The following is a 922,746-nucleotide window of genomic DNA, read 5'->3' as shown; positions in this document are numbered from 1 at the left end:
CCGAGCCGGTCTATAAATATGGCATCAGCCATGTTTATAAGGCGCTCAATGTGCCCTGCTATCCCGTCGCGCTCAACACCGGCCTCGCCTGGCCCCGCCATTCCTTTTTGCTCTATCCGGCCAAGATCATTGTCGAGATCCTACCTCCGATCGCTCCGGGTCTGGATCAGGATGTTTTCTTTGCACAAGTCTCCCAAACCATCGAGACCAACAGCGATCGCCTGATTGCCGAAGCAAGAGCGGAACAGGCCAAACCGGCCCCAGAGGAATAATTTTTTGACGAGCGATCACCATATCTTGTATTCTGCACATCAGGGTCTACATGATATAGGAAGAGATCAGCTTGCTTTTCAAGCAAATTTGTTCTATTTTTGTTCTCATTCTGACGGAATGTGACCTCAGGAGGACGTCATGTCATCAAGACCGAAGGGAGATCTGGCCAAGGACAGCCTGAACAGCCGTTTCTGCTATTGGCAGGGAAGCGGTGAGGCACGCTATGTCTTTTCCCAAATTGCCTTGGATGACATTGCCAGCTTCAGCGACTGCGTCCTGATACTGGCCAGCGAAGAAAGCTCTCACCCGCAAATCCAGTGGATCGGCGCGATCGAAGACCTGACGCCGAAGGTCTTGAGCAACATGAGCGATACCGCCCTCATGCATCTCTCCGCCTATGTCCATTTGTTGGCCGGTGGCGAGGAAGAGCGCGCGCGCGTCGTAAGCGATCTTGGTGAGGCACCAGACCGCAGTGAGTTCAAGATCCCCGCCTGAAGACCCCCGCCTGCTTGAAGACCCCTGTCCGCCCGAAGTCAGCCATTGGCCCGCAGCCGCTCCGCCAGCGCAAACAACTCTGCATCCTCGATATCGATGTCCCGCAAGTGATCCACCGTGTTGAGCACATAATCGATATTCGGACCCGATTGGCCATGGCCGCGCAACACGAAGGCCGCCTGTTCATCAAGCGATAGTTTGCCTGCATATTGCGGGTGGCTGTGATCGGCAATATAGATCACGGCATCGACCATGCGCCCCCCTTCCGCTGTCGGGCCATCAAGCAGACGCACCGCGCCTGTGCGCTCCAGATAGACCATCGTCACCTGTTCCCGCGCTCGCAGATAGGCCATCACCTCATCGCGTTTTTCCTCGGCGACGCGGAAGGCCATGCCCATGCTATGCCCCCCGGTATCAAGCCCCAGAACCAGCCCCGGCACCTCCGGCGTGCCCCGGTGGATATGAGAATAGATGCAAAGCGAGCGGTGATAGCCCTGCAGATCGGCAATATGGGCTTCCAAATAATCAAAGCCCGGCCGCCACATCAGGGACCCATATCCAAACACCCAGAGATCACTCATCTATCCATTCCATTCTCAATTGTCTGAGGCATGTCTTGCCATCGCCAGTATCCTCGATAAAGCGTTGGCAAGGCACACCCGGCCTTGATTGCGCCACAGGAACGGGCGACAAGGGCTCTGGATACCAATCAGTCCCATGATTTGCAAGAGACGAGCCCAGTGATGTCAGACAGTCTGCCAACCGAAACCAAACAGCCTTCTTCAAAGCGGAAATATGTCCTGCTCAGCGCCTTCGTGTTGCTGGTGGCAGTCGGCTGGAGCGCCTTTTGGTATATCAGCTACAGCCGCACGCAAGAGATCGTCAACCGGCTGATGGCCCGCACCGTCGATGGCCAGCAGCTGCTGCAATGCAACGAGCAGACCCTTGGCGGCTATCCTTTCCGGCTTTCCCTCACCTGCGCCTCCTACCGCATTCAGGATCCGCGCTCTGGTTGGCAGGCAGAAGGCGGTCCCTTGCGCGCCATCTGGCAGGTCTATGCCCCCAATCTGGCAGTGATCGAAACCGAAAACCGCGCCACCCTCACCCATCAGCCAACCGGCCAGAGCTTTGAAATGGTGGCCAACCTGATGCGCGGTTCGGTGCGTTTCAGCCCGTCCGCCTTCGTCACCCGCGCCTCCTTTGAGGCAACCGAGCCGACCTTTGCTTCGAACAATCCGCAGCTGGCGTCCCTGATCGGCGACATCAAGGCCAAAGCGATGGAATTCCACCTGCGCCCGACCCCGGATCAACCCGCCAATCTCGATGTCTCGTTGGCCGCCACCGACTTTGCCTCACGGGCATTGCCCGATCTGTCCGGCCAAGTCTCCTTCACCTTGGTTGGCGGGCTTGAGGCCGTGCTCCACAATCAGGGCAACCCGGCCCGCGCATGGCTGGAGCAATCGGGCAAGGTCAACCCGCTCGCCGGCAACATCGAAATCGGTCAGAAGACCATCAAGCTGTCCGGAGACCTGGCCTTCGATCGCCTCGGCATGGCCAATGGACTGATCAAGGCTCGCATCCTCAACCCGCCTGCTGATCAGGCCAATCCGGTGCAAACACTGACCGCCAAGAAAGACGGCCTCAATGGCCCCCTCACCGCGCTGCAATTGATGGGCAAGCCGATGAAGGATGGTGACCTGATTGGCTCCGAAGTCGAGATCAAACTGAGCAACGGCCAGATGAAGGCAGGCTTCATTCCCCTTGGCACCGTGCCACCCCTGCAATTCTAGACACAAGTCTCAGGCCCCCAGCCAACAAAAAAGCCGCAGACAAAATCTGCGGCTTTTTCTTTTTGGTGCCAACTCAGACACACCGACCCCAAGGTTAGCTGCCGGTGAAGGCATGGTCATCCTTGGTCAGTTGATCGGCATGGGTTTCCCCGTCCTTGATATGACGGCCAAAGTCGGAGGCGTCAATTTCCTGCCCCGCATCAATGATGCTACGGCGGATGGATCGGGTCCGTGTGAACAGATCGAAGAGGGCGTCCCCGTCTTCCCAGCGAATGGCCCGCTGAAGGGCAGTCAGATCTTCGGTGAAGCGACCGAGCATTTCCAGAGCCGCCTCCTTGTTATGCAGGAACACGTCCCGCCACATGGTCGGGTCCGAGGCCGCAAGGCGGGTAAAATCCCTGAAACCACCTGCGGAATATTTGATCACCTCGGAATCCTTCACCATTTCCAGATCTGACGCCGTGCCGACAATATTGTAAGCAATCAAGTGCGGCAGATGTGATGTGATGGCAAGCACCTGATCATGATGTTTGGCATCCATCACTTCGACATTCGAGCCAAGCAGGGTCCAGAACTGGTTTGTTTTGTCGATCGCTGCCTGATCCGCCCCTGCTGGAGGGGTCAGAATGCACCAGCGATTGATGAACAATTCGGGGAAGCCAGCATCCGGGCCGGACTCTTCCGTACCGGCAATTGGATGGCCGGGCACGAAATGCACATGGTCCGGCAAATGCGGCTGCATCTGTTTGATGATCGACCCCTTGACCGAGCCGACATCGGTGACGATCACCCCGTCGGCCAAGTCACCGGCAATGGCTTTTGCCACCGCTTCGCACGCGCCAACAGGCGTGCAGACAATCACCAAATCGGATCCGCGCACACTTTCGGCGACATCGGCATGATAGCTGTCCCCAAGATTGAGCTCTGCTGCCCGATCAAGGGTGGCCTTGGAACGCGTATGGATCGCGATATGCTCGACCACCCCACGCTGGCGCGCCGCCAATGCAATGGAAGAGCCAAGCAGACCGATCCCGATCAGCGTCATGCGTTTGAAAAGAGGATCAGTCATCACTGCTCCCTTTCATAAAATCTGCTAGCAAGGCAAGCACCCGCTCGCAGGCTTCTGCAGAGCCGACCGTCATGCGCAGGGCATTCGGGAACCCGTAATTGCCGACCTGACGCAGAATGCAGCCATGGGACAGCAAATAGGCATCGGCTTCCACCGCACTCTTGCCCGGCGCATCGGTGAAGTGGATCAGAATGAAGTTGCCAACGCTTGGCGTGACGGACAGACCGAGATCCTCCAGCCCCTTTGTCAGCCTTGGCAGCCATTCGTCATTATGGGCCACCGCCGCGCGAACAAAGTCCTGATCGCGGATCGCTGCGATGCCTGCGGCCTGCGCTGCGCCAGACACGTTGAAGGGTCCACGCACCCGCTCCATGGCATTGATCACCGCTTCTGGACCAAAGCACCAGCCCAGACGCAAATTGGCCAGCCCATAAATCTTGGAGAAAGTGCGGGTCATCAGCACATTTTCCGATGCACCCGCCAGCTCGACGCCGGACTGATAGTCGTGAGCCGAGACATATTCCGCATAGGCCGCATCGAGCACCAGCAGCACCGAGCCCGGCAAACCCGCATGCAGACGGCGGATTTCGCTGAAAGGCAGATAGGTGCCGGTTGGATTGTTGGGATTGGCGAGAAACACCACTTTGGTCCGCTCGGTGACCGCAGCAAGGATCGCATCCACATCGGCAACGCAATTCTTTTCCTTGACCATGACGGGCGTGGCGCCAGAGGCCTGAATGACAATCGGATAGACGAGGAAACCATGTTCGCAATAGATCGCCTCAACACCCTTCTCAAGGAAGGTGTTGGCAATCATCGACAGGATTTCGTCAGATCCGGCACCACACAGGATGCGACCGGGATGGATGCCATGAACGTCCCCGATCGCCTCCCGAAGGGCGGTACTGGCCCCGTCCGGATAATATTCCAGCTGTCCTGCTATCTGTCGATAGGCATCCACAGCCTTGGCGCTTGCCCCCAATGGGGTTTCGTTCGACGAGAGTTTGTGAACGGGACCGTCACTATTCACCTGAGACTTGCCAGGGACATAGACGGGAATGCTCATCACACTGTCACGAGGTTGCGGGCGCTGAAGCTGTCCGGACATGGACATGGGATTACTCCTGAACTGGTGCAATCGGCAGGGGGCCTGCTCATCAGGGCTGCTCGATCACAAGACTTGAAATTGGCCGCTGCGCCCTGCTTGCCTCAAGAGCGCAACCCGCCTGTCTTAACGCCAAAATCCCGCACCATTCAAGAAAAAAGGCAGGATCCGGCGCACATATACCGCGCATGAAACCACTCCATGCGTGGATTTCATCATTTCTGATCAAGATTGAGGACTAGAGAGCGCAATCGGCGTCCAGTAGCCCCCGACGGTGCCACGAATGACCATCGGATTGTCAGACAGACGCGTCAGGCTCTCGACGGTCACCTGAGAGACGGAGAACGGCACGGACGCGAGGATTTCGCAATGGCCCTCTTCCATCACCTGACTGACAATGTCACCACCGATCCGGGCAATGGCCGCTTCGGCTCCTTTGCTTGAAGGGGCAGACAGGGCGACAAGGCGAACATCAGGCACCGTGGTATCCATCAGCGGCATCGACAGAACGAAGGCGGGCGCCGCCGCCGGACGTCCCGGCTGGGCAATCACCGGCAAGCGTGAAATCACCTGCACCCCATCGGCCGCCAAAGACAGCCACCAGGCACGTTCCGCCTTGGCCTTGACGCCAACCACACCGAGCACAGAGCCTTCTCCCGCGCGCACCCGGTCCACCACCGCCTGACAATCCATCGCTTCGTCAAAACCGACCGTGAAGCCGAAATAGAACCGCGCCACATCGCGCAGATCCGATCCCGGCTCAACCACCACCTCGAAAGGCGCCTGCATGTGGGTGAAGGTCGCGATGATCTCGCGCCAGAGATGCTCAACGGCGGTGATCGGCAAAATGCCCCGATGCCGCCCCACAAGGCGGCGCATCATGTCCATTTCGCGCCCGGGCCGGAAAGCCGCGCCGGGTTTGTCGGTCCGCTTGACCGCGATCAACGCCTCAACAATCTCGCTACGCTCGATCAGATTGAGATGGATGGTTTCATCGATGCGGTCTATACGCTGCCGCAATTCATCAAGCGTGGGCTGAATGTCCCTGCTGCTGCCCGTCGGGGTCTTGCTCATCAGTTCGTCCTGTCGTCTCGCCTTTTGTCGCCAATGCGAAAATCCCGATCGCAATCACCAAAGTCGTCTCTTGGCGCAATGCATGGGCAGTTGCGGCAGATCCTATCGCAAATTTTTCTCAAAGCCATACATAAAAGAGGCTACGACAAAAGCAAAGAAAGTAATTGACACTTACCCTTGCTCTGCCTAGCTACAAGGCAATAATAACAAGGGGCAGGCCGCCCGGACTTGCTTGAAATAGGGCAGACAAATCTGCCAGTCACCCAACTCTATTCACCGAGGAAGCATTCATGATCGGTCCAACCGACGGCGACAATCAGGACACGTCTTCTCCTCCGCGCGACGATACCGCCCTAAGAGAAGCCCAACACCCATCCAGCAAACATGTCACCTTTGGGGAAGACATGCCGTTGATGCTGGATGCAGGTGTCGCCCTGTCGCCCTTCACGATTGCTTTTGAAACCTATGGCACGCTGAATGCGGATTGCTCCAATGCCATCCTGATCTGTCACGCCCTGACCGGCGATCAATATGCCGCCTCGATCTCACCGGTCACCGGCAAGCCGGGTTGGTGGGAAAACATGATCGGCCCGGGCAAGCCCATTGACACAGATCGCTTTTTCGTTGTCTGCGGCAATGTTCTGGGGGGCTGTTCCGGCTCGACGGGCCCTGCCTCGATCAACCCCGAAACTGGCAAGCCCTTTGGTCTCGACCTCCCCGTCATCACCGTGCCCGACATGGTGCGTGCCCAGAAGATGCTGCTCGACCATCTTGGCATTGAAGAGCTGTTCTGCGTGATTGGCGGCTCGATGGGCGGCATGTTGGCCATCCAGTGGGCTGCAGAACATGGCGACAAGGTCAAATCGGCCATTTTCATTGCCACCGCTGCCCACCATACCTCACAGAATATCGCTTTCTACGAGGTCGGCAGACAGGCCGTGATGGCCGACCCGGACTGGCATGGCGGACGCTATTACGATTATGACGTCACCCCACGCAAGGGTCTCTCGGTCGCGCGCATGGCCGCTCACGTCACCTACATGTCCGAGCAGTCACTGCAAAGCAAGTTTGGCCGCAATCTTCAGGATCGCAAGGTCAAAACCTTTTCCTTTGATGCCGATTTTCAGATTGAATCCTATCTGCGCCATCAGGGCATGACTTTTGTCGACCGCTTTGATGCCAATTCCTACCTCTATGTCACCCGGGCGATGGACTATTACGATCTCGCCGCAGACTATGGCGGTCAGATGGCCAAGGCCTTCATGGGCACCAAGACCCGCTTCTGTCTGGTATCCTTCACCTCGGACTGGCATTTCCCGACCAGCGAGAGCCGCAAGATCGTCCATGCGCTCAATGCCGCCGGAGCCTCGGTCAGTTTTGTCGAGATTGACAGCGACAAGGGCCATGACGCCTTCCTGCTCGATGAGCCGGAGTTTTTCGACGCCATGCGCGGCTTCATCGGCTCTGCTGCCCGAGACTTTGGCCTGAGCAGCAAAGATAGCGACGACGAGGAGGAGGCACAATGAGCCTGACCGAAGACAAGAAAGCACTGGTCGTTGGCCGTCGGGCCGACAATACCCGCATCGACTTTGAAATCGTCGTCGACATGATCGCACCCAACTCAAAGATCCTTGATGTCGGCAGTGATGATGGCAGCCTGCTTGAGCTGTTACAGGCAAAAGACGGCGTGGAAGGCCGCGGCATTGAACTGTCCCAGCGCGGGGTCAATCGCTGTGTCTCGCGCGGCCTGTCGGTCATTCAGGGGGATGCGGACGAAGACCTGATCTATTATCCAGATGACAGCTTCGATTATGTGGTCCTGAGCCAGACCATTCAGGCCACCCGCAATCCGCGCAAGGTGCTTGAGCATCTGTTGCGCATTGGCCGCAAAGCCATTGTCTCCTTCCCCAATTTCGGCCATTGGAAGGTGCGTACCGATCTGTTGTTCCGCGGCACCATGCCGGTCAACGACTATCTGCCCTACAGCTGGTATGACACGCCGAACATCCATTTCTGCACTGTGCGGGATTTTGTCAATCTGTGCGGCGAGGCCAATGCCACCATCGAGCGGGCCCATGGCCTGCAAGGGGATGGCAAGCCGATTTCTTTCTCTGCCCCGTGGTGGTTCTGGAATCTGTTTGCCGAACAGGCCATTTTCCTGCTCTCGCGCAAACAGGATTGAGGCACAAGGCTTTCAGGCAAAGGGAACAAGGCGGCGGCAACGCCGCCTTTTGTCTGAGCCGATCGTCGACCCTGTTCAGCCCTCAGACTTGGTCAATTGATGTATAGTCCGGCCGAACTTGGGTAGATTGGGCGCTGGCAGGAAAACTGGACGGAAGCGGCTTTCAAACATCGTCGTCTCGGCCACCGGCAGGCCTTGGCGCATCAACTTGGTCGCTTCGACCATCAGCACACCGGACAAGGCAGGCCAGAAGCGCTGCCCCAGTCGCTCCACCACCTTGGCAGACCGTATGAAGGCTTTGCCACTGAACGGTCCGAAATGCAGCGCTTCGCTCCATTGCAACGGCTGAAACATCGTCTGGCGCAATAGATGGCTCAACTGGCCCTTGGAAAAGGGACGCCCATAGGCAAAGGGCGTCTGGTCCAGCCGCGCCCACAAACCACTCCGGTTCGGCACGATAATCAGCAATTTGCCACCCGGCGTCAGTACCCGCCAGATTTCGCGCAAATGCTCCGCCGGATTGTCCGCCAGCTCGAGCATATGCACCAACAGGATGCGATCGACGCTGGCATCGGGCAAAGGCAGCGCCTCCGGGTCGACCAGCGTGGTTAGTGACGCCCCTGAAGACGGCCAGTAAACGGCCCCCTGCCAGGACGGCATGAAGGCGATGGTGCGCTCCGCATTGCCTCGCAAATCACGGATGTAAGGGGGCGTATAGCCCACCCCGAGCACGCTCAATCCCTTCAGGTTGCCCCAATGTTGACGGATGCACTGATTGATGTGAAAGGCCGTCGCCAGCCCCAGAGGCTGCGCATAAAAATCCCGCAAATCGAGGACATCAAGAAACATGCAACACCACTTTCACATCGTCGGTTGGGGCAGAATCTGCTGGCGTGAAAGGCAACCGCAACACCTCCCCTCGACCCGCAACAAGTCGAGCGCTCTGCGCTAACAACCCGGTTAGCGATAATGTGGCACTCTCCCGTCGGAAAACCAACCCTTGGGCTTGGAAAAAGCCATCGCCTGTTGCCTATCCCATAGCATGGCGTCCTCGTATCAGAGCCGTCCAGAACCAACCTCGCCTGCCTTTGGCGGAATCAAACACCCATCTACACCATTTTGCGACTATGGTTCGCCCAAGACATATGCCACACTGGACCCAATCACTGTTTCGCCCTTTTGGCTTGCAAATCAAAGACAAAGGACGAGACCGGGCCATTTTCACTCTCTGGCGCCCATCCTCAGCAAAGGGCGAGAGAGCAGGAGCAAGGTCTGACAAATCGATAGTCGAAGGAAGGAAGCCCAAACATGCCGAAGCACGCTTTGGAAACTGTTCTTATCCCGTGTCTCAATGACAATTATGCTGTTCTCGCGCATGATCCCGAAAGCCAGTCGACCCTTCTGGTCGATGCACCGATCGCAACCCCGATCCTGCACATTCTCGAAGACAACAACTGGAAACTGACCCACATCCTGCTCACCCATCATCACCATGACCATATTGGTGGTCTGGCAGCTCTGCAGGGGGTGACGGGCGCCACCATCTATGGTCCCGAGGAAAGCATGTCGAAAGTCCAGACCATCGAGACCGGTGTGAAGGACGGCGACACCATCAAGTTCGGCGATCTCGACATCAAGGTCATCGCGTCTCCGGGCCATACCCGTGATCATCTCAGCTTCTGGATCCCGGATGCCGAGCTGGCCTTCACCGGCGACACCCTGTTTGCCATGGGCTGTGGCCGGGTGTTTGAAGGCACCATGGAGGACATGTGGTTCTCCCTTGATCGGCTGGCCAAATTGCCACCGGAAACCACCATCTATTGCGGCCATGAATATACATTGTCCAACGGTGAATTCTGCCTGACCATCGAGCCGGACAATGAATTGCTGCTCCAGCGGATGGAAGATGTCCGTGCCAAGCGCGAGCGCGGTGAGCCAACCATTCCAACCACTATGCTTGACGAGTTGACCACCAACAGCTTCCTGCGCGCCAACAATGCCGAGGTCAAGGAAGCGCTCGGCATGGCCGATGCATCAGACCTTGAGGTTTTCACGGAAATCCGCTCAAGAAAAGACAATTTCTAGACCACTCTCCTCGCAAAGCAAAAAAGCGCGCCGTCAACCGACAGTGCGCTTTTTTATGCCTGATATTTGCAAGGTCAGATCTCAGCCAGTTCCCAGATCGGGCCTCAGAAAGGCTCCCCGCCAAACAGCTTCTTTGCGGTTTCGTTGATCAGCGTGTGACGGCGATCGAACTTCTTGGCCAGAATGATGTTGGTCATGGTCCGCGCCACCCCATTGATTTCACCAATTTCGTCAAGCAGAGCGTCCAGATCTTCGAGCTGCGGCATCTCGACAATTAACGCCAAATCAAACGACCCGTTGACCGTAAAGCAGGACGAGATTTCCGGGAAATCCTCAAGCTTCTGGACAATCGGTGTTTGCAGTTTTGGATCGATCTCGACAAATACGATGGCCCGGTTCAGCGTCTCCAAAGGGTCGCTATTGAGCAACACGGTGAAGCCATCAATCACCCCTTCGCGCTTCAGCCGTTCGATACGCTCATGTACGGTTGAGCGGGCCACCGACAATTTGCGGCCAATCTCGGAGGTCGATAAGCGGGCATCGGCTTGCAGAATCCGAATGAGCTTTCTGTCCAGATCATCAAGGGCACGCCGCATCATCACACTCCGTCATCAACCAATCGCCTATCCATCCAACACGGCCCGCTTTGGCAACGAATAAGCAACGCGATGGAATCATCGGGTCCACTTATTCATACTTTGCCAAGGGACGCCAACAACATTTTGTCACGCAATCCGACTTGTCCAGCATTTTGCCGAAGCTTCCCGGCAATCTATCAAGCTGGATAGGACAGCCACTATGACTTAATCTCAAGCCCGATTATAGTGGCCAGGCAAAGCTACATTTAGCTATAAAAATCAATAAATTAAAGACGAAGAAGCCTCCCCTTCGAAATCGTCCTTCCCTTCCTTTGGAGAACCACATGTCCGCAAATCTTGCGAATGAAACCAAATCCCTGCTCGAAAGTCTCGGCGTCGACAGTGCCACATTGTCAGGTTCGATCACGGTCACCAGTCCCATTGATGGCTCGGTCATCGGTCAGGTCGCTGAACAGGGTGCCGATGCCATGAATGCTGCGGTCACTGCCGCCCATGAGGCCTTTCTATCATGGCGCACGGTGCCTGCCCCTGTGCGGGGTGAACTGGTTCGCCAGTTGGGCGAAGCCCTGCGCACCCACAAACAGGCGCTTGGCAAACTGGTCAGCATCGAAGCTGGCAAGATCCTGTCCGAGGGCCTCGGCGAAGTGCAGGAAATGATCGACATTTGCGATTTTGCCGTTGGCCAGTCCCGCCAGCTCTATGGCAAGACCATTGCATCGGAACGCCCCGGCCACCGGATGATGGAAAGCTGGCATCCGATGGGTGTCTGTGGTGTCATTTCCGCCTTCAACTTTCCTGTAGCCGTCTGGTCATGGAACACCTGCCTGGCCCTGATCTGCGGTGACGCCGTGGTCTGGAAACCTTCCGAGAAAACCCCGCTGACGGCATTGGCCTGCGATGCCATCCTGCAGGGCGTGCTGGCCGATTTCGAAGCCGCCCCGGAAGGGTTGCATCAATTGGTCGTTGGTGGTCCGGAAGCCGGTAAGGCACTGGTCGACAATCCGCTGGTGCCGATCCTGTCCGCCACCGGGTCCACCCGCATGGGCCGGGCCGTTGGCCCGCGTGTCGCCGACCGCTTTGGTCGCTCGATCCTTGAGCTGGGCGGCAACAATGCAATGATCGTCGCCCCCAGCGCCGACCTCGACATGGCCATTCGCGCCATCTGCTTCTCTGCTGTAGGCACCGCCGGTCAGCGCTGCACATCCCTGCGCCGTCTGATCGTTCACGAGAGCATCGCCGACCAGCTTGTCGCCCAGATACAGAAGGCCTATGCCTCGCTGCCAATCGGCTCGCCGCTGGAGGCCTCCACTCTGGTCGGTCCATTGATCGATGAGACCTCCTTCAACACCATGCAGGCCGCGCTGAAGCAGGCCGAAGCCGAAGGTGGCAAAGTTGTTGGTGGCGAGAAAGTCGTGGTTGAGGGCGCTGATGGTGGCTTCTATGTCCGCCCGGCAGTTGTCGAAATGCCCGATCAGACCGACATGGTCAAGACCGAAACCTTCGCTCCGATCCTCTATGTCATGCGCTATAGCGATCTCGGTGACGCCATCGCCATGCATAATGATGTGCCGCAGGGCCTGTCTTCCTGCATCTTCACCCTCGACATGCGCGAGGCCGAAACCTTCATGAGCGCAGCTGGCTCTGATTGCGGCATTTGCAATGTCAATATCGGCCCATCCGGTGCAGAAATTGGCGGTGCCTTTGGTGGCGAAAAGGAAACCGGCGGCGGGCGTGAATCCGGCTCTGACGCGTGGAAAGGCTATATGCGCCGGGCGACCAACACGATCAACTATTCTGCCGAGTTGCCGCTGGCACAGGGCGTCTCGTTCGACGTCTAGCAGCCCCAACGATCCGCGGCCCCGTTCCCATCGACGGGCCGCCAAAGCAACAAAAGGGCCCCATCGGGCCCTTTTCTCTGTCACAAATGCGTGTTTGGAGGCCCATTCCAGCGGTCCAGCTGTGATTTGCACCCCTCGGCGCCATGGGAATGGTTGCACCATCGAAAAATCGTTATAATGTAACATTTTCATTCGACCCTGATCACCCCAGACCCGTGGCAAGCCCGTGCGCACCTCTCAAATGCTTCTTTCCGGCGACAACCTGACCATTGTCAGCGATGGCAAAACCCTGCTCGACAGGGTCTCCATTTCTGTTGATCGCGGCGAAATCATCACCATCATCGGCCCCAATGGCGGCGGCAAAACCACCCTCGTCAAGGCCCTGCTCGGTTTGCGGTCTGTCTCCTCAGGCAAGGTGCAACGCCAGTCCGGCCTCCAGGTCGGCTACGTGCCGCAGAAGCTGGTGATCGACCGCACCATGCCGCTGACGGTCGAACGGCTGATGCGTCTCACCGGCAATCACAGCCGCGATGCCATGTTGGCCGCGTTGGAGGAAACCGGCGTCGCCCACAAGATCCACGACAATGTTCACACCCTGTCAGGCGGGGAAATGCAACGGGTCTTGCTGGCCCGCGCTCTGGTCGGCCAGCCGGATCTGATGGTCCTTGATGAGCCGGTGCAAGGGGTGGATTATGTGGGCGAGTTGGCCCTCTACCGTCTGATCGAAGAGATCCGGGACCGCCACAATTGCGGCATCCTTCTGGTCTCCCATGATCTGCATATGGTGATGCGTGCCTCAACCCGGGTCATTTGCCTGAACACCCATGTCTGCTGCTACGGCCAGCCAGCAGACGTTGCCCAAAATCCCGATTATCAGCGTCTCTTCGGAGCCAAAGGCCTTGAGACCATGGCCCCATACAATCATCACCACAATCACAGCCATGACCCACAGGATGCGGAGATGATCGATGAAGGTTGCTCCTGTGGTCACGACCATGACAACGGGCACGAGCATGCTCATCCACATGAGGGGAGCAAGCGTCATGCTGGATGACTTCTTCACCCGTGCTCTGCTTGGTGGCATCGGCATCGCGCTGGTCTCCGGCCCGCTGGGCTGTTTCATCGTCTGGCGACGCATGGCCTATTTCGGCGAGACCATGGCTCATGCCGCCCTGCTCGGCATCGCCTTGAGCCTGCTGTTCGAGTTGATGCCGATTGCCGGGGTCTTTTTCGTCTCCCTTGTCATCGCGCTCCTTCTCTATGGACTGGAAAAACTCGACCGCCTGTCAACCGACACCCTGCTCGGCATTCTCTCCCATGCGTCGCTGGCCATTGGTCTGCTCGCTCTTGGCTTCATGACATGGCTGAGGATTGACATCATGTCCCTGTTGTTTGGCGACATCCTGTCGGTCAGCAAGCAGGATCTTGGAGTCATTTGGGGAGGGGGAACTTTGGTTCTTGCCCTTCTGTTCGCTCATTGGCGCAGCCTGTTGGCCAGTACCATCAGCCCCGACATTGCCGCCGCCGAAGGCCTGCCGACCCAGCGAGCCAATCTGGTCTTCGTGCTGTTGATCGCTCTGGTGATCGCAGTGGCGATGAAACTGATCGGCGTGTTGCTGATCACCTCTTTGCTGATCATTCCCGCTGCCACCGCGCGACAATTTGCCAGAGGTCCGGAATCGATGGCCCTGCTGGCAGCATTGATCGCCTGTCTGTCGATTCTGGGCGGCCTCAATGCATCCCTGATCTGGGATTCGACCCCCGGCCCCTCGATCGTGCTGGCCGCCTTTTTGCTGTTTTTGGGAGCGCTGGCAACCGCTCCGATCCTGCGCAAGATGCGCAAAACTTGAAAAGCGGGTACTTTTGTTACTCAGCTATTTCGAGCGCAGGATCATATCCTTTGACGCCAACACGGCACCAAAGGTGATCAACAGGGCCGCCGCCGCAATGGTCCAGCTGAAAACACCAAATCCGGCCAGCACCAATATAGCGGTCGACAGCAGCGGGGCAGCATAGGATGCCGCCCCCAGCACCTGAATGTCGCCATGCTTGACGCCATAATCCCAGACATAAAAGGCCGCCCCCACGGGCATCAAGCCAAGGCCGAGCACCGCCAGCCATTCGCTCCCACCCCGGGGCCAGACGGTGGTTTCGAACGCCAAATGCGCCAACGCACTCAACGCTGCGGTTACCAGACAGAAACCAACGACAATATCGGTCGGCACAGCGGAAAAACGCCGCGACAGGATCGAGTAGCTCGACCAGGTGAAGGCACAGACAATGGCTGCCAGATAGCCCGGCAAATAAGCCATATCCACGCTGATACCGCGCCCTTTTGAGACAATCAGCACCGTCCCAGCCAAGCCCAGCAAGGCACCAGTGAGATGGAACCAGCGCAACCGCTCCCCCGGCAAAAGGGCAGAAAGCACAACAATCAGCAACGGCCACAAATAGGCAATCAGTCCCGCCTCCACCGGAGGGGCCAGCCGCAAGGCGGTGTAATAGAGAAAATGATAGCCAAACAGGCCAATCACCCCTAGCGCCCAGACAGGCCAAGGCTGCTTTAGCACCCGCCACGCACCGGGGCGAAACAGCCAGCTCACCAGCCCGATGGAGCCACCGATCAAAAAGGTCATCGCCGTCAGCTGAAAGGGAGGCACCGTGCCACTTGCTGCCGTGAACAGGGCCAACAAAGCCCACATCAGAATGGCGACAAATCCGATCAGGGTGGCCAACAGGCGTCTGGACATGGGCGATCTCTTTTCAGGTTCAGGGAGGCAAAAGGCGAGAAGCCACATGAAGCCACAAAAAAACCGCGGGAAACAAGATCCCGCGGCACTTATCAAAGGCTTATTACCCCATCAGCAAAGAGAAACACGACCCTAGCCGTTGGCGATATATTGCCCACCATTGACCGTCATCACGGCCCCTGTGATGAAACCGGCTTTCTCGGATGCGAGGAAGGCCACCATGGCGGCGATTTCTTCGGCCTGCCCCAAACGGCCGACCGGAATGCTCGACACAATGCTTTCCAGCACCTTCTCTGGCACGGCGGCCACCATGTCGGTGTCGATATAGCCCGGACAGATGCAATTGACGGTCACCCCCTTGCGGGCGGTTTCCTGCGCCAGCGCCTTGGTGAAACCGATCACCCCAGCCTTGGCGGCGGAATAGTTGGTCTGACCCATCTGACCCTTCTGGCCATTGATCGAGGAGATATTGATGATCCGGCCATGGGCACGCGCCCGCATTTCGTCAATTACCGGCTTGGTCATGTAATACATCGAATTGAGGTTGGTATTGATGACTTCGTGCCATTCATCCACCCCAAGCTTGTGCAGCATGCCATCACGGGTGATGCCCGCATTGTTGACCACCACATCGATGATGCCGAGATCTTCCTCGATCTGCCGAAGGCCTGCCTTGCAGGCTTCGAAATCGCCCACATCCCATTTGTAGGCCTTGATCCCGGTCCGCTCTGAAAAGGCCCGGGCGCGTTCGTCATTGCCGCAATAATTGGCGGCAACCAGAAAACCGGCTTGCTTGAGTTCGATTGAAATGGCTTCCCCGATCCCGCGGGTCCCACCGGTAACAACTGCAACTTTAGACATATCTCTCCCCTATGTCAGTGTCCGCCACCGCTCACTCCTGCGGTTTAGCGAACCAGATTGGTCTGAAGTTGGCCCATGCCATCCAAACCGGTTGCGCAGAGCGGCGCCGCCGCCCTGCGATCCCATTCAAGTTCCACGACGAACAAACAGGCGTCCTTGTCTTTTCTTTTTCGGCGCCCGCCGCCCCATGGTCACAATCTCCGGGCCTGTATCCCCTCGGCCCGAAGACGCTCAGTTTGCCTTATCGTTCGACGCACAGGGCAACGCCCATGCCACCACCGATACAAAGGGTCGCCAGACCCTTCTTGGCATCGCGACGCTTCATTTCATGCAGCAACGTGACCAGAACACGGCAACCAGAAGCACCGATCGGGTGACCGATGGCAATCGCACCGCCATTGACATTCACCTTCTCGACATCCCAGCCCATATCCTTATTGACCGCACAGGCCTGTGCCGCAAAGGCTTCGTTGGCTTCAATCAGGTCAAGGTCCGTTGCGCTCCAGCCAGCCTTTTCCAACGCCTTGGTGGAAGCCGGAATCGGCCCCGTACCCATAATGGCAGGATCAATACCAACAGAGGCCCATGCCTTGATGGTGGCAAGCGGCGTCAGACCACGCTTCTGGGCTTCCTCGGCGCTCATCAGAACAACAACGGCCGCGCCATCATTGATGCCCGACGCATTGCCCGCAGTGACCGAGCCATCCTTGGTAAAAGCCGGACGCAGTTTCTGCATGCCTTCAAGATTGGCCCCGTGACGGACATATTCATCATCCTCAACCACCCGCTCCTTGCGGCGCTCGATGACGGAGACCGGCACGATCTCATCCTTGAATTTGCCGGCTTTCTGGGCGGCCTCGGCCTTGTTCTGCGAGGCAACGGCAAAGGCGTCCTGTACATCACGGCTGATGTCCCACTGGTCGGCAACATTCTCGGCGGTCTGTCCCATATGATAATCATTGAAGGCACACCACAGGCCATCCTTGATCATCGTATCGGTGAATTTGGCATCCCCCATCTTGGTGCCCGCGCGCATATTGGCTGCATGCACCGACAGGGACATATTTTCCTGACCACCGGCCACAACGATCTTCGCATCTCCCATTGCGATCTGTTGCATGCCTAGCGCCACGGTCCGCAGGCCCGAACCACACACCTGATTGATCAACCAGGCGGGAGCCCGCTCGCCAACACCGGCCTTCAACGCCGCCTGACGGGCCGGATTCTGGCCCTGACCTGCGGTCAGAACCTGACCCAGAATCACCTCGTCAACATCCGCCGGGTCAATATCGGCCTGGGCAAGCGCCCCTTTGATTGCAATGGCGCCCAGCTCGGATGCCGGCATGGCGGCAAAGGAGCCAAGGAAAGACCCGACAGGGGTGCGCGCTGCCGCGACGATGACAATGTCAGTGCCTTGAGTCATAATAGTTTCCCTATTTGTTTGACAGAAAATCTCTCTGAAGCCCGCCGTTTGTGCTGCACTGCCGCAAACCTCCCTGACGAGCATACACCTTCAAACACAACGCCAAAAATCGGCTAGAATCCGGCATAATGTCAATTAAGCCATGGGCCTAGTCTGAAAGACCAATGGCCAAAGGCGCTGATTTCAATTTGTCCTATCTGCGGTCCGACTGCAAGCCTTTGCGCGGTTGCACAAAAGGCAAGCAACAGGACTTGGCAATGCAGCACGAAACCACTAAGCTACAAGCTCTTTTTGGAACCGGCATGGCGAGGAGAGCAGGTCGGTCGATAGGAAAAAGGCACCCACATGACAAAAAAGTCAGATCAGACCATCATCAAGAAATATGCCAACAGACGGCTCTATAATACGGGCACAAGCACCTATGTGACGTTGGAAGATCTCTCTGAGATGGTGAAAGCGGAGGAGGATTTTGTCGTATTCGATGCCAAAAGTGGCGACGACATCACCCGCTCGGTCCTGACCCAGATCATCTTCGAGCATGAAAATAAAGGCCAGAACTTGCTGCCCATCGCCTTCCTGCGCCAGCTGATCCGCTTCTATGGCGACAGCATGCAGACATTGGTGCCAAGCTATCTGGAATTTTCCATGCAGAATCTCACCAACGATCAGGACAATCTGCGCAAGCAGCTTGCCGATTCCTTCGGAGGGTCCCCCTTCGAAGCCATGGAAGAGCAAGTCCGCCGCAATTCCGAAATGTTCGAAAATGCCATGAAGATGTTCATGCCTTTCGGACCGGCAGCCGCGGCCGCGCAACCCAAGGCCCAAGAGGAAAAGAAATCAAGCGAGCTTGATGTCCTGAAGGACCAGATCGCAGACATGCAGAAGAAGATTTCCGAACTCGCGGACAAGAAAGACGATTGATCGCGATCGCCTTGAGGCAAAAAGACAAAACCCTCACAGACAGAGCGTCTGGAGGGTTTTGTTATATCCAGGCTTGTGATCGGCCTACCCGATCACCCCAGCGCTTTGCTGCCAGGATTTGAAGTCCAGGGAATGTCCTGACTCGCCTTGCCAAAATGATAGCCCTGAAAATAGCCAACGCCCATTTCGGACAGGATATCGGCAATCTCCTGATTCTCGACCCACTCAGCCACGACATCGATATTCAGCTCACCGGCCAGTTCAGAAAACATGCGTACGAAGGCGCGGTTCTGGCGATTGGTGACGATATCCTGAACAAAGCTGCCATCGATCTTGACCAGATCAACATCAAGCGCCTGCAGATTGCGGAATGAGGTATAACCCGCCCCGAAATCGTCAATCGCAACCTTGGCCCCCAGATCGTGCAATTTGTGAACGAACTGCACCGCCACATCCATGTTGCGGATCGCTGCGGTTTCGGTGATTTCCACCACCAGCCGTCGGGCAACATCCGGGTTGGCTCCGATACGGGCCTGCAAATAGGTGGTCCAGTCCTTGTCCATGCCCACGTCCGGTGACACATTGATGCTGAGCCGCGCTTCCGGATAGGTGAACAAGACATCCAGTGTCATTTCCAGAATGCGGTGATCGAGCATCGCCGCCAGTCCGAGCCGCTCGGTATATTGCACAAAAGTCGCTGCCGGGATGGGCTCACCATCACTGTCATTCACCCGCATCAGCACTTCATGATAGATCGTCTCGCCGGTCTTTGATGAGACAATCGGCTGGAAGGCCAGTGCGATGCGGCGCTCATTGAGGGCGGAAATCACTTCATCCGCCATACGGATCATCTTTTCACGCTTGTCCAACGCAAAGGGCACCGAATGGAAGGAGCGGAACGAGCCGCGATTGTGCCGCTTGGCCCGGTCGAGCGCATCAAGGGCGCAGATTTCGGCGGTGCGCAAATCCGGCACCGTGTCATTCAGATGCACGCCCCCCATGGTCAGGGTCACATGCACGGGTCCGGCATCCGTCTGGATCAGATCGTCACGCGCCGCTTCAAGGAACCGCTCGGCGGTTGCCGCCATTTCCTGTTCGGAACAATTGTTGATCAGCAGGCCGAACTTGGTGCCCGAAATGCGCCCCACCATATCCCCGTCACGCAGGCGCAAGGACACCCGCTTGGCCACTTCGCGGATCACCTGATCGGCAATGTCAAAGCCATAGGCTTCATTGACCACCCGGAAATTGTCGATATGGGCAACCAGATAACAGGCCGTCGTCCCGGTCTTCTCCCGCCGCTTGAGGGTCTGGACCAACTGGTCACAAAAATAGGTGCGGTTGAACAAGCCCGTCAGTTCGTCAAATTGGGACAGGAAGCGTTGCCGATGTTCGCGATTCTGCCGTTCATCGACAATCCGCATCAATCCATGAATGCGTTCCGCCCGCCCGTCAGCCCCCGCAAACCAGCGTCCGCTCTCTTCCAGCCAGAGACGCTTTTGCGATTGCAGCCCCTCGGGCGCAAAACAATAGATGCATTCGAACGGCACTCCATTCCCGTCATCAGCCTGACCGGATCCGAAAATCGCACGATAGCGGGTCGCCAGCGTGTCAGGCGTCACACAATCGGCAAAGGACTGACCGGTCGTCAGGCGCGCAGCAAGGTCCATATCGAACACGTCGACCACGTTGCTGCTCCAGCGCAAATGATCCCCATTTGCCTGCCAGTCATAGACGACTTCTCCGATCGATGTGAGGATATCCCGCGCTTTCACTGCCATCTTCTTATTCTGGAATGGTTGTTTCGGTATGCCTGGTCGTGCTCTTTGCTGCCCTCGATCCGGCCCTTCATGATCATGACCGGGCCCCAACCCGCCATCAGACCATATCGGACCGCATGCGCCCCAACAGGCACTCAAAGCCACATTCATGTCTGATTAGACGGACTTAAGGTTAATTTTTCCCAAATTACCGACCTTTCCACACGGCCCGATTAACCAAACTCTTAACAAAGTCTTAACGACTGGCCCGCTTCTTGCTCCGCTCTGCCTGAAAAGACGAAACAACGTCTTGATTGTCCCAAATTGGAACAATCAACGGGAAGGCAGAGAAAATGACCGGCTTGATCATTGCACCAGCGTCTCATAATCCGACGAGTCACAATCCTTATGGAACGCCCTTGCTGACGGACGCCCGTCAGGAGCCTTTGCCACGCCCGCATCCGCAGGCCGATGACACCCGGCAGGCACACCCCACACCACCCCATGCGACACCCCCAATGGGCACCTATGCCCATATTCAGGCACAAATTCTTGGCAGCAATGGTCTGGGAACCAACGGCCAGCGCAGTTTTCGTCGCCCCACCGCCAGTTCCCCGCGTGAGGCTGCCAGAGCCTATGGGCAGGCGCGCCGCCGGCCACAAACCGTCTCGGATATGCCGCGCCTGCAAAATGTTGTTTAAGATCCCGAACTAGATCCCGATTGCCATCCCGTCCTTGCGACAGTCTGAACCGCCCCAGTAAAAGCCGGTTTCCGAATCGCGGGCAATGATCTGACCGCCACCATGAGGCTTGTCAGCCCAGACCATTTTGTGGCCCTTGGCCTCCAGAGCGCTGAAGACATCGCCAGCCAGCGGCGTTTCAGCGACAATCTCTCCGGTCTCGTTCCAGAATAGCCGCGGCGCATCCAGCGCCTCCTGCGGATCCATGCCGTAATCAACCATATTGGCGATGACCTGTGCATGGCCCTGCGCCTGATAGGCCCCACCCATCACCCCGAAGGACAGCCATGTCTTGCCATCTTTGCGGGCCATTGCCGGAATGATAGTATGCAGCGGCCGCTTGCCGCCATCGATGCAATTGGGATGCGCCGGATCGACCACGAAGCAGGCGCCCCGATTCTGCAGCATCACACCACTGTCCATGGTACAGACCCGCGCACCAAAGCCGCGATAGACGGAATTGATGAAAGACACCATGCGACCATCCCGGTCAGCAACCGTCAAATAGACTGTATCAGATTGAGACGGCACAAGACTGGGCAAGCTGTCGTTGCGCCGATCTGGCGAAATGGATGCTGCCAATTGCTGGGCATAGGCGTCCGAGATCAGCGTTTCAACCGCAACCCGCATATGGTCTGGATCCGTGATATGAGCATCGCGCATCGCATAGGCCAGACGCCCTGCCTCCAATTGCAGGTGATGCCGCTCCGCACCATGCGGCGCAAGAGACCCCAGATCAAACTGCTCAAGGATCTTCAACAGGGTCAGTGCCGTGATGCCCTGTCCATTGGGCGGCAATTCAACAACCTCCACCCCGCGATAGCTGGCAGACACCGGCACCAGAGGATCGCAACTGATCCCGGCCATGTCTTCCTCGGTCAGGAGACCGCCATACTGCTGAACCAGAGCCGCAATCTCGGCGGCAATCGCCCCGCAATAAAAGGCATCGCTGCCCCCTTCAGCCACCGCCCGCAAGGTCTTGGCAAGCGCAGGCACCGTGTGTCGCTCTCCGGCCTGCGGTGCACGGCCAGCCACCAAATAGTGCTTTGTTGCACCGGGATCGCGCTTCAACCCCTCGACCAGATCCTGCCAATCCCACGCCACGCGCGAAGTAACAGCAAAGCCCCCTTCGGCATAATCGATCGCAGGCTGAAGGGCCGCATCAAGCCCCAGTTTGCCATGATCCTGCACCAGCCGATCCCAGCATTTGAGCGATCCGGGCACGGTCACCGCGTGAATACTGCTCTCGGAAATCTCAGTGATGCCCTGCTCAACGAACCAATCGGTCTTGGCGGCAGCTGCAGCCCGGCCAGAGCCGTTGTAACCATGCACCGACCCGTCCGGCTCGCTGATGATGGCAAAGCAATCCCCGCCAATGCCGGTCATGTGTGGCTCCACCACACTGAGCACCGCACCTGCGGCAACCGCCGCATCCACCGCGTTGCCACCCTTGAGCAGCACCGACAAGGCAACCTGACTGGCAACCGGGTGCGACGTGGCGCACATTCCCGCTTCCCCATATACCGGCGAGCGTCCTGGCAGCTGGAAATCCCGCATGATCAAACCTCCTCCTCTGGCCAAGCTGTTTGATGCTCGGCTCATTCCCTGACCATTCTCTGGCCATTGTCTGGATAAACAAAGAGGGATCAGGACGATCCCTTAGCAAGACCATCGCCGAAATCACAACCGGACGCAATGTCTTTTGCAGCAACTGGGGAAGAGCCCCATCGGGCAGCGGGGCGCAGAACAGAGCTAGAGCATGCCGCCCGGCCCAATGGCCACATCGCGCGTCGCGCCGCGAATGGTGATCGAATAGCCAGCAATCACGTCGATCAGAGAAATGCACATCAGGATGAAAAAGACGCTCGTCGCCGTCTGCGGCACCAGCAGAAACTCGATCAAATAGGCAACAAACAGCAAGGTCGACAGAATGTGATCAACAATCGAGCTGACCCCGGTGCGCGTCGCCTTCAGGATCTCGACAAACAGCAGGATCAGGGCCGCGACGATCATCACGTCCCCCAGCGTCAATGTCCAGCGCGCGTCAGACACCATCTCGATGGTGAAGATTGGCGCACTCCAGGGATCCCCAATTGCATTCCCCATCAGGCCGAATGCAAAGGCGTTATAGACAAGCAAAGGGGCAATCAACAGCGGAATATTGAAGATCATTGAAAGACACTCCGTGCCGGAAAGAAGAATGAATATCGCAAGGCGGTCGCCGATGGCGCTTCGCAAGCGATAAGGATTCGCCTGCCATGGAACCAGCCTGTCAGCGCCACGCCATTCAGACATAAAGGAAAAATGGGCATAAAAAAAGGCCGGACAAGTCCGACCTTTTTAAACTTCAATCGTCAAGAAGCAAAGACTTAGTCTTTGGCTTCCATAATCTGACGACCACGATACATGCCGGTCTTCAGGTCGATATGATGAGGACGGCGCAGTTCGCCAGAATCCTTGTCTTCGACATAGACCGACTGCTTGAGTGCGTCCGCAGAGCGGCGGAAGCCACGCTTCATGCGGGTCACTTTTTTCTTTGGCACAGCCATGGTCAAAACTCCGTCGTCAATAGTCCACTATGCGGGGCGAGCCCCGTTGCGGAACCTACTCTGTTGTAAGAGATTGCGGGCCTTATACAGAACCCGAGCGCGCTTGACCAGAGCAATCTTGCAAAAATGATCGCTTTTTCTGGATTCTCTCGCCAAACATCACGTCTTTGCACCACTCTTTACCTTGCCCGGTTGAAAATTCAAGCCCTTTTATGGGATTCCCCCTTCAAACAAAGGCCGTGAGATGGTTTGCCAACAACCGGATATTGCTCTCCATCGCCGAGCGCGGCCGCCAGACCATGACGATCTCGCGCTCGGCGGTCGGCTCCTTGAAGTCTCGCACCACGATATCCAGCCCATCGACCAGCCCGGCCCGCAAGGCAAGCCCCGGCAACAAGGTCCCCCCCAGTCCGTTGGCCACCATCTGGACAATGGTCATCAGGCTGGTTGCCTCGATCTCCTCATCTGCAACCTGCCCCGGTGTCGGGTCGCCTCGTTTCAGGCTGGCCAGCACGTGATCGCGAATACAATGACCGTCTTCCAACAGAATGAGCGGCTCACGCCGCAAATCAAGCGCTTCGATCTTTTGGTGTTTGACCAGAGGATGGCGCAGGGGCAATGCCACATGAAAGCGATCCAGCCCCAGCGACTGGCTGGCAAAGCCCTCGATTCTGTAAGGCAAGGCAATCACGGCCGCATCCAGCCGACCCGCCTTCACGTCATCAAGCACATGGCGGGTCAGCTTTTCCCGCAAATAAAGTTTCAGATCAGGAAAGGACCGACGCAGTCCCGGCAAGGCCTTGGGCAGCAGAAACGGGCCGATGGAGGGAATGACACCCAGCCGTAGCCGCCCGCTGAGTGGTTTTTCCTGCCGCTGCGCCATCGCCACGAGTTCGTCCGTATCCCGCAGCAGGGTTTTCGCCCGCCCCAGAATCTCGTTGCCCAGCACGGTCAGGCGAAACTGGTCACTTTCCCGATCAACGAGCGTCACCTGTAAAATATCTTCAAGCTGGCGTATCCCCGAACTGAGCGTCGATTGAGACACATGACAGACTTCCGCCGCCCCCCGAAATGATTCCTTCTCGGCCAGTGTGCAAAGATACTGCAATTGTCGCAAAGTGGGGCGAATGGGCATCAGGGGTCTCCATCAAACCGGGATAACACAACAAGGATCGAAAAAATCGGACGCTTCTGGCGAGATTGGATTATATGATCGATTTTATCGATCAGCAAATTCGAAATTTGAGATTTGATCTATCGCGTCAAATATGGTTGAAAGGGTCAACAGAATTTGAACGATTCTAAAAAGACAATCCTCCCCTCCCACCCCTTGGAGACATGCAATGCTTGGTATTGGCGATAAACTTCCTGAATTTTCCATCACTGGCGTAAAGCCGGGCTTCAACGAAATCGTCGAGAATGGCGAAGAAGCATTTGAAGCCCTCACCGAGAAAAGCTTCGAAGGCAAATGGAAGGTTATCTTCTTCTATCCAAAAGACTTCACCTTCGTCTGCCCAACCGAAATCGCTGAATTTGCACGTCTGAACGAAGAATTCGAAGACCGCGATGCTGTGGTTCTTGGCGGTTCCACCGACAACGAATTCTGCAAACTGGCTTGGCGTCGGGATCATCCGGATCTCAACAAACTGCCAATCTGGATGTTTGCTGACACCAACGGCTCCCTCGTGGATGGCCTCGGCGTGCGCCACCCGGACGGCGTTGCCTACCGTTACACCTATGTGGTGGACGCGGAAAACACCATCCAGCATGTCTATGCAACCAACCTCAATGTTGGCCGCAATCCAAAAGACACCCTGCGCGTTCTCGATGCATTGCAGACCGATGAACTCTGCCCTTGCAACCGCGAAGTCGGTGGTGCGACCCTCGGCTAAGCCGACCCGATCAAGCCGGATGGGCCACGCGCCCATCCGCATTCTGGGCCGATAGGCTCTCCTCCTCCCAAGATAGTTTCACCATTGCCCAGCGACTGAAAAAGGCGCGGGAATGGCCCTCTACACCCTGATGATAGGAAATGCACCATGACCATCGACGCGTTGAAATCGCAGATGCCAGACTTTGCCAAGGATGTGAAGCTGAACCTGTCGAACATTGCCAGTGACGAAAGCCTCACCGATCAGCAGAAATATGGCCTGATGGTTGCCTGCGCCATTGCCACCCGCAGCCAAGTTGTCCGCGAAGCCTTCCTTGCCGAAGCCGCCGACAAACTGTCCGCTGAAGCCCTGACCGCCGCCAAGGGTGCTGCCACCCTGATGGGCATGAACAACATCTATTACCGCTTTGTCCATTTGGCATCCAACAAGGATTACGGCTCCATGCCTGCCAAACTACGGATGAATTTCATCGCCCGCCCCGGCGTTGACAAGGTTGATTTCGAGCTTTGGAGCCTTGCTGTGTCCGCCATAAATGGCTGTGGCATGTGCATCGATTCCCACGAAAGCATCCTGCGCGACAATGGCCTGACCACCGAGCAGATCCAGACCGCCATCCGCTTTGCGGCCATCATCCAGTCCGCTGCCATTGCCCTTGAGGCTCTTTGACAAAAGCTCAGGACACAAACGTGGCAGACCAATAGTCCACCGCCCCGTCTGGCAGCTGCCCCAGCAGCTGATCGAGAGCTGCTTCATCCATGTGGCGTCGCAATGTTGCGACGACCACCCTGATCGCATCATCTGGTGCAAAATTGTGATGCTGCCTTAACCCCTTGACCTCCCGCGTCCAGTCCTCCCGACATCCAAAGACTTCCTGTCCCTCGTGCTCATCCCAACCGGCAACAAAGATTGCACGCGCCACCGGTGGCAACAGTCCGGCAAAGCGCAAAATTTCTGCGGCAGACAATCGCCGCCTGAAAACCACAAGCACAGCCTCAAGCACAGTATAGGTCTGGTTACGAGTTGTGAGATCAAGATCGTCTTTCAGCGCGAGAAGTGTTGTTTCATAGACTTCACTTGCATGGGCGATCTCCAACGGCATCGGCATGGCGTGGCTCCTGTTATGCTTCGCAAAACATCGAAGGGTGATTGTTGGAAAGCGGTGTTCGGCCCCGTTTTAGCTTGACGGCCCGAGAAAAAAAAGGCATCGCCTCTCCAAACCCTCACGCAACAGCACAACCCGAACCAGCAGCAAAGATGATGACTGACAGCGTTTCAACATCCGCCCCTGCAAACGATGTCTTCAGGGCACGCCTAAAACAGAGCGCCGAAGCGATCGAGGAGGCTCTGTGCACCTACCTTCCCGAGCAACCCGCGCCAAATGACGCTTCAGCACCCGCCTCGCTCATCGCTGCCATGCGCCACGGCGCACTGAATGGCGGCAAACGCATCCGCCCCTTCCTGATGATCGAGACCGCCCGCATGCTGGGCTGTGATGCGCCCGGCACTCTGCATGCGGCCTGTGCTCTGGAGTGCGTCCATTGCTACAGCCTCATCCATGACGACCTGCCAGCGATGGATGATGACGATCTGAGGCGCGGCAAACCAACGGTGCATGTGGCCTATGGTGAGGCAATGGCAATCCTTGCCGGCGATGGTCTGCTGACACTGGCATTTGACATTCTGGCAAGAGACGACGTCCATCCAGACCCAGCGGTACGGGCCGAGCTGGTGCTCGGCCTTGCCAGAAATGCTGGGATCAGCGGCATGGTCGGGGGACAAGTGCTTGATATCGAGGCTGAACATCGCACGCGTACCGAAGAGGAAATCCTGAATCTGCAAGCCATGAAGACCGGTGCTCTGCTGCGCTATGCGTGCGAAGCCGGGGCCATGCTGGCCAAAGCAACCAAAGAAGATCGCGCTGTGGTCACGCGCTTTGGCACCATCATTGGTCTGGCCTTCCAGCTTGCGGACGATCTGCTCGATGTGACAGCCACCTCGGAACAGCTGGGCAAAACAGCTGGCAAGGATCTGACCTCCGAGAAAGCCACGCTCGTCAGTCTCTATGGCATCGATGCGACGCGGCAAAAGCTCTTCGCCCTGATTGAGGAAGCCGAGAAGCTGCTTGCCCCTTATGGAAAACGGGCCGAGACGCTGATCGCCACGGCCCGCTTCATTGCGGAACGGAAAAAATAGTCGGCCCCAATCAGGAAGCGTTCGCACCAAAGCGCTGTTCAATATAATCGCGGACCATCTGGTGGAATTCCGCAGCGATATTGTCGCCCCGCAGGGTGGCACGCTTTTCCCCGTCAATGAAGACCGGTGCGGCAGGTGCCTCTCCGGTGCCCGGCAGGGAAATGCCGATATCCGCATGCTTTGATTCGCCCGGTCCATTGACCACACAGCCCATCACCGCAACATTCAGCGCCTCGACACCGGGATATTGCTCACGCCAGACCGGCATGTTGGTGCGGATGTCGTTCTGGATATCCTGCGCCAGTTCCTGAAATACAGTCGAGGTGGTCCGGCCACAGCCCGGACAAGCGGCAACAATCGGAATGAAGGAGCGGAAGCCCATGCTCTGGAGCAGTTCCTGCGCCACCTGAACCTCACGGGTGCGATCGCCCCCCGGCTCTGGTGTCAGTGACACGCGGATCGTGTCGCCGATGCCCTGTTGCAGCACCATGCCCATTGAGGCAGCAGAGGCAACAATGCCCTTGGTGCCCATGCCCGCCTCGGTCAGGCCCAGATGCAAGGCATAATCGGAACGCAGCGCCAACGCTGTATTGACGGCAATCAGATCCTGCACCTGAGACACCTTGGCTGACAGGATGATCTGATGCGGCGACATGCCCAGCTCTTCAGCCCGCGCCGCCGACAGCAAGGCAGACTGGATGATGGTTTCATGCATCACGGCTTGCGCTGGCTGCGGATTGGCACTGGCGGAATTTTCATCCATCAGTCTGGTCAACAATTCCTGATCGAGCGAGCCCCAATTGACCCCGATCCGTACCGCTTTCTGATAGCGGTTGGCGGTCTCGATCATCATCGAAAATTGCTGATCGCGCCGTGCCTTGAAGCCCACATTGCCCGGATTGATCCGGTATTTGTCGAGCACTTCGGCGCAGGCAGGATGATCCGCCAGCAGCTTGTGGCCGATATAGTGGAAGTCCCCAACCAACGGCACATCGATACCGAGTCGCAACAGCCGTTCTTTGATCTTTGGGACGGCCGCCGCTGACTCGTCCCGGTCCACCGTGATGCGCACCAGTTCCGACCCGGCCTTGTGCAGGGCGGCGACCTGCGCCACCGTGCTGTCCACATCCGCGGTGTCCGTGTTGGTCATCGATTGGACGACAATCGGGGCGCCACCACCAACGGTCACGGAGCCCACCTTCACCGCCTTGGTGATGCGGCGTTCAAGGGGAGCGGTTAGAAAGGCCATAGATCCTCACTTTCCCGGGAGATCCGGATCGACCCGCCCAAGCGAGCCTCTATGTCCCGATCCGTTCAGCCAACGGTCGGTGAGCAGGGGAAAATTTTCAAGCAGGCCTTATATGGCAAATCACACAGGCCGGTGCAAGGAGCCCGCCCGCTTCTTTGCATGTCCTCCGCTCCCATTAAGGGCAGAGAACAAAAGAAGCAAAAGCAGAGTTCGAGTCTCAGTCTTCGGCCCCGACAAAACCACGGCAATCGGAACAGATGCCCCGGATTTCCAGCACCGGCGCATTGGGAGTAAAGTGGGCTGTTGCCGCAATTGTATCGATCAGACCGCTCAGGCTTTCCGACTGGAATTCCGCAGCCCGACCACAATCATCACACAAAAGGAAGATGATCACGTCCCGGTGCCCTTCAATGCAATGGGTACAGGCGACATAAGCATTGCGGCTTTCGATCCGATGAATGATGCCATGCTCCATCAGGAACTCGAGCGCCCGATAGATCGAGATCGGGGCAAGCATTGTCTCGCTCTTCTCCTTGCGCACCCGATTGAGGCGATCAAGAATGTCATAGGCGCTGGCAGGCACATGACTGGAACAGAGCACTTCCAGCACGGCCTTGCGCTGATCGGTCAGTCTCAGGCCCCGCTCTTTGCAGAGTTTTTCCGCAGCCCCCAGCATCTGGCTGACACAATGACTGTGGTCATGGTCTTCCAGTTCGATCATTGCCACACTCCTTCTTCCCGCCCGCTGATGATAATCCAGCCCCTCATGATGATGCACTGCACTTTCGAACTATGCACAACCATAGACCCTTGCCAAGCCTTGCGAGGCAATTAAGCTGCCCGGCAAAGGACCATGCCACCATAACTGGAGATCAAAGCCCGGCATATCAACTTTATGGCAGATCAGAAAAGATGGCATACGGTCACCCTGCCCAGACAGATGGACCGGAGCTGCAAGAGGAGAGAGAGATGACAACCAACACCAAGCCGCATCAAGGCGCGCATCAGGGACAGACCGCCTTCATCACCGGATCGACCAGTGGCATCGGACTTGGCGTTGCCCGGGCCTTTGCCAGCCAGGGAGCCAATGTGGTGATCAATGGCCTTGGCGATGCCAACGAGATCGAGCAGGCCCGCCTATCGATTGAACAGGACTTTGGCGTGCGCGCCATCTACAGCGCGGCAAACATGCTTGACCCGGAAGCCATCAAGCACAGCATTCAAGTGACCGAAGACGAGTTCGGCATGATTGACATTCTGGTCAATAATGCAGGCATCCAGCATGTCTCACCGATCGAAAAGTTCCCGATCAACCAGTGGGATGCCATCATCGCTATCAATCTCAGCTCCAACTTCCACACCATCCGTGCCGCCCTGCCGAAGATGAAACAGAAGGGCAAAGGCCGGATCATCAATATCTCGTCGGCCCATTCGCTCGTCGCCTCCCCCTACAAATCGGCCTATGTCGCTGCCAAGCACGGTGTTGCGGGACTTACCAAAACCGTCGCGCTGGAAGTGGCCGAACAAGGCATCACGGTCAATGCCATTGCACCGGGCTATGTCTGGACCCCGCTGGTAGAGCGCCAGATCCCCGACACGATGAAAGCCCGCAACATGACCGAAGAAGAAGTGAAGCGCGACGTGTTGCTATTGGCCCAGCCAACCAAGGAATTTGTCACCATCGAGCAGGTGGCCGATCTGGCGCTGTATCTTGCCAGTGATTCGGCGGCCTCCATCACCGGCACCACCATTTCGATGGATGGCGGCTGGACCGCAAAATAAGCCAGTCACCCACTGATAATCAAAAAGGCCGGTTGGTGACATCCCAACCGGCCTTTCCATACCTCAAATTGTCCCGTGCAACTCAGTTGGCCGCAGCTGTGGCCACAGGCTTTGGCTCGGCAATATCGAGCAGATTGCGCATGTCGCCTTCTTTCTGGGTCAGATCAGCCAAAGTGTATTTGTCGAGTGCTTTCAGGAAGGATTCCAGCGCATCATTGAGCGCATGGTTGAAGTCGCACATCGAAAGAAGCGGGCAATCATAGCTGCCTTCATCGAAACAGTCGGCGAGATGGAAATTCTCTTCCGCCGCCCGGATGATCTGGCCTAGGGTGATATCAGCCGGGTCTTTCGCCAGCTTCAGGCCACCATTGCGGCCCCGATGTGTGGTGATGAACCCGTTCGACACCAGAATTGGCAGGATCTTGAACAGATGATATTCCGAGATGTCATAGACCCGGGCAATTTCGCTCACCTTGGCAAACTCGCCTTTCTTGGCGGCGCAATACATCAGAATACGGACAGAGTAATTGGCCTGTTGGGTCAGTCTCATGATCGGGTCACCTAATGCTCTCGGTTTGGATCTCTTGATACGCGCCCTTCGGGTTTGCAGATCTGGTCATGCATGCCCACTGTCTTGGTCAATCCGTCAGACATGACGTCACTGACGCGACATGGAAGCGCTCCGCGCCCTGTGATTGTTGGCGCAGACCTAATATGGGGCAGTTTGCATCATTTTTCCATAGCTTAGAATAGAAACAGAGACGCAGCATTTGCCCACTGGGATAACTTCGCCTAATTTTCGTGGTCTGATATTCTCTTTTTCACCCCAGATGGCCAACCGCGAGTGTGACCATGTTCAATTACCTGCCGTCCCTCTCTGCCCTGCGTGCCTTTGAGGCCGCTGCGCGCCATCTCAGCTTCACCAAGGCGGCCAATGAACTGGGCGTCACCCAAAGCGCCATTTCGCGCCAAATGCGGGCGATGGAAGAGTTGCTCGGGCTTCGCCTGTTCGAGCGCACCGGTGCGGGGCTGGTCTTGACCGAAGCTGGCGCCGTTTATGCCGACAAGATCCGCTCCAAGCTACAGGACATCGAGACGGCGACCCTTGAACTGCTCGCCTATCGCGGTCAGGGGGGAGAGCTGACCATTGCCTGTCTGCCAACGCTGGGCGCGCGCTGGCTGGTGCCGCGCCTGAACAAATTCACCACCGCACACCCGGAAATTCTCATCCATATCGTCACCAAGATCGCGCCGTTCGAATTCAGTGATCAGCATATCGACGCCGCCTTTCACTTTGGCGACGCCACGTGGGCGGGCGCACTGACCGATGCTCTGATGCCGGAATTCATCATACCGCTTGGGCATCCGGATCTGCTCAAGGAAAAAGAAGCCTTGGGCCTCACCGCCCTTCTGCACAAATATCCCCTGCTGCAAGCCTCATCGCGCCCCACCATCTGGCCCCACTGGTTCAGCCAGTCTGGCCTCACCCATGCCAATCCCCATGTCGGCCCACGCTTCGAGCATTTTCATATGGTGATCCGCGCCGCAGCGGCCAAAATGGGCATTGCCATCCTGCCGCGCCTGTTGGTCGAGGAAGAGCTGGCATCGGGCGAACTGGTGGCACTGGATGAGACGGCGGTGCAATCGAACGGCAACTACTATTTTGCCTATCCCCAAACCAAACGGGCCAACCCGAATCTGCAAACCTTCCGCACGTGGGTCATGCGTGAGGCACTGACCACCAAGAAGCAGATGCTGAAGGCCTATGAAGGCAAGTGAAGGCAAGTGAAAGCGCGTCCTTCCGACGCAGGGGATAACCATCCTTCATGCAAAAGCCCGTTTTTGCCGCAAATTTTCCACGAAGTCATGAGCAAAGCTCATGTGCTTTTGAATATTCATCGCTTCTCGGATAGGCATGGCCCCACTAGGATAACCCCCAAAGAGAACCGGACAGACACCTGCACCCCGCCCTTGGATGTGAACAATCGCCACGAAGAAGCAAGATTGCCACCCAAGGCCCAAGCGATGGTCGCCAGATCCGTCTGTCCGCGATAAGCTCTGCACAAGGCGATGCCCTACGGACCACCCCCTGATGGGATGCTCCCACCAATGAGACATCGTGCGATATTTTAGGAAACACAGTCTTTCTCCTTGCCGGTTTTTGGCGGAGCAAAAAGGCTGCCAGTCAAGGAGCCGGCTCATATGTGTGCCAAACCGCAATTCACCTGGGATGATCCCTTCCATTTCCGCGACCAGCTGGACGAAGACGAGCGGATGATCACCGATGCCGCCCGCGCCTTCTGTGACGACAAGCTGATGCCGCGCATTCTGGAAGCCAACCGCAACGAGACCTTCGACATCGACATCATGCGCGAGTTGGGCGAAGTCGGGTTCCTCGGCCCAACCATTGCCGAAGAATATGGCGGGGCTGGCGTCAGCCATGTCGCCTATGGCCTGATTGCCCGCGAGATCGAACGGGTTGATTCGGGCTATCGCTCCGCCATGTCGGTGCAGTCTTCTCTCGTCATGCATCCGATTGACGCCTATGGCACCGAAGAGCAGAAGAAGAAGTATCTGCCCAAGCTCGCCACCGGCGAACTGATCGGCTGCTTTGGCCTGACCGAACCCAACCACGGCTCCGACCCGGCGTCGATGATCACCCGCGCCACCAAGGTCGATGGCGGCTATCGCCTGACCGGTGCCAAAATGTGGATCACCAACAGCCCGATCGCCGACATTGCCATCGTCTGGGCCAAGTCCGACGCCCATGACGGCAAGATCAAAGGCTTCATCGTCGAAGCCAGCACCGAAGGCTATTCCGCGCCAAAGATCGAAGGCAAAATGAGCTTGCGTGGCTCTATCACCGGCGAGATCGTCCTCGACAATGCCTTTGTGCCAGACGAGAATCTGCTGCCCAAGGTGCAAGGGCTTGCCGGTCCGTTCGGCTGCCTCAACAAGGCACGCTATGGCATCGCATGGGGCGTGATTGGCGCAGCAGAATTCTGCTGGCATGCCTCGCGCCAATATACCCTTGACCGCACCCAGTTTGGCCGCCCATTGGCCCAGACCCAGCTTGTCCAGCTGAAACTGGCCGACATGCAGACCGAAATCACCCTTGGCCTGCAAGCCGCTCTGCGCGTTGGTCGCCTGATGGATGAAGGCAATTGCCCGGTCGAGAATGTCTCGCTGATCAAGCGCAACAACTGCGGCAAGGCCTTGCATATTGCCCGGCTCGCCCGTGACATGCATGGCGGCAACGGCATTTCCGACGAATTCCACGTGATCCGCCACATGGTCAATCTGGAAACCGTCAACACCTATGAAGGCACCCACGATATCCATGCGCTGATTCTGGGCCGTGCCCAGACCGGCCTGCAGGCATTCTTCTGAGCCATAGAGCGAGTCAGGCACAAGACCTGACCTGAAGAAATAGTCTGCTTTGGACGGTGAGGAGGAGTTCGTCCATGACAGGAGCCCTGTCGCATATTCGTTTGCTCGATCTGTCCCGCATTCTGGCTGGCCCTTGGGCCAGTCAGATCCTCGGGGATCTCGGTGCCGATATCATCAAAATTGAACGCCCCGGCAAGGGCGACGACACCAGAGGCTGGGGCCCGCCCTTTCTGCCCGACGCCATGGGGGACGCGAGCCATGACGCCGCCTATTTCGCCTGTTGCAATCGCAACAAGCGCTCGCTGGCCCTCGACATTACCAGCCCCGAAGGCCAGCAAATCATCCGCGATCTGGTTAAGACCAGCGATGTGCTGATCGAGAATTACAAGGTCGGCGGCCTTGCCAAATATGGCCTTGATTATGAAAGTCTGAAAGCCATCAAGCCCGATCTGGTCTATTGCTCGGTCACCGGTTTTGGCCAGACCGGGCCGGACGCCCATCGCGCCGGGTATGATTTCATGATCCAGGCCATGGGCGGTCTGATGAGCGTCACCGGACAACCGCAGGGCACCCCCGGCGGCGGCCCGGTCAAGGTTGGCGTTGCACTGGCTGATGTGATGACCGGCCTTTATGCCACCATCTCGGTTCTGGCTGCGCTCAATCACCGTGCGGTCAGCGGCGAAGGCCAGCATATCGACCTCGCTCTGCTTGATGTGCAGGTGGCAACACTCGCCAATCAGGCCACCAATTATCTCATCACCGGCAAGGCCCCGACCCAGATGGGCAATGCCCATCCAAACCTGATGCCTTATCAGTCCTTCCCGGCGAGCGACGGCCATTTCATCCTCGCGGTTGGCAATGACAGCCAGTTTGCCCGCTTCTGCGAGCTGACCGGCCTTGCTGGCTTGGCCGAGGATGAGCGCTTTCTCACCAACCGCGCCCGGGTGGAAAATCGCGATATTCTGACCGCCAAAATCTCGGCCATCACGGTGGATCGCACCATCGACGATTGGCTCGCTCTGTTTGGCCGCGAAGGCATCCCCTGTGGCCCGATCAACACGCTCGACCGGGTCTTTGCCGAGCCGCAGGTCCAGCATCGCGGCATGCAGGTTGAGCTTCAACGCCCTGACGGCGCCCGCCTGCCCGGTGTCGGCAACCCGATCAAACTGAGCAAAACCCCGGTGCGCTATGACATCGCCCCGCCTTTTCTGGGCGAACATAGCCGCGATGTGCTGACCCGCGATCTGGGGCTTAATGAGAGAGAAATTGAAGATCTGATCGCCCGTCAGATCGTCGAAACTAACGAATAACCCAATCAGGATCGACCGATCCTTGAGGATGAAAGCCATGAGCAACCGCAAAATCACAGGCGCCACCCTTCTTGTCGACAGCCTTGTCGCCCAAGGTGCCTCCACCATCTATGGCGTGCCGGGCGAAAGTTATCTGGCGGTGCTGGACGCACTGCATGACGCGCCAACGCTGCATTTCGTCAATGCCCGCCAGGAAGGCGGCGCAGCGATGATGGCCGAAGCCCATGGCAAACTGACCGGCGAGGTCGGCCTCTGCATGGTCACCCGTGGCCCCGGTGCGACCAATGCCAGCGCTGGCGTCCACGTCGCCTTTCAAGATTCGACCCCGATGATCCTGTTCATCGGTCAGGTCGCCAGCGACCAGATCGAGCGCGAGGCCTTTCAGGAAATCGATTATCGCCGCATGTTCGGCCAGATGGCCAAATGGGTCGCCCAGATCGACGACCCCGCCCGCATGCCCGAATTCATCGCCCGTGCCTATCGCACCGCCCTTTCGGGTCGCCCCGGCCCGGTGGTGCTGGCCCTGCCCGAAGACATGCTGACCACAGAAGTGCCAGCCCCCAAAGCCCTGCCGCCAAAGGTCAAACCCGCCGACAGCGCTCCGTCGCCCGACGCTATGGCCGAGCTGAAAGCCCTGCTCAAAGCCTCCGAACGCCCCTTCATGATCATTGGCGGCGGTGGCTGGTCGGCTGAGGCCAAACAGGCGGTGGCCGACTTCGCCGAAGCCAACGCCATTCCCGTTGGGGTCTCATTCCGCTGTCAGGATTATTTCCCCAACACGCACCCCAATTATGCGGGCCATGTGGGCATCGGCATTGATCCGGCCCTGGCTGCACGCATCAAACAGAGCGATCTGTTGCTGGTGCTTGGGGCGCGTCTGGGAGAAATGACCACCTCTGGCTATACCCTGATCGACATCCCGGTGCCAAAGCAGACCCTCATTCACATCCATGCGGACCCGGAAGAACCCGGCCGCGTCTTCAGCCCCACCCTGTCGATTGCCGCCCGCCATGCCACCGCCGCCAAAATGCTCAGCCAGCTTGGCACCGTGCGCAACATCATGGATATCGATTGGGTAAGAGCGGCGCATCAGGGCTTTGAGGCCTTCCACGCCATTCCGGCCCGCAAGAGCCCCGGCGACATGCAAATGGCCGAGGTGATGAAGCATATCGACGCCAACACCCCAGAGGGAACCATCTTCACCAATGGTGCAGGCAATTATGCCATATGGGCCCATCGCTTCCTCACCTATCGCGGCTGGCGTACCCAGCTGGCCCCGACCTCCGGCTCAATGGGCTATGGTCTGCCCGCTGCCGTCGCCGCCGCCATTCACGACAAGAACCGACCGGTCATATGCTTTGCCGGCGACGGCTGTTTCCAGATGACCTGTCAGGAATTTGCCACCGCCGCGCAAGAAGGCGCGCCGATCAAGGTGATTGTCGTCAACAATGGTATCTATGGCACCATCCGCATGCATCAGGAGCGCGAATATCCCGCCCGCCTGTCCGGCACCAGCCTCACCAACCCGGACTTCGCTGCCATGGCCCGCGCCATGGGCGGACTGGCAGAAACCGTCACCAGAACCGAAGATTTTGCCAATGCCTTTGCCCGCATCATGGCTCATGACGGCCCGGCCCTGATCGAAATCATCACCGACCCGCAGGCCCTGACCCCGGTCAAGACACTCGATGAGTTCCGCAACGGACAATGACAATTCAACCACATTTCAGTTCAAAATAACTGAAATGTGGTTCTTTTTCGTCCTTGATATCCGCAGCTTCCCCTAAAGAGCAACCGCAAAATTTGCACGCCCTCTCGACAGATCACGTTTTTTTACGCATTCTGTTGCCTCAAGCCCAAAAGGGCCTTTCATAAGGGCCACATCTTTCGAAAGGGACAGGGGTGCAACAGCTGATCGACTGCATCGAGGCCAAGCGTGATGACCTTGTTGCATTGACCCAGGATCTCATTCGCTTCCCGACGATCAACCCGCCGGGCGAAGCCTATGAGCCATGCGCTCGTTTCATCGGCGACCGTTTGGCAGCCAAGGGCTTTGCTGTGGACTATGTCCGCGCCACCGGCTCCCCCGGTGACAGCGAACGCTATCCGCGCCTGAATGTCGTTGCCCGCTTCAACGGCCAAAAGCCCGGCCCCTGCATCCATTTCAATTCCCATATCGACGTGGTCGAGGTCGGCAAAGGCTGGACCAAGCCGCCCTTTGACGGCGTGGTTGAGGATGGCAAGGTCTATGGCCGGGGCGCTTGCGACATGAAAGGCGGTCTCGCCGCCTCGATCATCGCGGCGGAAAGCTATATCGAGACCTATCCCGACTTTGCTGGCTCGATCGAGATTTCCGGCACCTGCGACGAGGAATCCGGCGGCTTTGGCGGCGTCGCCTATTTGGCCGAACAGGGCTATTTCAACAAGGATCGGGTTGATCATGTCATCATCCCCGAACCATTGAACAAGAACCGCATTTGCCTTGGCCATCGCGGTGTCTGGTGGGCGGAAATCGAAACCCACGGCCACATTGCCCATGGCTCGATGCCCTTCCTTGGCGATTGCGCGGTCCGCCATATGGGTGCCGTGCTCGAAAGCTTTGAAGACAGCCTCTTCCCGGCACTCGCCACCAAACGCACCGACATGCCAGTCGTACCCGAAGGCGCCCGCCAATCAACCATGAATATCAACTCGATCCATGGCGGCCAAACCCGTCAGACAGAGGGCCTGCCTTCCCCTTGTGTGCCGGATTCCTGCCGCATCGTGATTGATCGTCGCTTCCTGATCGAGGAAGATATCGACGTGGTGAAAAGCGAAATCACCGATCTGCTCGAGCAATTGAAACAAAGCCGCAAGCTTTTTTCCTATCAATTGACCGACCTGTTCGAGGTCCAGCCAACCATGACCGACAAGGACCAGCCGGTGGTCCGCGCGGTGCATGAGGCAATGGAAGAGGTGCTCGGCACCGCCCCGGACTATGTCATTTCGCCGGGAACCTATGACCAGAAACACATCGACCGCATCGGCAAATTGAAGGATTGCATCGCCTATGGCCCTGGCATTCTCGACCTTGCCCATCAGCCCGACGAATGGGTCGGAATTGAGGATATGGTCGATTCGGCCAAGATCATGGCGCTTGCCATTGATACGCTTTTACGCAATACACAACCAAGTTAACCACCCCTTTGAACAAGGGATATGGGGCGTCAAACCCTGTCGTTTGGCGCGGCATTGACCACCAGGTTGGGAGAACCTTCATGATCAAATCAGCCCTGAAATGGACTGCAGCGATTTCCGTGGCGTCCGCTCTGCTCGCCTCCAGCGCCTTGGCCGCCCGCACGGATCTGACCGTCGGCGTCCGCTTGGAGCCACCGCATCTGGATCCCACCGCTGGCGCGGCAGCCGCCATTGACGAAGTGGTCTATGCCAACATTTTCGAAGGCCTGACCCGGATTGACGAAAGTGGCGCAGTAAAACCGGCGCTCGCCGAAAGCTGGACCATTTCCGAAGATGGCAAGAGCTATATCTTCAAGCTGCATGATGGCGTCAAATTCCATGACGGCACCGACTTCAATGCCGATGATGTGGTCTTCACGCTGGATCGCGCCCGCGGCGAAACCTCAGTCAATGCCCAGAAAGCCCTGTTCGAGCCAATCGAGAGCGTCACCGCCCTTGACCCGCTGACCGTCGAAGTCAAACTGAAGCGCCCGACCGGCAGCATGCTGTTCAATCTCGGCTGGGGTGACGCCATCATGGTGGCGCCCGAAAGCGCCGAGACCAACAAGACCAACCCGGTCGGCACCGGCCCGTTCAAGCTTGGCAAATGGGTCAAGGGGGATTCCATTGCCCTGACCAAAAACCCTGATTATTGGGGCGAAGCCGCCAAGCTCGACAAGGCGACCTTCAAGATCATCGCCGATTCTGCTGCCGCCCTCTCGGCCTTGATGGCTGGCGACGTTGATGCCTTCCCGATTTTTGCCGCCCCGGAAATGCTGCCGCAATTTGAAGCCGATCCGCGTTTCAAGGTGGTCATTGGCACCACCGAAGGCGAAACCGTCCTGTCGACCAACAATGCGCAAAAGCCATTTGACGATGTCCGGGTCCGCAAGGCGATGGCCCATGCCATCAACCGAAAGGCCCTGATCGAAGGCGCCATGTTCGGCTATGGCACGCTGATCGGCTCTCACTTCGCGCCGCACAATCCGGCCTATGTTGATTTGTCCGGCGTCTATGACTTTGATCTCGCCAAGGCCAAAGCTCTTTTGAAGGAAGCCGGGCTGGAAAATGGCTTCAAGGCCCGCCTGCATCTGCCACCGACCGATTATGCCCGCCGTTCCGGCCTGATCATTGCCTCTGACCTCAAAAAGGTCGGCATTGATCTTGAAATCATCAATGTCGAGTGGGGCCAGTGGCTGAAACAGGTCTTCAAGGGCAAGGATTATGACCTGACCATCGTCTCCCATACAGAGCCAATGGATATCGGCATCTATGCCCGCGATGACTATTATTTCCAATATAAGAATGCCGACTTCAACGCCACCATCGAAGAGCTGAATGCCACCTCGGATGAAGCCAAGCGCACCGAGCTTCTGCACAAGGCGCAGAAAAAGCTCAATGACGATGCCGTCAACGGCTTTCTGTTCCAGCTGGCCAAAACCGGTGTCTGGAATGCCAAGCTCAAGGGTCTGTGGGCCAACGCGCCGGTTCAGGCCAACGATCTGACCAAGGTCGAGTGGATGGACTAACGCAAAGAGACAAGCTACAAGAGAACGAGGCATGGCGGTCATCGCCGTGCCTTTTCTCATCTTTCGCCCCGTTTTTCACGCCTTTCGAAAGCCAACGTCGCCCCTCATGATCGCTTACAGTCTGCGCCGTCTTGTCTCGCTATGTCTGACCCTGATCGCGGCGTCGCTCTTCGTCTTCGCTGTCATGGAGATCCTCCCCGGTGACCCGGCGGAACTCATACTCGGCATCAATGCCCAAGAAGACACGCTGGCTGCCCTGCGCGAGCAATTGGGCCTCAATCTGCCGCTGACCGAACGCTATTGGATCTGGATCACCGGCATGCTGTCGGGCGATTTTGGCACCAGCTACACCTATTCGGTTCCGGTGACCGAGCTGATCGGCGAGCGCTTGACCGTTTCCCTGCCGCTCGCGCTGATCGCTTTGTTGCTCTCCACGCTGATTGCCCTGCCGCTTGGCATCTTGGCAGCCGGCAACCACAACAAATGGCCGGACATTTCCCTGATCGGCGCGACCCAATTCGGCATTGCGGTGCCCAATTTCTGGTTTGCCATGCTGTTGGTGCTGGTCTTTGCCGTCACCCTGCGCTGGTTTCCGTCCGGCGGCTTTCCCGGCTGGGAGGCGGGCATCCTGCCTTGCCTTCAGGCTTTGGTGCTGCCCTCCATTGCGCTTGCCCTGCCGCAAGCTTCCATCCTTGCCCGCATCATGCGCTCTTCCATGCTCGAAGTGATGCATGAAGATTATATGCGCACCGCCCGTGCCAAGGGCCTGACCTTCACCCAGACCCTCAAGCGCCATGGCTTGCGCAATGCGCTCATTCCGGTCGTCACCATTCTCGGCCTGCAATTTTCCTTTTTGCTGGCGGGCACCGTCATCATCGAAAATGTCTTTTCCCTGCCGGGCCTTGGGCGGCTGGTTTTTCAAGCCATCAACCAGCGCGACCTGATCACCGTCAAGGCGGTGATCATCCTGCTGGTCGCCACTGTCATTGTCGTCAATTTCCTCGTCGATCTGACCTATGCCCTGATCGATCCGCGCCTGCATCGCAGGAGACAATCATGACAGAGACCTCGATGCCAAGCCCAAGACAGCAGCGCTCTTTTCTCGCCCGCGCTCTACGCTCGCCCTCCTTTGTGATTGGCGGCCTGATCACCTTGATCTTCGTGCTGATGGCGCTGGTTTCCTTTGTCTGGACACCCCATGACGCCTTGGTCGTCGACATTGCCAACCGCCTCAAACCCATCAGCGCCAGCCACTGGCTTGGTACCGATCATTATGGCCATGATCTCTTTTCGATGATCATGCTGGGCGCGCGCAACTCCATCGCCGTGGCTTTGGTGGCTGTTGGTATCGGCATGGGCCTTGGCGTGCCGATCGGCACATGGGCGGCGGCCCGTGGTGGCTGGCTCGATGAAGGCCTGATGCGGGCGGGGGATTTCATCTTCGCCTTCCCTGCCATCATTTCCGCCATCATGATCACCGCCATTGCAGGCCCCGGAGCGATCAATGCCATCGTCGCCATTGGCATTTTCAACATTCCGGTCTTTGCCCGCCTGTCGCGCGGCGCAGCACTCAGCCTCTGGGAGCGGGAATTCATCTATGCCGCCCGCCTGTCCGGCAAGGGCGCGGCCCGCATCACCATCGAGCATATTCTGCCCAACATCGCCAATCTGCTGATCGTGCAGGGCACCATCCAGTTCTCCCTCGGCATTCTGGCCGAAGCGGGCCTGTCCTATGTCGGCCTTGGCACCCAGCCGCCGATGCCCAGCTGGGGCCAGATGCTGTCTGAAGCCCAGACATGGATGGTGATGGCCCCGCAATTGGCCATCATTCCGGGCCTTGCCATCATCCTCACCGTGCTGGGGCTCAATCTGCTGGGCGACGGCCTGCGCGACATGCTCGACCCGAAAACCCGCACCAGCCTTGATATCGGCGGGAGCAAAGCCTCATGACCCTGCTTTCGCTCGATCAGGTCAATCTGACCATTGGCCAGCACCAGATTCTGAAAAATGTCTCCCTGTCGCTAGAAGCGGGCCAATGCCTCGGGCTGGTGGGGGAATCCGGCTCTGGCAAAAGCCTGACGGCCCTGTCCATCATGCAATTGTTGCCGCCCAAGGCCCAACTGAGCGGCTCCCTTCGTCTTGGCAGCCACGATCTGATGGCCATGAGCGAAGCCGAGCTGTGCGGCCTTCGAGGCAATGGCATGGGCATGGTGTTCCAAGAACCGATGACCGCGCTCAATCCGCTGAAACCCATTGGCGCGCAGGTACTCGAATCCATCCTGCTGCACACCGCTTGCACCCGCCGCGAGGCCGAGGACAAAGCCCGTCATCTGCTCGAGAGGGTTGGCCTGCCGCCAGACCAGATTTCGCCCAACCGCTTCCCGCACCAATTGTCCGGCGGTCAGAAGCAGCGGGTCATCATCGCCATGGCCATCGCCATGCAACCCAAGCTGATCATTGCCGACGAGCCAACCACCGCGCTCGATGTCACCAGTCAGGCCGAGATCCTCAAATTGCTGAGGGCCCTGATGCAAGAAGACCAGTCGGCTCTGTTGCTGATTTCCCATGATCTGGCGGTGGTGGCCGATATGGCCGACCAAATTGCCATCATGAAAGAAGGGGAAATTGTCGAGACCGGCCCCCTGCCACAGCTCTTTGAGACCCTCAGCCATCCCTATAGCCAGAGCCTGTTTGACGCCTCGACCCATGTGCCGACCCGCGCCAAACCGCCGCTCTATAATGACGACCCGGCGCTGGTGAGCGAAACACCCATCCTCATTACCAACGACATCACCCGCGACTATCCCCTGCCGCGCCAGTTCCCCACCTTTCGCCGCGCCCATTTCCGCGCCGTTGATCATGTGGATCTGACCATTCATGCGGGGCAAAGCGTTGGGCTGGTCGGCGAATCCGGCTGTGGCAAATCCACCCTTGCCCGTGCCCTGCTCGGCCTTGAAGCACCACAAAAGGGCGACATCCGCATCAGCGACCGCAATCCCTATGCCAGCGATCAGGCGGCCTTGATGGAAATCCGCAAGGATATTCAGATCGTCTTCCAAGATCCCAATGGATCCTTCAATCCGCGCCACAAGGTTGGCCGCTCCATTGCCGAGCCATTGCATCTCTATCGTGACGGATTGAGCAAGGAGGAACGCAACCAGCGCATCGCCGAAAGCCTCACACAAGTGGGCCTCAGTCCCGATGTGGCCGAGCGCTTCCCCCATGAATTTTCCGGCGGCCAGCGCCAGCGCCTCGCCATCGCTCGCGCGCTCATCACTCGCCCCAAAATCATCATCGCAGACGAGCCGGTCTCGGCGTTGGATGTCTCGATCCGCGCCCAGATCCTCGATCTCCTGACCGACCTGCGTGACCGGCTTGATCTCGCCTATCTGTTCATCAGTCACGACCTGTCCGTCGTCCGGGCCATCACCGATGAAGTGCTGGTCATGTATCAGGGCAAAATCATCGAGCGGGGCCGCACCGAAGCGGTCTTCTCCAACCCGCAAGCGCTTTACACCCGTCGCCTGATTTCTGCTGCCCCAGACCTGCATGACACCATCGCCAAACGGCAAGCAAACCAGCCCCAATAAAAACGGGCGGAAAATCCGCCCGTCTCACATTCAAATTTTAAGGGGCCCTTAGCGGGCGCGATAGGCCTTCAGACGATCAAGGATCGCTGGTTCCCCTTCGCCACGCTCGGCTTTTTCCACCGCTGGCGCCAGCTTGTTGGCCAGTTCCTTGCCAAGCTCAACGCCCCACTGGTCATAGCTGTTAACGCCCCAGACCACGCCCTGCACAAACACCTTCTGCTCATAAAGCGCAATCAGACGGCCCAGCATCTTCGGCGTCAGCTTGTCATAGAACAGCAACGAGCTTGGGCGGTTGCCCGGAAACACTTTGTGGGTCGTCAGAGCGGCAACCTCTTGCGGCGATTTGCCAGACGCTTCCAGCTGCGCCTTGGCTTCCTCGGCGGTGCGGCCAAAGGCCAAAGCTTCCACCTGCGCAAAGCAGTTGGAGAGCAGCAGATCATGCTGATGCTGGTCAGCCTCGCTCGGCTTGGCGGCAACCAAAAATTCGCACGGGGTGATGTCGCTGCCCTGATGCAGTTCCTGATAGAAAGCATGCTGACCATTGGTGCCAGCCGCGCCCCAGATCACCGGACCGGTCTGCCGCAGCACCGGTGAGCCATCATTGCGCACCGTCTTGCCATTAGATTCCATATCAAGTTGCTGCAGGAAATCGGCAAAATAGAGCAGGCGCTGATCATAAGGCAGCACCGCCACCGACGCGCAAGCCCAGACATTGCGATACCACAGGCCCAAAGCGGCCATCAGCATCGGAATGTTTTCGCGGAACGGCGCGGTTTCAAAATGGCTGTCCATCGCGCGGGCGCCAGCAAGGAAGTCTTCAAAGCCCTCCGGTCCGATGGCAATCATCACCGGCAGGCCAATTGCCGACCAGACCGAATAGCGCCCACCAACCCAGTCCCAGAATTCAAACATCCGGTCGGTATTGATGCCAAAGGCTTCAACGCCTGCCTTGTTGGTCGACAGGGCCGCAAAATGATCGGCCACAGCATCCTCGCCAATCGCCGCTGTGAGCCACGCTTTGGCGGCCCGCGCATTGGTCATGGTTTCCTGTGTGGTGAAGGTTTTCGACGCCACAAGGAACAGGGTGCGGGCCGGATCCAATCCTTTCAGCGTGTCGCCCATATGCGCGCCATCAACGTTGGAGACAAAATGCACCCGTGGGCCATCATGATAGGCAGCAAGCGCCGCCGTCACCATATGTGGCCCCAAGTCCGAACCACCGATACCCACATTGACCACATCGGTGAAAGGCTGCCCGTCCTTGGCAGCGATCGAGCCGTCGCGCACACCCTTGGCAAAAGTATAAAGCCGCTCTTTGACCGCATTGATGTCCGCCATAACGGCTTGCCCATCAACGCTCAGATCGTCGGCCACCGAGCCGCGCAGCGCGATATGCAGAACCGCGCGCCCTTCGGTATTGTTGATCAGCGCTCCAGACTTCATCGCCTGATAGCGCTCGGCCACGTCTGCCTGAGCAATCAGGGCTTCGAGCAGCATCAGGGTCTTGTCATTGATCCGGTTGCGGGAATAGTCGAGCGTCAGGCAGTCGTCCATTTCGGCCGAATAGCGGGCAAACCGCTCTGGATCCTCGGCAAAGGCGTCCCTGAGATGAAAAGACGAAAAGTCCTCGCGATGGCGAACCAGATCCGACCAGATGACTTCCATTGAACTCATTATCTTCTCTCCTTTGCCCCCAATCGAGCTTTTTCAGACAGAACAGGACCGAACCAACCAATCGGCTCGGCCTACGCATTTGGCCTGTATCATACATAAGTCGAAGCAGGGCGCATTTTGATCTGCCGAGTTTTCCACTTTTGCAACCCCGTTGACCGACAAATCGCAGACAATCCGCTCATTTTCCAGCCACTGCACCATACCGCCACGTTGCTGCCCCATGCGACAGCGAAGTTGGTGCCATGGGTTGCGACGCAGTAAGATAGGTTGTGTTGATTCGTTTGGTGACGATACACCAAACGGACGGCCGCCCAATTGCCCTAGTTTGAGACTGCCCGATGCGTAACATCCTGATCTCTCTGCTCTCCACTGTCTTTCTGGTCATTCTCGCTTTGGCGATGGTTCCGGTCTTCGTCTCGACCGACTTTTTGAAAAGTCAGGTCCAGCAATTTGTCCAACAACAATCCGGCATGAAGCTCGACATTTCCGGCGATGTGTCCCTGTCTCTCCTGACCGGTTTGCGCCTGTCGGCAGACAAGGTCGCTCTGCGCGATCAAAATGATCAGCCGCTGGTGGCCATTGGACAGCTGGATTTTTCCCTCGCCCTGTCGCCGCTTCTCTCGGGCAAGGCCGACATCACCGGCATCACCCTGATTGATCCGGTGCTGACGCTGACACAAAAGACCTCAAGCCCCCCTTCCGAGACAGACCCGACATCCGATGCCACCTCGTCCTCTGGCGACGAGATTGACCTTTCGGCACTCAGCCTGCGTCAATTGGGACTGCGCAATGCCATGATCGTCCGCATGGATGGTGGCGGGCATCAAACCACTCTGCTGTCCGGACTGGATCTGACCCTGCGAGCGCCTGACTTCGACGGCGCGGCCAGTCTTGAAGGTTCACTGCCCTTCAAAGAACAAGACATTGCCTTTTCCGGCGAGATTGCCAATGTTCGCAATGCGGTCAACGGTCGCTCCTCGGGCCTCACTATTGCTGTCACCAACGATCTGCTGAAAGCCAAATTGATCGGCGAGCTGGCGCTGAAAGGCGACGCGCTGCTGGTTGCCAATTATGCGTTCAACGCAGGCAACGTCACCCAATTGTTTGAGTGGCTCGGGGCCGCCAACACGCCCCTCTCCATCGGCAAGATCGAAGCCGATGGCTCGCTCGTTGCGCTAGCCAATGAAATCCGCCTGCCCGCGCTCAACCTCGCCTTTGACGATCAGGCCATCCATGGGGCCGCCCGCATCTTTACCGACGAGTCCCTCACCCGCCCCTTGATTCGCGTTGCGCTGGACATGCCGACCTTCAATGTCGATGCCTTGCTCGCCGACAAGGACAACAGCGGTGCAGCATCGAATGCACAGGCGAGCCAAGACGAGACGGATCAAGCCGAACCGGACCTCTCGGCCTTGCGCGAATTTGATCTGACCGCCGATCTGCGTGCTGGCCGGATAACCTATCAGGGCAAGAGCCTGCGCCAATTGAAGTTGCTGGCCCAGATCATCGACGGGCAAATGCGTCTTGACCTCAAATCCGCCAACCTTGCCAAAGGCAATCTGCAAGCCAACCTGTCTGGAGATCTGGGACAGTTGCTGTGGAATGGCTCACTGAAGGTGCAACAGATCGACATACAGGAAGCTGCCCGTCTGGCCGGTCAGGCAAGCCCCCTGTCAGGCATGATTTCTTCCGATCTCAACTTTGCCGCCAAAGGCCTCACGCCAGACGCCATCGCCAACAATGGCAATCTCGCCGGGCAGATCACTCTGGCCAATGGCAAGCTCGCCAATCCGGCTTTACAGGCCGCCATTCCGGGCCGTGAATCCGGCACCATCGACAAGCTCACCTCCCGCGTCACAATCACCAGCCTTGATCAACCGATCGACATAGCCGGTGCCTTTGGCTGGAATGGCGAGACGATCCGCTATTCAAGCCGCATTGGACTGGCCGAAGCCCTGCGGCAACAGCCAATCCCGGCAAGCCTCTCCGTTGATGCCCGCCCCTTGTCGTTGGCCCTTTCCGGTCTGGTAAACCCGGCAAGTGTCAGCTTGTCCGGCTCGACCCTGTCAATCAAGAGCCCCTCAAGCCGGAACTTGCTCAGCTGGCTTGGGCAATCCGTCACCAGCGGCACACCAGACCTGCCGATCAGCCTGTCGACCAAACTTGCCCTGTCGAGTGACAGGACCAATCTGCAAAATCTGTCGCTGCACATGGGCCAATCCCGCGGCAGTGGCAATCTCGCCTATCAAGCGGGTGCCAAGCCTGTGGTCAATGGCGCCCTTGCCTTTGAAACGCTGGACCTCACCCCCTTCATGGGTGACGGCAAGAGTCAGGGCCGCACGGCACGCGCGTCCACACAGACGGCCCAGCAGGGCTGGGACACAAGCCCGATAGACTTTTCTGGCCTTAACAATGTCAATGCCGAGCTCACCCTGTCCGCCAAGTCCCTCGTGGCCCGCGATATCAAGACAGGCTCGGTGCAAATGGCCGTCCGCCTGAAAGACGGGCAATTGTCAGGTTCGCTGGATCGCCTCAATCTGTATGAAGGTCAGGGAACCGGTGGCTTTTTCGTCAATGCTGCCACCAAGCCAGCGCAATTGTCAGCCAACTTCGCCTTGGCGAACATGCAAATGTCTGGCTTCCTGCGCGACAGCATTGACATGAAGGCCCTAAGCGGGCGTGGCGGCGTCACCCTCGATCTGACAGCCAAGGGTGCCAGTCAGGCCGACATCATTCGCCAGCTCAATGGCTTTGCCAAACTGGAAATGCTTGACGGCCAGATCCGTGGCATCAACATCCCGCAAATGATGCGCCGCCTGAGCGGCAACATTCTTGAGGGATGGTCCACATCCCAGAGCCAAACCACCGATTTCTCATCCCTGACCGCCAGCTTCCAGTTCAACAATGGCATGGTCAGCAATCAGGATCTGTTGATGCTGAGCCCGCTCTTCCGCCTTGCAGGGACGGGCCAGATCGATCTACCCAACAGCCGCATCGACTATAAGGCAACGCCAAAGCTGTCCACCACCCTCAAGGGACAGGGCGGTCTGGTTGATGCGCAAGGGGTTCCGATCCCGATTATCATCAAGGGCAAGCTAACCAAACCACGCATCTATCCTGACATTCCCGGCATTCTGGAAAATCCGGACGCCATTTTCAAAGGCCTGCAACAGCTCGGCGCGCCGGGCAAAGCGGCCAGCGAGGGCCTTCAGCGGGTCGAGAAAAACATCACCAAGGAAATTCAGAAACAGTCGGACAAGTTGGGCATTGATCTCAACAAGATCCTCAAGCCGCAATCAGGCAACAACAATCAGCCCCAGCAAAATCAAAATCAAAACCAGCAGCAACAACAGCAGCCGGTCGAGCAGAGATTGCTGCGAGATCTGACCAAGGGCCTGTTCGGCAACTGACCAGTCCCATCCCTGACAAGAGGGGCGTCGCTTTGCGGCCCTCTTGTCAGGCTGTCAATTTGCACAATCCAGTGACGCAAATCGCCAGAAGTCCTATCAAATTTACCACACTTGTTGCCTTCAGATTGGCGCCCCGGTCGGAATAATTGACCCTATCCGCAACCATGCAGTGGACGCGCACCTCAACTCCGACCCATTCCGGATATAGGCAGCACTGGCACGCCACGCAGTTTCAGGGGTAAAGCGATACAATGTTCGAGCGTCAATCGATTGGCCTTCTAGGTGTTCCGGTGCAAGATGGCACCCATGAAAAGGGCTGCCTTATGGGCCCCGACGCCCTGCGCACCGCAGGCATCGTTGAAACCCTGACGGGTCTGGGCTTTGCCTGCATTGATCATGGCAATCTCACCCCGACCAGCCTAGAGGCGACACCCCCTACCAAGGGAAATGCCAATAATTTCAAACAGATTGCCAACTGGACCCGCTCCCTTGCCGATCAGGCCTATGCGATGGCGAAGGATAGTTTTCCGATTTTTCTGGGCGGGGATCATTCCCTGTCGATGGGCTCTGTTGCCGGCATGGTCCGTCACGCGGCGGAGTGTGACCGTGCGCTTTATGTGCTCTGGCTGGATGCTCATCCGGATTTCAACATTCCCCAAACTTCGGACTCCGGCAACATGCATGGCATGTCGGTCGCGGCCTTCTGCGGCCTTAAGGCCATTGAAGGCGTATATGCCGCACCGCTTGCCCATCCGGTGGACCCGACACAGGTTCATATGATGGGCATTCGCAGCGTCGATCGGCAGGAACGCGAGTTGCTCAAGTCCCACGGGGTCCATGTCCATGATATGCGTGTCCTTGACGAGGTTGGCGTCATGCAGCCTTTGCAGCAGATGCTCGATGAGATCAAGGCCCGCAAAGCCATGCTGCATGTCAGCCTCGATGTCGATTTTCTCGACCCGAGCATTGCCCCTGCCGTGGGCACCACGGTTCCCGGTGGCGCCACCTTCCGCGAGGCTCATCTGATCATGGAAATGCTCCATGAAAGCGAATGCGTCACCTCGCTCGATCTGGTTGAACTCAATCCCTTCCTTGACCATCGTGGCAAGACGGCGGAATTGTTGACCGACCTGACGGCCTCCTTGTTCGGTCGCAAGATCTTTGACCGTCCAACACGCCGCCCCCGCCCGATGCCCGGCCCATACTGACCGGCTTGTGATGTCTTGCAAGGATACCAGGTCCGCCCTGTCGATAGATCTGGCCATGCCATATATACCTGAAAGCCAAAGGCAATCGCGGCAATCCGTCTCTCATTTGACCCTGTGGTGAGTGGCCACCGGCTCTGGACAGGCGACGCCGAATGCCGCTAGACTGCGCCCGGTTTCCAAGACCGGCAGGACCGCTCTGGCATGCCTTATGCGGCGGTCATCATTCCTGTTGTCGGTCGCCAAACGGCTAAAGGACACAAGATCCATGCAAGAGACACAGAACCAGTCGGGCAAAGACATCTTGCGCATTGCCCTGGTTGCTCATGACGCCAAAAAAGATGACATGATCGACTGGGTCGGAGAACATCTCTCCCTGCTTGAAAAGGCGCAACTCTTTGCGACAGGCACCACTGGTGGCCGCATTCTCAAAGCCTATCCAAGCCTCAATCTGCAGCCGCTCTTCTCCGGTCCCCTTGGAGGCGACCAGCAGATCGGCGCAATGATTGCCGAGAAACGACTCGACGGCCTCATCTTCTTTGTCGATCCCCTGTCCCCGATGCCCCACGATGTGGATGTGAAGGCCCTGAACCGTCTCGCCATTGTCTATGACCTGCCGATGGCCTGCAGCGGAACGTCGGCCAACTATATCATGAAGGGGCTGGTCGAAACCCATTATGGCTCGATCGAAGCCGCCCAATAACCCCCTGTCATGGCGACTAACGCAAAAGGCCACCCCGGAGAATGGGGTGGCCTTTCTTTTTTGTCCTTAATCGGGCGCTCTATTTGTTGCGGACCACATAGACCGAACAATTGGAGTGACGCACGACGCGCGCCGCATTCGGTCCCAGTAGATATTCACGCAAGTCCGGCTTGTGCGCCCCGATGACGATCAGATCGATATCGGTTTGCTCGGCAAGCTCTAGAATTTCCTCATAGACCGACCCGGTGGCCACGATGTGGCGGATTTCCTCATTCCGCTCCTCACCGAGAATGGACCCGACCCGTTCGCGCAGCCGATCCTTGGCTTCCTTGACCGCCTGCTTCTGGAAATTGTCATCAAAATAGGAACTCACGAGGGTCATGCCGAAATTCGGCACAACCGTCACCACATCAAGGCTTGCATCGTCGAGCCGCGCCAGCTTGTCTGCCTTGCGCAGCACCTCGATGTCATTGTCCTGACTGATATCCAGAGCACATAGAACTGATTTAATCATGACGCAGTCTCCTCCTCACGGCGTACACGCGCCCGCTGCAACATATAGACCAGACCAAGCAGCAAAAGGCCCGGAATGAAGACCAACTCCTTGGGCAATTGATCTGCCTTGACCTTGGCGGATTTGATCACCACTGGATCGTCGCCATAGAAGTCAAACGAGTTCATTTTTTCAAATAGGGGCGTGCCCGGGAATGGTTCATCCATCTTGGTCACCCCATCCTCATCCATCAGGGTCAGACCGGCGGCCGACAAACGGGCATCGCCGCCCTGCTCATCGCCAGCTTCCAGCACAAGCGTGGTTTCCTTGATCTGGCTGGTATCGAAATCCGGTCCAGACACCACCAGACGCAACTCGCCACCTTTGTGCAAGGTCCCGAAGGTCTCGGAAATGGCAGCAGGTTCAACCTTCTCATAAGGTGGTTGCAGGTGATTGATGAAATAGTCCGGACGAAACAGCACGAAAGCAATCAGCACCAGTGCAACGCTTTCATAGATCCGGCTTTTGGTAACAAAATGCCCCATCGTTCCGGCTGTGAAGACCAGAATGGCTATCGTCGCGATGATGAAGACCAGAATGCCCTGATACCAGGTCACATCAATCAACAACAGATCGGTGTTGAAGATGAAGACGAAGGGCAGAGCCACCGTACGCAGGGAATAGAAGAAGGCTGTGAAGCCAGTCTTGATCGCATCCCCGCCGGACACCGCCGCCGCCGCGAAGGAGGCAAGCCCCACCGGCGGCGTCACATCCGCCATGATGCCGAAATAGAAGACGAACAAATGCACGGCAATCAACGGTACAACAAGCCCGCTTTGCTCCCCAAGCGACACCACAACCCCGGCCATCAGCGAGGAGACGACGATATAGTTGGCGGTGGTCGGCAGCCCCATGCCAAGCACCAGCGACAGCATGCCGACAAAAATCAGCATCAAGACAAGGTTGCCACCGGAGATCAGCTCGACGAGATCGGCCATCACCTGACCGATACCGGTCAGCGTCACGGTGCCAACAATCACCCCGGCAGTCGCGGTCGCCAGACCAATGCCGATCATGTTGCGCGCACCGTCAATCAGGCCGCTACCCAGATCCTTGACCCCTTCGGCGAAGACATTGGCGGTGGCACTTTCCCCGCGGAAAATCGCCTTCAGCGGCCGCTGGGTCAGAAGGATGACAAACAACAGGGCCGTTGCCCAGAAGGCCGACAGACCCGGTGATTTCTGCTCGATCATCAGGAAGTAAACCAGCACAACGATCGGCAGCAGATAGTAGAGACCGGACTTGTAGATCTCGGACATTTCCGGCAGCACAACTTCCTTGGCGTTCGGATCATCCGGATGCAGGTCTTCTACGGTCGCAGCAAATTTCAGCAGCACCACATAAGCCACAAAGACCAGAAGCGCCAGAACCCAGCTAGCCCCATCGGGCACAGCTGCCGAAATCCACGCAATCGGGAACTTGATTCCATAGCAAATGGCTGCAAAGCAGAAGAAGAAGGCAAACATGCCAAGCACCGTCCGCAGGGTCGAAACGCTCTTGTTGCCAAGGGTCGGCATATTGCGTTTCACCGCTTCGAGATGGACGATATAGACCAGAGCGATATAGGAAATGATCGCAGGCAGGAAGGCATGGGTGATCACCTCGACATAGGAAATGCCGACATATTCCACCATCAGGAAGGCAGCAGCCCCCATCACCGGCGGCATGATCTGACCATTGACCGATGAGGCCACCTCAACAGAACCGGCCTGCTCGGAGGTGAAGCCCACCCGTTTCATCAGCGGAATGGTGAAGGTACCGGTCGTCACCACGTTGGCGATCGACGAGCCGGAAATCAGGCCTGTTGCACCGGAGCCGACAACGGCGGCTTTCGCCGGACCACCCTTGAGGTGCCCCAACGCGGCAAAGGCCATCTTGATGAAATAGTTGCCCGCACCGGCCTTGTCGAGCAAGGCGCCGAACAGCACGAACAGGAAGACAAATTTGGTTGAAACCCCAAGCGCAATACCGAACACACCTTCAGAAGTGATCCACATATGGCTCATGGCTTTCTTGAGAGACGCGCCTTTCCAGCGGATCACCTCGGGCATCCATTCCGACGCTCCGAAAAAGACATAGAACAGGAAGATCGTTGCAATGATCGCCATGGCCGGCCCAAGCGCACGCCGGGCGGCTTCAAACAGCAGAAGCAGACCTGCCAGCGCGAACCATTTGTCCATATCGTCGGCCAGACCGCCATTGTCGACGATCTTTTGATACATGAAGAAGCCATAGAGCGCGATGAAGGCACCAGCCAGCGAGAAAAACCAGTCCTGGACCGGAATGTGATGGCGTGGGCTCGAGGACAGCGCAGGATAGGCCATATAAGCGAGAAAGATCGCGAAGGCCAGATGGAACTGTCGGGAGTTGTTGATCAGATCGCCGGGCAGAACATAATTGGAGATCGGAGAGGCCAGAACGACCTGAAAGAGAGACCAAATGAGAGCGACGGCTGCGAGGAAGGTCCCCACCGCGCCGACGGGATTACGCGAACCGGCATCGGTGGACGCGACCAGTTCCTGAAGTTCTTCTTCAGAAAGGGGACGCCCGCTTTCCTTTTTTTGTGACATTTCAAACAGCTCCCTGCCGTCACAACAGCGCGGCTGACCAGAGAATCGTCAGGAGATTCTCACCGCAGGGCATATGTCTCTGGCCATCATGCGAGCGCGCCACCGGAGATCAACCAGAACGGATCCCCCGGACAGACCCGAAAAGGGTCACAATGACAAGCATGAAAGGCATGCAGAGGCCGCGGAATGTCACACCTCAGTCTGCAACAGCATCGTATCGAGTGGGAGTCAGCACGCAATCAGGATGTGCTGTCCACTTCTGTTAAACGAAAAAAGGCTCCGGGACTGACTGTCCCGAAGCCCGGCATCAAAATGGATTATTTAATCCAGCCTTTTTCTTTGTAATATTTTGCAGCGCCTGCATGCAGAGGAGCAGACAGACCGTCTTTTGCCATTTCTTCAGGCTTCAGGTTGGCAAAAGCAGGATGCAGCTTCTTGAAGGCATCGAAGTTTTCAAAGACGGATTTTACCAAGGTGTAAACGGTGTCTTCAGAAACTTTGGCAGAGGTCACGAAGGTCGCGCCAACACCGAAGGTTTTGGTGTCTGCATCATTGCCACGATACATGCCGCCTGGAATGGTCGCGGTGCGGTAGTAGCTGTTGTCACCGATCAGTTTTTCGACAGCAGCACCATCAACGGTCACCAAAACGGAATCACAGGCGGTGGTTGCTTCCTGAATGGAACCGGATGGGTGACCAACGGTGTAAACCATGGCATCGATCTGGTTGTCACACAGGGCAGCAGACTGTTCAGCCGCTTTCAGCTCGGTTGCCAGAGCGAAGTCTTCGGTCGTCCAGCCCAAAGCTTCCATCAGGACTTCCATGGTCCCGCGCTGACCGGAGCCAGGGTTACCAATATTGACGCGCTTGCCTTTCAGGTCCTGGAAGGACTTGACGCCGGAATCGGCACGGGCAACCACGGTGAATGGCTCGGGATGCACGGAGAAGACAGCGCGCAGGTCTTCAAACTTGCCTTTATCCTCAAACTTGGAGGTGCCGTTGTAAGCATGATACTGCCAGTCGGACTGGGCAACGCCGAATTCCAGCTCGCCTTCGCGGATGGTGTTGATGTTGTATACGGAACCACCGGTGGATTCGACGGAACAACGAACACCATGTTCTTTGCGGCCCTTGTTGACCAGACGGCAGATCGCACCACCGGTCGGGTAGTAAACGCCGGTTACGCCACCGGTACCAATGGTGATGAACTCTTCAGCAAAAGCGGCTGGCGAGAAGGTGACACCGGCTGCGAGTGCAGCGGCCGTCAAGGTTACTTTTTTCAACATATTGTTCTCCCTGAGTTGAAAAGGTCCAGTGTGCTTATTTTAATCCCAAAACTCACCATTGAGATGGTTTCGGGTTTCGACTTCTTCTATTCGCGCACGCGCTTCTTTGCCGGCGCGATGAACCAACATTCCGACTATAGTTTCAATTAGCACAAGAGTGGCTGCATAAGAAGAGAAGAATTGCGGACTATCGGTCGGTACAATGAAATAGGAGGAGGAAAATTCGAGCGCCGGACAGGAATGTTTATCCGTTATTACAAAGACATACGCACCAGCCTCATGAGCCATCTGAGCCGCAAGGATCGATCGTCTGGCATAGGGCGACTTGGTGATGATGATCAGGGCGTCCTCTTCCGAAAGACCGACCAGAGACGAACTCAGAGACGCACCCATACGTCCTGCAACCCGCCAGTTTTTGGCAAAATACCGGGCCAGATAGGCAAAATACTCGATGAGCCCTGAGGAGCTGAAGGCACCAAACAGATGCACCTCGCGCGCGGCATCGAGAGTCTTGACCACATCGAACAGACGCTCCCTGTCAAGCTCACTGCCCATCATGCTGATATTGTTGAGGCAGGCAGACACTTGCCGATCAAAAAAAGTTGGAGCATCCGCTCCATGCTGTTCTTGCACAAGAAGATCTGCACGCTGTGCAAAACTCAGCGCTTGGCGCCCCACAGCAGCCCGACACAGATCCCGCATCTCTTCATAATTGGCAAAGCCAAGCGCCTGAGACAACCGCGTGAAGGTCGCTGGAGCCAATCCCGCCCGACCGGAAACCGCCCGCAGAGAATAGGTCGCAACCTCCATTTCATGGGCAGCCACATAGTCCGCGGCCTGTCGCAGCCGCTCGCTCAGCTCCCCATAATGGCCGGCAATCCGATCCTTTATCGACAATGCGTCCAGTGTTTCACTCCCCGTATGATCGAACCCTGCATTCAGGCAATGATCTATTCACTAAAATTTCAATTGTGCCCCACAAAGTCAACACTTGAAACATATGTTTCTTTGATCTACATTCTCAATTCAGAATCTCTCGCTTAATGTGCGATTGCATCCAGAAAACAACCAATTTCAGGCGTTTGAAAACATGTCTCATATGTTTCCCCGTCATACCAAAGCCGTTCTCCCCACGATTGCCAGAGGAGAGGGCGTCTATTTGTTCGACACCGAAGGAAAGCGCTATCTCGACGGTTCGGGTGGCGCTGCCGTGTCTTGTCTGGGCCATAGTGATCCGGATGTGATCTCCGCCATTGCCGAACAGATCCACACCATCCCGTTCGCCCATACCGGTTTCTTCACGTCTGCCCCCGCAGAAAAGTTGGCGGACAAGCTGATTGCCCACGCGCCCGGCGCCCTCAACCGTGTTTATCTGGTGTCGGGTGGTTCGGAAGCCGTGGAGGCCGCCATCAAGCTTGCCCGCCAATATTTCCTCGAAATCGGCCAACCTCAGCGCCACCGCATCATTGCCCGCCGTCAGAGCTATCATGGCAACACCCTTGGCGCCCTGTCTGCCGGTGGCAATCTGTGGCGCCGCGAGCCCTTTGCACCGCTGATGATCGAGACCAGCCACATCGCCCCTTGCTATGAATATCGTGACCGCAGGGTTGATGAGAGCGCCTTTGACTATGGCCAGCGTGTCGCAAACGAGCTGGAAGCCGAAATCCTGCGGGTCGGAGCAGACAAGGTGATGGCCTTCATCGCCGAGCCTGTGGTCGGTGCCACCGCCGGTGCCTTGCCTCCGGTCGAGGGATATTACAAGCGCATCCGCGAAATCTGCGACCAATATGGCATCTTGTTGATTCTCGACGAGGTCATGTGTGGCATGGGCCGCACCGGCACCCTGTTTGCTTGCGAGCAGGACGGCATCGCACCTGACATTCTGACCATCGCCAAAGGCTTGGGCGCTGGTTATCAGCCGATCGGCGCTGCCCTTTGCACCCAGACCATTTATGACGCAATTGAAAGCGGCACAGGCTTCTTCCAGCATGGTCATACCTATATGGGCCACCCAACCGCCGCAGCCGCCGCGTTGGCCGTGGTCACCAAACTCACCGATGGTGGCTTGGCCGAGCGCAGCCGGATGATGGGTGAAAAGCTCAAAGCCGCCCTGATCGAAGCCTTTGGCCAGCATGCCCATGTCGGCGACATTCGCGGTCGCGGCCTGTTCATCGGCATCGAGATTGTCGAGAACCGGGAAACAAAAAGCCCGTTTGCCCCGGCCAAAACAATTGCCAAGCGTCTGAAGGCGGAAACCTTCGAGGCTGGCCTCATCTGCTATCCGATGAGCGGCACCATTGATGGCGGCAATGGGGATCATATTCTCCTCGCCCCGCCTTTCATCATTGATGACAGCCATATCGAGGAATTGGTCGGGAAAATCCGCATCGCTTTCGACAAGGTTCTGCCATGACCCTCTCTTCCATTCAGGATCTGCCCACAATCATGGTCGCGCCCAATGGAGCCCGCCGCACCAAGGCCGACCATCCAGCGCTTCCCATCACCATCACCGAAGTGGTGGCCTCCGCCAAGGCCTGCCAAGAGGCCGGCGCAGACGGTTTGCACGCCCATGTCCGCGATGCAGAAGGCCGCCATGTGCTCGACAGTGGCCTCTACAAGGAACTGTTGGCGGAACTGGCCCATGAGACCCCGGATCTCTATGTCCAGATCACCACCGAGGCAGTCGGCATCTACAACCCGGAGCAACAACGGGCACTGGTCCGGTCGGTTCAACCCAAAGCGGTGTCCATTTCCATCCGCGAAATGTTGAGCGACGGCGACAATCGGGATATCCTTCGCTTCTATCACGACCAGTGGCACGCTGGCTCCGGCATCCAGCATATCCTCTATGGCACCGACGACATTGCCCTTCTGCAGGACCTCTGCCAGCGAGGCATCGTCCCCAAAGATGATCTGAAATTGTTGTTTGTGTTGGGGCGTTACACGGCAGGACAGGTGTCTAGCCCGGACGACTTGCTGCCCTTCCTCGAAGCACAAAAAGCGCTCGACCAGACATGCGGTGCGCCATCGGACTGGGCCTGCTGTGCCTTTGGACAGGCCGAAACCGATTGCCTCGCCCGAGCGGTGGCAAAGGGTGGCAAGGTGCGGATCGGGTTTGAAAACAATCTCCATCACAGCGACGGCAGCCTGGCACGCGACAATGCCGACCGGGTGGCCCATTTGCGCGCCGCTTTGGCGCATCCGGCCTAAAGGCGCCCCGCCAGACGAGGGCCCCGGTGGACCGATCCCACGGCCCACCATTAACCCCTTGTTTGCCATAGCGCACAATTGTGACCAACAATCCGCCAGCCAAAAGACTTGAGCAAGATTTACCACCTAGACTTGCCGAAAAGCTCAAGTCGACATTTGGCGCATCATGAAAAAAGTCACCTTCAGTCGTATCCTCATTCTGGTCGTCATCTTTGTAGGCTGCTCCTTCGCTGCCAATTCAGGCTTGCTGTACTATCCCAGTCAATTTCTCGCCGAAAAACGCATGATGCTCGACAAGCAGCCCACGAGCGGGGCCATCGTGCTATTGGAAATCGACAACAAGAGCCTGACCGCCATCGGCTTGTGGCCCTGGAAGCGCTCTATCTACGGCCAGATTGTCGAAAAAGCCTTTGCCTCAGGTGCGGAGGAAATCGCCTTCGATATCGACTTCAGCGCCTCCTCCTCGGAAAAAGAGGACCGGGAGTTCCAACAGGCTCTGGAAAACGCATCTGGCCCCGTCACACTGGCCATTTTCCAGCAGAACAGTATCTCCAACAATCGTGAAGCGACCCTACAAACCAACCGTCCCATTTCGCGCCTTGAAGACAATGCCTGGCTCGCCACCGTCAATGTGCTGGCGGACCCGGACGGCGTGATCCGCCATTTCCCCTTCGCGCAGGAAATTGACGGCGAGTATGTCCCCTCCTTGACCAGCGTGCTTGGCGGCGTTCAGCATGTCATCCCCTCAACCTTTCTGGTCGATTATGGCATAGACCCCGACACCATCCCGACCTATTCGGTGATTGATCTGCTGGAGGGCAAGCTGCCGCAGGATGCCTTGCGTGGCAAGAAACTGCTGATCGGCGCAGGCGCGGCCGAGTTGCGTGATACCTTGACGGTGCCGATCTATGGCATGATTTCCGGACCCAAAATGCAGGTTCTCGCAGCCGAAAACATCCTTCAGGGCCGCAGTCTGGGCTATGCACCGAAAAGCTGGACCGTTGGCCTGACGGTCCTGTTGCTCGGCATGAGCATACTTGTCAATATTCGACGCTCCTGGAACACCTACTCCAAGATTGGTGTCCTCACCGTGCTGTCCCTTGGCATCGAAGCGCTTGGCGCTTGGATCTATTTCAACCAACCTCTGATTCTGCGCACTGGGCTGCCTCAGACGCAATTGGCCCTGTCCGCAGCAGCTCTGGTATTGTTTGAAATCCGGTTCAAGGATCTCATGCTGACCCTGTCAAAGCGCCGTGCCGACAGCATTTCACGCCTGCTGCAGACCATCGTCACCGACAGTTTTTCGGGCATCCTGATTGTCGACCAGGCGGGCTATATCCGGGAGATCAGCCAGCAAGCCGACGCCAGCTTCAAGGCGCTGGGCCATGACATTGATCGCAACACCACCATTGAGAAACAACTGCCCACCATCTTCCAGACCCTGATCAAGGATTGCCTGCAAAATCCCGATCTTTATGACCACGACCAGACTTTGAAAACCCTGTTGGTCAATCAGGGCGATGAGACCCGCTATTATGAATATTCTCTCACTCCGTCGCGGATCACCGCCGAAACGGATGGAACCCATGAGCGTATTCAAGTGGCAACCATGCTGTTTCACGATGTCACTGCCACCAAACAGGAGCAAATGCGACTGGCCTATCTGGCGGATCATGACCAACTGACAGACTTGCTCAACAAGCCCGGTTTTTGCAACGAGCTTGACGAACGTATGATTTCCATCATCGAGCAGGATGCCTTGATCTTTGCTTGCCAATGCCCACAGATTGACAAGGTCACCCAGTCACTCGGTGCAGAATATTCCGACCTCCTGATGCGCCATATGGGCGAACGGTTTGCGCAACTCGACGCCTTCGATCTGGTCGGCTGTTCGGAACAGAAAGAGTTTCTGATCGCCAAGGTCGGTGCAACTGAACGGGATCTTGTTGCTCTGTCCGATGTCATTTTCGAGTGTCTGGACCAACCTTTCGATGTGCGCGGTCACCGCATCATTGCCAGCTGCCATGTCGGCGTTGCGGACTTCGAGCAGAGCGGCCTGCTGGCAGAAGAAGTCGCCAACGCCGCCATTGTTGCCCTCTATCGCTCCAAGGAAACCGGCGACCGGCAGCTATTCTACACCGCGGAGCTTGCCGCCGATGTTGTCCACCGCCGGCTTCTTGAACGCGAAATCATCGACGCAACGGATCGCAAGGAATTTGAACTGCATTATCAGCCTCAGGTTAAACTGAAGTCAGAAGACGTGGTTGGTTGTGAGGCTTTGATCCGCTGGCGGCACCGAGAACTGGGCGTGGTCCGTCCGGACCTGTTCATCCCGATTGTCGAAGAAACCGGCATGATCGTCGAGCTTGGCCGCTGGATTCTCGAACAGGCCTGCAAGGATGCGATGACATGGCCCAAACCGATCACGGTGGCGGTCAATATTTCACCGGTCCAGTTCATCCGCTCGGATATCCGCGCCGACATCCAGCACGCACTGACGATCTCGGGCCTGCCGAAGGAAAGGCTCCATATCGAAATCACCGAATCCCTCTTCATTGCCGACCCCGAACCAGTGATCGAAACCCTCAATGCCATCCGCGCCGACGGCATCAAAATCGCCCTTGATGACTTTGGAACCGGTTATTCCTCCCTGAGCTACATTCACCGGTTCCCCCTCGACAAGCTCAAGATCGACCGTGCTTTCGTCAAGGATCTTCCCCACTCCACCGATTCGATGGCCGTCATCAATGCAGTCACTGCCCTTGCTGATGGCCTTGGCATGGATGTCATCGCCGAAGGCATGGAAACGGCAGAACAGGCGGAAGTCCTGAAGATTGCGCGATGCAACATCGGTCAGGGATATTATTTCGGCAAGCCAATGTCACAGACCGATTTCACGGCCTATCTGAATGAAAGCAACCGGTCCGAAGGCATCCCCGGCCTCAAAAAATCCGCCTGAAAGGCAGATACCTCCTTTTTGCGACCTTTGAAGACTGGATTTGCGGCCATATTCTGCGCATAATATATCATAATATTGCAATATGTTTGATTATTGCTTGCAAGAGTGACTGAGGCACCGCCATGCAACAGGAGATTGGCGAGAACCCGAGCAAAATCACGCAGACAAAGCAACAGACCGAACAGCCCATCAACAGCGGGAGGAGAAACACTCCCACTTGATGGATAGCGGCACAGGGGGAGACATGACCACAAGACGCGATTTTCTGAAAGGCAGTGCAGCCATGATGGCTGCCATGGCCTTGACGCCACCCAGCATTGCTTGGGCAAAAAACAGCCTGACGCTGGGCAAAAAGCAGATTGATACGATCCATGACGGCACGCTTGTCCTGCCGGGCAGCTTCATTTTCGAGCCAATGCCTAAGGATGAGCTGGCCCCGATCCTCACACAATATCATCTCACAAGTGACAGGCTTGAACCCGAATGCAACATGACCCTCGTGCGTGATGGCGAGAAGGTAATCCTGTTTGACGTTGGCTCCGGGCCCAATTTCCAACCGACCGCCGGCAAGGCCCTTGAGGCTCTGGAAGCCCTTGATCTCAGCGTTGAGGACGTCACCCATATTGTCTTCACCCATGCCCATCCAGATCATCTCTGGGGCTTGCTCGACGATTTCGATGATCCCCTCTTCCCCAACGCCACCCATATGATTGGCAAAGCGGAATGGGATTACTGGATGGATCCCAACACCGTCAACACCATCGGCACGGCCAGAACCGCCTTTGCCGTCGGCGCTCAACGCCGCCTTGAAGTGATCGAAGATGCGATCACCTTCTTCAAGGATGGCGAGGAAATCCTGCCCGGCATTGCGGCCCGCGCCAGCATCGGCCACACACCCGGCCACATGTCGTTCGAGATCCGTGATGGCAGCGAAAGCCTGATGATCATCGGCGACGCCATCGGCAACCACCATGTCGCCTTCGAGAAACCAGATTGGGCCTCCGGCTCCGATCAGGACCAGCCAAAAGCCGCCAAAACCCGCCTTGGTCTGCTCGACCAGATTGCCAGCGAGAATATGCGGCTGATCGGCTTCCATTTGCCCGATGGTGGCATGGGCCATGCCGAGAAACATAATGGCGGCTTCCGCTTCATACCGGAGGTTTGAGCCATGAACAGACGCATCCCTTCCACCCTCGCCGCGGGCCTTCTGCTGCTTGGCCTCAGCACTTCGTTGATGGCCAGTGAAGACATTGCCGATCAATATCCCGGCTCAGTGCTATATTCAAAACCGGTTGAGTTCATCCCCAATGTCTATTCCGCCATCGGGGCCACAGCACCACCGACCTATGAGAATAGCGGCCACAACAACAATCTTTCCTTCATCATCACCGGCGATGGTGTGGTGGTGATCAACAGCGGCGGCGCCTATAGTCTCGCCAAGGCATTGCATGAGGAAATCAAGGCGCTTACTGACCAGCCGGTGAAACTGGTCATTTGCGAAAATGGCCAAGGCCACGCCATGCTTGGCAACACCTACTGGGCTGAGCAAGGGGTAAAAATCATCGCCCACGAGGCAGCGGCTGACGAATTTGCTGACCGCGGCCCTCAAAGCCTCAGCGCCATGCAAAAGCTCAACAAAGAAAAGGCCGAAGGCACAAAGTTGACCCCGCCGACCGAAACATTCACCGACGCCTATCTGGTCGAGATGGGCGATTACCGCATCGAAGCGCGCTATCTCGGCCCCGCTCATAGCCATGGCGACATCGTTGTTTGGCTGCCTGAGCAAAGCCTCGTTATTTCTGGTGACATGGCCTTCCATGAACGCATGCTGCCGCTGTTCGAAGACACCATGACCGCCGATTGGCTGGAAACATGGGACACCGCCTTTGAGGCCTTGAATGCCACCTATGTCATTCCCGGCCATGGCCACCCGACCAACATGGATCAGGTGCGGCGTTACACCAAGGGGTATCTGGAATATCTACGCGAGAAAATCCGCGAACATCTCGACAAGGATGGCACACTCGAAGACGCCTATTATGTTGATCAGTCGCCTTACAAGCATCTGGATACATTCGAAGAGTTGGCCAGAAAGAATGCCGGACGCGTCTATGAGCAGATGGAATTTGAATAGAGTTCAGACCGGAAACAACGTCTATCAGGCATCCCGGTCACGGGGTGCCTGATCACGCCCTGACGCGCGATTTGAACGGATGCTTCCCTTCAAGCAAGGCCATCGCAAGAAGCCCACCCATCCACATCGAGAAAACCGCCACCCAGGCTGTGATTGCAAAGATCGATCCGCCGGTCATCCCTGCTCCGACCGCACAGCCTCCGGCCAGCATCGCACCAAAGCCCATCAGAAAGGCCCCCAGCAGATAACGCTCCATTTTGACATCAGAGCCAAAGCGCTGAATTTCGAAGTCTCCGGTCACAAGGGACATCAGGGCCGCACCAATGAACACCCCCGGCACCAGACCAACCCCGAACCCCAAATCAAGCTCCGACTGATTGACGAAGGTCATCAAGGTGTCGGTCGACGGTCCGGTGAAGGTGACACTCTGCAAAGCGATCGGCTCGAATGACACTTGCGCAATTTGATAGGTGAAGCCCCAGCCAAGGGCAACCGCGAAGCCCACCAACAAGGCCCCGACAATATGACTCCAGCGCACCGACCGCTTGAGCGCCAGCCCCAGCGCAGCGATCATCACAACCAGAGTGATCAGGACAGCGCCTTTGGACGACAGACCGATGAGAGATAACAGGTTCCGCGCTTCCCCGCCATCAACCAGCCACCAGCCGCCGACCGCTTCCCGCACGGGCGACAACACCCCGCGCAACGAGGCCTGTGCCACCAACGTCAGCACCAGTCCCGTCACCAAGGCCCGCAAGTTGCCCGTGGCCGACAGAACCAGCAGCCGGCTTGCACAGCCACGCGACAGGATCATTCCCACCCCGAACAACACGCCGCCGACAATCGCTCCGGACATGCTGCCGACCGCTGACAATTGTCGTGATTGCGACGCATCAAGATACTCAAGCAGGATGGCAAGCTGAACAAACAGGACCGCTGCGGAAAACGCCAGCAACCAGATGGCCAGCTTCCCCCCCAGTTTGGCCTCTGCCGTCTCCACAATGGAGGCCCTCAGGCAAAAGCGCGAATGTTGCGCAGCGGCCCCGAACACCAACCCGACACAAAGCCCCGCCAGCATCATCACGCCGTCGTCGCCAAATTGTTCAATCAGGACTTCGATAAAGGCTTCCATATCAGCGTCCTTCCGATAGACGGCCTCCTCCAGCCGCCTCCTCACGCAAAGGCGGTTGAGACGGTCGAGCGCACAGGATATGCCGACCACACAACATCATATTGTTCAAGTGATTGGCTTACCGGTCGTTCCGGCGGCCAATCTCACTCTTCAAGCGCTGCCTTGACGATATCATCCAGCAAGGCCTGCACTTCCTGCATCGGGCCTTCGGGCATGTTGCGATAGCCGATCATCACCTTGCCGTCCCGGTCGGCAACAAAGATGCCATAGGGACAATGGGCAATATTCATCGGATCCGCTTCCATCACCTTGCGCGACAGCACCGCCGAGCAGAACAGAAACACATCAGCCCCATCGAACAGTTTCTTGTCACTGCCCACATCAGCCGCCGTGCGCGCCAGCATCTCGCCTGTATGGCTCACATAGTCAATCACCAGCCCCTTGTCGACAATCGCGCTTTCCACCGCAAAGGTCGCATCGTCAAATGAACCTTCGAACGGATAAACCGTTGCCACCTTGGCCATGTGATCATCCGCCGCGGCAGCTTGGCCAAACAAGCCAACTGCCAGCATTGCACCAACCGCAATCCACTTTTTCATTCCGTCAGTCCTCCCGACCATCTTATGGTCCGGTGCGTCCCGTAACGCACCGGTCTTTGAATATTGGAATAGAGCCTAGCCAAACATGTCCTTGGTAATGCCCGCATACCAGCCTTCGGATTCCTTGAAATTCTGCGCCCGGACTGCCGAGCTCTCGCCCGTCTTGGAAATGAAGCCATCGACCTTGGCGATCTTCTCATCCGTTGCCTTGTAGGTCGCTCCGACCTTGACACCATCATCCGTGTCAATCAGTGACCAACAGGTGTTGGAGAATTTCGCCGGAAAGACCTTGGAGCCGGTCAGCGCACCGCGAATGGCCATCGCCGCCACCTTGGCCTGACTGTTGGCCGCAAAACCGGATTTGGGCATGTCGCCCTGTGCGGCGGCATCACCCAATATATGGACATCGCCGTCAATCTTCGATGACATATCCTTGGCATTGACCGGCGCCCAGTTGCCCTCGGTCACCCCGGCAATCTCGGCAATGCGTCCCGCTTTCATGGCCGGGATCACGTTGCAGACATCGACCTTGTTTTCCTCGCCATCAATGGTCAGCGTCATGCTATCGGGATTGACCGAAACCTTGTCGCCGCCAAAGTCCGGCCCGACCCAGTCGACCATCCCCTCATAATGAGTGTTCCAGCCTTCCTGAAACAGGGCCATCTTGGAGAATTTCGGCTTCGGATCGGCCACCAGAATTTTCGCCGTCGGATTCACCTGTTTGAGCAGATGGGCGACCATCGAAATCCGTTCATAGGGTCCGGGAGGGCAGCGATAGGGATTGGGTGGGGCGACCATGGCAAAGGTCCCGCCTTCAGGCATCGCCAGAATTTGCGCCCGCAACAGTTCGGTCTGCGACCCGGCCTTATAGGCATGGGGCATTTTGTTCTGGGCTGCCACGCTCCAGCCCTCGACAGCCCCGTCCACAAAATCGATCCCCGGTGCAATCACCAGCTTGTCATAGGCAAGTTTTGAGCCCCCCGCCAGACTGACTGTCTTATTGGCGCGATCCACTTCAATGGCCCAGTCATGGATGACATTGACACCATAGGCGGCGGCCAGCGTGCCATAGGAGTGACGGATCGAGGCAAGCTCTTTCACGCCGCCGATCACCAGATTGGAGAAGAAACAGGTATAATAGTCCCGCGACGGTTCAACCAACGTGACATCCAGCGCCCCCTTGCTGTCCTTAGCCAGATAGCGCGCGGCCGTTGCCCCGCCAGCTCCGCCGCCAATCACCACCACACGGCCCTTCTTCTGGCCATTTGCCAGAACCGCAGGCGCCGCCAGCGTTCCTGCCGCAGCGGCCGCTGTGCCCAAAAAAGCACGTCTATTCAGTGTCATCGTATCTTCCTCCCACTTTTTCTCAGTTTATTCTGGTGTCAAATCTCCGAAATAGGCAGCCAAAGCTGCGATCTCATCATTGGACAAACGCCCTGCCACCATCTGCATCACCGGATGCACACGCAATTTTCGTTTGTAGGCATGCATGGCAATAACGAAATCCTCTTCAGGCCATGCCACGATGGACGGCACGCCCTCATCCGCCCCGCTTGTCTGATGGCAAGTGGTGCATTCGCTCGACAGATATTCCCCATAGTCCGGGTCCCCTTTGAGCACCAGAATGGCAGGGTCCAGATCATGGTTTCTATCAGATGCGGTGGGTGCAGCCTCGGGAATATCGGCAGGATTGTCAGAGAAGATTCGCAAATAGGCAAGCAGAGCCGTGCGCTTCTCCTTGTCCTTGATTCCGGCAAAATTCATCCTTGTGCCGGTCACCAAATTCTTCGGATTTTCAATATAGGCATCGAGATTGGCTGCCTTCCAGACCATCCCATCCTGCCCCTGCCGAATGATCGCCTTGGAATATTTAAAGCCTTCGATGCTGGCCGCCCGCCGCCCGAACAGCCCATTCAAGTGAGGGCCGACGCGATTTTTCGCACCAGCCCCGATTGCATGACAAGCCATGCATTTCTTAAAAACCGTCTTGCCAGTCATCTCCAGCGCGGAAAGGTCCTTGGCGAACCCAACTCCAGACATACCAACCACGCCCCAAGCGCAGGCAACGACCAGCAGAAAGCATCTCGAAATGCTCATGATCTCCTCACTCCTGGAATGATTTGAGATACTCAATCACCGCCTTGATATCCTTGTCCTTCTTCAATCCGGCAAAGGCCATCTTGTTTTTCGGAATGAACTTTTTCGGTTTGGTCAGGTAGCCGGTCAGATTGGCCTCATCCCAAACAAAACCACCTTCTTCCTGCTTGGCTTTGAAGGCCTTGGAATATTTGAAATCATCAAGCGCAGCGATCTCGCGGCCGACAACACCGTTGAGTACAGGGCCAACCTTGTTTTGCGCCCCTTCGCCAACCTGATGGCAGGCTTTGCATTTCTTGAAGACCTTCTCGCCGTCTTTCACCAGTTCAGGGTCCAGTGCGCTGGCCTCGGAAGCAGCAGGTTGTTCCTCCGCCTTCATCTCTTCCGTTGGTGCCTCGGCTGAGGCCACTTTCATCTCTTTGGCCGCCTCTTCGGCTTCTTCAGCCTTTTTGGCTTCCTCGGCAGCTTTGGCGGCAGCGGTTTCCTCCGGCGTCACGTCAAGGATCGCGGCCCGTTTGGTGATTTTCACCGATGCCTTGCAATTGCTCATGCACGGCGTGGCAGAAAATTCCTTCAGCTCGCCATTTGCCCGGTCATCCATGAAGAAATTCTCTTCATTCTCGAGCGTCACCTCGTTGAAATTCTCATTGCTGAGGACAAAGTCCTCATCCACCACGTCATTCATGTTCAACAGATAGGCGGTGATCGCATAAACCTGATCCGGTTCCAGCGTCTGAGCCGCGCCAAACGGCATCGCCCGGTTGATGTAATCAAACACGGTGGAGGCATAGGGCCAGTAAGAGCCGATGGTCTTGACCGGTCGGGCGTCTTTCAGGGACCCATGGCCGCCGGACAAGACCGGCCAGCGATCCACCCCTTCACCAAAATCACCGTGGCAAGCCGCACAATTCTCGATGAACAATTCTTCTCCATCGAGCACACTGCCACTGCCCACCGGCAATCCCTTGCCGTCGGGTCGCACATCAATGTCCCAGGCCTTGACCTCATCGGGGGTTGCCGGGCGGCCAAGACCGAGTTTTTCCGCCTGTGCCGGAGCCAACATCAGCGGCGAGACAAGCAAGGCGGTCGCCATCAATCCTTTAAGAAATTTCGACATTTTCCGCTTGCCCCTCTTCATTGACGGCCCAGGTCTGGATGCCATTATTGTGATAGATCGAATTAACCCCCCGGAATTTGCGCAACTGATCCTTGGTGGGTTGCACATAGCCGGTGCTGTCATGGGCCCGGCTCTGCAGCAGAAGCGGTTTTCCGTCCCAGTCAAATTCGTAATAGAAGCGATGCATCGACTTATCGAGGCTCGGTCCGGAAATCCGCGCCTTGTGCCAGGTGATGCCCCCATCGATGGTCACATCAACCTGCGGGATCGTGCCCCGTCCTGACCAGGCAAGACCGGTGATGATGGTTGGCCCCTTGCCATGCTTGATCGGGGCTTGCGGGCTGGGATTGGTGATGACTGACTTGGCATCCATCTCCCAAGTGAAGCGCCGCGCCCGGCCATCTTCCATAAGATCGGTATATTTCGAGGTTTCTTCGCGGTGATGCCAGGGCTTGTCGCCCACTTCGAGACGACGCAGCCACTTGACCCACATATTGCCTTCCCAGCCGGGCACCACCAAACGAACCGGATAGCCCTGTTCAGGCCGCAACGCCTCGCCATTCATCTTGAAGGCGACGAGGCAATCATCCATCGCCTTTTCCATCGGAATGGAGCGGGTCATGGCGGCGGAATCCGCCCCTTCTGCCAGCAGCCATTTGCCAGCCGTCTTGACCCCCGCCTCTTCCAGCAACAGCCGCAGTGGCACGCCGGTATACATCACATTATGGATCATGCCATGGGTGAACTGACAACCATTGAGCTGCGCCCCGCGCCATTCCATGCCGGAATTGGCCGCGCATTCAAGGAAATAGACGTGATTCTCACGCGGGAACCGCATCAGATCTTCCATTGTGAAAACCAGCTCGCTATCGACCAGACCATTGATCATCAAGCGATGGTTGGACGGCTCAATCTCGGCCGCTCCCCCATGATGGCGCTCGAAAGCCAACCCGTTTGGCGTAATGATGCCATCAAGCTCATGCAAAGGCGTGAAATTGATCGATGAAATCGGATCCGCCGTCAGCCATTCCACGGTGCGGCGTTTCACATGGCTTTCGAATGGGGACGGGCTGCCATAGGGCGCCGCATCCACCGGTGCTCCGGATTCCGACATCCATGGCTGGACTTCCGTGATCACTTTCTCGCCGGCAGCCAAGGCTGCTCCGCCACTCAACGCGGCTCCGCCCGTTGCCACTGCCCCTTTCAGAAAGGCACGGCGGGACGGTTTTTTCCCTTTGAACAATACAGGCATAGAATCTATCCCTCCCTCATATGCAAAGCGCTGAAATGTCGAGCCGATCAGGCCCCGGTCACTTTCACGCTGGTATTTTCCGACACACTGACGGTGCCCTGTTTGCGAATATGGCTCTCGACGACATCCCAGATCTGCGGACCTTCGGTGCCCTCATTGACGCTGGCCCAACCAGCCACGACATAGGTCTTGGCCGGGTCAATCTTTTCGCCGGTTTTCAGAAAGGTCAGATCAGTGATCCGCTCGCCCTGTTTCTTGGAAATATCAATGGCATAGCCAAGCCCGCCGGTGCGCACCATGTCACCCCCCTGCTGGTAATAGGGGTCCGGGTTGAACAGATTGTCGGCCACGTCTTCCAAAATCACATGGATGAATTCGCCGGTCATTTCCGTGCGATAGGCTTGCCCATAGGTCATCGAGGTGACATTCCAGATGTCTTCACGGGTAATATCTTGACCGGGCAGCAAGCTTGGCCCCCAGCGCACCCCGGGCGACATGGCAATATCTGCCTCGCGCTCGGACAACAGGGCCGCACAGATGAGGTCATCCCACGAGCCGTTGAAGTTGCCTCGGCGATAAAGCAAACTGTCCGTCTGCCCAATCACTTCGCCCATGGCCTCCTCATGCGGCGCTCGCACTTCGTCAATCAATTTGGTGATGGCCGGATCCGGCGCAATCACGTCAGAGAAGATCGGAATGAGCTTGTGGCGGATGCCCTTCATCGCCCCGTCGCGGACATCGAGATCAATCCGGCTGACAAATTTGCCGTTTGACCCGGACGCAATGATAAAGGTGTTGCCCACCTGCACTGGCTCTGGCAGCGCATCATGGGTATGGCCAGACAGGATCACATCGATACCGGTCACCTTGGACGCCATCTTCTTGTCGACGTCAAAGCCGTTATGCGACAGGCAGACCACCAGCTCCGCCCCTTCAGCCCGCACTTCATCCACCATTTCCTGCATCCGTTCGTCGCGAATGCCGAAGCTATATTCGGGGAACATCCAGCCGGGATTGGCAATCGGCATATAAGGAAAGGCCTGACCGATCACGACCACCTTCACCCCGCCACGCTCAAAGAATTTGTAGGGCTTGAACAGCTCCGCCGGCTCATCCCATTCCGCATCAAAGATATTCTGCGCCAGCGCGGCAAAAGGCAGTCCCTCGACAATTTCATTGACCCGGTCGGACCCGAGGGTGAATTCCCAATGGAAGGTCATGGCGTCAGGCTTGAGGGCATTCATCACATCGACCATGTCCTGCCCCTGCGTGTGATAGCAGGTATAGGAGCCATGCCAGGTATCCCCACCATCGAGCAGCAGGGCCTCGGGGCGATCGGCACGGATGGCATTGATCACGGTGGCCATCCGGTCAAGTCCACCCACCTTGCCATAGCCCTTGCCAAGAGAGACAAAATCCTCATAGGTCAGCGCATACTGGGCTGGCGTGCCGTCGGCAACGCCATAGACCTTGCGAAAATCCGCACCGGTCAAATGCGGCACCTGCCCGCGATTCGATCCGACGCCCAAATTGATCTCCGGCTCACGGAAATAGATCGGCTTGAGCTGTGCGTGAATGTCCGTGACATGGATCAGCGACACATTGCCAAAGGTGTCAAATTCCAGCAATTGATCCTGCGTCAGGGCCTGCTGGGCCGCGACCCGCGACCAGCCACCAAAAGAGCTCAGACCATAAAGGGAGGCAGCAGCCATTCCCACCTGAAGAAAATCGCGTCGGGAAATCATCGAACATTCATCCTGATAAGTATTTTTCTACACATTCGCATAAATGAATATGACAAATGAAAGGATGCCCGCACTCTGACAAGCGCGGGCAGTCGGCTCAGTTTCTGACAGCTGGTGTCTCGATTGTCAGGCCATTGCCGCGCGAGGAGACATAAAGCTCCAGTGCACGGAAGGCGTCAGACCCAACCTTGTAGGGCTCGGCACGCACATCACGAATGCAGCCAAACAGGCGATCATGGACCGAGTTGAGCTTGGCATTTTTCAACCGATAGGTCGGAAAGCCATTGAGCTGGCCCTGACTGAGATGGTCGGCACGGATGTTGTTGCCGTAATTGTCTTCATGGCAATTGGCGCATGCCATATCCAGTTGTCCATGGCGGGTATAGTAGATTTCCTTGCCCTTCTCCCAGAAAGGCTTGGCGTCGCCATCAATTTTCACATTCATCGGCATGCCGCGCGACTGCAGCCCGATCAATGCCACCATCGACTGCATGGTCGCGCCTCCCCATTTCCATGGTTCGGCCCCCATCTGCTCGGTGCGGCACTGGTTGATCTGGTCTTCCATTGTCTGCAGCTTGCCATCCTTGACCCGTGGCATCATCGCCCGCAAACCTTTGAAATCCTCGACGCCGGAATGGCAGTCTGCGCAGGCCTTGTTGGCAGAGCCCTCTTTCACATCAAACTGTTCGGTTGCCTGATCAATGAAAACGAAAGCGGGATTGTCGAAATCATCAAGCTGCAGGGCCTGGGTCTCGTCAGACCGGAACACCCAACCCGAATAGATCTCGTCGAGATTATCCTTCAGATGGTCCGGCGCTTCGGTCTTGGTTACAAATTCCTGCCCATCGATCACCAGCTTGGAATCTTCTCCGGCCATGGCGCTCATGCTGGTCATGGTGATCCCGACGCCCAGCGCCAACGATAGGATAATTGGTCCCTTTGCCATTGTTTGGTCCTCCCTCTGCGGGCGCGGATGTCGACAGACAGGACACTGTCAGACACCAGCCCGTAAATGTTGCTTCGAAGCGCATTCCCTCCGGCGCCCGGACTTCCTCGTTCCGGGCCAGCCAATGCGTCCGATGGTCAGTTCAGATGATCAGGCAACGTTGATTTTCTTTTTGGTCTCATAGACCGAGCCATCATCATCATACCAGGTGAAGTGAAACTCGCCGGCTTCCGGCACGGTTGCTTCAAACTGGAAATAGGGGTTGGTCGAAATTGCCGGTTCCAACGTCACATCAATCACATTCTGGCCGTTGAAATCGCAGGTGAAGCGATTGATGATCGAGCGCGGAATCAGATTGCCGTCGCCGTCCTTGCGCTGACCGGATTCCATCTTGTGGCTAATCAGCGATTTGATGGTGATGACGTCACCGGCGGATGCCTTGCGAGGCACTTTCACGCGAGGTTTTACACCCTTTGCCATGATTTATTCTCCCTTGATTTCTTAACCGCCGCAGCCGCCGATGGTCACTTTGACCGTCGCTTTGGCACTGCGGAAGGTGCCGTCCTTCATCTTGGCAATCGCCAACACGTCCTGCGTCTTGGCAAGACGAATGCGGGTGGATGCGGACTGGCTTGGATTGAGCGGACCGAACTTGAAAGTGGCCACTGCGGGCGTCGGGTTGCCAAGAGCAAGCAAGGTGATGGCTTCGGCCCCTTCAGCACTCACTTCCACCGGCACAGTGTTGCCATTTTCAGCAATTTCCGGCGCGGTCAGTGTCAACCCGCCCTCGGTCATGTCCATGCCACCGGTAAAGGCCTTGATCGCATCATCCGATGCACTGGCCATGGCTGGCAGGCTTGCAAAGCTGACTGCGACCACTGCCCCAGACCCGAGTGCAAGCACGTCCCTGCGTGTAAATTTCATTGTCATCCTCCAGTGATGCAGAGCGCACGAAGCCGGTCTTGCGGCTTCGCAATAGCCCCGAATTACTCTTCTTTCAGTGTCATCAAATAGGCGACCACATCCTCGATCTGTTGAGCGGTCAAAATGGTCTTGCCCTTGAATTTTTCGGCCGTACGCGGAAAGTCTGTTGCCACATAGAAGCCAGGCATGATGGTGCCTTCGTAGGTCAGCTTCGAGTTGACAACGATGCCGCGAATTTCGGCCTCATTCCAACGATCAGCCACACCGTCGAGGCTTGGTCCAACCTCGCCGTGGAACTGTTCCTTTGGCAAATCGCTATTTTCATGGCAGGCAAGGCAGTTGCCCAGCTTGCGATTGATGAATGCCTTGCGGCCCTCATCCACATTGCCCGCTTGGCCCGTCAGGGATGCCTCGACGGCGCCTTCGGAAAACATCACGTCAGCTGGCTTAACTGCATCAGCCAAAGCAATGCCCGAGCTCAGGATCAGGGCTCCTGCTGCCCAAAAAAGTTGTTTCATTCCGGTCCTCCCCTTGCCGGAACCGATCCCTGGTCCTTGTTTTGTGTGGATCGACTCCGCGCGTCACTCTAGGTGTTTGTTCCTATCTCCTCAGATAGAAGCGTACCCTCATTTCCTCCCGTTACACAAGAACAAATTCAAAAAATTGAATTTCATAATGTGTTTAAATTCACTTTTATGCAATGAGGCAATAGTCGCAGAAATGGCGCTTTACTGCTGCTGTTCGGCGAATTTCCGGGCGTGATACTTCTGGAAGCTCTCGTCCCCTTCATAGCCTTTCTCAACGACCCAGTTGAGAAGGTTGAAGGTTGTGTGCCGCCCGAAAGCGCCGGGCATTTGCACCACAGCGACCTGATTGGCAGGTTTGTCTCCACTCACCTCTTGTGGGAAAAACATCAGGGTCGGCGTGAATAAGGCACCCCATTTGCGCACCATGTCCTTCTCCGGCAAGGCTTCGCCGTCAAAATCCGTCACCTCGACATCACCAAACATGTTGAGCTGCACGACGAAGAAATTTTTCTCAATGAAGTCAGCAATTTCCGGCCGTGGAAACACTTCCTCATGCATCTTCTTGCAGTAAATGCAGCCCCGTTGCTCGATGATCACCATCAGGCGTTTACCCTCCGCAGTGGCCTCCTGCAGATCCTCGCCCAGATCCTTGAAGGTGTCCCGCATCCAGGACGCCTTATGCAGCCCATCATCCCCCATTTCGGCCTGTGCCGCAGTCAGGGGAATGAGGCTCATCAAACTGACCAGACAGGCCAGCAGCAGCTTGTTAAAAAAGGTCATGTCCAGAGGCCTCCCGTCCTCAGGATTTGATCCGCTCCTGTTTGTCCCGCCATTCAACCGATGGCGGAAAAGACCGGAAAGGTTTCAATCATCCATTGGGCAATCAGATTGATGCTATTGGTGGCGATCAACACGCCGAACAGGATCAAAAGCCCGCCCATCAGCTTTTCAACAAGTCCCAGATGCTTGCGAAATCCCACCATCCAACGCATGAAGGGACCGATAAACATTGCCGCTATGACAAACGGCAAGGTCATGCCGACCCCATAGGCAAACAGCAGCAACGAGCCTTGCGAAGCCCCCTCGGCCCCCGCCGCCATGAACAGGATCGATGCCAGCACCGGCCCGACACAGGGTGTCCAGCCAAAGGCAAAAGCCAGCCCGATCACGAAGGCCCCGAGATAGCCGACATTGCTTGTCGCCCCGGCATCGCTGCGAAACTGGCGATAGAGAAATCCGATCCGGATGACACCGAGAAAATGCAGCCCCATCAGGATGATCACTCCAGCGGCGATCCAGCGCAGAATGTCGAAATAATCGCGCACCAACTGCCCGAACAAAGTGGCGGCCAACCCAAGCAGCATGAAGATGGTGATCACACCAGCGGAGAAGCAGATCGCCGCCAGCACCGCCCGTTTGCGAACAGCCGCATCAATCTTCGCGTCTGCCGATATCTGGTTCATCCCGACGCCCGCCAAATAACTCAGATAGAAGGGCACGATGGGCAGAATACAGGGAGACAAAAATGACAGCAGACCCGCCACAAGCGCGCCCCAGAGCGTCACGTCCAACATGATTGATCCCCTGTCTCTTGTATAATTCACATATTCAAATTAGATTATATAAAACTGCATTCGTCAACCGGCTCGTTACAACCCATGATCAGAATCTGCATCCTGCTCTCCTTTCTTCTCACTGGCATCCTGCCTGCCAACGCCGCCGGGCCAACCGGAAAAGGCGTGGAATTATTGATGGTTGAGGCAGCAGGCTGCGTCTGGTGCGCGCGCTGGAACAAGGAAATTGGCCCCATCTATCCAAAGACAGACGAAGGCAAGCGGGCGCCCTTGCGGCGAATCGACAAGCAAGACCCCTTGCCCGAAGGGATTCGGCTGGCCCGCGGATTCTTCTATACGCCGACCTTCGTGCTGCTTGTGGACGGGCAGGAAAAAGGGCGTATCGAAGGCTATCCCGGAGAGGATTTCTTCTGGGGCCTACTTGATCAATTGGTTTCTTCTGTAGATAAAGCAGTGTCTGCCAATGCAGATTGATGACGACACAAACCCTCGGTGACCCCCAATGCCGCTTCCCGTCTTCCATGAAGAAATGGATGAGGATGCCCTTGAGAAAATGGCACAGAAGGCGCAAACCGCCTCGAACTTTCTCAAGGCAATCGGCCATGACGGACGCTTGATGATCCTGTGCCATCTGGCAACAGGAGAAAAGTCGGTTACCGAGCTGGAAGATTTGCTCTCCGCCCGACAGGCTGCTGTCTCCCAGCAGCTTTCCCGCCTGCGTCTGGAAGGGCTGATAGAACCCCGCCGCGAAGGCAAGTCGATTTATTACCGCTTGACCGATGACCGCCCGAAACAAATAATGGAAGTGGTCTACGACCTCTTTTGTCGGGACACGGTCGAAGGCGAAGAGACATAAAACCAAAAATCCATCGCCTGACACCATTGGCCGACCCAAAAAAACCAATCGGCCGGGGAGGAAACGGACGATGACAGACTGGATCACGGCACCTGTGATGGTAGCCGCCATCGGACTATTGGGCGGCATCACGCTTGGGCTGGCAGCGCGGCTTGGGCGTTTTTGCACGCTTGGCGCCATTGAAGACTATTTCTATTCAAGTTCGGATTTGCGCTTGCGCATGTGGGGCATCGCCATCGGCGTCGCGATGATCGGGGCCTTCCTGCTTGTCCATTTCAACGCCCTGACCCTCAATCAGACCCCTTATCTCAGCCAGCACTGGTATCCCATGCAAAGCATTCTGGGCGGTCTGATCTTTGGCTATGGCATGGCGATTTCGGGCAATTGCGGCTATGGCGCACTGGCCCGGCTGGGCGGCGGAGATCTGCGCGCCTTCGTCATTGTCGTGGTGATGGGCATCAGCGCCTATGCCACCATTTCCGGGCCTTTGGCCTATATCCGGGTCTGGTTGTTCCCGGACAAACCGGCCGTCAATGGCGGCCCTGGTCTTGCCCAGGATTTGGCAGACATCACGGGCCTGCCCCCTTCGCTGATCGGCATCCTTGTCGGCTGCATCATTCTGATCGCTGTCATCGCTCCGCGCCATGTGCGGGACAATCGCACAACCCTCTTCTGGGGCACCATGATCGGGCTGGCCATTGCATCGGGCTGGTGGGGCACCCAATGGGTGGCCACCGACAGCTTCGAAGCCGTGCCGGTCTCCTCGCACACCTTCTCCGGCCCGATCGGTGAGACCATCCTCTATATCATGACCGCTTCCGGCGGCCAGCTGAGCTTTGGAATCGGCTCGGTTGCCGGCATCTGGATCGGCGCTTTCACTGGCAGCCTGATCAAGGGTCATTTCCGCTGGGAGGCTTGCGAAGATCCCCGCGAGTTGCGGCGTCAGATCATTGGCGCAGGCCTGATGGGAATTGGCGCGGTCACCGCCGTCGGCTGCTCCATCGGTCAGGGTCTGTCGGCCATTTCGGTGCTTGCCTATAGCGGCCCGGTCACCCTTGCCGCCATCATTGCCGGAGCAGCTCTGGGGCTGAGGCAAATTCTGGTCGGCTTTGCCCGACCAATCTGAAGGATCACATGCAAGCCAACAAAAAAGGGTCGCTGCCGCGACCCTTTTTCTTTTTGATTTTGCCAAGGCTAACAGACCTTAACGGATCTTGACCGCTTTGCCGGTTTTAAAGGATTGCTGTGCCGCATGGGCCAGCTCAATAGCCTTCATGCCATCGACATGATCCGGATAAATCTCGTTCTGACCGGCCAACAGGCGACAGAAGGTCTGCAGCTCGGCCTTGTAGGCTTCAGCATAACGCTGAATGAAGAAATCAAGCAGTGGATCGCTGCGATAGCCCTGCTTGGTGGCCAACGTCACCGAAGTGCCCCGCAGGTTGTCAGCACGCACCATGCCTTTGGATCCGTGCACTTCCACCCGCTGATCATACCCATAGGAGGCGCGACGCGAGTTGGTGATCACCGCAATCCGGCCCTTGGCCGTTTTCAGCGTAGCGGTCGCCGTATCCAGATCGCCAATCTTGCCGATCTCGGGGTCGGTCAACACCGAGCCTGTGGCAAAGACTTCAACGATATCGTCATCGAGCATGTAACGAGCCATATCGAAATCATGGATCATCATGTCAAGAAACAGACCACCGGAATTCTTCAGATAGGCAGCCGAGGGGGCTTCCGGGTCACGCGAAGTGATCTGCACCAACTCGACTTCGCCGACTTCGCCATTGTCGATGTTACGCTTGACCGCATTGAAGTTGTAGTCGAAGCGACGGTTGAAACCGATCATAAGCTGAACGCCAGCCTTCTCGACTTCATCGACGCATTCGCGCACCTTCTTGAGATCAAGATCAATTGGTTTCTCGCAGAAAATATGCTTGCCAGCCTGCGCAGCTTCGATGATCTGATCCGCATGCTGATTGGTTGGCGAGGCGATGATGACAGCGTTGATCTCCGGATCGTCGACAATTTCCATCACCGAGGTCCGGCGAGCCGCGCCGGTCATGGCCTGCACATAGGCAGCCGCTTCATCAAATGGGTCGTAAACCGCAACAATTTCGACATTATCAAGAGCGCTGACCGCCCGTGCGTGAATTTGTCCAATGCGACCAGCGCCCAAAAGACCGATACGGATCATATTTTTCTCCAAACCTACGATGGCAGACCGACGGACATCCATAGTCATGGATCAGCCCGGACATACCATTCAACATATTGGACAATCAGGCCCATTCCCGATTGTCGGGGTGAAACAAACGGACCGCATCCGGGGGAGAATGCGGAGAAATCGGGGGAAGAAAAACCGAATGTTTCTTGAAAGCTGCCCTTCATTTGCACCAAACGGCGCCGACAGTCAAACACTGCGCGTGCATATCTCCCTCCCATGACAGGAAAATGAATGACCGCAATCTTCCCCCTATACCCACTGCGCAGCCCTTTTGAGCCTCAAAAATCGGTCGATCGAACCCACTCGCCCCCTCATCCGGAACCGGTCTGACCCAACCAACGGCCCTTAGCATAAGGGCATCCACCGCTCAAATACACCAGTCAGAAACCAGCCCGAGACAGCATTGCCACCGCCTTGTCATCGAACCAGCTGGTCAAACGATAGCCATTGACGAAACCGCAATGCCCACCATCGTCAACAATTTCATGGCTGAGCCCATCCCGTTTTGGCAGCAAGCCAAGCGCATCAATAGGGATCACCGGATCATCCTTCACCATTACGATATGGCAGGGCACATCCATAGCCGCGATATTGGCCTCGCTCAACGCATAGGCCCTGAAGTAGCTGGCAGCATTTTCATGCTCGCAAAAACGCGGGATGAAATCATCATGCATTTCCAGAATATCGGTATGTTTGAGGAGATCCGCATGCTGGCGATAATCGGCAAACAGTTCGATCTTGCGCTCGAAGGAGCGCTGCCACTTGGAGATGAAATAGCGATTGTAAATCTGATAGGAACGGATCGACACGGCGGCAGCCTCCGGGTCGATTGGCGGTGAGGCAGCAATCACCCGATCAAGGCGGATCGGACGTTCACTGATATTGGCCGCCACCCGCACAGCCATGTTGGCCCCCAGAGAAAAGCCAACAAGGGCCGTCCTGTCATGGGGAAACTGAGCGCAGATCTGCTCCAGCGCATCAAGGATCTCATCAAGCCGGATCGCCAGAAACGGGTCATGATTGAGATGATGGGTTGGCCCGTGATCGCGCATATGCAATCGAAAAACGCTATAGCCTTCCCCCATCAGACGCACCGCCAGCGACTGCAGATAGGTTGACCAGGCCGTGCCTTCCCAGCCATGCAGCAAAACCACCAGCCCGCGCCCGGCATCATGACCCTGCGTATAAAGGCCATGCAACTGCACACCATTGCGACAATCCAGTATGACCGGATGGCTTGCCGCATTCAGCGCTTCAGCCCGACGGCCAACAACCCACTTGCGCGGTCCATTGTTGCCAAAGATGGTATTGATGTGACGATTGCGAAACAGGAGAGGAGCTTGGGACTTCATGTCAATCTTTTGACTTCTTCAAAGGCAGGGCAAAAATAACAGATCGAATCCTACGCCAGAGCGGCACATGGTGCCAACAAAAAAGCGCCCGGCAGAACCGGACGCTTCTTAATATGCAGCCAAGACAGGCAGCGATTACTTGATGATCGCATTCAGCGTTTTGCTGGCACGCATCACACCGGCTTTCTTCGCACCATTTGGCTTATAATAGCCGCCAATATCGGCAGGTTTGCCCTGCACCGCCTTGAACTCTTCAAGAATGGCTTTCTCCCCATCAATCAATTTCTTGGCAATCGGACCAAATTTCTTGGCCAGCGCATTGTCGTCCTTCTGGGCGTGCAAAGCTTCGGCCCAGTAGCGCGCGAACCAATAATGACTGTCGCGGTTGTCCGGTTCACCCACTTTGCGCGATGGGGACTTGTTGTTGTCGAGAATGCCCTGTGTTGCCACATCGGCAGCAGCACCCAGCACGCCCGCTTTCTTGTTGCCCTTGCTTTCAGCGAGGAATTTGAAGCTTTCACCCAAGGCACAGAATTCGCCCATCGAATCCCAGCGCAGATGGTTTTCTTCCACCAGCTGCTGCACATGCTTTGGTGCAGAGCCACCAGCGCCCGTTTCAAACAGACCGCCACCATTCATCAGCTTGACGATCGACAGCATCTTGGCAGAGGTGCCAAGCTCAAGGATCGGGAACAAGTCGGTCAGATAGTCACGCAGCACGTTGCCGGTGATGGCAATGCTGTCCTTGCCTGCCGTGATGGTTTCAAGCGACGCGCGGGTTGCTTCGCGAGGGGCCATGATCTGGAACTTGTCGGCCACACCAGCTTCTTCCAGGGCAGGGACGACATATTTGATCAGCTCGGCATCATGCGCACGCTTTTCATCCAGCCAGAAGATCGCTTCCGTACCGGTCAGACGCTGACGTTCGATTGCCAGTTCAATCCAGTTCTCGATCGGAGCTTTATTGACGGTGCAGGCGCGCCAGATGTCACCAGCCTCAACCACATGGGCATGCAGCGTGTCGCCATTGGCCAGCACGATGCGGATGGTGCCCGCATCAGGCGCTTCAAAGGTGGTTGGATGGGAGCCATATTCTTCGGCTTTCTGGGCCATCAGACCAACGTTGGCGACCGCACCGGCGGTGGCCGGGTTCAGAGCGCCATTTTCCTTGAAGAATTTGATGGTTTCATCATAGACCGTTGCATAGCAATTGTCCGGGATGACGCAATTCACATCGCCCTTGTCGCCTGCTTCGTTCCAGCCTTTGCCACCAGCACGGATCAGCGCAGGCATGGAAGCGTCGATGATGACGTCCGACGGCACATGCAGGTTGGTGATGCCCTTGTCGCTGTCGACCATATACATGGAAGGCCGCTGTTTGGCCAAAGCATCGATTTCCTTCTGGATCTGTGCACCCTTTGGCATCTTGGCGATGCGGGCAAGCACGTCACCCATGCCGGAATTGACATTGACACCGGCAGCCGCCAAGGCGTCGCCATGTTTCTCAAAGATCGGAGCCAGCCAGGCACGGACGGCATGGCCAAAGATGATCGGATCAGACACCTTCATCATGGTCGCTTTCATATGAAGCGAGAACATGATGCCCTCTTCCTTGGTCTTTGCGATCTCGTCCTCAAGGAAACGGGACAGGGCGTCTGCGGACATAAAGGTCGCATCGGCAACGGTGCCAGCTTGCAGCATCCACTTGTCCTTCAGAACGGTGATATCGCCGCCCTTGGAAACAAACTCGATCCGGGCTTCCCCGGCTTGCTGGGAGGTGAGGGTTGCCGAGCGTTCATTGGCATAGAAGTCGTTGCCAGACATGGAGGCAACACGGGTCTTGCTGTCGGCACTCCAGCTACCCATCGAATGCGGATTGTTCTGCGCGTAGTTTTTCACGGCTTTGGCGGAACGGCGATCGGAATTGCCCTCACGCAGAACCGGGTTTACGGCAGAGCCCTTGATTGCATCATACCGGGCCTTGACCTTGCGCTCGGTCGCATTCTTTGGTTCTTCAGGATAGTTCGGCAGATCATAGCCCTGCGCCTGAAGCTCTGCGATAGCCGCGACCAGCTGTGGCACGGAGGCGGAGATGTTTGGCAGTTTGATGATGTTGGCATCAGCCATTTTCACCAGCTTGCCCAACTCGGCCAGATCATCGCTCTGCTGCTGGTCATCGTTGAGATATTCCGGAAACGCAGAAACAATGCGGCCCGCAAGGGAAATATCCTTGGTGCCAACCTCGATACCGGCAGCCGAAGCAAACGACCGGATGATTGGCAAAAGCGAGGCGCTCGCCAACTCAGGCGCTTCGTCGACAATGGTGTAAATGATATCTGGATTAGATTGAGAGGCCATGTTTTCTACCTTTCTGGTTCCCCAGTTTCCAGCACCGACATGTTCCGCTTTGCAAGCGATCGGTCAGAAGTGTTCGCACTATGCGTCAACCGACTTCCGACATTCAAGCGTGTTTCCACGGAAATTGTAGCAGTTGCAACTGCATTGCGGGCAAAGTTGCTCCTGTCTTTAGTCCCAAGCCTGTCCCTTGGATATTGAACATCTGTCGCATGCCAAGAACCGGCAACGCACCAAACGCCCCTTTCATTCCGCGCGATCGCAATCAGAATGACGCCATCCCATATGCCGCCATGGCGAAGAGGCCCAAAAGAACAAACATGATGAATATGTGTTATCCGGCAGATCAGCGAAAACACAAAGGATTAACGACTCTTCCTTATTATGTCTAGACAGCCAATACTTACGCAACAAAGCATAAGTATTTTACCCAATTCTCAGTTGCTTGCCAATTCACGCATCGAGCCGACATCCGGAGTAAGTCTGCCATGTTTTCGAGAATGATGATCACAACCAAGATGCTGGTCGCCAGCATTGCCACGCTGGCTTTCGTGCTGGCCATTGGCATCGCCTTTATTGGCATGCAGAGCGCATCGATCACCCATAAGATTTCCGTAGGCGAAGCCGAAGCCGTTGCCGGTCGCGAAGCCGCTCTGGTCAAGGCCGAACTGGAATATGGTCTGCAAACCGCCAACAAGCTTGGCGAGACTCTCTCGGCCCTGCGTCTCAATCAGGCCCCCACCCGCAACGACTGGACACACATTCTCAAACTGGTGGTCGAAGAGGACAAGAAGCTGGCAGGCACCTGGGGCGCGGTCGTCGAAAATGCACTCGATGGCAAGGACAAGGATTTTGTCGATGCCGAACATCATGATGCATCGGGTATCTGGCGTCCCTATTTCTACCGCAATGCCGACGGTTCCATCGGCTTTCGCACCATTGCCGACATGGACGACAAAACCAAGGAACAACTATCCTGGTTCTATGGCGCCTATGACAGCGGCAAGACCTACATGACCGATCCCTATAGTTGGGATATGGGTGGCACGACCGTGGTCGGCGTTTCCATTGGCGCCCCGATCAAGAATGGTGGCAAGACAATCGGCGTTGTTGGGACGGATCTCATTCTGACCCGTTTGTCCGACATGCTTGCCAAGGTCAAGCCACTGGGCACCGGTTCGGTGCATCTCCTCTCCCAGTCTGGCAAATGGATTGCCCATCCGGATGGCAAGCTGCTTGGCAAGGACTGGAGCGAAGGCCGCTCGGAAACCGATCTCGCCCATCAGGGGGATCTGCTCGCCGCCGTCAAAGCAGGCCGGTCCTTTGAATATCAGGGCTACTCCAACAGCCTTGCGCAGGACGTCATCCGCATCGTGGAGCCGATCGAATTGGGCGACACCGGCAAGAAACTGGCACTCATCGTCAATGTCCCGATGACAACCCTCGACGTGGCAAGCTCTGAGATCACCCTGTCTGTCCTGCTGACGGGCATGGTGTTGATCCTCGCGGTGGCAGCTGCCCTCTTCATGGTCGGTCAGTCGATCATCCGCAAACCCATGACGACAACCATCGAGAGCATCCGGGCTCTGGTCAATCGCGATTATGGTGTCAAGTTGCATCATCTGGACCGCAAGGACGAAATCGGCCAGATCAATCAGGCACTCGAAGTGTTCCGGGAGAGCGCCCAGCGGGCAGAACAGCTGAGCGCCGAGCAGGAACAGGAACAGAAAGAACAGATCAAGCGGGCAGAGCTGGTCAACCGACTGGCAATGGATTTCGACAAGCAGGTCACCACCTTGCTTGATACCGTCTCCGGCTCTGTTGACAGCCTCAACCAGACCTCCGAGGTCCTGACCCATGGAGCGGACAACACCTCGTCCCGGTCAAACGCCGTGGCAGCTGCCTCCGAGCAGGCCTCAGCCAACGTCGAGACCGTTGCCGCTGCCGCCGAAGAGCTTTTCGCCTCCGGCAGCGAGATTGATCGTCAGGTCGGTCAATCCAGCCAGATCGCGGCCAGCGCCGTATCGCAAGCCCGTCAGACCAACGAAAAGATCCAGGGTCTGTCTACGGCCGCCAGCCGCATTGGCGAAGTCGTCAGCCTGATCACCGACATTGCCGAACAGACCAATCTTCTGGCGCTGAATGCCACCATCGAAGCGGCCCGCGCCGGAGAAGCAGGCAAGGGCTTTGCCGTGGTGGCCGCAGAAGTGAAGGGACTGGCCAACCAGACGTCGAAGGCCACCGACGAAATCTCCCAGCAGATTCAGGCGGTTCAGGCGGAGACCGATGGAGCGGTGGATGCCATCAAGATCATCACCGACACCATCGAGCAAATGAACCAGATCTCTTCGGAGATTTCCGAAGCCGTGCAACAGCAGGGTTTCGCCAATCAGGAAATCGCCCGCAACATTCAGGAAGCCTCCGTTGGCACCAAGGAAGTGTCGACCAACATTTCCAGCGTGTCGGCAGCAGCCATCGAGACCGGTGATGCAGCACGGCTCGTCAGCCAGTCCGCTTCTGAGCTGCAACGCGAGGCCACCAATCTGCGCAACGGCGTTCAGGGCTTCCTCAGCCAAGTCCGACAAGCGGTTGGCTCGCATTGAGCCAGACAAAAGCATCATCCTTGAAAAGGCCGCCCAGTGCGGCCTTTTTGCTGTCAGCAAGCCTCATTTCTCCCCAAAACACGACCTTCCTCTGGCTTGCGACCCTGAAGCGGATCACATAGGCTCTCGCCGCAAACACAACAATCTGCCGTTCTACCAACCGATGCAAAGGAGAAGGCAGCCAAAGTTCGGGAAGAGCCATGCTGGAACTAAAAGACGCAAGCCTGTTGGAGACACGTGCCTACATCAATGGGGAATGGCGTGCCGTTGATCGACACTTCGATGTCACCAACCCGGCCACAGGCGATCTGGTGGCCAAGGTCGCCGACTGCGACATATCCCACATGCGCGAGGCCATCGATGGTGCCTACGCCGCCCAAAAACACTGGGCTGCTCTGACCGGCAAACAACGCGGCAAGCTCCTGCGCAAGTGGCAGGAGCTGTTGATCGCCAATGCCGATGATTTGGCGATCATCCTGTGCGCCGAAATGGGCAAACCCCTGCCTGAAGCCAAGGGCGAAATTCTCTATGGCGCAGCTTTCATTGAATGGTTCGCCGAGGAAGCCAAGCGAATCTATGGCGACACCATCCCCGGCCACCAGCCAGACAAACGCATTATCGTGCTGAAACAACCCGTCGGCGTGGTCGGTTCGATCACCCCATGGAATTTCCCCAATGCCATGATCGCCCGTAAAGTCGCCCCGGCCTTGGCCGTTGGCTGCGCCTTTGTTGCCCGTCCGGCAGAATTGACGCCCTTGTCGGCTTTGGCCATGGCCGTCTTGGCTGAACGGGCCGGTGTCCCAAAGGGCGTCTTCAGCGTTGTACCGAACCATAATGCAGCAGCGGCGGGTGAAGAGCTTTGTGCCAACCCCAAAGTCTCCAAAATCACCTTCACCGGCTCCACCCGGGTCGGCAAGATCCTGATGCGCCAATGCGCCGAAGGCATCAAGAAACTGAGCCTCGAGCTTGGTGGCAATGCGCCATTCATCGTCTTTGACGATGCTGACCTCGATGCAGCTGTCGACGGCGCAATGATGTCGAAATATCGCAACAATGGTCAGACCTGCATCTGTGCCAACCGCATCTATGTCCAGAGTGGGGTCTATGAAGCCTTTGCGGCTAAGTTGAAAGCCGCCGTCGCCGGGCTGAAAACCGGCAATGGCATGGAGGAAGGCGTCACCTCTGGGCCGTTGATCAGCGAGGCCGCCGTCGCCAAGGTCGAAAGCCACATGCAGGACGCCCTTTCCAAAGGCGCAAAAGTGCTGACCGGTGGCAAGCGGCTAGAAGGGACTTTCTTCGAGCCGACCATCTTGACCGATGTGCCTTCCACTGCTCTGGTCAACAGTGAAGAAACCTTCGGCCCCATTGCACCGCTCATCCGCTTTGAAACGGAAGAAGACGTGATCGCCATGGCCAATGACAGCGAATTCGGTCTGGCGGGTTATTTCTATTCCGACAGCATGAGCCGGGTCTGGCGCGTGGCGGAAAGCTTGGAAACCGGCATGGTCGGCGTCAATACCGGCCATATCTCGACCGAGGTCGCCCCCTTTGGCGGCGTCAAACAATCCGGTCTCGGTCGCGAAGGCTCGAAATATGGCGTCGATGATTTCCTCGAAATCAAATATGTCTGCATGGGTGGCATCTAAGCCCCGAAAGCCTGAAAAAGAAAACCCGCCAAATGGCGGGTTTTCTGTCTGTCAAAGATGGATGTCCTATCGGCCGATTTTGGCCAAAGCCTCAACCGCTTCGGGCACCGGATAGTGGTGATTGCCAACGAACAGACCGTTGGCGTCGATATAATCCGCATTGGCCAACTGGCCATGGATTTCATAATCGAAATAGCGCATCACTTCATTCTTGGCGAAGTTGCCTGCAACGATCGGCCGGCACTCAAAACCTGCCGCACCCAGTTGCTGCACCAGTTCAGCCCGCGTCAGGCCCGCATCCGGGCGAATGACCAGCGAAAAGCCGAACCAGCTCGCCTCGCCGATTTCCCGCTGGATCATGAAAGCGGGATGATCCGACAGAGCCGCCTGCACCAGCGTCCCGTTTGCCCGCCGCCCTTTGATCAGGGATGGTAGCTTCTTGAGCTGTTCACGGCCCAAGGCCCCGGACATTTCCAGCGGCCGCAAATTGTAGCCCGGCAGCACGAAGCGGAAGCTTTCCTCGAACGGATCGTCGCTCTTCTCGCCGGTGACATGGTTGAATTTCGGCAGATTGCGGGTCCAGCCATGGGCCCTGAGGCTCAGCATGACGTGATAGAGCTCCTCATCATCGGTCACCACCATGCCCCCTTCCATGGTGGAAATATGATGGGAGAAGAAGAAGGAATAGCTGCCCATAACCCCGAAGGTGCCAGCCTGCTTGCCCTGATAGGTCGCCCCCATGGACTCGCAATTGTCTTCAATCAGAGCGATTGAGCGGTCGCCGACGAGGGCCTTGATGGCGTCAAAATCATTCGGATTGCCGAGCAGATTGACCAGCATGATCGCCTTGGTCTTCTCGGAAATGGCCCCAGCCAATGCCTCAAGATCATAATTCAGGGTCTCAAGGTCGATATCGACGAACTTCATCTTCAGGCCATATTGTCCAAGCGGATAATAGGTCGTCGACCAGCTGACCGCCGGCACGATGATTTCATCGCCCCGTTCCAGCTTCAGATCGGCATTTTTGGTGAAGAATAGAGCAGCCGTCATCAGCAGGTTGGCAGAGGAGCCGGAATTGACCATCACCGCATAGCGGCTACCGAAAAAGTCGGCAAACTCCGCCTCGAACGCCTTCACTTCCGGCCCCATCGAATACATGTCCGACGCGATCACCTTCTGCAAGGCATCCAGCTCAGCCTGATCCCAAGAGGATGTGGCAAGGGGAAACTTGATAGTCATGAATGTCCGCTTTCCAGATAATATTGGTATGTCCGGGCAATCCCGTCCCGCAAGGCTGTGGGCGCTTCCCAGCCCCACGCCGTTTGCTTGGCAACCGAGCAGAGCTTTTGCTTCATGCCGACCGGTTTGCTCAGATCATGCACAAAGCGCCCGTCCCAGCCGATCACCTCGGCCACGATGGCATAATAGTCATTGATCGAATGGTCATGGCCAAGACCGATATTCATCGCGCCGGCCAGCCCCTCGACATCCTCTGCCGCCTTCAGGATCGCATCCGCCAAATCGGCCGCAAACAGAAATTCGCGCCGGGCGGTACCATCCCCCCAGATTTCAACCTCATTGATGCCAGTCTTGTTGGCCTGATGAACCTTGTGAATGATTGCAGGCACCAAATGCGAATGGCGCGGATCAAACTTGTCATGCGCCCCATAGAGGTTGCAGGGAATGAGGGTCTTGTAGGCAAAGCTTGCATCTTCGGTGCGGATATAGTCGCACAGACGCGCCGCCATGATCTTGGCCAGCGCATAGCCTTCGTTGGTCGGCTCCAACGGCATGGTCAGGATGCTGTCCTCGACCAGAGGATTGACCGCTTCACGCGGATACATGCAGGTCGAGCCCAGATTGATCAGCTGCTTCACACCGGCCTGACGAGCCGCCATGATCACATTGCGCCCCATCAGAAGGTTATCATCAAGAAAAGCCACCGGGTTGGCAATGTTGGCATGAATGCCACCGACCCGACCCGCCGCATGGATCACAAGATCGGGCTTGATCTCAGCCATATAGGCATCCACCGCCACCCGGTCCGTCAGATCCAGATCCGCGCTACGCGGCGCAACAATGTCCCAGCTGGCCGCTGCCGGATGATCCAAAACATTGCGGCCAACCATGCCGCCGCCACCGGTCAGCAGCAGGCGCTTCTGACTGTCCATGCTCATCCCTCGACCGATACCGGCAACTCATAGCCATGCTCTTGCAGAACTCGGGCCCGACGCGCAGCCTTGAGGTCTTCGCGCACCATCTCCGCACACATTTCCTGAACGGTAATGGCAGGCTCCCAACCCAGTTTGTCCTTGGCCTTGGTTGGATCACCAAGAAGGGTTTCCACCTCCGCCGGACGGAAGTAGCGTGGATCGATGCGCAACACAACATCTCCGGCTTTCACCGCCGGAGCCATGTCGGAAATCACGGCTTCCACCACAGCAACTTCCTCAAGCCCCGTGCCTTCAAAGCGCAGCTTGATGCCCAGCTCTTCTGCCGACCATTGCACAAACTGGCGCACCGAATATTGCACCCCGGTGGCAATGACAAAATCTTCCGGTTCGTCCTGTTGCAACATCATCCACTGCATCCGGACATAATCCTTGGCATGGCCCCAATCGCGCAAGGCGTCGATATTGCCCATATAGAGGCATTCTTCCAGCCCCTGCGCAATATTGGCCAAACCGCGCGTGATCTTGCGGGTCACGAAGGTTTCTCCACGACGCGGGCTTTCATGATTGAACAGAATGCCGTTGCAGGCATACATGCCATAGGCCTCGCGGTAATTGACCGTGATCCAGTAGGAATAGAGCTTGGCCACCGCATAAGGCGAGCGCGGATAAAAGGGCGTGGTTTCCTTCTGCGGTGTTTCCTGCACCAGACCATATAGCTCTGACGTCGACGCCTGATAGAAGCGGGTCTTTTTCTCAAGGCCCAGAAAACGAATGGCCTCCAGCAACCGCAAAGTGCCAATCGCATCCGTATCCGCGGTATATTCCGGCGCTTCAAAGCTGACGGCCACATGAGACTGCGCCCCCAGATTATACACTTCATCGGGCTGCACTTCGCTGATGATCCGCGTCAGGTTCGACGTGTCGGTCAGATCGCCATAATGCAGTTTCAGATTGGCATTCTCAACATGAGGATCCTGAAAAATATGATCGATCCGCTGGGTGTTGAATTGGGAAGCCCGGCGCTTGATGCCATGCACTTCATAGCCTTTTTCCAGCAACAGCTCCGCAAGATAGGAGCCATCTTGCCCGGTAATGCCTGTGATCAGTGCTTTTTTCGTCATAAATATCAAAGTCCACTCTTGGGAAAACGCTTCTATCGCGAAGCTCTAACCCTGCTTGCGATGCAAATGTCTCCAACACTTGCCCTGTCGATGGCCAACAGACGGCAGGCACAAGACACCATGCGCAAAAGGGGATGACCGGCAAAGACCGATCTGCTTTGCTCTACTGGTATCCTCTCCCTCATCAATAGGCAATATGATCAAGTGAAATCCAGTCCTTTTCGCCCGCTTTCCCATCCCTATTCATCTGTCTGAACAGGATGAGCCTGCTCCGCCTCGTCCCATTTCATCGGTTTTTGAGAGACGTCGAAAGACGAAGCAAGGATCCGGAAAGCGGATAAAAAGAAAGGGATTGCCTGTGATTGAAAATAGTATACAATATCCAACAAACGAAAACACCCTATCACGAGGCGAGAACAGACACGATGGCTTCCAACATTTTCAGCGGCACGATGCCTGCCTTAATGACCCCCTGCAAAGCGGATCGCACCCCGGATTTTGATGCGCTGGTGAAAAAGGGCAAAGAAATGATCGAGGCTGGCATGTCCGCGCTGGTCTATTGCGGCTCGATGGGCGACTGGCCGTTGCTCAGTGACGAACAGCGCATGGAAGGCGTTGAACGTCTGGTCAAAGCCGGCTTGCCTGTGGTGGTCGGTACCGGTGCCATCAACTCCAAATCCGCAGTCGCTCATGCCGCTCATGCGCAGAAAGTGGGCGCTGCCGGTCTGATGGTCATTCCCCGCGTCCTGTCACGCGGCCCGTCCCCAGCTGCCCAGAAGAACCATTTCAAGGCCATTCTGGAAGCTGCACCGGACATCCCTTCGATCATTTATAACAGCCCCTATTATGGCTTTGCCACCAAGGCCGATCTGTTCTTTGCCCTGCGGGCCGAGCATCCGAACCTGATTGGCTTCAAGGAGTTTGGTGGCCCGGCCGATCTGCGCTATGCAGCGGAAAACATCACCGCGCAGGATGATCAGGTCACCCTGATGGTCGGCGTCGACACCGCCGTTTATCATGGCATCGTCAATTGCGGCGCCACCGGCTCGATCACCGGCATTGGCACCGCTCTGCCTAAGGAAGTCCTGCTGCTGGCGAGCCTGTCGAAAAAGGCTGCCGAAGGGCACGCCGAAGCCCGCCAACGGGCGCTGGAGCTGACCGAAGCCATCGAGGTGCTGTCCAGCTTTGACGAAGGCCCGGATCTTGTCCTCTATTACAAGTATCTGCTGGTCCTGAATGGCGAAGAAGAATATCGTCTGCATTTCAACGAAACCGACGCTCTGACCGCTTCGCAAGCCACCTATTGCGAACGGCAATATGCCCTGTTCCGCAGCTGGTTTGCCGATTGGGTCACGCAAGGCGGGATCATCAAGGAATGCATGTAATTGACAGCCATACGGGTGGTGAGCCGACGCGGGTGATCCTTGATGGTGGCCCGGATCTTGGATCCGGGTCGCTTTCAGATCGCGCTCAGCGTCTGGCCACCGACCATCAGGCGCTTTATCGCGCGATCATGATGGAACCACGCGGACAACCGGCCATGGTCGGGGCCTTGTTGGTTGAGCCAACCGACGAAAGCTGCGTCACTGGTGTGATCTATTTTGACGCTGGTGCAGTGCTTGGCATGTGCGGTCACGGCACCATCGGTCTGGCCGTCACCTTGGCCCATTTGGGTCGGATCGACATCGGCACCCACCGGATCGAAACTCCGGCAGGCATCGTCGAAGTCACCCTGACAGACCGCAACACCGTCACCGTGCGCAACATTGAAAGCCGCCGCGTGGCCAAGGATGTCAGCATAACGCTTGATGATTTGGGCACCATCACAGGCGACATTGCCTATGGCGGCAACTGGTTCTACATCATCGATCCCAGCCCTGTTGCCGTGGAGCCATCCAACCTGCGCGCACTGACAGACACAGCGATTTCAATCCGCACAGCGATCAATGAACGCCAGCAAGCCGATCAAACCGGGATAGAGGTCGATCATGTGATCTTCCAGGGCCCATCGCCCAAACCGGACATACACAGCAGGAATTTTGTCCTATGCCCGGACGACACTTACGATCGCTCCCCTTGCGGCACGGGCAGCTCGGCCCGGCTTGCCTGCCTGGCAGCCGATGACCGATTGGCACCGGGGGAAGAGATCCAGCAGGAAAGCATCATCGGCTCTCATTATCAGCTCTCCTATCAGCCCGGCCAAGCGGGAGGGATCATCCCGCAGATCACCGGACAGGCCTATATCATGGCCGAGACGAAGCTGATCTTTGATCCGTCCGACCCCTTTCGGGATGGCATCATCCTCTAGGCCCACCTTGTCACCCTCCTTGTCTTGGGGCAGCAAACGGGCCTAGAGTGCGCTCATTCTGTTAAAGGAATGAGGAAACAGCCGATGCCAGCCGCCCCCAACACCCACTTTGATGTGATTCATGACAGCCTGTCCTTTCAGACCGGTGCCAAGAGCATCCAGATCATCACCCGTCCAGTGGCAGACTGGCTGCAATCCATAGGGGCCATCTCCGGCACGGTGACCCTATTCATCCAGCACACATCAGCGTCCCTCACCATTCAGGAAAATGCCGATCCGACCGTGCAGGACGATTTGCTAAGCTATCTCGAAGATCTGGCACCACAGGGGCGCCATTATGTCCATTCCTATGAAGGACCGGACGATATGCCTGCCCATCTGAAAACCGCGCTCACATCAGTCAGTGAAACCATCCCCGTTGATCACGGGCAGATGCTGCTTGGCCAATGGCAGGGCATCTATCTCATCGAGCATCGCGCTCACCGTCATCAGCGTCAGATCCGGCTTTGCTTCACTGGCCTGCGCCAAGCCGATAGCCTCTGATCAGCCGAGCAAGCGATCAAAGGAGAAATAGTCAACCAGATCCCCTTTTCGTGACAGGACACCGTCCGGCAAAGCCGCCAACCCGTCAGCCCAGAAGACACTGACCATCACCGCTGACCCCTGATGGGGAAAAGGCACCAGTTCCTGCGCGCCCTTTCCATTGTCCGCCACCCGCACGCGGACAAAGTCCCGCCGCATGCTGACCTTGCCCTGATCAAAGCCCAAAGCAATCTTGGAAGCAGCAGGCAAACTGTCCGACCGGCCCTGCATCTTGCGGATCAAGGGCGCACAGATCAGAAGAAATGTGACATAGGCCGAGACCGGATTGCCCGGCAGCCCGACAAAGGGCACCGCCCCCAGCCAGCCAAAGGCCAGCGGCTTGCCCGGCTTGATGTTCAACTTCCACAAATCGAGCGACCCCAGAGCAAGGACCGCATCCTTGACGTGATCTTCCTCGCCAACCGACACACCGCCCGACGTCACCACCAGATCGGCTGCCTTTGCCGCCTGCTCCAAAGCACGGCGCGTGCTATTCGGTTCATCAGCCACACAGCCCAGATCAACAATGTCGCATTGCATCCGGGTCAACAAGGCAATCAGGGCCGCATGGTTGGAATTGTAGATCTGCCCCGGCCCCAGCGGCTCACCAGGATCACGCAACTCATCCCCGGTCGACAGCACAGCCACTTTCAGCCGACGGACCACCGACAAAGAGCCGACCCCGACGGATGCCGCCAGCCCGATATGGGCCGGGCCAAGCTTCACACCCGCCTCAAGGATCCGCCCCCCCTTGGCGACGCTTTCCCCCGTCCGGCGGATATTGTTGCCCGCCTTTACTGGCCCGTCAAAGCACACAAAGCCATCTTCCAAAGTGCAGTTTTCCTGCATCACCACCGCATCGACACCATCAGGCACTGCTGCGCCGGTAAAAATGCGCGCCGCCGTTTCCGCCTCCATCGCCTCGCCGACATATCCCGCCGGAATACGCTGAAGAACCGGCAGACGGATTGGGCCAACTTGCGACAGCATCTCGCTGCGCACCGCATAACCATCCATGGCGCTATTGTCCCATGGCGGCATGTCAACAGCCGCCGACACCGCTTCGGCCAAAACCCGGTCCAGCCCATCGCCGAGCGCGACCGCTTCATGCTCCGACAAGGGCGAGACCGAGGCCAAAATCTTGCTCTGCGCCTCTTCCAGCGCCATCAAGCCCTTGCCCATCGGTGCGGTCTTTTCCTCAGCCATGCCAACGGCCCCTTTCTTCGCCCAGAGGGAATGATCAGCGCGCGCGATCAAGCCCCTTTGTGGATCAAATCAGTCTGGCAGGAACACTAGCATGACGCGCGATCAGTGCAAGCGTTGGAAAGGACTTGCACAATCCCAATCAAGCCGGCCAGCGATCAGGCAAGCTCCGCCATTTGACCGCTTGCAATTGCCCCTTCCCAACGCCTATAGACATAGGACAAGATCTGTCTGACTTGTTATCCGCATATCGCCAGAACCGATGGCGGTTCGTCAGCATCCCGTCAGAATGCTGTGCCATGCGTCTCCCATAGCTCAGTAGAACGCCCATCCAAAAAAGGCAGGACAATGCCAAAACATGGTATCATGATTTGCGGCCACGGCAGCCGCGCCAAATCAGCAGAAGAAGAATTCAGTCTCCTTGCCAAAGGCATCCGCACACGTTACCCGGATCTCCCCGTCGAATATGGCTTTCTGGAATATTCAGCCCCCAACATTCACATGGGGCTCGATGCACTGATCAAGGCAGGTGTGACCGAGATTACCGCCGTTCCCGGCATGTTGTTCGCCGCCACTCACGCGAAAAACGACATCCCGTCCGTCCTGACCACCTATCAGGACAAGCATCCCGGCGTTACGATCCAATATGGCCGCGAACTGGCCCTGCATCCGCAAATGATCGAAGCCTTCAAGGTCCGCATTCTTGAAGCACTCGGCAAGGATCACGTCCATGATGGCGATCTCTATGACACCATGCTGGTGGTGGTCGGTCGCGGCACCTCCGACACCATGGCCAATGCCGAAGCCGCCCGCCTGACCCGCATCGTCTCGGAAGATATGGGCTTTGGCTGGTCGGAAACTGTCTATTCCGGCGTCACCTACCCGTCCGTCGGCCGTGGTCTGGAAATGGCCCTCAAGCTTGGCTTCAAAAAGGTTGTTGTGGCCCCATATTTCCTGTTTACCGGCCGTCTGATTGACCGCATCTATAATTATGTCGACAAGGTCGCTGGCGACAATCCGGATGTGAGCTTCTACAAGGCCCATTATCTGAAGGATCAGGATCACGTTATCGACACCTTTGTCGAACGGATCGAAGAGGCCCGCAGCGGCAAGCTGACCGAGACTTTTGATTTGATGGGGTCCTTCAAGGAACGCTTGGCCCGCGGCGAAGTGGAAATCCATCACCATCATGCCGAATTCACCGATCCGGATGATGACGAAGCCAAGGGCAATCATGATCACGATCACTCACATGATCACTCTCATGACCACGGGCACCATGATCACGGCCACTCCCACGATCATCATGATCATCACGGGCACTCTCATGGTCACGGCCATGACCATTCCCACGGGCACAGCCATGGCATCTACAAGCATATTGCCCATCCCCACGGGCCACGCACCATGATCGATGAAGGCGTCTGCTGTTGCTTCATGAGCCAGTTCCCGCAGGAGGTCATCGACGACGAGCATGCAAAACGCCAAGAAGACTGAGCCGCTCCTCTTCGCGAGCGACACAAGCCCTGATCCAATCAAGGCCCGCCCTCACCCGAGAGGCGGGCCTTTTTGCATCTCCATCCCTTCGTGATCATGGTCCAGCAGAACCGCCCCGCGCACGGTGCTCCTGTGCCAGTGTCACGAAAGCGTCAAGCAAATCCAATATCGCTGCTCCGATATCAGTTCATGGAGATCCACATGTCTATCCGGTCAGCATTCCTTCTCTGCGCTGTCAGCCTGTTCCTCACCGTGCAAGCCCTGAATGTTGGGGTGTCTGCATCCTTTGCGCAAACAGCCAAAGCAGCAAAAGACGAAAAGGCCGTACCGATGCCGCCGGTGGATCCCAACAGCTATGACCCGCAGCTGAGCGCCAAGGAAGCGGCCCTGACCACATGGGCATTGGCGGTTTCCGGTATCCGTGCCGGTCACGTGGTCAGCGATCACATATTGCGGGCAGGCAAGAAGGACACGCCTTTTTCCCGTCTTGCCCCCCAGGCGCGCTTTGCGCTCAAGACCATGATCACCCGCTATAGTGCTGCCAACTGGCTGTTCGCCACCGACCACAGCGTAGCGCCGATCGATCCGTCGGTCGTTCTCGCGGTCGCCAAGGCCGCAACGCAGACATGCGAGAACAAGGGTGAAGCCTGCGAGACAAAGCGTGCAGCGCTCCTTGCCGCCTTCCTCAACGCCTCTCAAGCCTTTGATGCCACAGCCGATGCCGTGGAACGGGCAGCCATCAGCCAGCAAGCCAAGCCCGAACGGCAATTGATGGCTGAAATTTTCACCGCCATGGCCGATTATCTGGGCAGCGCTGCATGGCATAGCAACCTGACCCTGACAGAGCTGGGCAAGGACGGTGACGAAATTGCAGGCCGGATTGTCGGCACACTCGCCGTCTGGAACACACTCGCGCCCTATATCGGCATGATGGACAAGCCGCTTGATAACCGGATCGAAGCGACCATTGATCAGCTGCTGACTGGAGTGAAAAGCCACATTCGCGGCAAGGCTGTCCTCACCGCAGACAGCAAGGACCTGATTGCTGTGCAAATCTCGGCCAATAGATTGGCCAACGAGTTCAGCCAAGCCGCAGGCCTGTTCAAGGACTAGCGCATGCAGCGTCTCATTCTCGCAGCCTGTCTGCTCGCCACGCACGCTCTGGCAAATGCCGCTAGCAAAGATCAGACCATCAGGGCCTGTCTGTCCTGCCATATCGACGAAGCGGGAAAGCTCGACATTGTCGGGATCAAGGCCCTCGATGCCCTGCCACCAGACTGGCAAATGCGCTTTGAGGATGCGTTTGACATGGACAGCGACGGCATTGCCGGACGCCTGCAGTTTGTCAGCGGCCACGGCCAGCCCCTGATTGCCAAATGGGGCAGTAATCTTGCCGCCGCCCGCTTTGAAGACTTTGCCCTGATCGCCTCGGCCGCCCATGCAGTGCCACTGGAAAGTGATGCGATAATCAAGACCGTAAAAGAGGCCTTTGCCGCCCGGTCCCCCAGCCCGACGAGCCCCTTTGCCACCGAAGGAGAGCGCGGCCGTTTTGACGCTCAAGGCTGCCCACTATGTCATGTCACCGAGACGTTTGAATTTGAAGGTCAGGACGTGATGCCGCTCAGCGATTTTCTGCTGCACGACATGGGTGGTCCGAACGACAAGCCCAAACGCACCAAACCACTCTGGGGCTATTCCCAAAGCCTATGGCAAACCGCCCACGCCCAGCGCAACTGGAACAAGTGATTCCAGCCAATAGGGGCCAAACCCGACAGAAAGCGGATTTGGCCCATAACGATTGGCAAAACAGGCGACAGACCGCCTTTTAAAGCGCGGTCGATGCCTTCCACAGATCAGTATTGCCATCATGGGCATATTGATCGATCTCTGCCAGCTCTTCCGCTGTGAAGTCCAAACCATCAAGAGCGTCGAGCGAATTGGACAATTGCTCCACATTGCGGGCACCGATCAAGGACGAGGTTACCCGTGGGTCGCGCAAGGTCCAGGCAATCGCCATCTGCGCCAGCGTTTGCCCGCGCCTCTTAGCAATGGCATTGAGCGCACGGATGCGGCTCAACACATCTTCGGTCAAGCTATTGGGGTCGAACGAGCCGCCACGGGTTGCCCGGGTTTCCTCTGGGATGCCGCCAAGATATTTCGAGGTCAGCATCCCCTGCGCCAACGGCGAGAAGGCGATACAGCCGGTACCCAGATCCTCGAGCGTGTCGAGCAGACCATCCTCGATCCAACGATTGAACATCGAATAGTTCGGCTGATGAATGAAGAGCGGAACACGCTCCTCGGCCAGAATGGCGGCCGCCTTGCGGGTCAATTCTGGCGAATAGCTCGAAATGCCCACATAAAGCGCCTTGCCCTGCCGGTGCAAATGCGCCAGCGCGCCCATGGTTTCCTCAAGCGGCGTGGTTGGATCAACCCGGTGCGAATAGAAGATATCGACATAATCAAGTCCCATCCGCTTGAGCGACTGGTCGAGACTGGCAATCAGATATTTGCGGCTGCCGCCGATATCGCCATAAGGTCCGGGCCACATGTCCCAGCCCGCCTTGGTGGAAATGATCATCTCATCACGATAGGGCGCGAAGTCGCTGGCCATCATGCGCCCGAAATTCTCTTCTGCCGAGCCATAGGGAGGGCCATAATTGTTGGCCAGATCAAAATGCGTCACCCCCCGGTCAAAGGCATGGCGCAGGATGGCACGCCCGGTTTCATAAACATCCTCGCCTCCGAAATTCTGCCAAAGGCCAAGAGAAATGGCTGGCAGATCGATACCGCTTCGGCCACAGCGGCGATAGAGCATGTTGGTTTGATAGCGGTCAGCGGCTGCTTGGTAGGGCATGGTGGAAGCCTCCTCAATTTCGGATCCGGTACATCCCTCACAAGGGCGCGGATCGCCCCGTGATGTCCGTCAGCGCAATCATATGCACTGACGCTGTCGCGACAATGGAAAAGGCGACAAAGGTCAGTCAATGCATCGTTGAACAGAATTCAACAATGCATCCATATAAGCTGTGTTACAAAGGGACCAGAAAGCACTCGGTATCATTTGCAATCAGGGAGATGAAAACGAAAAAGCAGCTATTTGTTGGCCCGCGTTGCAAGCCGCGCCAGCCCCTGATCCTCCCGGATCAAGTCGATCAATTCATGCAAGCCGGGTGGCACCTGTCGTCGGCTCGGATAGTAGATGGTAAAAGGGGGGCCTTCAGAGCTCCATTCCGGCATGACGATTTCAAGGCTTCCGACGGCAACGTCCTGTCGAACCCGGTGTTCCAGACAATAGGCAAAGCCAAGCCCCTGCAGCGCCGCTTCGATGGCCTGATCCGTTGCATTGGCGCATAGCGGCCCGCGCACATCAACGCGCACCAGCGTCGGTCCATTGCCCAGCTCCCACTGATAGCGACTATTGTCGCCGACGCGCATTTCGATGCAGGGAAGATCGAGCAAATCCTGTGGCTGCTGCGGCCGACCTGCGCGAGCAATCAGTGCGGGAGAGCCGATAACCACCCAGTTGAGCGGGGGACTCAAGGCCACACCGATCATGTCCTGCGGCACCCGGTCGCCATAGCGGATGCCGGCATCGAACCCTTCTTCGACGATATCGACCAGATGGTCATCAACCGCCAGGTCGATATGCATGTCGGGAAAGCGCTCGAAATAGAGGGGCACAATCGGTCGCAAGATCAGCGACGCGGCATCGCGCAGGGCATTGAGACGCAATCGGCCTGCAGGATGGTCACGTTGGTGCAACAGGGTGCCAAGCGCATCATCGATGGCTTGCAGACCAACCTCGAGCTGGGATGCGAGCAGAGCACCAGCCTCGGTGGGCCTGAGCGAGCGGCTGGTCCGGTTGAGAAGCTTGACATCAAGCTCGGTTTCAAGCTTGCGCAAGCGATGACTGAGGGCAGACGTCGTCACGCCCAGCTCGATTGCCGCCTGTCGCATGCTCTGCCGCCGCACGATGGTAACAAAGACATTGAGATCGGCCAGTAAGGCCCGGTCAAATGTGCGCACGATGCTCTGCCTTTCGTTGAGTGACACTCAACAGATATCAGGTTGCAGCACAAGAATGAAGGGCGCAGGATGGTTCGTATAAAGATTGCATTCAGATAGGATCGCAATCGATCAGACAGTCGCAGGCGGAAGGCCCGGCCTTGCGGCAAACCAATCAGCTTGGCACGCCAGATCCAGAACGGCTTGCCGTCTGTGATACGCGTGAAGAAGGAACAAGAGCATGTCGCATGGAGCAATCGAAAAAGGCAAAGTGGCAATCGTGACAGGAGGCGCCAGCGGTATCGGGCTGGCAGCAGCCCACCGTTTCGGTGCCGCCGGGATGAAGGTGCTGGTCACCGACTTGCCGGGAGATGCACTCGAGAAAGCCGCCCAGACTCTCAAGGCTGCCGGCATCGATGCAACAGCGCTTGCGGTGGATGTCACGGATCGGGACCAGATTGCCCGCGCCAGGGAAAAAGCCGGGCAACTGGGTCCAGTATCCATCGTCATGTCGAATGCGGGACGCGAAGGAGGAGGCAGCCTTCTTGCAGGAGAGGATGTCTGGCGCCGCACACTGGAGACCAATCTTTGGGGGGCCATTCATATCTCTCAATTATTCCTCCCCGATCTGATCGCCGGGCAAGATCCTGCCGCCATCATTTTCACCGGCTCCAAACAGGGGATCACCCTGCCACCCGGAGACACCGCCTACAATGTCTCGAAAGCTGCCCTGCGGGCCTTGTCGGAATCCGTCTCCCATGACCTTGTGAAATCGACCGACGGGCGTGTCACAGCGCATCTGCTCATCCCCGGCTTCACCTTCACTGGCTTTACCCGGGCCAATGGCGTTACCGAAAAACCGGCCGGTGCATGGAGCGCCGAACAGGTGGCCGACTTCATGATGCAAGGGCTGGATCGGGGTGACTTCTACATCCTGTGTCCGGACAACGATGTCGACCGGGCAACCGATGAGAAGCGGATGCGTTGGGGGATTGGCGACATCATCGAGAACCGCCCGGCCCTGTCCCGCTGGCACCCCGATTATGCAGAGGTCTTTGATGCCTATATGAAATCCGATGACTGACAGCAGAAAAGCCGCAATCGGTGACGCTGGCTCAGTGCTGACCGCATTCGAGCCAGCTTTCCTGCGTCTGTTTCCTGAAGGCGCGTCTTTGCAAGCACTTTGGCAGCAGGGGAAATGGACCGAAGGCCCGTCCTATCTTCCCCTGACCCAATCGCTCATCTTCAGCGACATCCCCAATGACCGCCAGATGCTCTATTCCGAACCGTCCGGCGCCGTGCATGTCTGGCGCGGCGGACAGAGGCACTTTGTCAATGGCACGGTGCCCGATGCAGCTGGTGGAGTGTTGCTGTGCGAGCATGGCACACGGTCGCTGACCCGTCTTTCCCCGGACGGCAAACGACAGATATTGGCGGATCGCTTTGAAGGCCGACGCCTCAACAGCCCGAATGATGTCGTCGAGCATAGGGATGGCTCGATCTGGTTCACCGATCCCACCTATGGCATTGAATTTCCAGATCAGGGCAATCCCGGCGAGCAGGAACAGGAGGGCAGCTTCGTCTATCGCTATGATCCGAAAACCACCAGGCTTTCGGCCGTAATCCGAGACTGCGCCTACCCCAATGGCCTCGCCTTCTCACCGGATGGAACTCATCTTTATGTCGCGGATTCCGGTGGCAGCCGCAGTCCGGGAAACCAACGTCACATTCGCGTCTTCGATCTTGACAGCGACGGACAGCTTTCGGGGGGTAAGATTTTCGCACACTGCCCCAACGGTGTGTTCGATGGCTTCCGTGTGGATCGATCTGGCCGCCTATGGGCCAGCGCGCGCGATGGCGTCTATGTCCTGTCCGCGCTCGGCGATGTGATGGGTCGCATTGCAACACCTCAAACCGTGTCCAATCTTTGCTTTGGCGGCCCACGACGGGACAAGCTTTATATCACCGCAACGACCAGCTTGCTGGCAATCGATCTGGCACAACCCGCCTAGAAAGAGGATCTTGCGCTCCAAAAGCAAACCGCCCTCCTCGGATCCTGACCTGAGAGGGCGGCTTTCATGGTGCGTCAGAGCGATAGACTAGCTCAAGGCCTGCTCATTGAGGAATAGTCCCAACTCTTCTGCCAGCATGCAGGCGACTGTGCCGCCCGCATCCTGCAAGCCCACCGTTTTCTCCTGAAAGGCGGCGGCCTTGCCATGTTGCGCAACCATCTGCTTGGTTGCTTCAAGAGCCTCGGCGGCGGCACGGGCGGCAACCTGTCCGGCAATTGCCAGATCCGCACCATCTGTGTTTTGCGCCTCATAGGCCTGCGCTATGGGATCCAGAACGTCCAGAACGGTCTTGTCACCCAATTGCGCCTTGCCGCGCTGCGCCACACCATCAGCATAGGCCCGCCAGAAGGCAGCCAGACCGGAGATATCGAGAACCGACGCCTCCGACAGAGCCTTGCCACCGCGCATGAAGCCGGTCGCCATCAGCGTACCCATGGTAGACGGTGCTGCCTTCGAGATGGCAGCGCCAGCATGCTTCATCAAATCACCCAGGCTGGGCTGCTCCAGTTCATGCACCCTGTCGCGAGCGGCGACAAAGGCCTTGGACATCGTCAGCCCCAGATCACTGTCACCAACCTTGCCATCCAGAGCGATCAACGCATCCCGTTCGGCTTCAAAGCGGCTGGCAAACCGGTCAAACAGACCGATCACCAATGCAGGTTCGATGGATTTCATCACCGGCTCCTTAGCGTGCAAAATGCTGAAAGAAGGGGGTATCGGCTTCCGCAGCGATCAATGGCTCCAATTCGTCATCCAGATGCAGCACGGAGATCGAGAAACCGGCCATTTCCATGGAGGTAGCGAATTCACCAAGCCAGACGTGACGGATCTTGACGCCTTTCTCGTCCATCAGCTGCCCAAGGCGGCGATAGATGATATAGAGCTCTTCCTTGGGGGTACCACCAAGGCCATTGACAAGGATCGCCACTTCATCGCCCTTGGCATAATCGGTCTCGGCAAAGATGCGTTCCATCATTTCATCAACGACCGCATCAGCCGGAGCCAGAGCCTTGCGCGAAATACCCGGTTCGCCATGGATACCCATGCCGATTTCCATCTCATTTTCACCGATCTCAAAACCCGGTTTTCCAACTTCAGGCACGATGCAGGGCGAAAGGGCTACGCCCATGGTGCGGGTTCTGGTCTTTGCCTTCTCGGCAATCCGCGCCACTTCAGCCAGCGGCTTCATCTGGGCGGCGGCAGCTCCGGCAGCCTTGTACAGGAAGAAGATCCCTGCAACACCGCGACGCTTATGTTCCTCACCAACCACTGACGAGGCCACATCATCATTGCCCACCACCGTTGCGGTTTCGATGTCATCCAGTTCGACCAGCTCGCCGGCCATGTCGAAATTCATGATGTCACCGGTATAATTGCCATACAGGAACAGAACGCCCGCACCCTGATCAACATAACGGGTGACCTCTGCCAGCTGGTCTGCACTTGGCGACTGGAAGACACCGCCAACGCCGCAGCCATCAAGCATGTTCTTGCCGACAAAACCAAGGAAGGTTGGCAAATGCCCTGACCCGCCACCGGTCACGATGCCCACTTTGCCTTCAACCGGCTTTGCGGTCACATAGCACCGAAGATCATCGGCAGTATAGGTCACGTCCGGATGGGCGCGATAGATGCCTTCGAGCATTTCGTCGACAAAACTTTCAGGTTTATTGAGAAACTTCTTCATCTCGTTCCCTTTCTTTTCGGGATGTTCAAAAACTGGACTTTGTTATTTCTGGCGCCGAACGAAGAAGGCTGCGGCCAGAAGGATGAACGCACCAACCACCACGCGTTGCCAGGTCGACGGGATACCGACCAGCACCAGGGAATTGTTCACAACTGTGATCAGAAGAACGCCGGTCACGGTCCCAAAAACGGTACCGGTGCCGCCTGTGATCCGGGCACCGCCCAAAACCACAGCTGCAATCACTTCAATCTCCGAGCCGACCAGATCGAACGGGTTGGCCATCCGGTTCGAGCAGACGTGGATGATACCGGCCATGGCAGCAAGCGCCCCTGTGAAGGCAAAGACAAACACATGAACCACACGCTGGTCATAGCCAAGTCGCTCGGCAATGCTGGCATTGCCGCCGGTGGCAAAAATGGCGCGCCCCATCAGGGTTCGGTTGAACAGGAACCAGGTCAGGATCGCAGCACCCGGAAAGATCAGGAAATACATCGGCAAAGTGACCGTGGTGTCCGCAGCACTCTGGAATTCGAACAAAGGAGCCCTGCCAAAGGCGATCATCTGCGGCGGCAGTTCCATCAACCAGACCGTCCCGATGAAGGCCAACAGGATGCCGCGGAACAGATATTGCGTGCCGATCGTAACAATCAGGGATGGCACACTGAGCTTGTGAACCATCCAGCCATTCACCGCACCAAGCAAGGCGCCACCCAGAACCGCTGCGGTAATGACGAAGGACATTGGCGCATCAGGCCAAATATTAATCACGAACAGGGTCGCGGAATACATGGTCAGCGCAGCAATCGCCGTGAAGGACACGTCGATCCCGCCCACAGCGAGAATGGAGAAGACCCCAAGCGCGAACAGCCCTGTAACAACACTCGAGCGCCCCATGTCAATCAGCGACGAAGGTTGCAGGAAAGCAGGGTTGAGCACCGACACCAGACAACAGATCACGATGAGAATCGCAAGGCTGATCAGTTCGGGACGCTGCTTGAAGACTTTACCAACCTGCAGCAGCCTGCCCTGTTTCCCTGAAGAAACAGCTGTGTTTTCTATATTCTGAACGATTGTCATTCGGCGGCCTCCCGTGTGCTGGCAAGCATGGAACGATAGACACGCTCCTCATCGCTTGTTGCTGCGTCGAGTTCATCGACCATCTCGCCCCGGTTCATGACCAGGATGCGATCGCAATTCTGGAAAAGTTCAGGCAGGTCATCGGACACGATGATCAAGCTGATGCCACGTTCCGCCATTGCTTGGATCGCACGATAGATTGCATCCTTTGAGCCGACATCCACGCCGACCGTTGGGCCATGCAGCACCAGAATGCGCGGCTCAATACTGAGCCAGCGTCCGATAAGGACCTTTTGCTGGTTTCCGCCGGACAGAGCGCCGACTGGCAGGTCGATATCGGACGTGTTGACCGTCATCAGTTTTGAGATGCGGCTGGCTTCCACGCGGCCCTTGCGTTGGTTGATCAAACCAAGCTTGTTGATCAACTTGTCGAACAGCAAGGTCACTTCATTTTCAAAGATCGACTTTTCAATGAACAGCCCTTCCGACAAGCGGTCTTCCGGGACATAACCGATGCCCAGATCAATTGCCCGCTTGGGGGAAGAAATCTCGACTTTCTCGCCTTCAATCTCAAACGCACCCTTATCGAGATGCATATGCCCTGTCATCGCCAGGGCAAGCTCGTTTCTGCCGGAGTCGGACAGGCCTGTAATGCCCAGAATTTCGCCTCGATTGAGAGAAAAGCTAATATCGTGAAAGGCGTCTCCAGCGCTTGCGCGCTTCACCCGGAAAATCTCTTCCTCAAATGGCTTGCCTTCACGATAGCGCGAGATCTCGATTTCACGTCCCGTCATCAATCTGGCCAGATCCGCGCGCGAATAATCGGCGATCTTGCCCTGTTCGACACACAAACCATCGCGGAACACGATCACCTGTCCGCCAATACGGTAGCTTTCTTCCAGCTTGTGGGTGACAAACAGAACCGCAACATTCTGAGCCCGCAACTTGGACACCAGTTCGATCAGCACATCCACTTCCTTGCGAGTCAGGGACGTTGTGGGTTCGTCCATGATGACCAACCGGGCCTTGGATGCGATGGCACGGGCAATGGCAATCCGCTGCCGAATGGCCAGTGGCAAGGTGGCGGTGGGGGACTTTAACAATTGCCGTGTTGGCTCAAGACCAACATTGCGAATGGCTTCTTCTGCCGTCTTGGTGAGAGTCTTTTTGTCAAGGCCCCTCAACAACCGGCCGCGCCCTTGCACGAGCTGCTGCCCCAATGCGATATTTTCTTCAACCGTCAGATTTGGCAGCAGGGACAGGTCCTGATAGACCGTTTCAATGCCCGCTTCGAGCGACTGGATAGGGGTCAGACGCGTAAGACTTCGCCCATCAAGGATGATTTCTCCTTCGGTGGGAAGATACGCACCCGAGATCACTTTGATCACTGTGCTTTTGCCACATCCATTCTCACCAAGCAGGTGATAGGCTTCGCCTTCGCGAATTGTCATACTGACACCGCGCAGGGCATGCACACCTCCGAAGCGTTTGTGGATGCCTTGAAGTTCCAAAAATGGGGGAGCGTTTTCGGGAATTTGGGACATGGATGGCACTTCCGTCTCGAGAATTGTGAAAGACGTAGACTCAACTAGGCGCGCACGGGCGGGCTTGCGGGATCACGTCAAACCGCGCGTCATGGTCCGGCCCCACACAGCGTGCGGGACCGGAAAGCAAAGTTTCAATTCAATCAGAAGAGATAGTCTTTGTAGGTGTCCTTGTCGGCCAGGACCATGCCGTTGCCGAAGACGAGAAGACCATCGCCAGCGCCCGGCTTGACGGTGACTTTTTCATAGCCTTCCACACCGAGATCCATGCCATCGGTGATCTTGCCACCTTCCAGCAGGATCTTGGCAACAGCATTCATTGCCATGCCGGCTTTTTGTGGATCCCAGAAACCGATCGCGGTAATCGCACCGGAATCAAGATAGGCAGCAGCTGGATTTGGCAGACCGGTACCAACCAGGCAAACCTTGCCAGCCAGACCGGCTTCTTCGATGGCACGGCCAGCGCCCAGCACGTCATTGCCAGCGGAGGATTGGATGCCCTTCAGATCCGGATGCTTGCGCAGCAGTTCCTTGACCTTGTTGTAGACGAGGTTGGCATCGTCAAAGCTCTCATTGTTGGCATCGACTAGTTCCATGTCAGGATACTTTTTGGCATTTTCCTCACCCGCGGTCACCCACTGGATGTGCGTGCGAGAACCAAGGCCGCCAACAAAGGTGGTCCATTTGCCTTTACCGCCCATGCATTCGGCCAGCCGTTCGTTCATGGCTGCACCATAATCGGAATTGTCGAAAGCCTCGACATCGACCATGGTGTTTTTCTGGTTGTCGGCTTCGTGGGTGACAACAACGACACCGCGATCCATGGCGCGTTTCAGGATCCCTTCGATGATGGAAGGATCCATCGGCACAACGGCCAGGGCATCCGTGCCTTTGGCGATCAGATCGTTGATGATCTGAAGCTGTTGGGCGGAGTCGGCAGTGGACGGACCGAACTGCTCGATTTTCATGTCTGGATTGGCTTCAGCGAATTTCTTGACGCCCGTTTCCATGCGGTCAAACCAGGGAATACCGCTGATTTTTACGACTGTTGTGATTGACTTGGCATCCGCCGCATTTGCCTGTACCGAGGTCATTGCAACGGCAGACAGCAGTGCTGCGGCGAGAACGCATGATTTCTTAAGACCCTGTTTCATGATTTCCTCCCGAGAAATATCCAGGTATGTGAAGTGTCCCTCAACTTTGAGACTTCGAGGCACGAGGGGATTGCACCGAAGCGAACAGCACCGCGAAATGCTCGACGAGAGCCAAACGGTTGACGAACAGGAAGAAGATAAGCATTGCTCCCCACGCCAAATCGCGGACGAAATTGGAAAGACCGATAAAGTTCAGAAGGCTGGTCATCAGCTGTAGGACGATCGCACTCAAGACGACATTGACCACACGGCCATACCCGCCTTCAGGCTTCACCCCGGCCATGACGGCAATCAGGATGGCGACCAGCAGATAGGTCGTGCCATAGTCCCATTTCACATTGACATTGCGGGCCGCGATAATGGCGCCGGACAAACCGGCCAACAGGCCGGAAATGCCATATGTGGTGATGATGATCCGGCCATGGGCGAAGCCACTGAAAGCAGCCGCCTTCTGATTGGACCCTGTCATCATCAACTTGACGCCATAGCGGGTAAACCGCAGCACAACACCCAGCACGACGGCGACAAGAATGAACAGTACGAAGCTCCAAGGAACACCGAGCAAAAACCCGTTGCCCATTTCATAGAGTGGCCCCGGCGCCCCGATCCGCACCGCGCGTCCATCGGACAGGACAACGGTAATGCCGGTAAAGAACATCTGCGTGCCGAGCGTGCAGAGAATCGGCGTGATGCCCATCTTTGAGATAATGAACCCATTAAGAATGCCGCCTGCCGTTCCGACAACCAGGCATCCGACCACGAACGTGATCGTGAAAGCCGCCGGCATTTCGTTAACGGGGAACAGGCTCAGGGCAAACAGCCCAGAGGCGACACCAGCCAGATTGGCCATGGCGATACCGGACAAGTCGATACCACCCTCGCCTGCGCACATGGCAAGCATAACTCCGATGGCCAGCAAGCCGATTTCAGGCACCTGATTGGTCATGGACTGCAAGTTGAACAGGGAAAGATACCCCCCGCCAGACATGATCCCGCCAAAAGTCAGCAACACTGCAATCAGCACAATCAGCAGGGAGAAACTTCGATCCAGCTTCCGCATACCTTCCTCCTTCAGTAAGCCCACCACCGAATTTAGTAAAACCCTCTCACATTTCCAAACTTATTTCAATAAATTTTTGTCGTTTAGTGGAAATAATTTAGTGCATTTCACCAAATAATTTAGTAAAGTTCACAACACAAGCAAAAGCACACTTGATAAAACGGCGTGTATCGATGTAGGAGTTCTACTCTGCAGAGAGGGATCGAGGGACCAATGCAAACAAAAACAAAAAAGCCAGCCACCCTGAGACAAGTGGCCGAACTGGCCGATGTTTCCATGGCCACCGCATCCCTTGTCGTCAATCGCAAAGGCGAGATCTCCTTCGAGACGCGCAATCGGGTTCTTCAGGCAATGGAGACATTGAGGTATGTGCCCAAGCGTGACCGCCAACGCGGCGACGTTGCCGTGCAGGAAACACTGAACACGGTTCGGTTTCTCAAGATTGCCCGCCACGGCCAGACGGTGAACCGCGATCATAATGTGTTCATTTCCGACTATATTGACGGCATGTCCTTCGAGGCGACGCGCCGCGACTATTTCCTGCAGGTCGTCTCCTATGAGAATTCCAGCATCAATGACGTGCTTGAAGGGTTGGCCGGTGCGGAACTGAGCGGCTTCATTGCTCTGGGAACAGAATTGACTGACGAGGATATCGAATCGATTCTCTCCCACAATCTGCCCTGCGTGATCATTGACACCCACAAGCCATTCATGAATGGCAATTTCGTCAACATGGACAATGACCAGCTGGTCTATCGCGCGCTCGAATATTTCAAGAGTCAAAAGCTCGAGAAGATCGGCATGGTCAGCAGCCATTCCTCGGTCGCCAACTTTCAGCTGCGCCATGATGCATTCTTGCGCAGCATGAACCGGCTGGATCTGGAGGTTGACCCGACGCAGATTCTATCCGTTGCATCAACCCTTGAAGGGGCATTCAAGGAAGCCGCCAAGCAGCTGGACGAAATTGACGAATTGGCAGATGCCTATTTGTGCGCAAACGACATCATTGCATTTGGCTTCATCCGCGCCTTGCGGCAGCGGGGGCTTTCGGTCCCGAAGGATGTGTCCGTTATCGGCATCGACAACCTGCCGACAGCCGCAATGTTCGAACCACCCCTCACCTCCGTTGACGTGCCCAAGCAGAAAATCGGCGCGATGGCGTTGCGTATCCTCGATGACCTGATCACCAACGGCAAGGCTGAGCCTGCAATCAAACTGCTACTCTCCGGCGAACTCATCGTGCGCGACAGCGTGCAGACCAAGGCTTGAGCGTCAAGACCGCGTCCAGATTCCACAGCCCCCCAGTCCGCATTGTCTACGGGATGGAGATAGCGAGCTTGGATCGAAAAATGGCGGTGAGATACCGCCAGTCAAATCGCTGACCTTCTTGCCTTGTGACTTATCCTGATAAAGCAAGGGATCCTCAAACAAACTCGAAATCCGACGCTTCGATGAGGGTGTGGTCGGTGAAGTTCTGCAGCAGAACGGTGTTGGTTGCGAAAGAGAGGAGGGTATCAGCCCCCTGATCGGTGACGATGACATTGTCAAAGGAGCCGACGCCAATGGCAATCCGGATTGTGTCGATACCGTCTTCGAAGTCGGTGATGATGTCACTCTCATTCACACCGAAGAAGAAAAAAGTATCCGCTCCACCACCGCCAGTGAAGCGATCATTGCCGGCATTGTCGGCGAAGAAATCGTTCCCCAAGCCACCACTGAGCGTGTCGCTTCCCCCACCGCCATTCAGGTTGTTGTTGCCCGAATTGCCAACAATGGAGTTGGCCAGACCGTTGCCAACACCACTGCTATTGCCGGTGCCCAGCAAGTTGAGATTTTCCAGATGGGCAGAATGATCCCGCAAGGCAAAGGAGATGTAGCTGAATACGTGGTCGGTACCGTTGTTGCCGACTTCCTCGATGCTATCTCCTGCATCATCTACATAATAGACGTCATTGCCACCGCCCCCAACCATCCGCTCCGCGCCAATATTGTCGAGGAAGATGTCGTTGCCAAGGCCACCGATGAGTGTGTCATTGCCTCCGCCGCCATTGAGAACATTGTTGCCGGAGTTGCCGGTGATAGTGTTGGCCAGTGCGTTGCCTGTCCCATTGATATTTTCGCTGCCATAGAGCTTGAGATGCTCCAGATTGGCGGAATGATCCCGCAAGGCAAAGGAAACAAAGCTGAAAACGAGGTCATTGCCACTGTCGGCATCTTCGGCAATGGTGTCCCCTGCATCATCGACATAATAGACGTCATTCCCCACGCCGCCGACCATATGATCAGCACCGGCATCGCCAACCAGACGATCATTGCCGTCGCCCCCGATCAGAATGTCGTCTCCGTGACCACCAAAAAGCAGGTCCTGCCCTTCCATGCCATTGAGCACATCAGCACCATCCCCGCCGAACATGTCGTCGTTGCCACGATTGCCATAAAGGCTGTCGCCATCAACACCGCCGGAAATATTGCCATCTCGCGGGTCGACGATCTGCAGGCGCAGATTTGAGCCACCGGCGTCCGAATCGATGACTGTGTAGGTCACAGCAATACGGCCATCCTGCAGCATAGCGGCACTCACCTCATCAATGGAAATATCGTCGAGTGGACCGTTGCTGGAGACCTGAAACTCTTGACCAAGCTTGCTACCGAGACTGTCGAAAAGCTGGCCTTTGATCCCTGTGCCCAAAAGGGTGTTGGTGTTAAAAAATACGGCGAACCCACCGGATTTGAGAGGCACGGCTTTGGCAGAGAACTGGTTCTCGGACACATTGCTATTGACGAGAAAAGGCTCGGCGCTGAAGGCGCTACCGTCCGGGCCATAGATGCGGCCCCATACGTCAAAACCCGCACCCGGAAAGTCTGAAGAGTCCGACGCCCAAGTGATCAGAAATCCACCATTTTCAAGCGCCAGTATGTCAGGTTTGCCGTAGCTGCTCAAAGCGGCATCACGACCCGGTACAGTCACCACTGTATCACTGCCACTCACAGCCACGCCAGTATCATCGACAATAGTAAATTCGATGGTATCACTCTCCCGCCATGCAAGCACCACATTCCCATTATTGATCTGGGCACCTGCTGGATCGACCTGTGTGCCAGAGGTGTCTGTCTGGGCGGTGAAAATGGTATTGGAGGCGTGGGTATTGCCATCCAGGCTATTGATGAAAACGTCGATCTGGTTGTCAGCGGCAGCGTCGGATTCCATGATCCAGTAATTTGCGCCAACCAAAAATCCATCCAAATGGGTATTCACTGCCGTGCCAGCGAAATAGACCAAAATTGATTCTGCAACGGAGCCATCGCCATCAAAGAATAGGACACTCCCTTGCCCACCTTCCACGTCGGCGGCCGTAACAGCCCATCCGCCTGCAGGCAGCACCGTGACCACAGGATTGACGAGATCGACAGATGGATTTTCGATGGCGACAAATTCTGCCGTTGCTGGCGAACCGTCCGCATTGAAAACACGCTGAAGAATACGAGTGTCACTGGTGGAGCTGTCTACCCAGACGACGACAAAGCGACCATCGGCAAGCACGGCGATATCCGCACTATTTTGATATGCATCGGTGATGGAGCTAACATTTATTGGTCCGCCCCAGAGCTGAACTGACATGGGTGATCCTTCCAAAAAATCTATAAAAAATGCCACAATAAGGCGGCCAATAATTGGTTAACGAACGTAAAGGAATATAGGTAAATATACCATCCCCAAAATATAGGTCATGGTTGCTGCGCAAAGACTGTAATCGCAACAAAGAGCATCAGATCGAGCATAATAAGAGCATCAAATCACTGAAGCTCGCGACCATTCTTCTGCAATCAAAACCATCATTCGCTACATTTCTGAATTATGAGCATCCTGATTGTCTTGCACAGACGCTGCGACGCAGTTGCCTGAGAGGCTTCTGGGAAAACACATTGGGACATTTTACCGACGATGAATCCCAGCCGACAAAGAGCCCCAGCCGAAAAGGCCAGCCACTTCCCTGCAGGTCGAGCCGGTCCCAAGCCCTTTGCCATGGCGGTCTTGTCCCGATCAGCCGAGACCGAACGGCAGCATCCTGACAACACCAGCGATCACATAATATCCGAAGGAAATGAAACTGAATGGCGGAGAGAGAGGCCGCCATCATGATATCCAAGGCCATCCAAGAAAAATCCCTAAGCCATTGTTTTACAGCAATATAATTATCCAGTTACATCCAATAGTGTCCAGTGATATACTGCTGCAGACTCGTTTTTCTGGGGGAACAATTGGGGGAACTGAATGGCGCAAGGAAAATTGACAGCGGTCTTTGTTCGCAACACCAAGCAACCCGGCAAATACCACGATGGCGGCGGCATTGGCCTTTTTCTTTGGGTCAAAGTCGGTGGCGGCAAGTTTTGGGTCCAGCGTGTCACCATTGAGGGCAAGCGACGTGAAATTGGCCTTGGCTCATTCCCTCTTGTGTCATTGGGTGAAGCCCGCGAAATGGCAACCGATAACAAGCGCAAGGCCAGACAGGGCGAAAACCCATTGCGCGAAAAGCAGACAAAAAAATCTATCCTGACTTTTCGCAAAGCCACCGAGCGCTTTCTTAAAAACAAGACCAAAGAATTTTCGAACCCCAAACATATCAAGCAATGGCAAAGCACCCTCGAAACCTACGCCATGCCTGTTTTGGGCAACATGCCCGTCAATGCGATTGCCTTGCCCGATATCCTTCGAACGCTAGAACCAATCTGGCAGGCAAAGACCGAAACCGCGACCAGATTACGGGGGCGCATTGAAGCCGTTTTGTCATGGGCCACCGTTGCCGGATATCGAGAAGGCGACAATCCCGCTCGATGGAAAGGCAACTTGTCTGAAATCCTGCCAAAGCCAAACAAGCTAAAGAAGGGCGACAATCAACCCGCGCTTGCCTTGCCAGATTTACCCCAGTGGTGGAACGCATTGCAGGAACGCGAAGGCATAGCCGCAAAAGCGCTCATGTTCCTTACCTTGACCGCTTGTCGCTCCGGTGAAGTTAGAGGCATGGTTTGGGATGAAGTCGACCTGAAAGCCACCAAGGGGCCGATATGGACCATTCCCAAAGAGCGTATGAAGATGGGCAAAGAGCATCGCGTGCCGCTCCCTGTGGCCGCAAAGGAGCTATTGGAAGCCCTGCCCCGCATGGAAGATTCGCCCTATGTCTTTTTCGCTGTAAGAGGTGGCGCACTGTCAGACATGGCAATCAGTGCTGTTATGCGTCGGATGAATGAGGCCGAAATCAAAGCAGGCAATCAAGGATGGTTAGACCCGCGCAGCAAGCGGCCAGCCGTGCCCCATGGCTTACGGTCCAGTTTCAGGGATTGGGCAGCGGAAAGAGGGATTGAACGCGACCTTGCCGAAATCAGCCTTGCGCACAAAGTCGGCAGCGACGTTGAACGCGCCTATAGACGGTCAGACATGCTGCAAAGGCGGCGAGCTATTCTGGAAGAATGGGCGGGTTTTATTTGGGGCGAATCCAATTCAGAAAATATAGTGCCCTTTACTTCAAAGTCAGAGCACCGCCCTTGATCAGCAACCTAAACAATCACGCCAAACGCCTACGGACAACCCCTGTTATGCACAGGTTAATCACACGATACACACAATGTTATAAACATAAATCCACAAGCCAAATATCTGAAAAAATTGAATTAATTGCAAATATCCACCTGAACACAGGGCACAGGAATCGTATCTTGTGGAATCTGTCCGTTTCATTCTGGTTCTATGCACTGCTGGCAGCTAAAATTCTTACCGTCTAGTAACGCTTTATAGGAGCTAAAATGGCAGACCACGTTTTGAGACTTCCACAGGTGCAGGAACGCACCGGCCTTGCTCGCAGCACAATCTACTCAGCAGCAAAACAAGGCACATTCCCTAAACCATTCAAAATCGGATTAAGGGCGGTTGCTTGGTCAGAAAGCGAGATTGACGACTGGCAGAGCGAACAAATGTCAAAAAGGGGCTAAGACCTGATTGGTCCTAACCCCTCTAATAATAATCCGACAATGCAAGCAACTTGTTTGCCGACGGTCTGCTTGCATTTGAGGATTTCACCAATCCAAAAAATGGATTTCAAACATGCAAAACGTAACATCCAATACCACAAATGACAATAAGAACAAACAGCCAACATTGTTCGATTGGGCGCACTCAGTCCAGCAAATCACCGCCTCGCGCACTCGGTTCGGGCTTAGGATACAAGCAAAAACCGGTTTGCCTGCATCGGTGATTGAAGCCCATATCGCCCTAAACTGCCCAAATACACCGAGGGCGGCATAATGAGAAAGCAGACGATGACGATTTCAGTTTGCTTGCCTGTCGGTGGCACTGAACAAAACCTTTCATTCACTGGCCGTGACGCATGGGCACTTTCTGCACTTATTGAAGCTGGCAAAAAGGGATGTACCCCGATAGATAATCCCGCCCCAAGGTGGAGCGCTTATGTCAAAAACCTTCGGGATGCAGGCATAACGATTGAAACCATCTATGAACCACACAGCGGACCCTATAGCGGCACCCATGGGCGATACGTCCTGAAAAGCCAACTCGACGTCACAAGACCATTTGGCCCGAAAGGACAGGTGGCATAATGGACAGAAGAAAGGAAATAGGAAGCCGCTCCCACGGAGTAAGGGAGGCGCGGCGAAGGCACCTGCCAAGCCATTGGCAGTTTTTCCAAGATTGGGCTGATATGGTCATATGGGTGAGGCTTTCACCAGCGGCAGCCGCACTCATTACAGAGCTATTTCTCGATTGCAGAAATGGGGACTATGACCCAATCCCGATAAGCATTGCCGAAGCAATGGAGAAAACGCGAGCCAGCCGGGATGTTGCTATAGCCGCACTTAAAGAGCTTGTTCGCTATGGATGGCTCGATAAGCGGCAAGATGGCACCTTGAAAGGCCCGGTCGCCCATAGGGTAAGCATCTATCAGCTCATACCGCCACCACATGAACGCCAGAAGCATTTCCCTTTGCTCCGACAATGGCGCTCGATACCAGCATGGCAACACTTGTCAAATGAGGGCCGCAAGCTCTTTATCACCATGAAAGCCAAGCACCCATATCGGGCTATCAATCGGTTCCCTGTCGATTCTCGCATGGTTGAGGCACTACTTGGTTGCCGGAACAGAAAGGCAAAAAGCGTCGTTGCGGAACTAGTCGAAAAGGGCTTCTTGCGGCGGGCTGGTTCCCTGCACGGGCAGAAGGCTTTTAGCTTTACCGATATGCCCCAAGAAGGGGAAAAGGCGGCAGCAAATTCCTTCAAGGAATGGAAGCCAGAAATAGCGGCCTGAATTTAGTTTCCAACGGTCGATATTTCGACACTCAACGGTCGATTTTTCGACATCCAACGGTCGATATTTCGACATTTTGGAAATGCTAAAAAACAGGCTATCAAGACACGATTGGTCGCAGAAACCAGCCACTTTGCGGCCAATCCCTCAAAGACCTGAAAACATGCCTCGTCGGACCTATATATAGATATCCCTGCCACCGACCTTGCCAAGCACTCCAGTTTCAAGGGTGTTTCCAGCCCAAAACCACGTCCAAAAGGGTGCATTTTTTGAAAGAGGTCTTTTCGGCATATTTGGCCCTTTTGAGCGGCCCGATGAAAGCCAGCCAAACCACAATCAAAGAGACAACCAAGCGCCAGCGCCATCCCCCCTTTAAGGAGGCTAGGGGGTACTCCCCCTCAAGTATGCGGGGGTTGGGGAGTGTTGCTTTCAGGGTGCTTTCTTGGCCGCATATTTGGCCGCTTTAAAATCCGATTTCTAACGGGGTTTATCGGGCTTTCTGAAATAGGGCAAAGTAGACACCATAATGAAGCGGAAAAGCCACGTCCTGCCAGAGCGTAAAATAGGCCGAAATAGGAACGGTGGGGAACCTAACAAAACCTCACTTCGTTTACGGCCTTCCCTCTTTTTTAGGGCCTCTGAAAACCTGTTATTGCCAATCGCTTTGAAAAAATATCAAAGATAAATCAAGTTTCGGCACCATGCTCGCGCAGGGCTGACGTCAAGCAAGGGCTTTGTTCTCCTCCAAAGCAGCCCTAGGGGGTATTCCAATCTCTAGAGGGTTAAATGCATGGATCGGCAAGGGGACTTAAATTTTCACTCCCACAATTCAAAAGACGAGTTGAAGAAATCCGGGGCCGATGCAATCATGCGTCAAATTCCGAACAGTTTTCTACCGAGGGTTTAGGGTAGGGATACATGGCTTTGTTAAGCCGATGGTGAATGATGCAGTGGGGTAAAGGGGATGCTGAAACTAGGTCAAATTTCAATTTTCTTGACTTGGCTATTCTTGTCAATCTCTCCCTCAATGGCAGAAGAGATTTCGATTGATCGAATTATGCAAGCCGCAATTGATCAAAGGGAGCGTCAAGTCGCGAGGACTTATTCGGCGTGCGTTAATGAAAGGGACATTGAGTATTGCAAAGATGAATTGAAGAAAATTCACAAACGAGAATTGATCGTAATTTCAACAATTTACGCAAATTTTGGTAAGTACAATAGTTCACTTATTGCTAACGCTTTCAATGCGTGCAGCTCAATTCACCACGACTATAGCCGGTCAACAAGTTGCAAAGAGCGTCTTAGTAAGCTTTTGGAATCTTCAAAAAAGATAGAAAATTTCGCCGATGAAGAAAAAGAAAGGGTGCGGCCAAGGACCGAGAGCGAGATAATTGCCAAAGTCGAGGGCCACAGTTTAAGGTCACTGTTCATTTGTGTAGAGAATAAGTTGAACGAGGACCAAGCGAAGCTTGCGGTCAAAAATTTCGTCGGACCCGAACGAAACAGGATTTGGGTCGAAAAAATAAGCATACACAAAGCTATTGCTTTGTACAATTTAGCAAAGAGGCTTGAATGGGAAATCATGGAAGCGTCTTACCTCGGAGAGGTGTTGCTCCATCAGTTGCGCCACGCCGGGCATCTTAGCCGCGCTGAGTTTAAAACCTTACTACCATCGTTTAGAAAGGTTCGGCCTAATTCTTCTGGCGTCCTCTCTCCATCAGGAGGTTATCTTCCAGCTTGCGAGAAACTAGCCTCGAAATACAACGGGGTTTCCAGAATAAGAGCTTCTGAGGAAAAAGACACAGGCCTTTTTAAAGCCTTCCCATGAACTAAGCTAAGCGCACCCCCCGCCTCCCAAGAGTCGAGAAGCAAGCACGCTCAACTTATTCTTCAGGAGGGTTATTTCTCACGTTCACTTCTCGAACAATGTCAGCGTGTTGGTATAGCGAGTCATGCAAGTTAAAACAGCGCTCATAATTTGGTTTGATTACCACTGCTCTCATTCCTCGAATTCTGCCATGTTTGAGAGCTGGAGCCATATCAGTGTCGGCGGTTACCAGCATGAATTGATCGACCTTCTTGGTTTCCGCAATAGCGGCTACATCGAGGCCGAGCGCCATGTCAACGCCCTTCTGGCTGAAATTCGGTTGAAAATGGCTGTCGCGAAATTCCCCGCTAAAAGTTCCTTCTCCGATTTGGCGTATAACGTTAGGCTTCAATCTCCAGCCGCCAAATTTTAACCGACCTTTTCTAAGCGCAAAATTCTTGACCTTCGCAATGTCGGTTAACAGCGTTTCGTCATCGCGGAAAGTGCGGGGTTCTCCTGAGATAGGAGTATTCTTCTCTCCAACGTACTTGGGCGCATCATAATAGAAAATTCGATAAACTGTTTCATTTTCTACAAAACACCTTGATGCAAAGTCAGATATAGCATCAACAGTGTAAGGCTGTCGGGCCTTTTTGAAACATGCGCGCAAATGCCCGCCATCAATTAATAAAGCGGTATACATGAGAAACCTTAGATATGAGTGCGCCCCGGCTCTATGATATATGCCAGGGCGCTTTATAGCGGCCCCACGTCAGGGCCATGTGTATCTATAAGCTCAACGATAGGCGTCGAACGTTAATAAAAGATTTAGGACTGAAAACGGCGCCTGTCAAATAAAATTCAGGAAACCTGACAAAATACGGAGATTCGGACAGGTGCCGCAAGTAGCCCAACACATTCCATTTCAAGAATCTAGAAGCAAGAGAGCAGCCAAATACAAAAGGTAAATAAGGGCAAAATGAAAGCACCAAGCGCAGTTTCATTGGGGGAACAATTGGGGGAAGTTATTTTCATTACTCTGAAAAACGAAACAATTTCAATATGTTATTAAAACGAATGGCGGAGAGAGAGGGATTCGAACCCTCGGAACACTTGCGCGCTCAACGGTTTTCGAGACCGCCCCGTTCGACCACTCCGGCACCTCTCCGCAACCCGTTTGAGCAGCCAGTGGCAGGCTTCGTGCTCAAAATGGTGGGCGGACCATACACACACACTTCATCAAGCTCAAGATGGGCAACCAAGAAATCCCCCGCGAATGATGCAATTGGTGCACCATGCCTTCCCCATCCCCACACCGAAACCGATTGCCCCCTTGCCAATTCGCAAAAGCACGAGGCTTCTCGCCCGGATTAATGACGACCAGCCTCCCAAATCAATCCACTGGAAACGCCCGGCTTTTCGCCACCGACCTGCCCGAACCGAATGGCGAGGAAGGCAAGCTTTTCCTTGACTCACAACCACTTCTGACTATAGTGCGCGGGAAAGCCGGGCGTGGGAGAGAATCCTGCGCCTACTTGCTTGCGTTTCTTTTTCTGTCAACGCATTGATAGATAACTGCAATTCAGGCATTCCCGAAAACTGACTGAAAAAAGACAGACCCACGCCTCATTGGGGTGAAGTCTGGACTGAACGGAGAAAAAAATGTTCGCAGTCATCAAAACCGGCGGTAAGCAGTATACTGTTTCCCCCGAAGATATCATTCAGGTCGAAAAGCTCGAAGGCGAAGCTGGCGACACTGTAACCTTTGACAGCGTGCTGCTGGTTGGCAGCGAAGGCGAAACCACTGTTGGTGCGCCGGTTGTTGAAGGCGCAAGCGTTGCTGCTGAGATTGTTGATCAGGGCCGTGGCCGCAAGATCATCATCTTCAAAAAGCGTCGTCGTCAGAATTCCCGTCGCCGCAATGGCCATCGCCAGCACTTCACCTCCGTCAAGATCACCGAGATCCTGACCGGCGGCAAGGCGCCAGCGAAAGCTGCCAAGAAAGCGACCCCTGCCAAGAAAGAAGCAGAAAAAGCTGCTCCTGCCGCGGCAGCCGAAGGCGAAGCACTCTTCACCGCTCCTGCGGAAAAAGACGACCTGAAAAAAATCTCCGGCGTTGGCCCGGTTCTCGAAGGCAAGCTGAACGCACTGGGTATCACCTCGTTCGCACAGATCGCGGCCTTCACCGCAGAAGACATCGCCAAAGTTGATGACGCCCTGAACTTCAAGGGTCGCATCGATCGTGACAACTGGCTTGAGCAGGCTGCTGCTTTCGCCGCTGAGAAATAAGTTTAGAGACGAGGAGACACCAAAATGGCACATAAAAAGGCAGGTGGTTCATCCCGTAACGGTCGCGATACAGCTGGCCGTCGTCTGGGCGTGAAAAAGTTCGGTGGTGAAGTGGTCATCGCCGGCAACATCATTATTCGTCAGCGCGGAACCAAGTGGCATCCGGGCAGCAACGTAGGCATGGGCAAGGACCACACCCTATTTGCAACCACCGACGGCAACGTAGAGTTTCGCACCAAGTCCAATGGCCGAACTTACGTATCCGTGAACCCGGTGGCGGAAGCCGCAGAATAACACTGGCATGAGATATACGATTTGCCGGTGTCCCTGACCCCGACAAATCGACAAAGATCCTCCTGGCAGGATCAAAAGATTAGAAGGGGAGATGGGACACCGTCTCCCCTTTCGCTTTTGATCCCTAACCTATCGCCAACCAGGAGGACACCATGTTGGAAATAGACGAAAGCTTGTTACAGACCGAACCCGACAGTATCCGGGGTTTGGGAAACAGCTCCATCATCCTGCGCCAGCCTCGGCGCGCTGATATCGACATGCTTGTCGCACTGGCCACCAAACCAGTGTTGGCCAAGAACATTTGCTGCAACTGGCTGCCAACCTCTCGCGCAGACGCCGAACAATGGCTCGCCGAGATTGAGGCAAATGCCAAACAGGACACAGTGCCCTTTGTCATGACCGACAACAAAGGTGCATTTGTTGGCGCCATCGGCCTCCTGATCAACAAGGCAGGCTCCGAAGCAGAAATCAGCGTGATGATCCGTGAAGGCCACTGGGACAAGAATTATGCGACCCAGGCCATTCAGGCGATTGCGGACTTTGCTTTCTCAAACCCGGACAAAAACCAGCCCTCCCTGCGTACCGTGACAGCCCGTTGTCGCGTCACCTGCGGAGCGTCCCGTCGCGTCGTTGAAAAATGCGGATTTCAATATTGCGGCACCGGCATGGCCCATTCGAGACACTATGACGGCAAGATCCCGATCGACCGCTACCGGTTGGATCGCGGCATCTGGTACGCCTTGCGTCACTGGGCCGGAGCATCCGCCTTCACCCCCGCCGAGAAGCCCGTTGAAACTCTGGATATCAAAGGAGCAGCATAATGCGCAGACCAAGCTTGCACAGCGAGCGTCTGCTCTTGCGCCCCCTCGACAAGAGCGACGCCCCTTCCATCGAAGCCATATGCAGCCAGCGTGCGGTCAGTGAAAATCTGGCCAACGTCCCTTATCCCTACCCGGATGGAGGAGCAGAGGACTGGCTCGACCGGGAAGCCAAGGGGCTTGCCGGCATCAACATGGCCATCACCCATGAAGGCGATCTGATCGGCCTGATCGGCATCAAGGCGTCAAGCGAACGCACAATTGGCGACTTTGTGCCGTCGATTGGCTATTGGCTTGACCTGCCTTTTTGGGGTAAAGGCTATATGCAAGAAGCTGTCAGCCGTCTTCTCGACTGGTATATGCCGCATGAACCGACCGAACGCATTCGTGCGTCGGTGTTCGAAGACAATTCCCGCTCCCTCAATGTCTTGCAAAAGCTTGGCTTTTGCGAGATTGGCAGGGACGAAGGCTACAGCATTGCGCGCGGGACTCAATCGCCCCAGATCAATCTGGAGCTGACCGCCAATAGATACAAAGAGGCCATGCAATGAAGTTTCTCGACCAGGCCAAGGTCTATGTCCGCTCCGGTGACGGTGGAGCAGGCTGCATTTCCTTTCGCCGTGAAAAATATGTGGCCCTTGGTGGCCCCGACGGCGGCGATGGCGGCAAGGGCGGTGACGTCTTTGTCGAATGCGTCAATGGCCTGAACACGCTGATTGATTATCGTTTCAAGCAGCATTTCAAAGCCGAGATCGGCCTGCATGGCATGGGCCGCAACCGCAATGGTCATAAAGGCAAAAGCGTCGTTCTGCGTGTCCCGGTGGGCACGCAGATCCTTGACGAGGACAACGAAACCATTCTCGCCGACATGACCGAAGTGGGCCAGACCTATCGTCTGGCCAAGGGCGGCAATGGCGGCTTTGGCAATACCCATTTCAAATCCTCGACCAATCAGGCCCCGCGCCACGCCAACCCGGGTCAGGAAGGTGAGGAAAAATGGATCTGGCTGCGGCTCAAACTGATCGCCGATGCTGGTCTGGTCGGTCTGCCCAATGCGGGCAAATCCACCTTCCTGGCGTCGGTCTCCTCGGCCAAGCCAAAGATTGCGGACTATCCTTTCACCACCCTGCACCCCAATCTTGGTGTCGTCGGCATTGACGGCCGCGAATTTGTCATGGCCGACATTCCCGGCCTCATCGAAGGCGCCCATGAAGGCGTTGGCATTGGCGACCGTTTTCTCGGTCACGTGGAACGCTGCCGTGTGCTTCTGCATCTGATTGACGCGACGCAAGACGATTATCTTGATGCCTACCGGGTCATCCGCGGTGAGCTCGAAGCTTATGACGAGGGTCTGGGCGAGAAAGACGAAATCGTTGCCCTGACCAAGATCGACTCCCTGACAGACGACGACATCACGGAAAAAATGGCAGAATTCGAGGCCGCCTATGGCTTCCGGCCGCTTGCTATTTCCGCTGTTGCCCGCACCAACATGGACGAGATTCTCCGTGCCCTGATGAGCAAGATCGAGACGGAAAACAAGCGCGAGGCAGAAGCCGGGCAAGAGGAAACGGCGTGGCGACCGTGAGGATCGTCCCCCGCCTCCCTTAAGCTTATTTTATAAGACGCGTTTGGCAGAATTGGATGCACTCGTGAGACTTCAGGACCAGAAACGCATCGTCATCAAGATCGGCTCTGCCACCCTCGTTGACGAAAAAACGGGACGCCTGCGGGCCGCATGGCTGCAGACCCTGATCGACGACATCGCCATGCTCAAGGCACAGGGCAAGGAAGTGCTGATCGTCTCGTCCGGTGCCATTGCACTGGGTCGACGGCGCACCCATCTGCCAGCAGGCAAGCTGAAGCTTGAGGAAAGCCAGGCCGCCGCTGCCATCGGTCAGATCGCCTTGGGCGAAGCCTATGCTGACGCCCTGCACAAGGTCGACCTGACCGCAGGCCAGATCCTGCTGACCTTTGAAGACACAGAAGAACGCCGCCGCTATCTCAATGCCCGCGCCACCTTGACCAAACTGCTCGAACTGGACGCGGTGCCGATCATCAACGAAAATGACACGGTCGCGACCAGTGAAATCAAATTCGGCGACAATGACCGGCTGGCCGCCCGCGTCGCCACGATGATCAGCGCAGATTGCCTGATCCTGCTCTCCGACATTGACGGCCTATACACTGCGCCACCCGCCACCAACCCCGACGCGGAACATATTCCTATCATCGAGCATATCACCCCGGCCATTGAAGCCATGGCAGGCAGTGCAGGATCATCGCTGGCCAAAGGCGGCATGACCACCAAGATTGCTGCAGCCAAGATCGCGGTCAATGCAGGGGCCAACATGATCATCGCCAATGGCGGGGACTATAATCCGCTCAAAGCCTTGATGGAGGGCGGCAAATGCAGCTGGTTCACCGCGGTTGCCAACCCGATCACCCAACGCAAACGCTGGATCAATGGCCATCTGGAGCCGCAAGGCATTTTGACTCTTGATGACGGTGCGGTTCGGGCCCTGTTGTCCGGCAAGAGCCTGCTGCCCGCAGGCGTCAAGGCCCTCGACGGTAACTTTGCCAAAGGCGACGCGGTGATCATCCGGCGGCTTGACGGGCAGGAAATTGCCCGTGGCCTGATTGGTTACGACCGCACCGAAGCCGACCAGATCATTGGCCACAAATCGTCCGACATACCCGCTCTGCTGGGCTATGACGGGCGACCGGAGCTGATCCACAGGGACGACATGGTTCTGCGTGACCATGAACCGGTCACCCCGATTTGAACCACGCCGTGCACGTTCACGCAATCACGACTTGACCTGTCGAAAGCTTCAATCCTATATCGAACAGACAAAAGGGCTGACGCCCAACTGGGGGAATGCAGTATGAATGACATGACCAGCACCGTCGCCGACATGATGAGCGAGCTCGGTCGCCGCGCGCGCAGCGCCGCCCGGACCTTGGCCAATGCCCCGAGTGCCCAGAAAGACAAGGCCCTCACAGAAGCCGCCACAACCATTCGAGCCAGCATTCCCGCCATTCTCGAAGCCAATGCCAAGGATGTGGCCAAAGGTGAGGAAGACGGCATGACCAAGGCCTTTCTCGATCGCCTGACCCTTGATGAAAGCCGGATTGAAGCCATTGCCGCCGGTTTGGATGCGATTGTCACCCTGCCCGATCCCGTCGGCGATATCATGGCGGGCTGGGATCGCCCCAACGGTCTGAAAATCGAGCGCGTCCGCACGCCGCTTGGCGTCATCGGCGTGATTTATGAAAGCCGCCCCAATGTAACCGCAGATGCTGGGGCTTTGTGCCTGAAGGCCGGCAATGCGGCAATCCTGCGTGGCGGTTCGGACAGCCATCATTCTTCGCGTGCCATTCATGCCTGCCTGACCGCTGGCCTTGAGGCAGCTGGCTTGCCAGCCGACGCCATCCAGATTGTCCCAACCACCGATCGGGCCGCCGTTGGCGAAATGTTGCGGGGCCTTGGCGGCAATGTCGATGTCATCGTGCCGCGCGGCGGCAAGGGTCTGGTTGGCCGCGTGCAGGAAGAGGCCCGCGTGCCGGTCTTCTCCCATCTGGAAGGCATTTGCCACCTCTATATCGACAAGGCAGCCGATGCAGCCAAAGCCGTTGACATCACGGTCAATGCCAAGATGCGCCGTACCGGCATTTGCGGGTCGGCAGAAACCTTGCTGATTGACCGCGACGTGGCCGAGACAATCGGCAAGCCCGTGCTGGAAGCACTCGCTGCAGCGGGCTGCGAAATCCGTGGCACCGCTGACATTCGGGCCCTTTTTCCCGCCGCCAAGGAAGCTCGGGAAGAGGATTGGTCGACCGAATATCTCGACGCCATCATCTCCGCCAAGCTGGTGGATGGGGTTGGTGAGGCCATCGATCACATCGCCACCTACAGCTCCAGCCACACCGAAAGCATCCTCACCGAGGATGCTGCAGCGGCGGAACGTTTCCTCAATGAAGTTGACAGCGCCATTGTTATGCACAATGCATCGACCCAGTTTGCCGATGGCGGCGAGTTTGGCATGGGCGCCGAAATCGGCATTGCCACCGGTCGCATGCATGCCCGTGGCCCGGTGGGTCTGGAACAGCTGACCAGCTTCAAATATCGTGTGCATGGCACAGGCCAGACCCGACCATAAGGACCGGGATCTGATTCAATGGTTTTTGATGCACATGACCCGGAACCACAAGGAAGGGACCCCAGCATGACCGCTGACATGACCCGGTCCCGCACCCATGGCATTGGGCTTCCGCCCTTTCAACCGGGCATGCGCATCGGCCTTTATGGCGGCAGCTTCAACCCTGCGCATGAAGGTCACCGCCATGTCGCTCTGACGGCCCTGCGTCGCCTGCAACTTGATCGCATTTGGTGCCTCGTCACACCGGGCAACCCACTCAAGGATATCAGGGACTTACCCAAGCTTGAAACCCGCATCACACGCACCGCCGCGATGATGGATCACCCGCGCATTGACGTCACCGGCGTCGAGGCCAAAGCAGGCACCAGCTACACCGCCATGACCCTCAAATGGCTGCAACAGCGCACCCGCGGCGTTGATCTGGTCTGGATCATGGGAGCAGACAATTTAATCCAATTTCACCATTGGCAACAATGGCGGTCGATAATGGCCTCAATGCCGGTTGCAATTGTGGACAGACCCGGATACAGTCGCGCACCGCTGAAGGCGACAGCCGCAAAAGCGTTTGCTCACGCTCGTATTCAAGACAATCGGGCAAGAGCGCTCGTGGGCGCGCCCTGCCCCGTCTGGACATTTTTGTATGGGCCCCGCTCACATCTGTCTTCGACGGCGCTGAGGCGACATTCGCAGCAGCAATCGCTGTCGCAAAAGCAACAGCCTTGAAATTGTCATACGGCGTGACATATCCTATTTATGCGACGATTTGGTTTTCGGGTCAGATTTTCGCCTTTCCATTTCCGTTCACCATCATGAAAGACGGATCGATGAACGGCAGAAGCTGCCATGCAGTTTGATATAAGAGGTACATTCCTGTCTACCGCAACCCAAATGGAGATCATGCCAGAAGGCCTCTCTCCCGCAAGCCTCGTGACGGATCGCAAGGATCCTGAGCAGGCTCTCGAGTTGATCCTCGCAAGCTTGGATGATTCCAAGGCAGAGGACATCTTGTCCATTGACCTGCGCGGCAAATCAGCCCTTGCCGACTTCATGGTCATCACCTCCGGTCGTTCCCATCGTCATGTCGGTGCCGTCTCTGATCGTCTCTTGCGAGATCTCAAGGACAATGGCTTTGGCAATGCGCATGTGGAAGGTCTGCCCAATTGCGATTGGGTCCTGATCGATACCGGCGACCATATTGTTCACATCTTCCGCCCGGAAGTCCGCGAATTCTACAATATCGAGAAAATGTGGGCAGCCGAAGCTCAGGACGAAGACTGAGCGGCTGACAATGATCAAACGAGCGAGATCGGCACCAGCCGCAATGTCCCTCGCTTGGTCCACGGGTAAGGCAGATGAAGCTAGTCATAGCAGCTATCGGACGGCAAAAAGCCGGCCCGGAGACTGATCTTGTCGCGCGTTATCGAGACAGGGCGAAAAAGGCTGGGCGCTCTCTGGGACTGTCCGGCCCGGACATTATCGAGTTTGCCGAAAGCCGCGCGCGCTCAACCCCTGAACGCAAAAGTCAGGAAGCCGACCAGCTGCTAAAAAGCTTGCCGTCTGGTGCCTATATTGTCGCCCTTGACGAGCATGGCAAGAATATCTCCAGCGAAGCCTTTGCCAAGCTGATCGACAAGCAGCGCAATGCCGGCGCACCTGCGGTTGCTTTCGTTATTGGCGGGCCCGATGGTCACGGAGATGAACTGCTTGCGCGTGCCGACGCCAAACTGGCACTGGGGGCCATGACATGGCCGCACCAACTGGCGCGCATGCTGCTGAGCGAGCAGGTCTATCGCGCCATCACCATTCTCACTGGCCATCCTTATCATCGCGTTTGACCCCGATGATCGCATGGATTGATCACACGCACCCTGCGTCTTTGCCCGCAAAGGCGGGGACGCGGTCCTGAATTTTCTGTCAGACGATTCCACCACTGCATCGCTTGATTTACATTGCGCTCAAAGAGGCAGGACAGATGATTCGGTTGCACAACCAACAAGGCAGGAAGGCGGGCTCCGGAAACCGGACAAAACGCGGTGTGCAAACACTGGCGGCGATCGTCACCCTCCTGCTCAGCCTGTCGATCATGCCTTTGCAAGCCCAGAATAGCGACCAACCCGCCAGCAACGAAGCCAGTGCGCCGGACACCCCCCAGTCGGACCCGGAAAAAACCGAAGCGGAACAGCGCGCGGCCCGGGCGCTGGAAGCCCGCCTCACCGCTCGCAAGCAGCAGGAAGCCGCCCTGACAGAGATCGAAGCATCGATTGCCCTGTCCAACGAACGGCAACAGGAACTCAAAGATGAGATCGCGCAATTGCGCTCAGACCGGGAAATCATCCAGCAAGATCTGCTGGCGACGGCAGAGCGGATCAAGAATCTGGAGAGCTCCCTGTCGGATCGCGAAACCCGCCTGCGCACCCTGTTTGCCGACCAGACCAATCTGCGTGTGTCGCTGGCCGAGCAGCGTGATGCCCTCTCCGAAATCCTCGCAGCCCTTCAGCGCATTGGTCGCAACCCTCCCCCGGCCCTGTTCATCCGGCCCAACGAAGCCCTGAGCGCCGTTCGCTCCGCCATTCTGCTTAGTACTCTGGTGCCAGAAGTGCGCCTTGAGGCTCAGGCTCTGGCCGCCCAGCTCGAAGCCCTGATCAGCGTACAAGCCAAGATCGAGCAGGAGAAAACCGCCCTGCAAGGCGGCTTGGGAAAGTTACACGAAGAGCAGCAACGCCTTGACTTGCTGGTCGCCAAGAAAAAGCAACAGGAAGCCTCCAGCCTTGAAGCCGCCCGCTCCGAAGAGCAACGGATCAGCGAATTGGCCTCCCGCGCCCGCAGCTTGCAAGAGCTGATTGATGGCATGGAACAGGAAATCAAGGCGGCGCGTTTGGCAGTGGATGAAGCCAAAGAAGCAGAAAAACGCCTGCTTGAGAAGAAACTGGAAACAAAGAAACAGAAAATTGCCGCCTTAAAAGACGCTGCGCGCCTTTCTCCTGCCATACCTTTTGGTAAAATGAAGGGCCTGTTGCAGCTGCCTGCACGGGGCGCCATCCTCAAAGGTTATGGGACCAATGACGGTTTCGGCGGCCAAACACAGGGTTTGTCGATCGCCACGCGCATCGGCGCACAGGTCACCAGCCCGGCAGATGGCTGGATTGTTTACGCAGGACCGTTCAGATCCTTCGGTAAACTCTTGATCATAAATGCCGGAGACGGCTACCATATAGTCCTTGCCGGGATGGATGACCTCATCGCGGATGTTGGATCCTTTGTATTGGCCAACGAACCGGTTGGTACAATGCAAAAAACACGACTGGCGGCAACGGATGTACTTGACTCAGGTGCATCTCGCCCGGTGTTATATTTGGAATTGAGAAAAGATGGCACGGCGATTGATCCCGCGCCATGGTGGACAGTAGCTTTGAAAGAAAAGGCAGACGGATGATCCGTAAACTCTCACTCTTGCTTATCGGTGCTCTCATGGGTGCTGGCCTTGTTGTCACCCTTGCAGTGTCACCGTGGGATGCGACGGGCACAGCCAATGCAGCAGGCTCCGACACCTATCGTCACCTCAACCTATTCGGCGATGTGTTCGAGCGCGTGCGCCGCGAATATGTCGAGGAACCGGAAGACAAGAAGCTCATCGCTGCCGCTCTGAATGGCATGTTGACCTCGCTCGACCCTCATTCAAGCTATCTCTCCCCAGAGAGCTTTGAGGACATGACGGTTGAAACCTCCGGTGAATTTGGCGGTCTCGGAATTCAGGTCACCCTGGAAGACGGGCTGGTCAAGGTGATTTCTCCAATCGATGACACCCCGGCCCACCGTGCAGGCATTCTGGCGGACGACCTGATCACCCATCTCGATGATGAGCCGGTTCGCGGCCTGTCACTCAGCGAAGCGGTCGACAAGATGCGCGGCAGGGTCGGCACAGCAATCGAACTGACCATCGTGCGCAAGGATGTCGAAAAGCCAATCAAGGTATCGATCACCCGTGAAATCATCAAAATTTCTTCGGTGCGCTCCAAGGCCCATGGCGATATCGGCTATGTGCGCATCACCCAGTTTAACGGTCAGGCTTTCAATGGCCTGAAAGAAGCCATTGCCGAACTGGAAAAAGAAATTGGTAGCGACAAGGTCAAGGGCTTCATCCTCGATCTGCGATCCAACCCCGGTGGCCAGCTCGACCAGTCCATCGCCATTTCCGACACCTTCCTTGATCAGGGTGAAATTGTCTCCACCCGTGGCCGCAACAAGGATGAAGTCAAGCGCTTCTATGCCCGTGCAGGCGATCTGACCAAGGGGCGTCCACTGATCGTGCTGATCAATGGTGGCTCGGCTTCGGCGTCCGAGATTGTCGCCGGTGCCCTGCTGGATCACAAACGGGCAACCATTATCGGCTCAAAAAGCTTTGGCAAAGGGTCGGTTCAGACGATCATTCCACTGGGCAACAATGGCGCCATCCGCCTGACCACAGCACGCTATTACACCCCATCGGGTACGTCCATTCAGGCCAAGGGCATCGTTCCTGACATTTTCGTCAAGCAGGAACTGCCTGACGAACTGAAGGAACGCTTCCCAACCACGGCAACCACCGAGGCCAAACTCAAAGGCCATCTGGAAGCCGAAGGGGAAGCAGAAAAGACGGCTGACGAGAGCGCGGAGGACAAGGAAAAGGCCAAGGAAGCCTATTCCCCTTCTTACGTGCCAACAGAAGTCGACAAAGACACCCAGCTGCAATTCGCTCTCAAGCTGATGAATGGCGAAGAGCAGGATGTCGCTTTCCCGGCCAAGGTCGAATAGTGAAGCAATCGAAGGCAGTCCCGCCCGGGGCTGCCTTCTCCCCGTCCTCTTGTCGAAAGATGGACCATGGCGGCGAATGATCTGAAAAAACCCCTCGGCCAAAACAAACAACAATCCAACGGTCTGTCCCACATTTTCATGCTTGGTTCGCTCGGCGCACTGACATTGGTGTTGGCCGGTCTGATTGGCTGGATCGTTATGGTGGACGACCCCACTGGCGGTTACCCAACCGAAAGGGTCGATTTGGTAGCCACGTTGCGCCAAACCGCCAAGATTGGCGTCGAGGGCATGCGACCGGGAATTAAGCCCGGCATTCCGGAGACCAATCTCAACAGCCCAGATCCCCGGTCCATGCCGGAATTATTCCCCAATCAGGCCAATCCCAATCAGAGCAATCAACCCACCGCCAACAATGGCGATGGTATTCGGGTGCTCGATCCCTCTTCGCCACAATTGAATGACGCAGGCAATGCTGGCTCGAACCAGCGGCCATACAAGCTCTTTGCACGCCCCGTCAACAGCGACGCCATTGCCGGCTTGCCTAAGATTGCCATCGTTGTCGATGGCCTTGGCCTGTCACAAACCACGACACAGGAAGCGCTCAGTCTGCTGCCCCCCGATGTCACTTTGGCCTTCGCCCCTTATGGCAATTCGCTGGCGCGGTGGACACAAAAGGCCCGCAGTCAGGGTCACGAGTTGCTGGTACAGGTACCGATGGAGCCGTTTGACTATCCCAACAATGATCCCGGCCCCCACACCCTGTTGACCACGGCCAAAACGGAAGCCAACAAGGCCAACCTGAACTGGGTACTGGGTCGGTTTGATTCCTATGTTGGCGTGATGAACTACATGGGTGCGCGCTTTTCCGCCGATGAACTGGCGGGGTCGGACTTCATGCGCGAAATTCAAGCCAATGGCTTACTGTATCTGGAAAGCGGCGGATCGGGCCGCAGTCGCCTGAATGCCATCGCCAGCAATATGAATGTCCCCAATCTCAAGGCCGATCTGGTGGTCGACTTTCAGGGCCGTGCAGCGGACATCGAGACCCGGCTGATTCAGCTGGAAACCATCGCACAGGAAAATGGCTTCGCATTGGGCATTGCCTCCGCCTTCCCAACCAGTGTACGGACCATTTCCGAATGGACACAAAGTTTGCGCCAGCGCGGCTTTGCACTCGTCCCCCTGACCACTTTATTGCAGCAATAAGGCACGTGTGACATGAAATCCCGTGAAGACTATCCCTACCGTGACTGCGTCGGCGTTTGTGTATTCAACAAGGACAACAAGGTCTGGATCGGGGACCGCGTCAACTCACCTGAGTTGCTGAAAAGCGCCCATACATGGCAGATGCCCCAAGGTGGCATCGACAAGGGAGAAGATCCGCTTGTGGCTGCCGAGCGCGAATTGTTCGAGGAAACCTCGATCAGATCCATCTCTCTTTTGAAGGAAGCGGAAGACTGGCTCTATTATGATCTACCAGACAACTTGCTCGGCATTGGCTTGAAAGGCAAGTTCCGCGGCCAAAGGCAGCGCTGGTTCGCCTTTCGTTTTGAGGGCCATGACAGCGAAATTGATGTGCTCAAGCCAGGCGGCGGCAAACATGAGCAAGAATTTCAAGGCTGGCGATGGGAAGACCTTGAAAAGGTGCCAAGCCTGATCGTCCCCTTCAAGCGCGATGTGTATGATCAGCTGGTCAAGGCCTTTCTGCCACTGATTAAATAGAGCAGACAAACAAAGAAGCAAGATACAAAAAAGCCGCGGCACCCTTGGGTCCGCGGCTTTGTGATTTCCATCGCTCGTTGACGGTCTTACTTGGAAACCGCTGACTGCAGCTTTTGCAGACGAGCGAGCCGCAACTCGGCTTCGTTCCTGATGTCATCACTCTGCGCATCGGCAACATCTTCTTCCGCATCGGTGATCAGTTTGGCCACTTTGTCATGGTCCAGATCTTCGATGGGAAGCGCTTGTTCCACCAGCACTTTCAAACCGGAAGCGGCAACGTCGGCAAAGCCACCGCGGACATAAATGTCACGCTTGCTGCCATCTTCCATTTCAGCTTCCAGAACACCAGGGGCAATAGAAGCGATCACGGGCGAATGGTCTTTCAGGACGGTGAAGAAACCGTCCATGCCAGGCACCACGACGGACAGACAGGCTTCAGAAAGAACCAGTCGTTCCGGGGAAACCAATTCAAAGCTGAAAGGTTCGGCCATGATATATACCTACTTTCCCGAGGAGTGAGACGCCGCTTAAGCGGCGTCTGCTGCAAGTTTCTGGGCTTTCTCGATGGCTTCTTCCATAGAACCAACCATGTAGAAAGCAGCTTCCGGCAGGTGATCATACTCGCCTTCCACCAGGCCTTTGAAGCCTTTGATGGTGTCTTCGAGAGAGACCAGTTTACCAGGAGACCCGGTGAAGACCTCGGCCACATGGAATGGCTGGGACAAGAAGCGCTCGATCTTACGAGCACGAGCCACAGACATTTTATCTTCTTCGGACAGCTCATCCATACCAAGAATGGCGATGATGTCCTGAAGAGCCTTGTAGCGCTGCAGGGTTTCCTGAACGCGACGGGCCACTTCATAATGCTCATCACCGATGATGCGCGGATCAAGCATACGAGAGGTCGAGTCAAGCGGGTCAACAGCCGGGTAGATGCCTTTTTCAGCAATGGCACGGTTCAGAACCGTGGTTGCATCCAAGTGGGCAAACGAGGTTGCTGGTGCCGGGTCGGTCAAGTCATCGGCTGGCACGTAAATGGCCTGCACGGATGTGATCGAACCTTTGTTCGTGGTGGTAATACGTTCCTGAAGCGCACCCATGTCGGTTGCCAGAGTTGGCTGGTAACCCACAGCGGAAGGAATACGACCCAGAAGCGCAGACACCTCGGAACCGGCCTGTGTGAAGCGGAAGATGTTGTCCACGAAGAACAGAACGTCCTGACCTTCATCACGGAAATGCTCAGCAACCGTCAGACCGGTCAGAGCCACACGGGCACGGGCCCCTGGAGGCTCGTTCATCTGGCCGTAAACGAGGGCACATTTGGAGCCTTCGCCGCCGCCTTCCTTGTTCACGCCGGATTCGATCATTTCCCAGTACAGGTCGTTACCCTCACGAGTACGCTCGCCCACACCAGCAAACACCGAATAACCACCGTGTGCTTTCGCGATGTTGTTGATCAGCTCCATGATCAGAACGGTTTTGCCAACGCCGGCACCACCGAACAGACCAATTTTACCGCCCTTCGCATAAGGAGCGAGCAAATCAACGACCTTGATACCGGTTTCCAGGATTTCCGCATCGGTGGACTGTTCCACGAATGCAGGTGCCTGCTGGTGAATCTCGCGAGTTGCGGAGGTTTTCACTTCGCCCGCTTCGTCCACTGGTTCGCCAATCACGTTGACGATACGACCAAGCATTTCTGCACCAACAGGCACAGCGATTGCTTGACCGGTATTGGTGACAGGCTGTCCACGAACGAGACCTTCGGTGCTGTCCATCGCGATGGTGCGGACCGTGTTCTCACCCAAATGGAGTGCCACCTCGAGAACGAGGCGGTTGCCGTTATTGTCGGTTTCAAGTGCGTTCAGAATGGGTGGAAGTTCACCCTCAAACTGGACGTCCACAACAGCGCCGATAACCTGCGTGATACGTCCGGTAGCTTTGCTTGCTGCCATTCGTCTATCCTCATCAATCGCCGTCAGAGCGCCTCAGCACCTGAGATGATCTCAATCAATTCACCCGTGATCTGTGCCTGACGCTGGCGGTTATAAGACATTTCCAGTTTACTGATCATGTCACCAGCGTTGCGCGTTGCGTTGTCCATTGCAGACATACGCGCGCCCTGCTCAGAAGCACCATTTTCAAGAAGCGCCCGGAAAATCTGGACCGAAACGTTTCTTGGAAGAAGATCCGCAAGGATTTCCTCTTCACCTGGCTCATATTCGTATATGGCGCCAGATGCTTTAGACCCATCGTCCTCTTTCTCTTCGAAAACAGCCGGGATGATCTGCGTCGCGGTCGGGATCTGAGTGATCACAGACTGGAAGCGCGCATAGAACAGGGTGCAGACATCGAACTCGCCATTCTCATACTTGTAGAGAAGCGGGCGGCCCACACGAACTTCGGCATCGGAGAAGCTGATCGATTTCAGATCGCGCATATCCACGACATCAATGATGTCGTTACCAAATTCGCTTTTCAGGACATCATAGCCCTTCTTGCCGACACACAGCATCTTGACTGTTTTACCCGCTGCCTTCAGAGCGCGGGCGTGATCGCGCGCTTTACGCGCGATCGAAGAGTTGAAGCCGCCACAAAGACCACGCTCTGCGGTGCAAACCAACAGCAGATGGTTCTGATCAGAACCAGTGCCGGACAACAATTTCGGCGCGGCGGAATCACCGGCGAAATTGGCAGCCACGTTGGCGAGCACTTCGTCCATGCGTTCAGCGTAGGGACGGGCATCTTCTGCAGCGGTCTGAGCCCGACGCAGTTTTGCCGCCGCCACCATCTGCATGGCTTTGGTGATCTTTTGTGTCGCCTTAACCGAGGCGATACGATTCTTGAGGTCCTTAAGGCTTGGCATTCTTAGCCTCCGTTCCCCGTCAGTCTACAGACCTTACGCAAAATTCTTTGCGAAGCTGTCGACCGCCGCCTTCAGTTTGGATGAAAGTTCGTCGTCGAGGGCTTTTTTCTCGCGGATGCCATCGAGCAGATCTTTATGCTCGTTGCGCAGCACGGAAAGCAGGCCTTCTTCAAACGCATGAACCTGGTTGACTTCGATGCCGTCCAGATAACCATTCACACCGGCATAGATCACAGCAACCTGCTCTTCCACTTTCAGTGGGGAGAACTGAGGCTGTTTCAACAGCTCGGTCAAACGGGCACCACGGTTCAGCAGCTTCTGGGTCGTGGCATCAAGGTCGGAGCCGAACTGCGCAAACGCAGCCATTTCACGATACTGAGCCAGCTCACCCTTAATCGGGCCAGCAACCTGCTTCATGGCTTTCACCTGGGCCGAAGACCCCACGCGGGAAACCGACAGACCCACATTCACAGCAGGACGAATGCCCTGATAGAAGAGGTCGGTTTCCAGGAAGATCTGACCGTCGGTGATCGAAATCACGTTGGTCGGAATGAACGCGGACACGTCGTTTGCCTGGGTTTCAATAACCGGCAGAGCGGTCATGGAACCAAGACCATTGTCTTCGTTCAGCTTCGCAGCGCGCTCCAGAAGACGGGAGTGCAGATAGAAAACGTCACCTGGATAAGCTTCACGTCCAGGAGGACGACGCAGCAGCAGGGACATCTGACGATAGGCAACGGCCTGTTTGGTCAGATCATCATAGACCAACAGGGAGTGCATGCCATTGTCACGGAAATATTCGCCCATCGCGCAGCCGGCAAAGGGAGCCAGGAACTGCATTGGCGCAGGGTCGGAAGCGGTAGCGGCGACAACGATGGAATATTCCAGCGCGCCATTTTCTTCCAGAACCTTCACGAACTGGGCGACCGTAGAGCGTTTCTGACCAACGGCCACATAGACGCAGTACAGTTTCTCGGATTCCGAACCGGTGTCGTTGATCGACTTCTGGTTCAGAATGGCATCGAGAGCAATCGCGGTTTTACCGGTCTGTCGGTCACCAATGATCAGCTCGCGCTGACCACGACCAATCGGGATCAGAGCGTCCACGGCCTTCAGGCCGGTCTGCATTGGTTCGTGAACAGATTTACGCGGGATGATACCCGGCGCCTTCACGTCCACACGACGACGTTCGGTAGCCTCGATTGGGCCCTTACCGTCAATTGGGTTTCCAAGCGGATCAACGACACGGCCAAGAAGGCCCTTGCCGACAGGTACATCTACGATGGCGCCGGTACGCTTAACAATGTCGCCTTCCTTGACGTCGCGGTCGTCGCCGAAAAGCACGGCACCAACGTTGTCCATTTCAAGGTTAAGCGCCATACCGCGCATCCCACCAGGGAATTCCACCATCTCACCGGCCTGAACATTGTCCAAACCATAGATGCGGGCGATACCATCACCAACAGACAGAACCTGACCAACTTCGGAGACCTGAGCGTCTGAGCCGAAGTTTTTGATCTGCTCTTTGAGGATTGCGGAAATTTCCGCGGCCCGAATATCCATCAGCCGACCTCTTTCAGTGCAATCTTGAGCGAGTTGAGTTTTGTGCGCACAGAGGAATCAATCATCTGCGAACCTACTTTTACGACAAGGCCGCCCAGAAGCTCTGGATCAACCTTGGCATCGATCGCAATATCCTTGCCCAATGCATCCTTGATCGACGCTTTGAGCGCCTCCAATTCGTCATTGCTCAACGGTTGAGCGGACGTGACTTCTGCCACCTGCTCACCACGATGATTGGAAAGAATTTTGCGGAAAGCTTTGATAATCCCCGGCAGAGAGAAGAGCCGACGATTGGACGTGACGACACGAACAAAGTTGCCGACAATGCCTTCGATTTTGGCTTTGTCGAGCAACGCCGAAACTGCAGCCAGTTGTTCGTCAGAAGTAAAAACAGGGCTTTTGACAAGCCGCATGAAGTCTTCACTCTCATTCATAATGGCTTCGATACGACCAAGATCTGCCTCGGTTGCATCAATTGCCTTTTCTTCAAGGGACAGGTCGAACAATGCGCGCGCGTACCGCTCGGCCACTCCTGAAATTTCTGAATTGTTATCCGTCACCTGGTCGCTCTCTGACATTTGGAGATTAATTCTGCACCCATGACCAATTTCCCCTCGAAAATTGATCACGACAGAAGTTTTGTCTCATCTGTCCGGGGCCACATGACCCCTAAAACCGTTGCTCGTCTAGCACATGCCTTGTGCCTGCGCAACACTACCTTGCAAGCCATAAGTCGTAAATCGGTCTTATAATGCAAAAGACTAATTATGTTACTCATGCTTTTACACGAAAGACACAGGATCGACGTCGATTTGTACACGAACCGACCCCGACGGCTTGGGACAAAGGGACAACCAGTGCCTGAGCCATGGAGAAAGCGCAAAGGCGCGCGGGGTCGCGACCAGCAGGCGAAAGCGATAGCGCCCGCGCAACACCGCCAGAGGTGCTTCGGCTGGCCCCAGCACCCGCACTGATTCTTCCCGCGGGGCCATTTGTGCCATCACCCGTCCATAGGCCAAGGCAGCACCGCGATCCTCTGCCGAGACGATCACCGCCCCAAGCCGCCCGAAAGGTGGCATCCCGGCCCGGTTGCGCTGTTCGAGCTCATAGGTATAGAAGCCTTCGCGGTCGGCTTCTGCCAATGCCCTGATCACCGGATGGTCCGGCGCATAAGTCTGCAACAGCCCCCGCCCCTGTCCGCGATGACGCCCGGCACGGCCTGTTACTTGCGCCAGCGTCTGAAAAACCTTCTCACCGGCCCGCAAATCCCCATGCGCCAGCCCCAGATCCGCATCAATCACCCCGACCAGCGTCATGGCCGGGAAATTGTGCCCCTTGGCCACCAACTGCGTACCGATGACGATGTCCGCCTTGCCTGATGCAATCAGCTCCAACTCGGCCCGCAGCTGCTGCACTCCGGGGATGAGATCGCTCGACAGAATAACAATATGCCTGTCTGGCCAAAGGGCGGCCGCCTCTTCGGCGATGCGCTCCACCCCCGGCCCGCAGGCCACCAGACTGTCATCCGCCCCGCAGGATGGGCAGGATGGCGGCACCGGTTCGCAATGGCCGCAATGATGGCAAACAAGCTGCTGCCGGAAGCGATGCTCCACCAGCCATGTGGAGCAGGATGGGCATTGGAACCGATGCCCACAGGTCCGACAGAGCGTCAGCGGCGCATAGCCCCTGCGATTGAGAAACAACAGGCTCTGCTCTCCGGCCTCCAAGGTCTGATTGACCGCCTCGACCAGACGCGGTGACAGCCAGTTGCCCTTTTCCGGTGGATCGGCCCGCATGTCCACCAGCGCAATGTCTGGCATCGATTGACCGCCAAACCGATCCGGCAGGCGAATATGCTCATAGCGCCCAAGATCCGCATTGTTGCGGCTTTCCACCGAGGGGGTCGCGCTGGCCAGCACCACGGCAAAACCGGACTGATGCGCCCGCACCACCGCCATGTCCCGGGCATTGTAGATCACCCGGTCTTCCTGCTTGTAAGCGCCGTCATGCTCCTCATCGACCACGATCAGACCGAGATCGCGGAAGGGCAGCATCAGGGCGGACCGCGCGCCGACAATCACCTGCACCTCGCCGGTTGCCACCGCCCGCCAGATTTGATTGCGATAACGCTGTGATTGGCCGGAATGCCATTCACCCGGCAGAACCCCGAAGCGCGCGGCAAACCGGTCGAGAAAAGCCGACGTCAGCGCGATTTCCGGCACCAGAACAAGCACCTGCCGCCCCGCGCGAATCGCCTCTGCCACCCCTTCGAAATAGACCTCCGTCTTGCCAGACCCGGTTACCCCGTCCAGCAACTGGGCGGCAAACGCCCGCTTGCGCACCGCATCCCGGATCCCTTTGGCCGCCTCTTCCTGCAAGTCATTGAGCTTTGGTGGCGCGAAATCCGCGTCCGGCTGCTCCACCATCGGTGGTGGCGGCAGAAGACAGGGCGACAGAGTGCCACTTTTCAACAGACCATCGATCACCGACCCAGACACACCGACCCGCTCAATGAGATCGGCCTTGGTTTCCGCCAGACCGCCTTGCATCGCATCGAGCAACTGCTCCCTTGCCTTGGTCATGCGCGGAGGCGGCGCACCTGTCAGACGCAGCGCCTTGACCGGTTTGGCGGGCAACAAGGCCTCTTCACCGCGCAGCACCATCCTTAAAACCATACCCCGCTGGGCCAGCGTATAGCTGGCAATCCAGTCGACAAACCGTCGGAAACTGTTCGAGAAAGCCACATCCGGGAAGACATGCTCCACATCTTTCAGTCGGGCAGCATCGGAAAAGTTACAGTCGTCATCCCAAACCACCCCCAACACCGAACGCGGCCCCAGCGGCACCCGGACGATCTGACCGGGCTGCAAACGCCCATCGCCAGCATCCCTTCCGCCAACAAGGCTCGAAGGCACCCGATAGCTGTAGCTATTGTCCACATAGACTGGCACGAGGACTGATACGATTTGCTCAGACGGTGACAAGATGACCTCTTTTGGCTTTGGCGGCGGGAAAAGTTTCAGCATTTCGGTGGTTGAGGGCTGACTGTCACCGAACTTTGGTTTAAGGAACATAGGCAAATCTGTCTTGGAAATCCATCATCTGATTTGGCACAGATTGATGCCCGAGCCCTGACGGCCAGCCATGGCACAGGGGCTGCATTCTGCCAATATTGCTGATCAAGCTTTTCGCCTTGTGTCTATCGAGGAGCAAAGCAGGTGTGAACCGCTTGATCGAACCGATACGGAGCACTGAAGCAATGAAATTCTTCGTCGATACTGCAGACACCAACGAGATCCGCGAACTGGCTGCCACCGGCCTGATTGATGGCGTCACCACCAACCCTTCCCTGATCGTCAAATCCGGCCGCGACTTCAAAGAAGTCATCGCCGAAATCTGCGAATTGACCGATGGTCCTGTTTCCGCTGAAGTCACCGCGCTGGAAACCGACGCTATGCTGGCTGAAGCCAAAGAGCTTCTGAAAATCGCCAACAATGTGTGCATCAAGGTGCCTCTGACCATCGACGGCCTGAAAACCTGTAAGGCGCTGACCGATCAGGGCCACATGGTCAACGTGACCCTGTGCTTCTCGGCCAATCAGGCCCTGCTGGCTGCCAAGGCCGGTGCCACCTTCATTTCCCCGTTCATCGGCCGTCTGGACGACCTCAACATCGATGGCATGGAACTGATCGAAGACATCCGCGTCATCTATGACAATTACGACTTCCAGACCGAAATTCTGGCTGCCTCCATCCGCACACCAAACCATGTCAAACTGTCTGCCATGGCCGGTGCCGATGTTGCCACCATCCCACCATCCGTGATCAAGGGCCTTGCCAACCACGTCCTCACCGACAAGGGTCTGGAATCCTTCCTCGCTGATTGGGCGAAAACCGGCCAGTCCATCATCTAAGGGCATTCGGCATCCAGTGACCTGTCCGGGTCAGCTCTGGAAGCAGCCTTAAAATCTGCGTAAAGTTTGTCCCCGATGCTGTCACCAGTGTCGGGGATTTTGAATCGACCTGTTTAAAGACGACCAAAGGACAAGCGAACCAGCCGGGAGCCCCAGATGCCCAAGGGAAAGACAAAAACCGACACCAGCCCGCTGATCATCGCCACCCCTGCCCTGCGCAAGGAGCAGCAAGGCTGGTTGACGCGCCTTGGCAAGGAGCGCGGCCTGTCTGATGCCACCCTGAAGGCCTATGACAAGGATCTGGATATGTTCCTCTCCTTCCTCACCGAGCATATGGGGGAAGTGGCGTCGCTTGATCATTTCCCGGCCCTGCGCCCTGCCGACATTCGCGCCTTCATGGCCCGGCGCCGCGCCACGGGCCTGTCCTCGCGGTCTCTGGCCCGCTCAATGGCCGGGGTCCGGTCCTTCGCCCAGTTTCTCGAAGAGAAGGGCAAGGCCTCCACCGCCCCTTTCAATGCCATCCAGACACCGAAATATTCCCGCTCCCTGCCCAAGCCCCTGACCATCGACAAGGCCCGCGCTCTGGTCGACCCACAAAATTCCCTCGCTGAAGAGCCATGGGTCGTCGCCCGCGACAGCGCGGTATTGCTGCTGCTCTATGCGGTGGGCTTGCGTATTTCCGAAGCCCTCGCCCTGACGCTGAAAACCGCCCCTTTACCGGGGCAAGACGCCATGACCGTGCTTGGCAAGGGCGGCAAGCAACGCCGCCTGCCCGTGCTGCCAATCGTCCAGCAAGCCATTGACCAGTATCTTTCCCTATGCCCATTTGAGCTAAAGGAAAATGAGCCGATCTTCCGCGGCGTGCGCGGTGGCCCCCTGAGCCCGCGGATCATTCAGTTGGTCATCCAGCGCATGCGCGGATCGCTGGGCCTGCCCGACAGCGCCACACCGCACGGCCTGCGTCATTCCTTTGCCACCCACCTGCTGGCCAATGGGGGAGACCTCAGAACCATTCAGGAATTGCTCGGTCACGCGTCGCTCTCCACCACCCAAGCTTACACGGAAGTAGAAATGACCGAGCTAATGGATATCTACAAAAAAGCGCATCCAAGATCTTGAAAAGGGCAATATAAATACTGGGAATAATCTATTCATACGCCCGTCAAAATTGACGGTCTCGCAATTTCTACGAAATTGTGTTTTAAGAGACCTGTAACCATTTATTGATAGTATTGCGTTGTCGACTCAAGATTTAGCGGAGGAGACCGCATGGTATATCGGGCAATATTCCTCATCGTCGCCTTGCTGGCGATGGCTGGTCCGTCGCTCGCGGGCAATTGCATCAAGTCGCAAACGCTTGGTACCTGGACAAATCCCTTTGCCGGCAACCGCTCGGATTTGACCAAACTGGAAATCCGCGCCATCTGCACCGACGACACCGTCCCCCACATTCAGGTCAAAGCCTATACGGCCTGCGCACCGCGCGATTGTACATGGGGCCGTGCCATTGCCGAAAAGAAAGGCGATTTCGGGCTGTCCGTGATGTTCCGCACCTTTTTTGCCAAGCGCACGGTAAAAGTCTCGATCAATGGGCGTCGCATGGAAGCCACGATCTTTGATGACTACCACGATCCAAGAAAGGCAACCGAAAAGCGCGCCTTCGTACTCTGGAAGCAATAGGCTCTGACGCCCGGGCAGGCAAGGATCTCACCCACTCATAACAAAAAGGCCACCCGAAGGCGGCCTTTTCAAGCACGGCTATGCTCGATTCTTATATATGGATCGGCCGCTTGTCGACGGCAAGCGCGGCTTCCTTGACCGCTTCCGACAGGGTCGGATGGGCATGGATGGTGCGCGCCAGATCTTCAGCAGAGCCGGAGAATGCCATCAAGACAGATGTCTCGTGGATCAACTCACCAACACCTGCACCAATCATATGCACGCCAAGCACCTTGTCGGTGGTCTTGTCCGCAAGGATCTTGACGAAGCCGTCGCTATGGCGGTTTGCCTTGGCGCGGCCATTGGCCATGAAGGGGAACTTGCCGACATTATAGGCAACGCCCGCTTCTTTTAGCTGTTCCTCGGTTTTGCCCAGTACGGCAATTTCCGGCATGGTGTAAACAACGCCCGGCACCAGATTGTAATCGACGTGGCCCGCCTGCCCGGCCAGCATTTCGGCCAGAGCAACACCGTCATCTTCTGCCTTGTGCGCCAGCATCGGACCGGCAATCACGTCACCAATCGCATAGATGCCGTCCACATTGGTCTTGAAATGCGCGTCAGTCGCGACACGGCCACGCTCATCAAGCTGCACGCCAACCCCATCCAGACCCAGACCGTCAGTATAGGGACGACGGCCAATGGCCACCAGCACGACATCGGCTTCCAGCTCGCTGGCATCGCCACCTGCTGCAGGTTCGATGGAGACTTTCAAGCCCTTCTTGGCTTTTTCAATGCCGGTCACCTTGGAGCCAAGCTTGAAGTCGAAGCCCTGCTTCTTAAACATCCGCTGGGCATTCTTGACGATTTCACCATCCATACCCGGCAAAATGCGATCAAGAAATTCAACCACGGTGACGTCTGAGCCCAGACGACGCCAAACGGAACCAAGCTCCAGACCGATCACACCAGCGCCGACGACGATCAGCTTCTCTGGCACCTTGTCGAGATCGAGCGCACCGGTGGAGGACACCACCTGCTTCTCGTCAATCTCGATACCGGGCAGATTGGCAACATCGGAACCTGTGGCAATCACGATATTCTTGGCTTCAACAACCTGCGCATCGCCTTCGTCCGGGGTCACTTCGACCTTACCGGCAGCAACGATCTTGCCAAGCCCCTGGAAGACATCGATCTTGTTCTTCTTGAACAGGAAGTCGATGCCCTTGACGTTGCTCTCAACGACTTCGTCCTTGTGGCCCAACATGGCTTTGAGATCGAGCTGCAACTTGCCGACCTTGATGCCCATATTGGCAAAGTCATGCTCGGCTTCCTCATACAGCTCGGACGCATGCAGCAGGGCTTTTGACGGAATGCAGCCAACATTCAGACAGGTCCCGCCGTGGGTTTTGCGTTTTTCGACGACAGCAACCTTCATACCAAGCTGGGCTGCGCGGATGGCACAGACATAGCCGCCCGGACCCGTACCAATCACAACAAGATCATACGACATTTCATTCACTCCTGAGGAAGTCTGGATCGATAGAGCGAGGTCTGTTTCACCCAGGCAAACAGCACCACGCAAAGACCGCACATCTGCAAAATTACCAAACTGCGCACGGCCTCGAAACTATCGAATTGCGAGACAAGAAAACCGGCCGCATAGAGCCAGCCAATCAGCACCAGCTCGCTTGCAAACCAAATGGAAACCACCCGAAAGAAAGACGGGCGAGACAAGACCAGAATAACCGCACCCACCACACCAAGAGCGGATACGACAGCACGCACAGGCCAGAAACTTGACGGGATCAGGTCAAACCCGGCAGGCAGGGCCGCATTGTTGGATATCGCACTGGTCACCAGAAAGCCTCCCACCAGCCAGACAAGGGCTGAGAAAATGATAAAGACGGCACAAAGCCAGCTACCTATTTTCAATGCGAAGGCCAATTCAATGCCACTCCAACCAGACAAGCCCGCTTTGGCTTGGCAATCCGGATCCCTTTGTTGCCATCCTCGGTGAGATCCCGCACCGGGACTGTCCGAAACAAGGCGTCCGAAGTTGGGTGGCTTCGGACAAAATTGGATACAGAAACGGGGCATGGCTGCCCCGTTTCCCATAACAGAATCTTAGAGATCCAACACCAGACGCTGCGGATCTTCCAGAGCTTCCTTGATGCGCACCAAGAAGGTCACGGCTTCCTTGCCGTCCACGATGCGGTGATCGTAGGACAGAGCCAGATACATCATCGGACGGATGACGATTTCGCCGTTGCGCACAACCGGACGCTCTTCAATGCGGTGCATGCCCAAAATACCGGACTGCGGCGCATTGAGGATCGGGGTGGACATCATCGAACCGTAAACACCACCGTTGGAGATGGTGAAGGTGCCGCCCTGCATTTGCTCGATCGTCAGCTTGCCGTCACGGGCAGCACGACCATAATCGCCGATGGCCTTTTCCATTTCGGCAATCGACATCTGGTCCGCATCACGCACCACCGGCACAACGAGGCCACGCGGAGAGCCAACGGCGACACCAAGATGGACAAAATGCTTGTAGATGATGTCGGTACCATCAATCTCGGCATTGACTGCCGGAATTTCCTGCAGAGCCTGACAGACCGCTTTGGCAAAGAAGCCCATGAAGCCCAGCCGGACGCCATGTTTCTTCTCGAACAGATCCTTGTATTCCTTGCGCAGATTCATCACAGCGGACATGTCGATGTCGTTGAAGGTCGTCAACATGGCTGCGGTATTCTGAGCATCTTTCAGGCGACGTGCGATGGTCTGGCGCAGCTTGGTCATCCGGACGCGTTCTTCACGCACGGCATCTTCAGCTTTCGAAGACGGACGGGCTGCAGGCGCTGAAGCAGATGCACCGCTAGGTGCCGTGGCACCAGAGGCGATGGCGTTGATCACATCACCCTTCAGGACCTGACCGCGCACACCGGAGCCAGCAACCGAAGCCGGATCGATTTTCTGTTCGGCCATCATCTTGCCAGCCGATGGCGCCGGCGGCATCGAAGTGCCTGTCGCAGCTGGCGCAGGAGCCGGAGCTGCGGGCGCCGCAGCAGGTGCAGAGGCGGCAGGGGCCGGGGCAGCGGCCCCCGCACCAGAACCTTCAATGAGCATGGCGAGCAGCGCACCCACTTCAACCGTTTCGCCTTCAGGGGCAACAATATCACCAAGGGTGCCAGCAACAGGAGCAGGCACCTCAATGGTCACTTTGTCTGTTTCCAGTTCCACCAGCGGCTCGTCTGCCTGTACCGCATCACCGGTTGCCTTGAACCACTGACCGATGGTCGCTTCGGTCACAGATTCGCCCAGAGTCGGGACTTTGATTTCCGTAGCCATTTGTTATCTCACATTCCAATTTCGCTTTGAGCCAAAGGCCGAGTCCTAAACAAGGATCTGTAGTCCATTTGGCATCGATGTCTGCGTCTATTTCCGGAAGGATCGTCTCCCCTCGATCAGGCGGGGAAGACGATCACTTCCTGTTTGTCAGTCAGCATAGGCGTCGTCGAGGAAGGCCTGCAGCTGGGCCAGATGCTTGCTCATCAGACCAGTTGCCGTCGCAGCAGAAGCTGCACGACCCACATAACGAGGCCGTTTGCAATTTGCTTCAACCTGATTGAGGACCCACTCGATATAAGGCTCGACGAAGGACCAGGAGCCCTGATTCTTCGGCTCTTCCTGACACCAGACCATGTCGGCCTGCGTGAACCGCGCCAGCTCTTTCATCAGAGCCTTTGCCGGGAACGGATAGAGCTGTTCGACGCGCAGCAAATAGACATCATTGATGCCTCGTTTCTCACGCTCTTCATACAGATCGTAGTAGACCTTGCCCGTGCACATGATGACGCGACGGATCTTGTCGTCGGTTACCAGCTTGATTTCCTGATTCGGGCGGATTTCCGCGTCATCCCACAGCACGCGGTGGAAGGTGCTGTTGGCACCAAGCTCCGCAAGGTTGGAGACGCAACGCTTGTGACGCAGAAGGCTCTTTGGCGTCATCAGCACCAAAGGCTTGCGGAAGGTCCGTTTCACCTGACGACGCAGGATGTGGAAATAGTTGGCCGGGGTCGTGCAGTTGGCAACCTGAATATTATCCTCGGCGCAGGCCTGCAGATACCGTTCCAGACGCGCAGAGCTATGCTCCGGACCCTGCCCCTCATAGCCATGTGGCAACAAAAGCGTTAGACCGGATGCCCGCAGCCATTTGCGCTCACCCGAGCTCAGGAACTGGTCAAACACAACCTGCGCCCCGTTGGCAAAGTCACCAAACTGGCCTTCCCACATGGTCAGGCTCTGCGGTTCGGAAAGTGTATAGCCATACTCGAAGCCGAGAACGGCTTCTTCGGACAGCATCGAATTGATCACTTCATAGCGCTGCTGACCGTCCGCAATATGGTTGAGCGGAATGTAGCGGCTCTCATCCTGCTGGTCATAGAGCACGGTGTGACGCTGGGAGAAGGTTCCGCGTTCACAATCCTGACCGGACAGGCGCACGGCGTGGCCTTCTTTGACCAGCGAACCGAAAGCAAGGGCTTCAGCGGTTGCCCAATCGATGCCTTCCCCGGTTTCCATCATCTTCGCCCGATTGTCGAGGAAGCGCTTGATGGTCCGGTGGACATTGAAGTCGGACGGGATGCTGGTCAGTTTTTCACCAATGGCCCGCAATTCATCAACATCAACCCCGGTTTCCCCGGAACGACGATCATCTTCGGCACTGGCGGTCGTCAGACCGGCCCACTTGCCGTCGAACCAGTCAGCCTTGTTAGGGGAGAAGCTTTGACCCGCTTCGAATTCTTCATCCAGCATCTTGCGCACATCCGCACGCATTTCTTCGATGTCCGCCTCGGAAATCACGCCTTCGGCGATTAGCTTGTCGGCATAGAGCCGCAGGCTGGTCGGATGCTGGCGGATTTTCTTATACATGATCGGCTGGGTGAAGGCAGGCTCGTCGCCCTCATTGTGGCCGAAACGACGGTAGCAGAACATATCGATGACGACAGGCTTGCCGAATTTCTGGCGAAACTCTGTTGCGATCTTGGCCGCAAACACCACCGATTCCGGATCATCCGCGTTACAATGCAGGATCGGCGCTTCAATCATCTTGGCCAGATCAGACGGATAAGGCGAAGACCGCGAGAAACGCGGGTTGGTCGTAAAGCCGATCTGGTTGTTGATGATGAAATGGATCGAACCACCGGTCTTGTGGCCTCTAAGGCCGGACAGGCCGAGGCATTCCGCCACGACGCCCTGACCGGCAAAGGCCGCATCGCCATGCAGAAGCAATGGCAGAACGGTCGTGCGATCCACTTCCGTCGTCTCGATGAACGGACCATCACCGGCCGCGATCTGATCCTGTTTGGCGCGGGCCTTGCCCAGAACCACAGGATTGACGATCTCAAGGTGGGACGGGTTGGCCGTCAGAGACAAATGGACGTTGTTGTCATCGAACGAACGGTCGGATGACGCACCCAGATGATATTTCACATCGCCAGAGCCTTCCACATCGTCAGGCGCATAGGAACCGCCCTTGAATTCGTGGAAAATGGCGCGATGGGGTTTGCCCATCACCTGGCTAAGCACGTTCAAGCGACCGCGGTGAGCCATACCGAACACGATTTCCTGAACACCGAGCGCACCACCACGCTTGATGATCTGTTCCAGAGCCGGGATCAACGCCTCACCACCATCAAGGCCGAAGCGCTTGGTGCCGGTATATTTCAGATCGAGAAACTTCTCGAAGCCTTCTGCTTCGACCAGCTTGTAGAGAATGGCCTTCTTGCCTTCCTTGGTGAAGGCAATCTGCTTGTCCGGACCCTCGATGCGTTCCTGAATCCACGACTTTTCAGCCGGATCGGAAATATGCATGAACTCCACACCCAGCGTGGAGCAATAGGTCCGTCGCAGAATTTCAAGCATCTCCGGAATGGTCGCGAATTCCAGACCCAACACGAAGTCGATGAAGATCTTGCGATCATAATCCGCTTCGGTAAAGCCATAGGACGACGGATGCAATTCTTCGTGATCCTTCGCCTCGGCCAACTTCAATGGATCAAGATCCGCATGCAGGTGACCGCGCATGCGATAGGCACGGATCATCATCAACGCATGAACGGAATCGCGCGTTGCCTGCAACACCGCCTCATCGGTCAACTCGAAGCCCTGCTTCTGCGCCTTGGTCTTCAGCTTGTCGCCGATCGCCTTCTCGTCGATTCCATAATCGCCGAGGGCAGAAACCATGTCGCCCGATTCCGCAAGCGGCCAGTCCTTGCGTTGCCAGGATGCACCCTTGGCATTCGCAATCACATCGCTTCGGTTATCTTCCAAGTCCTTGAAGAATATCTGCCATTCCTGTTCCAGAGAAGCGGGGTTCTCCTGATAACGGGCATAGAGATCTTCAATATAATTCGCGTTGCCTCCATAAAGGAAGGAGGTTCCCGCGAACGCTTCATTTGCGTCCTGACGTGCCATCGCCACCATAACCGAACCTTCGCCCGGTACTCTTCATCTCAATGTCGGCACCATTGCCGACTGATAGGGGGAAATCATGAGACGGAAGGGGGATCCCGCCTCATGACGGTGTCATAGTGTCGCAGTGTCGCGCTTTTACTTGCCGTTGAGCAAGTCAACCAAAGTGGTACCCAAGCTCGCAGGAGACGGAGAAACGCGGATCCCTGCGTCTTCCATCGCTACGATTTTGCTCTCGGCACCACCCTTGCCACCAGAAATAACGGCGCCAGCGTGACCCATCGTGCGGCCCGGAGGAGCCGTACGACCTGCGATGAAACCGACCATCGGTTTCTTGCGACCCTTGGCCGCCTGTTCTTTCAACCATGCAGCGGCTTCTTCCTCGGCAGACCCGCCAATCTCGCCGATCATGATGATCGACTCGGTTTCGGGGTCATCAAGGAACATGTCCAGCACGTCGATAAATTCGGTGCCCTTGACCGGATCACCGCCTATACCCACAGCGGTGGACTGGCCAAGACCGGCATTGGTGGTCTGGAAGACCGCCTCATAGGTCAGCGTGCCGGAGCGCGACACGATGCCCACAGACCCACGCTTGAAGATAGCACCCGGCATGATGCCGATCTTGCACTCATCTGGGGTCAGAATGCCCGGGCAGTTTGGACCGAGCAGGCGGGAGTTGGATTTCTCAAGGCGGCTTTTGACCCGCACCATGTCGAGCACCGGAATGCCCTCGGTGATGCAGATGATAAACGGAATGTCCGCATCAATCGCTTCGATAATCGCATTCGCAGCCCCTGCAGGCGGCACATAGACCACCGATGCATTGGCACCGGTTGCGTCCTTGGCTTCCTTGACGCTGGCATAGATCGGCAGATCCGGCACACCCTCGACTTCGCTGATCCAGCTGTTGCCACCCTTTTTGGGATGCACGCCAGCCACCATCTGGGTGCCCGCATATTGCAGCGCCTGAATGGTGTGGAACCGACCGGTTTTGCCCGTCAGGCCCTGAACGATGATTTTGGTATTCTTGTCTACGAGAATGGACATCGAATTACGCCCCCTTCACAGCAGCAACGATCTTCTGCGCTGCGTCATTCAGATCATCGGCAGGGATCACGTTGAGATCGCTATCATTGATGAGCTTTTTGCCTTCATTCACACGGGTGCCTTCCAGACGCACCACAAGCGGCACCTGCAGGCCCACTTCGCGAACAGCAGACAGAACGCCCTCGGCAATGGTGTCACAGCGCATGATGCCGCCGAAAATATTCACCAGAATGCCCTGCACGTTCGGATCGGAGGTAATGATCTTGAAGGCAGCGGCCACTTTCTGGGCCGTTGCGCCACCACCAACATCAAGGAAGTTGGCAGGCTCGCCACCATACAGCTTGATGATGTCCATGGTCGCCATGGCAAGACCGGCACCATTCACCATGCAGCCGATATTGCCTTCAAGGGCAACATAGGCGAGCTCATGATTGAAGGCTTCGATTTCCTTGTCGTCCTCTTCGGTCATGTCGCGCAGCTCAAGCAACTGCGGATGACGGAACAGGGCGTTGCCATCAAACGAGACCTTGGCATCCAGAACCGTCAAATGGCCCTTGCCATTGATGATCAGCGGATTGATCTCCAGCATGGCCATGTCTTTTTCGACGAATTCCGCATACAACATCGGGAACAGCACAAGGCCATCCTCACGCGCGGTGCCCTCAAGGCCCAGCTTGTCACAAATCTGGAGCGCCATTTCGACGGTCACGCCATGATCCGGATTGACGGGCAGATTGAGGATTTTTTCCGGGGTTTCGTCCGCAACCTTCTCGATATCCATGCCACCTTCGGTGGATACGATGAAGGTGACCTGACCACAGCCACGATCGACCAGAAGCGACAGATACATCTCTTTTTCGATGTCGGATCCATCTTCAATATAAATGCGATGAACCTGTTTGCCTTCAGGACCGGTCTGCTCGGTAACAAGATGCGCCCCTAGCATCTTCTGGGCATTTTCGATCGCTTCTTCTTTCGAGAAGCAGACACGAACGCCGCCTTTTTCACCAGCCGACTCTTCGACAAACTTGCCCTTACCACGCCCACCGGCATGAATCTGGGACTTGACCACCCAGACGGGTCCAGGCAGCGTCTCTACGGCAGCAGCTGCTTCATCCGCGGAATAGATCACGACACCGTTAGAAACGGGCGCACCAAATCCCTTCAGAATGGCCTTCGCCTGATACTCATGAATATTCATGGGATCTCCCCTTCAATTGCGACCGACCCGGCACGTTTGAGTGAGCAGCTAGATGCCGAGAAGCCGTCTTCGATAGTGCAAAACGCGCCCCTCTGCCAGACGGCCAACAATGTCTGACAGAGGAACGGATTTGCTTGTTGTTAGTCGGCCAGATCCGGGGAGATGCGCTGGCAGGCCTCAATAAGGCCTTTCACCGAATCCACGGAATGATCGAACTGTGCTTTCTCGTCTTTATCGAGAGTGATTTCCACGATGCGCTCGATGCCGCCGGCACCGATCACGGTTGGAACGCCGACATACATGCCGTCAACACCATATTCCCCGGACAGGTAAGCGGCACATGGCAGCACGCGCTTCTTGTCTTTGAGGTAGGATTCAGCCATTGCAATGGCAGAGGCGGCAGGCGCATAGAAGGCGGAACCGGTTTTCAGCAGTTTGACGATCTCAGCACCACCATCGCGGGTGCGCTGTACGATTTCATCAAGACGGCTCTGTTCGATCCAGCCCATTTTGACAAGATCGGTCAGAGGAACACCGGCAACGGTGGAATAACGGGTCAACGGAACCATGGTATCGCCATGACCGCCGAGAACGAAGGCCGTGACGTCCTGTACAGAAACGTCAAACTCATCCGCCAGGAAATAACGGAAACGGGCAGAGTCAAGAACGCCAGCCATGCCAACGACCTTGTTGGTCGGCAGGCCGGAGAATTTCTGCAGAGCCCAGACCATCGCATCAAGCGGGTTGGTAATACAGATAACGAAAGCATCCGGAGCATATTTGCCAATGCCGGCACCAACCTGCTGCATGACCTTGAGGTTGATTTCAACCAGGTCATCGCGGCTCATGCCAGGCTTACGAGGAACACCGGCGGTAACGATGACAACATCGGCACCAGCGATTGCTTCGTAAGTCTGGGTGCCAGAGAATTTGGCATCAAAACCGTCAACCGGAGAAGATTCTGCGATATCCAGAGACTTGCCTTCCGGCATGCCTTCCGCGATATCGAACAGGACAATGTCGCCCATTTCATTCAGACCAGCCAGATGTGCCAAAGTACCACCAATCTGACCCGAACCAATCAGAGCAATTTTCTTCCTCGCCATAACAGTTATTTCCCTTAACGTTAGGTTCTCCCAAAAGCTGGGAATGGATGGCTGTGAGTACCGCGAATCCTAGGCTCTTTCAAGTCGCACAAAGTTTTAAATCCCTAAAAAAGCCCATGGATTTTCGTCACTTAACGTTTACGTAAGCGATACTACAGCGTGCCGCCGTGCGACAAATAGTCACGTGACTGCATTTCAACTAATCTCGATGTGGTACGAGCGAACTCGAAAGCCTCCGTCCCATGATCATCAAGATACAAATCAAATGGTGACGCAACGGCAGTTGCTATCAGCCGAATTTGATTGTCATACAAGGTATCGATGAGGGTTATGAACCGCTTTGCTTCATTTCTGTTTGTGCGACTTAAGTATGAGATATCCTCAAGAAATATCGTGTGATAGAGCGAACACAGCCGCAAGTAATCAGAAGCCCCTAAGGGATTTGCGCAAAGATCATTGAAAGTGAACCGGGCAATGCCGTGATAAGCCTGTGGCACATGGATGGTTCGCCCCTGATTGACGACCGCATCACTGGGCGCCTTCGCCCCACCGATCAGTTGCGCCCACATCCATTGAAAGCGTTTCGCGGTGTCGGCATTGAGAGGATGCAAATAGACCTCCTCACCGCCAAGCTTCTCCATGCGAAAATCGGTTCGGGATTGAAGCTGCTCGACATCGCATTGGCGCATCAGAAGATCGAGGAAAGGCAGAAAGAGCTGGCGATTGAGGCCATCCTTGTAAAGCTGGCTTGGCTCGACATTCGAGGTCGCCACCATCACCACCCCTTTCTCGAACAGACGCGAGAAAAGGCGCCCGAGCAGCATCGCATCCGCAATGTCGGTGACGGAAAATTCATCGAAGCACAAGAGCTGCACCTCTTCAGCCAGATCATCTGCCACCGGGCGGATCGGGTCATCGCCATCGATCTTGCCACTGGCAATGTCTGCCCGCGCCTGCTTGATCCGCTCATGCATGTCGCGCATGAACTCATGAAAATGGAACCGTCCCTTGCGCCGCATTGGCAGCACTTCATAGAACAGATCCATCACCATCGTCTTGCCGCGTCCGACATCGCCCCAGATATAGAGACCTTTAACGCTTTCCGGCGCCTGCCGCTTGGCAAACAGCCAGCCCAGAGAGGAGGTTTTGCGAGACAGGCGCTTCTGGGTCAGGCATTCCAGCAACTGATCGAACCGCTGGGCAAGGGCGCGCTGCGCGTCATCGAGATCGATCTCTCCATGCTCAACCTTGCTATCATACAGGTCCGAAACCGAATAGAGTCCCAGTTCGCTACTCAATGCGCTGTCCTTTTCTTGTCTGCAACTTGGGGCAGGTCACGAAGCCCGATCTCTGCCAGACCGCCCCGACATGCACGCACAGCATTGACTGTCAGCTTGATCAGCCAGCGTCCGGACCCCGTCGGAACGTGACCATAGGAGACGCCCCTGACAGCAAGCTGACCTCAGCAGATCCATTCAACCAACTGTCCCGACCGGACATGCCATGAAATTCCAAAAATCCACTTAATCCGATCTGCAACAAATATGAACGGTACGTAAGTGGTCGCGACATTAGTGCAAGCGGCAGCACAAGAAAATTCGATCAAAGCAGTAAATACAATTCCGGGCCTCACGTGATTGTGACGGCCCGGATACAAGATCATCGGAAAAGGGAAACTGCGCGGCCGTCCTGACTGGCCTGCCCGTCAAAGCGCCCCGGCGCCAACGAGAAGAGGGTCGCCATTGGCGTCACCCCATCTTCGGCAATCAGCAGCACTTGCTTGTCGTTCAGGCGCCAGGCATTGATCCGCTGTAGATCCGCCGAAGCACAGCCCCGCGTCGATGCGCGATAGCCGCCATTCCAGTTGGTCAGATTGACATTCAGCTTACACTGCTCCGCACCGGAAGCCAGCGTCCATGCGCCAAGCAGATCGGTCCGTTTCAAAGCGCGCGCAGACCCTGGCGTTGCCATGGCCGTTGTCACTTGCCCCGGAACCTGACCCGGAACCTGACCTGGAACCTGGCCAGCCTGAGGCTGCAATTCAGCCTCGGCCCCCATGGCATTGTTGATCGGCTGGTTGCCCTGTGGCAGCGCATTCGGATCGGCTTGGCCGTTGCCAAGTACCAGCGGGCTCAGCCCCTGACTTTCGACAGGAGTCGTCGGCGCTGGCGGCAAGGACGCAGCATTGTTTCTTCCAAACCGATCAAACCCGGCCGTCGAGCAGCCCGCAAGCAGCACCGCAAAACACCCGAGTGCGCAATAGCGAATCATACCATTCTCCTTCAGACACCTGCCTCTAGAGTCATATCTTAATATGGTATTATCAAGGAGATAAGGTTAGGAGTCAGTAAATAGGCGCACAAAGCCTAGCTTTTGCTGAGGACAAGTGTTTCGCCACGCTGATCGACACCGATCCATTTGTCGGTACCCCGCGACCGCAACTTGACGATGTCGTCCCCCATATGATCCCGCAGCACCAGTTGATCTCCTAGTGCCAGCCAGCTGTCCAGCATGAACAGACTTGTGGGGCATGATGAGTTGCCATAGGCCTTGTGCCCTGAACCGGACGTGCCCTCTTCGAGCACCAACTCACACTGCTCGGTCAAACCGAGATAGGCACCGATCTTCTGCACCTTTGCCTTGGCCTTGTGTGCACCGGGCACCAGCACCCAACGTCCAACAAACGGCTTGAGACTTGTCTGCTCGGTGGTGATCTGTGTCTGCTCACCGAGAGCCTCGGCATAAGCTTGCTCAATCTCACTTGACTTGTTCTCGAAGGCGGCATCAGCCGAGGCAATGGCAAGAATAGCATCATCACCCTTGTCGAACTTCTCGGACTTGACCAGCGCCGCACGATCAGATTTGGCCCCGACCGAATCCGTGTCGGCCTGCCCGCTCTGGGAAGGATCGACGATTGGCGGCAATTGTGAAGCATCCAGCGGAATGGTGGATCGAGCCTGCACACCCGACTTGTCGAGGTCAGCACCGCCAGAGACAGCACACCCACCAAGCGCAACCACGCACATCAACAATGCAAAAAGAGACGTAGACTTCGTCACAGATCGATCCTGATTTCATCCATTCTCAGCCAGAAGCGGAGGAATTGTTTCCTGTTATGCCACTTTCTGACCAAAAATCCAAATCGCAACGGTTGAATTGATAACAGGGCCGACCGGGGAGCGCAAAATCTTTTTTGGCCAAGCGGTTTTTTACGTAAACGACACTGCGGAGATCTCAGAGTTCCAACGGTGAGACAGGCATGAAAAACCTCCCGAATGAAATCATCCGGGAGGTCAAAATCTATCATCCAAACGCCTGCAACACCTGCTGCAGAAGCGGGTTATCAGGCATCGAGGGATGCGACCGAACGGCCAGCAGAGCCTAGATCCTGCATGGCTTCCTCGACACGGGCAACCATGCCAAGCTCACCGGCACGCAGCCATTTGCGAGGATCGTAATACTTCTTGTATGGGGTCGCGTCTTCCGGATCCACCTGATGCTTGAAGGCAATCGGCTTCTCGTCGACCTTGGCAGCCACGGCTTCTGCGTAAGCGAACTGAATGTCGGTATCCAGATTCATCTTGAACACGCCATAGGAGACGGCTTCGGCAATCTGTTCCTTGGAAGACCCGGAACCACCATGGAAGACGAGGCTCAATGGCTTCTCGCCACCGCCGCGCTCTTTGGACACCAGAGCCTGAGAATGTTTCAGGATTTCAGGGCGCAGCTTGACGTTGCCCGGCGCATAGACACCATGGACGTTGCCGAAGGAAGCAGCCACGGTGAAGTGACCGATCTTGGACAGTTCATCATAGGCATACAGCACGTCTTCCGGCTGGGTGTAGAGGTTCGGATTTTCTGCATCCCCCTCTTCGAGCTCTTTGCCGATACCATCTTCTTCGCCACCAGTGACGCCCAGCTCGATTTCAAGGCTCATACCCATCGGAGCCATGCGCTTGAGATAGTCTGCACAGGTGCCAACATTGTCCTCGAGGGACTCTTCAGACAGGTCAATCATGTGCGAGGTATAGAGCGGACGACCGGTCGCGGCAAAATGCTTCTCGCCATGATCCAACAGACCGTCGACCCAAGGCAGAAGCTTGCGGTTGCAGTGGTCGGTATGCAGAACAACGCAGATGCCATATTCTTCAGCCAGCAAGTGAACATGCTGAGCAATGGACACAGAGCCGAGCACCCGCGCGCGCATCGCGTCAGGCGCACCCTGACCAGCATAGAACTGCGCACCACCGTTGGACATCTGCACGATGATGTCCGACTTGGCTTTGGCGGCCGCTTCCAGAACGGCATTGAGGCTGTTTGTACCGGTCACGTTGACGGCAGGCAGCGCGTATCCACCTTCCTTGCAGGCTTCCAGAAGTTGCAAATATTCGTCGCCTGTGACGACGCCGGGGCGCAGTTTGATTCCGCTCACGCTGATATCTCCTGTAGTGTCTTTGAAATGAATGAAGACTTGCTAATCGAATAGAGCATTCCCCTGCCTTCGTCTAGCAACATCAGACAAAAGTAGAATATATTTTCGCTGGTTGGAACGGATTTTTACACCCCTGTGAAGATCCTTATATCCCCGCTCAGCAGAGCACAGGCACCGGACCGACGCCCCAGCCACAGTCCCCGCAACATGGGACGGACAATCAATCCTCCGAGCTCTAGGCGGCCCGAATTCCGGGCAATTGTCCATTGGCCAGTGCCCGGTCGAGCGCCAGTTGCAGATCAGCGAAGCAGGAGCGCAGTGCCCGCCGACTGCCCGCCGGAGCGTCTGCGTGACCGGCCTCACCGACATGCAGGGTCAACACCGTAGGCCGATTGGCAAACAGCGGCATCTTGTAGGCCTTGACCATCGGCGCGAAACGAATGATCAGATCAATGTGTGGTGAATAGGGTTGCAGAAAGATATCGATCGGCTTGGGGCAATAATCCTCAGGCGCAAACTTCTCTTCGCGCAGCACATCAAAGAGCTTTCTCGACAGAGCGGCATCAGGCTCAAAACCGGCACTGAAAGCCCTGACAGCTTCCTGATGATGATTGAAATAGGCTTCGGCCAGAATGCTGCGACCATTGTTATGTTCATCGACAAACAGGATATTCGTTTGCAGCATGTGAGCCTCCCTCACTGAGATTGCAAAAATGACTTGGTGCCTGATTGACTTTTAGTGCCGGAATAAAGACTGGCACCTGAGTGACGGCTGGTGCCCGATGGCGAAGTAACCCACTTTTCCTACAGCCCCATGACAGGGATCGCGGCTGACCGCTTGTTATACAAAAATAATTTAATTGTTACGCAATAAGAGAATTTGGAAATTTTGATATCACCTACTTACAAGATGCAAGGATTGCAACTCCAAATCTTGCAATCCAGAGATTGAATGGCAACAAAGCAAACAAAAAGGCCGCTCCGAGAAACGGAACGGCCTTTCTAAATGTGTTTTGAGTCTTGCACCACGCGGTGCGCAACCAGCCTTCGCTTAAATCGAACGCTCGACGAGCATACGTTTGATCTCGGCAATTGCCTTGGCCGGGTTCAAGCCTTTCGGGCACACCTTGGTGCAGTTCATGATGGTGTGGCAACGGAAGGCACCAAACACATCATCAACCTGATCAAGACGTTTGCCGGTATATTCGTCGCGGCTGTCGATGATCCAGCGATAGGCTTGCAGCAACGCAGCAGGGCCAAGATACCGTTCGCCATTCCACCAGTAGGATGGGCAGGAGGTCGAGCAGCTGGCGCACAGAACACACTCATAAAGACCATCGAGCTTGGCGCGGTCTTCGTGGCTCTGTAGCCATTCGGTTTCCGGCGCGGGCGTGTCGGTCTTCAGATAAGGTTCGACAGCGGCATGCTGGGCATAGAAATTGTTCAGATCCGGCACCAGATCCTTGACCACCATCATATGCGGCAGTGGATAGATCTTGATGACCTTGCTCTTCACCTGATCCATACCGAAGGTACAGGCCAGCGTGTTGGCCCCATCGATATTCATTGCACAGGAACCACAGATCCCTTCGCGGCAAGAGCGGCGCAGGGTCAGGGTTGGATCGATCTTGTCTTTGATATACAGCAGACCATCCAGCACCATCGGGCCGCAATCTTCGCGGTCGACAAAGTAGGTGTCCATCTGTGGGTTTTTGCCGTCGTCAGGATTCCAGCGGTAAATGCTGAACTCGGTCAAGTTGGTCGCGCCTTCAGGCTTTGGCCAAGTCTTGCCTTCCTTGATCACTGAATTTTTCGGCAGCGCAAGTTCAACCATCTTTTCGCTCCGTTATCGGGTCTCGTCCAGATCGTTCCCAACGATCATGGACATCAAATTCGAAAAGGCCGGGCAGCCAGAGCTGCCCGACAGCGGGCGCATCAATAGACGCGGGCTTTCGGCGCAATCTTGGCCGGATCGATGCCACCTTCATCAGGGGTGGTCAGCGGATCCAGAACGACCGGACGATAGTCGAGGCGCGTGGTGCCATCTTCTTCCAGCCATGCCAGCGTATGTTTGCGCCAGTTTTCGTCGTCACGACCACCCATCGGACCATCTTTATAGTCTTCACGAGCGTGCGCGCCGCGGCTTTCCTTACGGGCTTCAGCGCCGACAACCGTTGGCAGAGCGTTGGCCATCAGGTTCTGAAGTTCGAGGGATTCCATCAAATCCGAGTTCCAGACCAGCGAACGGTCGGACACATTCATGTCAGCCATTTCGCCCCAGAGATCTTTCATCTCCTTGCAACCCTGCTCGAGCGTTTCCTGTGTACGGAACACGGCAGCGTTGTTCTGCATGCTCTTCTGCATTTTCAGGCGCAGATCAGCAGTCGGAGTTGGACCGTTGGCATGACGGACATTATCGAAATTGTCCATGATCTTGTCGAAGCAAGCCAGATTCGGCGTTGGGATCGCAGCTTCCTTGTCAATGACTTCCGCTGCCTTGATCGCCGCCGCACGGCCAAAGACCACAAGGTCGATCAGGGAGTTGGAACCAAGACGGTTGGCGCCATGAACGGACGCACAGGCAGCTTCACCCACAGCCATCAGGCCCGGTGCAACGGCATTTGGATCATCTTTGGTCGGTGCCAGCACTTCACCCCAATAGTTGGTTGGAATACCACCCATATTGTAGTGAACGGTCGGCAGAACCGGAATCGGTTCCTTGGTCAGATCGACGCCGGCAAAGATTTCCGCACTTTCGGAAATGCCCGGCAGACGCTCAGCCAGAATGGCCGGATCGAGGTGATCCAGATGCAGGAAGATATGGTCTTTATCAGGACCAACACCGCGGCCTTCACGGATCTCCATGGTCATGCAGCGCGAGACAACGTCACGCGAGGCCAGATCCTTGGCAGATGGCGCATAACGCTCCATGAAGCGCTCGCCTTCGGAGTTGACCAGATAGCCACCCTCACCGCGGGCACCCTCGGTGATCAGACAGCCAGAGCCGTAGATGCCGGTTGGGTGGAACTGAACGAATTCCATATCCTGCAGTGGCAGACCAGCGCGGGCCACCATGGCGTTGCCGTCACCCGTGCAGGTGTGGGCCGAGGTTGCAGAGAAGTAGGCGCGGCCATAACCACCGGTGCCGATCACAACCATTTTCGCATTGAAGCGATGGATGGTGCCATCGTCGAGGTTCCAGGCAACCACGCCTTCACAAACGCCATCATCACTCATCATCAGATCAAGCGCGAAATACTCGATGTAGAATTCGGCATTGTTGCGGATCGACTGGCCATAGAGGGTATGCAGGATCGCGTGACCGGTACGGTCAGCGGCAGCGCAGGTACGCTGAACGGCGGGACCTTCACCGAAATTCTGCATGTGGCCACCGAACGGACGCTGATAGATGCGGCCTTCGTCGGTACGCGAGAAAGGCACACCATAATGCTCAAGCTCGTAAACCGCCTTTGGCGCTTCACGGGCGAGATATTCCATGGCGTCGGTATCACCGAGCCAATCCGAGCCCTTGACGGTGTCAAACATGTGCCACTGCCAATGGTCAGGACCCATATTTTGCAAGGAGGCAGCGATACCACCCTGTGCGGCAACCGTGTGTGAACGGGTTGGGAAAACCTTGGTCACACAAGCGGTACGCAGGCCCTGCTCGGCCATGCCGAGTGTCGCACGCAGACCGGCACCACCGGCGCCGACGACGACAACGTCATGATAGTGGTCGTGAACCGTGTAGGCCCGGCCATTGATGCTGTAAGAACTTGCCATCGGTCTATTAACCCCCAAATGACACTTTGAGCACCGCGAACAGACAGGCGGCACCGACAACGGTGGAAAGGAAGAAGCTGGCGATCTTAGCAGAGGTCCGGAAGAGCTGGTTCTGCAGATAGTCTTCGGTGATCGTCAACGACCCTTGATACATGTGATAGCAACCCACAATCACGTAAAGCAGCAGCAGGATGGCAGCCACCGGATGGCCCACCAGCGCTTTGGCGCTTGCATAATCGGAGTTCAGTGCTTTGATGACAAACCAGACGAAGCCGATGCTCAGAAAGATCAGGCAGACGGATGTCAGGCGCATCGCCCAGTGGTGCTCGGTGCCATGATGGCTAGAGCCAAGACCACGGATGGTTTTGATAGGTGTTTTCATGTGTCTCACTCCCCGGCTTTACAATGCGGCATAGCCGATAACCCAGATCAGGCCGGTCAGCACGACGCCGCCAATCAGAGTTGCGCGATACAGGAATTCGATCTGCGGCTTTTCAATCATCGCAGGCACATCCCAGATGAAGTGGCGAATGCCACCCAGCATGTGATGCATCAGCGCCCAGGTAAAGCCGAACAGAACCAGACGTCCAAGGATCGAGCCCCACAGCATCTGTGCGGTTTCGAAAGCCTCGGGGCCAGCTGCAAGAGAGATCAGCCAATAGGCAAGGAAAAAGGTACCAGCATAGAGTGCGACACCGGACATGCGGTGACTGATGGAGATGGCCATCGAAAAGGTGACCTTGTAGGCACCCTGCTGAACGTGGGGAGAAATCGGGCGTTTGCCCTTCAGGTCGACGTCTGTCATATTTTTCGGTCCTCGACAGGTGACGCTTACGTAAGAAGCAACCGTAAGATTGGTTGACTAGCTCAAAGTCATACCGACAAAAGAGCTTTTGGTCAAAGCCAGTGACGATCAAATCATACGACTTTGGCCTAAAAGTTACACAAACGGAAACCGTCTGCGCGCGCGGCTACGCGATCAGTACATGACACCTTCTAAAAGATAGGTTACCCGCTGGTCGTTGATCTGGATCGCATTTTGAACAAGTGGGATAACTTTTTTCTCCTCACTTGGTACAATTGACAATCAAAAGGCACCCTTGAGCGACACAAGACACAGCTATGGCGTCATCGTTCCAGCATGGGCCGGTTGTGACGATGCAACAAGGCACAATTCAGCAACCCACCTATCGACTAATAGCATAAGTATATCAGTATTTTACACTAGAAAACCAGAGATCACATGCAGCACCACTAGCGGGGCAGCAGCACCCAGAGATCGAGATCCAAAATCACCGCTTGTGCATAACCGGCCTCGTCCTTGCCGGGATAAGTCACGCAGGAACAGTCCTTCGTGGCAAAGAGTCGCAACCGCAGGGCACCGACATCATCGCGTCCGGGCAATTCCGCCTTGTCCAGCACCTCCGACCAGGCAAACACCGTGTCACCGGCAAAAAGCGGCGCCACATGACGGCCACCATTGATAGCAGCCACATGAAACGCGTTGCCGAGCCCATTGAAGGACAGGGCCCGCGCCAACGAAATGACATGCCCGCCATAAATCAGCCTGCGACCAAAGCGCCCCTGCCCTTCCGTGAACTGGTTGAAATGCACCTTGGCGGTGTTCTGATAGAGCCGGGTCGCCATTTGATGCTCGGCTTCTTCCACGGTCATGCCATCCACATGATCGATTCGCTCGCCAATCTCATAATCGCCCCACAGATGCGGCGAGCCGGACAAAGCCAGATCGAAGCCATCGACATCAAGCACAGGCACCGCGTCCCCCAGACTGTCCGCGCCAAGGGCCTTGGGCAGCAAGGGCACGTGATCATGCCCGGTCGGCGTTTCAGGCTCTTTCTTGCGCACCATCACCCAGCGCACATAATCCAGCACCACGTCCCCGTGCTGATTGACGCCGGTCGAGCGCACATAGACGACCCCGGTCTTGCCGTTGGAATTTTCCTTCAGGCCAATCACCTCGGACTGGGCCGACAGGCTGTCCCCCGGATAGACCGGCACAAGGAAGCGACAGCCCGCATAACCCAGATTGGCCACCGCATTGAGCGAAATGTCCGGCACCGTCTTGCCGAACACGATGTGAAAGACCAGCAGATCATCAATCGGCGCGCGCTCATAGCGAATGGCCCGGGCAAAAGCATCCGAACTCTGCACCGCAAAGCGCGACCCATAGAGCGCCGTATAGAGCGACGCGTCGCCGGTGGTCACCGTGCGCGGGGTCGCATGGCGAATGATCTGACCGATGGAAAAATCCTCGAAATAATTGCCCGGATTGGTCTTGCTCATCTTTATCCTCCCTCAGACGCATGGAATAGTGTCAATGCGCTTGAAGAAACTATATTGCAGCGCAGCAATGCTGTCATTCAAACGTTAGGATGACAGGGTAACTCTGTCGGCTCCCGCTCAAACCGACAAACGGATTGATTCGCTCGCCCCATCTGAGGATTCCATGCTTTCCCATATTGCCCGACCGTTTATTGTATCTCTGGCCTTCATCGCCGCCCCGCTTGGTCTCGCTGACGCCGCCACCATCGGCCCGCGCCCCCTCTTCCTTGTCGACCAGATGAAGGACGGCCCGCTGAAGGACAAACTTGCGGCCTGTGTCAGCGAGATCGAGGCTGGCAAGATCCTCACCCCGCGCCTCTTTTCCATTGGCCATCGCGGCGCACCGTTGCAATTCCCCGAACATACGCTGGAAAGCTATAAGGCCGCCGCCCGCATGGGGGCAGGCATCATCGAATGCGACGTCACCTTCACCAAAGACAAACAGCTGGTCTGCCGCCACGCGCAAGATGACCTCCACACCACCACCAACATTCTGGCCACTGATCTCGCGGCCACCTGCGCCAAGCCCTTCAGCCCGGCAACCAGCGACAAGAAAGCCGCCGCACGATGCCTGACCGCCGACCTGACGCTCGCTGAATTCCGGCAACTCAACGGCAAGATGGATGCAGCCAACCCGCGCGCCACCGATGTTGATAGCTACATGTCTGCCACCGCCGACTGGCGCACCGATCTTTATGCCAATGCGGCGGGCACGCTGATGACACACAAGGAATCAATCGCCCTGCTCAAATCGCTGGGTTCGAAATTCACCCCGGAACTCAAAGCCCCTGCCGTCCCGATGCCCTTTGATGGCATGAGCCAAGCCGCCTATGCCCAGAAACTAATCGATGACTATAAGGAAGCAGGGGTTCCGCCGTCCGACGTCTGGCCGCAAAGCTTCAATCTCGATGACGTGCTTTACTGGATCGAGCATGAACCCGCCTTTGGCAAACAGGCCGTCTGGCTCGATGGCCGCTATGGCAAGGATATGGACATCATGGATGCCTCAACCTTTCAACCCTCGATGCAGGAGCTGAAAGAAATGGGCGTCCATTATCTCGCCCCACCGCTCTGGATGCTGGTCACCGCCAAGGATGGCAAAATCGTCCCCTCCACCTACGCGCGCGAAGCCAAGGCAGCAGGCCTCAAACTCATCGCATGGTCGCTGGAGCGTTCGGGCAATCTGGCAAAAGGCGGCGGTTGGTATTATCGCTCGGTCAATGATGTCATCACACAGGAAGGCGATGTCTATGCGCTTCTCAACGTGCTGGCCAACGACATCGGCGTTGCGGGCACCTTCTCCGACTGGCCCGCCACCACCACCTTCTTCGCCAATTGCATGGATCTGGAATAGGGGATCGCAAATAGAAAAAAGGGCGCTCAAAGCGCCCCTAATTTCACCTCGCGGCTATAGTCGAACGGCTCGACCTCTTTGACCACCGCTTGCCCGCATTTCATGATGCCTTCCTTGGCATCATAGGCATAGCTGGGCGAGCCATAGAGCTCCCACCCTTGAGACAGGGCTTCCGTCACCTTGTGGCAAAAGCCTGCATCATCGATGGCTGTGAGAAACCGATAGACTTTTTGTCTTTCACTCATGACTTCTGCTCATCCCGCTTGGCAATGGCATCGGCAATTTCGACGACCCGGCGGGCCATTTCCGCATGCAGACGTTCGACCATTTTGCCATTGATGGTCATCACATTCTTCGACTGATTTTCCGGAGCATCAAACGCGTCGATAATGGTCCGGCAGGAGGCGATTTCCTCCGCGCTTGGCGAGAAGATTCGATTGCAATCCTCGATCTGTTTGGGATGGATAATCGTCTTGCCATCCATACCCATCTGGGCGCCCTGTTCACACTCGGCTACGAAACCTTCCGCATCATTGAACTGGTTGAACACCCCGTCAAGGATGGTCAGATCCGACATCCGGGCAGCAGCCAGACATTGCATCAGCCACGGCATCATCGGCGCCCGGCCCGGCACCATAGCGGTGCGGGTTTCTTTCGACAAGTCATTGGTTCCCAACACAAAACAGGAAAGACGGCGTCCATGATATTCCTGCACCGCCCCGGCGATTTCCGCCGCCCGGATCATCGCACCGGGGGTTTCCATCATCGCCCAGATGCGCACAGCCTGATCGACGCCAGCATCATTGAGCTTGCGGCCAACCACATAGACATCTTCGGCACAATCCACCTTCGGCACCGCAATCGCGTCCGGCTTGGCGCTTGCGGCGGCCAACAGATCCGCCTCCCCCCATGGGGTATTCATGCCATTGATCCGGATCACCACTTCACGATGCCCGAAGCCGCCGGCCTTGACGGCCTCGACCACCTGATCGCGCGCCATCTCTTTTTGGTCAAGAGCGACCGAATCTTCCAGATCGAGCAGCAGCACATCGACATTCAGGTTGCGGGCTTTTTCAAGCGCCCTGGCGTTCGAGCCGGGCATGTAAAGGGCGGTACGACGTGGTCTGAAAGACATTGAATTTTCTCCGATCATCACGGCATTATGCAAGCGCGACAACATAAGCACCAAAGATGCAGGTCGCCACCCCCTTCCTTAGGCGAATCGTGCCATCCGGGGAAGGTGGTGTCCAACCAGAGTGGACAATTCAGAACGGAAAACAATGAAACAAGCAGATCTCGTCATCATCGGCGGAGCGATCATGGGTGCTTGCCTTGCCTATTTCCTCAAAAAGGATCTCGGCTTTGAAGGCTCGGTCATTGTGGTTGAAAAAGACCCCACCTATGCCAACTCCTCAACCACCTTGTCGGCGGCCTCGATCCGCCAACAATTCTCGACACCGGAAAATATCCAGCTGTCCCTGTTCGGTCGCCGCTTCATCGGTGAGTTGCAGGACCGCTTTGGCCCACAGGCCGATATCGGCTTTTGCGAAGACGGCTATCTGATTCTGGCAACCGAAGCAGGCCTTCCCATCCTGCAATCCAATCACGCGATCCAGATGGCCAATGGTGCGGACAATATTCTGCTCGACCCAGCTGCCATGAAAGCCCGCTTCCCCTGGCTCAATACAGACGATCTGGCCGCAGGCTGCTACGGTCAGTCCGGTGAGGGCTGGTTCGATGCCCATATGCTGCTTGATCTGGTCCGCAAAGGAGCCATTGCAGCGGGTGTCCATTTCATCAAGGGCGAAGTGGTCGGCCTTGAGAAGACCGGCAACCGCGTCAGTACCGTCACGCTGGCCTCGGGCGAACGCATCGCCTGCGGGGCGGTTGCCAATTGCGCAGGCCCACAAGCAGGAAAAGTTGCCGCCATGCTCGGCATCCCCCTGCCGATCGAAGCCCGCAAGCGGACCATCTTTGTCATCGACAATCCCAAGCCCCATCCGGGCATGCCCTTGATGGTGGACCCGTCCGGTGTCTATGTCCGACCCGAAGGCAACGTCTATATTTCGGGCGTCGGCCCCGGCGCAGAAATCGACACTGCCGTTGAACATGATGATCTCGATCCCCATTATGATTTGTTCGAGGAGGTCATCTGGCCAACCCTTTATGAGCGCATGCCGGGCTTTGATGCCATCAAGATGGTCAATGCATGGGCCGGGCATTATGAATATTGTACCCTCGACCAGAATGCAGTGATCGGCGCCCATCCGGAGATCGAGAATTTCTACTTCAATGCTGGCTATTCAGGTCACGGCCTGCAGCATGCCCCCGGTGCGGGGTTTGCCGTTGGAGAACTGTTTCTGCATGGCGAATATCGCTCGCTTGACCTCTCCATTTTCGGCTATGAAAGGGTTCTGGCTAACAAGCCGGTCAGGGAAATGAACATCATCTGACCCCGGACCAAGGACGAGCGGCGACAGCATCGAGCGTCGGAACCGGAACGGAGCCAGCACAAGACTCCGAGAGGGAACCTTTTCATGACAGGCACCAGCACGCAACCAAGAGGCCCGATGGCAGGCCAGACCCAACCGGACGCAAAGCCGGTGCTCGTCATCTCCTCCCACGTCATGGCTGGTGCAGTTGGCAACCGTGCTGCCTCCTTCGCCCTTGAGCGGTTGGGCTTCCCGGTCTGGGAAGTTCCGACCGTCATTCTGCCATGGCATCCCGGTCATGGTCCCTCAACCCGCAACACCATCGACGCCAACCTCTTTGCCCACAGCCTCGAGGATCTCGAACGCCATCCCGATTTTGCCAATCTAGGGGCACTGTTGAGCGGTTATATGGGCTCGGTCGCTCAGGTCGAGGCAGTCGCCAGACTTGTCGATGGGCTGAAGGCAAACAACCCGGACAGTCTCTATGTCTGCGATCCGGTGATGGGGGAGGAAAATGGCCTCTATATTGCCGAAGAGATTGCCACCGCCATTCGCGACCTGTTGATCCCGCGAGCCGACATCATCACCCCCAACCGGTTCGAGTTTAACTGGCTGACTGGTAAGGAAGCCCGCAACAATGCCGATCTGATCAACAATGCCAATCAACTGGGCTGTCCGACCACCCTGATCACCAGTGCCTTCCCGATGATGCGCAACGCCATCGCCAATCTGCTGATCGAAGCCCCCAAGCCGCTTGAAGAAACCGCGCAGGACGCGACCACTCAGGCACCGGAACCGGCCCGCTCTGACATTGCCATAATGGCCGAACATCCGATCATTCCGAACCCGCCCAACGGCACCGGCGATATGGTCGCCGCATTGTTTCTCGCCTACCGCCTGTCGGGCCAATCCGGCGAGCAGGCATTGAAGCGGGCGGCCAGCGGCATCCTCGAGGTCGTCTCTCGTTCGGTGCGCTCCGGCTATGCCGATCTGGAAGTTGCCCGCTTTGGCGACCGTTTCACTCATCCGATGGCGATGGTCCATATGCGCATGGTCAATGCCGCCCCCCGCCGGACGGTCTTGCGGCCCAATTGATTTGTGCTGTCCTGTGCTGTCCTGCACAGAGCCACCCGCCCTTTTCCCACCCAACAAGAGGTCATTATGACGGCTTTTCCCTCGACCGATGACATTCGCCATGCCCACGACCTGATCGCTTCCCACATCCGCAAGACACCGGTCTTTGCCATCGATGGAACCGAGCTTGGTCTTGCCGGGTCGGTCAGCCTAAAGCTCGAATTGTTGCAACATTCCGGCACCTTCAAGCCGCGCGGTGCCTTCTACAATCTGCTGAGCCGCGATGTGCCCGAGGCGGGTGTCGCCGCAGCCTCAGGCGGCAATCACGGCGCCGCTGTTGCCTATGCAGCCCGTAAGCTCGGCATCAAGGCGCGGATCTTCGTCCCCGACATTGCCAGCCCTGCCAAGATTGCCCGCATCCGCTCCTATGGTGCGGAGATTGTCGTCAAAGGCGAGCGCTATGCCGATGCTCTGGAGCTGTGCAGCGCCTATCAGACCGAGACAGGCGCCATCGGACTGCATGCCTATGACGGCTTTCATACCATTTGCGGACAGGGCACGCTGGGCCTCGAACTGGAGCAACAAATGGGGCCGGATCTGCCCGACACCCTGCTGGTGGCCGTTGGCGGCGGCGGTCTGATTTCCGGCATTGCCAGTTGGTTTGACAAGCGCGTCAAGGTGATTGGCGTTGAGCCGAACGCGGCTTCTGCCCTTGCACAAGCGCTCAAGGCAGGTGGCCCGGTCGATGTACCGGTTTCCGGCGTGGCCGCCGACAGCCTTGGTGCCAAACGCACCGGCGACATGGTCTATCAGGTGACCAGAGACAAGATCGATCATGTTTTGTGCCTTGAAGATGAGGCCATTCTCGAGGCTCAGAAAACCCTCTGGACCCGCCACCATCTGGCCACCGAAGCCGGAGGCGCCACAGCCTTTGCCGCGCTTCTGTCCGGTGCCTACAAACCGGAAACAAACGAACGGGTCGGCGTGGTGCTGTGCGGCTCGAATGTCGATCTCGACAAGCTGGCCACTCTGACCAGCCAAGAGTGAGCAGACAGCAAAAGCCCCTGCAATTGATCGGAGCTTGGCAAAATCCCGCTGTCGCCTCTTGATTTGACGGGCCTTTGGCACAAGATGCGTTCAGAGGAATCGATCAAAACAGAAAAACAAAATCGAAGAGAGCAAAGATGGCCCAACTACCAGAAAGACTGCTCGAAGGCTATGCCGCCTTCAAGAGTGGAAAATTCAAAAGCGACAGCCAGCGTTACGAGGAACTGCATGACGAGGGGCAGAAGCCGGACATCATGCTGATCGGCTGTTGCGACAGCCGTGCCACCCCTTCGGACATCTTCAATGCCGGACCTGGTGAAATGTTCGTCGTGCGCAACGTTGCCAATATCGTTCCCGCCCAGAATGAACAGATGGAAGGCTTGCATGGCACCGCAGCCGCGCTGGAATTTGCCGTCAATGCCCTCAAAGTCAAGCATATTGTCATTATGGGCCATGGCCGTTGCGGTGGTGTCGCGGCCTATATTTCCGAAGATATGGAGCCTTTGTCCGAGGGCAATTATATCGGCCAGTGGGCGGCCCAATTGGCACCGGCCGACAAGCCCGAGCGCCTTGCCGGCCTCAACCGCCCCGACCTCGATCATCAGGGCCTGCTGGAGCGCAGCTCGATCATGAAGTCGATTGAAAATCTGATGAGCTATGGTTTCGTTCGCGAAGCCGTGGTCCTTGGAACACTCGATCTGCATGGCGCCTGGTTCGACATCCGCCAAGGCCGCCTCGAATATTATGACCGTGACGACCGCTCCTTCAAGACGGTGGAAGAAGCCTGAGCACCGGCCAACCCAACAACAGACACAGAGTCAGCACAAGGCCCGTCGATTACAGCAATCGACGGGCCTTGCATCATTCATAATACGGGCAAAAAGGTTATCCCGCTTTGCGCAATGGGCTCTCCATTTGCGCCATTTCGCTGCTGAAACCCGCCTGATTGCCCTTGACCCAAACGGTGCGATACCGGTCTTCCTGCCCATCCTCACTTCGAACCGTCACCAAGGCGCCTTCGGTTAAATGGCTTGGAATATCGACCAGACTACAGCCCTGATTGGTGCGGTTGACCATGATGCACGCATGGTTCTGGCCATCAAGCACCAGCGTTACCGAGTCATTGACGGCCATCCGCAGGGCTTTGCGCCGCTCCTCAACATCCCGCGACACGTCACTCAGAAAGCCCTCGACCGACTCGGACAGACTCTGGGCCGTCTGGGTCAGACTTTCCGACACAGTGCGCACTTGCTCGGCCTGCTTGCTGGTCTCTTCGATGGCCTCGCTAACTCCTTCCACATTAACAGCCACCTGCGCGCTGCCTTCAGAGGCAAGGGCAATACTCTTGGAAATTTCCTGGGTCGCCGCATCCTGCTCCTCGGAAGAGGCCGCGATCGAAGCGGACATTTCATTGATTTCGCCAACGGCGCCCGCCATCAGGCCAATCGCATTCACCGCATCCTTGGTTGAAACCTGAATGGTGTCGATTTGCTTGGCAATCTCTTCCGTCGCCTTCGCGGTCTGTGTAGAGAGCTCCTTGACCTCGGCGGCCACGACAGCAAATCCCTTGCCGGCCTCACCCGCACGGGCCGCTTCGATGGTGGCATTGAGCGCCAACAAATTGGTCTGCTCTGCAATGGCCCGGATCATCTCAACCACTGCGCCCACTTGCTCAACCGTTCTGGCCAGCCCGGTCACTTCGCTTTCTGCTTGATCCGCGGTGCTGCGCAACTTGCCGACCACTTCATAGGTGCGTCCCGACTGATGGGCGATTTCGCGGATAGAGCCAGACAATTCCTCTGCAGCACTGGCCACCGTCTGCACATTGCCCGTGGCATTGCGGGTCGCGCTCGAGGCGTCAGATGCTTTCTGATTGGCCGATTGGGCCGCGTGCCTGAGGCTATCTGCCGAACTGACCATGGTATTGTTGCCATTCCGCATCGTTGCGATCACATCGGATATGGTGGCGCGGAAGCCCTCGACAATGGTGCTGATATGGTTTTGCCGTCTTTCTTCTCTCTGGCGCTCGGTCGCCTGCGACACCTCCAGCTCCCGGCGTTTCAGGGTATTGTCCCTGAAGACCGACAAGGCGCGGGTCATGTCACCGATCTCGTCGCTGCGATCCATGGCTTCCAGTTTCACATCCGGGTTGTCCCGTGCAAGGATCTTCATATCCACCAGCAGGGCATTCATTGGCTTGGTGATGCCGCGTGCCAAATAGAATCCGAGCAGACCGAGCACGACCACCAGCCCCAGAACCGCCAGCAAAATCGCATCGCGCATGGCAACCACAGGCTTGGAAAATTCCTCGACGCTGACCAAGGCGGCCACGACCCAACTCACCCCATGGAATTTCAGCGGCACTGCAAACAGCTTCATATCCATGGCGCGATAGCCGTGAATGATTTCCATCGCTTCATCGCCCCCCACAGCCTTGCGGATTGCCTCGGCGTCAATTTTGGTCTTGAGGAAACTATCGCCGTCAACGAAGGGAGAGTTGTTGCGCATCAGCAGATCTTCGCCGACCACGATAAACTCTCCTATTTTTCCCAAGGCCTCATGATCCTTGAGAATCTCGTCGGCCACGTTGGGCAACTGGAAAGCCAGAACCCCGGCCACCGTGCCGTCCGTGCCGTATACCGGCGTTGACAGAAAACTGGCTGGCGCTCCGCCGCTGGGGGCGAAGGGGGCAAAATCGAAAAAGGAAATCTGCCCTTTGCCGGACGCAACTGCCTTGCGATAGGCCTTGGCCAAATCGGTATCCTTCCAGCGCCCTGTCAGCAGGTTGGTACCAAAATCCGACTCCTTGTAGACCGTGTAGAGCAGATTGCCCTTCCCATCGAACAGGAACACATCATGAAGCTCATGGTGTGTCAGCAGATCGCGATACCAGGGATGATAGGTGCCATGAACCGCGTCATAGGCTGTGCCCGTCTCCGCCTTGTCGAGCCGGAGCTTCTGCGCATGGGGATTGTTGGCAACATACGCTGACTGCAGCTGATCCTCAGATGCGTCGCCCAATTCTTGCCAAGCGGCAGAAAAGGCGGCAAGCGCCTGACGGGTCTGCGGACTATTGGCCGTCAGCAGCAAGGTCCGGTCGATCTCGTTCAAACGATCCTGCACATGATTGCGCCGCTCAGTCGCCATCGTCTTCAAATTCGTGGCGACAATCGAACCGACAATATCACTGGTGAAGGTAAAGGCGAGAAACCCCAGCAAAATGGTCGACAGCAGAACACTGCCCAGCACCATCGCCGGTATTTTTTTGCTCAAACGGAGCGTCCCAAAGCTTGCCAACATTGCCAAAAACCTGTCTGGAGGAATTCATTGATTAACAATGTATGAAAGCGAAGTATGGTTAATAATAAGTTGCAACTAACATATAACTACGCAACTTTTATTTGTAAGGATTTCTACGACACACCTTGCAGAGCCACAATCGCTCTGGTTGATCGCTCCCATTGTCACTACAACTTATTGAGGCATAACAAAAAACCGGCCTGTCATCAGACAGACCGGTTTGAATTTTCATGCATGTGGAAAAAAGCACGTCTTGCGTGTGGATCAACCGCGTGGCTTCACGAGCCCTTTGTTGACCAGCGTCTCGGCGATCTGCACCGTGTTCAGCGCAGCGCCCTTGCGCAGATTGTCCGAAACAACCCAGATATTCAGGCCATTCTCAACTGTGGAATCCTCACGGATACGGGAGATGTAGGTCGCATCTTCACCAGCCGCTTCGACCGGAGTGATGTAGCCGCCATCTTCGCGCTTGTCGATGACCAGACAGCCTGGAGCCTCACGCAGAATATCGCGGGCTTCATCAGCCGAAAGCGGCTGTTCGAATTCCAGATTGACGGCTTCGGCGTGGGACACGAAAACCGGCACGCGCACAGCGGTGCAGGTGACCTTGATATTCGGATCAAGCATCTTCTTGGTTTCGGCAACAACCTTCCACTCTTCCTTGGTGGAACCGTCATCCATGAAGACGTCAATATGCGGGATCACATTGAAGGCCATCCGCTTGGTGAATTTTTTTGGCTCGATCGGATCGGACACGAAGACCGCACGGGTCTGGGTGAACAGCTCGTCCATGGCTTCCTTGCCAGCGCCGGAAACGGACTGGTAGGTGGCAACAACCGCACGCTTGATGGTGGCCTTGTCATGCAGGGGCTTGAGGGCGACCAGCAACTGGGCGGTGGAACAGTTCGGGTTGGCGATGATATTGATGCGCTTCTCGTCGGCAATCCAGCTTTCCAGAACATGGGCGTTGACTTCCGGCACGATCAGCGGAATGCGCTCGTCATAGCGCCACTGGGAGCTGTTATCGATGACGATGCAGCCCTGTGCGGCGATCTTTGGCGACCATTCTTTGGACAGCGAACCGCCAGCCGACATCAAACAGAAATCGGTGTCGGAAAAATCATAATGATCGAGCACCTGACATTTCAGGATTTTATCACCGAAGGACACTTCCTTGCCCTTGGAACGGCTGGACGCCAGCGCGACCACTTCATCCGCCGGGAACCCGCGCTCGGAGAGAATGTCGAGCATCTCACGACCAACATTGCCCGTGGCGCCTACGACTGCAACTTTATAACCCATTTGTCTTGATCTCCTGATCCAGCGCTCCCCCAAGTTTGTCCGCCGTCATGCTCACTGTGGCTTTGACAGGCGGCCCTGCTCCCCTCACAGCCCTGGGGGAAGCAGTCAGGGAACGAGAGGGGCTTCAAATCTTGGTGGTAGTCTTGATTGTAGTCGGAATGAGCGCAGCAATGATGAAAGCGCCGGTCATGGACCCTGCGTTCTTTGTCTTCATCATCTTTGTTTCGGCAACAAATGGCATGCTCAAACCCAGTTTTGGCGCATAATGCGCAACCCTCTCGGATCGTTTATGGGTTTTGCTGCAACTGGGCAGTCAAGTCAAGACCAAATCCGCGTGAACCGGTTATTTGTTCCTTTTGGCCGCCTCGCGCGCATCGCCTTGCCGATTGACGGCCTTGTGCCCTGATCAGCTCCCAAAGAGGCCCTGCAGGCCTAGAGGGGGTGAAAATCATGTCAGATGCAATGGCCGGACAATCCCCGCCCAATCAAGCAACAAAAAGGGCGGGGTTCGAGCCCGCCCTTCTGCAATTGCATGACCTGTCGGCAGCTTATGCGCTGGCCACCTTATCAAGGAACCGGTCGACGGTCCTGGTCAGCCCTTCGGCACATTCATTGACGTCCGCAGAAACAGAGTTGACTTCATCGACCGCACTGCGTGTCTGGGTCGCGGCACCGGACACGACCTCAATGTCTTGGCTAACGGCGGAGGTGCCTTGCGAGGCCTCCTGAATTGACGCCGCGATTTCGTTGGTCGCCAGATTCTGCTGCTCCACGGCTTCCGAAATGGAAGCGGTAAAGACATTCACCTTCTCGATGGTGGTGCCGATGATTTCGATCGACTGAACCGCTTCATGGGTCTCGTTCTGAATGGTCGAGATCTGCTGGCTGATCTGCTCGGTCGCCTTGGAGGTCTGGTTGGCCAGTTCCTTCACTTCGGCGGCAACGACAGCAAAGCCCTTGCCCATTTCACCGGCCCGTGCCGCTTCAATCGTGGCGTTCAATGCCAGCAGGTTGGTCTGTTCAGCGATGTCCCGGATCAGGCTGACCACATCGCCGATCTGTTGTGCGGCGGCATCCAGACTGCCGACACGTTCATTGGCAGCGCCCGTGGTCACCATGGCATCATTGACGGCGCTGGTTGCCTGCTCGACCTGACGGCCGATTTCACCAATCGAGGCCACGAATTCCTCACTGGCAGCCGCCACGGTCTGAACATTGGAAGATGCCAGAGACGCCGCGCTCAGCGCCTGATCCGACCGTTCTGCGGTCGATTGCGACAGCTGGGTCAGACTGCTGGCCGTGCTGCGCAGACGATCCATCTGCTGGGTGACCACCTGCAGCTCGCGACGGGACTCGGTGCGAAAATTCTCAATCAGACTGTCGATCTGAGCCTGCCGTTCCGCCTGACCGGTTTGATCAAGCTGCTGCTGCTCCGCCAGCTGTTTGCGTTCAGCATTCATGTCACGGAAGGTCTTCACAGCCTGCGCCATTTCCCCAAGCTCATCCTGACGATCTTCGGCGGGAACTTCATTGATTGGTTCATTATTGGCCAGACGCAACATTGCGCGCTTCAACGACCCCATGGGCTTGAGGATCGAGCGCAGCGTGTACCAGGCGACCGCCAGACCAATCAGCATGATGATTGCACCGATCAAAAGAGCCGTCCGCGTATTGTTCCACAGGATGGCCTGCAGATCATCCGTATAGACGCCCGTGCCGATAACCCAGCCCCAGGGCGCAAAGCCCTTGACGTAGGAGAGCTTGTCGACAGGCTCTTCCTGCCCCGGTTTGGGCCAAAGATAGCCGACAAAGCCAGCGCCATTTGCCTTGACTGTTTTGACAAAGGCCGGGAAAATCCGAACACCATTGGCATCTTTCAGGTCGGTCAGATCCTTGCCATCGAGCGCGGGTTTGACCGAATGCATCACAACGACATTGTCCATATCGTTGATCCAGAAATATTCCTGCCCCCGATAGCGCATGGCCTTGACGGCGGACTTGGTGGCTTCCTTGGCCTCCAGCTCGCTTATCTCACCCGCCTTGAAGGCGTCATATTTGGACTGGGCGATATGGACAGCCACATCAACCAGACTTTTCAATTCCGCTGCTTTCTGATCCGACAGGTTCGTCGCTGCATTCTGATTGAGCGTGAAAACCATCCCGGAGATTCCAATCAGGAAAACCGCGACCAGGAGATACAGTCTCTTTGCAATAGTGAAGCGCATTGTGTCTTTTCCGACTTTTGCACGCCTGCTTCATTCAAGTCGCCAGATCTAAGTCCTCACATCGACGGAACGACCGTTTGAAGCAAGCGCAATTGTTCCCTTTTTCAGAAATATTTCTCTGAAACGCTCTACATCCTGCTTCTATTGTAACTAATCTTGATTTTTTACTGCTTAACGCCGCGACTATTACAAACTTCGCCCTAAAAAAATAATTCTATAAAAATCAACAAAATCGATTAAAAGTGATCAAAAATCTCATTAAAATTACCACTGACGGAATTTCATTCCGGCCGCCGTAAAGTTGCAAATATTCGACTGAAGTCAACCAGAAGGTCTTTCCTAATATTAGATGGTTTTGGTCAAAACTAAAATACAACGCACCAAGCTGTCACCTTCGGCTACATCAGAGCTGCCTAATACTTTTGATTAACAACACAATCGAAACCAGTTTCGACGTCGTTTTTATTCGAAACTCGCCGCGTGTCGGCAAAGAATAGGACTCGGGATCGCCAGTTTGTTTATGGTATCAGGCAATGGGCTTGCCCAAAAACGGGCCGCCAGAAGAACAGGTAATTGTAGAAACAAAGCAGGCAAAGTTTCCTTTTTGCCCCGCTCCTTTTGTCGCCTATCGCTTGATTGCTGCAGAAAAAACAGGTTAAACAGCAAACATGACAAAAAAGACGAAACAATCACGTGAGAGCCAGGACGAGGCGCGGCGGATGGAAGCCGAACGCACCTTGAAGCGCGTCGACATGGATTCAGAGGCCATCGGCACCTCGACACTGGCCCGCGCAGCAGGCCGTGCCAAGGGGCATCTGGGTGGCAGCGACGTCGACCCCAACGATCCAATCGAGTTGTGGGGCACCCGCATCGGACGCAGCGCTGGCGCAATATTTGCAATTATTCTTGTGCTGTGGCTAATCAGTCATTTCACACGATGACAAGCCAGCCCCTTTGATGTATGGAGGGGCAATCGATGGGCTGTCCCCTTTTCATCACCGGGGCTATCCCTTCATATGACAAGACAATTCAGAACCAAGTCGGACAAGGAACAAATGGTCGCAAAACTCTTTATCGATGGCGAAGTTGGCACAACGGGACTGCAAATCCGGACCCGCCTTGAAGGTCGCAACGACATCAAGTTTTTGCGCCTGCCGGACAATCTGCGCAAGGATGCAGAGGCCCGCGCCCAGATGCTGAATGAGGCCGACATTGCCATTCTCTGCCTGCCCGATGCGGCAGCGATCGAGGCCGTCAGCCTGATCGAGAACAAAGACACCCGCGTCATCGATGCCTCCTCAGCCCACCGGACCGCCGAAGGCTGGACCTATGGCTTTGCCGAACTGAGCAAAGGCCAGCGCGCCGCCATCGCCGAGGCCAAACGGGTTTCCAATCCCGGTTGCTACCCGCAAGGCTATCTCGCCATCATCCGGCCTCTGGTCGAGGCTGGTCTGATCCCGGCCAATTTCCCCGCCACGCTCAATGCCATTTCGGGCTATTCGGGCGGTGGCAAGGGCATGATTGCCGACTATGAAAGCGACGAAAACCCGATCAAGGTGCCTTACTGGCCCTATGGCCTGACGCTGGCGCACAAACATGTGCCGGAAATGCAAGCCTATTCCGGTCTTGAGCATCCTCCGGTCTTTCAGCCAGCGGTCGGCACCTATGCACAAGGCATGATCGGTGCCATCCCGCTCAATCTCTGGGCGCTCGACAGTCAGCCGAAATTGGCCGACCTGCATGCCTGCCTCGCAGATCGCTATGCGGACGAGATCTTCGTCAAGGTCGCCCCGCTCGAAGCCGCGGGCAAGCTGGACGCCATCACGCCGGAACATCTCAACGGCACCAACTCCCTACATCTCCATGTTCATGGCAATGACGAGATCGGACAGGCAGTCCTGCTCGCCGTTTATGACAATCTGGGCAAGGGCGCATCAGGGGCTGCCGTGCAGAATATGAACATCATGATGGGAATCGACGAGACCACCGGCCTCGACATCGCCCCCCTCTGACCCATACTGAAAACAGACGACGGACGTCCAAGGACCAAACCCGGACCGTTTTAAAGGATCGATTGAAAGATGGAAAAATTCACCACTTTGACCGCGGTTGCCGCACCGATGCCCCTGATCAATATCGACACCGACATGATCATTCCGAAACAGTTCCTCAAGACCATCAAGCGCTCCGGCCTCGGCGTCAATCTGTTCAGCGAAATGCGTTACAATGAGGACGGCTCCGAGAATACCGACTTCGTCCTCAATCAGGACGCCTATCGCAACGCCCAGATCCTTGTGGCTGGTGACAATTTTGGCTGTGGTTCGTCCCGTGAGCATGCCCCTTGGGCCCTGCTTGATTTCGGAATCAAATGCGTGATCTCCACCAGCTTTGCCGACATCTTCTACAACAACACCTTCAAGAACGGCATCCTGCCGATCATCGTCAATGAAGAAGACCATGCCAAGCTGCTGGACGACGCCTCGCGCGGTGCCAACGCCACTCTGACTATCGATCTGGAAAATCAGGTCATCAAGGGCCCGGACGGTGGTGAGATCGCTTTTGAGGTGGATCCATTCAAAAAGAAATGCCTGATCGAAGGCCTCGACGATATCGGCCTGTCGATGGAAAAAATCGGCAATGTCGACAAGTTCGAAAAAGGCATGGAAGCAGAGCGCCCTTGGGTCTAGAGAATTTGGCTGTGCCAAATTCTCTGCATAGTTGCAGCATTCTCCGCCCCATCAGCGGCAGGTGATTTCCTATAGGAAAACACCGAGAGCTTGACCCAGCGTTTCGCTCCGCGAAACGCATAGCAATGGTACCCCACCCACAGGACCATCAGCGTCAGGTGATTTCCGACAGGAAAACACCGAGAGCCCCAGCCCATCAGCGACAGGTGTTTCCCACCGGGAAACACCGAGAGCCTGAAGAACACCATGATAGCCGGGCCAACCGCCCGGCTTTTTCATACCCCAAGCGCCTCCAAAGGGTCGCAGCTTTGGTTTCTTGCCCCTTTGCCCTTGCATTCAGCGCTTTTGGGTATTAATCGACTGATCAACGAACTTTTCCTTTTCGATCCTTGCGCAAAGCTGCTTGCGATCGCTCCACCCATTACCCAACAAGGGACAAGACCTATGGCACATCAGCTGTTTCTTCTGCCGGGCGACGGCATCGGCCCTGAAATCATGAACGAAGTGAAGGCAATCATCGACTGGATGAATGCCAATCTTGATGTGTCCTTTGAGTGCGACGAAGGCCTTGTTGGTGGTTCTGCCTATGACGCCCACGGCGTTGCCATCTCCGAAGAAGACATGGCCAAAGCCATGGCAGCCGACGCTGTGATCTTTGGCGCCGTTGGTGGCCCCAAATGGGCTGACGTGCCTTATTTTGCACGTCCAGAAGCCGGTCTTCTGCGCCTGCGCAAGGATATGGGCCTGTTTGCCAACCTGCGCCCAGCCATCTGCTTCCCGGCACTGGCCGATGCCTCTTCACTGAAAAAGGATCTGGTCGAAGGCCTCGACATCCTCATCGTGCGTGAGCTGACCGGCGGCGTCTATTTTGGTGAGCCAAAAGAAATCGTCACGTTGGAAGATGGCCAGCAGCGCGCGGTTGACACCCAGCTCTATACCACAAGCGAAATCGAGCGCATCACCCGCGTTGCTTTCGATCTGGCCAAAACCCGCTCTAACCGTGTGGCCTCTGCCGAGAAGCACAATGTGATGCGCTCTGGCGTGCTTTGGAAACAGGTCGTCTCAAAAATCGGTGCGGAAGAATATCCAGACACCCCGCTTGAGCATGTGCTGGCCGATAACTGCGCCATGCAGTTGGTTCGCTATCCAAAACAATATGACGTCATCGTCTGCGACAACCTGTTTGGCGACATCCTGTCCGATGTGGCCGCCATGCTGACCGGCTCGCTTGGCATGTTGCCATCCGCCTCTCTTGGGGCGCCTGATGCCGAAACCGGCAAACGCAAGGCGATGTATGAGCCAGTGCATGGCTCCGCGCCGGACATTGCCGGCAAAGGCATTGCCAACCCGATCGCCATGATCGCTTCCTTCTCGATGGCCCTGCGTTACAGCTTCGAAATGATAAAAGAAGCCGAAATGCTCGACGCAGCCGTTGCCAAGGTTCTGGAAAAAGGCCTGCGCACCGGTGACATCGCCAAAGAAGGCGACACGGTCGTCACCACCAAAGAAATGGGCGCAGCCGTCATTGAAGAGCTGAAAGCTCTGGCATAAGCAAAGACTTTTAAAGCTAGAAAAGAGAAAAGGCCGGGTCGCATGATCCGGCCTTTTTCATGCGTCAAATCCTGTCCTCAGGGCGAACAGGGATCGCTCAAAGGCCAATAGTCTAGAATACCGGGCAACCTGACTTCATCCTTGAACCACTCGGGTTCATCGACTGCCATGATAACCATCGGCACCGGAGCCTTGTGCAACAAACGCCCGTCCGAACAGGTCAGCTCAATCCGCCCCGGCGCATCACTGCCGCCACCGCCCGGCAAGGCAAATGACATCACATAGCGATAGACGGTGACGACGTAGCGGCCGTCCGGGCTGGTGAAGGTTTTGAAGACACTGCCTTTCGGCTCGCTTGGATAGAAAAACCAAATCAACATGCCGACAAGAGGTGCCGCCAACAAGAGACGTAATTTTCGCATTCTATGCCTGTTTCGAGAAAAGGGAACCACGCACACAATCAGGTGGCAGGGCATCAAGGCAGAAGGATGGCAAAAGCAGGAACGGTAAAAGCCGGGCGGCGAACCGTCCGGCCTTTGTGTCGTCTCCTGCCATGGAGAAAAGAAACTCTGTTGTCGCGATGCCCTCAGGAAGGCCGTCCGACCCGACTGGATACCGTCAGCGCCATCAGCGCCAGACAGGCCGTGAGGCCCGCCAGGCCGCTCCAGCCTGACAAATGCCAGAACCAGCCACCCAGATAGCCAATGAAACTTGCCCCGACATAATAGAACAGCAGATAGAGCGAAGAGGCGTGCCCTTTGTTGCCTTCAGCCGCCAAGCCCACCGCGCCACTGACCACCGAATGACCAACAAAGAACCCCGTGGTGATCAGCCCGACGCCAACACAAATCAGCACCAACGGTTGGAACAAGGTCACGCCAAGCCCCATAAGGGTCAGACTGAAGGCTGCCATAAGAAGCTTGCGTTGCCCGAAGCGGGCAATCAGGGTGCCGGAGACCGACGACGACAGCGTACCGATCAAATAGAGCAGAAAGATCAAACTGACCGCAAAGGGCCCCATATGATAGGGCGCTTCAAACAGCCGGAAGCTGAGATAATTATAGACGGTCGAAAAGACCCCGGTCAGGCAAAAGCCAATCAGATAAAGCCGCATCAAGGACGGATTGCGCAAATGGGCGCGCCATGCGGACAGATGGAAAGTCAGGCTCGCATCATTTCTTTTTTCGAAATGCGTTGAAGGCGGCAGCAAAAAGGCAAAACCGAGCGCGGCAAGAGTGGTCAAAACCCCCATCACCTGCAGAGCCTCCTGCCAGCTGACAAATTCGGTCATCAACCCAAGGCCGACCCGGCCCAGCATCGCGCCAAACGCCGTACCGCCGACATAGATTCCCATCGCCTTGGGCAAATCATCCGGGTGGATTTCTTCTGCCAGATAGGCCATTGCCACGGCAGGCAAACCACCAAGCGCCAGCCCTTCAAAGGCCCGAGCAATCAGTAAGCCATGCCAGCCCGGCGCGATGGCCGCAGCCATATTAAGGGCCGACGCCAGCAACATCGACGTCAGCATCACCCCCTTGCGGCCCAATTGCTGCGACACGGCCCCAAGCACCATGATCGACAGCGCCAGACAGGCCAGACAGAGCGACAAAGCCAGCGAGCTGGTGGCCGGAGTAACATGAAAATGTTCGGCAAACATCGGCAGCAGGGGTTGAACGCAATAAAGCAGGGCAAAGGTGTTGAACCCGGCCAGAAATAGAGCGCAAGCCACTTTTGTGAAAGAGCGCGTTCCCTGCCGGATGAACGGCTGAGGCTCAGGAGATGAAACAAAAGACTTGGCAGCAGGGAGCGTTGCTGCGGCGGCATTGGGCATTACACTTATCCTGTATGTGTGGATTTCCACCTATATCGGATGAGTTCCAATTTATCTAATATATGATACTGCCTTTCTTGATATTTATTTTATATGGATATCCCGATTTCAAACGGAGAAAGGGCAACATCCGCCATCAGCCCAAGGGAGCCAATTGATGGAACTGCGCCATATTCGCTATTTTCTGGCGGTGGCCGAGGAGAAGAATTTCACCCGCGCCGCAGCACGTGTTGGCATTGCCCAACCCCCGTTGAGCCAACAGATCAAGGATCTTGAGCGCGAGGTCGGCAGTGCGCTTTTCTATCGCATGCCCCATGGGGCCGAGATGACCGCCGCAGGCAAAGCCTTCCTTGAACAGGTCCATAACCTTCCCTCTCAGGCAGAGCAGGCGCTCGAAGCCGCCCGCCGCGCCGCCCGTGGTGAGACAGGCACTCTCAATCTCGGCATCACCGGCGCATCAGCCCTCAACCCGATTGTCTCACGCCTGATCCGCACCTTCCGGCGCGACTTTCCCGATGTGATGTTCCGCGTCAAGGAAAGCCACTCAACCCAATTGCGCGAGGATTTGGAAAAGGGCGACCTTGATGTGGCGATCCTGCGCCCCAGCGATCAGGATCCGCCCAGTATCACCACCCATCAACTCGACAGCGAAGCGCTGATTGCCGCCATGTCCCGCAGCCGTGATCCGGCCCCCGACGCAGAGGCAATCGATTTGCTGCTGCTCAAGGATACGCCCCTCATTCTGACGCCACCGATTGTCGGCCTGATCCTGCATGATTCGGCGATTCTTGCCTGTCAGAAAGCCGGGTTCGAGCCGATCATCGGTCAGGCCGCCCCACAGATTGCCTCGATCATGAGCATGGTTGCCGCAGATCTCGGCTTCTCACTGGTGCCCGATTGCATGCGCCAACTCGCCCTTGAGGATATCGTCTACAAGCGTCTGCACCATCCGAATATTCAGGTCAACATTGCCTGCGCGATTCTGCGAGACAATCGCTCGCCCACAGCGCAGGCCTTTACCAAACTGGCCCGCCGACTGCGTGCCGGGCATCTGGCATGGGCGCAAGATCAAAATCCAGTTTCTTCGTGACAGATCGGCAGATACGCGCTCTAATGTCCCTATTGCTCATTGCCCATGCGAACAAGGCCAGCCTTGCCATTGGGACCCATTGCCTGAAGAGATCCGGTTCAGATGACATCTATATTGCCCACCCTATTGACTGCCACAACAGCCCTGCTCGCCCTCACTAGCACCGCGTCCACCCAATCCGGGGATGACCCGATGGCACTGCAACGCTGCATCTGGTCTTGCCTTGCCAATTCGCCCGGCGCCACCAGCCCGAAATATCACGCCTGCGTCGAACGCAACTGCAATGAAACGCAGGACCAACCGGCCGAACCCATCCAGCGCGGGCAAAGAGGTCACTGGAGTATTTACAAATTATCGATTGACGAGCCGCCCTATTATGACGGCTATGCGGCCAACACCGAGAGTCGCAACGGCAAACTGGCTCTAAGCTATGTCTGCGGTAAAGGTGGAGACCGATATATCTCCATGGCAGGTCGTCGGATCGACAGGCTGGCACTGGATTGGGCCGACCCCAAGCCGGTCACCTTCTCCTTTGATGGCCATCCCCCTTTGACTCTGGAAATGGGCGAATATGAAGGCGCGCTGATCACTGACATGCTTTCGCGCGATGCTCTATTGATCAGCCTGCTGCAAAGCGCCAACCGTCTCAATGTCCGCTTCGCTCGGCAATTCGAGACCTTCTCGCTCAAAGGGTCGTCATGGGCAATGAAGATCGCGCTCGATTATTGCCGTTAGACCGCGGCCCGGCCTGCCAACCGGCAGACCGGACAGAAAATTGCAATAAACCTTAGCGATCCTGACCGTGATAGCCATCATTGGGGGTCATGTCGCTGGCAATTGCCACCCGGTTCGACATGTTGAAGAAACCGGTGACATTGGCGATGTCCCAGATATCACGGTCCGAGAAACCGACCGCGGTGAGCGTGGCGCGGTCCTCGCCGGTCACCTTTTCTGGCGTCTCGGTCAACTTCGCGGCATAATCAAGCATCACCCGATGGCGGTTTGACAGGTCTGCAGCGCGATAATTCATCACCATCAGTTCTCCCAACAGCGGATCGCCAGACAGCTGCCGCACCGCTTGCCCATGGGCCACAAGGCAGTAGAAACAGCGGTTGATCGAGGAAACCACCACCGCGATCATTTCCCGCTCCAGCTTGCTCAGTCCGCTCTCATCCAGCATCAGATTGTTGTAAAGCTGCGAAAAGGCGCGAAATTTCGCTTCATCAAAGCTGTAGGCCTGAAGCACATTGGGCACCATGCCGAGCTTTTCTGCGCAAATGGCAAAATAGTTACCGATATCGTCCGGCATCGGATCCATTGGCGGCAAATCAAGCGCCGTGACAGCCTTTCCCGCCTGTTTGACCGGCTCCCGGCCCTCTTTCAATTCAGTCATCTTTCCTCCCATGGAAATGTCGGGCATGATCCTGAACGGATCTTGTTTGTTCGGCCCGCGCTCCCCACGTCATACTGAAGCCTTGGGTCACAGGCTTCAAGAGCAGGAACATTCCGACATTCGTCCAAACAGGGGGATAATTTCCCGTCCCTAGCCGGGACGGAAAGAACAGATGTCATCCACAAGTCTTTTCGGTGAACAATTGCAATTTCTCGCTCAAGAAATTTTTACGTCAGTGTTTGACCAACATTTACCCTGATAGGTTTATGGTTATCGTGAAAGACCGCTAATATTCGTCTCATAACGGTCAAAAAGAAAAGGGGTGCCGGCAAACCGGGTCCCCGGAGGAAACAAAATGGCACCCGAACTGGTACGCGAACACGCCGAACGTCTGGCAAACGCCAAGGCCATCGCAGCAAAACAAGGCGATCTGGAAGCCGACTTTCTCGAGCGGCTCCTCAAAGCAAGCGACAAGGAGGATCTCTCCCGTTATCGCGCCGAGGAAATCGCCCATTTTGCACAACAGGCCTTCGAACGTTTCACCCCCCCTTTTGATGGCGGTCACACCATCGACATTTTCGACCCCGTCTACGAGGGCGAGAATGGCGAGATGCTGAACCAGGTCTCCATCATCCAACTTCACAATGTGAACAAGCCATTTCTGGTTGATTCGATCATGGGCGAGTTGCAACAGCTCGGTTTCGACATTCATCTGGTGCTGCACCCGATCTTTGATACCGAACGCGATGACGAGAAAAAGCTTGTCGGCTTGCGTGATCGCCGCGAGGCAAAGAACGGCGTCAAACCCCAGCGTGAAAGCCTGATCCACGTCCACGTGTCCCGCATCTCCGGCAAGACGCAGAAAAACGAGTTGAAGAAGGAACTCAACATTGTTCTTGAGGACGTGTCTGCCTGCGTGACCGACTGGAAGTCGATGCTGCTGCGTCTGGAAGAAACCATCGCCATTTTCAAGATCACGCCACCGCCTCTGCCACAAGACGAAATCGAAGAGACCGTTGAATTCCTCCGCTGGCTGGTCGACAACAATTTCACCCTTTTGGGTATGCGCGAATATGCCTTTGAAGGCTCCCCGAGCGAGGGAGAGCTGAAACGGACCCAACGTCCCGGCCTTGGCATTCTGCGCAATCCGGATGTGCGGGTGCTGCGTCGTGGCTCCGAACTGGTGACCATGACCCCGGAAATCCGCGAATTCCTGATGCGGCCGGAACCGCTGATCATTACCAAGGCCAACGTCAAGACCAAGGTTCACCGCCGCACCTACATGGATTATATCGGCGTCAAGATCTATGGCGATCAGGGGCAACTGACCGGTGAGTTGCGCATTGTCGGCCTCTTCACTTCCACCGCCTACAACCGGTCCGCCACAAACATCCCGTTCCTGCGCCGCAAGGTCGCCCGCACCATCGACAAGGCCTCGGTGGATCCGTCCGGCCATTCGGGCAAGGCTCTGCTCAACGTTCTGGAAGGCTATCCCCGCGACGAACTGTTCCAGGTTGATGAACAGACCCTGCTCAACAACTCTGAGGAGATTCTCCGCCTCAGCCGCCGTCCGCGCGTTCGGGTTCTCTCTCGCGTCGACAAGTTCGACCGCTTTGTCTCCAGCCTCGTCTATGTCCCGCGCGACCGCTTCAACACATCGGTCCGGCTGAAAATCGGCGACTATCTGTGCAAGGTCTATGACGGCCATATCTCGGCCACCTATCTCGATTTCCCCGACAGCCCGCTGACCCGCGTCCATTTCATCATCGGCCGCCGCCATGGCAAGACACCGACCCCGTCGCGTCTCGAGCTGGAAAACGAAGTCAACAAAATCGTCACCACATGGGCTGATCGCCTCGATTTGGCCTTGCGCGATGCGATGAGCATCAAGAAAGCGTCACAAATGGTGCATCGCTATTGCGAGGCTTTCTCCGAGGCCTATCGTGACACCTTCTCGCCGGATATTGCGCTCAACGACATCTCCATCATGGAGCGAATGAATGGTTCGGTGGATACCGCCATTCAATTCTATCGTGATGAAAAAGAAGCAGATCACCGCATCACCCTGAAAATCTTCCATCAGGACAATCCAATTCCATTGTCCGAACGGGTGCCGATCCTTGAAAATATGGGCTTCCGGGTGATTGACGAACGCTCCTATGCCATCTCGCCGATGGGGTCCAACCGCACCTTCTGGATGCATGACATGGATCTGGAACGGGCCAGCTGCAAGTCGATCAACATCAAGGAAGTCGGCGACAAGCTCGAAGCCTGTTTCCTCGCCATTTGGGATGGTCAGGCCGAGAATGATGGCTACAACCGTCTGGCCATGGCAGCGAACCTGCATTGGCGCGACATCACCATCCTGCGCACGATTTCGCGTTATCTGCGCCAGGTCCGCATTCCGTATGATCAGGACTATATGTGGGATACGCTGGACAAATATCCCGATCTCGGCGCGCTGCTGGTCGATCTTTTCCACGCCCGCTTTGATCCCAAGCACAAGGCGCGCGAGGAGGAATGCAAACGCCTGTCCAGTGGCATCCTGACGGCACTTGAACAGGTCTCCAACCTTGATGACGACCGCATCCTGCGCAAGTTCCTCGGTGTCATTCAAGCCAGCCTGCGCACCAACTTCTACCAGCGCACCGAGGAAGGTGGCTACAAACCGACCCTGTCGATCAAGCTCAATCCGCGGGCCATGGAAGACATGCCGGAGCCCAAGCCATTCCGCGAAATCTTCGTCTATAGCCCCCGCGTCGAAGGCCTGCATCTGCGCTTCGGCAAGGTTGCCCGCGGTGGCCTGAGATGGTCGGATCGACCACAGGATTTCCGCACCGAGGTGCTCGGTCTGGTCAAGGCCCAGCAGGTCAAGAATGCGGTGATCGTGCCCGTCGGCTCGAAGGGCGGCTTCGTGCCCAAGCATCTGCCACCCTCCAGCGACCGCGAGGCCTTCATGGCCGAGGGCATCGCCTCCTATCGGCTGTTCATCTCCTCGCTGCTCGATGTGACCGACAATCTGGAGGGTCAGACCATTCTGCCACCAGAAAATGTCACCCGTCACGATGAGGACGATCCCTATCTGGTTGTCGCCGCCGACAAGGGCACGGCCACCTTCTCCGACATTGCCAACGGCATTTCAGAAGACCATTCCTTCTGGCTCGGTGACGCCTTCGCATCCGGCGGCTCCGCTGGCTATGACCACAAGAAAATGGGCATCACCGCGCGTGGCGCCTGGGAAGCAGTCAAACGCCACTTCCGGGAAATGGATCGCGACATTCAGACCGAGCCATTCACCGTGGTCGGCGTCGGCGACATGTCCGGCGACGTCTTCGGCAATGGCATGTTGCTGTCCAAGGCGACCAGACTGATTGCTGCCTTTGACCATCGCGACATCTTCATCGATCCCAATCCGGATCCGGAGACCAGTTGGAAGGAGCGCAAACGCATCTTCGATCTCGGCCGGTCATCCTGGAAGGACTATGACACCTCGCTGATTTCCAAGGGCGGTGGCGTTTTCTCACGTTCAGAGAAATCCATTACCCTGTCCAGTGAAGCACAGCAGGCGCTTGGCCTGAGCAAAAAGAAGGTCACCCCGCAGGAACTGATGAAGGCCATTCTGATGGCCGAAGCGGATCTTTTGTGGTTCGGCGGCATCGGCACCTATATCCGCGCTTCGAGCGAAAGCGATGCAGATGCGGATGACCGTGCCAACGACGCCATCCGCGTCACACCGAAAGAGCTGCGCGTCAAAGCCATCGGCGAAGGCGCCAATCTGGGTGTAACCCAGCGTGCCCGTATCGAATTCAACCGGTTGGGCGGACGCTGCAACACCGATGCCATCGACAATTCCGCAGGCGTCAACAGCTCGGATATGGAAGTCAACATCAAGATTGCCCTTGGCGCCGCCGTGCGTAAAGGCAAGATGGATGTTACGGCCCGCAACAAACTGCTGTCCGAAATGACCAACACAGTCGCCGGTCTGTGCCTGCGCAACAACTATCTGCAGACCCTGTCCGTCTCGCTCACCGAGCAACGCGGCATGGAAGATTTCGGCTATCAACGCCGTTTGATGGAACGGATGGAAGAAGCGGGGGATCTGGATCGCGATGTCGAATTCCTGCCCGACAACGAGATCCTCAACGAAATGCGCAAGAAAGGCCAGCCTCTGACACGGGCAGAAATCTCCGTTCTGCTGGCCTATGCCAAAAACACCCTTTATGAGGATTTGCTGGAAAGCAACCTGCCGGACGAGGACTATCTCGAACGGGAGCTGCGCTTCTATTTCCCTGAAAAAATGCAGGGTGATTTTGCGGACGAGATTGCCGATCACCGCCTGCGCCGGGAAATAATCACCACTCTGATCACCAACTCGATGATCAACCGTGGCGGGGCGACCCTCATCCCGCGCATTGCTGACAAGACCGGCACCTCCGTCGTCGAGATTGCCCGTGCCTATGTGGTCGTGCGCGATTCCTTCGGTCTCAGAGAGTTGCATGATGCCATCGATGCTCTGGACAGCAAGGTCTCCGGGGCCATGCAGCTTGAGCTCTATCACGAAGTGCAGAAACTGCTCTTGGCGGAGATTTTGTGGTTCATGCGCAGCATCCCGACCTCAACCTCCATCGCGGATGCGGTAGAGCATTATCGCAATGGCATCGATGACTTGTCGCCGAAAATCGACAAATATCTGCCGCCATATCTCTCGGATCGTCTGGCTTCGGAAACCGAGCGCTATGTCGAAAATGGCGTCCCCAAGCAGCTGGCCAGCCGCATCGCCCATCTGTCGCTTGTCTCCCATATCCCGGACATCATTCTGGTGGCCGACAAGGCGGACAAGTCACTGGATACCGCGGCAGAAGCCTATTTCGCCGTTGCCGGACACTTCAAGATCGGTCGCATCGATGCCCTCGCCCAGAGCCTCGATGTCTCTGACTATTATGAAGGCCTTGCCCTTGACCGGGTGCGCGACAGCCTCTCGAACGCCCACAATCTGATGACGGCGGGCATCCTGAGCTATGGTGGCGACAACAAGTCCGGCATGGAACAATGGATCGAGGAAGAAGGTCACGCCATCAAGCGGACGGTCAAGGCGGTCAATGCCATCATGGACAGCGACACCTTGACAGTCTCGAAATTCGCGGTCGCCGCAGGGCTTCTCTCCGACCTCGCCCGCGACATCTGATCGACACGAAGTCCAATCGACCATCAACAGGCCGGGGCATCCGTGATGCCCCGGCCTTTCTTGTGCCTTCACCCCATTCCCTAAAGTCATGACCATCGGACGATAAGTCAGGCGGCTTTGGCTTGCAGCTATTCCGCCTTTCCAGCATCCTTGCCGTCTCATCCCGACGGGATACCGGCCCGTCTTATCACCCATCCTTCAGGACTGTTCACCGGCAAAAGAGCACAATCCTGACCCTTCTGAATCCGGATCGATTTCCCCGATCACCAGCCAGTTCTGCACCAATGGCACAGGGCACTGCGACGGGAGCGACTGCCTGCGGCAAAAGTTAAAACTGTCTTAACCAACAGACCGCTAAACTGGACGTTAACTGTGGGGCGCGACTCGCCCGCAGGTCAATCAACACCTGCCCGAACCACCCGGACTGCCCGGACAACGCATTGCCCGCAATAACAGACGGATCGATCCCAATCAGACGCTTGGAAAGGCCCTTTGAGCGCATGCAAGACCAACGTTCCCCCTTCCAGAGACTGGCTGACATTCTGGACGGCATCACGCCGTCCAACGAAGCAACCCATGCTCCGATCAATCTGACCATCGGCGAGCCGCAGCACGCCTTTCCGGCCTTTATCCCTGAGGTGATTGCTGACCATGTCGATGCCTTCCGCCGTTACCCGGCCATTCAAGGCACCGACGATTTCCGCGCCAGTGTCTGCGATTGGCTGAAAGCTCGCTACGGACTGGATGAAGCCGGCTTCAGCGAAAAGAATGTGCTGCCACTCAACGGCAGCCGCGAAGGCCTGTTCCACGCCATTGTCGGCGCCCGCGACTGGGCGCGAGATCACTTCGGCAAGACGCTTGATAAACCGGCCATCCTGCTGCCCAATCCCTTCTTCCATACCTATATTGCGGCAGCCCGCGCCATTGATGCCGAGCCGGTCTTCCTCAATGGTTCACCGGACTCCAATTATCTGCCCGATCTCGATGCTCTCGCCCTCGATACCGAGCTGCTCGACCGGACGATTGCCTTCTTCTACGCCTCGCCCGCCAACCCGCAGGGCAGTGTTGCAGGCAAGGAAGTCTGGCAGAAGTTGATCGCCCTTAGCCGCAAGCATAATTTCCTTGTGCTGGCCGATGAATGCTATTCCGAGATCTATCGCGACACCCCGCCTGCGGGCGTGCTGGAGGCAGCGGAAGGCGACTATTCCAACATTGTCACCTTCAATTCCCTGTCCAAGCGCTCCAACCTTGCTGGCTTGCGCTGCGGTTTTGCCGCAGGCGACGGTGCCTTCCTGACCCAATGGACCAAATATCGCAACATGGCCGCCCCGCAGGTGCCTATGCCTTTGCAGGCTGCTGCTGCCGCCGCCTTCCGCGATGAGGCCCATGTCGAGGAAAACCGCCGTCTGTACAATGCCAAATTCGATGCGGTGCGCCGCATTCTCGGCAATGATCTGACCTATGAGATTCCGCCTGCCGGTTTCTTCCTGTGGCTTGATGTCTCCGCCTTTGGCGACGATGCCAGCATCACGGAGAAGCTTTGGCGCGAGGTAGGCCTGCGCGTGGTACCGGGTTCCTTTCTGGCCCGCAGCGATGCATCCGGGGTCAATCCCGGCGACGGTTTCCTGCGCATCGCCATCGTAGCCGATCTCGATCAGACCGAAGACGCCATGCACCGTCTCAGGCACTGCCTCCTTGGGTGAGAGGCAGGGCACAGACGCCAAAGGCAAAAAGACCAAAAGACTGGAAAGACCAACACGCGACTGGGACCGCGAAACATACCGGTAAAAAAGCAGCCGGCTGAACTGGAACAAGAGCGAGCATGACCACATTCGATGAGTATGGAGCCGCACCTCGTGAGGGCAGAGCCATGAAACGAAGAGCAAAAGACGGAGCCCTGCGCCACGCCCTGCGCCGCAACACCTATGCGGCAACGGGCTTGCTTGGCCTTATTCTGCTCGTCGCCATCGCAGCCAGCCTCGTCACCTGGCATGTCGGCGACCCTTCGCTCTCCAACGCCACCGAACACAGCCCGCGCAATGTGATGGGGCTAGGTGGCGCGATCCTGTCCGACCTGCTCATTCAGGCCTTCGGCTTGGCAACGGCCTTTTTGTTGATCCCGCCAGCACTGTGGTTCGTCCGTCTGGTTCGCTTGCAGCCGATGGGTTTGTCACGCAACAAGGTCATGGCATGGTTTGGCGGGCTGGGCATGTTGTCCATCGCCTTTTCCGCCATCCCTGCCCCCTCCGGCTGGCCCTTGCCCTTGAGCCTTGGCGGCATGATCGGCGACAGTTTCCTGACCATTCTGGGCAAGATCAATACCGGTCTGATGCAGGGGCCAACGGCCGTCGCCATTGGACTGGTTGCAGCCCTTCTAGGCATTGCCCTGTTGCTCAATGCTTCCAATCTGTCACTCAAGGCACTGATGTTCCGCCGCACCCAGCGTCCGGTCACAGCGGCACCAGACGACGCTGAAGTCTATGATGCGGACAGCTATGACGAAGAGGACGACTGGACCGAGGACGATGGTGACGACATCGAGGATGTCGATGCCCCCCACGCAGGAGACCTCGATCGCACCAAGAGTGCAGGCGCCAGACGCCCATCGATCCTGTCCGTGCCGCTGGGCGCTATCGGTCACTGGTATTTGTCCCGCAAAGCCAACAAACGCCGCGCCAAAGGCACAATGGACGCCCATCAGGCCAAGGCAACCAAAACCGCCAAGCCTTCGCTCTTTGCCCGTCTGTTTGGCGAAGAAGATGATGGCCTTGGGGATCTGGCCAACCGCCTTGAACCCCGTCTTGACGCGGCACCTGCCCCAGCCTATCAGACCGGTCACCCGATGCAGGGCCCAATCTCTGCAGATCTTGGCTATGGCGGCCCAACAGACTTTGCCCCCACCCATGGCCGTCCCATGCAGCAGGGAGACACCCCACCCCCATGGGACGATGAAGAGCTTTATGACCCCGACAATGCAGCGCACAGCGCACCGCATGGCATCGCCACACCTGAGCTGGACCGTGATCAGGGGCAGGCCACTCACCGCGCCGCCACCAATGAAGGCGTCGAAGCCAAGCCGGTTGCCGCCAAAGGCAAGACTGGCAGCGGCAAGCGCATGGTCAAGGCGGTGCAGGGCAATCTCTTCACGCGCAAGGATGATTATCAGCATCCAACCCTCGACTTCCTTGCCGAACCGGAAAGCCTCGGCCCCAATGCGGGACTGACCGCCGATCAGCTGGAGCATAATGCCCGCCTGCTCGAAGGCGTCCTATCCGACTTTGGCATTCGCGGCGAAATCATCAAGGTGCGCCCGGGCCCTGTTGTCACCCTCTATGAACTGGAACCCGCACCGGGCATCAAATCCTCCCGCGTGATTGGCCTTGCCGACGACATTGCCCGCTCGATGAGCGCCATTTCCGCCCGCGTTGCCGTCATTCCGGGCCGCAACGCCATCGGCATCGAGCTGCCCAATGCCCGCCGCGAAACCGTCTTTTTGCGCGAAATGCTGGCCGCCAAGGATTTCGAACGCTCGAAAGCCAAATTGCCAATCTGTCTGGGCAAGAATATTGCAGGCGACCCGGTGGTCGTTGATCTCGCCCGCATGCCCCATGTGCTGGTGGCGGGTACCACCGGTTCAGGTAAATCGGTCTCGATCAACACCACGATCATGTCGCTGCTGTTCAAGCATCGGCCGGAAGAATGTCGCCTGATCATGATCGACCCGAAAATGCTCGAACTGTCGATCTATGATGGCATTCCGCACCTTTTGACCCCGGTCGTCACCGATCCGGCAAAGGCAGTGGTGGCGCTGAAATGGGCCGTCCGCGAGATGGAACAGCGCTACAAGAACATGTCCAAGATGGGCGTGCGCAACATTGACGGCTTCAACAAGCGCGTCCGTGATTCCCTTTCCAAGGGACAGGAAGTCACCCGCACCATTCAGACCGGGTTCGACCCGGAAACCGGCGATCCGATCTATGAGCAGGAAGCGCTCAACCTAGAGCCGATGCCATATATCGTCATCGTCGTCGACGAGATGGCCGACCTGATGATGGTCGCGGGCAAGGATATCGAAGGCGCCATCCAGCGTCTGGCCCAGATGGCCCGTGCCGCTGGTATTCACCTGATCATGGCCACCCAGCGTCCCTCTGTCGATGTCATCACCGGCACCATCAAGGCCAACTTCCCGACCCGCATTTCCTTCCAGGTCACCTCCAAGATCGACAGCCGCACGATCCTTGGTGAAATGGGGGCCGAACAGCTGCTCGGCATGGGCGACATGCTCTATATGGCCGGCGGGGGACGCATCCAGCGTGTCCATGGTCCGTTCGTGTCCGACGAAGAGGTTGAGGATATTGTCCGGCACCTCAAGATGCAGGGCACACCGGATTATCTCGAAGCGGTCACCGAAGACACAGAAACCGACCAGTCGGACTCTGGCGGCAGCAGCGGCGGATCCGACGGGGGCAGCGATGCCGAAACCCTCTATGACAAGGCAGTCGACATTGTCATTCGCGACCGCAAGGCCTCGACCAGCTACATCCAGCGCCGCCTGTCAATCGGCTATAACAGGGCCGCCACCCTGATCGAGCAAATGGAACAGGAAGGCGTCATCGGACCGGCCAACCATGCAGGCAAACGGGAGATCTTGGTTCCCGAAGAAGGCGCCACTATGTAAAGGGGAGAAGGACGCCAACAGACCTTGATCCCAAGGGTGGCCTTGCCACAGAATGGTCAAACTGTCCGTCGTCCTTTTGCCGCATTGAATTTCTAGGCTATGCAGCGGGATTGATCCGTTGAGAATCCCGATTGCGACCAGAAAGACCCGTTCAAGACATTAGAGGAAGTGCCCGATGCAACCAGATAATCGCATGCCCCGGACAAGCCAGACCCGCGTTCAGAGTCAGGCCCGGACAAACCGGACCACTGTGATAGCGCTCGTCGGCAGCCTCTTTCTGATGCTCGGCCTGATGCTCGCCCTGCTGCTCGCCATGACCATTCACTCGCAGGCAGCCGCGGTGCTCAACGATGACGAAAAGGCAGCGCTCGGAGCCATCTCCAAGCAGTTCAACAAGACCAAAACGATGAATGGCGAATTCATCCAGACCGCACCGAACGGCGACACGCTGCAAGGATATTTCTTCATCGAGCGCCCGGGCAAAATCCGCTTTTATTATTCAAAGCCCTCTTACACCGACATCATTTCCGACGGTTCGGCCCTGTCAATCGAAGATCGCAAATTGAAAACGCAGGATATCTATCCCTTGAGCAAGACACCTTTGAAGGTGTTGCTGTCCGAGCGCCTCGATCTGGTCAATGATCAGCGCGTCCGTCAGGCCTCGATTGCTGATGATATTGTCAGCGTGGTGGTTGAGCAGGAGAGCCTGTTGGGCGACGGCGTCCTGACTTTGATCTTTGAGCGTGAAAGCGCTTTGTTGCGCCAATGGACCATCCGCGACCCGCAGGGCAATGACACCACCGTCACCGTTTTCAATGTCGAGACAGGCCGCCCGATCAAGCAGTCCCTGTTCGAGATCAAGCGCGACCTGAACTCCTATTGAGGCCAGCGCTCGCTCGGCCACAATGCTGTTGTTTAGCCCAAAAAGCACCGCCATCTGCAAGCGGTGCTTTTTTTGTTTTCAGACCCTGCTATAAATGGCCAACACATGCCATTGAGTCGCCTCGGATCCCGCCAGACCCGATCTGGCTCCCCTCCCCAACAGCGAGAAGAGACGCCCGTGCCCGTAACCATTGCTTCCTGGAACATCAATTCCATCCGCCCGCGCCTCCATCATGTCGAGCAGTTTGACGCAGACCGTGCGCCCGATGTGCTCTGCCTGCAGGAAACCAAGGTGATGAATGACCAGTTTCCCAGTGCGGCACTGAACAAGCTGGGCTATGAGCATCTCGCGATCAATGGCCAGAAAAGCTATCACGGCGTCGCCATCCTCTCGCGCCTGCCCTTTGCCAGCGTCTCCCAGCGGGACTTTTGCGGCAAAGGCGATGCCCGCCATATCGAAGTCACCATCGATACCGATGCCGGGCCAATCCGGATTCACAATTTTTATGTCCCGGCAGGGGGGGATGAACCGAACCCGGCAATCAATGACAAGTTCCAGCACAAGCTCGATTTTCTGGATGAAATGAAGGCATGGCTGACTGGCGAGGAAACCGCTGCCGCCTCCATTCTGGTTGGGGACCTCAACATCGCCCCACACGAAAATGACGTTTGGTCGCACAAACAGCTGATCAAGGTCGTCAGCCACACGCCCGTCGAGGTTGATGCACTGGCTGCCGTTCAGACCGCAGGTCCGTGGCAGGATGTGGTCCGCAACCATATTCCCGTTGAACACAAGCTGTTCAGCTGGTGGAGTTATCGCTCCCCGAACTGGCAGAAATCCAACAAGGGTCGCCGCCTCGATCACATCTGGGCAACGAATGCGATTGCCGACAAAGTCAACCATGTCGAGGTCTATCATCCGGCCCGCTCGTGGGAGAAACCATCGGACCATGCACCCGTCATCGCCCGGCTGGATGTGTCCCCCCTCTAGGCCTTTCCGGGGGCAAACCCGGACAAGTGTCCCCGACAGCGTTTCATGCAGTGCGCTTTGTCTTGCATGAAGGCACAGGATATGATCTAAGGCGCCGCCATGACAGACACACACAATCATGCTTCGAAGAAAAGCGGCATGGGCGCCCGCGAAGGCGCTCTGCGCCTGATCCATGCGGTGCTGAGTGACAAGGCTTTGCTTGATGATGCCTATCGGCAGGAATTGAGCGACGGCCCCTTGCGCCGCCTCACCGGTTCCGACCGCGCCTTTGCCAAACGCATCGCCACCACCGTGTTGCAGCATCTGGGTGAGATCGACACCTTGCTCAGCCGCTTCATGGACCGGGGCATGCCGAAGAAATCCGGCCCCTTGCGCAATATCCTGCGCATTGGCGTGGCAGAATTGCTGTTTCTCGAAACCCCGCCCCATGCAGTGGTGGATTGTGCGGTCAGTCACTATAAGACATGGCGCAAATATGCAGGCTTCAAGGGCCTGACCAATGCGGTTTTGCGCCGGGTCAGCAAGGAAGGCCCTGCGGAACTGGCGTCCATCGACCCGGCCCGCGCCAATCTGCCTGACTGGATCTATAAAAGCTGGGTCAATGCCTATGGTCTGGCATCGGTCAATGCGATGATGGCAGTCTTTCACCAACCGCACACCCCGCTTGATCTGTCCATGAAAGAGCCCGACAGCTTGGGCCATTGGGCTGAGGCCCTGGGGGGAGAGCCGACACCAACCGGCAGCCTGCGTCTGGCGACCCATGATCGGGTGGATGCGATGGCTGGCTTTGAAGACGGCGCTTGGTGGGTGCAGGATGCCGCCGCGACCTTGCCCGCCAAGTTGCTTGGTGACATCAAGGACCAGCCGGTGCTCGATCTCTGCGCCGCTCCCGGTGGCAAGACCATGCAGCTGGCAGCCTCGGGCGCTAAGGTCACGGCGGTTGATCTCTCCGCCCATCGTCTGGAACGCGTTAAGGACAATCTGGACCGCACCGGCCTTGAAGCTGAGCTGGTCAAGCGCAACGTCATGAAGCTCAAGACCGACGAGCAATGGCCCTTTGTCCTGCTCGATGCCCCTTGCTCGGCAACGGGCACCGTGCGCCGTCACCCGGAATTGCTCCATCAGCGAAGCCCGGAAGATATCACGCACTTCGCGTCTCTGCAGGCAAAGATGCTCGATCATGCTGCCGAGCTGACCAGCCCCGGCGGCTTGCTGGTCTTCTGCACCTGTTCGCTGCAGCCCGAAGAAGGGCCGGAACTGGTCGCTGATTTCCTGATGAACAATCCAGATTTCGGCATTGAACCAATCACGGTTGGGGAAGTCGAGGGTGCCGATCCGTTCCTTCTCGAAGACGGATCCCTGCGCACCCGACCAGATCAATGGGCAGAAACGGGAGGTCTGGACGGCTTCTTCGCCATCCGGTTCCGCAATCATATGACAAATTGACGCCACCTTCCCCGATGTTGATTTTACCCAACAGATAGAGCTTGTTAACTCTTTCTTGATAAAATCCTAACCAATTGCTTACCAAGACCGGGTTCCAGCGCGCAATCGGAACCGGGCTTGGCATTGCCCTTTAGCTTGGCTGCATCCAGCTCACACTCATGACGGAAAAGACCCGCGTGTCAAATACTTGGCAAAATTCGCGACTGCAAATCTCTGACTTGACCCGCCGCGTCAAGAAGATGGGCGTGCGCCGACCCAATTGTCATGCCCGCTATGTCCCCGGCTGTCCCGAGCGTTTGCTGATTGCACCACAGGATCTGCGCACCGCTGACCCGATTGTTGCCGAAGACATTTATGCAGGCCTCTATGTCTTTGCCGGACAAGTGGAAAATTGCGAAGGGCGGTCCCCGTTCCTGATCATGCCACCAAGCCGGGAGTGGGTGCGCGAACTGCATGCTTTTCGCTGGTTGCGCCATCTCAAGGTCTCCAATGCCAGTCTGACCCGGGCCAAGGCCCAGAGCCTTGTTGACGACTGGATCACCCATAGCGCCAGGCTTGATGCCGAGGCCTGGAGCCTGCCCGTTGTGGCCGAACGCGTTTTTGCCTGGCTCAACAATTCCCCATTGATCTTGCAAGAAGCCGACCACGATTTCTATCGCCGCTTCCTGCGGGCCCTCTACCTGCAGGTACGCTTCTTGCGGGCTTCCTCGGGGGCGATGCCTTACACGCCAGACCGTCTCACCGTGCTGATGGCCGAACTGGCTGGCTGGCTGTGCTTTTCCGGCAAAGAGCGCTATGTCCGCTCGACCTCGAAGCGTCTCGTCACCGAACTGGACTCGCAGATCCTGCCAGACGGCGGCCATGTCTCACGCAATCCGATGGTCATCGTGTCCACGCTGCTTGATCTGCTGCCCCTGCGCCAGACCTTCCTGTCGCGCGAGTTGGAACTGCCCGAAGGCCTCAACCGGGCCATCGAGCGGATGATGCCGATGCTGCGCTTCTTCCGCCATCCCAACGGCAGCTTTGCCCATTTCAATGGAGCAGGCGCAACCCCGGCGGACCAGATCGCCACCATCATGGCCTATGACGACACACGCGGCACACCCGTGTCGGATGCCTCCTTCTCCGGCTATCAACGAATCGAGGCAGGCAACAGTGTGTTGTTGATGGATACGGGCAGCTTCCCGCCAATCGAACAATCCATTCAAGCCCATGCTGGCACCCTGTCATTCGAACTGAGCTCCGGGGTCGCTCCGATGGTCATCAATTGTGGTGCCCCCTCTTGCCGTCAGGCCGGATGGCGTGAACTGGCCCGATCCACAGCGGCCCATTCCACTCTGACGGTGCAGGACAAATCCACCTGCCCAATCTCACCACGCCCGTTTGATCTGGATGGTCGCCCGCTGCTTTGTCGGGATATCAATGTCCAGTCCGAACGCACATTGGAGCAGGGCCTTGAAACCATCAAGGCCAGCCACGATGCCTATGGTCCCGACTACGGCATCCGGCACCGCCGTCAGATTTGGCTCTCGGTCAATGGCCGCAAGATCGACGGGCAGGATGATCTGGAAGCCATCGGCAAAGGCATCAACAAGGGCCGCGACGGTTATGCCATCCGCTTCCACCTGCATCCCACCGTCCAAATGGAACGGGACTCGGTCGAGAATATTGTCTATCTGGGATTGTTGAATGGTGAAATCTGGCAATTTTCTGCCAAGGATGTCGACATCACCATCGAGGATAGCGTGTTCCTGTCTGACATCCACGGCATCCGCCCCAGCAAACAGCTGGCGCTGTATGGCTTTGCCAGCCACGTTTCGACCATTCGCTGGCATTTTGCCCATGTCACCAATGCCTGACCGGGCAGCCTCAGAACGCACTATTTGATCTTGAAAAGGCAACAACATGTTGCCTTTATGTGCAAAATGAATGGTTTTCCTATTTGCGAAAACGTGATATCGCCTGAGCCACTCCCCTTTGATCAACATTTCAAGCAGGCAAACCGATGTCCGTAGCTCCTCTTTCTGTTACCGCGCCGGAAATCACTTCCGTCAAGCGCGCTTTGCTCTCCGTTTCCGACAAGACCGGAATCATCGACCTCGCCAAGGCTCTGGCCGACAAGGGCGTTGAGCTGATCTCCACCGGTGGCACCAGAGGCGCAATCGCAGAGGCTGGCATCCCGGTGAAGGACATTTCCGAAATCACCGATTTCCCGGAAATCATGGATGGCCGCGTCAAGACCCTGCATCCCCGCGTCCATGGCGGCCTGCTCGGTGCCCGCACCGTCGAAGCCCATGCGGCTGCAATGAAAGAGCACAATATCCCGGAAATCGACCTTGTGGTGGTCAATCTCTATCCGTTCGAAGAGACCATCAAAAAGGGCGCCGACTATGCGACCACCGTTGAAAATATCGATATCGGCGGCCCGGCCATGATCCGCGCCTCTGCCAAAAACCATGCTTTCGTCACCACCCTGGTTGACCCAAGCGACTATGCCGAACTGCTCGCTCTGATCAATGAGCATGGCGGCATGCCATACGAAGCCCGCAAGCGCTTTGCTGCCAAAGCCTTCTCGCGCACCGCTGCCTATGATGCCGCCATCTCTGGCTGGTTTGCGCAAGAATTGGCGATCGAAGCCCCAACCTACCGCGCCTTTGGTGGCGAGCTGGCCGAAGTGATGCGCTATGGCGAAAATCCACACCAAGAGGCAGGTTTCTACAAAACCGCCTCCACCCGTCCGGGTGTGGCCACCGCAACCCAGCTGCAGGGCAAACAGCTCTCCTACAACAACATCAACGACACCGACGCAGCCTTTGAGCTGGTCAGTGAGTTTGATCCGGCGGTTTCCTCCGCGGTTGCCATCATCAAGCATGCCAATCCATGCGGCGTGGCCACCGGCGCCAGCCTGAAAGACGCCTACGAAAAGGCACTGGCCTGTGATCCGGTTTCGGCCTTTGGCGGCATCGTCGCCCTCAACCAGACCCTTGATGAAGAATCCGCCGCCGAAATCATCAAGATCTTCACCGAAGTGATCATCGCACCAGACGCCACCGACGCGGCGAAAGCGCTGATCGCAACCAAGAAAAATCTCCGCCTGCTGCTGACCGGCGGCATCGCTGATCCACGCGAGGAAGGCACCACCGTCAAGTCCGTCTCCGGTGGCCTGCTGGTTCAGTCCCGCGACAATGGCAATGTTGATGATCTCGATCTGAAGATCGTCACCAAGCGTCAGCCATCCGAGCAGGAACTGGCCGACCTGAAATTCGCCTTCCGCGTCTGCAAGCATGTGAAGTCAAACGCCATCGTCTATGTCAAGGATGGGGCCACCGTTGGTGTTGGCGCAGGCCAGATGAGCCGGGTCGATTCCGCCCGCATCGCCGCCCGCAAGGCCGAAGATGCTGCCGAAGCCGCAGGCATGGCCGAGCCGCTGACCAAAGGCTGCGTCGTCGCCTCTGACGCCTTCTTCCCCTTTGCCGATGGTCTGTTGGCTGCCGCTGCTGCGGGTGCCACGGCGGTCATCCAGCCTGGCGGTTCCATGCGTGATCAGGACGTCATCGATGCGGCGGATGAAGCCGGCCTCGCCATGGTCATGACCGGCATGCGCCACTTCCGACACTAAGCGTTTGGCAAAGCCAAACGCATAGCCATGCCGCGTCAAGCACAGCACGCTCAGCGACAGGTGTTTGCATTGCAAACACCGAAAGCCTGAAGACAATAAGACAAATCAAAACCCGGCGTCCCAAGGAGGCCGGGTTTTTACATGCCAGATTTCCTACGCAAATATCTAGCGCGGCTCCAGCCGGATCGCGCCATCAAGGCGGATGCTTTCGCCATTCAGCATGTCATTGTCGATGATATGCAACGCCAACTTGGCATATTCCTCGCCCTTGCCCAGCCGCGCCGGGAATGGCGTCTTGGCCCCGAGCGACTCCACCACATCCGGCGGTAAACTATCAAACATCGGCGTATGGAACAGGCCCGGCATAATGGTGCAAACCCGGATGCCGAGCTGTGCCAGATCGCGGGCCACCGGCAAGGTGAACCCCATGATCCCGCCCTTCGAAGCCGAATAGGCCGCTTGCCCCATCTGCCCGTCGGTCGCCGCAATCGAAGCGGTGTTGACCACCACCCCTCGACCGCCATTGTCATCCATCGCCGCTTCGCCCGCCATGCCGGTGGCGCATTTGGTGATCATGTGAAAGCTGCCAACCAGATTGACCTGAATGACCTTGGAAAAGAGCGACAGGTCATGAGACTTGAAAAGACCGGTCTCGCGATCCTTGCCAACCGTTTTCTTGCCCGCCACGATGCCCGCGCAATTGACCAGCACCCGTTCTTGTCCATGGGCGGCGCGGGCGGCGGCAAGACCGGCATCCACGCTTGCTTCATTGGTCACATCCACCAGACAGAAAAGCCCGCCAATGGCTGCAGCCACCTTCTCTCCACGCTCGCTATTCATGTCGAACAAGGCCACTCTTGCCCCCTGAGCGGCCAGAGCCCGAGCGGTTGCTTCCCCCAGTCCCGACGCGCCGCCAGTGACGATTGCCGCCATCCCTTTTGTAATTTTCATTTTGCTGTCCTCTCCTCCTGCTTGGCTTTTTGAAAGGACATTACCAACTTTTACGTAGACGTCAAATGCATAAAATAAGATAAATAATTACAATATGATATGTAAATATCACTCAGAAGCACCAAGACAATAAAACCAAAAATCTGCAATAAATCGTGCGAGCCGTGTCACAAATCTGCCCCCGCGAACGTCATGTTGGTATCACGATCAAAAACGAGGATACGGACAATGAGTCAAACCAACCCCGTCAATTTCTACTCCGAAGCAGAAACACTTGTGCCCCATCTGGTCGCCATTGAGACCGAGCTGGGCAACCACGCCAACCGGAAGCTCAACCATCTGGTGGCCCTGCGTGCCTCCCAGATCAATCAATGCGCCTATTGCGTTCAGATGCATGTCAGGGAAGCCCTGGCTGACGGAGAAAGCCAGGAGCGTCTTGACCGCCTGATTGTCTGGCGTCATGTTTCAGACTTCAGCCCGGCGGAAAAGGCGGTCTTTGCCTATACGGAAGCTTTGACAAACCCACACCCCGATGTGGATCTCTCACCCCTGCGCGGTGCGCTGCGCGAGCATTTTGACGACCAAGCGATTGCCTATCTGACGGCCAAGATTGCCATGATCAATCTGTGGAACCGCATTCAGATCGCCAATCATTGATAGACCCACTGATTGACCCTGCGCCATGACCAACAGATCCAACGATCAGATTTTCACGAGAACCAGACCCATGTTAATGGGTCTGGCCTATCGCATTCTCGGCTCGCATCACGATGCCGAGGATGTGGTTCAGGATGTCTATGAAACCTGGTTGACCAAAGCCGCTGATGATACCATCCAAAAACCGGAAAACTGGTTGGCCCTTGCCTGCAGCCGCAAGGCGATCGATCGGTTAAGAGCGCGCAAAAGGCAGCGGGAAACCTATCCCGGCGAATGGCTGCCAGAACCGGTCCGGACCGATCAGGAAGAAAGTGCGGAACATCAGATCCTGCTGTCTGAAAGCCTGACAACGGCCTTTCTGCTGGTTCTGGAGAAACTCACTCCGAAGGAACGGGCCGCCTATTTGCTGCGCGATGTGTTCCAGACCGACTATCAGGACATTGCCGAACTGCTCGCCATCGAGGCCACCACCTGTCGCCAGCTTGTCAGCCGGGCGCGCAAACGTCTTACACAAGAGCGCGACCATAAAGCCCCCCCACCCCGACAACAAAAACAGCTGGTCTCGGCCTTCCATCAGGCCATAACGGACGGCAATATGGACGGTCTTCGCTCCCTGCTTGCTGCCGATGTGTCTCTTTATGCCGATGCGGGTGGCAAGGCCACATCCATCAGCAAACCGGTCTTCGGGGCCAAGGCAGTCGGCAAATTCTTTGACAAGGTGCTGCTGCCCATTTGGCAGGAAAGCAATGGCATCCTTGCGGATATCGAGTTGAACGGCCAACCGGGTCTGACCCTTCACATCGATGGAAAGCTCGATTCAGCCATCACTTTTGCCTTTGATTCCAACCGGCAGGTGGAAGGCATCTTCATCATTCGCAATCCCGACAAACTGACGCGTCTTGATCGCACGGTGCCTCTGACATGACTGGTGGCCTGACTGGTGACTGACTGGTGCCTGACTTGCGCAAGGAACCAATGCCCCCCATATCTGAAAGGAAACAAGTCAGAGGGGACCCTGCGTGAGCCATCGCCATTATACCGAGGATGAACTGGAACTCTTGCCACCCGAACAGGCGGCTGAGGATGAAAAGGGCCATCGCGACGCCAAAACGGCCCGCAAGGCATCCGAGGTCCGCAAGCAATTCTGGTCCGTCATCGCCAAGGCAGCAAAACAACTGCCGATCATCGAGGAAATTGTCGCGGGTTACTATTGCGCCTTTGACCGCAACACCCCCTTCAAGGTGCGCCTTACCCTGATTGGTGCGCTGGCCTATTTCGTCCTGCCCCTTGATGTGGTGCCCGATTTCATCGTCGGCATTGGCTTTGCCGATGATGTCGCCCTGCTGACTTATGTGCTCAAAACCGTGCACAACAACATCACCGACACCCACCGCCTGCGGGCCAAGCAGGCCCTGTCCGAGCATGACATTCATGTCGAGCGATAATTGGCACGTAGAGAGATAATTGGGCTCGTCGGATGTAGGACTGCTTTAAAGGGTAATCACCACTTTGCCCTTCACTTCCCTATTTTGAATGGCGGCAATGGCCTTGGCGGTGTCTTCTAATGGATAGCTCTGGTGCAAATGCGGCTTCAGCTTGCCCTCACTCACCCATTGCATGATCAAGGCCATATTCTGTGCATGCTCTTCGGGGTTGCGGACGATTGCCTCGCCCCAGAAGACGCCGAGCAGATCGACACTTTTCAGCATCACCAGATTGAGCGGCATTTTCGGGATCGTGCCGGAGGCAAAGCCGATCACCAGAAAACGCCCATACCAGCCAGTTGCCCTGAGCGCCGCTTCCGCCAGATCCCCGCCGACCGGATCATAAACAACATCGACCCCGTGCCCTTTGGTCAGGCCCTTCAGCGCCAGTTTCAAATCACCAAGCTTGTAATTGACCCGCAAATCAGCGCCATGGACCTCGCACAGATCAAGCTTTTCATCGGACGAGGCACAGGCGATCACCCGCGCGCCCATCAGCTTGCCGATCTCCACCGCCGCAAGCCCAACCCCGCCAGCCGCCCCTAGCACCGCAAGGGTCTCCCCCGGCTGCAGCTTCGCCCGGCTTTTCAGCGCATAGATGGTCGTGCCATAGGTGATCATCAGCCCGGCGGATTGCTCAAACTCCAAAGCCTCGGGCATCAGGATGGCTTCCTCCGCATTGACCACCACATACTCCCGCGCTCCGCCCCAGCGGATATAGGCAAGGACCCGCTCGCCGATGCGGGCCGGATCCACACCCGCACCGACCGCTTCGATCTCACCGGAAATCTCGCCTGCGGGCGAGAAGGGCAAATCAGGCGTATATTGATATTTGTTGCGAATGATCAGCGTGTCGAAAAAATTGAGCGCCGCCGCCCGGACCCGGATCAACACCTGCCCCTCTTCGGCCACGGGCTTGTCGATCTCTTTGAGAACCAGATTTTCGGCCGCCCCGAACGCCTCACACAGCACCGCGCGCATGCTTTCCTCCCTCAACAGGCAATGTCCTTCAAGGCCCGCCGATCACATAGGGTCCACGGCGGCCTTCCAGTGCTCTAGAGCTAGCATGCCGGGGCAGCGTCCAAAAGATCAAACCCGCCCCTTGCCCTGAAAGTCGAAGTGTGTGCCGCAAAGGAAAAGCATGGCCGCGCATGACACCGATCGGGCTTTTACACTGCCAGCCTTCCATTTTTGCATCTTTGAGGCTAGAAAAGCGCGACTTTCAAACATCAACTGCCCGCAAAAAAGGGCAGACAGGGCAAAAGGGACGAGAGAAACACATGCGGGGTTATTTCGCCATCGGCGTGGAAGGTTTGTCCAAGGAGGGCAATTTCGGCAATCTGGTGCGCACGGCCCATGCTTTTGGTGCCAGTTTCTTTTTCACGGTCGCAGCAGAACGCACTTTCAATCGGCCCGGCACCGACACCTCCCGCTCCTCTGATCATATCCCCTATTATCCATGGGACAATGCAGAAAGCATGCAGTTGCCCAAAGACTGCCGTTTGGTCGGTGTTGAGCTGACCGACGATGCGGTGGATTTGCCATCATTCCGCCATCCCACCAAGGCGGCCTATATCCTTGGACCAGAACGGGGCAACCTGACCGCCGCGATGCAGGAACGCTGCGAATTCATCATCAAGATCCCGACCCTTTTCTGTCTCAATGTCGCCACCGCTGGCGCGATCATCATGTATGACCGGGTCCAGTCGATGGGTGGTTTCACGGATCGTCCGGTGCGCGTTGGTGGCCCGGCGGAGCTCAGAACCCATCAGCATGGCAAACCCAAATTCCGCTCGGGCGTGCCAGACGCTCTTAAAGGCTAACACCCAAATTCGTCTCGAAAAGGACACTGTCTGCATGATCCCTGCCCGCTTTGCTCACATACTCTTTGGCCTGTTTCTCTCCGGCCTGATGTCCTTCATCGTCTCTGGCATCGCCACCTATCGCGCTTTGGGCCTGATGGATGGCTTCATGGGCGAATGGATCGGCTCATGGCTTTCTGCTTGGGCAGTGGCCTTTCCCTGCGTGCTTGTCGTGGCGCCAATTGCCCGCCGTCTGGTGGCCTTTTTGGTGGTCAAACCGGACCAACCCACAAGCTGATGGGCAAACTTCCCGCCGCAAGCCTGCCTTGCCCTTCTCCTGCCTTAATTGGCTTCAATTCTGCTTGGAAATTTTCAAAATCAGGGCCGTTTCGCGCGGAAAACCGTAAAATCCGAAGAAAGACAGCAATTTTTTCTTTGGCTTCACGGTTTGGTAACCCCGATCTTGGTAAATGTTGAATGAATGAACTGGAGCCACGTGCTCCTGATGGAATCCAGTCGAACGGCGACAGGTAGAGATGAAAAGCGTAAAAATCCTCGGTGCAGCCACCCTTTTCGCACTTTCCGCCACTGCAGCTTTTGCGCAGGGCGCAGCGACGCGTGTAGAGCAATTCAAGGACTGGGGCACATATGTCTTCAATGATCCGCAGCGCGGTAAGATGTGCTTTGCGGTCAGCCAGCCCAAGGACATGGAACCCAAGAATGTGAACCGCGATCCGGTTTACTTCTTCATCACCACACGTCCGAGAGAAGGTGTCCGCGAAGAAGTCAACGTGATCACCGGCTATCCTTACAAGGAAGGCTCCAAGACCACCATTGAAGTCGGCTCTGACCGCTTCACCCTTTACACCTCTGGTGATGGGGCATGGTTGGAAAATGCAGCCGAAGAAGCCCGTCTGGTTGGCGCCATGCGCCGCGGCTCTTCGATGATCGTGCGGGGCACATCCCGCCGCGGCACTCTGACCGTCGACACCTACTCCCTGTCTGGTGTCACGGCAGCCAGCCGCGCAGCGGTTGATCAGTGCAAATAGGCAAACAGCCGAGCTTCGGCCCGTATCTTGAAAAGACGAACGGAAAAAAGCGGCTGACAAGGCCGCTTTTTTGCATTATACACCCCACTTCATATTCACGAGCCACCCCCTGACAGGCCAGCCGCCATAATGGTGAAAGGCAAAAGGGCAAGGTTCTGGTCTGCTCCCAACTAAGACGCAATCGCGCGCGGGGCGGGTCGTTCCGGAATGGTGGCCTCCAAGGATCGCACAGAGGCGATCGGCCTTGAAAAGAGGAGCCTGCAGCCACGCTGCAGCCAATGACCATGGACACTGCATCCCTTGCGGCAGACGCCGCCACGCCCGCTGCTGCCGACAATCCAGCCGCGTCTGAAACTGTCGCTATTGAAACCAGCCACGGTTATAGCTGGCCAGCCCTTGATCCGGACAAGCTCAATCTTGTCGGCATGGATCGCGGTGATCTGGGCGAAGCCATGCGCCGGATCGGTGTTGCGGAAAAACAGATCCGCATGCGCGTTAACCAGCTCTGGCACTGGATCTATATTCGCGGCGCGACCTCGTTCGATCAGATGACCAACATCTCCAAGGATCTGCGCTCCAAGATGGCTCTGGTCTACACAGTAACCCATCCCGAACTGGTCGCCGAGCAGATTTCGGTTGATGGCACTCGCAAATGGCTGCTGCGTTTCCCGCCGCGCGGCGCTGGCAAGCCAGTGGAAGTGGAAACGGTCTATATTCCGGATGAAAATCGCGGCACCCTGTGTGTTTCCTCTCAGGTTGGCTGCACACTCAACTGCACCTTCTGCCACACCGGCACCCAGAAGCTGGTCCGCAACCTGACGTCGGAAGAAATCGTTGCCCAGCTGCGCGTCGCGCGCGAAATGCTCAATGACTTCCCCGAGCGTGAGCCGGAAACCGGAGCCATTGTGCCAAAGGCGGGGCGCTTCGTTTCCAACGTCGTGATGATGGGCATGGGTGAGCCGCTCTTCAACTATGACCATGTCAAAACGGCCATGCTGATCATGTCCGACGGTGATGGCCTGTCCATTTCCAAGCGCCGCGTCACCCTGTCGACCTCGGGCCATGTGCCAAATATCGAGCGAATCGGTGCGGAAGCGGGCTGCATGCTGGCCATTTCCCTGCACGCCACCAACGATGAGCTGCGCGACGAACTGGTTCCGATCAACAAAAAATGGCCTCTCAAAGAGCTGCTTGAAGCCTGCCGCACCTATCCCGGCGTCTCCAATGCCAAACGGATCACCTTTGAATATGTGATGCTCAAAGGGGTCAACGATTCCATTGACGACGCCCGCCAACTGGTCAAGATGCTGCGCGGCATCCCTGCCAAGATCAACCTCATTCCCTTCAACCCATGGCCGGGCACCCAATATGAATGCTCCGACTGGGAACAGATCGAGGAATTTGCCGATTTCATCAACCGCGCAGGCTATGCCTCGCCGGTTCGCACGCCGCGCGGCCGTGATATTTTCGCCGCCTGTGGCCAGCTGAAATCGGAAACCGAGCGTCTGCGCAAGGTGGAACGGGACAAGCTCGAAGCCGAATTGGCCGCTTTGGAAAGAATGCGGCTGGCCAATCTTGCAGGCGACGGCCATGATGACGATATGGAAGGGGACGACTAGAAGCCCTTGCGGCTTCATTCTCCCGCCTCTGCGCACACACGCAAAATAACAGGACCAAACCAGTGAGCCTTTCCCGCATCATCGCCCGCCTTTTCATGGTGCCCATCGGACTCATTCTGGCTTTGCTGGCGGCTGGGGTCTTTCTTGGATTTGCCCTGTTGGCAATGGACCCGAATTTCGCAGGCCCCGGCCCAGATCCGGTCTTTGAGAATGTTTTCTCGGTCTTTACCGGCGTCTTCATCGCTGGCATCTTCGGCTCGATCGGTTTCTACCCGATCCTGCTCGGCCTGATCGTTGCCGAGATTCTATCCTGGCGCAGTCTTTTTGTTTATCTCGCCTACGGCCTTATCCTGTCGCTGTTTGCCTTCCATGCACCGGGCGAACGGGTTGATGAATTGGCCATTGCCCTTGATATTCGTGCCATGGCCGCAGGGCTGGTCGGCGGCTTTGTTTATTGGCTGGTAGCAGGGCGCGGCGCAGGCATCGTCAAACGCACCCTCACCAACAAGCCCCGCAACCTTTAACGCCCAATCAACAATCCGGCGGGGCACTCTCCGGCAAACAAAGCCCGATTGTCTTCCAGCAAGCGCGACAGCCGCTCGATCATCGTGCGGATTTCTGGCCGATGGCGATCATCGTCATTGACCACCAAATGCAGACGAACCGTCAGCTCCTCAATCACATCACTGGCCCTTATGAGCTCCGGCGCAGCATCGCCAAGAAAGCAGGGCAAAACACTGCGCCCCTGCCCCGCTTTTATCATTTGGAACAGCACATGCGGGCTGTTGGTCCAGCCATAAATCTCCAGATCGTGCCGCTCATAGACCCACCGCTCTGAAGCAAAGCGCGCATCTTCCTTGCCCAGTGAGACCCAAGGGCGATCCGCATCCTCACCAAGATCCTGTGCTTGATAAACCGCATAGGCCACATGCACCGACGGACGCACAGCAAAATTGCCCGTCTGCGGCGGGTTGCTAATGATGGCAATATCGCTGTCCCGGTTGCTCATATTCAGGCCCTCATGGGCATCGAAACAGCAAAAACGAATATCCCCCGGACCGTGCGACAATGCCTTGTTCCTCTGAGCAAGAAACATCGCCAGCCACGAATCCCCCGCAATGCCGACAAAGGGATCGCCAAAGGCCCCGCTATGCCACTGCGTAATCGCGCCCGAGATTGTGGCCATTTCACGCACACGCTCAAGCAGGCAAATCCCATCAGCAGCCAGTTCATATCCGCGGCGCGAACGCTCAAACAAAATGCGATTCATTGTCCGCTCAAGAGCCAACATGCGCCGTCCGATGGTCGGCGCTGAAATGCCCGTGCGCGCCGACGCGGCCGACAGCCCCCCACCCTCGGCAACAATCAAAAACAGTTTCAGATCATCCCAACTTGCTTCCATCTCAGATCATTCCTGAATTGCACCACAGCCCGCACCTTTTAAGCCATGATTGGGCAGACAGTCACGGATCCTTACCCCCGCTTCAACATGCATCCATGAAAAGCATCTTTCATTTGGCGCTCTACAGTTCGTTGCGATCCGGTGCTATTGTCACCTTAACCCGTTAAGTCGCTGTATTGCATCACCAAAATGCAAGCCAGCGACGAAAGGGAGCATCCCAAGGCTCCGCATGCAGGGTTTACGTAATCGACACCAGCCCCCTTCCCCATTGGAATGGACGCCCATCTTATGGCCGCCAATCCACGCGGACGCTTGCCTGCAAAAAATTGGGCCAGCGCCGCGCCGCAAAAGGAGATGACCAGAATGGAAAGCCTGCTCATTTGGAAACGCACCAGCCAGACTGACATGTCGCGCAATGACCCCTTTGCCGATCCCCTCGATCGCCCTGAATGGCAAGGGCTGATGCCGCTTTTGCGGATCTATACCAGTCTCATCCGCTGAAAACACCCCAAAGCCCCACGACAGACGCGTCATCCGTGCGCCTGTCGCCCTTCGCGTCTTCCCTTCTTTGCAAAAATCAGCTAGGACCGCGCAAACCCCTAGCGGACGCCAGCGCAAAGCACGGATCGGACGACAAGCATGATGGACGCCCTGATCAAGCCCCTGATAAGGGAAAGCAAAGACAATCCTGTCTATATGGCGCTGGTCATCACCGGCGCCCTGTCGCTGTTGTTCCTGCTGCTGCCCACCCTCGATTTGTGGGTGTCCAATCTCTTCTTCAGTGAAACCGACGGATTCTGGGCCAAACAGAGCTGGTTCTTTCAGCGCCTGCGCCGAATGGGCATTCTTTGGCCCCGCCTGATCATTCTGGGATTGCTGCTGTTCCTCGTTGCCCGTCTCTTCGCGCCGCAACTGCGCAAGCTGATCTCCATTGCCCACGCCTTGATTCTCATCCTGACGGTTCTGCTTGGCACGGGACTGCTGGTCAATCTGGTCCTCAAGGACCATTGGGGCCGCGCCCGGCCAATCCAGACCGATGTCTTTGGCGGCCAATGGCCCTTCTCCGAAGTTTGGCTGATCGCTGGCAATTGCGAGAAAAACTGCTCCTTCGTGTCCGGCGAAGGCTCGATGTCCTTTTGGCTGTTCGGCCTGCTCTTTTTGGTGCCACTGGCTTGGCGCAAGGTGAGCTTCTGGATCATTCTGGTCTTTGCCAGCCTGTTCTCGCTCAATCGCATTGCCTTTGGGGGCCATTATCTCTCGGACATTCTGCTCTCATGGTCCCTGACCGCTCTGGTCATGGCCCTGCTCTATCATCTCTTCTCGGATAAAAGCCCCCTTGGCTGGACCCCGGAGCGGCTCGAAACCGCATGGGACAGGGCAGGTGCATGGCTTTGCAGCAAATGGGTCCCACCAAGCTGAGCAGAAGCGCGTAGCACGCCCGATCATTTGCATCGATACCATCACGAAGATCGTGCAAACTGATTGGATTCAGACGGAAATTCGCTTCTCCCCCCCTTGCGCAGAACTATATAGCGCCTATAGTGCCGCCAGATATGCTGGAGACTGCATTCTCCTTCCAAATGACACAGGCGCTCACCTTCCAAGCAGCGCCGACAGCGAATCAGGTGAAATCGCATGGCTAAAAAAGGCGATATCAAAAAGGTCGTGCTGGCCTATTCCGGTGGCCTCGACACATCCATCATCCTCAAATGGCTCCAGACCGAATATGGCTGCGAAGTCGTCACCTTCACCGCCGACCTTGGTCAGGGTGAAGAGCTGGAACCAGCCCGCAAGAAAGCCGAAATGCTCGGCATCAAGGACATTTATATCGAGGATGTGCGCGAAGAATTTGTCCGCGACTTCGTCTTCCCGATGTTCCGCGCCAATGCCCTTTATGAAGGCGTCTATCTGCTTGGCACCTCCATCGCCCGTCCGTTGATCTCCAAGCGTCTTGTCGAGATCGCCGAAGAAGTCGGTGCTGATGCGGTGGCCCATGGCGCCACCGGCAAAGGCAATGATCAGGTTCGCTTCGAGCTGGCCGCCCGTGCCCTCAACCCGGACATCCACGTCATTGCCCCTTGGCGGGAATGGGACCTGACCTCGCGCACCAAATTGCTGGAATTTGCCGAGCAGAACCAGATCCCCATCACCAAGGACAAGCGCGGCGAAGCGCCATTTTCGGTCGATGCCAACCTGCTGCACACTTCATCTGAAGGCCGCGTGCTGGAAGATCCGGCTGTGCCTGCCGAGGAATATGTCTATTCGCGCACCTTGAGCCCGGAAGAAGCCCCCGATCAGGCCACCATCATCGAAGTCGGCTTTGAGAAAGGCGACGCGGTGTCCATCGATGGCGTCAAAATGACCCCGGCGGAAATCCTCACCAAGCTCAACCAGCTGGGCCATGACAATGGCATTGGCCGGCTTGATCTGGTCGAGAACCGCTTCGTTGGCATGAAATCCCGTGGCATCTATGAAACCCCGGGCGGCACCATCCTGCTCAATGCCCATCGCGGCATCGAAAGCATCACGCTCGATGGCGGCGCAGCCCATCTCAAAGACAGCATCATGCCGCGCTATGCCGAGCTGATCTATAACGGCTTCTGGTACAGCCCAGAGCGTGAAATGCTCCAGGCGCTGATCGACAAATCTCAGGAATATGTCACCGGCACCGTCAAGCTCAAGCTTTATAAAGGCAATGCCGATGTCATCGCCCGCGACAGCGAGTTCAGCCTCTATAGTGAGGATCTGGTGACCTTTGAGGAAGGCGCGATCGATTATGATCACAATGACGCCGCTGGCTTCATTGAATTGAATGCCCTGCGCCTCAGAACCATCGGTTACCGCAACCGCAAGGCCAAATAGGTCTTTGCAATGATGAAGATATGAGATTGGCGGGGCTTTGCTCCGCCTTTTTTGTGGGAGGCAGGATGACGCCGATCCTCAGACAGCATGAAGAAGACGGCACGCTCTCTAGCGCGCTCTATTCCCCGTGCGAGACCTATCGCTATGCCCTGACGCGGCAATGGGACGAGAGCGGCAAAAAACTGCTCTTTATCATGCTCAATCCGTCCAAAGCCACGGAACTCAAGAACGATCCGACCATCGAGCGCTGTGAGCGACGGGCACGCGCTCTGGGCTTTGGGGGCTTTCGGGCCTGCAATCTGTTTGCCTTCCGCGCCACCGATCCGCGGGATTTGAAAAAGGCCAAGGACCCAATAGGCCCGGACAATCTTTCCCAATTGATGCAAGCCGCCAGATGGGCCGATGTGATTCTGTGTGCTTGGGGAACCCACGGGGCGCATATGGGTCTGGGTCCGGCGATCAAGTCCCTGCTTCTCTCGCAGGGCCACAGCTTGCAGCATCTGGGCCTCAGCAAAGAAGGCCATCCCCGCCACCCGCTCTATATAAGCTACGAAACCCAGCTCGAACGCTGGCACTAAGAGGCGAAAATTTCACGAATGCAAGTTATAGCTGCAACAGCTATAGGCTTAGACAAGTCCAATCAATAGCGAGCTTGACGTAACGAGAACTTCTAATCAAAGTTAGTAGGGAAACAGCCAAGCGATATTGCTGCCGGCCCGCCTTTCGGCAACCAAGCAAAACGCAAGTGCCCTCACCAAGCATTTGGGGGAAATGATGGTGAGGGTAAAAAACGGGCCCACATGTGGGGGGACGGACCCGCCTCATTGTTAGGTGTCCTCGAGGATGAACTCGAGGATAGAAGGTTTGCGTTATTCGTTCCGGAAATAAGGTTACCGGTGTGACAGTATCTATAGCAAACTACTTACTATGGGTCTGTCCTCCAAAGGAGAGGACATTGTGAATAATTACGAGGAAAATCACCATTTACAGAATTTACTGGAACAATGTCGAAACAACCTGGGGGAGAGAGGTTTTTTCCAGCCTTTCCTTGAGCTTGTTAAAGAGCTGAAATCAGTTCAGATTGGGATCTGGAGCCACAAGCATGACGTGCCCAAATGCCTTTTCATCAGAAATTTGGAAAATCCCATCTTTGGTGAAGTGGCTAAGTCCATTTATATGACCGGCTGGTACAAGCAGGATCCGCTGATAGACAAGCTGACCGCCCAGAAAAAGGGAACAATCGAGATTGTGACGCATAGTCAGGTGAAGGGCCTATTCTCCGATGAATTCCTTCTGGCCTTCGCCTCGATCCTGCAAAGCAACAACCCGCTTTCCGGCTTTGCCGACAGAATTTCTATTCTAGCCGCTCTGCCAGATATGCCGATGATCATTCATTTATATTTCCAAAAGTTCGAACAAGTGGATTTAAACCATCCGCTGCTGCCAAAACTCATCGAGCTGATCACCGAACATTTTCCCAGTGCCCCTCAATTGAATGCGGTCTATCAGGAAGCCCCCCATCCAGCGCTTTCCAACCTGTCTGATCGGGAACGAGAAGTCTGTATTGGCATTCTCTCAGGCAAAAAGGCTGAACGAATCGCCGCCGACATGGAGGTTGCTCCCTCCACCGTCGTCACCTACCGCAAGCGTGCCTACGAAAAACTCGGCATTTCCTCGCGCGCCTCACTGTTTGACCTGTGTGGGTCCTGATGCGGTCAATGCCGCGTCTTCACGCGACTGTCACAGCAAGCAGCTAAAGCCTTTGGAGAGAACCGTCAAACGGCTGTTTAACGGACGCTTGTAAAGCCACGTTGCGCGCAACTGGACCTCCAAAAGGGACGCAAAAGACGCCGGGAGGCCAAAAAAAGTGCCCCCCTTGCCCCGTAACGCCCCAGTTTTCGCGGATTCAGAGCTTTTCAAGCCGCAAAAATTCGTATAGAGCTTCTCGCCAATTCCCCAAAGAACGCGGGCTGCCTTTTCGCTCCGGTCGTCACCGGAGCTTTTGGCTGTGCCCTGACATAAGAGACAAACCCTATGAACCTGCGCAACATTGCGATCATTGCTCACGTCGACCACGGCAAAACCACGCTGATCGACGAATTGCTGAAAGCCTCCGGCATGTTCCGTGAGAACCAGCAGACCGAAGAGCGGATGATGGATTCCAACGACATCGAGCGCGAGCGCGGCATCACCATTCTGGCCAAGGTCACCTCGCTTGAGCATGCCGGCACCCGCATCAACATCGTCGACACTCCGGGCCACGCCGATTTTGGCGGCGAGGTGGAGCGTATTCTGCACATGGTTGACGGCGTGATCGTGCTGGTCGATGCAGCAGAAGGCCCGATGCCCCAGACCAAATTCGTGGTCTCCAAGGCCCTCAAACTGGGCCTCAAGCCCATCGTCGCGATCAACAAGATCGACAAACCGGAACAGCGGGCCGAAGAAGTCCTCGATGAAGTCTTCGATCTGTTCGCCAATCTCGATGCCAACGAAGAGCAGCTTGACTTCCCCGTGCTCTATGGCTCTGCCAAGAATGGCTGGATGGCACTGGAGCCGGACGGACCGAAAACCGACATGGAGCCGTTGTTTGATCTGGTGGTCAAGCATGTCCCGGCCCCACAGGTTGAAGAAGGCGAATTCCGCCTGCTGGCAACCACCATCGAAGCCGACAACTTCCTTGGCCGCATCCTGACCGGGCGCATACTTGCCGGTGAAGTCAAGCCGAACATGAGTGTCAAGGCTTTGGCCCGTGATGGCAAGCTGATTGAAAATGGCCGCATCTCCAAGGTCATGGCTTTCCGTGGCCTCGAGCGCCAGTCGATCGAAAAAGGCGAAGCGGGCGACATCGTTTCCATCGCCGGTCTGCAAAAGGCGACCGTGGCTGACACCATCTGCGCGCCATCCGTCACCCAGAGCATCGAAGCCCAGCCAATCGACCCACCAACCCTGTCCATGACCTTCCGCGTCAATGACAGCCCGCTGGCTGGCACCGAAGGCGACAAGGTCCAGAGCCGCGTCATCCGCGCTCGTCTTCTGTCCGAGGCTGAAGGCAACGTGGCGCTGAAGGTTGAGGAAGCTGTCGATTCCGACGCCTTCGTCGTGTCGGGCCGTGGCGAATTGCTGCTGTCCATTCTCATTGAGAATATGCGACGCGAAGGCTTTGAACTCGGCATTGGCCGTCCGCAGGTGGTGATGCAAAAAGATGAGACTGGCGCTGTCACCGAGCCAATCGAAGAAGTCATCATCGACGTGGATGATGAATTTTCCGGCGTGGTGGTCCAGAAGATGCAGGAACGCAAAGGCGAAATGATCGAAATGCGCCCATCGGGCGGCGGTCGCACCCGTCTGGTCTTCTATGCGCCAACCCGTGGCCTGATCGGTTACCAGTCCGAACTGTTGTCGGACACCCGCGGCACCGCAATCCTCAACCGTATCTTCCACGAATATGCGCCCCATAAAGGCCCAATCGCCAGCCGTAACACCGGCGTTTTGCTGTCCAACGGCAATGGCGAAGCGGTTGCTTATGCCCTCTGGCAGCTGGAAGATCGCGGTCCAATGATGATTGCACCGGGCACCAAGGTCTATGAAGGCATGATCGTGGGCGAACATACCCGCGGCAACGATCTGGACATCAACGTGCTCAAAGGCAAACAGCTGACCAACATCCGCTCCTCCGGTAAGGATGATGCGATCAAGCTGACCACGCCATTGAAACTGAGCCTTGAAGCGGCGCTGAGCTACATTGCCGACGACGAACTGGTGGAAGTAACGCCAAAATCGATCCGTCTGCGCAAAATCCTGCTCGACCCGAACGACCGCAAGAAAGCCGAACGCGCAGCCAAAAAGGCTAGTTAAGCGTTCAAAGCAACCAAACAAACAAAAGCCGCACGGAAAAGCATCCGGGCGGCTTTTTTGTTGACTGTTTGGCGCGGGCTGAAGACCTCAGCCCCAGCGAGATGACTCCAAGTTGCAAGCGGCTCACCCCTTTAATGGCTGATCATGGTCGACATCTGCCTTATATGCTGATGATCCGATTGCCGCACATCTTCCGGCTCGGACAATAAGTGAATGCCCAGCCGATTCCCCTGTCGCCAGATCATCCGGGCGTTGGCAAGCAGGCCATCTTTGCGGCTGAAAATAGCAAAAATATCAGGCAAGTGTTGTTCAGCCGGCAGAGACAGCATCATGCCCTCTGCCCCCTGATTGCGAATGACACAATCGACGCTGAAACAATAATTGCTGTAAAAAATTTTCCCGCCCTTCAGCACACGCATGCGCCGACTGGACCGGTTTTCAAGATGAAGGGCCACGCCACACTCCTTTGTACAACCCAAGATTCAATTGCTTCTCTAGGTTGCAAGTTAACAGAGTGTTAAATTTGTGCAGTGCGGATTGCAATTTGCGGTTAACAAAGAGTTAAAGCCTGTGCATTTCTCGCAATGCGTGCAATCACCCCCAAGCCATCAAGCAAAGGAAAGGCCCCTGAAAATCTTCAGGAGCCAAGTGACGTGACAGACATTCTAAAGATGCTGGAAGCTTAACCCCCAGAAGTTTAACCGCCAGATGCTTAACCCCCAGAAGCTTAGCCCCACGGCCCTTCCGGCTCGTCATCTCTGCTTGGCCGATTTGCCCGCGCCGTGCCGCCGCCCCATGGGCCATCATCATGGCCCTGTTGCATTTGGCTGCGGCGCTGGTTGGCGCCCATCGTGCCACCATTGGAAACGGTCAGAGGACCCTCACCGCCATACCATTCCGCCTGCAAGGCTTGCAGCGCGTCGATGCGGTTTTGGGTGTTCGGATGGGTGGAGAAAAGATTGTCCATCTTCTGCCCGGACAGCGGATTGATGATGAACATGTGGGCCGTCGAAGGATTTTCTTCGGCAGTATAATTCACCTCACGCCCTGCCGCATTGGCGATCTTGGCCAAGGCAGAAGCCAACCACAAAGGCTGCCCGCAAATCTGCGCGCCGATCTTGTCCGCCTCATATTCCCGCGTCCGGCTGATCGCCATCTGCACCACCGAGGCCGCAAGTGGCGCAAGGATCATCAGAGCGATCGTCGCGAAAATGTTGGAATTGCCATTCTCGTCGCGGCTGCCGCCAAAGAAGAAAGCAAAGTTGGCAAGCATCGAAATGGCACCGGCCAAGGTGGCGGTAACGGTCATCGTCAGGATGTCATAATTCTTGATGTGGGCCAGCTCATGCGCCATCACGCCAGCCACCTCTTCGTAGGTCAGGCGGTTGAGCAGACCGGTCGACGCGGCAACCGCAGCATTCTGCGGATTGCGCCCGGTGGCAAAGGCGTTGGGCTGCTCGCTGTCGATCACATAGACCTTCGGCATCGGCAGCTCGGCTTCGGCGGCCAGTTTTTCGACAATCTCGTAATATTCCGGTGCGGTGCGGGCATCGACCTCGACGGCATTATGCATCCGCAGGACCATCTTGTCCGAATTCCAATAGCTGAAGACATTCATGCCGAGTGCAATGATGAAGGCGATCATCATGCCCCCCGAGCCACCGAGCATATAGCCGATGGCCATGAACAGGCCCGTCATACCGGCCAGCAACAAAGCGGTACGGAAGAAATTCATCTGCTGTCACATCCTCTTTTCAGGGTTCATCGCCGCCAACAGGGCGCGAAAAGTGTCTTTTTGACCATTTGGATCACCGACACTTATCCTATATGGTAGAGGATAGAGTAGAATTTCAAGTCAATCAGGACCGCCAAGGACACAGCATGACCCGTGATCCGTCAAATACCCCGCCAGAACAAGATCAAGAAACCAAGGCTGAGCAGGATGACAATGTCGTCCAGTTTCGTCAGGCGGTAGAGATCAAACAGCCGTCTCAGGCTGCCGCTGAAGAAGCCGCCAAGCCTCGTCGCGCCTTCGAAGACCTGCCACCGGCCGCCCAGCGCGCCTTGCTTGAAGCCGAAGAACGCCGCAAGGAGCGCGATGCCCTGAAGGAAAGCGCCGAACGGCCGAAGGAATTTGGTGGCCGTGGCGGACTCGACCCGTCCCGCTATGAGGATTATGAAATTGGTGGCCGCACCATCGATTTCTGAGCCAGTCATCTGGCCAACAAAAAAGCGGGCCTTCCAGCCCGCTTTTTCATATTCGTATATCTTTCAGGTCTCAAAGCTCGGCTGACCGCGCCCAGAGATTGATATCTTCTTCGCGAGCATAAAGATCGATCTCGTCCAGTTCCTCGGCACTGAAATCGAGATTGCCAATCGCGCCGACACAATCCTCCACCTGCTCAGGGCGCGACGCCCCAATCAATGCCGTGGTGATGCCCCCATTGCGCAACACCCATGCAATTGCCATCTGCGCCAAAGTCTGACCACGACGCCTAGCAATCTCATTGAGTTTGTTCAGATTGGCAATCGCCGCATCCGTCAGACTGTTCGGATTGAGCGACTTGCCCTGCACCGCGCGGGAATCCTGCGGCACCCCATTGAGATATTTGTTGGTCAGCATACCTTGCGCCAGCGGCGTGAAGGCAATCGAACCAACCCCCAGCTCATTGAGCGTGTCTTTCAGGCCATCCGTCTCGACCCAGCGATTGAGCATATTGTAGCTTGGCTGATGAATGAGGCATGGAGTGCCCAACTCGTTCAGGATCGCCACGGCTTCCCGCGTGCGTTGGGAATTGTAGGACGAAATGCCAACATACAAAGCCTTGCCCTGCCGCACGATGCTGTCGAGCGCGCCCATGGTTTCTTCCAGCGGGGTTTCCGGGTCAAAGCGGTGGGAATAGAAAATATCGACATAATCAAGCCCCATCCGCTTCAGCGACTGGTCACAAGAGGCGATGAGATATTTCCGGCTGCCCCATTCCCCATAAGGCCCCGGCCACATGTCATATCCGGCTTTGGAAGAAATGATCAACTCGTCGCGATGATGCTGGAAATCAGTGCGCAGGATCTCGCCAAAGGCTTCCTCGGCGCTGCCATAGGGAGGGCCATAATTGTTGGCGAGGTCGAAATGGGTGATGCCCAGATCAAAGGCCTTCTGACAAATGGCCCGCTTGGTCTGGTGTGGCGTGTCATGGCCAAAATTGTGCCACAGCCCCAATGAGATGGCAGGCAGCTTTAGCCCCGACTTGCCACAGCGACGATACAGCATGCTGTCATAGCGATTGTCTGCAGGTACATACATCTTTCTCTCCCCTTATCGCCCGTGACTGCGATCATAGGCGTTGAGGGCCGGAGAGGTCCAACCCTCAAGCACCCCGTCACGGGGTTTGTAGATTTCCATCAAGAGCGGATGGCAAGCTGCCACATCGCTGGTATGTTCCGAACCGCAATCCCCGCCCGGACAGGCGCTTTGCACCGCCAACAGGTCAATCTCGGCAAACAATTCCAGATAGTCGCCGGGGCGCACCGGGCTTGCCTTCATGAAATATTGCCCCGTATCGCGGGTAAAGCCCGTGCACATGAAGACATTGAGCACATCATGCACATGCCGCTCCGCCTCCTCCAGAGACAGCCCCCGCGCATCGGCCAAGGCACGGGTCAGGTTCGAATGGCAGCAATGGTGATAGTCGGTGCCGCCAAGCAACTTGCCCGTATAGGGATCGCATCGCGTGCCGATCACATCATGCACCGAGCCGCCATAGGCATCGATACCATACCAGTTGAGTGTATCCTCAACCACCGTGGCAATCGGGCGCAGATAGGGCAGGTTCGACCAGAGTTGATCGCCAATCGTCACATGGGTGCCGTGCAGGGCGCGGGTCTTGCCGGTAAACAGCCGCTCGCTCAGATCGGCTTTGTTGAACAGATTGAGATCACCGACCTGTGGCCCTTCAATGGAAACGGTGCGCAGAAAATGCCCGGCAGGCACTTCGATCGCGGCCGCCTCACGCGGCGGAACAATCACCTCGGCCACTTTTTGAGCTCCTTCGCGCGCCTTGACATAAAGCGCCATATCGGGCTTGGGCAAAGTCTCGGTTGGATAACAGATCACGGGCTTCACGGCCCGGCGCATATCAGCGTCGGAAGGGGCAGCTCTGGTCATGGGAAAGGCCTCACGGCAAACTGGTGGGTTTCGCCCAGTCTGTCAGACAACAAGCCACCAAGGCAAGCAAATAAACCCGACGCTCTGACAAGGCCGGGTTTATCTGGTTCACATCATTCAGCCCACTGTGAGCCTTAGCAATTCAAAGCCGGAATGGGGATCGATATGGCGCTCATCCCCCGTAAAACCATAAGCTTTGTAAAATCCCCTGCCTATGGCATTGTCGACAAAGACATCGACCGTCAGTGGCCCCTTGAGCTTGGCAGCGTGATCAACCAGTGCCCGGCCCACGCCTTGCCCATGCCAATCCGGCCGGACAAACAGCCCGCCAATATGCCATATTTGCTCCATCTCGAGCAGGCCGATAAAGCCAACAACCTCACCGTCCACTTCATGGACCCAGGTCTCGGCCATTTTGAGATAGATGTCGCGGGTCAGGATTTCGGCCCGGTCTTGGAATTGCGTTGATAGAAACGGATGTGCCAGATCACTGGCCGCGCGCCACAAGGCGATAACGGCCTCGGTATCCTGATCTGTGTAAAGTCGGATCATGTTGAATGTCCCATATAGGTGCCGTTCGGTCGCCTATTTGCAGGCACCGTTGGCAAAACAGAAATGTTGAGAGCGTGACCGCCTTCTGCAGCAAAGATCTGCGCACAAGAGCGATCATCTGAAAGCCAAACTGGCTTCAACCTGTCACCGGGACATCAAAACTCCTGTTGCAATGAAACTTAAGGAAACAAATACAACACTCTGACAAACCCAGCAAGCCCAACACGGCAAGGCTTCCCCCTCTGACCGAAGTTCCCACGGTTCCGTTTTTTCCCTTTCCGGCTCGGTCTTTTTCGTCCATATGATGGATATCAAGGCGATGACATGCCCGATATTTAGGGATGAAAGAAAAGAGGCCTTGAGAGCGAGGCCGAAGATCGGGGGACCATCATGCGATTGATCGTGGACGGGCTGGGTTGCATCAGGGGCGGACGCCCGGTGCTCGAACATGTCAGCTTCACACTGGATGGCGGCAAAGCCTTGGTCGTCACCGGCCCAAATGGTATTGGCAAATCCTCGCTGCTACGCACGCTTGCCGGTCTGGTCCGCGCCCATATGGGCAGCATGCATCTCGAAGGGGGCGATGGAGAAATTGCCGTTGGTCAGCAAGCCCACTATTTCGGCCATGCGGACGCCATCAAACCCGCCTTCACGTTGAAGGAAAATCTCGATTTCTGGCAGGCCTATTATGGCCACCCTACCCGCAGTGCCTTTGAGGCGCTCGATCTGGTCGACCTTAGCGATCTGGTTGACATGCCTGCCGCTTACCTGTCCGCCGGTCAGCGCCGCCGTCTGTCGCTGGCCCGGCTTCTGGTCTGTCATCGGCCTTTGTGGCTGCTGGATGAGCCGACCTCGGCGCTGGATATCGCCTCGGAACGCAAGCTGGAACAGCTGATGGCCGATCATCTGACTGAAGGCGGGATGATCATAGCCGCCACCCATGCGCCACTGGGGCTGCTTCATCCCGACCGCCTGCATCTTGATCGCAATCAGGCCGACGACCTGAAAGACGAATTCGCCGAAGAGAGCGACACACACGAGGAGATCAAGGCATGAGCGCGATGGGTGCCCTCTTTATCCGTGAACTAAGACTGTCCGTCCGCATTGGCGGCGGCGCCTTGATGGGCGTGTTGTTCTTCCTCATCGTCGTCACCGTCTTCCCCTTTGCCGTGGGGCCAGATCTCAACCTGCTTGGGCGCCTTGGCCCGGCCATTTTGTGGATCGGCGCTTTGCTCGCCACCCTGTTGGGGTTGGACCGACTGTTTCAGGCTGATCAGGAAGATGGCTCGCTTGATCTGCTGCTGCTTGGCGATCATCCACTGGAATTGATGGTGCTGGTCAAATGCGCCGCCCAATGGATCGCCACAGGTCTGCCGCTGGTGCTCGCCACCCCGCTCCTGTCGCTGTTTCTCAATCTCGAACCGGTCGGCATTGCGGCGGTCACCGCCACCTTGCTGGTTGGCACCCCGGCCCTCACCCTGATCGGGGCAATCGGCGCGGCCCTGACGGTTATTCTGCGCCGCGGCGGCCTTTTGTTATCGATCCTAATCCTGCCGCTGACCATTCCGATCCTGATTTTCGGGGTCAGCGCCTCAGTTGGCGCGGTCACAGACCCGGCTCCGTTTGACACGCCCTTCTATATTCTCTGCGCTCTGTCGCTGATGTCGCTGGTTGTTGGCCCGATTGCTGCGGCCGCAGCTTTGCGAGGCGCACAGGAATAGACCGGATCTATAGCCCAAAGGTATCGCACCATGTGCGCCTTCCTTACGAAATCGTAATCCGCCAGCGACATGACACGTGATATTGGTCAAGGCGGAAAGCACGCTTCCGCCATAATCATCAATCAGTCTCAGCCAACCGACCATTGGCCGGGCTTAGGGAGAGAGCAAGCCACACTGCGCACGGGGTCGCACCCGAGCCACCCGGATACCGGGATAATGTGCAGATACGGGTCCTGTGATCCGAATATGGCTTGCAGCAGGTTTGAACGCAGGGACCACGCATGACAGATACGCAGAAGAAGTCCTTCAGCATTTGGGATCTGGCAAATCCGACACGTTTCTTGTCGATTCTCGACAAGATCATGACACCGCTCGTCATCCTGACGGTGGTGGCCTTTGCTGCCGGTCTTTATCTGACCTTTTTCTACGCACCGGACGATTATCAGCAAGGCGCGACGGTCAAGATCATGTTCATCCATGTGCCCGCCGCCTGGCTGGCCATGTTTGCCTATATGGTGATGACCATTGGCTCCCTCGGCACCTTGATCTGGAAGCATCCGCTGGCCGATGTTTCGGCCAAGGCCGCTGGCCCCTTGGGGGCTGCCTTCACGTTTGTTTCGCTGGTCACCGGCAGCCTGTGGGGCAAGCCCATGTGGGGCACCTGGTGGGTCTGGGATGCGCGCCTGACCTCGATGCTCGTTTTGCTGATCATCTATCTTGGCTTGATGGCCCTCTGGCGCACCATTGACGATCCGATCCGGGCGGGCAAAGCCGCCGCCATTCTGACACTCGTCGGCTTTATCAACATCCCGATCATCAAATTCTCGGTCGACTGGTGGAGCACCCTGCATCAGCCCGCCAGCGTGCTGACCCTTGACGGACCGAAAATCCACGCCTCGATCCTGATTCCGCTGTTGGTGATGGCCTTTGCTTTCACGTTACTGTTCACGGCCCTTCACTTCAAGGCCATGAAGAACGAGATCCTGCGCCGCCGCATTCGCACCATGCAAATGCAGGCCGCCCGCTCTGTCGCCTCCGGCAATGGTGCGGTCGCCGCCTCACGCGCCACCCCGTCGGGACAAAAGCCCGCCACAACCCACTGACAGGCAGGAGACAGACAGCATGTTTGGCAATTATGCAGGTTTCATCATCGCCTCTTACGGCGTCACCCTTGCCACCATAAGCCTGCTGATTCTTTGGGTCATCATCGATGGCCGCACGCAGGCGAAGGCTCTGGCGGAACTGGAAGCACGCGGCATCAAACGCCGGTCCGCTCGCCGAGCCTAGACCCTATCCTCCCATTATGCGATCAAGGCGACAGCCATGAGTGACAAACCAGACATTCCCAAACAGGCCCGACCCGAAAAGGCCAAAGTGCCAGACACAACAGAGCTGGACCCAGACAAGAAGGGCGGCATCAATTTGCTGATCCTGTTGCCACTGATCATTTTCGTCGGCATGGCGGGCCTGTTCGCCTATCAGATGAAATTCGGCAACAATCCCAATGAAGTCCCCTCGGTCCTGATCAACAAGCCAGCCCCGGATTTTGACTTGCCAGCATTGGATGCCAAGTTCGGGATCGTCCGTCCAGATCAGGGTGAGCTACCGGGCTTCAAGACCGCCGACCTTCTGGGCAAGGTCTCGGTTGTCAATGTCTGGGCCTCCTGGTGCCCAACCTGCCGCGACGAGCACCCGATTCTGCTCGATCTGACCCAAGACCCACGCTTTGAGCTGGTGGGGCTGGCCTATAAGGATGAACCGGCCAACTCCGCCCGGTTCCTGAGCAACCACGGCAATCCGTTCGACGCCGTCGGCATGGATCTTTCCGGCCGCACAGGCATCGATTGGGGCGTCTATGGCGCCCCAGAAACTTTCATTGTCGACACCAAGGGTGTCATCCGCCACAAACATATCGGGGCCCTGACACCGCGCTCTGTGGCTGAAAGCTTCATGCCAAAGCTCGAGGCCATTCTGGCCGAGCAATGAACAAGCAATGAGTTTGGCCTCACACGCCAATATCAGACAGACAAAAGGGCCCAAACGGGCCCTTTTTCATTGCGTCTTCATTGAATCTCGATCGAGCGCTCAGGAGGACTTGCTCTCATCAGGCGCATAGCGGGTCAGCAAAGGCATTTGGAAAGCCCCGAAAATCATGGTGATCGGCATCACCCCAAAGACCTTGAAGTTAATCCACATGTCGGTCGAGAAATTGCGCCAGACCACTTCATTGACAATCGCCAGAAAGAAGAAAAACACCCCCCAGCGACGGGTCAGGATCCGCCAGCCTTCGGCATTGAGCTGAAAGACCGAGTCAAACACATAGCCAAGCAGGCTCTTGCCAAACAGCAAGCCCACCAGCAGCACGGTGCCGAACAGGGTGTTGACGATGGTCGGCTTCATCTTGATGAAGGTATCGTCATGCAAATAGAGCGTCAGCCCACCAAAGACGAACACCACCACCCCGGACACCATCGGCATCACCGGCAATTTGCCGAACTTCAAGCGCGACACGACCAGAGACAGGATGGTCGCAACCATGAAGGCAGCCGTGGCAAGGAAAATTGGTTCCAGCCCGATCCCCAGCCAATCAGCGATAGCCTGACCGCGGGCATTGGCAAAGAAAAAGACGATCAGTGGCCCAAGTTCCAGCGCCAGCTTCAAAAGCTGGCCACTATCGGCCTGTTCGGTGGGCAGATTGTTTTCGGGTTTGTCTGACTGATCCATAACTCTTATTCGCTCACTTGGCTGGTTTGGTTCTGTTTTGTGACCCGTCAGGCCCGATCACCCTGCAAGACCGGCGATCGCGCGGGCAAAGTCGCCGCTCTCAAACGGTTCGAGGTCGTCGACCCCTTCCCCGACACCGATGAAATGCACCGGCACTTTATGCTTGGCGGAAATGGCCACCAGAATGCCGCCACGCGCGGTGCCATCCAGCTTGGTCATCACCAGGCCGGTCACACCGGCCATTTTCTTGAAGACTTCCACCTGATTGAGCGCATTCTGTCCCGTGGTCGCATCCAGCACCAGCAGGACCGAATGCGGCGCCTGCGCATCATGCTTCTTGATCACCCGGACGATCTTCTGCAACTCATCCATCAGCTCGGTTCGGTTTTGCAGCCGTCCGGCCGTGTCGATCATCAACACATCCATCCCGGCGGCCTTGGCCTCGTCCATCGCATCATAGGCAAGGCCTGCCGCATCAGCGCCAACCTCGCGGGCAATCACCGGACAGCCGGTGCGTTCACCCCAGATTTTTAGCTGGTCAATGGCCGCCGCACGGAAGGTATCGCCTGCCGCCAGCATGACCTTCTTGCCTTCATCGCCGAGCTTTTGCGCCAGCTTGCCGATGGTCGTGGTCTTGCCTGCCCCATTCACGCCGATCATCAGGATCACATGCGGGCCACTTTCAGGCTTGGTCACCACCATAGGCTGGGCGACCGGACGCAGGACCGCATCCACCTCCTCGGACAGAATGGCCTTCACCTCGTCGTCGCTCACTTCCTTATTGTAGCGACCATCCGACAGGCGGTCGGTGATCGCCATCGCGGTTTCCACCCCGAGGTCGGCCTGAATGAGAATGTCTTCAAGATCCTGCAGCGTATCATCATCCAGCTTGCGCTTGGTGAAAATGGCGCTGATCCCTTCTCCAAGCGCTCCGGATGAGCGTGAAAGCCCTTGCTTCAGGCGATCAAACCAGGACCGTTTCGGCTCAGTTTCAGATTTAGGCTCAGGTTCGGCAAGGGTCGCCTCAACGGCGATGGGAGCCTCTGCGATGGGCTCGGCAACAGGATCCGCCCCAGAACCTTCCCCAGAATCCTGTTCGGAAGGCTCAAGCGTCTCATCGCCCGGCATGTCCGGCTGAGGCGCGTCCGCAATCAACTCCGCTTCAACATTGACCGCTTCGGCAGCATCCTTGGCGGATGTATCACCTCCAGGCGCTTCAGATGCACCCGGCGCGTCGGAGGCAATCTCCTTCGCAGTGTCCTTTACAGCCTCTTCTTCGGGGGTCGCATCGGGTGCCGTCTCATCTGGGGCCTTGTCATAAGACCCGAACAGAAAACGGGAAAGACGTCCTTGTTTGGCCATGCTCCCACTCCTTTTGTCACTTCGGGCACCGGCCTTCGGACCGGGCCATCAAATCTTTAAATCCCGACGGCCAGCAAATGGCGATGGGTCGCATCGACGATCCGGGCAGGAACAATCTCCCCCGGCTCACCAAAATCAATCTCCGTCAGGGTGAATTGCTCGGTCCGCGCCAAACCGTTGCGCTCGACCAGCAACTGCACCTCCCGTCCAATCTGGCTCTGCAAATGCCGCTGCAACGCGGCCTCGCCCGCCTCTCGCAGACGCTGGGCCCGCTCACGGATGACAGGGCCTTTCACCGCAGGCATCCGCGCTGCAGGTGTACCGGGTCGCGCCGAAAAAGGGAAGACATGCAAATGGGTCAGATCGCATTCCTCGACAATATCAAGGCTGCGCTGGAACATATCCTCGGTCTCAGTTGGAAAGCCAACGATGATATCCGCGCCAAACACCATATCTGGCCGCAAGGCCCGCACCTCTTTGCAAAAGGCAATCGAATGATCCCTGTCATGGCGGCGTTTCATCCGCTTGAGGATCATATTGTCCCCCGATTGCAAAGACAGATGCAAGTGTGGCATCAAGCGCGCTTCATTGGCAATGCAATCCATCAAATCCGGATCGGCCTCGACCGAGTCGATCGACGAAATCCGCAAGCGCTCAAGAGAAGGCACATGCTTGAGGATCGATTTGACCAGCGCACCCAATTTTGGCTCACCGGGCAGATCGGCTCCATAGGAGGTGATATCCACCCCGGTCAGCACCACTTCCCGATAGCCATTATCGACCAATTTGGCGATCTGATCGACCACCGGTCCCATCGCTACCGAGCGGCTGTTGCCCCGACCAAAGGGAATGATGCAGAAGGTGCAGCGATGATCGCAGCCATTCTGAATCTGGACGAAGGCGCGGGCGCGCCCTTCCAGCCCGTCAATCAAATGAAGCGCGGTTTCCCGCACGCTCATAATGTCATTGACCCGGATCTTCTCGGCCATCGGCACGCCGAAATCAGGCACCGACTTGTAACTGTCCGACTTCAGCTTGTCGTCATTGCCGAGCACCAGATCCACTTCCTCCATCGAGGCAAAGCGTTCGCTCTCAGTCTGCGCAGCGCAGCCTGTGACGATGATCCGGGCGTTGGGATTGTCGCGCTTGGCACGGCGGATCTGCTGACGGGCCTGTCGCACGGCCTCATTGGTCACCGCACAGGTATTGACCAATATGGCATTGTCGAGTCCCGCTTCGGTTGCCTGCTGCTTCATCACTTCGGATTCATAGCTGTTGAGGCGGCACCCGAAGGTCAAAACCTTGATGCTCATCCGGCATTCTCCTGCGCATCCACGCCGAGCTTGCGCCAACTCAGATCATCAAGATCAATCTCACCGACATATTCCAGCTCGGTGCTGCCGGTCATCAGGATGTGATCGTCTGCCTCACGCCATTCGATGGTCAGATCGCCACCGGGCAAATGCACCAACACCTTGCGGTCGGTCAGCCGATTGCGAAAGGCAGCAACCCCGGCCGCACAGGCCGCTGTGCCGCAGGCATTGGTCAGCCCGACGCCGCGCTCCCAGACTTTGAGGGTCAATGCGCCGCGATCATGCACCTGGGCCAGCGAAATATTGGCCCGCTCGGGAAAGATCATGTGGTTTTCGAGCAGCGGCCCCACCCGTTCGAGACCATAGCTTTCGACATCCTTGTCGACCCAGAAGATCGCATGGGGATTGCCCACATTGACCACTGACGGGGAATGCAGAACCGGCGCATCAATCGGTCCGACCTGCAACTCGATCGCGCGCGTATCCTCAAACGGTTCGGCCAGAGGGATATCCTGCCAACCGAACTTCGGCACGCCCATATCGACACTCACCATGTCGGGTGCCCCTGCCCCACGAGCCAGCAAATGGCCAACAACGGTCTGAACCGAAACTTGGGTCTTGCCCGTTTCTTCCATCAGCAAACGGCCGATACAGCGCGTGGCATTGCCACAGGCTTCGACCTCACCGCCATCCGCATTGTGAATGCGCATGAAGACATCGGCTCCATCGGGCGAGGTTTCCAGCGTGATGAACTGATCGCATCCCGGGCCGGTTGCCGGATCGGCAAGCGCACGCACAGCTTCCGGCCCCAATTGGGGCTTGGTCTTTCGCGCATCAATCACGATGAATGCGTTGCCAAGACCGTTCATTTTCAGAAACTGCAGACGAGTGGCCATAGGGGAAGCCGTTCCTTGATAAGATACTGTTGAGGGGTGTGAAAGGATGTAAAATTGTCAAGCCGACAAGGCCTACGCACTTTCGGCGGCTGAATAGCCCCCTATATGGCGAAAAGCGCGGCAAATTACCACCCCAAACAATGCAAAGCTCCCTCCCGAAGGGGCTGAGATTGGCATAAATACAACAAAAACCGCACAAGGCAGATGCTCGCGCGGTTTTATGCGTTCATTTCAGGCCGACAATCGCCGCCCAACTGACTTTCTGCTCAGCCGTTGAGGCCCGCCAACATCACCTTCGACAGACGCTGGGCGAAGTCCGCCGGATTGGCCGGATGTTCCCCGTCAAGGATCAAGGCCTGATCAAGCAGCAAATGCGCCCCATCCGTCAGCGTCGCCTTGTCGGAGGCGGCTTCGAGCTGCTTTGCCAGAGAGAGGATCAGTCCGTGATCGGGATTGACCTCGAGGATCGGCTGCAAGCCCGGCTGCGCGCCCTGCTGGCCACGCATCAGCTTCTCGAACCGACGGTCCGGGCCAAAGTCCGGCGCAACGATACAGACCGGGCTGGTAGCCAGACGCGAGGAAACCCGCACATCGGACACGGCCTCCCCAAGGGTCTCCTTGACGAAGGCCACCAGAGCCGCAACGGCACCCTTGTCCTTGGCCTCTTCCTCTTCATCCTTCTTGTCGTCCTCGTTGCCTTCCTTGGCCGGTTTGGCGATGGCATCAAGATCCTCAGCCCCTTGCGAGATCGACTTGAAGCCCTTGCCTTCATAGCCCAAAGCAGTCTGCACCCAGAAGGCATCGACCGCGTCGCTCAGCAACAACACTTCCACGTCGCGCGCCTGATAGCCTTCGAGCTGCGGGCTGGCCAGAATGGCCTCCTTGCTATCGCCAAGCGCATAATAGATCGCGGTCTGGTTCTCTTTCAGCCCCTCGATATAGTCTGCCAAGGTCCGGCTCTCGCCCTTGGTGGTGTCAAAGCGCACCAGCTTGAACAATTGATCGCGGCGCTCGGGATCTTCATAAAGCCCTTCCTTGATCACCGCGCCAAAAGCCTGCCACAGGGAGGCAAATTTCTCCGCATCTTTCTTGGCCACCTTTTCCAGCTCGGACAGGATGCGGTTGGTCACACCCTTGGAAATGGCGCTGAGGATCGGATTGTCCTGTAACATCTCGCGTGAAATGTTGAGCGGGATATCCTCGCTGTCGACAATCCCGCGCACGAAACGCAAATAGGCTGGCAGGATCTCGGCATCGTCGGTGATGAAGACTCGGCGAACATAGAGCTTGATGCGGCCCTTGCGGTTCGGATCGAACAGATCGAACGGTTTATGCTCAGGCACGAAGGCCAACACATTATATTCGGTGCGGCCCTCGGCGCGATAATGGATCGTCAGGGCCGGATCATCAAACTGCCCGGAGCTATATTGATAGAATTCTTTATATTGCTCGTCGGTGATCTCCGACTTCGCCTTGGTCCAGAGCGCAGACCCATCGGTCAGCTCTTCCTCTTCCAGCGCACTGGTTTCCTCATCGATCCGCATCAGGCGGATTGGCACCGGTACGTGAGCGGAATAGTCCCGCACGATCCGTCGGATCGACACCGCATCGGCAAAGCTCTTCTCATCCTCTTTCAAATGCAGCACGATCTTGGTGCCGCGCGGCAGGCTGTCTTCCTCATTGGCCGGCGCAATCTCATAAGACCCTTCACCGTCGGAAATCCAGCGCCAGGCCTCCGCGTCCCCAGCCCGACGGGAGACAACCTCAACCTTGTCGGCCACCATGAAGGCGGAGTAAAAGCCGATACCAAACTGACCGATCAGCGCAGACCCGTCGTCGCCACTGGCCAATTGATCGAGAAAGGCGCGGGTGCCCGAGCGGGCGATGGTGCCCAGATTGTCAATCAGCTCGGCCTTGCTCATGCCAATGCCATTGTCAGCCACAGTCAACGTGCCCGCCTCGCCATCAGAAGACAAGGTGATCTTGAAATCCGGGTCATCCTTGACGAGATCGCCATTGGTCAGCGCCTCATGGCGCAGTTTCTCGCAGGCATCCGCTGCGTTCGAGATCAGCTCACGCAGAAAAATTTCCTTGTTGGAATAAACCGCATGAACCATCAAGTGAAGCAAACGGGAGACCTCGGCCTCGAAGGAATGGGTCTCTGTTTCGGCTGCTGTCTGGGTGTCTTGGTCAGACATGGTCAGATCCTTCCTGTTTTCCAATCATATTGAGCCAAAGTCGGCTCGGTCCTCATGCATCTCCCCACATCCCTCGACCGTGATCCCGAAGAGACCACCATAGGCAAGCATGACGTGGGGAGGTTTGACACAGCATCTAGCAACCCCGACCAACGCTTTCAAGATGGGGCAAGGCCGCAAATGGCACAAAAAAAACGGGATGCCGTGAGGCACCCCGATAAGGAGCTGTTGGGATGTTGAAACGCGGCCTGTGTGATCGGCCAATTTCCTGACAAGCCGATCGAACCCGATGCTGCTGATGCCTCCCGCGATTTTGGTCGAACCGAAGAGACTGAGACGGGTCTTTGCAAATGCTCATCAAAAGGGGGCAGAGGCTCACATTTGCAAATCGCCGCGTGACAACAGGTCTTATATTGGGGGGAGGTGATGGTTTTCCAAGGGCTGAAATAAGGCAATTTTGTGATTTTCGCATGAAAATCAATGCATTATGAAAATTCTGTAATCTTCCTATTTGTCCGATTGCATGGCTGTGCTTCGACTAGCCTGCCGCCGCGCCCCTAAGCCTTGCCCAAGGCCTGCACCTGCAGCCTCTTGCCAAGCTGCTTTTTTGCGGCAATCATGAAACATCACCCGACAGACCCTATATAGAAAGAATGCACACGACAGGGACGGACCCATGATTTGAGGCCGCAAACCGGCAAGGAGGATCGATTGCTCGATAACAGTGATGAAAGTGTGACGCGACCGGCGGAGCAGAGACCCGCCACGGTGATTGGCCATTCCCAAATGGCCCCGTCAGCCCCACCGCAGATCTGCTTCAACCGGGTTGAACTGATGGCAATCCTCAATGTCTATGGCCGTATGGTCGCCGCCGGAGAAATGCGCGATTATGCCATCGACACCCTGAAGGACCGAGCCATATTCTCCATTTTCCGCCGCACCAGTGAAATGCCGCTTTATCGCATCGAGAAACATCCCAAACTGGCCCGCAAACAAGGCGCCTTCTCCCTTGTCTCGCAACAGGGCCAAATTCTCAAGCGTGGCCACGATCTGCGCCCAATCCTTGCATTGCTCAATCAGAAACTGATGAAGTTGGTCGAAAAGTGACCGGTCGATTCTAGCGGATCGAAAAGCCCTTCCAAGCAATGCACCCAAAGAAAAAGCCGCCCCGAATGGGAGCGGCTTTTCTTGTGTTTCACTTTGGCCCGGCGACTATTCGCGATTGCCAAACAGCTGCAGCAGCATAATGAACAGGTTGATGAAGTCCAGATACAGACGCAGAGCGCCCATAATGGCTTTCTTACCCATGGTATCGGCGCTGTCGCCTTCAAAATACATTTCCTTGATTTGCTGGGTGTCATAAGCGGTGAGACCAGCAAAGACCAGCACGCCGATCACCGAGATGGCGAACTGCAGGGCGTTGGAGCCAAGGAAGATGTTAACGATCGACGCGATCACGATGCCGATCAGACCCATCATCAGGAAGCTACCCCAACCGGACAGGCTCTTGGTGGTGGTATAGCCATAGAGGCTGAGACCAGCAAAAGCAGCGGCGGTGATGAAGAAGACCTGAGTGATCGACTGAGCGGTGAAGACGGCGAAGATGGAAGCAAGAGACACGCCCATCAGCGCAGCATAGGCCCAAAAGACCATCTGTGCGGTGCCCGCGCTCATTTTTTGAATGCGGAAGCTCAGGAACATCACCATTGCGAAAGGCGCGAACATGATGACCCATTTCAGCGGGCTGGCAAACAGGGTGGCACCCAGCTGGGTATAGCCAATCACCTTGCCATCAACGACGCCGAACGCCATCGAATAGGTGACATAAGCCAGAAGACCAGTCACACCCAGTGCGATGGCCATATAATTGTAGACCTTGAGCATATAGCTGCGCAGGCCCTGATCGATCTGAGCCATCTCGGCGGCGCGGCCGCTTAGATGTGCGCTCTGACGGAAATCATTCGACATGGTTTCTCCTCAAAAAACTCGAAAGTTATCACGGTCTGGCGGCTCGTCGGGTCTACCGACAGGGAAGACGAGCTGAGCCATCGCTGTTCCTTCAAACGACGTATGGACATTATATGGTAGGCTTTGGCACCAAGCTCAAGCCCTTTTTCGGACCAGTTTGCGATTCACGTCAAAAGGTTACGAGAATTTAATCTCATCCTCGCACCCAGCCGGAAGTGTAAGCTTTTGTTAACCAGCCCTGAGGATCCGGGCGGGTTTTTTGTTGAGGCTCGACCATGTGCCGAGCAAACCCAGCACCACGGTTGCCACCATTGCCAGCAGCACAGCGACCACGGCCGCCATCGGCTGGAAGGTGAAAGGCATGTCCATCACCTGCGTTAGCACCAAATAGGCCGCACCATGGCCGATGCCAAGGGCGAACAGAGCCGTGATCAGGCCCAGAAGACCATATTCAAGGCTGTAGGCCGAGAGAACCTGCCGACGGCTGGCCCCCAGCGTTTTGAGGATCACCGCATCATAAATCCGCTCCCGCTGACCCGCCGCCAAAGCACCGGCCAGCACCAGAATGGAGGCAAGGATCGCCAGTGAGGATGCAGCCCGCATGCCCCAAGCCAATTGCCGCACCAGATCATTGACCCGATCTAGCGCCTCCCCGACCCGCACCGTGGTGACCGTCGGAAACTCCTTGATGACGGCTTTCATCACCTCCGCTTCCTGCGCACGAACCGCATCGGGTACCTGCTCCCCCTCACCGTTGAGGGACAGGGTCGCCAAATGGGCATGCGGCGCACCCGCAAAGGTGTTGGGCGAGAAGACCATGACGAAATTGATCGCCATCGATTGCCATTCCACCTGCCGCAAATTGCTGATTTCAGCGGTGAGCGTCCGGCCCAGCACATTGACCGACAGGCTGTCGCCAATCACCAGTCCCAGCTCATTGGCCAGTTCATAATCGAACGAGACCAAGGGTTTGCCCGCATAGTCTGCTGGCCACCAGTCCCCTTCCATCAGGGTGGAATTGTCCGGCAAGTCGGCCGAATAGGTGATGCCACGATCACCGCGCAACACCCACCTTGCCCCGTCAGGTGCATCATATTCACTGGACGGAATGCCCTTCAGCTCTGTCAGCCGGCCACGCAGCATCGGCACCCGCTCCCTCTCGCCATTGGGGGCAAGGGCGTCAAGCCGCGCCTCGAAGCGTTCAACCTCGTTGTTCTGGATATTGACAAAGAAGAAGTTCGGCGCTTTTTCCTGCAAGTTTCCGGTCAATTGGTTCTGCAAATTGAGATCGATCAGCACCAAGGTCACCAAAAGGCTAAGCCCAAGCCCCAAGGACAAAGCCACCGACGGGGTCAGTGCGCCGGGGCGATGCAGATTGGCAATCGCCAGACGCGGCACCACCCGCCGGATGCGCGGCAGCCGCTTGGCCCCTTGCATGATGGCATAGGCAATCAGTCGCAGCAGCGCAAAGACGATCACCATGCCGATCAGAAACCCGACCGCCACCATGGTCACCTTGGCGGTCGCCAAAACCAACCCCACCAGCAAAGCCCCAAGCCCCAGCGTAATCAGCCAGTCCACACGACTGGCATGATAGCGTACCGGGGCAATCTGATCGCGAAACAAAGCCGTCGCCGGAATGGCGCGGGCCCTGAGCAGGGGCCGAATGGAGAAAAGCAATGCTGCCAGCAGCCCGAACAGGGCCGCAAGCCCCAGTTCCTCAGGATGCCACAGGGCAGAGGACAGCGGCAGATTGTCCGGCACCACCAGCGTCATGATATAAGGCACCAAGGCAGCAAAGCTCAGCCCGATGGCAATGCCGATCAGCGCAATCATCAGGATCTGCGCCAGATAAATGGCAACAATCAGCCAACTCGGCGCCCCGAGGCATTTATAACTGGCAATGGTATTTTGCCGCGACTGGATGAAGGCATGCACCGCATTGGCAATGCCGACACCACCCGTAATCAGTGATGCCAACCCCACCAACACAAGGAAGGAGGCAAAGCGATCAATGTTGCGTTTCAGCCCCCGCGCAGCCTCTGCCCGCGAGCGAATCCGCCAGCCATTGTCCGGATAAGTCTCCTTGATCTCGGCCTCGACAGCCTGAATCTCGGAGATGGTCGGAGCCCCATCCATCGCCACGCGGCCCGTCCAGCGGACAATCGCACCGGGCTGCACCAGATCGGTCTCACTCAGATCCTCAAGCGACATCAACAGACGCGGCCCGAGCGCCAGCCCGGTGGCCAGCGCATCCGGCTCGCGCGTGATCACATCGCCAATGATGAAGCGCTTGACGCCAACCATCAGCGGATCGCCAACCTTCAGCCCGAGCCGATCAAGCAACAAGGGATCAGCCAGCAACTGGCCTGTCTCAAGCCCCTTGCCTTGAGCGGTTTCCAGCGTGCCAACCATCGGATAGGCATCGTCCACCGCCTTGATCTCGACCAGCATCTGCTCGGATTGATCTTCCTTGCTGGCCATAGCGCGTAAGGTGGCCACTTCACCAAAGCGGCCAAACTGGCTCAGAAACGCCCGTTGCTCGTCATTGACCCGCGTATGGATCGCCGAGAGCGACAGATCGCCCCCCAGAATCACCCGCCCCTGCTCTTCAAGACCGCCGGTTAAGGTGCGTGACGCCGAGCCAACCGCACCAATGGCAGCGACCCCGAGGGCAATACAGGCCAGAAAAATGTAAAATCCCGCAAGACCGCCGCGCATTTCGCGAAAGGCGAAGCGGAAGGCAAGTTTCATCCACGCCATCCAGCCACGCGCAGGCAGGCTTGGGCCTGCATGAGGCGGTCCGGTTTCAGCCCCGGAGGCTTTGGCAACCATTTGATCCATTCCGCAACCCCTAACCTGCTACCGCACCACTGGCCTGTTCATGGTCGTCTTCAACCAGTTGGCCGGATCTCAGCCGCACCACTCGCTCGCAGCGATCCGCCAGATTGGGGTCATGGGTCACAAGCATCAGGGTCATGCCGCGTTCTTTATGCAGCCGGAACATCAGATCGGAAATTTCCTTGCCAGTCTCGGCATCCAGATTGCCCGTTGGCTCATCGGCAATCAGGATCGCGGGCCGAGGCGCCAACGCCCGGGCAATCGCCACCCTTTGTTGCTCTCCACCGGACATTTCTGCCGGATAATGATGAATTCGCGGCCCAAGACCAACCGCTTCCAACTCGGCTTTCGCCACATCATAGGCGTCGCTGCGCCCGGCCAGTTCCAGCGGAATGGCAGTATTTTCAAGCGCTGTCATGGTCGGCACCAGATGGAAGGACTGGAAAATGATGCCAATCTCCGCCCCGCGAAACCGTGCCAGCGTATCTTCATCCATCGCCGACATGTCGCTGCCATCGACCAGCACCTTGCCCTTATCGGCCTGCTCCAACCCGGCCATCACCATCAAAAGGGTTGATTTGCCAGAGCCGGACGGCCCAACCAGCCCCACTGACTGACCGCGCGCAATATCAAGCTCGATGCCGCGCAGGATATCGACCCGCGAATGACCCGCGCCGAGACTGAGATAAACGTCATGCAGGGAGATGATGACAGGATCGAGGTCACTGTGTGGTCGGGAGGCGTCAGGCTGGTCGGAAAGGGCAACAGGGGAGGATGAAGTCACGTTGATCATATCCTATATTAAGGGCGAGCCTTGATCTGTCGCGCAGGACAGCTACGTAAACTGAATAGTTTCCCTTATATGGGAAGTCGAAAATCAGATTCAACAATCACGCCTTTGTCACCTTATGAGACCCTTTATGCCCAAAACCCCAAAAGACCAAAGACCCCAGTCGCAGGCAGCCACCCGTGATCTGACCCCGCTTCTACGGCTGGCGATGGCTGGCAGTTTTCTTTTGCTCCTGCTTTTCGTGACACTCACCCGCCTGCACGCTGCCGAACCTATGCGCATTCTGGCCTTTGGCGACAGTCTGTCCGCAGGCTACCAGCTGCCCGCTGGCAAGGGCTTCACCGATCAGTTGCAGAAAAGTCTCACCGAGCAGGGATTGAACGTCGAGGTGATCAATGCGGCGGTCTCTGGCGACACCAGCGCCAACGGTCTGTCGCGCCTTGACTGGTCAACCCCTGACGGGATCGATCTGGTGGTGCTGGAACTGGGTGCCAACGACGCTTTGCAGGGTCTGCCGGTTGACAAGACCAAGGCCAATCTCGCCGCCATGATCGAAAAATTCCGTGCCAAGGGTGCCAAGGTCGCGCTAATGGGCATGAAAGCCCCCCCCAATATGGGTCAGACATATGTCTCTGCCTTTGACGCAATCTATCCGGCACTCGCCGAGGAAATGAACGTGCCCTTGCTACCCTTTTTCCTTGAAGGCGTTGCCGGTGATCCCTCCCTCAATCTGGCAGATGGCATCCACCCCAATCCCCAAGGCATTGAAATCATCGTCAGCAATGTTGCACCTTTCCTCCTTGACATAGTAAAAGACCTTAACTGATCAGGGGCAATTTCGCTCCCTGCCACCCTTCTTTTTCGTTCATTGCATGTCCCGCACCAGCCCCCGCCTGTTTTTGCGGGACAGACACCAGCCCTCCCGACGGTCCGGCAATACGGACCCGTTCGCCAGAAATTGAATTGGATCTCACCATGGAAATGAGAAAACTCGGTCGCACCGACCTGGAAGTCAGTAGTCTGTGCCTTGGCACCATGACATGGGGTGAACAAAACACCCAGGCCGAAGCCTTCGAGCAAATGGATTATGCCACCGAAAACGGCATCAACTTCTTTGACACAGCAGAGCTCTATGCCATTCCGCCCAAGCCGGAAACCCAGGGCCGGACCGAAGAAATCATCGGCAACTGGCTGCACGAAAAGGGCAACCGCGACGAGTTGATCATTGCCTCCAAGGTCATAGGTCGCAGCGGCATGACATGGTTTCGCAAGGATGGATCCCCCGGTCAGCTGAACCGCGCCCAGATCAACGAAGCGGTCAATGCCAGTCTCAAACGCCTGAAAACCGACTATATCGACCTCTACCAGATCCATTGGCCTGATCGCAATGTCACCCAGTTTGGCGCCAACCCGATCATCTATGCCCACCCGCGGCAGGCAGAAGACGAAAATTCCATCGCCGAGATTCTCGATGTGATGAATGATCTGGTCAAGGCGGGCAAGATCCGTCATCTCGGCCTGTCCAACGAGAGCGGCTGGGGCACCATGCGCTTCGTCTCGGAAGCCGATGCCGGCAAGGGGCCACGCGTTGTATCCGTCCAGAATGCCTATAGCCTGCTGAACCGGACCTTCGAGGTCAATATGGCCGAGATCGCCATGCGCGAGAATGTCGGCCTGCTGCCTTATTCCGTGCTCGGACAGGGTTTCATCACCGGCAAATATCTTGACGGAAAACGCCCACATGGCGCGCGTGCCACCCTGTTTGACCGCCAGCACCGCTACACCACACCGGGAGCAGACCCGGCCATTCGCGGCTATCTCAAAGTGGCTGAGGACTTCAATGTCGACATCGCACAATTGTCCATCGCCTTTGCCACCTCGCGCCCCTTTGTTACCTCAACGATCCTTGGCGCAACCACCCTTGAGCAGCTCAAAATCGACATTGCCGCCCATGACATGGTGGTGACCGAAGAGATGGAAGCCGCCATCAATGCGGTCCATATGGTCCACGCCAACCCGTGCCCATAAGCAAGCAAAAAATCGCAGAAACCAACAAGGGGTCGCCCTGCCACAAGGCTGGCGACCCGTCACTTTTCTCCACTGCCTCATATGGTTCATGGATGATCAGGCAAGCTTTTAAGGCAACGTCACATATTTTGAGCTATTCTCATTGCGTGACAGATCTGAAGTGATTCGCACCGGCATTTGCATCAGACTATCAAACGCTCATGTGCCGATCATTTCGTCTGGAACACGGCTTTTTGGCCACGCCGACACAGACGTCGTGCCCCCAAATCCTGCACGGGAGCGAAATGATGCCACGCTTGTTTGCCGGTTTGGAAATCCCCCCTTCCATCAGCAATCTGCTGTCCTTGCAAAAGGGCGGTCTGTATGGTGCCCGCTGGGTGGACCAATCCAACTATCACATCACACTGCGTTTCATGGGCGATGTTGACTATGCGCTCGCCAATGAAATTGTCTTCGAGATGTCGCAAATCCAATATCCTGAATTTGATCTGTCCCTCAGAGGCTTTGGTGCCTTTGGATCAAAGAAACCTCACTCGGTCTTTGCAGCGGTGCAGAATAGTGAAGATCTCTATCTGCTCCATCGCGAACTGGAGCAGCGGATGAACAAGATCGGCCTGAAGCCGGACAAACACGATTATACGCCGCATGTCACCCTCGCCCGCCTGAACAAGAATGCCGAAGCGATCGACGTGGCCAATTATCTGGCCATGCGGGGCAATTTCCGCACCGAACAATTCAGTGTGCCGCGCTTTGTGCTCTATTCTGCCAAGGACAGCATTGGCGGCGGGCCTTATGTGGTCGAGGAAAGCTTCGATCTATTGTAGGGTCCTGCGGAAGAACGTTCAACGACAGCGAGCGATGAGAAAGTCGCTTGCCCGGTCGATCATCGCATAAACCGCACCAAAACCACGATCGCCCCCATAATAGGGATCGGGCACCTCATCAAAGCCCAGATCATCCGCGACCTCGCAATAATCTAGATAGAGCGCCAGCTCCGCGATGCCGTCCCGCGGTTGGATAGCCTGCAGATCGGCCAGATTGTCCCGGTCCATCGCCAAAATCAGCTCGAACTCATAAAAATCCTGTCGCCGCACTTTGCGCGCCCGCAAATCATCCATCGCGATACCATGCTGACGGGCAATGCCCACCGAGCGTCGGTCTGGCGGGTTGCCCACATGCCAAGGTCCGGTGCCACAACTGTCCAGCCGGACCTGCTCCCCCAATCCCGCCAACTGCAGCTTGTGACGCATCACCCCTTCAGCCAGAGGAGAGCGGCAGATATTGCCCAAGCAGACAAAGAGAATGGATTGGATGCCTCGCGCCATACTGGTCAGCCCCGCTTTTGGTGGTCTGTCCCGACCACCAATGGATCGCGACATCAGGATCGATGCAATTTAATCTAGACTTCAACAGGCATCACCGCAACAGCCCGCAAGGCTGGTATAGGTAACTCACCAATATTTAATTGAAAAACCGAATAAAAATCATGTGCTTCCAGCCAGAAGCCACGGCTTGTTTACCATTTGACTTTCTACTTCCTTAATTATTTTCCTATAACTTTACGTCGTACGCGACGGAGAAAACCATGCCATACTATATCGGTGACAGTGACCTCGAAAAGCACCTGCTCTCATTTCTGATGCAATCGGCCCATCAGGGGATGTCACTGGTGAGCAACGAGATGGAAGTCGTTTTCATCAACAAGGCGGCTTGCGACATGCTCGGCCTGCCCATTGAAGTGCTTGAGGAAAACCCATCCCTCGAATTCTTGCTGCGCTATCTGGCCGAACGGGGCGTCTATGGCCCTGGCGACCCTGAGAAGCTGGTGCAAGAAGTGCTGGAAACCGCACGCCAGTTCAACCCCATCGAGATCGAGCGCGAACAACCGGACGGGCGCATCATTCGCATGCAGCGCACTCCATTGGGGCATTCCGGTTTCGTCACCATTTACAGTGATATCACCGATCAGCGCACTTATGAAGCCAATCTCGAAGCGACCCAGTATGAACTGGAAATGAAGCTCGAACACAGCCTCGACGAAGTCAATTACCACCGTGATCTGCTGGTCAATGCCATGGATGCCGTTGATGATGGCCTGATCGTTTTTGACGAAAATGACCATCTGGTGCTAGCCAACAAGCGCATGCAGGATTTGTATCCCTCGCTGAAACGCCACCTTGTGCAGAATTCCCATATCGACTGTATCGAAGGCTTCAGTATTCCTGAAAGCCAGCGATCCGAGGACGACGCAACCAACCTGTTCAGCAGCAGTGAGCACAAACTGCATGACGACAACTGGTATCGCATAAACCAGTCCCCGACGGTCAATGGCGGCCGCATCGCGATCTTTTCTGATGTATCGGTCTACAAGGACCAAACCCACAAACTGCAGGATCACACCAACCAGCTGGTCAAATTGTTGCAAAAGGAAATCAACCTGTCAGAAACCCAGCGCGAATTCGTCTCGATGGCGTCTCACGAATTCAAGACACCGCTGGCCATCATCGACAGCAACGCCCAGCGTATCCAGCGCAAGATCGGCGAAATTCCCAATGAGCGCCTGCGCGAACGCATTGGCAATATCCGCGACTCCGTGCAACGCATGCAATATCTGATCAATCGCTTCATGGACTTCTCAACCGATGAAATCACCGGCCTGAAAGTCGAGGCCAAGCGGCAACCTTTCCGCGGGGCGCTGGAAAAATTGTGCATATCCCATCTGGAAATGGGCGAAGACTGCAACATTGTCTGGGATTTGGACGCATTGCCACAATTCGCCCATTTCGACCAGAATATGCTCGACCAATGCGTCAGCAATATCCTGTCGAACGCCATCAAATATTCCGAACCGATGGCTCCGATCACGGTAACGGGTGAACGCACTGACCGGTATCTGAAAATCCGGGTTGCAGATCAGGGCGTTGGCATTCCCAAGAGCGAAATGTCCAAGATCTTCAACAAATACTATCGTGCCTCAACCTCCAGCGGCATCGCCGGCACCGGCATCGGCCTCAACTTCGCGCAGATGGCCCTGAAAGAACATGATGGTCACATTGAAGTCGAGAGTGAAGTCGGCAAGGGGTCCTGCTTCACGATTTTCCTGCCAGCCAAACTGGCGATCGACGACCAAGATGAAAGCACTGCCCCGGTCCGGGCCGTATCCTGACGGAGAAAAGAAATGACGACGAGAATTTTGTGCGTCGAAGACGAAGAATTGTTGCTCGATGATATCGTCGAAGAATTGCAGGATGAAGGCTATGAAACGCTGAAAGCCCACAATGGCAAGGAAGCCATTGAAATCCTCAAACATGAAACCGTCGATCTCATTCTGTGCGATATCATGATGCCGCTGATCGATGGCCTGACCACCCTCAAACTGGTGCGCGAACGCCTGCCCCAGCATAACGAGGTGCCGTTCATTTTCCTCACCGCCAAGGCCACCCGCGAAGACATTCTGGCCGGCAAGCGCTTGGGCGTTGATGACTATCTTACCAAACCCATCGATTATGACCTGCTGCATGCCACCATCAGTACGCGCATCAATCAGGTGCACCGCTTCCGCGACACCAACGAGGAACGCCTGAAGCGCATCTACAATGCCCTGAAGGAAAAACAGAGCGACAATGCGCCTCTGTCCGTCTCACTGATAGCCAAGTCCCATTCCTACGTCGCCCCGATCGAACAGGGCTTGAAGGAAGTGGGCTGCATGGTCGAGTTCATTCAGGAAGAGCATCTGTCAAAGCGCAAGGATGCGGTGGAGGAAAATGATCTCTGTTTTCTGCTCTACAGCAAAGTGGTGCATTTCTATCTCTCTGGCCTGATCAATACCAAAAAGACCCATGGGCGTGGCAAGATGGTGCTGCTATGCAACGACAAGGTCGATGAAAATCTCAAAAAGGCTCTGGTCGATCTGGGTATCGGCCGAACAATCGATTACCCCTTCCCGCCGGTCAAGATTTTCAAAATCATCATGGCGGCGATGCAGAACAAATAGATCGCCAAAGCACGACCATCGCTCCATCCATCCGATCAATGCAAGGCCCGTTGCAGGGCTTGATCCATCGGTGCAGCGCGGCCTATGGTCCGTTCAGAACAACCATATGCGCCGACAAAATGCGTCCTTGTGGCTCTCAGCCATGACGCTTGGCTGCAAATGCCTTATCATCAAGACATTGCGACACGTTGAAGGGTGGGCAACATCATGAAAAACAAACTGCAACTCATCACCTATATAGACCGCCTCAGTGGTGGCGGTGTCGCAAATCTCGACGCGCTGCTCAATGGTCCTCTGGCTGGTTTGTTTGGCACGGTGCATTTGTTGCCCTTCTTCGATCCCTATGACGGGGCGGATGCGGGCTTTGACCCCAAGGATCACACCATCGTCGATCCAAGACTGGGCACCTGGGACGATGTCCGTCGCCTGTCGAAAAGCCATGACATCATGGCCGACCTGATTGTCAATCACGTCTCTGCCGAAGGCGCTGCCTTTCAGGACTTTGTTGAGAAGGGCGATGCCTCGGACCATGCGGAGATGTTTCTCAGCTATGCATCGGTTTTCCCCCAAGGGGCCACCGAACAGGAGCTGATGGCAATCTATCGCCCCCGTCCCGGCCTGCCCTTCACCTATATCACCCTGAAGGACGGCACCAAACGCCTGATCTGGACCACCTTCACCGCCAACCAGATCGACATTGACGTCCATAGCGCCAAAGGCGCGGCCTATCTCGAGCGGATTCTCGACACATTCGCCGCCTCCGGCGTCACCACCATCCGACTTGATGCTGCGGGCTATGCCATCAAGAAACCGGGCACCAGCTGCTTCATGATCCCCGAGACCTATGATTTTCTTGAGGCGCTCAGTAACAAGGCCAAGGCCCGCAACATGGAAGTGCTGGTCGAAATCCATAGCTATTATCAGGATCAGATCGCCATCGCCCAAAAGGTCGATCGGGTTTATGATTTTGCCTTGCCACCGCTGCTGCTTCATGCGCTCTTCACTGGCGATGCAAACCCGCTGGCAAACTGGCTGGAGGTCAGCCCACGCAATGCCCTGACCGTGCTCGATACCCATGACGGCATCGGCGTGATTGATGTCGGCGCGGCGTCCGATGGTCGCCCCGGCCTGCTTGAACCAGACGCCATCGATCAGCTGGTCAAAACCATGCATGAGCGCACGGGGGGCACTTCGCTCAAAGCCACCGGGGCTGCGGCCTCCAATCTCGATCTTTATCAGGTCAATTCCACCTATTTCGACGCCCTTGGTCGCCGCGATCAGGACTATCTGATCGCCCGCGCTGTCCAATTCTTCGCCCCCGGCATTCCGCAGATCTATTATGTTGGTCTACTCGGCGCGCAAAATGACATGGACCTGCTCGCGCGCACCAATGTCGGGCGTGACATCAATCGTCACTATTTTGCCGAAGGCGAAGTCGTCGATGCAATGAACAGCCCGATGGTGGCCGCGCTGATCGATTTGATCCGCTTCCGCAATGACCATCCGGCCTTTGACGGCAGCTTCTCACTCGCGCAGCCGGATGCCTCAAAATTGGTGCTGAGTTGGAAGAGTGAGACAGCAAGCGCCACCTTGAGTGTCGATTTTGCAGCGCTCCAAGCCAATATCCACCACACCGCCAACGGCGTGGAAGGAGCCTTCGTCATTGCCCCCAACAGCGCCTGATCGACGATCAGGCGCGGCTCACCCCGAATAAGAAAATATGCCTGCGGCAGAAAACGGGCAAACGACCAACGCGTTTGGCGGCAAACGCTCAGAAACGAACACACATCAATCACCCAAAGCCCGGTTTAGCCTCCCCTTCTGAGGGGCTTTCCGAGTGGGGATGGCTGGCCTTGTCCCTTTTTTACCACGCGATCACCAAAAAACGGCAAACCCATTCCAAGCCTCCGCTTGCATCACCCGTCTGTTGGCGACAGAGGGCCTCAGCTATCTTCATGAAATAGCAGTGTAATTGCGGGTTTTCACGACTTCCGCCCGCTCTGCTTGGCGATCATGATCGCTTCGAGCCCCGCCACGCATTCGATCCGGTCTTTCAGTCAATCGCCTCAATCAAAAAACAACAGTTTTTGAGCATAGTTGTCAATTCATGTTTGTTTTATGGAATTAATATGACATTTTTTGTGTGAAATGACCATTTATACGCATTTATACCGATAGTCTATGATCGTTTATCGACTTAGTGTTGGCTCTGACAAAATCTCTTGGCAGGTCTAAGCGCATTGGGAGGTGCCTGACCATCTGGCCTCTTGAAGACGGCCTGTCAGGATTGTGGAGGAAACCTATGTCAGCAAAAAGACCATGCATCGGTGTCGTCGCACTGGGTCGACCAACCTTCGACGTACCTTTTGCAGAAGAGATTCTGGCCAAAGCCTGGGGCGCTCTGGAAAGCCTCAATGCCGATTTGATTGGCAAGCCGGAGTTGCTCTTCGATGCCGACGCGGTGCTGGGTGCACTGCCTGCGCTCAAAGCGCAAAAACTTGACATGCTGCTCCTGCTGCAAGTGACATTCACCGACGCAACCATGACCGTCGAATTGGGCAAGGAAATCGACGCCCCCTTGGTCATGTGGTCTTTCCCCGAAGCCCGCACCGGTGGTCGCCTACGGCTCAATTCCTTCTGCGGCGTCAATCTCGCCAGCCACGCGCTCAGCCGCAATGATCTTTCCATCGACTATATCCATGCGGACGCCGACAGCCCGAAAGCCATTGAAGACATCGCGCTTCTGGCCAAGGCCGGTGCCATCGTCAATGAATTGCAAGGGGCCAAACTCAAGCTGGTCGGCGAGCATCCCGACGGCTTTGATGCCTGCAATTTCAATGAGCAGGAGCTTCAAACCCGCTTTGGCATCGATGTCGACCGCATTGGCATCAGCGATTTCATCAATCAGGTCAAAGCCTTGCCTGATGACGTCGCCGACGCCCCCTATGAGCGCAGCAAGGCCCAGTTCCCCAATCTCGGCGAGCTGGATCAGGAAGCCACCCGCAAGACCCTCAAAGTCTATTCCAAGCTGCGCACGGAAGCCGATGAAAAGGGCTATAAGGGCGTTGCTGTCCGCTGCTGGCCGGATTTCTTTGTCGAATATGGCTGCGCGGCCTGCGGGGCGCTTGCTCTGCTCAATGAAGATCACACCCCGGCAGGCTGCGAAGCCGACATGATGGGGGTTGTCACCTCCCTTACCCTGCAACAGGCCTCCGGCGGCTCGGTCTTCAATACCGATCTGGTCGATGTCAACATTGAGGACGACTCCATCGTCTTCTGGCATTGCGGTCAGGCCCCGATCGACATGGCCGACACCGACCAAACCATTCAGGGCACCATCCATTCCAACCGCAAAATGCCGCTCCTGTCCGAATTTGCCTTGAAGCCGGGCCGCATCACCATGGCCCGCTTCTCCCAAGGCCACGGCAAGTTGCGGCTCCTTCTGGCCGGAGCGGAGATGATCAAGGCTCCACTGGCCTTTTCCGGCACCGCTGGCACCGCCAGACCGGATATCCCCGTCAAAGACTTCCTTGACCGGATGATCAATGAGGGGCTCGAGCACCATACGGCGCTGACCTATGGCGAGCATCGCCCGATCATGCGCGCCATCGCCAAACGCCTTGGCATCGAAGTCGTCGAACTGACCTGACCAATTGGCGCCTGCCAATAGGGTTCAGCATTGGGTCGGGCGGCCAACTGCCCCGCCCGCCTCTGTCAAACGGCATGCTTGAAAAAGGATCGCACCATGCTTGCAGCGCTTGAAAAGGGTCTCAACAGGATCAACAGCCCCATCGGCAAACTGGGCAGCTGGATTGGTGGCTCGATGCTGGTCGTCATGACCGTCATTGTGCTGTTGCAAATCCTGTTTCGCTATGTCCTCAACATGCCATTGAGCTGGACCGATGAAGCCTCGCGCTTCCTGATGATCTATATGGTCTATCTCTGCCTGCCGATCATCTATCTGCAGGACAAGAACATCGCCATGACCTTCCTGCTTGATGCGTTAAATGGCTTACGAATCAAGCATCTTCTGATGATCCTCATCCACTGCCTCGCAATCCTCACCTTTCTGGTCTGGATCAAGTTTGGCTATGACTTCTTTGCCCGCGGTTCGAGCCGTGCCGACAGCCTGCCCATCACCATGAATGTGATCTACATCGCCCCGCCGTTGCTGATGGGTATCACGCTCCTGTCCGCGCTGCAAAAGATCGTCTCCGAGCTGCGCCAATTCATCCATTTCAAACCCGCCGAACAAGAGCCACAGGCTTGATTGATCCAGAAAGCTAAAGGACGAACATCATGGTCTCCCCAATCTTTGCCGTCTATTTTCTGGCCTTCCTGCTGATCGGTCTGCCGGTTCTGTTTGCGCTCGGACTGTCGCCAGCCATCGCCCTGTTTCAGGCCGACAAGGTGCTGTTCATGAACATGCTCTACCAGCGGCTTTATGCTGGTCTGGACGTGTTTCTGCTGCTCGCCCTGCCCTTCTTCATGCTGGCGGGCGAATTCATGGTCAATGGCGGCATCACCACCCGCATCATCACCTTCTCCCAGACCATGGTCCAGCATCTACGCGGCGGTCTTGGCCATGTGGTGATCATCGCAGCCACCCTGTTCGGCGCCCTGACCGGCTCATCTGTGGCCGCCACCTCGGCCATTGGCAACATGATGATCCCGGAAATGGAGCGCTACAAATATGACCGCACCTATGCGGCGGCGATCACGGCGGCGGCGACCGTTCTGGGCACCATCATCCCGCCAAGCGGCATCATGCTAATCTATGCCTTCGTGATGAACACGTCGGTCGCGGCGATGTTTATGTCCGGCATTGTGCCCGGCCTGATCCTCTGCGTCGCCCTGATGCTGGTCAATCGCTGGCAGATCAAGAAATATCCTGCCGTTGAGCAATTCGAACGGGCCTCTCGCCCGGAACGCTCGGCCGCCTTCAAGGCAGCCATCCTGCCGCTCTTGACCCCGGTCATCATTCTGGGTGGCATCTATGGGGGCATTTTCACCCCGACCGAAGCGGCTGCCATCGCCGTCTTTTATGCCTTCATCCTCTCCATCTTCATCATGCGTCTTCTGAAGATGAAGGATGTCTTCCCGATGTTCGTGCGCATTGCCATCAATGCCGCCGCCATCCTGATCATCGTCGCAGCAGCCAGTGGCTTTGCCTCTGCCATTTCCCTGTCGGGCATTGCCAAGGTCATCACCACCTTCTTCTATTCGATCACCAAGGATCCGCTGGTTCTGTTCTTCATTATGAACATCTTCCTGTTCATTGTCGGCATGTTCATAGATGCTGGGCCCGCCATTCTGATCTTCGCTCCGATCCTTGCCCCGATCATGACAGCCGTTGGCGTTGATCCGGTCCATTTCGGCGTCGTCATGGTGGTCAATCTTTCCATCGGACTGGCAACCCCGCCCATGGGCCTTGTCTTGTTCGTCGCTTCCGGCGTGTCCGGTGTGCCGCTTCAGAAAATCTCCAGAGCGATCATTCCTTTCTTGCTCGCGGAATTCCTGGTGATCTTTCTGATTTCGTTCTTCCCGTCCCTCGTTATCGGCCTGCCCAAGCTGCTGGGCATGATGTAGGGCGCGGAAATCCTGGAGGAGGCTGGCGTCTAACAACCACACAACGCCAGCGCGATTTTACCATTGGAGGTAAAGATGAAACTGAAAAAACTGGGTCTTGCGCTTCTCGCCGCCGGCTTCATGGCAGGAACCGCACAGGCTGCCGACTACAAGCTCACCGTGCCCCATGTGTCCAACACGGACAGCTACAATCACCAGTCCCTGCTGGTCTTCAAGAACTTTGTCGAAAACCATTCCAATGGTGCCATCGAAGTCGAAATCTTCCCCGGCGGCCAGCTGTGTGGCAATGCCCGTGAATGTCTCTCCGGTGTCCAGTCTGGCATCTTTGACTATTTCCAGACCACCATTGCCGAGCTGGCCAATTTCTGGGCCCCTGCCGGTGGTTTCGACCTGCCTTACATGCTGCGCGATGACCGGGTTGCCGAATGCGTCTATGACAATGAAGCCTTCCTTGCCGACGTCCGCAAAAATGTGCTCGACGCCACCCAGAATGTCCGCCTGATGATGGTCTCCAACTCCGGCGGCTGGCGCAACTTCGCCACCACCAAAAAGCAGATCAAATCCCCTGCTGACGTGGCTGGCCTCAAAATCCGCACCGTGCCTGCCCCAATCCAGCAGGAATTGGTCAAGGCCCTTGGCGGCGCCCCAACCCCGATCGCATGGCCAGAAGTCTACACTGCTCTGTCCACTGGCGTGGTTGATGGCACCAAAAATGGCATCGTTGACATCACCACCATGAAATTCGAGGAAAGCCTCAAATATCTGGTGCTCGACGGCCACGCCTATATGGGCGGCGTCTGGGTGATGAACAACGACCGCTTCGCCGGCTTCCCGGATGAGCTGAAACGCGTCGTCATTGATGGCGTAGCCGCCCAGAACCAGTTCCTGCGCGTCTATCCAAAATGGAAAGAATTCGACGCTTACGACACCTTCCGCAAGGCTGGCGGCACCATCTACACCCCAAGTGCAGCCGAGAAGAAAGCCTTCCAGGAAGCAACCGCGCCTGTGAAAGACTTCTATCTGGCCAGCGCTGGCGACGAAGGCAAAGCATGGCTCGACCGCTTTGAAAAAGAAATCAAGGCCTGCGAAGCCAAGCTCGACTCAGACTTCGACGCCGCTTCCAAATAAGCTTTTTGCGAGCAAAAAAGATCAGGGGGCGGCCATCCGCCCCCTTTTCACGAAAGCGCCAAAACGCCTCTTCCCCAATGCCCCTGCAGTGGATCCAGTGCCATGAAAATCGAACAATCAAAAACCGGCTTTCTCCTCTCCCACAAAGGCAAAGCCTTGTTGCGCCATTCTGAAAAAGCACCAGCGCTCTATTTGGGTGAAGGCGATCCAACCTTTGACATGTATCGCGGCAATTTCGATATTTCGGATTATCTGGTCGAGCGCATCGCCATGCGCCACTTCACCATAGAGAAGCAGGATGGAGCCATCCGGATCCAATTCATCTTGGCCCACGAACCGGTCATCACCTTGCTGGCCGAAGAAACCGCCGAAGGCCGCCTCAAAATCAGCTTCCTTGAGGCCAAAGCCAATTTCAACCGCTTCTGGCTCCGGCTTTGCGCCAGCGCCGATGAAAAGATCTATGGCTGCGGCGAACAGCTCACCTATCTCAATCTGCGCGGCCACAATTTCCCGCTCTGGACCTCTGAGCCCGGCGTCGGCCGCAACAAATCGACCTATGTCACATGGCAGGCCGATGTGAAGGACCGCGCCGGCGGCGACTATTACAACACCAACTATCCGCAGCCGACCTTTGTCTCGTCGGAGAAGTATTTCGTTCATCTGGAAACCACCGCCTATGCGGATTTCGACTTCTGCAACGCCGATTTCCATGAGCTGCAAAGCTGGAACATCCCCGACTATCTCCTGTTCGATGCCGCCGACAGCTTCCCCGCCCTCATTCGCAGCATCACCGGAATCTTTGGCACCCAGCCTGAGCTACCCGACTGGGTGCTCGACGGGGTCATTCTGGGCATTCAGGGCGGCACCGACATCACCATCGAAAAGCTCAAACGCGCCCGCGCCGCAGGCGTGAAAGTGTCTGGTGCCTGGTGTCAGGACTGGCAGGGCATCAAAATGACCAGCTTCGGCAAGCGCCTGCAATGGGACTGGCAGTGGAACGAAGACCTCTATCCCGGCCTCGACAGGGAAATTCATGCCCTCAAAAAAGACGGCATCCGCTTCCTTGGTTATATCAATCCCTATGTGCTGGAGGATTTCCCCCTTTACCGCGAGGCCGAAGCCAACGGCTATCTCGCCACCCGCGACGATGGCAGCAAATATGTCGTTGATTTTGGCGAATTTTATTGCGGCGTCGTCGACTTCACCAACCCGGCGGCCTGCGACTGGTATAAGGGCGTCATCAAGACCAACATGATCGACTTTGGCCTGTCGGGTTGGATGGCTGACTTTGGCGAGTATCTGCCCACCGATTGCGCTTTGTCGAACGGGGTGTCGGCCGAAATCGAGCATAATCACTGGCCGACCCGCTGGGCCAAAATCAACCATGACGCCATCGAGGAAGCGGGCAAGACCGACGATATCCTCTTCTTCATGCGTGCGGGCTATACGGGCATTCAGCGCTATTGCCACGCCCTGTGGGGCGGCGATCAATGCGTCAACTGGAACATTGATGACGGCATCCCGTCCGTGATCAATGGGGCGCTGTCCTCAGGCCTGCTCGGCAATGGCATCCATCATTCCGATATTGGCGGCTATACCACCTTGCACGGTATGAAACGCGACCGCGAGCTCTTTATGCGCTGGGCCGAAATGGCCGCCTTCACCCCGATCATGCGCAGCCATGAAGGCAACCGCCCCGCTGACAATCATCAATTTGACAGCGACAATGAGACCCTCGCCCATCTCGCCGCTATGACCCGGATCTTCACCCATTTGAAGCCCTATATCAAAGCGGCCTTGAAGGAAAACACCCTCACCGGCATGCCCGTCCAGCGGCCTCTCTTCATTCATTATGAAGAGGATACTGAGTCCTACGAGGTGATGCATCAATATCTGTTTGGCCGCGATTGCCTCGTTGCCCCGGTCTATGAGCAGGGTGCCAGCAAGCGCAAACTCTATCTGCCGCCCGACCAATGGATTCATCTCTGGACCAATGACCATTATGAGGGCGGCTGGGTCGAGGTCGACGCGCCGCTGGGCCAACCTGCAGTCTTCTACCGCGCCAGCAGCGCAGACGCGGTTCTGTTCAACAAGATCCCCGACATTGCCAAAGGCCTCGCCTGAAACACTGCCGAACCCCACTGAAAAGCCCCGCAGGCTGGTCATGCCTGCGGGGCTTTTGCTTGTCTGAGGACTGGATTGGCGTCACACCACCCAGTAGGCAAAGACCAGCGTCCACAGACACAACAAAGTCACCGCAATGAAGAAATAGGATCGGTTCCAGACCCGTCCGACATCCACGACCGGAATGTCACCAAACCGGCCAACCAATATATTGGTGGCCGTGAAGGGTGAGGTCAGCCCCGTCAGCGCCCAACCACAGAGCATAGCCACCCCAAAGGCCCGGGGATCGAGACCGAAAGCAGCCGCATCGGGCAGCATCGGAGCGACCAGCGACAGGGTGAGAATGGGATTGGATCCGACCTGCCCCATGACCGGCATGATCCAGACCAAAGCAATGAGCAAAAACCAGCCCGGAATAATGGTGAGGTCAATCCCGGCATCAGCCATCATCGGCACCAGAAGAGCCGCCCCCACCACACCGATATAGCCCGCAGTCATCAACAACAACAGGTCCGAGCGAAAGGCAGGCAGCTCTTTATGGACATAGCTGAGAAGGGTCTGGCCGACCGCAAACGCATCCTTTTGCTGGATCAGCATCCAGATTATCGACAGGATCGGCACCACCAGCAGCACCACGCCAACGATGCGAATGCCAAACATCACTTCAATGCTCAGCACTGGCACCATGATGATCACCAACAAGGCCACCAGCGGCAACAAAACGGTCCAGTGCAGGCCGGAACTCCGCCGCAGCCGTGGCCCGCCTTGAGGCCTTGGCTTGAAGATGGTATCCAGCGCCCACCCAGTGCCGAGCAATAGGACCGAGCTGACCAACCCCGGCATGGCAATCCCCATCCAGCTGATGCCGGGAATGGTCGCCACCGCCATCGCGGTGGAGAAAGCCATTGGCGACCATGTCAAAGCGGATATGAATCCCCGCTGGATGGCAAGCAGCATCCGGCGGGTCCGAATGGCGCGAACCCTTTCATCCGGTTCGCTCTTGGCGCTGGAAAGCGCCAGTGTCCCAAGCAATTGAATCGCCCCGAAATTCAGCAGCAAGGCAAATATCTGGGACCCGAAAGACAGCGAAATGTAACGCCGACCCGGTGGCTGGGCCGCCAGAAAGGCACCCGATTTGCTCATGGCCGGAGATGAAGAGGCCGCATTGCGCAGGATCGACAGGGCACTGAAGAAAGACGCCAAAAAACCGGCTTTGATCAAGGCACCCGACAAGATCTCTTGCCAATCCTCATTGTTGAAAGCAAGCGCGATCGTCAGCACCAGACAGACACCCAGAAAAATGAGACCACCTTTGCTGGCTCTAAGCGCCATGATGGCGACGATGACAAGCAGACTAACAAGCAGCGGAAGAGATACCCACTCCACTCCAGCCCACTCACGCATGGCCTGAAGCAAAATGACAAGGACGATGATCCAGCCAAACAGGCGATCACCGATGCGCGAAACATCCATAGATTATGTTTCCTGAAACAAAAAAAGCGGGCGGCAGTTGCGGCCCGGTGGGGGAGGAAGGGCCAGAATAGTCCCAAAAAGACTGTAACCGAAAGCCCAAAAAACGGGCAATCACTCGATTGTGCAGGACATATTCTGGTGTGGTGCCAAGCATGTCAGACACAAAAAACCCCGGCCACAAGGACCGGGGCTGACGACAAAACAATTTTGCAGAGAAGATACAATCAGAAATCGGAAGCCTTGCCGCTGGAACCAAACAAGCGGATCTTTTCTTTGACCTTTTCCTTCATGGCCACCTCGCCGGCCCCCAAAGAATCGGCCAGAACGAAGTCCGTCGGATTGTCTTTCCAATAGTCCTGCACCCCAAGCGTGAAGGATTGCCGCAACTCGGTGTCGACATTGATTTTTGCGATGCCCAGGGAAATGGCCCGCTGCACCTGATCATCCGGCACCCCGGAGCCCCCATGCATCACCAGAGGTTTCTGAACGATTTCCTTGATTTCACGGATCCGATCAAAAGCCAGCTTTGGCTCGGAGGTGTAGATACCATGCGCCGTTCCCATGGAGATGGCCAGATAGTCAAGGCCGGTGCGGTTGGTAAATTCCTGCGCTTCCTCGACTGAGGTGATCATGGCATCGGCTTCATCGACATCAATATCATCCTCGACACCACCGATCTTGCCGATTTCCCCTTCACAACCAATGCCCAGCGCATGGGCCACATCAGCCACCGCCTTGGTGATCCGGACATTATCCTCGAAATCATAGCCCGAGCCGTCGAACATCAGAGAGTGAAAGCCGACCCGCGCTGCCGCCATGGTTTGTTCGAACTGGCGACTGTGATCAATATGAATCGCCACCGGCACCGTATGGTTGGCCATGAAGGCATCAACCATCGCCTTCATTTCCGCAAGGCCCATCGTGTTGATCACCTTCTGACCGATCATCACCAGAATCGGGGCTTTCTCTTCCTCGGCGCCCTTGAGAATGGCGCGCGTCGTCTCCGCATTATGCACGCTGAAGGCGCCGATGGCATATCCCTCTTTCCACGCACGATCGAGAAGTGTCTTACCGGAAATATAAGCCATTGTTTATCCTCAACTTTAGGCCTCTGGATCAGGCAGCGCAAAAAGAGGTGCCACACGGTCAGAGCGATTGGAAGGCAGGGAGCGAAGGGACCGCAGATGGGTCATCATCAGCAAATCTGCCGGACAAAAGACCCGACGACTCCGTCCGGCCTGATTGTTTCTTTCTTGATCAGAGTATAGAGACACATGATCTTTTTCGAAAGTCTTTTGCCAAAAATATGAGCGTTTAACAACAATTCTGCACATATTTTCAATCAAAGCTACCAAATATGGACATTTTTAATCACCAATAGGAGACCAATGATCAGCAACAGGCTGTGAATGATGCCGTGATAATTGATCTTGAGTTTATGCAGCAGGTGATAGGCGAACATCCCAACGCTCATCCCGACCAGAAAGGCAGGCATGGCATAGAGCACCCGCTCTGCCACATAAGGGGTCAGCAGCCCCTTGCTCCAGAAGCCGGCAATCGCGCCGATCATTTGCAGCATAAAGAAAAACACCAAGGTCGATTTGGTCTGATCCGCCGTCCAGGGCTGCATCGAGGTGAAGGCAATCACCGGCGGTCCCGGCTCGCCAACGCTCGCCCCCAAGGCACCGGAGAAGAAACCCGTCCCGACCGTCAGCGGCGCCGACGCCTTGGTGAAAAGCGGGGCCTTAGCAAACAGCGAATAGAGGCTCGACAAGATCAGCACGCATCCCATCGTGATCAGGATTGCCTCGGCGGGCAGCCGTTTGAGCAGATCGGCCCCCAGAAACGAGCCTGGCAAGGAGCCTGCAAACAGAATCAAGCCGACACGCCACTGCACATGCTGGCGCATTTTCCAGACCAGCGGAAAGGTCACCAGCCATCCGAAGATGCCAGCGATGGGCACAGCAGCTTTCACATCCACCGCCAAGGAGAGAAGCGGCACGCTGACCAAGGCCAGCCCAAAACCCGTCAGGCCTTGGGTGAAGCTGCCCAGCGTGATGATCGCCGAGACGATGAGAATTTCCATCATGATGACATTGCCTGCGGTGACAGGGCCGGGATCGTCTCCCCCGACCCATTGAACGGTCCAAGTCTAGCGCGTGCCAAACTGATGAATGGTGCGATGCTGATAGACATCCCCCGGCCTCAACACGGCGCTTGGAAAATGGGGCTTGTTGGGCGCGTCCGGATAGCCTTGAGTTTCAAGGCAAAGCCCGCCAAAGGCTTCATATTTGCAGCCATTGCGCCCAAACCACGGTTTGTTCGATAATTTGAATCCGTTGTAGAACTGGATCGCTGGCTGGGTGGTCATCACCTTCATGAAGCGCCCGCTGGACGGATCATAAAGGTCGGCCGCCATCCGGTAGTCCCCATGCTTCTGTTTGCCATGCAGGATATAGTTGAAGTCGAAGCCGCCGCCCTCGATGCCTTCCATCCGGTCACCGATCCGCACTGGCTCCCGGAAATCAAGGCCCGTCCCGGCCACAGCCCGCACTTCCCCGGTCGGGATCATCGTCTCAGCCACGGGAGTGTAGAAATCGGCGAACAAGGTCAATTGATGATCCGCCACCGAGCCGCTGTCATGACCGGCTAGATTGTAGTAGCTGTGATTGACCAGATTGACGATGGTCGGCTTGTCACTCACCGCCCGGAAGTCATAATGCAGCGCGTTGGACTCCGTCAGACCGATCGTGTGAGTCACCAGCAGATTGCCCGGATAGCCGCTTTCCCCGTCCGGCGACACCCGATGCAAATGGATCATCACCGCGTCACTCGTCTCTTCCAGATCATAGCCCCAGACATATTTGTCGAACCCCTTCGAACCCCCATGCAAATGCTGCACGGTCGGCGGCTCGTTGGTTTCCAGCTGATACCGGCGACAATCAATCGAAAAACGACCATCCTCTATCCGGTTGGCGAACCGCCCGGCAATTGCGCCGAAGAAAGGATGTCCGGCAAGATATTTGTCCAGAGACTCATAGCCCAACACCACATCGGCCAAAGCCCCATCCCGGTCCGGTACTTCGATCGAAGTGACGATGCAGCCATAATTGGTGACCCGCACCACCATGCCATTGTCATTGCTCAAGGTGATGAGATCGACCGCTTTGCCATCGACTTCACCATAGGTTTCGACTTCTACTTTCATGATAAACCTCCCAACTGACACTTAATTCGCTTTGGTCGGCATGCCCGACAGATCGCGCAGTTGTTCAAGCAAGGCTGTCCAGTCCTGACGCCCGCGCCCGGCGATCCGGCTCATATTGTAAAGCTCCCGCGAGGCAGCCCCCATCGGCATCGGCACGCCAACCTGATTGGCCAGATCGAGCGCGATGCCCAGATCCTTGTGGGCCAGATCAATCATGAAGGCGGGCGACAGATCGCCCTTGAGCACCTTGTTTGGCCAACTGGTGGTGAAGTGCCCCTTGCCTGCAGGCGTACCGCTCATCACCGCCATTGCCGTGTCGAAATCGAGACCGATTTTCTCGGCCAGCGCAATGGCTTCTGCCGACAGGGCATTGAGCGCAATGCTCATGTAATTGTTGATGATCTTGACGCGGATTCCCTTGCCCGGCCCCCCCGCATCGACGGTTTCCGACCCCATCAGATCAAACAAGGGCTGCGCCCGTTCAATCTGCGCCTTGGTGCCGCCCGCAAGGATCAGCAAGGTGCCTGCAATGGCATGGTCCGATGTGCGACCCACCGGCGCTTCCATCATCTCGATGCCTTTTGCCGCAAGATCGGCAATCAGGCCATCGGTCTCAAGCGGGTGAATGGTCGACATGTCGATCACCAGCGCGTCTTTCTTCAGCGCAGCGACAACGCCCTCTTCCCCCAACAGGACAGAGCGCACCAGCGCCCCGTTTGGCAACATGGTAATGACAAAGTCGGCGCCTTCAGCAACCGCTGCGACCCTGTCGCAGGCTTTCCCACCTTTTGCGGCCAACGCCGCGACGGCATCATCATTGATGTCATATAGATTGAGGTCATGTCCCCCCTTGATCAGATTGGCTGCCATTGCAGCGCCCATTTGACCAAGACCGATGAATCCAACTGTTGCCATTGCGAAACCTCATATTGAGCATTTTTGATCGTTATCCAACATCTGCACGATATTTCGACCAAATACAACACAATTTGGTTGTTTTATGAGTGTTTATGGTGATAATTTCGATTGAAAGGCAACAAATCTAGGTATTTGTCGCTAGATGTGATCAGCAAAAGATCATCCCAGGCGGCCCACAAGTCGTTTGGCACGATCATGGACTTTGATCACAAACACACCCATCATCGCCCCATCCACGCTGTCACCAGATTGACGATCTGGCAGCGAGGATGAGCGATAATCGCCAACACCAGCCATAAAAGAGCCTCTCATGACCGTCGCATGCGTTGGAATCACCGTCCTTGATCGGGTTTTCCGGGTCGATCACTTGCCAAAAACCGGCGGCAAATATGTCGCCCGCGACTATTTTGAAGTTGGCGGCGGGCCAGCGGCCACCGCGGCCGTCGCCATTGCCAGACTGGGCATGAATGTCGACTATGTCGGCCGGGTCGGCAATGATGATGTCGCCGCCGCCATGATTCGCGAGCTCAATCGCTATGGCGTCGGCACCCGCCATATCCGCACCATATCCGAAGCAAAGTCGTCCTTTTCCGCCATTCTGGTTGATGACCAAGGCGAAAGGCTGATCGTCAATTATCAGGATTCAGATCTCTCAGGTGATGCCGAATGGCTAAAAGAGATCAATTTCGCGCCCTATCAGTCCATCCTTTGTGATGTGCGCTGGCCAGTCGGGGCCAAATATGCACTCGAACAAGCCAAACAGCTGCAAAAACAAAGCGTTCTGGATGCCGATATCACCCCGCAAGACATCACGGATCTGGTGACACTCGCCGACCATGTGGCATTTTCCGAACCAGGTTTGGCGAAATTCTCACAAGTTGATGACCCGATTGATGGATTGCGCGTTGCCCAAACGAAAACAAATGCTAAGGTCTATGTCACCGTTGGATCGCAAGGCTGCTATTGGCTGGAGGGCGAGACGCTCCACCATCAGCCCGGTTTCAAGGTCGATGTGAAGGATACGACCGGTGCGGGAGACGTCTTCCATGGCGCCTTTGCCTTTGCGCTCGCCAAGGGCATGCCCATTGCCGATATTGTCGCCTTTGCCAGCGCGGTCGCTGCCCTCAAATGCACCCGACTGGGCGGACGTGATGGCGTCCCCGACCTTGCAACTGTCGAGGCCTTTCTTGCGGCCAACAAATAATCCCCTGGCCCAACCTCTTATGAGACTGGGGCAGACCCGAACGCTGCGCGAATAGCAAGCATGCAGGAAGAAAGCTGAAGTCCCATGCCAAATGCCGTCATCGTAGGCAATCCCCGCCACGACACCCTGCTCAAGGAAGTCAACGACAAGGGTTATGTGAGCGTGGAGGAGTTGACCGAGCTGCTCGATGTTTCCGCCCAGACCATTCGACGCGACATCAAAAAACTGAGCGATCAGAAACTGCTGATTCGCCATCATGGCGGGGCTGCGCGCAATTCCTCGGTGGTCAATCTTGACTATGCGGTCCGGCAGGTATCCGAGACGGAAGAAAAGGAGGCCATCGCCAAGGCTTTGGTCGCCCAGATCCCGGACAACAGCTCGGTCTTTCTGGCCATCGGCACCACCACCGAAATCATCGCCCGCCATCTGCTGCAACATTCCGGCCTGCAGGTCATCACCAACAGCATGCGGGTCGCCAATGTGCTGTATCAGAAGAAAGACTTCAATGTGATGGTGCCCGGCGGCAAATTGCGCAGCACCAATGGCGGCATCATCGGCTCAACGGCTTTGGACTTCATCAATCATTTCCGGGTTGATTATCTGATCGCCAGTTGCGGCTCCATCGACGCCGATGGCACCTTGCTCGATTATGAATTCAATGAAGTCATCATGGTCCAGAGCATGATGAAAACCGCCCGCAACATTTTCATCGCTGCCGATTCCACCAAGTTCAACACCACCGCGACGGTGGAGCTTGGTCATGTCCGCAACATCTCTGCGCTTTTCACCGATGGCACACCGCCAACCGACATCAAGATGCAGCTCGACCAGCATGGGGCCAAGCTGTTTGTCGTCTAGGCCGCGGAGCGGGCAGGCACCCCTGCCCGCAGCCAGTTGCCCAGAACATGGCCATTCAGCGCCATGATGGCCCCAAGTGCCATCGGCGCGAACAAGGCCTCTTCCTGAAAGACCCCATTCACCAGAATGATCATCAGGCTGAAGCTCAGCACGGAATGCAGCATCACGCGTGATTGCAGTGACAGCTTGAAGGTCTGTGCTGCCACCCATGCATAGCATCCAAGCAGCATGAAGCCGGCAATGCCCATTTGCCGCATCAACACCCCGACCGCACTTTCAATCGCAAAGGGTGTCCGGCCAGCAGCCTGATAGGCAGGCCAGTCCAGCTTGCTGAAATCAGTGGTGAAGTTGCCCCCGTCTCCAAGACCCCGGCCAAACGGGTTGGACAGGAAATCATGCACCCCGCCCATGAAGCCCAGAACGTGAAAGTCGCCAATATCGAGGCCGATCTTCACCCCGAGCACAAAATAGATGACCAACACCACCAGCAGCCCGGCCAGAGCGATCATCGCCCCGAACAGCCAGCGTGCCAATGCAGCACAGCAGACAAGCAACAGCATGATCAGCGCACCCTTGGCACTGGACAGCAGCATCAGCGGAAACAGAAACACAAACCACCAGGCCCGGCCGGTAAACATCATCACCAAAGCCAGCATGGACAGCAGATAGGAATAGGAAATGGCGTGATTGTTCGGCCCGCTCATCCGCAGAATGGTGAAGCCATTATCCCCCAGCAACGGCGTGTTGAGAAAATGAACCCGCATGGAATCGAAAATATCGGTCATCACGGTTCCTTGCCGGGCGACAACCGCATCCCAGACCAGATTGAGTCGGTCCTGCGTCGTACCAAAGGTCCAAAGCGTCCAGCCATTGGTGATGTCCATCCAGAGCGAGCGATCAATCGCCTCGATCAACCCCAAACCGACAATGATCCCCGTCAAGGCAACGATCTGATCATTGAGGCGGGTGGGAAATTTCAGACTGACCAGAAAATAGATCTGAAACAGCGCAAAAGGGGCAATGATATTGCGCAGATAGATCACCGCTCCGGTCGGATTCTTGGCCATGCCAAGGATCAGATAGACACCGATCAAGCAGAAAGCGATGAATCCCACACCCATGATCCGGTTGGTCTCGCGATCATGGTCGCGCCAGTTGAGCGCATACCGGCCAAACAGCCACAGCCAGATGACAATCATCGTCAGGAAATTGTAGCCACGGACGAAATTGTAATCATCGGCGCTGACGAGAAAGTCAGAGAACAAAGAGACGAAGAAATTCTGAAAAATCAGCGTGAACAACACCACCAGCGGCGCTGCCGGTGTCAGATAGACGGCAACCATGCTGGCCAGACAAATCTGGGTCACAATGGCCAATGGCATGCTGACAAAGTGGGTCGCCACCGGCAAGGCACTGACCGTTATGGCCAGAACAAAGACGAGCACCGTATGCAGGACGCGCATCGACAGGCTTGATGCAGGATCAAGCTGTCGCCGGTTGCCCGCTGAAAGCGCGGCACCCTGCCAGAACTGGAATGCGGAAGTGTCTGTCATTGGCCAACTTCGTCAATATCTATGCTCCACATTTACCCCATTTCCCATTAGAGAAGGATTAATGGTGACTGTGGCACCCGAATAGCCGCAAATAAGAGACGCAAACAGAATGGCAGCTCCTCAAAGCCCCATCAAAGCGGAGCAACAACAATTTCTACCGCTACATGATCCACGCTAAAGCGTATCCTGCGCGCGCATGGCACTCTGCCCAACAATCCGGGACATTTGCTGCGTCCCCTGACCCGCAGGATGGAAGACACGATGATTGGACGATTTCTGTCACGCCTGAAAAGCTGGCTGTTGCATGGCCTGCTGGTCGCCGCCATCTTTCTGATGGTTTCCAATCCCTTCCTGACCGACGTGCAGAACAAGATTGGCGCGAGTGAATTGCTGCTCAACATGTACCGCACCAGCCTTGAAACTGAGGTTGCGCGTTACAAGTTCCTGCCCTTCATCCTGTCGCAGAATGATCGGATCCTTGAAATACTGAGCGACAGGTTTGATCCGGTAGAGAGCGGATATTTCCTGCAACGAACCAAATATGCCACCAACGTGTCGGCAATCTATGTGCTCGACAGGACAGGCAAGGTCACAGCCGCCAGCAACTGGCACCGCGAGGATAGCTATGTCGGCAGAAATCTCGGCTTCCGGCCCTATTTCAAGGATGCGATGGCGGGGCGGCTGGGACAGTTTTATGGCGTCGGTCTGTCGTCAACGACACCGGGCTTCTTCCTCTCTTATGGCCTGAGAAAAGACGAAGACATCATTGGGGTGATCGCGGTTGAGGTCAATCTCTCCGAGCTCGAAAAGGTCTGGCGCTCCGGCCCTGACGACATTCTGGTCTCCGACGTCGACGGCACTATTTTCCTCAGCTCGAATGAAAGCTGGAAACACAAGACCTTCGGGCAGGTCGGCTCGAGCACCGTCGGTCTGCTGGATCGATCCATTCCGCCAGCACGCACCACCCACAATCCGATTGCCCGCAAACGCTGCTACCGGTTGGGCAGCATCACCGTCTACAAGGATCCGAACTATGCCTGCCTGTTCCCGACCACCTTCTCCCTGCAGGAAGAGATCGTCGAATTTGGCTGGACCATTCATTCGATCCAGCCCGCCCGACCGATCTACCAGTCCCTGCTGCTGGTCGCCATCATCACGTTGCTGATTTACCTCAGCGTCGTGTTCCTCTATCGCAACATTCGCAACAAGTATAAACGCAGCATACAAAAACTGCGCACCCAACTGACCGAAAATTCCAAGCTGGCTGCCATCGGCCAGATGGCCACCGAAGTGGCGCACGACTTCAATCAGCCCCTGTCGGCCATCTATATGTTGCTCGACACATCCCGTCTGTTGCTCGAGCGCAAGATGTATAAGGATGTCGACGACAATCTGATGCTGGTCTCCTCCCATATCGAACGGCTGAAGCAGCAAATATCCCAGCTCAAGTCCTTTGCCAGTCGCCACCGTGTGCCGCGCGGCCATGCCAACATCGTCGAAGCCGCCCACAGCTCATTGCATCTGTTCCAATTGACCCTCAAGAAACAGGATGTGCAGCTGCAATTCCACACCACACAAGCCGACATCGAGGTGCCTTGCAACGAAATCGGTCTGGGTCAGATTTTCTCCAACCTGATCACCAACGCCATTGAGGCCATGGCCGATCAGAGCAAAAAACGCATCACCATTTCCATTGCCCGCAAGGATCAGAAGGTCATCGTCAAGCTGCGCGACAATGGTCCGGGCATTCCGGACCCCTCGAAAATCTATGAATCCTTCTACACGACCAAAAAGAGCGGCACCGGCCTCGGTCTGGCCATCGTCAAGGGCATTCTGGAAAATTCAGAAGGCTCGATCACGGTCGGCAATCACCCCGAGGGAGGGGCCGAATTCACCCTGACCTGGACCGAATGGAAGGATGAGACGCGCAAAGGCAACAGCGCTGAAGATGACCGCGCACTCGAAGAGCTGTTCCCAAAGCATATCTGACCGCTCGGTTCAGTCAGTCTCGCGAAAGGTCTCGGGCTGGATGCCATGACGGTTGAGCTTGTCATAAAGGGTTTTGCGCGGCAACAAAAGCTGCTTGGCGGCCGATCCTACATGGCCTCCATGTTGTTGCAAGGCCCCTTCAATCATCCTTTTCTCAAAGGCATCAAGGGAGGCGGATAGGCCCATCCGATGGTCATCACTGACCGCACCCCCCTCGATATCGGGCGCAAACAGCCCCAGCACATACCGGTCCGCAGTGTGTTTGAGTTCCCGCACATTGCCCGGCCAGTCCTGTGTCTGCAGCCAGATCAACAATTCCGGCTGGATATCGGGCACAGGGCGGTGATAATGCTGCGCCGCTTCGCTTGCAAAAAAGTAGAACAGCTCCGGGATATCCTCACGCCGGTTGCGCAACGGCGGCAGATCGATCGTCACCACATTGAGCCGATAAAACAGATCAAGGCGGAACTCTTTTCGCTGGCTGAGATCGAGCAGATTTTCCTTGGTCGCCGCGACCACCCGGCAATCGACGGGGATGATCTTGTTGTCACCCAACCGCTCAACGCTGCGTTCTTGCAACACCCGCAGAAACTTGGCCTGAATATCAAGCGGCATGCTCTCGATCTCGTCGAGGAACAAGGTTCCCTGATTGGCATGCTCGATCTTGCCGATACGCTTCTTTGACGCCCCGGTAAAGGCCCCGGCTTCATGGCCGAACATTTCGCTTTCAAACAGGGTGTCAGGAAAAGAAGCACAATTGAGCGGCACAAAATGGCGATCCCGCCGGCTGCTCCACATATGGATGCAATTGGCAACAACCTCCTTGCCCGTGCCGGTCTCGCCCTGAATCAAGACATCTGCATCGGTGTCGGAAATGTTCAGAAGAGTCTCGCGGATCTGTTGCATCACCTTGCTCTGGCCAATCATGGTCGGCCCCTTGCGGGTCTTTTGCGCCAGCCGCAGTTGCTGATTTTCCAGCACCAGCCGTCTTTTCTCGATGGCCCGTTTCAGCACCTCGGTCAGGCGTTCGCTGTTGCAGGGTTTTTCGATGAAATCATAGGCCCCAAGCTTGATGGCATTGACCGCCATCTCTACATCTCCGTGCCCAGTGACCAGCACAATCGGCATATCCTCATCGAGCTTGAGCACCTGATGCATCAATTCAATGCCCGACATGCCCGGCAACCGGATGTCGGAGACCACGATGGATTCGCGATTCTTTTTCACCAGCTCAAGGCCCGCTTCCGCAGTGTCGACCGCCTGCACGGCGAAGCCTGCCATTTTCATCGATTGCTGGTAGGCAAATTGAACGCTCTTGTCGTCTTCAACATAGATGATGGAAATGTCCATGTGTCACACTGTGCCGCAGCCGCTGGTCCGCTGCGTCCTTTCCCTTGCCTGCCAACCTGATCGCTGCAGTCCTGTGTCGCGGTCCCGGCTCATATGATGCTGTTTATACAGGCTCCCAAAGATCCTATCTGGATCTTTAGGACAAGTCATCTCTCTGGCGCTTTGATGCATATCGCCCAACACGAGAAAACTTGTTCCCAAACTTTCAGTCTTCAGACCGCTTGATCGCCCCTCTGCCCGGCAATTCTAGCGGCAATCTTGTGCGGCCATCCAGACAAAAGCCCCACCCTTGTCTGGAAATCCGCACAACATTTCAAGCCCGGGCGCAATGCGCGTGCCATCAACCAGCCAGAAGTCCCGCCCCAAGGGGCGCCAAAGCCTATAACTCCGCGTCAGCTTGTCTCATCCAAGAACGGCATTCGGCGGCAATTGAGTTGAAAAGACAAAAGATTTCAGCTCGTTAGCAGCCAGATTAGATTGCTTCCAGTCGCAACCCCTCCTAGCCAAAAGGCGAGGTCCACCAGCCTTGGCATAGGCCTTGCTACCCAAAAGGGCATCCATCACGGGACGCCCAGTATGCGGATGGTCACATTCGCCAGCCGCGTTCCCTTGGACCTTCTGCAAATCACCAACTGATTTGCAGCCATTTCGTTGGTATGGGTGGTTGTATCAATAGACCGTCTCGACCAATCCAGAAATTCGCAAGGTAGGGAGGTTATTATGAACCGTCTTGCAAGTATTCTCGGTGCCGGCCTCGTGGCAGCTGCAATGGCAGTGCCTGCATGGGCTGCTGATGTCACTCTCAAACTCGGCCACATTGCTGTTCCGTCCCACCCATATGGGCAGGGCGCTGACAAATTTGCTGAGCTGGTCAAAGAAAAAAGCGACGGCAAAATCGAAATCAAAGTCTTCCCGAGCTCCCAGCTTGGTGGTCAGAAAGACCTGATCGAAGGCATGGTCTTCGGTGCTGTTGACATGGCACTGGTCGGTACCGCCGTTCTGGGTCAGTTCCAGCCACAGATCTCCATTTTCGATTTGCCATTCCTGTTCGAAGACCGTCAGCACGCTTACAAGTCTCTCGATAGCGTCGGCATGGAACTGGGCAAAACCCTTGAAGGTCGTGGCATCAAGCTGTTGGGCTACATGGAAAACGGCATCCGCCACATGACCAACAACACCCGTCCGATCGAAACCCCTGCCGATCTGGCTGACCTGAAAATCCGTGTCATGACCAACAAGATCTTCGTTGAAATGATGAAGTCTCTTGGCGCCTCCCCAACCCCGATGGCTTTCAGCGAACTCTACTCTGCCATGCAGCAGGGCACCGTTGACGGTCAGGAAAACCCATCCGCTCACATCTTCACCAAGCGTTTCTTCGAAGTTCAGAAATACGCTTCCAAAACCGCGCACGCCTATTCGCCAGAGCCAATGGTCATCTCCATGATCTCTTGGGGCAAGCTGAATGATGAACAGAAGAAGATCATCGAAGAAGCTGCAAAAGAATCCATCGCTTGGCAGCGCGCGATTTCCGAAGATCAGGACAACAAATATTGGGACCAGATCAAGGCAACTGGCAAAATGGAAGTGATCGAAGTTGATCGTTCCAAATTTGCTGAAGCAACTGCCCCTGTGATCTCCATGTTCGCAAAAACCGTCGGTCAGGAAAATATCGACAAGATCAACGCTTTGCGCGCCAAATAAGACCTCCATCTTATTAATCCCAATAGCGCTTTACGCCCCGAACCCCACCCGATCCCTCACCGGGGCGTAAAGCAAATCTCCCATACGTCTCCCAGATGCGCCGGTGCATCGCCGCACCCCAAAACCCGCAACAGCGACCGGAGACGTTGACCGTCTGAAGGGGATCCCGCACGGATCCGGACCAGATGGCAGACAGACAGGCTCATGCCCCCACTCCATGCGGGGCGAGCAGAACCGGGCCACGGCACGTGGTCCCATCAACAATATGGCACATGGCACAGTTCGGGCATGACAATCCGGCCTGACGGTGCCTCAGAAGGTCTTAGGCGATGGATATCATTTTCAAGTTCCTGCGCAAAACGCTCTACGGAATTTCGGTGACCGCCATGATTGTCATGCTGGCGATCATCTTCCTGCAGGTCATCACCCGTTACATTTTCGGCTTTTCCTTTGAATGGTCCGAAGAGCTGGCACGCTTCCTCTTTGTCTGGGTGGTCTTCCTTGGATCCGCCCTGATCATGGGTGAAGACGGTCATCTGGCCGTGGAACTGCTGCCCCGCATCCTGAACGGCACAAAACCGGGCTTCCTGCTCAATCTCTTCATCAATGCATGTGGCTATGTCTTCATCCTGCTGTTGATCGTGCAGGGCTGGAAAATGACCGAAACCATGACCTTCCAGACCTCACCGGGTCTTGGCCTGTCCATGAGCTATGTCTATGCCATCATGCCGCTGTCCGGCATTCTGATGCTGATGTATCACGTCAAGGATACGGTGAAGATCTTCAAGTCGCTCGGCAATTCCGAGCAAGCAGAAGGATAAGCCCTTATGGAAACCGTCCTCATTCTCGCCTTTATCGGCATGGCACTGATTGGTGTTCCAGTGGCTTATGCGCTGGCCCTGTCGGTCTCTCTGGTGCTGTTCGTCTATATGGATCTGCCGCAGGTCCTGATCGTCAACAACCTCTTCTCAGGCATTGATTCCTTCTCCTTCATGGCGGTGCCTTTCTTCATGTTGGCTGGTGCCTTCATGTCGGCCGGTGGCGTGACCTCCCGTCTGGTCAATGTCGCTCAGGCCATGGTTGGCTCCTTCACCGGCGGTCTGGCACAGGCCGTTGCGGTCGCGGGCATGTTCTTCGCCGCCATTTCCGGCTCGTCTGCCGCCACCACCGCGGCCATCGGCTCGACCATGGTCAACGAAATGGAGCAGAAGGGCTACAAACGCGAAATGGCCACCGGCATTGTCGCAGCCGCAGGCACCGTCGGCATTGTTATCCCTCCTTCCATCACCTTCGTTGTCTATGGCGTCATCGCCAACGTCTCGATCGGTGACCTGTTCATGGCTGGCGTCCTGCCGGGCCTGATCATGGGTGGCGTCATGTGCGCCATGGGCTGGTATCTTGCCAAGAAAAACAAGATCCCACCGGAAGGCAACTTCTCCTGCGTGAAACTGGCCAAAGCCATCAAGGACGCCTTCTGGGCCCTGATGACCCCGGTTATCATCATCGGCGGTATCTATTCCGGTATCTTCACGCCAACCGAAGCCGCCGCTGTTGCAGCTGTCTATGGCATCGTCGTAGGGCTGTTCGTCTATCGCGAGCTAAGCATCAAGGATTTCCCGCAGATCATCTTCAAGGCCGTGATCGGCACCACGCTGATCATGTTCCTTGTGGGTGCCTCCAAAATCTTTGGCTGGCTGATGACCAACCTGCAGATCCCACACATGGTTGGCCAGGCGGTGACCGATTTCACCTCCTCACCCATTCTGTTCCTGCTGATCATGAACGTGCTGCTGCTGGTGCTTGGGACTCTGGTGAATGCCTCCGCAGCGGTGGTCATTCTGACCCCGATCTTCCTGCCGGTCGCCTTGACCATGGGCATCGACCCGATCCATTTCGGCGTTGTCATGGTCATGAACCTTGCCATTGGCTGCATCACCCCGCCGGTTGGCCTTGACCTCTTTGTTGCCAGTGCCATCACCAAGGTGCCGCTTGAAAAGGTCATGAAGGCAACCATGCCTTATCTGCTGGCCCTGCTGGCAGCTCTGGTCTGTATCACAATGACGCCGGCGGTATCGACCACCCTGCCTTACCTCTTCAAATAAGAAAAGTTGGACCACCAAGACAAACTTGCGGCCCCCTCATACGGGGCCGCTTTTTTTATGCCCGTTGCTTGTGGTCACAGAGCGCGACCAAGAATGCCCGTCAACAGATCGCTATCAAGCGCCACCGGATTGCCCTTCATAGAAGAGGAAATTCGCGATTGTTCGGCAACATCGCCGATCATCTCAGCTGTGAGACCAAGCGCCTTCAAGCCGGGCAACCCCTGCGCCTGAGACCAGCGGGCCAGACAGTCAAAAGCGTTCTGAGCGTCACAATCAACTGCCTCGGCAATCCATCCGCGAACGGCCTGCATCCGAGCAAGGATTGCTTCCTGATCCGACAACCGCATCAGGGCCGTTTCATTGGCCGCTAGTACATGGGGCAGCAAGGCCCCACAAATGGCCCCATGGGCCGCGCCTGTCACCCCGCCAAGAACGCCCGCAAAGCCATGCACGGCGCCCAATCCCGCATTGGCCAGCGCCAGACCGCCACACAGGCTCGTCCAGGCCAAATCGTCCCTTGCCTCCTTGCTTTCCCTCTCCATCAGCAGAACCAGCGCTTTGAGCCCCTGTGGGATTGCATCGCGACAAAGGGCATCCGTCAGGCGATTGGCCTTGCAGGACAGAAAGGGCTCGATTACCTGCGTCACCGCATCAAGACCACTGGCCAGCGTGATTGGCTTTGGCAAATGGTCGGTCAGGCTCGGATCGACGAGCGCCAGATCCGGCAGCATATGGCGATCACGAAGGCTCACCTTGCGCTTGGCCTCTGGCACCGCAATCACCGCATTCTTGGTCACTTCCGCCCCGGTACCGGCCGTGGTTGGCATGGCGGCAAACGGCAAGGGCCGTGCCTCGAGCGGCAAGCCGCGGCCCACCACTTCGAGATGATCCATAATCGGTCGCGTCGACGGGATGAGACCGGCCAGCGCCTTGCCTGCATCAATCACCGCACCGCCGCCAAGGGCAATAACCGCCTCCACGCGCGCGCCTCGGGCCACAGCAAGCCCCGCTTCGATCATTGGCAGGTCCGGTTCCCGCTCGACCGAAAAGCGGCACACCACGGCGCCGTGATCCGTCAGAGCGTCCACCAACCAATCGGCACGCGACCCGTCGTGCCCTTGCACCAGCAACAGACGCCCACCGAGCCCGGCAAGCGCATCAAGCGCCGCATGTGCCACCCCGCGCCCGAAGCGAAGATCGGCGGCGGTCAAAAATTGAAACTGGGAGAGAGCGTGAGGCATCGATAGGCTCCTTTTAGGCAGACAGGAAAGGTGTCAATACCACAAGGAATCTAAGAAAAGGACAAGGCGTCTTGTCAACGGCCTGAGGCAGATCGTCCTAGCGAAAAGCCGGGCATTGCCATGGACAAATGGGATGGAAAAATGCGCAATTACAACGCCCAAAACGAAAAAAGCCTCCGCTTTTCAGCGAAGGCTTTTAAAATGGAGCGGGCGATGGGATTCGAACCCACGACCCCAACCTTGGCAAGGTTGTGCTCTACCCCTGAGCTACACCCGCGAAACTTATTCGGTTTATCAAACCGTTAGCAACAAGTTGTCGCTGTCAGGCAACGCTCCGTGTCGCCGACGGATGCTTATATGTACGACCTGCAGACCAAATGCAACAGAGAAATTACAAAAAAACACTTTTTCCCACTGGCTGTGTATTTTTTTCACAAAGGGGGAAAAACGCCCCCTTATTTCTACAGAGCATCCGTTGCACTTTTCCTTGATGGCGCTGCCAAACACGCCTAAGAGCAGAGGGAAGAGACGATGCCAAGCAAAGAAAGAGACGTGCCGTGACCAACACCCAACCCGAAAATCAGCCAGCCAGCCGCCAGGATCTTCTCGATTTTTTTGCATCCCTGAGTATCAACACCAAGACCCATGATCACGAAGCGGTCTTCACCGTTGATGAAAGCCACAAGATCAAACAGGATCTACCGGGTGGCCACACCAAGAACCTGTTTTTGAAAGACAAAAAGGGCAATGTGATTCTGGTGGTCTGCATCAACGATACCGAAGTGGATCTCAAGAGCTTTCACAAAAAATACGCCTGCGGCCGCGTCAGCTTTGGCAATGCCGATCTTTTGTGGGAGCGGCTCGGTGTACGTCCCGGGTCTGTCACCCCTTTCGCTCTGTTCAATGACCGCAACGAGCACAAGGTTCAGTTGGTGCTTGATTCCCATCTGCTTGAATGGGAGTTGCTGAACTTCCACCCGCTTGAAAACACTGCCACCACAGCCATCGCCCGCGACGACCTTCTGGCCTTTTTCAAGGCAACGGGCCACGAACCAACCATTGTCAAACTGGAAAAAACAGAGGAAGCTGTTTAGAAGCTTCCCCTATCGTCCCAAGCAGCCGGCACATCACCATTGAAGCATTGAAGCCCGATGGCGGCTGTCCCATATTGAGGCGAACAATCTGTCGCAGTTTGATTGCGGCTCCGAATCAAGGGCGTGCGATGATCCATTGCCCCCACAAATGACAACAGTCCCACAAAAAGGACCGTATCCATGAACAACAAGTCCTTCGGTTATGGCAGCGGCATGTCCGCCAGCTTCAATGCGTCCCAAGGCTCCGGCTCCGTCAGTGCCTCCTTTGGCACGCCAGCTCCTCAGGCAGCGCCAAAGCCTGCGCCCAAACCCAAGGCTCCTGAAGGCCCCCTGATCAAGGACACCACAACGCAGAGCTTCATGCAGGATGTCATCGAAGCTTCGCGCACCACCACTGTCCTTGTCGATTTCTGGGCCCCATGGTGCGGCCCCTGCAAACAATTGATGCCATTGCTGGAAAAGGCCGTCACCGAAGCCAAGGGCCGGGTCAAGATGGTCAAGCTCAACATCGACGAAGAGCCGGCCATTCCCGGCCAGATGGGTATTCAGTCCGTCCCCGCCGTCGTAGCCTTCAAGGATGGTCGCCCGGTCGATGGCTTCATGGGCGCCCAGCCGGAAAGCCAAATCAAGGCCTTCATCGACAAGAATGGCACTGAACCACAAGCCGACCCGCTGGAGGAAGCCTGCAAACAGGCCGACGCTCTGTTTGAAGAAGGCCAGACTGCCGAAGCCCTGCAGATTTACGGCGCCATCCTGCAACAATCGAGCGACCACCTGCCCGCCGTGATCGGCATTGCCAAATGCTTCATTGCGCTCGATGAGCTGGAACGCGCCCGCGATGTGTTCGAATCACTGCCTGAAGACGCTGTAAAAGACAAAGCGGTCGTTGCGCTCAAGGCCCGTCTGGAACTGGCAGAGCAAAGCGCCGATCTGGGCGAAGTGGGTGAGTTGCAGAAAAAAGTCGACGCCGATCCGGACAATCATCAGGCCAGATTTGATCTGGCTGTCGCTTTGAACGGTAAAAACAAGCGACAGGAGGCCGTCGACCAACTGATCACGATCATCAAGAAGGATCGCGAATGGGGAGAGGACGGGGCGCGCAAGCAGCTTTTGCAATTCTTTGAAAGCTGGGGCGTGATGGACAAGGCCAGCGTTTACGGACGTCGTCAATTGTCCTCGATCCTGTTTTCTTGAGGCGAGGCCCGGACAGCCAGCCCATCCTGACAAATGCCGCATTCCCGCGTTAGACTGGCGGGAATGACACAGGATGCATGCTCGACGGCGGCCCGCCCATGGTTTGACACAGCAAAAAGGATATCTCATGGCTCAGGCAGGAAATGCCCTTTATGACAGCCCACGCGACATTCCGGGTATCATTCCCCTCTTCCCGCTTGAGGAGGCCTTGCTGCTGCCGCGGACGCAAATGCCGCTGAACATCTTCGAAGACCGCTATCTGGCGATGATCGACCATGCCATCCGCCATGACCGCATCATCGGCATCATCCAGCCCAAGCCCACACCAGACGCCTCACAGGCCAGCAAACAGGAAGATGAGGCAGACGCATCGCAGCTTCAGCGCATCGGGTGTCTGGGCCGGATCACCGCCTTTGGCGAGACCGGTGACGGACGTGTTCTGATCACCCTGTCCGGCCTGTGCCGATTCCAGCTGGTCTCGGAGATAGAATCGCACCTGCCCTTCCGCATGGCAGAGATTGATTGCGAAGACTATGCCGAGGATCTGATCGAGGGCTTTGGTGAAGATCAGGTCAACCGCGAGGGCGTACTTGACATCTTCCGCGCTTTTCTCGATGCCAATGACATGGAGGCAGACTGGGACAATGTCGGCAAATCCTCCAACGAGATTCTGGTCAATTCCCTGTCGATGATGAGCCCATATGGTATTGCCGAAAAGCAGGCCCTGCTGGAGGCCGAGAGCCTGGCCCTCAGAGCAGAAACCCTGATCGCCATCACCGAAATGCATCTGGCCAATGACGCAAGCGATGCCCCAGCCACGCTGCAATAAAGCCACCCAACGGAGAAGCTGTCATGGCGACCCTTGAAAGCACCAACAATGACAATCGCAGCGAACAGACTGGCATGGTCGACCGCAAGCTGTTGGAAATTCTCGTCTGTCCGGTGACCAAATGCACGCTTGAATATGATGCAGAAAAACAGGAACTGATCAGCCGCAAGGCCAAGCTCGCCTATCCAATCCGCTTTGGCGTGCCGATCATGCTGCCGAGCGAAGCGCGCATGTTGGAACAATAGGCTCAGGCCCCCACGATTCGGCTCCCAAAAAGACAACGGGCGGGTCACCTTCTTGCAAAGGTGCCCGCCTCTTTTTGTTGACCCTCTGGAAACGGGTCTGCTGCTTTGTTGATTATCGCGTGATGTCACTTTCCGGCGTTGCCGAGATTTTATGGATGGCAAGATCGGCGCCCAGTCGCTCGTCATCAGCCGACAGGCGCAGGCCAATGGCCTGTTTCAGAATGCCATAGACGACAAAGCCACTCGCGAAAGCATAGCCAGCCCCAAGCAGAGAACCGACCAACTGCGAGGCAAAGGTGACGCCCCCCATACCGCCAAGAGCGGTGCTGCCGAAGATGCCAGCAGCAATGCCACCCCACAGACCGCACAGGCCATGCAGCGGCCAGACACCGAGCACATCATCAACCTTGAACTTGTTCTGGCAAAGATTGAAGGCATAAACAAAGACCACGCCAGCCACGCCGCCGACAATCAGCGAGCCGAGCGGATGCATAATGTCAGAACCGGCACAGACTGCGACAAGACCAGCCAACGCACCGTTATGGATGAAGCCCGGATCATTGCGCCCGGCGACAAGCGCGGTAAGAATGCCACCGACCATCGCCATCAGGCTGTTCATCGCCACCAGACCGGAAATGCTTTCCAGCGACTGGGCGGTCATCACATTGAAGCCGAACCAGCCAACGCACAACAGCCACGAGCCCAAAGCCAGCCAAGGCACGGAGGACGGCGGAATGCCGAGCGGCCGTCCATCCTTGCCATAGCGCCCAATGCGGGCACCAAGCAACATCACCGCAGCCAGAGCAATCCAGCCACCCACCGCATGGACGACGATGGAACCGGCAAAATCATGAAACTGGGCACCAAGTGTGGCTTCAAACCAGCCCTGAATGCCGAAATTGCCACCCCACATAATGCCTTCAAACAGGGGATAGACAAAGCCAACCAGCGCCACGGTGGCAAAGCACTGCGGCGCAAACTTCATCCGCTCTGCAATGCCGCCCGAGATGATCGCCGGAATGGCAGCAGCAAAGGTGGTCAGAAAGAAGAATTTGACCAGCGTCAGACCCTGAGGCTCGAACACGCCGCCCACCGAACCGGATAGCTCGGTTGCGGACACCAGAAACGATGTGCCATAGGCAATGGCATAGCCAAAGAAGAAATAGACAATGGTGGAAATGGCGAAGTCCACCAGGATCTTGACCAGTGCATTGACCTGGTTTTTGTGACGAACGGTTCCCACTTCAAGAAAAGCGAAGCCGGAATGCATCGCAAAGACGAGAATAGCCCCGAGCAGGACGAAAAACACGTCCGCTCCAACTTGTGCCCCTTGCATAGATTTTGCCTCCAAAGACGGTATGCCCAAAAAGGGCGCAAATTTTTTCAATTTTTCCGTCTGGGTAAACAAAATGCATGCCAATTAGGCGACATGATTTATTATTAAATAAATTCAGCAAGTTAGACATAGTTTGCATTTGATTGAAAAATAAGCAACTGCTCTATGCCTATTTTCTGCCCGCAAAGCCTAGGCAATTGCACACATATTAATCACAATCTGAAAACTGATGCTTTTCTAAGCGCTTTCACTGACTATCCCTCCCAACCTCAAAACAACAAGAAACCAGTCAGATGCAATATCTGCGGCCCAACCCCAAAACATGAAGAAACCCGCCAAATCCTAGATTTGGCGGGTTATCCCCTCTGGTACCCTTATGGGCTTATAGTTGGGAGGAGAGGGAGACCGAAGCCTCCCATCTCGAAATCTTACATGCGCTGGCTGCCCTGACCGAATTCAGGATAGGCTTCCACGCCAATCTCGGTTTTGTCGAGGCCGAGATATTCTTCTTCTTCGCTGACGCGGATACCCATGGTGACTTTCAGGATCATCCAGACGACGAAGGAGAGAACCAGAGTGAAGGCACCATAAGCGGCGACACCGATCAGCTGGGTAACATAAGAAGTTTCAGAGTTGGTCAGAGGAACGATCAGCGTACCCCAGATACCAGCCAGAAGGTGAACCGGGATCGCACCGACAACGTCATCGATTTTCAGTTTGTCGAGCGCAGGAACCGCGAAGACAACAATCGCACCACCAACGGCACCGATGAAGATAGCCTGAGCGATGGTTGGGTTCAGAGGTTCAGCAGTGATGGCAACCAGACCAGCCAGTGCGCCGTTGAGAACCATGGTCACGTCGACCTTCTTATACAGGATCTGCATCAGGATCATCACGGACACAACGCCAGCGGCCGCAGCCATGTTGGTGTTGGCGAAGATGCGGGAGATATCGGAAACATCACCGATGGTACCCATGGCAAGCTGGGACGCACCGTTAAAGCCGAACCAACCGAGCCACAGGATGAAAGTACCAAGGGTCGCAAGCGGAATGTTCGAAGCAGGCATCGGGGTAACCTGACCACCTTCGCCATACTTGCCTTTACGAGCACCGAGCAGGATGGCACCGGCCAGAGCAGCCCAGCCGCCAACGGAGTGCACGAGGGTCGAACCGGCAAAGTCGGAGAAGCCCATTTCGGACAACCAGCCGCCGCCCCACTGCCACGAACCGGCAATTGGGTAGATGAAGCCGGTCAGCACGACCACGAAGATCATGAATGGCCACAGTTTGATACGCTCAGCCAGGGTACCGGACACGATGGATGCAGCGGTTGCCACAAACACCATCTGGAAGAACCAGTCCGACGCGGTCGAGTAACCGGTTTCGAGCAGAGCTGCGGAGTCTGCGCCCTCAAGACCAACCGGGTCCAGAGCGTAAATCAGCGAGAAGGAGCCAACATAGCCGCCATCAACGCCGGTATACATCAGGTTATAACCGATCAGCCAGTACATGATGCCGGCAATGGCATAGAGCGCAATGTTTTTCAGGCTCTGCATGGAGACGTTCTTGGTGCGGACAAGGCCAGCTTCAAGCATGGCAAAGCCTGCAGCCATCCACATCACGAGGAAGCCACCGATCAGGAAAAGCAGGGTGTTGAAGATATAAGCGGTATCAGCAGCGGTCGCGTAAGCTGGAGCTGCAGCGGCTGCCTCTGCGGCTGGAGCGGCGGCTTCCTGTGCAAGGGCCGGGCCCGCAACGAAGGTAGCTGCGCCAACAAGAAGGGCAAGGGTTACTTTCGACATTGTGTTGTCCTTGATTTTTTCGCTTCTACTGGAACGGGTTGGAGCTTAGAGCGCGTCGGTGTCGGTTTCGCCGGTGCGAATCCGCATGACATGCTCAAGAGAGGTGACGAAGATCTTGCCATCGCCGATCTGACCGGTCGCAGCAGCCTTGGAAATGGCTTCGACGGTTTTCTCGACCTTGTCTGCGGTGACAGCAACTTCGATTTTCAGCTTCGGCAGGAAGCTGACGGAATACTCGGTTCCGCGATAAATCTCGGTATGGCCGCGCTGACGACCAAATCCCTTGACTTCGGTAACGGTCAGACCTTCCACGCCTTCAGCAGACAATGCTTCACGCACGGCTTCCAGCTTGAATGGCTTGATAATGGCGATAATGAACTTCATGGCACTCTCTCATGTCCCTCTTTGGGTTTTTGGATGCCCACCCCAATCGTCAGGAGACCGGGGTGAAGCTTAGCGATTGCTGTCCCTCTCCTTTCAAGAGCCGTGCCAGTTTGCGAAAAAAATTTATAAATATTTGATTTACAACAATAATAACCAATATTGCCAAAATATTAACCCGTGCATGATAATTGTGCATCAGAAAAAAATGACAAAAAAATAGGCATAGAAAAAACTATGCCTATAAAATAGTCAGAATTTTGCTCTCAGAGATGCTCAATGCCGAAGCATGAGTCTTTTCAGAATCTTGCCCTGCCGCAGCATGAGGCAATAGACCTATCGCAATCTCCTACCGGCGATCGAGAATGCGGATCAGTCCTTCCTGACAGGCACTGGCCACCAGCGTGCCGTCCCGGCGATAGAGCGACCCGCGCGAGAAGCCTCGCGCACCGCCGGTCCATGGACTATCCTGACTGTAAAGCAGCCATTCATCCGCCCGGAAGTCCGCATGGAACCACATGGCGTGATCAAGGCTCGCCGGGCTGACATCATTGTTGAAGACCGATTTGCCATGAGGAAAGAGCGACGTGTCGAGCAACGTCATGTCCGAGGCATAGGCCAGCGCACATTTGTGGATCGACAGGTCATCGGGCAGGCGAGACGTTGTCCGCACCCAGACATATTGCAGCGGTTCCATTTTCTTGTCGGTGGTATAATGCTCCATATTGACCGGACGCAGCTCGATCGGCCGTTCGCGACGGAAATAGGCTTTAATATTTTGCGGCGCCTCTGCCATATAGGCCTCAATCATGTCCGCTTCATTCGGCAGCGCTTCAGGAGCCGGAATATCAGGCATGGCAATCTGATGTTCCAGACCCTTCTCATGGCGATGAAAGCTCGCCGACATGGAAAAGATCGGCTTGCCATGCTGAATGGCCAGCACCCGGCGGGTGACAAAGGACCGCCCGTCGCGCAAGGTGTCCACTTCATAGATGATCGGCACCGAAGGATCGCCCGGCCGCATGAAATAGCAATGCAGGGAATGAGCTGCCCGGTCGCTTTCCACGGTCCGAGAAGCGGCCACCAGCGCCTGACCGATCACCTGACCGCCAAACACCCGTTGCCAGCCATCCTGCGGGCTGCGCCCCCGAAACAGATTCTGCTCCAGCCGTTCAAGGTCAAGAATGGAGAGAAGATTGTCGATGGCAGTGGTCATGGTCAGATCCTGTTCTTTCTTGCTTTTCATTCATCGGGTCCGGCGCACCGGCCCGCTCTGGCATCCCTTCGGCCACCAAAGCGCACATAGCATTTTCTGGGCATCAACACTGCCCCAGTTTGATCGGGATGCAAACCGGCTTTCCAACAAAAATTGCACATCCCCTACACTTTATGCAGATCTTCTGCCCGCTTCTGGCTATATAAAAGGGGAAGACAAGAGAAACAGTCCGGCAGGCGGCGGAAAACCCAATCTAATGCCTTGATTTGGTTGACCTTGGGTTAGCCATCCCCATCGGACATGTGGCACCAGCTCCGGGATCAGATCATGACGGAAAAACAAGCAGCACCCATCGCCCCCTCAGACAAATATGATCTGGTCATTGCAGGCGGTGGCTATGTTGGCCTGTCCTTGGCACTCGCCGTGCGTCAGGCCTGTGATCTGTCGATCCTGGTGATCGAACCCCAGCCCATTGCCCGCATGCGGGCCGATGAGCGCGCCTCGGCCATTGCATCGGCGGCCACCCGCATGTTGGGCCAGCTCGGTGTCTGGGGCCAGATTGCGCCGGAGGCCGAACCGATCCGCGATATGGTGGTCACCGATTCCAAGTTGCAGGATCTGGTCCGCCCGGCTCTGCTGACCTTTGAAGGCGCAACTGGCGATGGAGAGCCCTTTGCCTATATGGTGCCCAATGGCGCCATGGTCGGGGCGCTCTATGATGCAGCAAAGGAAGCAGGCGTCATCTTGGTAGAGCAGGACAGCGTCTCCTCCTTCACCGAGGAAACCAGCCAGACCCATGTCCTGATGGCATCTGGCCAGAAAGTCACCACCCGTTTGCTCATCGCCGCTGATGGCGTTCGCTCCCGCCTGCGTGATCTGGCGGGCATTTCGACCGTCCGGTTTGACTATGATCAGATGGGCATCGTCACCACGGTGGAACATGAGCGCCCACACAATGGCCGCGCGGTTGAACATTTCCTCCCCGCAGGCCCCTTTGCCATCCTGCCGCTCAAAGGCAATCGCTCATCACTGGTCTGGAATGAACGCACCGACGACGCCAAGCGGATGTTGGCCATGGACGACTTCACTTTCTCGCTGGAACTTGAGCGCCGCTTTGGCAAACAACTCGGCACCGTGTCGGAGAAAGGCCCGCGCAAGGGCTTCCCCCTCGGCATGACCTTGGCCCGCTCCTATGTCGCCCCGCGCTTTGCGCTGATCGGCGACGCCGCCCACGGCATTCACCCGATTGCCGGGCAAGGGCTCAATCTCGGTTTCAAGGATGTGGCCGCTCTGGCAGAAGTGCTGGTCGAAGCCGTCCGCCTTGGGCAGGATATTGGCGCTTTGGATGTGCTGGAGCGCTACCAGACCTGGCGCCGCTTTGACGTGGTGCAAATGGGCATGACCTGCGACCTGCTCAATCGCCTTTTCTCCAACAAGAGCGACATTTTGCGCCATGTGCGCGATCTGGGGTTGGGGATGGTCGAGCGCCTGCCCGGCCTCAAGCGCTATTTCATCGAGGAAGCCGCAGGCAATCAGGGCAACCGGCCCCGCCTGTTGCAAGGCGAAGCCCTCTAGGCCCGTGTCATAGATGGAGCCTTAGCGGGTCATGGCAGAGGCCAACGGCCCGGTCTGGCCATGCCATTGAGGCTGATCCTGACCGCAAACAAAGCCCGGTACCACTTGATCGGCAACGTCGCGCGCCAAAAGATAGGCATTGCGCTCAGCCGTCGCCTCGACAAAGCCGGCAATGCAGAAATCATTCTCTTCGATCTTGGTGATCACCAAAGCCTGCTCTTCGCGCGGCTGTTCCACAGACACATACCAGCGCAGGATGGTCGCAAAAGGCACCTTCCTGCCCTCCTCATCCCGCAGCCGCCATTCCATAGTGTCGCCAACCCGGTTGAAATTGCCAAAGGTGAAAAAACGATCATCGGCAGCCTGATTGCGATAAGACAGGGACATCCGCAGATCCCCCTCGGACACAAAGACCGCAATGCCGTCATGGCCCTTGCAGACCTGCTGGCTCCAACCTTCTTCCTCATTGACCACCAGCGTCATGCAGGAGGCTTCATCAAGCTTGCTGTAGGCATGGGAGATTTCCGCAGACCCGGCCGGACCGGACAGCAAAAGCAGACTGGCAGCAAAAGATGTTCCCGCAACAAAACCCATAAATTTGACCGGATCAAAAGCAACCATTTGACTGTCTCCCCTGCTGCCTGTCCCAAAAATTGCCCTGCAATATGAAACGTGAATTCACCAAGCGGCGGGCGGATCGGGTCGCGCGCCTCATTGGATAGACGCTTTGGCATGGAAAAAGGTTCTCAGATTTTTTTGAAAAATGCGTTTCACGCCCAATCATCTTTGCGAAATACCGGCTATCCCCCTCAAAAAAGCGGATTGTCGGTAAACAATTTGGAAAAAACCGTCAACCACCGCCAGATGCGGGCTTGATCGAAGGTTTGTCTTGCCAACCCGTTCCAATGGCCCTAAACCGCTAGGCAACTGCGCATATCATGCATGCCCTCGTCAGGCTGTCATGGTCCCTGGCAACAAGCAATTGATGCCTTTGCGCCTGCACAGGCTTGAGGCTATCCGGCACGAGACCCTATTGGAGTTGACTGATGAATATTAGCGAAATCCCAGCTGGCAAAGACGCCCCGGAAGACATTTACGTTGTGATCGAAGTGCCGAAAGGCTCTTCCGTCAAATATGAAGTGGAAAAGGATTCCGGCGCCGTCTTCGTTGACCGCTTCCTCTTCACCCCAATGGCCTATCCTTGCGATTACGGCTTCATCCCCAACACGCTGGCCGATGATGGCGATCCGATTGACGTGCTCGTCGTTGGCGATGCCCAGTTGCAGCCCGGCGTTGTCATGCGCGCCCGTCCGGTTGGCGTGCTGATCATGGAAGATGACGGCGGCAAAGACGAAAAAGTGGTCGCCGTGCCCCATTCCAAACTGACCAGCCACTATGATCACATCAAGACCTATGAAGACCTGCCGAAAAACCTGATCGAGCAGATCAAGCATTTCTTCGAGCATTACAAAGATCTCGAGCCAGGCAAATGGGTCAAAATCGAAGACTGGGCTGGCCCGGAAAAAGCCAAGGAAATGATTCAGGTCTCGATCGACAACATGAAGAAATAATCTTCATCATCGATTTAAAAAAGACAAAGCGCGGCTCCCATCGGGGACCGCGCTTTTTTCATACCGAAAAAATCTGATAGCGCGGGCCATAGGACCGCGTCTGTTGCCAATCGCTTAGTAGATGCCCGTGCGCAGCAAATTACGGATAAAGAAGATACCGAGCAACAAAACAATCGGCGACAGATCCATCCCACCCATTGACGGCAAGAAATTGCGGATCCGCGACAAAAGCGGCTCCGTCAATCGCCAGCAGACTTCATAAATGCTGGCCACAATCTGATTGCGTGGATTGACGATGTTGAAGGCAAACAGCCAGGAAAAGACGGCTGAGGCAATCACGATATAGGTATAGAGGGAAAGGATCATGTCGATAAGCTGAATGATTGCGGTCATCTTGTTCCTCAAAGGATCGCCGGACCGATTGGCCATAGCCAAATCGCGGCTGCTGATTGGTGCAAATTGCAGGTCCCTAAAATGGCTGGAAAGGCTGGATTTTCCAGCGCCAAACTCATCAGTGATGTAGCGATCCACCGACAAGCCTGCAAGCCCAATCCCGCAGATTGCGTAAAAAGAATGCAAAAACAGCAAAAGCCCCGATGCAGACAAAAAACACGCATGCATCGGGGCTTTCGAATTGAGAGCTGGCTACGCAAAACTCAAGGCCAGCTTGTCTTCTTCATCGCAAGCATCGTGCCAAGCAAGGCGCGCGCGAGCCGTTTCCATATATGGTAGAGTTCGAAGAGGGCAAGCCACAATATCTTGAACAGGCAAACGCACCGGCAACCCTTCGATAACGATTGTCGATGCAGATTGCATGGCCACTATTGCAAATTGCAAGACTTGCGTGAGAAGCCAGCCCCACAATCTCTAGGCTTGATCGGCGCGACCAATCCAGTGATCAAGGAACGCAATCAACCAGCGCTCCACCGCCGGATCATGGAACAGGCGCCCTGCATAATGGTTGCGACGATTGCGCGCACCGGGCAGTTTCAGCCGATCCGATGCCTTGGTGGTCCAGCGCATCATCATCCGCATGGTCACTTCCGGATGGAACTGCAAGCCATAGGCATTGGCCCCGTAGCGATAGGCCTGATTGGCAAAGACCTGCCCCTCGGCCAGAAGCTCCGCCCCCTTGGGCAGCTCGAAGCCCTCCCGGTGCCACTGATAGACCCGGCTCGGCCAACGCATCATTGCCTCGCCCGCATCCGTCGCCTTGATTGGATAATAGCCGATCTCAACCTGATCCTTGGGATGGGCCTTGACCCGTGCGCCCAGCTGCTTGGCCAGCATCTGGCCTCCAAGGCAAATGCCCAGCAACGGCTTGTCCTCTTTCAAGGGCACAGCCATCCAGTCAATTTCGCGCTTGATGAAGGCATCCGGATCATTGGCGCTCATCGGCCCGCCAAACACGACAGCGCCCGCATGTTCTGCCATCGTATAGGGCAAGGGATCTCCAAAGCGCGGCCGCCTGATATCAAGATGAAAGCCGCGCTTTTCCAGCATTGTACCGACACGCCCCGGAATCGAAGTTTCCTGATGCAGCACAATGAGGATTCGGGCTGGTTCCGCCCCCGCCCCGTTGGTCATTCGCTTGCCTTGTCTGCATGGGACTCAACGGACTGGCGCATGCGAATGCGATCCCGCCGCGACACACCGAGCAGCTCCGCCACGCGCCAGACCAGATTGTCTTCGAACTCGTGGATTTCGCCATCGGCAAAGACCAGCTTCCACATCATCTCAATGATTTCAACCCGGCCTGCTTCGTCCAATTCGCGCTTCAACACGGAGGTAAAGCCGTAGAGATCCACCGCCTCCTTTTCCCGCTCATGGGCAATGGAGATCAACTCGGAGGTTTCCTTGTCGGAGAGGGAGAAGCGCTTCTTCAGCACATCTTTCAGGCGCGCCTGTTCCGCCCCATCGATCACGCCATCCACTGAAATCAACTGCACCATCAGCGCGGCCACTGCCACGCGACAATCCCCGTCCTGAAACAGGGCTTTTTCGCTGTCTCCGCCGGACATTTCGCGAAACAATTGCATCAAGCTGTCAAACATGGTTCAATCCGATCTCAAGATTTTCCTGGCACGCCGCAAAGCATGCTTTTCGATGTTCTCTTGGCAACTTGCATAAACAGGTTGTCTATATCATGTCTTTTGCAAGGCTTTGATTTGCTTATACGGCATGCATAACCGGAACAGCAGCATTCGTCCATGCTTTCACGAAAATAGGCACTCGCAGGATCATCGCAATACTGCGAAAGTCCATTTCGTAGTCATCCCATGGAACAATGACAGATTTTGACTGCGGTCGCCCCATCCGTCTAACGGGTCGACCACAAAAGCACGAAGGGCGCAGGACAATCTGCGCGGGAGGTAACGATGCGTGAGAGACAATTGGGCAAAGATGGGTTTGCTGTCAGCGAAGTGGGTCTTGGCTGCTGGCAGCTGGGCGCCGACTGGGGCGAGCAAGTGGCTGAAGAAACCGGTCTCGCCATCCTTGAGGCCGCCTATGAAAAGGGCGTCACCTTCTTTGACACCGCCAATGTCTATGGCGATGGCCGCTCGGAAAGCCTGATCGGCAAGTTTCTGGCCAGTAAAAATGACCCGGCAATTCGGGTGGCGACCAAATTCGGTCGTGGCGCGGTCTATCCAGACGGCTACAGCAAACAGGCGCTGATCGATTCTGTGGATGCATCCCGCGACCGCCTCGGTGTCGACTGCCTCGATCTCATTCAGCTGCATTGCGTGCCGACCGATGTGATGCGCAATGGCGAAATTTTTGACTGGCTGCGCGAGTTGAAGCAACGGGGCAGCATTCGCAATTTCGGGGCCAGCGTCGAAACCGTCGAGGAAGGGCTGATCTGCCTTGAGCAGGAAGGGCTGACCAGCCTGCAGGTCATCTACAACCTGTTCCGCCAGAAGCTGACCACCGAATTGCTGCCAAAAGCGCAGGAAAAAGGCGTCGGCATCATTGTCCGCCTGCCACTGGCATCCGGCATCCTGTCGGGCAAATTCTCGGCCAGCACCCAGTTTTCTGACAAGGATCATCGCAATTTCAACCGCGACGGGGCCCATTTCAATGTCGGCGAAACCTTTGCTGGTGTTCCTTATGAGGTCGGCTTGCAGCTGGTCAATGAGATGAAGGCCTTCATGCCAGAGGGCATGGATATGGCCAATTTCGCCCAACGCTGGATTTTGGATCACGAAGCGGTTTCCACCATCATCCCCGGCGCCAGTCGACCGGAACAGGCGGTGCGCAATGCGGCCATCTCGTCCCTGCCTCCGCTGTCAGAAGCCACCCATCGCGAGCTGATCGCCTTCTATAACGACAAAATCGCCGAGCATGTGCGTGGCGCTTACTAAGAGCTGAAAAAAAGAAAGGCCCGGCACACAAAATGCCGGGCCTTTCTACAAGCGAAGAGATTTTGCTGCCTAGCCTTTGGCTTCAGCCCGGCGCTTCAAAAAGCCCCTCAGCAGAAACTCCGCCAGCCGCGCGACCCCGTTCAACACCGGCGTCACAGCGATGCCTGAGCGAATTTCGAACACTTCATACTTGAAGCGACGAGAGGGCAAACCATTGGCAACCAGCCCTGCCTGCAGGTGCTTGCGCATTGAGTCTGGCCCGCAATAATAGACCGTCACATCAGACATCGGTGCTTCCACCCGCGCTTCGACCAGATCGACATTCAGGCGGCCAGTCTTGCAGCTTTCCACCAGATGCATCCGGAAGTTAGGACAGCGCTCTGCCACATTGGCAAAATCCTGCAAATGGGCCGCTTTCGAGGCATCGGACACACAATAGAAGAAATCAACCGGCGGATCGGTTTTCTTCAGGCTTTGAGCAAAGGCGACAAACGGGGTGACGCCGATCCCGCCGGCAATCCAGACTTCCGGCTTCTTGCCACCGCATTCAAACCGCCCATAAGCCGGCGATACCCGCACCGCATCACCCGGAACCACATCTTGCGCCAGCAGGCGCGTGTCATCACCCAGTGGCTTGAAGGTGAAGCGCAGGGTGCGGTCCCCTTCCGGAGCCTTGGAAATGGTAAAAGGATGCGCTTCATTCTTGCCCTTGCCGGTGAAATGCACAAAGGCAAACTGCCCGGCCCGGTGCTTCATGCCTTTCTTCTCGGGCTCCAGAGACACGGCCACCGCCTCTCCGGACTGCTCGACAGAGGCCACCCGATAGGCATGGCGACCGGCAAACAGCGAAAAAGGCAACAGCGTAATCAGATAGCAAAGGATCCCCAAAGCACAGAAGCCGCCAACATACAGTCCCAGTGGATCAAGCACATCGAAGGGCTTGAGAATAAACAGATAATGCGCGGCTGAGGCGGCAAAGAAGGCGCCCATCAAGCGGTGGGTCCAGCGCCAGAGATGATAGGGCACATAGGTGGCAATCGATAGAACCACGAGGATCAGGAAGCCATACAGGCTCAACTCCCCCAGCGTTTCCGCAACCTCGACCAGCAGCGTTTCCGCCCCCAACCCATCCATTTCGGCATCCACCGTATCATGCAGCAGGATCGCCGTGATGGCGATGACGCCAAGCCATTTATGCAGCTGATAAATCTGATCCAGAGGACCGAAAATCATCTGCTGCCAGCGCAAGCGCAGGGCAAGAAACTGCGAAACACCCATCGCAATCAAGGCAACACAGCCAATATACTGGCTCATCAGGGCAATCTGGTCATGGTGGCCCATCAGGGGCCAAAACCAGTAAAGCGGTGCAACCAATGCGGCGGCAATCAAAAAGAGGCCGATCATACGCATGACATTCTGGTCCTTTGTCTTGCTTCCTTTGGAATAAGAGGCATCGATGCCAAAGTGGCGTCAGTTCAACCTGTTTTAGATGACAGGTGCAAGACATCAAGGATAAAGGCAGGAAATCGTAAGCAAAAGACCGTCAGACTACGAAGGCTGTCCTCCCCAACAGGTCAACGCGCCAGAAGCTGCCGCTTGCGGGCCTTGATTTCCCGCTCCTGTTGCTCCTGCCCAACCCGGAAAGAGCGTTCGATGAAATCGAGATGCGCCCGGGCCGCCTCTTCGGCAGCCTTCACATCGCCATCAAGGATCGCCTGACCAAGAGCCAAATGCTGATCGAGCAACAGACGTCCAGAGCCATCAATGCTGAGCAGAAAGTCGCGATTGTAGAAAATTCGGCTGCGGGTCAGATCATAGATCGAAGCCATCATGTGGATGAGCAGACTATTCTGACTGGCATCGATGATCGCACTGTGAAAGCGAAAATCCGCCTTGATCGACGCCGCCTGATCCTGGTTCTCCCAGCTTTGCTCCAACTGATCCATGATGGACCGGATCCGTGCCTTGTCGGCGGACGTTGCCCGGTCGGCAGCCAGTCGCGCTGCAAAGGCCTCCTGTTCGCGCCGATATTCGAGATAATCAAACAGGGCTTCCCCATGCCGCCCCAACAAGTCCAGCATTGCGGGGGTCATCGCCGCCCCGCTCAACTTGGCAATGAAAGCCCCTTCCCCATGCCGAATGCTCACCAGCCCGCGCGCTTCGAGCTGCTGGAGGGCTTCGCGGATTTTGGGCCGGGAGACCTGCATCGCCTCTGCCAGCTCCCGCTCGGACGGCAACCGGCTGCCATCTTTCAGGATGCCGTCGACGATCATCGCCTCGATCTGATGCACAACCCCGGCGGAAACGCTTTCATGTCCAACAGGATCAAAGGGAGTAGCGGGATCAATTGCAGAAGGCATCATGGGTCTCGGTTCCATTCGAAATCATTTGCCATAATATTTACCACTGGCCATCAAACAAGAAAAGACCCATACTTCTCTTTTGTGGTGACAAGCGCAATGATCTAGGAAATAAGCCAATCAACGTGAAAATTCATTGACTCAAACCACAGGTAAAGTTTATTGACCTTCTGAAGGCCAAAAGACATCGCGCCACGCACATCTGCAAATGTTGGGAGGAAAGCATGACAGACAATGCCGCTCTGATTGAAAGCCTCAAGACAATCGTCGGTCCGCGCCACGTCCTGACCGGCGACAAGCAGACCGAGCGCTTCCGCAAGGGGTTTCGCTCCGGCGAGGGCGACGCCATCGCGGTGATCCAGCCCGGCACCTTGCTTGAATTCTGGCACTGCCTTGAGAAAATCGTCGCCGCCGACAAGATCGTCATCATGCAGGCCGCCAATACCGGCTTGACCGAAGGCTCCACCCCAAAGGGACGCTATGACCGCGATGTGGTGCTCATCAACACCCGCCGGATGGATGCCCTCAAGGCGCTCAAAGGGGGCAAACAGATCATTTCCTTCCCCGGCTCCACCCTCTTTGCCCTTGAAAAACTGCTCGAGCCCTTGGGCCGCCAACCTCATTCGGTGATCGGTTCTTCTTGCATTGGCGCGTCGGTGATAGGCGGCGTCTGCAACAATTCCGGCGGCGCGCTGATCGAGCGCGGCCCCTCCTATACCGAATTGTCACTCTTCGCCCAGATCGACGATCAGGGTCAATTGAAGCTGGTCAATCATCTCGGCATAAATCTTGGCAGCACGCCGGACGAGATCCTCACCCGCCTGGAGCAAGGCGACTATCAGGACAAAGACATCGAAGAGACCAATCGCAAGGCATCCGATACCGACTATGCCAGCCGGGTACGCGATGTCGATGCCGCCAGCCCGGCCCGCTTCAATGCCGACAAACGCCGCTTGCATGAAGCCTCCGGCTGCGCCGGCAAACTCGCAGTCTTTGCGGTGCGGCTGGATACCTATCCGAAAAATGCCCGTGAGAAGACCTTCTATGTCGGCACCAACGATCCCCTCCATCTAGGAGAATTACGCCGAACCATCCTGTCAGACTGCGCGCATCTGCCGGTCTCAGGCGAATATATGCATCGCGATATTTTCGACATCACCCGCTCTTACGGCAAGGACACCGTGGTGCTGATCGACAAACTTGGCACCGACCGCCTGCCCACCTTCTTCGCCCTCAAAGGCTGGGTCGATGCCCGGACCAGCAAAATTCCGGGCCTGAAGCATTTCACCGACCGCTTCATGCAGATGCTATCCCGCCTCTGGCCGGAAATTCTGCCCCAGCGGATGTGTGATTTCCGCGACCAGTATGAGCATCACATGATCCTCAAAATGCGTGACGAAGGCATTGAGGAAGCGTCAGAGCTGCTGGCTGGCCTGCAGGCGGCAGGCAAGCTCGCTTTCTTTGAATGCAGCCCGCGTGAAGGCAAAATTGCCGGTCTCCACCGCTTTGCCGCCGCAGGCGCTGCCATCCGCTATCAGGCGATCCATAGCGACGAGGTTGAAGATATTCTGGCCCTGGATATCGCATTGAGGCGCAATGACCATGACTGGCTGGAACAATTGCCCCCCCATATCACCGAAAAGCTGCATCACAAGCTCTATTACGGCCATTTTTTCTGTCATGTGCTGCATCAGGATTACATCGTCAAGAAGGGCGAAGACCCCAAAGCCATCAAGGCAGAGATGCTCAAGCTGTTGGATGAACGGGGGGCAGAATATCCCGCCGAGCATAATGTCGGCCATCTCTATCAGGCCAAGGATGATCTCGCCAACTTCTACAAGAATCTTGATCCAACCAACAGCTTCAATCCCGGCATCGGTAAAATGTCCCGCAACAAATGCTATCACGAGCATTGAAGCCCGGCCCCGGACGCAAAAAGGCGAGCCTTGCAAGCCAAGACCCGCCCCATCACTTACACATGGCTCAAGGGATTAAAGATCACCAATGGCGGTAGACCGAATGCCATCCCATTTGACATGAGCGCCCTTGATGACTTCGTCTTTCTGATCGAGATATTTCTTGAAGATTGCTTCATTGACGAACAGATAGAGCTTGCCATCGACGATGTCCGCATAGCGCACATCACCGTCAAGCTTGGCGCCAACAAACACGCCAAAGGCACAGAAGCCACCAAATTGTGGCAGATGGGATGCCGGATCCGCGTCAAACAGGTCCTTGGTCTTGGCGGATGCGAAATAGTAATCGACACCGTCATGATGGGAGGTGAATTCGGCATTGCCCAGCTCAGGCGCGTCTTTCTTGAACATGGCAACCGGATCATAGCCGTGCAGGCCAAGCGGTTTGCCGGACAGGGTCAGGCCGTTATTGACGTTATATTCGTCAGCCGCGAAAACAGCGGTGGAGATGAAAACCGTCATAACGGCGGCAAGGCAGGTGAAAATCAGTTTCGACAGCATGGGTTGGTCCTTTCAGGAAGATGTGTCTGGTCAGTTGGGTTGGGTTGGGTTGCTTTGGGTAATATTGGGGTGGGTGATGGCAATCAGGCCGATTTGGCATACAAGGTCATCGCTTCCTTGGTGGCTGCCATCGCGGTGGTGCCGGATGCAGCCATACCGACGGCACCAACAGCCGCAGCCCCTGCGGCGCGCGCCAACAGACGGCGGCGAGCCAGATCAACGGATTCTTGCGTGACATCGCATCCGCATTCGTGGTGATGATCGTGTTTGATGGTCATTGTCTGCTCCTTAATATGGTTGGTCCCCATGCCGTCTCGGCATTGATCAGGGTTAAACGTCCAGTTTGGTCATAAGGGTCGGGCAGTGGTGGCAAGGCCATGATCAAGGCACAGCTTTCCCGTTCGCGGGCTGCAAAGCCCACGGTCTGTCAAAAGTCATGTCACGTCCCGAAAGGTCCGGCGCTCAGCACAATTGCCGCGTGACGCCGAATTTGGTCAGCTTAGCCAGCCAAATGCCGCTGGCCCGCTTGGTGCCTTTGTGGACCGCAACCGGTCCGGTGCAAAGGCTCGCGTCTTTTGTCGCCAGCACCGGGGCGCTGAGCCGGGATCCACAGGGTCATCGAAGCCCCCTGGCCGGTTGGCCGGTTGCTGGCTTCCACCCGGCCGCCATGGCGTTCGGCGATCAGGCGGGTGATCCAGAGGCCAAGGCCACTGCTCTCTTCCCCGTTCCTTGTCCGCGCCGACAGCCGGGTGAAGGGGCGAAAGGCCCTGTGCAAGTCGCCCTCCTGAAAGCCCGGTCCTTCATCGTCGACCCGCAGGTAAGCCGTACCATCAGCCTCAAGGCCCACTTCACACCGGATCTTGCTGTTGGGGTGGCTATGGCGGACCGCATTGCCGACCAGATTGTCGACCACTTCGAACAGCAGCTCCTGATCGCCGGAAACAGTCACCTGATCAAGGGCACAGCTTTCAAAGGTGATCCCGCGCTGTCGGGCCCGGGGTTGATTGACCGACATGGCCAGTTCCAGCACGTCGATCAGGTTGACCCTGTCCTGACGGCAGGAGAGCGGGTCCCGCCCTTCGCGGGCCCGTTCCAGCACCGCACTGAGCATTTTGCTCAACTGGGTGATGATCACATCCGCCTTGGCGGCATTGCGCGCGGTGCGGCTGCCGGCTTCTGCGCTGTCCTCGATGGATTCGATGAGCAGCGACAGATTGGCCAAAGGTCCCTTCAGATCGTGGGTGACGATCGACAGGGCATTGGCATACGCGGACGGATCAGACGTCTCGCTCAGCGCGTCTGTCTTGGGAGAGTCTTTCTTGGACAAGGCCACAAAGTCGGCCGTGCCATTGCGATGTGCTTCGATCTGGTCGGTCTGCATATCAAGTCCTTTCCGAACGCGTATAACGGGTGTTCACCGGGTCGGCAGGGGTATCAAAGCCCTAGGTCCGACAGTCCGGGATGGTCAAGGGGGCGAGGGCCTAGCGGCCAGTGAAACAGGCGGTCCTCTTCCCGGATCGGCAGGTCATTGATCGAGGCGATACGCACCTGCATCAGACCGTCCGGACCGAACTCCCAATTCTCGTTGCCATAGGCGCGAAACCAGTTGTTGCTGTCATCGCGCCATTCATAGGCAAATCGCACGGCAATCCGATTGTCCGTGAAGGCCCATAGCTCCTTGATCAGGCGGTATTCCTGCTCTCGTTTCCATTTGCGGCTGAGCAAATCAACAATCTGCTCCCGTCCGGTGACAAAGTCCGCCCGGTTGCGCCATTGGCTGTCGGTGCTATAGGCAAGGGATACTTTTTCCGGCTGCTGGCTATTCCAGCCATCTTCAGCCATGCGCACTTTGGTGGCGGCGCTGTCTGCGTCAAACGGGGGAAGCGGTGGACGGGTCATGGTCTTATCCTTGTCTTTGGGCTGGTTTTAGGGCCCGAATCTTGGCTGCTGGTTTTCAGGTCTTTTAGAGGGGGACCGGGTGCCCCGCTTGTTCCATCTTGGCGCAACAAGTGAAGCACCCGGTGCGGGGGGTTTAGGCGGCAGAGCTCTGGACAGCCGGGAAATCAATCGGCGTATCAAAAGCTTCATTGAGATAGTTGGTCAGAGTGTTGAGAGCGACATGCGCCACAATCTCGATCACTTCCGCATCGCTGAAGCCTGCGGCTTTCACGGCGCTAACATCTTCAGCACTCACTTTTCCGCGCTGCAGAACCAGTTTGACGGCGAAGCGTACAGCCGCATGAGCCTGCGGATTGTTGGAACGGCCACCACGGTTGGCGCTAATTTCGGCATCGTCCAGTTTGGCGAGGTTTTTGCCAAGATAAGTGTGCGCGGCAAGGCAATAATCGCAGCCATTGATTTCGGCGACGGCAAGGGCAATTCGCTCGCGGGTCTGAGCATTAAGGCTGCCCGACGCCAGCGCCCCATTCAGACCCAGATAGCCTTCAAGAGCAGACGGGCTGGTGGCAGTCAGACGGAACAGGTTTGGCACGGAGCCGAGCATTTTTTCAACGCCCTGCAAAAGGGGCTGGGACGCGGCTGGTGCTTCTTGGATGGAAGCAGGGAGGTCAACTCTTGGCATTGGAATGTCCTTTCAAGGTTTAGGAATGGAATGCTTGCTTGACCTTACATATACAGACCTGTCTGTCTTTCGTCAATGAAAATGCCCTATCACAAAAAGGTGATCTTGAAACTATTTGAAATAATTGCTATTTTTCTAGAAAATAGACAGAACAGTCTGAACAATCAGAACAAGACACCGAACCAGAAAAACAAAAAAATGGAGACCAGCCTTTGAAATCCCGTCGTGATGAACTGATCGATACTGCCCTGCGGCTCTTCTATACCAACGGTTTCAACGCCACCGGCATCGACAAGATCCTAGCCGAAGCAGGCGTTGCCAAAATGACCCTCTATAAACACTTCCGCTCCAAGGATGAACTGATCCTCGCCGCCCTCGAGCGACGGGACGAGACCTTCCGTGACTGGCTGACCAGTGAAATGGAAAATTCTTCTCCCTTGCCACGTGCCCAGTTGCTCGCCATGTTTGACGCTCTGCTAAGCTGGTTTGAGGGCAAGGCCTTCAAGAAACTGGGCTTTTATGGCTGCGCCTTTATCAATGCCTCAAGCGAGTTCGGCGACCTATCTCACCCGGCTCACCATCTCTCGGCTGAACATAAAGAACGCATTGTCGCCTTCATCGAAACCCTGTGCGAACAGGCAGGAGCAACCGAGCCGCGCAAGCTGGCCGAGCAACTGGCTTTGCTGAAAGAAGGGGCGATTGTCACCGCGCAAGTGCGCGGCATGAAGGAAGCGGCCAACATCGCCAAGCAGATTGCCGAGACCTTGCTCGAGGGTGCGGGCGTGCCAGCTCCGAAACAATGACGACAGGGAACCGCACCTGCCCTGTGACAGGCAACGGAGTAACTTGATGCGAAGACTGGGAAGAAATGGTGCTGCTGATAGGACTTGAACCTACGACCCACGCATTACGAATGCGTTGCTCTACCAACTGAGCTACAGCAGCATGCCATATGAGCCGGAAAATCGGCTTTCGGGTGGCTTCTCTTAGCCAATTCCCTCGCAACTGGCAAGAGGCATCTGGGCCTCTTGTGGGTGAATCCGCCAGAAAGCGTCCCTCGACCACGACAAATCACAAGCCAATTGAAAGAGCAGGCAAATTGAGCCTCACCAATGGCCCTCATGGCGCGCAAAGCTTCGCTGGAAGTGCAGCCCAAACACCGACCCATCAAAAAGCAGAAAGCCCGGCTGAACCGGGCTTTCTGATCATCATCGCATTAGAACAGACGGAAGCGTTTTTTCCGCTCGCCCGGTTTGGCACCAGGCTTTGGTCCCGGATCATCCGGGCGCTGGCTTGTCGGGTCGAATTTCGGACCCGGATCATCGGGCGCCTGCTTCATCGGAAACTCGACGTCTTTGGGCTTGCTGGCAGCAACACCCTCCTCTGACGGTGTTTCCGCTTTCGCAGCGTCTGCCACCTCTTCCCCGGCATCCACCTCGCTGTCAACGTCAATGGCAGTTGCAGCAGCGTCATCATCCACTGGTTCGGCTACCGGAACATCGTCTTCCACCGGTTCAGCGACAGGGATGTCTGCCTCTTCCTTGGCATCAGCAACAGGCGCCTCAACGGCGGCTTCAGCAGGGGTTTCAAGATCCTTTGACATATCTTCGCTGTTCGGGATCAGCACCAGATCATCCTCATTTGGCCCCTCTTGCGAGGCCAGATCGGCACTTTCCAGAACCGGACGGTTCATATCGGCCAGTTCATTGACCGGAACCTTCCATTCAAAGGCGTCGAGTTTGCCGGTCACCGGTGAGGTTGGTTGCCAGCGATCGCTAACCTGACCATCAGCTGTCCAGACCGGATCCGGATGGGCACCGACCGCACGCGCCAACCACTGACGCAGCAGACCGAAGTCATTCTTGTCGCCTTCTTCCAGCTCGGCCATCATCATGCACAGGCGTGGCGTCAGATGGGAGTCGACCAGCGGCGCCAACAGGCTGCGCGCTTCAGCCCATTCCCGGGCATTGATACAGGCGCGCGCCATGGCAATCTTTGATTCGGTGTGGTCCGGCATCAAGGCATAGAGCGAGCGAACCCGCTTCAAACGCTCAAGTGCCGTGTCCCCGGTCTTGATCGTCGCATAGGCTTCAGCGAGATCAGGATGCGGTTCGACCCGCCACGCGGTCTCAATGACCTTGGAGGCCTTGCGATAGTCTTTGAGTTCATTGAGCACACCGGCTGCCTTGGCTGCGGCTGGGACAAGACCAGGAGCCAACTTGCAGGCTTCGAGCAGCAAACCACGCATGGCGTCTGCTGAATTGGGCTGCTCTTCCAGCTCCATAGCCTGCGCGGTCAGGATGACGGCACGGCGGCGACGGAACTGCTCCTTGGTGACATGTTTGTTGGCCTGATTCTGACTGAGGGTCAGCAAAGCGCCCTTCCAGTCTGCGGCAGCTGTCTGGATGTCGAACAGAGCCGTTCCGGCCCAACCCGGTGTTTTCTTGCCATCGCCCGTTGCGGCTTTGGCCATGGTGAAGGCTTCTTCCGCATCGCCGCGGCGCTGCGCTTCGATGTAAAGACCACGGCGACCAAGAGGACGGGTTTCATCCTGCTCAAGCATCGCTTCAAAGCTTTGACGCGCCTTGGTGGCATCCCCTGCCAGCTGCGCCGTCTGGGCTTCCAGCATCAGGGTCATCGGATCTGAACCGATCAGTTTGCGGGCTTTCAGGGCTTGCTTGCGCGCCAGAGCCAAATCCCCGACACCAACAGCAACCATACCGGTAGACAGGGCCTTGTAGCCCTTGTCACGCCGCCGCCCGGTGAAGAAACCGGAAATCGACTGTGGAATGCGGATCATGCCGATGAAAACCATCCAGACGATGATTGCCACGATCACCAAAGCCACCAGCATCAGGAAACCGGTCAGCAGTGAGACACCGATTTCGGTATCCAGCCACGGCCATTCAACAATGATCTGACCCGGCCGATCGGCCAACCATGCGCCACCGAATGCAATGCCCAGCAGGATCGCAAAAAAGATGAGTGCCTTAATCATAACTATTCAATCCCCACCTTAACTGTCATTCTTGTTGGCGAGATCGCCAAAGTCCGAGCGAATGGTTTCCATGGCGGCATCCACCGCGCTGCGGGCTTTCAGCCCCTCGATCCATGCAGCGCCCGCCTTGGCATCACGCGCAGCCTCTGGCAAAGCCTCCCATTCAGCGGCAGCCTTCTCAAGGTCACCCTTCTTGACATGGAACTCGATCACCCCGAGCAGGCTTGTCAGGCTCTCGCCTTTCTTCTCACCGCTGAGCGAACGGACCTTGACCAGATTTTGCGCATTGAGCAGGAACTTGTCGAGCAAGGTTCCCGCCCCGGCATCTTCGGCTTCTTTCAGAACATGGTCGTAAACCGCATCAAAATCAGCCGCCAGTTTCGCTTTGGTTGGCGCGCCGTTGTCTGCATGCCCAGCCAGAACTTCGATCGCCGGGGTGCTACCGACAATATCGGTGAAGGTTGCCAGAGCCAGCTGATAATCGGCCCCGGAAGCAACTGCATTCTCAAGGCCAGCCAGCGCAATGGTGCGTGCGGAGCTTTGCATCTGCTCTGAGACATTGTTGTCTTCAAGCGTCGTTACGCGCCCCACCAAATCCTGCGCCTGGGCGGAGACCTTGTCACCAAACTTGCTCAGATCGACCACCACGTCATTGATCCGGCGATCGGTGTTGGACAGGATCGCCTCCTTGGCGGCCCCGAGATCTTCTTCCAGCTTGGCGATGGTTTCAGCGGCCTTTTCCTCGATCCGTGCGGCCTGCGCCTTGGTCACGACTTCCAGTTCGGCAATCTGTTTCTTGGCCTCGACAAACTGGGCATGCAGGCCTTCCAGCCCGGCTATGCGCTGCGTCAGCCCGCCTTGACTGTCTGTCAGGGCGGCGGCCTGTGTCGTCACTTCTTCCAGTTTCGAGGTCAACTCTTCCAGCTTGGCAGTCAGACCGGCCAGAGCATAATTGATCGGTGCGAGATCAACCCTAGGAGCGGCCTCCCCGTCGGTCGCTTCACCTTCCGCCGGAAGCGGAGCGGTTGCCAGCGACAGGGTTTTGCTGACCTCGCCAATTTCGGCTTCCAAGGCAGCAATGCGCTGATCAAGCGGGCCCAGATCGACATTGGCCTGTTCGGCAACCGTATCTTTCAAGGCCTGAAGGTCGCCAGTCAGGCTTTGCAATTGTGCTTCGGCCTGTTTTGCCGCTTGCGAAGTCGGCATCGGAATCATGCCCTGCTGCAGTCCGAAATAGCACAAAGCCACAACAGCCACACCGCCAAGCAAGCCACCGATCAGCCCACCACCAAAACCGCCGCCCTGTTTGGGCTGGGCTGCAGGCGTTGCAGCGGGCGCGTCCGGGCTGGCTTTTGGCATTTTGGGAACCGAGGAGCTGGACTTTTCAGCCTTCTCATCCTTCACAGACGCATCCTTTGGCGTATCATCTGATGTTTCGCTTGGCTTGGCGTCTGCCTTGTCTTCAGCTTTGGCATCAGGCGCGGTCTCCGCCTTTTCATCCGTGGCTGCATCTGGCTTGGCCTTGTCGACCTCTTCGCTGCTGGACGCCTCTGGAGAGGCCTGTGCAGCGACTTTTTCATCGGCTTTCGCGTCGGTCTTTTCGGGAGAGGGGTTGTCTGCCGCTTTGGACGGCGCATCCGCTGCCGGCTTGTCCGTCACATCTTCGGCGGTCAGATCGATGGTTTTGGCTGCCTTACCAGCGGCCTGAGTCCTGTTTCTGGGTTTGCGAGCTGTCATACCATTCCTCAATTCCCGTCGCGCGGGGTCGGTCACATCTCAAGAGCGGTGCCATCATAGGCCGATGGCCGTCCACTTTGTATACGTAGTTCCAAGCAAGTCGCCTTCAAAGCCGAGCAGACGATCGGCAGCGACATGCACAGCGGGTCGTGGGGCAACCCATCCCTTCGTCAAATTCTCCATGCCGGAGAATAATCATGACAGGGCTGTATCACTATTAGATTAAATAGTTACGGCCCTTTTCCAGACTTGCAAGCAGAGACTTCTCATTCGGTGCGTCCGCCACGACCAAAGGATAGCCCGCCTCTTTAATTAACGTAGCGATAGCCGGTGAAAGGCAATAAAATGTTAACCCGCCAAGCTGCGCTTCCAGCCCTTGTTCACTGGCGATGGAAAGGAACAATTGGCTCGATCTTTGCGAGTATAACAACACCCCATCGATCCCACCCTTGCGGATCGCAGTCAAAGCATCTTCAGGCAAGGTGGGGCTCGCCACCATGTCATAGCTTTCCACCTGTTCAACTCTCAGCCCCGCAGTCTCAAGAGCGGCCTTCAGCGATCCGGTCCGGTGGCGACCGGTCAAATAGAGGACGGGACCACCCGCGGGGTTCAGACGGGACACAAGCGCCGGTGTCAGCACTGCCAGATCTGGCGCACACATCTCGATTGTCTCAAAGCCCAGATCATGCGCCAGACTTTCGGTCTTCGCGCCAACACAATAAAGGGGCCTGAGGCGCAATTGGGCAATCTGGGCAGGCTCAAGCATCCTCAAGCCATTGCGTGAGGTCACCACCACCGCCTGCCACGCTTGTTCGGACAGACAGAATTGCAGCCCCTGCGCCTCCATCACGGGGGCCGACACAGGCTCGATCCCCAGAGCCCGCAACGCCTTGCAAGTCTGATCCTGATCCAGAGCCGGTCGTGTGACCAAAATCCGCAAAGACAATGTCCCCCAAATCGCTCGAACGTGACGCGTTGCTTCAGTGGCTGGCAGCCAGCACCGCCTCGAAAAAGGCCGTCCCGGCAAGTGCACGCAGTTTTTCGGCAGCCCTTAGACCAACAGCTTCCGCTTCATCAACCGATCCGTCTTCGGCAATGTCATAATATTCGCTGCCATCGGGCAGCAAGACGAGGCCTTCAAAGCTCAGCGCATCGCCGGAAATCCGGGCCAAACCGGCAATCGGCGTGCGGCAGGAGCCATCCAGCGCGCCCAAAAATGCCCGCTCACAGGCAAGCGCCCGCTCGGTATCGACATCATGGATGGCCGCAAGCAGCCCCAGAATGCGTGCGTCGCCGATTCGCGTCTCAATGCCAATCGCCCCCTGCCCTACGGCAGGCAGGAAATCATCGGTCTCGATTGCCGAGGTAATGATTTCCGATTGTCCAAGCCGGTGAAGACCTGCACAGGCCAGCAAGGTGGCATCAGCAACGCCACGATCCAGCTTTTCAAGCCGGGTCTGCACATTGCCGCGATACATCACGACCTGCAGATCTGGTCGCACCTTCTTGACCATTGCCTGACGCCGCAGGGACGACGTGCCGACAACCGCCCCTTCGGGCATCTCGGCCAGCGTTTGATACTTACGGGAAATGAAGGCATCGCGCACATCTTCACGCGGCAGGTAAGTTGACAACTCAAGACCATCCGGCAGCACGGTCGGCATATCCTTGGAGGAATGCACCGCCAGATCAATGCTGCCATCCAGCAGCGCTTCTTCGATTTCCTTGGTGAACAGCCCCTTGCCACCAGCTTCCGACAGTGGGCGGTCCTGAATCATGTCGCCCGTCGTCTTGATGACCACGATCTCAAAATCTTCCTCGCTCAGCCCATGGGCATCCATCAAACGCCGCTTGGTTTCATGCGCCTGAGCCAGAGCGAGCAAGCTGCCGCGCGTGCCGATTTTGATAGTGCTGGATGCCATTGAATGTGCCTTTTTTTCCCTTGGTCCCGGATCGATCCCTTTGATCCGCCGGGACATCTCCCCGCGTCTTGCCAACCACAGAGGACTCTTTGGCCAATCCATAGAGACTCTGCGGCAGGTCCGCTTTGAAATTGATCAATTCAACATCCCGAAAAGAAAAGGGATGCCAAGCGTTCGGCTTTGCTCTACAAGTCAAGCCAACCGGCCAAAGACACTATCAGGCAGTTCAGGCAAATCACTTTGCCCAGACCTTGCTCAGAAAAGAATCTTTGAAAACAGGCTGAACCATAAAGGCAACCAAGCAACACGCGCAATGATCGTTTTAGGCATAGAAACAAGTTGTGACGAAACCGCGGCGGCGGTGGTTCGGCGCTTCGAGGACAAACCCGGCACAACTGCCAACCCCTCCCGACAAGAAAACAGGAGTGGTCAGGGCGAAATCCTGTCCAATGTTGTCCTCAGCCAGATCGAAGATCATGCCATTTATGGTGGCGTTGTTCCCGAAATCGCCGCCCGTGCCCATGTCGAAAGCCTCGACGGCATCATCCGCAAGGCTTTGGCCGATGCGGGCCTGACCTTTGCCGATCTTGACGGAGTGGCCGCCACCTCCGGCCCCGGCCTGATCGGCGGTGTGCTGATCGGCCTGATGAGTGCCAAGGCCATTGCCGCCGCCCACAATTTGCCACTGATCGCGGTCAATCACCTCGAAGGCCATGCCTTGACCGCCCGCCTGACCAACAATGCCCCCTTTCCTCATTTGCTTTTGCTGGTCTCCGGCGGTCACAGCCAGATCCTGCTGGTCAAGGGCGTTGGCGAGTATGAACGTTGGGGCACCACCATTGACGACGCGCTTGGCGAAGCCTTTGACAAGACCGCCAAGCTGCTCGGCCTACCTTATCCCGGTGGCCCGGAAGTGGAAAAGGCCGCCAAACTGGGCGATGCGAAACGCTTTGCCCTGCCCCGCTCGATGAAAGGTCGTGAGGGATATGATTTTTCCTTCTCGGGCCTTAAAAGCGCCGTCCGTCGGGAAGCCGAGAAAATCGCCCCCCTGTCAGATCAGGATGTCGCCGATCTCTGCGCCTCTTTTCAGGCTGCGATATGCGATATTCTCAAGGATCGGATTGGCAAGGCGCTCGCCACCTTCCGTGAGCGTTTCCCCGACAGTGCCAAGCCGCAATTGATCGTCGCCGGTGGGGTCGCAGCCAATCAGGCCATCCGCGCCACCCTTGATGCGGTCCTCAGCCAGCAACAGGCCGAACTGGTCGCCCCACCAATCAGCCTTTGCACCGACAATGGCGCGATGATCGCTTGGGCCGGGGCCGAACGGCTGGCGCTTGGCCTCACCGACCCGCTCGACAGCCCGGCCCGGCCTCGCTGGCCTCTCGACAACAAGGCGGCGGCAAAAATCGGCAAAGGCCGCAAGGGAGCCAAGGCATGAGCGTGCAATCCAGTTCCATCAAACCATTTGACCGCATCGCCGTGCTGGGTGCCGGCGCCTGGGGTACTGCTCTGGCGCTGAACGCAGCGCGGGCCGGGCGCGATGTGGTGCTCTGGGGCCGCAACGCAGACAATCTCGAAAGCATCGCCCACAAGCGGCAACTGCCCGCCTATTTGCCCGACATCACCTTCGATCATCCGCTGGAGACCACCACCGATTTGACCGAAGCCGCCGATGCGGACTGCATTCTGATGGTCACCCCGGCCCAGACCACCCATGCCATTGCCGACGCCATCGGCTTTTATGTCAAGAAGGGCACGCCCGTCATTCTCGCCGCCAAGGGCTTAGAGAAAGGCACCCAGCGGATGATGACCGAAGTGCTGGGAGACTATTTGCCTCAGGCCCAACCCGCAATCCTCTCCGGCCCGTCCTTTGCCGCCGATGTGGCCCGTGGCCTGCCAACGGCTGTGACCATCGCCGCCCCCACAAGCCTGTTGGCCGAACGCATTTGCGCCAGCCTTTCCAACAAAAGCTTCCGCCCTTATGCCAGCACCGACCTGATCGGGGTGCAGCTGGGTGGAGCCCTGAAAAATGTGCTGGCCATTGCCTGTGGCATCGTTGTCGGCAAGCAACTGGGGGCCAGCGCCCATGCTGCCTTGATGACCCGTGGCTTTGCCGAAATGCAGCGGCTCGCCATCAAGCTTGGGGCCCGCCCGGACACCCTGATGGGCCTCAGCGGCTTCGGCGATGTTGCCCTGTCCTGTTCCAGCCCTCAGAGCCGCAATTTCTCCTTTGGCCATGCCCTTGGCGAAGGCCGCGATCTGGCTGACCTGATGGGTCCGGGGGCGAAATTGTCCGAAGGCGCCTATACCGCGAGCGTCGCCTGCGAACTGGCCCGCCAGCATGGGGTGGAAATGCCCATTGCCGAAGCGGTCGCCGATGTGCTCGAACGCAAGAGCAGCATCGACGAAGCGGTCACCCAATTGATGACCCGCCCCTTGCGGCGGGAAAGCGATCAGCCCTGATTTTCGACACCCTTTTATTGGAGGAGATGACAATGCACTTTTATGTTACCTGCACCGACAAAGACGGCGCGCTGGAAACCCGTATGGCCAACCGTGAAGCCCATCTGGCCTTCGTGGCGGAAAATACCGACACCATCAAGATCGGTGGACCTTTCCTTTCCGAAGAGGGTGCCATGCTCGGCTCGATGCTGATTTGCGAAGCCGACGACAAAGAGAGCCTTGAAGCCTTTCTTGCCAACGACCCCTATGCCAAAGCCGGACTGTTTGCCTCCGTTGAGATTCGCCCATGGAAATGGGTCATCGGCGCACCGGCTTGATTGAACACGAACCAACGGAGAATCCCATGGCTTATTGGCTGTTCAAATCCGAACCCAACACCTGGAGCTGGGACCAGCAGGTCGCAAAAGGCGAAGAAGGCGAGCAATGGGACGGTGTGCGCAATTATCAGGCCCGCAACAATATGCGTGCCATGAAGCTCGGCGATCGCGGTTTCTTCTATCACTCGATCAATGAGAAACGCATTGTTGGCGTGGTTGAAGTCTGCGCTGAAAGCCACCCCGACAGCACCGATGACACCGGCAAATGGGAATGCGTTGACATCAAGGCTGTTGCCCCGGTCAAGACCCCGATCACCTTGGAAGATTGCAAGGCGCATCCAGAGCTGAGCAAGATGATACTGGTCAACAATTCCCGCCTGTCCGTCCAGCCCGTGTCTGATGAGGAATGGAACCTCATCTGCGAAATGGCTGGCGTCGACGCCTGATCCGAACGCAACCCAGTGCCTGACACCAAACAAACGGGAATCGCGGACAAAGCGGCCTTCATTCGGGGCCATACCGCGATCCTGCCAGTTCCCCTGACGCCCGACATCGTGCTACACCTTGCCGATGACGACACGCCTCTTTGGCGTATGAGCGAGGAAGAGCTCAACGCTCTCGGTCTACCCTCCCCATTCTGGGCTTTTGCATGGGCGGGTGGACAAGCTTTGGCACGCTTCTGTCTTGATCATTCAGACTTGCTTTCGAACAAAACCGTGCTTGATTTTGCCTCGGGCTCCGGCCTCATCGCAATCGCAGCCATCCAGGCAGGGGCAAAATCAGCTTTGGCCACCGACATTGACCCCTTTGCAATCGAAGCCATCAGACTCAATGCTGCGCTGAATGGTTTGACTAGCGATCAGATCACACCCAGCATCGAAGATTGCCTGTCGTCGGATGGCACAGCGAAACTGCTCGCCTCTCCGCCAGACATCATGCTTGCTGGCGATGTCTTTTATGATGCAGAGATGAGCAGATTGGTCGTCGATCTGATGAAAAAGCTCCATGCGTGTGGCACGGTCATATATGTCGGCGACCCTACCCGGTCCTATCTGCCCAAGAATTGCCTTGTTGAACGCAAGGCCTATTCCATCCCCCGCAGCCGGGCGCTGGAAGATGCCGAGATCCGATCCACCAAGGTCTGGCAATTCAGGCCATGAAAAAACCCTGTCACCAGAGCGACAGGGCTTGATTGCTTCAGGCCATCAATCGAGCTTATTGCACCTTGGTATGCTCTTCGTGGATGCCAATCGATACACGGACACTGGCAGAGCTCGACAAATGGGAAATCTGCGCGATCTTGCCTTGCTGGCTCGGGCTTGGATTGTTCCATTGCAATTCCAGCCAGTTGCGCTCGTCACCGATTTTGATCAGGTCCTCGATCATCGCCTTGGTGACGCCTTTGTCACGGGCCGTGTAATCGACATACAGAATGTCGATATGGCCGACACGCTTGCCCGAAATGGTTTCCGGCAGATCGAAAAAGGTTGCAAAAGCACTCAGTTCGCCATCAACATAGGCACCCAGAACTTCTGCTGTGCGATCATTCAACAGCGTTTCAGCATAGAAAATATCGGGCTGACGCGGTGCTCCACGTTTGCGCTCCTGCGCATGGGCTGCGATCAGCGGAGCCAGATTGGGGGCGGTGTCCTGGTCCAGAATCTTGATCTCAATCTTGCTCATGATGTCTCCCGTTCCGGTCTCAAAAACTAAATATCAGCATGGGTCCGAAACAGCCGCCCAAATTGGCGCCCGCTTGAAAGCGGTCCCACACAGACCCTCATGGTAGTTTGCAACGAGAAATTAACAATCCATTGCTGCCACCCGTCCCCACAAATCCCACAGAATCAAGTCGTCCGGAGCGCATCGCTTGCAGGAAACCCGGCCTCAGATTCGTGTTTCTCCATAAGGGATGACGAGCGCAACAAAAAAGGCAAGGCCCTGACGGCCTTGCCTGATCTCGTTATCAGTCAAGCTCGCGCACATCGATGAAGCGACCAGCCACTGCAGCAGCAGCAGCCATGGCTGGCGATACCAGATGCGTACGGCCCTTGAAACCCTGACGGCCTTCAAAGTTGCGGTTCGAGGTGGACGCGCAACGCTCCCCCGGTGCCAGCTTGTCCGCATTCATGGCAAGACACATGGAGCAACCCGGCTCGCGCCATTCAGCGCCCGCTTCAACAAAGATCTTGTCCAGACCTTCCTCTTCGGCCTGAGCCTTCACCAGACCGGACCCCGGCACAACCATCGCATGGATGCCATCCTTGATCTTGCGGCCCTTCAGCACGTCGGCTGCGGCGCGCAGATCTTCGATGCGGCCATTGGTACAAGAGCCAATAAAGATGCGATCAATCGCGATATCGGTCATCTTGGTGTTTGGCTCAAGACCCATATAATTGAGTGCACGCTGTACCGCCGCACGACGGCCTTCGTCTTCGATCTTGTCCGGATCAGGGGTGGCACCATCGATGGTCACCACATTTTCAGGGCTGGTACCCCAGGAGACAATTGGCGGCAGGGAAGCGGCATCAAGCGTAACAACCGTGTCGAAATGCGCCCCTTCGTCGGTATAAAGCGTTTTCCACCAGGCAACCGCCTTGTCCCAGTCTGCGCCTTTCGGTGCCTTCGGGCGGCCGTTGATATAGGCAAAGGTTTTCTCGTCCGGAGCAATCAAGCCAGCACGAGCCCCGCCTTCAATCGCCATGTTGCAGACAGTCATCCGGCCTTCCATCGACAGGTCGCGGATGGCTTCACCACAAAATTCGATCACATGGCCAGTGCCGCCAGCGGTACCGATCTTGCCGATGATGGCCAGAACGATGTCTTTGGCGGTCACACCCTCACCGAGCTTGCCATTGACTTCGACCTTCATGTTCTTGGCTTTTTTCTGCACCAGCGTCTGGGTCGCCAGCACATGCTCCACTTCGGAGGTGCCGATGCCGTGAGCCAGAGAGCCAAAGGCACCATGGGTCGAGGTGTGGGAGTCGCCACACACGATGGTCATGCCAGGCAGGGTGAAGCCCTGCTCGGGACCCACGATGTGCACCACGCCCTGACGGTTATCAAGCTCATCGTAATATTCGATGTCGAACTCAGCGGCATTGTTGGCCAGCGTTTCCACCTGCAACCTGGATTCAGGATCATCGATGCCCTTGGTGCGATCAGTGGTTGGCACATTGTGGTCAACAACAGCCAGCGTGCGCTGGGGAGCCCGTACCTTGCGATCCGCCATGCGCAGCCCTTCAAAGGCCTGCGGAGACGTCACTTCATGGACAAGGTGCCGATCAATATAAAGCAGGCAAGTGCCGTCTTCTTGCTGATCAGCGACATGGGCATCCCAGATTTTGTCATAAAGGGTCTTCGGTGCAGACATGCTTGTTACGAGTCCTTTTCTCGATCAACCCGCATCCGGTTTGCATAAGCGGCGGGAGGCAAGTTGATCCCTTGATTGGAGAGCCTTTCCTCGGCGAGGCGCGAGACAAAGGCCCGGTCAGTCATCACGGTTTGAACCGGCCATGCAAGTGCGGCACAAAACTGCCCCCTTGGCCGGTCGCCCGGCAGACTTGGCGCCATACAAGATAGCGCAAAATCCAGGGCAAAACAGGTTGGCTCTGTATTGCGACAATTTCAGGGTGATCGTCAAGCAATATTGCGAAAATAAAACAGATTGAGGCGACAGAAAATGCCACCAATCAACCCCGGCACAGCATTCAGGAAAGACACCCGTCGCTCAGATCCAACCCATCTGCCACAAAAACCAGCCACACCGCACATTCAACCAACAAAAAAAGCCCGACGGAGATCCATCGGGCCTTTGATCTTTTCGAAGGAAGCGAGGCTTACTCGGCTTCTTTCTCCGCAGCGCGAGCAGCTTTGACAGCAGCGCGCTCTTCAGCAGCCTTGGCTTTGGTCACATCGTTCAGGCGACGCGCACGCACGTTGGTTGCCTCGGCGATACGAGCAGACTTACCACGGCGCTCACGCAGATAGTAGAGTTTCGCACGGCGAACCTTACCACGACGAACGACTTCGAGGCTGTCAATCATTGGGCTGTAAACTGGGAATACACGCTCAACGCCTTCACCGTAAGAGATTTTGCGAACGGTGAAGTTTTCGTTCAGGCCACCGCCGGAACGAGCAATGCACAGGCCTTCATAAGCCTGAACACGGGTGCGGGTACCCTCGGTCACACGCACGTTCACGCGCACGGTGTCACCTGGAGAGAATTCTGGGATTTCGCGCTTTGCAGCGACTTCGGCCATTTGCTCTTGTTCGAGCTGCTCAATGATGTTCATGATCTTCACTCTTGTTGTATAACCACGACCAGAGCGTCCAATGCAGTCCCGTCAGGCTCATTGCTGCCCGACTGCCACAAGGGCCGGTTCGCCGTACTTGTTGGAAATCAGATTGGGGGTCTTTACCCCATGTCACGCCATTTGTCACCCCAAAAAGTGAGTCAAACCGCGGCTTTTTCTGCCTTTTCTCCCCTTCAAGACCGCGCCTTGGAAAGTCGCAGCCAACAAAAAGGAAAACACTGCATCAATCGCCCCGGCATGATGGAATATCCCAACCATGCCGGGTCTATTGCTATCAACGCGTCAGGCAGTGGCTGCTGGACGTGCAGAGCCGGATCGGCGACGGCGACCATTGCCGGATTTTGCCCCGCCATTGAAGTCGCGCCCTGCCCCTTGCTTGCCTGAAGCGCCCATCCGTGCGCCATTGGATCGGGACCCACTGGCTCCGGCAGGCTTGTCACCAAAGCGTTTGCGCTTCTGTCCATTTGTTGGACGCGCAGCCTTGCCTTCCTGGGCCGAAGCGCCAGAAGAAGCCGACGCTTCCATTGGGGACCATTGCCGGTCGGCGGATTTTGCCTGACCATTGGCCTTGCCGCGGCTATTGACTTTGGGCTTGCCATCCCGTCGGCCATCCCGCCGGCCATCAGCCTGACGCCGGGCCTGACTGTCGGCCTGATTGTCATTCTGGGCACTGGCGCCGCGCCGTTTGCGCGGATTGCTTTTGCGGCGATCGTCCTGCGGCGCGTCCGACAGGATTGCTTCCATCGGCGAGAAGCCTTCCAGATCCATTTCGCTGTCATCGGTCGGCAGGTTATTGCCGATCAGCCTTTCAATGCCGCGCAGCAATTTCACTTCCGACGGCTCACACAAAGACACCGCCGTCCCCGTCCGACCAGCACGCGCCGTCCGACCAATGCGGTGGACATAGGCTTCCGGCACTTCCGGCAACTCGAAATTCACCACATGCGAGACATCATCGATATCAATGCCGCGAGCGGCAATGTCGGTCGCCACCATGATCGAGGTTTCCCCCGACTTGAAGCTCTGCAACGCTTTCACCCGCTGGCTCTGGCTTTTGTTGCCATGAATGGCAGCGGCCATCAGCCCGGCTTTCTGCAAATGCTGACTGACCCGGTCGGCCCCGCGCTTGGTGCGGGTAAAGACAATCGCCCGATCCACTTCAGCGCCTTTCAGGATCGCCGTCAGGGCGTGTCGTTTGGCATCACGATGGACATGGCGCACACTTTGCTCGATCCGCTCAATCGGCCGAGACACTGTCGCAACGGCAATTTCAGTCGGATTGCGCTGGAAATCCTTGGCCAAGATCCGGATCGGCTTGGGCATGGTTGCCGACATCAAAGAGGTCTGCCGTTCTTTCGGCAAATGCTTCATGATGCGACGAATGTCGGGAATGAAGCCCAAATCAAGCATATGATCGGCCTCATCGAGCACCACCATCTTGGTGCGGCCAAGGGTCAGATGGCCATTATTGATGTGATCAAGCAACCGTCCCGGGGTGGCCACGACGATATGGCTACCACTTGCCAGCTTGCGAATTTGCGGTGATGGCTTGACGCCACCGACAACGATGGTCACCGACACCCGCATATTGCGGCTATATTTGCGAATATTCTCGGCAATCTGTGCCACCAGCTCGCGCGTTGGAGCAAGGATCAGGGCTTCGCAGGCTTTCGGCGTTGGTCTACGATCATTGCGCGCCAACTTGTCAAGGATCGGCAGAACGAAGGACGCGGTCTTGCCGGTTCCGGTCTGGGCAATGCCCAGAATGTCCGCACCGGTCATTGCCACTGGAATGGCTTCGATCTGGATCGGGGTTGGCTGCGCATAGCCCTCTGTTTCAAGGGCATGCAGGATTGGCTCGGCGAGGCCGAGATCAGAAAAATTGGTCAAGGAATACTTCCATTGGCCATTGCTTGATCGCGCAAAAGTGCGGCGAGCAATGGCATAAATTTGTTCATTTGGGGGAAGCTTGCGCAGAAAAGCTGCCTGTGGGGTCTGCCCCGCGATGGGGGTCGTCCCGGCGACAATCTCTTATGGATTGTCAGCAAGATATCCCGCTCCGCTGATGGAAAGTCCATCGTCTACGCCCGAGCAGGAACCCGCTATGTATAGCACAGACTGTGACAATGCAAGGGCAAGTATGAAATTACCCTCACGATCAGGCGTGATCAGGAAGCAATCAGAAGGGATGGTAAAGACCGCAAAAAGAAGAGTTGACCTACTCCTCCGCCTCCCAAGCCTCATACAGATCGGGCCGTCTTTCCTTGGTCAGGGCGACGGCTTGCTCATGACGCCACTGAGCGATTTTGCCATGATGGCCAGAGGCGAGAATCTCAGGGATTTCATGGCCTTCCCAGATCGTCGGGCGGGTATAATGCGGATATTCCAGCAAGCCGCTTTCAAAGCTTTCATCCTCGCCGCTCGCCACCTTGCCCATCACGCCGGGCAACAGCCGCACCACCGCATCCATCAGCACCATGGCGCCCAGCTCACCGCCCGACAGGATATAATCACCAATGGAAATTTCTTCCAAATTGCGGCCATCAATCACCCGCTGATCGACCCCTTCAAACCGACCGCAAAGCAAAATTGCCCCACCCGCCTCTTTCAGCGACCGGACTTTTTCCTGTGTCAGCGACTTACCGCGTGGCGAGAGAAGAATGCGTGGCCGCATGTCCCCTTCCCCGGTAGCGGCATCAATCGCCCGCCCCACCACATCGGGCCGCAGCACCATGCCAGCGCCACCGCCCGCAGGGGTGTCGTCAACATTGCGATGCTTGCCTTCGGCAAAATCACGAATATGCAGAATATCAAGAGACCAGAGACCATTTTCCAGCGCCCGGCCAGCCAGCGAGGTGCCAAGCGGTCCGGGGAACATGTCGGGATAAAGGGTGAGAATGGTCGCCCGCCATGGCGCTTCATTCAGCCCCTCATTGTTGGTCTCGTCCGACATCCGTCCGTCCCCGTTTCAATCGGTATCTTTCAGGCCATCAAGCAACTCTGGCGACTGGGAAAAATCAAACCCTTCACCCTCTTGCGCCTGCTCGCTTCGATCTGCGTCATCAAGCCAGCCTTCAGGCGGCACAACGGTGACAAAACCGCCTGCCACATCCACATGCGGCACCACGGCCATGGTGAAAGGCAGATAGAAGCCCTTGCCCTTTTTCGGCGCGATATCAAGCAGATCGCCCGCGCCAAAATCAGGAATCCCGACAATCGAGCCGAGCACTGTACCATCTTCAAGCCGCACGTCCAGACCGAGCAGATCGGAATGATAAAATTCTTCTTCATCGAGTTCGGGCAATTGATCCCGGTCGATATAAAGCTTCACGCCATTGAGCGCTTCGGCTTCGTTGCGGTCCCGCAGCCCTTTGATCCGGCAAACATAAACCGTCTTGGACAGGCGCGCGCTCTCGATCACGAACTGGCGCGACCCATTCGCGTTCGACAGCGCGCCATAGTGGGTCAGCGCTGCCGGGTCATCGGAGAACAGCTTGATCCGCACATCCCCACGCACCCCATGGGCTGCGCCGATCTGGGCGAGACAGACCTTGCCTTCCGGCTCGGCTGCCTGTTTGGGCATGGATTTGGACATGGGCAGGTTCCTCAAGGCAATAAAAAAGGGAGTCCGGCTGATATCCGGACTCCCTCATCAGGCGAAGATTACTCAGCGCTTGCTTCGGCTTCAGCGACAGCAGCAGCAGCTTCTTCTTCTTTCATGCGCTTCTCTTCCAGACGCTCTTTGGCTTTGGCACCTGGTTCAGCTTTGTTCGGATTGTTGCGTGCAGGACGCTTGGCAACACCGGCAGCATCGAGGAAACGCAGAACGCGATCGGTAGGCTGTGCGCCTTTAGAGATCCAGTACTGGATGCGCTCAATGTCAAGATTGACGCGCTCTTCGGAATCTTTCGGCAGCAGTGGGTTGTAAGAGCCTACTTTTTCGATGAAGCGACCGTCACGTGGGGAACGGACGTCAGCGATAACGACACGATAGTAAGGACGTTTCTTGGAGCCACCGCGGGCCAGACGAATTTTAAGAGCCATGGATTTTCCTTTCCAAATACGGCAATTTCTTTGTGTCTTCAGATCAGCTTCTTCTGGCCTGCATATTTCGATGCGCCGGCCCCTGATCTTTATTCAATGTCGAACCAACCCTCTTTGTTGGATCAGCGTTTCTTTTTCCGCTTGCCGGGCATGCCACCCAGACCGGGAAGTTTTGGCCCGCCCAGACCGGGCATACCACCCAATCCGCCGGGCAGACCACCCGGCAGGCCGCCGGACAATCCCTTGGTCAAATCCCCCATATCGGGCATTTGACCAGATTTCTGCATGGCCTCCAGTTCAGCCGGATCGATATTCGGCATACCGCCACCGAGCAGACCGCCAAGGCCACCTTTCTTCTTGCCAACCATCTTCATCATGTCCGCCATCTGGCGATGCATTTTCAGAAGTTTGTTGATTTCAGAGACTTGCACCCCGGCCCCGCCTGCCACGCGCTTCTTGCGGCTGGCATTGAGCAATTTCGGGTTGCGGCGCTCGGCGCGGGTCATCGAATTGATGATCGCCACCTGACGCTTGATAATGGAATCATCGAGATTGGCCGCAGCCATTTGTTTCTTGATCTTGCCGATACCCGGCATCATGCCCATGATGCCGCCAAGGCCGCCAAGCTTGGCCATCTGGCCCAGCTGGTCTTTCAGATCTTCCAGATCAAACTTGCCCTTGCGCAGTTTTTCCGCAGCAGCAGCAGCCTTCTCCGCATCAATCGTTTCCGCCGCTTTCTCAACCAGCGAAACGATGTCGCCCATGCCAAGAATACGGCCAGCGATACGCTCTGGATGGAATTCTTCCAGCGCATCGGCCTTCTCGCCCATGCCCATCAGCTTGATCGGCTTGCCGGTCACAGCCCGCATCGACAAAGCCGCACCACCGCGACCATCCCCGTCCACACGGGTCAGAACGATACCGGTGACATCCATCCGTTCGTCAAAGCTCTTGGCGACATTGACCGCATCCTGACCGGTCAGACTGTCGGCAACCAGCAGGATTTCGTGCGGGTTGGTGACCTTCTTGATGTCGGCCATTTCCAGCATCAAGGGCTCGTCCACATGGGTCCGGCCTGCAGTGTCGAGCATCACCACGTCAAAGCCACCCAGCCGGGCTGCATTCATGGCGCGCTCGGCAATCTGGGTCGGGCTTTGGCCAGCGACAATCGGCAGTGTCTCGATGCCATTCTGCTCACCCAGCACCCGCAGCTGCTCCTGCGCTGCAGGACGGCGGGTATCGAGTGAGGCCATCAAGACTTTCTTGCGCTCGCGATTTTGCAGGCGCAGGGAAATTTTCGCCGTCGAGGTGGTTTTACCCGAGCCCTGCAGACCAACCATCATGATCGCCACAGGCGCAGGGGCATTCAGATCGATGGTCTTGGTATCCGCGCCGAGCATCTCGACCATCTGGTCATGGACCAGCTTGATCACCATCTGCGCCGGGCTGACCGATTTGATCACCTCGACACCGACCGCCTTTTCCTTCACCTGCTCGGTGAAGCTACGCACCACATCCAGAGCAACGTCCGCCTCGATCAGAGCGCGTCGCACTTCACGCAGCGCAGAATTGACATCAGCTTCACTCAGCGCACCGCGTTTGGAGAGCTTGTCAAAAATGCCGCTTAGGCGATCTGATAGAGATTCAAACATTCATTGCTCCTTCGAGTTTTCTCAACCTGCCGATGGGTCAAATTTGGGCCTTTTCCTGCCTCGCGCCAAGTGCTTTCAAAGAAGAAAAACAACGGGCCATAGCAAAAAGCATCCGAGGGCGCATCGCGCTGTCGGATGTGGACTTCCCGGTTCTCTTTATACCATTGCGGGACCGGGTCAGTGGCTCAAATTGTCATATCGGCAATTGAGAATGGGGCGCTTCTACGCGCAAATGACTCAAAGGTCAACCGCTTTGAAGCCCATAGGCCACAAAAAACGCCCAATTTCAGCCAAAAAGGCCAGCCAAGTCTGCCACTGAAGCAACAAGTCGCCCAGCGCCCGCCTGTTCCAACTCCTCAACGCTGCCATAGCCCCAGGTCACGCCGATGGTCGCGATGTCGTTGGCCGACGCCCCGATCATATCAAATTTGCGATCTCCAATCATCACCGCATCTGCCGCCGCAACGCCCGTGACCGCCAGCCCATGGGCCAGCAACTCGGCTTTGTTGCTCAGGCTGCCGTCCAGCTCGGACCCGAAAGCATGTTGGAAATGCTGCGCCAGATTGAAATGTGTCAGGATCCGATCGGCAAAGACCTTCACCTTCGACGTTGCCAGACATAGTTGATAGCCCCGCCGATTCAAATCAGCCAACAAGTCCGGGATGCCCTCATAAACCACATGCTCATACAGACCAAGTTCGCCATAGCGTTGCCGGTAGGCGGCAAGCGCCTCATCCACCCGGTCCGGCCCGACAAGGGTTGCAAAGCTATCATGCAAGGGTGGCCCGATGCACCAGTGCAGATCCTCAGGCACATCCTTGATGCCGAGGGTGTCGAAGGCATGATGCAGGCAATTGATGATTCCCTCTGCCGGATCAATCAATGTACCGTCTAGATCAAAGAACAAGGTCGTCACGAGCGTCTCCCGGAAAGTGTCTTGCCTTTCATAGACAAGTCTGCGTTTGCTGGAAAGAGCCACATCACTGCCAAACAGGAATAGCATCTATGCCAATTGACGTCTGGATCGCCTTCATCCTCGCCAGTTCTGCCTTGTTGATCATTCCCGGCCCGACCGTCATTCTGGTGATCTCCTATGCCTTGGGTGGGGGGCGCAAGACCGCGTGGTCGACAATTCCCGGTGTCTTGATGGGTGATCTGTTCACCATGACCGCATCCTTGCTCGGTGCCGGAGCGATCCTTGCTACCTCCGCCCTGCTCTTCACCATTCTCAAATGGATCGGCGCGGCCTATCTGCTGTGGCTCGGCATCAAGATGTGGCGCAATGCAGGTGGCCGCATCGAACTGGGCGACGGCCAGTCCGAAACCAGCCGGAGCAAGATGTTTTGGAGTGCCTTCACTGTCACCGCGCTCAATCCCAAAGGTATCATCTTCTTCGTCGCCTTCGTGCCGCAATTTGTTGACCCGACAGCCCCGGCCCTGATGCAATTTGCTTTGTTGGAAGCCACTTTTCTTGGCTGTGTTGCCGTCATCGTCACCAGTTGGGCCCTGCTTGCAGGCAGTTTCAGCCAGACCCTGTCGAACCCCCGCTTCATCAAACGCACCCATCAGGCGGGCGCGTCCTTTCTGATTGGCGCAGGTCTGATGACCGCGACCCTCAGCCGGACCAGCTAGCCCTCGGGGCGACAAGCTGCGCTGGCATACTGGCAAAATGACGAAATCGCATCCCGATCCAACATTTCGGCACAGGCCTCCCTCTATCTTTTTGATTCAAAGCGGGTAATCTAGCCGCCAACGAAAAAAGACAGCGCCTGAAGCAAATCTGAAGCAAAATAGCGGGCGCGCCTGCCGACCAGATGGAGACCAACCATGTCCGAACCCAAAGCCCATATCTGGCTGCGCGACGAAGATCGCAGCACCGAGCGCCGCACGGCTCTGACCCCGAAAAATGCAAAAATCCTGCACGATGCTGGCTTCCAAGTCACCGTCGAGGCCAGTGACAAACGCGCCTTTGCCGATGCTGACTATGAAGCGGCAGGCTGCGCCATCGCGGCCCCGCGCTCCTGGGTCGATGCCCCCAAGGACACGGTCATTTTGGGCCTCAAAGAACTGGCCGAAACCCCTGCCGAGCTGCCACATCGGATGATCCATTTCGCCCATATTTATAAGGACCAGACCGGTTGGGAAGGTGAGATGGCCCGCTTCACCAAGGGCGACGGCCTGCTTTATGACATCGAGTTCCTCGTTGGCGACGATGGCCGCCGGGTTGCCGCCTTTGGTTATTGGGCCGGTTGGATGGGCGCCGCCCTCGGGGCGCACCGTCTGCTCGAACGCCGCGCCGGGCGCGACGAAATCCTCCATGGTGTCAGCCCTTATGAAAGTCAGGATGTGATCATCGAGAAATTGCGCGCTTTGGCCACCGAAGGGGACGGCGATATGCCGACCGCCATTGTTATCGGTGCCAAGGGACGCTCCGGCACGGGCGCTTGTGAATGCCTTGAAGCGGTCGGCTTCTCGGTGACCAAATGGGACATTGAGGAAACCCGTCTGCTCGATCGCCAGACGCTTCTGTCTCATGACCTGATGGTCAATTGCGTGCTGATGTTCGGCCCCGGCCTGTTGCTGGCCAACAAGAGCCACCTGTCAGACGCCAATTGCACTATGAAAGTCATCGCCGACGTCTCCTGCGATCCTTTCTCTGATTTCAACCCACTGCCCATTTATGACGCGCCGACCAGTTGGACCGAACCGGTGATCGAAGTGGCGAAAAATGGCGCCGGCGATGCGGTGGAAGTCACGTCCATTGACAATCTGCCTTCGCTCCTGCCAGCCCAGGCCGCCGAGGAATTCTCAGATCAGTTCATCACTTCGCTGCTGCGCTTTGATCAGGGCCCGGAATGGAAGAATGCGGCAAACAAGTTTGACGAAGTCCGCGAAAAAGCCGGTCTGTAACCCCTTCACTGAGTGATGGCACTCCAAAGGCTCGCCGAGAAATACAATCCGGCGGGCCTTTTTTGCAGAATCGATCCAAATCCGGATCTCCTGCGAACAAATCAGAAGAGGGCCTTGACCATTTGCTCGGCTGCCCGCGACAATTGGCATCAGAGTGCGACAAAGGCTTTCAACCCGTGGCAGGTTGGCTATATTCATAATAGTGCAAATTATCTGCCATAAGAGTCAGCTGCCCTTTCCGCAGTCAGTGGCCCTGATCACGGAAAGTTTATTGATGAGACCGTGCAATGCATCAAAAAGCCGAAATGATGCTGATACGATCGTCACACTTCAAATTTTTATAATTCGAACCATTGAATGACCAACGATCAAGAGGACCAAACTATGCGCACACTTGCTCTTGCAGCCGTCGCTGCTTCCCTCCTTGCTGTTCCTGCCCTCGCCAACGACAAAGCCATCGAAGCCCGTCAGGGGCATTTCAAACTGCTTGGGGCCAATATGGGCGCACTCGCAGCCATGGCCAAGGGCGAAGTCGAGTATGATGCCAAAAAGGCGCAAACCCACGCCGACAATCTGTTCCATCTGTCCAAGACCAACATCGGTTTCCTCTTTGTACCGGGTACGGATTCCTCCGCAATGTCCGGCAAAACCCGCTCCAAGAAGGAAATTTGGGACAATTTCCCAGAATTTGGCGAGAAAGCGGGCGCTCTGGCGGGAGCCGTTGCCATGTTGCAAACCGAAGCTGGCAAGGGCCGCGCCGAGCTTGGCAAGGCTCTGGGTCAAACCGGCGGCACCTGCAAAGCCTGCCACGACAGCTTCCGCGAGAAATAGAATTTTTCATTCAATCCAGAGACCGGGCATCCGTCCCGGTCTTTATCATTCTCGTCTCCTATCAGCCATATTCTGACATCAGAGAAACAGCATGAGCGACAAGCATTCAAACACGGAAGTCCCGAGCAACGTTGAGCATGTCAAAATCTGGGACCCGGCCCTGCGGCTCTTTCATTGGGCCCTTGTCATCGCGGTGGCAACTGCATGGGGACTGGGGGAATTTGGCCCGGATGTCATGACCCTGCATTTCTATGCCGGATATGCAGTCTGCGGCCTGTTGGCCTTCCGCCTGATTTGGGGATTTGTTGGCCCAAAAACGGCCCGGTTCAGTCATTTCATTTATGGCCCGAACGCGGTCATAAGGTATCTGTCCACCATAGCCCGGCGTGAACCGAGCTACTGGCCGGGGCACAATCCACTCGGCGCATTCGCCGCGTTCGCGCTTCTGGCCATTCTGATCGCCCAGGCAGTAACCGGTCTGGTTTCCGATCCTGATGACTATGTCAATGTCGGCCCGCTTGCCAGCTATGTCGGCTATGATATGTCGGTGCTAGCCAATCGACTGCATCATATTTTATCAAAGGCCGTGATGATCATCGTGGTCCTTCATGTTGCCGCGATCCTCTTTTACAAGATCTGGAAACGCGAAAATCTGGTCACCCCAATGATCACGGGCTGGAAGCTGGTCAAGAAGCGCCTGACGTCCTGACCCCGTCATTTGTCAGAATGACACCATGGCTGCACCATGTATGGGACCGGGCAATCCTTTCAGATCTGCCTGAAGCAACACCGCGCAGCCATCAAATCCATGCTCCTGCAATTCCGCCAGAGGCAACTCGACGGCAATCGAATCCCCATGCCACATACCAATCGGCCGCATCCCGGACACCACATTATGATAGGTTACGGTCCGACCCCGGTTTTCTCCCCGCTTGATCGCCACCGAAACCGACTTTTTGAATGGAACGAGATAAAGCGTGCTATTGCGCACCCGTTTGTCAACGCTGTTTGATCCTGCCACCGAAATCTTGAGGGCATCGCGCGAGGTTTCGGTTTTGATAATAACGGACAAAGCCTTTGCACCACGCGCCAGACCGCGCTCCACTTCCCCACGGCGGGATCCGACCACATGGGTGCGCCCATTGATCACCATTTGGGGGGTATAGATGCGGCGATCCCCGCGCACCCGGGCATAATTCTGCTGACGAACCGTATGAGCTTTGCGGGCATTTTCATCCTTCCAGCCAAGATAGTCCCAGTAATCGACAGCCTGCGTCAGGGCAATCACATTTGGATTGGCCGACAATTCACCCAACAGCTTGTCCGCTGGCGGACAGGACGAGCAGCCCTGCGAGGTAAATAACTCCACCACGACGGGGCTATCCCCCGTGGCAGCAACGCCCGGCACAGCCGAAGCGAGTCCGACACCCAGAGCAACAGCAGCAGGAACAAGGCGCATCAATGCGCGTCGAGAAAGCATCATCGTGACCACCCGGCTTTGAAGAAGTTCGGCACCATGCCATATTCAGAAAATGAGATCATGCTGAAAGGTAAGGCGAAGTGCCTTTCAAGTGCCAATCACATTCGGTTGAAGCTTTTTCACATGCAATAAACCAAACAAGATTTAATAGTCAATTTCCCTGATCTTCTGATACAACCCGAACGGAGCCGTCAGTTCAGGAATCAAGGCTGGGAGAAGACAATGCCGTTGGATGAAGTCAATTGGATCGCCGTGTTGCTGTCAGCACTGGCCGGGTATGCCATCGGTGCTATCTGGTACATGCTGCTGGCCAAACCATGGATGACGGCGGCAGGCCTGACTCCCGAAACCATTAAGGGTGCGGACGGCAAGCAAAGCCCACTGCCTTTCATCATCGCCGCCTTGGCCAATATCGTCATAGCGACCATGCTGTTTGGCATTCTGGTCCATGTCGGCGACCCGACCCCGCGGCGCGGAATGATGTCGGCAATTTTCATCTGGATCGGATTTGTCGCCACGACCCTCACCGTCAATTATGCCTATCAGAAAAAGCCCTTCCGCCTCACTCTGATAGATGGCGGCCACTGGCTGGTCAATCTCGCTGCTCAGGGCGCGATTCTCGGCTGGTTTGGCTGACAAAAGGGCAACCGGTTCAGATGGTGCTGAGCAGAATGCTCGTTTCGCTGTTCAGCACCCCTTCAATCAGCCGCACCTCACGCAGCACCCGATCAAAATCGGAGAGAGACGCGGCCTGAATTTCCGCCACCAGATCCCACGAGCCATTGGTGGTATGCAGGGTTTGAAGCTCCGGCATGCCGCGCAGACGCTTGATCACCTGCGAAGTGGATTTTCCCACCACCTCGATCATCATCACCGCCCGGATACCATCAAGCTCATAATCTTCGCGCACCCTCACCGTAAAGCCGATCACCGCACCGGATTCCTGCAATCGGTCGAGGCGATTCTGCACTGTTCCGCGCGACACTTTGAGAATATCGGCGAGCTTGGATAATGGCGCCCGCCCGTCATGGCGCAAAAGCGAAATCAACTCCTTGTCCAGTTGATCATAAACATGCTTCGCTGAGTGTGTTGTCATGTCCCTTCGCGCCCCAAATTTATCATTTTGCATAAAAACATCTGACGAAATTATCAAAAGTCTGTCGATTATTGAAGCCTTTTGCCATTTTGTCTGATTAACCGGCCCGCTATTCTCAACAACAAAGCGCAATCGGTTCCTGAAAGACCACATTTCAGTCGCACCCGATCCCTCCCACATTGTGCCAGAAAGCAGGATGCCTCGATGATCAAACCGCGAAAAGACAGCCTCAATCTCGTCCCCTTTGTCAGCGTCGACAATATGATGAAACTGATTCTCTCGATCGGCGTGGAAAAGATGATCGGCGGCATCGCAGCGCAGATCGAGAGTGATTTCAAACGCTGGGAGAGCTTTGACAAGACCCCGCGTGTCGCCTCACACTCCAAGGAAGGCGTGATCGAGCTGATGCCAACCTCGGATGGCGAGGTCTATGGCTTCAAATACGTCAATGGTCATCCGAAAAACACCAAAGAGGGCCTACAGACGGTCACCGCCTTTGGCCTGTTGGCCGATGTTGGCAACGGCTATCCGATCCTGTTGACTGAAATGACCATTCTGACCGCCCTGCGCACCGCGGCCATGTCAGCGGTGGCGGCCAAGTATCTGGCACCAAAGAATGCAAAGGTCATGGCAATGATCGGCAATGGTGCCCAGTGCGAGTTTCAGGCCCTGGCCTTCAAGTCCATCTGCGGCATCGACACTGTCCGTCTGTATGACATCGACCCCGTGGCCACCGACAAGGCGGTCTTCAACCTGCGCGATTCCGGCCTTACTGTCATTCGCACCGACAGCCATCAGGAATGTGTCAGTGGTGCCGACATCATCACCACCTGCACCGCCGACAAACAATGCGCCACCATTCTGACCGACAACATGGTCGGCTCCGGGCAGCATATCAACGCCATTGGCGGCGATTGCCCCGGCAAGACCGAGCTGCACAAGGACATTCTGCTGCGCTCTGACATTTTCGTTGAATATCCGCCACAAACCCGCATTGAGGGTGAAATCCAGCAGTTGGCAGAGGACCACCCGGTCAAGGAATTGTGGCAAGTAATTGCTGGCAAGGAAACGGGCCGCACCTCGGATAACCAGATCACCCTGTTTGATTCGGTCGGCTTCGCAATCGAGGATTTCTCTGCCCTGCGCTATCTCTATGGCGCCATTCAGGGCACCGAATTCTTTGACAATCTGGACATGCTGGCTGACCCGGACGAACCACGCGACCTCTATGGCATGGTCCGTCGAGCCGAAAAGAATGTCACAGCCGCCGAATAGGCCCATCGCCTGACCATTCAGGAGACCTCCCGATGATGTCCGCTCAGGCTCCGGCCGCCATTGTCATGATTCGCCCACACCACTTCCACATCAATGGCCAAACGGCCCTCGACAATGCCTTTCAGGCGTTGGATACGGATTTGCCGATTGATGGGCAAGCGGACATCGCGGCTCTGGCCCATGCAGAAATAACCCAGGCAGCAAAGCATCTGCAGGAAGCGGGCGTCACCGTCCATCTGTTTGAGGATCAGACAACCGAAACTCCTGATTCGGTCTTTCCCAACAATTGGTTCTCCACCCATGCGGGCGGTCATATCGCGATGTATCCAATGAAAGCAGAGAATCGCCGCCTTGAACGCCGCCCCGATATCATCGAAATGCTCAAGCATCGCTACCGTGTGCAGGATGTGATCGATTATTCAGGCCTTGAACCGGACGGCCTGTTTCTTGAAGGCACTGGAGCCATGGTGCTCGACCATATTGATCGGGTCGCCTATGCCACCAGATCGGACCGAACGGACCCCATTGCCCTTGAGCGTTTCTCGACCCACTTCAATTTCGAACCCATGGCCTTTGCCGCCAGCGACGCCCATGGCACGGCGATCTATCACACCAATGTGCTGATGTGCATCGCCACCGAATTTGCCCTGATTGGGCTCGACATGATCGAGGATGAAAGTCGCAAACGCGAAATGATCAGCCGCCTCAAAGCATCAGGCCGCACAGTGATTGGCCTGACAAATGACCAGATTGGCAATTTTGCCGGCAATGCCATTGAGTTGCAGGGCGCAGAGGGCCGCATTCTCGCTTTATCGACCCGGGCCCATGACGCACTGACCCCGGACCAGATCGAGACCATAGAGCAATCTGCTAGATTGCTGCCGCTGTCCATCCCGACAATCGAGATGGCAGGCGGGTCGGTTCGCTGTACCATTGCAGGGATCCATTTGACTCCCAGAGGGTGATTCGCAAAAGATCCTGCCATGCCAAACCCCAAGAGCGCCCCGATTCTCCTTTGCAAACTGGCCGATTTGCAGCCAACCGGCGCCTTTAACGCGATTCTTACCCATCGGGACAAAGATCTGGATCTGATCATTACAATGGATCCAGACGGGACCGTGCACGGCTATCACAATGTCTGCCCCCATATTCAAACGCCGCTTGAAACCTTTCCGCACGAATTTCTAGACCGGAACGATCCAAGCCTCATCGTCTGCTCCACCCATGGAGCGCGCTTTCGCTTGTCCGACGGCAAATGCCTCTCCGGCCCCTGTCTTGGCCAGTCTCTCAGCCCGGTCACGGTGACCAAACGGCAGGGTGAGATCTTCCTGTTGCCCGATTGATCCTCCAGGCAACACTAGCCCAAAGTCGTAAACCCCTGCGCTTTCAGCGCAATCTTTGACAAAAAACCCTCCAACAACCGACCAAAGGGCAATATCGAGCCAGTGGACGGGGTGCATTCCGCTGAGCATAATGGGCGCGAACGTCAGACCATCGCCGTGTTTTTGCGTAGCGGGATGGCAACCCAAATTTGGACCTGTTCTGGGAGGAACTCATGTCGGACAATGTTTATCCGGTGCCGGCGGATGTGGCATCCAATGCCCTTATTGATAATGACACCTATTTGTCGATGTATAATCAGTCGGTGTCAGATCCAGTAGCCTTCTGGGCGGAGCATGGCAAACGCCTCGACTGGATGAAGCCTTACACCAAGGTCAAGAATACCTCGTATGACTACCACAATGTCTCGATCAAGTGGTTCGAAGATGGCGAACTGAATGTCTCGGCCAACTGCATCGACCGCCATTTGGAGAGCCGTGGGGATCAGACCGCCATCATCTGGGAAGGCGACGACCCGGCAGATGACGAGCAAATCACCTACAAACAGCTGCATGAGCGCGTCTCCAAACTGGCCAATGCCTACAAAGAACTCGGCGTTGCCAAAGGCGACCGCGTGATTCTCTACATGCCGATGATCCCCGAAGCGGCTTATGCGATGCTGGCCTGTGCGCGCATTGGCGCGATTCACTCCATCGTCTTTGGCGGTTTTTCACCGGACGCGCTTGCCGATCGCGTGGAAGGCTCAACCGCCAAGCTGGTTGTCACCGCCGATCAGGGCCTGCGCGGCGGTCGCAAGGTGCCTCTGAAAACCAACGTCGACGCAGCCCTTGAAAAAGTCAAACATGACGTCAAGTGCCTCGTGGTCAAGCGCACCGGCGGCGACGTGCCGATGATTGATGGCCGGGATCACTGGTATGACGATGTGGTCGGTCCAGCCTCTGCTGACTGCCCACCAGAGCCGATGAATGCCGAAGATCCGCTTTTCATCCTCTACACGTCCGGCTCCACCGGGAAACCGAAAGGCGTGGTCCATACCACAGGCGGTTATCTCGTCTATGCCTCGATGACCCATCAATATGTCTTCGACTATCATGATGGCGATATCTATTGGTGTACCGCTGACGTGGGTTGGGTGACCGGTCACTCCTATATTGTCTATGGACCGCTGGCCAATGGTGCCACCACCCTAATGTTCGAAGGGATCCCGACCTATCCAAGCCCGTCCCGCTTTTGGGATGTCTGCGACAAGCACAAGGTCAACATCTTCTATACCGCACCAACCGCCATCCGCTCCCTGATGGGGGCTGGCAACGAGCATGTCGAGAAGGCCGATCTTTCCAGCCTGCGCGTGCTTGGCTCGGTTGGTGAACCGATCAACCCGGAAGCCTGGAAATGGTATTATGAGGTGGTTGGCAAGAATAAATGCCCGATCGTCGATACCTGGTGGCAGACCGAAACCGGTGGCATCATGATCACCCCACTGCCCGGTGCAACGGACCTCAAGCCCGGCTCCGCAACGCGGCCCTTCTTCGGTGTACAACCGGTGATGCTCGACAATGAAGGCAAGGAAATCACCGAGACCGAATGCGAAGGCATTCTCTGCATTGCCGACAGCTGGCCGGGCCAGATGCGCACGGTTTATGGCGATCATGACCGCTTTGTTTCCACCTATTTCGAGACCTTCAAGGGCTACTATTTCGCAGGCGACGGCGCCCGCCGTGATGCCGATGGCTATTACTGGATCACCGGCCGCGTTGATGACGTGATCAACGTTTCCGGCCACCGCATGGGCACCGCCGAGGTAGAAAGCGCCCTCGTCGCCCACGAAAAGGTCTCTGAAGCCGCCGTGGTTGGCTATCCGCATGACATCAAGGGTCAGGGCATCTATGTCTATGTCACCCTGATGGAAGGGGAAGAACCATCCGAAGAGCTGCGCAAGGAACTGCGCGACTGGGTGCGTCACGAAATCGGCCCGATTGCCTCTCCGGACCTCATCCAGTTCGCACCAGGGCTGCCGAAAACCCGTTCTGGCAAGATCATGCGCCGTATTCTGCGCAAGATCGCCGAGGATGATTTTGGCTCGCTGGGCGATACCTCGACGCTGGCAGATCCAACGGTCGTCGAAGATCTGATCGACAACCGCCAAAATCGCTAAGCAATCGCTAAACAACTGATCCAATAAACAAAAAACCCCCGTCGATCATCCATCGGCGGGGGTTTAGTTATGCTTGGAAGCCTCGGGTGCCAACCAGAAGCAGAAAGCCGCTAGTCGCGCTTGTCGGCAAAAGCCGCAACCTCTTCAAGGCTCATATCAGCGGCCTGATTGCGGTCCAGCATCGAGCGGACTTGCTCCAGATCCTGCACCATGTTGCTCAGACGGCCAGCCAGCTTATCGCGCAGTTGTACGGCAAGGTCGGGATATTCATCCATCACCCGACGGAACAGAATTCGCCGGATCTGAATCACCTTGACATCCTCAATCGCGGCGGCCATCGCCGAGCGACGAGTTTCGGCCAACAGAGCCATTTCACCGATCAGCGAGCCGGGGCCCAAAATCTGCGACTGCTGGTCGACACCATCCACCGTGATGGTCATCCGCACCTGCCCTTCACTGATAACAAACCCGGAGTCAGCAAGATCCCCCTGCCGAAACATCACCTGCTTGGCGCGATACATCCGCGATTCCGCGCCAAAGGCCAACAGGCGCAGCTGATCCTCGGAGAAATCGGCAAAGAAGGGCACATTGCGCAATAGATCGATATCACTGGTCAGGCTCATGGGATCTCATCAGTCCGGCTTTTCTCGGGGTTGGGAAATGTGGCTCGGTGCCAAAATAACAAAGCATGCCCGCGGATTGAAGCCACCGGGCATGCTTTATAAAGGCGCTTGCACGCCATTCTTGTCAAGGCGGGCGACCGGATCACCCACACGAACCGGTCAGATCGCCTTATGGCACCAGCTTGTAGCCACCCGCTTCGGTGACCAGCAGCTCCGCATTGGACGGATTGCGTTCAATTTTCTGGCGCAGACGATAGATATGGGTTTCCAGCGTATGGGTCGTCACGCCGGAATTGTAGCCCCAGACCTCATGCAGTAGCACATCACGGCTGACCGGCTTGTCTCCTGAGCGATACAGATATTTCAGGATCGAGGTTTCCTTCTCAGTGAGGCGCACCTTGCTGCCGGATTCATCCGACAGAAGCTTGGCGGCCGGCTTGAAGGTATAACGGCCCACGCTGAAGGTCGCATCTTCGCTATTTTCGTGCTGACGCAGCTGGGCACGGATCCGGGCCAGCAGAACCGCAAAACGGAACGGCTTGGTGACATAGTCATTGGCCCCGGCTTCCAGTCCCAGAATGGTATCAGAGTCCGTGTCATGGCCGGTCAACATGATGATCGGCGCCTTGAAATCGCCCTTACGCAGCAATTTCACCGCTTCGCGGCCATCCATATCCGGCAGACCAACATCCATCACCAACAAATCGAAATGATCCGACCGCGCGGTTTGGATGCCCTTTGCAGCGGATTCTTCCTGATAGAGGTCGAATTCCTCATACAGGGACAGCTGCTCCACAAGGGCTTCGCGCAGTTCGGTGTCGTCATCAACGAGCAATATCTTTCTTGCAGTCATTTTCGCATCCTCAGAATGGAACCAGGCGCGCCCAACAAACCCCTCTGCCGAACTCTGTTGCCATTCAATCCGATCAATCAAGCCCAATGCATTGATTATTCTCGCTTCAATAAAGAAACAGAAGGCTGCAATTGCAAATCACAGCCAATCACGTCACTGTCAGAACCATTTGATGGCGCTCACAAATCCGTGAGAAAACGGAACTGTAACACAGATTGACCGGATCAATATACCGAACAGAACGAGGAAATTATCCTTTTGCGCGGCTCACTTAACAGGATAAGCATCAGATCGACGGGCTTGACGCCGAACCGCGGGCACGTGCTGGCCGACAGATTCTGTTTTCCCTGTGCCTTGGGAAAAACTGGTCTGACCGTGAACAAACGCGAAGGCGATGGCGCCACATCGATCCTTGTCACCCGACCGCTTTATGGATTCTACCGCGCCGACCGCGAAGCAAAACCCCGCTCTCGGCTGGCCTTCCGGCCCCTTCATCGGGCCATGGGATGGTGCGATGCGCCCGATCATCCAAGCTATAACCAACAGGTTCGCTTACCTTTTTCCACCTCTCATGAAGAGATGTGGCGACAAGACGCACTCTATGACCTGATCGTGGTGCTCGATATCAACATCAGCGTGCGAAAAAAGGGAAGAGGCTCCGCCCTGTTCATGCATGTTGCCCGGCCCGGCTACTTGCCGACGGAAGGCTGCATTGCCTTAAGCAAACCTGATTTCAGGCAATTGCTAACCGGTCTGAGCCCGAACACGCGCATACAGATTGGTCGCTGATCGCATTTCAGAGCGGCTTCTAGTGCTTTTGTGGGCGCTCGCCAAAAATAGCGCTGCCGACGCGCACAAGGGTTGCCCCTTGCTTGATGGCTTCAGGATAATCGGCGCTCATACCCATCGACAAGTCCGCAATGTCATTGCGCTTGGCAATCTTGCGCAGCAATTTGAAATGCGCCTTGGGATCATCATCGGATGGCGGAATGCACATCAGGCCACGGATCTTCAAGCCCAACTCGACCTGACAAAAGCCGATGAAATCATCGGCTTCTTCAGGGAGAATTCCGGATTTCTGGTCTTCATAGCCGGTATTGATCTGGACAAACAGGTCAATTTCGCGGCTTTGCTTTTCCATCTCAACCCGTATGGCACGGGCGATTTTCTTCCGGTCAATGGTGTGGATGACATCAAACAGGGCGACTGCATCCTTGGCCTTGTTGGATTGCAGCGGGCCGATCAGATGAAGCTCGACATCGTCGAATTCTTCGCGCAAGTCCGGCCATTTGCCCTTGGCTTCCTGAACCTTGTTTTCACCAAAGACCCTTTGGCCAGCTTCCAGTGCCTCTCGGATGACATCGGCGTCGAATGTCTTTGAAACAGCGATGAGTGAAACACTTCCCGGTTTTCGTTCCGATTGTTTTTCGCACTCCGCGATGGCCTCACACACCCGGGCCAACTGGGATGATATACTCATCTTGCTTCTTGAATCCTCAATTTTGACGCCTGTCAGGCCTTCCATCTTCGGGCCTGTATCTCTGGCTTTGTGGCCGATAAAGTACTCGCTTCCATGCAACATCGCAAGATTGAACAGCTCCAAATCGGTTCTGACCTTTAAAGGACTTGACGCAAGGGGTGAATTCTGATGATGGTCAGGCCAGAAAGTGACCATAAATCGAGGCATTTCGGCATATACAATGGCTAATGAACGCTACAACGCACGCGAGGCGGAAACTCGCTGGCAACAGACCTGGGATTCCCAGAAAATTTTCCAAACGAAAAACGACGATCCCCGTCCGAAATATTATGTGCTAGAGATGTTCCCCTACCCGTCTGGCCGGATTCACATGGGTCACGTCCGCAACTACACGATGGGGGATGTGGTCGCCCGGTACAAACGGGCCAAGGGCTTCAACGTGCTCCATCCAATGGGATGGGACGCGTTCGGCATGCCAGCCGAAAACGCCGCCATGCAGAACAAGGTTCATCCCAAGGACTGGACCTATGAAAATATCGCCACCATGCGCGCCCAGCTGCAGCTGATGGGCCTGTCGCTGGATTGGGACCGCGAATTCGCCACCTGCGACGTGGATTATTATCACCGCCAGCAAATGCTGTTCCTCGATTTCGTCGAAAAAGGCCTCGCCTACCGTAAGAATGCCAAGGTCAACTGGGATCCGGTGGATCAGACCGTTCTGGCCAACGAACAGGTGATTGATGGCAAAGGCTGGCGTTCTGGCGCCGAGGTTGAGCAGCGCGAGCTGACCCAGTGGTTCTTCAAAATCACCGACTTTGCCGAAGACCTGCTTGATGAGATCGACAATCTCGACCGCTGGCCGGACAAAGTGCGCCTGATGCAGCGCAATTGGATCGGCAAGTCCGAAGGCCTGCAAGTGCGGTTCCAGCTGACCGAAGAAACCCACGGCTACAGCGAAATCGAGATTTTCACCACCCGGCCGGACACCCTGTTCGGGGCCTCCTTCATGGGCCTGTCTGCTGACCATCCGCTGACCAAGGCTTTGGCCGAGGACAATCCTGCCCTTCAGGCTTTTGTTGCTGAATGCCATAAGCAGGGCACCTCGGCGGCCGAGCTGGAAACGGCAGAGAAAATTGGTTTCGATACCGGACTGACCGTTACTCATCCTTTGGATGAGAGCATCAAGCTGCCGGTTTATGTCGCAAACTTCATCCTGATGGATTACGGCACCGGCGCCATCTTTGCTTGCCCGGCCCATGACCAGCGCGACCTTGATTTCGCCCGCAAATATGACCTCAAGGTCCTGCCAGTGGTGCTGCCAAAAGATGCAGACGCTGCCAGCTTTGACGTGGGCAACGAGGCCTATACCGGCGAAGGCACGATCTTCAATTCCGAGTTCCTCGATGGCCTGTCCATCGCGGATGCCAAGGATGCGGTTGCCAGCAAGCTCGAAGCCGTGAGCATCGGCGACAAACCACAGGCCGAACGCAAGGTGCAATATCGCCTGCGCGACTGGGGCATTTCCCGTCAGCGTTATTGGGGCTGCCCAATCCCGATGGTCCATTGCGACGATTGCGGTGTGGTGCCGGAGAAGAAAGAAAATCTGCCGATCCAGTTGCCCGAAGACATCAATTTCGACAAACCGGGCAATCCACTGGATCGTCATCCAACCTGGCGTCAATGCACCTGCCCGAACTGCGGCAAGCCAGCCCGTCGCGAAACCGACACCATGGACACCTTCGTGGACAGCTCGTGGTATTTCGCGCGCTTTACCGCGCCATGGGAAAGCAACCCAACCGACACCAAGGCGGTGGATGAATGGCTGCCGGTCGATCAATATATCGGTGGCATCGAGCATGCGATCCTGCATCTGCTCTATTCCCGTTTCTTCTCCCGCGCGATGCGCGAGACCGGCCACATGACCGTGAAAGAGCCATTCAAGGGCCTCTTCACACAGGGCATGGTGGTGCATGAGACCTATAAAGGTGAAGATGGCCGTTGGGTGTCTCCCGCTGAAATCACCATCTCGGAAGCTGACGGCAAACGCAGCGCCAAACACAATGAGACCGGGGAAAGCATCGCCATTGGCTCGATCGAGAAAATGTCGAAGTCGAAGAAAAACACCGTCGACCCAACTGACATCATCGAGAGTTTCGGTGCCGATACAGCCCGCTGGTTCATGCTGTCCGACAGCCCTCCGGAGCGTGATGTAATCTGGACCGAAGCCGGCGCAGAAGGTGCTCACCGCTTCGTACAGCGCATTTGGCGACTGGTGGCTGATGCCACTGACTTCCTTGGCGATACCAAGCATGAAGCACCGTCAAGCCTGTCTGACGAGGCGCTTGCCCTGCGCCGCATCACACACAAGACCTTGGCGTCTGTGGAAGCAGCCATCGAACAGCTCGGCTTCAACCGCTCGGTTGCCCAGATCTACCAGTTGGTCAATCACATCGCCTCGGTGATCAAAAAAGACAAGCTGGACAAAGACGCAAGCCTTGCTGCAACGCTCGATGAGAGCCTTGAGATGCTTCTGCTGATGGCCGCTCCGATGATGCCGCATCTGGCGGAAGAATGCTGGACTGCCCTTGGCAAAGATGGCCTGGTTGCCAACCAGAATTGGCCAAAAACCGACCCAAGCATGCTGGTGGAAGATGAAGTCACCCTGCCAATTCAGATCAATGGCAAGAAACGTGGCGAATTGACCATTGCCGCCGACGCGGATCAGGCTACAATCGAAGCCGCAGTGCTGGCGTCCGAACCTGTGGTTCGTGCGCTGGAGGGCAAAGCCCCGCGCAAGATCATTGTAGTGCCGAAAAGGATCGTCAATGTCGTCGTCTAAATCCCGTCTCAAATCCGGCACCATGACCGTGGCCCTTCTGGTGGGCCTCGGTCTTGCCTTGTCTGCCTGTCAGGTGCGTCCGCTCTATTCGACCGACACCACCACCGGACAGACACTGGCGGCTGAACTCTCGACCATTGAGATCGCACCGGCCAAAGACCGGGTGGAGCAGGAAATCCGCAATCACCTGATTTTCGCCTTCACTGGCGGTGGATCACCCTCCACTCCTGCCTATCGGTTGGTGATGGACGTGCAGAATATCACCAACGAGCTTGATATTGAGAGCGGTACCGGGCTGGCAAAAACCACGCGCGTGCGCCTCTCTGCCACTTATAAGCTGATCCGCTTGGCAGACAATGCAATCGCCACCACAGGCTCAAGCTTCTTTACCGCCTCCTTTGCCCGCAGTTCCCAGCGATTTGCTAATGATCGCGCAGAACTGGACGCCCAGAACCGGGCCGCAGAGCAGGTCGCCAACGACATCCAGCTGCGCCTGTCCGCCTATCTTGCTGCAGGCACCTGATCAAAAAAGCAGGCTGCCGCTTTATCCAAGCGGCAGTTTCCCTCTCCAGCGGCTTCCCAGCCACCGAACAACGGGATTGGACATGGCGCAGATCAAGGCCAATATGGTCGACTCTTTCATCACCAGACCCAATCCTCAGTATAAAGTCATCCTGATCTATGGTCAGGATACCGGCCTGATCACCGAACGGGCCGACCGGCTGGCGCAATATTTCCTCAAAGACAACAGCGATCCCTTTGCCTCTGTACGGCTTGATTCAAGCGAAATTGCCGCCGATCCCTTGCGCCTTGCCGATGAAGCCAACACCATTTCGATGTTTGGCGGCTGCCGTATCATCATCCTGCAAGTCAGCGGCAACAAGCCCATTCAGAAAGCGCTCGACCCGGTCCTCTCCACGCCGCCAAAAGACGCCTATATCATTATCAAGGCAGGCGATCTGAAAAAGTCGAGCCCCATTCGCAAGAGCATCGAGAAAGCCACCAGCGCTGTCGCCCTGCCTTGCTATGTGGATGCCCGCGAAGCGCTCAATGGCATCATTGACGAAGAGATCAATCTCGCCAACCTCACCATCAGCGACTCTGCCCGAGCCATGTTGCTGGACAATCTCGGTGCAGACCGCATGGCGTCGCGCGCAGAAATCCAAAAGCTTTGTCTCTATGCATTGGGCGAAACGCAAATCACTGACCAGCATATCACCGACATTGTCGGCGACGCGTCCACCCACCAGATCGATATGGTAATCGATAGCGCAGCGCTCGGTCAGATCGGTGAGCTGGATCGCCAGATGGAGCAAAGCCTTGGCTCGGGCCAACATCCTTCGGTTATCGGGTCCGCTGCGCTTCGTCATTTTCAGATGCTGGAAAAGTGCCTCTCTTTGATGGACAAGGGAACCGCACCGCAATCAGCCCTCGATCGTGCCGCCCCAATGCTGCATTTCAAGCGCAAGGGCAAAATACAGGCCCAAACGCGCATCTGGTCCAGTGCCAAAGCATCCCGGGCCTGTGAGCTTTTGGCCGAGAGCCTTGCCAACAGCCGCAAACATTATCATCTCTCTGCGACCATCATCTCGGAGACCTTACTGATGATCGCCGCGACGGCCCAGCGCAGCCGCAAGTGATTGCTTAAGGCACCCCTTTCCCGCCTTCTTTGAGCGAGAAAAACCGTTTCACGTGAATCAGTCTTTGAACAAAGACTCGCTTTCAGAATCAATAGCTTGATTAGAGATGGTATTTCCGGAGATGATCCTTCCATCGGGCTTTGATTTAGTAGCCTCGGTAACGCCCTATCTCGCCGGAAAAAATCATGACAAACCACGCCACTGCCACACCAGCTCACGGGCATTCCGCTCGCTTTGCCTTCATCACGGTCTTTCTGGATGCGATGGGTATTGGCATCATTTTGCCCGTCATGCCGGATCTCATACAGGAACTTTCCTCCTCCAGTATCAGCCAGGCAGCCATCTATGGCGGGTATCTCAGCTTCGTTTATGCCTTGATGCAATTTCTGACCGGACCGACATTGGGCAATTTTTCTGACCGCTTTGGCAGGCGCCCCATCTTGCTCATTTCCCTGGCCGCCCTCGGCGTTGATTATGTGATCATGGGCTTTGCCCCGTCCCTATGGCTTCTGGCCGTGGGGCGGCTGATTGCCGGCATCGCCGGAGCAACCCATGCCACGGCCTTTGCCGTAACAGCGGATATTTCGGACAATAGCAACCGAACCCGCAATTTCGGAATGGTCAGTGCAGGCTTTGGATTCGGTTTCATCGCCGGACCAATCATCGGTGGACTGGTGGCAGAATTTGGCACCCGAGCCCCCTTCTTTGCAGCCGCTTTTCTGGTCTTCTTGAACTTCCTTTATGGCGCCATCATCTTTCCCGAAACACTTTCTGAAGAGAATCGGCGTGCCTTTAGCTGGAGACGAGCCAATCCTCTCGGTGCGCTACAACAAGCCAGTTTGGTGCCGGGTCTGATCTTTTTCCTGGCCGCCTTTTTCCTGTTCCATCTGGCAACCCATATCTATCCTGCCATCTGGCCCTACTATACCCGCGAGGCGTTTCAATGGACGAGCCGCGAAATTGGCATTTCTCTGGGCATTTTTGGTTTGTTTTATGCCTTGGTACAGGCCTTCCTGATTCGTTGGCTACTCTCATTCATCAGTGAATCCCGCGTTGCCCTCCTCGGCATCCTGCTCGAAACCATAGCCTTGATTGGCTATCTGTTTATCTTTCAGGGCTGGATCCTCTATCTCTTCCTGCCCTTCAGTGCACTGGGCGGCATCACCGGCCCAGCAATGCAGGGACTGATGACCAAGCGCGTTTCCGACAACGCCCAAGGTGAACTGCAAGGCGCGATCGCGTCCATCAGCGCGATCACCACCATCCTCAGCCCCCTGATTATGACCTGGCTGTTTGCCTTTTTCACCGTCCAAGGTACCCCATATTATCATCCAGCAGGCGCCTTTGGCATCGCCGCCCTCCTGACGCTCCTTGTTTTGTGGCCTTTGCGGCGCGCCATTTCGATCACGACTCAAGCCACCTGAAGACAAATAGCCAACAAAAAAGGGGAGCCGAAGCTCCCCTTTTTCATGACCTTGGAAGGCCCTTATTGCTTTTCGAGAATCTCGATGATCGCATCCAGCTGCTCGAGAGACTTATACTGGATCTTCAACTCGCCGCCCTTTTTCTTTGGTGCGATGAAGACATTCCAGCCCAGCCGATCCGTCAGACGCTTTTCAAGCGCCACCGTATCGGCGTCTTTTTCTTTCTTCGGCTTTGGCTCTTTCTTGTCTTTGGCCTTTTCCTGACCGGCTTTTTCCGCGTCGCGCACGGTCATCCCGTCTTCAACAATGCGACGAGCCAGCTCTTCCGGATTTTCCGCCGTGATCAGTGCACGGGCGTGGCCAGCGGTCAGCTCGCCCTTTTTCAGATATTCCTTGATGCTTTCGGGCAGTTTCAGCAGACGCAAAGTGTTGGCAACATGGGAACGGCTCTTGCCAATCACATCCGCCAGTTCGGCTTGCGTATAATCGAACTGCTCGATCAGCTGATCATAGCCAAGCGCTTCTTCCAGCGAGTTCAGGTCGGCGCGCTGAACATTCTCGATGATCGCCAGCTCAAGGGCTTCCTTGTCATTGACCTCATGGATCAAGACAGGCACCTCATGCAGTCCAGCACCTTGGGCCGCGCGCCAGCGACGTTCGCCAGCGATGATCTCAAACGAATCCTGTCGACCGTCAACCGGGCGACACAGGATGGGCTGCATGATGCCCTTTTCCTTGACGGACTTCGTCAGATCTTCCAGATCGGTTTCAATGAAATCCTTGCGGGGATTGCGCGGATTGGGTCGCAGAAATTCGATTGGGATACGACGTTGCGAACGAGCCCGTTCCAACGCCTGCCCTTCATTGTCCATATCCCCGATCAGAGCAGCAAGACCGCGCCCCAACCGTTTTCCCTCTGTAGGTTTTTTTGCCATATTCCGCATTCCCGCCGGGCATCAACTGACTTCTGACGCGTCCGGACCCCTTCTTCCACCAAAATGGGCGACCAGCCTCAGGCCGCCTTGTTGCGCAGTTTCTTCTCGCGCTGAATAATCTCCGATGCCAGCTTGAGATAAGCCTGACTGCCGGAGCATTTCAGATCATAAAGCAATGCCGGTTTGCCATAGGACGGCGCCTCCGACACCCGGACGTTCCGCGGGATGATGGTGTCATACACCTTGTCACCCATATGCTCGCGCACATCCTCAACCACCTGATTCGACAGATTGTTGCGGCTATCATACATCGTCATGACAATGCCATGAATAGACAGTTCAGGATTGAGCGTTCCCTTCACCTGATTGACTGTCTGGATCAACTGGGTCAAACCTTCGAGCGCGAAAAACTCGCATTGCAGCGGCACCAAAATGGAATGGGCCGCAGCCATCGCATTGATGGTCAACAGGTTCAACGAAGGTGGGCAATCGATCAGAACATAGGTGAAGCGCTTGTCTTCCGGGATCTGATCCCCCAACTCTCCATGCTTTTGCAATACTTTACGCAGGCGAAAGGCGCGGTCGCTGGAACCGGAAATTTCCTGTTCCAGACCGAGCAGATCCATCGTTGAAGCAGCCACTGACAAACGCGGCACCGCGGTCGGAATGGCAGCTTCCAGCAAAGTGGCCTCATTCAACAGCAACTCGGCGGTCGAAACGCTACGCGCCTGACGATCGATGCCGAGACCGGTGCTGGCGTTTCCCTGCGGATCAACGTCAACGATGAGAACCGTCTCACCAATCGCCGCCAGAGCGGTTCCAAGATTGATGGCTGTTGTGGTTTTCCCAACACCGCCCTTCTGATTGGCAAGGGTCAGAACGCGAGGAGATTCCGGCAGTGAACTCATAAAGTGGCCTCACTTTGCATCTGCGTCACTATGCGTTTTGGATGACAGATTTTGCAGAATAACGATCCGCGCATCCGGATCTGTTCTGCTCGTTTTTTGTATCAGATCTACGTCCCAGCTGACACTGACCTCTTCCAATTCCCGATCGAAGTCTCGTCCTTTGTGGAAAACGCCAACACACCCTTCCGACAAATACGGACGGACAAAGTCGCACAAATTGGCGAATGACGTCAGCGCTCGGGCGCTGAAGGCATCAATCGGCTGATCCCAACCATCCAGAACGCTTTCGATTCGATCATTGTGAACCGTAACATTGAGCGACAATTCCCGAGCCACGGTCCGCAGAAAGGCAGCCTTGCGCCCATTGCTCTCGATCATATGAACGGAATAATCTTCCCCCAGATCGTCAAGCAAAATGGCTGTTACCAGCCCCGGAAATCCGGCTCCAGACCCCATATCCACCCAGTGGCGCGCCTGGGGATAATTTGCGAATATCTGTGCACTATCGGCAACATGTCGAACCCAGATCTCACCAAGTGTTTTTGGTGCAACAAGATTTTGCGCTGGCTGCCACTTTCGCACAAGGGAAACATATATCCCCAGCCTGTGGAAGGATTCACGTGAAACCGTCAGCATGTCAGAAATCAACGCCTGACCTTGCTGTTCGTCTCTCATGCTCATATCCGTCATTTATGCTCTCTCACGATACACGCTTACTATGGGCCAGCACCAAAGTCAGAGCCGCCGGTGTCATGCCATCAATGCGGGACGCCTGCCCCAGAGTCTGTGGCCGGATATGAGCAAGCTTCTGTTTCAACTCGTTCGACAAACCATTGATCTCGGCAAAGTTCAAGGCAGCCGGAATCTCCAATGCCTCATCCTTTTTGAAGGTCTCGATATCACTGGTCTGACGTTTCATATAGACCTGATAGAGCGCCTCGATTTCCAGCTGCTTTTGCGCCGCAGCTGAAAAAGACCCGAATTCCGGCCAAATCTGTTTCAAGCGCGCCAGATCAAGATCCGGATAAGCGAGAAATTCATAAACACTGCGCCGCTGCCCATCCTTGTTGATTCGCAAATCATACTGCTCGGCTTCGTTTGGCGTCAGGTTCTTTTCCATTGCCAGAGCGGTGATCGCCGCCATCTCGGCCTTCTTGTCGGCAAAGACAGCACGCCGCTCTTCTGAAATCAAACCCCACTCATCAGCCTTTTCCGTCAGCCGCTGGTCCGCATTGTCCGCCCGCAGCGACAGGCGATATTCGGCCCGCGAAGTGAACATCCGATAAGGCTCGGCCACACCCTTGGTGATCAGATCATCAATCATCACGCCGATATAGGCATCCGAACGAGAGAGTGTCACACCCTCTTGCCCACCACACTGACGTGCTGCATTCAATCCGGCCATCAAACCTTGCGCCCCGGCCTCTTCATAGCCCGTGGTGCCATTGATCTGACCGGCGAAATACAAGCCGCCAATCCGTTTGGTCTCCAGCGTCGATTTCAACTCGGTCGGGTCGATATAATCATATTCGATCGCGTAGCCATATTGCTCGATTTCCACCTGCTCCAAACCCGGAATGGATCGAATATAGGCGTCCTGAACATCTTCTGGCAGTGAGGTGGAAATGCCGTTCGGATAGACCGTATCCACATCAAGCCCTTCTGGCTCCAGGAAAATCTGATGGCCATCGCGATCGCCAAAGCGCGAAATCTTATCCTCGATCGACGGACAGTAGCGCGGTCCCGTCCCCTCGATCTTGCCCGAATACATCGCCGATTTATGGATATTGTCACGAATGATCTTGTGGGTCTTCTCCACCGTCCGCGTCACATAACAGGCAATCTGTGGTGTGGTGATTTCTTTGGTGAGATAGGAAAACGCAATTGGCTCATCATCCCCCGGCTGCACACCGAGCGACGCATAGTCAATCGTCCGCCCATTCAGTCGCGCCGGCGTTCCGGTTTTCAGGCGACCCAACCGAAAATTCTCCGACATCAGCCGCAAGGACAAATCATTGGCCGCCGGGTCCCCCATCCGCCCAGCCGAGAAACTGCGCTCACCAATATGAATAAGGCCACGCAAGAATGTGCCAGTCGTCAATACCACAGCGCCACAATTCAATTCGCGACCATCAGACAGATAGACACCAGCAACCGACCCATCAGCAATCGACAAATCAGACACTTCCTGCTCAACAATCGTTAGATTGGGAATAGCAAACAGCAAGTCCTGAACAGCCGCGCGATAGAGCTTACGATCTGCCTGAGCCCGAGGCCCCTGAACCGCTGGCCCTTTTCGGCGATTGAGCAACCGAAACTGAATACCACCCCGATCAGCCGCCTGCCCCATCAATCCACCCAGCGCATCAATTTCGCGCACCAGATGTCCTTTACCAAGACCACCAATGGCAGGATTACAAGACATGACACCAACCGTGTCGCGACTATGGGTCACCAGAGCAACGGCAGCACCGGTACGCGCTGCGGCCGCAGCTGCTTCCGTTCCGGCATGGCCACCACCAACGACCACCACATCAAAATGGGTCATCATTCTTTTCACATTTCCCTAGATCAAAATCGGTCAGCCAAAGTTCATCCTGCTCGGCAACCGATAGAGCGTGCATTCCATGAGGGTTAGGAATTTCTTTAACACTCCACCCTATATAGTTGAGCGCACCGGAAATCACAGACCCTTGATCTGGAAGCAACGCCAGAGAGGATCAAGTCCCGGTAGTCTTGGAACACCCAAAGTTGTTAGAGCCCTTATACAGGATTCACGTGAAACGCTTCCAGCGTTAATTACAAAAATTTTGTTTTCAGGGATTCACGTGAAACCGACTCAACTCGATAGATTTGACAAGAATCCGCGATTCACGTGAAACACTGTCAAACCAAAATTTAAATCACCCTGTTTCACGTGAAACGATCCACTATTTACCCACACAGAATTGTGAAAAAATCACGCCGAGCATATCTTCGACATCAATGCGTCCAGTGATTTTCCCCAACTCATCCCCAGCCATGCGCAAAAACTCAGAGCGAATTTCTAGAGGAGAGTCTGAGTAGATAAGGGATTTGTCCACATTATCCACACAAACTCGCAAATAGGCCTCGTGGCGTTTACGGGTAATTAGGATATTCTCCGCTCCATCGAACAAATCCGCGATTTGTTTCACAAACGAATCGTAAAAGAAATCCATCCCCATGCCGCTCTTCACCGACACAAAAAAGGCATGATCTTCGCCTTTTTCCGGCACTTGTGGATCGGAGCGGGCATCCCCTATCCGGTCCTGCTTGTTGAACAGAACCATCCGTTCAGCCCGCGTGTTGAGTGACACCCGTGCATCGGGGATGCTGGCATCCACAACTTCAATCAACAGATCAGCATGCTCGCTGCGTTCAAGCGCCCGCCGAATGCCTTCCTGCTCGACAATATTGTCGGATTCGCGCAAGCCTGCCGTATCAATCATTGTCACCGGATAGCCTTCGATATCCAGATGCAGCTCCAGCAGATCACGTGTTGTTCCGGCTTCTTCCGTCACAATCGCCACATCCCGCTTGGCAAACCAGTTGAGCAACGACGACTTGCCTGCATTGGGATGACCGGCCAGCACCACGGTCAGCCCATCTCGCAAACGTTCGCCGCGATGGGCATTGGCCAGATGATGCTCCATCTCGGACTTGAGCTTCTGCAATTTTGGCCAAATCACATCAGATACGGCACCTGGCACATCTTCCTCATCGGAAAAATCCAGTTCCGCCTCAATCATGCTACGGGCATAAAGCAGGGTTTCGCGCCAGCCTTCAATCACACTGCGATGAGCGCCACTCGCCTGCCGCATGGCCTGTTTGCGCTGATTCTCGGTTTCCGCATGGATAAGATCGGCCAGTCCTTCAATCTCGGTCAGGTCAAATTTGCCATTCTCAAACGCTCGCCGGGCAAACTCCCCTGCCTCTGCCATCCGGCAGTGATCGAAGGAACCCAGCAATTCCAGCATCGCCTTGACGATTGCCCGCCCCCCATGCAACTGGAACTCGACCACTTCCTCTCCGGTAAAGGATCGCTCGCCGGTAAAAAACAGCACCAATGCCTGATCTATCACATCCCCCGTATGCGGGTTGGTGATGTAGCGCAGCGCTGCAAAGCGAGATTTCGGTTCCGAATCGACAAGACAATTCATGACCTCTCGTGCCCTTGGTCCGGAAATACGGACAACCGCAACCCCTGCCGGGACTGCACCAGAGGAAAGAGCGAAGATGGTATCACGTGTCATGATGCTTTGGGTCCCAAGGTCCGGGTGATGAGGCCCTGCCTTTGTGGGTGAGAAGGGGCGACCATTTCTGATCCGATTCGATGTCTGGCGACCAAAACGATCCTGTCGATCTGCGGCCGCGTGGCAGCCATGAAAAAAGCCGCCTGACATGTGTCAGACGGCTTTCTAATCGTTCCTGCAATCAAGAGCAAGCCCAAACCTTTTCGGGCCTGCTGCAGATCAGGTATTCATATTGTCGAAGAACGCAGCATTGTCTTTGGTTGACCGAAGCTTGTCGAGCAGGAACTCGATCGCATCGACATTGCTCATCGCCCCAAGGATACGGCGCAGAACAAAGACTTTCTGCAGCTCCTTGCGGTCGACCATAAGCTCTTCCTTACGGGTGCCGGATTTAAGAATATCCATTGCCGGGAAGATACGCTTGTCGGAAACCTTGCGATCAAGAACGATCTCGGCGTTGCCGGTGCCCTTGAATTCTTCGAAGATCACTTCATCCATACGGCTGCCGGTATCGATCAGCGCTGTTGCAATGATCGTCAGTGACCCGCCCTCTTCGATATTACGCGCCGCACCGAAGAAGCGTTTCGGCCGCTGCAGAGCGTTCGCATCGACACCACCGGTCAACACTTTACCCGAAGACGGGATCACGGTGTTGTAGGCACGGCCCAGACGGGTGATCGAATCGAGCAGAATGACCACATCGCGACCATGCTCAACCAGACGCTTTGCCTTCTCGATCACCATTTCGGCGACCTGAACGTGACGGGACGCCGGTTCATCGAAGGTGGACGAGACCACTTCGCCATTCACTGTGCGCTTCATGTCCGTCACCTCTTCGGGACGTTCATCAATCAGCAGCACGATCAGACAGCTGTCGGGATGATTGGCGGTGATCGACTTGGCGATATTCTGCAGCAGCACCGTCTTACCAGTACGCGGCGGCGCGACGATCAGCGCACGCTGTCCCTTGCCAAGCGGAGCAACCAGATCGATGACACGGCTCGACATATCTTTGCCGTCCGGATCAGTGGCTTCCAGCTTGAAGCGTTCTTCAGGGTGAAGCGGTGTCAGATTATCGAAATGAACCTTGTGACGCGCCTTGTCCGGATCCTCGAAATTCACCGTGTTGACTTTCAAAAGCGCAAAATACCGCTCCCCTTCCTTGGGGCTGCGGATATGGCCTTCGACCGTGTCACCGGTGCGCAACGAGAACCGACGGATCTGCGATGGCGAGATATAAATGTCGTCGGGTCCAGGGAGATAGTTGGCATCTGGCGAGCGCAAGAAGCCGAAGCCGTCCTGCAAGACTTCCACGACACCTTCACCGATGATGTCGGTGTCTTTTTCTGCCAACTGTTTCAGGATCGCAAAAAGCAGCTCTTGCTTTCGCAAGGTACTGGCATTTTCGACCTCAAGCTCTTCTGCAAAGTTCAGAAGCTCTGTCGGGGATTTTTGTTTGAGTTCTTGTAGTTTCATTTCGCGCATAGCGAAACTCTCTTAAAATCTAAGCAACCAGGGGAAATTTGTAAGGAAAGGACAAAACACAGGATTGAGAATGTGTTTTGTTTGTCTCGAAACAAGAGGATGATAAGGGGTCTCAAGACTATCGTTGTGTCACGATTTCGGCGAACATACAGGCTTCGTTACTTTCGAGCAAGCCCAAAAAAGCCAGAAACCCACCTTCTGCTGCTAGAAAGCGGGTTTCACTGAACATTCGTCGTATATTTTCGAAAAAACAAAAAATCAGAAGGGTTTGACCACCGCCAAAATGACAATGCCGAGCATCAGCAAAGTCGGCACTTCATTGAAGTAGCGGTAATAGACATGGCCATGCTGATTCGCGTCCGCTGCAAACAAGCGCACATAGCGAGCACAGATCATATGATAGATGGTCAACAGGAACACCAGCACAAACTTGATGTTCAGCCAGATGGAATCAATCGACCAGATTTCATGCGGGAAGGCCAGCCAGAGACCAAAAATCCAGGCCGCGATCATTGAGGGATTCATGATCCCCTTCAACAAACGCCGCTCCATGATCTTGTAGGTCTCGGACTTGTCGGTGCCCGCCTCGGTCATGGCGTGATAAACGAACAACCGCGGCAAATAGAAAATCCCCGCCATCCAGGTAATGATCGAAATGATATGCAGTGCCTTGGTCCAGGAGTAATCCAGAAACGTCAGGAATTCCATGTGTCCCTCTGGGAGTGTCAATGAAAGGAAAAGAGAAATGCTGAAAAGAGCCGGACGAGCGCCGGCTCTCGCAAAGGGCAAGTGGCTCAGCTTCCGTAGGAGCGCACCCGATCAATCAGTTGATGCACCAGATCGATATCGCCTTGCGGGGTGATGCCATGGCCGAGATTGAAGATAAAGGGCCCATCACTCCAGGCTTCCATAATCCGATCAATCGACTGGTCCAGATCTTTACCGCCGGTAATCAGCAATGTCGGATCAAGATTGCCCTGCAGCGCCACCTTGTCCTGAAGGGTATCACGCGCCCAATCCAGAGGTACGGTCCAGTCTAGACCAACCGCATTGATACCGGTTGCCTCGACAAAGCCCGGCAAACGCAACCCGGCCCCTTTCGGAAAGCCAATGATCTTTGCATCCGGCACTTCCGCCCGTACGCCTGCCACAATTCGGGCAATCGGTTCCTGACTGGCGGACAGGAACAGGGCGTCATCGAGCACACCGGCCCAACTGTCAAAAATCTGCACCGCATCGGCACCCGCACGCAGCTGCCTGACCAGATACAGGATGGACGCTTCCACCAGCACATCGATCAGTTTGGCAAAGGCCTCTGGCTCGCGACGCGCAAACAACCGCGCCGGTGCCTGATCCGGTGTGCCATGACCTGCAATCATGTAAGTGGCAACCGTCCATGGAGCACCACAAAATCCCAGAAAGGTGGTCTCATCGGGCAGATTGGCCCGGATCCGCTCGACAGCCTCATAGACAGGATCGAGCTGGGTCAAAACCTTGGAAGGATCGAGATCATTGATCTCTTCAACACGGATCGGATCGAGCTGGGGTCCTTCCCCTTGCACAAAGCGCACAGATCGTCCCAATGCATCGGGAACCACCAGAATGTCTGAGAAAAGAATGGAAGCATCAAATCCGAACCGACGGATCGGCTGCAACGTCACTTCGGTAGCCAATTCGGGATTGTAACACAGATTGAGAAAGCTCCCGGCTTCTGCCCGGGTTGCCAGATATTCTGGTAGATAACGACCCGCCTGTCGCATGAGCCAGATTGGGGGCACCTTTTCGGTTTGGCCATTGAGTACATTGAGTAGGCGTCGGTTGGTCACTGTCTTGGTCTCTCTCTTCATCCGGGTCTTATCTGAGCACGATCAAACGGGTTTTCCTATAAAAAAGATTCTTAGATTCTAAGATCTGTTTCTTCTTATTGGCAGTGGATTGCGGGATATCTTTTTCACCCACAAATGAGTCACAGATCGCTTGGAAAACCCCCTCCTATTTCGGTATAGACTCCTCCACTTGCAAATTGAACAGCGGGGAAAAGTCGATTTTGATCAAGGAATCCAGAAAGCTGGATCAATGTCAAAACTGAATTATGCGAGGATTAAGTGGTAACGAATTTTGCGCTCTTTGTGTATTAATTGTTTGTTAACCTAGGTTAATACATGGTTAACAAATACGTCTCCGCGCAAAAGCAATTGGGGATGGCGCTTTGGGAAAAGTGAAGAAAATCTTAAAGCGCCAGATTCACCCAACATTGTCCCCTGAGGCCCATCTGGCTTGGGGAAGAATCATCCACTCATGCGCTTATTAGCAGCCAATCACGACAAGAAAATGACAGAAATCGGCCTTCAAGTCGGATTGTAGAAACCCCTATCCAGAAAATTTTGACCTTGGGCATAAGTGGTCCAGAGACGCAAAAAGGGGGATTTCGACAAAGGCTGGCAAGGAGATTCTTGAGAGAATCGCTCTTAACCAACCACTAATTTTCGTTGCGTTGATAACCAGCCAATCGTTCGATTTTGAAACAAATTGATCCTTTTGAATCTTTGAGAAAATCCCCGAGTCCAGCCCTGATCAACAGTTTCGTTTCTGGCTGAGTTGCTCTAAAAGGTCTCAAACCGCATTTCTTCAAAGGGACCCTGATGATGACACCCCTGATTCTAGCATCCAAGAGCCAGTCGCGCGCCGCCTTGCTTTCCAATGCCGGACTGTCTTTTGCGTGCCAAACCGCGGAAATTGATGAACGAGCCGCCGAACAGCCCCTTATCAAGGCTGGAGGCAGCCCCCAAGACATTGCCGAGTTGTTGGCAGAGGTGAAGGCGATGGATGTTTCAGATCGCAATCCCGGAGTCTTGATCATCGGTGCCGATCAGACACTCGGCTTTGGCGACAAGCGCTTTAACAAACCGGAAAATGAAGCCGCAGCCCGTGCCCAATTGCTTGAAATGGCAGGTAAAAATCACCAGCTCCATTCGGCGGTGGCTTGTGTAAAGGATGGGGAAACTTTGTGGCGCCATGTCTCCACTGCCACTCTCACCATGCGGCCACTTGGTCCCGAAGAGGTCGGCCGTTACATGGCCCGCGTTGGGGAACAGGTCCGTGCCAGTGTTGGCTGTTATCAACTGGAAGGTTTGGGTGTGCAATTGTTTGAGAAAATCGAAGGCGACTATTTCACCATTCTGGGCCTGCCGCTGCTGCCGCTTCTTTCCTACTTGCGCCGCGACCACGGTTTGGAGTTTTGATCAATGACCAAGTCTGAAGTCCCAAAAGCACCAAAGGCATTCGTCATTGGCTGGCCCATCGAACAGTCCAAATCGCCGCTGATCCATGGTCACTGGTTGAAGCAGCATGGATTGGCCGGTTCCTATGAGAAGATTGCAGTCGAGCCGCAAGATCTGGAAAAATTCGTCGGGTCGCTACGCGACCAGACGTTTGTCGGCGGCAATGTCACCATTCCCCACAAACAGGCGGTGCTGGCCCATGTCGATGTCATTCACGACACGGCAAAACGCCTTGGAGCAGCCAATACCCTGTGGTTTGAAGGCGACAAACTCCATGCAGACAATACCGACGGCTATGGATTTCTCGCCAATCTTGACCAACGCGCCCCTGGCTGGGATGCGAAACAGGGCGCTCATGCCCTGGTGATTGGGGCCGGTGGTGCAGCCCGCCCGATCATTGATGGTCTGATCAACCGCAATTTCAAAAAAGTCACGCTGGTCAATCGAACCCGCGCCCGCGCCGAAGAGTTGCAACAGCTATTTGCTGCGCTCGGTTTTGCAGACCGGGTGATGGTTGAAGATTGGGACAATCTTGATCCAGCCCTCGTTGGCAAGGATCTGCTGGTCAACACGTCCTCCCTTGGCATGGTTGGCCAACCTGCCCTTGAAATTGATCTCGATGCGCTGCCTACTTCCGCTCTGGTCACCGATATCATCTATAATCCGCTGGAAACCGACCTGCTGGCTGTAGCCAGTATCCGTGGCAATCGGGTCGTGGATGGACTTGGCATGCTGCTGCATCAGGCGGTGCCGGGCTTTGAACACTGGTTCGGAACGCGTCCTGCGGTAACGGATGGGTTGCGCACGCGCATTCTGGAGGCTTGAGCGATGATCAAGATCGGCCTGACCGGTTCCATCGGCATGGGGAAATCAACAACGGGGCAAATGTTTGTCGAGCGTGGCTGCCCCTTGCATGATGCGGACGCGACGGTCCATCGCCTCTATCAAGGCCGGGCCGCGCCTCTGATCGAGGCGACCTTTCCCGGCACCACTGGCCCGGACGGGGTGGATCGCGCAGCGCTTTCCAAACAGGTAATCGGCAATAGCGAGGCCATGGCCAGACTTGAAGCGATCATTCACCCGTTGGTTCATGAAGAGGAACGCGCCTTTTTCCAAGCCGCAAAGGCGAGCGGTGCCCAGATGGTGGTGCTCGATATTCCCCTGCTGTTTGAAACCGGTGGTGAGGCCCGCGCCGATGTGATTGTCGTGGTCTCGGCACCTGAAAAGGTGCAGCGCGCGCGTGTTTTGGCCCGACCGGGCATGAGCGAAGAGAAATTCGAAGCCATCAAGGCGCGGCAAATGCCTGATGCAGACAAGCGCCAGCGGGCCGATTATGTCATCGACACCGGCACCAGCCTTGAAGACGCCGCAGAACAGGTGGACAGGGTGCTCGACGTCATCCGTCAGCGCTTTTCTCTCACCGGTGAATGAAGCATACTAAGCGGACATCAGTCCCGATAATTGGACGCAAGAGGATTCCATGGCACTCAGAGAGATCGTGTTCGATACCGAAACCACAGGGCTTGATCCCTTCACCGGCGACCGGGTGGTGGAAATTGGCTGTGTCGAGCTGATCAATCACCTGCCGACGGAAAACAACTTTCACGTCTATATCAATCCCGAACGAGACATGCCCGAAGGGGCCTTCAAAGTGCATGGCCTGTCGGAGGAGTTTCTCTCTGACAAACCGAAATTTGCCGAAGTGGCGCAAGCCTTCCATGATTTCATCAAGGACACGGTGATCATCGCGCATAATGCCCAGTTCGACGTCAAATTTCTCAACTGGGAACTGGAAAAGGCTGGTTTTCCGCAGATTGATGACAATCTGGTTCGCGATACTCTGGCCATGGCGCGGACAAAATTTCCCGCAGGACCCAACAGCCTCGATGCCCTTTGCAACCGGTTCGGCATCGACAACACCAAACGATCTCTCCACGGCGCGTTGCTCGATAGTGAGATCCTTGCCGATGTCTATCTCGAACTGATCGGTGGCCGCCAGAAAAGCCTGCTGCTGGCCGGAGAGGAAGAGGATCAGGGCAGCGGTGATGAGGGGCAGTGGGGGCGTCGTCAGAGAGTTGCTGCCCGTCCCCGGCCGAATCCCCTGCCCGGCCGTTTGAGCGAAGCGGACCGTCAGGCACATTTGGCCTTTTTGCAAGAAATCAAAGGCGACAGCCTCTGGGCTGACTATCTGCCCGAGCTGGCCAAGGACAGTGAACAATCATCTTGACGCTTTTTCAGCCCCCGTCTAACCGGACGGATTCACGTGAAACGATTGGCGCTTTCAAGGCACAAAAAAGCCGACCTGCAAAGAGGTCGGCTTTTTATTACGTTCATTGAAGCAGGTCTTACTGCTCGGTCTGGCCTTCGCCTTCTTTGGCGGCCAGTTCCATCATCCGCTGACGATACAGCATCGCGAAATCGATCGGATCCACATTCAGTGGAGGGAAACCGCCGCGCTGGGTCGCATCGGAAATGATCTGACGGGCAAATGGGAACAGAAGACGTGGGCATTCGATCATGACGAACGGATGCAGCTGCTCCTGCGGCACGTTGACGATCGAGAAGATGCCACCATACAGCAGCTCAACATTGAACATCACCGTTTCGCCGTCTTTGGCTTCTGCATTGAGCGTCAGCTCGGCTTCGAACTCGGTTTCGGTGATCGGCGTCGCATTGACGTTGATCTGAACATTGATGTCCGGGCTATTCTCGCGAGGACGCAGGGAATCCGGAGCATTTGGATTCTCGAAAGACAGATCCTTGATATACTGCGCCAGAATGCGCATGCCAGGAAGCTTCTGTTCTTGGCCCTCGGCAGCGCCGTTTTCTTGTGCGTCGCTCATAAATTTATTCCCGTAAATTGGTGTCCATATACAGGATTCCGGCTTGGAATCCTTCGCTATCTAGCGCCTAGCATGATGCTTGACGGGAAACAAGGAAAAGGCCCCCACGGCAGCGGCTTTTAGGCCAATTTGCCCATCTTTCCCCCCGACATACGGCGGAACGCTATCCAAAAAGGGCAATCGCCAATCAGGATTTTTCCCAAGGAGATTGGCCGTCCTTCTGGTCAGGCTTCTGGCTCGATGGCTTGGCTTCGATGGCATCGTGGCTGGTGACTTCGCTAAAGTCATCATCGTCCAGATCAATCACCGAAGGGTCCGCCGAACGGTTGCGTGTGGAGTCTGTCTGTGTCGAGGAATAGCTGTAGCTGCGATAATAGGTGCCACCTGCATTGCTGCTGGAAAAACCGGATTGCGCTGCACCGGCATTGACCAAGGTGATCCGGCTTTTGAAAAAAGCGAAAATCCCGTCTCGAATGGGTGGTACCAGAAGCAGGAAACCGAATGTATCGGTCACAAAGCCCGGTGTCAGCAAAAGAAGGCCTGCCGCCAACAGCATCACCCCATGGGCCAGTTCCTTGCCCGGCACCTTGCCTGCATTCATCTGGCCCTGAGCCTGATTGATCAGGGCAAAACCCTGCCGTCTGAGCAAAATGGTGCCGATCAAGGCGGTCAGAACAATGCCAAGGAGGGTATTGATGACGCCGATCTGCCCGCCAAGCAGAATAAAGACCCCGATTTCCAGAACTGGGACGATCAGCAGCAGGAAGGGAACGAAGGGAAACAGCGATTTTTGCATCGTAATCAAAAATACTCCAATGAGGGTGCGCTTTTTTTGGGGCTGGCATGCATCCTTTCTGGATTTGCCGACGCCTCTCCCCTACATATAGAAAGAAATGTCAAACTTGCAGGCCTTTTCTGCAAAAAACGAATGGATTAAGGCTAACTCTATGTCCGATGTCTTCGGTTTCGATCTCACATCCATCATTTTCCTTGTGATCGCAGTGGTGCTGTTCATGCGTCTGCGGGACGTTCTTGGTACACGCACCGGCAATGAGCCGGATCCTTACGATCCTTATGCCGATCCAGACAAACAGAACGATGGCAAGGCGCCACGCGCAGACGATGTTGGCGATAATGTCATTTCCTTGCCGGGTCGCGCCCAGACTGAGGAAATGGAAGCTGAGGAAAAAGCCCAGCGTCTGGAAAAGATCGCGCCGGAAGGCTCGCCACTCAATGCGGCTCTCACCCATCTGATGTCGGTAGACAAGAGTTTCGAGCCTGATTCCTTCATGGCCGGTGCCCGCTCCGCCTATGAAATGATTGTCACGGCCTTTGCCGAAGGGGACCGCCGGACCTTGAAAAAATTGCTGGCAGGCGATGTGTTTGCTGGCTTCGTTCAGGCTCTGGATGAACGGGACGAACAGGGCTTGCGGGTTGAGTTCACCTTCATCGGCATCAACAAGTCTTCGATTGTCGAGGCGGAACTGGCCGGTGGTGAAGCCCAGATCACTGTGCGCTTTGTTTCTTCCATCACCTCCTGCACCAAGGATGACATCGGTCACGTGGTGGAAGGGGATCCGAATGCCATTGACGAAGTCACCGATATCTGGACCTTTGCCCGCGATGTGACCAGCCGCAACCCGAACTGGAAGCTGATCGGCACGGAATCGGCGCAATAACAAAAGCAGGCAATCACTTTGCCGCCATGCTGACAATCGGGCCCCTTTCCTGTTCAAGGATTTGCGGGCCCGTTTGGTGAAAAGAAGGAAGAAATCAGATGATGGCTGGCCTGACCCGGACAGACTTTGCGACCCTTTCCGGTTGGGCTGATCACGATCACGAGGTGGCCTTTGCCGCCTTTCGTCACTCTGCGCCCTTCCTGATCGCCCATCCGCCGACCAGCCGTCATCCGTCGGTGGCGATCAAGGCGTTGCTTGCCGTGGCGCAAGCGGCTCTTGATTTGCCCGCTGATCTGCCCGGCCCCCATGCCCGGCTTTTTTTCGAGCGTCATTTTGCGCCCTATTCGATTGATGGCGAGGGCTTGCTGACCGGCTATTATGAGCCGGAATTTGATGCACGGCTGGCCCCTGATACCGAATTTCGCTTTCCTCTCCATCGTCGCCCGCATGATTTGGTCAGCCTCAAGACCAAGGAAGCGCTTGCTGCAGGTTTTACACCAGAGACCAGTTTCGCCCGCCAGCGCAACGGAAAGATTGAACTGCATCTGAGCCGCGCCGCGATCATGGCTGGCGGCCTTGAAGGCCAGGGATTGGAGTTTGTTTGGCTCAAAGACCCCTTCGAAGCCTATATCATCCATATTCAGGGATCCGCCCGCCTGCGGCTCGAAGACGGCCAGACAATGCGTGTCGCCTTTGACGGAAAATCCGGCCATCCCTATCAATCCCTTGGGAAATTGCTGATTGAAGAGGGTCATTTCACCCCCGATTCGATCTCAATGGGCGCTCTGATCGCCCATCTGCGGGCCATGGGTGCGGAAGGCGTCGCCTATCTTGGCCGCAATCCCTCCTATATTTTCTTCAAGCCGGTTGAAGAGCCAGCGCTCAATCGCGCCGAAACCGGCCCGCTCTCTGCCGCTCATGTGCCGCTTTTGCCTCTGCGCAGCATCGCGGTCGATCGGCATCTCCACACATTTGGCCTGCCCTTCTGGATCGAGACCATGTTGCCCTCGCTGGAACAGGGAGACGAGACCCCGTTCCGCCAACTGGTTCTGGCTCATGACACTGGCTCAGCCATCAAAGGGATGGCCCGTGCCGACCTTTTCTGCGGCTCTGGCGAGACAGCAGGCCAATTGGCAGGCATCCTCAAACAACCGACCTGCTTTACCTGTTTGCTGCCCCTTGATGAGAAGGAGCAGGCCGATGGCTAGAAAGCCTCCGCTCAATCGCAAGGATCTCAAGCTTTGGCAAAAGGTGGCTGACACCGTTACCCCGATGGAAGGCAAATCCGCTGAATTGAAGGCTCTTATCGAGACCATCGATCAACCTTCCTCGATGGATCCGACCAATCAACCCGATCCGAACCATCCGGTTCAGCGTCGCCGCGCGACCAAGGATGACATGTTGAGTCTGAAAAAGGCCGGTATGGGGGGCAATGGCAAGCATCGCCCTCAACCGTTGCCGCCGCTCAGCCCGATTGACCGGAAGGAAAAAAAGCGCATCGTTCAGGGGCGTGCCTTCATCGACGCCCGGATTGATCTGCATGGCATGACCCAGCGCGAGGCCCATTCTGCCCTGTTCGGCTTCCTGCGCAGTGCGCACAGTCAGGGCCACAAGCATGTTCTGGTGATCACCGGCAAGGGAAGCCGGGGAGATGCTAAAACCTACTCTGTCGGGCCTGAGAAGGGCGTTCTGCGCCGTGTGGTGCCCAAATGGCTGTCCGAACCGGAAATCCGGTCGTTGATTGTCGGCTTCGAGGAAGCCCATCGTACCCTCGGAGGGGCAGGCGCTTTGCATGTGCGCTTGAGAAAACGGGGCAAATCAGGATAAAATGCCTAAAGCCTGACACGATTGAAGCTCGAAACCGGGCCTGAAAAGCCCTTTGAGGACGGTGAGACATGACCCCGTTTGGTGCAAAGCTGCGGCGCATGAGGCAGGAACGCAACATTTCCCTCAAGGAAATGGCGGAGCGACTGGAGGTATCCAGCGCCTATCTTTCAGCTCTGGAACATGGCAAACGCGGCAAGCCGACCTGGTTTCTCATCCAGCGGATCATTGGATATTTCAATGTGATTTGGGATGAAGCGGAAGAATTGCAGCGTCTGGCGGAGATTTCGGATCCGAATCCAACGGTTCGCACCGCGGGCCTCGATCCCAAGGCGACCGAGCTGGCCAATCTGCTGGCTGATCGAATCAATCAACTCTCTCCCGACAGTCTTGATGCGTTGATTCTGCAGCTGCGCGCTGCTTCGTCGCGAGACCGGGGCATGGGTAGCCCCGATCTCAGAGATCAGCTCTGAGCCAGATTACTTCTGTTACAGAATATAGCGGCTCAGATCGGTATTTTTGGCCAGAGCACCAATATGCTCGCGCACAAAATCACCGGTTATTTCGACCTCTTCTCCTGCTTTGTCCGGTGCTTCGAAGGAAATATCTTCCAGAATCTTCTCCATGACCGTTTGCAGGCGGCGAGCTCCGATATTTTCAACCGAGCTGTTCAGGTCCACCGCAATATCGGCGATCGTTTCGATTGCGTCGTCGGTGAAGCTCAGTGTCACCTCTTCGGTGGCCATCAACGCGCTATATTGTTTCGGCAGATTGGCTTCGGTTTCGGTCAGAATGGCGCGGAAATCGTCCTTGGTCAGCGCATTCAGTTCCACCCGGATCGGCAAGCGACCCTGAAGCTCGGGCAGCAGGTCGGACGGCTTGGCCACATGGAACGCACCCGAAGCGATGAACAGGATATGATCGGTTTTCACCGGGCCATATTTTGTCGTCACCGTGGTGCCTTCGATCAGTGGCAGCAGATCGCGCTGGACCCCTTCACGGGACACATCTGCCCCACCGCGGCCATCCTGTGCACAGATCTTGTCGATCTCGTCGAGGAAAACGATACCGTTATTTTCCACCAAGGAAATCGCTTCCGAAACAACTTGATCTTCATCAAGCAGCTTATCCGATTCCTCCATGATCAGAAGCTCGTAGGATTCCTTGACCGACACCCGACGGGATTTGGTGCGCTCACCAAAGGCCTTGCCGAACATGTCCGACAGATTCATCACGCCCATGGAACCTCCGGGCATGCCGGGAATTTCGAAATTCGACATCGGCGATGAGCTGTCGCGCACCTCGATTTCGATTTCCTTGTCGTCCAGCAGCCCATCGCGCAGCTTCTTGCGGAAACTGTCACGGGTCGCACTGCCCGCACCGGGACCGACCAGCGCATCCAGCACCCGATCCTCTGCGGCCCCATGGGCTTTGGCCTTCACATCCTTGCGGCGGCTTTCCCGGGTCAACATGATGCCACTTTCGATCAGATCGCGGACAATCTGGTCCACATCACGCCCGACATAGCCCACTTCAGTGAATTTCGTCGCCTCGATCTTGATGAAGGGGGCATTGGCGAGCTTGGCCAGACGGCGTGAAATCTCGGTCTTGCCGACCCCCGTCGGCCCGATCATCAGGATATTCTTGGGCAAAACCTCTTCCTTGAGGCTGTCGTCAAGCTGTTGCCGACGCCAGCGATTGCGCAGCGCGATGGCCACTGCTCGTTTGGCTTCTTTCTGGCCGATTATGAAGCGGTCCAGCTCGGACACGATTTCGCGCGGGGAAAAGTTGGTCATTCATCAGATCCTTTCGGAAGAAACAGGAGGCAGGTTGCGCATCAGCGGATGATGGGAATATCGGCTGAGCAGCAGATCCCGCAATTTGGTCCAGGCTGAGCCAAGCATCAGGACGAACAGGCCAAGAATCAGCAAGGTAAGCGCAACGGCGCCCCCCTCACCCAACTGGCTTTGTTCGATCAGGATGCCGATGGCAACGCCCAGATAGCCGATCCCCGAGGCAAGCAGGGCACGGCGGTCAATGATCAGGGCAAACAGCCCGATAAGAACAAACAAGGCGATGGTCGCCAGTGCCGCAAAGGCACTGGACTCAATCACCGACAAATGGGACAGAAGCGAATGGACCAGCAAGGGTGCGGCCACCAGATGCAGCCAGAAGGCCGTGTCGCTCTTCACCGTCTGGCGCATGCGATCCTGGCGGTCATACCATAAAGCCAGCGAAAGACAGCCGAGCCCGACCAGTATCATCCAGAGGGTGATGAAATCCGTCAGAAGTGTCTCCTCGATCAAAGCCAGCAGCATGAAAAACAGACCGATGGTCGCCAAGGTGATGAAGGTTGGGGTGATCGGCACGCGAAACCGGCCATAAAAGACCAAGCCCCCCGCAATGGCAGCAAAAAATGGCACCAAACCAAAGAAACCGGATCCGTCAAGCGCTGCCCAGTCCGGCACGGACCAGCCATTGCCCAGTGCAAACAGGACCGATAGCAAAGAGACCCCGGTCAGACCACTCAGCGCAACAAACAGGCCACTCAAAAGGATCGAGGGCAAGGACAGACGCAGGGCCTTGGAAAACCATTCGGCCAGGCCCCAGACCAGCACCATACTACCACCATAAGTCATCAGAACCGTTGTGGCCTCGTCATTGCCAAACAGCATGGCGGTCGCGAAATAGCCCGACATCAGGATGACAAGGCCGATCGAAATGAAAATATCGTGGAAGCCCCGGGCAAAGTGCATTTCTTCCGGGTCATGCATCACGGCGCGTCCTGCCTGATCCTCACCGGTGAGAAAAGCCAGCAGCGGATCAACCTGATCCAGCCCGATCAACCCCTGACGGCTGGCAGCAATGAGGGTGTCACGCGTCAGCATCAAGCACTTCCACCGTCAGATTGCCGTTGGTATAGACACAAATGTCAGCCGCGATGCCCATCGCCTTGCGGGCAATGGCTTCGGCGTCCAGATCGGTATCCATCAGGGCACGGGCGGCAGCCAGCGCATAATTGCCACCAGACCCAATCGCCGTGACCCCGTCTTCGGGCTCCAGAACGTCGCCAGTGCCCGTCAGGACCAGCGAGACATTCTTGTCCGCCACGATCATCATCGCTTCCAAACGGCGCAGATAGCGGTCCGTGCGCCAATCCTTGGCCATGTCGACACAGGCGCGGGTCAGCTGTTCGGGATATTGTTCCAGTTTGGCTTCCAGCCGCTCGAACAGGGTGAAGGCATCGGCGGTTGCCCCGGCAAATCCGGCAATCACATTGCCCTTGCCCAGTGGCCGCACCTTACGGGCATTGCCCTTGATGACCGTCTGGCCAAGGCTCACCTGTCCATCGCCGGCAATGACAACCTTGCCACCCTTGCGAACGGTTACAATGGTCGTGCCGTGCCAAACCGGCACATTTGAACTTTGATCGCTCATTCTCTCATCCCTGTTGCGGCCCCCTCGGGTCCCTCAGGCTGATGAGCCCTTGGGTTCGATTGGAAATCTGTGTCTTATGTAAGCGCCGCTGATCGACTTTCAATCAGCCCCTTTGGCTCAGCTTCTACACCTTCAAGACCAAGGCCAAAAGACCTCATTGTGCGACTTTGCGCATGGTGGTGCCATAATCGTGCGAAATTGCGCAACAAATACGTCAAAAACCAACCATGTTGATTCAATTAGCGCATTGAGGCCTATGGATTTGTAAAGAATGCCCTGATACATAAAGAATTGCCCGGCAGGTTGGAAGCAAAGCATGTGCGCAACGGCGCGAAAGGCTTGTTCTGGACCCCGGGTGTTTTGGCTTGAAGACCCACGCGAAGGAATGCATCTATGCGCAAGGCAACGATCAATCGCAAGACCAACGAGACCGATGTCGCCCTGTCCATCAATCTGGATGGCAACGGCAGCTACAAGATCGACACCGGGGTTGGCTTTCTCGACCATATGATTGATCAGCTATCCCGCCATTCGCTCATCGACATGGACATCAAGGTCAAGGGTGATCTTCATGTGGACGCCCATCACACCACCGAGGATGTCGGCATCGCGCTGGGTCAGGCGCTGAAGCAGGCGCTGGGCGACAAAAAGGGTATCACCCGCTATGCCGATGCCCATTTGCCGATGGATGAAACCATGACCCGTGCCGCTGTGGATGTGTCCGGTCGACCTTTTCTTGTTTGGGATGTGACCTTTACCAAGGACAAAATCGGTGATTTCGATACCGAACTGTTCGAGGAATTCTTTAATGCCTTTGCGCAGAATTCCGGCATCACGCTGCATATTGCCAATCTCTATGGTCGCAACAATCACCATATTGCCGAAAGCTGTTTCAAGGCAGTGGCACGTGCCTTGCGCCAGGCCATCGAGCTTGATCCGCGTCAGGCGGACCGGGTGCCCTCCACCAAGGGAACGCTGAATGGCTGACGGCTGCACCCGTCATGCCTTGATAACGATGTCGTTCACAGACACGAAATGAAAGGTGGCAGGATGCCCTCCTACACCATTTATGAAAAGCCCGGCCTGCCCCCTCATGAGGCGATCGATTCGGCGATCCTGATCAAGGATCACTATTCGATCTTCGCCTTCATGCTGCCCGCTGTCTGGATGCTGGTGAAGCGGCTGTGGTGGATCTTGCTGATCTATATTCTCATTCTGATCCCGGTCTCGGCGCTCGAAACCATGTTGCCGATCTGGGCTTCCATGCTGATCACCCTTCTGATGAGCTTGTGGATCAGCCTCGAGGCCCCCAATCTCATCGGTTGGTCCCTGCGCAACAAGGGCTATATCGAAGTGGCAAGTCTTTATGCCGAGGATCTGGAGCATTGTGAGCATCGCTATGTGACAGCAAGACTGGCAGAGGCCGAAAGGGGGGCGACGCAGACCCCATTTGCGCGGTCTGCAGACGCATCTGCCTCAAAGCCATTGCCAAACCAGAGCAAAAGCGGCTATGTCGCGCTCAAGGATAAAATGCGGGACACAGGGACCAGCGAGCCGATCATCGGCCTCTTCCCCGCACCAGACCGGTCCCGGGAGACGTAAAGACCATGCGCATTGCGATTATTGATTATGGCTCGGGCAATCTGTGTTCCGCCGCCAAGGCGTTTGAGCGCGCCGCCCGTGAAGCTGGCCTGACCGGCGACGTAGCTGTCACGTCCAATCCGGAGGATGTCCGCGCAGCTGATCGGATCGTCCTGCCCGGCGTTGGGGCCTATGCCGATTGCCGCGCCGGTTTGGATGCGGTGGATGGCATGACCGAAGCGCTGGAGGAAGCCGTTCACAAAAAGGGCAAACCTTTCTTTGGCATTTGCGTCGGCCAACAATTGCTTGCCGACCGGGGGTTGGAGCATGGCACCACCAACGGACTTGGCTGGATTGCCGGCGATGTGGTGGCGCTGGAGCCACAGGATCCAACCCTGAAAATCCCGCATATGGGCTGGAACACCGTGTCCGTTCTGAAGGATCATCCGCTTTGGGCTGGTATTCCGACCGGGCCTGACGGCCTGCATGCCTATTTCGTCCATTCCTATCATATGCAGCCGACCCATGCCGATGATCTGCTGGCCACCTGCGATTATGGCCAGACCGTCACCGCCATGGTTGGTCGGGACAATTTTGTCGGCACCCAGTTCCACCCTGAAAAGAGCCAGAAACTGGGGCTGGCGCTGATTTCGAATTTCCTGCGTTGGAGACCATAATGATCATCTTTCCTGCAATCGACCTCAAGGATGGTCAATGTGTGCGCCTCAAGCTCGGCGACATGGATCAGGCGACCATTTTCAACGACAATCCCGGTGCACAGGCAAAAAGCTTTCAGAATCAAGGCTTTGAATGGCTTCACGTGGTTGATCTGAATGGCGCTTTTGCTGGCAAGTCCGAGAATAGCGCCGCCGTTGAGAGCATTCTGGCCAGCACCACCAATCCGGTGCAGCTGGGCGGCGGCATCCGCGATCTTGATGGCATCGAGCATTGGCTCGACAAGGGCATCTCCCGGGTGATTCTGGGCACCGTCGCTGTACGCGATCCGGCTTTGGTCAAGGAAGCCTGCAAGCTGTTTCCGGGCCGTGTGGCCGTTGGCATTGATGCCAAGGGTGGCAAGGTGGCCGTCGAGGGTTGGGCCGAAACCTCGGAATTGACTGTGATCGATCTGGCGCGCCAGTTCGAAGATGCAGGCGTTTCCGCGATCATCTATACCGACATTGACCGCGATGGCATTCTGACCGGCCTCAACATCGACGCGACCCTTGAGTTGGCCCGTGCCGTCTCCATTCCGGTGATTGCCTCGGGCGGCCTTGCTTCGATTGACGATGTCAAACGGCTGGTCCAGCCCGATTGCGCCATTTTGGAAGGGGCGATCACCGGTCGCGCCCTCTATGATGGCCGCCTTGATCCGAGCGAAGCACTGGCTTTGATCAAGACAGCCAAGGAAGCGGAGAAGTGACATGCTCAAAGCCCGCGTAATTCCCTGCCTTGACGTTAAAGATGGCCGCGTGGTCAAGGGCGTCAACTTTGTCGATCTGAAGGATGCCGGTGACCCGGTGGAAAGCGCCAAGGCCTATGACGCCGCCGGTGCCGACGAATTGTGCTTCCTCGACATCACCGCCAGCCACGAAAACCGTGACACGATCTTTGATGTGGTCCGCCGCACGGCGGAAGAATGCTTCATGCCGGTCACCGTCGGTGGCGGCATCCGCACCACCGACAATATCCGCGACTTGCTGAAAGCCGGGGCCGACAAGGTGTCGATCAACACCGCCGCCGTTTTGCGCCGCGAGTTTGTCAAGGAAGCGGCGGAGAAATTCGGTGCCCAATGCATCGTCGCCTCGGTTGATGCCAAGCGCGTTTCCAAGGAGGGTGAACCATCCAGATGGGAAATCTTCACCCATGGTGGCCGCACACCGACCGGCATTGACGCGATTGAATATGCCCAGGAAGTGGTCGATTTGGGAGCAGGTGAAATCCTTCTAACCTCGATGGATCGCGACGGTACTAAAATTGGTTTCGATATCGAACTAACCCGCAAAATTGCGGATATGATCACCGTTCCTGTGATCGCCTCTGGCGGTGTTGGCACCCTTGATCATCTGGTCGAAGGGGTGCGTGATGGTCACGCAACTGCTGTTCTGGCTGCCTCCATCTTCCATTTTGGTGAATTTTCCATTCAGCAAGCCAAGGCCCACATGGCCGCTTCAGGCATCCCCATGCGCATGGATATGGACAAATAAAACGGGAAGGACAGCCAGATGGCCAAATTCACTCTCAGTGATCTCGAAGCGATCATTGCGAAGCGTGCTGCTTCCAAGGACACGAATTCCTACACCCGCAAACTGGTCTGCAAAGGTGTCGGCAAATGCGCCCAGAAGCTGGGGGAAGAAGCGGTGGAATCCGTGATCGCCGCTATGAAGGGCGATAAGGCAGAGTTGACGTCTGAAACTGCAGACTTGCTCTATCACTTGCTGGTTGTGCTGAACATTTCCGGTGTCAAACTGGACGATGTGATGGCCGAGCTGGCCCGCCGCACCGGCCAGACCGGGCTGGAAGAGAAAGCCGCCCGCAAGCCGGACTGACTGTCTGAGCCGCCGCGTGCCACTTCATCCTCTCATTTCACGTGAATCATCACTCGCTATTCACGGCCTCGCATAAGTTACGCACTAACACGCATACTTATTGCCAATTGCGCCATGCGAGTGAATTGACGCACTGCAAGAGCAGGCAAAAGACGGATCGCCGCGCTTTTTCATACTCTCTGTTGCAAGGGCCACAGGGGGAGACAAGGTCGCTCGAAAGGCGGCAAAAGGGATAGGTTTTGAGATCAATCAACATTGAGAGCAGCGCTTGCGTCTAGAGTGGCTGCGATTGATCGAACAAAGCCACTATAGGCGTCAAACTGCTTGCGAACCATCGGCTTGGATGATCAAGGCAGGATGCTTGGGGGAGTGACCTGATATGGAACTGGTCGACCGGGCACCGGGGAATAAGACAATGGAACAAATGGCACGGCGGAATCTGTCCCCCTATCGTGCATTTACCAACGAAGAATGGGCGACCCTGCGTGCAGACACGCCCATGACGTTGACCAATGTGGATCTGGAGCGCATCAAGAGCCTTCACGAACCCATTTCTCTGGAAGAGGTTGAGGAAATCTACCTGCCGCTCTCCAGATTGCTCAGCTATTATGTCGAGTTTGCCAAGGGCCTGAACAATGCCACTCAGCATTTTCTTGGCACCAATGAGCCCAAAACCCCCTTCATCATCGGGGTGGCGGGGTCGGTCTCCGTCGGCAAATCGACCACGGCCCGCCTGCTTCAGGCTTTGTTGTCTCGTTGGCCTGCCAGCCCCAAGGTAGATCTGGTGACCACCGATGGCTTCCTGCTGCCAAATGCGGTGCTGAATGCCGAGGACCTGATGCAGCGCAAGGGCTTCCCGGAAAGCTATGATCGCACGGCGATCCTGCAGTTCTTGACCGACATCAAGACCGGCAAGCGCAATGTCCGTGCCCCTGTCTATTCCCACTTCTATTATGACGTGATGCCCGATGAGGCCGTGATCATCGACCAGCCGGACATTCTGATCCTTGAAGGTCTGAACGTCCTGCAAACCGGCCTGCTGCCCAATGATGGCAAGGCGATTCCCTTTGTCTCTGACTTTTTCGACTTCTCAATCTATATCGATGCCGAAGAGGATATGCTGCATCGCTGGTATATCGAGCGCTTCAAGCGCCTGCGTGAAACCGCGTTCCGCGATCCCGGCTCCTATTTCCATCGCTATTCGACACTGACCGATGAGGAAGCCGAGGAGACAGCCAACCGGCTCTGGACGACCATCAACCTGGTCAATTTGCGGGACAATATCTTCCCCACGCGTCCGCGCGCCGATCTGGTCTTGGGCAAGGATGAAACCCACGCCATCAAGACGGTCCTGCTGCGCAAGCTCTAGAAAGAGCAAATTTCCAAGCTTTGATCCGGAAGCGAAACAAAAAAGGCGGCTTGTAAGCCGCCTTTTGCATGTCTGTCTGTTATGGGGGTTGGGTCTTAGAGCAAGCCTGCCTGCTCGGCTGCCTGCTTCATGTCATGCTCCGGCCGTGGGCCAATATGCTGGATGACCTCAGCGGCGCAGAAATTGCCAAGGGTGGCGCATTTCTCAAGGCTGAAGCCTTTCGACAGGCCAAACAGGAAGCCGGAGGCATAAAGATCCCCTGCCCCGGTGGTATCCACCAGCTCGCGGATTTTGCAGGCTTCGACATAAATGGTCTCATCGCCTGATACCACGACAGACCCTTCGCTGCCCAATGTGATGGCCGCAAGCTTGGCATCCTTGCGCAAGGCATTGAGCGCCGTCGCCCGATCAGCAGTCTGATAAAGCGCTTTTACTTCCGGCTCGTTGGCAAACAGGATATCCACCTGCTTGCTCTGGATCAGATCAAGAAACTCACTACGGAAGCGATCCACACAGAAGCTGTCCGACAGGGTAATGGACACCTCACGGCCTGCTTCATGGGCAATGCGGGCAGCCTTGCGGAAGGCATTTTTGGCATTTTCCTTGTCCCACAAATAGCCTTCCATATAGGTGATGCCGGAATTGGCGACCACATCCGGGTCGATATCCTCTTCGCCCAGTTCCACACAGGCACCGAGATAGGTATTCATCGTCCGCTCGCCATCCGGGGTGATCAGGATCATCGAGCGGGCAGTTGGCGCACCATCTTTAAGCGGAGCTGTGTCGAAATGCGCACCCAGCGACCGCATGTCGTGGGTGAAGATGCTGCCCAGCTGATCGTTGGCAACCTTGCCGAAATAGGCCGGATGACCGCCAAGGCTGGCAATCCCGAAAATGGTGTTGCCTGCGCTGCCACCGGATGCCTCAATCGCCGGACCCATGCGGGCATAGAGATATTCGGCACGCTCAGCATCAATCAGGTTCATCGATCCCTTATGCAGATCTTCTGCAACGAGGAAGTCATCATCGGTGCGCGAAAGCACGTCAACGATTGCATTCCCGATTCCCAAAATGTCATATTTTGCTGCTGTCATGCTGAACTCCGGCACGTGAATTGAGGAGATAGTCCTCCAAAAAACGAGCCTTTCTTTCGGTTTCAAGGGGGTTGAAGTCGGCGGCAGTATAATAACGGGGCCCTGTTTGGCAACCGCCAAAAGGGGTGAACGGCCCTTGCACTGGCGCTTTTACCCGCCTATGTGATGCAGGACGCACCTCAAAATTCGCGAAAGACTCGACATTCATGTTTGCCTCAGCCCTCCTGGCCTTCAATCAGCTTTTCACCAAGCCGTTCCGCTCTGTCCTTTGGAAAATGCTCGGCATCACCTTGCTGCTGCTGGCGCTTGTCTGGGTGGGCATGCGTGAAGGCATCGAATATATGCTGACGTTGGAAGATTTCTTGCCCGGATGGGCAGAGGCCGCGGCGGCCATCATCACGTCTCTGGGGCTGTTTTTCGGTCTCTGGTTTCTGATTATCCCGGTTTCCACCGTCGTTGCCAGTCTGTTTCTCGATGAAGTCAGCCGCACCGTCGAAGATCGGCACTATCCCCACGAAGCCAATGGCCGCGATTTACCGCTCGGCGAGGCAATCATCCAGACCTTGCGCTTTCTGGGGGTGGTCATCGGCGTCAACCTGATCGTGCTATTGCTGATCCCGTTCCTCGGACTTGGCGTGCCGCTCTTTTTCATCGCCAACGGCTATTTGCTGGGCCGTGAATATTTCGAGCAGGCCGCCTTGCGCTTTCGGTCCCGCGCCGAAGTCAAGGAGCTGCGCAGCCGTTATGGCGGCCGGATCTTCATTGCTGGCCTGCTGATTGCCGGCTTCATCGCTGTGCCTTTGTTGAACCTGCTGACCCCGCTTTTTGCCACCGCCTTCATGGTCCATGTCCACAAAAGGCTGACCGGATCCAAGCCGGTCAACACCGATTGATCGGCTCCTGACGCCATGAGCGCGCCCAGAGGGCAAGACTAGAGCACTTCTCCGGTCTTGTTCGGCTCGCTCAGCTTGTTTTCATAGGAATCCAGCACCACAATCGGTGCGGGCACCGAATAGGTCTTGTCCTTGAAACGGCAGAGATCAGCAACGATGCATTGCTTGCAGTCGGGCTTGCGGGCCTTGCAGACATAGCGCCCATGCAGGATCAGCCAATGGTGGGAATGCCGGACATAAGGGTCTGGGATGACCTTCTCGAGCGCCAATTCCACCTCATCGACATTTTTGCCCGGTGCCAGTTCCAACCGGTTGGCCAGCCGGAAAATATGCGTGTCGACCGCGATGGTCGGCTGACCGAAAAAGATATTCAGCACCACATTGGCGGTTTTCCGCCCCACGCCGGGCAAACTGACCAAGGCATCGCGGTCCGCAGGCACCTCACCACCAAATTCGTCGATCAATTTCTGACTGAGCAGAATGACATTCTTGGCCTTGTTGCGATAAAGCCCGATGGTCTTGATATAATCCCGGACCACATCTTCGCCGAGCGCCACCATCTTTTCCGGGCTGTCGGCCACAGCAAAGAGCGGTCCCGTCGCCTTATTGACCCCCACATCGGTGGCCTGTGCTGACAGAACCACCGCCACCAGCAAGGTGTAGGCGTTGGTATAATCGAGTTCGCCGCGCGGATTGGGCCGCTGGCGCGAGAAACGATCAAACAGCGCCTCGATATCCTCTTTGGGCATCTTGCTCCACTTGCGCCGCCGCACAGGCTTCTTAGCCGCTGGTTTTTTCTTCGCAGCAATCGGGGATTTTGCCGCTTTTGCTCCTTTTTGCTTTGCTGGCTTTGGGGCAGGCGTTGTGTCGTCCGCTTGGTCGGTCAAGGTCCTCATCCTTTCTCGATAATCTCATCAATCTTTAGGCTCCCGGCGCCAGCCGATGCAAGTCTCTTTCCCATCAACGATCCAAATCGGCAAGGGCTGCGAAAAACACTATGGGAAAATACGTAAGATTTGGGTAGACTATCGCTATGGCAGTTCTTGATGAAGCAACCACACAGCGCTTTGATGAGACCGAACCCTATTTTGATGCCATCCTCCATCCCTACCGATCCTTGGGACGCAATGGCTTCATCGGGTTGATGATCTTTGTCGGCTTGGCGTTGCTGATTGTCTCCATTCCGTTCTATCTGATGGGTGCTTGGCCGATCCTTGGCTTTGCCGGGCTGGATATCCTGCTTTTGTGGTGGGCTTTTCGCCGCAATTATCGCGATGCCAGAGCAACGGAACAGATCCGCATCACCCAGTGCGAAGTCAGCGTTATCCGCACATGCCCCAGGGGCCGCCAGAGCCATATGTCCTTCAATCCCTATTGGGTAAGGATGGAAACGCGCGAGGAAGAGGATCGCGGCATGACCGAGCTGCATCTCACCTCCCATGGCAAGCGAGTGGAAATCGGGGCCTTCCTCCATGCCTGTGAGCGGGAAAGCCTTGCCGGGGCGCTAAAATCGGCGCTGATGGCGGCAAAAACCGGGTGCGCGCAAGTTTCGGGTGGTTGAATGCTCTGCCATTCGATAGCATCTCTTCACAGACCGAGGAGTTTGCCAACAATGAGCCAGTGCATGACGAGCCAGAGCCTGCCCAAAATCCTGCCCCTGACAACGGATTTGCCGATCCTGACCGCGGCCCAGTCCTGCCGGACCGACGAGCAGGACGCTTTGCGCGACTATGACACCATTCGCCGCTCGATCGAATATCTCACCCATCATTGGCGCAACCAGCCGAGCCTTGAGAGGCTCGCTGATCATGTGGGCCTGTCGCCACACCATCTGCAACGGCTGTTCACCCGCTGGACCGGTGGTCTGTCGCCCAAAGGCTTTGTACAGGCGGTGACCCTTGATCATGCAAAGGAACTGCTCGATCAGTCCGCTTCTGTAATGGATGCAGCCTTCGAGGTCGGACTGTCTGCCCCCTCGCGTCTGCACGACCTGTTTGTCACCCATGAGGCCATTACCCCCGGTGCCTACAAGGCCAAAGGGGCCGGTCTGACCATCGATTATGGACTCCATCCAAGTCCCTTTGGCATGGCTCTGGTGATGGTCACGGCGCATGGCCTTGCCGGTCTGGCCTTTGCCGATCCCGGTGAGGAAGATAAGGCGCTCGAAGACATGATGGGCCGCTGGCCGAACGCGATCTATCAGGAAAATCCCGCCGCCACCCAGAGCTATGTCCACCGGATTTTTGATCCGCAGGCCTGGAATGACGAGCAGCCTTTGCGGATCACTCTGCTCGGAACAGATTTCGAGGTGCGGGTTTGGGAAATGCTGTTGAAGATTCCCTTTGGCAACATGACCACCTATTCCGATGTCGCCGAGCGGATCGGTAATCCCAAGGCCGTGCGCGCTGTTGGCACGGCGGTCGGCAAGAACCCCATTTCCTTTGTTGTCCCCTGCCATCGGGTTGTGGGTAAGAGCGGCTCGATCTGCGGCTATCACTGGGGTCTGACCCGCAAACGCGCCATCCTGGGCTGGGAATCCGGCCAGCAGGTCGGTGGCGTCTAATCCGTCTCCCTCTCCGCAATCCAGAAACAAAAAAAGGGCAGCCAAAGCTGCCCTTTCGGTTTCGAATCGACCAAGTAAATCCTTAGAGTTCGATGATTTCTTTCGATGCAACGCTGGTGTCGTCGTTGAATTTGTAGATCATCGGAATGCCGGTGCCCAGATTGACGTCGAGGATTTCCTCTTTGGTCAAACGGTCCAGAACCATCACGATGGAACGCAGGGAATTGCCGTGCGCTGCGCAAAGAACGGTCTTGCCAGACATGACCTGTGGCAGCAGATCGGTGATGAAATAAGGCAGGGTGCGGGCAGCGGTGTCTTTCAGGCTTTCACCGCCCGGAGGAGGCACGTCATAAGAGCGGCGCCAGATGTGAACCTGCTCCTCACCCCATTTGACGCGGGCATCATCCTTGTTCAGACCAGCCAGATCGCCATAGTCACGCTCATTCAGCGCCAGATCACGGATGGTTTCCAGATCGGACTGGCCGACGCCATCCAGAATATGCTGACAGGTTTTCTGGGCACGCTGCAGATCGGAAGTGAAGGCAATATCGAACTTCATACCCAGCTCGTTGAGCTTTTTACCAGCAGCAATGGCTTCTGCATGGCCCTGTTCGGTGAGGTCCGGATCCTTCCAGCCAGTAAAGAGATTTTTGAGGTTCCATTCACTCTGGCCATGACGCACCAGCACTAGTGTCCGTTCCATAGGATCAACTCCTTCACAGTCAACGACAACGCATCCCGGCTTACAGTGAGCTCACCTCAAAAGGATGCATAGGGAAACAGGGTCTTTAAGCAAGCTTGTCAGCAGGGGGCCCGCGCCAAAGGCTTGCAAATCGGGTCTATTGGTTCAAACCGAGGACATCCATCATTGTGTAATAGCCGATTGGCTTGCCATGGGCCCAGCATGCAGCCTTGACCGCGCCACGGGCAAAGATCGACCGATCCTGCGCCTTGTGGGTCAATTCAATCCGCTCGCCTTCGCCAGCAAAAATCACCGTATGCTCGCCAATCACCGATCCACCGCGCAAGGTGGCAAAGCCGATCGAGCCGCGCTCACGCGCCCCGGTAATGCCTTCACGCGCCATCACCGCATTGTCATGCAGGTCAATCTCGCGCCCTTCAGCCGCCGACTGACCGAGCAACAGGGCGGTGCCTGACGGGGCGTCAACCTTGTGTTTGTGATGCATTTCAACCACTTCGATGTCGAAATCTGCATCGAGAGAGCGTGCCGCCTGTTCCACCAGCTTGCCAAGCAGATTGACCCCGAGCGACATATTGCCAGACTTGACCATCACGGCCCCTTTGTCGGCAACAACCTTCAGCTCGGCTTCTTCTTCTGGGGTGAAGCCAGTGGTTCCGATGATGTGGAGTTTGTTTTTTTCAGCGGCGATGGCGGCAAAGGCAAGGGTTGCCTTCGGCGCGGTGAAATCAATCAGCCCATCCGCCTGATCCAGCGCGGCAGCAAGATCGGTGGTCACCGTCACGCCCAGATTGGGCAGACCGGCCAACAGGCCAGCATCCTGACCAACAGCGTCAGACCCATCCCGTTCAATCGCTCCAGCAACACAGACACCCTCTGCTTCATGAATGGCGGCAATCAGAGCACGTCCCATGCGCCCTTGAGCACCCATAACCACAAGCCGAATGTCTGTCATACTGGTTCCTCGCTCTTTTTGCCGGTTTGTGACGATACAAACATCACACCGGCCCTATCTGAGTTATGCTTGTTCTAAGCATGTCCTGTGTCTGGTGCAAGACCTGTTTGCCCGCTGCATGGCAGCAAGGCGTGCACTGGGTGGCTTCGGATTGAGACCAAATGGCTCAGTCCTGTTCCCCTCCGTCAGCCATCAATTGGGCTTCATACATCTTGGCGACCCGCAAATGGCGCGAGAAGGCATAATTATAGGCCAGCACAAAGCCCCAGTAGCCATAGAGGCAGTGTTTGCGCAGGACATAGCCTTTGAAAAAGGCAAAGGGAAATTCCGTCAACAACCGCCAGGCAGGGATTTTGCGCTTGCGATCCAGCATGTCATCGCGCTGCATCGAAGAAATGCGGTTCATTTTGTCAACGGCAAAGGCGATGGTCTTGAAGGAGCGGTGATTGACCTTGCCCTTCAGAACATGAATGCGCGCTTCTGCGCTCGGGCGCACCGTGTCATGTACGGTGGATGTGGAAAAACGCCCCTTGCTGCGATCATAAAGCCGATATTGCCAATAGCCATAGGCCCAGCTTTTGGCTTCGCTCAAGTGGGGATAGACATCAACAATCTCAAGCTTGCAAATGTCGGTGTCGGGAACAGGCTTGAACAGAGCGATGATTTCATCCCGCAAAGCCGGGGTGATTTCCTCATCCGCATCAATATTCAACAGCCAGCCATTGCGGCATAGATCCTCGCCATAGCGCTTCTGCTCGCCATAACCGGGCCAGTCATGATGCACCACCTTGGCACCCAGATCCTCGGCCCGCTCGATCGTGCGGTCCGTGGAACCGGAATCCACCACAATCACTTCATCCACCCAATCGATCACACTGAGCACCGACTGTGCAATGCGGTCTTCTTCATTCAGCGTTATGATGAAAACGGATAGGGGAAGTTTGGCAAGTCGTTTGGGTGCGGTCATCTGGTCTCATGGCTCGATAGGAACGGGACAGCAAGAATTGTCTATGCCTTACACCAGTGGTTCCGGTCTTCCAAGTCAATAAAAGTGCGATTTCCCTTCATCCGGGCGACAACGCTTTCAGGCACTTGAAGGATGGGCGGCTTTCTTGCTTTGACGGTGGCTTGTTAAGTTGATAAATCGGGTGCAACAAAGCACCTGATAGCACGCTTTAGCCGAATGGTTTTGGCGTTTTTGCCAACGACGTCTGTCATGGTCAGATTGGTACGGAACAGCTGATGACATGCATTCATTTTTCCTCGTCCCACGCGACCATAGCCTTGTTTCGGCAAACACCGGGATCGGACGGCTGCTGGAATGATTTGCAGGTCATTCTTGAGGATCCCGAACAGAAAGCAGACTGGCTCGTTGCCTATGATCGCCACAAGGCGCCGCTCAAAACGCGGGTGCCAAAAGCCCGCCGGGTGCTGGTGATCAGTGAACCGCCGGACTTTCAGGCCTATCCCGAGGCGTATCTGGACCAGTTCGGAATCGTGTTATCCCCCTATAATGTCAAGGGGTTCAAAGGCCTGACCCGGATCACGCAAACCGCCCTTCCCTGGTTCTACGGGATGGATATCGGTGCCGGTGGATCCTTGCATGTCAGCAAGGACTGGCAAGCCTTGTCGCAACCGGTCCGCACCCTTGAAGACCGAAGTTTGGAGCTCACTGCCATTTGCTCCACCAAAAGTCAGACCAAAAATCAGGTGCGCCGATTGCGCTTTCTGCGCCTGTTGAAGGTCGCGTTGGGGGAGCGATTAACAATCTTCGGGCGCGGCTTCCAACCCCTTGAAGACAAGGCGGAAGTCATCGAAAATTCTCGATATCATCTGGCTTTGGAAAACAATCTTCTGCCCCATGGCTGGACGGAGAAAACGGCTGATACCCTGCTCGGCGGCGCATTTCTCATTCATGGTGGCTCGCCGGCCATTGCGGATGATTTCGACAAGGATGGCCTGCTGTGGATTGATCTGACCCGTCCACGTGAATCCGTTGAGCGAATCCGTCAATGCCTTGATCAGGGCCGAGCTGGGAACGAGCGGGCGGCCATCGCCATGCAGGCCAACAAGGATCGGTTGATGCATGAGCATAATCTCTTTGCCGTGCTGGACAAATTGGTTATAGATCTGTCTCCAGAGCTGGCAGACATTCCTCTGTTGGAAAGACCCGAGCCGATTCGCTGGATCAAGGCCTCGCGTCTGTCACGCCTGCTGAAAGTGCCGCGCGCTGCAAAAAGGCTGCTGTGGCACATGGAAATCACCCTGTTCGAGCGGAAGTGAACGAGACCGCCCACAGGCGACGGCGCAAAAGGTAGCTGATGAAAGCCATTCAAGTAACACCGCACAATGTTGACCAGTTTCTCTGTGTCCGTATTTTCGGTGGCCTGGGCAATCAAATGTTCCAATATGCAGCGGCTTTTGCGCAAGCCCGGCGGCTTGACCGCAAGTTGCTGCTTCATGTGGTCGATTCCAACCGCCTTGATCACACCACGTTCGGTCTGGCCAACTTCGCCCTTGAAGCGGATCTCTGGGACTGTGATGCGGCTAAAGCGTCCGGCTTGAAACGTCTGTTCTCTCGATCAAAAAACAAACATGGAGACAATTGGCCCGGCACCCATTTTCGACATTTCAGCCTGACCACAAACGAGGCGATCCATGCAGTTAAGGCGGGGTGTTATCTCAACGGATATTTCCAGTCTGAAGATTATTTCGATAGCGAAATAGATGGCGTGCGACAACAGTTTTCCTTGTCCCATCTGATCGATGATTTGGCCAAAGACAGTGTGAAAACGGTGTCGCGTCGCGGTTCCGTGTCCGTTCATATCCGTCGGGGCGATTATCTCTATGATCCCAAGGTGCTGAAAATCCACGGCATCATGGAAGACAACTATTACAATGGTGCCCGTGCATTGATGGAAAAGATGGTGCCCGATTGTCATTTCTGCATTTTCAGCGATGATATCGAAGCCGCCGATGCCCTCACCAAGGACTGGTCTAACCGCACCTTGATGCCCGAAGCCGACCGGATGCATGATCTGGCCTTGATGAGTCAATGCAATCACCATATCATCGCCAATTCCTCTTTCAGCTGGTGGGGTGCCTGGCTGAATCCCAAATTGCATAAGCAGGTGATTGCGCCCCGCCGATGGTTCACGCGCGACCATATGCAATCAACCTATATCGATGACATCTGTCCCCAGGGCTGGATCTTGATCTAACAAGGACGGTTATGAGATTTCTAGTAATAAATTTGGACCGGGACGCTGATCGGTTGCGCTATATGTTTGAAGAATTGCATAAGCGCGGCTTCAAGCCCGAGCGGATTTCAGCCTTTCTTGGAACGTCCATCCCCGATGATCTCAAACCCCACTTTCTCACTGAAAATGGCGACATTGACAGCGCCATGAACAAAGGCGAGATTGGCTGTTATGCGAGCCATCTATATGCCATGCAGCAAATTTTGGCGCAGGAAGAGGATGAACCCGTCTGCATCATGGAAGATGATCTTCATTTTGACTCCAGCTTTGCACATCTGCCCCAAATCGTCACCGAGTTACCAGAGGATTGGGAAATTCTGCGCATTTCTAATCCTGCCAAAGCCTATTACGACACCGTCAAGACATGGCAGGGTATCGGGGCTCTCGTGCGCTATTGGCGCGTTCCAAACACTGCCGGTGCCTATGTCATGAACAAAGCCGGGGCGCGGAAATTCCTAACCTATCAAATCTTGCGTAAACGCCCAATCGATGAAGATATGCGCCGTCCGTGGGAACATGGAATGGAGAGTTACGGCATCCTGCCCTCTCCAATTACCAACAACATCTTTGACTCTTCCATTGACGCTATCGGCGGCGATCGCTCACTGCCAGCCCGCAAACGCTTCGCCGACGCGGGCAATCATTATGGGCAGGAATGGCGTTATCGGGTGCGGACATTCGGTTTGTTCGGCTGTCTCAAGGCGATGCTTGCGACCCTATTGTTCAAGACACGCTACAAAAAACGCTCTCGCCACTGACGAGCATTCGCGCGGAGGCCCGGCTATGATCGATCGGCTGCGAAAACTTCCCACCATTAAGTATTAACAAAGCGTAAATCGGCTTCGACTCTGGGCGCGATTCCGTTGACTCTGCCTCGACTCTGCACGCAAAGTTATCGCTCTTGTCACCCGGTTCGATGACTCTGGTGCTGCAAATAGTGAATGGTTTCAGTGCGAGAAAGACTCTGGTCTCTGCGTCTTTTGCTTCTCTCCCATCTGTGAAGACTCTGTGGATAATAAAAGTTAACAAGCCCTAAACAGAGAATCTGGTTTCATCTGCAAAGTATAAAGATAAAATTTTTCCGATAGCGAAAGAATTTCATTAAACTAATGATATATCCTTACATCGGCATTAGGCCGCACTGGAAAAGTGTGGTTTCATTGAGTCGCAATTTCTATTTTTTTGATATTCGAGATTTTGATCATGCGTTACCAACCTGCCTATATTTATCCGGGAACCAAGGGAATTGAACGCCAACCGATCAAGGAACCGGCCCGCTGGCGTTTACAGCGGCCACAGCTGTCGGTGGATCAACGCGGATCGGTTCGTCTGTTGCGTTTCTTCCTCGTCGTGGTCGGCTTTGCCTTGTTTGTGGTCGGTCTTGCGCATTTCTCCACGGCCTTCACGGCTCAGAATTGGAAGCAGGTAACAGCAGTTGTCATGAAGTCCGACGTGGTTCGGATGACCTATGAGGATGGTACGCCGGTCTTCACGGCCGATATCCAGTATCAATACTTGTATGATGGCACGCTCTATACCGGCCAGCGCCTGTCAGTCCGGCCAATCCGATCTCACTCGCCCGGCGAAGTAAAGCATCAGATTGCGGCCTATTCCGTGGGGCGCACGGTTTTGGCCCATGTCAATCCGGACCGCCCGGAAAAGGCTTTCTTGAAAACCAATCCGGACAGCTATCTCTATGCTCTTGTCATCCCCGGCTTGCTGATGATTTTGCTCAGTGTTGCCATCGGGCAGGTCATCTACATGCACGCCCTGCGCAAGCAGCGCGAGGCATGGCGCTATGGGGAATTCAAGGGTTTGCGCACCAGCGCTGCCTGACGATCTCGCCCGACCTGTTCAAGGTGCAAAGACACATTCGGTCATTCGCCATCGCGAAGCTGACCAACGTCAGCGCTTGGACAACCATTGGCCACGCTGAACTGACGGAATGTGTCGAGGCCAGATCATCATTGGATATGAAAGATTCCGATTTTTGCTTCGGAACCGAAATAATCGTTAGATCGCTGGCTGATCCCTACAGCGCCGCTGCAATCTCGTCGACGATCTGGCGGGCCATTGATGGACGGTCAGCCGCATTGAGCACCGGACGCCCAACCACCAGATAATCAGCACCCGCTGCAATGGCCTTGCCCGGCGTCATCACCCGCTTCTGGTCGCCAACATCGCTGCCACTCGGGCGGATGCCCGGGGTTACGATCGACACATTCGGGCCGACAATGGTGCGCATGGCCGTGGCTTCCTGTGCTGAACAGACGATGCCGTCCATGCCTGCTTCTCTGGCATCCTTGGCGCGCATGGCAACCAGTTCCTCTGCACGCATCCGATAGCCTGCCTCGAGCAGATCCTGATCATCCATAGAGGTCAGTACGGTGACACCGAGCAGTTTGAGATCCGAGCTGCCCCGCCCCGCGACAGCGGCCCGCATCGCCTTGGGATAGGCATGAACGGTCAGAAAGGTTGCGCCCATGCGGCTGATCGAGTCCACGCCCTTCTCGACCGTATTGTCGATATCGAGCAATTTCAGATCCATGAAGATCTGCTTGCCTTCTGCTATGAGGTCATGGGCCAGCGCAAAGCCACCTGCATAACCCAACTGATAGCCGATCTTGTAGAAGGAGACTGTGTCCCCCAGATCATCGACAACCCGGCGGGCGTCATCAAGCGTGGGCACATCAAGGGGTACGATCAGGCGGTCGCGGGCGCTGATGGACATGGGAAGATCTCCGTAGCTGACAGATTTGGGATAATTGGCAAGAGCCTTATCACCCAAATCTGGTCCGGTCCATAGCTGTGTAGGTGAATAGATGGCCGACGATGGTCTATCCGAGTGGCTTCAGGCGTTGCGCTGTCTGGATCAGTTTATGGGCACAGCCCTCAAGGAAGGCGCTTTGTCGATCCTCTTTCAGATCGCCCTTGTCGTCAAAGGCCGAGCCCGCATTGCCGACACTCACCTGTTCCGGAATCACGATGGCCCCCAAGGCCACGAGGATCTGGCGGAAATGAGCCAGAGAACGCATACCACCCATCTGGCCGGGTGAGGCCGCGCCAATGGCAAAGACCGGCGTCCGATAGGGATGGCGACCTTCAGCCGGCACACGCGAGACCCAGTCGATGGTATTTTTCATCAAGGGTGTCACAGAGCCATTATATTCCGGGCTGGCAATGAAGATACCGTCATGGTCGGCCATCAATTTGGCCAGTTTCACCGCATTGTCCGGCAGGCCCTTTTCTTTTTCATCATCGGCATTGAATAGCGGCAGCGGATAGTCAGTCAGATTCAGATATGTGACATCCATTTCCATCAGGCTGAGTTTTTTGGCCATGACACCCGCCAGAGCCTGATTGAAACTACCGGACCGCGTCGACCCAGCAAAACAGAGAATACGCGTCTTTTGCATAACCCATCCTGTATATTGAAGAAGAAAGAGGAGAAATCGTCGCAAACAGACCTATTGCAGCGGTCTGCGATACACCCAGACACGGGCGGGCGGCAGGTTGCCAATGACCCAGTTGCTGGTCTCGATGGTGAAATTGCCCTCCCCGACTGGCACCGGCGGAACCAGGGCATAGGAAAACTGGATGAAGGGGCAGCCCGGTGCCAACGCATCAAGGCACATATCGATCAGTCTGCTGCGCATGGCCTTCGGCTTGGTGAAGAGGGGCAGGCTCGAGACCACCGCTGCCAGAGGCTCGTTGATGTGAGTCTGCCGGATTGTTTGAAAGTCATAGGCATCCCCCTGCATCACCGTCGCGCCAGCAAAGCGGTCGCGCAGAATGTCGACAAAGTCGGTGGAATATTCCACCGCCAGCACCCTGTTTGGCTCAACACCGCGCCCAAGGACCGCTTGTGTGACAACGCCCGTCCCGGGCCCCAGCTCCACCACCAGACCCGGTTTGGCCGGATCGATGAAGGAGGCCATGCGCCGCGCCAAAGCCGGGCTGGACGGCGCCACTGCGCCGGTTTTCAGCGGATTGTCGAACCATTGCCGCAAGAAACGGATTTCATCCGGGATCTTGGTGATCAAGGGACGGTTACGCAATTTCTTGAGCATTGGATTCTCCGGCAAAATCCAAGCCTGACATTCGACAGGCTTGAGGAGTAGACACTGTGACCCGTGCCAGATGGCGCGAGAGAATAAATGAGGGAACATACGTAATCAATATATTGTCAAATGATGCGCGATGAAAGACATCACATCAAGAAAAGAAACAAATCAAGCCCGGTAAAGGCTTGTAGTCCCGACATCAATCCGGCTGTGCCATCAGCATTCGGCGACAGCATGATCCGCTTTGATGGTGTTTTTAAGTCAGCGGATGCAAAAAAGGGGTGCTGATCCAACACCCCTTTTCAACATCGATTGGCAGACTGTCATCTATTCGCCGATGCGTTCGAAGAAATCCTTCACCTTGGCGAAAAAGCCGTCGCTGCCTGGATGATTGTCTGCATGCGCCAGTTCGTCAAACTCCATGATCAGTTCCTTCTGGCGTTTGGTGAGCTTGCGCGGCGTTTCCACATCGACCTGAATATACATGTCGCCATATTGCGCACTGCGCAGAACCGGCATGCCCTTGCCACGCAGACGGAACTGTTTGCCCGTCTGGGTGCCTTCGGGCACATTCACCCGCGTCTTGCCACCATCCACGGTCGGGACCTCGAACTGGCCACCCAAAATGGCGGTCGACATCGAAATCGGCACGCGGCAGAAAATGTCTGCCCCATCCCGCTGGAACAGGTCATGCGGTTTCTGGGTAAGGAAGATGTATAGATCGCCCGGAGGGCCACCCCGGACCCCGGCTTCCCCTTCGCCGGACAGGCGAATGCGGGTGCCGTCTTCGATACCAGACGGAATGTTGACCGACAAGGTGCGGTTTTCCATCGTCCGACCCGAACCGTGACAGCTCTCACATGGATCCTCGATCACCTCGCCACGGCCATGACAACTTGGACAAGTCCGCTCGACGGTGAAAAAGCCCTGTGTGGCCCGAACCTTGCCGATACCACCACAGGTGCGACAGGGTTTCGGGCTCGTGCCTGCCTTGGCACCGGAGCCTGAACAGGTGGTACAGGTGACAGAAGTCGGCACTTCGATTTCGGCGGTTTTGCCGTGGAAGGCCTCTTCCAGCGTGATTTCCATATTGTAACGCAGGTCAGCCCCACGCTCGCGACCGCGGGACCGACGGCCACCGCCGCCCATCATGTCGCCGAAAATATCCTCGAAGATATCGGACATGGAGGACCCGAAGTCGGATCCGAAGCCCTGCCCCATGCCGCCTTGTTCAAAGGCTGCATGACCATAGCGGTCATAGGCGGCGCGCTTTTCGGCATCCTTGAGAATTTCGTAAGCTTCATTGATTTCCTTGAAGCGGGCTTCGGCCTCCGGGTCGTCCGGATTGCGGTCAGGGTGAAATTGCATCGCTTTCTTGCGAAAGGCGCTTTTCAACTCCTTGTCGTCAGCCCCACGGGAGACCCCGAGCAATTCGTAATAATCGGCTTTGGACATCCGTTCCACTTTCTAACTCGTCTTGGTCTACGGCCAATCAACGGTCTGATCTGGCGTTTCCAGTGCAAGATATGCATTGATGTTGATGGCTTTTTCGACGCGATAGCCGCGATCTAGGCACAGCGACAGAGCATCGGTCTTCTGATCTCGGCCCACCTCGATCAAAATCTTTTTGGGCCACAAGGACTTTGGTGCCGCATCGAAGAAAGGCTCCAGCGCCTCAAATTCGTGTCCCTCGATGTCGATTTTCATCACATCGATATGGTCGATCCCATGCGCTTTGACAAGGTCCGACAGCGGCCGCATTGGCAATTCAATGCAAGGGTTGGTTTCTGCGTCGCACGCCACATGGGCTTCACCACGGTTGGAAACCGAACTGACAAACCGCACAATGCCCTCTTCTCGCCCGATGGCAAAGGGGGCGATGGTCACGTCCCGTGCATCAGAGGCATCAAGGTTGAACGCCAGGCGCTTCTGGTTCACCGGATCCGGCTCGATCGCCAGTCCGACGAAGGGCTTGCCCAGCGCCAGCGCCTCGTCACGGGCAAACAGGCTGTAAAGCCCGATATTGGCGCCGCAATCGAGAAAGACGAAAGGCGCCTCACGTGCGACAGATGCGGCTATGTCAGCAGCAATGGCCGCCCGCTCCCCTTGATCCCATGAAGACAGCCCGACAAAGGCCCGCTTTTCACACCGATTGCTCTTGGGATAAAGGCGCAATTTCTGCGAACGGAAGACCGGTACATCATAAGGCGATGAGGTCAGCAGATAGAGCAGCTTGCGGGTGATAGACGCAAGGCGTCGATCAAACAGGCCCGCACCACGCGCATTGGCTATGGCCCGAAGGTGGGCGAGGGACGCAGGCAACGCATGGCTGCCATAGACATCTTCGGAATCTGTCGGAATGTTCATTTGCCCGCCCAACTGCACTGGTTTCACAACAAAACCCGAAGTGTGGCATCACTCCGGGTTCTCAACACGATGAGGCAGCACCCGATGAGTGCTGCCTTTTGTCTTGTAACGACCCGGCCTTAGGACTTTTTCTCGTCATCGTCGCGGACTTCTTCGAAGTCGGCATCGACGATGTCATCATCCTTGGCAGCATCGCGTGCAGCATCTGCGGCGGCTTGGGCTTCCTCATCGGACTGCTGTGCCGCATACATGGCTTCACCAAGCTTCATGGAAGCATTGGTCAACTCTTCGGTCTTGGCTTTGATCGCTTCAAGATCGTCACCTTCCAGAGCGGTCTTCAGCTCGCCAATCGCTGCCTCGATGGCAGATTTGTCGGCATCTGATACCTTGTCGCCAAAGTCAGCAACGCTCTTCTCGGCCGAGTGCACCAAGGCTTCGCCGTGATTCTTGGCTTCCACCATTTCCTTGCGCACCTTATCGGCTTCGGCATTGGCTTCGGCATCCTTGACCATCTTTTCGATCTCGTCGTCGGAAAGACCGCCAGAGGCCTTGATGGAGATTTTCTGCTCCTTGCCGGTGCCCTTGTCGAGCGCGGAGACATTGACGATGCCGTTGGCGTCGATGTCAAAGGTCACCTCGATCTGCGGCACACCGCGTGGGGCTGGCGGGATGCCAACCAGATCGAACTGGCCAAGCATCTTGTTGTCGGCAGCCATTTCACGCTCGCCCTGGAAAACCCGGATCGTCACGGCGCTCTGATTGTCATCAGCGGTCGAGAAGACCTGACCCTTCTTGGTCGGGATGGTGGTGTTGCGGTCGATCAGACGGGTGAAGACACCGCCAAGGGTTTCGATACCCAGAGACAGCGGGGTCACGTCGAGCAACAGCACGTCTTTCACGTCGCCCTGCAGAACGCCAGCCTGAATGGCCGCACCCATGGCAACCACTTCATCCGGGTTCACACCCTTATGAGGCTCTTTGCCAAAGAACTGCTTGACCGATTCCTGCACCTTCGGCATGCGGGTCATACCGCCAACCAGCACGACTTCGTCGATTTCGGAGGCGTTGAGGCCAGCATCTTTCAAGGCGGCTTCACAAGGCTTGATGGTGCGTTTGACCAGATCGTCAACCAGCGCTTCGAACTTTGCACGGGTCAGCTTCAGGGTCAGGTGTTTCGGACCAGAGGCATCTGCGGTGATGTAAGGCAGGTTGATCTCGGTCTGGGTGGAGGAAGACAGCTCGATCTTGGCTTTCTCGGAAGCTTCTTTCAGGCGCTGCAGAGCCAGCTTGTCATTTTTCAGATCAATGCCGCTGTCTTTCTTGAATTCCTGCACCAGATAGTCGACCAGACGCATGTCGAAATCTTCACCACCCAGGAAGGTATCGCCGTTGGTGGATTTCACTTCAAACACGCCGTCGCCAATTTCCAGAACGGACACGTCGAACGTGCCACCACCAAGGTCATAAACCGCGATGGTCTTGCCGTCATTCTTGTCCAGACCATAAGCCAGAGCGGCTGCGGTCGGCTCGTTGATGATGCGCAGCACTTCCATGCCAGCAATCTTGCCGGCATCTTTGGTAGCCTGACGCTGGGCATCGTTGAAGTAGGCAGGAACCGTGATAACGGCCTGCGTGACTGGGGTGCCGAGATAGTCTTCAGCGGTTTCCTTCATTTTCTGAAGGATCATCGCGGACACCTGAGAAGGAGAGTATTTACCACCCTCGACTTCCACCCAAGCGTCGCCATTGTCGCCTTTGACGATCTTGTAAGGGACCAGATCCATGTCCTTTTTAACGGCTGGGTCATCAAACCGACGACCGATCAGACGCTTGACCGCGAACAGGGTGTTCAGCGGATTGGTCACAGCCTGCCGTTTGGCTGGCTGGCCGGCCAGACGCTCACCATCGTCGGTGAAACCGATCATCGACGGGGTGGTACGGGCGCCTTCGGCGTTCTCGATGACTTTTGGCTCTTTGCCATCCATAATGGACACGCAGGAGTTTGTGGTGCCCAAGTCAATACCAATGACTTTGCTCATTCTTGTTTCTCCTTATCGGCAGGTCGGTGAAACCCTTCAAAAGCGGTTTGTTTGCGCCGGTTGTCGGCCCGACCCCCTGAAGATGCGCGTTGCCGCGCGGGTTAGGTTCCATTCAATGGGACATATAGGGGCCACCCATGCATGGTGCAAGGCTGAAACCCTACCAGTTTGAACGCTTTTGCGACAAAATTCGAAAAGTTGGCACCCCTCATATAAGAGTGGAGCGGCAAAATAAAGGGGGTGTTTCGGGTTAAATCGGGGTTAAGATGAAAAATTCCCCACAAGAGGCCTCAATTGACCCGCCCAAAGCAAGGCGAAGGGCCGTGTAAATCGTCTTAGCATAGCGGTTTTTATCCGCTAGACTGATGCAAGCGGTTTTTCTGACTGAAGCAAACACAGACCCTGAAAAATACGATCGGGCCGCACCGACTTTGCCGTTCGTCATGGGGGACAAGGGGAGAAAAGACATGATCAACAGACATTGGATGCCGATTGCCGTGATTGCAGCCTTGCTGCTCACTGTTGGCCAACTGGGCATCAGCGTAGCCTCGGCACAGCAAATTTACACGCCAGAAAGAGGCAGTGTGGAGCGCAAGGCGGTGCTCAACGCGATTCGCCCGCTGCTGGAAGCCCGCCTTGGCGCACCGGTTGAATTCGTGGTCAACCGGATGAATGTCTATGGCGACTGGGCCTGGCTGGTGGTTGAACCGCAACGGCCCGGTGGCGCAGCCATTGCCACAAACGGTCCGCAATTCAAAATGTGGAGCGATCAGGACGGCCTGACCACGTATGCGCTGCTCCGACAGGCCTATGGCCAATGGAACCTGATTGACTATGCCATCGGGCCGACCGATGTCTTCTGGGACGGCGATCCGCTCTATGCACAATTCCCCAGAGCCTTTACCTTTGCGGAGTGAGACCATCAGCCGATTGTCCGGCAGCCGACCTCTGACCGCTGCCGGATTTTCGAACAAAATGGGCAGCATAATGGATCCCGCAGGCCCCTTTCTGCGTTAGAGGGCTGGGGGATGTCGTCGCGAACAATGGCAACGGGCAGGGCGGACAGCAACATGAGGCGGATCATTCCAAGGCAAAAAGGACCAGAAAATGCGATTGTTGAGTGCTCATCTCGCACCCGAAATACAAAAGGCTCTGCTTGAAGATATTCGTGCAATCGTGGCCAAAGCCCCGCTTTTCACCCCGACCATGCCGCGCTGGGGCAAACCTTTGTCGGTGCGCATGTCCAACTGCGGCCCGTTGGGCTGGCTATCGGACAAATCGGGCTATCGCTATGAGCCGGTCCATCCAGTCACCGGTCAGCCTTGGCCTGCAATCCCTGATCGCTTGATGCAGCTCTGGCAGGATCTGACCGGCTACCCGCTGCCGCCTGAAGCCTGTTTGATCAATTATTATCGTCCGGACGCCAAAATGGGCCTCCATGTCGACAATGACGAAGAGGATTTCGATGCACCGATCCTGTCTGTCTCGCTCGGCGATGATGCCCGCTTTCGCCTTGGTGGCAGGGAACGCAAGGATCCAACCCAGAGCTTCCTGCTCCAGTCCGGTGACGTGTTGCTGCTCGAAGGCGAAGACCGCCTCGCCTATCATGGGGTCGACAAGATCTATCCCGGCACCTCGACTTTGCTCAAAGAGCCGGGCCGGATCAATTTGACCATGCGGCGGGTGACAAAGGCCGGAAGTGACACGAGACCGGAAGGAGCCAGCCGTGACTGAGCCGAACAACAGCGTCCATGCTTTCCTCAATACCGGTAGCGGCACCTTTCGCACCGCCGATCTCGACGCCGTCAAGGATCATATCCAGCAGGCCTTGGCTGATCACTATGATGCAGTGACCTTCCATGTGGGAGACGGCAAGGCGTTGATCGACGACATGGAGAAAACCGCCCGCAGCGAAGATTTTGCGGTCCTGTTGGCCGGTGGGGGCGATGGCACCGTGTCGGCGGCAGCTGAATTTGCCTGGAAGCATGACAAGATCCTTGCGGTCATTCCAGGCGGCACGATGAATCTGTTTGCCCGTTCGTTGGCCATGCCGCTTGATCTCGATGCTGCCATCGATGCTTTGGGGCACAGCCAAATGCGCGCCTATGACATCGCAACCGCCAACGGTCGTCCCTTTGTCCATCAAATGTCGATTGGTCTGCACCCACGGATGATTCGCAAGCGTGATCGTCTGACCTATGGCTCGCGCTTTGGCAAAATGGCCGCCAGCCTGAAAGCTTTTTGGAGGACCATCGCCCGCATGCCGCTCTATCAGTTGACCCTCTCAATCGACGGCACACCGGAAACCTGCAAACTGAGTGCCCTGTCCATTTCCAACAATCTGTTCGGTGGCACCACACCGCCCTTTGCCGAGCAGCCCGATGGTGGGCGGCTCGGTGTCTATATGGTTGGCCGGATGAACCGCCAAAAGGCACTGAAACTGGGCGCTGATCTGTTGCTAGGGCAAACCCACGACAATCCCGACCTCACAATCAGGGCTGCCAGGAAGGTCGAGATTTCAATGACAAGCCGCAAGAAACCGGCCAAATGCGTTCAGGATGGCGAATTGCTGCCCTTGGAAGACAAGGTAACGATTGAGCTTCACCCCAAAAGCCTCAGGGTCTTGAGTGCGAAAACGGACTGAACCGGGCCGCACCAATGCCATTCACTTTCGATCCTTGACGCTTTCCATCACCACAAAGGTTGATGTGTGCGACACATGGGGCAGGGCGGAGATTTTCTCTCCCAGCACCTTGCGATAGTTCGACATGTCACGGGTGCGGATTTTCAGAAGATAGTCGAAATTCGACGCGATCATGTGGCATTGCTCGATTTCCCTGATATGGCGCACCGCCTCGTTGAAGGCATTGAGCGCGTCCGATCGTGTATCGCTGAGGGAGACCTGCACAAAAGCGATATGCCCTTCGCCAAGCTTTTCCGGGTCAAGCATCGCGCCATAGCCACGGATATAGCCCTTCTCCTCCAGCTTGCGCATCCTGAGCTGGCAAGGGGTCTTTGATAGACCGACCTTTTTTGCAAGGTCAGTGATCGTGATCCGCCCGTCGTCGGCCAGAACGTCGAGAATTTTGCGATCAAGATTGTCCAAATTGTCCATAATTGTCAAAATTTCTAGGCATTGAATGAAGTCTATGGACCAAAAATAAGAGAATCTGGCTAAATTTGCAAATCATTCAGTCAGTTCGCCTAGGCATTTTCCGCTATTCTGAAGCCATCTTCCAAGCAATCACATCGCTTCGCGGTCCCGACATTCTTCGCCTGAAACAGAGCGAAAATCAAAGCAAAAGCAAGATCGAGCCGCCGAGCCAAGCCGTCCAAGGAGGTCCACATGGATCAACAGAACAGCGAGCGGGCACAGGATCTGACTGACCGCATGACCAGCCTTCGCACCATCATCCGCGATCATTATCTGGCCGATGAGGCGCAAAATGTCCGTCGTCTGATGCAGGAAGCTGATCTCGACGAGTATCTCTGCGCCCGGGCCAGCAAACGCGCCGCCGATCTGGTCCGGACCATCCGTACCAGCACCGCGCCGACCATGATGGAAAGCTTTCTGGCCCAATATGGCCTGTCGACCAAAGAGGGCATTGCCCTGATGTGTCTGGCCGAAGCCCTGCTGCGGGTGCCGGACCCGGACACCATCGATGCGCTGATTTCCGACAAGATTGCCCCCAGTGAATGGGGCGTGCATCTGGGCAAATCGGCCTCCTCGCTGGTCAATGCCTCCACCTGGGGCCTGATGTTGACCGGCAAGCTGCTCAAAACCGATGAAGAAAAAGGGCTGGCCACGACGCTCCATTCGATGGTCAAACGGATGGGCGAACCCGTGGTGCGGACCGCTGTGGCGCAGGCGATGAAGGAACTGGGGCGCCAGTTCGTGCTTGGAACCACCATCGAAAAGGCCACCAACCGTGCGGAGGGTATGCAAAAGAAGGGCTATGTCTATTCCTACGACATGCTTGGCGAATCGGCCCGCACCGAAGCGGATGCGATGCGCTATCACATTGCCTATTCTGATGCGATCACAGCGCTGGCCAAGCATTGCAAGTCCGATGACACGATGAAGAATCCGGGTATCTCGGTCAAATTGTCGGCGCTCCATTCCCGCTATGAGATGGGCAAGAAGGATAGGGTGCTCAAAGAGTTGACCTCCCGTACCCTGTCGCTCGCCCTGCTGGCCAAGTCTGCCAATATGGGCTTCAACATCGATGCGGAGGAAATGGACCGCCTCGATCTGTCCCTTGATGTCATCGAAAAAGTCTTTTCTGATCCGGCGCTGGCTGGCTGGGATGGCTTTGGTGTCGTGGTCCAGAGCTATGGCCACCGCGCATCCTTCGTTGTCGACTGGCTCTATGCCCTGACCCACAAGCTGGACCGCAAGATCACAGTGCGCCTCGTCAAGGGGGCCTATTGGGATGCCGAGGTCAAACGCGCCCAGGTGATGGGCCTTGAAAGCTTCCCGGTCTTTACCCGCAAGGTCAATTCCGATGTCTCCTATCTGTCCAATGCCCGCCGCTTGCTGGACATGACAGACCGGATCTACCCGCAATTTGCCTCGCACAATGCCCATTCGGTGGCTGCCATCCTCGAAATTGCCCAGACCATGGGCATCCGCAAGGACCGGTTCGAATTCCAGCGTCTGCATGGCATGGGGGAAAGCCTGTTCGAAACCCTGATGAAAACCGAATATGTCAATTGCCGCATTTATGCGCCGGTGGGTGCCCACGAAGATTTGCTGGCCTATCTGGTCCGCCGTCTGCTGGAAAATGGCGCCAACTCGTCCTTCGTCAACCAGATTGTCGATGAGAGCATCGCGCCGGAAGAAATCGCCAAGGATCCCTTCGCACAGGTGCGCAGCCTTGGCGATGCGATTGCCAATCCCTACATCACCAAGCCAAAAGACATTTTTGGTGCAAAACGCGTCAATAGCCAGGGGTGGGATCATACAGACCCGGTCACTATGGCCAAATTGGATGCGGAACGTGGTCGTTTCAAGACCCATCAATGGTCGGCAAAGCCAATGGTTGACGGATATGAAACCGCTTCCGAAATGAAACCGGTTTTCAACCCTGCCGACCCAAGTGACCAAATCGGTCTTGTCGCGCAAGCCTCCAGCGATGATGTCGAAGCGGCTCTTGCTGCCAGCCTCAAAGGGTTCGAGGACTGGTCACAGGTGCCGACCGCCGAGCGCGCTGCGATTCTGCGCAAGGTCGGTGATCTGTATGAAGCCCATGCTCCGGAATTTTTTGCACTTGCCAGCCGCGAAGCGGGAAAGACCATGCTTGATGCCATCGGCGAAGTGCGCGAGGCGGTCGATTTTGCCCGCTTCTATGCCAATGAAGCAGAGCGTCTGGAAGCCGAGGCCAAAAAGCAGGCGCGCGGAACCATCGCCTGCATCTCGCCCTGGAATTTCCCGCTCGCCATCTTCACTGGCCAGATTTTGGCGGCGCTCGCCGCTGGCAATGCGGTTTTGGCCAAGCCCGCAGGCCCAACCCCGCTGATCGCCGCCCGTGCCGTTGAATTGATGCATGAAGCAGGCGTGCCAAAAGCCGCTATGCAATTGCTGCCCGGCAGCGGCCGCACCGTCGGCACGCCAATCACCAGCGATCCGCGCATTGCCGGGGTTTGCTTCACCGGCTCCACCGGTGTTGCCCAGACCATCAACCGCGCCATGGCGGAACATGTTTCCCCGGACGCGCCCGTCATTGCCGAGACCGGGGGTCTCAATGCAATGATCGTTGATTCCACCGCCCTGCCGGAACAGGCCGTGCGCGATATCCTCGCCTCGAGCTTCCAGTCGGCCGGCCAGCGCTGCTCGGCCTTGCGCATGCTTTATGTGCAGGAGGACATTTATGAACGAGTGATCGAGATGCTCAAGGGCGCAATGGCTGAACTGGCTTTGGGCAATCCATGGGACTGGGCGACCGATATCGGCCCGGTGATTGATCAGGCCGCCAAGGGCAAGATCGACGCCCATTGTGAGAAAATGCGTGCCGCTGGCAAGCTGATCAAGCAGTTGAATGTGCCGGAGAGCGGCATTTTCTGCGCGCCGACGATCATTCAGCTCTCTGGTATTGAAGAGTTGGAGGAGGAAATTTTCGGTCCCGTCCTTCATGTGGCCTCCTTTGCCGCACGCAATGTGCACAAGGTGGTTGAGACCATCAATGCCAAGGGCTTTGGCCTGACCTTTGGACTTCACACCCGGATGGACAATCGGGTGCAGGACATTGTTGACCGGATCAAGGTCGGCAACATCTATGTCAATCGCAACCAGATCGGCGCCATTGTTGGCTCGCAGCCCTTCGGTGGCGAAGGCCTGTCTGGAACCGGCCCGAAAGCCGGTGGCCCTCACTATGTCAATCGCTTCTATCAGGGGGCTGCCCCGGCAACCGGCACGATGAGTGGCGAGCAAATCGCCACTGTCGAGCTGCAATATGCGATCCATGAGCTGCAGACCGAGCACGAGCTGCGCACCCATTGGGCGGCCAATGCCTTCCGCTACGCCGCGCTGAAAGGCGTTTGCGACATGCCGGTTGAGTTTGACGCTCATATGGGAGAGTCGCTCGAACCGCAGGAAATGCCCGGACCGACCGGGGAGTCCAACCGGCTGACTTTTGCACCGCGCGGTATTGCGCTGGTGATCGGGGGCGATGATACCGAAACCCTGAAAATGACAGTGGCTGCGCTGGTTGGTGGCTGTGCGGTGGTGCTGGTCGCGCCGGGCGCCAAGGCCCTTGCGGAACAACTCAAGCCATCAGGGGCGCCGATTGTCGGTTTCGATGGTCATGTCGATGTCGAAACAATGTCCCATCTGGACTCGATTGATGCCATCGCCTGTTGCTTTGAAGCTGACATCAAACGGGCCCTCCGCATTGAAATTGCCAAACGTGACGGGGTTTTGATGCCACTGATTGTCGAAGCCGATCCGGCCCGTTTCATCCTCGAGCGACATCTCTGCATCGACACGACGGCATCCGGTGGCAACGCGCAACTGTTGGCAGCGGCTGAAGGGCGCGTGAAATAAAGCAATAAATTCAACATGATGAAATAGGGCAAGAAAAACTTGGAAAAGTTTTTCTTGCCCTTTGTCGTTTCTCTGGCATTCTGGAGCGGTATCACTGCCCAAACCACGTCTTGGATCATGATGTGATAAATGGAAAAAGCCCACCTGCAAGAAAAGCCAATCCGGGCACCAAGCCATGCACATTTCCAAAGTCAGACAGAGTCGAGGTTCCACATGTCGCGAAAGCTACCGCCCTTCAGCGCCGTCAAGGCCTTCGAAGCTGCAGCCCGTCATGGTTCCTTTGCGCGCGCAGCGCTGGAACTGGATGTCACTTCGACCGCCATCAGTCAGCATGTCAAGGGCTTGGAGACGTGGCTGGGAGAGGTCCTGTTCGTTCGTCGGGCCAACAAGGTGAAACTGACGGACGCTGGCGAGCGTTATCTGCCAGACGTGACCCGCCTGCTCGATCAGCTTGCGACGCTGATGCCACCCAAACAAAGCGACGTCCCACTTGTCTCTCTCACCATTGCCTTGCCGCCCGCCTTGCTCGATGGCTGGCTGTTGCCCAGCCTGCAGGACTTTTATCAACTCAATCCACAGGTGGAAATCATTCCTCGCGCAGAATCAAGGCGTGGTGGCAGCCAGAATATGGGCGCGCTCGATTTCCTGATTACCAACCGAGAGGCAAAAGACGGCGACCTTCTCAGCGAACCTCTGTATGATGATGCGATCCTGCCGGTCTGCTCTCAGCAATATCGGGATCTGTTGGGTCTTCAGGATCCCCATAACTGGAAATCGGTGACCTTGTTGCATGACAGCCATTGCGAAGCCGATTGGCAGGTCTGGGCTGAGGCGAGAGCGAGCCTTTCTCTCGATTGGCATGCGGGCCTCAAATATCCCAATCAATGGCTCGCGCTCGAAGCCGCCAGACAGGGCAGGGGTGTCTTTATGGCCCATGCTGCCCTGACGCATGCCGCGCTGGCAGACGGAAGCCTTGTTGCATTGGATAGCACGCCTCTTGCCACCGGCCAAACAATGCGACTGGTGCGCCAACGTGGCCATATCAGCCCGGCGGCCATTCAGTTCCGATCCTGGATTATTACAGCGCTTGGCAGATCGTAAAACCGCAACAAGATGCCCATTACGTAAACGATAGATTTCATCAGGGCAAAAAAAAGGAGACCTGTTGGAGGTCTCCTTATAGGCGTGATCCATGGGTATGGTGCCAGCAGAGGAACGTCGAGGGGAGGAGAGAGACGCACTGGCGAACCCGAACCACAAGGTTGAGTCCACTTTAGTCTCAGACCGAACGCCTCTCTTTGACTAAAATCATTGGAACCATCCAAAAAAGACCCGCAAGGTGCGACGAAACGGCGCACTTTCACCTTTGATCGAGATATTCTCCCGACAGAATCCCATTGATGTGAAAAAGCCGCTGCCGCTTACGAGAGCGGCAACGGCTTTGGGTTCTTCTATGCGGTAATATCAGACGCTTTTGTCGAGACCTTCGCCTGATGCATCGTCTGTTGACTCTTCATCCGCAGCTGGGGACACGAATTTCGGCCCCCCCTTGGCCACGCCGACCATCGCCGGACGCAGAACGCGGGTGCCGATCACATAACCGGCCTGAACCACCTGAACCACGGAATTGTTCGGCACATCCGGGTTCGGCACTTCAAACATCGCCTGATGATAATTGGGATCGAATTTCTCGCCTTCCGGGTTCAGCTTTTTGACACCATGCTTTTCCAGTGTCTTGAGCATTTCCCGCTCGGTCATCGCCGTGCCATCGAGCAAAGCTTTCAGTGCACCCTCGGCGGCAACGCGATCTTCATCGGCAACGGCTTCCTGACCGCGACGCAGATTGTCAGCAACGGCAAGCATATCACGCGCAAAGCTGGCGACCGAAAACTGCTTGGCATCGCGCACTTCCTTCTCGGTACGGCGGCGCAGATTTTCCATTTCGGCGACGGTGCGCAGAAGCTGATCTTTCATCTCGCCATGTTCTTTTTCCAACTCGGCAATCCGAAGCTCGGCTGCTTCCAGCGGATTGAGATAGGGCGCATCGGTTGCAGTCTCTTCAACCGGAGCCTCGGCAAGCGGATCCTCGACAGTTTCAGAGTTTTGCTTTTCTTCAGACATCAATTGGCCTCGCTTTTGGAACGAGTGCGCATGCGGGTGAGGCATATCACCGTAACGCGCACCAAACATCCTCAGGTCTTTTGGTTTGCACCCGATATCAGGCTTTTCAGCAGAAAATCAAGTAGTGCAGGGCAAAGAGATGCAAAAGCCGCGGATATTTCAAGGCGATTCACACCCCAAAGCACATGCAGTGGCCTTCTGGACTATTTTGACGTCAAAAAACGGGGGACCTTAGGCACCGGTCACGATTCAGGGTTTCTCCGACAACATGCTGGTCAAGACCCGAGCGGTATAATCGACCATTGGCACGATGCGGGCATAGTTCAACCGCGTTGGACCAATCACGCCAAGAATGCCGACAATATTCTGCTCACTATCCCGATAGGGCGAGACAATGACCGACGAGCCGGACAGGGAGAAAAGCTTGTTTTCCGATCCGATATAGATCCGGACCCCGTCCCCTTGATCGGCCAGTTGCAACAACTGCACCAGATCTTTTTTGGTCTCCAGATCATCAAACAGATGCCGGATCCGCTCAAGATCTTCCCGCGCGGTGACATGCTCCAACAAATTGGACCGCCCGCGAACAATCAGGCTCTGTGGCTGGTCCGTGTTGGCCCCGGCCCATGTGGCGAGCCCGGCTTCCACCAACTTGGCGGTCAGTTCGTCCAGTTCAGCCTGCAATGCATGGCGATGGGCCTCGATTTCGGTTTGCGCCGCCGTCAGCGTTTTGCCGCGAATATGGGCATTGAGAAAATTGCTGGCTTCCGTCAGGGCTGAGGCGGGGAGGCCCGAGGGCAGGTCGATCAGACGATTTTCGACCCGATCTTCCTCATCCACCAGCACGACCAAGGCCTTGGTCGCTTCCAGCCGGACAAATTCCACATGCTTGAGCCTCTTATCCTGCTTGGAGGTCAAAACAAGGCCCGCCCCTGATGACAGGCCCGACAGCATTTTGCTGGCTTTTGTCAGAAGATTGTCGACCCCGGCCTCATGATCCGGTGACGCGGTCATCTGACTTTCAATGCTGCGGCGCTCATCATTCGACAGATCGCCAAATTCCAGCATCGCATCAACAAAGAAGCGCAAGCCCATTTCGGTTGGTAACCGCCCGGCACTGGTATGGGGCGCATAAATCAAGCCCAGATGCTCCAGATCCGACATCACATTGCGCACCGAGGCAGGGGACAGGGATATCGGCAGGGCGCGTGAAATGCTGCGCGAACCGACCGGATCCCCGGTTTGCAGATAGGATTCGACAATGGTCCGGAAAATGTCCTTCAACCGGTCATCCATCCCGGTAAAGGGCGGAAAGCTGTTTATGCGATCGATCATCTGACACTCTCTGTCGATAACAGGCTCCGTGGTTTCGAAGCATCGTTCCATATTCTTATGCCCCAAAAACACGAAATGCTGCAAGCACCCCTTGTCTCAAGGCCCATGCACTTCTAGAAAGCTCTTCAGGCATGTGCAATGCACAAGATATAGATGTGACCGGACCGGAAACAATGGCCCATGTGGCCAACATCCCTTTCACCCTTGCGTGAGCGGGGGATCAGGCGTCCCGGCCATTCGACACAGCAAGCAGGAGACTTCAATGCGCCCGTCCAAACGTACCCCAGACCAGAAGCGCGAGGTGACGATCACGCGCAATGTCTCCAAACATGCGGAAGGCTCCTGCCTGATCAAGTTTGGCGATACCCATGTGCTCTGCACCGCCAGCCTTGAAGAGCGTATCCCGCCTTGGCTCCGTGGTCAGAATCGCGGCTGGGTGACCGCTGAATATGGCATGCTGCCGCGCGCCACCGGTGATCGCATGCGCCGTGAGGCCAGCGCGGGCAAACAATCTGGCCGGACACAGGAAATCCAGCGCCTGATTGGCCGTTCCCTGCGTGCTATTGTCGATCTGGAAGCGCTCGGTGAACGTCAGATCACCGTCGATTGCGACGTCATTCAAGCCGATGGCGGCACCCGCACCGCCTCCATCACCGGTGCCTGGATTGCCTTGCGTGATTGCATCGAGTGGATGCGCAGCCGCAGCATGGTCGCCAAGGATGCCACCATTTTGAAAGATCAGGTCGCCGCCATTTCTTGCGGCATCTATAACGGCACCCCGGTGCTGGATCTTGACTATCTGGAGGATTCCGACGCTGAAACCGACGCCAACTTCGTCATGACCGGCAAGGGCGGCATTGTGGAAATTCAGGGTACCGCCGAAGGCGAGCCATTCTCCGAAGAAGAATTGATGGCTCTGATGGGGCTGGCCAAGAAAGGCATCGGCGAATTGCTGACCCTTCAGGTCGCTGACGAAGCCTGAGCCAATCCGCCCACAACAAAGAGAGCATTCGATGAGCAATCAGCTTAGTGTCGACACGCCGCTTGTGGTGGCGAGCCACAATAAGGGCAAGATCCGCGAGATTCAGGAATTGCTGGCCCATTATGGCCTGAGCATCAAGACCGCAGCCGAATTGGAGCTGGACGAGCCGGAAGAAACCGGCACCACCTTCGAGGCCAATGCGGAACTGAAGGCCTTGGCTGCCGCCAAAGCCACGGGTCTTCCGGCTTTGGCCGATGATTCCGGCTTTGCGGTCGATGCCCTTGATGGCGATCCGGGCATCTATTCCGCGCGTTGGGCAGGGCCTGCGAAGGATTTCGCCTTGGCCATGCGCAATGTCGAGGAAAAGCTGCAAGCCAAGGGCGCAATCGAGCCCAAAGACCGGACGGGCCGCTTCATCGCGGTGCTCTGTCTGGCTTGGCCCGATGGCGAGACCCAATTCTTCCGCGGCGAAGTGGCAGGCGAGGTCATCTGGCCGCCGCGCGGCGACAAGGGCTTTGGCTATGACCCAATGTTCATCCCTGAAGGCCATGACATCACCTTTGGGGAAATGACCTCGGAGCAGAAACATGGCTGGAAACCGGGCGGCGATCGCGGCCTGTCCCATCGCTCCCGCGCCTTCAAGCTCTTTTCCGATGCTTGCCTTGAGTCTTTTCTCAAGTAACATGAAAGTCCCAAGCCCCGACCGCCCTTTCGGGCTGGCCGGGGTTTTTGCCTCTTCGCCATTGGCATGGAGAGAGGCCTGATCTGTCAGGAACCATGATGATCGAACGCGCCGCCAGCTCTTCCAATGCAACAATGAAGGGGACCGGACCGGACACACCCGGCTTCGGGCTCTATCTGCATTGGCCTTTCTGCATGGCCAAATGCCCCTATTGTGACTTTAACAGCCATGTGCGCCACCAGCCTGTCGATCAAAACCGTTTCGCTGACGCAATGATCACTGAAATGCGCCATTATGCCGAGCGCCAAAAGGCGGCGGGCAAGCATCAGGCGCTAACCTCGATCTTTTTCGGTGGCGGCACCCCGTCGCTGATGAAGTCGCAAACCGTCGCTGCCTTGCTCGATGCCGCTGCGGGCCTCTGGACCATGGCCGACGATATCGAAGTGACGCTGGAAGCCAACCCGACTTCGGTCGAAGCGGATCACTTCAAAGGCTATGCTAAGGCCGGCGTCAATCGCGTCTCGCTGGGGGTGCAGTCGCTCTATGATGACCAATTGCGCTTTTTGGGGCGCCTGCACAGCGCCGAGGAAGCCAAGGCGGCGATCAAACTGGCGCAAGCCCATTTCCCGCGCATGTCCTTTGATCTCATCTATGCCCGTCCGCACCAGACCCCAAACCTCTGGGCGAAGGAATTGCGCGAAGCCATCGCCCTGTCGGCGGATCATCTCTCGCTCTATCAGCTGACCATCGAGCAGGACACCCCTTTCTTCAAGCTCTATCGCAATGGCAAATTCGAGCTGCCCGATGAAGACACCTCGGTGGCTTTGTATGAAATGACCCATGAAGAGCTGGAGCGCCACGGCATGCCAGCCTATGAAATTTCCAACCATGCCCGCCCGGGCAGCGAATCCCGTCACAATCTGACCTATTGGCGTTATGGCGATTATGTCGGCGTCGGGGCCGGGGCCCATGGGCGACTGAGCCTGTCCAACGGCCGCATCGCCACCGCCAATGAACGCCATCCAGAAAGCTGGCTGAAACGGGTCGAGGCCGACGGCACCGGAGCGCTGAGCGAAGAAGTGCTCAGTCTCGAAGCCCAGAGCGACGAATTTCTGATTATGGGCCTGCGCGTCAAAGAGGGCATCGATACCGCCCGCTATGAGCGCCTTGCAGGCAGGCCGCTCGACGCCAAAAAGATAGCCATGCTGGTGGAAGGTGGCTTTTTGGAGCAAACCAGCCCAACCCGCATCCGCGCCACCCGCCAAGGCTTTTTGATGCTCAACAGTCTGGTGGCAGAATTGGCCTGCTAGGCCAACAGGCTCGGCTGATCCTTGAAACAGGCCAGCAGCATATAGGAGTGAATCCCGGCAATGAAGCGGGCCTGCAAGGTCTCATTCACCAGCTTGTTGAATTCCTTCATGCTCTTGCAATAGACCCGGACCATGAAATCATACTCTCCGGTGATGGAATAGCATTCATGGATTTCCTGTGTTCGCTCGATCAGTTCGAGTGTTTTTTGCCGGGCGTCCATTTCGGTCCTGCGATATTGCACCATGATCGACGCAGCCACCCCAAGCCCGGCTTTCTCTCGGTTGAGAATGGCGGCATAGCGCGCGATCACCCCGATTTCCTCAAGCCGTTTGAGACGGCGAAAAACTTGCGACGAAGACAGCCCAACCTTGTCCGCCAAATCAAGTCGCGGAATCTGACTGTCTTCGAGCAACAGATTCAGAATGCGCACATCATGTCTATCTAGAGCCGTATCGTGCATGATTTCTCTCACTCAAGCGCAATTTTCATCGACAATATTGCAAAAGAGCCGGTGTAACAAGGCAACTTTGCTAAGATTTACGCATCCCTTTGAGATAGATTGGCGCCAATTCTAAGTCTAAATCTGGATGATCCTGCCCATGAGCATGACGGCCCTGACTGTCTTCATTCCCACCTTCTTCTTTGTTTCGCTTACTCCGGGCATGTGCATGACCCTGGCGCTCAGCCTTGGCATGAGCATCGGCTATCGCCGTACCCTGTGGATGATGCTGGGCGAAGTGCTTGGCGTCGGACTGGTCTCAGTCGCTGCGGTGCTCGGCATTGCCAGTGTGATGCTGACCTATCCGTGGATGTTTCTGGCAATGAAGACGATGGGCGCGGCCTATCTCTTCTATCTTGGCATTTGCATGTGGCGCTCAAAGGGCAAGATGGCCCTGAGCAGCAGCCAAAGCGAGATGCAGCTTGGACGGAACTGGGATCTGATGGCGCAAGGCTTCATGACCGCCATTGCCAATCCCAAGGGTTGGGCCTTCATGATTTCGCTTCTGCCGCCCTTCATTGACAGCTCTCGGCCGCTGGCCAGCCAGTTGACGATTTTGGTGGCGATCATCTTGCTGTTTGAATTCATCTGCATGAGCATTTATGCAGCCGGTGGCAAAGGCCTGCGCAGCCTGTTGGGCAATGCCAAAAATGTTCGCCTGATGAACCGCCTCTCCGGTTCCCTCATGATGGGTGTCGGCCTCTGGCTTTTTGCCAGCTGAAGGCAACCGGAGCAGACAGAGCGGGGGGTGGTAAGCTACAATTTTATGGCGCTTTAAGTCACTTCTCTCCGGCCCCCCATCTCCACCAATGCGGGAAGTGTACCTGATTACTTATTTTCTCTATGTTTATCAAGTAATTGGCGGATTTAAGGGCTTCTAGAGTGCCGTCAAGAGTCCAGAGATATATTTGCAACAAATAGAAATGCTAGCTTTACTTGTCTTTTATTGATTTGAAGTTGTGCTTTGGATGTGTTACCTGAAAATCTAGTTTTTTGGACCTTGTCGTCGGCCTCCGGAGCAATCCTGAAACCACAACAATGTGCCTCTTTTGTTTGTGATTGGATTTGAATATGAAGAAAATTCTTTGCGCCTTGGCCGTTTCGCTTGCCAGCCTGCAGGCGGCTTCCGCTGCTGATATGCAGATGGAAATGACCCATGACTGGAGCGGTATCTATGCTGGTTTGTCCGCTGGCTATGGCTTCGGCAATGTGGATCAGTCTTCTACTTTCGGTGGCCTGAGAAACAGCCTCGACATGAGCGGTGCCATTGGCGGTGTGGTTGTCGGCTATAATTACCAGTCCAACAATTTCGTCTTCGGCGTCGAAGCCGATGCCTCTCTGGCCAATATTGAAGGCAGCTCGGCTGCTGCTGCTGGCAAAACCTGTTTTGTCGCTACGCCAAACTGTCATCAGGAAGTCAATGCCCTGCTGACCGCCCGCGCCCGCGTTGGTGTGGCCTTTGACAGCATCATGCCATATGTGACCGGTGGTCTGGCCTTGGCCCATGTCAAGAAAGACCGCAATGTGGCTGGCTTTGACTATGACAATTGGTCAACCGGTTTTGCGGTTGGTGCCGGTGTCGACTATGCCCTCAAGGATGGTTTCAGCCTGCGGGCCGAATATCTCTATGCCTCGATCGAAGATCAGAAGGTCACCATTGGCGGTGTCACCAACACCGACAAATTTGATGGCCTGAATATCTTCCGCGTTGGCCTGACAAAGAGCTTCTGATCAATTGATCACCTGACAATCAAAAGAGCCTGCTTTTCAGCAGGCTTTTTTGTTCGTCTCGCCGTTCGGCTTGCGACACCGCCCCCGCCTGACCCTGCTGGCATCCCAATGCCAGCAAGCGGGATGAGCGAAGGAATGCGCTTGCCAGAATGGCGCGATTGGATCAGTCTCGGATTCCACCGTCTGCGACCCAGTCCAGCTGGTGCGCAATCCACTGGGCAAGGTGCCGACACCGATTCTGGAGAATGAAGAGGTTCTCTATGACAGCCGGGTTATCCTTGACTGTCTTTATGAACGCAAGGGAAAGGCCGTTTGCCAGTTTCGCGGTCCGGACAAGTATCAGGGCCTGATCAGACAGGCGCTTGCCCGGATGTGGGCGAGCGGCAAATGCATCACAGGCACTGCAGGGACCTGAAGGATCACGTCGCCAGATGGGATGGATATCGACACTCTTTGTTCACAAGGCGATAGACTTGGCCGTCGGAGATGCGCCCGCCTCAAGGACGGTTCGGCAGGCGCTTTATCGGCTGGTGGATGTTGATCCGGACGCGCCAAGTGACCCCAGACAGATGGTAGCCGATGATCGTTTCTTTGATCTGCTCGAACATCTGGCAGCAGAGTTTGAGCAGGGCCATGCGATCCCGATCAAAATCGGCGCGTCGATGCGCTGCGATGACTATGGCGCTTTCGGTCTGGCCTTCAAATCCGCTCCCGATTTGATGGGGTCCTATCGCCGGGTGGAGCGCTTTGGCAAGGTCGTCACATCGATTGCCAATTTTCAGGTCAAACCCATGGATGGCATCCTTCTGTTATCGGTGATCCCCGCACCGAGCCAGCGTTTGGGTCTGGCCATGACCAATGAACTGGCTCTGGCCGCTGCCTGGTCCTTGACCCGCGAGGTGAGCCAAGCGTCCTTTGTGCCTCTCGCAATCCATCTGGCGCGGGAAAAACCCACGGATGAAACCGCCTACCAGACCCATTTTCAAGGGCCGGTCCATTTTGCCGCTGGCCACAACACGCTGGAACTTGCCATCACCGACGCGCTTCGGACCAATCGCTTGGCGGATCAGGGCATGGCGCAGTTTTTCGAGACGCATCTCGAACAGGAACTGTCGGCTTTCAGTGGCCAGACGGCGCTCGAAAGCCAGATCTTGGACCATGTTGGCAAAGCCCTCAGCGAAGGCGCCCCGAGTTTGGCTGACATGGCCGACAGGTTGGGCATGAGCCGTCGCACCCTGCAGCGCAGACTGTCAGCGGCGGGGCTGGCCTATCAGGATCTGGTTTCCAAGGCCCGCAAGACACTGTCCGAGCAGTTGTTGCGCGAAACCGACTATGCGCTTGCTGAAATCGCTTTCCTTGCGGGCTTTTCGGATCAGAGCACGTTCACCCGTGCCTTCAAGCGCTGGCATGATTGCACACCGGCCAGCTTTCGCCGCGGCATGTGAGACCCGACTGGCGACTGGCCCCGCCATCTGACGCGACCGGCCCAAAAATTGGCGCCCTGAGCCAAGGCAACAGGCTCCTCGATTGCTATCCATCGCCATCCATGCAGCCAGACTGCATTTGAGCGAACCAATCGAAGGGCAAAACCATGCAGACTACGTTGTTTCAGAAAGTGACCTTGGTCCTTGGCGGCCTTATCGCACTTGCCATTGGCTGCTTCTTGCTGCTCGACCCGCAAGCCTTCTATGCCAGCTACGGGGTAGCCCTTGGCACAGACCCTAGTTTGTTGAGCGACTTGCGCGCCCCCGGTGCAGGCCTTGCCAGCCTTGGTGGAATTATGCTGGCGGGTGCATGGCGCGCGGCATGGACACCGTTCGCCCTGATCGCTGCCTTGTCGGTTTATTGCGCTTTCCCCATTGGCCGGATTGTCAGTCTGGTGCTTGATGGTATGCCCTCGAGCGGCATTCTCGGTGCCTTCGCCATTGAAGTTGTTATTGCCCTTTTGCTGCTTCTGGCTTTCGGCCCCCGACGCAAAAGCCAAATGCACGAGGCCCCCAACAGACTGTGATTGCCGTTTGATAAAGCTTGCGTGGGATCGAGGATTGGCACAGTCTGTCCTCCCCTAGCCTGCACAGATATATCATGCCTTGCTTCCCTCCTGTCGCAGACATCTCTTGCCCACTTGGATCCAGGATCACCTTGATGAAACTTCTGATCAGCCCCACGTCTCCCTATGCGCGGACCGCCAGAATGGCCGTGTCTGTTCTTGAGCTGGACAAGGAGGTCACCATCCAGACGGTCAATCATCGGGGCCATGACGAAACCCTGCTGGTGCGCAATCCACTGGGCAAGGTGCCGACACTGATTCTGGAGAATGAAGAGGTTCTTTATGACAGCCGGGTTATCCTTGACTGTCTTTATGAACGCAAGGGAAAGGCCGCTTTCCAGTTTCGCGGTCCGGACAAGTATCAGGGCCTGACCAGACAGGCGCTTGCCGCCGGTTTGATGGACTGCACCATTGCAGCTGCGATTGAGACGCGAAACCACGATCAGGACCGCCAGAATTCCCAATGGATCGATCGTCAGGAGGGCAAAATTCTGCGTGCTCTGGCCATGTTGGATCAGGCCCATCTGGTGACAGACTTCGCACCGCTGCCATCCGCCGACCAGCTCTTTCTGGCCAGCGCGCTTGGTTATCTTGATTTCACCACTCAAGGAACCTGGTGGGGGAAATGGCAGCAAAGCTGGCAACAAGCACATCCAAATTTGGCCCAATGGTTGCAGGAATTTGCTGACGCTGTGCCAGCCTTTGGCGCCACGACGCCAACAGCCTGACAGAGGCAAGGAGCGGTCGCGGTAAAAGCCAGACCATTCCCCTGTGGGTCAGCCATGCATCTTGGCGCCTTTGGTGATCTTGTCGACGATTTTCTTGTCTGCTCGCAAGGCGATACCCACGGTGTTGAGTTCATCAGGGCCATGGTCTGCAAAGACGGCCCGGTTGGCGGCGTCATGCCCGGTGGCGAACATCTCCTCGATATAGGCCACGGTGGCCACATCCCGACTCTGAGCGCGTTTGCGAATGGTGGCGAGCTGACTGGCCGTGGCGGACAAGACAATCACCGGCTGAACAGACATCGGCAGATGCGCATTATTCTGGTCATCAATGTAGGCCGCACCAATAATACCGGGATTGGCTCCGGTAATACCGCTCATCAGAAAGGCGGTTACGTTTAGCTTTTGCCAGATCTCAAGGTCTTCACGAACAACAATGCAAATCTTTGTGTCAAACATGGTTTGAGGGGTCTTTCCTGTTCGGGTTGGTATGGAGATCATCTCTTTTCGCTCCTCATTCAAGCCAAAGACAGCCCGCGGCAGCCTGCGGCTCGTCGACTTTGTGTGACGGAAGGAAAGGAAAGTGATATGCAGCTTTGACCTATTTTTCTTCGATAGATTGTCTCATCAGAGGAAATAAGTTCTGTGATTGGTCGATAGACTCGTGTATCACTCTGCAAGGACCGCTTCTATCGAAACCATTTCGGATGCCAGGTGAAAAAATGAACATTGACCGAACGGATCGACGCATTTTGGCGCTTCTGTCGAACAATGCTCGGATGACCAACAAAGAGCTGTCATTTGAGGTCGGTTTGGCGGCGTCCAGTGTTCATGAACGTCTGAAACGATTGCACGAGAGCGGACTGATTGCAGGGGCTCATACCGATGTCCGGCTCGAGCAAATTGGCCTGTCTTTGAAGGCCATGCTGTTCATTCAATTGTCGGAACACAAAAAGCAGGATCTGGACCGGCTGCTCCGTGAGGTTTTGAAAATTCCGGAAGTGCGTGCCGGATGGATGATCAGCGGTCGCTTTGATGCGGTGGTAGAGGTGGTCACAACAGACACCACTCATTTGCATCGGCTGGTGGTGGAACAATTCTCGTCGCGCCCAGAGATCAGCCGGATAGAAACCTCTATCGTGTTTGAAAGTGTGGTTCAGAATGACCTGTCCGAAACCCTCCAACTGATCGAGGAAGGCCAGTCGGTCAACGTCTGACAGCGGCATTACATCCTTTTGCCCGTTTTGCAGCATTTTGTTCGCGTTGAAAGTCCGCCACGTAGTGTGCCGCAGGAGCTCCCTGCCACTAGTGGCAACCACACTGTATTTGCCTTCAAAAACAGCGCTCCAAGAAGAAACAGCTTTGCGATATCAGGAGAAAGACTTACTCTCTTCGCGAGGTCTGTTGTTCTGCTTTGATGGCAAGAGTCGGGTCGCTTTTTACTTGAGACCATTTGAACAGCCGACATTTTACCAAATTTTATCATGCTTACCTGTGCAATATTGGAGAGAGAATTGGCAAAAATAGTTGAAGCAAAGGCGAAATGGGTCGCGCTGGCCCTCGGTCTCGTCGCAATCCCCTTGACAATGGACCCGGCTGAGGCGCGGTATCGCGGATCGGATCCCGTCTGTGTTGCCGGTGTCGGTCGTGGTGATGTGTTGAATGTGCGTGCCCAGCCCAGCAGGCATAGTCAGCGCATCGGCTTCTTCGATTCCAATGATTGTCACATGAATGTGGAAGCGGTGGATGGCAACTGGACCTATGTGCGTGGCTCTTCGCGTGGTCGGAACATGCAGGGCTGGGTCAACAACCGGTTTCTGCGCCCCGCTGCCGCGCCGCGTCAGTCCGATCCGCAAATGCAGGGCAGGAGAGGCCCATTCCCCTTGCAGGCAGCAACCGGTGGCGGCATTGTGCGCGGCGGGCCGGGCACCCAGTTTCGGCGCCTGACATCTTTGCCGGAATTTGCTCCCATCACGGTAACCGGTTCAACGGGTGTGATGTTCAATGGCTATCCTTGGTTCACCATCCAGTATCGTGGCAATCGAAACGGCTTCATGTGGGGCGGCATCATCTGCTCCACACACACTCCGTTTCAGGGCACGTTTGATAGCTGCGCCAATTTCCGCGCCAGCCTGCAAGGGCAAGGCCAGCAACAGCAGCAACCGCAACAGCCTGACCAGACGGTCCATCGCAACAGCGTCACTTATTCCTGCAATGAAGGCATCCCACTGCAAGTCACCTTCATTGCGGATGCCAACGAGACTTATGCGCTTTACAGTCATGACAGCGGGCCAAAGATCCGCGTAACGCAGGTCCAGTCAGGGTCGGGCTTGCGCTACACCAACGGCCATCATGAATTGCAGGGCAAAGGCCCAGAGATGATGCTGATCGAAGGCGGACAACTGATCGACCGCTGTTTTGCCAATTGATCACGCCAACAAAAAAGGGAGCCGAATGGCTCCCTTTTCTTTGATTCTCGATCCAGTTGCGATGATCAGTTTGGCAAACCTGCTGCCGACATCGGTGCGTTGTCGACGATTTTGGCGCCAGCTCGGCCGGTAATCTCCATGATCGCCAGACTGCGCTGGGACGTGCCATCGCGACGGAAGCGGAAGAAGCCATCACCAAAACCGATGAAGCCTTGCGGATCGGTCAGGGTTTCGGTCGCAAACTTCCGCTCCCCGGCCTGAGCCACCAGAGCAGCAGCGAGGATTACGCTGTCATAGGCAAGTGAGGCGACGCGCGGCGGCTGTTGGCCGAACTTGGTGGTATAGCGCGAAGCAAAACTGTCAAATCCGATGGTCCGGCCGTCCAGATTGCGCAGCACACGTGGCGGTGCAGGATACCAGCCTCCCTTGAGCATTGGTTCGGCGGCAACCTGTGGCGAGTCCCACTGGCTCGAACCCAGGAAGGTAACATCCGTGTCACGCACGCCCTGACCGGCCAGCAGCTGCACCGCATTGACCACGGCACTGGCTTCAGGAATGAACAGGCTGTCGATCTGGCCTTTTACACCGGCAATTTCTTCAGCTGCTTTTTGCAGGCTGAAGGGATCCGGCTTGGTCCCGGCATTGTATTTCTCGATGGTGACGACCCGCACACCGAAATGGGCTGCATATTGGCGCAGAGCTGCTTCAACCACATTGCCATAAGGCGTGCTTGGCAGCATTGCAGCCACACTGCGTTTGCCCTGAATGGCCGCATAGGACAGGATCCGCTCGACATCATTCTCTGGTGAGAAGTTGATCAGATAGACCCCCTGTGCCGCGGCACCGGTATCGGTGCTAAAGGCAATCATCGGTACGCCAGCCGGTTTCAACACCAGCCCGGCCTGCTTAACCGCACTTGAGCGCAGCGGGCCAATGACCAATTGGGCTCCTTCGGCGAGTGCGCGGCCAGCCTGCTCGGTGGCGGCACTCGCACCCGTGCCGACATCCTTGACGATGACCTGCAAATCGGCGGTGCTGTAGTCCTCGAGCGCCATCGCTGCTGCATTGCGAATCGCCAGACCGGTCTGGCCAAAGGCTCCTTGTGCCGATTGCGGCGTTAGCAATGCGATGCGCACCGAACCAGAACCAAGCACTTCGCCGGTTGGCTGGGCGACGGTCACCGGACCGTCGAAATTGTTCTGGGTGCCAAAGCCCGGGCCGGAGAGGCTCACCGGTTGGCATGCAGCCAGCACAGCACCCAACCCAACGACCATGCCACCGGTCAAAAACCGGCGAAATCTGCCGTTTTTCGCTTGGGGAGTGGAGTGAAATTGTTGATTAAAACGCATCAATACTGGCCTCCAGACTCAGACCGCTTGCCTTCAACAGGACCCCGCATTGGCAAATGAAGTTGCGATTTTGCGGTGATAACTTGTGCGTTTGATTTGTCAGAAATAACCTGCCAAAACAAGTATGTTGGATTTTCAATGGATATTTGGCCACTGATTCGGCCAAACTGTGGCCAATTTGTCGCGAATTCACGAAAAAATGACGCCACGCTGACACTCGTCAGCTCAATTCCAGTCTGATCGACAGAATCAGCCAACCAAACTGATGAAAAGATGACCGGCAACAAAGACAGCGACAACCTCTCCCTTGGAGTGTCTGGCGATGAAGGTGATGATAATCAGCAAAAGCTTGCGTCGGAAGCACCAACAGACGATGCGTTCGGTGCACAAGACAGTGATGTGGCTGAGAGCGAGAAATCGTCTTATTTCGTTGCCGGAACAAAACTGCGCGCCACGGATGTGGCCGCAGGTCTCTATATTGTTTCCACTCCGATCGGCAATCTCAAGGACATCACCATCCGGGCGCTCGAAATGCTGGCCGCAGCCGACATGGTCGCCTGCGAAGACACCCGCGTGTCGCGCAAATTGCTGACCCATTATGGCATCCGCACCCGGCTGATTACCTATCATGAGCATAATGCCGATCGCCAAAGGCCCTATATTCTCAATGCTTTGGCTGAAGGAAAGGCGGTCTGCCTGATCTCCGACGCAGGCACGCCGCTGCTCTCTGACCCCGGCTATAAGCTGGTGGGTGACGTCATCGAAGCTGGTCATGCGGTCATCCCGATTCCCGGTGCGTCTGCCATGCTGGCTGCTCTGGTGGCTGCCGGTCTGCCAACAGACCAGATCCATTTTGCTGGCTTCCTGCCACAGAAGGCCGGAGCGCGCGATCGCAAGCTGATGGACCTGAGCGGTGCGACGGGCACCTTGGTTTTCTATGAAAGCCCGCGCCGTCTGGCCCCGGTGCTCAGCGCCATGGCAACCCATCTGGGTGGCGAGCGTCACGTCGTGGTGGCGCGTGAGTTGACCAAGAAATTCGAGGAATTCAAGCGCGGCACCCTGACTGAACTGGCAGCCCTTTACGCCGAAAGTGATGCGCCGCGCGGCGAAGCCGTGGTGCTGATCGGGCCGCGCTCCGAGCCGGACCTAGCGGAACTGGATGTCGAGGCTTTGATCCGGGAAGGCTTGAATTCCGGGCTCCATGTCAAGCAATTGTCTGCCGACATCGCAGCCAGGGTTGGTGCCAAGAAAAACGACATCTACAAACTGGCGCAAACGATCAAGGACCAATTGTCAGACGAGGATTAGGCACCATGGCCGGACGGGCGCGGGAACGGCACCGGAAAGAGAGCTATGATCGAGGCTTGCGCACCGAGCGCTGGGCCGGCCTGATCATGCGGGCCAAAGGCTATCAGATCCTTGCCACCCGCTATAAGGCGCAAGGGGGCGAGATTGATCTTGTTTGCCGCCAAGGCGATTTGCTGATCTTTCTTGAAGTCAAATATCGCGCCAGTCTTGACGATGCCCTATGGTCGATCACCCCGCGCAACCAGCAGCGCATTGTTGCCGCCGCTTCCCATTATATTGCCAATCAACCCGATGACAGCATCAATAGCTATCGGTTCGATGTCATGGCTTTTGCCAAGGGCACTGGCGCCAAGCCCGACTGGCAACATCTGGAAGCAGCCTTTGATGCCTTTTAACCTCACCAGCCCGCAGGCCCGCTCTGTGGCCTTGAAATTGCGCACCAAAGCCGACATATAGTCCCTGTCCGGGGTATTCCCCACCCGCCCCTCATCCAGCCGGAGCCCAATCATGGCACAATCCCGCCCCCTCAAAGTCGCCATCCAGATGGATCACATCGAAAGCATCAACATTGCAGGGGATTCGACCTTTGCCCTGATGCTCGAAGCGCAAAATCGTGGCCATCAGCTGTTCCACTACACCGTTGACACCATGGCGATGGAAGATGGCGTGGTCTATGCACAGGTCGAACCGGTGGAAGTCCGCGATGAGCCGGGCAATCACTACACGCTGGGTGAAGCGGTGCGGACCAATCTGGCGGATTTCGACGTCATTCACATGCGTCAGGATCCACCATTTGACATGGCCTACATTTCTGCCACCCATATGCTGGAGCGGATTCACCCCAAGACTTTGGTGGTCAATGATCCAGCTCAGGTGCGCAACGCACCGGAAAAGATCTTCGTCACGGAATTTCCCGACCTGATGCCGCCCACCCTGATCACCCGCTCCGAGAAAGAGCTACGGGCCTTCAAGGAAAAATATGGCGATATCGTCATGAAGCCACTCTATGGCAATGGCGGTGCAGCCGTGTTTCGGTTGCGAAAGGATGACCAGAATTTTGGCTCTCTGATGGGTCTGTTCGGTGAGATTTTCGTTGAACCATGGGTGGCCCAGCAATATCTGCCGGATGTGAAGGCTGGCGACAAAAGGATCATTCTGGTCGATGGTGAGCCGGTCGGGGCAATCAACCGAATCCCCGCCGCAGACGATCTGCGCTCCAACATGGTGCAGGGCGGGCAGGCCCAGCAGACCAAATTGACCGAGCGCGAAAAGGAAATTTGCGCCCGCATCGGCCCGGCGCTGAAAGAGCGTGGTTTCATCTTTGTTGGCATCGATGTGATCGGCAATTACCTCACCGAAATCAATGTCACCTCCCCGACGGGCATCCGAGTCATCCAGCGCCTTGACGGCATCGATATTGCTGCCATCATCTGGGACAATATCGAAGCCAAACGGGCTGAAGCCGAATAGGTTGACATTTCTCAAGGCCAAGAGTCGGATAAGTTGCTTTTATCCGTTTAGAGGACCGTAACGACTTTCGAGCGTGCATTTTCGACTGGGGAAGGACCCTGCTTTGGACCAGAAAGCAGGGTCACGACTTTTTGGGGGATGCGATCAACGCTCGAGCTGTGACTTGTGAGGATAGAATGTCCCATAGTGCAAAGGCGCTGACCAAAGGCGTCGCGGCGGTCTCACTGGCTCTGGCCTTCGGGCTTGTCAACGCAAAGGCTGAAGAGCTGCCAACCCTGCCCTCCGACAAGGCCACGCTGGAAGGCTTGGGTGCGGCGCTGTTTTTCGATGAAAATCTGTCAAACAACCGGACCATGTCCTGTTTCACCTGCCATGCGCCAGAAGCGGGCTTCGCCGATCCGCGCAGCAATGGGCTTGATGGGGCCATCGGCCGCGCCACCTCCCTTGGCGATGACGGCCAATCCATCGGCGACCGCAATGCCCCGACGGCGTCCTATGCGGCACTGACACCGAAATTCCACAAGAACAAAGACGGCCACTGGGTCGGTGGCCAGTTTCTTGATGGCCGCGAGCCGGATCTTGAAGGTCAGGCAGGTGGCCCGCCGCTCAATCCGCTGGAAATGGGCATGGAAAGCAAACAGGCTGTTGTCGAGCGCCTGTTGGAGAATGATGAATATGTCAGCGGCTTCAAGCTGCTCTATGGCGAGGATATCTTTGCTGACAGTGACAAAGCCTATCGTGCCATGACCGAGGCGATTGCCGCCTTTGAACGGACCGACTATTTCAGCCCGTTTGATTCGAAATATGATCGCTATCTGCGCGGCGAAGCGGACTTCACTCGTGAGGAGGAACTGGGCCGGACCCTGTTCTTCTCCCAGCAATTCACCAACTGCAATCTCTGCCACCAGCTGCATAAGCGCCCCGGTGTCGAGAAGGAGCTCTTCACCAACCACCAATATTTCAACATTGGTGTGCCGGAAAACAAAGCGCTTCGGGCCGCCAACGGGGTGGGTGTCGGCAGCATCGATCATGGTCTGGCAAGCAACGCCAAGGTCGACAAAAAGGCCGAGGATGGCAAATACAAAACCACCACCCTGCGCAATGTGGCAGTGACCGGTCCCTATATGCATAATGGTATTTTCGAGGATCTTGAAACCGTCGTCCGCTTCTACAATCGCTACAATTCCAAGGCGGCTGCGTCCCGGATCAACCCTGAAACCGGCAAGCCTTGGGGTGACCCGGAAGTGTCTGAAACCGTTGATACAAAGAAGTTGACCGAAGGCCCGGCCCTTGAAGAGGACCGCATCAAGGCCCTCGTCGCTTTCCTCAAGACCCTGACCGATCAGCGCTATGAGCATCTGCTGGAGCAATAGGGCCGACTGCATCCAGACAACCAAACCGTCGTGCAGCCTCTGCGCGACGGTTTTTTCATGTGTTCTGTGTGGGGGGATTAAAAATCAAACCCCATCTGGTTGGGGCTATGGACCTGACTGGGATTGATCTTTTCATGCTCCAGAAGCCAGATTTTGGTCTGCAATCCACCGCCAAAGCCCACCAGAGCGCCGTCCACGCCAATCACCCGATGACAGGGCACGATGATCGGGATTGGATTGGCATTGTTGGCCATCCCCACCGCCTGCGCACCACCCGGTTGCCCCACCGCACGGGCAATGTCCCCATAGGAGCGCAATTCTCCAAAGGGAATGGCCTCAAGCGCATGCCAGACCTCAAGCTGAAAGGGCGAGCCGTCCAGATGATAATCGAGACTGAAATGGGTCAGATCTCCGGCAAAATAGGCATCCACCTGCCGCCGGGCCTCGCCAAAGGCACGGTCCTCTTGCACCCAATCCGGGTCAGGCTTGATCGGTTGGCCCTGTTTGGCAAAATGCAACCCATGAAGCCTGTCACCGATGCCATGAAAGGTCAGCGGTCCAATCGGACTGTCGTGATGACAATAGAGCATGGGTGCTTTCCCTATTCTTGCATCCTGCATCACCCTGCCGCTCCCTTCCGGTTTGCTCTCGTTCCTGACCTTTCCTAATACACCGATTTTTCCCATACGGCCAAGGGGACAGGTCGCCGATTGTTCGATATTTGTTCTTGATCCTGACAAATGCTCCCTCTATGATTGCAAGAAGTTGCATTTCTTTCTTCATCTATTTCAGGTTTTCGAGGCAGCCATGGTGGCTCATGTTCAGACGGTCTCTTTTCAGGGCATCGCTGCCCGGCCCGTGGATGTGCAGGTTCATGTTGCCTCTGGCCTGCCTGCCTTTACCATTGTGGGGCTGCCGGACAAGGCAGTGGCGGAAAGCCGCGAACGGGTGCGTGCTGCATTGACCGCTTCGGGCCTTTCCCTGCCACCCAAACGCATCACCATCAATCTTGCCCCTGCCGACCTGCCTAAGGAAGGCAGTCATTTTGACTTGCCCATCGCTCTGGGCCTGATGGCGGCAATCGGAGCCATTCCGGCCGATTGCCTTGATACCTACACGGTATTGGGGGAACTGGCGCTTGATGGGCGGCTCGCGGCTGTGATCGGGGTTCTGCCGGCAGCCATGGCGGCCAATGCCGATGACCGTGGCCTGATTTGCCCCAAAGACTGCGGTCCGGAAGCCGCATGGGCCGATGCGGACATGGATATACTCGCGCCTGACAGTCTCATTTCGCTAGCGAACCATTTCAAGGGCAGCCAGCTTTTGGCGCGTCCCCGGGCAGGCATTCGCCAAAATGATGTTGCGGTGATGGATCTCAAGGATATCAAGGGCCAGGAACTGGCCAAGCGGGCGCTCGAAGTCGCTGCCGCGGGCGGCCACAATATGCTGATGGTCGGCCCGCCGGGCTCGGGCAAGAGCATGCTGGCCTCACGCCTGCCGACCGTCCTGCCGCCCTTGTCTCCGGCGGAACTGCTCGATGTATCAATGATCCAGTCCATTGCCGGCCTGTTGCCTCAGGGACGCTTGTCGCCCGCCCGTCCCTTCCGGGCGCCCCATCATTCCGCCTCGATGGCGGCAATGGTCGGTGGCGGTATGAAGGCCAAGCCGGGCGAGGTGGCCTTGTCGCACAATGGGGTATTGTTTCTCGATGAACTGCCGGAATTCTCGCCCCAAGTGCTCGACAGTTTGCGCCAGCCGATCGAAAGCGGCGAGGCGGTTATATCCCGCGCCAACCACCGGGTGACCTATCCAGCCCGCTTTCAACTGATCGCGGCGATGAATCCCTGTCGTTGCGGCCATGCAGGTGAGCCGGGCTATGTCTGCAAAAGGGGCAATCGTTGTGCCGCCGATTATCAGGCCCGGATTTCCGGTCCCTTGCTTGATCGCATCGATCTGCGCATCGAAGTGCCTGCCGTCTCCGCCAGTGATCTGATGTTGCCGCCGTCGAAAGAAGGCTCAAAACAGGTGGCCGAGCGGGTCGCCAATGCGCGGCTGTTGCAAAGCCAGCGCTTTGTGGCGCTTGGTCTTTCTGCCACCATGACCAATGCTCAATGCCCGGCAAGTGCCATTGAACAGGTCTGTGACGTCAAGGGCGAAGCCCGCAGGCTGCTGGCCCATGCAGCCGAAAGCATGGCCCTGTCGGCGCGTGGCTATCACCGCATATTGAAGCTTGCCCGAACCCTGGCCGATCTCGCAGGGCGCACCCAACCCGGCAAAACCGACATAGCCGAAGCACTGAGCTATCGCATGACGGCAGAAACCTCGTTGGTGGGGTGAAGGCTGCAGGGTCAGTCGAAGCTTTTTGACGAGCGCATTTTCTTCAGGGCACCGCGCTTGGTTTTGCTATCCACCCGGCGCTTTTTGCTGGCCCGGGTCGGCTTGGTGGCAATGCGCCGTTTTGGGCGGTAGGTTGCCTTGTCGATCAGGGCCACCAATCGCTCGAGCGCCTCTTCGCGGTTGCGCGCCTGCGTGCGATGGCTTTGCACTTGCATCACCAGAACCCCGTCCTGTGTCATCAAGTGCGAAGCCTGCTGGCGCAGATTGGCTTTGACATAACCGGGCAGGGAGGGGGAATTGCGCACGTCGAACCGCAACTCCACCGCCGTCGAGACCTTGTTGACATTCTGACCGCCGGGACCGGAGGCGCGGATGAAGCGTTCCTCCAACTCGTCCGGATCAAGGCTCAAGCCTTCCTTGATGATGATGCGATCAGACATGGTCTTTCTGCTTTCTTCGGGCGGCTTTTCCCGATGGCTCTCGGGATACGGCCTTCAGGCGGGATGCTTCATCTGGCCGCGTTTCAGTTCCAGCTCGCGCTTGGCAATCAGCTTCCTTTGATAACGCCCTTGGACGATATCGACAACCACCAACACCGCCAGAACGAAGTAGAAGGTGCTCTTGGCCATCGGCTCGATGTGATAGCCAAAGAAGGAGAGATGCGCCAGATGCCCGCCTTCGGACAACAGCATGATGCCGACAATGAACAGAACAAACAGGCCAAGCACCTCATACATGCGGTTCTTTTGCAGAAAGTCCGACACCGTATCCGCCAGATAGATCATGCCCAGCCCGGAGACGACGATGGCAGCCGCCATCACCAGAAAAACATTGGTCAGCGCCATGGCCGACAGAATGGAATCGAAGGAGAAAACCAGGTTCATCACCACGATCCAGGCAATCGCCGTGGCTGCGGATCGCTTGGCTTCCGAACCATGGCTTTCCAGATCATCAAGGCTCAGCATATGCATGATTTCCTTGAAGGCGGTATAGATGATAAAGACGCCCCCGATCAGCACGATCAATGCATGGACATTGACGTCCCCCTCCAGAATACCGTCCCAATGGAAGGCGACAAACGGTGTCTGGAAGTAGGAAATGGCCGACATGATGGCAAATAGCAGCAACAGCCGCAGTCCGATGGCCAACCCGATGCCGACCTTTCGGACCATCGCCTGTTTCTCTGGCGCGACCCGTTTTGATTCGATGGAAATATAGAGCAGGTTGTCAAAGCCGAGCACCGCTTGCAGCAGGGTCAGCATCAGGAGGGTAAAGAGATTGTCGAAGGAGAAAAGTTCAGCCATGGGGTCAGTTTATCCGGTGCAATAGGCAGCGATAAAAGACTCCATGACCACTATCTTGGGTTCGGCAATGCTGGTCGATGGCGCCTTCTATCCAAAGGATTTGAAGAAGGAAATGACACGCCGAATCGAGGATTTCTTCGGCAGATCGCCATAATAGGTGATTGCCGCCCGTCGTCCAATCTCCGAGAAAGTCGGGTAGGGGGATATGTAGCCGGTGATGGCCTTGATATTCATTTTCTGGCTGACGATCAGCGACCACATATTGATGATCTCGCCCGCATTGGCACCCACCACGGACGCCCCGAGCACAACGCCCTTCTTGTCGACAATCACCTTGATCAGGCCGCTTGTCTTGCGCTCTGCCTGCGCCCGGTCATTCTCGCCATAGGGCCAGCGCAGCACCTGAAAGCCACGATGCTTTTCGCGGGCCTGATCTTCATTCAGCCCCACATGCCCCATTTCCGGGTCGGTATAGGTGACCCACGGAATGATCGAGCGATCTTCCTTGGCCCCCATCTTGAACAGGACCGAGCGAATGACAAGACCCGCATGATAGCCCGCAACATGGGTGAATTGCAGCCCACCGGTCACATCGCCAATGGCATAGACCCGTCGGTTGGTTGTTTTCAGCGTCGGTTTGACCTTGATGCCTTTTGCATCATAGGCGATCTCGGCATTCTCCAGCGCCAACCCTTCGACATTGGGGCTGCGCCCGGCAGCAACCAGCAAATGGGTGGCTTCCACCACCTCTTCCTCGCCCGCTTCGTCCTCTCCTGTGGTGAGAATGATGCGCGCCCCATGAGGATGGGTTTCGGGGTCCGCTGCTGGCTCGATGCGGGCAATCTTGACGCCCTCGCGCAGTTCCACCCCATCCTTGCGGATCTGGTCGATCACCACTGCGGTCAGCTCCGGGTCGTCCTTGGCCAGCACATTGAACGCTTCGAGCACGGTCACCTCGGCGCCGAGTCGACGCTGAGCCTGTGCCAGCTCCATACCGATCGGCCCGCCGCCAATGATGACAAGCTTTTCCGGTCTTTCGGTGAGGGTAAAAATCGTCTCATTGGTCAGATAGTTGACCGCGTCCAGACCGGGGATCGGCAGTTTTGCGGCCGACGACCCCGTGGCGATGACAAAGGCGCGCGCAGTGATCTCGGTTTCACCATCGGCGGTGACAACCGTTTTGGCATCCTTGAACTGCCCGGCCTGCTGGATGACTTGCACACCCAGCCCTTCGAACCGCTCGACCGAATCATTGGGCTCAATCGCCGCGATGACGGAATGGATGTGATCATGCACCGCCTGATAGTCGACGCGCGGTTCGACCGAACTGATACCGAACGGATGGGCATTGCGCATCCCATGGGCCTGCTTGCCTGCGGCGATCATGGCTTTGGACGGCACGCAGCCATAATTCAGGCAATCGCCCCCCATCTTGCCCTTTTCCAACAAGACGACCTTTTCCCCGAAAGCAGCGGCTGCGGCCGCCACGGTCAATCCGCCCGAGCCTGCTCCGATGACGCAAATGTCGGCTTTGATCTGTTCAGTCATGAGTCTTCCTTTCGGGCGCAATCACTCGCTCGCCATGCTTATTAGTTTTGCGTGTTCAACGCCCGGTCTTTCAAGAGCTTTCTTTGCTACCGCGCCATTTTTTGACCGCCTTGAGGGCGGGTGGGATCAGCGATACGACACCCAGCGCCACAAAGGCGGCAATCAACTCCGGCGTGATGAGGGCTGAGGTGTCCAGCGTCACACTGCAATTGGGGTCGGTGGCACAGGCTGGATTGGCCGCCTTTTGAGCCGCGATGATGCTGTCGAGCCCCGCCCCAATGAAGGCATAGGCAAAGGTGCCCGGCAAGATGCCGACAAGCGTGGCAAGGAAATAGACGCCGAGCCGCACATTGAAAAGCGCCGGCACCACATTGATCAACCAGAAGGGAAAAACCGGTACGAGACGCAGGAACAACAGGTAACTGAAGGCATTGTCTCGAAATCCTTCGCTGAACCGGTCAACAAAGCCGCCAGCCCGTGCCCGCAGCGATGCGCCGAAGGCCGAACGTGTGGCCAGAAAGATCACCGATGCGCCCAACGTCGCCGCCAACACCGTCGCTGCCCCGCCAACGGCCCAGCCAAACAGCAAGCCCCCGGCAATGGTCAGGAAGGAGGCGCCGGGAAAGGACAAGGCCACGGCGAGAATATAGGCCAGCATATAGCCGCCCAGCATCAGTCCATAATGCGCGCTGACCTGACTTGCCAGCCATTCGCGATGTCGGACCAGCGAATCAAGGCTGAGATAGTGATGCCAGCCCTGGGAGAAGCCAAAGGCCATCAACCCGCCAATGGCAATCAGCGGACCCCATTTTTTCAGCTTGCCAGCAAGGCCGGAGCCACTGCTGTTATTCTGTGCGCTGTGTGTCATCTGTTCTGCCATGGTTATCGTGCCTCATTCAACGACCAGTCATACTGATAGTCATTGATTTTACTATTCTTCTGAAGTCGTGTTTGCAGGGATGGATTGGCATATTTGAGCCAGTGGGCCCGCATTTGATTGGCAGAGCCAAAGTCCGACTTGTACCATTTGTAAAGGCTGGAGACGGTCACTCCGTTCCCGCCAGCCTTGATGCCGCGCGGATGATTGACAAAGGCGCGGGCCGCCTGATCCAGCTGTTTGTCGATGGCCTTGCCGCGATAGGCCTCCTGACGCAAATCCGGGCAGCCGATGGAGGCACAATTGAACCCGTAATGGAGCCGTGGATCTTTCCATGTCGCGCGGGCAATTTCATGCTCGATATCATCCAGCGACAAGGCCTTGCCGCCGACCGTTACCAGCTCCTTTTTCCACGGGCCGGACGCAAACAGGCCGCCAAGTTTGATGTCGCGGATCGACTGGACAGGATAATGCTCGAGGATCACATCCAGTGTCTTGGCATTATAGAGGTTGATCCAGTAAGCCTTGGCCGCGTTGTTTGACAGGGTTGGTACGGAAACCTTCTGCATTTGCGCCAGATAGGCCTGCAATTGCGGCCGAGCCGCTTGCAAGCCACGGTAATTCACCCGTGTTGAACCATCCCCGGTCTTGACCACATAGCGTGCCAACAAGGTGCTGAAGCCCGAATGATCCACGCTTCCATTGCCCTGTGGCTGAAAATGCCTGGACAGCGCTGACGCATGGGCGGGACCATGGGAGAGGGCGACAATCATGCCCGCAGCAGCCAACAGACTGAAAGCCAGTTTCAGTGTCACGGCCTGTGGCTGCAGCTGTTTGGCTGTTGTTTGGGGCTGGCTTGTGTTTGTGTGTTGGGACATGATTCTCTTCGGGTTAATCTGTGAAACAGGTGTCGATAGTGTCGTGTGGCTGGATCAGGCCCGTCTGCGATCCGCCTTTCCAATCTTATATAGAAGGAAATTCAGGACTTGTGACGGCTCTCACCGTCATTTGATCTGCCTTCAAGCCCGCCTCACGGCCCTGTTATGAACTCAAAGGGCTGCCACGGACGCATGAAGCTTCGCTTGGATGCGAGTTACGGGTAAAGAAACGCAAAAGTTGGCTTTTTCTCGCCAATCATGATTGACTCGCGACGCGCATCTCCGTATAAGCCGACGCAAGTGTATCAGGTTCGCGGAAAGCGTCTCGTTCGAGGCGCTCTTTTTTACCCGCCCTGATGGGATTTGAAAAAATCAAGAATAGGGGCCGCGAAAGCGGTATGAGCCCATGAAACGGACTTTTCAGCCGAGCCGTCTGGTGCGTAAGCGCCGTCACGGCTTCCGGGCACGCATGGCAACGAAAAATGGCCGCCAGGTTCTGGCTCGCCGCCGTGCAAAGGGACGCAAGCGTCTTTCTGCCTAAGGCAAACAGCAACAACCGCCAGCATTGAGCTTACCGGCTTCGATCTGGCGGTTTTGTGTGTCTGGGCTCTGGAAAATGAAAATCGGAAGTCAAACCCCGGCACACAGCGCTTCCAGGTGGCAGACATGCTTCGATTGAAAAAGCGCAGTGAATTTTTAACCGCGGCCAAGGGAGTTCGTCTCTCGCGTCGCGGTTTTGTGCTTCAAGCGGTTCGCCGATTGCCTGAAGATGACAAACCGGCGCGAGTCGGCTTCACCGTCACCAAGAAAGTTGGCAATGCGGTTGTGCGCAACCGGGTGAAGCGCCGATTGCGGGAATTGGCCCGGTTGCATGGCCCTGATCATCTGAGCAATGGGTGGGACTATGTTCTGATCGGCAAGCTGGGTGGCCTGCATCTTCCCTTTGAGGGGATGATCGCCGACTTCAAGGGATGCACACGCGATCTGGCGCGCGGCAAGACCGAGCCACAACGAAAGCGGCGCCCGAAAGGCGGGTCAGATCGGGGACAAAAGTCCAACAAACCGACAAGACCGGACCCCGGGGCAGGTCCCAAAGAGCAATCCGCACAAAAGAGCCATTGATTTTGTGCATCCATTGCCGCAAAACAGGGCCAATTCGACGGATGGCTTTTGTGAGCGACGCCTCAAACGGTTGTTTTTGGCAGCATGGAACCATCCGCGCACTTGAACTGGCAAAGGTCAGAAGCCAAGTGCATCACCATGAGAGCGAAGCGGCGAGCACCTTGAAGGCGCTCCGGTTCGCAAGAGATCAGACCGCCGACCGATTGGCCGGGTCACTGACTGGGTCAATTAACCTAGGAAATTGACTTAGGACATGGCGGCGGGATTGATCATCTGAGAGATCGAGAGGCTCACGGCGACATTGGGTTCGACCGGGAGTTTGAGAAAACGGGATGAAGAAAGTCGATGGAAAATAATCGCAATTTCTTCCTTGCCATTGCTCTTTCGTTTGTCGTCTTGTTCGGCTGGCAATATTTTGTCGCCGGACCACAGATGCAGGCAGAACAGGAACGGCAAGAACGATTGGCAGCGCAGAAGCAGACTGCCGAACAGAGCCAGACAGCTGCACCAACCGAAGCCCAGCCGGGCACGGTGCCAAGCGTCTCTGCAGGCAATGTGGCCGTTCCGGGCACCGTGCCGCAGGTCAGCGAAACGGACATGCAGCCGTCCAAGCGGGTTGATATCAAGACCGAAAATCTGACCGGTTCCATCAATCTCACCGGCGCACGCATCGACGATCTGCATCTGAGCAAATATCGTGAGACCCTTGATAAAAACAGCGCGACCATCACGCTGTTGTCTCCATCGGGTAGCACGAAGCCTTATTATGCCGAGTTCGGTTGGGTGGATGGTGGCAGCAAAGCCAGCTTGCCAAACAGCAAGACCGAATGGACCGCAGAAGACGGCGCGACACTGACCCCCGAGACCCCACTGGTTCTCACTTGGGACAATGGCGCAGGCTTGACCTTCACGCGCACCATTAGCGTTGACAATGACTATCTCTTTTCGGTCGAGCAGACCGTCAAGAATAACACCGACGCTGCCGTTGCCCTTTATCCTTACGGTCTTGTGTCCCGTCATGGTCAGCCAGCAACTGCGGGGCTTTATATTCTGCATGAAGGCCTGATCGGCGTTGCCGGCGAAGAAGGTCTGCAGGAAGTCGACTATAAGGACATCACGGAAGACCGTTTGGTTCAACCGGTGAAATCCGTTGGTGGCTGGGTCGGTATCACCGACAAATATTGGGCGACCGCGCTGATCCCAAGCCAGAAGAATGCTTTCCAGCCAGCCTTCCGCTACAATGAGATCGCGGGCAAACCGGCCTTCCAGTCCGATTATCTGGGTGATCAGGTCAGTGTCCCGGCCGGGGGTGAGCTTTCCTATACCTCGGCTCTGTTTGCCGGTGCCAAGGAAGTCAGCACTCTTGAAGCGGTGCAGGAAAAGACCGAAGCGCTGAATTTCGATCTGATGATCGACTGGGGCTGGTTCTACTTCATCACCAAACCGATGTTCTGGGCGATCGACAAACTCTATGGTCTGGTTGGCAACTTCGGTATCGCGATCCTGCTGATCACTGTTCTGGTCAAGTTGATCTTCTTCCCGCTCGCCAACAAGTCTTATGCTTCCATGTCGAAGATGAAGCTGTTGCAGCCGAAAATGGAAGAAATCAAGAAGCAGTTTGGCGACGACAAGCAGGGCCAGCAGCAGGCTGTGATGAAGCTCTATCAGGAAGAAAAGGTCAACCCGCTTGCCGGTTGTCTGCCGATCCTGATTCAGATTCCGGTCTTCTTCTCCCTCTATAAGGTCCTCTATATCACCATCGAAATGCGTCATGCGCCTTTCTTTGGCTGGATCAAGGATTTGTCCGCGCCGGATCCGACCAACATCTTCACCTTGTTTGGTCTGATACCGTGGGATGCGCCAAGCTTCCTCGTTCTGGGCATTTGGCCGCTGATCATGGGTATCACCATGTTCGTCCAGATGAAGCTGAACCCATCCCCGCCGGATCCAACCCAGCAGATGATCTTCAACTGGATGCCAGTGATCTTCACCTTCATGCTGGCCACCTTCCCGGCTGGTCTGGTGATCTACTGGGCATGGAACAACTCCCTGTCGATCCTCCAGCAGGCAGCCATCATGCGTCGTCATGGTGCCAAGGTTGAGATCTTCAAGAATATCAAGGACACCTTCTCGCGCAAAAAAGCCGAGAGTTAGGGCCTGACACAAAAACGACAAAAAAGGCGACCCAATCGGGTCGCCTTTTTTGTTGCGTTGATGCCACTAAGTATGACGGAAGGAAGCGCGGGTGTTTGGCTGCTGTTGCACTGTCCACCCAGTTTGATATGCTGTTCCCATCGACCCTATTGCATCCAGCCTACCGAGGACCCGTGTCGTGATTCTCTGACCACAGCAGCCCTTTATGCCTTTTCGCCCGCGCATCCGTTCCGCCTTCTTTGACGGGGTGGCCTTCATATTCGCGCACGATGGCTCGGCTGCTGTCTTTCGTTGATCCCTTTCCAGACGAAACAGAGAGACATCCATGCAAGATCAGACACGCACGCATCCCGACCCGAACTATCCCTATCCGAAGGCCGAATTCAAACGCTTCGCCTTTTTGAAACCGCTCATCACCAACCCGCACATTTCGGTTGGCGACTTTACCTATTATGACGATCCTGACGGGCCGGAAAAATTCGAGCAGCGAAATGTGCTGCATCACCATGATTTCCTTGGCGACCGGTTGATCATTGGCAAGTTCTGCGCCATCGCTACCGGGGCGACCTTCATCATGAACGGGGCCAACCACGACATGACCGGCATCTCCACCTACCCCTTCGGTGTGATGGGCAATGGTTGGGACGCGGATTTCGACATCGAGATTTTCAAGGCGCAATCCCGGGGAGACACCGTGGTTGGCGATGATGTCTGGATTGGCCGCAAGGCCACGATCCTGCCCGGCGTGACGATCGGTTCCGGCGCGATCATTGCCTCCAATGCAGTGGTCAGCCGTGATGTCCCGACCTATGGCATCGTTGCGGGCAATCCAGCCAAACTGGTCAAAAGCCGTTTCGCGCCCGAGGAGATTGAACGTCTGCTGGCGATCGGTTGGTGGAATTGGCCGGTGGCGATGATCACCCGCTATCGTACACGCATTCAGGGTGGGGACATCGATGCATTGGAACAGGCCGCCCGCCCGCTGCGGTCCGATGAATTCGGTGGTCCTCCGGACGCGCAATCTGGCGATCAGTGAAGCGCTTTTGCCGCGATTTCCCTTGAGTCTTTCCCCAAGGCAAGCTAACGATGGCCTGCCTTGGTGTATTCACCCTCAACCGGAAGCCGATCATGACCGACCACGACCAGACCGCCCCTATGCCCGAAGACAATCAGGACGCCTCCCTTGCGGCGCTTGTCGGCGATGATGAGGTCGAGGAAGAGATTGCAGAGCGTGGCCGATTGCTGTTTGCTCAGGCATGGGATTTCATGTGGGGCACCAAATTCTTCCACCAGCTGCCACCCATCGAAGGCGTCGAAATTGCGTTCGCTGGGCGCTCAAATGTTGGCAAATCCTCGTTGTTGAATGCCATCACGGGCCGCAAGGCACTGGCCCGGACCTCCAACACACCGGGCCGGACCAAGGAACTCAACTTCTTCCGCCCGGAAAAAGAGCCTACCTTGGTTATTTGCGACATGCCCGGCTATGGCTATGCCAAGGCGTCCAAGAAAGAAGTCGCCGCCTGGAACGAGCTGATCCTCGATTATCTGCGTGGTCGCCCCAATCTGCGCCGTGTCTATGTCCTGATCGACAGCCGCCACGGGCTCAAGCCCAATGATACCGAGGTGATGACGACGCTCGACAAGGCGGCGGTCAACTATCAGGTGGTGTTGACCAAGGTCGACAAGACCAAGCTCTCCGACCTGAACAAGGTGATCGACAAGGTGCGTCTGGGCCTGAAAAAACGCCCTGCTGCCCACCCGGAAATCCTGCTCACGTCATCAGACAAGAAGATCGGCATCAAGCGCCTGCGGGCGGAAATGCAGCTCTTGGCCGAGGGCGATTAAGCAGCCGGGGCCAATTGGCTTTGGAAAATTTTATTCTTTAAGCATGCCTGTTTACAGCATAGTTGCCTCCGAGTGCCGGAAGGTCTATAGAGCTTTGTCAGAATGTAATCCCAAAGCATGAGATCATTGCCATGTCTGACACCGCTCAACCCGACGCTCTGACCAAGGCCGCCAACCGCGCCAAAACCATTTCCCAAGCACTTCCCTACATGCAGCGCTATGATGGTCAGTCGGTGGTGGTCAAGTATGGCGGCCATGCCATGGGAGACCCGGAACTGGGCCGTGCTTTTGCCCGAGATATCGTGCTGCTGAAACAATCTGGCGTCAAACCGGTGGTCGTACATGGCGGCGGGCCGCAGATCAAGACCATGCTCGAACGTCTTGGCATTCAGTCCGAATTCAAGGGCGGCCTGCGCGTCACCGATGCCCACACCGTGGAAGTTGTCGAAATGGTGCTGGCTGGCTCGATCAACAAATCCATCGTCAGCAACATCAATGCCGAGGGCGGCCGGGCCGTTGGCCTGTGCGGCAAGGATGGCAATATGGTGTTGGCGGAAAAGCTCACCCGCACCATCCGTGACCCGAACAGTGCAATCGAGGAAGTGGTCGATCTCGGTTTTGTTGGCGAGCCGAAAAAGGTTGACCGGTCCGTGATCGACATGGTGGCCCGTGATGCCCTCATTCCGGTTATTGCGCCGGTTGCCCCCGGTGCCGACGGCTATACCTACAACATCAATGCCGACACCTTTGCCGGTGCCATTGCCGGAGCGGTTGATGCCAAGCGCCTGTTGTTCCTGACGGATGTGCCCGGCGTGCTCGACAAGGACGGCAAGCTGATCAAGCAACTGACCATCAAAGAGGCCCACGCCCTGATCGCCGACGGGACAATCAATGGCGGCATGATCCCCAAGGTAGAAACCTGCATCGAAGCCCTCAACAAGGGCGTCGAAGGGGTTGTTATCCTTGATGGCAAGGTGCCGCACGCGGTGCTGCTCGAACTGTTCACCGAAGGTGGCGCGGGCACCCTGTTGACCCACTGAGTGGGTCGATTGAGCGAAATCATCAAAGGGAGCCTCTGGCTCCCTTTTTTGCGTTTCAAATTTTGCCAGACAGCGTCTCGCAAACGGACTGCCGCATGACTTGACAGCGCATTGATCACATATCTCCCCGGAAAACTGCTTATTTCGCTTGCAAAGACAGATGGTTGGGGCATTGTCAAAGGGAAATACCTGCCCAATTTGCAGGTGATACTTGAGAGTGAAACATGACAACCAAGGACATCGACGTGATCGTCCGGCTGGCAACCCATGAGGATATTGCCGCCATTACCAGCCTGAGCGTGAAAGTGTATGGGGACGATGCCATACAGGAAGAGATGCTCGGCGGCCAGATTTCAACCTTCCCGGAAGGCCAGTTTGTCACCACCTACAATGGTGAGGTCATTGGCCATTGCGCCACCTTTATCATTTCCGGCGACATCGCGCTCAAGCCCCACACATGGCACGGCATCACTGGCTATGGCTTTGCCTCCCGACACAATCCGGACGGTGATTATCTCTATGGCATGGAAGTGATCGTGGATGAGCGCTTCCGCGGACTGCGTATTGGTCAGCGTCTCTATGATGCCCGCAAGCATTTGTGTGAGGAATATGAGCTCAAGGGCATTGTTTTTGGCGGCCGTATGCCCAATCTGAAAAAGCGGGTGAAAAGATGGGGGTCGCCGGAGAACTATCTCGAGCAGGTCCTGAGCGGCAAGCAGAAGGATCCGGTGATCGGTTTCCAGATGCGCAATGGCTTCGAGGTGATTGGCCTGCTCAAGGGCTATCTGCCGTGTGACAAGCCATCTCTGGGCTATGCGACCCATATGGTCTGGTACAATCCCAAGATCGATCGGGATCAGCCCAAGCCGCATTCCATGCGCGGCCTGTCGCGGGATTCGGTCCGTGTGGCGTCGGTGCAGCTTCAGGCCCGTAAAGTGTCCTCTTTTGAGGATTTTGCTGCCCAGCTTGAATATTTTGTCGATGTCGCAGCGGACTATCGATCCGATTTTGTCGTCTTCCCCGAAATGCTGACCATTCCGCTTCTGTCCATTGAACGCAAACGCCTGTCGCCGCAGGAATCGATCGAAAAACTGTCGACCTATACGGAGAAGTTCGTCACCTTCATGCAGAATCTGGCGATTTCCTACAATATCAACATCATCGGTGGCAGCCATCCCACCTTGATGAAGGATGATAGTCTGGAAAATTTGGCCTATGTCTTTCTGCGCACAGGTGCGGTCCATACCCAGTCGAAGATCCATCCGACACCAAACGAGAGCTATTGGTGGAATATTGAGGGTGGTGACAAACTCAAGGCGATCCAGACAGACTGCGGCCCGATCGGGGTGCTGGTCTGTTACGATTCCGAATTTCCCGAACTGACACGCCACCTGACGGATCAGGGCATGAAAATCCTGTTTGTGCCTTTCTGCACCGATGAGCGGCAGGGCTATCTGCGTGTGCGTTATTGCTGTCAGGCCAGAGCGGTGGAGAACCAGATCTATGTGGTCACCTCCGGCATGGTCGGCAACCTGCCGGACGTGGAGAATATGGATGTGCATTATGCCGAGAGCGGCATTTTCACCCCATGTGATTTTCCCTTTGCCCGCGATGGCATTGCGGCACTGGCCGATACCAACACCGAAACCATCATTTTCTCGGATCTGGTGATTGATCAACTCAATGTCAGCCGCAATTCTGGCACGGTTCAGAATCTGAAGGACCGCAGGTTTGACCTATACCGGGTGGAGTGGAACCCCAAATCCCCACCCCAGCAGGAACCGGCCATCAAGCTGAACAAAAAATGAGCCTCGTTTGACGGCTGCCTGCAAATCAGGCAGCCGTCAACCACCATTCGATTGGCTCAGCCGGCCTCGTTCTTCGCTGGTGTGAAGGGCAGATCTGCCTTTTGTTGTTCGCTCATCCGCAGGATATCAGGGTGGGCCATTGGATCTCTTGCATAGTCCATTTCCTGATGTCTGCAATCGTAAAATAAACGCCCCCTCTGGAGCAATCGCATCCAAAAACAGGCAAAGAACGTCGAAAATACATGTGTCATGCCCTCCTTATGGCGAGACTTGCGGTTTTTGGGAATCGACTTCTGGAGGCATGGCGTTTAGATTTGCTAAATGCAAAACCTAAACTCGCTCTCGCTGTCGACGCTCAGGACCATTGAGGTGCTCGCCCGCCATGCCACATTGCGCGGGGCGGCTGATGAGCTTGGCGTCACGCCCGGCGCGCTCAGCCAAAGACTGGCAAAGGCAGAAGCCGCCTTGGGCCAAACACTGTTCATCCGCTCCTCGACCGGCCTCGAACCAACGAACACATGCCGCGCGGTCGCGTCCAGACTGACAGCAACCTTTCGGGACTTGTCGGGCATTGTCGCCGATTTGCAGCAAACCCGGAAGAATAGTCTGACGGTGACCGTCGCAACGATTTTTGCCAGCCGCTGGTTGATCTGGCGGATCAAGCATTTCACCGACCAGAATCCGGATATTTCCCTGCATATTCTGCCAGCCAATGATGTGGTGGATCTCGACAATTCCGAAGCTGATGTCGGCATTCGCGTCGGCCCTGATATGGGAGCTGGCGAAGGTGCGACGAAGCTGCTGGACAAACGGGTTTTTCCGGTCTGTTCTCCGGCAATTGCTGCGCAAGTCAAAAGCCCCGCCGACCTTCTGGCGTTCCCTGTGATCCGTGAGAATGAAAACTATATCGGCTGGGATGCCTGGCTGTCCGATATGGGGGTGAAGGATACAGCGCTCAAACCCGGCCCCACTTATCCTGACGGCTCCCTTTGCCTTGATGCGGCAATGACCGGGCAGGGGATTTTCATGGCGTGGGAAACGCTGGCCTGTGATGCCCTGGAGCGCGGACTGGTCGCCTCGCCCTTTGCCCTCCGGTCCGAGGTTGGGTCGAGCTACTGGTTCGTTACCAGCAAACAGGCCGAAACCAATCAGGCGGTCAAGCGATTCCGCTGCTGGCTGATCAGGGAGCTGGAAGACTCGCTGCAACAATGGGGTAGCGACGCGAGCGAACCCGACTGAAATTTTTACGTCTAGTTGTCGGGTTTCGAGTGACGCCACTATGTAGCAGACTGATCATATGGACAGATATCACTCAACGCATGCAGAACGCCCGTCATTCCTGCCAATATCAGTGGGACCATAGTGTCGCCAACGATAACGGCAACAGGTTTATTGATTACTGATATTAGAATTAGCGAAGAACTGCATAGCGTTGCCGCAGAGTATGCTGTGGCAACTTTATCTTTTAGTCTCTTGGCATGAAATCTGGGTGTCCGTTTGGAGAATGCGTCCCAACAAGTGTTGATTAGGACAAAAACAGCCATCCAGAAAAAGTAAAAAACCGCTACTTCAGACCTGTCTTTTGGAAAAATTAAAGCTAATTCTTGCACTCGGTTAACCAAAGAAAATTTGTCTTGCGATCTGTCCAACGATACCAAGCAATCCACCACCGAGTGCGAATTCGTCAAAGTACAGGTCTGCCTTGATACCATTTATCCAATCATGAGCGATAGCGGCAAACGCTAAATCCATAGCGCCCAAAGCAGCTAAACCCAAGGTTGTGCCTAAAACCGCACCTTTTGCAAGGGCAGAGCCAACCATTAAGTATTTCCAGATTTTGGATCGATTTTTCATACTACGTACTTTGGGGTGCTGTTTTGACGGTATAATATGCATTTTGGTTACCTTTAGTTGTGCTAGCACGGAAATGTATCACCCGTCAAGTTGATGAGAATAAGTCGAATTTCGATTCAACAAATATCTAGCCGCTCACGATGCATATCTGAGCTAGGCTCGAATATCGAAGAAGTTTGGTGGTGGCTGGAAAAATGATCTGAGCAAGAAGTTACCATCCAGTTAAAAATAGAAGGGCTTCATTTCTGGCATTTGGGGCAAAAGAAGGTTGACCGCCCGCTTTGGGTGAAGCGTTCAATTGTCCCCGAGCAAGCCTCATTCTGGCACGGGTCACCCTCCCGGTCATAGACCTTGAAACGATGCTGGAAATAGCCAAGCGATCCATCCGCGCGGGTGTGATCGCGCAAGGTTGATCCCCCCGCCTCAATCGCTTCGGCGATGGTGGCGCGGATCTCGTCGGTCAGCAATTGAAGCTTGGCGGATGCCTTGCCCGCCTTGGTGACAAGGCTGCCCGCCGCGCGTTTCGGATCGAGCCCTGAGCGATACAGCGCTTCGCAAACATAGATATTGCCAAGGCCCGCAATGATATGCTGATCGAGCAGGGCAGTTTTCAGCGGCGTCTTCTTGCCAGAGAACCGCGCCGCCAAATAGGCCGCATCCAGCATGTTGCCCACCGGTTCGACCCCCAATTTGGCAAAATAGGGATGCTCGGCCAGAACCGCGCGTGGGATCAGATCGAAAAAGCCGAAGCGCCGTGGATCATTGTAAAGCACCGACGCGCCAGAGGTCAGGTGTAGCACCACATGATCATGCTGTGGCAGCTTGCCACGCGCCCGGTGAAAGCTCTCCTTACCGATCAAATGAGCGTCTTCTGCCTCCACCACCCGGAACGAGCCGGACATGCCCAGATGCATCACCAGAACCTGCGCATCATCCAGATCGGCCAGCAGATATTTCGACCGCCTGCCAAGGGAAATCACCTGCCGCCCTTGCAACCGCTCGGCCAGTTGGTCTGGAAAGTCAAAGCGCAGATTTTTGCGCCGAACATCGGCTTGTCGAATGGTCACCCCTTCCATGACCGGGGCCAGACCCCGGCGCACGGTTTCAACCTCAGGCAATTCAGGCATGAAAGCTCCCTACAAGTCCGCCTGCATTTCCGCCTTAAGGGCAGCGATCAGGGCGAAGATGTCCTCTTCGGTATTGTAATAATGGGGTGCGGCCCGCAACATCAGCGGCAACTGGCGGCGTTCCCCATCAATGCGTGTGCTGGACAGGGTGGATGTTCCGATGGCAATGCCATTTTCCCGCAATTTGTTGACCGTTACCGCCGGATCGAGCCCCTCAATGGTGAAGCTGACAATGGCACATTGCTCGGCGCCGATATCGCGGATCTGAGCACCCGGCAAGGTCAAAAGCTGCTCGCGCAATAGGGTGGCGAGGCCAAAAGAGCGCTGCTGGATCGCATCAAGGCCGAGTTCTAGCGCATAGTCGCAGGCTGCTTTCAGGCCGGCACGCAGGGCATAATTGTTTTCCCAGTTTTCAAAGCGCCGCGCATCCGGTCGCAGTTCATACGCATCGCGGGAGACCCACGGGGCGGCAAAATGGTCGATCATCACCGGCTCCAGCGTCTCGAGCCACTTTTCCCGCACATAAAGAAAACCAGACCCACGCGGTCCGCGCAGGAACTTGCGGGCCGTGGCCGACAGGAAGTCGCATTGCAGCGCTTCGACATCCACCGGCATCTGCCCCACCGCCTGACAGGCATCAAGCAGGAAGGGAATGTCGTGTTGCTTGGCTATCGCGCCGATCTTCTCTGCCGGATTGATCAGACCGCCATTGGTTGGAATCCATGTCGTGGCAATCAGAGCTGTCTGCTCGGTGATCATCTCTTCGAGTGCCACCACATCCAGCCCGCCAGAGGCATCACTCGGCACCACATCAATGATGATCCCGTCGCGCTTGGCCCGTTGCAGGAAAGCGACGTAATTGGCAGCATATTCCGCTTCACAGGTGAGAATCCGATCTCCAGCCTTCAAAGGCAGAGAATAAAAGGCCATGCACCAGCCGACCGTGGCATTTTCCACCAGAGCGATTTCCTGTGGCTTGGCATTGAGAAGCCGCGCCACGCTGTCATAGGTGGCGTCCAGCTCTTCCGCTCGCGCCCGATAGGCTTCATAGCCGCCAATCCGGGCTTCAAGTTCAGTATGCGCGACGATGGCGTCGACCACTTGCTGGGGCATCAACGCAGCGCCGCAGGCCAGCAAGTGAATGCCATGGCGGGTTCCGGGTGTGTCTGCGCGAACTCTCTCGATATCCATGATTAGATTCATGATTGTTTCCCATCCTCTGACGATGCTATTGCCCCATTTGTAAGGGCGACACCGTATCAATGGCATCCGCCCGTGGCAAGGCGCGTTCTGGCCGGATCATTTCACCGGTCAAGATCATGCCTCTCGCTCGCCAAACGAAAGCGTTAGAGACCCGCATACTAAAAGCGGTGGCGGCCAATGGCATTTGTCGAAAAGATGGGCTAAGGTCGCGCCAAAGTTGGAACAGGGCCGCTCCGAGAGGGCGGCTGGCAGGACGAAGACATGTCGGCACAAAACAAACAGCGCACCGAAGACGTATCCGAAATGGCCACTTCCTTTGGCTTTGAAGCCGTGAAGGAAGGGGAAAAACAGCCCAAGGTGAACAAGGTGTTTCATCAGGTTGCAGAGCGTTACGACGTGATGAATGACCTGATGAGCGGTGGCATGCACCGCCTTTGGAAAGATGCTTTCGTTGCCTGGCTCAATCCGCCCCAACGCTCGACCAAGCCGTTCAAGCTGCTTGATGTAGCCGGTGGGACGGGAGACATTTCCTTCCGGGTGATTGAACGCTCTCGCAGAACCGCCCATTCCACGGTGTTCGACATCAATGGGTCCATGCTGGCGGTCGGCAAGGATCGCGCCAAGGAAAATGGCCTGATCGACTATCTCGATTTCGTCGAAGGCAATGCCGAAGAGCTGCCATTTGAGGACAATAGCTTCGACGCCTATACCATCGCTTATGGCATCCGCAATGTGCCGCGCATCGACAAGGCCCTGCGTGAAGCCTTTCGGGTGCTCAAGCGCGGCGGTCGCTTCATGTGCCTTGAATTTTCCGATGTCGACATGCCTGTGCTCGACAAGGCTTATGATCTGTTTTCCTTCAACGCCATTCCCGCCATCGGTGACATGGTGACCGGTGATCGCGAGAGCTATGAATATTTCGTCCAGTCGATCCGCAAATTCCCCAACAAGGCGCGATTCAAGCTGATGATAGAAGAGGCCGGTTTCAAGCAGGTGACCTATCGGGCCATGTCTGGTGGCATCACCACCATGCATTCGGGTTGGAAATTGTAAGGGAAAGCAGAGAGATCATGATTGGTGCGTCTTCCTCTCTTATCCGCCTCATGCGGGCAGGCTACATTCTGGCGCGTGAAGGGGTCTTCTCGATCATCGAGCCGCCTGCGGAGCTGCCTCTTGTGCCACGGCTTGGCCTGTCGGCTTTGCGCCTGATCGAACGGCGCGGGATTTCCACTCGCAACAAGGGCGAACGGATGAGCGCCGCCCTCAATCGCCTCGGACCTTCTTATGTGAAGATGGGCCAGTTTCTGGCCACCCGACCGGATCTGGTCGGCCCGGAGCTTGCCGAAGCCCTGTCCAGCCTGCAGGACCGTGTCCCGGCCTTTGGTATGCAAGAGGCCAAGGTTGCCATCAAGGAGGCCTTGGGCAAGCCGGTTGAAGATCTCTTTGACAGCTTTTCCGAACCCGTTGCCGCCGCTTCCATCGCGCAGGTCCATAAAGCCAGCTATGTCGACAAGGCAGGCATCAAGCAAGACGTCGCTATCAAGGTGCTCCGCCCGCGCATTGCCGAGCGCTTCAAGGCCGATCTGGCTGGTTTTTACCTTGCCGCCCGGTTGATCGAAGCCGTCCATGTGCCTTCGCGCCGCCTGCGACCGGTGGCCGTTGTCGACACGTTGGCGCGCTCGATTGAGCTGGAAATGGATTTCCGCCTCGAAGCCGCCGCCATGAGCGAAATGGCCGAATATTGCCGTAACGACGAGGACTTCCGTGTGCCGGACGTCCATTGGGACAAATCGACCAAGTCCGTGATGACCATGGAATGGATCGACGGCATCAAGCTCAATGACATGGAGGCGCTGAAAGCCTCCGGCCATGATCTCTCCAAGCTTGGCACCACGGTCATTCAGTCTTTCCTGCGCCATGCCCTGCGGCAAGGCTTTTTCCATGCGGACATGCATCCGGGCAATCTGTTTCTCGACCCGCAAGGCCGTCTGGTGGCCGTCGATTTCGGCATTATGGGCCGCATCGGCCCCAATGAGCAGCGCTTTCTGGCCGAAATCCTTTATGGCTTCATCAGTCGCGACTATCGCCGGGTGTCTCAGGTTCATTTCGATGCGGGCTATGTGCCTTCTCATCAGGATGTCGACACCTTTGCCCAGGCCCTGCGCTCCATCGGTGAGCCGATCCATGGGCGGGAGTCTGCCGAAATTTCCATGGCCGGCCTGCTCAGCCAATTGTTCGAATTCACAGAATTGTTCGGCATGGCAACCCGCACCGAGCTGATCCTGCTGCAAAAGACCATGGTCGTCGTCGAGGGGGTTGCCCGGATGATGGATGGCGGCCTCAATCTCTGGAATACATCGGAACCGGTGGTCAAGACATGGATGGAGGCCAATCTCGGCCCCACCGCCAAGGTCAAGGAAATGGCCTCCGGCCTCGCCACGCTCGGCACCCTGTCCGCAGGTCTGCCGGAAATGGCCCGCCGCGCCCAGAGCCTTTCGGAGAGCTTTGATCAGATGGGCCGAAATGGTATGCGTCTGGATGCCGAAACCGTGGCGGCCATCGGTCGGGCCGAAGCCCGTGAAAGCCGCTCAGGGCGTGCTGCGCTCTGGGTTATCGCTCTTGCGCTCAGTGCCATTGCCATCCATCTTTGGAGCTAATCCCGCATCAGACGGGTCACATCAGATCACATTTGGGTCTAACCATCGGGGGCTTTTTGCCATGCTTGCCAACAAACGCATTCTGTTGATCATTTCCAGCAGCGTCGCCGCCTTCAAGGCAACCGACATTGCCCGCCTGTTGATCAAGCAGGGCGCCAGCGTCAAGGTCATCCTGACGCGCAATGCAACCGAGTTCGTCTCGCCCCTGACCCTTGCGGCCTTGACCGGTGAAGCGGCGATCACCGAATTGTTCGACCTCACGCGTGAGCAGGAAATCGGCCATATTGAATTGTCCCGCGACGCCGATCTGGTGGTCGTGGCACCCTGCACGGCCAATCTGATGGCCAAGATGGCCCATGGCATTGCCGATGATCTGGCCAGCACGACCTTGCTGGCGACCGACAAGGACGTGTTGGTCGCACCGGCGATGAATGTGCGCATGTGGCTGCATCCGGCCACCCAGCGCAATCTCGCCCAACTGAAGGCCGACGGCATCCATTTCGTTGGCCCCGATGTCGGTATGATGGCCTGCAACGAGGAAGGTCCGGGCCGTCTGGCCGAACCGGACGCCATCATCGAGGCAATTGATGCCTTGCTCGACGAACACGATAAGCCGCTTTCTGGCAAACATGTGCTGATCACCGCCGGCCCGACCCATGAACCGATTGATCCGGTCCGCTATATCGCCAACCGCTCGTCGGGCAAGCAAGGCTATGCCTTGGCGGCAGCCGCCCGCGCCGCCGGTGCCGACGTGACCTTGGTTTCCGGTCCCGTCAATCTCGATCCGCCCGCAGGCGTCACATGCATCAAAGTCGAAACTGCCCAGCAGATGCATGATGCAGTGAGCGACCATCTGCCTAGCGACGTTGCTATCATGGCCGCCGCCGTCGCCGACTGGAAAGTCGCCAATCAGGGCACCGAAAAAATCAAGAAAAAGCCCGATGGCAGCCTGCCGGAATTGCATTTTTCTGAAAATCCTGACATTGCCCGTTTCGTTGGCACCCATCCCAGCCAACGCCCGACCCTCGTGGTTGGTTTCGCTGCCGAAACACAAAATCTCGAAACCAATGCCGGGGCAAAGCTGAAGAAAAAGGGCGTTGACTGGATCATTGCCAACGATGTGTCACCTGAGACCGGTATCATGGGCGGCGATCGCAACAGCGTGAAGATCGTCCGGGTCGATGGCATCGAAGCCTGGCCGGACATGGAGAAGGGTGACGTTGCCAAACGCCTGATCGAACGCATTGCCCAAGCACTGGACGGCATGGCGCAAGTCTGATGAACCGGTGGCATCAGCCCCAAGACCAGTCAGGGAAAGGACATCCAATGGCCAAACCGCGTCTCTTGATCAAGACCTTGTCGCATTTCGACGGTCTGGAGCTGCCAAGTTACAAGAGCAAGGAAGCTGCAGGCCTTGATCTGCAAGCCGCCAATCCGGCGGATGCGCCGATGCTGCTCAAAGCCCATGGCGGTCGCGCTTTGGTGCCGACCGGTTTTTGCATGGCGCTCGAACGAGGCTTTGAGGCCCAGATCCGCCCGCGCTCTGGCCTTGCCCACAAGCATGGGGTGACCCTGCTCAACACCCCGGGCACCATCGATTCCGATTATCGTGGTGAAGTGAAGGTTCTGATGATCAATCATGGCGACGAGGATTTCACCGTCGAGCGCGGCATGCGCATCGCCCAGATGGTGATCGCACCGGTTCTGCATATGAAGGTCAAACAGGTGGATGTGCTGGACGACACCGATCGCGGTGCAGGCGGGTTCGGCTCCACCGGCCACTAACTGCGGAAAGAGCGCCGGATGCTCTTGGTCAGCGGGTCGAGCAGGATCTGCAGAAAGGTCCGTTCTTCCGTCTGCATATAGGCCTCCACCGGCATGCCGGGAAACAAATCGGGCAGCATCGTGGTCTCATCAATGATCACCTCTATCCGCGCAACGAAATAGGCGACCTGCGTGCGCTGATTGATCCGTCGGTCCGGGGAGACAAAATCCACCCGTGCATCGACCGGCTGCACTTCGGACGCGTCAAAGGCGCTCAGCACCAGTTTGGCTGGCTGACCGACGGCAACCTGCTCGATGTCGGCCGGGTTCAATTCCACTTCCACCAACAGCCGCTCGCCTTCAGGCACAATCTCGACAATCGACTGGAAGGCGGCGACCGCACTGCCCACCGTGTTGACATGCAGCTTGTTGATGATGCCCGCCTTCGGGGCGACCAGTTCAACCCGGGCAAAGGCCTTCTCGGCGGCGGCCAGTTTTTTCTGCAGGACGAGCTTTTCGGCCCGGATGGATGACAGATCCTTGGCTACCTGCTCGGCGAAAGTCTGGCCAATCTGCGCCAACCGTGCATCCAGTTCCGCGATCCTGTGCGGCAGGCTATCGATTTGGCCCTTGATCTTCTGATAGGCGACATCAACCTCAGCAAAGCTCTTCTTTGTCTCCTGAACTGCCAGCTTGCTGACCGCCCCTTTCTTCAAGAGCTTTGTGCGGGTCTCGACCTGCTCCTTGAGGATCGAGCGCCAGGATTGCTGTGCCTCGATTTCGGCCTTCAACCCTTTCAATTCGGACAGCAGAGCCTGCCTTTGCTGAGCAACAATGTCCTCTTCTTTGGCTCGAAGTCTCTGACGGACTGAATATTCTTCTTTCTGATCCGAAACGAACCTTTGGAATTGGTCATTCGTCAGAGCTTTCTCAGCAAAGTCATGATCTGTCGGTGGGAAATCCGTGTCAGTCTGCTCTGCCACCAGACGGGCCTCGCGGACGATCAGATAGGTCAATTGTGTTTCGATCTGTTCCAGTTCGGCAAAGCGTTCGACATCATCAATCAGGATCAACGGATCGCCCTTTTTTACCGTCTGCCCCTCGCGCACCAGAATGCGCGAAACAACCCCGCCGCTTTCGTGGGTGATGGTCTGGGTGTCGCCTTCCTTGACCACATGCCCTGTGGCAATCACCGCCCCACGCAAGGGGGCAAGGCTGGCCCATGATCCGAAGCCGACAAAAAAGGCCACCAGCAAGAAGGCGCCGAGACGCTTGGATCGCTCAAAAGAGATCAGATTGGCAACTCTATCGTCAATGGGCTCCCGGGACATGTTCATTCCTTTTCCGCCCTTCTATGAAGACCGCTTCATTGAAGGGCTGGGATTTGAAGCATCCGAAATGTCAGGAACATCTGACGGATCAAGCGGTTCATCGGGTGCATTGAGTTGTTGTGGCTTGTCCGCAGACTGGGCCCGAATGGGCAACAGCTCCTGCCGCTCACCAAAATTGGCAATCCGTCCCGCCTCCATCACCAGAACCTTGTCGGCCGAGGTGACAAGCAGATTGCGCTGGGTGGCGAAAATAACGGTCTTGCCTCGCGTCTTGGCATCCTTGATGGCGTTGCGCAGGGCCTGTTCCCCGGTAAAGTCCAAATGGGAATCAGGCTCATCGAGCAGCAGGATTTGCGGGTCACCGAAGAAGGCCCGAGCCAGTGCGATTCTCTGTTTCTGCCCACCGGAGAGACGGATCTCCTCCGACCCCAGAAGCGTGTTATAGCCTTGTGGCAGAGTGCCAATAAAGTCGTGTGCTCCGGCCATGTTGGCCGCCGCAATCACCGCTCTGGCGTCGGCGGTAGGGGAGAAGCGGGCGATATTCTGGGCCACGGTGCCGCGGAAGAAATGGCTCTCCTGAGCCGAGTAACCAATATTGGCTCCCAGTTGATCCGCATCCCACTGGGTGGTTTCAAAGCCATCGATGAAGTAGCGTCCCAGATCGGGCCGACTGACAGTGGCGAGCACCCGCAACAAGGCCGTTTTCCCGGCCCCACTGGCCCCGATGATGGCCACCACATGCCCCGGTTCGATCTCGAGATTGATGTTCTTCAGAATGGCTTTGTCGAATTGTTCTCCTTCGGGAATGACCGTCACCCCCTGACACCAGAGCCGACCTTCGATCTGTGGCAATTCGAGGCGTGGTGCGGCGTCGCGTTCCGCGTCTTCCATCCGATCCAGTTGGGCTTGGACCCGTCGGTGAGCCGCACGGGAGGAGGCGAGACCGCGCCACGCGCCGATGAATTGTTCAATTGGCATCAAGGCCCGTCCCGACACGATGCTGGCGGCAAAAATAAGACCGGCTGACAGGTGGGACGTCAGCACCAGATAGGCCCCGAAGCCGAGCATGGCGACCTGTATCATCTGTCGAAAAAAACGGACCAATCCAAAAAAGGCACCATTGACCTGCGCCACATCGTCTGCACTATGCGCGGCCTGCAGCATGGTGTCCTGCCAGCGGCCTCGCAAGGCTTCTCCCATACCCATGGCACAGACATCATCCAGATGGGTCAGGATTTCGTTGCTTTTGGCAGTGCCCTGTTTGTGCTGGTCGGTGGCCTTGCCCTGCTTGTCCGATGCCAGCATTTCATTGGCCAGCGCCAGCAGAACCAGAAGCCCCGCCCCCAAGGTCGCCAACACGCCCAGAACCGGATGGACCAGAAACAGCAAGCAGAGGAACAAAGGTGTGAAGGGCAGGTCAAACAGACCAATGAAGGCACGACTGGCCAGCATCTGGCGAATGTTGGCCACATCCTGCAGCAACAGGGCATAGTCCCCCTTGTTGCTGGCCCGCGTCCGCAGGGCGTGATGGAGCAAGCGAGGCGCCAGGCGCAGCTCGAAACAAGCGCTCATCTTTTGCGCCACCTTGTTGCGCAGCACTTCCATCATGCCAAACAGCGCCAGACACATCAGAATGAACAGCGACAGATAGAGCAGCGTGTCCGGACTGTCGCTGGGCAGAACACGGTCATAGATCTGCGACAGATAAAGCGGCATCGCCAGCAACAGAAGATTGGCCGCAACGGAAAAGACCGCGAGCCATCGCATGTAACCGTTCAAGTTCATATGAGCAGGTTGGGATAGGGGTGACCTGCCTGACAGCCGGAGTGTATCAGCATCCATGAAACGCAGCCTTCATTGGGAAGGCGGGGCCAGAACACAGGCGTTCTGGTCCTGCCCGAACAAGCGCAAATAGAGGCAAGTCATGTGAGGGTTAAAGAATGAAATCATCATCGCTCAAGGCCATGGACCCCTTGACCTCGATGGAAAAGTCTGCGGCCCCGTCGCCGTCAACATCCACTTCCACGACTTGATAGCCAGACATCATGCCATAGCGCAGTTCGCCTTCCGTTTTGGAGAAGGCGGCCTGCCCGATGAAATCGAAATCCTGATGGCCGGACAGGTTGCTGTTGGCATCAATGGCGCTCAGATCGATCTTGTCGCCTTCACCTTGATCGAAGTCGGCGATCATATCGCGACCACTGGCATGGGCGGTGGACTCGCTAAGGGCTGTATAGGCAAACCGGTCCGCACCATCATTGCCATAGAGCAGATCGCTGCCTTCCCCACCATACAGAACATCATCATTCTCATAACCCATCAGCCGGTCATCGTCGTTGCCGCCATAAAGGGTGTCATTGCCTTGGCGGCCCCTGAGGTCGTCTTCCCCATCGCCGCCCAGAACCACATCATCTCCCGCGCCGGCATCAATGCGATCCTCTCCTCCATCGCCGGAGAGGAAGTCGTTGTCATCCCCGCCATAAAGCTTGTCATCACCCTCACCGCCGAAAATGGTGTCTTCACCATCTTCCCCTCTGAGCTGATCCTTGTCGTCCCCGCCTTCGATATAGTCGTCACCCTCACCGCCATAGATCTTGTCGGTGTCCCCCCCGCCATACAGGTGATCCTCTCCCTCGCCACCATAGATCTTGTCCCGGTCCTCCCCACCGAACAGATAGTCATCGCCCGCCTCGCCATAGAGCCGGTCCTTGCCTTCCCCACCTTTGAGAATGTCATCGCCTTCCCGGCCATACAGCTTGTCATGGCCATCCAATCCGGACAAAAGATCGTTGCTTGCCGTGCCATAGAGTTTGTCACTTCCACCGGTGCCGACCTGTTCGGCTGTCACCTCGGGCACCTCGCCTTCATCGACCGGAATGTCAGGATCGATCGGAGTGTCCGGTGGCGTATCTGGATCGCCCTCGTCCCCATCAGTCTCCCCATCAGTCTCCTCATCGGTGTTATCGCCAAGTGTATCATCCAATCCGACCAGACCGTCCAGCCCTTCGCCGATAGTGTGTGAATAGTCCAGCCCATAGAAGGATACCTGCCCGGTCCCGGTGCCCTGAGAGTCGTTCAGCCCGAGATAAAGCCCGGCTTTGAAATTGAGATCTTCGTGATGCCAGTGCGACTGGATCTCGGTGACCGATTCATAGACCTTGCCGTTGGCATAGATGACGATGGTCAATGTCTCGTCCCGCGCTTCGATCTTGTAGGAAAAGGTCTCGCCGAGCGCGACGTGGGGTTCTTCACCACTATCCGTGGTGGGCACATAGGTCAGCACCTTGTCATCGGGGCCGCTATGTTCGCTCATAAAATAGATCCGGCCATCGTTCCAGTAGAGCCGGACCAACTCATCGACGGTGCCGCGCAATTGGCCAATGACAATCCGCCCATCGGTGCCGTCATTATATTTGGGCACTTCGTCGATGCGCAATGTCGCGGTCAGCGTACCGCCTTCATCCAGCCGCCAGGCTGCGCTTTCGCTTCCGTCTTTCTCCCGCAATTCGGTACGGGCATACCGCGCATTGCCAGTGCGGGCACCATCCACCGACGCACGAAAGACCATCGCACCATCGTCCGCATCGTAAAAGAAGTCCTCTTCATAACCGGTAAGGTCTACAACCGTTTTGGCTCGGCCACTCGTTCCTCCATTATGGTCGACTGGAATATTCATTTTCCAGCCGGTCAGATCAAAATTGTCAGAATTTGTAGCCATGATAACTCCTGTATATTCGGTATTATGGACGGGATTGACTTTTTGATGTTGATCTTGTGGAAGTTAAAAGGTTGGAGAATGATCGAATCATCTTCACGTTTTAATGATTTGCGATGAATTTTGTTTGAATTATGAAATTGCTATATATGATATATATTTGTGCAATGCGTGAAAAAATGAGCATGTGCGTAAACTATATTTCGGTTTACTTAAAAATTTTTGTCAGGTTCCCTCCCAATTTTGAGTTGCTTAGCGGTCTGATCTCGGCGATACGCTGCTCCAGTTCAAAGTCTGGATTGAGAAACAGATAAGGCTCGAGCCAGGCGATGGTGTGTTTCTTCTGCTTCAGCAACCCTTGCTTGACCGTTTGCACTTTGTTGACCTTCGTCTCAACGATGCTGGGGTCATCGACTGCCTTGATCGAGAATTTGGCCGCCAGAAAGAGCTTCTCTTCATAGGGTTTGGAGTTGCTCAGCCCGACATCTTTCAGCAAGGCGCTTGCTGTGACCATCGGCGCCACTGCGTGCATCTGATAATGCAAGGCAAACTGACCACGGCGCATTTCAATCGGCAGGCTTCCATCGGGATCCTGAGTATCAAGAATGATCCGCTGACTTTCCAGTCCCCATTCCAGAAAGACAGGCTCATCGAGCAACAGACCGATCTGAACAACCGACAAGGCCGCCCACGCGCGCAAATTGCCCTGAGATGCCAGCACCGGGGCGTCGAAATTCCAATAATCGATGATGTCGTGAGCCAGACTGCGCAGCCATGTTTCGATCGTCTCGGCTCGCTTCTGATCATCGGGCTGGATCAAGGGCTTGACTTGCCCATAGGCAATGGCGATGCCACCCACCCGAGACGGGTAGGTTATCTTTGCGGTCATGCTTTCGATTGCGCTGTAAGCCCCTGCTTCGGCCCAGCGATTGATGCCGGACAGGACACAATCGACCGCGGCAAGATTGCCATCTCCCTTGGTTGCAGTCCGGCTGGCTCTGGAGAGCAGGCGAACAAAATCGTCCGATGGCTTGAGGGCGGCAACAGCCTTTGCCTTGTTTTCCTTGTCGAGTTCCGACCGGGATTTGCTCTCGGCCTTGTAAGGGCTTTCGAAATCCAGTGTGATGACCGGCTCGGGAAAGTCCGGGCAGTCATAGGAATTCTGCTCGTCGGCTTCGTCCGACTCTTCAGAGGCGTCAGGAGCCTCCTGCTTGGCCGCAGGCAATTCTGAAATGTCATCGGCGTCGAGATCAGCGGGCAGCAGCAGCGGGCTTTGATCAGACTTGGACAGGGCGCTGACTTGATCGAAGGTCTGCGCAGGGGTTGGGTCGGCAGGGGCCGCCTCCACGTCTATCTGACGGGTCAGGGATGCCGATCCACTGGTGCAAAGCAGCAATGTGAAAAGGCCGAGCAAGCGCGCCTTTTTGCGCACCCGAAATGGGGAATGACCGACAATCATTGCGCGGCCTCCTTGCCACGGAACAGCGACAGCATGATTTGCGATTTTTCGTCACCGCTCTGGGAGGCTTCGGCCAACCACTTATGAGCCAGTTCCTGAGATGGTTCCATACCAATGCCAAACGCATAGGAGTTGGCAAGCAGAACCATGGCTTCCACATCCCGCTGTTCAGCCGCCTTTTTCAACCACTGACTGGATTCGTTGACCTCGGCGGCACTCGGTCTGTCTTGCCGCAGAAGTTTCGCCAGTTCCCGCATGGCGGCAGGCTGCTCAGCCTCTGCCGAAATGCGATAGAGCTTTTCAAGACTGTGCCGTTTCAGAACATGGCTTTGAATGGCCTCCTCGCTGCGCTTGATATGGGCAAGAATACCCCACATCTGATCGCCGTCGGCCCGCTCGATTGCGGCATCGAACACTTCAACCGCCAGAGCCGGGTCATAGAAGGGATTGTCGGGAACCGGCACGCGATCCATCAGGCGAAAGACAGCGGTTTGTGACCCCGCCTCGAAGGCCGCCATATAGTGGTCATAAGCTTTCTTGCTGGCTTCTTCGCTCCCGAACGAGGCGTAAATGTCGCCGATCTTGATCATCTGCCAAGGCTCGGTGACCAACTGCGAGGCGACCTTCAGCCAATGGTCCTGGGAGGCACGATCCCCGATTGTCTGCAAATACTGAACAATCTGCAGAACATTGTCGAGATTACAGGTCATGACGCTGACCGCAGTGTTGAACAGCCGTTCTTTCGTATCCGCTTCTTCGGACGCCAGCGCTGCCTTGAGCAGAATGCCAGTGTCGTTGGTTTTCCTGATGCCGGATACGGTGCTGTTCCAGAGTGTGAATTTCTGATTTTCGGGATCGGGATTGACCCGGTTATAAAGCTTGAGAAGCTTACCGGTCATCTCGTCCTTGCCAATCTGCATCAACTGCTCTGCCTTGCGGATCTGGGCCATCTGACCCTTGGAGCGATAAAGATACAATTCGGCCAGTTCGATTGCCGCATACGGGTCCTTTGCCTGCGATAGCGCCTCCAGATTGTCCAGCGCAGCCTGCTTCATTTGCTCGGAACGGGCTCCACGATAGATGCCGACCTCGATGGCCGCCCGTCCTCCGTCAAACTGTTCGGAGAAGGTCCGCCAGAAAGCCAGCTGGGCGGTCAATTGCGCAAGGTTTCCAGCCTGTTCGGTGCTGGCCAGATATTCGGCATAATTGGTAAGCGCGCTGGCCCTGCCATACATGGCGGTGGATTGCAGGGTTGCGATGTCCAACGGATCATTCTGGGTATTAAGAGACCGGATTTCCTTGGACGTCAGAAACAGACTTTCATTGCCCGCTCCCCTGTTGGCTTCCTTCCAGAATGAGGCAATCGACAGGTCGGAATCAAGTTGTCCAAAACAGCGATGGGTGCGCTGCAGCTCGGTCAGGGAGTTGGTTTTTCCGCGGTTGGACGAGGCGGAATAGAGAAGATCCAGCGCCCGGTCGAGATTGTCAGCCTGTTTGGCTCCCTCCAACAGCATTGTGGCCAGATGCAGCTCGGAATCCTTGTCACCGTGGCTGATGGCTTTTTCAAGCAGGGCACGCGCCGTATTGCGTGCCGTCGGTGTCTGCGAGCGATCCAGGGTGATCAGGGCGATTTTGCGAAAGACCCAGGCCGGTGCATCCTCAAGGGCTGCCAGCCGGGAGAGGGTTGCGGAATAGTCGTCAAAATACGCACCTTCGTCTTGATTGCCTGCCTCCATCAAGGAGATTTTCCGAATCAGGCCAATGCGTGGTTGGCTTTTCTCCACCGCATCATAGATCTGTCGGGCCTTTGCCAGATCGCGCGACACCAGCGCCCCTTCGATCAGGATCTGCGCATATTCCAATTGCGCCGACAGGATGCCGGCATCCGATGCCTGTTCGAGATATTTCAGCAAATGGTCATTATTCTTTTTCAGATAATCGCCGCTGAGATGCATTTGTGCCGTTTTCCACGCTGCATCATCGTCCCCCAAGTCAGCGGCAAATCGATGCCACTCCTCGCTGAGGGCGTAATTCTGGACAACGATCTCACCTTTTGAATATTCCCGCGCAATCCGCCCGATCCGGTCACAGACCGAACCATTGAGCTTGCCCAGCAGGGCACCGAAGGCCAACGTGACAGCGACGTCGGGTGCGACGTCCCATCCTTCGATATCAGCCCCGTCATTGGCGCGCTGCGCCACGTCCAGCAGGGCCTGCGGATTGCCCAATCGGGCAGCCTGAACCTTCAGCGACAGGCCTTTTTCCTCGTCGCTGTCGGCGATCTGTCCATTCAGATGCAGATCCGCCAGAAAGTTGAGAACCTTCGGATCGGAAGAGGTCGCATGCTGCTCGAGTTTTTCGAGCAGCTTCTCTTCTTTCAGCGCGTCATACCGCCCAGTTTCCAGATACAGCTCGATCATGGCGATCAGATAGCGGCTTTCCTTGAAATTGGGATCGGAGTCCAGCAGCAGGCCATAACCGGATTTAATTGCGGCGAAATAGGTTTCTGGAGCCGCATAGAAGAGCCGCGCCATTTCCCGCGCGACCTGATCCTTGGACATGTCGCGCGGCAGGCTTTTGCCATCCCACCCCGCCCAGCTTGCCTTGATCTGGGCATCGCTGCGTCGGGCCTTGCAAATCTTGCCGAGATTGATTTTTGGAGGAGCAAAATCGACCGATACCGGTGACGCATGGCCTTCCGTCATGCCTGATACGGACGCTGCAAGCAGGGCTACACTTGTCACCAGCAGGTATTTCAGATGGGTGTGTTTCCGGATCATCATTTTACGCCTCTCCTGTTCACTTTGCGATTTCGTTCTGTATGGCCTTCAAGGTCATTGCGCCATTGACCCGCATGGCAATCAGCGTGGTGCCGCCGCCGCGTTGCAGCTTGACGCCGGATACGGCCGCTTCCGTCTGACCATCGACATTGGCGGCAAAATCCAGCGTCAGAGGCGCCCGGAGCTGCACGGTCTTGCCCTGCCCCGATGGCAGGTTGGAAATGACGTTTGCCTTGGCCTGCATGACAAACAGATCAACCGACTTGTCGCCCGTCAGATTGTAGAAACTCAGATTCGACTTGGCCGGGCTGATGGCAATGCTGTCCTTGAGAAAGATGACATGCCCCTTCGACAGCCCCACGACGGTGTAGAACTTGCCTGAAGCCGCTTCGATCTCGCTCGCCTGACCATCGATATCAACGGCAATTCTGCCTGCATCGACCGCCACATAGGGCGACACATTCTGTCCCTTCTGCAGCCGTTTTGAGCCGATACGCAAAACGCTTTCCCCTGAGCTGACGATGCGGATGAAGGCAGCATTGGGATCAAACCCCTTGTCATACAGGGCGGCATCATTGGCTGTGGCCGGAGGAATGGAATGAAGGCCAACGATCAGGGCTACAACGGTAAAAATGGTTTTCTTGAACATGAGATCACCCTCCTAGTAAGAGCAGAGTTGAACAATCGGCACGCCGTCCGATGGTTTGGAAAAATCGATGGTGAGTTGGGAAATTTGTTCATGCGCAATGGGGCGGACCGGCATGTAAAAGCGCCCGGTGGAGCGGATGCGACTGTTTCGTTCAATCGTGATATTCCTACTGCGGCCCGATGCATAATCCACCTTCACATTGACCGAGCGAATGCTGGTATCGTCGGAATCCACCAGAATGGCGAGGTCTTCCTGCAGCGAGCGGCGGGACAGATTATCAAGGAAGGCTTCCTTGCCCCCATCCTCGAGGTTGGCTGCGGTCGAGACGCATTCCTGACGTGCCGAGGCCCACAATTCCACCCAGGGCGCTGCACCAAACTGCCCCAGATTGTTGTAGATGGGATTTTCCCAGACGATGAATTTGGGTCGGCTGGTCTTGAAGTCATTCGACGTGAGGTAGGACAGCATCGAGCCGAATTGGTTGCCCCCGGTGACCGAATAATTGGTCAGGCGCAGGGAGCTATATTGACGAATGAAACCCGCGAAATTGTAATATTGCGCATCGGAAAAACTGGTCCCCACCAAGGCAATCGGATCAGCCTGTTGCGGACCGAACAGATCAAGGGTCGCACCCTGTGACGCGCCAGCCGTTTCCTGTGTCTGGTAGGTCACGCTATTGATGGCGGGCAGGCTCTCCTTGCAATAGCGCTGCAGATTGTCGCGCATTTTCGAGAAAAGTGGCGTTTTGGGCCGTGCAACGGTCTGAAAACTGGTTTTCGTCACTTGCTGGTAATCGGGCTGCGCCTTGATGGTCTCACTGATCGCCTTGGCCGCCAGTCGGGCACCTTCCGGGCTCCAGTGGAAGTCTGCCTTGAAGAAGGGTTCCTTGCCGGGCTCTGCTGCCCGCAAGGCTGTCATCAAATCGACGGTCACTACACCGGCAGCCTTCAGGCGACCGATAATGTTTTCATAGACCACGCCCGAGATCCGGTCATCATAGCCATAGAGTTTGGCAGTCTGTGGCAGATAATCAGGCATGGCCTGACTCTTGGTCGGCACGGGTGCATAAATCAGCGTGGTCCCATTTTGCTTCAACCATTTCGACAGGTGAGCCAGATTGGTGACCGTCTGATCGGTGAAGGTATGATGGAGCCGCAAGTCGGTGTGAACGCGAAAGACAAACCCGTCTTGCCCGATGATCGACTGAGGTTCAGCTTTCTGTTCGAGAAACTTGCATCCGAAATCATGCGTCGCTGTATCGGTCGCCGCCCGACTTTGGGTTCCGAAGGCCACAGAGCAAGCAAGGCAGGCCAGAATATATCGTGAAGCAATCATCATGAATTAGGTCCTCTGTTGCGCGAGTTACTCGTCCGATTTTGCCGACATCATCAGTCGCAAATTGTAGGCCGCTGTGCGGACGCCCAGATCCTCACTGCGTTCTGCCATCGCAATCAGCGACAAGGCTTCATCATGTTCGTCTGTTGACAGGGACGGCTTGGAGGCAATCGCAGCCGCAAGACCCAGAGCGGCCTCACCGTCACCGCTGGTTTCAATCTCCCGGCGCTGCCACCGCTTGGCGCGTGCCGGATCGTGGCCAAAAGGTTCGCCCGCGGCGTAGAATTTCGCCAGCGCCCGGATCGCCCGGATGTTGCCTTTCGATGCCTGCTCATTGAGCGCATTCTCGAAATATTCCAGACGCTTGTCGCTGTGCTCGACGGTCTGATTTTCCATGATGGAGAGCCACGGGCGCACCGCATAGTCGCGCCCTCCCATGGCTGCGATCGAATAATATAGCGCCGCATCCGTGAGCAGACGCTCCTTCTGCATTGACATGATCCGGTCGGCAATAAAGTAGGCGGCCAGACTGTCTCCGGAATCCGCAAGGCGGCGAAGCTCTGAGAAACGGACCCGTTTCTTCTTGACCAAGCGCTTGCGAATGTCTTTCAGCGACTGGGTGTTTGAACTGGCCGCCACCAGCATCAGATGATCGCGGAACCGGTCTTCCTCGCTGCACGAAGCACAAGCGGACTGTGCGACAGGGCTGGAAATCGCGGGCAGGGCGAGGGTTTGTGACATGCCCACAATCGGAATGGCCAGAGAAAGGGCGACAAGCTTGAATTTATGAAACGTCATCTTTGCCTCCTGTTGCGTGCTTGGCGGTTGCTGATGGCTGGGTTTGCGGGGCGGCTTTCTTGGGAGCCTTTGCCCAGATATCGTCTTGCGCGATGTAGCGGGTCGGGATTTCCCAGATCACCAGCCGTGGCGGGGTTTGTTGGAAATCGTCACTCTTGAGATAGTCATACATCGGCGTGCCGGGGCCTTGCCCTTCCTTGGCATGGTTGATTACATCGACTTTCATGTGATGCTTGAGGAATTCCGCGAAGGACCAGTTCGGATTGGCACTGTAGCTGGTGCCCACCAGAATGACCGGAAAGGCGTCGTCAGAGGCAAACAGGTCAAGCACCGCCTGTTGCGGCATTGTCTGTTCTGCCTGCCAAAGCGTGGCGGATTCCTTGTTCAGCCCTGCCCATTCGCCAAAATCCTCGTTGGTGACGAAACGCACCAGATCGCCCCAGAATGTGCGATGTTTGGTGGCAATCAGCTCAAAGTCCGATGGTTCAATTCCTTCAGGCAGAGGCACGGAACCGGCAATCTCGCGTGCGACGCTTTCAGCGCCCAGCGGGGTCCAGTGCGTGTCGGTCTTGAAAAAGACCTCGCCCTTCGCCTTGGCTTTGATCAGACTGTCCCGTGTGTCAATGAAGGGGATCTCGGCCCCCGCCAGCCGGTCAATGAAATTGCGATAATGCAGCGTGGCCTCTTGCGAGCTGACCCGTTTGTTCAAGACGTCGGCATAGATATCGGTCTTGTAGGGCAGGGGCACGACAACCAGCTTGATGCCCGCTCCGTCCAACTCGTCCTTGACCGCTTCAATCTGCCGGATCGCCCGATCAATCTGGGATGGTGCGTTGGTCTTGGCTGCGAATTCCTCTTTGGTGAAGAACCATTCGTCCTTGCCGACAACCACACCGGGCTTGCCAATGCCCAGCAACTGATAGCGCACGGCCCCCAGCAGACCAATCGCTGGGGTCATGTGTGGCAGGTTATCCTTGTAAACCTTGTCCATGCCCTTGGTCAGGCCACCAGCCAGCAGGGGCTGATCTGCCTCTTTCACACCAGAGAATTCCCCATCGACCAGCATGCTGACATTGGCAAAGGCCGCGTAACACAAAAAGAGGCCGGGAAGCATCAATTTCGATACAAACTCAATCCGCTGTTTCATGACAAATCCTCAAAACTGGAAATACAGGAAGGGTGAAAAGCTCTGTTCCGCCAGCTTGGCAATGGCGAGGAAAAACAGAGCACTGACGGCAGTCGCACTGACCAGCGGCATGGCCAGGCTTGAGGCCGCAGCAATTGCGCCACCCGGACTGCCAGCCTGCTGTCCGACCGGGTCTGAACTGTCTGTGATGGCCAGATAGAAAGACCGGATCCGGCCTTCCAGCACCACGATGGCGGCACTGAGCATCAGGAACAGGAAAGCATCCTGTGGCAGGCCAACCAGATAGTCGTCGGGCAAGGCAAAGCCGTTCAGACCGATCAGCCCGGCATAGCTTTCAAAGGCGCTGGAGACCGTTTCGGCGCGAAACACCACCCAACCCAGCATGACCAGCACAAAGGTAAAAGGCAGAGAGATCCAGTGATCTTTCGCCTTGGCACCCCAGCCGGTGGCCCGCTCCAGCGCCAGCCAGCCACCATGCCATGCACCCCAGAGGACAAAGGTCCAGTTGGAGCCGTGCCAAAGGCCACCCAGCAGCATTACCAAACACAGATTGACATAGGTGCGGGTTGGCCCCACCCGGTTGCCGCCAAGGGGAACATACAGATAGTCTCTGAGCCAGACTGACAGGGAGATATGCCAGCGGCGCCAGAATTCGGTGATGGAGCGGCTGATATAGGGACGGTCGAAATTCTGAATGAACTGGAAGCCGATCATCAGACCAAGGCCGAGCGCCATGTCCGAATAGCCCGAGAAGTCGAAATAAAGCTGCAGCGTGTAGGCAAACATGCCCAGAAAGGCGACGGCAAAGCTCGGGTCGGTGGCGGCAAAGGCTGAATCGGCAATCGGCGCAATCGCATCGGCCAGCAGGATTTTCTTGGCAAGGCCAACGGTGAAAAGCGTCATGCCTTTCGAGAATTTCTCGAAACTGTGCTCCCGGCTGGTGATCTGGTCCGCCAGATCCTTGAAGCGCAGGATCGGCCCGGCAATCAGCTGCGGGAACAGGGCAATGAAAGCGGCAAAATCCACAAAGCTTCTGGTGGCAGGCGCATCCTTGCGCTTGATATCGACCAGATAGCTGATTGACTGGAAGACATAGAAGGAAATCCCAATTGGCAGGATCAACTGCCAATGGACACCCAGCGCGTCAGATGTGGTGCCGAAAGCGACGGCAAAACTGTCGAGGAAAAAGTTGAAATATTTAAAGACGCCCAGCACCGACAGGCAGCCAATCACACCGATCGTGCAGTATAGCTGCCTTTCGCTCTCGACTGTCCGCTGCTGGATTCGCAGGCCGAACCAGTAGGTCCACAAGGTCACGGCGATCAACAGGAACAGGAAATCAATCCGCCACCACGCATAGAAGCTATAGGAGCCAAGGACCAGCGCCCAGGATTTCAGCTTCGCCGGTGTCAGATAATAAACCGCCAGAAACAGGGGCAAGAACAGGAATATGAATTGCTCTGAAGAAAAAACCATAATCGTCACCCATCATTGCAATATTGAAATTTGGACAGAAGCAGGCCGGAATTGCTGACCCCGTTGTCGGCAACATGCGATGGCTTGGAAATGATGAACGGGGAAAGATTGCCTTTGACCAGCGTGCCGGCCCGTTTGAGATAGTCCGCCAGATAGAAGGTCATTTCGCCTGAGAAAAGAGCTGGCAACTGTTTGGAAAAATCATTGTTCTTCAGCGTGATATTCGAAATGTCCGACGTACCAAGGCCCAATGCGTTGCGCTCGAAGCGATTGCCTTCAACGATGATGTGATCTGTCTGCACCGCCCCACCAAGCAGGGAAATGCCCGGTCCCTTATTCAGGGCAATCACATTGCTCTTGAGGCTCAACTGGAAGGTGTTTTCCGACAAGATGCCTCTCACCCCGTTGCGCAGAATGGCATTGCCATGAATGGTCGGGCAGGCGGCGCTCTTGGAAATGATGCCGCTTTTCTTGTTGTCGAGCAGAATATTGTCGACGATGTTCGTTGCTGTCGCCCCGCCGCCGACAAAGATCGCAGCTTCCTTGCTGCCAAAGATGATGTTGTTGCGGATGGTGATGCGGGTGGAATTGTTGGTCACACGCAGGCCATGCTTCTGGCTCTTCATCACCAGATTGCCGATGATCTGACCGGACATGCTGTCTTCGATTCGCAGGGCGGATTCGCCACTGGCGTTGAAACTGTTGTTTGACAGGGTGAAGTCGCGCATGCCCTTGAGCTCGACTGTACCCACATGGTCAAAACGATTGTTGGACAGGAAGACAAAGCTCTGTTTTGGAAACAAATGCCCCGAAATGAAGCTTAGTCCCCGAAATTTGGGCCGATCACCGAAGCCAAGATGGGAGAACTGGCTGTCGCGGGCTGCAAATCTGCCGCCAAGGGCCGTCATGAGAAACGGCTTGAAAGCACCGTCGCCCCTTGCTTGATCGCTCTTTTCAGCCATTCCTGCGATGGCCGCCTTCTCAATGCCCAGCGTGCCGAGATTGATGATGAAGGCGCCGCTGCTCGATGACAGGGCAATCTGCTCGCCGGCGATGGACAAATGGGCCGCAGGCATGATCAGGACTGGCAGATGGAGTCCATATCCATCCGGCCTCCTGGTAACGGCCTTCCGAAGCTCATCTGTCCGGGTCATGGCGAACAGATGAGCCATCGTGAAGTGGCCCTTGCGCAGGGTCAGAACCTGACCATTGCCGGATGCCTGAGCTGCCTTGATCTCATCAAAATGATTGCTACCCACCTGCATCGCGACTTGCGACAGTGCCAGCTCCAGCGGCACCAGCGTGACATCTCTTGCTTGCCCCGGTTTCGCCTTGTCGGACTTTTCGATGGCTGTGACCATCGTCGCCCCAGTTTGCTTCACCCCAGTTTGCTTCATCCCAGTCTGTTTCGCCCCGGATCTGAAAGAAGGAACAAGCTGTGAGGCGATGTGCGCACTGGCGGTCAGGCGTTGGCCGTGAGATCCGGCCGCCGCCAATTCTGTCTTCATGGCGCGGATGAAGCGCTTTGTCTCAGTCTCCAGAAGGTAACCACCATTAAAGCCAGCCTGCGCCGATGGCGCTGTCACGAGGCTCGCACACAATCCAATGCTCAGCCCCATGCAGAGACCTGCAAGTCGCCTTGAAGACAGTGGGGACGAAAGTCCGGGGAGGCTCATCACGCCACCTCTTCCTTGCGATTGGAAAAGCCGAGAGCCGGAGAGGGCTGGAATTCGAAGCTTTCCAGACCAGCGGTCTGATATTCGATCTCGATCAGAACAGCGGTTTCGGTGCCGGTATTTCGGAAGGTGGCAACCTCGCTCTCCTTGATTTCGAGCACTTCACCGGGAATAACGGGGGTGATGATTGCACCCTTGCTGAACGAACCCTGTCCCTCCGAGAAGGACAGAAGACGATGGCAGTCTGCCTTGTCGTCAAACAGTAGCGACTTGCCCGGCTCAACCCGCAACATGGCCAGATTGAACTGATTGCCCGATTGCAGCTCGACAAACTGTCCCCATGCAAACTGCTTGGTGGCGTGGGTGACCACTTCCTTGCGCCCATCCTGTTCGAGGGCCTGGATCACGGACTTGACCTTCTGGCTATGCTCATGGGTGGTCACCAGCAAGGCATCGTCCGTGTCAACAATCACCAGATCATCGACCCCCAGCGCGGCGACCAGCCGGTTGTTGGAGCCGCGAATGTAGGAATTGTTGGATTCAATGCAGACCACGTCGCCGCAAATATAATTGCCATGGCTGTCTTTTTCGCTAACTGCATGAAACGCCTTCCAGGCACCCACATCATTCCAGTCGATGTCAGAGGGCGACAGCACGGCCCGTTCGGTCTTCTCGAAAATGATCGATTCCGTCGGCCCGCTGAAAGCCTTGGCAAACCCCTTGCCGCACAACTCGATCCGATCAGGGAAATATTCTGCCTCTGCATAGGCCTCAATCACCGCCTGATAGCTGTCCGGATCGTATTTTTCATAATCGGCAATAATCACATCGGCACGAAACAGGCTGATGCCCGAGGCCCAATAGGCATTGCCGTCCGTGATCAGCTGCTCGGCAATTTCAAATGGGGGCTTTTCGACGAAATGGGACACTGTATGGGCATCCAGCAATTCACTATGCGGGCCATTGTCGATGATATAGCCATAGCCGGTTTCAGGATAACGCGGCTCGATTCCAAACAGGACGATCTTGCCGGCTTCCGCTGCCGGGATCATCCGGCGGAGGGCACCATTGAGGTCGCCCTTGATGACATGATCCGACGGCAGAACGGCGAGGATGGCATCCGGATCCCGCTCGACCAGATGCATCGCGGCAGCCAGCACCGCCGGTCCGGTATTGCGCCCGATCGGTTCTGACAGGATCGATGCGGTTACATCGATATCATTGAGCTGCTGCTTGACGGTCCCCAAATGGGTGCGATTGACGCTGACCAGTGGCTTCTCAAAGCCCTCGGCCACATGGCGCAAGATCGTTGTCTGGAAGAAGGTGGTGCTGTCGGAGCCATCGATCGGCTGAAACTGTTTCGGGTTGCTCGACCGGGACAGGGGCCAGAGTCTGGTGCCCACACCGCCACAAAGAATAAGGGGGTAAATATTACTCATTTTACGAACCTTTCCCAATTAAATTGGATTGCTCAGTAGTAATGTTAATATTTATATTCAGATTTTACTTCGAACCTGGCCATAAAGATCACTAATATATTGGGTGATATTGAAGTAATGCCCGCTAAGGACGCGCAGCGAGACAAGCTTGCCAATGTCTTCTTTGGTGAAGGCCTGCTCTGCAGAAGCAAAGGTAATTTCCGTTTGCGCATCGGTGGCGGAGCTAACACTTGGCTTGGCTTTGGTGACCGACAGTGCGATTTGGCGACCATCAGGCATGCGGGCCTCAGCAACGCCGCCATAGATTAGCGATTTGGCAATTTTGTCCGGCACTTGGGCCTTGATCAGCGGTTCGGTGCGGTCACTGGGAACAATCGCCAGGGCCGTGCCTTCATTGACGATCTCACCAACATCAACCGTCTCTGAAATCAGCAATTTGCAGTCGCAAGGATTGATCGCGGTGAACTGCTCGCCCTCGATGGTCTGGATCGCGAACAACGGCTCCTTGAAGGTCGCGGCCGGATTGAAGAAAATCAGCCGCCCGCCCTTGGGGGCGGTGATGGCCGAACCATCCGGTGCGATCGTCGCAAGCGCAGGCACGTCAAACACAAACAGGCGATTTTGCACCAAAGTGCCAACAAACAGGGCAAGGCCAAGGGTCGCGGCAAAGACAAAAGCGGTGCCGACAATGCGTTTGGTGATCCGAACCAGAGGATGGCTACCCGTTTCAGCCGATTTCTTGCCGGTTTGCAGCTTGTCTTCATTGATACTGAGCAGGTCATTCATCGTGACCAGTTCGCCAGCGACATAGGAATTGACCACATAGCGCAAATGCGCAAGGTGCGAGCCGGTCGGCTTGAGGAAGTCCAGCCGGTATTTGCCGATCTTCTCATCGACGCACAGCATCAGAATTTCAATCTGCAGGGTGAAGGTGAAGCCCTCAAACGGGAACTTGAAGGTTGCCAGTTTGCTGACACCGCTATATTCACGCGCCGCAAGCCCGGTGACAAAGGCATTGACCAGCGAAATACCATTGCCTTCATACTGGCGGCCATCAATGGAGACCATGAAGGGCATTTGCAAATAGGCATGTTCTGCATTGCTGTCCCCGGAGAGGGACGCGGTTTCAAGGTGGCTGATATCATCCAGCTGTTCTTGTTGGGTCGCAGTGTTTGGCGTTGAATACATGATATAAATTCTCGCTTTAGATTAGACCTGTCATCCAGGATACGCTCACTGCCAACCAGCCGATTGTCAGTAATTGCATATGCCACGAAACAAAACTTGACTTCAAAAAGACGAAATTCGATCTATTACTCTTGCGTCCGGTGGTTTTTTGCCTCGTCCATTTCTGTTTATCGAGACGATAGAGAATGTAAGTCTTTACGATGGCTCCGAAGACTTGGCTGAAATAAAGAAGAACCGGATAGGTGACGGGAAACCCACCTTTGCGAAACAGGGAGATGGCGGTGCAGAAGAGGTAGCGGGTGAACATCACCCACGACAGATACAGCGCCAGCACGAGGGGATCGACAAACAGGGCGACGAGGAGAAAGCTGATCGGGCCAGCAATGGTGGTCCACATCGATATGCGCTGATCAAGCAGCGACCACCAGGTGAAGAAACCGATCCTGGCTGGTCCAAGCCCCAGCGCCCGTCCATTGGTGCGCAGCATGTTGCCAAACCAGCGCACCATCAAGGTGACAGCGCTATCGACGAAGCCCTCGCGCGGCTGGGTCTCGATCGACAGGGTCGAGACATCGGGCATGTAACCCATCTTGTAGCCTTGGCTGAGCAACCAGTACCAGGTGGACTTGTCATCGCCGGTCAAGAAGTCGATCCGACCAAGGCGCCAGTGATCGATATGATCCTTGCGCACCGCTTCAATAAACGCCCGATTGGTGGCCAGATCGGCGCGAAAGACCGACATCCGTCCCGTCAGGGTCAGAACCCGTTCGCTAACGCCCATCGAGCACATCATCATTTGACGCTGGGCGAACCGAAGATCGAACCAGTCGCGGAACATCCGACTGCCAACCGCTTCTGAGCGTTCATCGGTCGTCACCGCCCCATATTGCGGATTGGTGAAGAAGGGGGCCGAGCGGGCGACGATATCAACCGGCACGCAACTGTCGCCATCGACGAAGATGACGATGTCCCGCCGGGTGGGGCATTGTTTGGCAATGGTTGCCAGCGATGTTGCCAAAGCATCCCGCTTGCCGGTGCCATCGATGCGATCAAAAATCAACTGAACGCGCGACATGTCCCGGGTCATGGCGGCAAACACGCCCTTGATCAGCCGAACATCGGACGCATCGACCACGGAGGCCACAACAGTTGCGCCCCCTTCGGACAGAGCCGCCGCCTCAAAGATCGACCGGTAGACCCGCAGCGAGATTTCCGGTTCGATCCTGAAGGTGGTCGTCAGAAAGAAGGCGTGGCTGCGATAAGGCAGTGCGCCATAGGCGGCCTCTACGCGGGCACGACGCCGCGGAAAGGCGATTTTCGCGAAATAGAGGGCACGGGAGAAATTGATGGCAGCCCATGAATATCGCCAAATCCCTATGGCGCCCAAGACAATCAGTGCACCGGATGCATTCTCTGCGGTGCTGAGCGGTACAGAGAATGCAAGCAGCATCATGATCAGAAGATAGATCAGGTGTGACATCGCCCAGATTCCTACCAGCAGATGCCTTCATAATTGTCCCGGGATGTCATGCCGGGCTTGAGGCGGGCCAGATCGACCATGGGCAGATTCTTTTGAGCGGCCTGAGACAACGGCTCGATCGCCTCGTCATATGTGTTGCCGATCAGCAGGATTTCCGATTGATCGATCAACGACCCGATACCGGACACAAGGCGGCCTTCGAGATTGTCGATATAATCATTGCCCCGACCAGCACCGCTGAGCTTCTCATCGAAGGCTTCCTTGACATATGGATCATAGATCTTGAGGTTGTATCCCTTCTTGATCAGTCGATCCGCCAGCGTTGCAAGCGGGCTTTCTCTCAAATCATCCGTGCCGGCCTTGAAGCTGACCCCCACCATGCCGATCGAGCGGCCAACCAGATTGTCCACCAGATGTTCGGCCCGACGGATTTGCTCTTCGTTGGCGCTCAGGGCGCAATCAAGCATCGGCGAGGGAACATTGTTGCTGCGTGCCAGAAACCGCAGGGCGCGCAAGTCTTTTGGCAGGCATGAGCCACCAAAGGCAAAGCCCGGCCGCATGAAGGTGGGCGACATGTTGACCTTGAGATCCGAGCAAAGGACGCGCATCACTTCCTGACCATCCAGCCCGACAGCCTTGGAAATATTGCCAATCTCGTTGGCAAAGGTGATTTTGACGGCCCGCCAGCAATTGCTGGTATATTTGATCATTTCCGCAGTTCTGATATCGACGTGATTGATTTCACAATTCAGCCCGCCATTGATTTCATCGAGAATGGCATTGGTTGGATGATCCAAAGCACCAAAGACGATCAGACCCGGATCGTAATAGTCCCGGATTGCAGTGCTTTCGCGCAGGAATTCAGGGAAATAGCCAACACCGAACTCTTTGCCCGCAACAAGGCCGGACGCGGCTTCCAGTGCCGGAATGCAGATCCCCTCCATCGAGCCGGGCACGATCGTCGAGCGGATGACGACTGAATGGAAACTGTCTTTGCGCGACAGGGCGCCACCAATCGCGGTGCAGACCCCAACCACATAATCCAGACCCACCGAACCATCGGGAGCGCTCGGTGTGCCGACACATACAAAGGAGGCGTCGGTATTCTCAATGGCATCCGCCACGTCCGAGGTTGCGGATAATTTGCCGCTCGCAACCCCGTCGGCCACCAGCTCGGCCAGTCCGTCCTCGACGATTGGCGTTTGTCCCCTTTTGATGGAATCGACCTTGGATTCGTCGATATCCACAGCAATCACTGTATGCCCGTCCTTCGCCAAACAGGCCGCTGCAACGGTTCCAACATAACCAATTCCGAAAATACTAATTCTAGCCATAGCAAATCTCTCACCGCATGAACCAAAAAAGAAGAAGTAAGTTTCTTGTTCAAAAGCCCGATAAATCCGCGGGCCATTAACTTATACTTAAGACCTAAGGACATTTTCGCGCTGCAGCAAAGTCGGAAAATTTGGAACGCTTGTAAGGAAAGGTGGAAAGGGAATTTTTCAATAAATTCAGTTGTAAAGTTAATGTGTCGCGCAGATGTCGGTATATTGCGACGCACAATTTTGATTTTTCCTGCATAGGAACTATTCGGTCGCTGCCTATTTGTTAAGCGTGGCGAAAAAGAAGGCGAAATAAGTAAATTTACCAATTGCCGCTGCGGCATATCGAAACCGTTTGATTTCCTCGTTTTTTCTGTCAACCCGCAAGTAAAAAACGGCTTCCGGCTCGCTTTTGGAAAGATGCGTACGAAATGATCAAAGAAAAGGCCAAGAATCGTCTTGTTTTGACCCAAAAATGACAATATGGTCTGCGCCCCGATGACAGGTTTTTCGGAAGTTGCGACTCGATGTGAAAAAATTCATGTCTTGTCATTTATTGGCTAGAGGATCGCATAAACTTCCGTTTGATCGGCATCATGGTGAGGTTTGGCAGCTTATGCCAAGTTGCGAAGCGCTGAAGGCGGTGGGGCGATCTTTGCACTTTGTTAACGTTTGGGCCGCACTGTTGACCCAGTTTGACGCAGTGTGGCTCCAAAGACAGGCCCCGAAATCGGCTCGAAGCACAGCCCGAAGATCGACTTGTGAGGTTACCCATATGGATTCGATGAAACTCGCAGAAGGCATCTCAGATATCCTCCAGTCCCTGGATGGTCAGGCACTGGATATCGACCAGTTGAAGGCGCGTGTCGAATCCGAGACCGAGCGTCACGTGTTGCCTGAACAGCCCAGCAATGTGATCGCGTTCCCAACCCGCGGGATCAACCGCAAAGTGGCCTGAGCCTCTCTGGCCCCTCCCTGGCCCCTCTCTCTTCCTCTTCGATTCCCTATCCGGCAAGATGCCCTGACTGCGAAGCTGTCGGGGTCTTTCGTGCTGCCGCAACCGGTCCGATACAGGCATGCAGCAGCCTGCGCCGCATTGAGCGCAGGTGCAATGCATGACAGGAAAGCGGAGCGTGAAAGGGAGGCTGAAGGCCAAGGTCTGGCAGGCCGCGCGCCGAAAAGGGCCCTCAAGTGACCTTGCTTTTGGCGGCCAGTTTTTCGAACCATCCATTGACGACGGCGTAGCGCACCACAGCGGTTCTGTCACCGAGCCTGAGTTTCTTCATGGCGCGGGTTTTGTAGGTTTCCACGGTCTTGGTGCTGACGTCGAGGTTGGCTGCAATTTCTTTTGAATAATGGCCAAGGGCAATCTGATAGAGCACCGCTTGCTCCCGTTCGCTTAAGGGATCGTCTTCATCATCCTTTGCAGCGCCAGAGGCAGCCGTCTGGTCAGCATCATTGTCATCGGGACATTCATCTATTAGCACAGGGTCGATGAAGTTGCCGCCCAGAGCAACGATATTCATGGCACGCGAAAATTCCTCCGGCGTCACATTCCGGCCCAGCAATGCATGGGATGAACACAGACGCTTGAGATCATGAACCTGCTCTGGCGGGACGCGCATCAGAACCATCGGCATGGTTCGACTCTTGTTGTTCAGTTGATCAGCCAGCGCTTCAATCTCTTCGATCCGGCCATCATATTCCATGAGAATGATGTCGGGGACCAGCGCTTCGATTTGGTCCAGCTTCGTGGCGTCCGCGGTCAATGATCGAACCGCAACCAAATTCAAATCCAGCAGCAAGCTACGGATTGAATCGAATAACAGAGGATCGGCATCAACAAAAGCAACTCTCTTGCGCTTCGCGCTTTCATGTAAGGAATCGGCGCTTTTGGCCATCGACAAAAAGTCCTCAATGCAATCCTAAATGGTATATATGTCGTACAGTTACAAAAATATTTGACCAGCAATTGCGATAAAATTAAATCACACCAAATCTGGTTTGTACAGGTGCATCAAACAGGGCATTGATTGCACTGATGTTTTTAGTCAATCCTACGTATTACTATTTAGGGTGCAGTCAAAGACGTCCCGTGCCATGGATACACCCCATCGTTGACCGGCAACAGATCGACACAATTTGGAAGCTGGTCCAGCGGCAGTGACCGGTGCCGGTCGTAGAATAATTTTTCAACTTAACCCGGTGCCTTGTCAGTCTCGGCGAAGGCATTTTGATTTTCGCAACACACTTGGTTGTCTATTTCCTGAATGTTCGAAAAGTTGGCATTGCATTCCTCGCACTTTCAAGCGGAACAACCTACATTAGACAGGAAAAAGGCATTTTCATATCTGATCGGCCAGACGCCGATCCCCAGCACTTGATGTTCGGGACGGGCGCGGCACGATCTTAATCACCTGAGGAAAACAGCATGGCACAGTCTCCAATTAAGACCGAAGGGCGCGGGCGCATCTATGATTCCATTCTCGACACCATCGGCAATACGCCGCTGGTGCGTTTCGACAAGATTGCCAAGGAACATGGCGTCAAGGCGAATCTGATCGGCAAGCTCGAATTCTTCAACCCGCTGGCCAGCGTCAAGGATCGCATCGGCGTCAACATGATCGAGAGCATGGAAGCGGACGGCAAGATCGAGCCGGGCAAAACCACGTTGATCGAGCCAACCTCTGGCAATACCGGCATTGCACTGGCCTTTGCCGCTGCAGCCAAGGGATATCGTCTTATTCTGGTGATGCCGGAAACCATGTCCATCGAGCGCCGCAAGATGTTTGCGTTTCTGGGGGCCGAGCTGGATCTAACCGAAGGGCCGAAAGGTATGAAGGGCGCGATCGCGCGGGCCGAAGAACTGGTCGGTGAAATCGAGAATGCGGTCATTCCGCAACAGTTCCAGAACCCCGCCAACCCGGAAGTCCATCGCAACACCACCGCAGAAGAAATCTGGAACGACACGGCCGGTGAAGTGGATGTGCTGATCTCGGGCATTGGAACGGGCGGCACCATTACTGGCGTTGGCACGGTTCTCAAGGAGCGTAAGCCGGGCGTCCATATCGTCGCGGTCGAGCCCACCGACAGCCCGATCCTGTCGGGTGGCAATCCTGGTCCGCACAAGATTCAGGGGATCGGCGCAGGGTTTGTTCCCGGCGTTCTGAATACCGAAATCTATGACGAAGTGGTGACCATCGCCAATGAGGACGCCTTTGCCTATTCCCGTGCACTGGCCCGCACTGAGGGCGTGCCGGCGGGGATTTCTTCCGGTGCCGCTCTGGCCGCTGCCATCGAAGTGGGCAAGCGCGACGAGATGGCCGGTAAGAATATCGTCATCATCATCCCAAGCTTTGCAGAGCGTTATCTCTCGACTGCCTTGTTCGAAGGCATTTGATCGCTGCCGAAATCGCCAACTATTCTTCACACCGCAAGCTTCGTCTTGCGGTGTTTTTTTGTGGCTGGCGCAGACTTGTCACCAATTTGCCTGACGCATAAGACTTTGCCTTTTTATTTTCCGATAGGCACGGCATGATGTCCCTTCCTGATTGTAAGATTTGCTTTTCTCGTGTTTGAAGGGTCTGGCCTCATGGTTGCTCAAATGATTCATCAAGTGAAAACCTCCCTATCCTGCCTGCTTCTGATCGGGGCGCTGCTGCTCGCACCTCAAGTCGGACTGACGCCAAGTCTTGCCGGGGATGCTGCCGAGTTTCGAGCGCACGGCTTTTCCTCCGATGAAGCCGGACGCTATTTTGCCTTTGAGGAATTTGGTGCACAAGATGGCTCGGGCTTTCCCTTCTCCAACATCTATATTGTTGATCTCAAAGAGGATAAGTGGGTGCCCGGCACCCCGGTGCGGGTGCTGATCGAGGATGAAAGCCAAACCCCCTTGGCGGCCCGCGTCAGCGCCTTCCAGCAGGCCACCAGCATTATGCAACAATATGATATCACCCGTGCTGGTGTAATGATGGCCGCCTCTCCGCTCAATGAGGTGAGCGACAAATCGACCTTGTCCTTCCATCAGGCCATCAATCCGCTGCTCTCGGGCCAACCTGCGCCCTACAAGCTGCAGCTGAGCAACATTGATGTGATGGACCTCAATGATTGCGGCTTTGCCGACAATCGGGTGATGGGGTTTGCGCTGAGCATGACCAAACCGGACGGCAGCCATGTCGACATTCATGATGAAGCCTCTGCCCCCAAGTCTCGCGGCTGCCCTCAGCGTTATCATTTGGTTGCGGTCTTCGCGCCAGACCGTTACAGGGTACAAAGCTATGCGGTGGCTTTGGTTGGGGTCTTCAGTCGGGGATTTGAAGGCCCGACTATGCGGTATATTGCGGTGCCGTTCGCATTCTAAGTCAATCCATTGAAAGACAAGGACATACCATGCTGTCAGAGCAAGAGCTGGAACGCTATGCCCGCCATATCCTGTTGCGGGATGTCGGTGGGCCGGGGCAGCAAAAGCTGAAAGCTGCCCGGGTGCTGGTGATTGGTGCAGGCGGGCTCGGTTCTCCGCTTTTGGCCTATCTGGCAGCCGCGGGCGTTGGAACGCTCGGCGTGGTGGATGACGATGTCGTCTCCCTGTCCAATCTGCAACGCCAGATCGTCCATGACAGTGACGCGCTTGATTTGCCCAAGGTTGAGAGTGCCGCTCGCAGCCTTGCGCGCATCAACCCCCATGTGACGGTGGTTGCCCATCAAACCCGGCTTGATGCCGACACGGGGGCGAAGCTTGTGGCGGCCTATGATTTGGTGGTTGATGGTTCGGACAATTTCGATACACGCTATCTTGCCGCCGATCTTTGCGAAGCAGCCCAAAAGCCTTTGATCACAGCCGCAGTGGGCCTGTTTGATGGCTCCATCACAACGCTGAAGCCTTTTGAGACGGACGAGAAGGGCAATCCGAACCCGCGCTATCGCGACCTCTTCCCCAATCGCCCAGCGCCGGGCAGCATTCCCTCCTGTGCCGAAGCCGGGGTGCTCGGTGCCTTGACCGGGGTGATTGGGTCCATGCAGGCGGTGGAAGTGATCAAGGAGATTGTCGGCCTTGGCGAGGGGCTGGTGGGGCGCCTTGTCCTCTATGATGCCCGTGCGATGCGTTTTGAGACCATCCGCTACAGGCGGCGGCCGGATTGAGACACGCTTTCCCGGCGACCGAATCGGATCTGGAACAAAGCCCGAGTGACCCCGTGCAAGATGGTGGCCAGCCGGGCTTTGGCTTGGATTTCGGGCTATCTAAAGCATCGATGGCAGTACCCGGTCCGGTGGGCGGTGGCCATCCATGAAGGTCTTGATATTGACGATGACCTTCTCGCCCATATCGGCGCGCCCTTCCTTGGTGGCCGATCCCATATGCGGGATCAGAACCACGCGATTCGACTGGACCAACTTGGAATTGACCGCTGGTTCATGCTCGAACACATCCAGCCCCGCACCGGCAATCTCCCCATTCTGGATCATCCGGGCGAGCGCATTCTCGTCAATCACCTCGCCACGCGCCGTGTTGACGATATAGGTATTTGGATTGATCAGCTTCAAACGCCGGGCCGACAGCAAGTGATAGGTGGCCGGAGTATGAGGGCAATGGATCGAGAGGACATCCATCCGGGCCAGCATCTGGTCGAGGCTTTCCCAATAGGTTGCCTCCAGCTCATGCTCGATGGCCTCCGGCAGCCGACGGCGATTGTGATAGTGGATCTGCATACCAAAGGCCTTGGCGCGGCGTGCAACTGCCTGCCCGATCCGGCCCATGCCAATGATCCCGAGGCGCTTGCCCCAGATCCGGTTGCCCAGCATCCAGGTTGGTGACCAGCCGGTCCAATTCTTCTGATCCTTCATCACCTCGATGCCTTCGGCCAATCGGCGCGGCACCGCCAAAATCAACGTCATCGCCATGTCCGCCGTGTCTTCCGTCAGCACGCCCGGCGTATTGGTAACGGTGATGTTGTGATTGCTTGCCGTTCCCACGTCGATATTGTCGACGCCATTGCCAAAATTGGCAATCAATCGGAAATTCTCCCCCGCTTGCGAAATGACATGGGAGTCAATTCGGTCGGTGACGGTGGGCACCAGCACATCTGCATATTTCACCGCCTCGACCAACTCGGCCTGACTCATCGGTTTGTCTTCGATGTTCAAGCGCGTGTCGAACAGTTCGCGCATGCGTGTTTCCACAGCGTCGGGAAGCTTCCGCGTCACAACAACAATCGGCTTGGTTTTCGCCATAGCTTTGCCCTATTCATGCCTCATAGCGGCACCGGTTTGCATTGGCTCTGATCCACGCAAAACCTTTCCAGATCTTTTCCGCAGCATCAGGCTGGTTGGTTTCTTCCCGGTGGCCGACTTTGGTTTGCAGCGCATAAAAACATGCGCCAAGGTCGTTTCCGCTTCCGATGCTATAGGCAAAGGCAACAGGTTGACCAGTCATTCCATGGTTTTAGACGAAACCCGGTGGACTTGGGATTTGCGCCATTGGTTAAAGGAATCTTTATCCGGAAATGCTAGTTTGGTCAGATATATCGCAATGCAACACAGACAAAGGGATGGGATGCAGATTCGGATGACATTGATGAAACCAGGCACTGCAGTTTTTCTGTTGGTGATGGCGCTTTGGATCCTTGCCGCCGCTCCCGTTGCTGCCCAAGGCACCAGCGTTGGCCCGTCCGGGCTGAAGGTGCCCCGCTTTGTTTCGCTCAAGTCCGACCGCGTCAATGTCCGTGGTGGTCCTTCGACCGACCATCGGGTCAAGTGGGTCTTCCGTCGCGCAGGCCTGCCGGTGGAGATCGTTCAGGAATTTGAGAACTGGCGCCGCATTCGCGATTCCGAAGGCGAAGAAGGCTGGGTCTATCATTCCCTGCTGTCCGGTCGTCGGACGGCCCTTGTCAGCCCATGGCAACGCACAGGCACCATCATTTCCCTGCGCAAGGCACCACAGGAAGAAGCCCCGATCGCGCTGAAAGCGCAGGTCGGTGTTCAGGTCAATATCACTCTGTGCGATCAGGGATGGTGTGAAGTGCGTGCCGGTGAGTATGAAGGCTGGCTGAAATCCAATCTGCTCTGGGGTGTCTATCCCGACGAGAAGATCCGATAGGCTGAAGATGATCAGACAAGGCGCGCAAAAACTGGCGCCGACGATCCGTCATCGAACCATTCCATTTGAACCATTTGAACCTGTCAGAGGGGCTTGAAAGCCAAGGTCAGGTCTTGATCAGGCGTGATCCTGTTTCTTGCGCAGACGCACCACCACGTCGACACGGGTGATCTCCATGTCTTCGGGGACTTCAGGCAATTCCGACACATGCAGGCCGCCGGGGATATCGACGACCTTGCCATCTTCTTCGAGATAGAAGTGGTAGTGATCAGAAACATTGGTGTCGAAATAGGTTTTGGTGCCTTCAACAGCCACTTCACGCAGCAAGCCAGCCTGCGTGAACTGATGCAAGGTGTTATAGACAGTTGCAAGCGAGACAGAGACATTCACACTTTCAGCTTCTTCGTGCAGCAGCTCGGCCGAAACATGACGATCACCCTTGGCGAACAGCAGTTCAGCCAGAGACAATCGTTGTCGGGTCGGGCGCAGCCCCGCTTTCACCAGCAAATCCCGTGCGGAACGCTTGTCAAAGTTGTGCAGCTCTTGCTTCATGCAGCTTGTCCTCGAAAAGTCACTTTCGCTGTTGCAATCCACCCATGCAAACCCTCCATGTCATCACCCAAATGTGATCGTCGATCGAGGCGCAAAATTGGTCATGCAACGCGTCTTTACTCAAGCAGATATAGTGCCTTTTGGCCGAAACGGCAAGTAATGTTCATGTTTTCGCAGCCTTGGAGACGGTTTTTCCTTTCATCACGAACCACGTGCCTTGACATGGTCAAAATTCTCCTGCACTCAGACACCCTTTACGGAACTGTGCAATTTGGTGATTACGTTACGGAAACGGCAGGTTGGAGAGACCGACGAAACGCCATCGGAACGCACGGATTCTGCGGCATTTTTCCGGCGAACAGATGTTAACTTAAACATTTGCACGCCTAGTGCTTGCCAAAAGAACACGCTATATAGGCAGAAGGCAGATCAACAAAAAGACTTAGCAGTTTGTTCGTAGACGCCCGACACGAAGATTTGGCATCCTGAAGGTCGTCCTGATGACGCAAGGCCAGCCGCAGGACCATATCGGGCCAATGAGTACGGACAGCCTGACCTGAAGACAGGTAGACTCAAGAAGGATAAGAGTGGAAACCGAATGGAACAGCGCCAATCCAGCTATAGCTATGAAGAAATCTTGACTTGCAGCCGCGGCGACATGTTTGGACCAGGCAACCCGCAATTGCCTCTGCCGCCGATGCTCATGCTGGACAGAATTACAAGCATTTCCGAAGATGGTGGTGAGCATGGCAAGGGTCAGATTTTGGCGGCCTACGACATCACCCCTGAGCGCTGGTTCTTCGATTGTCACTTTGCAGGCGATCCCGTGATGCCGGGTTGTCTGGGTCTGGATGCGCTGTGGCAGATGACCGGATTCTATTTGGGCTGGCTCGGTCTGGAAGGCAAGGGTCGTGCCATTTCGGTTGGCGAGATCAAGTTTGCCGGTCAGATCACCCCTGACACCAAGCTGGTTGAATATGGTGTTGACTTCAAACGCGTGATGAAGGGCCGTCTCAATCTTGGCATTGGCAATGGCTGGGTCAAGGCTGATGGTGAAGTGGTCTTCACCGCCAAGGATCTGCGCGTCGGCCTGTTCAAGGACAGCTAGGCAAGACAGCCACTGAATTTTCGCGCGCGGCTTGTCCGCGCGCATACAAGCCCCCATGTTGCGGGGATGGCCTCAGACAGGTATGACCGGCCCACCCGGTTGCTACCTGTTCGGATCGGCCAGCTCCGGATGATGCGGTGCAAGGACGGGTTTTTCGACAGGCCGGGTGACGAAAAGATCGGACCAGCGGTCGGAAAACCAAACCAACAGACAAGCAAATGCGGGTGAGACGGATGCGACAAGGCAGTATGTCTGGCCCTGAAACAGCAGCGCCCCGAATTTGATAGTGAGGCCTAGATTATGAGACGTGTTGTCATCACCGGCTTGGGAATTGTTTCCTCCATCGGCAACGATGCAGAAGCCGTAACCGAATCCCTGCGGACCGCAAAAGCCGGCATTACCTTCTCCGAAGACTTTGCCGAACATGGTTTCCGTAGCCAGGTCTGGGGTCGCCCAGACATTGACACGACCGACCTCGTGGACCGCCGCGCCAAGCGCTTCCTGTCCACCGGTGGTGAATGGAACCACGTCGCCATGAAGCAGGCGATTGCAGATTCCGGCCTCGAGCAGGATGACATCACCAACGAACGCACTGGCATCATCATGGGGTCAGGCGGTCCATCCACCCAAACCGTGGTCAATGCCGCAGACATCACCCGCAAAAACGGCTCACCAAAGCGCATCGGGCCTTTCGCAGTGCCAAAGGCGATGTCTTCCACTGCCTCTGCAACTCTTGCAACTTATTTCAAGATCCACGGCGTCAACTACTCCATTTCTTCGGCTTGTTCCACGTCGGCACACTGCATCGGCAATGCCTATGAGCTGATCCAGATGGGCAAACAGGATGTCGTCTTTGCTGGTGGCCATGAAGATATCGACTGGTCCATGTCGAACCTGTTTGACGCCATGGGCGCCATGTCTACCAACTTCAACGACACGCCGGAAACCGCGTCCCGTGCGTTCGATGCCAACCGCGATGGCTTTGTGATTGCCGGTGGTGCTGGTGTGCTGATTTTGGAAGAACTGGAACATGCCAAGGCCCGTGGTGCCAAGATCTATGCCGAACTGGTTGGCTATGGCGCCACCTCGGATGGCTATGACATGGTTGCTCCAAGCGGTGAAGGCGCCAAACGCTGCATGCGTCAGGCGTTGGCGACCCTTGATGGCAAGGTTGATTACATCAATTGTCACGGCACTTCGACGCCGGTTGGCGACACTGCCGAAATCGGTGCCATTCGTGAAGTCTTTGGTGACGACCAGCCGTATATCGGGTCCACCAAATCCCTGACCGGTCACTGTCTGGGCGGTGCTGGTGTTCAGGAATCCATCTATTCCTTGTTGATGATGCAGTCTGGATTTGTCGGTGAGTCCGCCAATATTTTCGAACTGGATCCTGCAATGACCGACATGAACATTGTCCGTCAGCGCATTGACAAGAGCTTCGATGTGGCGCTATCCAACTCATTCGGGTTCGGTGGCACCAATGCCACCCTTATTTTCCAGCGATATAACGGATAAGGGCGTCCAGAAGCATGACAGGTCTGATGCAGGGGAAACGTGGCCTCATCATGGGTGTTGCCAACAGCAATTCAATTGCTTGGGGCATAGCCCAGATGTTGCACGATCAAGGGGCAGAGCTGGCTTTCACCTATCAAGGGGAAGCATTGGGCAAGCGGGTCAAGCCACTGGCGGAAAAGCTGGGGTCGGACTTTGTTTTGCCGTGTGATGTCGAGGATCTGACGTCGGTCGACACCGTCTTTGATGCGCTCAAGGAGCGTTGGGGCAAGATCGACTTCATCGTCCACGCCATTGGCTTTTCCGACAAGAATGAGCTCAAGGGTCGTTACGCCGATACCAGTCGGGACAACTTCTCTCGCACGATGGTCATTTCCTGCTTCTCCTTCACGGAAGTGGCAAAGCGGGCAGCGGAATTGATGACCGAGGGTGGATCAATGATCACCCTGACCTATGCAGGGTCGATCCGTGTGATGCCGAACTATAATGTCATGGGTGTTGCCAAGGCGGCGCTTGAAGCATCGGTTCGTTATCTCGCCTATGACTTCGGTCCATCGGCCATCCGCGTCAACGCGATTTCCGCCGGTCCGGTGCGCACGCTGGCGGGTGCGGGCATCTCCGATGCACGCGTGATGTATAATTACCAGCGTGACAACAATCCGCTGCGCGAAGTCTGCACCATCGAGGATGTTGGCGGCACGGCGCTTTATCTGCTTTCGGATCTGTCAAAGAAAGTCACCGGTGAGGTGCATTTCGTTGATGCAGGCTATAACTGCATTTCCATGCCAACGCTTGAGACATTGTTCAGCATGGAAAAAAACGGCGCATGATCCGCTGAGCGAACAGTCTTGGAAGATTGAAAAAGAGGGCAAGGCCCTCTTTTTTTGTGTCAGTATCCCAGACAGAAACAGGATACAGGATAAAGGGCGCCTATGAAGGGGGGCCATGCGGCTCGACCTGCTCCAAAGTCGATTTTGTGAAGACCAGATGACAAGCTGTGTTGCTATTTTTGATGTCCCCAACACTCTTTTGTGTAAAATAATTCAATTGGATCCATTTTAGACTCAGTTAACCAAAGCCGTTGCGACTTTCTTTAACAAACGGGCTCTAGGCTAGCGACGTGTTGGATAATTCCGAGAGTCATCATGTCCGAATCGTCAGGTCCTTACTTACAGCGCGATCCGAACCTCAATACGAGCGTCAAACTGTTCTCCCTCGGGGTGATGATGCTTGTGGCCCTGGGTCTATCTCTATACAGCGATCCGCTGATCCGTCAGATCCCGATATTGCTGCTTGGAATGCTGGGCGCCTACTCCTTCCTCATTGCAACACAAGGGGCAAAAAATCGAGGTGAGCGCGACCGCTGCCATCTGGAGAAGCTGAAGACCAAGGACAATTTGACCGGTCTGTCTAATCGCCAGCTCTTTCTCTCCACACTTTACAGTCGCGCACGATCGCCGGAATATCAAAACACCCCTTTTGCGCTGGTGTTGGTGGACATAGACCGGTTCAAGGAGCTCGATACGATCCTCGGTACCGAGAACGGGGATCTGCTGTTACAGGAATTTGCGATCCGCCTGCAGCATTTCCAAAGGGATCCCAAGCTGGTCGCTCGTCTCTCTGGCAACGAATTTGCGATTTTGCTCGATGATATTGGGGCAAGCAGCGATTTTCCCAACCGTATCGAGATACTGCATGCCTATCTGAAACAGTCCTACCGCTTTCATGGCCGCCCGATTGACATCACTGTCTCTGGCGGCTTTGTGCTGTTTCCGGACCATGGCTACCGCACCGCCAACCTGCTTCAGCATGCCAAAATGGCTCTGCTGCGCGCCAAACAGGACGGTCGCGATCAGGTCTGCATGTTTGAGCAACGTCAGGATGTCCGCGCCCATATCGACCATGAGCTGTCGCAGGAAATGGGTAAGTCCATCGCCAATCGTGAATTCTGCCTTCATTATCAGGGCCAGTTCTGTTTGCAGACCGGCAGGCAGGTGGGCTTTGAGGCTCTGATGCGTTGGAACCATCCGACCCGAGGCTGGATTTCGCCGGGCACCTTCATTCCCCTTGCCGAACGCAATGGCCTCATTCTGCCGCTCTCGGATTATGCGCTCAGAGAGGCTTGCCGCCGCGCCGCCAGTTGGCGCCAGCCGCTGAAAGTTGCGGTAAACCTGTCGCCGATCCAGTTCCAGAAATCCGATCTGGTGCCCAATGTGGCCCGTATACTCGAGGAAACCGGCCTGCCGCCGGAACGGCTGGAGCTGGAGGTGACCGAAAGTCTATTCATCCAGACCAGTCAGCGCACCATCGAAACCCTCAACCAGCTGCGGGCCATGGGCATTTCCATTGCACTGGATGACTTCGGCACTGGCTATTCTTCGCTGAGCTACCTGTCCGCCTTCCCGATCGACAAGATCAAGCTGGATCGTTCCTTTGTTCGTGATCTCAATCAGAGCAACGGCAACATGGCGATCATTTCCGCCGTCATCGGCATTGGCAAGAGCCTCGATATCTCGATCACGGCCGAAGGCATCGAGGACAAGGAAACCATGGAAATGCTGCGGATCGCTGGCTGTCATCATGCACAGGGCTTCCTGCTCGATCGGCCGCACGATCTGGCACAGGCGCCGGGGTTCGAGATGACCGAGCCGGAACCGAACCATGAAAGCGAGATGCACGGGCTCAAGCTGATCCGCAACCCCCATCTCTGCGCGTGACAAGGCGTTAGGGGCTTGCCGAGCGCTTTTCGTGCCGTCACCTGTCCCCTGAGGGGCCCTGAGCGGCAAGTTTCCCTTCGAATGACATCTCGCATCACGCGACAAAAAAAAGCCCGTCAGAGCAGATCTGACGGGCTTTCTGATTTTCAGAGAACGGTAAGCGCCAAGCGCTTAGTCTTCGCTCTTCTCTTCCTTGATTTCTTCACCGGTTTCCTGATCGACCATTTTCATCGACAGGCGAACCTTGCCACGCTCATCAAAGCCCAGCAGCTTGACGAAGACGGCATCGCCTTCCTTGACCACGTCGGTCACCTTGTTGGTGCGTTTCGGAGTCAGCTGGGAAATGTGCACGAGACCATCGCGGGCACCAAAGAAGTTGACAAACGCGCCGAAATCGACGGTTTTGACAACCTTGCCCTTGTAGATCTCGCCAACTTCCGGCTCGGCAGCAATCGACTTGATCCAGTTGAGAGCAGCGGTGATGGCTGCGCCGTCGGAAGAAGCAACCTTGATGGTGCCGTCGTCGTTGATGTCGATCTTGGCGCCGGTTTTCTCGACGATTTCACGGATGACTTTGCCGCCGGAGCCGATGACTTCACGGATTTTGTCGACCGGAATTTTGATGGTTTCGATGCGTGGAGCATGCTCACCAACTTCCGGACGGGCTTCGGACAAAGCGTTGCCCATTTCACCCAGAATGTGGAGACGACCGCCTTTGGCCTGCTCCAGAGCGACTTTCATGATCTCTTCGGTGATGCCGTCGATCTTGATGTCCATCTGCAGCGAGGTGATGCCCTCAGAGGTACCAGCCACTTTGAAGTCCATGTCGCCGAGGTGATCTTCATCACCCAGAATGTCGCTGAGGACGGCAAACTTGTCGCCTTCCTTGATCAGACCCATGGCGATACCGGCAACCGGAGCCTTCAGAGGCACACCGGCATCCATCAGCGCCAGAGAGGTGCCGCAAACGGTGGCCATCGAAGAAGACCCGTTGGATTCGGTGATCTCGGACACAACACGCAGGGTGTATGGGAAATCATGATGAGCAGGCAGAACTGGACGAACCGCACGCCAAGCAAGTTTGCCGTGACCGATTTCACGACGCCCTGGGGACCCCATGCGGCCAGCTTCACCAACGGAATATGGAGGGAAGTTGTAATGCAGCAGGAAGGTTTCCTTGTAGGTGCCTTCGAGCGAGTCAACAAACTGCTCGTCGTCACCGGTGCCAAGGGTCGCAACAACGATTGCCTGCGTTTCACCACGGGTGAACAGAGCAGAGCCGTGGGTGCGTGGCAGGGTGCCGACTTCAGACACGATTTGACGGACGGTGGAGAGATCACGGCCATCGATGCGCGAGCTGGTTTCGATGATCTGACCACGAACGATGCCGGCTTCGACCTTTTTGAAGACGTCACCAACCAGCGATTTGGCAGGCGCTTCTTCATTCTCTTCGTCGCACAGGGCTTCGACCACTTTCGCCTTCACCGCATCAACCGCATCGCGGCGTTCGGTTTTGGAGGTGATTTTGTAAGCGTCTGCCAGCTCGGAGCCGACAATCTCGAGCACTTTGGCTTTCAGCTCGCTATTGTCAGGGGTGACAAAGTCGCGTGGTTCTTTCGCTGCTTTTTCAGCCAGACGGATGATCGCTTCGATCACTGGCTGGAACCCACGATGACCGAACATCACAGCGTCGAGCATGGTCTGCTCGGAGAGATTTTGCGCTTCGGATTCCACCATCAGAACCGCGTCGGTGGTACCGGCAACGATCAGGTCCAGGGTGGATTCATCCATCTGGTCAACCGGTGGGTTGAGCACGAATTCGCCATTGATCATGCCAACGCGCGCACCACCGATTGGGCCCATGAAAGGCACGCCGGACAGGGTCAGGGCAGCAGAAGCCGCAACCATCGCCAGGATGTCCGGGTCATTTTCCATGTCATGGCTCATCACGGTGATGATGACCTGGGTTTCGCACTTGTAGCCTTCGACGAACAGCGGACGGATCGGACGGTCGATCAGACGGGAAACAAGGGTTTCCTTCTCGCTTGGACGACCTTCGCGTTTGAAATAACCGCCAGGAATCTTGCCAGCCGCGTAGGCTTTTTCCTGATAATTGACGGTCAGGGGGAAGAAATCGAGGCCCGGCTTTGGCTGTTTGGCCGAAACAACGGTGGCCAGAACGGTGGTGCCACCCAGAGAGGCGACGACGGCGCCGTCAGCCTGACGGGCAACCTTGCCGGTTTCGAGGGTCAGCGTTTGGCCGGCCCATTCAATTTCTTCGCGTTGAATATCGAACATTTAAATGTCCTCTTTGCATACTGCTCCAATATACGGACAAAGGTGGAGCGTGATTGAGTTCACTCACGGGCAAGACAACGAGCAGCTTTTTTGCGGCAAGGGGAAAGAAGCTGCTGGCAATCCTGCCAGTGAGACATTGAATCAGTATATCCGTTTCGGCACTGATTCACTTTCTGTGTTTAGCGTCTCTGGTGACTTAGAACCAGAGCGACCGATGGACTTTCCCCGCATGCAAGCCGATTGCAAAAGGAGTGCATCTATTGCGGAGGAAACAGGGTCCGCTCGGTGAATGCTTGGTAAGCATCTTGCGGACCAACAAATATCAAAAACGCGGCAACCATGTGGCTGCCGCGTTTTTTTGGATTAGCGACGCAGCTTCAGACGCTTGATCAGATCCTGATAACGCGCTTCGTCTTTTGCTTTGACATAGTCAAGCAGCTTACGACGCTGGGAAACCAGTTTCAGAAGGCCACGACGCGAGTGATTATCTTTCTTGTGAGACTTGAAGTGCTCAGTCAGATTGACAATACGCTCGGTAAGCACAGCAACCTGAACCTCAGGGGAACCGGTGTCGCCTTCTTTGGTGCCATATTCTTTGATCAGTTCTTGCTTGCGTTCAGCAGTGATCGACATCGTTTTCTCCTTGATTGTTTTGCTGATCCCCATTGTTGAAAACGGGTGGATGATCAGGCAGATTGAAAACGCGCCTCGGCCAGAGTTCTCCCTCGATGATTTCGCAAATTGCGACCAGCATGCCGGCATTCATGGCAGCGGCATACCCTTCGATGGGAGCATCCTGTCCTCGCAGCAGCACCGATTGACCTCGGCGTAGTCTTGCTGCGGCGTTCCTGTTTATGGCCAGTGCCGGGATGTCGTCCAGCGCGGTCTCCACAGGAAGCAAGGCATCAGCGAGCCCGGTTTTTGGCCCTGGCTCGTCGGGCGCACTATGGCTCAACCGTTCCAAATCGTCCAGCGAAATTAGCATTTCCTCACGAAATGGGCCGGAAAGGAGCCGACGCAGGCCAATCACATGGCCTCGCGTTCCAAGATGCCGCCCAATATCCCGCGCTAAGGACCTCACATAGGTTCCTTTGGAACATTCGGCGACAAAAACGGCGGTATCCTCGTCGATGACTTCCACGAGGTCCAGCTCATGCACAGTGATTGGCCGGGCGGCCAGTTTCACCTCTTCCCCATCGCGCGCAAGATCATAGGCGCGTTCGCCATTGACCTTGATCGCCGAGAAGGCGGGTGGAACCTGCATGATGGTACCGGTAAAATGGTCAAGACAGGCGTCGATCTCGTCCTCGGTCGGGCGATGGGCCGAGCTGTCGGTCAGCTCCCCTTCCGCATCATCCGTTGCGGTTTCCTCACCCCAACGCACCGTGAATTCATATTCCTTCACCCCGTCCATGACAAAGGAAACGGTCTTGGTCGCTTCGCCTATGGCAATCGGCAGACAGCCGGTCGCCAATGGATCGAGGGTGCCCGCATGGCCGACCTTCTTGACGTTGAAGATCCGCTTGATGGCGCCAACGGCCTGCGTTGAGGTCATGTTGAGCGGCTTGTCGAGTGCGATCCAGCCATGCACGTCCGTGCGACGCTTGGCGCGGAATTGCTGTTTCTTTTTGCGCGGCTTGCGGGGCGCGTCCTCGTCAGAGCGGGATGCTGCGCCTTCGATCTGGTCGTCAGTCACTGGATCACCCTCACTCGTCTTCGCCGTCATCTTCGTCACGCTTGAGATCCTGAACCACCCGCGGGGAGCTCAAAAGCGCATCAATCCGAGAGGCTTCATCAAAGGTCTCGTCATAGCGGAAGCGCAGATCCGGTGTATGTTTCATCGCCAGATCGCGGCCCAGCCTGCCGCGAAGATATTTTTTATGCCCGTTGAGGGCATCGACAATCGCCTTTTCCTGCCCGGTTGCACCGAGCGGCATGACGAAGGCAGTGGCCAGCGTCAGGTCCGGGCTCATGCGCACCTCTGGAATGGAGATCACATGGGTCTCCAGGAATGGGTCAATCAGCTCGCCTCGGGTCAGGCATTCGGATAGGGATTTGCGAACCAGCTCGCCGACGCGCAGCTGGCGTTGCGATGGCATGCCACCGCCTTTGTGAGAACCACGTCCCATGATCTATTCCAAAAAGTTGAGGACAGGGACCGGGATTGGACCGACCCTGCCGGATATCAGACCCGGTCATCAAACCGGTTCTGTCAGTCTTTACGGCAAAATGCGCAAAGGTCAAAGCTTGCGCTTCGACCTTTGCCGAACTTGGTTAAGCCAATCTGTCGCTGACCGTTGGCTTGTTATGTCCACGCCCTGCCTTACAGCGAGCGGGCAATTTCTTCAACGCGGAAGCACTCGATCTGGTCACCAGCACGCAGGTCCTGATAATTCTCGAAGGCCATACCGCATTCCTGACCAACATTGACTTCCTTCACTTCGTCTTTGAAGCGTTTCAGGGTCGACAGCTTGCCAGTATGGATGACCACATTGTCGCGCAGCAGACGCACGCCGGTGCCACGCTCCACGGTGCCTTCGGTAACGCGGCAACCCGCGACCTTGCCGACCTTGGTGATGTTGAACACTTCCAGGATTTCGGCGTAACCGATGAAGGTCTCGCGCACTTCTGGCGACAACAGACCGGACATCGCCGCTTTCACATCATCGGTCAGATCGTAGATGATGTTGTAATAGCGGATCTCGACGCCTTTTTGTTCAGCAGCCTGTTTTGCCTGTGCGTTGGCACGCACGTTGAAGGCGAGGATCGGCGCACCGGAGGCCGCAGCCAGGGTCACGTCCGATTCGGTTACACCACCGACACCGGAATGCAGCACCTGCGCCGAGATTTCCTCGTTGCCGATATTGTCCAGCGCACCGATGATGGCTTCCACCGAGCCCTTCACGTCACCCTTGATGACAAGCGGGAAGGATTGGGAATCGCCACTGGCCTTGAGGTTGCTGAGCATCTGCTCAAGCGAGCCCTTGTTGGCTTTCGCCGCCGCCAGATCCTTGTTCTTGCGAATCCGGTAGTCGGTGATTTCACGTGCCCGACCTTCGGTTTCAACAACCGCAAACTGGTCACCAGCGTCAGGGGCTGCATCAAAGCCGAGAATTTCGACCGGCTTGGAAGGCTCTGCTTCGTCAACCTTGTCGTTTTTGTCATCGATCAGCGCGCGAACCTTACCCCATTGTTCGCCAGCCACGACAATGTCGCCGACTTTCAGGGTACCATTTTGCACCAGTACGGTGGCCACAGGACCACGGCCCTTGTCGAGCTTGGCCTCAACCACGATGCCATCGGCTTCGCGGTCCGGGTTGGCTTGCAGTTCAAGGATTTCGGACTGCATCAGAATGGCTTCGAGCAGATCGTCGAGGTTGAGGCGCTGCTTGGCAGACACTTCCACTTCGAGCACGTCACCGCCCATGCTTTCGACAAACACATTATGCTGCAGCAGTTCGTTGCGCACACGGCTTGGGTCAGCGGCAGGCAGGTCGATCTTGTTGACCGCCACAATGATTGGCACGTCCGCGGCACGGGCATGGTTGATCGCTTCGATGGTCTGCGGCATCACGCCGTCATCGGCAGCGACCACGAGAACCACGATATCGGTCGATTTGGCACCACGGGCACGCATTTCGGTAAAGGCAGCGTGGCCTGGCGTATCGATGAAGGTGATTTTCTGGTCATTCTGTTCGACCTGATAAGCACCGATATGCTGGGTAATGCCACCGGCTTCACCCTTGACCACATTCTCTTCGCGAAGCGCATCAAGCAGCGACGTCTTACCATGGTCAACGTGACCCATAATGGTCACCACGGCCGGACGGGATGCAAGGCTTTCTTCGCTATCGCTCTTGTTGAACAAACCTTCTTCAACATCCGACGCGGCGACACGTTTTACACTGTGGCCCAGTTCTTCGGCCACCAGCTGTGCGGTGTCTGCATCAAGAAGATCGACGGTTTTGACCATCTGGCCCTGTTTCATCAGAATCTTGATCACGTCAACGGCCCGTTCGGTCATGCGCTGGGCCAGTTCCTGAACGGTAATGGTTTCAGGAATGACCACTTCGCGGAAGACCTTCTCGCGCGGCGTATCCACCATTGCAGCCTTCTGCTTCTGGCGACGGCGACGCATGGAAGCGAGCGAGCGTTCCCGTTCATTCTCATTCAGCGCGTTGCTCAGCGTCAGGCGGCCACGACGACGGTCATCGCTCTTCGGCTTGGCTGGCTGCTGGCGGTTCGGATCTTCCGGACGCACACGTTTTGGCGCTGGCTTGAGCGTTTTTGCACCTGGCTTGCCTTCCGCAGTCGGATCTGGCGCTGCCGGGGCAAAACCACCACCAGCTCCCGGACGCGCACCACCAGGGCGGGCGCCTGCTGGACGTGCACCGCCTGGACGGTCACCACCAGCGCGTGGCGAGCGATCCCCTGTGCGTGGAGGACGGTCACCGGTCCGTGGTGGGCGATCTCCTGTGCGCGGCGGACGATCACCGGTCCGTGGAGGACGGTCACCTGTGCGTGGCGGGCGATCACCGGTCCGTGGAGGACGGTCACCTGTGCGTTGTTGTGGACGGTCGCCAGAGCGCTCGTCTGAACGGGCAGGGGCCCGCTCTGCGGGTTTCTCCGGCTTGGCCTGGGCAGAGGCCGCGGCTTCTGCGGCTTCGCGTGCCTTGCGCTCTTCTTCGGCCTTTTGGGCTTCTGCTTCTGCCACTGCCCGCGCAGCGTCTTCTTCAGCCTTGCGCTTGGCAGCCGCTTCGGCTTCAGCCTTGCGACGGGCATCTTCAATCTTGCGGCGCTCTTCTTCTTCTTTCTTGCGCACTTCCATTTCGCGAGCGCGAACTTTCGCAGCTTCAAGCGCCTGGAGGCGTTTTGCATTTTCCGAAGAAGTCAGATTGCGCTGAGAAGAAGCACCCTGGCCCTGACCACCGCCGCCATTGCCCTGACGGTTGCGCTGGCCCTGACGTTGGCCCTTGCCACCGCCACCGGCTCTTGGCTTGCCGCCAGCCGCAGGGGCCTGTCCACCACCCGATTTGCTCGGTGCAGCATCAGCACTTGGCTGTGCGGCCTCCTTGGCGGGCGTGTCGCCAGCTGGCTTGGCAGCAGGTTTCCCGGCATCACCTGGTGCGGTGAAGCGGCGTTTCTTTTTCTCGACAACCACCGCTTTGGAGCGCCCATGGGAGAAGCTCTGTCTCACGGTGCCTTGGCCGACATTCTTACCAAGAGACAGGGTCTTCTTCTCGGTTGGGCCATTGGTGTTGTCGTTGTTGTTTTCGTTACTCATGTCTCGGTCAATATCCTTCGCTGCCTCTAGGAGGCGTCTGCAGCGTGCCGATCATCCTGGCCGCTGTCCGAATCTCGTATGTCTGGCTGCAGATAGGCATCAAGCCTAGCAACCTGGTTGCGAACCGCCTTGCCAGCGGATCCCGCCAGCAACGCGCCATGTACCACATTTCCCTGCCCAAGGGCTGTGCTGAGTGCCTCGGCGCTGAACCGGCGAACAAGAGGAAGTTCACCGTCGCTGCCCAAATGGCGTCGCACGACCTGAGCCAATTTTTTCTGGCCATCTTCTGCGGCATCTGACGCATGTATTAGGCCAATTGCAGAGCCCTGCGCAATAGCCGTTTCGACCTTGGCAAAGCCAGTGACAATCTGTCCGGCCTTGCGCGCCATCGAAAGGGCCGACAGGCAACCCAGTTCCAGTTGCTCCGCGACCAGCTCTGCCAGCCTGTCAGGGAGCGTGACTTTCTGTTTGAAACCGCGCGCAAACAACCCCTTCTGAGCTGCCTGCTGCACCAATTCCATGCGCGCCGTCACCCAGACCCCACGTCCGGGTAACCGCATTTTGAGATCCGGCACCACGCTGTCGTCAGGAGCGAGGACAAATCTGATCATCTCGTCCTTGGTCCGAATGTCCCGTGTAACCAGACATTGTCGCGTGGTCTGTTCGCTCTTACGCGGCACGATTTATCCTTTCCGGACCAATGATGTCAAATCCTGTCGGGCCTTCAGACGTGTTTTTTTGCTCTTTGGCCCCTCCGGAGGTCCTTCAACCGCCGAAAATGCCAAAAAACAACCTTAAACGAGTTCATTCCGAACGCATTTGGAACGGGCGACCCGCGCAGGCGGATCGCCGGTTGCCTGCTTACCGCTCTTCTTGTTCTTCAGAGTCGGTTTCGTCTTCCGCTTCGGCGTCGTCTTCCGCTTCGGCGTCGACTTCCGCTTCGTCTTCGACTTCGGCACCAGTGTCGTCTTCGGCATCAACTTCCGCTTCGACTTCCACGTCACCTTCGGTTTCAGTGTCTACGCCGTCGAAATCCGCCAGACTGTCTTCGTCTTCGCTTTCCAGCTGCTCATATTCCGCAGCTTCTTCTTCGCTCAGAAGTTCGGAAGGCTCGATCCAGCCAGCCGCAACGCGGGTCAGCATGATAATGTCTTCAGCTTCCTGACGGGAAATGTCGTAATCGGACAAAGCACCCTTGAAGCGCTTGACTTCGCCATCCTTGCGTTCGGACCAACCCACCAGATCGTCGGTTGCGCAACCGGCCAGATCTTCAATGGTCTTGATGCCGTCCTTGCCAAGACCCACCAGCATAGGCAGGGTCAGGCCGGAAATTTCCAGCAGATCGTCGGACACCCCAAGCGCGATGCGTTCTTCATTAAGCTGCTGGGCCTGTGCTTCGAGATACTCGTTGGCACGGGTCTGCAGTTCCTGCGCGGTTTCCTCGTCAAAGCCTTCAATGTCGGAGACCTCGCTTGCATCCACATAGGCGACTTCCTCAATCGAGGTGAAGCCTTCGGACGCCAGCAGCTGGGCCACGATATCATCCACATCCAGCGCTTCCATGAAGAGTTCGGCGCGCTCGTTGAATTCCTTCTGGCGACGCTCGGATTCCTCTTCCTCGGTCATGATGTCGATGTCCCAACCGGTCAGCTGGGAGGCAAGACGCACATTCTGACCGCGACGGCCAATGGCCAGCGACAGCTGATCATTGGGCACCACCACTTCGATGCGCTCGCTGTCTTCATCCAGAACCACCTTAGCCACTTCGGCCGGCTGTAAGGCATTGACGATGAAGGTCGCAGGATCTTCAGACCAGGGAATGATGTCAATTTTCTCGCCCTGCAACTCGTTCACAACGGCCTGCACACGAGAGCCACGCATACCCACACAGGCACCAACCGGATCGATCGAGCTGTCCGAGGAAATCACGGCAATCTTGGCGCGGGATCCGGGATCACGGGCAACGGATTTGATGGTGATGATGCCATCATAGATTTCCGGCACTTCCTGAGCAAACAGCTTGGCCATGAATTGCGGATGGGTCCGCGACAGGAAGACCTGCGGTCCACGTTGCTCACGGCGCACATCAAAGATGATGGCGCGGATGCGGTCGCCGGGACGGAAGGCTTCGCGCGCAATCAGCTCATCGCGGCGGACAATCGCTTCGCTGCCGGCAATATCGACGGTCACGTTGCCATATTCGACACGCTTGACCTGACCATTGACGATCTCGAACTGACGGTCCTTGAACTCTTCATACTGATGATCACGCTCGGCTTCGCGCACTTTCTGCACGATCACCTGCTTGGCGGACTGAGCCGAGATGCGGCCAAATTCCAGTGGCGGCAGCAAATCAGCCACCGTATCACCGATCTTGGCGTCCGGATGCTTGTCCTGTGCATCGACCAGCGCGATCTGGGTTGCGTAATCCTCGACCACTTCGACCACTTCCAGCAGACGCTCAAGACGGGTGTCGCCGGTGCGCGGGTTTATGGTCGCCCGGATTTCGGTTTCCTGACCATAGCGGGAGCGCGCTGCCTTCTGGATGGCGTCCTCCATGGCCCCGATCACGATCATCCGATCAATTGACTTTTCACGCGCCACGGCATCTGCGATCTGCAGAAGTTCAAGACGGTTTGCACTGATTGCCATTCTCAGCGTCTCCTATTCCTGTGCGTCGGCAGAAGGGGCCTCAACCACTTCAGCGTCTTCAGCGGACTGGCTTTTCATTGCCATATCCATCAGTTTGTCGGTCATCACCAGCTTGGCTTCGCCCAGTTGGGAAAGCGGAACTTTTACATTTGGGTCGGTGTCTTTCGGCGCGTCTGGCAGGATCAGTTTCAGATCCTCTCCTTCGACACCGTCCAGCATGCCACGATAGCGGCGCCGACCGTCAATCGGCTGGCTCAACTCGATCTTTGCCTCATGGCCGGCCCATGCGATGTAATCACGCTTGCGGACCAGCGGCCGGTCGATGCCCGGCGAGGACACTTCGAGATAATATTCCTTGTCGATCGGGTCTTCCACGTCGAGCACGGGCGACACCGCGCGCGACACGGTCTCGCAGCCATCAATCGTCATGGTGCCGTCCGGCTGCTCCGCCATGATCTGGACAGTGCAGCCATTGTCTCCGGTGATCCGAACCCGCACCAGATCGAAACCGAGATCGACGATCACCGGTTCAACAATGCTGGCAACACGGGCCTCAAGGCCTTTTTCGCTAAAAAGGCGGGCTTCAGTTCCGGCTTGCATTTCAGTGCTTTCAACCATGGAAAGCCAGTCTCCGTATCTGATCGCAGCCCCTATTTGGTCAGGCTGCGTCGTCATCATCATTCTGGGACATGCTTGGCACGGCTTGCTGCCTTTCTCGTCCCCCTCGGACCGGGCGAACCGCCTTCAAGCCTGCAACAGGCCGGAAACGAAACGCGTGCCGATCTTACTTGTACCAGATTTTGCTGCCCGAGCGGAGAGCCGCCAATAAAAAAGAGCGGGTCCGGTGGGCCCACTCTAAACAGCTTGTCTAGATTTTGGAGGACTTATACACCGATTTAGCAGCAAATTGCAAGTCCACATCGGTTTTGTCCGGATCAAGTCTTGGATCAAATACGCAGAAAGCTGAGATATTGCGGTTTACGCCCCTCACGAAAGGCTTTTTCTTCATAGCGCGTCCGCTTCCAGTCCGGATAGGCTTCCAGTCGTTCAGCCGGGTTCTGGCATTGCTCGACCAGTTCGGGCACCGCTGCCACATGCTCGAGCGTCCATTCCACATAATCCTCAATATCGGAAGCAAAGCGGAAGATCCCGCCGGGCTTCAATACCCGCACGAAGCGTTTGAGGTTGCGATCCGAGACAAACCGGCGCTTCCAGTGGCGCTTTTTGTGCCATGGGTCTGGATAGAGCAGGAAAATCCGGTCAATTGATGCGTCCGGCAGCCAGTCAAGCACATGGGCTGCATCCTCGTCATACATCCGAATGGTTTCGATGCCTTCCTTCTCGATCTGGCCCAGCGCCTTGACCGCACCATTGATGAAAGGCTCACAGCCGATGATGCCAACAGCGGGATTCTCCATCGCCTGCCGCACCATATGCTCTCCGCCGCCAAAGCCGATTTCCAGCCAGACGGTCTTGGGCGCGTGCGAAAAGATCGATTGAATGTCGCTGATCGGTTCAGACGGATTGACGCTGATTGTTGGCAGCAGGTCATCGACCAGCTTTAGCTGGGTCGGGCTCAAGGGCTTGCCCTTGCGGCGTCCAAAAAAGGCCGTGGCGACCTGTTCTTCTATCAGGCGGGATTTGGAAGGGCGGAAGCGCGGTTTGGGGGAAGAAGATTCGGTCATGACAGTCGGTGGTCTGAAAGTGAAAGGAGCAGAGACAAGATGTGCGCCATAATGCATAAAGGCCCGCCTTTGACAAGGCGGGCCTTTGTGATGTCGCAAGACACCGTGGCAAAAGGATCGATCAGCCGATCAGAGAGCGAAGCTTGTCAACCAGATCGGTCTTCTCCCACGAGAAGCCGCCATCGTCAGATGGTGCGCGCCCGAAATGGCCGTAGGCCGCAGTGCGTTCATAAATTGGTTTGTTCAGGCCCAGATGGGTCCGAATGCCGCGCGGGGTCAGAGACATGCTCTCCCAGAGAGCCTTCTCGATGACGCTGTCGCGTACCGTGCCGGTACCATCGGTATCCACATAGAGCGAGAGAGGCTCGGACACGCCGATGGCGTAGGCCAACTGAATCGAGCAGCGCTCAGCATAACCGGCCGCCACCACATTCTTGGCCAGATAGCGCGCGGCATAAGCCGCCGAGCGGTCCACTTTGGTTGGATCCTTGCCGGAGAAGGCACCACCACCATGGGGGGCTGCACCACCATAGGTGTCAACGATGATCTTGCGCCCGGTCAGGCCTGCGTCGCCGTCCGGGCCACCAATGACAAACTTGCCGGTTGGGTTGACGTGCCAGACGGTGTTGTCGGTCAGCCAGCCTTCCGGCAGAGCGGCTTCGATGTAAGGGGTGACGATCGCACGGACATCGGCAGATGTCAGGCTTGGATCATAATGCTGGGTGGACAGAACCAGAGAGGTGACCTCAACCGGCTTGCCATCGACATAGCGCAGGGTCAGCTGGCTCTTGGCATCTGGTCCAAGACGTGTTTCGGTGCCTGCATGCCGGGCTTCTGCGATCAGACGCAGGATGCGGTGGGCATACAGGATCGGTGCTGGCATCAGCTCAGGCGTCTCATTGGTGGCGTATCCGAACATGATGCCCTGATCGCCCGCGCCTTCATCCTTGCCATCGGCCTCATCCACACCTTGCGCAATGTCAGCGGACTGCTCATGCACATAAATGTCGATGTCGGCATTTTCCCAGTGGAAGCCGTCCTGCTCGTAACCGATCTCCTTGATAACGCGGCGGGCTGTTTGCTCCATCACGTCAGCATCGATGCTGGCAGGGCCACGCACTTCACCGGACAAGATGACCTTGTTGGTGGTAGCCATGGTCTCAACGGCACAGCGCGCATAAGGGTCGAGCTTGAGAAAAGCGTCGACAATCGCGTCGGAAATGCGGTCACAGATTTTGTCAGGGTGCCCTTCGGAGACGGACTCGCTGGTGAATAAATATTCTTTTCTGGCCATGTCAGATAGGTTTCTTTTAACTGGGATATAAAGGTTTCTATATGTCGTTATCACATCACTCCTTGAGACGCAATCCTAACCCTTCCACTAGCCCGCTCAAAGTGAACGAATCCCAAAGAGCGTTGCCCCAACGACAAACAGAATGGAACCACTGGCCTATTCCGAAAACAAAAGCCCAGAAAAAACGGTCCAGAAAAAACGGTCCAGAAAATAAAAAAGCCAAGAGATGTTTCCACCTCTTGGCTTGTTGCAATAATCCCGCCTTTCAGGTCGAAGGACCGATAGGCTGAAGGATCATGTCTTAATTGTCTGCATTGTCGCCTGCAATTTCCCGCACCAGTTCGACAATCTTGCGTCGCACTTTTGGCTCCTTGATCTGAACGAAGGCGCGGTTCAACTGCAGCCCTTCGGACGAGGAAAGGAAATTGATAACGTAATTTTCAGACTTGGATTCAGCAAGGCCCGCGGCCTCCTGAGGGCTGCCCGGTGCGTCTTCGAAGAAAAAGGAGACAGGGACTTCCAGTACGGTTGCAATATGCTGCAAACGGCTGGCGCCAATCCTGTTGGTGCCTTTTTCATATTTCTGAATCTGCTGAAACGTGATGCCCAGATGCTCACCCAGTTTTTCCTGGCTCATGGAGAGCATCATGCGGCGAAGTCGTACACGACTTCCAACATAGATATCGATCGGGTTTGGTGCTTTTTTACTGGCCATTTGGCTCTCTTTTATTGTTTGGCACGTTGCTCTTTGTGGCAACAATTATGCATGCCTGACTGGTTTGAAAACGAGTTCCGCTTCTCGTGGTTTTCCCTGTGACGCTTACTGTGCGCCTTTCAATTTGCGATAGGGATATTGCAATACTGCCGTGTAGGGACCACTTCTGTCAATTCATCCTGTCAAGGGATGTTTGGTTTTCTTCCAATACCTACCGTTGTAAGAAACAAAATTACCCAAATGCCTAAAAAAACGACACTTCCTAACCTAGCGTAAGGGGTTTTTGTTAGTTTTGAAGGCAGCTTTGCCTGCAGAATGCCCTCTTGCTCGAGGGAAAGTTGTGCAATCAGCTGGCCGCGCCCGTCAATGATGGCTGATATGCCCGTATTGGCGACACGTATCACAGGTAGGCCTGTTTCAACCGCGCGCATGCGCGCCAGTTGCAAATGTTGCCATGGACCAGAAGTTGCACCGAACCAGGCATCATTGGTGACATTGAGGATCCAGTCGGCACCGTCCGGGTAGCGAAGAAGTTCGGAAGAAAAGGCCGCTTCATAGCAAATGACCGGAAGCAGGTTCCCCCAACGCTCGATCGTCAGCAGTGAACGCTTGGAACCGGCCTTAAAGCCGGATTTCTGCGCCGTAAGCTGTTCAAGTCCAATGGCTTCGAGCCAAGTTTGCTTGGGCAGAAACTCGCCAAACGGCACCAGATGCACCTTGTCGTAGGAGTCCAGAATGGTGCCGTCGGCATTCAGATGATAGATCGAGTTATAGACCGAATCGCCATGCCCGATCCCGACATCCTGACCCGGTTCCCGTCTCAGCGCCCCCGTCAGCAGATCAACTCCCTCGGGCAGGCTTTGCGAAATTGCCGCCAATGCGCCGGGCTGTTCCATCAGAAAAAAGGGTAGGGAGGATTCCGGCCACAGCACCAAATTGACCGATTTTAAAGGGGTTTCTTCACCATCTATGGTCGTAAGCGCCAGAAGCTTGTTGAAAATCCACGCGCGATTTTCAAATTTCCATTTTTCTTTCTGTGGAATATTGGGTTGTACCAGCCTTGCGACCGGTTGCAAGGCACTCTCTTTACCCGTCAGGCTCAGTCGATACGTGCCATAGCCGAGCTGGCCAACAAACAACAGCCCCACCAGCAGGCTCAAAATGCGGCCAAGACGTGGGGCAGCGGCGTCGCGGTTGGAGAACCACAAGGCGGGCAGCGCAAAGACCAGCAGTGCGATCAACGTCAAGCCATCCGGCCCGACTAGCGACAGGGTCTGCATGGTGATGTCATTGGACCCGAGCACCATGCCGAATCCCCCCCAAGGAAGCCCGGTCAGCACAAAGCCGCGCAGCCATTCCACTGCCGACAATGCAAGCGCGAGCCACAAGATGCGCAGGGGCGAAGCAGACCAGACAAGGGAGCAAAGACCGCAGGCAACCGCCCAGAACAGAGCCAGCCCGGCAGGCAAGACCAGCACCGCCAGCGGCATTGCCCAGGCGAATTTGTCTGCTTCCACCAGAAAGGCAGCCCCCAGCCAATAGAAGGTGAGAAGAAAAAATCCGAAGCCGAACATCCAGCCGACCCGCGCCATCGACCAGAAGGCAGACCGGCCGCGCTTGGCCAGCGAGGCGGAATCCATGAGCCAGATCAGCAGCGGAAGGCTCAGCCACAGGATTGGAAACCACCCAAGAGGAGCCTGCCCCAGACTGGCCAGAGCGCCTGCGGCAAAGGCCAGACCCAGCCGTTGCCAGCCAGCCAGCAGGATCAGATTGGAAATGAAAAGTTGCATGCCGGAAATGTCTCCCGAATCAGACGAATCGCGCTCCAGACACCAGAAATCTGGATAGGCGGCAAAGGTCAAGACGAATTGCGGGCATGGCTTTGACCTATTGGGCAGGACTGAGCTGGCAACGCAGCCTCATCTGCCGCCTTACATTTTCTGCGAACCCGGCTCAGGGCTCTCGGGGCGGGACTCAGCCAGAGATGCGTCAGCCGCAGGCTCTAAGCCACCCTCTTTGTCGCGGCCCAGAGTGAAGGATCGCTTGATAGGCTTCTTGGTCGGCTTTAGGCGGATCTTGATCCGACGGATACGGCGTCTGTCCGCTTCCATGATCTCGAATTCCAAGCCGTCACTGACGGCGATCAATTCCCCGCGCACCGGAATGCGGCCAATCAGAGTGAAAATGAAACCTCCAAGGGAATCAACTTCTTCCATGGATTCATCATCCAGTGGCAGCGGCATGCCGATTGTCGCCATCACATCATCGAGTTCGGCCTTTGCGTCTGCGATGAACAGATTGGTTCCGGCTTTGACGATATGGATTTCATCCTCATCGTCATGCTCGTCTTCGATGTCTCCAACCACGGTTTCGACCACATCTTCAAGGGAGACCAGACCGTCCGTGCCGCCATATTCGTCAATCACCAGCGCCATCTGGGTGCGTTCCGCCCGCATCGTTGCCATCAGGTCAACCGCAGGCATTGAAGGCGGGACAAACAGAATATCCCGGATCACCCCCAGTTCCTTTAAGGGGCGTTCGAGATCGACGGCTGTAAGATTCTGCGGATGGTTGCTCAGTGCATCGGGTTCGAGAAGATCCGCAGGATCCTCGCCCAGCAGACGCACCGCTTCGGTATTTTCGGCCACCAGATCGGCCGTCGGTTCCGACACCGCACCGTCCTCGACAAGGCTCGATTCCCGTGTCATCAGATCGACCACATCCTTGATATGGACCATGCCGACCGGATCGTCGAGGGTTTCGCGATAGACCGGCAGGCGGGAATGTCCCGCATCGCTATAGATGGCCAACAATGTGCCCAACGTGACGTCATCTTCCACCGCGTTGATTTCGGCCCGCGGGATCATCACGTCATCAACCCGCATTTCCTGCAAGGCTAGAATGTTGCGCAACATCGCTTTTTCGTCGGCTGAGAAGGTCTCGTCCTCCCCGTCATCCTCGGCCAGTGCGCCCTCCATCTGGGATCGCAGGGTGGTATTGGAGAGGCGCGATAGCCAGCCATTGGTCAGGCGCTTCAGCCAGCTGCCATGACCATTGGTTGTCTCATGTACTTCGGACATGCTTTCTGGCCGGCTCTCCGGTTGCGCTGCGATCTGAATTGGCGGCTCAAGCCTGCTTGGCTCGGAAGGGTCGGGGTCGTTCATTTTTTCTCGGCGCTCGGCAACAGCTTGCGCTCTCAATCTAACAAAAGGGTCAGGACCAGTGCGTTTTGCAGAGACTGGCCAACGAAAATTTCAGCCAAACTCAGTCTGGCATATCAAGCGGCACTGTGCCCGCATAAGGGTTGGCAAGACCAAGTCTGTCGAGGATCGCGATTTCGACGCTCTCCATCTTGTCGGCCTCGTCCGCTTCTATATGGTCATAGCCCAGCAAATGTAAAAAACCATGAACACACAGATGGGTTAGGTGATCGGAGAATGCAAGCCCCAACTCGGCTGCTTCCCGTTCGACGGTCTCATAGGCAAAGACGATATCGCCCAGCATAGGCCCATAAATGTCGGCATCTTCATCCTGCGGGAAAGATAACACATTGGTTGCCTTGTCCTTGCCGCGATGAGACCCATTCAGAATACGAATGGCCGCGTCATTCGTAAAGACCAGCGACACTTCGCAGTCCGGCCGGAAGGCGATGCCTTCCTCTTTGATGGCAAAAAGCTTGGCTGCCTCGATGGCCCGGTCGATGACCCTTTCCAGATCATCCAACTCCTGCCAAAGCTCGGATTCGATGAGCCGGTCCTTGATCAGCGAGACCGCTGGCTCGACCACGATGCTCATGCCTCGCCCTCTCCATCTTCAGCATAAACCGGATCGCCGACCTCTTCCATTGGTGGCAAATGCTCCTCGGCCTGCCGGGTGCGCACCGCTTCACGATCAAGCAGGCGGCGGGCCAGTGCCCTGCGGCGGGCATCTTCGTCATAGGCATTGACGATCCGCATCACCAGTTCATGGCGCACCACATCTTCTGCAGTGAATTGCACCCGGACAATCGAGGGAATATCCGAAAGCAGATCCATGGCCTGCACCAGCCCCGATTGCTCGCCATTGGGCAAATCGATCTGGCTCGGGTCGCCGGTGATGATCATCTTCGAATTCTCACCCAGACGCGTCAGAAACATCTTCATCTGCATCGAAGTGGTATTCTGCGCTTCGTCAAGAATGACCACCGAATTGGACAGGGTCCGGCCACGCATGAAGGCCAAAGGGGCAATCTCGATCACCTTGGCATCCAGCTCCCGCTCCACCTTGTCCGGCGGCATCATGTCATAGAGCGCATCATAAAGGGGCCGCAAATAGGGATCGACCTTTTCCTTCATGTCACCGGGCAGAAAGCCAAGCCGTTCGCCTGCTTCCACCGCTGGGCGGGACAGAATGATTCGCTCGACCACACCGCGTTCCAGCAAGGCCGCCGCATAGGCAACCGCCAGATAGGTCTTGCCGGTCCCGGCGGGGCCGGTGCCAAAAATCAGATCGGCACGATCCATCGCCCTGATATAGGCATCCTGCGTCGCTGTTCGGGCGGTCAGCTTTTTCTTGCGGGTGGCAATCTGGGCAAAATTCATTTTGCCTGCGCCTTCCCCCCCATTAGGCACCACATCAGGCAGCATCAATTGTTCATCAGCGGCCTGCGCCATGCGGATGGCGCCGTCAACATCGGCCTGCTCGATCAGGTCGCCGTCCTGCAGACGATGATACAGGCTATCGAGCACCATCTTGGCCTGATCGCACAGATCTCCCGGCCCCTTGATGGTCACGCGGTTGCCACGGGCGATTGCCTCGATATTCAGTTTCTGCTCGATGCGCGCCAGATTCTGGTCATATTCGCCAAACAGATCGGCGGCGAGACGATTGTCGTCATAGGAGAGAACAATATGCCCCATGTCGGAGGCGGCTGACAAAGCCTTGCTGGCTTTTTGATCCCGGTCCGGGTGGCCCTTACGGCCCTTTCCTTTGTCGCGGCGTTGATCGCTCAAACGCTTATCCCTTCAACTATCCTCAACTGCACCTTGGCGACCCGCCTGCATCAAACCATCTCCGACAGGGCGTCGGTCAAGGGCTCGCGAGGGTCGCATCGTCAGCCTTGTTTCGCCAGCATGGTACCAAACAAACTGTTGGTGCCCATACTATCGATGGTAACTGTGACAATTTCACCAATCAACTCTTCTGGTGCGTCAACTTGCACAGCTTGTAGCCATGGCGACTTGCCCACCAGCTGCCCCGGCTCGCGCCCCTTGCGCTCCAGCAGCACGGTCATCTCGGTGCCGACCTTGGAGGCGTTAAAGCCTTTCTGCTGCTCGGCCAAAAGGGCCTGCAACCGGTAAAGCCGCTCTGACTTGATCGCTTCGGCCACCTGCTCATCACTGTCAGCTGCCGGTGTGCCCGGGCGTGGTGAATATTTGAAGCTGAAGGCGGAGGCATAGGTTACCTCGCGCACAATGCGCATGGTATCCTCGAAATCCGCTTCCGTCTCGCCAGGGAAGCCGACGATAAAATCCCCAGACAGGGCAATGTCAGGGCGCACCGCGCGGATCCGGTCGATCAGCCGCACATAATCGTCATAGCTATGCTGGCGGTTCATCGCCGCCAAAATTTTGTCAGACCCGGATTGCACCGGCAGATGCAAATAGGGCATCAGGCAGTCGAGATCGCGATGGGCGGCCATCAACGCATCATCCATGTCGCGTGGATGGCTGGTCGTGTAGCGCAGGCGATCAAGCCCGTCGATCTTGGCCAGATGGAACAACAGCTCGCCAAGGCCCCAATCCGCGCCATCCGGACCAACCCCGTGATAGGCATTGACATTCTGCCCCAGCAGATTGACCTCACGCACCCCGGCATCGGCCAGCCGTTTGGCCTCGTCGACAATCTGCGCCACCGGACGGGACACTTCAGCGCCACGTGTATAGGGCACCACGCAGAAGGTGCAGAATTTGTCGCACCCTTCCTGAACGGTGAGAAAGGCACTGACACCACGCTTGCGGGTGACTTCCTTTTTGGCATTGGGCAAAGCGGCGAATTTGTCTTCGACCGGGAAATCGGTCTCGACCACCCGCTCGCCCCTGTCGGTGCGGTCGAGAAAATCCGGCAGTTTGTGATAGGCCTGCGGCCCGACCACCATATCAACCACCGGCGCACGGCGCATGATTTCCTCGCCCTCGGCCTGCGCCACGCAACCGGCAATGCCGATCTTCATGTCACCCTTGCCGGCTTCGGCCTTTTCCTGCTTGACCTTGCGGATACGGCCAAGCTCGGAATAGACCTTTTCGGCGGCCTTCTCACGAATGTGACAGGTATTGAGAATGACCAGATCCGCCTCGCTCATATCGTCGGTCTGGCTGTAGCCCTTGGTTGCCAGCGAATCCGCCATACGGTCGGAATCATAGACATTCATCTGGCATCCATAGGTCTTCACAAAGACTTTCTTATTTTCAAAGGCGGTCATCAGGTCTCTATCCGGTCAGGTATCAATGGCTGGAAGGGCTGGCGTTAGCGATAGCGCACCCCTTTAAACCTTTTTCCCGCATTTTGCAAAGGCAAAAGGCCTAAAGATGGCAGCATGAAAGGCGTGAAAGCCGAGGATAGGCGAGGATAGGCCACCGGGGCGCGGGAGACTGTTTGCTGCCCTCAGATGGCCGTTGACAGGGTGGGTGACACCGCTAGGCAGGGCACTTGTAGTTGAGCAGGTCGCGCAGCATGTTGGCCCGCACAATCTCTTCGGCCCTGATCGCCACCTGCTTGCGGTTGGCATCCGCCCCAAACGGGATCGGCTCGCCGAAGGTCAGGGTCACATCGACCGCCCCTTCTTTCATGATCGTCCAGAGATGGGGCACCAGGTCCATGTCCCCGTACCATGCAGCAAGATGGCGGTGCTGACGCCCCATCGGCATGCCTTGCAAGCCGTTATAGGCAACCGAAAGCGGCTGGATCCAGACCGGTTGCTCCTCTTGCTCGATGCCTTTCTTGCGGGCGTCGCGCATGTCGGCCACCATCGCCGCCTTGGCCGCACCAATCAGCGCGGTGCGGAACGGTAGGACCCGATTGCCGTCCGATGACGTGCCCTCGGCAAACAGCACCATCGCGTCGCCTTCCTTGAGGCGCTTGGCGATTTCCTTGGCGATATCGCCGGTTTCGGTCCGCTTGGTGCGATTGACGAAGATCGAACGTTGCAGCTTGGCAAACAGGCCGAAAATCGGCCAAGAGGCCACTTCCGACTTGGCGATGAAGGATAGGGGCTGCACCCGACTGAGAACCGAAATGTCCAGCCATGAGCAATGGTTTGCGGTAATCAGGACAGACCCGTCGCGCACGCATGCTCCATGCACGGTGACACGCACCCCAAGCGCGAAGCAGACAATGCGGTGAAACAGCACCGGAATCCAGCGCTTGGTCGGCAGAGACAAGGTGACCGAGAGATACTGGACAGGGATCAGGATCAGAGCAACCACTGTGATCAGTGCTGTGGCCAAACTGGCGCGGATTGATGCCAAAGTGTTCTTTGAAGACAATGGTTCCATGAAAGGACCCCGAACTGTTATGCATATACACGTGGCACGCCCCGGATCCCGTGCCGTTGCGGATCAGTTATCCTTGTCATCGAGTGGAATGCCGTAGAGTTCCAGTCGATGATCGACCAGCTTGAAGCCCAGACGACGGGCGACCTCGACTTGCAGCCGTTCAATTTCCTCGTCACGGAATTCGATGACATTGCCGCTTCTCAGATCAATCAGATGGTCGTGATGTTCTTCATTGATGGTCTCATAGCGTGACCGGCCATCACGGAAATCGTGGCGTTCAATGATGCCTGCATCCTCGAACAGCTTGACGGTTCGATAGACCGTGGAAATGGAAATGTTGCCATCAATCCGCGAGGCGCGCCGATACAGCTCCTCGACATCGGGATGATCTTCAGCATCATCAAGAACGCGCGCAATGATCCGGCGCTGCTCCGTCATGCGCATGCCCGCATCGGTGCACAGATCCTCAATTTTTGTTTTCTTGGTCAATGCCATTGCGATGAATCCCCACACTTCTTTCCGGGGTCGCCTGACGGATGCTCAGGATCCGGCGACGTCGATCTGCATGATCCAGGCCAGAGAAGCGGCGTCGGACGCAGTGCGATAATATCCCTTGCGTTCGCCAACCTTCCGAAAGCCCAGTGATTGATACAGAGATAGCGCAGGTTTGTTGGTCGCGTCCACCTCAAGAAAGAGTTTTGCAATCCGATCTCGATAAAGACGGCGCAAGACTTCCTCCATCAGCATGCGGCCCGCACCCGATTTGCGATTATCCGGGTCCACTGCAATGGTCAGGATCTCGGCCTCATCCACCACGATACGCACCAGAACAAAGCCCACCACCTGTTCCTTGGCCAGCAGGGAGGAGCGCTTGAGCACCAGCGTCTGAACGGTTTCGTCCTGCAACAATTTCTGAAAGTCGCCTTCGTTCCAGCTATGGGTGAAGGACCGGCGGTGGATATCTGTCAGGTTCGACAGATCCTCCATACTTGCCTCTTCGACGATCGAAGAGGCCTTCTTCGAAAAAAACACCATGTGCCTCCCAAATCCACTGCCACATCCACTGTTTGATTCTCTCCCGAAACAAGTCATCGTTCCATCTATCGGGTTGCAGGACCAGATGGTCTATTGTCGAAGATGTGCGCTGGGTGGAAAAAGACCAGCGGCAAAAGGAAAGGCAATCCAAAGGGGGTCAGCGTCTGGCAATGGCCTTGGCTGCTTGCGGTTTGGCATCCGGTCCTCTCAAATAGAGCGGGGCGGGGCTGGTCCGGGGCTCTGGCTGATCCAATGCCCAATGGGCAAGCTCGCGCATGTCCGGTGCCGTTGCCGCGGCAATGGGCAGGGCAGCCAGCTGTCGATCCTCTTCCTTGACCAGAGCGGCACCTGATCCGATCAAACCCGCCACCTGATGGTCGATGCACAGCGCGGCAAAGTCTTCAGCGCTCAGCGCAGCGGCTTCTGTCAGGGGATGCGGCCTGTGCGCCTTCATGGCAAACAGCTGACCATAGACCTGATTGCGTCGTGCATCGACCAGCACTGCCAGTGGCTTCTTTGTCTCCGGCATGGCCGTAAGCGCCAACGCTTCGAGGGTCGAAGCCCCGATCAGCGGGATATCGAGCGCCAGCGCCAGCGATCGCGCTGTCGCCAACCCGACCCTGAGGCCGGTGAAACTGCCCGGTCCAACCGTCACCGCCAGCCGGGTGAGATCCTGATAGGTCAGATCAGCGTCGGCCAGCAAATGGCCAAGCTCGGTCATCAAATGTTCCGCATGGCCGCGCCCAAGCACCAGCGAGCGGCCAACAAGGCGTGTCTTGCCGCCCTCCCGGATGGCAAGGCCAACGGAACAGGCATCAAGAGCGGTATCGAGCGCGAGGCAAATTTCAGGCAATTGGGTCATGGCTGTCCTTTCCCCAATTGCGGCGATTTTGTCAATCGATTAATCGAAATAAACTTGAGGTTGCATAAATTAAAAATAAATGCAATAAGTGTTGAATTGATAGGTAAGAATTGGTCGAGGTCAAAATGATTTTGGTGGTGCTCTGGTTGCTCTTTGCCCTGATCCCCGGTTTCGTCGCCAGTGGGAAGGGCAATTCCTTCATTCTCTATTTTTTGGTTTCTCTGGTACTGAGTCCGATTGTCGGCCTGATCATCGCTCTGATCGTGCCGGGAAAAACGGCGACAAGTCCGGGCATTCAGTTTGTTGCTCCAGCGAAAACCGATGTCGCCGACGAGTTGCGCAAGCTGAGTGATCTGCATAAGGAAGGCATCATTTCCGAAGCGGAATTTTCTCGCAAGAAGACCGAACTGATCGGTTCCGCTCCCGGTTGACCGGGTTCGGATCCCTGTGGGGGCAGGGACATCGTGCAAAGCGTAGGCAACAAAAAAAGCCGCCGCCGGATATCTCCAGCGGCGGCTTTTGCATGTCTTTACGGGTCGCGCGTCGGCTTATTGCACCGCGCGCACTTCCTGAACGTCTGGCAAGAAATGACGCAGCAGATTCTCGATGCCATGCTTCAGGGTTGCCGTCGAAGACGGGCAACCAGCGCAGGCGCCACGCATCTGCAGGAAGACCACACCATCCCGGAAGCCGTGGAAGGTGATGTCACCGCCATCCTGAGCCACGGCCGGACGCACACGGGTCTCCAGCAATTCCTTGATGGTCGCGACGGTTTCCGCGTCCTCTTCATCGAAATCCTCGCCCACAGAACCGGTCTCGCTGCTCTGCTTGACGATGGATGCGCCGGACATGAAATGTTCCATGATCGCACCCAGAATGGCCGGCTTGATATGCTGCCAGTCGGTGTCGCCCTTGGTGATGGAAACGAAGTCAAATCCGAAGAAAACCCCTTCAACCCCGTCAATGGTGAAGAGTTTTTCCGCCAGAGGCGACTGCTCGGCTTCTGCTGCCGAACGGAAATCCATTGTGCCATCTTCCAGCACAACCTTGCCCGGAAGGAATTTCAGGGTCGCGGGATTGGGGGTTGCTTCTGTCTGAATGAACATATGTGATCCTTTTCAAGCCATCGCGCGAGAGGCTGTTCTCTCAGCCGCGATATGCACATTTCTGCCTTTACTATGTCAGATAACGCTTCTGCGACAAAGATCAAGATGAAAAGCGGGGACAATCAGAGCCAAGGGTCAAACCCAAAGGGCTCAGCACAGGGCCTTGATGTCCTCATCCCCCAGATTGCCCGGCACGATGGTCACCGGAATGGGGAAGCTGTTGCCGGACTGACTGGAAATGGATGCGACCAGCGGGCCGGGACCTTCGCTCGAGCCCACGGCCGAGGCCAGCACGAGAATACCGATATCCTTGTCTTCGTCGATCAGCTGAACAATTTGTTCGGCCACCTTGCCCTCGCGAATAACGCATTCAATCGGAACCGAAATGGTCTTCTCGACCCGCTCCTTGAAGCGTTCAAGCCGATCCTGCGCCGCATCATGCGCCTCGGCATGCATGATTTCCTTCACCCCGAGCCAATGCTGAAAATGGGTCGGCTCGATGGAAACCATCATGGTCAACCCACCACCGGTCGCCGACGCCCGATGGGCCGCATAGGTGATGGCGCGATCGCATTCCTCGGTATCGTCAACGACAACGAGAAATTTCCGAAAGTGACCTTCGTCATGAATTGTGCGTTTCATAATCATGGGAAAGAGCCTGCCATGCCGCGCCCCATTGAGCAAGAGCTTCCATGTGCCAGTTCAGGTATGCGGGACAGTTGCAACGTATCAACGCAGCGGCGCAAAGGTGGATTGGACAAGCGGCAGCCAAAAGAAAACCCGGCAGACGGTCCGCCGGGTTTGTTGTGAATTATGCATCTCTGCCGTTCCACAATGTCAAAAGCCATTGTGATTCGCTTTAGCGCTTGCGGACGAAGCCAACAATATCCTTGACCTGATCGAGGACTGGGTTGGCAATGGCGGCGGCTCGTTCGGCCCCCTTGCACAGAACCCCGTCAATATAGGCTTCATCATCCATCAGACGGCGCATTTCGTTGGTGATCGGCGACAGCTTGTCGACGGACAGCTCGATCAGGGCTGGCTTGAACTTCGAGAATTCAGAGCCCCCATGCTCGGCCAGCACGTCGGCTTTTGCCTTGCCGGACAGGGCAGCATAGATGCCAACCAGATTGGAGGCTTCCGGCCGACCTTCAAGACCCTCAACTTCGCTAGGCAACGCTTCGGGGTCCGTCTTTGCTTTGCGGATCTTCAGTGCGATCGTGTCTGCATCGTCGGTCATGTTGATGCGGGCCTTGTCCGAGGCGTCGGACGACGACATTTTCTTCGAGCCATCACGCAGGGACATCACACGCGGAGCCGGGCCGCCAATCAGTGGCTCTGGCTGTGGGAAGAAAACCTGCTCAGGATCGGTCGTCACATCACGGCCGATATTCTCGACACCATATCCCAGCGACGCGATGCGCTCGGCATAGTCAATGTTGAACTTCTGCGCCGTGTCGCGGGCCAGTTCCAGATGCTGCTTCTGGTCTTCCCCTACTGGCACATGGGTTGCCTTGTAGACGAGAATGTCGGCAGACATCAGGTTCGGATAGGCAAACAGACCTGAGGACACATTCTCGCGGTTCTTGCCTGCCTTGTCCTTGAACTGGGTCATGCGATTGAGCCACCCCATCCGGGCCACGCAATTGAACACCCAAGCCAGTTGGGCATGGGCCGCGACCTGGCTTTGGTTGAAGACGATATTCTTTTCAGGGTCGATGCCCGATGCAAGAAAGCCTGCCGTCACTTCACGGGTGCGGCGCAGCAGCCCTTCGGGGTCTTGCCAGACGGTGATGGCATGCATGTCGACAACACAAAAAACGCAATTGTAGGAAGATTGCAGATCGACAAATTTGGTGATCGCACCCAGATAGTTGCCCAGATGCAGATTGCCCGATGGCTGGATGCCGGAGAAAACGCGTGGCTCGAAATTGGCCATAACTTTGCCTCATGATGTTGCCCAAGCGGGTGGAAGCGCAAGGGGGAGGGTTGAGATTAGAAGGGGGTTATCGAACAAGCCTGCCCCATATGCAAGTTGATTCGCCAGATTTTTGCCAGAAAGCCAAACAGTCAGACAGGTTTAGCGACGGCGCAGCCGCGCCTTCAGTTCAGCAAGCGAAAAGGCCCCGGTGAGCAAGGTCGCCCCAAGGAACAGTCCAATGCCTGCCCCAACCAACAGGGACAGGCCGATGATACGGCTGACCAGCAGTTCGGCGGCAAGGAAAGGTGTCAGCCAGTCAAGCAGCAGCCAGATACCCGCTCCCATCAACAGGGCCGAAAAGAGGAACAGAGCCAAGCGGCGCATCAGCAGCCGGTCCGCATGGAAATTGCCCCGCCGCCAAAGCACATACCATAGCAACAGCGCATTGACCCAGCCTGACAAAGAGGTCGCCACCGCTATGCCCACATGTTGAAGGAACGGAAACAGCAACAGCGAGCCGCCAACATTGATCACCATGGCGATGGCAGCAAATTGCATCGGCGTTTTGGTGTCTTCCCGCGCAAAAAAGCCAGGAGACAAAACCTTGTTGAGCACAAAGGCCGGCAAGCCAACCGCAAAGGCCGCCAGCGCCCAAGCGGTCATCTGGGTATCCTCAGCGGTAAACTGCCCCCGCTCAAACAACACCGCAATGATCGGCCCGGGCACCACGGCCAACGCCACAGCGGCAGGCAAGGTCAGGAACATGGCAAATTCCATCGCCCTGTTCTGCGCCTGATCAACAGAGGCCTGATCCCCGGCCCGCACCCGGCGCGTCAGGTCCGGCAGCAGCACCACACCAATGGCAATGCCGACCACGCCGAGCGGCAATTGATAAATCCGATCCGCATAATAGAGATAGGACACCGCCCCCGCCTGAAAGGAGGCAATGATCGTGCCGATCATGATATTGAGCTGGGTGACGCCGCCTGCCACAATGCCCGGAATGCCAAGGCGGATCAGTTTGCGGGTATTGTCCGTATGGCGCGGGCGCTTCAAGCGCACGGGAAAGCCTGCGCGACGCGTCGCCCAAATCAGGGCTGCCAGCTGTACGAAACCGGCCACGAACACGCCCCAGGCCAGAAAGTGCCCGGCAAGTGGGCTGTTGTCCGCCCCGCTCACGAGCACCAGCACCAGCGTCGAAATCAGCACCACATTGAGCAGCACGGGTGCGAAGGCAGCCACGGCGAACTTACCCAGCGAATTGAGAATGCCGGACAGAAAGGCAATCACCGACATGCACAACAGATAGGGAAAGGTGATCCGTGTCAGCACCACGGCAAGATCAAACTTGGATGGATCTTCCTGAAAGCCCGGGGCCAGCAAATGGATCAAAAGCGGCATCGCCAGCTCAGCCAAGGCGCTAAAAATCAGCAGCACGAACAGCAGACCGGCGAGAATTTCCTCGGCCACCTTGCGGGCACCCGTCTCGCCATCGGTCTCCAGAGACCCGGCAAAGATCGGCACGAAGGCAGAATTGAAGGCCCCTTCGGCAAACAGGCGCCGGAACAGGTTGGGCAAACGGAAGGCGACAAAAAAGGCGTCGGCCACCGGCCCGGACCCCAGACTGGCCGCCATCAGGATATCGCGCGCGAAACCAAGCACGCGACTGGCGAGCGTCGCCACACCGACGGTGGCAAAATTCTTAAGCATGGACATGGGGTGCCCTTCCTTCCGCAGAGTGTCGAACATGCAATCGCATCCGACCACGACTGACTTATCGCTGTTGACGGGCGGGATCAATCGGCTTCTGCGAAGCTTTCGCGCAAGGATGGCAATATTCAGGCGCTTTCAGTGAGAAAGAGCCTCTCTTGACAGCTTAACGTGGCTGGACCGGATTTTTCGGGTCTGCCTCACCTGTCAGCGCTTCGCGCATCTGGGTTTCGATCATCAATCGGCGATCCGGGTTGGTGATTTTCGCTCCCGTCAGGTCGGTGACATAGAAGGCATCGACCACGCGCTCCCCAAAGGTGGTGATATGAGCCGACTGGATGTCGAGATTGAGCGCCGACAGGGTGCGGGTCAGCGCCGACAACAGGCCCGGACGGTCCAAACCCTCCACCTCAATTACGGTCGACTGGTTGGACAGGTCATTGTTGACCGTCACCTTCTTGCGTGGCCGGAAGGTCTGGAAGCGATTCTTGTGGCTTTCCTTCTGGCTGACCAAGGGCGGCAGGCGGGTTTCGCCCTTCAAGACCTGAACCAGAAGATCAACCACCCGGTTGGCGCGGCGACGTTCATCCCGGTCCTCTTCAAACTCCCGTTCGAGCAGGATGGTATCCAGCGCCCGCCCGTCGGTGGTGGTAAAGACCATCGCATCGACGATGTTGGCTCCGGCGGCTGAACAGGCCCCGGCAATCATCGACAACAGACGCGGATGGTCCGGTGCCAGAATGGTGATTTCGGTGATGCCTTCGAACTCATAGGTTTTGATGGCAGTGGCCACCTTGTCCCCATTTGCGTCAGCCTTCAGGATCAGGTCCGCATGCTCTGCGGCGCTGTCCGCGTCGGTGCGAAGCCAATAGGCCGAGTAATGCAGATTGAGATAGGCCTCGATGGTCGCAGGATCCCGGCTTTCCATCCGATGGCGCAGTTTTTCCTTGGCACGGGCTTCCCGCGCATCGCGGCTTTGCTGCGAATGACCTCCGGTCAGGATCGGCTCGGCTTCGGAATAGAGCGTGCGTAGCAACTGGCCTTTCCAGCCGTTCCAGACGCCCGGACCGACGGCCTTGATGTCGACGACGGTCAGGATCAGCAGCATCCGCATCTGCTCCATTGTCTGAACGACGTTGCAGAAATCGAGGATTGTCTTGCGATCCGCCAAATCTCGGGACTGGGAGACCTGGCTCATGGTCAGATGTTCCATCACCAGCCATGCCACCTGTTCGGTCTGCTCTTCATTCAGCCCCAGACGGGGGCACAGCTCTTGTGCCACGCGCGCCCCGGCGGGCGAGTGGCTTTCCGGGCGGCCTTTGGCAATGTCATGCAGGAACACCGCGACATAAAGCACCACACGGTCATAGATGTTGGGAACCAGCTCGCTGGCCAGTGGATGCTCGTCATTCAGCCGTTGCTTCTCGATTTCCGACAGGATACCGACCGCACGCAGCAAATGTTCATCGACCGTATAATGGTGATACATGTTGAATTGCATCATCGCCACGATGCGCCCGAATTCAGGGATGAAACGCCCCAGAACCCCGGCCTCGGTCATCCGCCGGAGGACATTTTCCGGGTCGCCGCGCGAGGTCAGGATCCGCAGGAAGATTGCATTGGCTTCCTTGTTGGTGCGCAAGTCCTGATCGATCAGTCGCAAATTGTGGCGAATCGCATGCATTGCATCAGGGTGGAAGGAGAGATTCTCCCGGTCCGCTAGCTCGAAGATCCTCAGCATATTGACCGGATTGTCCTTGAAGACCTCTTCACCGACCACGGACAGGCGGCCATGATCCACGATAAAGCCGTGGGCATCGCGGATCTTGCGACGACGAAAGGGAATGGCTGCGAAGAAGCGGTTGATGCCCGGCGCCTGCTTGCCAAAGTCCTCTTCCAGAGCGGCACAGAAGATGCGGGTGATTTCCCCCACTTCCTTGACCACCAGAAAATAGTGCTTCATGAAGCGCTCGACCGCACTCTGGCCCGGATGGCTCTTGTAGCCCATCCGCTCGGCCAACTCCCGCTGGACGTCGAACGACACCCGTTCCTCGGGTCGGTTGGCGACGAAGTGCAAATGGCAACGAACGGTCCAGAGGTGATTGTTGACCTTGCGAAAGCGGCGATATTCCTCATCGGTGAAGACCCCGGCCTCAATCAGGTGGCGGGCCCGACGCACCCGATAGGCATATTGGCCGATCCAGAACAAGGTATGGATGTCCCGAAGCCCGCCTTTGCCCTCTTTGATATTGGGCTCGACCATGTAGCGCGAATCGCCCTGCTGATCATGGCGGGCATCCCGCTCGGCCAGTTTGGCGGCGATGAATTCGGCACTGGTGCCGCGCATCACGGACTTGTCAAACTTCTCGATCAGCTCATCGAACAGGGCCTTCTCGCCATCCAGATAGCGGGCTTCCAGCATTGCGGTGCGGATGGTGATGTCCGACTTGGCCAGCCGGACACATTCTTCCAGTGTCCGCGTCGCATGGCCGACCTTCTGGCCCAGATCCCACAGCATATAGAGGATATATTCAACGACGCTTTCCCCCCAGGGGGTCTGCTTGTAGGGCAGCAGAAACAGCAAATCGATATCGGAATGGGGCGCCAGCGTCGAGCGACCATAGCCTCCCACCGCAGCAATGGCCAACCGTTCGGACGAAGATGGATTTTCCACCGGAAACACCCGTTCAATCGCAAAGCGATAAATCAACCGAATGATCTCGTCTTCCAGATAGGACAGGCGGATGGCGCAATAGATCCCCATCCCGTCTTCGCTCAGAAGCTGCTCGGCGCGTTGACGGCCGGTCTGGAGGATATCTTTCAGCAGCAGCAGAATTTGCCCCCGGACCTTGAAATCGGCTGCATTTCCCCCGCCATCGGCGACGATCTGTTCCATTTGCGCGCGCGCGGCCTCACTGTCGATCAAACCGTCATTCTGGGGGGAGACTGTCATGGTCTTGGCCTTCTCTTCATTGGCTTTGTCTTCAGCGGGCATGTCCGAACAGGGCTCGGAGCGGGGCTGGTTTTGCACGCTTCTCTTCGAGCTGTGCAGTCAAGCAAGTCTTGCGCCAATGTGCGCCGCCCATGCACCATCGTCAAGGCTCCCAGCCGCAAGGAGCCTTGATCTGGACGTCAGATCCCCTCAGATGAGGGCTTTCAGCCGATAGAGCGCTTCATGGGCTTCGCGCGGACTAAGATCGTCCGGGTCAATGGTCTCCAGTTTCTCCCGCAAGGCATCCACCTGAGGCTTGACCACTTCTTGGGCAGGTGCCGAAAAAAGAGGCAGATCATCAATGGTCATGGCGGGTGATTGCCGGTCCCCTTCTTCCAGATGCTCCAGCACATCGCGCGCTCGATGGATCACCGTATCTGGCAAACCGGCAAGCTTGGCCACCTGAATGCCATAGGAGCGGTCTGCAGCGCCGGGCACGATTTCATGCAGAAAGACCACGTCTCCCTGCCATTCCTTCACCCGTACGGTGGCATTCATCAGCCGATCGAGCTTCTCATGCAGCACCGTCAATTCATGATAATGGGTGGCGAACAGGGCCCGCGAGCGATTAACCTCATGCAGGCTTTCGATTGTTGCCCAGGCGATGGACAGGCCATCGAACGTTGCCGTGCCACGGCCAATTTCATCCAGAATGACAAGGGACCGTTCCCCGGCCTGATTGAGAATGGCAGCGGTTTCTACCATTTCCACCATGAAGGTCGAGCGCCCGCGCGCCAGATCATCCGCCGCGCCGACGCGCGAGAAGAGCCGGTCAATCAGACCGATATGAGCGTCCTTGGCGGGCACAAAAGCTCCCATCTGGGCAAGGATCGCAATCAGCGCATTCTGCCTCAGGAAAGTCGACTTACCGGCCATGTTGGGACCGGTCATCAGCCAGATTTTGCCATTCTGTTGGCTGTTGTCGGGGCCGAGATCGCAATCATTGGCGACAAACTGCTCGCCTCCGTCCCGCGCCAGAGCCACTTCGACCACCGGATGGCGGCCATTCTCCACCCGGAAGGCAAGGCTGTTGTCCATTTTCGGACGGCTGTAATTCTGCTCGTCCGCAAGGGTCGCCAGCGCCGCAGACACATCAAGCACCGCCAGCGCGTGGGCTGCCTGCTGGATCATCGGCGAGGCCGCCAGAATGTCATCGCGCAGGCGCTCAAAGATCGACAGCTCAATGGCGATTGCCTTTGCCCCGGCAGATGCGATCCGTGCCTCCAGATCGGCCAGCTCGGTGGTGGTGAAACGCACCACATTGGCCAATGTCTGGCGATGAATATAGGTCTCATTGATTGGCTCGGACATCATCTTGTCCGCATGGTTGGCGGTCACCTCGACAAAATAGCCCAGCACATTGTTGTGCTTGACCTTCAGTGCCTTGATCCCGGTCTGCTCCGCATACTGGGCCTGCAGGGAGGCAATCACCCGCCGGCTTTGGTCGCGCAAAGCGCGCAATTCATCAAGGCTGGCATCATAGCCTTCACGAACGAAGCCGCCATCACGCTTTTGCAAGGGCAATTCGTCGACCAAAGCTGCGGACAAGAGCAGACCCAGCTTTTCCGGCATGGCGCCAAGCGCCTCGCGCGCCTCAGCCAGCTCAGTGGGCAGGGCTTCAGCCCCCACATGGCTGGCGATCTGCGACAGAATGGTGAAAATTGCCCCGAAACCACTGCGTATGGTCCCCAGATCCCGCGGCCCGCCGCGATCAAGCGACAGACGGGACAGGGATCGTGGCATATCCGGCGTGGCTTTCAGCGCGTCGCGCAAGTCGTCCCTCAGGCCCGTCTGTTCCAGACACCAGGCGACAGAGTCCTGCCGCGCCAGAATCTCATCAAGTTGCGCCAGAGGGGCAGCAAGGCGCGCCGCCAAGAGGCGTGACCCGCCACCCGTCACCGTCCGGTCGATGACCGACAGAAGACTGCCTTTCTTGTCGCCGGACAAGGTGCGCACCAGCTCCAGATTGGCGCGGGTGGCCGCATCGATCGACATGGTCCGGTTGGACAAGTCTCGCTCCGGCGGCGACAGGGGTGGTCGTGCCCCCAACTGGGTCTTCTCGACATAGGCCAGCACGGCACTCGCCGCCATCAGCTCGACCCGCTCGAAGTGCCCATGGCCATCAAGGGTCGACAGGCCAAAATAATCCAGCAGGCGGCGTTCGGCGCTCGCCCCGTCAAAAAAGGCTCGAGGCACCGGTGAGAAACTCGCCCGCAGCATATCCTGCAACGGCCGGATATCCTGTTCGCCCAACATATGGTCAGCGACAATCACCTCGCGTGGATCAAGCCGCGCCAGTTCGGCCCCCAGTCGCAGTTGATCAAGCTCCAGAACGCCATAATCGCCGGTCGACATTTCCAGCCAGGAAAGGCCATAAAGATGTCCATCCTCCCCCTTTTTCACGCGGGCGATGGCTGCCAGATAGTTCGAGCTGGACGCATCCAGCAGACTGTCCTCAGTCAGGGTGCCCGGCGTCACCAGCCGCACCACATCCCGGCGCACCACCGATTTTGACCCGCGCTTCTTGGCTTCTGCCGGATCTTCGGTCTGCTCGCAGACGGCCACCTTGTAGCCAAGGGCAATCAGTCGCTCGAGATAGCCTTCGGCCGCATGAACCGGTACGCCGCACATCGGGATATCATCACCCAGATGCTTGCCGCGCTTGGTCAGGGTAATACCGAGTGCCTTGGAGGCTTCAACCGCATCCTCAAAGAACAACTCATAGAAATCGCCCATGCGATAGAAGAGTAGGCTTTCCGGATTGGCCGTTTTGATTTCGAGAAACTGCTCCATCATCGGCGTTGGCTTGTGGGTAGACTTGCTAGTCTCGGCGCTGGCGGCTTTGTTGTGCGTCTCTTCGGACATCTACTTACTGGACTTCCTGTTTGAGGCTTTCAATAATGTGGTTGTCAGGGCGACTCTGTTTTGTACGGATTGCGGCAACTTAACAATCCTCAAGGACCGAGACCACAGACTGGGCCAAATAGCCAGATTGTTAGTTGGCCATGACGCGTTAATGTGCATAACTGCCAGTGATACTATTTTCGAAAATCTGCAAGTAGAATCTCGAAAATGGGAGGACCAGTGCCCGCTTGCACAACGGGTGCATCAAGACCGGAGGAGTACACAGTGGGTGATGACAATGTAAAGGCAGGCGTTTCCGTAACCGACGAAGAAGCGCTGATTTTTCACCAAAAAGGCCGTCCCGGCAAAATCGAAATCGTGGCCTCAAAGCCGATGGCGACTCAGCGCGATCTGTCGCTGGCCTATTCGCCCGGCGTGGCGGCCCCCGTTCGCGCGATTGCCGAAGATCCCTCAACCGCCTTTGACTATACCGCGCGCGGCAATCTTGTGGCCGTGATTTCCAACGGGTCCGCAATTCTTGGCCTAGGCAATCTGGGGGCGCTGGCCTCCAAGCCGGTGATGGAAGGCAAGGCCGTTTTGTTCAAGCGCTTCGCCGACATTGATTCCATCGATCTGGAAGTGGATGCTCAGGACGCGGATGTCTTTATCGAAGCGGTTCGCCATCTTGGACCGTCCTTCGGTGGCATCAACCTTGAAGACATCAAGGCGCCGGAATGCTTCATCATCGAACAGAAGCTGAAGGAAGTCATGGATATTCCGGTCTTCCATGACGATCAGCATGGCACGGCGATCATTGCCGCCGCCGGTCTGTTCAACGCGCTGCACCTGACCAACCGCAACATCAAGGATATCAAGCTGGTCTGTAACGGCGCCGGTGCCGCTGGCATCGCCTGCATCGAGCTGATCAAGGCGATGGGTGTGCCCCACGAGAATGTCATTCTGTGTGATACCAAGGGTCCCATCTATCAGGGCCGCAAGGAAGGCATGAATCAGTGGAAGTCGGCGCACGCGGTCAAGACCGATGCCCGCTCTCTGGAAGAAGCCCTGAAAGGGGCCGACGTCTTCTTCGGCGTCTCCGTCAAGGGCGCGCTGACGCCGGAGATGGTTGCCGTCATGGGACCCAATCCGATCATCTTTGCCATGGCCAACCCGGATCCGGAGATCACCCCGGAAGAGGTACAGGCCGTGCGCGATGACGCGATTGTCGCCACCGGTCGCTCGGACTATCCCAACCAGGTCAACAATGTGCTTGGCTTCCCTTACATCTTCCGCGGTGCGCTTGATGTGCGGGCGACCGAAATCAACGACGCGATGAAAATCGCCGCTGCCCGAGCCTTGGCAGATCTCGCCCGTGAGGATGTGCCCGACGAAGTCGCTCACGCCTATCAGGGCAATCGGCCGAAATTTGGCCCGGACTATATCATTCCGGTGCCGTTCGATCCGCGGTTGATCTCTTCGATTCCACCGGCCGTGGCCCGCGCTGCCATGGAAAGCGGTGTGGCGCGCCGCCCGCTGGTCGATCTGCAATCCTATGCCCAGCAATTGAGTGCCCGTCGGGACCCGCTCGCCTCCACGCTCCAGCGCGTCTATAGCCGGGTGCGCCGCAATCCGCGCCGGGTGGTCTTCACCGAGGGTGAGGAGGAGCAGGTCATCCGCGCAGCGGTGTCCTTCGTCAATGAAGAGCTCGGCACAGCGGTGCTGGTCGGGCGTGACGACAAAATTCGCAGACGAGCCGAGGAAGCGGGCATCGAAATCAACCGTCCGGGGATCGAACTGGTCAATGCCCGCCTGTCGACCCGCGTCGAGGATTATGCCGACAATCTCTATCGTCGCCTGCAGCGCAAGGGCTATCTCTATCGCGACTGTCTGCGCATGGTGAACAGTGACCGCAACATCTTTGCTGCGTCCATCGTTGCCATGGGCGATGCCGATGCCATGGTCTCCGGTGTCACGAGGAACTATTCCGTCGTGCTCGAGGATGTCCAGAAGGTCATCGACCCGCGGCCCGGCCATCGGGTGGTCGGTGTGACGATTGCGCTTTGCAAGGATCGCACGGTGCTGGTGACCGACACAGCCGTCCACGACATGCCGACCGCTGAAGAGCTGGCCGACATTGCCGAGGAAGCCTCCGGTGTTGCCCGCAAGCTCGGCATTGAGCCGCGCGTCGCCATGCTGGCCTATTCCACCTTTGGTCATCCGGAAGGGGAGCGCTCGGACAATCTGCGCGATGCGGTGCGTATCCTCGATCGTCGCCGCGTCGATTTTGAGTATGATGGAGAAATGGCTGCCGATGTCGCTCTGAATGGCGACTTGATGGCCGCCTATCCGTTCTGTCGTCTGTCGGAACCGGCCAACGTGCTGGTCATGCCTGCCTTCCACGCAGCCTCCATCTCCACCAAGATGCTGCAGGAGTTGGGCGGTGCGACCCTTCTCGGTCCGCTGCTGGTCGGCCTCGACAAGCCGGTGCAGATCTTGCCGCTTGGTGCGACCGACGTCGAGATTGTCAATATGGCAGCCCTTGCCGCCTACAATCTCGGATCCTGATGTCAGGCATACCGGTCCATGAGATCAAAAATAAAAAAGGCCGCTCGTTCGAGCGGCCTTTTGTGTGTCGTAGCACCGGATTGAGGCATGCCCTCAGTTATGTTGCGCAACCGCATCCTGCACATGGGATGTGCTGTAATGCTGCACATATTTCGGATCGATATTCTCGATAGGCATGATGATGAAGACATCGGTGGTGCCAAACTGGTGATCCACCATGGCGCTTTCACCAAAGTAGCAGCCAATGCGCATATAGGCCTTGAGCAACGGCGGCAGCTGACGCAACGCCTGCTTGTCATTGATTGCGTCCGGGTCTGCCTGAGCCAGTGGCACGCGGATATGCGGCCAGGCTTCCACTTTCCAGTCTTTGGGAGGTTTGCCCACCTTGGACAGGAAAGTCAGCGGCTCGGCCAGTTCTTTCGGATCCGTTCCGGACAGGGAAGCGCAGCCGATCATCACATCGATCTTGTGGATCTGGACATAGGCCCAAATGCCCTGCCAGAGCAGTTCGATGGTGCGTTTGGTGCGATAATCCTTCAGCACGCAGGAGCGGCCAAGCTCCAGAAAACGATGCTCGGGATGGGCATCAAGAATTGGCTGGATGTTGAACTCGTTGGCCGAGTAGAAGCCACCATAGAGATTGGCCATTTCCTGTCGCAGCAGGCGATAGGTGCCAACGATACGTGGTTCCTGGCGTCGGAACTTCTTCTTTGGTGGTTCATGATCGAGCACCAGAAGATGATCGCAAATGGCATCAAACGCATCCGCATCCCGACGGGTGAATTTGGTGTGACTGTCGGGCTTGGCCGCCATTTCCTTGTAGAAGACCTTGTAACGCAGGCGTTGGGCCTTGCGGATTTCCCCCTCGGTCTGTGCGAGGCGAATTTCCAGCGAGCCAACCCGTCCCAGCGTGATCGGCATCGAGCTGATTGGTCGACCATCACGCAGGCGATTGCGCCTGAGGGCTGCGAGAATCTTCTTTGGCAAGTCGGGCGTCATAAACGAGGATTTGCCATTCTGCGCACCATTAGGGAAGGCTGAGAGCTCTTTGTCCAGCATCGCCATTGGGTCGTTTCCCCTTCATTCCGTCATTTCATTTTTGATTCGCGGTGACGGCGCTTCGCTATCAGATTTGTGCCTTGTTTTCGGGATGTCTGCAACTATTTGTGTCAAAATGGTCGCCCATGTCCGTCACCGAGGCAAGCAAACTGGTTGTTGCTGCTTTTCGCGGAGCGATAGCATCCCTAAAGCACAGAATTGTGACGGCTTCCGCCCTGACCAAGGCTTTTGCGGATGATCTCGACAAGGGTGTCCGGCTCGACGGGTTTGACGATGAAGTCGCCAAAGCCATGGTTGAGGCATTGTTGTCGGGTTTCCTCCAGCGCGTCAGCAGTGAAAGCCAGTTTTGGGATCGAGCGGCCAAGCGCCGCGTCCCGACATTCAAGCGCATCAAACAGGGTGATGCCATCCATATCCGGCATATGCAGGTCAAGCAGTGCCAGATCAAACTGTGCCCCCGAGGCATATAGCTCAAGGGCCGCCTCCCCGGACTTGGCCATGGAAATGGTCATGCCAGCCTTTTGCAGCGCCGTGCTGGCGAGCAAGGCGTTGATTTCATTGTCCTCGACCAACAAGATGTGCGCCGCTGCGGCTGGAGGGGCAAGAGTCTCTTCCCCTCCAGCCTGGTCGGTCCGTTTGGTCTGGTCCGTTTGGTCAGGAAAATCGGGATGGGCCCGCAAGGCAGGATGCCCCAGCAGAGACTGATATAGCGAACTTTGCCGCACTGGCTTGACCAGATAGGCGGTGATGCCACTGTCGCGCATTTGCGGAATGACACGCCGCTCTCCCGGCTCCAGCAGGATGATCCGGCTTTGCGGCAAGGGCCGTGTCAGGCTGCCGCCCCGCAAAGGATCGAATCCTGCCAATATGCAGGCAACCTTGTCCGGCTCGGCCCCATTGATCAGCAGGTGGTCCGGGGTCATGCCAGTGCCGGTTTGCTGCCAGTCTTCAAGGCTGAAGGGATGAAAATCGATGCCCCAGTCCTGACAATAGGCATAGAGCGCACGGCTGTCGGCCTGTGTCAGGTCAATGCCGACCAATTGATGGCCGCGCAGAGACACCGCCTCCTGCGGCGCAACAGGGGGGTGACCATCGCCGGTGTCCGTGGTGACCGCATCCTGTTCGTCGCCTGTCAGCCAATCACCCTTCAGCCGCAGGGTGAAGGTGGATCCTTTGCCGACCCTACTGACCAGATCAATATCACCGTCCATCAACCGGGCCAGACGTCGGGAAATCGCCAGACCCAGCCCCGCTCCGTCATGGGGGCGGGTGGTGGACTGATCCGCCTGCTCGAATTCCTCGAACAGCCGTGAAATCATGGACTCACTGATGCCGGGGCCGGTATCGCGGACCGACAAAAGCAGCGTTGCCTGCTCCCCGTCCAACAAGGGACCTTCGCAGTCGAGCGACAGGTTGATTGCGCCCTCGTTCGTGAACTTGATCGCATTGCCAAGCAGATTAACCAATATCTGCCGCACCCGCACCGGGTCGATCAGCATCTTGTCGGGCACCGATTGTCCGACCCAGGAAGCGACCGACAAGCCCTTCTCCTGCGCATCCGGAGCCAGCAGCTCCAGCACGTCCTCCATCAGCCGGGCCGGCGAGGTCCATTCAGACCGCAAGGTGAGCTTTCCCGCCTCGATCCGCGACAGATCCAGCACATCATTGACCAGCGCCAGCAATGCGGTACCCGATTGACGCAGAGCCTGATTGTAATTGCTTTGCTCGGCAGACAATGGTGTCGAATCCAGCAGATTGGCCATGCCGATAATGCCATTCAGCGGGGTACGCATTTCGTGACTGATGGTCGCCAGAAAGCGCGACTTGGCCTCGCTCGCAGCTTCCATCCGTTTGTAGGCGGTGATGTCGCGGGCAATCAGCAGGCGCAATCCGTCTCCACCCCCTTGACGCAAATTGGTGCGCATCAGGGTTTCGGTCCAGCGGAACCAGGTGTCGCCCTGTTTGGTCGGCATTTGCCGCTCCCATAAGGGTTCCCCTTCATGCCGTCCCCCGGTGTGAGGGTCATCCCCCTCGTCGGTCACCAATTGGCCGCTGGCGGGATCGGGAAGAAACGGTGAATGGCTGAGATTGGCCTCAAAATACCGCTCAAAAGCATCATTGGCATAGCGAATATGCCCGTTGTCATCGAGATGCAGCAGGATATCGTCCTGCCGATCCAGCAGGGTGCGATATTTCTGCTCCGCCTCACGCAATTCCCAATTCTGGTCCTGCAAATGCTCGCATTGTAGGTCGATTTCCTTCAATTGCTGCTGAAGATGGGCTTCCTTGTCCGGTTGTCGTGTTGGATTGCCCACTGCGCCGACCAGATGCACAATGAAAATCATCCCAGCCAGCGCCCAGAGGCTTGCTCCCAGCCAGATCCAAGGACCCGTCAGGGTCAAGGCAAAGGCCCCGATGGCCAGCGCCAGAAAGCCAGATGCAAGCAGCACGGGACGCAGGCGTCTTGATGGCTTGGGCTGATCCTGTCGGGAGTGGGAAGGCTGGGCACGCATGAATTCTTACCGATGGTGACGTTTCGAACTTTCTAGCACAAGGCGGTGACCAAAGTCTTTCCAGTTGTGCGAATTGGCCCGCTATGCCTGCTGAGCGTAGAGGCAAGTGGAACGAACGGTCTGAAAAGGACCGGCTGCTGGATTCTACCATTGCATTTTCTGTCAGGCTGCATAGGTTAGTGGACCGCTCAGTCATGAAGCCAATGGAGGAAGCCATGAGCACAATGTCCCGCATTGAAATCGAAGCCACCGGTGGACCGGACCAGATGAAGCTGGTTGAACGGGACATTCCTGCGCTCGCGCCGGGCCAGATTCTGGTCCGTCATGATGCCATTGGTGTCAATTTCATCGACGTCTATTTCCGCTCCGGCCTTTATCCAGTCCCACAATGGCCTTCTGGGTTGGGCCGCGAGGCTGCGGGCATTGTCCAGTCGGTCGGTGAAGGGGTCTCTCATATCAAGGCAGGCGACCGGGTTGCCTATTGCTCCGGTGCGATGGGCTCTTATGCCACCCATCACGTGATCGACGCAAAGGTGGCCGTGCTGTTGCCCACCTCGATTTCCTCCAAGGATGCGGCAGCCTCCCTGCTGAAGGGCCTGACAGTGCAATATCTTATCCGTCAGATCTATCCGGTCAAAGCGGGGGAGACCGTGCTGTTTCATGCTGCTGCCGGTGGGGTCGGCTCCCTGGCGGTCCAGTGGCTCAAGGCGCTCGGAGCCAAAGTCATCGGTACGGTCGGTTCAGAGGAAAAAGCCGAACTGGCCAAGAGCTTGGGCTGCGATTGCGTCATCAATTACCGCACCGAATCGGTTCCGGAACGGGTGTTGGAATTCACCGGAGGCGAGAAGCTGCCCGTGGTCTTTGACGGGGTTGGCAAGGATACCTTCATGGACGGCCTCGAGTGCCTGCGACCGCGCGGACTGCTGATTTCCTATGGCAATGCGTCTGGGCCGGTGGAAGGGGTCAATCTTGGTATTCTCGGGGCCAAGGGCTCGCTGATGGTCACCCGCCCGACCCTTTATGATTTCATTTCCACGCCGGAAGACCTGGCTGCCGCCAGTGGTGATTTCTTTGAGGCATTGGCCTCAGGTGGCATCAAGATCACCCCGCCAGCTGAATATGCGCTGGCCGATGCTGCCAAGGCCCATGCGGATCTCGAAGCCCGCAAGACCACCGGATCATTGATCCTGATCCCATAAGGGAAATCATGTCGTTGTCGTAACGATGACTGATTTTGGCCATATATTGGCTATTGAGACCGCATTTGAAAGGCCCGTCGAAACACCGATGGGCCTTTTTGCGTTGCCCAACCTTCCATCACCGCCATCACCTGTTGATCAAGCGGCCAAAGGGCCTCGACCTCTAAATCATAGTCCCGACCCTGATGGATGCTGTGATAGTCGGCGACCGCGATGCCAATAGGGCGGTCTCCACGCAAACGCTCCCGCTCGGCCAGCAGATCGGGCGGACAATGGAGCGCGACGAAATAGACATCAAAGGGCGCGAACAGCGTCACCAGCTGCTCGAACATGCCCTCCTGATCAAGAATATGCTCGACTATCAGATGATTGCCCGCTTCGGCATAGGCGGCGAGGCTGCGGTGATAGCCATCGAAAAATTTCGGCTTGGCGGCCCGCCAGTCAAAATCGCCAGCCTTGAAGCGGGCGCTGGGCAGAACGCCGGAATCCCGCAAATGGTCGATGGAAATATGCCAGAAAGGCAAAGGAAGGGCGCTTTGCAGCGCCCTTGCCAATGTCGATTTGCCTGAGGAAGACGCACCATGCAGTAACAGGATCTGGCTTGGTGTCGTCCCAGTCTCAGTCTCTGTCTCAGTCGCCATCCCGATGCCGTCCCTTGGCCCGTTCGCTTTCCTGAATTGCCGATTTCACCATCTTGCCAAAGGCGCGGGTGCGCTTGCGGCTTTCAGCAATGCTTTCGCTGTTGCGATTGTCCTCGGCCTGCAATTTGCGCCAGCGATCGAGCCGTTCCGGTTCCAGCTCTCCTGCTTCAATGGCCGCCTGAACAGCGCATTTCGGCTCGGATTCATGCTGGCAATCATTGAACTTACAGCGGCTGGCCAGGTCAACAATATCGTCGAATACCTGCTCGATGCCGGTGCTTTTTTCATGCAGCCGCAGGGCGCGAATGCCCGGCGTATCCACCAGCCATGCGCCGTTGAGTGTCGGATGCAGTGACCGGTAGGTGGTGGTATGCCGTCCCTTGGCATCGTCTTCGCGAATGGCCCGGGTGGCATCTTCCCGACCGGTCAGACCGTTCAGCAAGGTGGTTTTGCCAACACCGGAGGAGCCGACCATGGCGATGGTCTTGCCTCGGCGACACCAGGGCGACAATTGCTCCACCGCATGCTCGTCCTTGGCATTCAACCCCATGACCTCCAGTCCCTTCATCAGGCCACGGGCCTGATCGAGATAGCTGTCAGGCTCGTCACATAGATCCACCTTGGTGATCAGGATCACCGAATCCACCTCGGCATCCTTGGCCAGCGCCAGAAACCGCTCCAGACGCGCCAGATTGAAATCGTCATTGCAGGAGGTGACGATGAACAGCACGTCGACATTGGTCGCCATGATCTGTTCAGACACATCGGTGCCTGCCGCCCGGCGAATGAGTGCACTATAGGGATCAAGGCGACGGGTGATCTGGTCGGTATGATCCGCCAGCACCCAGTCTCCGACACCAAAGGCCGAGGTCGGCACTTTGTGCGGTGTGCGCAGGGTGCGGGTCTCTGCTGCCCCCATGCCAACCACGACGGAGCGTTGAATTTCACTGATGCGATAGGGGGTCAGGGTCTCCAACTCGTCAAGTTCGAGTTGGCGTGTGAAATGGCTGCCAAAGCCCAGATCGGACAAGCTCCGACCGGCCTTGGGGGCAGGTGCCTTGCCCAGAAAGTCTTCAAAAGACATCATTGTCTTGCCTATGGGTAAAAGATCATCGACGGCGCAAGCCTTTCGGCAGGGCCGGTGGGTCCAGGCAAGATCAGGACTATCATCAGACAGCCATTGCCCGGAGGTAAGTTAAGCGATCCATAATCTTCCTCCTTGTTGGGTTGGGTTGCTGTGTCGATCTGTTGGACCGGACGGTTTGCCGATCTTAGGCATGGATGACCATCGGGACAGCGCATCTTAGGCAGCTTGCGTGGCTTTTGACAAGATTGTTCCGTTCAAGCCCCGTCCGCTTATGCACCATTCTGCAGTCTATAGGCGGGGACACACTGTGGCGTGAAGGACAAGGAACGGTCCTGCGGGCGGCTCGAAGTTAAGCCGGGCTTCTATTGGCCCGGTTGCCAATCGGGAGACGCCATCTCAAAGCCGTCAAATACGAAACCCGGCGCGACCGTGCAGCTGACCAGCGTCCAGTCCCCAAGGCTTTCAGCCGATTGCCAATGGTGGCGCGGCACGATGATTTGGGGACGTTCACCGGCCAGAATATTCGGCCCCAATGTCCGGCTTTCCGACCCTTTGCCATCCGCTGATTGCCGCAGCAACAGGGGCGCGCCCCCATGCCAGAACCAGATCTCGGTGGCATCCACCCGGTGCCAGTGGGACCGGTCTCCCGCTTCCAGCAGATAATAGATGGCGGTGGAATGGCCGCGTCCTTCCGGACCGTCACCATCCCGGAAGGTCTCAGAAAAATAGCCGCCCTCGGGATGCGGTTGCATCTCAAGGGCGGCTATGATGTCCTTGGCATTGGTCACGCCCGAGCCCCGTCAGATATCGAGGTTGGCAACATTCAGGGCATTGTCCTGAATGAAGTTGCGGCGTGGTTCGACATCGTCGCCCATCAGTTTGGCAAAAATGTCATCAGCATCGTCGGCTTCCTGCACGCGGACCTGCAACAGGGTGCGAACTTCCGGATCGAGCGTTGTTTCCCAAAGCTGCTCGGCATTCATCTCGCCAAGACCCTTGTAGCGCTGCATGGAAATGCCCTTGCGCCCGAGGGTATAGACTTCATTGAGCAGCGACATCGGACCATAAATCACATATTCTTTGTCGCGGCGACGCATGACGGTGCCATAGTCGAAATTCTCTTTGAGTTCACTGCCCAGCCTGTTGAGTTTGATGGCATCGGCAGATTGCAACAACGCCGTATCGAGGAAGGCCACTTCCTTGACGCCGCGCACTTCGCGCTCGAAGCGATAGCTGCCATCCTCTTCGACATGGCCGCTCCATCCCTGTTCGGTTTCCTCGGCCACCCGGTCAAGGCGACGCGAGACCCGGGCCAGTGCTTCCTGGGTGGTTTCAGGGCTTTCCGAGGTAGAGCTGTCAAACAGGCCGCTGATCGCCGCCTGCTCGACAACGGAGCGACTATAGCGAGAGTGCAGGCCGTTCAGAACGGCACCGAAATGACGGGCTTCATCCAGCAAAGATCGTAGATCCGGGCCAGCACGTTCCACGCCCGACCCTGTGGTCACCACCGCTTCATCGATGCCTGCATCGATCAGATAATTCTCAAAGGCCAGCTCATCTTTCAGATATTGTTCGGACTGGCCGCGCTTGACTTTGTAAAGCGGCGGCTGAGCAATATAGAGATAACCAGCTTCGACCAGATCCGGCATTTGTCGGAAGAAGAAGGTCAACAAAAGGGTCCGAATATGCGCGCCATCGACGTCAGCATCAGTCATGATGATGATCTTGTGGTAGCGCAGTTTTTCCAGATTGAACTCTTCGGTCCCGATGCCGGTCCCCAGAGCGGTGATCAGCGTGCCGATCTCCTGACTGGACAGCATCTTGTCAAAGCGGGCGCGTTCCACATTGAGGATCTTACCACGCAAGGGAAGGATGGCCTGATTGGCGCGGGATCGGCCCTGTTTGGCCGAACCACCTGCGGAATCACCCTCCACCAGGAACAATTCTGACTTGGCAGGATCGCGTTCCTGACAGTCGGCCAGCTTGCCCGGCAGGGACGCGATATCAAGCGCGCCCTTGCGGCGGGTCAGCTCGCGCGCCTTGCGCGCTGCTTCACGGGCGGCGGCAGCTTCCACCACCTTGGAGACGATCATCTTGCCTTCTGCAGGATTTTCCTCAAGCCACTCGCTCAAGGCCGCATTGACCAGATTCTCAACGACCGGGCGCACTTCCGAGGAGACCAGCTTGTCTTTGGTCTGGGAAGAGAATTTCGGATCCGGCACCTTGACCGACAGCACGCATGTCAGGCCTTCACGGCAATCATCACCGCTCGGGTTGACCTTCTCGCGTTTCAGCAGCCCGGAGCTTTCCGCATAAGAGGTGATCTGCCGCGTGAGAGCGGCGCGGAAACCGGCCAAATGGGTGCCGCCATCGCGCTGCGGGATGTTGTTGGTAAAGCAGAGCACATGCTCATGATAGCTGTCATTCCACCACAAGGCGGCTTCCACCGTGATGCCGTCTTTCTCGGCGGTGACGGCCAGAGGCGCCTCGATCAGCGGCTTTTTTGTGCGGTCGAGGTAACGGACAAACGCTTCCAGACCGCCTTCATAGAGCATTTCCTCGGACACTGGATCCGGCCCGCGATTGTCCGACAGCAGGATGCGCACACCGGAATTGAGGAAAGCCAGTTCGCGCAGGCGGTGTTCCAGCGTCGCAAACTTGAACTCGATATGGGTAAAGGTCTGATCACTTGGATAGAAAGTTACCTCGGTGCCCTTTTTGCCATTGGCCGGGCCATTGACCTTCAGCGGAGCAACCGCGTCCCCGTGGGAAAACTCAATCTCGTGTTCCAAGTTATTGCGCCAGATGCGCAAAACCAGCTTGGTCGACAGCGCATTCACCACCGAGACACCGACGCCATGCAGACCACCGGACACCTTGTAGCTATTCTGGTCGAATTTACCACCCGCATGGAGCTGGGTCATAATAACTTCAGCCGCTGAGATGCCTTCTTCCTGATGCACATCGGTCGGGATACCGCGGCCATTGTCGGTGACGGTGACAGAACCGTCGACATTCAGCGTGACGGTGACCAGATCGGCATGGCCCGCCAGTGCCTCATCGATGGCATTGTCGACCACCTCATAGACCATGTGATGCAGGCCCGAACCATCATCGGTGTCACCGATATACATGCCCGGACGCTTGCGAACTGCATCCAGACCTTTGAGCACTTTGATGGAGTCTGCGCCATAGTCTGCGCCATTATTGTCAACTTGGTTATCGCTCATGCGAATCAGTCATCCTTAGGCTGGGAACTAACCCTTCACTTATACGTTGTTTCGCGCCGCATTCAACTCCACGAGCCCCTCAACCCCTCGCAAAGCTCACTTGTTCGGGGCCATTGTGGAGAGTTTGCAGACGGAATGTGAAAGCTGCCCCAAAAGGCGGCGTAGCGGGCGGAAATTAGCGGTTTTTCAAAGCGTCCTGACGGGTCCGGATATAGGCCAGAATCTGTGCTGCCTCGACCTGACTGATCCCCTCAAGCGGTTCCATCGGACCATAGGACCAGTGCTTCTGCGGCGTGCCATAAAAGATCGCCTGCAGGAAGGCCCGATCCGGCAATTTGGAGCGCTCGTAAAGACCATGGACGAGGGGTGGGCCAAAGCTGGTACCGCGTCCATTCACCCCGTGGCAATTCAAGCATTGGGCATTATAGAGCCTGTGCCCGGCCCTGCGGATTTCTTCGCTGTTGAGACCACTTTTGAGAACGCTGTCATCGGCCTCGCGCGGATTGAGAAATGGCCCACCGCCGATCCACAGCATCACCAGAGCCGAGACCGACAGAACCATGATGATGAGACTGTTGGGCGAGTTGGAAAACCGCCATTTGCGCCTTTTCTTGACCATGCTTCTTCCCTCGATCCATGCCTTGCTTGTCTATGTCATCTGTGTATCTGCCTAGACAGCAACACCAGCCTTGCGACGGGCAAAGTCAAGCACCAGTCCGAACGGACGACTGACAAGCACCATCAGGAGCAAAGCCGAACTGACTGCAGTAACAATTGCACTCCACTGGGCACCAGCAAAGAGCAATGTAGCAACATAAACAGGGACTTGAAAGCTCAAGAATGCGATGATGTCTAGGATGGTTCGCATGTTTGTGGAACCCGGAGGGACCCTCATCATCCACCAATCGCGGTAAAGGCCGTAAGGCCGACCGGTCAGAATCATAACAGGCATCATCACCAGTCGGGTCAGCAGGACGGTTTCAAGCGGCATTCCGGCAATGACCAGCTCGGTAAAACTGGCCACCACGGTGAAAAACAAAATGGTGACGGAAGTGTCGACGATAAGACGTTTCATGCGGCAATTATAGGTGCTTTGCACCTGTCTTTCCACTCTGTATGACCCATTCAGGCGCTGACTTTTTCCACGATACCCATCTCTACATGGAACCGCTCGGCTCGGTCCCCCAGCGGAGCAAAGACCGCGTCATCGGTTCCCGTCACCCAGGCCTGACATCCGAGCCGATCCAACAAATCGAACAGGGCGAGCCTGCGGCTCTCATCAAGATGGGCCGCCACTTCATCGAGCAGCACCAGCGGAGTTCGGCCGCGCCGTTCCGCCACCAGATGGGCATGAGCCAGCACAATGCCCAGCAGCAACGCCTTCTGCTCGCCGGTCGAGCATTTGGCCGCCGGCATATCCTTCGGCCCATGACGGACCAAGAGGTCCGAGCGATGCGGTCCTTCCAGCGTCCGCCCTGCGGCCCGATCCCTGTGGCGCATCTTGGCCAGCAGGCTGCGATAATGCTCTTCGCTGTCAATGGCCGGGCGATTGAAGGCCTCCACCTCCAACAGACCCTCCAGCGCCAAAAGCGCATTCGGAAAGGCTGATTTGGCCTCTGTTCCATGCAGGATTGTCAGGGATCGATTCAGGAACGAAATCATTTCAGCCCGCGCGGTGGCAATGGCCGAACCATATTCCGCCATTTGCCCTTCGATGCCATCGAGCCAGACCCGTTCATTCGGGCTGTCTTCCAGCAGTCGATTCCGCTGGCGCATGGCTTTCTCAAACGCGTTGACCCGCGCCCCGTGGCCCTTGTCGATGGCCAGCACCATCCGGTCAAGCCATTTGCGCCGCTCGGACGCCGCCCCGGTAAACAGGCTGTCCATTTGCGGTGTCAGCCACAAGACGCTGACATGCTCGGCCATCGCTTCGGCAGAGCGCGCCGGGGCGCCATTGATCCGGATCCGTCGCTGCAAGCTGCCGTCGGGCCCCGGCTGCAAGCCCGTGCCGAGCTTGACGTCACCATAGGGGGTGCTCAATGCGACGGAGACTGCCCAGCTGCCCGACGCCCCTTCCCGGGCAATGTCCGGATAGGCAACGCGGCGCAGACCGCGTCCAGGCGACAGAAAGGAAATGGCTTCCAGCAAATTGGTCTTGCCCGAGCCATTGGCCCCGGTTAGCACCACATGACGACCGCTGAGCGGCAAAGATAGGGACGTGTAGTTGCGAAAGTCTGACAGGGTGACCGAGGAGGCAACAATCCGGTCCACGCTCGAGACAGCCCCACCGATGGCTTCTGAGGTCTCGGACATACCGTCCTCGTGATTTGGCTTGATGCCTGTCATTGCAAGCGGCTCTTTCATCCCGTCACGGTCACACTTCCAAAAAAGGTCAGGAGTCAAAAAGGGCGCAAACTGCGCCCTCATTGTCCATCATCAAGGGCTTTACCCTAGACACGCATCGGCATCAGCACATAGAGGGTGCTGTCATTGCCTTCATCATGAATGAGGGTCGGTGAGCCTGAATCCGCCAGACGGAAGCAAGTCTGGTCGCTTTCCAGCTGGTTGGTGATGTCGAGCAGATAGCGGGCATTGAAGCCGATTTCCATCGGTTCGGACGCATAATCAACCAGCACCTCGTCAGTCGCTGTGCCTGAATCCGGGTTGGAAACGGAGAGCACCAGACGGCCCTCTTCAAGGCTCAGCTTGACCGCGCGGCCGCGCTCGTTGGAGACGGTCGACACGCGGTCGACAGACTGGGCAAAGACCCCATTCTCGACCTTCATCACCTTGTCATTGCCCTTCGGAATGACCTTTTCATAGTCAGGGAAGGTGCCGTCGATCAGCTTGGAAGTCAGAACAACCGGACCGATGGTCAGGCGGATCTTGGTCTCGGACAGTTCCACCGCAATGTTGGCTTCCGGATCTTCGATCAGCTTCTGGACTTCCAGCACCGTCTTGCGCGGCACAATCACGCCAGGCATGCCTTGCGCACCTTCAGGTGCTGGCATCTGGGCCTGTGCCAAACGGTGGCCGTCGGTGGCCACTGCGCGAAGGGTGGAAACGCCTGCCAGATCAAGGCTATGGACATAGATGCCATTGAGATAATAGCGGGTTTCCTCGGTCGAGATCGCAAACTGGGTGTGATCGATCAACCGTTTCAGATCCAGAGCAGGAATCGAGAATGTATGCGAAAATTCCCCTGCCGTGATGTCCGGGAAGTCGGTGATCGGCAAAACCTGTAAGGTGAAGTGGGACCGGCCAGCGACAATCGCCAAAGCGGTCTGGTCTTCATTGGTCTCCAGCGTCACTTCCGAGCCATCGGGCAGCTTGCGGACAATGTCGTAGAGCATATGGGCAGGCACGGTGGTCGCACCGCCAATTTCGACCATGGCAGGCGCCGTTTCCAGCACTTCGAGATCCAGATCGGTCGCCTTGAAAATCAGGTCACCGCCCTCGGCGCGCAACAGCACATTCGAAAGGATGGGAATGGTGTTCCGGCGTTCAACGACCCGATGGACATGGTTCAGTGACTTCAGAAGAGTTGCCCGTTCAAGAGTGACCTTCATATCCGAAATCTCCCTGCAATATTAATTTACTAACGCATCCCCACGAAGCCCCTCAAATGGTCGCGCCGATCAGCAGATCTGCAGTGCGCGCCTCATGTGAAGCCTTGCAATCCGACAGCATGAACGCACGTGCGAAACCACGATCGGTTGACTGGTGGGGAAGCAACTTTGACCCGATTGACGTGATATGGCAAGGGGATCGGCGCGATTCCCGCGCGATCCCCTCACTTTTCTCCACGATTCTAAAGCAAATACCGAAAGCCTATTCGGAAATATTCCGCTTCAGCATTTCGATTTCCTGCTGCAGCGCATTATCAGACCCTGCCAGCTCCTCGATCTTGCGCACCGCATGCAACACGGTGGTGTGGTCACGACCACCGAACCGGCGGCCAATTTCTGGCAGCGAGCGTGGGGTCAGCATCTTGGACAGATACATGGCGATCTGACGCGGACGCACGATGGTGCGCGTCCGGCGCGAGGACAACAGATCCGAGCGCGAGACATTATAATGCTTGGAAACCACCCGCTGGATGTCTTCAATGCGAATGCGGCGCGGCTCTTTCGAGCGGATCAGATCTTTGAGGGCCTGCTCGGCCATCTCGATCGAGATCGGCGCCCCTGTCAGTTGATTGTGCGCCATCAGGCGGTTGAAGGCACCATCCAGATCACGACCATTGGAGCGGATGATACCGGCCACATGATCCAGCACCAGTTCGGGAATCGCCAGATTGGGATCGCGGCGCGAGGCATTGGTGGCACGATCCGCCAGAATCGAGCGACGCAGCTCTTTTTCAAGCGGCTGCAATTCGCTGACCAAGCCACCGGCCAGACGCGAGCGGACACGCTCATCAAGGCTTTCCAGTTCGACCGGCGGACGGTCGGCAGCCACCACCACCTGACGTGCGCCATCAATCAGGCTGTTCAGGGTGTGGCAGAATTCCTGCTGAATGCTCTTGCCCTGCAGGAACTGCAAGTCGTCGATCAGCAGAATGTCGATGTCGCGCAGGGTATCCTTGAAATCGAGCGCCGACTGGCTCTTGAGCGCCTGCACGAAGCTATACATGAAGCGTTCGGCGGTCAGATACAACACCTTGGCGGTCGGATTGGATTTCTTTGCTTCCCATGCGATCGCCTGCAGCAAATGGGTTTTGCCAAGGCCAACGGAGGCATGCAGGAACAGGGGATTGAAAGAAACCGGCTGACCGGGCTGGGCCATTGCCACCTGTTTGGCGGCCGCATGGGCCAGCGTGTTGGACTGGCCAACAACAAAGGTGTCAAAGGTCAGGCGCGGGTCAAGAGGGGAGCCGCCCCCATGATCCTGATCGTCGATTGCCGCCATACCGCCCTGTGGGCGCGCAAAGCCGCCATCCTTGGCGGCTGCATCGGCCTGCTGTGGCTGCTGTTTGGCTGCGACAGGTTTTGGACGAACCGCACCACGCACATAGAGGTCAATGCGGCGAACCTGCTCGCATTCCTCGCGCCACAAAGCCATCAGAAGATCCCCATAATGGGACTGGATCCACGATTTCAGGAAGCGAGTGGAAACGGACAGGGTCACAAGACCATTCTGTTCGCTTTCCAACTCAACGCTGGCAAACCAGCTGGAGAAGACGTCTTCTCCCAACTCGGCCTGCAATCTCTTTTTGACTCGTTCCCAGTCTTCTTTGCCCACTTTCACCGAAGGCTCCTCTTGTTGGGAGTCTGCCCCTGGAAAAGACTGATGAGCTGCCGCACCCATCTCCATGTCAACATTTTCCTTCGTGGCCATTTGCTGCATTCTCATGTCTTTTTCTAGCCTAGTTTTTGTCTAGCCTATTAGCCGCAAAACGCAGCAAGGTCTTTGACAAGCCGCAATCCTGACGAGTCTTTCTCATTCTCTCGACTGCGACAGAGCTCCTGTTTTTATGACAATCAGGGCAGTCCCGCAATGCGGGTTTCCCTGAATATCGGCCTTAGAATTGACGCCATGGCAGGCCCGCCTGCTTCCAGCCATTGCGAGTGGCCCGGTGCTGTGCCTCGTCCAGATCCCCTTCGAATCCGGCTTCGACATTGTAGCAGGGCCCATCCCATCGCGGTGTCATCACCATTGCCGCATGTCGGGAGCGAACTCCCGAACGGCAAAGGAAATACAACGCCGCCTTCTTGTCGATTGATCGCTTTGCCAGCTCTGCCTCAAGGCGTTCGGCAAAGTCGCCGCTGCCCTGCATCGAAGGGTAGGACACCCATTCAACCAGCAAAACTTCGCGGTTTGGATCCTCAAAAGTCGGAACCCCGACATAGGACCATTCCGCATGGGTGCGCACGTCGATCAGCAAAGCCGTTTCATTCTCTGCCAACTGATGCCAGACCGTCCGGACCTCGACATCACCAGCATAGCTTTCCAATTCACTTACAGACAAACCACACCTCTTGAGGTCCCAGCAGCTGGTACCCCTGACCAACAGACAATACTCACTTAAACTTGGGTCCACCGTACCCTGACGCACCAGCATCAGTCCGGCATCTGCAAGCCCGCATACAAGACGGATCACCGCTCCTTCACCAACCAATCCAGACCTCGGTCAGGCGGAAGTCAGACAAAGCTGACGACAGACCAACTCAGAGGATGTCGAAACCGGAAAATCCGGGAAGAAAGTGGTGTCATTCTTTGCAGGAGTGGTTGCCGGTCGTTGTTTCAAAAGCACCAAGCAGGATCTGTGAAAGATCTCAGGCGAGCAGCTTTTGCTTATCTATTTGGCAACCATTAATCTTGCAGTTAAAAAACCATACACAGCCTTGGAAAAGCGTGCAAGAAGCCCAAGACAAGATTCTTTGTCGCGACTGCGCCGAAAAAAAATTCGCACTTTTCAGCAAATCCGCTTGACCCTGCCTATCTCATTGCGACTCCATGCCTTCTGTCAGCAAACTGTTACAAAAGGCCACAGAGAAGCGGTGTAAACTTTTTTTTGCCGCGCCAGTCTTGACCTTGGCAGAGAATCGTCCGTCATGTTTCAGCCACCAAGAGATGGCGCTAAGACTCTGTAATACATGCTCTTTTGCCAACGAGACCAAAAGAGGAACATGCATCATCGCTTACGTAATTCCCACTAGGAATTGTGACGAATAGGCGACAGGTTGTATGGCTGAAAACAAGAAAGCCCGGCATCAACCGGGCTTCTGATTTCCAAAACCGTCTTAAGCAGCCAAAGACTTGACGCGTTTGGACAGACGGGAAATTTTGCGAGAAGCGGTGTTTTTATGGAACACGCCTTTTGCAACAGCACGCATCATTTCGGACTGAGCCTTGCGCAGTGCGTCGCTGGCAACAGCCTGTTCACCAGCGGCAATGGCTTCTTCAACCAGGCGCAGGTAGGAACGAACACGGGTACGACGCGCTTTGTTGACAGCGGTCTTGCGTGCGATTTTGCGGGTTGCCTTCTTGGCGGAAACAGTATTGGCCATTGAGCCTATTCCTTATCTGATCTGCGCCCCAGTCTCGGGACGCTCGCGCCGCTGCATCACATCAGCCCTCAAACCTGTACGGGCCCGGAAGGACGAGCAGCAAACCTGACAAAACGGGGTTGCGTTTTGCTTTTCTCGAAAAGGGCGCCCAAATTCTGAGGGCGCCGACAACAAAAGGCGGCACTCAAAGGCCGCCCAATGGATCGCGCTTATAGTCAAACTTGGCTGGGGCGTCAACCGAAATGACTCATGCGGAAGGCAGAAATCGGCCAAAATGGCCCGTGGCAGGCATCCTTCGGGTACTTTCGAGCCTCTCGCCCCTTCCCTTCAACCGGTATTCCCGATCTCTCTGGCGTCAGTCACCAGTCCTTGAGAGGCGAAAACGGACCCGGCCAGAGGCGCGGATCCGTCTCAAATCAACGTAGGGTCAGCGCGCCCTAGCGGTCCTTGAATTGTGCCTTGCGCTTCTCAACGAAAGCAGCCATGCCTTCTTTCTGATCTTCGGTGGCAAACATCGAATGGAACAGACGGCGCTCAAAGCGCAGACCTTCGGTCAGGGTCGTCTCATAGGAGCGGTTGACGCTTTCCTTGGTCATCATGACGATCGGCAGCGAGAAGTCGGCAATCTTCTGCGCGGTTTTGAGCGCTTCCTCAAGCAGATCTCCTGCCGGGATGATGCGTGAGACAAGGCCGGACCGTTCCGCCTCTTCGGCATCCATCATGCGACCGGTCAGGCACATATCCATGGCCTTTGCCTTGCCGACAAAGCGGGTCAGACGCTGAGACCCACCGGCACCGGGCATCACGCCAAGCGTGATTTCCGGTTGGCCGAATTTGGCCGTGTCTGCCGCAAGAATGAAATCACACATCATGGCCAGCTCACAGCCGCCACCCAGAGCATAGCCAGCCACCGCTGCAATCACCGGCTTGCGACATTGGGCAACCCGATCCCATGGGGTGATGAAGTCGTTGAGATAGGCATCCATATAGCCCATCTCGGACATTTCCTTGATGTCGGCACCCGCTGCAAATGCTTTCTCCGACCCGGTGATGACGATCGCACCGACTTTGCTGTCCGCCTCAAAGCCGTCAAGGGCGTTTGAAACCTCGGCGATCAGCTCGGACGACAGGGCATTGAGCGCCTGCGGACGATTGAGCGTGATCAGGCCAACGCCATCACGGGTTTCAGCAAGGATTGTTTCATAAGCCATCAGTCCCTCCGGCAAAATGGAGCCCCTATTGCCTCGTCCGCACAATAGCGGACGCGACCAAGGAGCCAAATCTCGTATGCGCAAATATCAGATTGTAACGCAGCACCCCTCTGGATGTTCCCATCATGAGTGAAAAGATCATGCGTCACAATCGAAATGCGTCTGTGTGACCCTATGGCTAACGGAGCCGAAGAGTCAGTGCAAGCCTTTTACGTAAGCTGTCACATCGACTTTGGTTCTCTCTGCGATGGGCCGTGTCGTCAAGCTCGCCATTCGACCCACCACCAAGGGCAAGCCAGTTTTGGCCAGTTCTGGGCCAGTTCTGGACCGGATCTAGGCTGGTTCTAGCCCGGCTTGCGGCCAATGGCATCGAGCATGTCCCACAGAAAATGGCCCAGATTTTCCGTCACATAGCCCACATGCGGCGCTTCGCTGCCCTTGGCTTCCCAGCTTTCATGGAACACCTCGCGCGTCCGGTCTGGCACCACCAGCACGGTTTTCATGCCCATGTCGAACGGCACCTTGAGATTGCGGGCCAGATCCTCGAACATTGCGGCCCGATGCGGATTCAGCCCCGTCTGAGCCAAAAGCTTCTCATAGGGCGGACGGTTGGGTTTGGGGTCGAGACCCGCCCAGACAATGTCGAAAATATCGTCGAAATATTCGGTGATGCCCAGTCGTTCGGCGACTTTCACCGCATGTTTGTGGGTGCCGTTGGTATAGATATAGCGTTTGCCGGGCAGGGCGCAGATGGCTTCAGCCAGCGATGGATCCGGCACGACGCCGCTGTGATCGATATCGTGGACATATTCGAGGAAATCGTCCGGATGGATATTATGCTCGATCATCAGCCCCCGCAGGGTGGTGCCATGCTGCTTGTAATAGCCCTTGCGCAAGGTCGTTGCATCTTCTTCCGATATATCGAGCAACCGCGAAACATAATCGCTCATCTTCACTTCCATCTGCTTGAACAGATCGATATGGCGTGGGTAAAGCGTGTTGTCGAGATCAAAGATCCAGTTGTCGATGTCGGAAAAGTCGGAAAGGCTGTTGGCGCCGTAAGGCAAGGCGGATTGCATGCAGATATCCATTTGGGTCGGTTCCAACTGGCCAGTGGAAAGTCGGGTCAGTGGGAAACAGAGCTGGGGTCAGACGATCTCACGCAAAGAGCAACATAGCAAGCTGCATCCTTGCGATCGGGTTTCATCGACGCGCGGTGAAACGCACAGTTGGGTGTCGATGAAGCTTGCGACTTGCCAAAGCCTGTCGCAACATCGCATAGATAGACCTATATGGAGTGAGCCGAGAGGCAATGCAACCGCCTTGCCTTGAAGTATCGGGCGGTCTTGTCGACCGTCAGGGTGGAGCTCGGGGGCGAGCGGGGGATTGAAGAGTCCCTTGATTGAGCATCCGAAGACAGAGTGCAAAAGTGCATGTGAGTGTGGGCATGAGTGAAGGCAGAAGCGACGAAATCTCGGATAATGTCAGCATGGGGCAGGAAGAAACTGCCCTGCCGTCCTCCGCTGCGACACAGGCAGACAACCCGGCCACGCGTCTGCAGGGCCGGCGGCCGGCCTTTGGTCTCTCCTCCAAGCTGCTGTTGCTGACAATTCTGTTCGTCATGCTCAGCGAAATCCTCATTTTCGTCCCGTCCATATCCAAGTTTCGCGTCGACTGGCTGGTCCGCAAGCTCGAAGTTGCGGAAGTGGCCGCCCTGATCTATTCCAAGGCCTCGACCGACCTGATGGATGAAAAACTGGAAGCCGAGTTGCTCGAGCGGCTGGATGTGCAGACCCTGGCGCTCAGAAGTGATGGCCAGCGGCGCCTGTTAGCCATGGTTGACATGCCCGGCCAGATCAATCGGGACGATGATATCCGCAGCATGCGGCCGACCCAAACCGTGCTGGCCGCCTTTGACACCCTGCTGTGGGGGGAAGGGCGAACCATCCGGGTGGTCGGTCAAAGCAAGAATGGCATTGGTCTCATTGAAATGGTGTTTGATGAAACGCCCCTGCGCAATGCCATGATCGCCTTCTCGATCAACATCCTGTTGTTGTCGCTCGCCATTTCTGCCATGACGGCCGGGCTGGTCTATCTGTCACTGCGCGCCCTTCTGGTGCGGCCCATCCTGCGCCTGCTTGGCAATATGGCGCGCTTCACCGCAGACCCGGAAGATGTCAATGCGGTGATCAAGCCATCGGGCCGACATGATGAGATCGGCATGACCGAACAGCAGCTCTCGGCGATGGAAATGATTCTCGCCCAAACCCTGCAAAAACAGCGCCGTCTGGCCGATCTCGGTCTCGCAGTCTCCAAGATCAACCATGATTTGCGCAACATTCTCGCCTCGGCCCAGCTCTTTTCCGATCGCCTGTCGATGCTTGATGACCCCACTGTCCAACGGGTGGTGCCGAAAATCATGGGCGCCCTTGACCGGGCCGTTGATTATTCCGGTGCGGTCCTGTCCTACGGCAAGGCTCAAGAGGCCCCGCCGGAAAAACGCTTGCTGCGGCTCCATCAGGTGGGAGAGGATTTGCGCGACTTTCTTGACCTGCAACCCGATGGCCGCGTGACCTTCATCAACGACATTCCCGACAGCATGGAGGCCTATGCCGATCCCGGGCAATTGTTCCGGGTGTTGATGAATCTGTGCCGCAATGCGGCCGATGTGATGCGCAATGAGGCGGAATGTTCGGTGATCTGTCGTCTGGAACTGCGGGCGTTTGAAGAGGACAACGAGACTGTGATCGAAGTGTCCGACTCCGGTCCGGGTGTGCCAGAGCGGGCCAAGGCGGCCCTGTTCAAGCCATTTCAGGGTTCGGTTCGAAGCGGTGGTACCGGGCTTGGGCTGGCTATTTCGGCCGAGCTCGTTCGCGCCCACGGGGGCACCATCCGCCTGCTTGATCGTGCTCCGGGTGCGCATTTCGAGGTGCGTCTGCCAAAAGAGGATCGCCCGGCACCCAAGAAGAATGCCCCGGTGCAGGCCGTCCAGAAAATCCTGTCGCTTTAGCTAGGAGACACCGATGACACGAGACGAATTTGATGCTTATTGCGGCAGCAAGCCGGGCACCAGCCATGTCATCCAGTGGGGCGGGGCGTCAGTATGGAAGGTTGGCGGAAAGATATTCGCGATCTGCTCAAACTGGACCCGAGCCGATGACGTGGATTCTGATATCGAGCCGGTCCCTTCCGGCTTCCAGCCGATCAGCTTCAAATGCTCCGATCTGGCATATGAGTTGTTGCCTGAACAAGACGGGATCACTCCTGCCCCCTATCTTGCGCGGGCCAAATGGGTGCAGCTGACCCGCCCTGATGTCATGGACGACGCGGATATCCGGCTGCATCTGGATGCCGCCTACGACATCATTGCCGCAAAGCTGACCAAGAAACTGCGCGCAGAGCTGGGCATCAGCCTTTAAATTTCGAGACCCAAAGGAGGCCGAATTGGCCGACCCGCATATCAAATCGAAAATGGATTGGCTCGACTATGTGACCGTCATTGCCTATCGGCTTGGCTTCACGCTGGCTGCCCCTGCCATCCTGCTTTTGCCGTGGGAAGTGGAAACAGGCATACCCGCACAACAGCTCACATTCCTTGCCGCCATGCTCTGTGCCAGCAGTCTCCATATCTATATGAAGAATTTTCGGCTGATTCTTCAGGCTGCGACATGGGGCGGACTCATCTGCGCCATTTTTGGCTTTCCGCTTTTCGGACTTGGGGGCGCTTTCGTCACCCTGGGTGGATTGTGCTTCAAGGAATATTTCTGCTTCCGGGTGCCGGGCCTGCGCGCCCAGCCTTTCCTGCTGGCCGCCCTTTGGTTGGCTTTGGTTCTCAATGCCACCCTTACCGCCCCGATGGTTGTTCAGGGACTGGCCGCTTTGTCTGCCTTGCTGTTTCTGGTCACCGCAGTCGCCAAGTGGCGGATGCCGCTGCATTTCGACATCGGCGACAAGACCAAATATGAAGTCTGAGGCTGAGCGGTTGAGCGCGAGCGGATCCGCTCAAAGCCAGCGGCAGCAAACCGCACCGTGCGACGGGATCGAGCATCATGGCTGACCTCAAGGGGAGAGAAGAGAAGGGTTATTTGCGATAGCTATCATGGCAGGCCTTGCAGGTGACGCCAATCGCGCGCATGGCTGAGCGCAGAGAGGCCTGATCCGTGACCGCGCTGGACGCTTTTTCTGCCGCCTGCTGCAGCGCTTTGGCCTTGTTGGAGAAGTCGTCAAAATCCGACCAAATGGCAGGTAAGGCCTCTGAAACCGGATCATCCTGTCGGCTCCGAAACAATTCTGGCACCTTGCTCGACTGCTCGATAATTGCCTTGAAGGCACTGTCTGTGGTGGTCTGTTGATAGGGGGCGGCGCCTTTGGCCATTTGCGCCAGATTCTTCATGGCGGCATTGATGGTTACCATGCCATCCATCCGGGCTTTGACAGCCGGGTTCTTGACGCTTTGATGGGCGAGCGCCGCGCCGGAAAGCGTCAGGCAAAGGGCGAAAAAGATTGAGCGTTTCAATGGCATGACTAGTCCATCTTGGTTGGTCCTATACGTACCATTCCATATTCTTGCACCAAACGAAAGTCCCCCAGCGGCGCCTCCAGTTTTGTTGAAGCCGCCCTTCAGACATCTTTTGGCACCCTGTGCGCATTGGCACTCAGAGCACCGATCCCATCTTGACCCACGGCACCCTCTCCCACATACTCGGCGGTGTAAAACTTTCGGCGCTGAGCGCGGTCCGGGGAGATCTCTCTCCAAAGGGCAACCGCGGCGCGCAGCCCGGAATGTGTTTTCAGCAAGGAATCCGGGCTGTCAGACCGGAGACTTTGTTATGAAAACCATCATCGAACCCTTCCGCATCAAATCCGTTGAACCGATCCGCATGACGACCCGCGCCGAGCGCGAGGCCAAATTGCACGACGCGCATTACAATCTCTTTGCGCTTCATTCCGACGACGTGCTGATCGACCTCCTGACCGATTCGGGCACCGGGGCCATGAGCGCCGAACAATGGGCCGCCGTGATGCGTGGCGACGAAAGCTATGCTGGCTCGCCATCCTATTATCGTTTCCGCGACAGCGTGCAGGAGCTGATGTCATTTGAGCATATCATCCCGACCCATCAGGGCCGCGCGGCAGAAGCCATTCTGATGTCGATCTATGGCGGCGCGGGCAAGCATATCCCGAACAACACCCATTTCGACACCACCCGCGGCAACATTGAGGCCAGCGGCGCCGAAGCCTATGATCTGGTGATTGCCGAAGGCAAAGATCCCTCTTCGCTTCATCCCTTCAAGGGCAACATGGATTTGGAAAGGCTCGAAGCCTTCCTGAACGAATATGGCGACAGCGTGCCGATTGTCATGCTGACCATCACCAACAATGCAGGCGGTGGCCAACCCGTCAGCCTTGGCAACATTCAGGCCGTTGCCGAGCTAGCCCATCGCTTTGGCAAACCCTTCATCATTGATGGCTGCCGCTTCTCGGAAAATGCCTATTTCATCAAGCAGCGCGAGGAAGGCCAGCAGGACCGCTCGATCAAGGATATTGTCCGCGATTGCTTCCGTGTTGCTGACGGCATGACCATGAGCGCCAAAAAGGACGCCTTTGGCAATATCGGTGGCTGGATTGCCTTCAATGACGATTCGGTGGCGGAACAAGCCCGCGTGCGCCTGATTCAGACCGAAGGCTTCCCGACCTATGGCGGTTTGGCTGGCCGTGATCTGGAAGCCCTCGCACAGGGTCTTCACGAGATTATTGACGAGGATTATCTCAAATACCGCATCCGTACCAACGAATATATCATCGAAAAACTCGACGCTCTGGGCATTCCGGTGGTCAAACCGGCAGGCGGACATGCGGTCTTTGTCGATGCCAAGCGCTGGCTGCCCCATATCGATCCGCTGTCCTATCCGGCCCACACGGTTGCCTGCCGCCTTTATGAAATCGGTGGCATCCGGTCGTGCGAAATCGGCACGGTGATGTTTGGCCGCCAGACTGATGGCTCGGAAAAGCCCGCCGCCATGGAGCTGGTCCGCCTCGCCTTCCCACGCCGCACCTACACCCAGTCGCACGCCGATTATGTGGTTGAGGCATTTGAACTGCTGGACAAGGAAAAAGACAGCCTCAAAGGCTTCCGTATCGCCAAAGAGCCCAAAATGATGCGCCATTTCACCTGCCAGTTTGCGCCATTGGACGACTGAGCAGCATCATCCGGTCCGGGTCTTGTGATCCGGGCCGGCATTTGATCGTCAAAGCACCGGCAATTGGCTGCGGATATGATCGGCCAGCGCACTGGCTGCCGCTGAGGATCGCTGATCCGCCACCTCCAATGTGATGCCAATGGCAGGCAGGGGCGGCAGCCTGTCGGTCACAACATAAAGATCCTCTGGCACCGCTGACTGGGTCAAGACGCTGAGCGCATGGCCTGAGCGGGCGATCGCCAACAGCCCGGCCAAACTGTTGGAGGCATAGGCAACCCGATAGCGTCGCTGGATCGCATCCATCGCCGCGCAGGCCGCCCGATGGTCCAGTGTGTTGGGTGCTGCCAAAGCCAAAGGCACCACGGGCGCGTCCAGCAAGTGGGGCTCAGCTTCATGGGCCACCCAGACCAGTTGCTCTTTGCGGATCGCCCCGCTCATATCGGGAGAGGGCAGGGACACCAGCGCCATATCCAGCTGGCGTTGATGCAAGAGGGGCCGTAAGTCGGTGGAGGGCGCACAGACCAGCTGCAAATCCACATCCGGATAGGCTGCGCAGAAGCTGCCAAGCAGATCGGGCAAAAAGGCGCTGGCATAATCTTCCGTACAGCCCAGACTGACCGACCCGCGAAGGTTCGCCCCGCTTAACTCCATCACCATATCATCATGCTGGGCCAGCAGGGTTTCCGCATGGGCGATGAGGCTTTCCCCGGCGCGGGTCAGCCGCACCCCCGATCCGGTTCTGTGCAATAAGGTCCGCCCCAATTGCTCTTCCAGCCTTTGCATCTGCATGCTCAGCGCTGATTGGGTCCGCCCCACTTCCCCTGCCGCAAGGCTGATCGAGCCGCAACGCGCGATCATGATGAAATGCCTCAAGAGGGAAAGATCAAGGGTCTGCATGGGAAGGCCTTCTTGACATTAGAAAAAATGATATCTGTATCAAATACTATCAATTTGCCTGAAGGTGCAAGGCTTGCTAGGGGTGAGACAAACAACAAACACGCAATCCGCCCTTCGCGACCCTCTCGCTTTCAGAGCAAAGGAACCCACCATGTCCTTGAATGACGACGCTGATTTCTGGCACCGCGCCAACACCCACCTGATCCGCTATGGCTCGGCCTTTGAAAAGCTGATCATTGAACGGGCCGAGGGCAATTATGTCTATGACGCCGATGGCCGCGCCATTCTCGATTTCACCTCCGGCCAGATGAGCGCGCTTCTGGGCCACAGCCATCCGGACATTGTCGCCACCGTCAACAAGCAGATGGGTCTGGTCGATCACCTCTTCAGCGGCATGCTGTCCCGTCCGGTGGTCGATCTTGCCAGTCGCCTTGGCTCGCTTGTGCCGGGACTTGAGCGAGTCATGTTGGTCACCACCGGGGCGGAATCGAACGAAGCCGCTCTGCGCATGGCCAAACTGGTCACCGGTGGTCACGAAGTCGTCGCCTTTGCCCAAAGCTGGCATGGCATGACCGGGGCCGCAGCGTCCGCCACCTACAGTGCCGGTCGCTTTGGCTATGGCCCGGCAGCGGTCGGCTCCTTTGCAATTCCCGCGCCCGACGCCTATCGCCCGCGCTTCAAACATGCCGATGGGTCGCTGGACTGGCAGACCGAACTGGATGATGCCTTCCATCTGATTGATCGCCAGACCTCTGGCAAGCTCGCAGCTTTCATTGCCGAGCCGATCCTCTCAAGCGGTGGCATCATCGAATTGCCGCTTGGCTATCTCGCGGCTTTGAAAAAGAAATGCGAAGAGCGCGGCATGCTGCTCATCCTCGATGAAGCCCAGACGGGCATTGGCCGCACCGGGCAGATGTTTGCCTTTGAGCGCGATGGCGTCACCCCGGACATCCTGACCCTGTCCAAGACCCTTGGGGCGGGCCTGCCGTTGGCCGCGATCCAGACCTCGCACGCCATTGAACAGAAAGCCCATGAGCGCGGCTATCTCTTCTACACCACCCATGTCTCGGATCCGCTGCCCGCCGCTGTTGGCAACACGGTGCTCGATGTGGTGGCCCGCGATTGTCTGGCCGAGAAGGCCGTCGAGCGCGGCAGCCAGTTGCGCAATGGCTTGCTGGAGCTGCAAAAAGACTATGAGTGCATTGGTGACATTCGCGGACGTGGCTTGCTGATGGGGCTTGAAGTGGTCAAGGACCGCGACACCAAGGCACCGGGCTATGAGCTTGGCACCCGCATCATGGAAGAAGCCATGCAGCGCGGTCTGTCGATGAATGTGGTCAAACTGCCCGGCATGGGCGGCGTCTTCCGCATCGCCCCGCCGCTGACCGTGACCGCCGAGGAAATCGACCGCGCCCTGTCGATCCTCTCCGATTCGATGAAAGCGGCCCAAAACTAGGCCCCATCTATAAGCCTCAGTCGTCAGCAAATCCCTCTGCCCAAACCCGTCAAGAAGCGGGCAGGGGGATGATGTCAAAGCCCCGCCATCTCGCCGACCACGCGGGTCAAAAGGGCCAGATCTTCGTCGCGGGAGAGGCGATGGTCGCCATCCTTGATCAGGGTCAGCTTGACATCATCCTGCGCCAAGCGCCCGACCAGATCGACCGCCACAGTCCATGGCACCGCATCATCCGTCACCCCTTGGAGAATATGCACTGGGCAGCCGGTTTCGATCAGCGCGTCGCCAAACAGATGCTGCTTGCCATCTTCAATCAGATCGGCGGTGATTTCGTAAGGGTCACCATACTCACTTGGGCGGCGGAAAATACCGGTCTCGGCCATTTGCTGCTTGGCCTCATCATCAAAAATGTCCCACATCAAATCCTTGGTCATGTCGATTGCCGGCGCAATCAGCACCAACCCCTTGATGCGGCTCTTGCTCACGCCAACGGCGGCCAGATGCGCCCGAACCAGCAGCAAGGCCAACCAGCCACCCATCGACGAGCCGACCACCACTTGCGGGCCGTCTGTATGGCTGTCAAAGACGGCAAGGCTTTCCTCCAGCCATTTTGAAATGGTGCCATCAATGAAGGCCCCACCCGATACCCCATGGCCAGAATAATCATAGCGCGTGCAGCCAAGGCCCTGATGCGCCGCCCAGCCATCCAAGGTCATCACCTTCGAGCCTGCCATGTCGGACTTGTAGCCGCCCATCCAAAAGACACCCGCCGCGTCTGTCTGGTTGGCGGGACGGGTCGCCGGGCGATGGTGAAAGGCGATATCACGTTGCTTTTCGCCCTTGCCAACAAGGAGGATTTGCTTTTCGGTGGCTGTCATGGCTATGTCTCCGGGCATGCAAGTGTTGCGGCGCACCAAGCGCGACGCAAAATCCAGTCCCAGCCTACATAACGCGGCGGTTCCCATGAAAAAAGCCCCTACCATCCTGCAAGTTGTTCCATGGCTCGATTCCGGTGGTGTGGAGCGCGGAACGGTGGATATCACCCAAGCCATAACGGAGGCTGGCGGCAAGGCTTTGGTGGCCGCCGAGCCGGGGCGTCTGGTGCCGCAGTTGGAAGAAGCGGGTGGAGAATTGCTGCCCTTTGAGGGGCGCAGCAAACATCCATGGACCATGCTGGTCTCCAACGTTCAGGTGCTTGAAAATATGATTCGGGAGCGAAAGGTCGATCTGGTCCATGCCCGCTCCCGCGCGCCCGCTTGGAGCGCCCTGTTGGCCGCCCGCCGGGCTGGTGTGCCCTTCGTGACCACCTATCACGGGGCCTACAGTCAGAAGGGACAATTCAAGGCTTTTTACAATTCGGTGATGGCCAGAGGCGATGTGGTGATCGCCAATTCCGATTATACCGCCGCTCTTGTGGCGTCACGCAATCCAACCGCCAAGGACCGCATCGTCAGCATCTATCGCGGCATCGACATGGCGGCTTTTGACCCTGCTGCGGTCTCAACCGATCGCACGGATGCCCTTGCCAAGGCGTGGGACTTGAGCGGAGATCCGCTGATCATCCTGCCCTCGCGCCTGACCCGCTGGAAAGGCCAGAGCTTCATCCTGCCGGTGATGGGGGCGTTGAAAAAGGCTGGCCTTGGCTTCAAGCTGGTGCTGATTGGTGATGATCAGGGCCGCGAAGCCTATGTCGCCGAGCTTGACCAGCTGATTGCCGAGCATGATTTGACCGATTGTGTGCGCCGCGTTGGCTATTGGTCAGACATGCCTGCGGCTTACAAACGGGCAGATCTGACCATTGTGCCCAGTCAGGATGCCGAAACCTTTGGCCGTTCGGCGGCGGAAAGTCTGGCCATGGGGACGCCGGTTCTGGTGGGAGATCTGGGCGCCCAGCCAGAGGTGATCGCCTGCCCGGACGGGGTCGATCCGGCCCGCTGGATCGCCCGCTCCATCACCCACAACAATCCCGAAGGCTGGCAGGCCGCAATTGCCCTGCAGCTTACCCAGCAAAAAGGGATGGGCGCGGCGGCCATCGCAGACCTGGCTTCCATCGCACGCGCCCAAATGGAGCGCCGTTTCTCCCTCAAATCGATGGGAGAACAGACGCTCGCTGTCTATGATCAGTTGCTGGGAACCGCGCTCGCATCAGCCAAACACTAGCGAGGCACGGTGCTGGACCCACCATTTTTGCGGAAAGTCCCCGGGCCGATATGAAATTCCCGCTTGAAGGAGCGGGAGAAGGAAGGCACGCAGTCATAGCCGCACTGAAAGGCTATCTCGCCCATGGAAAGCTGGCTTGATACCAGCAACAGGCGCGCCTTGCTCAGCCGCCATCGACGCAAATAGTCCATTGGGCTTGTCCCAACCTGCTCGGCAAATTTCCGAGCGAAGGCCGAACGGGACTGTCCCGCAATGTCAGCAAGGCCCTCCACACTCCATTTCTGGTCGGGAGTGTCATGCATCGCGGACAAAACACGCGAAATAGACCGATCTGAAAGCGCCAGCAAAAAACCTTCACTCGTGTCATTTGCCAGCTCGATCCGTTGCCTGATGGCTTGTATGAAAATCACCTCGATCAAACGCGTGACAATGGCTGCCATACCCTGACCCGGATGTCTGGCTTCCAACGAAATCAGGTGAAGCGCCGATTGCAACCATGGATCGGCCGACAATGTCTTGTCAGAAAGATGCATATGGGACGGCAAAAGCGACAGGATCGGATGTTCAATCTGCTCATCAAATTGCAGGAAACCACACAGGAGTTGAGCCCGTTGAACTCCGGAGCCAAGGCTAAGCTGACCGTCTTTCAAGGCCCCACCAGCAATGGCATCCATCAAGGGATGAGAAGCCAGATCCGGTTCGGTGCTGATCTCTTGCGCCTGCCCTTCGGGTACAAGCACAATGTCGCCTTTCTGCATCAATAGAGGCTCGGCGTCGTTCAGACACAGCCAGCACTGACCGCTTAGCACAATATGAAAGCGAATATGCCGATAGGATTGGGGAATTTCCACGCAAATTGGCCCCGCCAATCGCGCACAGAAATAAACCTCGCCGGAGACACGCAGGGTCTTGAAAATATCGGAAATAAGATCGCCGTCCGCCATGGGGGCCTCAGTTTGGAGGATCGATCAAAAATCGAGGTGTTCTGATCATTAACAAGGGACGTCCGATGAGGCAAGCAGAAGACGGTCATTCCTTGTTTCTTGTGTCTTTCGGATTGGAGATCTCCCATGTCACTGGATTGGATTCTGGCGCTCGCCGGCTTTGCGTTCGTTATGTCGATTTCGCCGGGACCGGCAAACTTTCTGCTGCTGACTTCGGGGGCAAATTTCGGGGTGCTCCGCTCGTTGCCATTGCTGTTTGGCGTATCGCTAGGCTTTTTGTCGATGGTCTTTGCAGTGGGACTTGGTGTGGGCGAATTGATCAAGCAATATCCTGTAATCGATAGCCTTTTGCGTCTGCTCTGCGGAGGGTATGTCTTGTGGCTGGCCTACAAGATCTGGAACGCCAAATCTTTGGGCGCAAAAGGGGAGGACACATTGGATCGCCCGCTTTCCTTTTTCCAGGCCTCGATGTTGCAACTGGTTAACCCCAAAGCCTGGACCGTGGCACTCTTGGTCACCGTTACCTATTTGAGTGCAGACAGGCAGGTTTCTAATCTGCTTGCGCTTGTGGCCATTTTCGCCCTTGTCAACATACCCTCGATTTCCGTTTGGGCCATATCGGGAGCAGCGCTGCGCCGAAACCTTTCCAAAGGCGATCGGCTCCTATGGTTCAACCGGGCGATGGCACTGTTGCTGATCGCCAGTATCGCACCGATGCTGGTTCGCTTTTAAGCAGTCGACAACGACGCGGGGCAATCGCCCCGACACATTGAATAAACCTGTTTGGGTGGATCTATGCGCTCAAGCTTCTTTGCCGGGGCGCAAATAAATAAACCAGTAGACCAGCCCGACACAGAAGCCGCCGCCAATGATGTTGCCGATGGTGACCGGAATGAGGTTGTTGATCACAAAGTGGCCCCAAGTGAGATCCGCAAAGTCTGCTGCGGACCGGCCCGTCGTCGCCCAGAAGTCTGCATCTGCCGCAGCTGCGGTCAGGATTCCCATCGGGATCTGAAACATGTTTGCCACGCAGTGCTCGAAGCCTGCGGCCACAAACATCGCAACCGGCAGGGTGACGGCGAGCAGCTTGTCGGTCAACGAGCGGGCGGAAAAGGTCATCCAGACCCCCAGACAGACCATCACGTTGCACATGATACCCAGCGCCACCGCCTGAAAGAAGCCGTGATGCAGTTTGTGCTGGGCAATCGACATGTAACTGATACCAAGCGCCCCGTTGCCTTGCTCATAATGCCGGGCAATCTGCATGATGACCACCAGCAGAATGGCACCAATGAAGTTTCCGACATAGACCAGAGCCCAGTTGCGCGCCAACTGGCCCCACGATATCTTGCCGCTGGCTTTCGCCACCACCGTCAGCACCGTCGAGGTGAAGAGCTCGCCCCCATTGACCACCACCAGCATCAGCCCGAGGCTGAAAGCCAGCCCGCCCAAGAACTTGTTGGCGCCCCATCCGACACCGCTATTGCCTGTGGTCACCACGGTATAGAAGATAAAGGCAATGCCGATAAAGGCCCCGGCCATGATGGCCAGCATGAAGGTCTGTTTGGGATGGCGGGTCGCCTTGGTAACGCCGACATCTTCCGCCTTCTGGGCCATGGCTGCGGGAAGGAGTGCGTCAAACTGCTCTTGTGGCATGAAAAAGCCCTTGATTGGTCCGTCTGACTTGTTGACGCATCGGGGGATATGGTCACCAAGCGGGGGAGGTACGGATGCTATACAGCATTTGCAACGATTGAACTCTTGTTGGCTCGCTCATAGCAGATCCCTTGCTGCTGATCTTGATCTTGGTCATCTTTTGCCATGCTTTTCACGCATGACTGCCGCCCTTTGGTGATAGGCGGTGAAGCCTGAAATGCGTATTTCCGCCGAGAATTGACCGATAGATTGTGCAAAGCGTTGTCGTTTCTATCAATTAAGCGCCCTTTGAGCGGTCTGGTGACTTGAAAGGACGGGCAAGCTGCGGCATATGTAGGGGAACGCATTTATTGCAACTTTACAGGAGACTACGACCATTCGCCGTCCATATCGAGCGCAACCAACCCGTGAGACGGGACCGCGCATCAACAATCAAATCCGTGTAGACGAAGTCCAGCTGATCGATGATGAAGGCACCAACCACGGGTCCGTGCCTGCACGTCAGGCCATGGACATGGCCGCCGAAGCCGGGCTGGATCTGGTGGAAATTTCACCCAATGCCAAACCGCCTGTCTGCAAGATCATGGACTATGGTCGATACAAGTATCAGGCCCAAAAGAAAGCGGCAGAAGCGCGCAAGAAGCAGAAGGTTGTCGACGTCAAGGAAGTCAAGATGCGCCCGAACATCGACACCCATGACTATGAGGTCAAGATGCGCAGCGCCAACCGCTTCCTCGATGCTGGTGACAAGGTGAAGTTCACCCTGCGGTTTCGCGGTCGCGAAATGGCCCACCAGAATCTTGGCATGGAGCTGCTCAGGAAGGTCAAAGGTGAGCTTGTCGAGCGCACCAAGGTTGAACTGGAGCCAAAACTCGAAGGTCGCCAGATGATCATGATCCTCGCTCCGAAATAAGCGCGAGCGATATAGTCAGAAGTTAAGAAGCCCGGTTCAACAGAGCCGGGCTTTTTTGTATGCAGATTGCCCCCTGAGTAGCCTGTAGCAGTTGCATGCCCAAGCCATCGCGGCTGCGTCCCTGAAAATTATAAAGAGCAACAGCAAATAGCTGCCTGGATCCGTCTGAATAGGACTTTGTCCTTTAGCGGCCTCGCGTTTGCCCGTCCAAAGGGGACCGGTTGGTCTGGTTTGATCAAAATCGCGGCAGTTGCACTCTATTTGAGCGCTCGGTTGACGGTAAATCATTGAAATTGCATACACAAAATTAACGCTCTGCTATCAAATTTCAGGAAATGGTTATGGGAAGCTAAAACTGATGAGACGTATTCTGGCAATTTCAACCCTCGCATTTGGTTCGTCCATCGTGACTGCCGAGGCCTCGGCGCTGAATGTCAGGGATGTCGAATCCGGACTGAACATGACATGGATAATGGCAGCCAGTGCGTTGATCATGTTCATGCAAGTCGGCTTCCTGCTTCTGGAGGCCGGCATGGTCCGCTCCAAGAACAGCATCAATGTCGCCCAGAAGAACCTGCTCGACTTCACCTTCTCAGTCGCGGCCTTCGCCATTGCCGGCTTCACCATCGCATTCGGCTCCAGCCACTATGGCTTGATTGGATTTGACTGGAAGTATCTGGGCCTCCAGAAGATCACAACCTATGAAGCGGGTTTCTTTGTCTTTCAGGTGATGTTTTGTGGCACGGCGGCCACCATTGTTTCCGGTGCCGTTGCCGAGCGTATGCGGCTGTCTGCCTATGTGATCGGGTCCATTTTTCTGTCTGTCCTCATCTATCCGGTTTTTGTCCATTGGGTCTGGGGCAATGCCCTGCAGGACAATCCCGGTGCCTTTCTGGCCAATCTGGGCTTTATCGATTTTGCTGGATCGACCGTTGTTCATGCCACAGGGGCCTGGGTGGCGCTGGCGGCCTGTCTGGTGCTCGGGGCACGAGAGGGGCGGTTCGACGAACAAGGCAGGCCGATCCGGCTGGCGGGCCACAGCCCGGTACTGACGGCCGCAGGGGGGCTGCTTCTCTTTATCGGCTGGCTTGGTTTCAATGGCGGATCCACCTTGAAGGCGGGCGAGGGTGTGGCCTTCATCATTCTCAACACGATTTTGGCGGGTGGCTTTGGGGCCGTGGCAGGGCACATCCTCGGTTATTTGAAGGATGGCTGCTATCTGCCCGAAAAATCCGTCAACGGCATGCTGGGTGGTTTGGTCGCGGTCACCGCTGGCTGCGCGGTTCTCACCCCTGCAGGGGCCATCATCATTGGGGCCGTCGGCGGCGCCGTCGCCATCTATGCCAATGACTTTCTTGAGCAGAACTACAAGATTGACGATGCCGTTGGGGCCATTGGCACCCATGGCTTTGCTGGCGTGGTGGGCACGGTCGGGCTGGCCTTTCTCGCTCCGGCTGATCAATTGTCGGGCAGCCGCTTGCATCAGATCTATGTGCAGACCGGCGGGGCGTTGCTCAATTTCTGCTTCTGCTTCTTCCTTGGTTATGCATTCTTCTGGACTTTGAACCGGGTTGTCGGCTTGCGCGTCAATCAAAAGCAGGAGCTGATCGGGCTCAATGTGGCAGAACATGCCACCCGCATCGGTGTCGGCCATGTCGAGGAGGCCATGGAAAATCTGGTCTCCGGTCAGCGTGGCTTCAGCCAGCGCCTCCCGACGGTGCCCGGCGATGAGGCCGAGAAGCTGACTGATCTGTTCAACCAGCTGATGATCAATATGGAACATGAGCATCGCAAACTCAGCGAGCTTGATGCCCTGAAGGCGCAATCAGAGGAAGCCGAGCGGATCACGGCGCTCTCCAACGCGACCTTTGAAGGCATCGCCATGCTCAAGAATGGCATCATCATCGATGGCAACCAGCGTCTGGTTGAGCTGTTGGGATACAGTCTGGACGAAATGGTCGGCAAATCCGTCATGCGGTTTCGCGTCAAGGACAAACGAAGAGACGCCTCCGACGCCATGCATAGAGGCAATCGCGGCTTCTACGAGGTCAATCTGGCAGCCAAGTCCGGCGAGCATATCCCGGTTGCGGTCAAGGGCCGGGTCATCAATTTCAGGGGCGACAATGTTCGAATCGTCTGTCTGGTCGATCTGCGCGAGCGCAAGGCGGCCGAGCGGAACATGCGGATTCTGGCCCAAAGCGATGCGTTGACGGGGCTAGCCAACCGCTCTTTGTTCAATGACAAGCTGGACAATGCCGTCAAATCAGCAAGCAACGGCAGGAGCACCGCGCTCATTCTGGTGGATCTGGATCGCTTCAAGAATGTCAATGATGTGCATGGCCATCAGGCGGGCGATCTGGTCCTCAAGGAGGCAGCCAGCCGGTTGCAATCCATCGTCGGGCCCGATGGTACGGTTGCCCGGTTGGGCGGCGATGAATTTGCAATCATTCAGCCCAACATCAGTTTTGCCAATCAGGCAGAAGATACCGGCCACCGCATCGTTGCAGAAATGGCCAAACCCATTTCGCTGGGCGACAGCAGCTCCGCAATGATCGGTGCCAGTGTCGGGGTAGCCCTTTGTCCCGAACATGCCCGCGACAAGGAAGATGTCTTCGGCAATGCGGACATTGCGCTCTACCATTCGAAGAATTCCGGGCGGAGCATGGCCACCATGTATCGTCAGGGTCTCAATGAGTTGATGGAGAAGCGCAGGCTGCTGCAAGCGGATCTGGAAACCGCACTTGAAGCGGGCGAGTTCGAGGTCTATTACCAACCACGGGCAGAGGCTGACAATCTGGAAATCAACTCCTATGAAGCCTTGCTGCGCTGGAACCATCCGGTGCGCGGCCTTGTCAGTCCGGCCGAGTTCATTCCCGTTGCCGAAGCCTGTGGCAAGATCATCGACATCGACAGCTGGGTCTTCCATCAGGCCTGTCTCGCCTCCAAGGGGCCGTTTGCGGGCAAGCATATCAGCGTCAATATCAGCCCATTGCAATTCCAGCAAAAGGATTTCGTCGCCAAGATTGAGGCCATTCTGGCCCAGACAGGGGCCGAACCATCCCAACTGGAACTGGAACTGACCGAAAGCATGCTGATCGAGGATGACGCCCGTGGTCTGTCCATCATGAAACTGCTCAAGTCCATCGGGCTGTCTCTGGCGCTTGATGATTTTGGCACCGGCTATTCGTCTCTGTCCTATTTGTCGAAATATCCCTTTGACACGATCAAGATCGACCGCAGCTTTGTTGCCGCACTGGGACAGGAAGACAATGCGGTCGCCATCATGAAGGCCATCATCAGTCTTGGGGCTGGTCTGGGCATGAAAGTCGTCGCCGAAGGGGTGGAGACCAAGGAAGAGATCCTGTTCCTTCGAAACCAGAAATGCGACCAGTTTCAGGGCTATCTGATCGGAAAACCGGTGCCGATCGAACAGGCCATCACCTCTGCTCCGGCCGATCTGACCCATTTCATGACGGAGCAGGCCGACTTGCAGGAAACCGATGCGCATGTCGCAGCCTTGCGAGCCCTTGCCAGAGCCAAGGCCGCGGCAGAGGATCGTGTTCTGGATCAGGCGGACCGGCCTCCATTGTCAGATCTTGCCCAGCGCACGGCCTGACAACAAACAAGCGCTCCGTCCCCGGACGCTCCGTCGGATCAGGGCGGCAGCGCCCTTTCCCCATCCCACGATCGACCCATTGCAAAAGGCTTTCTTGCGCTCCAGACTTATGGCAGAACGCGTGAGTGGGCTTTGTCATTTCTATTGGTTGAGGAGCGTGTATGACCCGAGGATACTGGATTGCTTTGTTGATCTTTCTGGCTATTTCCGATGGTGGCGGCCTGCTGATCGGGGCGACCAATATTCCCGGCCCATGGTATGCAGGGCTGGAGAAGCCAGCCTTCACCCCGCCCAACTGGCTCTTCGCGCCAGCCTGGACCCTGCTTTACATTCTCATTGCGGTTGCCGGCACGCATGTGCTCGATTTGCCCGGTCCGCGCGGCCCGATGATGCTCTGGATTCTGCAAATGGGCCTGAATTTCGCGTGGAGCCCGATTGTCTTCACGCTCAATCAATTGCTGCTGGGGCTTTTGGTGATCCTCGCCCTTCTTGCAACCATCGCCGCCTTCATCCGCGCCACATGGCACCGGCAGCGTCTCGCCGCATGGCTGTTTGCCCCTTATGCCCTATGGGTCACCTTCGCCGCTTATCTCAATGCAGGTTTGGTGGCGCTGAATTGAGGGCTGCTGATCAAATTCCTCTCGTCCCTCAACGCCACGGTCAAAATCCGCATCCGCGCTCATGCAAATGTCTTTGTCGACCATCTGGGCTTTGATTTGGGCAAAGAAGGCTGGCAAATCGTCTCCAAAATCTGGCACCTCGAACAGGTGATTGCCTGAGTGCGGGTGAGCGACAGTGGTGAGAAGAGCAACTGGCTGGCCTGATTGTCAGGCTGGCCTTAGGTGAGAAATGGGGAGGGATGCTTTGAGTTCTTTTTTGGTCTTCAAAATGAAGAATTAATTGCCAATGCAACAAAGGGTGGCAAGAAAAGCCGGCCCTCAGCCCACACTCCGCGATCAAAGTTCGTCAATAGATGTTAGAAGCCGTGTGCCATAAGCTTTGTCCAGACGTGCCTGACGGGCGAGATTGACAAACGTCTTTTCGCCGATGACGACATCGGCAAGCGACAACACTGTAGTGAAGGCCGACATGTCTCGTAGGTCATTTTCTTCGATGGGCCTCGCCAGATCCTCGAGTCGGATAGCCAGTTCCCTCTCTGTAGCTAGGATCGGTACGTCACCTAGTATACTTCGGACCAATGAAGATCCAATATCGGTAAAGCCATTCCAATCCAACCCAAGACTTCGGCCAGTTGCAAGGACGAAATCTAGCTCATCGATAATCAGCCGCGCGCCATAAACACGTTTGCGCAGCGCCAACGGTTCGGAAGCTACAATAGCCCGTCGTGCTTCGATTCCCATGACAAGATCGGCCGAGCTAGCGCTAAAGCGCCTAACACCTTCGAGCCTAACATCCTCATCGTTGGAGGTAAGATAGTCGAACAGCACCCTTGCAGGGTAGGAATGCATATGGTCAAGCGCTGCGTCCGATAGCGAGAAGCCGAATGTCTCTGGCGAATACTCAGCGAGCGCTTCGAACCATAGGTCAGACAGGAACCAGTGCTCTTCCGGCGGTGCATGCACGATCGAAAATTTGTCGGCCAAATATAAAGCGAGTGTCTCACCCAAGATTCGACGCCTGCCACGAAAGACCTGCCCCTGGCTGATTGTAACCTGGGTTCGCGCCATGTTGGCTCGACGGGCCGGGTCGTTTATCTTCGAGGTTTCGTAGATATTGGCGAAGCTTAATGGGACGACAAAGCGGTTCTGCTGAAGCGCCTCGACTACCTTCACCAGTCGTTTATGGTCCTTCGGATAGCTAGCCTTGTCCCAAGCGCCTCGCGCCAGAGACACCCACGCATTCTGGTCGAGATATAGAGTTTCAGCCATGGTTAGAGTGTAGCGCAATTGGATTCGATGCTCAATTCATGTCAGCTTTTGCGTGTCCAATCTTTATATCGCGCTTCTTGAGCTAATGTCCGCTCTTCGCCCGATTACCAGTTGCTGCATTCTTTCTAAGAAAAGCATTGCTCGGCACCGAATGTTCAAAACGTCCGAACAGCCCCCTTCCCGTCATCCCCCTGTCAGAATCTTCCCCCTTTGCCCTTGATTCTCTGCACCCACATCGCTATAACCCGCCAGTCTCGACTCATCCGGCTATCGTAAGGGCTGCCGTGGTGGGTCTCGAATGCTCAATCCGAGACGGTGCTGCAGACCCCATTTTTTCGGAGATGCCAATCCGCCTTCGAGCAGTTTCAAAAAAACAACGATCCGAGCACGCGTTCCGATTGATTGTCTTCAATCGATCAAGGGAATTCGGGCCAAGATACAGTTTCAGGAGAGCAAAATGCCCAAGCTGAAGACCAAGTCCGGCGCCAAGAAGCGTTTCAAAGTGACCGGTACCGGCAAGATCGTATCAGCACAGGCTGGCAAACAGCATGGTATGATCAAGCGCACCACCAAGTTCATCCGCAAAGCCCGTGGCACGACCACTCTGAGCGATCAGGATGCAAAAATTGTCAAGCAGTTCCTGCCTTACAAATAAGCGCAGACCTTGAGAACAGCATTCCGATTATAAGGAGATCAAAATATGTCACGTGTAAAACGCGGTGTAACCGCTCATGCCCGCCACAAAAAAGTTCTGAAGGCTGCCAAAGGTTATTATGGCCGCCGCAAGAGCACCATTCGCGTCGCCAAACAGGCGGTTGAAAAAGCCGGTCAGTACGCTTATCGCGACCGTAAGGCCAAGAAGCGCAACTTCCGTTCGCTCTGGATCCAGCGCATCAACGCCGCTGTTCGCGAACAGGGCCTGACCTATGGTCGATTTATCGACGGCCTCAACAAGGCTGGCATCGAAATTGACCGTAAGGTTCTGTCCGATATGGCCATTCATCAGCCAGAAGCTTTCGCTTCTCTGGTTGAAAAGGCCAAATCTACTGCTGCTGCCTAAATCTCTTCCCGTAAAGGCGCTTGGCGCTTTTTGGGTCTGGGATTGCTGTTGAGGCTCTAACTGTTGCGAAGCGGGTTTGTCCGTTTCGCAGGATGGTCTCATATCGGCGCACACACAGATTTCACGATTTGAAAACCCGCGTCGAGCAATCGAAGCGGGTTTTTTCTTGGTTCTATCAGATTTGCCTCATCTTTTTGCCACAAAGCCACTGGCAAGCCGCATGCAATCTGCTAAAACCGCAGCAATCGCACCCCGTGTCGGGTCTTCGCCCGGCCAAACCTGTCCCAACGGAATAGTTATGTCGGAACTTGAAACACTTGAGCAGGAAATCGCCGTCGCCATTGATGCCGCCGGTGACGAGACTGCACTGGAAGATGTCCGCGTCTCCGCCCTTGGCAAGAAGGGCAAGATTTCGGAGCTGATGAAAACGCTCGGCAAGATGAGCCCGGAAGAACGCAAGGAAATGGGCCCGGCCCTTAATGGCCTGAAGACCCGCGTCGGTGATTTGCTGGCAGCGCGCAAAGAGATTCTGAAGGAAGAAGCCCTCAATGCCCGCCTGAAGAGCGAGACCGTCGATGTGTCCCTGCCCACCCGTCAGGGCGCGACCTTTGATGGCCGCGTGCATCCGATCGCTCAGGTGACGGACGAATTGACCGCAATCTTCGCCGACATGGGATTTGCGGTCGCAGAAGGCCCGGACATCGAGACCGACTTTTACAATTTCACTGCGCTCAACTTCCCGCCCGACCATCCGGCGCGTCTGGAACATGACACCTTCTTCCTGCCTGAGAAAGAAGATGGCAGCCAGATGGTGCTGCGGACCCACACCTCGCCGGTTCAGATCCGCACCATGGTCAATCAGGAACCACCGATCCGCGTCATCTGTCCGGGCCGCACCTATCGCTGCGACAGTGACCAGACCCACACCCCGATGTTCCATCAGGTCGAAGGCCTCGTCATTGAAGAAGGCGCCCATATGGGGCACCTCAAATGGGTTCTGGAAGAATTCTGCAAGGCTTTCTTCGAGGTGGACAAAGTCAAAATGCGGTTCCGCGCCTCGCACTTCCCCTTCACCGAGCCATCCATGGAAGTGGATATCGGCTGCCAGCGCGTCGGCAACGAACTGCGCATTGGCGAAGGCGACGATTGGCTGGAAATTCTGGGCTGCGGCATGGTCCATCCCAATGTGCTGCGCAATTGCAACCTTGATCCGGACAAATATACCGGCTTTGCCTGGGGCATGGGCATCGACCGCATCGCCATGCTGAAATATGGCATGCCGGACCTGCGCGCCTTCTTCAATGGCGACAAGCGCTGGCTCGACCATTATGGCTTCCGCCCCCTTGATATTCCCGGACTGGTAGGAGGGCTCTCCTCATGAAATTCACCCTCTCGTGGTTGAAGGATTATCTCGACACCGACGCGTCGCTCGAAGAAATCCTCGAAAAACTCACCGTCATCGGCCTTGAAGTCGAGGAAGTCATCGACACGGCTGCGGCTTTGAAGGCCTTCACGGTCGCCCATGTCGAGGAAGCGGTTCAGCATCCAGACGCAGACCGCCTGCGGGTCTGCAAGGTCAATACCGGCAAGGAAGTGCTGCAAATCGTCTGTGGCGCCCCCAATGCCCGCGCTGGCATCAAGGTCGTTTTGGCTCAGAATGGCTCTGTCATCCCGTCCAACGGCATGGTTTTGAAACCAACCAAGATCCGCGGTGTGGAATCGAACGGCATGATGTGCTCCGAGCGCGAAATGGGCCTGTCCGATGAGCATAACGGCATTATGGAACTGCCAGAAGACGCGCCAATCGGTGAGCCTTTTGCGCCGTTGCTGGGCCTTGACGATCCGGTCATCGACATTGCCATCACGCCAAACCGAGGCGATGCGCTGGGTGTCTATGGCGTTGCCCGTGATCTGGCCGGCGCTGGCGTAGGCGTGCTGAAAGAAAAGCATCCCAAAGCGGTGGATGGCTCTTTCGACAGCCCGATCAACGTGTTGCTGAAGGAAGAGGGCGACAATCCGATCTGCCCGATCTTCACCGGTGTCTATGTCAAAGGCGTCAAAAATGGCCCAAGCCCCGATTGGCTGCAGCAGCGTCTGCGGGCCATCGGTCTTCGTCCGATCAACGCGCTGGTCGACATCACCAATTATATCACCTACGACCGCGGCCGCCCGCTTCATGTCTATGATGCGGACAAGCTGACCGGTGACATCCATGTGCGCCTTGGCAAGCCGGGGGAGAGCATGAAGGCGCTTGACGGCAAGGACTATGAAATCACCGAGGGTGAAGACATTTGTGTCATTGCCGACGACAAGGGCCTTGTTGGTTTCGGTGGGATCATGGGGGGCGAGGAAACCGGCTCCCAACCCGAAACCACCAATGTCTTCATCGAATGTGCCTGGTTCGATCCGATCCTGACGGCCCGCGCGGGACGTCGCTTGGGAATCCAGTCCGATGCCCGCTATCGCTTCGAGCGCACCTGTGATCCCGAATTCGTCATTCCCGGTCAGAATGCGGCCGTTCAGATGGTGCTTGACCTGTGTGGTGGCGAACCATCCAACATGGTCGTTGCCGGTCAGGCCCCGGTCAGCGAGAAAATCATCGACTTCCCGATGTCGGAAGTGAAGCGTCTGGTTGGTCTCGATGTGCCGGAAGTGGAAATCAAGACCGTGCTGACCCGTCTGGGCTTCTGGGTGTCTGGCCATGGCCACGACGTCAAGATCGCGGTGCCAAGCTTCCGCCCGGACATTCACGGCAAGGCGGATATCGTGGAAGAAGTCGCGCGTATTGTTGGCGTTGACCGGGTGCCAAACACCCCGTTGCCGCGCCTCCATGCCGTGACCCAGCCACCGCTGACCGAGCGTCAAAAGCGCATCCGCGCATCCCGTCGCCAACTGGCGGCCCGTGGCATGGTCGAAGCGGTCACATGGTCCTTCACCGAGAAGCAACTGGCCGACCTGTTCGGCGGCGGCAAACCGGAATTGGCCCTGACCAACCCGATCTCTGCCGACCTGTCCGATATGCGCCCGAGCCTGTTGCCGGGTCTGCTGCAAGCAGCCCAGCGCAATGTCGACCGCGGTTTCAATGATCTGGCTCTGTTCGAAGTGGGGCAGATCTTCCTTGGCGATCAGCCCGAAGAGCAATTCACCCACGCCTCCGGCATCCGTCGCGGCGCGACCCAGCTGGTCGGCAATGGCCGCCACTGGCGCGAGCCCGCCAAGGCGGTTGATGTCTTTGACATCCGCGCCGATGCGTTGAGCGTGCTCGATGCCATGGGCCTTGATAGCACCAAGCTGCAAATCGTCGCTGGTGGTCCTGACTGGTATCATCCGGGTCGATCCGGCAAAATCCAGTTGGGCCCGAAAAATGTCATCGGCACCTTCGGTGAATTGCATCCAAAGGTCCTTGATGATCTGAAGGTTGACGGTCCGGTCTATGCTTTCGAAATCACCATCGAAGCGGTCCCTGCGCCGAAGAAAAAGCCGTCCAAGTCCCGTCCCGCTCTGACCCTGTCAGACTTGCAGCCGGTGCGTCGCGACTTTGCCTTCCTTGTCGACAAGGACGTCACCGCAACCACCATCCTGCGGGCCGCCAATGGCGCGGACAAAAGGCTGATCACCGGCGTCAATCTGTTCGACCTTTACGAAGGCGACCGTCTGGAGCCGGGCAAAAAGTCGGTTGCGTTCGAAGTGACCTTGCAGCCAAAGGACAAGACCCTGACCGACGAAGACATCGAGGCCATCTCGAAGAAAATCGTTGATGCGGTCGCCAAGTCAACCGGCGGCGAATTGCGCGGTTGATCTTGATCCAATGCGGATTGAAAAGGCGGGGCCATCGGCTCCGCCTTTTTTGTTCAGATCTCTCATGTGCGGTTGAGATGGTTGCCAGAATCGCCGACCCTGCCCACGAAGCGACAGGAGAGTCCCTCACGGAGATCCAAGGATGGAAAGCCCGCATCTGATCAAGGCCAACGCTCAAGACAATCAGCTCGACGAGCAGGAACGCCGCTTTCTGCTGGCGCAATTCGTCTCAGAAGACGATGACCTGATGGAGATCCTTACAGGTTTGCGCGCTCGATTTGCCCGACTGGCGGCTGGTCTCTGGCGCGATCTATCAAACGGTTTGGAACCGCCTGACCGGCCAGCCACAGGGCCACGGCATCAAGGATTATGACGTCGCCTATTTTGACGCGTCTGATTGCTCCTATGAGGCTGAAGATGCGATGATCAAACGGGTGGAGGCGGCAATGCCGCACTGGCAGGGGCGCATAGAGCTGCGCAATCAGGCCCGCGTCCATCTGTGGTATCCCGAGCGCTTTGGCGGTTCTTATCCGGAGTTGAAAGACACCGACGAGAGTTTGGAAAATTATATGTGCACCACCCATGCGGTGGCGGTCCGGCTGGAAGAAGATGACAGCCTGTCCATTGCCGCGCCCTTTGGGCTGGAAGACATTTTCGCCCTGACCATTCGCCCTTGTCGCAAGCTACCGACCAACCGCACCCATTATGCTGAAAAAGCCAAACGCATGGCACGCCACTGGCCGCACTTGCGGATCCTTGACTGGGAAACAGAAGAGCCGGTCCGGCCAGATCAGTTGTGACAGACCTGCTCTGACAGAAGCGGGCTTGAAATGGGGCTGGGCGTCCGATCAGGGTCTAGCCATTGACCAGTTCATCCAGCGCCACGCCACGATATTGCTTGGTCTGATCCAACACAACATGGCTGGCAATCTGCATTTTGCCGCCAATCTTGACCAAGAGATCCTCGGTGACCGAGTGATAGCGCTGGATGTCGGTGCAGACAAACCGCACCAGATAATCGAACGAGCCGCTCAGTTTGAGGCACTCCGCCACGTCTGGAAGATCGGCAATCGATTCCTCAAAGGTGGAGAAGATGGAATGATCATGGTCACGGATGGTGATGGTCGCCATCACGGTGACATGGCGGCAAAGCTGCTCCAGATTGATCAGGCCAAGATAGCCACTGATCAGGCCAATATCCTCCAACCGCTTGACCCGCTGCAGGCAGGGGCTCGGCGACAATCCGACTTTCTCCGAGAGCGCTTTGTTGGTGATGCGGGCATCTTTTTGCAGCTCATCAAGAATACGCAGGTCAATCCGATCGAGTTTTGAGCTTTTGCGCGGCAAGGCTGGGATCCTTCGGTTCGAGGCATTTAAACGAAACAATATGTTGCGTTTCATAGGGTTTTTACAGGATGCTGCGTATTATGCAAGTCAATTCAGGTGCCTAAAAGGGCGCATGAAATTGGGTTCTCCACCAGTTTCTGCATTCCGCGGCTCTTTGGCTTTGTGCGGGCTGGCACGTCTTCGGGATGGATTGAGGATAGTGATGTCGCACCGGTCTTGTGCCTATTGCACCACTGGCATCCTCGTGCCAACCTACGGTCTATCCAATAAGAAAGTTCAATAATAGCCAGAGGAAGAATAACAATGTCGAAGAATGGTTCGATCAATCGCCGCTCGGTCCTGACGGGGTTGGCGGCAGGCGGGGCAGCCAGTTTGGCAAGCCCGGCGATTGTCAAGGCGAATGAGACCATCACATGGAAAATGCCGATGTCCTGGCCAAAGCAGGTGCCGGGCGTTGGTGTCAACGGTGTCCGTTTTGCCGAGCGCGTCAACAAGATGTCGGCCGGGGAGCTGGAGATCAAGGTCTTTGGCGCGGGCGAATTGGTGCCACCGCTCGAAGTGTTTGATGCGGTCTCCAATGGCGCTGCCGAATGTGGCCACGCCACCCCCTACTACTGGCAAGGCAAGGATCAGTCGTTCCATTTCTTCACCGGTGTGCCATTTGGCCTGACACAGATCGAGCATATTGCTTGGTTGCAATATGGGGGAGGGCAAGCTCTGTGGGAGCGCGCCTATGAACCATTTGGCGTCACGCCGCTTTATGCTGGCTCTTCAGGCACCCAGGCTGGTGGCTGGTTTGCCAAGGAAATCAAAACCCTTGATGACTTGAAGGGCTTGAAGATGCGCATTGCAGGCCTTGGTGGCGAGGTGCTGCGTCGCCTGGGCGCGTCTGTCGTCATGCTGCCGCCAACCGACATTTTTTCCGCGTTGCAGGCAGGCACCATTGATGCCGCCGAGTGGGTTGGCCCGTGGAACGATCTGGCCTTCGGTCTCTATAAGGTGGTTGGCAACTATTACATGCCGGCCTTCCATGAATTGGGGCCATCGCTCGAAGTGATCGTCAACACCGAGAAATTCAACGCCCTGCCAGACCATCTGCAGGCCATCGTCCGTGAAGCAGCCTTGGCGACCTCGATGGACACCATGGCGGACTTTGCCTATCACAACATGATGACCTTGGGACCATTGCTGGCCAAGGAAGGCGTCAAACTGCGCAGCCTGCCCGATGACATCACCATGGCTCTGGCCAAAGAGTCGGCCATCGTTACCAAGGAAATTGCAGATACTTCGCCACTGGCAGGCGAGATCTACAAGAGCTTTGTCGATTTCCGCAAGATTGCGTCCGATTATGTGATGATTTCCGAATGGGAAGCCACCAGAACCCGGAAATTGGCGCTCGATCTCTGAGACGGCCAGCGGTTTGCAAAGTCAGAAAACCCGGTCTTTTAAGGCCGGGTTTTCTCGTCTTTGCCCGCTTCTATCCTGCTTTCCCCCTCAGCGGGCCAGTTCAATGCACGAATATGCGCGTAAATCGGCTCAATCGCGCAATTCCTGCTGGAACATTCTCTCTGTTCATGAGATAGCCAAGAAAAAGCATATCGGCCGGAAAAAAGCCTCTTCTCACTTGAGAGAGCTAAGGGTATAAGCGCGCCATGACAAAACAGACATTTGATAAAATCCGCAACTTCTCGATCATTGCCCATATTGATCACGGGAAGTCGACGCTCGCCGACCGGCTCATTCAGTTGACCGGTGGCTTGAGCGATCGCGAGATGTCCGAGCAGGTCCTCGACAGCATGGACATCGAAAAAGAACGCGGCATCACCATCAAGGCACAGACCGTGTCCCTGACCTATCCGGCGGATGATGGGGAAACCTATACGCTCAACCTGATGGATACGCCGGGTCACGTCGACTTTGCCTATGAAGTCAGCCGGTCGCTGGCCGCCTGCGAAGGGTCGATCCTTGTGGTCGATGCCTCACAAGGGGTGGAAGCCCAGACGCTGGCCAACGTCTATCAGGCAATCGAGAATGATCACGAGATTGTCCCGATCCTCAACAAGATCGATCTGCCAGCGGCTGAGCCCGACCGTGTCCGCGCCCAGATCGAGGATGTAATCGGCATTGACGCGTCTGACGCGATTGAAGCCAGCGCCAAGTCCGGCATCGGCATCAAGGAAACACTCGAAGCCATCGTCCAGCGCCTGCCTGCCCCGGAAGGGGATTTGGATGCGCCGCTCAAAGCCATGCTGGTTGACAGCTACTATGACGTCTATCTCGGCGTTGTGGTGATTGTCCGCATCGTCGATGGTGTTCTGAGGAAGGGCGACAAGATCCGGATGGTCGGCACCGGTGCCGCCTATGACGTCGACCGCATTGGCGTCTTCCGTCCAAAAATGACCGAGGTTCAGGAGTTGGCGCCCGGTGAGGTTGGTTTCCTGATCGCCTCGATCAAGGAAGTGGCCGATACCCGTGTGGGGGATACCATCACCCATGTTCGCAAACCGTGCGAAACGCCCCTGCCAGGCTTTCGTCCGGCCCAGCCGGTGGTGTTTTGCGGCCTTTTCCCGGTCGATGCCAACGACTTTGAAGATTTGCGCGCTGCCATGGGCAAGCTGCGTTTGAATGATGCCAGCTTCTCCTTCGAGATGGAAACCTCTGCCGCATTGGGCTTCGGCTTCCGCTGTGGCTTCCTCGGTCTCCTGCATCTGGAAATCATTCAGGAGCGCCTCAGCCGCGAATTCAATCTCGATCTCATCGCCACCGCTCCAAGTGTGGTCTATGAGATGGAACTGACTGACGGCTCCGACATCAGCCTGCACAATCCGGCCGACATGCCCGACGTGGTCAAGATCCGCGAAATCCGCGAGCCCTGGATCAAGGCATCGATCATGACGCCGGATGAATATCTCGGCCCGATCCTGACCCTGTGTCAGGAGCGACGCGGGATCCAGACCGATCTTTCTTATGTCGGCAGTCGCGCCATGGTGCAATATGATCTGCCGCTCAATGAAGTGGTGTTCGACTTCTATGATCGCCTGAAATCGATCTCCAAGGGTTATGCCAGCTTTGACTATCAGTTGGCCGACTATCGCGCGGGTGACTTGGTGAAAATGTCGATCCTTGTCAATGAGGAACCCGTGGACGCCCTGTCCGTACTGGTGCACCGTTCGCAGGCCGACATTCGCGGCCGTTCCATGTGCGAAAAGCTCAAGGAGCTGATCCCGCGCCACATGTTCAAGATCCCGATTCAGGCGGCGCTTGGCGGGCGCGTGATCGCGCGTGAGACCATTTCGGCCATGCGTAAGGACGTGACCGCGAAATGCTATGGTGGTGACGCCACCCGCAAGCGCAAGCTGTTGGACAAACAGAAGGCCGGCAAGAAGAAAATGCGCCAGTTCGGCAAGGTGGAGATCCCGCAGGAAGCCTTCATCGCCGCACTGAAGATGGACAATTGATGCATTCTGCCGATAGTCGGCCCTGAAGACGGGCTGCGCCAGAAAGACCAAAGAAAAGCAGGGCTCTCAGGCCCTGCTTTTCTGTCTGATATTGCAGGCGGCTTTGTAATCATCCTCGATCACCGATTTATGCGGTCTGTCCACCGAAACCCGGTTTCGCCCCTCATTCTTCGAGCGGTAAAGCGCAATGTCGGCGCGTTTGAGCAGTGCGTCCACACTGTCGCCGTCCTGATAGCTGGCAACGCCAAAGCTTGATGTGATCTCGATCCGGTGGCCATTGATCAGGATCGGTGTATTCTCGATGGTCTCGCGCATCCGTTCGGCGCTGCGCGCTGCCCCCAGCATCGACTGGTCGCTGAGAATCATCGCGAACTCTTCCCCGCCCAGACGCCCGATCAGATCGCCCTCAGCCTGTGCAATCTTGGCGACCGTACGGATCACCTGATCACCGGCATCATGGCCAAAGCTGTCATTGACCCGCTTGAAATGGTCGATATCGAACATGATGGCATGGATCGATGGGCTTTTTTCCGGGTCGGAGAGTTCCAGATCCGCATGCTCGAAAAAGGCGCGACGATTGAGCAGCTCTGTCAGGGAATCATGGTTTGCCAATTGCACCAGCTGCTGCTGCAGCACAATCATCCGCTCTGCTACTCGCAGGCGCGCCAGAAGGATTTCTTCCTGGAGTGGCCTTTGCAGATAATCGTCTGCACCACTGTCGAGTGCTTCGACCAGCATGTCGTCATTGTCTTCGCCAGAAATGGCGATCACATACATGCCCTTGCGTTGCTCGGCAAGAATGCGCGCATTCCAGCATATCTCCAGACCGGACATGCCTTCGTCATTGAGCGAAACGATAATGATGTTGATGTCGGGTGTCTGCTCGATGAAAGACCACGCATCCTGCCCCTTGGAGAAGGCATACACCGTCTCCTGTCGCTTTTCGAGCATTGAGCGTATGGCGCTACGCTCAGCGCCTTTGGCTTCCACTAGAACGATCTTCATTTTGCCCCCGGGTCTTTTTTACACAAGGCAAACTGCCCTTGCCCCCAAGTGAATGCATGTCAAACAGCATTCATGGCGCCGGCCTTGTGTTGTAACTGATGGGCATCCTAGGTCATGAGCCTTAACGTACTAATACGACCACAGCCAAAAATGCACGTCTTGATGTCCATCATGCAACAAAGTTAATTTTTGGTATCAGTGAATAGAGTGAGCCTGATCTGATGGAAGATTCTGCGCTAGACACAAGACAATATGTAATAGTTTCAAATTATTAAAGGGATATACAAAAGGGTCGAATCCTTGGTGTCCGAATGCCTTTTGATAGTCCATCCCTTGCAGTCGTGTGGATAGTCTCAATTTGATTCTATAAAATTCCGGATGCTCCATTAAGGATTGCAGCGCGCGGTTCAGATATCCGGGCTGACCGAAGCCAGAAAGTCATCGGCTGCCAACAGCGCCCGATCCCGTTGACGATTGAGTCGATGGATCTCGTCTTCCAGACGGTCGGCTTCGCGGAACAAGCGCCGCAACGAGGCTCTTCTTTCCCGTTCGCTCACCTTGTCCTTTTTCCCCGGAGCTGCCTTGTGGCTGCGCAAGGACGCAATCTTGCTCCGCACGTCGCCCAGACTGTTCCGCGCTTCGGCAATCTGCTTTTCGATCTCGTGCAGATCATGCCCCCGCTCATAGCCCCTGAGGAAGGAAGCCTCCGCACCCGCGGGACAAATGCCATGATATTGATAGCCATTTCGCCCGACATTGAAGCCGTTCGACGGAGTGCAATAGCGCACCAGTCCCTCATGATACCCCTTGTCATACAGCCCCTTGTCCGGCAGCACCCCATAGCGTTGACAGGCTTTGATGTGTTCGTTGAAACGCGCAGTGGTTCGTCCCTGAACGGCATCATTGAGACCAATCGATTGCCAATTGCCGATATGGCATTCATCCTCGGTCAGGCTGGCACAGCCAACAAGCAGACCCGAGAGGAGCAGGACAGGAATGAAGGGACGCATGGCAGGAACTTCATGGCGAGAGGGATGGAAATATGGACGTCATCCACGTATGGTTAACAATTCGTGCATAGAGTCGCAAGCATTCAAACTGCGATAAAGTGGAGCAAAGGCCATGCCGCTGCCCAAGATGCCCCTGTTGGCGCATCCCTGTCACCCTACCCACAGCCGCCGCACCCTCCTGCCGGGGCGCGTGGTTGCTGTCTATCTTTCTGCCTTGGCGCTCCTGCCATTGACTTTAGCAGCCTTGCCGGGCGATGCGGCATGGGCACAGACGCCTGCCAAGCAATTGTTCGGCAAGAAGAGAGCGCCTGCCGATTTGCAATCCCGTGCCATTGGCTCCTATGCCAAAGGGTGTCTGGCTGGTGGTCGCGCCTTGTCGATCGATGGTCCGGCCTGGCAGGCCATGCGCCTGTCGCGCAATCGCAATTGGGGTCATCCGGTGCTGGTTGCCTTTCTGGAGAAGCTGGCTGTTGATGCACAAGCCTATGATGGCTGGAACGGTCTGCTGGTCGGCGATCTGGCCCAGCCGCGTGGTGGGCCGATGCTGACCGGTCATGCCTCCCACCAGATTGGACTGGATGCCGATATCTGGCTTCGGCCGATGCCTGAGCGCCGGTTCACCCGCTCCGAGCGCGAGAAGGTCTCGGCCATTTCCATGCTCAAGACAGGCACCCGGACGGTGGATGCCAACAAATTCACTATGGCCCATCTTCGCCTGATCAAACGCGCTGCCTCAACCCCCGGTGTGGCCCGCATTTTTGTTCATCCGGGTATCAAGAAAGCCCTTTGTGATCGTGCGGGCGATGACCGAGCTTGGTTGCGTCAGGTCCGCCCATGGTATGGCCATCACTATCATTTCCATGTGCGGATGAGTTGCCCGCCAGGCAATCCCGGCTGCAAGAATCAGGCACCTCCTCCAGTAGGGGATGGGTGCGGCAAGGAACTGGCCTGGTGGCTCTCCGACGAACCCTGGAAGCCGAAAAAGCCGGTCAAGAAAGACCCCAACAAGAAGCCCGTCAAACGCCGTCAGGTCACGTTGAGCGATTTGCCAAGTGCCTGCAGTGCGGTACTCGATGCCGCGCCGCTGCAAACCGCCAGTGCGGCGAGGTCGGCTGTTGCACCAGACAATATCCTGCCATTGCAGGCCCTGCCCAAACCGCGTCCATTGCCAAACTGAGGCAGTGAGGCGAAAAATCAAAAAAAGCCTCGCTCCCATCGAGCGAGGCTTTTTCTGACGGTAGTCTCTTGATGCATTCAGGCCAACGGCATCGGACAGGACACCCCTGTGCCCCCAAGGCCGCAATAGCCACCAGGATTTTTCGCCAGATACTGCTGGTGATAGCTTTCTGCATAATAGAATGGCTCGGCAGCGATAATTTCGGTTGAAATGGTGCCATGGCCCCGTTCCTTCAGAGCCGTCTGATACTCTCGCCGCAATCCGGTGGCAACTTTCGCCTGATCATCGCCGAACGTATAGATGCCGGAGCGATACTGGGTGCCAACATCATTGCCCTGCCGCATCCCTTGAGTCGGGTCATGCTGTTCCCAGAAGGTCTTCAGCAAGCTGCGATAGGAAAGCCTGGCCGGGTCAAACACCACCAGAACCACCTCATTATGTCCGGTTCCACCGGTGCAGACTTCTTCATAGGTGGGATTGGGCGTGAGCCCCGCGCTGTAGCCGACTGCGGTGGTATATACTCCATCCAGTTGCCAAAAGGCCCGCTCAGCTCCCCAGAAACAGCCCATTCCAATCATCGCCATTTCCAAACCCTCTGGAAAGGGGCCTTTGAGTGGGCTGCCCAGCACATAATGGGTGCTGGCAGTTTCAATCGGGGTTGCTCGCCCCGGCAGCGCACTTTCCTTGGTCGGCATGTCAAGCTTCTTGCGTGTCAATCCAAACATCGTCGCTCCTCACATGAAACAAGCCCCCGCCCGCGCAGCCATTGCCCGGGTTGCGTGTCGAAGGGCAGGGTTTCTAAAGACCAGTCATCTATATCGGTACGGCAGACTGTCAGTTCTAGGTCACATGGCCCGTTCGAAGAAATCAAATCCGGATCACTTTTGGGCGACGCTTGCGGCCCAGATAGATGAAAAGGGCACCAACCAGCCCCGCGGCCAACCAGGCTGGCATCATCAAGATCCACTGCACCACAGGATCCCAGATCAACGGATGGACGTTGCGCTGGATCACCGCCTGCGCCAAATTTAGGCTGGCATTGTCGATTTCGAACCAGGTGGCTCCGAGCGATTTCATCACCACTTCATTGGCGGCGATCGAGCGCACCCCGTCCAGCACCAGAGCCAGAAGCGCAAGCGCACAGGTCCACAGACCAAGCATGGAACTGAAGAAACGCAAAAGACGCATGACTCTATCCTTTCAAACGCTGACACACGTGATGGTTCAGGCAATAGAAAAACTTGCTGCCCGACGCAACACACTTGTCGCTCCCCAATCCGTCATTCAAGTCTATCACAAGATAAAAGGCCAAAATGAGATCCAAAAAGCGTCCCACGTCACGCCGACAACAGCAAGTTATGATTTGATGTCCAGTGTGGATTTTTATGGTGCGCCATGGGGTTAGCAGACATGCGAACATGACCATAAGGCGCATGAGGCCTGATTTTTGGCTGGTGATATGCACAGGGGAGGGTGCAATATCACAAGAGTCTGACTTTCTGTTGACAGATAGGGTCAAGAGGGCTTGCGTTCCCGTTCTATTTGGCTATATTGCGCCCACACTTTGGTACGGAGAGGTGGCCGAGTGGTCGAAGGCGCACGCCTGGAACGCGTGTAGGCGGGTAACCGTCTCCAGGGTTCGAATCCCTGTCTCTCCGCCATCTGCCCTTTGACCGGCAGAAATATGGTATTTCCTTACATTTCAATGCTCTAGCGTGGTCGACTGTGATACAACACTGTGTTACATGGGAGCCATGGAAGCTGTGCCAGGATACCCAAATCTTCACCGCCGTGAAGGAACATATTACCTCTACAAGCGTGTCCCTCAGGGATTGCTAGAGGCGTTCGACAATCGCAAATTCATCAGGAAATCGCTGAGGACAAAAGATCTGTCTGAAGCCAAGGTTAAGTTGCACCAAGAGCTGGTTGCGCTTGATGAGGAATTTGCGCAAGCCAAAGCAGATCTGAAAGAAACGCTTTCGCCCTCCGAGGCTAAGACAATCGTTGATGGCCGTCTCAAGGATATGCTTGTGGAGGATATGCAGATCCGTGATGAGGGTGACAGAGCGTCTCAGCAAGCTTACGGCGAAATGTGGGCCAGTTTCAACAAAACGCAACTCGAGCAGCGCGATCTTAGTGAAAAACAAGCTGAAGGCACCGACAAAGCGGATCAGAAGTTTAAGCCAATTGCCCCTACTTTTTCACTCAGCGCTTCATTCTCGGAGTTTGGGCTCAGCAGAAGAGATCTGTTTAAGTCTCATGAAACGGTAGGCTTCTTAAAGCCTCACTATCGGGATGCATTGGCTCGGCAAGATCTATCTGCTGCCGAAGAGGACATTGAAGAACTGGCTGAGGAGCATCATCTTCGTTTGCATCGCGGGTCGGAAGGCTGGCGAAACCTGGCTCGAGAAGTTTTGGCCATGTGGGTTCGATATATCGATGCCCTCGAGCGTCGAAACAATGGCGAGCCAGACGAATTTGACCTCTCCCCTCCGTCAATCACTGAAGGCGAAACCTCCACACAAACGTCAATGCCTGTAGGACACTCGGTTTCAAAAGGTGGTGCTATCACCCTTGAGAAGCTAGTTCAGCTCTATATCGAAGATCCTGCTAGATCGGCATCTGATCGGACGAACAAGGGCTATGATGTTGTCTACAGGACGCTGAAGGACGTTATGGGGCAGACCGGGATGTCAGCACCATTAATCGGGAAGATTGCAAGAAGGTTAGAGACGCTCTCCAGAAAACGCCTGTGAATGCCCTGCAGAGGTTTCCGGGCAAGGATACTTTCGAGGTTATCAAGCTTGCAGAAGAAACCGGAGCCAAACTCCTCAGCCCTCCCACCATCAACAATCGCTTGAGGAACATGTCTGCCCTGTTCAAATGGGCTGTGCGAGAAGACTACATGGTGAAGAACTATGCTGAGGGTCTGGGAGTTAATGACCCGGTGAAAGCAAGAGACAAAAGGCGGCCATTCACTGAGGAAGAGCTACAAATCATCTTTTCGGCACCGCTCTATTCAGGTTGTCAAAGCGAGTTCAAATACCATCTTCCCGGAAGTCAGATCATCAAGAAGGGGCGCTATTGGGTGCCTTTGCTCTCTCTGTGGACTGGCATGCGCCTTGGAGAATGCTGTCAGCTTCATTGCGATGACATCAAACAAATTGATGGGGTCTGGTGCATCATTATTCAGGAAACCAAAGACGGTGAGGGATTGGACGAAGCGGACAAGAAGCGGGTGAAAACCTCTTCAGGAGAACGTTTCGTGCCAATTCACTCGGCTTTGGAGAGGCTCGGCTTCATCAATTTTGCCCTTCAGCAAAAGCAAGCAAAACATGTCCGCTTGTTCCCTGAGTTGAAGCCTTCCGCAGATGGATACCTATCGAACAACTTCTCGAAGTGGTTCAACGACAAATCGCGCTTCCTTGGCAAGCTTGGTCTTGCGGGCAACGGGGCATCCTTTCACAGCTTCCGACACAACTATCGTGATGCTATGCGGCAAGCTGAGTTGAACCACGATGTCGTACTAGCGCTAGGTGGGTGGTCTTCGGGTGACACGTCAGATCAATATGGCGGCAACCTCAGCCCGGCTTTCCTTAAGGAGCAGATCGAGAAGATTGCCTATGACGGTTTGAAAATGCCGAGTTGTCGCGAAGGAAATTAGCTTACAGATGATGCATCAGAAAGAGACTAGAGTGTCATCTGCGGGACAATCTTTTGATTTTGAACATGAGGGGATAGTCAAGATAGAGAGCCTGAGTTAATCGAAGCCGCATTGAAATAGTTGGAGTGGTTGGTCGGGAAACTCAGCGCTTTGCTCAGTGCATCATTCGTTCAGCAACTCTTCGACCCACTCATCCAGTTTCGTCTTTGTGGTCTGCCAGCCAGGTTGGAAACGGTCGAGAAGCTCATAGAAGGCTTTGCTGTGGTTGTGCTCCTTGAGATGACAGAGCTCATGTAAGAGCACGTGCTCGATGCAAACTCGGGGGGCTTTGACCAAAAACGGATTGATGCGCAGCACTCCATCGGTGGCACAACTTCCCCACCTTTTCTGCATTTCGAGAAGTTCAAACTTTGGGGGTGTGTTGATCCACGGAAGCGTTTGTGTCCATTCTCGGATGCATCCCTTGAAGATGTCTTGAGCACGAAACTTGTACCAAGCACGGAGTTTGAGACGAATGGCATCTGGGTCTCTGGTTTCCGTAAGGACTTCCACTCTCCCACGAAATAGTCGAACACGTCGCTCAGAGCGGGGAACATCGATCAACTTGAGCTGATGGCGTCGGCCCAAATACATGACCTCTTCACCATTGACATACTCACGGTTCAGCACGTTGTGAAAACGAGATTGCGCATTGACCACATGCTGGAAGATCCACCTAGCCTTCGCGTGAACCGATTGATGAATGGCTGAGGCATTCGCTGCAACAGGAGCCTGCACTAGTACAGTCCCATCGGGTTCAACATTGATGGCGATCTTGCCGGATGGTCGCTCTTCCCTGACGACGACATAAGGCAGCCGCATATCTCCGTAGACCAACAGGCGGTTCTCAGGCTCAGTTTGATCAGAAGCTGCCATTGGTGGTCCCGGCCCTTACTTTGTCTTGGATCGCCGAGATCAGACTCTGGGCAATCGTGATATCGCCGTAGGTCTTGAAGAAGGTCGGCAGAAGGCTTCGGCTGATTTCATTCATGATTGCTTCCTGGCTGAGTGAGTTGGCGGCGACAGCATCCATAACCACCCGATCTACCAGTTGCGCCTCCGCAATGAAATGTTCCTCGCCCAGCTCCTCAAAGCGAACCGGATCGATCTGCTGTTTGAAAATACCATAGTAGGCCCGGACGTGGCGGTTCTCTCTGATTGCATTGGGGATGTCCGCCGTTGCCCCCTCTTTCATTTGTGCTTCGAGGTCTTTGAACAGGTCATATTGTTTGCCAGGGAAGTCGAACATGGCCTCTGCTTCGGCGATGGCCTCGCGCAACAATTCCGAGAAGACAGCCTGGGCATAGGGGTCCTCTGCCAGATCCACCTCGATGGATTGCGTCAGGCGTGTTCGGATGAGGTCGGCCTCATTCTTCTTCTTCTCGTCGCTCCACTCTTCTGGATCTTCTGAGCTATCACCGTCCTTGTTGCCACCGACCTGGATCAGGCCCTTCGGCTCCCGAATATCCACCCCAGTCACCTGATGATCGAGCAGGTTGCGGATCTGCTTTTCATATTGAGAGAAGTCCACTGTCTCCATCGCGTCGGCTCGTGCCTGTTGTCGGATCCCCATGAAGAATTTGAGGTCGGCCTTGTAGCGGTTCAGCTTCTCCTCATCAAAGCCAGGATCTTCAAAGAAGGCGCGGGTGGAAGTCGCCAGCTTAAGGCACATGCCGAAGTTGGTCAGTGCCGCATAGAAGTCCTCGCGGAATTTGAGGTTTGCGTCGTAGGACATCCCCTCTTCGGTCACCATCTTCGGCACCAGAAGGCGGCGGAACTGCTCCTTGTCGGCCTTGTTCTTTACGCCGGAGAACAAAGCCCAGAGCTCACGATGCAGCTTCGGCAACTGGAGATATTCCGTGCTGACACTGGCATAGATGCCCTCCAGATCTTCAGGGTCGTATCCCTCGCGTGTTTCCTCTGCCAGCTTCTGGTAGTCCTGCAGGGAGGTGTCCAGCTCCTTCAGGATGCCGCGATAATCGACCAGATAGCCGAACTTTTTGTCCTCATGCAGCCGGTTCACACGGGCTATGGCCTGGAGCAGGTTATGCTGCTTGAGGTCCTTGTCGATATAGAGCACCGCATTGCGCGGCTCATCAAAACCGGTCAGCAGCTTGTCAACCACGATCAGGATGTCAGGTGGGCCGACCAGCGAGAAGCCTGAAATGACATTTTCCTCATAGGCATCGGCATCATTGCCAACGGTTTGCGCCCACCATGTCTGCACCTCGGGTGCGTTGGCGGCGTTGGTGTCTTCGTGACCTTCGCGGGTGTCTGGGGGGGAAATGATAACGGCGGAGGTGACTAGCGCCGTCTCATCCAGCGCTTTCTTGTAGCGGATGGCCGAGAGTTTGCTATCGGTCGCCAATTGGCCCTTGAGGCCGATATCCTTGAAGTTGTCACGGAAGTGGGTGGCGATGTCATAGGCAATCAGACGGATGCGTTGCTCCGCGCCATAGACCTGCCCCTTGGACGAGAATTTGCGCTTGAGGTCCGCCTTCTGCTCATCGGTCAGGCCCGTGGTGATCTTCTCGAACCAGTTGTCGATGGCCTTGTCGTTGACATCAAGCATCGGCTGACGCTCTTCGTAAAGCAGAGGTGTGACCGTGCCGTCGTCTACCGCCTCGCGCATGGTGTAGGCATGGAGGATCTTGCCGAACTTGTTCTCGGTCTTGCGCTCTTTCAGCAACGGCGTCCCGGTGAAGGCAATGAAGGCGGCATTGGGCAGGGCAAGCTGCATCCGCTCGTGGTTCTCCCCTCCCTGACTGCGGTGGCCTTCATCCACCAGCACGATCATATCCTCACTGTCATTCTTGCATTCGGGATATTTGGTGGCGGAGTTGAACTTCTGCAGCAGGGTGAAAATGATCCGGTCGGTGCCAAGGCCTATCCGTTTGGCAAGATCCTGGCCGCTCTCTGCCCTGGCTTTCTCACCTTCCTTCTTGGTCGCAATAGCAGAGCCGAAGGCCCCACCGGTGCGGAAGGTGGCGGCAAGTTGCTTCTCAAGGTCTATACGGTCGAGCACGATGAGCAATCGGCATTTGGCCAGATCTGGATTGTGCAACAGGGCACGGCAGAGGAACACCATGGTGTAGCTCTTACCTGAGCCGGTGGTGTGCCAGACGATCCCGCCCTTGCGCTTCTTGCCTGAGCTGCTTGTCTCGTCGCGCTGCTGCACCTGGGCCAGCATGGCACGTACACCGAAGAACTGCTGATATCGGGCGGCGATCTTGCCCACCTTGCTGTCAAACAGCAGGAAGTAACGGACGAACTCCAGCAGCCGGTCCGGTCGGGCGATGCCGATCAACAGCCGGTCCTGCTCGGTTAGGGCCATCTCTGCAGACCAGAGCGTCAGCAGGTGCGCCTTCACCTTGGCCGAGAGCCCCGACATCAGATTGTCCCGCTGAGCCCCATCGAGCGGCATATTCTTGATCACCAGCATGTCGGCCTCGGAGACTTCTTCCTCATGCCAGGCTGCCCAGAATTTCAATGGTGTCTCAATGGTCCCATATCGCGCCTGACTTTCGGCCAGCGCCATCAGAACCTGCCCATAGGCGTAAAGGCTCTGGATGCCATCGGGCAACTGGTTGCGGAGATGCTGCGAGATGGCCTCTTCCACCATCTTGTCCTTGTGGGCTGACACCGCCTTCTTGGCTTCGATGATCAGCAGCGGCAACCCATTGACAAAGCCGACAATGTCGGGGCGATAGGTCGTTGTCTGGCCCTGCCGCTCAACGCTCATCTCCTCTGTCACCTCGAACCGGTTGGCACTGATATCCTTCCAATCAACCAATGACACGGTGACGGGCTGCTTGTGGCCGTCGGGCATGAATTCAGTGACGGTGATGCCAAGGGAGAGGATGGTGTGTAGGGTCTCGTTGGCCTTGGCCAGCCCTTGCACCAGCCCCAAATGGGTGACGCCCTTCATCACCTGCGCCTTGCCATCCTCGGACAAAGGATAGAGCCTGCCGCGATAGTCAAAGCGATAGGCATCAAGCCACAGGCGCAGACTATCCTCGAGCAGCACCGCACGATTGGAGCCACGACGGGCGAGGCAGTCCTCAACGGAGATGTAGATCCAGCCCATATTGATCATCAGCGCCAGCGCCGGGATCTTGGAGGCGACATCTTCGGAAGTGATCGGCGCGGATTGATCGAGCATGGTGGCCTCGGGCAAGAAACTGGGCTTTGCGAAAGCAGGACGGCAGAGCGACCTCAAGTTGTTGTCATGTCAGCACAACAGCGCGGCAAGGAGCAAGGTGTGGTTGAAGAAAAAGACCTTTTGCCACCGAAAAGGTCAGCTGCTCACCACCTCATAGGGCCAGTTGAAATGGGAGTAGAGGAAGGGCTTGCTGCCTGCTCGGCTTGTCTCCTTGGCATAGATGCGGAAACGGGTGCCAACCGGATGCGCCTTGCGCATGGAGCGGGAGCATTCCACATCCATGGTAACGGGAAAGGCTTCGCCCTCAACGGGGCGGACATGGATCGCCTTGCCCCTGCCGTGTCGGCTTGCCTCATAGGTCTCGACGATAACTTGCTGGTAGTCACTCCATGGGGCATTTACATCCTTCATCAGACCGTCACCCTCTTCTTGCCAGTCAGCAACTGCTGCATCAAAGCGCGTTTTTCGGTGCGGAGGTGGGATATAGAGTGCTTCAAACTAACAACCTGTTGGGCAGCCTTTTCTAGATATTCCGCTATTGCCTCCTGCTCTTGAGGGCAGGGAAGATCGATCTCGATTTTCATAAATTCCTTTTTGGACAGATTATAGCGCGTTGATCCTTGAGCTAGGACTACAATTTTTCGTCGTACATGCCCCGATCTGAAAAAATGCTTTCCAAAAACGGGCAGCAGAACGCCCATTTCATGCATTCGCAATCCAAAACAGAAACTATTTAAATACAATTCTTCCATTTCGAATAAAACAACAGAACTCATCCCAACTTCTTTAGGAACTTCGGAAGACGTGGTGAATATTACATCACCTTTTCGAACTCTGTTTTGCTCTTCTCCCCGAGACAGTTGAACTAGCTCAAGAAATGAAGCGTCAGTCTCGGCATTATCAAAGACATTTTTGTATGGAATATACGGGGCCCCTGAGCCAAAATCTGTTTTTGACTTACCAGATAGGCCTGAATAAGTGTCAGCAATATCCCCCAACTTCACGGTCTTCCACTCGCCATCAAATCCGGGGAGGCGGCGGGTGCCGGTTAGGAGCTGTTGCATCAGGGCCTTTTTCTGAAGCCGTGCAGTCTCTAGCTGCCGCTCCGCCACCTCAATCGCCCGGTCCCACGTCGACAGGATCTCGGCGATCTTCTTCTGTTCGGAGAGAGGGGGGAGGAGGACGGGAAATGCCTTGAGCTGGGTTGAGTTGATGCTTGCCAAGTTAGTGCTGCGTTTGGCCGCTTTAAGGAAATATCGCTTTCCGTAGGCCCCTCCACTCAGCATTGCGAAGAAAAATGGCAAGAGCTTGCCTTCATGAACTCTCACCGCAAACACATGATTTTGGTGTAAACAGTTGGGTACTTGTCCGCGCCAAATAGTGCCCCGCCCCAATTTATCGAAGTCTCCTCCCTCGGTCATAAGAACGTCACCATCTTGCAGACGGTATCGCTCAACCATGTTCCTGCTGACTTCAATCTCTTTAATCTCGCTGAGATCTAGGTAACCGTCTTGCACATTCGCGACCCTGAGATAAGGCATAGAGATGGGATCAGAAATGTCCTTTTTGCCTTTTGCAATGCCGGTACGCACGTCTGCGACGCTTGACAAAGCCAGCTTCACCCAACCCTCAGGCACCATAACCGAGCTCCTTGAGATAGGCGTCCATCTTGGCTTCCAGCTCGGCCATTTCCTCGTTCAGGGCCTTGCGTTCCGTGCGGACGGCGACGAGGTCGATCTCCTCTTCTTCCTCGAAGGTGTCGACATAGCGCGGGATGTTGAGGTTGAAGTCGTTCTCGGCGATCTCCTCAAGGCTGGCGCGATAGGCATATTTGTCGAGCGTCTCACGGGCGCGATAGGTCTCGATGATCTTGGTGATCTGCGCCTCGCCCAGCTTGTTCTGGTTCTTGCCATCGACATAGTCCCGGCTGGCATCGATGAACAGCACCGAGCTGTCTGGCTTATTGTGTTTGAAGATGAGGATTGCCGCCGGGATGCCTGTGCCGAAGAACAGCTTCTCGGGCAGACCAATGACAGCGTCCAGCAGGTTCTCCTCGATCAGCGCCTTGCGGATCTTGCCTTCCGATGAGGCACGGAACAGTACCCCATGGGGCACCACCACCGCCATGCGACCCGTGTCGGGCTTCAGGGTCTCTACCATGTGGGAGATGAAAGCATAGTCGCCCTTTGTCTTGGGTGGCAGACCGCGCCAGAAACGCTTGTGAGGGTCCTTCTCGGCGCTGCCAATGCCCCACTTGTCGAGACTGAAGGGCGGGTTGGCCACCACCACGTCGAAATGCAACAGGTTGCCATTGCCATCCTGGAGCTTGGGGTTGCGGATGGTGTCGCCCCACTCGATGCGATGGTTGGTCTCGCCATGCAGGAACATATTCATCTTGGCCAGCGCCCAGGTCGACCCGATGGCCTCCTGACCAAACAGCGAATAGATGCGCTTGCCTGTCCCCTCCAGAATGCGCCGACCGCATTTCATCAAAAGCGAGCCAGAGCCACAGGTCGGATCGCAGATCAGATCCCCTTCCTTCGGCTCGACCAAATGGGACATGAGGGTCGACACTTCTGCCGGGGTGTAGAACTCCCCCGCCGACTTACCAGCCTCAGACGCAAAGCGGGAGATGAGATATTCATATGCCCCACCGATGACATCCAGCGCCCCCACACGGCTCGGGCGCAGGTCAAGCTCGTCTCTGGCGAAATCCTCGAGCAGCATACGCAGGGTATCGTTCTTCTGCTTTTCATCGCCGAGCTTGTTGGAGTTGAAACTGATGTCCTGGAACACGTCGCGCAGCTTGGTGCCGTTGGCGTCTTCGATGGCATGAAGGGCCTTGTCGATGCGCTCGCCATTCTTAGGCTCATGCCGGTGTTCATAGAGGTAGTCAAAGCTCGACTGCGGCGGCAGGACAAAGTTTTCCTTCGCCATCATCGCCTCGATCAACTCAGGTGCATCGCCATGTTCCGCCTTGTAGCCCGCATAGTGATCGCTCCAGACATCGGAGATATATTTGAGGAACAGCATGGTGAGGACATAGTTCTTGTAGTCCGCTGCATCCACGACCCCCCGAAAGGTGTCACACACCGCCCAGGCGGCCTTGTTGATCTGATCCTGGGTGACGACTGATTGTGGCATCCTGCTTCCTTGTCCTTGGGGCATCAGCAAAAACAAACCGATACGAAACTTTGGTCGGCACAGTAGACGCCCCTGAGGCGGAGGGGAAGGCGAAAGGAATGGTGTGTTCACAGGCATGGGTTGCAGTTGAGAAGGCCTAGGCAGGTTGATTGGGTTCCCCTATAGACCCCACTACAACGATCTCTCCCTTCGTTATGACTGCCTCTGTTCCCCCTTCATCTCTTAGCCCTCCCCTTTATGGGTGGGAGGAGGATGTGTTCCCTATGGATGTCTTCCCTCCAGATGTCCCTGATGTCTACACCCTATGTCTCCTGCTTCCTCCTACCTATCTATAGATATCTAACCTAATACATCCATACCTATACCCTCTCTCTATACCCCTCTAGTTACCTACGGAGGCTTGCCTCTATAGGGGAACCTAATTATTGGGAGCCTTTGGTGGTCAGCTCTAGTGGCCGGTCCCCACCTCCCAGAAAGGACCGATGGGCTGCTAGGGGCCACTGACGTGACAACGTTTGTTGGGTTTCCTTGGTATGGAGGTCTTGGCAGGGCTCTGCGTTTGCACTGCTGGAGGGTCACTGGTCGGTGGGCGCTGCCGATGCATCGTCTGCAGGTGTCGTGTCAAGCCTCGGCTGTTGCCAGCTCTGCCAGATATCCTTGACTTCCTCTGCAACAACAATCCGAGCCTCTTCACGTGTCAGCTTCAGCGCTCCCATCAGATATTCATATTGCGTCATATGATGCCGGACATAGTTCGTGACAGTGATACCGACGGCTTTCCCTATCGTGACGTCGTTCCAACGCCTTCTGCTCGTTCTGAACGCAATTTTTTGCTTGTAGTAGGAGCTGCAGCTTGGATAGTGCTCATTGAGGAACGCCATCACCTCACGTCGTTCAAATCGGATCTTAGACACAATTCACGAGCCTTGGTTTGGTTGGTTGTATTCATTGCTTTTGCATCAAATATGATGCTCCGTCGTGCTGTTGTCCATAGTCAACGTTGGTTCAGGCTAAGCGGCATGCCGAATGCGTCAGCCACGTGATTGTGCTCTAGAAACCCGCTTTGAAGCTGCTTTGGATGACCTCAGAATGCGCTCGCAGAGGCGTTGGATATCGCTTTGATGCAGTGGCTCATTTGTTGACGCGGCTGCCTGCAGACTCTCCTGACGCGATCCTGACCCTATGCGTTGGGGCACTATCTTGGAGGGCAATCAGCAGGCATGCTGCGGTGCGAATGAATTCTAGGGTAAGCCACAACGGATATGCACAAGGGGCTTCAAAAGTGTGTTCACTAGGGTTGATTTTGATCTGCGGACGGTTTTTAAATGGGCGCTATCCTAAAATTCATATGGAGGCAGGATATGAAGACCGTTCTATATGCTCGTGTGTCCACGATGGATCAGACCTTGGATCATCAGAAGACACAAGCCGAAGAGGCAGGCTTTCAGATCAACGAGGTTGTCGCGGATCATGGCGTGTCCGGTGTGTCTACTCGCTTGAGGGAACGACCAGAGGGGAAACGCCTGTTTGACCTGCTCAGAGAAGGTGACACACTTGTTGTCCGCTGGGTGGACCGCCTAGGCCGCAACTATGATGATGTCACTGAAGTCATGCGTGAGTTGCTCAGCGCAGGTGTCACCATCAAAACCGTCATCAACGGCTTGACCTTTGACGGTTCAAAGTCAGATCCCATGGCCAAGGCGGTGCGGGATGCGCTAATCGGCTTCATGGCAGCAATGGCACAGGCAGAGACGGAAGCCAGAAGAGAAGCACAGAAGGCAGGCATTGCAGCAGCCAAGCAGAGGCCGGGGAAGTACAGGGGGCGCAAGCCATCCTACAGCCGGGAGCAAATGGCACAGGTGACGGCCATGTTGACCAACTCCGATACCATCTCAGCCATAGCCAAGGCGACGGGCCTCACGCGCCCAACCATCTACAGGATCAAGGACCAGCCTGAAGAATGCGAGAAGGCGTTGCATCTGTGGAGAATGTGACGGCTGTGAACTGGAGTGTTTAGCCTCAGGGGTTGCTTTTGCCTTGCCGATTGCAGGACGTGAGCGCACCCTTGTAAGGCCCTATGGGGGGTGTTTGTCGTGGCTAGATCTGCAAGATGGGGGCTGACAAAATTGCGCCGAAAACCAACCTTGAATAAGGGAGATCAGTCTTTTAACGCCCTCTTCTTCCGAATATTTTCGTATTCTTCTATTGCCTGTTTGACAACGTCTCTCTCAGTGGCAAAAAAACTGACTTCCAAGCTGTCTACAATATCAATAATCGCGTCTTGAGATGTGTTTTCATGTATAAAATCGAAGAAGCAGTAGCTTTTAACTTCATTTTCATTGGAATTTATTCCGTCTTTATTTTGTATTAGAAGCTCTCTTCTATTTAAATCGTGCAAAAACTCTTGACCTGATTTAACAATAATTGGACTTCTATCGCCGTATGAATAGATATATCGCCCAACAACTTCTTTTGCTGTGGGGTAACGAGAATCAAAATATTTGTTAGGTTCACCATCAACCCCTACCCACAATGTGGAGGATTTTTCAGTCGGCCAGATTGAACACAAGGCTGTTTGGTTGAATACGACACTTCCTGGCCCGTCGTTGTCGATGTAAAGAGAAATACGCTCTGGTCCTAACGAAGTAATTTTGACCGTTAACCCACCGCGCTCGGGATCGGAAAACCAGTTCGTTAGATCAATTAAATTTTGGGCTCCGAGTGCCATTACCGATATTGTTGCAATGAGCAATGATGCCGATGTATTCCCAAAGTCCAGAAATCTTCTCCAATCCTGGCGAGATCCACACTTGAGACATTTTCGAGCTCCTTCAGGCAGGTCACTTTTGCATTCGATACATTTGGATTGCGCCTCGGTCATACGAAATTTCCACCTTTATCTATAAGGAACGTAGGGAGCGAATTCTGCACAGGCCGAGAAAGAGCTGCAACTGAGATTAGGCTAGACTCACAGATGCTTGACACTGGGTTACAGACCTGCGATACAGGAAGTCCGCCGGTTGATCATACGGCATTGAAAATATTGATAAAATCGGCCTGAGAGGGCTTTCCCTGTCTCTCCGCCATACCAAGAACGCTTCGAGGCACCAAGCGTTAGGGATCTTCCCTATAGATTTATCAGCTCCCCTTCTCGGTGAGCGGCTCGCCGAGGGTAAGTTGGAAAATTGGGTTGGGGCGTGCATGTGTCAAGCTGTCTCATTGAAAGATCCCAATTGCTTCAATCGGATATGACGTGCCAGACGCTGATTGTCTGGTTGCGAGGGTGCCTCACTGGCCCTGCATGACACCGAAACGGGATATGTCCTCCCAACTGTCTTTCGAAAGCAATCCCTTCTCGGCTTGTTCACCACCTTCTCCTTGCGCAGCCCTTCCTTTTCAACCCTGCGCTGATGACAGGGTCTGCGATCTGATCTAGTCTGGTCTGGCTAGATCGGGGGATGGAAGGCGTGGACAGGTGCCTGTCTTTCTGGCTCAAGGAGGAGAAAATGGAGCTCAATCTTTCCAACAAAACGGCACTGGTGACCGGCAGTTCCGATGGTATCGGGCTGGCGGTGGCCAAGGGGCTTGCTGCCGAAGGGGTGCGTGTGTTGATCAATGGCCGCAATGCCGACAAGGTCGAGGCGGCGTGCCGCCAGATTGGGGAGCAGGCGGTGCCGGCGGTCGGTGATGTCTCATCGATGGAAGGCGTCGATGCGGTGCTTGCCGTCGTGCGTGAGGTTGGCGGCGTCGATATTCTGATCAACAATGCGGGGACCGGGTCAAACGAGACCATCATGGAGGCCCCCGACGACAAATGGATGGATTACTGGAACCTGCATGTCATGGCGGCGGTGCGTCTGTGCCGCGGGGTAGCGCCTTATATGGAGGAGAGGGGAGCGGGAGTGATCCTCAACAATGCCTCCATTTGCGCCGTCCAACCGCTCTGGTATGAGCCAATTTATAATGTCACCAAGGCAGCCTTGATGATGCTGTCGCGCACTATGGCGACAGAGTTCATTCCAAAGAATATTCGGGTCAACTGCGTCAATCCGGGGCTGGTGCAAACACCGGACTGGGAGAATACCGCGCGCGAACTCACCAAGGATAGCGGCGGCGACTGGGAAGGCTATTTGCAAGGGGTTGCTGACGAACTCGCCCCGATCAAGCGCTTTTGCTCACCGGCAGAGTTGGCAGATTTCTTCGTTTTTCTTTGCTCGGATCGTGCCAGCTATTGCGTCGGCGCGTCCTATTATGTTGACGGCGGCATGAAGATAACGATCTGAACCGCCGATGCCCGCGTCACGAGGTCAAGGGATCGCTTGGTCTTGCGATGCGGGTTCTACAGAGGCAGAAACAGCTTCGGCAACCCCATTTTGCAGCCGTTCCTGTCCGTTATTGCGGATCGCAACAGTCCGTTCTCCGGCTGGGCCTTACTCGGCATCTCATTGGTTGTAAGGATAATTGTGATCCGCAATTCCCCTGATATGCTTCCCTTGTGCAATTTGATTGTGACAATCAAGCCGACGCAACCGCCCTCTTGGCTTGGCGCCTGTCCAACCTACACCCGCGCCAACAGCGCGATCTGGTGCGGATGGCAATGCCTATCCTTCAAATTGTCGGATATCGAGCGAGCATAATAGAAATGCATAGACGCTTTATGGAATGGAAGCTGATGACATGATCGAAGCTGGAAAGAATATTGCGATTAAGGTGCCGCTTCACAGATGGGAAGATACTGTCGCCTTCTACCGCGACAGGGCAGGCCTCACTGTCACGAAAGAATTTGAAAACAGCATCGCCTTCGCGTTCGGACCGATGACCTTATGGATCGACAAGGTGGAGACGCAAAGCCAGTCTGATATATGGCTCGAGCTCTTCACTGACGATCCGGACAAGGCAATCGAGACCCTTCAAAGCCCGGTCCGTGACGAACTCGAACCCCTGGATGATGTGAACGGCCACTGGACGTCTGACCCGGCAGGTGTCGTCCTTTTGGTTCGCACTGAATAGGTCTTTGCATGAACCTGTCGAATGTCGACGCTTCATAGCAAGGATCGTATCAACGCCTCCAGTCAAGAAGAGAGCAACATGACCACATGCAAGAACCTTGAGGGTGACTATGATTATATCATTGTCGGGGCAGGCACCGCGGGCTGCGTGCTCGCCAACCGCTTGACCGAAGACCCGGCCACCAAGGTCTTGTTGCTCGAAGCGGGCGGCTCTGACAATTATCACTGGGTCCATATCCCGGTCGGCTATCTCTATTGCATCGGCAATCCGCGCACCGACTGGATGATGAAGACCGCCCCGGAGGCCGGGTTGAATGGTCGCTCACTGGTCTACCCACGCGGCAAGCTGTTGGGTGGCTGTACGTCTGTCAATGGCATGATCTATATGCGCGGACAGGCCGCCGACTATGAACATTGGCGGCAATTGGGCAATGTCGGCTGGGGCTGGGACGATGTGCTGCCCTTTTTTCTCAAATCCGAAGACCATCATGCGGGTGGCTCCCGGCTCCATGGCAGCGGTGGCGAATGGAAGGTCTCCCGCCAGCGGCTCGAATGGGACATTTTGAAGGCTGTGCAGGAAGGCGCGAAGGAATTCGGCATCCATCCGCGTGAGGATTTCAACGATGGCAACAATGAAGGCAGCGGCTTCTTCGAGGTCAATCAAAGGAAGGGCTGGCGCTGGAGTGCCGCCAAGGCCTTTTTGCGCCCGGCGCTGAAACGCCCCAATCTGCGGCTGATCACCAAGGCCGAAACCGAAAGCCTCCTGCTGGAAGGCAAGCGCGTCACCGGGGTGCAATTCCGCTGGAAGGGCGAGACCCATATCGCCAAGGCAGGCCGCGAGGTTTTGCTGGCCGCCGGCGCCATCAACAGCCCGAAAATCCTCGAATTGTCCGGCATTGGCGATGCCGCCTTGCTCGCTTCGATGGGCATCAAGGTCGCCCATGAAAATGCCAATATCGGCGCCAATTTGCAGGACCATTTGCAAATCCGCACGGTCTTCAAGGTGCAAAACACCAAAACACTCAATAAAAAAGCCAACAGCCTCATCGGGAAGGCCCAGATTGCGCTGCAATATGCCCTGACCCGATCCGGCCCGATGTCGATGGCCCCAAGTCAGTTTGGCATATTCACCAAGTCGGATCCTTCTATGGCAACCCCGGATCTGGAATATCACGTCCAGCCGCTCTCCACCGACAAGCTTGGTGATCCATTGCATCCCTTTGAGGCCATCACCGTATCGGTCTGCAATCTGCGGCCCGAAAGCAAAGGCACCTGCCATATTGCAACACGGGATCTGTCCGTTCAGCCACAGATCAATCTCAACTATCTCTCGACCGAGAAAGACCGCGATGTGGCGGTCAAATCCGTCCGCCAAGCCCGCTCCATCCTCACGGCTAAGGCGCTCGCGCCTTATCAGCCCGAAGAAATCCTGCCCGGCCCGGCGGTCGACAGCGATGCCGACCTGATCACCAAGATCGGTGACATCGCTACCACGATCTTCCACCCCGTCGGCACCTGTGCCATGGGGACAGATGACAAAAGCGTCGTCGATCCGCAACTGCGTGTCCGTGGATTGGAGGGCTTGCGGGTGATTGATGCGTCGATCATGCCGAAAATCGTCTCCGGCAACACCGCATCCCCGGTGGTGATGATCGCCGAGAAAGCCGCCGACATGCTGCGGCAGCATTGAGGCAGGCTTTGGAGGTCGGCCTCAATGCGACGATCAAAGTTTAAACCTTGAGCGTTTCCAGCAATTCCTTTTTCGCTATCCGTTCTTTGGCGCCATCGAGAATGATCTCGCCGCGGCGCATCGAATAGAAGTGATCGGCAAGGGAATAGGCAAATTCAAAATATTGCTCGACCAGCAGGATCGCCATCTCGCCCTGATCCTTCAGGAAGGAAATGACCCGGCCAATCTGCTGGATGATGTTGGGCTGAATGCCTTCGGTCGGCTCGTCAAGCAACAGCAGTTTCGGTTTGGTGATCAAGGCCCGCGCAATGGCCAATTGCTGTTGCTGGCCACCGGACAGGTCACCGCCGCGCCGATTTTGCATTTCCTTCAAGACCGGGAACAATTCAAACATTTCTTCGGGCAGCTTATGCTCGCTTTTGTCGAGACAGGCATAGCCGATTTCCATATTCTCCCGCACGGTCAAAAGCGGGAAGATATCGCGCCCCTGCGGTACATAGCCGACCCCGCGCTTGGCCAGCACATGGGCTGGTTGCTTGCCCTGTTCGACGCCATCAAGGTGATAGCTGCCGCCGGAGTGATTATGCGTGCCGGAAATCACTTTCAACAGGCTCGTCTTGCCCACCCCATTGGTGCCCATCAGGCAGGTGATCTTGCCCTGTTCGGCCACCAGATCGACCCCATGCAGAATCTGGCTCTGGTCATAATGCAGCGTAATGCCTTCTAGATTCAGCATGCTCTATCGTCCCAAATATACATCGACAACATTCTGGTCCTTGGTCACATGATCAAGGCTGCCCTCGGCCAGCACCGAGCCTTCATGCAGCACGGTGACCTTGCAATCGAGATTGCGGATGAATTCCATATCATGCTCGACCACCACCACTGCGCGGGTCTTGGCCGCTTCGCGCAGCAGCTCGACCGTGTGATTGCGCTCTTCCACCGTCATCCCGGCGGCTGGCTCATCGACGAGCAACAATTGCGGGTCTTGCGCCAACAGCATGCCAATTTCCAGCCATTGCTTTTGCCCATGGCTGAGGTCGCCCGCCCGGCGCGCCAATTGATCCGCCAGACCGATCTCAGTGGCCAAGGCCAGCACCTTCTCGCCTTCGGCGTCGCTCTTTTTGTGGAACAGAACCGCAAAGGGACCGCGTTTGTTTTTCAGCGCCATGGTAAGATTGTCACTGACCGACTGGTCTTCAAACACGGTGGGCTTTTGGAATTTCCGGCCAATGCCAAGCCGGGCAATGTCACTTTCGGATCTGCCGATCAGGTTGATCACATCTGCGCCCCACAGAACCTTGCCACTGTCGGGCCGGGTCTTGCCGGTGATGATATCCATGAAGGTGGTCTTGCCTGCCCCGTTGGGGCCGATGATCGCTCGCATTTCCCCGGCATCGATATTGAAGGACAAGTCATTGATCGCCTTGAAACCGTCAAACGACACCGACACGCAATCCACTTCCAGCAACGCCCCTGCGGTCATGATTTTGCTCCCTTGGAGAAGTGATCAACCAGTCCGCCAATGCCCTTGGGTGCATACAGCGTGACGGCCACAAAGCTCAAGCCCAGCAGCACCAGCCACCAGTCGACCCATTTGATGACATAGATGCCAAGATTGATATCCGGGGCCTGCCCGCCGGTGAACCAACTTGAAAGAAGTGAGACCACAGCCGCTCCAATGGCAGCGCCATACAGCCGCCCACGGCCGCCAATCGCTACCCAAACCGCCAGATAGATCGAGGCAATCGGGGCAATCTCCGCCGGATTGATGATGCCAGCCTGCGGATAATAAAGCGCCCCGGCAATTGCCGCGATGATGGCCGTCAGAGTGAAAACAAACAGTTTGTAGACTTCCACATTGTAGCCAAGGAAGCGGACGCGCGCCTCATCGTCGCGAATGCCGCGAATGACATTGCCCAGCTTGCTCTCGACAATCAGTTTGAGCAGCAGATAGCCCATCATCAACGCAAAGGCCGAGGCCCAGAAGAACCAGATCGAAATCAGCGCTTGCGGGGTGCTTTCAAGGCCGGGCAGATTTTGCAAGCCCGACAGGCCATTGTTGCCGCGCAGGCCAGAATCATTCTGGAACAGATAGAGCGACAAAGCCAGCGTCATGGCTTGGGTCAGGATCGACAGATAAACCCCTGTCACCCGTGAGCGGAAAGCCAGCCAGCCAAAGACCAAGGCCAACAGGCCCGGCACCAGCACCACCAGCAGCAGCTGCACCGAGAGGAAATTTGAGAAAGCCCAGATAACGGGGAAATCGGATCCCCCCACCACGCCGAAAATCTGCGTGCCGATGGCATCTTGGATTTCCTGTTGGGTCGGCGGCAATGGCGCATTGCGGGCCGCTTCCACCACGATCAACCGGGTGCGCTCATACATCAGCCACATGCCGATCATATAGCCGCCAAGGCCGAAAAAGGCGAAATGGCCAAGGCTGAGAATGCCGCAATAACCCCAGACCAGATCCATCGCGATGGCAATCAGGCAGAAGCACAAAGTCTTGCCCAGGGTCTTGACGAAGGAGGTTGAAATGAAGCCATAGCCAAGGGCTTCGCTGCCAATGGTGACAAAGAGTGTGAAGGCGGCGATGAGGCCCAGAAACACCAGCGCACTGGGATGCTTGAGCAGGAATTTCGTCAGTGGTCCACCCATGGCTTAGTCTCCTGCTGCCCGACCCTTGAGGGCAATGATGCCGCGTGGTCTGAACTGAATGAAAATAATGATGAAGATGATCATGAAGGTCTGGGCGGCCAGCGTGTTGGATGGGTTGAACCATTCAATGCCCTTTTGCAGGAAGCCAATCATCGCAGCCCCGGCCAGCGTGCCCCAAATGTTGCCAACCCCGCCGACAACCACCGTCATGAAGGACTGAACGATATAGTCCGCCCCCAATTCCGATGTCACCTTGGCGAACAGGCCGATCGCCACCCCGGCGATTCCCGCAATGCCCGAACCAAGCCCGAAGGTCAGCATGTTGATCCGGTCCGGATTGATGCCCATCGAGGCCGCCATGCGCGGATTCTGCGTCACCGCCCGGGTTTCAAGCCCCAGCCGGGTCTTGTTGAGGGTGAACCACAGCATGGCAAAGAACAAAACCGACAGGCCAAAGATCGCCACCCGGATCCAGCTGATCGAAATCACGTCATTGATCACCAGCGCGCCATCGAGCCAATCGGGCGAAGTCAGCGGCCGGGCCTGCGTGCCAAAGATATTTTTGGCCAACTGTTGCAGGGCAATCGACACGCCAAAGGTTGCCAGCAGGGTTTCGAGCGGGCGGTGATAGAGATGGCGGATGATCAGTCGTTCCATCGCCACACCAGCAAGGAAGGTCACTGCAAAGGCCGCCGGAATGGCGAGCAGGATCGACAAGGTGTAATTGGTGACGAATTGCTGGATGACATAGCCCGTATAGGCCCCCATCATGATGAACTCCCCATGCGCCATATTGATCACGCCCATCACCCCGAAGGTAATGGCAAGACCAATGGCTGCAAGAAAGAAGATCGAGGCCAGCGACAGGCCGTCAAGAAACAGGTCGGCAACCTCGGACCAGGCGACCTTGGTCTCAATGCTCGACAAGGTCGCCTTGGTGGCAGCCACCACCTCAGGCGATGGTTCGAGATAGACTTCGTAGAAAGAGGCCTGTTTGAGTGTCTCTGTTATCGCTTCAGCGCTTGGGTCGGCGGGGGCAAGACCTCTTTCGACCAACTGCGCATAGGCTTTGTCGCGCGCCTCTTGGGTGCCCAACGCGCTGACAGCGATGGAGCCGACCTTGCCATCTGCTATATGGGTGATCAGGGCCTTGGTCTTGGCATCGGCCTTGATATCCTCTGGAGCCCAGCCTTTGGCAACCAGCATGGCATAGGCCTCGTCCCGGCCCAGTGTTTCATCACTGCCGAGTTTGAGGATCCGGGCAAATGTGCCTTTCTTCGGCGCGGTCTGGGCGACCATCAGTCTGGTGTCCAGCATCGGATTGAGACGCGCCCGCACATCAAGGCCTAGATCGCTCGAAAAACTCTCAATCGCGGCGACGCGGGCTGCCGTATCCTTGTCATATTGCATGGTCAGCAGACGCTCCAGACGGACCATGTCCGCCTTAAGGCCTGCATCGCTCTCTCTGGCGATTGCCTTGCGCAGAGGACCCAGATGATCTGGTTTGGGATCACGCGCCAGACTATCAAGGCTGTCCTTGCGCGTTGCCAGATCGTCGCTGACCAGTTGCGACGCAACCAAAGCCGCGCCCAGTAAGGCGCGCACACCGGAGTTGGGCTTGATCTGCTTGATCTCTTTCTTGACCGCCTTGCCAATCGGCTCACCAGTCGTGATGTCCATAAGGGTGTAGTTTTTGCCGCTTTCCCGCTTGACCGTGACGATCAGATCATCTGATTTCCGATACCACAGGTCCTTGGATTGCCAATTGACCAGAAACCGACTGGCGGCAGGGTCTCCGGTTTCCTGTATCGCATCAATGACCGGTTGGGCGGTCTTGACCGACCCTTTCTTGATTTTCGAAAAATGGGCCTGCACCACCGATTGCAGCTTTGACATGGTCGAGGCTGGCTGGGAGTCTGAAACGGGCTGATCCGCCGCAGTCTGTGCGGATAGGGACGTGGTGGCAAGACCGGAGAATGTGAGGAAGGCCACCAGTAAGGCTGCGAGTATGCGGATCATCAAGATATACTTTCATTGATGCAGGGGCCGCAAAGGGCCCCTGCACATGTTGGCGAAAGGATAAGCTTAGTAGTTGGATTTCAGCTGGACGCAGGTCTTGGTTTCGGTGTTGTACATGCCGCAACCGAGATCTTTCCAATCAGACTTCAGCACCTTGGATTCAGGCAGGAAGTCGGTCCAGGCATCGCCCGGCACTTCTTCGGTCTGGCTGATGATGTCAAACTGGCCGTCTTCCTGAATCTCGCCGATCAGCACCGGCTTGGAGAGATGGTGGTTGACCAGCATTTCTGCGGTGCCGCCCGTCAGGTTCGGGAATTTCTGGCCATACATTTTCTCACGCACCTTGTCGACATCGGTGGTGCCCGCTTCGGTGACGGCATTCACCCACATGTTGAAGCCGATATAGTGCGCTTCCATCGGATCGTTGGTGACGCGCTCTTCACCCATTTTGGCTTTCCAGGTCTTGATGAACCCGGCGTTGGCTTCGCTCTCGGCAGACTGGAAATAGTTCCAGGCAGCGAGGTGGCCCACGAGGTTCTTGGTGTCGAGGCCCGCCAGTTCTTCTTCACCCACCGAGAAAGCAACAACCGGGATATCGTCAGCCGATACGCCAGCTGCGGCCAGTTCTTTGTAAAAGCCGATATTGGCGTCGCCGTTGATGGTGGAAATCACGCCGACCTTTTTGCCGTCAGCGCCAAGGGCGACAACGTCTGCCACGATCTTGGACCAGTCGGAATGACCGAACGGGGTGTAGTTGACGAAGATATCCTCTTCAGCAATGCCTTTGTCTTTGAGATATTGCTCCAGAATTTTGTTGGTCGTGCGCGGATAGACATAGTCGGTGCCCAGCAGAGCAAATTTCTCAACGCCCAGCTCTTCGAGATAATAATCGGTGGCCGGAATGGCCTGCTGGTTTGGTGCCGCACCAGTGTAGAAGACGTTTTTCGAGCTTTCTTCGCCTTCATACTGAACCGGGTAGAAGAGCAGACCGTTCAATTCTTCGATGACCGGCAGAACGGATTTGCGCGACACAGACGTCCAGTTGCCGAAAATCACATCGACTTTTTCAACGGTCAGCAACTCGCGGGCTTTTTCCGCAAACAGCGGCCAGTCGGAGGCAGGGTCAACAACGACCGGCACCAGCTTTTCGCCCAACAGCCCCCCTTTGGCATTCTGCTGCTCGATCAGCATCAGCATGGTGTCTTTCAGGGTGGTTTCGGAAATGGCCATCGTGCCGGACAGGGAGTGAAGGATACCGACCTTGATATCGGCCCACGCTGCGGTGGACATGACTGTGGTGAGAGCAGTGGCTAGAAGCAGTTTTTTCATTGTGACGTTCCCCTGAAAAGTGGCGGCAAAGCTGCGCCAGTTGGCTAAAAGCTGGTGAGCATTGGAAGGAAGCTCGGATAATGATGGGCAAGGCTAGAAGCAAAAAGATGGTGCGGTCTGCCTCAAACTTCTCAGAAGGCTGTTGCGTTTTTTGCACCATCAAGGCATTTTCTGCGGAAATAGGGGATTTCCATGCGTCATCTGCAATCTTTTAAATATGTGAAAACCATCACAGAGGCGGGGTCCATCCGCGGCGCAGCAGAGAATCTGGCCATTTCCCCATCGGCGCTCAATCGCCATATCCAGACGCTGGAGCAGGATCTCGGCATCCAGATTTTCGATCGCCTGACCCAAGGGGTACGGCTGTCGGTCGAGGGAGAGTTGTTTTTCCGCTATGCCCAACGGCAGCTGGCAGGCTTTGAAAAGCTGCAAAGCCAGATCAACGACATCAAGGGGCTAAGGACCGGGCGCGTGCGCATCGGCATGAGCGCCGATCTGGGGCAGAAATTCATCCATAGTCAGATTGCTGCCTATCAGACTGATCACCCGCAGGTTTCCTTCAGCCTGAAAATCATTGAACAGGAGGGGCTCGATCAGGCCTTTGAGTTCAACCAGATCGATCTGGCGCTGTTCTACCAACCCAATCTCAGTCGCAATATTCAGGTGATCCACGCCATCGAAACACCGATCCACGCGGCCCTGCCCGTGGGGGCTCCGGTTCGCGATCCGCAGGCCTTGCGCCTGCATGAGCTGATTGACCATCCGGTGATCTTGCCAGCTCAGAGCACCGAACTGCGCCGCAAGCTCGACGGGGCGTGCGAGAAGAACGGGTTTGAACTGCGCTCGGTGCTTGAATGCCCCGATCCCTTGCCGCATCTGAGCGCGACCATGCAGTCGCGCATTGCCTTCTGCCTGCCCTTTATCGAGGATTGGGAGGATTTTCAGTTGCGCGGCTATAAGCTGGTGCCGATGTCATCGCGTGAATTGTTGACCGGTTACGTCAATATCGTCGCCTCGACCCACAATCTGATGTCCGTCGCGGCCCAAAAATTCGTCGAGCAGCTCGTCGTCTGTCTTGAGGAGCGGAACCTCTAGAGCAGGGAACGTCTCAGCGAAGGCGATGATAGCGGATCATGCGTGCGCGGCTAAGGACCAGCTCCATGGTCTCATCCTCTGACCGATGAAGGCAAATGCGCTTGGTCCAGAGACTGTCTTTCAGAGTAAAGAGATACCGATCTGACCCCAATGCAGTCAGCGGCATGACTTGCTGCAAGGGACCGATGCCAAGTGTCACGGCTCCATCTTCAAGGGAGAGATAGGCGCCTTCAGGCGATTGCCAAAGGCCGGACATTCCAGCTGGAACCGGCTCCTCTCGCGCAGGCAGGAAGCGCCGTTCCGCATGACCAACCTGACCGACAATCGCCTCGCCATCCTGTTTCATGCGCACAGGCGTTGTGGCCGACCGGGAGGACACAAAGCCGTCGCCATCCTCATAAAGCGTGACGCAATCATCAAGCCATGTCAGCTGATCTCCGGCAACCTCGATCCAGTGAAAGCCATGCTCTGTCACATAAAGCCCATCCGTCAATGAATCTGGCGCGCGGCGCGGCAGGTCTTCCCCGAGCAGCGAAGCCATCACGCCAAAAGCCGCGCCATAGCTGTCCGTATCGTCCCTGTTGGACAGGATCACCACCCCGCAACCACTGGCACGATCAAGCAGGAAATGCGAACTATAGCCCGGATGCGAGCCTCCATGGCCAACCAGATCATGCCCTTCAAGCGCCACGTGGCGCAGCCCCAGACCATAACCCGTTGCCCGGCCGTCAGCCAGAAAGCGCGGAGCCGCCAACCGATCGAGCAACCCATGCAGGGCACTGTCTCCGCGCAGCAGGGCGATCAGCCACCGGGCCAGATCATCGGCGCTGGCCGTCAGGCTGCCGGAGGCTGATATCTGCAGTCCGGCATGGGTCGACAACCACTGGCTCCCGTCATGCCAATAGCCCGGCGTCAAGTTGGCCACCGGTTCCGCCCAAATCTCCGGCGCATCAAATGCGAGGGAAAATGGCTCGTTGATCTGTTCATCAATGAAGGACCTGAGGCTTAGTCCATGGCGCTCCAGTACCATTTCCACCAACCGATAGCCGGTGTTCGAATAGGAAATTTCGCTGCCCGCCGGAAAATTCAACCGCGTCTGTCGCGCCATGAAGTTGAAATTGGACCCCTTGTCGGTTTCGGAATGGACCGACAGGCCCAACAGCGTCAAGCATTCGCGCATGTCTGGCAGGCCACCCGTCATATCGAGTGCCTGTCCCACGGTGACGTCGCTGAGGGGCGGCTGCAGCTCTGCCAGATGCAGCCCCAGTGGATCGTCAAGGTCGATCTGATCTGGATGCATCAGCACCATGGCACATAGAATATGCTTGGTGTTGGAAGCAAACCGACCGACCAACTCTTTTGAGAAAGATGTCTGGTGGTTGAGATCAGCCAAGCCGCCTGCCGAAGCAAAGCGGACCCCGCCGCGATCAAAACCGACCACAACGCCCCCCGGTTCCTTGGCCGCCCACTGGCGGGTAATCTCGGCGGCGGTCATTTCTGCAGCCCCCCAATGCGGGGCCGTCCTCTCAGATTGTATAGGCATGGGAATGGTCTCTGGTTGGGAGATGTTGCTTGGCGGGAGACATCGAAGAGACAGGACCGCATCGGACCGTCCCGTTTGATAGCCATGCTTTGTAGCACACAATCCAACGCAGCTATTGCAGTTTTCGCCCCTCTTTCAACCCATGAGCCAAAAGATGGTGATAAGGATTGACGCCCGCTGCTTTCAAGTCCGGATTGGCATCGAGATACAGGGTGGGGTCAAACTGCTCAATCATCCGCATTCTATTTTGAAGCAGATGGATGAAGCTTCGTGTGACAGCAATCATAGGGTCGCAAAGATAGGGTTCAACAGGTTCGTTGCGCGGCAACAGGTCCGCCAGCTTTTGCACGCTTTCCTGACGTGGATTGCTCAAGAACTGGTCCAGCGAATCCATGCGGAAATGAGCCGAATGACTATAGGGTGGCATTGGAAAGTCGATGTCTGTGTTGGCCAAAAGCCACGCCAGATCATCGTGATCAACCAAAGGTTCGATCAGAGGAGCAGGAATGGCCTCTCGGTCTTGCAGGATATGAGAGACTGCGTCGATAAATTGATTGCGGGCGGCTCGGATCGATGAATCTTTGTCAAATCGCGAAGAAATTTTATTCAGCAAATAGACGAGCTTCGTTGCTTCCAGTCCCAGCTTTTGGTTTTTCTGAACCCTCAGATCTCTTTTTTCAATGCCAATCACCTTGCAAAAACTGTCATAGGCATCTGTGTTTTTATCGTAGGGTATAAAGGCGACATTTTCGCGTCCAAACAGGTCGATGAACTTTTCGAACCTGTTGCGATAGTTTGGCCTTGCGATGGTCGGGGAATTGAAACCTGACTTGATCACTTGACGCAGTTGGCTGTCCAGATAATCAACGGGCGATCTGACAAAGGCGACGATCATGATCCTGTCGAAGACCGTCGCCAGTGCCTGCTTGAAGGCCAACAGGCCATCTCTTTGGATGAGAGCAATATCTTCCCCTGAAAAGATGAGATTGTCGGTTTTGTTACTGGCAAGTGCCTGTTTGATGCGGGCAAGGGACTGGTCTTTTTGTCGGGCAATGTCTTCTTTGTTCATGCCGAGTGACAGAAACTGGGAGTAGGTTTGTTCCCTGTCTGAATAGCCTGCATACAGGGGCAGCGAGTGATTTTCGTGGCCCAGTTCGTCAGCATAGCGGGTTTTCCCGTCATCGAAGCCCTTCATGCAGGCTTGTATGGCGGTTGTCCCGGTTTTGTGCATTCCGATATGAACATAGACAATTCTCATTGGATTTTGATGTCTCCCATTCGCCCGTCTCTAGAACACAAAGAAAGCGTCAGTCGTCATCAGACGGGATGGCAACCTTCCGTCCAACAAAGACACCAAACTGCTTGAAATGCGCCTCTGGATCAATGGTATCAAGCGGTTGCCCGGCCCCGGCCAGATCTGGATTGGCTGCAAGATAGCCTGAGCTGGTCCAGTTTTGGTGGGTTGCAATGGTGACGCCCGGCCCAAAGGAACGCGGATGGACCATCCGCACCATATCGAACAGGATCCGCGCCTCTTTGTCATGCAGTTGATCTTCCAGACTATCGTCCTTGAGGCTTTCTGGCCGAAGGCCGAATTCCATCTGTTGTCCCGGATCGAGATTCAAACTCAGCAAACGCCTTTGATGGGGCAAAAGCCTGCACAGCCATACGATATCGGTGACCTTGTCCCTGATGAGCAGCGTCACCGGTGAAGGCGTGTTGCTCCAGACGCTGATCTGGATCTGTCGGGCCAGAGTGCCCTCAAGCGTTATCGCCAAGGGAAACGGATCGATGCCACGCCCCACCCCCTTCAGGCAAGCAATGTTGCTCGACAAGTGCACCCCGGTTGGATTGCCCTTTAAAGGAGCGGCGAAGGTCAGCCGATTGGTTTCATCGACGAAATGAAGCTGTCCCTTTTCCATAAAACTGCGCGGATAGCTCGGTTGGATGATCTTGTCATTGGCACACAGAATGGGCAGTTCAAGGATCCGAAAGGCGGCATCTTTTACTTGCTTATATTTGACAAAGACGGTGAACAACCGCTCGGCCAGATAACCGTAGATCCTGAAGAGATCCTTCCACTGATCGAGCGCGGCAAAGATCTCAAAGGCAAGGGTAGCATATTCATAGGCCAGCTCGGATCGGGCAATGAAGACATTGTTGAAATGGCCGACCGTATCATTGAGCGCATCATCAACGAAGGCCTCCCCGAGCTTGCTCTGCAAGACCTGCTTGAAATCGAACCAGGCGTCAATATAACGCCCGTCATCTGGATAGGCTTCGTTGATGGATTCCAGATATTGTTCTTCGATGGAAAGGGAGCGAAAGAACTGGCCTTGATTGACGATGATGTCATGGTTGGCCAGAAGGCCCTTGATATCTTCTGGCCGGATCGTCTCACAATAGGCCACATAGGCTTCAAAGTCCTGCTCATCCACCCAATATTGATAATGATTCAACCGCTTGGCGGAGTTCAGGATGCGTCGGGTTGTTTCTGAATGTTGGCCGACATGTTGCGGAAACAGGAACAGGCGCCGATATTGCTGCAGGCCGATAATGGCATGTTGGCCTGCCTTGCGTCGCCAGACATGATGCAAACACCGCATATCCGCATAAGAGACCAGATGAGAGAGGCTCCCGTCATAACCAGCATCTCCCTCCGCGTCAGTCTTCGCATCGGACAGCGCCTGACCAATATGGATTGGCTCAAACAAGTCGGAAGACAACCGACACCTTCCCAGATGGTCGGCTACGAAAAGTGCAATATCATCGGCCATGGCGCCCTACAAAGTCCCGTATCGACGGCCATGTTCCCAGATCCTTGTAGCCCTCAACCTCAAAAGCGCCAATGGTGCAATCCAGCGCCGTGATGTTGACGCGTTCGCGGGCAACCGACTTCATCATCATCCGCAGCAAATCCGGTCCGGCTTCCTTGCAGAAGCCAAAGGTGGTCCAAAAGGCATTGAAGTGGTTCGCAATCGAGGGATCGGGCTTGTCGCAAAAATCCTCAATGCGATCACCGCGCACCATCAACGCCCCTAAGGCATGAATCGGATCCTCCTTGGTGACAGATTTATACCAGAAGACGATCTCGCGATTGGCTGCAAACTGCGCATCAAATTGTGCAAGTACTTCATGGGGTAACTTGGGGGTCAGAACGGAATCGGGCAGGAAGACAATATTGCGATCAAGAAACAGCTCTTCGGCCGACAGAATGCTGCCCGGCCATTCGCTGTAGGCGTGATTGAAGCGGCAGTGCCGGACCTCGATATCGGGCAATTGGGCCGAGACATAGTCGTAAACGGCTTCCTTGCCCTGATCGATGACGATGCTGACACGGTCGACCTTGTCCCGACGGGCCCGGATGTGCGCAAGCGAGAAATCGATCAGGCTCGACCCTTCGATCACCCGGTGCAGCTCCTTCGGATAGGGCAGGTTCAGCCGGGTACCTTTTCCGGCAGCAGGCAGGATGATATTTGTTTCTGACCCCAACTCACTGTCTCCAGTCTTTGATATGCCTATCACTATGTCTCGACAATGAGGTCGCAAACAAGGCCCACAAAGGGATGCCTTTTCGTGTCACCAAGACGAGGCGCCTGATTGCAGGTATCTGTAGGTCTGCTCGATGCCCCGTCTCAACTCGGTTTGAGGCGACCAGTCGAACGTCTTTTGCGTTTTTGCAATGTCCAGAACCGAGCGCGGAATGTCGAAATTGCGACTGTCCTTGAAGATCGGGTCGATCGACTGACCATGCACAGCCTCGATCTCGGTGATCAATTCGAGAAGAGAGTGCCCGCGCCCAAACCCGGCATTGAAAATACCCGTCTCACTGGAGGTGATTGCCTTTTCGCACAGTGCGACCAAGTCATCGATATACAGATAGTCCCGCACGACCGAGCCGTCTCCCCAGATTTCGATCGGTTTGCCAGCGAGAATATTGCGCAGAAATGCGGTGATCACCCCTTGCAGGCCAGCCTTGCTTTGCCGCGGGCCATAAGGATTGGACGGACGGATAACGACCGGTTGCAAGCCATGCAGCTTCTGCTCAAGGAACAGATAGTTTTCAATCGCCACCTTGACGACCCCATAAGAACAGATTGGACGCAAGGGATGTGTCTCGGGCACGGGTAGCTGTTCCGGTATGCCATAGACCGTACCGCCAGAGGACAGGAACAACAGCTTCTTGCACTCAGCTGACCGCATTGCTTCGAGCAGGGTCAAGCAGGAGATCAGGTTATCCTCGACATCACCAACCGGATTCTCGTTGGACGTGGATGGGACGGTCGAACTGGCTGTGTGTATGACAGCATCGATCTCTGGCAACAACTCAACCAGAAGCGCCTTGTCTCCAAGAGACCCCTGATGATGATGAACTCTTGGAGAAAGGGAATCTTTGCTCGTCTCCCTGCGGCTGATGACATGCAAATCATGTCCTTTTGCGGAAAGGTCATCAACAATATGAGATCCAATAAATCCGCTGCCACCAGCGATCAGTATTTTCATATGATCTCTTATCAGGTTTCACCGATAAGCCTTTAAATGAATAAACTATAGCCTTTTTCTAATAATATCGATTCTCTCCTCGTCGCTGCTGTCATACTGCGCTTTGTCAATATAGCTGGATATCAGGCGAAGGAGAGGAGCGTTATGGGCCTTGATGAAGGATAAAAGACTGATCAGTTGATCTTCCGTGATGCCTTCGAATTTGGGCTTGTTCTTGACAGAAAACGCCTCGACAAACAGCTTGTCCGGCAATGTCTGGTTTTGTGAGAATTCCTGAGCGATCCGCATGTTCTGGGGCATGCAGGCCCGATACAGATCGATCCGCACTTGCGCACCGATAATGTTGCCTTCGGTCAGGTTAAACGCCTTGTCAAAATCGAACAGGCACTTCAGAAACCGCAAGGATTCCTGGGGCAAGTCAGCAAAAATCCAGTTCAACAGCCTTTTGAATTCCAGTGAGACCTGACTGAGTTTGGCATTGTCCGCCACATTGGAGGAAACCGGGTCCAGCTCGATCATCGTGCCAATGGTGCGAGAGAAGAAGTCGTCGACAATATTGCCATTGATGAACTGTTGTCGTTCATAGGGGCGGATGATCACATTGTCGTTGCCAAACACGCTCGCCCATTTTGTCGCCTGAAGGTGATAATTGGGCACGAACCAGGACGCGTCATAGTTCCACAATTTGTCATAACTGTAGGTAAAGCCCGCGGTTTTGACCACCTGGTTGAGTGCGGAATCGACATAGTCATCCTGTCGGCGGAAATCGATGACGATCTTGACGTTAAAGTCCTTGAAGACAGCCTTGAGGCGCTCGATCATGTTTCTTTCGATCCAGACAAGCCCTTCCTGAGAAATGTAGACAATCTCGGCCTTGCTTTCATCGATTTCACTGAGCAATCTTGCAAAAACGCTGGCGTCATCTTCCGAAGGCATCATCCACCATTTCGGCGTGTTGGACAGTGCCGGCAAAAGCTGGTGGTGGGCTGCTGCGTTAGCGCCCCGACCGGTAATCGGGTAAAGAATGCCGTGCTTGTCAAGTTTGACTTTGTTTCCGGCGAGCGTTTCCTGAACGAATGAAGTGCCCGTTTTCCCGGTCCCGACATGCAAAAAGACTGTTCTCATTGTACTTTCCCGATTTCCTATTCTTAAAGTTGTCTACTACATGCCGGTGAGCGTTTAAATCCTTTTTTATCGGGAATAAGCGTTTCAAGCTTAACGACTTTTTTTGTTATGATTTATTCACATGATGGAAGTACGCAACAAGTATGATGTGTGGTCTTACCTCTTGTTTTTCTCTCTGTTAGCCGATTTACTGCAGCACCCTTCCAGATGAAAAATGTGTTCCGCTGTCTTGCGCGTGCCTATAGGCCGGTTGCATCCAGAGCGTATGCAGACGAGGCTGGTCGCTATTCTATCTTTCTCGCAAAGCATGCGCGATCTGATCGGTCAGTGGTTTGACAAGGTAGGACAGGATCGATCGGTCTCCTGTCTGCAGATAGACTTCCGCAGGCATACCCGGTATCAGCTTCTTGCCTTCCAGTTTGCCAACCTCTGTTTCATCAATTCCCAGTCTCACGCGATAAAAAGAGAGGCCACTTTTTTCATCGGTCACCAGATCCGCTGAAACGGTCTGCAGCTTGCCATTCAGTTCTGGCGTCGTTCGTTGATCAAAACTGGGGAACCGGATGCGCGCCTCCTGCAAGGGCGAGATGCGATCAATCTGGCGAGGATTAACCCGGGCCTCGATGATCAGGTCTTCTTCCTTGGGCACGATCATCATGATGACTTCACCCGGTGAAATCACGGCACCGATGGTATGAATATTGAGCTGGTGAACGATCCCCTTGCGGGGAGCCTTAATTTCAACCCGCCTCAATGCATCGCGGATGGAAACTTCCTGCTCCTCCAACTGGGCGATTTTTGATCGGGTTTGCTGGTAATTTTCAAGAAGCTGTGAGCGGAATTCCTCCCGCACTTGGAGCGCAAGGATTTCCTTCTCACCGATAACCTGTTGCACCTGCGCAATCTGGGATATGAGCACCCCGTGCTCCCCTTCCAGTTCCGCGCCTTCTCGTTTGAGCAAGTTCAGGGCAGATCGCGTGAAGAGCTTTTTCTCATGCAGCCCTTCATTCACCTCGATATTCTGATGAATCAGAGAAAGCTCTTTCTCCTTTGCCGCTACCTGTCGCTCAAGGCCAATGGTCTGGCTTTTGAGCTGGTTGATTTGCTCTGCGAGCTGTTTTGTGCGTCCCTCAAGGGACTGGCGTCTGGCGATAAAGAGCTGCGTTTGGCTTTGTTCAATATCGTCCCATTCCTTGCGCCACATATCAGGCAAGGTCTTGTGAATATCGCTAAAGTCAATGGCCTGCGCATCATCCCGCTCGGCACGCAACCGGGCGAGTTGTGCCTTTTGTTCAAGCAATTGTTTCTGAACAATCGCCAGATTGGCCTGAACGAGGGTATCATCAAGCCGGATCAGCGGATCTCCCGCCTCAACTTCCATGCCATCAGAAACCCAGATGGTGTCAACAATGCCGCCTTCACGGTGCTGAACGCGTTTGGTATTGCCATCCACAACCACCATCCCACTGGCGACCACAGCGCTTGAAATCTGGAAAATGGTTGCCGATGCCATCAATCCGGCAAAAATACACAAGCACAGGATCGCCGTGAACCAGAAATGCAGACGCAGCCTGCGTTCCAGCTGGTTGATCCGGGAGGCCGTTGCGTCTGACTGGGTCATCAAGCGGCTCCCTGCGCATTCACTGGCGCCAAAACCTTGGCCAGCACATCCTTTTTCGGGCCAAAGGCCTGCATCTTGCCCTCCGCCAGACACAGCACATAATCCATTTGAGCCAGAGCGCTGGGGCGATGGGCAATAGCAACGACAATCGATCCCTTGGCTTTCATTTGAAGGATCGCATGGGCCAGCGCCGCTTCCCCTTCACCGTCGAGATTGGAGTTGGGTTCATCGAGAACCACAAGAAACGGATTGCCATATAAGGCCCGTGCCAGCGCAAGCCGCTGTTTCTGACCACCCGACAGCATCATCCCGGACCGACCGATCACCGTGTCATAGCCATCGGGCAACTGGCTGATGAAACCATGCAGGTTTGCCAAGTCAGCAGCCTCGAGGATGGCGTCCGACGACGCATCTTTGTTGAAGCGGGCAATATTCTGGGCAACCGTGCCATCAAAAATCTGAATGTCTTGCGGCAAGTAGCCGATGATGCTGCGGCGTTGTTCCTCGGTCCATTGTTGCAATTCCGAGCCATCAAAGCGCACGGCACCATGGACAATGGGCAACAGGCCAACCAGACTTTTCGCAAAGGTCGACTTGCCTGAGCCCGATGGCCCGATCACACCGATTCCCCTGCCTGCTTCGGCCTGCAGGTTTACCCCTTGAAGGATGGGTTTGGGTTCGCCGACCGGAGCGGTGCTGATATGTTCAACGCTCAGCACAGATTTCGGCAACGGCAATTCCATCCCGTCATGATTGTCAGGCAGTTGCATCAGCGCCGCAGACAGCCTGCTCCGCGCCTGTCGGGCCGCGACGAGGCCACGCCACTGACCTACGGCGATCTCGATCGGCGACAGGGCTCTGGACACCATGATGGAAGCCGCAATCATCACACCGGGCGTAATTTCCTGCTGGATCGCCAACCATGCCCCAACCCCCAAAATTGCGGACTGCAGGATGAAGCGGATGGTCTTGATGATGGAGGCAAAAAGCCCCGTTCGGTCTGAAGCGGTCTGGTGCTTGGACAGAAAGCTCTCATTGCTTGTTGACCAGAGGGCGCCAAGAGCGCCCATCATGCCCATGGCTTGGATCACATCTGCATTGTTGCGACCCGTTTCCACAAGATTGGACCGCTCTGCGGCCTTCTCGGACACTTCTTTTGCCGGCTTGCGTGACAACCACTCATTCAGGCCGATCAGAATCGCAATGACGACAGCCCCACCAAGGCCAACAGCCCCCAGCAGAGGATGAAACAGATAGACAATCAGCAAATAGAAGGGTAGCCAGGGCATGTCAAAAATGGCACTTGGCCCGGGCCCTGACAGAAACTGCCGCACGGTATCAAGATCATGAACAGGACGCAGATTGGCTGCTTTTTTGCCAAACAGCAAAGGAGCAACACTCGACAACTCATACACCCGCTTGGACAGCCGCAAGTCCACCATCTGACCAACCCGCAGCAAGATACGATTGCGCAGAATGTCCAGAATGCCAAAGAAGCTGTAGAGACACAGAGCGAGTCCACCAAGCACTACCAAGGTGGGAACGGATCCACTGCCCAAGACCCGATCATAGATCTGAAGCATGAAAATCGGGCCCGTGAGCATCAAGAGATTGATGAGGATACTGATGACGGCGATGCCGAACCAGACACCACCCAACTGATGAAAGAAGCCGACGGTCTTCAAGTGTCCGTCATTCCCATTGCTACGCAACACAGTGTGAAGTCCCTTTCATGTTCATCCCGAAGCGGCAATCCTGTTCGCTGTGGGCACATATCGAGCTTGTTTGGTCATGAAAACATATATGCAATTCAATAAAATCAACGCCCAAAAGGCAAATTCTGCAATTGACAAAAGCTTAGTGGAAAAGCCACCTCGCCACAACCGGAATTCAATTTAGCTTGACGGAGAGTTAACGCCACGCAGGGAGACTTCTGCCCGACAAGGCAACGTGGAAGGCCTTTACGATGAAGCTTGCATCCTAGTCGGTGGGCTTCTGCGGCGACTTGAAGTCGCCAGCATATACGAATTTGCCATTCTCGTTGGAAAAATGCCGGTTGTAATATTTGTCTTTCTCGATTGCTGATGGCCAACGACGCTTCAAATAGGCGCTTTCCTGGCGAAGCCTGTTCCTTGTTCCTGATCCCCCGGCACCTCTGGTCATCGATTCATGATGATGCAGCACGGCGTAAGGGGTATAAAGGGTGTGATAGCCCTGTTCGGCCAGCCGCAGACAGAAGTCGATATCGTTGAACGCGACCTTTAGCACCTCGTCTTCCATGCCGCCGACGGACAGATATTTGTGCTTCTCCACCACCAAACACGCCCCGGTCACCGCCTGATAATATTGCGGTAGCTGCAGGCGGGACTGGTAGCCTTCGTGATAATGGGCATAGCCCTGAAAAGCATGGTTGGCGATTGCCGGCCCGCCAAGCAGGACGCCCGCATGCTGGACGGAGCCATCCGTAAAGAGCAATTTGGCTCCCACGGCCCCGATTTCAGGCCGGACAGCATTGGACACCATCTCCGTGAGCCAAGAGGCTTCAATCACCTCGATATCGTTGTTGAGCAGAGCAACCACCGAGCCTTTTGCTTTTGAGACGGCAAAATTGTTGATCGCCGAATAATTGAAGGCACCGGGATAGGATAGGACCGACACATTTTCCAACTGTTGAATCTGCTGGAAATAGGCATGTGTTTCAGTGTGCTGACTTTCATTGTCGACGATCAGGATTTCAAAGGCCGGATAGTTGGTTTTGTCCAGAAGGCTGGACAGACAGGCGCGCAGAAGGTCAAGTCCGTCGCGGGTCGGAATGATGATCGACACCAGGGGTGCCGGATCGGGAAGGCCATAGTGGATGCGGTTGCACCCATTCGATGCCTTGGTCAACCGGAAGCGCCGCTCGGGGTATTTTTGTGTCAAATATTCTCGCGCAGCACGCTGCCGAGCATCAATGGCTTGACGCAGGTCTGTATCCGACACAGACCCTGAGCCACGAAAGACGCGCCAGTGATAGAGGATACGTGGGATATGAATGATTCGTTCCGGTTGCGTGTGAAGAAGCACGCGGAACAATAGATCATGGTCCTGGCTGCCTTCAAAGCCGGGGCGAAAGCCACCAACGGCCTTAACGAGGCTGCGTCGCAGTACCGTGAGATGATTGATGTAATTCTGTGTCAGGAAAAGTTCTTCATTCCAGTCAGGCTTGAAGTGAGGCGCATCCAGCTGGCCATCCTCGCGGATCTTGTCTTCATCACTATAGATCAGATCGACATCCGGTTTTTGCTCGATTTCCTTGGCAACCCAATAGAGCGCATCCTCTGTTAATTGGTCGTCGTGATCTATCAAGGCAATGAAGTCGCCTGTGGCCAAAGACAGAGCGGAGTTGGATGCCTCCGAGATATGGCCATTCTCTTGGCGATAGAGGATCTTGATGCGTGGGTCGGCGCGCGCAGCCTCCTCCAGAATCGGCCGTACATGGTCGTGAGGTGACGCATCATCTGCAACACAGAGCTCCCAATGCGGGTAAACCTGATTCTGGATCGAGGCAATGGCGTCTTTGAGAAGCGATGCCTCGGTGTTGTAGACTGGTATCACCACAGAGATCAGCGGCGGATCTTGCCAGTCGCCCAGATCCCTGCTCATGGCAAGGCGATCCGTTGGTGTGATGGTGGTCAGACGGGTGCACAGGGCGAGCGCATTGGTGCAATTGAGTTGCTGCGGATCAATTTTGTTGTTCAAATTTGGCCAGGTCAGAAACAGCGTCCGAAACCGATTGGTCGCACGCCCCCGCATGCCGATCATGTGCCATATGCCGATCATCAAAAGCTTGCCGAGCAGCCGCGTGGATTGATAAAGATGAGTAAAAATGGTTTCTTTCATCAAAGTCTCTATTCCAACGGGCCCTTGTTGGCGAAAACGCCTGCCAAGACATAATTCTGCCCAATTGGATCTTGCCTTTCAATAGGCCAGACCTTCTCTATGGAAGCAGCCCGACACGCCAGTTTTAGATAAATCAGTTCTGTTTGTTTATGGAATTCCCTTAAAAGTAGCAAGTAAACAAAACCTCGCCTCACTGTATGGACAACATGTGCAAGTTCGATATAAGTATCCCAATAGAATCTTAGGCCTCGTGATGAGGCAAGTTGCGCATAAAATTGATTGAGTTTTTATTATGAAATTAGATCGCCGAAGTCATCTCAAGCGATTGGAGCATGAAAGCATTCAGATCATGCGCGAGGTGGCCGCCGAGTTCAAAAACCCGGTGATGCTCTATTCCATCGGCAAGGACAGCGCCGTGATGCTGCATCTGGCAAGGAAGGCTTTTTATCCCTCGCGCCTGCCATTTCCCTTGATGCATGTCGACACGACCTTCAAGTTTCGCGAGATGATTGCCTTTCGCGACCAAATGGTTCGCGACTATGATCTCGATCTGATTGTTCATACCAATCAGCAAGGGGTTGCGGACAAGATCAACCCGTTTGATCATGGCTCGTCTCTCTACACCCAGGTGATGAAAACCGACGCTCTGAAGGCGGCTTTGACAGAGCATAAATTCGACGCCGCCTTTGGTGGCGCGCGCCGCGACGAGGAAAAGTCCCGCGCCAAGGAACGCATTTTCTCCTTCCGCAATGAAAATCATGCCTGGGATCCGAAAAACCAGCGGCCAGAGTTGTGGCAGCTCTTCAACACCCGCATCAAACCGGGTGAGAGCATTCGTGTCTTCCCGCTTTCCAACTGGACCGAGCAGGATATCTGGCAATATATCATGCTGGAAAATATCCCCATCGTGCCGCTCTACTTTGCCAAGAAACGCCCCGTCGTCAAACGCGATGGCACCTGGATCATGGTCGATGACGAGCGCCTGCCACTCCAGCCCGATGAAGTGCCCGAGGAACGCATTGTCCGCTTCCGCACCCTTGGCTGTTACCCGCTGACCGGTGCCGTTGAGAGCGGAGCCGATAGTCTTGAAGCCATTTTCGAAGAGATGCTTGTGGCCCGCACCTCCGAGCGGGAAGGGCGGATGATCGACCATGACGACACCGCCTCGATGGAGAAGAAAAAGCGGGAGGGCTATTTCTGATGACAATCGCTTCTGAAGCCTCTCTGACTGGCAAGACCATTGCACAGGAAGAAAATCGCGATATTCTGCGCTTCCTGACCTGTGGCTCCGTTGATGATGGCAAGTCGACCCTCATTGGTCGCCTGCTTTATGATTCCAAGACCATTTTTGAAGATCAGCTGAAATCTCTGGAAGCGGTCAGTAAGAAGCATGGCACCACCGGCGATGACGTCGATCTGGCCTTGCTGCTCGATGGTTTGCAGGCCGAGCAGGAACAGGGCATCACCATTGATGTTGCCTATCGTTTCTTTGCGACCGACAAGCGCAAATTCATCGTCGCCGACACGCCCGGCCACGAACAATATACCCGCAACATGGCGACCGGCGCCTCCAATTGCGATCTGGCCGTCATTTTGATTGATGCCCGCAAAGGCATCCTGACCCAGACCCGCCGCCACAGTTTCATCAATTCCCTGATCGGCGTGCGCCATGTGGTGCTGGCGGTCAACAAAATGGATCTGATGGACTTTCGTGAGGAGGTTTTTGAGGGCATTGTCGAGGACTATCGGGCCTTTGCCCAGAGTTTTGAGTTTGACACCATCACTGCGGTACCGATGTCAGCGCGCTTCGGCGACAATGTGGTGGCCAAGTCTGATAATATGCCCTGGTATGACGGGCCGACCTTGCTCCACTATCTTGAAACCATCGATGTGGAAAGTGCCGAGCGCTCTCTGCCTTTCCGCTTTCCCGTCCAATGGGTCAACCGCCCGAACCTCAATTTTCGCGGTTTTTCCGGCACGGCGGCGTCGGGTTTGGCGCGTGTCGGCGATGAGATCGTCGTGGCCAGATCGGGCAAAAGCTCACGCATCAAGTCGATCGTGACGATGGATGGGGAGCAGCAGGATGTCGAAGCCGGCGAATCGGTGACCATCACGCTGGAAGACGAGATCGATATTTCCCGTGGCGACCTGCTGGCCCCGGTCAAGCACCGCCCCATGGTCACCGACCAGATTTCCGCCCATCTGATCTGGATGGCGCAGGAGCATCTGCTGATTGGACGCCCCTACATTCTGAAAATGGGAGCCCAGCAGGTTCAGGCCACCGTGACCAAGCTCAAGCACAAGGTCGATGTCAATGATGCCGCACATCATCAGGCAGGCAAGGCACTGGAACTCAATGAGATTGGCTTCTGCAATTTGGCATTCGCAGAATCTATGGCGATGGATACCTATGAGGAGAATCGCAAAACCGGTTCCTTCATTCTGATTGACCGCCTGTCCAATCAGACGGTTGCTGCCGGCCTTGTCTGGTTTGGGCTGCGTCGGGCAGAGAATATCCATTGGCAAGCGGTGGATGTCGACAAGAGCGCCCGTGCCGAACAGAAGCATCAGTCCCCGAAGGTCCTCTGGTTTACCGGTCTGAGTGGCTCGGGCAAATCGACCATCGCCAATCTGGTGGAAAAGAAACTGTTCGCAGAAGGTCGGCACACCTACTTGCTCGACGGCGACAATGTACGCCACGGTTTGAATAGAGATCTGGGCTTTACCGACGTTGACCGGGTGGAGAATATCCGCCGGGTGGGCGAGGTTGCCAAGCTGATGGCCGATGCAGGCCTGATCGTGCTGACGGCATTTATTTCCCCATATGAAGCAGAGCGGCGCATGGTTCGTGATATGCTGGAGGATGGTGAGTTTATAGAAGTCTATGTCAACACGTCGCTCGCTGTGTGCGAGGAACGCGACATCAAAGGCCTTTATGCCAAGGCTCGCGCGGGAGAAATCCCCAACTTCACCGGGATCGACGCCCCGTATGAGGCGCCGACAAACCCGGAAATTCAGGTCAACACCGACGACATGTCGGCCGAAGAGGCCGCTCAAATGATCGTTGAAACTCTGTTGCAGGAAACCGGATCGTGACTGATTTGCAAAAAGGCCTGATTGAAGCGGCGTTGCTTGGTGCTGAAGTCATTCTCGACATTTACGACTCCGATTTTGATGTCGAAGTCAAAGGGGATGCGTCACCCGTGACCAAGGCCGATCAAGAGGCCGAGGCGATCATCATCAAAAAGCTGAAAGAGCTTGCGCCGGAGATTCCGATCATAGCGGAGGAGTCCGTCGCAGCAGGAATCATTCCGGCCATCGACCAGACCTTTTTTCTGGTGGACCCGCTGGATGGCACAAAGGAGTTCGTCAATCGCAACGGCGAGTTCACAGTCAATATTGCCCTGATCCGCAACAATGTGCCGGTGCTGGGGGTAATTTTCACCCCGGTCAAGGGCTGGTTGTTTGTCGGAGAAGTGGGCAAAGGCGCTTGGCGGGCGGACGTTCCGGATCCGCGCAACAGTCGCGAGTTGGAGAAGCGGACCGCCATCTCCGTGCGTGAGGCAGGAGCCGTGCTTGATGTGATTGGGTCGCGTTCTCACCACAGCCCGGAAGCGGATGCCTATCTTGCCGCCTATCAGGTTGGCGCGCACAAATCGATCGGCTCTTCGCTCAAATTCTGTCTGTTGGCAGCAGGCGACGCTGACCTCTATCCGCGTTTTGGCCGAACCATGGAGTGGGATACCGCTGCAGGCGACGCCATTCTGAGCGCGGCAGGTGGCACGGTCGTCACGCAAGATGGCAGCCGGTTGCTTTATGGCAAAGTTATTCAGGACGACGCTCCGTTTGCCAACCCGTTCTTCATTGCAAAGACGTTTTGATTGATCAAAACGCACTACAAGAAATGCAAAAACTCTATAATATCTGATTTTTAAACAGAATTTAATTGTAATTTACTCGGAAAGCTGAAGTCATCGCGACGTCAATCTTTTGGAACTGAAAGAACATACAACATGACTGGCAATAGGTTTTTTTCTTCTTTCTTGTCTGCGCTGTCAGGGGGCTCCAGAAAAGAGCGGATTAAAAAGGTTGAATATATTATTACCAATAGTTTGTTTGACACTGAATATTACAGATTGACCTATCCAGATGTGGTCGATAGCCAATTTGACGCCGTGGACCATTATATCCGATTTGGTTGGAAAGAAGGGCGAGATCCATCCAGGGCTTTCTCCACGAAGGCGTTTCTGGCATCCCACGGTAAATCCAAGTTTGGCTTCAATCCTCTAGCTGACGCTGCTTTGCGCCGGATGACCAATTCCGCCAAACTGGACGCCCGGTTCACCTCCATCGTGGATACCCTGAGCCAAGCCGGTAAGCTGCAGCGTGAAATAAGCTACCGGATAACAGAAGCCTTGCTTGACAAGGACTTCTACCTGAATACCTATCAGGATGTTCAGAAAGCCTCTGTCGATCCAGTCAGTCACTACATGCATTATGGCTGGCATGAGATGCGCAATCCCTCACCGGTCTTTTCAACCAAACACTATGTTGAGCAACATGCTCTTGCCAATCAGAGCGGGAATCCGCTCATCCACCGTGCCGTGGAACTGTTGCGCGAGCATGGCAAGGGGAGTGCCCAGTCGGATGCCAGCACTCCGAACCCGTCATCCAAGGCGAAGGTCGACACGGAGCTGGACATTTATCAGTTTCTGGCACGAAATGCGGGCATTTCCGATGAACCGACGCTGCATAAACGCAAGGCATTGATCGAAGGCAAACCCGTTGTTTTCCTTGTCTTTTTCTGTCAGAAACCGGCATTGACCAATCTTCAAAGACAGATTTGCGAAGAATATCTGGCACTTGGTGTCAATGTGGTGGCGATCCTCAATCAAACGCTGGCCATCTCACCCAGCGATGCACGAGTGCCTGATGGAGTGCAATGGGTCGTCACGCGCAAGAATGCAGGGTTTGACTTCGGCGCTTGGACCGGAGCTCTCGAACTCTGTGGTGACATGAGCGCCTTTCCTCGCATCATCCTGACCAATGACAGCCTGATTCCGCTCTCAGGCGGCATTGAAGAGACGATTACCGCACTGACTGAAGCCAAAGAAGATTGGTGTTTTTCAACCGCCAATCATGAAATCAGACACCATGGGCAATCTTTCCTGATGTCTTTCAACCCTGCTGTCCTCGGCTCCAAGGCGCGTGAGCTGCTGACGATTTCGGGAGAGATCAGGCACAAGCAGGATGTGATAGACACAGCCGAAGTGCCCCTGATGGAAAAACTCATTGATCAGGGTTTTTCGGTGGGCTTCCTTTGTGATGAACGGCATTATGCCGCTGGCAAGGAAAAGGTGAATCCCACCTTGCATAGCGCGGAAGAGCTGATCGCGGCTGGGTTCAGGTTCGTCAAGGCAGAATATCTGCTCGACCATCTGGGTGACCCGCTGAGCAAGATTGGCGAATGGTTTGATGAAAAGCGCCTTCTTGCGATCAAGGAACACATGAACTCTCGTTATCCCAAAGCTGATGATGAGAAACAGATTGTCCATGCTGTACCCAAGGGCCAACTGGTGATGAAGCGCAAGATCGTCTTGCTTGGCCACAATGCGGGCACAGGTGGGGCACAAACTTTGTTGTTGTCGCTGGCCAAGATTCTGACCGAGATTTTCGGCTATGAGATCTTGATCATTCTGCATGACAACGGACCCGATTTGAGCCGTTTCCAAGCCATCGCACCAACCTTCGTGCTGGGCAATGATGCTGCAAAGCTCGCGGGTATTCTTGCCTTTGCACAGCGACTTGGATTTGAGAAATGCATCATCAACACCACGGTCCCGCTGATCTATGGTCACTTGATCTACCATTACATGGACAAGGCCATCTGCCTCGTTCACGAACTGCCGGAAACCATTGAGGCGATCCAGATCGAGAAGGAAGTGGCTGCGGCTTTGCCTATGCTGGACCAGGTCGTCATGCCCGCAAACTTTGTTCGCGATCGCTTTGTCGAGCATTTCAAGGCCGATACAAGCAACTTCTCGGTGCTGCCCCAGGGGCATTTCCGCCAGACGCGCACGTTTGGCAACGCCGGAACGACAGACATAGATATGGATGTCTGCAATCAGATTGCAGACCTGAAGGCTGCGGGCAAAACCCTGATTTTATGTGTTGGTACACTGGAGTATCGCAAAGGCTTCGACACATTTGCTGACTTTGCCCGTTTTGCAGAGAGGTCAAAAGGCAACCCGGCGCTGCAAAATGCCCATTTCATCTGGGTTGGTTCATCGCTCGGCGAAAAGAAAATTGTCCCTGCCACGGAGAAGGCTAGCAAGCTCGAGAACATCACAATGGTGCCAAACGTCACCATTGGTACCCTGAGCAACATATACCGCCAAAGCGACCTCTATTTCTTCACGTCTCGCAATGATCCGATGCCTTATGCGGTTATCGACGCCCTGTGGCACGGGCTGCCCGTGGTCGGATATCGCGGAGTGGGTGGCTGTGATCCACTCATCGACGCATTCGGTCAGCTTCTGGATGACAGAACCGACATGCAGGCGGTTGCCAATGCCATCGACACGTCGCTCGGCGAAGACGGGGAGGCGCGAAACAAGCGCGCGCAACATATCAAGTCGAGCTTCGACCTTGATCACTATGTCTGCCAACTGACCGCGTTTTTGGGAGACTATAATCCCAAGCTCAATGTTGTTGTGCCAAACTATAATCATGAGAAATTCCTGCCAATAAGACTGCGATCGATCCTGAGTCAGACCTATCGTTATTTCGATCTCATTTTGCTGGATGATTGCAGCTCCGATGACAGCATCGAAGTGATGCGGGCAGGGACCAAAGACTTCGCCAATTTCACCACCGAAGCCTTCAATGAAACCAACAGTGGCAACTCTTACCTGCAATGGAAAAAGGCATTTGAGCTGTCAGAGAATGAACTTGTCTGGATTGCTGAATCGGACGATCTTTGCTCTGCAACATTCCTTGAAAACATGATCACGGGCTTTGCGGATCCGGAAGTCAAGATCGCCTATGCTCATACCCAGTTCATAGACGAATCCGGCAAGAAGCTTGGCGTCATTCAGGACGAGTTCAAGCCGATCAATCCCATCCTCTGGAACAAGTCCTATATCGCTCAAGGCAGACAGGATGTGTTCCGCTGCCTCGCTCAGGCAAACACAATGATCAATGTCAGTAGTGTGCTTTTCAGGGCATCAGCGGTTGAATCCTTCGACAATATTCTCAAATACCGCTTTGCGGGGGACTGGGAGCTTTATCTCAGACTCTGTGCCAAGGGGAAAGTCTTCTTCTGCCGTGAGGCAACCAATTATTTCCGGCGCTCCTCCGTTCAGCAAACATCGAAATTTGCCTATACAGAACCATTCTACCGTGAGCATCAGATGATCCTTCAGACCGTCCTGGATCTCTATGGCCCCGCCTGTGCCGAGAAGACCAAAGCCACGATCAGGCTTCACTGGAAGAGCAAACCCGTCAAAGGGGAGCGTGTCGAAACCTATTTGCAAACCATATGAAATCCGGCAGGAAGGACCGTAGGCATAGCTTCTGAAGGAATGGGCTTTTGGGAGAAGAGTGAAAATGGGCGCAGGGGCAGTCCCGCAGCCCTTCGAAAATGACTGAGCAAATGCTGTGCATTTGCCCAGTTTCATGAGGCGGTTTGTAAGTGGGTAGACAGATAGATTCTGCCTTCGGTCTTCTTCCGTGTCATCAGGATTTGATGTTTCGGGACCATGGGGATAGAAAGACAATATGGATGCTTCGGTCTCTTACAGAGAAAAGACCATGATAGAAAAAGTTGACAAGATAACCAAACTGAGTGCTTCACAGATCATTCTCCTTCTGATTTTGGTTTTGCCGGTAACGATTGTTGCGATATACACCTATTTGTTTGCCAGCGATCGATATGAAAGCACTGCCAGCGTCTATATCACCGAAGAACAATCAGTGGCCAATCCGTTTGATCTCTCATTGATCGGGATTAGCAGCTCCGGTTCAACACGGGAAATTCTGGTGCTTAAGTCTTTCATCGAAAGTTTGGGCATGTTGTTGAAGTTAGATAATGATCTGGGCGTGTTGGATCACTTTGCATCCAGAGATGCGGATTTTTTCTCTCGCCTGAGTTCTGACGCTCCCAAGGAATATGCCCTCGAATATTACAATGATCGTGTGCAGGCGTCTCTGGACACAGATGCCAAACTGCTCGAAATTTCGGTTCAGGCCTACGATCCAGATTATGCCAAGCAGATACTGGAGCGCATTCTGTTCCATTCCCAGAAATTCATTGATGAACTCAATGAAAATATCACGAACTCGCAGATGACCTTCTTTGAAGGCGCGGTGAAACGATCTGAAGAAGAACTGCTGGAAGAAACCAAGAAGCTGCAGGTGTTTCAGCAGAAAAACAAAGTGTTCTCGACGGAGCTGGCAACGCAGACCATCATGAACACCATCGGCAGTCTGGAACAGCAACTGGCGGCAAAACAGGCCGAGTTGGCTGCACGCGAAGGCGCATTGAGCAAGCAAGCCCCGACACTTGTCCGTTTGCGTGCGGAGATCGATGCGCTGGAGAAGCAGATTGCCAGTGAAAACGAGCGCTTGTCGGGCGGAACAGGGCGGTCACTCAGTGAACTGGATCTGATCTTCAAGGACATTCAGCTGCGCATCGAATACAAGACACTGCGCTATAAATCACATCTTGAATCCTACGAGAAGGCTCAGCTCGATACGGCGAGGCGACTGCGCTTTCTGACGATTGTCTCGGCTCCCTCTCTTCCGGAAGCAGCCCTCTATCCCAAACGGGCCTATATATTGGTCACCAGCGCTCTACTGTGTCTGGTGGTTTATTTTGTTGTCTCCATTTCCTTCGCCATCATCAGGGAACATGCCTGACGGGGACATATTGAAAATCATGCAATGATTGATTGATTGATTAAGACCAAGAGCAACTGGAACTACTTTTTTATAAAGGTTGGAGTTTCTATGAAAGGTATCGTTTTGGCGGGTGGAAGTGGCACCCGATTGCATCCATTGACGTTGGCAATATCGAAGCAAATCCTTCCGGTTTATGATAAGCCGATGATCTACTACCCGATCAGTACTTTGATGCGGAGTGGCATTCAGGATATTTTGATTATCTCCACCCCGAGAGATTTGCCACTGTTTCAGGAATTGCTTGGGGATGGCTCCAATTTTGGGATTTCCCTGTCTTACGCCGAGCAGCCAGAGCCCAATGGGCTTGCTGAGGCTTTCATTATTGGCAAAGAATTTATCGGTCATGACACCTGCGCCCTGATTCTGGGGGACAATATCTATTTTGGTGCCGGCCTTTCCGCCCTGTGCACAAATGCCGCTCAGGTCACAGACGGGGCCAATGTCTTTGCCTACAAGGTGCAGGATCCTGAACGCTATGGCGTTGTGTCTTTTGATCCTGAAACACGGCAAGCCATCGATATCGAAGAGAAGCCGGCAAAGCCTAAATCGGGTTGGGCGGTGACGGGCCTCTATTTCTATGACAATGACGTTCTCGACATCGCTGCGAATGTGAAGCCTTCGGCCCGCGGCGAGTTGGAAATCACCGATGTCAATCTCGAGTATCTGCGCCGGGAAAAGCTGACTGTGACCACCTTGAGTCGCGGCTATGCCTGGCTTGATACGGGCACCATCGTCAGCCTGCATGAGGCCGCCAGTTTCGTGCGCACCATTGAGCATCGACAGGGATTGAAAATTGCCTGTCTCGAAGAGATTGCTCTGGAACAAGGCTGGCTTGGCGTGGACAAGGTACTCGAGCGTGCTAACCTTCTGAAAAAGACCGAATATGGTCAATATTTGCATCGCCGATTGGAGGATTTTTCCTGATGTTGGACGTGACGGACCTTGGGCTGGATGGCGTGGTGGAAATCAAGCCAAGGCAATTTGGTGACGAACGGGGTTTCTTTTCCGAAACCTACAATGCCCAAGCCATGAAGGATGCCGGCATCGATATCGAGTTTGTGCAGGACAACCATTCTTTGTCCGTCGAAAAAGGCGTTTTGCGCGGCCTTCACTTCCAGACACCACCCTTTGCGCAGGACAAACTGGTGCGTGTCGTGCGTGGATCTGTCTTTGACGTGATTGTCGATTTCCGCCAAGGATCACCGACTTTCGGGAAATGGGTCGGCGTCGAGATCTCGGCCGAAAAGTGGAATCAGGTCCTGATCCCCAAAGGCTTCGGCCATGGTTTCCTGACCTTGGAGCCCAACACCGAGTTTCTCTACAAGGTATCCAACTTCTATTCCAAAGAGTGTGATCGGTCTGTTCGGTTCGATGATCCTGCCATCGGCATTGAATGGCCCTTGTCCCATGATTGTCTGATCCTTTCTGACAAAGACAAAACCGCACCCTTGCTCGCCGATACAGACACCGGCTTTTCATATGAGGCTTCGTAATCAATGCGCTTTCTAATCACTGGTGGAGCAGGCTTCATTGGGTCGGCGGTTTGCCGCCGCCTTGCCGCCAACCCGGACAATTTCGTTCTCAATGTCGACAAGTTGACCTATGCAGGCAATCTGGCCTCCCTGTCATCCATCGAAGCGAATGACAATTACGCTTTCTCGCAAACCGATATTTGCGATGGTGAAGCCATCTTCACGCTGTTGCGTGAGTACCAGATCGACATTGTCATGCATCTGGCAGCCGAAAGCCACGTCGATCGGTCCATCGACGGACCGGATGCCTTCATCCAGACCAACATCATCGGCACATTCCAGATGCTGAGCGCTGCCCGGCGTTTCTATGAAGGCCTTGAGGGCGCCAAGCGGGACAGCTTCCGCTTCCATCATATCTCAACCGATGAAGTCTTCGGCGATCTGCCTTTCGACAGCGGCATCTTCACTGAAGAAACGCCTTATGCACCCTCTTCGCCCTATTCGGCTTCCAAGGCATCATCCGATCATCTGGTCCGCGCTTGGCATGAAACCTATGGCCTGCCAGTGGTTCTATCCAATTGTTCGAACAATTATGGCCCGTTCCATTTCCCGGAAAAGCTGATCCCGCTGGTCATCCTCAATGCGTTGGATGAAAAAGAGCTGCCTGTCTATGGCAAGGGGGAAAATATTCGTGACTGGCTCTTCGTTGATGACCATGCGAACGCCCTGGAGTTGGTCGCGACCAAGGGCACCCATGGCGAAAGCTACAATATCGGAGGCAATGCAGAGCGGCAGAATATCGAAGTTGTCCGCACCATTTGCCAATTGCTCGACAAGAAGCGCCCGCGGCCTTCCGGGTTATCCTATAAAGATCTGATCACCATGGTTGCGGATCGCCCCGGTCATGACCGTCGTTATGCCATTGATGCCACCAAAATAAGACGAGAGCTTGATTGGCAGCCGTCTCAGAGCTTTGAGTCCGGCATTGAAGCGACCATTGACTGGTATCTCGAAAATGAATGGTGGTGGGGTCCGATCCGCAACAAGGAAGGCTATCAGCGCCTCGGGTCCTTGAACAAAGACTGATCGCTCTGAGGCCCCAATCTCCAAAGGAATAGCAGCATGAAGATCCTCGTAACCGGTAAAAATGGCCAAGTCGCTCGCTGCCTTGCTGACCAGTCCGCCAACTTCCCGCATCTTGCCCTGTTCTTTGAAGAACGGCCCATGCTGGATCTGGCGCGCGAAGACAGCATCGTCGACAGCGTCATGCGTAACAAGCCGGATCTGATCATCAATGCTGCGGCTTACACCGCCGTCGACAAGGCCGAGGACGAGCCGGATCTGGCCATGGCGGTCAACGGCACCGCGCCGGGCATTCTGGCACGGGAGGCAAAAGCCATTGGTGCCGGGATTCTGCATATTTCGACGGACTATGTTTTTGCTGGTGATCTGGATCGCCCTTATCTTGAGACAGATTCCGTTGGTCCGCTGGGCGTCTATGGCAAAACCAAGCTTGCTGGCGAAGAAGCGGTCCGGCGGGAAAATGTCGATCATACGATCCTTAGAACGGCTTGGGTGATCAGCCCCTATGGTGGCAACTTCGTCAAGACGATGCTCCGCCTTGCGAAGGATCGCGATAGCCTCAATGTGGTCGATGATCAGCATGGCAACCCGACCTCGGCCCATGACATTGCGCTGGCTTTGCTGACGATTGCCGACCATCGCAGCAAGGGGCTGGTGACAGGAAAGGGCCAGACCTATCATTTTGCCGGGGGGATCGAGACCACATGGTGCGGCTTTGCCCGCGAAATCTTCCGTCTGAGCAGAGCCCATGGTGGACCGTCGGCAGAGGTGTCTGCCATCACGACCGCCGACTATCCGACCAAAGCCGTGCGGCCTGCAAATTCTCGTTTGAACAGCGCCAGAATTCTCAGTGATTTCGCCATGCCTCTTGATCGGGACACCTTGCTCCAGGGCGATATCGTCAAACGCATATTGGAAGATAGCCACGCGTGATCCGCTTTTCCTACAAAACAATTCCGACCCACGATCTCTACTTTCGGCATCCGCTGAGAGACCTGATAACAGAAGGGCGCCTAGAGGGCCGGCGACCGATCAGGCGGATTGGAGACAATTGTTTTGAGGCAAAGGGGCGGCTTGTTATCCTGCGCTATCTGTCTGACAGGGACGCGCGGTTGATTGCCTCACGGCAATGGCAGCGATGCTACTATGTCATTGATGATGACTTTGCGGCACTCGATCAAGATCGATCCATTCCAGAGGATTACCGCCAGCGCATGTTGCGTTTCAGGGAGATTATGCTGCCTGAAATCCTGCGGCATGCAGATACGATTGTGGCCCCCAACCCCAGACTCTTCTCCTTCTATCCGGACAAACGTCATTTGTTGCTCGATCCTTGTGCTGTTTCTATTTGCAAGGATTTCAGCCACTTTCGTGAAGACGAACCGCTGCGCATTTTGTTTCCCGGAACCAGAAGCCACCTGAATGATCTGGCATTTCTGTCCGAGTGTCTGGCACAGATTTGCTGGGAACAGCCTCAGCTACAGCTCGACACCTTCATGGGCCATCATGCTCCAGCCGCGTTGCGTGGCTTACCGAATGTTCTGCATCACAAGGCGAAGGGTTGGCAGGTCTATCGAAAGTTCATGGCCCGTCAGCGCTATCATCTGTGCCTTGTGCCCATGCTGGACACGCACTTCAACCAAGCCCGCTCGATCAACAAGATCTTGGATAGTGCAGCCTTTGGCGCCGCTGCACTCTTTTCGCCCGTGGGGCCCGTTGCGGATGCGCTCGGGCCCTTATCCAAATTGGCCGTCATTGACAATGAGGCCGAGCTTTGGGACGCAAAGATCCGTGATATTCTGTCAGATAGGCAAGCCCTGCGCCCGATCGCCGAAGCACTCGCATCCTTGGCCCACACTATCGGCGATCCAGCCCATGTCAGACGCTTTTGGCACCATCATTTGCAACTGGACTGAAGGCCAGACCCTGTTCGTACCTGTTTGCTGCTTGGAGCATAGATCAGGGGCGAAAAGGGACGAGCCCAACAAGACACTCTATCGCCTGTCGTGCGGCTTCACCCCATTTCACAGTTCAAAGAAGGTCATTCTGGCTTCTGCAGAATGACATAAAACTCCATCTTGTTGCGGACGGTAAAGTAAATCCGGCGCAGTTCAAATTTCACCAGACCGCATGCGCGCATGAATTCGAAGCAATCCCAAAAGACATGCGGTGACAAGATCCAGTTATGAACATCGACATAATGGCGATTGGCGCTTTCGGCTTCTTTCAAAATGCGTTTGGCGAAGGCTGGATCGCCCATTTTTTCGGGATTCCGGCGGTGGGGAACCCCATGTTCGCCACGCCAATGCAGGACCGGATCATTGTGGGTGATCTCCATCCGGTGTTCGAGCACTTTTGACGGGGATTGCAGCTTGCGCTTTTCCAGATGCGCTCCCACCATGTCAATGCCGCGCGATGGCAGGCAAAAATGGTCGAAGGAAAAGCGTCCGTCTGGCACGACCATGAAGTAGCAGCCATTTGGGTTGAGCAAGTCATAGACATCGTTCAGATGCTTGATAATATCCACCTGATGCTCAATGCAGTGGCAGCTGAAGGCATGGTCATATTTCTGCGGAATGGTGCTGATGTCTCCATGGGCATCAACCCATTGAATGTCTGGGACCTTTTTCAGGTTTTCCGTGTATTTCTCGACATTCACCGCGTTTTGAGCCATCAATCTCTTGGCGCGTTCTACCAGATCGTCTCTATCGAGCACTTCGAAATAGTCGACATTCCAGTCGGGTCGCCGCAACATCGGGTTGAGGAAGGGACCAATCTCCAAAATGGCTGAATCCGGATCCACCAGATCAATAAACGCGTCACGGGTCCAGATTTCACCGGGCACCCTGCCTTCATTGATGCCATGTTTGAAATAATGGGTCTTCAACGCCTTCGGGGGGAACTGGGTCAGATCCTTGTATTTCGAGCGATACAGGTCGGGATCAAAATTCGCCGGAAAGCTGCTTCCATCGTCACCCATGCAAAGATGCTCGAAGTGATCAAAGGCAGGATCGTTATGCATTAGGCCAATTCCCTGTTTCTCATTGGATAGACTATAAAAGTTCAACAATTTGATCGCATTGTTTAGTGTGATTTCAATATAGCGCAGGATATTTTTCACGGTCTTGTCGCATCTTTCAGCCAATTCATCCAGCCACAATTTCGCATCACATTCTTCCCCTGGCTGCTTATCGCAATCATCTCGATATCAAATCCAGGATGTCAATGATAATACGATTCGAACGGGAAAAGCGGCAATCTGTTTGAACGGTTGAAGCCGCATCCGACATCATATTCAAACAAAGGGATGCCGCACCCTGATCCTCAATCCCAAAGCGCGGCACTCAATAGCTGTATTTGTGTCTATCAACTTAGACGAACTGGAAATCGTCTGCCGAAATCAGGCTATCGTCAAAATCCAGCAAGGTAACTTCAGTTCCACCAAAGCTCAGCAATGTATCCGCTCCCTGCTGAGAATGGGTGATATCCGCAAACGTGGTCACACCAAGCCCGCCAATCCGGATGACATCAACGCCATTCTCGAAGTCCGTGATAACGTCATGCTCACCGGCATTGCGGAAGATGAAGACATCATTGCCCACGCCTCCAGTGAAACGGTCATCACCGCTATCATCAAGGAAAGCATCGTCGCCCGCGCCGCCAATCAGCACATCATTGCCGAAAGCACCGTTGAGAATATTGTTGGCTGAGTTGCCGACAATGGTGTTGGACAGACCATTGCCGGTTCCCGATGTATTCTGGTTGCCGAGGAGATTCAGATTTTCCAGATACTGGGAATTGTCTCGCAGAGCGTAGGATGTGTAGCTGAAGACCCGGTCAATGCCGCCTCCGGCATATTCCTCGATTGTGTCTCCGAGATTGTCGACATAATAGACATCGTTCCCAACCCCGCCAATCATATGATCAGCCCCTGCATTGTCGAGGAAAATATCATTGCCCGCACCACCACGAAGGGTATCGTCGCCACCTCCGCCATTCAGAACATTGTTGCCGCTATTGCCTGTGATGTTATTGACAAGGCCATTGCCGGTGCCTCTGGTATTTCCCGTGCCCAGCAACTGGAGATTTTCAAGATACTGAGAATGGTCCCGCAAGGCAAAGTCGATATAGCTGTAAACGAGGTCGGTTCCGCCGCCATCATTCTCTTCGACGCGGTCTCCGGCATCGTCGACATAATAGACGTCGTTGCCGCCACCGCCGACCATGCGATCGGCGCCGATGTCATCCTTGAAGATGTCATTGCCAAGACCGCCAAACAGCACGTCGTCACCAAAGGCACCATTCAGGATGTTGTTGCCGCTGTTACCGGTGATGGTGTTGGCAAGACCGTTGCCTGTTCCTGACGTGTTCCCGGTTCCAAGTAGCTGGAGATTTTCAAGATATTGCGATTGATCCCGCAAGGCGAGGGAGATGTAGCTGAAGACCATGTCGGTTCCGCCTCCGGCATATTCTTCAATGACGTCTCCGGCATCGTCGACATAATAAACATCGTTGCCGCCGCCGCCGACCATTCGGTCCGCACCGGTGTCGTCAAGGAAAATGTCATTGCCGAGACCGCCAATCAGAACATCATCACCGAAGGCTCCATTGAGAACATTGTTGCCCGAGTTGCCGGTGATGGTGTTGGACAGGCCATTGCCGGTACCGGACGTGTCACCTGTTCCCAACAAACTCAGATTTTCGAGATTCTGTGACTTGTCGCGAAGGGCAAGGGAAATGAAGCTGAAGACATGATCCATACCTTCGCTGGTATTCTCAACGATGGTGTCACCAGCATTGTCGACATAATAGACATCGTTGCCGCGGCCCCCTGCCATCCGGTCGGCGCCTTCACCACCATTCATGATGTCATTGCCATCTTCACCATTCAGGTCATCATCACCTTCTCGGCCATTCAGCACATCATTGCCGCCGCGACCGTAAAAGGTTTCGTTCGCATTCGATCCAAAGATCCGGTCATTGTCAGCTCGTGACCCGCGAATGATTTCGATGTTGCTCAAGGTGTGGGAGAAGGCGTTGCCATTATGCATGCCAGTCGCTGTCCCGGCTTCAAGGTCGACATCGACCGCCCCAATGCCGCTGCGATCAAAGCGAACCATATCGGTACCGCCACCGCCATTTACAACGTCATTGCCTCCGCGCAGAATGAATCGTTCATCCCCATCCCCGCCGTTGAAAGTATCGTTCAGATCGGTACCGCGAATCTCGTCGATATTGGTCAGGGTGTCTGTGCCGGTGAAGGAGCCGGTCACCGTACCACTTACCTTGGCACCGTTGTTGCTGGTATAGGTGATACTGCTGAAAAGCGGATAAACTCCGTCTTCGAAGCCGCCGTGATAATCGGCCCGAACGAACCCGGCTCCTGAATTGGTGATGGTATCATTTCCGCCATTGGTTTTGATCGATCCATACTGATCAGCTGCGCCATTGATGACGAAGCTATCACCCATAGATGTTCCTTCAAAGTTATAGCCACCATCCTCATAGTTGATCCTGTCCAGACCATTCACCGTGTCGGTACCACCAGTTCCTTTGTCAACAGTTGCTGTGGCCGCACCAATCTGGAAATTTGTGGCCAAATCAAGCCAGCCATAATCGAATTTGGAGTCGATCGTACCCTGAATATTGATGATGTCGTTGCCGGTGCTGCCCTGAACATAGCCTTCATCGCCTGTGCCGAGATTTAGCGTATCGTTGCCGGCACCCCCGTCAAGATAGTCATTGCCTGCACCGCCATTCAGGGTGTCGGCGCCGTTGCCGCCCTCCAAATGGTCGTCGCCGTCATTGCCATTCAGCAAATCGTTGCCATCTTCGCCATAAAGCTCATCATCACCTCCGCGGCCAACCAACACATCATTGCCGCCGCGTCCAGCGAAACCCTCATCGGCATCGGATCCGAAAATACGGTCTATTTGGTCTCTGGAGCCGTTGATGCGTTCCACATTCGTCAGGGTATGAGAGAAGGCGTTGCCATTGAAAGTACCAACGGCGACGCCAACACTCAGATCCACTTCGACACCACCCATGCCGTTGCGGTCAAAACGGACCAAGTCCATGCCGCCGCCGCCATTAACAGTGTCGTTGCCACCACGCAGAATGAAGATTTCATCACCATCGCCGCCATTGAAGACGTCGTTATAATCAGTGCCGCGAATTTGATCGATATTGGAGAGCGTATCCGTCCCGGTTCCTGCCCCGGTGACTGTGCCACTGATTTTGGAGCCATTGTTGCTGGTATAGGTAATGCCCGAATGGGTGTCATCGCCATCTTCGCGATAGTCAACCCGAACGGCACCTGCACCAATATTGCTAAAGCTGTCATCGCCCTGACGACCACTGACTATGCCAAACTGGTCGACCGCGCCATTGATGACAAAGCTGTCACCAGCAGACCCGCCCTCAAAGTTATATCCACCATTTTCATAATCGATACCGTCAAGGCCACTGACAGTGTCAGTGCCGTTGGCACCCTTGTTGACGGTGGCGGTGCTGGAGCCGATCTGGAAAGTGATCGAGGCATTCAGTCGTTCATAATCAAAGAATACGTCGTTCGTGCCATCAATATTGATGGTGTCATTGCCGATGCTGCCCAGGATGCCACCTTCGTCACCATCACCGAGACTGAGGATATCGTCACCGGCACCCCCATCGAGAACGTCATTCCCGTCGCCCCCTTCAAGCAGGTCATTGCCACCGGCACCGGAAAGCGTGTCATCCCCACCGAGACCTCGGAGCCGATTGTCATCGTCATTGCCGATCAGGATGTCATCCATATCAGTGCCGCGCACGCGCTCGACGCTGGTAAAGGTATCGGTGTCACCGAAGCCGTCGGTGGCCGTGCCTGTCGCCAGATTGACGTTGACCCCGCCTAGACCACCATAAGTGGCGTCGCGATCATAGCGGATCTCATCCACGCCGTCGCCAGCATTGAAGGTGTCATTGCCACCCAGACCACGAATCTGGTTGTCTTGATCATCACCAATAAACTGGTCGGCTTCATTTGTGCCGCGCAGGCTATCGACCCGACCGGTAAAGGTGTCCGTATTGCCATAGGGATCATTGATCGTGCCCGTCAGCCAGTTGGCGATGATGCCATTGCCCGTATCCGCGTTAGCGTAGCTGAGCTGCGTGAAAACAGACGTTGTCCCGGCATAGATCACATCATTGCCTGCGCCCAGTGTCACATAATAATCACCGGCGCCAAAGGTGAAGGTGTCCGCATTATCGGACCCATAGCCGCCCCCTTCTGCTCCGGTTGGCAAGTTCGTGCCATCATAATCAATTGCATAGACGTCAAACTCGGTCTTGAACGGATCGGGATTGCCATTGGCCTGCCATGCATAAAGCGCATTGTCGAAGTCAACAGCAGAAAGAGAAAGACCCGACACGCTCATAATGAGGGTGGTGCCTTGGTAAAAGTCGAACTGATTGATGGTGCCGCTTGTCAGGTGTTCGCCTGAATCGTATGTCGGTGTGTTGTCGTAGGTCGCGCCGGATCCGGTGGCAACAATATGGATGCTGGAACCCGGGCGTTGAAGGGTGCCTGTTGTCGCGTCGCCGGAGATAAGCCGTGCTTCGCGAAGCTCGTTGTCGAAGAGAATGGAATAATCTGCTTCTGTGAACTGGGTAATATAGCCGGTTGGCATGACGCTTCTCCCAATAAGTTTTTTAAAAATGTTTAGAGAAATTAAATACTGTACAAAAAGAAGTTAGTGGTGGGGTTGCTTCCTGTCAATCTGCAACTCGCGTAAGATAAGGGTAAATAATCACCTCCCTCGAGTAGATGTTCAGATGGAGTTGTGTCCCACAAATGGGGTAGGAAATCCGCTCACAGAAAAGGGTCGGTCACAGTGCCAGTTGGTTTACCGTTGGCTTGGCAGGGCCAAACTTTGCTTTAATAAAACAAAGGCACATATCAGGCCTTCTCCGTGTTTTGTTTATAAATCTCCATTGCCTCCTGAATGCTGCCATACAAGGTTGCCTTGCCCTCATGGAGCACCAGACCCATATTGCATTCAGCCTTTAATTCATCAAGATTATGCGAGACCTTGATGAAAGAGGCCGTTTTGCGTTTTTCCTGAAACACTCTTGCGCTCTTCTGGCGAAAATTCTTGTCGCCCACCGCTGTCAACTCGTCGATGATGTAGCAGTCGAAGCTGAAGGCCATGGCAATGCCGAAATTCAATCGGGCACGCATACCTGACGAATAGGTTCTGACCGGCATGTCGAAATATTTGCCGATCTCCGCAAACTCTCTGATATTTTCGATGATCGGGTCAATCTTATGCCTTGGCGTGCCTTGAATCCGACAGGCAAAGCGGGCATTTTCCTTGCCGGTCAATGAGCCTTGCATCGAATTGGCGATGCCCATCGGCCAGGAGATGGACCCTGTGCGAATGATCTGGCCCTGATTGGGTGAATCCACGCCTGCCAACAGCCGCATCAAGGTCGACTTGCCCGCGCCATTGGGCCCCAAAACCCCGAGATGTGCGTCATCCGGGATGGTGAAGGACACGTCATTGAGCACATAGTGACGTCCGGCTGGCGTGGCATAGTATTTCGAGACATTTTGCAGTTTGATCATTGTTGAATCAATCTGAATCGGTAGATGTAATAAAGTGCATATCCAAAACCAAGGCATATCGCCCCGAACATGATTGGATAGAGCAGGTTATATTCCGGAAAAAGCTTGCTGCCGAACGAGCCGTGTCGGAAGGCCGCCACCAGATGCACGATTGGATTCCATTGCAGAATGCTGCGGGCCGTTGCCGGTAGATCCGCGATTGAGAACATCACACCGGAAAGGATCATAAGTGGCTGAGAAACGATCCCGATGAATTTCAGCACATTGTTGTTGATCGTGCCAAAGACCGCCAACGGCAAGGAAATGCCCATGGCGAGCAGCATGGCGACAAAAATGGCGGTCAGGGAAAGCAGTGGATCCGGGAAGGTCGGCACGGCATCGATAAACCACCATAGGCCGACCAGCATCAACACACTGGCTAGCGCATGAAACCACATACCCTGAATGAATCGGGCAAGCAGGGTATCGATCGGTTTCACCTGAGGATAGTTCATCAGGGCCTTGTTGGCGTCAATCGCCTGTGGAATATAGCTGATTCCCTGACGCACGGTGATGAAGACGATGAAACCGCTGCCGATGAACAGATACACATCTGTGCCCTGCATGGTATGCACGCCGTTGACATGCCAAATCGAAGCAATCGTCATCATGCTAAAAATGGGTTCGACCAAAGCCCAGAACAGGCCGATCCGGCTTTGTCCCAGTTTGAGCCGGAACTCTTTAAAGACCAGTGCCCAGATTGCGGATTTCTGACGATAGGCTCCGGTTTTGAATTGCGCCCAGCTTTCCGAAGTTGAGCTTGTCTGAACTTCCGACATCTATAATTCACTTGGCTCCTGATGGCTGATCTGCTGCGACTATAGCGCAATTCGTCCTGTCTTCAAAAACAAAGACACGCAAAGCAGCCTGCGTCAGGCTGCTTTGCGTTTTTGTGTTTGGCGTCGAAAAGGAAGCCTGTCGCTTACACAAATTGGAAGTCATCGGCCGAGATCAAAGAGTCACTGAAATTGAGCAAGGTTACGGTCGCTCCACCAAAGGTCAATTCTGTGTTGGCTCCCTGTTGAGAGTGGCTAATGTCCGCAAAGGATGTAACCCCGAGACCGCCGATCCGGATATGGTCAATGCCATTTTCAAAATCCGCGATCACGTCGCTCTCACCTGTATTGAGGAAGATGAAGGTGTCGGCCCCATCGCCGCCATAGAAGGTGTCATTGCCACTGTCATCAAGGAAGGAATCATTGCCAGATCCCCCCCGCAGAATATCGTCGCCAAAAGCACCATTGAGGATATTGTTGCCGCTGTTGCCCATAATGGTATTGGCAAGACCGTTGCCGGTGCCGATCAGATTACCGCTGCCCAACAATTGAAGATTTTCAACATATTGGGATTTGTCCCTGAGGGCGATCGAGAGGTAACTATAGACCATGTCAATGCCGGCTCCGGCAACTTCTTCGATTGTGTCACCCGCATCATCGACATAGTAAACATCGTTGCCCACCCCGCCAATCATCCGGTCAGCGCCCGAATTGTCGAGGAAAATGTCATTGCCCGCACCGCCGCGCAAGGTGTCATTGCCTGCGGCACCGTTGAGTACATTGTTGCCGCTATTGCCGGTGATGGAGTTGTCCAGCCCGTTCCCCGTGCCCCTGGTGTTTCCTGTTCCCAGCAGTTGGAGATTTTCCAGATATTGCGAATGGTCCCGCAAGGCAAAGTCGATATAGCTATAGACAAGGTCGGTGCCTCCACCGGCACTTTCTTCGACCCGGTCGCCAGCATCATCGACATAATAGACGTCATTGCCGCCGCCGCCGACCATGCGATCCGCACCGGTATCATCCTTGAAAATGTCATTGCCAAGGCCGCCAAACAGCACATCGTCACCAAAGGCACCATTCAGGATATTGTTGCCGCCGTTGCCCGTGATCGAGTTGGCCAGACCATTGCCCGTGCCCGACAGGTTGCCGGTTCCCAGTAGTTGAAGATTTTCCACATACTGGGATTTGTCGCGCAGGGCCAGGGAGATATAGCTCATCACAAGATCGGTTCCACCGCCGGACACTTCCTCGATCTGGTCTCCCGCATCGTCGACATAATAGACGTCATTGCCACCGCCACCGATCATGCGATCCGCGCCGATATCGTCATTGAAGATATCATTGCCAAGACCACCGATCAGCGTGTCATCGCCAAAGGCTCCATTGAGGACATTGTTGCCCGAATTGCCGGTGATGATGTTATTCTGCCCGTTGCCTGTGCCTCTGAGGTCACCGGGTCCCAATAGATTGAGATACTCGATATATTGCGATTGTTCCCGCAGGGAGTAGGAGACAAAGCTGAACACCCGGTCCAGGCCTTCATTGGGATTCTCGCGCACCATGTCCCCGGCATTTTCGACATAAAAGACATCATTCCCGTCACCACCGACCATCAGGTCAGCACCTTCCCGGCCGCTCAAGACATCGTTGCCAGCCAATCCATGCAGAACATTGCTTCCGGCATCTCCATAAAGAATGTCGTTATAATAGCTGCCATGCGCCCCTTCGATGGAGATCAGTGTGTCGCCTCGTGAGTCACCACCTGCGGCCGTTTGCAGATTGATATCAACGACCACCCGCGAGATGGAGCTTGAGTAGCTGACAACATCCTGACCTGCACCACCATTCAGTGTGTCTGAACCCCAGCCGCCTTCAAGGAGGTCATTGCCGGTGCCGCCTTCGAGAATATCGTCGTCTTTGCCACCATAGAGACTGTCATTGCCGTCGCCACCATAAAGGGCATCCTGCCCGTCGTCGCCCAGCAGGCGATCATTGCCGCCATTGCCCGACAATTTGTCATTGCCGGCTCCCCCCAGCAGCACATCATTGCCGGGTGTGATTGCGGTGTTTTTCAGATCGAGTGACACTTCAACGGAAGTACTCGCAGGATCGGAGGCAATCAGCTTGACGGTGATTTCGTCATTTGCCGTGGTGGAAAGGCCGGTGAGCGAAATGTCATACTGCAAACCAAGGGGCGTCGTGGTGAATTCATTCGGCTGATAGGTCCGCGCCAACGAGCCGTTGACATAGACTTCCATCCGGCTGATTTCGCTGGTCTGGACCGCCGATCCGGACAGGCTCGCAGTCAGTTCGGAAGGGGTAAGCGCAAGCTCGGAAGAATCGTTGTCGATCCCATCGTCGAGAAGATCCAGTTGATCGAGGTTGGCACCGGTACCAAGGCCAATGGCCCGAATTTCGGCATTCAAGCCATTGGGATCAAGCAATTGTGCTGTTTGAGTGGTGGTATTTCCACTGGCTTGACCATCTGACATGAAGTAGACCCGATTGACACCGGGCCCCATATTCGTCAGGGCGTTAATCGCTTCAGTCAGGGCATTGCCAAAATTCGTTCCACCTGAATCGCGTAGGGAGCGGAGTGTCGATGAAACACCACCATTCACGGTGCCGGTATATATGGTGTTCGCGGAAGAGTTGAAGGCGACAATGGAAAGATCCGAGCCGCCAAGACCAGCATCAATGATCGATTGATTGACCGCCTCAAACGCAGAAATCGTGCCATCCAGCAACCTGTTTGCATAGCCGTCACCATTCAGGTCGGCAACGGTTTCGTCACCGGAAAAAGAATTGCCCATTGAACTCGAAATATCGACAACATAGACGATGTTGAAATCAGTGGATTGGATTGGGTTGCGGCTGATGAAGCCGCTGATATCGATCGAACCAGAATCGGAAGAATCCGGCAAGGTAACCGAGAGTGACAGCTTTTGCTGGGTGCTCGGGACGATCGTCGTGTCGCTGCCTGTCTGGGTATCAGACGCATCACCGACGAGAATATCACTGCCATCTCCACCTTGCAGGACATCGTTGCCTTCACCGCCGACCAGAGAGTCATTTCCACCGCCGCCCTGAAGGACATCATTCCCAGTGCCACCAAAGAGCTTGTCACCATGTTCCATCCCGATGAGGATGTCATTGCCTTCATGACCGTTGATGGTATCGGAAAGTTCCGTTCCAACCAGGACATCATCATAAGCCGTGCCATTGATCGGGTCCGCACTGACATTGAGCTCGAACACCGACACACCGCTATCGTTACTGCCTGAATTGATAAGATAGGTGCGACCACCCATTTCAACGACCGAATGGAAGACGGATCCGTCCAATTCCATCGTTGCATCGTCAAACACAGTGTCCTGTTCGCTCAGCGATCCGTCAGCACCGACTTCAAAATAGGAAATGGCGTCATCATCGATACCAGAAACCCCGAGATAGGTTTTCGTGCCAATGGTGAAGGTGGACAAGCCCCATGCTCCACCGAGGCCCAATGCAGCCGTGTCCTGAAGATTGAAGACATTGGTCAAGCTGCCGTCATTGGCAACCTCAAACACGCTGATGCCATCGTCATAATAGCCTGAAACAAAGAGATAGTTTGAGCCTGCGATGGTCGCTGTGACAATATCTCCCGGTCTGGAGAGATTGATGCTGGATGTGTCGAACACGGTTTCAATGTGGGTCAGGGTCCCGTTCGCATTCAGCTTGAAGGCCGTGACCGCAGAGTCATCCAACCCTGTCACATAAAGATAGCTCGTTGTGCCAATGGTGACATTTTCCACGGCGTAAGCACCGTTCAAACCGAAGGCCGTGTTGCTGGAATCGTCGTAACTGGCAGTGTTGGTCAGGGTGCCATCCGTCTCAATGCGAAAAACACTAACCCCATCATCATACGAGCCCGTCGTGATCAGAAATTGTTGACCACCAGCCGTAGCAATGGTCATTGGACCTTCTGTCCCATCCAGTTCATAATTGCTGGCAATTGTCTCGACATGGGTCAATTGACCTGAAGGTTGCACCTGAAACACCGTGATCGCGTCATCATAATCGCCATTCACATAAAGGTAGGTGTTGCCTCCGATCTGTGTCGATATGAGCTGCGATGCGCCATTAAGACCCAGCGTGGAATCATCTGCGAGCGTCTGAATGCTTGTCAGGGCGCCGCCATGTTCCAGCTCAAACACATTCAAGCCGTCATCGGAATTTCCGGTAATATAGACAAAGACGCGGTCACCAATGGTGATCGTCTCCACGCCGTGCGGACGACTGAGTTCAAGGACGTTGTCGTCTGACAAATTGAAACGATTGACGAGTTCTTCGTGGGTCAAGACAGGCATAAATCACCTCAAAAATCTGCAAAACCGAACGCCTCGAAAAATGGGCAAGGCAAAAAAATTAACTTTTAGGCACTGGCTGTCGTTGAAACCAGGAGCCGATGAAATCTGGTCTTCAATGTGACCATCTATAACGTGAATTTAAAATGAATTGTAGTATTTATTGGTACTCGCAAAGATTCCGACAGGCCGGTTTCGCTTTGAATTTGCAAGATATTTCCATCTTGTCGAGTGATTGCGGCAGGGTCTGTCCGAGGGTTTTGCTCCCGATTCCGTCTGCAAAAAATCCAACCATCCCGTTGATTCAGGGGTGCTTTTGTCGTCTGTTTGAAGCGATCGGCTGCATGCGAAAATTTACCTTTTCCGCTCTCAAACCCGCTTGCGTTAACCAATGAATTAATTAAACGAAAAACGCCTCCACCCAGATAGGGTGGAGGCGCTTCGATCACTTGCAAGGCGGTCTGGCACTTCACTTCCGCGCATAAACGTCTTCATAGCGGATGATGTCATCTTCGCCGAAATAGCTGCCGGTTTGCACTTCAATCAGGGTGAGGGGCACCTTGCCGGGATTTTCCATTCGGTGGATTGCCCCAAGGGGAATATAGACGGACTGGTTTTCGGTCAGCAGTTGCACCTTGTCATCAACGGTCACCCGCGCGGTGCCTTCCACGACAATCCAGTGCTCTGAGCGATGGTGGTGGCTTTGCAGGCTCAGCGACTGGCCCGGATTGACCACGATCCGCTTGACCTGAAAACGGCTGCCGATAACGAGGCTTTCATACCAGCCCCAAGGACGGAAGTCCTTTGGCAGGGTTTCCGCTTGCTTGACCGACTGTTCCTTCAGCGCCTGCACGGCGAGCTTGACGTCCTGCGCCCGGTCCTTGTGGGCCACCAGCACGGCATCGGGCATGGCAACCGCGAGTATATTGTCCAGGCCGATGCCGACCAGCTGCTGATCATCGGATGTGGTGCGCAGCAGCGTGTTGTTACAGTCGATAGCGGTTGCGGAGCCGGAGGCGACGACACCCTTGTCATCGGCTTGACTGTCACGCCATACGGCCTGCCAGTCACCCAGATCAGACCAGACCCCGCCAAAAGGCACGACCGTCAGATTGTCAGCCTTTTCCATCACCGCGTAGTCGATCGAAATATCCTCAAGCTTCGCCCATGGCGCTTCGGCAAGGCGTGTGAAGGCGAGATCTAGCTCTGCACCGCCAACCGATGCCTTGGCCAGAGCCAGCGTGTCTGGCGCATAAAGTTCAAAGGCCTTGAGGATCGCGCCGGTCGAGAACAGGAAGATGCCAGCATTCCAGAGATGGCGTTTGCTCGCCAGCAGAGTTTCGGCGGTAGCCTGATCCGGTTTCTCGACAAAGGAGCGCAAGGGTTGCGGTACGGGGGCAAAATCATCGATCGACTCCGACAGCTCCAGCCAGCCATAACCGGTTTCGGCCCGGTCGGGTCGGATACCAAAGGTCACCAATTGTCCGGCACGCGCCGCCTCTTTGGCGGCCTCGACTGTTTGGCGGAAGCGCGTATCATCCGGAATGACGTGATCGGACGGGGCGACGAGCATCAGGGCATCGGGATGCTTCTTGTCGATCGCGAGGGCAGCAGCACAGATCGCCGCTGCGGTGTTGCGCGCCATCGGTTCGATCAGAACCGCCTGTGGCAGGATATTCAGCGCGGACAATTGCTCCAGAATGATGAAACGGAATGCCCCGCCAGCAATCACCGTTGGCGTTTCAAAACCATCGCCTTGCAAGCGTTGTGCGGAGGCCTGAAACAAGCTGCTCTCGCCGGTCAGTTTGACGAATTGTTTGGGATAGGATTTGCGCGAAAGCGGCCAAAGCCGGGTGCCGGAGCCTCCACACAGGAGAACGGGATAGACGGTGTCGGCCATGATCACAAACCCTTCCAAGATCGTTGCATGCCCTGTTTAAACGAAACCTGTCGGGGCCTGTCAATTGGCTTTCTAGTTGCCAATGCGTCAAGGCGTGTTTACGCCCAGTTTCCCCGCTTCAAGACACAATTTCCGCAGAAAAACCGAAGCTATGTGTCTTACAGATGGGGGGGGGGCGACAAGACGATCCGTCGTGGCTGCCCCGATCTGCATTTCCGTTCGATCCGGTGACGGGTGGCTCCTTTGGGTGCCTTATTATAACACAATGACTTGACTGGACTGGACCATGGGCCTGGATCATGCATGCACTGGAGCATGTTATGCGTGTAAAATTAGTTTAGTTCTACTATATAGTGTGGATAACCAAGCGTTTCCCGTATGAATTGGATTTGCCTATTGCCAACATTTCGCTGCAAATAGCGGTCATGGTCAAATGCTCGGACCGCGCGAACGCGCTGTGCAAGCATGAAAGAAGCGCGATCCAATGATCGTTCACCAGTCTGCGGATCGGCAAAAGGAACCTTTGACAGTGCAATTGAAGCAATCCATCAGAAGCATTGCCAGCAGTTTTGCACAGGTTCTGACCCGTAAGACGTCGCCCTATGCCTCTCCATCCCTCGATTTGTGTCTTGATCCCACTGTCGCAGCTGTGCTTGGCGAAGCGCCCGCGCTTGCCCATCCCTTATTGCCGGTAAAAAGCGATCATTATGTCGGTTGGGGCCGGAAATCAGGGGAGCAGGCCGCCCGGATGGCGCGAAGCCGTGGCAAGGGGCTGCTGCGGATGGAGGATGGGTTTTTGCGCTCCTATCATCGCAATGATCCAGCCTTGTCGGTCGTTGTTGATGATCTTGGCATTTATTATGATGCCACCGGTCCCTCACGTCTGGAAGCCCTGATCAAGCAACCTTTGACGGAAGAGCAAAAAACCCGGATTGACAAAGTGCTTGGGCTGTGGCGGCAACATGGTCTGTCAAAATACAATGCGGGTCGGGACTATGCCGGACCATTGCCGGATGACTATGTTCTGGTGGTTGATCAGGTGAAGCATGATGCCTCCATACAATATGGACTGGCCGATGAAAAAAGCTTCCTAGTGATGCTTGATAAAGCCATCAAGGACAATCCCGGCATCCCTGTTCTGGTCAAAATGCATCCAGATATTTATACTCGATCTAAAATGGGGCATTTTGACCTGACGCTTCTGAGCAAAATACCGGGCCTGATGGTGATTGCCGAAAACTGCCTGCCGACCAGATTGATAAGGCAAGCCAGCAAGGTTTATACAGTCACCTCTCAAATGGGATTCGAGGCCCTGATATGGGGTCGGCCAGTGCACTGTATGGGAATGCCATTTTTCGCCGGTTGGGGCCTGACGGAAGATCATCTTCCTCCACCCCCCAGGCGAGTATTGGTTACGTTTGAACAACTTGCATTTGCATCTCTTTTGTCTTATGCGCGTTATGTTAATCCGATTGAAGACGAAGTCTGTAATATCGAAACAGTTATTGAAGTCCTTTTGAATTGTAAGCAAAGCGATGCCTCCGAGGGTGCCTGACTTATTGGTCAGTCAGCCTCCAACCTGACTTGAAAATGAAAAGACAGGGCTGAAATCACAAAGGTTTTTTGCGTAGTGAAACATCAAAATACGAAAATGGTGCAGTTCCATGCCGAAGTCATCGGCCGCGCCTGTCGATTGCCGGGCGCCAAGTCCGTTGCTGACTTTTGGGCTTTGCTTCGGGAAGGGCGCTGCAGCGTCACCGAAATCGGGGACGACCGCTTTTCTGTGTTTCGCTATCTCCATCCGGCGCAGGGTCAGCCCGGCAAAGCCTACACCTTCCGAGCCGGTGTGCTGGATGATGTCTGGGGTTTCGATCCGGCCGTGTTTGCCCTGTCCCCGCGAGAGGCCATGCAAATGGATCCCCAGCAACGCCTGTTGCTGATGCTGGTGTGGGAAGCGCTTGAGGAGGCGGGCTTGCCGCCGTCCGAAGTTGCCGGTCAGAGAATCGGGGTGTTCGTGGGCAACTCCGGTAGCGATCACTCCAACCGTTTCTTTTTTGATCCGGCCTGCTCCGACAGCTTCATGATGACCGGCAACACCATGTCGCTGGTCTCCAACCGCATTTCCTACATTTACGACCTGCATGGGCCGAGCTTCACCGTTGATACAGCCTGTTCCTCCTCGCTGGTGGCGATGGATCTGGCCTTGAAGCGCCTTCAGTCCGGTGAGATTGACACCGCGATTGTCGCGGGTGTCAATCTGCTTTTGTCGCCGTTCCCCTTTGTCGGTTTCTCCGCTGCCTCGATGCTGTCGCCCGAAGGCCTTTGCCGACCGTTTGATGAAAATGCCAATGGCTATGTCCGCGCCGAGGGCGGCGTGGCCTTGGTGCTTCAACGCAGCGACGTCCATGATCCGCAGAAACAAAAGAGCTATGGTCGTATCGTAGCCTCGGGAATCAATTCCGATGGTCGCACCTCCGGCGTTGCGCTGCCATCGATGGATTTTCAGGCAGCCCTTCTCAAAGAGGTCTATCAGGCCGCAGACATCAAGCCGGATCAACTGGCCTTTATCGAAGCTCATGGAACCGGCACGCGTGTGGGCGATCCGGCCGAAGCCTTTGCGCTTGGCAAGGTTTTGGCCAAGCGACGCAAATCTCCGTTGCCGGTTGGCTCGGTCAAATCCAACATCGGCCATCTGGAGCCAGCCTCTGGCATTGCCAGTATCCTCAAGGCCTTGCTGGCGCTCGAACATAATGTCCTGCCAGCCAGTCTGCATATCAAGACACCCAATCCGGACATCCCTTTCGAGGACCTCAATCTCGCGCTCAATCGCGAAGAGGCCATGCTCGAAAAGTCGGACGAACTTCTCTATGCCGGCATCAACAATTTCGGCTTTGGCGGCACCAACGCCCATCTACTGGTCTCGCAAGCTGATCCCAATCAGATCAAGGCCCCGCGCAATGCAGCTCTGGTGGCCAACAGCGGTCGGGAGCCGGGACAAGAGGATGAACAGGCCGCCAACAGCCAGTTGGTCATTCTGTCCGCCAAGACGCAAGACAGCCTGAAAACCCTTGCCAAAGTGTCGGCTGGACGCATCGCACGGGAGGTCCACTCCTCCTTGGCCGACTGGAGCAATGCCTTTGCCTGGCACCGGGAGCGGATGGACGAGCGATTGGTAATTGCTGCCAACAGCAAGCTCGATCTGACCGCCAAGCTCAATGCCTACATCAAGGGGGACCGCAATCCCGCCCTTCTGACGGGCATGGTCACCCAATCGGATCCTGACCCGGTCTTTGTGTTTTCCGGCAACGGCTCCCAGTTTGTTGGTATGGGGCAGGATGCCTATCGCTACAATGAAGCGTTCCGGGTGGCCTTTGACAAAGTCGACCAACTCTTTGCCACGCATGCAGACTGGTCGCTCAAGGACCTGCTGTTTGATGAGGCGCTTGTCGAGCATCTCAAGCTGACATCCATCGCCCAGCCCCTGTTATTTGCCGTGCAAGTGGCCATGACCTGTGCCCTTGAACGCTTGGGCGTGAAACCCGCCGGTGTGCTCGGACATTCCGTCGGGGAGGTTGCCGCTGCCTGGGCTGCCGGAGCCTTGACGTTGCCCGATGCCGTTGAGGTCATTTATCTGCGCTCGCACCATCAGGAGGCCGTGCGCGGCTTTGGCCGTATGGCCGTGATCAAGTTGTCAGAAGCTGAAGTGGGCGTCCATCTGGCAGCGCAGGGCTTTGACGATATCGAGATTTCGGCGATCAACACGCCACATTCCCTGACCTTGTCCGGCCCGGCGGACTCGTTGCAGGCCTTTATGCGCTATGCCCGCAAGGCCCATCTCTCTGGGCTGCTGCTGGATATCGACTATCCGTTCCATTCCCGCCAGATCGACCCCATCAAGGATGGGCTGATCGCGGATTTGAAGGACCTCCAGCCGCAGACGCCACATATTCCCTTCTACTCCTCGGTCACGGGCGCCGTGCTAGAGGGAGCCGACGTGACCGGCGATTATTGGTGGCACAATGTCCGCGAGCCGGTTCGGTTCTGTGAGGCGGTCTCTCTGGCTCTTGCCGCAGGGCACCGTAGCTTTATCGAAATCGGGCCTCGCCCGATTCTCAAAGGCTACATGAACGAAATCACGCGTGAGAAAGGCATCACTGCCACAGCGATCGAAACCTTGACCCAAGCGGGCGTTGGCGAGATCGATCCGGTGCTGGTGGCCGTCGGACGGGCGCTGGCTGCGGGCATTGAAGCGGATCCGATCAAGCTGTTCGGAGACAAAAAGGGCTTGTCCTTCCCGCTGCCAACCTATCCATGGCAGCTCAAACCCTTCAAACTGGAAGCCAGCAGCGAAGCATTCGAAGTCTTCTCTGCATCGATTGACGCCCATCCTCTGCTTGGTCAGCAGTTGCGACCGGGTGATCTGATCTGGGACAGCGAATTGGATACCGCCCTGATCCCCTATCTCGGCGATCACAAGGTGGATGGCAAGGTTATCTTGCCCGGTGCCGCCTTTGCCGAAATGGCACTGGCCGCTGCCCGTCAGGCCTTTGACACCGACAGGGTCGAGTTGCGCGATTTTGACCTGATGAAAGCGCTGCCTCTGTCCGATGACCAGTCGACCTCGGTCCGCACCCGCGTTGATCTGGAAAGCGGCATGGTGGAAGTCCTCAGCCGCAAACGTCTGGTGGACGAGGAGTGGCAACGGCATATCAAGGCGCGTGTTGCGAAAATTCCTGGTGATACCAAGACGGATGTTTCCGACTATGGCTTGAAGGCACCGGAGGCTGCCGCGCCCCTTCCGGCATCCGAAATTGATGCGCTCTATGCCATTTCCCGCGACTTTGGCCTTGATTTCGGCCCAGCCTTTCGTCGTGTGTCTCATTTCCAGCGGTTTGATGACAGTCATATCGATCTCATCCTGACAGAGCGAAAGCCCGATGGGGGTGTGCGCGAAGCCAAGGCGGCATCCTATGGCCTTCATCCTCTTGATCTGGATGGCAGCTTTCAGGCTCTCAATTCTCTTTATGACGAGCTCGATACCGCGACGCAAAAACTGGCTTTCATTCCCGTGCGTTTCGGCTGCCTGCGCCTGATGCGACCCGAAATGCCGGTTCGCTCGGCGCGCATCCATGTGCTCCGGTCCAACAGCCGTGGCATTCAGGCGGATTTTGACCTATTCTCTGATGACGGCACACTGGTTGCCACCCTTCGCGATGCCCGCTTCCGCGCGTCTGCGCTAGTCCAGCGGCAGGATGTCAACCGGCTGACCTATGGCTATCGCACCATCCACAAATCGCTCCCAGCGTCCAATCGCCAGACAGATCCGCTCGATCTGGAAGCGTTGCGCGCCGCTTTGCAGACCTGCGGTCAGCGTGACTGGACCCAGACCGAGGAACGGCACCTGATCCTGCAGGCAGCCAGCCGGCAGGTTGCTTATGATTGCCTCAAGGCACAAATCGGCACGCAAGACCTGCTGACCCCTGACAATCTGCCTGCGCTTCAGCCCGATGCATCCCTGTCAGGGGAAGCGGCCAATGACGACTTGAAGCACCGTCGCAAACACCGAGACAAGCTGTTCTGGTCGCTGGTCACCATCTGTATCGAATCGGACATGGCCGAGCAGAGCGAGGATGGCGTCAAGCTCGCCTCGGCTGTCACTTTGCCCCCGGCGTCGCAAATGCTCGAATTGCTGCTAACGGAAGATCCGGCCTGGTCCAGCGAAGCTATCTTGCTCAATCATGCGCACGCCCGCTTGCAGCGCATTCTGGCCGGGGCAGCCTCGGCCGATGATCTGGTCGAGGACATTCACGACCTCTATACAAGTGATCTGCTCGATCAGCATCTTTCCGCCTCACCCTTGGCACGCGCGCATATTGATCAGGTCGTGGCGGCCTTTGACAGCCTGATCCACGTCTGGCCAGCGGGGCGTCCTTTGCGCGTGCTGGAGCTTGGCATGGCCGGAGGCCAGTTGACCAAGGCCCTTCTGCCGCGCATCGAACAGCGCCAAGGCCAGCTGCTCAGCATTGACAGCAACAAGCTGACCGTTGATCGCCTGCGGATCCAGTGTGCTCAGTCACCCCACTTCCACGCGATGACCCTCGATGCCGCCCTGACGACTCTGCGCGACTTGGGGCAATTCGACGTGATCCTGTCGGCCAATGGCATCCAGATGATGGCCGGCGCAGCGAACATTCTGCCGCACCTGTCCGGGCTTCTGTGTGACGATGGCCTGATGCTGGCAAGCCTTGCGGACGGCTCGGTCTTCCAAGACATCTGTTTCGGCATGGCTTCGCGCTGGTTTGAAGGCTCTCTTGATCCGTCCTATCCGGTTGCCACCCATGGTACGGCTGAAAATTGGCAGGGTTGGATTCGCGAGTCGGGTCTGACAGTAGATCTGCTGCCCTTTGCCGGGGCTGAAGAGGGAATGGGGCTCACCGGTGCTCACTGGTTGCTGGCCTGTGCCCCAGAGATCAAACAAACCTTGCGCCAAGACAGTGCCTCAACACAGGAGCCGAGTGGCGAACGACCACAGGTCATCCTGCTCAGCGATCCCGCCAACAGTGCCGAAGCCACCTTTGTCACCGCGCTGACGGAGAAGCTGGCCACCACAGACCAAGAGCCAACCTTGTTGGCACTGCCCAAGGCAAACAACTCCTCCAATGTCTCCAAGGCATCCAAGGCATCCAAGGCATCCAAGGCATCCAAGGCATCCAAGACATCTAAGACATCTAAGACATCTAAAGCCCCGAAGGCCGCCAAGGCCTCAGAAGCTGCGGCCTTAGAATCTGCAGCCTTAGAAGCTGCGGATTGGGACGCTGCCATGGCGACGATCCGGACACTGAGCGAGACCGGACCTGTTGACCTGATCTTTCTGGCTCGTGCCTTCCCCGAGGGCGACGAACCATTCCCTGCCATGACGCAACGCCTTCATGGGCTCCGCACGGTTTTGTGTGCCATGCCGGAGGCCGCTGTGCGCCTCTGGGTGCTTGCGCCCGATGGCTTTCATGATCAAGAAACTGGGGCGGTTGACCCGGCCCAGAGTGGCATCTGGGCCTTTGCCCGCGTCGCAGGCAATGAATATTCCCATCAGGATATTCGGCTGATTGATCTCAACGGTTCGTTGTCAGTTGCCGATCAGGTGGCGGGTCTCGTTCATCTGCTTGATGAGCCGGGTGATGAACGCGAAGTCCGTCTGGAGAAGGGCGGCCTTTCGCTCCTGCGCATTGCCCGCGGTCTCAAACGACCTGCCCGGTCCGACCTGCCTGCAACCCGACGTCCGTCCGAGGTTGCTGGCTGCAAACTGACCCATCCACGCGCCAGTTCGCTGGAGCACCTGAAGTGGCAGCCGACCGACCGTCAGCCCCCGAAGGCCGGAGAGGTGGAAATCGAGGTGGCCGCATCGGGGCTCAATTTCAGGGATCTGATGTGGGCACAGGGCTTGTTGCCGGAAGAGGCGCTGGAAGATGGCTTTGCCGGTCCGACGCTTGGCTTTGAATGCTCCGGCCGTGTCACGCGGGTTGGTGCCTCCGTGACCCGCCTGAAAGTCGGTGATGCGGTGATGGCTCTGGCTCCGGCCTGTTTCGCCTCTCACGTGACTGTGGCCGAAGTCGCTGCATCGCGACTGCCAGAAGCAATGGATCTGGAGGCTGCAGCCGCCATGCCGGTTGCCTTCCTGACCAGCTATTATGCCCTTCATCATCTGGCCCGTCTGGAAGAGGGGGAGTGGGTGCTGATCCATGGGGCTGCAGGGGCTGTAGGCCTTGCGGCAGTGCAAATCGCCAAATGGCGCGGGGCGCGCATCATCGCCACGGCTGGCAACGATGAGAAGCGTGATTTTCTGACCCTGCTGGGCGTGGATCATGTGCTTGATACCCGGTCTCTGGATTTTGTCGATCAGGTCCGCGCCATCACCCGCAAGGCCGATGGCGTTGGGCGCGAAGGGGTCGATGTGGTGCTCAACTCGCTGTTCGGTGAAGCGATGGAACGCAGCATCGAACTGGTCCGACCTTTTGGCCGTTTTCTTGAGCTTGGCAAGCGCGACTTCTATGGCAACACCAAGATCGGTCTGAGGCCTTTCCGTCGCAACATCAGCTATTTCGGTATCGATGCAGACCAGCTGCTCAATCATCAGCCAGCTTTGTCCAGTCGCCTGTTTGGTGACCTGGAAGCCCTGTTCGAAAGCGGTGAATTCACCCTTTTGCCCTATCGCCTGTTTGACAGTCGGGACATTGTCGATGCTTTCCGCCTGATGCAGCGATCCGGTCATATTGGCAAGATCATCGTCAAGGCCCCAGACCCATCCAGTATGAATGCCGGGTCGGGTCGGTTCGAGATCAATGCCTCAGGCCATCACCTGATTGTTGGTGGTCTTGGGGGCTTTGGTCTGGAGACCGCGGATTGGCTGCTCGATCACGGCGCGCGCTCTATTGTTCTGACCAGCCGGTCTGCGACCCTGTCTGACGAGGCACACCGGCTTATCGCCAAGGCCGAGAGGCTCGGAAGTACGCTGCGCATTGAGGCTTGCGACGCAACCGACGAGACCGCGCTTGCCGCTCTGCTCGATGATTTGCGCCAAAGCGCGCCTCTGCGCGGTGTCATTCATGCCGCCATGGTGCTTGACGATGCCCTGATCGCCAATTTGGATGATCAGCGCATAGCGGCAGTCCTGAAGCCAAAGGTTCAGGGCGGCGCGCATCTTGATCGCCTCACCCGGCAGGATGATCTTGACTATTTCTGGCTCTATTCCTCGGTTTCGGTGCTAATGGGCAATCCGGGCCAGTCTGCCTATGTGGCGGCCAATGCCTATTTGGATGGTCTTGCCCGCAAGCGTCGTCAGGACGGGGTGCCAGCGCTTTCCATTGGTTGGGGTGCGATCACCGACAAGGGCATTCTGGCGCGGGAAGAAAAAACCGCGGAAATTCTGGCCCGTGCCACCGGTGGCATGGAGTTCAGGGCCCGCCGCGCCCTTGATGGGCTGGCCGAGCTGGTGGGCAAATGTGGGGCAGACATGCCTGCCAGTGTGACGCTGGCGCCAATGGACTGGAGCTATGCCAAGGACAATCTTGCCCTCATCAAGCATCCGGCTTATCAGTTGCTGGCGCGTGAAGCCGAACAGTCCATGAGTCGTGACCGGCAGTCGATTGACATCGCAGCTTTGATTGACGGGCTGGACGATGTCGCCGCCCGTGATGCGATCGCCAAGCTGTTGGCCAGCGAAGTGGCCGAGATCTTCCGCATGCCGGTTGAGGAAATCCAGCGCAACCGGTCGCTCAGCGATATCGGTATGGACAGCCTGATGGGCATGGAGCTGCGCTCGGCCGCACAGCAGAAACTCGACATCGAAATCCCCATGGGTGCGATTTCTGATGGCACGACCATTGAGGATATTGCCGCCAGTATTGTCCAGCGTGTTCGCAAAGGTGCCGCAAACGAAGCTGCCAGCATACAGGCCACCTTGTTGCAGCAGCATGTGGGCAAGGGGGTCGATGTCCAAGAAAGCAAGGAAGAACTGGTCGCCTTGCGCAAGGCAACCTGATAATCGGGTTGGTTTAATGAAGGGCCCGTTCGGAGCGCCGGCTCTTTCATGCTAGGCTGGGAAGTGGCTCCCCATTGCCTGAGACAGGCAAGCCAATTTGGGACTGGATGGTTTAATGAGCAAGACTAGGATTGATCGGGACGCCATATTGAATGCGTCCCGCGCAATGGCAACCAGGGCCAAACCGGCGTCGGCCCCTGCGCGTCAGCCCGCCGCCTCGTCCGACCCTGATCGCACCGATTTCAAGCGGCTCGATCTGTATGAGCAAATCCGAACCCAGCGCGAAGCGGGCAAAATGCTCGGTGTGACCGATCCCTATTTCATCGAGCATCAGGGCCGCGCATCGGCAACCACCATGATCGATGGCAGAGAGATCCTGAATTTCGCCTCTTATGACTATCTTGGCCTGAACGGTGTAGCGGAACTTCAGGATGCCGCGATTGAGGCCATTGGCATTTATGGCACTTCGGTGTCTGGCTCGCGCCCGACCTCGGGCGAGCGTCCCTTTCACCGTGCGCTCGAGGCTGATCTGGCCCAACTCTATGACAGTGAAGCCGCTTTGGCCTTTGTCTCCGGACACGCCACCAATGTCTCGACCATCGGCGATCTGCTGGGCAGCTCCGATCTGGTGATTTATGATGGGTTCAGCCACAATTCGGTCGTGACCGGCTGCAAACTGTCCGGGGCGACCCGCAAGACTTTCAAGCACAATGATTTCGATGATCTGGATCGCATCTTGTCAGAGGAGCGTAATCGGCATGACCATGTGCTGATCATCATCGAAGGTCTCTATTCGATGGATGGTGACATGCCGGATCTGGCGCGTGCCATCGAGATCAAGGAGCGCCATGAAGCCTGGTTGATGGTTGATGAAGCCCATTCGCTCGGCACACTCGGTGCCACAGGCAAAGGGCTGTTTGAGCAGCAATCCATCGATCCGCGCAAAGTCGATATCTGGATGGGCACCATGAGCAAGACGCTCAGTGGCTGCGGTGGCTATATCTGCGGTTCTCAGGCGCTGATCGACATCCTGAAATTTTTCGCGTCCGGCTTCATGTATAGCGTTGGGCTGCCTGCGCCACTGGCGGTGGCCGCCAGAACGGGCCTCAATCTGATGCAGCAGGAGCCATGGCGGGTACAAAAGCTGCAATCCAACGGCCGTTATTTCCTCAAGCATGCTGAACAAGCCGGACTTGATACGGGCTTGAGCGCGGGCTTCTGCGTGATTCCGGTGATTGTCGGTGACAGTCTGCGCGCGGTGAAGCTCAGCAACATTTTGCTCGAGCGCGGAGTTTATGCCTTCCCCATCACCTATCCAGCGGTGCCAATGAACGAGGCGCGGCTGCGTTTCTTCATCACTGCCGAGCATAGCGAACAGCAATTGCAAACAGCCATCGATATCACTGCCGAAGAACTGCGCAAGCTTGAGGCGGAGGGCTTCTCCCTGCTTGCGTCACTCGCCGATCACAGCGAGGATGGCTGAGATGGAGATGGGGGGTATTTTGATCACCGGTGCCAGCCGGGGCCTTGGGGCTGCTTTGGCCACACGCTATGCCACTCCGGGACAGCGCCTGATCCTGACCGCGCGTTCCTTGAAGGCTCTGTCCGACATATCCAGGGTCTGCCGCGATCAAGGCGCTCAAATCTCGCCACTGGTGCTGGATCTGGACGATCCGGACAGTGTCGATGCCTTTCATGTCGCGCGACGCCGACTGGACCTTGGAGCAGGGGGACTGTCGCTGGTGATCGCCAATGCCGGTGTTTTTGCCGGGCGCAGCTCTTTTGCAAAGCTGGAGGGGGTGGATGCGCAAGTCCATCAGATCAATGTCAATCTCACAGCCAACATTGCCCTTCTGACACCCATTGCTGAAGAGATGAGAAAGGCAGGCCGCGGCCATATTGCCGTGGTCAGTTCCCTTGCTGCCCGACAGCCCCAGCCCGACAGCCCGGCCTATAGTGCCAGCAAGGCGGGCCTATCCGCTTGGGCCAAAGCCATGGCCGACGACCTTGCCGAAGCAGGGATCCATGTCACTGACATTCAGCCCGGTCATATCGACACAGCTCAGACAGAAGGGCATCAAGGTCTGTTGCCTGGTCTGATGTCAGCGGAAAAAGCCGCCACCATCATTCATCGTGGATTGGCTCAGAAAAAGCGCCAGATTGCTTTTCCACTTTCCATCGCATGGCTGATCTGGCTCACCAATTGGCTGCCTGACCCCTTGCGGCGGCTGGCCTTGAAACCCTATCGCTATCAGGTGCGCTCACCACACGCTGACCTAAAAGCGGAAAGCAAGGACTGATGGCGCTTGATTCCAGTTGGCAGCATCGTCCCGCCGTCATTTACGGTCTCATGCGCTGGAACCGCAAGGCCCTGCGCGGCATGCTCAGCGACCTGCCCGGAGAGCCGATTTTCGCGCGCTCTTTTAACGCCGCCCTGACACTTGCCAGAAAGCACGAAGCCAGCCTGTTTGCCTGGGCAACGCGCCTGAGCGCCAGCCAGCGCCAAGCCTGTCACGACGCAGCCATTCCCCTCATCCTGATCGAAGATGGCTTTATCCGTTCGGTTGGCCTGGGGGCCGCTTTCGTGCCGGCCGCCTCGCTGATCTTTGATGCACAAGGCATCTATTATGACCCGTCCGGCCCGAGCGATCTGGAATGGATGCTCGAACATCAGGAGGTCAGCCCGGCAGAAAAAGCCCGAGGGGCTGAAATACAGCGTCTGCTGGTGGAGGGCGCGGTCAGCAAGTATAATCTTGATGCTGACAGCCAACATGATCTCGATCTGCCAGCGGACCGGGAGGTGATTCTCGTTCCCGGTCAGGTCAGCGATGACGCTTCCATTCTGACCACTCAAAGCCAAAGTCTGGAACTCGTGGCAGGGGCCAATCCGAATCTTCTGCTGCTGGAACGCGTCAGGCGTGACAATCCCGACGCCTTCATTTTGTTCAAACCCCACCCGGATGTGCAATCCGGCCTGCGTAACGGGGCGCTGAGCAAGCAACAACTGTCACACTTGGCTGATCTAGTGGTGTCTGATGGAAATATTCTGTCCCTCATCACGCAAAGCGACCGGGTCGAAACCATTTCATCCCTGACCGGGTTTGAGGCGCTACTGCGCAACAAGCCGGTCGTTGTCCATGGTCTCCCTTTCTATAGCGGTTGGGGGGTGACCGAGGATCACACATCCTGTGCAAGACGAACGCGTAGAAGGGGGCTCGACGAACTGATTTATTTGACTCTCTGCGCCTACCCGCGTTATGTCCTGCCGGGAACCACAGAAGCGTCCAGTTGTGAGGATACGGTCTTGTCGTTGACGAAATTGCAGAAGGGAAAGTCTTGCGATTTTGGCGAGAGTGTGCGACTTTCTGCCGCGAGGGTCATATATAAGATGGGCCTGTGACCACAAGAAAAAAGACGGGCCTTTGACATCAAGAAACAGCAGAAAGCTGCAGTTTTGGCCATAGCGGATTTGTTGGATTTAGTTGTTATTGTCCATATGTGTGAAACTGGCTGATTAAACGTTGTAAGATCGAAGATTGTGTCTGTCCCTTATAGACAATCATTAATCAACCGTTAAGTTAATTTAATATAATCTCAATACTGATAACAAAGTTCCCAAATGTTGGTGATGGTTGTAGAAATCAAGCTGTACAACCAAAAATAGACGTGATAGTTACCCAGGGGTTGCATGAATCTCTATCGTCCATGCCAAGGGCAGAACAACGAGTGATGTATATGTTCAGAACGATAGCCGTTTTTCTTCTTTCTCTCGCATTGTCGGGATGTGCGGTGACGCCCAGAGAAGGGCCACTGTCGATCGAGATCGAGAAGCAAAGTGTTCAAAACGATTATCTGATCGTGGATGTGGATGCTGACATTGTCGACGGCCTGAATGGGTTCAACCCGGTTGGTCTGGGAAGTCGGTTCCGCAAGACACGCAACTACACTCCCATCTCGACTGTTGGCGTCGGTGACGTTCTCTCTGTGACCGTGTTCGAGGCTGACAATGGCGGGCTGTTCTCGGGCGAAGCCGGTAACAGCGTTCAGTTCCCAAAAATCGTTGTTGACCGCGGTGGCGAGATTTCACTGCCCTATACGGGAGCCATCAAGGTGAAGGGCAAGACGCCTGTCCAGATTCAGGATCTGGTGGTTGCCAGCCTCGAAGGCAAGGCTATCCAGCCACAGGCGTTGGTCAATGTGGTGCGCAACGAGAACAACGTTGTCACTCTCAATGGCGATGTTGCCAAGCCCGGTCTCTATCCACTGCCGACCAAAGGGGCTCGGCTCCTTGATGTTGTGGCTCTGGCAGGCGGCGCCAAATATGCGGCCCGTGAGACCTTTGTCACTCTGCAGCGAGGCAAGAAACAGGGCGTGCAGTTGATGAAGACCGTCATCGAGCAGCCAAACGAGAATATTTACGTTTCGCGTGGGGACCGCATTTATCTGTCCCATGACCCGCAGCGATATACGGTGCTCGGCGCCGTCAAGAAACCGTCTGTCTATACGTTTGATGCCGCAACCATTTCAGCGCTGGAAGCCATCGCAGCAGCCGGTGGCCTGCAGGATGAGCGCGCTGATGCGACCGGCGTCTTCGTGTTCCGCTATGAAAGTCCAGCCATTCTGGATGCACTCAATATTTCTTATAATAAAATTCGTTTGGGCAAAGTCCCGACTATCTATCGCATTAACATGAAGCATGCGAAATCCTACTTTTATGCTCAGTCTTTCCATTTGAAAGACAAGGATTCCGTCTTTGTATCCAATGCACGCAGTGTTGAAATTGGCAAGGTGTTGGGTTTGCTTCGTCAGGCGACGGGCTCTATTGGCAATGTTGCCGGCACCGTCAATCGTTTTGACTAATTGAAGTCAGTGTTCAGCCAGACAGGATCTGTTTATGCAGGTCCGGGAAACGTGTTTACGTTGTGACAAACTTGAGCAGACAAGCGTCGAAGCCCGAGGGAAGTCGTGTGTTCCTGTTTTTGCAGGGGCATCCGTCCTTCTTCGCGCGCAATATCGCTGCGCGTCTGGAAAAGGATGGTCACAAGGCGTTGCGAATCAATTTCTGCCTCGGCGACCGCCTGCTTTGGTTCGGGCGTCCATCGGTCAGCTATCGCGGGCGCTTTGATGGCTGGGAGGCCTATCTGCGCCGCTTCATTGTGGCTCATGGGGTGACGGATATCGTCTATTATGCGGATCGCAAGCCCTATCATCAGGTGGCCGCCAAAGTGGCTCGGGAATTCAAGATCGCGACCTATTGCTACGAGTTCGGCTATCTGCGTCCAGACTGGATCACGCTCGAGCGCGGAGGCATGTCGGCCTTCTCACACTTCCCGAATGATCCCGATCAGATCAAGCGCATTGCCGCGCAATGTGATGAACCGGACCAACAACTGAAATTTCCCTACACCAAGCCACGCGAAATTTTCTACGAAGTCAGCTACAATCTTGTTAGCTATTTTTCTTTCTTCCTCTATCCCTTTTACCGCGCCGATCGCTATTACAATCCGCTGGTTGAGTATATTTCCGGCATTCCGGGCCTGTTTCTGGAGAAGAAACGGCACAGGGTGGCGCGAGAGTTGGTCACCAGACTGGCCAGAAACGGCAATTCCTTTTTCATTTTCTCGCTGCAATTACAAAGTGACTATCAATTGCGTTCCAATGCGCCTTTCTCGCATCAGAAAGAAGCCATTCGCACAGCCATTGAATCCTTTGCGCGTCGGGCAGAGAGAAAAACACATCTGGTCTTCAAGGCTCATCCACTCGACAATGGGTGGGAGCGCTGGGGCGCCTATATCAAGAAAAAGGCCAGGGAAAATGGCATCGAGAGTCAGGTTCATTTCATCATTGGAGGCAACCTGACCCTGATGTTGAAATATGCCAAGGGCTGCGTTCTGATCAACAGCACGGTGGGTATGCACGCCATTCGTCAGGGATGCCCTGTCAAGGTTCTGGGTCATGCGGTCTATGACATGGACCGGGTGACCCATACAGGCCCCTTGGACAGCTTCTGGGAGCGGCCGCAGAAACCCGATGCGGCGTTGGTGGACGACTTGGTCAAGGCCATGGCCAACACCATTCAGGTCAAGGGCAACTTCTTCACCACCAAGGGTCAGAAAGCCGCTGTGCCCGTCTTTGCCAAGCGGCTTGCCGCCGGGCAGGTCAACTGCAAGGGAGCTTACCTGCCTCTGCCTCCCCGGTTGGCCACGCTGAATGCCCATGAACCGCCTCTCCATTGGCAAACAGAAGGGTCGGTGGGCCGCACTGACCCAAAGGCTGCTGAAGAGGCTGCCGCAGAAATGGATCCCGCCTCGGCACCAACCTATTGACCATTGCCGCCGCTCCCGTTGGACAAGCAGGCAACGACCGGACTGGCTCCTTGGGGCTCCTGCGCTGATCCTTGGTGACGATTGTGCAAACATGCTCAGCCCAACCTATCAAGCAAAGATTGACGATGCTGTGCCAGACCAAAGCGCTGGCTGAGCGAGCGTAACTCTACGCCATCGATCCATCGAACGGTTGTCTGAGCGGGCAATTGCTTTGATTGGTTGGGGAGGGGGAAGGCGACCAAGCTGGAAATAGATTATGACATTCGGGTGTCATGCTGACGCAGTGGGAACCAATCACTGGTCCAGCTTGATCGCCTTGAAGCCATTTCTATCAATACACCAGTCCAGCCATCGGAGCGACCGTAACTGGAGGTGAGCAGGTGTTGCCCTTGCGGGGGGCATTGAGAGGAAACGGCCATTCGTTTCACCAAAATCAAGACTGACAACCTGATTCCGGTGCCTTAGGCACACAGGCACGCATACACGGCGCCTGCATCATCCATGTGAGCGGCTGAACGGTCCGGCAATCGGAGCGAACGGATCATATGTGGAACACATCGTGACCTGCCTGAAAAGGCAAAAGCCGGACAAACCGCTGAATTCAGAAAACGAAAAGTCTCGTGGTTTCTATGGCGCTGTCCTTCCGCTTGAATGCGGGGACACTTTGAAACAGGTTACGATACAGGCATCTTCAATGCAAAGCATGTACAGTCTCCTTCCGGCACTCCCCGGCCGGGTTGAGTTGCAGTTAAGATGGCAGGTCTCCTGACTTGCGGGTCTTCGCGTTACCGACCTTCCCGGGTAAGTGTCCAGACTTGGCTGGGGCCCAGTGGTATCTCGGAATTGCTATCCGCCTACAGTTGCGGGGGCAGTCATGGATTTGTCGCACAATACGTCGCACCATGTTCCCTTTTCATCCTGACAGCCTCGAAAGGCGATCAGGAACCATCTGCCCCGATCATGCCGTCAAAATCCATCAAAGGCAAGACTGGTCTTTGGGCTAGGTCGTGGGTGCTGGACGCAAGAGGATCGCTTCAACACCCGGCATGCAGACCGGCAAAATACGCGCGTTTCCCAAAGGAAAAATATAGAAAATTCAGAAAGATAGAGATTTTGCGTTTTGGCTTTTCAGCACGGGAGGTCGCAACAGACAGTCGCAGGGCTGCTTTCGAACGCCACACAATTGGGAATAGGAGCCATGCGGGATAGACGAGGGTCGATCGCAGGGCGATTGGAACCGGCCCTGCAAAGGTGTATCTGCACTATTACAGAGAGGAGGGCGAAAATGCTATTACAATCTATGATAGGTGAGACATTATCGTGATTTTTTTGTGCGAGTAAAGGTCGGAAATTTCAAATACACTAAATGCGAGTGTTGCCGGTGCAAATTGTGGCAAAAAAATGATTAAGGGATTCAATTTAAAATTTTATTGCAATAGAAAATACAAGCGCGCAATGGTTTAGGGAATTTTTGGGGGCGTTTGTGACTGAGCAGCAATTTTTTCTGAAAAGTATCAGATATTCGGGAGAAAAAGAGGTTTTCTTCCAACAACGCTCCGCTCTCGAAGGATTTGAGGATGGCCAGAACTTTTTGATTGGCCATATGCCGCGTTACGCACGTCTGTTTGCGGCGCCATCCTTGAAACGGGATGGTGATGAAGAGATAACAACCTGTGCTTGGTATGGATTTGAGCCGGGTCAGGCCACGCCTTGGGGCGCTCTTGGGCAGACCGATAAAGTCAGGGTTGCAAATCTTCTGCGCGGTTTTTTCAAGGATCTCATGACGGCTATTGACCGTTCAAACGATCCACGTGCTCGTCTGATCCTCTGTTGGTTACCGATCCTGTCTCTTGATCAGGACCTGATGGTGGTCAATGGCCAACCAGTCCTGACCAACTGGGGATTGGTGCCACGCGGCACGATGGAATTCACGGACAAGTTGGCCCATCGCCTGATGCATGGGTTGGGACAGTTTCTGCCAGAAGGGGTCGACGTTCCCGATGTGGCGGACCTGATCGCCGTTGAGCATAGGGCAGAGGGGCAAACGGACGCTGACGGGTCTGAGGCTGACACCACCAGCTCAGCCCCAGTTACTGCGATCCCGCCCGTGTCCGCAGCAAGTCAGGATCCCGAATCTCCGGCATCCCCATCCGGTCCTGTGTCGCCAGTCTTTGCCGGTGCTGCCCATCAACAGGCGCAGGCCGCTTCGATGGCAGCGGACCAGCAGCGTCCGACCCCGCCACTCCCCGAAGCGCAGGCGGCGCGGCGCTCCCCCCGTTGCTGGTTGCCTGTGCTCATTGCCTGTATTGTCGCATTGCTGTTTCTGCTCCTGTTGCTCCTACCGGGCATTCTGGTCTTCCCGAACCAGAGCACTGCGCAGGCCATGCTCGGCAATCTGGCCTTGGAACAATCCGAAGCGGCCCTGCGCAACCGGATCAAGGATCTGAAATCCGAGCTTGCCAATCGCTCTTGCCGTGCTCCGCGCCCCTTGCCTGACTTGTCCGCTGTGACGCCGTCAGGAACCGCACCAGCCACGCCGGTGGATCCAGCCACGCCTGCTCAACCGACGGTCACAGACGTCGTTACGTTGCTCGATCAGGCAACGGTGCTGATTGTTGCAGGCGACGGCACGCGCAAGATGGGCAGCGGCAGCGGCTTTTTCATCGGCCCTGATCTGATTGTCACCAACCGTCATGTGGTGGAAGCCTCGAACGAGGGTCATGTCATTGTGGTCAACAAGGCGCTTGGCGGGGCCCGCAAGGGCCAGGTTATCGCCACCAGCGCCAACAGCAATCTGGGGGAACAGGATTATGCGCTTGTCAGGATGATTGGTGCTCCTTTCTCCCATCATCTGTCCCTGTCCAAATCTGGCTCGAAGGGGCAGCAGATCTATGCGGCGGGCTATCCAAGCATTTTCATGGAGACCGATGAGCATTTCCTGAAGCTACTGGCCGGAGTGGTCACCGCTGCCCCCGATATGGTGCTCACTCAGGGCATTGTCACCGTCCTGCAGGACAGCCCGTCCGGCAATCGGATGGTGCTGCATAGTGCGGATATTTCGCCGGGCAATAGCGGTGGCCCGCTGGCAGATAAATGTGGCCGGGTGATTGGCGTCAACACCTTCGTCAAAACCAGTTCTGAACAGCAGGTCCGTCTCAACTTCGCGCTCAAGAGCGACAGTCTGCTGTCCTTTCTGTCCGCACAGGGCGTGAATGTCGATCAACAGGATGCAGCATGTGAGGCCAACGCCCCGCCGTCCCGACAGGCTGAGGCGGCAGAATGACATGAAGCAAAGTCAGCAAATTGCCTCCACGACCGCCATCGATCTTGCGCCGATCGGCGGGCGCAAGGAGCGGGATTTCGAACGCATCACCGATTATCTGGCCGCAATTCTGGGGCCAGAGCATGCGGCCATTTTCAGCGAACCACAAAGCAGCACCGATGGCACCCGCATTCATTGGTATATCGACCGATCTGGTCCGGTCTCCCGTCTGGATGCGCTGGATGAACAAACCGCAGATGCTGTTCTGGGGCGTTTCGATCGCATCGCGCGGGATATCGTTGGACTGGCAAACCGCCTGGCGGCCAGCAAGGAGGCGTCCGACCGTGCCTTTGGCCGGGCCCTTGCCAATGCCATCCGCATTCCCTCCCGGTCCTATATCTATGCCCATGAGGGCAACCCCATCCTTGTCGGTTGGGGGCATCGTCTGGCCAATGCGTCCAGTGGCAATGACGAAATTGGCGTTCGTGCCCCGATCCGCCCACGCGGTCCACAAGCTGCCGAGATGCCGATCACAGCGCCGCTGGAGCAGCCTGAAACCGGCGCAGACCAAACCGAACCAGACCAGACAAATCGCACCAGAGACGAAGAAAAGGAGCCGCGCCATACCTGGTCGCGCTGCCTGACGGCCCTTTTGTGGTTCGTTCTCGCCGGCCTGATTGCCGCAATCCTCTATTTGCTTTTCATGGCCTGTGCCATTTCCTTCCTGCCATGGTTTTCCTATTGCAACCAGCGTCCTGCCGCGATTGTCAACTTTGCCGATCTCCAGCGCGAGTTGCGGGTGCTGGAAAATGCCGCCGCCTTCAAGAAGGAGCATTGTGCCGAGCTGCCGCAAAGCGGCGCTGATCTGAACAATAGCGAGATTTCCGATCGCCTATCCCAACGTCAGGCTGGCAATGGGGCATTGCAGATCTCGTTGGCGTGGAATGGATTTGCCGATCTTGATCTGGCGATCAAGTGCGGCAATGGCGCGGTCTGGTTCCGCAGCCCGTCCGGCTGTGGTGCAAAGCTGGATACAGATTCCAATGGTGGCCGCAACAACACACCGCGTCCGATTGAAAATATTGTCTGGCAAAGCGCGGGCGCCATACCACCGGGCGATCTGCCGATCTTCGTCACCCTATACAGCCATCGGGGGCGGCCACCGCAAGACATTCCCTACACCATCCGCGTTGTCCGGCGACAGGGGGATCACATCACCTCTCAGTTCACGATTGAAGGCGTCGCCTCGCGTCAAAGCGTCAAGCAGTCCGTTCCAGTCGGCTCCGCAAACCGAAATCCGAAGAAGGCAGCAAAATGACAACCCTTGCAAACATTTCCCTCGTTCCCTTCTCCGGCATCCAGTTTGTCACCCGCGAGCTTGATCTGAGCCAGCTGACCGCCTTCAAACCCTATTTTATCGAGCGGATTTTCGAAGCTGACCGCCCCGGTGAGGATCCGTATCGACGCTTGCTGCAGGGTTGGAACGAAGAGGATCCCGACGGTGATCCTCCCCATGAAGAACAGGGCAATGACATCGGCTATGGCATTTCCAAAACCGCTGCATTGGAGCCCTTTTTGGGCAAGTGGTTCCCCGTTCCCTATTTGCGGCGCACTGAAGCCCGCACTGCCGATGGGGCGTTGAATTTTGCACTTGGGCCAAGCAACTGGGCGCGCGCCATGATCGTTTCCGACAGCGAGAAGAGCACGGAAGATGGTCTCTGGTACAAGGTGATTTTCGCCTTTGACACGGCTCTTGATCTTGATGAAGACGATGACGACGAGGCGGGCGAAGGCCGTGACGAGGCCGCAAGCGAAGCCAGTCCCTATGTCGCCCCGCGTCGCTCTGATGTGCGCAAGGCGCAGGAGTTCCACTTTGTCTCCTCCATGAGCAAGATCGCGTGGTTTCTCTCCAACCCGCAAACAAATGCTCAGGATGACACCGTTCGCGACTACCAGATCTGGGTGGCGAACTGGATCGAGGAATTGTTCGAATCCTTCCTCGAGAAAAAGAGCAAAGGCAAGCGCCGGGAGCGTGAGCGGTTTCTTGAACATATCGCTCGCTGGATCACCCTGATCCAGATAATCGACAAGTTGGTCGTGCCAGAACCCGTCCGTTTCGTTGACACGGTGTCCGACGACAAGACCATCCGCCCCGTCGAGGTCGATCTGGTGCTCGATGTCGGCAATTCGCGCACCTGTGGCATGCTGATCGAAAATTATCCCAATGAGGATGCTGTCGAGCTTAACAATTCGCTGGTGCTCAAGCTGCGTGATCTGCAACAGCCATGGATCACCTATGACGAGCCGTTCGAAAGCCACGTCACTCTGTCGCAAGCTGATTTCGGTCCGGAAAATCTCTCCCGCCAATCGACCCGCGGCGATGCCTTTCTCTGGCCGACCCTCGTGCGTGTCGGGCCGGAGGCCATGCGCATCAAGCAAAAGGAGCCGGGGTCTGGTTCGATCATCGGCATGTCGGCCCCAAAACGGTATTTGTGGGATGTGGCTGCCGCCAACCAGTTCTGGCGCTTCCCCCATTCCGATTATGGCATCGATGAAGGCATGCCATGGATCGGGCGTATCGCCCGGCGGCGCCTGAACCCCAATGGCGATGTCCTTTCCCATGTACAGGATGATATGCGGCTCTATGCCTCGCTCTATCCCGGCACCAAAAAGGCCGATTTTACCCGCCCCAGCACCAAACTGAGCTATTCGCGCTCAGCCTTCTACGGCTTCATGCTGTCGGAAATCGTCTATCAGGCCTGGGTGATGATCAATGACCCGGCGGTCCGGGCGGAGCGTCGCCAAAGCGAAGCGCCTCGAAAGCTCAATCGCATCATCCTGACCCTGCCGACCGCCTTGCCCATTCAGGAACAACGGATCATGAAGGCGCGCGCCGAAAGCGCGGTGCAGTTGCTCTGGGACATCTTCGAATGGGAGGGCAATCAGCCTCCGGGTGTTCACAAGCCTTCAGTGCATGTCTCCTGGGATGAAGCCAGCTGCGTCCAGTTTGTCTGGCTCTATGGGGAGGCCAGCCGCCGCTTCCGGGGACATATTCAGGAATTTTTCGAAATGACCGGCAAGCCGCGTCCGCGCTTCGAGGCAGACGAGCTGCCAACGCCCGGCACGCCGTCAGAGCCATCCTTGCGCGTCGCCTGTCTCGACATTGGCGGTGGCACCACCGACCTGATGATCACCACCTTTTTCCAGAAGGAAGACCGGGCCATTCTCCCCGTCCAGACCTTCCGCGAATGTGTGCGGATTGCCGGTGACGACATCACCAAGGCGATCATCGAACGCTGTCTGATGCCGGTGATTGAACGGGCGCTGATCGATCATGGTGCAAGGGAAGCCCGCACCCGTTTGAGCGATCTGTTCAATGGTGATCGCGCCAATATGAGCGAACAGCAAAAACATGCTCGCCGGCAATATGTCCAGCAGGTGTTGGTTCCAGCTGCCCTTGGCATTATGGAGCGCTATGAGGCGTCCGGCGAGGATCGCTATGAAGCGGTGCATTCCGCGACGGTCGCCGAATTGGTGCGCGAGTCCCTCTCCGTGTCGCCATCGGTGCTGCAATATCTGCAATCGGCCTTTGCGCAAGGCCATGAAGACGCCTTTGACATCATGTCGATGACCGTGCCGGTGGACTTCACGCAAGTCGCCAAGGCCATCGACGAGACGATGGAACCGGTCTTCAGCACCGTCGCCGAAGCATTGGCGCATTTTGACTGTGACTATGTGCTTCTGTCGGGTCGCCCGTCCAAGCTGGCCGCCGTGCAGGAAAATCTCCTCAACCGCTTGTTCATCGCGCCCGACAGGTTGCTCTCGATGGGCCATTATCGTGCGGGCAACTGGTACCCGTTCCGCTCTCGCGGAAACACCGAAATCGGTGATCCCAAATCCTGCGTTGTCGTCGGTGGCGTGCTCTGTGCTCTGGCGGAACGCAGCCTGACCAACTTCATGCTCTACACCAACATGCTGCAGGCTCGCTCGACCACCCATTATATCGGCGTGCTGGAGCAGGGCGGCAAGCTCTATGACAAGAATGTCCTGTTTGCCAAGGAAGACGACGAGCCGGGCGGCGAGGAAAGAGATCATAACTTCAATCTCTATTCGGAAAGCCTGATCGGCTATCGCCAATTGCCCTATGAGCGATGGGTCACGGCACCCCTTTATCACGTCCGTATCACCGACGCCAATCTGGCCCGGCCGATTGATGTCCAGTTGAGCCGCGACGAGGTGGAGGATCTTGAAGAACAGGACCTGCCGAACGAACAGGCCGTCAGCCTGATGAAGCATGAGGCAACCAAGGAAGATCTCCGCATCGAGGAGGCGATGGACCCGGTCGGCAGCCCGGTCGATCGTTCGGTCATGATGACCTTCCGCACTTTCCCACTGGAACAGGGCGACCATTGGCTTGATTCCGGCATCCTGCAAGTAGGCGAGTAATAAAATGATTGTCAATCAACAGCTTATCGAAGAAACGCAATCAGTCGCCACTCAGGTGCAGGACGCCATCGGCTGGGTTGGGCACGCGGATAACACCAAGCGCATCGGCGAGGCGATCAATTCGGTCGACAAGGAACTCAAGCGTGGCAAGGTCGAAGCGTTGCGGTTGGAGGAAGCCGCCCAGCGTCCTATGGCTGTGGCCGTGTTCGGCGCCAGTCAGGTTGGTAAGTCCCATCTGATTTCGGTGCTCGCTCGCAAGGATGACGACCTGTTTGCCATGTTTGACGGGGTGGACGAGCCCGTAAGCTATATCAAAAAGATCAATATCGACAAGGAAGGGGAATCCACCGGCCTTGTCACCCGCTTCACCATCCGCAAGGAAACAAGTCCCGCAGGCTATCCGGTCTGCCTGCGTTGGCTCAGCCATGCAGACATCATCAAGATCATCGCCAATGCCTACCAGCTCGACGGACGCCCCAGAGAGGTACCCGAACGCGACGAGATCGCTAGCCATATCGCCCCTTTCCGCGAAAAGGCCGGGCAGGACGTGGCCAATGGGCTGCGGCTGGAAGATGTCTGGGATCTGGAGGACTATTTCAAAAAGTATCTGCCCGATGCGCCTCTGACCGCCAAGCTTGATGCCTTCTGGAAGGCCGCAGGCGAGCTTTGTACCCGTTTGTCGATTGAGGATCTGGGTGACTTTTTCTCGATCCTGTGGGGCCGCGAGCCGATCATCACCAAACTCTATCGCGATATGGTCACAGCGCTTGGCAGTCTGGACTTCCCCAAGGACGCTTTCGTGCCGCTCGATGCGATTGATGCCACCAATCCGGATATCACCAGCATCATCACCGTGGCTGGTTTGAGCGGTCTGTCCGATGGCACATCTGAACAGATCGAGGTGCGCAACAGAACGGGCAGCTCCGCCCGGTTGCCCCGCTCGACAGTGGCGGCTCTGACGGCGGAAATCTGGATCACCATCCGGGACAAGCCGTGGGATTTCTTTGATCACACGGATCTGCTCGATTTCCCCGGTTATCGCAGCCGCGGCCTGAAAGCGGCCGATTTTGACGGTGATGACGAGCCGGAAGGCAAAACCGGCATCGCTAAATATCTCGAGCAAAATCCTGACAAGACCCTGCAGACCCTGATCCTGCGCGGCAAGGTGGAATATCTGTTCCAGCGCTATGTGGAAGAGCAGGAAATCACCTCGATGCTGCTCTGTGCCCAGCCCAACAATCTCGATGTCGATCAGTTGCCACAGGTGGTGGCCAAATGGATCACCGCGACCCATGGTCCCAAACCGGAAGACCGGGTCGGCAAGGAAGAGTTGCTCTTCTTCGTGTTCACCAAGTTCGATTTGCATTTCAAGAAAAAGACCAGCGATGCCTCCTTCGGTTTTGAAAGTCGTCTTGAGGGGGCAATCGATAATCCGCTGATCCAGTCCTACGGCAACAGTGCCGACAGTTGGGTGAAAAACTGGACTTCGGGCCAGCCCTTCAACAATTGCTACCTGATGCGCAATCCCAACATCCTGAATGGTGAAATCTTCGATATTGAAGGTGATCGGGAAGCAGGCGTGCGCAGCTCGGAAGAGGCGTTCCTTGATGAGCTCAAATCCTCCTTTGCCGGAGTGCCATCCGCACGGGAGCATTTCAAGGATCCCGAACAGGCCTTTGATGAAATGATGCGGCTGAATGACGGCGGTGCGTCTTTCATTGCGCGCAATCTGGCGCCGGTTTGCAATCCGGGCATCAAAGAAAAGCAGATCCGTTTCCGCCTCAAAAAGCTCAAGCAACGGCTTTATGAGCGCCTGTCGCCCTATCATGTCAGCTCGGACATGGATGCCCGTCTGGAGGCCCGCTTGAGCGTGGCGCAGATCGTCATTGATGAGCTGTATCTTTGCGACTCACTAGCCCGCTTTGGCTCCTTGTTGCGTGGATTCATGTTGCCAACGGCCAGTCTGTCCGACCGCCTGCATGAGGCGAGCTTCAACCAGACCACCGACGGCCACAAGGACAGCCCGACTGCGGCCCCTGCTGCCCCGGTCGTCGCTGCGCCGCGTGCCATCCGCAGCCGGCCCAAACTCGGCTCCCAGCGTGCTGCCCCGGACGCATCCCCCACACAGAGCGCAGCAGCCTCCGTTTCCTCGACACGCAAGACCCGAGAACGGCTGATTGCCGAGGCCGCAATTGCCGCCATGATCGACAATCTGTTCGAGCGGGCGGACAATGCGAGCTTTGCGACCTTTGTGCATGTCTCCAACGATTCCTTGCGCGAAGTGGCGCAGGAAATCCAGCAGGCGGCCCGCCGGGTGGCGTTGGTCGACACCCTCGAAGCGCAGCTCAAGCGGATTGCCTTTGTCGATGGGCGCGATGAGTTTCTCAACAAGGCGACCTTGGCCTCCGAGCGCATTCTCAATGGCTTCATTGCTGATCTCGGCCTGTCGATGCTGCCAGAGAAGGACCGGGTCATGGTCGAGACGGAAACCGAAAGCCGTCACGCCTTCCGCACCAAACCGATCACTTACAACGCGCTCGGGATCGGGCCTGAGGCTGCTCCCTTCGCCATCCATTATGTCGACGACTGGATCTGTGCCTTTGACCAGACCGTGCAGGACAATGCCAAAGGCGACAGCTTTGACATTGATCCAGCCCTGAATGCCAAGCTCGGCACCATCCTCCAGATCTTGTCCAGCTGATCTCAGCGCAAAAGCCAACGGGAATATATCCACTATGACTTTCCTCACTGCTGAAAAAGACCATGGCCCGGGCCATGCATGGCTCTGTCTCGATCAGGAGGCTGCGCCCGACTGGCGGCTGGAAATCGAGCGCGAGGCCAGCAAAGACCTTTATCTGGGACCAAAGGGTTGGCAGGGCACACCTTTCGGCATCAAAGCTGTGGCGGCAAAAGGTGACCGCTTGCTGCTGGGGCCGGATGTTGTCGACTATTTGCGCGATGGCGATCTGATCGTCCTGCGCATCCCCGAGGCCGCGATTGAGGTTGAGGATTACTGGCCGGATATTCCGATTTCGGGGCGCAGCAACAAGGGGGCAAGCCTTCTCGATCTGCCGTCGGAGCCAGAAGATGAAGGCCCCAAAGCGCCGTTCCAGCCGGAAGACCCGATCCCGCAACCACAGCCCGTCGCTCCGGTCATTACACCACCTCCCAGCAGAGGCTGGTTGACATGGGCCGCCATCGCCGCCGCCTTGGTCATCTGGTTCGGTATGGGGGCCATGGTCTGGCTTTATTCCGATGAACTGATGGCGCTGATCACCGGGGAACCCGAACAGACCGAAACCGTCGTGGATCAGCAACCGGCAAACGAGCCAACCGAGGAACCAACGCAGACCCCTGCCGAGGAGCCGATACGGGCTGAAAACACGACCGATGAGGCGACCCCGCCAGTGCAAGAAGCGGATGCTTCCACTGCGTCGGACACCGCATCTCCCGACACGCAAACAGCGCAAAATGATCAGCCTCCCGCCACGCCGTCACCGGCAGCGGCTGTGCACGACCGGGCCTATTGGCAAGACATGCTCGGCAACAGCCAATTGTCCGGTGAGGCCCTCTACGGCGCTTCGAGGGAAACGCGCGATGATGCCGAACTTGTCGACATCGCACAGGACTTCCTGCGCCTGTCTGCCGACAAGGGACACAAGCCTGCTCAACAGGAATATGCAGGCCTGTTTGACCCCACCAAGGATGCGGCTGTCGGCAGCATCAGCGCGGTCAAAAATCCTTCAACGGCACTCGAATATTACCGCCGTCTAAGCGAGGCGGGGGATGCAACCGCCAGCCGCAACATTGAGAGTCTCTGCGCGCATCTCAAGCCGACCTATTTCGAAAATGCCGAGGCGCGTATCGCCATCGACGACTATTGCAACTGATTATTGACCGATCCGGAGCGAGACAATGCATAGAGCAAAAAGCCTTTTCTCCAAATTGGCTCTGATGGCCGCCATCCTGCTGGCCACAGGGGTCAGTCTGCCAATGGGCCACGGGGTATCCAAAGCATATGCCCAGCAACAAGACCGTCAGGCCATGTTGATGCCCGGCAAAAAGACGCTGTTCCGGCGGATTGTCACCAAGCCCGGTGGCAAGCTCTACGCCAAACCGGGCCGGACTGCCCGGGTGATCAATCCAAAGGTGCCCGCTTTTGCCGTCTATTATGTCTATGGCGAGGAAAATGGCTTCACCGAGGTCGGTGTCAACAGCCATGGAGGGGCCAAGGGCTGGATCGAAACGGAGAAGGTCGTCGACTGGAAACAATCCATCGTCGTTGCCTTCAACAATCGGGCTGCCGCCGGGCGCGTGCGCCATGTCTTCTATGAGACAATTGACACACTCTCGGAAGAACTCGACGCCACAGCCAACCCGGAGGCTTTTGCCGACAGCGCCAATGTCATTGCGATGGAGCCGGAAAATGCCATCAATGACACCAGCAACTTCTACCTGCTGCCGATTCTCGACCATGAGAGCTCCTATTTCCCGGACGACAATGAAGGCAATCTGCTTGAGGTCGCCTCAATCACCAAGCAACAGCCCAAACGGGTCGAGCAGGATTTCCATGCCGGTATCGTCTTTGTCATCGATACCACCACCTCAATGCGCCCCTATATTCGCCAGACCAAGGAAGTGATCGAGCAGATCAGCGTCGAGATCGAAAATTCCGAGCTTTCCGGCAAGGTGTCCTTCGGGCTGGTTGGCTTTCGCCAGTCCGAAATGACCAATCCGGGCATCGGCTATCACGTCAAGGCCCTGCTGCCGTTGACCACCAATTCCAGTGTTGAGGATTTCCTCACGGCCATCGACCAGATGGATGTCGCCCGGGTGCCGACCCAAGGATTCCGTGAGGATTCCATCGGTGGCATCGCTTATGCCAAAAGCGCCTTCGACTGGAAGCCATATTCCGCCAAATACATCATCCTTGTCACCGATGCCGGTCCACGCGCCCCCGGCGAGGGCGACAATTATATCGATGCGCTCGATATTCCCGAACTGGCGGGCGACCTCGCCGATGATCAAATCCGTCTGCTGGTCATGCATCTGAAAACCGCCGCTGGCCACAAGGATCACCAATCTGCCGAGGCCCGTTACCGCACCGCCTCGCGCCTGGTGGGCTCGGTCAATGATCTCTATACCGACATCAGGGACGGCGATGTCGGGGCCTTTGGCGCATCGGTCGGCACCTTTGCGCAGAAGATCATTGCGACTTCCGAGGCGATCCGCGAAGACAAGGAAATTGCGGCCCCCGACGAGGCGGACAATTCGACCGAGGCCAATTTGCAGCGGGCGGCGCGCGCCTTCCAACTGGAATTTCGCGGCAATCGTGAAGGAGACGAAGCCCCGATCTTTTACAAGGCATGGACCATCGATCATGCCTTCGGGGCCTATGGCCGACAGGCGCTCGACATTCGCCTGATGCTGACCAAAAACCAGCTTTCGACCATGGCGGGCAACCTCGAGGCCATCGTCGAGCGCGCCAACCGCCCTGGCGGCATCATCGATGCCAATGCCTTCTTCCAGGACATTCAGGATCTGGCCTTGCAAGCCTCCAATGATCCCAATCAGGTCCGCGAGGAGCAAAAGCTGGGGGATGCCATCGCAGAGTATCTGGAAGACTTGCCCTACAAAAGCCAGACCACGGCCATGACCATGAGCGACTGGGTGACCTTGAGCGGGCCTGAGCAGCGCGACCTGATGAACAGTCTGGAATCAAAGCTGCGCTATTATCAGCGGGTGCATGACAATCCGGACAAATGGGTGGCTTTGCATCTGGATGCCGCCGCAGGGGAATATGTCACCACCATTTCGCTGGACCGCATGCCATGATCAAACTGGAATTGTCCATGGCCCGCAAGTTGTTGAGCGACCCGGATCGCCGGTTTGAGCTGCGCATTCCCGCCTTCTCCGTCTCTGGCGGGGAAAAGGTGGCGATTGTCGGCCAGACCGGCTCGGGCAAGACAACGGCCATGGACATTCTGGCATTGGCCAGCCCGGTGGATCTCTGCGCCCATTTCACTTTGGATCTGGGCGGTGAGCCGATCGATCTGCGGCCAATGGCGCGCAACAGACGCAAGAGTGCGGCCCTGCGGGCGGCCCATTTCGGCTATGTGATGCAGAAAAGTCCGCTCTTCCCGTTCCTCTCGGTGTTGGAAAACATCACTCTGCAACAGAGACTGTCGAAGAAGCCAAATCCGGCCTTTATTGGCGAACTGCTCGATCGCCTCGGCATTGCCTCCATCGCATCCGCATTGCCGGGGGAGATTTCCCAAGGCCAGAAGCAGCGCACCGCCATCGCGCGCGCCCTTTGTCATCGCCCCAGCGTCATCCTCTGCGATGAGCCCACCGGCGCGCTTGACCCCGAAACCGCTTGGGATTGTCTGGAAGCCATCGACTGGGCAGCCAGACAGAGCCGGGCAGCTCTGATCATGATCACCCATGACTGGGCATTGGCCGAACGCGCGGGCTTTGATTTCTGCCACCTGAATACCAGCCGCCCCGACCCGACCCATCTGATCGGTGAGCTGGAAGCTCGCCAGAAGCAACAGGGCAGGCGGCGCTCATGATTGCATTCGACCTTGCCTTGAAGAGTTTTCTCAGAACGCCGCGCCCCAACATTGCCGCAATGGTCGCCCTTGTCTCGGTGCTGCTGCCGATGCTGGTTTTGTGGTCCATGAAGGTCGGCTTCATCCAGTCGATGATGGATGAGTTGCGCTCCTCGCCCGCCAGCCTCGAAATCCGGGTCAAGGGGGATTACAGCATCACCCCTGATGTCATGTCGCGGATTGCCAGCCTTGAAGGCGTTGGCTTTGCCATGCCGAGGGCACGCTATCTGGCCAGCCGCGCCTTCGCCAGCGAGCCAACAGGGCGCAACCGCACCCCTGTCTCCCTTATGCCAACAGGCGTTGGTGACCCTCTGATCCCCGATGGTTTGGCATTGCAGAAAGAGGGCGACGCGATTCTCTCGTCGGGCCTTGCCGACAAGATGGGACTGAAGGCTGGCGACGCCTTCCAGATTGCCAACAGCCGGCGCAATCAAAGCGAACATATGCGCATCCCGTTGACGGTGGTGGGGATTACCTCAATAGAAGGAATCTCAGGCAACTGGGTCTTTGTCGCGCCGTCGATCATCGCTGATGTCGAAGCCTTTTTGGATGGCTATGCGGTGCCCCGTCGTGGTGAGACAGGCCGGGACCCATTGACCCGTCCAAATGTCCATTCCGGCCTCAGGCTCTATGCGCGGGACATTGAGGCTGTGGTCGACCTCGCCGCCCAAATGCGCGGTCTGGGCTTCAGTGTTGAGAGCAACGCCCAGCGCATCGAAGCCATCCGTCGCCTTGACCGGATCCTCAGCTGGATCGTCATCGCCCTCGCCGTCATCCTCTTGATCGGCCTTGTTCTGTCGATCTGGTCCTTCATGGTCGTGCAGCTCGAGCGATTGAAGTCCCATATCGCCTTGCTAGGCCTGATGGGCCAGAAGCAGCCGGGCACTGGGCTTTATTTCATATTTATCGGCCTGTTCAACGCCTTGGGTGGCCTGCTCGTCGCCAATGCCCTAGCGCTGGCTGCCATGGCGCTGGGCAATCAGCAATTCCGGTTATTTCTCGATCGGCGCGGCGACATATTCGTGCTGCCGATGGATCATCTCGCCCTGCTGAATGGGGTGGTGCTCTGCCTTCAGTTGCTGCTTGCCTCCTTCATTGCTTTTCAATCATCCAAAATCAGACCGGGGGACCTGTTCCGTGATCAGTGATTTCAACAAATGCATTGCCATCGGTCTGATGGCCAGCTTGAGTGCCTTCTTGGCACCCGATATCGAGGCAAAGGCGCAAGAAACGTGGGATCCGAAATATTACAATCCCGCTGGCGGCGAGGATATGCTGTTCCTGCCCATTCCCTGTGGCGGCAAGATCGCATTGCGCAAAATCGTCACTGTGACCGAAGATCTGGACTCTGCCGCAGGTCCCTTGAGCGATCAGCGTGTCACTTTGGGCCGCGATGCGGGGCGGACCCGTGGCTATATTGAGGAAGATCACACCGATTATATTGCCGGTACGCTGAACGATGTGGTGGCCAATCAGCGCTACTATCTGATTGGCGCCTATGAAGTGACCCTTGGCCAGTATGAGGCGGTGACCAAGGGGCCGGATGCGTGCCCAAGGCGGATGTCCCGCAAGCTCAATCAACCCGTGACCAATGTCAGTTGGTATGATGCGGTCGATTTCACCCGCAAACTCAATGGCTGGCTCTATGGCAACGAAGAAAGCATGATGCCGCTGCTGGTCCAGATCGGCGCGGAAAATGGCTTCGTCCGCCTTCCCACCGAGGTGGAATGGGAATATGCGGCCCGTGGCGGCAGCAAGGTGTCTTCGGCCCAGCGCAATGAACCGCTCTTCTTTTCAGATGGCACCATGGATGATTATGCCTGGTACAATGGCGCGACATCGTCTGGTGGCAAACCCAAACTGATCGGCAAGAAGAAGCCGAACCCGGCGGGTCTCTATGACGTCTATGGCAATGCCGAAGAAATCGTGCTGGAGCCCTTCCGTATGCGCCGACCAGATCGGGTCCATGGGGCGATTGGGGGATATGTTACCCGTGGCGGCTCTTTCAAGGACCAGCCCGACCTGATCAATTCCGCCCGCCGCGACGAACATCCCTTCTTTTCCGCCGAGCTGAAAGGCGAGTTTAAACGCCGGACCATGGGCTTTCGCATCATGGTCGGTACCTCCTCCATGCCGCGTGATGTGGATCAGGTGCCGCGCCTGGAATCCGCCTTTGAAGAAGCCCAGCGACAGGTGGAAGGCGACGCCAATGACCAGCCCTTGCAGCAAATGGCGGATATGGCCAGTCAGGTCGAGAATGAGGAATTGCGGGCAAAAATCGATCAGCTGCAAAATCAGCTTCAGCAGGAATTCACCCGGCGCAATGCGCTCAAGGCGCGCAATCTGCGAGTGACCTTGTCCAGCGGTGGGCTGCAGGCGATGGAGGTCTATCTCAGTGCTCGGGCGATCAAGAGCCTGAAAGCAGGCTATCAGCAGGCCAAGGAAACCAAGGTCGGTATGGATTTCTATCCCCCAAAAATCCGGGCCGAGTTTGGCCATTTCACACTGATCGAAGACGCCTATTTCGAAACCGTCGACACTTTGTCCGCTTATAGCGATGAGGAATTGGAGCGACAGGCAAGCATCGTCAAGCGTTCGCTTATGGAGCGTGGCGACGAAAACATGAAGCGCTTTGTCGAGCAGCTCCAGATTTCGATCCGCAAATTCAGGCAGCGACGCAACCGAAGCAACCTGCTGCATTTCATCAATCCGATCCCGGAGGAAAGCGGTCTGTGAGGCTCCTAATTCATTGATTTTTCGATTTCTACAAACAAGCGACCTTGAGGATATTGGGTATGGTTAAACTAAAATTCCGGATGCTGGCAACCATGCTGGCCCTTTCCGTGACGATTTCCGGCTGCATTGCCACCAAACAACCGAATGAGCATCTCACGCCGACAGAAATTGCCTTGCGTCAGAAACAGACCGAGCACAAGCGGGTCGTGCAGGGCGTGGCAACCGGCGCGCTGATCGGGGCTGCCGTTGGTGGTGGTCTTGGCCTCATTCTTTCGGGTGGCGACAAACGCTCGATGCTGCGTGGGGCTGGCCTTGGAGCCTTGGCCGGTGGTGTCATGGGCGGTGTGGATGCCAGCAAGGTCAACAAGGAAACCCGTGAAGTCTCGGCCGAGCAGGATGAACTGAAGTCGATCATCGCAGCGACTGAAAAGAGCATTGCCTATTATCGCAGCATGGCCAACATGACCGCCAAGCTGACGGCCAATGCCAACCAGCGGATCCCGCAGATGAATGCCAGCTATCAGGCGGGCACCCTCGATCGGGACACCTATCGCAATCAGATGCTCAGTGCGCGTGAGAATATGCGCATCATCAACGATCAGGTTGACAATGTTGATCGCGACATCAGCGATCTGGAGGCGGTCAAAAAGAACAAAAAGCTTAAGGTCGATGCGCAGATCGCCAAGCTCAAAGCACAAAAGGCAGCGCTGACCAAGCAACGTGACGCCCTGCAAACCGCCTATTCCCGTGTGCCGGACGATCTCGACCTCGCCTTCAATTAGTCATTAACCAGATGGATGCGTGCCCGGTGGATGTCGGGCCGCTCCATAGATTTGGAGACAATTCCCAATGGCAAAGACCATCACATCGACAGCGATCACCGCTCTCTGCCTGTTGGCGGCGGCACCTCTGCTCTCCGCCTGCCAGAGCACCTGCACCGGGGACGCCCGCTATGACAATTACTGGTGCGCCAGAGGCAATCTGAAAAACGGCACTTATGCTGCCCAGACCAACCAGTTGCGGATGATTGCCTATGACCGTCAGGCAGAACTGGCCCGTGCCAAGGCTCAGCTTGCCCAAAAGCGGGCCGAGCTGGAAGCAGCCCGGTCGGGAGGGGCCGATGACGCCCGGATCGCCAGCCTTGAAGCGGAAGTGAAGGCCTTGCAACAACAGATTCAGGCCATGATGCAGTAGGGGCGTAAGAAGCCGGTGTTTCGATCTCTCTCTCGTTCAGCTGTCAGCATCCTGTTGTGGTTGCTGCTTGTCTGCTTGCTGGTCTCGCTGGGCTATGTTGCCTTGAAGGCGTGCGGCATCCGGATTTTCGGTGTCGAAATTGCCTGGTGCTCGCGCGATCCGTTGCCCAATGTCGCCCGGATCAATGAACTCTATCGGCAAGTCCAGAGCCTTGAGCGATTGAAGGCGGAACCCGACTTCTGCCCGCCAGCAAGTTTCAGGGCGGCCCCGATGGATACGCATTCTGTCGTGGTTCCCCCAGTTGCTGGTTCCACATCGCCATCCGTTGCCGTGCCGCAAGCCCTCGCGCCTGTCGCACCCGGCACCCTAAAAGCGGCCCCGGCTCCAACAAGACCTCTTGATGCCCAAAGTGCTGGTCCGGGGAGCGCACCCGCTGTCACCCCCGGCGCGACCAGTCCGGACACAGCACCGCCCAGCAGCACTATGCCCGGGATCGCAAAAGGCGAGGCCGATCCAACCAGTCCTGAGCTAGACCCGTCCAAGGCGGACAATGCAACCGCAGATCCAAAGGCCAAGGGTCCCGGCATGCCCTTGCCCAAGCCCGCCCCGCTGAATGGGGCCCCTCTTGACCCCGAAGCCAGCGCGCCTGGTGCCGCCACGCCGCCAGCTGCTCCGGGAACGCCCGGCGCTGGAAATCCGCCGCCGGGATCTCCACCTACTACACCACCAGCCAGCCCACCAGCGTCTCCAAATGGTACGCCGCCGCCCGCGGGCACTCCGCCCGCCACGGCCCAAAAGCCGAATGGCAACAATCCATGCCCGGAAGGCAAACGGACCAATCCCTATATCGTGCTGGCCCTTGACCATTCTCGGAGCATGGCGCTGCCCCAAGACATGGATGATGCGTTGGCCACCCGTCTGGAAGGCTTGATGGAAAAGGGCGGTTCAGCAGGATGGAATGCACGCAGGCTCTATAACAGCTATGTCGAACAAAATGGCCGCAAGCGTCTGGATGTCCTGAAGGATTCGGTGGCGGCCCTGTCGCAGAAAATCGATCCGCAAATCGAGTTCGGGGTCGTCTCCTTTGCTGGCTGTGAAGGGGTTGTCGATATGGGCAACTATGATGCCAGCCGACGCGCACGTCTGGTGGACAAGGTGCGCGCGCTGGAAGCCAAACCCGCCACGCCAGCGGCCATTGCACTGAAGACGGCCATGAGCAAAGCGGCACAAAAGCCGGGTGGCCGCGTGATTTTCGTCAGCGATGGCAAGGATACCTGTGACGCGGACCCTTGTGCGGTCGCCAAGGCACAGACCGGTGTCCGGGTTGATGTTATCTCGATGGGTGGCGGTGATGTGCTCGCCTGCGTCGCGCAAGCGACGTCGGGCAATATCTATCAGGCGGGCTCCAACGGATCGCTCGAAGATCTGCTGCTCGCATTGGGCAATCAGCAGGGGGCTCAAGCATGTCGATAAAATCGGCGTTGCGCCTGATTGCTGTCATTGGCCTTTGCGCAATGGGCACCCTGCTGCCTTCTGTGGCCAGTCAGGCCGAGACCCTCACGGCCAAGGAAAAAGCGGTCCGGCGTCTGTGTGGCACGCTTTCCCCTTCTGCTGTTTATGGGGCGGCAAGTCTTTCGATTGTTGATCCTTCGCTCAGGGCACAAATGCACGGGTCGGACAGGCAATTTACGGCCTTGATCCAATGCTCAAACGCCTTGGCCCAAGCGGCTTGCAGCAAGGACTATCAGCGGGTTTTTAGCCTGTTGCTCGATGAATTTACCGGGTTGTCTCTTGTCGATCAGGGGCCACCGTCCAAGGCCACGATTGGCTGTGGTTTGGTGGCCGCCGCAGCAGGCTTCGCCAAGCAAGGCAAGTTGGGTGATGCCAAGGCTTGGGGACACAACGCAGCCAAGGCATGCAAGTATCTGGTCAAAGGGTGGAAAATTCTCTCCTGCGAAAGCCGGAGGCAGCGTGTCTACGACGTCTCTCGCCAGATGCGATGGCCTTTGAATTTTGAGCATGTTTACATGGTCACAGTCGACGCGATTGATGTGATTGAGGCGACGAATATGCCAAATGACACGCGTCAGCTCATGCATACCGAAATGGCAACCCGGCGCGCCTTGTTGGAAAAAGTGCTCCAAACCGATCAATAAGCAGGGGAACTATGCAAGGAGACAGCAAAACTGCCGCAAAGGGAGGACGTGGAGGATACGATTAAGCCTTTTCTCGGTTACAAAAAAGCGATAAACAACCCTGCTAGAGGCATCAAGGAGGCGGGGTTGCCGTCACTCAAGCCATTCAAGACAACGCCGACCGACGAAAAGGACAGGCATGACCGCCACAAGCTTGCGCGACAAATGGCACCGCTATTTCTCCAACCCTGAAACGTCCCGCTATCTCATTCATCGGCTGCTGTCGGAGAATTTTCGCGTCTATGCCAAACGCTATGCGTTTGCTTTCTTTTTCATGGGGTTGGTGGCAGCCAGCACGGCGCTGAGTGCCTGGATCATGCGCGACGTGATCAACGAAATCTTCGTGTCCAAGGATTTCGATCGCGTCGTCATGGTATCGCTTGTCGTCATGGCGATCTACATGACCAAAGGCTTTGCCACCTTCATGCAAACCACGACGATGGCCCGGATAGGCAACGCAATTGTCGCGGAAATGCAACGCAAGCTCTATCGCCACTTCATGGCCCAAGGGGCGGACTTTTTCGAAGACTATCCATCGAGTGAGCTGATCACCCGCATTGGCCACAATGCCGCGGCGGCCCGTGCCGTGATGGATTTGTTGGTCACCAGCTTTGGCCGCGATCTGTTGTCGTTGATCGGGCTGGTGGCGGTGATGGTCATCCAGAATCCAACCATGTCGCTGATCGCCTTCGTGATTGCGCCGATTGCCATTTTCGTGGTGGCCAAACTGATCAAAAGGGTGCGCTCGATAGCGAAGGATCAGTTTGTCTCGATGACCCAGACCACCCAGACCATGCAGGAAAGTGCTCAGGGGTTCCGCATCATCCGCACCTTTGGTCTGGCCGATATCATGGCCGGGCGGATGAATGAAGCCATTGAAGGGGTGGAGCGCCGCGCCAACAAGATCGCCAATCTCAGCGCCCGCACCAGTCCGCTGATGGAAACGCTCGGTGGCATCGCCTTTGCGCTGGTCATCCTCTATTGCGGCTGGCAGACCATTCTCGGCGGTCAGACGCCGGGCGAGTTTATCGCCTTCCTGACGGCCCTTCTGCTGGCCTATGACCCGGCCAAACGCCTTAGCCGTTTGCAGGTCAACCTTGAGAACCATCTTGTCGGCGTTCGATTGATGTATGAAGTCATCGATCGCCCAACCCGCTTGGTGGAAAAGCCCGATGCCAAACCGTTGGGCGTGTCAGAGGGCAAGGTCGAATTTGACCATGTCGCTTTTTCCTATGGAAAGGACAAGGCGGTCATTTCCGATCTCTCCCTGACGCTGGAAGGCAGCAAGACGACCGCCTTGGTTGGTCCGTCTGGCGGCGGCAAGTCGACCATTATGGCCCTTGTCCAGCGTTTCCATGATGTGACGGGCGGCGCAGTGCGCATTGATGGCACCGATATTCGCGACTGCACACTTGCCTCGCTCAATGACCATATCGCCTTGGTGACGCAGGATACGGTGCTTTTCTCTGGCACCATCCGTGACAATATCCGATTTGGTCGCCTTGATGCGACCGATGCGGAGATCGAACAGGCCGCGAAAAATGCCTTCGCCCATGACTTCATCATGGCATTGCCCGATGGCTATGAGACCTCGGTCAGTGAAAATGCCAGCAACTTTTCCGGCGGCCAGAAGCAGCGTATCGCCATCGCCCGTGCGATGGTCAAGAATGCCCAGATCGTGCTGCTCGATGAGGCAACGTCGGCGCTCGACAGTGAATCCGAAGCCAAGGTGCAGGCGGCCTTTGACCGTCTGAGCCAAGGCCGGACAACGCTGGTGATTGCCCATCGCCTGTCAACCATCCGCAATGCCCACAAGATTTGTGTCATCAAGGATGGTGAGTTGGTGGAGGAAGGCAGCCATGCCGATCTCCATGCCAAGGGTGGGCTCTATGCCAACCTTGTCAAACTGCAGATCGAGAAGTGATCTTGGAATGGTCGAATTGAGCCAGAGAAGGGATGCTGATTGACCCGCGGACGCCTTTTCAGTCGAAAGAAAGAGCTGCCGCCCATCATCAGGCTGCATCATCCGAGCGGGCCGATTGACGTCCGGCTGCGGTCCAATCCGCGTGCCAAACGTCTGATCCTGCGCCTTGACACCCGAACCGGCGAGCCAATTGCCACATGCCCTGCAAATATCAGTGCCGAGAAGGTCGGTCAATTCTTGCAAGGCCATGTGGACTGGCTGGTAGAGAAGTGCAACGACCGCCAGCCCAACATGCCGTTCGAGCATGGGGCCGTGATCCCGGTTCGGGCCATTCCCCATACTCTCGAGCACGAAGATGAAGCCCGCGGCACCGTGAAACTGTTGGAAGAGGATGGCGGGCATATTTTGCTGGTGAGCGGCAACGAATCCCACATGAACCGCCGGGTGACCGACTGGCTGAAAAAACAGGCCCGTCAGGATCTCACCGCTTCGGTTGCTATCCATGCCGAAAAACTCGGACGGCGTCCATCAGCCATCCGCATCAAGGATACCACCAGCCGTTGGGGGTCCTGCAGCGCCGACCGGGTGCTGTCCTTCAGCTGGCGCATCATCATGGCCCCGCCCCATGTGCTCGATTATCTCGCCGCCCATGAGGTGGCGCACTTGCGCGAAATGAACCATTCAGACCGCTTCTGGGCCCATGTGGCCGATCTCTGCCCCGCTTTCGAAGTTGGACGGAAATGGCTGCGCGACCATGGCCGCGATCTGCATCGCTATGGGGTCGAAGACTAAACCGGTGCACTAGTCGCCAAATATGCGCGAGAACAAACTCTTGCGCTCGCGCGGCAAAGGCGGTGCCAATGTCTCGCCCGGAGGCAACAGATCGGGGTTGACCCAAGGATTTTTCTCTCCTCCGGCAACCCGCCTTGTCTCTGCCAGCTGTTTGACGCTGACCCCTGGCAGGGCGGCAATGGTCATGCCATTATGTGCCCCGGCCATATAGGCATGCCACGTCGAGGCGGGCAGATTGCCGCCAGAGGCACGCTTGGTCGGATGGCCATCATCATTGCCGAACCAGACCGCCGTGACAAGATTGGCCGTATAGCCGACGAACCAGGCATCGCGGTAATTCTGAGAGGTGCCGGTTTTGCCACCAGCGGGTCGTCCCGGCAAAAGGGCCTTCTTGCCCGTACCGGAAATCAGCGTTTCCTGCATCATCGAATTCATCAAAGATAGCGTATTGGGCTCGATCACCTGCGTGCCCGGCTGGTTGCCATGGGTGTAGAGCACCTGACCATCCTTGCTGAGAATCCGGCGGATGATAAAGGGATCCACCCGCGCGCCACCATTGGCAAAGGGCATATAGGCGCCAGCCATTTCCAGCACCGAGACTTCCGAAGTGCCCAGTGCGATGGAGAGATGATTGGCCAGATCAGACTTGATGCCCAGCCTATGCGCGGTCTGGATGACCTGTTTCGGTCCCACCTCGAAGGTCAGCTGGGCTGCGACCGTGTTCAGGGACATAGCCAAGGCCTTTCTCAAGGTGACCTGACCCATATATTTCTTGGAGTAGTTTTTCGGCTCCCAGCCCCGATAGCTGACCGGCTCATCGACCCGCATGCTTTCGGGGCGATTGCCCAGTTCCAGCGAGGACAGATAGACAAATGGCTTGAAGGCACTGCCCGGTTGCCGCTTGGCTTTTACCGCACGGTTGAACTGGCTCTCCCGGTAGGATTTCCCACCCACCAGCGCCCGGATTTCGCCAAAGGGTGACGCCGACACCAGAGCGCCCTGCTCAACCCCATATTTCTTGCCAGACGCATCGATCGCATTGGAAATCGCTTTTTCCGCAAGGGTCTGCATCCGCAAATCAATCGTCGTCTCCACGATCAGGTCCTGTTTGATCTCGCCAACCAGATCCGGCACCTGCTCCATTACCCAGTCGGAAATGTAATTGAGCGAGCTGGCCTTGTGGCGCTCGACCGCATTGATTTTCTGGGTGAGGGCGAGCTTGTGCTCTTCAGCAGTGATGAAGCCTTCGCGCTCCATGGCTGCCAGCACCAGCTTGGCCCGTTCCTTGGCCGCCTTTGGGTTGCGGTTTGGTGCCAGACGGGAGGGGGCTTTGAGCAAACCGGCAATGGTGGCCGCTTCCGACAGGGTCAGCATGGAGGCAGGCTTGTTGTAATAGGTGCGCGCAGCCGCATCGACCCCGGTCGCACCGGCGCCCAGATAGACCCGGTTGAGATACATTTCGAGGATTTCCTGCTTGGAGAATTTGGCCTCCAGCCAGATCGCCAATATCAGCTCCTGCACCTTGCGCTCGATGGTCCGCTTATGCTCGAGAAAAAGGTTCTTCGCCAGCTGTTGGGTCAGGGTCGAGCCGCCTTGCGACAGTCGACCGCGCACCACATTGGTCACCATCGCACGGGTAAAGCCAACCGGATCAAAGCCGAAATGGGAATAGAAACGGTGATCCTCAATCGCCACCACCGCATCCATCAGGTATGGCGGCAGTGATGACAGGCGCACCCTCTGCCCACCGGTCTCGCCACGATTGCCAATGACGCCGCCATCAAGCGACACGATCTGGATGTTTGGGGGGCGATCCGGTATGCGCCAAGCGGTCGATTGCGGCAACTGCGCCCCGTAATAAAGCAATATGCCACCGGCCACGATCGAGCCCCACAGGCCAAGGATGACCAGCCAGTAGGTGACGTCCCGTGCCACGCGGAACAAAAAGCCGAAAATGCCACGCCGGGGCGCCCGTTGCTTGCCACGCGTGGCTGGCTTGCAACCATTGCCCGCGCCACCCCGTGCGCCACCATTCCCGCCTTTTGCGGATGCTGCCGGTCGTTTGCGTCCAGCCCCTTCCTTGCGCCCAGCATCCTCTTTGCGGGCAGCCTTCTTGGTCGGGCGCTTGCGCTGCGCTCCGGGATGACTGCGATCATCTTCCGTCAAGCGGATGTCATTTGGCCGGGATGCTTTGGGTCGGGCTCTGTTGGGCCGCGTTTCGTATGGCATGTCGGCAGGGCCGGGAGGTCTTTTCCGAGGCATATTGGCTTACAATGTCCACGTTTCAGAGCAGTCGACAAGGCGGAGTGACTTGTCTTGGTTATGGTTGGGCATGGTCTATGCGCCCGGATTGAGGCAAATTCGTGGGAAAGACGCCATTTGCCCCTCCAGATGGCATGATTCGGGCCCCAGTCTAGCGACCGGAAAGCAAATAGCCTGTTAATGCTGTGTGTCGCCTTGGCACACCCGACAGACTGACCAACACCGAAAAAACAGGCCAAAGATCCCGTAGAGCCCCGCCGTTCACAATCAGTTGAAAGATATTTAAGTGTTAAATTTCAATGGGTTGATTGTTAAGTTAACGTTAACTGCAACTAGACCGCGCATGATTGCAAAAACTGAGCGATAGTACTTACAGAATAGATAAAATTTTACGAAAACATAAGGGACCCCGCCGCCTGTCAAAGCGGCCGAAGGGTTGGAGAGATGGCCATGTCGGATACATCGCCTGCACAAAAAAATCGCGTTGCCTGGGTGGATCTCGCCAAGGGCATGACCATATTGCTGGTCGTCATCATGCATTCCACCGGAGGCGTGGAGAAATATCTCGGGACCGAAGGCTTCATGCATTATGTGGTGGCTTTTGCCAGTACCTTCCGTATGCCGGTCTTCTTTGCCGTCGCAGGCCTGTTTGCCGCCAAGGCGATCAGCAAGCATTGGCGTCCATTCCTTGATGGCAAATTTGCCCATTTCTTTTATTTCTACTTCCTTTGGATGACCATTCAGTTCGTCTTCAAGGCGCCTTTCTTTATCAGTGAATTTGGCAAGGAAGGCACGCTGCTTTATTATCTCAGCTCCTTTGTCCAGCCTTTCGGGATGCTGTGGTTTATCTATCTGCTGCCGATCTATTTCCTTGTGTTGCGGCTGAGCGCAGGCGTGCCGATGCTGGCCCAGTTTGCGTTTGCCGTGGCCTGCAAATATATCCTGAGTGCTACAGGCATCGAGGTCGTCGACTTCTTCTCGAAATATTACGTCTTCTTCCTCGTTGGGCATTTTGGCCGCGATATCTGGTTCAAAATGGCCGAAACCGCCCGCGAGCAGAAGCTGGCATCCATAGTTGGTCTTGCTGTCTGGGTGGTCGCCAACGGAGCCGTGCTCTATTTCGGCTATGCCCAGTTCACCCCGGTTGCCATCGTCATGGGCATTCTTGGCTTTGTCGCGGTGATTGATTTCCTCGCCATTCTGCCAAGCCGCGGTCTGGCACAGATCCTGCGCTTTTGTGGTCAGCGCTCACTGCCGATCTATCTTGGTTTCTTTTTGCCGATGGGTGTGTCACGCCTGTTATTGCCAAAGTTGTGTACCGTCTGTGGCGCAGGCATGATTTCCTTCCTCGTCTCCGTGATTGCCATTCTCGGCGCGATTGCTATGTATGAGCTGTGCAAGCGCCTGCCGCTGTTGCACTATCTTTACCAGCGCCCGAACTGGACTCGTTTGACTCTCAAAAACGCCGAGAAACCGGCCTATCTGCCAGCCGAATAGGCGGATCGGACAGCAGAAACAGCTCTAGATGCCCTCGATTGCCCATAGGCAGTCGGGGGCTTTTTGTCCTTTTCCCTTTTCTTCTGTGGCGTCGGTGCGCTAAGGTCACGCGTAATGATGATCATGGTTTGTTCGCATCGTGCATGGTGCTGAACCAGACACCAGATCCAAATCCAGACGCCAAGCAAGACAGGACACGGCCAAAGGCCGGCAGGGAGACTTTCATGACAGACAAGCCGCATCTCTTTTTGGTTGACGGATCGTCCTACATCTTCCGGGCCTATCATGCTCTGCCACCCCTGACCCGCAAAAGCGACGGCCTGCCGGTTGGCGCGGTGTCTGGTTTTTGCAATATGCTCTGGAAGCTCATGCAAGAAGGCGACAAGGGACTGGCAGGGGTTCAGCCGACCCATCTGGCCGTAATTTTCGACGCCAAGGGCAAGACTTTCCGCAATGATATCTATGATCAATATAAAGCCCATCGTCCGCCCGCACCGGAAGATCTGGTGCCGCAATTCGGCCTGATCCGCGATGCGGTGCGTGCCTTCAATGTCGCCTGCATCGAGCTTGAAGGCTATGAGGCCGACGACATCATCGCCACCTATGCCGAACGCGCTTTGGCTGAAGGGGCCGATGTCACCATCATCGGCTCGGACAAGGATCTGATGCAGCTGATCCAGCCGGGCATATCCATGGTCGACACCATGAAAAACAAGCGCATCGATGACGAAGAGGTGATGAAGAAATTCGGCGTCACCCCTGACAAGGTGGTCGAAGTGCAATCTCTGGCGGGCGATTCGGTTGACAACATTCCCGGCGTGCCGGGAATCGGCGTGAAAACCGCAGCGCTGCTGATCAATGAATTTGGCGATCTGGAAAGCCTGTTGGCCAAGGCCAACACCATCAAGCAGAAAAAGCGCCGGGAAAATCTGATTGAATTTGCCGATCAGGCCCGTGTTTCCAAGGAGCTGGTTTTCCTCAAGCGCGATGTGCCGTTGCCCCTTGGGCTCGATGCTCTGGTTTGCTGCGATCTGGAAGGGCCAAAGCTGGTATCCTTCCTCAAAGCGATGGAATTCACCACCCTGACACGCCGCATTGCCGAGGCAACGGACACCGATGCTGAGAATGTCGATGAGGCAAGCATTGAGGTGGCCGGCTGGGAAATGCCTGACGTTGCAGAAGAGTCCGCACAGAGTGGTGACAAGGACAATCCATCCCCGGCTGATCTGGCGGCCCGGATGGCAAGTGAAATCGGCGCATTGCCCATCGATCACGAAACATATGAGACCGTCACCAGCCTTGAGGATCTGGATCGCTGGATCGCCGAGGCGCGCCGCATTGGCCATGTGGCGGTGGACACTGAAACCGATAGCCTCGACGCCATGCAGGCCAATCTGGTTGGCGTGTCACTGGCGACCGAGCCGGGCAAAGCCTGCTATATTCCGCTGGCCCATGTCAGTGGTGAGGGTGACATGTTCGGCGGTGGGCTGGTCGAAGGCCAGATCCCGCTGGAAGAGGCTGTCACCAGATTAAAGGCTTTGCTGGAAGATCCAAGCGTGCTGAAGATCGGCCAGAATCTCAAATATGACACTCTGTTGCTTTCGCGCTATGACATTGATCTGGCGCCGCTCGACGACACGTTGCTGCTGTCCTATGTGCTCGATGCAGGCAAGCATGGCCATGGCATGGATGAGCTGAGTGAGCTGTGGCTCGGTCACAAGCCGATCCCATTTAAAGAAGTGGCTGGCAGCGGCAAGAGCCAGTTGACCTTTGACAAGGTCGAAATCGACAAGGCCAGCGCCTATGCCGCCGAAGATGCCGATGTCACCCTGCGCCTCTGGATGATCCTCAAGCCGCGCCTTGCGGCCAATGGCATGGTCTCGGTCTATGAGCGGCTGGAGCGGCCTTTGCTGCCGGTCCTGCGCAACATGGAAAAGCGCGGCATCTCGGTTGATCGCCAGATCCTGTCGCGCCTGTCCGGCACCTTCGCGCAGGGCATGGCGGGCTTGGAAGAAGAAATTCATGCCCTTGCAGGCCAGCCCTTCAATATCGGTTCGCCAAAGCAGCTCGGCGACATCCTGTTTGGCGAAATGGGCCTGCCCGGTGGCAAGAAAACCAAAACCGGTGCTTGGTCCACCTCGGCCAGCGTGCTCGAAGACTTGGCCGCCGAAGGTCATGATCTGCCGAAAAAGGTCGTCGAATGGCGCCAGCTGTCCAAACTGAAAAGCACCTATACCGACGCGCTGCCCGGCTTCATCAATCCTGAAACCAAACGCGTCCATACCTCTTATTCTCTGGCCGCGACCACCACGGGGCGTCTGTCCTCGTCCGATCCAAACCTGCAAAATATCCCCGTCCGCACCGAAGCAGGCCGCAAGATCCGCACCGCCTTTGTGGCCGATGCAGGCAACAAGCTGATCTCTGCCGACTATAGCCAGATCGAATTGCGCGTGCTGGCCCATATGGCCGATATCGAACAGCTGAAAATGGCCTTTGAAGACGGCCTCGACATTCATGCCATGACCGCGTCGGAAATGTTCAATGTGCCGATTGAGGATATGGATCCGGCGACCCGCCGCCGTGCTAAGGCGATCAATTTCGGCATCATCTATGGCATTTCGGCCTTTGGTTTGGCCAACCAGCTGAGCATTTCGCGCAGCGAAGCCAAGGATTATATCGACACCTATTTCGCCCGCTTCCCCGGCATCCGCGACTATATGGAAAACACAAAACAGCAGGCCCGCGACATGGGCTATGTTGAAACCATCTTTGGCCGCAAGATCCATTATCCGGATATCAAGTCGAAAAACCCGAATATGAAGGCCTTTCAGGAGCGCGCCGCCATCAACGCCCCAATTCAGGGCTCGGCCGCCGACATTCTCCGCCGTGCGATGGTGCGCATGGATGACGCCCTCTTGGCGGCTGGCTCTTCCGCCCGCATGCTGTTGCAGGTGCATGACGAATTGATCTTCGAAGTGCCGGAAGCGGAAGTCGACAGCACCATCAAAGTGGTTCGTGACATCATGGAAAATGCCCCAATGCCCGCCCTCCAGCTCAGCGTGCCCTTGAAGGTCGATGCCGAAGCAGCCAACAATTGGGACGAAGCGCACTAGAGCAACCAGCCTCCCCCATGCAGTTTGGGGCTGGTCAAGGTGACGCAAATACGCCTAGAGTGCAGTCTCTTGCCCCGTCAGGGCAGGGTGTTTTGCTCTGCCCAGTTTTCCTTCGAGACCATGCCATCATGATCAACCAAGCCACATCGCACGGGCCTGCAAAGCCAGCGGAAGAAGCCCGTTTCAGTCGACATGCCAACCTGATGGGCAGCCTCTGGATGGTTGCTTCTATGGCAGCTTTTGCATTGGAGGATACGGCGGTCAAGCTCCTGGCTGTGACGCTGCCAATCGGTGAGATTATGGCATTGCTTGGACTTGGCGGCGCCTTGGTGTTTGCCTTAGCGAGCATCTTGCGTCGCGAGCGTCTCTTCACCCAAGACATCCTGTCACCGGCTATGGGCATCCGTGCTCTGTTCGAGATGACCGGTCGACTCTTCTATGCTTTGGCGATTGTTCTGACCCCTCTGTCGGCCACTTCGGTCATCTTGCAGGCGACGCCTCTGGTCGTGGTGGCCGCCGCCGCCATATTGTTTGGCGAGCGGGTTGGTTGGCGGCGCTGGTCGGCCATCGGCGTCGGTTTGGCAGGGGTGTTGATCATCATTGGCCCCGGCACCGACGGTTTTTCTCTGCTCTCGATTTTGGCCGTGATCGGCATGTTCGGCTTTGCGGGCCGCGATCTGGCAAGCCGTGCGGCCCCGTCCACCATCAGCACCTCGCAGCTCGGCTTTTACGGGTTTCTGGCACTGGCCGCAGCGGGTCTGATTCTGCAACTCTGGCAAGGCGAAGCCTTCCGTGCCCCGACATCCGCAGCACTCATCTATACGGCCATCGCGATCCTCATCGGCGTCGCCGCCTATGCCTGCCTGATGAAAGCCATGCGCACTGGCGAGATTTCTGCCGTTACCCCGTTTCGCTATTCCCGCCTGATTTTCGGCGTGCTGCTCGGCACCCTATGGTTCGGCGAACCCCTCACGCCCGCCATGCTCTTCGGCTCCGTCCTCATCGTCCTGTCGGGCCTGTTTATTTTGGGCCGTGGGAAAAAGCGGTAGGGGTGATTTATAACAAGTATTTGAAACGAATCCTCGATTTCAATTTGTCTAAATCAGAAGGATCACTTTGCTGATGAATTAATCTATGACAATTAGGGCAAAGCAGTAAGAAATCATCTGGAATTTTGTAATGTTTCTTCTCTCCTTCATGCAGCTCCTTGAGGGGCTTTGAATGATGAACATCGAGCGGAATATGACCCTTAAGACCAGAGTTTACTAAGTGTTTCTCCGGGTCGAATTTGCAGCATTCACAAATGTGTTCTTTGCATTCGAGAACCTTTTTCCGTACGTGACTGCTGCGCTCAATTCGACGCGACAGAATATACTGCCGGGTTTCTTCAATGTTTTCTGAGCCAGACTCTGATCTCATGATATCGGGCGGCATTGTCCCACCGCGTTCTATCAGTGTTTCGTACGCCTGCAACATAAGTTGAAGGTCGTCTGAGATCTCTCTCTCTTCAATTCTAGATACATAATAGCATTTACCAAATGCGTGACCGGCTTCGTAACCACGAGGTAAACGTGCTGACGACCCTAAAGATATTTCATGGGTGGAAAATTTCTTTGAGTATTCGGGCAACCGATCACAAATGTCTTTGGCTCGGCGTCTTAGAATTTGTTCTCCCGTCTTTATGCCAAACTCATCGAATATTTCCGTAGTGCCTTGATTAAATGAAAGGAAGATTTTTTGGTCCGAAGGGTTGATCAAAAATACGACATAAAAGCCCCTCGTTGCAGACGTAGTGATTATTGGATCAAATATCGCTAGCCAAGGAATAGTAGCCCATGTTCCTTGTCCAATGCTGGCCTTAACCAAAAGATCTGTATTGTGATAGCGAACCACACTACGGGCTTCTGGGGTAAGTTCGTCCTTTACAAAGCGACCAATTGGGGCCCCAGAAAAGTCGCCGAGGCAAGCATTCTCATATTCCGAAGCGAGCTTCGATAAAAGTTGGCCAAGCATGGTGTCCCGCTGATTAAGATTTAGGAACATCATCCTAGCAGGGTTTTGGGTAATTTCTACCTGTAGTTCTATACAGGTTGCATTTCATGGCGCACCGGCAATTTAAAAGCCAAATCGAGATATAAGTGCTGGCCCTCCCGCTTCCATCGCGCTACGCCTATTTCTAGAGCCACTTTTTCCCGCCTCTGTCTCCCATCTCCGTCTTCAAGTGAAGGAGCCCACTTATGTCGAAATTCTGGAGCCCGATTGTTGGGGACTTGCAGCCCTATATTCCCGGTGAGCAGCCCAAGGGCGAGCGGGTGATCAAGCTCAACACCAATGAAAGCCCCTATGGGCCATCGGCCAAGATATTGGACGCGATCCGGGCCGAGACAGGAGAGGATCTGCGGCTCTATCCCGACCCGACCGCCAGTGCCCTGCGCACGGCCATCGGCGAAAGCCATGGGTTGGATGCATCCCATGTCTTTGCCGGCAATGGATCGGACGAAGTGCTGGCCCATGCCTTTCGCGCCTTCTTTTCGGGCAAACAGCCGATCCTGTTTGCTGACATTACTTACAGCTTCTACAAGACCTATTGCCGCTTGTTCGAGATCGAACATCAACTGGTCCCGCTGGATGAGGGCTTTCGCTATCGGCTGGAAGATTATGCCCGCCCCTGTGGTGGCATCGTGGTGGCCAACCCCAACGCGCCAACAGGCATTGCTCAGCCTCTGGCGGCAATTGAACGGATCTTGCAGCAAAACCCCGATGTGGTGGTGCTGGTCGATGAGGCCTATGTCGATTTCGGTGCTGACAGTGCCGCAAGCCTGATCCCACTCTATGATAACTTGTTGGTGGTGCAGACCTTCTCCAAGTCCCGCGCCTTGGCCGGGATGCGCGTTGGCTTTGCACTCGGCCAACCCCACCTGATCGAAGGCCTCGTCCGGGTCAAGGATAGCTTCAATTCCTATCCGCTTGGGCGACTGGCGCTCGCTTCGGCGCTCGCCGCCTGGCAGGACCGGGAAGGCTTTGAGGAGACGATCGCCAAAGTGAAGTCGGACCGGGCACAGCTCGTGGGTGATCTGACAATGCTCGGCTTTGATGTGCTGCCCTCGGCCACCAACTTTGTCTTTGCCTCCCACGGGGATATGCCTGCGGCCACCATCCTTGCCGCCTTGCGTGAGCGCGGCATTCTGGTGCGCCATTTCAACCACCCAAGGATTGTCAACTGGCTGAGGATTTCCATCGGCACCCGCACGGAATGTCAGGCTCTGGTGACGTCGCTCAAGGAGATCCTGCGAGGTGCTCCGAACTAAGTTAGGTACAATTGCGTAGTTTTTGCGCTTTTTGGAAGAACCCTTTCCGGGGTGGCCGCGACTGATGGGAAACAGCAATCGCGGATATCACTCAGGAAAGGAATTCCCATGTTCAAACAAACCGCTCTCATCGCCGCTTGTCTCACCACTGGCATTGTCGCTACCGGCCTCGCCGTCCCCTCCGTGGCCCACGCCAAGGACTGGATCGAAAAGGTTGAGGTCAAGCGCGATGGTATCAATCCCAAATCGATCTATGTTGCGGCCAATGGCAACGGCTACACCCAGATCAAGACCACCAGCTATACCTTCCCGCTGGGGCTCTATGCCAAAGCGAAAAGCGGCAAGCGCATCGTCGCCATGAAGCTCGGATCCTTCAAGGGTGTGCGCTATTTCGAAGCGGACGGTGCCCTTTGGAGCAAGAGCTTTGCCCACCGGGCTGTCGGATCTGGCAGCAAACGCACGGTCTCATTGCATTACAATGCCAAACTCCCACTTCATGCGATCAAATGGCACGGCTCTGATCCGAAAAAACGCTGCGCACTGCGGATGCAATATCTGATGGGCAAGGGACAAAGCAAGCAGCAGGTGCTGAGCAAACAGCAAAGCGTCAAGGCTTACGCCTATTTCGAGCTGGATGCGGTTGCGGCACGCAAGAACAAAGCCAAGAAAGGCTGGAAGTTGAGCAACACCACGAGTCAACGCGACAGCTACAAATATGAAGTCTCTGTGACCTGCGGGGCCTCGATAGGTTTGAACAAAAAATAAGTCCCACACGCATTGGGCTATGGCGAGGTGTGCAAATGCCTTGCCATCATCCCAGCACCAAAGTGACCACGCCCAGAACAATCATTGCGCAGCCAATCAGTTCCAGCCGATTGATCTTTTCCTTGAAGACAAAGACCGAGGTCGCAAAGGTGAAAAGCAGCTCAACCTGAGCCACCGCTTTGACCATTGCCGCTTGCTGCAGGGTCATGGCGATGAACCAGCAGAACGATGCCGTCGCTCCGACAAAGCCGGTGGCAAGAGATGCCTTCCAAACCCGCAGCATATTGCCAAACTCTTCACGGTGCCGGATTGCGATCCAGATCCCCATGGCAAGGGTCTGGATCAATATGGCGACCGATAAGGTGAAGCTGGCCTGCAAAATCGTATCCGGTGCAGCCATGCTGTCGACCAAGGAGAGGGAAGCTGCGCGATATGAGGAGGCTGCCACCCCGAAAAACGAACCCGAACCAAGTCCGATCAAGGCGGTTTTGGAAAAGGCCGAGGTTAGCAGACTGTGCAGGGTGAGGCTGGTTCGGGCGACCGAAATCAGCATCACGCCAAGCACGGCGATGCCAATGGCAACCAGAGCGCCCGGAGTCAGGGTTTCCGAAAAGACGATGAAGGCAAACAATGCCGCCTGTGCTGGCTCGGTGCGGGAATAGGCACTGCCGACGGTGAAATTGCGGAAGGAAAACAGGTAGATCAGCAGCAACTGGCCGATAATCTGGGTGCTCGCCCCCACCAGTACCCAAAAGAGAAAGGCCTCGTTGGCGGTTGGCAGCGCCTTGCCGACGCTGCTTGCATAGACCAGCAGATAGAGCACAGCGAATGGGGCGCCAAAGGCAAAGCGCACGAAAGTCGCGCCCATCGTCCCCAAAGCGCCTTTCAGGTGCTTTTGCAGCGACGAGCGAATATTCTGCAGAAAGGCAGCACTGATGGTGATCAGAATCCAGGTAGGCATGGCAGAGACTTGTATCGGTTCCGTGGATGAGGGGTCACGATCAGGCGTGAACAGGGTGAGAGACCGCGTCGCAATCGGGCTTGTTAGGCCGCGAGGATGCCAACTGGCTCTAGCATGGCGCCGAGTGGAAATCCAGCTTGCCATGCGACTGGTTGAGTATTCTTGCTCACGCACACGTGAGCAAGACTTCGCCAGCCACGGATCGCCTCGGTTCGGTATCTGCTATAGCCTGATGCTTGGCATGAAAGTGGAGCCAAATGGCACACATGGTCAGGGAGACGGAGAGAATGGCCTATATCGACGGGGTTGCCTATGCGGTGCCCAGCGACAGGAAAGAAGACTTCACCAAGGTTGCTCAGCAAATGTGCGAGACATTCGTTCGCTATGGCGCATTGCACGCCGTTGATGCCTGGGGTGATGACGTGCCCGAGGGAGAAGTGACGTCCTTCCCAATGGCCGTTCAATGCAAGCCCGATGAGACGGTCTGTTTCTCCTGGATTGTCTGGCCATCCAAAGAGGCGCATGACGCAGCGTGGGAGCAAATTATGGCGGATGGCCAAATGCAAGAACCGATGCCCTTCGATGGCAAACGGATGATCCACGGCACTTTCAGCATTGTTGCGCAAGCCCAATCAGATTAAGCACTCGGCAAGCGGAGCGTTGGCTGCAGTGCAAGGCGTCTCGTCAACCCTTGCGTCGCTGATAATAGGTGAGCGCCAGCTTGATGGCGTGACGAAGCTCGGCCTCCGGCAAGGGTTTGGTTGGGTCAAAATGCAGACCCCGATTGCCTTCAAACCAAATGCTGGAGGCTTCGCCGCGATCATAATGGGCGCGCAACTCCCCAATCAAGGCCGACTGGCACGGGACATAAAGAGCACTGCTGGCCCCATCCTTTGGCTGCCCCAGCCGCAAAGGCACCCCGCTTTTGGGCTGCGTGGCATAAGAGGGCTGCCCCCATTTCAGTTCTTCAACAATCGTCCCGATCTGCGCATCAGCGGCTGCAATCTCATAGATCCAGCTCCGAACCTTCTGTAAGGCTTGGCGCGTTGGCAAAGGGAAAGCATTGAAGGCATCGGCAAGGGCCGGATTGGCAAAACTGGGATGGGAGGCTGTCACAACTTCATCTCCCGCAGGATCATCGTGTCATCGGTGAAACAGATCGCGTGATCCTGCGGCACTTCCTGCCAACATTCGGTCTGCCGGTCGATCGGCTCGGAGACCAGAATGATATCGCCGTTCTCATAGCGGCGATAAAAGAGCGACGGCGCCTGATTGTCCGACGAGCAACGGAAGCCGAACAATTTCTCGCCATTCGACAGGCAAGAGGTGAAGCGTAAGGGGGCATCGACCCGTTTGTCCACCATCGCGGCCCGCACCCGTTCCAGCACCGCCTGCAGAGCCTTGACCGGGCAGGTTTTTAGATCTTCCTGCATCGCCAGCAGGAACAGAAGTTCGGAATCCGTCGTGCCCTGCCGCGCATCGAAACAGGTGTCATCCAGTTGACGCTCCAACAACCGCCGCACCTTGGAATAGCCGCCAATCTGGCCATTATGCATGAACATCCAGTTTTGATGCGAGAAAGGATGGCAGTTCGACCGGCTGGTGGCGGTGCCCGTGGAGGCGCGGACATGGGCAAAGAAAAGCGGCGACTGGATCTGTGCGGCAAGGGATTTGAGATTGCAGTCATTCCATGCGGGCAGGATTTCGCGATAAATGCCCGGCTCCGCGCGGTTGGCATACCAGCCGATGCCAAAGCCATCACCATTGGTTTCGGTCTTGGCCTTTTCCGCATGCAAGCTTTGATGCAGCAGAGAATGCTCGGCCTTGGTGACGTAATTTTCAAGATAGATGGGCTGCCCCTTATAGGCGATCCAGCGGCACATGTCGGTCTCCGGGAGGATTGTTATTTTGACCCAACCTATCTCTATCCAAAGCAAAGGAAAAGAGAGCAAAAGCGCGAACTTGTCTGGCCGACATTTTCCACCCTCGCAGCATGGATGAAGCGCAAAAGGCCCCTGAAAACACCCTTCTGTGCTTCACGTGGCTGTCACACGCAGCGTCTAAGGCAGGGGCATTCTAGTTCATGTTGAGGGGAACCATCATGCTGAAATCCATTTCCAAGACCCTGCTGCTGGCCAGCACTCTGTCTTTAACGCTCGCGGCGCACGCCTCCGCCCTGTCGCTTGAGCCGATCAGCTCCTATGAAGCCAAAGTGTTTGACGAAGGTGCCGCCGAAGTCCTGTCCTATGACAAGGCTGGCAAAAAGCTCTATGTCGTCAATGGCAATGACAAGACCATCGATATTCTCGATATTGCCAATCCGGCCGAGATCAGGAAAGCCGGTGCCATCGACGTCAAGAAACACGGCAAAGGTGCCAATTCCGTTGCTGTCCATGGGGACTATGTGGCCATCGCTGTCGAGATGAAAAACAAGCAGGCCGATGGCAAGCTGGCCCTGTATAAAACCGACGGCTCCTTCGTTGGTGAAGCCACCGTTGGCGCACTGCCGGACAATGTGGTCTTCGCACCAAATGGCGCTTATGCCGTGGTGGCCAATGAGGGCGAACCATCGGGCGACTACAAGACCGACCCGGAAGGCACCGTTTCCATCGTCGCTATCCCGTCTTTGGAAGTGAAGACCATTTCCTTTGCCTCGCTCGATGCCAAGGCACTGGGCGACAGCTTCCACACCCCGTCGCCTGAAGGCACCAGCATCGCGCAGGATGTCGAGCCGGAATATGTGGCCATCAGCGCCGACTCCAAGACCATCTTTGTCTCCTTGCAGGAAAACAACGCCATCGCCGTCATCGACGCCGACAAAGCCGCGCTAAAAACGGTCTTCGCCCTCGGTTTTCAGGATTACAGCAAAGAGCTGGTTGACCTGTCCGACAAGGATGGCGCCATCAACCGCAAAAACTGGCCAGTTCTCTCCATGCGCCAGCCGGACACCATCGCCTCCTTCACCAAGGACGGCATGGCCTATGTCGTGACCGCCAACGAAGGCGACGCCCGCGATTATGACGGCTATTCGGAAGAAACCCGTCTGGGCAAGGTCAAGCTCGACGAGAAAGCCTTCCCGAATGCAGCCGAGTTGCAGGACAAGAAAAATCTTGGCCGTCTGAAAATCACCACCGCCAAGGGTGATGTGGATGGCGACGGCGATTTTGACGCCATTTATGGCTATGGCGGCCGCTCTTTCTCGATCTTCAATGAAAAAGGCGAGATGGTGTTTGACAGCGGCACTGAAATCGAAGCGAAAATGGCCGAGCTGGCCCCAACCGCTTTCAACAGCCAAGGCGCCAATGAGAGCTTTGACAATCGCTCCGACGACAAAGGCACCGAGCCGGAAGCGCTGGCGCTAGGTTCCATCGGCGATAAACTCTATGCCTTTATCGGTCTGGAGCGTATGGGCGGCGTGGTTGTCTATGACATCACCGACCCGGCCAATGCTTCTTATGTGACCTATGCCAACAATGTGAAACTCGACGGCGAAGCCGAGAAAATGACCGCTGGTGACATCGCCCCCGAAGGCATCGTCTTCATTTCTGCCAAAGACAGCCCACATGGCAAGCCAATGATCGCGGTTGCCAACGAAGTCTCCGGCTCCACCACGCTCTATGAAGTGAAATAGGGCGTTACCTTTCTTGACTATAATGACAAAGGCCCGTCGCTCAGCGATGGGCCTTTGTTGATTTCGAACCTGATCAAACCGATCGGGTCAATCCACCATCGATCCGCAAATTTTGTCCGGTCATATAGGCGCCATCCTCCGACGCAAGCCAGCTGATCAGAGATGAGACTTCTTTCGCCTTGCCATAACGACCAAGCGGGATGCGGGCGCGGCGCTCGTCCGTCTCCGGCAGGCTGTCGATGAAGCCAGGCAGGATGTTGTTGATGCGGATATTGTCGGCTGCATATTTGTCCGCATAGAGTTTTGAAAAGCTTGCCAGACCGGCACGAAACACGCCGGAAGTCGGGAAAAGCGGATCCGGCTCAAAGGCCGCAAAGGTCGAGATATTGATGATTGCACCGGCCCCCTGCGCCTGCATGATCGGGGTGACCAGACGGGTCGGACGGATCACATTCATCAAATAGACCTCCATCCCCTTGTGCCAATCTTCATCCGGGATGTCGAGGATCGCTCCCTTCGGGCCATGACCGGCAGAATTGACCAGCACATCGACCCGCCCCCAGCGTGCCATTGCCCCATCCACCAAAGCTGTCAGATGATCGGGATCGAGATTGGACCCGGTAACCCCGAAGCCGCCTAAGGCATCGCCGAGTGCTTCGCCTTTGCCCGAAGAGGACAAAACACCCACCTTGAAACCATCAGTGGCGAGCTGTTTGGCAGCATCTGCCCCCATGCCACTGCCTCCAGCCGTGATCAATGCAACTTTTTCTGCAGTCATACCATGTATCCTTCTTTTCAATTGGTCGAGAATACGCCATTCTGGCGGAAAGTTCGCATGACTTTCCATCTCTTCTCACTGTAGAAAAACTATCGACAAATATGTTGCCACCACTCAATGCTCTGCGTGCCTTTGAAGCTGCAGGCCGCCATCTCACCTTTCGCGCTGCCGCCGACGAGCTGCATGTCACCCAAGGGGCCGTCGCCCAACAGGTCCGCCAGTTGGAGGCCCACTTTGGAGTGCCCCTGTTCGAGCGGCATGCCAAAGGGCTTGCTTTCACCCAGACAGGCCGCTCTTATCATGCCCGGATCGCGGCAATCTTTCTCGACTTGCATGACGCGACCCGGCAGGTCCTGCCTGAACAGCGCCGCGTGGTGATCAGCGCCACACCGACCTTCACGGCCAAATGGCTCATTCCTCATCTGCCCGACTTTTCCAGGCACCATGCGGAGATTGAACTGCAGTTTCTTGCCACGGAAAATGTCTCAAGCCTGATCAATGATCAGGTCGATATCGCGATCCGGCAGGGCAATCCGCCCTTTGGCGCAGCGCTGGAAGCAACTTTGCTGTTTCGCCACCAACTGATCGCCGTTGCCGCGCCGCAGCTGGTGGCCATGCAAGACTTGCCTTTGAGCCCGGAAGCACTGGCTCAGCTGCCCAAGCTGCACGACGCCCACAATGGCTGGCCGTCTTACCTCAAGGCCATGCAGTTGGAGGATTGCGGTGCACAAGGATTGCGCTTCAGTCAGACATCACTGGCCCTTGATGCGGCTCTGGCCGGGCAGGGGGTGGCCCTGGTCAGTGCCTTTCTCGTCAAGCAGGATCTGGCAGAGGGCCGCCTTGTGCGGGTCAGCGACCAGAAGACGGATGGTGGCAAGGATTTCTATTTGCTCACTCCGAAACAGGCCCTCAAGAATGAGGTCATCGAGACGGTCTGCAACTGGATTGCTTCTCATGCCGAGATCGAAGTGCAAAGCTCAGCTGCCGCAAAATGATCATTTCGTGCGCGACTTCGCGCAACCGAAATGCCGGATTTCAGCCCTTCTGAGCGGCTCTTTGTAGGCATTCTTAGCTATAAGAAATATATGTTCTAATATATCTGCTTTATGGTAATTAAAATCCTGAAAATGGCTGAATTGTTAGGACAAATTATGCAAAATAGCGCGGGATAACGAAAGAAAAATGCGTTTTGAAGCTTGGCTTTTGTGTTGTGTCAATCTCACAGAACAGCCTCCAGCGTTATCGTGGGATCATCATCATGGAGAGGAGGATTCCATGGAAATCGCATTCGTCCTTTGCGCTGTCTTCTTTGTTGGGTGCCTGTTATGGACCATCTCTGAAAAGGCCTTCTGCCTGTATTGGGCAGGCTCTTGCGTGGCCATGTTTGTGACCAGCTATTCCCTGCCCATGGCCGCGGAAGGGCGCCTGATCATGCTTGGGATCAGCTTCTGGATGCTGATGAGCGTCAGCCTGCAGCTCAATGAAACTTTCGGTGACGGCGACAGAGGACTATGACCGTCGCCAACCGTCTTGGGAAGGTCGCTGTGTCCCCTTGTCTGGCTTTGTTTCAGAGCCAGCTGGTGATCTTCCCGAGCGGCTTCTTGGTAATGTTCGGCACTTTGGCCCCATCTTCCGGATAGCCCACCACCAGCAGGATATAAGGCTTTTCATTTTCCGGCCGTTCGCAGATTTCGCCCAGGAAATTCATCGGTGCCGGGGTATGGGTGAGGGTGGCAAGCCCTGCCTGATGCAGGGCAGCTATCAGAAAGCCGGTGGCGATATTCACCGATTCCGGCACATAATAATGCTTCTTGCGGCTACCATCCGGTTGCTTGCCCCAGCGCTGGCCAAAGATGGCAATCAACCATGGTGCGTGCTCCAGAAACGGCTTGTTGGCGTTCGTCCCCAGATGCGACAGGGCGTCGAGCCATTCCTCGCCCGCTCGCCCGCCATAAAAGGCCCGTTCTTCTTCTTCCGCTGCCAGACGGATCTGCTTTTTGATCTCCGGGCTGGAGATGCAGACAAAGGTCCATGGCTGCTGATTGGCGCCGGATGGCGCGCGCCCCGCAGTGGCGACACAGGTCTCGATGATCGAGCGCGGGACAACTCGATCCGAAAAATCCCGCACCGTGCGTCTTGTGCGCATGACGTCGAAAAAGGCATCGGCCCGCCGCTGCATTTCCCCCTCGTCTAACGCGTGAAAATCGAGCGGTACATACTTTTCCGTCTCTGTCATGAGCACACCTCCAGACTTCGCCTTCCGGTCCCCTTGCCTTTGCGAAGTCATGAATTTATAAGCGGTTTTGTCGAAGGCTTGCAAGTGATCCTTGGCATCGGCACGCCCCCTCCCGCATAAGACAGGACATGTCATGATCATCAAGACCGACGAACAGCTCGAAGCATTCAAAGCCTGTGGGCGAGCCGTTGCCAAGGTGATCCGCCAGATGGGAGCCGCCCTCGAGCCGGGCATGACCGCGCGTGAGCTCGATGATCTGGCGCGGGCATGGCTGGAAGCGGAAGGGGCGGAATCGGCCCCCGAAAAGGTCTATGGCTTTCCCGGCGCCACCTGCATTTCCATCGAACCGGTCATTGCCCATGGCTGGGCTGACACACAAAGCATGAAAGCCGGTGATCTGGTCAATATCGACGTCTCGGCCTGCAAGAATGGCTATTTCACCGATGCGGGCGCGACCTTCATCCTGCCGCCGGTCACGCCGGAGAAGGAAACCCTGGTCAAGGCTGCCAAACGCGCCCGTGATCGGGCGATTGATGCGGTTCGCGCTGGTGCGTCGATGCAGGTCATCCCGGCGGCCTTCGAGGCAGAAGCCAAGACAGGCGGCTACACGATCATCGAGAATCTGCTCGGGTGCCATGGCGTTGGAGAAACCCTGCATGATAAACCCGAAATCCTTGCTGTGACCGACAAACGCGATCAGCGCCGCTTTTCAGAGGGCATGGTGCTCGCCATTGAGCCGTTCCTGTCAACCGGCGCGGAGTTTGCCCATGATGGGGAGCGGGAATGGGAACTCTTCACACCCGGCGCTCTGACCGCTCAGTTTGAACACTCGATTGTTGTTACCAGAAAAGGCCCGATCATTCTGACTGCATGATGGGACCAAATGTTCCGATTGGGCCTCAGAGCCGCAAGTCGCTATCCGCAGGCCCATAAACACTCTTGAGATCAAGGAAGATGCTGAGATCCTTGGTATAGCCGCGAATGGCATCAAGGCCCTGATCGCGGAAAATATCGTGCGCCACCGCCAGCACCACACCATCATAGGTGCCCGATTCTGGGTCTTCCACCATGTCGATGCCATAGGAGGAACAGGCCAGCGGCTGGTCGACCCAAGGGTCATGGACATCCACCTGCACGCCGCATTCCTTCAGCCCGTCAATCAGATCGATCACCCGCGTGTTGCGCAAATCCGGGCAATTCTCCTTGAAGGTCAGCCCCATCACCAGCACCCGTGAGCCATTGACCTGAATCCTCTTCTTCAGCATAGCCTTCATCATTTCCCCGGCCAGATAGCCCCCCATGCCATCATTGATCCGGCGACCTGCCAGAATAATGTCCGGGTGATAGCCGATCGACTGCGCCTTGTGGGTCAGATAGTAGGGATCGACACCAATGCAGTGACCGCCAACAAGACCGGGGCGGAAAGGCAGGAAGTTCCATTTTGTCGCCGCAGCGTCCAGCACCGACTGGGTGTCGATTTCCAGACGATTGAAAATGATCGCCAGCTCGTTGACCAGAGCAATGTTGAGATCGCGCTGGGTATTCTCGATCACTTTGGCAGCCTCGGCCACCTTGATGCTCTCGGCCTTGAAGGTGCCTGCCGTGATGATGGAGCCATAGACCGCGTCAACAAAATCGGCAATCTCGGGGGTTGAACCTGATGTGACCTTGAGAATGTCCGGCAAGCGGTGGGCCTTGTCGCCTGGATTGATGCGTTCGGGGCTGTAGCCGGCAAAAAAATCTTGGTTGAAGGTGAGGCCGGATTCCCGCTCCAGAATGGGCACACAGTCATCCTCGGTGGCGCCCGGATAGACTGTGCTTTCATAGACCACGATGTCGCCTTCCTTCAGCACCTTTCCCACGGTCTGCGATGCGCCAATCAGGGGAGCAAGGTCCGGGCGCTTGAAACTGTCGACCGGGGTTGGCACCGTGACGATATAGAAATTGCAATCGGCCAGATCGGCAGGATCCGAGGTAAAGATGAGATTGTGCGCCTTGGCAAAATCCGCGCCCGTGACCTCCAAAGTCTTATCCTTGCCTGCCCGAAGATCTGCAATGCGCTCTGCATTGATATCGAATCCGATGGTCGGATAGACCTTGCCAAACTCGATGCCAAGGGGCAGACCGACATAGCCAAGGCCAATGACGGCGATCTTCAGGTCGTCAAGCGTCATGAGGAAAACTCGCTTCTTCTTTGAAAGGGACAGATGCTCGGGGCGTGCCTCGCGCGAACCGCGCCCTCTGTCGGGAATATAGGAGCCAATCGAGCGAATTTCCATCGCTTTGGTCCGCTCGCGATTTTGTTAACGAAATTATGACAGTCAAAGGCGTTGAGATGCCGCGATTGGATAGACAACCAATTGAAATCATGCCTCAAATTCCTTACCTCTGTCGGCAGGGAAATCAAGGGAAGCAAGTGCCCGAGGGAGGAGCCCATAATGAGAAGCCAAGTTGCCGTATCCGTTCTGACCTTGTTGGCGTCTGCTTCCATGGGCCTTTGCGCGGGCGACTTGGCGCAGGCGGCGCCTTGGGACTATCGCACAAAAATAGAGGATGGCTTTGAAGGCAGCGACTTTGCCCATTCCTGTGGTTTGTATTACCGACAGTCCAAGGAGCAGGCTGCCGAGGGATATGCCTTCCAGTCCGATATGGTCCGCGATGGAAAGCGGGCACTCAAACTCACGGTCACCCCAAAATGCCGACCTGATGAGGAAAATTGCAGCGAACGGGCCGAGGTTTGGGAGAAAACGGTTTCCCGTGTGCCGTTCGACAAGGGCGTGTGGTACGGCATTTCAGTTCGCTTTCAGGCACCAATGCCAAAATTACATCACCGTTTTGTCTTTGCCCAATGGAAGCGGGAATCGGGCAGCACCCGGATGCAGGCCATCAGTCCCTATCTGGCCTTGCGCATGAAGCACGGCAAGATTTATGCAACCGTCGAAACCAACGCCTATCCGGCCCAAAAGTCCACAAAGGCTGGCTCTCTGGCCGAATGTACCGCCGGGGACGCACCGGTCTGGTTGCGGCCACATGAAGGCCAGATGCGGGCGCTGGTCGCATATGAGGATGGCTTTCAGCCCAAGGTCGGTGCACGGTTCGCTGCCTGCTCAAACAGGATCAAGATCACCACCTATGGTCACAGCATGCCGTCCGCCACCTCTGGCTGGATAGACTTCGCGGTCTATTCCAAACCGGGCGCCGACGGAGACGGTCATCTGGAATTGTTTGCCAACGGCCTGCATCTGGCTACAATCAGGGGCCATATCGGTCAGAAAGCAGAGGGCTTGGGTCCCAACCAGTATTTCAAATTCGGCCTGTATCGCGACCCTGCCCCGCGCAGCTGGACCGTCTTTTACGATAATTTCGTACGCTCGGCAGACTGTATGGATGTGCTGAAGAATGAAGCGCTTTGCAGTTCGATAAAGTATTGATAGAAATATGAAAATTTCTTTCTACGCACCGCTGAAGTCTCCCAATCACCCGACCCCTTCCGGTGACCGTCTGATGGCGCGCATGCTGATCGAGGCGATGCAGGCCAAGGGACATCAGGTCGAGGTGATATCGCAGCTGCGGGCCTTTACCAGAGAGCCTGATGGTGCGGGCGTGAGCGCACTGCGCGAAGCCGCTGCGCTGGAATTCCAGCGGCTAGACACCTTGTTTGCCAAGGAAGGCAATCTACCGGATTTGTGGTTTAGTTATCACCCCTATTACAAATCGCCCGACCTGCTCGGCCCCACGCTCTGTCGCAAATATGCCATTCCCTATGTGACGCTTGAAGCCTCCCATTCCCGGCGGCGCGATGCGGCAGGTTGGGCGCCGTTGCAGGAATTTGTGCGCGAAGCGATTGGTCAGGCCGTCTCCAACATCTGCATCACCCGGCGCGATGCCCGTGGTCTGCTGGAGGCCAACCCCAATGTCCGGATCGATCAGATCAAGCCGTTTTTAAAGGTCGACGCTTTCCGGGAAGCGCCTCCCGTCAGGGGCCGACCGGCACAGGCGCTGGCAACGGTTGCCATGATGCGACCAGGGGACAAGCTTGAAAGCTACAGCCATCTGAGCCAGGCCCTCTCGATGCTTGATACCGAGCCATGGCAGCTTGATATTGTCGGCGATGGAACAGAGCGGGCGCAGGTCGAGAGTCTGTTTGCCGCCTTTGGTCCTGAGCGTGTCACTTTTCACGGCCAGCAACCGCCGGAAGAGGTTCGGCAAATCCTTGGTCGTTCGGCGCTCTATCTTTGGCCGGGCATCGGTGAAGCCTATGGCCTTGCCTATCTGGAAGCACAGGCGATGGGTGTGCCGGTGATCGCCTATGATGTCACCGGAGTGCCCGAGGTGGTCTCTGACCGGGAGGGTGGTACCCTCGTTACCCCGCAGGAGCCCGTGCACCTTGCCGCCGCCATACGCGATTTATTGCTGGATGAGGAAAAGCGGATCCGGCAGGGCGAACAAGCCCGTGCCCATGTCTTAGCGGATCATTCTTTCGAAAAAGCAGCAGATCGGCTTGATGCCATTTTGCAGGAAGCCTATGCGGGCTACTAGCGGGCCTGCACTGACACAAGCCCCCAAAGATCGGATCAATTAAAACTGGATCATTCCATGCCAACAACACCAGATAAGCGATTTATCGAGGCGCTCGACACCAAGGCCGGAGCGGGCCGCCGCATCCGGTTTTGGCTCCGAGACGATGATGCGGTGGAGCCAAGCGACAAGCTTACCCGGTTTCTTGACGGTGCAGGACAGCACGCCATTCCCGCCTTGCTGGCGGTCATTCCCCAGGAAACCGGAGAGGCGCTGCAGTCCTGTCTGACCTCCTTCGGGGCGGATCGTGTCCGTGTGGCCGTGCATGGCTGGTCGCATCAGAATCATGCGGCACCCGGCGAGAAAAAGCAGGAGCTGGGGCTTCACCGTCCCATGAAAACGGTTCTGGCGGAGCTTGAGGCAGGCTTGAACAAACTGGCTTGTCTTTATGGCGAACAATGCATCCCAATGCTGGTGCCGCCATGGAACCGGATCGACCCGGCGTTGGTCGATCCTCTAAGCGCGATCGGCTATCGGGCACTGTCTACCTTTCACGACAAAAAGTCTGGCTGGAAGGCATCGCATGCCCTGCCTTTTCACGAGACCCATGTCGATATCATCAACTGGAAGGCAGGCAGCATTGGTCGTCCATCCGATGCGCTATTCAACGAGATGACTGGTCTGATTCAATCCAGTGGTTCCGATGAGGTTATCGGTATTCTGACCCATCATCTGGTTCATGACGATCAGGCAACGGGCTTTCTGTCACGGCTATTCGAGATCACGACATCCCATGCGGCCTGCCATTGGATCGACCCGGCCACTCTGATCAAGTCCTGATCAGGTGCAGGGTGAAAAGGACGGGGCGAGCAAAAGCCAACGCCAAAGTTGGAGCCAAGCTCGAGCGCTCTGAAGCAATGTCTGTTATCGGATTTCGGCGGAGGGGAGAGAACGGCCGGACAGGGCCTTCAGGAAACCGGATTTTCCATGCTGCGGGTTTCTTCCGACAGGCGGTGCCCCAAATGGGAAATCACGTTGGCAGATGTTTTTGGACATCCCTCAATGACTTTCAGGAAGCACTGTTTGCCAATCCGCAAACTTTCTGTCGATGTCTTGGCAATGGCGGTTTTCTGGTGCGGGCGGTTGGCGATGATTGACATTTCGCCGATCAGATCCCCATTCGAAGCTTCCCGGACTTTCTGACGGTCACCCTCGCCGACATCGACGAACACGTCCACCTGACCACTCAAGACCACAAATGCAAAGTCACCTTCATCGCCCCGCGCAAACAAGGTTTGCCCAGGCATGAATTTCACGCGATCAGAATTGAATGCCAGGAGCTTCAGCTTGGTCTTGTCCAGGCATTCAAACAAAGACGTATGGGTTAACGTCTCGACTTCATCACACAACAGCATCCGAAAGATCCTCACCCGGAAATCGGGGTTTGGGGTTCAAAGAAACGACGATGCCAGACTAGCTCTTATTAGATTTAGTTTTTTGAATGTAGTCTTCAAGAGCACAGTCTTCTTTTAACGTGCCTTGCTCAAAGATGCTAACACGCTGGAAAAACTTCGTAAACCTCTCATGTGAAAGGACCCAGATTACACCGGGATTGTCGGCCGATTCACTGAGCAACGCCAGTGTGTCACGGACAATTTCGTCTTGAATATCAGGGTCAAAGCCGGCAATGGGACGGTTGAGGATATAATAGTCCGAGCGCCGGATGATGGCCCGCGCCAGCCCCACTTTGATCCGCTGGGCCTCGGTCAAAAGCCTGCCACCAGCGCCGACATTGAAGTCGAGACCGAGCTTCATAATCGCAAAGTTCAACTCCTGATGGCGCCCGAGCAGATCCGACAGGATATTGCGGATTTGTCGGGAAGCGTCGCCATAGCTGATGTCCACTTTGCCAAACAGGATATTTTCCAGAAGATTGGCCGAAGTGAGATAGCTGTCTGCCTTGTAGGGATCCATCAAGGTGAGCAGCTTCGGATCCAGCGCCGCATGGAAGCGCTTGCGGGCTGCGATGATTTTCTTCTTCATCGCATCAGTCAACAGGCCGAGACGATAGCGTGGCTCGATATAGATCGCCGCCAGCCGAATGAAGGGGATGGTGTTGTCCCTGTTCACCTGACGCATGGCGCGATTTTCCACCTTGGGCAGGATTTTGCCCAGCGCTGCAATGTCATCCGCCGTGATATGGTCGAGATTCTGAAAGAACGGATGGTCTTCGGGTAGATCAGCAAACAATTCAACAAGGTTGGCGGCGATCGTTCGGCCCATTTCGAAAAAGTCGACATCCAGCCCGGTATCGGACATGACCTTGCCGAAGTGGGAATTCTCGGCGATCAGCGGCATGGTATTTTCCGGATCGACCACATTGCCGAACAGAAAATTCTCGATCAGCATCGCATGATCATTGAAGCCTTCAAATTCGAATGGTGCGACGAGGTCGGTGATTCCGCGGGCTTCAAGCTCCTGTCGAAAATCCTTGCGCAGGTTGAGGATGGTGTTGCGAATGTCCGGATAAGCCTCAAGATCAACGATGGTATTGAGGGCAAAATCAACAATGTCACCGGTCAATTGCACCGTATCGAACACCACGCGCGCAGCCGCCAGACCGGTATCGGCCCCTGATCCGGGCCGGAAGATGCTATTCTCCGACACCCAGTCCGAATGGATGTCGAGCGTCGGATTGCCGGTCCGCCTGGCTTCTGAATACTCCCATTTTTTCTGTGCCTGTTCACTTTCGGACACCAAATGCACGGCCACCGGTTCATGCTTCAACCCATAGGTCAGATTTTCCTTCAGCGTACCGACAAACAGATAGGGATCGTTGGAAGCATAGGAGATCCGCCGTCCGGTGATGGTCTCCGGTAGGCTGTAGAGATCAACTTGCCCAGCCTGAATGCGCCCGCTCACAGGCGGCAACAGGCGCGAGAGGGATTGCGCCAGCGGCGAGGCCCCGCTGCTGGCTCCTCCGACGAAGGCGACGGTTTCACCCTTCTCGATGCGGACGGTGGCATTGCGCAACAAAACTGCCCCGGACTCATCCTCCAGCGTCACATTGGCAGCGCACAGGGGCAACGGCAGCGGTTGGTCGGCATTGCCATTGATCGCCTGCATGTCAGACGCCAACATGTCGTCATGCTCGAACTGGTTGATCACCTGCTCATACTTGACCTGCACATCCTGCCGCGCCAAATCCCAGTCGATCAGCTCCTTCAGCGGTCCGGGCAGCTCGCTATAGGCATTGATCACGGCGACCAGCTGCCCCACATCCAGACCACCCTTGATGGTCAGATAGCCGCCGATGCTGTAGAACAGGAACGGCGTTAGTTGGGCAAGGAAGTTATTGAGAAATTTGACAAAAAACTTCCATTGATAGATGTCGTAGCGGATCTTGAAGATCGTGGCCAACAATCCGCCAATCCCGGCACGCTCATAGTTGGACGTGTCGTAGGCGTGGATTGTCTGGATGCCATCGATGATTTCGCTCACCCGACCGGCCAGCTGACGGGCGGTCAATTGCCGCTGCCGCCCCAACTCGATCAACCGCATGCGCATCTTCGGAATGATGAAGGCCTGAAACAAGGCCATGCATACGGCAATCATGCCGAGCCAGAAATGCTGAACGAAAATGAAGGTCAGCGCGGTCAGCGCCTGCCCACCAAGCAAGGCGGGCTGGACGAAGGCATCCCCGGCGAAGCCGCCCATCGGCTCCACCTCGTCCTTGACCATGCTCGAAATTTCACCGGCCTTGGCCCGTTTGAAATAGCTGGGAGGAAAGCGCAGGATGCGATCGACCAGTTGATAGCGGATGCGGCGCAGCAGGCGTTCCCCGAGCCGTCCTTTCAAGGTATTGATGTTGAGCTTGAAAATGCCCTTGATGATGACAAAGGCGAGAAACAGCGCGCTCAGCGCCCAAAGGGAATCGAGCCGATCCAGCTCCATGCCGGGAAACAGTTCGACCGAGCCAAAGTAGGGCAGGTCGATGATGGTCTGGAAAAAGAGCTGTGTGGCGCCTTCCGCCTCGAAACCCTGCCCCTGAATTGGTCCGTTGACGATCTGCTTGGGCAGATCAAGCGCCAGATAATAGGGGATCATCGACAACAGGACGAGCGTCAGAACAATCAACTGCTCTTGCTTGGTATGCGTCCAGATATATCGAATCAGGTTTCGTTCCATGCTCACCTTTATGCAGGCCATCGAAGCGCTGCATTGCTCTGGCAAGCATTGGCGCATCAAGCCACTCTTCTCAAGAGACGTTTAGTCCAATTCAGGCAAATTCAGGCAAGTGCGCGGAGCATGTGCGCAGTGGTCTTCGCCCCGTCGAGAGAAATCTTGAAGGCAGGGCGTCGCGCCATCCTGTCCATTTCCTCGCGCATGGCGGCCACAATCGTCGGTCCACTCAGATCATCCGAATTCAGATAAGTTGCCAGACCCAGCCCCTCCAGCTTTTCCGCCCGGCGGGTCTGTTCGGTTTCTCCTCCACTGGTATATGGCACCAGAACGCTGCCACACTGCGCCCTCAGAATATCGCAGACCGTATTATAACCCGATTGTGACACGGACAGGGAAGCCCCCTTCAATAGGCTGGCAAAATCTGTGCGAAACCGCTCGATCTGAACATGAGAGGGGGCATCGGCGCGAAATTGCTCAAACTCAACTTGCGGCAGATTGGGCCCCGTGATGATGCACCAATTGCCAGGCAGGGGGCTGTTTTTGGCGGCTTCAAGGCTTGCCGTGACCAAATCGCGGCCAACCGCACCGCCGCCAGCCGACACAACAACGGCAAACGTGTCCTCTGGTTCCTCTGGCGGTGGCGCCGCGACGATGCCCGTATAGCGCACCTTGTCCTTGATTCGGTCAAACAGCGGGAAGGTCGCCTCGAACGGCATGAAGTCGGGGTCGCCATGGACGAAGATATGATCGAAATACTGATCGATATACTGAACCGTATCCTCATTGCGGCTCGGCTTGATCTTTTCTTGCAGAATGTCGCGCACCGAGCCGATGACGATCGGCTTGTTGTCGCTTGCCTGAATGGTCTCCATCAGCGGCAGCAACTCGAACCGCACCTGACGGCGGCCAAACGGAAAGGCCTCGACCAGCACGAAGTCCGGTGCGATGTCGTGATAGGTCTTGATCAACAATTCAGCCCGCATGGCCTTGAAAGCGTCATCAACCGGCGTGCCATTCTCATCGATCAGTTTTGAAAAGCTTGCATTGTCCGACGCAATGCCGGGCAGTGCGACATGCTTGATGCCCTTGCCGGGGAACCCTTCGACGCGCTTGCCGCCGGTGACCACGGTCACATCGAATCCCTCTTCAATCAGCGCAGCAGAGATCCGGCTGGCCCGCGCCAGATGTCCGATTCCCAGCAGATGCTGCACATAGAACATCACTTTTTTGCCGCGACCGGACCCATTCTGCTTATCCATTTCTTCCATCCTTCAGACTATCCGCTCTTTGCCGATCTGTTTTGTGCAGGGCTTTTATGCTTTAGGGGCCGAACCCTTAGCCGGACCGATAAACAGGGATTTGAGGAAGGACACACTGACCTTATGGTCGAAATCCTTGCGCACATCCTTCTCGGCCTGTGCCCCCAGACGGGCCCGCAAAGCCGGGTCGGTAATCGCCCGTTCCAGAGCATGGGCCAGCGCAACTGGCTGTTCGGGGTCAACCAGAAGGCCATTTTCATCATCACGGAACAGCTCCGGGATTGCCGAAACACGGGTTGCCACACAGCATTTCTGCTGGCTGGCGGCTTCCACCAGCACATTGGGCAGGCCATCCCGGTCGCCGTCAGCCGCGATTTTGCTGGCCAGCGTGAAAATGTCCGAGGCACGGTAGCCTGCCAACACGTCTTTTTGATCGACCGCACCCATCCAGTTGATCTTGTCGGCAATCCCCAATGACTCGCTCTGGGCCACCAGCTGTTTCTTGTAAGGCCCGTGGCCTGCATGATCAAAGCGCCAGTTGAGGTCTTTGGGCAGCAGCGACAAGGCCTCAAGCAGCGTGTCGTAGCCCTTCTTCTCAACAAGACGCCCGACACTGAACAGCACCACCGGATTGGCCGGATCCGACCCATCCCTTGGGTCAAGCGGCACCGGATTGCCCTTGAAGCGATCCAGATCGAGCCCGTGATAGCTCAGATGCACCCGGCTCGGATCTTCGGCCAGCGATTGCAAATGCTCGTGGCCGGTCTTGGTGCAGGTTGCCGTCCAGTTGGCACGCGTCAGCTTTTCTGACAGATCCCAGTCTTCCGAGGTCCAGATATCCTTGGCGTGGGCCGATATGCTCCAAGGAATGCCCATCATTTCGCTGGCATAGAGCGCCACGGAGGCGGGCGTGTGGATGAAATGGGCATAGAGCCACGTCGCCCCTTCGGGCCATTCCGCTGTCAAGACCGCTGCCTGTCCGAACCGGCGCACCCGATTGCGGGACACGTCTTTGGGCAGGTCGCTCAGGAAGCGTTTGAAGGCCTTGCCAAATCCGGGGGTCTTGGCGGCTTTCCAGAGTCCTTTGAGTACCCGCAACGGTTCGTGATGGAGATATTCAGGCAGATAAAAAACCGGCGCCTTGATTTCATCATGCACCGGATGGCGTTTCTTGTCGGTGGGATGGCGCATCGAGGCCAGATGCAGCTCCAGTCCCGCGCGTTCCAGCCCCAGAAGCTCCTGTGCAATGAAGGTCTCTGAAAGGCGCGGATAGCCTTTCAGCAGTACGACGATTTTGGTCTTGTCGGTCACAATTCAGGCCTTTTCGGCTTCGCTCTTTGCGTCGTTGTCGTCCGGCACAAACAAACGCTCGATCTTGTCGGATATATTGACCAGCCCATCGAGTTTGATGCCATTCGCATGGGCCGAGGGGGCCGGCTGATGGATCAATTTTTTGAGGGCGGCTGCCATGGTGGCAGGATCTCTTGACTGCTCAGGTAAGAGCATTGTGACCCAATTCAACTCTTCGGCGCGTTTTGTTCGGATCAATTGTTCTTCACGCGGTTCTGTCCGCGGCACGATCAGGGCAGGTTTGTCAAAAGACATGATCTCGCAAAAGGTGTTGTAGCCCCCCATGGCGACCACATATTTGGCCTTGGCCACGAGATTTTCCATTTTGCTGTCAAAGGCAATCATATCGACATGATCGATGTCAGCGCCAAGCTCGATCAGCGCATGGCGATCTTCAGCTGGCAGATAGGGACCCAGAACGATCAGGGCTCGGGTCGTCAGGCTGGGATCATGATGATAGGCATTGAGCACATCGCGCACCAGATCATCCCCATCGCCACCACCGCCTGTCGTGACCAGAATGAAGTCCCCTTCGTCGAGCGCATGGCTGCCTTCATCCGACATGGCGGTCTGACGCTGCAGAAAGCCGACAAACTCCATCCGGTCGCGCACCGACTGCGGCACATCGAGGCCAGTCAGCGGATCGTAAAAGTCATTCGGTCCATAGACCCAGATCTCATCGAAAAAATGGTCGATCTTGTCCATCGTTTCCTTGCGGGCCCATTCCGCATCAAGCAAGTGGGGCGCGTCCATCACATCACGCAAGCCCAGCACCAACCGGGTATCATGGGCTTTGAGATACCGCAGGGTCTCTTCCACTTCGCCGCGCAGCCCCATGGGCTCTTTGTCGACAATGAAGATGTCCGGTTTGAAAATCTCGGCGCTTTGGCGAATGATGGCAGAGCGCATGGCCAGCGTTTGCTTGATGTCGATATGCTTTTCCATCGAGCTATATTCGCCATTGCGCAGTTTGATCACGCTGGGGACCTTCACGAAATCGACCCGCGCTCGATATTCATAGGCACCGGCAATCGTCGCGCCGGAGACAATCAACACTTCCAGACCACTGAAATCTTCCACCAGTGAATGCGCGATGGTTCGGCAGCGCCTCAGATGCCCCAGCCCGAACGTGTCATGGCTATACATCATGATGCGAATATTCAGATTTCGACGTGCCATGTCTCTCTCACCGTCAATGAATGAAGTGCCATCTTTGCTGGTATGGAACCCCGATGAAACAGGGGCCTCGAACGCAATATGTTCTGAACTGTAGGTCACTGGCAAAATCGCGACTGCGCGCCTCTTTTTCTACAACATGGTGCTACCTATAGGGGTCCGCAGCGTCACGCAACCCATCGCCAAGAAAATTGAAGGCCAGAATCACCAAAATGACCGGAACAACCGGCAATAAAAGCCACGGATAGAGCGCAATTATGTTTATGCCTCTGGCTTCGGTCAGCAAGATACCCCACGAAGTGATCGGCGGCCGGAGGCCAAGACCGAGAAAACTGAGCGCGGTCTCGCCCAGAATCATGCCCGGAATGGTCAGGGTGGCGCTGGCAATCAGGTGTGACATGAAGCCGGGCACCAGATGGCGCAAAATGATCCGCCTAGGCTTGGCTCCCACCAATTGGGCAGCCAGCACATAATCTTCCTCGCGCAGGGCCAAAAGCTTGGAGCGCACGGCGCGGGCCAGCCCCGTCCAGTCCAACAAGCCAAGGATCAGCGTGATCCCCGCATAGACCAGCAACGGATGCCAGGTCACCGGAATGATCGCTGCCAGAGCCAACCAAAGCGGGATCGACGGGATCGATTGCAGCACTTCGATGATCCGCTGCACGGCCAGATCAATGATCCCGCCATAATAGCCAGCCAGCCCACCGATCACGATGCCCAGCACAAAGCTCATGATAATGCCGAACAGACCGATCGTGAGGGAAATCCGTGCGCCATAAAGAATGCGTGACAAAATGTCCCGGCCGAGCCGATCTGTCCCCAGCCAGAAGAATTTGCCCCCTTCGGCGGGGCAGACCAGATGCAAATCGCCGTCATACAGACCCCAGAATTTGTAAAGCTCGCCCTTGCAGAAAAACCGCAAGGGTTGCACATCCTGCTTGTCGTCGGTGTAGATCCGCTGCAATCGGGTCATGTCCAATTCCATTGTCCGTCCATAGACGAAGGGGCCGACAAAGTCTCCTTCATGGAACAAATGGATCGATTGCGGTGGCGCATAGATGTCGTCGAGATTGCGGGTTTCCAGACTGTAGGGCGCCAGAAACTCGCTGAACAGAATGCTCAGATAGCAGATCAGCAGGAACAGGCCGGAAATCACGGCAGGCTTGTGTTGACGAAACTGGATCCACATCAGCCGCAATTGCGAAGCGGCGGCGAGGCCTTTCTGATCGCCCTCATCCTGTTCAACCGCATAAGGGTCGAACGGGGCGTCTGAGACATAATGTTTGATCGGAGCGCCAGGTGGCGGCAGCATGGCAGTCATTTGGCGCGTCCTCCCCCGAAACGGATACGTGGATCAAGCAAGGCAAGGGCAATGTCTGACACCAGCATGCCGATCACCGTGAGAAAGGCGAGGAACATCAGGAACGAACCGGCCAGATACATATCCTGCGAGCTGAGGGCCCGCACCAGCATCGGACCGGTGGTCTCCAGCGACAGCACGATTGCCGTCACCTCGGCCCCTGAAATGACCGCGGGCAGGATTGAGCCAATGTCGGAGACGAAGAAATTGAGTGCCACCCGCAACGGATATTTATGCAGGACCTTTTTGGGATGCAGCCCCTTTGCCCGCGCCGTCACGACATATTGCTTCTGCAATTCATCCAGCAAATTGGCCCGTAGGCGGCGGATCATAGCCGCCGTCCCCGACGTACCGATGATCAGCACCGGAATCCACAGATGCTCAAGGATCGACCAGAATTTCGGCCAGCTCATCGGCTGGTTGAGATAGGCCTTGTCCATCAGCCCACCGATTGAGATGCCGAACCATTTGTTGGAGAAATACATAATCACCAGCGCCAGCATGAAGTTCGGCACCGCAATGCCGATCATGCCAAGGAAGGTCAGGCCATAATCCCCCCAGCTATATTTGTGGGTGGCCGAATAGATGCCGATGGGGAAAGCAAGGGCCCAGGTGACGATGATCGTCAGCATAGAGACCAGCACCGTCAGCCAGAAGCGGTCACCGACCACATCGCTGACCGGCAGGCGATATTCGAACGAATAGCCGAAATCCCCCACCAGCATGCCACCAACCCAGCGGACATATTGCTCAACCACGGGCTTGTCGAGACCATAGCGTTCGCGCAATTCCTCGATTTCCGCCAGATCGGAGGCTTCGCCCATGGCGCGCAGCTCGGAAATGTAGCTGTCGAAATAATCACCCGGGGGCAACTGGATGATGGTGAAAACCAAGGCTGAAATGATCAGCAAGGTCGGGATCATCATGACGATGCGCCGCAAGATATAACTCAGCATGGGTCAGCTTTCCTCGTCATACCAGAAGGTGTCCGGCATGTAGACGCCCAGATAGGACATGGGATAATAGCCATAAAGCCCCTTTTCCGGCAGATTGCGCAAGTTGGCGGCCGAGACGACCGGATGAAGGGCGCTGTTCAGGGTCCCGATGGAAAAGACCTGATCCGCATGGATCTGCAGCATCTTATGCCAGATTTCGGTTTTCTGTGCGTGGTTGGTCGCATGACGCCATTGCTTGAGCAGATCCACCAGTTCCATCACGATGGGCATGTCAGGCGGCTCGCCCTTGGTCATGGCGGATTGATAATACATACCCCAAACAGGCCATTGATACTGATCGTCCGCTGACGGGGCCAATGCCTGAGGCGAAATGTCCGCTGTTGGCACCCCATTGTCGAGACCGAACCACACCGCCATCATGATTTCACCGCCGATCGCCCGCTTGCGAAACACCTCACGCTGGGTTGAGCGGGTAAAGATGCGGATGCCACAGCGGCGGAAATGATCGGTCATCAGTTCCAGTATGTCGGTTTCAAGGGTGCTTTCCCCCGCTGTCTCGATGATGATGTCCATTGGACGCCCATCGGGCAAATGACGCTGGCGACTGAAACGCTTTGGCTTCAGGCCCATCTCGTCAAGCAGCCGGTTGGCTGCGTCCGGATCAAACTGGGCATAGGCTTGCGCATAGGCGTCCTTATAGAGCGGGCTTTCCGGCAAGACCGTATTGGCACTCTCTGCCGCCAGTCCGAAAAACAGCGCTTTGTTGATCTCTTCGCGATTGATCAGCAGCGACACCGCCCGGCGGAAGCGCACATCGCGGAACACGTCGCGCCAGACCGGATCCTTATAGGTCAGGTTGGGATAGAGCGCGAAGCTCGAACCCTGCGCCCGCCGCCACAGACTGACCTTGATATGGTTGGTTTCCTCTGCGGTTTTCATCAAGGTGAAATCGGAGAAGGTCAGGCCGCCGAACTGCAGATCGCTCTGGCCGCTCGAGGTCGCCGCCGGAATGATGTCATTGGTGCTGACATTGAGTTCAAGCCGGTCGAGATAGGGCAGTTGCAGGCCATTCTCGTCCACCCGGTGATAATAGGGATTGCGGGTAAAGACAAATTGCTCTGCAGGCGGACTGGTGCGCGGCATCCAGGCTTCCAGCGTCGGCAGATCGGGGTTTTCCGGCCGGTTGGTGCGCGAAACCCGCTTATGCAGACGTACCCAGTCATCCACCCGATATTTGTAGGACAGCTCCTCAAGCTTCTGAGACGGCTGGTACTTCGCGTGGAACTGCTTCAGATAGGTCGATGGCATGAAGATTTTAAGTGGCACTGGCTGGGCCAGATTGGCAAGGAAATCCGGCATCGTGTCGTGCCATGTGTAACGCACGGTGAGTTCATCAAGCACTTCAAAGATCGGTGGCTTGCCGTCAATCAGCATGTTGGCCGGTGGACCGCCACGATAAAGCTCCTCATTGAGGATCACGTCTTCCCAGCAATAGCGGAAGTCTTCTGCCGTAAAGGGAGACCCGTCCGACCAGCGATGCCCCTCACGCAGTTTGAAGGTGAAGACGCGGCTATCCGCGTCCACTTCAAACGAAGCCAGCAGGTCTGGCACCAGATTGAGTGCTTCGTCATAGCCGATCAGGCGGGCATAGCTGTTGATTGGCACCAGCCGAATGCCCCGCTGGCCACCAATCAGGGTCCGCAATGTGCCCCCATAGCGTCCGGCGGCACGCCCCATCTGAGCGAGCTTGACGACACGCGGATTGCTGGGCAACCGCTCTTCCACGGGTGGCAACTTGCCCTTGGCGACCAGAATTTTCAGAAAATCCGGTTCCAGATCCCTTGCTTGCGCCTTGGCCCTGATCGGCAACAAGGGCAGGGTGGCGGCGCTGGCCAGCAGGCTCAGTGCGTTGCGTCTGGTGATCATCCCTGTGCTCCCTCGATGCTTGCGCCTCGTTTGGCGAGCACTTTGTGGTCGCCGCCCAGATCGATCATCGTCAGGGCATTCTCATCGTCAAACTGGAAGTCTGACGGCCATGTATCCTGCAAGGCGCTGCTGGCTTTCATCGGAATCTCGAAATTGAGCTTGCGGTCAAGATCCGGATAGGGCACCGCTTCCAGTAGCGAACGGGTATAGGGATGGACCGGATTGGCCATCAAGGCTTCGCAAGGGGCGATCTCGACGATTCGCCCCGAACACATCACCGCCACCCGGTCCGCCATATAATTGACCACCGCCAGATTGTGCGAAATGAACAGATAGGTCAGGCCCAGTTCCGATTGCAGATCCTTGAGCAGATTGAGGATCTGTGCCTGCACCGACACATCAAGTGCTGAGACCGGCTCATCACAAACCACCAGACGGGGACCAAGTGCTAAGGCCCGGGCGATGCCGATGCGCTGCCTTTGTCCGCCAGAGAAGCTGTGCGGATAGCGGTTGAGCGAGGCACGATCCAGCCCAACGGCGCTGAGCAGATTCTCAGCCACATCCAGCCGGTCTTTCCGGTTACCCAACTGGTGGATGTCGAGCGGTTCGGTCAGGATATTCTTCACCGTCATGCGCGGCGACAGGGACGAGACCGGATCCTGAAACACCATCTGAATATCCGAGCGCAAGGCTTGCAGGGCCGCGCCGTTGCATTCGCTGATATTGATTGGTCCCTGTTCGTCCACATAATGGATCGACCCTTCATCGGGCTCCAGTGCCCGCATCAGAATCTTGGACAGGGTGGTCTTGCCGCAACCGCTTTCCCCAACCAGTCCCAGACATTCACCCTTGAAAATATCGAAGCTGACGTCGGAGACGGCTTTTTTTGGGGCATGTCCCGATGCCTTCAGGCCCCAGCTCTGTTTGCGGGTGGCAAAGCTCTTGTTGATGCCCTGCACTGAGAGAATGACTTGCGGTCCCGCGCTGTTGCCATTGGCAGCGTCGCTCTGTTTGGTATAATTGCCGAGCCCCCGAACCTTGTCGATGGGGATCTCGCGCAGAGGTTTCAGCCGATCCCCCTGTCCCATACCGAAATGCGGCACGGCTTCCATCAGTCCCTTGAGATAGGGATGGGTGGGATTGCGGAAAATGTCGTCCACCGACCCCATTTCCATAATGTTGCCGCGATGGATCACCACCACCTCATCGGCCATATTGGCCACGACGCCCAAATCATGGGTGATCAGCAACACACCCATATTGAGCTTGGTCTGCAAATCTTTCAGCAATTTCAGGATCTGCGCCTGAATGGTCACATCCAAAGCCGTGGTTGGCTCGTCGGCAATCAGCAGGCTTGGCGAGCAAATCAGTGCCATGGCGATCATCGCGCGCTGCCGCATACCGCCCGACAGCTCGAACGGATACATCTCATAAATGCGTTGCGGATTGTCAAAGCCCACCATTGCCAGCGTTTCATGGCAAAGCTCGATTTGCTCCATCGGCGACAAATCCGTATGGATGGCGAGACTTTCGCTGATCTGGTTGCCGATTGTATGCATCAGCGAGAAGGACGTCATCGGCTCCTGAAAGATCATGCCGATGCGATTGCCCCGAACATGACGGATTTCCGGCCCGTCCTTGGGCAAGGTCAACAGGTCCACTGGTGGCTCGTCATAGCGGGCATCATCGAACCAGACATTGCCCTTGACTGTCGCCGTCCTCGGCGCGATACCCATCACCGCCTGAGAAATGACCGATTTGCCCGATCCGGACTCGCCGACCAGCGCTGTCACCTTGCCGGGCAAGACCCGCAGGCTGGCATTTTTCACCGCCCTGAAATGTCCGCCGCCGATCAGCGAGAAATCAACCGACATCCCCTCAATACGAAGCAGGTCTTGAGCCACGGTCGGAATGGCTGTGGGATCGGTGGATGCGTTGGGCACCTGCACTGGGTCTTGAGTGGTGGGCGACATGAAAATTCCCAAAATTTTGAAATCCGTGAAGGAAGAGACTATCTCAAGCGATGCAGACTTTCCAAGATGGGCATGCGAGTTTTTGCGCATGCTTGATCCAATGAGTTTCAAGATCAATAGCATGATCAAAGTGACAAACAGAAATCACATTGATCATAGAGGGAAAAAGACCGGAGCGCCTATGGAAAAACTCAGACAAGTGCTCGCCGCGGCTGCCAGCCTGCGCGATGCCGGAGAGAACGAACGCGCCTGGCAGGTGCTGGAGGCGGCCAAACAGGACACTGAGGTGATGGCAGTCCAGCCTCATACGGCGTTGGGCTTGCCGCGCAAGCTGCATGCCGCGATGCTGCGCACCGCCAAACGCGACGGCAATGCCCTATTGAAGATTGCCTATCAATATCACCTTGTGCCTGACCCGGCGCTTTTGGCTGATCTGACCAAAGTCAACCCCGATGACAGACGCGCGATTGTCGCGGCCAACCAGCAGGCCATCCCCAGAACCATCCATCAAATCTGGATCGGGGAGCGCCCGGTGCCAGAAGCAACCCGCGCATGGGCCAGCCATGCGGCAAGCAATGGGTATCAATACAAGCTCTGGCGCGAAGCCGATCTGCAAACACTCGGCATTGATGTGCTGCCTGAATTCAATGACATGCTGGCAGCAGGCGATTATCCCGGTGCGGTTGATGTGGCCCGCTATGTTATCCTCGCCCGCGAGGGTGGCATCTATCTCGATTGCGACTGGTATCCCGCCCGAATGGACCGGAGCTTTGATGCCTTCATGTCGATGGCCGGATTGACGGCCATGGCTGAGCCGGTCCCGCGCAATCTTGGGTGGGGCAGCATGCTGCTCTATAATTCCTTCATTGCGGCACCCGCCGGTCATCCGGCAATGACGGGCATGATCGAGGCGATTCCAGATGTCCTGAAACGCCTGGCTGACGCGCCCGCATGGTGGAGCACTGGCCCGCTGCTTTTCACCCTGATCGCGCGTCGCGGTCCGATCCAGTTGCTCGATCCGGCCTTTGTTGCCGCAAGCTTCAAGGCACAGACGCCGCTGGCAGATATCAGGGCGGCTTGTCAGGCTGCCGAGGCTGCGGGCGGGGCCAACGGCCTGTTGATGGATTGGAAGGAATGGTAACACGGAAAAGAAGCTGCCTTATTTTGGCGCATTTCGGGTTATAGTGCTCAAACCAATGGCAGATTGACGGCTTTGGTCTGAGGATGGCAGTGGGGAAAAAAAGGATTTTCCTCCTGCGTCTGGGCCAATCCTCTGGAGAGAATCGGATCTGTCCGAGCGTTTCAACAATAGGTCTGGCTCACAGCGGTTCGCAGCCACAGGCCTCTGGTCAAAGAGGCTGTGAAGCAACGCACAGCGAACCGGTCAAGGAAAGGAAACGGCATGGCAACAATTGCCCTTGTCGATGATGATCGCAACATTCTGACATCTGTTTCCATCGCACTGGAAAGCGAAGGATACAAAGTGGACACCTATACCGACGGTGCCTCGGGTCTCGATGGCCTGTTGCATGCCCCGCCGGATCTGGCGATCCTCGACATCAAGATGCCCCGTATGGACGGGATGGAACTTCTGCGCCGATTGCGCCAGAAAACCGACCTGCCGGTAATCTTTCTGACGTCCAAGGATGATGAGATCGACGAGCTGTTCGGTTTGAAAATGGGTGCGGATGATTTCATTCACAAACCCTTCTCCCAGCGCCTGCTGGTCGAGCGGGTGAAGGCAGTTTTGCGCCGGGCGCAGGCCCGTGAGGTAAAAGTCTCTTCCGATGGTCAGACCGCTAAGGCCGACCTGTTGGAGCGCGGTCTGCTGAGCATGGATCAGGAGCGCCATACCTGCAGCTGGGATGGCAAACCGGTCACCCTGACGGTCACGGAGTTTCTGATCCTCTTTGCGCTGGCCCAGCGTCCCGGCGTGGTCAAAAGCCGCAACGCCCTGATGGATGCCGCCTATGAAGATCAGGTCTATGTCGATGACCGAACCATTGACAGCCACATCAAGCGTCTGCGCAAGAAATTCAAGGCAGCCGATGACAATTTCGATATGATCGAAACCCTCTATGGGGTTGGTTACCGGTTCCGGGAACAGGGTTGATCCGATCAACCGGAGCGCAATAGAGGGATGTTGAAAAAGCATCGACAATCTGCCTATTCCATACAGGATATTCTGCTTTGAAATTTCTCATTTCCCCAACCTCCCCCTATTCCTCGAAGGTTTGCATGGCCGCGCGGTTCTGCAACATCGAAGCCAAGTGCGCTACGGTTGTCACGACCGACGACCCGGATATTCTGATTGAAAACAATCCCTTGGGTAAAATACCAACCCTTTTGACCGATGACGGCAAGGCCATTTTTGACAGCCGCGCAATCATGCAATTCCTCAACCGCGAAAGCGGTGGCATGCTCTACCCTGAGGATCCTTCGGACCGAACCGACGTGGAGGTTCTCGAAGCGCTTGGTGACGGCATTACCGACTGCTTGCTTGCACAGGCCTATGAAATTCGCTTTCGCCCCGATGACAAGATATACCAGCTGGCGCTTGACCGGCAGTGGGAGAAAGTCGCGCGGGGCCTCGATCGATTGCAGGCGGCCCCACCAACATTGGCTGATGGGCTAAATGGTGGCCATCTGGCTCTCGCCGGAATGGCAGGGTATCTGGCACTTCGCTTTGCCGGGCGTTGGGAAGTGCAATGGCCATGGGTCAACGAATTTATGGATGCGTTTCGCGCGCATTATCCAGCCTTGGCTGAACGTCTGCCAAAACACGCATAAAGAGGGCCGGTTTGCGCCAGTCAAGGCGGGTTTGACAAGGGCAAGGCCCGTGTCTTGGCGATCAGAGAATGAATAAGGGATAAGCCGACAAAGCATAAGGCAGGCATATCCGCAGACTGGAAGACCATGTTGCAGAAAAGCAGGGACAAACAGGAAGCCAAGCGAGCCTCTTCCGGTGAAAGCCGGAAGCGCAGCCTTGCGCCCTTGCGCAGCCTTGGTGCTTCAATTGCCTTTTCTTCCCTGACCCGTCGAATCGTCTTTCTCAATCTTGCCGCGTTGGCTGTGCTGGTGCTTGGCATTCTCTATCTCAACCAGTTCCGCGAAGGCTTGATCGATGCCCGCGTCTCTTCTCTGCTGACTCAGGGCAAGATCATCGCCGGGGCCGTAGCTGCCTCAGCGGCGGCTGACGCCGACGCGATCACCATCAATCCGGATCGGCTGCTGGAACTGCAGGCGGGTGAAAGCTTCACACCGACTGATGATACCTTCGGATTCTTCGAGTTTCCCATCGATCCCGAACGGGCGGCTCCCATTCTACGCGCGGCTATTTCACCCACCGACACCCGTGCCCGTATCTATGATCTGGCTGGCAATCTGGTGATTGATTCCCGCCAGCTTCATGCCCGTGGCATCCTGCGTTTCAATCTGCCCGAGCCGGAGGTGGAGCGCGAGGAGGGATGGACGGAAGTCTGGAGCCGGTTCGTCAGCTGGATCCGACAGGCCGATCTGCCCCTCTACAAGGAGCTGGGCAGCACCGACGGGCGTCGCTATCCGGAAGTCTCCCAGGCCCTTGACGGGTCGGCCGCGTCGATTGTCCGGGTCAACGACAAGGGACGTCTGATTGTCTCGGCTGCCGTGCCGATCCAGCGCTCCCGTGTCATTGCAGGCGCCTTGCTGCTCTCCACCCGCGACGGGGAAATCGATGAAATCGTTCAGGCCGAGCGCTGGGGTATTGTCCGGGTCTTTCTGATTTCCGCCTTGGTGACCGGTACCTTGTCCATTCTGCTCGCCGGGACCATTGCCGGGCCGGTGCGCAAATTGTCCGAAGCCGCAGAACGGGTGCGTCGCGGCGTCAAGGCCCGCGAACAGATCCCGGATTTCTCCGACCGCAAGGACGAGATCGGTCAATTGAGCCAATCCTTGCGGGCGATGACCAAAACCCTGTATCAGCGCATGGATGCAATCGAAGCCTTCGCGGCCGACGTGGCCCATGAGCTGAAGAATCCGCTGACTTCCCTGCGTTCGGCGGTGGAAACCCTGCCTCTGGCCAAGAAACCGGAATCCCGTGAGCGGCTGGTGGGAATCATTCTACATGACGTGCGGCGCCTTGATCGGTTGATCTCGGATATCTCAGACGCCTCGCGTCTGGACGCAGAACTGGCGCGACAGGATTCCGAGCCCCTTGATCTGCAGGCCCTGATGGAAACGATCGTCACCATTCAGGATGAAATCGGGTCCAAATCCGACATTCATGTCACGCTGAGCCTGTCCGGTGGTGAGGACATGGCCGATGCCTTCATGGTCCATGGCAATGACAGTCGTCTGGGGCAGGTCTTTGTCAATCTGATCGACAATGCCCGCTCCTTTACCGCGCCGGGCGGCACCGTCGATGTTGCCCTGACCAGACAGGACAAGAAGGTCGTTGTGACCGTCGACGATCATGGACCGGGCATTCAGGCCGAGGATGTCAATCGTGTCTTCGAGCGCTTCTATACCGACCGTCCGCAGGGCGAGGATTTCGGTCAGAATTCCGGTCTTGGTCTGTCCATCTCCAAGCAGATCGTCGAAGCCTATCAGGGGACGATACGCGCGTCCAATCGCACCAGTGCGCCGGACGAAGACCCCGCCCATGAAGAGGCCGAAGCGACGATTCTCGGTGCTCGCTTTACGGTCGAGTTGCCCGCAGGTCCTGTCAATGCGACGAAAAGGCTTGATCCCAAACCCGACCAAAACAGCTAAGCTGGGTGAATGAGCACCAAATAATCTAGGCTGTTGGGAGCCTGCCATGTCGCTTTATCTTGACCCGGACCATGACGAAGCCCGCAATGGGCCCATCTTCGACATCCCCGATCATCTGGCCCAAGGCAGTGACATCATGCATGCCGCTTCACTGGTGATCGGCAGTCTCGGCATCCTGATCAGAGGGGCTACCGGCAGTGGCAAGTCCCTGCTTCAGCGTCATTTGCGGCAAGAGGCCGACCATCGCGGCCTCTATGCTGCTCTTATCAGTGACGATTATGTCCGCCTTGCGCGAACTGCTGGCGCCGAGCACCAAGCCCCATCCCTTCTGGCTTTTGCACCATTGGCAACCCGACGGCTGCAAGAGGTGAGGGGCTTTGGTGTCACCGAACTGTCCCCCGCCCATCATCTGACCAGTGCTGTCATGCACCTGCTGATCGACCTGACCGATGCCAAAGACATTGTGCGCATGCCCTCGCGCGATGAGGCCCGATTGGACGTGCAGGGTGTTCGCATTGATCACCTGCAGGCACCGGAGCGCCAATCCGCACTCGCTTGTGATCTGATTTTTGCCCGTCTATCCACATGGAAGGCTGGTGGATGACGGCTCAGGGCTGTCTTTTGGGGTTGCGTTCGCCCCCATGTTGGTGAAGATAGGCAGTCTTTGGTGCCCAACGGGATGTAGTAAGGACCATCCTGACTAAAATCCGTCGGGGTGCCGGACATATGAAGGAGAGCAGACATTCCATGATTGGTCTTGTCCTTGTTACACACGGTCGACTGGCCGAAGAATTTCGTGCCGCGCTGGAACATGTGGTCGGGCCACAGGAGCAGATCGAGACCATCTGCATCGGCCCGGATGATGACATGGAGCAGCGGCGTCAGGATATTCTCACCGCCGTCGAAGCGGTCGACAAGGGCGATGGTGTGGTTTTGCTCACCGACATGTTCGGTGGAACACCGTCCAATATGGCGATTTCCGTCATGGACGAGAACAAGATCGAAGTGTTGGCCGGTGTCAATCTACCGATGCTGATCAAGCTGGCCAGTGTGCGCGCCGACCGTACGATGACCGAAGCTGTTCATGAGGCTTGTGATGCAGGCCGAAAATATATTAATATTGCCAGTGATTTGCTGTCCGGCTGAGCGGAGTGTTCCGACCGGCTCGTCCAGGTCCCTGACGTGATTCTGGGCAAGGGCAGTCAATAGAGTGTAACCCCTTGCCAAGAAAGCCGTTTCGTCAGACGTGTCCCAGTCCTCTTTCTCCGAACGATTGTGCATCAAGAACAAGCGTGGCCTGCATGCCAGAGCATCGGCCAAGTTTGTCCAGACAGTTGATCAGTTTGATGCGGACGTACAGGTCTCCAAGGACGGTCACACGGTGTGTGGCACGTCAATTATGGGTTTGATGATGCTGGCGGCAGCGCCGGGCTGTCACATTGACGTTGTGACGTCGGGCAATCAGGCTGAAGACGCGCTGAAGGCGATCTCCACTCTGATCGAAGACCGCTTCGGCGAAGGGGAATAGAGCAAGCGAGCTGGGTTGTTCGCACTTGCAAGATGTGCGCCGCAAAAAGTGCACCAAGATGTTGTTTTTTCTATTCTCATTCGGGCAACCTTCGCTCTTCAATTCGACCTTTCAGACCCTTTGAAGCCGCTTTGCAAAAAGTTTTCCCCGCCATTTTGGGCGCATCAATTGGTCGCATTGATCTGGTTTTTTCCGGACCGATTGGCCCTATTCCTGATCAGTAAAAGCCGTTCGAAGTCTTGAAAATGCATCATTCCTGCTGAAACCTCAGATTGTGTCCTAAGTTGTTTTCTGCAAAATGGTTTTTAAAATAAAGATTTCGATTGTATTTTGGAAGTTTAGAGTAAATGTAAAAAGTTGTTTCCGTTTTATCTGGGGTATTTATTGGAAATATTGGTGAACTATTTTTTTTAAGGCAGTGGCAGTGTCGAACCTAATCGACAGGATTTTGGAGATCTTTGATTGACGAGCCATAAAGAGAATTGTTAATCTTCTGTCTGCTGCGAAAATCTGGACCATTAAACAGACAAGGAAGACTGCGTGAACAGTCCCAAGTTCGGATTTTATTCTTTTGAGAATTCCGGGGTGATGTCGGCCCCGGTCATGCACGAGATCACCCTTCGCGCACCTGTGCGCGGACGCTTCAACTGCAACGAGATTGATCTACCTATCCAGATGGCATCCCAAAGCCGTCCTGCAGTGGATCAGAATATATGAGACATACCATCCCGGAGGTAAATATGAAACGCTTTGTGATCGCAGCCTTGATGCTGTCAGGCTCCGCCTTTGCTGCACAGGCTGCAGATTGTGGCAAAGTCACCATCGCAGACATGAACTGGAACTCTGCAACGCTCATCGCCAATGTTGACCGCTTCATTCTCGAACACGGCTATGGCTGTGAAGCCGAGCTGGTTCCTGGCGACACCATGCCGACTGGCGCATCGATGACCGAGAAGGGTGAGCCGGACATTGCTCCGGAATTCTGGGTTAACTCCATGCGCGAAGCCATTGATAAGGGTGTCGAAGAAGGTCGTCTGGCCATTACCGGCGCCTCCCTGTCTGATGGCGGCGAAGAAGGCTTTTGGGTACCGAAATATATGGTCGACAAGGATCCTAGCCTTGCAACCATCGAAGGGGTGCTGAAGAACGTCAAGATGTTCCCGCATCCGGAAGACGATTCCCTTGCAGGCTTCTATGGCTGCCCGGCTGGCTGGAACTGTCAGATTTCTTCCGGCAACCTGTTCAAAGCCTTGAACATGGAAGAGGCCGGCTTTGAAATTGTCGATCCGGGTTCAGGCGCGGGCCTCTCTGGTTCCATCGCCAAGGCCTATGAGCGTGGCGAAGGCTGGCTCGGCTACTACTGGGCACCGACCGCTGTGCTCGGCAAGTATGAAATGGTCAAAGTTGACTTCGGTTCCGGCGTCGACGACAAAATGTTCAAGGAATGCATCACCCAGGCAGATTGCGCGGATCCAAAACCAACCATGTATCCGCCTTCTGAAGTCTGGACTGTGACCACCGGTGATTTCTCCAAGAAACATGAAGAGATCGCCGCTTATCTTGGCAAGCGTTCTTTCAAGAACTCCCAGATGAACGGTCTTCTGGCATGGATGGAAGACAATCAGGCTGACGGCGAAATTGCTGGCATCCACTTCCTGAAAGAAAATGAAGCCCAATGGTCTTCCTGGGTTCCTGCTGAAGCGGCTGAAAAAGTCAAGAAAGCGCTCGCAGAGCTCTAGAAAGCATGATTGCGCCTTGTCATAGGCGCACGAATCCCGGACCCTGCTTGGGGCCCGGGATTTTGTTTTTTAAACAGACATATTGGAGGCAAGCAAATGGCGGATGCGTCATGGCTGAGCGAATTCCCCTCACTTGATAGAGGCACCCTTGTTGCTATCCGCAAAACTCTGGACGGTGCCTATCGCAGTTTCTCCCGTGAATATGGCGAAGCCATCGAAACGATCTTCGATCCCCTTCTTGCCTTTTTGATCTGGTTCGAGAAACTGCTGCTGAACACCCCGTGGCCCATCATTATCTTGGCCATCGGCGCCATTGTCTTCAGCGCCAGCCGCTCCTGGAAATTGTTGATCGGTGTTGTCATTTCCCTGTTGCTGATCGGCTATTTCGGCATGTGGGAAGACACCATGCGGACCCTTTCGATGATCACGGTCTGCACGTTGATGGCGATTGTCGTGGGCATTCCGGTCGGTATTGCCATGGCCCGGTCTGATCGGGTTCAGGCGGTTGTCACGCCGATTCTCGACATCATGCAGACCATGCCTGCCTTCGTTTATCTCATTCCGGTTGTGATGCTGCTCGGCATCGGCAAGATTCCAGGCCTGATCGCTGTGGTCATCTATGCCATTCCGCCCGTCATTCGCCTTACCAACCTTGGTATTCGCCTTGTCGACAAGGAAGTGCTGGAAGCCGCGACCGCCTTTGGGGCGAGCCCGCACCAACGCCTGTTCGGTGTTCAGGTGCCGCTCGCCATGCCGACCATCATGGCAGGCATCAACCAGACCATCATGATGGCTCTGGCGATGGTTGTTGTGGCCTCGATGATCGGCGTGAAAGGCCTCGGCCAGCCGGTTCTCAAATCGATCACCAACCAGTATTTCACCCTCGGCCTTTTCAATGGCCTCGCAATTGTGGCGCTCGCCATCATCTTCGACCGGGTATCCCAGGCTTACGCCCAGCGTAGCCAGAAGCATATGAAAGGAGCCCACTAATGTCTGATACATTGATTGAGGTAAAAGGGCTCTACAAGCTGTTTGGCAATGAACCTGAAAAGCATATGCCACTGGTCCATCAGGGTTTGAGCAAGGACGATATCCTCGCCCAAACCGGCCATACGCTCGGTCTCAAGGATATCAACCTGAAAATCAAAAAGGGTGATATCTCGGTGATCATGGGTCTGTCCGGATCGGGCAAATCGACACTCATCCGCCACTTCAACCGGCTGATCGATCCGACCGAAGGCCAGATCATCGTTGACGGCGAAGATGTGATGAAGCTGTCGGAAAAAGAGCTGGAACAATTCCGCCGTCACAAAATGTCGATGGTCTTTCAGCGCTTCGGCCTTTTGCCTCACCGCACAGTGCTCGATAATGCTTCCTATGGTCTGACGGTTCAGGGCGTGAGCAAGGCGGAAGCCCATGAGCGGGGTGTCGAATGGTTGGCAACGGTCGGTCTGGCTGGCTATGAGAACCAGTATCCCTCGCAATTGTCCGGTGGTCAGCAGCAGCGTGTCGGGCTTGCCCGTGCCCTTGCAACCAACGCTGAAATCCTGCTGATGGACGAGGCTTTCTCTGCCCTCGACCCGTTGATCCGTTCGGAAATGCAGGATCAGCTGATCGAGTTGCAGGAAAAGCTGCACAAGACCATCATCTTCATCACCCACGATCTGGATGAAGCCCTGCGTCTTGGCAATAACATCGCCATCCTCAAGGATGGTGAGCTGGTTCAGGACGACAAGCCGGAAGAAATCCTGCTCAACCCGGCGACCGACTATGTCGAGGCCTTCGTGCGCGACGTCAACCGCGCCCGGGCTCTGAATGTGGAAACGGTTATGCAGCCCCAGGCCTTCCGTATCACCGCAGCCACCATCGGTGAAGCACTCAAGCAAATGCGGGCCCATTCCGATGATTATGCCTATCACGTCACCGATGAGGGCTATCAGGGTACCCTGACTCAGGAAAGCCTTGAGGAATATTATCAGGAAGATGCCAAGGCCGAGCTCTGCGAAGAGCATTATGCCGATGTGCCGCACATCTCGCCGGATGCTCCGCTAGAGGAGGTGCTGCCTGAGACCCTTTCCGCTGACTATCCGGTGCCGGTGGTCGATGACGAAGGAGAGTTCCATGGCTCGTTGTCGCGGGATGATCTTGCCGGTGTTCTGAGCAATGAGTCGTCCTCCGAGGAGAATAACGCAAAATCGAAAGATGCCGAAGAGGGCGTTGAAGCGAGCTCCGAAGCAAAAGAGAAAGCATCAGAGGCGAAGAAGCCAGAGCCGGCGTAACCGCTCTTATATCAACAAGACAAAGAAAAGGGGGCGAAAGCCCCCTTTGTTATTTCAGCACCATGGTGGTTTGACGGACAGTCCCGGCAAGCCCTAGCTTGCTTGCCCGAGATTTTTGCGCATCTGGACAAACCGCATCGCGCGCTGGGAAGAGGAAATATCCAGTTCCTTGTAACGAATGATGCTGCGACCGCCTGCACTCAGTGGCAGCTTCAGCTTATCACATCGCACCCGCATCACACGGGTGAAGGCATCGACGCTGACATCCAGTGACTTGCACAGGATGGCGATCGGGTCGTCATTTTCCTGATAGAAGGCATTGGAAACCAGTGGTTCATCCATATCAGCCATGGCAGCAAGAAGAGAGATGAGGTCTGCGCTGCGGTCAGCTTCGGCCAGTTGGATGATGGCGTCAGACAATTGCACCTTGCCTTCTTTCACATCGGTGATCAGCAACTTGGTTTCAATCCGGCCCTTGCGTCCATCCAGCTTTTCGGCGGTAACACGTTTTTGTGCCATATCGAGCAACTCGCCGCCCATGGCCGAATCCTGTTCGAACAATTGCACCAGACGTTGCTTGCCTTCCTGAGGCAGCAATGGCAGCAGGTTTTTGGCGGCCTCGATCGTGATGTCAGGTCGGGCGCTCAGACTGGCCTGGAGGATTTGGTCGCCAGAGGCATTGTCAACCAGTTTGTCAAACCCTTTGGACGTGATTTCTGCGCCCTTGTTCTGGGTCACCTTGTGCCAGACTTCCCGCGTGCCATTCTCGATCAGTGCATCGGTAACCGTGCCCGAAAGGCTTTCACGCTGGGCGATGCTTTCCAGATGACTTGGGGACAGGGACTGGGAAAAGGCAACGAAATCGTCATCGGTCAGGACCGGGCTATGCTGCAACATCGGTCCGGCCACCGCAACGTCGTCTTGCGCCAGTTGGCGTGCGACATCAGACGGCAGACTGTCATGGGGTGCGGCGCGTTCGGAAAATTCCGCGCGTCCCTCAAGATCGACATCATCGAGCATTTTCAGCACGATATCGCGAAAAATCACGGCTTCCTTCTGAGAATGATGCTCGGCGCCATCAAAAAACATGTCAGCCACACGACCGAGCAGTTCTCTGCGTTTGTCACTTGACTTTTCGCGGGCTAGATCTGTGATGGTATCAAGCATGAACAAACTCTTCTTGTCGCGCGGGTTGCAACCCACATCATTGGTGTCGCGCCATGGTCATCAGCGGCGTCAACCTGAAAGTCTTCTGGATCCTGAAGCAGCTCGGTCTTAAACAGAACCCAATCTGAAACAAGTCTAGGCGCCCGAGTCTAAGATTAAGTTAATTGCAACAAACTTAAACAACGTTCCCTAACTGGACTTGGTTGAAAAAGACCGACCAAAAGGATAGCGGTCTGTTGGTGGCTTTGGGTCTCAAGGCATCGCTCCAGAGGCCACATGGGACAAGCTCCATCCATCGGAGCAATAAAGGCCTTGGAAACCCCTGTCTCCAAGGCCGATTTTTGAGGCAAGGCCAGTTGTTTCGGGTCGATCTACAAGGCTCGCGACCCGAATCCTGCCCTTCGTTGGTTACCAGGCGATACGGTCGATATTCTCGAACGTGATGCTGCTGCCATCGGCAAAGTCGATGGTGCCAGTGGCATCGTCACTGAGCAGCATCTGTTCGCCGTCCGGCGTGATCCCAGAATAGCCCGAGGTCAAGTTGATGGTCCAGTCGGTCCCATACTCGGTCGTCTCCGTGCCATCTGCGGCCAAGATCTCAATCGAGTCGGTCCAGTCCGAACCAGTGCCACCATTCACACTGTCGTTGCCATCCCCCATCATGTAGAAGAAGCTGTCATTGCCATCGCCTCCGGACATGGTGTCATTGCCGATACCGCCATAGATCATATCGGAGCCGCTACCACCAACAATCACGTCACTGCCATGGTCACCATACAGGGTGTCATTGCCGCTGCCGCCATCAATCGTGTCGTTGCCGTCGCCGCCATAGACGATGTCACTGCCGTCATAGGCATTGATGGTGTCATCCCCGGCACTGGCTGAAATCAGGTCCTCACCATTGGTGCCATCAAGGGTTTCAGAAGCGGTGGTGCCCGTCACCTCATTCACAATGTGTGGTTCCTCGACCTGAATGTCGAAGCTAGTCGTGGTGGTGGCGGTGTCTCCATTGGACATTTCGGTCGTTGTGGCGGTCACCTGCACATTCACCGTACCGACATAGTCCACAGGCGGCGTTGCCTGCAGGTTGTCTAGATCCCAGCTGGCGATATCGCCGCTGTCCCCATCAGCGCCAATGGTCACCGTATGACTGCCGTCGCTCAGGACCGTGCCGTCCGGCAAATTGCCAAGGGACAGGGCCAGACTCTCAGAACCGTCATTGTCTGGAAGGGTTGGCAGGATATCGGGCAAGTTGATGGCCGCTCCTGCTTCCCCATGGGCTGCAGAGGTGATGGATTCGACCATAGAGATATTGTCGATATGCATACCGCGTCCATAATCCAAATCGACACCGGCTTCGCGGATCTCGATCTTGGAAGGATCGCCATCACCCGTCAGGTTGATGGTGTGGGTCTGCCAGTTATAGGTGGTGCTATCCTGCGCATTGTCCGAAATGGTGGCAACCACTTGACCGTCCCAGATGATTTCGATTGTGTTGACATCTGCGCCATAGCCCGGCCGCCCGGCATAATCGAGGGTCAGAGTGTAGGTTGCTCCGTCAACCGTGTCGACGGTTTGATAGATATTCGGGGCATCCGCATAGCCAACGCGCGGATCGGTATTCAGCTCGATATGGGTGCTCGCGGCACCATAATCGACTGTATCACCCTGCCACACCTCGACGGAACTGTCGGTCTGCCAGCCTTCGGCTTCCGGCAGGAAGGCCGACGTGTCCCCGGCAAGGGATTCAAAGTTGGTGTTGATGATTGTTGTCTGGGCATTGCCGATAGAAAGGCTCGGCGCATCTGCGACCGGGTCAACATTAATCGCGAAGGATTGCTGCGTCGAGATGCCGCCGCTATCGGTAGAGGTGATCGTCAGATTGACGGTGGGTTCAGCGTCCGCATCGATGCTCTGGCCATCTTTGAGCTTCAGCACCATGTCACCGCTATCCTCAACCACCTCAAAGCGGCTGTCAGAGACAGTGTAGGTATGGCTGTCGCCATCATCGGTGTCGGTTGTGGTCAAGATGCCGATGATCTCGCCGGCATTGTCCTCAACCACCATAGTGCCGCTCAACTCGATCGACAAAGGCGTCTCGTTGATATCGCCAACTGTGACATTGAGGATCTGGCTGTCCGAATTGCCCGCACTGTCGGTCACCGTCACGGTGACATCAACGGTCGGTTCCGCCTCATGATCTAGGGAGACGCCGTCCTTGAGCTTGAGGATCATTGTGCCAGAGCCATCATCCACCACTTCAAAGCGGCTATCGGAAGCAGTGTAGCTGTAGCTGTCGCCGACATCTTCATCAATCACACCAAGGGTGGCGATTTTGGCTCCCACTTCATTTTCCAGCACCCCGAAGCCATCGGAATCAGTGATCTGGAAGTTGTCGAGGATGGTGCCAAAACTGTTGTCGGAGCCAATTTCGTTGAAGGTGATGATATTCGAGCCGTCGCCAGAGCCGCCCACGATGTCAAACGTGTAAGTATGCCAGCCCATCCCATCGGTGGATGGGTCGACCGTGGCAATCACCTCGCCATTCCAGACGATCTCGACCACACTCTGCCCAGCCGCAGCTGAGGCATCACCCGTGCCCGAGCCATCGGCACCGCGGGATTTCAAATCCATCGACAAGCTGTAGGTATCACCGTCTTCCATGCCTTGCATTTCGCGGCTCAACGATCCGTTGGTGGTGCCTGCCAGATCCACATGATGATCCCCATCTGTCGCTCCAAGACCCATATGGCCACCTTCATGCACATCAATGTTGGTCTGTGACCAACCGTCAATCGTCGCACCTTCGTACCAACCAGTGCCGTCTCCACCACCATGCACGCCATTGCTGAACTGCTCAAAGCTGCCGTTATAGAGGAAGTTGAAGGATCCTTCTGCCGTCAGAGTAACCGCTTCATTGAGGTCCGCCACATTGATGGTGAAGTCCTGATCGAAGCTGCCGCCATTGCCGTCATTGGTGGTCACCGTGAGGGTGACGCTTGGCTCGCTCTCATGATCAAGGCTCTGACCATCCTTGAGCTTCAATTGCATATTGCCAGCGTCATCATCAACCACTTCAAAGCGATTGTCAGAGACAGTGTAGCTATGGGTATCAGAGGCATCGACATCTGTGGTGGTCAGGGTGCCGATGGTTGCACCGTCGGCATTCTCATTGATCAGATTGTTATCCAGGATGACCGCCGTAGGCGCATCGTTGGTACCAGTCACGACGATATTCACCGTGGCAATATCGGATTCGCCGCGCCCGTCCTCAGCCTGATACTGGAAGCTCACGGTGCGGCTTTCACCAACCGCCAGATCATCAAAATCCGTGCCAGGATCAAAGGTCGAATAGCCATTGGAATCCATTGTCAGCGTGCCTTCGGCAGGCGACGAAACGATGGAATAAGTCAGGGCATCGCCGTCTGCATCGGTCGCATAGGCCCAACCCGTCTGCAAGCCATTTTCCGCAATTGAAACGGTGCCACCATAGGCGGTTACGCCCTCATTAACATCCGCCACATTGATGGTGAAGTCTTGGTCAGTGCTCGCCCCATGCGGATCAGTCGAGGTGATGGTCAGATTAACCGCTGGCTCGCTCTCATGATCAAGGGTCTGACCATCCTTGAGTTTGAGCTGCATATTGCCAGCGCCATCATCAACCACTTCAAAGCGGCTGTCAGAGACAGAATAAGTGTGGCTGTCAGAGGCATCGACATCTGTGGTGGTCAGGGTGCCAATCACCGCGCCGCCATCATTCTCATCAACACGGCTAGCCGACAGATCAATGGCACTTGGACCATCATTGGTGCCGGTCACTTCGATGGTGACGGTGCCCGTGTCATGCTCTCCTGAAGCATCTACGGCATTATATTCGAAAGTTACCGTCCGGCTTTCACCAACCGCAAGATCTTCGAATTCACCGTTCGGATCGAAACTATATGATCCATCGGCATTCATTGTCACCGTGCCTTCGGAGGGCTGGATAGTAACACCGTAAGTCAGACTTTCACCTTCTGCATCCGATGAATGGGCTGCGCTAACTAGAGCGCTGCCTTCTGTGGTTGTTGCCGACGCATCCTGTGCCGTAACAGAGTCATTTAAGTTCCCGACATGAACAGTCAGTGTCTGGCTGTCTGTTAATCCCCCACTGTCGGTTACGGTCACGGTGAGGTTTACCTGTGCTTCGACTTCATGATCCAGCCTCACTCCGTCTCGGAGCTGAAGAACCATGTTGCCCGATCCGTCATCGACAACCTCGAACCGTGAATCAGATACCGAATAACTATGGGTATCGCCAGCGTCCGGGTCAGAAACCGACATGATCGCGACCGATGCTTCGGCTTCATTCTCATTGACCGTTAACATCTGATTGCCATCGCTGTCGAAATTCGAAAAACGAACATTATCAATGCCGAATGATTCATCGGCAATTGATTGATCAAGACTGCTGGTAATATTCAGGTCGATTTCAGATGTCGGATTATTCACTGTGATCTGCACAGTGTGGGTCTGATCACTATATGAACCAAACATGCTATTGCCGTTGCTGACATCATTTGTCGAGAGCGACCAGCTAACACTTCCCGAGGTGCCTGATGCGCTTTCAGCATTCCAGTTGAAATCAAGCGGGATCTCGATCGTTTCACCGGCAACATTGATGATGATTGATTCTGCACCAGCATTTTCACCGCCATCGCCGCGACCATCCCAGCTATCGATTTCAAGTAGGTCGAACTCGATCACTGTGCTTGCTGCGCCATCCGGTGTTCCGAGCGAGGTCGAGCTACCTTCAAGGCCTGTTGCGTTGCCAAATCGGCCAAGAATGGTATTTCCTGATCCATCATCGGTCCGCAAAGTGTTGGACCACCCAGTTGCATCACTCTCAAAGTCTTGCAGATTGTCGGCAGTGTGCGAAAGGGTTGGAGCTTCATTTAGGTCCGCCACATTGATGGTGAAGTCCTGATCGAAGCTGCCACCATTGCCGTCATCAGAGGTGACGGTGAGGGTAACAGACGGTTCGCTCTCATGATCAAGGGACTGACCATCCTTGAGCTTGAGGACCATGGAACCAGAGCCATCATCAACCACTTCAAAGCGGTTGTCAGAGACAGAGTATGTATGTGTATCGGACGTATCGACATCACTGGTCGACAGGGTGCCGATCACCGCGCCGCCATCATTCTCGTCAACGGATGTTGCCGAGAGATCAATGGCAGTTGGGGCATCATTGGTGCCGGTGACTTCAATGGTCACGGTGCCGGTGTCCGTTGAACCCTTGCCATCATCAGCGGTGAAGTCGAAGGTCACCGTGCGGCTTTCGCCGACGGCCAGATCATCAAAGTCCGTGCCCGGGGCAAAGCTGTAGGTGCCATCTGCATTCAGCGTGACCGTGCCTTCCGCAGGCTGGCCATCAAGACTGTAGCTGATCGCATCGCCATCGAGATCGGTCGCCGTGACAGTGCCATTGAGCGCCACATTCTCTGATGTGGTCTCAGAAGCATCATTGGCGGTGACCGCTTCATTGAGGTCCGCCACATTGATGGTGAAGTCCTGATCGAAGCTGCCGCCATTGCCGTCATTGGTGGTGACGGTAAGGGTGACGCTTGGCTCGCTCTCATGATCAAGGCTTTGACCATCTTTGAGTTTCAATTGCATATTGCCAGCGCCATCATCAACCACTTCAAAGCGGCTGTCCGAGACAGTGTAGCTATGGGTATCGGTGCTATCCACATCTGTGGTGGTCAGGGTGCCGATGACCGCACCGCCATCATTCTCATCAACGGATGCAGCCGACAGATCAATGGCGCTTGGGGCATCATTGGTGCCGGTCACTTCAATGGTGACGGTGCCGGTATCCGTTGAGCCATTGCCATCATCAGCGGTGAAGTCAAAGGAGATGGTGCGGCTTTCGCCGACGGCCAGATCATCAAAGTCCGTGCCCGGGGCAAAGCTGTAAGAACCATCGGCATTGAGCGTGACTGTGCCTTCTGCTGGCTGGCCATCAAGGCTGTAGCTGATCGCATCGCCATCGAGATCCGTTGCCGTGACAGTGCCATTGAGCGCTACATTCTCCGATGTGGTCTCAGAAGCATCATAGGCGGTGACCGCTTCATTGAGGTCGGCCACATTGATGGTGAAGTCCTGATCGAAGCTGCCGCCATTGCCGTCATTGGTGGTGACGGTAAGGGTGACGCTTGGCTCGCTCTCATGATCAAGGCTCTGACCATCTTTGAGTTTGAGCTGCATATTGCCAGCGCCATCATCAACCACTTCAAAGCGGCTGTCCGAGACAGTGTAGCTATGGGTATCGGTGCTATCCACATCTGTGGTGGTCAGGGTGCCGATGACCGCACCGCCATCATTCTCATCAACGGACGTGGCCGAGAGATCAATGGCGCTTGGGGCATCATTGGTGCCGGTCACTTCAATGGTGATGGTGCCGGTATCCGTTGAGCCATTGCCATCATCAGCGGTGAAGTCAAAGGTGATGGTGCGGCTTTCGCCGACGGCCAGATCATCAAAGTCCGTGCCCGGGGCAAAGCTGTAAGAACCATCGGCATTGAGCGTGACTGTGCCTTCTGCTGGCTGGCCATCAAGGCTGTAGCTGATCGCATCGCCATCGAGATCCGTTGCCGTGACAGTGCCATCAAGGTTCACATTCTCAGACGTGGTCTCAGAGGCATCATCAGCGGTGACCGCTTCATTGAGATCGGCGACATTGATCGAGAAGTCTTCGGAATAGGTGCCACCATTGCCGTCATCAGAGGTGACGGTGAGGGTAACAGACGGCTCGCTCTCATGATCAAGAGACTGACCATCCTTGAGCTTGAGGACCATATTGCCAGAGCCATCATCAACCACTTCAAAGCGGCTGTCAGACACCGTGTAAGTATGCGTGTCAGAGCTATCCACGTCAGAGCTGGTCAGGGTGCCGATCACCGCGCCGCCATCATTCTCATCAACGGATGCAGCCGACAGATCAATGGCGCTTGGGGCATCATTGGTGCCGGTCACTTCAATGGTCACTGTGCCGGTATCCGTTGAACCCTTGCCATCATCAGCGGTGAAGTCAAAGGTCACCGTGCGGCTTTCGCCCACGGCCAGATCATCAAAGTCCGTGCCCGGGGCAAAGCTGTAAGAACCATCGGCATTCAGCGTGACCGTGCCTTCCGCTGGCTGGCCATCAAGGCTGTAGCTGATCGCATCGCCATCGAGATCCGTGGCCGTGACATTGCCATCAAGGCTCACATTCTCGGATGTGGTCTCAGAGGCATCATCAGCGGTGACCGCTTCATTGAGATCGGCGACATTGATGGTGAAGTCCTGATCAAAGGTGCCACCATTGCCGTCATCAGAGGTGACCGTGAGGGTGACGCTTGGCTCACTCTCATGATCAAGGGACTGACCATCCTTGAGCTTGAGGACCATATTGCCAGAGCCATCATCAACCACTTCAAAGCGGTTGTCAGAGACAGAGTATGTATGCGTGTCAGAGCTATCCACGTCAGAGCTGGTCAGGGTGCCAATCACCGCGCCGCCATCATTCTCATCAACGGACGTGGCCGAGAGATCAATCGCAGTTGGGGCATCATTGGTGCCGGTCACTTCAATGGTCACGGTGCCGGTATCCGTTGAGCCCTTGCCATCGTCAGCGGTGAAGTCAAAGGTCACCGTGCGGCTTTCGCCAACGGCCAGATCATCAAAGTCCGTGCCCGGGGCAAAGCTGTAAGAACCATCGGCATTGAGCGTGACCGTGCCTTCCGTAGGCTGGCCATCAAGACTGTAGCTGATCGCATCGCCATCGAGATCCGTGGCCGTGACATTGCCATCAAGGCTCACATTCTCGGATGTGGTAACGTCGCTGTCGTTGGCCACAACGGGGCTGTTCGGCTTTGTTTCTGTTCCGCCGTCGGTTGGTGGAGCAATATTGTCATCGGAAGACTGTGTCGGCACAGCAGAAGCGTCGATGCTATTGCCATCAGAACGAGAGGCATCGGTCGGTGCGGTCGCTTGAGACGCGCCATCGTCACTATGATCAATCGACTGGATGCCGGACTGGGCTTCGCTTGCAATGGGTTCATCGGCGGCTGACAGACCGGTCTGGGATACAGGCGAAGAGGCAAAGGAACTGGTCGGGCTGGCAAGATCCGCTGTCTGGTCACCGGATGCTGCATTGGCATCGACATCCGTGGCGCCACTCTCGGCCGGACCGCTAACGGTATCCGGAAATTCCTGCTCGGCTTCGTTGAGCAATCCATAATGCAGGTTCGGGTTCAGGATATCCTGACGGAACGCCACACTGTCTCCGGTATCATAGTCGCTTACCGATTTCTCCAGCTCGGCCTTTTGAGCCGCCTGTTGGGTACGGTTTGCCTCCTGCTTGGAGATGGTGTTGTTGGTATTCATGTCCGGAATATTGGTGTCAGCCATAACCCTGTTCCTCGATACACTTCGCCCTTGGTGTTCAGGCAGTCGGCTTCGACGCTATCGGACTCCTTGTTAAGCGTGTGTTTTCGAAAATGGTTACGAAGATCTAAAAAGCGCCATTTTGGGCGCTCCTGCCTCGATTTTATCCGGATATTGGGAACGTGGTTAATAAATGATCAAGAGACTTAGGGGCATAAAGGGAGGTAAATCTGTTTGCCCGCATTGGGGATTGCTGTGCAACTCCGGATCAGGCTGGCAACAAATAGAGTTATGATGGGTCTCATGTCTGCAGGGTATCAAGCGGGAAATGAAGGGGAGCGCCCGAAGGGGCTGGGTGCCTACCTGTCCCATATTCGGACGGTGTTTCAGCCGCCGGAATCGATGCAGAATACCTGGTTTGCCGAGCATATCCGGGTCCCCAAGCGCATCATTGCCGCCTCTCTGGTGATCAACAGCCTCGGTCTGGCGATGCCGCTGGTGATTTTGCAGATCTATGACCGGATCATTCCCAACCAGTCTTATGAAACCCTGCTCTACCTGATGGGGGGGCTCTTTGCGGTGTTGGTGATTGACACCATTCTCAAGATCGTCCGCTCCCATGTGTCGGGCTGGTCTGCCTCCTATCTTGATTATGTGGCAGGCGTCGAAGCGGTGCGCCGCTCCTTGCGGGCGTCCTCCGAACGGGTGGAGCAAGACGCAGCCAGCACCCATATCGACCGGATGAATGCCCTTTCCGCCACCGCTCGGATGTTTGCCGGACCGGCGCGGATGGGCCTTGTTGATCTGCCATTCATTTTTATTTTTCTAGGCGTCATGGCCATTGTCAGTCCGGTAATCACTGGCCTGCTGGTTGCTCTGTTCGTGGTGTTTGCCTGGATGCTGATGAAAAAGGCCGACGATATCCAGCAATTGCAGGATGAGCGACAAAATCTCGACCGGCGCAAATATGATTTTGTCATCGAAGTGCTGGCCGGCGTCGAAACCATCAAGATCATGGCCTGTGAGCCGCAAATGATGCGCCGATATGAGCGTCTTCAGGAAGCCATTGCCGTGGCCTTCCATCGCTCGGTCTTGCTCGATGGCGCAACCCAGTCTCTCAGCGCGGCTTTCGCTGCGGTGACCATGGTCACCATCGTCAGCAGTGGTGCTATTCTGGTGATCGAAGGCACCCAGTCTATCGGTTCGCTCGCCTGTTGCCTGCTGCTGGGTGGCCGGGCTGTTGAGGTTTTGGTGCGCTCCGTGCGCTCATGGAGCGAAATGAGTTCTTTCAATCTGGTCAAGCAGAATGTGGACGCTCTGCTGTCGATCAATCCCGATCCGGAGCTGGCAATTCGTCGTGAAAGCCTTTCCGCGGGGACGGTCTCCATGCGCAATGTCACTCTGGCCTCACAAATGGATGACTCTTCTGAGCCGTACCAGATTGATCTGGAGGTCAGAGATGGCGAGTTTATCGCCCTGAAGGGCAATATTCCCCGTGACGACCACGAATTCTTGCGCCTCATTCGTGCGCGCGCATTGCCGCTGTCTGGTGAGGTCCTGTTGGGCGGGCGCCCGCTGGACGCACTGGTGAATAGCAGCATCGCCGGATCGGTCGCCTATGTGCCAAATGGTCCGGCCATTTTCAGTGGGACCATCCTCGAAAATCTCACTTTGTTCAACCCACGTGAGGGGCTGCATGCCGCCCGTGAAGCCTGTCAGTTGATTGGTCTGGAGCGTGACATCCAGCAATTGCCGCAGGGCTACGACATGATGCTTGGCATGGGCGGCAACGAAACCCTGCCGCCAAGCTTCCGCCAGCGCATCTGCATTGCAAGGGCCATTGCCCAAAAACCGCGCATACTGGTTCTGGAAGAAGCCAATGCGCTGCTGGATCAACGGTCCGACACGTTGTTGCGCAAGGGACTTGAGAAGTTGCGTGGGGAGATGACATTGGTGTTCCTGTCCAATCGCCCTTCCTTCCTCTCCATGGCAGACCGGCAATATATCCTGTCGGATGGCAAGCTGTGTGAGCGCCAGGACCAGTCGCCTCAAGCGGCATCCCACCCGACACAGGCAAACGCCGTTCAACAGCAGCAAGGCAAGCCACAGGCTGAGGTCCTGCAAATGGGGAGGTCTGCATGAGTGACAAGGATCGCAAGACCGAACATCGGACCAGTGGCACGACAGACCGGAATTCCAAGCAACCCGGGCGGATTATGCTTCAACCCACGCGCCGAAAGGCACGCAGCAACGGGGCGCCGGCGTCCAATACCAACATGCCTCAGCACGGCAAACAAGGCGGGGATGGGACGGGCCTGTTCTCCGAACTTGCAAAGCAGACATCAGACGGCGAGCTAAGCCTCTCCGATCTGGCAAGCCTGTCCCAAGACCATCACTTGGCGATGCCTGAGGCTCAACAAGGCACAGAAACGGGTCGTGTCCCGCATCCAGCCCACCATGACGACTTCGACGGCCGGGAGACCTCTTTCTTCTCTGACTATGAAGCCCGTCTTGGCATTAAGGAGCGCTGGGCTGGCATCGATTGCGAAAGCTCGGCAGGGCGCTGTTTACAGGTGGTGCTGGCGGTGTTGGGCTGGGGTGGTGATGGTCGCCATCTGGCTCAGGCCTTGCCTCACTTCAATCAGGTAAATGATTTCAAAGGCTTGCGTGCTGTTTTAACGCGATTGAATTTTGTCACCACCGCCAACGAGGTGGACTTGCAAAATCTGTCGCCGGAACGTCTGCCATGTCTTTATGAAGATGCCTCGGGCATCACCCATCTTTTGCTGTCGCTCAATCATGGGGATGGCACGATCAATTGTTTCAACGGGGCAACCGGCAATGAAGAGGTGATCCCAAGCCCCAAAGGGCAGGTGACGGTCTATCTCATCAAGCCGCTTGATCTGACGGGGCAAAACAGATTTGTCCAGTCCTTCGGTTGGGTCACCCACGCCGCCTCTTCTTTCAAGCGGCTGTTTCTGTCCCTGTTCCTGATCAATTTTGGTATCAATCTGGCTGCAATGGCCGTGCCGATCTTCATCATGTCGGTCTATGGCTATGTGATCCCGTCCAAAGCACCCTTCAGTCTTGCCATGTTTGTCGTCGGCATTGGCTTGATCATTGGGGCAGACTATGCCTTGCGGCAATTGCGCACCCGGGTACTGGCCTATGTTGGTGCGCGCTTTGACACTGCATTGTCGGTCGAGGTCTTCCAGCGCCTGCTCTATTTCCCCTATTCCATGGTGCAGAATGCGTCGGTCGGCTCGCAGCTGTCCCGACTGCGCCAGTTTGAGAAACTGCGTGAGATCTTTCTGGGTTCCTTCGGTACAGCGGTGTTGGACTTGCCTTTTGTGCTGGTCTTCATCATCGCCATTGCATTGATTGGTGGCTGGCTCGCAGCGATCCCTGCCATTCTGCTGGGGGCCTATATCATCATGGCCATTGTCAGCATTCCCATCGCCAAACGCCAGACGATCCAGTCTGGCGACGCCAAGTCTCACAAGCAGAATGTAATGATGGAACTGTTCCTGATGCATCGCGAGATCAGCAATGTTGGCGGCGAGGCAAAGTGGCAAGAACGCTATGATGATGCCGCTGCGGGCTTTGCCGCGCTGGACTTCCGTGCGCAGCATTTCTCGCAGAAAATCCAGATTGTCAGTCAGGCCCTGTCGATGATGGCAGGCCTCGCGACCCTTGGCTTTGGCACCATGTTGGTGATGACCGGCGATATGGGTGTTGGTGGACTGATCGCCATCATGGCCCTGATCTGGCGGGTGCTGTCGCCGTTGCAAAATGCATTCCTGAGCCTGTCTCGGGTTGGCAAACTGATCGAGGCGATCCGTCTGGTCAACAATCTGATGCGGATGAAGCCGGAACGCGAACCCGGCACGGTGCCAAGCATCTCGCGTTCCTTTGAGGGCCACATCACCACAAAAAATCTGTCCTTCCGCTATGCGCAAGCCTCCGACGCGGCGATCAAGTCGGCCAACATCACCATCAATCCCGGTGAACTGGTTGCCATCACCGGCCCAAGTGGTGGCGGCAAGTCGACCTTGCTGAAGCTGCTTGCCGGTCTTTATCGCCCGGTGGCCGGTGTGGTGGCCTTTGATCATCTCGACATTCGTCAGATAGATCTGGGTGAGTTGCGCTTTGAGGTCAGCTATCAGCCCGACCATCCCACCTTCTTCTATGGAACCGTTGAGCAGAATATCCATCTCAACGATCCGAAAGTCTCGCGGGCTGAGATTCTGGCATTGTTCGAGAAATTCCTCATTCAGCGCAATCATCCCAACCTGCCCGAAGGCATCGATACCCGCCTGAAGACCGAGGTGCTCAACCAGATGCCGGATCTGCTCAAGCAGAAGCTGCTACTGTGTCGCAGCTTTGCCAAAAAGGCGTCCTACTATTTCCTTGATGAGCCCGCCAACTATCTCGATTTTGCCGCCGACACCCAGTTCATGGAAAATGTCAGTGCGCTGAAGGGGGAGGCTACGGTGCTCTTCACCACCCAGCGACCGAGCCATATGCGGATAGCGGATCGCATCATCGTGCTGCATGAAGGTCAGGTCATTCTCAATGGCCCACCCGAACAGGTGATGCCGCAACTCGATGCCTTCAACAAATCCGTTGCGTGATGCTGCATGACAGCGGGATGTCTATCAATCGAATTGCCAAATAATAAAGCGTCGTATTATCAATATGTTGCAGTGTTACGCAAGAAACCGCAATTTTTGGTTTTGCGTCAAACTGCTTAGAAAAGCAACTAAGTTTTAACATTAATGGCGTTATTCTAGAGGCGTGTATCGTGGGGGACACGTGTGTCTGTTTGGACATGCTGTTTGATATCAAGGTTGAATTCGGTGAAGTTGTTTGCGTCCAAAAAGAATGATCTTGATGCCAAGACTTTGACGTTGCCGCTGGCGCTCGAGAATGAGCAACCGCCGCAATTGTTCAACTATGTCGTGTCAGGCAGTTTGCTGTTTTTATCCTGCTTTGTGATCTGGGCATTTGTCACGTCGGTGCTTGAAGTCACCCATGCCAGCGGACAGGTTCAGCCGTCCGGTTCGGTACAGGCAGTTCAGCATCTGGAAGGCGGCTATATCGACCAGATTCTGGTTGCCGAAGGGGATCGGGTGAAAGCCGGTCAGCCACTGATCCGCCTGCGGGCCACGGCAACTGAAAGCGAGCGCGACCAGATGGTGATCCGCGCGACTTCCCTGCGCATGTCACTCGCCAGTCTCAATGCCCTGATGCAGCGGGGTGAAGCCCCCAATTTCGGTCGCGATGAAGTCCGCTTCCCGACCTTGGCTGCCTCCCAAAGCGCTGTCTTCCAATCGGAGAAAACCCGCATCAATCGCGAAGAGGCGAAATATGCCTCCCAGCTGGCACGCCGCAGGGCCGAACACAAGGCCGCATTGGCCGAAAAGAAAAGCGTCGAGAAACGGGCCGAGATTGCCAAGGAGCAATATCAGAGCCTTGAATCTTTGCTGCGCCAGCAATATGCATCACGCCGCTCCGTTCTCGAAGCGCAGGCAGCGCTCGAAGAAGCGCGTGCCAGACTCTATGCGCTTGATGGCAAGATTGCCTCGACCGGCGAGCAGGTGACCGAAGCAGAAATCCAGATGCAACAGGCCCGTGCCGCCATCCAGTCCGAACTGGCCAAGGAACGGGCCAAAAGCGCCAGTGAACTGGCCGAACTCGAACGCGTCCTGACCAAACAGCAGGATCGCGTCGAAAGTCTTGATCTCGTCGCGCCAACCGATGGCATCATTCAGGAACTGGCCTACAAGACCATCGGTGCGGTTGTTCGCTCCGGCGAAGTTGTGGCCAAGATCGTACCTGACAATCGGCGCATTGTCGCCGAAGTGAAGGTTCAGCCCAAGGATATCGGTCATATCCGCGTCGGAGCCGATGCCAAGGTCACCATCTCCACCTTCGATCCCTATCTGTTTGGTGCTCTGGAAGGACATGTCAAAACCGTTTCAGCCACCTCCTTTGAGGATGAGCGCGGCGACCCCTATTTCAAGGTGCATATTGCCCTCGACAACAACGCCTTTGAACGCAAAGGGGCGACCTTCCCTGTTCTGCCCGGCATGGTCGTCACCGCTGACATTGTCACCGGCGAAAAATCCCTGGCCCGCTATTTGCTCAAGCCGGTCTTCCGCTCAATGGATGTCGCCTTCTCCGAGCGCTAACGCCTCCGCATTTCGCCATCGTACCGTCGCTCAACCCGGTCTTGCTTAGCTGTTTATTAACCATAAGTAGCCAATAATCACAGGGTGCGCATGCGCCTTGATGGGGGGCCATGCCGTTTCGCGAACCATGTCGTTCATCGACATCAACGAGATCCAGGGTGAGGTCAAAACAGGCATGTCCGTTGCGTACCAGTCGAGTCAAAGCAGCAGGCACCATTCTTTCGTGACGCCGTCAAGGTGGCGCGTGGGATGGGTCTTGGCCTGTCTGACACTTTGTGTCTGCGCCCTGAGCGGACCGGTCAAGGCAGATAATCTTGCCCAGATGCTCTATGACGTCTACGACAACAATCCCGACATCCGAGCCGAGGAAGCCGCCCGCGATATCAAGAAAGCCCAGTCGAAAGAGGCCCGTGCTGCGCTGTTTCCAAAGGTCAACGCGACCCTGTCGCAGAATTATGAAGAGAATAAGCTGAAGAGTGGCGGTTATTCCCGCTTGCGTACGAGCCAATATGGCTTGAGTGCCAGCCAGCGCCTGTTCAACGGCTTTCAGACCCGCAACAACATCCTGCGCTCCAAATATGAAGAAAAATCGGCTCACTACAAGGTCCGCAACCGCGAGCGCCAGATCTTGCTCGAAGCGGTGAAGGCCTATATGGATGTCTATGCCGCCCGCAAGATGATCAAGCTGCGCCGCCGCCATCTGGACACCATGCTCAAACAACGTCGGGCCACCAAGGCGCGAATCCGGGCAGGGGAGTTGACCAAGACGGATCTGTCGAAAACCGATGCTCTTATCTATCGCGCCCGCGCTTCGCTTGAGGGCGCACAGGCCGATCTCGGTGGGGCTGCCGGGCGCTATGAAAGCCTTGTCGGCTACAGGCCGGGCGACCTGATCTATCCGCAAATGCCCGTCCGCTTCATGCCCAAGGATGCAGACGAAGCGGTGAAGAAGGCCCTGCGCATGCATCCCGACCTGAGAGCGTCGCGCGCCAACACCAAGGCTTCTGAATATGCCGTCAAGGCGGCCAAGGGCGCCTTCCTGCCCACCCTTGATCTGACGGGCGAGACCACCCGCACATTCGCCTCCAGCCATTCCGAGCCCAACAAGCAGGAAAGCAGCGTCGGACTGCGCCTGAGCCTGCCTCTCTTTGACGGGGGCACGCGCCTTGCCGGTGTGCAGAAAGCCCGGGCAGAACACAACCAGCGTACCCATCTGACCAATGCTCTGACTGCCCGCATCAAGGCTGACGCCAGTGAGCAATTCCTGCGCAACAAGGCGTCTCAAGCCAAACTGAAACAGGCCAAGGCCGAAGTCAGGGCTGCGCGTGAGTTGCTCAAGGGCATCCGGATCGAAGAGAAGGCCGGTCAACGATCCTTCCTCGATATTCTCGATGCAGAGGTCGCCTTGCTTGATGCCCAGGAACTGGAGATCTATTCTCAGGCTGACTCGGTCATCGCCCTCTATTCCTTTCTTGCTTCGACGGGGCAATTGACGGTGTCTGGAGCACGCAGGGCAGATTTGCAATATAGCCCGGAAGCAACGGCTGCCATCGCCAAGGCCCAGCAACTCGATGCAGCCTATCGGCAAAAGGGCAAAAAGATCGGCCGAAGAACGTCAAATGACCCTTGGAGCGGCCTGCGCTGAAGGCCGGCCTCAGGCCGTTCAGGTTTCGTTAAGGATAGCGTTAGCTTTTGGGCGGGATAGCCTTGGATAAAATACGCGCTAGCGACCGCATTAACTTTCCTTCGCTAAGCTCCTCCAATGAAGTTGGCAGGCCGCCCGTGGCATGCTGGCATGCAGGGCTGACGGGTCGCGAGTTGTTATGGCACTAATCCTCATCGTTGATGACCAGAAGACAAACAGGCAGATCTATAGCCAGATCGCCAAACGCATCGAGCAAGACACCGAGGTGGTTTGTTTTGCAAGGCCCGTGCGGGCATTGCGCTGGCTGGGGGACCATGATCCGGATCTGATCCTGACCTCCTTCGATTTGCCCGAAATGCTAGGCGATGAGTTCATTTCCCGCATCCGTGTCAATCCGCGTACACAGGACATCCCGATCATCGCCGTCACGGTGATGGAGGACCGCGGATATCGTCTGCGGGCGCTTGATGCCGGTGCGACGGATCTGTTGACGAGTCCCGTCGATCATCGGGAGTTTGTCGCCCGGGCCCGCAATCTGCTGAAAATGTATCGCCAGAGCCAGATGCTGTCGAACAGGGCGGACTCGTTGCTGGAATCCCTCAAGAAAAGCGAAAGCATCCTCGCCTGGACCCAGCGCGAAAATGAGAGCCGTCTCGTCCATGTGATCAACACCTTGCCGGTGATGGTCAGCGCGACCGATCTCGATGGCTGCATCCTGTTCATGAATGTCTTTCAGGCCAATTATCTCGGCTTGAAGCCCGAAGAGGTGGTCGGCAAGCAATATTCGGACGTGTTCGGAACCAAGCAGGCCGAGTTGACCATGACCATCAACCAGCTTGTCGTGTCATCCAAGAAGGGCCTGCGGTCCTTTGAAGAGGAAATTGTCGGGGCCGATGGCAAGAAGCGGATCTTTCTGACCTCCAAATCGACCCTGATCGAGAATGGCACCGTCATCGGCGTGGTCAGCTCCTCTCAGGACATCACCGACCGCAAGGCGGCGGAAAATCACCTCCATCACATGGCGCATCATGACGCCTTGACCAGCCTTGCCAATCGCACACTGATGCGAGACCGGGTGGACAGGGAAATTGGCCGCTGCCGCCGTGGCGATGGACGCTTTGCGCTCCATCTCATCGATCTGGATGGCTTCAAGCAGGTGAATGACCTCAACGGTCACGCGACCGGCGACGAGTTGCTGGTTCATGTGGGTGCGGCCCTGCGCTCCATCGCCTCCAAGAATGATCTGGTTGCCCGTCTGGGTGGCGACGAGTTTGCCATCCTTCAGGTGAACACCAGAGGCGACCAGCAAATCGAGCGCATGGGCAAGGCGATTGCGGATATTCTGCCCTCGGCTATCGCCAAGGTCGACATCACCACCCCCGTCACCGCGTCGGTGGGCATCGCGATACACCCAGAAGATGGGCAGGATTTCGAAAAACTGGTGCGCAACGCCGATCTGGCGATGTATCGCACCAAGAAAGCCAGCGGCAACGGTTATTGCCTCTTCTCGGCCAATATGGATGCCCGTGCCCGTGAAGAGCAGGAGCTCGACAACAATTTGCGCAAGGCCCTCGAAGAGGGTCGTTTCGAACTGCATTATCAGCAGCAGGTGGATCTGGGTACCCGCGCCATCATTGGCTGCGAGGCCTTGCTCAGGATGCGCGGGGAAGACGGGTCCCTGATCCCGCCAAGCCAGTTTCTCGCCCGGGCCGAGCGCAATGGCATGATCATGCCGATCAATGAATGGGTGCTGCGCGAAGCCTGTCGACAGGGCGCGGCCTGGAAGGCCAAGGGCCTGCCGGACTTCACCATTGGCGTCAATCTCTCCCCTGTTCAGTTCCAGCGCCAGTCGGTGCCGTTGCTGGTTGCCCGCATTCTGGGGGAGACCGGAATGCCACCGCACCTGCTCGATCTGGAATTGACCGAAAGCATCGTCCTGCATGACAAGGATCAGGTGGCAATCCAGCTTGGCCAGCTGCGTGATCTTGGCGTCAAGATTTCCATTGATGATTTTGGCACCGGTTGTTCATCGCTGTCCTACGTCAAGCATTTCCCTGTCGATCGCCTCAAGATCGACCAGTCCTTTGTCAGGGACATGATCGGCAATCCGTCCGACGCTGCGATTGTTCGCGCCACCATCAATCTGGCCCATTCGCTGGGATTGGAAGTTATCGCCGAAGGGGTGGAAACCGAAGCCAGTGCCAATCATCTCAAGCAGGAACATTGCGACAGTGCTCAGGGCTTTCTTTTTGCCAGACCCAAGCCGCCGCGCGAGTTTGAACAGGCGCTGCTGGAGCAGACCGACATTCCCGTCACGCCCTTTGTCGAGCGCCATCGTCAAGCCTGAGGCCGCTCTCTGAACCGCGACGGCAAAAGCGGAGCAGCTTGACGCTGCCCCTCCCATTCTTTATTGCCAGCCAGATCACTCCTCATGCATGACAGGCACTGGCCATGACATCGACTGACCCCAAAGACAAGCAAACCGGACAAACCAGCCGGGCAGGGCAGCCCATTTGGGATGCGATCATTCTGGGGGCGGGGGCGGCCGGCTTGATGACCGCAATCACTGCCGCCCGGCGTGGACGCAAAGTGCTGGTACTCGACCACGCCAAAAAGGCGGCGGAAAAAATCCGCATCTCTGGCGGTGGGCGTTGCAACTTCACCAATCTCAACACCACCGAGAAGAACTTCCTTTCCGCCAATCCGCGCTTTTGCATTTCCGCCTTGCGGGGATTCACGCCGAAGGATTTTCTCGCCATGGTCGACGAGCGCCGCATTTCCTGGCACGAGAAAACCCTCGGTCAGCTCTTCTGTGATGACAGCGCAATGGATATCATCACCATGCTGCTCGATCATTTGCGGGCGGCGGGTGGCACCTTGCGGCTCGACACGGCCATCAAGGCGGTCGACAAGAGCGATGATTTGTATCAGGTTGCGACCGGTCGCGGCACCGAACTGGCCCGCAATGTGGTGGTTGCCACCGGCGGTAAATCGATCCCCAAAATGGGTGCCACCGGTCTTGGTTATGACATTGCCAAGCAATTCGGGATTCCGTTGCAGGAAACGCGCGCCGCTCTGGTGCCCTTCATCTTTGCTGAAGCGGAGAAGAGCTGGACCGTTCCCCTGTCTGGCCTTTCGGTCGATGCGGTGGTCAAGGTCGGCAAGACCAGCTTCCGCGAGGGCCTGCTCTTCACTCATCGTGGCTTGTCCGGTCCCTCGATCCTGCAGATTTCCTCTTATTGGCGCGAAGGCATGCCCGTCATTGTCGATCTGGCACCCGGCCAATCCTGCCTTGAGCATATGACCAAAGCGCGGAGTGACAATCCCAAGCAGGACATTGCCACCGCCCTGTCCGGTCTGTTGCCAAAGCGTCTGGCCAAGGCCATTTGCGTGCGAGACGGTTTCAAAGGGCCAATGGGCGAACAGGGCAACAAGATACTGACCAAGCTCGATGAAGCGGTTCATCGCTGGTCGGTTGCCCCGATTGGCACCGAAGGCTATCGCACTGCCGAGGTGACCTTGGGCGGCGTCGACACCCGCGCCATTTCCTCAAAGACCATGGAAGCGAATAACGTGAGCGGGCTCTATTTCGTTGGCGAGGTGCTTGATGTGACCGGGCATTTGGGCGGTTTCAATTTCCAGTGGGCATGGGCCTCTGGCCATGCGGCAGGGGTGGCTCTCTGATCACGCAGGCAGATCCGGCAGGGGCAGACAGCGCAAAAGGGACTTGCAGCCCATCGGCGAATGTCGTCAAATCAGCCCAGAGTCTGCACAAGCCCCGATCCGTCATCTGGCCTGAAGAGATCTGCCATGCCCACCTATGCCAAAAACAGAGCGGTCAATTTTGACCATCACTGGATGCCCTTCACCGCCAATCAGGATTTTGCCGCCGATCCACGCCTGATTGTGGAAGCCAGGGGCATGCATTATCTGACCAAGGATGGCGACAAGATCCTCGATATGTCCGGTGGTCTCTGGTGCTGCAATCTCGGCCATGGCCGTACGGAAATTGGTGAGGCGATCAAGGCGCAATTTGCCGAGCTGGATTTTGCCCCTTCCTTCAGTTTCGGCCATCCGCTTTCCTTTCAACTGGCCGAGCGACTGGCTGCTTTCTTGCCCGGAAACCTCAACACCCTGTTCTTTGCCAATTCCGGCTCCGAAGCGGTCGAGACGGCCGTCAAGATCGCCTATGCCTATCATGACGCAAAGGGGCAGGCAGGCCGCAAGAAGCTGATTTCCCGCCAGCGGGCCTATCACGGGGTGAATTTCGCTGGAGTCTCCCTTGGCGGCCTGACCGCCAATCGCAAGGCCTTTGGTCAATGGTTGCCTGTCGATCATCTCAAGGATACCCATGATCTGTCGCTCAATGCCTTCTCCAAGGGCCAGCCAGAACAGGGCGGCGAGGCGATGGCAGAGGAGTTGGCCAATCTGATCCGCTTCCATGACCCGGATACCATCGCTGCGGTTATTGTCGAGCCGATTGCCGGGGCCGGAGGCGTCTTGTTGCCGCCAAAGGGCTATTTGGAGCGTCTGCGCACCCTGTGTTCGGAGCATGGCATTTTGTTGATCTTTGACGAGGTGATCACCGGTTTTGGCCGAACCGGGGCTGCCTTTGCCGCCCAACGTTTCGGCGTCGAGCCTGATATCATGACAATGGCCAAGGGCATCACCTCGGCGACCATCCCGATGGGAGCTGTGGCCTGCAGCGATGCGGTCAAGGCGGCGATTTTTGACAGCACCTCGGGCATGGAATTGTTCCATGGTTATACCTATTCCGCCCATCCGCTCGCCTGCGCCGCTTCCATGGCCTGTCTGGATCTTTATGAGCGGGATGCGCTTTTCACCCGTGCAGCAGGCCCGATTGGCGATGCGTTGCAAGACGTCTTGCATGGCTTGGCCGACCTGCCGCGGGTGATTGATGTGCGCGGCATCGGCCTCATTGGCGCAATTGAGTTCGCGCCCTTCGATGACAAGCCCGGCAGCATCGGCCCGCAATTGCTCAAGGCTTGCTGGAAAGAAGGGGTGATGGTGCGTGGGCTGGGGGATGCCGTTGCGGTCTCGCCGCCCCTGATCATCGAGGAAAGCCATATTGAAGACTTTGTCACCGGTTTCCGCAAGGCGGTGACGACGGTGCTGGGATAACGGCCCGAACGGGCATCGCAACGCAGGCACAAAATAGCAAGCATGAAAGGCAACGGACAGAATGGGACGCATGATCGAGCCGGAGATATCCGCCCCGGTGGATGGGCGCCAATCAGAACGGGCTTTGGAAATCCAACGTGGCACCGCCCGCCTGCTCCGGCGGCATGGCTTTGTCTCGATCCCGGAATTGACGCTGAAATCAGGTCGCCGTGCCGATCTTTTTGCCATCAATGGCAAGGGAGAAATCTGGATCGTCGAAATCAAGTCTTCTCTGGCGGACTTCCGGGCGGACAGCAAGTGGCCTGATTATTGGGACTATTGCGACAGACTTTTCTTCGCCACCAATCAACAGACCCCGGCGGAGATTTTTCCTCAGGAAGCAGGTCTGATCATCGCCGATTCTCATGGGGCGGAGATTGTCCGCGACGTTGAGCTTCGCAAGCTGGCCGCCGCCCGCCGAAAGGCCGTGACCCTGAGATTTGCACAGGTAGCCGCCAGCCGACTTCACGCCATTCATGACCCCGGAGTGCCAATCCATATAGAGCCTGCCAAAATTTGATGGCTTCCTTCGATCTGCTGGATCGACCACAAGCCGAAGTCGACGCACTTAAGGATACAGAACTCTGGGAAGGGGATCTTTGGTAGCAGTTCGCGCTTGATTTCGCGAAGGTCTTGTGGCAATTCTTCCGTGCTGGACTTTTCTATTCGACACTGCTCTACCCCGTTGGACTTCCTTTGGGCGTCAGTCTTTCGATACAGACGAGCTACGCCGAGCTATCGCATCGTGCGGATAGCATACTATTTGGAGACAACGGTTATGGCTAACGGCACCGTTAAATGGTTCAACCCAACCAAAGGGTTTGGTTTCATTGCCCCTGAAGATGGCGGCAAAGATATTTTCGTACACATTTCTGCTGTAGAGCGTTCCGGTCTTTCTGGCCTGGACGAAAACCAGAAAGTATCCTACGAGCTGCAGACCGGTCGTGATGGCCGCGAAAGCGCTGCAAACCTTGAAATCCTCTAAGTCTGATTTTCAGACTTTGGCGATTCCTTTGCGGAATTGCGGATCAAAGGCACAAGAGATGAAACCGGCCGCTGGCCGGTTTTTTTGTATCTGACCCTTTGCATCGGGTCGATGGCCGTAAGCGACCGTCTCCTGACTGACGGCAGGAGAGACGGATCAGGTGAGCGCCGGGTTGGTTCAGCGTTGGTTTAACGGGGTGCGCGCTTGGCAAGAATCCGCTGCAGGGTGCGACGGTGCATGTTCAGGCGGCGTGCCGTCTCGGACACGTTGCGATCACACAATTCATAGACCCGCTGGATATGCTCCCACCGTACGCGATCGGCGGACATGGGGTTTTCCGGCGGCTCGGACTTTTGTCCCCCTTCATTCATCAAGGCAGCATAGATGTCATCCGCATCGGAGGGCTTGGCCAGATAGTCAACCGCACCGAGTTTGACGGCCGTCACGGCCGTTGTGATATTGCCATAGCCCGTCAGCATGATGGTCCGAGCGTCGGGGTTGGTGTTGCGGATGGCCTCGATCACATCGAGTCCGTTGCCGTCGCCAAGTCGCATATCAACCACGGCATAGCGGGGCGGCTCGACCTTGACGATCATCAGGGCTTCGGCCACGCTATCGGCGGTCTGAATGGTGAAGCCACGGCTTTCCATGGCACGTGCGAGGCGGATGAGGAAGGGACGATCATCATCAACTAACAGAAGATATCCAGGCTGAGTGCTCGAAATTTGGTCAGTAAGCGTCATGGTTGGTCGTCCTTCTTGCCCTTGCCAAACCCTAGCATTGATTCCTCTTGGCGGAATTTAGTGTGGCAATCGGTCTCATAACTTAAATCTAGCATCAAACTTACTTCTTTTATTGATCTGTCTCAAGAACCGCTCGTGGCCAGTATATATCTACCACTGCTCCACTGTTTTTATGGACTTTTTTGCTTTTCTTGCCCTTCTTTGCACCATTGCGGTTGCTGATTTCTACCCGACCACCAGTGCGTTCAAGTAGGGTCTTGGCGATGAAGAAGCCAAGGCCCAGCCCGCCGCCATTCAACCCCTGCGACAGTATGGTGTCTGTGTCTGGCCTGTGAATTGCAGAGCGATCCGGTTGGCCCGGCTCAGGTCGACTGGCGACATAAGGGTCGCCCAGTCGCTGCAACATGACATCCGAAAAGCCCGGCCCATCATCGGCGATGCGTATCGACAGGGTTCGCTCGTTCCATTGCGCAGAGATCTCCACCCGTGAGGCTGCAAAATCGGTGGCATTCTCGATCAGATTGCCAAGGCCGAACATCAGCCCCGGATTGCGCCATAGAACGGGATGATCGTCCCGGTCGGTCGGGAAAGACTGGACGATCTCGACATCGAACAGTTCAAAGGGCTCGACCAGCTCCGAGATCAGCGACGACAGACGCATCTTGGAGAAATTGGCATGGTCATCCCCTGACAGGGAGCGCAACTTGCCCAGAATTTCACGGCACCGTTCCGCCTGACTGCGCAGCAATTGCGCATCCTCATGCAAGGGATCTGCCGGATCGAGTTCGCGCTCCAGTTCTTTGGCCACCAGTTGGATGGTTGAAAGCGGGGTGCCCAATTCGTGCGCAGCGGCTGTCGCCAACCCGTCCAGCGTGGTCAGATGCTGCTCGTTGGCAAGGATCAGTTCGGTCGCCGACAGGGCATTGGCCAACAAATGGCCTTCCTGGGCGATCCGGTGGGCATAGACGCTTAGAAACAGCATCGTGACAAGGATCGCCAGCCAGATCCCGGCCACATACATCATCGGGAACTGCGGCGGTGTGGCTTCCGCCCATGGCAGAGGCATGTGAAAGAAGACCAGCAAAGTTGCGATGAGGACGATCAGGCCCGTCAATGGAATGGTGTAGCGAGCTGGCTGCATGGTGGCTGAAACCACAGCAGGCACCAGCAGCAACAGCGCAAAGGGATTGTGTAGCCCGCCGGTCAAATAGAGCAAGCCGCCCAGTTGGGCCGAATCATAGGCCAGCAACCCCGTCGCAGGACCCGGTGCCAACCGCACACTGTTGCGAATCTGGAAATGCAGATAGAGATTGAGCCAGGCTGATAATCCGACCAAGGCAAGACACAGCAAGCCTGGAAATTCATAGCCCAGCACCAGCCAGACAAACAGAACCGCTGACCCTTGCCCCAGAATGGCCAGCCAGCGCAAGCCCACGAGAGTGCCCAACTTGATCTGCCTGCTGGAGAAAATCGGATCGGATTGGTTTGATGGAAGCATGATGAAGGCTTGATGTGAAACGGCCTGAACGGATGCTGTCAGGCTCTTGCTGCGGGTCATACTGTCACCCTCGGGACAAATTCCGCAATAGCCTATCTGCGCTTTTTTGGGAATTTATGTTGCGTTGCAACAAATTTCCGTGTCAAATACGGATGGGTTCGTTATTCTTACGCCTAAAGAGGTAAGTGAATACCTTGAATTTTGGCGATGGCTGGCTTTACTATATTGCCTTGCACAATAAGTGAAGAACAAGCGCTTGTTTATAAAATGTCGCTGAAGGCAAATCAGGGTCATCAAGCCAAGGCTGGCCGTTTGGTGAAAGTCCAAGGCAGGGCACAGGCTACAAGGCAAAGCCCCAAAAAGAGCTTCAAGGCAAGCCAGAACAGAATCGACGCGTAGCGTTCGGTTTCAGCAGTCGCCCTGTTTCAGGAATCACCTGTTTTAGGAATCACCAGTTTTAGGAATCATATGATGAAATTTGATAGTTTCTCTTTCGAAGGCTGGTTCGATCCGAACAATCTCGACCTGCAGCAGTTCGATCCAACCCGGATGATGTCCGGCCTGCCCTATATGGACTATTTCGACTGGCAGGATCACATGGAACTGGACATGTCGATGATCCCGATGCCGGTCTATCAGCTCTATGAATGGCACCATGCCATGCTGAGCCCGTGGCGGGCAGCGGCGGATGCCACCCGTATCTTCATGCAAAATCCGGTCAATCCCCTGTCCCAGACCCCCTGGGGCAAGACGATGGCTGCTGCAGCCGAGCTGTTCGAGCGCACCACCCGCCGCTATGGCAAACCGGAATTTGGCCTGTTTGAGACCTCTGTCGATGGGCAAGCCACCTCAGTGCACGAAAAGACTGTCTGGCGTCGCCCCTTCTGCAATCTCATCCATTTCGAGCGCATGTTGCCTGCAGCCCACAGGCCTGACCCCAAAGTCCTCATCGTGGCACCTTTGTCCGGTCACTATGCGACGCTTTTGCGCGGCACGGTGGAAACCATGCTGCCCGGTCACGATGTCTATATCACCGACTGGATCGATGCCCGTCTTGTACCCGCGCAGGAGGGTGATTTCGGCCTCGATGACTATATCGAATATATCATGGGTATGATCCACTATCTCGGCCCCAACACCCACGTGATGGCGGTTTGCCAGCCGTCCGTTCCGGTGTTGGCGGCGGTCTCGGTGATGAATGAGGACAACGATCATCGGGCACCGGCCTCCATGACCCTGATGGGCGGGCCGATCGACACGCGCATCACCCCAACCGCCGTCAATGACTATGCGGTCAGCAAAGGCATCGACTGGTTCCGCAAGAATGTCATCATGACTGTGCCTTTCCCGCATCAGGGCTTTGGCCGCCGGGTCTATCCCGGTTTCCTGCAACTGGGTGGCTTCATGGGTATGAATCTTGATCGTCATGTCAGTGCGCATCAGGAATTTTACAACCACCTGATCGTTGGCGACGGCGATTCCGCCGAGAAGCACCGTGATTTCTATGACGAGTATCTCGCCGTCATGGACATGACCGAGGACTTCTATCTCGACACGATCAAGGCCGTCTTCATCGATCATGCCTTGCCCGAAGGCACATTCACCTACCGTGGGCGGACCATCGATTGCGCCAAGATCACCAAAACCGCCTTGATGACGGTTGAGGGCGAAAAGGACGATATCACCGGCACCGGCCAGACCGAAGCGGCTCAGGGCCTGTGCAGTGGACTGCCAGACAGCATGAAGGTGCATTACCAGCAGCCTGATGTCGGCCATTATGGTGTCTTCAATGGCTCCCGCTTCCGCGCTGAAATCGCCCCCCGCATTGCCGACTTCATGCGGACCCACGATCTGGTGCTGAATAAACCCAAGTGATCTACCAGGATGGGAGTGATCTGCCAGAACAGGAGTGATCTGCCAGGATGGGAGCAGGGGCCAATCTAGCGCCTGTTTGGCTCCTTGGCTTTGTCCTCCTGGGCCTTGCGTGCATCAAATGCCGCACGGGCCGCGTGAATGCGGTCATGATGCTCAAACACCCAACTGCCCAGCCCAACAATCGGTTCGGCAAAGGATTGTCCGAGCTCTGTGAGCGCATATTCCACCGCAGGCGGTGTGGTCGGATACACCGTGCGGCTGACAAGGCCATCGCGCTCCAGCGCCCGCAATGTGAGCGTCAGCATCCGTTGGGAAATGCCGACAACTGACCGCTTCAGCACTCCAAAGCGTTTGGGACCACTGCGCAGCATCATGATCACCAGCACCGTCCATTTGTCCCCCAGACGGGACAGCATGTCGCTGACGGTCGGGCATTTCACAGAGCTGAAGCCGCTTTCGCTGCATTCATCAATTTTTTCCATGGTATCAAAAATGTGCCTTCTTGCATGTTGCAGCTAGTTACGTATTTATGTGTGGTTACGAAACAGTACCACACTTCACGACTCGAAGCGAGTGCAAGGGGAGGCTTGCAGGTTGCTCGTGTTACAAGAAAGGCAAAATATGTATCTCGATAAACTCAACTGGCGCTACGCAACCAAGAAAATGGACCCCACAAAATCTGTGCCGCAGGACAAGGTGGACCGGATCGTTGAAGCCGTGCGTCTAGCACCAACCTCCAGTGGCCTGCAGCCTTTCGAGCTGATTGTCGTCACCAACAAAGCGCTCAAGGACAAGATCAAGGAGGCTGCCTACGGTCAGGCGCAGGTCTCCGACGGGTCCCATCTGCTGGTTTTTGCTGCTTGGGACACCTATACCCCGGAGCGCATCAACCAGATGTTCGATCAGGTGATCGAGGAGCGCGGCGTCAATGATGATGCATGGGAAGCCTATCGCCAGCGTCTTCTGGGCATGTTTGGTCCGCGCGATGCGGAAGAGAATTACGCGCATGCTGCCCGTCAGGCCTATATCGCCCTTGGCATGGCTTTGTCGGCAGCCGCCTTTGAGGAGGTTGATTCCACGCCGATGGAAGGCTTCGACCCGGAAGCCGTCGACGAAATCCTTGGCCTCAAGGAGCGGGGTTTGCGCTCGGTGCTTCTGCTGCCATTGGGTTATCGCGATGAAACCGCCGACTGGCTGGTCAATCTGAAAAAAGTGCGCCGTGCCAAAGAAAATTTCGTCATCGAGATGGCGTAACGTTGCCAAACTGCTGCGACAAATCGGCTCCGGCATGTCCGGGGCCTTTTTTGTGCGAAAAGTGCGCAAAATGCGCCAAAATACCCTCAAAGCCGATAGATGCGGACCGGAATCCATTTGCTTTCAATCTGTTATCGGGGGCGCTGATTAAAGGGCAAGTCAGAACATCCGTGAATGTGGCGACAAGATGGTAAAAAAGGCTCCATTTCAACCCCTGAGATTGAAAATAAATTACCATCACTTTCCCTTGAACTCAGGTCTTTACCGTACCATTTCTCGTGATGTGAGAGCACAACAGCCAGTCAGGAACTAAGAAAGAGTGGCTTGTGTGTAAAGGAGATGTAATTCCAATCGAAAGGGAGACAATGTCACAGACTGCTACTACTAAGTCATCTTGGAAGGCTTCCAATGTTGCCTTGATGATACTTGGTTTTATTTTCTTCTGGCCGCTTGGTCTTGCAATGTTGGCATATATCATCTGGGGTGAAGAAATGCGTGAAATATTCAAGGATATCAAATCGCGAGTGGATCATGAATTCAAAGGCTCCGGATGTCGCCATCGTCGCGACCGTGGCCTGTCCAGCAGCGGCTTTGGCCGGACCGGCAACGCAGCCTTCGATGAATACCGCAAGGCTGAAATGGAACGTCTGGAAGAAGAACGTCGCAAACTCGAAGCAGAAAAGGCCGAATTCGAAGAATTTCTGGTCGAACTGCGCCGGGCCAAGGACAAGGAAGAGTTCGAACGCTTCATGGCGGCTCGTCACAATTCCAAGCAGGCACCGTCCGAAGGCGATGTCCATCAAGACCACAAGCCGGAGGCCTGAATCACGATGACAGGCTGAAGGACCAACCAAGGCCTGAAAGTCCTCGCTTGAGGCACACACCATACCAAACAAAAGGGCGGGACCTTGACTCCCGCCTTTTGTTGTTTCTGGGGTCAGCGCAGCTTTTTGCGGGCTCGTTTGATATCTCTCCCTCCTCCAAAATTGCCTAAAAAAGCGTCGCGCTTGCTTTTATAGCAAAAAGGCGGCATTTTATCTCGGCTCGTGCGACAGGTATTTTCAGCTCAATGGGAAACATACCGGCCGGGCACTTATTCTCGGGGCGGGGTGGAAGTCCCCACCGGCGGTAAGGAGTGGCGAATTGTGCCTCTTCAAGCCCGCGAGCGCATTGGTCAAAGCCCAACAAAGGCCCAAGCCAATGGTCAGCAGATCTGGTGCAAAGCCAGAGCCGACGGTTACAGTCCGGATGAAAGAGAATGAGACAGACGGGATGCACCTCTTTGGCGGCCTTTGGGCTTTGCGCCGAAGCGGCGTGTCGTGCTGTCCCTTTGCGTCCTGATTCACACGTGTTCTTGCGTCTCCTGTTTGATCAGAGCGCAAGTCAACTCAGGAATGCGATATGAATCAGAGTTCCCACTCCTCCCAAGCCTCCCATTCAGGCCTGACTGTCGAGGCACCAGACCTGCGGTCCAGTGCATTGATGGGCGCGATCTATATGATCCTTGCCGGACTGGCCTTTGCCTTGGTTAATCTGGCGACCCAATATCTGACCATGCGGATGGGCTTGTCCTCTCCGGTCGTGGCGTTCGGGCAATATTTCGTGGCTTTGCTGATCAGCCTGCCATGGTTGTTGCGCACCGGGCTGGCAGCGGCCCGCACCCAATATCTCTGGCGCCATATTCTCAGGGTGGTGTTTGCCGTGCTTGGGGTTCAGGCCTGGATGGCCGGGCTGGCCCATGTGCCGATCTGGCAGGCCATTGCCCTGATCATGACCTCCCCCTTCTTCGTGACCTTGGGGGCAAGCCTGTTGCTGAAGGAAAAAATTGGCCTGCATCGCCTGACTGCGACCATCGTTGGCTTTGTCGGTGGCATGATCATTCTGGCCCCTTGGTCCGATGCCTTCAGTTGGCATGCGCTCTGGCCGGTCGGTGCTGCCATCTTCTGGGCGGCGACATCGCTGATGACCAAGCAACTGACAGCCGCCGAAGCCCCCGCCACGGTGACCGTCTATCTGTTGCTTTTGATGACGCCGATCAACGGCCTGCTGGCGGTTGGCAGCGGCTGGGTGATACCCGGCGGCATGGCGCTGGTCATCATTCTGGCCTCGGGATTGCTGGTTTATATCGCCCAGCTGTTGATCGCGCGCGCCTATTCGGTGGCGGATGCGGCCTATGTTCAGCCCTTCGACCATGTCAAATTGCCGATCAATGTGATGGCTGGCTGGCTGGCCTTTGGCTTTGCACCGGTCGGCTATTTCTGGCCCGGCGCTCTGCTGATTGTCGCAGCTTCGCTCTACATCCTGCATCGCGAAGCAGCCGCCCGCGATTGAGTCACAAAGGCCCCGCATGCGGGGCCTTTATCATACCGTCTGGCAGTGACCGTCTACTCGGCCTTGGTGCGTTTGAGCGCGGTCACTTCTATCTCGATTTTCATCTCCGGGCGCAACAGCTCGCAGATGATCAGCGTGGCAGCCGGTCGGATGTTACCCAGATATTTGCCGAAGATCGGAAAGACCTCGTCAGCACCGGCCCGACTGGTGACATAATAATGCACCCTGACAACATCGCTCAGCGCAAAGCCAGCCTCTTTGAGCACATTGGCAATGTTGGAAAAACAATTATGGGCTTGTCCCGATATGGTGGATGGCATTTCCATCGTTTCATAATTGTAACCGGTGGTCCCAGACACAAAGCACCAGTCTCCGTCCACGACGGCTCGACTATATCCTGCTTCTTGCTCCATTGCTGAACCCGTTGAAATGCGCTGTCTTTGCATGAAACCCCATCCTTTCGCGATTGTGTCCCGTCCTATCTGCCGGTTCGCAGAATGGCCGGGCAGGCTGTTCTCTCTACGTGTCTTCCACAGGCTTGTCAAAAGGTCGATCCTCTCGGTTCGACTTTGCGGCTTTGCACCCTTTGCGTTCTCACTGCTTCAATCTGTTGGATGGGGGGCACTATCTCTTTTCTTTTCCTGCCACTGAGGTCAGTATGGTCGCCATCGGAAACGCTTGAATGGCAGGAAGAAAGTATGTCTGAGAAGGGTGAGTTGGTCCTCAAAAGCCTCTGGATCGATGATGGTTCGAAAACCGGCCAAATCAAACTGACTTTGATGGGGGCTGCCGGGCAAGCGCTCCCCAAAGGTACCCGGCTGGCATTGACTGCGCTGACCCGGATTCCCAAAGGCACCGAACTGATCGGTGCCAGTCTGGCGCGTCGGGTGGCCAACTATCACGAGTTTCTCCCTATCGCGCCCGTGGTGGGCGACAAGGCGGGCTGCCTCTGGCAGATCACCATTCCGGTCCTTTCCCATCGCCCCGGCCATTATACGGAAGGGCCATCTTCGGCTTTTCTGATTTTTGCGGACAACACGACTCAAGCCGTTGCCTGCGCGCCACTTGAAAAGGAAGGCACGCCCTATCAGCCCGTTGACATGCGCCGCGCAGCATTGCCATCTGATATGTCTAGCACAGGCCCCCAGCTGGGCTTGCTGCCAATGGCCAATCATGTGGCGATCGACAGCTGGGCAGGCTCTGTGCCCGAGGCCCTTCACACTGAGGGCAGCTGCGAGCAACTGGACAAAGTCAATGCCCTCTACAAGCGGCTCTATCAGGTCGACAAAGGCCCGTTCGATCCTTGCAGCACGCCTGCACCCCTGACTCTGCATCAAGGCGAGCAGGGATTGGCGAGCAAGGGCAAAGGAGCCTACCGCCTGCTTTTCTCGGATGGATCAGTCCGTCTGGAAGCCGGGGATGACACGGGTCGATTCTATGGCCTGATCGCGCTGGCGCAAATCTGGCACGGTGCGCGTGCAGCACCGCAGGCCTATGCCATGCCGTCAGATGGCCTGATCGAGGATTGGCCCAGCCATCAATGGCGCGGCATGCATCTGGATGTCTCGCGGCAATTCTATGCGCCCGCTACCATCGAACGCTTCCTCGACATTCTCGCCTGGAACCGCCTCAACCGCTTCCATTGGCACCTGTCCGACGACGAGGGCTGGCGGCTGGAAAGCCTTGCCTATCCATCCCTGACCCGTGTCGGAGCGTTCCGGGGGCATCGTCTGCCCTTGGTGCCGCAGCTCGGATGGGGGGCAGAGAAAGTGGGCGGCTTCTACAGCCAGTCCACCATCAAGACCATCCTCTCCCATGCGGAAGGCCTGCATATCGATGTGATGCCTGAGCTCGATGTGCCCGGTCATTGTCAGTCTGCCTTGGTCGCTGTCCCGGATCTGCTCGATCCCAGTGCCATGGAAGGCGGTGCCTCGGTGCAGGGCTATGTCAACAATGCCCTCAATCCCGGCCTCAACATCACATGGCAGTTTCTCGAGACGATCTTTGGCGAAGTGGCCGATCTGTTTCCCGGCACCTTTGTCCATGTTGGTGGTGATGAGGTGGCCGACGGAGCGTGGGATGGCTCCCGCTCGGCCATGAGCTGGGCCCGCGCCAAAGGCCATGTGGACGCGGCGGGCAAACCGGACAGCATGAAAATGCAGGCCGCCATTCTGAATTTCGTCGCCCGTCAGTTGGTCGGAGCAGGCAAAGTCCCGGTTGCCTGGCAGGAAGCCGCCCATGGCGGCGGGCTGGACCCGGACAAGACCATTCTGATGGCGTGGATGAACCCTGAAACCGGGCCCATCCTCAGCCGCGAAGGCTATCGGGTCGTGATGTGTCCGGGGCAGGCCTATTATCTGGATATGGCACAAGGACCCGACTGGAACGAACCGGGCCTTGATTGGGCCGGAACCACCCCTCTGGAAGCAACCTATCAGTTCAACCCGCTGGCAGGCTTCAGCGACGATGCCCAGAGCGTGATCGGCCTGCAGGGATGCATTTGGAGTGAAAATCTGTTGAACCGGCAGCTGTTCAACTATCTGGTCTTTCCGCGTCTGTCAGCCGTTGCGGAGGCCGCCTGGCTCGCCCCGGACAAGAAAGATCTGGCAAGCTTTGCCATGCGCCATCCCCTGATGCCAACCTTGCCATCCGAGTGAGGCGGGAGACGGCCGCGCCCCTATCGGGCGCGGTTGGCTTCATATTGTCCGGTGCTGCGATAGCTCCACAAATAGGTCGGGATCACGGCGTCGATGGCCAGCGGCTTCATGCCGAGCCCTGCGAAGCAGCGACCCTCGGCCTTGGCGGCGTCGGATACCACATTGTCGCGCTTCAACAATGTCACCTGATCCCGCGTCAGCATCGGGTTGGGCAGTTTCTCGAAGATTGCCCCCATCAGGCTGGCTGCAAAATAGGGGATGGGCAGCAACAAACGGCGCTTGCGCGTTTCGCGCATCATCATCTCCAGCAGTGCCTTGAAGCTTTTGACGTCCGGTCCACCCAGTTCATAGATGGTGCCCGCTTGCAAAGTCCCGTCGACACCGCGGGCAATCACTTCGGCCACATCGCCGACAAAGACCGGCTGAAAGAGAGTGCTCCCCCCGCCAACCAGCGGCAGGAAGGGCGACAGGCGCGCCATCTCGGCAAATTTATTGAAGAAATCATCCTCATTGCCAATCAGCAGCGACGGGCGGACAATCACCGCCTCAGGCAAGGCCTGCAGGACAGCATCTTCCCCTTCGCCCTTGCTCTTTGCGTAGGCGGACGGGGACGTGACATCGGCTCCGATGGCCGAGATCTGCACCAATTGCTTGATGCCAGCTTTGGCGCAGGCCTCGGCAATCCTCTTTGCCCCATCGTGGTGGACTGTGGCGAACCGCTGCTTTTTGGTCTCATACAGGATGCCAACCAGATTGATCACCGCATCCGCGCCATCAATGGCGCGGGCCACAGAGGCCTCATCGCGCAAATTGGCTTGCATCGGCATGATCTGGCCCACATTGCCCATGGGCTGCATGAAGCCGGCCAGATCCGGTCGCCGCACGGCAATGCGAATGCGATAGCCGCGCTTGGCCAGTGCCCGCACCACGTGACGGCCCAGAAAGCCCGAGCCACCAAAGATCGTGACGATTTTGCCTGTAGCCGTATCCATGAAAGCTCTCCCCTGTCGCGCTGTCTATCCGGTCCGTTATTCGCGGATGTGCGAATTGGTTGCAGCCTCTCCAACGCCGCAAAAACAACAACCTCTGCCTGTCCTAATCCTTATGAACAGGTCTGTGAAGCGCAAATATCAGCATTTGCCCCATGCCTCGATCCATTGGATGACGAATGGTGTGAATAGTTTCGATTTTTTTATAAGCTACGTTGACAAGGCGATGCCGGATCCTTAAAACCCGCCTCACACCTGATTGCCCAGGTGGCGGAACTGGTAGACGCGCTAGCTTCAGGTGCTAGTTTCTGTATGGAAGTGGAGGTTCGAGTCCTCTCCTGGGCACCATTAACCCCTTAAAAGTCAATGTTTTCAGCGACTTCTAAGGGGTTAGATGCATCTACTCCCTCCAACTATGTACCGTTTTGTGTACCGCGCTTTGTGGATGATGACCCGGTATAGGCTTTTCCGCTCCGGTCACCCCCGGCACGGGGGACACTCCAACTTCAGCATATACTGATTATGGTCAGAGATTTTTCTCCCAAAAATGTCGCTGGGGTCCTTGGTGCCACCTGACTGCATCCTGTTTTGGTTGCGGGTGTCTGCAATATCCACTGCAAATTTCATCGACATATCAGAGCCGGAATGACTCGTTTCTGCGCCTTCTAAGTGTTCATATTCCCCCTAGCCTCGACAGTCCCAAAAGCGGGAATTTAAATGTGGTGTCAACAGCTTAGAGATGTGAATAATGGGGAGCCTAACCGCAACGCCCTATGGGCAACAGGAAGGGCAACCGACCATGAGCAAGAGACACATTCCCTCCATCACGTTCGCTATCGACTTCTACAACAAGCAAGGTCAGCGCATAGCGTCCAGCACCCTTGAAGCCCCTGACTACTGGGAAGCCTGTCTTCATGGCCATGCACTCCTGTTCGGTGGCTCAATCCCCCATGCTGAAGAGTTCGAGCTTACGGAGCAACGAATGGCCGCATAGGGCTTGGGAGTCCATAGAGGGCCGTACAGAGTCATGTGGCTCTCTGGGCTAAGTGGCTGGCAAGAATGATCAAACAGGCTTCAGTGAGTCCCTGAGGGGCTTCTGGGGCCATTCCGTTGTTCAGGAGACCCGGTGCAGTCGATCAGGCAAAAAAGGTGGGATGAGGAGCGAAAGAAAAAAATGTGTCGCTGATCAAGGCCACTGTCCAGAATGGACATGTAAGCATAGACAGGCTTTCAGGGACCTATAGGGCTTGCCCTCCGAGACATGCCGCACATCTGACCGACACAAGGAAGGGGCCACAGGCAGCGCTCAGGAGGGCTACAGGAGTCGATCTCCTTTGCAGGAGACCAGATAAGGAAGAATGTATAGGAATGCGCCCAGAGGCTCTTGTCGGTCACCGCAGGGGAACCGCTGGGGTATCCCTTGGGTGCTGGGTGCCTTGGTGGTCTGTAGGGCCAGCGGTGAACCATGAGGACGCTAGACAGGCGATACTGCTGACCAAGTAGGAGGAGCAATGCTGCTGGGAGCATCTGGGGAACCCTAGGGTAACCTAGGGATAACTCTAAGGTAACCTTAAGGGAACCATAGAGGGACACTAAGAGAGGGTATCTCACCCCTCTGTATGAGGTCGTTTTAAAATCTCCCGGATTTCTGCGGTTCCGAGTTGGCTTGGATTGCCCCCGAATAGCGTGGTGTAACACCACAGTATCCCGCTGGCGATCTTCGACATGCTGCTGTATGGCTGCGCCGACATGGGCATAACCAAGCGCATAACAGATGTCCTTAGCGATGAACCACGGCTGGTCGTCAATGAGGAGCGCCCGGAATGGCCGTTGCATGTGCAGTATGAGGCGGTTTTAACCTTCGAGCACCTTGAGGGTCATCTCTTCCATCGACATCTCACCAGTGACGACCTTCTCCTCACCTTTGACGTACATGCCGTCCTTGCGGATCGCTGGGAGGACATCGCGGGTCACCCAGTCTTGGAACTGTTTGGCTTCGGGCTTGTCGGAGCGCATGAGTAGCCGGTACAGGTCGCTTTCGGAGACGCATTGCCGCTTATGCCGCTGACCTCCTTCCCCCCTAATCGGAATGGGGGAGAGAAGATGCTCGTCATCATTCAGGATTTTCTTGAGAAAATCGTTCCTAACCTCCTCGTAGCCTTTGCGAATGCGCATATAGACACCGAGCGCACGGCAAACATCAGCAGCGACGAACCAAGGGTCATTCGGTTTATCCGCGAAGGTGACCGTGCGGATGTCGTGGGCGATTGGGTCAGGGTTGTCATGGAAGCTGTAAACATCGGCATTCCGATAGAAAGAGAATGTGGGGAATGCCGTAGTGGATTGAGTAGCACTATTGAAACCATCAACTTTCCGTGAGCAATGATCCCAAAGGCTAGGTTTTTATGGTAGCTTTGCGTTTGGCCAAATAATTTGTTGTCCCGAAAAACTCTTCTCTCTCGCTGTATTTGGAAATCTTCGAAGGGCCAAAAGGGGTTATTCTGAACAATTCATAGCCGTTCTCGGTAAAGAAATACCAAAAGTCTCGTAAATAAGTTCGGGTGTCAATGTTGCAGCCGCCGAATTCAAACTGAATTACGTCAATATGATTTATCGCCTCTCCGAAACCATTTAAAGCATCCAACTCGTGACCCTCAATGTCCAGTTTGCAGAGATCAATAGGGGTTTTGTTGAGTTTTGTTTTCCAATACCCTTCAAATTTTAAAGATCTAATTTCTTCTGAGTTTTCAAATGATATATTGCAGTGATCCAATTTACGTTTTGTCAGTGACGATAACCCAGATCCTTCATGGTCGCTGTAAAGAATAGTGTCTCCGTCAAAATTTGACACAGCAAATGGTTCTATGGTGATTTTCGGGTGGTTTGAAAATTTTTGTTTTAGGCAGTCTATATTAACGCTGGAAGGCTCGAATACGACAATATTAGAATCTGGATAAGCGTTTACGATTTCTTGTGTATACAGCCCCTTATTGCCCCCGATATCAACGAATAAACTAGGTTTCGTGTTGGATAGCAGTTTCACAGCTGACGAAAACTCTTTGTCTATGGTTTCGGCACCCCAGCCTTTCCCTTGAAGCTTCGTTATTCGTTTCTCTGCTTTATTAAGAAGCTTTCGGAACATGGTTTGACCCTTTGGTAAGAATGGCACGTGTCTAAGTGGACAGACAATATCCAGATTTTCTGGCTTTTATATATGATCATCAACGCCTTCATTACAGCGATGGGAGCTTTATTTCCACAGATCAAATTGAGGCAATGGGAGTAGCTGCTGGCAAAAGGACAGACAAAGAACTGGAGCTACTGAATTTGAGGTGCTCATCATCCGACACGCTGAAACTGTTAGTTTCAAAACACGGTCGGTTTGAATGATTTCGCCTCAACGATTTTTATAGCTCTTATAAGGGTAAATATCCCCACACTTTCTCCATGGCATCCCTCTTGCGCTTCAGGCTAGACCCAGGGCCATAATTGGCAGCGCTGGACTGATCTGAGTGGCCCATGATCTCCCTTGCGAGACTTTCTGGGCAATCAGTATCTCTCGGTGCGTCCTTGAAGCTGTGTCGGGCACGGTAGCAGGTCTTGCGCTTCTCCGTCTCCTCAACGCCTACTAGTGAAGCGCCTTCATTGGAGTAAAGAGCGATCCTGATGCGCTTATTCAGGGCGGCGGAGCAGCTATCACTGCCCCTTGGTTTGTCTCGGTACTGGGGGAACAGAGCGGCAGATGGATTGTCGTTCTTTAGCAGGGCCAGATCAGCCGCCAAGTCGCCGGGTATAGGAATGTCTCGCTCACTGTGCGGGGTTTTGAGCCTGTTTCCTTGATAGTGGCAAATGGAGATGAATGCGTCATCGGCGTTAAGGTCTCGGCAGCGCAGCCCTACACTCTCTTTTGGGCGAGCACCTGTGTCCCTGAGGAGACGCCAAATCAAACTCAGGTGATCCTTGCCGCTCATGACAGCATCAACCAAGGCAACTTCAGGGGGCAGGACCGGCATTAGGTCATTCTTGGTATGCTGGGCGTTCTCAATCGAGACATTGGCAAATGGGTTGATGATATCAAGTGCATGTTCTTGAATGGCTCGGTTCACGGCAGCGTTGATATCACTGAATGAACGTCTGACAGAAGACGGCTTGAGGCCGTTATCGAGCATCTTATCTCTGAATTGGTTGGCATTAATGCGCCGTACGTTGCGGAGATGTCGCTTTTGAACCAAGTCTTTGCCGATCACGTTTGACAGGGCTATCTTGTGGCGCTGAAAGCGATTGCGGATTTCTTTCGCACTGCCGGGGGAGCGCCTGATCAATCGGTCTCTTTGTTCGTCTAGTGTATCCGCTAGGGGGATAGGCATGTTGCCCTTGGCAAGTTCCCTGCAAAGCTCCTCCGGGATCGCTGGGGCTTCCTGCCCTTTCGCATTGCGTTCCATCAGGCTTTCAAGCATGGCATCAACAGCAGCAGCTACGCCCATCTCCTCTTCATTGTCTGGATCGATCCCGGCGGAGACAGCAGCAAGGGCTTGCATGTCGAGGCCAAACTCCTTCATTGCAGCAACGATGACAGGGCCGTGGTTGTCTCCTGCTTTGGGTTTGTAAGAGAAGAGCTTATCAATGGTGGTTTGGTAATCCCGGTACTGCTTCATCATCTCGGCGTAGTCCTTACCAAACCCGCTCTTGATCTCGAATTTCCCAATGTGAGCCTTGAGGCTTTCAGGGACACGGCGGCGGTACTGATAAACGCCTGTCTTGGAGAGGATGACATACTTGGGGAGGTCATTTGATTTTGAAATGAGAATAGGCCTTGGTGTACTGAATTGTGTACCGTGAGAAGCTAAGAATGGCAGAAATCAAGTATTATCAGTGAGATATTTGGTAGTTTGGTTCCTATCCTAGGCAACAAAAAACCCCGTTGCACTGTTTGTGCAGCGGGGTTTTTTGTTGCCTGAATTGCCTTGTTGTTCCGGGCAATTGACTGAGGGTGACGTGCGGTCATTCTGTCGGTTGCGTTAGTTTGTCTCAGTGTTTCCATGGGGTCTGTGCGGCAATCAAGACACATCTAACCAAATCTACCATCTTTTATGTGCATGCGCCCTGTGGTTGTGCTTGTGGGCACGGAAACATTCTGACAAGATCAGACAAAATTAACAGACAATTAAAGCGATGGATGTTCCCGCATAAGGCCAGTTATTCAAGCTGAGCCCGGAAATGTGAAGACAGGATACATTCAGGGAAGAGACACATCATGGCCATTCAGAATGACATGGAACAGCTGATGCTGGAGCTGATCAACCGTGCGCGTTTGGACCCTTTGGGAGAAGCAGAGCGATACGGGATTGATCTCAACCAGGATTTGGAGCCGGGCACCCTTGATGGCACGGCCAAGCAAGCCCTGGCGATGAATGAGATTTTGATCGACGCCGCCCGTTTCCATAGCCAATGGATGATTGACAACGACATTTTTGACCACACCGGCTATCTCTCTTCCTCTCCGGCCGACCGCATGGCCTATGCGGGCTATGACTTTACTGGCGACTGGTGGTGGGGTGAAAATCTGGCCCGGATTGGTGATGTGGTCAATCCTGATTATCTGTCTTATGTCTATGAACAGGCGGAAGGGTTGTTCCGCAGCGCCGGTCATCGCGAAAACACGCTGAGGGGTGTATTTCAGGAAGTTGGCATCGGTCAGATCACCGGCACCTTCACCTATGAGGAAACGGACTATCTGACCCTGATGTCGACGCAGGATTATGCCCGTTCCGGTGATAAGGTTTTTGTCACTGGCGTGGCCTTCAACGACGATGACAGCGACGATTTCTATTCTGTCGGTGAAGGCGTGTCGGGGATGAGTATTTCCGTCTCGGGAGACGCGACCCAAACCGTCTCAACCGGCGGCTATCAGGTACAAACCGCAGCCGGGCAGCACACTGTGTCCTTCTCTGGCGGTGGCCTTGCTGCGCCCATCACTGTGTCGATTGATCTGGCGGGCGAAAATGCCAAGCTCGACATTGTCAATGGCGACACGATCTGGAGCTCCATCAGCCTGACCCTTGGCTCAGGCATCAATAAGGCACGGCTTCTGGGTGTGGCAGACCTCGATGTGACCGGTACCAGCGGCGCTGACACGTTGATTGGCAACAAGGGCGACAATATCCTGAATGGCGGCGCAGGTGGCGACAGCATGAAAGGGGGAGATGGCGACGATCTCTATTATGTCGATAGTGGCTTTGATCGAGTGGTTGAAACCGTCGATGCCGGGACGGATTGGGTCTATTCGACCGTCTCTTTTTCAATTCAGGCCAATGTCGAAAATCTGAAGCTTTTCGGCACGGGGGACTTCTATGGATGGGGCAATCCCAGCAACAACATTCTTGAGGGCAACAGCGGGGCCAACCATCTGATTGGTTATGGCGGCGACGACACGTTGATTGGCGGCGACGGCGATGATCGGCTTGACGGCCAAAGCGGCGCGGATTTGATGCTCGGCGGTAAGGGCGACGATGTTTATGTCGTGATAGATGCGAATGACACGATTGTCGAGAATGTCGGTGAGGGGACCGATTTGGTGAGGAGTTCTGCCGACTTTGCTTTGCGTGACCATTCGCAACATCTTGAAAATCTGACCCTCACAGGCATTGCCATTTCCGGCACAGGCAATGGCCTTTCCAACATCATCACCGGCAATGACAGCAACAATATTCTCAATGGGGCTTTTGGCGATGATGTGATGATTGGCGGGCGAGGCAACGATACCTTCCTCGACGATACTGGCGCGGACCGCATGGTTGGCGGCCTTGGGGATGATGTCTATTATGTCGACAATGCAGGTGACGTCATTGAAGAACTGGCAGATGAGGGCACCGATCAGGTCTATAGCAGCATCCAGTTTGCGCTGAGCGATCAATCGGCCCATTTGGAAAATCTGACCCTGTTGGGCTCCGACAATCTTCGCGCCTGGGGCAATGGTCTGGCCAACCGCATCGAAGGCAATGCGGGCAACAATATCCTCAATGGTGGCGCTGGCGACGACTGGCTCCTTGGCGCGCAGGGCAATGATATCTTCATCGATGATGCCGGTGCGGATCGGATGAATGGCGGCCTAGGCAACGATGTCTATTATGTCGATGATGCCGGTGACACCATCGAAGAGGCCCCCGGAGCCGGCTTTGATCAGGTCTTCAGCTTTGTCGACTTTGCCCTCAGGGACCATTCGCAATATATCGAAAATCTGAGCCTCTATGGTCAAGGTGACATCAACGGCACCGGCAATGGGCAAGCCAACATTATTGTCGGCAATGCGGGCAACAATATTCTCAATGGTGCCTTTGGCAATGATACGCTGTTTGGCGGCGGGGGCGACGATATTTTCCAGGATGACATCGGGGCTGATCGCATGGTCGGTGGCACCGGCAATGACACCTATTATGTCGATGATGCCGGTGACCGAATCGAAGAATATGATGGCGGCGGCAATGACAAGGTCTTCAGTTCCATCAGTTTCGCGCTGAGAGACCAGTCGCAATATCTCGAAGACATGACCCTGCTTGGCCAAGGCCATATCAATGGCACCGGCAATGCGCTGAACAATGTCATTGTCGGCAATGGCGGCAACAACATCCTCAATGGCGCTGCTGGTGACGACACGCTATTTGGCGGCGCGGGCGATGATATCTTCAAGGACAATATCGGCGCGGATCGGATGGTTGGCGGCATCGGCAACGACACCTATTATGTCGACAATGCCGGTGACACCATTGAGGAAGCGTTTGGTGCGGGAACAGACCATGTTTACAGCACCATCTCTTTTGCTCTGAGAAACCAATCGCAATATCTCGAAAGCCTGACCCTGACGGGTCTCGCCAACACGACCGGCACGGGCAATGGCCTCGCCAACACCATCACCGGCAATGACGGCAACAACATTCTCAATGGCGCCTTTGGCAATGACATTCTCATCGGCGGCAAGGGCAACGATGCCTTCCTTGATGACAGCGGCAACGACCAATTTACCGGAGGCGAGGGCAGCGACGTCTTTATTTTCCGTCGGGCTGGCGAGATGGATGTGATTACCGATTTCGAAAATGGCATTGACACCATCCGCATTGGCGGCCTCGGTGTTTCGTCTTTGGCTGATATCACGCACATACAACAGGGGCTTGATACCGCTTTGTCGTTTGGCGGAGCCTCTGTCACCTTGTTGAATTTCGACGATTCCTTGATCTCCGCTGATGACTTCGAGTTTGTCTAAATACCAGGGCTCAAAGGGGTCTTGGAGGGGCCGATTGCGGGAGTATCCTCTGCTCGGCCTCTGATCAGCCAATCTGATCGTAACAGGTGCTTATCGCTCACAGGGTCCGGGATGGGGCCGGGATGGGGCCGGGACAGCAGGTTCAGACACGGCTTTTTATGACGTGCCTTTCCTTCGGATGACCAGATCGAGCGAGGGTCTCTCTCCCGACGATCTGGACGGCCCTTCAACGATGAGTGTGACACGCTCCATCCTTGCCCCCGATCGCCTTCCTATTGCTTAGCCGCAGAAGGTCTCGTCCGCGTGACGGGATTTTGTCAAATTGATGCACTGGCAAGCCGGGAGCGGGTCCTGTCACAGCGGATGCAGTCACCTGATAAGGGGGGGCAAATGCACGAATACGATTTTCCAATTGCGAATGATCGCTCTGTCCGATAAGCTTAAATACATAAAGTAGTAGTCCGATTGATAAAATTATTCCTCTATTTCATGCTTTCGGGAAGGAATTGTTATGAAACTATCCCATGCAATGCTGGCAGTTACCCTTGCCTTTGGGGTGAGCGTCGGTGGGCTGCCTGTCAACATCCCTGGCACATCGCTCACGCTCTCCAGTGTGTCTGAAGCTCAGGCACAACGTTATCGTCGTCCTCCTGTGCGTCGCCGTGCTCCCGTTCGCAGAAGCAGTCGCAGAGGGGGCGCCTTCGCGGCTGGGGCGATCATTGGTCTGGCTGCTGGTGCCATCGCAGCCAACGCTGCGAGGAATGACAGACGCTATCGCAGACCTCCGCCTCCGCGCAGAGGCTACTGCAACTATCGCGCCTGTTCCTATCGCTACAGAAGCTTTGATCCGGCGAGCTGCACTTTCCAGCCATATAATGGCCCACGGCGCTATTGCCGCCTGTGACGGCCGTTTGATCTCCGCTCGAGATGGAGAACCCCGGCTTGTGTCGGGGTTTCTCACTTGCAACAGCACCCATCCGGCTTGCAAGCCGATGGTGATGCTGTCTATGGGGACCTGTGTCTCCAACTCTTCCCATCTCTCCAATGGCCTCCTCGGGACAGTTGCCTCTGAGAGAAATGTAACATTGAACAAAGGTGCTTGTGCCTGCCAGTCGATTTGGTAGGAAGCCAAATGTTGGATTGTTGAGAAGATGAATTTTTGGTAATGTGGTATCCTAAGTAATTCTACCAAGAAAACCAACCAATTTTTCATCCCATGCGTACGACGTCAAAGGAAGTGCCATGAAAATCAAACATTTTGTTATGTCCGTTTTGCTTGCCTTGTCGGTCAGCATCGTAGGATTGCCATTGAAAGTTCCCGGGACCTCGCTGAGCATCTCAGCCGTATCTGAGGCGCAGGCCCAGCGGCGATATCGTTCCTATCGCAGATATTATCGGCCGCGCTATCGTCCGGCTCCACGTCGCTACTATCGCCCGCGTTATCGCCCTGCTCCGCGTTATTATCGCCCAGCCCCGCGCTATGGTTGCAACTACCGGGCTTGTTCCGCGCGCTATAGAAGCTTCTGGCCGCAGAATTGTACCTACCAGCCCTATAATGGTCCACGCCGTCGCTGTCGTCTGTGAACAAAGCGCACTGATCTGAAACGGAAAATCCCGGCCATGGCCGGGATTTTTCTTTCCCTTCTCAGCAAGTGGAGTTGGCCGGTCCTATTGCAGCAAAGCTTCCTTGAGCGTCAGGGAATCGACCGAGCGCAGGTCCAGATCCGCCTCGATGTGATCGATATGGCGGAGCATCATTTGTGTCGCCCGCGCCACGTCCCCTGCCTCCATGGCGTCAAGGATGTCTGAATGATCATCATTGCCGCAGCTGGATGTGCCCGTGCGTCCATAAAGAGCGATTACCAGAGAGGAACGGGCAATCAGCTCGTCCATGAATTTCTTCAGGATTTCATTGCCCGCCACGTCCGCCAACATCAGGTGGAAATCACCGGACGCCTTGATCTCTTCGCGCCGGGCCTTTGCCCCATGATTGGCCTTGAGGCCCGCTTCCTTGCTCAATTGCTGCCGGAAAGCTGCAAAATCGTCCGGTTGCATGCGGTGGGCGGCTTCTTCAATCAGGCCTGCCTCGATCAGGCGGCGTGAGGTGAAGATCTGGCGGGCTTCTTCTGGGCTGGGATTGGATACAAAGGCACCCTTATTTCGCTCACTGGTCACCAGACCTTCAAAGGTCAGCATTTGCAAGGCGTGGCGGGCGACCGTCCGGCTGACATCGTAAAGAGATCCAACTTCTGCTTCAGACAGCTTGGCACCGGGTGCCAGGCGACGATCGACGATTGCATCGCGCAGGGAGTCGCGGATGGCCTTGGCGCGATCCTCCTGATTGGCATCCAGATTGAGATTTTTAAGATTGCTCATCACCATTTACCGATCGTTCTTTCTTTCTATATGCCGCTTCGCCTCGATTCCTTCAATAGGCCGTGTGGCTAAAATTCAATGTTTGATACAGTTTTGCATTTCATTTCCAACAAGATTGTATGCAATCATAAAGTTCTATTGAATTCAAAAGTCTATTTTTTGTGCACAAGCTTGCGTGAAGTTTAAGCAAATGACCAGCCGCCTTTTTAAGCAGATTTTCGGCATACAAGTATAAAATGGCATGATTCCAGACGGTTAGCAGAAAGCGGAAAACTTGGCACGGTGATTGCTCTGTAGGAGAGGGTGATTATCAAGGAGTTTTCATGACGAACGCGGCGGAAATCGAACTGGCGTCAGTGTCCAAGCATTATGGCTCGAACGTGGCAGTGGATCAGATCAGTCTGAAGATCAAGGCCGGGTCCTATGCCTGCCTGCTTGGCCCTTCCGGTTGTGGCAAATCGACAACCTTGCGGATGATTGCCGGCCATGAGGCAATCAGCGACGGCGATGTCGTTCTTGCCAGAAAGGTGGTCAATGACCTGCCGCCCGCCAAGCGCGGCACGGCCATGATGTTCCAGTCTTATGCCCTGTTCCCCCATCTTGATCTGGTCGACAATGTCGCCTTCAGCCTCAAGATGAAGGGCGTGGAGAAAGCCAAACGCCGGTCCGAGGCCATGGAGATGCTCACGCGCATGGAGCTTGAGGCGTTTGCGGATCGGCGCCCCGATCAACTGTCGGGCGGCCAGCAGCAGCGCGTCGCGCTGGCGCGCGCCTTGATCACCCAGCCTCAGGCCCTGTTGCTTGATGAGCCGCTCTCGGCGCTTGACCCCTTCCTCAAGATCCGCATGCGCGCGGAGTTGAAGCGGCTGCAAGCCTCTCTCGGCATGACTTTCGTTCATGTCACCCATTCGCAAGAGGAGGCGATGGCGCTGGCCGATCAGATCGTCGTGATGAGCGACGGCAAGATCGAGCAGGCTGCTTCCCCGCGTCAGATTTTCCAGAAACCAGCCACCCCCTTTGTCGCCCGCTTTATGGGTAACCACAATGTGCTTTCGGGTCGTTTGGTCCAAGAAGATGCCAATGGGGTGACGATTGAAACGCCCGGTGGGCGGTTCAAGGGTGTTGGCCGCCATCACGGTGATCCGGACTGCGCCGACATCGCCATCCGGACTGATCATGTTCGGTTCGTGGATGCGGTCGCGGATTCCCTGGGTTTTTCCGGTGTGGTCACCAACGTCGAGGATTTGGGGGCGACAGTGAAGGTGTCTGTTCAGGGAGCGGACATAGACACCTTCACCATTGTCCTTAGAGATGCCGATTTCTTCGCCAGACCGGTCAAGACCGGTGAGGCCGTGCACCTGTCATGGGCCGAGGAGGACACGGTCGTCCTTGGTCATCCGAACGCTTCCTAGTCTCAACATCCTTCAAGTCAAAGCAAAATTTAGTCGAACATTGGATTTCAAACAGGAGAGAAACCATGTCTGAGAAGACCAAGAAAACCGCAGGCATCAGCCGCCGTAATCTGCTCAAAACCGGTGCTGCCGCTGCGGGTCTGGCCGCCGGTTCCGGCGCCATCACCGGCTTCCCGACCATCTGGGCCAAGAACCCGATCACCCTGCGCCAGATCGGCACCGGCGTATCCAACATCAACGCGATTGCCCAGAAATGTAAGGAAGATCTTGGCATTACGCTGGAAATGACCGCGCTTGATTCCGATTCCGCTGCCCAGCGCTCGGTCACTCAGCCAAACTCCTACGATATCGCCGATATCGAATATTGGATTCTGAAAAAGGTCTTCCCGGCCGGTGTTATCCAGCCGATGGACACCAAGAAGCTGACCCACTACGACAAAATCGTGCCTCTGTTCAAAAATGGCAAGCTGACCCCTGACAGCGTCATTGCGCAGGGCACCGCACCTCACACCGTTGGCTATGTCGAAGGGCCGGACGGCAAGACCTTTGCCAAGGGCGAAACCGAATGGTTCACCATGGTGCCGACCATCTACAATGCCGACACCCTTGGCATTCGTCCCGACCTTGTGGGGCGCGATATCACCTCTTGGGCAGACATCATGGATCCGGCCTTCAAGGGCAAGACCTCGATCCTCAACATTCCGTCCATCGGCATCATGGACGCTGCCATGATCTGCGAAGCCATGGGTATCCTCACCTATGCCGATAAAGGCAACATGACCAAGGAAGAAATCGACACCACGATCGAATTCCTGATGAAAGCGAAGGCAGACGGCCAGTTCCGCGCCTTCTGGAAGAGCTTCGATGAGAGCGTCAACCTGATGGCATCCGGCGAAGTGATCATCCAGTCCATGTGGTCCCCTGCTGTCGCCGCTGTGCGCTCCAAGGGCATCCCATGTGTCTATCAGCCACTCAAAGAGGGCTATCGCTCCTGGGGTGGCGGTCTGGGCCTTGCTGCCCACCTGTCCGGCGCTCAGCTCGACGCAGCCTATGAATATATCAACTGGTACACCTCCGGCTGGGTTGGCGGCTATCTCAACCGTCAGGGCTATTATTCCGCCTGCATGGAAACCGCAAAAGGCTATATGTCCGAAGACGAATGGGGCTTCTGGATCGAAGGCAAGCCTGCGCAGAAAGACATCCTCTCGCCAGAAGGCAAGGTCATGGAAAAAGCCGGCGCCGTACGCGATGGCGGCTCCTTCACCGAACGCATGGGCAAGGTGGCATGCTGGAACTCGGTCATGGACGAGGACCGCTACATGGTGCGCCGCTGGAACGAGTTCATCGCTTCCTAAGTACGTCCTAAGCGTTGGGCGCATGCGCCATCCTGCTTACTGGCCGGGTCACCTCTCCCCGGTCCATCAGGCCTCCTCCCGACCGGTTCGGGGGGAGGCAACCAGCAAGCCACGGATCCTTCAATGGTCAGGGAAAAAGACCGGACAGCATAGGCAACAGGAAAATAGCCATATGAGCGGCACAGACATCAAGGCAACCACCTCCTCTTTCCGTCTCGGCGCGATCGCCTCCTATCTGCAGGCGCTGCCGCTCGCCGTCATTCTCGGGGCCTTTTTGCTGCTGCCCATTGCCATGATCGCCACCGTGAGCTTCTGGGACTATGACTTTGCTCGCATGTATCCCGATTTCGTCACCTTCAATTATGGCGAAACGCTGGGGTCGTGGGTGACTTGGAAAACGTATCTCAATACCCTCAGATATGCGGTGATGGTTTGGGTCATCACCTTGGTGATTGGCTTTTGGGTGGCCTATTTTCTGGCCTTCCATGTCAAGACCGCCACCACCCAGACCATTCTGTTTCTGGTCTGCACGGTGCCATTCCTTACGTCCAACATCATCCGGATGATTTCATGGATCCCGGTGCTGGGGCGCAACGGGCTGGTCAATTCGGCCCTGACCGAGATGGGCATCGTGGCTGAGCCGGTCGAATGGTTGCTTTATTCCGATTTCGCGGTCGTCTTGGCCATGGTTCATCTCTACAGCCTGTTCATGGTGGTCCCGATCTTCAATACCATGATGCGGATTGATCGCTCTTTGGTTGAAGCTGCCCGCGATGGCGGCGCCTCCGGCTTGCAGATCCTAACCAACGTCATCATTCCGCTGGCCAAGCCCGGTATGGCCATTGGCACCATTTTCGTCGTCACGTTGGTCATGGCCGATTTCATCACCGTTCAGGTCATGTCTGGCGGCCAGAGCGCCTCGGTGGCCCTGATGATGAAGAATGAAATGTCACTGCTGCAATATCCGGCAGCCGCCGCCAATGCGGTGGTTCTTCTGGTGCTGGTTCTCACCATGGTGGCAGGTATCCTGCGCATCGTCGATATTCGCAAGGAGCTTTGAGATGATCAGTGAAAAAAGAGGCAGGGAATTCTACATCTTGGCGGCCTTTTTCGCCCTGTTTGTCCTGTTCCTGTATGGTCCCTTGTCTGCGGTGTTCATCCTGTCTTTTCAGGGCCCGAATGGCGGACTGACCTTTCCGCTCAACGGTGTATCGCTGCACTGGTTCTTCAACCTGTTCGAAACTCAGGCTGTGGGTGACTTTGGCGGCGCTTTCTCCCGCTCCTTCACCCTTGGCTTGATGGTCATGGTTGTCACGGTGCTGGTCTCGTTGCTGGCAGGGCTTGCTTTCCGGCGCAAATTCCGCGGCGCAACCGCGCTCTTCTATCTCGCCATTGCCAGCCTTGTGGTGCCCTCCATCATCATTTCGCTTGGCATAGGGGTGTTGTTCCAGCAATTGGGCTGGCAACCGGCCTGGTATAGTTCCGGCTTCGGGGCGCATCTGACATGGACCTTGCCCTTCGGCGTGCTGATCATGTTTGCCGTCTTCAACCGCTTCTCGCCTTCCTATGAAGAGGTCGCCCGCGATCTTGGCGCCACCCCGTGGCAGAGCTTTCGCTATGTGCTGCTGCCAATGATCGCCCCCAGCCTGATCGGCGTCGGTCTGTTCGGCTTCACCCTGTCTTACGATGAATTTGCCCGCACCCTGATGACGTCCGGCACCTACAACACCCTGCCGCTGGAGATCTTCGGTATGACAACCAATGTGACGACCCCGGTTCTCTATGCTCTGGGGACGGTGACGACGCTCTTCTCGCTGCTGGTAATCCTCTCCACTTTGGGTCTGATCTACTACATGAACAAACAACGTGGTCGGGCAAAGAGGTAGCCGCTATGAAGCTTCGTGTGATCAACCCCAACACCACCAAGAGCATGACCGCGACCATTGCTGATGCAGCAAGGCAAGTGGCGGCTCCCACCACCAAGGTGACAGGGATTACCTCCGCAATGGGGCCGGTCTCCATTGAAGGCTATTATGACGAGGCCTTTGCTGTGCCCGGCTTGCTGCTTGAACTGGCCAAGGCGGACAAAGAAGGCGCAGACGCAGCGATCATTGCCTGTTTTGATGATACGGGGCTCGATGCGGCGCGCGCATTGGCGCCCTTCCCGGTGCTGGGTATTTGTCAGGCGGCCCTGTCGCTCGCGTCTTTCATAGCCCAGCGATACACCATCATCACCACCATGGAGCGCTCGCGCATCCCGATTGAGCATCTGGTCAGGCGCTATGGGCATGCGGAGCGCTGCAATGTGCGGGCCGCAGATATCCCGGTGCTCTCCCTCGAAGACCCAGCTTCCAATGCCCGCGACCGCCTGCGCAGTGAGATCGCCACCGCCCTCAAAGAAGACCGTGCCGAAGCGATCATTCTGGGCTGTGCAGGGATGGCCGATCTGGCGACCAGCCTGCAAGCCGAGTTCGGACTGCCTGTGATCGATGGCGTGTCTGCCGCTGTCAAACAGGCCGAAGCTTTGGTTGCTCTTGATCTCACGACCTATAAGATGGGGGTCTATGCCGCCCCGATTCAAAAGCCCTATGGCGGCATGTTGGCACCCTTCGCGCCCGGATCTATCGCATCCCCCTAATTGACCCGAGATCAAGCATTCCCATGACAGAGCAGAGCATCATCCGCGCCATGACCGAAGAAGACGTCGCCGAGTTGATCGGCTGGGCCAAGGCGGAGGGATGGAATCCGGGCAAAGCGGATGCTGCACCCTTTTATGCCGCCGACAGGCAAGGTTTTCTGGGTCACTTTGTCGATGGTGCCCTCGTTGCGGGCATTTCCTGCGTCACCTATGGCGATGATTTCAGCTTCATCGGTCTTTACATCACCCATCCGGATCAGCGCGGCAAGGGCTATGGCCTCAAGGTCTGGAATGCGGCCATGGAGCGGCTCAAGGGACGGATGATCGGGCTTGATGGCGTGCCTCAGCAGCAGGACAATTATGCCTCGATGGGCTTTGCCAAGGCTTATGAAACCGCACGATGGAGTGGCCTTTGCAGCTTCCAGAAGGATGAACGGATCTACGATGTTCTCGAGGTGGATGCCGAGCAGCTGGATGAAATTGCAGCCTATGACGCCCAGGCGTTCCCGGCTTCGCGCAAGGCCTTTTTGAAGGCATGGCTGTCGCCCCCCCGTTCCGCTTTTGCCATCACGCGCGAAGGCAAGCTGGCAGGCTATGCCGTTTTGCGTGAGTGCGAGGATGGGTTCAAGCTCGGTCCGCTTTTTGCCGATGATGAAGAGAGTGCGCTCAAACTGTTCGGCGCGGCCTCCAATGCTTGTGCAGGCGCGATGCTGCATCTGGATGTGCCAGCAAACCAAACCAGCTTCTCACACATACTTGCCGCAAGAGGTTTCGAGCGCGGCTTTGAAACCGCCCGGATGTATAAGGGTGGCATGCCGAGTCTTGACATGGACCGGGTCTTTGCCATCTCCAGCCTCGAGCTGGGGTAACGCGCTGAGCGACAGGCTTTATGCTTCAATGGGATGGGCAGGGTGGTGCCGCTGTCGGTGCTTGGTCTGGCAAAGGGGCAATTGCTGCCACAAGCCTTGACAAAAGAGGGGCTGACTCTAGTCTGTTAACCAACTCCCGGTTTCTTGTTTCAGTTCATTATTTCAGTTTATAGGCCCAGATTGCCGTCGCTCTTTTTGGGGCCTTGTCGGAGAAACGCATTTGTTTGAGGTTTTTGCCATTGGTGCGGCGTTTCTGTTCGGCCTTGCCGCAAGGCAGGTCGCATTGCCGCCCCTTGTTGGCTTTTTGGCAGCCGGTTTTTGCATCAACTGGCTCGGCCCCAAGGGCGGAATTCCTGCAGAAACCGGGGCAATTCTTGACTATATCGCCAATCTCGGCGTTCTTCTGTTGCTCTTTACCATCGGCCTGAAGCTCAAACTGCGTCAAATCACCGAACCTCATGTGCTCGGTGGCGCGTTGTTGCATTTTGCCCTGTCGATCGCCATCTTTGCGCCCATTAGCCGACTTCTGTTTACCGACGACTGGTTATCGGCTCTTTTGATCGGCATTGCCGTGGCCTTTTCCTCAACGGTGCTCTCGGCGAAACTCCTCGAAACCAGACATGAAATGGGCACCTTTCATGGGCGCACCGCGATTGGCATTCTGGTGATGCAGGATATCATTGCCCTTGTGGTGCTGGCGATTTTTGCCGGCAAGGCGCCCGGTCCATGGGCGCTGCTGATTTTTGCGACGCCGTTGCTGCGCCCCTTGCTCTACAAGCTGTTGGATTTGGCGGGGCATGATGAGGTGCTGGTGTTGACCGGCATGGTGCTCAGTTTGGTGATCGGGGGCGTCGGCTTTCAGATGATCGGTTTAAAGGGCGAAATCGGCGCTTTGGTGATGGGACTGCTTCTGTCCAACCATCCTCGTGCCAGCGAATTGTCAAAATCGCTCTGGGCCTTGAAGGAAATCTTCCTTGTCGGCTTTTTCCTTTCGATCGGCATGTCCGGCTTGCCGGACTGGCACGCTTTGCTGTTTGCGATCGGGCTTGGTCTGCTGTTGCCGCTGAAAGGGGTGTTGTTTTTCCTCATTCTGGTGCTTTTCAAACTGCGTGCCCGCACGTCCTTCATCGCCGCTTTGTCGCTGACGGCCTATAGCGAGTTCGGCCTGATTGTTGCTGCTGGCATTCCTGCGGTCGAGCCCTATCTGGTGCCACTGGCCATCGCCGTCTCGGTTTCTTTCCTGATTGCTGCTCCGCTCAATCACTTCGCCCATCCGTTGTTCGAACGCTTTGGTGTGCTGTTGCAGCCTTTCGAGCGCCCGATCCGCCACCCGGACGAAGTGCCCAAGGATCTCGGAGATGCGGATGTGCTGATTTTCGGCATGGGCCGGACAGGCTCTGCCGCCTATGAGGAGCTGGTTGCCAATGACCGCCAGCCGATTGGTTTGGATGCCGACATCTACAAGGTTGAAGCCCATGAAGAGGCGGGGCGCAACGTTATTTTCGCTGACGCGGAAGACTGCAATTTTTGGGATGGGGTGAATATCAAAGGCATCGACGCCGTTGTGCTGGCAATGGATGATATCGAGGCCAAACTGATCGCGACCCGTATGTTGCGGGAGCATGGCTTTGCAGGCACCATCGTCAGCCACGCTCTGCATGCGGATCATGTCGACATGATCCATGATGCCGGGGCTGATCAGACCTATCTTTCCCTGAAAGAAGCCGGTCGCAGTCTGGCAGGTCATGCCATCGAGGAAACCGACATGTCTGATGAGGAAGAGACCGCAAGGCCTGAGGCCAGACTGGCCAAGGAGTGAAGGGCTCCCGGCCGGATCAGCAAAGTGCGGGCTTTGCGAGCCGGACCGGGAGCGGATTGCCTAGAGAGGCAATTGGAACTCCGATAGGGCGAGCAACCTGTTTGCTTCAGGACTGCTCAAAAAATGGCGAAAGCCTGACCCCACAAAGAGTGCGGGGACGGGGTCAGGCTTTGCCAATCAGCAACGGCCGTGGGGGGTCACAGCCATGTCGATAATGTCTTTGCTTGTCAAATTCCAAGACATTTCACGTTGAATTTCCAATGCCAGCTTAAGGCCTGCGGCTTGCAGGTCCGAAGCGGCTCCGGGGACGCCGAGAGTCTCTGCGACGCCCCGCGCATAGCCGATCATATTGATGACGGCCATGAATTCATCCACGCGGTCTTGAGACGTTGGTCTGGTCTCAGGTGTAATCATCTCGTGCCTCACATATTGCTCTATTGCATTTTGTGGCACAAAAAAACGGCGCATGCGCGTTGCAAAGGCGTTGCACACGCAACGCGAGTTGAAGGTAAGTGATGACGATCTGCTTGAAATGCTTTAGGAATACAACTTTCGCCAAAGTGGCGTTGCATTGAATTGCCACTCCTGCTGAGGCTGGTTGAGACAATCGGTCGCACGCATTTCGTCCATCAATGCGATGGCGTCAAGACGTTTCTGATCGACTTGGGCCGCTTTGATGATGGGGTCCACTCTCGCCCATTCAAGCTCTGCTGTTGCCGCCATTTTTTTCCATGTGCGGTCCTTGAAGAACAGCGCCCGTGCTGCCTTGGACAGGCGGGCTTCCTCCTCGTTCGACAACAAGCCGATAGCCACGGCCTCGGCCAGCGTTGCATCCACATTGACCAGCGGAACCGTCATGGCGAAGTAGCCGAGTTCTGCGGGGCTGTGAACCAGTGCAACGTCAGCATCATCAATACGTTGGCCGGAAATATAGGCATCAAAAATCTTGCCAATCCCAATCATGCCGTAGGCAGCACATTCCGCTGCCCGCAAGGCGCCCATGCTGGCGGCACCATAAACGGCCTTGCCTTCAGACAGCGCAAAAAGCAGTTCCTTGTGCCAAACCGGCGCAACAAATTCGAACTGGCCATCAATCAGGCCAATGGCCGTTGCCCCATCCTCAAGCGCCTGCATCACATCGCCCTGACAGGCAGGCGGGCGGACGACCAGATCGTCCCCTGCATGGGATTTTGCATCGGGTAGACTTGGCCCGACAAACACAACCTTCATTGCAAACTCCGTAACAGGGCGCGACTGCCAAACCGCACCTTGCGGTCGCCGTCTGGATTTTCCAATTGCGGTGCAAAAACCTTGGCAACGCTAACGGGTAGCCAGTCGGGTCCGATATCCACCGCATACAATTCGTCAATATCCCGCTCAGCCAGATGCGCCACCAATCGATCAAGAGCTGTCTCTGTGTCACCCACCGCCATCACCGGCATTCCGTCGAGCTTTTGGCCAAAGGGGGCGTCAAAGGCTTTCAGGGTGATCGGGCTGGCCGGCTGGGTGAAGGTGCTTGGCAGCAAGTCATCCCGCGCTCCGGCAATGAAGGTCATACGCGATTGCACCACTTCTGAAATGGCCCGTGAGGCAGCAATCAGCGGGAAGGGCGATGCGCCCGCCCCGAGCGTCACATCCACATGGCGCAGCGAGCCGGGGGACCGTTTCTTGGGGGCCAGCAGGGCAGATATGCAGGCAATGTCCAGATCGCTGGAAATGTCAAACAGGGCAATCTCAAGCCCGGCGGCATCGATCTTTTCCAGCATCATCTGCAGCTCGGTATCTTCGAGACTGGCTGGATCAATCCGTTTGCTCAGCCGTTTGGCCGGGTTGGTCACAGCCCACAAGGTCAGGGCATCGCGCTCGACCCGTTCCAGCAAGCCATGCAGCACCGCTTCGGCCCATGTGTTGCCGGAAGCCAGACCATCAGACGAATGCCAGAAACGGGGTTCGAGTGCGGTGCGATCAAAGCTGACGGCATCAAACGGCACCCAGGTTGGCGCATGGGTCAAAAGATTGGTGGTTCTGGCCCAATTGATGGTCTCATCCGGCTCAATCGGTTGCTTGCCGATGGTCAGCAGGCACTTCATCGGATGCACTTCACAGCCGTCAGACTGCAATTGCACCTGCGTGGTACAGAGCGTCTCACAGTCGGGCTGGGTGGCAATGATCCGTTCAACGGCTTCCATCGCCGCCGAGGTGCGGGCGCATTCATCGTCCGCTCCTTTGCCTTGCGCGATGACGATCGCCCGCGCATTGGGGGAGTAGGCGCACCAGACCGGAATGCCAACCCGATCAAGGCCGGTCTGGCTCGCAACCCGGGTGATGCCCAGACGCGAAAAATATGGAGAGACCTTGTCGAAGGTCTCTCCTGGTGTGCATTTTCGGAAAGAACGGATTCCCGAATAAAGAAATTCAGCGGTCATGGAGCGTGCTGGATGCCTCGAAGAAACCACCGGACACTTCAAAAAATCCGCCAGAGGCCTCAAAGAAACCGCCGGATGCTTCAAAGAAACCACCGGCTTCCTCTTCTGCCTGATTGATCATCACGGCAAAATCGATGCCACGGGTCAGAGGCGCTTTGGCATTGCGCATTTCTGCCACTTTCTTCATATCGCCCTTGGGGCCGGTATCCAGTGCCACCACGGTACCTGCTTCCAGATCCGCTTCCCACAGGCCGTCTTCGCCTTCCAGCCCGAATACAACAATTTTTGACATAAACGTCTCCTTTCTAAAAACCAGCCTTCTTGAGGCCTTCGCGGTAAAGCTCGATTTGCCATGCCTCCTTGATCGGCACGACCGAGAGCCATTGATTGAGGTCGAATTGTGGATTGTCTTTCAGAACGCGACTGCGATAGGTACGAGCCTTGCCCGTTTCCCCCAACATACCCCAACAAGCAGCAGCCAGACGCAGGGCAGGACTTCGGTCTTTCATGCGATTGATGTAATCGAGTGCCTGATGATAATCGCCAACAAAGAAACAGGCACCCGCCGCACTCCAGAAATAGGCATCCGGTGAAATCGGGTTGAGCGAAATCGCGGTGTCGATCTTCTCCAGTGAGCGTTTCGGATCGCCCCCATGGGTCAGGCTGTCCGCGTGACTGCACAACACATCGGCATAATGGGGACTGAGATGTTCCGCCTCGCTCAGTGCCTGCAGGCTTTCATCAATCTTGCCCAGATAAAGCCTGCTCATACCCAGTGCCTTGAAAGCTTCGGCGGATTGGCTGTCTTCCTCGATGGCGATGCTTGCCACTCGTTCCGCCTCCAGCAACAGATCCGCATCTCCCTGGGCTGTCAGAACCCATTCCATGCTCAGCGTCCGCGATACGCCCGCCAGAGCATGGGAGAATTTACTCTGCAAATTCAGCGAATCCTTGAATTGCCGCCGGGCACTGCGGACGGATGGCAGGGTCAGTTTCGAAAGAGTCTGCAGTCCGGTGAGATAGGCACAATAGGCGTCGGGATTGGCCTTGAAGTCATGCAGCGCCGGGGTGTGATAATGGGTGAAGTCGATGATCGAGGACTGGATGGCCTCCGAGATCATGGCGCGTTGGCTGATCGTATGACCCGGATCAAGCAAGAAGCGATTGGCCCAGATGATTTCATCTGTAGGCATGAAAATCAGCTGGACATAGAGATGATCGCCGGAGCGCTTGGTATCCAGCACATAGGCCACGTCAAACTGCTTGAGAAGGGACGCACGATCCTTTGACTGGGCTATCTTTTCCGAGGTGTAAGGCGCAACCATAGAAACCGTACGGCTGGCGCATAGCCCAATGGTGATATCCTCGATCAGGGCGCTAGCAATCGAATTCTGGCTCGACACAATGCCAAGTTCTGCCGGAGGCAGCAGAGCCACCCGCGGTAACGCAGTCTTGCTCACCGCCCGATCCGGATTGAAGGCGGTTGGTTGATCCGGCGTTCTGGCGGACGCGGGCAGCAGCAGTGGCGTCGCCTCAACCTGTTCGGGGGCGGCTTGGGTGACCAGTGCCTGTCGGATTTCCTCATCCTGCGGGTCATCTTCCAGCAACAGAATGGCCGCATGCTTCAAATCGGCCTTCAGCGCACTGGCGGCGGGCTTGTCACAAAGGGCCAGGAAATCGCATCGCAAATTCTTCACAAGCGCAATGCGCACCGCGCGGACCCATTTGTCCAACGGTGCCTGATTGTGACCATAGCCCTGAAGAAAGCCCTTCGATATCAGCTCACACAACCCCTTGAGCCGCTTCACCGGATCTGGCTCTGCCATCACTTCCAGATCACAGCCCAGCATGCCCGGTGCAATGGCAATGTGGCGATTGTCCAGTTGCAGCAGATCGTCGCCCTCCGCAGGCAAGGCAGAGCCAAGCCGCCTGAGCATCGAACGAAGATTGGTGGAGGCCACAGAATCATCCCGGTCCCAAAGCATGCGTGCCAGCTCGTGGCGCGCAACCGGACGGCCTTCCTGATGCAGAAAAGCCAGCCCTACAAGAGACAGGGCCGGCACATTGACGGTATGGCCGTTCGGATCGGTCAACGCGCAGCCACCGCAGGTTTTCAAGTGAAACGCCATGTTTGTCCCGTTCATTATGGTGTCGCTGTTCTTGCTTGCCTATCATTGTGGGCCGAAATGAGACGCAGATCCATAGGGGCTTTAACCAGTAGAAACTCTCAAAAACAAAACGCCAGATAGGTGACTTGCTGCTTTGGATTGATGGTAACCGATATCGCACATATTAAGGGTATAAAGAGGATTGAGCCATCAAAAGTTGCTTCTGGTCATGGTGACAGGGATAAAGCTATGGGGAAAGAAAGTTAACCAACTGAAATATAACAATTTAAATCATAGATGAGCAGCCTGCCATTGCTGTGATGGCTCCGTGACCAACCCCAACATTCCATTCGACAAAAGAAGAGTTCTCGCATCTCCCAACCCGTCGGGGCAAATTGGTCGATAAGCCTCGACGCTTCACCGACGATGCTGTACCGGACAGCAATGCGGAGCCAAGCAAGGGCTCTGCTTGCAATAGTTGACAAATGGCGCTATCGGTAAAATACTTATATGTTATTGATATAATTCATTAAATAAGAATTTATTTACAGTTTTATACCAGTCTGTCTCCATTGAATAATTTTTTTTGGAGTTGGGAATGGCACAACGAATTATGCCAACCGGACTGGAACGTCACTTCGATCCCGGCGAAATGCTTGTCAGCAAGACTGACATGAAGGGCCGCATCACCTATTGCAACCAATTGTTCCGCACCATTGCGGGCTACAGCAACAAGGAGTTGCTTGGCCAGCCCCACAGTTGTGTCCGTCATCCTGACATGCCGCGCGCTGTTTTCAAGCATCTATGGGCTGCTTTGGAAGCCAGGCGCGAAGTCTTCGCCTATGTGAAGAATATGGCCAGCAACGGCGATCACTACTGGGTTTTTGCTCATGTTACGCCCTCGCTGAACGGATCAGGGCAGGTGATTGGATACCACTCGGCCCGCCGTGCGCCCGAACGGTCCATCCTGAGCGATGTGATCGAACCCCTTTATCGTGACTTGCGGGCCATCGAAAACGGCGAAGACAATCGCAAGGTTGGCCTTCAGAAAAGCACCAATCGTCTTGCCGACATTCTGGAAGAGAAAAGAACGACCTATGATCAATTTATCCTCACTCTCTAAACTGCGTTTGGGACTGTTGGTCAGCAGCTTGTCGATGGCGTGCGCTGTTGGTCTCATGGCAACCGGGTTAATGGGTGGCGGGCTTGCCGCAATGATGGGGATTGCCCTGCTGGGGCTGGTCTATGCGTTATGGCAAAGCCAGACCACTGCACGCTCTCTCGCCCACACGGCGGAGATCTGTAGGCAGATCGGAGGCGGCGACTTTGAGGGCAGGGTCAATGAAAATCTCGATTCAGGTGATGTGCGCGCCATGATGACGGCGGTCAATTATCTCGTTGACCGGTTTGACACCTTCATCCGTGAGGCGGTGGCGTCCTCCAACGCTTTGTCCCACAACAAATATTATCGCCGCATTCAACTCGCGGGTCTCAATGGCAGTTTTCAGGCCTATGCCATCCAGATGAATGATGCCATCAATCGCGTGCAATCCCGCATCAATGACTTTGCCAGTAAGACGACCCATTTCGAACAGGCAACCAAGGTCATTGCTGCCAATCTGTCGCAGGCTGGCGATCAGATGAATGCCACCGCGACCGACATGACCCAAAGCGCTGCCAACACCAACGAGCGGGCAGCCATTGTTGCCTCGGCCAGTCACGAAACGTCGGTCAATGTGCAGACCGTTTCCTCTGCGGTGGAACAATTGAGCGCCAGCTCTCGCGAAATCGGCACCCAGATCGAACGATCCGCCCGGGTCGCCAGTCGGGCGGTCAGTGAGACCCGGCAGGGGGAAGAGAAAATCAAGGGGCTGACCGCCTCTGCCGAAACCATTGGGCGCGTTGTTGAACTGATTTCTGCTATTGCCGAACAGACCAATATGTTGGCGCTGAATGCCACCATTGAATCGGCCCGTGCCGGAGAGGCAGGGCGGGGCTTTGCCGTGGTTGCTGGCGAGGTGAAGGAGCTGGCAGGCCAAACCGCCAAGGCGATTGAGGAAATCACCCAGCAGGTTCATGCGATCCAGTCTGCGACAGAAGGGGCCGTGACCGCCTTTGGCAATGTGTCTGAGGTGATTGGCGAGATGGAACACATCACTTCGGCTGTCGCAGCCGCTGCCGAACAGCAGAATGCGGCGACTGCCGAAATCGCCCGCAATGTCGAAGAAGCCCATCTCGGAACCGAGCAGGTCGCCCAGAATATCACCACCGTGTCGCGCAATGCGGAGGAAACGGGACAGGCGGCAGACTTCGTCATGGCATCTGCCAAACGCATGAATGGGGATGCCTCGATCCTGCAAAGGGAAGTCTCGGAGTTTATCCTTGGATTGCGTCAGGGACCGCTCGACCGGCGCGAGACCCTCGATGCTGACTATGATGGCCCAGAGCGCCGGGTATCATGAGCGTCGGGTATCATGAGCGCTGGGTATCCTGAGTACCGGGTGTCATGAACGGCCGGGTATCCTGGCAAAGAGATCACGGATGAGGCGGTCTGCGGCGGTGGTTGCAGGCTGCCTTTTTGCTGTCTGATGCGCCCGGTAGACCTTCCGGCAAAGAGACAGTGTTCCTGACCGAGGGGAAGGGTGTGGTGGGGGGCGTCAATCGGTCTCGACTATCAAGAGCGACTCGTCGTCGCAGGGTGAAAGCTCGCCTTTGGTGGTACAAAAAGAGGTGGCAATTGCGTCAAATTTGCAGCGCACAAAACGTGGGTCGGGACGATTCCGGCTGCAAGCGCGCGGAATGGTGCAGGAGAGCTGACCTTGTTGTGGGCTATTATGCTGTTTTGGCAGATCATTGCGGCAGAATGAGGGGATGTGCAAGAAGTGCGCATTTTGGGCTATGCAAATGGTGCAAAACTGCCATGCGATGTAAATAATCGCTAATTTCTGAGTAATGTCAATGAAACCAGCCATAAGTCTGGCTAGGCAAGGATTGGCCCGACAGAACACGCGAGGGCATTTGGGTGGCTGTGATGCAGGATTGGAATAGGTCGCCTGCTAGACTCCCTTTCAGCTCGGGTGGTACATGAAGGCCAGATTTTCCATCTAGGGATAAACAGACAAATGACCGCATTTTCCGAACTGCAACAGCCCATCACCCAGCTGACCAGCCTCACCTTTGACGAGCTGGAGATTGGCCAGTCTGCCAGTATTACCCGCGTACTGACCCTGACCGATATCAACCTGTTTGCCACCATGTCCGGTAACACGGACCCACTGCATTTCCCCGAAGGATCGGAAAGTGCGATTTTCTCGCAGCCTGTCGGTCACGGCATGTGGGCCGGTTCTTTGTTTTCCGGTCTTCTGGGCACGCGCCTCCCCGGCCCCGGAACGATCTACCACAAACAGAATCTGAAATTTCTTGCGCCGATCCCCCTCGGCTCCACGGTCACAGCAACGGTCACCATCGAATCCAAGAAAGCCTCCAAGAACGGTCCCAAGCTGGTCTCCTTCGACTGCAGCTGTGTCGACCAGACCGGCAAGCTGCTGGTCAAGGGCGAGGCGATCGTCATTCCCCCAAGTGAACATCGCAGCCAGGAAGGCCATGCCTTGCCGGAACTGCAATTCATCGCCCATGACCAGCTGGATCTGCTGACCGAAAAATGCGCAGATCTCGATCCGTTGCCAACCTCGGTGGTTTATCCTTGCGGTCGCGTCGCGCTGGAAAGCGCCTGCCTTGGCTATCAGCTTGGCCTGATCGACCCAATTCTGGTTGGGCCGGAAGACAAAATTCGCGAAGTGGCCGAAGACAACAATCTCGACATTTCCAACTTCCGGCTGGTCGATGCCCGCGATGAGCTGGATGCCGCCGCAAAAGGCGTGGCACTTGCCAAGAATGGCGAAGCCGGCGCGGTGATGAAAGGCTCTCTGCATACAGACGAGCTGATGGCCGCGGTGGTCAAGCGCGAAGTCGGTCTGCGGACGGCCAAGCGCATCAGCCATGTTTTCGTCATGTCGGTGCCGAGCTATCCGAAGCCTTTGCTGATTTCGGATGCCGTGGTCAATATCTCACCCAATCTGGAAGACAAGGTCCATATCATCCAGAATGCCATCGATCTGGCACAGTTGTTGGGTGTTGAAACACCAAAAGTTGCCATCCTGTCGGCGATTGAAACGGTCAATCCGCGCATCGTCTCGTCCGTCGATGCGGCCTCGCTTTGCAAAATGGCCGACCGCGGTCAGATCCGCGGTGGTTTGCTGGATGGTCCTCTGGCCTTTGACAATGCGGTCTCCGCAGAAGCTGCCCGCACCAAGGGGATCATCTCCGAGGTGGCCGGTCAGGCCGACATTCTGCTGGCACCGGAATTGGCCTCGGCCAACATGCTGGTCAAACAGTTGTCTTTCCTGTCCCACGCCGACGCGGCTGGTATCATTGTCGGGGCCTCCGTGCCTGTGATTCTGACCTCTCGCGCCGACAGCCTGCCTGCCCGTCTTGCCTCTTGCGCATTGGCCGTCCTGATGGCCGCAGGCGAAAAACGCAAATAAGCGACGATTGAAAGCATCGACAGAATGACACAATCCGACATCAAGAAGGGAGCGCTGCTCGTCCTGAACAGCGGCTCCTCCAGTGTGAAATTTTCCATTTTTCAGCTCGACGCAGACGGCGCGGAAGGGGTTGTCCCACTCTTTGCAGGCCAGTTGACCGGCATCGGCACGGATGCCCATTTGAAAGCCAAAAGCGAGGCAGGCGAGAAACTGGCCGACGAAAGCTGGGCCACCAAGGACGAAGGCACTGTTCCATCCATCCTGCCACATCTGCTGACATGGATCGAAACCAGTCTGCCAGCTGATCTGCCTCTGATCGCTGCCGGTCATCGGGTGGTTCATGGTGGTGAAGTCTATGACAAGCCAGTGGTGGTGACGCCTGAGATCCTCAAGCAGCTGGAAAGCTTCAGCCCGCTTGCCCCCTTGCATCAGCCGCAGAATGTGGCTGCCATTGAAGCGCTCGCCAAGACCCGTCCGGACCTGCCACAGGTCGCCTGTTTCGACACAGCCTTCCATCAGGGCCAGTCCGACCTCTGCTCGATCTATGCCCTGCCAAAGCGTCTCACCGATCAGGGCATCCGCAGCTACGGCTTCCACGGCCTGTCTTACGAATATATCGCGCATTATCTCAAGCAGGAAATGCCAGACCTGGCCAAGGGGCGCGTCGTCGTTGCCCATCTGGGCAATGGTGCCAGCCTGTCCGTGCTTGAGGACGGCAAAAGCATCGAGACTTCTATGGGCTTCTCCGCTTTGGAAGGTGTGCCAATGGGCACCCGGCCGGGCAGCATTGATCCGGGCATCTTGATCCATTTGATGCGGGAACATGACATGGATGCGGAAGATCTTGAAAAGCTGCTCTACCGGGAGTCCGGTCTACTCGGCATTTCTGAAATCTCCAATGACATGCGTGACCTTCAGGACAATCCCGACCCCCGCGCTCAGCTGGCGGTCGATTACTTCTGCAGTCGGGTTGCCAAGCAGATTGTCTCTCTGGCCGTATCCACCGGCGGTCTGGATGCTTTGGTCTTCACCGCAGGCATTGGCGAACATGGCCCGATCATCCGCAAGAAGATCGGCGACTATCTCAATTGGATCGGCATTCGCATCGACCCCGCTCGCAATGATGCCAACGCATCCCAGATCTCCGAAGATGGATCTCTGCCGGTCTATATCATCCCGACCGATGAAGAGATCATGATCGCCCGCCACACGCTGAATGCGCTGTCGGTCTGATCCCAAGCCGCATGAAAATTATCAAAGCCGGTCCTGAGATCAGGGCCGGCTTTGTCATGCCCGACAAATGAAAAAGGCGTGCCCGAAGCACGCCTTTTCAAATTCGATTGCTGGAAACAGTCGTTAGCGAACCGTCAGGCCGAACCGGACCTGATGGAAATCATGGCCGACCTTGGTCACGCTGCCGCTGGTATCAACACCGGTCTTTTTATAGGTGTTGTAGCTATAGGCCACATCGGCGCTCAGATGATCGCTGATCGCATATTCGAAACCGGCCCCGACGCTGTAGCCATTTTTGTAAGGGTCAAGGTTGGTGTTGTTGTTGGGCTGCGAACTGGTGGTGAACTGGCCCAGATTGGCACCGGCCATCACATAAGGCATGTAATTCTCAAACACATAACCAACCTTGCCGCGCACGGCCGCATGCCACATCAGGCGATATTTCAGGCTGGTCAGCGGGCCGCCCGGATTGGTGCTTTCGGAGCCGCTATGCATCGCCAGTTCGGCTTCCGCACCAACGCGGAAATCGTTGATCGGATAGAGATAGCCAACCGTTGCCCCGGCCGAAATGGTGTCGAGGCTGAAGCTGCCTGAGCTGTAGCCCCCCAGTTTCACATCCCCGGTCGAAGTGGCGACATTGACACCGAAGGACGGTCCGGCAAACAACAGGGCATTGCTGGTCGGCTCATCGGACTGGGTGATCGGATTGCCGAAATGATACAGCAAAGCCGCGCGTGCGATATGCACGTCGAAGTCCGACTTCAGCGTGGTTGGCACGCTGGCAAGGTAATAATTCTGCTTGCCATAATTCTGATAGACATATTCGGAGCGCAGCGAGATTTTCGGGCCAATGCGAACATCGATACCGGCACCGGCGGTGTAGCCGTAAACGGTTTTCATCTTGGCGGAAGGGCTGGTCGCACCCGGTGCGCTCTGCTGGTAGAATTCACCAGCCAGAACCCCGGCATGAACATAAGGCAGGAAACGACCGAGCGAATAGCCGACCTTACCGCGGGCTTCGGCATGCCAGACATAGTCACTATTGTGATAGGCCACGGTGCTGCCGTTATGATTGGCCTTGATTTCGTTGATCGACAGGCCGCCTTCCAGACCATAGACAATGTTGCCGGTCTGATAGTTCCAGCCCACCAGCACGCCACCCGTCGTATTGTCGCCCTGAGAGAAGCGTTCGGAAACCTTGTTGGTGCCATCCGATGAATTGACCTTACCGGTGCCCATGCCGAACTGAACGCCCATATAGAGGCCGCTCCAGTCATAGGCCGACTTGGTGCCGAAAACCTGTCCCATATCGGCAGAATTGGCCGGTGCCGCAAGACCAAGGATGGAAACAGTAGAGGCGAGCAGCGCTGCACGCGCGCATCGCGCAATGGTCCGGTCTTTATTCATTGTCATACAAGCACCCGAAAAATCAATTTGCCTTCGAAAAAAGACCAGAAACGAATTCGTTAATTCCAATCATTTTCGACAACGGCTCATAAAAGTCCCTTTTCGCTGTATCAGAGCGCTCGGCTGGAATCAAGTTAACCCCTGCCATTCCGGCACCTATCCCGCGTTGAAAAACGCAAGTGTGACACTATAGCCCAAATCTCGGGAACAAAAGCGGAATACGGAGTTTGCTGGCGCCCGCCTGCAGACCGGCTGGAGGCAAAAGGCAGGCGATCATGGGGTGCTGGCTGGGGATGAAAGCAGGAAAAATGGTGAGTCGTGGCAAGGCGGTAGGAAATTTGCTTTCAATATTGTGCCGATTGTTGGAACTCGCGCGTTCCAAAAACTGCATACATTCGAAACTGGGTCTTATTTGCTTTCTCAACGCCAGTTTGGGGTTGCAGTCTTTCGTCGAAAGCCGCAAATAATGAGCATGATTTCGTTTTTCGGGGGCAAGATTGGCAGCAACCCAGAGCAACGCAAATCTGGCCGGGAAGCGTTGGCAAAACAGGTTGGGGACAGGATGAGCATTTTGGTGACGGGAGGCTGCGGTTATATCGGCAGCCACATGGTTTGGAACTTGTTTGATGCCGGCAAGGATGTCGTGGTCATCGACAATCTGTCCACTGGCTTCCAGTGGCTGGTGCCCGATTCAGTGCCTGTCATAGAAGGCGATATTGGCGACAGTGCACTGGTTGCCGATGTGATGGCCGAGCACAAGGTCGACGCGGTCATTCATTTTGCCGGTTCCATCGTTGTGCCGGATTCTGTCACCGACCCGCTCGGTTATTATCTCAACAACACCGTCAAGTCCCGTTCGCTGATCGAGAATGCAGTGAAGGCAGGCGTCAAGGCCTTCATTTTCTCCTCCACGGCCGCCGTTTATGGCAACCCTGAAGGTGTCGAGGGAGCCCTGAGCGAAGATCTCCAGCTCGAGCCGATTTCGCCCTATGGCACCTCCAAGCTGATGACCGAATATATGCTGCGTGACAGCGCAGTGGCTTATGGCCTGAAATATGCTGCCCTGCGCTATTTCAATGTTGCAGGCGCTGATCCGAAAGGTCGCACCGGCCAATCGTCTCCGGTGGCAACCCACTTGATCAAGGTCGCCAATCAGGTGGCGCTTGGGCAGCGCGACAAGCTCGCCATCTTTGGCGATGACTATCCGACGCCTGATGGCACCTGCATCCGTGACTATATCCATGTCTCGGATTTGGTGGCCGCCCATGCACTGGCGCTTGAAGCGCTGCTGGACGGGCACGAACCGTTCGTCGCCAATTGCGGTTATGGCAAGGGCTATTCCGTTCTGGAAGTGGTCGATGCCGTTCGTCGCGTGTCTGATAACAATTTCTCCGCCGATATCGTCGCAAGACGGGACGGCGACCCGGCCAACCTGGTGGCCGATTCCACGCGCTTGCGGGGCATCACCAACTGGCAGCCGCAATATGATGATCTCGATCTGATCGTCAGGACTGCGCTCGATTGGGAGCGCGGACTTCTCGAAAAGGGCCACAACCGGGCCTGAGGCAGCAGTCGCCACTCACACACTGATCAGACCAAACCGGCCCGAAGCTGGATATGTCTGATCCGCAAACCACCACAGTGTGGTCCAGACGTGCTCCCAAGTCACACCGACTGGAGCACGAAAGATGACGCTTATTCGAAATCCAGGTCAAACGGTAGGGCCAAGGCCGCTGTCAGACCTGCATTCATGAACGCCAAGTCTTGCCTTCGCAGTTTCCAAACAGAAGGCGATGCTTGTGACCAGACAGGACCCCGAAGGATGACCATGATGTCTGATCCGGCTCAGGAACGCCGCATTTCGCACCTCAAACGCCTTGAACATGAAAGCATCCATATCATGCGTGAGGTGGCTGCCGAGTTCAAAAACCCGGTGATGCTCTATTCCATCGGCAAGGACAGCGCCGTGATGCTGCATCTGGCAAGGAAGGCTTTTTATCCCTCGCGCCTGCCTTTTCCCTTGATGCATGTCGACACGACCTTCAAGTTTCGCGAGATGATTGCCTTTCGCGACCAGATGGTTCGTGATTATGATCTCGATCTGATTGTTCATACCAATCAGCAAGGGGTCGCGGACAATATCAACCCGTTTGATCATGGCTCATCGCTCTACACCCAGGTGATGAAAACCGACGCTCTGAAGGCGGCTTTGACAGAGCATAAATTCGACGCCGCCTTTGGTGGCGCGCGCCGCGACGAGGAAAAGTCCCGCGCCAAGGAGCGTATTTTCTCCTTCCGCAATGAAAATCATGCATGGGATCCGAAAAACCAGCGGCCAGAGCTGTGGCAGCTCTTCAACACCCGCATCAAACCGGGTGAGAGCATTCGTGTCTTTCCGCTTTCCAACTGGACCGAGCAGGATATCTGGCAATATATCATGCTGGAAAATATCCCTATCGTGCCGCTCTACTTTGCCAAGAAACGCCCTGTCGTCAAACGCGATGGCACCTGGATCATGGTCGATGACGAGCGCCTGCCACTCCAGCCCGGTGAAGTGCCCGAGGAACGTATTGTCCGCTTCCGCACCTTAGGCTGTTACCCTCTGACCGGTGCCGTTGAGAGCGGAGCCGATAGTCTTGAAGCCATTTTCGAAGAGATGCTTGTGGCCCGCACGTCCGAGCGGGAAGGGCGAATGATCGACCATGACGACACCGCCTCGATGGAGAAGAAAAAGCGGGAAGGATATTTCTGATGACCATTGCTCCTGTGACACAAAAGACCGTTGAAACCGCAACCCCCGTGCAAATCGACCAGATCGCCCAGCAGGACAGCCGCGACATCCTGCGCTTCCTGACCTGTGGCTCCGTTGATGATGGCAAATCGACCCTGATTGGTCGGCTGCTCTATGATTCAAAGACCATTTTCGAAGACCAGATGACGGCGCTCGAAGCAGTCAGCAAAAAGCATGGCACCACCGGCGATGACGTCGATCTGGCCTTGCTGCTCGATGGTTTGCAGGCCGAGCAGGAACAGGGCATCACCATTGATGTTGCCTATCGTTTCTTTGCGACCGACAAGCGCAAATTCATCGTCGCCGACACACCCGGTCACGAGCAATATACCCGCAACATGGCGACCGGCGCGTCCAACAGCGATCTGGCCGTCATTTTGATCGATGCCCGCAAAGGCATCCTGACCCAGACCCGTCGCCATAGCTTCATCAATGCCCTGATCGGCGTGCGCCATGTGGTGCTGGCGGTCAACAAGATGGATCTGATGGACTATAGCCAAGAGGTCTTCGACAAGATCCTCGCCGACTATCAGACCTTTGCCCAGAGCTTCGAGTTTGACACCATCACCGCCGTGCCGATCTCGGCTCGCTATGGTGACAATGTGGTCGCCAAAAGCGAGAATATGCCTTGGTATGAAGGCCCGACCCTGCTTGGCTATCTTGAAGAGATCGACACCGAAAGCGCCGACCGCGCCTTGCCGTTCCGCTTTCCCGTCCAGTGGGTCAACCGCCCGAACCTCAATTTCCGTGGCTTTTCCGGAACGGTTGCCTCAGGTATCGTCAAGGTAGGCGATGAAGTCGTGGTCGCCAAATCCGGTCAATCCTCCAAGGTCGCCTCGATTGTGACCATGGATGGCGAGCTGCCCGATGCCGAGGCCGGCGAAGCGGTCACCATCACGCTGGAAGACGAAATCGACATTTCCCGCGGCGATCTGCTGGCCCCTGCGCAACACCGCCCATTGGTGACCGATCAGATTTCTGCCCATCTCATCTGGATGGATTCCGCTCATTTGTTTGTTGGCAGGCCCTATATTATCAAGCTTGGCAGCCAGCAGGTGCAGGCCACCATCACCGCCCTCAACCACAAGATCGACGTCAACGACGCCTCACGCAAGGATGCGGGCAAGACGCTGGAGCTGAATGAAATCGGCTTCTGCAACATTGCCTTCTCCCAGCCGCTGGCCATGGATGCCTATGAAGAGAACCGCCAGACAGGCTCCTTCATCCTGATCGACCGCTATTCCAACCAGACGGTCGCAGCAGGCCTCGTCTGGCAGGGTCTGCGTCGGGCAGACAACATCCATTGGCAGGCGGTGGATGTCGATAAAGGCTCCCGCGCCGCGCTCAAACATCAGACCCCGAAAGTGCTGTGGTTCACCGGCCTTTCCGGCTCGGGCAAATCGACCATTGCCAATCTGGTGGAACAGAAGCTGCATCGAGATGGCCGCCACACCTATTTGCTCGATGGCGACAATGTCCGCCATGGTCTGAATAGAGATCTCGGCTTCACCGATGCCGACAGGGTGGAAAATATCCGCCGCATTGGCGAAGTCTCCAAGCTGATGGTCGATGCGGGCCTGATCGTGCTGACCGCCTTCATCTCGCCCTTCAAATCCGAGCGCGATGTGGTCCGCGATATGCTGGGCGAAGGGGAATTTGTCGAGATCCATGTCGACACCCCGCTGGAAGTCTGTGAGACACGCGACGTCAAGGGGCTCTATGCCAAGGCGCGGGCAGGCGAAATCCCGAACTTTACCGGCATCGATGCGCCATATGAAGCGCCGCTCAATCCGGACATCCATGTCAACACAGCCGACATGAGCGCCGATGAGGCCGCCGACGCCATTGTCGACTATCTCGGCAAGACCGAGATCTATGATTGGTCCGTCTGATTCCCTTGACAGACGGGTCGCCTGATACCAGATGCAGCAAGGAGGGTGCGGCTGCCGCATCCTCCTTTTTTACTGCCATGTCTTAGGAAAAGTTGAGAAAGCCGCCCTCCCGGCGCTTGAATGCGATCCCACTTTCTGAGACAACCCGGACAGATCATGCAAGCCACGATAGCCACAGAGCCTATCGAGGCGACGAGCCAGAGAGGATCCCAGATCATGAAACGCGTCTTCATCACCGGTACAGCGGGTTTCATCGGGTTTCACCTCGCCAGACATTTGCTGGCCGAGGGCCATATCGTCCATGGCTTTGACGGCATCACCGACTATTACGACATCACGCTCAAACAGCGCCGCCACGCGATTCTGATGCAAAACCGCAATTTCGCCGCGACCGAGGCCATGCTGGAAGATCAGGATGCGGTGGCCAAGGCGGTGCGCGACTTTGCCCCCGATATCATTGTCCATCTGGCAGCCCAAGCGGGCGTGCGCTATTCCATCGACAATCCGCGCTCCTATCTGGAAGCCAACATCATCGGCACCTTCAATGTGATGGAAGCGGCGCTCGAACAACGGGTCGAGCATCTGCTGATGGCGTCGACCTCCTCGGTCTATGGCGCCAATGAGCAGATGCCATATCGCGAAGTCGACAAAACCGACGCGCAAATGTCCTTCTATGCTGCAAGCAAGAAGGCCACGGAATCGATGGCCCATTCTTACGCCCATATCCATGATCTGCCGATCACCATGTTTCGCACCTTTACCGCCTATGGCCCATGGGGGCGCCCGGACATGGCCCTGTTCAAATTCACCGACGCCATTCTCGATGATCGGCCGATCGATATTTACAATCATGGCCGGATGATGCGCGACTTCACCTATGTCGACGATCTCGTCAAGGCGATCAGTCTGCTGATGGAAGCGGTGCCAGTGCGCCCGCAAAGCCGCGACCAGATCGAAGACGGGGACTCGCTTTCCCCGGTTGCTCCCTATCGCACGGTCAATATTGGCAACGCCACGCGGGTCCAGCTGCTCGACTTCATCGAAGCCATAGAAGCCGCGCTTGGCAAGAAGGCGATCCGCAACATGATGGAAATCCAGCAGGGGGATGTGCCTGCCACCCTTTCGGATTCGAGCCTGCTTCATCACTTGACCGGCTACAAACCCGCCACGACCATTGAAGATGGCGTGAAGGCTTTCGTTGCCTGGTTCCGCGATTATTACAATAAGTGAGTCAACGACATCGCTTGTTATGTTAGGGATGACTCGCTTCTGATATCTTAGTCGCAATGCCAACGGAGGACTTGCCCGCAAGCCCTTGCTGCCTCTATGCTTTGGGTTCAGATGCCTTCTCCCAGGGCATTCTGCTTCAGGAATGCGGGTCCGTTCTCCCACGTAGGCAAAGCGGCCGGGAGCCGCCTCGTCAACCCGATTCCCAAGATATTGAGGTAAGTATTTTTATGGCGGAAAAACATTTTCTAAGCGACATTTTGAAACGCGTCGCCCGTGCCCCTTTCCTGTCGTCCAAAAGCGCCAGCAGCCCCGCGGATCTGATCCCGTTATGCGACGAGCTGATCAGCGATCAGGGCGAAGCATCTGGCCTCAAGACTGCGCTGAAGATTCTAGACATTTACGACACGGCCAATGACGAGGAAAAGCTGGCTTTCTTCGAAACCATGGCTGATCGCTACGGGGTTGATCATGATGCCCTGACCGAAGCGGTCGAGAAATGGCAGCCAAGCGACAATGCATCAGCCCGTGAGCTCTATTTCGCCGCTGAGCCCAAGAGCCTTGAGCTGATCCGCCGCATCAACAGGGTGCCCGGTGCCACGGGGCGTCTGGTTCGTATGCGCTCGGAGCTGTTGGGCTTCCTGCGCAAACATCCCGATTTGCGTGGCCTCGATCTGGATTTCCAGCATTTGCTGTCCGCCTGGTTCAACCGGGGCTTTCTTGAGATCGAACAGATCGACTGGTCGACGCCTGCGTCCATTCTGGAAAAAATCATCGCCTATGAAGCGGTACACCAAATCCACGGCTGGGATGATCTGCGCCAGCGTGTGGCCGAGCGGGACCGTCGCCTGTTCGCCTTCTTCCATCCGGCCATGCCCGATGATCCGCTGATTTTCGTCGAGGTCGCCCTGACCAAGGAAATTCCCGGTGCGATTGCCCCGATCCTGGAGCATGACCGGGAGACCCTTGATCCCAATGTGGCCAATGTCGCGGTCTTCTATTCCATCTCCAACTGCCAGCATGGTTTGCGCGGCATTTCCTTTGGCAACTTCCTGATCAAGCAGGTGGTGGCCGAACTGCAGCGCGAGTTGCCGTCTCTGACCACCTTTGTCACCCTGTCGCCTGTGCCGGGTCTGCGTCGCTGGGTGGCCGAGGCCATGGACAAGGAGGACAGCCTCTTGAAAATCGAAGAGCAAACTGTGTTGCAGGGGTTGGAAGAGAACCAACTGCCGCCTGCAGAGGTCATTGCCCGCCTTGCTGCTCGCTATCTGGTCAATGCGCGCAGCAAGCGGGGCACGGCCTATGATCCGGTCGCCCATTTCCACCTTGGCAATGGTGCGATCCTGCACAAGGTGCATGCGCAGGCTGACTTGTCGCCGCGCGGCAAGAGCAACAGCTGGGGCGTGATGGTCAATTATCTCTACAGCGAAGCCAAGATCGAAGAGCAACATCAAGCCTATGCCAAGGAGAGCAAAATCGCCCACTCCTCCGAGGTCAAATCCTTGGCCAACGCCAAGGTCCGTGTGCCTGCCTGAGGCGAGCGATGCCTGGCTTGCGGATGGGATGTATCAGGCCGCCTTCGCAAGAGGCGGCCTTTTGCCGTATGCCCCATTGGCGCTGCCTTTGACATTGCGCCGCTCTTTCTTCTGGATTATAGAGGGCACCTTAGCAAACGAGACAATTCAGCGCGTTCCCAAACGATCCGTATCGCCGGACCGGAGCGAACGCCATAGACTGATCGGCTCAGGATCAGCACAAGAACGGCACAGGATCGGCAATGGCAAACAAGCGCGGCGGCAAACCTCCAAAGCAATCGGCCAGACGCGGCGATGGCAAAGCGGCAGGCAGCCGAGCTGGCGCTGCCAATCGCGGTGGCGGCCAGCCCTCCCGTCAAGGTCAGCCCTCCCGTCACGGCCAAGCCACTCGAAGTGGCAAGCCTGATCAGCCGAGACCTGACTTCAAACCCGGCCGCATCATCAAGCAGAACCGCACAGACACCAAACCCTCCAAACCAGCCGAAGAGCCGCGCGCGCCCTTCATCCTGCCAAAGCGCCCCGAAGGCCCGACCCCGCGCCGCGCACCCTTTGCCCTGATGGTCACTGGCCCATGGGATGATTATGCCTTGCTCGATATGGGCCACGGCCAAAAGCTGGAACGCTATGGCCCCTACACCATCGTCCGGCCAGAGCCGCAGGCCATGGGCAGCCCGCGCCTCGATCAAGCCATCTGGGACAAGGCCGACGCGATCTTTTCTGGCGACTTGGAAGAAGAAGGCCCCGGCCGCTGGCGCTATCCAAAGCCTTTGGGTGAGACATGGGAAACCCATTGGGACCAGATCCGCTTTTATGGCCGTTTCACCGCCTTTCGCCATGTGGGCTTCTTCCCCGAGCAGGCCGCCCATTGGCACTGGATGGACCAGCAATTGCGCGGTGCCTATCTGGGGCGTCCGCCTCGGGTGCTCAATCTGTTTGGCTATTCCGGCGTTGCCTCGCTGGTCGCCGCCCGCGCTGGCGCCGAAGTCACCCATGTCGATGCGTCAAAAAAAGCCGTCGCCTATGGCAAGGAAAACCAGCTTCTCGCTGGCCTTGATGATAAGCCAATTCGCTGGATCGTCGATGACGCGATGAAATTCGTCCAGCGCGAAATTCGCCGTGGCAATGTCTATGATGGCATCTTGCTCGACCCGCCCAAATTTGGTCGCGGCCCGAAGGGTGAAGTCTGGCAATTGTTCGAAATGCTGCCCGAAATGCTCTATGCCTGCCGTCAGATCCTGTCCAAGGAGGCGCTGTTTTACACGCTCACCGCCTATGCGATGCGCGCCTCTTATGCCGCCTTTGACGAACTGATGATTGAAGTGATGACCGGGCAGGGCGGGATTGTTGAATCCGGCGAACTGATGATTGCCGAGGAAAATGGGCCCCGCTGCCTCAATACCTCTCTTTATACCCGCTGGCGTCCGCTCAATGCAGACGAAGCAGCCAGCCAACAGGAGATCAGCGCATGAATAGCCGCGCCCAACGCAACGGCCTGATCAAGGAAATCACCGCGGTCTCCAACCAGCATATCAAGGATATCAAGGCGCTGGAGCGCCGCAAGATCCGCAACGAAACCCGCCTCTTCATGGCCGAAGGCCTGCAGCTGGTTGCCTTTGCGTTGGAAGCCGGATGGGTCGCCGAAACGCTGGTCTATGCCAAAAACATCAAGACCCATGAGCTGGTCCAGCAAGTGGCCGCCAAGGTCTATGCCAAGGGCGGGCTTATTCTGGAAGTCTCCGAACAGGTTTTGTCGAAAATCACCCACCGGGACAATCCCCAGCATGTCATCGGCGTCTTTCAGCAGCGCTTCGGCACCCTTGCTGATCTGGCCAGCGACGTCGAAGCCGCTGGCGGTGACATGGTGGTCGCCATGGAAGGGGTCAAGGATCCGGGCAATCTGGGCACCACCATCCGCACATCTGATGCGGTTGGGGCTAGCGCCATGCTGCTGATCGGTGAGACCACGGATCCTTTCAGCCTTGAAGCGGTCCGCGCCACCATGGGCTCGATCTTTCATATACCGCTCTATCGTGCCACCCGCGAAGAGTTTCTTGCGTGGCGGCAAAATTGGCCCGGCGCGATCGTCGGCACCCATTTGAAAGGGGCGGTCGATTATCGCGAGGTCAAACCTGAGGATCCGGTGATGGTCCTGATGGGCAATGAACAATCCGGCTTGCCGGACGCCTTTGCCGACACCTGCGACCATCTGGTGAAAATCCCCATGGCAGGCCGCGCCGAAAGCCTCAATCTTGCCGTCTCCACCGGCATCACCCTGTTCCGCTTGCGTGAGGGCAAACTGGAGCTGTAGGAGCTGTTGCTTGCCCCACCCGGGGCATCGCAGGCGAGATTTGTCTTTAAAGAATGCAGCTCTTCACGCCCAATTGATTATTTTGGGACCGAACGGTCTTCTATAGTCTGTCTCCAAACGCTCCGACTTTCCGAGCAATGCGACAGACTATGACAGACAAGGACAGGCCCCATGACAGACCCGCTTCGCATCGACATCATTTCAGACGTGGTTTGCCCCTGGTGTGCCGTTGGCTACAATCAGCTGCGTGTTGCGCTGGAGCGCACCGGCGTGGAAGCGGACATCCACTGGCACCCCTATCAGTTGAACCCGGATATGGGCCCCGAAGGGCAGGAACGTCTGGGCTATCTGGCAGAAAAATACGGCATCTCGGCGGATGATGCAGCCAAAACCCAGCAGCGGATAACCGATCTGGGCAAGGAAGTCGGCTTCACCTTCAATTTTGCCGCAGGACAGCGCACCTATAACACCCTTGCAGCCCATCAATTGATCCATTGGGCGCGAGATTTTGGCAAGGCGCATGACTTGAAGCTCGCCCTGCTCAAGGCCTATTTTACCGACGGCAAGAACATCGACGATACCGACATTCTGGTTGATATTGCCAGTGATCAGGGGCTTGATGCGGACGAGGCCCGCGCGGTTCTGGCCGAGAATCGGTTTGCATCCGATGTTGGCGAACATATCTCATTCTGGCGTCAGCAGGGCATCAGTGGCGTTCCCGCCATCATCCTCAACTCCAAATATTTGTTGAATGGGGCCGCTGGCGTTGACCAATTCCGCCGGGCCTTGAATGCGGCAGAAGCGGAACGGGCCTTGGCCTGAGCAAGGGGGCAAGACCGGCAAGAGGGCCGAGCAACCGGATGGGCGTGCAGAAAGGTGCAAAGCGGGGTGCATTTCCCGCTTTTCTCTTTTTGACAGGCTTGGTAATAAAGCAGCCACATTTGCTTTATAATGACCAATCCAGTTTCCTGCCGCATTGTTCGTCCAGAAAGGCCATAGCATGCCGCTCATGCAAATCATCGTGATTGCCATCATTCAGGGCATCACCGAATTCTTGCCCATTTCCTCCTCCGGCCATCTGGCAATCACCTCAGACATCACCGGCTGGGCCGATCAGGGCCTTGCAATGGATGTGATGCTTCATGTGGGATCACTCTTCGCCATCATCGTCTATTTCTGGCGCGACGTGCTGAACCTTGCCATCGGTGGCCTCAATCTCTTACGTGGTCGCCTGACCCCTCATGGCAAACTGGCCCTTTACATCGTGCTGGCAACCATCCCGGCGGTGATTTTCGGTCTGATCTTGAAGAAGACCGGTGCGTTGGACGCTTTGCGGGCTGATGATTTGCTCAAACTACAGGTGGTTGGCTGGGCCGCCATTGTCTATGGTGCCTTGTTGTATCTGGCTGACCGTTTCGGACCCAGTGAAAAGGCCATGGAAAACATGACCCTGCCGCCTGCTTTGGTGATCGGTCTGGCGCAGATGCTGGCGCTCATTCCCGGCACCAGCCGCTCGGGCATCACCATGACAGCGGCTCGTTTCTTGGGCTTCTCGCGGCCCGAGGCTGCACGCTTTTCCTTCCTGCTTGGCATGCCTGCCATTGCGGGTGCCGGCTTGTTGACCATTAAGGACGCCATCGAAACTGGAACAACCATGTCGTCCGATGTGTGGCTCGGCGCGGGTCTGTCCTTTCTTGCGTCCTTCGCGGCCATTGCCTTCCTGATGGCGTTGGTCAAGCGGATCAGCTTCCTGCCCTTCGTGCTTTATCGATTCGCACTTGGTATCTTCCTACTTGCCATGGCCTATGGCTATGTCAGCCTCTGACAGGATGTGACTAGTCCAGTTTGCAGCTCCACCGGAGTGATCTTGCCACAAGGCGGCGGCCATGCATCGGGCCGGTGCGGGGAAAAGTGTGACAAGCGGGCAGTTTCGACCCGCAATCACTGGCGAAGCAAAAGAAGGGGCGATATGGTCGCGCCTCCATTCCGAACCAGCGATGTATGAACGCACTGTCACACCCTTGGCTTTTGGCCCCACTCCACCTTGTCAGCGAAGGGTGGAAAGCGGGTAAGGAAGGGTGTGAAAGCGAATCTATTAAATCGCTGATAACCATTTTACCATTGGATAGACGGGTGCTCACATCACAACCCGACCTGTCCTGTCCATATGGGTGTTCGTCGGGGTCAAAAGGGGTCGCGCCAGCATGTTGCTGCTCTATCACACGAAAATGTCCATTCCTTCCCGCTTTGCCCGTCTCGTGCTGGCCGAATGCAAAGCTGGTGCGGAACTGAGCGAAATGCTGCCTTGGGAGCGGGACGAAGCCTTTTTGCGCATCAATCCTGCAGGCAAGGTACCGGTGCTGCGCGAAAATGACGGCCCTCCCGTCTGTGGTGCCAGTGTGATTGCCGAATATCTCGATGAAACCCGCGGCTATGCCTTGGGGGATCGCCGCCTGTTGCCTGATCATCCCAACCAGCGCGCCGAAGTGCGGCGTCTGATCCATTGGTTTTTGGAAAAAGCGGTTGAGGAAAGCGCCCAATTCTTCATTGAAGAAAAGATCTACAAACGCATGCGGCGACCGGGCGAGGGGGGTGGCCCTCCGGATTCGACCATTCTGCGCGCAGCGCGGGCCAATCTGCGCATCCATCTCAATTACATCGCTTATCTCGCCGAGCGCCGCAACTGGCTGGCGGGCGAGCATTTCTCCTATGCCGATCTGGCTGCAGGGGCCTTCCTGTCGACCATCGACTATATGGGCGAGGTGCCGTGGGACAAGGAACCGGTGGTCAAGGAATGGTATCAGCGGATCAAATCCCGCCCCGCCTTCCGCCCGATCCTCGCCGACAGCCTGAAAGGCATCCCGGCGGCTTCCCACTATGTGGATCTGGATTTCTGATTCATATTGATGCAAGGCGCGCGCTCTGCCGCCCATGAGATGTCACGAGCGTTACCCGATGACTGCCAACCGAACTGCCTCAGATGACAAATTGCGGGCCTTCCTTGACCGGGAAGCCAAGGCGCTCGGCTTTGCCGATATCCGGATCTGTCGTGCCGACGAGGCGGCCAATCACGCCGACACCTTGCGCCATTTCACCAAACAAGGCTATCACGCCACCATGGGCTGGATGCAAGAGACGCTGGAGCGCCGCGCCCATCCGTCGGCTTTGTGGGGTGATGTCCGCTCAATCATCATGCTTGGCTTCAATTACGGTCCCGATGAAGACCCCCGGCCACTGCTCGCCCAAAAAGACAAGGCCAACATTTCGGTCTATGCCCGCCATCGCGATTATCACGACATCATCAAGGGCCGCCTCAAGCAACTCTCTGCCAAATTGCTCTCCCGCCTGCGCGACAGCCATCCCGGTGGCGAAATCAAGGTCTTTGTCGACACTGCGCCGGTGATGGAAAAGCCTCTTGCCTATCGCGCAGGGCTTGGCTGGCAGGGCAAACACACCAATCTGGTCAGCCGGGACTTCGGCTCATGGATCTTTCTGGGCGCGATCTTCACCAACCTCGATCTGCCTGCAGATGAGGCCGAGGTGGATCATTGCGGCTCTTGTCGCGCCTGTCTTGATGCCTGCCCGACAGGTGCCTTCCCGGCCCCGTATGAGATCGACGCGCGACGCTGCATCTCGTACCTCACCATCGAGCATAAAGAGCCGATCCCGCATGAATTTCGCCCCGCGATGGGCAACCGGATCTATGGCTGCGACGATTGCCTTGCCGCTTGCCCATGGAACAAATTCGCCCAAACCGCTGCCGAGGCCAAATTGCAGGCCCGCGACGATTTGAAAGCCCCAGCCTTGCGCGACTTTCTCGGTCTTGATGACGCGGCCTTTCGCGCCCATTTCACCGGTTCGCCGATCAAACGGATCGGCCGCAACCGCTTCTTGCGCAATGTGCTGATTGCGGCAGGCAACAGCGCGGAGACGTCCCTTGTGCCCGTCATAGAGCCGCATCTGAGCGACCCGGACCCCTTGGTCCAAGGCGCGGCCATCTGGGCGCTGGGTCAGCTTTTGCCCCCGCCGCAACTGACCGAATGGGCAGGCCGCCTTGCAGCAGGCGAAAGCGACCCCTATCTGCAACAGGAATGGCAACAGGCATTGAATAAGGAATAGGCATGAAACTCTTCATTTTCGGATATGGCTTCAGCGCAAAGGCCATCGCACGGGACCTGAAAGACCAATGTGACTGGATTGCCGGGACCTCTCGTTCGCTGGAAAAATGCGCTGTGATCGAGGCCGACGGTTTGCGCGCCTTTCAGTTCGATGGCGAGAATGCCAGTCCAGCCATTTCAGAAGCCCTCAAAGAAGCCACCCATATCCTGCTTTCCATCGCGCCCGACGCAGACGGAGACCCGGTGATGCGCTGCCATGGAGATGAACTTCGTGCCAATCAACAGCTGGAGTGGCTGGGCTATCTTTCCACCGTTGGCGTCTATGGCAACCATTATGGAGCCTGGGTGAGCGAGGAAAGCGAATGCCGTCCCGTTTCCAAACGCTCCGTCCAGCGCGTCGCTGCGGAACAGGCCTGGCAGACCTTTGCCAAACAGATCGACAAGCCCCTTGGCATTTATCGGCTGGCAGGCATCTATGGTCCGGGCCGCAACCAGATGATCAAGCTTGCCGCAGGCACCTGTCGCGCCATCGACAAGCCCGGTCAGGTCTTCAACCGCATCCATGTCGATGACATCGCACTTGCTGTCTCCAAGGCCGCTCTGATCGCTCAGAGCGGCATCGTCAATGTTTGCGATGACCAACCCGCCCCACCGCAAGAGGTCATCGCCTTTTGCGCCGAACTGATGGGTCTGGAACCACTCACGCAGATCCCGTTCGATGAGGCAGAGATGACCCCGATGGCCCGATCCTTCTATGGTGAGAACAAGCGCTGCGATAACAAAAAACTGCATGCCCTGATCGGAGGCGATATGCGCTATCCCACCTATCGAGACGCCTTTAACCATATGTGGAACGTGGATATCTGGCACGGCAAAAAGGCTTGAATTCGGCCTGTTTCTGCCATTTGAAGGGGGGAACTCGGACCCGCCCCCTGACAGCCTGTGCACAGGCAATTTCATCGCTGTTAAAAAAGTGCAAGAAAAGCACCAATCGCCCTTGCCATGGCGGTCAATGTCCTTTAGACAACAGCCTCACTTGCCGGGCAATATTCCACGGCAGACGGTTGCGCTGGTAGCTCAGTTGGATAGAGCACCAGACTACGAATCTGGGGGTCGGGGGTTCGAATCCTCCCCAGCGCGCCATTTTCCCCTTTAAAATTCAATTCTTACACATGCTCCGATGCACGCGTTTTGCGTCGTGCTTGTTATTGGAATCTGTGACCTTTTCAACCAGCACGGTGACAATGCTGGTGAAGGCGCAATGTTGCAGTGCTGGTTGAAAAGGGCTTCGCTCGGTCTTGGTCGGAACAACAAAGCAGTGGGCGGTCTGGAAGGCGGCTCTGGGTAAGGGGGAATAAAGCTGGATTGGGCCGCAGTTTGTTGTCACACGGCGCTGACGAGGCTTTCCTGTTCGAGCTTGATGCGGTCGCACAACTCGACGAGAATTGTCAGGCCATAGGGCCAGCGGCCAAATCCGGCTTCCGAATTGATATGGCCCGCCTCTCCCAGATCGACAAAGTCGGATCCCCAGGCGTCTGCGAAGTGGCGCGCGCGCGAAAAACGGAGCAGATTGTCGTTGTGGCTGGCAACAAGAGAGGTTGGCACACACAGTCGTTCCATCGGAATCCGGTCTTCGGCTTCAAAGCGCAGAGGTTCGGCGGGCGCGACAAACATCGCACCGACCACATCAGGGTTTTTCTGGGCAATGACACAGGCAGAGGCAAGTGCTCCGAGGGAATGGCCGATCAGAATGGCTGGATGATTGCAGTCGGACAGTGATCGGCTGATGGCGTCGATCCATAACTCGATGTCGCGCTGATCCCATCGGCGCTGGGATATGCGGTTGAAGACCCCCACATCCCGTTCCCAGAAGCTTTGCCAGTGCTCAGGCCCGCTATTCTTGAAACCCGGCACCAAAAGGAAATCAAACTCCTCAGCATGGGCATCGAGTGCTTCGAGAATATCCGGATGTGTGAGTTGCCTGACCACATGTTGCTCCATGAACTACCAGACCCGATCAGGATGGCTTCCCCTGAAAAGGCCTTGAACAGATCCCACCAAGGCTGTGTCCCCCAGTCGCCTCCGGTTGTGCCCCGCATGCAGGGTGGAGTGCGACGGTACCATAGGCCCTTCGCAGGCAATCTTCAACTCCCGCGCAACAATTGCGCGAAAAGCTCAATCCGGGTTAGCTTGACCAAGCCATTGATCATAAAGCGTCTCTATCTTGGACCAGAGTTCGTCGAGGGCATGTGTGCGGGATCGACCGCATGCCCGGGCATCGGCGTCGCATACCAGACAGCGGCGTGGAGGGTCACCGACGCTGCTGCGTGACAGGGCCTGTCCATCCGCATCATGCACGTCAAGATCCCAGAGCCGCCCGAGTGGGTGATTGTCTTCCAGAGCCACCAGCGCCCGCTTGAGGAGAGCCGCGTCGCCGTCCACCTGATAAAGGCTTTCCGGGCCGGTTGGCAAATCGGTGTTGAAATGGATGTCATATCCCCACCCGCGCCGGGCCAGCATGGCAAGGGTTTCGTGGCGGGCCACTTCGGCGATGGTGCGGATCAAGGGGCTGTCTTTCACCGGACCGGGCATGACAAGAGTGAGGGTAATGGTGGGTTGCCGGCGTTTGGCAAGGCATGAGGCCCGCCGCGCGGCGCGCGCATCCCGTGAGGCAAGCAGGGCCTGCAAGTCGATTGCGATTCCGTCCCGTTTAGTCCCTGTCACTGCCGCTCCTCCCTTTCCTCCTGTCAGTAACCATTGTCCGTGGATGATGTCAGTTGCAACAGAAACCACGTCACTGCCAACAAATCTGCAGACCCGCCGGGGCTGAGGTTGCGGGCGGTTAGCCGTTCATCCATGACCTGCAACTGCGCCTTGAAGGCAACGGGACCGCAGAGTGCCAGCGGTGTCAGGTGACGGGCTTCGTCCTTGACAAAATTGAGCCCTTCAATGCCGCCACGTGCCACCAGATTGGTATCGTCATTGTTTGCCATCAGCGCCACCAAAGCCGACAGAAGCGCACTTTGCGGGTCAAACCCGGCCTCAATTGCCCGCTGATAGGCCGGCAGGGCCCATTGTCGAGCCGAGACAAAACCACTTTCGGCCTCCCCCCGTGCCCCTGTCAGGCCGTAGCGGTGATAGATATATTCCCCGGCGCTATTGGCGGTCTTCACCCGCTCTTTCAGCTCGCTTCTGACCAGCCCGGAAACAAAGCATCCGGCCTCTGAGCAAAGCCTATCAATGGTGAGGCTCTGCCCCTTGGCCCACAGGCGTCCGGCTGCGCCAAGCAGCAGGCCAAAGGCAAAGATCGCACCCTTGTGGGTGTTGACATGCCTCGTCGCTGCCAGCATGGCCCATTCGGCATCAAGCCCCAGCGCCCGCAAGGGAGCAAGCGCCTCGGTAGCCGGTTCGTTGCCAGCGTTGATACCCGCCAGAACAAAGGCGTTGAGGTAGGGACGAAGAGCCTGAGCACTTGCCTGAAAAGTGGCAAGGGACATGTCGCGATGTGCGCCATCATTGGCCGCATCGACCAGCCCCGGCTTCGGGGTCAGTTTGGCCTCGACCAGCAAGGCCTGATGGGCAATCTGGCCCAGGTGTGCAGCAAATGCAGCCTCCGGTCCGTCACATCGAGGAGCCGGAGCCGAAATGGACTGCTGAAGAAGCGAAACGCCTCCAGACCGATGCAAGGAGGAGGTCGGGAGGCGTTCCTTGGTCATGAGGCAACCTGTCGAACAGTGTCCAGAATGGTGCCATCACGATAGCGAACCACGCCGACAATCTTGTCGAGAAACTCGATCGGCTTAGGTTCTCCGGTGATCGAAATCGCCCGATTATGCAGCTCTTCGATGGTAAAGACTGGCAGATTGGCGGCTTTCAGGCGTTCTTCCACGTCAGGTCGGTTGGGATTGACCGCGATGCCATGGTCGGTGACCAGCACGCCGACAGTCTCGCCCGGCGTCACCCGCGTTGTGACAGTCTTCACCACGGTGGGAATGCGCGAGCGGATCAGAGGCGCGGCCACAATCGACAATTTCGCCCCGGCTGCAGTGTCACAATGGCCACCAGAGGCCCCACGCATCACCCCGTCCGAACCGGTCAGCACATTGACGTTGAAATCAAGATCGATCTCGAGTGCCGACAGGATCACCATGTCGAGATTGTCGACCGTCGCTCCCTTGGCAAACGGGTTGGCATAGAAATGGGCGGAAATTTCCACATGGCTGGGCGAGGTGCCCAGCGAGCGGGCCGCAACCGAATCGAAGCATTGGGTATCGAGCAAGGTGCCGATCAGCCCCTTGTTATGCAGATCCACCATGCCGCCGGTCTGCCCGCCCAAGGCCCAAGCCGCCTTGATATCCTTGGCCCGCATCCGGGCCTCGAGGAAGCGGGCCGTGGCGGTGGAGGAACCACCAGTGCCGGTCTGCATCGAGAAACCATCTTCGAAGTAGCCACCATGCTCCATCACGTCGGCACACCAGCGGGCAATCAGCAATTCGCGTGGGTTGGTCGTCGCGCGCGCCGCCCCGACGCTGATCTTCGCCGGGTCGCCCACTTCTTCCACTTCGACGATCCAGTCGACCTGATCCTGACGGATGCTGGCTGGCGCATTCGGGTAGGGGACGATTTCCTCGGTCAGCATCACCACATTCTTGGCATAGGAGGCATCAACCATCGCATAGCCGAGCGAGCCGCACCAGGACCGGCCAGACGTGCCATTGGCATTGCCATATGGGTCGCAGGCCGACACACCGATGAAGGCCACATCAATCTCGATCTCACCCTTCTGGATAAGGCCCACTCGCCCGCCATGGGAGTGGATGGTGATCGGTTCATCCATCAGGCCATGGGAGATAGCATCGGCCAGCTTGCCGCGCATGCCGGAAGTATAGATTTTCCGGATCACCCCATTTTCAATATGCTCGATCAGCGGGAAATGGGCCGTGACCAGCGAAGAGGGCGCAAGGGTCAGGTCCTTGAAGCCCATCTCGGCCAGAATGCCAACCACCAGATTGAGGATCTTGTCCCCTTCACGGAAAGCGTGATGGAAGGAAATGGTCATGCCATCCTTCAGGCCAGAGCGGCGCACCGCTTCCTGAATGCTTTCAACGACCTTGCGACCGACTTTTTCTTCCGGGTCCGCCAGATAGGGGATCTTGGCAGCAAAGCCAGCATATTCTTCAACCGCGCCCGCATAGACACTGTTGGCCGGAACGGAAGCCCGCAGGATTTCGAGTTGTTTCTTGTCCATCTTACCGTCTCACCCCCGAAGCTGCGGCGCGGCTCAGCACCCGCTTGGCATTGTCCACAATGGGCGCATCGATCATCTTGCCATTCAGCGCAATGACCCCGAGCCCCTGTTCTTCCGCTTTGGCTGCGGCCGCGATGACGCGGTTGGCATAGTCCACATCTTCCTGTGTCGGTGCATAGGCATTGTGCAGCAATTCGATCTGGCGCGGATTGATCAGAGACTTGCCGTTAAAGCCAAGCCGTTTGATGACGTCGACTTCCTTGAGGAATCCCTCTTCATCATTGAGATCCGGGAAGACCACATCAAAGGCATCGATCTTGGCAGCACGCGCCGCATGCAACACGGCACAGCGGGCATAGAATAGCTCGGTGCCGTCCCCGCGTTCGGTCTGCATGTCGGTGACATAGTCGAAACCGGCCACGGCGATCCCCATCATGCGAGGCGACGAATAGGCAATGGCAACCGCATTGACCACGCCGGAGGCGCTTTCGATCGCGGCCATCAGTTTGGTCGAACCAATCGCGCGTCCACAATCCTTCTCAATGGCCTCAACTGCCCTTTCCAACTCGACCACGTCATCGGCCGTTTCCGTTTTTGGCAGACGGATCACATCGGCCCCGCCCCGGATCGCTGCCTGCAAATCGTCATGGCCAAAGGGGGTGGAAAGCGGATTGATGCGCACAACACGCTCGATATTGCGATAAAGATCCGATTTCAGTGTGTGATAGACCAGCAGACGACCGGCATCCTTCTCGCGCAGAGAGACCGCATCCTCAAGGTCGAACATCACAGCATCCGGCTTGAACACAAAGGCGGTCGACAGCATCGCCGCATTGGAGCCGGGAATGAACAGCATGGAACGGCGCAACGTCATGACAAAGCCTCCCATTCAACCTTCGGGCTTCCAGCGGCCCGCATGATCGCGGCCTCAACCCGGGCTTGGATGACGCAATCCAGCGCGCCCTTGTCTTCAACGATCAAGGTGGCCCCGGACGTGACACCAAGTTTTTCCAGCACCTCGCCGATGACCTTGCGGATCTGATCGCCGAACTGATGTTCGACTTCACTCTGGACGATCACTTCCAACGGGCCGTCTATAGGCGAGACCCTGACGAAGAGATCGCTCGATTCGAGTGTTCCCGCCAACGCCTCCTGTACGATCTTCATATATCTTTCCTCTCGATTTCGTGGCGCCGTCGGAGATCCCGGCGGTCTTGTTAGGCTTGTTGCTGCACCTTGGCGACATATTTGCTGACGATCAGATCGTAGGTCGCAGGGGGGACAAGGCTTTGAATGCGCTCCATATGATTCTGATTGAGCAGACGCCGCACTTCGGACGCCGAAATGGCGATATCATCGAGGCGCGTGCGTTCCATTTCAACGACATGCACCGGCTCCGCCTTGCGCAGAGGGTCTTGCAGCCAGTGTTTCATGTCTTCATTATATTTGCGGGTGGTGTCACAGAAAGGCTCGGTCCCGACAAAGCGATGGGTAATACCAAGTGCCGGTGCGATATATCTGCGGAACAGCAACAGATCAACGGCCGTACGGCACTTGCCAACCATACCCTTGTCCTTGAAGAAATAGGCCGGGAAGGTGGCGCGCGAGACCATATATTTGGAGCCCTCATGCAGGGTGAGGTTCGGGATATGGCCAACATTCTGTCGCGCCAGCGCCAGACGGTCTTCGTAGCTGAACAGGGAAGCATCTTCGGACACGATGAACAAATGCAGCCAGTCGCTGGCCTTGGCTGCCTGTTCGATCAGATAGAGGTGACCACGGGTAAAGGGATTGGCGTTGGCGACCACGCAACCGATGATGTCACCCTCAACCCGTTTTTTAGCCAGTTCCTGACAATAGGATTTCATTCCTACTGGAGAATTCTCCATCAAGGTTGTCTGCCCCGGCACCTCGACCAGCGGATAAAAACCGCACCCAACGAAGAAATCCGCATTATGCGGCTCGGTATAGACAAACAGGGTCTTGTACTGACGACTATGGGCAAGGTAGATGATTTCGCTGACCAGACGCAGGCTCAGCGATGTGCCGCGCAGGGCCGGACTGATGGCCACATCCTTGATGATGCCTTTATCAAGGCCAGCGCAGGCGACGAGCTGGTCATTCTCGCGGCACAGCACCATGGCTTCGATCTGCTCTTCGAAGTCGAGGTCGCAGGCGGCGAGGAAGGCCACAATCTCCCTGCGTGCTTCAGGATCGGCGGCAGGCTCCACCGTGTAAAAATCCAATCCGTCACTCACGAGCATCGTTCCTTCGCTTGACAGAATATTGGTCGGTGGAGGGCTGGCCCATGCCGCGATCCACGGTATGACCTTGCCAAACGATTGGGCTGCATTGCCGCATCAACCGGCCTTTCGTTGGAGCTGTCAATGGGAGCGGAATGGCAAAGCCATACGCCGCTCGTCATGGGCTTCACGCAGCGCCGGAAGACAGGGCCGCATATCAGGCGACAAGGCTGTCTTTTGCATCTGACACTTTAGTCGGAAAACCTGTCATTTTCCTGACAAAAATGACCCGTGAACCGAAAAGTGACGTCAGGGCAGCTATGCGTTTTTGTTCCCCGGCGCTGTCGATCAAGCAGCCACTATACGTGGCTTTTGGTCGTTTGCGAAACAGCACCTTTTTGCGAAATCCAAAGCAAGTTGCACTCTGACGGTGGGGGCCCTGACATATTGCACGGGCGGCAAGGGGGGGGAGGCAAAAGATTCCAACAGGGAACATGTTTTTTTTTCGATCATTGCTGACGCCTGAAATCTATCGAAAGAAATTCCGAAAAATCGAACTAAATCAAAGTCTAACCGAATTTGGGACAAGATTCCCAAGATTTACGCCAAAAGCGTTGACCCGCTTGGAACCGGTGACCTTGCAGCATGTCAGCTTGGTGACAGGCTCGCAACGTAACGTATTCCTTTGTGAGATGGCCAATGCCATTGAAGGCAGGCCGAATTTGGAGGAATTCACATGATCTCGAAAATCGTTCGCACAGCGATTGCTGTCGCGGGTCTGGCCCTTGTTCCAGCCTCTGTTCAAGCGTTCGAACCTGAAAGCCCGGAATGCATCGCGCCAGCCAACCCAGGTGGTGGTTGGGATTTCACTTGCCGTCAGGTGGGCAAGTCGCTTCAGGATCTTGGCCTGATCAAATCGACCATGCAGGTTGTCAACCTCTCCGGTGGCGGTGGCGGCGTGGCTTACGCTGAAGTCGTCAACAAGCGCGGTGATGACAATGATCTTATCATTGCAGCCTCGTCTGCAACGGCAACCCGTCTGGCTCAGGGTGCCTATCCAGGCAACACCATGGATCAGGTTCGCTGGGTTGGTGCGATCGGCGCTGATTATGGCGTGATTGCCGTGTCTTCAAAAAGTGACATCAAGACCCTGCCTGAGCTGCTCGAAAAAATGAAAGCCAATCCGGCTTCCATCGCTGTCGCCGGCGGCTCCGCCGTGGGTGGTTGGGACCATCTCAAGGTCCTGATTGCAGCCAATGCGGCTGGCATTGAAGATGTTCGCAAAGTGAAATACATCGCCTTTGCTGGTGGTGGTGAAGCGGTTACCCAGCTGCTGGCTGGCTCCGTACAGGCTTTCTCCGGTGACATCTCCGAAGCCAAGGGCTTTGTTGATTCCGGCGATATTCGCGTGATTGCCGTTCTGTCCCCAGAGCGTCTTGATGGCGACTATGCTGCCTTCCCAACCGCCAAGGAACAGGGCGTTGATGCGATTGGTGCCAACTGGCGCGGTTTCTATGCTCCAAAAGACATGAGCGACGAAGCGTATGAAGCTTGGGTTGCCAAAATTGACGAACTCTATGCGTCTGACGCATGGAAAGCCGTCATGAAAAACAATGGCCTGGCGCCATTGGATCTGCAGGGTGCCGAATTCGAGAAATTCGTTAGCGAATCTGTCGCCACCATTCAGAAAATCTCCCGGGACATTGGCATTATCCGCTAATCCCAACCTTGCTGCGGCGGTGTCCGGGGTGTGCCCCGTGACCCGCCGTGGTCTCCCGCCGCTCTTTCTACCCATATGAGGGGATCATGAGTGATCGTATATTTGGAGCCGTGGGGCTCCTGCTAGCAGTACTCTTTGCCTATTCTGCCTTGCAGATTCAGGAAAGTTTCTTGTCCGACTCGGTTGGCCCAAAGGCCTTTCCGCTGATCATTTCAGCGATTTTGGCGATTTCCAGCCTCTCGATTATCCTCAAACCGGATTCCGAGCCGGACTGGCCAAATGTCAAGCGTCTGGCTGAAATCTTCGCCGCGCTCGTCGTGATGCTTGCCTATGCCGAACTGCTGCCTGTTGTTGGCTTTGCCATTTCGACCGCTGTCGCATCGGCCTACCTGACCTGGCGTCTGGGGTCCACACCGATCCAGTCCGTGATCGTTGGGATTTCGATTTCTGCAAGCATCTATGTCATCTTCCACCTCATCTTTGGCCTGTCGCTGGCCAAGGGTCCACTTGGCTTCTAAGGAGATCTGTTGATGGAAACCTTCTCCTCGCTTGCCGATGGCTTCGTGGTTGCGATGACATGGCAGAATTTGCTTCTGGCTCTGCTGGGTTGCTTTCTGGGCACCGTCATGGGGGCCCTGCCGGGTCTTGGTCCCTCGAACGGCGTTGCCATTCTCATTCCGCTGGCCTTTACCCTTGGTCTTGGTGCCACGCCCTCGTTGATTCTGCTGACATCGGTTTATTATGGCGCCATGTATGGCGGTCGTATTTCCTCGATCCTGCTCAACATTCCCGGTGATGCACCGGCCTTGATGACTTGTATCGATGGCCATCCGATGGCCAAGCAGGGACGTGGTGGTGAAGCGCTTGCCCTTTCCGGCTTCGCGTCTTTCTTCGGCTCCTTCATGGCCACGATCGGGCTGGTTCTGCTGGCACCTCAGCTGGTGAAAATCGCTCTGGCCTTCGGGCCTGCGGAATATTTCGCCCTGTTCGTGCTGGCCTTTGCCACCCTTGGCGGTGTGTCGTCGAAAAACCAGGGCAAAGCCGCACTCGCCGCGATGCTCGGGCTTGGCCTCGCCATGGTGGGCGTTGACACCCAGACCGGTGTGCCGCGCTTTACCTTCGGCATGGTTCATTTCTACGACGGCATCGACTTCCTGGTTGCCATCGTCGGTCTGTTTGCCCTCTCTGAAGTCTTTATCTTCATCGAGCATCGTCACGGTGCGTCTGATGTGGAAGGCAAAAAGGTCGAACTGGGTCGCCTGACCCCGTCAAAGCAGACCATGAAAAGCAGCATCATGCCAACCATCCGCTCGACGATCGTTGGCTTCATTGCCGGGGTTCTGCCCGGTGCCGGTGCGTCGCTTGGCTCTTTCCTGTCCTATTCGATGGAAAAGCGCATTTGCGACAAGGATGGTACCTTCGGCAATGGCGATCCTCGCGGTGTTGCTGCGCCTGAAGCTGGCAACAACGCTGCCGCAGGTGGTGCCTTGGTGCCAATGCTGGCGCTTGGTGTGCCCGGTTCCGGCACCACGGCCGTGCTGCTCGCCGTTCTGCTGGCCCTGAACATCACCCCCGGCCCATTGTTGTTCAACAACAATCCGGATGTGGTCTGGGGTTTGATTGCGGCTTTGTTCATTGCCAACATCATCCTGTTGCTGCTGAATATTCCATTCGTCGGGATCTTCATCCGCATCCTGCTGGTCCCGCCGCGGATCCTGATGCCTGCGGTTGCCATGATCAGCTTTGTCGGTATTTATGGCATTGCCGGGTCGAGCTTCGATTTGACCATCATGGTTATGTTCGGCATCATTGGCTGGGCGCTTAGAAAGCTGGATGTGCCCTTGGTGCCTGTGATTCTGGGCGTTCTGCTGGGCAACAATATGGAAGTGAACTTGCGTCGCGCGGTCACCATCTCGGATGGCGACTGGTCGGTGCTGTTCCAAAGCCCATTGTCACTCAGCCTCTGGGCTGTGGCTGTCATCGGCTTCGTTCTGCCGATCTTCGTCGGTCGCATCCTGCCCAAGAAAATGAAGAAGCTTGCCAAAGAAGCAGAAGAAGAGATTGCACCCTAAACCAGCAAATCAGGGGTGATATCCCGAATTAGACGTGCGATCGGCTCCCTTTGGGCCGCAAGCCGTCTGGATTTTGGCAAGTCAGATTGGGGCCTGTACGTATGTGCAGGCCCTTTTTTATGGGCGATCAATAAAAGGAACAAATTCCTAGTTCTGGCTCATGCGCGACAGTCCGTCGCCGCAATTGCTCCAATATATTCGAAATTACTGCCCAATTTTGCAGCCATTTAGCGGGTTTTTGCCAAAAAAAAGGGCAAAGGCTTGTGCATTGTTAAACTTTGGTAAGGCGCGACCTTAAGATTTTGTTTAGGTTTGGTCATCGTCTCGTAACACATTGTTGGGGTGTGAGCGGGATGGAATGTTGATTGCTGTTGGCTGGTCAAGAGAGCCGGCAAATCCTTGCGCCAATATGATCTGCCTACAGGGTCAACAAAGGCGTGAAAAAGGCCACCCGACCAGCAGAACCATTTGGAGTAAAACATGCAATATATTGAGAGCTTCTTCGGCCTGATCGGCGATCTCACTTGGGGGTGGTCTCTGATCCCGCTTCTGGTCGTCTTTGGTATTTTCATCACTGCATTGACCGGATTCGTCCAGTTCGAGTTTTTTGGTCGCATGTTCCGGGTCCTGTCTGGCAAGAACCAGTCCGCAGATCCGAATGCCATTACCGCACGCGCAGCCCTGCTGCTGTCCGTTGGTGGGCGTGTTGGTGGCGGCAACATTGCCGGTGTGGCCGTGGCCATCACCCTTGGCGGGTCTGGGGCGGTCTTCTGGATGTGGGCCATTGCTCTGGTCGGCATGGCCACCAGCCTTGTTGAATGCTCTCTGGCCCAGCTTTACAAGCGACGCGAGCCCGACGGGCATTTTCGTGGCGGCCCGGCCCGTTCCATCATCTTTGGTCTCGGGGCCAACTATCGCTGGCTGGCGGTCCTTTATGGTGTCTGCCTGATTGCCGCCTTTGGCTTTGGCTTCAACGCCTTCCAGGGCAACACGGTTGCCGGTGCTCTGGTCGATTCCGTAGGCATCAGCCGCTACATCACCGGTGCAGGTCTCGCCATCGTGACTGCCTTCATTGTCTTTGGTGGCATCAAGCGCATCGCCAAAGCCGCCGACGTTGTCGTCCCGATCATGGCCGTAGGCTATATCACCATGGCACTCGTTGTTATCGTGTTGAACATCACCGAAGTGCCACGGATCCTGACCGACATCGTGATGAATGCCTTTGGTCTGAAGGAAGCCGTGGGCGGTGGCATGGGGGCCGCGATTGCGCAGGGGCTGCGCCGTGGGCTCTTCTCCAACGAGGCCGGTCTGGGGTCTGCACCGAACGTCGCTGCAACGGCCCATGTGCGCCATCCGATCAGTCAGGGCATCACCCAGTCGCTGTCGGTCTTCATCGATACCATTTTCATTTGCTCTTGCACTGCCTTTGTCATTCTGTTGGGCAATGTCTATGTGCCGGGTGCGGAGAATATCGACGGTGTGGTACTCACCCAGCAGTCTCTGGTTTACCATCTCGGTGAATGGTCGCAATATTATCTCTCCCTGATGATCCTGCTGTTTGCCTTCAGCTCCATCATCTACAATTACTATCTGGGTGAGAATGCACTGACCGTCATCACTTCAAGTGCGGCTTCTCTGACGATCCTGCGCATATTGGTGGTTTGCGTTGTCTTCCTTGGGGCTGTTGCACCGGGTGCGACCTCGGTCTTCTTCTTCTCCGATCCGCTGATGGGTGTGCTGGCCGTGGTCAACCTTGTGGTGATCATGATGCTGCTGCCGACTTGCCTGCGAATCCTGAAGGATTTCCGGGATCAGTTGAAAGCGGGCGTCGAGCGTCCGGTCTTTGATCCGGACAAGTTCCCCGATCTCAATGTTGATCGCACCGCATGGAATGAATATAGCGGCAAGTAAGTCGGGTCATCTCAGACCAGTGTGATGAAATGTGCAAGCCGGGATCCTATGGATCCCGGCTTTGTTGTTGCTTTAAAGGTCCGGAAAAAGCGCATAAAAGCAGCATTTGAAACGTTGCAAGGCGCTTTTTGCTGTGAAAAATCGACTGGCATAATGGCTAGGTTTCTTGAAAACAAGTGTATCTACCTAGGTAAAGAGGGAAGATTTTAAGTATTAAGCCATATGAAATACTGAAAACACACAAAAACACCTTCCAAAAGACAGGTTGTCTCTTTCGTTTCAACTGGGTATTCAGACGAAAGTTTAACGTGAATTACCTCAGACAGACAAAGCTTTTACAAGCGGGAGTATCTGACATGTCTTCTAAAGGTGCTATCAATGCAAACCCTGCCGTTGTCGGTCTGGGTGGCTTTGCCCTTACCACTTTCTTGCTGCAAATCCACAATCTCGGCCTGATTGAAACCGGCCCTGTTGTCTGGGTTGGTTTCATCTATGGCGGTCTTGCCCAGATGATTGCTGGCTTCCAGGAGCAGAAAACGGGTAACCATTTCGGTTACAGTGCCTTCGCTTCCTATGGTGCATTCTGGATCGCCCTGTGCCTGATCTTCATGGGCAACCATTATGGCGTTTTCGCAAGCTCGGCCACCGATATTGGCTGGTTCCTCGTTGCCTGGACCATCTACACCGTCTTCATGATGATGGGTGCGATCCGTGTCCACGGCGCCATGGCAACCACTTTCGCGCTGCTGCTGGCTGGCTTCATCCTGCTTGATATTGGCCACTTTGGCTTCCCAGTGATGAACACCGTTGCTGCCTTCGTTCTGATCGGCTGTGCCTTCGGCGCATGGTACATGATGATCGGCGCCATCCTGAAGGATGTCTATGGCCACGAAATTCTGCCAATGGGCAAGCCGTGGGTACAGAATCATCCAGCCGAGTTGCTCGGTCAGAGCAAAAAGCCTCCAATGGCTCCGGCTGAATAAGCTGATCCCTTACGGAAAAACAAAAGGGCATTTCCTGAAAAGGAAATGCCCTTTTTCTTTGCAAGCCGTGGCTTGCTGACGTCAGATTGTCACCCAGCCATCGGTGAGGTCGGCTTCATACAGGGCGTCGATCGCCGCCTGATTGATGACCGAGCTTTCAAGGCTGAAAATTTCCTTGGTCTTTCCTGCCAGATGATCGCCGATCGTCTCGATTTCTTCGCGATACTGATTGATGCCGCGGAAATTCCAGCGTTGCACTTCGGAATGGCTGGCATTGTAAAGGCAAACATCCACCGCTTCATAAAGGTCGGCATTGAAAGGCGCTGTCACTTCGATGAAGCCCTTGTCCCCATGGAACACCATCACCTGACGCGCTGCCAGCTGGGTGCCGCAATAAAAGGTCATGTCGAAACTGCCAAAATCATACTGGCAATTGGCATAGATATCGGTACCGAAGTTCGGATCCCGAATGATCGAGGCCCGCGCCCGAACCGGATCTTTGCCGGTGGCAAAGCGTGCCGTAACGGTCGGATAAACGCCGATATCCGGCAGGCCGCCGCCGCCCAGCTCCAACTGGTTGCGCATGTTGGACGGATCGACATTGAAATAGGTGAAGGCCCCCTGAATATGCCGCAGCGTGCCGATGGCCCCGTCCGCCAACAAGGCGCGAACTTTATGCCATTGCGGATGATAGGTGACCATGAAGGCTTCGCTCGCCAACAGACCAGTGCGGTTGCGCTCGGCAATGATCGGTTCGATCTCCTTGGCATGCAGTGAAATCGGCTTCTCGCACAGCACATGCTTGCCCGCCGCAAGCGCTTTCAGGCTCCATTCCACATGCTGCGAGGTCGGCAGCGGCACATAGACCGCATCAATGCTGTCACTTGCCAGCATCGCCTCGTAGCTGCCAAAGGCCTCCGGAATACCAAACTGCCGGGCAAAGGCATCGGCCTTGTCCTGATGGCGGCTGGCAACGGCCTGCAAAGTGCCATTGCGGGCCTGTTGAATGGCCGGGACCAAATGCTCTCGGGCGATTTTTGCTGTGCTCAGGATTCCCCAACGGATCATTATTTTCTCCCTATCTGTTATCCGCCAAAACGCGAATGTGGCGACAAAACAGTCCTCTGCTCACTAAACTACAGTTTGTCTCTTGCATCAATGCGGACATCTTTGACCCGCGTGACCAAAAAGAACTTGCAACATTCTGCGTAAAAATGCAATAACATGCAAAATATTGCAAAAAAATGCATGTAGAGAAGAGCCAATACGGCCGTGTATGCAAAGGATGAGCCGCCATATGTCCGAACTGGCCTTGAACAATCCGCTTGTGCGTCAGGATTTGCTGCGCAAACGTCTTCAGGACGGCACCCAGCTGGTGGCCGCCGATCTGGCGGGTGAATTTGGCATCTCTCTGGATACGATCCGGCGTGACCTGCTGATGCTGGAACAACAAGGATATGCCCAGCGGGTGCGGGGCGGTGCCGTGCCTGCCACCAAGCCCCTGCAGCCCCTGCGCCAACGGCGGCAAAGCCCGGACAGGGATGTTTCGGCGCTTGCCAATGCCGCTTTGCCGCACATAAAGCCGGGCATGAGCCTCATCCTTGACGGTGGCACAACCCTCGCCAAACTGGCGGAACGGATTGAGCCAACGCCGGATCTGCTGGTCATCACACCCTCGCCTGTCATTGCCACCATCCTTCTGGACAAAGATATCCCGACCTATCTGCTGGGGGGCCGGATCAGTCAATGGGGTGGTGTCGCTGTGGGCCGAGAGGCAGAGCGGGCCTTGGCCGATATGGCGGTGGATCTGGCCTTTCTTGGTGTTTGCGGTCTTGATGATACCTTCGGCCTGAGCTCCGATGATTGCGACGAGGCCGCCCTGCAATTGTCCATGGCTCGGGCGGCACGCAGCACGGCGGTCATTTGCCGCAAGGAAAAGCTCGGCCGCAAGGCCCGCCATCGGGTGCTTGACCCGGATCAGCTTTCTTTCGTCATCACCGATGCCGACGCGGCATCCATGCTGCCTTTCAAAGAGGTTGGAGCGGAGATCATCCATGTCTGAGACAGTCATGCAGCCTGCAGGATATTCCGGCTGGCGCACCCCACGCCGCGCCGTCGTGGCGATGTTCTTTCTCAATGGCTCGCTTTATGGCATCTGGGCCTCGCGCGTGCCGGCCATCGCCGAAATGCATCAATTAAGCGAATCCCTTCTTGGCATCCTGCTGCTCAGCATGGCGGCCGGTGCCATCGTCTCCTTCCCGCTGGCAGGCAAGTTGGTCGATCTGTATGGCTCCGCCGAAGTGACCAAAAAGATTGCCTTTGCCTATGGCGCAACCCTCGTGGCTTTGGCCGTTGCCCCCAATGTCTGGCTGCTGGGCCTGTCTCTCTTCCTGTTTGGCGCTGCCCATGGGTCGATGGATGTCAGCATGAATGCGTGGGCAGGCGAGGTGGAGCGCTATCTCAAAAAACCGATCATGTCATCGTTCCACGCCATGTGGAGCCTTGGCACAGGGGCGGGCGCCGCCTCCGGATATGTGGCAGTCCGGCTTGGAGCGGAACCGATGCTCCATTTTCTGGTCGCCGCCAGCCTTTGTCTGGCCCTGTCTCTTTATTTCGGCCTCATCCCGTGGAAATCGCCCGTCGCCGCCGGACAGAAGACGGATGCCTCTGAGGCAACCCCTGAAGCGAAACCGGCCAGCGCAAAGAAAAAACGCTTCCCACTGCCACAAGGTGCTTTGGCACTGGCAGGCATTATCGGCTTTTGCTCGGCGCTCGGAGAAGGGGGCATGGCCGACTGGAGTGCCATTTTCCTCGTTCAGGTCACGGCGGTCGATGACGGCATCGCGGCACTGGGCTTTGCCACTTTCTCGGTGGTCATGGTAGGCATGCGTCTGGTCGGTGACAGGATCATCACCCGCTTGGGGGCTGTACGGGCGGCCCGGTTGAGCAGCCTTGCCGCGGCCAGTGGTTCCCTGCTGGCGATCCTTGCCGGAACTCTGCCCGCCGCCCTTTGCGGTTTTGCTCTGATGGGGGTCGGCTATGCCCTGATCTTCCCGCTGATTTTTTCGCGCGCGGCCAATGATGACAAGCTCTCACCCGGTGCGGCCATTGCGGCAGTGGCGACCTTTGGCTATGGCGGTGGGCTGCTCGGGCCAGTATTGATTGGCTTGCTGGCCGATATCTTCTTCATCCGATGGGCTTTTTTGCTGCTCTCCGCGCTGGCATTGGTGATTGCGATCCTCGCCCCGGTGCTTGCCCCACCAGCAGACAATGGCTCCAGATGAGGCGAGAAGTTGGCGCATTTTCTCCACCGATTGTTGAAAAATTTTCGCACCAATTGCGTTCTACTACGCAAGCGAGAAGAGATATTGTTCAATTTGTTGAACGGTTTGAACCAAAGCGCTATCCAAATTGAACAATTTTTACGCAACTGGATCCAATTTCAATCGATAGACTTGCGGCGCTCCCGATTTTCGCTAGTCTGGGCACGAACAAGAACCAGACAAGATCTACCGGAGGGACAAGATGCTGAAATTTGGAGCCACAATGCTGGCCGGTGCAGCTCTTTTGATGAGCAGCGCAATGGCTCAGGCCGAAACGCGTGTAACCTACAAATCCGCGAAATCCACTTCGTCCTATTACCAGATGGGCGTGCAGATTGCCGAAGCCATGAAAGAAGGCACCAGCGGTGACATCATCGTAACCCTGGAAGAAAGCCAGGGGTCGGTGCAGAATGTCATGGAAGTCAAGGGACGTGGCGCTGACTATGTCTTCACCACGCCGCCTGTAATGGTTTCGCTGGCTCAGGGTGGCAAGGCCATGTTCAAGGGCAAGGAGCATCCCAAATTTGCCGATATCCGCGGCTTGTTCCCGATTCCCAGCCTGACCATGCATTTCGTCATGAGCGAAGCCAGCGGTGCGGCCTCCTTTGCTGACATGGAAGGCAAGACCATTCTGCTCGGCAAAGGCTCATTCGGGGCGCGTGAAGGGGCAAAATATCTCAAGCTGTTTGGCCTTGAAGACAAGGTAAAGCTGGCTGAGGTTGAATTGTCCAATGCCGTGGCTGCGCTTAAAAACGGTCAGATTGATGGCTTCGTCACCTCTGGCTCTTGGCCCGCTCCCAATGTGGTCGAAGCGGCTGCCTCAACGGGTGTCACGATCCTGTCCCTGTCTGATGAACAGATCGCCAAGACCAAGCGCACCAGCCTAACCATTCCGGCAGGCACCTATGCCGGTCAGGATGCGGACATCACCACCACTTCTTTGCCTGTGGCTGCCTACACCACGGCCGCAATGGATGAAGACACCGCCTATGCGCTCACCAAGACCTTCTGGGAGCAAAAAGCCAAAATGGGTGCCGCCGCTGCATGGTGGAATGGTGTCAATAAAGGTCTGATGGCCAACATCACCACCAAGCTGCATCCCGGTGCGATCAAATATTACAAGGAAGCCGGCTTCACCCTGACCGACAAGCAGATGTAAGTCTGCCTTCCTGACAACCACCATGCGCCCCTCCTGATGTCCTGATCGGAAGGGGCGCCTTTGTGACCAGAACGGTTTTGTGACAAGTCTCAAGCGGCTTTGTCGAGATTTGTCACAAAACCGCCTGCCGTTCCGTGCGACAGCACCTCCCAGAGCCAACCCGATTTCGAGAACTCCGCCATGATGCAAGCCCCGACGGCCAACAGTCTGCCCCTTCGCCTGACAATGGTCCTCCTCGCCATCCTGCTGGTTGTCTTTCATCTCGGACTGATCTTTTCCGGCTTGGTGCCCAATCTCTTTTCCCGGCCGATCCATATGGCTCTGGCTTTGCCCTGGATTCTGATCCTCGGGGTGGGGGCCAAGACCGGTGTCGTGACACGGGTCACCGGCTGGATTCTGGCTTTGGTTGGCATCGGTGCCTGCCTTTATATCGCGCTCAATGAGTCCGCATTGGCCGATCAATATGGCTCGCTTGAGGGCGATTTGCAGATCTGGATCGCCGCCGCTCTACTGATCGTGGTGCTGGAAACTGCCCGCCGTGCCATCGGCTGGCCGTTGCCGATCGTAGCAACGCTGGCGTTGCTTTATGGCCTGTTCGGCCAGCATATACCGGGCGAGTTTGGCCATTCCGGAACCCCTCTGACCTCCTTCCTTGGCACCCTGACAGTGGCTGAGGGTGGCCTGTGGGGCAGCCTGACGGGGGTGTCCGTCTCTGTTGTGGCGATCTTTGTCATCTTCGGTGCTGTGCTCAATGCGGGCGAAGCCGGGCAGGGCTTCATGAATGTCGCTGCGGCGGCTGCCGGGCGCTTGAAGGGCGGCGGAGCCAAGGTCTCTGTGATCTCTTCGGCTCTGTTCGGCTCGATCTCCGGCTCGGCCAGTGCCAATGTCGCCTCCACCGGGGCCATTACCCTGCCTGCCATGACCCGCCTTGGCTATCCCAAGCGACTGGCTGCCGCTGTGGAAGCCGTGGCCTCCTCCGGTGGTCAGATTATGCCGCCGCTCATGGGTGCCGGGGCCTTTGTCATGGTCGAGTTGACCTCGACCCCTTATACCGACATCATCGTCGCCGCCTTTTTGCCTGCCTTGCTGTATTTCTTCGCGGTCTGGATCGGCATCAATGCCTATGCCACAAAATTCAACTTGTCAGGCATCGCGCAGGATGACCGGCCGGAACTGCGTGACGTGATCATCACTTCCTGCTTCTTTCTTGTGCCTTTCGTCGTCTTGCTCTGGGGCATGTTTGTCGTCAGCTACACACCGCAATATGCGGCCAGTCTGGCCATTCTGGCGGGGGCCTTGATGCTGCTGATCAATCGGCACCTGTCTTTCGATTTCAAACAGGTGTTGCTACGCCTTGAACAGGCGCTCTGTACCGCTGCCCGCCAGGTCTCAATGATCGCCTCGATCATCCTGTGTGCCTCGATTGTCATTGGCGTTCTGTCCATCACCGGCCTTGGCGTCAAGATCACCTCGCTGATCCTGTCAGGCTCCGGCGGCCTGCTCTGGCCATCCTTGTTGTTGACCGCTCTGGCCTGTCTGGTGCTGGGGATGGAGGTGCCCACCACCGCTGCCTATGTTATTTGCGTGTCGGTGGCAGGTCCAGCATTGATCCAGTCTGGTCTGGAGCCTTTGCAGGCCCATTTGTTTGTCTTCTGGTTTGCGCTCATCTCCACCATCACCCCGCCGGTCTGTGGTGCGGTCTTCATCGCCGCAGGCATGATCGGCGAGGACTGGCTGAAGGTCGCCATAACCGCGATGGCGCTGGGCATCGGGCTCTATATTATTCCGCTCGGCATGATTGCCAATCCCGAATTGATCCGGCTGGGCAGCGAGCCTGTGCTGGCGATTGTGAGTGCCCTGCAGGTTGGTTTGGGGCTCGCAATGCTCTCCTTTGGGCTGATTTCGGCCTATCGCCTGCCCATTCGTCTAGTGCTGATGATGGCAGGGCTCTGTGTCATTTTTGTACGGGTGGCCGGTTCCTTGTTCTGATTATGAGAGCGCGTTGACTGCAATAAAAGATCAATAACGCGCAATATAAATCCGCTGCGTTGCTTGATGTGGATCAATTAATGGGCAACAGACTTAATTTTGAGCAATAAACTTGTGACTTAATCGTTTTTTTTGGACTATTTGCTACATCTATCATCGACTCTGCTGCGAAAATTGCGCAGAAATCCTTTTACTGTTTGTTAGATCTTGAACGGCATGCGCACGGGAAATATGCGGGACGTGTCGGCCGTTCCCTGCGACAGCCAGGAGACCAGCGTTTCCATTCCATCTGTCATGCTTCATGTGCGCTTCAATCAAGCGCGCAAACAGGCTAGTTCGTCTCATGATTCCGGGGAATATCGGAGTCGCATGCATGTCAGGACCGGATGCTGGTTAGGTTTGTCCGAGTCCCAAACAGTCAAAAGCGAACTGGTTAGGCAAGGACCCGAAGAGGTCCACTGTCTTGCAAAAACAAACTCTGTTGGGTTGAAGAACAATGAGTGTAAAACGCGAACACTGGGGCTCCCGTCTCGGTTTCATCATGGCCGCCGCCGGGTCTGCGGTTGGCCTTGGTAACATCTGGAAATTCCCATACATGGCTGGTGAGAATGGTGGTGCTGCCTTCATTTTCATTTATCTCGGCCTTGTCTTCACCATCGGCCTGTCCCTGATGCTGGCTGAAATCGTGATTGGTCGCCATACTCAGGCTGACGCCATCACTGCCTTCCGGAAAATGGGCAAGGGCGGATGGTCGATCATCGGTATCATCGGTATCGTCACGGCCTTCGTGATCTTTTCCTTCTACAGCGTTGTCGCTGGCTGGACGATCGCCTATGTTCTGAAATCCGCCACCGGTGCCTTCAATGGCATGGATGCGGCTGCGATCGGCGACTCATTTGGGGCCTTTGTCAGCTCCCCAGTCGAGCCGATCATCTATCATGGTATCTTTGCAACTCTCACTGTCATCGTCGTGCTCGGCGGTGTGTCCGGTGGTATCGAGCGCGCCAGCAAAATCCTGATGCCGCTGCTCTTCATCATCCTGATCGGTCTGGCTGCTCGCTCCATCACCCTGCCAAATGCCAGCAAAGGCATCGAGTTCTTCCTGTCGCCGGACTTCTCCAAGATCACAGCAAGCACCGTCATGGCAGCGCTGGGTCAGGCTTTCTTCTCCCTGTCTCTGGGTATGGGCGTGATGCTGACCTACGGGTCCTATCTTGGCCGTGATGCCAAACTGGGCAAGTCCGCGTTCCAGATTGCTTTCCTTGACACCTTTGTGGCGATCCTTGCCGGTCTGGCCATCTTGCCAGCCGTGTTCGCCTTCAACATGGATCCTGCTGCCGGTCCGGGTCTGACCTTCGTCACCCTGCCTGCCGTCTTCCAGTCCATGCCTGGTGGCTCATTCTTCGCAATTGTCTTCTTCGTTCTGTTGACCATTGCTGCGCTGACCTCGTCGATCTCGCTGCTGGAGCCAATCGTCTCCTTCTTCTCGACCAAAGGCTTTACCCGCACCCAGGTCACCATCGGCTCCGGCTTTCTGGCCTTCCTGATGGGGATTCCCTCCTCGCTGTCTCTTGGCGTCTGGAGCGATATTCACCTCATCAAGGGTCAGGGCTTCCTTGATTCTGCAAGCTGGCTGACAGACAAGCTGCTGCTGCCGATCGGCGGACTGCTGATCTGTCTGTTTGTTGGCTGGGTCATGGCCCCAAGCGCCCTGCGCGAAGTGTCTGGCGAAGGTGAGCCAAGTGGTCTGGCCAAGGCCTGGATCTTCATCCTGCGCTTTGTCGCCCCATTGGCCATCACGCTGATCCTGCTGACCGGTCTGGAAGTCATCAGCTTCTAAGCCTTGCGTCAGAACCAGCATCCACAACGAAAAGGCGGGGGCTTCCCCGCCTTTTTCATAGGGTGTGTGCCTTTTCAGGAATAGGGACTTCTTCTTGTCTTGACCCTTCGGAAGGGACGCACTAACTGGAGTGAAATGGGAAGGGCGCACATGCTGGACCGCGCTGTGACATAGAACCTTCACAGGAATGTCATAGAGGCTAGGCAAGTGTTAGATGCAGCCATCAGATGGCCGTAGAGACCGGAGACAATCCATGCATTCTCACCGTCATGTCGCGCGGGACATAACCTACGCTCACTCCGCAGCCACCAAGCGCGGCAGAGCCGTCATCCGTTTGCTGGAAAACACAACAGGCCGCCTGCAGCTGATCAAGCGCGCCAACGGCTATGAGCGCGAAGTGGCCGCCGGGCGAGACTTCTGGTCGGTGATTGTCGAGCGCTATGGCCTCACCCTCGATGTGACGGGCGGCTGCCTGTCCAGCATTCCCAGGGACGGCCCTCTGATCCTGATTGCCAATCATCCCTATGGTATTCTTGATGGCATGATGATGGGACTGATCCTGTCCCGGACCCGCGGTGATTTCCGTATTCTTGCCAACCATGTTTTCCGCAAGTCCGAAGAGCTCAATCGGATCATTTTGCCGATCTCGTTTGATGAAACCAAGGAAGCGGTGAAGGAAAATGTCCAGACCCGCAAGGCGGCCTTGTCCTATCTCGGGCAAGGCGGGGCAATCGGTATTTTTCCCGGCGGCACCGTCAGCACGGCCGCCAAGCCATTTTCCCATCCCATGGATCCGGGCTGGCGGGGATTCACCGCCCGTATGGTTGGAAAATCCAATGCCACCGTGGTGCCGATCTTCTTCGAAGGCCACACATCGCGCCTGTTCCAGATCGCCAGCCACCTGCATCCTACCTTGCGGTTGGGCCTGTTGATCAAAGAATTCCGCAAGCGCATAGACAGCCCGGTCAAGGTGGTGATTGGCAAGCCAATCGGCCGCGATGTGCTTGATCCGCTCTCCACCGATAGCCGCGCCATGATGGAGCATCTGCGTCAGGCGACTTATGGCCTGTCGCCAACACCACTGAAGGTCAACGAGTTGGGCTTCGAGTTTGAAGAGAAGCACAAGCAGAAACAGCGTCTCAAGGCCTCTTAGACCACAAAGACGGGCATCACGCCGCAACGGCATTGGCCCATGATCGGGTTACTGGGCCCGATAGATGAGGGGAAAGCGGCGCGCGTTCCCTTCGCCACCATCACAGCTTGGCTTTTCGCGGTATTCCAACAAGAAAAACTCAAGCGCTTCCCCTTCGACAGCCCGCAACTGATAGGCCTCGAAGCTGCCACAGGTCCCGTCGCCTTCATAAAAGGCTGACGTCACCACCGCATTGACTGGCGTTACTTGCGGCGAGCGCAACTCATATAGATCATGTCCGTCCCCGTGATCCGGCACCGATGGCAGCAACAACACGGTAGAATAAGCCGGATTGTCGTTGAGCGAGGTGACATAGACCGAGCTGCCTGCCCTTGCATAGAGATTGCATGGCACCTCCCAAAGCGTCATGGCGTCACTGATGGCATAGCGTACGCCCATGCCGGGGGTGTTGGCTGGTGCACAATTGGGTGCGTCCCGACCCACGGCATCAAGCACTCCGGAAGGCACCTCTGACAGAGTGTTAAAGGCCACGCCTCGGCCCAGTGAAATGGCATCGCCGTAGAGATTGGCCGGAATGCGGATCGGTTCAACCGGTGTCGCGGCTGGCTGTGCCGAGGTCGCTTGATCAGAAGCCGCAGCACTGGATGCTTTCATCGAAGGGCAGAAGATGCCGCCTTTCACCGATATCGAGAAGGGAAAATGGCCTTGCCGTGTGATGATCAAGCGCCCCTTGTCAACCTTGAGGTCATCGCCATCTTCGCGTTGTTCCATCACCTCAACCAGCACCGTATAGCGGTTCTTGTCACTGCGATAGAGCCGAATATCCTCAAGCTTGCGTCCGGAGGCCTGCATTCCGTCTTGCCGTATCAGGCTCTCGATGTCCTTGCCGACCTTCATCCATGCGGGCAGTTCTTCGCCATCATTGAAGGGAGCGAAGAAGACATAGGCATATTTGTCTTTGTCCGGATCCTTGTTGGCCTGCCAGAAAGCGAGGCGACAGCCGTCATAGCCCTCCGTGACATTGGTGCCGAACAGCCGCAGATCGATCGAATGATCCTCTTCTGCCTGTGCGGCAAGGACCAACAAGGGCAGGGCGGCCAGAGGCACCAAAAGTGATCGCATCAGGGAAGCTGCGCACCAGAGGAAACGGGAGGCGAAAGGTTTGGAAAAAACAGAAGGGAAAAAAGGCAAAGACATAAGAGAATGGCTCCGGAACGCTGAAAGCCTCGCCCTTTTAAGGCGCAAGCCTTTGTTGCACGGGAAAATACATATCCGATAGCCTAGGTGGAAAGCGTTCCGCCGTCCAGTCCACAGGGCATAGGATGATGGTCCTATGCCCCGATCAATCGCTGTGATCGATTGTCTTTGGGTTCTGGTCGGCTGGCTTATGCCAGTTTGGCAGCCTCGGCGGCGCGTTTGCCAATCTCTGCCCAGTCGCGGGCACGGACCAGATCAAGCGGTGCGATCCATGTGCCACCAATGGCAAAGACATTGGGCTGTGCCAGAAACTCTGCCGCATTGTCAGGCTTGATGCCGCCGGTCGGGCAGAAGCTGATGTCTGCAACGGGTCCCGCAACGGCCTTCAGCATGGAGAGGCCACCCAACACAGCCGCCGGGAACAACTTTTGATCAAAGTAGCCAGCATCGCGCAAGGTCAGCATCTCAGACAAGGTGCCAGCGCCCGGCAGGAACGGCCAGTCATTGTCAACCAACACATCCAGAAGCGCATTGGAAACCCCCGGCGATACACCGAACTGGCCACCTGCATCTTTTGCCGATTGCAATTGTGCGCCATTGAGGATCGAACCGACCCCGACAATGGCCCCCTCTACCTTGCTGGCAATGGTTTCGATGGCAGCAAGGGCGGCGTCGCTGCGCAGGGTGATTTCCAGCACAGGCAGGCCATTGTCGACAAGGCACTGGGCCAGTGGCAGAGCATCTGCGGGATCTTCGATGACCAGAACCGGGATGACCTTGTTGCCTGCCAACAGGCTGGATGGAGATTTCGTCATGATCGAACCTATCATTGTCGTTGCGAGCCGGAATGGGCTCAATCGATTGTCTGCCAGAGATCGCGGGCAATCACTGCGCCGGGATGCATGATAACCTGTCCGGCAATGCGATGGGCAAGGGCAGCCGCTTCCGCCGGGTCCTTTCCCGTCAGGCGCGCGCCGACATAACCGGCGGCGAAGGAATCCCCCGCGCCCGTTGTATCGACAGGCGAGAGAGCTGCTTGCGGGGCAATGGTCAGGGTCGCTTCCCCTTGACGGATAAGGCAGTTGGCACCACCATCCTTGACCACCACCTCACGGGCGCCCCATGCCTGCCAGCGGCTGGCCACAGCCTCTGCGTCGCTGGTCTCTTCCATGATCGCCGCATCGTCTTCCAGCCCCACAAGGCAGAGGGATGCAATCCCCGCCATGGTTTCGGAGACGGCACGGGCCGCCGCAGGCGATGACCAGAGAGCCGGGCGATGGTTGGGGTCATAGGCAACAAGGCAGGATTCTTCCGCCACCAGTTGCTTGAGCGCCTGCATCAGATTGCTGCGCTGGCTTTCATCCAGAATGGCCAGCGAAATGCCGGACAAATAGATCGCGTCGAAAGCGCCCAACTCTTCGACCAGCTCGGCGACACTCTGACCGGCAAACATTTCGCGCGCCGCCGATTGGCCGCGCCAATAGTCAAAGAAGCGCTCGCCGCTCGCGTCATTCTCGATCCGGTAAAGGCCGGGATTCTTGCCGTCCAACTTGCGGATCGAGTCCACACCGATGCCCTCGGCCTTGAAATGATCGATCATTTGAAGGCTTAGACCGCTGGTCCCCAGCGCCGTCAAATAGGATACCTCGACATCAGGGGCAAACTGGCGGGCCAGATAAGTGGCAGTGTTGTAGCTGTCTCCGGCAAATGCCTGTCGAAACAACCCGTCGCCAGCAGGAGACAACTCCACCATACATTCGCCAATGCAGACCGCCTTTAGCGGTGCTTTCTTCGTATTATCAGACATCAACCACGCTCCTTAAGAAACCAATCAGCTGCATTCTGATAGCACACACGGGTCACAAGTCCATCAAGCAGGGCGCGCTCGTTGGGGACATGTCCCCCTTCGGCCCAGCGTCCAACCGTCCGACAGACAAGGCGGCGGAAATAATCATGCCGTGGGAAAGACAGGAAAGAGCGACTGTCGGTCAACATTCCGATAAAGGTCGAGATCAGGCCCATCTGCGAAAGCTGTGTCATCTGCCGTTCCATGCCGTCGAGCTGATCGTTGAACCACCAGCCGGATCCAGCCTGGATCTTGCCCGGCATCGACCCGTCCTGAAAATTGCCAGCGGTCGAGACGATCACTTCATTCTTGGTCGGGTCGAGGCAATAGAGCACCGTGCGCGGCAAATGGCCGTCCCGATCCATCGCCCCCAGCAGGCCATTGAGCGGCGCGGCAATCGGGCGGTCTGCAATGGAATCGCCGCCTACATCTGCCCCGATGCTTTCAAACAGCCGTGGATTGTTATTCCGGATCGCCCCGATATGCAGCTGCATGACCAGATTGCGACTGTGATAGGCGCGGGACAGATCCACCAGCATGGTGGACTGGAACTGGGCGATTTCCAGCTCCGACAAGTCCTCATCCGCCAGACGCTTTGCAAGGATGCGGTCAAGAGTTGCATGATCGACCGGCGGCGCGAAGCGCAGGATCTCGATGCCGTGGTCCGTGGCCTGACAGCCATGGGCGACAAAGTGATCAAGCCGTCCGATCAGGGCGGCCATCAGGGCTTCATAGGTCTCGACACGCGCCCCGCTGACCGCTGCAAGCGACTGCAGGAAAGCCGGAAAGCCCGGCAGGTCGATCTTGAAGGCCGGATCAGGCCGGAAGCTTGGAGCGACCACCATGTCATTGATGCTGTCATCCTCGGCAATCGCCTTGTGATGCTCAAGGCTGTCACACGGCATGTCCGTGGTGCCGACAAATTCCACCTTCATCTTGCGCAACAGACCGCGGGCCGAATGGCTGTCCTCAGCCAGCATTTCGGCGGACATGTCCCAAATGCGATCCGCTGAGGCTGGTGTCAGCAGTTCGCGGATGCCGAAGTAACGTTGCAATTCCAGATGGGTCCAATGGAACAGAGGATTGCCGACACAATGGGGCATGATCTGCGCAAAGGCATCGAACTTCTCACGGAAGGACGCATCCCCCGTTACGCGACGCTCATCAATTCCGGCCCAGCGCATGGCGCGCCACTTATAATGATCCCCTTCCAGCCAGATCGCCCCGATATTGTCCCACTTGCGATCCTGTGCGATTTCTGCCGGGACGAGATGATTGTGATAATCGACAATCGGCAGGTCTTCGGCGACGTCATGATAAAGATGACGCGCGGCTGCCGTATCCAGCAGAAAATCGGGGCCGAGGAAATTTTGCATTCAAGTCTCTCCTGTTAAAGGGTGCCGCCACTAGAAAAGGGCCGAAGGGGAAGGGGGAGCCGGAAAAAGGAGGCACAAATGGGACATGTGCCTCCTTCATAGCCTTGTTGCAGGCTAGCAGTCTACCATTGCTGTCATGTGGCGCTTTGACCCAAGTTCGATTAAGGCGGCATATTGTTGTTTGACACCGCCAACAAAGCGCACATCGGCAACAAGCGCCGGTGGGAAAATGGCCTCCATCGCAAAGACGGCATCGATATAGGCGTCCCAATCCGGCAACAGGGCCGCTGCTTTGGCAATTGGCTCGGCCAGCGGGTCGTTGATTGGCGTCGGGTTGCCCTGCTCATCGCTGCCGGTCATGAAGCGCAGCCATCCGGCAACCCCCAACGCCAGCCGCGTCCAGTCGCCATTATGCTCAAGATGCCAGGCGATGGAGGCAAGCATCCGCTGAGGCAATTTCTGGCTGCCGTCCGAGGCAATCTGCGCGGTCTTGTGTTTCAGCTGGCTATTGGAAAAACGTTCGATCAGCGCCGCAGCATAGGCATCCAGATCCACATCACCGGGTACATCAAGGGTTGGCTGCTGTTCCTTGACCATCAGCGCATGAGCGACCGAGCGGAAATTGGCGTCTTCCATGCAGGCATCAATGGTCTCATAGCCCGCCAGATAGCCCAGATAGGCCAGGAAGGAATGGGCACCGTTGAGGGTGCGCAGCTTCATCTCTTCAAACGGTTCGACATCGGGGACAAATTGCGCTCCAACCTCTTCCCATGCAGGACGCCCCTTGACGAAAGCATCCTCAATCACCCATTGCCGGAATGGCTCACAGACAATGCCATTGGGGTCTTGCATGCCGCCAAGTTTTTCCGTGATCAGTGCCCGGCTCTCATCGGTCAGGGCAGGGACGATCCGGTCAACCATCGAGCAAGGGAAGGTGACATGCTTGCGAATCCATGCGGCCAGCACTGCGTCGCGTTTGTCGGCAAAGCTCAGGACCGCTTGCTGGCACAATTTGCCATTGGCCGGCAGGTTGTCCAGCGACAGAATGGTGAAGCCGTCCAGTCCGGCCGCCTTGCGGCGGGCGAGCGCTTCAACCAGCGCCCCGATGGCGGACTTTGGAGCCGTTGGATTGTCGAGATCATGGGCGATGGCCGGGTTGGCCAGATCGAGCGCGCCACCGGTCAGACAATAGCCTTTTTCTGTCACGGTCATCGAAACGATTGCGATGTCGGGCTCAAGGAACGGCGCAAAGAAGGCATCCATGCCGCCGCGCTCCGGATGGGCGGTCTTGACGATTGAGCCGATGATCCGAACATTGCTGATCGTGTCGCTATGCTCCAGCACCGAATAGAGGTGATCATTCTCTTCGAGCTGACCAAAGCGATCCGCGCCAAACAGGATATCGCTGACCACCACGCCCCAGTCGCTGTCAGGCGTCTGAAGCAGGAAGTCCTGATGATAGCTCATCCAGTGGGCGCGGGCGAAAGCGCCAAAGCCAAGATGAATCAGTCGGGGCCGAAGCTTGCTCCGGTCATAGGTTGGCAGTTGCGGCTTGCCGGGGGCATTCATGAGATCGGAAATGGTCATGCGGGGCTCCATTTGGCGGGGTTACTTTCTGGCATTTGGCTCAGAAGCGAAGGATCGTGTCGTCGAGATAGGCAACCCCATTCACAAGGACGGGGCGAGGGTCGTCCCCGCAGACACTGATCTTGCATCCTGCAAGCTGCGGGTCAAATGTGCCGGAATGATTCCAATTGAGCAAGAGCCTATCCTCTTGTTCCACCAAAGTGATTTCTGTCAGACGGTGGGCTCCATCCAGGGCGTCGGCATTGTCGATCCCATCCTCATAAAGGAAGGAGCTACAGGCCTCGCGCTGCGCCCCTTTGCGTGGATAGATCACCAATTGGCGCATTTGCCCGGTGACCGAGCCAGATCGATCCACACCGGGCGAGAGTGGCAGAACTGCCCCTGCCCGCACAAAGAGCGGGATTGAGGCAAGATCGACGCTCTGGCGGATCACCTGCCCGGGCTGATAATAGGTGCCGGTCCAGAAATCATAATAGCCAGCGCCATTGTCTGGTAGATAGACGGTGCGACTGGTTGCCCCTTCCTCCACCACAGAGGCGACCAGCAGATCGCGGCCAAGGAAGAAGTCATCCGTCGCGTCAAAGCAGCGATCATCGCCTTCATGGTCAAGGAAGGTCGGGCGCAGCATCGGTTCGTCATCGACGACGGACTGATAATGCAGCGTATAAAGATATGGCAGCAGACTATAGCGCAGCTTGATAGCGTTGCGGATATGGTGGGTGACTTCCGGGAACATCCAGGCTTCATTCACCGTTGCATCATCATTCCAGCTGTGGATGGTGAAGCGCGGATGGAAAATGCCATTTTGCACCCAGCGGACAAACAGCCCCGGTTCTGGCCGTGGACCCGCAAAGCCGCCGACATCATGGCCGATATTGTAAAGGCCGGACAGGCTCATCCCAAGGCCCATCGGAATGTTGTATTTGAGGCTCGTCCAGTTGGTGCGGTTGTCGCCGGACCATGTCTGGGCATAGCGCTGGATGCCCGGACAGCCGGAGCGCGAAATCAGATAAGGCCGCTTGGACGGCTCAAAATCCAGCTGGGCTGCAACCGACGCGCGGGTCATCAGCAATGGCTGAACCGGACGGATCAGGTCGATATCGACCGGCGTGCCAAAACCGGCGCACTGGGCCTGTCGGTCCCAGATTTCATATTCGTTATTGTCGTTCCAGGTGCTGTTGATGCCATAATCAAGCAGCGCCGTCTTCACATTGGCCTGCCACCAGGCTTGCGTGTCCGGATTGGTGAAGTCGAGATGGCTGCCTTCGTCATCCCAAAAGACCGAACGCTCTGCGTTGCCGGTCTCGCTGTCGCGGACAAACAGCCCCTTGACGTCGGCTTCCTTATAGCGCGGATGGTCCTGCAACAGGCATGGCTTGATATTGGCAATCAGCTCAAGACCCGCATCGGCAAACAGCTTCGCCATGCCTTTCGGGTCTGGCACCTTGTCGTGGTTCCAGTTGAAGACATAGCGCTTGTCGCCGATGGAGGTATAGCCCGAGGAAAGCTGGAAGCTATCGCAGGGAATGTCATGCTCGGTGACCAGTCGGACAAAGCCTTCAAGCTGCTCCTGCGCATTGGGCGCATCCGTATAGGACATGGTCGAGCCGGAATAGCCCAGCGCCCAGCGTGGCAAAAAGGCCGTGCCACCGGTCAGTCGCACATGAGCTTTGGTGACATCGGCGATGCTAGGTCCAAGGGTGACATAATAGTCGAGATCTCCATCAGCGGCCCGATAGGCGCGATAGGGCTTGTGGTAATTGTCCAGCTCATTGCCCAGATCGAACCAGCAGGGGGCTAGATTGTCGTAATAGAGACCATAGGACAGGCCGCTTTCCAGTCGCGTGATGGTGAAAGGCACATGCTTGTAAAGCGGGTCGGTCTTGGAGGCGTCATAGCCCATCGCATCGAGATTGCGCATCTCGAAGCGGCGGCCCGTGCGTTCCAGCGCGCCGGATTTCTCGCCAAGGCCAAAGAAGCGGTCGCTTGGCTGGCGCAACAGATAGTGGCGGTGGGCGTGATCCTTGCGGCCCAGCTCATAAGCGCCGGTCGGGCGGTCTTCGGCTATTTTCTGCCAGGGAGCGTCTTTGCTTGTGCGCCCATGCCAAACCAGCCGCAATGGCGTCATCACGGTGACTTTCAGACAGTCGCTTTCCAGCGTCAGTTGCTCGCCTTCATTGATCACATCAAAGGCCGGGCAGGAAAATCCATCCAACCGCGACCGATCACGCCCTTCAAGTGGGGCATCGCCATTGGGGGCGACGGTCCAGCTGCGATCCAGTCGATAGGCCCCATCCTTTAGCAACTGCACCCGCATCATTTTGGGTTCCAGAATGTCGATCCGCATGACATGACGGCCTTCGACGTCAAGTGCGACGCCTGTGTCCGATTGGCTGGCCAGACTCCAGTTTTTCAGTTGATACATGCTCATAGTCCTGAATGGGGCTCAGTTTCCTGAGAGGGGGCAAAGGCCCTGATTGGATAGGCTCTTGCGGGACGCGGTGCGTCTTTATGGTGCCAGATCACAGAGCCTGAACGGCTGGACGGTGCGCACCTGCAGGCAAGAGAGGCGGGAAGCCGCCAGAAATCCGGCGGCTTCCCAGAAAGGCTTCGATTAGTAGCCCAGGAACAGCTGTGGCAGGAACAGCGACAGCTGTGGAATATAGGTGACGGCCAGCAACAGCGCGACAAGCACCACATAGAAAGGCAGCAGTGGCTTGAGCACCTGAGAGATGGCAACCTTGCCGACCGAGCAGCCGACAAACAGGGCCGACCCAACCGGAGGCGTGCAGATGCCGATGCACAGGTTGAAGGTCATCATCACACCGAAATGCACCGGATCCATGCCCAGATCCTGCACGACCGGCAGGAAGATCGGGGTGAAGATCAAAAGGGCAGGCGTCATGTCCATGAAGGTGCCAATCACCAGCAGGGCAAGGTTGATTGCCAGCAAGATCACGATTGGATTGTCAGACAGGGACATCAGCGCGTCGGAAATGGTGAACGGAATGTCAGAGAAAGCCATCGCCTTCGACATGGCGATCGAACAGCCAATCATCAGCAGCACGATGGAGGTGGTCACTGCTGATTCGAGAATGATCTTGGGCAGATCGAAAATCGTGATTTCGCGATACCAGATCAGCGCCAGGAACAGGGTATAGACCACTGCAACAGCCGAGGCTTCGGTTGCTGTGAAAATACCACCAATGATGCCACCCATGATGATGAAGATCAGACCCAATGGCAGCACGGCATCACAGGACTTCTCAAGCACTTCCTTCCAGGTTGGCTTGGGGGCCAGTGGATAGCCGCGTTTCTTGGCAATGAAGCCTGCCACGGCCATCAGGCCAAGGCCCATCAGGATACCGGGAATGTAACCCGCCACGAACAGAGCGGCGATCGAGGTGCCGTTGGTGATCAGGGAATAGACAATGAAGGTGGTCGATGGCGGGATCAGTAGACCGGTCGGGCAGGAGGCAATGTTGACCGCCGCCGAATAGGCCGGATCATAGCCCTCTTTCTTTTGCACCGGAGCCATCACCCCGCCCACGGCAGCAGCCGAGGCCACCGCCGAGCCGGAAATCGCACCAAACATCATGTTGGCCAGCACGTTGCAGTGGGCCAGTGAGCCGGGCAGACGACCGCCAAGGATCTTGGCAAATTCGATCAACCGCATGGCGATACCGCCCCGGTTCATGATGTTGCCTGCCAGAATGAAGAAAGGGATCGCCAGCAGAGTGAAGCTGTCCAGACCAGACGCCATTTGCTGGGCGACGATGAAGATCGACTGATCAAAGGTGAAGGAGATCACCATAAATGTGAAGAAGGTCGCAATGCCGATCGCAAAGGAGATGGGCACACTGAGGGCCATCAACAGAATGAAGATCGAAAAAAGCGTGATTGTTGCTTGCCATTCCATAGCTCAGATTTCCTCTTTCGATCTCAGGACGTTTGGGTGTCGTTTGGGCTGTCCGGATCGAGCAGCTCAACGATCAGAACCACGCAGTAAAACAGCATGGTCGCGCCAGAAAAGGGAATGGCACCATACACATAGCCCATCGGAATGCGGAGTGCCGGCGTGACTTGTCCCTTCTGCAACGTGTCCATCATCAACTGCCAGCCGCCATACATCATGACGACAATGACAAAGGCGGCGATAATGAAGTAAACCGCGATGCGGATATTGCGCAGGCTCTTGCCTTCCAGCCAGAGGCTGACAATGTCGATCGCCAGATGGCGCTTCTGGCCCAGCGTGTAGGCCGCGCCCATGAAAGCGACCCACATGAACAGGAAGCGGGCAATCTCGTCAGTTGTGGTGCTCGGTGTACCAAGAATGAAGCGGGATACGACCTGCCACACGACACAAATGACCAATATGGTGAAAATCGCAACCGTCAGGCTGCCTAGGACCCCGTTCACAAAGCGAACAGCATGTTTCATGCCCGCACTCCCATAAAAATAGCGCTCGGCCCGACAAGGTCGGGCTCGGGTTGACATTCTGGGAAACTGAAATTGGTCGGCCAATTTCGACACAACCCAAAATGCTGGATTTGCGCAGTCTCTCAGCGGTCGCCGAACGGGGCGACGAAACCAAGATCATACACGCAGTATGTTGGGGGATGCTGGCACGTTTTTTCCTCCCGAAAAGAGCGCTGGCGGTTTTTAAAGCCCGGATTTGTGCGGTTTTCCTGTGAAAATTGCCGCAAATCGGTGGGCCATGCCAGTCAGTATCGGAATAATCCGGCATCTCACTCACCTATACACATCGCTCAAAAAACAAAATTGGTCAACCAAAATAAAAATTGTTTGACAAAAATTCGAAAATGGCGAATTGTTTGGTCGACCAAATTAGAAAATTGGTTAGACCGCATTGCAGCATTAAGACACTCGATTCTGTTGCGATGCGCCATACAAAGCTCACCGCGGCCGTCCGAAACAATCAGCGTACGGGTGGTCTGAGACAACGAAGCCGACTGAATTCTTCAATCGGGAGGGAAATCGATGAAACGCAATCTTGCCGTTCTTGGTGCAGTGGCTGGTGCCGCATTCGCACTGACCGCAACCGCTGCCAGCGCAGTGACCCTGAAGCTGAACCACAACAACCCGCCAGAGCATCAGCTGCACAAATCCATGGAGTTCATGGCTGACCGTGTGAAAGAGCTGACCAATGGCGAAGTGAAGATCCGCGTCTATGCCAACGCCCAGCTTGGCACTCAGCGTGAATCCATGGAGCTGGTTCAGAATGGCACGCTCGCCATGGCCAAATCCAACGGCTCCGAACTGGAAGCCTTTGAAGAATCCTACACCGCCTTCAACCTGCCATACATCTTCACCTCCGAAGACCATTACTATGATGTGCTGTCCGGTGAAATCGGCGACGACGTGATGATGGCCTCCCGTGACAAGGGCTTCATCGGTCTGACCTATTACGTGGAAGGCGCACGCTCCTTCTATGCCAACAAGGCCATCAATTCTCCGGCCGATCTCAAAGGCATGAAAATCCGCGTACAGCCATCCCCATCGGCTATTCGCATGGTGGAACTGCTTGGCGGCAACCCAACCCCGATTTCCTGGGGCGAACTCTATTCCGCTCTGAAACAGGGTGTTGTTGACGGTGCTGAAAACAACCCGACCGCTCTGACCACTGCGCGTCATGGTGAAGTCTCCAAAGTCTATTCCGACGATGGCCACACCATGATTCCTTCCGTTGTGGTGATGTCGACCAAGGTTTGGGACGACCTGTCCGAAGACCAGCAGAAAGCCCTGAAACAGGCTGCCCGTGAATCCATGGATTTCCACCGTGCGGAATGGAACAAGACGGTTGCTGCTGAAATCGAAAAAGCCAAAGCCGAACTCGACGTGAAATTCGTTGAAGTCGAAAAAGGCCCGTTCATCGAAGCCGTTCTGCCAATGCATGAAGAAGCTGCATCGAAATCCGAACGCGTTGCAGACTTGATCGAACGCATCAAGGCTGTTGCCAAGTAACAAACGGCAAGCAACAAACGGTCTGTGACCGTTTTGCAGGTTGCCCGTGCCCCTTGAGGCAACCGAATGAAACGCTTCGGCATGGCGGATTGCCGCCATGCCTCCTCGCTGGACAAGCCCCCGGCAATCAAAGACAGGAAGACAAACCATGGTCCTCGAACGTTCCGAACTGGCCGAAAACGCGCTCCAATGCCTCCATGACGAGGCTTATGATCTGCCCTATAACAATCAGGCGCTCAACCACCAGACCATGCTGTTTGTTGAAGGTCGTGAGGCCGAAAGTCTCAACGGGTCGTGGAACTTCTGCGTTGATCTGCTGGATACTGGCCTGCGCCAGAAATGGTTCGCTCTGGAAAAGATGGACCCGATTGATCGGATCGAACCCTATGATTACGATCCCTATATGGGCGAACAGGTCGAGGTGCCTTCCAACTGGCAGATGCTGAAGGAGAAATGGTACTTCTTTGAAGGCAGTGCCTGGTATTCTCGCCCCTTGATGATCGACAAATTATCCGCTGACGAGCGCAAGTTCCTGCGCATTGGCGCGGCCCAATATGACTGCAAGATTTTTCTCAATGGAGATTTTCTGGGCAACCATTATGGTGGCTCCACCCCATTCTGCGTCGAGCTGACCGATGCGCTCCGCGAAGGGGAAAACTGGTTGATGCTCTGCGTGAATAACACGCGCACGACGGATCGTGTGCCCATGCGCAACACCGACTGGTTCAATTATGGTGGCCTCTATCGCGAGGTGGCGCTCTACACCACACCCAAAACCATCATTCGGGATCTCTATGTGGCTTTGGTGGCTGATGGGACCTATTCACGCATTGCCGTGGAAGTTCAGGTCGACGGCCCGGCGCGGGGCGATGTGGAGTTTTCCATTCCCGGATTGCGCCTCTATGCCAGCCTGACGCCGAATGAGAACGGCCTCGCCAAGGCGGTCCTCGAAGCCTCGCCAGAACTGTGGTCCCCTGACACGCCGAAGCTTTATGATGTGGTCGCAAGCATCGGTGACGACGAGGTGCGCGACCGGGTCGGTTTCCGCCAGATCGAACAGATCGGCGCCGAGCTGCGGTTGAATGGCGCGCCATTGTTCCTGCGCGGCATCTCCGTGCATGAGGATGATTTCGATACTGGCAAGGTGACATGCGAGAATGACATCCGCCGCCGTTTTGAGCATGCGCGTGAATTGAACTGCAATTTCCTGCGCCTGGCCCATTATCCGCATCATGAACTGGCATCGAAGATTGCCGATGAAATGGGCTTCCTGCTGTGGGAAGAGATCCCTGTCTACTGGGCCATCGACTTCGAGAATCCGGCCACTTACAAGGATGCCCAGAATCAGCTGATCGAGTTGATCAAGCGCGACCGCAACCGCGCCAGCGTTATCATCTGGTCGGTCGGCAACGAAAATCCGGACACCGATGCCCGCCTTGATTTCATGCGCTCATTGGCCCAAACCGCCAAGGCCTATGATCCGACCCGCCTGACATCGGCAGCCTGCCTGATCAACCATGCCAAAAAGAAGATCGAGGATCGCCTGTCTGACTATATCGACGTGATTGGCATCAACGAATATTACGGCTGGTATGAAGAGAATTTCGAGGATCTGGTCGAAATCGGCATCAACAGTGCACCAGACAAGCCGGTGGTGATTTCCGAAACCGGGGCCGATGCGGACATCAGCAGCACCGGACCCAAGGCCGGGCTCTTCAGCGAAGCCTATCAGACTCATGTTTATGAACGGCAGATTGAGACTTTGCGTGCCTTGGACTATGTAAAGGGGATTTCTCCGTGGATTCTGTATGACTTCCGTGTTGAGAGACGCCAGAATATGTTCCAGCAGGGCCGCAACAAGAAAGGCCTGATCGCCGGAGACAAACAGACCAAGAAGGAAGCCTTTCACAAGCTCGCGGCATTCTATGCACAGAAGCAGCAAGAGCAAGAGGCTTGCAAGAACAAGAACGGGAAGTGAGGTCCCAGATGATCCCGGAAGCTGGCAAGAGACGCTACCAGGAAGTCGCAGAGGCGCTGAAAAAGGAGATGATCGAGCAGCATCTCATTGTCGGCACGCGTTTGCGCACCGAACGGCAGATCTCTGATGACTTCGAAGTGTCCCGCTCCGTTGTACGCGAAGCCATCATTATGCTCGAGATTGAAGGGCTGGTTTCGGTGCGCAAAGGCTCGGGCACCTATATCGCCCGGTTGCCCAACCAGTCCGAGAAGACCGAAATGGCGCGCAGTGACATCGGCCCGTTCGAGCTGTTGCAGGCCCGTCAGCTGTTGGAGAGCAACATTGCGGCCTTTGCGGCGACCATGGTCACCAAGAATGACATCACGCGCATGCAGGAAGCGCTTGATATGGAAATTCAGGCCATTGAGGCCGGGCGTGACGATTATGATGGTGATGAGTGGTTCCACAGGCTGATCGCCGAGTCCACCCAGAATAGCGTATTGGTCGACATGGTTGCTGATATGTGGCGGCTGCGCGAGGGCAACAAGATTTGGGATGGCCTGCATGCCCGCATCTTTGATGAAAGCTATCGCAAGCAATGGCTCGATGACCATCAGCAGATCCTGACCGCCCTCAATCGCAAGGATCCGGGCAAGGCACGGGATGCCATGTGGAACCATCTGGAGAATGTCCGCAACACCCTGTTGATCCTGTCCGATGTCGAGGACCCGAAATTTGACGGCTACTTGTTCAAGACCCCAAAGGTCATCAAGCTCAACAAGCCGTAATGTTATCAAAATTGTACCCGTTTGGCCTGAGGGGCTGCGAACTGGACGGTGTACCGAACAATAAGAGGCAAAGCCATGAAGCAGACCTGGCGCTGGTTTGGGCCAAATGACCCTGTAACCCTGCAAGACATCCGACAGGCCGGTGCGACGGGCATCGTCACCGCCCTGCATGATCTCCCCAACGGAGTGGTCTGGCCGCGTGAGGCAATCGCCGAACGCAAAAAGATGATCGAGGAAGCTGGCCTCGTCTGGTCGGTGGTGGAATCGATCCCGATCCACGAGGATATCAAGTTACAGCGTGGTGACTGGCGCCAACTGATAGCCAACTGGGCGCAAAGCATGCGCAATCTGGCCGCCGAAGGCGTTACCAATATCTGCTACAATTTCATGCCGGTGATCGACTGGACCCGCACAGACCTTGCATGGGCCCTGCCCAATGGAGCCCGCTGCCTGCGCTTTGATCAGGACCGCTTCGTCGCCTTTGATCTGTTCATCCTCAAGCGCGAAGGGGCCGAGGCTGACTATTCGCCAGAAGATGTGGCTGCCGGTCGCAAAGCCTTCGAAACCATGAGCGATGAAGAAAAGGATCAATTGGTCCGCAACATCATTGCCGGTTTGCCGGGCTCGGAAGAAAGCTACACGATCGAGCAATTTGCCGCCCAGATCGCGCTCTATGATGACATTGATCAGGACCGCCTGCGCGCCCATCTGGCCGACTTCCTCAATGGCGTTCTGCCGGTCGCCGATGAAGTGGGGGCCACCATGGCCATCCATCCTGATGACCCTCCGCGCTCGATGTTCGGTCTGCCGCGCATCGTCTCCACTATCGAGGATATGCGCGCCCTGCGGGCCATCAATGACAGCCCGGCCAACGGCTTTACCCTCTGCTCCGGCTCCTATGGGGTGCGCGAAGGCAACGATCTGGTCGCGATGATCGAGGAATTTGCCGACGTGATCCATTTCTTCCATTTGCGCGCCACCAAGCGTGATGGCAACAGCTTCTATGAAGCGGATCATTTCGGTGGCGACGTCGATATGGTTGAAGTCATCCGGGCCTTCAAGGCTCTTGAGGATCGGCTGGGGCGCTCACTGCCATTCCGCCCCGACCATGGGCACCAGATTCTGGATGATCTGACCCGCCGCTCCAACCCCGGCTATCCGGCGATCGGGCGCCTCAAAGGTCTGGCCGAATTGCGCGGCGCCATGCTGGCGCTAGGAGCAACCGTCGAATAAACAACAAGACCCCGCAACCAAGAAGAAACCCGGAAAAGACAGGCTCTTTTCCGGGTTTTGTGTGCTGACAAGTGGTGCGGGCCTGATTAGCCGGTCCGCACCTGTCGGATGAACCGCTCGACTTCGAGTTTGAGATTCTCCGCCTGTTCCGACAATTCTCCCGCCGCGCTCATGACTTCGCTTGAGGCGGCACCTGCCCGCTTGGATGCATCCGAGACGGCCTCAACGTTGGTATTCACGACTTCAGACCCTTGCGCAGCCTGATTGATGCTGCCGGCAATTTCGTGGGTGGCGGTATTCTGCTCTTCCATTGCCGCCGCAATGGCGGTCGAAATGTCGCTGACCCTCTGAATGACCGTACTGACGCTTTCCATCGAGCCGGAAGCCTGCTTGCTGGCTCCCTGAATGCTGGAGATCTGTTGGCTGATCTCCTCGGTTGCTTTGGCTGTCTGACCCGCCAGCGCCTTCACCTCGCCCGCCACCACAGCAAAGCCCTTGCCTGCAGCCCCGGCACGTGCCGATTCTATGGTGGCATTGAGCGCCAGCAGGTTGGTCTGTTCGGCAATGCTGGCGATCATTTCGACCACTTTGCCGATATTGTCGGCCGTTCCTGCCAGTGCGACCATTTGCTGGTTGGTCTCGTTGACCTTTTCGACGGCCTCCACCGCAGCATTGGCAGCCAGAGCAACCTGCTCGCTGATTTCTCCGATGGTGGCGGTCATTTCTTCGGTGGCCGAGGCAATGGTCTGCACGTTGCTCAAGGTCTGGGTCGAGGCGGCCGAGGCCTGCGACGCCTGCTGTGCGGTCTCCTCCGAGACATCCGACATGGATTGCGCGGTGCCGCTCAGTTGCGTCGAGGCACTGGAAACCGCATTGACGATGCCACCCACATGATCATCAAAGTCGTCGGCCATCTGCATCATCAATTGATGCTTCTCTTCTTCAGCCTGCTGTTTGGCGAGAGCCTGCTGCTGTTCCAGCTCGCGGCTATGAATGCCATTTTGCTTGAAGACCTCCACGGCAGTGGCCATTTCGCCCAGTTCATCCCCGCGCTCGCATCCCGGCACATCGACACCGAGATCATCGTCGGCCAGTTGCTTCATGGCATGGGTCAGAATGACCACCGGTTTGGCAATGCCTCGGGCGATGAAGATCGCGGCGACCAGACCGAACAAGACCGCCAGCAGGCCAAAGATCTGCTGAAAGCGTTGGGCACTATCCAGATTGCGTGTGGTCTCATCACTCAGCGTGTTGCTGTCGGTTTCGATCATCTGTTCGATTTGTGCCGTCAACGCAATCATCGCCTTGGCATTCATGTCGAGCACATTGTCGCGCAGGGTGTTGCGTTCATTGATCAACTTCACAAGACGCTCAAAGGAGCGGACATACTCCGCCACATCCTGACGAACCTGCGCCAACTTGGTGCGCAGTCCGGTCTCGCTGAGATTGTCTTCCAGTTTGCTCAGCATCGTTTCAAGGGATTTGAATTCCCCCTTGGTTTGATTTGCCAGATCGGCCGAGTTCACATCAAGAAATTTCATGACCAACAGGCGTGCTTTGAGCAGGTCCTGTTGCGCTATGCCTGCCTGCAGGGCGGCCTCATAGGATTGGGCTCTGGAGGCTTCGTTCGCAATATGTGACAGATTGTTCAGGATCGCCATGCCGGTCGGCGACAGAATGTTATAGACGACATCATGGCGCATCTGCATCTGGGTGGCGATCTGCTGATAGGCATTCTTGTAGGATTCCATCTCCGTCTCGACAGAGGTGATGGCAGCCCTGAAGGTCGGCGCGGTCATGACTCCCCGCGCGCTGGCGATCAGCTCGCGCAGATGCTCCTGCCCTTTGACGAAAGCACGCTGATCTTCCTCTTCACCGCTCTTGATGTAGGATGCCGCCTTGAGCTGTACATCATAGACCGTTGCGCGAATGTCAGCGCTTAGGGCCGCCTGACGGGACATGTTTTTCGTTGCTGTGAAAGCGGTTCCCAACCCTTTCAGCTCGATGATGCTGGACAGAACCAGCGCCACCATGGTCACAAGCAAAATGCCAAAGCCGATATAGATGCGCGTACCGATTTTGAGCTTCTTCATCAAGGAGATTGAACCTGAGACTTCTTGTCTTGAGGTTGGTTTGTCCGACCCGCTCGGACCATTCCGCGAATCATAGGGCATGTTGTTGAATCCTTTTGCCATCACACAGGCACCTATTACAGGTTGAAATGGTTAGTAAAATATTACTGACTTACCGATATGACGCAAAATGCACCATATTTTACCTCTGAATTCACGTTTTATTTAATAAGTTGTCCCAATTAGAGACTAAAGCTAAGATATTGTACTTATAGATAGAAACCTGCCCTAGATGCTCGGAACCGGAAATGGGTGAAAACACGCATAAAAGCGGTGGGGACGGATCTTGAAAATCGTTTTGGTTGTATTTGACCACCAGACATTGGTGCCAAAAATAGGCGCAATTACTTTCTTTCGATAACCACAGAACAATCACAACAATCATTCGTTTGACGAGCTGTTGCAGGTAAAATGATGTGAAAGGCTTGCCAGTTTCGGATTATTCGATTTAACTTCTCCGACGCTAAAGCACCAAGTCTTTAGGGAACAACAGGGAGTCAATTTGATGCTAAAGAAAACCATTGCAGCGATGCTGCTGGCCGGCGCCTGTGCGCTGCCGCTCGTGGCGACTTCTGCAAGCGCAGAAATGGTCTACCACCGTGGCAACGCTGCGGACCCCGAAACCCTCGATCAGCATAAGACATCGACCGTCTATGAAGCGCATATCCTGCGTGATCTCTATGAAGGTCTTGTTTCCTATAGCGCTGATGGCAAAACCATCCCTGGCGCAGCGGAAAGCTGGACGGTTTCTGACGACGGTCTGGTTTACACCTTCAAACTGCGTGACAATGGCAAATGGTCCAACGGTGATCCGGTGACCGCCCATGATTTCGTCTTCTCGCTGCAGCGTATCCAGACTCCGGAAACCGGCGCAAAATATGCCAACATTCTCTATCCGATCAAGAATGCGGAAAAAGTCAACAAGGGCGAGTTGAAGCCAGCCGAGCTGGGTGTCAAGGCGCTTGATGACAAGACCCTTGAAATCTCACTGGAAGCTGCGACCCCTTATTTCATCGAGCTGCTCGGTCACCAGACCGGCCTGCCAGTGCACAAGGCAACCGTCGAGAAATATGGTAGTGACTTCGTTCAGCCGGAGAATTTCGTCTCCAATGGGCCTTTCACCTTGGCCGAGTTCGTTCCGAACAGCCACGTGAAGACGGTAAAGAACAAATATTTCCACGATGCCGACAATGTCAAAATCGACTCGGTGATGTTCTACCCGACCGAAGACCGCGGTGCTGCGTTGCGCCGCTTCCAGGCCGGTGAGCTGCATTCCAACAATGACGCGCCGGTCGAGCAGATCGATTTCATGAAAAAAGAACTGGGGGATCAGTTCCGCGTCGCGCCATATCTCGGCACCTATTATTATGCCGTGAGGGCTGACAAGGAAAAACTGAAGGATCCCAAGGTTCGCCGGGCGCTCTCCATGTCCATTGACCGCGAATTTCTCGCTGAGGAAATCTGGGGCGATACGATGGTTGCCGGTTATTCCTTCGTGCCACCGGGCATCGGCAACTATGGCGAGCCTGCCTTTGCCGACTATAAGGACATGGACCAGCTGGATCGTGAAGATGCGGCCCGTGCGTTGCTTGAGGAAGCTGGCTACAGCGAAGACAATCCGCTGGAAATCGAAATCCGCTACAATACCTCCGAGAACCACAAGAACACCGCTGTGGCGATCGCTGACATGTGGAAGCCGATTGGTGTGAAGGTTACTTTGCTCAACACGGACACCAAAACCCACTATGCCCATTTGCGCGACAAAGGCGACTATGATGTCGCGCGTGCTGGCTGGATTGGCGACTATTCCGATCCGCAGAACTTCCTGTTCATGGTCGAATCCGACAATGATGGCTTCAACTATGCCAACTACAAGAACCCGGAATATGATGCCCTGATGGACAAAGCTGCTGCTACGGTCGATCTGGATGAGCGTGCAGGCTATCTGCTCGAAGCTGAAAAGCTCTTCATGCGCGATCTGCCGTTCATTCCGCTGATGTATTACGGCTCCATGAATCTGGTGTCTCCGAAGCTCAAAGGCTTCAAGGACAACCTCCTCAACATCCACCCATCCCGTTGGATGTCTGTGGAAGGTTAAGGACCTGATCCAAAGGAGAGGGCTGCCCCTGTGGCGGCCCTTTCATCGGAAAGATCCGTTGATTGCAACAGGTTAGCATCCGGATCACACGATGCTCGCTACCAATGAAACAAACCAAGATCCTGCGCATTTAACCTGAGTCAAAACGGCTCGGGGATTTTCCGGCTATGGTCCGGTCGAAGTCCGCGCAGTCAAACGGTAAGAGCGAGCATGGGTTTGGTCCTTCGTTGACGACACCCTGATCAACTCGACTGCAAGCGGACGAAGACCGTTTGCGATATTGTCTCGCCAATTGCGAGACGGATATCCTGAATTCCAGGTAAAACGCGTATCCGACTGGACCCTGAAAACCAGCAATAAAAGAGATACGCCCGAGAAGGACGCACTATGCTGAGATATGTGCTCAAGCGTTTGCTGACCGCTATCCCGACATTGTTTCTCATTGTCACCATCTCGTTCTTCCTCATCCGTGTGGCTCCCGGTGGTCCGTTCGATCTCGAACGTCCGCTCGAAGCCAAGGTGATGGAGAATCTGAACAAGATCTATCAGCTCGACAAAAGCATCTGGGAACAATATTTGATCTATATGGGCAACGTGCTCAGAGGAGATCTGGGCCCAAGCTTCTTCTTCCGTGACTTCACCGTTGGCGACCTGTTCCGTCAGGGACTGCCGATTTCCATCGAAATCGGTGGCTTTGCGCTTCTGCTGGCGCTGCTTGTCGGTGGATCGCTGGGTATTCTGGCGGCCCTGAAACAGAATAAGGGTCCCGACTATGCGGTCATGACCATGGCCACCATGGGCATTACCATTCCCAACTTCGTGGTCGCCCCGGTTCTGACGCTGATTTTCGGCGTCATGCTCGGCTGGTTGCCCGTCGGTGGCTGGAACAATGGCGCATGGGAAAATAAGCTGCTGCCCATCCTGACCCTCGGCCTGCCGCAGGTGGCCATCGTGGCCCGCCTGACCCGTGGCTCGATGATTGAAGCCTTGCGCTCCCACCATATCCGCACCGCGCGGGCCAATGGCCTGCCGCAATGGATGGTGGTCGTGGTCCATGCCCTGCGCGGCGCCCTGTTGCCGGTGGTCTCCTATGCAGGTCCGGCCGCTGCCGCCCTGCTGACCGGCTCGGTGGTGATCGAAACCATCTATGGCATCCCCGGCGTTGGCCGCTATTTCGTTCAGGCCGCACTCAATCGCGACTATACCCTCGTCATGGGCACCGTGATTGTGATTGCCGTCTTCATCATGATTTTCAACCTGATCGTTGACCTGCTCTATGCCTGGCTCGATCCACGCGTGCGGTACGATTGAGAAACACATGACCCCAGAAAAACTGAAAACTCCAGCCGGACAGGCCACCGAACGCGTCATCGAGGCGCAGGTTGGCCGCTCCCTGTGGGACGATGCCTGGGCCCGCTTGCGCGCCAACCGCGCCGCCATGGCGTCTTTCATCGCTCTTTTCGTCATTACCGTGGCCTGCTTCTTCGGCCCAATGCTGTCGCCACATTCATTCGATGCGGTTTATCGGGATTATGTCAAAGTGCCAGCTTCCATGCAGACCTATCCGCGTCAGGATGCGATCTCGCCTGTGCTTGAGAAGGTGCTCAAACGCGCCCGCCTGACCGCAAGTGATGTGCAGATCACCGACACGCAAGTGATCGCCAAGGTGGAGTCTTCCCGGCGTGCCATCCGCGAGAATACCGTGCGATATGTCGACCGGTCTGATCTGTTCACCAATGCGCGGTTCGAGGCCTTCTCCGAAGACAAGAAAAGCGCCACCCTGATCGCCGAGATCGACAAGATGCATTTCTACTTTGGCACCGATGCCAACGGGCGCGACCTGATGACCCGCACCCTGATTGCCGGTCGCGTGTCCTTGTTGATCGGCCTTTTGGCGTCCGGCGTTGCCCTGTTGATCGGCGTCACCTATGGCTCGTTGTCGGGCTATCTGGGTGGCCGGGCCGATTTGATTATGATGCGCGTTGTTGATGTGCTCTATTCCCTGCCATTCATCTTCTTCGTCATCCTTCTGGTGGTGTTTTTCGGGCGAAACTTTGTCCTGATGTTCATAGCCGTGGGGGCTGTCGAGTGGCTCGATATGGCGAGGATCGTCCGCGGTCAGACCCTGTCGATCAAGAGGCAGGAATATGTACTCGCGGCTGAAGCGATGGGCGTCGGGGCGCGCGGCATACTGCGTCGCCATGTCATTCCCAACACGCTGGGGCCTGTGGTGATTTTCGTCACCCTCTTGGTGCCAAAGGTTATTCTGCTGGAAAGTTTCCTGTCCTTCCTTGGCCTTGGGGTTCAGGAGCCGATGACCTCTTGGGGTGTGCTGATCTCTGAAGGCGCACGCAATCTGCAGGGGGCTGGCTGGATGCTGATCTTCCCGTCCATTTTCCTCACCACGACCCTGTTCGCGCTCAATTTCATCGGTGACGGTCTGCGTGACGCGTTGGATCCGAAGGATCGATAGGAGCAAGTGATGACAATGGAAAACAAGGCACCTTTGCTCGAAATCGAAAATCTCAATGTCCATTTCGAGACCAATTCTGACAAGGACATCCACGCTGTGCGCGGCATCAATATGACCGTGCAAAAGGGCGAAACCGTCGCGGTGGTGGGTGAATCCGGCTCAGGCAAGAGCCAGGTCATGATGTCGGCCATGGGCCTGTTGGCCGACAATGGTCAGGCGACCGGTTCGGTCAGATATGCCGGTGATGAAATTCTCGGCTTACCACGACGCAAGCTCAACAGCTATCGCGGTTCGAAGATGACCATGATCTTTCAGGAGCCCATGACCTCGCTTGACCCGCTCTACACGATCGGGCGGCAAATCTGTGAGCCGCTTCGGGTGCATCAGAAGATGGACAAGAAGCGCGCCATGGACCGGGCACTGGAACTGCTCGAGATGGTGGGGATCCCCGAGCCAAGAAAACGGCTCAAATCCTACCCCCACGAAATGTCCGGCGGCCAGCGTCAGCGTGTGATGATCGCCATGGCGCTTGCCAACAATCCGGACCTTTTGATTGCCGATGAGCCAACCACGGCGCTCGACGTGACCATTCAGGCCCAGATCCTGCAATTGCTTGCCGAGCTGCAAAAGAAGCTGGGCATGGCCATTTTGTTCATCACCCACGACCTGAACATCGTCAAGCGCTTTGCCGACCGGGTCTATGTGATGAAAACCGGCGAAGTGGTGGAAGAGGGGGAAACCCAAGCCATCTTCAACAATCCGCAGCATGACTATACCAAGATGCTGCTCTCCGCCGAGCCCGAAGGCATCAAGGTTGCCCCTCCCATCGATGCGCCGACCTTGCTTGAAGGCAAGAATGTCAACGTCACCTTCAACATCACCGAGGGGCTGTTTGGTCAGCATACTCACGCCCTCAAGGCGGTGAATGACGTAGACATCCGTCTGCGCAAAGGCCAGACCATCGGCATTGTGGGGGAGTCCGGGTCGGGCAAATCGACCCTTGGTCGGGCATTGCTGCGGCTCAACAATGCCACCGGTGACGTAATGCTCGATGGCAAGAACATGAACACAATCTCTGATGAAGACATGCGGCGGCATCGTCGTCAGTTGCAGCTGGTCTTTCAAGATCCCTTTGGCTCCCTGTCGCCGCGCATGATGGTCGGCCAGATCATCACCGAAGGTCTTCTGGTCCATCAGCCCGGCATTTCTGCCAAGGAACGGGATCAACGGGCCATCGAGGCCTTGAAGGAAGTTCAGCTCGATCCGGCGATGCGCAACCGCTATCCGCATGAATTTTCAGGCGGTCAGCGTCAGCGGATTGCCATTGCCCGCGCGATGGTGCTTAAACCCCGCATCGTGGTGCTCGATGAGCCGACATCCGCTCTTGATCGCTCGGTCCAGAAGCAGATCGTTGAATTGCTGCGTGATCTGCAAAAGGCCCATGATTTGTCCTACCTTTTCATCTCACACGATCTGACGGTCGTGCGGGCCATGTCCGACTATGTCATGGTGATGAAGCAGGGCGAAATCGTCGAAGAAGGCCTCACCGATCAGGTCTTTGATGCCCCGCGTGAGCTCTACACAAAACAGTTGATGGCCGCGGCCTTCGATTTGGAGCCGATTTCGGCCTGATCCGATTGGATTGGACCAGCACAAACCAGAGAGTGAGGGTCGCCAGAGGCGGCCCTTTTCGTTTCTATAACTATATGTTTCAAATAATGAAACTCTATTTCATCTATTGAAAAGTCATACTCTTTCCGGTAAAAATGACGTGAGCGAACATGCGGCAACAGGCCCAACAAAGGGAGTAAACAATGCGTGCAATCAATCTTGAGGACGACCCGCACCGGCGTTTCAATCCTTTGAAAGGCGAATGGGTGCTGGTCTCCCCACATCGTAACAAACGGCCATGGATGGGCCGAGAGGAAAAACCGATTGTCAGCAACAAGCCGGCCCATGATCCGGGCTGCTATCTCTGCCCCGGCAATGCTCGAACGTCTGGTGCGGTCAACCCGCTCTATCGCGGGCCCTATGTCTTTGACAATGATTTCCCGGCCCTGTTGACCGACACGCCGCTGGACCGGGCAGGGGACGAACGCCTGTTTATCAGTGAGACCGTGCGGGGCACGGCGCGCGTCATATGCTTTTCCGAACGCCACGACCTGACCCTACCCGAGCTCTCGCGGGCCAGCATTCGCAAGGTGGTGGATCTTTGGGCCGATCAACTCGCGGAGTTGGGCCAGACCTATGGTTGGGTGGCTCTGTTCGAGAATAAGGGTGAGATGATGGGCTGCTCCCAGCCCCATCCCCATGGCCAGATCTGGGCAACCAACTATCTACCCAACGAAATTGCTCGTGAAGACGACCATCAAAAGGCCTATCATGACAAACATGGCACGATCCTTCTGGTCGATTATGCCAATTCTGAAAGCGCGCGCGGTGAGCGAACCATCGTCGAGAATGATGACTGGATCGCTGTTGTGCCCTATTGGGCCACTTGGCCGTTTGAAACCCTTGTCATGCCCAAACGCCATGTGTTGCGCCTCACCGATCTGACGGATGGCGAGCGCAATGGTTGTGCCGATATCCTCAAACGCCTGACCTGCCGCTATGACAATCTGTTCCAGACCGAGTTTCCCTATTCAATGGGCTGGCACGGCGCGCCAACCATGAAGGGCAGCTTTGACCATTGGCAGTTGCACGCCCATTTCTACCCGCCTCTGATGCGCTCCGCCACGGTGCGCAAATTCATGGTCGGGTTCGAGATGCTGGCCGAAAGCCAACGGGACATGACCGCCGAAAGTGCAGCCGAACGGCTCCGCAGCCTGTCGGATATTCATTACAAGGAAGCGGCGAAATGAGCCATGACAGCCTGATACAAAGTGTTTCCGATGCCTATGAGGCGCAGTTTGGCACCAAACCCGCCCATGTCACCACTGCCCCCGGCCGGGTCAATCTGCTGGGCGAGCATACCGACTATAATGGCGGCTATGTCCTGCCCATGCCGTTGACACTGGAAGTCTGCATTGCCATCGGTCCAGGAGAAAAACCCGGCTTTGCCACGCTTTATAGCCAATCTTTCGATGAAATCTGTGACATCGCGCTCAAAGGCAGCAAGTCCAACCATTGGAGTGACTTCATTCTTGGCAGTTTCCAGCTCTCCGATCATAAGCCGGACCTGAATGCAAGCTATCGGCTTGCCATTGGCAGCAGTCTGCCGATGGGGGCGGGCATTTCCAGCTCCGCCGCATTGGAAGTGGTCAGCCTACGCGCCATTGCTGCCTATTTGGGGGTGTCCGTCGATCCGGTCGCCATCGCCCATACGGCTCGCAAGGTGGAGAATGAGTTTGTTGGCATGCCTTGCGGCATCATGGATCAGTTTGCCTCATCCGTTGGCGCGGAAGCGATGGCGCTGTTTCTCGATGCCCGGTCTATGGAGTATGAACTCGCTCCGCTTTTCCCTGACCACAAGATCATCACGCTTCATTCCGGCGTCACCCACAAACTAACCGACGGCTCCTATGAGCAACGGGTAAAGGAATGCGCCAGCGCCTGCGCAATGCTCGGCATCAACCAGTTGCGTGATGTCGGGATGGAGGATCTGGATCGGATCGAAGCGTTGGGCGGGGTGGAAACCCGCCGCGCCCGCCACATCGTCACCGAAAACCAACGGGTGCTTGATGGGGTCGCAGCCTTGAAAGCCCACGACGCTGACACCTTTGGCCGCCTGATGGTCGAAAGTCACGCCTCCCAGCGCGATGACTATGCCATCACGGTGGCGGAAACCGACGCTCTGGTTGAAGCTGCGCTCGCAGCTGGCGCCAAGGGGGCCCGCCAGACCGGCGGCGGGTTTGGCGGGGCAATTGTTGCTTTGGTTGCCGACGATCAGGTGGACACTTGGTGTGAGGCCATGACCCGTGATCATCCTGAGACGCGGATACTGGATGTCACCTGATCCGCGTTCGCGTTATGTGGCCGATTTATGGGATCTCAGTGACAGTGGCACGTATCCTGCCCATCCTCATGATCGTGCCCGTGCCCATGATTGTGATCATGGCCGCATCCTTCACCACCCGGTAGACGCTGCCCATCTGCCACAAACTGCTCGATTGCCCGGATCGGATCCGTCTCTTCCGTCAGGCTGGCAATGACATTGCGCCGTGCCATATTGCGGGCAAAGCCGGGACCGAAGGATGCAGAGATCAACACATCCACAGCATCGAGCGGATGGGCCACCATTTGCCCGCCCAATTCATGAATGCACATGTCCTTTGGCAGATCAATGCGCTCGATCTCCACCGGCGGCTGACCACTTTCGACTTGATAGACGAGGAAGCGTCGGGCGCGGCCCGCATGATTGGTGACAGTTTTGAAATTCTGCGATGTGAGGGCGATCTTCATGGATGGCTCCGAACAGGGGGACGGTCTCACTTCAGGATTTACGCCTTTGCTGCCCCGTCCGCAAGCGTGACATCAAGTCCCGCCAGCTCGTCGCGAAATTGCTCAAGGGCGGCTTCGCCCTTCGGTGTCATTTGATAGATGCCGCGATCCGCCCGCTCGAACCAGCCATAATGGTCATCTGCCATGATGGGGCGGGCCTTCTCCACCCCGGTCGCCTTGGCAACGTCCGATGCTTTGGTCGCACCCGCCTGCGAGAGAAATTTGAGACATTTGAGCGCGTCCTGCCGATAAGAGGTGATCAGACCCTTGCGGGTCTGCCCCCCTTCATTGGGATCGCCGACCCGGCGGGCAAATTCGCGCAAAAGCCTCGTTTTGCGCGGCTTCATCTGGCGGGGCTTGTAGGGGGCCGGGTCCACATGCACGGTAACCAGAGCTGATGCCGGAATGTCGCCCAGTCGCACGGTGATCAACCCCAGCCCGAGGCGACGGCACAGGCTCTTGTTCGACTTGAACGCCCGATGATAGGCTTTGCCGGAGCCTTGCGGCACGGCGATATAAACAGCATCGGTCATGCTCTGGCGTTGGATTGCCTGATGAAACAGGGTGAGGGTAAAGCCGGTTTTCAGCTCGACCACAACCGGATCGTCTTCCGCTCGGCAGCCGACGATATCGACTGCGCCCACTTCGCCCTTTACCTCATAGCCCTGAGCAACCAGAAACTGCTTCACCGGTTCGTAAAGTGCGGTTTCCTTGATCGCTGTCTTCTTGGCCATGGGCAACTCTCTAGCACTCAGTCGGAGATCGAATCATGCCAGAGAATGCCCGATTTCGTCATACGGAGCCAGTGTCCATCGCCTGCTTGAGATCCGACAAAATGTCCGCCACCTCTTCAAGCCCGACCGACATGCGGATCAGGCCGTCGCTGATCAGATGTTCGGCCCGCTCTTCTGCGGTATAAGTGGAATGGGTCATCGAAGCGGGGTGCTGGATGAGGGTTTCCGCATCCCCCAGAGACACGGCCCGCTGGATCATTTTGAGCCGGTTCATCAGCGTCCGCCCTGCTTCAAGCCCGCCTTCAAGTTCGAACGCGATCATGCCGCCGGGCTTAAGCATCTGTTTGGCTGCCAATTCTTTCTGCCCAAAGCTATCAAGCCCCGGATAATAGACCCGGTCGACACCGGGTTGCTGTTCCAGCCAATTGGCCACCGTCAGCGCCGAGGCGCAATGGCGATCCATCCGCAGTGCAAGGGTCTTAAGGCCACGCAGGATCAGCATCGCATTGAAAGGGGCCATCACCGCGCCGGTCATATCCTTCATGCCATAGAGCCGGATCTCGGTAATCTGCTCGGTGGAGCCAACCACAAAACCGGCAATCACATCCCCATGACCGCCGAGATACTTGGTCGCTGAATGCACCACCAGATCGGCGCCCAGCGAAATCGGGCGGGTCAGGTAAGGGGTGGCATAGGTATTGTCGACCACCACCTTTGCCCCGGCAGCATGCGCGATTGAGGCAATCGCCTCGATATCAACCAGACGCATATTCGGATTGGCCGGGCTTTCAAAATAGACAAGCTTGGTCTTGTCGCTGATTGCCACCTGCAGGTTGGCCGGGTCGGTCAAATCGAGATGGGTGATGGTGATGCCAAATTTGGCCAGTCCGTGATGCAGATAGGCAAAAGTACAGCCATAAAGCGTCTCGTCGACAATCACCTCGTCTCCCGGTGACAGCAGGGTCCAGAGGGTTGCCGTGATGGCCCCCATACCGGAGGCCAGCGCCAGCCCGGCTTCGGCCTCTTCCAGAGTTGCGATGCGTTGCTCAAGCAGGGCGCAGGTCGGATTGGAAATCCGGCTGTAGATATAGCCCTCACGTTCACCGGCAAACATCTCGCCACCGGCTTCCGCTGATTCAAAGGCAAAGGTCGATGTCAGATGCAACGGGGGTGTCAAGGCACCCTCATGCTCCTGCGGATCATAGGCATGGTGGATCGCGCGGGTGGAAAATCCCTGTTGATGATTGGTCATTATTTTTGTCCTTTTCGCTTTTCACCATTTTGCCCTATTCCTTTTGGTAGATGGTGCCAATATTGCTAATGAAGCGGTAATTTTTGGCATTATCTGCCAACATGGAGGCCTAAAATGGACAATAAGGATCGACAGATCATTCGTGCCTTGCAAGCGAATGGGCGCATGACCAATCTGGAGCTGGCTGAACAGGTCAATCTCTCTCCTTCCCCCTGCCTGCGCCGTGTGCGCATTCTGGAGGAAAAAGGCGTGATCAAAGGCTACAGTGCCAATGTTGATCCGGTTGCTTACGGGTTGCCCGTGATGGTCTTTGTCCGCATCCGCCTTGAGCGACACAATGAAGATGCGGTGCGCAATTTCGAGCGCCATATTCAGGCCATCGATGAAGTGCTCGAATGCCATGTCCTGACCGGGCAGATGGATTATCAATTGCGGGTTCTGGTGCCCGGGCTCGACCATTATGAGCGCTTCATCCGCTCCAAAATCCACCCGATTGGTGGCGTGGCGTCAATCGACACGAGTTTTGTTTACTCAACCGTCAAGGCCCAGACAGTTTATCCGCCTGCAGATTAACTGAATTGCTGTAAGTAAAAGAACTTATGGTGAGATTGATCAAAATTGGATCCAATGTTGAGCCTCAGAGAGGAGTTTTGTCACTGAAATGACGTGAATTCGCCGTTTTCTGAAGTTTTTACCAATTTGTCGATTGCGATCAAAAGTAAATATTAACTTGACTAAGGTCTGATTGTTGCAACCACAGATCAAGGTGATTTGCTATGAAATCAGCTGCAGCTCAGCCCCTTCCTCCGAAAAAAGCCGCACAAGACGGCGTGCGTGACATCTATGTGGACTTTTTGTCCGGCCCGAACACGCAAACTCAGGTTGCTTCGGAAGCCTGGCGTACCATTGCGCCCGAGCTTCCCGGCATTCTTGACCGTTTCTACAAGGACCTGACCGACTATCCTGAACTGTCCGCCAAATTGGGCGATGGTGGGAGCAAGGTTGAGAATCTGAAAAAGGCCCAGACCAAGCACTGGGAGTTCATCCTGAACAATGAAACGGATTTGGAATTTGAGGGCCATTGTATCCGTGTCGGTGAAGCGCATGTCCGAACCGATCTCAGCGTCCAGTGGTATGTTTCCTCCTATGGCAGCATCCTGCAACAGGTGATCCCGCTGGTTATCTCGAAGAACAAGCTCCATCCGGGTCGGGCCAGCAAACAGTTGCAGGCGCTGATTGGTCGCTTTTTCATCGATATAGTAACCTCGATTGGTGCCTTCAACGGCACGGTCCAGCGGGTGGCAGAAGAGAAACTCAAAGAAGAAACCAGCCTCAGGAACCTGAAAAATCTTGCCAAGACCTTGCAGGACATCAACTCGATCTCGATGGATATGGCAGTATTGGCGCGCAATACGCATACGGCGTCAGAAAGCGGCCAAGCCATCTCGGCAGCGGTCTCCGAGCTTGTGGCTTCGACTGAGCAAATTTCGGACAATAGTGACAGCACGTCGCAGAATGCCAACCATGCCACCAAGTCGGTCACCGAAGGTATGGAAGCCATGGGCACCGTGCTTGATGCCATGAATGACATTGCTCAGACCTCCAAGCAGACCGAGAACAGTTTGACCGGGCTGATGGAGGCCTCCCACCAGATCGGAGAATTTCTGTCGGTCATTGAAAGCATTTCCAACCAGACCAATCTGTTGGCCCTCAATGCGACCATCGAAGCGGCCCGCGCAGGCGAAGCAGGCAAGGGCTTTGCTGTCGTGGCGGCCGAAGTCAAGGAACTGGCGTCCCTTTCCAACAAGGCGGCGGAAGATATATCGACTCGCATTCACTCGCTCAATCAGGGCATGGCTTCCATTCAGTCCTCGATCAGCGGGTCGCTTGATGCCATCGAAAAAGGTCAGGACAGAATTCTGGGGGCCAACCAGATGATGGAACAGCTGCGCGGTCAGGTCACGGAAGTGTCCGGCTCGATGCATGAAGTGTCTACCATTTTGCAGCAACAGACCAAGGCCAGCCATGAAATTGCTGGCAGTGTCACCGGAGTTGCTGATCTGACCAGCGAGAATGAGCGCACGCTGCAGGGAATGGTCAAGGCCATGCAGGAAAGCAACGATCAATTCTCCCGCAGTGCGACCGATTGGTTTGAGGGCAGTTCGAACCGGTCCCTGTGCGAGATGGCGAAAATCGACCATGTGTTGTTCAAGAAACACGTGCTGGATGCTGTCATGGGGCGCAATGAGTGGCAGTCCGGTGACGTACCGGATCATCACGACTGCCGTCTGGGCAAATGGTATGAAGGAATCGGCAATTCAAGCATTAGTTCCAACGCGATCTTCAAGTCTCTTCTTGCCCCCCATGATCGTGTCCATTCATCGGCCAAGAAAGCGCTCGCCCTTTATGAAAAGGGCGATCTAAGCGAAGCTTTCACTGCGCTTCACGAAATGGACGATGCCAGTCACGAGGTTCTGAGTATCCTTGACGAGCTGTCGGACGCGCTCGGCAATGAACTCAAAGATGCCGACAAACGCAGCTTTGTCCGTGCGAAAGTGCAGGATCGTGCCTTCATCATCACCGACAAGGAACAGTTTGAAGTTGACGTCACCGATATGTCGAAGATCGGACTCGGTGTGTCAGGTCTTCCAAAAGACCTGAAAGCCTCCTCCGTGCGCGTCAAGATCGGCACAGAAGTGCGTACGGCTCAAGTGGTTTGGAACGATGGCCAACAGGCGGGACTGCGTTACGCGAAGTAAAAATCAGGATAAATACGTAGACGCAAGATACGGGAAAGTCACTACCCTTGTGGTTTTTCACAAGGGTTCCCCGGAAAATTGAAAATGCGGGTCGCATTTCGATAATCTACCCGAAATATGCAATGACGGGCATGAATTGCCCGTGGGTATCTGTCATAGTCCAGCCAGAAAAATGCTCAAGGCATTGTCCGGCTCTTGCTCAGCCCGATGCTGCAGAATCAATCTGCGACTGGTTTGTGGGAACCAGCGCATGGGGGACCCGAAATGCGGGATCGCAATTTCTTTAATGCACTGATGTTGAAACCGGCAATCGTTGCGCATCGTGGCCATTGGGTCAATGCGCCTGAAAACAGCCTTGCCTCCATCGATGCGGCGGCCTCTGCCGGCTTCGAGGTGGCAGAGATCGATATTCAGAGAAGCGATGATGGCGTCTTTTTCCTGATGCATGACGAAATGCTGACCCGTATGACCGGATCGGAGTTTCCGTGTCATCAGATGTCGATTGCCCAGTTGCAGGCGATGCCCCTGCGGCAGGGATGCGGCGGCAGGGGGTCAGGCTTCAGCCACCATGTCATTCCGACTTTGGCCGAGGCACTGAAGTTGGCCAAGCGGCGCATCTTTCTCAATCTCGATGTCAAGCATGATGAGGATTTGGCCTTTGTTGCCAAGCTGGTCGCCCAGATGGACATGCAGGGCGAGGCCTCGATCAAGGTGACCGTGCAAACGGAAGTCGACGCGCAGTATTTGCTGGCGCTGGAGGAAGAGCACGGCCTGATGGTCATGCCCAAGACCCGCTTTGACGCCGAGAATTGCAGCGCCATGATCGAGCAGTTGCGGGCCGTCGAAGCAACCCTTGTCGAGGCACGGTTTGACAGTCTTTATACGCTCGTCGCCCATCGTGCCGAGTTTGAACAGGCTGGTCTCACCCTTTGGGTCAACACCCTCGACAGGGTCGCATGCTGTGGGTTTTCCGACAAGGCAGCCCAGAAGGCTCCCGATGCCATTTGGGGCAGTCTGACCGAAGCGGGCATCGGCGTCATTCAGACCGACGCCCCGCAGGTGCTGGCCGCATGGCGGCAAAGCCACATGCCCGCATTCACCTATCAGGCAAAAGCAGACAAGCCACACCTGCCGGTATGAGGCACAGTTCAATGAAAGCCACCTTTCAAAGGGAGGCTTGTGCCATATCTGTGTCGTGCATCATGCGCCAGACAGGATCTGGCAAAACAGCTCTGGATCGACATTGGCACCGGAAATCACCAACACCAGATCGCCGTCAAAATCGGGCACCTTGCCAAAATAGGCAGCCGTCAGCGCCGCTGCGCCGCCCGGCTCGGTGACCAGCTTCATGTCGGTGAAGGCAAAGCGCATCGCTTCCTTGACTTCCTCATCGCTAACGGCCAGTCCGCCAGCCAGCAATTGTTTGTTGATCGCGAGGGTCATTTCGCCCGGATAGGGCGATTGCAAAGCGTCGCAGATGGAGCGGGCGTTATCAGCATTGCCTTGTGGTTGATCGCTCGAAAGGGATCGGGCCATGCTGTCAAAGCCGGCCGGTTCAACCGAATAGACGCAAGCATCTGGATGATAGGCCTTGATCGCTGTGGCGATGCCGGACGACAGCCCACCGCCACCACAACAGGCCAACACCGCGCCAATGGATGCATTTGCCGCGCGTGCCTGCTCCACCATTTCCAGCCCGACCGTGCCCTGACCGGCAATGATGAAAGGGTCATTGTAGCTTGGCACCACCACAGCGCCGGTTTCCTTTGCCAGAGCAAGGGCGATCTCTTCGCGGGATTCGGTGTAACGGTCATAGGTCACGACCTTGGCGCCAAAACCCTTGGTGTTGTTCATCTTGATTGCCGGCGCATCGGCAGGCATGACGATGGTGGCGGGCATGCCAAGCTGTTTGGCAGCCGCTGCCACCCCTTGGGCATGGTTGCCAGAAGACCAGGCAATCACACCCTTTGCCCGATCTGCAGGATCAAGGGCGGAGAGGCGATTATAGGCGCCACGGAACTTGAACGAGCCAGTGCGTTGTACCCCTTCGAACTTGACAAGCACCCGCTTGCCGACCCGTGCATTGAGGGCTTCGAACTCAAGCAACGGAGTGCGGACGGCATGTCCGAGCAACCGCTTGGCGGCCTGATGGATGTCATCAATGGAAACGGCAAGTTTCGTGGTCATCGGCATGGATCCTGTGGCTTGGTTCTGATCGATCAGTCTTGGGAATCGTCTGGCAGGCTGGACGCATCACCGTCTGCCTTGGGGGCGGGTGGCTGATACTCTATCAGAAGTTTATAGATACAGACCAGTGCGATCACACCGGTCAAAATCATCCATGTCTGATTGCCGAAGTGCCATTCCAGCCCGGTCCAGAAAATAAGGAAAGCGCAAAGGCCCAAACGGAACCAGAGCGGACGAAACATGGGATGGCTGGTATCGAACATGACAAAGGCACTCCGTCGGAACAGGGATAGGAAAGAGTATCAAAAGAGACATAGGCCAGACGTCTCTCGACATCAATGGCGATGAAGACGGAGGCGGTCTCTTTGTGTGAGGAGTGTGAGTTGAGAGCGGCCTGTGATTAATCGGTGCCGCGCCGCATCAGAACCGGATCGACCAGCACGACCTCATTGGGCTTGTCCGGGCTGTCGAGGCGTAGCTCCAACAGGCGTAGGATTTCTGCTACGGTCTGGTCGATGGGATTGCGCAGAGTGGTCAGATTGAAATCCGGCCATGCCGCAAGCGCCACGTCGTCAAAGCCGATAATCGACAGATCGTCTGGCACCTTTAGACCGAGTGTCGCTCTGATCGCTGACAAGGCCCCCAGCGCCATCGCATCGTTGGCGCATAGCAGCGCATCAAGCTTGGCCTGCGCCAGCATCTCCTTGGCTGCCTTTCGGCCATTCTCATAGCTATAGTCGCAAAAGTGCCTGATCTGAAGCTCAAGACCATGATGCTTGAGCCTTTCCTCTGTGCCTTCGAGGCGTTCCAGGCTCGAAGAGCGCGAGGATGGCCCGCCCAGAAAGCCAAAGGCCGTGCGGCCACGTTCAACCAGATGATCCACCGCCAAAGCCGCGCCCGCTCCATTGCGACAACAGACGCAATCGGTGAAAGGGGCATCCACCACATGACCGGAAAAGAGCAGGGGAATGTTCAATTTGGCGCAGGTCTCGATCAGCGAAGAGGGAATGCTGCCGCCTCGTATGATCAGCGCATCAAGAGGGTAATTGAGGATCGAGAGAATCGAGTCTTCGATGCAGCTGTCTCCGCCAGCCAGCACCAAGGGCCATTTATTGGCCTGATTGAGCTCGGCAACCAGTTTGGCGAGAAATTCGGAATCATACAGATTGTCGAGCGAACCGGCGACCACACCCACCAGATTGGTGCTGCTGCCATGCAGGCTGGCGGCCAGTGCGTTGGGGCGATAGCCAAGCTGGCGAGCCGTTTTCAGGATCAGCGCTCGTTTGTCCTTGTCGAGATAGGCTCCGGGCGTGAAGGCGCGTGACACCGCGGACCGGGAGACCCGCGCAACGTTTGCCACATCCGACGCCGTCACCCGGCGTCCGCGGCCCTGTTGCCCACGCCTCATCCCTGTCTGGTTGTCGTCATTCTTGTTGGCCATGTCCATCCGGTCACTCCGGGCATTTGATCATTTTAAACAATTGCCACCAATGCGTCACATCGCTGTAACACTCGGTCTCTATGTGAACACGTGTGCAGGATGGACGCAATATCTCATTTGGTCTCATCCCTCATCAAGTGCCTTGGCTAGGATGCCGGGCAGGGGTGCTGGGCTGGATTGTCAGTTCAGAATCGCGATGAGGACGCGACCAGAGCCGGGCTGGAGCATGGAGGGAATGCTTCCTGTCCGGTCAAGGATTTACGGCTGCCTGACGACAGATCGGGTCGTGACCCGAATTGGTTTTGAAATCCGACCTGCAGCTGCATGTCGGTGATGTTTATGCAAGCCGTAAGGCACATTTGTTTGGAGCAAACAATGAAACTCTTGAAAATCGCAGCAGCCAGCGTCGCGCTGAGCCTGATGTCTGGCGTCGCTCAGGCGCAAACCGAAATCACCTGGTGGCATGCAATGGGCGGCCAGCTCGGCGAAACCGTCAATGCGATTGCTGAGAAATTCAATGCCTCTCAGAGCGACTACAAGATCACCCCGGTCTTCAAGGGCGGCTATGAAGACACCCTGACCGCTGGCATCGCCGCCTTCCGCGCTGGCGAACAGCCAAACATCATGCAGGTTTTTGATGCTGGCTCCGCAACCATCATCGGCGCCAAAGGCGCAACCGTTCCCGTGCAGGATCTGCTGGTTGACAATGGTGTAGACTTCAACATCGAAAACTACATTTCCGGTGTGCGTTACTTCTATGCGGACAATGATGGCAAGATGATCGGCATGCCGTTCAACTCCTCTTCGCCAATCATGTATTACAACGAAGATGCTTTGAAAAAAGCTGGCGTTGAAGCCCCAAAAACCTACGAAGAGTTTGAAAAAGTAACCGCTCCAGCCCTGAAAGATGCTGGTTACGTTCCTTTCGCTCAGTCTCACCTGCCGTGGGAATTTGTCGAGAACTTCTTCTCGCGCCACAATCTGCCATTCGCCACCAACAACAATGGCTATGCTGGCGCCAAAGGCACCAAGATTCTGATCAATTCCAAAGAGCAGAAAATGCACTGGACCGCTGTCAAGAAATGGCTGGATCAGGGATATTTCGGTTTCTATGGCACCTCTTGGGGTGACAATCAGTCTCAATTCGAAGATGGCAATGTTGCCCTCTGGATTGGCTCTTCGGGGTCCTTCGGTGGCCTGTTGAAAAAGAACCTGCCATTCAAATGGTCTGCGACCAACCTGCCTTACTGGGAAGCCATCACCAAAGAAGGCTATCAGACCTTCATCGGTGGCGCGTCCCTGTTTGCCATGTCCGGCAAGCCTGCTGAAGAAAATCAGGCAACCGCTGCTTTCTTCCAGTTCCTGACCTCCCCTGAAATCCAGTATTTCTGGCACCAGCAGACCGGCTATGTGCCGATCACCACGGCGGCTTACGAACTGGCCAAAAAAGACGGTCACTATGACCGCTTCCCAGCTGCCGAAGTTGGCATCAAGCAGCTCTCCCTGCAGTCCGGCGAGAATACCCGCGGTTACCGCATGGGCTTCTATGTTCAGATCCGCGACGTCGAAAACCGTGAATTCACCCGCTTCCTGAATGGTGAAACCGACATCGACAGCGCTCTGGCTGCCATCGAGAAAGAAGGCAACGGCCTTCTTGATCGCTTCTCCAAGACCCAGAAATAAGCATTTCTGAGCTCTCCAAAGGACGATCGCGCTTCCCGCGCGGTCGTCTCTTCTCTTTTGCGCTTTGGGTTTGCCCCCTATCTTGGGAGTGGTCCAAGGGCGCCAGCTTCAAGAGGCCAAGACGTGAAACGCGCCACATTCAACAACAAATGGCTGCCCTTGTTCTTCCTGCTGCCGCAGCTGTCGATCATTGTCATCTTTTTCTACTGGCCGGCATGGCAGGCCCTGCGCCTGTCTTTCTATCTGGAAGACCCGTTTGGTTTTGGATCCACCTTCGTTGGCTTCGACAATTATCGCGACATCTTCAACAATGCCGAATATCTCAGAATTGCCGGTTTCACGATTGTCTTCAGCGTGTCGGTGACCTTCCTGTCGCTGGCCATTGCCCTGCTCTTTGCGGTCAAGGCCGACAAAGTCATTCGCGGGGCGCGCACCTATCGCACGCTTCTGATGTGGGTCTATGCGGTCGCGCCGCCGGTCGCGGGCTTCATTTTCCTTGTCATGTTCTCCCAGCGCTGGGGCCCGATCACCGAATTTCTCGCCCAGTTCGGCTATGATTTCCGCGTTGGCCTCGACTATACCGACACCGCGATTGTCATGATCACGGCCTCGGTCTGGAAGCAGATTCCGATCAATTTCATTTTCTTCCTCTCCGGCCTGCAATCCATCCCGCGCTCGGTGATGGAAGCGGCCCGCATTGACAATGCGTCGGCCCAGCGCCGCTTCTGGGACGTGACCTTCCCGCTACTGGCCCCGACCGGCTTCTTTTTGTTGATCACCAATTTCACCTACTCGCTGTTCGACACCTTCGGCACGATCGACACGGTGCTGCGTGGGGAACCGGCTTCCAACCCGATGACCCTTGTCTACAAGGTCTATGTCGACGGCTTTCGCGGCAACGATCTGGGCGGCTCTTCGGCCCAGTCGGTGATCCTGATGGTGCTGGTTCTGGCCATGACCATCTTCCAGTTCCGCCTCGTCGAGCGGCGCATTCACTATACCTGAGGGGCGCATGATGACTGACCAAACTGAAACCAATCCGGTCACCACGCCAAAGGCTTGGAAAAACCGCATCAAACTCAGCGCTATTGTCGATCACGGCATCCTGATTTTCGGTGCCTTGCTGATGATCGTGCCGCTGCTGATGGTGCTGCAAATGACCACCATGTCTGACGTCGATGTGCTGAAAAACGGCCCCGGCCTGACCATCGGCGACGAGTTCGGCAACAATCTTGACAAGGCTCTGTTCGGCGCGTCCGGTTTCTCCGGCGAGAATACCGGCCTCAACATGTTCAAGAACTCGCTGATCCTCGGGGTTGGCTTTGCCCTTGGCAAGATCGTCATTTCGATGATGGCGGCCTATGGCATTGTCTATTTCCGCCTGCGCTTTGCCACCTTTGCCTTCTGGCTGATCTTCACCACGCTTTTGTTGCCGCTCGAGGTGCGCATTCTGCCCTCCTACGAGATCGTCCAGAAGCTGGGGCTGCTCAACAGCTATACCGGCCTCATTCTGCCCTTGGTGGCCTCGGCGACGGCAACCTTCTTCTTCCGCCAGTTTTTCCTGTCGGTGCCAGAGGAATTGTCCGAAGCCGCCCGCATCGACGGGGCCGGGCCGATCAAATATTTCATCGACATTTTGGTGCCCCTGTCGCGCACCATGATCGCTGCCATCTTCATCATCATGTTCGTCTATGGCTGGAACCAATATCTCTGGCCGACCATGATCACCACCGACGAAGGCATGTTCACCTTGCTCAGAGGCATCAAGCAGATCACCCAGACCATGTATGACGGGCAAATCCCCGAATATGGCCGTGGCAACCTGCTGGCTTTGCTGGCCGTCATCCCGCCTGTGGCTGTCGTGGTCTTTTTCCAGAGCTGGTTCGTCAAGGGCCTCACTGAATCCGACAAATAAGGATACCCATCATGACCTCAGTTTCGCTTGATATGGTCCGCAAGATTTATCCAAACGGGTTCGAAGCGGTCAAACCTTGCAACTTCAAAATTCCCGACGGCGAATTCGTCGTTCTGGTCGGCCCGTCCGGCTGTGGCAAATCCACCCTGTTGCGGATGATTGCCGGCCTTGAAGAGGTCTCCGGCGGCACGATCTCCATCGGCCAGCGGGTCGTCAATGATGTCGAGCCTGCCCAGCGCAACATCGCCATGGTGTTCCAGAATTATGCCCTCTATCCGCATATGACGGTCGCCAAAAATATGGGCTATGGCCTCAAAAATCGTGGTCTGCCCAAGTCCGAGATCGAGCAGAAGGTGCTGGATGCAGCCAAGATGCTCAATCTCACCGACTATCTCGACCGTCGCCCGAGTCAGCTGTCCGGTGGCCAGCGCCAGCGTGTTGCCATGGGCCGCGCCATCGTTCGTAATCCGGAATTGTTCCTGTTCGACGAGCCACTCTCCAACCTCGACGCCAAATTGCGCAACCAGATGCGCATCGAGATCCGCTCGCTACAGCGCCGCCTCGGTGTCACTGCCATCTATGTGACCCACGACCAGATCGAAGCCATGACCATGGCTGACCGGATCATCGTCCTCAATGAAGGGCGTATTGAGCAGATCGGCACCCCGGACGAAATCTACAACAATCCCGCCTCCACCTTCGTGGCCGGCTTCATGGGCGCGCCTCCGATGAACCTGCTCAATGGCAAGGTCAACGGCGATGGCCGTCCGATGATTGGCGAGGATATCCATCTCGACACCGCCCTACCAAAAGACGCCAAGGGCGATTTTCTGGTCGGCATCCGGCCCGAAGATATCGACATCCATGTCGACAATGGCTTTGACTGCAATGTCGAGATTGTCGAAGCGTTGGGTGCGCATCATTTGCTGCATGGCAAGATCGGTGGGCAGGACATTTCCGTCAGTGTGCCCAAGCATATCCCGACAGGCATCGGTCCGGTGAAACTGGGTATCAAACCAAGCGCGGTGCATTTCTTCTCCAAAGACAGCGGAGCCCGTCTATGACGTCGCATGAGGGGACCAATCTTGTCTCGACCCTGACCCGCATCACGGATGACCAGAAACAGCAAATTCTGGCCTCCGAGCGGGTCACGGCCGCCCATGATACATTGCTCAATTCCTTGCCTGCCATGAGGGAGTTGGAAGTGGGCGGCGCTGGCAACCTTGATCGCCTGCCGCAAAGCTTTGCGGTTGCGGCATGGAATGTCGAACGCTGCCTGTTCCCGGATCGCAGCGCCGCCCATCTGGCCAACCATGCTCCAAGTGTGGTGCTGCTCAGCGAAATGGACAAGGGCATGGCCCGGACGTCGCAAGTCAACACCACCGCCCAGATGGCCAAGGCATTGGGCATGCATTATGCCTATGGGGTGGAATTCTTCGAAATGGATCTCGGCGGTCCGACCGAGCGGGTCTTCTGTTCCGATAGCTTCAATGCCGACGGCTGGCATGGCAATGGCATCCTCTCTGCCGTGCCTTTTGAAAAGCTGGCTCTGTTCCGGCTGGACGAAAAAGGCCATTGGTTCTCGCTTGATGTCAATCCGGGTGCCGATCCGGACCAGCCGCGTGTGGGTGGACGGATGGCGGTCGCTGCCATTTTGCCGACTGAGCAGGGCGCGATCTGCGTTGTTTCCACCCATCTGGAAAGCAACGCGGATGCCGCCCATCGCCACAGTCAATTTGCCGATCTGCTCGACCGGATCGAGGCTTTTGCGCCGGGTCTGCCGGTGCTGATTGGCGGTGACCTCAATACCGGCAATCACATCCCGCCAGACTATGACTGGCGCGTTGAAACCCTGTTCGATCTCGCTCGTGAGCGCGGCTATCATTGGGACCTGACGGCGGATGGCGTCACCACCCGCAACAGCCTGATCACCCCCCATGACACCCGCCGAATGAAGCTGGACTGGTTCTGTGCCCGTGGCTTTGGTGGGGAAGCCCTGCCTTTGTTGCCCTCTCTCGATGGGCAAGGGCCCCTGTCCGACCATGAATGCATCCTTTGCAAGGTGACCCTCTGAGCCTTTCTTGTGGTGATGCACAGAAATCGATGCCTCTGACAAAACCCGCCAGACCGCACCAGACCGGCGATCGGGCGGGTTTTTTGTGTCTTGTCACCGGGCAGAGTGAGAAAAACCTGTCGATGGCTCTGGAAATTGGCCACCAAACGCGCTTATCTAGGGGATGTGACAGGGGCGCCCGACATCGGGCTGAGATAGCACCCTTTGAACCTGAACCAGTTAATACTGGCGGAGGGAGTCGCGGTTTCGGTCCCCGGTCATAATGGGGGCAGGCCCGAAGACATTCCATCCGCCTCAGAAGGAGTTTGGAATGACCGACTGGGGCCATTATCTATCCACCATGCGCACCAATGCGCCACTCGTCCAGAACATCGCCAACTATGTGTCCATGAATGTCATGGCCAATGTGTTGTTGGCCGCTGGCTGCTCGCCAGCCATGGTTCATGCCGAGGAAGAAGCTGCTGAATTTGCCAGCTTCACCTCAGCCCTCACCATCAATATTGGCACCCTGTCTCGCGAATGGGTCAAGTCGATGGAGAGCGCCGCCAAAGCTGCTGATGCGGCTGGCACCCCTTGGGTGCTCGACCCGGTTGCTGCCGGGGCCACAGCCTTCCGCCGCGAGACGGCAGAGAAACTGCTCGCCTGCAATCCATCCATCATTCGCGGCAATGCCTCTGAAATCATGGCGCTTGGCGGCATGGTCGCCAAAGGCAAAGGGGCTGATGCCGCAGACAGCGTTGACGCCGCCAAGGATGCCGCCATCGCGCTTGCCAAAAATTCTGGCGCCATCGTCGCAGTCACTGGTGAGGTGGATTTTGTGACCGACGGCGAGACAGCCTACAGCATCGCCAATGGTCATGCTCTGATGCCGCTGGTCACAGCCCTTGGCTGCTCGCTAACCGGTGTGGTTGCCGCTTTTGCCGTCGGGCAAGACCGATTGGAAGCCACCACAGCGGCCATCGCATTTTACGGCTTGGCGGGCGAACGCGCCGCTCAAAAAGCCACCGCGCCCGGCAGCTTTGCGGTCGCCTTCATTGATGCCCTTCATGAGATCACGCCAGCCGACCTTGCCGCCGGGGCACGGATCGAGGAGGCCTGATCATGGATCTGTCCATCTATTTCGTCACCCCACATGACCCGGATGCAAAACTGGTCGAAGCTGCCCTGCAAGGCGGTGCCAGCATCATCCAGCTGCGCGACAAGGTTGCGTCCGATGAAGACCTGATCGCCCGCGCCAAGACATTGGTGGCCCTGGCCGAACGCCACAATGTCCCCTTGATCATCAATGACCGCATCGAGGTGGCCTTGGCCTGCGGCGCGGCGGGGCTGCATATGGGCCAGTCCGATGGTGACCCAAAGGCCATGCGTGCCAAGCTCGGCCCCGACAAGATTCTCGGCCTTTCTGTCGAGAATGAAGTGCAAATGGCGGTCGCAGCGGCTTTGCCGGAGGGCACCCTTGACTATGTCGGCATCGGTCCGGTGCGGGCCACCCCGTCCAAAATCGATCATGCGCCGCCCATCGGCTTTGAGCGACTGGCGGATATCGTTGCTGCAGCCCCGGTCCCAAGCGTTGCGATTGGCGGCGTCAAGGCAGCCGATATCCCGGCGGTCAAGGCGGCAGGCTGCGCAGGGCTTGCCATCGTCTCGGCGATTTCTGCCGCCGATGACCCGAAGGCGGCAACCGAAACACTGGTCGCCCAATGGAGGCAGGCCTAATGGCGGCATCCCGAACCCCGAATATCCTGTCGATTGCCGGGTCTGACCCGTCGGGTGGGGCGGGCATTCAGGCGGATCTCAAGTCGATCTCGGCCAATGGCGGCTATGCCATGGCCGTCATCACCGCGCTGACCGCTCAGAGCACCAAAGGGGTGAGCGGTGTTCTGACCATCGAGCCGGATTTCGTCACTGCCCAGATCGCAGCGATCCTTGATGACATCCGGGTCGATGCCATCAAGATCGGCATGTTGGGCAGCGCCGAAATCATCAAAGCCGTAGCCGAGGCGCTCAAACCTTGCGACGCGCCAATGGTGCTCGACACGGTGATGGTTGCCAAGGGCGGCGACCGCCTGCTGCGGGCCGATGCGGTGGACGCCATGCGCGCCATCCTGTTGCCCCGCGCCACGATGATCACCCCCAATCTGCCTGAAGCCGCCGACCTGCTCGGTGTGGACGAAGCGAGGGATGAGGCCGAAATGGAACAGCAGGCCCGCGCCTTGCTGGCCATGGGGCCAGAGCAAGTCTTGCTCAAAGGCGGTCATCTGGCTGATGAGACCAGCCCGGATCTGTATCTCACCAAGGATCAGACCGTCTGGCTGCCGTCACGCCGCATCGATACCAAAAACACCCACGGCACCGGCTGCACCTTGTCGTCGGCGCTCGCCACCCATCTGGCGCTCACTGAAGATGGCCTTGCAGCCGCAAAAGCCGCCAAGGCCTTCATATTTGAGGCGATTGCTGCCGCCGATGCCCTGTCTGTTGGTCATGGTCACGGCCCGACCGATCATTTCTTTGCCCTAAGGACGTAATGTCATGAAATCTATTCTCGCTGCCCTGATGTTGGCGGCCTCTGCTGCCGCAGGTACGGCCGCCACCGCTGCCGAAACCAAATTCTCTGTGATGCTCGACTGGTTCATCAATCCAGACCATGGCCCGATCATCATCGCCAAACAACGCGGCTATTTCAAAGAAGCGGGCCTTGACGTCACCATCATCGCGCCCGCCGACCCCAGCGATCCGCCGAAAATGGCCGCTGCTGGCAAGGTTGATCTGGCGGTTTCCTATCAGCCACAGCTTTATCTGCAGCATAAAGAAGGCCTGCCCGTGGTGCGTGTCGGCACTTTGGTCAGTTCGCCGCTCTATTGTGTCATGGTCGACGCCGATGGCCCGATCAAAAGCCTTGCCGATCTCAAAGGCAAGCGTGTCGGTTTTTCCGTGCCCGGCATTGAGGAAGCATTGCTGCACCGCATGCTGCGTAGCAATGGGGTTGAGCCTTCTGAGGTCGAGCAGATCAATGTCAATTTTGCTTTGACCGCCGCCTTGGCTGCTGGCCGGGTGGATGCCACCTCCGGAGCGTTCCGCAATTTCGAGCTGCATCAAATGGAAGCCGTTGATCGCAAAGGCAAATGCTTCCTGCCAGAAGAACATGGCGTGCCAAGCTATGAAGAGCTGATCTATGAAGCCAGCGCCGAGCGCACCAACTTTTCTGATGTGAAAAAATTCCTAAGCGCAACAGCCCGCGCCACCAAGGACATCCTTGCCGACCCGGAAGGCACGTGGAATGAGTTCAAATCCTATGGTGCGGAACTCGACGACAAGCTCAATCATGCGGCCTGGTTTGACACCTATCCGAAATTCGCGACCGACCCGATCAGTCTGGACGTTGAAGGATACAAAGCCTTTGGCGCCTATCTCAAGGACGTCGGCATGATTGACGAAGCGCCCGCAATTGAGACCATCGCCCGCGATCTGGGGGCGCAATGACCGCATCTGTGCGGATAGAGGTGACCGGGCATTTGATGCTTGATGGAGAAAGGCTCATTGAGCCTTTCTCTCTGACCCCTCCCATGGGTTGGACCTGTTTGCTCGGCCCGTCCGGGGCGGGCAAGTCCACCTTGCTGCGGCTCTTTGCCGGGCTGGATATTTCGGCCCGGTTTGAAGGCACCCTCAGTGTGCCCCACCGCGTCGGCTGGATGGCGCAGGCCGATCTGATGCAGCCGCGCCTCTCGATCCTGAATAATGTCATGCTGGTCGAGCAGTTGGCCGGGCGCAATCCGGACAAGGACAAGGCCCAGCATCTCTTGGCCCAAGTGGGGCTCGCCGATATGGGTGACCGCATGCCTGACAGCTTGTCCGGTGGTCAGCGTCAGAGGGTGGCATTGGCCCGCACCTTGATGAGCGACGCGGAGCTGATCCTGCTGGACGAACCTTTCTCGGCCCTTGATGCAGCCACCCGCGCAGCGATGCAGGAACTGGCCCACGCGCAATTTGCCGGGCGCCGGGTGCTGTTGGTCACCCATGATCCGTTCGAGGCTCTGCGGCTGGGCGACCAGATCTGGCTTTTGGCCAATCACCAGCTTCAGCCTGTGCCACCCTTGCGGGGCACGCGCCCCCACTCCCTTGATCATATGCCGCTCGCCATGGCCGCCGCTGATCTGATCAAGCGGATCAGAGGTGTGAAGGAAAGCCCATGAACAAGCTGATCCTGCCTTTTTCCCTGCTTGCTGTCTGGCAGGCCATACCATGGCTCGAGCTGGTGCCGCGTTTCATTCTGCCCGGCCCGATTGCAGTGGCTGAAGCCATATGGTCCAACCGCGCCTTGCTCGGCGAGCATTTGCTGGTCACGCTGGGGGAAGTTGCCGCAGGCTTTGTTATTGGCGCGGCGCTCGGCGTGGCCTTTGCGGTGGCCATGATGCTGTCGCCAGTCGCAAGGCTCAACCTGCGGCCGATCCTCAATGCGTCTCAGGCCATTCCGGTTTTTGTCCTCGCCCCCATCCTCACCCTGTGGTTCGGCTATGGTATGGAGCCGAAAGTCGTCATGACGATCCTGCTGGTCTTCTTTCCCATCATGTCGGGACTGCTCGATGGTATGATCTCGACCCCTGCTGCCACGCTGGACCTCGCCCACATCGCGCGGGCCAGTCCCGTCCGAACGCTATTCTGGCTGCGCTTGCCGCACGCCCTGCCGCATCTGGCCGCCAGTATTCGCATCGCTATCACTTATGCACCGACAGGGGCGGTGATTGGCGAATGGATCGGCGCGTCAAAGGGCCTTGGCTATTTGATGTTGATGGCCAATGCCCGCACCCGGATCGAGTTGATGTTTGCCGCTTTGGTGCTGATTGTCGCCATGACCCTCAGTCTGCACAAGGGCGCAGACTGGCTGTTGAAGCGATATCTCGATCCCACCCGTCCCCAATAGGGATTGCCAAACCTAGCCGACCAGCGCCCCGACGATGAAGGCCACCAGCGCACAGGCTGTGCCCACCAAAACCGTCTCGCCTACGCAGCGCAGCAGCCCTTCGCGGGTTGACCACCAGCGCATCAGTCCCAAGGCCACCAGTGCACCGAAGGTTGCGACAACCGACAGAAGGAAGGTTGTGTCGGTGGCATCCATCAGGAAATAGGGCACCAACGGCGCCGAGCCAAACAGCACAAAGGCAAGGAAGGTCACCAGCCCGTCGAGCGCAGGAGACACCTGCCGCATGTCGTGCATTTCCAACTCGTAGCTCATCATCAGGTCGGCGACCAGTTCGGGACACTTGATCAGCTTGCCCGCCACCTCGTGCGCTGCCTTTTGCTCCATGCCGCGTTCGGTCATCATCTGCACCAACTCGGCTTGTTCGTGAGCCGGATTGGTTTCCAGCTCGTGATAGACGAATTTGCGCTGGCTGAGATAGATGTCCTTTTGTGACCGGGTGGAGAGAAACTCCCCAAGCCCCATCGAAACGGCATCGGCAAACAGGTTGGCAAGGCCAAAGACCAGAACGGCAATGGCCCCGATCTGGGCCGTGCCCTCGGCCTGTGCGCCCGCAAACCCGGCGACAATGGCAAAGGTGGTGACAATGCCATCATTGCCGCCATAGACGATCTGCTTCAGAAAGTCCTGTACCTGCCCCAGATTGTGCACCTCGCGGCGGTGCTGTTCCCAATCGATCTTCATACTGAGGTCCTCGAAAAGCCCGTGGTTGAGAACAGTCTAACCGCCCCGCAAGGCGCTGACATTGATCCAGCGCCAAAGGGCCGACTTGCCGTTCGGTCCTTGGCTTTGGCTTAGCAAAAATTGCATGGGCAATTGAATGAGGTGGATTGCCTCACGCAGAAAGGAATAGGTTGCGGGACACTTAACCTTCGCGCCACTTGATCGAGCAGCCCATGCTGGGCGACTGGTCTTGTGGCCCTTGTCCGGTCTTGGCAATGGCCAGCATGGCATTGACCAGCTCCGGTGTGCGCCCTGCCGCATCCTCCATGCGCGCATCGTCCAGACGGCCGCGATATTGCAACTTGCCGTCTGCATTCAAGCCGAAAAAGTCCGGTGTGCAAAGCGCACCATAGGCACGTCCCACGGATTGATCCTCATCGATCAAATAGGGGAAGGGGAAATCATGCTTGGCGGCAAATTCGATCATCTTGCCCGGTGCATCATCAGGATAATTGGCATAATCATTGGACATCACCGCAAGCACGCCAATGCCATTGTCCTGCAGAACTCGGGCATCAGCCGCCATCCGGTCGGCGATGGCCTTGACATAGGGGCAGTGATTGCAAATGAACGCGATCAACAGTCCCTTGTCGACATAATCCTGCATCCGGTGCGCCTTGCCATGGGCATCTTTCAGTGTGAAATCCGGTGCGTCCCAGCCAAAATCGCAAAGAGGGGTGTCAAGCAACATGGTGTCATCTCCTACGTATCGCCTGTCTTGACGAGCGCTCCGTTGGTCAGGCAAAACTGGTGGGGAGCAAGGCCGCATCAGTGTTGCTGGCAAGGGAATCCGTCACGGCAGGCCGATTCAATCCGATCTCTCTGACAATGTCAGCGATCTGAACCAATTGTTCAAGCAAAGGATTGGTCCTGCGCCAAACCATCCCGATGGTCCGCTTGGGCCTTGGTTCGGGCAGATGGGCAATCGAGACCGCCGCCGAGCGGACCTCGACGCCGACTGCCATTTCCGGGATCAAGGTGACGCCAATTCCGGCACCGACCATCTGCACCAATGTGCTCAGAGAACTGCCTTCCATCAGGTTGCGCGGCAACACCGCGTTGCCTGAACAATAGGAAATGGCCTGATCACGGAAACAATGGCCTTCCTCAAGCAACAGCAGTTGCATTTCCTTCAACCCGTCCGGGTTGGGCACGGGCTGTCCCGCATCGGCCGCTGAGCGCAACAGCACGAACTCCTCATCAAACAAGGCTTCCTCATGCAAAGAGCTTTCCGATAAAGGCAGCGCCAAAATGGCGGCATCCAACCGCGCTTCGAGCAAATCCTGCACCAGAACAGGTGTTTTCGCTTCCCTTGGCCGCAATTCAAGGCCGGGCAGGCGTACGCTCAGCGTCTTGATGATGTCTGACAGCAAGTAAGGGGCGATGGTTGGAATGATGCCAAAGCGGAATTGTCCCGAATAGGGACCGCGGGCGGCGCGGGCGAGATCTTCCAACTCCCCCACCGAGCGCAATATCGCTTGCGCCCGCTCCGCAAATTCCACGCCGAGCCCGGTCAGATGGATCTGTCGCGATCCACGCTCCACCAAAGGCACGCCCATCAACTGCTCGAGCTCACGGATCTGCACCGACAGGGCCGGCTGGGAAATGGCGCAGTCTTCCGCGGCCCGACCAAAATGACCGTGTCGGGCCAGAGCATCGAAATAACGCAGATGTTTCATGGAGATCCTGTTCATAAGAAAATCCTATCAGCCAATTCAGAAAATGCAATTTTAAATTATCACATTCCCTTGCTAGTGTGGATGCAATCAAAACGAGATCTGCGCGCGCATTACGCGCAGGCGACCAACAGACCAGCTGCGACATGCACCAAGTAAGCTTGTAACGGAGGACCCGATGGATCAGAATAAAACCAACACAACCGGCAAATGCCCGGTCATGCACGGAAGCAACACGGAAACCAGCAAGTCAGCGACGAGCTGGTGGCCCAATGCCCTCAACCTCGATATCCTGCATCAGCATGACACCAAGACCAATCCGATGGATGACGGCTTCGATTATCGCGCAGAAGTCAAGTCTCTGGACGCGGCAGCCGTCAAGGCCGACCTCACCGCCCTGATGACGGACAGTCAGGATTGGTGGCCTGCTGACTGGGGCCATTATGGCGGCCTGATGATTCGTATGGCCTGGCACTCTGCCGGTACCTATCGTCTGGCCGATGGGCGCGGCGGCGGCAGCACAGGCAACCAGCGCTTTGCGCCTCTCAACTCCTGGCCGGACAATGTCAACCTCGACAAGGCCCGTCGCCTGCTCTGGCCGATCAAGAAAAAATACGGCAACAAACTGAGCTGGGCCGACCTGATGATTCTGGCTGGCAACGTGGCTTATGAATCGATGGGGCTGAAGACCTTTGGCTTTGCTTTTGGTCGCGAAGATATCTGGCATCCGGAACAGGACATCTATTGGGGTGCCGAGAAAGAATGGCTGGCACCAAGTGACGAGCGGTATGGCGATCTGGCCAAGCCGGACACCATGACCAATCCGCTCGCAGCCGTACAGATGGGCCTGATTTACGTGAACCCGGAAGGGGTGAACGGCAATCCTGATCCGCTTGAAACCGCCAAGCATGTTCGCGAGACCTTTGCCCGCATGGCAATGGATGACGAGGAAACCGTCGCCCTGACTGCCGGTGGCCATACGGTTGGCAAATGCCATGGCAATGGCGATGCCGACTTGCTTGGTCCGGACCCCGAAGCCGCAGATGTCGACGCGCAAGGCCTCGGCTGGCACAATCCAAATGGCTCCGGCCACGGCCGCCAGACCGTCTCGAGCGGCATTGAAGGGGCATGGACCACCAACCCGACCCAGTGGGACAATGGCTATTTCTACCTGCTCTTCACCTATGATTGGGAACTGAAGAAAAGCCCGGCCGGTGCCAACCAGTGGGAGCCGATCAACATCAAGGAAGAAGACAAGCCCGTTGATGTGGAAGATCCCTCGATTCGCTACAATCCAATCATGACCGACGCCGATATGGCGATGATCAAGGATCCGGCTTATCGTGAAATTTCCGAACGCTTCTACAAGGATCCGGACTATTTCTCCGAAGTCTTCGCCCGTGCCTGGTTCAAGCTGACCCACCGCGATATGGGACCAAAAGTCCGTTATATCGGCCCGGAAGCGCCTCAGGAAGATCTCATCTGGCAGGATCCGATCCCGGCAGGCAGCACCGCCTATGGTGTTGAAGCCGCCAAGGCGAAAATCGCCGCCTCCGGTCTCAGTGTCACTGACATGGTGTCCACCGCCTGGGATAGTGCTCGCACCTATCGTGGGTCCGACATGCGTGGCGGAGCCAATGGTGCCCGCATTCGTCTGGCACCACAAAAAGACTGGCAGGGCAATGAGCCGGACCGTCTGGCCCGCGTTCTCTCGGTGCTGGAGCCAATTGCCGCCCAAATCGGTGCCAGCGTTGCCGATATCATCGTGCTGGCCGGCAATGTCGGCATTGAGCAGGCGGCAAAGGCTGCAGGCCATGATGTAACCGTGCCATTCGCTCCGGGGCGCGGCGACGCAACCGACGAGATGACCGATGCACCATCCTTCGATCCGCTCGAACCGGTTGCCGACGGCTATCGCAACTGGCAGAAGGCCGATTATGTGGTCTCGTCTGAGGAACTGCTGCTTGATCGCACCCAGCTGATGGGCCTGACCGCCAAGGAAATGACCGTATTGGTCGGTGGCATGCGCGTTATTGGCACCAACTATGGTGGCACCAAACATGGGGTCTTCACGAACCGTGAAGGGGCGCTGACGCCAGACTTCTTCGTCAACCTGACCGACATGGCCTACACATGGAACCCCAAAGAGGGCAATCTCTACGAACTGCGTGACCGGTCAAGTGGTGCGGTCAAATGGACTGCCACCCGTGTTGATCTGGTCTTTGGGTCCAACTCGATCCTCCGGTCCTATGCGGAAGTGTACGCGCAGGATGACAATGAGGCCAAGTTCGTCGCCGACTTCGTGGCAGCATGGACCAAGGTGATGAATGCCGACCGCTTCGATCTTGAAGCCTGATCATCCATCGGGCAGGCCTCAGGATCCGCCCGGGCGCTGGCTCCGCAATAAACAGCGCCCGGGTCTTATCCCGACATAAAAAAAGCCCGGACGGGGAACCGTCCGGGCTTCGTCTTTTGGGAAGTGGGGCACGCGGCCCCAAATCCGATCCTAGGTGAACCAAGCGATGAAGAAGCCGGCACAAACTGCGGTGCCGATAACACCAGCTACGTTTGGACCCATCGCATGCATCAGCAGGAAGTTGCCTTGGTCGTATTTCTGACCAACAACCTGGCTCACACGAGCAGCCATTGGCACAGCAGACACACCGGCCGAACCGATCAACGGGTTGATCTTGTCCTTGCTGAACTTGTTCATAACCTTGGCCATCAGAACACCACAGGCAGTTGCGATACCGAAAGCAACAACGCCGAGGGCAAGAATGCCGAGGGTCGAGCCGTTCAGGAAGGCTTCGCCGGTCATGGTGATACCGACAGAGGTGCCAAGGAAGATGGTCGTGATGTTGATGATCTCGTTCTGCGCAGCTTTGGTCAGACGTTCGGTAACCTGGCTTTCACGCAGGAAGTTGCCGAGCATCAGCATGCCGATCAGAGCAGCAGCCGCAGGAACCAGCAGGATAACAACAACGGTTACCATGCCTGCGAAGATCAGTTTCTCAAGACGGGAAACCGGACGCAGGGATTTCATGCGGATCATACGCTCTTCAGGCGTGGTCAAAGCGATCATTACCGGTGGCTGCAGCATAGGCACGAGGGCCATGTAGCTGTAGGCGGCAACAGCGATCGGAGCCATCAGGTGCGGAGCCAGCTTGTTGGCCAGGAAGATGGAGGTTGGGCCATCGGCGCCGCCGATGATACCAATCGCGCCAGCTTCTTGTGGCGAAAAGCCGATAGCAATAGCACCCATGAAGGTTGCGAACACGCCGAACTGTGCAGCAGCACCGAGCAGCAGGGTACGCGGGTTAGCGATCAGCGGACCAAAGTCCGTTAGAGCACCCACGCCCAAGAAAATCACGGGCGGGAAGATCTCGAACTCAACACCCTTGGAGATATAGTAGTACAAACCACCAGGATGATCGCCGTGAGGCAGGTTCACCAGACCCTGCGTAGGCAGGTTGGCCAACAAGGCGCCGAAGGCGATTGGGATGAGCAGGAGAGGCTCAAATTCTTTTGCGACTGCAAGATAGAACAGCACGGCGATGATAGCCCACATGACCATCATTTGCCATGTGACATCACCGATTGCGGTCATGTGGAAGAGCTGCTCGATCCGAGACATCTCCGCCGCAGCCGCCGCCGGAGCAGCAGCCACGGCCTGAGCGGCGTGGTCGACTGCTTGCGTTACGGTTTGGGTTGTTGCAGACATGATTGGATTTACCTCTCAATCATGAAAGAGTTACGAGGGCCTGACCCTCGGTCACGGAAGCGCCAGCAGCAACGTTAACAGCAGCAACAGTACCAGCGCTAGGAGCGGTAATGTTGGTGTTCATTTTCATTGCTTCCAGAACAACGAGGGTGTCGCCGGCAGCAACCTGCTGACCAACAGAAACCTCTACGCTAACCACGGTACCAGCCAGAGGAGCTGGAACACCACCGGCTGCAGGAGCAGCAGCAGCAGGAGCCGGAGCGGCAGGAGCAGGAGCAGGAGCTGGAGCCGGAGCAGCAGGAGCTGGGGCAGCAGCAGGAGCCGGAGCAGCTACAGGAGCTGGTGCCGGAGCAGGAGCGGCGGCAGGAGCTGGTGCAGCAGCACCGTCTTGATCTTCCACCGTTACATCGTAAGCGATGCCTTCAACAGTGACACGCAAGCGTTTCATAGGATTATCCTCTTTTCGTAGTGGTTGCGCGACCAGCAACTACGGTGGTCGGAATAGTAGCGCCCCAGCCGTGGCGGGTTACGTGGCTGGAATAGATCGAGTTACGACCTTCGGTTGGCCAAGCGGACACTTCGTGAGCAGGAGCTGCAACGTTGGTGACAACGTAGCTACCGCCAAGAGTGGAGGCCACAGCCGCAGCGATTGCGACCAGATGATGAGGTGGTACACCGCTCGTAGGAGCAGGTGCCGCCGGAGCAGCGGGAGCTGGAGCAGCTGCAGCTGCTGCATCTGCTCCCCCGAATACTGCTGCAGCTTTTGCCTTGAAGGCTGCGTTGGTAAAGCAATAGCCAACCGCCGCACATGCTGCCCAGAGGGAAGCCAAGGCGACCATGACAACGCTAAAGCCCGTCAGGATCAAACCAATTGCATCAGCAAACATAGATATGTCCTTTGATTAGAGCGGAATGTTGCCGTGTTTCTTCGGCGGACGAGTTTCACGCTTGGACATCAGACCGCGCAGAGCCAGAGCAACTGCACCACGGGTTTCGCGTGGCTGGATAATGTCGTGAACGTTCAGGCGACCAGCGGACAGGTAAGGCGTTGCGAACTTTTCGCGATATTCTGCGGCCAGTTCTTTTGCCTTGGCGACCTTGTCGTCGGCTTCCTTCATTTCCTTACGATACAGGATGTTCACTGCACCCTCAGCGCCCATAACGGCAACCTCAGCGGTTGGCCAAGCGATGACACGGTCAGCACCCATATCTTCAGAGCACATTGCCAGGTAAGCACCGCCATATGCTTTACGCATGATGATGGTGATTTTCGGCACAGTAGCAGATGCGTAAGCAAACAGCATTTTGGCGCCGTGGCGAATGATGCCCATTTTCTCCTGGTTCACGCCAGGCAAGAAGCCAGGGACGTCAACGAAGGTCAGGATAGGAATGTTGTAGACGTTACAGAAGCGAACGAAGCGTGCTGCTTTGTCCGAAGCGTCGATGTCCAGGCAGCCAGCTTTGACTTTTGGCTGGTTGGCAACGAAGCCGGAAACGATACCACCGACACGACCGAAGCCGATGACGAGGTTGGCAGCGAAATGCTCCTGAATTTCCAAGAAGTCGCCATCGTCGGCAACGCGCTTGAGAACGTCGCGGCAATCGAATGGTGCTTTTGGATCTTCTGGAACCAGTTTGTCGAGTTCCACGTCATCCTTGATCTGCAGATCCTGCTCGATGCGATGCGGAGGATCCATCATGTTGTTGGATGGCAGGAACGACAGCAGACGATGAACGGTTGCAACAGCGTCCGCATCATTTTCTGCGATGAAGTGGATGTTACCGGAAACCGAAGCATGAGCCATCGCGGAACCGATATCGTCCATGGTGCAGACCTCACCGGTCACAGCACGGATAACTTCAGGACCACAGATGAACATCTGCGCATTTTCGCGGGTCATGATGATGAAGTCGGTCAGCGCAGGGCTGTAAGCAGCACCACCAGCACAAGGACCGGCAATAACGGAAATCTGCGGAACAACACCAGACAACAGTACGTTGCGATAGAAGACCTGACCGTAACCGGACAGAGCGCCAACCGCTTCGTGAATGCGGGCCCCGCCGGAATCGTTGAAGCCAACGACCGGAACACCAGCTTTCACAGCATGATCCAGAGATGCACAGATTTTCTTCGCGTGCATTTCACCCAGGGAACCGCCGACAACGGTGAAGTCCTGCGAGAATGCAGCGACCGGACGTCCGTCAACAAAACCGGTACCAGTGATCACACCGTCGGTAGGGATGGATTTGCCTTCCATGCCGAAGTTGCGAGTGTTGTGCTGGACATGCAAACCAAATTCTTGGAATGTCCCTTTGGAGAAAAGGGCTTCAAGGCGCTCGCGGGCGGTCATACGACCTTTCGCGTGTCTTTCGTCTGCCTTTTTCTGACCGCCACCTTCAAGGGCTGCGGCGCGCCGTTTCTCCAACTCGTCTGCGAGAGTTTTGGAAATCGCCATAATATAACCGTTTTGTTTGAGCGCGACCAACCGGTCGCTTCGTTTTCTGAGGAAAGAGCGGGACCTCCCGCGGGCATCTCTGCATCACTTGCATGTTGCGAAGATCCTCAACAACTAAAGTCTTAGCCCCTTCGCCCATGACATTATAGGATCGAGATCAAATCCAGAAATAGACGAAAGGCTAAAAATGGAGGGTCAGGCCGATTTAAATAAGTGAAAATACTTAACTCAAAAAGAAAACACACTTGCGAAGCGTGAATAAATTCTTTCTTTAACGTGAGCGTAAGGCCCCGGTTCCCTTAGGGGAAATCGCAATCAGAGGCATTTGTTCGCCAAATTGTGAGTCCAAAGGTCCCTTCGCCCAAAGGAGAGGCCTTAATGATTGCTGACTCACTCATGAATCAATAGCCGTCTCCAGAATACAGCGCTCCAAAAGGCGCTGCTCAAATATATCGACGAGCCCCACATCGCTCAGCCTCGGTCCCTTGTTGCACACAAGGGAGGCTCCGAACAAAGCCTTGAAGACCAGATAGGGCGGTTGCCAATCGACCACCTCATCCATCGCCGTGCGGATTGCGGCAAAGCCAGCCGCCACCTGTTCCAGACTTTGTGGGCTTATCAATCCGGCAATGGGCAGCGCCAGCGACGCGATCACTGCGCCATCCCTGACCACCACCGAACCGCCATCCATATCCCGTAAGGCATTGGCAGCAATTGCCATATCGGTGCTGTCGCGTCCAAAAACCGTGAGGTTGTGGCAGTCGTGAGACACGGTCGAGGCATAGGCTCCGCGCCACTGTCCCCAATGCTCCATGAAGGCCACCCGCACCGGGCTATACTGCCCGTGGCGATTGACGATTGCCATGCGCATCATGTCGTCCGGCAGCGTCAGTACATCCTTGTGGATCGGCACCCACCGCTCGCCCCAGTCGGGAAACCGTGGTTTGGACAGAGTGGCGATTCGGGCACGGTCACCCTTTGCCGCAATTTCGAAGTCGGATGGAGAAAAGAGGTTGGTCTTGACGGAGTCGCCAAGCGGCCGGTTTTCATCGTCCGGGTGCACTGTGCCAGTGTCGGTGCTGCGGGCAGGTGATTCTGTTGCGACTGTGGGGTCAAAAGCGGGCTTTTTGATTACGTAACCGTCAGATATGACGTATAGGGAAGATACTGTTTTGAGATCATCCATCAAGAGCAGATCCGCCCGCTTGCCCGGCGCGATCAGCCCCAGATCCGGTCGCCGGATTCGCGTCGCTGCATTGAGGGTCGCTGCCTGATAAACCCACCAGACCGGTAGGTCTACTTGCATCAGCAGACGCATCATGTGATCGAGCGCGCCCTTGTTGAGAAGGTCGTCGGGAAAGACATCATCGGTACAAAGGGTCACTGTCTGCGGCATATGTCCCAGCGACAAAAGGGCTTTTGCAAAGTCGGGCAGCAGATAGTCGTGTGAGCCCCGCAGCTCGACCGTCATGCCTGCTTCAAGGCGGGCCATCAAATCGTCGGCGGAGGAAAGCTCATGATCTGTTTCGATGCCCGCCGTGGCAAAGGCCGCCAGATCCCGCTCGGACAGGCCTCGAGCATGGCCGCAAATCCGTTTGCCACTGGCAAGTGCGGCGTCGACGATACCCTTGACCCGCGGCTCACCGTTGATCAGCGGCTGCATGGTCATCAGTTCCGCCGCACCATGAATGTCATCACGGGCCAGCAATGAGGCAATCACATCCGCGTCGAAATCACCACCGGCCACCTCATATCCGGGGGCCGAGGGCACACAGGTCGGGGCCAGTGTGAGAATCCGCAAAGGGGCATCGCGCGCCGCATCCAGCGCATAAGTCATGCCGTCCAGACCGGCGACGTTGGCCAGTTCATGCGGGTCCCAGACAATTGTGGTGATGCCGCGCTGATGCGCCGCTTTTGAATATTCCGCCGGTGTGATCATCGAGCTTTCGATATGCATGTGGGTATCGATCAGCCCCGGCACGGCATGAAGACCCGTCGCATCAATCTCGGTTTGCGCCTTGGCGGCAGCATCGGGCCTGTGGACCGAAGCAATCAGCCCGCCGACAAGACCAATATCGGCCAACCGTTCCCGCCCCGTGACCATATCGAGCACGGTCGCATTGCGGATCAGAATGTCAAATGGCTCTGTGCCCTTGGCAGCAGCGACGGCTGCACCACGCAGTGCCGGGTCTGTGAGATCACGATCAATGGCCATGGTTGCGGTCCTGACTTAAAGCACCAAGGCATTGACCGGACAAATCAGCTGGTGCTGCCGTCGCAAGTCGTGTCCGACTGGTGGATGTGGGGTCAAAGTGGGTGGCGCCATAATGGCTTCCCCGCTCTGTGGTCACATGCATATGGGCGGGGAGAAAGACAAAGGATGCCGGATCCAGATGGGCAAAGGCTGCCACCGGATCATAAATCGACATACTTTCGCGTCCCCGTTCCTGTGCAATTTGGAGATAGCCGCCCAACAGATCAGCCGTCAATTGGTCACAAGACGGACAATCAGCAGCCGTGAACTGCACCTTGCGGCACAGGGTGAGGTCGATCACGTCGAATGGAAGACCAGATTGGGCGACGATGGAGACAGCTTCCGGGTCGGCAAATGCATTATATTCGGCATGGGGGGTATGGTTGCCCGGCCCGTTGCTGCCGCCCATCCAGACGAGCCGGGTAATCTTCGCGGCGGCTTCCGGTGCGACTTCGATCAATCGGGCGATGTTGGTGAGCGGCCCAAGCGCCAATATGTCCCGCGTCTCACCCTCTCTGGCGCTTTCGAGCCAGTTGATGAGTGCAGGAAGGACTGGTGGGAGGTCTAGGTCGCTCGGCACTTCGGGCAATTCCTGCCCCAAACTGCGCATGCCTTTGGGACCGAGAATGGCGGTGGCAGTTTCCGCCTCACGCACCAAGGGTCTGTCTGCGCCAACAAACAGCGGCAGCGACAGCCCATAGGCCAGATTGGCACCAAGGGCATTGGCTGTTACCTGAGCCAAGGGCGCATTGCCCGCCACCAACGACACGCCAGCGGGCGCGACATCGCGCGTCTTCAGGATCAGCAAGGCCCAGAGGTCATCAAATCCAAAATCCGTATCCACCCACAGCATCGCGTCAGGCTTTCAGTGGGCGGGCGGTATCGAGCGGCAGGTCGAAGGCAATCATGTCGCCCAGTTTGGCCGCTAAACCAATTGGCGCTTCTGCCTTGATGGGGCCCAGTGGACTGTCGATCACATACTCCCGGCAGTCTCCGGCAAAGGCTGTGCCGAGGATTTCGCCTTGATGCGGCCCGTCGCCCACCTGCACGCCTCCCGGACGCCAGGCAAGGATCGACGCAGCCGAATTGCCCGCGAAAGGCAGCCGTCCCTTGTCGGACACCAAAGCCCCGTCCTCCACGCGAAAGATATTCTCAAAGCCGATAAAGTCGGCGGCGAAGGCGGTTTCCGGACGTGCATAGAGATCCTCCGGCGTGCCGATCTGCTCAATCTTGCCATCGCGCATCAAGACGATTCGATCCGCCATGCCCAACGCTTCGGCCTGATCATGGGTGACAAAGACCATCGTGATGCCCGTCTCGCGCTGAACTCGTTGCAACTCGGTGCGCATCTCCAACCGCAGCCTTGCATCGAGGTTCGACAAGGGTTCATCCAGCAACAAAACCTTTGGCTCCATCACCAGCGAGCGGGCCAGAGACAGGCGCTGCTGCTGGCCACCGGACAGCTCTGCCGGTTTGCGCTTCTCAAAACCCGAAAGGCCGACCTTTTCCAGCACGACGCCAACTTTGGACTGGATTTGCTTGTCAGCCAGCTTTTGCAGCCGCAAGCCAAAGGCGGCATTTTCAAACACGCTCAAATGCGGAAACAGGGCATAAGACTGGAAGACCAAACCAATGCCCCGCTTGTTGGCGGGCATGCGGGTGACATCAACCCCGTCAATATGAATGCTGCCGCTTGTTGGTGGCATCAAGCCGGCAATCGCCCGCATGGTCGTGGTCTTGCCACAGCCTGATGGCCCGAGCAGAGCGATCAGCTCCCCCTTGCGCACCGAAAGATCCAGATTGGGCACGGCAATCGACTTGCCATAGGACAGGGTCAGATTCTGAAGATGGACAAACTGATCAGACATAACGAGAGAATCCCAAAAGGCGCTCAGCGGCAAAGACAATGGCGAGCGACATGAAAGCGAGCAGGGCGGACAGGGCTGCGACCGACGGGTCATAGGTGATCTCCATATAGGAGAGCATGTCGATCGGCAGGGTCCGCACCCCGGGGCCGGACAGGAACAGCGACACCGGCACCTGATTGAAGCTGGTTACAAAACCCAGAATGAAGGCGGCCAAAACCCCGCCGCGAATGTTCGGCAGCACCACCTTGGTGAAGGCTTGCAGCCGGGTACAGCCAAGCAAAACCGCAGCCTCTTCCATATCCGAGCGCAGATTATGCAGGCTCGAGCTGACCACCCGCACCGCATAAGGCAACACCAGTGCCGTATGGGCCAGAAACAGCGCCAGCGTGATGCCGAAATTAAGCGGCACCACCAAATAACGCAGCAAGGCAAGACCGACAATGATGCCCGGCACGATGATCGGCGCGGCGACAATGGTGCGGATCGTCTCTGCTCCGGGCAGTTTGTATCGATTGAGTGCATAGGCCGCCGGAATGCCGATCAGCAAAGCGGTCAATGTTCCAAAGACCGCAAGGAACAGGGACAGGGCAAAGCTGGCGCGGAAGCTTTCGACGGTGAAGACCTTGGCATACCATTTGAGCGACAGGCCATCGGGTGGAAAGGCCAGAAAATCCCCTGCCGAGGCGCCAGCAAAAATGATGATCAGAAACGGGCCGATCAGAAAGGTCAGCGTCAGGCCCAATATGGCCCAGTTGGCAAACTGTCTCATCTCAGGACCTCCGCGCCGTTGCGATCCGCTTCAGCAGCAGATTGGTGGAGAAGGACATAACGATCAGGATCATCGCGATGACGCTGGCCGAGACAAAGTCATTCGACACATTGACCCGCTGATAGAGCAGGGTTTCGAGCATGAGAACCTTGGAGCCACCCAGAATGGCAGGGGTGATATAGGCCGTCAGCGAGCCGGTAAAGACCAACGTGCCGCCAATCACCAACCCCTCCTTGGTCAAAGGCAGGATCACCTTGACGAAGACCTGCAGCCAATTGGCCCCCAACACCCGTGCCGCCGGAATGACATCACGCGGTATATTCTCCATTGAGGACACCAGCGAAATGATCATCAAGGGCAGGAAAAGCTGTAGCAGACCGAGAAACACCGCCGTTTCGGTGAAAAGCAACCGCAGCGGCGTCTCTGTCAGGCCCAAGCCGACCAACGCGTCATTGACGATGCCCGTGCGGCCCAGAATGACGATCCACGCATAGGTCCGCGCCACTGGCGAAATCATCAGCGGCAACACCACAAGGCCAAAAATCTGCCCCCGTGCCTTGGCATCCAGATTGACGATGCAGAAAGCGGCAGCATAGCCAATGACCGCCGCTGTTCCGGCCACCATTACGCCCAGCTTCAGCGTGCGCAAAAAGACCGTCTGGTTGAGTGGCTTGGAGAAAAACTCAAAATAGGCCGCCAGTGACCATCCGCCATCGGACCGAAAGGCCTCAGACAACAGCATGGCAACCGGCACCAGAAACATCAGCAGGGCAAACAAAGCCGCAGGCATGGCAAGCGCAAGCCCTTGCCGTTGATCAAGAAACATGGATGGGACCTTTGGGAACGTCATAAAAGAGGGAAGAGGCCACGCCTTGAGGCAGCCTCTTCCCTCCCTTGCTGGTTTTCTATTTGATCACTTCAGCATTCCACTGCTCGACCCACTTGCCGCGGTTGTCGATGATTTCGCTTGGCGGCAGAATGTTGAGTGAGTTGATCAGATCAGCGCCATAAGTCAGGTTTTCGGCCACTTCGTCGCTGACCTTGACTTCCATATTGGCTGGGCTGTCGATCAGCGCCTCGGCGATGCGGGTCTGCACTTCGGTGGACAGCCAGTAGTCCATGAACTGATAGGCCAGGTCTTCATTGCCATTGCCCTTGGTCATGATCATCACATTCATGCCACCGGCCTGCCCTTCTTTCGGATTGGCCCATTCGAACGGCAGAGGGGAGCTTTTGAAGCGGCTCCAAGCAAAGCGACCAACAGGGGCGGCAATCACTTCTTCCTGATTCATCAGCTGCGCCAGCTCCGAGGAGCGGGAATAGAAGGTGACAATCTTGTCGGACGCCTTGCCGATATCACTGATGGTCTTGGAGAAATCACCACCCTGATCATTGGCCTTGTTGAGCATCATCAGCGTCAATGGGCCTTGGGTGCCAGTGATGTTGGGCAGGGCCACATTGTTGGCAAGCTTTGGATTGGTCAAGAGGTCAGCCCAGCTGTCAATCGACACCAGATCCTTGCGATAGACAATCGAGCTGGCATAAAAAGTGTAGCCAACGGCCTGACCATTGCCCAGCGGATCCTGTGCAGAAGGATAGAGCTTGGACATGTTGGAGAGTTTGGAGGCATCCAGATCGGCAATCAGATCCTTGCGCGCCAGCGCAAGGGCGTCATGGGAGGAAATGACCGCCATGTCGATCACCGGTTTGGCGGCATTGGCCTCGATTTTTGCCATGCGCTCGACCGAATTGCCGGTTTCCACCACCAGATCACAGCCGCACATCTCTTCAAACGGATCATAAAGGGCTTTTTTGTAGGCATCCTGAGCAAAGGAATAGACCGAAATGGTCAGGGTCTTGTCGGCAGCGTTTGCCGCTGGAACAAGGGCCACGCTCGCCGTTGCGAGTAGGGCAGCCGTAAGGAAGGGCTTCATGATCATGTCTCCTGTTGGGAAGGTTTTTTGGGTCTCGAGGTGGAGTCTCTGGCAACCAGATGCATGGGAATGGTTTGGCCGGGTTCGGGTGGCGCTGCAAGTGGGGGCGTGTCTTTCTTGGCCGCCAAGCGTTTGCAGCGTTCGTCGATCTGGCTGGCGAGAAAGGCAACAGCCTTTTCCGCGATGGTTTTGGCATCCTGTGAAATCGTGGTCAGTGGCGGATACATCAAGCGCCCGAAGGTCGTGTCGTCAAAGCCCGTGAGGCTGACATCCTCAGGCACATTCAGGCCTATTTCCATCAACAGCGAGCGGACCTTCAGCGCCAGCATGTCAGAAGTGGTCAAAATGGCCGTTGCGCCATCCTTCACAATCTGGGGAAGGGCAGCCAAACCGGCATCCCCCCATTGGATTTTCAGTTCGGTCCGGCCATCCAGCACCGACTGCATACCCGTGATCCTGTCGCGCTGCACCTCGGAAACCGGGTCCTCGCCGAGCAGGGCGACATGTCTGTGGCCCAACTCAAAAATGTGTTGGGCGATTATCACTCCGCCGCCACGATGATCGGACGAAACCGTGTTTTGCGGGTCAGACGCCGCGTTGATAATCGCCATCGGCACGGAGACCGGGGCTGGCGACGTTCCCCTTTGCGGCACGATGATCAAGCCATCGATGCCGCGGCTCACCAACCGTTGCATGGCCTGTTGCTGCTCTGTGGCACTGCGGCGGGAATCGGCTATCAGGATTGCCAGATTGCGGTCCTCTGCGGCCATGGACAGGGTTTGGGCAAGATGCGGAAAGAGGGGGTTGGTCAGATCTGGCATCACCAGTCCGAGAATGTTGCTGCGCCCGCTTTTCAGGGCAATGGCAGCAGAACTCGGTCGATAACCCAGCTCCTCGGCCCGCGCCTTGATGCGTCCGACCAGCTTTTCAGAGACGCGTCCTTTGCCATTCAATGCGTTGGATACGGTTGCAGCCGTGACGCCCACATCAGCTGCAATGTCCTTGATACTGACCATAGTTCCCCACTCGTCCGGTCATGGACGGACTATATTCAAACGACAAATTTCTATAATTAAACGTTTAATCAAGGTACTATTCAATAAAAACGTGACAAGTGCCACCGAAAACAGACGATACCGCAGGATGGGCCACGAGGAAAGCATACGCAAGATCAAAAAAGATAAGGCGTTCCAAAGCGTTGACTCTGCGTCAATCCGCCATGTGGATGAGCGAGCGGGGCAAAAGAAAAACCCCGGAAAGGCTGTTGCCTGTCCGGGGTGATTCTGGAATCGCGCTTTGGGCGAGACTAGTTGAACAGCTTGGCGCGTTCTTTCAGCTCATCCAGATTGGGCTCATCTGGATCCCGTGGCAAACCGGGATGGATGATGCTGACCTGACAGCTTTCGGCCGCTTCGACCAACTGCCGATAGCTGCCCGCATCCGGATCGGCGATATAGGCCTGCAGATTGTCGTTATAGCCAAACAGCCGGTCATTGATCTGGCGGCATTCGTTGCAGGTTGTGCAACGAGGCGTTTCGATCCATGGGCTGCCTTCGGGTGGCGCATCTGCTTCCTCGGCAGCTTCAACGATCGGGTCCACTGGTGCGCTGGACAATGTGGGAGCCACTGGGGCTGTCGGTTCCGAATTGGCCTGCTCTCGAGCCAAATCCTCACGCTTGACCCGTTCGGCTGCCAATGCCGCGAGAGTGTGGGAGTTGTTGATCCCAGCCATTTCCTGCAGCCGGTTCCAGCCGTCAAGGCATTGCCGTGCAGCGCTGGAGATCTTGTCATCCACCACAATGCGAGCCATTTGCAGATCATCGTCGACCCCCAGAACAAAGGGGCGGCGAATGTCGTCGCTGTTGAGCGGCACCTTCATCCATTCGGCAAAGGCAACCATGTCACCGCTCCAGCCTTTCTTGCTGACGGGATGACAGAAGCGGCGATAGCGCCGGTCACACAGGGCAAAGTCCCCATAGGTGAACTGCACCGACTCGGTGACCGCATTGCCATTCTGGTCCTCAAAGCTGATTTCATGGCTCGGCCAGTCAGCCTCCACTTGCGGATTGGCCGAGAGGTCGAACCGCCCGGCAATATCCCGCCCGGCGGACGGGTCATAGGTGAAGTTGGGGAAGGCCCGGGATTCCGCTGCCGCGGCTGCCAGAATGTAAGGTGCGATCCCCTCAACGGTTTCACTGGCTCCCGAATAGAGGCTGAACATGGCCGGACCGTCATAGGCCATGCCATGCATCAACGCATCCTGCATTCGGTAGAGGTGGGCGCTGTTGGTCTGCATCACAAAGGCATTGTTCAAGCCCATCGCCATGGCGGCAAGCTTTGGTGTGCCAGCGCCAAACGAGTTGCGCGGCGGTTCCGGTGAGGTCGGCCCCAACACGTCATCCACCTGAATGAGCACCTTGATCGGCAAACCATAGGCCAGCGCCTCATAGGCCCGGGCCAATTCTGCACTATCCGTCACCCCGTCGCGCAGATAGATCATGGCCGAGGGCAGCAATGCCATTTGTTCAGCCGTCAGATCATGCTCGTCAAAGGTGGCAAAGATCCCGTCATGCAAGTCAGAGACATATTTGTTCTGTACTTCCATTTCGGCAATGGTCAGCGCCTTGACGAACTCGACCACACTGGGAAGGCGCTCCCGATAGGCGTCAAGCGCGCTCGAACAGCTGGTAAAGACATAGCTGTAGCAGATCGCCTTGCCCGGCTCGGTGTAGGACGCCCGACCCGGGCCGAAGAAGGCCTGTGTCTGAAGCACATGAAGCGCATGCTTGATCCGCTCAACCCGGTCTTGTGGCAGCCGGTCTTCCGGTTGCACCCGATGCAGCATATCCGACAACATCGAAAAATCGATCGAGTTGTCAGTGTCCATGCCCATCGCCTTTGACAGGGCATCGGCACTGTGGGCCTCGTCCGATTTCATATGATCCGACTTCAGGATATCGGTCAGCTTGAGGATCAGGCCGTCTACCTTTTTGCGGAACTGCCGGGCGCGTTTGTGATGCACCTTCTGCCAGGCATGACCAAGGATGCGGTCCGGCGTTGCCGCATCACAGCCGATGACCTTGCCATCGACCGACACTTTCTGTCGAGCCAGATCCATATTGCGATCCATCGGGCCGAAGGGTGCTTCGCCACTCTCGCGCACCAGATCCGCCTCGCAAAGGCGCCACAGCTCGGAGAGAAGCTCCTCGTTGCCTTCTGCGACCTTCTCGCGGATCCGTTGTTCCAGCTGCAAGACCTGCTGCCGCATGGCTTCCCCGTCTGGTCCCAATGGCGCGGCGGCTTTCAGGGCATCATCGACAATCCGGCTGAGGGGCCGGATGATTTGCGGAGCATCTTCCCCTTCCACCAACACCAGCGGATAATCGTGCCGCAGGGCGGTCAAATTCCCGTAGCGGGCAAACAAAGCCGGCAACAGGCGGGATTGCGCCCCGGCAGGGTGCGGGTCTGTTGGCGTCTTTGGTGTCATGGGCGCCGCAATGATTTGTGCTTGTGCCATGATCTCTACTCCCCGGCTTGTGGCGTTGGCTGGCTTTGCGGCCAGATGCCCACCTTGTCGAATTCCTCATTGAGGACGGTTTCCACCAGCCCCGGCGTGCTGGGCCGCTCGCCTGCCCGCAATTCGTCATAGCAAGGCACCGACGGGTTGTTATAGAGGATGCCGACCGGCAGCTCCTCCTGCATCGCGGCCAGAGCCAAGGCCCGCTCCATGTTGATTGGGTCGTGGGTTTCCTGATTCTTGTAGATCCGGGAAATTTCCGGTTTCAGCCGCAACCCGTCTGCATGGGTCAGGATGCGGGTCTTGAGCGGATCCCGCACCGCCTCATCAAAATGATGATCCATGAAGTTCGGGCAGCGTTGCAGGATGCGGATGAAGGAAAAGCCCTTGTGATGATAGGCTTTTTGCAGGATGTCATAAAGCAGATCCGGGATCCAGTCGACCGCCTGCGCCACAAAGGACACGTTGGCCACCCCCAACGTCACCGTCAGCGGATTGAGCGGATTAAGCGCCGCGCCATAAGGGGTCGTGTTGCTCTTCAGTCCTTTGGGCGAGGTGGGAGACGCCTGCTTCTTGGTCAGGCCATAGACATTGTTGTCATGCAGCAGCACCGTCATGTTCATATTGTATCGGATTGCATGCAGCCAGTGGGCCGCCCCGATGGAGCAGCAGTCGCCATCCCCGGTCGTCACAAACACATTGAGGTCAGGTCGGCGGATCTTGATCCCCTCGGCAATCGGCAGGGCCCGCCCATGAATGCCATGAAAGCCATAGGCATTCATATAGTGCGGCAAGCGCGAGGCGCAGCCGATCCCGGAAACACAGACGGTCTTTTCCGGAGCCAGTTGTTCGTCCCGGCAGAGTTTCTGCATCGCGGTCAGAATGGCCGTGTCCCCACAGCCCGAGCACCAACGCGGCGCGATGGCACTTTGATAGTCGCCGATCCCATAGTCCGTCTGGACCATATTCATCAGGCATTGGCTCATTGTAGCAGTCATAATCTCACCTCATGCCTGTTCGAGTTTGGCCAAGGCTGCGGCCTTGATCTGGGCAGGTTTGAGCGGTTGGCCATGGGACTTGCCCCAGCAATCGACATCCACCAGCCAGCGCGACCGCAGCAGCAGCGCCAGTTGCGAATAGCGGCGATTGTCCGAATTGATCAGCGGATCAGAGAGCGGATCATTCCAGTTATTCTCGATCGTCATCACCTTTTTGAAGCGACCCATCACCTCGTCAATGCCTGACGCCATCGGCTGGAGATACTTCAGATGCAGGGAGGAAACCTTGTGGCCCTCTTGCCTGAGGGCGGTCACCGCTTCTTCGATGGCGCCGCGGGTGCTGCCCCAGCCGATCAGCAACAAATCCCCTTCCTCGTCGCCAAAGACCGGTGCCAGACGCAGGGTCTTTTGCAGGGCGGCGAGTTTGCGGGTCCGGTTGATCAGCCCTTCCTCGTTGGTTTTCGGGTCATAGGCCACCCGGCTGTTGCGATCATGGGCCAAGCCTGTCAGGCAGTGCATGCCGTTTGGCTGGCCGGGAATGAAGCGGGTGGCAATGCCCGTTCGCTCGTCCCAGTCATAGGGCTTGGCATCCGGCGGCACCGCGCTTTGGTTGACCGGCGGGGCCAGCCAATCGGCGCTGAAGACCGGGCGGTCAAAAGGCTGTTGCGCCGTCGACAGGGCGGCATCAGACAGGATCATCACCACCATATTGAAGGTCTCGGCAATCTTGCGCGCGGTGATCACCGAATAGAAGCAATCCTCAATGCTATCGACCGCCATCACCACCTTGGGCGCATCCCCATGGCTACCGAAAATGGCGGCCATCAAATCGCTTTGTTCGACCTTGGTCGGCAAACCGGTGCTGGGGCCACCACGCTGCACATCGATCAGCACCAGCGGGATTTCCGCCATCACCGCAAGGCCAATGGCTTCCTGTTTTAGTGACAGGCCGGGACCGGAGGTGATGGTCACCGCACATTTGCCCGCATAAGAAGCGCCAATGGCAAAGGTTGCCGCCGAGATTTCATCCTCGGCCTGATGCACCACGCAACCCACTTTTTCGAAAATGCTCGAGAGATAATGCGAGGCCGAGGTGGCTGGCGTGATGGGATACATGGCACAGACTTCCATGCCCGAGGCCACAACCCCCAAAGCCAAGGCCGCATTGCCGTTGGTTACCACCTGCGGCTTTTCAACCGGCGGGGCAGGGATGCGGTAGTGCATGTCAAGATTGTCGTTGGCCCATACTCGACCCGCTGCCATGAGTTCAAGGTTGGCGTCGATGATCTTGCGATCCTTTTTGATGAAGGTCAGCTTCACCTGTGACGCTGCCAGCTCTTCATCAAGGGAATAGATCGAGCAGAGCATGCCCAGCACGAACATATTCTTGCCCTTGCGCGGGTCCGGCACATATTTCTGGCATTCCGCTTCCATCGGTACTTCGATCAAGCGATAACCACCGGCGCGGATTTCAGCGCACACGTCCGCATAGGCATCAGCAATCGGCTGATGGGCATCCCGCTTCCACATGTCCTCAAGCAGAATGGTCGCACCCTGCTTGATCTCTCCGGCCCGAAGGCGGCTGAGCAAAACCTGTTCATTGAAGGCGATGACCAGATCGGCCTGATCGCCAACATTGGTCACCTTGTGGGCGGCCATTCGCACCCGGTTGCCACTGGCGCCGGCGACAGAGCGGGGCGGTGGCTGGATTTCGGCAGGGATGATTTCCACCGTCCAGATGCCCATACCCGAACGGGCCGCGATGGATGCGAGTGATTGGCCGCATCTCTGCGCGCCTTCACCAGAATCACTGACAATTTCGATGATATGTTCATGGATCACTTCGGCGGGTCGCATGGCGGTCTTGGCACCAGTGGCAGACCCGGCGGCGGGAAGTGGGGTGTCTTGTGCGATAGGCTGAGAGCTATCAGATGTCATTGTGGGGGCTCCGCTCTTCAGATCTGACGAATTCGGACGAAATTCTGCTCGTCCGTATCAATGCCAAACAGGCTATGGGCAAATCCGTGTTCTTCGGGCATGTAGACCACGTCGCTGTCACGGATACGCAAATAGTGCTTGATGCTGCTGGCAGCCTTGCGGCCTGCACCCATCGCCTGAATGACGGTGGCAGCACCGGTAACAATGTCGCCGCCCGCATAAACCCCGGCCAGTGAGGTGGCGAGGCTCTCGTCGGTGTCGATATAGCCCCATTTGTTGAGGCCGATTGTCGAGGTTTGACCAAGGATCGGGTTTGGCGAGGTGCCGATGGCATAGACCACCGTGTCTGCTTCAAAGTCGAACGCGCTGCCTTCCACCGCCACCGGACGGCGTCGACCGGATTTGTCCGGCTCGCCCAACTCCATGCGAATGCAGCGGATGCCGCGCACATTGTTGTTGGCATCGCCAAGAATTTCGACCGGGTTGGTCAGCCAGTGAAAATCAATGCCTTCTTCCTGCGCATGATGCAGCTCTTCGGCCCGTGCCGGGCATTCCACCTCGGAGCGGCGATAGATGCAGTGAACCTCTTCCGCGCCGAGGCGTTTGGAGACCCGCATTGCGTCCATCGCAGTGTTGCCAGAGCCGATCACCGCCACCTTGCGGCCCAGGCCGAGCGGGGTATCAAAGGCCGGGAACTCGCCCGCATGCATCAAATTGCAGCGGGTCAGCAATTCGTTGGCCGACAGGACACCGTTGAGATTTTCTCCCGGAATGTCCATGAAATAAGGTGTCCCGGCTCCAACGCCGATAAAGACCGCGTCATAGGCCATGTCACCGAGCATGTCCTCGATGGCGAACAGCCGTCCGACCAATGTGTTGCAGATAATTTCGACACCAAGGGCATCGAGATTGGCGATTTCCGCATCCACCACATCATTGGGCAGTCGAAATTCAGGGATGCCATAGCGCAACACGCCGCCCGGCTTGTGCAGGGCCTCGTAGATGGTCACCTTGCAGCCCGCCTTGGCCAGATCAGCCGCGCAGGCCATACCTGCCGGACCTGAGCCGACAATTGCCACCTTGAAGGGAGCGGGCTCGATATGGGTCGACTTTTTCCAGCCTTCCTTGATGGCCATATCGCCAAGGAAGCGTTCCAGACGGCCAATGGCGACCGGTTCCAGCCCGGTGCCAGCACCAACCGCGCACACGCCCTCGCATTGATCTTCCTGCGGGCAGACCCGACCGCAGACCGCTGGCAACATGGTGGCGTTGGTCATGTGATCATAGGCGCCGCGATAATCCTTGGTAAGGATCTTTTCGATGAAGCCGGGAATGTCGATCTTGACCGGGCAACCTTCCACACAGGCCGGTTCCGGGCACATCAAACAGCGCTCGCTTTCCAGTTTGGCTGCTTCAATGTCAAAGCCCAGCGCCACTTCGTCAAAATTGGTGGCACGAATGTCCGGGTCCTGCACCGGCATGGGAGCCCGCTCTTGCGGGATGGTTCTGATTGTCTTGCGGACCATATCACTTGCCCCCCTCTTGGGCTGCGGCTGCGTCAGCCGCGATCAGGCGACGGCAACTGTCCGAATAGCGTTCCATGGCTTGCTTCTCTTCGGCCCGGTAGCGATTGAGCCGCGAGAAGAGATCGTCAAAATCGACCTGATGGCCGTCAAAATCCGGCCCGTCAACGCAGGCAAACTTGATTTGCGCATTGACCCGCACCCGGCAACCGCCGCACATGCCCGTGCCATCCACCATGATGGGATTGAGGCTGACCATGGTTTTGATCTTGTGGGGACGGGTGGTTTCCGCGCAGGCCCGCATCATGATCGGTGGGCCGATCGCCACCACCTCATCGATGGTGCCATGCTTGGCAATTGCCTGTTCGATGCCTTCGGTCACCAGCCCATGCAGACCCGCCGAGCCATCATCGGTGCAGACGATGAACTCGTCGCAGACCGCCTTGAATTTCTCTTCCCAGAACATCAGATTGGCAGAGCGAAACCCTACAACGCCAATCACATAGGCTCCGGCTTCCTTGAAGGCCCGGGCTTGCGGATAGATCGGCGCAACGCCCAACCCCCCACCAACGCAAATGACTGTTTTGGCGTTCGAAATTTCGCTGGGGATGCCCATTGGGCCAACGATGGCATAAATCGAGCCACCTGCCTGACAATCGGCCTGCATCTGACGGCTTGATTTTCCCACTGCCTGCACGACCAATGTGATCGTGCCCTTGTCACGGTCAAAATCGGCGATGGTCAGCGGAATGCGCTCGCCATGCTCATCCAGCATCACAATGACAAACTGGCCGGGCTTTGCGGCCCGGGCCATGGTCGGATGCAGAATGTCTAGAAGAAAGGTTGTCTCGGAAAAATCGGTCCGCGAGACAATCGGAAAGCGGGACGTGACCATGCTGGCCACGCCCTGCGACTGGTTGGCGGCCGTCAGACCGCCCTCCTGTTCGCGATCGGACATTATTTCACTCCCACTGTTGCACCCCTGCGCCCGGTCCTCCAGCAAATCGCCTCCGGCAAATCATCTGTGGGCACAGCAACAACTGATCTGACGCTACGCCTGACAGGTCTTGATGCATTGACCCGTGTCAATGAAATCGCCAACTTGGGGCCTCAGATCACCGAGAATTTAAATCGATACAATATGCGACGGGATGTCGCGAAATTTGGGAAGCTTTTGGCGGGAAATGCCAGTGAGGTGACAGGCTGACGACAGCTTGTCGTGGCCATTGCCAGAAATCAGCAGTTAGCGCTTGTGGATAGTTTTGTTTTGTAAGACGATAGTATTAGAGCGCTGTAGCCGGGTGCCTCACGGTTCCGTTTTATCAGGAAAGTGATGAATCTGATCTATCAAGCCAAGGCCCGCTTGTCCGTGGGTGATCAGCAGCACGGTGCGTGGGTCTTGTGCGAGAATGGTCTTGAGAATGTTCTGCTCCATCTCCGCATCAAGTCCTTCGCCGGGTTCATCGAGCAACAGGATCGGCGCAGGTGACAGCAAGGCACGCGCAATGGCCAACCGCCGGATTTGCCCCCCCGACAGACTGTCTCCGGCCTCTCCCAAGGCTGTCTCTAGACCTTTGGGCAGACTGTCGACAAAGGCTCTGAGGGCAACCTGCTCCAGAACGGTGAGGATGTCCTGTTCTGAGGCATCCGGATTGGCAATCAGCAGATTGCCCCGGATGCTGGCATTGAAAATGTGAGGTTTTTGCGGTGCGACGGCGAAATGGGCGCGCAGGGCTTCTTCGTTCAGGCAATCATGGGGTGTGCCATCAACGAGGATCATGCCCTCAGTCAGCGGCCAGAAACCGGACAAGGCCTGAATGACACTGGATTTTCCCGAGCCAGACGGACCAACCAGCGCAACCCGTTCACCCTTGTTGATGGTCAGGCTGAGGCCGCTGAATGCCGGGGCCTCCCGGTTCGGATAGGTCAAGCCCGCTTTCAGGAACTCCAGCGCCGGATGGTCATAATCCGGCTTTTGATGGGACGCTGCAGGGCGTCCCGAAGAGGTCGACACCCGCTTGCGACGCACCGTGACAAGCCCGAAGATGCGCGCCGCTGCCGTCTGGGTTTCAAGCAAGGATTGCACCGCCAGTGGCAGGGGCTGAATGACTTCGAAACTGGCGAGCGCAAACAGACAGAGCATCGGCAGGATCGGTCCGGCGAGAAGACCGCTTTGGACGTGGGGAATGATGGTCACCAGAACCACCAGAAGCGCCAGATTGGCCGCAAAACTGATGCTGCTTTGTGAAACCGCCTGAAGATTGGCCAGTGCCCTCTGGTGGCTCGCGATGCGCTGCGACTGACGCATGATGCTGGTATGATAGGCGTCAGCCCGGCCATAGACCAGCATTTCGCGCAAGGCCTGCTGTCCCTCGACCAGATCCGCCCGTATGTCGGCGGCCTCTCCAATCTGGGCGCGCGCCGCATCCTTGCCTGCCCAATGCAGGAACAGAGGGAGGACCAGCCCGACCAGCAGATAAAGCAGCCCGGCGATAAAGCCAAGCCAGCCGGAATAGTGGGATAGAAACACAAGGAACAAAGGCAGGGCAATCAGCGCCACGGACACAGGCACCAAGACACGGAGATAGAAATTTTCCAGCACCGAAATGTCAGAGCCGATGCGTGAAAAAATGTCGCCGCTCTTGCTCGCCACAAGGCCCGCCGGGGCCAATGGTTCGAGGCGATCATAAAACCAGCGCCGCAAATGGGCCACCAGTCTCAATGTCGCTTCATGGGTCACCAGCCGTTCCGCATAGCGCCCGACGGTGCGGATGATGGCCATCGCCCGGATGATCGCCGCCGGGGTGAAGTAATTCATGCTGACCCCGGCAAGCCCCGCCAGTGCCATCGAGGCGATGAACCAGCCCGAGGTTGCCATCAAGGTGACATTGGCCAACAGCGTGACGAGCGAGAGAAAGATGCCAAGCAGGATCCAGCCAAGCCATGGCCGCATCAAGGAGAGCAACAAGCGAATATCAGCCATCATGCCCCTCCTGACCGCCCGCCGCAACAAAGCTTGCGGTTACCTGCCGCAGATAGGCCCCTTTGGCTGCCATCAGCTGATCATGCGTGCCGCTTTCAACAATTGTCCCGCCTTCCAGCACCAGTATCAAATCCGCCTCTTTGATGGTGCTCAGGCGATGGGCAATCGTGATTGCGGTTCGGTTTTGCAGCAAATGCTGGAGAGCCGCTGTGATTTTTCCCTCTGTCGCCCGGTCCAGATGGGCCGAGGGTTCGTCAAGCAGCAGCAAGGGCGCATCGCGCAGCAAGGCGCGAGCAATGGCGATGCGTTGAATTTGTCCGCCGGACAGCCCACCGCCTTTTTCCTGCAAGACGGAGTCATAGCCGTCTGGCAAAGACATTATGAAGTCATGGATCTCGGCCTGCCTTGCGGCCCCGATGATCGCTTCCATCGGCGCGTCCGGGCAGCCATAACGCAGCGCTTCGGCAATCGTGCCGGAAAAGAGCGTTGGGGCTTGCGGTAAATAGCCAAGCTGCTGCCGCCAAAGATCCATCGGCAGATGTGACAAATCGATCCCGTTGATCAGAATGCGGCCACCGGTTGGCTGGATCAGCCCAAGCAGCAAATCAAGGATCGTGCTTTTGCCCGCCCCGGACGGTCCCACCAGAGCCAGCTTTTGCCCCGCAGACAGGGAAAAGGACACATCTTGCAAAGCCACCGTGCCATCATCATAGGCAAACTGCACATGCTCGAAACTTAGCGACAGACCCGCTTGCGGCACTGGCAGGGCGGTTTCTTTCGTCTTTGGCGCCTCATCCTCTTCCATCAGATCGACAAAGCGTTCCGCTGCGCCAACCGCCTCCATCCTTGCATGATAATGACTGCCCATTTGCCGCAGCGGCAAATAGAAATCCGGAGCCAGCAGCAACACATAAAAGCCGTCATAAAAGCTCATCTCCCCATAGAGCAGCCGGAAGCCGATAAAGACCGCGATGATGGCAATGGAAATGGTGGCGAAAAATTCCAACACCAGCGACGACAAAAAGGCGACGCGCAGCACACTCATGGTGGTGCGGCGATAATCATCCGCCATCCGTGACACGCTCTCGGCCTCGCGCCGGGAAGCGTTGAACCATTTGAGCGTCGTCAAGCCTTGGATCATGTCGAGAAAATGCGCCGACAGGACCGCCAGCTTGCGCCATTGCTTCTGGTTGAGCTTTTCCGTGCCCTTGCCGATCAGGATCATGAAGAAGGGGATCAAAGGCGCGGTGACCACCATCACCAAGGCCGACAGCCAGTCACGCACCAAGGTGACCGCCAGAATGGCAAGTGGCAGCAGGACCATCATCACCATCGCAGGCAAATAGCGGGCAAAATAGCCTTCCAAAGCTTCGATGCCCTCGGTCAGCATGGTGACCTGATCACCAGTGGCGCTATCGCCTTCGCGGCTGCGGATCGGCCCTTTGGCAATCAGCCGTGAGAGCAACCGGCCACGCATATCATGTTTGAGGTCAATCGCTGCATGCAGCGCCAGCTTTTCCGCGCCATAAGACAAAACCGCGCGGGCAACAAACAGCAGCGGCAGCAGGCAGAGCGGCAGCATGACATCTGCAAGGCCCGCATGCTTGGTCAGCACATCGGAAATGATGCTGGCAATCATCCCCATCTGCCCGATCAACAACAAGCCGCTCATCAAGCTCAAGCCGATCGACCAACGGATCGGCTGCTCGATCCGTTTGGCTTCGCGCTTGAGATAGCGGGAGAGATTGGCTTTGGACATCAAGGGCGGCTCTCATTCTCAAAGAGTACGGCCAGTGGGCAAGAGGTGTCCACCGGCCAGTTTCGGGGGAAGATCAGGCCTCGTCGGCCCCTTCCTTGTCATCGAAGCTGTGTTGGGCTTCGTACCACATGACGTTTATGATGCCGATCGAAAGGGCCGCCGTCAGCCCCAGAATCCAGGCGAAATACCACATAGTCTATCTCCTTTTTCGTGAGGCTCAGTAAGCAGAATGAGAGCGGGCATCGATTTCTTCCAGTGTGACCCGACCCCACATGCGCACGTAGCACCAGATGGTGTAGGCGAGCACGATCGGCACGAAGATCACAGCCGCCCAGAACATCACTGTCAGGGTAAGGTGGCTTGAAGGGGCATCCCAGATGGTCAGCGATGAGACCGGATCGCTGATCGATGGCATGATGAACGGGAACATTGACAAACCGGCGGTCGAAATGATCCCCGTCATGCCAAGGGCACTGAAGACAAAGGCAAAGCCACCCCGGCCAATCCGGCTCATCAGAGCCATCAGCAGTGGTGCAAAAATGCCGAGCGCCGGAGCCAGCATCGCAATCGGATAATCCTGATAGATATTGAACAGGGCACCCGCTTGCATGGCTACTTCCTTGGCCAGTGGGTTGGGAAGGGCATCAAGGGGAGGCTGGCTGACAATGACGAAATAGTCGAAATTGCCAATCCAGATCCACAGCCCGGCGAGAGTGAACAGCGCGCTGGTGGCGACCCCGAAAATCATGCCCATGGTCCGGGCACGTGCGGCGACCACATGATCCGCTCGCATTTGCAGCCATGTTGAGCCGTGACCGGTCAGCATGGCGACCGAAACAAGTCCCGCCAGAATGGCAAAGGGATTGAGCAACGGCAGCAAGGCCCAGATGAAGGTTGCATCATAGGTGACCCGCAGGAACTCATCGAGATGGAAGGTCACGCCCTGCAGCAGATTGCCAAAGGCAACACCGAAAATCAGCGATGGAATAAAGCCGCCTGCAAACAGCCCCCAATCCCACGCATTGCGCCATTTGGGATTGTCGATCTTTGAGCGATAGTCAAAGCCGACAGGCCGGAAGAAGAGCGCAAACAGCACCAACAGCATGGCCATGTAAAAGCCGGAGAAGGCCGCAGCATAAACCGCAGGCCAAGCGGCAAAAATCGCCCCACCCGCCGTGATAAACCAGACCTGGTTGCCATCCCAGTGCGGCCCGACCGTGTTGATGATGATGCGGCGCTCAGCATCATTCTTGCCAAGGAAGGGCAACAGATTGCCCACGCCCATATCCATGCCATCGGTGATGGCAAAGCCGATGAGCAACACACCCACGAGCGCCCACCAGGCCAGTTTCAAAACTTCATAATCAAGTAGCATTGTCAGAATCCTTCTCAATACCCGTCATTCGGCAGGGGCCAGAGGGGAGCGGTCAAATTGCTCATGGTGATAGCGGCCCGTATGCAGGGCGCTCGGCCCCAGACGGGCAAATTTCACCATCAGCCACATTTCGATGACCAGCAGGAAGGTGTAGAAGGTGAGGAAGCCGACAAGCGAGAAGATCAAATCGCTGATCGTCAGGCTGGAGGCCGCAAGGAAGGTTGGCAGCACCTCACCAATTGCCCATGGTTGGCGACCATATTCGGCCACGAACCAGCCCAGCTCACAGGCGAGCCATGGCACGGGAATGGAAATAACGAGCATGCGCAACAGCCAGCGTTTTTCCTCGATTACGCGTTTGGCGTTGTAATAGAAGGACAGGCTGAACAGGAACAGCATCAGGAAGCCAAAGCCAACCATGATCCGGAAGCTCCAGAAAAGGTAGGGCACCGAAGGAATGGAATCGTCAACGGCTGCCTTGATCATCTCTTCGCTCGCTTCCATCGGATTGTCGATATAGCGCTTGAGCAACAAGCCATAGCCCAGATCGGCCTTATGCTCGTTGAAGGCGGTCTTGGTCTCTTCCGATTTGTCACCTGCCCGCAGCTTGGTCAGATAGTCATAGGCAATCATGCCCGAGCGAATCCGCACTTCATGCTGGTCTTTCAACTCGGAAATGCCGGTGACCTCTTTATCGAACGAGCGCGTGGCAATCAGCCCCATGGCCCACGGGATTTGAAATGCATAATCAACCCGCATTTCCTTGTCATTCGGGATGCCGATGACATTGAAGGCGGCAGGTGCCTCTTCCGTATGATATTCCGCTTCGATGGTCGCCAGTTTTACCTTTTGCACATCGCCCAGCTCGTAACCGGACTCGTCGCCCAACACAATGACCGACAGCGACGCAGCAAGACCGAAGCCCGCAGCAACCGAGAAGGACCGTTTGGCAAAGGCCAGATCGCGGCCCTTGAGGATGTACCAGGCGGAAATGCCGATGACGAACATCGAGGCTGTGACATAGCCCGCGGCAACCGTATGCACGAATTTCACCTGCGCAACTGGATTGAGCACCACTTCCGCGAAGTTGGTCATTTCCATCCGCATAGTCTCGGCCGAAAATTCCGAGCCGACGGGATTTTGCATCCAGCCATTGGCCACCAGAATCCAAAGCGCCGACAGGTTCGAGCCGAGCGCTGTAAAGAAGGTCACGGCCAGATGCTGGCGTTTTGACAATTTGTCCCAACCAAGGAAGAACAGGCCGACAAAGGTCGATTCCAGAAAGAAAGCCATCAGGCCTTCAATTGCCAGCGGCGCGCCAAAGACGTCGCCGACATAGTGCGAATAATAGGACCAGTTGGTGCCGAACTGAAATTCCATCGTCAGGCCGGTGGTCACGCCCAGAGCAAAGTTGATACCGAACAACTTGCCCCAGAATTTGGTCATATCGCGATAGATCTCTTTGCCGGTCATCACATAGACCGACTCCATGATCACGAGGATCCATGTCAGGCCCAAAGTGAGGGGCACAAACAGAAAGTGATAAAGCGCCGTGGCGGCAAATTGCCAGCGCGAGAGATTGACGAACAGGTCGTCATAAATGGGTTCCATGACAGCTCTCTTGGTGATGCTGTATCAGCAGGACAGGGTCGCCCCGGCAAATGACAATTGGCAATGGCTGGCGGGGCGGTGACGCGTGAAAAGAATGGACGTGCCCTAGAGGAGGGGTGGGGCGCGGCTTGTCCCCACCCTTGGGGATTGTTTCCACCATGGCGTGTCAAAGCCGGACAGGGGACGATCATACAGGATTGGTGGCGAGAAATTGAGTGCAACCGGCTGCGGCATATCGAGCACCAGCCCGTCAGCAACCCCTGAAACGCAAATGGCGCACAGCGTTTCGATCCCCCGCGAGATCGGGTCGCCAGACTCATCAAGGGTCAGGATATTCCCCTCTGCCGTGCAGATGGTCCAGATCGCCGCCTGATGCGCAACTGGTCCGCCGAGCGCGTGCGAGACGGTCGCCAGATGCAGACCGGCAAACACCACCTGCAACCACATCGCCAACAATGCCCAGCCAACGGCGGCCCTGCCGGGCTTCCGGCGCGGTGGCATCTTCAGGAAAGGGGCGGGAGCGGGGCGCATGCGGTGCAACGGTTCCATTTGAAATACAAAAAAACACGTAGATTTAAACAAGCATAGAAAACTCCTCTTTAACAAGATCAAAAGTCCCAACTGAGACAACCGGTCGCAACAGACGCCTTGAATACACACTGAGCGATGCGCTGACAGCGCAGCTGACCCGTGTCAGATGCACGGCTCACATCCGGTCAAACACGGATAACGCTGCGTGCTGTGGAACGGCTTTCGAAGAGTCAATTGGAGAAGAAAAAGTAAATAAGAACAGTTTGTTAGTTATTGTTCTTAGGAAGAAATCGACTGCAAAATCGCATATCTGAGAGGCGGTTTTCGCGCGGTCTCATCCTCCATCAGCGGCGAGCTGGCGGACTGAGTTGATACAGGTCAACTTCCAACTACGACAAATGTTCTAAGCTTTCTACGACCAAAGCATAGGGAGGGTCGACGCAGTGCGATTGAATTGCCGAGACAGTATGCCATGGCCACCATAACAAAAGACAGCCAATTTTAATTTCTCATCCGTTAGCCGATACAAACCAGCTGAGCCATATCTCAGCCACCAAAACCAGATCACGACCAGATCATGTCCGGATTTGTATCGACCTAGCAGGCGTCTTATTCTTTAACGACAGGCCCTCTAAGGGGAGATTGCTCCCGCTGCGGCTGTCGTCGGGTGGAGCAAATGGACCAGAAAGTTTCCAAAAAACCGGTATTCCCGGGCATTTCGACAGTGATTCACGGCAATGGTGCCATCGCGCAGGTGATGGGCCAGGTATGCGGCGGGGTGATTGGCTATCCGATCACGCCATCAACCGAAATTGCTGAATTATACGAAGCCTTCCGCGCAGGCGGTGGGGTCAATATTTGGGGTAGACACCCCTTCTTCTTCGAGCCTGAAGGCGAGCATTCCGCCCAATCGGGCGCGCTGGGTGCAGCCCTCACCGGGGGGCAGTATATTTCCAACGCCTCCTCCTCACAGGGTGTGCTTTATGGACTCGAATCCCATTATGTAACCGTCGGCAAGAAAGTCGGCGGTTTTGTCATGCAGGTGGCAGCCCGCTCCGTCTCCCGCCATTCGCTCAATGTGATGGCCGGTCATGATGACGTCTATGCCTTGCTGCCATCGGGCTATACCATTCTGTTTGGCTCCAACCCGCAGGAAGCCGCCGATCTGGCCGCCATTTCCTACAAGGTCAGCGCCATGTCGATGGTGCCGGTGACCAATGCCATGGATGGCTTTGTCACATCGCACATGATGAGCGAAGTGATGATGCCGGAGGATGCGTTGCTCCGCGCCTTCATCGGTGATCCCAATGATCGCATCCCTTGCCCAACGGTGGCCCAAGAGATGCTGTTCGGTGCCAAGGGCCGTGTCTTCCAATTGAAGCGCTATCTGGGCCGCCACAGCGCCGACATGGAAACCGACATCTACACCAAGTTGATCGCTTTCCTCGATGCCCATGCGGACGCCATCGAGAAAGACAGCGAAGCCAAACTGATCGACGAGACCCTCGCTCTGGTGCCATCCGAGCTCCATGACCAATGGCGTCGTCAATGGCTCAATGCTTTTGAAAAAGGCACCCGCCAGCGGGTTCCAGCACAGGTCGATATTCACAATCCGGGCCTGACCGGTGGTGTGCAGAACCAGCCCGACTATCAGGCCGGTGCCGTCGATCACCGCACCCACTTTGTCCGCGACGTGCCGGGCTTTGTCCGCGATGCGATGGCTGAATATTCCGCTCTGACCGGGCGCGATTATGCGCCGCTCAAGACCTTTGAATGCGATGATGCCGAGATGGTACTGATCGGCCTTGGTTCGGTCACCGACGACGCCGAAGCGGTCGCAGCCTATCTGCGGCGGCAGGGCAAGAAGGTCGGCGTCATTTCCGTCAAACTGCTTCAGCCGTTCCCGGAAGCTGATCTGGTCGAGGCCTTGCAGGGCAAGAAGGCGGTCACGATCCTGGAGCGCTCGGATGTCACCGCACTGACCACCTTCGTCAAGGAAGCTTTGATGAAGGCGGTCGAAAACCGCGACGGCGAACGCTATGTCGGCATTCCGGCACTTGAGCATATGCCCAAAGTCACCACTGCCATTTTCGGCCTTGGGGCCCATGATCTTCAGCCACGCCATCTGATCGCGGCTTATGAGAATATGGAAACGGGCCAGAAGCCCTTTGTCTATCTCGGTAGCCAATTCTTTGTCGCCAATCCAAGCCCGGCCATTGGCGAGTTGCAGGCCAAATTGAAAGAAGCCTATCCGGAAACGGAAATGATGGCGATCGACACCAAGCCCAACCCGAACCTATTGCCAGACGGCGCCTTGCGCATCCGCTTCCACTCGGTCGGTGGCTACGGCACCATCGCCACGGGCAAATTGTTGACCGACATTCTGGCCAATGCCTTGGGGCTCTATTCCAAATCCGCGCCGAAATATGGCTCGGAGAAAAGCGGGGCACCAACCAACTATTACATCACATTGAGCCCGGAACCCGTGAAGATCACCAACGCCGATCTTGAAGATGTCGAAGTGGTGATTTCGCCGGACCACAAGGTCTTCTCCCATTCCAACCCGTTGCGCGGGCTGGTTGAGGGCGGTACCTTCATCCTTCAGTCAAGCCTCAGCCGTGCTGAAGTCTGGCGTGATCTGCCAAAGGCCTTCCGCGACACCATCATCAAGCGCAAGATCAATTTCTTTGTGCTCGATGGTTTCGCCATCGCCAAGAAACATGCCCCATCGCCAGAGCTGGAAACCCGCATGATGGGCATTGCCTTCATTGGCGCGGTCTGTGGCCATGTGGAGCGCGTCACCCAAGGGGCGGATGAAGCAGCCGTGCTCGATATGGTGCGCAACCAAATCGCCAAGAAATTCGGCTCCAAGGGTCAGGCCGTGGTCGAGGGCAACATGGCGGTGATCCGCGATGGCCTCGAAGCCACCCGCCAGATGGACTACCAATCAGATGATCTGGCCGAAATCGCCAAGCTGCCCGATCAGGCGCCAGCCTTTGCTGCGAGTATTTCCGCCTCGGCCTGCCGCATCGCCAATGATGCCTCACCGGTCGGCATGTTCGATCACGACTATTATGAAGAAACCATGGCCTCACCATTCCGGGACGGGACCATCGGAGAAGCGCCGGTTCTGCCGGGGGCGGGCATGTTCATGCCATCGGGCACGGCAGCGGCCAAGGACAAGGGCCTGTTCCGCCGCTCGGTTCCAGTCTTTGATCCTGATCTCTGCACCGGCTGTATCGACTGTACGATGGTTTGTCCCGATGCCGCCCTGCCAGCCAGCGTGCTCGACATTGACGATCTGTTGATGACTGCCGCCAAAGACCTCGACATGCCAGCCGCTCAGCGCGAAGTGGTCCGCGAATATATCCGCACCATTGGGGCGGCTGTCCGAGGCCGTCTGCAAGCTTCGACGGATGGCAAGCCCTTTGCGCAACTTGTCGCCGATGCGGTGGAAGAGCTCTATGTCGAAAGCGCCGTGGTCAAGAGCAATCTTGCTCGCATTGCTGACGCCGTTGCCATCCTGCCGGTTGCCAAGACAAGGCCTTTCTTTGACACACCGGAAAAAGACCATACCGGCTCGGGTGGCCTCTATGCCTTGGCCGTTGACCCGTGGAAATGCTCTGGCTGTCTGGAATGTATCGACATTTGCGGCCCCGGTGCCCTGTCTGTCGAAGATCAGGACGCGGCCTTGCTCGAAAAACTGCAAGCCGAATTCGCCTTCTACAGCAAGACCCCAAGCACCCCGCAACGTTTCATTGAGCCTGCCTTTGAACCGGAAGGCGATCTCAAGCGGATGATGCTTGACCGCGACACCTATTATGCCACCACCGGCGGTCATGGGGCTTGCCGTGGTTGTGGTGAGGTGACCGCGATCCGGCAGGTGGTCTCCGCCACCCATGCACTGAATGAACGCCGCCAGCGCACCCATATCCGCGAGTTGGAAGGCCTGCTCAATAAACTTCAGGCCAAACGCCAGAGCGTGAGCGATGATGCTGTTCGTCTGGCCCGCATTGACGGGGCTCTTGACGTGTTGGAAAAACGCCTCTTCTTGCTCGAAGGTGGTCCAACCGGTAATGGTCCGGCCCCGATGGTGGTGGCCAACGCCACCGGCTGTAGCTCGGTCTATGCCTCGACCTTCCCGTTCAACCCCTATAATGACCCATGGGTGAACAGCCTGTTTCAGGACAGCCCGGCCTTGTCCAAGGGGATTTTTGAGGGGCTGTCGGCAAGTGCCGCGGTCGACTTCAAGGCCATCCGCATTGCCAAGCTCGAATTGGCTGATGCCTATGATCCGGCAACGGATGATATGGCTTTGCGCAATTTCGAGTGGCAGCAATTCACCAAGGCCGAACGTGCCCTGATGCCAACCGTGATGAATATTTCCGGCGATGGCGCAGCCTATGACATTGGCTTCGGTGCCCTGTCTCGGCTCTTGTCCAGCAACACGCCGGTTAAGGTGATGGTGCTGAACTCGGGGGTTTATTCGAACACCGGTGGTCAGGCCTCCACCGCGTCGCTCTCCGGGCAGGATAGTGACTTGGCCCGCTTTGGTCCGGCCGTGGCAGGCAAGCAGGAAGACCGCAAGGAACTTGGTCTGATCGCCGCCTTCCATCCGCAGGTCTTTGTGGTGCAAAGCGCCACAGCGATGCAGGGGCATTTCCTGAAAAGCTTGCGGGCCTATCTGGAAGAAACCACCTCGCCAGCCCTGCTCGATGTCTATACCCCTTGTCAGGGGGAACATGGCATCGCCGATGACGCTGCCTATCGCCGCACCAAGCTGGCGGTCGAATCCCGCGTCAGCCCGCTCTTTGTCCATGACCCACGGGCGGGTGACACGCTGGCCGAGCGCTTTTCGCTCGACGGCAACCCGGCTCTGGATCAAGACTGGGCCACCCGCAGCCTCGAATATCTCGAGGACGGTGCATTGAAACTGATGGATGTGCCAGTCACGCCCGCCGACTTCGCTTTGGATGAAACCCGCTTCAAAAAGCAGTTCCGCCCATTGAAAGACGGCGTCGAGGCAGCGCCGGTCCATGACTATATCGACCTGCCAATAGCTGAGCGGGGGCGGATGGTTGCCTATGTGCTGACCACCGACAAGAACCGCAATCTGGTCAAAATGGAGGTTGGTGCCACCATCGTCCATCTGGTTGAGGAACGCCGCCGCTATTGGCGCACCCTCAAACATCTGGCCGGTCTCCATGTGGTTGCCCTCGACAAGGCCCACAAGGCAGAACTGGCAGCCTTGGAAGCCAAATATAAGGACGCCTTGGATGCCCGTGAGACCAGCATGGACAGCATCGCCACCGGCATGAGTGAGCTGGCGGCATCGTCTGGTGCTCCGGCCGCCGCCTTCGGCTTGGGCGATGCTCTGGCGCCAAGCGCTGCGGCACCAGCTGCCAATGGAGCGGCCTCTGGGGCAGCCCCGGCAGCCAATGGGTCTAGCGTGCCGCATATCCACGATGAGGATATGAGCCTGTGCACCGACTGCAAGACCTGTTACGAGGAAGTGCCTGAGCTGTTCGAACTGACCAAGATCATCGTCGATGGTCAGGCCAAATCGGTGGCCCACACCATCCCCGGCGCGTTGGAAGCGGTCGAGATGACCCCTCAATTGCGCGCCCGGCTTGATCGGGTGTCAGCCACCTGTGATGCGGAGATCGTCAAATGAGTGTCGATACAGCCATCAATCAGGACGCGCTGTTTGCCCAGCAACTCGACGTTCTGAAAAAGCATCTCGCAGCGGATCCAAGGTCCCTGCGCTCCCTGTTCGTCAATGACGGCATGAAGGCCGTGGCATGGGAGTTCCAGCAAGGCGAGCTGGCAGAGGGTTTCACCAAAACCCTCTGGGCCTTGTTGCTGCGCGATGATGACATGAGCACAGTGCTCCAGAGATTTCTCTGGGGCCTGCCGCTCAAATTCAAGCGCACCTTCATCCGGGCGCTCGATGCCCATCTGTCCGACCGCTACCCGATGTTCAAGGGCCTGTCGGAAGGCTGGCCGGCAGAGAATTTCATCCCACCCTATGTCCGCCCGCCTGAAGACAGAAGCCGTGACTTCGAACTCGTCAACCAAGGCTATCTGGGCTATCAGGCGCTCGGCTATAGCCTGCGGGAAGTCGATCTGTTTGTCTGGCTCGAAGTGCTGCGCGACAAGCAATGCGAGGATCGCCCTTGCGAGCTTGGCGTCATCATGGAGCGCCACAAAAAGAGCGAGAAAATTGGCGGTTGCCCGGTCAAGATCCATATTCCCGAAATGATTGATCTGCTCGGCAAGGGCAAGATCCGTCAGGCTCTGGAATTGATCGAGGGGTGCAACCCGCTGCCCAACGTCACAGGCCGCGTCTGCCCGCAAGAGCATCAATGTCAGGGCGTCTGCAAACATACCAAACGGCCCATCGAAATCGGCCAGCTGGAATGGTATTTGCCTGAACATGAAAAATTGGCCGAGCCGGACCGCATGGCCCGCTTTGCTGGCATTGTCAGCCCATGGGAAAAGGCCGAAAAGCCCCCCATCGCCGTGGTTGGTTCAGGTCCATCCGGCCTGATCAATGCCTATCTGCTGGCGGTCGAAGGTTTCCCCGTAACGGTATTTGAAGCCTTCCATGAACTGGGCGGTGTGTTGCGCTATGGCATTCCGGAATTCCGTTTGCCCAACAGCCTGATCGACGATGTGGTCGCCAAGATTGATGCCTTGGGCGGACGCTTCGTCAAAAACTTCGTTGTTGGCAAAACCGCCACCCTCGAAGATCTCAAAGCGGCAGGCTTCTGGAAAATCTTCGTTGGCTCCGGCGCAGGCCTGCCAACCTTCATGAATGTGCCCGGCGAGCATTTGCTTGGCATCATGTCGGCCAACGAATTCCTCACCCGCGTCAATCTGATGCGCGGTCGTGATCCCAGCTATGAAACCCCGCTGCCAGAGGTCAAGGACAAGAATATCCTCGTCATCGGTGGCGGCAACACCGCGATGGATGCGGCCCGCACCGCCAAGCGTCTGGGCGGCAAGGTGACCATCGTCTATCGCCGCACCCAATCCGAGATGCCATGCCGCGTCGAGGAATTGCATCATGCGCTGGAAGAGGGCATCGAGCTGGCCGAATTGCGCGGCCCGACGGAATTTGTCGGCGATCACCACACCCATTTTGTCACCCATGCGGTGGTGGACGTCAATGAGTTGGGAGAGCCAGATGCCTCTGGTCGCAGACGGCCACAGCCAACCGGCGAGCAGATCAACATGCCCGCCGATCTGGTCATCATGGCGCTCGGCAACAAGTCCAACCCGATCATTCCGGCCTCCGAGCCGAATATGAAGCTCAGCAAATGGGGCACCATCGAGGTTGAGGAGAACAGTCAGGAAACCTCGATCAAGGATGTTTATACCGGGGGCGATGCTGCCCGTGGTGGCTCAACCGCCATTCTCGCCGCAGGCGACGGTCAGGCTGCGGCCCGCGAAATTGTCGGCTCAATCGATCTTGATGCCGCCGACATTCGCACCCGCGTCAAGACAGCCGATCACTTCACCGGCCTGGGACAGGCAGAGCATACCGTCACCAAGCATATCGACCTTGCCAATGGCATTGTAGAGATGACGGTGCAAGCGCCTGTCGTGGCCCAATCGGCCCGCGCCGGACAATTTGTCCGCATTCTGGCAACCGAGGATGGCGAGCTGATCCCGCTGACCTTGGCGGATTGGGATGTTGAGCAGGGCACCATCGATCTGGTCATTCAGGGGATGGGCACCTCAACCAAATTGATGAACAAGATGGCTGAAGGCGATGCCTTTGCCGGCATTGCCGGACCATTGGGGGCACCAAGCGCCGTCCATGGCTATGATGCCGACAAGGAAACCGTGGTCTTCACTGCTGGCGGTGTTGGCTTGCCTGCGATCTATCCAATCGCCAAGGCCCACTTGGCCAAGGGCAATCATGTCACCATGATCATTGGTTTCCGCTCTGCCGACCATCTCTTCTGGACTGGCGAAGATGAACGGATGGGCCTGCTGCAAGCCAAATATGGCGATCAGCTCGATGTCATCTATTGCTCCAACGACGGCACCTTCGGTATCGAAGGCTTTGTCACCACACCGCTTGAGGCCATGCTGAAGGATGGCAAGACGTCCAAGGGCCGTGCCATTGCCGAAGTGATCTCGGTCGGCCCGCCGATGATGATGCGTGCGGTGAGCGATCTGACCCAGCCTTACGGGGTGCCAACCGTGGTCAGCCTCAACTCGATCATGGTCGATGCCACCGGCATGTGCGGGGCTTGCATGGTGCCTGTTCTGACGGAAGAGGGCAAACCACTCAGATTGCATGCCTGCATCGATGGGCCGGAATTTGATGCCCACACTGTCGAATGGGACAAGTTCATGCCGCGCTTCCATCAATTCAAAACGCAGGAAGCCACCAGCATGAAAGATCATGGCCTCGGCTGATCGGCAGCAAAAACTGCAAAGAGCAAGACAAGCGCGGCCCCGTGTTGGGGGCGCGCTTTTTTGAGCAACCACGCTCCAAGCTATTGAGGAATATGTAATAACACATATGAAGCCGCAAAAATACTTAGGGGAAGTTGGAGGGATTCTTATTTTCTTTACGTCCATATGATTGGATGCAAGAAAAGAACAAGAGACTCTGCATGCGCGCATATTTAGGCAAGTCGATTCATCGGAAATTCATGGCCCTCATGTTGTTGACCTTGCTGGTCGTCAATGTGCCGTTGCTTGCCATCTATGTGGGCGTCATGAAGCGGTCCCTGAATGATGAGTTCAACGATCGCAACAATGCGCTTCTGACGACCAACGCAGCCTCTTTGGAAAAACCTCTGTGGGATTTCGATTATGACAGCCTGCCCAGTTGGGCGGACACCATGCTGCTGGAAAAGAATATCTGCGAGGTCCGGATCTATGACCATCGCGAGACCTTGCTGGTCAGCGTTGAAAGTGCCGCGCAAGATCATTGGCATAGCCATGGCGATCACTCGGTTCTCAGCACCATAGTTGAGCGTGAGGTCGATGGGAAAATTGTCAAGGTCGGGCGGCTGCAGTTGCATTTCGATCACTTCGGCATCGCCGAAACCATCTGGTCGGTCGTGTTGAAGTCGTTGCTTCTGATGTCGATTTCGATTGGCGCCATTTTGCTCGCGGCTTTGTTCTTCAATCGCTACTGGATCGACCGTCCGATTTTCCGATTGATGAAGGCAATTGCCGCGACGCAGGCAACTGGTCGCAAGCATTTGGTGGAGTTTACCGAAGACGACGAAATCGCCCGCGTCTCTGCCAGCTTCAACGATATGCAGAACAAACTGGAATCCGAAAGCCTGCGTATCAAGCGCGCCTACAAGCGACTGACGGACTGGCATAACAACACCCCGGCTCTGCTCTATTCCCTCGATTCCCACGGCGTGATCCGGGCGGTATCTGATTTCTGGTTGGCCGAAACCGGCTATGGGAAAGCTGAGGTGATCGGGCGGAGATTTTCCGATTTTATTCCAGAGCAACATCTGGCCGAATATCTCAACAAGCCCGACACTCGCGGGCTCAAGGCGGGTGAATTTGCCGAAGTGACCTGTGCCTTTCGCAAACAGGACGGCACGATCATCGACATTCTGATCCGTGAAACCATCGACAGTGACAGCCTGACTGGCGAACAGATGACACTGGCGGTGATGACCGATTTCACCAGCATGAGAAAGGCGAAGGACGCCTTGCGCGTGCTGGCGGAAACCGACAGCCTTACCGGCTTGATGAACCGCGAAGGCGTGGCCAACGTCATCCGGCTCGGTGTCGAGGAAGCAAGCGCCACTGGCTCCAGCATGGGATTGTTGTTCCTCGACATGGATCGCTTCAAATGGGTCAATGACAATCTCGGTCACGGGGCGGGTGATGAACTGCTGCAACTGGTTTCCAATCGCGTCAGCGGCCTGACACAGGAGAATGAGTTTGTCGGGCGGTTCGGTGGCGATGAATTTGCTGTTGTCGTCAAGGGAGAAAATGCAGTTGATCGGGTGGTTGAACTGGCCGAGGCAATCCAGCAGGCGCTTGGCGAGACCCACTGCATTCGCGGCCACGATTTCAAGGTAGCGGTCAGTATTGGCATTGCCATCTATCCTGACCATGCAAAAAGCGCCAGTGAGTTGATCAAGTCTGCCGATGTGGCCATGTATCACCGCAAGAATAGCGGTCGCAATGGTTACACGCTTTATGACCAGAAGCTGGGGCAGCATGCCGGTCAGTTCCTTGAAATCGAGCAGTTGATCAATCAGGCACTGGCGAACGACTGGTTCGAATTGCACCTCCAGCCGATCATTGACATTCAAGAGGATCGCATGACGGGACTTGAGGCCTTGTTGCGTCTTAATCATCCCGAGAATGGTCTGATGCCGCCACAACAAATCATCGAAACGGCGGAAAAATCGACGCAAATCCTTGAAATCGGTGATCGGGTGATCGATCTGGCGATTGAGCATCTGGCCACCTTCCAGACGATACCGCTGCTCAAGGATTGCTACCTGACTGTCAACTTGTCTGCGGCGCAGTTCCTGCCTGGCCTACCTGCCAAACTGGCGACGAAATTGATGCAACATGGCTTGCCGCCGGAAAAACTGGTGCTGGAAATCACCGAAACGGTGTTGATGCAGGAGATCGAGCATCTTGGCGAGATTTTTGATGCGATCAGTGCCCTTGGCTGCCGCTTTGCGCTGGATGATTTCGGCACCGGCTATTCTTCGCTCAGCTATCTCAATGAATTTCCGGTCAGTATTCTCAAGATCGACCGGTCGTTCGTGCGGATGATGGCAGATGCTGAGTCCCATCCGGTGCGCGCCCAAAAGACCCAGACCTTGCTGCAAGGCATTGTTGCCATGACTCACGAACTCAATCTCGATGTGGTCATTGAAGGGGTAGAAACGGAAGAGGATGCTGAACGGGTCCATGATCTTGCCGCGGACATGGCGCAGGGATATTACTATTCCCGACCGGTGCCCATCGATCAATTTATCGAGGATGCCCGGTGGGCAAGTGGGGCCATGGCCGGGTAAGAAGGAGGCCAAAATGGCCATTTGGAAGCATATTGTGATCCCGTTTCTGGCAGCTTTGTCTGTCATGCTAGCGGCGTTGATGCCAGCTTCGGCCGACAGTCCGGTGGATCGCCTGTCGATTATGACCGAGGACTATCCGCCCTTCAATTTCAGCAAAGACAACCGCCTTCAAGGGGTCAGCACTGAAATCATGGCTGAAATGCTCAAGCGTGTGGACAGCAAGCTGGGCGTCGCGGACATTCGCCTCTTGCCCTGGACTCGTGCCTACAAGCTGGTTCAGTCCGAAGAGGATCAAGCGCTTTTCTCGACAACCCGCACCCCGAGCCGTGAATATTTGTTCAAATGGGTCGGTCCATTTGTGCCAACGGTGGTCGGAGTGATCGCCAAGAAGGAACGGCACTTGAAGATCCAGTCGCTCAGCGATCTGGTTACCCTGCGCATTGGCGCCGTCAGGGATGATATCGGCCATCTGTTGCTGCAGGAAATCAACATGCCCCGCAGCCGTATCGAACCGGTCCTGCTCAATGGGCAGAATTACAAGAAACTGATTGCCAACCGGCTGGATGCGATTGCCTATGAAACCAGTGTTTCGATGTATCAGCTGGCCGAAATGGGACAGAATCCCTCAGACTATGAGGTTATCTATGAATTGCAGCGCAGCGCCCTCTATCTGGCTTTGAGCATCAAGACCCCGGACGCTATCGTTCGGGCCTTGCAGGATCAACTCGATGCCATGAAGAAGGATGGCACTCATGCGGCGATCCTGAAAAAGTACCGTATGTCGCTAAAGTGAGCTGGGCACCGGAGTGAGCGGATTGTTCGCAACGCTTGTCAGACGCGTCTCAGGCGTCAATAGTCACGTTCAAAGAAAATCCCTGCTTTCGACTTGCCGGTCACGTCCGCTTCTCCCCGCGCCTTGAGTTGGTTGGTGATTTCCAGATCGATCGTCACCTTGCCCGAGTTGCTGGTCGCACCCTTTTCCACGTTGATGTAGGTGCGATCATTGAGATAGCGGCCAACCCCGACGGTTGTCTCCCCGGTCTCTGCGTCCGATTTCACATCGATATTGTCGATGCCTGCCAGACTGCGCAGCCGGTCCACCAGACCGGGGCCGGAATTCGCCCCGCTCAAGGTCGCCACCGCATTGGCCAGTTGCGCCAGCTGGATCGGCGACAGATCGCTGATATTCTCATTGAAGAAAATCTGCGCCAGAATTTCGTCCTGTGGCAAACTTGGCGAGGAGGAGAGGGCGATCTCCGGCGAAGACGCATAGCCGCCGACGCTCAGGGTATAACTGCCCCCGGCATTTGTGGTGGTGGCGCTGAAATCGAGCGCCGGATCAAGGCTGCCCGCGAAGGTGACTGTGCCACTGTCAAAATCGAGCCTGCGGGAGAGAAGATCCATTCGCCCGCGCAGAAGCGACACCGAACCAACCGGGTTGGGGCTGTCGGTCGTGCCGGTTATCCGGATGGTGCCGCCCATTTCGGTATCAAGCCCGCGACCGCGCACATAGATCCGCCGTGGCGAGGCGATCAGGAGGTCAAGTCCGATGGAGGAGCCCTGCGACGCACCGGCCTCTTCCTTTGGCTTGAAGCGTTTGGCCTGCTCTGCCACTTTGCCAGTGGCGTTCACATGCTCCACCGCCACCGGGGAAATACTGCCCGGCAGGCTTTCCGGGATGGAAATTTCCGTGCTGGAAAGATTGATCGTTCCAGTCAACACCGAGGCGCCTGCCAGTGCTCCCTTGAGAGCCAGATCTGCATTGAACTGGGTTGTCAAAATATCTTCATGCTTGAAGGCCCCATCGCGCAAGCTCAGTTTGATATCAACGGGCAGGCTTTGCTGTGGATCGATGCCGATTGTCCCGCCGAGCTTCAAGGTCCCGTCCTTGCCCAACCGGCCTGTGAAGGATTCAAGCCGTGCCTGCTGTTTTCCTAGCACGATCTGACCGGACAGATCGCGCACCACCACGCCCGAGGACAATTCGATCAACCGTGCTCCATTGGTGCGGATCAGGCCTGAAACATCCGGGGCGGACGGCGATCCTTTGATCTTTGCCTCGATCCGGGCATTGCCGTCCAGCCGGATTCCCGCATCAGCCAGAGCTCTGGCGGCAAGGCCGAAAGGCAAACCGCCTTTGACGTCGAGATCAAGCCGCTGCGGCTCCAGAGCCACCAGCCCGGCAAGGCTAAGATCGGCCCCGCCACCGGTGATGCGGTTTTTCATCACGATGCTGCTGCCCTGAAACTGCCCCTCGCTTTGAATGCCAAGGGCAGGGGTTCCCGTGTTGCGCATGGTCCGGGCGCTGAGGCCTGACACTGTTCCCGTCCAGCGCACCAGCGGGTTCGACGATGCCCCAGACACTTTGGCCTCCAGCGATAAGGAGCCAGAGATCGCTTCTCCCGTCTTGGCAACCTTGTCGGCAATCGACAAAGGCAATTGCGCAACCGACAGGGTCAGATCAAGCGTATCGGCGGCGGCGCCTGTCAGGGTCGCGCGTCCGCCATCGATTGACAGGGTGAGCGGCTTGATGAAGCGTGCGCCGTTGCTCAGGTCGATTTGCGTGGCTTCCGTCAGTTTGACGGCAATGCCCTTCCAACTGGCTTGCAAGCGGTTGAGCGCCAGAGCCATCTGGCCATCTTCCTGCAGGAATGTACCATCCAGCCCCAAAGGCTGACCGGACAAACTGGCACGGGCCGTGAAAGGCAGTTGCCCACCGGATCCGTCGATCTTGGCTTCGAGGCCACGCAGGGTTTCACCGCCTGCTGTCAGTTGGTCAAGGCGTGCGGTCAGCTTGGTGGCCGGTGTGCCTGCGGGATCGAACAGACTGCCATTGAGATCCAGACTGACCAGCCGCACACCGGGCAGGCTGATATCAGGGGCACGGGCTGCCAGTGACACGGCCTGCTTGCCGCCTTGTTCATTGAGGTTGAGGGTGCCTGTGACGCTGCCTTTCAGATCAGGTTGCAAGAGCAAGGGACCGAGTTTGTCGAGCGCGGCGACATTGACGCTCAGCTCGCCAGCGGCAATCCCTTGAGGTGACACCGTCAGAGCACCGGAAATATCCGCGCCCGGTGCCTTGATGCTCACATCCTTGATCGCAATGTCACCCGTCTCGTCGCTGGTCACCCGAGAGCTGACCGACAAGGGGGCGTCGTCATAGCGCCCAGACATGTCCAGCGTCAGCGTCGGGGCTGCATCCGCCGTCAGCGTCAAGATGAGGTCTTCGACCGCTTTGCCGGCAATGGCCACATCCTGACCGGTTACATTGAGGGAAACAGCGGGGTCTGCGGGGGGGCCACTGGTCGAGAATTTGGCCAGAAGCCTTCCAGCCAGTTGCGGATCGATGCGACGAAGTCCGCTTACATTCGCCTGTCCTTCAAGTGCCAGTTCGTCCTGTGCCACCGTGCCAGCAACCTCGGCGGCGAGATGTTGGCCCTTCAATTGGCTTTGGGCAATCGACAGATTGCCATCAGCCAGACTGACCGCAGCCGTCAGTTGGATCGGTCCTTCAAGCAGGGAGTCTGCCTGCGCGGTTCCGGTCTTGAGGGATGCCACAGTCAACTTGGCCGTCAGGGCGCCTTGTCCTGCCTGAAAATCAATGTCGGAGCCGACCAAATCCGCCTTTGTCTCAGAGATCACCAGAGCGCCCTGGGCAATGCGTTCTGCGGCCAGTTGCGCCCGGAAACGGGCTTTCGTCAGCGGGCCTTGCATCCGCATTGCCAAGGCAATCGGTTCGACAAGGACCGGCGCAGCATCGGGTATCTGGAAAGATATGGCGAGCCCATCCTGCCCCAAGGCAAGTTCCGAGGAGACATCAAGCTGTTGATTGGCCAGATCCACCGTTCCAAAGGCGCTGACATGGGCAAGGTCAGAGGCAAAGTCGAAGGTTGACAGGGTGATAACCTGATCCTGTTCCTTGGCCTCCAGCGTCAATTGGCTTTTCCCTGCCACCAATGGCACCAACTGGCCGGGAACAAAGGGCGCAAGATTGCCAGTCAATGCGGCTTGGATCTGCTTTGCCTCATTGGTCAGCTGTGCTGTCAGGCCACCTTCGACAATTGCGGTGCCGTCAAGCGATACGGACAGTTTGGAGCGCCAGTCCTCTGCAGGACCGTCGCCGCGCAAGGACAGGCGCACAGCAGGCAGCGCGGCCATGTCCAGCAGTCGGGCGGCCAAGCCGCCGCGTGGTTCATCCAGCTCCAGCGCCATCTGTCGTTTGTTCTCGGACGGCAGAAAATCCCAGCTGGCCTTGATCGCTCCGTCCCCTTGGTCGCGATGTGCCACGCTCAGTGCGCCACTGACATGCAGCGGAGCATCCTCCATCGTCAAGTGCCCGGCCAAAGACAGGTTTGCTGGCTTGCCCAGCAGGTCTTCACCAAGAACGATTTCCGAGATGGCAATTTGCTCGATTCGGGCTCGCAGGGCGGGGAGGTCGGGAATCAATGGTCCATCCGAGGCGGGGGCAGGGTCGGGCGCTGCACTGATCGGCGCGCGATGCACCACCAGACGGCCAAGGCTCAACTGGTCCGAGGAGAGCCGCAGGGACAAGAGATCCGACAGGCTGTAGGTGAAGGTGAAATCGGACGCTTCCAACCAAACGCCGTCGCGATCAGCCAGCGTCAGGCCTTTGATGCGAACGCCGCCAATCAGGCGATCAAGCCCGGTAATCTCGATCCGTTGATCCTCGGAACTGGCTAAGCGATTGATCAGATCGGCGCTGAAAGATCGTCCCGCTCCGGTGCCCAGTAAACCCGCGACGGAAAGTCCGATCAGCAAAAACAACGCAGCAACGGCGATCAGACCACGCTTGAGCCAAGGTCGGACACTTTGCCAGAAGGAAGCAGCTTTCATCTAATCCCCGAATTGTCATGATCTCTGGTGACAGGTTGCAGCGACAAGTCCACGCATTCACACGCGAAGCATCTCTTGGGCACGGCGTCCGATGAAGACGAACCAACCCCGTATCAGAAGGCCTGACCTAACCCCAAATAAACACCATATTGTGGCTCGCCTTTGATTTTCTTCAAAGGAACAGCCACATCCAGCCGCAATGGGCCAACAGGGGTGAGATAGCGGATCCCGGCTCCGACGCCGGTATAATAGTCGCCATCCTTGCCGGGCAGGGTCGAATTGAAGCTGCCGCCCGTATCGACAAACGCCGCAAGACCGATCGTGTCGGTCACCCGCATGCGCCCTTCCACCGAGACAAGCGCATAGGAACGCCCGCCGGATGGCTTGTTGGCGGCATCCCGTGGGCCAGCCGCCTGAAAGGCATAGCCACGGATCGAGCCACCACCACCGGTATAGAAACGGCGGTCGGCCGGAATATCGCTCTTGTTGGCCCCGATGATCGACCCGGCGGCGATCTTGCCTGCCAGCACGAAGCGTTTGGCCTCATCAAGCGCATAATAGGCGGTCGCGGTGGCACCGATCTTGAAAAAGTGCACGTCATCGCTGGCGCTGATGGTCGGTTCTGCCTCGAGCAGCACCTGAAAGCCTTCGGTCGGGTCGAGCTTGTTGTCGCGATTGTCCCAGCTCAACTCCATCGGCAGGGCTGTCAGCAGGCTCGTCTGGGAGCTTGTGCTGTCCTTGACCCGGGCATATTCCACATTGATGCCGATGCGGCCGGACAATTCATCTGACATTTGCTGTCGAATGCCGACCTCGCCGCTGATGGCGCGCTTGTGGAAGGCATCGGGATTCTCGATTTTAACGCTCAGCTTGGCATCAAAGGTGCTGGCCGGGCCAATGACACCGGGCTTGGCGAACAGAACCGCGGCATCATAGTCGAGCTGGTCGAAATCATTTTGCCCGATTCGGGCAACGCCCCCCTCGATGCGCAGGGTTTCCGCACGGCCAAAAATGTTGCGATGGGTCCAGAAGGTCTCAAGGCCGATGCCATCGGTATTGCCCACCGTGACCCCGGCGCCCAGCGTGCGCATCTTGCGTTCCTTGACGTCAATCAGCACCGGCACAGTACCATCCGGGCCAACCTCATCGGCGGTCTTGACAATCACGCTGTCAAACACCCCAAGCGCCCGCAGCCGCTTGGCCGTCGCCTGAATGGCCTCGGGTGTGTAAAGCGTCCCTTCGGGTACATCGGCTTGACGGCGAATGAAGGTTGCATCGACGCTTTTGGACCCGGATATCTGCGCGGCACCCAGTCGTGCCTGCGGGCCGGTTTCCACTTCAAGTGAAACATCGAGCAGGTTACGATCATGGTCGGCTTCGAGCTGGCGCTGGCTGATTTTGGCCAACGGATAGCCTGCGCGTCGATAATGCGCAACGATCGCGTCTTCCGCTTCAAGCACTTGCTCGGACAAGGCAATCTTGCCCTCGATGATGCCATAGTCCGCAAGGGCAATCGGCGTGCCGTCGCTCAGGCTCGCCTTTGGCGCAGCAAAGCGAAATTCCGGGCCTTCCTGCACCTTAATTTCCACCTGCGCAGGGCCATGGGCTTGAAGGTCGGCATCCAGCGGCACATCCTCATAAGGCTGGCCATTGACCCGGATCTCGACAACCCCGCCATAGCGCCCCTGTTGATAGAGGGCACCAATCAATCGTTTCTGGTCCGAGCGCGCCCGAACCAGCAATCCGGTCGTGCCCGAGACAGGCTGTTCCTGTTTGGTTATGAGGACAGAGGCGTCTTTGAGCGCCGCCTTGCGGTCCCCTTCTATGCCAGCCATAGCGGCCTGATAGGAGACCGGATCGGGAATATCCTGTTCTTTAGCGCTCTTGTCTTCGGACCCGAAATTGAACCCGAGAAATTCAAAGGCCTGTGCGGGGGCCGAGAGGCCGGTGCTTGCAAGCAACAAGGCTAGCGCTGGTGCGGACAGCCGTGAGCGCACCGCCGCGAAAGCACGGCAGCGGCTATCAAGCCGATTCCCTTTTGGACCAAATGGCATACTCAATACACTCCAGCACCCAGTCCCGATTCCTAAAGCAAAATGCCCCCGTAGGATAGGGGCGATTTGCCGTAATCCATGGTGACCATGACAAGACTGAACCCATGATATAGGCAAAATCTTTGACCCGGACAAGGCAAGCTTAACAAACAAGCCTGAGCATATCGTTAACAGAAGCCTAATCCGCCAAAGACCCGTATCAGGGACAAAATGGCGCTTTTAAGCCTTTGAAACTGTTGGACCGTATGACGGGGAGAAGGGTCGTGGACGGTCAATCGAGCCTTGGCAGAAACGCGGCATTCTGCGCCAGAATAAAATCAAGCACGGTTTCCGTCGTCTTGGAGATCGTCAGATCCTCGCGATGCAGCACATACCATTGCCGGGTCATTGGCAGCTCCGGCGCGTCCAGCGCCACCAGCCGCCCTGACCGAATTTCCTCGGTCACCGTATGCTGTGAAATCATCGCCACACCCAGATCGGCCATCACCGCCTGTTTGATGGTTTCGTTCGATCCCATCTCGATCATCCGATAGGGCACGCCCTCGCCGATCCGGTCCAGATAGCGGGTCATCAGCAACCGGGTGCCCGATCCTTCTTCCCGCGCAAGGAAGGTCTCGGCCAGAAGATCCATCGCCGGAATATCGCGGCGATGGCTAAGGGGATTGTCACTGGAGGCCACCATGACATGGGGATGGGGACCAATATTGTAGGCTATGTTGATCGGGCTTCTGGGCGGCCGTCCCATGATGATCAGGTCGAGACTGCTGTCATTGAGCTCCCGCAGGATTTCCTGTCGGTTGCCAACCTTCAGGATGACATCAATCTCGGGGAAGGCCCGGTTGATCTGGGCGACAAGGCCAGGGACGAAATATTTCGCCGTGCTGACCACACCGAGCACCACCAACCCGCTCTGGCCATGCTGCAGCGAGCGGATGCGCTCCAGACCGTTGGTCAGGCTGGCGCTGATCTGCGTCTCCACTTCCAGCATCACTTGCCCTTCCGGTGTGAAGCGGGCGCCAAAGGCACCAGACTGTTCGAGAATTGCGCAATCTAGGGCTTTCTCGAGGTTACGGATCTGGGTATGAACAGCAGGGGCGGTCAAACCAAGCTCGGCCGCCGCACTGGAAATCGATCCCTCTGCGGCCACGTGTCGAAGCGCCCGCAACTGCTTCAAGGTCACTGCATTGATCTTCTGCATTCGATTTTCTTTAAGATGAGATAGAAATTTTTAAATTTTTCTTTCGTTGAAACTGTGGGATGAAAGAACCAACCCGTCAAGTGGGAGTTTATGGGAACATGTTGACGCCTCAACAGAAACCGGATCACAATATCGCAGCCGACGGCATTCCCGCCGCGTTGTTCGCCACCATAGACGCCCTGTGTGGAGCGGCGCGTGATGTCTCTCGCATCATTGCCAAGGGGCCTCTGGAACAGGCCCTGGGCACGGAAGTCGGCGAGATGAACAGCGACGGAGATGGGCAAAAAGCGCTTGATGTCATCGCCGATGACCTGTTTCGCGCTGCGCTCAGCACTGCCAATGTCCGCTGGTATGCCTCCGAGGAACAGGAAGACATCCTGCCCCTCGACCCGGACGGTGCGGTGGCAATTGCCATCGATCCCCTTGATGGCTCGGGCAATATCGACGTCAATGTCTCCATTGGCACCATTTTTTCGCTGTTTGACGCCAAGGCCGATGCCGAGGCCAGCATTCTGCGCCCCGGCCATGAACAGATTGCCGCAGGCTATGTCATCTATGGGCCACAGACAGGACTGATGATCACCTTCGGCAACGGCACGCATTTCTACATTCTCGATCCTGACAGTGGCCGTTTCTGTCTGGTACGAGAGAATGTGACGATCCCTTCGGTTTCGTCGGAATATGCCATCAATGCGTCCAATTATCGCCACTGGACCAAGCCCGTGCGCACCTACATCGATGGCTGCATGGCCGGGGTTGAAGGCCCCAAGGGGCGCAATTTCAACATGCGCTGGATTGCCTCTCTGGTGGCCGAGACCCATCGCATCATGAGCCGGGGTGGGATTTTTCTCTATCCGTCCGACCAGCGTGATGGCTATGGCGCAGGCCGGTTGCGGATGGTCTACGAAGCCGCGCCAATCGCCTTTCTGGTTGAACAGGCCGGTGGGCGGGCAACCGACAGTGTCAATGACATTCTGTCCCTGACCGCACCCAAACTGCATGTGCGCACCGCTTATGTTTTTGGGTCGGCGGACAATGTGACGCGGGTCGTGGACTATCACGCCATGTCCGACGAGGAACTCGACCGTCTGTCCGGCGTGGTGCCATCAGACCGACGATAACCTCACCTTTTGGCCCTCTTTTGAGGGCGAGAAACTTTACCATATCCATCAGACAGAGCGTCAAGCAGGGTGGCAATTGGGGGGAACTATGATCAAGGCACTGATTTTCGACGTCGACGGGATCCTTGCGGAAACCGAGGAGGCGCATCGTCGCGCTTTCAATGACACCTTCGAGTTCTTTCACCTCGACTGGTACTGGTCGAAAGAGACCTACCACAAACTGCTGCGCATCACCGGTGGAAAGGAACGGATGCGGGCCTATCAAAAAGCTCATCCCAATGGTCTGCGCACCCTGCAAGACCCGGAAATCCGTGCCATCTACAAGGCCAAGATGCGCCGCTACCGTGATCTGCTGTCCGAGGGCCTGTTGTCGTTGCGGGCCGGGGTGAAGGAGTTGATCGCCCATGCCTTGCATCGGGGCTTGCGGCTGGCCATTGCCACCACCGCCAAGCGCCCCCATGTAGAGGCCCTGTGCCGCTCTTGCTGGGGGCAAGAGGCGGATGAAATCTTCGAAGTCGTTGCGGCCTGTGAGGATATGGGCCATAAGGGGCCCGAGTCCAATCTCTATGATTTGGCGCTTGATCGCTTGGGCCTGACCGCTCAAGAATGTCTTGCCTTTGAAGGCAGCCAGTCGGGCATCGCGTCGGCCAAGGCTGCGGGGCTGGCGGTATATGCCACGCCGAGCCTATATTGCCAGCAAGATGATCTGAGCGCCGCCGACTGGGTGTCCGATCATATCAAGCCCGATCATATTCTGGCCATCACGACGGGAAAGGCGGGACCGTGAAAAGAGCCCGCTGACAAAGGAAAGGAAGACCATGAAGGCAGTTATTTTTGATCTCGACGGAACCCTGATCGACAGTGTTCCAGATCTTCATGGGGCATCCGAGAAGTTGTTGCAGGATCAGGGCAAATCACCTTTGGACCTGCCGACGATCAGGTCCTTTGTTGGCAATGGCGTTGCCAATCTGGTGGAACGGATCTCCAAGGCCACTGACCTGCCTCTGGATGAGGCCAGCCAGAAAAGCTTCATCAAGGCGTTTCTCGATCATTACAATGCCGCTCTGACCGGGCGTACCACCCTTTATCCCGGCGTCCGCGATTGCCTTGATGCGCTGGCCGAGGCGGGCATCCCGATGGGCCTTTGCACCAACAAGCCAGAAGCCCAGACCTTGTCGATCCTCAAGGAACTGGATATGGCACACTATTTTGGCAAAGTGATTGGTGGCGACAGCCTGCCCCAGCGCAAGCCCGCAGCCGAGCCGTTGCTGACCACCCTTTCTGCTCTGGGGGATGGCAATCTGAGCGTCGATCAGTGCCTCTATGTTGGCGATAGCGAAGTCGATGCAGAGACCGCGCGTGTCGCAGGTCCCGCTTTTGCGCTCTATAGTGAAGGCTATCGCAAGGCCCCACTGGAAAGCCTGCCACACACTTTTTCCTTCTCCCATTTTGATGCTCTGCGTGCCTATGTCCTTGCCTGAAGGTGAGTAGAGCAATTAATATAAAAGTCTGAAACTATCTGATTTTTATGGCAAATATGGTGCTGTTGAGAGTCGCTCTCAACAGCATTTTTATTATGTATCAAAAATTCAACTTTACATTTCTGAGATTTTAATTCAGGTTTTGCCGCGTGAGGCAACCCGTGTTTAGATCACACAGTGCCAAACACGAGGTTCAAGGTCGACCGCCGGGGCTTTCCCTCCCTGACAGGGCGGATGTCGGGGTCGACAAGATATATTGAAAAAGGGGAAAGGGCGACGTTATGAAAAAACGCGACCTTATGATTTTTGGTTCTATTGCCGCCACGATGGGGCTGACCTTTGGTGTCCAGGCATCCGAGAAAAGCGACATTCTGGCAACCTATGCCAATATTGCTGAGGCGAAATACCAAGACAGCCTTGCAACGGCGAAGAAGCTGCAGTCCGCTGTCGACGCGCTGATCGCCGATCCATCGGCAACCAACTTGAACAAAGCCAAGGCCGCATGGCTGGCTTCTCGCGTGCCTTATCAGCAAACCGAGGTCTATCGCTTTGGCAATGCCATCGTTGATGATTGGGAAGGCAAGGTCAATGCATGGCCGCTGGATGAAGGCCTGATCGATTATGTCGATGCCTCCTATGGCGGTCCGACCGATGAAAATGCCTATGCCGCATTGAATGTCATTGCCAATCCGAAATTCGAGCTGTCTGGCAAGGAAATCGACGCAACCGACATCACCCCTGAGCTTCTGTCAGACACCTTGCACGAAGCCGACGGTGTCGAAGCCAACGTGGCAACCGGTTACCACGCGATCGAGTTCCTGCTCTGGGGTCAGGACACCCATGGTCACGCACATGGGGCCGGGGAACGCGCCTGGACCGACTATGCCAAAGGGGACGCCTGCACCAATGGCCATTGCGACCGTCGCGGGGCTTATCTAAAGGCTGCGACCGATCTGCTGGTCTCCGATCTTGGCTGGATGTCAGCCCAGTGGGCGCCGGAAGGCGATGCACGCAAGGCACTGACCGCCGATGAAAATGCTGGGATCATCACCATTCTGACCGGCATGGGTTCCTTGTCCTATGGGGAACAGGCCGGTGAGCGCATGCGCCTTGGTCTGATGCTGAATGATCCGGAAGAAGAGCATGATTGCTTCTCGGACAACACCCATAACAGCCATTATTATGATGGTCTGGGCATCCAGAATGTCTATCTGGGCGAATATGTCCGGGTTGATGGCACCCGGGTCAACGGGGCGTCCCTGTCTGCTCTGGTCACCAAGTCCGACAAGGATCTGGATGCCGAACTGCGGGGCAAACTCTCCACCACCATGATGAAGCTTGGCCGCATCAAATCGGCAGCGGAAGCCGGTTTCAGCTACGATTCCATGCTGGAGCGTGGCAACAAGGGCGGCGAAGCGCTGATCATGGGGGGCGTCGATGCGCTGGTCGACCAGACCAAGAGCATCGAGCGTGTGGTCTCAGCCTTGAAGCTTGATCAGGTTGAGTTTGAAGGCTCCGACAGCCTTGACAATCCAAGCAAGGTTTTTGAATAGATCTCTTGCGGGGTGCGGTTCTCAAGGGCCGCACCCTTTCTCCTGCGAATTGACCATCCTGATGACCCGATTTCTGATCCTCGCCGCCGCAGTCTGCCTTGCAGAGACAGCGTGGGCGGATCCCCTCAGCCCAGCAGACCGGACCGTCCCGGCCATCTATGACGCCATCAACGACGATCCCCACCTTGATCTGGTGCCCCGGACCAAGGCCGAGCGTGCCCGCATCAGGGCGGTGACTGCATACCCGTCTGATTTCTCAAAGCCTCAGCCCTTCGAGCGGATGTCCGCAGGGGCGGCCACAGTCGAAGCGAAGTCGGATGAGCGGGCTTTTGCGCAGCCCTCTGGCAACATGGACTTTGACAAGACCCTCGATTTCGAGCTTGGCAACAGCCTGTTTGAGAAGTTATGGGTCTCCTCTCCCTCCTCCACCAAAGCCTCCGATGGTCTCGGCCCGCTTTACAATGCCCGCTCCTGTGGCCGGTGCCACATCAATGACGGGCGTGGCCATCCACCACAGAGCGATGAAGACAGTGCGGTCTCGATGCTGCTGCGGGTTTCGGTGCCTGCTGCCTCGCATCCCTTGCAGGACAAGATACCCGGCTATCACGCCTATGGCCCCGATCCAACCTATGGCTACCAGCTGCAGGATTTCAGTGCCGTCGGCCACGGGGCCGAATTTCAGCTCAAAGTGAGCTATGAGGAAAAAAAGGTTGCGCTCAATGGCGGTGAGACTGCGACCCTGCAAATGCCGACCTACCAGGTGACAGGACTGGGCTATGGGCCGCTGCACAAGGGTGCAATGCTCAGCCCACGCGTTGCCCCGGCGATGATCGGGCTAGGCCTGCTCGAAGCCATTCCCGCAGCCGATATTCTGGCCTTGGCCGACCCGGATGATCGCGATGAAGATGGTATTTCAGGTCGACCCAATCGTGTCTGGTCGGTTGAACATGGCCGTCCGATGCTTGGTCGTTTCGGTCTCAAGGCTGGCATGCCCACCGTCCGCCAACAGGCAGCCGATGCCTTTTCCGGTGATATCGGCATCTCGACGCCACTCTTTCAAAATCCGTGGGGCGATTGCACGACCCATCAGGCCCGGTGTCGCACGGCAATCCATGGGGACGGCGATGCGCGCCATTGGGAGGTGGATGAGACCGGCCTTGATCTGGTGACCTTTTATAGCCGTAATCTGGCGGTGCCTGCGCGCAGGCATGTTGATGACCCCGAGGTGCTCCGGGGCAAGATGCTGTTTCATCAGACCGGCTGTGTCGCCTGCCATCGCCCCGCCTTTGTCACCCATCGCTTGGCGGACCGCGCCGAGCAATCCTTCCAGCTGATCTGGCCCTATAGCGACCTTTTGCTCCATGACATGGGGGACGGCTTGGCCGACAATCGTCCCGAAGCGGTTGCCAATGGCCGCGAGTGGCGCACCCCGCCGCTCTGGGGGCTGGGGTTGAGCGAACAGGTAACCGGTAAGGCTAGCTATTTGCATGATGGCCGTGCCCGCACGCTGCTTGAAGCGGTTTTGTGGCATGGGGGCGAAGCGCAAAACCAGCGCGACGCCGTGGTTGCCATGGAACCGGACCAAAGACAGGACCTGATCCGTTTTTTGACAAGTCTGTAATATGACAGACATGCCGATAAGTGATAAATGTTGGCTTGGCGTCTGTGGGAATGGGGTATTCCTTCGCGCAATGACCGACTGTCAGTCTGCGCACTGTGAGGCGCATGACGGGAACTGGATGCTACAATGCTGAAATACTGCCTCGCCCTTTTTGCCTTGTTGATGGGTGCAAGCCCCACATTTGCCGCGACCCCGACAGAGGAGGTGGACCTTGAGGCGATTGTTCAGGCGCATATCATTCCGCGCTATGAAACGTTGCTCGAACGCGCCGAGGCGCTCGAACAGACCGCCAAAAATGCATGCGGGACCAATCAAGAACAAGTCAGGGATGCCTATCACACGGCCTTTGATGCCTGGATTGCTGTGAGCCATTTGCGCTTTGGTCCCTCAGAGCAGGATGATCGTGCCTTCGCGCTGGCTTTCTGGCCCGACAGCAAGGGCTTCACGCCCAAAACCCTGCACCGGCTTTTGAAGGGCGATGATCCGGCGTTGAAGAGCCTTGAAGACTTCCGTCATGTCTCGATTGCGGGGCGGGGTTTCTATGCGCTCGATTTCCTGCTTTATGACAAGCGCTTTGTTGAGACACCCGCCAGGCATTATTGCGATCTCGTCAAGCTGATCACCGCCGACATCACACACAATGTCGAGGCGATATTGGCGGACTGGCAGACCGATTACGCCACGCGCATCACCGAACCGGGCAACGACATCTACCGCGACAAGGCCGAGGCAGTGCAGCAGATCTACACCGCGCTCAAGACCGGCCTTGAATTCACCGCGCAGACCCGGCTTGGCCGCCCGATGGGCAGCTTCAAAAAGCCCCGCCCGCGCCGTGCTGAAGCCTGGCGCTCGGGGCGCTCGCTGCGCAATGTTCAAATGGCGATCGAGTCCACCCGTGAACTGGCGATGATCCTTTCGGACGGCGATGCTGATATCGATGGCCGTTTTGCCAATGCCCTGAAGTTGGCCGAAGACCTCAACGACCCAACCTTTTCCACCGTAGCCACCATTCAGGGGCGTATCCGGGTCGAAGCGTTGCAGGTGGCCATAACCCAGATTCTTGAATATCTGGACGTGTATCTAGCCCAGAAGCTCGGCATTGGCGCTGGTTTCAACTCACTGGATGGAGACTGACAGAATGACCAACCGCCGCTCTTTCATGGCTGGCATGGCAGCGGTCGGCCTGTGTCCGACCCTCACTTGGGCCAGCATTGGTCCGACATCCTATATTTCCGCTGCCAGAAAGAACAATGGCGCTTATGCGTTGTTTGGTTTGAACCATGAAGGAGGCATTTCCTTCGAGGTGCCGTTGCCGGATCGTGGCCATGCGGCAGCCGCCCATCCCAGACAGCCGGAAATTGTTGGTTTTGCGCGTCGGCCAGGTCGATTTGCCCTGGTTGTCGATTGTGTGGATGGCCTGATCCGTCAGGTGCTGGAACCCCCAAGAGGGCGGCATTTCTATGGCCATGGTACCTACACAACGGACGGCAAAATTCTCTTCACCAGCGAAAACGACTTCGAAAACTCGAACGGCATGATTGGCGTCTGGAGCGTGGATCGCTGGTATGAACGCATTGGCGAGTTTCCATCCAATGGCATCGGCCCCCACGATGTCAAACTGATGCCCGACGGCAAGCATCTGGTTGTTGCCAATGGCGGCATCGAAACCCATCCGGACAGCGGCAGACAGAAGCTCAACATCCCGGTGATGGAACCCAATCTGACCTATATGACCCTAAAAGGTGACGTAACCGATCAGCTTGTCTTGCCGCGCCGGATGCACAAAAATTCCATCCGTCATCTTGGCGTCGGCTCGGACGGGCAGGTGGCTTTCGGGATGCAATGGCAAGGAGATGTCCATAGCAGCCCGGCCCTGATCGGCCTGCATAAGCCGGGGCAGACGCCGCGTCTTCTGGAGGTGCCAGACCATCTGCACCAGCGCCTCAAAGGCTATATTGGCAGCATCGCCTATTCGGCCGAAAGTGGTCTGGTTGCAGCTACATCGCCGCGTGGTAACCTGTTGTTGTTGATGGATGCCCGCACCGGCCATCTGGTCGAAGCGATCGAGGAAACCGATGTCTGCGGGGTGGCACTTCGTGGCACGGAGCTGATCCGTTCCGCTGGCACTGGCGAGATTTGTGTCAGCTCGGAGGGTGACAGGGTCAGTCGCGAGAGCTACAGCCATCAATGGGACAACCATCTGGTGCCCCTTGCTTGATCCCGCCTGATCAGAGCTTGTCTAAGCTGCCTTGCCGCGATCCTGTCAGGTCTCGTCCTCCAGCGGGATGGTTGGGAAATAGACCCTGATCAGACTGCCGCTGACCGCTTCATCAGGCTGCAGGCTCATTCGCCCATCGAACAGCGCGGCAATTTCCTTGATAATGGCCAGCCCCAGCCCGGTCCCCTTGGTGCTGTGTGACTTGGTTGAAAAGCGGGTTGCACTGGCCAGCGCATCTGCTGGCAAGCCCGGACCATTATCCTGCACTTCAAGGCAAGCCCAGCGCATGGCTGCAAGGTCCTGGGTGCTATGGTCAGTGGCCGTCTCGGCTTTCAAAGCATCCGCCGACATGGCCGCTCCATCGACAGCGGTCACCCGCACGGTGATTTCGTCGCCGCCAATGGCATGCTTGATGGCATTGTCGATGAGATTTTTCAGCAGCTCCCCGATCAGCACCGGGTCGCCGACACAGATCAAGTGATCCTCACCCTCATACCCCAGATCAAAGCCTGCGGAACTGGCCGTCGGCACGAAAGACATGGTAATTTGCTGTGCCGCATGGGCCAGATCGACCCGTGCCTTGCGCAGTTCCTGCGAGGCTTTCTCATCGACCCGTGCCAGCACCATCATTTGCGAAATCATCCGCTCTGCGTCGCCGATCGCCAGATTGCAGGCATCGAGGGCGTCATGCATGTCTTCGACGGTCTTGGCCCGCTGGGCCACCGTGATCTGGGTGCGGATGATGGTCAATGGCGTCCGGATCTGGTGACTGGCATTGCCGGTAAAATGCTTGAGGGCTGCAATCGCCGTAGCCAGCCCGGCCATGAAGGCATTGATATGCTGGACGAGGCCATTCACCTCTTGCGGCACGGTATGCTCGATGGGGCGCAAGTCATCGTGACTGCGCCGGCCAATGGCCTGTTCCAGCTTTTCCAGAGGCTTCAGGCCCCATGTCACAGCAAACCAGACGATGATGCCAGCCGACAGGATCAGGATCAGATGCCGAAAGGCACTTCTGAGCAGGATTTCATTGGTCAGCCGGGCTCGTGCCACGGTGGTTTCCGCCACACTGACCCGGAAGGGAATCGACTTCAGTCCCGAGGAGGCGGCGGAATGATGCACAGCGATGCGGATGTCATCAAGGCGATAACGGGAATCAAGAAACTGCATGGGCCCAAGGGCTGGCACTCTGGCAGGGCTGTCGGGCACCGGCAACTGTCGATAGCCGGTCACGAACCGATTGTCCGGTCCATCGATGCGGTAGAAGACCCGGTCCTGCGCAGCAGAGGTCAGCATGTCGAGCGCCACATAGGGGATGTCGACATCCAGCTCCCCATTGCCATTCACGAAGACCCGTTCGGCAATGGCCAGAACCGAGCCGGCCAGAACCCGATCCGCCGCGTCATTGGCGGTTTGGCGGGCGCTGAAATAGCTGTCGAGCAACGACAGGAGAGAAATCAAGCCAAGCGGCATCAGCAGCCACAGGAGCAACCGCGTGCGCAGGGAATAGGACGCATGGGAAGCCGGGGGCTTCATGCTTGGCCATCCTGTTGTTTGAGATAATAGCCCAAACCGCGGGCCGTGTTGATTTTCACCCCTTGCGGCGCAAGCCGCTTGCGCAGGCGGGATATATATTGCTCCACGGCATTTTCGCTCAACTCATCCTTGAAGCTCGAAAGGGATTCCAGAATCTGGGTTTTGGACAAAACTCGCCCATTGGCCAGCATCAGCGCTTCCAGAACGTTGAACTCCCGTGCCGGAATCTCGATTGGCGAGCCATCGGCAAACAGAGTTCGGCTTGTCATGTCGAGGCTGATCGAGCCGAAATCCAGCTTGGCCGCCATGGCCCCCGAGCGTCGCCTGAGCAGCGCCCGGATGCGGGCTTCAAGCTCGGAGATTTCGAACGGTTTGGTGAGATAGTCATCTGCCCCCAGATCAAGCCCCCGGATACGATCTTCAAGGCCGTCACGCGCCGTGAGGATCAGCACTGGCGTGTCATTTTTCCGGGCCCGCATGGTTTTGAGCACTTCAAACCCGTCCATCTCCGGCAGGTTGAGGTCAAGCAGCGCCAGATCATAGCTCTGGGCGGTCAGTACGGCATCGGCATCGCTGCCACTGTGAACGCAATCAACGGCATAGCCATGGCCTGCAAGGATCTTGACCAGACCCTGAGACAGGGCTGTGTTGTCTTCGATAACCAAAATGCGCATGCATGCCTCCCGCTTGCCGTCTTGTCCTCGTCATAGGATATCCCGACGTCGATGCCCAGCAAATTTTGGGTTTCACGGTCGCAATCATGCCCGTTGCGTGCCATTTCTGAAAGGGTGTCTCTGGCTTTTCACCACAGGAGAGACTTTTCACAAGCAATTATGCATCGGCGACGAAATGCATAGGGTCTTTGGGACAAGCAGGGGAATGCATGGTTGATTGTGCCGGACTGACACGATACCTCTAGAGACAGGCTGCATTTGGGCGGATCAGGGAACCGCACGGACGCAGCGGGCTGAAGATCGATTGGGGAGGATCAAGACGATATGACGCCATCTGTCCGCACGGGAAGGGCTGTCCGCAAGGGAAGGGGCCGACATCCGATATGTTGGCTGAGCGTGATTGCTCTGCTGATCATCAGCTGGATAACGCCGATCCATGCCGCATCGGTGAATGGCACATTGTTTCCAGCGCTCGACCCGGCCAACGAGACGGGCACGGTAACGATCTATTCGTCGCTGGACACCAATCTTTCCATGCCGTTGCTGGAAGCCTTTCGCGCCGCCAATCCCGACATTGCCATTTCCTATGTCGAAATGCTGACGCAGGATGTCTATGAACGGGTAACCACGGAAAGCGACCGGTCGGGCGCAACCGCTGACCTGACCATTTCGTCGGCCATGGATCTTCAGATCAAGCTTGCCAATGATGGCTATGCCCAGCCTGTGGTGGTGCCACAGAAAGACCTTTGGCCCAACTGGGCGAGTTGGCGCAACACGGCCTTTGCCCTGACGTTTGAACCGGCTGTCATCGTCTATCACAAGCCAACCTTCGCCAATACCGAGCCCCCCCATTCGCGCGTGGAGTTGACCAAGCTGCTGCGCGAGCAGGGTGACATCTATTTTGGCCGTGTGGCGACTTATGACATTGAACGCGCCGGGCTCGGTTACATGTTCCTTGCCATGGATGAGAAGCACGATCGCAATCTCTGGGATCTGGTCAGTGCCATGGGCAGCGCGGGCGTCAAGCTCTATTCCAATTCATCGGCCATCCTGCAACGGGTTGCGCAGGGGCAGTTTGCATTGGGTTACAATATTCTCGGATCCTACGCCAACCACTGGGTTGAATCGCACCCCGAACTGGGCATCATCCTGCCAACAGACTATACGCTGGTCATGTCGCGCATCGCGCTGGTGCCCCGAGCCGCCCGTGAGCCGGAGCTGGGCAAACGGTTCCTGACTTTCCTGATGAGTGAGCATGGGCAGGAGATCATGTCCAAGCAGGTTCGCCTGCCAGCGCTTCATCCCATGGTCAGCGGCAAGAACACATTCACGCAGATGTCCAAGACCCATGGCAGCCGCCTAAGGCCCATTGCCGTTCGACCAAGCCTGATGGTCTATCTCGATCAGGTCAAGCGCGCCCGCATTGTTGAAAAGTGGAACAAGGCGCTGAAATCGCAGTAAGCGGACAACGGGTCTGAACGCCGGTTAGCCGCCAGCTTTCCGGCGCGGTACTATCCATGCAAAAGCATGCAACCACTTGACATTGCTGGGAATAGGCGTATCGACTGGGATCAGCTTTTCGATGCAACAGCCCTCCCAAGCGGACCATCGCGGTGTCTTGCCGCCATGCTCTGCGTCTGTTGCCGCACTGCCCCTATCGGACGCGTTACAGTTCTGGCTTCCTTGCCGTCTGTCCGGTCCGGATCACGCCACGGAGACCACCAGATGCCCCACTTCAGTCTGGATGGGAACATGATCAAGCAAACAAGTCTGACCCTCGGCATTGGAGCTGTGGGTGGCTTTCTTGCGTCTCTGGCAGGCTTTCCTGCTCCCTATCTGACCGGTTCCGCCATCCTTGTCACTGTCGCCTGCCTGTCCGGCTTTGTTCTCGACATCCCCCACCTGTTGCGCAACATTTGCTTCACCATCATCGGCTTGTCCATGGGCTCCGGAGTGACCCCGGAAGTGATCGACACGATCAGCCTCTGGCCGTTGGCTTCGGTCATTCTGGTCGTCTCATTGCTGGCGACCTTTTTTGGCAGCCGCTCCATGCTCAATCGGCTCTGGGGCTTTGACATGCGTTCGGCAACTTTGGCGTCATCGCCCGGGCATCTGAGCTTCATTCTGGGCCTTTCCAGCCAGAAAAATGTCGATCTTCCGTCGATTTCGATCATTCAGTCGATCCGGGTGATGGCCTTGACCGTGGTGGTCCCGTTTGCGGTGATGATGCTTGGGTTGGGGCATATCGGCAGTTCGGCCCCGCGCCCGATCATGCCCTTGTTCTCGCTTTTGGCCCTTGCTCCGGCCGCCGCAGTGATCGGTCTGGGCCTGTTGCGGATCCGGTTTCCCGCCGCCTTTCTGCTTGGCGGCATGGTGGCTTCGACCAGCGTCCATGTCAGTGGTGTCGTCGAAGGCCAGATGCCCCCATGGCTGACCATGATCGCCTTCGCCGTCATGGGGGCGATCATCGGTAGTCGTTTTTCCAATGTCACCCTGGAGCAGTTGCGACGGGCAGCGGGCGCCGGTCTGGCGGCCATGGCTCTCGCCTCGTTGATGGCGGTCGCCGGGGGAGCGCTTGCTGCATGGTTGCTCGATATGCCCTTGGCGCAATTGCTGATTGCCTTTGCTCCGGGCGGACTGGAAGCCATGGCAGCCATGGCGGTGATCATGGATGTCGACACCACCTTTGTTGCTGCGCAGCATGTCTTTCGTCTGTTGATGCTGACTTTCCTCGCGCCGGCCGTGTTGATGTGGGAGGACAAGGTTCATCCCGAGCCAGACGATTCTGAAAAATAGTCAATGCCATGCAAAAGCCGCAGGGCTGATAGCGCAAACCGCCGCAACTCACGAACCACCTCATGTGGTATTATGTCGCTATAAGGCAAGCAACCCGGAAGGCTCTGGGGCGATTGAATTATGAATTGAAATTGCGACACCCACGTTTGACAGCGAAAAGCCCTGACACGGATCGTGCCGGGGCTTTCTTTTGCCTTCTCTTCACCGGGGGCTGTTTTTCAGCACAACTCCATCCATTTGCATACCCGGATCAAGCGGCCATCCCAAGGTAGGGTGAATCGTCCATCGGCGCATCCAGCTTTTGCAACTCTGCCCAAGGGTGAGGCCTTCCCAAGTTCACAAGTCCGAATAGTTCGTCACAAGTTGCGTCTCTTTTTATTACGAACATTCAACAACTTATGCTTTTCTTTTTTACTACTAAAATTTTAGTTTGACATTTTTCGCGCCTTGATCAGAGAATGGTGGCACCAGTTTTGTCGACTGGCCAACTTACTTTGGGAGGAGTAAAGAATGCGGAATATTCTGCTATCGGCAGTGGCCCTTTCGGCCATGATTGCCACATCCTCTGCCGTTCAGGCAGACAGCGCTGCCGCCAAGAAATGGATCGATTCCGAATTCCAGCCATCCGTTCTGACGAAAGACGAACAGATGAAGGAAATGGACTGGTTCATCAAGGCAGCCGAACCATTCAAGGGCATGGAGATCAACGTCCTGTCCGAAGGCATTCCGACCCATTCCTACGAGTCGGAAGTGCTGACCAAGGCCTTTGAGGAAATCACCGGGATCAAGGTCAACCACCAGATCCTTGGGGAAGGGGAAGTGGTACAGGCCGTCCAGACGCAGATGCAGACCAAGCGCAATCTGTATGACGCCTATGTCAACGATTCCGATTTGATCGGCACCCATTCCCGCCTGCAGCTGGCCTACAATCTGACCAAATTCATGCAAGGCGACGCCAAGGATGTGACCAACCCGGGTCTCGATCTTGGGGACTTTATGGGCACCCAGTTCACCACTGGCCCGGATGGCGACCTTTACCAGCTGCCAGACCAGCAATTTGCCAACCTCTATTGGTTCCGCAAGGACTGGTTCGACAATCCCGACATTCAGGCCAAGTTCAAGGCGAAATATGGCTATGATCTGGGTGTGCCGGTTAACTGGTCCGCTTATGAAGACATTGCCGAATTCTTCTCCAATGACGTCAAGGAAATTGACGGTGTCCAGATCTATGGCCACATGGATTATGGCAAGCGTGCGCCGGACCTTGGTTGGCGCATGACCGATGCCTGGCTGTCGATGGCCGGTGCTGGCTCCAAAGGCGAGCCGAACGGTGTGCCGATCGATGAATGGGGCATCCGCATGGAAAAAGGCTCCTGTAACCCGGCCGGTGCCTCTGTCACCCGTGGCGGTGCTGCCAACGGTCCTGCTGCTGTCTATGCCATCCGCAAATGGGACGAATGGCTGCGCAATTATGCCCCTCCGGGTGCCGCTTCCTACGACTTCTACCAGTCCCTGCCAGCGCTCAGCCAAGGCAACGTCGCCCAGCAGATCTTCTGGTACACCGCTTTCACCGCCGACATGGTGAAGCCGAAGTCCGAAGGCAACAACACCGTGGATGATGCGGGCAATCCATTGTGGCGCATGGCGCCAAGCCCTCATGGCCCTTATTGGGAAAAAGGCCAGAAGGTTGGCTATCAGGATGTGGGTTCTTGGACGATCCTCAAATCCACCCCTGTTGATCGCGCCAAAGCCGCTTGGCTCTATGCCCAGTTCGTGGTCTCCAAGACCGTTGACGTGAAAAAGTCCCACGTTGGTCTGACCTTCATCCGTGACAGCTCGGTCAATCATGAGAGCTTCTCCGAGCGGTCTCAGAAACTGGGTGGTCTCGTCGAGTTCTACCGCTCGCCGGATCGTACTGCATGGTCGCCAACCGGCATCAACGTGCCTGATTATCCAAAATTGGCCCAGTTGTGGTGGCAAAATATCGGGGACGTGAACTCCGGTGCCTTCACCCCACAGGAAGCCATGGATCGTCTGGCCGGTGAAATGGATCAGGTCATGGCCCGCATGCAGGTCGCAGACGAACGCGCCAATGTCTATGGCGGCTGTGGTCCGCGTCTGAATGAAGAGAAAGACGCCGATTGGTGGTACCAGAATGGCGGCGCCAAGCCGAAACTGGACAATGAGAAGCCGCAGGGCGAGACCGTCAATTATGACGATCTGGTTGCACGGTGGAACGCCAACTAACAAAGACCAAACCGACCGGCCGGGGTCTCCCCGGTCGGCCTTCGGTGAGCATCTCGTCTCATCCAAATCCTCCGCCCTGCCATCAACCGGCTGTCAGCTTTGCATGCGACTGACCGGCCGGGGCAGGTGCATCCGAAAAAGCCTCGGTTAGCAGAGGCACCTATACCAGCAAGTCGGACCAACAGTAGGGCAGCAAGTCAGGTCGGCGTGGCCGACCGGGGTGATTTCAAACATGACGCTAGAACTCAAAGGCATCACCAAGCAGGTCGATGGACGCCTCCATATCAAGGAGACCTCGCTGCGCCTTGAGCCGGGACATTTCAATGTTCTGCTCGGCGAAACCGGAGCGGGCAAAACCTCGCTCATCAAGCTGATGGCGGGGCTGGATCGCTGCGCCTCTGGCACCATCGAGATGGACGGGGTGGATGTCACCAAACAGACCACCCAGCAGCGGACCATTTCGCTGGTCCACCAGTTCTTCGTCAACTATCCGCATATGTCCGTGTTCGAAAACATCGCCTCGCCGCTGAAGGTGGCAGGCATGGCCAAGTCGGAAATCGAAGGCCGTGTCGAGGAAGCTGCCGATTTGTTGCAACTGCGCCCGATGCTCCATCGCCGCCCACACGAACTGTCCGGCGGCCAGCAGCAGCGCACAGCGCTTGCCCGTGCCATCGCCAAGGAAAGCAAGGCCGTGTTCCTCGATGAACCTCTGGCCAACCTCGACTACAAGCTGCGTGAAGAGCTGCGTGCCCAGTTGCCCGAGCTGTTTGCCGGGCGCGGAGCCGTGGTGGTCTATGCTACCTCCGAGCCGGAAGAAGCCCTGTTGTTGGGCGGCTATACCGCCCTGATGGAAGATGGCCGTGTCACCCAGTTTGGCAAAACCGCTGAAGTCTATCGAGATCCTCATGATCTGGTCTCTGCCGATGTTTTTTCCGATCCGCCGATCAATGCAGCCCGGATCACCAAACAGGGCAGCGAAATCCGCCTCAATGGCCATGTCACTTGGCAGGCCTCCGGTCCGTCGGCCGATCTCGCCGACGGCGATTATGAAATCGCTATCCGCCCCCATCATGTCAGCCCGGTGCGCCGGGGCGATCATCATGTGGCCATGACCGGCACCGTTCTGGTGACCGAGCTGAGTGGTTCGGAGTCGAGCGCCCATTTTCGCTTGGGCGATCGTTCCTGGGTGTCGCTGGCCCACGGGGTCCATCCCTACAAGGTCGGGGACGACCATGTCTTCTACATGGACCCGGCGGACTGCTTCTATTTCCACCCGGACGGACAAAGGGCGCGCTGATGCCGTTTGCCCCCTATTCCATTTGGGAGCGGGCATTCCGGTAGCAACCCGTTTCGCATTTTCAGCATCGCGCGATGGCCAGAACCACCAAGGGCTCACAATAGCCAGCCATAGCAGCCGATGCGTTTGAAGGAACAGCACTCATGGCAAAGATTACGCTTTCAGGTTTGCGGCATTCCTATTATCCGAACCCGTCCGGTCCGGATGATTATGCCCTCAAGCAGTTGGATATTTCCTGGCAGGATGGCGGGGCCTACGCTCTGTTGGGTCCATCGGGCTGCGGCAAGTCGACCTTGCTCAACATCATTTCCGGTCTTCTGGTCCCCTCGGAAGGCAAGATCCTGTTTGACGAACAGGATGTGACGACGCTGAAACCGGCTGAGCGCAACATCGCGCAGGTTTTCCAGTTCCCGGTCATCTATGACACGATGAGCGTCTATGACAATCTTGCCTTCCCCTTGCGCAATCGCGGCGTGGATGAAGCTACGGTCAAAGCCCGCGTGATGGCCATTGCCACCATGCTCGAGGTGACCGACATGCTCAAGGTCAAGGCAGCGGGCCTGTCGCCGGACAACAAGCAGAAAATCTCCATGGGCCGCGGCTTGGTGCGCGAGGATATCAATGTGGTGATGTTCGACGAGCCACTGACCGTTATCGATCCCCATCTCAAATGGAAGTTGCGCTCGAAACTCAAAGAGCTGCATCAGGAGCTTCGCGCCACCATGATCTATGTAACCCACGACCAGACCGAGGCGCTGACCTTCGCCGATCAGGTGGTGGTGATGCAGGACGGCGAAGTGGTCCAGATCGGCACACCGGTGGAATTGTTTGAGCGCCCCACCCACACCTTTGTCGGCCATTTCATCGGCTCGCCGGGGATGAATATCTTGCCTTGTGAGGTGAAAGGCGGCGCAGCCCTGTTCCATGGTGCGCCCGTCGCACTCGAAGGCCGGATTGAAGAAGGGGCTGGCAGCAAAACGGAGATTGGCGTCCGGCCCGAACATATCGCCTTTGCCGAAACCGGCCTTGCCGCGCGCGTCCGCAAGGTCGCCGATGTCGGCCGCCACAATGTCGTCGAAGCGATGGTTGGCGACACGTCCATTTCCGTCATCACCGAACAGCAGCCCCCCAATCCGGGCGACGAAGTGCATCTGGCGCTCGATGCCGACCGCACCCGCCTTTACCGGGATGGTTGGATCGCCACGGCCCGCAAAGGAGCATGACCATGAAAAGCGTCAATCAAAAAGCCTGGTTCTTTGTCCTGCCGGTCCTTGTGCTGGTGGCCTTCAACGCCCTCATCCCGATGATGACCGTGGTCAATTACTCGGTGCAGGAAACCTTTGGCGACAATCTGTTTTTCTGGCAGGGTCTGGACTGGTTCCAGCAGATCCTCACCTCCGAGCGCTTCCACAATGCGCTCGGTCGTCAGTTCCTCTTCACAGGTCTCATTCTGGTGATCGAAGTGCCGCTGGGCATCGCCATTGCCCTGTCGATGCCCAAAAAGGGCTTCTGGGTGCCGGTCTGCCTTGTCACCATGGCCTTGCCGATGCTGATCCCGTGGAATGTGGTCGGCGCGATGTGGAACATCTTCACCCTGCCGGATATTGGCCTGTTGGGTTACTTCATGAACCACACCTTGGGCATCGACTATAACATGACCCAAAGCCCCTTTGCCGCTTGGGTGACAATCATCGTCATGGATGTCTGGCACTGGACCTCGCTGGTGGTTTTGCTCTCCTATGCCGGTCTGGTTTCAATTCCGGATGCCTTCTATCAGGCCGCCGAGGTGGATGGCGCCTCGCGCTGGGCGGTCTTCCGCTACATCCAACTGCCAAAAATGAAGCAGGTGCTGACCATCGCCATCCTGCTGCGCTTCATGGACAGCTTCAACATCTATACCGAACCCTTCACCCTGACCGGAGGGGGACCGGGCAACTCGACGACGCTTCTGTCCATCGACCTCGTCAAGATCGCCCTTGGCCAGTTCGACCTCGGCCCGGCGGCTGCCATGTCGCTGATCTATTTCGCCATCACGCTTCTGGTGTCCTGGCTCTTCTACACCCTGATGAACCGCGATGTTCAGCAGGTCGACAAGCCAACTGACCACTAGGGAGGATCGGATCATGAAAAAAAGATACATCGTACCAACCCTTTATATCCTGTTCCTGATGCTGCCGATCTATTGGCTGCTGGCCATGAGCTTCAAGACCACAGGCGAGATCCTGTCCGGCTTCACGCTTGTTCCCCAGACATGGACCTTGGACAATTACCGGGTGATCTTCACCGACCCGACCTGGTATTGGGGCTATATCAACTCGATCACCTATGTGGCGATCAACACCATCATTTCGGTTTGTGTGGCACTTCCCGCCGCCTATGCCTTCTCTCGCTACAAGTTTCTGGGTGACAAGCAGCTCTTTTTCTGGCTGTTGACCAACCGCATGGCCCCCGCTGCCGTCTTTGCGCTGCCTTTCTTCCAGCTCTATTCTGCCATTGGCCTGTTTGACACTCATCTGGCGGTGGCGCTTGCTCACTGTCTGTTCAACATTCCGCTGGCGGTCTGGATCCTGGAGGGCTTCATGGGCGGCGTGCCGAAGGAGTTGGATGAAACCGCCTTTGTTGACGGCTATTCCTTCCCGCGCTTCTTTACCACCATCTTTCTGCCAACCATCAGTGCCGGGGTCGGTGTGGCAGCCTTCTTCTGCTTCATGTTCTCATGGGTGGAACTCTTGCTCGCCAAAACCCTGACGGCGGTGGCTGCCAAGCCGATTGCCGCCACCATGACCAAGACGGCCTCAAGCGCCGGTTATGAATTGGGACTGCTGGCCGCCGCCGGGGCCCTGACCATCATTCCCGGCGCGGTCGTGATCTATTTCGTGCGTAACTATATTGCCAAGGGCTTTGCCCTGGGGAGGGTATGATGCTCAGTTGGATGGCATGGACGTGGCCAACGGCGTTGGTTTTCATCGGAATTTTCTCGGCGATGGGTATCATCACGGCGCTGGAAATCCGCAATCCCGGTGGCGACGAGCGTCTGGGTGCGCTCGGCCTCGTCACCACCCGCGGCGATCGCCTCTTCATCTCGCTTTTGGGCTCAGCCTATATTTTCCTCGCCTGGCTTGGCCTGTTTGGTATGCCGCTCTGGGCGCCGCTCGGACTGGCGCTTGCCTGGGCGACCTTCTGCTTCTGGAAAGTCTAGTGAAAAGCGCGGATTCAAGCCATTCATGCGCCAAAATTCCAAAAAAGGCTTGGATCTGCGAAAACTTTAGTATTTACTGATCATACCTTCTGCGCGCGTTGGATTTCCAGCGAGGGCAGGGGATGAAAAGGGGAGCAGGGTCCTTTTCCGATATTTGGGAAGAGCGGAACGGGCCCGCCTCATGAAACGACGGTTTGCCAGCGGGAATTCTTATGCGCAAAAAGAAGAGAAGCGAATTTCTGACCGAGGTCGAGTTGGAATTTATGACCCGACTTTGGGAGCTGGGTGAGGCAAATGTGCGCGATATTCTGGCCATGTTGCCACCTGATCGCGACCTTGCCTACACATCCGCCGCAACGATCATGAGGATTTTGGAGCAAAAGAACTTTGTCGAAAGCCGAAAAGAGGGCAAGACGCATGTCTATCAAGCCCTGCTGACAAAGGATTCTTATCAGACGCGGTTTCTGAAGGATATTTCGGAGAAACTCTTCGACAATACCCCGGCAGCACTCGTGGCGCGACTGGTCGATGATGACGACCTGTCAGAGGAAGCGCTCGACGAGATCCGCGCACTGGTGGAGGGGAGGATGAAGAATGATAACGGTCGGTTCGATCCTTGATGTCTATCTGAATGTAAACATCCTGCTGATTGCCGCTTTTGGAATTTGGGTTGGAACGCGTGCCACCATGAGGGCCACCGGCATTGCCGGCGACAAGGCCTTGGCGCTCAAACTGCTCAAGATGCTGGTCTTGAGCTGTTTCCTGTTCCCCCTTTTGGTCATGGTGTCCGATCAGATGATGCGTCCCCAAGGGGCGGAACATGCGCTGTCCTTCAGCCTGTCCGATCTGATGGTCTCGCAATATCTGCAAGGCTCCCTTGATATCAAGGCAGCCGAGCTGGATCTCTTGTTGGGCCTTCGCGCCCGGCTGACCGATGATTTCCTTGCGCTTCAAAGCGGGTTTGCACTGATCACCGCTGGCCTGCTGGGTCTCGGGCTTCTTATCGGGCTTGGCCGTCTATGCCTCAGCCTTTATCGCCTCCATGTGATCCTGAACAAAAGCTATGAATGGCGCAGCTTTGGCAATGTCCATCTGATCCTGTCGGAAACCGTGACGACGCCTTTTTCGACACGCAGCCTGTTCCGTCGCTACATCGTGGTGCCGGTCGATATGCTCGCGCGAAGCAAGGATCTGCGTATGGCTTTGGGCCATGAGTTCCAGCATTTGCGGCAACGGGACACAGAGTGGGAGCTGGTGCTCGAATTTCTGCGCCCGGTCTTTTTCTGGAATCCGGCCTTCCATTTCCTCAAGCGTGATATCGAGCGCTTGCGAGAACTGAGCTGCGATCAGCAGGTGATCTCCCGCAATGGCGTCGACATCCGCGACTATTGCGAATGCCTGCTCAGAACCTGCGAGTTGGGCCTGCGCCGCCGCGAGCAAACCTTGCGGGCCCGTCCCAGCGTTGCCTTTGTGCAGCTCGATCTGTCGATCACCGGAAAACCATCCTCGGCCTTCCTTGAACAGCGGATGCTGACCCTGCTGGCTGGTGGCAATGCCAAACGCAATCGTGCGCTTTTTTCCGCCATTCTGATTCCGGTGTTGGCATTGGTCGGGCTGGTCGCGGTGATGATGCAAAAGCCAAACGACTGGAGCCATGAGCGGATCATGTTCTCCACTGTCATCAATCTTGATCGTCTGGCAGCTCGCAACCGCTAAAGGCACTCACAGGTTACAGGTCTTTCGTCAGGCACTGTCCGCGTCGGGCAGTGCCTGATTTGCTGTGTCGACAAAAAAACCGCACTGGAAACTCTTCCAGCGCGGCTTTCTTGAATGCGATGGTCAGGCGCTTATGGGGTGGCGCCCGGCTTCATGCCACCGCTCACCTGTCCGGCGGGACGGACAAGCATCAGGAAGGCAACCAGCGCGGCCAAGGCGATGAACACCGAAGCGATGTTGGAGAAGGTTGCCGGAAGGCCGAGACCGATTTTGGCCTGCAGGATGAAGGCAGCATCCACTGCGGTCATGAAGACGGCAGGAACGGTTGCGATCCAGTGGAACTTGGCATTGCGGGCCAGCCAGATGGCGGCGGACCACAGAACCAGCATCGACAACATCTGGTTCGACCAGCCGAAATAACGCCAGACCACTGCGAATGGCACTTGCGAAATCATGAAGGCAATGGCGAACAGCGGCAGGGCGATCATCAGACGCTTGGCAATCTTGGTCTGATCCATGCGGAAGCTTTCAGCCAGAATAAGGCGTGTGGACCGGAACGCCGTGTCACCGGAGGTGATGGGCAGAACGATCACGCCAAGAATGGCAAGGAAGCCGCCGACTGGGCCGAGCAGGGTGTTGCAGACCTCATTGACGACAGCAGCTGGCGAGCCAGATGCGATCACGGCCTGAAGGGCTCCGGAATTCTCATAGAAGGAGACGCCGGCAGCAACCCAGATCAACGCGATGATGCCTTCAACGATCATCGCACCGTAGAAGATCGGGCGGCCATGTTTTTCGTTGCGCATGCAGCGCGCCATCAGAGGCGACTGGGTGGAATGGAAGCCGGAAATGGCACCACACGACAGGGTGATGAACAGCAATGGCCAAATTGGTAGCTCTTTGGGATGCACATTGGTGGCAAAGTCAAGGTTCGGCATCAACTCATAGCCATTGAAGATCAGACCGCCAAGAACGCCGAAGGTCATGAACAGCAACAACACGCCGAAGATTGGATAGAGGCTGCCGATAATCTTGTCGATCGGCAGGATCGTGGCGATGAAATAATAGACGAAGATTGCACCGATCAGCAGGGATACGTTGAAGCCGGTCATGTTGGAGAGCAGTTTCGCCGGACCGAGAATGAAGACCACGCCGACCAGCAGCAACAGAACGACAGAGAAGACACGCAGGACCTGACGGGCCGCCATGCCCATTTCATCACCGACCACTTCCGGAATCGACTTGCCACCGGACCGGACCGACAGCATGCCGGAGAAATAGTCATGCACACCACCGGCAAAGATCGAACCGATGACCACCCACAGCATGGCCTGCGGGCCATAAAGGGCGCCTAGGATCGGGCCGAAGATCGGGCCAAGACCGGCAATGTCGAGCAGCTGAATGAAGAAGACCTTCCAGGTTGGCATATTGACATAGTCAACGCCGTCTTCCTTGGTCCAGCATGGAGTTTTGCGGTTCGGTTCCGGGCCGAATATTTTTTCGACAAAGACACCGTAGGTGAAATAGCCGAGCACGAGCAGCCCGACACAGATGAGGAAAAAGAGCATCCTATCTTCTCCTTGCAAAGATAAAGCTCTGAGCATGTTGGCAGGGATAAGATAATCCCTGCAGCGGCTCTAAGTGGAACGACGAGCAGGTTAAAATCGGCCCGAAAATATGTCTGAAGCGCTTCGTGCGACAAGAGATTCTCGCTGAAACGTCGCTTTGAGCCTCTGAAATGCACTTTGGATGGGTCGACGGGGAAGCGGATTTCTCTGACAGAACTCAAAGAGGCTGCAGGAATGGTTCACCTGAGTCGATGAAAGACGGATGGCCGAGCCCAGCCATCAGGCGCGCAAGCAATGGAACGCATCCCGAAACGGGTAGCTAGGGCTGCGGCGCTGCCTCTCAGCGCGCAGTCTCAGCTGGCCAGAGGCAACATTTCTTCGCGATAGGGGATCGAGAAGGAAATGGTTGTGCCTTGTCCCGCTATGCTGTCGATCTGCATGCCATATTCCGTGCCATAGATCTGTTCCAGCCGATGGTGGGAATTGCGAAGCCCGATGCCATCATATTGAGACTCCATTGCCCGCCGTTCGAGCAGCGAGGACAAGAGATCCTCCGGGATGCCCGACCCGTCATCAAAGACCGTGACCTGCAACTCGCCATTTTTCTGGCAAATGGTCAAGCCGACGGTGCCCCCATCCTCGCGGGTCCGAAGGCCATGTTTGACGGCATTCTCCACCAAAGGCTGGATGATCAGCGAAGGGATCGGCCAGTCTTCGCACCCCGGCTCCACCTCGATCCTCGAGCGAATGCAATCGCCAAAGCGGGCCTGTTCGATCGCCAGATAGGAATTGACCTGCGCCAGCTCATCCGCCAGCCGGATGAAACCACGGCTGGAATCGAGATTCTTGCGCATATAGAGCGACAGATCGAGGATCAGTTCACGTGCCCGGTCCGGAGCCGTGCGGCAGAAGGAGGCGATGGTATTGAGGGAGTTGAACAGGAAGTGCGGGTTGATCTGGGCCTGCAAATGGCGAATTTCCGCATGGGCCAGCAAACGGTCCTTGACCTGAATATCTTCCAGTTCCAGCTGGATTGAAAACAGATCCGTCAACCCCTTAGCCACCTCGAACAGGATCTTGTTCATCTCATAGCTCGGCGAGCCATAGAATTTCAATGTCCCGACAATCGCACCACCCTTACGCAACGGTACGATGATGGCCGAGGTCAGGGGGCAACAATGGTGACTGCAGCCGATCAAGTCCTTGTCGCGGGTAAAAATCTGTTCGCCCGAGGCGATCACCTGTTTGGTGGCCCGTGTGACCAGCGGACGGCCGGGCAAATGGTGGTCGTCGCCTTCCCCGACATGGGCCAACACGGTTCTGGTGTCGGTAACGGACACGGCGGCCACCGGCAACCGGTCATGAATGACCTCGGCCATCGCCTGCGCACTATGAGCGTTTAATCCGGCCCGCAAATAGGCCACCGTGGTGTTGGTGATGTCAAAGATCTTCTGTGTCTGGTCCGAGGCCTTGCGCTCGCGAAAATCCTGAATGGAGTTGATCACATGGACGAACAACACGGCTCCCAGACTGTTGCCGATCAACATTGGCAACATGATCACACGGACCAGGGCAATCGCTTCTTCCAAAGGCTGGGACAGCACCAGCACCATGCCCATATGCATGCTTTCGCCAATCAGCGCCAAAACCAGAGCCACCTGCCAGCGCATGGCGCGGTCCTGCAGTTTGACCTGTACGGCTCCGGCCATCAGCCCTTCCAGAAGGGTGGCCATGGAACAGGCCAGCGCCGAAAAGCCCCACGGATCGATCAGGAAACGATGTCCCCCGGCAATCAGCCCGGCTCCCAGGCCGACAACAGGACCGCCAAACAGACCGCCTGTGATCACCGCCATGGCCCGCAAGTTGGCGATGGAATCAAAGATCGCATTGCCGCTATAGGTTCCCAGCACACCCAAAAAGCCGAAAAACAGGATCATGAAGAGCCGGTTCTTTAAGCCGCGGCGGTTGAAATTCATTTCCTGAACCGGTGATAGGCTCAACAGGACATAAGCCCCCGCAACCAGCAGGCCCACATGTTTGAGAAGGGTGGCAATCAGGGTCAGTATCGACATGCTATCGGCTTTCCGATGGGCGAGGGCAGGGCGGCTGTCCGGGCAGGCAGGCTTACAATCCAAGCCTTTGTTTGAATTCCTTGACACGGGAACGGCTGACGGTCAGCTTGCTGCGCGCCTTGTCGCCCATGACAAGGCTGTATTTTCCATTGAACCAGGGGCTGAATTCCACAACGGCTTCAAGATTGACAAGCGAAGAGCGGTGAGCGCGAAAGAACGTGCTGCCCGCCAGATGCTCTTCCATCCGGTCCATCGAAGCGATGCCATAAGCGGGAAAGATGTCGTCGCGAGTATGGGCCATGACACGGCTATCGTCATAGCTGCAAAACACAATGTCGCGTGGATCGATCAGTCGAATCCGTCCGTGTTTTTCGACTGAAATGCGATGAGTGGTCGGCAGGGGCGTATGGTCCGACCCCTGTATTTTGGTCAACAGGCTCTCTAGCTGCTTTTGCAGCGGGTTGATCTGCTGGCCCAGAAAAGCCCGCGCCCGTTCGATTGTGTGGGCCAGTCGCTCTTCCGAGACCGGCTTGAGGATGTAATCGACCGCGCTCGCCTCAAAGGCTTTGACCGCATAGCTGTCATAGGCGGTGACAAAGACGAACAGCGGCAGCGGGCAGTCGGCCATCTGCAGCGCACGGATGACCTCGAACCCATTTTGTCCTGGCATTTGGATGTCCAGAAAAACCAGATCCGGCTGTCGTTCGAGGCACAGGCTCACGGCCTTTGACGCCGAGGCCGCTTCGCCAATGATGGTGAGGTCCGGATAGCAGGACAGCAAATAGCCCAACTCGTCTCGAGCCGGAGCTTCGTCATCAACTATGAGGCATCTGATCGGCATGGTCTTGGATGGCAGGCACACTTGCCCGTCTGAAAAAGGGAACAGGAATGTTCCCTCCTATCACCATGCTTTCGGGGCTGCTTTAATCTAGCGCAATTTTGTCGTGTCTCAGCGTATTTGTCGGCAACAGCTTGTGCGAACCACGCAAAGACAGGCTCACGCTTGAGGCAAGGCGCAGCTTTCCGTCCGGGTCAGAAAGCGCTTGCCGGTGCCATTGTCGAGGCTGAACATGCCGCCATTGCCATCAACTGCATCAATGATCAATTGGCTGCTTCCCCAGCGTTCCCCCTGCTGGCGCTTGATATAGAAGGGCACGCCTTCCAGATCTCCCAGCAACACATCCTGCTCGCCGATCAGAAAGTCGTCTG

At 56.3% G+C, this 922,746-nt stretch carries 771 protein-coding genes, 6 tRNA genes and 3 riboswitches (2 of these 780 only partly in view); of the genes, 403 read left to right on the top strand and 374 right to left on the bottom strand.

Going from position 1 to position 922,746, the window contains the following annotated elements:
• Window positions 1-272, top strand: the 3' portion of a protein-coding gene (locus DSD30_RS05220) for a lysophospholipid acyltransferase family protein (protein ID WP_114008467.1). It extends 475 nt beyond the left edge of the window; 272 of the gene's 747 nt are visible here — the last part of the coding sequence; its start codon lies off the left edge, out of view; the stop codon is at window positions 270-272.
• 139 nt (window positions 273-411) lie between these two features.
• A complete protein-coding gene (locus DSD30_RS05215) occupies window positions 412-768 on the top strand; it encodes a hypothetical protein (protein ID WP_114008466.1) in 357 nt (118 codons plus the stop codon).
• 38 nt (window positions 769-806) lie between these two features.
• Here the strand turns inward: DSD30_RS05215 and DSD30_RS05210 are convergent, their stop codons facing one another.
• Window positions 807-1,349, bottom strand: a complete 543-nt coding sequence (locus DSD30_RS05210) for a gamma-glutamylcyclotransferase (protein ID WP_114008465.1) — start codon at window positions 1,347-1,349, stop codon at window positions 807-809.
• Window positions 1,350-1,511: 162 nt separating this feature from the next.
• On the opposite strand from DSD30_RS05210, the gene DSD30_RS05205 reads away from it, so the two are divergent.
• Window positions 1,512-2,558, top strand: coding sequence for a DUF2125 domain-containing protein (locus DSD30_RS05205; protein ID WP_114008464.1), 1,047 nt, complete (start codon window positions 1,512-1,514; stop codon window positions 2,556-2,558).
• A gap of 94 nt (window positions 2,559-2,652) precedes the next feature.
• Here the strand turns inward: DSD30_RS05205 and DSD30_RS05200 are convergent, their stop codons facing one another.
• The 3 genes from DSD30_RS05200 to DSD30_RS05190 form a co-directional block, all read right to left on the bottom strand.
• Window positions 2,653-3,627, bottom strand: coding sequence for a prephenate/arogenate dehydrogenase family protein (locus DSD30_RS05200; protein ID WP_114008463.1), 975 nt, complete (start codon window positions 3,625-3,627; stop codon window positions 2,653-2,655).
• A complete protein-coding gene (gene hisC / locus DSD30_RS05195; RefSeq protein WP_114008664.1) occupies window positions 3,620-4,735 on the bottom strand; it encodes a histidinol-phosphate transaminase in 1,116 nt (371 codons plus the stop codon). The genes DSD30_RS05200 and hisC (DSD30_RS05195) overlap by 8 nt, the downstream gene beginning before the upstream one ends.
• Window positions 4,736-4,957: 222 nt before the next feature.
• Window positions 4,958-5,806: a chorismate mutase gene (locus tag DSD30_RS05190; RefSeq protein ID WP_114008462.1), complete on the bottom strand. Its 849-nt coding sequence runs from the start codon at window positions 5,804-5,806 to the stop codon at window positions 4,958-4,960.
• A gap of 290 nt (window positions 5,807-6,096) precedes the next feature.
• On the opposite strand from DSD30_RS05190, the gene metX reads away from it, so the two are divergent.
• Window positions 6,097-7,332, top strand: a complete 1,236-nt coding sequence (metX, locus tag DSD30_RS05185; protein ID WP_114008461.1) for a homoserine O-acetyltransferase MetX — start codon at window positions 6,097-6,099, stop codon at window positions 7,330-7,332.
• Complete coding sequence (metW, locus tag DSD30_RS05180; RefSeq protein ID WP_114008460.1) at window positions 7,329-7,988, top strand: methionine biosynthesis protein MetW; 660 nt, start codon at window positions 7,329-7,331, stop codon at window positions 7,986-7,988. Before metX ends, metW begins: the two co-directional genes overlap by 4 nt.
• A gap of 75 nt (window positions 7,989-8,063) precedes the next feature.
• Here the strand turns inward: metW and DSD30_RS05175 are convergent, their stop codons facing one another.
• Window positions 8,064-8,837: a class I SAM-dependent methyltransferase gene (locus tag DSD30_RS05175; RefSeq protein WP_114008459.1), complete on the bottom strand. Its 774-nt coding sequence runs from the start codon at window positions 8,835-8,837 to the stop codon at window positions 8,064-8,066.
• Between the two features lie 459 nt (window positions 8,838-9,296).
• On the opposite strand from DSD30_RS05175, the gene gloB reads away from it, so the two are divergent.
• Window positions 9,297-10,073 carry a hydroxyacylglutathione hydrolase gene (gene gloB / locus DSD30_RS05170; RefSeq protein WP_114008458.1) on the top strand — a complete coding sequence of 259 codons (777 nt, stop codon included), beginning with the start codon at window positions 9,297-9,299 and terminating at the stop codon, window positions 10,071-10,073.
• 104 nt (window positions 10,074-10,177) lie between these two features.
• On the opposite strand, the gene DSD30_RS05165 is transcribed toward gloB, so the two are convergent.
• The gene (locus DSD30_RS05165; protein WP_114008663.1) at window positions 10,178-10,669 is read right to left on the bottom strand and encodes an Lrp/AsnC family transcriptional regulator; all 492 of its coding nucleotides are present in this window, start codon (window positions 10,667-10,669) and stop codon (window positions 10,178-10,180) included.
• 326 nt (window positions 10,670-10,995) lie between these two features.
• On the opposite strand from DSD30_RS05165, the gene amaB reads away from it, so the two are divergent.
• The 3 genes from amaB (at window position 10,996) to DSD30_RS05150 (ending at window position 14,360) form a co-directional block, all read left to right on the top strand.
• Window positions 10,996-12,510: an L-piperidine-6-carboxylate dehydrogenase gene (gene amaB / locus DSD30_RS05160; protein WP_114008457.1), complete on the top strand. Its 1,515-nt coding sequence runs from the start codon at window positions 10,996-10,998 to the stop codon at window positions 12,508-12,510.
• 241 nt (window positions 12,511-12,751) lie between these two features.
• Window positions 12,752-13,564, top strand: coding sequence for an ATP-binding cassette domain-containing protein (locus DSD30_RS05155; RefSeq protein WP_114008456.1), 813 nt, complete (start codon window positions 12,752-12,754; stop codon window positions 13,562-13,564).
• On the top strand, window positions 13,554-14,360 hold the full coding sequence (locus DSD30_RS05150; RefSeq protein ID WP_114008455.1) for a metal ABC transporter permease: 807 nt from the start codon (window positions 13,554-13,556) through the stop codon (window positions 14,358-14,360). The genes DSD30_RS05155 and DSD30_RS05150 overlap by 11 nt, the downstream gene beginning before the upstream one ends.
• Window positions 14,361-14,384: 24 nt before the next feature.
• Here the strand turns inward: DSD30_RS05150 and yddG are convergent, their stop codons facing one another.
• The 3 genes from yddG to DSD30_RS05135 all read right to left on the bottom strand — a co-directional run bounded on the left by yddG (window position 14,385) and on the right by DSD30_RS05135 (window position 17,544).
• Window positions 14,385-15,260 carry an aromatic amino acid exporter YddG gene (yddG, locus tag DSD30_RS05145; protein WP_114008454.1) on the bottom strand — a complete coding sequence of 292 codons (876 nt, stop codon included), beginning with the start codon at window positions 15,258-15,260 and terminating at the stop codon, window positions 14,385-14,387.
• 132 nt (window positions 15,261-15,392) lie between these two features.
• The gene (phbB, locus tag DSD30_RS05140; RefSeq protein WP_114008453.1) at window positions 15,393-16,121 is read right to left on the bottom strand and encodes an acetoacetyl-CoA reductase; all 729 of its coding nucleotides are present in this window, start codon (window positions 16,119-16,121) and stop codon (window positions 15,393-15,395) included.
• A 241-nt stretch (window positions 16,122-16,362) separates the two neighbouring features.
• A complete protein-coding gene (locus DSD30_RS05135; protein ID WP_114008452.1) occupies window positions 16,363-17,544 on the bottom strand; it encodes an acetyl-CoA C-acetyltransferase in 1,182 nt (393 codons plus the stop codon).
• A 345-nt stretch (window positions 17,545-17,889) separates the two neighbouring features.
• Between DSD30_RS05135 and phaR the strand changes: the two genes are divergently transcribed.
• Complete coding sequence (gene phaR, locus DSD30_RS05130; protein ID WP_114008451.1) at window positions 17,890-18,465, top strand: polyhydroxyalkanoate synthesis repressor PhaR; 576 nt, start codon at window positions 17,890-17,892, stop codon at window positions 18,463-18,465.
• Window positions 18,466-18,557: 92 nt separating this feature from the next.
• On the opposite strand, the gene DSD30_RS05125 is transcribed toward phaR, so the two are convergent.
• Window positions 18,558-20,246, bottom strand: a complete 1,689-nt coding sequence (locus DSD30_RS05125) for a putative bifunctional diguanylate cyclase/phosphodiesterase (protein ID WP_198662819.1) — start codon at window positions 20,244-20,246, stop codon at window positions 18,558-18,560.
• 332 nt (window positions 20,247-20,578) lie between these two features.
• Here DSD30_RS05125 and DSD30_RS21470 point away from each other — a divergent pair, with 332 nt between their 5' ends.
• Window positions 20,579-20,926, top strand: a complete 348-nt coding sequence (locus DSD30_RS21470) for a hypothetical protein (protein WP_138148031.1) — start codon at window positions 20,579-20,581, stop codon at window positions 20,924-20,926.
• Between the two features lie 9 nt (window positions 20,927-20,935).
• Here the strand turns inward: DSD30_RS21470 and ggt are convergent, their stop codons facing one another.
• From ggt to DSD30_RS05100, 4 genes are all read right to left on the bottom strand, one after another.
• Window positions 20,936-22,522, bottom strand: a complete 1,587-nt coding sequence (gene ggt / locus DSD30_RS05115; RefSeq protein WP_114008448.1) for a gamma-glutamyltransferase — start codon at window positions 22,520-22,522, stop codon at window positions 20,936-20,938.
• A gap of 195 nt (window positions 22,523-22,717) precedes the next feature.
• On the bottom strand, window positions 22,718-23,137 hold the full coding sequence (locus tag DSD30_RS05110) for a hypothetical protein (RefSeq protein WP_114008662.1): 420 nt from the start codon (window positions 23,135-23,137) through the stop codon (window positions 22,718-22,720).
• Window positions 23,138-23,334: 197 nt separating this feature from the next.
• Window positions 23,335-23,514, bottom strand: a complete 180-nt coding sequence (gene rpmF / locus DSD30_RS05105; protein WP_114008447.1) for a 50S ribosomal protein L32 — start codon at window positions 23,512-23,514, stop codon at window positions 23,335-23,337.
• A 226-nt stretch (window positions 23,515-23,740) separates the two neighbouring features.
• Window positions 23,741-24,649, bottom strand: a complete 909-nt coding sequence (locus DSD30_RS05100) for a hydrogen peroxide-inducible genes activator (RefSeq protein ID WP_114008446.1) — start codon at window positions 24,647-24,649, stop codon at window positions 23,741-23,743.
• Between the two features lie 208 nt (window positions 24,650-24,857).
• Here DSD30_RS05100 and DSD30_RS05095 point away from each other — a divergent pair, with 208 nt between their 5' ends.
• Window positions 24,858-25,406 (top strand): peroxiredoxin, encoded by a 549-nt coding sequence (locus tag DSD30_RS05095; protein ID WP_114008445.1) that lies wholly within the window; start codon window positions 24,858-24,860, stop codon window positions 25,404-25,406.
• 147 nt (window positions 25,407-25,553) lie between these two features.
• On the top strand, window positions 25,554-26,072 hold the full coding sequence (gene ahpD / locus DSD30_RS05090; protein ID WP_114008444.1) for an alkylhydroperoxidase, AhpD family: 519 nt from the start codon (window positions 25,554-25,556) through the stop codon (window positions 26,070-26,072).
• Between the two features lie 7 nt (window positions 26,073-26,079).
• Here the strand turns inward: ahpD and DSD30_RS05085 are convergent, their stop codons facing one another.
• Entirely contained in the window at window positions 26,080-26,511 is a 432-nt protein-coding gene (locus DSD30_RS05085; protein WP_114008443.1) for a DUF2267 domain-containing protein, read from the bottom strand.
• A 152-nt stretch (window positions 26,512-26,663) separates the two neighbouring features.
• On the opposite strand from DSD30_RS05085, the gene DSD30_RS05080 reads away from it, so the two are divergent.
• Entirely contained in the window at window positions 26,664-27,599 is a 936-nt protein-coding gene (locus tag DSD30_RS05080) for a polyprenyl synthetase family protein (protein WP_114008661.1), read from the top strand.
• A 10-nt stretch (window positions 27,600-27,609) separates the two neighbouring features.
• Here the strand turns inward: DSD30_RS05080 and ispG are convergent, their stop codons facing one another.
• Both ispG and DSD30_RS05070 read right to left on the bottom strand, forming a co-directional pair.
• Window positions 27,610-28,848 (bottom strand): flavodoxin-dependent (E)-4-hydroxy-3-methylbut-2-enyl-diphosphate synthase, encoded by a 1,239-nt coding sequence (gene ispG / locus DSD30_RS05075; RefSeq protein ID WP_114008442.1) that lies wholly within the window; start codon window positions 28,846-28,848, stop codon window positions 27,610-27,612.
• Between the two features lie 217 nt (window positions 28,849-29,065).
• Complete coding sequence (locus DSD30_RS05070) at window positions 29,066-29,569, bottom strand: Fur family transcriptional regulator (protein WP_114008441.1); 504 nt, start codon at window positions 29,567-29,569, stop codon at window positions 29,066-29,068.
• A 248-nt stretch (window positions 29,570-29,817) separates the two neighbouring features.
• On the opposite strand from DSD30_RS05070, the gene DSD30_RS05065 reads away from it, so the two are divergent.
• Complete coding sequence (locus DSD30_RS05065) at window positions 29,818-30,630, top strand: 3-hydroxybutyrate dehydrogenase (RefSeq protein ID WP_114008440.1); 813 nt, start codon at window positions 29,818-29,820, stop codon at window positions 30,628-30,630.
• A gap of 82 nt (window positions 30,631-30,712) precedes the next feature.
• Here the strand turns inward: DSD30_RS05065 and DSD30_RS05060 are convergent, their stop codons facing one another.
• Complete coding sequence (locus tag DSD30_RS05060) at window positions 30,713-31,180, bottom strand: Rrf2 family transcriptional regulator (protein WP_114008439.1); 468 nt, start codon at window positions 31,178-31,180, stop codon at window positions 30,713-30,715.
• 302 nt (window positions 31,181-31,482) lie between these two features.
• On the opposite strand from DSD30_RS05060, the gene gcvA reads away from it, so the two are divergent.
• The 9 genes from gcvA (at window position 31,483) to DSD30_RS05015 (ending at window position 43,665) form a co-directional block, all read left to right on the top strand.
• Window positions 31,483-32,409 (top strand): transcriptional regulator GcvA, encoded by a 927-nt coding sequence (gene gcvA / locus DSD30_RS05055; RefSeq protein WP_114008438.1) that lies wholly within the window; start codon window positions 31,483-31,485, stop codon window positions 32,407-32,409.
• A 423-nt stretch (window positions 32,410-32,832) separates the two neighbouring features.
• Window positions 32,833-34,020, top strand: coding sequence for an acyl-CoA dehydrogenase (locus tag DSD30_RS05050; RefSeq protein ID WP_114008437.1), 1,188 nt, complete (start codon window positions 32,833-32,835; stop codon window positions 34,018-34,020).
• A gap of 74 nt (window positions 34,021-34,094) precedes the next feature.
• Window positions 34,095-35,330, top strand: a complete 1,236-nt coding sequence (locus DSD30_RS05045; RefSeq protein WP_114008436.1) for a CaiB/BaiF CoA transferase family protein — start codon at window positions 34,095-34,097, stop codon at window positions 35,328-35,330.
• 37 nt (window positions 35,331-35,367) lie between these two features.
• A complete protein-coding gene (locus tag DSD30_RS05040; protein ID WP_114008660.1) occupies window positions 35,368-37,041 on the top strand; it encodes a thiamine pyrophosphate-binding protein in 1,674 nt (557 codons plus the stop codon).
• A gap of 191 nt (window positions 37,042-37,232) precedes the next feature.
• Window positions 37,233-38,507 carry an acetylornithine deacetylase/succinyl-diaminopimelate desuccinylase family protein gene (locus DSD30_RS05035; protein ID WP_114008435.1) on the top strand — a complete coding sequence of 425 codons (1,275 nt, stop codon included), beginning with the start codon at window positions 37,233-37,235 and terminating at the stop codon, window positions 38,505-38,507.
• A gap of 80 nt (window positions 38,508-38,587) precedes the next feature.
• A complete protein-coding gene (locus DSD30_RS05030; protein WP_114008434.1) occupies window positions 38,588-40,075 on the top strand; it encodes an ABC transporter substrate-binding protein in 1,488 nt (495 codons plus the stop codon).
• 106 nt (window positions 40,076-40,181) lie between these two features.
• A complete protein-coding gene (locus DSD30_RS05025; RefSeq protein ID WP_114008659.1) occupies window positions 40,182-41,135 on the top strand; it encodes an ABC transporter permease in 954 nt (317 codons plus the stop codon).
• Window positions 41,132-42,025: an ABC transporter permease gene (locus tag DSD30_RS05020; RefSeq protein ID WP_114008433.1), complete on the top strand. Its 894-nt coding sequence runs from the start codon at window positions 41,132-41,134 to the stop codon at window positions 42,023-42,025. The genes DSD30_RS05025 and DSD30_RS05020 overlap by 4 nt, the downstream gene beginning before the upstream one ends.
• Window positions 42,022-43,665 (top strand): ABC transporter ATP-binding protein, encoded by a 1,644-nt coding sequence (locus DSD30_RS05015; RefSeq protein WP_114008432.1) that lies wholly within the window; start codon window positions 42,022-42,024, stop codon window positions 43,663-43,665. The genes DSD30_RS05020 and DSD30_RS05015 overlap by 4 nt, the downstream gene beginning before the upstream one ends.
• A gap of 48 nt (window positions 43,666-43,713) precedes the next feature.
• Here DSD30_RS05015 and pgi read toward each other — a convergent pair whose 3' ends face one another.
• Window positions 43,714-45,339 carry a glucose-6-phosphate isomerase gene (pgi, locus tag DSD30_RS05010; protein WP_245418357.1) on the bottom strand — a complete coding sequence of 542 codons (1,626 nt, stop codon included), beginning with the start codon at window positions 45,337-45,339 and terminating at the stop codon, window positions 43,714-43,716.
• 338 nt (window positions 45,340-45,677) lie between these two features.
• On the opposite strand from pgi, the gene DSD30_RS05005 reads away from it, so the two are divergent.
• The 3 genes from DSD30_RS05005 to DSD30_RS04995 all read left to right on the top strand — a co-directional run bounded on the left by DSD30_RS05005 (window position 45,678) and on the right by DSD30_RS04995 (window position 50,657).
• On the top strand, window positions 45,678-48,749 hold the full coding sequence (locus DSD30_RS05005) for an AsmA family protein (protein ID WP_114008430.1): 3,072 nt from the start codon (window positions 45,678-45,680) through the stop codon (window positions 48,747-48,749).
• 251 nt (window positions 48,750-49,000) lie between these two features.
• Complete coding sequence (gene rocF / locus DSD30_RS05000; protein WP_114008429.1) at window positions 49,001-49,957, top strand: arginase; 957 nt, start codon at window positions 49,001-49,003, stop codon at window positions 49,955-49,957.
• Window positions 49,958-50,222: 265 nt separating this feature from the next.
• Window positions 50,223-50,657: a methylglyoxal synthase gene (locus DSD30_RS04995; protein ID WP_114008428.1), complete on the top strand. Its 435-nt coding sequence runs from the start codon at window positions 50,223-50,225 to the stop codon at window positions 50,655-50,657.
• A 79-nt stretch (window positions 50,658-50,736) separates the two neighbouring features.
• Here the strand turns inward: DSD30_RS04995 and DSD30_RS04990 are convergent, their stop codons facing one another.
• The 4 genes from DSD30_RS04990 to DSD30_RS04975 all read right to left on the bottom strand — a co-directional run bounded on the left by DSD30_RS04990 (window position 50,737) and on the right by DSD30_RS04975 (window position 55,963).
• Complete coding sequence (locus DSD30_RS04990; RefSeq protein ID WP_114008427.1) at window positions 50,737-51,171, bottom strand: universal stress protein; 435 nt, start codon at window positions 51,169-51,171, stop codon at window positions 50,737-50,739.
• A complete protein-coding gene (locus tag DSD30_RS04985; RefSeq protein WP_114008426.1) occupies window positions 51,168-53,780 on the bottom strand; it encodes a TRAP transporter permease in 2,613 nt (870 codons plus the stop codon). The genes DSD30_RS04990 and DSD30_RS04985 overlap by 4 nt, the downstream gene beginning before the upstream one ends.
• Before the next feature lie 317 nt (window positions 53,781-54,097).
• Window positions 54,098-55,066: a TAXI family TRAP transporter solute-binding subunit gene (locus DSD30_RS04980; protein ID WP_114008425.1), complete on the bottom strand. Its 969-nt coding sequence runs from the start codon at window positions 55,064-55,066 to the stop codon at window positions 54,098-54,100.
• A 39-nt stretch (window positions 55,067-55,105) separates the two neighbouring features.
• Complete coding sequence (locus DSD30_RS04975; protein WP_114008424.1) at window positions 55,106-55,963, bottom strand: MurR/RpiR family transcriptional regulator; 858 nt, start codon at window positions 55,961-55,963, stop codon at window positions 55,106-55,108.
• Between the two features lie 193 nt (window positions 55,964-56,156).
• Between DSD30_RS04975 and DSD30_RS04970 the strand changes: the two genes are divergently transcribed.
• From DSD30_RS04970 to DSD30_RS04950, 5 genes are all read left to right on the top strand, one after another.
• Window positions 56,157-57,479 (top strand): aspartate aminotransferase family protein, encoded by a 1,323-nt coding sequence (locus DSD30_RS04970; RefSeq protein ID WP_114008658.1) that lies wholly within the window; start codon window positions 56,157-56,159, stop codon window positions 57,477-57,479.
• Window positions 57,476-58,276 carry a beta-keto acid cleavage family enzyme gene (locus DSD30_RS04965; RefSeq protein ID WP_198662818.1) on the top strand — a complete coding sequence of 267 codons (801 nt, stop codon included), beginning with the start codon at window positions 57,476-57,478 and terminating at the stop codon, window positions 58,274-58,276. The genes DSD30_RS04970 and DSD30_RS04965 overlap by 4 nt, the downstream gene beginning before the upstream one ends.
• Window positions 58,277-58,442: 166 nt before the next feature.
• Window positions 58,443-61,235 carry an EAL domain-containing protein gene (locus tag DSD30_RS04960; RefSeq protein WP_114008423.1) on the top strand — a complete coding sequence of 931 codons (2,793 nt, stop codon included), beginning with the start codon at window positions 58,443-58,445 and terminating at the stop codon, window positions 61,233-61,235.
• Window positions 61,236-61,479: 244 nt separating this feature from the next.
• The gene (locus tag DSD30_RS04955) at window positions 61,480-62,400 is read left to right on the top strand and encodes an MBL fold metallo-hydrolase (protein WP_114008656.1); all 921 of its coding nucleotides are present in this window, start codon (window positions 61,480-61,482) and stop codon (window positions 62,398-62,400) included.
• A gap of 3 nt (window positions 62,401-62,403) precedes the next feature.
• A complete protein-coding gene (locus tag DSD30_RS04950; protein ID WP_114008422.1) occupies window positions 62,404-63,369 on the top strand; it encodes an MBL fold metallo-hydrolase in 966 nt (321 codons plus the stop codon).
• Between the two features lie 52 nt (window positions 63,370-63,421).
• On the opposite strand, the gene DSD30_RS04945 is transcribed toward DSD30_RS04950, so the two are convergent.
• The 13 genes from DSD30_RS04945 to DSD30_RS04885 all read right to left on the bottom strand — a co-directional run bounded on the left by DSD30_RS04945 (window position 63,422) and on the right by DSD30_RS04885 (window position 75,282).
• Window positions 63,422-64,501 carry a YeeE/YedE family protein gene (locus tag DSD30_RS04945; RefSeq protein WP_114008421.1) on the bottom strand — a complete coding sequence of 360 codons (1,080 nt, stop codon included), beginning with the start codon at window positions 64,499-64,501 and terminating at the stop codon, window positions 63,422-63,424.
• 143 nt (window positions 64,502-64,644) lie between these two features.
• The gene (locus DSD30_RS04940; protein WP_114008420.1) at window positions 64,645-65,100 is read right to left on the bottom strand and encodes a DUF302 domain-containing protein; all 456 of its coding nucleotides are present in this window, start codon (window positions 65,098-65,100) and stop codon (window positions 64,645-64,647) included.
• 75 nt (window positions 65,101-65,175) lie between these two features.
• The gene (locus tag DSD30_RS04935) at window positions 65,176-66,444 is read right to left on the bottom strand and encodes an NAD(P)/FAD-dependent oxidoreductase (RefSeq protein ID WP_114008419.1); all 1,269 of its coding nucleotides are present in this window, start codon (window positions 66,442-66,444) and stop codon (window positions 65,176-65,178) included.
• A 27-nt stretch (window positions 66,445-66,471) separates the two neighbouring features.
• Complete coding sequence (locus tag DSD30_RS04930; RefSeq protein ID WP_198662817.1) at window positions 66,472-67,197, bottom strand: c-type cytochrome; 726 nt, start codon at window positions 67,195-67,197, stop codon at window positions 66,472-66,474.
• Between the two features lie 7 nt (window positions 67,198-67,204).
• Window positions 67,205-68,314 carry a c-type cytochrome gene (locus tag DSD30_RS04925; protein ID WP_114008418.1) on the bottom strand — a complete coding sequence of 370 codons (1,110 nt, stop codon included), beginning with the start codon at window positions 68,312-68,314 and terminating at the stop codon, window positions 67,205-67,207.
• Window positions 68,298-69,566 (bottom strand): sulfite dehydrogenase, encoded by a 1,269-nt coding sequence (soxC, locus tag DSD30_RS04920; protein ID WP_114008417.1) that lies wholly within the window; start codon window positions 69,564-69,566, stop codon window positions 68,298-68,300. Before soxC ends, DSD30_RS04925 begins: the two co-directional genes overlap by 17 nt.
• A 47-nt stretch (window positions 69,567-69,613) precedes the next feature.
• A complete protein-coding gene (gene soxB, locus DSD30_RS04915) occupies window positions 69,614-71,311 on the bottom strand; it encodes a thiosulfohydrolase SoxB (RefSeq protein ID WP_114008416.1) in 1,698 nt (565 codons plus the stop codon).
• 97 nt (window positions 71,312-71,408) lie between these two features.
• Complete coding sequence (gene soxA / locus DSD30_RS04910) at window positions 71,409-72,257, bottom strand: sulfur oxidation c-type cytochrome SoxA (protein ID WP_114008415.1); 849 nt, start codon at window positions 72,255-72,257, stop codon at window positions 71,409-71,411.
• A 150-nt stretch (window positions 72,258-72,407) separates the two neighbouring features.
• Complete coding sequence (soxZ, locus tag DSD30_RS04905; RefSeq protein ID WP_114008414.1) at window positions 72,408-72,737, bottom strand: thiosulfate oxidation carrier complex protein SoxZ; 330 nt, start codon at window positions 72,735-72,737, stop codon at window positions 72,408-72,410.
• A gap of 21 nt (window positions 72,738-72,758) precedes the next feature.
• Complete coding sequence (gene soxY, locus DSD30_RS04900; protein WP_114008413.1) at window positions 72,759-73,181, bottom strand: thiosulfate oxidation carrier protein SoxY; 423 nt, start codon at window positions 73,179-73,181, stop codon at window positions 72,759-72,761.
• Between the two features lie 62 nt (window positions 73,182-73,243).
• Entirely contained in the window at window positions 73,244-73,699 is a 456-nt protein-coding gene (gene soxX, locus DSD30_RS04895; protein WP_114008412.1) for a sulfur oxidation c-type cytochrome SoxX, read from the bottom strand.
• A 210-nt stretch (window positions 73,700-73,909) separates the two neighbouring features.
• Window positions 73,910-74,488 carry a thioredoxin family protein gene (locus tag DSD30_RS04890; RefSeq protein ID WP_198662816.1) on the bottom strand — a complete coding sequence of 193 codons (579 nt, stop codon included), beginning with the start codon at window positions 74,486-74,488 and terminating at the stop codon, window positions 73,910-73,912.
• 53 nt (window positions 74,489-74,541) lie between these two features.
• Window positions 74,542-75,282 carry a cytochrome c biogenesis CcdA family protein gene (locus tag DSD30_RS04885; RefSeq protein ID WP_114008411.1) on the bottom strand — a complete coding sequence of 247 codons (741 nt, stop codon included), beginning with the start codon at window positions 75,280-75,282 and terminating at the stop codon, window positions 74,542-74,544.
• 84 nt (window positions 75,283-75,366) lie between these two features.
• Between DSD30_RS04885 and DSD30_RS04880 the strand changes: the two genes are divergently transcribed.
• From DSD30_RS04880 to DSD30_RS04870, 3 genes are all read left to right on the top strand, one after another.
• Window positions 75,367-75,756: a thioredoxin domain-containing protein gene (locus DSD30_RS04880; protein WP_245418356.1), complete on the top strand. Its 390-nt coding sequence runs from the start codon at window positions 75,367-75,369 to the stop codon at window positions 75,754-75,756.
• Between the two features lie 28 nt (window positions 75,757-75,784).
• Window positions 75,785-76,138, top strand: a complete 354-nt coding sequence (locus tag DSD30_RS04875) for an ArsR/SmtB family transcription factor (protein WP_114008410.1) — start codon at window positions 75,785-75,787, stop codon at window positions 76,136-76,138.
• 70 nt (window positions 76,139-76,208) lie between these two features.
• Window positions 76,209-77,264, top strand: a complete 1,056-nt coding sequence (locus tag DSD30_RS04870) for a YeeE/YedE family protein (protein WP_114008409.1) — start codon at window positions 76,209-76,211, stop codon at window positions 77,262-77,264.
• 78 nt (window positions 77,265-77,342) lie between these two features.
• Here the strand turns inward: DSD30_RS04870 and iolG are convergent, their stop codons facing one another.
• From iolG to DSD30_RS04855, 3 genes are all read right to left on the bottom strand, one after another.
• A complete protein-coding gene (gene iolG / locus DSD30_RS04865; protein ID WP_114008408.1) occupies window positions 77,343-78,335 on the bottom strand; it encodes an inositol 2-dehydrogenase in 993 nt (330 codons plus the stop codon).
• Between the two features lie 410 nt (window positions 78,336-78,745).
• Complete coding sequence (locus tag DSD30_RS04860; protein WP_114008407.1) at window positions 78,746-79,717, bottom strand: YheT family hydrolase; 972 nt, start codon at window positions 79,715-79,717, stop codon at window positions 78,746-78,748.
• A gap of 135 nt (window positions 79,718-79,852) precedes the next feature.
• A complete protein-coding gene (locus tag DSD30_RS04855; protein WP_114008406.1) occupies window positions 79,853-82,075 on the bottom strand; it encodes an NADP-dependent isocitrate dehydrogenase in 2,223 nt (740 codons plus the stop codon).
• Between the two features lie 485 nt (window positions 82,076-82,560).
• Between DSD30_RS04855 and DSD30_RS04850 the strand changes: the two genes are divergently transcribed.
• Window positions 82,561-84,675: a methyl-accepting chemotaxis protein gene (locus DSD30_RS04850; RefSeq protein WP_114008405.1), complete on the top strand. Its 2,115-nt coding sequence runs from the start codon at window positions 82,561-82,563 to the stop codon at window positions 84,673-84,675.
• A gap of 200 nt (window positions 84,676-84,875) precedes the next feature.
• Window positions 84,876-86,321, top strand: coding sequence for an NAD-dependent succinate-semialdehyde dehydrogenase (locus tag DSD30_RS04840; protein WP_114008403.1), 1,446 nt, complete (start codon window positions 84,876-84,878; stop codon window positions 86,319-86,321).
• 66 nt (window positions 86,322-86,387) lie between these two features.
• On the opposite strand, the gene DSD30_RS04835 is transcribed toward DSD30_RS04840, so the two are convergent.
• From DSD30_RS04835 to gmd, 3 genes are read right to left on the bottom strand one after another with little or no spacing between them, the layout of a single operon-like run.
• Window positions 86,388-87,560 (bottom strand): DegT/DnrJ/EryC1/StrS family aminotransferase, encoded by a 1,173-nt coding sequence (locus DSD30_RS04835; RefSeq protein WP_114008402.1) that lies wholly within the window; start codon window positions 87,558-87,560, stop codon window positions 86,388-86,390.
• A complete protein-coding gene (locus tag DSD30_RS04830; protein ID WP_114008401.1) occupies window positions 87,557-88,492 on the bottom strand; it encodes a GDP-L-fucose synthase family protein in 936 nt (311 codons plus the stop codon). The genes DSD30_RS04835 and DSD30_RS04830 overlap by 4 nt, the downstream gene beginning before the upstream one ends.
• 2 nt (window positions 88,493-88,494) lie before the next feature.
• A complete protein-coding gene (gene gmd / locus DSD30_RS04825; RefSeq protein WP_114008400.1) occupies window positions 88,495-89,616 on the bottom strand; it encodes a GDP-mannose 4,6-dehydratase in 1,122 nt (373 codons plus the stop codon).
• 425 nt (window positions 89,617-90,041) lie between these two features.
• On the opposite strand from gmd, the gene DSD30_RS04820 reads away from it, so the two are divergent.
• From DSD30_RS04820 to DSD30_RS04810, 3 genes are all read left to right on the top strand, one after another.
• Window positions 90,042-91,001, top strand: a complete 960-nt coding sequence (locus tag DSD30_RS04820; protein ID WP_114008399.1) for a dihydrodipicolinate synthase family protein — start codon at window positions 90,042-90,044, stop codon at window positions 90,999-91,001.
• Window positions 90,992-91,924: a 4-hydroxyproline epimerase gene (locus tag DSD30_RS04815; RefSeq protein WP_114008398.1), complete on the top strand. Its 933-nt coding sequence runs from the start codon at window positions 90,992-90,994 to the stop codon at window positions 91,922-91,924. Before DSD30_RS04820 ends, DSD30_RS04815 begins: the two co-directional genes overlap by 10 nt.
• An 84-nt stretch (window positions 91,925-92,008) precedes the next feature.
• The gene (locus DSD30_RS04810) at window positions 92,009-92,467 is read left to right on the top strand and encodes a secondary thiamine-phosphate synthase enzyme YjbQ (RefSeq protein WP_245418355.1); all 459 of its coding nucleotides are present in this window, start codon (window positions 92,009-92,011) and stop codon (window positions 92,465-92,467) included.
• Here DSD30_RS04810 and DSD30_RS04805 read toward each other — a convergent pair whose 3' ends face one another.
• Window positions 92,468-93,712: a molybdopterin molybdotransferase MoeA gene (locus DSD30_RS04805; RefSeq protein ID WP_114008396.1), complete on the bottom strand. Its 1,245-nt coding sequence runs from the start codon at window positions 93,710-93,712 to the stop codon at window positions 92,468-92,470.
• Between the two features lie 345 nt (window positions 93,713-94,057).
• Between DSD30_RS04805 and DSD30_RS04800 the strand changes: the two genes are divergently transcribed.
• The 3 genes from DSD30_RS04800 to DSD30_RS04790 all read left to right on the top strand — a co-directional run bounded on the left by DSD30_RS04800 (window position 94,058) and on the right by DSD30_RS04790 (window position 96,952).
• Window positions 94,058-95,206 (top strand): sirohydrochlorin chelatase, encoded by a 1,149-nt coding sequence (locus DSD30_RS04800; protein ID WP_114008395.1) that lies wholly within the window; start codon window positions 94,058-94,060, stop codon window positions 95,204-95,206.
• A gap of 201 nt (window positions 95,207-95,407) precedes the next feature.
• Entirely contained in the window at window positions 95,408-96,319 is a 912-nt protein-coding gene (locus tag DSD30_RS04795; protein ID WP_157967563.1) for a hypothetical protein, read from the top strand.
• 3 nt (window positions 96,320-96,322) lie between these two features.
• Complete coding sequence (locus DSD30_RS04790; RefSeq protein WP_114008393.1) at window positions 96,323-96,952, top strand: cytochrome c family protein; 630 nt, start codon at window positions 96,323-96,325, stop codon at window positions 96,950-96,952.
• A gap of 79 nt (window positions 96,953-97,031) precedes the next feature.
• Here DSD30_RS04790 and mgrA (DSD30_RS04785) read toward each other — a convergent pair whose 3' ends face one another.
• Both mgrA (DSD30_RS04785) and DSD30_RS04780 read right to left on the bottom strand, forming a co-directional pair.
• Window positions 97,032-98,063, bottom strand: a complete 1,032-nt coding sequence (gene mgrA, locus DSD30_RS04785) for an L-glyceraldehyde 3-phosphate reductase (RefSeq protein WP_114008392.1) — start codon at window positions 98,061-98,063, stop codon at window positions 97,032-97,034.
• 239 nt (window positions 98,064-98,302) lie between these two features.
• Complete coding sequence (locus DSD30_RS04780; RefSeq protein ID WP_114008391.1) at window positions 98,303-99,235, bottom strand: LysR family transcriptional regulator; 933 nt, start codon at window positions 99,233-99,235, stop codon at window positions 98,303-98,305.
• Window positions 99,236-99,455: 220 nt separating this feature from the next.
• Between DSD30_RS04780 and DSD30_RS04775 the strand changes: the two genes are divergently transcribed.
• Together DSD30_RS04775 and DSD30_RS04770 are read left to right on the top strand one after the other, a co-directional pair.
• Window positions 99,456-100,298 carry an SDR family NAD(P)-dependent oxidoreductase gene (locus DSD30_RS04775; RefSeq protein ID WP_114008390.1) on the top strand — a complete coding sequence of 281 codons (843 nt, stop codon included), beginning with the start codon at window positions 99,456-99,458 and terminating at the stop codon, window positions 100,296-100,298.
• Complete coding sequence (locus tag DSD30_RS04770; protein ID WP_114008389.1) at window positions 100,291-101,226, top strand: SMP-30/gluconolactonase/LRE family protein; 936 nt, start codon at window positions 100,291-100,293, stop codon at window positions 101,224-101,226. The genes DSD30_RS04775 and DSD30_RS04770 overlap by 8 nt, the downstream gene beginning before the upstream one ends.
• Window positions 101,227-101,313: 87 nt before the next feature.
• Here DSD30_RS04770 and DSD30_RS04765 read toward each other — a convergent pair whose 3' ends face one another.
• The 6 genes from DSD30_RS04765 to DSD30_RS04740 form a co-directional block, all read right to left on the bottom strand.
• Window positions 101,314-101,961: a dihydroxyacetone kinase subunit L gene (locus DSD30_RS04765; RefSeq protein ID WP_114008388.1), complete on the bottom strand. Its 648-nt coding sequence runs from the start codon at window positions 101,959-101,961 to the stop codon at window positions 101,314-101,316.
• Window positions 101,962-101,971: 10 nt separating this feature from the next.
• Window positions 101,972-102,973, bottom strand: coding sequence for a dihydroxyacetone kinase subunit DhaK (locus tag DSD30_RS04760; protein WP_114008387.1), 1,002 nt, complete (start codon window positions 102,971-102,973; stop codon window positions 101,972-101,974).
• Between the two features lie 42 nt (window positions 102,974-103,015).
• On the bottom strand, window positions 103,016-104,050 hold the full coding sequence (locus DSD30_RS04755; RefSeq protein WP_114008386.1) for an ABC transporter permease: 1,035 nt from the start codon (window positions 104,048-104,050) through the stop codon (window positions 103,016-103,018).
• A complete protein-coding gene (locus tag DSD30_RS04750; protein WP_114008385.1) occupies window positions 104,047-105,594 on the bottom strand; it encodes a sugar ABC transporter ATP-binding protein in 1,548 nt (515 codons plus the stop codon). Before DSD30_RS04750 ends, DSD30_RS04755 begins: the two co-directional genes overlap by 4 nt.
• Before the next feature lie 143 nt (window positions 105,595-105,737).
• Window positions 105,738-106,748, bottom strand: coding sequence for a substrate-binding domain-containing protein (locus tag DSD30_RS04745; RefSeq protein WP_114008384.1), 1,011 nt, complete (start codon window positions 106,746-106,748; stop codon window positions 105,738-105,740).
• Between the two features lie 40 nt (window positions 106,749-106,788).
• The gene (locus DSD30_RS04740) at window positions 106,789-107,808 is read right to left on the bottom strand and encodes an ABC transporter permease (protein ID WP_114008383.1); all 1,020 of its coding nucleotides are present in this window, start codon (window positions 107,806-107,808) and stop codon (window positions 106,789-106,791) included.
• Window positions 107,809-108,021: 213 nt separating this feature from the next.
• Between DSD30_RS04740 and DSD30_RS04735 the strand changes: the two genes are divergently transcribed.
• Window positions 108,022-109,077 carry a LacI family DNA-binding transcriptional regulator gene (locus DSD30_RS04735; RefSeq protein WP_114008382.1) on the top strand — a complete coding sequence of 352 codons (1,056 nt, stop codon included), beginning with the start codon at window positions 108,022-108,024 and terminating at the stop codon, window positions 109,075-109,077.
• A 154-nt stretch (window positions 109,078-109,231) separates the two neighbouring features.
• Here the strand turns inward: DSD30_RS04735 and DSD30_RS04730 are convergent, their stop codons facing one another.
• Window positions 109,232-111,427 carry a calcium-binding protein gene (locus tag DSD30_RS04730; protein ID WP_114008381.1) on the bottom strand — a complete coding sequence of 732 codons (2,196 nt, stop codon included), beginning with the start codon at window positions 111,425-111,427 and terminating at the stop codon, window positions 109,232-109,234.
• A gap of 654 nt (window positions 111,428-112,081) precedes the next feature.
• Here DSD30_RS04730 and DSD30_RS04725 point away from each other — a divergent pair.
• The 5 genes from DSD30_RS04725 (at window position 112,082) to DSD30_RS04705 (ending at window position 116,949) form a co-directional block, all read left to right on the top strand.
• Window positions 112,082-113,353, top strand: coding sequence for a tyrosine-type recombinase/integrase (locus DSD30_RS04725; RefSeq protein WP_198662815.1), 1,272 nt, complete (start codon window positions 112,082-112,084; stop codon window positions 113,351-113,353).
• A gap of 254 nt (window positions 113,354-113,607) precedes the next feature.
• Window positions 113,608-113,793 (top strand): helix-turn-helix transcriptional regulator, encoded by a 186-nt coding sequence (locus DSD30_RS04720; protein WP_114008380.1) that lies wholly within the window; start codon window positions 113,608-113,610, stop codon window positions 113,791-113,793.
• Window positions 113,794-114,105: 312 nt separating this feature from the next.
• Entirely contained in the window at window positions 114,106-114,417 is a 312-nt protein-coding gene (locus DSD30_RS21830; RefSeq protein WP_245418354.1) for a winged helix domain-containing protein, read from the top strand.
• Complete coding sequence (locus DSD30_RS04710) at window positions 114,417-115,121, top strand: helix-turn-helix domain-containing protein (protein WP_114008378.1); 705 nt, start codon at window positions 114,417-114,419, stop codon at window positions 115,119-115,121. Before DSD30_RS21830 ends, DSD30_RS04710 begins: the two co-directional genes overlap by 1 nt.
• A 964-nt stretch (window positions 115,122-116,085) precedes the next feature.
• Window positions 116,086-116,949: a hypothetical protein gene (locus DSD30_RS04705; RefSeq protein WP_114008377.1), complete on the top strand. Its 864-nt coding sequence runs from the start codon at window positions 116,086-116,088 to the stop codon at window positions 116,947-116,949.
• A 55-nt stretch (window positions 116,950-117,004) separates the two neighbouring features.
• On the opposite strand, the gene DSD30_RS04700 is transcribed toward DSD30_RS04705, so the two are convergent.
• Together DSD30_RS04700 and DSD30_RS04695 are read right to left on the bottom strand one after the other, a co-directional pair.
• Complete coding sequence (locus DSD30_RS04700; RefSeq protein WP_114008376.1) at window positions 117,005-117,631, bottom strand: NYN domain-containing protein; 627 nt, start codon at window positions 117,629-117,631, stop codon at window positions 117,005-117,007.
• 375 nt (window positions 117,632-118,006) lie between these two features.
• A tRNA-Ser gene (locus DSD30_RS04695) sits at window positions 118,007-118,096 on the bottom strand.
• A gap of 494 nt (window positions 118,097-118,590) precedes the next feature.
• Here DSD30_RS04695 and DSD30_RS04690 point away from each other — a divergent pair.
• The 14 genes from DSD30_RS04690 (at window position 118,591) to DSD30_RS04625 (ending at window position 131,002) form a co-directional block, all read left to right on the top strand.
• Window positions 118,591-119,217 carry a 50S ribosomal protein L21 gene (locus DSD30_RS04690; RefSeq protein WP_114008375.1) on the top strand — a complete coding sequence of 209 codons (627 nt, stop codon included), beginning with the start codon at window positions 118,591-118,593 and terminating at the stop codon, window positions 119,215-119,217.
• 24 nt (window positions 119,218-119,241) lie between these two features.
• The gene (gene rpmA, locus DSD30_RS04685) at window positions 119,242-119,511 is read left to right on the top strand and encodes a 50S ribosomal protein L27 (RefSeq protein ID WP_114008374.1); all 270 of its coding nucleotides are present in this window, start codon (window positions 119,242-119,244) and stop codon (window positions 119,509-119,511) included.
• 152 nt (window positions 119,512-119,663) lie between these two features.
• Complete coding sequence (locus DSD30_RS04680) at window positions 119,664-120,332, top strand: GNAT family N-acetyltransferase (protein ID WP_114008373.1); 669 nt, start codon at window positions 119,664-119,666, stop codon at window positions 120,330-120,332.
• A complete protein-coding gene (locus DSD30_RS04675) occupies window positions 120,332-120,880 on the top strand; it encodes a GNAT family N-acetyltransferase (RefSeq protein WP_114008372.1) in 549 nt (182 codons plus the stop codon). Before DSD30_RS04680 ends, DSD30_RS04675 begins: the two co-directional genes overlap by 1 nt.
• The gene (gene obgE, locus DSD30_RS04670; protein WP_114008371.1) at window positions 120,877-121,914 is read left to right on the top strand and encodes a GTPase ObgE; all 1,038 of its coding nucleotides are present in this window, start codon (window positions 120,877-120,879) and stop codon (window positions 121,912-121,914) included. The genes DSD30_RS04675 and obgE overlap by 4 nt, the downstream gene beginning before the upstream one ends.
• Window positions 121,915-121,978: 64 nt before the next feature.
• Window positions 121,979-123,112 carry a glutamate 5-kinase gene (proB, locus tag DSD30_RS04665; RefSeq protein ID WP_245418353.1) on the top strand — a complete coding sequence of 378 codons (1,134 nt, stop codon included), beginning with the start codon at window positions 121,979-121,981 and terminating at the stop codon, window positions 123,110-123,112.
• Between the two features lie 102 nt (window positions 123,113-123,214).
• Window positions 123,215-124,489 carry a glutamate-5-semialdehyde dehydrogenase gene (locus DSD30_RS04660; protein ID WP_245418352.1) on the top strand — a complete coding sequence of 425 codons (1,275 nt, stop codon included), beginning with the start codon at window positions 123,215-123,217 and terminating at the stop codon, window positions 124,487-124,489.
• Between the two features lie 66 nt (window positions 124,490-124,555).
• On the top strand, window positions 124,556-125,212 hold the full coding sequence (locus tag DSD30_RS04655; protein WP_280955301.1) for a nicotinate-nucleotide adenylyltransferase: 657 nt from the start codon (window positions 124,556-124,558) through the stop codon (window positions 125,210-125,212).
• Window positions 125,213-125,386: 174 nt separating this feature from the next.
• Complete coding sequence (gene rsfS / locus DSD30_RS04650; RefSeq protein ID WP_198662839.1) at window positions 125,387-125,767, top strand: ribosome silencing factor; 381 nt, start codon at window positions 125,387-125,389, stop codon at window positions 125,765-125,767.
• A gap of 74 nt (window positions 125,768-125,841) precedes the next feature.
• On the top strand, window positions 125,842-126,324 hold the full coding sequence (rlmH, locus tag DSD30_RS04645; RefSeq protein ID WP_114008369.1) for a 23S rRNA (pseudouridine(1915)-N(3))-methyltransferase RlmH: 483 nt from the start codon (window positions 125,842-125,844) through the stop codon (window positions 126,322-126,324).
• 137 nt (window positions 126,325-126,461) lie between these two features.
• The gene (locus DSD30_RS04640) at window positions 126,462-127,922 is read left to right on the top strand and encodes a murein hydrolase activator EnvC family protein (protein WP_114008368.1); all 1,461 of its coding nucleotides are present in this window, start codon (window positions 126,462-126,464) and stop codon (window positions 127,920-127,922) included.
• Complete coding sequence (locus DSD30_RS04635) at window positions 127,919-129,280, top strand: S41 family peptidase (protein WP_114008367.1); 1,362 nt, start codon at window positions 127,919-127,921, stop codon at window positions 129,278-129,280. The genes DSD30_RS04640 and DSD30_RS04635 overlap by 4 nt, the downstream gene beginning before the upstream one ends.
• 66 nt (window positions 129,281-129,346) lie before the next feature.
• A complete protein-coding gene (locus DSD30_RS04630; RefSeq protein WP_114008366.1) occupies window positions 129,347-130,486 on the top strand; it encodes a divergent polysaccharide deacetylase family protein in 1,140 nt (379 codons plus the stop codon).
• Between the two features lie 12 nt (window positions 130,487-130,498).
• Window positions 130,499-131,002 carry an RNA pyrophosphohydrolase gene (locus tag DSD30_RS04625; RefSeq protein ID WP_114008365.1) on the top strand — a complete coding sequence of 168 codons (504 nt, stop codon included), beginning with the start codon at window positions 130,499-130,501 and terminating at the stop codon, window positions 131,000-131,002.
• Window positions 131,003-131,088: 86 nt separating this feature from the next.
• Here DSD30_RS04625 and DSD30_RS04620 read toward each other — a convergent pair whose 3' ends face one another.
• The 6 genes from DSD30_RS04620 to DSD30_RS04595 all read right to left on the bottom strand — a co-directional run bounded on the left by DSD30_RS04620 (window position 131,089) and on the right by DSD30_RS04595 (window position 138,505).
• Window positions 131,089-131,493 (bottom strand): F0F1 ATP synthase subunit epsilon, encoded by a 405-nt coding sequence (locus DSD30_RS04620; protein ID WP_114008364.1) that lies wholly within the window; start codon window positions 131,491-131,493, stop codon window positions 131,089-131,091.
• A gap of 36 nt (window positions 131,494-131,529) precedes the next feature.
• Window positions 131,530-132,957, bottom strand: coding sequence for a F0F1 ATP synthase subunit beta (gene atpD / locus DSD30_RS04615; protein ID WP_114008363.1), 1,428 nt, complete (start codon window positions 132,955-132,957; stop codon window positions 131,530-131,532).
• A gap of 23 nt (window positions 132,958-132,980) precedes the next feature.
• Complete coding sequence (locus tag DSD30_RS04610; protein WP_114008362.1) at window positions 132,981-133,868, bottom strand: F0F1 ATP synthase subunit gamma; 888 nt, start codon at window positions 133,866-133,868, stop codon at window positions 132,981-132,983.
• A 33-nt stretch (window positions 133,869-133,901) separates the two neighbouring features.
• Window positions 133,902-135,431 carry a F0F1 ATP synthase subunit alpha gene (gene atpA / locus DSD30_RS04605; RefSeq protein WP_114008361.1) on the bottom strand — a complete coding sequence of 510 codons (1,530 nt, stop codon included), beginning with the start codon at window positions 135,429-135,431 and terminating at the stop codon, window positions 133,902-133,904.
• Entirely contained in the window at window positions 135,431-135,991 is a 561-nt protein-coding gene (locus tag DSD30_RS04600) for a F0F1 ATP synthase subunit delta (RefSeq protein WP_114008648.1), read from the bottom strand. The genes atpA and DSD30_RS04600 overlap by 1 nt, the downstream gene beginning before the upstream one ends.
• A 222-nt stretch (window positions 135,992-136,213) precedes the next feature.
• The gene (locus tag DSD30_RS04595; RefSeq protein WP_425359444.1) at window positions 136,214-138,505 is read right to left on the bottom strand and encodes a primosomal protein N'; all 2,292 of its coding nucleotides are present in this window, start codon (window positions 138,503-138,505) and stop codon (window positions 136,214-136,216) included.
• A 185-nt stretch (window positions 138,506-138,690) separates the two neighbouring features.
• Between DSD30_RS04595 and fsa the strand changes: the two genes are divergently transcribed.
• From fsa to DSD30_RS04580, 3 genes are all read left to right on the top strand, one after another.
• The gene (fsa, locus tag DSD30_RS04590) at window positions 138,691-139,344 is read left to right on the top strand and encodes a fructose-6-phosphate aldolase (protein ID WP_114008360.1); all 654 of its coding nucleotides are present in this window, start codon (window positions 138,691-138,693) and stop codon (window positions 139,342-139,344) included.
• A gap of 156 nt (window positions 139,345-139,500) precedes the next feature.
• On the top strand, window positions 139,501-140,463 hold the full coding sequence (locus tag DSD30_RS04585; protein ID WP_114008359.1) for a tyrosine recombinase XerC: 963 nt from the start codon (window positions 139,501-139,503) through the stop codon (window positions 140,461-140,463).
• 150 nt (window positions 140,464-140,613) lie between these two features.
• Complete coding sequence (locus DSD30_RS04580; protein ID WP_114008358.1) at window positions 140,614-141,024, top strand: hypothetical protein; 411 nt, start codon at window positions 140,614-140,616, stop codon at window positions 141,022-141,024.
• 91 nt (window positions 141,025-141,115) lie between these two features.
• Here the strand turns inward: DSD30_RS04580 and lpdA are convergent, their stop codons facing one another.
• The 17 genes from lpdA to DSD30_RS04495 form a co-directional block, all read right to left on the bottom strand.
• Window positions 141,116-142,516, bottom strand: coding sequence for a dihydrolipoyl dehydrogenase (gene lpdA / locus DSD30_RS04575; RefSeq protein WP_114008646.1), 1,401 nt, complete (start codon window positions 142,514-142,516; stop codon window positions 141,116-141,118).
• 5 nt (window positions 142,517-142,521) lie between these two features.
• Window positions 142,522-142,863 carry a hypothetical protein gene (locus DSD30_RS04570; protein ID WP_157967562.1) on the bottom strand — a complete coding sequence of 114 codons (342 nt, stop codon included), beginning with the start codon at window positions 142,861-142,863 and terminating at the stop codon, window positions 142,522-142,524.
• Between the two features lie 267 nt (window positions 142,864-143,130).
• The gene (odhB, locus tag DSD30_RS04565; protein WP_114008356.1) at window positions 143,131-144,357 is read right to left on the bottom strand and encodes a 2-oxoglutarate dehydrogenase complex dihydrolipoyllysine-residue succinyltransferase; all 1,227 of its coding nucleotides are present in this window, start codon (window positions 144,355-144,357) and stop codon (window positions 143,131-143,133) included.
• Window positions 144,358-144,504: 147 nt separating this feature from the next.
• A complete protein-coding gene (locus tag DSD30_RS04560; RefSeq protein WP_114008645.1) occupies window positions 144,505-147,486 on the bottom strand; it encodes a 2-oxoglutarate dehydrogenase E1 component in 2,982 nt (993 codons plus the stop codon).
• Between the two features lie 135 nt (window positions 147,487-147,621).
• Window positions 147,622-148,533 carry a succinate--CoA ligase subunit alpha gene (sucD, locus tag DSD30_RS04555; protein WP_114008355.1) on the bottom strand — a complete coding sequence of 304 codons (912 nt, stop codon included), beginning with the start codon at window positions 148,531-148,533 and terminating at the stop codon, window positions 147,622-147,624.
• Between the two features lie 4 nt (window positions 148,534-148,537).
• On the bottom strand, window positions 148,538-149,734 hold the full coding sequence (sucC, locus tag DSD30_RS04550; protein WP_114008354.1) for an ADP-forming succinate--CoA ligase subunit beta: 1,197 nt from the start codon (window positions 149,732-149,734) through the stop codon (window positions 148,538-148,540).
• Window positions 149,735-149,874: 140 nt separating this feature from the next.
• Window positions 149,875-150,840, bottom strand: a complete 966-nt coding sequence (gene mdh, locus DSD30_RS04545; RefSeq protein WP_114008353.1) for a malate dehydrogenase — start codon at window positions 150,838-150,840, stop codon at window positions 149,875-149,877.
• 152 nt (window positions 150,841-150,992) lie between these two features.
• Window positions 150,993-152,138 (bottom strand): cell division protein ZapE, encoded by a 1,146-nt coding sequence (zapE, locus tag DSD30_RS04540; RefSeq protein WP_114008352.1) that lies wholly within the window; start codon window positions 152,136-152,138, stop codon window positions 150,993-150,995.
• A 361-nt stretch (window positions 152,139-152,499) separates the two neighbouring features.
• Window positions 152,500-153,111: an AprI/Inh family metalloprotease inhibitor gene (locus DSD30_RS04535; RefSeq protein WP_114008351.1), complete on the bottom strand. Its 612-nt coding sequence runs from the start codon at window positions 153,109-153,111 to the stop codon at window positions 152,500-152,502.
• 95 nt (window positions 153,112-153,206) lie between these two features.
• Window positions 153,207-153,899, bottom strand: coding sequence for an AprI/Inh family metalloprotease inhibitor (locus DSD30_RS04530; protein ID WP_157967561.1), 693 nt, complete (start codon window positions 153,897-153,899; stop codon window positions 153,207-153,209).
• Window positions 153,900-154,183: 284 nt separating this feature from the next.
• Window positions 154,184-155,272, bottom strand: coding sequence for a class II fructose-bisphosphate aldolase (gene fbaA, locus DSD30_RS04525; RefSeq protein ID WP_114008349.1), 1,089 nt, complete (start codon window positions 155,270-155,272; stop codon window positions 154,184-154,186).
• A 235-nt stretch (window positions 155,273-155,507) separates the two neighbouring features.
• Entirely contained in the window at window positions 155,508-155,957 is a 450-nt protein-coding gene (locus DSD30_RS04520) for an arsenate-mycothiol transferase ArsC (RefSeq protein ID WP_114008348.1), read from the bottom strand.
• A 366-nt stretch (window positions 155,958-156,323) separates the two neighbouring features.
• Window positions 156,324-157,106: a succinate dehydrogenase iron-sulfur subunit gene (locus tag DSD30_RS04515; RefSeq protein ID WP_114008347.1), complete on the bottom strand. Its 783-nt coding sequence runs from the start codon at window positions 157,104-157,106 to the stop codon at window positions 156,324-156,326.
• A gap of 101 nt (window positions 157,107-157,207) precedes the next feature.
• Complete coding sequence (sdhA, locus tag DSD30_RS04510) at window positions 157,208-159,055, bottom strand: succinate dehydrogenase flavoprotein subunit (RefSeq protein ID WP_114008346.1); 1,848 nt, start codon at window positions 159,053-159,055, stop codon at window positions 157,208-157,210.
• 7 nt (window positions 159,056-159,062) lie between these two features.
• Window positions 159,063-159,437: a succinate dehydrogenase, hydrophobic membrane anchor protein gene (sdhD, locus tag DSD30_RS04505; protein ID WP_114008345.1), complete on the bottom strand. Its 375-nt coding sequence runs from the start codon at window positions 159,435-159,437 to the stop codon at window positions 159,063-159,065.
• Between the two features lie 18 nt (window positions 159,438-159,455).
• Window positions 159,456-159,860 carry a succinate dehydrogenase, cytochrome b556 subunit gene (gene sdhC / locus DSD30_RS04500; protein ID WP_114008344.1) on the bottom strand — a complete coding sequence of 135 codons (405 nt, stop codon included), beginning with the start codon at window positions 159,858-159,860 and terminating at the stop codon, window positions 159,456-159,458.
• 449 nt (window positions 159,861-160,309) lie between these two features.
• Window positions 160,310-161,359 carry a MaoC family dehydratase gene (locus tag DSD30_RS04495; RefSeq protein ID WP_114008343.1) on the bottom strand — a complete coding sequence of 350 codons (1,050 nt, stop codon included), beginning with the start codon at window positions 161,357-161,359 and terminating at the stop codon, window positions 160,310-160,312.
• A gap of 163 nt (window positions 161,360-161,522) precedes the next feature.
• On the opposite strand from DSD30_RS04495, the gene DSD30_RS04490 reads away from it, so the two are divergent.
• Window positions 161,523-162,752: a glycerophosphodiester phosphodiesterase family protein gene (locus DSD30_RS04490; protein ID WP_114008342.1), complete on the top strand. Its 1,230-nt coding sequence runs from the start codon at window positions 161,523-161,525 to the stop codon at window positions 162,750-162,752.
• A gap of 26 nt (window positions 162,753-162,778) precedes the next feature.
• On the opposite strand, the gene DSD30_RS04485 is transcribed toward DSD30_RS04490, so the two are convergent.
• Together DSD30_RS04485 and DSD30_RS04480 are read right to left on the bottom strand one after the other, a co-directional pair.
• Complete coding sequence (locus DSD30_RS04485) at window positions 162,779-162,997, bottom strand: DUF1737 domain-containing protein (protein ID WP_114008341.1); 219 nt, start codon at window positions 162,995-162,997, stop codon at window positions 162,779-162,781.
• Window positions 162,994-163,887, bottom strand: a complete 894-nt coding sequence (locus DSD30_RS04480; protein WP_198662814.1) for an HpcH/HpaI aldolase/citrate lyase family protein — start codon at window positions 163,885-163,887, stop codon at window positions 162,994-162,996. Before DSD30_RS04480 ends, DSD30_RS04485 begins: the two co-directional genes overlap by 4 nt.
• A 145-nt stretch (window positions 163,888-164,032) precedes the next feature.
• On the opposite strand from DSD30_RS04480, the gene DSD30_RS04475 reads away from it, so the two are divergent.
• The 4 genes from DSD30_RS04475 to DSD30_RS04460 all read left to right on the top strand — a co-directional run bounded on the left by DSD30_RS04475 (window position 164,033) and on the right by DSD30_RS04460 (window position 168,093).
• Entirely contained in the window at window positions 164,033-165,205 is a 1,173-nt protein-coding gene (locus DSD30_RS04475; protein ID WP_114008340.1) for an NAD(P)/FAD-dependent oxidoreductase, read from the top strand.
• A gap of 84 nt (window positions 165,206-165,289) precedes the next feature.
• Window positions 165,290-166,279 carry a pyridoxal kinase gene (pdxY, locus tag DSD30_RS04470; protein ID WP_245418351.1) on the top strand — a complete coding sequence of 330 codons (990 nt, stop codon included), beginning with the start codon at window positions 165,290-165,292 and terminating at the stop codon, window positions 166,277-166,279.
• A 66-nt stretch (window positions 166,280-166,345) separates the two neighbouring features.
• On the top strand, window positions 166,346-167,305 hold the full coding sequence (locus DSD30_RS04465) for a threonine/serine dehydratase (RefSeq protein WP_114008338.1): 960 nt from the start codon (window positions 166,346-166,348) through the stop codon (window positions 167,303-167,305).
• 137 nt (window positions 167,306-167,442) lie between these two features.
• Complete coding sequence (locus DSD30_RS04460) at window positions 167,443-168,093, top strand: carbonic anhydrase (RefSeq protein ID WP_114008337.1); 651 nt, start codon at window positions 167,443-167,445, stop codon at window positions 168,091-168,093.
• Between the two features lie 97 nt (window positions 168,094-168,190).
• On the opposite strand, the gene DSD30_RS04455 is transcribed toward DSD30_RS04460, so the two are convergent.
• The 3 genes from DSD30_RS04455 to DSD30_RS04445 form a co-directional block, all read right to left on the bottom strand.
• The gene (locus DSD30_RS04455; RefSeq protein WP_157967560.1) at window positions 168,191-170,578 is read right to left on the bottom strand and encodes a methyl-accepting chemotaxis protein; all 2,388 of its coding nucleotides are present in this window, start codon (window positions 170,576-170,578) and stop codon (window positions 168,191-168,193) included.
• A 291-nt stretch (window positions 170,579-170,869) separates the two neighbouring features.
• Window positions 170,870-171,907: an aspartate-semialdehyde dehydrogenase gene (locus DSD30_RS04450; RefSeq protein ID WP_114008335.1), complete on the bottom strand. Its 1,038-nt coding sequence runs from the start codon at window positions 171,905-171,907 to the stop codon at window positions 170,870-170,872.
• A gap of 548 nt (window positions 171,908-172,455) precedes the next feature.
• Window positions 172,456-174,066: a methyl-accepting chemotaxis protein gene (locus DSD30_RS04445; protein ID WP_198662813.1), complete on the bottom strand. Its 1,611-nt coding sequence runs from the start codon at window positions 174,064-174,066 to the stop codon at window positions 172,456-172,458.
• Window positions 174,067-174,800: 734 nt separating this feature from the next.
• On the opposite strand from DSD30_RS04445, the gene DSD30_RS04440 reads away from it, so the two are divergent.
• From DSD30_RS04440 to leuB, 4 genes are all read left to right on the top strand, one after another.
• The gene (locus tag DSD30_RS04440) at window positions 174,801-175,073 is read left to right on the top strand and encodes a hypothetical protein (RefSeq protein ID WP_114008333.1); all 273 of its coding nucleotides are present in this window, start codon (window positions 174,801-174,803) and stop codon (window positions 175,071-175,073) included.
• Window positions 175,074-175,187: 114 nt separating this feature from the next.
• Window positions 175,188-176,144, top strand: coding sequence for an N-acetyl-gamma-glutamyl-phosphate reductase (gene argC / locus DSD30_RS04435; protein WP_114008332.1), 957 nt, complete (start codon window positions 175,188-175,190; stop codon window positions 176,142-176,144).
• Between the two features lie 69 nt (window positions 176,145-176,213).
• Window positions 176,214-176,819, top strand: coding sequence for a 3-isopropylmalate dehydratase small subunit (gene leuD / locus DSD30_RS04430; RefSeq protein WP_114008331.1), 606 nt, complete (start codon window positions 176,214-176,216; stop codon window positions 176,817-176,819).
• Between the two features lie 444 nt (window positions 176,820-177,263).
• The gene (leuB, locus tag DSD30_RS04420) at window positions 177,264-178,370 is read left to right on the top strand and encodes a 3-isopropylmalate dehydrogenase (RefSeq protein WP_114008643.1); all 1,107 of its coding nucleotides are present in this window, start codon (window positions 177,264-177,266) and stop codon (window positions 178,368-178,370) included.
• A gap of 77 nt (window positions 178,371-178,447) precedes the next feature.
• Here the strand turns inward: leuB and DSD30_RS04415 are convergent, their stop codons facing one another.
• A complete protein-coding gene (locus DSD30_RS04415; protein WP_114008329.1) occupies window positions 178,448-178,792 on the bottom strand; it encodes a hypothetical protein in 345 nt (114 codons plus the stop codon).
• Between the two features lie 164 nt (window positions 178,793-178,956).
• The gene (locus DSD30_RS04410; RefSeq protein ID WP_114008328.1) at window positions 178,957-180,201 is read right to left on the bottom strand and encodes an MFS transporter; all 1,245 of its coding nucleotides are present in this window, start codon (window positions 180,199-180,201) and stop codon (window positions 178,957-178,959) included.
• A gap of 157 nt (window positions 180,202-180,358) precedes the next feature.
• Here DSD30_RS04410 and DSD30_RS04405 point away from each other — a divergent pair, with 157 nt between their 5' ends.
• Together DSD30_RS04405 and DSD30_RS04400 are read left to right on the top strand one after the other, a co-directional pair.
• Window positions 180,359-181,291, top strand: a complete 933-nt coding sequence (locus DSD30_RS04405; RefSeq protein ID WP_114008327.1) for a LysR family transcriptional regulator — start codon at window positions 180,359-180,361, stop codon at window positions 181,289-181,291.
• Between the two features lie 102 nt (window positions 181,292-181,393).
• On the top strand, window positions 181,394-182,026 hold the full coding sequence (locus DSD30_RS04400) for a hypothetical protein (protein WP_157967559.1): 633 nt from the start codon (window positions 181,394-181,396) through the stop codon (window positions 182,024-182,026).
• 52 nt (window positions 182,027-182,078) lie between these two features.
• Here DSD30_RS04400 and DSD30_RS04395 read toward each other — a convergent pair whose 3' ends face one another.
• Complete coding sequence (locus DSD30_RS04395; protein ID WP_245418350.1) at window positions 182,079-182,684, bottom strand: peroxidase-related enzyme; 606 nt, start codon at window positions 182,682-182,684, stop codon at window positions 182,079-182,081.
• 355 nt (window positions 182,685-183,039) lie between these two features.
• Here DSD30_RS04395 and DSD30_RS04390 point away from each other — a divergent pair, with 355 nt between their 5' ends.
• From DSD30_RS04390 to purH, 8 genes are all read left to right on the top strand, one after another.
• The gene (locus tag DSD30_RS04390) at window positions 183,040-187,869 is read left to right on the top strand and encodes an NAD-glutamate dehydrogenase (RefSeq protein WP_114008325.1); all 4,830 of its coding nucleotides are present in this window, start codon (window positions 183,040-183,042) and stop codon (window positions 187,867-187,869) included.
• 500 nt (window positions 187,870-188,369) lie between these two features.
• Window positions 188,370-189,572 carry an aminotransferase class I/II-fold pyridoxal phosphate-dependent enzyme gene (locus DSD30_RS04385; protein ID WP_114008324.1) on the top strand — a complete coding sequence of 401 codons (1,203 nt, stop codon included), beginning with the start codon at window positions 188,370-188,372 and terminating at the stop codon, window positions 189,570-189,572.
• A gap of 167 nt (window positions 189,573-189,739) precedes the next feature.
• Window positions 189,740-192,547: a DNA translocase FtsK gene (locus DSD30_RS04380; RefSeq protein ID WP_114008323.1), complete on the top strand. Its 2,808-nt coding sequence runs from the start codon at window positions 189,740-189,742 to the stop codon at window positions 192,545-192,547.
• 175 nt (window positions 192,548-192,722) lie between these two features.
• Window positions 192,723-193,430, top strand: a complete 708-nt coding sequence (locus tag DSD30_RS04375; RefSeq protein WP_114008322.1) for a LolA family protein — start codon at window positions 192,723-192,725, stop codon at window positions 193,428-193,430.
• A gap of 177 nt (window positions 193,431-193,607) precedes the next feature.
• On the top strand, window positions 193,608-194,420 hold the full coding sequence (xth, locus tag DSD30_RS04370) for an exodeoxyribonuclease III (protein ID WP_114008321.1): 813 nt from the start codon (window positions 193,608-193,610) through the stop codon (window positions 194,418-194,420).
• Between the two features lie 99 nt (window positions 194,421-194,519).
• Window positions 194,520-195,866, top strand: a complete 1,347-nt coding sequence (locus DSD30_RS04365; protein ID WP_114008320.1) for an RsmB/NOP family class I SAM-dependent RNA methyltransferase — start codon at window positions 194,520-194,522, stop codon at window positions 195,864-195,866.
• A gap of 245 nt (window positions 195,867-196,111) precedes the next feature.
• Window positions 196,112-197,725: a heparinase II/III family protein gene (locus DSD30_RS04360; RefSeq protein WP_157967558.1), complete on the top strand. Its 1,614-nt coding sequence runs from the start codon at window positions 196,112-196,114 to the stop codon at window positions 197,723-197,725.
• 146 nt (window positions 197,726-197,871) lie between these two features.
• Window positions 197,872-199,485, top strand: a complete 1,614-nt coding sequence (gene purH, locus DSD30_RS04355; RefSeq protein WP_114008318.1) for a bifunctional phosphoribosylaminoimidazolecarboxamide formyltransferase/IMP cyclohydrolase — start codon at window positions 197,872-197,874, stop codon at window positions 199,483-199,485.
• A 165-nt stretch (window positions 199,486-199,650) separates the two neighbouring features.
• Here the strand turns inward: purH and DSD30_RS04350 are convergent, their stop codons facing one another.
• The gene (locus DSD30_RS04350; protein WP_114008317.1) at window positions 199,651-200,436 is read right to left on the bottom strand and encodes an SDR family NAD(P)-dependent oxidoreductase; all 786 of its coding nucleotides are present in this window, start codon (window positions 200,434-200,436) and stop codon (window positions 199,651-199,653) included.
• Between the two features lie 228 nt (window positions 200,437-200,664).
• Between DSD30_RS04350 and DSD30_RS04345 the strand changes: the two genes are divergently transcribed.
• From DSD30_RS04345 to DSD30_RS04335, 3 genes are all read left to right on the top strand, one after another.
• Window positions 200,665-201,093, top strand: a complete 429-nt coding sequence (locus DSD30_RS04345) for a carboxymuconolactone decarboxylase family protein (protein ID WP_114008316.1) — start codon at window positions 200,665-200,667, stop codon at window positions 201,091-201,093.
• Window positions 201,094-201,118: 25 nt separating this feature from the next.
• Entirely contained in the window at window positions 201,119-202,018 is a 900-nt protein-coding gene (gene sigJ, locus DSD30_RS04340) for an RNA polymerase sigma factor SigJ (RefSeq protein WP_114008315.1), read from the top strand.
• Between the two features lie 133 nt (window positions 202,019-202,151).
• Window positions 202,152-202,538 carry a YkvA family protein gene (locus DSD30_RS04335; RefSeq protein WP_114008641.1) on the top strand — a complete coding sequence of 129 codons (387 nt, stop codon included), beginning with the start codon at window positions 202,152-202,154 and terminating at the stop codon, window positions 202,536-202,538.
• 45 nt (window positions 202,539-202,583) lie between these two features.
• Here the strand turns inward: DSD30_RS04335 and DSD30_RS04330 are convergent, their stop codons facing one another.
• Window positions 202,584-203,558 (bottom strand): NADPH:quinone oxidoreductase family protein, encoded by a 975-nt coding sequence (locus DSD30_RS04330; protein WP_114008314.1) that lies wholly within the window; start codon window positions 203,556-203,558, stop codon window positions 202,584-202,586.
• 299 nt (window positions 203,559-203,857) lie between these two features.
• On the opposite strand from DSD30_RS04330, the gene DSD30_RS04325 reads away from it, so the two are divergent.
• The 5 genes from DSD30_RS04325 (at window position 203,858) to DSD30_RS04305 (ending at window position 207,571) form a co-directional block, all read left to right on the top strand.
• Window positions 203,858-204,400 (top strand): RNA methyltransferase, encoded by a 543-nt coding sequence (locus tag DSD30_RS04325; protein WP_114008313.1) that lies wholly within the window; start codon window positions 203,858-203,860, stop codon window positions 204,398-204,400.
• A gap of 34 nt (window positions 204,401-204,434) precedes the next feature.
• Window positions 204,435-204,677 carry a DUF2798 domain-containing protein gene (locus tag DSD30_RS04320; RefSeq protein ID WP_114008312.1) on the top strand — a complete coding sequence of 81 codons (243 nt, stop codon included), beginning with the start codon at window positions 204,435-204,437 and terminating at the stop codon, window positions 204,675-204,677.
• Window positions 204,678-204,915: 238 nt separating this feature from the next.
• The gene (locus DSD30_RS04315; protein WP_114008311.1) at window positions 204,916-205,428 is read left to right on the top strand and encodes an invasion associated locus B family protein; all 513 of its coding nucleotides are present in this window, start codon (window positions 204,916-204,918) and stop codon (window positions 205,426-205,428) included.
• 284 nt (window positions 205,429-205,712) lie between these two features.
• On the top strand, window positions 205,713-207,047 hold the full coding sequence (gene rlmN, locus DSD30_RS04310) for a dual-specificity RNA methyltransferase RlmN (RefSeq protein ID WP_198662812.1): 1,335 nt from the start codon (window positions 205,713-205,715) through the stop codon (window positions 207,045-207,047).
• A 62-nt stretch (window positions 207,048-207,109) separates the two neighbouring features.
• Window positions 207,110-207,571 (top strand): hypothetical protein, encoded by a 462-nt coding sequence (locus DSD30_RS04305; RefSeq protein ID WP_114008309.1) that lies wholly within the window; start codon window positions 207,110-207,112, stop codon window positions 207,569-207,571.
• Here DSD30_RS04305 and DSD30_RS04300 read toward each other — a convergent pair.
• Entirely contained in the window at window positions 207,568-208,449 is an 882-nt protein-coding gene (locus tag DSD30_RS04300; protein ID WP_114008308.1) for a LysR family transcriptional regulator, read from the bottom strand. The genes DSD30_RS04305 and DSD30_RS04300 overlap by 4 nt on opposite strands.
• 363 nt (window positions 208,450-208,812) lie before the next feature.
• On the opposite strand from DSD30_RS04300, the gene DSD30_RS21465 reads away from it, so the two are divergent.
• The 6 genes from DSD30_RS21465 to typA all read left to right on the top strand — a co-directional run bounded on the left by DSD30_RS21465 (window position 208,813) and on the right by typA (window position 215,166).
• Window positions 208,813-208,950 carry a hypothetical protein gene (locus tag DSD30_RS21465; protein ID WP_157967556.1) on the top strand — a complete coding sequence of 46 codons (138 nt, stop codon included), beginning with the start codon at window positions 208,813-208,815 and terminating at the stop codon, window positions 208,948-208,950.
• 138 nt (window positions 208,951-209,088) lie between these two features.
• Window positions 209,089-209,868, top strand: coding sequence for a phosphatase PAP2 family protein (locus tag DSD30_RS04290; protein ID WP_114008306.1), 780 nt, complete (start codon window positions 209,089-209,091; stop codon window positions 209,866-209,868).
• A gap of 216 nt (window positions 209,869-210,084) precedes the next feature.
• Window positions 210,085-211,311, top strand: a complete 1,227-nt coding sequence (locus DSD30_RS04285) for an argininosuccinate synthase (protein WP_114008305.1) — start codon at window positions 210,085-210,087, stop codon at window positions 211,309-211,311.
• Window positions 211,312-211,376: 65 nt separating this feature from the next.
• On the top strand, window positions 211,377-211,889 hold the full coding sequence (locus DSD30_RS04280; RefSeq protein WP_114008640.1) for a DUF1643 domain-containing protein: 513 nt from the start codon (window positions 211,377-211,379) through the stop codon (window positions 211,887-211,889).
• A 349-nt stretch (window positions 211,890-212,238) separates the two neighbouring features.
• Window positions 212,239-213,021, top strand: coding sequence for a helix-turn-helix transcriptional regulator (locus tag DSD30_RS04275; protein ID WP_114008304.1), 783 nt, complete (start codon window positions 212,239-212,241; stop codon window positions 213,019-213,021).
• 324 nt (window positions 213,022-213,345) lie between these two features.
• Window positions 213,346-215,166, top strand: coding sequence for a translational GTPase TypA (typA, locus tag DSD30_RS04270; RefSeq protein ID WP_114008303.1), 1,821 nt, complete (start codon window positions 213,346-213,348; stop codon window positions 215,164-215,166).
• Between the two features lie 131 nt (window positions 215,167-215,297).
• Here typA and DSD30_RS04265 read toward each other — a convergent pair whose 3' ends face one another.
• Both DSD30_RS04265 and htpX read right to left on the bottom strand, forming a co-directional pair.
• Window positions 215,298-215,621 (bottom strand): hypothetical protein, encoded by a 324-nt coding sequence (locus DSD30_RS04265; RefSeq protein WP_157967555.1) that lies wholly within the window; start codon window positions 215,619-215,621, stop codon window positions 215,298-215,300.
• A gap of 272 nt (window positions 215,622-215,893) precedes the next feature.
• Window positions 215,894-216,901 (bottom strand): zinc metalloprotease HtpX, encoded by a 1,008-nt coding sequence (gene htpX / locus DSD30_RS04260; RefSeq protein WP_114008301.1) that lies wholly within the window; start codon window positions 216,899-216,901, stop codon window positions 215,894-215,896.
• Window positions 216,902-217,143: 242 nt separating this feature from the next.
• Here htpX and DSD30_RS04255 point away from each other — a divergent pair, with 242 nt between their 5' ends.
• Complete coding sequence (locus DSD30_RS04255) at window positions 217,144-217,374, top strand: DUF1674 domain-containing protein (protein ID WP_245418377.1); 231 nt, start codon at window positions 217,144-217,146, stop codon at window positions 217,372-217,374.
• 70 nt (window positions 217,375-217,444) lie between these two features.
• Here the strand turns inward: DSD30_RS04255 and mgrA (DSD30_RS04250) are convergent, their stop codons facing one another.
• From mgrA (DSD30_RS04250) to DSD30_RS04240, 3 genes are all read right to left on the bottom strand, one after another.
• On the bottom strand, window positions 217,445-218,470 hold the full coding sequence (mgrA, locus tag DSD30_RS04250) for an L-glyceraldehyde 3-phosphate reductase (RefSeq protein WP_114008299.1): 1,026 nt from the start codon (window positions 218,468-218,470) through the stop codon (window positions 217,445-217,447).
• Between the two features lie 12 nt (window positions 218,471-218,482).
• Window positions 218,483-219,331 (bottom strand): urea carboxylase-associated family protein, encoded by an 849-nt coding sequence (locus DSD30_RS04245; RefSeq protein WP_114008298.1) that lies wholly within the window; start codon window positions 219,329-219,331, stop codon window positions 218,483-218,485.
• Between the two features lie 117 nt (window positions 219,332-219,448).
• Window positions 219,449-219,883 (bottom strand): GNAT family N-acetyltransferase, encoded by a 435-nt coding sequence (locus tag DSD30_RS04240; RefSeq protein ID WP_114008297.1) that lies wholly within the window; start codon window positions 219,881-219,883, stop codon window positions 219,449-219,451.
• A gap of 390 nt (window positions 219,884-220,273) precedes the next feature.
• On the opposite strand from DSD30_RS04240, the gene ccmA reads away from it, so the two are divergent.
• From ccmA to DSD30_RS04215, 5 genes are all read left to right on the top strand, one after another.
• Complete coding sequence (gene ccmA / locus DSD30_RS04235; protein ID WP_114008296.1) at window positions 220,274-220,939, top strand: heme ABC exporter ATP-binding protein CcmA; 666 nt, start codon at window positions 220,274-220,276, stop codon at window positions 220,937-220,939.
• Window positions 220,940-220,944: 5 nt separating this feature from the next.
• Window positions 220,945-221,604: a heme exporter protein CcmB gene (ccmB, locus tag DSD30_RS04230; RefSeq protein WP_114008639.1), complete on the top strand. Its 660-nt coding sequence runs from the start codon at window positions 220,945-220,947 to the stop codon at window positions 221,602-221,604.
• A 281-nt stretch (window positions 221,605-221,885) separates the two neighbouring features.
• Window positions 221,886-222,707, top strand: coding sequence for a heme ABC transporter permease (locus DSD30_RS04225; RefSeq protein ID WP_114008295.1), 822 nt, complete (start codon window positions 221,886-221,888; stop codon window positions 222,705-222,707).
• Window positions 222,708-222,726: 19 nt separating this feature from the next.
• The gene (gene ccmD / locus DSD30_RS04220; RefSeq protein ID WP_114008294.1) at window positions 222,727-222,891 is read left to right on the top strand and encodes a heme exporter protein CcmD; all 165 of its coding nucleotides are present in this window, start codon (window positions 222,727-222,729) and stop codon (window positions 222,889-222,891) included.
• A 36-nt stretch (window positions 222,892-222,927) separates the two neighbouring features.
• Entirely contained in the window at window positions 222,928-223,590 is a 663-nt protein-coding gene (locus DSD30_RS04215) for a DsbE family thiol:disulfide interchange protein (protein WP_114008293.1), read from the top strand.
• A gap of 99 nt (window positions 223,591-223,689) precedes the next feature.
• Here the strand turns inward: DSD30_RS04215 and DSD30_RS04210 are convergent, their stop codons facing one another.
• From DSD30_RS04210 to htpG, 5 genes are all read right to left on the bottom strand, one after another.
• Window positions 223,690-224,328 carry a septation protein A gene (locus tag DSD30_RS04210; RefSeq protein WP_114008292.1) on the bottom strand — a complete coding sequence of 213 codons (639 nt, stop codon included), beginning with the start codon at window positions 224,326-224,328 and terminating at the stop codon, window positions 223,690-223,692.
• Window positions 224,329-224,385: 57 nt separating this feature from the next.
• On the bottom strand, window positions 224,386-225,690 hold the full coding sequence (gene ftsY, locus DSD30_RS04205; RefSeq protein ID WP_114008291.1) for a signal recognition particle-docking protein FtsY: 1,305 nt from the start codon (window positions 225,688-225,690) through the stop codon (window positions 224,386-224,388).
• Window positions 225,691-225,746: 56 nt separating this feature from the next.
• Window positions 225,747-227,003 (bottom strand): tRNA (N(6)-L-threonylcarbamoyladenosine(37)-C(2))-methylthiotransferase MtaB, encoded by a 1,257-nt coding sequence (mtaB, locus tag DSD30_RS04200; RefSeq protein ID WP_114008290.1) that lies wholly within the window; start codon window positions 227,001-227,003, stop codon window positions 225,747-225,749.
• Window positions 227,000-227,899, bottom strand: coding sequence for a diaminopimelate epimerase (gene dapF / locus DSD30_RS04195; RefSeq protein WP_114008289.1), 900 nt, complete (start codon window positions 227,897-227,899; stop codon window positions 227,000-227,002). Before dapF ends, mtaB begins: the two co-directional genes overlap by 4 nt.
• Before the next feature lie 266 nt (window positions 227,900-228,165).
• On the bottom strand, window positions 228,166-230,097 hold the full coding sequence (gene htpG / locus DSD30_RS04190; protein ID WP_114008638.1) for a molecular chaperone HtpG: 1,932 nt from the start codon (window positions 230,095-230,097) through the stop codon (window positions 228,166-228,168).
• Between the two features lie 786 nt (window positions 230,098-230,883).
• On the opposite strand from htpG, the gene DSD30_RS04185 reads away from it, so the two are divergent.
• Window positions 230,884-231,204: a DUF2794 domain-containing protein gene (locus tag DSD30_RS04185; RefSeq protein ID WP_114008637.1), complete on the top strand. Its 321-nt coding sequence runs from the start codon at window positions 230,884-230,886 to the stop codon at window positions 231,202-231,204.
• A 105-nt stretch (window positions 231,205-231,309) separates the two neighbouring features.
• Here DSD30_RS04185 and DSD30_RS04180 read toward each other — a convergent pair whose 3' ends face one another.
• The 3 genes from DSD30_RS04180 to DSD30_RS04170 form a co-directional block, all read right to left on the bottom strand.
• Window positions 231,310-232,065, bottom strand: a complete 756-nt coding sequence (locus DSD30_RS04180; RefSeq protein WP_114008288.1) for a Bax inhibitor-1/YccA family protein — start codon at window positions 232,063-232,065, stop codon at window positions 231,310-231,312.
• Window positions 232,066-232,293: 228 nt separating this feature from the next.
• The gene (locus DSD30_RS04175) at window positions 232,294-234,909 is read right to left on the bottom strand and encodes an ABC transporter permease (protein WP_245418349.1); all 2,616 of its coding nucleotides are present in this window, start codon (window positions 234,907-234,909) and stop codon (window positions 232,294-232,296) included.
• Window positions 234,910-234,919: 10 nt separating this feature from the next.
• Complete coding sequence (locus DSD30_RS04170) at window positions 234,920-235,615, bottom strand: ABC transporter ATP-binding protein (protein WP_425359448.1); 696 nt, start codon at window positions 235,613-235,615, stop codon at window positions 234,920-234,922.
• Window positions 235,616-235,826: 211 nt separating this feature from the next.
• Here DSD30_RS04170 and DSD30_RS04165 point away from each other — a divergent pair, with 211 nt between their 5' ends.
• The 3 genes from DSD30_RS04165 to thpR all read left to right on the top strand — a co-directional run bounded on the left by DSD30_RS04165 (window position 235,827) and on the right by thpR (window position 238,548).
• Entirely contained in the window at window positions 235,827-236,522 is a 696-nt protein-coding gene (locus DSD30_RS04165; protein WP_198662811.1) for an arylesterase, read from the top strand.
• Window positions 236,523-236,671: 149 nt separating this feature from the next.
• Entirely contained in the window at window positions 236,672-237,724 is a 1,053-nt protein-coding gene (locus DSD30_RS04160) for an aldo/keto reductase (protein WP_114008634.1), read from the top strand.
• 287 nt (window positions 237,725-238,011) lie between these two features.
• Window positions 238,012-238,548: an RNA 2',3'-cyclic phosphodiesterase gene (thpR, locus tag DSD30_RS04155; protein ID WP_114008632.1), complete on the top strand. Its 537-nt coding sequence runs from the start codon at window positions 238,012-238,014 to the stop codon at window positions 238,546-238,548.
• An 18-nt stretch (window positions 238,549-238,566) separates the two neighbouring features.
• On the opposite strand, the gene DSD30_RS04150 is transcribed toward thpR, so the two are convergent.
• Entirely contained in the window at window positions 238,567-239,103 is a 537-nt protein-coding gene (locus tag DSD30_RS04150) for a low molecular weight protein-tyrosine-phosphatase (RefSeq protein WP_245418348.1), read from the bottom strand.
• Window positions 239,104-239,309: 206 nt separating this feature from the next.
• Between DSD30_RS04150 and DSD30_RS04145 the strand changes: the two genes are divergently transcribed.
• The 8 genes from DSD30_RS04145 to DSD30_RS04110 all read left to right on the top strand — a co-directional run bounded on the left by DSD30_RS04145 (window position 239,310) and on the right by DSD30_RS04110 (window position 250,559).
• Window positions 239,310-240,890, top strand: a complete 1,581-nt coding sequence (locus DSD30_RS04145) for a sensor histidine kinase (RefSeq protein WP_114008286.1) — start codon at window positions 239,310-239,312, stop codon at window positions 240,888-240,890.
• 12 nt (window positions 240,891-240,902) lie between these two features.
• Complete coding sequence (locus tag DSD30_RS04140; protein WP_114008285.1) at window positions 240,903-241,718, top strand: response regulator; 816 nt, start codon at window positions 240,903-240,905, stop codon at window positions 241,716-241,718.
• 207 nt (window positions 241,719-241,925) lie between these two features.
• Window positions 241,926-243,401 (top strand): sucrose phosphorylase, encoded by a 1,476-nt coding sequence (gtfA, locus tag DSD30_RS04135; RefSeq protein ID WP_114008284.1) that lies wholly within the window; start codon window positions 241,926-241,928, stop codon window positions 243,399-243,401.
• A gap of 619 nt (window positions 243,402-244,020) precedes the next feature.
• The gene (locus DSD30_RS04130) at window positions 244,021-245,367 is read left to right on the top strand and encodes an L-fucose/L-arabinose isomerase family protein (RefSeq protein WP_114008283.1); all 1,347 of its coding nucleotides are present in this window, start codon (window positions 244,021-244,023) and stop codon (window positions 245,365-245,367) included.
• Between the two features lie 96 nt (window positions 245,368-245,463).
• Entirely contained in the window at window positions 245,464-245,988 is a 525-nt protein-coding gene (locus tag DSD30_RS04125) for a TRAP transporter small permease (protein ID WP_114008282.1), read from the top strand.
• Between the two features lie 29 nt (window positions 245,989-246,017).
• Window positions 246,018-247,307, top strand: a complete 1,290-nt coding sequence (locus DSD30_RS04120; protein WP_114008281.1) for a TRAP transporter large permease — start codon at window positions 246,018-246,020, stop codon at window positions 247,305-247,307.
• A 75-nt stretch (window positions 247,308-247,382) separates the two neighbouring features.
• Window positions 247,383-248,435: a TRAP transporter substrate-binding protein gene (locus DSD30_RS04115; RefSeq protein ID WP_114008280.1), complete on the top strand. Its 1,053-nt coding sequence runs from the start codon at window positions 247,383-247,385 to the stop codon at window positions 248,433-248,435.
• Window positions 248,436-248,537: 102 nt separating this feature from the next.
• Complete coding sequence (locus DSD30_RS04110; RefSeq protein WP_114008279.1) at window positions 248,538-250,559, top strand: alpha-glucosidase; 2,022 nt, start codon at window positions 248,538-248,540, stop codon at window positions 250,557-250,559.
• Between the two features lie 81 nt (window positions 250,560-250,640).
• Here the strand turns inward: DSD30_RS04110 and DSD30_RS04105 are convergent, their stop codons facing one another.
• The 6 genes from DSD30_RS04105 to DSD30_RS21460 all read right to left on the bottom strand — a co-directional run bounded on the left by DSD30_RS04105 (window position 250,641) and on the right by DSD30_RS21460 (window position 256,455).
• The gene (locus tag DSD30_RS04105; protein WP_114008278.1) at window positions 250,641-252,032 is read right to left on the bottom strand and encodes a hypothetical protein; all 1,392 of its coding nucleotides are present in this window, start codon (window positions 252,030-252,032) and stop codon (window positions 250,641-250,643) included.
• A gap of 224 nt (window positions 252,033-252,256) precedes the next feature.
• Entirely contained in the window at window positions 252,257-253,120 is an 864-nt protein-coding gene (locus DSD30_RS04100) for a class II fructose-bisphosphate aldolase (protein WP_114008277.1), read from the bottom strand.
• Window positions 253,121-253,380: 260 nt separating this feature from the next.
• Window positions 253,381-254,121, bottom strand: a complete 741-nt coding sequence (locus tag DSD30_RS04090; protein WP_198662810.1) for a sulfite exporter TauE/SafE family protein — start codon at window positions 254,119-254,121, stop codon at window positions 253,381-253,383.
• A gap of 63 nt (window positions 254,122-254,184) precedes the next feature.
• Window positions 254,185-255,240 (bottom strand): aldose epimerase family protein, encoded by a 1,056-nt coding sequence (locus DSD30_RS04085; RefSeq protein WP_114008274.1) that lies wholly within the window; start codon window positions 255,238-255,240, stop codon window positions 254,185-254,187.
• Window positions 255,241-255,261: 21 nt separating this feature from the next.
• Window positions 255,262-256,155 (bottom strand): sulfolactaldehyde 3-reductase, encoded by an 894-nt coding sequence (gene yihU, locus DSD30_RS04080; protein WP_114008273.1) that lies wholly within the window; start codon window positions 256,153-256,155, stop codon window positions 255,262-255,264.
• Between the two features lie 162 nt (window positions 256,156-256,317).
• A complete protein-coding gene (locus DSD30_RS21460) occupies window positions 256,318-256,455 on the bottom strand; it encodes a hypothetical protein (protein ID WP_157967554.1) in 138 nt (45 codons plus the stop codon).
• Window positions 256,456-256,468: 13 nt separating this feature from the next.
• On the opposite strand from DSD30_RS21460, the gene DSD30_RS04075 reads away from it, so the two are divergent.
• On the top strand, window positions 256,469-257,362 hold the full coding sequence (locus DSD30_RS04075; protein ID WP_114008272.1) for a PfkB family carbohydrate kinase: 894 nt from the start codon (window positions 256,469-256,471) through the stop codon (window positions 257,360-257,362).
• A gap of 84 nt (window positions 257,363-257,446) precedes the next feature.
• A complete protein-coding gene (locus DSD30_RS04070; RefSeq protein WP_114008271.1) occupies window positions 257,447-258,220 on the top strand; it encodes a DeoR/GlpR family DNA-binding transcription regulator in 774 nt (257 codons plus the stop codon).
• Here the strand turns inward: DSD30_RS04070 and DSD30_RS04065 are convergent.
• Window positions 258,217-259,773 carry a hypothetical protein gene (locus tag DSD30_RS04065; protein ID WP_114008270.1) on the bottom strand — a complete coding sequence of 519 codons (1,557 nt, stop codon included), beginning with the start codon at window positions 259,771-259,773 and terminating at the stop codon, window positions 258,217-258,219. The two genes, DSD30_RS04070 and DSD30_RS04065, sit on opposite strands and share 4 nt — an antisense overlap.
• A gap of 261 nt (window positions 259,774-260,034) precedes the next feature.
• On the opposite strand from DSD30_RS04065, the gene DSD30_RS04060 reads away from it, so the two are divergent.
• Entirely contained in the window at window positions 260,035-261,762 is a 1,728-nt protein-coding gene (locus DSD30_RS04060; RefSeq protein WP_157967553.1) for an ATP-binding protein, read from the top strand.
• Between the two features lie 9 nt (window positions 261,763-261,771).
• Here DSD30_RS04060 and DSD30_RS04055 read toward each other — a convergent pair whose 3' ends face one another.
• Window positions 261,772-263,112: a sigma-54-dependent transcriptional regulator gene (locus tag DSD30_RS04055; RefSeq protein WP_114008268.1), complete on the bottom strand. Its 1,341-nt coding sequence runs from the start codon at window positions 263,110-263,112 to the stop codon at window positions 261,772-261,774.
• Between the two features lie 720 nt (window positions 263,113-263,832).
• Here DSD30_RS04055 and DSD30_RS04050 point away from each other — a divergent pair.
• From DSD30_RS04050 to DSD30_RS04040, 3 genes are all read left to right on the top strand, one after another.
• Complete coding sequence (locus DSD30_RS04050) at window positions 263,833-264,813, top strand: TRAP transporter substrate-binding protein (RefSeq protein ID WP_114008267.1); 981 nt, start codon at window positions 263,833-263,835, stop codon at window positions 264,811-264,813.
• A 329-nt stretch (window positions 264,814-265,142) separates the two neighbouring features.
• Window positions 265,143-265,634, top strand: a complete 492-nt coding sequence (locus DSD30_RS04045; RefSeq protein ID WP_114008266.1) for a TRAP transporter small permease — start codon at window positions 265,143-265,145, stop codon at window positions 265,632-265,634.
• A 6-nt stretch (window positions 265,635-265,640) separates the two neighbouring features.
• The gene (locus tag DSD30_RS04040; protein ID WP_114008265.1) at window positions 265,641-266,915 is read left to right on the top strand and encodes a TRAP transporter large permease; all 1,275 of its coding nucleotides are present in this window, start codon (window positions 265,641-265,643) and stop codon (window positions 266,913-266,915) included.
• A gap of 74 nt (window positions 266,916-266,989) precedes the next feature.
• Here the strand turns inward: DSD30_RS04040 and DSD30_RS04035 are convergent, their stop codons facing one another.
• On the bottom strand, window positions 266,990-268,156 hold the full coding sequence (locus DSD30_RS04035; protein WP_114008264.1) for an iron-containing alcohol dehydrogenase: 1,167 nt from the start codon (window positions 268,154-268,156) through the stop codon (window positions 266,990-266,992).
• Between the two features lie 202 nt (window positions 268,157-268,358).
• Window positions 268,359-268,433 (bottom strand) — tRNA-Gly (locus DSD30_RS04030).
• Window positions 268,434-268,713: 280 nt separating this feature from the next.
• Between DSD30_RS04030 and DSD30_RS04025 the strand changes: the two genes are divergently transcribed.
• The 4 genes from DSD30_RS04025 to DSD30_RS04010 all read left to right on the top strand — a co-directional run bounded on the left by DSD30_RS04025 (window position 268,714) and on the right by DSD30_RS04010 (window position 271,518).
• The gene (locus tag DSD30_RS04025) at window positions 268,714-269,250 is read left to right on the top strand and encodes a prolyl-tRNA synthetase associated domain-containing protein (protein ID WP_114008263.1); all 537 of its coding nucleotides are present in this window, start codon (window positions 268,714-268,716) and stop codon (window positions 269,248-269,250) included.
• A gap of 180 nt (window positions 269,251-269,430) precedes the next feature.
• The gene (gene trxA, locus DSD30_RS04020; RefSeq protein ID WP_245418347.1) at window positions 269,431-270,444 is read left to right on the top strand and encodes a thioredoxin; all 1,014 of its coding nucleotides are present in this window, start codon (window positions 269,431-269,433) and stop codon (window positions 270,442-270,444) included.
• A gap of 127 nt (window positions 270,445-270,571) precedes the next feature.
• On the top strand, window positions 270,572-271,273 hold the full coding sequence (locus DSD30_RS04015) for an LON peptidase substrate-binding domain-containing protein (RefSeq protein ID WP_114008262.1): 702 nt from the start codon (window positions 270,572-270,574) through the stop codon (window positions 271,271-271,273).
• Window positions 271,274-271,296: 23 nt separating this feature from the next.
• Window positions 271,297-271,518 (top strand): Trm112 family protein, encoded by a 222-nt coding sequence (locus DSD30_RS04010; protein WP_114008261.1) that lies wholly within the window; start codon window positions 271,297-271,299, stop codon window positions 271,516-271,518.
• 112 nt (window positions 271,519-271,630) lie between these two features.
• Here DSD30_RS04010 and DSD30_RS04005 read toward each other — a convergent pair whose 3' ends face one another.
• The 4 genes from DSD30_RS04005 to tesB all read right to left on the bottom strand — a co-directional run bounded on the left by DSD30_RS04005 (window position 271,631) and on the right by tesB (window position 276,253).
• Window positions 271,631-272,854 (bottom strand): ammonium transporter, encoded by a 1,224-nt coding sequence (locus DSD30_RS04005; RefSeq protein ID WP_114008260.1) that lies wholly within the window; start codon window positions 272,852-272,854, stop codon window positions 271,631-271,633.
• Between the two features lie 428 nt (window positions 272,855-273,282).
• Window positions 273,283-274,656 (bottom strand): ammonium transporter, encoded by a 1,374-nt coding sequence (locus tag DSD30_RS04000; RefSeq protein WP_114008259.1) that lies wholly within the window; start codon window positions 274,654-274,656, stop codon window positions 273,283-273,285.
• 45 nt (window positions 274,657-274,701) lie between these two features.
• On the bottom strand, window positions 274,702-275,040 hold the full coding sequence (locus tag DSD30_RS03995) for a P-II family nitrogen regulator (protein WP_114008258.1): 339 nt from the start codon (window positions 275,038-275,040) through the stop codon (window positions 274,702-274,704).
• A gap of 346 nt (window positions 275,041-275,386) precedes the next feature.
• A complete protein-coding gene (gene tesB / locus DSD30_RS03990; protein ID WP_114008630.1) occupies window positions 275,387-276,253 on the bottom strand; it encodes an acyl-CoA thioesterase II in 867 nt (288 codons plus the stop codon).
• Between the two features lie 327 nt (window positions 276,254-276,580).
• Between tesB and DSD30_RS03985 the strand changes: the two genes are divergently transcribed.
• Window positions 276,581-277,828 carry a ubiquinone biosynthesis hydroxylase gene (locus DSD30_RS03985; RefSeq protein ID WP_114008629.1) on the top strand — a complete coding sequence of 416 codons (1,248 nt, stop codon included), beginning with the start codon at window positions 276,581-276,583 and terminating at the stop codon, window positions 277,826-277,828.
• Window positions 277,829-277,849: 21 nt separating this feature from the next.
• Here DSD30_RS03985 and DSD30_RS03980 read toward each other — a convergent pair whose 3' ends face one another.
• A complete protein-coding gene (locus DSD30_RS03980; RefSeq protein WP_114008257.1) occupies window positions 277,850-278,449 on the bottom strand; it encodes a hypothetical protein in 600 nt (199 codons plus the stop codon).
• Window positions 278,450-278,874: 425 nt separating this feature from the next.
• On the opposite strand from DSD30_RS03980, the gene ppa reads away from it, so the two are divergent.
• On the top strand, window positions 278,875-279,399 hold the full coding sequence (gene ppa, locus DSD30_RS03975; RefSeq protein WP_114008256.1) for an inorganic diphosphatase: 525 nt from the start codon (window positions 278,875-278,877) through the stop codon (window positions 279,397-279,399).
• A 114-nt stretch (window positions 279,400-279,513) separates the two neighbouring features.
• On the opposite strand, the gene DSD30_RS03970 is transcribed toward ppa, so the two are convergent.
• The 3 genes from DSD30_RS03970 to DSD30_RS03960 all read right to left on the bottom strand — a co-directional run bounded on the left by DSD30_RS03970 (window position 279,514) and on the right by DSD30_RS03960 (window position 281,453).
• Window positions 279,514-279,792 carry a YggT family protein gene (locus tag DSD30_RS03970; protein WP_114008628.1) on the bottom strand — a complete coding sequence of 93 codons (279 nt, stop codon included), beginning with the start codon at window positions 279,790-279,792 and terminating at the stop codon, window positions 279,514-279,516.
• A gap of 474 nt (window positions 279,793-280,266) precedes the next feature.
• Window positions 280,267-280,986 carry a glutamine amidotransferase gene (locus DSD30_RS03965; RefSeq protein ID WP_114008255.1) on the bottom strand — a complete coding sequence of 240 codons (720 nt, stop codon included), beginning with the start codon at window positions 280,984-280,986 and terminating at the stop codon, window positions 280,267-280,269.
• Window positions 280,983-281,453: a tellurite resistance TerB family protein gene (locus tag DSD30_RS03960; protein WP_114008254.1), complete on the bottom strand. Its 471-nt coding sequence runs from the start codon at window positions 281,451-281,453 to the stop codon at window positions 280,983-280,985. Before DSD30_RS03960 ends, DSD30_RS03965 begins: the two co-directional genes overlap by 4 nt.
• 324 nt (window positions 281,454-281,777) lie before the next feature.
• On the opposite strand from DSD30_RS03960, the gene DSD30_RS03955 reads away from it, so the two are divergent.
• Window positions 281,778-282,761: an aldo/keto reductase gene (locus DSD30_RS03955; RefSeq protein ID WP_114008253.1), complete on the top strand. Its 984-nt coding sequence runs from the start codon at window positions 281,778-281,780 to the stop codon at window positions 282,759-282,761.
• A gap of 69 nt (window positions 282,762-282,830) precedes the next feature.
• On the opposite strand, the gene DSD30_RS03950 is transcribed toward DSD30_RS03955, so the two are convergent.
• Entirely contained in the window at window positions 282,831-284,171 is a 1,341-nt protein-coding gene (locus DSD30_RS03950) for a ferredoxin reductase family protein (RefSeq protein ID WP_114008252.1), read from the bottom strand.
• A 164-nt stretch (window positions 284,172-284,335) separates the two neighbouring features.
• The gene (locus DSD30_RS03945) at window positions 284,336-285,124 is read right to left on the bottom strand and encodes a FadR/GntR family transcriptional regulator (protein ID WP_198662809.1); all 789 of its coding nucleotides are present in this window, start codon (window positions 285,122-285,124) and stop codon (window positions 284,336-284,338) included.
• 221 nt (window positions 285,125-285,345) lie between these two features.
• Between DSD30_RS03945 and dld the strand changes: the two genes are divergently transcribed.
• A complete protein-coding gene (gene dld, locus DSD30_RS03940) occupies window positions 285,346-287,037 on the top strand; it encodes a D-lactate dehydrogenase (RefSeq protein ID WP_114008251.1) in 1,692 nt (563 codons plus the stop codon).
• 75 nt (window positions 287,038-287,112) lie between these two features.
• Here the strand turns inward: dld and DSD30_RS03935 are convergent, their stop codons facing one another.
• The 5 genes from DSD30_RS03935 to DSD30_RS03915 form a co-directional block, all read right to left on the bottom strand.
• On the bottom strand, window positions 287,113-287,598 hold the full coding sequence (locus tag DSD30_RS03935) for a YHS domain-containing (seleno)protein (protein ID WP_114008250.1): 486 nt from the start codon (window positions 287,596-287,598) through the stop codon (window positions 287,113-287,115).
• A gap of 83 nt (window positions 287,599-287,681) precedes the next feature.
• Window positions 287,682-287,876: a hypothetical protein gene (locus DSD30_RS03930; RefSeq protein WP_114008249.1), complete on the bottom strand. Its 195-nt coding sequence runs from the start codon at window positions 287,874-287,876 to the stop codon at window positions 287,682-287,684.
• Window positions 287,877-288,097: 221 nt separating this feature from the next.
• Window positions 288,098-288,979 carry a sensor histidine kinase gene (locus DSD30_RS03925; protein WP_114008248.1) on the bottom strand — a complete coding sequence of 294 codons (882 nt, stop codon included), beginning with the start codon at window positions 288,977-288,979 and terminating at the stop codon, window positions 288,098-288,100.
• Between the two features lie 53 nt (window positions 288,980-289,032).
• Window positions 289,033-289,497 (bottom strand): nuclear transport factor 2 family protein, encoded by a 465-nt coding sequence (locus tag DSD30_RS03920; protein WP_114008247.1) that lies wholly within the window; start codon window positions 289,495-289,497, stop codon window positions 289,033-289,035.
• Window positions 289,498-289,630: 133 nt separating this feature from the next.
• Window positions 289,631-290,179 (bottom strand): carboxymuconolactone decarboxylase family protein, encoded by a 549-nt coding sequence (locus DSD30_RS03915; RefSeq protein WP_114008246.1) that lies wholly within the window; start codon window positions 290,177-290,179, stop codon window positions 289,631-289,633.
• 212 nt (window positions 290,180-290,391) lie between these two features.
• On the opposite strand from DSD30_RS03915, the gene DSD30_RS03910 reads away from it, so the two are divergent.
• A complete protein-coding gene (locus tag DSD30_RS03910) occupies window positions 290,392-290,982 on the top strand; it encodes a TetR/AcrR family transcriptional regulator (RefSeq protein WP_114008245.1) in 591 nt (196 codons plus the stop codon).
• A gap of 66 nt (window positions 290,983-291,048) precedes the next feature.
• Here DSD30_RS03910 and DSD30_RS03905 read toward each other — a convergent pair.
• The 5 genes from DSD30_RS03905 to hemC all read right to left on the bottom strand — a co-directional run bounded on the left by DSD30_RS03905 (window position 291,049) and on the right by hemC (window position 296,836).
• Window positions 291,049-291,124, bottom strand: a tRNA-Thr gene (locus DSD30_RS03905).
• 271 nt (window positions 291,125-291,395) lie between these two features.
• Complete coding sequence (locus DSD30_RS03900) at window positions 291,396-293,177, bottom strand: heme biosynthesis protein HemY (RefSeq protein WP_114008244.1); 1,782 nt, start codon at window positions 293,175-293,177, stop codon at window positions 291,396-291,398.
• An 18-nt stretch (window positions 293,178-293,195) separates the two neighbouring features.
• On the bottom strand, window positions 293,196-294,914 hold the full coding sequence (locus tag DSD30_RS03895) for a COG4223 family protein (RefSeq protein ID WP_114008243.1): 1,719 nt from the start codon (window positions 294,912-294,914) through the stop codon (window positions 293,196-293,198).
• 217 nt (window positions 294,915-295,131) lie between these two features.
• Window positions 295,132-295,854 carry a uroporphyrinogen-III synthase gene (locus DSD30_RS03890; RefSeq protein WP_157967552.1) on the bottom strand — a complete coding sequence of 241 codons (723 nt, stop codon included), beginning with the start codon at window positions 295,852-295,854 and terminating at the stop codon, window positions 295,132-295,134.
• 40 nt (window positions 295,855-295,894) lie between these two features.
• The gene (hemC, locus tag DSD30_RS03885) at window positions 295,895-296,836 is read right to left on the bottom strand and encodes a hydroxymethylbilane synthase (RefSeq protein WP_114008626.1); all 942 of its coding nucleotides are present in this window, start codon (window positions 296,834-296,836) and stop codon (window positions 295,895-295,897) included.
• A gap of 313 nt (window positions 296,837-297,149) precedes the next feature.
• On the opposite strand from hemC, the gene tsaD reads away from it, so the two are divergent.
• From tsaD to DSD30_RS03860, 5 genes are read left to right on the top strand one after another with little or no spacing between them, the layout of a single operon-like run.
• Window positions 297,150-298,274, top strand: a complete 1,125-nt coding sequence (gene tsaD, locus DSD30_RS03880) for a tRNA (adenosine(37)-N6)-threonylcarbamoyltransferase complex transferase subunit TsaD (RefSeq protein WP_114008241.1) — start codon at window positions 297,150-297,152, stop codon at window positions 298,272-298,274.
• Window positions 298,275-298,291: 17 nt separating this feature from the next.
• A complete protein-coding gene (locus DSD30_RS03875) occupies window positions 298,292-299,299 on the top strand; it encodes an NAD(P)H-dependent glycerol-3-phosphate dehydrogenase (RefSeq protein ID WP_198662836.1) in 1,008 nt (335 codons plus the stop codon).
• A gap of 32 nt (window positions 299,300-299,331) precedes the next feature.
• Window positions 299,332-299,616: a YciI family protein gene (locus tag DSD30_RS03870; protein WP_114008239.1), complete on the top strand. Its 285-nt coding sequence runs from the start codon at window positions 299,332-299,334 to the stop codon at window positions 299,614-299,616.
• 26 nt (window positions 299,617-299,642) lie between these two features.
• Window positions 299,643-300,062, top strand: a complete 420-nt coding sequence (locus DSD30_RS03865; protein ID WP_114008625.1) for an EVE domain-containing protein — start codon at window positions 299,643-299,645, stop codon at window positions 300,060-300,062.
• A 15-nt stretch (window positions 300,063-300,077) separates the two neighbouring features.
• Complete coding sequence (locus DSD30_RS03860; RefSeq protein ID WP_245418346.1) at window positions 300,078-300,776, top strand: class I SAM-dependent methyltransferase; 699 nt, start codon at window positions 300,078-300,080, stop codon at window positions 300,774-300,776.
• A gap of 55 nt (window positions 300,777-300,831) precedes the next feature.
• Here the strand turns inward: DSD30_RS03860 and DSD30_RS03855 are convergent, their stop codons facing one another.
• From DSD30_RS03855 to DSD30_RS03815, 9 genes are all read right to left on the bottom strand, one after another.
• Window positions 300,832-301,299 carry a GNAT family N-acetyltransferase gene (locus tag DSD30_RS03855; protein WP_114008238.1) on the bottom strand — a complete coding sequence of 156 codons (468 nt, stop codon included), beginning with the start codon at window positions 301,297-301,299 and terminating at the stop codon, window positions 300,832-300,834.
• 283 nt (window positions 301,300-301,582) lie between these two features.
• Complete coding sequence (leuC, locus tag DSD30_RS03850; protein WP_114008237.1) at window positions 301,583-302,989, bottom strand: 3-isopropylmalate dehydratase large subunit; 1,407 nt, start codon at window positions 302,987-302,989, stop codon at window positions 301,583-301,585.
• Window positions 302,990-303,455: 466 nt separating this feature from the next.
• Complete coding sequence (gene rplS / locus DSD30_RS03845; RefSeq protein ID WP_114008236.1) at window positions 303,456-303,911, bottom strand: 50S ribosomal protein L19; 456 nt, start codon at window positions 303,909-303,911, stop codon at window positions 303,456-303,458.
• A 303-nt stretch (window positions 303,912-304,214) separates the two neighbouring features.
• Window positions 304,215-305,822, bottom strand: a complete 1,608-nt coding sequence (locus tag DSD30_RS03840; RefSeq protein WP_114008235.1) for a DEAD/DEAH box helicase — start codon at window positions 305,820-305,822, stop codon at window positions 304,215-304,217.
• 328 nt (window positions 305,823-306,150) lie between these two features.
• Complete coding sequence (trmD, locus tag DSD30_RS03835; protein WP_114008234.1) at window positions 306,151-306,885, bottom strand: tRNA (guanosine(37)-N1)-methyltransferase TrmD; 735 nt, start codon at window positions 306,883-306,885, stop codon at window positions 306,151-306,153.
• Between the two features lie 15 nt (window positions 306,886-306,900).
• Window positions 306,901-307,527, bottom strand: a complete 627-nt coding sequence (gene rimM / locus DSD30_RS03830; RefSeq protein WP_245418345.1) for a ribosome maturation factor RimM — start codon at window positions 307,525-307,527, stop codon at window positions 306,901-306,903.
• A gap of 68 nt (window positions 307,528-307,595) precedes the next feature.
• Window positions 307,596-307,976, bottom strand: a complete 381-nt coding sequence (gene rpsP, locus DSD30_RS03825; RefSeq protein ID WP_114008233.1) for a 30S ribosomal protein S16 — start codon at window positions 307,974-307,976, stop codon at window positions 307,596-307,598.
• 122 nt (window positions 307,977-308,098) lie between these two features.
• Window positions 308,099-309,628 carry a signal recognition particle protein gene (gene ffh / locus DSD30_RS03820; protein WP_114008232.1) on the bottom strand — a complete coding sequence of 510 codons (1,530 nt, stop codon included), beginning with the start codon at window positions 309,626-309,628 and terminating at the stop codon, window positions 308,099-308,101.
• 286 nt (window positions 309,629-309,914) lie between these two features.
• Window positions 309,915-310,544, bottom strand: a complete 630-nt coding sequence (locus DSD30_RS03815) for an HAD hydrolase-like protein (protein ID WP_245418344.1) — start codon at window positions 310,542-310,544, stop codon at window positions 309,915-309,917.
• A gap of 89 nt (window positions 310,545-310,633) precedes the next feature.
• Here DSD30_RS03815 and DSD30_RS03810 point away from each other — a divergent pair, with 89 nt between their 5' ends.
• The 4 genes from DSD30_RS03810 to DSD30_RS03795 all read left to right on the top strand — a co-directional run bounded on the left by DSD30_RS03810 (window position 310,634) and on the right by DSD30_RS03795 (window position 314,078).
• Entirely contained in the window at window positions 310,634-311,260 is a 627-nt protein-coding gene (locus DSD30_RS03810; RefSeq protein WP_114008230.1) for a LysE family translocator, read from the top strand.
• Window positions 311,261-311,455: 195 nt separating this feature from the next.
• Window positions 311,456-312,538, top strand: a complete 1,083-nt coding sequence (locus DSD30_RS03805; protein WP_114008229.1) for a saccharopine dehydrogenase — start codon at window positions 311,456-311,458, stop codon at window positions 312,536-312,538.
• A 384-nt stretch (window positions 312,539-312,922) separates the two neighbouring features.
• Window positions 312,923-313,369, top strand: coding sequence for a c-type cytochrome (locus tag DSD30_RS03800; protein ID WP_157967551.1), 447 nt, complete (start codon window positions 312,923-312,925; stop codon window positions 313,367-313,369).
• Between the two features lie 91 nt (window positions 313,370-313,460).
• Window positions 313,461-314,078: a cytochrome b/b6 domain-containing protein gene (locus tag DSD30_RS03795; protein ID WP_114008227.1), complete on the top strand. Its 618-nt coding sequence runs from the start codon at window positions 313,461-313,463 to the stop codon at window positions 314,076-314,078.
• A 12-nt stretch (window positions 314,079-314,090) separates the two neighbouring features.
• Here DSD30_RS03795 and DSD30_RS03790 read toward each other — a convergent pair whose 3' ends face one another.
• Window positions 314,091-314,852: a DUF1223 domain-containing protein gene (locus tag DSD30_RS03790; RefSeq protein WP_245418343.1), complete on the bottom strand. Its 762-nt coding sequence runs from the start codon at window positions 314,850-314,852 to the stop codon at window positions 314,091-314,093.
• Between the two features lie 219 nt (window positions 314,853-315,071).
• Here DSD30_RS03790 and DSD30_RS03785 point away from each other — a divergent pair, with 219 nt between their 5' ends.
• Window positions 315,072-315,485 (top strand): DUF1761 domain-containing protein, encoded by a 414-nt coding sequence (locus tag DSD30_RS03785; RefSeq protein WP_114008226.1) that lies wholly within the window; start codon window positions 315,072-315,074, stop codon window positions 315,483-315,485.
• Window positions 315,486-315,501: 16 nt separating this feature from the next.
• Here the strand turns inward: DSD30_RS03785 and DSD30_RS03780 are convergent, their stop codons facing one another.
• On the bottom strand, window positions 315,502-315,945 hold the full coding sequence (locus DSD30_RS03780; RefSeq protein WP_114008225.1) for an Lrp/AsnC family transcriptional regulator: 444 nt from the start codon (window positions 315,943-315,945) through the stop codon (window positions 315,502-315,504).
• A 204-nt stretch (window positions 315,946-316,149) separates the two neighbouring features.
• Here DSD30_RS03780 and DSD30_RS03775 point away from each other — a divergent pair, with 204 nt between their 5' ends.
• The 4 genes from DSD30_RS03775 to acs all read left to right on the top strand — a co-directional run bounded on the left by DSD30_RS03775 (window position 316,150) and on the right by acs (window position 320,716).
• Window positions 316,150-317,220 (top strand): ornithine cyclodeaminase, encoded by a 1,071-nt coding sequence (locus DSD30_RS03775; RefSeq protein WP_114008224.1) that lies wholly within the window; start codon window positions 316,150-316,152, stop codon window positions 317,218-317,220.
• Window positions 317,221-317,252: 32 nt separating this feature from the next.
• Window positions 317,253-318,185 carry a citrulline utilization hydrolase CtlX gene (ctlX, locus tag DSD30_RS03770; RefSeq protein ID WP_245418342.1) on the top strand — a complete coding sequence of 311 codons (933 nt, stop codon included), beginning with the start codon at window positions 317,253-317,255 and terminating at the stop codon, window positions 318,183-318,185.
• Between the two features lie 18 nt (window positions 318,186-318,203).
• Window positions 318,204-318,563, top strand: a complete 360-nt coding sequence (locus DSD30_RS03765; RefSeq protein WP_114008223.1) for a Rieske (2Fe-2S) protein — start codon at window positions 318,204-318,206, stop codon at window positions 318,561-318,563.
• 212 nt (window positions 318,564-318,775) lie between these two features.
• Window positions 318,776-320,716: an acetate--CoA ligase gene (acs, locus tag DSD30_RS03760; RefSeq protein WP_114008620.1), complete on the top strand. Its 1,941-nt coding sequence runs from the start codon at window positions 318,776-318,778 to the stop codon at window positions 320,714-320,716.
• 110 nt (window positions 320,717-320,826) lie between these two features.
• On the opposite strand, the gene DSD30_RS03755 is transcribed toward acs, so the two are convergent.
• Together DSD30_RS03755 and DSD30_RS03750 are read right to left on the bottom strand one after the other, a co-directional pair.
• Window positions 320,827-321,339, bottom strand: a complete 513-nt coding sequence (locus DSD30_RS03755; RefSeq protein ID WP_114008222.1) for a cyclic nucleotide-binding domain-containing protein — start codon at window positions 321,337-321,339, stop codon at window positions 320,827-320,829.
• Between the two features lie 169 nt (window positions 321,340-321,508).
• Entirely contained in the window at window positions 321,509-322,192 is a 684-nt protein-coding gene (locus DSD30_RS03750; protein WP_114008619.1) for a response regulator transcription factor, read from the bottom strand.
• A 321-nt stretch (window positions 322,193-322,513) separates the two neighbouring features.
• On the opposite strand from DSD30_RS03750, the gene DSD30_RS03745 reads away from it, so the two are divergent.
• Complete coding sequence (locus tag DSD30_RS03745) at window positions 322,514-322,981, top strand: L,D-transpeptidase family protein (RefSeq protein WP_114008221.1); 468 nt, start codon at window positions 322,514-322,516, stop codon at window positions 322,979-322,981.
• A gap of 19 nt (window positions 322,982-323,000) precedes the next feature.
• On the opposite strand, the gene DSD30_RS03740 is transcribed toward DSD30_RS03745, so the two are convergent.
• Window positions 323,001-323,672 (bottom strand): YggS family pyridoxal phosphate-dependent enzyme, encoded by a 672-nt coding sequence (locus DSD30_RS03740; protein ID WP_114008618.1) that lies wholly within the window; start codon window positions 323,670-323,672, stop codon window positions 323,001-323,003.
• A gap of 220 nt (window positions 323,673-323,892) precedes the next feature.
• On the opposite strand from DSD30_RS03740, the gene leuS reads away from it, so the two are divergent.
• The 4 genes from leuS to DSD30_RS03720 all read left to right on the top strand — a co-directional run bounded on the left by leuS (window position 323,893) and on the right by DSD30_RS03720 (window position 329,575).
• Window positions 323,893-326,511, top strand: a complete 2,619-nt coding sequence (gene leuS / locus DSD30_RS03735) for a leucine--tRNA ligase (protein WP_114008220.1) — start codon at window positions 323,893-323,895, stop codon at window positions 326,509-326,511.
• On the top strand, window positions 326,498-327,034 hold the full coding sequence (gene lptE, locus DSD30_RS03730) for an LPS assembly lipoprotein LptE (RefSeq protein WP_114008219.1): 537 nt from the start codon (window positions 326,498-326,500) through the stop codon (window positions 327,032-327,034). The genes leuS and lptE overlap by 14 nt, the downstream gene beginning before the upstream one ends.
• An 82-nt stretch (window positions 327,035-327,116) precedes the next feature.
• On the top strand, window positions 327,117-328,151 hold the full coding sequence (gene holA / locus DSD30_RS03725) for a DNA polymerase III subunit delta (RefSeq protein WP_138148210.1): 1,035 nt from the start codon (window positions 327,117-327,119) through the stop codon (window positions 328,149-328,151).
• Between the two features lie 185 nt (window positions 328,152-328,336).
• Window positions 328,337-329,575 carry a TCR/Tet family MFS transporter gene (locus tag DSD30_RS03720; protein ID WP_114008217.1) on the top strand — a complete coding sequence of 413 codons (1,239 nt, stop codon included), beginning with the start codon at window positions 328,337-328,339 and terminating at the stop codon, window positions 329,573-329,575.
• Between the two features lie 62 nt (window positions 329,576-329,637).
• On the opposite strand, the gene DSD30_RS03715 is transcribed toward DSD30_RS03720, so the two are convergent.
• The 8 genes from DSD30_RS03715 to hemE all read right to left on the bottom strand — a co-directional run bounded on the left by DSD30_RS03715 (window position 329,638) and on the right by hemE (window position 339,003).
• Window positions 329,638-330,510, bottom strand: a complete 873-nt coding sequence (locus DSD30_RS03715; protein WP_114008617.1) for a ParB/RepB/Spo0J family partition protein — start codon at window positions 330,508-330,510, stop codon at window positions 329,638-329,640.
• Between the two features lie 77 nt (window positions 330,511-330,587).
• Window positions 330,588-331,418 (bottom strand): ParA family protein, encoded by an 831-nt coding sequence (locus DSD30_RS03710; protein ID WP_114008216.1) that lies wholly within the window; start codon window positions 331,416-331,418, stop codon window positions 330,588-330,590.
• A 9-nt stretch (window positions 331,419-331,427) separates the two neighbouring features.
• Complete coding sequence (gene rsmG / locus DSD30_RS03705; RefSeq protein WP_245418376.1) at window positions 331,428-332,054, bottom strand: 16S rRNA (guanine(527)-N(7))-methyltransferase RsmG; 627 nt, start codon at window positions 332,052-332,054, stop codon at window positions 331,428-331,430.
• Between the two features lie 64 nt (window positions 332,055-332,118).
• On the bottom strand, window positions 332,119-333,969 hold the full coding sequence (mnmG, locus tag DSD30_RS03700; protein ID WP_114008215.1) for a tRNA uridine-5-carboxymethylaminomethyl(34) synthesis enzyme MnmG: 1,851 nt from the start codon (window positions 333,967-333,969) through the stop codon (window positions 332,119-332,121).
• A 379-nt stretch (window positions 333,970-334,348) separates the two neighbouring features.
• The gene (mnmE, locus tag DSD30_RS03695) at window positions 334,349-335,692 is read right to left on the bottom strand and encodes a tRNA uridine-5-carboxymethylaminomethyl(34) synthesis GTPase MnmE (protein WP_114008615.1); all 1,344 of its coding nucleotides are present in this window, start codon (window positions 335,690-335,692) and stop codon (window positions 334,349-334,351) included.
• 219 nt (window positions 335,693-335,911) lie between these two features.
• Entirely contained in the window at window positions 335,912-337,177 is a 1,266-nt protein-coding gene (rho, locus tag DSD30_RS03690; protein WP_114008214.1) for a transcription termination factor Rho, read from the bottom strand.
• Window positions 337,178-337,435: 258 nt separating this feature from the next.
• Window positions 337,436-337,885 (bottom strand): protoporphyrinogen oxidase HemJ, encoded by a 450-nt coding sequence (hemJ, locus tag DSD30_RS03685; RefSeq protein WP_425359443.1) that lies wholly within the window; start codon window positions 337,883-337,885, stop codon window positions 337,436-337,438.
• An 86-nt stretch (window positions 337,886-337,971) separates the two neighbouring features.
• Window positions 337,972-339,003, bottom strand: coding sequence for a uroporphyrinogen decarboxylase (gene hemE / locus DSD30_RS03680; protein ID WP_114008613.1), 1,032 nt, complete (start codon window positions 339,001-339,003; stop codon window positions 337,972-337,974).
• 816 nt (window positions 339,004-339,819) lie between these two features.
• On the opposite strand from hemE, the gene DSD30_RS03675 reads away from it, so the two are divergent.
• From DSD30_RS03675 to dnaQ, 4 genes are read left to right on the top strand one after another with little or no spacing between them, the layout of a single operon-like run.
• Complete coding sequence (locus tag DSD30_RS03675; RefSeq protein WP_114008213.1) at window positions 339,820-340,419, top strand: Maf-like protein; 600 nt, start codon at window positions 339,820-339,822, stop codon at window positions 340,417-340,419.
• Between the two features lie 3 nt (window positions 340,420-340,422).
• Window positions 340,423-341,283, top strand: a complete 861-nt coding sequence (locus DSD30_RS03670; protein WP_114008212.1) for a shikimate dehydrogenase — start codon at window positions 340,423-340,425, stop codon at window positions 341,281-341,283.
• Between the two features lie 3 nt (window positions 341,284-341,286).
• Window positions 341,287-341,889, top strand: coding sequence for a dephospho-CoA kinase (gene coaE / locus DSD30_RS03665; protein ID WP_114008211.1), 603 nt, complete (start codon window positions 341,287-341,289; stop codon window positions 341,887-341,889).
• Window positions 341,890-341,938: 49 nt separating this feature from the next.
• Complete coding sequence (dnaQ, locus tag DSD30_RS03660; protein ID WP_114008210.1) at window positions 341,939-342,685, top strand: DNA polymerase III subunit epsilon; 747 nt, start codon at window positions 341,939-341,941, stop codon at window positions 342,683-342,685.
• Window positions 342,686-342,803: 118 nt separating this feature from the next.
• Here the strand turns inward: dnaQ and secB are convergent, their stop codons facing one another.
• Both secB and DSD30_RS03650 read right to left on the bottom strand, forming a co-directional pair.
• Window positions 342,804-343,301 carry a protein-export chaperone SecB gene (secB, locus tag DSD30_RS03655; RefSeq protein WP_114008209.1) on the bottom strand — a complete coding sequence of 166 codons (498 nt, stop codon included), beginning with the start codon at window positions 343,299-343,301 and terminating at the stop codon, window positions 342,804-342,806.
• Between the two features lie 187 nt (window positions 343,302-343,488).
• Window positions 343,489-344,097: an FxsA family protein gene (locus tag DSD30_RS03650; protein ID WP_198662807.1), complete on the bottom strand. Its 609-nt coding sequence runs from the start codon at window positions 344,095-344,097 to the stop codon at window positions 343,489-343,491.
• A 151-nt stretch (window positions 344,098-344,248) separates the two neighbouring features.
• Here DSD30_RS03650 and DSD30_RS03645 point away from each other — a divergent pair, with 151 nt between their 5' ends.
• The 4 genes from DSD30_RS03645 (at window position 344,249) to DSD30_RS03630 (ending at window position 347,277) form a co-directional block, all read left to right on the top strand.
• Entirely contained in the window at window positions 344,249-344,980 is a 732-nt protein-coding gene (locus DSD30_RS03645; protein ID WP_114008208.1) for a Tim44/TimA family putative adaptor protein, read from the top strand.
• A 98-nt stretch (window positions 344,981-345,078) separates the two neighbouring features.
• Window positions 345,079-346,188: a murein transglycosylase A gene (mltA, locus tag DSD30_RS03640; RefSeq protein WP_114008207.1), complete on the top strand. Its 1,110-nt coding sequence runs from the start codon at window positions 345,079-345,081 to the stop codon at window positions 346,186-346,188.
• On the top strand, window positions 346,181-346,807 hold the full coding sequence (locus DSD30_RS03635) for a Smr/MutS family protein (protein WP_114008206.1): 627 nt from the start codon (window positions 346,181-346,183) through the stop codon (window positions 346,805-346,807). The genes mltA and DSD30_RS03635 overlap by 8 nt, the downstream gene beginning before the upstream one ends.
• A 68-nt stretch (window positions 346,808-346,875) precedes the next feature.
• Window positions 346,876-347,277: a helix-turn-helix domain-containing protein gene (locus DSD30_RS03630; RefSeq protein ID WP_114008205.1), complete on the top strand. Its 402-nt coding sequence runs from the start codon at window positions 346,876-346,878 to the stop codon at window positions 347,275-347,277.
• A gap of 15 nt (window positions 347,278-347,292) precedes the next feature.
• On the opposite strand, the gene hslU is transcribed toward DSD30_RS03630, so the two are convergent.
• From hslU to hslV, 3 genes are read right to left on the bottom strand one after another with little or no spacing between them, the layout of a single operon-like run.
• Window positions 347,293-348,600 (bottom strand): ATP-dependent protease ATPase subunit HslU, encoded by a 1,308-nt coding sequence (gene hslU / locus DSD30_RS03625; RefSeq protein ID WP_114008204.1) that lies wholly within the window; start codon window positions 348,598-348,600, stop codon window positions 347,293-347,295.
• Window positions 348,601-348,603: 3 nt separating this feature from the next.
• On the bottom strand, window positions 348,604-349,692 hold the full coding sequence (locus DSD30_RS03620) for a hypothetical protein (RefSeq protein WP_114008203.1): 1,089 nt from the start codon (window positions 349,690-349,692) through the stop codon (window positions 348,604-348,606).
• A complete protein-coding gene (gene hslV, locus DSD30_RS03615; protein ID WP_114008202.1) occupies window positions 349,679-350,242 on the bottom strand; it encodes an ATP-dependent protease subunit HslV in 564 nt (187 codons plus the stop codon). The genes DSD30_RS03620 and hslV overlap by 14 nt, the downstream gene beginning before the upstream one ends.
• 393 nt (window positions 350,243-350,635) lie before the next feature.
• Between hslV and hisB the strand changes: the two genes are divergently transcribed.
• The 7 genes from hisB (at window position 350,636) to coaA (ending at window position 355,738) form a co-directional block, all read left to right on the top strand.
• Entirely contained in the window at window positions 350,636-351,229 is a 594-nt protein-coding gene (gene hisB / locus DSD30_RS03610; protein ID WP_114008201.1) for an imidazoleglycerol-phosphate dehydratase HisB, read from the top strand.
• A 63-nt stretch (window positions 351,230-351,292) separates the two neighbouring features.
• A complete protein-coding gene (locus DSD30_RS03605; protein WP_157967549.1) occupies window positions 351,293-351,844 on the top strand; it encodes a DUF2628 domain-containing protein in 552 nt (183 codons plus the stop codon).
• Between the two features lie 5 nt (window positions 351,845-351,849).
• The gene (gene hisH, locus DSD30_RS03600) at window positions 351,850-352,500 is read left to right on the top strand and encodes an imidazole glycerol phosphate synthase subunit HisH (RefSeq protein ID WP_114008199.1); all 651 of its coding nucleotides are present in this window, start codon (window positions 351,850-351,852) and stop codon (window positions 352,498-352,500) included.
• A complete protein-coding gene (hisA, locus tag DSD30_RS03595) occupies window positions 352,500-353,243 on the top strand; it encodes a 1-(5-phosphoribosyl)-5-[(5-phosphoribosylamino)methylideneamino]imidazole-4-carboxamide isomerase (RefSeq protein ID WP_114008198.1) in 744 nt (247 codons plus the stop codon). The genes hisH and hisA overlap by 1 nt, the downstream gene beginning before the upstream one ends.
• A 1-nt stretch (window position 353,244) precedes the next feature.
• Window positions 353,245-354,027, top strand: a complete 783-nt coding sequence (gene hisF / locus DSD30_RS03590; protein WP_114008197.1) for an imidazole glycerol phosphate synthase subunit HisF — start codon at window positions 353,245-353,247, stop codon at window positions 354,025-354,027.
• 18 nt (window positions 354,028-354,045) lie between these two features.
• The gene (locus tag DSD30_RS03585) at window positions 354,046-354,369 is read left to right on the top strand and encodes a phosphoribosyl-ATP diphosphatase (protein WP_114008196.1); all 324 of its coding nucleotides are present in this window, start codon (window positions 354,046-354,048) and stop codon (window positions 354,367-354,369) included.
• A gap of 415 nt (window positions 354,370-354,784) precedes the next feature.
• Window positions 354,785-355,738 carry a type I pantothenate kinase gene (gene coaA / locus DSD30_RS03580; RefSeq protein ID WP_114008611.1) on the top strand — a complete coding sequence of 318 codons (954 nt, stop codon included), beginning with the start codon at window positions 354,785-354,787 and terminating at the stop codon, window positions 355,736-355,738.
• Window positions 355,739-355,833: 95 nt separating this feature from the next.
• On the opposite strand, the gene DSD30_RS03575 is transcribed toward coaA, so the two are convergent.
• A complete protein-coding gene (locus DSD30_RS03575) occupies window positions 355,834-356,832 on the bottom strand; it encodes an adenosine kinase (RefSeq protein ID WP_114008195.1) in 999 nt (332 codons plus the stop codon).
• 206 nt (window positions 356,833-357,038) lie between these two features.
• Between DSD30_RS03575 and DSD30_RS03570 the strand changes: the two genes are divergently transcribed.
• Window positions 357,039-357,725 (top strand): sulfate transporter family protein, encoded by a 687-nt coding sequence (locus tag DSD30_RS03570; RefSeq protein WP_114008194.1) that lies wholly within the window; start codon window positions 357,039-357,041, stop codon window positions 357,723-357,725.
• A 38-nt stretch (window positions 357,726-357,763) separates the two neighbouring features.
• Here the strand turns inward: DSD30_RS03570 and nth are convergent, their stop codons facing one another.
• Window positions 357,764-358,621 (bottom strand): endonuclease III, encoded by an 858-nt coding sequence (nth, locus tag DSD30_RS03565; RefSeq protein ID WP_114008193.1) that lies wholly within the window; start codon window positions 358,619-358,621, stop codon window positions 357,764-357,766.
• 137 nt (window positions 358,622-358,758) lie between these two features.
• Here nth and DSD30_RS03560 point away from each other — a divergent pair, with 137 nt between their 5' ends.
• Together DSD30_RS03560 and DSD30_RS03555 are read left to right on the top strand one after the other, a co-directional pair.
• On the top strand, window positions 358,759-359,286 hold the full coding sequence (locus DSD30_RS03560; RefSeq protein WP_114008192.1) for a DUF2244 domain-containing protein: 528 nt from the start codon (window positions 358,759-358,761) through the stop codon (window positions 359,284-359,286).
• A 63-nt stretch (window positions 359,287-359,349) separates the two neighbouring features.
• Window positions 359,350-360,288 carry a methylated-DNA--[protein]-cysteine S-methyltransferase gene (locus tag DSD30_RS03555; RefSeq protein ID WP_114008191.1) on the top strand — a complete coding sequence of 313 codons (939 nt, stop codon included), beginning with the start codon at window positions 359,350-359,352 and terminating at the stop codon, window positions 360,286-360,288.
• A gap of 82 nt (window positions 360,289-360,370) precedes the next feature.
• Here DSD30_RS03555 and DSD30_RS03550 read toward each other — a convergent pair whose 3' ends face one another.
• From DSD30_RS03550 to DSD30_RS03540, 3 genes are all read right to left on the bottom strand, one after another.
• Complete coding sequence (locus DSD30_RS03550; RefSeq protein ID WP_114008190.1) at window positions 360,371-360,991, bottom strand: 2,3-bisphosphoglycerate-dependent phosphoglycerate mutase; 621 nt, start codon at window positions 360,989-360,991, stop codon at window positions 360,371-360,373.
• Between the two features lie 136 nt (window positions 360,992-361,127).
• Entirely contained in the window at window positions 361,128-361,943 is an 816-nt protein-coding gene (gene dapB, locus DSD30_RS03545) for a 4-hydroxy-tetrahydrodipicolinate reductase (RefSeq protein WP_114008189.1), read from the bottom strand.
• A 166-nt stretch (window positions 361,944-362,109) separates the two neighbouring features.
• Window positions 362,110-362,910, bottom strand: coding sequence for a glycosyltransferase family 2 protein (locus DSD30_RS03540; RefSeq protein ID WP_114008188.1), 801 nt, complete (start codon window positions 362,908-362,910; stop codon window positions 362,110-362,112).
• A gap of 275 nt (window positions 362,911-363,185) precedes the next feature.
• Here DSD30_RS03540 and DSD30_RS03535 point away from each other — a divergent pair, with 275 nt between their 5' ends.
• The 4 genes from DSD30_RS03535 (at window position 363,186) to DSD30_RS03520 (ending at window position 367,039) form a co-directional block, all read left to right on the top strand.
• Window positions 363,186-364,226, top strand: a complete 1,041-nt coding sequence (locus DSD30_RS03535; RefSeq protein ID WP_114008187.1) for a hypothetical protein — start codon at window positions 363,186-363,188, stop codon at window positions 364,224-364,226.
• A 38-nt stretch (window positions 364,227-364,264) separates the two neighbouring features.
• Window positions 364,265-365,164, top strand: a complete 900-nt coding sequence (locus DSD30_RS03530) for an alpha-1,2-fucosyltransferase (protein ID WP_114008186.1) — start codon at window positions 364,265-364,267, stop codon at window positions 365,162-365,164.
• A gap of 11 nt (window positions 365,165-365,175) precedes the next feature.
• Window positions 365,176-365,961 carry a glycosyltransferase family 25 protein gene (locus DSD30_RS03525; protein WP_114008185.1) on the top strand — a complete coding sequence of 262 codons (786 nt, stop codon included), beginning with the start codon at window positions 365,176-365,178 and terminating at the stop codon, window positions 365,959-365,961.
• Between the two features lie 445 nt (window positions 365,962-366,406).
• Complete coding sequence (locus DSD30_RS03520) at window positions 366,407-367,039, top strand: DUF3592 domain-containing protein (RefSeq protein ID WP_138148236.1); 633 nt, start codon at window positions 366,407-366,409, stop codon at window positions 367,037-367,039.
• A 196-nt stretch (window positions 367,040-367,235) separates the two neighbouring features.
• Here DSD30_RS03520 and pyrF read toward each other — a convergent pair whose 3' ends face one another.
• The 6 genes from pyrF to dnaK all read right to left on the bottom strand — a co-directional run bounded on the left by pyrF (window position 367,236) and on the right by dnaK (window position 373,673).
• Entirely contained in the window at window positions 367,236-367,934 is a 699-nt protein-coding gene (pyrF, locus tag DSD30_RS03515; RefSeq protein ID WP_114008183.1) for an orotidine-5'-phosphate decarboxylase, read from the bottom strand.
• A gap of 106 nt (window positions 367,935-368,040) precedes the next feature.
• Window positions 368,041-368,619: an NADPH-dependent FMN reductase gene (locus tag DSD30_RS03510; RefSeq protein WP_114008182.1), complete on the bottom strand. Its 579-nt coding sequence runs from the start codon at window positions 368,617-368,619 to the stop codon at window positions 368,041-368,043.
• Window positions 368,620-368,670: 51 nt separating this feature from the next.
• A complete protein-coding gene (locus DSD30_RS03505) occupies window positions 368,671-369,273 on the bottom strand; it encodes a class I SAM-dependent methyltransferase (RefSeq protein WP_114008181.1) in 603 nt (200 codons plus the stop codon).
• A gap of 321 nt (window positions 369,274-369,594) precedes the next feature.
• Window positions 369,595-370,722, bottom strand: a complete 1,128-nt coding sequence (gene dnaJ, locus DSD30_RS03500) for a molecular chaperone DnaJ (RefSeq protein WP_114008180.1) — start codon at window positions 370,720-370,722, stop codon at window positions 369,595-369,597.
• A gap of 27 nt (window positions 370,723-370,749) precedes the next feature.
• Entirely contained in the window at window positions 370,750-371,634 is an 885-nt protein-coding gene (locus DSD30_RS03495) for an FkbM family methyltransferase (RefSeq protein WP_114008179.1), read from the bottom strand.
• 119 nt (window positions 371,635-371,753) lie between these two features.
• Window positions 371,754-373,673: a molecular chaperone DnaK gene (gene dnaK, locus DSD30_RS03490; protein ID WP_114008178.1), complete on the bottom strand. Its 1,920-nt coding sequence runs from the start codon at window positions 373,671-373,673 to the stop codon at window positions 371,754-371,756.
• Between the two features lie 467 nt (window positions 373,674-374,140).
• Between dnaK and DSD30_RS03485 the strand changes: the two genes are divergently transcribed.
• The 3 genes from DSD30_RS03485 (at window position 374,141) to DSD30_RS03475 (ending at window position 376,317) form a co-directional block, all read left to right on the top strand.
• On the top strand, window positions 374,141-374,590 hold the full coding sequence (locus DSD30_RS03485; RefSeq protein ID WP_157967547.1) for a hypothetical protein: 450 nt from the start codon (window positions 374,141-374,143) through the stop codon (window positions 374,588-374,590).
• Window positions 374,591-374,780: 190 nt separating this feature from the next.
• Window positions 374,781-375,407, top strand: a complete 627-nt coding sequence (locus DSD30_RS03480) for an alpha-ketoglutarate-dependent dioxygenase AlkB (RefSeq protein WP_114008176.1) — start codon at window positions 374,781-374,783, stop codon at window positions 375,405-375,407.
• On the top strand, window positions 375,400-376,317 hold the full coding sequence (locus tag DSD30_RS03475; RefSeq protein ID WP_157967546.1) for a diacylglycerol/lipid kinase family protein: 918 nt from the start codon (window positions 375,400-375,402) through the stop codon (window positions 376,315-376,317). The genes DSD30_RS03480 and DSD30_RS03475 overlap by 8 nt, the downstream gene beginning before the upstream one ends.
• Before the next feature lie 21 nt (window positions 376,318-376,338).
• Here DSD30_RS03475 and DSD30_RS03470 read toward each other — a convergent pair whose 3' ends face one another.
• Window positions 376,339-376,788: an Lrp/AsnC family transcriptional regulator gene (locus DSD30_RS03470; RefSeq protein ID WP_114008174.1), complete on the bottom strand. Its 450-nt coding sequence runs from the start codon at window positions 376,786-376,788 to the stop codon at window positions 376,339-376,341.
• A 231-nt stretch (window positions 376,789-377,019) separates the two neighbouring features.
• Between DSD30_RS03470 and putA the strand changes: the two genes are divergently transcribed.
• Both putA and DSD30_RS03460 read left to right on the top strand, forming a co-directional pair.
• A complete protein-coding gene (gene putA / locus DSD30_RS03465; protein WP_114008173.1) occupies window positions 377,020-380,715 on the top strand; it encodes a bifunctional proline dehydrogenase/L-glutamate gamma-semialdehyde dehydrogenase PutA in 3,696 nt (1,231 codons plus the stop codon).
• A gap of 213 nt (window positions 380,716-380,928) precedes the next feature.
• Entirely contained in the window at window positions 380,929-381,816 is an 888-nt protein-coding gene (locus DSD30_RS03460) for a LysR substrate-binding domain-containing protein (RefSeq protein WP_198662805.1), read from the top strand.
• A 363-nt stretch (window positions 381,817-382,179) separates the two neighbouring features.
• On the opposite strand, the gene grpE is transcribed toward DSD30_RS03460, so the two are convergent.
• Window positions 382,180-382,836, bottom strand: a complete 657-nt coding sequence (gene grpE, locus DSD30_RS03455) for a nucleotide exchange factor GrpE (protein ID WP_114008171.1) — start codon at window positions 382,834-382,836, stop codon at window positions 382,180-382,182.
• 249 nt (window positions 382,837-383,085) lie between these two features.
• Window positions 383,086-384,171 (bottom strand): heat-inducible transcriptional repressor HrcA, encoded by a 1,086-nt coding sequence (hrcA, locus tag DSD30_RS03450; protein ID WP_245418341.1) that lies wholly within the window; start codon window positions 384,169-384,171, stop codon window positions 383,086-383,088.
• Window positions 384,172-384,433: 262 nt separating this feature from the next.
• Here hrcA and rph point away from each other — a divergent pair, with 262 nt between their 5' ends.
• The 3 genes from rph (at window position 384,434) to hemW (ending at window position 387,145) form a co-directional block, all read left to right on the top strand.
• On the top strand, window positions 384,434-385,153 hold the full coding sequence (rph, locus tag DSD30_RS03445) for a ribonuclease PH (RefSeq protein WP_114008169.1): 720 nt from the start codon (window positions 384,434-384,436) through the stop codon (window positions 385,151-385,153).
• 31 nt (window positions 385,154-385,184) lie between these two features.
• Window positions 385,185-385,835, top strand: a complete 651-nt coding sequence (gene rdgB, locus DSD30_RS03440) for an RdgB/HAM1 family non-canonical purine NTP pyrophosphatase (RefSeq protein ID WP_114008168.1) — start codon at window positions 385,185-385,187, stop codon at window positions 385,833-385,835.
• Between the two features lie 95 nt (window positions 385,836-385,930).
• Entirely contained in the window at window positions 385,931-387,145 is a 1,215-nt protein-coding gene (gene hemW / locus DSD30_RS03435) for a radical SAM family heme chaperone HemW (RefSeq protein ID WP_114008167.1), read from the top strand.
• On the opposite strand, the gene DSD30_RS03430 is transcribed toward hemW, so the two are convergent.
• Window positions 387,142-387,606 carry an Lrp/AsnC family transcriptional regulator gene (locus DSD30_RS03430; protein ID WP_114008166.1) on the bottom strand — a complete coding sequence of 155 codons (465 nt, stop codon included), beginning with the start codon at window positions 387,604-387,606 and terminating at the stop codon, window positions 387,142-387,144. The two genes, hemW and DSD30_RS03430, sit on opposite strands and share 4 nt — an antisense overlap.
• 139 nt (window positions 387,607-387,745) lie before the next feature.
• Between DSD30_RS03430 and DSD30_RS03425 the strand changes: the two genes are divergently transcribed.
• The 6 genes from DSD30_RS03425 (at window position 387,746) to DSD30_RS03400 (ending at window position 392,154) form a co-directional block, all read left to right on the top strand.
• Window positions 387,746-388,366 (top strand): LysE family translocator, encoded by a 621-nt coding sequence (locus DSD30_RS03425; RefSeq protein WP_114008610.1) that lies wholly within the window; start codon window positions 387,746-387,748, stop codon window positions 388,364-388,366.
• A 350-nt stretch (window positions 388,367-388,716) separates the two neighbouring features.
• Window positions 388,717-389,376 (top strand): outer membrane protein, encoded by a 660-nt coding sequence (locus DSD30_RS03420; protein ID WP_138148248.1) that lies wholly within the window; start codon window positions 388,717-388,719, stop codon window positions 389,374-389,376.
• Between the two features lie 202 nt (window positions 389,377-389,578).
• Window positions 389,579-389,791, top strand: coding sequence for a glutathione S-transferase family protein (locus tag DSD30_RS03415; RefSeq protein WP_114008164.1), 213 nt, complete (start codon window positions 389,579-389,581; stop codon window positions 389,789-389,791).
• 16 nt (window positions 389,792-389,807) lie between these two features.
• Window positions 389,808-390,821, top strand: coding sequence for an AraC family transcriptional regulator (locus DSD30_RS03410; RefSeq protein WP_114008163.1), 1,014 nt, complete (start codon window positions 389,808-389,810; stop codon window positions 390,819-390,821).
• Window positions 390,822-390,967: 146 nt separating this feature from the next.
• The gene (locus DSD30_RS03405; protein WP_114008162.1) at window positions 390,968-391,387 is read left to right on the top strand and encodes a DUF4345 domain-containing protein; all 420 of its coding nucleotides are present in this window, start codon (window positions 390,968-390,970) and stop codon (window positions 391,385-391,387) included.
• A 134-nt stretch (window positions 391,388-391,521) separates the two neighbouring features.
• On the top strand, window positions 391,522-392,154 hold the full coding sequence (locus DSD30_RS03400) for a glutathione S-transferase N-terminal domain-containing protein (RefSeq protein ID WP_157967545.1): 633 nt from the start codon (window positions 391,522-391,524) through the stop codon (window positions 392,152-392,154).
• Window positions 392,155-392,202: 48 nt separating this feature from the next.
• On the opposite strand, the gene DSD30_RS03395 is transcribed toward DSD30_RS03400, so the two are convergent.
• The gene (locus DSD30_RS03395) at window positions 392,203-392,610 is read right to left on the bottom strand and encodes a DUF2000 family protein (protein WP_114008160.1); all 408 of its coding nucleotides are present in this window, start codon (window positions 392,608-392,610) and stop codon (window positions 392,203-392,205) included.
• 263 nt (window positions 392,611-392,873) lie between these two features.
• Between DSD30_RS03395 and DSD30_RS03390 the strand changes: the two genes are divergently transcribed.
• Together DSD30_RS03390 and DSD30_RS03385 are read left to right on the top strand one after the other, a co-directional pair.
• Complete coding sequence (locus DSD30_RS03390) at window positions 392,874-393,368, top strand: Lrp/AsnC family transcriptional regulator (RefSeq protein WP_198662803.1); 495 nt, start codon at window positions 392,874-392,876, stop codon at window positions 393,366-393,368.
• Between the two features lie 297 nt (window positions 393,369-393,665).
• On the top strand, window positions 393,666-394,580 hold the full coding sequence (locus DSD30_RS03385) for an MliC family protein (RefSeq protein ID WP_157967544.1): 915 nt from the start codon (window positions 393,666-393,668) through the stop codon (window positions 394,578-394,580).
• A gap of 65 nt (window positions 394,581-394,645) precedes the next feature.
• Here the strand turns inward: DSD30_RS03385 and DSD30_RS03380 are convergent, their stop codons facing one another.
• Window positions 394,646-395,929: a penicillin-binding protein activator gene (locus DSD30_RS03380; protein WP_114008157.1), complete on the bottom strand. Its 1,284-nt coding sequence runs from the start codon at window positions 395,927-395,929 to the stop codon at window positions 394,646-394,648.
• Window positions 395,930-396,202: 273 nt separating this feature from the next.
• Here DSD30_RS03380 and rsmI point away from each other — a divergent pair, with 273 nt between their 5' ends.
• The 4 genes from rsmI (at window position 396,203) to DSD30_RS03360 (ending at window position 400,080) form a co-directional block, all read left to right on the top strand.
• Complete coding sequence (rsmI, locus tag DSD30_RS03375) at window positions 396,203-397,237, top strand: 16S rRNA (cytidine(1402)-2'-O)-methyltransferase (RefSeq protein WP_114008156.1); 1,035 nt, start codon at window positions 396,203-396,205, stop codon at window positions 397,235-397,237.
• Window positions 397,238-397,242: 5 nt separating this feature from the next.
• Window positions 397,243-397,632, top strand: a complete 390-nt coding sequence (locus DSD30_RS03370) for a YraN family protein (protein WP_114008155.1) — start codon at window positions 397,243-397,245, stop codon at window positions 397,630-397,632.
• A gap of 112 nt (window positions 397,633-397,744) precedes the next feature.
• Window positions 397,745-398,707 carry a glutathione synthase gene (gene gshB, locus DSD30_RS03365; RefSeq protein ID WP_114008154.1) on the top strand — a complete coding sequence of 321 codons (963 nt, stop codon included), beginning with the start codon at window positions 397,745-397,747 and terminating at the stop codon, window positions 398,705-398,707.
• A 176-nt stretch (window positions 398,708-398,883) separates the two neighbouring features.
• Window positions 398,884-400,080, top strand: coding sequence for a cytochrome-c peroxidase (locus tag DSD30_RS03360; RefSeq protein WP_114008153.1), 1,197 nt, complete (start codon window positions 398,884-398,886; stop codon window positions 400,078-400,080).
• A 77-nt stretch (window positions 400,081-400,157) separates the two neighbouring features.
• Here DSD30_RS03360 and DSD30_RS03355 read toward each other — a convergent pair whose 3' ends face one another.
• Window positions 400,158-400,670, bottom strand: a complete 513-nt coding sequence (locus tag DSD30_RS03355; RefSeq protein ID WP_114008152.1) for a methylated-DNA--[protein]-cysteine S-methyltransferase — start codon at window positions 400,668-400,670, stop codon at window positions 400,158-400,160.
• Window positions 400,671-400,887: 217 nt separating this feature from the next.
• Here DSD30_RS03355 and DSD30_RS03350 point away from each other — a divergent pair, with 217 nt between their 5' ends.
• Window positions 400,888-402,417: a YifB family Mg chelatase-like AAA ATPase gene (locus DSD30_RS03350; RefSeq protein WP_114008609.1), complete on the top strand. Its 1,530-nt coding sequence runs from the start codon at window positions 400,888-400,890 to the stop codon at window positions 402,415-402,417.
• 11 nt (window positions 402,418-402,428) lie between these two features.
• Here DSD30_RS03350 and arfB read toward each other — a convergent pair whose 3' ends face one another.
• The 5 genes from arfB to DSD30_RS03325 form a co-directional block, all read right to left on the bottom strand.
• Entirely contained in the window at window positions 402,429-402,857 is a 429-nt protein-coding gene (arfB, locus tag DSD30_RS03345) for an alternative ribosome rescue aminoacyl-tRNA hydrolase ArfB (protein ID WP_114008151.1), read from the bottom strand.
• Window positions 402,858-402,911: 54 nt separating this feature from the next.
• Window positions 402,912-403,721, bottom strand: a complete 810-nt coding sequence (locus DSD30_RS03340) for a TerC family protein (protein WP_114008150.1) — start codon at window positions 403,719-403,721, stop codon at window positions 402,912-402,914.
• Window positions 403,722-403,808: 87 nt separating this feature from the next.
• Window positions 403,809-405,269, bottom strand: a complete 1,461-nt coding sequence (locus DSD30_RS03335; protein WP_114008149.1) for a dihydrolipoyl dehydrogenase family protein — start codon at window positions 405,267-405,269, stop codon at window positions 403,809-403,811.
• Between the two features lie 70 nt (window positions 405,270-405,339).
• Window positions 405,340-406,149, bottom strand: a complete 810-nt coding sequence (locus DSD30_RS03330; protein ID WP_245418340.1) for a TVP38/TMEM64 family protein — start codon at window positions 406,147-406,149, stop codon at window positions 405,340-405,342.
• A 2-nt stretch (window positions 406,150-406,151) separates the two neighbouring features.
• The gene (locus tag DSD30_RS03325) at window positions 406,152-407,024 is read right to left on the bottom strand and encodes a DUF547 domain-containing protein (protein ID WP_114008148.1); all 873 of its coding nucleotides are present in this window, start codon (window positions 407,022-407,024) and stop codon (window positions 406,152-406,154) included.
• Window positions 407,025-407,430: 406 nt separating this feature from the next.
• Between DSD30_RS03325 and rpmH the strand changes: the two genes are divergently transcribed.
• From rpmH to DSD30_RS03285, 8 genes are all read left to right on the top strand, one after another.
• Entirely contained in the window at window positions 407,431-407,565 is a 135-nt protein-coding gene (rpmH, locus tag DSD30_RS03320) for a 50S ribosomal protein L34 (protein WP_114008147.1), read from the top strand.
• Window positions 407,566-407,690: 125 nt separating this feature from the next.
• Window positions 407,691-408,146, top strand: a complete 456-nt coding sequence (gene rnpA / locus DSD30_RS03315; protein ID WP_114008146.1) for a ribonuclease P protein component — start codon at window positions 407,691-407,693, stop codon at window positions 408,144-408,146.
• Window positions 408,147-408,491: 345 nt separating this feature from the next.
• Window positions 408,492-410,300: a membrane protein insertase YidC gene (yidC, locus tag DSD30_RS03310; RefSeq protein WP_114008145.1), complete on the top strand. Its 1,809-nt coding sequence runs from the start codon at window positions 408,492-408,494 to the stop codon at window positions 410,298-410,300.
• Window positions 410,301-410,625: 325 nt separating this feature from the next.
• Window positions 410,626-411,336: a CatB-related O-acetyltransferase gene (locus DSD30_RS03305; protein ID WP_114008144.1), complete on the top strand. Its 711-nt coding sequence runs from the start codon at window positions 410,626-410,628 to the stop codon at window positions 411,334-411,336.
• 119 nt (window positions 411,337-411,455) lie between these two features.
• Complete coding sequence (yihA, locus tag DSD30_RS03300; protein ID WP_114008607.1) at window positions 411,456-412,145, top strand: ribosome biogenesis GTP-binding protein YihA/YsxC; 690 nt, start codon at window positions 411,456-411,458, stop codon at window positions 412,143-412,145.
• Between the two features lie 131 nt (window positions 412,146-412,276).
• The gene (gene argB / locus DSD30_RS03295; protein WP_114008143.1) at window positions 412,277-413,185 is read left to right on the top strand and encodes an acetylglutamate kinase; all 909 of its coding nucleotides are present in this window, start codon (window positions 412,277-412,279) and stop codon (window positions 413,183-413,185) included.
• A 224-nt stretch (window positions 413,186-413,409) separates the two neighbouring features.
• Window positions 413,410-414,993 (top strand): bifunctional GNAT family N-acetyltransferase/carbon-nitrogen hydrolase family protein, encoded by a 1,584-nt coding sequence (locus DSD30_RS03290; RefSeq protein ID WP_114008142.1) that lies wholly within the window; start codon window positions 413,410-413,412, stop codon window positions 414,991-414,993.
• 321 nt (window positions 414,994-415,314) lie between these two features.
• Window positions 415,315-416,232: a LysR substrate-binding domain-containing protein gene (locus DSD30_RS03285; protein WP_114008141.1), complete on the top strand. Its 918-nt coding sequence runs from the start codon at window positions 415,315-415,317 to the stop codon at window positions 416,230-416,232.
• Between the two features lie 375 nt (window positions 416,233-416,607).
• Here DSD30_RS03285 and DSD30_RS03280 read toward each other — a convergent pair whose 3' ends face one another.
• From DSD30_RS03280 to DSD30_RS03270, 3 genes are all read right to left on the bottom strand, one after another.
• Window positions 416,608-416,847 (bottom strand): hypothetical protein, encoded by a 240-nt coding sequence (locus DSD30_RS03280; protein WP_157967543.1) that lies wholly within the window; start codon window positions 416,845-416,847, stop codon window positions 416,608-416,610.
• Between the two features lie 239 nt (window positions 416,848-417,086).
• Window positions 417,087-417,974: a bifunctional DNA-formamidopyrimidine glycosylase/DNA-(apurinic or apyrimidinic site) lyase gene (gene mutM / locus DSD30_RS03275; RefSeq protein ID WP_114008139.1), complete on the bottom strand. Its 888-nt coding sequence runs from the start codon at window positions 417,972-417,974 to the stop codon at window positions 417,087-417,089.
• A gap of 9 nt (window positions 417,975-417,983) precedes the next feature.
• The gene (locus tag DSD30_RS03270) at window positions 417,984-419,177 is read right to left on the bottom strand and encodes an aminotransferase class V-fold PLP-dependent enzyme (protein ID WP_245418339.1); all 1,194 of its coding nucleotides are present in this window, start codon (window positions 419,175-419,177) and stop codon (window positions 417,984-417,986) included.
• A gap of 261 nt (window positions 419,178-419,438) precedes the next feature.
• Between DSD30_RS03270 and ubiE the strand changes: the two genes are divergently transcribed.
• From ubiE to dut, 4 genes are all read left to right on the top strand, one after another.
• The gene (gene ubiE / locus DSD30_RS03265) at window positions 419,439-420,230 is read left to right on the top strand and encodes a bifunctional demethylmenaquinone methyltransferase/2-methoxy-6-polyprenyl-1,4-benzoquinol methylase UbiE (RefSeq protein ID WP_114008138.1); all 792 of its coding nucleotides are present in this window, start codon (window positions 419,439-419,441) and stop codon (window positions 420,228-420,230) included.
• Window positions 420,231-420,247: 17 nt separating this feature from the next.
• Complete coding sequence (ubiB, locus tag DSD30_RS03260) at window positions 420,248-421,834, top strand: 2-polyprenylphenol 6-hydroxylase (RefSeq protein WP_114008137.1); 1,587 nt, start codon at window positions 420,248-420,250, stop codon at window positions 421,832-421,834.
• 61 nt (window positions 421,835-421,895) lie between these two features.
• Window positions 421,896-423,113 carry a bifunctional phosphopantothenoylcysteine decarboxylase/phosphopantothenate--cysteine ligase CoaBC gene (coaBC, locus tag DSD30_RS03255; protein ID WP_114008136.1) on the top strand — a complete coding sequence of 406 codons (1,218 nt, stop codon included), beginning with the start codon at window positions 421,896-421,898 and terminating at the stop codon, window positions 423,111-423,113.
• Window positions 423,114-423,160: 47 nt separating this feature from the next.
• Complete coding sequence (dut, locus tag DSD30_RS03250) at window positions 423,161-423,619, top strand: dUTP diphosphatase (protein WP_114008135.1); 459 nt, start codon at window positions 423,161-423,163, stop codon at window positions 423,617-423,619.
• On the opposite strand, the gene DSD30_RS03245 is transcribed toward dut, so the two are convergent.
• The 15 genes from DSD30_RS03245 to DSD30_RS03175 form a co-directional block, all read right to left on the bottom strand.
• On the bottom strand, window positions 423,616-424,929 hold the full coding sequence (locus tag DSD30_RS03245; RefSeq protein ID WP_157967542.1) for an HlyD family type I secretion periplasmic adaptor subunit: 1,314 nt from the start codon (window positions 424,927-424,929) through the stop codon (window positions 423,616-423,618). The two genes, dut and DSD30_RS03245, sit on opposite strands and share 4 nt — an antisense overlap.
• A gap of 21 nt (window positions 424,930-424,950) precedes the next feature.
• Entirely contained in the window at window positions 424,951-426,696 is a 1,746-nt protein-coding gene (locus DSD30_RS03240) for a type I secretion system permease/ATPase (RefSeq protein ID WP_157967541.1), read from the bottom strand.
• 166 nt (window positions 426,697-426,862) lie between these two features.
• Complete coding sequence (locus DSD30_RS21960) at window positions 426,863-428,647, bottom strand: polysaccharide lyase family 7 protein (protein ID WP_114008132.1); 1,785 nt, start codon at window positions 428,645-428,647, stop codon at window positions 426,863-426,865.
• Window positions 428,648-428,852: 205 nt separating this feature from the next.
• Window positions 428,853-430,103, bottom strand: coding sequence for an alginate lyase family protein (locus tag DSD30_RS03230; protein ID WP_114008131.1), 1,251 nt, complete (start codon window positions 430,101-430,103; stop codon window positions 428,853-428,855).
• Window positions 430,100-432,886 carry a tetratricopeptide repeat protein gene (locus DSD30_RS03225; protein ID WP_114008130.1) on the bottom strand — a complete coding sequence of 929 codons (2,787 nt, stop codon included), beginning with the start codon at window positions 432,884-432,886 and terminating at the stop codon, window positions 430,100-430,102. Before DSD30_RS03225 ends, DSD30_RS03230 begins: the two co-directional genes overlap by 4 nt.
• Before the next feature lie 16 nt (window positions 432,887-432,902).
• Entirely contained in the window at window positions 432,903-433,532 is a 630-nt protein-coding gene (locus tag DSD30_RS03220) for an alginate O-acetyltransferase AlgF (RefSeq protein ID WP_114008129.1), read from the bottom strand.
• Between the two features lie 12 nt (window positions 433,533-433,544).
• Window positions 433,545-434,870, bottom strand: a complete 1,326-nt coding sequence (locus tag DSD30_RS03215) for an alginate O-acetyltransferase (RefSeq protein WP_114008128.1) — start codon at window positions 434,868-434,870, stop codon at window positions 433,545-433,547.
• A gap of 24 nt (window positions 434,871-434,894) precedes the next feature.
• Window positions 434,895-435,665: an SEL1-like repeat protein gene (locus DSD30_RS03210; RefSeq protein WP_114008127.1), complete on the bottom strand. Its 771-nt coding sequence runs from the start codon at window positions 435,663-435,665 to the stop codon at window positions 434,895-434,897.
• Window positions 435,652-436,812, bottom strand: a complete 1,161-nt coding sequence (locus DSD30_RS03205; protein ID WP_114008126.1) for an alginate O-acetyltransferase AlgX-related protein — start codon at window positions 436,810-436,812, stop codon at window positions 435,652-435,654. The genes DSD30_RS03210 and DSD30_RS03205 overlap by 14 nt, the downstream gene beginning before the upstream one ends.
• A gap of 9 nt (window positions 436,813-436,821) precedes the next feature.
• Window positions 436,822-438,288 carry an MBOAT family O-acyltransferase gene (locus DSD30_RS03200; RefSeq protein ID WP_114008125.1) on the bottom strand — a complete coding sequence of 489 codons (1,467 nt, stop codon included), beginning with the start codon at window positions 438,286-438,288 and terminating at the stop codon, window positions 436,822-436,824.
• Window positions 438,289-438,293: 5 nt separating this feature from the next.
• Window positions 438,294-439,907 (bottom strand): right-handed parallel beta-helix repeat-containing protein, encoded by a 1,614-nt coding sequence (locus tag DSD30_RS03195; protein ID WP_157967540.1) that lies wholly within the window; start codon window positions 439,905-439,907, stop codon window positions 438,294-438,296.
• Window positions 439,908-439,963: 56 nt separating this feature from the next.
• Complete coding sequence (locus DSD30_RS03190) at window positions 439,964-441,403, bottom strand: sugar phosphate nucleotidyltransferase (RefSeq protein ID WP_114008123.1); 1,440 nt, start codon at window positions 441,401-441,403, stop codon at window positions 439,964-439,966.
• Between the two features lie 57 nt (window positions 441,404-441,460).
• Window positions 441,461-442,591, bottom strand: a complete 1,131-nt coding sequence (locus tag DSD30_RS03185; RefSeq protein WP_114008122.1) for a hypothetical protein — start codon at window positions 442,589-442,591, stop codon at window positions 441,461-441,463.
• Window positions 442,592-442,607: 16 nt separating this feature from the next.
• Window positions 442,608-444,071 carry a glycosyltransferase gene (locus DSD30_RS03180; RefSeq protein WP_114008121.1) on the bottom strand — a complete coding sequence of 488 codons (1,464 nt, stop codon included), beginning with the start codon at window positions 444,069-444,071 and terminating at the stop codon, window positions 442,608-442,610.
• A gap of 11 nt (window positions 444,072-444,082) precedes the next feature.
• Window positions 444,083-445,405, bottom strand: a complete 1,323-nt coding sequence (locus DSD30_RS03175) for a nucleotide sugar dehydrogenase (RefSeq protein ID WP_114008120.1) — start codon at window positions 445,403-445,405, stop codon at window positions 444,083-444,085.
• 763 nt (window positions 445,406-446,168) lie between these two features.
• On the opposite strand from DSD30_RS03175, the gene DSD30_RS03170 reads away from it, so the two are divergent.
• Window positions 446,169-446,351, top strand: a complete 183-nt coding sequence (locus tag DSD30_RS03170) for a hypothetical protein (RefSeq protein WP_114008119.1) — start codon at window positions 446,169-446,171, stop codon at window positions 446,349-446,351.
• Window positions 446,352-446,580: 229 nt separating this feature from the next.
• On the opposite strand, the gene DSD30_RS03165 is transcribed toward DSD30_RS03170, so the two are convergent.
• Window positions 446,581-447,162 (bottom strand): response regulator transcription factor, encoded by a 582-nt coding sequence (locus tag DSD30_RS03165; RefSeq protein ID WP_157967539.1) that lies wholly within the window; start codon window positions 447,160-447,162, stop codon window positions 446,581-446,583.
• Between the two features lie 662 nt (window positions 447,163-447,824).
• Between DSD30_RS03165 and cysK the strand changes: the two genes are divergently transcribed.
• The 3 genes from cysK to DSD30_RS03150 all read left to right on the top strand — a co-directional run bounded on the left by cysK (window position 447,825) and on the right by DSD30_RS03150 (window position 450,532).
• The gene (cysK, locus tag DSD30_RS03160) at window positions 447,825-448,793 is read left to right on the top strand and encodes a cysteine synthase A (protein WP_114008117.1); all 969 of its coding nucleotides are present in this window, start codon (window positions 447,825-447,827) and stop codon (window positions 448,791-448,793) included.
• A 216-nt stretch (window positions 448,794-449,009) separates the two neighbouring features.
• A complete protein-coding gene (locus tag DSD30_RS03155; protein ID WP_157967538.1) occupies window positions 449,010-449,753 on the top strand; it encodes a DUF2259 domain-containing protein in 744 nt (247 codons plus the stop codon).
• 29 nt (window positions 449,754-449,782) lie between these two features.
• Complete coding sequence (locus tag DSD30_RS03150; protein WP_114008115.1) at window positions 449,783-450,532, top strand: molybdopterin-synthase adenylyltransferase MoeB; 750 nt, start codon at window positions 449,783-449,785, stop codon at window positions 450,530-450,532.
• A gap of 99 nt (window positions 450,533-450,631) precedes the next feature.
• Here the strand turns inward: DSD30_RS03150 and DSD30_RS03145 are convergent, their stop codons facing one another.
• Window positions 450,632-451,621 (bottom strand): 2-hydroxyacid dehydrogenase, encoded by a 990-nt coding sequence (locus tag DSD30_RS03145; RefSeq protein ID WP_114008114.1) that lies wholly within the window; start codon window positions 451,619-451,621, stop codon window positions 450,632-450,634.
• A gap of 343 nt (window positions 451,622-451,964) precedes the next feature.
• Between DSD30_RS03145 and DSD30_RS03135 the strand changes: the two genes are divergently transcribed.
• Window positions 451,965-452,486, top strand: coding sequence for an SH3 domain-containing protein (locus DSD30_RS03135; protein WP_114008605.1), 522 nt, complete (start codon window positions 451,965-451,967; stop codon window positions 452,484-452,486).
• A 117-nt stretch (window positions 452,487-452,603) separates the two neighbouring features.
• On the opposite strand, the gene irrA is transcribed toward DSD30_RS03135, so the two are convergent.
• The gene (gene irrA, locus DSD30_RS03130; protein WP_114008112.1) at window positions 452,604-453,038 is read right to left on the bottom strand and encodes an iron response transcriptional regulator IrrA; all 435 of its coding nucleotides are present in this window, start codon (window positions 453,036-453,038) and stop codon (window positions 452,604-452,606) included.
• Between the two features lie 598 nt (window positions 453,039-453,636).
• Between irrA and fabA the strand changes: the two genes are divergently transcribed.
• From fabA to DSD30_RS03110, 4 genes are all read left to right on the top strand, one after another.
• Window positions 453,637-454,146 carry a bifunctional 3-hydroxydecanoyl-ACP dehydratase/trans-2-decenoyl-ACP isomerase gene (gene fabA / locus DSD30_RS03125; RefSeq protein WP_114008111.1) on the top strand — a complete coding sequence of 170 codons (510 nt, stop codon included), beginning with the start codon at window positions 453,637-453,639 and terminating at the stop codon, window positions 454,144-454,146.
• 300 nt (window positions 454,147-454,446) lie between these two features.
• Entirely contained in the window at window positions 454,447-455,664 is a 1,218-nt protein-coding gene (gene fabB, locus DSD30_RS03120; protein WP_114008110.1) for a beta-ketoacyl-ACP synthase I, read from the top strand.
• Between the two features lie 14 nt (window positions 455,665-455,678).
• A complete protein-coding gene (fabI, locus tag DSD30_RS03115) occupies window positions 455,679-456,491 on the top strand; it encodes an enoyl-ACP reductase FabI (protein ID WP_114008109.1) in 813 nt (270 codons plus the stop codon).
• 315 nt (window positions 456,492-456,806) lie between these two features.
• Window positions 456,807-458,378: a putative bifunctional diguanylate cyclase/phosphodiesterase gene (locus DSD30_RS03110; RefSeq protein ID WP_114008108.1), complete on the top strand. Its 1,572-nt coding sequence runs from the start codon at window positions 456,807-456,809 to the stop codon at window positions 458,376-458,378.
• A 171-nt stretch (window positions 458,379-458,549) separates the two neighbouring features.
• Here the strand turns inward: DSD30_RS03110 and pnp are convergent, their stop codons facing one another.
• The 20 genes from pnp to tsaB form a co-directional block, all read right to left on the bottom strand.
• A complete protein-coding gene (pnp, locus tag DSD30_RS03105; protein WP_114008107.1) occupies window positions 458,550-460,676 on the bottom strand; it encodes a polyribonucleotide nucleotidyltransferase in 2,127 nt (708 codons plus the stop codon).
• A gap of 363 nt (window positions 460,677-461,039) precedes the next feature.
• Complete coding sequence (rpsO, locus tag DSD30_RS03095; protein WP_114008105.1) at window positions 461,040-461,309, bottom strand: 30S ribosomal protein S15; 270 nt, start codon at window positions 461,307-461,309, stop codon at window positions 461,040-461,042.
• Window positions 461,293-462,402 (bottom strand): tRNA pseudouridine(55) synthase TruB, encoded by a 1,110-nt coding sequence (gene truB, locus DSD30_RS03090; RefSeq protein WP_114008104.1) that lies wholly within the window; start codon window positions 462,400-462,402, stop codon window positions 461,293-461,295. The genes rpsO and truB overlap by 17 nt, the downstream gene beginning before the upstream one ends.
• The gene (gene rbfA / locus DSD30_RS03085; protein WP_114008103.1) at window positions 462,383-462,805 is read right to left on the bottom strand and encodes a 30S ribosome-binding factor RbfA; all 423 of its coding nucleotides are present in this window, start codon (window positions 462,803-462,805) and stop codon (window positions 462,383-462,385) included. Before rbfA ends, truB begins: the two co-directional genes overlap by 20 nt.
• A 194-nt stretch (window positions 462,806-462,999) precedes the next feature.
• Window positions 463,000-465,960, bottom strand: coding sequence for a translation initiation factor IF-2 (gene infB, locus DSD30_RS03080; RefSeq protein ID WP_114008102.1), 2,961 nt, complete (start codon window positions 465,958-465,960; stop codon window positions 463,000-463,002).
• Between the two features lie 26 nt (window positions 465,961-465,986).
• Entirely contained in the window at window positions 465,987-466,640 is a 654-nt protein-coding gene (locus DSD30_RS03075) for an RNA-binding protein (protein ID WP_157967537.1), read from the bottom strand.
• 181 nt (window positions 466,641-466,821) lie between these two features.
• Window positions 466,822-468,612, bottom strand: coding sequence for a transcription termination factor NusA (nusA, locus tag DSD30_RS03070; protein WP_114008100.1), 1,791 nt, complete (start codon window positions 468,610-468,612; stop codon window positions 466,822-466,824).
• 12 nt (window positions 468,613-468,624) lie between these two features.
• Window positions 468,625-469,230 carry a ribosome maturation factor RimP gene (rimP, locus tag DSD30_RS03065; protein ID WP_114008099.1) on the bottom strand — a complete coding sequence of 202 codons (606 nt, stop codon included), beginning with the start codon at window positions 469,228-469,230 and terminating at the stop codon, window positions 468,625-468,627.
• Window positions 469,231-469,559: 329 nt separating this feature from the next.
• On the bottom strand, window positions 469,560-470,297 hold the full coding sequence (trmB, locus tag DSD30_RS03060) for a tRNA (guanosine(46)-N7)-methyltransferase TrmB (RefSeq protein ID WP_114008604.1): 738 nt from the start codon (window positions 470,295-470,297) through the stop codon (window positions 469,560-469,562).
• A 121-nt stretch (window positions 470,298-470,418) separates the two neighbouring features.
• Window positions 470,419-471,591 carry a methionine adenosyltransferase gene (metK, locus tag DSD30_RS03055; protein ID WP_114008098.1) on the bottom strand — a complete coding sequence of 391 codons (1,173 nt, stop codon included), beginning with the start codon at window positions 471,589-471,591 and terminating at the stop codon, window positions 470,419-470,421.
• 301 nt (window positions 471,592-471,892) lie between these two features.
• Window positions 471,893-472,306, bottom strand: coding sequence for a helix-turn-helix domain-containing protein (locus DSD30_RS03050; protein WP_114008097.1), 414 nt, complete (start codon window positions 472,304-472,306; stop codon window positions 471,893-471,895).
• Window positions 472,307-472,488: 182 nt separating this feature from the next.
• Entirely contained in the window at window positions 472,489-474,096 is a 1,608-nt protein-coding gene (gene lnt / locus DSD30_RS03045; RefSeq protein WP_245418338.1) for an apolipoprotein N-acyltransferase, read from the bottom strand.
• A gap of 141 nt (window positions 474,097-474,237) precedes the next feature.
• A complete protein-coding gene (locus DSD30_RS03040; RefSeq protein WP_198662800.1) occupies window positions 474,238-475,386 on the bottom strand; it encodes a transporter associated domain-containing protein in 1,149 nt (382 codons plus the stop codon).
• A gap of 184 nt (window positions 475,387-475,570) precedes the next feature.
• Window positions 475,571-476,101 carry an rRNA maturation RNase YbeY gene (ybeY, locus tag DSD30_RS03035; protein ID WP_114008094.1) on the bottom strand — a complete coding sequence of 177 codons (531 nt, stop codon included), beginning with the start codon at window positions 476,099-476,101 and terminating at the stop codon, window positions 475,571-475,573.
• Window positions 476,098-477,204, bottom strand: a complete 1,107-nt coding sequence (locus DSD30_RS03030) for a PhoH family protein (protein WP_114008603.1) — start codon at window positions 477,202-477,204, stop codon at window positions 476,098-476,100. Before DSD30_RS03030 ends, ybeY begins: the two co-directional genes overlap by 4 nt.
• A gap of 194 nt (window positions 477,205-477,398) precedes the next feature.
• Window positions 477,399-478,766 carry a tRNA (N6-isopentenyl adenosine(37)-C2)-methylthiotransferase MiaB gene (miaB, locus tag DSD30_RS03025; RefSeq protein WP_114008093.1) on the bottom strand — a complete coding sequence of 456 codons (1,368 nt, stop codon included), beginning with the start codon at window positions 478,764-478,766 and terminating at the stop codon, window positions 477,399-477,401.
• A 214-nt stretch (window positions 478,767-478,980) separates the two neighbouring features.
• Complete coding sequence (gene olsA, locus DSD30_RS03020) at window positions 478,981-479,838, bottom strand: lyso-ornithine lipid O-acyltransferase (protein WP_198662799.1); 858 nt, start codon at window positions 479,836-479,838, stop codon at window positions 478,981-478,983.
• A gap of 63 nt (window positions 479,839-479,901) precedes the next feature.
• A complete protein-coding gene (locus DSD30_RS03015; protein ID WP_114008092.1) occupies window positions 479,902-480,333 on the bottom strand; it encodes a Fur family transcriptional regulator in 432 nt (143 codons plus the stop codon).
• Window positions 480,334-480,378: 45 nt separating this feature from the next.
• The gene (gene rimI / locus DSD30_RS03010; protein WP_157967535.1) at window positions 480,379-480,870 is read right to left on the bottom strand and encodes a ribosomal protein S18-alanine N-acetyltransferase; all 492 of its coding nucleotides are present in this window, start codon (window positions 480,868-480,870) and stop codon (window positions 480,379-480,381) included.
• A 160-nt stretch (window positions 480,871-481,030) separates the two neighbouring features.
• Complete coding sequence (gene tsaB, locus DSD30_RS03005) at window positions 481,031-481,735, bottom strand: tRNA (adenosine(37)-N6)-threonylcarbamoyltransferase complex dimerization subunit type 1 TsaB (protein WP_114008090.1); 705 nt, start codon at window positions 481,733-481,735, stop codon at window positions 481,031-481,033.
• A gap of 125 nt (window positions 481,736-481,860) precedes the next feature.
• Between tsaB and DSD30_RS03000 the strand changes: the two genes are divergently transcribed.
• A complete protein-coding gene (locus tag DSD30_RS03000; RefSeq protein ID WP_138148297.1) occupies window positions 481,861-482,166 on the top strand; it encodes an SHOCT domain-containing protein in 306 nt (101 codons plus the stop codon).
• A 117-nt stretch (window positions 482,167-482,283) separates the two neighbouring features.
• On the opposite strand, the gene DSD30_RS02995 is transcribed toward DSD30_RS03000, so the two are convergent.
• The 6 genes from DSD30_RS02995 to mutS form a co-directional block, all read right to left on the bottom strand.
• Window positions 482,284-482,841: a NifU family protein gene (locus DSD30_RS02995; RefSeq protein WP_114008088.1), complete on the bottom strand. Its 558-nt coding sequence runs from the start codon at window positions 482,839-482,841 to the stop codon at window positions 482,284-482,286.
• A 150-nt stretch (window positions 482,842-482,991) separates the two neighbouring features.
• Window positions 482,992-483,489 carry a universal stress protein gene (locus DSD30_RS02990; RefSeq protein ID WP_114008087.1) on the bottom strand — a complete coding sequence of 166 codons (498 nt, stop codon included), beginning with the start codon at window positions 483,487-483,489 and terminating at the stop codon, window positions 482,992-482,994.
• A gap of 211 nt (window positions 483,490-483,700) precedes the next feature.
• Window positions 483,701-484,780 (bottom strand): tryptophan--tRNA ligase, encoded by a 1,080-nt coding sequence (gene trpS / locus DSD30_RS02985; protein WP_114008086.1) that lies wholly within the window; start codon window positions 484,778-484,780, stop codon window positions 483,701-483,703.
• Between the two features lie 141 nt (window positions 484,781-484,921).
• Window positions 484,922-486,478: a murein biosynthesis integral membrane protein MurJ gene (gene murJ / locus DSD30_RS02980; protein WP_114008085.1), complete on the bottom strand. Its 1,557-nt coding sequence runs from the start codon at window positions 486,476-486,478 to the stop codon at window positions 484,922-484,924.
• Between the two features lie 160 nt (window positions 486,479-486,638).
• A complete protein-coding gene (locus tag DSD30_RS02975; protein WP_245418337.1) occupies window positions 486,639-489,503 on the bottom strand; it encodes a [protein-PII] uridylyltransferase in 2,865 nt (954 codons plus the stop codon).
• A 111-nt stretch (window positions 489,504-489,614) separates the two neighbouring features.
• Window positions 489,615-492,329 carry a DNA mismatch repair protein MutS gene (gene mutS / locus DSD30_RS02970; RefSeq protein WP_114008083.1) on the bottom strand — a complete coding sequence of 905 codons (2,715 nt, stop codon included), beginning with the start codon at window positions 492,327-492,329 and terminating at the stop codon, window positions 489,615-489,617.
• Window positions 492,330-492,536: 207 nt separating this feature from the next.
• On the opposite strand from mutS, the gene DSD30_RS02965 reads away from it, so the two are divergent.
• A complete protein-coding gene (locus DSD30_RS02965) occupies window positions 492,537-494,873 on the top strand; it encodes an NADP-dependent malic enzyme (protein WP_114008082.1) in 2,337 nt (778 codons plus the stop codon).
• A gap of 93 nt (window positions 494,874-494,966) precedes the next feature.
• Here the strand turns inward: DSD30_RS02965 and olsB are convergent, their stop codons facing one another.
• On the bottom strand, window positions 494,967-495,938 hold the full coding sequence (gene olsB, locus DSD30_RS02960; RefSeq protein ID WP_245418335.1) for a l-ornithine N(alpha)-acyltransferase: 972 nt from the start codon (window positions 495,936-495,938) through the stop codon (window positions 494,967-494,969).
• Window positions 495,939-496,117: 179 nt separating this feature from the next.
• Window positions 496,118-498,445, bottom strand: a complete 2,328-nt coding sequence (locus tag DSD30_RS02955; protein ID WP_114008081.1) for a PAS domain-containing hybrid sensor histidine kinase/response regulator — start codon at window positions 498,443-498,445, stop codon at window positions 496,118-496,120.
• 224 nt (window positions 498,446-498,669) lie between these two features.
• Between DSD30_RS02955 and DSD30_RS02950 the strand changes: the two genes are divergently transcribed.
• Window positions 498,670-499,644, top strand: a complete 975-nt coding sequence (locus DSD30_RS02950) for a quinone oxidoreductase family protein (protein ID WP_114008600.1) — start codon at window positions 498,670-498,672, stop codon at window positions 499,642-499,644.
• Between the two features lie 50 nt (window positions 499,645-499,694).
• On the opposite strand, the gene DSD30_RS02945 is transcribed toward DSD30_RS02950, so the two are convergent.
• From DSD30_RS02945 to DSD30_RS02885, 13 genes are all read right to left on the bottom strand, one after another.
• On the bottom strand, window positions 499,695-500,285 hold the full coding sequence (locus tag DSD30_RS02945) for a chloramphenicol phosphotransferase CPT family protein (protein WP_114008080.1): 591 nt from the start codon (window positions 500,283-500,285) through the stop codon (window positions 499,695-499,697).
• The gene (gene rsgA / locus DSD30_RS02940) at window positions 500,275-501,372 is read right to left on the bottom strand and encodes a ribosome small subunit-dependent GTPase A (RefSeq protein WP_245418334.1); all 1,098 of its coding nucleotides are present in this window, start codon (window positions 501,370-501,372) and stop codon (window positions 500,275-500,277) included. Before rsgA ends, DSD30_RS02945 begins: the two co-directional genes overlap by 11 nt.
• Before the next feature lie 362 nt (window positions 501,373-501,734).
• Window positions 501,735-502,160: a cupin domain-containing protein gene (locus DSD30_RS02935; protein ID WP_114008079.1), complete on the bottom strand. Its 426-nt coding sequence runs from the start codon at window positions 502,158-502,160 to the stop codon at window positions 501,735-501,737.
• Between the two features lie 12 nt (window positions 502,161-502,172).
• Window positions 502,173-504,602 carry a DNA topoisomerase (ATP-hydrolyzing) subunit B gene (gene gyrB / locus DSD30_RS02930; protein ID WP_114008078.1) on the bottom strand — a complete coding sequence of 810 codons (2,430 nt, stop codon included), beginning with the start codon at window positions 504,600-504,602 and terminating at the stop codon, window positions 502,173-502,175.
• Between the two features lie 175 nt (window positions 504,603-504,777).
• Window positions 504,778-505,221 (bottom strand): c-type cytochrome, encoded by a 444-nt coding sequence (locus DSD30_RS02925; RefSeq protein ID WP_114008077.1) that lies wholly within the window; start codon window positions 505,219-505,221, stop codon window positions 504,778-504,780.
• A 51-nt stretch (window positions 505,222-505,272) separates the two neighbouring features.
• Complete coding sequence (gene alaE, locus DSD30_RS02920; protein ID WP_114008076.1) at window positions 505,273-505,677, bottom strand: L-alanine exporter AlaE; 405 nt, start codon at window positions 505,675-505,677, stop codon at window positions 505,273-505,275.
• A 50-nt stretch (window positions 505,678-505,727) separates the two neighbouring features.
• The gene (recF, locus tag DSD30_RS02915) at window positions 505,728-506,915 is read right to left on the bottom strand and encodes a DNA replication/repair protein RecF (protein WP_114008598.1); all 1,188 of its coding nucleotides are present in this window, start codon (window positions 506,913-506,915) and stop codon (window positions 505,728-505,730) included.
• A gap of 137 nt (window positions 506,916-507,052) precedes the next feature.
• Entirely contained in the window at window positions 507,053-508,171 is a 1,119-nt protein-coding gene (dnaN, locus tag DSD30_RS02910) for a DNA polymerase III subunit beta (RefSeq protein WP_114008075.1), read from the bottom strand.
• A gap of 262 nt (window positions 508,172-508,433) precedes the next feature.
• Window positions 508,434-509,849: a chromosomal replication initiator protein DnaA gene (gene dnaA / locus DSD30_RS02905; protein WP_245418333.1), complete on the bottom strand. Its 1,416-nt coding sequence runs from the start codon at window positions 509,847-509,849 to the stop codon at window positions 508,434-508,436.
• Window positions 509,850-510,123: 274 nt separating this feature from the next.
• A complete protein-coding gene (locus tag DSD30_RS02900) occupies window positions 510,124-510,570 on the bottom strand; it encodes a rhodanese-like domain-containing protein (protein ID WP_198662798.1) in 447 nt (148 codons plus the stop codon).
• 775 nt (window positions 510,571-511,345) lie between these two features.
• A complete protein-coding gene (gene rpsT, locus DSD30_RS02895) occupies window positions 511,346-511,612 on the bottom strand; it encodes a 30S ribosomal protein S20 (protein ID WP_114008074.1) in 267 nt (88 codons plus the stop codon).
• A gap of 437 nt (window positions 511,613-512,049) precedes the next feature.
• Window positions 512,050-512,823, bottom strand: coding sequence for an enoyl-CoA hydratase (locus tag DSD30_RS02890; RefSeq protein ID WP_114008073.1), 774 nt, complete (start codon window positions 512,821-512,823; stop codon window positions 512,050-512,052).
• A gap of 344 nt (window positions 512,824-513,167) precedes the next feature.
• Window positions 513,168-513,902, bottom strand: coding sequence for a pyrimidine 5'-nucleotidase (locus DSD30_RS02885; RefSeq protein WP_114008595.1), 735 nt, complete (start codon window positions 513,900-513,902; stop codon window positions 513,168-513,170).
• A gap of 368 nt (window positions 513,903-514,270) precedes the next feature.
• Here DSD30_RS02885 and DSD30_RS02880 point away from each other — a divergent pair, with 368 nt between their 5' ends.
• From DSD30_RS02880 to DSD30_RS02870, 3 genes are read left to right on the top strand one after another with little or no spacing between them, the layout of a single operon-like run.
• Window positions 514,271-515,833, top strand: coding sequence for an ATP-binding protein (locus DSD30_RS02880; RefSeq protein WP_114008072.1), 1,563 nt, complete (start codon window positions 514,271-514,273; stop codon window positions 515,831-515,833).
• Window positions 515,834-515,846: 13 nt separating this feature from the next.
• On the top strand, window positions 515,847-516,242 hold the full coding sequence (locus DSD30_RS02875) for an MmcQ/YjbR family DNA-binding protein (protein ID WP_114008071.1): 396 nt from the start codon (window positions 515,847-515,849) through the stop codon (window positions 516,240-516,242).
• A gap of 25 nt (window positions 516,243-516,267) precedes the next feature.
• Complete coding sequence (locus DSD30_RS02870) at window positions 516,268-516,795, top strand: DUF2301 domain-containing membrane protein (protein ID WP_114008070.1); 528 nt, start codon at window positions 516,268-516,270, stop codon at window positions 516,793-516,795.
• Window positions 516,796-516,904: 109 nt separating this feature from the next.
• On the opposite strand, the gene DSD30_RS02865 is transcribed toward DSD30_RS02870, so the two are convergent.
• Complete coding sequence (locus DSD30_RS02865) at window positions 516,905-517,345, bottom strand: c-type cytochrome (RefSeq protein WP_114008069.1); 441 nt, start codon at window positions 517,343-517,345, stop codon at window positions 516,905-516,907.
• 307 nt (window positions 517,346-517,652) lie between these two features.
• Between DSD30_RS02865 and DSD30_RS02860 the strand changes: the two genes are divergently transcribed.
• The gene (locus tag DSD30_RS02860; protein ID WP_114008068.1) at window positions 517,653-519,023 is read left to right on the top strand and encodes a tryptophanase; all 1,371 of its coding nucleotides are present in this window, start codon (window positions 517,653-517,655) and stop codon (window positions 519,021-519,023) included.
• Window positions 519,024-519,071: 48 nt separating this feature from the next.
• On the opposite strand, the gene DSD30_RS02855 is transcribed toward DSD30_RS02860, so the two are convergent.
• A complete protein-coding gene (locus DSD30_RS02855; RefSeq protein WP_114008067.1) occupies window positions 519,072-519,920 on the bottom strand; it encodes a LysR family transcriptional regulator in 849 nt (282 codons plus the stop codon).
• A 151-nt stretch (window positions 519,921-520,071) separates the two neighbouring features.
• Here DSD30_RS02855 and DSD30_RS02850 point away from each other — a divergent pair, with 151 nt between their 5' ends.
• A complete protein-coding gene (locus DSD30_RS02850) occupies window positions 520,072-521,376 on the top strand; it encodes an aspartate aminotransferase family protein (protein ID WP_114008066.1) in 1,305 nt (434 codons plus the stop codon).
• Window positions 521,377-521,450: 74 nt separating this feature from the next.
• Here the strand turns inward: DSD30_RS02850 and DSD30_RS02845 are convergent, their stop codons facing one another.
• On the bottom strand, window positions 521,451-522,254 hold the full coding sequence (locus DSD30_RS02845) for an alpha/beta hydrolase (RefSeq protein ID WP_114008065.1): 804 nt from the start codon (window positions 522,252-522,254) through the stop codon (window positions 521,451-521,453).
• Between the two features lie 85 nt (window positions 522,255-522,339).
• On the opposite strand from DSD30_RS02845, the gene DSD30_RS02840 reads away from it, so the two are divergent.
• Entirely contained in the window at window positions 522,340-523,536 is a 1,197-nt protein-coding gene (locus DSD30_RS02840) for a glycosyltransferase family 4 protein (protein ID WP_114008594.1), read from the top strand.
• On the opposite strand, the gene DSD30_RS02835 is transcribed toward DSD30_RS02840, so the two are convergent.
• A complete protein-coding gene (locus DSD30_RS02835) occupies window positions 523,533-524,480 on the bottom strand; it encodes an AraC family transcriptional regulator (RefSeq protein WP_114008064.1) in 948 nt (315 codons plus the stop codon). The genes DSD30_RS02840 and DSD30_RS02835 overlap by 4 nt on opposite strands.
• A gap of 126 nt (window positions 524,481-524,606) precedes the next feature.
• Between DSD30_RS02835 and DSD30_RS02830 the strand changes: the two genes are divergently transcribed.
• Window positions 524,607-525,212: a LysE family translocator gene (locus tag DSD30_RS02830; RefSeq protein WP_114008063.1), complete on the top strand. Its 606-nt coding sequence runs from the start codon at window positions 524,607-524,609 to the stop codon at window positions 525,210-525,212.
• Between the two features lie 69 nt (window positions 525,213-525,281).
• Here the strand turns inward: DSD30_RS02830 and focA are convergent, their stop codons facing one another.
• On the bottom strand, window positions 525,282-526,136 hold the full coding sequence (gene focA, locus DSD30_RS02825; protein ID WP_114008062.1) for a formate transporter FocA: 855 nt from the start codon (window positions 526,134-526,136) through the stop codon (window positions 525,282-525,284).
• A gap of 376 nt (window positions 526,137-526,512) precedes the next feature.
• On the opposite strand from focA, the gene infC reads away from it, so the two are divergent.
• From infC to DSD30_RS02805, 4 genes are all read left to right on the top strand, one after another.
• Entirely contained in the window at window positions 526,513-527,049 is a 537-nt protein-coding gene (gene infC / locus DSD30_RS02820) for a translation initiation factor IF-3 (protein WP_114008061.1), read from the top strand.
• Window positions 527,050-527,407: 358 nt separating this feature from the next.
• On the top strand, window positions 527,408-530,665 hold the full coding sequence (gene amt, locus DSD30_RS02815) for an ammonium transporter (protein ID WP_114008060.1): 3,258 nt from the start codon (window positions 527,408-527,410) through the stop codon (window positions 530,663-530,665).
• A 161-nt stretch (window positions 530,666-530,826) separates the two neighbouring features.
• On the top strand, window positions 530,827-531,285 hold the full coding sequence (locus DSD30_RS02810; protein ID WP_114008059.1) for a TspO/MBR family protein: 459 nt from the start codon (window positions 530,827-530,829) through the stop codon (window positions 531,283-531,285).
• A gap of 3 nt (window positions 531,286-531,288) precedes the next feature.
• On the top strand, window positions 531,289-531,444 hold the full coding sequence (locus tag DSD30_RS02805) for a nuclear transport factor 2 family protein (protein WP_114008593.1): 156 nt from the start codon (window positions 531,289-531,291) through the stop codon (window positions 531,442-531,444).
• A gap of 177 nt (window positions 531,445-531,621) precedes the next feature.
• Here DSD30_RS02805 and DSD30_RS02800 read toward each other — a convergent pair whose 3' ends face one another.
• A complete protein-coding gene (locus DSD30_RS02800) occupies window positions 531,622-532,554 on the bottom strand; it encodes a hypothetical protein (protein ID WP_114008058.1) in 933 nt (310 codons plus the stop codon).
• 457 nt (window positions 532,555-533,011) lie between these two features.
• On the opposite strand from DSD30_RS02800, the gene rpmI reads away from it, so the two are divergent.
• The 5 genes from rpmI to DSD30_RS02775 all read left to right on the top strand — a co-directional run bounded on the left by rpmI (window position 533,012) and on the right by DSD30_RS02775 (window position 538,212).
• On the top strand, window positions 533,012-533,209 hold the full coding sequence (gene rpmI, locus DSD30_RS02795) for a 50S ribosomal protein L35 (RefSeq protein WP_114008057.1): 198 nt from the start codon (window positions 533,012-533,014) through the stop codon (window positions 533,207-533,209).
• A gap of 45 nt (window positions 533,210-533,254) precedes the next feature.
• Window positions 533,255-533,614, top strand: coding sequence for a 50S ribosomal protein L20 (rplT, locus tag DSD30_RS02790; protein ID WP_114008056.1), 360 nt, complete (start codon window positions 533,255-533,257; stop codon window positions 533,612-533,614).
• A 298-nt stretch (window positions 533,615-533,912) separates the two neighbouring features.
• Window positions 533,913-534,995, top strand: coding sequence for a phenylalanine--tRNA ligase subunit alpha (gene pheS, locus DSD30_RS02785; protein WP_114008055.1), 1,083 nt, complete (start codon window positions 533,913-533,915; stop codon window positions 534,993-534,995).
• Window positions 534,992-537,412 carry a phenylalanine--tRNA ligase subunit beta gene (pheT, locus tag DSD30_RS02780; RefSeq protein ID WP_114008054.1) on the top strand — a complete coding sequence of 807 codons (2,421 nt, stop codon included), beginning with the start codon at window positions 534,992-534,994 and terminating at the stop codon, window positions 537,410-537,412. The genes pheS and pheT overlap by 4 nt, the downstream gene beginning before the upstream one ends.
• A gap of 278 nt (window positions 537,413-537,690) precedes the next feature.
• Window positions 537,691-538,212: a nucleotidyltransferase family protein gene (locus DSD30_RS02775; RefSeq protein WP_198662797.1), complete on the top strand. Its 522-nt coding sequence runs from the start codon at window positions 537,691-537,693 to the stop codon at window positions 538,210-538,212.
• A gap of 55 nt (window positions 538,213-538,267) precedes the next feature.
• Here DSD30_RS02775 and DSD30_RS02770 read toward each other — a convergent pair whose 3' ends face one another.
• Window positions 538,268-538,759: an Lrp/AsnC family transcriptional regulator gene (locus DSD30_RS02770; protein ID WP_198662796.1), complete on the bottom strand. Its 492-nt coding sequence runs from the start codon at window positions 538,757-538,759 to the stop codon at window positions 538,268-538,270.
• Window positions 538,760-539,062: 303 nt separating this feature from the next.
• On the opposite strand from DSD30_RS02770, the gene DSD30_RS02765 reads away from it, so the two are divergent.
• Both DSD30_RS02765 and lepA read left to right on the top strand, forming a co-directional pair.
• Window positions 539,063-540,166 carry a TRAP transporter substrate-binding protein gene (locus tag DSD30_RS02765; RefSeq protein WP_114008052.1) on the top strand — a complete coding sequence of 368 codons (1,104 nt, stop codon included), beginning with the start codon at window positions 539,063-539,065 and terminating at the stop codon, window positions 540,164-540,166.
• A gap of 245 nt (window positions 540,167-540,411) precedes the next feature.
• The gene (gene lepA / locus DSD30_RS02760; RefSeq protein WP_114008051.1) at window positions 540,412-542,217 is read left to right on the top strand and encodes a translation elongation factor 4; all 1,806 of its coding nucleotides are present in this window, start codon (window positions 540,412-540,414) and stop codon (window positions 542,215-542,217) included.
• Window positions 542,218-542,283: 66 nt separating this feature from the next.
• Here the strand turns inward: lepA and DSD30_RS02755 are convergent, their stop codons facing one another.
• Both DSD30_RS02755 and DSD30_RS02750 read right to left on the bottom strand, forming a co-directional pair.
• Complete coding sequence (locus DSD30_RS02755) at window positions 542,284-543,222, bottom strand: GGDEF domain-containing response regulator (protein WP_114008050.1); 939 nt, start codon at window positions 543,220-543,222, stop codon at window positions 542,284-542,286.
• A gap of 407 nt (window positions 543,223-543,629) precedes the next feature.
• A complete protein-coding gene (locus DSD30_RS02750; RefSeq protein ID WP_114008049.1) occupies window positions 543,630-544,232 on the bottom strand; it encodes a DUF2799 domain-containing protein in 603 nt (200 codons plus the stop codon).
• A 112-nt stretch (window positions 544,233-544,344) separates the two neighbouring features.
• On the opposite strand from DSD30_RS02750, the gene mepA reads away from it, so the two are divergent.
• Window positions 544,345-545,409 (top strand): penicillin-insensitive murein endopeptidase, encoded by a 1,065-nt coding sequence (gene mepA / locus DSD30_RS02745; RefSeq protein ID WP_114008048.1) that lies wholly within the window; start codon window positions 544,345-544,347, stop codon window positions 545,407-545,409.
• Window positions 545,410-545,486: 77 nt separating this feature from the next.
• Here mepA and msrA read toward each other — a convergent pair whose 3' ends face one another.
• Both msrA and DSD30_RS02735 read right to left on the bottom strand, forming a co-directional pair.
• Window positions 545,487-546,134 carry a peptide-methionine (S)-S-oxide reductase MsrA gene (gene msrA / locus DSD30_RS02740; protein WP_114008047.1) on the bottom strand — a complete coding sequence of 216 codons (648 nt, stop codon included), beginning with the start codon at window positions 546,132-546,134 and terminating at the stop codon, window positions 545,487-545,489.
• A 142-nt stretch (window positions 546,135-546,276) separates the two neighbouring features.
• Window positions 546,277-546,597, bottom strand: coding sequence for a hypothetical protein (locus tag DSD30_RS02735; protein ID WP_114008046.1), 321 nt, complete (start codon window positions 546,595-546,597; stop codon window positions 546,277-546,279).
• 383 nt (window positions 546,598-546,980) lie between these two features.
• Here DSD30_RS02735 and DSD30_RS02725 point away from each other — a divergent pair.
• The 3 genes from DSD30_RS02725 to DSD30_RS02715 all read left to right on the top strand — a co-directional run bounded on the left by DSD30_RS02725 (window position 546,981) and on the right by DSD30_RS02715 (window position 549,073).
• A tRNA-Ser gene (locus tag DSD30_RS02725) sits at window positions 546,981-547,070 on the top strand.
• 93 nt (window positions 547,071-547,163) lie between these two features.
• Entirely contained in the window at window positions 547,164-548,165 is a 1,002-nt protein-coding gene (locus DSD30_RS02720; protein WP_114008044.1) for a DUF6538 domain-containing protein, read from the top strand.
• On the top strand, window positions 548,162-549,073 hold the full coding sequence (locus tag DSD30_RS02715; protein WP_114008043.1) for a site-specific integrase: 912 nt from the start codon (window positions 548,162-548,164) through the stop codon (window positions 549,071-549,073). Before DSD30_RS02720 ends, DSD30_RS02715 begins: the two co-directional genes overlap by 4 nt.
• A gap of 162 nt (window positions 549,074-549,235) precedes the next feature.
• Here DSD30_RS02715 and DSD30_RS02710 read toward each other — a convergent pair whose 3' ends face one another.
• The 6 genes from DSD30_RS02710 to DSD30_RS02685 all read right to left on the bottom strand — a co-directional run bounded on the left by DSD30_RS02710 (window position 549,236) and on the right by DSD30_RS02685 (window position 557,299).
• Entirely contained in the window at window positions 549,236-549,988 is a 753-nt protein-coding gene (locus DSD30_RS02710; RefSeq protein WP_114008042.1) for a M48 family metallopeptidase, read from the bottom strand.
• Window positions 549,975-553,274, bottom strand: a complete 3,300-nt coding sequence (locus DSD30_RS02705; protein ID WP_114008592.1) for a type I restriction endonuclease subunit R — start codon at window positions 553,272-553,274, stop codon at window positions 549,975-549,977. Before DSD30_RS02705 ends, DSD30_RS02710 begins: the two co-directional genes overlap by 14 nt.
• A gap of 135 nt (window positions 553,275-553,409) precedes the next feature.
• On the bottom strand, window positions 553,410-553,685 hold the full coding sequence (locus DSD30_RS02700; protein ID WP_114008041.1) for a hypothetical protein: 276 nt from the start codon (window positions 553,683-553,685) through the stop codon (window positions 553,410-553,412).
• The gene (locus DSD30_RS02695) at window positions 553,685-554,914 is read right to left on the bottom strand and encodes a restriction endonuclease subunit S (protein WP_114008040.1); all 1,230 of its coding nucleotides are present in this window, start codon (window positions 554,912-554,914) and stop codon (window positions 553,685-553,687) included. Before DSD30_RS02695 ends, DSD30_RS02700 begins: the two co-directional genes overlap by 1 nt.
• Window positions 554,904-556,418, bottom strand: coding sequence for a type I restriction-modification system subunit M (locus tag DSD30_RS02690; protein WP_114008039.1), 1,515 nt, complete (start codon window positions 556,416-556,418; stop codon window positions 554,904-554,906). Before DSD30_RS02690 ends, DSD30_RS02695 begins: the two co-directional genes overlap by 11 nt.
• Window positions 556,419-556,993: 575 nt before the next feature.
• Complete coding sequence (locus tag DSD30_RS02685) at window positions 556,994-557,299, bottom strand: DUF2293 domain-containing protein (protein ID WP_114008038.1); 306 nt, start codon at window positions 557,297-557,299, stop codon at window positions 556,994-556,996.
• A 480-nt stretch (window positions 557,300-557,779) separates the two neighbouring features.
• Here DSD30_RS02685 and DSD30_RS02680 point away from each other — a divergent pair, with 480 nt between their 5' ends.
• On the top strand, window positions 557,780-558,412 hold the full coding sequence (locus tag DSD30_RS02680) for a recombinase family protein (protein ID WP_114008037.1): 633 nt from the start codon (window positions 557,780-557,782) through the stop codon (window positions 558,410-558,412).
• Window positions 558,413-558,576: 164 nt separating this feature from the next.
• On the opposite strand, the gene DSD30_RS02675 is transcribed toward DSD30_RS02680, so the two are convergent.
• Entirely contained in the window at window positions 558,577-559,299 is a 723-nt protein-coding gene (locus DSD30_RS02675; RefSeq protein WP_157967534.1) for a hypothetical protein, read from the bottom strand.
• Between the two features lie 625 nt (window positions 559,300-559,924).
• Between DSD30_RS02675 and DSD30_RS02670 the strand changes: the two genes are divergently transcribed.
• The 3 genes from DSD30_RS02670 (at window position 559,925) to DSD30_RS02660 (ending at window position 563,117) form a co-directional block, all read left to right on the top strand.
• A complete protein-coding gene (locus DSD30_RS02670; protein WP_114008591.1) occupies window positions 559,925-560,701 on the top strand; it encodes an SDR family NAD(P)-dependent oxidoreductase in 777 nt (258 codons plus the stop codon).
• Between the two features lie 379 nt (window positions 560,702-561,080).
• Window positions 561,081-561,428 carry a hypothetical protein gene (locus tag DSD30_RS02665; protein WP_198662795.1) on the top strand — a complete coding sequence of 116 codons (348 nt, stop codon included), beginning with the start codon at window positions 561,081-561,083 and terminating at the stop codon, window positions 561,426-561,428.
• A 78-nt stretch (window positions 561,429-561,506) separates the two neighbouring features.
• The gene (locus DSD30_RS02660) at window positions 561,507-563,117 is read left to right on the top strand and encodes a GMC family oxidoreductase (RefSeq protein WP_114008589.1); all 1,611 of its coding nucleotides are present in this window, start codon (window positions 561,507-561,509) and stop codon (window positions 563,115-563,117) included.
• Window positions 563,118-563,157: 40 nt separating this feature from the next.
• Here the strand turns inward: DSD30_RS02660 and urtE are convergent, their stop codons facing one another.
• The 5 genes from urtE to urtA all read right to left on the bottom strand — a co-directional run bounded on the left by urtE (window position 563,158) and on the right by urtA (window position 569,126).
• Window positions 563,158-563,853 (bottom strand): urea ABC transporter ATP-binding subunit UrtE, encoded by a 696-nt coding sequence (gene urtE, locus DSD30_RS02655; RefSeq protein WP_114008035.1) that lies wholly within the window; start codon window positions 563,851-563,853, stop codon window positions 563,158-563,160.
• A gap of 3 nt (window positions 563,854-563,856) precedes the next feature.
• Window positions 563,857-564,603: an urea ABC transporter ATP-binding protein UrtD gene (urtD, locus tag DSD30_RS02650; protein ID WP_114008034.1), complete on the bottom strand. Its 747-nt coding sequence runs from the start codon at window positions 564,601-564,603 to the stop codon at window positions 563,857-563,859.
• The gene (gene urtC, locus DSD30_RS02645; protein ID WP_114008033.1) at window positions 564,600-565,778 is read right to left on the bottom strand and encodes an urea ABC transporter permease subunit UrtC; all 1,179 of its coding nucleotides are present in this window, start codon (window positions 565,776-565,778) and stop codon (window positions 564,600-564,602) included. Before urtC ends, urtD begins: the two co-directional genes overlap by 4 nt.
• A gap of 3 nt (window positions 565,779-565,781) precedes the next feature.
• A complete protein-coding gene (gene urtB / locus DSD30_RS02640) occupies window positions 565,782-567,797 on the bottom strand; it encodes an urea ABC transporter permease subunit UrtB (RefSeq protein ID WP_114008032.1) in 2,016 nt (671 codons plus the stop codon).
• Window positions 567,798-567,863: 66 nt separating this feature from the next.
• Window positions 567,864-569,126, bottom strand: a complete 1,263-nt coding sequence (gene urtA / locus DSD30_RS02635) for an urea ABC transporter substrate-binding protein (RefSeq protein WP_114008031.1) — start codon at window positions 569,124-569,126, stop codon at window positions 567,864-567,866.
• 192 nt (window positions 569,127-569,318) lie between these two features.
• Here urtA and DSD30_RS02630 point away from each other — a divergent pair, with 192 nt between their 5' ends.
• Window positions 569,319-570,221: a LysR family transcriptional regulator gene (locus DSD30_RS02630; protein ID WP_114008030.1), complete on the top strand. Its 903-nt coding sequence runs from the start codon at window positions 569,319-569,321 to the stop codon at window positions 570,219-570,221.
• Window positions 570,222-570,234: 13 nt separating this feature from the next.
• Here DSD30_RS02630 and DSD30_RS02625 read toward each other — a convergent pair whose 3' ends face one another.
• The 9 genes from DSD30_RS02625 to DSD30_RS02585 form a co-directional block, all read right to left on the bottom strand.
• A complete protein-coding gene (locus tag DSD30_RS02625) occupies window positions 570,235-571,764 on the bottom strand; it encodes a serine hydrolase domain-containing protein (RefSeq protein WP_245418332.1) in 1,530 nt (509 codons plus the stop codon).
• 112 nt (window positions 571,765-571,876) lie between these two features.
• A complete protein-coding gene (locus DSD30_RS02620) occupies window positions 571,877-573,022 on the bottom strand; it encodes a hypothetical protein (protein ID WP_114008028.1) in 1,146 nt (381 codons plus the stop codon).
• A gap of 49 nt (window positions 573,023-573,071) precedes the next feature.
• A complete protein-coding gene (locus tag DSD30_RS02615; RefSeq protein ID WP_114008027.1) occupies window positions 573,072-574,541 on the bottom strand; it encodes a DUF4422 domain-containing protein in 1,470 nt (489 codons plus the stop codon).
• Window positions 574,531-575,256, bottom strand: a complete 726-nt coding sequence (locus tag DSD30_RS02610) for a glycosyltransferase family protein (RefSeq protein ID WP_157967532.1) — start codon at window positions 575,254-575,256, stop codon at window positions 574,531-574,533. The genes DSD30_RS02615 and DSD30_RS02610 overlap by 11 nt, the downstream gene beginning before the upstream one ends.
• Before the next feature lie 87 nt (window positions 575,257-575,343).
• Window positions 575,344-576,267, bottom strand: coding sequence for an NAD-dependent epimerase/dehydratase family protein (locus tag DSD30_RS02605; RefSeq protein ID WP_114008025.1), 924 nt, complete (start codon window positions 576,265-576,267; stop codon window positions 575,344-575,346).
• A gap of 45 nt (window positions 576,268-576,312) precedes the next feature.
• Window positions 576,313-577,392, bottom strand: coding sequence for a hypothetical protein (locus DSD30_RS02600; RefSeq protein ID WP_114008024.1), 1,080 nt, complete (start codon window positions 577,390-577,392; stop codon window positions 576,313-576,315).
• Window positions 577,393-577,681: 289 nt separating this feature from the next.
• Window positions 577,682-579,013 (bottom strand): HlyD family type I secretion periplasmic adaptor subunit, encoded by a 1,332-nt coding sequence (locus DSD30_RS02595; protein ID WP_114008023.1) that lies wholly within the window; start codon window positions 579,011-579,013, stop codon window positions 577,682-577,684.
• A complete protein-coding gene (locus DSD30_RS02590; protein ID WP_198662794.1) occupies window positions 579,013-580,728 on the bottom strand; it encodes a type I secretion system permease/ATPase in 1,716 nt (571 codons plus the stop codon). Before DSD30_RS02590 ends, DSD30_RS02595 begins: the two co-directional genes overlap by 1 nt.
• 265 nt (window positions 580,729-580,993) lie before the next feature.
• Entirely contained in the window at window positions 580,994-582,895 is a 1,902-nt protein-coding gene (locus tag DSD30_RS02585; RefSeq protein WP_114008022.1) for a glycosyltransferase family 2 protein, read from the bottom strand.
• Between the two features lie 292 nt (window positions 582,896-583,187).
• Between DSD30_RS02585 and cysD (DSD30_RS02580) the strand changes: the two genes are divergently transcribed.
• From cysD (DSD30_RS02580) to DSD30_RS02535, 10 genes are all read left to right on the top strand, one after another.
• Window positions 583,188-584,096, top strand: a complete 909-nt coding sequence (gene cysD / locus DSD30_RS02580) for a sulfate adenylyltransferase subunit CysD (protein ID WP_114008021.1) — start codon at window positions 583,188-583,190, stop codon at window positions 584,094-584,096.
• Entirely contained in the window at window positions 584,096-585,991 is a 1,896-nt protein-coding gene (cysN, locus tag DSD30_RS02575; RefSeq protein WP_114008020.1) for a sulfate adenylyltransferase subunit CysN, read from the top strand. The genes cysD (DSD30_RS02580) and cysN (DSD30_RS02575) overlap by 1 nt, the downstream gene beginning before the upstream one ends.
• Window positions 585,988-586,776 (top strand): 3'(2'),5'-bisphosphate nucleotidase CysQ, encoded by a 789-nt coding sequence (gene cysQ, locus DSD30_RS02570; protein ID WP_114008019.1) that lies wholly within the window; start codon window positions 585,988-585,990, stop codon window positions 586,774-586,776. The genes cysN (DSD30_RS02575) and cysQ overlap by 4 nt, the downstream gene beginning before the upstream one ends.
• 255 nt (window positions 586,777-587,031) lie before the next feature.
• Complete coding sequence (locus DSD30_RS02565) at window positions 587,032-590,439, top strand: glycosyltransferase (protein ID WP_198662793.1); 3,408 nt, start codon at window positions 587,032-587,034, stop codon at window positions 590,437-590,439.
• Window positions 590,440-590,707: 268 nt separating this feature from the next.
• Window positions 590,708-591,814: a KpsE/RkpR family capsule polysaccharide export protein gene (locus tag DSD30_RS02560; protein ID WP_157967531.1), complete on the top strand. Its 1,107-nt coding sequence runs from the start codon at window positions 590,708-590,710 to the stop codon at window positions 591,812-591,814.
• 90 nt (window positions 591,815-591,904) lie between these two features.
• On the top strand, window positions 591,905-592,780 hold the full coding sequence (gene rfbA, locus DSD30_RS02555; protein WP_114008016.1) for a glucose-1-phosphate thymidylyltransferase RfbA: 876 nt from the start codon (window positions 591,905-591,907) through the stop codon (window positions 592,778-592,780).
• Window positions 592,780-593,349, top strand: coding sequence for a dTDP-4-dehydrorhamnose 3,5-epimerase (rfbC, locus tag DSD30_RS02550; RefSeq protein ID WP_114008015.1), 570 nt, complete (start codon window positions 592,780-592,782; stop codon window positions 593,347-593,349). Before rfbA ends, rfbC begins: the two co-directional genes overlap by 1 nt.
• A gap of 3 nt (window positions 593,350-593,352) precedes the next feature.
• Window positions 593,353-594,414 (top strand): dTDP-glucose 4,6-dehydratase, encoded by a 1,062-nt coding sequence (gene rfbB, locus DSD30_RS02545; RefSeq protein ID WP_114008014.1) that lies wholly within the window; start codon window positions 593,353-593,355, stop codon window positions 594,412-594,414.
• A 36-nt stretch (window positions 594,415-594,450) separates the two neighbouring features.
• Complete coding sequence (rfbD, locus tag DSD30_RS02540) at window positions 594,451-595,344, top strand: dTDP-4-dehydrorhamnose reductase (protein ID WP_114008013.1); 894 nt, start codon at window positions 594,451-594,453, stop codon at window positions 595,342-595,344.
• Entirely contained in the window at window positions 595,341-596,327 is a 987-nt protein-coding gene (locus DSD30_RS02535) for a glycosyltransferase family protein (RefSeq protein ID WP_114008012.1), read from the top strand. The genes rfbD and DSD30_RS02535 overlap by 4 nt, the downstream gene beginning before the upstream one ends.
• A 125-nt stretch (window positions 596,328-596,452) precedes the next feature.
• On the opposite strand, the gene DSD30_RS02530 is transcribed toward DSD30_RS02535, so the two are convergent.
• From DSD30_RS02530 to DSD30_RS02505, 6 genes are all read right to left on the bottom strand, one after another.
• Window positions 596,453-597,433 (bottom strand): class I SAM-dependent methyltransferase, encoded by a 981-nt coding sequence (locus tag DSD30_RS02530; RefSeq protein ID WP_157967530.1) that lies wholly within the window; start codon window positions 597,431-597,433, stop codon window positions 596,453-596,455.
• A gap of 349 nt (window positions 597,434-597,782) precedes the next feature.
• On the bottom strand, window positions 597,783-602,078 hold the full coding sequence (locus DSD30_RS02525) for a beta strand repeat-containing protein (protein WP_114008010.1): 4,296 nt from the start codon (window positions 602,076-602,078) through the stop codon (window positions 597,783-597,785).
• A gap of 269 nt (window positions 602,079-602,347) precedes the next feature.
• Window positions 602,348-603,016 carry an ABC transporter ATP-binding protein gene (locus tag DSD30_RS02520; protein WP_114008009.1) on the bottom strand — a complete coding sequence of 223 codons (669 nt, stop codon included), beginning with the start codon at window positions 603,014-603,016 and terminating at the stop codon, window positions 602,348-602,350.
• Entirely contained in the window at window positions 603,013-603,834 is an 822-nt protein-coding gene (locus DSD30_RS02515; protein WP_114008008.1) for an ABC transporter permease, read from the bottom strand. Before DSD30_RS02515 ends, DSD30_RS02520 begins: the two co-directional genes overlap by 4 nt.
• Window positions 603,835-603,977: 143 nt before the next feature.
• Window positions 603,978-608,180, bottom strand: a complete 4,203-nt coding sequence (locus DSD30_RS02510; protein WP_114008007.1) for a beta strand repeat-containing protein — start codon at window positions 608,178-608,180, stop codon at window positions 603,978-603,980.
• 466 nt (window positions 608,181-608,646) lie between these two features.
• The gene (locus DSD30_RS02505) at window positions 608,647-610,077 is read right to left on the bottom strand and encodes a mannose-1-phosphate guanylyltransferase/mannose-6-phosphate isomerase (RefSeq protein WP_114008587.1); all 1,431 of its coding nucleotides are present in this window, start codon (window positions 610,075-610,077) and stop codon (window positions 608,647-608,649) included.
• Between the two features lie 649 nt (window positions 610,078-610,726).
• Between DSD30_RS02505 and DSD30_RS02500 the strand changes: the two genes are divergently transcribed.
• The 22 genes from DSD30_RS02500 (at window position 610,727) to DSD30_RS02395 (ending at window position 649,098) form a co-directional block, all read left to right on the top strand.
• Entirely contained in the window at window positions 610,727-611,632 is a 906-nt protein-coding gene (locus DSD30_RS02500) for a capsular polysaccharide export protein, LipB/KpsS family (RefSeq protein WP_198662792.1), read from the top strand.
• 75 nt (window positions 611,633-611,707) lie between these two features.
• The gene (locus DSD30_RS02495) at window positions 611,708-619,612 is read left to right on the top strand and encodes a type I polyketide synthase (RefSeq protein ID WP_157967529.1); all 7,905 of its coding nucleotides are present in this window, start codon (window positions 611,708-611,710) and stop codon (window positions 619,610-619,612) included.
• Between the two features lie 115 nt (window positions 619,613-619,727).
• Window positions 619,728-621,095, top strand: coding sequence for an aminotransferase class I/II-fold pyridoxal phosphate-dependent enzyme (locus tag DSD30_RS02490; RefSeq protein WP_114008004.1), 1,368 nt, complete (start codon window positions 619,728-619,730; stop codon window positions 621,093-621,095).
• A 7-nt stretch (window positions 621,096-621,102) separates the two neighbouring features.
• Window positions 621,103-621,912, top strand: a complete 810-nt coding sequence (locus DSD30_RS02485; RefSeq protein ID WP_157967528.1) for an SDR family NAD(P)-dependent oxidoreductase — start codon at window positions 621,103-621,105, stop codon at window positions 621,910-621,912.
• Window positions 621,912-623,012 carry a capsular polysaccharide export protein, LipB/KpsS family gene (locus tag DSD30_RS02480; RefSeq protein WP_114008002.1) on the top strand — a complete coding sequence of 367 codons (1,101 nt, stop codon included), beginning with the start codon at window positions 621,912-621,914 and terminating at the stop codon, window positions 623,010-623,012. The genes DSD30_RS02485 and DSD30_RS02480 overlap by 1 nt, the downstream gene beginning before the upstream one ends.
• A gap of 389 nt (window positions 623,013-623,401) precedes the next feature.
• Complete coding sequence (locus DSD30_RS02475; protein ID WP_198662791.1) at window positions 623,402-624,472, top strand: polysaccharide biosynthesis/export family protein; 1,071 nt, start codon at window positions 623,402-623,404, stop codon at window positions 624,470-624,472.
• 107 nt (window positions 624,473-624,579) lie between these two features.
• Entirely contained in the window at window positions 624,580-625,938 is a 1,359-nt protein-coding gene (locus tag DSD30_RS02470) for a capsule biosynthesis protein (protein WP_157967527.1), read from the top strand.
• 738 nt (window positions 625,939-626,676) lie between these two features.
• A riboswitch (cobalamin riboswitch) is annotated at window positions 626,677-626,903 on the bottom strand.
• Window positions 626,904-627,718: 815 nt separating this feature from the next.
• Window positions 627,719-629,221 (top strand): trypsin-like peptidase domain-containing protein, encoded by a 1,503-nt coding sequence (locus tag DSD30_RS02465; protein ID WP_157967526.1) that lies wholly within the window; start codon window positions 627,719-627,721, stop codon window positions 629,219-629,221.
• A gap of 1 nt (window position 629,222) precedes the next feature.
• Window positions 629,223-630,518 (top strand): hypothetical protein, encoded by a 1,296-nt coding sequence (locus DSD30_RS02460; protein WP_114007998.1) that lies wholly within the window; start codon window positions 629,223-629,225, stop codon window positions 630,516-630,518.
• The gene (locus DSD30_RS02455; RefSeq protein ID WP_114007997.1) at window positions 630,515-633,646 is read left to right on the top strand and encodes a virulence factor SrfB; all 3,132 of its coding nucleotides are present in this window, start codon (window positions 630,515-630,517) and stop codon (window positions 633,644-633,646) included. Before DSD30_RS02460 ends, DSD30_RS02455 begins: the two co-directional genes overlap by 4 nt.
• A gap of 4 nt (window positions 633,647-633,650) precedes the next feature.
• A complete protein-coding gene (locus tag DSD30_RS02450; RefSeq protein WP_114007996.1) occupies window positions 633,651-636,347 on the top strand; it encodes a virulence factor SrfC family protein in 2,697 nt (898 codons plus the stop codon).
• A gap of 34 nt (window positions 636,348-636,381) precedes the next feature.
• The gene (locus DSD30_RS02445) at window positions 636,382-637,536 is read left to right on the top strand and encodes a hypothetical protein (RefSeq protein WP_114007995.1); all 1,155 of its coding nucleotides are present in this window, start codon (window positions 636,382-636,384) and stop codon (window positions 637,534-637,536) included.
• A gap of 25 nt (window positions 637,537-637,561) precedes the next feature.
• The gene (locus DSD30_RS02440) at window positions 637,562-639,481 is read left to right on the top strand and encodes a vWA domain-containing protein (RefSeq protein ID WP_114007994.1); all 1,920 of its coding nucleotides are present in this window, start codon (window positions 637,562-637,564) and stop codon (window positions 639,479-639,481) included.
• The gene (locus DSD30_RS02435) at window positions 639,478-640,218 is read left to right on the top strand and encodes an ABC transporter ATP-binding protein (protein WP_157967525.1); all 741 of its coding nucleotides are present in this window, start codon (window positions 639,478-639,480) and stop codon (window positions 640,216-640,218) included. The genes DSD30_RS02440 and DSD30_RS02435 overlap by 4 nt, the downstream gene beginning before the upstream one ends.
• Window positions 640,215-641,405, top strand: a complete 1,191-nt coding sequence (locus DSD30_RS02430) for an ABC transporter permease family protein (protein ID WP_114007992.1) — start codon at window positions 640,215-640,217, stop codon at window positions 641,403-641,405. Before DSD30_RS02435 ends, DSD30_RS02430 begins: the two co-directional genes overlap by 4 nt.
• Entirely contained in the window at window positions 641,395-642,993 is a 1,599-nt protein-coding gene (locus tag DSD30_RS02425; protein WP_157967524.1) for a formylglycine-generating enzyme family protein, read from the top strand. Before DSD30_RS02430 ends, DSD30_RS02425 begins: the two co-directional genes overlap by 11 nt.
• A 59-nt stretch (window positions 642,994-643,052) precedes the next feature.
• Window positions 643,053-643,775 (top strand): hypothetical protein, encoded by a 723-nt coding sequence (locus tag DSD30_RS02420; RefSeq protein ID WP_138150464.1) that lies wholly within the window; start codon window positions 643,053-643,055, stop codon window positions 643,773-643,775.
• A gap of 67 nt (window positions 643,776-643,842) precedes the next feature.
• Entirely contained in the window at window positions 643,843-644,187 is a 345-nt protein-coding gene (locus DSD30_RS02415; RefSeq protein ID WP_114007989.1) for a hypothetical protein, read from the top strand.
• A gap of 15 nt (window positions 644,188-644,202) precedes the next feature.
• Entirely contained in the window at window positions 644,203-645,660 is a 1,458-nt protein-coding gene (locus DSD30_RS02410) for a hypothetical protein (protein WP_114007988.1), read from the top strand.
• Window positions 645,651-646,343 carry a hypothetical protein gene (locus DSD30_RS02405; RefSeq protein ID WP_114007987.1) on the top strand — a complete coding sequence of 231 codons (693 nt, stop codon included), beginning with the start codon at window positions 645,651-645,653 and terminating at the stop codon, window positions 646,341-646,343. The genes DSD30_RS02410 and DSD30_RS02405 overlap by 10 nt, the downstream gene beginning before the upstream one ends.
• A gap of 178 nt (window positions 646,344-646,521) precedes the next feature.
• Window positions 646,522-648,306, top strand: coding sequence for an ABC transporter ATP-binding protein (locus DSD30_RS02400; RefSeq protein WP_114007986.1), 1,785 nt, complete (start codon window positions 646,522-646,524; stop codon window positions 648,304-648,306).
• 39 nt (window positions 648,307-648,345) lie between these two features.
• Entirely contained in the window at window positions 648,346-649,098 is a 753-nt protein-coding gene (locus tag DSD30_RS02395; RefSeq protein WP_114007985.1) for a M48 family metallopeptidase, read from the top strand.
• Between the two features lie 9 nt (window positions 649,099-649,107).
• Here DSD30_RS02395 and DSD30_RS02390 read toward each other — a convergent pair whose 3' ends face one another.
• Window positions 649,108-651,264, bottom strand: a complete 2,157-nt coding sequence (locus DSD30_RS02390) for a transglycosylase domain-containing protein (RefSeq protein WP_198662790.1) — start codon at window positions 651,262-651,264, stop codon at window positions 649,108-649,110.
• 546 nt (window positions 651,265-651,810) lie between these two features.
• Here DSD30_RS02390 and DSD30_RS02385 point away from each other — a divergent pair.
• The 3 genes from DSD30_RS02385 to DSD30_RS02375 all read left to right on the top strand — a co-directional run bounded on the left by DSD30_RS02385 (window position 651,811) and on the right by DSD30_RS02375 (window position 657,019).
• Window positions 651,811-652,857, top strand: coding sequence for an acyltransferase family protein (locus tag DSD30_RS02385; RefSeq protein WP_157967523.1), 1,047 nt, complete (start codon window positions 651,811-651,813; stop codon window positions 652,855-652,857).
• A gap of 224 nt (window positions 652,858-653,081) precedes the next feature.
• A complete protein-coding gene (polA, locus tag DSD30_RS02380) occupies window positions 653,082-655,970 on the top strand; it encodes a DNA polymerase I (protein WP_114007982.1) in 2,889 nt (962 codons plus the stop codon).
• Window positions 655,971-656,098: 128 nt separating this feature from the next.
• Window positions 656,099-657,019 (top strand): DMT family transporter, encoded by a 921-nt coding sequence (locus DSD30_RS02375; protein WP_245418331.1) that lies wholly within the window; start codon window positions 656,099-656,101, stop codon window positions 657,017-657,019.
• A gap of 7 nt (window positions 657,020-657,026) precedes the next feature.
• On the opposite strand, the gene DSD30_RS02370 is transcribed toward DSD30_RS02375, so the two are convergent.
• Window positions 657,027-657,983 carry an MrcB family domain-containing protein gene (locus DSD30_RS02370; protein WP_157967522.1) on the bottom strand — a complete coding sequence of 319 codons (957 nt, stop codon included), beginning with the start codon at window positions 657,981-657,983 and terminating at the stop codon, window positions 657,027-657,029.
• A 224-nt stretch (window positions 657,984-658,207) separates the two neighbouring features.
• Between DSD30_RS02370 and hisC (DSD30_RS02365) the strand changes: the two genes are divergently transcribed.
• Both hisC (DSD30_RS02365) and DSD30_RS02360 read left to right on the top strand, forming a co-directional pair.
• A complete protein-coding gene (gene hisC, locus DSD30_RS02365; protein WP_114007980.1) occupies window positions 658,208-659,278 on the top strand; it encodes a histidinol-phosphate transaminase in 1,071 nt (356 codons plus the stop codon).
• 108 nt (window positions 659,279-659,386) lie between these two features.
• Window positions 659,387-660,043: a hypothetical protein gene (locus tag DSD30_RS02360; protein WP_114007979.1), complete on the top strand. Its 657-nt coding sequence runs from the start codon at window positions 659,387-659,389 to the stop codon at window positions 660,041-660,043.
• A 46-nt stretch (window positions 660,044-660,089) separates the two neighbouring features.
• Here DSD30_RS02360 and DSD30_RS02355 read toward each other — a convergent pair whose 3' ends face one another.
• A complete protein-coding gene (locus DSD30_RS02355; RefSeq protein ID WP_114007978.1) occupies window positions 660,090-661,004 on the bottom strand; it encodes a DMT family transporter in 915 nt (304 codons plus the stop codon).
• 287 nt (window positions 661,005-661,291) lie between these two features.
• Here DSD30_RS02355 and DSD30_RS02350 point away from each other — a divergent pair, with 287 nt between their 5' ends.
• Complete coding sequence (locus DSD30_RS02350) at window positions 661,292-661,645, top strand: DUF1428 domain-containing protein (protein WP_114007977.1); 354 nt, start codon at window positions 661,292-661,294, stop codon at window positions 661,643-661,645.
• Window positions 661,646-661,688: 43 nt separating this feature from the next.
• Here DSD30_RS02350 and DSD30_RS02345 read toward each other — a convergent pair whose 3' ends face one another.
• Both DSD30_RS02345 and DSD30_RS02340 read right to left on the bottom strand, forming a co-directional pair.
• Window positions 661,689-662,120: a DUF1801 domain-containing protein gene (locus DSD30_RS02345; RefSeq protein WP_114007976.1), complete on the bottom strand. Its 432-nt coding sequence runs from the start codon at window positions 662,118-662,120 to the stop codon at window positions 661,689-661,691.
• Window positions 662,117-662,887, bottom strand: coding sequence for a class II glutamine amidotransferase (locus DSD30_RS02340; protein WP_114007975.1), 771 nt, complete (start codon window positions 662,885-662,887; stop codon window positions 662,117-662,119). The genes DSD30_RS02345 and DSD30_RS02340 overlap by 4 nt, the downstream gene beginning before the upstream one ends.
• A gap of 218 nt (window positions 662,888-663,105) precedes the next feature.
• Here DSD30_RS02340 and DSD30_RS02335 point away from each other — a divergent pair, with 218 nt between their 5' ends.
• Complete coding sequence (locus DSD30_RS02335) at window positions 663,106-664,635, top strand: choice-of-anchor I family protein (RefSeq protein WP_114007974.1); 1,530 nt, start codon at window positions 663,106-663,108, stop codon at window positions 664,633-664,635.
• Between the two features lie 73 nt (window positions 664,636-664,708).
• Here DSD30_RS02335 and DSD30_RS02330 read toward each other — a convergent pair whose 3' ends face one another.
• Window positions 664,709-665,413: an SDR family oxidoreductase gene (locus tag DSD30_RS02330; RefSeq protein WP_114007973.1), complete on the bottom strand. Its 705-nt coding sequence runs from the start codon at window positions 665,411-665,413 to the stop codon at window positions 664,709-664,711.
• A 101-nt stretch (window positions 665,414-665,514) separates the two neighbouring features.
• Between DSD30_RS02330 and DSD30_RS02325 the strand changes: the two genes are divergently transcribed.
• Window positions 665,515-666,408: a LysR substrate-binding domain-containing protein gene (locus DSD30_RS02325; protein WP_114007972.1), complete on the top strand. Its 894-nt coding sequence runs from the start codon at window positions 665,515-665,517 to the stop codon at window positions 666,406-666,408.
• Between the two features lie 280 nt (window positions 666,409-666,688).
• Window positions 666,689-666,928 carry a hypothetical protein gene (locus DSD30_RS02320; protein WP_114007971.1) on the top strand — a complete coding sequence of 80 codons (240 nt, stop codon included), beginning with the start codon at window positions 666,689-666,691 and terminating at the stop codon, window positions 666,926-666,928.
• Window positions 666,929-666,980: 52 nt separating this feature from the next.
• Here the strand turns inward: DSD30_RS02320 and DSD30_RS02315 are convergent, their stop codons facing one another.
• Window positions 666,981-667,649: a nitroreductase family protein gene (locus DSD30_RS02315; protein WP_114007970.1), complete on the bottom strand. Its 669-nt coding sequence runs from the start codon at window positions 667,647-667,649 to the stop codon at window positions 666,981-666,983.
• Between the two features lie 133 nt (window positions 667,650-667,782).
• Here DSD30_RS02315 and map point away from each other — a divergent pair, with 133 nt between their 5' ends.
• Window positions 667,783-668,523: a type I methionyl aminopeptidase gene (gene map, locus DSD30_RS02310; protein ID WP_114007969.1), complete on the top strand. Its 741-nt coding sequence runs from the start codon at window positions 667,783-667,785 to the stop codon at window positions 668,521-668,523.
• Between the two features lie 25 nt (window positions 668,524-668,548).
• On the opposite strand, the gene tviB is transcribed toward map, so the two are convergent.
• Window positions 668,549-669,823 carry a Vi polysaccharide biosynthesis UDP-N-acetylglucosamine C-6 dehydrogenase TviB gene (gene tviB, locus DSD30_RS02305; protein WP_114008585.1) on the bottom strand — a complete coding sequence of 425 codons (1,275 nt, stop codon included), beginning with the start codon at window positions 669,821-669,823 and terminating at the stop codon, window positions 668,549-668,551.
• A gap of 264 nt (window positions 669,824-670,087) precedes the next feature.
• Between tviB and DSD30_RS02300 the strand changes: the two genes are divergently transcribed.
• From DSD30_RS02300 to DSD30_RS02290, 3 genes are read left to right on the top strand one after another with little or no spacing between them, the layout of a single operon-like run.
• A complete protein-coding gene (locus tag DSD30_RS02300) occupies window positions 670,088-671,080 on the top strand; it encodes a polysaccharide lyase family 20 protein (RefSeq protein WP_114007968.1) in 993 nt (330 codons plus the stop codon).
• Window positions 671,081-671,087: 7 nt separating this feature from the next.
• Window positions 671,088-672,188, top strand: a complete 1,101-nt coding sequence (locus tag DSD30_RS02295; protein ID WP_114007967.1) for a glycosyltransferase family 4 protein — start codon at window positions 671,088-671,090, stop codon at window positions 672,186-672,188.
• Between the two features lie 57 nt (window positions 672,189-672,245).
• On the top strand, window positions 672,246-673,007 hold the full coding sequence (locus tag DSD30_RS02290; protein ID WP_114007966.1) for a polysaccharide deacetylase family protein: 762 nt from the start codon (window positions 672,246-672,248) through the stop codon (window positions 673,005-673,007).
• Between the two features lie 128 nt (window positions 673,008-673,135).
• On the opposite strand, the gene DSD30_RS02285 is transcribed toward DSD30_RS02290, so the two are convergent.
• From DSD30_RS02285 to DSD30_RS02245, 9 genes are all read right to left on the bottom strand, one after another.
• A complete protein-coding gene (locus DSD30_RS02285; protein ID WP_157967521.1) occupies window positions 673,136-673,474 on the bottom strand; it encodes a cyclic nucleotide-binding domain-containing protein in 339 nt (112 codons plus the stop codon).
• A 166-nt stretch (window positions 673,475-673,640) separates the two neighbouring features.
• Window positions 673,641-676,355, bottom strand: coding sequence for an ABC transporter transmembrane domain-containing protein (locus DSD30_RS02280; protein ID WP_114007964.1), 2,715 nt, complete (start codon window positions 676,353-676,355; stop codon window positions 673,641-673,643).
• Between the two features lie 101 nt (window positions 676,356-676,456).
• Window positions 676,457-677,611: a glycosyltransferase family protein gene (locus tag DSD30_RS02275; protein ID WP_114008584.1), complete on the bottom strand. Its 1,155-nt coding sequence runs from the start codon at window positions 677,609-677,611 to the stop codon at window positions 676,457-676,459.
• Window positions 677,612-677,665: 54 nt separating this feature from the next.
• On the bottom strand, window positions 677,666-678,922 hold the full coding sequence (locus tag DSD30_RS02270) for a glycosyltransferase (protein WP_114007963.1): 1,257 nt from the start codon (window positions 678,920-678,922) through the stop codon (window positions 677,666-677,668).
• Window positions 678,923-678,925: 3 nt separating this feature from the next.
• Window positions 678,926-680,140: a glycosyltransferase family protein gene (locus DSD30_RS02265; protein ID WP_114007962.1), complete on the bottom strand. Its 1,215-nt coding sequence runs from the start codon at window positions 680,138-680,140 to the stop codon at window positions 678,926-678,928.
• Between the two features lie 142 nt (window positions 680,141-680,282).
• The gene (locus tag DSD30_RS02260) at window positions 680,283-681,458 is read right to left on the bottom strand and encodes an ABC transporter permease (protein WP_114007961.1); all 1,176 of its coding nucleotides are present in this window, start codon (window positions 681,456-681,458) and stop codon (window positions 680,283-680,285) included.
• Complete coding sequence (locus DSD30_RS02255; RefSeq protein WP_114007960.1) at window positions 681,455-682,453, bottom strand: ABC transporter permease; 999 nt, start codon at window positions 682,451-682,453, stop codon at window positions 681,455-681,457. The genes DSD30_RS02260 and DSD30_RS02255 overlap by 4 nt, the downstream gene beginning before the upstream one ends.
• 3 nt (window positions 682,454-682,456) lie before the next feature.
• A complete protein-coding gene (locus tag DSD30_RS02250) occupies window positions 682,457-684,379 on the bottom strand; it encodes an ABC transporter substrate-binding protein (protein WP_114007959.1) in 1,923 nt (640 codons plus the stop codon).
• Complete coding sequence (locus DSD30_RS02245) at window positions 684,376-686,253, bottom strand: dipeptide ABC transporter ATP-binding protein (RefSeq protein ID WP_245418368.1); 1,878 nt, start codon at window positions 686,251-686,253, stop codon at window positions 684,376-684,378. The genes DSD30_RS02250 and DSD30_RS02245 overlap by 4 nt, the downstream gene beginning before the upstream one ends.
• A gap of 280 nt (window positions 686,254-686,533) precedes the next feature.
• Here DSD30_RS02245 and DSD30_RS02240 point away from each other — a divergent pair, with 280 nt between their 5' ends.
• The 11 genes from DSD30_RS02240 to DSD30_RS02195 all read left to right on the top strand — a co-directional run bounded on the left by DSD30_RS02240 (window position 686,534) and on the right by DSD30_RS02195 (window position 696,647).
• Window positions 686,534-687,493: a glycosyltransferase family 32 protein gene (locus DSD30_RS02240; protein ID WP_114008582.1), complete on the top strand. Its 960-nt coding sequence runs from the start codon at window positions 686,534-686,536 to the stop codon at window positions 687,491-687,493.
• Between the two features lie 261 nt (window positions 687,494-687,754).
• Window positions 687,755-688,465 (top strand): response regulator transcription factor, encoded by a 711-nt coding sequence (locus tag DSD30_RS02235; RefSeq protein ID WP_114007958.1) that lies wholly within the window; start codon window positions 687,755-687,757, stop codon window positions 688,463-688,465.
• Between the two features lie 77 nt (window positions 688,466-688,542).
• On the top strand, window positions 688,543-689,142 hold the full coding sequence (locus tag DSD30_RS02230) for a glutathione S-transferase family protein (RefSeq protein WP_245418330.1): 600 nt from the start codon (window positions 688,543-688,545) through the stop codon (window positions 689,140-689,142).
• A 126-nt stretch (window positions 689,143-689,268) separates the two neighbouring features.
• Window positions 689,269-691,101, top strand: coding sequence for a sensor histidine kinase (locus tag DSD30_RS02225; RefSeq protein WP_114007956.1), 1,833 nt, complete (start codon window positions 689,269-689,271; stop codon window positions 691,099-691,101).
• 46 nt (window positions 691,102-691,147) lie between these two features.
• Window positions 691,148-691,705, top strand: coding sequence for an HPr kinase/phosphorylase (locus DSD30_RS02220; RefSeq protein ID WP_114007955.1), 558 nt, complete (start codon window positions 691,148-691,150; stop codon window positions 691,703-691,705).
• A gap of 143 nt (window positions 691,706-691,848) precedes the next feature.
• Window positions 691,849-692,247, top strand: a complete 399-nt coding sequence (locus tag DSD30_RS02215; protein WP_114007954.1) for a PTS sugar transporter subunit IIA — start codon at window positions 691,849-691,851, stop codon at window positions 692,245-692,247.
• 100 nt (window positions 692,248-692,347) lie between these two features.
• Window positions 692,348-692,629, top strand: coding sequence for an HPr family phosphocarrier protein (locus DSD30_RS02210; protein WP_114007953.1), 282 nt, complete (start codon window positions 692,348-692,350; stop codon window positions 692,627-692,629).
• Window positions 692,630-693,169: 540 nt separating this feature from the next.
• Window positions 693,170-693,346 carry a hypothetical protein gene (locus tag DSD30_RS21455; protein ID WP_157967520.1) on the top strand — a complete coding sequence of 59 codons (177 nt, stop codon included), beginning with the start codon at window positions 693,170-693,172 and terminating at the stop codon, window positions 693,344-693,346.
• 23 nt (window positions 693,347-693,369) lie between these two features.
• Window positions 693,370-694,368, top strand: coding sequence for an ABC transporter substrate-binding protein (locus tag DSD30_RS02205; protein ID WP_114007952.1), 999 nt, complete (start codon window positions 693,370-693,372; stop codon window positions 694,366-694,368).
• 96 nt (window positions 694,369-694,464) lie between these two features.
• Window positions 694,465-695,358 carry an ABC transporter permease gene (locus DSD30_RS02200; RefSeq protein WP_114007951.1) on the top strand — a complete coding sequence of 298 codons (894 nt, stop codon included), beginning with the start codon at window positions 694,465-694,467 and terminating at the stop codon, window positions 695,356-695,358.
• Entirely contained in the window at window positions 695,358-696,647 is a 1,290-nt protein-coding gene (locus DSD30_RS02195; RefSeq protein WP_114007950.1) for a quaternary amine ABC transporter ATP-binding protein, read from the top strand. The genes DSD30_RS02200 and DSD30_RS02195 overlap by 1 nt, the downstream gene beginning before the upstream one ends.
• Before the next feature lie 93 nt (window positions 696,648-696,740).
• On the opposite strand, the gene DSD30_RS02190 is transcribed toward DSD30_RS02195, so the two are convergent.
• The gene (locus tag DSD30_RS02190; RefSeq protein ID WP_114007949.1) at window positions 696,741-697,814 is read right to left on the bottom strand and encodes a DUF2336 domain-containing protein; all 1,074 of its coding nucleotides are present in this window, start codon (window positions 697,812-697,814) and stop codon (window positions 696,741-696,743) included.
• Window positions 697,815-698,222: 408 nt separating this feature from the next.
• Window positions 698,223-706,247, bottom strand: coding sequence for an Ig-like domain-containing protein (locus DSD30_RS02185; RefSeq protein WP_114007948.1), 8,025 nt, complete (start codon window positions 706,245-706,247; stop codon window positions 698,223-698,225).
• A gap of 279 nt (window positions 706,248-706,526) precedes the next feature.
• On the opposite strand from DSD30_RS02185, the gene DSD30_RS02180 reads away from it, so the two are divergent.
• The 9 genes from DSD30_RS02180 (at window position 706,527) to DSD30_RS02140 (ending at window position 720,228) form a co-directional block, all read left to right on the top strand.
• Window positions 706,527-708,365, top strand: a complete 1,839-nt coding sequence (locus DSD30_RS02180) for an ABC transporter transmembrane domain-containing protein (RefSeq protein ID WP_198662789.1) — start codon at window positions 706,527-706,529, stop codon at window positions 708,363-708,365.
• Complete coding sequence (locus tag DSD30_RS02175) at window positions 708,362-710,857, top strand: peptidase domain-containing ABC transporter (RefSeq protein WP_114007946.1); 2,496 nt, start codon at window positions 708,362-708,364, stop codon at window positions 710,855-710,857. Before DSD30_RS02180 ends, DSD30_RS02175 begins: the two co-directional genes overlap by 4 nt.
• A 225-nt stretch (window positions 710,858-711,082) precedes the next feature.
• A complete protein-coding gene (locus tag DSD30_RS02170) occupies window positions 711,083-712,417 on the top strand; it encodes an HlyD family type I secretion periplasmic adaptor subunit (RefSeq protein ID WP_157967519.1) in 1,335 nt (444 codons plus the stop codon).
• A 256-nt stretch (window positions 712,418-712,673) separates the two neighbouring features.
• Window positions 712,674-714,062, top strand: coding sequence for a TolC family outer membrane protein (locus DSD30_RS02165; RefSeq protein ID WP_157967518.1), 1,389 nt, complete (start codon window positions 712,674-712,676; stop codon window positions 714,060-714,062).
• Between the two features lie 178 nt (window positions 714,063-714,240).
• A complete protein-coding gene (locus DSD30_RS02160; protein ID WP_171022193.1) occupies window positions 714,241-716,409 on the top strand; it encodes a putative bifunctional diguanylate cyclase/phosphodiesterase in 2,169 nt (722 codons plus the stop codon).
• Between the two features lie 104 nt (window positions 716,410-716,513).
• Complete coding sequence (locus DSD30_RS02155; RefSeq protein WP_114007942.1) at window positions 716,514-717,746, top strand: BaiN/RdsA family NAD(P)/FAD-dependent oxidoreductase; 1,233 nt, start codon at window positions 716,514-716,516, stop codon at window positions 717,744-717,746.
• Between the two features lie 126 nt (window positions 717,747-717,872).
• Window positions 717,873-719,204 (top strand): omega-aminotransferase AptA, encoded by a 1,332-nt coding sequence (aptA, locus tag DSD30_RS02150; RefSeq protein WP_114007941.1) that lies wholly within the window; start codon window positions 717,873-717,875, stop codon window positions 719,202-719,204.
• A gap of 61 nt (window positions 719,205-719,265) precedes the next feature.
• Window positions 719,266-719,763 carry an MmcB family DNA repair protein gene (locus tag DSD30_RS02145; protein ID WP_114007940.1) on the top strand — a complete coding sequence of 166 codons (498 nt, stop codon included), beginning with the start codon at window positions 719,266-719,268 and terminating at the stop codon, window positions 719,761-719,763.
• Window positions 719,764-720,021: 258 nt separating this feature from the next.
• Window positions 720,022-720,228 (top strand): cold-shock protein, encoded by a 207-nt coding sequence (locus DSD30_RS02140; protein WP_114007939.1) that lies wholly within the window; start codon window positions 720,022-720,024, stop codon window positions 720,226-720,228.
• Window positions 720,229-720,416: 188 nt separating this feature from the next.
• On the opposite strand, the gene DSD30_RS02135 is transcribed toward DSD30_RS02140, so the two are convergent.
• The gene (locus DSD30_RS02135; protein ID WP_114007938.1) at window positions 720,417-720,971 is read right to left on the bottom strand and encodes an ActR/PrrA/RegA family redox response regulator transcription factor; all 555 of its coding nucleotides are present in this window, start codon (window positions 720,969-720,971) and stop codon (window positions 720,417-720,419) included.
• 109 nt (window positions 720,972-721,080) lie between these two features.
• Window positions 721,081-722,529 (bottom strand): ActS/PrrB/RegB family redox-sensitive histidine kinase, encoded by a 1,449-nt coding sequence (locus tag DSD30_RS02130; RefSeq protein WP_245418329.1) that lies wholly within the window; start codon window positions 722,527-722,529, stop codon window positions 721,081-721,083.
• Window positions 722,530-722,940: 411 nt separating this feature from the next.
• On the opposite strand from DSD30_RS02130, the gene DSD30_RS02120 reads away from it, so the two are divergent.
• Window positions 722,941-724,344, top strand: a complete 1,404-nt coding sequence (locus DSD30_RS02120; RefSeq protein ID WP_280955300.1) for a polyhydroxyalkanoate depolymerase — start codon at window positions 722,941-722,943, stop codon at window positions 724,342-724,344.
• Window positions 724,345-724,409: 65 nt separating this feature from the next.
• Here DSD30_RS02120 and DSD30_RS02115 read toward each other — a convergent pair whose 3' ends face one another.
• The gene (locus DSD30_RS02115; RefSeq protein WP_114007936.1) at window positions 724,410-724,826 is read right to left on the bottom strand and encodes a winged helix-turn-helix transcriptional regulator; all 417 of its coding nucleotides are present in this window, start codon (window positions 724,824-724,826) and stop codon (window positions 724,410-724,412) included.
• A gap of 139 nt (window positions 724,827-724,965) precedes the next feature.
• Between DSD30_RS02115 and DSD30_RS02110 the strand changes: the two genes are divergently transcribed.
• The 3 genes from DSD30_RS02110 to DSD30_RS02100 all read left to right on the top strand — a co-directional run bounded on the left by DSD30_RS02110 (window position 724,966) and on the right by DSD30_RS02100 (window position 727,929).
• On the top strand, window positions 724,966-725,598 hold the full coding sequence (locus tag DSD30_RS02110; protein WP_114007935.1) for an NAD(P)H-dependent oxidoreductase: 633 nt from the start codon (window positions 724,966-724,968) through the stop codon (window positions 725,596-725,598).
• 365 nt (window positions 725,599-725,963) lie between these two features.
• Entirely contained in the window at window positions 725,964-726,422 is a 459-nt protein-coding gene (locus DSD30_RS02105; RefSeq protein WP_114007934.1) for a DUF2852 domain-containing protein, read from the top strand.
• Between the two features lie 267 nt (window positions 726,423-726,689).
• A riboswitch (FMN riboswitch) is annotated at window positions 726,690-726,862 on the top strand.
• Window positions 726,863-727,080: 218 nt separating this feature from the next.
• Window positions 727,081-727,929 (top strand): DMT family transporter, encoded by an 849-nt coding sequence (locus DSD30_RS02100; protein WP_138150593.1) that lies wholly within the window; start codon window positions 727,081-727,083, stop codon window positions 727,927-727,929.
• A gap of 53 nt (window positions 727,930-727,982) precedes the next feature.
• On the opposite strand, the gene DSD30_RS02095 is transcribed toward DSD30_RS02100, so the two are convergent.
• Window positions 727,983-728,375 (bottom strand): RidA family protein, encoded by a 393-nt coding sequence (locus DSD30_RS02095; protein WP_114007932.1) that lies wholly within the window; start codon window positions 728,373-728,375, stop codon window positions 727,983-727,985.
• A 252-nt stretch (window positions 728,376-728,627) separates the two neighbouring features.
• On the opposite strand from DSD30_RS02095, the gene DSD30_RS02090 reads away from it, so the two are divergent.
• Window positions 728,628-730,586 (top strand): beta-N-acetylhexosaminidase, encoded by a 1,959-nt coding sequence (locus DSD30_RS02090; protein WP_157967517.1) that lies wholly within the window; start codon window positions 728,628-728,630, stop codon window positions 730,584-730,586.
• Window positions 730,587-730,606: 20 nt separating this feature from the next.
• On the opposite strand, the gene DSD30_RS02085 is transcribed toward DSD30_RS02090, so the two are convergent.
• The gene (locus tag DSD30_RS02085; RefSeq protein ID WP_114007930.1) at window positions 730,607-731,578 is read right to left on the bottom strand and encodes a complex I NDUFA9 subunit family protein; all 972 of its coding nucleotides are present in this window, start codon (window positions 731,576-731,578) and stop codon (window positions 730,607-730,609) included.
• Between the two features lie 258 nt (window positions 731,579-731,836).
• On the opposite strand from DSD30_RS02085, the gene DSD30_RS02080 reads away from it, so the two are divergent.
• Window positions 731,837-731,923: transfer RNA gene (locus DSD30_RS02080), tRNA-Leu, on the top strand.
• 451 nt (window positions 731,924-732,374) lie between these two features.
• Window positions 732,375-732,569, top strand: coding sequence for a hypothetical protein (locus tag DSD30_RS02075; protein ID WP_157967516.1), 195 nt, complete (start codon window positions 732,375-732,377; stop codon window positions 732,567-732,569).
• 236 nt (window positions 732,570-732,805) lie between these two features.
• Here the strand turns inward: DSD30_RS02075 and DSD30_RS22010 are convergent, their stop codons facing one another.
• From DSD30_RS22010 to DSD30_RS02055, 4 genes are all read right to left on the bottom strand, one after another.
• Complete coding sequence (locus DSD30_RS22010) at window positions 732,806-733,411, bottom strand: BRO family protein (RefSeq protein ID WP_114007928.1); 606 nt, start codon at window positions 733,409-733,411, stop codon at window positions 732,806-732,808.
• 18 nt (window positions 733,412-733,429) lie between these two features.
• A complete protein-coding gene (locus DSD30_RS02065) occupies window positions 733,430-733,831 on the bottom strand; it encodes a BRO-N domain-containing protein (RefSeq protein ID WP_198662832.1) in 402 nt (133 codons plus the stop codon).
• A gap of 139 nt (window positions 733,832-733,970) precedes the next feature.
• On the bottom strand, window positions 733,971-734,717 hold the full coding sequence (locus DSD30_RS02060) for an FkbM family methyltransferase (RefSeq protein WP_114007926.1): 747 nt from the start codon (window positions 734,715-734,717) through the stop codon (window positions 733,971-733,973).
• 274 nt (window positions 734,718-734,991) lie between these two features.
• On the bottom strand, window positions 734,992-736,233 hold the full coding sequence (locus DSD30_RS02055) for a tyrosine-type recombinase/integrase (protein ID WP_114007925.1): 1,242 nt from the start codon (window positions 736,231-736,233) through the stop codon (window positions 734,992-734,994).
• Between the two features lie 596 nt (window positions 736,234-736,829).
• Between DSD30_RS02055 and DSD30_RS02050 the strand changes: the two genes are divergently transcribed.
• The 3 genes from DSD30_RS02050 (at window position 736,830) to DSD30_RS02040 (ending at window position 741,416) form a co-directional block, all read left to right on the top strand.
• Window positions 736,830-739,832 carry a CAP domain-containing protein gene (locus tag DSD30_RS02050; RefSeq protein ID WP_114007924.1) on the top strand — a complete coding sequence of 1,001 codons (3,003 nt, stop codon included), beginning with the start codon at window positions 736,830-736,832 and terminating at the stop codon, window positions 739,830-739,832.
• A gap of 511 nt (window positions 739,833-740,343) precedes the next feature.
• The gene (locus DSD30_RS02045) at window positions 740,344-740,736 is read left to right on the top strand and encodes a BA14K family protein (protein ID WP_114007923.1); all 393 of its coding nucleotides are present in this window, start codon (window positions 740,344-740,346) and stop codon (window positions 740,734-740,736) included.
• A gap of 338 nt (window positions 740,737-741,074) precedes the next feature.
• Window positions 741,075-741,416 (top strand): BA14K family protein, encoded by a 342-nt coding sequence (locus DSD30_RS02040; protein WP_114007922.1) that lies wholly within the window; start codon window positions 741,075-741,077, stop codon window positions 741,414-741,416.
• Between the two features lie 84 nt (window positions 741,417-741,500).
• Here the strand turns inward: DSD30_RS02040 and DSD30_RS02035 are convergent, their stop codons facing one another.
• Window positions 741,501-742,208: a GntR family transcriptional regulator gene (locus tag DSD30_RS02035; RefSeq protein ID WP_425359442.1), complete on the bottom strand. Its 708-nt coding sequence runs from the start codon at window positions 742,206-742,208 to the stop codon at window positions 741,501-741,503.
• Between the two features lie 323 nt (window positions 742,209-742,531).
• On the opposite strand from DSD30_RS02035, the gene DSD30_RS02030 reads away from it, so the two are divergent.
• The 7 genes from DSD30_RS02030 to DSD30_RS02000 all read left to right on the top strand — a co-directional run bounded on the left by DSD30_RS02030 (window position 742,532) and on the right by DSD30_RS02000 (window position 750,301).
• Window positions 742,532-743,620, top strand: a complete 1,089-nt coding sequence (locus tag DSD30_RS02030) for an ABC transporter ATP-binding protein (RefSeq protein ID WP_114007920.1) — start codon at window positions 742,532-742,534, stop codon at window positions 743,618-743,620.
• A gap of 65 nt (window positions 743,621-743,685) precedes the next feature.
• Window positions 743,686-744,975 carry an ABC transporter substrate-binding protein gene (locus DSD30_RS02025; protein WP_114007919.1) on the top strand — a complete coding sequence of 430 codons (1,290 nt, stop codon included), beginning with the start codon at window positions 743,686-743,688 and terminating at the stop codon, window positions 744,973-744,975.
• A gap of 172 nt (window positions 744,976-745,147) precedes the next feature.
• The gene (locus DSD30_RS02020; RefSeq protein ID WP_114007918.1) at window positions 745,148-746,035 is read left to right on the top strand and encodes an ABC transporter permease; all 888 of its coding nucleotides are present in this window, start codon (window positions 745,148-745,150) and stop codon (window positions 746,033-746,035) included.
• Window position 746,036: 1 nt separating this feature from the next.
• Complete coding sequence (locus DSD30_RS02015; RefSeq protein ID WP_114007917.1) at window positions 746,037-746,861, top strand: ABC transporter permease; 825 nt, start codon at window positions 746,037-746,039, stop codon at window positions 746,859-746,861.
• 5 nt (window positions 746,862-746,866) lie between these two features.
• Window positions 746,867-747,613, top strand: coding sequence for an aspartate/glutamate racemase family protein (locus DSD30_RS02010; RefSeq protein ID WP_114007916.1), 747 nt, complete (start codon window positions 746,867-746,869; stop codon window positions 747,611-747,613).
• Window positions 747,614-747,636: 23 nt separating this feature from the next.
• Window positions 747,637-748,482 carry a GNAT family N-acetyltransferase gene (locus DSD30_RS02005; RefSeq protein ID WP_114007915.1) on the top strand — a complete coding sequence of 282 codons (846 nt, stop codon included), beginning with the start codon at window positions 747,637-747,639 and terminating at the stop codon, window positions 748,480-748,482.
• A gap of 220 nt (window positions 748,483-748,702) precedes the next feature.
• Window positions 748,703-750,301, top strand: a complete 1,599-nt coding sequence (locus tag DSD30_RS02000; protein ID WP_114007914.1) for a cation:proton antiporter family protein — start codon at window positions 748,703-748,705, stop codon at window positions 750,299-750,301.
• A gap of 177 nt (window positions 750,302-750,478) precedes the next feature.
• On the opposite strand, the gene DSD30_RS01995 is transcribed toward DSD30_RS02000, so the two are convergent.
• The 5 genes from DSD30_RS01995 to DSD30_RS01975 form a co-directional block, all read right to left on the bottom strand.
• Window positions 750,479-750,769, bottom strand: a complete 291-nt coding sequence (locus DSD30_RS01995; RefSeq protein WP_157967515.1) for a hypothetical protein — start codon at window positions 750,767-750,769, stop codon at window positions 750,479-750,481.
• Window positions 750,770-750,838: 69 nt separating this feature from the next.
• Complete coding sequence (locus DSD30_RS01990) at window positions 750,839-751,531, bottom strand: TfuA-like protein (protein ID WP_114007912.1); 693 nt, start codon at window positions 751,529-751,531, stop codon at window positions 750,839-750,841.
• Window positions 751,528-752,727 (bottom strand): YcaO-like family protein, encoded by a 1,200-nt coding sequence (locus DSD30_RS01985; protein WP_114007911.1) that lies wholly within the window; start codon window positions 752,725-752,727, stop codon window positions 751,528-751,530. The genes DSD30_RS01990 and DSD30_RS01985 overlap by 4 nt, the downstream gene beginning before the upstream one ends.
• Window positions 752,717-753,019 (bottom strand): hypothetical protein, encoded by a 303-nt coding sequence (locus DSD30_RS01980; RefSeq protein ID WP_114007910.1) that lies wholly within the window; start codon window positions 753,017-753,019, stop codon window positions 752,717-752,719. The genes DSD30_RS01985 and DSD30_RS01980 overlap by 11 nt, the downstream gene beginning before the upstream one ends.
• Window positions 753,020-753,032: 13 nt before the next feature.
• Window positions 753,033-754,856 carry a hypothetical protein gene (locus tag DSD30_RS01975; RefSeq protein WP_114007909.1) on the bottom strand — a complete coding sequence of 608 codons (1,824 nt, stop codon included), beginning with the start codon at window positions 754,854-754,856 and terminating at the stop codon, window positions 753,033-753,035.
• Between the two features lie 577 nt (window positions 754,857-755,433).
• On the opposite strand from DSD30_RS01975, the gene DSD30_RS01970 reads away from it, so the two are divergent.
• The 4 genes from DSD30_RS01970 to DSD30_RS01955 all read left to right on the top strand — a co-directional run bounded on the left by DSD30_RS01970 (window position 755,434) and on the right by DSD30_RS01955 (window position 760,612).
• Window positions 755,434-755,958 (top strand): PAS domain-containing protein, encoded by a 525-nt coding sequence (locus DSD30_RS01970; RefSeq protein ID WP_114007908.1) that lies wholly within the window; start codon window positions 755,434-755,436, stop codon window positions 755,956-755,958.
• Window positions 755,933-757,297, top strand: coding sequence for a methyl-accepting chemotaxis protein (locus DSD30_RS01965; protein ID WP_198662788.1), 1,365 nt, complete (start codon window positions 755,933-755,935; stop codon window positions 757,295-757,297). Before DSD30_RS01970 ends, DSD30_RS01965 begins: the two co-directional genes overlap by 26 nt.
• A gap of 660 nt (window positions 757,298-757,957) precedes the next feature.
• On the top strand, window positions 757,958-759,379 hold the full coding sequence (locus tag DSD30_RS01960; RefSeq protein WP_114007907.1) for a bifunctional enoyl-CoA hydratase/phosphate acetyltransferase: 1,422 nt from the start codon (window positions 757,958-757,960) through the stop codon (window positions 759,377-759,379).
• A gap of 24 nt (window positions 759,380-759,403) precedes the next feature.
• Window positions 759,404-760,612 carry an acetate/propionate family kinase gene (locus DSD30_RS01955; RefSeq protein WP_114007906.1) on the top strand — a complete coding sequence of 403 codons (1,209 nt, stop codon included), beginning with the start codon at window positions 759,404-759,406 and terminating at the stop codon, window positions 760,610-760,612.
• 123 nt (window positions 760,613-760,735) lie between these two features.
• Here the strand turns inward: DSD30_RS01955 and DSD30_RS01950 are convergent, their stop codons facing one another.
• On the bottom strand, window positions 760,736-762,025 hold the full coding sequence (locus DSD30_RS01950) for an outer membrane protein (protein ID WP_114007905.1): 1,290 nt from the start codon (window positions 762,023-762,025) through the stop codon (window positions 760,736-760,738).
• Window positions 762,026-762,581: 556 nt separating this feature from the next.
• On the opposite strand from DSD30_RS01950, the gene galE reads away from it, so the two are divergent.
• From galE to DSD30_RS01880, 13 genes are all read left to right on the top strand, one after another.
• Window positions 762,582-763,583, top strand: coding sequence for a UDP-glucose 4-epimerase GalE (gene galE / locus DSD30_RS01940; protein WP_114008578.1), 1,002 nt, complete (start codon window positions 762,582-762,584; stop codon window positions 763,581-763,583).
• A gap of 258 nt (window positions 763,584-763,841) precedes the next feature.
• Window positions 763,842-764,771 (top strand): sulfate adenylyltransferase subunit CysD, encoded by a 930-nt coding sequence (gene cysD, locus DSD30_RS01935; RefSeq protein ID WP_245418328.1) that lies wholly within the window; start codon window positions 763,842-763,844, stop codon window positions 764,769-764,771.
• Window positions 764,771-766,702 carry a sulfate adenylyltransferase subunit CysN gene (cysN, locus tag DSD30_RS01930; RefSeq protein ID WP_114007903.1) on the top strand — a complete coding sequence of 644 codons (1,932 nt, stop codon included), beginning with the start codon at window positions 764,771-764,773 and terminating at the stop codon, window positions 766,700-766,702. The genes cysD (DSD30_RS01935) and cysN (DSD30_RS01930) overlap by 1 nt, the downstream gene beginning before the upstream one ends.
• A gap of 216 nt (window positions 766,703-766,918) precedes the next feature.
• Window positions 766,919-767,932 (top strand): SDR family NAD(P)-dependent oxidoreductase, encoded by a 1,014-nt coding sequence (locus DSD30_RS01925; RefSeq protein ID WP_114007902.1) that lies wholly within the window; start codon window positions 766,919-766,921, stop codon window positions 767,930-767,932.
• 227 nt (window positions 767,933-768,159) lie between these two features.
• A complete protein-coding gene (locus DSD30_RS01920; protein ID WP_114007901.1) occupies window positions 768,160-769,464 on the top strand; it encodes a malonyl-CoA decarboxylase in 1,305 nt (434 codons plus the stop codon).
• Window positions 769,465-769,706: 242 nt separating this feature from the next.
• Window positions 769,707-770,933, top strand: a complete 1,227-nt coding sequence (locus DSD30_RS01915; RefSeq protein WP_114007900.1) for a class I SAM-dependent methyltransferase — start codon at window positions 769,707-769,709, stop codon at window positions 770,931-770,933.
• A complete protein-coding gene (locus DSD30_RS01910) occupies window positions 770,930-771,772 on the top strand; it encodes a TrmH family RNA methyltransferase (protein WP_114007899.1) in 843 nt (280 codons plus the stop codon). Before DSD30_RS01915 ends, DSD30_RS01910 begins: the two co-directional genes overlap by 4 nt.
• A 171-nt stretch (window positions 771,773-771,943) precedes the next feature.
• Entirely contained in the window at window positions 771,944-772,594 is a 651-nt protein-coding gene (locus tag DSD30_RS01905) for a DsbA family oxidoreductase (protein ID WP_114007898.1), read from the top strand.
• A gap of 178 nt (window positions 772,595-772,772) precedes the next feature.
• On the top strand, window positions 772,773-773,597 hold the full coding sequence (locus DSD30_RS01900) for an undecaprenyl-diphosphate phosphatase (RefSeq protein ID WP_114007897.1): 825 nt from the start codon (window positions 772,773-772,775) through the stop codon (window positions 773,595-773,597).
• A 379-nt stretch (window positions 773,598-773,976) separates the two neighbouring features.
• Entirely contained in the window at window positions 773,977-774,669 is a 693-nt protein-coding gene (locus DSD30_RS01895; protein ID WP_114007896.1) for a glutathione S-transferase family protein, read from the top strand.
• Between the two features lie 58 nt (window positions 774,670-774,727).
• Window positions 774,728-775,891, top strand: coding sequence for a tRNA epoxyqueuosine(34) reductase QueG (queG, locus tag DSD30_RS01890; protein ID WP_114007895.1), 1,164 nt, complete (start codon window positions 774,728-774,730; stop codon window positions 775,889-775,891).
• A gap of 2 nt (window positions 775,892-775,893) precedes the next feature.
• On the top strand, window positions 775,894-776,775 hold the full coding sequence (locus DSD30_RS01885; protein WP_114007894.1) for an SDR family oxidoreductase: 882 nt from the start codon (window positions 775,894-775,896) through the stop codon (window positions 776,773-776,775).
• Window positions 776,776-776,956: 181 nt separating this feature from the next.
• Window positions 776,957-777,033 (top strand) — tRNA-Arg (locus DSD30_RS01880).
• A gap of 240 nt (window positions 777,034-777,273) precedes the next feature.
• Here the strand turns inward: DSD30_RS01880 and DSD30_RS01875 are convergent.
• From DSD30_RS01875 to citC, 7 genes are all read right to left on the bottom strand, one after another.
• Window positions 777,274-777,879: an RBBP9/YdeN family alpha/beta hydrolase gene (locus DSD30_RS01875; RefSeq protein ID WP_198662787.1), complete on the bottom strand. Its 606-nt coding sequence runs from the start codon at window positions 777,877-777,879 to the stop codon at window positions 777,274-777,276.
• A 186-nt stretch (window positions 777,880-778,065) separates the two neighbouring features.
• On the bottom strand, window positions 778,066-778,614 hold the full coding sequence (citX, locus tag DSD30_RS01870) for a citrate lyase holo-[acyl-carrier protein] synthase (RefSeq protein WP_157967514.1): 549 nt from the start codon (window positions 778,612-778,614) through the stop codon (window positions 778,066-778,068).
• 23 nt (window positions 778,615-778,637) lie between these two features.
• Window positions 778,638-779,606, bottom strand: a complete 969-nt coding sequence (citG, locus tag DSD30_RS01865; RefSeq protein WP_114007891.1) for a triphosphoribosyl-dephospho-CoA synthase CitG — start codon at window positions 779,604-779,606, stop codon at window positions 778,638-778,640.
• A complete protein-coding gene (citF, locus tag DSD30_RS01860; protein ID WP_114007890.1) occupies window positions 779,603-781,138 on the bottom strand; it encodes a citrate lyase subunit alpha in 1,536 nt (511 codons plus the stop codon). The genes citG and citF overlap by 4 nt, the downstream gene beginning before the upstream one ends.
• Before the next feature lies 1 nt (window position 781,139).
• Window positions 781,140-782,012 (bottom strand): citrate (pro-3S)-lyase subunit beta, encoded by an 873-nt coding sequence (gene citE / locus DSD30_RS01855; RefSeq protein ID WP_114008576.1) that lies wholly within the window; start codon window positions 782,010-782,012, stop codon window positions 781,140-781,142.
• Entirely contained in the window at window positions 782,009-782,305 is a 297-nt protein-coding gene (gene citD / locus DSD30_RS01850) for a citrate lyase acyl carrier protein (protein ID WP_114007889.1), read from the bottom strand. Before citD ends, citE begins: the two co-directional genes overlap by 4 nt.
• Before the next feature lie 50 nt (window positions 782,306-782,355).
• The gene (gene citC / locus DSD30_RS01845; RefSeq protein ID WP_245418327.1) at window positions 782,356-783,396 is read right to left on the bottom strand and encodes a [citrate (pro-3S)-lyase] ligase; all 1,041 of its coding nucleotides are present in this window, start codon (window positions 783,394-783,396) and stop codon (window positions 782,356-782,358) included.
• Window positions 783,397-784,117: 721 nt separating this feature from the next.
• Between citC and DSD30_RS01835 the strand changes: the two genes are divergently transcribed.
• The 5 genes from DSD30_RS01835 to DSD30_RS01815 all read left to right on the top strand — a co-directional run bounded on the left by DSD30_RS01835 (window position 784,118) and on the right by DSD30_RS01815 (window position 790,067).
• Window positions 784,118-785,101, top strand: a complete 984-nt coding sequence (locus DSD30_RS01835) for a Bug family tripartite tricarboxylate transporter substrate binding protein (protein WP_114007886.1) — start codon at window positions 784,118-784,120, stop codon at window positions 785,099-785,101.
• 86 nt (window positions 785,102-785,187) lie between these two features.
• Complete coding sequence (locus tag DSD30_RS01830; protein ID WP_114007885.1) at window positions 785,188-785,619, top strand: tripartite tricarboxylate transporter TctB family protein; 432 nt, start codon at window positions 785,188-785,190, stop codon at window positions 785,617-785,619.
• A gap of 12 nt (window positions 785,620-785,631) precedes the next feature.
• Window positions 785,632-787,173, top strand: coding sequence for a tripartite tricarboxylate transporter permease (locus tag DSD30_RS01825; RefSeq protein ID WP_114007884.1), 1,542 nt, complete (start codon window positions 785,632-785,634; stop codon window positions 787,171-787,173).
• A 480-nt stretch (window positions 787,174-787,653) separates the two neighbouring features.
• Complete coding sequence (locus DSD30_RS01820; RefSeq protein ID WP_114007883.1) at window positions 787,654-789,084, top strand: alanine/glycine:cation symporter family protein; 1,431 nt, start codon at window positions 787,654-787,656, stop codon at window positions 789,082-789,084.
• Window positions 789,085-789,440: 356 nt separating this feature from the next.
• Entirely contained in the window at window positions 789,441-790,067 is a 627-nt protein-coding gene (locus tag DSD30_RS01815) for an acetate uptake transporter (RefSeq protein WP_114007882.1), read from the top strand.
• Window positions 790,068-790,148: 81 nt separating this feature from the next.
• Here the strand turns inward: DSD30_RS01815 and DSD30_RS01810 are convergent, their stop codons facing one another.
• The gene (locus DSD30_RS01810; RefSeq protein ID WP_114007881.1) at window positions 790,149-791,135 is read right to left on the bottom strand and encodes a Gfo/Idh/MocA family protein; all 987 of its coding nucleotides are present in this window, start codon (window positions 791,133-791,135) and stop codon (window positions 790,149-790,151) included.
• Window positions 791,136-791,364: 229 nt separating this feature from the next.
• On the opposite strand from DSD30_RS01810, the gene DSD30_RS01805 reads away from it, so the two are divergent.
• From DSD30_RS01805 to DSD30_RS01780, 6 genes are all read left to right on the top strand, one after another.
• Window positions 791,365-792,129 (top strand): DeoR/GlpR family DNA-binding transcription regulator, encoded by a 765-nt coding sequence (locus tag DSD30_RS01805; RefSeq protein WP_198662786.1) that lies wholly within the window; start codon window positions 791,365-791,367, stop codon window positions 792,127-792,129.
• Complete coding sequence (locus tag DSD30_RS01800; RefSeq protein WP_198662785.1) at window positions 792,122-793,351, top strand: MFS transporter; 1,230 nt, start codon at window positions 792,122-792,124, stop codon at window positions 793,349-793,351. Before DSD30_RS01805 ends, DSD30_RS01800 begins: the two co-directional genes overlap by 8 nt.
• 241 nt (window positions 793,352-793,592) lie before the next feature.
• Window positions 793,593-794,549 carry a TAXI family TRAP transporter solute-binding subunit gene (locus DSD30_RS01795; RefSeq protein WP_114007879.1) on the top strand — a complete coding sequence of 319 codons (957 nt, stop codon included), beginning with the start codon at window positions 793,593-793,595 and terminating at the stop codon, window positions 794,547-794,549.
• A 225-nt stretch (window positions 794,550-794,774) separates the two neighbouring features.
• Window positions 794,775-796,538 carry a TRAP transporter permease gene (locus DSD30_RS01790; RefSeq protein WP_114008574.1) on the top strand — a complete coding sequence of 588 codons (1,764 nt, stop codon included), beginning with the start codon at window positions 794,775-794,777 and terminating at the stop codon, window positions 796,536-796,538.
• A gap of 496 nt (window positions 796,539-797,034) precedes the next feature.
• Window positions 797,035-798,378, top strand: coding sequence for a sodium-dependent transporter (locus DSD30_RS01785; protein WP_114007878.1), 1,344 nt, complete (start codon window positions 797,035-797,037; stop codon window positions 798,376-798,378).
• Between the two features lie 253 nt (window positions 798,379-798,631).
• On the top strand, window positions 798,632-799,531 hold the full coding sequence (locus DSD30_RS01780; protein ID WP_114007877.1) for a lysophospholipid acyltransferase family protein: 900 nt from the start codon (window positions 798,632-798,634) through the stop codon (window positions 799,529-799,531).
• 48 nt (window positions 799,532-799,579) lie between these two features.
• Here DSD30_RS01780 and DSD30_RS01775 read toward each other — a convergent pair whose 3' ends face one another.
• From DSD30_RS01775 to DSD30_RS01740, 8 genes are all read right to left on the bottom strand, one after another.
• Window positions 799,580-800,653 carry a hypothetical protein gene (locus tag DSD30_RS01775; RefSeq protein WP_157967513.1) on the bottom strand — a complete coding sequence of 358 codons (1,074 nt, stop codon included), beginning with the start codon at window positions 800,651-800,653 and terminating at the stop codon, window positions 799,580-799,582.
• 263 nt (window positions 800,654-800,916) lie between these two features.
• Window positions 800,917-801,543 (bottom strand): bifunctional 4-hydroxy-2-oxoglutarate aldolase/2-dehydro-3-deoxy-phosphogluconate aldolase, encoded by a 627-nt coding sequence (gene eda, locus DSD30_RS01770; protein WP_114008573.1) that lies wholly within the window; start codon window positions 801,541-801,543, stop codon window positions 800,917-800,919.
• A 38-nt stretch (window positions 801,544-801,581) separates the two neighbouring features.
• Window positions 801,582-802,535, bottom strand: coding sequence for a sugar kinase (locus DSD30_RS01765; protein WP_114007875.1), 954 nt, complete (start codon window positions 802,533-802,535; stop codon window positions 801,582-801,584).
• Window positions 802,535-803,950, bottom strand: coding sequence for a glucuronate isomerase (uxaC, locus tag DSD30_RS01760; protein WP_114007874.1), 1,416 nt, complete (start codon window positions 803,948-803,950; stop codon window positions 802,535-802,537). Before uxaC ends, DSD30_RS01765 begins: the two co-directional genes overlap by 1 nt.
• A 114-nt stretch (window positions 803,951-804,064) precedes the next feature.
• On the bottom strand, window positions 804,065-805,537 hold the full coding sequence (locus DSD30_RS01755; protein ID WP_198662784.1) for a mannitol dehydrogenase family protein: 1,473 nt from the start codon (window positions 805,535-805,537) through the stop codon (window positions 804,065-804,067).
• A gap of 40 nt (window positions 805,538-805,577) precedes the next feature.
• Window positions 805,578-807,962, bottom strand: coding sequence for a glycoside hydrolase family 31 protein (locus DSD30_RS01750; protein WP_114007873.1), 2,385 nt, complete (start codon window positions 807,960-807,962; stop codon window positions 805,578-805,580).
• 189 nt (window positions 807,963-808,151) lie between these two features.
• Complete coding sequence (locus DSD30_RS01745; protein ID WP_114007872.1) at window positions 808,152-809,456, bottom strand: TRAP transporter large permease; 1,305 nt, start codon at window positions 809,454-809,456, stop codon at window positions 808,152-808,154.
• A 23-nt stretch (window positions 809,457-809,479) separates the two neighbouring features.
• Window positions 809,480-809,977, bottom strand: coding sequence for a TRAP transporter small permease (locus DSD30_RS01740; protein ID WP_114007871.1), 498 nt, complete (start codon window positions 809,975-809,977; stop codon window positions 809,480-809,482).
• A 561-nt stretch (window positions 809,978-810,538) separates the two neighbouring features.
• Between DSD30_RS01740 and DSD30_RS01735 the strand changes: the two genes are divergently transcribed.
• The 4 genes from DSD30_RS01735 (at window position 810,539) to uxuA (ending at window position 815,500) form a co-directional block, all read left to right on the top strand.
• Complete coding sequence (locus DSD30_RS01735) at window positions 810,539-811,522, top strand: TRAP transporter substrate-binding protein (protein WP_114007870.1); 984 nt, start codon at window positions 810,539-810,541, stop codon at window positions 811,520-811,522.
• Window positions 811,523-811,670: 148 nt separating this feature from the next.
• Window positions 811,671-813,500, top strand: coding sequence for a glycoside hydrolase family 2 protein (locus DSD30_RS01730; RefSeq protein WP_114007869.1), 1,830 nt, complete (start codon window positions 811,671-811,673; stop codon window positions 813,498-813,500).
• Between the two features lie 8 nt (window positions 813,501-813,508).
• On the top strand, window positions 813,509-814,267 hold the full coding sequence (locus DSD30_RS01725) for an FCD domain-containing protein (protein ID WP_114007868.1): 759 nt from the start codon (window positions 813,509-813,511) through the stop codon (window positions 814,265-814,267).
• Window positions 814,268-814,342: 75 nt separating this feature from the next.
• Complete coding sequence (gene uxuA, locus DSD30_RS01720) at window positions 814,343-815,500, top strand: mannonate dehydratase (protein WP_114007867.1); 1,158 nt, start codon at window positions 814,343-814,345, stop codon at window positions 815,498-815,500.
• Between the two features lie 86 nt (window positions 815,501-815,586).
• On the opposite strand, the gene DSD30_RS01715 is transcribed toward uxuA, so the two are convergent.
• Window positions 815,587-817,593, bottom strand: coding sequence for a methyl-accepting chemotaxis protein (locus DSD30_RS01715; protein WP_198662783.1), 2,007 nt, complete (start codon window positions 817,591-817,593; stop codon window positions 815,587-815,589).
• A 544-nt stretch (window positions 817,594-818,137) separates the two neighbouring features.
• Between DSD30_RS01715 and DSD30_RS01710 the strand changes: the two genes are divergently transcribed.
• The 6 genes from DSD30_RS01710 (at window position 818,138) to galK (ending at window position 826,158) form a co-directional block, all read left to right on the top strand.
• Window positions 818,138-819,730 carry a peptide ABC transporter substrate-binding protein gene (locus DSD30_RS01710; protein ID WP_198662782.1) on the top strand — a complete coding sequence of 531 codons (1,593 nt, stop codon included), beginning with the start codon at window positions 818,138-818,140 and terminating at the stop codon, window positions 819,728-819,730.
• Between the two features lie 387 nt (window positions 819,731-820,117).
• The gene (oppB, locus tag DSD30_RS01705) at window positions 820,118-821,041 is read left to right on the top strand and encodes an oligopeptide ABC transporter permease OppB (RefSeq protein WP_114007865.1); all 924 of its coding nucleotides are present in this window, start codon (window positions 820,118-820,120) and stop codon (window positions 821,039-821,041) included.
• A 7-nt stretch (window positions 821,042-821,048) separates the two neighbouring features.
• Window positions 821,049-822,203, top strand: a complete 1,155-nt coding sequence (locus DSD30_RS01700; protein ID WP_114007864.1) for an ABC transporter permease subunit — start codon at window positions 821,049-821,051, stop codon at window positions 822,201-822,203.
• Window positions 822,204-822,212: 9 nt separating this feature from the next.
• A complete protein-coding gene (locus DSD30_RS01695; protein ID WP_114007863.1) occupies window positions 822,213-823,835 on the top strand; it encodes an ABC transporter ATP-binding protein in 1,623 nt (540 codons plus the stop codon).
• Window positions 823,836-824,017: 182 nt separating this feature from the next.
• Window positions 824,018-825,064, top strand: coding sequence for a UDP-glucose--hexose-1-phosphate uridylyltransferase (locus DSD30_RS01690; RefSeq protein ID WP_114007862.1), 1,047 nt, complete (start codon window positions 824,018-824,020; stop codon window positions 825,062-825,064).
• Window positions 825,061-826,158, top strand: coding sequence for a galactokinase (galK, locus tag DSD30_RS01685; protein ID WP_114007861.1), 1,098 nt, complete (start codon window positions 825,061-825,063; stop codon window positions 826,156-826,158). The genes DSD30_RS01690 and galK overlap by 4 nt, the downstream gene beginning before the upstream one ends.
• A 35-nt stretch (window positions 826,159-826,193) precedes the next feature.
• Here galK and DSD30_RS01680 read toward each other — a convergent pair whose 3' ends face one another.
• The 3 genes from DSD30_RS01680 to DSD30_RS01670 are packed head-to-tail and all read right to left on the bottom strand — an operon-like array spanning window position 826,194 to window position 828,629.
• Entirely contained in the window at window positions 826,194-826,604 is a 411-nt protein-coding gene (locus DSD30_RS01680; protein WP_114007860.1) for a NifB/NifX family molybdenum-iron cluster-binding protein, read from the bottom strand.
• A gap of 38 nt (window positions 826,605-826,642) precedes the next feature.
• Window positions 826,643-827,377 (bottom strand): DUF2161 domain-containing phosphodiesterase, encoded by a 735-nt coding sequence (locus DSD30_RS01675; protein ID WP_198662781.1) that lies wholly within the window; start codon window positions 827,375-827,377, stop codon window positions 826,643-826,645.
• Window positions 827,378-827,435: 58 nt separating this feature from the next.
• A complete protein-coding gene (locus tag DSD30_RS01670) occupies window positions 827,436-828,629 on the bottom strand; it encodes a methionine gamma-lyase (protein WP_114007859.1) in 1,194 nt (397 codons plus the stop codon).
• Between the two features lie 114 nt (window positions 828,630-828,743).
• On the opposite strand from DSD30_RS01670, the gene DSD30_RS01665 reads away from it, so the two are divergent.
• The 3 genes from DSD30_RS01665 to DSD30_RS01655 all read left to right on the top strand — a co-directional run bounded on the left by DSD30_RS01665 (window position 828,744) and on the right by DSD30_RS01655 (window position 832,528).
• On the top strand, window positions 828,744-829,202 hold the full coding sequence (locus DSD30_RS01665; RefSeq protein WP_114007858.1) for an Lrp/AsnC family transcriptional regulator: 459 nt from the start codon (window positions 828,744-828,746) through the stop codon (window positions 829,200-829,202).
• Window positions 829,203-829,405: 203 nt separating this feature from the next.
• Window positions 829,406-831,388, top strand: coding sequence for a methyl-accepting chemotaxis protein (locus tag DSD30_RS01660; RefSeq protein ID WP_114007857.1), 1,983 nt, complete (start codon window positions 829,406-829,408; stop codon window positions 831,386-831,388).
• A gap of 264 nt (window positions 831,389-831,652) precedes the next feature.
• On the top strand, window positions 831,653-832,528 hold the full coding sequence (locus tag DSD30_RS01655; RefSeq protein ID WP_198662780.1) for a glycerophosphodiester phosphodiesterase family protein: 876 nt from the start codon (window positions 831,653-831,655) through the stop codon (window positions 832,526-832,528).
• A 60-nt stretch (window positions 832,529-832,588) separates the two neighbouring features.
• Here the strand turns inward: DSD30_RS01655 and DSD30_RS01650 are convergent, their stop codons facing one another.
• The 3 genes from DSD30_RS01650 to DSD30_RS01640 form a co-directional block, all read right to left on the bottom strand.
• Entirely contained in the window at window positions 832,589-833,575 is a 987-nt protein-coding gene (locus DSD30_RS01650; RefSeq protein WP_114008569.1) for a threonine ammonia-lyase, read from the bottom strand.
• A 32-nt stretch (window positions 833,576-833,607) separates the two neighbouring features.
• A complete protein-coding gene (locus DSD30_RS01645) occupies window positions 833,608-833,838 on the bottom strand; it encodes a hypothetical protein (RefSeq protein WP_114007855.1) in 231 nt (76 codons plus the stop codon).
• Window positions 833,839-833,975: 137 nt separating this feature from the next.
• The gene (locus tag DSD30_RS01640) at window positions 833,976-835,022 is read right to left on the bottom strand and encodes a LacI family DNA-binding transcriptional regulator (protein WP_198662778.1); all 1,047 of its coding nucleotides are present in this window, start codon (window positions 835,020-835,022) and stop codon (window positions 833,976-833,978) included.
• Between the two features lie 369 nt (window positions 835,023-835,391).
• On the opposite strand from DSD30_RS01640, the gene DSD30_RS01635 reads away from it, so the two are divergent.
• From DSD30_RS01635 to DSD30_RS01585, 11 genes are all read left to right on the top strand, one after another.
• Window positions 835,392-836,699 carry an extracellular solute-binding protein gene (locus tag DSD30_RS01635; protein WP_114007854.1) on the top strand — a complete coding sequence of 436 codons (1,308 nt, stop codon included), beginning with the start codon at window positions 835,392-835,394 and terminating at the stop codon, window positions 836,697-836,699.
• 123 nt (window positions 836,700-836,822) lie between these two features.
• Window positions 836,823-837,704 (top strand): ABC transporter permease subunit, encoded by an 882-nt coding sequence (locus DSD30_RS01630; protein WP_114007853.1) that lies wholly within the window; start codon window positions 836,823-836,825, stop codon window positions 837,702-837,704.
• A gap of 121 nt (window positions 837,705-837,825) precedes the next feature.
• The gene (locus DSD30_RS01625) at window positions 837,826-838,614 is read left to right on the top strand and encodes an ABC transporter permease subunit (RefSeq protein ID WP_245418365.1); all 789 of its coding nucleotides are present in this window, start codon (window positions 837,826-837,828) and stop codon (window positions 838,612-838,614) included.
• 11 nt (window positions 838,615-838,625) lie between these two features.
• Window positions 838,626-839,678: an ABC transporter ATP-binding protein gene (locus DSD30_RS01620; RefSeq protein WP_114007852.1), complete on the top strand. Its 1,053-nt coding sequence runs from the start codon at window positions 838,626-838,628 to the stop codon at window positions 839,676-839,678.
• Window positions 839,675-840,688, top strand: a complete 1,014-nt coding sequence (locus DSD30_RS01615) for an endonuclease/exonuclease/phosphatase family protein (RefSeq protein WP_114007851.1) — start codon at window positions 839,675-839,677, stop codon at window positions 840,686-840,688. The genes DSD30_RS01620 and DSD30_RS01615 overlap by 4 nt, the downstream gene beginning before the upstream one ends.
• 160 nt (window positions 840,689-840,848) lie before the next feature.
• Window positions 840,849-840,942, top strand: a riboswitch (TPP riboswitch).
• 56 nt (window positions 840,943-840,998) lie between these two features.
• Window positions 840,999-841,787, top strand: coding sequence for a hydroxyethylthiazole kinase (gene thiM / locus DSD30_RS01610; RefSeq protein ID WP_114007850.1), 789 nt, complete (start codon window positions 840,999-841,001; stop codon window positions 841,785-841,787).
• 2 nt (window positions 841,788-841,789) lie between these two features.
• Window positions 841,790-842,404, top strand: coding sequence for a thiamine phosphate synthase (thiE, locus tag DSD30_RS01605; RefSeq protein ID WP_114007849.1), 615 nt, complete (start codon window positions 841,790-841,792; stop codon window positions 842,402-842,404).
• Entirely contained in the window at window positions 842,404-843,213 is an 810-nt protein-coding gene (gene thiD / locus DSD30_RS01600) for a bifunctional hydroxymethylpyrimidine kinase/phosphomethylpyrimidine kinase (RefSeq protein ID WP_157967512.1), read from the top strand. Before thiE ends, thiD begins: the two co-directional genes overlap by 1 nt.
• A gap of 4 nt (window positions 843,214-843,217) precedes the next feature.
• Window positions 843,218-844,168: an ABC transporter substrate-binding protein gene (locus tag DSD30_RS01595; RefSeq protein ID WP_114007847.1), complete on the top strand. Its 951-nt coding sequence runs from the start codon at window positions 843,218-843,220 to the stop codon at window positions 844,166-844,168.
• Window positions 844,165-844,878, top strand: coding sequence for an ATP-binding cassette domain-containing protein (locus DSD30_RS01590; protein WP_198662777.1), 714 nt, complete (start codon window positions 844,165-844,167; stop codon window positions 844,876-844,878). Before DSD30_RS01595 ends, DSD30_RS01590 begins: the two co-directional genes overlap by 4 nt.
• Window positions 844,875-845,606, top strand: a complete 732-nt coding sequence (locus DSD30_RS01585) for an ABC transporter permease (protein WP_114007846.1) — start codon at window positions 844,875-844,877, stop codon at window positions 845,604-845,606. The genes DSD30_RS01590 and DSD30_RS01585 overlap by 4 nt, the downstream gene beginning before the upstream one ends.
• Before the next feature lie 12 nt (window positions 845,607-845,618).
• On the opposite strand, the gene DSD30_RS01580 is transcribed toward DSD30_RS01585, so the two are convergent.
• From DSD30_RS01580 to DSD30_RS01570, 3 genes are all read right to left on the bottom strand, one after another.
• Window positions 845,619-846,347: a VIT1/CCC1 transporter family protein gene (locus tag DSD30_RS01580; RefSeq protein ID WP_114007845.1), complete on the bottom strand. Its 729-nt coding sequence runs from the start codon at window positions 846,345-846,347 to the stop codon at window positions 845,619-845,621.
• A gap of 181 nt (window positions 846,348-846,528) precedes the next feature.
• On the bottom strand, window positions 846,529-847,077 hold the full coding sequence (locus tag DSD30_RS01575; RefSeq protein ID WP_114007844.1) for a thioredoxin family protein: 549 nt from the start codon (window positions 847,075-847,077) through the stop codon (window positions 846,529-846,531).
• A gap of 46 nt (window positions 847,078-847,123) precedes the next feature.
• Window positions 847,124-848,080 carry a hydrogen peroxide-inducible genes activator gene (locus tag DSD30_RS01570; protein ID WP_114007843.1) on the bottom strand — a complete coding sequence of 319 codons (957 nt, stop codon included), beginning with the start codon at window positions 848,078-848,080 and terminating at the stop codon, window positions 847,124-847,126.
• 160 nt (window positions 848,081-848,240) lie between these two features.
• Here DSD30_RS01570 and katG point away from each other — a divergent pair, with 160 nt between their 5' ends.
• Window positions 848,241-850,418 (top strand): catalase/peroxidase HPI, encoded by a 2,178-nt coding sequence (gene katG / locus DSD30_RS01565; protein ID WP_114007842.1) that lies wholly within the window; start codon window positions 848,241-848,243, stop codon window positions 850,416-850,418.
• Between the two features lie 150 nt (window positions 850,419-850,568).
• On the opposite strand, the gene DSD30_RS01560 is transcribed toward katG, so the two are convergent.
• From DSD30_RS01560 to DSD30_RS01450, 22 genes are all read right to left on the bottom strand, one after another.
• Window positions 850,569-851,783: a sodium ion-translocating decarboxylase subunit beta gene (locus tag DSD30_RS01560; RefSeq protein ID WP_198662776.1), complete on the bottom strand. Its 1,215-nt coding sequence runs from the start codon at window positions 851,781-851,783 to the stop codon at window positions 850,569-850,571.
• Between the two features lie 19 nt (window positions 851,784-851,802).
• The gene (locus tag DSD30_RS01555; protein ID WP_114007841.1) at window positions 851,803-852,231 is read right to left on the bottom strand and encodes a biotin/lipoyl-containing protein; all 429 of its coding nucleotides are present in this window, start codon (window positions 852,229-852,231) and stop codon (window positions 851,803-851,805) included.
• A gap of 4 nt (window positions 852,232-852,235) precedes the next feature.
• Window positions 852,236-852,670, bottom strand: coding sequence for a hypothetical protein (locus DSD30_RS01550; protein ID WP_114007840.1), 435 nt, complete (start codon window positions 852,668-852,670; stop codon window positions 852,236-852,238).
• Between the two features lie 15 nt (window positions 852,671-852,685).
• Complete coding sequence (locus DSD30_RS01545; protein ID WP_114007839.1) at window positions 852,686-854,239, bottom strand: acyl-CoA carboxylase subunit beta; 1,554 nt, start codon at window positions 854,237-854,239, stop codon at window positions 852,686-852,688.
• Between the two features lie 394 nt (window positions 854,240-854,633).
• Complete coding sequence (locus DSD30_RS01540) at window positions 854,634-856,454, bottom strand: adenine deaminase (RefSeq protein ID WP_114007838.1); 1,821 nt, start codon at window positions 856,452-856,454, stop codon at window positions 854,634-854,636.
• Window positions 856,444-857,337 (bottom strand): nucleoside hydrolase, encoded by an 894-nt coding sequence (locus tag DSD30_RS01535; protein WP_157967511.1) that lies wholly within the window; start codon window positions 857,335-857,337, stop codon window positions 856,444-856,446. The genes DSD30_RS01540 and DSD30_RS01535 overlap by 11 nt, the downstream gene beginning before the upstream one ends.
• A 13-nt stretch (window positions 857,338-857,350) precedes the next feature.
• Window positions 857,351-858,361 (bottom strand): ABC transporter ATP-binding protein, encoded by a 1,011-nt coding sequence (locus DSD30_RS01530; RefSeq protein WP_114007836.1) that lies wholly within the window; start codon window positions 858,359-858,361, stop codon window positions 857,351-857,353.
• Window positions 858,354-859,130 carry an ABC transporter permease gene (locus DSD30_RS01525; RefSeq protein ID WP_114007835.1) on the bottom strand — a complete coding sequence of 259 codons (777 nt, stop codon included), beginning with the start codon at window positions 859,128-859,130 and terminating at the stop codon, window positions 858,354-858,356. The genes DSD30_RS01530 and DSD30_RS01525 overlap by 8 nt, the downstream gene beginning before the upstream one ends.
• Window position 859,131: 1 nt before the next feature.
• A complete protein-coding gene (locus DSD30_RS01520) occupies window positions 859,132-859,956 on the bottom strand; it encodes an ABC transporter permease (protein ID WP_114008564.1) in 825 nt (274 codons plus the stop codon).
• A gap of 79 nt (window positions 859,957-860,035) precedes the next feature.
• Window positions 860,036-861,064 (bottom strand): extracellular solute-binding protein, encoded by a 1,029-nt coding sequence (locus tag DSD30_RS01515; RefSeq protein WP_198662775.1) that lies wholly within the window; start codon window positions 861,062-861,064, stop codon window positions 860,036-860,038.
• 2 nt (window positions 861,065-861,066) lie between these two features.
• On the bottom strand, window positions 861,067-862,080 hold the full coding sequence (locus tag DSD30_RS01510; RefSeq protein ID WP_114007833.1) for a LacI family DNA-binding transcriptional regulator: 1,014 nt from the start codon (window positions 862,078-862,080) through the stop codon (window positions 861,067-861,069).
• A 290-nt stretch (window positions 862,081-862,370) separates the two neighbouring features.
• Window positions 862,371-864,581, bottom strand: coding sequence for a ferredoxin (locus DSD30_RS01505; protein ID WP_114007832.1), 2,211 nt, complete (start codon window positions 864,579-864,581; stop codon window positions 862,371-862,373).
• A gap of 5 nt (window positions 864,582-864,586) precedes the next feature.
• Window positions 864,587-865,579: a thiamine pyrophosphate-dependent enzyme gene (locus DSD30_RS01500; protein ID WP_114007831.1), complete on the bottom strand. Its 993-nt coding sequence runs from the start codon at window positions 865,577-865,579 to the stop codon at window positions 864,587-864,589.
• A 9-nt stretch (window positions 865,580-865,588) separates the two neighbouring features.
• Entirely contained in the window at window positions 865,589-867,517 is a 1,929-nt protein-coding gene (locus DSD30_RS01495; protein ID WP_198662774.1) for a 2-oxoacid:acceptor oxidoreductase subunit alpha, read from the bottom strand.
• Window positions 867,518-867,534: 17 nt separating this feature from the next.
• Window positions 867,535-869,043 (bottom strand): NADPH-dependent glutamate synthase, encoded by a 1,509-nt coding sequence (gltA, locus tag DSD30_RS01490; RefSeq protein WP_114007830.1) that lies wholly within the window; start codon window positions 869,041-869,043, stop codon window positions 867,535-867,537.
• Between the two features lies 1 nt (window position 869,044).
• Window positions 869,045-869,998, bottom strand: coding sequence for a sulfide/dihydroorotate dehydrogenase-like FAD/NAD-binding protein (locus DSD30_RS01485; protein ID WP_198662773.1), 954 nt, complete (start codon window positions 869,996-869,998; stop codon window positions 869,045-869,047).
• Between the two features lie 348 nt (window positions 869,999-870,346).
• Entirely contained in the window at window positions 870,347-872,023 is a 1,677-nt protein-coding gene (gene cydC, locus DSD30_RS01475) for a thiol reductant ABC exporter subunit CydC (RefSeq protein ID WP_157967510.1), read from the bottom strand.
• Complete coding sequence (gene cydD / locus DSD30_RS01470) at window positions 872,016-873,782, bottom strand: thiol reductant ABC exporter subunit CydD (RefSeq protein WP_114007827.1); 1,767 nt, start codon at window positions 873,780-873,782, stop codon at window positions 872,016-872,018. Before cydD ends, cydC begins: the two co-directional genes overlap by 8 nt.
• A gap of 73 nt (window positions 873,783-873,855) precedes the next feature.
• A complete protein-coding gene (gene cydX, locus DSD30_RS01465; protein WP_114007826.1) occupies window positions 873,856-873,975 on the bottom strand; it encodes a cytochrome bd-I oxidase subunit CydX in 120 nt (39 codons plus the stop codon).
• A 24-nt stretch (window positions 873,976-873,999) separates the two neighbouring features.
• A complete protein-coding gene (cydB, locus tag DSD30_RS01460) occupies window positions 874,000-875,157 on the bottom strand; it encodes a cytochrome d ubiquinol oxidase subunit II (RefSeq protein ID WP_114007825.1) in 1,158 nt (385 codons plus the stop codon).
• 24 nt (window positions 875,158-875,181) lie between these two features.
• Window positions 875,182-876,768: a cytochrome ubiquinol oxidase subunit I gene (locus tag DSD30_RS01455; RefSeq protein WP_198662772.1), complete on the bottom strand. Its 1,587-nt coding sequence runs from the start codon at window positions 876,766-876,768 to the stop codon at window positions 875,182-875,184.
• A 105-nt stretch (window positions 876,769-876,873) separates the two neighbouring features.
• Window positions 876,874-877,299, bottom strand: coding sequence for a hypothetical protein (locus DSD30_RS01450; protein WP_114007824.1), 426 nt, complete (start codon window positions 877,297-877,299; stop codon window positions 876,874-876,876).
• 676 nt (window positions 877,300-877,975) lie between these two features.
• Here DSD30_RS01450 and DSD30_RS01445 point away from each other — a divergent pair.
• The 4 genes from DSD30_RS01445 to DSD30_RS01430 all read left to right on the top strand — a co-directional run bounded on the left by DSD30_RS01445 (window position 877,976) and on the right by DSD30_RS01430 (window position 889,125).
• Window positions 877,976-882,973 carry a 2-oxoacid:acceptor oxidoreductase family protein gene (locus tag DSD30_RS01445; RefSeq protein ID WP_114007823.1) on the top strand — a complete coding sequence of 1,666 codons (4,998 nt, stop codon included), beginning with the start codon at window positions 877,976-877,978 and terminating at the stop codon, window positions 882,971-882,973.
• On the top strand, window positions 882,970-885,732 hold the full coding sequence (locus DSD30_RS01440) for a sulfide/dihydroorotate dehydrogenase-like FAD/NAD-binding protein (protein ID WP_114007822.1): 2,763 nt from the start codon (window positions 882,970-882,972) through the stop codon (window positions 885,730-885,732). Before DSD30_RS01445 ends, DSD30_RS01440 begins: the two co-directional genes overlap by 4 nt.
• Before the next feature lie 200 nt (window positions 885,733-885,932).
• On the top strand, window positions 885,933-888,332 hold the full coding sequence (locus tag DSD30_RS01435) for a putative bifunctional diguanylate cyclase/phosphodiesterase (protein WP_198662771.1): 2,400 nt from the start codon (window positions 885,933-885,935) through the stop codon (window positions 888,330-888,332).
• A gap of 13 nt (window positions 888,333-888,345) precedes the next feature.
• Window positions 888,346-889,125, top strand: coding sequence for a substrate-binding periplasmic protein (locus DSD30_RS01430; protein ID WP_157967509.1), 780 nt, complete (start codon window positions 888,346-888,348; stop codon window positions 889,123-889,125).
• Window positions 889,126-889,181: 56 nt separating this feature from the next.
• Here the strand turns inward: DSD30_RS01430 and DSD30_RS01425 are convergent, their stop codons facing one another.
• From DSD30_RS01425 to DSD30_RS01415, 3 genes are all read right to left on the bottom strand, one after another.
• The gene (locus tag DSD30_RS01425; protein ID WP_114007819.1) at window positions 889,182-893,186 is read right to left on the bottom strand and encodes a translocation/assembly module TamB domain-containing protein; all 4,005 of its coding nucleotides are present in this window, start codon (window positions 893,184-893,186) and stop codon (window positions 889,182-889,184) included.
• A gap of 113 nt (window positions 893,187-893,299) precedes the next feature.
• The gene (locus DSD30_RS01420) at window positions 893,300-895,240 is read right to left on the bottom strand and encodes an autotransporter assembly complex protein TamA (protein WP_114007818.1); all 1,941 of its coding nucleotides are present in this window, start codon (window positions 895,238-895,240) and stop codon (window positions 893,300-893,302) included.
• A 271-nt stretch (window positions 895,241-895,511) separates the two neighbouring features.
• Window positions 895,512-896,438 carry a LysR family transcriptional regulator gene (locus tag DSD30_RS01415; protein WP_114007817.1) on the bottom strand — a complete coding sequence of 309 codons (927 nt, stop codon included), beginning with the start codon at window positions 896,436-896,438 and terminating at the stop codon, window positions 895,512-895,514.
• 98 nt (window positions 896,439-896,536) lie between these two features.
• Here DSD30_RS01415 and DSD30_RS01410 point away from each other — a divergent pair, with 98 nt between their 5' ends.
• The 7 genes from DSD30_RS01410 to DSD30_RS01380 all read left to right on the top strand — a co-directional run bounded on the left by DSD30_RS01410 (window position 896,537) and on the right by DSD30_RS01380 (window position 904,432).
• Window positions 896,537-897,559: a class 1 fructose-bisphosphatase gene (locus DSD30_RS01410; RefSeq protein ID WP_114008560.1), complete on the top strand. Its 1,023-nt coding sequence runs from the start codon at window positions 896,537-896,539 to the stop codon at window positions 897,557-897,559.
• Between the two features lie 88 nt (window positions 897,560-897,647).
• The gene (locus DSD30_RS01405; RefSeq protein WP_114007816.1) at window positions 897,648-898,346 is read left to right on the top strand and encodes an HAD-IA family hydrolase; all 699 of its coding nucleotides are present in this window, start codon (window positions 897,648-897,650) and stop codon (window positions 898,344-898,346) included.
• A 31-nt stretch (window positions 898,347-898,377) separates the two neighbouring features.
• Complete coding sequence (gene gph / locus DSD30_RS01400; RefSeq protein WP_114007815.1) at window positions 898,378-899,040, top strand: phosphoglycolate phosphatase; 663 nt, start codon at window positions 898,378-898,380, stop codon at window positions 899,038-899,040.
• A gap of 299 nt (window positions 899,041-899,339) precedes the next feature.
• On the top strand, window positions 899,340-900,593 hold the full coding sequence (locus DSD30_RS01395; RefSeq protein ID WP_114008559.1) for an imelysin family protein: 1,254 nt from the start codon (window positions 899,340-899,342) through the stop codon (window positions 900,591-900,593).
• 61 nt (window positions 900,594-900,654) lie between these two features.
• Complete coding sequence (locus DSD30_RS01390) at window positions 900,655-902,214, top strand: di-heme oxidoreductase family protein (RefSeq protein WP_114008558.1); 1,560 nt, start codon at window positions 900,655-900,657, stop codon at window positions 902,212-902,214.
• A gap of 126 nt (window positions 902,215-902,340) precedes the next feature.
• Window positions 902,341-903,348 (top strand): imelysin family protein, encoded by a 1,008-nt coding sequence (locus DSD30_RS01385; protein ID WP_114007814.1) that lies wholly within the window; start codon window positions 902,341-902,343, stop codon window positions 903,346-903,348.
• Between the two features lie 4 nt (window positions 903,349-903,352).
• Window positions 903,353-904,432, top strand: a complete 1,080-nt coding sequence (locus DSD30_RS01380) for a DUF1513 domain-containing protein (RefSeq protein ID WP_114007813.1) — start codon at window positions 903,353-903,355, stop codon at window positions 904,430-904,432.
• A 45-nt stretch (window positions 904,433-904,477) separates the two neighbouring features.
• Here the strand turns inward: DSD30_RS01380 and DSD30_RS01375 are convergent, their stop codons facing one another.
• Together DSD30_RS01375 and DSD30_RS01370 are read right to left on the bottom strand one after the other, a co-directional pair.
• Entirely contained in the window at window positions 904,478-905,968 is a 1,491-nt protein-coding gene (locus DSD30_RS01375; RefSeq protein WP_114007812.1) for a sensor histidine kinase, read from the bottom strand.
• Window positions 905,965-906,642, bottom strand: a complete 678-nt coding sequence (locus DSD30_RS01370; RefSeq protein ID WP_114007811.1) for a response regulator transcription factor — start codon at window positions 906,640-906,642, stop codon at window positions 905,965-905,967. Before DSD30_RS01370 ends, DSD30_RS01375 begins: the two co-directional genes overlap by 4 nt.
• Before the next feature lie 396 nt (window positions 906,643-907,038).
• On the opposite strand from DSD30_RS01370, the gene DSD30_RS01365 reads away from it, so the two are divergent.
• From DSD30_RS01365 to DSD30_RS01320, 10 genes are all read left to right on the top strand, one after another.
• Window positions 907,039-908,103 (top strand): ABC transporter substrate-binding protein, encoded by a 1,065-nt coding sequence (locus DSD30_RS01365; protein WP_245418325.1) that lies wholly within the window; start codon window positions 907,039-907,041, stop codon window positions 908,101-908,103.
• 291 nt (window positions 908,104-908,394) lie between these two features.
• Window positions 908,395-909,438 carry an AbrB family transcriptional regulator gene (locus DSD30_RS01360; RefSeq protein ID WP_157967508.1) on the top strand — a complete coding sequence of 348 codons (1,044 nt, stop codon included), beginning with the start codon at window positions 908,395-908,397 and terminating at the stop codon, window positions 909,436-909,438.
• Window positions 909,439-909,948: 510 nt separating this feature from the next.
• Window positions 909,949-911,685 carry an ABC transporter substrate-binding protein gene (locus tag DSD30_RS01355; RefSeq protein ID WP_114007808.1) on the top strand — a complete coding sequence of 579 codons (1,737 nt, stop codon included), beginning with the start codon at window positions 909,949-909,951 and terminating at the stop codon, window positions 911,683-911,685.
• Window positions 911,686-911,917: 232 nt separating this feature from the next.
• Window positions 911,918-912,982: an ABC transporter ATP-binding protein gene (locus tag DSD30_RS01350; protein WP_114007807.1), complete on the top strand. Its 1,065-nt coding sequence runs from the start codon at window positions 911,918-911,920 to the stop codon at window positions 912,980-912,982.
• A gap of 143 nt (window positions 912,983-913,125) precedes the next feature.
• The gene (locus DSD30_RS01345; protein WP_114007806.1) at window positions 913,126-914,205 is read left to right on the top strand and encodes an ABC transporter ATP-binding protein; all 1,080 of its coding nucleotides are present in this window, start codon (window positions 913,126-913,128) and stop codon (window positions 914,203-914,205) included.
• Window positions 914,202-915,092 carry a carbohydrate ABC transporter permease gene (locus DSD30_RS01340; protein ID WP_198662769.1) on the top strand — a complete coding sequence of 297 codons (891 nt, stop codon included), beginning with the start codon at window positions 914,202-914,204 and terminating at the stop codon, window positions 915,090-915,092. The genes DSD30_RS01345 and DSD30_RS01340 overlap by 4 nt, the downstream gene beginning before the upstream one ends.
• Before the next feature lie 13 nt (window positions 915,093-915,105).
• Complete coding sequence (locus tag DSD30_RS01335) at window positions 915,106-915,903, top strand: carbohydrate ABC transporter permease (RefSeq protein ID WP_114007804.1); 798 nt, start codon at window positions 915,106-915,108, stop codon at window positions 915,901-915,903.
• On the top strand, window positions 915,903-916,181 hold the full coding sequence (locus DSD30_RS01330) for a DUF2160 domain-containing protein (protein WP_114007803.1): 279 nt from the start codon (window positions 915,903-915,905) through the stop codon (window positions 916,179-916,181). Before DSD30_RS01335 ends, DSD30_RS01330 begins: the two co-directional genes overlap by 1 nt.
• Before the next feature lie 212 nt (window positions 916,182-916,393).
• Window positions 916,394-916,801, top strand: a complete 408-nt coding sequence (locus tag DSD30_RS01325) for a BlaI/MecI/CopY family transcriptional regulator (protein WP_114007802.1) — start codon at window positions 916,394-916,396, stop codon at window positions 916,799-916,801.
• On the top strand, window positions 916,776-917,897 hold the full coding sequence (locus DSD30_RS01320; RefSeq protein ID WP_114007801.1) for a M56 family metallopeptidase: 1,122 nt from the start codon (window positions 916,776-916,778) through the stop codon (window positions 917,895-917,897). Before DSD30_RS01325 ends, DSD30_RS01320 begins: the two co-directional genes overlap by 26 nt.
• A gap of 131 nt (window positions 917,898-918,028) precedes the next feature.
• Here DSD30_RS01320 and DSD30_RS01315 read toward each other — a convergent pair whose 3' ends face one another.
• From DSD30_RS01315 to DSD30_RS01300, 4 genes are all read right to left on the bottom strand, one after another.
• A complete protein-coding gene (locus DSD30_RS01315; RefSeq protein ID WP_114007800.1) occupies window positions 918,029-919,465 on the bottom strand; it encodes a carbon starvation CstA family protein in 1,437 nt (478 codons plus the stop codon).
• Between the two features lie 353 nt (window positions 919,466-919,818).
• Entirely contained in the window at window positions 919,819-921,537 is a 1,719-nt protein-coding gene (locus tag DSD30_RS01310; protein ID WP_114007799.1) for a LytS/YhcK type 5TM receptor domain-containing protein, read from the bottom strand.
• Between the two features lie 52 nt (window positions 921,538-921,589).
• On the bottom strand, window positions 921,590-922,399 hold the full coding sequence (locus DSD30_RS01305; RefSeq protein ID WP_198662767.1) for a LytR/AlgR family response regulator transcription factor: 810 nt from the start codon (window positions 922,397-922,399) through the stop codon (window positions 921,590-921,592).
• Between the two features lie 135 nt (window positions 922,400-922,534).
• Window positions 922,535-922,746, bottom strand: partial view of a DUF779 domain-containing protein gene (locus DSD30_RS01300; protein ID WP_114007798.1) — the 3' portion only. 145 nt of this gene lie beyond the right edge of the window; only the last 212 of its 357 coding nucleotides appear in the window; its start codon lies off the right edge, out of view; the stop codon is at window positions 922,535-922,537.

It is taken from the genome of Cohaesibacter intestini, assembly GCF_003324485.1.
Taxonomy (GTDB): domain Bacteria; phylum Pseudomonadota; class Alphaproteobacteria; order Rhizobiales; family Cohaesibacteraceae; genus Cohaesibacter; species Cohaesibacter intestini.
This window is presented reverse-complemented; position numbering and strand designations above follow the sequence as displayed.

Excerpts from the sequence above, each read along its gene's own strand:
- DSD30_RS05215 (WP_114008466.1), top strand. The coding sequence starts at position 412 with ATGTCATCAAGACCGAAGGGAGATCTGGCCAAGGACAGCCTGAACAGC.
- DSD30_RS05210 (WP_114008465.1), bottom strand. The coding sequence starts at position 1,349 with ATGAGTGATCTCTGGGTGTTTGGATATGGGTCCCTGATGTGGCGGCCG.
- DSD30_RS05205 (WP_114008464.1), top strand. The coding sequence starts at position 1,512 with ATGTCAGACAGTCTGCCAACCGAAACCAAACAGCCTTCTTCAAAGCGG.
- DSD30_RS05200 (WP_114008463.1), bottom strand. The coding sequence starts at position 3,627 with ATGACTGATCCTCTTTTCAAACGCATGACGCTGATCGGGATCGGTCTG.
- hisC (WP_114008664.1), bottom strand. The coding sequence starts at position 4,735 with ATGTCCGGACAGCTTCAGCGCCCGCAACCTCGTGACAGTGTGATGAGC.
- DSD30_RS05190 (WP_114008462.1), bottom strand. The coding sequence starts at position 5,806 with ATGAGCAAGACCCCGACGGGCAGCAGCAGGGACATTCAGCCCACGCTT.
- metX (WP_114008461.1), top strand. The coding sequence starts at position 6,097 with ATGATCGGTCCAACCGACGGCGACAATCAGGACACGTCTTCTCCTCCG.
- metW (WP_114008460.1), top strand. The coding sequence starts at position 7,329 with ATGAGCCTGACCGAAGACAAGAAAGCACTGGTCGTTGGCCGTCGGGCC.
- DSD30_RS05175 (WP_114008459.1), bottom strand. The coding sequence starts at position 8,837 with ATGTTTCTTGATGTCCTCGATTTGCGGGATTTTTATGCGCAGCCTCTG.
- gloB (WP_114008458.1), top strand. The coding sequence starts at position 9,297 with ATGCCGAAGCACGCTTTGGAAACTGTTCTTATCCCGTGTCTCAATGAC.
- DSD30_RS05165 (WP_114008663.1), bottom strand. The coding sequence starts at position 10,669 with ATGCGGCGTGCCCTTGATGATCTGGACAGAAAGCTCATTCGGATTCTG.
- amaB (WP_114008457.1), top strand. The coding sequence starts at position 10,996 with ATGTCCGCAAATCTTGCGAATGAAACCAAATCCCTGCTCGAAAGTCTC.
- DSD30_RS05155 (WP_114008456.1), top strand. The coding sequence starts at position 12,752 with ATGCTTCTTTCCGGCGACAACCTGACCATTGTCAGCGATGGCAAAACC.
- DSD30_RS05150 (WP_114008455.1), top strand. The coding sequence starts at position 13,554 with ATGCTGGATGACTTCTTCACCCGTGCTCTGCTTGGTGGCATCGGCATC.
- yddG (WP_114008454.1), bottom strand. The coding sequence starts at position 15,260 with ATGTCCAGACGCCTGTTGGCCACCCTGATCGGATTTGTCGCCATTCTG.
- phbB (WP_114008453.1), bottom strand. The coding sequence starts at position 16,121 with ATGTCTAAAGTTGCAGTTGTTACCGGTGGGACCCGCGGGATCGGGGAA.
- DSD30_RS05135 (WP_114008452.1), bottom strand. The coding sequence starts at position 17,544 with ATGACTCAAGGCACTGACATTGTCATCGTCGCGGCAGCGCGCACCCCT.
- phaR (WP_114008451.1), top strand. The coding sequence starts at position 17,890 with ATGACAAAAAAGTCAGATCAGACCATCATCAAGAAATATGCCAACAGA.
- DSD30_RS05125 (WP_198662819.1), bottom strand. The coding sequence starts at position 20,246 with ATGGCAGTGAAAGCGCGGGATATCCTCACATCGATCGGAGAAGTCGTC.
- DSD30_RS21470 (WP_138148031.1), top strand. The coding sequence starts at position 20,579 with ATGACCGGCTTGATCATTGCACCAGCGTCTCATAATCCGACGAGTCAC.
- ggt (WP_114008448.1), bottom strand. The coding sequence starts at position 22,522 with ATGCGGGATTTCCAGCTGCCAGGACGCTCGCCGGTATATGGGGAAGCG.
- DSD30_RS05110 (WP_114008662.1), bottom strand. The coding sequence starts at position 23,137 with ATGATCTTCAATATTCCGCTGTTGATTGCCCCTTTGCTTGTCTATAAC.
- rpmF (WP_114008447.1), bottom strand. The coding sequence starts at position 23,514 with ATGGCTGTGCCAAAGAAAAAAGTGACCCGCATGAAGCGTGGCTTCCGC.
- DSD30_RS05100 (WP_114008446.1), bottom strand. The coding sequence starts at position 24,649 with ATGCCCATTCGCCCCACTTTGCGACAATTGCAGTATCTTTGCACACTG.
- DSD30_RS05095 (WP_114008445.1), top strand. The coding sequence starts at position 24,858 with ATGCTTGGTATTGGCGATAAACTTCCTGAATTTTCCATCACTGGCGTA.
- ahpD (WP_114008444.1), top strand. The coding sequence starts at position 25,554 with ATGACCATCGACGCGTTGAAATCGCAGATGCCAGACTTTGCCAAGGAT.
- DSD30_RS05085 (WP_114008443.1), bottom strand. The coding sequence starts at position 26,511 with ATGCCGATGCCGTTGGAGATCGCCCATGCAAGTGAAGTCTATGAAACA.
- DSD30_RS05080 (WP_114008661.1), top strand. The coding sequence starts at position 26,664 with ATGACTGACAGCGTTTCAACATCCGCCCCTGCAAACGATGTCTTCAGG.
- ispG (WP_114008442.1), bottom strand. The coding sequence starts at position 28,848 with ATGGCCTTTCTAACCGCTCCCCTTGAACGCCGCATCACCAAGGCGGTG.
- DSD30_RS05070 (WP_114008441.1), bottom strand. The coding sequence starts at position 29,569 with ATGATCGAACTGGAAGACCATGACCACAGTCATTGTGTCAGCCAGATG.
- DSD30_RS05065 (WP_114008440.1), top strand. The coding sequence starts at position 29,818 with ATGACAACCAACACCAAGCCGCATCAAGGCGCGCATCAGGGACAGACC.
- DSD30_RS05060 (WP_114008439.1), bottom strand. The coding sequence starts at position 31,180 with ATGAGACTGACCCAACAGGCCAATTACTCTGTCCGTATTCTGATGTAT.
- gcvA (WP_114008438.1), top strand. The coding sequence starts at position 31,483 with ATGTTCAATTACCTGCCGTCCCTCTCTGCCCTGCGTGCCTTTGAGGCC.
- DSD30_RS05050 (WP_114008437.1), top strand. The coding sequence starts at position 32,833 with ATGTGTGCCAAACCGCAATTCACCTGGGATGATCCCTTCCATTTCCGC.
- DSD30_RS05045 (WP_114008436.1), top strand. The coding sequence starts at position 34,095 with ATGACAGGAGCCCTGTCGCATATTCGTTTGCTCGATCTGTCCCGCATT.
- DSD30_RS05040 (WP_114008660.1), top strand. The coding sequence starts at position 35,368 with ATGAGCAACCGCAAAATCACAGGCGCCACCCTTCTTGTCGACAGCCTT.
- DSD30_RS05030 (WP_114008434.1), top strand. The coding sequence starts at position 38,588 with ATGATCAAATCAGCCCTGAAATGGACTGCAGCGATTTCCGTGGCGTCC.
- DSD30_RS05025 (WP_114008659.1), top strand. The coding sequence starts at position 40,182 with ATGATCGCTTACAGTCTGCGCCGTCTTGTCTCGCTATGTCTGACCCTG.
- DSD30_RS05020 (WP_114008433.1), top strand. The coding sequence starts at position 41,132 with ATGACAGAGACCTCGATGCCAAGCCCAAGACAGCAGCGCTCTTTTCTC.
- DSD30_RS05015 (WP_114008432.1), top strand. The coding sequence starts at position 42,022 with ATGACCCTGCTTTCGCTCGATCAGGTCAATCTGACCATTGGCCAGCAC.
- pgi (WP_245418357.1), bottom strand. The coding sequence starts at position 45,339 with ATGAGTTCAATGGAAGTCATCTGGTCGGATCTGGTTCGCCATCGCGAG.
- DSD30_RS05005 (WP_114008430.1), top strand. The coding sequence starts at position 45,678 with ATGCGTAACATCCTGATCTCTCTGCTCTCCACTGTCTTTCTGGTCATT.
- rocF (WP_114008429.1), top strand. The coding sequence starts at position 49,001 with ATGTTCGAGCGTCAATCGATTGGCCTTCTAGGTGTTCCGGTGCAAGAT.
- DSD30_RS04995 (WP_114008428.1), top strand. The coding sequence starts at position 50,223 with ATGCAAGAGACACAGAACCAGTCGGGCAAAGACATCTTGCGCATTGCC.
- DSD30_RS04990 (WP_114008427.1), bottom strand. The coding sequence starts at position 51,171 with ATGATTAAATCAGTTCTATGTGCTCTGGATATCAGTCAGGACAATGAC.
- DSD30_RS04985 (WP_114008426.1), bottom strand. The coding sequence starts at position 53,780 with ATGTCACAAAAAAAGGAAAGCGGGCGTCCCCTTTCTGAAGAAGAACTT.
- DSD30_RS04980 (WP_114008425.1), bottom strand. The coding sequence starts at position 55,066 with ATGTTGAAAAAAGTAACCTTGACGGCCGCTGCACTCGCAGCCGGTGTC.
- DSD30_RS04970 (WP_114008658.1), top strand. The coding sequence starts at position 56,157 with ATGTCTCATATGTTTCCCCGTCATACCAAAGCCGTTCTCCCCACGATT.
- DSD30_RS04965 (WP_198662818.1), top strand. The coding sequence starts at position 57,476 with ATGACCCTCTCTTCCATTCAGGATCTGCCCACAATCATGGTCGCGCCC.
- DSD30_RS04960 (WP_114008423.1), top strand. The coding sequence starts at position 58,443 with ATGAAAAAAGTCACCTTCAGTCGTATCCTCATTCTGGTCGTCATCTTT.
- DSD30_RS04955 (WP_114008656.1), top strand. The coding sequence starts at position 61,480 with ATGACCACAAGACGCGATTTTCTGAAAGGCAGTGCAGCCATGATGGCT.
- DSD30_RS04950 (WP_114008422.1), top strand. The coding sequence starts at position 62,404 with ATGAACAGACGCATCCCTTCCACCCTCGCCGCGGGCCTTCTGCTGCTT.
- DSD30_RS04945 (WP_114008421.1), bottom strand. The coding sequence starts at position 64,501 with ATGGAAGCCTTTATCGAAGTCCTGATTGAACAATTTGGCGACGACGGC.
- DSD30_RS04940 (WP_114008420.1), bottom strand. The coding sequence starts at position 65,100 with ATGAAAAAGTGGATTGCGGTTGGTGCAATGCTGGCAGTTGGCTTGTTT.
- DSD30_RS04935 (WP_114008419.1), bottom strand. The coding sequence starts at position 66,444 with ATGACACTGAATAGACGTGCTTTTTTGGGCACAGCGGCCGCTGCGGCA.
- DSD30_RS04930 (WP_198662817.1), bottom strand. The coding sequence starts at position 67,197 with ATGAGCATTTCGAGATGCTTTCTGCTGGTCGTTGCCTGCGCTTGGGGC.
- DSD30_RS04925 (WP_114008418.1), bottom strand. The coding sequence starts at position 68,314 with ATGTCGAAATTTCTTAAAGGATTGATGGCGACCGCCTTGCTTGTCTCG.
- soxC (WP_114008417.1), bottom strand. The coding sequence starts at position 69,566 with ATGCCTGTATTGTTCAAAGGGAAAAAACCGTCCCGCCGTGCCTTTCTG.
- soxB (WP_114008416.1), bottom strand. The coding sequence starts at position 71,311 with ATGATTTCCCGACGCGATTTTCTTCAGGTGGGAATGGCTGCTGCCTCC.
- soxA (WP_114008415.1), bottom strand. The coding sequence starts at position 72,257 with ATGGCAAAGGGACCAATTATCCTATCGTTGGCGCTGGGCGTCGGGATC.
- soxZ (WP_114008414.1), bottom strand. The coding sequence starts at position 72,737 with ATGGCAAAGGGTGTAAAACCTCGCGTGAAAGTGCCTCGCAAGGCATCC.
- soxY (WP_114008413.1), bottom strand. The coding sequence starts at position 73,181 with ATGAAATTTACACGCAGGGACGTGCTTGCACTCGGGTCTGGGGCAGTG.
- soxX (WP_114008412.1), bottom strand. The coding sequence starts at position 73,699 with ATGAAACAACTTTTTTGGGCAGCAGGAGCCCTGATCCTGAGCTCGGGC.
- DSD30_RS04890 (WP_198662816.1), bottom strand. The coding sequence starts at position 74,488 with ATGACCTTTTTTAACAAGCTGCTGCTGGCCTGTCTGGTCAGTTTGATG.
- DSD30_RS04885 (WP_114008411.1), bottom strand. The coding sequence starts at position 75,282 with ATGTTGGACGTGACGCTCTGGGGCGCGCTTGTGGCGGGTCTGCTGTCA.
- DSD30_RS04880 (WP_245418356.1), top strand. The coding sequence starts at position 75,367 with ATGATCAGAATCTGCATCCTGCTCTCCTTTCTTCTCACTGGCATCCTG.
- DSD30_RS04875 (WP_114008410.1), top strand. The coding sequence starts at position 75,785 with ATGCCGCTTCCCGTCTTCCATGAAGAAATGGATGAGGATGCCCTTGAG.
- DSD30_RS04870 (WP_114008409.1), top strand. The coding sequence starts at position 76,209 with ATGACAGACTGGATCACGGCACCTGTGATGGTAGCCGCCATCGGACTA.
- iolG (WP_114008408.1), bottom strand. The coding sequence starts at position 78,335 with ATGATCCGTATCGGTCTTTTGGGCGCTGGTCGCATTGGACAAATTCAC.
- DSD30_RS04860 (WP_114008407.1), bottom strand. The coding sequence starts at position 79,717 with ATGAAGTCCCAAGCTCCTCTCCTGTTTCGCAATCGTCACATCAATACC.
- DSD30_RS04855 (WP_114008406.1), bottom strand. The coding sequence starts at position 82,075 with ATGGCCTCTCAATCTAATCCAGATATCATTTACACCATTGTCGACGAA.
- DSD30_RS04850 (WP_114008405.1), top strand. The coding sequence starts at position 82,561 with ATGTTTTCGAGAATGATGATCACAACCAAGATGCTGGTCGCCAGCATT.
- DSD30_RS04840 (WP_114008403.1), top strand. The coding sequence starts at position 84,876 with ATGCTGGAACTAAAAGACGCAAGCCTGTTGGAGACACGTGCCTACATC.
- DSD30_RS04835 (WP_114008402.1), bottom strand. The coding sequence starts at position 87,560 with ATGACTATCAAGTTTCCCCTTGCCACATCCTCTTGGGATCAGGCTGAG.
- DSD30_RS04830 (WP_114008401.1), bottom strand. The coding sequence starts at position 88,492 with ATGGACAGTCAGAAGCGCCTGCTGCTGACCGGTGGCGGCGGCATGGTT.
- gmd (WP_114008400.1), bottom strand. The coding sequence starts at position 89,616 with ATGACGAAAAAAGCACTGATCACAGGCATTACCGGGCAAGATGGCTCC.
- DSD30_RS04820 (WP_114008399.1), top strand. The coding sequence starts at position 90,042 with ATGGCTTCCAACATTTTCAGCGGCACGATGCCTGCCTTAATGACCCCC.
- DSD30_RS04815 (WP_114008398.1), top strand. The coding sequence starts at position 90,992 with ATGCATGTAATTGACAGCCATACGGGTGGTGAGCCGACGCGGGTGATC.
- DSD30_RS04810 (WP_245418355.1), top strand. The coding sequence starts at position 92,009 with ATGCCAGCCGCCCCCAACACCCACTTTGATGTGATTCATGACAGCCTG.
- DSD30_RS04805 (WP_114008396.1), bottom strand. The coding sequence starts at position 93,712 with ATGGCTGAGGAAAAGACCGCACCGATGGGCAAGGGCTTGATGGCGCTG.
- DSD30_RS04800 (WP_114008395.1), top strand. The coding sequence starts at position 94,058 with ATGCCAAAACATGGTATCATGATTTGCGGCCACGGCAGCCGCGCCAAA.
- DSD30_RS04795 (WP_157967563.1), top strand. The coding sequence starts at position 95,408 with ATGTCTATCCGGTCAGCATTCCTTCTCTGCGCTGTCAGCCTGTTCCTC.
- DSD30_RS04790 (WP_114008393.1), top strand. The coding sequence starts at position 96,323 with ATGCAGCGTCTCATTCTCGCAGCCTGTCTGCTCGCCACGCACGCTCTG.
- mgrA (WP_114008392.1), bottom strand. The coding sequence starts at position 98,063 with ATGCCCTACCAAGCAGCCGCTGACCGCTATCAAACCAACATGCTCTAT.
- DSD30_RS04775 (WP_114008390.1), top strand. The coding sequence starts at position 99,456 with ATGTCGCATGGAGCAATCGAAAAAGGCAAAGTGGCAATCGTGACAGGA.
- DSD30_RS04770 (WP_114008389.1), top strand. The coding sequence starts at position 100,291 with ATGACTGACAGCAGAAAAGCCGCAATCGGTGACGCTGGCTCAGTGCTG.
- DSD30_RS04765 (WP_114008388.1), bottom strand. The coding sequence starts at position 101,961 with ATGAAATCCATCGAACCTGCATTGGTGATCGGTCTGTTTGACCGGTTT.
- DSD30_RS04760 (WP_114008387.1), bottom strand. The coding sequence starts at position 102,973 with ATGAAGAAGTTTCTCAATAAACCTGAAAGTTTTGTCGACGAAATGCTC.
- DSD30_RS04755 (WP_114008386.1), bottom strand. The coding sequence starts at position 104,050 with ATGACAATCGTTCAGAATATAGAAAACACAGCTGTTTCTTCAGGGAAA.
- DSD30_RS04750 (WP_114008385.1), bottom strand. The coding sequence starts at position 105,594 with ATGTCCCAAATTCCCGAAAACGCTCCCCCATTTTTGGAACTTCAAGGC.
- DSD30_RS04745 (WP_114008384.1), bottom strand. The coding sequence starts at position 106,748 with ATGAAACAGGGTCTTAAGAAATCATGCGTTCTCGCCGCAGCACTGCTG.
- DSD30_RS04740 (WP_114008383.1), bottom strand. The coding sequence starts at position 107,808 with ATGCGGAAGCTGGATCGAAGTTTCTCCCTGCTGATTGTGCTGATTGCA.
- DSD30_RS04735 (WP_114008382.1), top strand. The coding sequence starts at position 108,022 with ATGCAAACAAAAACAAAAAAGCCAGCCACCCTGAGACAAGTGGCCGAA.
- DSD30_RS04730 (WP_114008381.1), bottom strand. The coding sequence starts at position 111,427 with ATGTCAGTTCAGCTCTGGGGCGGACCAATAAATGTTAGCTCCATCACC.
- DSD30_RS04725 (WP_198662815.1), top strand. The coding sequence starts at position 112,082 with ATGGCGCAAGGAAAATTGACAGCGGTCTTTGTTCGCAACACCAAGCAA.
- DSD30_RS04720 (WP_114008380.1), top strand. The coding sequence starts at position 113,608 with ATGGCAGACCACGTTTTGAGACTTCCACAGGTGCAGGAACGCACCGGC.
- DSD30_RS21830 (WP_245418354.1), top strand. The coding sequence starts at position 114,106 with ATGAGAAAGCAGACGATGACGATTTCAGTTTGCTTGCCTGTCGGTGGC.
- DSD30_RS04710 (WP_114008378.1), top strand. The coding sequence starts at position 114,417 with ATGGACAGAAGAAAGGAAATAGGAAGCCGCTCCCACGGAGTAAGGGAG.
- DSD30_RS04705 (WP_114008377.1), top strand. The coding sequence starts at position 116,086 with ATGCTGAAACTAGGTCAAATTTCAATTTTCTTGACTTGGCTATTCTTG.
- DSD30_RS04700 (WP_114008376.1), bottom strand. The coding sequence starts at position 117,631 with ATGTATACCGCTTTATTAATTGATGGCGGGCATTTGCGCGCATGTTTC.
- DSD30_RS04690 (WP_114008375.1), top strand. The coding sequence starts at position 118,591 with ATGTTCGCAGTCATCAAAACCGGCGGTAAGCAGTATACTGTTTCCCCC.
- rpmA (WP_114008374.1), top strand. The coding sequence starts at position 119,242 with ATGGCACATAAAAAGGCAGGTGGTTCATCCCGTAACGGTCGCGATACA.
- DSD30_RS04680 (WP_114008373.1), top strand. The coding sequence starts at position 119,664 with ATGTTGGAAATAGACGAAAGCTTGTTACAGACCGAACCCGACAGTATC.
- DSD30_RS04675 (WP_114008372.1), top strand. The coding sequence starts at position 120,332 with ATGCGCAGACCAAGCTTGCACAGCGAGCGTCTGCTCTTGCGCCCCCTC.
- obgE (WP_114008371.1), top strand. The coding sequence starts at position 120,877 with ATGAAGTTTCTCGACCAGGCCAAGGTCTATGTCCGCTCCGGTGACGGT.
- DSD30_RS04660 (WP_245418352.1), top strand. The coding sequence starts at position 123,215 with ATGAATGACATGACCAGCACCGTCGCCGACATGATGAGCGAGCTCGGT.
- DSD30_RS04655 (WP_280955301.1), top strand. The coding sequence starts at position 124,556 with ATGACCGCTGACATGACCCGGTCCCGCACCCATGGCATTGGGCTTCCG.
- rsfS (WP_198662839.1), top strand. The coding sequence starts at position 125,387 with ATGCCAGAAGGCCTCTCTCCCGCAAGCCTCGTGACGGATCGCAAGGAT.
- rlmH (WP_114008369.1), top strand. The coding sequence starts at position 125,842 with ATGAAGCTAGTCATAGCAGCTATCGGACGGCAAAAAGCCGGCCCGGAG.
- DSD30_RS04640 (WP_114008368.1), top strand. The coding sequence starts at position 126,462 with ATGATTCGGTTGCACAACCAACAAGGCAGGAAGGCGGGCTCCGGAAAC.
- DSD30_RS04635 (WP_114008367.1), top strand. The coding sequence starts at position 127,919 with ATGATCCGTAAACTCTCACTCTTGCTTATCGGTGCTCTCATGGGTGCT.
- DSD30_RS04630 (WP_114008366.1), top strand. The coding sequence starts at position 129,347 with ATGGCGGCGAATGATCTGAAAAAACCCCTCGGCCAAAACAAACAACAA.
- DSD30_RS04625 (WP_114008365.1), top strand. The coding sequence starts at position 130,499 with ATGAAATCCCGTGAAGACTATCCCTACCGTGACTGCGTCGGCGTTTGT.
- DSD30_RS04620 (WP_114008364.1), bottom strand. The coding sequence starts at position 131,493 with ATGGCCGAACCTTTCAGCTTTGAATTGGTTTCCCCGGAACGACTGGTT.
- atpD (WP_114008363.1), bottom strand. The coding sequence starts at position 132,957 with ATGGCAGCAAGCAAAGCTACCGGACGTATCACGCAGGTTATCGGCGCT.
- DSD30_RS04610 (WP_114008362.1), bottom strand. The coding sequence starts at position 133,868 with ATGCCAAGCCTTAAGGACCTCAAGAATCGTATCGCCTCGGTTAAGGCG.
- atpA (WP_114008361.1), bottom strand. The coding sequence starts at position 135,431 with ATGGATATTCGGGCCGCGGAAATTTCCGCAATCCTCAAAGAGCAGATC.
- DSD30_RS04595 (WP_425359444.1), bottom strand. The coding sequence starts at position 138,505 with ATGTTCCTTAAACCAAAGTTCGGTGACAGTCAGCCCTCAACCACCGAA.
- fsa (WP_114008360.1), top strand. The coding sequence starts at position 138,691 with ATGAAATTCTTCGTCGATACTGCAGACACCAACGAGATCCGCGAACTG.
- DSD30_RS04585 (WP_114008359.1), top strand. The coding sequence starts at position 139,501 with ATGCCCAAGGGAAAGACAAAAACCGACACCAGCCCGCTGATCATCGCC.
- DSD30_RS04580 (WP_114008358.1), top strand. The coding sequence starts at position 140,614 with ATGGTATATCGGGCAATATTCCTCATCGTCGCCTTGCTGGCGATGGCT.
- lpdA (WP_114008646.1), bottom strand. The coding sequence starts at position 142,516 with ATGTCGTATGATCTTGTTGTGATTGGTACGGGTCCGGGCGGCTATGTC.
- odhB (WP_114008356.1), bottom strand. The coding sequence starts at position 144,357 with ATGGCTACGGAAATCAAAGTCCCGACTCTGGGCGAATCTGTGACCGAA.
- DSD30_RS04560 (WP_114008645.1), bottom strand. The coding sequence starts at position 147,486 with ATGGCACGTCAGGACGCAAATGAAGCGTTCGCGGGAACCTCCTTCCTT.
- sucD (WP_114008355.1), bottom strand. The coding sequence starts at position 148,533 with ATGTCCATTCTCGTAGACAAGAATACCAAAATCATCGTTCAGGGCCTG.
- sucC (WP_114008354.1), bottom strand. The coding sequence starts at position 149,734 with ATGAATATTCATGAGTATCAGGCGAAGGCCATTCTGAAGGGATTTGGT.
- mdh (WP_114008353.1), bottom strand. The coding sequence starts at position 150,840 with ATGGCGAGGAAGAAAATTGCTCTGATTGGTTCGGGTCAGATTGGTGGT.
- DSD30_RS04535 (WP_114008351.1), bottom strand. The coding sequence starts at position 153,111 with ATGATTCGCTATTGCGCACTCGGGTGTTTTGCGGTGCTGCTTGCGGGC.
- DSD30_RS04520 (WP_114008348.1), bottom strand. The coding sequence starts at position 155,957 with ATGCTGCAAACGAATATCCTGTTTGTCGATGAACATAACAATGGTCGC.
- DSD30_RS04515 (WP_114008347.1), bottom strand. The coding sequence starts at position 157,106 with ATGGTTGAACTTGCGCTGCCGAAAAATTCAGTGATCAAGGAAGGCAAG.
- sdhA (WP_114008346.1), bottom strand. The coding sequence starts at position 159,055 with ATGGCAAGTTCTTACAGCATCAATGGCCGGGCCTACACGGTTCACGAC.
- sdhD (WP_114008345.1), bottom strand. The coding sequence starts at position 159,437 with ATGAAAACACCTATCAAAACCATCCGTGGTCTTGGCTCTAGCCATCAT.
- sdhC (WP_114008344.1), bottom strand. The coding sequence starts at position 159,860 with ATGACAGACGTCGACCTGAAGGGCAAACGCCCGATTTCTCCCCACGTT.
- DSD30_RS04495 (WP_114008343.1), bottom strand. The coding sequence starts at position 161,359 with ATGAGCAAGACCAATCCGGGCAATTATTTCGAGGATTTTTCCATCGGT.
- DSD30_RS04490 (WP_114008342.1), top strand. The coding sequence starts at position 161,523 with ATGCTTTCCCATATTGCCCGACCGTTTATTGTATCTCTGGCCTTCATC.
- DSD30_RS04485 (WP_114008341.1), bottom strand. The coding sequence starts at position 162,997 with ATGAGTGAAAGACAAAAAGTCTATCGGTTTCTCACAGCCATCGATGAT.
- DSD30_RS04480 (WP_198662814.1), bottom strand. The coding sequence starts at position 163,887 with ATGTCTTTCAGACCACGTCGTACCGCCCTTTACATGCCCGGCTCGAAC.
- DSD30_RS04475 (WP_114008340.1), top strand. The coding sequence starts at position 164,033 with ATGAAACAAGCAGATCTCGTCATCATCGGCGGAGCGATCATGGGTGCT.
- pdxY (WP_245418351.1), top strand. The coding sequence starts at position 165,290 with ATGACAGGCACCAGCACGCAACCAAGAGGCCCGATGGCAGGCCAGACC.
- DSD30_RS04465 (WP_114008338.1), top strand. The coding sequence starts at position 166,346 with ATGACGGCTTTTCCCTCGACCGATGACATTCGCCATGCCCACGACCTG.
- DSD30_RS04460 (WP_114008337.1), top strand. The coding sequence starts at position 167,443 with ATGGCCCAACTACCAGAAAGACTGCTCGAAGGCTATGCCGCCTTCAAG.
- DSD30_RS04450 (WP_114008335.1), bottom strand. The coding sequence starts at position 171,907 with ATGGGTTATAAAGTTGCAGTCGTAGGCGCCACGGGCAATGTTGGTCGT.
- DSD30_RS04445 (WP_198662813.1), bottom strand. The coding sequence starts at position 174,066 with ATGGTTTTCACGCTCAATCAGAATGCAGCGACGAACCTGTCGGATCAG.
- DSD30_RS04440 (WP_114008333.1), top strand. The coding sequence starts at position 174,801 with ATGACAAAAAAGACGAAACAATCACGTGAGAGCCAGGACGAGGCGCGG.
- argC (WP_114008332.1), top strand. The coding sequence starts at position 175,188 with ATGGTCGCAAAACTCTTTATCGATGGCGAAGTTGGCACAACGGGACTG.
- leuD (WP_114008331.1), top strand. The coding sequence starts at position 176,214 with ATGGAAAAATTCACCACTTTGACCGCGGTTGCCGCACCGATGCCCCTG.
- leuB (WP_114008643.1), top strand. The coding sequence starts at position 177,264 with ATGGCACATCAGCTGTTTCTTCTGCCGGGCGACGGCATCGGCCCTGAA.
- DSD30_RS04415 (WP_114008329.1), bottom strand. The coding sequence starts at position 178,792 with ATGCGAAAATTACGTCTCTTGTTGGCGGCACCTCTTGTCGGCATGTTG.
- DSD30_RS04410 (WP_114008328.1), bottom strand. The coding sequence starts at position 180,201 with ATGCCCAATGCCGCCGCAGCAACGCTCCCTGCTGCCAAGTCTTTTGTT.
- DSD30_RS04405 (WP_114008327.1), top strand. The coding sequence starts at position 180,359 with ATGGAACTGCGCCATATTCGCTATTTTCTGGCGGTGGCCGAGGAGAAG.
- DSD30_RS04400 (WP_157967559.1), top strand. The coding sequence starts at position 181,394 with ATGACATCTATATTGCCCACCCTATTGACTGCCACAACAGCCCTGCTC.
- DSD30_RS04395 (WP_245418350.1), bottom strand. The coding sequence starts at position 182,684 with ATGACTGAATTGAAAGAGGGCCGGGAGCCGGTCAAACAGGCGGGAAAG.
- DSD30_RS04390 (WP_114008325.1), top strand. The coding sequence starts at position 183,040 with ATGGCACCCGAACTGGTACGCGAACACGCCGAACGTCTGGCAAACGCC.
- DSD30_RS04385 (WP_114008324.1), top strand. The coding sequence starts at position 188,370 with ATGCAAGACCAACGTTCCCCCTTCCAGAGACTGGCTGACATTCTGGAC.
- DSD30_RS04380 (WP_114008323.1), top strand. The coding sequence starts at position 189,740 with ATGAAACGAAGAGCAAAAGACGGAGCCCTGCGCCACGCCCTGCGCCGC.
- DSD30_RS04375 (WP_114008322.1), top strand. The coding sequence starts at position 192,723 with ATGCAACCAGATAATCGCATGCCCCGGACAAGCCAGACCCGCGTTCAG.
- DSD30_RS04365 (WP_114008320.1), top strand. The coding sequence starts at position 194,520 with ATGACAGACACACACAATCATGCTTCGAAGAAAAGCGGCATGGGCGCC.
- purH (WP_114008318.1), top strand. The coding sequence starts at position 197,872 with ATGTCCGTAGCTCCTCTTTCTGTTACCGCGCCGGAAATCACTTCCGTC.
- DSD30_RS04350 (WP_114008317.1), bottom strand. The coding sequence starts at position 200,436 with ATGAAAATTACAAAAGGGATGGCGGCAATCGTCACTGGCGGCGCGTCG.
- DSD30_RS04345 (WP_114008316.1), top strand. The coding sequence starts at position 200,665 with ATGAGTCAAACCAACCCCGTCAATTTCTACTCCGAAGCAGAAACACTT.
- sigJ (WP_114008315.1), top strand. The coding sequence starts at position 201,119 with ATGACCAACAGATCCAACGATCAGATTTTCACGAGAACCAGACCCATG.
- DSD30_RS04330 (WP_114008314.1), bottom strand. The coding sequence starts at position 203,558 with ATGCGCGCGGTGCTGTGTGAGGCGTTCGGGGCGGCCGAAAATCTGGTT.
- DSD30_RS04325 (WP_114008313.1), top strand. The coding sequence starts at position 203,858 with ATGCGGGGTTATTTCGCCATCGGCGTGGAAGGTTTGTCCAAGGAGGGC.
- DSD30_RS04320 (WP_114008312.1), top strand. The coding sequence starts at position 204,435 with ATGATCCCTGCCCGCTTTGCTCACATACTCTTTGGCCTGTTTCTCTCC.
- DSD30_RS04315 (WP_114008311.1), top strand. The coding sequence starts at position 204,916 with ATGAAAAGCGTAAAAATCCTCGGTGCAGCCACCCTTTTCGCACTTTCC.
- rlmN (WP_198662812.1), top strand. The coding sequence starts at position 205,713 with ATGGACACTGCATCCCTTGCGGCAGACGCCGCCACGCCCGCTGCTGCC.
- DSD30_RS04300 (WP_114008308.1), bottom strand. The coding sequence starts at position 208,449 with ATGGAAGCAAGTTGGGATGATCTGAAACTGTTTTTGATTGTTGCCGAG.
- DSD30_RS21465 (WP_157967556.1), top strand. The coding sequence starts at position 208,813 with ATGGAAAGCCTGCTCATTTGGAAACGCACCAGCCAGACTGACATGTCG.
- DSD30_RS04290 (WP_114008306.1), top strand. The coding sequence starts at position 209,089 with ATGATGGACGCCCTGATCAAGCCCCTGATAAGGGAAAGCAAAGACAAT.
- DSD30_RS04285 (WP_114008305.1), top strand. The coding sequence starts at position 210,085 with ATGGCTAAAAAAGGCGATATCAAAAAGGTCGTGCTGGCCTATTCCGGT.
- DSD30_RS04280 (WP_114008640.1), top strand. The coding sequence starts at position 211,377 with ATGACGCCGATCCTCAGACAGCATGAAGAAGACGGCACGCTCTCTAGC.
- DSD30_RS04275 (WP_114008304.1), top strand. The coding sequence starts at position 212,239 with ATGGGTCTGTCCTCCAAAGGAGAGGACATTGTGAATAATTACGAGGAA.
- typA (WP_114008303.1), top strand. The coding sequence starts at position 213,346 with ATGAACCTGCGCAACATTGCGATCATTGCTCACGTCGACCACGGCAAA.
- htpX (WP_114008301.1), bottom strand. The coding sequence starts at position 216,901 with ATGAATTTCTTCCGTACCGCTTTGTTGCTGGCCGGTATGACGGGCCTG.
- mgrA (WP_114008299.1), bottom strand. The coding sequence starts at position 218,470 with ATGTATGTACCTGCAGACAATCGCTATGACAGCATGCTGTATCGTCGC.
- DSD30_RS04245 (WP_114008298.1), bottom strand. The coding sequence starts at position 219,331 with ATGACCAGAGCTGCCCCTTCCGACGCTGATATGCGCCGGGCCGTGAAG.
- DSD30_RS04240 (WP_114008297.1), bottom strand. The coding sequence starts at position 219,883 with ATGATCCGACTTTACACAGATCAGGATACCGAGGCCGTTATCGCCTTG.
- ccmA (WP_114008296.1), top strand. The coding sequence starts at position 220,274 with ATGCGATTGATCGTGGACGGGCTGGGTTGCATCAGGGGCGGACGCCCG.
- ccmB (WP_114008639.1), top strand. The coding sequence starts at position 220,945 with ATGGGTGCCCTCTTTATCCGTGAACTAAGACTGTCCGTCCGCATTGGC.
- DSD30_RS04225 (WP_114008295.1), top strand. The coding sequence starts at position 221,886 with ATGACAGATACGCAGAAGAAGTCCTTCAGCATTTGGGATCTGGCAAAT.
- ccmD (WP_114008294.1), top strand. The coding sequence starts at position 222,727 with ATGTTTGGCAATTATGCAGGTTTCATCATCGCCTCTTACGGCGTCACC.
- DSD30_RS04215 (WP_114008293.1), top strand. The coding sequence starts at position 222,928 with ATGAGTGACAAACCAGACATTCCCAAACAGGCCCGACCCGAAAAGGCC.
- DSD30_RS04210 (WP_114008292.1), bottom strand. The coding sequence starts at position 224,328 with ATGGATCAGTCAGACAAACCCGAAAACAATCTGCCCACCGAACAGGCC.
- ftsY (WP_114008291.1), bottom strand. The coding sequence starts at position 225,690 with ATGGCCAAACAAGGACGTCTTTCCCGTTTTCTGTTCGGGTCTTATGAC.
- mtaB (WP_114008290.1), bottom strand. The coding sequence starts at position 227,003 with ATGAGCATCAAGGTTTTGACCTTCGGGTGCCGCCTCAACAGCTATGAA.
- dapF (WP_114008289.1), bottom strand. The coding sequence starts at position 227,899 with ATGGCCACTCGTCTGCAGTTTCTGAAAATGAACGGTCTTGGCAACGCA.
- htpG (WP_114008638.1), bottom strand. The coding sequence starts at position 230,097 with ATGTCTGACCAAGACACCCAGACAGCAGCCGAAACAGAGACCCATTCC.
- DSD30_RS04185 (WP_114008637.1), top strand. The coding sequence starts at position 230,884 with ATGGCCCCGTCAGCCCCACCGCAGATCTGCTTCAACCGGGTTGAACTG.
- DSD30_RS04180 (WP_114008288.1), bottom strand. The coding sequence starts at position 232,065 with ATGTCGAATGATTTCCGTCAGAGCGCACATCTAAGCGGCCGCGCCGCC.
- DSD30_RS04175 (WP_245418349.1), bottom strand. The coding sequence starts at position 234,909 with ATGGATCAAATGGTTGCCAAAGCCTCCGGGGCTGAAACCGGACCGCCT.
- DSD30_RS04165 (WP_198662811.1), top strand. The coding sequence starts at position 235,827 with ATGCCCAAAACCCCAAAAGACCAAAGACCCCAGTCGCAGGCAGCCACC.
- DSD30_RS04160 (WP_114008634.1), top strand. The coding sequence starts at position 236,672 with ATGGAAATGAGAAAACTCGGTCGCACCGACCTGGAAGTCAGTAGTCTG.
- thpR (WP_114008632.1), top strand. The coding sequence starts at position 238,012 with ATGCCACGCTTGTTTGCCGGTTTGGAAATCCCCCCTTCCATCAGCAAT.
- DSD30_RS04150 (WP_245418348.1), bottom strand. The coding sequence starts at position 239,103 with ATGTCGCGATCCATTGGTGGTCGGGACAGACCACCAAAAGCGGGGCTG.
- DSD30_RS04145 (WP_114008286.1), top strand. The coding sequence starts at position 239,310 with ATGCCATACTATATCGGTGACAGTGACCTCGAAAAGCACCTGCTCTCA.
- DSD30_RS04140 (WP_114008285.1), top strand. The coding sequence starts at position 240,903 with ATGACGACGAGAATTTTGTGCGTCGAAGACGAAGAATTGTTGCTCGAT.
- gtfA (WP_114008284.1), top strand. The coding sequence starts at position 241,926 with ATGAAAAACAAACTGCAACTCATCACCTATATAGACCGCCTCAGTGGT.
- DSD30_RS04130 (WP_114008283.1), top strand. The coding sequence starts at position 244,021 with ATGTCAGCAAAAAGACCATGCATCGGTGTCGTCGCACTGGGTCGACCA.
- DSD30_RS04125 (WP_114008282.1), top strand. The coding sequence starts at position 245,464 with ATGCTTGCAGCGCTTGAAAAGGGTCTCAACAGGATCAACAGCCCCATC.
- DSD30_RS04120 (WP_114008281.1), top strand. The coding sequence starts at position 246,018 with ATGGTCTCCCCAATCTTTGCCGTCTATTTTCTGGCCTTCCTGCTGATC.
- DSD30_RS04115 (WP_114008280.1), top strand. The coding sequence starts at position 247,383 with ATGAAACTGAAAAAACTGGGTCTTGCGCTTCTCGCCGCCGGCTTCATG.
- DSD30_RS04110 (WP_114008279.1), top strand. The coding sequence starts at position 248,538 with ATGAAAATCGAACAATCAAAAACCGGCTTTCTCCTCTCCCACAAAGGC.
- DSD30_RS04105 (WP_114008278.1), bottom strand. The coding sequence starts at position 252,032 with ATGGATGTTTCGCGCATCGGTGATCGCCTGTTTGGCTGGATCATCGTC.
- DSD30_RS04100 (WP_114008277.1), bottom strand. The coding sequence starts at position 253,120 with ATGGCTTATATTTCCGGTAAGACACTTCTCGATCGTGCGTGGAAAGAG.
- DSD30_RS04090 (WP_198662810.1), bottom strand. The coding sequence starts at position 254,121 with ATGATGGAAATTCTCATCGTCTCGGCGATCATCACGCTGGGCAGCTTC.
- DSD30_RS04085 (WP_114008274.1), bottom strand. The coding sequence starts at position 255,240 with ATGAAAGTAGAAGTCGAAACCTATGGTGAAGTCGATGGCAAAGCGGTC.
- yihU (WP_114008273.1), bottom strand. The coding sequence starts at position 256,155 with ATGGCAACAGTTGGATTCATCGGTCTTGGTCAAATGGGCGCTGCAATG.
- DSD30_RS21460 (WP_157967554.1), bottom strand. The coding sequence starts at position 256,455 with ATGGCTGGTGTTGGCGATTATCGCTCATCCTCGCTGCCAGATCGTCAA.
- DSD30_RS04075 (WP_114008272.1), top strand. The coding sequence starts at position 256,469 with ATGACCGTCGCATGCGTTGGAATCACCGTCCTTGATCGGGTTTTCCGG.
- DSD30_RS04070 (WP_114008271.1), top strand. The coding sequence starts at position 257,447 with ATGCCAAATGCCGTCATCGTAGGCAATCCCCGCCACGACACCCTGCTC.
- DSD30_RS04065 (WP_114008270.1), bottom strand. The coding sequence starts at position 259,773 with ATGACAGACACTTCCGCATTCCAGTTCTGGCAGGGTGCCGCGCTTTCA.
- DSD30_RS04060 (WP_157967553.1), top strand. The coding sequence starts at position 260,035 with ATGATTGGACGATTTCTGTCACGCCTGAAAAGCTGGCTGTTGCATGGC.
- DSD30_RS04055 (WP_114008268.1), bottom strand. The coding sequence starts at position 263,112 with ATGGACATTTCCATCATCTATGTTGAAGACGACAAGAGCGTTCAATTT.
- DSD30_RS04050 (WP_114008267.1), top strand. The coding sequence starts at position 263,833 with ATGAACCGTCTTGCAAGTATTCTCGGTGCCGGCCTCGTGGCAGCTGCA.
- DSD30_RS04045 (WP_114008266.1), top strand. The coding sequence starts at position 265,143 with ATGGATATCATTTTCAAGTTCCTGCGCAAAACGCTCTACGGAATTTCG.
- DSD30_RS04040 (WP_114008265.1), top strand. The coding sequence starts at position 265,641 with ATGGAAACCGTCCTCATTCTCGCCTTTATCGGCATGGCACTGATTGGT.
- DSD30_RS04035 (WP_114008264.1), bottom strand. The coding sequence starts at position 268,156 with ATGCCTCACGCTCTCTCCCAGTTTCAATTTTTGACCGCCGCCGATCTT.
- trxA (WP_245418347.1), top strand. The coding sequence starts at position 269,431 with ATGAACAACAAGTCCTTCGGTTATGGCAGCGGCATGTCCGCCAGCTTC.
- DSD30_RS04015 (WP_114008262.1), top strand. The coding sequence starts at position 270,572 with ATGGCTCAGGCAGGAAATGCCCTTTATGACAGCCCACGCGACATTCCG.
- DSD30_RS04010 (WP_114008261.1), top strand. The coding sequence starts at position 271,297 with ATGGCGACCCTTGAAAGCACCAACAATGACAATCGCAGCGAACAGACT.
- DSD30_RS04005 (WP_114008260.1), bottom strand. The coding sequence starts at position 272,854 with ATGCAAGGGGCACAAGTTGGAGCGGACGTGTTTTTCGTCCTGCTCGGG.
- DSD30_RS04000 (WP_114008259.1), bottom strand. The coding sequence starts at position 274,656 with ATGTCGAAAGTAACCCTTGCCCTTCTTGTTGGCGCAGCTACCTTCGTT.
- DSD30_RS03995 (WP_114008258.1), bottom strand. The coding sequence starts at position 275,040 with ATGAAGTTCATTATCGCCATTATCAAGCCATTCAAGCTGGAAGCCGTG.
- tesB (WP_114008630.1), bottom strand. The coding sequence starts at position 276,253 with ATGACCACTGCCATCGACAATCTTCTCTCCATTCTTGACCTTGAACGG.
- DSD30_RS03985 (WP_114008629.1), top strand. The coding sequence starts at position 276,581 with ATGACGGAAAAACAAGCAGCACCCATCGCCCCCTCAGACAAATATGAT.
- DSD30_RS03980 (WP_114008257.1), bottom strand. The coding sequence starts at position 278,449 with ATGGTTGCTTTTGATCCGGTCAAATTTATGGGTTTTGTTGCGGGAACA.
- ppa (WP_114008256.1), top strand. The coding sequence starts at position 278,875 with ATGAATATTAGCGAAATCCCAGCTGGCAAAGACGCCCCGGAAGACATT.
- DSD30_RS03970 (WP_114008628.1), bottom strand. The coding sequence starts at position 279,792 with ATGACCGCAATCATTCAGCTTATCGACATGATCCTTTCCCTCTATACC.
- DSD30_RS03965 (WP_114008255.1), bottom strand. The coding sequence starts at position 280,986 with ATGACCAACGGGGCGGGGGCGGAACCAGCCCGAATCCTCATTGTGCTG.
- DSD30_RS03960 (WP_114008254.1), bottom strand. The coding sequence starts at position 281,453 with ATGTTTGACAGCTTGATGCAATTGTTTCGCGAAATGTCCGGCGGAGAC.
- DSD30_RS03955 (WP_114008253.1), top strand. The coding sequence starts at position 281,778 with ATGCGTGAGAGACAATTGGGCAAAGATGGGTTTGCTGTCAGCGAAGTG.
- DSD30_RS03950 (WP_114008252.1), bottom strand. The coding sequence starts at position 284,171 with ATGCGTATGATCGGCCTCTTTTTGATTGCCGCCGCATTGGTTGCACCG.
- DSD30_RS03945 (WP_198662809.1), bottom strand. The coding sequence starts at position 285,124 with ATGATGCCTTCTGCAATTGATCCCGCTACTCCCTTTGATCCTGTTGGA.
- dld (WP_114008251.1), top strand. The coding sequence starts at position 285,346 with ATGACAGACAATGCCGCTCTGATTGAAAGCCTCAAGACAATCGTCGGT.
- DSD30_RS03935 (WP_114008250.1), bottom strand. The coding sequence starts at position 287,598 with ATGCTGTCGAAACTGATTTTCACCTGCCTTGCCGCCGTTATGACGGTT.
- DSD30_RS03930 (WP_114008249.1), bottom strand. The coding sequence starts at position 287,876 with ATGACCATCAAACACGATCATCACCACGAATGCGGATGCGATGTCACG.
- DSD30_RS03925 (WP_114008248.1), bottom strand. The coding sequence starts at position 288,979 with ATGCAGACCGACCAGATCGAAGCACATCGCAATGGCACGGCCGACTTT.
- DSD30_RS03920 (WP_114008247.1), bottom strand. The coding sequence starts at position 289,497 with ATGACCCGTCCACCGCTTCCCCCGTTTGACGCAGACAGCGCCGCCACC.
- DSD30_RS03915 (WP_114008246.1), bottom strand. The coding sequence starts at position 290,179 with ATGCCAAGAGTTGACCTCCCTGCTTCCATCCAAGAAGCACCAGCCGCG.
- DSD30_RS03900 (WP_114008244.1), bottom strand. The coding sequence starts at position 293,177 with ATGATTAAGGCACTCATCTTTTTTGCGATCCTGCTGGGCATTGCATTC.
- DSD30_RS03895 (WP_114008243.1), bottom strand. The coding sequence starts at position 294,914 with ATGACAGCTCGCAAACCCAGAAACAGGACTCAGGCCGCTGGTAAGGCA.
- hemC (WP_114008626.1), bottom strand. The coding sequence starts at position 296,836 with ATGGCATCCAGCACTATCAAAATCGGCACGCGCGGCAGCTTGCTCGCT.
- tsaD (WP_114008241.1), top strand. The coding sequence starts at position 297,150 with ATGATCGTTTTAGGCATAGAAACAAGTTGTGACGAAACCGCGGCGGCG.
- DSD30_RS03870 (WP_114008239.1), top strand. The coding sequence starts at position 299,332 with ATGCACTTTTATGTTACCTGCACCGACAAAGACGGCGCGCTGGAAACC.
- DSD30_RS03865 (WP_114008625.1), top strand. The coding sequence starts at position 299,643 with ATGGCTTATTGGCTGTTCAAATCCGAACCCAACACCTGGAGCTGGGAC.
- DSD30_RS03855 (WP_114008238.1), bottom strand. The coding sequence starts at position 301,299 with ATGAGCAAGATTGAGATCAAGATTCTGGACCAGGACACCGCCCCCAAT.
- leuC (WP_114008237.1), bottom strand. The coding sequence starts at position 302,989 with ATGTCTGCACCGAAGACCCTTTATGACAAAATCTGGGATGCCCATGTC.
- rplS (WP_114008236.1), bottom strand. The coding sequence starts at position 303,911 with ATGAACATCATTGAGCAGCTCGAACAAGAGCAAATGGCCGAAGTCGCT.
- trmD (WP_114008234.1), bottom strand. The coding sequence starts at position 306,885 with ATGTCGGACGAGACCAACAATGAGGGGCTGAATGAAGCGCCATGGCGG.
- rimM (WP_245418345.1), bottom strand. The coding sequence starts at position 307,527 with ATGTCCAAATCCATGCCCAAACAGGCAGCCGAGCCGGAAGGCAAGGTC.
- rpsP (WP_114008233.1), bottom strand. The coding sequence starts at position 307,976 with ATGGCTCTTAAAATTCGTCTGGCCCGCGGTGGCTCCAAGAAACGTCCT.
- ffh (WP_114008232.1), bottom strand. The coding sequence starts at position 309,628 with ATGTTTGAATCTCTATCAGATCGCCTAAGCGGCATTTTTGACAAGCTC.
- DSD30_RS03810 (WP_114008230.1), top strand. The coding sequence starts at position 310,634 with ATGCCAATTGACGTCTGGATCGCCTTCATCCTCGCCAGTTCTGCCTTG.
- DSD30_RS03805 (WP_114008229.1), top strand. The coding sequence starts at position 311,456 with ATGTCCGAACCCAAAGCCCATATCTGGCTGCGCGACGAAGATCGCAGC.
- DSD30_RS03800 (WP_157967551.1), top strand. The coding sequence starts at position 312,923 with ATGCGCACACTTGCTCTTGCAGCCGTCGCTGCTTCCCTCCTTGCTGTT.
- DSD30_RS03795 (WP_114008227.1), top strand. The coding sequence starts at position 313,461 with ATGAGCGACAAGCATTCAAACACGGAAGTCCCGAGCAACGTTGAGCAT.
- DSD30_RS03790 (WP_245418343.1), bottom strand. The coding sequence starts at position 314,852 with ATGATGCTTTCTCGACGCGCATTGATGCGCCTTGTTCCTGCTGCTGTT.
- DSD30_RS03785 (WP_114008226.1), top strand. The coding sequence starts at position 315,072 with ATGCCGTTGGATGAAGTCAATTGGATCGCCGTGTTGCTGTCAGCACTG.
- DSD30_RS03780 (WP_114008225.1), bottom strand. The coding sequence starts at position 315,945 with ATGACAACACACTCAGCGAAGCATGTTTATGATCAACTGGACAAGGAG.
- DSD30_RS03775 (WP_114008224.1), top strand. The coding sequence starts at position 316,150 with ATGATCAAACCGCGAAAAGACAGCCTCAATCTCGTCCCCTTTGTCAGC.
- ctlX (WP_245418342.1), top strand. The coding sequence starts at position 317,253 with ATGATGTCCGCTCAGGCTCCGGCCGCCATTGTCATGATTCGCCCACAC.
- DSD30_RS03765 (WP_114008223.1), top strand. The coding sequence starts at position 318,204 with ATGCCAAACCCCAAGAGCGCCCCGATTCTCCTTTGCAAACTGGCCGAT.
- acs (WP_114008620.1), top strand. The coding sequence starts at position 318,776 with ATGTCGGACAATGTTTATCCGGTGCCGGCGGATGTGGCATCCAATGCC.
- DSD30_RS03755 (WP_114008222.1), bottom strand. The coding sequence starts at position 321,339 with ATGAGCCTGACCAGTGATATCGATCTATTGCGCAATGTGCCCTTCTTT.
- DSD30_RS03750 (WP_114008619.1), bottom strand. The coding sequence starts at position 322,192 with ATGACTGCAAGAAAGATATTGCTCGTTGATGACGACACCGAACTGCGC.
- DSD30_RS03740 (WP_114008618.1), bottom strand. The coding sequence starts at position 323,672 with ATGAGTATATCATCCCAGTTGGCCCGGGTGTGTGAGGCCATCGCGGAG.
- leuS (WP_114008220.1), top strand. The coding sequence starts at position 323,893 with ATGGCTAATGAACGCTACAACGCACGCGAGGCGGAAACTCGCTGGCAA.
- lptE (WP_114008219.1), top strand. The coding sequence starts at position 326,498 with ATGTCGTCGTCTAAATCCCGTCTCAAATCCGGCACCATGACCGTGGCC.
- holA (WP_138148210.1), top strand. The coding sequence starts at position 327,117 with ATGGCGCAGATCAAGGCCAATATGGTCGACTCTTTCATCACCAGACCC.
- DSD30_RS03720 (WP_114008217.1), top strand. The coding sequence starts at position 328,337 with ATGACAAACCACGCCACTGCCACACCAGCTCACGGGCATTCCGCTCGC.
- DSD30_RS03715 (WP_114008617.1), bottom strand. The coding sequence starts at position 330,510 with ATGGCAAAAAAACCTACAGAGGGAAAACGGTTGGGGCGCGGTCTTGCT.
- DSD30_RS03710 (WP_114008216.1), bottom strand. The coding sequence starts at position 331,418 with ATGAGTTCACTGCCGGAATCTCCTCGCGTTCTGACCCTTGCCAATCAG.
- rsmG (WP_245418376.1), bottom strand. The coding sequence starts at position 332,054 with ATGCTGACGGTTTCACGTGAATCCTTCCACAGGCTGGGGATATATGTT.
- mnmG (WP_114008215.1), bottom strand. The coding sequence starts at position 333,969 with ATGATGACCCATTTTGATGTGGTGGTCGTTGGTGGTGGCCATGCCGGA.
- mnmE (WP_114008615.1), bottom strand. The coding sequence starts at position 335,692 with ATGACACGTGATACCATCTTCGCTCTTTCCTCTGGTGCAGTCCCGGCA.
- rho (WP_114008214.1), bottom strand. The coding sequence starts at position 337,177 with ATGCGCGAAATGAAACTACAAGAACTCAAACAAAAATCCCCGACAGAG.
- hemJ (WP_425359443.1), bottom strand. The coding sequence starts at position 337,885 with ATGGAATTCCTGACGTTTCTGGATTACTCCTGGACCAAGGCACTGCAT.
- DSD30_RS03675 (WP_114008213.1), top strand. The coding sequence starts at position 339,820 with ATGATGACACCCCTGATTCTAGCATCCAAGAGCCAGTCGCGCGCCGCC.
- DSD30_RS03670 (WP_114008212.1), top strand. The coding sequence starts at position 340,423 with ATGACCAAGTCTGAAGTCCCAAAAGCACCAAAGGCATTCGTCATTGGC.
- coaE (WP_114008211.1), top strand. The coding sequence starts at position 341,287 with ATGATCAAGATCGGCCTGACCGGTTCCATCGGCATGGGGAAATCAACA.
- dnaQ (WP_114008210.1), top strand. The coding sequence starts at position 341,939 with ATGGCACTCAGAGAGATCGTGTTCGATACCGAAACCACAGGGCTTGAT.
- secB (WP_114008209.1), bottom strand. The coding sequence starts at position 343,301 with ATGAGCGACGCACAAGAAAACGGCGCTGCCGAGGGCCAAGAACAGAAG.
- DSD30_RS03650 (WP_198662807.1), bottom strand. The coding sequence starts at position 344,097 with ATGCAAAAATCGCTGTTTCCCTTCGTTCCCTTCCTGCTGCTGATCGTC.
- DSD30_RS03645 (WP_114008208.1), top strand. The coding sequence starts at position 344,249 with ATGTCCGATGTCTTCGGTTTCGATCTCACATCCATCATTTTCCTTGTG.
- mltA (WP_114008207.1), top strand. The coding sequence starts at position 345,079 with ATGATGGCTGGCCTGACCCGGACAGACTTTGCGACCCTTTCCGGTTGG.
- DSD30_RS03635 (WP_114008206.1), top strand. The coding sequence starts at position 346,181 with ATGGCTAGAAAGCCTCCGCTCAATCGCAAGGATCTCAAGCTTTGGCAA.
- DSD30_RS03630 (WP_114008205.1), top strand. The coding sequence starts at position 346,876 with ATGACCCCGTTTGGTGCAAAGCTGCGGCGCATGAGGCAGGAACGCAAC.
- hslU (WP_114008204.1), bottom strand. The coding sequence starts at position 348,600 with ATGACCAACTTTTCCCCGCGCGAAATCGTGTCCGAGCTGGACCGCTTC.
- DSD30_RS03620 (WP_114008203.1), bottom strand. The coding sequence starts at position 349,692 with ATGCTGACGCGTGACACCCTCATTGCTGCCAGCCGTCAGGGGTTGATC.
- hslV (WP_114008202.1), bottom strand. The coding sequence starts at position 350,242 with ATGAGCGATCAAAGTTCAAATGTGCCGGTTTGGCACGGCACGACCATT.
- hisB (WP_114008201.1), top strand. The coding sequence starts at position 350,636 with ATGCGCAAGGCAACGATCAATCGCAAGACCAACGAGACCGATGTCGCC.
- DSD30_RS03605 (WP_157967549.1), top strand. The coding sequence starts at position 351,293 with ATGCCCTCCTACACCATTTATGAAAAGCCCGGCCTGCCCCCTCATGAG.
- hisH (WP_114008199.1), top strand. The coding sequence starts at position 351,850 with ATGCGCATTGCGATTATTGATTATGGCTCGGGCAATCTGTGTTCCGCC.
- hisA (WP_114008198.1), top strand. The coding sequence starts at position 352,500 with ATGATCATCTTTCCTGCAATCGACCTCAAGGATGGTCAATGTGTGCGC.
- hisF (WP_114008197.1), top strand. The coding sequence starts at position 353,245 with ATGCTCAAAGCCCGCGTAATTCCCTGCCTTGACGTTAAAGATGGCCGC.
- DSD30_RS03585 (WP_114008196.1), top strand. The coding sequence starts at position 354,046 with ATGGCCAAATTCACTCTCAGTGATCTCGAAGCGATCATTGCGAAGCGT.
- coaA (WP_114008611.1), top strand. The coding sequence starts at position 354,785 with ATGGAACAAATGGCACGGCGGAATCTGTCCCCCTATCGTGCATTTACC.
- DSD30_RS03575 (WP_114008195.1), bottom strand. The coding sequence starts at position 356,832 with ATGACAGCAGCAAAATATGACATTTTGGGAATCGGGAATGCAATCGTT.
- DSD30_RS03570 (WP_114008194.1), top strand. The coding sequence starts at position 357,039 with ATGTTTGCCTCAGCCCTCCTGGCCTTCAATCAGCTTTTCACCAAGCCG.
- nth (WP_114008193.1), bottom strand. The coding sequence starts at position 358,621 with ATGAGGACCTTGACCGACCAAGCGGACGACACAACGCCTGCCCCAAAG.
- DSD30_RS03560 (WP_114008192.1), top strand. The coding sequence starts at position 358,759 with ATGGCAGTTCTTGATGAAGCAACCACACAGCGCTTTGATGAGACCGAA.
- DSD30_RS03555 (WP_114008191.1), top strand. The coding sequence starts at position 359,350 with ATGACGAGCCAGAGCCTGCCCAAAATCCTGCCCCTGACAACGGATTTG.
- DSD30_RS03550 (WP_114008190.1), bottom strand. The coding sequence starts at position 360,991 with ATGGAACGGACACTAGTGCTGGTGCGTCATGGCCAGAGTGAATGGAAC.
- dapB (WP_114008189.1), bottom strand. The coding sequence starts at position 361,943 with ATGACAGACATTCGGCTTGTGGTTATGGGTGCTCAAGGGCGCATGGGA.
- DSD30_RS03540 (WP_114008188.1), bottom strand. The coding sequence starts at position 362,910 with ATGACCGCACCCAAACGACTTGCCAAACTTCCCCTATCCGTTTTCATC.
- DSD30_RS03535 (WP_114008187.1), top strand. The coding sequence starts at position 363,186 with ATGACATGCATTCATTTTTCCTCGTCCCACGCGACCATAGCCTTGTTT.
- DSD30_RS03530 (WP_114008186.1), top strand. The coding sequence starts at position 364,265 with ATGAAAGCCATTCAAGTAACACCGCACAATGTTGACCAGTTTCTCTGT.
- DSD30_RS03525 (WP_114008185.1), top strand. The coding sequence starts at position 365,176 with ATGAGATTTCTAGTAATAAATTTGGACCGGGACGCTGATCGGTTGCGC.
- DSD30_RS03520 (WP_138148236.1), top strand. The coding sequence starts at position 366,407 with ATGCGTTACCAACCTGCCTATATTTATCCGGGAACCAAGGGAATTGAA.
- pyrF (WP_114008183.1), bottom strand. The coding sequence starts at position 367,934 with ATGTCCATCAGCGCCCGCGACCGCCTGATCGTACCCCTTGATGTGCCC.
- DSD30_RS03510 (WP_114008182.1), bottom strand. The coding sequence starts at position 368,619 with ATGCAAAAGACGCGTATTCTCTGTTTTGCTGGGTCGACGCGGTCCGGT.
- DSD30_RS03505 (WP_114008181.1), bottom strand. The coding sequence starts at position 369,273 with ATGCTCAAGAAATTGCGTAACCGTCCCTTGATCACCAAGATCCCGGAT.
- dnaJ (WP_114008180.1), bottom strand. The coding sequence starts at position 370,722 with ATGTCCAAAGCCGATTATTACGAATTGCTCGGGGTCTCCCGTGGGGCT.
- DSD30_RS03495 (WP_114008179.1), bottom strand. The coding sequence starts at position 371,634 with ATGAACATTCCGACAGATTCCGAAGATGTCTATGGCAGCCATGCGTTG.
- dnaK (WP_114008178.1), bottom strand. The coding sequence starts at position 373,673 with ATGAGCAAAGTCATTGGTATTGACTTGGGCACCACAAACTCCTGCGTG.
- DSD30_RS03485 (WP_157967547.1), top strand. The coding sequence starts at position 374,141 with ATGATCAACAGACATTGGATGCCGATTGCCGTGATTGCAGCCTTGCTG.
- DSD30_RS03480 (WP_114008176.1), top strand. The coding sequence starts at position 374,781 with ATGCGATTGTTGAGTGCTCATCTCGCACCCGAAATACAAAAGGCTCTG.
- DSD30_RS03470 (WP_114008174.1), bottom strand. The coding sequence starts at position 376,788 with ATGGACAATTTGGACAATCTTGATCGCAAAATTCTCGACGTTCTGGCC.
- putA (WP_114008173.1), top strand. The coding sequence starts at position 377,020 with ATGGATCAACAGAACAGCGAGCGGGCACAGGATCTGACTGACCGCATG.
- DSD30_RS03460 (WP_198662805.1), top strand. The coding sequence starts at position 380,929 with ATGTCGCGAAAGCTACCGCCCTTCAGCGCCGTCAAGGCCTTCGAAGCT.
- grpE (WP_114008171.1), bottom strand. The coding sequence starts at position 382,836 with ATGTCTGAAGAAAAGCAAAACTCTGAAACTGTCGAGGATCCGCTTGCC.
- hrcA (WP_245418341.1), bottom strand. The coding sequence starts at position 384,171 with ATGATCGATCGCATAAACAGCTTTCCGCCCTTTACCGGGATGGATGAC.
- rph (WP_114008169.1), top strand. The coding sequence starts at position 384,434 with ATGCGCCCGTCCAAACGTACCCCAGACCAGAAGCGCGAGGTGACGATC.
- rdgB (WP_114008168.1), top strand. The coding sequence starts at position 385,185 with ATGAGCAATCAGCTTAGTGTCGACACGCCGCTTGTGGTGGCGAGCCAC.
- hemW (WP_114008167.1), top strand. The coding sequence starts at position 385,931 with ATGATGATCGAACGCGCCGCCAGCTCTTCCAATGCAACAATGAAGGGG.
- DSD30_RS03430 (WP_114008166.1), bottom strand. The coding sequence starts at position 387,606 with ATGCACGATACGGCTCTAGATAGACATGATGTGCGCATTCTGAATCTG.
- DSD30_RS03425 (WP_114008610.1), top strand. The coding sequence starts at position 387,746 with ATGAGCATGACGGCCCTGACTGTCTTCATTCCCACCTTCTTCTTTGTT.
- DSD30_RS03420 (WP_138148248.1), top strand. The coding sequence starts at position 388,717 with ATGAAGAAAATTCTTTGCGCCTTGGCCGTTTCGCTTGCCAGCCTGCAG.
- DSD30_RS03410 (WP_114008163.1), top strand. The coding sequence starts at position 389,808 with ATGGGATGGATATCGACACTCTTTGTTCACAAGGCGATAGACTTGGCC.
- DSD30_RS03405 (WP_114008162.1), top strand. The coding sequence starts at position 390,968 with ATGCAGACTACGTTGTTTCAGAAAGTGACCTTGGTCCTTGGCGGCCTT.
- DSD30_RS03400 (WP_157967545.1), top strand. The coding sequence starts at position 391,522 with ATGAAACTTCTGATCAGCCCCACGTCTCCCTATGCGCGGACCGCCAGA.
- DSD30_RS03395 (WP_114008160.1), bottom strand. The coding sequence starts at position 392,610 with ATGTTTGACACAAAGATTTGCATTGTTGTTCGTGAAGACCTTGAGATC.
- DSD30_RS03390 (WP_198662803.1), top strand. The coding sequence starts at position 392,874 with ATGAACATTGACCGAACGGATCGACGCATTTTGGCGCTTCTGTCGAAC.
- DSD30_RS03380 (WP_114008157.1), bottom strand. The coding sequence starts at position 395,929 with ATGCGTTTTAATCAACAATTTCACTCCACTCCCCAAGCGAAAAACGGC.
- rsmI (WP_114008156.1), top strand. The coding sequence starts at position 396,203 with ATGACCGGCAACAAAGACAGCGACAACCTCTCCCTTGGAGTGTCTGGC.
- DSD30_RS03370 (WP_114008155.1), top strand. The coding sequence starts at position 397,243 with ATGGCCGGACGGGCGCGGGAACGGCACCGGAAAGAGAGCTATGATCGA.
- gshB (WP_114008154.1), top strand. The coding sequence starts at position 397,745 with ATGGCACAATCCCGCCCCCTCAAAGTCGCCATCCAGATGGATCACATC.
- DSD30_RS03360 (WP_114008153.1), top strand. The coding sequence starts at position 398,884 with ATGTCCCATAGTGCAAAGGCGCTGACCAAAGGCGTCGCGGCGGTCTCA.
- DSD30_RS03355 (WP_114008152.1), bottom strand. The coding sequence starts at position 400,670 with ATGCTCTATTGTCATCACGACAGTCCGATTGGACCGCTGACCTTTCAT.
- DSD30_RS03350 (WP_114008609.1), top strand. The coding sequence starts at position 400,888 with ATGGTGGCTCATGTTCAGACGGTCTCTTTTCAGGGCATCGCTGCCCGG.
- arfB (WP_114008151.1), bottom strand. The coding sequence starts at position 402,857 with ATGTCTGATCGCATCATCATCAAGGAAGGCTTGAGCCTTGATCCGGAC.
- DSD30_RS03340 (WP_114008150.1), bottom strand. The coding sequence starts at position 403,721 with ATGGCTGAACTTTTCTCCTTCGACAATCTCTTTACCCTCCTGATGCTG.
- DSD30_RS03335 (WP_114008149.1), bottom strand. The coding sequence starts at position 405,269 with ATGACTGAACAGATCAAAGCCGACATTTGCGTCATCGGAGCAGGCTCG.
- DSD30_RS03330 (WP_245418340.1), bottom strand. The coding sequence starts at position 406,149 with ATGGCAGAACAGATGACACACAGCGCACAGAATAACAGCAGTGGCTCC.
- DSD30_RS03325 (WP_114008148.1), bottom strand. The coding sequence starts at position 407,024 with ATGTCCCAACACACAAACACAAGCCAGCCCCAAACAACAGCCAAACAG.
- rpmH (WP_114008147.1), top strand. The coding sequence starts at position 407,431 with ATGAAACGGACTTTTCAGCCGAGCCGTCTGGTGCGTAAGCGCCGTCAC.
- rnpA (WP_114008146.1), top strand. The coding sequence starts at position 407,691 with ATGCTTCGATTGAAAAAGCGCAGTGAATTTTTAACCGCGGCCAAGGGA.
- yidC (WP_114008145.1), top strand. The coding sequence starts at position 408,492 with ATGGAAAATAATCGCAATTTCTTCCTTGCCATTGCTCTTTCGTTTGTC.
- DSD30_RS03305 (WP_114008144.1), top strand. The coding sequence starts at position 410,626 with ATGCAAGATCAGACACGCACGCATCCCGACCCGAACTATCCCTATCCG.
- yihA (WP_114008607.1), top strand. The coding sequence starts at position 411,456 with ATGCCCGAAGACAATCAGGACGCCTCCCTTGCGGCGCTTGTCGGCGAT.
- argB (WP_114008143.1), top strand. The coding sequence starts at position 412,277 with ATGTCTGACACCGCTCAACCCGACGCTCTGACCAAGGCCGCCAACCGC.
- DSD30_RS03290 (WP_114008142.1), top strand. The coding sequence starts at position 413,410 with ATGACAACCAAGGACATCGACGTGATCGTCCGGCTGGCAACCCATGAG.
- DSD30_RS03285 (WP_114008141.1), top strand. The coding sequence starts at position 415,315 with ATGCAAAACCTAAACTCGCTCTCGCTGTCGACGCTCAGGACCATTGAG.
- DSD30_RS03280 (WP_157967543.1), bottom strand. The coding sequence starts at position 416,847 with ATGAAAAATCGATCCAAAATCTGGAAATACTTAATGGTTGGCTCTGCC.
- mutM (WP_114008139.1), bottom strand. The coding sequence starts at position 417,974 with ATGCCTGAATTGCCTGAGGTTGAAACCGTGCGCCGGGGTCTGGCCCCG.
- DSD30_RS03270 (WP_245418339.1), bottom strand. The coding sequence starts at position 419,177 with ATGAATCTAATCATGGATATCGAGAGAGTTCGCGCAGACACACCCGGA.
- ubiE (WP_114008138.1), top strand. The coding sequence starts at position 419,439 with ATGTCGGCACAAAACAAACAGCGCACCGAAGACGTATCCGAAATGGCC.
- ubiB (WP_114008137.1), top strand. The coding sequence starts at position 420,248 with ATGATTGGTGCGTCTTCCTCTCTTATCCGCCTCATGCGGGCAGGCTAC.
- coaBC (WP_114008136.1), top strand. The coding sequence starts at position 421,896 with ATGCTTGCCAACAAACGCATTCTGTTGATCATTTCCAGCAGCGTCGCC.
- dut (WP_114008135.1), top strand. The coding sequence starts at position 423,161 with ATGGCCAAACCGCGTCTCTTGATCAAGACCTTGTCGCATTTCGACGGT.
- DSD30_RS03245 (WP_157967542.1), bottom strand. The coding sequence starts at position 424,929 with ATGTCCCGGGAGCCCATTGACGATAGAGTTGCCAATCTGATCTCTTTT.
- DSD30_RS03240 (WP_157967541.1), bottom strand. The coding sequence starts at position 426,696 with ATGCGATGGCTCGCGGTCTTTTCCGTTGCGGCCAATCTTCTGTTGCTG.
- DSD30_RS21960 (WP_114008132.1), bottom strand. The coding sequence starts at position 428,647 with ATGGCTACAAATTCTGACAATTTTGATCTGACCGGCTGGAAAATGAAT.
- DSD30_RS03230 (WP_114008131.1), bottom strand. The coding sequence starts at position 430,103 with ATGATTGTCGGTCATTCCCCATTTCGGGTGCGCAAAAAGGCGCGCTTG.
- DSD30_RS03225 (WP_114008130.1), bottom strand. The coding sequence starts at position 432,886 with ATGATGATCCGGAAACACACCCATCTGAAATACCTGCTGGTGACAAGT.
- DSD30_RS03220 (WP_114008129.1), bottom strand. The coding sequence starts at position 433,532 with ATGTTCAAGAAAACCATTTTTACCGTTGTAGCCCTGATCGTTGGCCTT.
- DSD30_RS03215 (WP_114008128.1), bottom strand. The coding sequence starts at position 434,870 with ATGATGATTGCTTCACGATATATTCTGGCCTGCCTTGCTTGCTCTGTG.
- DSD30_RS03210 (WP_114008127.1), bottom strand. The coding sequence starts at position 435,665 with ATGACGTTTCATAAATTCAAGCTTGTCGCCCTTTCTCTGGCCATTCCG.
- DSD30_RS03205 (WP_114008126.1), bottom strand. The coding sequence starts at position 436,812 with ATGAAACAGCGGATTGAGTTTGTATCGAAATTGATGCTTCCCGGCCTC.
- DSD30_RS03200 (WP_114008125.1), bottom strand. The coding sequence starts at position 438,288 with ATGGTTTTTTCTTCAGAGCAATTCATATTCCTGTTCTTGCCCCTGTTT.
- DSD30_RS03195 (WP_157967540.1), bottom strand. The coding sequence starts at position 439,907 with ATGGGGCTGAGCATTGGATTGTGTGCGAGCCTCGTGACAGCGCCATCG.
- DSD30_RS03190 (WP_114008123.1), bottom strand. The coding sequence starts at position 441,403 with ATGAGTAATATTTACCCCCTTATTCTTTGTGGCGGTGTGGGCACCAGA.
- DSD30_RS03185 (WP_114008122.1), bottom strand. The coding sequence starts at position 442,591 with ATGTATTCAACGCCAAACACTGCGACCCAACAAGAACAGCTGGATGAT.
- DSD30_RS03180 (WP_114008121.1), bottom strand. The coding sequence starts at position 444,071 with ATGTCACACCTGATCTATCTTCTGATCATGATGCTGCTTGCATTCTCT.
- DSD30_RS03175 (WP_114008120.1), bottom strand. The coding sequence starts at position 445,405 with ATGGCTAGAATTAGTATTTTCGGAATTGGTTATGTTGGAACCGTTGCA.
- DSD30_RS03170 (WP_114008119.1), top strand. The coding sequence starts at position 446,169 with ATGGATTCGATGAAACTCGCAGAAGGCATCTCAGATATCCTCCAGTCC.
- cysK (WP_114008117.1), top strand. The coding sequence starts at position 447,825 with ATGGCACAGTCTCCAATTAAGACCGAAGGGCGCGGGCGCATCTATGAT.
- DSD30_RS03150 (WP_114008115.1), top strand. The coding sequence starts at position 449,783 with ATGCTGTCAGAGCAAGAGCTGGAACGCTATGCCCGCCATATCCTGTTG.
- DSD30_RS03145 (WP_114008114.1), bottom strand. The coding sequence starts at position 451,621 with ATGGCGAAAACCAAGCCGATTGTTGTTGTGACGCGGAAGCTTCCCGAC.
- DSD30_RS03135 (WP_114008605.1), top strand. The coding sequence starts at position 451,965 with ATGAAACCAGGCACTGCAGTTTTTCTGTTGGTGATGGCGCTTTGGATC.
- irrA (WP_114008112.1), bottom strand. The coding sequence starts at position 453,038 with ATGAAGCAAGAGCTGCACAACTTTGACAAGCGTTCCGCACGGGATTTG.
- fabA (WP_114008111.1), top strand. The coding sequence starts at position 453,637 with ATGGAACAGCGCCAATCCAGCTATAGCTATGAAGAAATCTTGACTTGC.
- fabB (WP_114008110.1), top strand. The coding sequence starts at position 454,447 with ATGAGACGTGTTGTCATCACCGGCTTGGGAATTGTTTCCTCCATCGGC.
- fabI (WP_114008109.1), top strand. The coding sequence starts at position 455,679 with ATGACAGGTCTGATGCAGGGGAAACGTGGCCTCATCATGGGTGTTGCC.
- DSD30_RS03110 (WP_114008108.1), top strand. The coding sequence starts at position 456,807 with ATGTCCGAATCGTCAGGTCCTTACTTACAGCGCGATCCGAACCTCAAT.
- pnp (WP_114008107.1), bottom strand. The coding sequence starts at position 460,676 with ATGTTCGATATTCAACGCGAAGAAATTGAATGGGCCGGCCAAACGCTG.
- rpsO (WP_114008105.1), bottom strand. The coding sequence starts at position 461,309 with ATGTCGATCACTGCTGAACGCAAGCAAGAACTGATCAAAGAATATGGC.
- truB (WP_114008104.1), bottom strand. The coding sequence starts at position 462,402 with ATGACGGCGAAGACGAGTGAGGGTGATCCAGTGACTGACGACCAGATC.
- rbfA (WP_114008103.1), bottom strand. The coding sequence starts at position 462,805 with ATGGGACGTGGTTCTCACAAAGGCGGTGGCATGCCATCGCAACGCCAG.
- infB (WP_114008102.1), bottom strand. The coding sequence starts at position 465,960 with ATGAGTAACGAAAACAACAACGACAACACCAATGGCCCAACCGAGAAG.
- nusA (WP_114008100.1), bottom strand. The coding sequence starts at position 468,612 with ATGGCAATCAGTGCAAACCGTCTTGAACTTCTGCAGATCGCAGATGCC.
- rimP (WP_114008099.1), bottom strand. The coding sequence starts at position 469,230 with ATGGTTGAAAGCACTGAAATGCAAGCCGGAACTGAAGCCCGCCTTTTT.
- trmB (WP_114008604.1), bottom strand. The coding sequence starts at position 470,297 with ATGACCGAATCTTCTTCCCCCAAACCGCGCTTCCGCCCTTCCAAATCC.
- metK (WP_114008098.1), bottom strand. The coding sequence starts at position 471,591 with ATGGCCAGAAAAGAATATTTATTCACCAGCGAGTCCGTCTCCGAAGGG.
- DSD30_RS03050 (WP_114008097.1), bottom strand. The coding sequence starts at position 472,306 with ATGGCCAGTAAAAAAGCACCAAACCCGATCGATATCTATGTTGGAAGT.
- lnt (WP_245418338.1), bottom strand. The coding sequence starts at position 474,096 with ATGCAACTTTTCATTTCCAATCTGATCCTGCTGGCTGGCTGGCAACGG.
- DSD30_RS03040 (WP_198662800.1), bottom strand. The coding sequence starts at position 475,386 with ATGTCCGAAGTACATGAGACAACCAATGGTCATGGCAGCTGGCTGAAG.
- ybeY (WP_114008094.1), bottom strand. The coding sequence starts at position 476,101 with ATGAGCATCGTGGTCGAGCCAGCGGTCTCGCTGATCAAGGACCGGCTC.
- DSD30_RS03030 (WP_114008603.1), bottom strand. The coding sequence starts at position 477,204 with ATGGGGCATATTGTTCTCTCCTATGACGACAATCGTCTCGCCGCCGAT.
- miaB (WP_114008093.1), bottom strand. The coding sequence starts at position 478,766 with ATGACCGCCTTTGAAAATAAGAAAGTCTTTGTGAAGACCTATGGATGC.
- olsA (WP_198662799.1), bottom strand. The coding sequence starts at position 479,838 with ATGGAACCATTGTCTTCAAAGAACACTTTGGCATCAATCCGCGCCAGT.
- DSD30_RS03015 (WP_114008092.1), bottom strand. The coding sequence starts at position 480,333 with ATGGCATTGACCAAGAAAACAAAAATTGAGGATCTGTGCACCGATGCG.
- tsaB (WP_114008090.1), bottom strand. The coding sequence starts at position 481,735 with ATGACCCAATTGCCTGAAATTTGCCTCGCGCTCGATACCGCTCTTGAT.
- DSD30_RS03000 (WP_138148297.1), top strand. The coding sequence starts at position 481,861 with ATGATTTTGGTGGTGCTCTGGTTGCTCTTTGCCCTGATCCCCGGTTTC.
- DSD30_RS02995 (WP_114008088.1), bottom strand. The coding sequence starts at position 482,841 with ATGTTCATTCAGACAGAAGCAACCCCCAATCCCGCGACCCTGAAATTC.
- DSD30_RS02990 (WP_114008087.1), bottom strand. The coding sequence starts at position 483,489 with ATGATTATGAAACGCACAATTCATGACGAAGGTCACTTTCGGAAATTT.
- trpS (WP_114008086.1), bottom strand. The coding sequence starts at position 484,780 with ATGGCCAATTTCGAGCCACGCGTTTTCTCCGGCATCCAGCCATCGGGC.
- murJ (WP_114008085.1), bottom strand. The coding sequence starts at position 486,478 with ATGTCCATGCTTAAGAATTTTGCCACCGTCGGTGTGGCGACGCTCGCC.
- mutS (WP_114008083.1), bottom strand. The coding sequence starts at position 492,329 with ATGTCCGAAGAGACGCACAACAAAGCCGCCAGCGCCGAGACTAGCAAG.
- DSD30_RS02965 (WP_114008082.1), top strand. The coding sequence starts at position 492,537 with ATGGGAGGACCAGTGCCCGCTTGCACAACGGGTGCATCAAGACCGGAG.
- olsB (WP_245418335.1), bottom strand. The coding sequence starts at position 495,938 with ATGGCGATGCTGGACAAAGAGCTCTCAGCCTTCCCTAATGGTGCGCAG.
- DSD30_RS02955 (WP_114008081.1), bottom strand. The coding sequence starts at position 498,445 with ATGCGTGCCCAGCCTTCCCACTCCCGACAGGATCAGCCCAAGCCATCA.
- DSD30_RS02950 (WP_114008600.1), top strand. The coding sequence starts at position 498,670 with ATGTCCCGCATTGAAATCGAAGCCACCGGTGGACCGGACCAGATGAAG.
- DSD30_RS02945 (WP_114008080.1), bottom strand. The coding sequence starts at position 500,285 with ATGGCGACTGAGACAGAGACTGAGACTGGGACGACACCAAGCCAGATC.
- rsgA (WP_245418334.1), bottom strand. The coding sequence starts at position 501,372 with ATGATGTCTTTTGAAGACTTTCTGGGCAAGGCACCTGCCCCCAAGGCC.
- gyrB (WP_114008078.1), bottom strand. The coding sequence starts at position 504,602 with ATGAGCGATAACCAAGTTGACAATAATGGCGCAGACTATGGCGCAGAC.
- DSD30_RS02925 (WP_114008077.1), bottom strand. The coding sequence starts at position 505,221 with ATGGTCAAGAAAAGGCGCAAATGGCGGTTTTCCAACTCGCCCAACAGT.
- alaE (WP_114008076.1), bottom strand. The coding sequence starts at position 505,677 with ATGAAACGTCTTATCGTCGACACTTCCGTCACCATTTTGTTTTTCACC.
- recF (WP_114008598.1), bottom strand. The coding sequence starts at position 506,915 with ATGTCCGAGACCTCAGAAGCCATCGGTGGGGCTGTCTCGAGCGTGGAC.
- dnaN (WP_114008075.1), bottom strand. The coding sequence starts at position 508,171 with ATGAAGGTCACTCTTGAACGGGCAACTCTTCTGAAGTCACTGAACCAT.
- rpsT (WP_114008074.1), bottom strand. The coding sequence starts at position 511,612 with ATGGCCAATACTGTTTCCGCCAAGAAGGCAACCCGCAAAATCGCACGC.
- DSD30_RS02890 (WP_114008073.1), bottom strand. The coding sequence starts at position 512,823 with ATGGCTTATGAAACAATCCTTGCTGAAACCCGTGATGGCGTTGGCCTG.
- DSD30_RS02885 (WP_114008595.1), bottom strand. The coding sequence starts at position 513,902 with ATGCAATCCGCCTTGCCTTACGGCGCCAACAGCCTTTCCGACTTTTCC.
- DSD30_RS02880 (WP_114008072.1), top strand. The coding sequence starts at position 514,271 with ATGAGTGAAGGCAGAAGCGACGAAATCTCGGATAATGTCAGCATGGGG.
- DSD30_RS02875 (WP_114008071.1), top strand. The coding sequence starts at position 515,847 with ATGACACGAGACGAATTTGATGCTTATTGCGGCAGCAAGCCGGGCACC.
- DSD30_RS02865 (WP_114008069.1), bottom strand. The coding sequence starts at position 517,345 with ATGCCATTGAAACGCTCAATCTTTTTCGCCCTTTGCCTGACGCTTTCC.
- DSD30_RS02860 (WP_114008068.1), top strand. The coding sequence starts at position 517,653 with ATGAAAACCATCATCGAACCCTTCCGCATCAAATCCGTTGAACCGATC.
- DSD30_RS02855 (WP_114008067.1), bottom strand. The coding sequence starts at position 519,920 with ATGCAGACCCTTGATCTTTCCCTCTTGAGGCATTTCATCATGATCGCG.
- DSD30_RS02850 (WP_114008066.1), top strand. The coding sequence starts at position 520,072 with ATGTCCTTGAATGACGACGCTGATTTCTGGCACCGCGCCAACACCCAC.
- DSD30_RS02845 (WP_114008065.1), bottom strand. The coding sequence starts at position 522,254 with ATGACAGCCACCGAAAAGCAAATCCTCCTTGTTGGCAAGGGCGAAAAG.
- DSD30_RS02840 (WP_114008594.1), top strand. The coding sequence starts at position 522,340 with ATGAAAAAAGCCCCTACCATCCTGCAAGTTGTTCCATGGCTCGATTCC.
- DSD30_RS02835 (WP_114008064.1), bottom strand. The coding sequence starts at position 524,480 with ATGGCGGACGGCGATCTTATTTCCGATATTTTCAAGACCCTGCGTGTC.
- DSD30_RS02830 (WP_114008063.1), top strand. The coding sequence starts at position 524,607 with ATGTCACTGGATTGGATTCTGGCGCTCGCCGGCTTTGCGTTCGTTATG.
- focA (WP_114008062.1), bottom strand. The coding sequence starts at position 526,136 with ATGCCACAAGAGCAGTTTGACGCACTCCTTCCCGCAGCCATGGCCCAG.
- amt (WP_114008060.1), top strand. The coding sequence starts at position 527,408 with ATGAGACGTATTCTGGCAATTTCAACCCTCGCATTTGGTTCGTCCATC.
- DSD30_RS02810 (WP_114008059.1), top strand. The coding sequence starts at position 530,827 with ATGACCCGAGGATACTGGATTGCTTTGTTGATCTTTCTGGCTATTTCC.
- DSD30_RS02800 (WP_114008058.1), bottom strand. The coding sequence starts at position 532,554 with ATGGCTGAAACTCTATATCTCGACCAGAATGCGTGGGTGTCTCTGGCG.
- rpmI (WP_114008057.1), top strand. The coding sequence starts at position 533,012 with ATGCCCAAGCTGAAGACCAAGTCCGGCGCCAAGAAGCGTTTCAAAGTG.
- rplT (WP_114008056.1), top strand. The coding sequence starts at position 533,255 with ATGTCACGTGTAAAACGCGGTGTAACCGCTCATGCCCGCCACAAAAAA.
- pheS (WP_114008055.1), top strand. The coding sequence starts at position 533,913 with ATGTCGGAACTTGAAACACTTGAGCAGGAAATCGCCGTCGCCATTGAT.
- pheT (WP_114008054.1), top strand. The coding sequence starts at position 534,992 with ATGAAATTCACCCTCTCGTGGTTGAAGGATTATCTCGACACCGACGCG.
- DSD30_RS02765 (WP_114008052.1), top strand. The coding sequence starts at position 539,063 with ATGTCGAAGAATGGTTCGATCAATCGCCGCTCGGTCCTGACGGGGTTG.
- lepA (WP_114008051.1), top strand. The coding sequence starts at position 540,412 with ATGACAAAACAGACATTTGATAAAATCCGCAACTTCTCGATCATTGCC.
- DSD30_RS02755 (WP_114008050.1), bottom strand. The coding sequence starts at position 543,222 with ATGAAGATCGTTCTAGTGGAAGCCAAAGGCGCTGAGCGTAGCGCCATA.
- DSD30_RS02750 (WP_114008049.1), bottom strand. The coding sequence starts at position 544,232 with ATGCGTCCCTTCATTCCTGTCCTGCTCCTCTCGGGTCTGCTTGTTGGC.
- mepA (WP_114008048.1), top strand. The coding sequence starts at position 544,345 with ATGCCGCTGCCCAAGATGCCCCTGTTGGCGCATCCCTGTCACCCTACC.
- msrA (WP_114008047.1), bottom strand. The coding sequence starts at position 546,134 with ATGTTTGGATTGACACGCAAGAAGCTTGACATGCCGACCAAGGAAAGT.
- DSD30_RS02735 (WP_114008046.1), bottom strand. The coding sequence starts at position 546,597 with ATGCGTCTTTTGCGTTTCTTCAGTTCCATGCTTGGTCTGTGGACCTGT.
- DSD30_RS02720 (WP_114008044.1), top strand. The coding sequence starts at position 547,164 with ATGGAAGCTGTGCCAGGATACCCAAATCTTCACCGCCGTGAAGGAACA.
- DSD30_RS02710 (WP_114008042.1), bottom strand. The coding sequence starts at position 549,988 with ATGGCAGCTTCTGATCAAACTGAGCCTGAGAACCGCCTGTTGGTCTAC.
- DSD30_RS02705 (WP_114008592.1), bottom strand. The coding sequence starts at position 553,274 with ATGCTCGATCAATCCGCGCCGATCACTTCCGAAGATGTCGCCTCCAAG.
- DSD30_RS02700 (WP_114008041.1), bottom strand. The coding sequence starts at position 553,685 with ATGAAGGATGTAAATGCCCCATGGAGTGACTACCAGCAAGTTATCGTC.
- DSD30_RS02695 (WP_114008040.1), bottom strand. The coding sequence starts at position 554,914 with ATGGTGCCTGAGGGTTGGGTGAAGCTGGCTTTGTCAAGCGTCGCAGAC.
- DSD30_RS02690 (WP_114008039.1), bottom strand. The coding sequence starts at position 556,418 with ATGCCACAATCAGTCGTCACCCAGGATCAGATCAACAAGGCCGCCTGG.
- DSD30_RS02685 (WP_114008038.1), bottom strand. The coding sequence starts at position 557,299 with ATGGCGTTCCTCAATGAGCACTATCCAAGCTGCAGCTCCTACTACAAG.
- DSD30_RS02680 (WP_114008037.1), top strand. The coding sequence starts at position 557,780 with ATGAAGACCGTTCTATATGCTCGTGTGTCCACGATGGATCAGACCTTG.
- DSD30_RS02675 (WP_157967534.1), bottom strand. The coding sequence starts at position 559,299 with ATGACCGAGGCGCAATCCAAATGTATCGAATGCAAAAGTGACCTGCCT.
- DSD30_RS02670 (WP_114008591.1), top strand. The coding sequence starts at position 559,925 with ATGGAGCTCAATCTTTCCAACAAAACGGCACTGGTGACCGGCAGTTCC.
- DSD30_RS02665 (WP_198662795.1), top strand. The coding sequence starts at position 561,081 with ATGGAAGCTGATGACATGATCGAAGCTGGAAAGAATATTGCGATTAAG.
- DSD30_RS02660 (WP_114008589.1), top strand. The coding sequence starts at position 561,507 with ATGACCACATGCAAGAACCTTGAGGGTGACTATGATTATATCATTGTC.
- urtE (WP_114008035.1), bottom strand. The coding sequence starts at position 563,853 with ATGCTGAATCTAGAAGGCATTACGCTGCATTATGACCAGAGCCAGATT.
- urtD (WP_114008034.1), bottom strand. The coding sequence starts at position 564,603 with ATGACCGCAGGGGCGTTGCTGGAAGTGGATTGCGTGTCGGTGTCGTTT.
- urtC (WP_114008033.1), bottom strand. The coding sequence starts at position 565,778 with ATGGGTGGACCACTGACGAAATTCCTGCTCAAGCATCCCAGTGCGCTG.
- urtB (WP_114008032.1), bottom strand. The coding sequence starts at position 567,797 with ATGATCCGCATACTCGCAGCCTTACTGGTGGCCTTCCTCACATTCTCC.
- urtA (WP_114008031.1), bottom strand. The coding sequence starts at position 569,126 with ATGAAAAAACTGCTTCTAGCCACTGCTCTCACCACAGTCATGTCCACC.
- DSD30_RS02630 (WP_114008030.1), top strand. The coding sequence starts at position 569,319 with ATGCGTCATCTGCAATCTTTTAAATATGTGAAAACCATCACAGAGGCG.
- DSD30_RS02625 (WP_245418332.1), bottom strand. The coding sequence starts at position 571,764 with ATGCCTATACAATCTGAGAGGACGGCCCCGCATTGGGGGGCTGCAGAA.
- DSD30_RS02620 (WP_114008028.1), bottom strand. The coding sequence starts at position 573,022 with ATGAGAATTGTCTATGTTCATATCGGAATGCACAAAACCGGGACAACC.
- DSD30_RS02615 (WP_114008027.1), bottom strand. The coding sequence starts at position 574,541 with ATGGCCGATGATATTGCACTTTTCGTAGCCGACCATCTGGGAAGGTGT.
- DSD30_RS02605 (WP_114008025.1), bottom strand. The coding sequence starts at position 576,267 with ATGAAAATACTGATCGCTGGTGGCAGCGGATTTATTGGATCTCATATT.
- DSD30_RS02600 (WP_114008024.1), bottom strand. The coding sequence starts at position 577,392 with ATGAGAACAGTCTTTTTGCATGTCGGGACCGGGAAAACGGGCACTTCA.
- DSD30_RS02595 (WP_114008023.1), bottom strand. The coding sequence starts at position 579,013 with ATGACCCAGTCAGACGCAACGGCCTCCCGGATCAACCAGCTGGAACGC.
- DSD30_RS02585 (WP_114008022.1), bottom strand. The coding sequence starts at position 582,895 with ATGAAAGAAACCATTTTTACTCATCTTTATCAATCCACGCGGCTGCTC.
- cysD (WP_114008021.1), top strand. The coding sequence starts at position 583,188 with ATGAAATTAGATCGCCGAAGTCATCTCAAGCGATTGGAGCATGAAAGC.
- cysN (WP_114008020.1), top strand. The coding sequence starts at position 584,096 with ATGACAATCGCTTCTGAAGCCTCTCTGACTGGCAAGACCATTGCACAG.
- DSD30_RS02560 (WP_157967531.1), top strand. The coding sequence starts at position 590,708 with ATGATAGAAAAAGTTGACAAGATAACCAAACTGAGTGCTTCACAGATC.
- rfbA (WP_114008016.1), top strand. The coding sequence starts at position 591,905 with ATGAAAGGTATCGTTTTGGCGGGTGGAAGTGGCACCCGATTGCATCCA.
- rfbC (WP_114008015.1), top strand. The coding sequence starts at position 592,780 with ATGTTGGACGTGACGGACCTTGGGCTGGATGGCGTGGTGGAAATCAAG.
- rfbB (WP_114008014.1), top strand. The coding sequence starts at position 593,353 with ATGCGCTTTCTAATCACTGGTGGAGCAGGCTTCATTGGGTCGGCGGTT.
- rfbD (WP_114008013.1), top strand. The coding sequence starts at position 594,451 with ATGAAGATCCTCGTAACCGGTAAAAATGGCCAAGTCGCTCGCTGCCTT.
- DSD30_RS02530 (WP_157967530.1), bottom strand. The coding sequence starts at position 597,433 with ATGCATAACGATCCTGCCTTTGATCACTTCGAGCATCTTTGCATGGGT.
- DSD30_RS02525 (WP_114008010.1), bottom strand. The coding sequence starts at position 602,078 with ATGCCAACCGGCTATATTACCCAGTTCACAGAAGCAGATTATTCCATT.
- DSD30_RS02520 (WP_114008009.1), bottom strand. The coding sequence starts at position 603,016 with ATGATCAAACTGCAAAATGTCTCGAAATACTATGCCACGCCAGCCGGA.
- DSD30_RS02515 (WP_114008008.1), bottom strand. The coding sequence starts at position 603,834 with ATGTCGGAAGTTCAGACAAGCTCAACTTCGGAAAGCTGGGCGCAATTC.
- DSD30_RS02510 (WP_114008007.1), bottom strand. The coding sequence starts at position 608,180 with ATGCCTGTCTTGACCCACGAAGAACTCGTCAATCGTTTCAATTTGTCA.
- DSD30_RS02505 (WP_114008587.1), bottom strand. The coding sequence starts at position 610,077 with ATGGCCGACACCGTCTATCCCGTTCTCCTGTGTGGAGGCTCCGGCACC.
- DSD30_RS02490 (WP_114008004.1), top strand. The coding sequence starts at position 619,728 with ATGAGCAAGACTAGGATTGATCGGGACGCCATATTGAATGCGTCCCGC.
- DSD30_RS02485 (WP_157967528.1), top strand. The coding sequence starts at position 621,103 with ATGGGGGGTATTTTGATCACCGGTGCCAGCCGGGGCCTTGGGGCTGCT.
- DSD30_RS02480 (WP_114008002.1), top strand. The coding sequence starts at position 621,912 with ATGGCGCTTGATTCCAGTTGGCAGCATCGTCCCGCCGTCATTTACGGT.
- DSD30_RS02465 (WP_157967526.1), top strand. The coding sequence starts at position 627,719 with ATGACGGCTATTGACCGTTCAAACGATCCACGTGCTCGTCTGATCCTC.
- DSD30_RS02460 (WP_114007998.1), top strand. The coding sequence starts at position 629,223 with ATGAAGCAAAGTCAGCAAATTGCCTCCACGACCGCCATCGATCTTGCG.
- DSD30_RS02455 (WP_114007997.1), top strand. The coding sequence starts at position 630,515 with ATGACAACCCTTGCAAACATTTCCCTCGTTCCCTTCTCCGGCATCCAG.
- DSD30_RS02450 (WP_114007996.1), top strand. The coding sequence starts at position 633,651 with ATGATTGTCAATCAACAGCTTATCGAAGAAACGCAATCAGTCGCCACT.
- DSD30_RS02445 (WP_114007995.1), top strand. The coding sequence starts at position 636,382 with ATGACTTTCCTCACTGCTGAAAAAGACCATGGCCCGGGCCATGCATGG.
- DSD30_RS02440 (WP_114007994.1), top strand. The coding sequence starts at position 637,562 with ATGCATAGAGCAAAAAGCCTTTTCTCCAAATTGGCTCTGATGGCCGCC.
- DSD30_RS02435 (WP_157967525.1), top strand. The coding sequence starts at position 639,478 with ATGATCAAACTGGAATTGTCCATGGCCCGCAAGTTGTTGAGCGACCCG.
- DSD30_RS02430 (WP_114007992.1), top strand. The coding sequence starts at position 640,215 with ATGATTGCATTCGACCTTGCCTTGAAGAGTTTTCTCAGAACGCCGCGC.
- DSD30_RS02420 (WP_138150464.1), top strand. The coding sequence starts at position 643,053 with ATGGTTAAACTAAAATTCCGGATGCTGGCAACCATGCTGGCCCTTTCC.
- DSD30_RS02415 (WP_114007989.1), top strand. The coding sequence starts at position 643,843 with ATGGCAAAGACCATCACATCGACAGCGATCACCGCTCTCTGCCTGTTG.
- DSD30_RS02405 (WP_114007987.1), top strand. The coding sequence starts at position 645,651 with ATGTCGATAAAATCGGCGTTGCGCCTGATTGCTGTCATTGGCCTTTGC.
- DSD30_RS02400 (WP_114007986.1), top strand. The coding sequence starts at position 646,522 with ATGACCGCCACAAGCTTGCGCGACAAATGGCACCGCTATTTCTCCAAC.
- DSD30_RS02385 (WP_157967523.1), top strand. The coding sequence starts at position 651,811 with ATGTCGGATACATCGCCTGCACAAAAAAATCGCGTTGCCTGGGTGGAT.
- polA (WP_114007982.1), top strand. The coding sequence starts at position 653,082 with ATGACAGACAAGCCGCATCTCTTTTTGGTTGACGGATCGTCCTACATC.
- DSD30_RS02375 (WP_245418331.1), top strand. The coding sequence starts at position 656,099 with ATGATCAACCAAGCCACATCGCACGGGCCTGCAAAGCCAGCGGAAGAA.
- DSD30_RS02370 (WP_157967522.1), bottom strand. The coding sequence starts at position 657,983 with ATGCTTGGCCAACTTTTATCGAAGCTCGCTTCGGAATATGAGAATGCT.
- hisC (WP_114007980.1), top strand. The coding sequence starts at position 658,208 with ATGTCGAAATTCTGGAGCCCGATTGTTGGGGACTTGCAGCCCTATATT.
- DSD30_RS02360 (WP_114007979.1), top strand. The coding sequence starts at position 659,387 with ATGTTCAAACAAACCGCTCTCATCGCCGCTTGTCTCACCACTGGCATT.
- DSD30_RS02355 (WP_114007978.1), bottom strand. The coding sequence starts at position 661,004 with ATGCCTACCTGGATTCTGATCACCATCAGTGCTGCCTTTCTGCAGAAT.
- DSD30_RS02350 (WP_114007977.1), top strand. The coding sequence starts at position 661,292 with ATGGCCTATATCGACGGGGTTGCCTATGCGGTGCCCAGCGACAGGAAA.
- DSD30_RS02340 (WP_114007975.1), bottom strand. The coding sequence starts at position 662,887 with ATGTGCCGCTGGATCGCCTATAAGGGGCAGCCCATCTATCTTGAAAAT.
- DSD30_RS02335 (WP_114007974.1), top strand. The coding sequence starts at position 663,106 with ATGCTGAAATCCATTTCCAAGACCCTGCTGCTGGCCAGCACTCTGTCT.
- DSD30_RS02330 (WP_114007973.1), bottom strand. The coding sequence starts at position 665,413 with ATGACTGCAGAAAAAGTTGCATTGATCACGGCTGGAGGCAGTGGCATG.
- DSD30_RS02325 (WP_114007972.1), top strand. The coding sequence starts at position 665,515 with ATGTTGCCACCACTCAATGCTCTGCGTGCCTTTGAAGCTGCAGGCCGC.
- DSD30_RS02320 (WP_114007971.1), top strand. The coding sequence starts at position 666,689 with ATGGAAATCGCATTCGTCCTTTGCGCTGTCTTCTTTGTTGGGTGCCTG.
- DSD30_RS02315 (WP_114007970.1), bottom strand. The coding sequence starts at position 667,649 with ATGACAGAGACGGAAAAGTATGTACCGCTCGATTTTCACGCGTTAGAC.
- map (WP_114007969.1), top strand. The coding sequence starts at position 667,783 with ATGATCATCAAGACCGACGAACAGCTCGAAGCATTCAAAGCCTGTGGG.
- tviB (WP_114008585.1), bottom strand. The coding sequence starts at position 669,823 with ATGACGCTTGACGACCTGAAGATCGCCGTCATTGGCCTTGGCTATGTC.
- DSD30_RS02300 (WP_114007968.1), top strand. The coding sequence starts at position 670,088 with ATGAGAAGCCAAGTTGCCGTATCCGTTCTGACCTTGTTGGCGTCTGCT.
- DSD30_RS02295 (WP_114007967.1), top strand. The coding sequence starts at position 671,088 with ATGAAAATTTCTTTCTACGCACCGCTGAAGTCTCCCAATCACCCGACC.
- DSD30_RS02290 (WP_114007966.1), top strand. The coding sequence starts at position 672,246 with ATGCCAACAACACCAGATAAGCGATTTATCGAGGCGCTCGACACCAAG.
- DSD30_RS02285 (WP_157967521.1), bottom strand. The coding sequence starts at position 673,474 with ATGCCTGGGCAAACCTTGTTTGCGCGGGGCGATGAAGGTGACTTTGCA.
- DSD30_RS02280 (WP_114007964.1), bottom strand. The coding sequence starts at position 676,355 with ATGGAACGAAACCTGATTCGATATATCTGGACGCATACCAAGCAAGAG.
- DSD30_RS02275 (WP_114008584.1), bottom strand. The coding sequence starts at position 677,611 with ATGGATAAGCAGAATGGGTCCGGTCGCGGCAAAAAAGTGATGTTCTAT.
- DSD30_RS02265 (WP_114007962.1), bottom strand. The coding sequence starts at position 680,140 with ATGGCACGTCGAAATCTGAATATTCGCATCATGATGTATAGCCATGAC.
- DSD30_RS02260 (WP_114007961.1), bottom strand. The coding sequence starts at position 681,458 with ATGACTGCCATGCTGCCGCCACCTGGCGCTCCGATCAAACATTATGTC.
- DSD30_RS02255 (WP_114007960.1), bottom strand. The coding sequence starts at position 682,453 with ATGCTGAGTTATATCTTGCGGCGCATCGTCATGATGATCCCGACCTTG.
- DSD30_RS02250 (WP_114007959.1), bottom strand. The coding sequence starts at position 684,379 with ATGATCACCAGACGCAACGCACTGAGCCTGCTGGCCAGCGCCGCCACC.
- DSD30_RS02245 (WP_245418368.1), bottom strand. The coding sequence starts at position 686,253 with ATGTCGGTTGATTTCTCGCTGATCGGCGGCGGACATTTCAGGGCGGTG.
- DSD30_RS02240 (WP_114008582.1), top strand. The coding sequence starts at position 686,534 with ATGGAAAAACTCAGACAAGTGCTCGCCGCGGCTGCCAGCCTGCGCGAT.
- DSD30_RS02235 (WP_114007958.1), top strand. The coding sequence starts at position 687,755 with ATGGCAACAATTGCCCTTGTCGATGATGATCGCAACATTCTGACATCT.
- DSD30_RS02225 (WP_114007956.1), top strand. The coding sequence starts at position 689,269 with ATGTTGCAGAAAAGCAGGGACAAACAGGAAGCCAAGCGAGCCTCTTCC.
- DSD30_RS02220 (WP_114007955.1), top strand. The coding sequence starts at position 691,148 with ATGTCGCTTTATCTTGACCCGGACCATGACGAAGCCCGCAATGGGCCC.
- DSD30_RS02215 (WP_114007954.1), top strand. The coding sequence starts at position 691,849 with ATGATTGGTCTTGTCCTTGTTACACACGGTCGACTGGCCGAAGAATTT.
- DSD30_RS02205 (WP_114007952.1), top strand. The coding sequence starts at position 693,370 with ATGAAACGCTTTGTGATCGCAGCCTTGATGCTGTCAGGCTCCGCCTTT.
- DSD30_RS02200 (WP_114007951.1), top strand. The coding sequence starts at position 694,465 with ATGGCGGATGCGTCATGGCTGAGCGAATTCCCCTCACTTGATAGAGGC.
- DSD30_RS02195 (WP_114007950.1), top strand. The coding sequence starts at position 695,358 with ATGTCTGATACATTGATTGAGGTAAAAGGGCTCTACAAGCTGTTTGGC.
- DSD30_RS02190 (WP_114007949.1), bottom strand. The coding sequence starts at position 697,814 with ATGCTTGATACCATCACAGATCTAGCCCGCGAAAAGTCAAGTGACAAA.
- DSD30_RS02185 (WP_114007948.1), bottom strand. The coding sequence starts at position 706,247 with ATGGCTGACACCAATATTCCGGACATGAATACCAACAACACCATCTCC.
- DSD30_RS02180 (WP_198662789.1), top strand. The coding sequence starts at position 706,527 with ATGTCTGCAGGGTATCAAGCGGGAAATGAAGGGGAGCGCCCGAAGGGG.
- DSD30_RS02175 (WP_114007946.1), top strand. The coding sequence starts at position 708,362 with ATGAGTGACAAGGATCGCAAGACCGAACATCGGACCAGTGGCACGACA.
- DSD30_RS02160 (WP_171022193.1), top strand. The coding sequence starts at position 714,241 with ATGGCACTAATCCTCATCGTTGATGACCAGAAGACAAACAGGCAGATC.
- DSD30_RS02155 (WP_114007942.1), top strand. The coding sequence starts at position 716,514 with ATGACATCGACTGACCCCAAAGACAAGCAAACCGGACAAACCAGCCGG.
- aptA (WP_114007941.1), top strand. The coding sequence starts at position 717,873 with ATGCCCACCTATGCCAAAAACAGAGCGGTCAATTTTGACCATCACTGG.
- DSD30_RS02145 (WP_114007940.1), top strand. The coding sequence starts at position 719,266 with ATGGGACGCATGATCGAGCCGGAGATATCCGCCCCGGTGGATGGGCGC.
- DSD30_RS02140 (WP_114007939.1), top strand. The coding sequence starts at position 720,022 with ATGGCTAACGGCACCGTTAAATGGTTCAACCCAACCAAAGGGTTTGGT.
- DSD30_RS02135 (WP_114007938.1), bottom strand. The coding sequence starts at position 720,971 with ATGACGCTTACTGACCAAATTTCGAGCACTCAGCCTGGATATCTTCTG.
- DSD30_RS02130 (WP_245418329.1), bottom strand. The coding sequence starts at position 722,529 with ATGACCCGCAGCAAGAGCCTGACAGCATCCGTTCAGGCCGTTTCACAT.
- DSD30_RS02120 (WP_280955300.1), top strand. The coding sequence starts at position 722,941 with ATGAAATTTGATAGTTTCTCTTTCGAAGGCTGGTTCGATCCGAACAAT.
- DSD30_RS02115 (WP_114007936.1), bottom strand. The coding sequence starts at position 724,826 with ATGGAAAAAATTGATGAATGCAGCGAAAGCGGCTTCAGCTCTGTGAAA.
- DSD30_RS02110 (WP_114007935.1), top strand. The coding sequence starts at position 724,966 with ATGTATCTCGATAAACTCAACTGGCGCTACGCAACCAAGAAAATGGAC.
- DSD30_RS02105 (WP_114007934.1), top strand. The coding sequence starts at position 725,964 with ATGTCACAGACTGCTACTACTAAGTCATCTTGGAAGGCTTCCAATGTT.
- DSD30_RS02100 (WP_138150593.1), top strand. The coding sequence starts at position 727,081 with ATGGGCGCGATCTATATGATCCTTGCCGGACTGGCCTTTGCCTTGGTT.
- DSD30_RS02095 (WP_114007932.1), bottom strand. The coding sequence starts at position 728,375 with ATGCAAAGACAGCGCATTTCAACGGGTTCAGCAATGGAGCAAGAAGCA.
- DSD30_RS02090 (WP_157967517.1), top strand. The coding sequence starts at position 728,628 with ATGTCTGAGAAGGGTGAGTTGGTCCTCAAAAGCCTCTGGATCGATGAT.
- DSD30_RS02085 (WP_114007930.1), bottom strand. The coding sequence starts at position 731,578 with ATGGATACGGCTACAGGCAAAATCGTCACGATCTTTGGTGGCTCGGGC.
- DSD30_RS02075 (WP_157967516.1), top strand. The coding sequence starts at position 732,375 with ATGAGCAAGAGACACATTCCCTCCATCACGTTCGCTATCGACTTCTAC.
- DSD30_RS22010 (WP_114007928.1), bottom strand. The coding sequence starts at position 733,411 with ATGCAACGGCCATTCCGGGCGCTCCTCATTGACGACCAGCCGTGGTTC.
- DSD30_RS02060 (WP_114007926.1), bottom strand. The coding sequence starts at position 734,717 with ATGTTCCGAAAGCTTCTTAATAAAGCAGAGAAACGAATAACGAAGCTT.
- DSD30_RS02055 (WP_114007925.1), bottom strand. The coding sequence starts at position 736,233 with ATGATGAAGCAGTACCGGGATTACCAAACCACCATTGATAAGCTCTTC.
- DSD30_RS02050 (WP_114007924.1), top strand. The coding sequence starts at position 736,830 with ATGGCCATTCAGAATGACATGGAACAGCTGATGCTGGAGCTGATCAAC.
- DSD30_RS02045 (WP_114007923.1), top strand. The coding sequence starts at position 740,344 with ATGAAACTATCCCATGCAATGCTGGCAGTTACCCTTGCCTTTGGGGTG.
- DSD30_RS02040 (WP_114007922.1), top strand. The coding sequence starts at position 741,075 with ATGAAAATCAAACATTTTGTTATGTCCGTTTTGCTTGCCTTGTCGGTC.
- DSD30_RS02035 (WP_425359442.1), bottom strand. The coding sequence starts at position 742,208 with ATGAGCAATCTTAAAAATCTCAATCTGGATGCCAATCAGGAGGATCGC.
- DSD30_RS02030 (WP_114007920.1), top strand. The coding sequence starts at position 742,532 with ATGACGAACGCGGCGGAAATCGAACTGGCGTCAGTGTCCAAGCATTAT.
- DSD30_RS02025 (WP_114007919.1), top strand. The coding sequence starts at position 743,686 with ATGTCTGAGAAGACCAAGAAAACCGCAGGCATCAGCCGCCGTAATCTG.
- DSD30_RS02020 (WP_114007918.1), top strand. The coding sequence starts at position 745,148 with ATGAGCGGCACAGACATCAAGGCAACCACCTCCTCTTTCCGTCTCGGC.
- DSD30_RS02015 (WP_114007917.1), top strand. The coding sequence starts at position 746,037 with ATGATCAGTGAAAAAAGAGGCAGGGAATTCTACATCTTGGCGGCCTTT.
- DSD30_RS02010 (WP_114007916.1), top strand. The coding sequence starts at position 746,867 with ATGAAGCTTCGTGTGATCAACCCCAACACCACCAAGAGCATGACCGCG.
- DSD30_RS02005 (WP_114007915.1), top strand. The coding sequence starts at position 747,637 with ATGACAGAGCAGAGCATCATCCGCGCCATGACCGAAGAAGACGTCGCC.
- DSD30_RS01995 (WP_157967515.1), bottom strand. The coding sequence starts at position 750,769 with ATGCGCCGTTTTTTTGTGCCACAAAATGCAATAGAGCAATATGTGAGG.
- DSD30_RS01990 (WP_114007912.1), bottom strand. The coding sequence starts at position 751,531 with ATGAAGGTTGTGTTTGTCGGGCCAAGTCTACCCGATGCAAAATCCCAT.
- DSD30_RS01985 (WP_114007911.1), bottom strand. The coding sequence starts at position 752,727 with ATGACCGCTGAATTTCTTTATTCGGGAATCCGTTCTTTCCGAAAATGC.
- DSD30_RS01980 (WP_114007910.1), bottom strand. The coding sequence starts at position 753,019 with ATGTCAAAAATTGTTGTATTCGGGCTGGAAGGCGAAGACGGCCTGTGG.
- DSD30_RS01975 (WP_114007909.1), bottom strand. The coding sequence starts at position 754,856 with ATGGCGTTTCACTTGAAAACCTGCGGTGGCTGCGCGTTGACCGATCCG.
- DSD30_RS01970 (WP_114007908.1), top strand. The coding sequence starts at position 755,434 with ATGGCACAACGAATTATGCCAACCGGACTGGAACGTCACTTCGATCCC.
- DSD30_RS01965 (WP_198662788.1), top strand. The coding sequence starts at position 755,933 with ATGATCAATTTATCCTCACTCTCTAAACTGCGTTTGGGACTGTTGGTC.
- DSD30_RS01960 (WP_114007907.1), top strand. The coding sequence starts at position 757,958 with ATGACCGCATTTTCCGAACTGCAACAGCCCATCACCCAGCTGACCAGC.
- DSD30_RS01955 (WP_114007906.1), top strand. The coding sequence starts at position 759,404 with ATGACACAATCCGACATCAAGAAGGGAGCGCTGCTCGTCCTGAACAGC.
- DSD30_RS01950 (WP_114007905.1), bottom strand. The coding sequence starts at position 762,025 with ATGACAATGAATAAAGACCGGACCATTGCGCGATGCGCGCGTGCAGCG.
- galE (WP_114008578.1), top strand. The coding sequence starts at position 762,582 with ATGAGCATTTTGGTGACGGGAGGCTGCGGTTATATCGGCAGCCACATG.
- cysD (WP_245418328.1), top strand. The coding sequence starts at position 763,842 with ATGACCATGATGTCTGATCCGGCTCAGGAACGCCGCATTTCGCACCTC.
- cysN (WP_114007903.1), top strand. The coding sequence starts at position 764,771 with ATGACCATTGCTCCTGTGACACAAAAGACCGTTGAAACCGCAACCCCC.
- DSD30_RS01925 (WP_114007902.1), top strand. The coding sequence starts at position 766,919 with ATGAAACGCGTCTTCATCACCGGTACAGCGGGTTTCATCGGGTTTCAC.
- DSD30_RS01920 (WP_114007901.1), top strand. The coding sequence starts at position 768,160 with ATGGCGGAAAAACATTTTCTAAGCGACATTTTGAAACGCGTCGCCCGT.
- DSD30_RS01915 (WP_114007900.1), top strand. The coding sequence starts at position 769,707 with ATGGCAAACAAGCGCGGCGGCAAACCTCCAAAGCAATCGGCCAGACGC.
- DSD30_RS01910 (WP_114007899.1), top strand. The coding sequence starts at position 770,930 with ATGAATAGCCGCGCCCAACGCAACGGCCTGATCAAGGAAATCACCGCG.
- DSD30_RS01905 (WP_114007898.1), top strand. The coding sequence starts at position 771,944 with ATGACAGACCCGCTTCGCATCGACATCATTTCAGACGTGGTTTGCCCC.
- DSD30_RS01900 (WP_114007897.1), top strand. The coding sequence starts at position 772,773 with ATGCCGCTCATGCAAATCATCGTGATTGCCATCATTCAGGGCATCACC.
- DSD30_RS01895 (WP_114007896.1), top strand. The coding sequence starts at position 773,977 with ATGTTGCTGCTCTATCACACGAAAATGTCCATTCCTTCCCGCTTTGCC.
- queG (WP_114007895.1), top strand. The coding sequence starts at position 774,728 with ATGACTGCCAACCGAACTGCCTCAGATGACAAATTGCGGGCCTTCCTT.
- DSD30_RS01885 (WP_114007894.1), top strand. The coding sequence starts at position 775,894 with ATGAAACTCTTCATTTTCGGATATGGCTTCAGCGCAAAGGCCATCGCA.
- citG (WP_114007891.1), bottom strand. The coding sequence starts at position 779,606 with ATGACCAAGGAACGCCTCCCGACCTCCTCCTTGCATCGGTCTGGAGGC.
- citF (WP_114007890.1), bottom strand. The coding sequence starts at position 781,138 with ATGGACAAGAAACAACTCGAAATCCTGCGGGCTTCCGTTCCGGCCAAC.
- citE (WP_114008576.1), bottom strand. The coding sequence starts at position 782,012 with ATGACGTTGCGCCGTTCCATGCTGTTCATTCCCGGCTCCAATGCGGCG.
- citD (WP_114007889.1), bottom strand. The coding sequence starts at position 782,305 with ATGAAGATCGTACAGGAGGCGTTGGCGGGAACACTCGAATCGAGCGAT.
- DSD30_RS01835 (WP_114007886.1), top strand. The coding sequence starts at position 784,118 with ATGATCTCGAAAATCGTTCGCACAGCGATTGCTGTCGCGGGTCTGGCC.
- DSD30_RS01830 (WP_114007885.1), top strand. The coding sequence starts at position 785,188 with ATGAGTGATCGTATATTTGGAGCCGTGGGGCTCCTGCTAGCAGTACTC.
- DSD30_RS01825 (WP_114007884.1), top strand. The coding sequence starts at position 785,632 with ATGGAAACCTTCTCCTCGCTTGCCGATGGCTTCGTGGTTGCGATGACA.
- DSD30_RS01820 (WP_114007883.1), top strand. The coding sequence starts at position 787,654 with ATGCAATATATTGAGAGCTTCTTCGGCCTGATCGGCGATCTCACTTGG.
- DSD30_RS01815 (WP_114007882.1), top strand. The coding sequence starts at position 789,441 with ATGTCTTCTAAAGGTGCTATCAATGCAAACCCTGCCGTTGTCGGTCTG.
- DSD30_RS01810 (WP_114007881.1), bottom strand. The coding sequence starts at position 791,135 with ATGATCCGTTGGGGAATCCTGAGCACAGCAAAAATCGCCCGAGAGCAT.
- DSD30_RS01805 (WP_198662786.1), top strand. The coding sequence starts at position 791,365 with ATGTCCGAACTGGCCTTGAACAATCCGCTTGTGCGTCAGGATTTGCTG.
- DSD30_RS01800 (WP_198662785.1), top strand. The coding sequence starts at position 792,122 with ATGTCTGAGACAGTCATGCAGCCTGCAGGATATTCCGGCTGGCGCACC.
- DSD30_RS01795 (WP_114007879.1), top strand. The coding sequence starts at position 793,593 with ATGCTGAAATTTGGAGCCACAATGCTGGCCGGTGCAGCTCTTTTGATG.
- DSD30_RS01790 (WP_114008574.1), top strand. The coding sequence starts at position 794,775 with ATGGTCCTCCTCGCCATCCTGCTGGTTGTCTTTCATCTCGGACTGATC.
- DSD30_RS01785 (WP_114007878.1), top strand. The coding sequence starts at position 797,035 with ATGAGTGTAAAACGCGAACACTGGGGCTCCCGTCTCGGTTTCATCATG.
- DSD30_RS01780 (WP_114007877.1), top strand. The coding sequence starts at position 798,632 with ATGCATTCTCACCGTCATGTCGCGCGGGACATAACCTACGCTCACTCC.
- DSD30_RS01775 (WP_157967513.1), bottom strand. The coding sequence starts at position 800,653 with ATGCGATCACTTTTGGTGCCTCTGGCCGCCCTGCCCTTGTTGGTCCTT.
- eda (WP_114008573.1), bottom strand. The coding sequence starts at position 801,543 with ATGACGAAATCTCCATCCAGCCTGTTGGCAGGCAACAAGGTCATCCCG.
- DSD30_RS01765 (WP_114007875.1), bottom strand. The coding sequence starts at position 802,535 with ATGTCTGATAATACGAAGAAAGCACCGCTAAAGGCGGTCTGCATTGGC.
- uxaC (WP_114007874.1), bottom strand. The coding sequence starts at position 803,950 with ATGCAAAATTTCCTCGGCCCCGATTTTCTGCTGGATACGGCAGCCGCG.
- DSD30_RS01755 (WP_198662784.1), bottom strand. The coding sequence starts at position 805,537 with ATGACCATTTCCGATCTCATGAATGCCCCCGGCAAGCCGCAACTGCCA.
- DSD30_RS01750 (WP_114007873.1), bottom strand. The coding sequence starts at position 807,962 with ATGTATCAACTGAAAAACTGGAGTCTGGCCAGCCAATCGGACACAGGC.
- DSD30_RS01745 (WP_114007872.1), bottom strand. The coding sequence starts at position 809,456 with ATGGAATGGCAAGCAACAATCACGCTTTTTTCGATCTTCATTCTGTTG.
- DSD30_RS01740 (WP_114007871.1), bottom strand. The coding sequence starts at position 809,977 with ATGAAACATGCTGTTCGCTTTGTGAACGGGGTCCTAGGCAGCCTGACG.
- DSD30_RS01735 (WP_114007870.1), top strand. The coding sequence starts at position 810,539 with ATGAAACGCAATCTTGCCGTTCTTGGTGCAGTGGCTGGTGCCGCATTC.
- DSD30_RS01730 (WP_114007869.1), top strand. The coding sequence starts at position 811,671 with ATGGTCCTCGAACGTTCCGAACTGGCCGAAAACGCGCTCCAATGCCTC.
- DSD30_RS01725 (WP_114007868.1), top strand. The coding sequence starts at position 813,509 with ATGATCCCGGAAGCTGGCAAGAGACGCTACCAGGAAGTCGCAGAGGCG.
- uxuA (WP_114007867.1), top strand. The coding sequence starts at position 814,343 with ATGAAGCAGACCTGGCGCTGGTTTGGGCCAAATGACCCTGTAACCCTG.
- DSD30_RS01715 (WP_198662783.1), bottom strand. The coding sequence starts at position 817,593 with ATGAAGAAGCTCAAAATCGGTACGCGCATCTATATCGGCTTTGGCATT.
- DSD30_RS01710 (WP_198662782.1), top strand. The coding sequence starts at position 818,138 with ATGCTAAAGAAAACCATTGCAGCGATGCTGCTGGCCGGCGCCTGTGCG.
- oppB (WP_114007865.1), top strand. The coding sequence starts at position 820,118 with ATGCTGAGATATGTGCTCAAGCGTTTGCTGACCGCTATCCCGACATTG.
- DSD30_RS01700 (WP_114007864.1), top strand. The coding sequence starts at position 821,049 with ATGACCCCAGAAAAACTGAAAACTCCAGCCGGACAGGCCACCGAACGC.
- DSD30_RS01695 (WP_114007863.1), top strand. The coding sequence starts at position 822,213 with ATGACAATGGAAAACAAGGCACCTTTGCTCGAAATCGAAAATCTCAAT.
- DSD30_RS01690 (WP_114007862.1), top strand. The coding sequence starts at position 824,018 with ATGCGTGCAATCAATCTTGAGGACGACCCGCACCGGCGTTTCAATCCT.
- galK (WP_114007861.1), top strand. The coding sequence starts at position 825,061 with ATGAGCCATGACAGCCTGATACAAAGTGTTTCCGATGCCTATGAGGCG.
- DSD30_RS01680 (WP_114007860.1), bottom strand. The coding sequence starts at position 826,604 with ATGAAGATCGCCCTCACATCGCAGAATTTCAAAACTGTCACCAATCAT.
- DSD30_RS01675 (WP_198662781.1), bottom strand. The coding sequence starts at position 827,377 with ATGGCCAAGAAGACAGCGATCAAGGAAACCGCACTTTACGAACCGGTG.
- DSD30_RS01670 (WP_114007859.1), bottom strand. The coding sequence starts at position 828,629 with ATGACCAATCATCAACAGGGATTTTCCACCCGCGCGATCCACCATGCC.
- DSD30_RS01665 (WP_114007858.1), top strand. The coding sequence starts at position 828,744 with ATGGACAATAAGGATCGACAGATCATTCGTGCCTTGCAAGCGAATGGG.
- DSD30_RS01660 (WP_114007857.1), top strand. The coding sequence starts at position 829,406 with ATGAAATCAGCTGCAGCTCAGCCCCTTCCTCCGAAAAAAGCCGCACAA.
- DSD30_RS01655 (WP_198662780.1), top strand. The coding sequence starts at position 831,653 with ATGCGGGATCGCAATTTCTTTAATGCACTGATGTTGAAACCGGCAATC.
- DSD30_RS01650 (WP_114008569.1), bottom strand. The coding sequence starts at position 833,575 with ATGACCACGAAACTTGCCGTTTCCATTGATGACATCCATCAGGCCGCC.
- DSD30_RS01645 (WP_114007855.1), bottom strand. The coding sequence starts at position 833,838 with ATGTTCGATACCAGCCATCCCATGTTTCGTCCGCTCTGGTTCCGTTTG.
- DSD30_RS01640 (WP_198662778.1), bottom strand. The coding sequence starts at position 835,022 with ATGGACATGGCCAACAAGAATGACGACAACCAGACAGGGATGAGGCGT.
- DSD30_RS01635 (WP_114007854.1), top strand. The coding sequence starts at position 835,392 with ATGAAACTCTTGAAAATCGCAGCAGCCAGCGTCGCGCTGAGCCTGATG.
- DSD30_RS01625 (WP_245418365.1), top strand. The coding sequence starts at position 837,826 with ATGATCGTGCCGCTGCTGATGGTGCTGCAAATGACCACCATGTCTGAC.
- DSD30_RS01620 (WP_114007852.1), top strand. The coding sequence starts at position 838,626 with ATGACCTCAGTTTCGCTTGATATGGTCCGCAAGATTTATCCAAACGGG.
- DSD30_RS01615 (WP_114007851.1), top strand. The coding sequence starts at position 839,675 with ATGACGTCGCATGAGGGGACCAATCTTGTCTCGACCCTGACCCGCATC.
- thiM (WP_114007850.1), top strand. The coding sequence starts at position 840,999 with ATGACCGACTGGGGCCATTATCTATCCACCATGCGCACCAATGCGCCA.
- thiE (WP_114007849.1), top strand. The coding sequence starts at position 841,790 with ATGGATCTGTCCATCTATTTCGTCACCCCACATGACCCGGATGCAAAA.
- thiD (WP_157967512.1), top strand. The coding sequence starts at position 842,404 with ATGGCGGCATCCCGAACCCCGAATATCCTGTCGATTGCCGGGTCTGAC.
- DSD30_RS01595 (WP_114007847.1), top strand. The coding sequence starts at position 843,218 with ATGAAATCTATTCTCGCTGCCCTGATGTTGGCGGCCTCTGCTGCCGCA.
- DSD30_RS01590 (WP_198662777.1), top strand. The coding sequence starts at position 844,165 with ATGACCGCATCTGTGCGGATAGAGGTGACCGGGCATTTGATGCTTGAT.
- DSD30_RS01585 (WP_114007846.1), top strand. The coding sequence starts at position 844,875 with ATGAACAAGCTGATCCTGCCTTTTTCCCTGCTTGCTGTCTGGCAGGCC.
- DSD30_RS01580 (WP_114007845.1), bottom strand. The coding sequence starts at position 846,347 with ATGAAGATCGATTGGGAACAGCACCGCCGCGAGGTGCACAATCTGGGG.
- DSD30_RS01575 (WP_114007844.1), bottom strand. The coding sequence starts at position 847,077 with ATGTTGCTTGACACCCCTCTTTGCGATTTTGGCTGGGACGCACCGGAT.
- DSD30_RS01570 (WP_114007843.1), bottom strand. The coding sequence starts at position 848,080 with ATGAACAGGATCTCCATGAAACATCTGCGTTATTTCGATGCTCTGGCC.
- katG (WP_114007842.1), top strand. The coding sequence starts at position 848,241 with ATGGATCAGAATAAAACCAACACAACCGGCAAATGCCCGGTCATGCAC.
- DSD30_RS01560 (WP_198662776.1), bottom strand. The coding sequence starts at position 851,783 with ATGTCTGCAACAACCCAAACCGTAACGCAAGCAGTCGACCACGCCGCT.
- DSD30_RS01555 (WP_114007841.1), bottom strand. The coding sequence starts at position 852,231 with ATGAAACGCTTGCGTGTCACTGTTGAAGGCATCGCTTACGATGTAACG.
- DSD30_RS01550 (WP_114007840.1), bottom strand. The coding sequence starts at position 852,670 with ATGTTTGCTGATGCAATTGGTTTGATCCTGACGGGCTTTAGCGTTGTC.
- DSD30_RS01545 (WP_114007839.1), bottom strand. The coding sequence starts at position 854,239 with ATGGCGATTTCCAAAACTCTCGCAGACGAGTTGGAGAAACGGCGCGCC.
- DSD30_RS01540 (WP_114007838.1), bottom strand. The coding sequence starts at position 856,454 with ATGGCCATTGATCGTGATCTCACAGACCCGGCACTGCGTGGTGCAGCC.
- DSD30_RS01530 (WP_114007836.1), bottom strand. The coding sequence starts at position 858,361 with ATGTCTGATCAGTTTGTCCATCTTCAGAATCTGACCCTGTCCTATGGC.
- DSD30_RS01525 (WP_114007835.1), bottom strand. The coding sequence starts at position 859,130 with ATGAGACAGTTTGCCAACTGGGCCATATTGGGCCTGACGCTGACCTTT.
- DSD30_RS01520 (WP_114008564.1), bottom strand. The coding sequence starts at position 859,956 with ATGTTTCTTGATCAACGGCAAGGGCTTGCGCTTGCCATGCCTGCGGCT.
- DSD30_RS01515 (WP_198662775.1), bottom strand. The coding sequence starts at position 861,064 with ATGAAGCCCTTCCTTACGGCTGCCCTACTCGCAACGGCGAGCGTGGCC.
- DSD30_RS01510 (WP_114007833.1), bottom strand. The coding sequence starts at position 862,080 with ATGGTCAGTATCAAGGACATTGCAGCTGATGTGGGCGTCACGGCTGCA.
- DSD30_RS01505 (WP_114007832.1), bottom strand. The coding sequence starts at position 864,581 with ATGGCACAAGCACAAATCATTGCGGCGCCCATGACACCAAAGACGCCA.
- DSD30_RS01500 (WP_114007831.1), bottom strand. The coding sequence starts at position 865,579 with ATGACTGCTACAATGAGCCAATGCCTGATGAATATGGTCCAGACGGAC.
- DSD30_RS01495 (WP_198662774.1), bottom strand. The coding sequence starts at position 867,517 with ATGACATCTGATAGCTCTCAGCCTATCGCACAAGACACCCCACTTCCC.
- gltA (WP_114007830.1), bottom strand. The coding sequence starts at position 869,043 with ATGGTCCGCAAGACAATCAGAACCATCCCGCAAGAGCGGGCTCCCATG.
- DSD30_RS01485 (WP_198662773.1), bottom strand. The coding sequence starts at position 869,998 with ATGTCCGATCGCGAACAGGAGGGCGGTCTGACGGCCGCCAACCAGTCG.
- cydC (WP_157967510.1), bottom strand. The coding sequence starts at position 872,023 with ATGGCTGATATTCGCTTGTTGCTCTCCTTGATGCGGCCATGGCTTGGC.
- cydD (WP_114007827.1), bottom strand. The coding sequence starts at position 873,782 with ATGTCCAAAGCCAATCTCTCCCGCTATCTCAAGCGCGAAGCCAAACGG.
- cydX (WP_114007826.1), bottom strand. The coding sequence starts at position 873,975 with ATGTGGTATTTCGCCTGGATTCTGGGGCTGACGGCGGCCCTTTCGATC.
- cydB (WP_114007825.1), bottom strand. The coding sequence starts at position 875,157 with ATGCTACTTGATTATGAAGTTTTGAAACTGGCCTGGTGGGCGCTCGTG.
- DSD30_RS01455 (WP_198662772.1), bottom strand. The coding sequence starts at position 876,768 with ATGGAACCCATTTATGACGACCTGTTCGTCAATCTCTCGCGCTGGCAA.
- DSD30_RS01450 (WP_114007824.1), bottom strand. The coding sequence starts at position 877,299 with ATGCGCCCCGCTCCCGCCCCTTTCCTGAAGATGCCACCGCGCCGGAAG.
- DSD30_RS01445 (WP_114007823.1), top strand. The coding sequence starts at position 877,976 with ATGGACCAGAAAGTTTCCAAAAAACCGGTATTCCCGGGCATTTCGACA.
- DSD30_RS01440 (WP_114007822.1), top strand. The coding sequence starts at position 882,970 with ATGAGTGTCGATACAGCCATCAATCAGGACGCGCTGTTTGCCCAGCAA.
- DSD30_RS01435 (WP_198662771.1), top strand. The coding sequence starts at position 885,933 with ATGCGCGCATATTTAGGCAAGTCGATTCATCGGAAATTCATGGCCCTC.
- DSD30_RS01430 (WP_157967509.1), top strand. The coding sequence starts at position 888,346 with ATGGCCATTTGGAAGCATATTGTGATCCCGTTTCTGGCAGCTTTGTCT.
- DSD30_RS01425 (WP_114007819.1), bottom strand. The coding sequence starts at position 893,186 with ATGAAAGCTGCTTCCTTCTGGCAAAGTGTCCGACCTTGGCTCAAGCGT.
- DSD30_RS01420 (WP_114007818.1), bottom strand. The coding sequence starts at position 895,240 with ATGCCATTTGGTCCAAAAGGGAATCGGCTTGATAGCCGCTGCCGTGCT.
- DSD30_RS01415 (WP_114007817.1), bottom strand. The coding sequence starts at position 896,438 with ATGCAGAAGATCAATGCAGTGACCTTGAAGCAGTTGCGGGCGCTTCGA.
- DSD30_RS01410 (WP_114008560.1), top strand. The coding sequence starts at position 896,537 with ATGTTGACGCCTCAACAGAAACCGGATCACAATATCGCAGCCGACGGC.
- DSD30_RS01405 (WP_114007816.1), top strand. The coding sequence starts at position 897,648 with ATGATCAAGGCACTGATTTTCGACGTCGACGGGATCCTTGCGGAAACC.
- gph (WP_114007815.1), top strand. The coding sequence starts at position 898,378 with ATGAAGGCAGTTATTTTTGATCTCGACGGAACCCTGATCGACAGTGTT.
- DSD30_RS01395 (WP_114008559.1), top strand. The coding sequence starts at position 899,340 with ATGATTTTTGGTTCTATTGCCGCCACGATGGGGCTGACCTTTGGTGTC.
- DSD30_RS01390 (WP_114008558.1), top strand. The coding sequence starts at position 900,655 with ATGACCCGATTTCTGATCCTCGCCGCCGCAGTCTGCCTTGCAGAGACA.
- DSD30_RS01385 (WP_114007814.1), top strand. The coding sequence starts at position 902,341 with ATGCTGAAATACTGCCTCGCCCTTTTTGCCTTGTTGATGGGTGCAAGC.
- DSD30_RS01380 (WP_114007813.1), top strand. The coding sequence starts at position 903,353 with ATGACCAACCGCCGCTCTTTCATGGCTGGCATGGCAGCGGTCGGCCTG.
- DSD30_RS01375 (WP_114007812.1), bottom strand. The coding sequence starts at position 905,968 with ATGAAGCCCCCGGCTTCCCATGCGTCCTATTCCCTGCGCACGCGGTTG.
- DSD30_RS01370 (WP_114007811.1), bottom strand. The coding sequence starts at position 906,642 with ATGCGCATTTTGGTTATCGAAGACAACACAGCCCTGTCTCAGGGTCTG.
- DSD30_RS01360 (WP_157967508.1), top strand. The coding sequence starts at position 908,395 with ATGATCAAGCAAACAAGTCTGACCCTCGGCATTGGAGCTGTGGGTGGC.
- DSD30_RS01355 (WP_114007808.1), top strand. The coding sequence starts at position 909,949 with ATGCGGAATATTCTGCTATCGGCAGTGGCCCTTTCGGCCATGATTGCC.
- DSD30_RS01350 (WP_114007807.1), top strand. The coding sequence starts at position 911,918 with ATGACGCTAGAACTCAAAGGCATCACCAAGCAGGTCGATGGACGCCTC.
- DSD30_RS01345 (WP_114007806.1), top strand. The coding sequence starts at position 913,126 with ATGGCAAAGATTACGCTTTCAGGTTTGCGGCATTCCTATTATCCGAAC.
- DSD30_RS01340 (WP_198662769.1), top strand. The coding sequence starts at position 914,202 with ATGACCATGAAAAGCGTCAATCAAAAAGCCTGGTTCTTTGTCCTGCCG.
- DSD30_RS01335 (WP_114007804.1), top strand. The coding sequence starts at position 915,106 with ATGAAAAAAAGATACATCGTACCAACCCTTTATATCCTGTTCCTGATG.
- DSD30_RS01330 (WP_114007803.1), top strand. The coding sequence starts at position 915,903 with ATGCTCAGTTGGATGGCATGGACGTGGCCAACGGCGTTGGTTTTCATC.
- DSD30_RS01325 (WP_114007802.1), top strand. The coding sequence starts at position 916,394 with ATGCGCAAAAAGAAGAGAAGCGAATTTCTGACCGAGGTCGAGTTGGAA.
- DSD30_RS01320 (WP_114007801.1), top strand. The coding sequence starts at position 916,776 with ATGATAACGGTCGGTTCGATCCTTGATGTCTATCTGAATGTAAACATC.
- DSD30_RS01315 (WP_114007800.1), bottom strand. The coding sequence starts at position 919,465 with ATGCTCTTTTTCCTCATCTGTGTCGGGCTGCTCGTGCTCGGCTATTTC.
- DSD30_RS01310 (WP_114007799.1), bottom strand. The coding sequence starts at position 921,537 with ATGTCGATACTGACCCTGATTGCCACCCTTCTCAAACATGTGGGCCTG.